This is a genomic window from Blastopirellula sediminis (genome assembly GCF_020966755.1).
In the GTDB taxonomy this organism is placed as follows: domain Bacteria; phylum Planctomycetota; class Planctomycetia; order Pirellulales; family Pirellulaceae; genus Blastopirellula; species Blastopirellula sediminis.
Window position 1 is genome coordinate 1 of record NZ_JAJKFT010000004.1, and the last position, 922,746, is coordinate 922,746.

A 922,746-nucleotide genomic window follows, 5' to 3' on the forward strand; every position below is an offset into this window, starting at 1 on the left:
GAGCAATCGCTTAACTAGACGTCTACCATGGGACAGTCTCACTCAGCTCAGCTTGGTCACAACCATATTTATACGAAACCTCACGTCAGCTAACGCTGGCGTGAGGTTTTTTTATGCGCGCTGCGACGCTGGCGACGAATGTCGAAATTCAACGCGCTGCATATCCTGGCAGTTCAACAGTTGGAGGAAGCAGATCGCGTTTCGCGGCTTCTTTCTTTGCTTCACTCAGCAGCGCAACGGCCACGTTCCATGCGTTGTTTGATGCGTTGGTAGGGTGTTTTTCTCTTCGAGTGAAAGAAACGCCCATTTTATGCAAAGAGAAAAATCTTGTAATATCCAAAAAAGTGCGATTTAATCGAGTCCGCTATTCACATTCTCTTTTCTAGCGGGGTCGAGTCATGTCGCGCTCTCATCTTTCGCGACGAGCCTTCACGCTCGTCGAATTGCTCGTCGTCATCGCAATCATCGGGGTCTTGATCGCACTATTGCTCCCCGCAGTGCAGCAGGCCCGCGAAGCCGCGCGACGGATGTCGTGCACGAACAACCTGAAACAGCTCGGGTTGGCGTTTCACAACTACCATGACACGTTCCAAGTCTTTCCGATGGCCACCAACTGCAATATCAATGGAGCGGACCCTGGCTACTCGGGCAATCGTCGCGTTTCCTGGTTCCATCTGATTCTGCCCTTCGTCGAACAAGGCAATTTGTACGACCAATATAAGCCGCGGATCGAAAACAACGAGTTCCCCGGCGGTTGGCCGACGAACCTGCGGAACGTGGTGATCGACGGTTTCGTCTGCCCTTCAGAGCCGCTCAAAGAAAAAGTTGAGCAACAAGGCTTCCACGGTAGCTACCTGGTCTGCAACGGAAATAGCCACACCGGCAGCGGAGCCGGCATAACCAACGGGATGTTTTATCCGCGCAGCAAAACCGATTTTGCGGCAGTTACCGATGGCACGTCAAACACAGCGATGATCGGCGAGATCCGCTTGCAGCAAGATTCGATCGGCGCGTCTGGCGCCGGCAATGTCGTTTGCGGTGGTACGCACGATTTACGCGGACGCTACCACAATCCGTATCACGGCAACGTAGTGTTCACGACGATGCGGGCTCCCAACACGCCGGTTGGCGATCGGTTGCAGTATTGCAACGGAACGGAAAAGGTTCCTTGCCGCGAGTGCACAAGCTCGAACATGGAAACGCACGCTCGCAGCTATCATCCGGGAGGCGCTCACGTGGCGCTGGCGGACGGCTCGGTTCGCTTCATTCCAGAAACGGTCAATCAAACGGTGTTCCAGGGGATGGGGACGCGCAACGGAGGGGAAGTCTTCGAGCTTCCGTAGTCCGAGATCCAAGCTTGGATCAAATCGATTCCTGCGACTTGTTTGCGCAGGCCGCTTCCCAATCTGAATGGTTCGTAAAAGTAGATGTTCAATGCGTATGAAGCTATTGGTCTTGGGGATCGTCGCGCTCGTCCCGATGCTCCAAGGGTGTTCGGGCTCAACCAAGAATACCTATCCCGTGACCGGCACGGTTACTTACAAGGGAGAGCCGATCGAGCAGGGGACGATTGTGTTTGACTCGGTCGATGGCGCCACCATGGCCGCGATGGGGGAAATCGTCAACGGCCAAATCAAAGCCGAGGCTCCCCCAGGCGACAAGATCCTGCGCATCAGCGCCGTCCGCACCAAGAGCGAGAAAGATCAGTACGGCGAACAGATCACCGAGTCGTACATTCCCGCGAAGTACAACGGCGATTCGACGATCAAAAAGACCGTTTCGGCCGATGGCGAAAACGTGTTCGATATCACCTTGGAGTGAACCGCTCACCGCCCAGTTCGACTTTGAATAGGTCCATAAGCAGGGCTTTGTCCCCTGCTTATGAGGCGGACGCGTCTTGGAAAACAGGCCTTCGCGTTAACTTTCTGCGAAACTTCCCGTGGGCTAGAATTGCTTCGCGGCGGAATTGCTATCCTGGCAGTTGGATTAGCCGCTACTGACTCGCAGGAGAGACTTGATGCGACGACGCAATTTTCTTCAACTGGCCAGCGCCGCCCTTAGTGGATGCGTGTTGCCGAGCTTCGCCCGAGCCGATCAAACCGCCAAGCCGTTTCGTTTCGCCCATTTGACCGACATCCATGTTCAGCCCGAACTCTCGGCTGCGGATGGTTTCCGCAAATGCCTGGCGGCGGTCAACGCGCTCGACGTGAAACCGGAAGTGATTGTCACCGGCGGCGACATGGTGATGGACGTCTTCGCTCATAACCGCAATCGGGCCGATAAGCTCTTTGCGCTCTACAGCGACGTCAGCAAAGGGGAGACCGACATTCCGTTCTACCCGTGCATCGGCAATCACGACGTCTTCGGTTGGTCGCACCGCCAGGACGTGAAGCCGGAAGACGCCGCGTTCGGGAAAGGGCTGGTTTGCGAAAAGCTCAGCCTCGAAAAGACCTACTACGCCTTCGATCAAGGAGGATGGCGGTTCTATATCCTCGACGATATTCAGATGGCGCCGGACAATCGGTACCAGGCCTATATCGACGAAGAGCAACTCGACTGGCTCACCAAAGATCTGGAAGCGAAGCCGGCCGAAACGCCGGCGCTGGTCGTCTCCCACATTCCGATTTACACCGTGACCACTTTCGACAAAGGTCGCGAGGATGACCTGGCGTATCGCGTTGGCTATAGCGCGATGTGCCGCGACGCGCCGAAACTGGGGGCGCTGTTCGGCAAACACAATGTGAAGCTGGCCCTTTCGGGACATCATCACCAGCTCGAACGAATCGAATACAACGGCGTCACCTACATCTGCGGCGGCGCGGTCTGCGGCAGTTGGTGGCGTGGACCATATCGCGGCATGCAGGAAGGTTTCGGCCTGGTCGACTTGAACCCGGACGGCACGTTCGCGTACAAGTACGTCGATTACGGTTGGAATGCAGTGACGTAGTCGCACATTCGCCCAACCATGAAACGAGAAAAACCCGGTTCGTCGTGAGAACGAACCGGGTTTCTTTTTTGGCCCAGGCGGAGACTCTTTGACGGGGGCCATTGGCCCGAGCCGCCTTCAGTAGATCGAATTGGATAACTGCGATCAAGCGGCGCTCGTGAGGCTTGGCGTCGCGTGATAGCGCCGGACTGCAAAGTAGCCGGCGATCAGGAAAGCGACCAGCACGACCAACTGTGCGACCACTTCCGTTTGTGCGATTGCATGCAGCGCCGGGATCTTTTGATACGACTGCACGACCAACACCAGGAAGTTCAGGTAAAAAGCGACGAGCGACGACAAGACGTAAGCGACTCGCCAACCCCCTTGGGCATGTTCGCGATACCTGGCATACGCCGCCAACGCAAACAGTCCCAGCGAAATCAGGCCGATGATCACCCCTGGGGTGAGGTGAAGGTTGGGAAAGCCGAATCCGGTCAGGCTGGTCAACACCGTTGAGGCGAAAAAGGTCGCGGTCCATGCCGGTTGCGGGCGGGAAGTAATCAGGGCATAGGCGAACCCGAATCCGGAAACGATTCCAACCAGGCTGATGGCGACGTGGATCAAAGTGTAGGCGGCTAGAGCGGACATGGCGAACTCGGGTTCGTGTAAATAGTTTATGTGTCTACTACGTGGATGCTGGCCAAGCGGCGAGGTTACGGCGTGCCGCCGCGTGCGGGAAAAAGAGAGTCGCCGAGACAAGAAAAGAAAAAATCCCACTGCCCGCGTTACCGCGAAACAATGGGATTTCTTGAGGTGGGCTAGACTGGATTCGAACCAGCACGTCCTTTACGGACACTAGGCCCTCAACCTAGCGCGTCTGCCAATTCCGCCACTAGCCCGGCTTTGGCCTTACTGTCGCCGTAAGCGACCGTAATGGAACACATTAGTCTAGGAAAACCGCGGTTGCGGTCAAGCGGGGGCAAATTACCGATCTGGACGGCGTTTGACCACGAAAATCGTCCGGTCGCAAGCGGTAGGACGGTCGAGCTTGGCGAGAAGTTCACGCCCGGCCGTCAGAATTCGATCGGCCGGAAGTTCCAGGTGCTCCCGTAGTCGCTCGGCAAATTGGGCGATTCCTTCCGGACCTGCTTCATCGAACAGGTATTCCCGCACGCCGGACGACATCATTGTGATCGCCGAACCGGGCTTCAGGAGGCGTTCGACATACCGCGGATCGACGTCGGTGCGGGCTCCGAGCAGGAACGACATTTCCCACAATTCTTCCCAACCGTCAGGCGTAATCAGCAGGCCGCACGTTTCGCCGGAGTTGGCGATCTCGATCAAACCGGTGTCGGGATGGATCACGCCGTACGAGAGCGAAGCGAAACGATCTCCGGCCGAGGTCGACCAGAAGGTGTGATTCACCCGATTGACCAAGGTCCGCGCGTCGGCGGCATAGCGGCTGTGCGCCTTAACGGCGGTCGCCAATTGCCCGGCCATCATCGCCGCTTCCAACTGGCGTCCATCGACGTCGCCAACCGTGATCGCCAAGGCGCCGTCGTCGAGCATCGACCAGTCATGGAAGTCGCCGCCGGCTTGTTCGGCTTGTTCGGTCCAACCAGCCAGGTCCCAACCTTCGAGCAGCGGTTTGATGTGCGGAAGTTGGTGATCTTGTTGAGCGGCGACCGCATGCAGTTGTTGCGTCAGCTGACGCGACTCGGTCTTGTCTTGCAGGACGACGTCCAGTTCCAGTTCCGACGCGATTCGCCCAGCGATGATCTCCAGCGTTTGCGTTTCGGCTTCCGAGAAGTCCCGGTATTCTTCGGAGAAAACCCAGAGGGTGCCGATCGGGTTCGACGCGGTCGAAATCGGTATGCAGCAGGCCGAGGGGAAGTTTTCGGGGCAGCGCCAATGCGGCAACAGAGCGGTATCTTCCAGCACGACGGCGCTGCCGGAGAGTGCTTCGAGGTCGGCAACTGCTGCGGCCAGCGGTCGGGCCGGTTCCAGGAAGCGATCAGGCGGAAGGTTGAGAGCGGCGCGAAGTTTCAACTGGCTGGTCGAATCGTCGAGCATGTAGATCGCGGCGGCCGACGCATGGACGTTTTCGATCGCGCCGCGAAGGATGGCCTGGAGCTTCGTGGCGATGTGGTTCTTCGATTCGACGACCGAAACCGGAATATTGGTCGCGAGCTCCGCTTCACGACGCTCGAGCGCCGATTGCAGTCGCTTCACCTCCGACATCATCTCGGCCAAGGCGCCGGCAAGTTTCGCGACTTCGCGGGGAGGAGCGAAGTCGGGGTCATTCAGCACCGGCTTCACCAGCAGTCGCCCGGTCGATTTGCCGTCCATGTCGACGACGGCGTATCCCTTTCCGGCGGCGCCTTCTTGGAATTCCAGTTGACAGCCGAAAGCTTCGACCAATGCTTCACTAGCGGAAGCGAGTCCTGGAAAGTGAGGCTTGTCGGCGACCGGTTGCGCCGAATCGTGTCGGTGAATACGAAGGTAGCTGGGAAAGGGCCGAGCCATAGTTGCGCGCCAATTCTGTCTGCATATGTCCTTTTCCGCCGCATCCGTGGCGATCTAAATTCGAGGCGCTGATCCATAGCGCCCGCCAACCTACGTCGACTTCCTTCGTCGAACAGTTAGGGAATCGGCGTCACAGCTAGCACGCATTAGCTGCTTTTCCTAATTTCACATGCGCCGCGGAAGATCGTACCCATTAGGCGGACTTTTCTGAGGAAGAACCGGAGGAATCGTTATCGCCTGCATCCCGTTTTGACCAAACGTGTCCCAAACCTGGTGGACAAAAAGACAGTTCCAAGTTCATCAGGCGGCTAATGAGGGCACAAGACATGAAATGGCACTACACCAACGGGCGGCGCATCGACGCGATTCTGAGTAGCGGGATTTTGAAACCAAGTTCGGACGGCTCTGGGCGAATTCGTCCAGCCGTTTGGTTTTCAACCAACCAGTCGTGGGAAGAGACGGCCAATCGCGCGGTGCGGCATATCAACGGTTCGTATCTCCGGTGCGATCGCGAGCAAACCGATCTCTACTGCGACGGATTGTTCCGTTTGGAAATTGACGCGGATCAACCGCTTCTGACTTGGCGCGAACTTGCCGCGATGTGCGGGATGCGGCCAGGAGACATGCTGAAGATCGAAGCGCTCGCGCGGCGGCTTGGCAGCGATCCGCAGCAGTGGTGTGCGTCGCTGCGTGCGATCGGCCGCAACGAGTGGAACGCGATTGAACGCTGGAACGGCTTCACGTGGGAATCGGTCGAAGCGTACGCGTTGACTTCTTCGTTCGCGACCCGATTGGCGGGTTAGGCGTTTTCTTTGATTGCCGTGATGATGTCGAGAATCGCCTCTTTGCCGTCGGCGAAGAACATCAAGGTGTTGTCGGCGGCGAACAGCGGATTCGGAATGCCTGCGAAACCGGGGCTGAGACTCCGTTTAATCACGATCACGGTCCGCGCCTTGTCGACGTTGATAATCGGCATGCCGGCGATCGGACTGTTGGGATCGGTGTTGGCGACCGGATTGACCACGTCATTGGCGCCGAGCACGATCGCGACGTCGACCTGGCCCATCGTCGGATTGATGTCATCCATCTCGCGCAGCTTTTCGTAGGGGATGTCCGCTTCGGCCAGCAGGACGTTCATGTGCCCCGGCATGCGACCGGCGACCGGGTGAATCGCATATTCGACGTTGATTCCTCGGTCTTCGAGGACTGTCGCCATGTCGCGAACGGCATGTTGGGCCTGGGCGACCGCCAGGCCATATCCCGGAACGACGACGACGCGCTGCGCTGCGTCGAGAATCATCGCTATGTCGTCGGCCGAAGTCGAGCGGACGTTGGCGTAGACTTCATCCGCCGCAGGGCCGGACGCCGCCGCGGCCGATTGCAAGCCGCCGAAGACGACGTTCGTCAGCGAGCGGTTCATCGCTTTACACATGATCTGCGTCAGGATGATGCCGGAGGCGCCGACCAGCGAACCGGAGATAATCAGCACGTTGTTGTCGATCACAAATCCGGTTGCCGCCGCCGCGAGTCCCGAATAAGAGTTGAGCAGCGCGATCACCACCGGCATGTCGGCGCCGCCGATCGGCACAACGAGCGTAAAGCCCAGGATCGACGCGATGATCACGATCAAGATGTACGGCAAGACGCTCCAGTTGGATCCCGCCATGAAGATGGTCAGCAGCAGCAAGATCATCACCATGACGCCGTTCACGACCGCGCCCGAGGGGATGTTGATCGGCTTTTTGAACATCTTCAGTTCTTGCAGCTTGCCATAGGCGACCAGCGAACCCCAGAACGTGACCGCGCCGATCAAGCCGGAAAGAGCTGCGGCCAGCATCACGTCCGGGGCTGTCGAGGTATCAGGTTTGAGCAATTCAGCCCCGGCGACAAAAACGGTCGCCGCGCCGCCGAAGCCGTTGAACAACGCAACCAACTGCGGCATCTCGGTCATCTGCACCTTGACGGCCAATACCACGCCGATGATGCCGCCGATCACCAGGCCGGCAATCACATACGTGCCGACCATGCCGATCGCGGTGAGCGTCAGCACCACCGCCAAGAGCATTGCGCCGGCGCTGATCAGGTTCCCCTTTACCGCGGTGCGCGGATGGGACATGTATTTCAGGCCGAAGATGAATAGGATCGCCGAAACGACATAGGCCAGATTGATTAAGGCGTCTCTCACAAGTTGTCCCTTCGTGGAAGCCGAGTCGCGTTATCGTTTCGGTTTGAACATTTCCAACATGCGGTGCGTCACCAGGTAGCCGCCAACCACGTTGATCGTCGCCAGGATGACGGCGACCAGGCCGATGATTGCGGCCAGTGGTGCGTTGTCGGCGCTGGCTGCGATCAGCGCGCCGACGATCGAAATTCCGCTGATCGCGTTGGAGCCCGACATCAGCGGCGTGTGCAGCGTCGGCGGAACCTTCGTGATCAACTCGAAGCCGATAAAGATCGCCAGGATGAAAATCGTGAGACTCGCGGCCAATGCGTCGTACCGCGTGTACGTCTTCGTCAGCGGCTGCGGCTCGCCATCGACCGGCGATGGAGTCGTTTCAGTTTCGGGCTCCTCTGGCGTCGCTTCAGCGGCCTTGGGCGTTTCCTCTGCCGGTGGCTTTTCCGCAGCCGGTTCTTTCTCCGCAGGTTCCGCGGCGGCCGGCTTTTCTTCGGCTTTGGGGGCTTCGCTCTCTTGGCCGATCGCCAGAGACCCGTTGCCCAAGATCAGCAGCATTAGTAACAGCCATCTCATGATGCGTTTCCTTCGGCAGGCGGCGTTGGCTCATCTTCCAGCGGGATTTTGTCATTGGGCTCCGGCGGAACGATCGGCGGCATTCCCAGCATCTCGCGAATTCGATTGCTGACCACGTCGCCACCGCGAGCGACCAGCGTGCCGGCGACGATCTCATCTTTTTCCGGATCGATCGTCAGTTCCTTCTCTCCCTTTTTGACCAGGTTGAGGAGGAACTTGGTGATGTTGCCGGAGAACATCTGGCTCGCGTGTTGCGGGACTTCGGCGGGCAGATTGGTCGGGCCGAGGATCAGTACGCCGTTGTGATCCACTCGCACGTCCGCTTCGCTTGGTTCGACGTTGCCGCCTCGTTCGGCGGCGAGATCGACCACGATCGAACCGGGACGCATGCCATTCACGGCGGCCGTGTTGACGAGCAGCGGCGACTTCTTGCCGGGGATCGCGGCGGTCGTGATGACGACGTCGCATTCGCGAACCGTATTGGCCATGAATTCGCGTTGTTTCTTGTAGAACTCTTCGCCCAGGTCTTTGGCATAGCCCCCTTTGTCTTGAGCGCCGCCCGACTCGAGTTGAAAGTCGACCGCTTTCGCGCCGAGGCTTTCGATCTGTTCTTGGGCTTCTTTCCGTACGTCGTAACCGAGGACGACGGCCCCCAGTCGCTTGGCCGTGGCGATTGCTTGCAAGCCAGCAACGCCGGCGCCGATCACGAAGACTTTGGCGGGAGAAAGGGTCCCGGCCGCGGTCATCATCAGGGGGAAGATCTTGTGGAGCTCGGTCGCCGCGATCAAAACGGCGCGGTAACCGGTAATGGTCGCTTGGGAGGAGAGGATATCCATGCTCTGAGCCCGCGTGATCCGGGGGATCAACTCCAGGGCGAACTGGGTCGCTCCTTTGGCAGCCATTTCCTGGATGGCGGCGGGATTGCCGAGCGGATCGCAGCCGCCGATGAGGATCTGGCCCGGTTTGACCAGGTCGAGGTCGACTCTCCCCGCTACTGGGTTGGATCCAAGCGAGCGGACTTGGAGGACGACGTCGGCCTGGGCAAAGGCGTCAGCCCGAGATGGGACGATTTTGGCGCCGGCAGCCTCATAATCGGCGTCTGGGAAGCCCGCAGCAACGCCGGCGCCGGTCTCGACGACGATTTCAGCGTCGATTTTGCGCAACGGGACAAGGGACGCGGGGATCAGGGCGACACGCTTCTCGCCCGGAAAATTTTCGCGAACGACGGCAATAATCATGATGTTTCCCTAGGTCGTGGGGCGCGGCGCCTGGGGATTCTGGAAGCGGCGAGCTGCAAATGCCGCGCGGCACAACTTCAATGGTGGAAAATTCTTACACACGGAGGGGCGTCTGTGAACCCTTTTTTCTGGATCTCGGCGGCATCCAGTGCGGGTTTTCTCCCTTTCTTTAAATCAGTCCCCGCGGCACTTGCGGACTCGGCGGTAGGCCGGTAACATACGTGTTTCCCCTGACCAAGCTGGGGCCAGATAGGGCGTTTGAAAGCGGCATTTCCCTTTCAAAGCGGCTGCTGGGGAGAAATCCAAGTTCCGGGACAATTTCTGCGATCCGGATTGGACGATTGAGTCAGGATAAACTCGAGCCAAGAGAAGTCTGAGAGCCAGGATACTATGTCGACTACAACTTTCGTGGCGAAGCCCGGTCAAATCGAACAGCAATGGTGGCTGGTCGACGCGGAAGATCAGATCGTCGGTCGCTTGGCGAGCGATTTGGCCATGATTTTGATGGGGAAACATCGCCCCACCTATACTCCCCATGTCGACACTGGCGATTTTGTCGTCGTCGTGAACGCCGAAAAGGTGAAGTTCACCGGCAGCAAGTGGGACAAGAAAGAATACAACTGGTACACCGGTTACCCCGGACTGCGGGTCGAAACGGCCGGCAAGCGTCTGGAACGTCATCCGGAGTGGATCCTGCGTGACGCGGTCCGTCGGATGCTGCCGAAGAACAAGCTGGCGGTCAAAATGCTCGACAAGCTGAAGATCTTCGTCGGTCCGGAGCACACCCATCAGGCTCAGCAGCCGCAGCCGCTGACCGGTCTGGGTCAAGTCAAACAAAAGAAGCGCAAGTAAGCGATAACGAAATACAGCGAGTCTAAGGGAATACGAGACTAAGGTAACACAATGTCGACCGACGAAACGAATGTCGAAACCCCCGCCGCCGAAGCTCCCGTTGAAGCCGCTCCGGCTCCGGTGAAGAAGGCGAAATCGTCTGACGGCGTCATCTTGGGCACCGGCCGCCGCAAGACGAGCGTCGCTCGCGTCCGCATCAAGAGCGGCAGCGGCAAGATCAGCATCAATGGCCGCTCGCTGGAAGACTTCTTCCCGAACATCCAAGACCAGGCCGCCTTCATGGGCCCGCTGGTTGATACCGGCTATGCCGAAAAGCTCGACGTCCGCGTTCTGGTCAACGGCGGCGGCACCTCGGGCCAAGCTGGCGCTTGCCGCATGGGTCTCGGTCGTGCTCTGGCCGCGCTGGACGATGCCGCCTTCCCGGCGCTGCGTGAAAACGGTCACCTGACCCGCGACTCCCGCATGAAGGAACGCAAGAAGTACGGTCTGCGTGGCGCCCGCCGCGGAACGCAGTTCTCGAAGCGTTAATCGCTCGTACTGTCAGCAAGAATCAGAAAAAGCTCGTTCCGCTTGGGACGAGCTTTTTTCGTGCGCTTGATCGGATGCTGGTTAGCCGCGATAGCTGTCGCTATCGCGGCCGACAAGGTCGGCAGAAAGCATCGATCCGCGGCTGGCTGAAAATCGGCGGACAGCTTACCGAAACGGACCGCATGGAGCCCCGGTTCGGCTCGCCGTGGATTGACGCGTCCTGCGGCTGCGCCGCCCAGAAAGCGGAGCTATCTGGGCTAACCACGTTCGCTCTACGCCAAGATCGAAGCGATCGGCTTTCCGTCGCTGATCGCCATTGGGCGGCCGATCGGCGTGTCGTACATGTGGTGGAAGTTGATCCCCAGCGACTGGTAGATCGTCGCGTGGATGTCGGCGATACCGACGGCGTCGGTAAGATCGGCGGTCACTTTTTCACCCTCGGGATCGGTCTCGCCTAGCAATGCGCCGCCACGAATTCCGCCGCCGGCCAAAGCGACGCTAAAGCCATGCGGCCAATGATCCCGTCCGGCGGCCGGATTGATCTTAGGCGTGCGGCCAAATTCGCCTCCGCACAGGACGACCGTACTCTTCAACAGGTCGCGTTCTTCCAGCAGGCGAATCAAGGCCGAGAAAGCCGGGTCCAATTCGGCGATTCGATTGCTTTGCAACTGGTGGTTATTCGCATGGGTATCCCAGCCGCCTAGGGTGACTTCAACGCAGCGGACGCCGGTTTCGATTAACTGGACGGCGCACAAGCAACCTCTGCCGAACGGCGTATCGCCGAAGTCATCGCGCAACGACTGCGATGCGTCTTCGATGTTGAACGCTTTGATCTGCTCCGAGTCCATCATCGTGATCGCTTTGTCGATCGTCGCCAGGTGGAGCGTCCGGTTCTTCTCCAGGTCGGAGCGGCGATTGCGGGTAAAGGTCCGCTCGAGAATATCGAGGTCCTTGCGTCGTTGGGCGAAACGTTCGTCCCCGACGCGTCGCGGCAGGTCAGGGAGATCGCCAAGCGGATCGTACGTTTTGAACGCGTCGTATTTGTTCCCCAGAAATCCGCCGTGCCCAGGCCATTGATTGGGGAAGATCGAAACGTGACGCGGGATTTCAACTCCCGCGCTCGATAGCTCATGGCACATCACCGCGCCGATCGACGGATGGATGAGCGTCGGGTCGGGACGATAGCCGGTCTTCATGTTGTAGGTGGCCCGCTCGTGATCCCCTTCTTTGCTGGTGACGCCGCGAAGGAGTGCGACGCGGTTCATGATCTCGGCGGTGCTCGGCATCAGGTCGGAGATTTCAACGCCGGAGGAGGAGGTCGAGATCCGTTTCGTGTCGCCGCCGATCATCGTGCCAGGATGAGGATCAAACGTTTCCAGCTGGCTTGGACCTCCTTGCATCCACAGGACGATCACCGACTTGGCCGGGGCGCCGCTTTTATCCGCTTCGGCCGCCGCGGCAAGCTGCGCTGCCAACGGAGTTAGCCAAGGCAATCCGCCGGCCGCTTTGAGCAGGGTGCGCCGCGAAAAGTGATCAGCTCCGCCGCAACCGGCGTGGTGGCTATGTTTCGTTGGCATCGAAAAACCTCGACCCTTAGTGATTCCAGGCGAATTCGGACGAGTTGAGCAGCGCCCAAATCAAATCTTCGACATGCTGACGGCGACCAAGCGACGGGTCTTCCAGGCGAGCGACGAAATAGTCCGACTCTTCCTGGCTGGGACGGCGCGTCAGCACGGTCAAATAGGCGATCTCCACGCGTGTCGGATCGTTCGGCGAAAGCTGCGAAATGTGCGTCGCCGCGTTGCGGACGATATTGTTCTCGGTTCGTTCCTTGACCAGCTTGCCGTTCATCATCAGCAGCCGCTGCGGAATGGTTCCCCCTTGTTCGGCGAACTCATCTTCGCCGGCGTCGCCGTATCGCCTTAAAAAATCGTTGTGTTCGCCGAAGTTGACCAACTGCGTCAGGATGTGGCTTTCGGCGTCGAGCGTCTTCAGGGCCGCCGCTTGTTGGATCGCGCCGATGATTTGTTCGGGACGCAACCGCGTGACCGGATAAGCGGCCCAGGCGTCTTCATGCTCGGCGGTGATCTCGAAGTCGGCTTGGCTATCGCGCTGGAACGCCTCGGTTGCGACGATCACGCGGATCAGTCGCTGCAGGTCGAACCCATGAGCGATAAAGTCGTCAGCCAGCGGTTCGAGTCCCGGCGGATACTCGCCCGTTTCAAACGAGCCTTCCAGCGGAATGCTGTCGACCGGCGTAACAAGCGGTTTGCCGGTGGTGATCGCCCACATCCGATTGACGATCGCGCGGGCGAAGGGGCGGTTCTCGGGATGGGTCACCCAATTGGCGAGGCGTTCTCGCTCGGTCGCCGCGTCCTTCAGCAGATGTTGATTGAAGGGGACCTGCGATGGAACGGTCGTCGTCTCTTCCGAGTAGAGATACTGATATTCGTAGGTTGCTTTCCCATTGTCGCGGATGCCGACGAAGGAGTTTTCGGCCTCACGGAAGAACGACGCCAACTCGTGGAAGTCCTGCTGCTTCAGGTCTCCCCCCAGGTTGTCGTTGTGGCACTGCACGCAGTCGATGCGAGTCGCCAGAAAGGCCCGCGTTACCCGACCGGCCAGTTTGACCGGATCGGGACGCTTGGTTCCATCCTGATCAATGGTGGCCGTGACGAAGTTGACCGCCGGGGTATCGGTCCAGAGACCGTTCTCGGCGATCAGCTCGCGGGTCAACTGATCGTAGGGGCGATTCTCCATTAACTGATCGCTGAGCCAGGTCAGAAACCGGCGACCGCGATAGATGAGAAACGGACCGTTCTCGACGCCAACGTAAGCGCGACGGAGTCGCTCGGCGACAAAATCGCCATATCGTCGATCGGCGAACGTCTTGGAAAGCCACCACGAGAGCCGTTCCTCTTCGGGGCGAGCTTCAAAGACGCGAATCTCTTCCAGCGACGGAACCGTTCCGGTCAGGCCAAGCGAAATCCGGCGAATCAGGGCCAAATCGTCGGCGGCCGGAGCCGGCTCAAGTCCCGCTTCGGTCCAGGTTTCGTGGAATTGTTCGTCGACTCGGACGGCGACGGCCTGGATCTCATTTCGCTCAACTGGGCCGAGCGAATGAGCGATCTCCGCGACCTGGGGGGGGCGCTGTGGTACGACGAGTCCGCCGATCACGGCCGAGACTGCGACGCAGCAGATGGCGATAAAGAGCAGATTTCGTAGCCAAATCACGATTCAAGTTCCTCCCACAATTCCGTTGTACTAATTACCTCCGTTGGTAGAAAATGGTTTCGCAGAAGAAATATGACTTGGCGCGAAAACCGCAGCCGCATTCGCTGGGTATATCCAAAGCCGGGACGCGCGAGTCCCACGGGCCTCCTTTTCCCCAACTTTTCACCTCCAGTAGCTCATGGCGACGATATCCGAGCCGATCGAAGCGGTCGGTCACGACGATGATCTGGTAGCGAGCCTGCCGGCGGTCGCCGAAAAAGCGATGGCTGCGGCGCCGCCGATTCGTGGTTGGATCCGCTTTTGCTTCGATGGGGTTTGCAGCGGCGTCGAGTGGGTTTTCGGCCTGGTTTCGATGATCGTCCTGCTGGCGATCCTGGCGACCATTCCGATCGCCAACATGCTGAGCCTTGGCTATTTGCTGGAAGTAAGTGGGCGAATTGCGCGGACCGGCAAGTTCACCGAAGGATTTATCGGGATTCGCAAAGCGGCCCGGATTGGTTCGATCGCACTGGGAACTTGGCTGCTGTTCTGGCCGCTGCGCTTCTTGGCCGACCTGCGGGACAGCGCCAACTTGATCGAACCAGGGGGGCTCGTTCCCCAGCGGATGACGATGGTTCTGATCGCGCTATCGCTGGCGGTCAGCTTCCATATTGCATGGGCCTGGTTCCGCGGCGGGAAGTTTCGTCACTTTCTTTGGCCGGCGCCGATAAAGCTTTGGCGACGCGTGCGAGCTGGGGGAATGTTTGCAGAAGCGCGCGACAATTGTCTGGAATTTCTCGGTTCGCTGCGACTTGGTTACTACTTTTCGCTCGGCGTGCGTGGGTTTCTAACGACGCTGGTATGGTTGATCTTGCCGGTTGGCTGGATGATCGCCGCACGTGGGATTCAGAATCCGCCGGTTGCGTTTTTGGTCAGCTTGCCAGGGATGTTGGCCTTTTGCTTCGTGCTGCTTTACTTGCCGTTCATGCAGGCCCACTTCGCCGCCGAGAATCGTTGGCGGGCGATGTTCGAGTGGCGCGAGGTCCGTAAGCAGTTCAAGAATGCTCCGCTCGCCTTCTGGTCGGCGCTGTTGATCACGCTCCTTTTCGCACTCCCCCTTTATCTGCTGAAGATCGAATTGATCGACCGGGAAATCGCCTGGCTGCCGAGTTTGTTCTTTGTGGCGCTGATGTTGCCGGCGCGACTGCTAAGTGGATGGGCGCTCGGAAGAGCGCGACGCCGGGGAACGCCGCGTAACTTTTTCTTTCGCTGGATCGCCCGGTTGGGTGAGGTTCCGGTGGTGGTGATCTACGTTTTCTTCATGTATTTGGCGCTCTACGTCTCGTGGAGCGGCGCCTACAGCTTGCTGGAACAACATGCGTTTCTGGTTCCGGCTCCATTCGTCGGCGGCTAGCAGGGGGCGAAATCGCCCCCCTTTTGCTCGACGGCGGCGGTCGCTGCTACCCCAATTCGCCTGGGGGAGTTACGATGAAACCTGACGCTTGCTCTTGTCGTTCGTTTCGTCCCCGGGACCGGTTATGCCGCGACGCAATCTTACGATCATCTTCGTTGCCGCGTTTCTGTCGCTGATATGTTACGGCGCCGCGAGTCGCAATCGCTTCATGCGGTTGTTCGGCGAGTCGCTCGACATCATCTCGTACGAATACGTGCGCCCGATCGACGATGAGACGTTGTTCAACTCGGCGATGAACGGCATGACGATGGAGTTGGATCAAAACTCCACCTACATTCCGCCGGTCGAATTCACCGACTTCCGCGAAGAGCTGGATCAGGAGTTCGGCGGCATCGGCATTCACGTCATGTTTGACGAGAAGAAGAACCAGATGATGGTCGTGACGCCGGTCAGCGGCACTCCAGCCTATCAGGCAGGCGTGCAAGCGGGAGACGTCATCCTGGCGATCGACGGTCAGAAGGTGGAAGATTTTGGTTTTGAAAAATCGGTGCAGCGGCTTCGCGGCGTCATCGGAACCAAAGTCACGCTGCAAGTGCTGCATATTGGTCAGACCAAGCCGGTCGATATCGTCGTCGAACGAGCCCAGATTCAAGTCGCGTCGGTGCTCGGCGATACGCACGACGGCGAGGGGAACTGGAACTTCTTTCTCGAAGAAGATCCGCGGATCGGCTATATCCGGATTGAATCGTTCGGCGACCTGACCGCCGATGAGTTTCAAATCGCGTGGGAAAGCATTGACGGCAAGGTTGACGGTTTGATCGTCGACTTGCGGAACAATGCGGGCGGCTATCTGACCGCGGCCGAAGAAATCTGCGACATGTTTTTGGACGCAGGAGTGATCGTCTCGACACGCGGACGAAATGGTCGCATCGAAGAGGTTTCGGAAGCTTCGCCGGCCGGCACGATTATTCCGAAGGATTTGCCGGTAGCGGTCCTCGTGAATCAGTACAGCGCCAGCGCCAGCGAAATCGTCGCCGCTTGTTTGCAGGACCATGATCGTGCGGTGATCATCGGGCAACGTTCCTACGGTAAAGGGACGGTGCAAAGCATCTTTCCGCTCGATCGTCAGCAACGGGCGCTGAAGATCACCACCGCCACCTATTGGCGTCCCAGCGAGCAAAACATTCATCGCTTCCCCGACTACGGCGATGACGATCCTTGGGGCGTTTCGCCGAACGAAGGTTTCGCCATACCGCTCACGGACGATGAATTGAAGAACATGCTCCGCTCACGCAGTTTCCGCGACGTCGATCGTTCTAATATCGCCGATCAAGCGGCGATTGACGCACGGGAAAAATCGGACGAAGAAATCGAACTGGAGGGTTTCGTCGATCCGCAATTGCAGAAGGCGGTCGAGTACATCCAATCGCGGCTGAAAGACTCGGTCGCCGCTCGCTAAATGACGTTCTTACAACGCCGCCGTCGTCGCATCGCGCATAGAGAGTAAACCTTCGCAGCGATTTACAAACGCGTTTGTAAATTCTCTCAACGACCTGACCGCCGGCGCACATCGCGCCGGTTGCGTTCGCTTTTCCGTACGACTTGCTTCACCCGAGAGAATTCGGCTCTTTTTGCGAGTCTCGGCGATTTTTATTCAAGTCGCTGAAAACGGCGCCGCGGTTGCTATGTAGGGACGGACCGAAAGCACAATGACGGCCTTCTTGCGGAGCCCCCTATGGTAATGAATATCGATGCATGGGACGTAGCCGGAAACGGGATGACCTCGCCGCGTCGCGCGTTCGCAACCTCGAACTACGTCGTCTATCTGCTGAAGACGTTGCATCAGATCGAACGATGCGGCGAGCTGGTGGCGGAAGAAGCGGACGAAGCCGATCTGCCGCTGGAGACGACCGCGCCGAACTTCAATCCGCCGGTGCGATTCGATCGCTGGATGATCGATCCGAAAGGGGACGAAGACGTCTAAACGTTTTCGTCAGGCGAACTAGGCCATCGCCAGCGTGCCGATCACGCGAAGCTTGTTCTCGATCTGCTCGCTGGTGAACGGCTTGGTCACATACGACTCGCAGCCGAGCATAAAGGCTTGCACGCAGCTGCGAGTATCGCGCGAAGAGGTGATCATCACCACCTTCGTGCCGTCACTGCCGGCCAGGCCCATCTCGTCTTCCGCCGAGCGAAGCGCACGCAGCAAATCTTTGCCGCCGCAGCCCGGCATGATCAGGTCGACGAACGCGACGTCGTAACGGCGATGTTCGTCATCGGCGCCCAAAATCATCTTCAAGCCGGTATCGGCGTCCGCCGCTTCGTCGCACTCGCCGAACGGCGACAGCATATCGGACAGCATTGCCCGCGTCATGCGATCGTCATCGATCACCAGAAAACGCATCGGGCGAGCAGGGTAAGATTCGCGGCTGTCGTGTTGAGAAGGCGTCATGAGAGCTGTTCCTGTAAGATCGCGCAGTGTGTTCGGCCAAAAAATGTCGCGGGCGTCTATACGTGGCGACGGGGCGATACGCTTACGATCGTTCGAAACATGAAAACTCTCGTCTGTCCCAGAGCGAATCGGAGAACTGCCAGGGTAGCGGCAGATACCCAAAACATAGGATGAGAATTCATTAGGAGGCTGAATTTTCGTCCCGTGCTAGTAGATTGCGCAGGTGGATCTCTACCGATTCCGCCAGTTTTTCCGGGTTGTACCCTCCTTCCAGGAGAGAAACCAATTTGCCGTCAGAATAGGCGTCCGCTGCGCCCAGCACGATCTGGGACAATTCCTCGTAATCTTCCGATTCAAGGCCGAGATTGCCGACCGGATCAGCGGCGTGTGCGTCAAAGCCGGCGCTCAGAATGATCAGTTGCGGCTTCACCTTCGCGGTGAATTCTTCCATCGCTTGGGCGAATTTGGTGATGAAGTCGCGCCGCGAGATCCCAAATTTCAGCGGCAAATTGCGGGTATAGCCGAGCCCCGCGCTTTGGCCGATTTCCATCGAATCGCCGGTGCCGGGATAAAACGGATAGCGATGGGCCGAGAAAAATCCGACTCGTTCACTCTCCCAAAAGGCGTCCTGCGTCCCATTTCCATGGTGGACGTCCCAGTCGACGATCAGCACGCGATCGAGATCGAGCTTCGTCAGGGCGTACTGTGCGGCGATCGCGGCGTTGTTGAACAGGCAAAACCCCATCGGCATGGTCGGCGTCGCATGATGTCCCGGCGGCCGGACCAGACAGAGGGCGTTTTGGGCCTCGCCCGCCAAAACGCGACGAGTTGCGTCGATCGCGGCGCCGACCGCTCGAGTCGCAACATGGTACGAGTCATGGGATACGGCGGTGTCGACCTCAATGCGGCCCCCTCCTTTTAGGGAGAACCCTTCGACCGATGTCCGCATCGCGGCGGTGTGAACCAGTTGAATATCGGCCGAAGTCGCATGCCCCCAGTCGGGACGCTGGCACCGCTCGATTAGGCCCGCTTGCTCCAGCTGGGCGGTTACGGCGACAAGTCGCTGGGCCGATTCGGGGTGATGTCCGGTGTCATGCTCGAGGAACTCGTGATCACTGTAGAGTAGGGTCATGCGAATCGTAGGGGGTGAGCAAACATCGTACCGCTTGCATTTAAATTGACAGCCTCCCCATTCCGCAAGTAGTCTGAAGAGAAGCCGAACGCAATGCCGTACTAACCTACGGCGTGTAAATCGGTTAGGTTAAACCTATTCTGGCAAACCTCCTCGTCTCACTTTTCTGGCGCCTCACCGCCGTTTTCGGATCAGGGTGGAAATCATGAAATTGCACGGATTGGCTATCGCCTTTGCGTTCTCTCTTGTCGTCTGTGGAAACGCTTGGGCACAGCAATACAAAGTAATCCCCATGAACGCGCCGGAATTGAATCCGGACGATACCAAAATGCGGGCAGGGGTGACTGCCGCCAAGTTAGAGGTCCAGGAATACACGCGTCGCAAGCCGCTGGATGACGCCGGCAAGCAACTGCTGACTCGCTTCTTCATGGGAGCGTACTTCCCTAGCTGGACCGCTCCTGCCAGTTGGGCGCACGTCGACGTGAAGCGTCACGACTTCATGCGTAACTTCAACGGCTCGCTCGACGTCCAGGCGACGACCAAGAAAGAGCTGAGTCGGCTGACGCTGCAAGCGATGTCTGAAATGATCAAACCCGACTACCATCCGGTCGTGCGTTACAACGCGATGCTGCTGATCGGCGATTTGAACGCCCAGGAATACGACCTGCGGACCAACGCGCCGGTTTGCCCGTATCATGCGTCTCTCGACGTCATGCTGAAAGTCTTGGAAGACCCGAATGCGGACGACGTGGTGAAGGTCGGCGCGATGTTGGGCGTGCTGCGACATGCTCGCTTCGCTCAAAGCTTACCGAAACCGTCCGGCGAAGCGGTGACCATCGCCGATATCGAAAGGATGACCAAAGCCGCGGCCCAAGTCATCACGAGCGACGTGGCCGAAGGACGTTCCGCTGACGCTCATCAATGGACGCAGCGTCGCGCGATGGACTTGGTTCGCACGCTCTCGCCTGGATATCAGCAGATGTTCAAGTCAGGCGGCAATCAGAACGCCAGCGGCGAGATTCGCAAGTCGCTGGAAGAGGTCGCAAAATCGCTCGGCAAGATGATTGAGAATGAAAACGCCGATAAGTCGCTGCGAGTCGATGCGGCGCTGACGCTGGCCGCAATGCCGAGCGACGACGCGGTGAAGAAGAGCTTTGATCCAAACGTGCAAGTCGGTCTCGTCGCCAAGCTCGCTTCCAAGTCGGTGGACGACGACATCACCTGGTTCACTGAAAAGCTGAAAGAAATGAAAATGGGCGGCCCCGGAGGACCCGGCGGCATGGGCGGCCCCGGCGGATACGGGATGGAAGGCTACTCGGCCATGCCGGCGATGGAATATGGCGGCGGCAGCGGCTACGGCGACGAAGCGATGATGGGCCCTGACGGCAAGCCGATGAAGCCGAAGAAAAAGGAATTCGTCAACACGAACCCGCCGCTGCACAGCTTGCAGCTGACGTTCCGTCGTCGCGTTAAAGCGGACGTCGACTCGCTCAAAGTCAGTCTGGTCGGCAACGACGCGAAAGCGGATGACATCCGTAATTTGAGCAGCGGTCTGATCCGCTTTGTTCCGTCGGCCGAAGAGCAAGCGGCGATTATCGATCTGGCGAAGGCGATGGACGAACTGATCGTCGCCGCCGACACCGACACGACCGCCTCGACGACTCCGATGAACAGCCCGATGGGTTTCCAGACGTCGACCGCGCCGATGGATCCCTTCCTGCCTTACGAAGATCTGGCGAAAGCCGTGAAAGATAAGCAGGCGAAGGTGGAACGTTTGGCCAACAAGCTGGCCGCAGGCGCCGGCGTCGTTGAGGATGCTGCTGGTGAAGCGGTCGTCCCGAGCGCCGACATGCCGTTTGGCGCCGTTCCGGGAATGGCGCCGGCTGGGGCTGCTCCTGCGGCCGCTCCGAAAGGCCCTGTCGCTCCCGCTGGCGGCAAACCGGCCGCTCCGATGACTCCGACTGCCGATATGCCGTTCGGCCCGGTCCCTGGGGCCGCTCCGGCTGCCGGCCGAGCCACGCCGATGCCGATGGGACCAATGCCGTAAACGGCGATTGCTCTTGTCTGCTGGCCCATAGATAGCTATCAACAGCCGCCGTGGTTTCTTCCTGCGAGCGGCTGTTTTTATGCTAGCACTGCGCACATTGGCGATTCTATTGTTGGTCGTATTATCGACGACCGGCTGTTTCGCGCTGCGCCCTCGTCTCGAACTGCCTCCCTCCGCGTCGCCCGAAGATGATTTCGACGCACTCTTGGAGACTTCGAAAGAGTCGTCGCAGGAGCCGAGCGAAGCGGAAACGCCGCCGCGGACCGAGATCTCGCGCAAGTTGGAAATTGCCAACGCCGAACGCAGGCTAACCTCCACGATTCAATTGCCATCGAAGTCGGGGCTTCGCGGTAAGGAGGTCGAAACCGACGGCTGGCGAATTACCGCCGCCGATCGCCGCTTCTTGACTTCGTATTTCCGACAGCCGCATTGGCGACATCGCGAATTGGATTCGGTCCTGCAGGACAAGCAACGGGACGAGATTCTTTCCGCCGCCGCCGAAGCGGAGAATCCTCAGGTTCTAGCGACCGCCGCGATCGGTCAAACGCGACGCGGTCAGGTGAATGCGACCGCGTTGATCGACGCCATCGAAAACCGCGATCTACCGACATCGACCCGCTGCGCCGCCCTGGAAGCGCTGGCGCTGGCCGGCGAACAAGTTGCGATCGACCAATTGTACGAATCGCGTGACGAATGGATGGCGCCTCGAGAAACCAAGGCCGCCGAGGTGCTCAGCGCCGAGAAGCTAGAGGCGGAGCTCATGTACGCTTTAGCGATACGTGAGCACGTACGAAGCGACGAGCGGGTGCTCGAGGCGCTCGCATCCAACTACGACGACGTTCGCGCCGCGGCACTCGACGCGATGTATCTCGATTGGAACGGGCAAACGCCGAAAGAGGCGCAGCTGCTCCTCGAAGATCGGGCCGAGATGGTCTCCGCCGCCGCGCGGCGAACGGCAGCCCCGCTGGGAGATCTGCAGCGGGCAATCGGCTCGCCATCGATGAGCATTCGTCGCGACGCCGTCTGCGGAATGGCTCGCTGCAAAGATCAGGCGGCGGCCGACGTGCTGGCCGCGATCGATGAGAACTCTGCGATCGTCTGCGTCCTCGCGGCGATCGACGTTTGGGTGATCCGCGGCGAATTCGACCGCATCGCTGATTTCGCCTCCTCAACCGAACATCGCATCCGCTGCGCCGTCGCCGAACAATTGGCGATCGATCGCGAGCTGCGGATGCAAGCCGTCGCCCCCAAGCTGCTTGGCGATTCCAGCACGCTCGTACGCGACCTGACGCTCGATTCGCTCGAACATTGGCCCAAGCGCTCGGCGACCGAGACGATGCTCACGGCCCTTCGAACGATCGAGTCTCCTTATTCCGGCAAAGTGATCGCCCAGCGGCTCGCCATGCGACTCGGCGAGCCGAAACCGGCGGCGGACGAAACGGTCGAACAGTCGCTCCAACGCCTGGAGAACGCTTGGCGCAGCGAGTTCGGCTCGCTCGGCGGAGAAGGGGAGTCCCCTGTGAAAAAGGGGATCTCACGCGAAGCGGCCCTGCAGACGATGCAATTAGTGCAGCAATACGAACAAGCGACGTCAGACGCCGAGGCGAATGAAATTCGCCGGCAACTGATGACTCGTCGCGAACTGATACTAGATACGCTCGATCAACTTGCCCCGGAACTGAGAGAGGTTCCGCTGCCGCGGTTGCAGGCGAACGTCTTGCCGGAAATCGACGCCGACTTCGCCCACTGGAAACAAACCTTGGAGAAGGACGAGGCGTTGCGGCTTTCGGCGCTCCGTGCTCTGGAAGAAGCGAGTCGCAAGCACCAGCTGAATCAGTATTTGCTGGAGCAAATTTCGTTGTCGTGTCGGCTCGACGCTCCGGAAGAAGAGATGCACGCGATCCTGGAGATTGTGAAGCTGGATCGTCGCCCGGCGGCCGCTCGCATCGTTGGGTTGGCGCTGCATCATCGAGCGGCGACGGTCCGCCGGTTGTCGATCGCGTGGTGCGAGCGGTTCACGAACCAAGATTACGGCGGCATTCTGTCGACAATGGTAACCGACAAAGATCGGGGCGTGCGTCTGGCGGCGGCGGTGACGCTCCGGCATTATCCTGGCTCAACGACCGAAACGGTCTTATTGCAGACGCTTGCCGATGATGACGCCGAACTGGCGGTCGCGGCGGCCGGTTCGCTCGCCTATCTGCATGTGCAAGAAGGCGTCGACGCGCTGAATCGCTTCTCGCGCGATCGAGTCGAACGAACGCGCCGGTTGGCGGTGGAAGCGATGGGAACGAGCGGTGAACAGTTGCTGATCCCCACGCTGATCCGGACGCTCGGCGATTCCAAAAGCGTACAGCACGCGGCGCTGATCGCGCTGCCGAAAGTCGTCGGCGAAGATGTCGCCGCGCGAGAGAAAGGATTCCGCGACGCCAACTCGCAAGTCGCCGCCTGGCAAACGTGGTACGCGGGACAAGTCGGTACGCCCGAGTAGCGCCCGCGAAACGGTGCCACCTAATTCTTTAGTAGCCCGAAGCGCAAGCGAGGGAAATGCGTGCGGACTCTTCTGAGAAGTGTCGATTTACGATATCGACCAAACACTAGCCCGAGGCGCGAGCCGAGGGAATGTGCGCGGACAATGAAGATGCTCCGCGCATGGTGCTAGATGGGACGTATGTCTCTGCTTTGCGACCGCTTTTCCCTCGCTTGCGCTTCGGGCTACCATTGGCGGCGCTTACTCGGCCGAAACGGCCGCAGCGGTTTCTTTCTGCGGCGCGGCGATCAGCAAGCAGCCGAGAGCGTACGCTCCGAAGATCGCCCCGTTGAAGACAAGGTCGCCGGTCAGCGTGTAGCGGAAGAACGGCAATGCGGCGGCGTAGCATTCGCCCAGCCCAACCAAGGTCGCTTCGTACATCGGCAGCCCCAATCCAGTCGCGGAGGCGGCCCAGACGGCGAAGTTGCTGATCAGGAAGAAGAGGACCGAGCCGACGACCGAAGCGCCGCCGAGCATCACGCCTCTCGTCAGTTTGGCGAGCCAGCTCCCCGACTTCGGCTGGAAGCGGCGAACGGCGATTCCCAAAAAGACCGGCAGCGACAACGCGGCGTATACGGTCAGCATCACCGGCCAAGCGTAACCGCCGATCACCAAATCGCTGAGCGTGGTGATCCAGATCGGCACCATCAAGGCCCAACGGACGCTCGAAAGCTTGTACCCAGCGAACATGGCGAGTGCAGCGGTCGGAGCGACGTTCGGGTAGCTGTAGAGCATCCAGCGGAGTGCGACTCCAAGGGAGACCAGCAGCAGAACCAGCAACAATCGTTCAACGGTTTCTTTTTTCATCGTTTGCTCGCATCGACACATGGGTGAAGCTCCCATCTTACACGTTTATTCGTATCGCTGAAAACGCCACAAGATCACGTCGCCGGGAGCGACTTCGACCAGTTCGCAGCTCCGCGTCGCCAACTTGTCGTTGACGCGGAAAATCCAGTTTCGCCCGTTTCCCTCGTTTTTGACGTCGTCAATCGCGAAAACGAACCGCGTGGCGCCTGATCCGCGGCTTTGCAGGGCAAATCCGTGCGGATGCTCGCTGGCCGCCGCGGTGGCGGAGAAAACGTTGGCCTCCTCCTTCCAGGGAATCTGCGTGAAGTGCTTTTCGCTTCCATCGCCGAAATCGACGACCACTTTGACCGTTTTTTCAGGTTCTGCGGAGTAACCGGTCCCCGCGAGCGCGGCGAGAGCCAGGACGAGACCAAAAAACAGAGGGCGCGAAGTCATGCAGCAAAATCCTTCCAATAGGCTAGGCGATGGGCCGGCCATTATTTTAGTCGCCGGAGCGATTGCTCGCGAGACAGTTGGGGCCAGTACACGGCTTGCCTGAAACGCTATAATTCCTTCGATGAATTTACCTTACGTCGCTGCAGATTGTCGGCGGCGATTTGGATTACTCGCGCAGAAGGACGCCGCTCGATGTTACCGACCGCGACGATTGAGCTCTCGTTTCCCCAGGCCGGTATCGCCCTGCTGACCTTTAACGACCCCTCCAAGGGCGCCAACATCCTGAGCCGCTCGGTGATGGACGAGTTGGCCAAGCATCTCGACGAGATCGACGGCTGCGACGACATCTACGGCCTGGTGATCGCTTCGGGCAAGCCCGGGATCTTTATCGCCGGCGCCGACATTCGCGAGTTCGTCGCGTCAGTTGGCGCCTCCAAAGAAGAAATCGCCGCGATGAGTCAGCGCGGGCAGCAACTGTTCGCCCGACTGTCGAGCGGCCGCTACATGAGCGTCGCCGCGATTGACGGCGTCTGCGTCGGCGGCGGCGCCGAACTGGCGGTCTGGTGCGATCGTCGCATTCTCTCGACCGGACCGAAAACGGAACTCGGTTTCCCCGAAGTCAAACTCGGCATCTTCCCCGGTTGGGGTGGAACGGTTCGACTGCCGCGAATTGTCGGTCTTAGTAATGCCGTCGAAATGATCACCGGCGGCGAATCGGTCACGGCCGCGGCCGCTGCAAAGATGGGCCTGGCCGACGATGTGACCTCGCCTGACGATCTGGTCGCCGCCGCGATCCGGATGATCGAACAAGAAAAAGAAGCGCGGTCATTCCTGCAAGATCGCGAGAAGCGTAGCAGCGCCATTTCGCTGAGCGAGACCGAGTTCGGCTTCCTCGGCGCGACTGCTTCGGCCTATATCCAAGGTCAGACCAAGGGACAGTATCCGGCGCCGCTCGCCGCTTTGGAGACATTGCTTGGCGGCGCGATGATGGATGCGGCGTCGGCGCTCGAGATGGAAGCGCAGGGACTCGCCGGACTGTTCGGCACGCCGGTCAACGCGGCGCTGATGAACGTCTTCTTCCTGACCGATCGGAACAAGAAGGATGTCGGGGTCGAAAACTCCGATGTTGAAAAGACGAAGATTGATTCGGTAAGCGTCATCGGCGCTGGGATCATGGGCGCCGGGATCGCTGCGGCCAATATTCGCCGCGGCGTCTACACCACGATGGCCGACGCTAATGCCGAAGCGCTTCGCCGCGGAGTCGCCGGCGTCCTCGACGAAGCGTCGTATGATCGGGAAGCGGGCAAGAAGACGGTCGCCAAGGCGATCGAAGGCGCCGCACTTCTCAACGGTTCGAGCAGCGACGCCGAGATTACCTCGGCCAACCTGGTGATCGAAGCGATCGTCGAAAACATGGAAGTCAAACGCAAGATCTACGCTCGGCTTGAGCCGCTGATGGCGGACGATGCGATCCTTGCGTCGAACACGTCGACCCTGCCGATCACGCAGTTGGCGGCCAATCTGGCTAAGCCGGAACGATTCGTTGGGATTCACTTCTTCAATCCGGTTCGCAAGATGAAACTGGTCGAAGTGATCCGCGGCGAAAAGACGAGCGACGCCACCGTCGCTTCGGCCGTCGCCTACGCCAAGCGGCTCGGCAAGTTCCCAATCGTGGTGAACGACGGGCCCGGCTTTTTGGTCAATCGCTTGCTCTTCCCCTACATGAACGAATCGCTCGCGCTGCTCCAGGAAGGGGTTTCGATGGAGCGGATCGACAAATGCTCGAAGAAGTTCGGCATGCCGATCGGTCCGATCGCCCTATACGACATGGTCGGCATCGACACTGCCTTCTACGCCGGACGGACGATGTACGACGCGTTTCCAGATCGGACGCTCGCTTCGCCGATTTTGCCGGCGCTCGTGAAAGCGGGCCGCTTAGGGAATAAGTCAGGACGCGGCTTCTACAACTACGAGAATCGCAAAGGGAAAGCGGAGCCTGATCCGACGGCGGCGAAGTACATCGATCCTTATATTCGTGGAACTCCTCGTGACGAAACCGACGCGCAGCTGACCGATCGTTTGTTCCTGCCGATGCTGTTGGAAGCGACCCGGGCGATGGAAGCGAAGATCGTCCGCGACGTTCGCGACATCGATCTCGGTTTGATTTTCGGCTTAGGTTTCCCGCCGTTCAAAGGGGGCCTGATGTTCTGGGCCGATACGGTCGGCGCGGCGAAGTTGGTCGAACGACTCAAGCCGTGGGAAGATTTCGGCGTTCGCTACAAGCCGACTGATTTGTTGTTGGAGATGGCCAAGAGCGGCAAGAAGTTTTACGACCTGTAAACACGACCGATTTCCGTCGACCAAGGCGGTAACCATAGAAAAGGAAGACGGCGATGACGCAAGCCGTAGTGATTGATGGAGTTCGCACGGCGATCGGCCGCGCGCATCCCGAAAAGGGTGTTTATCGCGACGTTCGCAGCGACGACCTGGCGGTCGCCTGCGTTGAGGCGCTGTTGAAACGAACCGGCGTTTCGCCGCAGGAAATCGAAGACGTCATCTTCGGCTGCACGCAGCAGACGCTCGAACAAGGTTTGAACGTCGGTCGCTTGATTGGGCTGATGGGCGGAGTCGCTCACACCGCCGGCGGCGCCACGATGAATCGCCTTTGCGGCAGTAGTCTGCAGGCTCTCAATCAAGCCGCTCACAGCATCACGGCCGGCGCCGAAGACGTTCACATCGTCGGCGGGCTCGAGCACATGCAGCACATTCCGATGGATCATGGTCTCGACCTGAACCCAAAGCTGTTTCAGCAAACCTCCAAGGCGGCGCTGATGATGGGGATCACGGCCGAGTTCCTGGCGCAGACGCAGGAAATCTCGCGTCGCGATCAAGACGAGTTCGCGCTGGCCAGCCATCAGAAGGCGACCGCTGCGTTCGCCGCTGGCGAATTCGAGAAAGAAATCGTCCCGGTCTATGGTCGCAATGAAGAAGGTCAGCGGACGCTGATCACGATGGATCAGTGCGTTCGGACCGACGCGAGCATTGAGGCTCTCTCGATGCTGCAGCCCGCTTTCATGCCGGGCGCCGGAACGGTGACTGCCGGTAATAGCTCGCCGCTGAATGACGGCGCGTCGGCGCTGCTGATGATGTCGGAAGGGAAAGCGAAAGAGCTGGGCCTGAAGCCGCTCGTTCGCGTTGTGTCGACTGCCGTCGCCGGCGTCGATCCGAGCGTGATGGGAACCGGTCCGATTCCGGCGACCAAGAAAGCGCTAAAGCGAGCCGGGCTGAAACTGGAAGATATCGACCTGATCGAACTAAACGAGGCGTTCGCCGCCCAGTCTCTTTCCTGCATCCGCGGGCTGAAGCTCGACGTCAGCAAGGTGAACGTTCGCGGCGGTGCGATCGCGATTGGACACCCGCTCGGCTGTAGCGGGGCTCGCATCGCGACGACGCTGATTCACGCGATGGTCGATCGGAAGGTGAAGTACGGCCTGGCGACGATGTGCATTGGGGCCGGGCAAGGGATCGCAACCATCTTTGAGCGAGTCGACTAACGATGTCGGCCCCGATCCATGGCGACTCGATCTTCGAACTGTTCGTTCGCCGCGCGATGATCAGCGGTGAAACGCCGGCGCTTTGGACGTTCGAGCAGGGAGAGTTTCGAAGTTGCACGTGGGACGATCTTGCCGCCGACGTCGCTGCCGTCGCCGCTAGTTTTCGGCGGCTCGGAGTCTCGCCCGGCGATCGCGTCGCGGTCGAATTGCCGAACTGCCATGAATGGATCATCGCCGATCTGGCGATCGCGGCGGTCGGCGCGGTGAGCGTACCGCTGCATGTCAGCTACAGGACGGAAGAACGGCTCCGCCTGCTGGAACACTGCGGCGCCAAGTATTCGCTTCGCTCGTTCGGCGAAGATTGGGAAGAGTCGGGGAGCACGACCGAAGACGTCAGCCTGGTTGATCTCGTCGACCAGACCGAACTGGAATCATGGGATTTTCTCACGGTCGACGCCGCGCCGCTCACCGAGTTTTCGCTGCCAAGGCCCGATGACCTGGCCACGATCGTCTACACCAGCGGGACGACCGGGCATCCCAAGGGAGTCATGCTCTCGCACGGCAATCTGGCGTTCGATGCGCTGGCGCTGGTCGAAGCGTTTGACGATTCGTCGGAAGATCGCCGGCTCACGTTCTTGCCGTTTAGCCATTTGTACGCTCGGACGTGCGATCTTTACACCTGGATCATCCTCGGCAACGAACTGGTCTTGGCGCGTTCGCGCGAGACGATCCTGGACGATTGCAAGTTGATGCGGCCGACGCTGATTAACGGCGTTCCCTACTTCTATCAAAAGGTGGCCGACGCGGTTCGCGCCCAAGGGAAGATCGAAGAGCCGGGGACGCTGCAAAAGATGCTCGGCGGCCGAATCAAAATGTTCGCCAGCGGCGGCGCGGCGCTGGCCGACTATGCCGCCGATATCTTCGCCAAGCAAGATTCGCCGATCCGCAACGGCTATGGGTTGTCGGAATCGGCGCCGGTCATCACCGCTTCTTCTCGCAAGATCTATCGCCCTCGCAGCGTCGGCCGAGCGCTCCCAGGCGTCGAAGTCCGTATCGCCGATGACGGCGAAGTGTTGACCCGCGGGCCGCACGTCATGCAAGGCTATTATCACGACGAAGCGGCGACCGCGGCGGTGATCGACGAGCAAGGTTGGCTCCAAACCGGCGACCTGGGACATTTGGACGAAGACAACTTTTTGTTCATCACCGGGCGAAAGAAGGAACTGATCGTCACCGCGACCGGCAAGAAGGTGGCGCCGGCTCAGATTGAATCGGTCCTCGCCTCCGATCCGCTGATCGCTCAGGCGATAGTGATCGGCGAAGGACGCAACTTTTTGACGGCGCTGATTGTGCCTGAACCAGACGTGCTGCGAGAATTCATCCGCCTTGAGCGACTATGGGTTTTCTCCAAGCGGGGCGCCTTGCGGCATCGGAAGGTGCTGGCGACCTATCGCGAGCGGATCGATCGTCTGCTGGCCGACCATCCAAAGCATGAGCAGATCGCCCGCTTTACGCTGATGGGACGCGGTTTTACGCCCGACTCCGGCGAGATGACTCCCAAATTGTCGCTGCGGCGCGACCTGATCCAGCGGAACTGTGCGGCCGAAATCGAGGCGATGTATCGATAGGGCGCGAAACAGTGTCGCAACGAATAGGAGATTCCTGTCGTTTGTAACCCTTTAAAGGGTAGGGGTTTATGCGGCAAATGCCCCCGTCGCAGGCCCCGCTTGCCGTCTTTTGCGCGGTAAAATGGAGTACACCCCTGGAAGGAGATCCCCGATGTCGACCCAATTGCCTGAAGGTTCTCAGACCGAGACCGCCCCGGAAGAATCGTTCGCTGAAACTGCCCTCAAACTCGGCGGCAAGAGTGCGGAAGAAGCCCGTCGTACCGGCGCCATCGACAGCGCCGACGATCAGGTCGAAAAGCTGTTTCAGCCGCAGTATCAAACCGTCAACAGCCCGGCGCACCGCGTGGTGTGGGATCGCGGCTTCGATATCAATCTCTTTCTGCCGAAGCAGGAAGAAACGCCGGCCGAACTGCGCAAGGTGATGGACGACTCGATCGCCGTCGTCAACAAGTTCAAGGCCGAGAAAAAGCTGCACAACGAAGAAGGGAAGATCACCCGCGAAGTGATGGACGCTTTGGGGGAAGTCGGCTACTGGGGCCTGCTGGTCGACAAGAAATATGGCGGCAGCGGCGCGCCGTTTCGGAGCTTCGCCCCGTTTCTAACGCGGATGGCGATGGCCGATCCGACGATCGCCGGGCTCGCTTCGGTCCATGGTTGCATTGGCGCCGTCGATCCGGTCGGGACGTTCGGTGACGAAGAGCAAAAGCAACGCTGGCTGCCAAAATTGGCCAGCGGGGAAAGGCTATCGGCCTTCGCGCTAACCGAGCCGTGCGCTGGATCGGATTTGACGGCGCTCCGTACCACGGCGGTGCTCGACGGCGACTCATATGTGGTGAACGGCGAAAAGCTGTTCATCACCAACGTGACGCCGGGCAGGACGATCGGTCTGGTCTGTCTGATCGACGACAAGCCGGCAGTGTTGGTGGTCGACTTGCCCGACGCCGAGAACGACAACTTCCAGCTGCGCAAATACGGCCTCTGGGCGCTGAAGCATACCTACAACCGCGGGATCATCTTCAAAGATTTCCGCGTGCCGAAAGAAAACCTGCTCGAGCCGATCAAAGGGAACGGTCTGACGATCGCCTATCATGGTTTGAATCTGGGCCGTATTTCACTCTGTGCGAATGCCGCCGGGACGATGCGGCTGATGATGGCCAGCATGATTCCGTGGGCCAAGTTCCGCGAAACGTACGGCGAACCGATCGCCAAACGCGAACTGGTGCAGCGGCGGATTGGCCGGATGGCCGGTTTGATCGTCGCCGCCGACGCGCTGGTCGCGTGGTGCTCGACCTTGATCGACTCCGGCTATCGCGGCGAAATGGAATGCATTATCGCCAAGATCTTCGGCAGCGAAGCGCAGAAGGAAGCGGCGATCGAGCTGTTCATGAAGACGCACGGCGGTCGCTCGTTCCTGCATGGGCACATGTTTGGCGATAACGTCCACGAGTATCTCGCTCCCTGCATTTACGAAGGGGAAGGGGAGATGCTGGGAATGGCGTTCTTCAAGTCGCTGGTCAAACAGCACGGCACCACCTACTTTGAAGCGGTCGGTCGGGCTTTGGCCAAAGCAGGCATCAAGAAGCCGAATCCGCTCAATCCGGCTCACGCGTGGGCGCTCAAAGGGGCGATCGCGCCGTACGCCGGGTGGCTGATGAAGGAGTACTGCACGCCGAAACCACGGCCGCATTTCCCCGAAATGCCGAGCGAACTGAAGGCTCACGCCCAGTTCGCCGCCGAAAAGCTGCAATCGCTTCCGCTGACAATCTCCGGCGTGATGCGCAAACACCAGCTGAAGTTGGCCGATCGCCAATGCCGGATGTCTCTCCTCTCGGGCCAGGTGCAAAAATTGATTACCATACTTTGCACCAGTCTGTACGCGTCGCAGCAAGAGAACGAATTGGTCCGCGAAGCGGCCGATGTGATCTGCCGCGATTTGACGAACGAAGTGCTGAGCAAACCGGTCAGCGATCGTCATTTCCGCCGCGTGACGCAACTGGGGGCGACGATCGCCGAACAGGGCTTCCCCGGAGTCGAAGGGGCGCCGGACGAAATCTTGATGAAGTACGAGAAATAGCGAGTAGCGAGGAAATCAGCCGGTGAGAAACTTTGGCGTAATCTTGCCGGCGGCTGGTCGCAGCACGCGGTTCGGCGATCCGCGGCAGAAGAAAGTCTACGCTCCCCTCGCCGGCAAAGCGGTTTGGCTGCATAGCGCCGAGCGCTTCGCCGCTCGCGACGACGTTGATCAGGTGATTGTCGTCATCTCGCCCGAAGATGAAGAGTCGTTCCGCGCCGACTACGCTGCCGAGATCGATCGGCTCCACTTGTCGATCGCGCTGGGAGGGGCCGAACGCAGCGATTCGATATCCAACGCAATCGCGCTGCTCGACGAAGATATCGAAATGGTCGCGGTCCACGACGCCGCTCGCCCCTGTATCAGCGACAAGCTGATCGACGACGTTTTCGCCGCCGCGATCGAACATGGCGCCGCGATGCTGGCCACGCCGGTAGCGGGAACGTTGAAACGGGTCTTCGACGATCGAACGATCCAGGAGACGGTCTCCCGAACCGGAATCTGGGAAGCGCAAACGCCGCAGGTATTTCGCCGCGACTGGTTCGCCGAAGCGTACGAAACTCGTACCGCCGATGCAGTGACCGACGACGCCCAATTGCTCGAACGAATGGGAAGAAGCGTGCTGGTCGTTCCGGGATCGCAGCTCAATCGGAAGATCACCACGCAGGAAGACCTGCTGATCGCCGCGGCGACGCTGGCGATGATCTAACGATTTTGGGCACAAATTAGGGTGGCACTGCTGGCTTGTCCAGCAGTGGGCGATAGGTACCCAGTTCACACTGCTGGACAAGCCAGCAGTGCCACCCCGTGATCTGAAATCCGACCTGCGTTCGGCTCGCCTTTTCGGATGGCCGCCGCGAACCTAAAATGGCCCCTTGGCTCTTCACTCTTTTGGGCCGCTCGCGACGACTACCTTGCCGAAAGCTGACGATGAACGACATTTTCGCCGACCTGAAGTGGCGTGGACTGATTTTTCAAACCACTGCCGACGATCATCTCCCCAAGTGGTTGAACGAGAAGCCGCGAACCGTTTACGCCGGTTTTGATCCGACCGCCGAAAGCCTGCACGTCGGCAGCTTGTTGCCGCTGATGCTCCTCCGCCGCTTTCAAAAGGCGGGGCATCGCCCCATTGCGTTGGTGGGGGGAGCGACCGGGATGATCGGCGATCCGAGCGGCAAAAGCGCCGAGCGAAACTTGCTGACGGCTGAGCAACTCGAGAAGAACGTCGCCGGCATCAAGGCGCAGGTCGCCAAGCTGGTCGACTTCGACGACTCGCCGGCCGGCGCAAAGCTCGTCAACAACTTCGATTGGATGAACAACTTCACCTACCTCGAATTCTTGCGCGACGTCGGCAAGCATTTTCCGGTCAACGTGATGATGGCGAAGGATTCGGTCCGCAGCCGTCTGGAGCGGGAAGACGCCGGGATCAGCTACACCGAATTCAGCTACATGCTCCTCCAGGCATACGACTTCGTGCACCTGAATCAGAAGTTCGATTGCGAACTGCAAATTGGCGGCAGCGATCAGTGGGGGAACATCACGGCTGGTACCGAATTGGGACGTCGGATGGCTCAGAAGCAGTTGTACGGCATGACCTGTCCGCTGCTCACCAAATCGGATGGAACCAAGATGGGAAAAACCGAGTCAGGCGCCATTTGGCTGTCGGCCGATCGGACCAGCCCCTACGCGTTTTTCCAATACTGGTTCAACGTCGCCGACAATGACGTCAGCAAGTGTCTCCGCTTTTTGACCGAACTGGAGCACGAAGAGATCGAGGCGCTCGACAAGTCGCGTGAGGAAGAGCCGCATCAGCGGGCCAGCCAGAAGCGTCTGGCCGAGCATCTGACGCAGTTGATCCATGGCGACGAAGGATTGGCGACCGCCCAGCGAGCGACCGACATTTTTTTCGGCGGGACGATCGAAGCGATGAATGACGCCCAGTTGGGCCAGATCTTCGCCGACGTGCCGAGCAGCGAATTGCCGCGTGAACGGCTCTCAGGCGACGGACTGGGCGTTCTGGACGCGTTTGTCGAAGCTGGCTTGGCCAAGAGCAAAGGGGAAGCCCGACGTGCCGTCACCCAGGGGGGCGCCTACGTCAATAACATTCGCGCAGAAAGCGTTGATCAGTCCCTCACCGAAAAAGACCTGGCGAGCGAGACAGTGATCGTGCTGCGGAGCGGCAAAAAGAACTACGCGCTTCTGCGGTTTAACGGCTAAACGGGCCACTGAGGCTGGTGCCATGCTCTTGCCGCGTCTTCGCGGGATGAGCATGTCTTCAGTGCGTGTTGCCGGGGGCAAAGACATGCTTACCCGGCTATCGCCGTGAAAGCATGGCACCAGCAACATCTAGGGCGGGCGCCGACATCGCTAGCGGTCGGCAGGTTTCAATTGACCTGTTTTGACGACGCCCGTACCATTCGGAGGCCTTCTCCAATTGGGGCAATCGATTGATGCTAGGTGTCTGTTGAGTATGAAATTGTCGTGGAAGATTGCGGCCGCCGCTTTCCTAACGCTTTTGCTTGCGCTGGGCGGGGTCGGCGTCTATCTTTATCAGGCCGCGCAATATGTGCCGGAGTTCTATACGCAGGCGCTCGAGATCGAACCGGCGCAGGCGAAAGAGACCGGCGAGATTCTCGAAGAGCAGGTCTTCGCATTCACCAACGAAGTCCGCAAGCCGTCGCGGTGGCAGCTGCGTTTGACGAACGATCAGATCAACGGTTGGCTCGCGTCCGACCTGGAAGAAAAGTTCCCGAAGCTGTTGCCAGAGGGAATGCACGATCCGCGGATTGCGATCGAAGAGCGTCAGGTAAAGCTGGGCTGTCGATTTGAAGGGCAGCAGTTCCACTCGGTCTTGTCGCTCGAAGTCGACGCTTACTTGGTCGAAGACGAAGAGAACGTCGTCGCGATTCAGATTCACAACGTCTCGGCCGGTTCGTTGCCGTTTCCGCTCGGTAGTCTGCTGAATGAGATTTCCCGCCGCGCGGAAGAGGCGAAGATCCCGCTGCGTTGGCAACAGGTCGATGGCGATCCGGTCGCCTTGGTGACGGTGCCGAGCGAAGGGGACGAGATCGACGGGACGATTCGGATCGATACGCTCGAACTTCGCAAGGGTGAGATCCTACTCGCCGGCGAAACGACGAAAACGCCGGAAGTGGAAAGCGGTCCCAGCGAACCGGTCGCGCCGGAAGCGACGACCGATCAAGAGATCAAAACGGCCAGCCGCCCGATGAGCACGCTGCCGTAAAGCTGAACGATGAGCGTTTCGGCGTCGTCGCGGACCAACTCGTACTCACCGCGGTCGATCCGCGTTACCGAGCCCCGGTTCCCGGAGACTTCTCCTTCGTAGTCGAGATACGTCAGGCGATGGGGAAAGATCGCTTCCCCACGAACCGGCTGCAGCATGTCGGGCTTCTCAAGCAATCGCCACGTGCGCAGCGCGTCCCCCTCTTCCAACATCAGGTCATAGTGACTGACATCGTCATGATCGGCAGGGAATTGGTGGTAGAGAAGAACGAAGCGTTTCATGCCCGCATTCTAACAAAGTAGGGTCCGCTATGCGGACCAAGAATCGCCAGCGGAGCGACCAGTATTAGCCCGAGGCGCGAGCCGAGGGAAAGCGGTCGGAACAAGGAGAAATACGGAAAACCTAGTTCGCGGCCAGACGCGATTCGCGTCGTTGTTAAAGCCGCCAACTCCATTCCCTCGGCTCGCGCCTCGGGTTAGTATTGCGGTGCGAGAACGGCTCCCCGTCTACTGCGGGTAAGCGTTAGTCGTTTCTTGGGATGTGGCCAATTGACTGGAGCGTGCACTGGTCGCTTCGATGACGATCGTCTGCGGCCCGGCGGCGGTCGCTACGGCTTGGACTTCGTACTCCAGCGTCTCTCCCCCTCGCACAAAATTGATCGCCGGGAAGATAACGCTGCCGTCTTGGCCCGGGCGAGGCATGCCGATGTTGCCAGTCCCGCGGGGGCGGATGCTTTGGAATTTCAGGCTCGGCGAAAAGCGGAGCGTCAGTTGCAAGTTGCTGTCGTCGGTCGACGATTCGTTCTTCACTGACATCACATAAGTGATCGCTTCGCCGACTCGGACGTCGCCTTGGAGCGAAGCGATTCGCGCGGTCAGCCGACCCGGCTGAGCCATCGGCGTATTATTGCCGGCGCCGTTCGGATTGACGGCCGGCGGTTGTTCCACCGGCGTATTGCGCGGCGGGGTGATTTGGACGCAGGCTTGTTTGGTTTGCGGTTGCATATCGGTGGTGCTGACGGTAACGCGAGCACACGCGGCGCCGGCTAGTTCGGTCGCTTTGCACAAGACGCGAAGCTCGGCGCTGGCGCCCGGCGCGATCCCGTCGTTGTATTGCCATTTGACGGTCCGCTCTTGGCTGCTGTCGCCGTACTGGGTCGCCGACACGCCTTCAAAGTTGGCGTCATAGTTGATGACGATCTGCACCGCTCGCAGGGGAACGCTGCTGATGTTCTGCAACTGCATCAGGAAGAGGACTTCGTCTCCCTGGGCCATCGTTTGGAGTTGCTGTCCCGAGGAATTCGGGCTGGTCGCGACGAACGACAAGTTGTAGTTCGGTTGTGCGGCCGGCGGAATGACGTCGACGCACGCTTCTCGCAACACCGGAGCTTCGCCGTCGGCGGTGACCGTGACGCGATGACACTGGCGACCATTGGCGAGGGCGTTGAAGGTGAGCGTTTCGTTGATCGTCTGGCCGGGGCCGAGCGAAATCGGATCGGTCGCGATCATATTGCCGGCGCCGCTGATATGTTGCAGCCCGGCCGAAAACTCGTCTCGCAGGACCAAGTTCGTGAGCGGAGAGGTTCCGTTGTTGCGAATCGTGATGATCGTGTCGAACTCGGCGCCGTTGGTGATCTGCTGCGGACCGTTGACCTGGACCGAGATGTTGTTCGATGCGACCTGCGTGTTGGCGCAGCTGCGGTGCCGGAGTTCTCCGTCGCCGGAGACCGAGAGGCAAAGCTGGTGGTTGCCGGCGCCGCGGACCGCACAGACCATTTGAATGCGTCGATAGCCGCGAGCTTCGATCGTACCCAGGCTCCATTCTACGTCATTGCCACGCTGCGTCGCCGGAATGCTGCTCTGGGCGTATTCCATTCCGCCGGGAAGCGGGATGAAGGCGACGACGTTCGTGGCCGGGACATCCCCTTGGTTGGAGATGATCAGATCATACGTGGCGGTCGAATCGATCTCGGCGATGGCCGGACCGGCGATTTCAGCCGTAAGTTGAGCGGCGCTCCACGTGACCGTCGCGTCTTGCGTGGCCAGCGTCAAGCGTTCGGTGGTGCCGTAGTTGGCGTTGTCGGGACGAATCACCGAGATACGAACGCGAGCGACGCCCGGCTGATCACGAGTCGCAGGGACGATCTCGGCGGTGGCGCGGCCGGCCGAATCGGTCGTCACTTCGACGGCGGGCGCCGTCGACATCGCGCCGTTGACCATAAAGCCGGCTGCAGCGCCGTCGATGATTTCGTATTTCACGATCCACGAATGGAGCGGCGATTGCGTCGTTTGCGTGGTGACGACCGTCGTCAGGAAGGCGCGTTCGCCGGCTCGCTGGAAGGCGGACGCGGGAATCTGCCACTGCGCGTCGATCCATTCGACCGTCGCGGTGCGCTGACGAGCGGGCCAGTTTTCTAATTTATCGGCTAACGCGGTAACGCGGCTGGTGCCGGGGGAAGAAGAGCTGACGCTGATCCAGTTTTGTCCGCGCAAGACGCGAACGTCGTCGCCGGGGATTTCTGTTCCGCGATCGATCGTCTTGTCGCATAGTTGCGTGCGGCCGATCGCGTAGGTTGGGCTGACGATTCCTTGCTCGCCGCCAAGGGAAATGAATCGCGTGGTCGTGTCACGGCCGCCGACTTCGGAAAAGTGGCCGACGCTGTCTTGCGAGAGCATCCATTTGATCGGACGGCCCCCTTCATGCAGACAGCACTCTTCGCCATTCAGACCGGCGACCAGCACCACTTCGGTGCCAACCGGCGCGACGACGCGCGACGGCGACAAGCTGAGCGACTTCTCCGGTTCGACGACCCCTTTGGGCGGCTTGGGAAGCGGCGTGCTGACGGCGACTCCCGATCCCGTGCAAGGACCAGGCGTCGGCGGAACGGCGTAGGCGGGCTTCGGCATGCAATCCGAAGGGGTGGAGAGCGTCGTCGACTGACTGCAATCGAAGACGCGACGGCCGGTCGGATCGATGGCCGGAACGCGGATCGACGAGCAACCGCTTCCCAGCAGGGAAACCAGCAGGCCGATCGCGATCAATCGCTTCGAGTTGTCAGGGTGAAACGAACGCATGCTTTTACTCGGTTTGGGCTGACTTAGCCGCCGAATCGGATTGCCGCCGCGCACAGAAAGAATGCGGGCTAGGCAAACCTAGCATGCGAAAATGACACATGCGGCGTTTTTTCAACGCCGCATGTGGTAAAAAAACAACGTTCTAGCGCCGGCTGTAGCGGATGTGCCGGCGATAGGGGCTTCTCGCCTGACTAGCGGTTCTTGGCGAAGATCCCGGTGGCGTACCAGATGCCGTTATTACCGCGCTTCATGTCATAACCGTAGTAGGTGTTGTCGGCGCTGACGGCGGACCAGTGACCTGACGAATGACGCCAGCTACGGACGCATTCAATCGCCGCATCTTCCAGATTCTGGCCAGGCCAGCTTTCGGCGCAAACTTCGGTCGGCAACATGTGTCCCGGAAGTTGGCCGGCAATTTGGTGAAAGCGGGAATCCCACGAGTGATGTCCCTGCAACTGCATCCGAGCCTGCAAACGACTGTGCTGGAAGGTCGCCGCCGCTAGCACGCGACGGAAGACGCCGTTGGTGCTGCGGGGAGCTTCGGGATGCATACGAACGGCGTAGATCAACGTCCGTTGGGTGAGCGTCCCGCGAGGAAGGCCCAGGATGGTCTGCATCTGCTGAGCGTTGCGAATGCGGTTGTCGCGGAAGGGAAACTGGCTAACGACATAGCCGTAATGTTCATCACTGGAGTCGACATAGTCGACGATTGCGACGCCAGACTTTCCATACATGTGTTGGAAGGCGCCGTGCGATAGCAACTTGGCCTTTTCGTCTTCGTTGCCGACGGTCGCATTAACCGGCAACTCGGCGAGGATATAATTGTCAAGAAGTTGGGCGACTTTGGGGTCAGCCATGACTCGCTGGAATTCCTCATGCTTCTTTTCATCTTCCGCGCGGAAGTAAATCAGCAGCATTCGGTTTTCATTGATCGCGGTACGGACGGCGGTGGAATAGTCGTCGTACCAATAAGGCGAGTCCGCGTATGCGGATTGCGTGAGGGAGATCGCAAGCAGCGTGACGATGGCCAGGAGAGTTCGCTTCAGCATCTACTTTGCCCTGGGGGTGATTTGTAACAGCATGTGCAGAATAGAACGATTCTGCCGAATTCATGAGCTACGTAAGGGGTTCAGAATAGCGCGTGCCGATTATGCCAGTCAATCGGGTAACGAGGCCGCCGTGCCGTAGAACAGGGCATCCACACACAACAGGAAGAAAAGTAAGCGTACGTGTATTCCGAAGAATAGGATAAATGGGAATTGTGTGCGGTTCAATGCATAACGATTGGGAAAACCTAGTGGCTTTCCCAGCCTATTCGTGATATCAAGTCAAGGACCTTTGCAGCGATCTGCACCCCCTCTCGTTTGCTCTTGAAGGACGATTCATGTTTGTCAGCACGGTGGCTAAATATTCAAGTCGGGTAGTAGCTCTTCTGGCGATAGCGCTCGGCATCTTTGCCGCAGACAATGCATTGGGGGAGGATACGAGCCCGCAGCAAGTTTTCGCTGCGCATCAAGCGCTGAACCAATGGTTGGGAAGCGGCAAGAAACGGGAAGGCTGGCGCCATTATCTCGAGAGCGACAAGCTCGATACCCAGATCCAATTGGGGAAATTTGCGTCACCAGCCACTCTGAAGGAAATTCTGGCGAAATATGAGGGGGATGCGCAAGGTCTAGATTTGCCGCAATTTGTTCTAGTTCGAACGAAATTGGCAAAATGGATTCAAGAATTTCCGGCGAAGGAAGCTTCCATCGCGGACGAAATAGGGGGCGCACAAGGGGAATTCAAGCCTGTTACTGTTGAGCAAGCCGCCAAGGCGAAGCAGCAATTGGAACAAGCGATGAGCGTGCTGGAGAAGTTCATTCATCACTCCGGCAAAGCGACTGAAGAGGGTTGGAAGTCGTTTCTGCGTTGGGACGAACTGACCGAGCAGTTGGCGGCGGAGACGCCGGATCTTGCGACGCTTGAACGTTGCTATCTCCGTTTTAACTCGGGCGCGAAAGGAATGGAGTACCCGAGATTCTCCGCCGTTCGCAAGGCGCTGCGTCAGTACATCGACTTGCAGTTCTTTGCCACGACTCCGCAATTCAAAGAAATGTACGAGATGCAGCTTGGTCTGCTCTCGGAGAACTTGAAGAAGTATCAGGCCGATCCAAATCCGGACGACGCGGCGGCGATTGGCGCTCAATTGGGGTGGCTAGCGCAAGGTGGGCAAATTCCGGAACTGGTCGCTGACGCTCGCAAGTCGCTCAACCATCCGAACCTGTTTCTTTCCGCTTCCGAGCGATTCGTCGGCTACGGCATTCATCGCAAAGTCGATGATGTCGCGCCGGTTCGGGACAACATTTTGGGAACGTCGATCCACGGTACGGGACGCACCGTTGGCGAATTGAAGGTTGATCTCGTTCCGAACCTGATGGCGGCTCAATTGCAGTTGGTGTTGGACGCCGTCACGAGCACCAACAACGTTGGCTATAACGGACCGGTCACCGTCCATTCCAGCGGCGTCACTTCGGTCCATGGCACCAAAACTCTGCTCGTTGATCCGGAAGGAGTTCGCGGCTTGCCGGCGACCGCCGTTTGCGACACCGACACCACCTTTAACTCGATTAATGCGAGTTCCGCGATTGCGCGCAGGATCGGGACCAGCAAAGCGTACGAACAGAAGTCGCAGGCCGAAGCGATTGGTTCGCGACATGCCGAGCAGCGGGTCGCTCGCCGACTCGACGAACAGACGGTCGATTTCCTGAAAGACGCCAACACCCGTCTAAAGAAGGAAGTTCGCCAGCCGCTCGACAGCCGAGGCGAATTCCCCGAGTTCTTCAACATCTCGTCGACCTCCGACGAGTTGAACGTCATCATGCTGAAGGCGAATCGCTTCCAGCTAGCGGCGCCTGACGCTCCGCCCACTCCGGCGCCGCAAGCGGCCGATGTGGCGGTTCAAATGCACGAATCGATGCCGACCAACATGGCCGAAGTGCTGGTGGGCGGGATGAAACTGACCGATGTGAAGATGGTCGACATCCTCAAAGAGCGGGGAACGGAGATTCCGGAGGAACTGCAGATTACCCCAGATAAGGATCCCTGGTCGATCACGTTCGACTACCATCGCCCGGTCGAAGTCCGCTTCAGCAAAGACCGCGTCGAGATCACAATTCGCGGCCGCCAATTCACTCGTGGCGACACCGAATTCAACGATACGGTGAAGATCAGTGCGGTCTACACCGTCGAGCGTGGAGAAAAAGGCGCCAAACTGACCCGCGACGGCGACGTAAATGTCGAATTTATCGGGAAAGAAAAGCAGGGGATTCGGGTCATCACCTTCAAGACCTTCCTTCATAAGAAGTTCACCGCCCTCTTCGAGCCCGAAGTCGTCGGCGAAGGGCTGAAACTGAAGGGACGCTGGGAAGGCGCCGGACCGCTACAAATGGAAGATTTGGTGGTCGATGAAGGCTGGGCGACGATTGGTTGGGTCATGCCGCCCGAGAAAACCGCCAAGAAGGATCTCGCTAGCAGCGCGAAATCGCTAAAATAGAGATCGTGTTCCACGTCACGCGGCTTCTGTTTTCATAGAGCAGGCACATGCAGCGCTGGGTAGAGATTGAGTTTGATTGTTTGCCGCTTCGGTCGATCGGCCGCCTCGACGTTCCGATGGATGCGTCGCCGAAGTACCAGAAGCACTGCATGAATCTGAAGAATGCGCTGGAGAAGCATGGAACGCTCAATACGTTCTATCTCTACAACGCAAAGTGCGTCTTCCACCTCCTCAATCATGATTCGGACGGGATGCTCGAATTCGAGTTTGAGGGGACGGTGATGACCAACGCCGACGATACGAAGGCGGTTCGAGCCGATCTGAACGTTTCCCTCTCGCGAGAGACTTGCTCGTGGCTCTCCGAACCGATCGTCGAATGGTTCGCTTCGACCGTTTCCCGCAGCGTGCTAGCGGAATTTGATCGCTACATCGCAGCCGGCGATCTCTCGGCGACGGAAAAACGCATCCAAAAAATCCAGGCCGAAAGCGACGAAGCAGGCGGTTTTGTCGGGATGTATCTCTAAATCTCCGCCTCGCTAGCCATGCTGGGCTAGCGGACGCGTGGAAAACTTTGACGATTTTAGGGATTCGCCAAAGTTTGCGGGTTAGGCGGGCCGATAACTCTACCAAGCTGGATTACGGCCGCTCCGCACCAAGTGCGGGCGATCGGTCCCGGGGGGGAATCCGGTGCATTCGTTGGCGCGAAATCCGCATGGAATTTGCGCTCAACCAACGTACTGATTACCTTCCCGAGCCGAAAAAAACGCCCAGCGTTCCAGTACGGCTCAATCAGGAAACGGAATTCCATGAGCCGGCACACCGCGAAGTTTTGGGCGATCATTTTGATCGGCGCTTCGGCCCTGACGGGTTGTCATCCGACGCAGCCTTTCTACTTCACGGAGAGAAACGATCTCTCCACCTACCTCGATAAGGCGACCGATATCGAATATCCGGACGTCTGCGAGCCAAGTCTGGCCGAGGTGGAGAACGCCGCCGAGCCGTTCACTCTGTCTGATCCGTTCTCGCTGGAGAGCAATCAGATTTGGGAACTCTCGCTCGAGGAAGCAGTCCAGATCACGCTGAAAAACAGCAAGGTTCTGCGCACCGCCGGCGGTAACGCGGTCTTCCGGGTCATCCCGGGCACCACGCTCACCAGCCAGGCGGTTCCGACCAGCATGATCACTCGCAACGACGCGATGCCGACGATCTACGATCCGTCGATCGTCGAGTCGGATCCGACCCTGGGTGTGGAAGGCGCCCTGTCGGAATTCGACGCGCAGTTGAACATGACGGCCAACTACCAAAACAACGATCGCCCGCAAAACTACTCGGCCAACACCCTCTTCCCGTCGGTCTTCCAACAGAACCTGGGAACGAGTGCGATCGAGTTGACGAAGAAGTCCGCGACCGGCACCACGTTCTTCCTGCGTAACAACTACACGTACGAATGGAACAATCGTAGCCCGATCACTCGTCCGTTGCCGAGCGACTGGCAAACCAACATCGAACTCGAAGCTCGTCATCCCTTGCTTCGCGGTTCGGGCGTGCAGGTCAACCGCGTCAACGTGATGTTGGCTCGCGTTCGAGAAGACGTCAGCCTGGCCGACTTCGAGACCAACGTTCGCAACCTGGTCAGCGACGTCGAAGAATCGTACTGGCAGCTCTACTTCTCATACCACAACCTGGAAGCCGCCAAGACCGGCCGCGACAGCGCCTTGGTCACCTGGCGTCGCATCTTCACCCTGATGCAAAAGGGCGCCGAAGGGGGCGAGGCTGAAAAAGAAGCTCAAGCTCGCCAACAGTACTACGAATTCCGCGCTCGCACCCAAGCCGCTCTTCGCGACTTGTACAAAGCCGAAAACCAACTTCGCTACTTCATGGGGATCGCCGCCAACGACGGTCGCCTGATTCGTCCGTCGTCGGAACCGAGCGACGCCTGGGTGAAGTTCGACTGGTTCCAGATTCACGAAGAAGCGATCGCCCTGTCGGCCGAACTTCGCCGTCAACGCTGGCGCCTGAAGCAGCGTGAGATCGAAATGATCGCCGCTCGCAACCAACTGCTGCCGCAACTCGACGTGGTCGGTCTGTACCGGTTCCTCGGTGTGGGCGATAAGCTGATCTCCGGCAACAGCAACACTCCGGACTTCCCGGCCGTCGGCTCGACCGCGTGGTCGGAACTGACCGGGGGCAACTACCAGGAATGGACCGTGGGCGCCCAATACAGCATGCCGATCGGTTTCCGTCAGGAATTGGCCGGGGTTCGCAACGCTCAGCTCCGCATCGCTCGCGAAAAGGCGGTCTTGGAAGACATGGAACTGGAAGTGTCGCACTTGCTGACCGACGCGGTTCGCGACCTCGACTCGAACTACAACCTGGTTCAGTCGAACCTGAACCGCCTGATCGCCGCCGACAAAGAAGTCGACTCGGTGCAAGCCGCCTACGACGCCGGTACGGTCACCTTGGACCTGTTGCTCGAAGCTCAGCGTCGTCGTAGCGAAGCTCAGATCGCCTACTTCCAGTCGCTGGTCGAATACAACATCGCCATCAAAGACGTGGAGCTCCGCAAGGGTACGCTGCTCGAATACAACGGCATCTTCCTGGCGGAAGGCCCGTGGCCGGACAAGGCTTACTTCGACGCCAAGGGACATGCTCGCCGTCGTGCCGCCAGCCATTACATGAACTACGGCTACACTCGCCCGGCCGTCATCAGCCGCGGTCCGGTGCCGGAAGGCATGCACGGCGAAGAAGGGGTTCACTGGGAAGAAGCTCCGCTGCCGAACCAGCCCTACTTTGAAGAAGTGCCGACTCCGGCCGCCCAGCCGACCCCGGCTATCGGCCCGCTCGACACGCAAGCGATGGCTCCGGCCGCCAAGCGGCAGCAAGTCGCCAGCGAAGGCGCCACGCTGCGTCCGATCGGCGTAAAGCAGATGCAAAGCGGCACGCAGGTCGCCCGCGTCTCGCACCAGGCTCCGGCCGCCAAGACTCCGGTCGCCGCGGTGAAACCGGTCGCCAACAATTCGCAAGCGAAGCTCGATTTTAATAAACTAGGACTGTCGGAAACGATGAAGGACATGAACGTTCGATCGACGCCGACCGCCACAAAAACGACTTCGACCGCCAATCATGAATCTGTCACGAATTCAACGTCTGCTGCAACTTCTGGGACTGCTGCAAAGTGGACGGCCACAAAACGTTGATTCGTTAGCGGTCGAGTGCGGCGTGAGCCGCCGGACGATCTTTCGAGATTTGGATACGTTGCGAGGGGCTAGTGTGCCCCTCGCTTTCGATTCTGAGACGCAGCGGTATCACATTCCTGATACCTACTTTCTGAGCCCGACCAACTTGAACGCCGAAGAGGCGCTCTCGGTGATGGTCCTCTGCAGCGAACTGGGTGACGGCGGAGGATTGCCGTACTACTCCAACGCCCGCAAAGCGGCGACCAAGCTGGAGAACAGTTTGCCCGATCGCTTGAAGTCCCGACTGCGGCGTGTCTCCGGAGCCGTCGAGATCAAGCTGAATCATTCGCCTCAGCCGGAAGAGGCCGAAGAGGTCTATCAGCAGCTGGTCGATGCGGTCGGCCATCGCCGCTCGGTTCGGATTCGCTACAAGAGCCTGTTCGACGACGGAGAGGAGATCGGCACGAAGCTTTCCCCTTACAAACTTCTCTTCAGTCGCCACAGCTGGTACGTGATTGGACGATCGTCGCTCCATCGTTCGACGCGAACCTTCAAGGTGGGACGGATTCAGTCGCTCGAGTCGCTCGAAGACGAATTCAAAATCCCGACCGGCTTTCGCGTCGAGCGTTATCTACGCAGCGCCTGGCACATGATTCCGGAAGAAGGCCCCGACCAGGAAGTGGTGGTTCGCTTCCACAAATTGGTGGCCTCCAATGTGGCGGAAGTGCAGTGGCACAAGACGCAGCAAGTCACATGGAACGACGACGGATCGATCGATTTTCGCGTCACCGTCTCTGGCCTGCGCGAAATGTCATGGTGGATTCTCGGCTACGGAGAACAAGCCACCGTCCTTTCGCCTCCCGAGATGCAGCAGATCGTCGTCGGGCACGCGCGGGCGATCATTGATAAGTACCCAACTAACAGTCAAGCGTAGCCGAATAGGCCTGGTGCCATGCTCTTGCCACGTCTTCGTGGGATGAGCATGTCTTCAATGCGGTGTAACAGGGCAAAGACATCCTCTTCCGTCGAAGACGCCGTACGAGCATGGTGCCTGTCGGAGCCGCACTTTGCGAAAGACACGCGGCCTGACGCCGACTATGCATTTCCCCCATTGGAGCGTAAAATGGGCCGGTTTTCTGTCGCGCCTGTGAGCCTGCTATGTTTTTCGTATTCGACGGATTGGATGGAGTCGGCAAGTCGACGCAGCAAACGCTGCTGACCGCTTGGCTGGAGATGCAAGGAGCCCGCGTCGTCTCGTGTCGCGACCCTGGCGCCACGCCGCTGGGCGAACGTTTGCGTTCGATCTTGCTCGACAAAAGCGATCTGGAAATCTCTCCGGTCAGCGAAATGCTCCTTTACATGACGGCCCGCTCGCAACTGGTCGCCGAAACGATTCGTCCCGCGATCGAGTCTGGCGCTGCGGTCGTCTGCGATCGTTACCTGATCGCCAATATCGCCTACCAAGGCTACGGCGCCGGCGTCGATATCGAGTCGATCCGCCAGGTCGGCAAGGTGGCGACTGACGGCGTGATGCCTGACGCGACCTTCCTGCTCGACATGCCGACCAAGTTCGCGCTGGGGCGATTGCATCGGACGCTTGATCGGGTCGAGAGCCGCGGTGAGGAATACTTCGATCGCGTTCGGCAAGGCTTTCTGACCGAAGCGAAGAAGTTTGACAACGTGCATGTGATCGACGCGAGTCGCTCGGTTGAGCAGATCCAGTCCGACATTCGCAGCATTGCGCTGGCGGTAATGGAGAAGCAAGCGTAACGATGAGTTGGGACGAGATCCAAGGGCACGACGCGATCCTGGCGAACTTTCGTAAAGCGGTCGCTCGCGAGCGGCTCGCCAGTACGTTCCTCTTCGTCGGACCGCCGGCGATCGGCAAACGGAAGTTCGCGCTGAAGCTGGCCGAAGCCCTCCTTTGCGAAAAGTCCAAGTCGACCGACTTGAATCCGTGCGGCAAGTGCGAAAGCTGCGTGCAGGTCCGCGCTCATTCTCATCCTGACTTGATCCTGGTCGAGCGGCCCGCTAACCGAACGCGTATCCCGGTCGAACTGCTGATCGGCGAAGGGCAGAACCGGATGCGGGAAGGGTTGTGCCATGACATTACGCTCCGTCCTTATCGCGGCGGTCGCAAAGTGGCGATCATCGACGACGCCGACTATCTGAACGTCGAAGGCGCCAACTGTCTGCTGAAGACGCTCGAAGAGCCGCCGCCCAGGTCGGTGATGATTCTCCTCTCGACCAGTTTGCAGCGTCAGTTGCCGACGATTCGTTCCCGCTCGCAGATCATTCGTTTCTCGCCGCTGCCGAACGACGTCATTGCGTCGCTGCTCGTCGAGCAGGGCGTGGTCGCCGATCTGGAGGAAGCTCGCGTCCTGGCCGAACTGGGACATGGAAGTCTAGAGCGAGCGATGCAAGTCGCCGATCCTGAACTACGTGAGTTTCGCGCCGCTCTGTTGCCGCGACTTGCGGTCCCTGATTTTCCGAGCGTCGCCCTGGCGAAGGAAACTGCCGATTTCGTTGACCGGGCCGGCAAAGAGGCGCCGCCGCGCCGAGCCCGCTTGATCCTGGTCATGCAGTTCGCCGCCGAGTTCTACGAGCAACTGATGCGTGCCCTTTGCGGGCGACCAGTCTCGGGGGACGATCTCCTGTTAAAGCAAGTCGAGCGCGCCGCGGGGCGGTTTACCGCCGGACCTGACGCAGCCGGGGCCTGCTTGGCCCGCTGCATTGAAGCGGAGCAGGAAGTCGAAATGAACGCCAATCTGGCGACGTTGGTCGACGCCTGGCTCGACGACCTCTCGTCAGCGGGGCGATTAGGTTATGTGCCGCTGGCCCAGTAAGCTATAGTGGAGCTAGTCGCGACAATCGCGAACGCTTCACGCCTTGCTCTCCCCCCGCCTGCCATGTTGTCGCTACGTATTGCCGTTGTTCTCGGTATCGCCACGATTGCGAATCTCGCCGTCGCCGCCGACTGGTTTGTCGCTCCGGATGGAGACGACGCCCAATCCGGCAAGATCGACGCTCCGCTCGCCACGGTGACGAAGGGGCAAGAGTTGGCCTCTCCTGGCGATACGGTCTACATTCGGGGTGGCCTCTACAACGACTTCGCCGAACTGCCGCGCGTCGGGTGGTACAACGTCGCGATTCATTTGAAGAAAAGTGACGTCAGCTACGTCGCTTACCCCGGAGAGACGCCGGTCTTTGACTTCTCCAAGGCGCCGACCAATCGTCGCGTGACCGGGTTTTTGATCTCCGGTACGAACGTTACGATGCGCGGCATTCACGTCACCGGCACGCCGGTTGGCGAACAAAAGCAATCGGAGTGTTTCCGCATCGCCGGATCCCGGGCAGTCGGGCATTTCTATGATTGCGTTGCCCGTGGCAATGCGGCGATCGGGTTCTATTGGACCAGCGGTTCGCGCGGCTCCGCGACGCGCTGCGACGCTTACGACAACATCAGCCGCAATCCAAAATCGATCGGCAATATTGACGGCTTTGGCGCTCATGCCGAAGGAGTCGAGTTCCGCTACTGTCGCGCTTGGAATAACAGCGACGATGGTTTCGACGCGATCAGTTCCCCCGGCGCCAATCTGTTTGACCACTGCTGGGCCTTCAATCATCGCGCCGGGGGCGACAGCAACGGATTTAAAATTGGCGGCTTCGGGGCAGATCCAAAAACGAAACTGCCGGTACCGCTGCCGGTTCACGAAGTTCGCTTTTGCATCGCCGCGTTCAACGGCGCGAAAGGGTTCTACGCCAATCACCATCCCGGCCAGGCGGCCGTCTGGACGCGTAACTCGGCCTACGGCAACGGCGGCGGAAACTTCAACATGCTCGAACGTCGCCCCGACATGAGCGAAGACATCCCCGGCGACAAGGAAGTGTTGCACGGTAACCTGGCGTTTCGCGGTCCGAGCACCAAAGCGGACGCGACTCCGGCGGAAAACGCGACCGACAACTCCTGGACGCGCCCTGGCGTGACCGTCGATGCGAAGGACTTCGTCAGCGTCGACTGGAAAGAACTGATGCGCCCCCGCACGCCGGAAGGTGACTTGCCGCATATCGACTTTCTGCGTTTGAAGGCCGATAGCGATTTGCAAGGCTTGGGGGCGGTGGAGTAAATCCTTTCTAAGTGGGAACCATGGCCAGCGATTTGGCCAATTTGGTTACTTCTTGAGCAAGATCGATAGACTCAAAGATTCCTTGTTCGTTCTGAAGGCCGGTGCCGCCTTTCGACGCTCCAACGATCTGTCCCGCCATGGAGCCGATTGTGTCGGTATCGCCTCCCGACGCGCAAATGGCGCCCATCATTGCGGTGATCATAAAGGGATTTTGAATTGCGTGAGCGAGCGCTACGGGGACGGAATCGGCGACGTACCCGGATGAGCCGAATCTCTTGAAAGCGTCGAAAGGTTTCAGTCGCTCAACGTGGATCTGTTTCAACCGATCGCGCGTGACGGAGTCGGGTAGCAGTTCGACTACACGCGGCAACAGCTCCTGTTTGAGCGAGATTCCCTCCGCCGCTAAGCGAATCGACGCCAGCATTGCGAGCGCCCCGCAGTACGCTTCCTCATTACGATGCGTGATTCGGCAAACATCATGGAGCGTCCGCCGATCGGCGTCGCTGGTCGGATCCAGAAAGAACGCCAGCGGTGCGATTCGCATCGCGGCTCCATTGCCGGCAGAGCGTTCCCCCGATGCTCCGACCAAAGCCCAATGACCGCCGGCAGCCAGCTCCGTCAGCGCTTTCAGCGTGCTGGAACCGATGCCGGTGATTCGTCTCGCTTGAAACCACGCGACGAATCTCTCCGCAATCGTATCGGGATCGACTCGGCCTGCTTGGACGATCGCTTCGCAGGTCGCCAGCGTCAGTTGGGTATCGTCCGTAACGCATAGATCAAGTTCCCACATTGGCTTGGGGGACTCGTTGGGATCGGTTCCGGAGACCGGCGCCGATCCTTCGTAATGTGCGCCAATCGCATCTCCAATCGCCCCGCCCATCAGGCAGCCCAAGATTCGATCCGCACGCGTTTTCATGTCCATGATCGAATCTCTGGGGGGCGTTGGTTTACGGCGCCGGATGCAACCCAGGCAGCTCCGGTGGGCGAACTCTTAGCTTCGCTTCTTCCAGCGTCGACAAAAACGCAGCCAGGTCGGCCAGGTCTTGGCGGTTCAAGCCGAGCGGCTTCAGCAGCGGCGACTTGGTGGGGAAGAGCTCGTCTTCGAGTTGCTCTTCCTTCCGCTTGATCGTCGGCATGCCGGCATTATACATGTTTAGCACGCCGGGAAGCTCGAATAGTCCGTTGTGCATCAGCGGCGTGGTGGCCGTCACGTCGCGTAGGGTCGGCGTCTTGAACTTGCCGACGTCGGCCGTTTCGCCGGTCGTCGCGTAGCGCCCCAGGTCCTGATACTTGCGGCCGTAGTAGCTGAGCCCTACTTCGTGGAATTTGCCATCGCTGAACATCGGGCCGTTGTGGCAGTTCATGCAGCGAGCGTCGCGGCGGAAGAGATCCATCCCCCGAATCGCCGAGTCGGACATCATGTCCGACTTCCCTTGCAGGAACGCATCGAACCGAGTCCGACCGTGAATGATCGTTCGCTCAAAACAGGCGATCGCCTGGGCGACACGCTCCAGCGTGATCTGTTCATCGCCAAACGCTTCGCACATCAGTTCGCGATAGGCGGCGTGAGCCGAGACCGTTTCGACGACATGTTCGGCCGACGCGTGCATCTCGTCGGGGTTCAAGAAGACGGCGATCGCCTGATCGGCGAGCGTTTCGGCTCGGCCGTCCCAGAAGAACGTCTCCTGAAACGCAACGTAGCGAATCGACGGAGCGTTGCGTCCCAGCAGTTTCCGCGAATGCCCAAAACTGGTCGTGCGACCATCTCCCCACGCGAGATCCGGATCATGACACGAAGCGCAAGCGATCTGCCCGCTCCCGGAAAGTCGCGGATCAAAGAAGAGGGCTTTGCCGAGCTGTTCCTTCGCGTCGTTGTGCGGATTCTCCGCAGGATGCGTTACCTCCGGAAGCAGCCCGATCTCGCGCCATTCGACGCCGGCGTCGACGGTCGGAGCCGGCCATGTGTCGGGCGATTGCGAGTAAACCTCGCGGAGTTTCTCGGCCAACTCGGCAAGTTCCGCCGCTGATTTTTCCGGGCGAGGGGGAAGTCGCGTCGATGCGACCGATGGAGCGACCGACTTTAATCGCGATTGGAGTCGTTCAACGACTGCCGCCATTTCGCTCTCGGCCAGTTGCGTCCGTTCGTCGGCTGCCGCGATGTGAGCGGCTGCATGTTTGGAGAGGGAGCGAATGCCGAACGGCGCTTGTCCGCCCCCATTGGTTAGGCGATGGCATAGTGCACACTGCGCCGCGTAGGTCGCATGTTTCAAGCTGCCATACTCGACGAACAGCGCCTGCGCCGTATCGGGGACGAAGCGAAAGGGATGTTCCGGATCGAGAATCGACCCAGCGCGCGTGCGGCGAAAGATCCAGTGGCTGGAGCCGTCGCGGCTGCTGCTTGCGTCGAGCGCGTTTTGATCGGTCGACGGATTCGACATTCGAATGCGGATGTCGTCGATCACCGGCGTTGCGATGGGGCGTAGTTGGTCATCGACCACAACTAGCGTTTGGACCAGGGCGGTTTGAATCGTGCCCGGCGGGTTCGGCGAAACGTCGTCGCCTGCTTGGATCGCAGCGAGCAAGTCTTTCGTTTCGTTGCGGCCGCCGAAATTGTAGTAAACATGCGAGGCGTGCAGCGTCCGTTCGGCCTGAAAGAGTGCGGAACTCTTTCGACCGATTTCCAGCCAGGGGGAACTATCCGTCGCCGCGGAAGGATCGAAGTCGTCTGGCAGGAAGGGCTTCGATGTCGCAATCGGCGCCGAGTTTTCAAATTGCGACTGCAGCTGTGCGAAGCCGCTTGGCAACTGCTCGATTTCGTCTCGCCCAAGGGCGAGCGAACGAATGGCGCTGGCCATCGCCGTCAGCAGTTGCAGATCATCAGAGTTCGCTTTTTCCAGCTGCCACCAGACGCTCATCACATCCCACTGCACTAGCAACTGCTGAAGCGGACTCGCGATCAACTCCTCTCGTCGTTCTGGCGATGAAAGTTCGGCGAGCAGTTTTACTAGTTCAGCGCGCTCTTCCGTAGAAAACTGACGCACCGGGCTGACCCGAACGTCGCCGCCGAAATATTTCAGGTCGGCGTCGGTCCCGGCTCGTTTGCCGAAGTACCACTTTCCTTGATATAACTCCTGCGGCGTGACGCCGGCCGATTGCATCTCGCCCGGAAGTTGCGTCTGAACTTCTTCCGGCACGAGTTGGTCGACGAAGAGTAAATGATGCAAGCGGTTTAGCGAATGATTGACATCCGCGTGATATACCGCTTGCGATTGTTCGGACGCAGGCAAGCCTTCCAGCGAATGCCCGACGGGATAAAACGCTGCGGCGGGCTGCTGCGCCATCGCGTATTGCGCTGGCACGAACGCGCTGACGAAAAAAATCGCCATCGCCCCACGCAGCAATTTGCTCCAGGATGCGTCCCCTGCGGCCATTAGTATTCTCCAACCACTTCTTCGCCGGCGACCGTCAGCAGCGAGCAGATCACGTCCGCACTGGCGGTTTCGCCAATAAAACGAGCAGATCCATCGACCAACGCGACGTTGGCGCCGCCGGGATGAAATGCGTAGATGCTGTAGTAGTTCGAGCCGTTAATCATTTGCGGACCGGGATAGGACCAGCGGCTATCCTCATCCGCGATCGAACTGTCGTAAGCATAGCCGCGGACGGCGAACAGATTACCTTCCGCCCAACTGCAGACGGAGACGTAATTGCTCGAAGCGCTGGTCAGTTCGCCCGAACCGTCGACCATCTTGCGGCCTTGCCATTTTTGCGGACGAGCGGCCGCTTCGACGAAGCCGATCGAGTTTGAAGTTCCGTCAGTAATGTCGCGAATGCGGCGTCCCTTTTGTCCCGGTTTCACGCTGCCGTTAAACAGTCCTTCAATCGTTCCCGGTTTCGGATAGCTGACGTAGCCAGGGCTGTTCCACTGACTGCTAGCCGGCCCCGAAGAGCCTGCATAGTCCGTACCGATCGAGCCCCAGGTTTCGGGACTGGAAGAGGTAGCCGTTTTGAACTTCGGGTGCGGAATCGGGCTGCCTGGCGTGCTAGGGCAAAGCATAAAGGGGACCGGATATTGCACCGCGTCACGATTCTTGACGTCTTTGAAACTCACCGTGTAGTCGTAGATGTCGGCCAGGGGATTCTGCTCCATATACGGGAGAATCTGGGCGCACCAATAGTGTGCGGCGCCGTTCCCTGAGACGCTTGTTGGGAAGCAGTCATACGCCGCGTGGAAATTCTGCATTCCGAGGCCTACTTGCTTCAAGTTGTTGATGCACTGCATGCGGCGTGCAGCTTCACGAGCTTGCTGCACCGCGGGAAGGAGCAAGCCAATCAACACGCCGATGATGGCGATCACAACAAGCAGTTCGACCAGCGTAAAACCAACGCGACGACTCATGACGAAACTCTCTCTTTCGGCGGGGGGATTCTGGCGTGCTGGCGGCGGCTTGCGGAGGTTACTGAGACTCTGTCTCATGAATGTTAGGTTTGTAGCCTAAGTAAACTTCCTCCCTAATTCAATCCCCACGATGCTTGCCAGAGCGAGAGAAACTGGTGGGGGAATTGCGCAAATGCCGCTGATAGAAGAGTTTCCGCCTGTCGAGCGCTATTCGCCTTGCAGGGTCAGCACTAAACGGCGACTTCCGCCGCGATCCCGATGCTCGCAGAGATAGATCCCCTGCCAGGTTCCGAGCGCCAATCGTCCGCCGCTGACCGGGATCGAGACGCTGCTGCCGAGCATCGCCGCTTTGATATGGGCCGGCATGTCATCCGGGCCTTCCGTCGTGTGGACGTACGGAAAGCTTTCCGGGGCGATCTTCGAGAAGGCCATTTCCAGGTCGACCCGGACGTCGGGATCGGCGTTTTCGTTCACCGTCAGCGACGCCGAGGTGTGCTGGATGAAGACATGGAGCAGTCCGACCTGAAGCGAGGCCATTTGCGGAAGCGCATCGACGACGTGACGCGTGATGAGATGAAAGCCGCGCGGCATCGCCGGCAATGTTATCGTCCGCTGAGTCCAGGCCATGAATCAGAGGTCCTTTTTGGTAGTTTTTGCTAGCTTTTGGGCGCGGCAGTACGATCCGCAAGCTTTGCCAGTATTGCTGGAGCAGGAGATTTTGCGTAGGCGAAAATCTCCCAGTAGGTAAGTAATAATTCCATAAAGAAGGCGTGAAGGGGAGGTCAGTGGGCCTCCTTGACACAAGGGGGAGCTAGCACCAGTGCGGTTCTGCGCATGAAACCGAAGTGTTTGAAAAGTCAAAACTTAGATGCGAAACTGCGGGTACCCGAGCCTTCCATAAATTCTATTGACACTGCCCCGGGTGCGTAAATAATGTAACGCTCCTTCGAGGCGTCCCAGGGGCGCCAATCGCCGACTCACGGAAGTGCAATGGCGACGAAGTGGTACGCCGTTCATGTGAGAAGGCGTATTTTCTGCGGAATCGCTCGACCGGAATGGAGCGGACGCCGCATTTTGCCGAGTTAGTGATAGGTTGCGTTCGCGGTACGCGCGAATGCCGCTCGTCTCCAGATGTGAGGGAGGCGAGGCCCCATGTCGTTTGGAGGAAGAGTTAGTTCGATGCAGAAAATTCGTAACGTTTTCGATGCGATTCTGAAGTATGGCCACGACGAAGATTTCGTCCCGGACGCTTCGGAAGAATTCTCGGCGACCAGCGCCCCGGCCGGATCTCCTGAAAAGATCGAAATCCTGCGCCGTCGCGTTGAGCTTGGCCTGCCGCTGTGGCACCAAGACGATCGCTGTGACTACTCCGGTTTGACCGGAGCGATTCGCCCCCGCGAGTAAGCGGACGGAGCGAACAACTTGTAACGTAGGGGCGCCATGAAAAGTCGGCGCCCTTTCTTTTTGCGCTCCGCGTTCTGGGAAATCGCGGAGCGGGCCTGTCGTAGATCGACGAGTCTCGAGGACCCGTCGATCGTCTGACCCGATTACCGGCCGTCAGCCTTCTTACTAGGCGGCCGGAGCGATCGATTCCGATTCCTGCTCATGCAGCTCAAGCTCGTCGCGAAGCACCAGCACATTCGGTGGAGCTTCAATCCCGAGGCGGACCTTGTCGCCCGCCACTTTCACCACGGTGATAACGATTGAGTCGCCGAGTTTCAGCCGTTCGCCTTCCTTGCGCGAAAGTACCAACATTATCGAGAGCCTTCTTAGGTGTCAGGTGGATATGTGATCAAATGTATAGTTTGAGAATTTTCGGCCCAATGTCAAGCAATTCCGTCTGCGTTGACTTTGTGCCCTGTTTCTTAAGCAGCATTTTGCAGCGCGGGCGCCGCCGTCAGGTGCGTTCTGAGGAATCGCTCGCCGCTCGCTCCATAGAACAAGATCGAGTTGGTTTCGGTTTCCCAGATGGCCGTGCATTTGACGCTACGCGGTCCATGCAAGCAGAAGTAAATTCCGCAAGGATCGCCGGAGCGGACAAGCACGCGTTCGGTCATAGGGAAGACGCCGGGTTCGAGATGTTCCTGTTGGCAAAGCATTTCATAAACGTACTGACGGAGATGTTCCAAACGCGTAAAACACGGGAACGAATTACTCATGTGGTATATCAACTCCTAGCGAGGTCATCGCCTGCTTGGATGCGCAGAAGGCAATGACTGGGATGTTTGGGAGGCTTGGTCGTACAGGTAACTATCGGCAGACTGGGCTGTGAAGTTTTACGAGGAAGACTCGGTAGTTTGGATGTTTTTTGATGTTCTTCAGCGCAAGCCAAAGCTCTACGAGATTTCTCTCGTAGAGCTTGAAGAACGGCTAAAGATTGTCGCGGCAGAGGCTACTTTTTCGTCGCTTGATAGGCCTCAAAAGCGCCAGCAACGTCAGCATCCTTCTCGTCACCGGCGTGTAGTAGGACGCGATAGGAGAACTTGATCGACTCGCCCGGCGAGAGGGTGTAGGAGCCGTCTAGTGACTTGTCCCCTTTGAAGTCATGCAGGCCGAATGGGTTGGCGGCGAACAATCCATAGGTGCGAACGTGCCAATAGGTCGGAGCACGGAAGCTGCTCGGATGTTCGAGAATCGCAACGCCCCCTTTCTTGTCGCCAACCGGGCCGTGATAGTCGACCCAAGGGGCCGGCTTGCCCCACGCTTTGACGTCTTTGTCTCCGTGGCTGTTGACGATCTCGCCCCCCTTCTTCGCTTCGACTTTCATCGTGCCGGCGACGCGAATCCCGAACGAGCCTTCTTTGGTATCGCCAAACTTGACAGGAGCGTCTGTCGCCGTCAGCGTGACGTCGAGATCGATATAGCGAGCGTCGCCGAGAACGCCGAACTTGTAGGTCCGCTCGTCCTTCAAGATCTTCTTGCCGTTGTGGTCGACCCAATCGCAGTCGGCGACGATCACACCTTCCTGACCGCTGGCGAGCTTCTTGAACGCCGTATGTTCCTGCGTTCCGAGCTTGTCGCCGGTTTCGGCCCAGAAGTCGGTATCGTTCACCTCGCCATGAGTGAACCAGAACGAGCGATGGTGGATATGGTCGTTCTTTTCGTCGGGGCCCGCTTCCGTCATCGGATAGTTGCGGGTCATTTGCATATCGGCCGGGCCGATAATGGGGTAAAGAATCGGCTTGGCGCCCGATTTTTTCAGATAGCGGGTGAAAAGTTCGCCGTCGATCAAGACGTCGGCGCCATCGGCCGTTTCCTTGACGGTGACTTCGGCGGAAAGCGCGGAAGCGGCGCAGAGCGGTGCGGCCAGCAACGCTAGCGCAGCGAGAAAACGATTCATGGCGGGCAATTCCTAGTGAGGCGGGATAGCGACAGACTGTCGTCTATCCTAATCGCTAGAAACTGGCCGTGCTACTTTGCCTGCCCTTGAATCCAGTCGGTCAGCGTCACTTTCTCGAACTGGGCCTGCTGATCCCGCAGATGCTGCACCGTGACCAGGTCGGTTTGGTTCAGAGTCCAGCGATAGACGTGCTGGCTGCGGACCGTGTTATTGGCGGCTGGATTGGCGTCCCGAATGACGCGACGAATCTCGACCGGCAGGACGTTATTCTGGCTGAAATAGCCGTTCACTTCTTTTCGAGCCTGAGCCGGCAGTCCGGCCGAATAAGCGAAGTTGATATCGGCCGACCAGTCGCAGAAGCGAGCGTAATCCTGCACGATTCGCTTGTCGGTGATCGGCTGCGTCGTCAGATCGTAGGTGAGTGGGTTTCCGCCGAAGACGACGCGATTGTTTTGCGGCTCGTTTTGGACCTGAAACTGCGGCTTGTTGCAGAAGGTCAGCAGCGGCTTTTTCAAATCGAGATGCGTCCGCATGTAGGTCGACGTTTCGATGATTTCACGAATGTCGAGCGATAGCTGACGTTTGCGTTGCGGATCGAGGAGCGTCACGCGGTTCGCATCAAAGTCGATGATCATCGCCTGCCCCACTTGGCCGAGGGAATAATCGTAGACGACGTTCTCTTTGAAGATGGTCTGCGTCGTCATGAACGGTTGCATATCGTTGTCGACGAAGATCGTATTGGTGACCTGAAAATCGGCGGCCAGTACCGAGCCGGTCGACAGGATGCAAACGACGATCGCAAGCCAATTACGCAACATTTTCTCTTCCTCGGTTAGCGAAACCTTGGGGGCGACGGGAAAAATCGTCGCGGAGAGTACCGAATAGCCCGCCAGCGCGTCCACCCCGATTCCAGAGCCGACTGGTTCGCCGTGATAGCTCCGCTATCGGGGCTAACCAGTGGTGATCGATTGGCGACTTAGACGATCGGCTGCAGCGATCGGCGTCGGTAAACGTTTGCCGACCATGAAGTGAGAGACCAGCGCTTCAGCCTGGTCGCAGCTGACCAGACCGCCGGGTGAGACGAAGATCGGGCGTTTCGTTTTTCGCGTCGGCAGAATCGCCGCCCCCAACTTCGTAGGGCCAGCTTTCTCTTCAACGTGCAAATCGCAAAAGCGATCGGCCGAGAGATCGCTCGCCAAATAGGAACCGCAGAGGTGCTTTTTGGTGACGCCAATTGTCGGCAGTCCCGTCAAAGCCGAAAGCATGCTGGCGATGCCGCTGCGGCGCGGATGAAGGATGCCGCTGCCGTCGATCATCAACAAGTCGGCGATTCGACTAGCTTGCATCGCGGTAGCCAGCACCGACAAATGAAGCGGCAACTCGCGGTACGAAAGATAAGACGTAATATAAGGAAAGAGTACTGGCTGTCTCGTGATATGCGACCAAACCATTTCGCGCGTCGCGTAGTCGAATAAGACGTAGGCGACGACGCCATCATCGCCGTCATAAGAAACGTCGAGTCCAGCTACCAGTGCGGGCCCTCGCTTCATCTCGCTCAAGCGATTCCGCTCCGCCAGTTCTTGCTGCCACTTGCGCAGGTCGGCTAACGGAGCAGTTCCCGCAAACTCGCAAAACTCATATTCGGCCAGGTTCACCTTGCCGTCGACCACGACGACCCCTTCCGATTCCAGCAACCTTTGTTTGTCGGTCGGGTCGCCGGTGTGGAAAAGGCCCAGTTCGCCGCCGGCGCGGACCACGCGATGGGCCGCTGGCTGCTGGGCTGCCGGCCCGTGCAGCAGTTGCTCCCCAATCCAGCGGCTCGCCAAGCGATCTCCCAGCGAAGCGGCGATTTGCCCGTAAGTCGCTACTTTTCCGACCGGGATTTGGGCAATTCGGTCGCGCAAATTACTATTCATATCTGGTAACCGCGCCCGGAACTGCGACTCTAGTTGCGAAAAGTCAGGCACGGCTTGTTCCAGATCGGTGGATTTCGATAATCAGTTCAGAGACTTCACTACATGTATTGCCAGCAAAGCCAGGAGAATTCGGCGTGTCGCAACTAAAGCGAATCCTCGTTACCGGAGGCGCCGGGTTTCTCGGTTCGCACCTCTGTGAGCGACTTGTCGAAGCGGGGCATGACGTCATTTGTCTCGATAACTTCTTCACCAGTCAAAAGGCGAACATTGAACGCCTGCTCGATTATCACAACTTCGAATTCATCCGGCACGATATCACGATGCCGATCTGGTTGGAAGTTGATGAGATTTACAATCTCGCTTGTCCCGCCGCGCCGGGACACTACCAATACAACCCGATCAAGACGACGAAGACTTCCGTGATGGGAGCGATCAACGTCTTGGGGATGGCCAAGCGTTGTCGCGCTCGCATTCTGCAAGCGTCGACCAGCGAAGTCTACGGCGATCCCGAAATTCATCCGCAGACCGAAGCGTATCGCGGCAACGTCAATCCAATCGGACCGCGGGCCTGTTACGACGAAGGAAAACGCGTCGCTGAAACGCTCTTCATGGATTATCACCGCTCGAACCGGGTCGAGATCAAGATCGTGCGGATCTTTAATACGTATGGTCCGCGGATGCATCCGTACGACGGCCGCGTCGTCTCAAACTTCATCCGCCAGGCGATCAACAACGAATCGATCACGCTCTACGGCGACGGCAGCCAGACCCGTTCGTTCTGCTATCGCGACGACCTGGTCGAAGCGATGATTCGCATGATGAATAGCGACGCCGGCTTCATTGGCCCGGTGAACATTGGCAATCCGCACGAGTTCACGATTCGCCAGTTGGCGGAGTTGGTCGTGAAGCACACCGGCGCAACGTCAAAATTCATCCATAAGCCGCTGCCGGAAGACGACCCGTTACAACGTCAGCCTGACATTCGCCTGGCGAAAGAGAAGTTGGGCTGGGAACCGAAGATTCAACTCGAAGAGGGGCTGAAAGCGACGATCGATTGGTTCCGCAACATTAATATGTCGCACTATCGTCCGCCGACCCCAAACCACGACTAATCGGAGAGAGGAGTCTCGGCCGGTTCCGGATTGCGAAGCCGCGCGAAAAGGAAGTATAGTCCGACGCCGACCGCGGCTCCCAGGCAATCGGTCATCCAGTCCAGTCCGTCGCAGGTTCGCCCCGGCACGAACGATTGAGTCACTTCATCAAGCAAACCATAGGCGGCGAGGACCGGCCAGACGAACAACGGGCCAATTTTGCTGAACCGACCGGCGATCACCGACAGGATCAAACCAAGCACGACGAACATCGAAAAGTGAATCGCTTTGTCCCAGTTTTCCCAGCCCCGTAAGAGGGTTGGAAAACGTTCGCCGGGCCAGTGGGTTGCGACGAACGCAGAGAGCCAGAGCGCTCCGGCCAGGATATACCAACGGGCGGCGACAAGGCGATTCATGCAGATGACAAGTTAAAAGTGAAGAAATACGACTCGACTGGGCCGATGCGAGGATCGCTCGCCCGCAAGTCCCTATTGTAATACATACGCAAGGAGCAATTGGAGCCGTGGCGATTCTAATCACCGGCGGGGCCGGATTTATCGGCAGTCACTTGATCGAGCGTCTGCTCGCCCGATCGAGCGACGATCTGATCAGCATCGACAATTTCAACGACTACTATGATCCGGCCCTGAAGCGAGCGAACGCCGCCCGGTTCGATAATGAGCCCCGCGTGACGCAAATCGAAACCGATTTTTGCGATCCCGGCGCCATGGAGAACCTGTTCACCACGCACCGGATCGATTCAGTCGTCCATCTCGGCGCGTACGCCGGCGTGCGGGTCAGCGTCGCTGAGCCCCACATTTACCAGCATACGAATGTCGGCGGGACGCTCAACTTGCTCGAGACGGTCCGTCGCCACCCGGTGAAGCGGTTCCTGCTCGCCTCCTCTTCGACCGTTTATGGCCGCGGCGCGGCGATTCCGTTTCATGAAGATTCGCACCACGGAGTTCCGGCTAGTCCTTATGGGGCTACCAAGCGTGCGGCCGAATTGTTGGGGCTCTGCTACGCCGAACTGCATGGGACGCCGGTCGTATGCTTGCGTCCGTTCAGCGTCTACGGTCCGCGGCTGCGGCCTGACTTGGCCCTGACGATCTTCGCCAAAGCGATCCATACCGGCGCGACGATTCCGCTGTTTGGCGACGGGACGATCCGCCGCGACTTTACCCACGTCAGCGATATCTGCGACGGGTTGATCTCGGCATTGACGGCCGAGAATGTGGTTGGCGAGACGATCAATTTGGGGCATAGCGATCCGATCGAAATGCGGGGGCTGATCGCCTTGTTGGAATCGGCGTTCGGTAAAAAGGCGAACATCCAGAAGCTTCCCGAGCGGCCGGAAGATCTGCCGGTGACGTTCGCCAATTTGGACAAAGCGCATCACCTGCTGAACTACCACCCGCAAGTGCCGATCGAAGCCGGGATTCGCGAGTACGTCGAGTGGTTCCAATCGTGGTACGGCTAGAATTTGGCTTTCGCTGCGCCGCCGGTTATCCTGATATCGATTTCCTACCTTTCCGCATTCTCACCGGAGGCGTCCTGATGTCGGTTCGCGCTCAATCCTTATTCGCTTGCGCTTTGCTCGTTCTACTCTCCGTCGGCGCTATGGCGCATGCGGAAGAGCAACCGTGGCGTTCGCTGTTTGACGGCAAGAACCTGGGAGACTGGAAGCCGGTCAACTTTGGCGGGGAAGGGGAGGTCACCGTCGAGGATGGCGCGATCATCATGGCGCAGGGAGTCAGTCTGACCGGCGTTACCTATCAAAAGAAGCCGCCGAAGACAAACTACGAAATCCGCTTCGAGGCGAAACGCCTGGAAGGAATCGACTTTTTCGCCGGACTTACCTTTCCGGTCGGCGATTCGTTTTGCAGCTGGATTAACGCCGGCTGGGGCGGCGCGGTCGTTGGGCTGTCGAGCATCGACGGCAATGACGCATCGCAGAACGAAACGACCAAGTACATCGGGTTCGACGACAACCGTTGGTATCGCTTTCGCCTGAAGGTGACGCCGGAGAAGATCCAAGCCTGGATCGACGACAAACTGACGATCGATCAGAACATCAAGGATCGCAAAATCACGACCCGCAATGAAGTGACCGATTCGCAGCCGCTCGGTTTCTCGGCCTGGCAAACGACCGCGGCGCTGCGGAAGATCGAGATTCGCGAACTGCCGAAGAAAGCGGACTAGTTCTTGTAGTCCGATTCGTTCAGGATGTAGGTCAGCGGGCCAGATCCGCCGGCGCGAACTTTCGTCGCATCCGTGACGAGCAACTGAGCGTAAACCAAGTAGCTGATCTTTTCCGAGAGTCTAAAAGCGGAGCCGTCTCCCATCGCAGCGATGACGATGCTGGGATGTTCTGAAGAAGGTCGAGGCGCCGAACCGCGAGCAAGATCGTACTTATCGCCGTTGATCGACATCCAAGTGGCCGATGGGGGATTCACGACGGTCGCTCCGCTGGTGAACCATGACATCACGACTCCACTTTTTAGCCCGTAGGTCGCTGGAGGAGCTGGAGGAGGTGTACCAACGACTTGGAGCGTTGGCGCGAGTACATACCAATCGGATGCCTGCAGGTTCTCTGAAAGCAACAGCGTATTGCTGAGCCCATCCTTAATGGATGCGTCCGTGATTTTCGGCTTCGGCGTACTGGGCGCCAGACTGCCGCGATATGCGAAGATGCCGTTTTCCGATCCTTCCATGGTATAGACGCCGGTCGAAGCGAGGATGCCCTGACTCGCCCTGCCGCCGTTTGCGCAGTACGAATTGAATGCACCGAGCCAGTCTTCGCGATTGCTGGGGCAAATCAACAGGTTAATCCGAGGAGTCAAGGTGCTGGGGGGCGGTGTGACAGTACCGGTGTAGGAACTCCAGTTTTCGGAAAGTGCGGTTTGTTCGACATACGGAAAGATCGCTTGAATCCAGGTCTGGTCATTCGCCACATTCATTGGCTCGACATAACCCGGAAAGTGCTTTTTGTTGATCGTGAATTGCGTCACGCCCAGCGCTAATTGCTTTTGATTATTAAGACAAGTCGTTTGTCGCGCGGTTTCGCGCGCATAGTTTACCGCGGGCAACAGCAAGCCTGCCAAGATGCCGATGATGGCGATAACGACCAATAATTCCACGAGGGTGAAACCGCGACGAGCCAGAGACATTCGCTTCGCTCCGTGATAAGCGCGAAAAGCCAGCATGAGGAAAAGGGAGAAGGGAAGCTAGCGCAGGAAAAGCCTTGCCAGAACTTCATTTTGTCAAAACCGTGCGCCTAAGTCCAGACATTGGATCGCGTTAGCGGGAATTCCGGCCCCCTGAACCCCAGATGGTAAGGGAAATTCTCCACAGAATGCTGACATATCCTCCGCAGGCTTCAAAATGGGAAGAATTCGAGTAACCCGCAGGATAGGAAAAAGCCGATGACTCATGCGTCAATCTACGTTTTCCGCATAAGCCTGGGAAACGAGCAAGGACGCACGTTTCGCCGGATTTCAGGGAAGCGGAGTGAAAAGCTCCCGCCGCCCCGCGACTGTAACGAGGACGAACGCCCCGAAAAACCACTGACCTTAACGGTCCGTTAGGGTTGGGAAGGAGGGCCAGTAGAACGAATCGGAGCCAGGATATCTGGTCCGGCGAAGTCACTATTCGAATCAAGTTTTTCCTCGAGGGAAGGGAAACGATGCGATTTCGCTGGACTTCGGCATGCGCAGTAGCCGCATGTCTCTCGTGGTTACCAACCACGCTCCCGGCTCAAATGCCGGAACCTGAATCTCCCCTGGCCGAGACCGAGATCGCGCCGCTCGACAATTCGGAGCAAGAGATGACCTTGCCCGAAGTCGAAGTGGTCGGACGGCTCGACTCCTTTCCCGCCAATCCGTTACCGGATGACGCCGCGATCACGCCGACTGGAACGACGGTCGCCGTCGGCAAGACCGGCAGTAGCGTGACGGTCATCACCGCTGAAGAAATTCAGCGAACCCAACAAACGACCGTCGCCGAGGTGTTGCGGCAAGTGGAAGGGCTCAACGTGGTCCGAACCGGCGGACCGGGCGGCGTCACCTCGGTCTTCATCCGCGGCGCCAACTCGCAGCATACCAAGGTGATTCTCGACGGCATTCCGATCAACGATCCGAGCAATGCCGGACGCAGCTTCGACTTCTCGACCTTGTCGACGCAAAACATCGAACGGATCGAAGTGTTACGCGGCCCGCAAAGCTTGCTCTACGGTTCCGACGCGATCGGCGGCGTGATCAACATCGTCACCAAACGCGGCGAAGGCCCGACTACCGTTACCGCCTTGGTGGAAGGAGGAAGCTTCAACTCTTCCAACACCAGCGTTACGGCGAGCGGCGGTAACGATCGCTTTTATCACTCGACCAGCATCGGCTATCAAGGGACCGATGGCTGTAGCGCGGCCCAGTTCGCCAATGGCAATCCGGAACGAGACGGCTATTACAACGGCACCATCTCGGGGAGGTACGGCTGGACTCCGTCGGAACTGCTCAACGTCGACTATGTCTTTCGTTACGCGGACGTCCATGCGGCGGTCGACGATCAGCCGTTCGGCGCGCTGCCGGTCGACAACTTGATTCGTTCGAACCTGAGTGACGTCTTCTACGAGAAGATCCAGCTCCAGTCGTTTCAGCTCGACGGCATGATCGAACACCGCGTTGCGCTCGATCACACCGACTACAAACGAGTGGACACCGATCCTGGCTTCTTTGACCCGCAGTACAACGGTCGGACTCGGCAATTTGAATACCAGCTGAACATGCTGCTGCTGGAAGACAATATCTTCTCCGTTGGCGTCAATCATCTGAATGAAGAGGCGTCAAACACGTCGACGCCGCGGGTCAGCCAGTATTTGTCGGGCGTCTATCTGCAAGACCAGTATCAACTTGGCGATCGTTTCTATGGCACCGCCGGCGTTCGCTGGGACGATCATAGCGTTGCGGGAACGGCCCAGACCTATCGTTTCACCGGTTTGATCGACGTGTGGGAAATGGGGGCGGAGATTCACGGCAGTATCGGTACCGGTTTCCGGGCGCCGTCGCTTGCCGAAAACCTTTTTCCGTTTGGCAATCCGAATCTGCGACCTGAACGTAGCCAAGGCTGGGATGCTGGCGTCACCAAGTACGTCTTCGATCGTCGTGGCTCGGTTGACGTGACCTACTATCGCAACGACTTTGAAGACTTGATCGCGTTCGACTTCGCAACATTCTCGCTCGAGAACATCGGCCGAGCTCGTTCGAGCGGAGTCGAAGTGGTTGGCGTTTGGGGTTGGGACGAGCGGACGGACCTCCGCGCGACCTACACGCTGACCGACACGTACGACTATGACAACGATCGCCCGCTGCAGCGACGCCCACGCAACAAGGCGACGCTGGGAATCGAACGTCAAGTCGCCTGCGATGCGACGGTCAATCTCTACTTGTTGTACGTCGACAACCGGTTTGATACGACCGGACCGCTGCCGTCGTACATCACCGTGAACGTCAGCGGAACGTACGACCTGGCGCAGGACGTCACCTTGGTCGGCCGCATCGACAACTTGTTCGACAAGGACTACGAAGAAGTCCCCGGCTTCGGGACCTTAGGGATCGGCGCCTACACGGGGCTACGTGTGGTTTACTAATCGATAAGGGACGCAGGCCCGCAGTAACTATCTGCGGGCCTGTTTTCTTTCGTAGCCCGAAGCGCAAGCGAGGGAAATGCGGTCGCAAAGTAAATGACGAATGTCGAAGCTCGAATGACGAACTCTCTTTCCTTCGACATTCTGGTTTCGACATTCGTCTTTTAGCCCAACGCATTTCCCTCGCTTGCGCTTCGGGCTACTAATGAAGCTTTACTTCTTCCCTTCGGCTCGTCGAGCCCGGAAGAACTCGGTCAGCACCGCTCCGCATTGTGGCGCAAGAATGCCGGGGATCACTTCGCAGCGGTGATTCAGCCGTGAGTCGTTCAGAAGGCTGTAGAGCGACGTGACGGCGCCGGCTTTCGGATCGACCGCGCCGAAGACGACCGTCGGGATACGCGCTTGCAGGATGGCGCCGGCGCACATCGGGCAAGGCTCAAGCGTCACATACAACGTGCACTCTTCCAGCCGCCAGTTTTGCAGCGATTCGGCTGCTTGCGTGATTGCGATCATCTCCGCGTGCGCGGTGGGATCATGCAACGTTTCGCGCTGATTGTAGGCGGCGGCGATGACTCGATTGTCATGGACGATAATGGCGCCGACAGGCACTTCTTTTTCGCGCGCCGCCTGCTCGGCCAGTTCGAGCGCCTGATGCATGAAGATCTGGTGGAACGAGGGGAACTCGAACGGACGTGGTTCGACGGTATCAATCATGCGATCAGGCAACTTTTAAAAACAAAAAAAGCGTCCTCTCGTGAGAAGAGGACGCTGCAATTGTACTGAAAAACCATGGTCCCGAGATAACGGGGAACGGTTACAGACTCAATTCCGTACCCTTGATCGGCCAGATCTGCCACGGCGGATTCGGAGCGGCGCCGGACATGTTGGGGGTTTCGTTCGCTTTGGCGCCGTTTGACGACATGAGTCGACCGAGCACCGTACCGTCGACGTTCTCATCCAGGAACTTTACCGAGCCATCGACAAAGCAGACGTTGACGCCGCCAAAGTGATTGCTGGACGGAAGCGAATTGGTTGCCGAAGGGACTGCGCCAGACGCCAACGTGCTATTGACCGGAATCATGCCAGCGTCACAGTTCGTGCTATTCCAGAGAATCGCCGCTTCAAAGTCGCTGGGAATTTGAACGGAGTTGACGAAATTCCATTTGATCGGCAAGCTCGTCTGGACTCGTTCAGCGACCAGGATCGTGTTCGAGGCGCCATCTTTCATCCGATCGAGCAGCGCCGTCATATTGCCGGAGCTAATCGCGTTGTCGCTCCATGCGCCATTCGCTTCGATTTCGACGCTCGTGGTCGTGGTGAATCCATACTGATTATGAATCCCGCCGTTCACGAAATAGCTAAGCGGGTTCGAGGTAGCCCCCACAACGTCGACGGGGTCGCTCGGGCAGACCAAGAATTCGAGAACTTGTCCATCAAGAATGGCGATCGCGGATCCTGCAGTGGCGGTGCGATACTGCTCGCTATACAAGTCTGACAAGTCGTTACGCCCAAATTCCGACAGCAGCGGAACGGGCCAGTTGACGATGGGGGTCGTCCCATAGACATGTGCTCCGGCAACCGGCACAAACGCCATCGCCGGCGGCATCTTTTGTTTCGCCGATTGAAAGCTCGCCACGGCCAAACCGTGCTGCTTCATGTTGTTCTTGCAAGAGGCGTTGCGTGCCGCTTCACGAGCGATGGAGACCGCTGGAAGCAACAACCCCGCCAAAATGCCAATGATCGTGATTACGACCAGCAACTCAACGAGCGTAAAACCGCGACGAAGCGGAGAAGACATGACATATCCTCTGCGTGGAGAGATTTTTTGAGGAGCAACGCGAAAAGCTTAGCCGCTCTTACTATCGCAAAAATATCTGCAGATGTCGAGGCTTTGGTTGCCCCCGCGTGGAGATTTCATGAATCCCTAAGTGCAAACGCAACCTATGTTTGCGTAGCTCACGCCGGAGCTGGGCCCGCTTCGCCGACCTCGGCGACACCTCCACCTGTGGGGGTGTCATGCCGCAAGCGACGTAAAGTTAGCAAGGATAATCGTTATGACGGTAGCAATTGGAACCGAAAACGTCTGGCTTCGCCTCTTAAAGGCATGGCCGGAAAAGATGCCGCAACAAGGGATAGTCGTCACCGAATTGAACGAACAGATTCCCTTTACCGGTTTTATCTTTGATGACGAGATCATGATTTTGCAGCGGCCGACGCCCGATGCGATGGGGGGGCGCCAAGTGATCGTTCCGTTCCAGTCGATCTCGTACGTCAAGATTACGGCGGTTGTGCCTCCCAAACTGTTCAACGACTTTGGCTTTACCGGCGCTCTTCCCAAGGTCTAACGACTCATGCGGCGAATTTACCTCGACCACAACACGACCACCCCGCTCGCTCCCAGCGTCCAAGAGGCGATGCTCCCGTTCCTCGCGGAGTTTTACGCCACTCCGGACTACGATTATCCGCCGTCGCGGATCGTCGAAGAGACGCTGGAAGATGCCCGCGGTCAGGTCGCCAAGCTGATCGGGGCGACCAACGAAGAGATCGTTTTCACCGCTTCCGGAACCGAAAGCATTAACTTGGCGATCCAGGGGACCTTCTTTCGCAATCCGGCTGACATCGGCGGACACCTGATCGTCTCGGCGCTCGATCATCCGGCCGTGACCGAGTCGGCTCGCTTTTTAAAGCAGCTCGGCGTCGACCTGACTTACGTCCGTTGCGACAAAAATGGAGTCGTCGATCCCGAAGAGGTCGAAGCGGCGATTGGCCCGCAAACGCGCCTCGTCTGCGTGACGCTGGCCAATCACGAAATCGGCGTCATTCAGCCGCTCCGGCAAATCGCCGACGTCTGTCGCAATCACGGCGTGCTGCTGCATGCCGACGCGGTGCAGGCCTGCGGTAAGATTCGGGTGCAAGTGCAGGAACTCGGCGTCGATCTGCTCAGCCTGTCGGCGCATAAGTTCTACGGTCCCAAAGGCGCAGCCGCCCTCTACATTCGCAACGGTACTCCGCTCGCTCCGCTGATTTACGGCGAAGGACAAGAGCGAGGACTCCGCAGCGGTCACGAAAATGTGGCGGCTTGGATCGGCATGGGCGCCGCTGCCGAACTGGTGCGCCGCTGTTTGGACGAGTCGGCCGAGGCGCAGGCTCGCCTGCGCGACATGCTGCATGATCGATTGGCTGCAGGAATCCCAGATCGTTTGGGTGTTCCCGGCGCCAAGGCGGAACGTCTGCCGAATACCCTCTCGGTGCAGTTTCCCGGCGTGAACGGCGCGCGACTACTGCGTCAGTCCGATTCAATCTGCGCCTATACGGCGTCGTCGATGCACACCGGACAAGCCGGCAACTCGCCCACTCTATCGGCTCTCAACATGGGAGATGACGCCGCGGCCGGAACGATCCGCTTTAGCGTTGGCTGGTACACGTCGGAAGAAGAAATCGAACAAGCGGCCGACATTCTCGTTTCGGCCTGGTCGAGTTTGGTCCACTAAGAAGAATTCGTACGCCACGAGTTACCTCATTCGTAGCCCGAAGTGCATGCGAGGGAAAGCGTTCGGCAGTTCCGAACGCCGTCGCTCCTAAATTCACACTCTGGTCCGAATTCGCCGGTTCTCGACGCCGCCAACTCCTCTCCCTTGGCTTGCGCCTCGGCCTAATATGTTCCAGCTTCGACACGGGGGGCGATTGACCGGCCCTTGACCACTTCCCAGAATCGAGTGTTTGAATTCCGCGGCGATTGATACGAAAGCAAGCGATGCAGCGACAAACGACCGGCGTTCCAGGACTGGATGAACTATTAGGCGGCGGCCTGGTGCCGGGGACGTTGACGGTGATCGTCGGCGCAACCGGGATCGGCAAGACGCAGTTTGGCGTTCACTTCGCCCATGCCGGCGTCCAGCAGGAAGGGCGGAGCGGCGTCTTCTTCGACATGAGTTCTCGCGGCGATTCGCAAAACCATGCGGCCTACGCACAGCGAATGGTCGACTGGAAGCTGACCCGCTGCGATTCGCAGGTGAAGCCGAACCTGGACGACTTCTTCGCCGATGATGCGGAGTACGGCAACTTCCTGCATGTCTTCGACTACGTCGGCAAGCGAGTGACCAAGCGCGATCTCGATTGGGACGCTTGGCACGAATGGCAAGGCGAGCTGAACGAGAAGCTGGCGACGACGATCGGCTTTTTGTACGGCAATCTCTGTCGCGGATCGCGGCGGATCGTCATCGACGGGATCGAACCGGTCGACACGCCGAGCGAATCGATCCAGTTCAATCTATTTGAATACGTCTATCACCAGATTGTTCGGAAAGACCCGATGTGGGTCGCACGCGATCTGTTCCGGCAGAAATTCCGCGAGCATTCCGCCGAAGCGGAGCGTCACAAGTACGATCCGGCCGAAGTCGGTTGCGTGCTGCTGCAAACATCGAAAGAGGCGATGCTCGACGATCTGATCTCGCGTCCGCTCGACGAGGGAGACATCCTCTCCGGCGCAAATACGATCATCTACCTTGGCAAGTTTATGGACGGTCGTAAGCTACGCCGCGCGATGTACGTCCCCAAACACCGAGGAAGCGCCGTCACCGACGAGATTGTCCCGTACACGATTGACGACGCTGGTTTGCACTTCGAGGGTTAGTATTTGACCTGGGTGGCACTGCTGGCTTGTCCAGCAGTGGAAACCTCGTGCTCGCTTCACACTGCTGGACAAGCCAGCAGTGCCACCCGGGGTTAAGAGCATGCGCCAAGTGATCGTTAGCCGCCAATCGTGCTCGCGCGATACTTCGCTTCTTCCGCCTTTTGGATGTACGACATATCGCGGGTACCCTCGAAGGCCCGTTGATACGTCACCGAGAGAGCGGTGAAGTTAAAGGGATCGGTCGGCTCAAGTTCGCAGACCTTTTCGGCATGTTCGACCGCCGAAGCGTGGCGACCGAGCTTTTGATAGACGACCGACAGCGCCATGTGCGACAAAACGTGCGTCGGATCGACGGCGACCGCTTCTTCGTATTTGGCGGCGGCTTCGTCCAACTTTCCGGCGTCTTTGAGGGCTTCGGCGGCTAGATAGAGTTCTTTGGCAGTCGACATAGGGACGCTTTGGGCTGGGGTTGGATTCGGCGAATGGGTCAAACTACCCAGATTATACGTGAAAATGGGGGAATTCCCAGGCGTGCAACTCGCCAGCTGCTTCGGTAAATTGGCGTTTCGCAACCGAAAATCTTCCCAGGGACGACGAAGCGACCAATGAGCGAGTACTACATCAAGATCGGTGGGGAGCAGCGCGGCCCGTTTTCCCGTTTCCAGCTGGAGTCGCAGCCGCTGTCGGAGTCGACGCCGGTTCGCCAGGAAGGGACCGACCAGTGGCGGCGAGCCGGCGAGTTTCCAGAGCTGATGAGCCTTTTCCGCGGCTCCGGGGACGACCAGTATGGAAACTTTCGGGACGTGGTTACGGAGCCTTCTCCCTACGCGTCGCCGCAGGTCGAAGTCCATCAGCCGAGCGGCAGCACATTGCCGAAGGTCCTGGGAATGGTCTCGTGCGGTCTGGGGATACTGTCGTGGCTGTTGATGATCGGTTTCTTCGGCTTCGTCATTTACATGGCGATCAAAGAAGAGCAGGGGGGCGGTGAACCGCCGGAAGCGGTGATGGTGACGATTGGGCTTAGCTTCTGTTTGAACTTTGTGTTGATGCTAGCTGGCGGATTGGTCGGAATTATCGGCGTCGTTGTGCCGGGCTTGGGCAAAGGTTGGGCGATTGCAGGGCTGATTTTGAACGCGCTTCCCTTCCTGCTGTTGTTTGGATTAATTCTGATCGGAGCGGGGGTTGGTTAAGGTTTTGCTATTCACGTAGGCACGCCTTTCGAGGTAAAACCGAAGAGATTTCGCGGCTTAGGACGTTTTGACCGATACAACCGTCGTCATTGCGTCGATATACCGGGGAAGTGAATAGAGTTGGCTCTCGATTAGCAAGGATTCGCTAGCAAGAGCCGCCGCAGGGCAATACAACTTCCATCAGCAAAAGGATTTGCTGTGACAGAGATCCACCCGACCGCGCTAGTGTCGCCCCAGGCTCGTCTGGGCGCCGACGTTCAAATCGGACCGTTTTGCGTTATCGAAGCTGGGGTGGAAATCGGAGATCGCTGTCGTCTGGAGTCCTTTGTTACGGTCAAAACGGGCTCAAAGATCGGCTGCGACAACAAAATTTGTGATCATGCCGTAATCGGCGGCGGAGCGCAGCACATTCGGGCCCCCGAACACTCTGGCACGCTAGTCGTTGGCGATCGCAACCAGATTCGCGAATTCGTCACGATTCACCGCGCTCTGCATGCTGGCGAACAAACGATCGTCGGCAACGACTGCTTGCTGATGGTTCAGGCCCACATCGGCCATGACAGCATCATCGGCAGCAACGTCATCATCACGAACAACGCACTGGTCGCCGGACACGTGATCATCGAAGATCGCGCTTACATCTCCGGCGCCGTGGCGATTCATCAGTTCTGCCGCGTCGGCCGCAATGCGATGGTCGGCGGTCAGGCGCACGTCGTGCAAGACGTCCCGCCGTACGTGACGGTCGACGGTTGCTCGAGCCTGGTCGTTGGTTTGAACCTGGTCGGCTTGAAGCGGAACAACTTCGATTCGGAAACGATTCGCAACCTGAAGAAGGCGTATCGCATTCTTTATCGCTCGAACCTGACCAACGGCGAAGCGCTGGAAAAGATTCGGATGGAATTCTCCGGTACCCCGGCCGAACACTTCCACACCTTCCTGTCGCCGAGCAAGCGTGGCTTCATCCAAGCCCGCAGCCGCGGCCGTCAACGCCCGCTGCACGAAGAACCGGTCAAACTGCGAGTTCTGCCGGGCGAACCGAGCGAAAACGTCCGCCAAGCGGGCTAACCAGCGAACGAGCGACCAAGATCCAAAACAAGACAGCGCCGGCCATCGTGCCGGCGTTTTTTTATGCCCGCAAGAAATGGAAAGAGGCCGCAAGCAAAACTTGCGGCCTCTTTCGTATGTCAAATCAAATCGGCTGGTAGCCGATTCGACTTACTTCTTCTTTTTCTTCGAGCCGTTGCGGATGGCGGCTTGAGCGGCAGCCAGGCGAGCGATCGGCACGCGGAACGGCGAGCAGCTGACGTAGTCGAGACCAACGCGATGGCAGAAGTCGATCGACGCCGGATCGCCGCCATGTTCGCCGCAGATGCCGACCTTCAGCTTGCTGCGAGTCGAGCGACCTTTGTTGACGCCCATTTCGACCAGTTGACCGACGCCTGAGGTGTCGAGCGACTGGAACGGGTCGATCGGCAACAGTTCCTTGCTCAGGTAATCGGGCAGGAAGGTATTGATGTCGTCGCGGCTGAAGCCGAACGTCATCTGCGTCAGGTCGTTGGTGCCGAAGCTGAAGAACTCGGCGTGTTCGGCGACTTCGTTGGCGGTCAACGCAGCACGCGGAATTTCGATCATCGTACCGATTAGGATCGGCAGTTCGCCGCTGAACTTGGCTTCGGTCTTGACCTTTTCGATCGTTTCTTCGGCCTTTTCACGCAGCAGCTTCAATTCGGCGGCGGTACCGACCAGCGGGATCATGATTTCCGCTTGGGCGTCAACGCGCTTCTTCTTGCATTCGATCGCCGCTTCGACGATGGCGGTCACCTGCATCTCGAGGATTTCGGGATAGGTGACGCTCAAACGGCAACCACGGTGACCGAGCATCGGGTTCGATTCGTGCAGCTGAGCGACGCGTGAACGGACCTTGTCGGCCGAGACGCCAATTTCCTTGGCGATGTCGGCTTGGGCCTTGCTGTCGTGCGGCAGGAACTCGTGCAACGGTGGATCGAGCAGACGGACGGTAACCGGCAGACCCTTCATCGCGGTGAAGATGCCGACGAAGTCCTTGCGTTGGAACGGCAGCAGCTTGGCGAGCGCCTTGCGACGGGTCGCTTCGTCTTCGGCGAGAATCATCTCACGCATGATGCCGATACGTTCGTCTTCAAAGAACATGTGCTCGGTGCGGCAGAGGCCGATCCCTTCGGCGCCGAAGTCGCGGGCACGTTGCGAGTCGGCCGGGGTGTCGGCGTTGGTGCGAATGCCGAGGGTGCGGTATTCGTCCGCCCACTTCATGACTTTCGCGAAGTCGCCCGACAGTTTCGGTTCGGTGGTGGCGACCGAGCCGAGCATCACTTCGCCGGTCGAACCGTCGAGCGAGAGGATGTCTTTGGCGCCGTAGGTCTTGCCGCCGACTTTGATCTTCTTCGCCTTGGCGTCGATTTCGATTTCGCCGGCGCCAGCGACGCAGCAACGACCCCAACCGCGAGCGACGACCGCCGCGTGGCTGGTCATACCGCCGGTGCTGGTCAGAATGCCCGCGGCGCTGTGCATGCCGTCGATGTCTTCCGGGCTCGTTTCTTTACGAACCAGGAGGACCTTTTCGCCGGCCTGGGTACGCAGTACCGCTTCTTCGGCGGTGAAGGCCAGGGCGCCGACCGCGGCGCCGGGCGAAGCGGGCAAACCGCGAGTCAGGACGGTGGCCGACGATTTGGCCGCAGCGTCGAAGCTCGGCAGTAGCAGCTGCGTCAGGTCGTTCGCCGGGATGCGCGACAGGGCGGTTTGTTCGTCGATCAGGCCTTCTTTGACCATATCGCAGGCGATCTTCACCGCAGCGGCGCCGGTACGCTTACCGTTACGCGTTTGCAGCATGAACAGGTCGCCCTTTTCGATCGTGAACTCGATGTCCTGGACGTCTTTGTAGTGCGTTTCGAGCGTGTCTTTAATCTCGAGCAGTTGCTTGTAGACCGCACGATTCCATTTCGACATCTCGGCGACCGGCTGCGGAGTGCGGATACCGGCGACGACGTCTTCGCCCTGAGCGTTGATCAGGAACTCGCCGTAGAACTTGTTTTCGCCGTTCGACGGGTTACGCGTGAACGCAACGCCGGTGCCGGAGTCATCGCCCATGTTGCCGTAGACCATCGACTGGACGTTGACGGCGGTGCCGAGCAGACCGCGGATGTTTTCCACTTCGCGATAACGGACGGCGCGGAAGGTGTTCCAGCTCTTGAAGACCGCTTCGATCGACAGTTCGAGCTGCTTCAGCGGATCTTGCGGGAAGTCTTCGCCGGTCGCCTTCTTGTAGACCGCTTTGTAAGCTTCGCAAAGTTCGATCATGCCCGGACCCGGCACGTCGGTGTCTTGCGCTGCGCCGTATTTCAGTTTGATGGCGGTAAACGCTTCTTCGAAGTCATGGTGGTCCATGCCCATTACGACGTCGCCGAACATGTTGATCAGGCGGCGATAGGCGTCGTAAGCGAAACGTTCGTTGTTCGTGGCGTTCGCCAGGCCGACGACCGAGGTGTCGGTCAGACCGAGGTTGAGAATCGTGTTCATCATGCCCGGCATCGAGACGGCGGCGCCGGAGCGAACCGAAACGAGCAGCGGGTTTTTGTCGTCGCCGAACTTCTTTTTCAGTTCTTTTTCGAGAATGGCGATGTTCTTCGTGACTTCTTCCAGCAACGTCTTAGGAAGCTTTTTGCCTCCCTTGTAGTACATGTCGCAGACTTCGGTCGTGATGGTGAACCCGGGCGGAACCGGCAAGCCGATGTTGGTCATGTCGGCCAGGTTCAAGCCCTTACCGCCGAGAATCGCTTTGGTCACCCCTTTGCCTTCGGTCTTCGTTTTGCCGAAGTAGTAGACCATCTTCGCGCTTTTGGCAGCCGCCTTCTTTTTCGCCATCTTTTCAAACCTTCTGTACGTTGAGGTGCACGATGCGTGTGTTGGGGAACTTCCGTTTCGTATGGTCTCGAACCATGGCGGCGCCCTGATTACGGGCGCTTTCTCCTACCACAGATCGGTATCTGCAAGCCAGACAAAGCCAGCAATGTAATGGAGGCTTCTTTTGAGCGTCAAGTACACAAGAGTTGCGCAGACGCTGGTTTTTGGCCGAAAACGCCGCGATTTTTACTTCGCGGCGATCTCGTCGACGCCCATGAAGGGACGCAGCGCGGCCGGAATCTCGATCGATCCGTCGGCCTGCTGGTAGTTCTCGAGAACCGCGATAATCCCGCGGCTGATGGCGATCGCCGTGCCGTTCAGGGTGTGGGCGAAGTGCGTTCCCTTCTCCCCTTTGGTTTTGTAGCGAATGTTCAGGCGGCGAGCCTGGTAGTCGGTGCAGTTCGAGGTGCTGGTCACTTCGCCCCATTCGCCCGCTTCGCCGCGGCCCGGCATCCAGGCTTCCAGGTCAAATTTGCGATAGGCCGGTCCCCCCAAATCGCCGGTCGCCGTGTCGACGACGCGGTAGGGGATCCCAAGTCCATCGAAGATCTGGCATTCCAGGTCGCAGAACTTGTCGAGGGTGGCGTCGCTCTGATCGGGGAGGGTGAATGCGAACATCTCGACCTTGGTGAATTGGTGCACCCGGTAGAGACCGCGCGAGGCGCGGCCGGCCGAACCGGCTTCGGTTCGATAGCAGTGGCTGACGCCGCAGTAGAGTTTCGGCAGGTCTTCCGCTTCCAACACCTTGCCGGCGTTCATCCCGCCCAGGGTGATTTCGGCGGTCGCGACCAGGTTGAGATCGCTGTTTTCGACGCTGTAGATTTGCGTTTCCGGACCACGAGGAATGAAGCCGACCCCGTGCAGAATCTCGGTTCGCGCCAAGTCGGGCGTAATCGTCGGCGTGAAGCCTTCTTTGATCAAGATGTCGAGAACGTAACGCTGCAGCGCCAGTTCGAGCAGCACCGCTTCGTTCTTCAGGAAGTAGAAGCCAGCGCCGGCGACTTGGGCGCCCGATTCGAAGTCGATCAGATCAAGCTTCTCCGCCAACTCGACGTGATCGAGCACTTTGAAGTCGAACTTCCGCGGCTCGGTCTTGCCGCGACGAAGCTCGAGATTCGCCTGATCGTCGGCGCCGATCGGAGCGGCGGGGTGGGTTAGATTCGGAATCAAGCGGAGCAGGTCGATGATCTCAGCGTCCAGTCGATCGACCTCCTTCTGTGCGGCGTCCTTCTCTTCCCGCAGCTTGCGTCCTTCCTCGATAATTTTCGGACGCTCTTCCGCCGAAGCCTTGCCGATCAGCTTGCTGGTCTCGTTGGCGCGACGGTTGAAGTCTTCCGTCTCTTGCTGCTTTTGACGGCGCTCTTTTTCGAGCGCAGCCACTTTGGCGACGTCGGCGTTGACGCCGCGCTTTTGGCAGTTGTCTTGGACGAGTTCAACGTTGTCGAGTACGAACTTACGATCGAGCATGATAGACGGACTGGGGAAAATTAGGCTTGGTTCGGGGTAATTTTGCTAAGCGTTTGCCAGAGCGCGGCGCTCGCTTTGATGCCGCGATGAAAATCGGCCAAACAGAATTTTTCGTTGGGGCTGTGCGTGTTGTCGTCGTTCAGGCCCCAGCCGAGCAGCAGGACGTCGACGCCAAGTTGTTCGACGAAGTTAGTCACGATCGGAATCGAGCCCCCTTCGCGAATGAAGACCGGCGGACGGCCGAAGCCCTTTTCGATCGCCGATGCGGCGGCCGACATGTAGGGACTGTCGAGCGGCACGACGAAGCCGGGAGCGCCATGGAAGTCGATCAACTCCATCTTGATCCCCGGCGGAATGAGCGCTTCGAGATGCTTTTTCAGCGACTCCGAAAGTTGCTTCGGATCTTGGTGCGGGACCAAACGAAAGCTGAACTTGGCCGACGCTTTGGCCGGGAGAACGGTCTTGGCGCCTTCGCCCTGATAGCCGGAGGTGATGCCGTTGATGTCGAAGGTCGGACGAGTCCAGCGACGTTCGAGAGTCGAATAGCCGGACTCGCCGGTCAATCCGGTGACGCCGATTGAACGCATGAAGTCGGCGTCGCTGAAATCGAGCGACGCGAACTGATCTCGTTCTTCGTCGGTCAGCGGGTCGACGTCGTCATAGAAGCCGGGGACTTGAACGCGTCCCTTGTCGTCGATCAGCGACGACAGCATCTTGGCGAGCGTGTTGGCCGGATTGGTGACCGCGCCCCCAAAGGTTCCGCTATGCAGATCCTGCTTCGGGCCGGTCAGCTTCAGTTCGTAGTAGGCGATCCCTTTCAGACCATAGGTGATTGCCGGCTGGCCGGGACCAAACTGGCTGGTATCGCTGATGACGACGACGTCGCATTCAAGCATCTCGTCATGTTCTTTGATGAAGGGAACGAGGTGCTCGCTGCCGATTTCTTCTTCTCCTTCGATCAGGAACTTCACCTGAATCGGGAGCTTGCCGACCGACTTCATCCAGGCTTCGACGCTTTTGACGTGCGTCAGCATCTGCCCCTTGTCGTCGGTCGCGCCGCGGGCGTAGATGTTGCCGTCGCGGATGGTCGGCTCAAACGGCGGGCTCTTCCATTCGTCGAGCGGTTCCGGCGGCTGCACGTCGTAGTGTCCATAGACCAGCGCGATCGGCGCGCCGGGAACAGCCGGGCTTTCGGCGTAAACGATCGGGTGTCCGGCCGTTTCGTAGATTTTCGTTTGAAAGCCGAGATCGCCAAATTGTCGATGCAACCAAGCGGCCGCTTCGCGGACATCCTCTTTGTAGCGGCTGTCGGTGCTGACGCTCGGGATCTTCAACAGGTCGCAAAGATCGGCTTCGAACTTGGAGCGATTTTCGCTCAGAAACGTCTGTAGTTCAGACATGAATGCTCAGAATCAAATGTGAGAGGCGCGGACTGGGAATTGACCGCAAAAATACTTTCCGCAAGAGACAGCGGTACAATATAATGGCAGGCCGCAGCTTCGAGTATGCCACTCCCAACAGCGGGAAACTGTTGGAGGCATGACGGTTACGCGAATTCGCCTTTACCTTTGGATAGACAGTATGGGGAATAACGAGTCATCGGTCGCTGAGCCTTGGGAAGCGACTACGGTAAAAACAAAACCGAAAAACGACCCGAAACGGAAAAAGCAGCCGCGTTATAACGTCATTTTGTGGAATGATGACGACCATACCTACGACTACGTCATCCTGATGATGCGCGACTTGTTCGGCTTGACGATCGAGGCCGGTTTCAAGATTGCGGAAACCGTCGACAAGACCGGTCGGGCGATTTGCCTGACGACAACCCGTGAGCATGCCGAGCTAAAGCGAGACCAGATCCACGCTTACGGCCGCGACGCGCTGATGGCCCGGTCCAAAGGATCGATGTCGGCGACGATTGAACCGGTCGAATAGCCGCAAATTTCCCTGTTTAACATTTTGATCTACCTTGAACCGATCCACGCCCGCCGCCGGATCGGTTATTTTGTTGGCGATGATGACCGAAAAAGCACTGAAAACCGTCACCCTGGGCTGCAAAGTCAATCAATACGAGACCGAGCTGGTTCGCGAAGGTTTGGTAACCGCAGGATATCGTGACGCCGCCGAAGGAGAATCGGCCGATCTTTGCGTCGTGAATACTTGTACGGTGACCAACGAAGGGGACTCCAAGAGTCGTCAGGTAATTCGCCGTTTGGCCCGCGATAATCCCGATGCGCGGATTGTGGTGATGGGCTGTTACGCGACCCGGGCGCCGGAAGAATTGGCGGCGCTTCCCAACGTGGTCGAAGTGGTCGAGAACAAGCGGGAGATTCCCGATCTGCTGGGACGCTTCGGGGTGATCGACGTCCCGAGCGGCTTGTCGACCTTTGGCGATCGCCATCGCGCTTACGTGAAGGTGCAGGACGGTTGTCTCCTGCGCTGCACCTTCTGCATCATTCCGACGGTGCGACCCGAAATGTATAGTCGCCCGGCCGAGGACATCGTGGCCGAAGTGGCGCGTCTGGCTGACAACGGCTTTCGTGAGATCGTGCTAACCGGAATTCATCTCGGTCACTTTGGGGTCGACCTGAACAAAGGGAAGCCGAAGTCGGAGTGGATGCGACTGGCGCACCTGGTGCGAGATCTGGCGAAACTGGACGGCGATTTCCGAGTCCGGATGAGCAGTATCGAAGCGACCGAAGTGACCCGCGAGTTGATCGACGTGATGGGGGAATTCCCCAATCGGGTCTGTCCTCATTTGCATATCTCGATGCAGAGCGGATCGGACGCCGTCTTGCGGCGGATGCGTCGTCGCTGGGGGGCTCAGCGTTTTGTCGATCGCTGCAAATTGCTGCAGGCTAGTCTTGATCAGCCCGCTATTTCAACCGATATCATCGTCGGCTTCCCCGGCGAAACCGAAGCGGAGTTCGAAGAGACCTGCGCCGTTTCGCGCGAAGTCGGCTTCTCGAAGATCCACATCTTCCCGTTCAGCCCGCGGAAAGGAACGCCGGCGGCGGAGATGCCCGATCACATTCCCGGCGACGTGAAAGCGGATCGTCGCCGTCGTCTGGCGGACGTCGAAACGGAAGCGCGCGAAATCTATTTCCGCTCGCTGGTCGGCAAGCGGCTCGCCGTCTTGGGAGAAGCGGCCGAAACCGACGCAAGCGGCCAAGCGATCGTGCGGGGAACCGCGTGTCGTTACGCTCCAGTATCTTTCTCGGCCAGCGCGGACGCCGTCGGCAAATTGACGCAGGTCACGGTCGAGCAGGCCGAATCGGAGTTGCTGCTCGGCGTTCAGGCCTGATTTCGCAGTCGCAGGAGATCAATAGAACGGTTGTAACGAAGGCGCAAACCTTATGACCGTTCAATTTGTTCCGCCGCTGCGATTTCTGCCCCACAGGTCATCGTCTACCGATGAAAGAGGAGAGACGCAGATTTCTCCCGAGGGGCAGTACGTAGCGAGATTCCCGTGGCGACAGCGACGATAAAAGAATCCGGCATCTTGCTGGAAGCCGGCACCAATGAAGCGGAAATCCTGGTTTTTCAGGTCGGCGAACAATACTTTGGCGTTAACGTCGCCAAGGTGAAGGAAGTGCTGGAAATCGGCGAAGTGACCGCCGTTCCGCATGGTCACCCGGCGATTGAAGGGCTGGCGCAGATTCGCAACGAGGTCGTGACCTTGGTGAATCTGGCCCAGTATCTGTACGGGGATGAAGTCTTCCCGCAAACGAACGGCGGCAAAGACTATCTGCTGCTGCTCGAGTTTAATTCGCAGCAACTTGCATTTCGCGTGCAGCGAATCCAGCGGATCTATCGCGTTAGCTGGACCGCGACCCGGCCGCTTCCCGAAGCGCCCGGAATGACCGCGCCGGTGACGAGCGTGATTCTGCTCGACGGTCGTTTGATTCAGATTCTCGATTTCGAAACGATCGGCAATCGAATCGGTCAGATCGACCAGGCTTCGTCGGTACAGGATCATCATGTCGAACGGATCGAGGCCGCTGATTGCCCGATCGTCTTCGCGGAAGACTCGCGAATGATTTCGGAAATGATCCAGGACTCGTTGCACGCGGCCGGTTTTTCCAACGTCCGCGGATTTACCGATGGCGAAGACGCGCTCCGCTACTTGCAGATGTTGGCGGCGGAGCACGACGCATCGACGATTCGCTCGGCCGTCAGCGTGGTGGTGACCGACGTCGAAATGCCGCGGATGGACGGTTTCAGCCTGGCGAAGCGGATCCGCAGTAACGAGCGACTCGCCCAGTTGCCGATCGTCATCTTCTCGTCGCTCGTCTCACGCGACAACGAAAAGAAGGGACGACAAGTGGGCGTCAGCTGCCAGGTCGCCAAACCTCGCTACGAAGAGCTGGTCCTGCGAATCCGCGAAGCGGCGGGGATTCTCTAAGAAGTCCGTCCGTTTGGCGCCATGCTCTTGCGGCGTCTTCGACGGATGAGCATGTCTTCAATGCGTATTGTCCGGGACGAAGACATGCTCTTCTCACGAAGGCGCGATAAGAGCATGGCGCCGGCAACGCCTTGCTAGCAGCCTCTGATTTTCTCCCCAGTTTTCCCCTCAAGATTCGCCTTGCTTTTGCCGGGGGGCTTTTGCTACTGTTCGCCCCGGTCGCGCGGCCTTGTTCGGTCGCGGCAATCTCTACGTCCATGCGAGTTAGAGAGCAAGGATGCGAAATCTACAAATCACTTTGGCGGCGATTCTTGGTACGGCGATCAGCGCAGCAGCGCTGGCGGCGCCTCCGTGGGCTCGTTTGATTCCGTTCAAGAACGTCGAAGCGGACGTCAATCAAGACTACAAGCTGTCTGACGCCAACGGGCCGTGGATGATCATGGCGACCTCGTTCAGCGGACCTGGCGCCGCTCAAGACGCGCACAACCTGGTGTTGGAACTCCGCAAGGAATACAACATGGAAGCGTACGTCTACGAACAGGCGTACGACTTCACTCAGAAGGTGGACGGACTGGGCTACAACCAGTACGGCGAGCGCAAAAAGATGCGATACGCCGACGAAGGAAAGTACACCAGCATCGCGGTGTTGGTCGGCAATTTTGAATCGGTTGACGACGGCGCTCTCGAAAAAACTCTCGAGAAGTTGAAGGACGCACAGCCGAAATGCTTGTCGGGCGACCAGTCGCAAACGTCGCAACATGATGCGATCAAATACCTGCGTCGCAAGATTCAGGAAGCGGTCACCGACAAAGAGAAAAAAGAAAAGGGCCCGATGGGGCACGCCTTCGTTTCGCGTAACCCGCTGCTGCCGGACGAATACTTCCAGCAAAAGGGAATTGAGCCGCTCGTCTTGAAGATGAACGAAGGGGTTGCGAACAGCCTGCTCGACTGTGAAGGAAAGTATAGCGTTCGCGTGGCGACCTTCGCCGGCGCTACCGAAGTCGACGCCAAGAAGATCGCCGAGATCGAAAGCAAGAACATCGTCAGCGGCAGCCGTTTGGCCGTCGCCGCCGAGAAAGCGGAACGCCTGACCGCCAAGTTGCGAAAGCAAGGAGTTCCCGCTTACGTCTTCCATGATCGCTCGGAAAGCATTGTGACGGTTGGCTCGTTCAGCTCGGTCGGCGCTGAACGTGCCGACGGCAAGATGGAGATCGATCCGCAGATTAACCGGATCATCAACGACTTCCGCGCTACGCCAGTCGCAGGCACTGCGAACTTCACCCCGAAGACGATCGACGGCGTGCCGTTTGACGTCCAGCCGGTGCCGGTTACCGTCCCGAAGAAGAGCGTCGGCGGCGACTACGCCAAATGGAACTTCCTGAAGTAACGCTGGCGTCAACGTTTCCAGAAGAGATCGCAAAGGCTTCTCATCTTCCCGGATGAGAAGCCTTTTTCTTTTCCCCATGTCCCCTGCTTGGTCGCGACGGTTGGGCTGTTACATTGGCTGGGACGCGTGGGACTTAATTGACGAGGAAGCGATGGCGAAAAAGCGACTGTTGGTGCTCGGAACGCATAACAAAAAGAAGGGCGCCGAAATGGCGGCGCTGCTCGAGCCTCTCGGGATCGAACTGCAGACTTTGGCGCAGACGCCTGGCGCAATCGAGGTGGAAGAAGACGCCGATTCGTTCGCCGGCAACGCCGAGAAGAAAGCGGTCGAGCAGGCGAAGCATCTCGGCGTGTGGGTCTTGGCGGAAGACAGCGGATTGTGCGTCGACGCCCTGGCCGGCGAGCCGGGGATTTACTCGGCCCGCTTCTCAGGGCCGGGAGCGACCGACGAGTCGAATAATCAGTTGCTGCTGGAAAAGCTGGCCGGAGTTACCGACGCACGGCGGACGGCGCACTACGTTTGTACTATGCGGCTGGCGGCGCCCAGCGGCGAAATCATGGCAGCGAGCGAAGGGATCTGCCGCGGCAGGATTGTGCACGAAGAGCGAGGGAGCGGCGGGTTCGGCTACGATCCACTCTTCGAGCTGATCGAATATCGCCGGACGTTCGGCGAGATGGGCGGAGCGGTCAAATCGGTGCTGAGTCACCGAGCGAGAGCTTCCCGCAGATTGATACCGCAGCTGCTTCAGCTGGTGATATCTGGGAAGTGGGCGAATTAGTCGCTAGCAAAAAAAATGAGCGAGCCGTTGGATAAAGGCAGCCCGCTCTTTATGAAATGTAGACCGTTAGATGACCTCCGTAAGTTAGCAAAGCAGTTATAATCTTTGCAAGAGCATTTGGGTAATTTTGGACGAATTTCTTGCCGGAGCGCGAAACGTGACGATGCGAAGATTCATTCCAGCTTTTCTGGCTGTTTGCGTAGCGGTCTCGATTCCGGCGATCGCTTTGTCCGAAACGACCGACGAGTGGGTCGATCAGAACTTGCCGGGGCTGCTGGAAATTTACAAAGATCTCCATGCGCACCCGGAGGTTTCGTACGAAGAAGCGGTCACCTCGAAAAAGCTGGCCGACATTCTGCGTGACGCCGGTTATGAAGTGACCACCGACGTTGGGGGACATGGCGTCGTCGCCGTTTTGAAGAACGGCGAAGGTCCGACGTTGATGCTTCGCTGCGATATGGACGGTCTACCAGTGACCGAACAAACGGAGCTGGTTTATGCGTCTCAGGAAAAAATCACGACCAGCGACGGCGTGACGACCGGCGTGATGCATGCCTGCGGTCACGACGTCCACATGACCAACTTGATCGGCGTCGCCCGATTTTTGGCGTCGCATCGCGACCGGTGGCAAGGAACGCTGGTCCTGATTTGCCAACCAGCCGAAGAACGCGGCGGCGGCGCGAAAGCGATGTTGGAAGCGGGGCTGCTGGAGCGTTTTCCGAAACCGGATTATGCCCTGGCGCTGCACGTCGCCGCGACGCTGCCGGCCGGGACGATCGGTTATCGTGCCGGGTATGCGATGGCGAACGTCGACAGCGTCGACATTACGATCCATGGCCGCGGCGGACATGGCGCCTATCCGCACGCGACGATCGACCCGATCGTCCAAGCCTCGGAATTGGTGATGTCGCTGCAAACGATCGTCAGCCGTGAAGTCAAACCGATTGATCCGGCGGTGATCACGGTCGGTTCGATGCACGGGGGCGCCAAGCACAACGTGATTAGCGATCGCTGCGACTTGCAGCTGACGGTTCGCAGTTATGGCGACAAAGTTCGCGCCCAACTCAAAGAAGCAATTACCCGCCGAGCTAACGCGATTGCTGAAGCTTACAACGCTCCCGAGCCGACAATTGTTTACTCCGAAGGAACGCCGAGCCTCTTTAACGATCATGAATTGGCGAAAGAGATGGTCGGCGTCTTTCGCGCAACGTTGGGAGACGAAAATGTCTCCCCCAGCGAACCGTCGATGGGAGGAGAAGACTTTGGACGCTATGGTTTGGCGGGCGTCCCGATCCTGATGTTTCAGCTTGGTTCCGTCGAGCAGAAGCGGTTGGACCGTTTCGCGGAATTGGGACAAGATCCCCCGTCGCTGCACTCGCCGTTTTATTACCCTGACATTGAACCGACTTTGCGTACAGGATTGCGTGCGATGATTGCCGGTTCGCTCGACTTGCTTCAGGCGCCCCCTGCCGAAGAACAACGCAACTAGCATGCAGAAATTGCGGACAGGGCTGATAATCGTCGGCTATTTCTTGATAGTCGTGGCGGTGATCGGCGCGATGAGTTCGGCGAGAAGCTGGGCGTTAGCGGAATTGGATACGGCGGACAGTCGAGAGCAATGGAGCGACTTTCGACATCGCGTCCAAACCCAGATGGAAGAGGGGGGAGCACCGGTGGCCCGCAGCGTTCCCAAAAGCGCCGAACCACCCACTTTTGTGCTGCTTCGAGATCATTTTTACGTGCTCCTGGCCTTTGTTTTGCTGATAAGCACTTTGCTTTACTGGGTATCGGCATGGATGTTTTCGGGCGCCCTGCGAACCTCGGCGCCGTATGGCGACTCTCGGTCGTAGGAATCTGCTGCCCGCTGTCCCCGGAGTTGAACTAGAATACTGGCATGAGTCCCTCCAGTCGGCAAAACGAAACGCGTCAACCAGAGCTGCTGGTGCGGCATTGGCCGCTCGTGCAGTCTCCTTGGGAAACCGGCGGGATGGCGATCGCCTTCGCGGCGGTGGGGCTGATTGCGCACTACGCGTCAGCCAGTTGGTCGCTCGGTTTGTTGTGCGTGGTTCTCTTGCTGCTCACGTCGTGGCGGATGTGGTTGCCGGCGACCTTTGAGATCGGCCCTCGCGGCATCGTGCAGAAGAACCTGTGGGGACAGCGCCGCATTCAGTGGCGCAGCGTCGAAAGTTGGCAGCAACAGCGCAAAGGAGTGCTGGTCTATTTGCTGGCCGACGCTTCGGCCGCAGCCGAGTTGAGCAACATCTATATCTCGGGCCCGGGGCAAGTCGATGAGATCTGCGAGATCATCGACTTCTATTTGCAGATTCGCCGCTCGGGCGGCGGCTCGTCGATCTTGCGACACGACGACAGCGCCGATTCGATCGGAACGCCTCCCGTCTCGGCGTCCCGTTAAAGCGAACTCGTATCGACTTTAAAGCAGGAAGCCTTGTGCGCGCTTCCTTCCAACTGGGGCGGCTTGCTGCGGCAGATCACTTCGTCGACGATCGGGCAGCGATCGGCGAACGGGCAGCCAGGATAGGCTTTGTCGGGCGAAGGAACTTCTCCCTGCAAGACGACTCGCTGGCGCGTTCGTTCCAGCGCCGGATCGGGAACCGGAATCGCCGACAAGAGCGCCTTCGTATAGGGATGCTGCGGCGATTCGTAAAGCTCTTCGGCCGGCGCCATCTCGACGATCCGTCCCAAGTACATCACGCCGACGCGCGTCGAGATATGACGCACGACGGAAAGATCGTGTGCGATGAACAAGTACGAAAGCCCCAGCTTTTGCTGCAAGTCCATCAGCAGGTTCACGACTTGCGCTTGAATCGAGACGTCGAGGGCCGAGACCGGTTCGTCGCACAAGATCACGCGGGGGCGAACGGCCAAAGCGCGAGCGATGCCGATACGTTGCCGCTGACCGCCGGAGAACTCATGCGGATAGCGATTGATGTAGCGGGGGTTGAGCCCGACCAGTTCCATCAGCCGCATCACTTCCAGCTTGCGATCGACGCCGCTGGCCAGGTTATAGATTTTGATCGGTTCGCCGATGATCGAACCGACCGTCATCCGCGGGTTGAGCGACGCAAACGGGTCCTGGAAGATCATCTGCACGTCGCGGCGATAAGGACGCATCGCGGCGCCGGTCAGCCCGTCGACGCGACGGCCGTTGATGTAGACTTCGCCGGCGGTCGGCGGAGTCAGATTCAAGATCGCCTTGGCCGTGGTCGATTTACCGCAGCCCGATTCGCCGACCAGGCCGAGCGTTTCCCCTTCCCCCAGCGTAAAGCTGATGCCATCGACGGCGCGGACGAAACCGGATTCGCCGGTGAACCAACCGCCGCGGCGAAAGGGAAAGTGGACCTTCATGTCGCGCACTTCCAGCAGCGGCGGTTTCGCCGAGACTGCGAGCAGCGGTTCTTCTGTCAATTCCAACGTCACGATTGGTCCTCGCTAATCTGCGACGCTGCGTCGTGTCGCGGCGCTTCATCAATATTGACCAGGCAAGCGTAGCCGCCGCCGGATGGGGAGTCGAACAGCGGCGGATCGACTTCGCTGCAGTTGGCGATGCTGAAGGGGCAACGCGGGCGGAACGAACATCCGCCGGGGAGCTTGGAAAGATCGGGCGGTTGACCCGGAATCGGGCGCAACTCGGCTTCCAGTTGATCGACGCGCGGCGCCGATTCGAGCAAACCAAGCGTATAGGGATGCCGCGGATTCTGGAACAGTTCGTCGACGGTCGCCTTTTCGACGACGCGACCAGCGTACATCACTTGCACGCGATGCGCAATGTTGGCGATCACGCCCAGATCGTGCGTGATCATCAGGATCGCGGTTCCCTCTTGCTCCTGCAGCTCTTTCATCAGTTCCAGAATCTGGGCCTGAATCGTTACGTCGAGAGCCGTCGTCGGCTCGTCGGCGATCAGGATGTCCGGCTTGCACGACAAGGCCATCGCGATCATCACGCGTTGACGCATCCCGCCGGAGAACTGATGCGGATACTCGAAGACTCGCTTACTTGCTGACGGAATGCCGACTTTCTCCAGCATTTCGATCGCGTGCTTGGTCGCCTCTTTGGCCGAAAGCCCCAGGTGGCGGCGCGTTACTTCGGTCAGCTGATCTTCGACCGTCAAAAACGGGTTGAGGGCGGTCATCGGATCTTGAAAGATCATCGCGATCCGGTTTCCGCGGATGTTGGATAATTCCTTCGACGACATCTTCAGCAGATCTTTGCCGCGATAGATCGCGCGTCCGGAAACGATCTTGCCCGGGGGCTGCGGAATGAGTCCCATCAGCGCCAGCGAGGTGACCGACTTGCCGGAGCCTGATTCGCCGACCACGCCAAGCGTTTCGCCGGCGCGCAGTTGCCAGTCGACGCCGCGCACGGCGGTGACCAAGCCGTCGTCGGTATGAAACTCAACGCGGAGGTCTTCGACGCGAAGGAGCGGATCTTGCGTATTGCTTGTGGACGCCATGCCGGTTCCTTAGCGATTCTTCATGCGGGGATCGAGCGCGTCGCGAAGACCGTCCCCCAGAAAGTTGAGCGAGTACAACGTCGAGGCCAGGGCGATCGCCGGGAAGACGATCAGCCACCAGTAAATCCGAATCGGCGTGATCACCTTCAAGCCTTCGTTGGCGAGCAGTCCCCACGAGACGTTCGGCTCTTCGACGCCAATCCCGAGAAAGGAGAGGAACGCTTCGAAGAGCATGACCGACGGAATCGTCAGCGTCAGGTACACGATCACGACGCCCAGCACGTTGGGAACGAGGTGAACGAAGACGATACGACTGGGGCTGGCGCCGATTGTGCGAGCGGCGTCGACAAATTGTTCGTGCTTCAGGCTGATTACCTGGCCGCGGACGACGCGGGCCATCGTCAGCCAGTAAATGGCGCCGATCAAAAAGTAGAACGCGACGATACGATTAATGCCATATGATTCCAGGTTCGCTTTGATCGACGGTTCGCTGATCACCATCACCACGAAGATCACGATGAAAATGAACGGGATCGAGTAGAGAATGTCGACCACCCGCATCATCGCGTCGTCGACATGCCCGCCGACATAACCGCTGATGGCGCCATAGCTGACGCCGATGATCAAGGAGACGAAGGTCGCCACCACGCCGACGATCAGCGAAACGCGAGCGCCCCAAAACAAGCGAGACAACATGTCGCGGCCAAGATGGTCCGAGCCGCAGAAACTGGGAATCGCCCAGTCGCCGAACATCTTTAAGCGGGTGCGGATCAAGGCTTCGTCGAACGCGCTCGGGTCGTTCCAAAGCGTCTTAATCGCGGCGTCGAGTTCCTCTCCGCTCAATTCGGCCAGGCCAAGTTGAACCGGTTCGCTGTTGGGCGCCGCAAACGACCGATCGCGTAGATGCTGTTCGACCGGCGATTGCAGAGGAAAGATCGGAGTCAGCACCGCCGACAGGCTAAGCAGGACCAGAAAGACGAGCGCGCCCATCGCCACCCAGTTGCGACGCAAGCGACGCCACGCGTCTTGCCAAAGCGAAACGCCTTGAATCGCGCTGGCGTCACGCAGCATGTCGCGGTAACGGTCGAGCGGCGGTAGTGCGTCTTCGAAGTTGCGGTTTTGCGAGTTCAAGGGGAAGAGCCGATAACGGAGGAATGCTATTTCAGTTTGATCCGCGGATCGAGCAGTTGGTACGAGACGTCGACCAGCGTATTCATGACCAGCACCAGCGCCGTCGAAACCATGACGATCCCGAGCGAAGTGGTGTAGTCGCGCTGGGTAACCGCTTCAATGAAGTGCGTTCCCAGCCCCGGCAGGAAGAAGATTCGTTCGATCACCAGCGAGCCGGTCAAAATCCCAGCGACCGCAGGACCCAAGTACGAAACGACCGGCAGCAAGGCGCCGCGAACCGCATGTTTCAGGACCACCGTGCTCGGCATCAGCCCTTTGGCGTAAGCGGTCCGAATGTAGTCCTGACCAAGCACGTCGAGCATGCCGGTACGCGTCAGGCGAGAAATGTAAGCCGCGAAGGGCGCCGCCAGGCAAATGGAGGGAAGGACCATGTCGATCGGTTTCCCCCAGCCGGCGGCCGGGAACCATTTCAACTGGAAGACGAAAACCATAATCGCGAGTCCCGCGAGCACAAAATTGGGGACTGCGATCCCGATCGTCGCCATCGAGCGGAAGAAAACGTCGAGCAGCGAGTTGCGCCACAACGCCGAGATAATCCCGGCCGAAAGACCGACGATCAGCGCCATCGACATCGCCAAGACGCCCAGCGTTGCGCTAATCGGGAAACCTTCCGAGATGATCTCGCTCACTTCGTAGTCGTTCAGCACCTGGCTCGAGAGGAAGTCTCCTTGGCAGGCGTTACTGAGGTAATACCAGTACTGCACCGGCCAGGGATCGTTCAAGTGAAAGCGATCCTTCCGCATCTTTTCGATTTCAGGCGGATAGGCGCGTTCGCCAGACATCGGCCCGCCGGGGACGGACAACATCAAGAAGAAGCTGAGCGTGTAGACGAGCCAGAGCGTGATGACGATCCAGATGGCTCGACGAATCAGAAAACGAATCAACGGAGACCCTCCGCCTCGAAAATGCGAGCTTTTTCCGCTTCGTCGATTTCCAGGATATGCAAGGGATGTAAATCCTGAATGTTGGGATAAAAATTCTTGACGTATGGGCGAACGATATTCAGCGAAACGTAATAGTAGATCGGCAAGATCGGCATTTCATCCATCAGGATTTGCTCGGCCTTGCTCAGCATCTCTAGACGTTTGACCGGATCGGCTTCGGCCTGGGCGTCGCGGATGAGTTGATCATACTCGGCGTTGCTCCAGCCTGTCTGGTTGTTTTCGCCCCCGGTGACGAACATATCGAGAAAAGTGTTCGGATCGGGGTAATCGGCGATCCAACCGGCCCGCGCGATGTCGTATTCGAGGTTACGAGAAGAAGCCAGAAAAACGGACCATTCCAGGTTGCGCAGTTCGACGTCAATCTGCAGGTTCTTCTTCAACTGTTGCTGCACGACCGACGCGATGTCTTTGTGCCCTTCGTGGGTGTTGTAAAGGATCTGAACCTTGGGCAAACCTTTGCCGCCGGGATAGCCGGCTTCGGCGAGTAAACGGCGGGCTTCTTCCGGGTCGTACTCGCCGGTATGTCCGCCGCCGTAACCAGCCAGGCCAGGCGGAACGTAACTGGTCGCCGGGATCTGCCCGGCCTTGGTGACGTAGTCGACGATCTCCTGTTTGTTGATCGCCAGGTTCAACGCGCGGCGAACCTTCGGATTATCGAGCCCCGGCCGCGTCGTATTGATCCGGTAGAAGTACGTGGTCAGCATCGGCGCGATCCGCATGTCGGACTGCGAACCTTCCGGCTTTTCCGCGTCACGCTTCAGTAGCGACGGCAGAGCAGGGGTCGGAACCGTGATCCCCCAGTCGATCTGCCCATTCATATACATATTGAGGACCGTCGTGTCGGACTGCACCGCTAATACGTCGATGATGTTCAGCTTGACGTTCTCGGCGTCCCAATACTTCGGGTTTTTTCGCAAGCGGATCCGGTCACGAATGCGGCGGAACTCAAGCGTGAAGGCCCCATTGGAAACGATGTTTTCCGGCTTGGTCCACTCGGGATAGCCGTAGGTCTCGATGCAGGTCCGATTGACCGGGTGCATCGGATAGAAAGCGACCAGGTCAAGGAAATAAGGAGTCGGGTTGGTCAGCGTCACTACCAGCGTGTGATCATCGGGCGCCTTGATGCCGACTTCGTCAAAGTGAATGGTCAAGAAGTTGACCGGCTGAACCTTCGGATCGTCTTTGAGAATCTGGTTGCGAATCGCGTCAGACTCAGAAAGCTTCACGAACTTTTTGATTTCGCCTGGCGCGTCCCAGGCGATCTTGCCATCCTTGGTCGGCTTCACTTCGACTTCAAAGATCTTGCCTTCGTCACCGGCGACGGCGGTTACCTTCTTCAGAATGCCGGACAGGATCGTTCCGCGCGGAAAATGCTGTTCCGAGTTGCCATCGGTTGCCGGAAACATCTTGGGACCGGCACGATCGGGCAGTTCAATCTCGACCCGGTCGCCAACTTCGACCTTTGAGAGAGAATACTTCTCCGCATTTTTGACATACCACAATTGGTAGGCGTATTCGGACGGCAACTGGGGGTGCAAGAAGCGTTGCCATGAGAAGACCCAGTCGTGGGCGGTAACTGGCTCACCATTGGACCAGACGGAGTCCTCCCGAATGTGGAAGGTATAGGTAAGTTTGTCTTCGGATAATTCGTAAGAAGTCGCCTGGCCGGGGGCGGCGACCAAGACGGTCGGATCTTCTTCGCTGGGGAGTCGCTGATAGAGCCCCTCAAAGAGCGCTTCGATCACACGCCCTTCCGGGGCGCCGGTCACCATTTTCGGGTCGACCGACTTCACTTCGGTCCCATTGGCGAACGTAAAATCAGCCGGCGGGAGGTCGCTGAACTGGAAAACGGTAGCCAGCGCGATAGCGGAGAGGCCTAGTAGGAAGAGGGGAAGAAGGTACCGCAGGGGGAATTTCATGATTTTAGGCAAACATTGAATATTGCGGATACGACGACCTAATGTCTGAATGTAGGCGGGCGGGGCGGGGAACTCAACCTGTTTTCCCCATGATGGTTAGGTAGATTGTCCCTTTTCGCTGTTGTGGCAGCGATTTCTCCACAAGAGATTTTTTACCTACGGCTTCCCGTGTCAATTCGACAGCTCGGCTATTCCGTTTTCACATGAACATTTCTAGAATGCCAGACGTACTCACATCAATTCGGGCGCAAGGCATCGTTGGTTTTCTAGCCAGGAAAACCGTTTTTTTGCTTGCTTGTCGAAGCGAAGGATATCGCAACGACGAGATGGGACAGCTTTTGCGGATTTTGTTTTAGTCGAGCCGCAGGAGTACTGATACGCAAGCGCGCTTCGTTGGAACCTTGTTGCGCCGCGCGAATGGGTCGCGACTTCTCATTCGCTCATACCGGCGTCGCATCTGCCGCGTTTTGCTTACGCATCCTGTTGCTCGACGCTCACGGTCTACGACCTCCGTATCTCCGTGCGCGGTAGATGTATTACACAAGGAACTCAGCACATGTCGCTAGCGCAAGACTACGCGTTCAGCTCGCTTTCTGACCGCCCCGCCGCTCCTCGAACCTTTCAGCCGAGCGAAAACGGAAGCGTTTCGGCCGAAACTTCGACTCCTGCGGCGACGGCTACTGTTGGCCCCAATCCGTTAAATGACGGAACGGCCAAAGATCTCGTCCAGCTCTTCAAGCTGTTGGCCGACGAAACTCGGCTCCGTATTCTCTGCTTCCTGCTGCAAGAGAAAGAATTGAACGTTCGCACCCTGTGCGAATTGCTTGGCCAAAGCCAACCGGCCGTCAGTCACCACTTGGCGCTGATGCGCGTCGCGGGACTGGTCGATTCGCGTCGCGACGGCAAGCACAACTTCTACCGAATCCTGCCGGATCGCGTCGGCGAGCTGTTGGAATTGTTGTTCCAGCACATGCCGGGGGTCGACAATAGCGAACTGCGCGTGCAAGAACACTGCGTACGCTATTTCACCGTTTCGCAGTAACGCGGCCGTAGAAATGAAGCCAAAGTCGGAGAGGCTGGCCGCGAGCGATCAAGGTTTGTTCGCGGCCAGCAACTCAACGACGAGGCCTTCAACGTCAGCGTAGGTAAACGCTTCCTCTTCGGAGGCGACGCCCGAGTTGTCGAATCGCTTGGCGAGCGTTCCGTCTTGTGCGTAGACGTAAACCGCTGGCGGCGATCCCAGCTTCAATTTCTTGAGCATCGTATCGGCGTCGTCTCCCGCCAGCACGTTGTCGAACGTTGCGCCGAACTTGTCTAAGAACTTCTTGACGTGCGGGATGTATTCCTCGGCCGGCTTTTTCGGCAGACCGATGTAATCCAAGCTGACGCTGATGCAGACGACGCCCCGGTCGGCGTATTGCCGGTCGAGATCGACTAGCCCCGGAAACTCTTTCACGCAGGGCGGACAATCGGTCGCCCAGTAGTCGACCACCACCACTTTACCCCGTTGGCTTTCGACCAGCATTCGGATTCCTTCGTAGTCGAGCACGCGGACGGTCACTTCTTTCGGCGGAGCCGCCGGCGCGACCGTCGCCGGTTCGCTTGTCGAGGCCGACGAGTCTGAGCCGCTTGGCTTAGCGCAGCCGAGCAGGAGCAGAGAGGGGAGAACGACCGCCAGCAGGTTTCGCAGTAGAGGTTTCACAGGGCGCCCTTCGCTATCTTTTCGGGATGGGTAGGTGACACTAGCATAAGGAATTCCCGATTATCGCCCAACAGACCCGGTGCAAATGTCTGATTTTGAACATCTCCGCCATAAACCTCCCTCGGCCCTGGATGAGCCGCGGCAGCTGATCGTCGCCTGCTGCCAACTGCGGAGTAACGTCAATCTGTCGCGCATCGTCCGAACCGCCTCTTGCTGCGCCGTTTCCCGCGTGATCGTGACCGGGAATATGAAAATCGACCCGAAAATTGCCCGGGATGGCGCTGAAAAGCTGCCGATTTCTCGGCATCGCTCGTTGCCGCCGGTATTGCGCGATCTGAAGGCCGAAGGGTATCGCCTGGTCGGGCTGGAGCAAACGACTAACTCGCAAGACATTCACCACTTCTCATTCGTCCGCAAGACGGTGCTGGTGATCGGCAACGAACGGCAAGGAACGCCGGACGACGTTTTGCGACTGCTCGACGACGTGGTCGAGATCCCGGTCTACGGGATGCCTTACAGCTACAACGTGGCGACCGCCACTTCGATGGCGCTGTATGAGTTTTGCCGACAGTTTCCGAACGGCTAGGCTTGCTGCATTACCTTCGCCGCTTCCTGGCAAAGCTCTTCGGTCCGATCGATGGTCGGGCTTTCCGCGATGATGCGAACGATCGGTTCGGTGTTGCTGCCGCGGATCAAAAGCCACGCGTCATGCCAAGCGAAACGCAAGCCGTCGAGTCGGCTTGATTCGGCGTCCGTAAAGTGAGCGACCAACTTGTCGAGCGATACGGCAAGTTGCTCACGATCGAGCGGCATCGTCGTCTTCAAGATTTCAAACCGCGGGATCGAGTCGGTCAGCGTCGCGACCGTTTTGCCCGATGCGGCCATTGAATCGAGGATCAGCGCCATGCCGACGAAGCTGTCGCGGATATAGCCGACGCGGGGATCAATCGGGCCGCCGTTTCCTTCGCCCCCGAAAACCGCCTGCTTGGCGATCATCATGTCGGTGACGTTCGCTTCACCAACTGCCGAACGATAGATTGGGGCGCCATGCTTTTTGGCGATCGCCTCGTTCATCAAACTGGTGGCGCAGTTGATTACCACCGGGCCTTGGCGACTCGCCAAAACATGGTTCAAACAAAGGGCGACCGTATACTCTTCGCCGATGTAGCGCCCGGCCGAGTCGATGATCGCCAAGCGGTCGGCGTCAGGGTCTTGGCAAAAGCCGATATCGGCGCCTGACTCGACGATCTTGGCGCAAACGCCTTGCAGGTTGGTTTCGGTCGGCTCCGGCGTATGGAGGAAATTGCCGCTCGCTTTGTCCCCCAGGATCTCAAAATCGCAGCCGAGCGCTTCTAGTAGTTTTCGCCCCAGCAAGCTGCCGGCGCCTTCGTTGGAATCGAGCAGAACGCGGAACTTCCGCTTTTGAATGCGGGCGACGTCGACGATCGCCAGGACGCTTTCCAGATGTTTGGAAAGCGTATCTTCGCAAAGGGTCGACGAGCCGAGCGAATCGTGCGGCGCCCAGTTCGGCTCGCCAGTGCGATAGGCGTTCAGCACCAGTTCTCCCCGGGCGGCCGGAATGACGCGACCGTCGGGGCCCATCAGCTTGATGCCGTTGTACTGGGGTGGGTTGTGACTGGCCGAGATTTGGACGGCGCCGCCGCAGCCATATTGTCGGGTTAGTACGCCAACTGTCGGAGTGGCGGCGATATCGGCTTGAATGACGTCGCGGCCGCAGAAGGCGAGGGTCCCGGCGATCAGTTCTGCCAATGGTTTGCCGCTGGGACGACCGTCGCGTGCGATCAGGATCGGGCCCGGCGCCGCTTCTCCCGCAAAAGCGGCGACGTACTTGACGGCGATCTCCGGCGTCAGCGACTCGCCGACGACTCCCCGCAAGCCAGAAACGCTGATGATCGGGTCCTTCACGGCTTCTTCCTTCTGATTTGGTGCGATCGCAAAATCGGCGGCACTCCGTAACCGTTCAATTTCCCAGCAGAAGCGCAGCGAAGTCAAGAGCGGACCGCCGATGCCCGATTGAAGCGACTTCCCTTTCCCCCGTAAAATCGGGGTCGAAAATTACTGCCGTACTGCTGAAGGAGCACTGATGTCGAGCGAAGTCGATTCGTTGTTGAGCCAAATCCAAGGGGCGGTCGCCGCCGAAAAAGTTACCGCCAGCGCCGCGGAAAACATCAAAATCTGGCTCACCCAATCCCGGTACGCGACGTACGCTTCGCAAGTCGCCGAGCTTATCAAGAAAGAGGAATGGCAAGCCCTCGACGATGCGTTCTGGACCGTCATTCCGTTCGGTACCGGCGGTCGCCGCGGTCGGATGTATCCGATCGGATCGAATGCGATTAACGAACGAACCATCGGCGAAAGTGCTCAAGGTCTCGCTTCGTACGTGAAGGAAACGGTCGAAGGTCCGTTGTCGTGCGGGATCGCCTACGACACGCGGCATCGTTCCCGCGAGTTCGCCGAGCTGTGTGCCCGGATCATGGTCGCCAATGGGATCAAGGTTTACTTCCTGGACGACTATCGCAGCACGCCGGAACTGTCGTTCCTGGTCCGCTACAAGAAGTGCAGCTGCGGCATCATGGTGACGGCGAGTCACAACCCGCCGAGCGACAATGCGGTGAAGGTTTACTGGTCGACCGGCGGCCAGGTTCTGCCGCCGCATGACAAAGCGATCATCGACCGCGTGATGAACGTCGAAGAACTGCCGCTGGAGGTCAACTTTGACGACGCGGTCGCCAGCGGAAACGTCGAAATCTGCACCGCCGAAGTCGACGCCGCGTTTATCGAAAACGTGAAAGGGCAGCGCTTCGCTGGGCCGCGCGATTTGAAGCTGATCTACTCGCCGCTGCATGGGGTCGGCGCTTCGGCGGTGATTCCGGCGCTGAAGGCGGACGGCTTTACCGACGTCGAAATCTACGGTCCGCACGCCGAACCGAACGGCGATTTTCCGAACGTACCGGGACATGTCTCGAATCCCGAGAACCCGCAAGTCTTTGACGCGATTATCGAACGCGCAAAAGAGGCCGGCGCCGAGTTCGTTCTGGCGACCGACCCGGACTGCGATCGGGTCGGCTGCGCCGCTCCGGTGACGTCCGATCTGCAAGGTGAATGGCGGACCTTCAACGGCAATCAGATCGGCGCCCTGCTGTGCGATTATGTTCTTAGCAAGAAAAAGGCTGGGGGCGGAGTTGCGGCCGACAACTACGTGATCAAAACGTTGGTCACCACCGAGATGGTTCGCCGCATCGCCGATAGCTACGGCGTGAAGACCTATGGCAATTTGCAGGTTGGCTTCAAGTACATCGGCGGCACCATGGACGAAGTCGGCCCTGACAACTTCCTGTTTGGCTGCGAAGAGTCGCACGGCTATTTGGTCGGGCAGTACGCTCGCGACAAAGACGCCGCGGTGGCTTCGATGCTGCTGTGCGAACTGGCGGCCGACTGCAAAGCGAATGGGCAAACGCTGCACGAAAAGATGGAGTCGCTTTGGTGGCAACATGGCTACCATGCCGAGCACCTGCTGAACCAGAAGATGGAAGGTTCGGAAGGGATGGCCAACATGAAAAAGTTGATGGCCAAGTTCCGCGAACAGCCGCCGAATTCGCTGGGGGGACTCAAGTTGCTCCGCGTCCGCGACTACAAGAACGACGTTATCGTCTCGGCTGCCGGAGAAAAATCGCCGCTGAACGGACCTCCCGGAGACATGGTGATTCTTGACCTGGAAGAGGGGAATTACGTCGCGGTTCGCCCGTCAGGGACCGAGCCGAAGGTGAAGTTCTACATGTTCACCTACGTCGAGCCGGAACAACTGTCGCTGCTCGAGATGGCGATGTCGGCGATGGAAGAGCGAATTGCCGCCTTTGAAAGAGAGCTGAAAGCGTTCACCGCCGCGATCTAAGCGAAAACCGGCCCTGCCCGAATTTTGCCGACGCTCTACAATGAGGGAGAACTTTTTCTCCCTCATTTTTTGCGCGCATGTCCGACTCCGCCGAAACTCCGCCCCCCGCCGAAAACCGCTCTACTGAGGGGAAGCCGCAAGAGCATGTCCCCTTCACACTGGCGGCCGATAAGGTGCGCAAGTTTCCGACCACCCCAGGCGTCTACCTGATGAAGGACGCCCAAGGACGTGTGATCTACGTCGGCAAAGCGAAGAACCTCCGAAGCCGGGCCAGCAGCTATTTCAACGCCGAAGCGGCGGTCGATATTCGGACCGGCTATTGGGTCGGAGAGATCGCCGATGCTGACTACGTCGAAACCGACAGCGAAGTCGACGCACTCTTGATGGAATCGCGGCTGATCAAAGACATCCAGCCGAAGTTCAACAAAGATCTCAAAGACGACAAGTCGTTCCCTTACCTGATGATCACGCAGCGGGAAGACTTTCCCCGCGTCGAGTTCACCCGCGAGCCGCAAGAGAAGAACGCCAAGCTTTACGGACCTTTTGCGAGCGCCGGGGCATTGCGCGGCGCGATTCAAGTGCTGCAGCGGATCTTCAAGTTTCGGACCTGTAGTCTCGATATCGACGAAAACGACGAACGGTGGCGCTGGTTCCGTCCTTGCCTGCTCGCGAGCATCAATCAATGCACCGCTCCCTGCAATCTACGGATCACCAAAGAAGAATATCGCAAAGACATCCGCCGCTTGCAGATGTTTTTGGAAGGGAGTCGCGATCGACTGCTGAAGCAACTGCGGGAAGAGATGCTCGAAGCGTCGAAGGCTTTGCAGTTTGAAAAAGCGGCGAAGCTACGGGACGAGATCGATATGCTCGAGCGACTCGATGAGCGGGGGGAACTCGAGACGCATGCTCAGCCCGAAGTCTTTTACATCGATCCAAAAAAAGGATTGGCCGGGCTGCGGAAAGTGTTGCAACTCTCGAGCACGCCGCGGTCGATCGAAGGGGTCGACATCGCCCACCTGCAAGGAGGCGAGACGGTCGCGAGCCTGGTTCAATTCCTCGACGGATTGCCGTTCAAGCCGGGCTATCGCCGCTACAAGATCAAGGGGGTCAAAGGGGTCGACGACTTTCGCAGCATCCACGAAGTCGTCGCGCGGCGATTCAAAAAGCTGCATGCCGAAGGGGAAGTCTTTCCCGACATTCTGCTGATCGACGGCGGCAAGGGGCAGTTGAACGCCGCACTCGCCGCGTTTCGCGATTTGCAAATTGAACCGCCGACGTTGATTTCGCTCGCCAAGAAGGAAGAAGAAATCTTCCGCCCCGGCGAGTCGGAACCATTGCGACTGAGCCGCCACGCCTATGCGCTGCGGCTGTTGCAATACGTGCGCGATGAGGCCCACCGCTTCGCGCAGCACTACCACCACATTCTGCGCAGCAAGAGTACGTTTGGCGAATGACCGGGCCCGGCTCGTCCGTTAGTGGACGTGCCCGTGGTCGATTTCTTCCGGGGTCGCTTCGCGGACGTCGCGGACGACGACATCAAAGTGCAGCGTCATTCCGGCCAGGGGATGATTGCGGTCGACGATGGCGACGCCGTCGCCAACTTGGGTTACGACCGCGGCGAACTCTCCATCTTCTTCCGTTTCGAGGACCAGCTCCATGCCGACTTGGACTTGGCTCGGATCTTCGAAAGCGGTGAGTTCGATCTCCATGACGTCGTCTTCGTCATACTCGCCATAGCCTTGGTCCGGCGAAACGACAATCTGGAAGATGTCTCCCGTCTTCTTGCCTTCCAGCGCAGACTCCATGCCGGGGATCAGGGCGCCGATCCCGTGGAGGTAGACAAGCGGATCGCCTCCGCTAGAGGTGTCGATCAATTCGCCGTCGTCGTCCTTCAGGGTGTAGTCGATGGTGACGACCGAGTTTTTTCCAATATTCATCATGCAGCCCTAGTAAAGAAAGATTGCCTGTAGTCTAAGTTCCCCGGGCCCTTCTAGCTAGTTGCAAATGCGAGGGAACGCCTAATTGCCGTTTTTCCGCCAGATTCGTGATTTAGCGGTTGTTCAGGCTGTTCCTGGGGACTTGCGAAAAGATTGCGGAAACGCAAGCACTTCTCTTTTCCGTTTGCGGCGACGGAATCGATAACAAAAGGGCGGGGAGCACGGAAAGAGCACGCAATTACGCCACGGAGGAAATCTATGTCAACTCGTTCGAAATATCACGATTCCAACGATCTTTACGCTTCTAGCGACGAACGATCAGGATTCGTTACCTTCGCCCTGGTCTTGCTCGGCATCGCAGCCGGCGCCGCGGGCGGGATGTTCTTCGCTCAGCGAGACTTTCATCGCGAGCTCGCTTCGCTGAAGTCGGAACTTGCCGAGTCGCGTCACGACATTCAAGTCTTGACCGGATATGCGGACGACGCCGCGAAGACCAATTCTTTGCTGGGACAGTTGCGCCGTCAGCGCACGTCGCTGGCTGAAAACCAACTGCTGGCCGGCGAACTGGAACATACGCTCGCTAAGGTCGAAGCGGCCGCTTCGCGAATCGACGACGCCAACGCGGTGTTGGCTCGCATGGAAGAGCTGCAACAGCAGATCGTGAATCAACAATGCCTGGCCAGCGAACTGGCGGCCGCCCTCGATCAGCAGAAGATGGTTCAGTACCAGCTGATTGACCTGGCGTCGGCCCACGATTCGGCCAAGCGTTCGCTCGACGCCCTCGCCCACAACCAGGCGAAGATGCAGCACATCGCCGGATCGCTCGAAGAAAACGAGCTGACGGTCGATCGGGTCGCCAGCGTTCTGGATAAGCAGTTGCAACTAAGCGACGACATCGCTTCGGCCCAATCGGCCCTCGATCTGGCGGCGGAAGTCGCGGCCGATTCGGCCGAACTGCACGGCGTGCTGGCCGACAATCGTCGCAACTCGGAACAGGCTTTGTCTTCGCTCGACGAGATGGTCTGGATTTGCGAGTACCTGAACGCTCAATCGCCGCGACTGGCGATTACCCAAGCGAATTTGCGTCAGATTGACGAGATTCAGAAGGAAGCGGCGACGCTGAGCGATTCGATCGGCGGCCTGGTGGAAAACGTCGAAACGATTCGCGGTCTGAATCGCTCGCTCTCTTCGATCGTGACGACGACCGTCGGCATGCGAAGCGGCCTGGCCGAAATTATGTTGCTCGAACCGGCCGTCCGTCAGTTGGTTACCAACCATCGGGAACTGGAGCAACTGGTGAATCAGACGCAGCAACTTGATGTGCAGACGCGGGCCAAACAGCTGATCGCCGAGTACGAGGAGGTAAAGGAACCGGTGTACGTCAGCCAGAAACCGTAGTAGGGCAAGATCCGTGGTGGTGCGAGAGGGCGCCGTCGGCGTAACGCCCCGTGGCAACGACTCGTTTCTTTCTCCTCTCTTCTCCGTGGCAGCCATGGGAGAGGGAACGAGCAAAGCGGAGCGTCGGCGGCAGGGATCAGCGAGGCAAGGTCGCTGATCCCCGAGGCGAAAACGAATCCCGTCCTAGATCAGGATATCGCGGACGGGATGATGTTCTTCGACCCCGGTCAGTCGCATATCAAGACCTTGGAATTGAACCGACAACTTGCGGTGATCAATTCCCAGGCAATGCAGAATCGTCGCATTCAAATCATGAATGTGAACCGGGTTCTGCGTGATGTTGTAGCAGAACTCGTCGGTCTCGCCGTAAACGAGGCCCGGCTTGATTCCGCCGCCGGCCATCCAAATGCTAAAACAGCGTGGATGATGGTCACGGCCGTAATTCTCCTTCGACAGACCCCCTTGGCTGTAGACGGTGCGACCAAATTCGCCGCCCCAAACGACCAGGGTATCGTCGAGCAGACCGCGTTGTTTCAGATCTTGGATCAGCGCCCAAGCAGGTTGGTCAATGTCGTGACATTGCTTCGGCAAGTCGCCGGCGATGTTGCCATGTTGGTCCCAGCCGCGATGGAAGATTTGCACGAAACGAACGTCCCGTTCGATCATGCGTCGCGCCATCAAACAGCTGGAAGCGAACGTTCCCGGCGTACTCGCATCGGGGCCGTACATGTCGAGCACTTGCTGCGTTTCGCCGCTTAGGTCGGTCAGTTCCGGCACCGACGACTGCATGCGGAACGCCATTTCGTATTGAGCGATCCGCGATTGCGTTTCGGGGTCGCCGATTTCGGCAAGCGCTTGTTGGTTCATCCGCCCGAGCGAATCGAGCATCTTGCGACGAATGTCGCCGCTCACGCCGTCGGGATTCGACAGGAAGAGAATCGGGTCTCCCTGGCTGCGTAGCGCTACGCCTTGGTATTTGCTCGGCAAGAATCCGGAACCCCACAAGCGATTGTAAAGCGCCTGGGCGTCGCGACGTCCGCTCCAACTCGGCGTCATCACGACGAACGACGGCAGGTCTTTGTTTTCGGAACCCAATCCGTAGCTCAGCCACGAGCCAAGGCTGGGACGTCCCGGCAACTGATTGCCGGTGCAGATGTAGGTGATCGCTGGATCGTGGTTGATCGCTTCGGTATGCAGCGAACGAAGGATCGCGATGTCATCCGCCATTTTCGCCGTGTGCGGCAGCAGTTCGCTGATCCAGGCGCCCGACTGGCCATGCTGGGTGAATTTGAACTTCGACGGTGCGATCGGAAACCGTTTCTGTCCCGAGGTCATCGTCGTCAAACGTTGTCCTTGGCGAATCGATTCCGGCAGGTCTTTGTCGTACCAGTCGGCCATCGTCGGCTTGTAGTCAAGCGTATCCATCTGGCTCGGCGCGCCGGCCATGAACAGATAGATCGCCCGCTTCGCCTTCGGAGCGAAATGGGGAACCGAAGCGAGTCCGCCCGAAGTCGACAGCGGAGCGGCGGCTGCGCGTTCGGGCAGCAGCGAGCTCAAAGCGGCGGTTCCCAGACCTAGACCGCCGAGCTTGAAGAAATGGCGGCGCGAAAGGGCCAATCCGTATTCTTGGCGAGGATCCATGATTCGACGTTCCTTGGAAACGGGCTGAAGGTCGTTCAGCGGCCGATAGCTAGTTCTTGGTAATGACTTCGTCCAGGTTCAACACCAGGTTGGCCGCCAGCGTCCAGGCGGCGGCGTCGCTCAGGTCGACGCTTTCGTCCCGCTTGGTTTCGCCGACGGATACCAGCGATTCGGCCGCTTTCGGATCAGCGGCGAAATGTTCGCGAGCGGCAGTCGCCAACTGGGCGACTTCCGCGATTTCTTGTTCGGTCGGCGTGCGGCTCAGGCAGAGATGCAACATCCAGCTGGCCCGCGACTGCGGCGTCTCGCCTCCTTCTTTGATCGCGCGGGCGCCAAGCGCTCGAGCCGCTTCGACAAACTGCGGATCGTTCATCAACATCAGGGCCTGGAGCGGCGTGTTGGTTCGTTCGCGGCGAACGGTGCACGATTCGCGCGACGGCGCGTCGAGCGTGCTCATTTCGGGCGGCGGCGACGTACGTTTGACGAAGGTGTAAAGCGTGCGGCGATGGACCTTTTCGGGCCCTTCGTCCGCTTTGAACTTCGCCGTGTTGCTGCTGCTGTAGCCGACCGCTTCCCACAAACCGGCCGGTTGCGGCGGCTTGACGCTCGGACCGCCGATTTCGTCGACGATCAGCCCACTGACGGTCAGCGCCTGGTCGCGGATCATCTCGGCGTCGAGACGATAGCGCGGACCACGCGAGAGAAGTCGGTTCGCGGGATCTTGCGCCAGTTTCTCCGGCGAAATCTTCGACGACTGTCGGTAGGTCGACGACATCACGAAGCGTTTCATCATCTTCTTCACGTCCCAGCCATCTTCGATGAACTGCGACGAGAGCCAATCGAGCAGTTGCGGGTGGCTCGGCGGTTCTCCCTGCAGACCGAAGTCTTCCGAGGTCTTCACCAAACCGGTTCCAAAGACTTGCTGCCAAAACCGATTGACGGTGACGCGAGCGGTCAGCGGATGCGACGGATCGACCAGCCATTGGGCCAGGCCAAGTCGATTGACCGGCGCCCCTTCTTTCATCGGAGGCAACATCGCCGGCGTCGCCCGCGGAACGACTTCGCCCAGTTGGTCATACTCGCCCCGTTCCTGGATATGCGACGGGACCGGCTCATTCTTTTCTTTGGAGACGAGCGTGGTCGGCGAGGCGTTGGTGATGTCGCCGATCGACTTTTCGTTGCCGGAGATCTTCTGATGAAGCGGGGCGAACTGCTCCCGCGAATCGACGTAGGCGTATTCCAGGAAATAGTTCTTCAGCTGCGTTTGTTCCGCTTCGCTTCGCTTCTCGGCTTCCTTCTTCGCGATGGCGACGATTTCTTTTGGTTCGGTCGGCTTCTTGGCCGCCGCCAGTTCGGTCGTCCATTCCGCCAGCGAGCGATACGCGCGGCCGCGACCTTCGCGGGTCAGGACGCCTGCTTTGTCCCAATAGACGGTGCCGCCCAATTGGGTAAAGGCCCAACCGTTGATCTTTTCGCCCGGCTTGAGATTGACGACGCTGACCGGAATTTCGAGCCGGACCCATTCGCCCAGCGGCGGAAGCTCTCCCTGGTGGACGCGAGATCCGTTGCCGTTTGAGCCGTAGGGAATTACGTTCTCACCCCAATAGCCGCGATGCTCCCAGCTGCCGTTGTTGAACTGCATCATGATCTCTTTCGGCGGATCGGCCGGATCGAGATAAACGTAGGCGAACAGCACGTCCCCTTCGTAAACGTCCAGCGGCTTCTCGGCGCCGGTGAAGAAGTGTTGATCGAGCTCCTTGCTGGTGCGCTTATGGGCTCGTTTGCCGGAGAAGACCGGTTCGGGCGCTTCGATCCATTGCCAGGGATAGCTGTTCGACTGCAACTTGGCGCCGGCCGGAGTATCGTCGTCGATCCAAACCAGTTCAGTCGGCAGATCTTCTTCCACGGACGCCGCTTCCGGCTCCTGGTATTGAATCGCAGCCAGCTGCTCGGTGATGGAGGTCTTGGCCTGCTGGATCTCTTGCTGCAGTGCAGCGATCCGGCCTTGATCTTCGGCCGAAACCATCCGAATGGTCGGCGCGTGATCTTTGACGTTGCCGTCCATCGGGTTGTAGTCGAAGCTGTTGAAGAAGGCGTACATCGAGTAGAAGTCGTTCATCGTCAGCGGATCGTACTTGTGATCGTGACAACGGGTGCACTCGAAGGTCAGCCCCATGAAGACCGTGCCGGTGGTGGTGACGCGGTCAATCACGTTGCGGGTTTCGACTTCTTCTTTGATCGAACCCCCTTCGTTGGTCGTCACATGGCAGCGATTAAAACCGCTGGCGATCTTCTGTTCTTCCGTCGGGTTTTCGAGCAAGTCGCCGGCCAGTTGTTCGACGGTGAATTGATCGAACGGTTGGTTGTTGTTGAACGAGCCAATCACCCAGTCGCGATAGAGCCACATCTCGCGATAGTTGTCGAGATGCAGACCATGCGTATCGCCGAACCGCGCGGCGTCCAACCAGAAGCGGGCCATGTGTTCGCCGTAGTGAGGCGAAGCGAGAAGACGATCGACCACCTTCTCGTAGGCGTCGGGAGACTCATCCTTCACAAAGGCTTCGACTTCGGCCACGGTCGGCGGCAAGCCGGTCAAGTCAAACGTCACACGACGAATCAAACGTTCTTTGGTGGCGCTGTCCGACGGCGACATCCCCATCTTTTCGAGCCGCGCGAGGACGAACTGGTCGATTGGATTCGCCGCCCAGTCGGCTTTCTTCGTTGACGGCGGTTCTGGTTTGGTCAGCGGCTCGAACGACCAATGCTTTTCAAACTTCGCTCCGGCCGCGACCCACTTGCGGATCTTTTCGATCTCTTCCGGCTTCAGCGTTTTGTTCGAGTCGGCCGGCGGCATCACCAGGTCGGGATCGGTGCTCGTGATTCGCGCGATGATTTCGCTGGCGGACAAGTCGCCGGGGACGATCGGATGGGCGCCGGAGTCCGCTTCGCCGAGGGCGCTCGACTCAAGATCGAGTCGGAAGCCGCCGGCGCGATGTTCCTGATCGGGACCATGGCACGAGTAGCAGTTGTTGGAAAGGAGTGGGCTGATATCCGCTCCGTAAGAGATCTCCTCCTCGGCGACGGCGGAACCGGTCCAGCTGAATGCAGCCAGCACGCCAAGAACCATCCATGAGCAGGGAGAGCAAGCCGAGGGAAATCTCATGCCGACACCTGATAGGCGAGAGGTAGGAAAATCGAGAAGCGGCGAGTAGGAGAACTCGCCCCGATTTAGGCGGGAAAGTGTAAGTCCCTATTCTATCAAACGACGATCCAAACTTCGAATCATTTGATTGCGGCGTTTTCCCTTCTGTTGCCGGAAAAGGGAAGCCAGGGGGGGCTAAAGAAGATTCGTATGAAAACTAAAAATTGCTGTAACGTAAAGACTTACGGAGCCTGTACGTTTCCTTCCGCTGGGGCGACTTTCACATCGCAGGACCCCAGAGCACAAACGTCGGCGCCTTCGACGAACAGCCGAACATGGCATTCGCCCGAGCAGTGAGCCGGCAGCGGAATAGTCGTCTCGAATGGACCGGCCGGCAGATCGAGCTCGACGCTTTCCCAGCAGCGATCGTTCGCCTGACGATAGACGTTGGGAAATTCGGGAAGGCTCGCTTCGTAATCAGTGCGAGTTTCCGGCTTGAAGGTGAGTAGATCGCGACGGCAAACCACTTCCAAGCGTCCCTTGCCGGCGACCGGAGAGATGCCGCTGACGACGAGAGATTCGCCGGCGCGGGCTTCGGTCGCCGAAGCGACTTGGGCCGACTCCGCCCGCGGAAGTCGCAGCAGCGGATCGCCGATCAGGTTGAAGAGCTGCACATGCTCGCGTCGCTCATCTTTAAGCAGCTCCGGCTTGGGGCTGACCAGGCGAGCGAGCGAATCGAGCAACTTGCGATTGCCTCCTTTGCTGGACGCTTCGACCATGTCCCGTTTGGCGTACAGGATCAACTCGCCGAGCGTCTCGCGATTGTTCTGGAAATACTCTTCGAGCATCTCGGAGCCCATCACCGACATCGCGTACGGCATCGTGACGCGCGAACCAGCATAGACTGCAACCGGCCCTCCTTCACGACGCAACATTTCTTCGGCCAGACAATCATTCGGCTCGTCAAACGCACCGGTGTAGCAGGCCAGGAAGATGGCGATCGGCGAACCATTTTTACATTGCAACCGGCCGACGTCGCTCGCCTGGAAGATCGGATAGTAGCGCTGTTTCGGAACGCTGATGTAGTCGAGATAGCGGCGCTGTCCATGACCGATGTAGATCCAGAAGAGGCAACCGTCGTTCAGTTGGTTGACCGTCTCGTCTTGGAACTCACGCGGATCGGGGCAGTAGGGGCTATGCCAACTGGCGTAGGCGACTTTGGTTTCAAAGGACGAAGGGACCTCGTCGGTCAGAAACTTCTTCGTGATCGATTCCATGAGCGTATCGGCCAAGATGCCAAAGCCGCCGACTCCAGCGACCACGTTCAATTGCCGCCGCCAGGCGCCGGGCGAGACGTCTTGTTCGTAGGCCAGGATCTTGGCGACGACCGTTTCCAACTGCTCCGGCGTCCGAACCGACAACCGCCCAACGGCGACGTCCGGGATCAAGTCGTCATCGATGTCAGCGTAGTAGTTGTCGGTGACGAGGGTCGGTTCAGAACCGAAGTGAACGTTGACGACGGCGTCCATCAGGTGCGTCGGCACGCCGGGCGATTCCGGCGTCGGCTGTTCGCCAGGGACGTCCCCAACCAGAACAACCCAGCGGAGGGCGCCGGTCTTTGCCGTTTCGCGAATTGCGGCGCGGATCCGCTCTTTCGATTCGGTTTCGGTGATCAGCCCGATCTGGCGGCCTTGGGCCGAGCGATAGTCGAGCCAGGGGCGGAGCGCCGGAACGAACGACTCGGGACAGACGACCAGCGTGTCGGTCGGCAGCTGCGGAGTGGCGCCCAACGTCAAGGTAGCCAGCAGAGCGGCGATCGCGGCGTGCATAGGAATTCCGGACGCGTTCGGTGGAAAAAGCAGGTGTGGATAGGGCCGCCTGGAAAGAGGATCTGCCGGGCGACCGGGGCGAGGAAGTGTACTCGCCGGGGCTCGCCAAGGGCAAGACGCATCTTTCCCCCCAACTTAGACGATTGTTACCGCCATAACGATCTTACCAGCGGAAATATCGGTAAGTTTCGCCCCGGAACGGGTTCCCGCGGCGGATCGCTTGCCGCCGAACCTGGGGACGGTATATTGAGTCTTGCTTGAGGAAAACGTGCGGGAGTAGCTCAGTGGTAGAGCGCTAGCTTCCCAAGCTGGATGTCGCGGGTTCGAGCCCCGTCTCCCGCTCTCGCGAAAAGCCGGTTGGTCTTTCCACCAGGGAAGACCGAGCCGGCTTTTTGCGTTTCTTGTCGCCGATTGGTCTCCGGCGCCGACTGCTAGCAAATGCTGTCGCTGATGTCAGTTGCATTGATTGCGCTACTGCTGTCGAAAAATTGCTTGCACGTCTCCTGCAATGTCGATGGCATAATCCGTAGGCTACTGGCGGAATGGATTCGCCTTCGCCATACGACTGCCCCAATTGCCATGGACGAGGCCGATTATGCTTAGGAAAGTACGGATACTTTCGTTTCTGTTCGCGTTAGGCGTATCCCTTCTGGTTCGCACCGCTGCGGCTCAAGAGTATTTCGCTCATTCCTCGCCGGTTGACGGGGCGCTCGCGTCGTTTGACATGCCGATCGCCGGCGTTCCGCCGATGGCGTCAGCGGACGAAGGAGGTTGGAAATTTTCCGGTGATCTCCTGATCGTTCGACCGACCACCGGCGATACCTACTTCGTGATTGATTCTCCGCTAGGTGCGACTCAGCCCATTGGTTCGCGAATCAACAACGACCCCTTGTTTAACACGGCGTTTCGAGTTGGCGCCGCCTATGAGTTCGCAAACTCGCCGGCCCAGTTTCAAGTGACATGGACGCGTCTTGATACGGATAACTCCAAGTTAGTCACCGGGACCGACCTTTGGGCGACAGCCGGTAGTTCGGACATTGCCGGGGCTTTTCAAACCTATAACGGAACCGCTGCCGCCGATCTGGCGATCAAGCACAATCGGGTCGATACGATGTTTACCGCGCCGCTCTGCATTCCTTGCATCGACCTGGCGTTGCAATTTGGCTTTGAATACGCCGACGTTCGAGTCCAGGAAGGCTATTTCTACGAAAACAGCGTTAGCACCGCGACCGGCTCGGTTCTCTTCGATTCGACGGCGAAGGGGATTGGTCCCGAGTTTGGTTTTATCGTCGGCTACGATTTGCTGAGCGGCTGTAATGGCGACGGGCGGTTGTCGTTCACGATGAATTCAACTGCCAGCTTATTGCTCGCTTCTGCAAAAACTTCAAGTCTGCAAACCGTGAACAATGCTGTCATGGTCAACGTGTTCGACGATACGACTTCGCGAATCATTCCCGCGCTTCACATCGGCGTTGGACTCAACTACGACAAAGTCCTTTGCGGACGCGCCGTACGGTTCTCACTGGGATACGAGTTCAATAACTACTTTGACGCCATCGGCCGATCGGAATACCCCGACGACGTCGCCGACGGGTTTACGCTGGCTTCTTATCGAGATTTTGGTCTGCAAGGACTTTACTTTTCGAGCGTCGTCAAGTTTTAGATTGACTCGCTACGCGTGATCCGACGGCGCTTGAATGATTTGCCCGTACCGGTGCAGCGTGCGGGTGATCGATTGTTCTCGCAGCCAAAAGCGGAGTTCGACGTAGCCGTTGGCGGTGAGGGGCGCATCGATCCAGTTGAGGCCTGCCTGGTGAGCGGCGGCGAGGACCGCATCGTTCACGTCGCCAATCGTCCGGAGGAATTCAAAGCGACTTCCCACGCTCGACAGTCGGGCGATGAAATCAGCGTCCGGCTCCTTGGTCGCGACGCTGATTTCCAGCGGCGTGCCGGTAATCTGGGCGGCGAGCTTCGCTCGTGCGATCGTCGACGGATCGTCGCTTGGCAACCGCAGTAAAACTCCACGCGCCGGGCGATAGCGGAAGATGTTGCTTTCGCCGGTCAGGTGGGACGGATCATGCTCTTGCGAGAAGTATTCGTTCCAAGCCAAGCGGTAGTTCTGCTCCACTTTGGCTTGCGGAACGTCCACCGAAGCGTCGGACCAGCGGGCGAAGAGCGAAACGTAGTTTGGACCGCCTGCCTTGGAGCCCGGGCCAATCGACGACTTCTTCCAGCCGCCGAACGGTTGTCGCTGCACGATCGCCCCGGTGGTCGGACGATTGATGTACAGATTGCCGGCTTGAACCGAATCGCGCCAGCGGACTTGTTCGCTTTCGTCGAGCGTATGAATCCCGGCGGTCAAACCGTAGTCGACGTCGTTCTGCCACGCGATCGCTTGCTCGAGGTTTTCGGCTCGCATCAGTCCCAGGACTGGGCCAAAGCACTCGGTCTTGTGGAACCACGAGCCTGGCTTCACGCCAAGTCGAATCCCCGGCGACCAAAGGCAAGGATCTTCGGCCGAAACCTTCGGCTTCAGCAGCCAGCTTTCTCCTGCGTCGAGCTGCGTCAGGGCACGCATCAGCGAGGATTCCGGTTCGCGGATCACCGGCGTAACGACGCTGGTGCGATCGGTCGCGGGACCAACCATCAGCGAGGCGGCGGTGTCGTGCAGCTGTCGCTGGAAGATCGGATCGTCATAGACTTCCGCTTCGATGATCGCCAGACTCGCGGCGCTGCACTTTTGCCCAGCATGCCCAAAGGCGGAGCGAACCAGATCTTTGACCGCCAGTTCGCGATCGGCCTGGGCGGTAATCACCAGGGCGTTCTTGCCGCTTGTCTCGGCGAAGAGATGCAGCGAAGGGCGCCACGACTGAAACATTCGGGCGGTTTGATAGGCGCCGGTTAGCACGACTGCATTGACGCGCGGATCGGTGATCAGACGCTTTCCCGTTTCGCCATCGGCACACGGATAGAACTGCAGCACGTCGCGTGGGACGCCAGCATCCCAGAGCTGCTGCACCAACAGCCAGGCGATATCGGTCGACTCGGGCGCCGGCTTCAGTAAGACCGCATTGCCCGCCATCAGCGCGGCCAAAACGCCGCCGCATGGAATTGCGTACGGGAAGTTCCACGGCGGCGTGATTACCACGACGCCGAGCGGCTTACCGACGACCTCGGGATAGTGCGGATAATGTTCGGCGTAGTAACGGGCGAAGTCGATCGCTTCCGAAACTTCGGCATCCGCTTCGGCGATCGCCTTCTTGCACGTTCGCTGCATTTCGGCGATCGATTCAAACCGCCGCTGCTGCATCACCTGACCGGCATGATGCAGGATTTCGGCTCGCTGCAGGACCGATTCAGCCGACCAACGTTCGGCGGCGGCGACGGCGCAGTCGAGTGCGGCGTCGAGATCTGCCGCTGGCGGCGGCAGCGCCGGAGTCCAATTGGCGATCGCTTCGTCCAATTGCTCGCGCGTCTGGTATTGCGTCCAGTCGCTGTCGGGCTGGTTCATGAAGTGGGCGGCGCGATTCGGATCGACGCACGGCAGTTGGCGACGCGACAGAGACGCGACGTCGCGGCGATGTTCCCACCCTTCGCGGAAACGCCGCTCTTGCTCATGCCAGGCGTCGGAGTCGGGAGTCAGGCCGAACAAATCATGCAGGAAGTTTTGCGGCGACGTGTTTTCGTCTAACCGGCGAACGAGATAGGCCATCGCACTTTGGAAGTCTTTCGCTTGCACCGCCGGCGCGTAAAGCAGCAGCCCGCCTGCCTGCTCCTTCACGACGCGCGCCTGATGGTTCGCCATTCCTTCCAGCATTTCGATTTCAACCGAGTCGCTCGTGCCGAATTCTTCTCGTAGCGTGAGGGCCAATGCGACGTCGAACAAATTGTGCGACGCCACGCCGACGCGCAGCACGGCTGCATGCTCCGGCTGCACGCAGAACTCCATCATCCGGCGATAGTTGGCGTCGGTTTCCGCTTTGGTGCGATAAGGCGCCGAGTGCCACCCGTGCAGTTCCGCTTCGACATCTTCCATCGCCATGTTGGCGCCTTTGACCAGGCGCACTTTCACCTTGGCCCCGCCGGTAGCCGCTCGCTCTTTGGCCCACGCGGCAAGTTCCTGCAGCGCGTTCCAGGAGTCGGGAATGTAGGCCTGGAGGACGATCCCAGCCGAATAGTGCAGGAACTCTGGCTCCGACAGTACTTGTTGAAACGCTTCGAGCGTCAGCCGCAGGTCTCGATACTCTTCCATATCGAGATTGACGAACTTTCCTTCCGGCATTGCGGCGCGATAAATGATTCGGAGGCGATCCTTTATTGCCGTAAGCGTTTGGTCGTACGCTGTCAGGTTAATTTGACTGAAAACGGCGGAGATTTTTACCGACAGGTAGTTTACCTCCGGCTGCTTCAGATAGTCGAGCGCGACCCGCAAACGGTTCTGGGCTTCTTCTTCGCCGAGAACCGCTTCTCCCAAGTGATTGAGATTAATCGAGAAACCTTGGGAGATTCGCTGGCGCACATGCTTGCGCAGTTCGTCCATTTCGCCGTTCAAAATCACGTTGGCCGAATCGGCTCGCATGCGAGCGGCGATCAGCGGCATCACGATCTGCGGAGCGACGATACTCGCGGCGCTGGCGATCCGAAGCAGCAGCCGATCGGTCCACGAGAAATATTGCGGCAACCCGAAGTCGCGCAAGAGGCCGCGCCAGCGACGCGCTTGTACCGCAGGCTTCGCGCTGCGAAACGTTTCGTCGACCATCGCCATCGTAAACGCCTTGCCGGCGGCGTCATTCATCATGCGTGCGAGCTGTTCGCTCTGCTTTTTCTCGTTCGCACGAATGTTTTGATTCGCCGCGACGAGGAGACGTTTCGCCAAGTCGACGGTGCGATTTGCGATTGTCGTATCGAACATCTCGTAGCTCGGAGATGACTCGGCCGGGGGGCCTTTGTGAAATTGCTCAACAATCATGGCGAAAATGTCATCACAGCGAGAGGGCGTTCTGTTAAAAGCTGGTTTTTTACAATTCTAGGGCTCTTTGCGAGAACTGTCTTGCGATTACAATTTGTTGCTGTGCAGAAAAACTACAAATGCGGTTCGGCGGAAAACCGCGATTTCGTAAAGGGAATTCGCTTTGAATCGGGCAACTACGACAACGTCGCGGGCCGAAATTTTTGCGGAAGCGCCTGGTCTCGAGACGATGGAAACTTTGTTTCGCTCTTTGCCAAACGTCTTGTTTTGCATCAAAGATCGCGACCGTCGTTACGTCGCCGCGAATGACGCCTTGGTCAACGCGACGCTTAAAAAGACGGTTAGCGAAGTGCTGAACCGCCGCGCGATTGAAGTCTTTCCAGAGATGTTGGCCGCCGGTTACGAACAGCAAGACGACGAAGTCTTTGATCGCGGCGTCAACATCGAAGATCGTCTCGAGATGATCACCCGCGCCGACTGCGACGTCGGTTGGTTCGTGTCGCACAAGGCGCCGATTCGTTCGCGCTCGGGCGAAGTGATCGCGCTGGCGAGCATCTCCCGCGACCTGGAAATTCGGGCCGACGAAGGGCAAGAGCTAGGCGCCGTGAAGGAAGCGCTCGATACGCTTCATCGCGACTACAGCAAGCCGCTGCGGATCGGCGATCTGGCCGAGAAGACCAGCATGTCGGCGAGTCAGTTCGAACGTCGCATCAGCAAGATCACCGGGCTCTCGCCGCGGCAGTTGCTGACGAAGTTGCGAATCGACGCCGCCGCCAAGAAGCTCCGCGAAACCGATCTTTCGGTCGGGCAGATCGCGATTGATACCGGCTTCTACGATCAAGCGGCTCTGACCCGCAAGTTCCGCGAAGTGACCGGGCTGACGCCGGCTCGTTATCGTCAGGCGACCAGCTCGCTATAAGCAGGCGGGCGGTTTGCCGGTGTCGAGAAAACTGCGGAGCCACGCTTCGTACGGCGCTGGATCGAGTCCCTGACTCGCAATCCAAGCGTCGTCGTAGTAGGTCGTCAGATAGCGTTCTCCGCCGTCGCAGATCAGCGTGACGACGCTCCCCGTCTCTCCCTGCTCAATCATCTGGGCCACAATCTGCATCGTGGCCCAGAAGTTGGTGCCAGTCGAGCCGCCGCATTTGCGATCGAGCAGACATTCCAGCAAGCGAATCGCGGCCAGCGATGCGGCGTCGTCGACTTTGATCATCCGGTCGACGACCGTCGGCAAAAACGAAGCTTCGACGCGCGGGCGACCAATCCCTTCGATGCGGGAAGGGCCGCACGACGTTACGTTACGATCCCCGGTTTGATAATAGTCGTAGTAGACCGAGTTCTCCGGATCGGCGACGCAAAGCTGCGTCGACAGTTTCTGGTAGCGAATGTACCGCCCGATCGTCGCCGACGTACCGCCGGTTCCGGCCGAGACGACGACCCACTTCGGCACTGGATCGGCTTCGAGCGCCATCTGGCGAAACATCGATTCGGCGATGTTGTTGTTCGCGCGCCAGTCGGTCGCCCGTTCGGCGAACGTGAACTGATCCATGTAGTGCCCTTTGAGCTCTTTGGCGATTCGCTCCGCATGGGAGTAGATATCGCCGCCGTCAACCAAATGGCAGGTCCCGCCGAGGAACTCGATCTTTTTGACCTTCTCGCGCGACGTGTTGGCCGGAATGACCGTATGGAACGGGAGGTCGAGCAGTTGAGCGAAATAGGCTTCGCTGATCGCGGTGCTGCCGGACGAGGCTTCGACGATCGGCGTCCCTTCGCGAATCCAGCCGTTGCAGATCCCGTAGAGGAAGAGCGAACGAGCGAGCCGATGCTTCAAACTGCCGGAAGGATGAATCGACTCATCTTTCAAGTAGATCGAAATGTTCGGCAACTGAAGGCACGGAACCTGGATCAGATGGGTATCGGCGGAGCGGTTGAAATCGCGCTCGATCGCAGAGATCGCACGGTTTACCCAGGCGCTGGTCATCGGCTAATCGCTTGTTGTCGAATTGGGTTGGCGGAGCGAAATCAAGGACATTCCGACTCGCAGTCTAGTTCGCCTGCCGCCGCTTGCGATAGTCGATTTCCCGCCAATTGCTCGATTACTTTGTTCGGAAAAACGCCAAAATTGCCGACAGCCAGGGGCAGAAGTCAGGAGAACAGCTGGAACTCGCCGGTCGGCTCGAAGGCGTTCGGAAAGTGTTCGATCGTCGGTTGCGTCGCAGTTGCGGGCCAGGTGATCGCAACGACGTCGAAGCGAGCTTTGCACTCCAGCAGGTTGTGCCGGCGGAGATAGCTGAGCGCCAAACGAGTCAGCTTCGCTTGCTTGACGGCGTCGACCGCATCGCTGGGATGGGCGGTGTCGCTGGAAGTGCGGGTCTTCACTTCGACAAAGACGACGGTCCGGCCGTCGACCGCCACGATGTCGATCTCACCCAGCTTGGAGCGATCGCTGCGAGCGATGATCACGTAGCCGAGCTTGCGCAGAAACCGAGCGGCGGCCGCTTCTCCTCGAAGGCCAAGCGACTGCGGCTTGCGCCATGGGGCGATCCAGCGAAAGAGCATGAGACGACTCGCACCGAGACCAGAGGGACGAAGGGGGCGTTCTGATTGTAGCGCGGCGGCGAAGAGAAATCACGCAAAAAGAGGGGCGGCAAACGGCGCATGCAAAAACCGCTCGGCCCATCATCAGGACCGAGCGGCTTGGAATCAAATCGCTGGAGAGTACCGCGTTTAGACGCGACGTTCGGTCAGGCGGGTCGCCTTACCGACGCGATCACGCAGGTAGTACAGCTTCGCACGGCGAACGACCGACTTGCGGGTCGAGACGACCTTGTCGACCTTCGGGCTGTGGATCGGGAATTTCTTTTCGACACCCTCGCCGCCGACGATGCGACGGACGGTGAACATCTCACGGGTGCCGCTGCCGCTACGGGCGATGACGGTGCCGGTGTAGACCTGGATACGTTCTTTGTTCCCTTCGAGAATCTTGGTGTGGACGTCGACGGTGTCCCCAATCTCGAACTGGTCGATGTCCGCCTTCTTGTAGGCCGATTCGACCTTGTTCATCAAATCTTGGCTCATGATAACTTTCCTTTCCAGCGATTATTCGTCTTCAGTCTCGGCTTGGCGATCGAGTAAATCGGCTCGCCGCCGTTTTGTTCGTTCAATGCTCTGTTGTTTTCGCCAGGCGGCGATCTGGGCGTGGTCGCCGCTTAGCAGGACGTCTGGCGCCGCAAGTCCGCGATAGACGCGAGGTCGCGTGTATTGCGGAAACTCCAACAGCCGATTGCCCGAGCTAAAACTATCGTCGACGCTGCTCGTCTCGTCTCCCAGCACGCCTGGGATGAGCCGGATCACGGCGTCGATGATCGCCATCGCCGCGACTTCGCCCCCGTTGAGGACATAGTCGCCGATCGAAACCTCCTCGGGATGGAGGAGGTCGCTGACGCGTTGGTCAAACCCTTCGTAGCGACCGCACAAAAGCAGCAGTCGCTTCTCCTGGCTCAACTCTTCCACCAGTCGCTGATCGAGCCGTCTCCCTTGCGGGGTCAGCATGATCAAGCGACCAGGCTGGTTTCCTTCTTGCTGAACCGCTTCGACGCACTCGACGACCGGTTCCGCGCGAATCACCATTCCTGCGCCGCCGCCGAAAGGGCGGTCATCGACGCGATTGTGCTTATCGTTAGCCCATTTCCGCATGTCATGCGGATGGACCTCGACCAGGTTTCCTTCGATCGCCTTCGCCAGAAGGCTCTGCCCCAGGTAGCTGGAGAAGATCTCAGGAAACAAAGTCAGTACGTCGAAACGCATGGCGAATTACTCGCCGCCTTCTTCCTTGGCCGGTTCTTCGGCAGGAGTTTCAGCGACTTCGCCTTCGGCCGGAGCTTCTTCCGCAGCCGGAGCTTCGGGAGCCTTTTCGGCGATCTCGACCTTCGGCGGCACGAACTTGGTCGTGGCCTGCAGCTTGGCGAGAGCGGCGTTTTGGGCGTCGAGGTGCGTACCGCCGGTGCCGTACTTCTTGATCAAAGTAGCGACTTTCGGCGAAGCCTGGGCGCCAACGCCCAGCCAATAGTCGACGCGTTCGCGCTTCAATACGACGCGAGCGTCGGTTTCCGAAACGAACGGGTCATAGGTGCCTAGATACTCGATCGCCTTGCCATCACGCGGCGAACGGGCATCCATGGCGCAGATCCGGTAAAACGGGCGGTGGGTTCGACCCATCCGCTTCATGCGAATTCGTACTGCCACGAACGATTACTCCTGTGCAATTGCGAATTGATTCAACTGTGTATCGAAAATGACTTCTAGCGTTTTTTACGTTTGCGGAGCGCCTTGTCACGCACCTTTTTCTGGGCGGCGCGCTCTTTTGTACTGAGGCGTTTGCCGGTGCCGACCTTGTTCTTCTTCATCTTGCCCGTCGGATCCATCAGGTCGCCCCGCTGCATCTTGCTGATCAGCTCCGACGGCGACGCTCCCTTCATCACCGAAGACATCGCATCAAACTGCTTCAGCAGGTTGCTGACGTCTTGCGGCGACTTTCCGCAGCCGGTCGCGATCCGTTGCCGGCGCTGCGGCGTGATCAGCTTCGGGTTGCGACGTTCTTGGGGAGTCATCGAGTCGATGATCCCACGAAGACCGCGCATCTCTTTTTCGTGATCGGAGTTCTTCAGCATGTTGGCCATGTCGCCAAAGCCCGGCATCAAGCCGAGCATCTTGGTCATCAGGCCGGGCCGCATGATTTGTTCGAGTTGGCGTTTGAAGTCGTCGAGCGTGAAATTGCCCGCTTCGAGCGCCTTCTGGGCCTTCATCGCCTCGTCTTGGTCGAACTCGCGCTGAGCCATTTCGACCATCGAGAGGACGTCCCCCATGCCGAGGATGCGCCCCGCCATGCGATCGGCGTAGAACGGCTCGAGGCCGTCCATGTGTTCGCTGACGCCGATGAATTTGATCGGTACGCCGGTGACGTGCTTGACCGACAAGAGGGCGCCGCCGCGAGCGTCGCCGTCCAGCTTGGTCATGATCACGCCGTCCAGCTCCAAAGCGTCGTTAAACGCCTTCGCGCTGTTGACCGCGTCTTGACCGGTCATGCCGTCGACGACCAGGAAGCACTGATCCGGACCGATCTTGCGATCGATCGTCTTCAGCTGCTCCATCAACTCTTCGTCGATCGCCAAACGGCCGGCGGTGTCGAGAATCACCACGCTGACGCCATTTTCGCGGGCATATTTCACCGCGTTCTGGCAGACCGCAATCGGGTCGGTGGCGCCTTCTTCGCTGTAAACCTTGGCGCCGACGCTGTCGCCGACCACGTGCAATTGCTGCACGGCGGCGGGACGCTGCAAGTCGGCCGCGACCAGCAGGGCTTTTTTCCCTTCGGCGCCGATCAAGCGGGCCAGCTTACCGCAGGTGGTCGTTTTCCCGGCGCCCTGCAAGCCGCACATCATCAGGACGGTGACGTCCTTGTCGAGTCGCAGCGAGGGATCGACCGGGCCCAGCAACGCGATCAACTGCTCGTGGACGACGCCGACCAGCTGCTGATCCGGATTGAGCGATTTAAGAACCTTTTGTCCCAGCGCTTCTTCCGAAACGCGCGCCATGAAGTCTTGGACTACCGGGTAGGCGACGTCCGCTTCGATCAGCGCCTCTTCGACCATCTTCAGGCCGTCGCGCATATTCGCTTCGGACAGCTTTCCCTTGCCGCGCAGCGTTTTCAGCGCGGATCGGAGATTGTCTTGCAGGGAAGCGAACATGGAGGAACCGGTACGGACAAATAGGGAATCGTCCTCCGCCCAGCATGCAGGGGCGGATTGAGACGAAACGCGTATCTTAGCAAAGCTTTGCCCGGTTTGTAAATTGGTCGCCCCCATGAATTTGGGCGCACCTGTGGCGCAAAAGAAAAGCCGCCGAGCGGGAGGCTTCGGCGGCTTTGAATATTAGCTAACTCATTATGCGAAAGCGGGTTACAGGCCCACTTCGGGCTGCGTGGTGAGCGTAACGCCTGACTCGCCCCCCGATGCGACCACTTCCAGGGGAACGGTCCAGCGGACTTCCGCGGTCTTGCAGAGCCCGTCGACCCCGTCCTCACAGAAGTAGTAGCGGAGCGAAAGTTTCACGGTCGACTTCCCTTCGCCGGCGACCGGAACGGAGATCGTAAACTGCGACTTCGGCTCTGGCAGGGTCATCAATTCGACCTCGGCGGCGATTTGGGCCGGCCCAGACGATTTCCCTTCCAGGTAATAGCTAGTCGGCGCCAGCGTATTGATCTTCCAGCCAACCGGTAGCTGAATGTCAACGTTCAGCTTCACTTGGCCGTCAGTCGCGGTCACCTTGGCCGGATCGAGCATCACTTCCACGGCGGAAGAGAAATTCGGGGCCTGTTTCACTTTCGGCGGCGACGGCGGGGTCAGCCCTTCGATCGTCAGCGTTTTGACCTGGTTGGTTTTCAGGTCGATCGTCCGGATCAGGTGGTTGTTGGTGTCGGCCACGTACAGCTTGCCCTTGGCGTAGCTGAGCCCGGCCGGTTCGTCAAAGGTGGGGGCGTTGTCGTCGGCCCCATGTTCGCCGGTTCCGGCAACAGTCTTCACGTCGCCGGTTTTGGCGTCGGCGACCCGGATTTTGCTGTTGTAGGTGTCGGCGATGTAGATCTGCCCATCGACGTAACAAACGCCGAGTGCGTGTTGCAGGCGAGCTTCGGTCGCCGAGCCATCCTTGTCGCCGAAGTCGAACAGTCGGCCCGAAGCCAAATGGGCCGAACCAGTCACGGTCCGAACTTTTTCTTTGGGATCGAATGGAACGGCGCGGATCGAGCTTCCTTCGCTGTCCGCGACGTAGAGCCAGGTCCCGTCGGACGTCAGGCCCGAAGGCTGCGCGAACGACGAATAACCTTGTTCATACGGGACCGGCGGCAACAGCGGGCCGTCGACAATGTCTTCCCGGCCGTTACCGGCATACGGTCCGATTTCCGAACCGTCGAGCTTCATCTTCCAGATCTGATGCGGACCAGCCATCGCGATGTAGAGGTCATCCCCCTTTACCCACAAAGCCCAGGGGCTGTTCAGCGCCGTTTCGAGCGGCTTGCCGACGTAACGATCGGGAACTTGCGAGCGGAGCATGCCTGTTTCCGGCATGCCGGGCCAGGCGCTACGGCCTTGTTCGCCCTTGCCGGCGATGGTCTTCACCGTTTTCGCCTTCAGGTCGACTTGGCGGAGCATGTGGTTTTCGGTGTCGGCGACGTAAAGGGCGTCGCCATCGAGCGCCATCCCTTGCAGGTGATGGAAGCTGGCGTTGGCATAGTCGCCGTCGGATGTGCCGATGGCGCCGTTGCCGATCGTCTCGATCAGCTTGCCGTCGAGATCGGCGACGACGATCCGGTTGTGATTGCTATCGGCGATGAACAGCCGGTTCGACTTTTCGTCGGCAAGCACTTTACCGGGAAAGCGAAGCGGAGTCGGGTCTTGGCTATAGGCGAGCAACTCGAAACGAATCGGCGTCCGATCGAGCGTCTTCTGTTGTTCGTAATAAGGAATCGCACGATTCAACACGGCGGCGATCTCTTTCGCTTCAAACTCGCCGCTGCGACCGAAGACGACGTTTCCTTCCGGATCGATCAGGTACATCGTCGGCCAGCTGCGGACGAAGAACGAATTCCAGATCCGATGTTGGTTGTCGTTGACGACCGGGTGTTCGATTTCGTAGCGAAGGATCGCCTCCGCGATATTCTTGGCGTCCCCTTCATTTTCAAACTTCGCCGAATGAACGCCGATCACCACCAGTTCGTTGGGGAACTCGTGCTCCAGCTTTTTCAGTTCTGGCAGAATATGAATGCAGTTAATGCAGCAATAGGTCCAGAAGTCGAGCAGCACGAACTTTCCGCGCAAGTCGCGTAATCGGACCGGGCCTGAAGTATTCATCCACTCCATGTCGGTGGGGAATTCAGGCGACGGAATACGGCGGGGGAATGGTTCAGGAATTTTATTGTCCTCCTCACCTTCTGCTGGTTTCGCCGGATCGGCTGGTTCGGCATCGGTTTGCTCGGCCGCTTTGCGTCCTTCTTCGGCGGCGGCGACGACAGCTGGTCGGCTTGGTCCGCATCCAAAGGTAGAAAGGAGCAAAACGAGCATCAAACAGATGCTCAGACTTCGATTCGTTTGCATCATGCACCTCGAATTCGTGGCGAAGGGGGGGATTAAATCGGTGGGAATGCTAGTGGAGCTATTTTTCATCTTAGCGAATTGCTGGCGCCGACCTAGAGAAAATCGGGAAGATGGTACGGTCATGGTAAGTATTGCGGTTCATTTGATGTGGTGAATTGCGGTACAAATACCGGAATCGCGCATCGAACCCGATTTCGGTGGAAATTTGTAACGGTTCTACCGATTATTCCCCTGTGGTGTCGGATGTTTTACGCCGGCGCCCCGTTATGTTCCAATAGAACGGGTCGATTCGCCGGATACTCCCCCCTGTTTCGAGCGGGAAGAGTCGGCCTCCCGCCTCGGAAATTTGCTAAGGAGCAAAGCTCGTGTCTCGATCAGCATTTCTGTCGTTGGCATTTTGTTTGATGCTCGCTAGCGTCGCTTCGGCGCAGGATTGGGCCCGGAAAATGTTCAACGTCACGTCGCATGATTTTGGTACCGTGGCTCGCGGCGCCGATGCGATTTACGAGTTTGATCTGCAAAACATCTACGAAGAAGACGTTCACGTCGCCTCCGTTCGCTCCAGCTGTGGATGCACCTCGCCCTCGATTAAGGGGGGCGAACTGAAGACGTGGGAAAAGGGCGCCATCGTCTGCAAGTTCAATACGGATAGCTTTCTCGGCGAAAAGAGCGCCACCGTCACGGTGACGATCGACAAGCCTTACTACGCTGAAGTTCAATTGAACGTCCGCGGTCACATTCGTGGCGACGTCGTCTTCCAGCCAGGCGCCGTGAAACTCGGTTCGGTCGATCAGGGCGAACCCGCTTCGGCCAAAGTGAACGTCGCTTACGCCGGCGGCAGCAACTGGCAGATCATGGACATTCGCAGCGACAACCCCTACCTGGCTGTCGAAATGTCGGACCCGATACGTGGCTCTGGTCGTATCTCGTATGACCTGACCGTCAAGCTGAAAGACGACGCTCCGGTCGGCTATATCCAAGATCACCTGACCTTGGTCACCAGCGACTCGCGCAACCCGAACATCACCCTGCCGGTCGAAGGCAAGGTTGCTCCGGCCGTTACGGTCAGCCCCGCCGCTTTGGCCTTGGGCGAACTGGCGCCGGGCGAATCGATCGAAAAGAAGCTGATCGTGCGTGCCAAGAAGCCGTTTAAGATCACCTCGATCAAATGTGACGACCAGTCGTTCCAATTCGCCGAACCGTCGGACGAATCGAAGTTGCTGCACTTCGTTCCGGTCACCTTCACCGCTGGCGGCAAGTCGGGCGCCCAGACGCAGAAGATCGTGATCGAAACCGACATCGCCGGCGGCGCCTCGGGCGAAACGATCGCCACCGTGAACGTCAAAACCGATACGGTCAGCGACGAAGCGGCGGTTACGCTGAACGAGTAAGCCGTTCCAACAAAGTGAAATTCCAAAAGACGCTCTGCCTGGCAGGGCGTCTTTTTTTGCGCGCTGATCAGATCGGGAGCCGAGTAACGTCTGGGTAGTCGTCCCGCTGACGGAAGTACGATTCGATCTTCCCCATGATCGCGAGGACCTGATCTTCGCGCCAAGGGCGTCCGGCGACTTGCAGCCCGACCGGCATGCCTGCGCTCGCCAGTTCTACTTGTTGCGCGCTGCGCTCGACCGGGTCAGAAAGAACGGTTCGATCCGAGAGTTCATCTTCGCCAACACGCGAACAGGCGACCGTTCCGCACGGAACTCCGAGCAGATTGAAGAGGAGCGAGTAGCTAGCCGACGGGATCAATTCAACCGCCATGCCATGCAGAAACGCCGGCAAAGCGTGCGGCGGCGTGATCACCGCATCGATCCGCTCGTCGTCCCATGTGTGTTGCACCTCATCGACGAAGTCGATCGCGCCGGCCGTCGCTTGCCAAAGCGATGTCGCCGAGCGTGGCCCTGCGGCAACAAACAGATCGGCCAACTTCCGTTCGCCTCGCATCCGGAGCAGCGCCGCCATCAGCGGGCGAATCCAGCGTGGCGTTTGCGCCAGTCGAACTATGCGAGCGACCTCGGCGTCTTTCTTGCTGCCGGTAAGCAGATTGCGGAAGTCGGCGCCTCCGTCAGCGCTGATTATGGCGAAGTAGTGCTGCAGCGCCTTGGAGATGTTCGGCGGGCGAAGCTCAATCAATTGGGCGCCGGACTCCTTCAACGCCGCGATCGATTCACGCACGACGCGGCGAATCGCCGGCGCCGCTTGGAAGTAGCCGTCATATTCCCAGTAGCCGATCCTCAGTTGCGACAAGTCGACGTCGCGGCTGGGCGTCATCGGAATGGGGCCGACGTCGCCATGTCGCCAGCCATGTTCGGCCGACGCGAGAACGCGGAGCGCAAGCTCCAGGTCTTCGACGTGACTGGCCAAAGGACCGGTTTGGTATTCGAGCCCCTGCATGCCGCGCAAGTTGTCGAACGCGCCGGTGCGGGCCAAGCGGCGATTGGTTGGTTTGATGCCGTGGACGCCGCAGAAGTGGGCCGGCAATCGAATGCTGCCGCCGAGATCGCTTCCCAGACCGAGCGGCGATGCGCCCGCTGCGATGATCGCCGCTTCGCCGCCGCTCGAACCGCCGACGCCGTGCTCAAGATTCCACGGGTTGTTCGTCCTTCCGTAGACCGGGTTGTCGGTCTCGTGCAGGATCATTAACTGCGGGACGTTGGTGACGCCGAGCGGTATCGCGCCGGCGGCTCGCATTCGCTGAACGTGCGGGCCATCCTGCGGAGAGAGCGTAAGTTGATTCGTCAGGCCGATCGTCGCCGGCGCTCCTTGCACGTAGAAGCATTCCTTGACGGTAAACGGCGCGCCATGCAGCAGACCTGGTTCGCTGGGCCGGCCGGCGGCGTCGTACGCTTGCGCAGTTTCTCGCGCCGCATCCAGAAGCGGATAGACGAGCGCGTTGATCTGCGGATTAACCGCTTCGATCCGCGCGGCGTATTGGTCGATCACTTCCGTGACGGAGAACTCGCCAGCCGCGACGCCGGCGACGATTTGGGCGGCGCTCAGGCGGCAAAGGGGCGGAGTTTTTCGAGGAGCGTCCATATCGCAGCGGTTCTGGGGGCAACGCGGTCGGGCCAGTCGGTTTGTTGTATGATAAACGATGTCCTCCCTCCGCGCGCACGCCCATGGTCCTCCGTTCGCTTAGCTTGATCTTGCTTCTCCTCGCGCCCCTTGGTCGCGCGACGGCGGATGATTTCATTTCAGAGGTGCCGCTGGGGCTCGATTGGGTCCGTGTGCCGGACGGAAACCCGCAGACGGCGGCCAAAGTAGCGCTCGGTCGCCGGTTGTTTTTCGATCCGCAACTATCGCGCGACAAGTCGATCAGCTGCGCGTCGTGTCATGACCCGGAGCAAGGTTGGTCACTCTCGACGCCGGTCGCCAAAGGAGTTGATGGTCGCACCGGTGAGCGGAATCCGCTGTCGATTATCAACACGGGTCTGCAGCACTCGCTCTTTTGGGACGGACGAGCGAAAACGCTGGAAGAGCAAGCGCTAGAGCCGATTCAAAACCGCGTGGAGATGGACATGGATCTGCGCGAGCTGGAGAAGCGACTCGCGGCCGATCCGGCGTACGTCGTGCAGTTTCAGGAATCGTTTGCCGGAGATGTAACCGCCGAACGCGTCACCCAGGCGATCGCCGCGTTCGAGCGGACATTGCTGGCGGCCGAAACGCCCTACGACCTGTTTCGCAATGGGCGGGCGACTGCAATGGACGACCAAATGTCCCGCGGATCGGGCGTCTTTTTCTCGCGGGCCAATTGCGGCGACTGCCATATCGCAAAAGTGCTTACCGATCATCAATTCCACGACACAGGGATTGGGGCGTCCCCCCAAAAGATCCGTACTCCAATGCTGCGCGACTTGGAGCGAACAGCCCCGTATATGCACGATGGAAGTTTGACGACCCTAAGGGATGTCGTCGATTATTACGATCGCGGCGGAAATCGACGCGACGGACTCGATGTGCGGATGCGACCGCTCGGGCTCAGCAAATCCGAGAAAGAGGATCTCCTCTATTTCCTGGAGGCGGGACTTCGCAGTCGTAACTATCCAGGCAGGGAAACGGACGCGGGTATGGCGTCGGCGACAAACTCCCCGTAAAACGGGAAATTGTTGCTCGTGCGTGAAGCTTTGGCGGAATCTGGGTAATTTAGCCGGAAACGTTTTCCGCCCCCTGCGAATGTTCGCTACAATACCGAGCGGAAATTGGACGTAAATCATTGCTAGTATTGGGTCTCCGCCTGAGCGGAGCGTCGTCATGCAGCCAGACGACATGGCCGTATCAGACTTTACCGCCAATCAGTCGGTAGTGGTCTATCCAACCTACGGTTACCCGTCTGCCGACGGCAGACGCTGGGTCGTGGAAGTTCATGGCTGCGTCTTTGAGAAGGTGCCGGACAACCTTCCTCGCTGGATTATGCTGCGACTGTTGGCGCGTCTGATGGATGCGACTCCGGAAGACCTGCAGACTGAGATCTTCCAGCAGCGAATCCTGGGATTCACCGTCTATAAGCACCGTGGCAAGCAGATCGTCGTCGAGATCGGCAATCGTCGCTATCGCCTGACCGAGCGATCGGCCAAGAACGGGCAGTTCCGCGGTCGCGTGGAGTTGGACCGGGACGAGGTCGAGCCGTTTATCGAATCGGGGCCGGCCGGCGTCTTTCTGCCGTTTCGCGTCGTCCTCGACTCAGACGATTCGCGGTCGTTCGTCTCGCGGATTCAACTGCTCGAGCACGCGGGGATGTCGATCATTTCCGACATCGACGACACGGTAAAGCACACCGACGTCGCAACGCGTAAGTCGATGCTGGCGAACACGTTTTTGCGTGAATTCAGCACCGTGCCGGGCATTACGGACCTGTTCAAAACCTGGGAAGAGCAGGGCGCCGCGTTTCATTACGTGACCTCCTCGCCGTGGCAGCTATTTTTGCCGCTGTCCGAGTTGTTCCTCTCGGAAGGTTTGCCGGGCGGGACCTTCCATATGAAGTCGATCCGTTTTCGCGATCCGAGCGTTTTGCGGCTATTTATTGCCCGTCGGTGGGGGAAGCGGAAGGCGATCAAGCACATTTTGCAGACCTTTCCCTGTCGCAAGTTTGTGCTCGTCGGCGATTCCGGAGAAAAAGATCCAGAAACTTACGGCGTGATTGCCCGCAAATTTCCCCAGCAGGTCGATCGGATCTATATCCGCGATTTGAGCGGGAAAAACTCGCATCCGGCCCGCTATGCCCGGGCGTTTCACGGGTTGCCGGAGCAGCTATGGCAGGTCTTCCGCGAACCGAGCGAGATCGGCGATCGGGCCCTATCGGCTCCCGACTTTCCGCAGATATCCAGCCGGTTTGCGTGAAGTCAACAAAAAGGGGATCGGGCCTCTTGCCAGGTCGAAGTCTTTGTGGCACGATATGCGGTTTATCTGTGGGCCCGCCGTCAGGCCAGGAGAACTTCGAGTTCCCGCCCACTGCGAAACGAATTTACATTTCGATCGCCTTGTGCGGTCGCCGTCGAACCGAAATCAGGAGTAGTTGATGGGCCACTATACCGGTCCTAAGGCCAGGATTAACCGTCGCTTGGGCGGCGTGATCTACGAGAACCGTGGCGCGATCAAGGGTTACGATCGTCGTGCGACTCCGCCTGGCATGCACAACCGTCCTCGACGCCCGTCCAACTACGGCGCCGCGTTGATGGAAAAGCAAAAGATCAAGCATTATTACGGCTTGGGCGAACGCCAGCTGCGTCGTTACTTCGAAACCGCGAAGCACATGAAGGGGAACACCGGCGAACAGCTGTTGATCCTGTGCGAACGCCGTCTCGATAACGTCGTCCGTCGCGCCGGCCTGGCTTTGACCCGTCCGCAAGCTCGCCAGGGGATCGTTCACGGTCACTTCCTGGTCAACGGCGCCAAGGTCGACAAGCCGTCGTACCAACTGCGTCCGGGCGACGTGGTCAGCGTCCGCAATCGCGAGAAGCTGCAGATCCTGTATCGCAGCATTCTGGGCGAAAACGGCAGCCAGATCGCCGCGTTCGTTTCCCAAGATCAGGAAACGTTGTCGGCGACCTTTGACTCGATTCCGACGGCTGAAGACGTCAGCTTGCCGGTAGACGTCAACATCGTGGTCGAATTTATGTCGCGCTAACCCCGACGACTCGTTCGCCAAGCAATTACGAATTTCCAAGGGATTTTTAGGTGTGACCCACATCGAAGAATCCCTTTTTTTATGTCCCAGCCATCGAACTTTCGCTTCGATCGTTAGACAAGCGCTGAAAGAAACGACATGAGCCACACGCAGCTTGCTGTTTTGGGAGGTGGTCCTGGTGGATACGCCGCCGCCTTTCTCGCCGCCGACCACGGTATGGAAGTCACCTTGATCGAGCAGGAGCCGCGTCTCGGCGGTACCTGTTTGTTGCGAGGTTGTATTCCGTCGAAGGCTTTGCTTCACGTCGCCAAAGTCATTGACGAAACGTACGAACTGCACGACGACTGGGGCGTGTCGTTCGGCGCTCCGCAGATCGATCTCGACAAACTGCGTGCCCGCAAAGACAAGGTCATCGAAACCATGTCGGCCGGGCTGAAGCAGCTGGCCAAACGCCGCAACGTCACCGTGATTCAGGCTCGCGGCAAGTTTCTCGACAGCAACACCTTGGAATTGACCGGCGATAGCCCGACGATTCCGGAAGGGGGCAAGCTGACCTTCGACAAATGCGTGATCGCGACCGGTTCGGTCGCTGCGGTTCCGCCGGCCTTCCAGGTCGACTCGGATCGCGTCATGGATTCCACGGGCGCTCTGCAGTTGCAGGAAGTGCCGGAAACGATGCTGGTCATCGGCGGCGGTTACATCGGTCTCGAAATGGGGAGCGTTTACGCTAACCTCGGCACGCAGGTCAGCGTCGTCGAATTGACCGACGGTCTGCTCCCGGGCGCCGATCGCAACCTGGTGAAGCCGCTGCAGAAGCGGATTGAAACCTTGTTTGAAGGGCGTCTGCACCTCAACACGAAGGTCGGCTCGATCGGCATTCGCGGCGAAAAGGTCGAAGTCGCGTTTGAAGGTCCCGGCAAGTTCGGCACCGAAAAGTACGATCGCGTCCTGGTCTCGATCGGTCGCTGGCCGAACACCAAGGACATCGGTCTGGAAAACACCAAGGTCGTCGTCGACAAGCGCGGCTTTATCGCCGTCAACGGTCAGCTGCAAACCGACGATCCGAAGTTGCTCGCGATCGGCGACGTGACCGGCAACCCGATGCTCGCTCACAAAGCGACGCACGAAGGCCGCACCGCGATCGAAGCGCTGCTCGGTCATCCGGTTGAATTCAAGCCGGCCGCGATCCCGGCGGTGATCTTCACCGACCCGGAAATCGCCTGGGCTGGTCTGATGGAAGAAGAAGCGAAGGCGGCCGGTCGCGAAGTCGAAGTCGTGATGTACCCGTGGGCCGCCAGCGGTCGCGCCCAGTCGCTGGGTCGCTCGGACGGCATGACCAAATGGATCGTCGACCCGACCACCAAGGTGGTTCTGGGCTGCGGCATCGTTGGTCCCGGCGCCGGCGAACTGATCGGCGAAGCGGTCCTGGCGATCGAGATGCGGGCCGAAGTGGGCGACATCGCCGCTTCGATCCACCCCCACCCGACGCTGAGCGAAACCGTCATGAATGCGGCCGAAGTCTTCTTTGGAACGGCGACCGAGATTTACAAGCCGAAACGCTAGGCGACGTAAGTCTTTACGGCGTATGGAATTGCAAAGGGCTCCCGATTTCGGCGTGGAGCCCTTTTCTAACGCGGCGTTCTGACGGAGAATACCGGAACGTACGATTGTGTGAATTGTGCCGCAACATCGGGTGGGGCGAAGTCTGCCTCCCTAGCGTCCAAAGTGAACAGCGGCCTATACTTACAAACTCATTCAGGGTTGGACATTTACGGATGTTCGCCCCGAATCTGACTGCTGGATCGGATTTACCGCCTTCTGAAAAGGAGTGGGCGGTCGTGGCGTCCCAAATTGGCGCCTCCGCAGTTTCCAAATAGCAAGCGAGGAAATATTGATGGCAGAAGCCAAGTTGATGCCCGCCGAGGAAAACATTTTGCGTCAAAATCCGGCGGCTCACTCGCAAGATACCGACCCGAGCGAAACCAAAGAATGGATCGACTCGCTGGATTACATCATTGAGAGCAAAGGGGGCGATCGGGTTCGCTACCTGCTTTCAGCTCTTGAAAACCGTGCTCACGCTCGCGGCGTCGATCTGCCGTTTGCCGCGAACACCCCGTACATCAACTCGATTCACGTCAGCCAGCAGCCGGTTTATCCGGGCAACCGCGAATTTGAACGCCGCATCAAGAGCGTCATTCGTTGGAACGCCATGGCGATGGTGACCCGAGCGAACCGCGACTTTAGCGGTTTGGGCGGTCACATCTCGAGCTACGCTTCGGCCGCGACGCTGTACGAAGTCGCCTTTAACCACTTCTTTCGCGGTCGTCACGGCGGTTACGAAGGGGATCAGGTTTACTTCCAAGGTCACGCTTCGCCGGGCATTTACGCTCGCGCCTTCGTCGAAGGTCGCTTGACCGAAAAGAACCTGGAGAACTTCCGCCGCGAACTGCAGGACGTGCAAGGTCTTTCGTCCTATCCGCACCCGTGGCTGATGCCGGACTTCTGGGAATTCCCGACTGTTTCGATGGGCTTGGGACCGATCTGCTCGATCTACCAGGCGCGCTTCAATCGCTACATGCAAGATCGCGGCATCAAGAAGACCGACGGCACGCGCGTCTGGGCCTTCTTGGGCGACGGCGAATGCGACGAGCCCGAAACGTTGGGCGCGATCAGCCTGGCGGCTCGCGAAGGTTTGAACAACCTGACCTGGACCATCAACTGCAACCTGCAGCGTTTGGACGGTCCGGTTCGCGGTAACGGCAAGATCATCCAGGAACTGGAAGCGGTCTTCCGTGGCGCCGGCTGGAACGTGATCAAAGTGATCTGGGGTAGCGACTGGGATCCGTTGCTCGAAGCCGATCAATCGGGCCTCTTGGTCAAGCGGATGGAAGAAGTGGTCGACGGCCAGTACCAGAAGTACGTCGTCATGCCGGGCTCGTACATCCGCGAGCACTTCTTCGGCAAGTATCCGGAACTGCTCGAACTGGTGAAGTCGTACTCGGACGAACGTCTCGAGAAGATGCTCCGCGGCGGTCACGATCCGGCGAAGGTTTACGCCGCCTACAAGGCTGCCGTCGAGTGCACCAACAAGCCGACCGTCATCCTCGCCAAAACGGTGAAGGGTTACGGCCTGGGCGAAGCGGGCGAAGGCCGCAACGTCACGCACAACCAGAAGAAGCTGAACGAGAAAGAACTGGCCGACTTCCGCAACCGCTTCAGCATTCCGATCTCGGACGAAGAAGTGGTGAAAGCGCCGTTCTATCGTCCGCCGGAAGGCAGCGCCGAGATGAAATACCTGGTCAAGCGTCGCGAGGCGCTGGGCGGGTTCATGCCGACGCGTCCGACCGACAGCCCGAAAATGGACGTTCCGGCTCTGGCCGACTACCAAGAGTTCCTGGGCGATAGCGGCGGCAAAGAACTGTCGACCACGATGGGCTTCGTCCGTTTGCTCAGCAAGCTGGTCAAAGACAAGAGCATCGGTAAGAACATCGTGCCGATCGTTCCGGACGAATCGCGTACCTTCGGTATGGAAGGTATGTTCCGCCAGATCGGCATTTACGCTCACGGCGGCCAGCTGTACGAACCGGTCGACTCCGATCAGTTGATGTACTACAAGGAAGCCAAAGACGGTCAGATCCTGGAAGAAGGGATCACCGAAGCGGGCTCGATGTCGTCGTTCATTGCGGCGGGCAACGCCTACTGCCAGCACGGCATTAACATGGTGCCGTTCTTCATCTACTACTCGATGTTCGGCTTCCAGCGCGTCGGCGACTTGGTTTGGGCCGCTGCGGATACCCGCGCCAAGGGCTTCCTGATCGGCGGTACCGCGGGGCGCACCACGCTGAACGGCGAAGGTTTGCAGCACCAGGACGGCCATAGCCACCTGAACGCGATCGCCTTCCCGACCGTCCGTTCGTACGATCCGGCCTTCGCCTACGAAACGACCGTGATCATCTTCGACGGTATGAAGAAGATGTACGTCGACGGCGAAACCGCGATGTACTACATCACCGTCGGTAACGAAAACTACGCGATGCCGGCGATGCCCGAAGGCGCCGAAGAAGGGATCGTTCGCGGGATCTACAAGTACAACTCGCTCGACGCCGCCAAAGGCAAGAATCGCGTGCAGCTGTTCGGCAGCGGTCCGATTCTGCGTTGCGTCCTCGAAGCGCAGCAGATCCTGGCCGACAAGTACCAGGTCTCCAGCGACGTGTGGAGCGTCACCAGCTACACCGAGTTGCGTCGCGACGCTCACGCGTGCCAACGCTGGAACATGTTCCACCCGACCGAAGAGCCGCGCAAGTCGTACCTCGAACAAGTGATGGAAGGGGTCGAAGGACCGTTCATCGCTTCGAGCGACAACGTCCGCGCGTTGCCGGAACAGATTCGCGATTATCTGCCGGGCAATTTGTTGGCCCTCGGTACCGACGGCATGGGACGCAGCGAAACTCGCGAAGCGCTTCGCCGTCACTTCGAGATCGACGCGGCTTCGGTCGTGATCGCCACCTTGTATCAATTGTTCCGCGAAGGGAAGCTCGACGCCAAAAAGGTCGCCAAGGCGATTAAGGACCTCGACTACAACCCGGAAAAGGTCGATCCCTACTTCGCGTAGGCGGCTTTTCGCGAACTCTCCCTAACATCGATATCGACTCCGCCGGAGCAACATCATGGCGACAGAAGTTAAATTGCCCGAACTGGGCGATGGCATTGAATCAGGCGACATTCTCTCGGTCTACGTCTCGGTTGGAGACGTCGTCACGAAGAATCAAAATATTCTCGAACTCGAAACCGACAAAGCGACCGTCGAAATCCCGACCACCGTCGCCGGCAAAGTGACCAAGGTTCATATCGCCGCCGGCGATAGCGTGCCGATCGGCGGAACGTTGATCTCGGTCGAAGCGGCCGAAGGCGCCGCCGCCGAAGCCAAGCCGGCTCCGGCCGCGCCGAAGACGGAAGCCCCCAAGGCCGAACCGAAAAAGGAAGAGCCTGCTCCGAAAGCGGAAGCTCCGAAGCCCGAGCCGCCGAAACCGGCGCCGACTCCCGCTCCGGCCGCTCCGAAACCGGTCACTCCGGCTCCGCAGCCGGTCGTCGCTTACGAAGCGCCGGTCGCCGTCGCGACTTCGACCGAAGGTTTGATCTACGCCGAAGAAGATGACGTTCCGGCCGGTCCGGCGATTCGTCGCTTCGCTCGCGAAGTTGGCGTCGATCTCCGCTCCGTGCAGGGGACCGGCGAGAATGGTCGCGTCACCCGTGACGATGTGTTGGCCACCGTTCGCAAACTGAGCAAAGCCGGCGGCAAAGCGGCCGCCACGGCGACTGCCGCCGCTCCGGCCAAGGCCGAAAAGCCGATCGCTCCGCCGTCGGTTGTTCCGCCGGGCGAACAAGGCCAAGACAATTACGGCTCGGTCCGCATCGAAAAGATGGCGAAGATCCGCAAGACGATCGCCGCCCAGATGAGCCTGTCGTGGACCACCGCACCGCGCGTCACCAACTTTGACGACGCCGACGTCACCGCGCTCGAAGCGCTCCGTCAGCAAAGCAAAGACGATTACGCCGAAGCGGGCGTCAAGCTGACCTCGATGGCGTTCCTGGTCAAAGCGGTCGCCTTGGCGCTGCGAAACAATCCGGCGCTGAACGCCGTGATCGACATGGAAAACGCCCAGGTCATCTACAAGGAATACGTCAACGTCGGCATCGCCGTCGACTCGGAACGTGGCCTTGTCGTGCCGAACATCCGCAGCGCCGATCGCCTGCCGATTCCGGAAATCGCTCGCGAAGTCCAGAAGCTGGCCAACGACGTCCGCACCGGTTCGTTCTCGATGGACCAGATCCGCGGCGGAACCTTCACCATCAGCAACCTGGGCGCGATCGGCGGGACCTACTCGACCCCGATCATCAACGTCCCGGAAGTGGCGATCCTGCTGGTCGGCCGCAGCCGCAAGCTGCCGGTCGTCGTCAATGACCAGATCGTTCCCCGCATGATGATGCCGCTGAGCCTGTCGTACGACCACCGCCTGGTCGACGGCGCCACGGCCGCTCGCTTCCTGAACGAGATCAAAACCTATCTCGAAGCTCCGAGCCGATTGCTGTTGGCTCCGTAAGCTTTGAATGACGCTAAGAAAAAAGCTCGCCATAATTGGTGAGCTTTTTTTGTGCGCATCGATTCGGTTGGTTCAACGCAATGGGATTCGCAACCAATCGCATCGTATTTGCAAAGATTGCGCTATTCCGGCGTCGTCTCCAATTCATCAATCCCGAAGACCCCATTTCCGGTCGCGGTCTCAATTTCACGACGCGTGCGCGGCTTTTCCAGGTCGAGCCAGTTCGGTATCGGATAGCGGACGACCAGGTCGAGCAGATCTTCGGCCATCAGCGTCTCGATGAGTTGGTCCTTTAACCATTCCCCGTCCTCGATTCTTTGCGTGATTGAGTCTCCTCCGTTGTCTGTGCCGTCGACGTAGCGGCTGTAGAGCAAAAAGCCGGGATCACGCCGCTCATAGATCAGTCGCTCGGTCGGTAGATACAGGTCGATCGTCAAATCGAGATCGAGCAGTTCGGCTAATCGATCGAGCGATTTGGGATATTCGTCGTTCGTCGCTCGATATTGCTGTAGCGCCGTCGTAACTTGCAGCAAACGGAGCTCTTGACGGCAGCGGTTCCAATTTCGTTTTTGATCGATCCATTCGCTCGCCCAGTGGGCGTAGGTCATATCGGCGATGAAGACGCCGCGAACCGATTGATTGAGCGTCGCCGAGAACGCGGCGTAGTTGCCGTCCCAAGAGCGAAAGCGTTCCTCCGCATCCGCTTGCCAGAGACGGGCCGCAATGTCGAACTGCGGAATGTCGTCGATGGTCAGGACGCCATGAAGTTTGTCGTAAACCTGGTTGATTCTCTGGAGCGTCGTATTCTTGTTGTACGGTAGGTGTAGTAAATAGCGCCTTCGCTCGGGGGTGAATTGTTCGGCGTATGCGACCGTCACTTCATCGTGATAGGCGGCGCCTTCGAGCGCCGCCAGGCGCGAAAAACTTTCGGCCACGTCAGCGCAATTGGGCAGGGGAGGGAGGTCGCGCAGAAAGGCGGAGATCTCGTCGAGCAGCTCGCGGTCGCAGACGCCGCTCGACAACAGCCGATGAGTACGGTCCGCCACGACCGGCTCCAGTGCACAGCCGATCGCGATCTGAAGTTGCGATGGGGGCGTAGGGTAGGTGCGGCAGATTCGCCAGCATGTTTTCAAATCCCGCCAGGCCGCCGCCGCGTCCCCTTCGCCGATGTGCATATTCGCTCTGATGCACAAACCGCAAATCGCCAGTCGAACGTTGGGGGGCTCTTCGACGCCGCATTCCTGCAATTGCGAATCGTCAAGCGACGGCCAATACGACGCGTGGCAATTCTCCAGGTCGAATAGCCGGTCAAGGTGTACTCGCTGGTCGTCGACCCATTGGGCCACTGGAGGAATCTGCTCGCGACGCCAGGGATTTTGGTCCAGGTCGTAGACGTAGTTTCGGGGATCGAAGTCGTAATCGCCCCCTTGGCTGAGATCGATCTGCCACTTTTCGGATGCCCAGGCGGTGATCAATTGCAAGTAGTGATCGGAGGAGTCAAGTTCCACAATGCCCGGAGAGAGCTCTTCTTCGATTCCAAGTTGTTCGCGCAGCTGATGCTGTTGATCGACCGTCAATTCGCCAGGCCACGTGGCGATCACGATCGGTACGGCGGCGTTGTTCCGCCGGGTGATTTCCTCTTTCCGCTGCCGCTCGATATGCGTGACATAGTCGACCTGGCCGTCGTCGGTCAGCGGAGCGACCAGAAACGTCGTCTTCGGCGAAATCGCCAACTTCCTCGGCGGACCCCAAATCGACCACGCGATCATGCCCAAGAACAACAGCAGGCTGCCGCCGATGACCGCCAGGTAGGTCTTCGCTTTTCGAGTCATAAAACTGCCGCTGGTTGGAACTGCCTTGCGAATATATTCGAGCAGAATCTACGGATCTTGCCAGGAATTGCTGATAGGACCGATCTGGTATCGATGGTTCCTGGGTAACAGTCGTCGCCACACGCGGTTCGGGAATTCGCGTTCTGCGCCATGACTTTCGCTCCGTGATAAGAATGCATTGTTTTAGCTAGATGTTGCGTCGTATTTGCAGCTAATGCCAGCGGAGTATTAATTCCTCTAGGACAGGTTCGTCGAAATCGCGCATGATGGTCGGCTGGTTCCCGTTTAGGAAATAGAGTCCGAATAAGTGGGAGGTTTTGACGTGACGGCGAACACCTTATCGATAACAACTCTCCAGCTACTGAAATTTGCGACGATCTTCCTCGTGCTGTTCGCTTTCAGCCGCGACGCGATGGCTGGATACGAAGAGGAAATGGTGAAAATCCGCGAAGGTCGAATGGCGAACGAAGATGTTATCGTCGCTGCCGATGCATTGGACTCGGCATTGAAAGCGACGCTATCGCTGATTCCTAACGACATGAAATCGCACCTGTTGGAAGCGACTGCCAAACGATTAGAGTCCGTGCGACAGGAAGCGTCGCGGGCCCAGACGCCTGAATTTGGCGCCGCTTCTACGGCGTTGAATATGATCGAACTCGCGTTGTCGATCCACGACCTGCCGAATCGGGACTACGAAAAAACGGTCGCACTTCGCGCCAAGGCGGCGCAGCATTTTGGAAGCATTTTGGCGGAATATCAGACCGAGGCGGCAAAACATAATTTGGACGAGACTCAGCAATGGTTTGTAAAAACGCGATTCCCTCATCTCATTGACGAAGCTCAGCACAACCCATTGGGATTAGGAACCTGTTACGGCATTCTGTTGACGGAGACTGAAACTAGCGAGCTAAAGCGACTGTTGACGGCGACGCTTACGCCGGTCGAACACAAAAACATGTTCCAGCTTGGAGGAGACATGAATAAGAACGGATTCTTTCTTCAGGGTGACGCGTTTAACAAAGTTTGGTTTCATATCATTCACTGCGAGCAATCCCGATTGATGGCCAAGACGCGAACGGTGTTGCCGTCAGATCAGCTCGGAAGACTGTATCAAATCTTCAACGACAAGAAAAACGCAGCCGAGGAAGCGGAGTCAGCTGCTCGCAGGAAGCAATTCCTTGAACAAGTGGAGCGAGAGACGCCAGAAAGCGACCCAGTCGAGAGGAAGCGGCAGACGCAACTCAAAGAGCGACAACGGTAGTCTTTTAGTCTGGAGAGTATTTCCAACCCTTCGTGAATTGGGAATATATTCGGCGGAGTCTCGCTGAGATTGAATGCCTGATTCGTGAAATCGTATCTGTTGGCTAAACTTTTGGAGGACAAGTCCCGCGAAATAGCGCATGCTATTCGTTATTCGCATTGCTCGCTTCGTCTTATCAGAAAGAAACAAGGTTCCGGCCTCGTGAAACCCTGCACTCTAAATTGCCGACGACTTCTGGCGTTTGCCGTTTCCTGCTTCGTCATCACGAATAGCGCACTGGCGAGCTATGAGGAGGAGTTGACCAAAATTCGCCAGGGGCGGGACAGTACCGAAGACGTGATGATGGCGGCCGACGTGCTGGAGTACGAAATCCAGGAAACGTTTTCGCAGATCGACAACGATATCGCGGTCAAAGTAGACGGAGCGATATCGCAGAGACTGGCCACCATGCAGGTCGAATTCGCTCAGGCGCGCACTTCCAACTATCGTTCTACCTACACCGCGCTGCGGTTGGTGGAGTTGGCGACCACGATTCGCGCATTGCCCGACAAGCCGTATGAAGAAACGGCGGAACTTCGCGCCAAAGCGGCGGAGAATTACGGGAAAATTCTGGCAGACTTTGAAGCGGAGGTGACGAAGCGAACGTTGAGCAAACGGTCGGAAGCGTATGTGAAAATCCAGATTCCTCGCCTCCTGCAAGAAGCTCGCGATAACCCGCTGGCGTCAGGCTACGGCATCCTGCTGACCGATGCCGAAACCGCCGAGTTGAATCGTTTGTTGCACGCGATCTTGCCGCTGGCCGAAGCGGGATCGGACTCCTCGCCTGACTTTTCGCAAGCTGACATGACGAAGCGACAAATGGAAGACTTTCGCAAGTTGGCCGACGCGTATCACAAAGTGTGGCGCCATATCATCAAATGCGAGCAAGACCGTCGCAACGCCAAACCGCCCCGCGATTTGCCCCCTTCTTTGTTGTCGAAGACGCATCGCATCTTGAGCGAAAAGACGCAGCAAGCGATCAAGGTGGAGTCGGCGGCCCGGATGGAGCATTACCGCCAGGAAGCGGAGCGGATGAAGCGCGAAAACAATCCTGCCGAGATCGAGCGGCGGCGGAAAGAATTAGAGAAACAGCGACAGTAGTCGAGATAAACGAACCAGGGACGGGAACCGCTGTGATTGCGATCGCCGTCCCTGGAGTATTCCGAGAACTTTGGCTCAATGGATCGCAGCGCTGTGCGCCGCGACGTTCTGCTCTACATCGGATCCGAAGCCGAGAAGATCTGCATGTAGCCCCAGTCGGTATCCGATTGCGCGTGGACTTCGACGTTCTTGTAGAAGTGACGCAGGTAGTTGAGCAAACCGGGGCCGTTCCAGAGGTGGCCGTTCGTTTTGCTGTCGCCGTAGTTGTCGTCTTGGTGGTGGATTTCGCCGGTGATCATTTGAATCTTGTGATAGTCGGTTTCGTCCAGACTGAACAAGATTTTGAACTCCGAACCTTCGCAGTCGATTTTGAAGACGTCGACCTGATCGAGCGGCCCGAAAATCTCTTTGGCGGCCAACGTCGGGATGCCGTTTTCGCAGGCCTGGCTCGTCGTCGCTTTGTCGGCGATGCAGATTCCGCCGGTGTTGGTACGGTGCTCTTTGGAAGCATGCACGTCGATGTTGTCGAAGTTGTTCTTCGGAATGACCTGATCGCTCCGATCGGCGACGGCGTAGTTGTACGCTTGGACCTGATTCTGCACGTTATTGAGCAGCAGGTTCGATTGAATCATCCGCAGGTTTTCCGGCATGTACTCGTAAACCTGAATGTTCGCTTGCGGCAAGAGCGTGGCCGCGATCACGCTGAAGCCGCCGATGTGGCCGCCGATATCGACGATCGTCGACGGACGACCCGCGAGCTTCTTGCTGATTTCTTCCAAGCGGTATTCGCGGAAGATCCCTTGGTAGATCCCTTCGTCGATCGTGCCGTAGCGGAAGACGCCGCTGACCGGCTTGCCGCAATAGCGGAAGTCCTTGACGTAGTACTTGCTCGACGTCGTTCCTCGCTTTGTCGAGTGGGAATCGTCGGTGCGGAAACCATGGTACAACTTGCCTAGCGCTTTGATCACGACGAAACTCCCCAGCCTGATTCGATGCGTTGCCCGGGACGTCCAAATCTTGTCCCGGAATCGGGGGGGATCATACCGCGGATTTTGATTTCGAGGCTAGAGCAACTGAGGCGATATTTCGCGGCGGCGCTCAGCGATCCGCTAGCATTTGGCTACGGTTTTTCCCGTTGAATCGCCTAGTTCGTTAGCGTCAGCGGCCAGACAAAGGGAATCAGCACCAGGGCCGTCGTCGCGACGATCAGTGCGAGCGGAACGCCGGCCACCAGGTAGTCGCGCGGCTTGTAACCGCCGGGGCCCATGACCATCAAGTTGGTCTGATAACCGATCGGCGTCAGGAACGAGAGGGACGCCGCCAAGGCGATCGCCATGATAAAGGGACGCGGATTCAAATCCCCTTCCATCGCGACCGCAATCGCAATCGGCAGCAGCAGTGCGGCGACCGCGGCGTTGGTGATCATCTCGGTAAAGACCATCGCCAGCAAATAGATCACGATCAGCAGCAGATAAGGACGTGGCCCGACCAGATTGACGAGCGACTCCGCGATCATGCCGGCGGCGCCGCTTTGCCACAGCGCACTCCCTAGCCCCAGCGCGGCGGCGATCGTGACGACTACCTGGAGATCAACGGCGGCTCGCGCGTCGGAAGATTTGACGCATTGCGTCAGCACCATCAGCGCGGCGATCGACAGCGCGGCGATCGCCGGATCTCCCAGGCCTCCGCCCCCAAAGAGCGAAGCCAGCGTCATCCAAAGGATCAGCACGCTCATCAGACTGGCCGCCAGCAAGGCTCGATCGTGACGACGCGGTTCGGCGCCTTCGACGCTGCTGACCAGGTAGAAGTCGCGGCTATTGCGCTGCTGGGCGATAAAGTCGCCGCGCGTTTGCAATAGCAGCGTATCGCCCGGCTCCAGTTCGATGTTGCCGATCTTGTTGGTCAGTCGCATGCCGTTGCGATGGACCGCGATCACCGCCGCGTTATAGAGAGCGCGAAAGTTCGCTTTGCGGACGGTGCTGCCGATCAGCGGCGACGTGCGCGACAAAACCACTTCGGTCAGGTGCCGCTGTTGCCGCGAGCTGGGATGGAATTCATACGTTTGATCGGCCGCGGGAACGAGCCCCGGAATCTTCTCCAAGTCGACGATTGTCGACACGACGCCGGTGAAGACCAGACGATCGCCGGCACGGATTTGATCTCCCGGCGCAACCGGCGTGATGATGTCGCCGTGGCGATCGATTTCGATCAGATAGAGCCCGTGCAAGTTACGCAGGCCCGCCTCTTCAACCGTTTTGCTCACCAGGCGACATTCGGGCAGCACTTGCATCTCGACCAGGTATTCACGGCGTTGATCTCCCAGCTGCTCGATTAAGTCAGGCGAACCTGGCAGCAATTTCTGCCCGAGCAGGATCAAGAAGAGCGATCCGGCGATTGCGCACGGCAGCCCGACCATGCCGATCTCGAAGAAGCCCATCGGCGCGACTTTCGGCAGCGCCGTTTGGCGTTTGGCGATGGCGGTCGCATCGGGCGACGCCGCTTCCTCTAGTTGTGCCACTTCGGCCTGCATCGCGGTGTGGCTCAAGCGAAGTTGATCGTTAACGACCAGCGTGGTGCTGGTGCCGATCAACGTGCAGACGCCGCCCAGGATCGTCAGGTAACTAAGGGGGAGCAGCAACTTCGACGGAGAGAGGTTTCGCTGACGGCACCAATCGATCAGTACCGGCATCATCATCGCGACCAGCGCGGTGTTGAGGATGAACGCACTGCTGGCGACGATCGGCCCGGCGATGCGGCGAAGCGCCGATTGCTCGGTCTTCACATCTCCCAGTAGCATGTTGCCGACCCAGTCGAGGACGCCGGTGCTGCGCAGACCGGCCGCTACAACTAACAGGGCGCTGATCGCCAAGACCGCGCGGCTGGCGAAGCCGGCGATTGCCGCGGCTGGGGCCAGGACCCCAGTCAGAACCAAAAAGACGAGCGCCAACAGAAACAGCAGGTCGATTGGGATTCGTCGCGTGACTTGCAGGGTGACGAACACGCCGATGGTCGTCGCGATCGCAAGCCAAGGGTGCAAAAATTCGGGAATCATTCAATCGTTGTTGGCGACAGGGCAGGCAAACAGCGCGGCAGTAGAGATTCTGAGGTTTCTGCGGCCGCTTGGGAATGCGGTACCTGCCGCCAGTCGGTAAGGGATCGGGAAACGAACCATTGTAAACGGCAAATCGGGCAACCTCGCCTTCATATCTCGCATAATCTGCATCTCTACTAGTCTTCCTGGTTTGCCTGACGTGTCGCGTCGTATTTGACCGATACGAACATGTGTCACGCCGAGTACGGGCGACCGCGAGTGGAGATTCGCGTCCCCCTCTCAAACTCAATCAACTACTGCCCCCGCTGGAGACAACGGATGTCGTTCTTGGGCCTACGCTCGCTTTGCGTCCTGCTGGTTTGCATTCCTACCCTGTGTTTTGCAGACAATTTGCCAGGATCGTGCGTTCTCGCCGCTTATTCGGCCGATCAGGCCCATTTCGCCGACTTCCGCGATCCTCTGGCGAAGTTTGCTGAGACCGATTGGGTTCAGGCCGCAATTCGCGACTGCGTCGAGCCGAATCGGACGAAGCCGGCCGACGGGAGCCAGTTTGCGATCAACGTGGCGAAGGACCATGCCGGGGCCGGACAGCTGGAAGAGGCAACGTTTGAGCTGGAACTCGCCTGGCAAAAGGTGAGCCGGCTGTTCTGGAATAGCCCGGAAAATCCAGAAGGCTTTCAGGTCGCCCAGTTCGACATCTGGATGAAGGGACTGACGAACCGGGCGCTGGCCGGGTGGTTGCCGTCGTCGGGTTCTGCATTGGAACCTGTTACAGATAAAGAACTTGCGGAAATTGAGCAGTTCATTCTCGACGAGGATTACGCTTCGGCCGTCGCCGCTCGCCCCGTGATTGCCACCGCGGCCCAGGACGATTGCCCGCCAATGCCGCCGACGGTCGAGCGGGTCGTGATCAGCACAGAAACCATTGCGCCAGAAGTGGTTGAGGAGATCGCGACGTTGCTGGAAGACGAAGAGGCTCCGCTAACCGACGAGGAAATCGCCTACCTCCACAGCGGGCCATCGGACTTTGTCATCTCGCTCGATCCTTACGGATACTCGGAATACAATGATTATCTGAAGGAGAAGCGTGCCGAATCCCCTAAGGCGGAGCAGGGGGCCGCTTGGTCCGCCGTGCTCGCCACGCAGATTGTCGCTCTGACCCGTTCGTCGAATGACGGAATTCGCTGGATCGGCTCCTTCGACCTGTCGCAGCCGATTCGTGCCGCCCGCCAGATCCATCAAGAGCGTGAGATCCGCGGCTATCGGACGGCCGAGCGGCAGCTGCTGGAACGTTGGGACGCCGTGATCGACGGCTTTCAGGTACTTCGCTAGTAGGGTGTGTGGGCAGGTGATCGCTGGCAATCTGAGGATCGGGGTAAGGGTATTCCGATTCTCCGGAAATGTTAATCCAGCTAAACTTGCGACAATCGGTAGATTTTTGTAGCGTCTATTTCAGGCGGGAAATAGAATACTAGTTCAGTTGCGGACTGCAATTCTGCGCCTTCTGTGAGCCGCATCTGCTACAACAGTGGGAATTCACTGGAACAGGGAATCCCCTCCTCGACACATCCTTTCGACGGTTTTGGAGTCTGAATATGCCCAAAGGTGAGCGCATGGCACGATGCGTCCTCGCATCGCTGGCAATCTTGTTGGGTTCAAGCGTTGCGGCGTCGGCAATGGCCGAAGAAGCGAAGCTTGCCACCTACGAAGCGACGGGCGGACAAACCTACTTCGCGATGAGCATTTCTCCTGGAGAGCTCAAAACAGTCCCGGGTGAAGTGGTCGTCATCGTCGATACTTCGGCGAGCCAGACCGGCATCTACCGCGAAGACTCGCTCAAGACCTTGAAGGCGCTGCTAGCCTCCCTCTCGCCGAACACGCGCGTGAAGGTGATGGCCGGCGACCTGCACGCCGTGGCGATGAACGACGGTTTCGTCGCTCCGACCGGCGCCGCAGCCGACGCCGCCGTGGCGAAGTTGGCGAGCCGCGCTCCGCTCGGTTCGACCGACCTGCCGACGATGCTGACCGAAGCCGCCTCGCAGTTCAAAGGTGGACTCGATACTCCCCGCTCGATCGTCTACCTCGGCGACGGCGCCAGCCGCGCTCGCATGTTGGAAGACGCTGAGCTGAAGAAACTGGTCGGCACGCTGACCAAGGCCCGCACCGCGGTCAACGCGTTTGCGATCGGTCCGGAACGTGACATTCAGCTGCTCGCCGTCCTGGCGAATCAGACCGGCGGCGACGTGATCGTCGACAGCAACGAAGCGGCTTCGGCCGACATTGGCGCCACGATCGCTTCGGCTGCCGAAACGCCGGTGATTTGGCCGAGCGACGTTCAGTTCTCGCAAAACGTCTCGGCCGTCTATCCGAAACAAACTCCGCCGCTGCGTGGCGATCGCGACACGATCGTCGTCGGCGAATTGGCCGAAGCGGGCGACGTGACCGTGAAGTTCACCGGCATGTCGGACGGCAAAACGGTTCAGCTGAACTTCGCCGCCAAGCCGGAAGCGTCGGACGATCAGGCTTACCTGCCCGAATTGATCCAGTTGGCCCAAAAAGATGGCGGCATGAGCATGCCGACCGTCGGTTCGGTTGGTCTGCGTGAAACGGCTCGCGTCTTGTTGGCTTCGGCCGACACTTTCTCGCAAATGAGCGGACAAGCGCTCGCCACCGGCGACGCTCAGGGCGCCCAGCGTTTGGCTGACGCCGCGCTGAAACGCGACCCGAACAACCCGCAAGCCGCGCTGGTCAAAAAGGCCGCCGTCTCGCAGATTGGCGACGACGACTCGCTGCGAATGGTGAACGCCCAGTCGCAACCGGGCGCCGAACTAAGCGCCGATGAAGGCAACTTCCTGAACGAAGTGCAGCGGCAGCAGATCCGTCAGGCCGAAGTGATCAAGATTGAAGTCGAAAACGCGCTGGCCAACGCCCGCGAACAGATGGGCGTGCAGCCCGAGATGGTGAAGGACTCGCTGAAGCTGTTGTTGGAGAGCGTCGATCGCGCTCCGGAACTGCAAGCCGACGTCCGCCGCAACCTGCGTAACCGCATCGTCAGCGCCATCCAAATGGCCGATCGCCGTGCGGTCCAGGTCGAAGCCGATCGTCTGGAACGAGACGAAAACGCCGCGATCGCCGCCGAGCGGATTCGCATCACGGAAACGTTGCTTCGCGATGAAGAACGGGTCCGCAGCATCATGGAAATGTTCAATGCTTTGATGGACGAAAACAAGTACGTCGAAGCGGAAGAAGCGGCCTTTGCGGCTCGTGCGATCGATCCGCGGAACCTGGCTACCCATGCCGCGGTTTACAACGCCGAGTTGGTGGGCAACTTCTACAACATCGAACGAATTCGCGAACTCCGTTACAAGGGCGTGATCGATACGCTCTGGTTGGTGGAAGAATCGCACGTTCCGTTCCCGGATGAACCGCCGATCGTTTACCCCGATCGCGAATTCTGGGAAGACATCACGCGCCGTCGCAAGAAGTACTCTTCGGTCGACTTGGCGACGACCGGCGAAGCCGAAAAGAAGATCTTCGAACAGCTCAACGAGCCGACCAAGATCGCCTTTATCGACACGCCGCTGGTCGAAGTGGTCGAATACCTGAAGACCCTGCACGGTATCGAAATCCAGCTGAACAACCGCGCTCTGGAAGACGTTGGTCTTTCCCCGGACGTGCCGGTTACGCGTAACCTCGAAGGCATCAGCCTCCGCTCGGCTCTTCGCTTGCTCTTGAAAGAACTCGAACTGACCTACGTCGTCGCGAACGAAGTGTTGGAAATCACCACTCCGGAAGACGCCGAATCGGAACTGGTCACCAAGGTGTACCCGGTCGCCGACTTGGTCATGCCGATTCCTTCTGGCGGCGGCGGCTTTGGCTCCGGCATCGGCGGCGGTCAGAGCGGCGCCTTCGGCGGCGGCATCAATGGCGGCGGCGGCGGCTTCGGCGGCGGCGGCGGCGGCTTCGGTAACCAAGGTGGCGGCGGCGGCGGTTTCTTCGCGGTCGACGACGAGAAGTCGGTCCTGAAATTGGGCCCGACCGTCGAAGAAGAAGCGAAGCCCGCGGTCCAGCAGGCCGCTGAACCGGCGGTCGCTCCGGAAGCGAAGCCGGAACTGAAGCTCGAAGTTCGCGAAGGCGAAACTCGCGCGGAAGCTTTCGATCGCTTGCTCCAGTCGGGCGCCGACATTCCGGCGGCCGAAGTTCGCAGCGAAATCCGTCGCATGATGAACGCGAAGCAATACGATCAAGTGACCGCGTTGATCCAGTCTTTCCTGCGTCATGGCCAACCTCAGCCGTGGATGTACGAAGCGCTTGGAATGGCGATGCAGCTGAACCACGCTCCGAAAGAAGAGATCGAACGAAGCCTGATGTCGGCGATCGACTTCACCTCGGGACCCGAACACATGCTCTACGTCGCGATCTATATGACTCGCGTCGGGTTGGATGAACGAGCCCTGAAGCTGTTCCAGGAAGTCGCCAAGATCGAGCCGCTCCGTCCCGAGCCGTATGCTCTCGGTTTGGCGGCCGCCAAGCGTCTGGATGATTTCGATGGGATTCGTTGGGCCTGCGTCGGAGCGCTGAAGCAAGCCTGGCCGACTGAGAGCGTGAAGATCAAGACCGAAGCGTTCCTCTCGGCCAAAGCGGCTCTGGGACGTTTGCAGCAAGAAGGCCGTATCGACGAAGCGAAAGAGTTCAGCCGTCAGCTGAACGAAGCGCTGATTCGCGACTGCATCGTCAACGTTACCTGGACCGGCGACGCCGATCTCGACATCGCGGTCGAAGAGCCGACCGGCGCCGTCTGCTCGCTTCGCAATCCTCGCACGGTTGGCGGCGGCGTTCTGCTGGGCGATACCGCTTCGTCTCTGAATCAACAGGATGACAAAGGCTTCTCCGAAACCTACGTCTGCCCGGTTGGTTTCCCCGGCGAATACAAGCTGCTCATTCGTCGCATTTGGGGCGAAGTGACCGCTGGCAAGGTGACCGTCGACGTTTACACTTCGTACGGCGCCAAGCAGCAGAAGCACATTCGCGAGCAGATTCCGCTCGGCGAATCGCCGGCGCTTGTTAACTTCACGCTGAAAGATGGGCGTCGTACTGACAGCCTGGAAGAAAACCAGGTTCAGGTCGCCGCCAAGGCGCATGCTGAAATGGGCCGCGCCGTGTTGGCTCAGGCGTTGGATTCCTACTCCGATTCCTATAGCAGCGAAGCGTATCAGACCTCACGTCAGGAAATGGCCGACAATCGCCCGTTCATTCGCAATCGCAGCAGCGTCGGTTTCCGCCCGGAAATCACCGTGTTGCCCGAAGGCGTTCAGTTCACGGCGTTCGCGGTCATCTCGGCCGATCGTCGCTACGTCCGCTTCACCGGTTTCCCGAGCTTTACGCAAATCGGTAACGTCACGACGTTCAATATCGGTTCGGGCGCCTTCAATACGATTGAAACGGACGGTACTGCTACCGGTAACTAATGCCGGTCAGACGTCGTTAGACATTTTCCCGAATCAAGCCGGGAGCTGCGTCGAGAGCAAGATCGTCGTAGCTTCCGGCTTTTATTCTTTCCCAAGCGATCGCCCCCATCACCGCATTGTCGGTGCATAACGAGAACGGGGCGATGATCAGTTCGATCTGATTGCGGTCGGCCATTTCTTCCAACGCGGTGCGCAGCTTGCGATTCGCCGCGACGCCGCCGCCGACGCACAAGCGACCTCGCCCCGACTTCTTGAGCGCCAACTCCGACTTTCCGACCAGGCAATCGACGACCGCCTGCTCAAAGCTGGCGGCGATGTCGGCGCGACGTTGGTCCGAAATCTCGACCGCGGAAAAATCAGGACGGCCCGGTCCGGCGATCTCGTAACGCACCGCCGTCTTCAATCCGCTAAAGCTGAAGTCGAGTCGGCTGTGGTCTTGCAGGAACGGTCGCGGAAAGGGGATCGCGTGCGGATCGCCATCCGCGGCGCAGCGCGAGATCGAGGGACCGCCAGGATAGGGTAGGCCGAGCATCGACGCGACTTTGTCGAACGCTTCGCCAGCCGCGTCGTCGATGGTTCCTCCCAACGGGACGAACTCCGACGGGCCAAGGCAATCGTACAGACTGGAATGCCCGCCGCTGACGATCAAACCGACGCACGGAAAGATATCGCGGCCAGCGGCCAGGCGACACGCATAGATATGACCATGCAAATGATTGACGCCAACCAGCGGCACGCCCAGCGACCAGGCGAGCGTCTTGGCGACCGAAACCCCAACCAGCAACGATCCTGCCAGGCCCGGGGTATGGGCGACGGCGATGGCGTCGATGTCGGCGAGCGTCAGATTCGCTTTGGCGAGCGTTTCGTCGATCACCGGCATGATCCGCTCTAGATGCGCCCGGGCGGCGATTTCCGGTACGACCCCGTTGAATCGCTCGTGCAGCTTCTCTTGCGACGCGACGACGCTCGCCAGCGGCTCTAGGTTTTCGTTAATGATGGCGGCGGCAGTTTCGTCGCAGGTCGACTCAATCGTCAGCAGATTCATAGGGGCGGATGTAGGGGGCGGCGTAATTAAGGTTGGGCAGGCTCAGCGATTTTCGACTCGATATATTCGAGTCCTTTGGCAAGCACCGGATCAACTTCGCTCAGCGGCGGTTCCGGGGCCGGCGGATGGGGTATCAGCGTCGCCATATCGCGAAGCCGTCGATACTGTTGAAAGGTGGTCAGCTGCTTGGGAGTCATTTTAACTTCCATGTCCGGCGATGGAGAGACGCCCCACTCGTCCGAATCTTTGGCGTCCGGCAGGCGATGGATGTTTTTGCCGCTGGGGCGATGGTAACTGGCGGTCGTCAGCTTCATCGCGCTTTTCCCTTCCTCCAGATTGATAATATTCTGGACGCTTCCCTTGCCCCAGCTGCGCTGCCCGATGACCACCGCTCGGTCATGATCCTGCAGGCAAGCCGAAACGATCTCGCTGGCGCTGGCGCTAAAATGATCGATCAAAACAGCGACCGGGACGTCAATCAGGGTCGTATCGGGGACGGCGCTCCACTCCCGCTTCGGGGTGTTTCGCCCTTCCACGCTGACGATCTTGCCGTCGCTGATAAAACGATCGGAGATCTCAATCGCGGCACTCAGCAGACCCCCTGGATTGGATCGCAGATCGAGGACCAGCCCCCGGATTCCGTCCGCTTTCAGCTTTTCCAGAACGGCGGCGAATTCCTCGGCCGTATTGCGGCTAAAGATGGTGATCCGCACGTAGGCGATCTTCTGGTCGTGATCGTAGATGTAATCCCAGTCGTTATTTTCCAGCCGCTGGTCGCCCAGGACGGTTTGCAGTTGGATCATCTCTCGCTCAAGCTCAAGCGTCTCGGTCTTGAACTCGGCCGGATGATAGATCACCAGCGAAACGGTCTCGCCTGGCTCTCCCTTCAGGTGTTCGATCGCCGCGTCCAGGTTCATCCCTTTGGTGCTTTGGCCATTGATCTCCAGGATTCGATCGCCGGCGCCAATTCCAGCGTCGTACGCCGGTCCGCCGACCAAGGGGCTGGAGATGATCAGTTGCCCGTCACGAGCGTCGATCTGAATGCCGATGCCGCCGAACTGCTGATCGATGTTGGTGCGAAAGCGAGCTAGTTCTTCCTGGGGGATATAGGTCGAGTGAGGATCGAGTTCGGTAATCACCCCGCGAATCGCCGCTTCGATCAACTTCCGCCGATCGAGCTTTTCGACGTAGTTCCGATCGACCTGATCCAGGGCGTCGGCAAACATCTGAATCAGCTCGACGTAGTCGTCGTCAATCTCGGCATACGGACTAGGCGTCTCGGCGGTCGTTTCGCCGGGCGTCGCATCAGCCGCGCGGGCCAACGAGGGGAACGAGAACGGGCCGGCACAAGCGATCAGCGCAAGGAGCGCTAAGTTAGAAGGAAGTTTCCACATAGGCGTGACTGCTCGCGGGGCATGCGTTTCCGGGAACTAGAGACCGCAACAGAGGTTGCGACCTTCTCAAGTATAGGGAACGATTGCAGTTACGGCAATTCGCGAGGGAATTGATGTGGGAGACGGGGCTACTGGCCGTCGAGAGAAGATCCGCCGCTCGGCAGCGTCGCGACGGGACATTCGGTTTAAGGCGGAAGCTACGCGGCGCGGCGTTCGACGCTGGGGGCGACGCCGCAGAACATGGTTACCGCCTGTTTGAAACGCTTCGTCATCGATTGGCGTTCCCAGAGGTGGATAACCGGTTGCCCCATCGCCGCTTCTTCCAAGGTCCACTGCGTATAGGCCAGGTCGAACAGCCATTGCGTCCGATCAGGTTTGATCGGCGATTCAATGCGATGCAAATCTTTGTTGAGGATCGGGTAGCCCATCGCTCCTTCGTCGCACACGAAGGCAGGAACGCCGGCTAGCGTCGCTTCGACTCCAGCGTTCGAGCTGAAAGTGACGACGGCCCAAGCGTTTTCCATGTCTTCCAACAGGCTGTCCGCCTTGGAGTAAACGACGTCAATTCCCGGACCTTGCATTTCGATCGCATCTTTGGCGAGCGGGTGAGGGCGGAAAATGATCTTGCGCGACGTTAGCTGACGCAGCGTGCGAGCCGTTTCCTGGCACCATTCGACGTGGTCGACATGTTGGACCGAAGCGTCCCAAGGCACCTGACCGCACAGAACGATATGCTCGCCGGTCTTGCGCCACGGATCGACGGGGACGTTGAGCTGCATCCAGCGATCGGATGAGCTGAAGCGGTTGAAATACCTTGCGCGCCCGTTGAGACCTCCCCAGCCCATCATGAAATAACGATCACGATGGATGAAGCCGCGTTCAATGACGAGGTGGCTCTTTCTCCGTTGTTCGCGACTAAGGTGCGCAACGGCGCGAGCATGCTCTTCGGCGATGTCCCCAACCATGCGACCGCGGGGCGTGCTCCGTTTGTTGATGCCAAACGTGACGGCGACGTCGCAAGGCCGATATCCCTTTTCCAGAGGATACAAGTTGAAAGGGATGTCGCGTCGATGCAGACCTTCAGCGAACGCGAACATCGCATCGATGTGCATGTTCGGCTCTTTAGGTACGAATAATCCAAAAGTCTGCATTTCGTCACGCTCCGATTTCGCTATCCGGTTAGCGATATTCGCTTAGGCGGCTGACCGCTGGCAGATCGCAATGATGAACTTCCCGTTGGTGCCTGCTTGAACTTCAGGCTTAGCGCCACTTCGCTGGCATTGCCAGCTCTCGACATGCAAGCGATGCTTGCCGAGGGCGTCGCTCAATTCAGCTGGGCGGAAATGGCGGAAGTGAAACGGATTAACCGGCTCTTGTAAGTGTGGCCTTACTTCCTCATTCGGCGTAGAGATTATTAGAAATTCACTCCACTCCGAAAACTTTTTGATCGCGGCGTCATAAAATTCGACATGCTCAATGAACTCGAAGCAAACGACCGCATCGACGCGGCGATCAGGTTCAAACGAGAGCAAATCGGTGTTGTGAAATTCGATGTTTGGACGTTGCCAATGCTTTTGATATAGATCATGAGCTTCGTCACTAATCTCAATCGAAATCACCTTGTCGACGGCTTGCGATAGCATCCAAGAGCCGTATCCGACTCCGCATCCGGCGTCGATAACCGTTCCTGTCTTACCGCGACGCTTTAATTCAGCGATCGCCAGTTCATATCGCAGGCGATGGTCTTCTCGCACTTCTTCGATCGTCGTCGCCATTTGACGCTCGGACATGATGATATTCCTGTTCTAGGTGACAAAGCCTGCTGTTCCTTCCGCTGTGCGATTTCGTCGCACTATTTGCAATAGGAATCGTCAGGCGTCTCTTGCCTGTTTGGGGGGCGTCAAGCGAGGCTACGATAGCCGAATTCAGCGGTGGCTGTCGATATCAAACGCTCGTCGCACAATTTGCTTCAATCTGGAATTTCGCGTACGGTTTCAATTCTGCGTTGGGCTTAGTTGCTGGTCTGACGGAGGTAAAACTCTCGGCTGAATCAAGCGGCCGTCGCCGTACGTCGCCCGGCGGTCGTCGTATCTTGCTGGACGGCTCGCGGTTTGCGAGCCATGGCGATCAGATGGCAGTCGTCGCTAGCATTAGGATGAATCTTGCGGCGCGCGATTTGTTTGTCCGTAAACCGGTCGAACGAGATTTCAATCTCGTCAAACCCGGCCTGGGTCAAAAAGAATCGCATCGAATCGGCGGTGAATCCCGACTTGTGAACATCCCAATAGCTTTGGTTGTATTCCGGCGTCGTCGGATCGCATTCCCGCTGCCAACCAAAGAGGCCGGCGAAACCCCAACAAGCGTCGGAGTAGCGATCTTCAAACGCTTCCGCCGTCCAAGTCGCTCTTTGCCATTGGGCGATCGCAAAAGCGAGGTTGGGGACTTCGATACGAACCTGGCCCCCTTCGGCCAGCGCTTTATGCCAGTCTTGTAACGTCACCTTCAGTTCGGCCAGCGTCAGATGCTCGAGCGTATGGCGACTGTAGATCTCTCCCAGGCCGGTGCAAAACTGAGACACTTCCCAGGCTTTGCAAGCCAGATGGACGTGCGGCAAGGGACGGATGTCGCTGCCGAAATATCCTTCTTGTTTATCCTCACCGCAACCGACGTAAAGCTTCGCCCCTTGCGGAATCGGCGCTCGCAGTTTCGATCGATATCGCTTCGTCAGTTCGTATCCAAATGCGGACGCTACGTTGCGTAGTACAAATTCGATCATGCGGCGAATTCCTTGCTAACTTTCGATCTATGGGACGATTCAATCGGGCAATCGCCGCTACGCTGGTGCACGCCGTTATGCGGCGCGGAACAGTTGTTCGTAATTTCGGGTATACGCGTCCCAGCTATACTGGATCACGCTCTGGCGGACGTCCGTCTGTAATCGCTTCGCTTCTCGGATCAAGTCGACGACGATCGCTGGATCCTGATCCTCGGCCGGAAACAGGAATCCGTTCTCGCCATGTCGAATGACGTCGGGGGCGAATCCTGTATCGCTCGCCACCGGTACGACGTTGCTCATCATCGATTCCAACAACGGGATTGGACCCCCTTCCAGTTGCGAAGCCGAGACGAAGACGTCGAGTTCGTTGTAAAACTTCGGGTACTGCGAATATTTCGTTTCGCGATATTCCAGGTTGCCGAGTCCGAACAACTCGCCGAAGCGAGGATACTCGCGCCAGTTCCGTCCCATCAGAACGAACTCCTGGTCGGGCATCATGCGGATGATTTCCAGAATGCGGTCCGGGTTTTTTCGTTCGTAATAGGCGGTGCAGAATCCGATTCTGCCTCCGCCTCGCTGGTGCGGCTGAAAGAACTGCAGGTCGGCCGCGCCGACGATCGTCGACACGCGCTCTTGCTCAACGCCCAGTTCGATCAGGTACTGTCTCCATTTCGAACACATCGTGACGACGCGAGCCGTATTCAACGCGTCGATCGTCTCTTGTCCGCCGAGTCCCGGCTCTTTCGGATGGGTAAACCAGACGATGCAGTTCTTCTCGGCGAGCCAGGGATTGAGGCTGAGCGCCGACTTGTAGAAGTGGTAGTGGCAGAAGAAGTAGGCGCTGGCGAGCGGCAATCCTTTGTAGTCGTCGCAAAAGACGTACGGCGATACCATGCGCTGTGCGACTTCGCGGCATGCCGCTTCCAGGATCCAGCCCTTGCTCTTTTCCGGAATAAAAAAGCAGACGCGGCCATTGGCCTTCGAAATCAGCGATTGCAGCCAATGCGCCCTGGCGTACTCGCGACGAATTTTGGCAATCCAATTCATGGGTTGTTTGAGTTCTTAGCGCCGTCGGACTACGCTTATGCCGCCAGTTTTTTGGTAACGGCTGGCTTTGTTTTTCGGATGGTATCAACGATTCTTTGCAGGTCCCGTTCGTGCACTTGCCGAAGCGGGGCCCACAGCGGGACGAATTCGCGCGCCACGAGCTCTTCGCCAAATCCAAGCAGGCAACGTTGCCCGTACAGGAATTCGAGCGAGATGCAAGCGCTGCTGACTGCCGCGATGTGCGTTTCGCGGCGCGAACCGGCGAGGTACCGCACGTACAGCGATTCGAACGGCAGATAGAACGTCCAGGGATCGCTCAGGCAAATCGTCCGTTCATATTCGGACGCCGCTCGCTGCTGGATGCGTTCGATCTTCTCATACGAATCGCGAGGATGCGGTTTGATGATCAGCGTGGCGCCTTTCCCTTGCGGCAGTCGCTTGAGCATCTCCAGATAGCCGTCGACTTCTCCCTCGAGGCTCATCCGGCCCGTCTCGGAAAAGTTGGACGTTAGCAGGACTGCGTTAACGCCATCCTGTTCCGCCAATTGGCACAATTCCGCGTGGGCGAGCGGGGCTCGCGCGGGAAGATGAGCGGCGAACTTGTCGAACAATTCAACGAATAGCGCCGAATTGAGCGTGGTGACTCGCGACAACTTCTGATCAAACAGGTTTTTCAAAAGCAGGCAGTATTCGTCCGGAGCCGGCGGCTCTTCCGATGGCGGAACCGGTCGCCCCAGCAACTGCTTCCCTTTGTTCTTCAACAGCCCCAGGATCCGCTTGCCATACTTCCGAATTCGCCATTTGGCGTAGTCGCGCGGATGGTAGTAGGTGTTGGAGAAATTCAGCGAGATCCCGTCGCCGTAGCAGATTTGATGAGCTTCCGTCAGCAACCGGCGGAGGGTCGTCGGCAAGTACTTTTCGATGAGCCCGCAGTAGAGCTCATCGCACGTATGAACGCCCAGCGAATCGGCCAAGACCTGTCTGGGCTGGGTGCCGGGCGTCCGCAGTTCCTTTTGCAGTCGCTTAATCGTCGGCAACTGCACGTACTGAATCGACTCCCACGTTTCGACCTCTTCGGCCAATTGGCGAATGGAGTCGGCGAACTCTTCCCCTTGGCCTTCCGGAGCGGCGAGGTCATGGATCAGAAGATGATTCTTGTAGTTTCGATTCGTCTTGGAACGACCGCTCGATGTCCACATGGCGGCGATGGCCGACGCCAATTGGATCGCGCCCGTGCAAACGACGACGCGCGACAGTTCGTCTTTCGTTTGACTTGCGGTGTGCAAAACGTCATCCCCCAATAGTTTGGCGTTACCGCCGTCGTTGGCTTAGGCGGCTTTCTTTTCGCCGCGCCACAGCTTTTTGATGTTGCGTTCCAGACGCTTCAGGAAGTTCTTCTTCTTCGGCGCTCCGTGCATCGGGATGATTTGTCCATTGGCGACCGGATTCAGGATGTCCTGTCGGCAATAAGCGCGGGTCAGCGTCTTCTTCAGATCCCATTGCTCAATCAGGCCGGACTGGCGAGCTTCGTTGAAGTACTGGAACCAGAGATCGCCGTGCGGGTGACCGGGGAATTTCCACGGTTGGGTGCCCAGGTTGGTGTAGTGAATGAGCTTCGTCTTCTCATCGCAGTGATCGAAGACGTTCCAGTTGTTATCGTAAGCGCCCAGGTTATAGGGGTGCTTAGCGAGAAACGCCGGCTTCATCTGGTGGAATTCGGTGTTCGTGTAGGCGCCGGCGTCCATGTCGCGGAAGATCTGCTCCATGTCGAAGCGGCACTTCGAGCAATCGAACAAGATCTGGCTCATTCCCCAGCAGCTTTCCCCTTGGTAGGCTTCCGCCTTGGCCAGCATGTCGTGACCGTTCATCGGTTGGTCGAAGAACTCGGCGATATCGGTGAGGCAAATCATGTCCGAATCGAGGAAGATCGCGCGACCTTCGTAGTTGCAGATTTCCGGAATCAGGAACCGGTAGTTGCTGAACTCGGTAATGTTGCGGTACTTGATCCAGAGGGGCAACGTCGACAGGACCGGCTCTTCGTCGTTGTGTTCGATCGAGTTGTGCGTACCGTTGAACACGTAGATGTCGAGTTCGCGGGAGCAGTGCTTACGCAACGAGTGAATCAGCGTCTTGCGCTCCAGGCAGCTCGCTTCGCCGGAACCGATGAAAACGCGGACAGGGGGGAGATTGGTCATGACGATTTCCTCTTTCACCAAACGGTTAGGGAGACGATATTTCAGCGGACGAGGGGCCGAATTAGGCGGCCTTCTTTCTCAGTCCGATCTTGTACAGGAAACTTTTGAACTTGTTCTTCATGGGCTTCGTGGCGGGGGTCGGATAAACCATCGCCGGGTTCAGTCGCCAATCGCTGCGCCACTTGTAAGACTTGGCCTCGACCGAGCGGAACTTGGCCAGCACCTGCGGATTGGAGAGCACATCGAAAGGATCGACGACATTTTCAAACAGGGGAAAGTTCCGCCGAATCGCTTCACGCCAGCCGGGGTGAATTTTCGATCCGTCGTTCACATGGGCGAAAGCGCAGCCCCACTGATCGCACTGCAAACCGTTCTTTTCAGCGACAGCGGCGTGATAGTCCGCGACCAGCGCGTCGAGCGCCGGAAACGCATCGCCAGGAAAACGATTTTGGCAACGGGAGAATTCGTCCGGTTTGCTGGGACTAAAATTGCTGAAATGGAACAGCACGATCGGGTTTCCGCCGATCGTCGGTTTGCCGCTCGCATCGGTCGAGAACTCGTACTGATGCAACGTCCAGTGTCCCGTGTTGTAGCCCGGGTTTCGCAGCGCCTTGACGTTCTCGAATAGCCCCGGAACCAGGCTCAGCCATTTCTGGTCGCAGTCGTTCGAAGCGGCCAGATCTTTGTGCCCGTGCGTCTTCATCCGATCGCTCCACCAGGCGACGAATCGTTTGGCGGTCGCGTCGTTGCGCACGGCGACAAATCCGCCGTTGAAGGTCCCGGCCGCCAGAAACAGGTTTTCGCCTGGCGACTTTCCATCTTCGGGAAAGGGGCTCAACAGATGGGGCGTGAGTAAGATCGAACTCTCAGCAAGGCTGGCGAATACCTCCTCCAAGCGATCGTAGATCCGCATGTCGGAATCGAGGTAGATGATTTCGTCATACCCCTTTTCCAATACATAGTTCATCGCGTACGGCTTGAGCGCGCACGATAGCTCGAAGGGAGTGTATTGAAAGGAGAACCGCTTCCAGTCGGGAATCTCCAGCTCATCCGCGTAAAACAGTTCGACGTCTTGCGTGACGCTCGTAATGTTGACCGGCGCGCGATCGGCCAGGCAAATGAGAACGTCCAGGTCGTCATGATGACGCTTGGCGGAATCAGCCAGCGCAAGCGCGAAATGAAGGTAATTTCGGGTAACGACCGTGACTATCGCTTTGCGATTCATGCTGAGCTTCTCTTGGGCTGGGGAATTTCGTCGCGCTGCGAACTACGCGGCCGCTGATTGAGCCGCGCTGGCCAGCTTCGGCAGGTAAACGGCGAAACGCGTCCCAGCGACTTGCCGGCACCCGCCTCGTTCTTCCCAGAATTCATTAACAGTTTGGGTAACGCCGACGCATTCCTTGGCGGCGGGTTCCCAGGTGTAGTCATGCCAGAGCAGCGCGCCGCTCGGCTTGGCGAACGTCACCGCAGTTTGCGTATCGCGTTTGCAGAACTCGTAGGTATGATCGGCGTCGACGAAAACCAGGTCGGCCGCTGCTAGCAGGTCGTGATCGCTAAACTCAACGCTGTTGGCGAAACGTTGTTCGATTTGTCGCTCGTAACGCGTTCCCTGGAACAAGCAGCCGACGTCAAAGTTCGAGAGGCCGACCCCTTGTCCGTGAACATGCGTGCCGCGCACGTTCGGATCGAGATCGATCGTCACGATACGACCATCCTCCGGCATGTTCGCCGCCATGGTGAGCGTAGAGCCTCCCATGAACGTGCCGAACTCGACGATCAGCCGCGGCTGCAGCATTTTGATCAAGGCGCCCAGGGTCAGCAATTCATGCTCGGGCATCGCCCACTTATGCGAGCGAATCAAACGGGGAAGCATCACGACTTCCGCTTGATCGGCGCCGGGGAAGAGCTCGGAGAGGGAAGCTTCGGGGACGATAAAGGGGACATGATCCGGAACATTCCGGTTGCCCGCTGCGGTCGGCCTTACGGTGGTCGCAGCCTTCGGCGCTTCCACTGGTTTCGGCGAGGCTTTCGACAGCCGTTTCGCAATGGATCGCTGAAGTCGTCCCGCAAATCGCTTAAGTCCCACAGATTGCCCTCCTGGCATCTTGGTTGAATTTCCTTCCTTGGCGGCAAATCAGCGGGCAGTTTAGACCAATGATTCGGCGCATCACAAGAGCAGTTTCACTGCCTGTCGCTAATGCGCAAAGGCTTGAAAAGCCATTTTTTACCCTGTTTTTTGGGTCGAATGACTTCCCTGGTCGACGCTCGATCCATCGTGCGGCAAACCGTTGAAGCGCCTTCTGCGCAAGCCTGGTTACGCGATTACGCCGCTTGGCGATCTTGCACCACTTCTTCGCGATACAGTTCGTAGTAGGTCTGGCTCCGTTTGAGCAGTTCCTCGTGCGAGCCGATCGCTTCGACTTGCCCGGCGTTCATCACGATGATCCGATCAGCTAACTCCAACGCCGCCGGGCGATGCGTAATCAAAATCGCCGTGCTATCACCGACGCAGCGTTCAAACGCGGCGTGAATCTGGCGTTCGCTCTCCAGGTCGATTTGGCTGGTAGCTTCGTCGAAGATGAAGATGTCCGGATTTTTGAGGAGGGCCCGAGCGATCGCGATCCGCTGGCGCTGGCCGCCAGAGAGGGAGGAGCCAAGTTCGCCGCAGTTCGATTTGTAGCCATGCGACGTATGGGTGTGAACGAATGTGTCGACTTCCGCCAGCTTTCCGGCGGCGGCGACTTCTTCATCGGTGGCGCTCAGTCGGCCATACCGGATGTTCTCTTGAATCGAGTCGTTAAAGAGCACCGTGTTCTGGTTGACGAGCCCAATTCGGCTCCGCAGATCTTTCTGCGTCGCATCGCGAATGTCGATGCCGCCGATCGTAACGGCGCCTTCGTCGGGATCGTAAAACCGCAGCATCAGATTGATCAGCGTGCTCTTGCCGCAACCGTTCGGGCCGACGATTGCGACCTTTTCGCCCCGGCGAATCGTCAGGTTCATGTCGTTCAAGACCGAGACGTTTTGGTTGTAGCGGAACGAAACGTCTTTGAAGCAAATGTCGCCATCTTGCAGGGGAACCGGGTTTTCGGGGTCTTTGATCGCTGGTTCCGCGGCCAGGACCGAAAAGACCCGTTCCGCGCCGGCGGTGCCGGCCTGAATCGAACCGAATACGTCCCCAAGTTTACGAATCGGGTCGGCGGCTGCGATCAGGGCGGCGTAAAAGGTCATGATTCCGCCAAAGTCCATCGCTTTGTCGGCCAGTTTAATGCCGAAAATGTGGGTCGCCTGGTTCAAGACCAGGTAACCGCCGGCGACCAGCGACAAGCAGACCATGCCGATGCCGAGCAATTCGTTGTTCGAGCGAATCAGCGATCCATAGATCTCCAATTTCATCTGCTGACGGAAGACCGCTTCGGTCTTCTCAAAGAACCGTTTGTTTTCAAGTTCTTCGTTGCCGAACGCTTTGACGACCTGGAACCCGTTGTTGATTTGCAGGAAGAAGCCGATTACGCGCCCGTTCGCTTCCATCACGCGGACGCTGGTCCGTTTGATCGATTTGGCGAGCGTCATCAGCAAATAGGCGGCCAGCGGGCAGACCAGCAGCGACAGCAGCAGCAATCGCCAGTTGATGTAGGCGGCCAGCGCGATGCACGCAATCATCTTGGCCGGCTCACGCAGCGACTTGCCGAGCAGAATCGAAATCGCGTTGCCGATGGCGTTGATGTCGCCGCCGACGCGCGTCGCCGAGTCGCCGGTGTCGTCGCGTCGCGACTTGCCGAGCTGCAAATCAAGCATCTTGGCGAAGAATTGACGCTGCAGCGATCTTGAGGTGCGGAATGCAGCGCGGGCCATCAGGATGGTGCTGATCGCCAGGAAGAAGCATTTCAGCGCCGTGCCGATCAGCAAAAAGGCGACGATCCCCAGCAACGTGTTGAACGGGCTCGTCGGAGCGTACTTTTCGATCCAAGGACGCGTCTTCTCGACGCTTTTTAGCCGATTTCGCCACCCCTCGACCGCTTGTTCTTGGGAATAGATCTCTCCGCTGGAAGCGTTTTCCGCCTTCATCGCGGCGATTTTCGCTTCTCCTTCACGAATTCCGGTCTCGCACGCTTCCGTTTCTCGGGCGATCCATTGGTGCAGGTTATCCCCTTTGAAGATCACTTCCGCAAAGGGATAAACCGCTCCGACGTTCGCGCCCCACAAGACGCCGACCATCAGCGAGCTGAGGACGGAGATGATGATAGACCACTTAAAGTCGCGCCAGGCTAGCCAAATTGCTTTGTTTAAGTATCGCATTGTCGAGTTCGGATTCCGTTCGCGAAGTTGCCGAGAGCGCGATCGATCTGCGGCGTAGCTTGCAAGAGAGTAGATCTGCGTTGTGGGTTAAACAATATCAGAACATCGCGTTATCTAACTGGCATTTTCATGTTCCGTGGCGTTGCTGGTACTGGTCAAAGTAGTTCGGTCGACGTCGCGCAGGCGAGCGTTACGCGGCTTGCGAGCGAACGTTCGCCTGGTCGCTCAGCTTCGTGGCGATCGATTCGCACTCGCGCACGATGTTCTCGAACGTCAGCGACCAGGGGTGATTCACGGGAGGCGCCTGAATCGGCGTTCTCCAGCCTTGCTCACGTTCAAATTGGCCGATCAGCTGAACGAGCTCGGCCGGATCGTGCGGCGAAAAGTAGCTGCAATGGGGGCCGCCGACTTCCTGGTGGATCGCCAAATCGCTGGCGAAAACGTGCAGTCCGTGGTGAAGCGCCTCAGCGATCGGCAGGCCAAATCCCTCGGCCAGCGAGGGGAAGATAAACGCCTTGCTCTTCTGGTAGATGTAAGCGAGTTCGGCGTCGCCGATATCGGTCAGCAGCATCAAGCGTTTGCCATATTGCGGATGCGTCTTGATCCGCTCCAGCAGATCATTGCATTTCCAGCCGATGCGACCGACCAGCGCCACGGAGGCTTCGCTACCTTGCTCCCACATTTTGTCGAAGGCGTCGAGCAGCAGCTTGTGATTCTTCCGAATCTCGATTGTGGAGACCATTAAATAGGGAGCGGCGTCTTCATCGACGAAGAGGTCGCGAATCCGCGGAGCGATTTGATCCTCGGCGACCTCCGCGTGCGATTCGATATCGCATCCCAAGCGAACCGGACGAACTTGCCAATCGGCCAGCGGGGCTTGTTCTTGCTGGACGAAATTCCAGAGGTCGTCTCGCGTCGTTTGCGAATTCCCCAGAACGAAGTCGACCGCATGGAGCGCCTTTTGGATCCACCGCTGAAAGGAGGGAGCGAATCTGTCGTGGCAAAGTTCCGGATGATAGACCGGGATCAGGTCCTGGATCATCGTGCCGACGATCGCCCCATTTTGCTGCGCTGCGGCCAAGGCGTCGTACATTGGAATGTCCCACCACGCGTCGGGAAGGAGTAGAACGTCTCCGGAGCCCGGATTGGCCGGCTGCGGCGGGCCGGAACGACGCGCGAAAAAACGCTCGATAGCGCGGGCGATCGTGCGAGGATAGAGGAGCTTGCGCGCTCGGACCAGCGCTTGCTCAATTCCGACGCTGCTCTGGGGGAGAATACGGCGAACGATTTCTTTTCGCCAGCGGAGCGTATCGGGGTGCGTTTTGCGGAATCCTCGCTCGATGCACGCGTCGTCAACCAGGACGAACTGTCCGTCTTCAAACAGTACCGGCACGCACTCCAGCGCGTGCGTCTCGGAATAGGCGAGCGCGTGCTTGGCGATGTTGCGGACGACGCGTTGGATTCCATGATTCACATCACCCTTCGCGGTATGGGTGACGTCAATCAGCAGTCTTTGGATTGGAGAGCTCATCACGGGTTTTCCAATGAGTCGTATTTTCCGACGTTCATGCCCGGAGGCCGCCGCTTGCAGAAGTTGGGGCATAATAACAGTGCGATAATCAGCATGAAATGCCAATTGGCCAGCGTCAGCGATTAGAAAGGCTGCGCAAAAGCGGTTTGGCCGCATTCGGAACGTTGCCGCAAATCGATGCGCAAAACCGGAGATCGGGGTCGGCTGCAAATCCCTTTGTATGCTCGATTTCGTGCAACCTTTTGGCATTGGCGAGGTAGAGACAATTGGCTATTCTTCCGGTCCTCAAGGATCGACCCGGGGGGGAACCCCTGGATTTTCAAGGACGAAATGAGAGATTCGATGCCGAGAACCGCACTTATCACCGGGATTACCGGACAGGATGGATCCTATCTGGCCGAATTCCTGCTCGAAAAAGGTTACGAAGTTCACGGTTGTTTCCGCCGTGCTAGCACCAACTCCTTCGAGCGAATCGAACATCTTCTTGATCGCATCTCCGTACACCCCGCGGATTTGCTTGATCAGTCTTCCTTACAAAGCCTCGTCCGTGACGTCGCGCCGCAAGAGGTTTATAACCTTGCCGCGCAAAGCTTCGTCGGCAGCAGCTGGGGACAGCCGATCCTGACCGGCGATGTGACCGGACTTGGCGTTACTCGCATCTTGGAAGCGATTCGTACGGTCGACAAGTCGATTCGCTTTTACCAGGCCAGCAGCAGCGAAATGTTCGGGCTGGTGCACGAAACGCCGCAGCGCGAATCGACGCCGCTGCATCCCCGCAGCCCTTATGGGGTCGCCAAGGTCTACGGACATTACATGACCGCCAACTACCGGGAAAGCTACGACATGTACGCTTGCTCCGGCATCCTGTTCAATCACGAATCGCCCCGTCGCGGGCTCGAATTCGTGACCCGCAAGATCACCGACGGCGTCGCCAAAATCAAATTGGGCCTGGCCAAGGAACTGCGTCTGGGCAATCTCGACGCGAAACGTGACTGGGGCTTCGCCGGCGACTACGTCGAAGCGATGTGGCTGATGCTGCAGCAGGAAGCTCCGGTCGACTACGTCGTCGGCACCGGCGAGACGCACTCGGTTCGTGAGTTCGTCGAGATCGCCTTTGGTCGCGTCGGCCTGAACTGGGAAAACTACGTCGTCATCGATCCGAAATTCTACCGTCCCGCCGAAGTCGATCTGTTGCTGGCCGATCCGGTCCGCGCCAAGACTGAACTCGGTTGGGAGCCGAAGGTTTCGTTCCAGAAGCTGACCGAAATGATGGTCGATCACGATCTGGAACGGATCTCGCGCCAGGTTGGGCGATCGCTCGGCGTCGTTCGCCAATCCGCTTAGCCTGCCAGTGCGGTTTGCCTTGGAAAATCTCGTCTCGCAGGGCTCGTCGCGACTGCGAGACGCAATGATCGACCACTAACGCCAGTTCGCAGTAGCTTCATGTTGCAAGTCGTTCTCGATCTCGAAAAACTGCGTCAGCCGTATTGCGGCTTGGGGCAGTTTGCGCAGTATCTGGGGGACGCACTAATCGCCGAGTTGAAGCTGCGCGGGATCGAGCCGATTATTCTCGCTCGCAAGGCGCAACTCGACAGCTTCCCTGGCGAGCGGACGCTCGAAGCGAATCTGTGGCGCAAAGAGTTTTTGCAACGTCCTTCGCGGTTCTTTTACGCAGGGACGTTTGAAGAGAATCTGATCTGGCATGCGACGCATCAGCAAACGCGATTCTTGCCGCGACACCCGCGAACGCCGGTGCTGCTGACCGTTCATGACTTGAACTTCCTCCGCGAAAAGGCGTCGTCCAAGATCGCCCGCGAGCGTCGTCGGCATCAGTTGATCGTCGATCGCGCGACCGAGATCGTGGCGATTTCCAAGTTCGTCGCCCAGGAAGTTCGCGAAGAGCTGAACGTCGGCGACAAGCCGGTACATGTGATCTACAACGGCGTGGCACGGAAGGTGACGGAACCGGTGCGTCCTGCGTTTATCCAGGATGATCGCCCGTTTCTGTTTTCGATTGGCCTGGTGCAGCGGAAGAAGAACTTCCACGTGTTGGTCGATCTGATCGAACGAGCGAGCGAATATCGGATGATACTGGCCGGCATCAAGACCGACGCCTACGCCGGCGAAATCGAAGCGCAGGTTCGCGCAAAGGGCCTCAGCGATCGCTTTCTGCTTCCTGGCCCGGTCAGCGATGGAGAGCGGGAGTGGCTCTACCAAAACTGCTCCGCGTTTCTGTTTCCGTCCATTACGGAAGGATTCGGACTACCGCCGATCGAAGCGATGCTCGGCGGTAAGCCGACGTTTCTCTCACGTCGCACAAGCCTGCCGGAAATCGGCGGTCAGTTGGCGTTCTACTGGGATGCGTTTGACGGCGACCATCTCTATCAGCGCTTCGCTGACGGAATGCGCCGCTTTTCTCAAGATCCGCTCTATGGAGAACGGCTCAAAGCGCACGCCGGTCAATTCTGTTGGCGCACTGCGGCGCGACAGTACGTGGATCTCTACGAAGCGATCGGCGGCGTCGAGCGACCGCGCGTTTCTTCGGCGGCCTGACGAACAAGTTGCTAACGAATTGTTAGGCGAAGCGACGTGCAAATATCGTCGTATCTGACAGAAAAAACTTGCAGGTCTGAGTTGTTGGTTTTATAGTAGCAAGTGTTCAAGAAACGGTTCCCGCTAACTGAAATTTGAACCTCTGGGGCAGGGCGTCACGAAAGTGAAATTTGTCACGATAGTGATTCCAGGGGTGGGCCAGACATCGCAATTATCTGTTGCGTGATCGCACGGTTCGACTTCAAAAGTCGGTTTAGCTAGCGGGAACTTTTTCTTTGCGCTTTGCCGTTTTCTCGCACGGCCAGGGTGTTTCTCTTAATCGACGTCAACTTGACGCGATTGCGCAGCCGATACTGATAATATCGGGGGGGCTCGATTCAAATTCCATGGAAGCACGATGAATCCATTGGTTGTTGCGCCGCTAGCAATCGGAGCGGCCGGTATCGCCGCCCATACCGCCTCGAAAATCTCTGGCGCCAGCTTTGGGCAACTCCTCTCGCTCGGAGAAAAACCGGTCGCGCCAGCGGCGCAGACCGAAGCCGACGAAAACCAATCGACGTCCGCACTTGATTCTCTCTTCGCGTCGTCCGGCCAATTGAGCGGCGATTCCGTCGAGGAACTCTCGTCGGCGACTGACAAGCTTGTGCAAGAGATCGAAGCGGCGATTCGCCAATTGCTCAACGACGAGGGAATCAATCCCAGCTCGGAGTTCCAGCTGACGATCAATGATCGCGGCGAAATCGAAGTCGATGGCGCAGGAACCGCCGACGATGCGCTCGCCAAGCTGATTAACGGCGACGCGTCGCTCGCTAACAAGATTCGTCAGGCCGCCGCCAATCGGAGCCTGTTGGAAACGGCCGCTGAGCATCAAGACTTCTCCGCCGCCGCGGGGCAAGAATCGCAGACTTCGATCGACGCCTACCAGGCCCTGTTCGGAGAGAAGAAGGACGGTCGCCCGCAGTTCACCTTCCGTACTGACGAAGGCCTATCGCTCGACCTGGCCTAACGCGAGTTGCTCGACCAAGCGTTCTACCGCTTGTTCGGCCGTCCGAATGCAAAGGGGGACGCCAACCCCATGGTAGGCGTTGCCGACCAGCGCCAAGCCGGCATGCTTCGCGGTCAGTTGTTCGATCCGCTCGACCAGTTCGAGATGACCGACATGGTACTGCGGCATTTGCGCCGACCAGCGACGGACCGCGAACAATTGCGGCTCGCCGGAGAGACCGATCAGGTCGGCAAGCTCTTCGGTCACGATTTTCCGCAACTCTTCTTCCGGCAACTCGTTCATTTCCGGATGACATGCGCCCCCAACGAACGTCCGAATCAGCACCGAGTCGTCCGGCGCTCTCCCCGGAAACTTGTAGCTCGCGAAGCTGGTCGCCAAGATCCGGCGGTTCTCCACCTCCGGCACGACAAAGCCGAACCCGGCGATTGGACGAGCGATTTGCTCCTTCCGAACGCCCAGCAGCACAATCGCACATCCGGCGTATTGGATCTTCGCCACCTCGCTGGCCAGCGGCGCGTCGAAAGATTGCATAATTTGCGACGCCGCCGGAGCAGGGGCGGCGACCACAACGCCGTCAAACGTCTCGGCGCCATGATCGGTCGTCACGATCCAAGGACCATCTTCCTGGCGATCGATAGAACGTACCGGCGCGTTCAAGCGAATCGATTCGCTCGGGAGGCGCGCCGTAATCGCATCAACGACCGCCGACATCCCGCCTCGCGGAGCGACGAACATCGAGTACCGCGCTCCACCGTCCGATTTCCCTTCGCTGGCGATCCGCTTGCGCATGCCGCGGATCAGTCCGCCATGTTTCCGCTCCATCTCGACGAACTGCTTCATCGTGGCGGCGACGCTCAGCTTTTTCGGATCGGCCGTATAGATGCCGCCGATTAGCGGTTGCACCAGTCGATCGTACGCTTCGCTTCCCAGGCGTCGCACGACGAAATCGTGCAGACATTCATCGCTCGTTTCCTTTCGTGACGGCACGAAGTATTCCCACGCGAGTCGCAGTTTCCCTCCCCATGACAGAATTGGCGACCGCAAGATCGGCCACGCCTTGCCCGGCGCCATCAGCAAGAACCCTTCCGGCACTTCGATCAGCTTGCCGCGGCAGACGACGTACGCCTTGCGCAGCGCGTCATTGGTCTGCAGCAGGTCTCCTTCGATCCCCAAGCGGCGGCAGAGATCGAGTCCCCACGGCACGTTGGTGATGAAATTGTCGGCGCTCTGTTCGACCAGGTAATCCCCTTGCTGCTGCGTCTCGAGCACCCCACCTAAGCGCTCGCCGGCTTCGTACAGAACGATCTCGGTCTTCGGGGCCAGTTCTTGCAGGCGAAAGGCCGCCGCCAATCCGCTGATCCCGCCGCCGATGACGGCAATTCGTGAAGGTTTGGCTGCGGCGGCGTCCAAGGGGAGATCTCCAGGCGGGTTACGTAATCTTTTAGTGTAACAGATCAGGAAAAGGACGCCCCGTAGGGTGAAAAGAACCGGGAAAAACGACCAATTGGTTGCGTCCCTCTCCCTAGATAGTTAGGTTGCAAGGTACTCCTCCAGCGGATACTTCACTCCACCCTCAGCAGCGGGCCTGTTGCCAGGATTGCGCACCTCACCGCGGCTGACTTTCTGAGGTCTCCTCATGTTTCGGCTCTACGTTGGCATGCTGTCGGCGATGGTGTGCTTCTTCGCAATGTCGCCGCAGATCTACGCTCAATTTGGGGGCGGATCTGGCGAGCGATTGGGCGACGGCGGAGGTTTTGGCGGGGGCTACGACCTCTATAACCGGCAGCCCACGCCGCAAGTCCCGTCGGTTCAGTTGACGGCCGACTACGTCAATCAGCCGCTGCCGAGGCTTGACCAGCGCCGCGCAATGGAGACGAAACTGCAACAACGGGTCAACTGTCAGTTCACCGACATGCCGCTTAACGTTGTGATCGAGCGGCTAAACGCCCAAGCAGGCGTCTCGCTCTACCTGAACAATCGCGCGCTCGAAGATGTGGGGCTATCGCCCGACGTTCCGGTGACGTTCAACCTCCGGCAGATCCGTCTACGTACGGCGCTGCAGCTAATGCTGCGAGAACTCGATCTGACCTACTTGCTCGACAACGAGCGGATCGAGATCACGACGCCGGAGGATGCCGAGGACGAATTGCGAACCCTTTACTATCCGTGCGATGATCTCATGACGAAGTACGAAGAACATGGCTTCGATTTCGATTCGGTCATCCAGCTCATCACCACCACCGTCGAACCGGAAAGCTGGGAAGAGCTCGGCGGGCCAGGTTCGATTCAGCCGCTCAACGGCGGCGTCGTCGTGGCGCAGACCGATGAGATCCACTACCGGATCGCACGCTTGTTTGGCGCGCTGCGTCGCGCCAAGGCCCTCTCCAACGACGACTACGATCCGACGGCGATCGAAATGGGAAGTCAGCGGTTTCACCGCCAGCAGATCGAAGGGAAGCTCTCGATCGTCATGCCGGATCTGGTCGTGAAGGATATGCCGCTGGAAAGATTCGCCCACATCGTGACGCACCGAACCGGCGTGCAGATTTATTTCAACGTTCGGGCGCTGGAGGACGTCGGACTCTCGACCGATGTTCCGGTGACCGGATCCTGGAACAACACGACGGTCCTGTCCGCCTTGAAGGATATCTACTCGCAGTTGGAATTGACCGGCGTCTATTGCGACGACCTCTTGGAAATCACGACCCCGGAAGACGCCGAGAGCGAACTGAAGCGACGGGTCTACCCAGTGCGCGATTTCTTCGCCGCCGAAAACTGGGTTCCCGGCGGCGATCCCTTTGACTCGTCGGTGACGGGGAGACGCAAAGCGCAGCGACACTACGTCGCCGACTATGATTCATTGATCGGGATCATCACAACCACCATCGATCCCGACGCCTGGGAAGAGCTGGGGGGACCGTGCGCCGTTCAACCTTACGCCGATTCTGACGCGCTCGTCATTAGCGCCACCGACGAGATTCATGGCAAAGTGGATCAACTGTTTCGTGAAATCCGCGCCGGCAGAGTCTCGCCAATTCCCGAGCCGGAAGAGGACGTGCCGCAAGGAGCGGCTGCGCTTCCCACCAGCGACGAGATCGTCGATCGGACGCATCGCGTCGAAGGCGAATTCGATCTGCGCCGACTGACCGAAATCTCCCAAGAACTGCAGCGTGCGATCGCCCCCGGCACGTGGGATGGACAAAAGAAATACATCGTGACGCTCGGAACCAATCAGTTGGTTGTGCGGCACAACGCGCAGGTCCAACGCGATATCCGGATCGAACTCCGCCGCATCGCCCTGCGAAATCGGCCCGCCAGTCCGATCCAAGCGAATCAGTATGGCGCCGATCCTTTCGCGCCCCGCACGATGCCGGGCGGAGGAGAAGGAGGCTTCTTTCAACCAAACGACAACAACCGTGATCCCTTCGGAGGCGACGGCGGCGATCCGTTTGGCGGCAGCTCAAACGATCCGTTCGGCGCCAGTAATCCATTCGGCGGAGGCGACTCGGATCCCTTCGGCTCCTCGTAACTAGCGGTCTGTCAGCTCTCTCCTCTTCGGAATGGTGATTTATGTCTCGACTTCTGCTTCTGCTGACGTTGGCCGCCAGCATGCTGGGCTGCCAACCCGCCCATGCCGAAAAGCCGCCGGTCACGCTTGCCGAAAACTATCTGCAATCCAGCGACCAAACGGCGGAGCAAGACGCAAAAGTCCGTCAGCAACTTGCCGCCGCAGCGCGGATCGACGTCGTCGATACGCCGCTGAAGGATGTCGCACAGCTCTTGAGCAAGACGTACGGCGTCGATATTCAATTGTACCATCGCTCGCTCGAAGACGTCGGCCTCAGCCCCGACGTTCCGATCACGCTCTCCATGGAAAAGGTTTCGCTTCGCAGCATCTTGCGGCAGATGCTGCGCGAACTGGAGCTCACCTACGTCGTCGAGGCTGGACGGCTCCTCATTCTGACCCCGGAGGCGGCCGAGGCGAATTTAACGGCAGTCTACTATCCCTGTCCCGAGCTGATCTATTACGACGGGCCAGAATACAACAGCGAAGTCCAGCCTGACTATGACAGCCTGATCAACGTGATCACTTCGACCATCGAGCCTGAGGCTTGGACCGAGGTCGGAGGTCCGGCGCCGGTCTATCCGCTCGAAAATGGTCTCGTCCTGGAACAAATGGAAGAAGTTCACGCGAAAATCGCCGCTCTGTTGGACGCCCTGCGAACCGCCAAGTCGCTTCCCAACGCAGGCTATGATCCGACGCCGATCAACGTATCGCCCGACGGCGACGAACGCTTGCCGGAGCTGCGCGCGTCGCTCGACAAACGCGGGACACGCTCGTTTCAAGATGTCCCGCTCGTCGAATTCGCCGCCTACTTGCACCAGCTCACCGGTTCGTCCGTGCTGATAAATCGTCGCAGCCTCGAAGATGTAGGCGTGTCGCCCGACTTGCCGATCACCTGCGATCTCGGCGACGCGTCAGCTCGCGACCTGCTGCAGTATCTCACGCGAGAATACGAGCTGACCTACGTCCTGGAGAACGAGTCGATCGTCATCACGACGCCGGAAGACGCGGAGAGCGCACTACTGGTGAAAGTCTACCCGGTCCGCGATCTGGTCGCCAAACGCGAGAAGAAACCGGCCCGGCAACGGTGGCCCTACTTCGGCAACAATCTCGTCGAAGGCTACAGCTTCGAATGGAAAGAGCCTGACTACGACTCGCTGATCACGGCGATCAGCGCCGGCGTCGATCCAGATAGTTGGGAGAACATTGGCGGCCCGGCGTCGATCATGCAACTCGAAAACGCGGACGCCCTCGTGATCTCGCAAACGGTGCAAACGCACGAAAAGGTAGCTCAGCTCCTGCAAAACGTGCGTCGCAATCGGAAACCCCGTCCCGCTTCAACGCCGGAAGCGGAAGCGAAGCTCAACGAACCGGTCCTCCTCCGCTATCCCATTCCGCTAGAAGATCCGAGCGAATTTGAGATCAACGCGGTGGCCGAACTCCTCCGCAGCGAAGTTTCTCCCGCCAGCTGGAACGATCCCGACTACTTCCTCAAGACGGTCGGAAAGAAGGATCTGTTCATCAAACAGACGCCGGAGATGCACGCCAAAATCCGCGAGTGGCTGAATCAAATCTACCCGAAATCTGGCTACGCCAATCCGTCTCAACAGACGCCAGGTACGGTCGGCGGATTTGGCGGCGGCTTTGGAGGAGGGGGCATGGGAGGAGGCGGAGGCTTCGAAGGTGCAGGGGGCGGCTTTGGCGGAGGCGGCTTCGGCGGCGGCGGAGGAGGATTCTTCCAGGTGGACGACGCCGCGAGCAAGAAAGCGGAATAGAAACCTCGTTTATCGAGAACATTCTGATTCACCGCGCAGCTAGGTTGAGTCTCTGGTTGCGAGTAGTTCAGACTTTCGCCTTCTTGCGTTTTCCAGCGCCAAGAGTGAGACTGGGCTTTTTCGCAGAGACTCTCCCCGCGGCGGCTGCAGCGTAAAGTTGGAATCGTGAAGATCGGATCTACAGAAATCGTCGATACCTTCGCCGAAGCGTTCGGCATGCGGTATTGCCGCGTGATCGTGACGGCGCATGATCCGCATTGGCTCGAAGCGGCGACCCGCGAGTTGTGCGGTTACGGCAGCTCGGTGATCGCCTGCGATGCGGAGGTCGGCGTCGAACGTTGGCTTGGCCCGGCCGAATCCCCCGATGGTCGCGCCGGAGCGGTCGTGATGGCGTTCGGCTTTTCGACCGACGCCTTGGGCAAAGCGATCGCCAACCGGATCGGCCAATGCGTGATGACCTGCGCGTCGACCGCCGTTTTTGATGGAATGCCGGAGGCGGAGGAAAAAGTTCCGCTCGGCAAGCAGCTCCGCTTCTTTGGAGACGGCTTTCAGAAAAGCAAAGTAATCGCCGGCCGTCGCTATTGGCGAATTCCGGTGATGGATGGCGAGTTCCTCTGCGAAGAGTCGCTCGGCGTCGCCAAAGGAGTCGCCGGCGGCAACATCTTGATCCAAGGCGCCGACCAGGCGAAGACGCTTGACGCCGCCCGCCGCGGAGTCGCAGCGATCGACCAAGTCGCGGGCGCAATCACCCCATTCCCCGGCGGCGTCGCGCGCAGCGGCAGCAAAGTCGGCTCGCGCTACAAAGGGCTCCGCGCGTCGACGTCCGATCCCTACTGCCCAACGCTCCGCAGCCGCACCGAGTCGAAGGTGGTCGAAGGGGCCAACTGCGTGCTCGAGATCGTGATCGACGGCGCGAGCGAAGCGGCGGTCGCTGCCGCGATGCAAGCGTCAATGCATGCGGCCGCCGGCGAAGGGATCTTGGCGATCTCGGCCGGCAACTACGGCGGCAAACTCGGCAAGTTCCATTTTCATTTGCACGAGCTTTTGGCGTAGGTCAGGCCCCGCAAAACACTAGCCCGCAGCGCAAGCAAGGGAATGCGGTCGCAAGCAAAAATGGCGTGCAGAAGCTTCAGTAGGACACGGTAAAACCTCTCACTAACCCGAGGCGCAAGCCGAGGGAAAGCGGCCTCCACTCCAGGATCCGACAAGCATGTTAAAAAACTGGCTGGGGTGCGGTTGCATTGCCGTTTCAATCTTGTTTTTCTTGCTCATCGGCGCGCTATGGGTTCTCTTCTCGCCTGGCATCCGCGTGACCGTGCAAAACGTCGGCACAACGCCGATGCAGGATGTCGTCTTGCACGTCACCGGCAATGATTACCCGCTCGGCGATCTTCCCCCCGGCGCAACCGCGCGGGCGAGAGTGAATTCTACGGGAGAGTCGGGCTTAGAAATCGAGTACGTCGACCCCAACGGCGACCTACAGCGATTGAACGCCGGCGGCTACTTTGAGCCCGGCTACCGCGGAACTATCCGCGTCAAAATCGAGGACGGAGTGATCGTCGAAAACCTGAAAAACTTGTAGCCAAACCCAAAACTAGCCCGCAGCGCAAGCAAGGGAATGCGACTGCAAGTTAATGACGAAACCTCTTTTATTCGTCATTTGCCCCACGCATTCCCTTGCTTGCGCTGCGGGCTAGTATCGGCGTTTCCTTGTCTCATCTTTGTCTATTGACAAAGCGCACGGATTTCGGGTCGACTACCCCGTGGGCAGGAAGGAATCTCTCGTCGCCGCTGCGACGCGCCTCGCTCGATTACGAGCCAGTGGTCGGCATCGTCGGCCTGTTTGTCGAATCGCGTAAAACTCGTGACCAACGTCGCGTTTGCGCTCCCGCTGCGCGCAAACCCCGGACTGCGAAAAAGGGGTCAGGTCTCTTTTTCGCCGCAATGTCTAACAATCGAAAAAACGTAACCGCGAAAAAGAGACCTGACCCCTTTTTCACCCCAGCGCCCCTTCTCAAACGGAAAGAACCAACCGATGAAACCACGCTCCGCCGAAAAACTCGAAGCGGCCTGGTTGGCCTGCATCTTGTCGCAACCCGAATTGCTGGACGACTACGAACTGCCGCCGGGCGCTTTTCAACTTCCGTGGCATGAGGACCTCTATTCGACGCTTTGCACCGCCCGGATGCGTCGCTACGACGAAGCGGAAATCGTCTGGCGATTGACGAGCGCCGGCTATGACGAGCGAGAAGCGACGCAGCTGCTCCGCAAGATCTGGCGCAGCGAGCGCGACCTGAGTTCGCTTCCTCGTTATACGGCGGAGTTGGGGAAGCGGGCGGCGCAGCAGGCCGCGGCGCTTCTCTCGCTGCGCCGCCACAACGAAATCGTCGCGTTGAACGTTTCGCCGCCGCCGTTTGAAACGCAAAGTTTTTCCCAGCTCCTCCAGTCGGCCGAAGCGACCGAGTGGTTGTTGCCGGGACTCTTGGCTCGCAACTCTCCAGGCGTCATTCTCGGTCCTGGCAAAACCTTGAAGACGTCGTTGGCCGTTGATTTGTGCGGGGCGCTAGCGAGCGGGGGCAAGTTTCTCGGCCAGTACGAGGCGACTCGGCCTTATCGCGTTGGTTTTGTGAGCGGCGACGATCGACAGGTATTGCTTGATCTTGCACGGCGGTGGAGCGACGCGTCAAAGCCCGACCGCAAGCGGCTCGACGACAACTGGATTTGTTCTCTCTCGCTCGCCGATCTCGCCAGAGACGAAAACCTTCATGAACTGCAAAAGTGGATCTGGAAGAATCAGCTGGAGGTGGTGTTGCTCGATCCGCAAGAGTTGCTTCCGCTGATGAGCAAGCGGAAACAGGCCGAACTCTTGCGCACGATCACACGGCTCTGCTTGGAATGCGGCGCGACGCCGCTCGTCTGTTGTCAGACCCGCAAATCGCTTCCGCTACGCGCGATGCAATACGCTGACTTGCAAGCGTCCGGCTGTGAGGCGTTCGCGCGGCAATGGCTGCTGGTGAACCGTCGCCAGGCCTATCAACCGGGCAGCGGCGCGCACCAACTCTGGCTCACCTTCGGGGGCGACGCCGGGCACGAAGGAGTCGTCGGCGTCGATATCGCAGAAGGGAATCTGCAAGATCCCGGCGGCAAACGCTGGGAAGTCAACCTCCGCGCACCTGAAGCGATCGAGCAAGAGAGTGCGCAGCGGACGCACGAAGAAACGGAAGAACGCCGCAGCGACACAATCCGCAAGGCAATCGGTCAACTACCGGAGTCGCACGCCAGCAAATCGCAAATCCGCACCCAAGCCGGGATGAACGGACCACGCTTTACCGCGACCTGGAATCGGATGATCGCCGCCGGCGAAATCGAACCGGTGCCTGACAGCGCCGCCAAACATCAAAGCGCTGTCCCGAGGTTCCAATTGACCAGGGCGCCACAAGAAAAAAACGAACCTGATCCGGTCCCAAAAAATACTAGCCCGAGGCGCGAGCCGAGGGAATGCGTTGGCGAATGTCTAATGACCAATGACTAATGTCTAAGGCCAAGAGGCAGAGTGAAAAAAGAAGCGGGTCCGGTCCTAATTCGTCGCTCACGAACTCTTATCTGCGCCAATCTGCGAACATCTGCGGTTTACAAAAGCACCGCCGGAGTTGATGGAACCGCAGATTTGCGCAGATGGTTTTCAACGATCAAGTCGCACCCCAGAAAATGACGAGTGCGGGTCCGGTCCTAAAAAAACTAGCCCGAGGCGCAAGCCGAGGGAATGCCGTTGCAAATGTCTAAGGACCAATGACGAATGTCTAGAGGCGGTACCGCCTTTCTGATTCGTCATTCGCGATTCGACCTTCGTCATCCGCTTGCAGGCGCATTTCCCTCGCTTGCGCTTCGGGCTACGATTGGGCCGCGCTTACGCTTCGACTTCGAAGATCGCTTCGACTTCGACAATGATGTCGCCGGGGAGGCTGCTGACGCCGATGGCGCTGCGGGCGGCGACGCCGTTGTCCGGTCCGAAGACTTCGGCCATTAGGTCGCTGAAGCCGTTGATCACGGCCGGCTGGGCGGTGAAGTCGTCGACGGCGTTGACCATGCCGAGGGTTTTGACCAAGCGTTTGATTTTGTCGAGGCTGCCGAAGTGGGCCTTCAGCGTCGCGAGCATCGCCAGACCGGTCTGACGCGCGGCGTCGTAGCCCGCTTGTTGATCGACGGTCCGGCCGACTTTACCGGCCAACAGCGATCCGTCCGATTTCAGGGGACCGTGACCCGAGACGTAGGCCAAGCCGTTGTGGACAAGGACCGGCTTGTAAACGCCCATCGCCTTCGGGGCAGGGGGGAGTTCCAACTTCAATTCGGTGATTTTGGCTTCAGCGCTCATCGTCTTGGTCTCTTACGCAGGATCGAAAATGGTTCGAAAGTCAGCCGGGAGTATAACAGCGCCAGCGACTGGCAGAAACGGGCCGCAGCCCGGCGTTTGCCGAAGCTGGGCGGCTGTTTGCGCACGGCCCCGTGTGAGCGAAAACTGCGGTAGTTTTCGAGGCAAAATCGAACGCGCGTGATGCGGCGAATCTTCACCTTGCTCGCTGCGCAGGCTAGAATGCGACCTTCTCACAGTTCGAGATCTCGACGCTTGACGACTTCGTTTCCATTCAAAGAGGGCCCGTGATGCCAGCGATGTTCAGCCTCTCGGTGATGATGTTTCTCCAGTTCTTTATCTGGGGGGCGTGGTACGTCACCGTCGGTAACTATATGTACTCACGGGGGATGTTTGACGAAGTCTCGTGGGCTTACACCGTCGGCCCGATCGCCGCGATCATTTCTCCCTTCTTCTTGGGGTTCGTCGCCGACCGCTACTTTGCCACCGAAAAGGTGCTCGGCACGCTCCATCTGCTGGGCGCAGTCGCGATGTTCGCCGCGCCATTTGCAGCCGGCGTCAGCCCGACGCTGTTCATCATCGTGCTGCTGCTGCACATGCTTTGCTACATGCCGACGCTCGGTCTGACCAACACGCTGGCGTTTCATAACATTACGAACCAGGAAGTGCAGTTCCCGATTATTCGCGTCTTCGGGACGATCGGCTGGATCGCGGCGAACATCGTCGTCAGCAAGATCTTTCAGGCCGACACCTCGGAACTGCAGTTTTACGTGACCGGCGGCGCCGCCGTGGCGCTCGGCTTTTTCAGTTTCATGCTCCCCCACACGCCGCCGCCGTCAGCCGGCAAGGCGGTCACCTTCCGCGAGATTATGGGGGTCGACGCTTTGGCGCTGATGAAGGAACGTTCGTTTGCCGTCTTTATCGTCAGCTCGTTTTTGATCTGCATTCCGCTGGCCGCTTACTACGCCTACGCTCCGGTCTTCGTCGGCAAGGTTGGGTTCACCAGCCCGGGCGCTTGGATGTCGATCGGCCAGGTTTCGGAAATCGTCTTCATGCTGCTGATTCCCGTCTTCTTCGCCTTCTTAGGGGTGAAGTGGATGTTGTTCGTCGGGATGTTCGCGTGGGTGCTGCGATACGGGTTGTTCGCGGCCGCCGCCGACAGCAACATGTGGCTGTTGGTTTTGGCCGGCATTGTGCTGCACGGCATCTGCTACGACTTCTTCTTCGTGACCGGGTTCATCTATACGGATAAGAAGTGTTCTAAGGAATTGCGCGGTCAGGCCCAGGGCTTCCTCGTCTTTGTGACGCAAGGTTTGGGGCTGGGGATCGGCGCCAAGCTGGTCGGCATGCTGGTGAAGATGAACACGCCGGCCGAAGCGCTGGCGATGCAGGACCAAGCGCAGGCCTTGACGAAAGAAGCGTACGGAATGACCGATTTGGCTGCCGCCGCGGAATTGCAGGCGAAAGCGGGAGAATTGGCCGGTCAAGCGGTGCAGATGATGAACTGGCAGATGATTTGGCTGATTCCGTGCATCTTCGCCGGAGTGGTGATGATCCTGTTCGGCTTGTTGTTCTACGACAAGGCGGCCGACCAAGGGACGATGGAAGCCGAAGATGAGGCTCCGGCGCCGGCGGCGCATTAAATAGAGTATCCGTAGCCGGCGGAAAGCGACTTTCTGCGTGCTGCGGCGACGAAAAACGAGACTTAAAAAAAGAGGTTCGTTCGTAGGGCGAGCCTCTTTTTTTGCACCTATTGGGAAGTTCTCCAGCGGGCTTTTTCGCGGTTTTCCTCGAGAAAACAGGGGAAAAACAGGCTCGCCGAAAAAGTTGGCGGATTTTATCCAGATTTTCTAAAGCGACAGATTTGACTCACTACGGATCCGACCTAGGTTTCAGGTGAACAAGGGAGTAGCTGACAAGCGAAACCTTGCTCGGCGACAGAAAGTCGCCGTCATTTCCCGTCTTCTCCGGAATTCTCCGAGCAATCGTAAAACTCGTTATTTCGGTGCAGACGGGCAATGGCCTGCTGCCAGACGTCCTCGAAAAGGCAAACCGATCGTGAGGTCGGGACGCAAAGCCAAGGGCCACGCAAGTGGTTGCCAGGCTGCCGAAGGGTGCGCTCGCGAATGTTCGCAGCGTATATGAACCTCGGAGGCGAGTGTGAGGGACATGGCGAAATTCGTCGTAGGTTGATTTTCAGTTGCAATTTGCAGGCCGACGTCGGAGACAACGTCAGCGGCTGAGAATCAAAATCGCATCCTTGTTAAATGCCGCTTTAGGCAATTTGGAGAGACTCATGAACGTTCTCGCTCAAAAGATTCAGAATTTCCTGGTATCGGAAGATGGCCCGACCGCGGTTGAGTACGCCGTGATGCTGGCCCTCATCGTCATCGTATGCTTGACGGCCATTCAGGCCATCGGTACGCAGGCGAACGCCACGTTTACCAAAATTGGTAACGACATGTCGGCCGCGAACGCGACCGGCGGCGCCACCCCGTAACCGGGAAGACGTCCAGCAGGGCGTGCGAGTTTAAGTCGCACGCCCTTCGCGTTTATTTGAAAAGCCCCTTTGACGTCTTCGCTGGTTGACGCCAAAGCGGGCTTTTTTTTTCGCCGCACTTAGCCGCGGCGAAGGGGAAGGCAGTGACGCGGCAGCTCGTCTCGCCGGCGTCGTGAAAAGTACCAGAAAACTTCGGCAGCGTCCGTCGTCACGTGCGGCGCATGCTACGTTTTCTGATCAATCCGCGCCTGATGCGCGGAGGTCCACGATTTATGCAATGTCCGAGGATCGTACTCGGCGGGGAGCACTCAGGAGATAAACATGGAATACGTAAACGACATGGGCGCCGCGATCACGGAGCATTGGCCGGTGTGGGTAGTGACCATCACGTTGATCGTGGCGGCGGTGATTGACGGCTTTCAGCTGAAGGTCCCGAACTGGATCACGTTCCCGTTCATTATCGCCGGCTGGATCTACAGCGTCACCGCTTTCGGCTGGGAAGGTCTCGGCTGGAGCATGCTCGGCACGATCGTCGGTTTGGCTCTGCTGTTGCCGGCTTACGCCATCGGCGGCATGGGCGCTGGCGACGTCAAGTTGCTAGCAGGGGTCGGCGCCTGGATGTACGGCACCCACACCTTCTACGCTTTCTGCATTTCGGCTGTCGTCGGCGCGGTGCTGGCGATCTGCATGGTCTTGTTCCGCGGCGCTTGGCAAAAGCACTCGAACCAGGCCTGGATGATTTTGAACGAAATCCTGACGATTCGTGATCCGAATCAGCTTTCGGCGATCGCCGCTGAACGGAAGCCGACCATGATGTTGCTTCCCTACGGCATCCCGATCGCGATCGGCTCGATCGCTTACTTCATTTGGATGGGAATGCTGGTATGACCCCCACAAGAACCGTCTCCGCGGAAGCCGAGGTAAATGGCGAAACCTGGACGCAGTGTGAAACTGGGTCGACTTTGACGACGCATAAGTTCAGGTTACATCGACCTTGCCGATTGTACCGATCATATCGAACGGGAGCGGCTGTCGTCGAATTTGCCATCGTGGCTCCGCTCTTCTTCCTGCTGGTATTCGGCATGATCGAATACGGTCGGATGGTGATGGTTCAGCAAGTGATTACGAACGCGTCACGCGAAGGAGCTCGCCGAGCGGTTCTGGATGGCGCGACCACCACTGAAGTGGTCGCCGCCGTCGAAGAATTTCTCAATCAAGCTTCGGTCAGCGGACCGAACTTGGAGATCCGCGTGTCGCCCGATCCCCCCAGTAGCGCCGAAAACGGCGACCCTGTGGGCGTGACGGTTATCGTTCCGTTTAGCGACGTCAGTTGGATCCCTTCCCCGATGTATCTCGGGGGAACGACGTTGGAAGCGAAGACGGTAATGCGTCGCGAAGGAATCAAATAAACGAATCTAGTTGGCGCCACGTGCGCCAGTGGAATCGACTGAATCGGTTGTAGTGGTGCGTTGGCGTGGGTTGGCTTCGCATCGAAAGTACGCCGATGAAGGAATTAACTTTTATGCGCTATGGCCAGGCGCGCATTGCTAGCTCGTTTACGACGGCACGGAGGCTAGCAAACTAAGGAAACATTCATGCGTCCCAAATCGTTAATTCTGATCGTATTCGCTCTGGGCTGCGGGCTGGTAGCCTCGATCGGCATCAGTCAAGTGCTGGAAAGCAAGAACCAGCAAGCTGCCGTTCCCCAGATGGAGATGGAAAACATCTTCGTCGCGATCGAAGACATTGACATCAACGAACCACTTACCCCCGAACTGATCAAACTGGAACCGTGGCCGAAGGACAAAGTGCCGGAAGGTGCGGTCACCAATTTGGAAGAGCTGGAAAACCGTCGCCCCCGCGTTCGTCTGTACGCTGGCGAGCCGATCCTGGAACGCAAGCTGTTTGGATCGAACGAGGACAAAGGCGCCTCGAAGATGATCCCCGCCGGATTCCGCGTTCACTCGGTTCGCGTGACGGCCGAAAGCTCCGCTTCCGGTTTGATTTTGCCGGGGGACCGCGTCGACGTGCTGGTCTACCTGCGTAGCTCGGGCGCGATCAACAAGACGCTGACTCGCACCATTTTGAAGAACGTCCGCGTCTTCGCGGTGAACGAACAAACGCATCGCGAAACCGACTCGGAAGGGAACTCGATCAACGCCAAGACGGTTTCGCTGCTGGTGAAGCCGAGCCAGGTCGAAATCCTGATGCTCGCGAGCCAACTCGGACAACTGAGCTTGTCGCTGCGTCCGCCGAATGAAGACGGCGTCGAAGAAGAAGACGAAACGGATGACGCCACGGTCGAAGAGCTGTTGGGCGTCGACGAAGATGCGGATCCGAAGAAAAAACGAAAACCTGTCGCTGCGGCGAAGGACGACTCGGGCGGATTCCTGGGCTTCCTGCAGAACTACGGCGGCAGCACGCCGATCGCTCAACCGACCGAAGCTGGTCCTCAATGGACGATGGACCTGCTCGATCCGAATGGCGTTCGTCGATTTGAGTTTGGCGAAGAAGGAATGCTCCCGATGGAAGTCGCTCCTGGCGCTTCAAACGCTCCGGCAGCGGCTCCGGTTTCGCTCCCAATGCAAGGATTGGGAAACGCGCCCATGCCGTTTGGGCCGGGCCTCGCTCCGAATGGAGCAGGCTCGCCGATGGGGCATGGATCAAAGAATGAACCGCAGGGAAGCGGCGATTCAAAATCGGATGACGCATCGCAGGACGATGCGGCTCCCCTGGGCCTAGATGACTAATTAAGAAGAAAACGGAATTCGATTCGGGCAGGTGAGTTCATGGATTGAACTCACGCCCAATACGCAAGGATGTTCACGGATGATGACTTTTCGCCGCCCTATGGGTTTCTTGTATCGCTACGCAGTCGCGTGTTTGCTGACCGCAATCGCGACTGCAGCCGCAAACGCCCAAGATCAGGGCGCCGTACCGAACGTCAACTTTTCAGTTGACGCTCCCAATCAACGCCTGGAGATGATGGTCAACTCCAGTCGCATCTTCACGCTTGACGCCAAGATTCCCAAGGCGCAGGTCAATAACCCTGACTTGCTCCGGTTGACTCCGCTTTCGCCGAACAAGATTCAGGTTTCGGCGCTCAAGCCGGGCGTGACCCAGGTCAACCTGTGGAATGAAAACGGCTCGATCCATACGATCGACGTGATCGTCATTGGGGACGGTCGCGAACTGCAAATGTTGCTCGAAACCGAATTCCCCAATTCTTCGATCAAAGTTCGTCCGCTGGCGAGCAGCGTCGTTCTTTCCGGCTACGTCGATCGCCCTGAAGCGGTCAGCCGGATCGTCGCGATGGCCGAAGACTACTATCCGAAAGTTATCAACAACATCAGCGTCGGCGGCGTTCAGCAGGTCATGCTGAAGGTTAAGGTATACGAAGTTTCTCGTACCAAACTGCGAACGCTGGGGATCGACTGGGCTTCGATCGGTAGCGAATACTTCGTCAGCTCGACGGCCGCCGGCATCCTTGGTCCGGCCGGCGTGCTCACCTCCGGAGCCCGCGACGGTCTCACGGCGACCGCCCAGACCGTCCAGTTCGGCGTGCTCGGATCGAGCTCGCAGTTCTACGGCTTTATCGAAGCTTTGCGTCAAAACAACGTCGCCAAGTTGACGTCGGAACCGACTTTGACCACGGTCAGCGGTCGTCCGGCCAGCTTCCTGGCTGGCGGTCAGGTGCCGATCCAGGTCGCGTCGGGTCTTGGTACCACGTCGATTCAGTTCAAAGATTTCGGCACCCGCGTCGATTTCGTGCCGATCGTCTTGGGCAACGGCAATCTGAAACTGGAAGTTCGCCCGGAAGTGAGCGAAGTTGACGCCAGCTTGGCGGTCAACGGAACTCCCGGTTTCCGCACTCGCCGTGCGGATACGGCGGTCGAAATGAAGGCGGGTCAGTCGATGGCGCTGGCCGGTTTGATCCAGGAAAAGATCGAAACCGAAAGCCGCGGCCTACCTTACCTGGCCGACATGCCTTGGGTGGGCGCTGCGTTCCGCCGCAATATCGATCGTCGCAACGAAGTGGAACTGCTGATTATCGTGACGCCGGAACTGGTTGGCGCCTTGAATCCGGAAGAAGTTCCTTGCGAATATCCGGGATCGAACACCGGCATCGTCAACGACTGCGAATTGTACGGTCGCGGTTATGTCGAAGTTCCGGCTTGCCCGCCCGGCGGAGCCTGCATCGACGGCGGAATGCAGGGCATGCCCGGCATGATCGGCCCGTATGATGGCGAAAACATCGCTCCTGGTCCTCCGGTGATCGAAATGTCGGAACCGGTAACGCCGGGACAAGCGATCCAATCGCCGGTACCGGCCCAGCAGCCGATGACGCTCGCTCCGGCCCAGCCCACGATGGTGGAAACGTCAAATCCGCTTCAGCCCGCTTTGTCGGAACCGACGCTGATTGGTCCGGTTGGCTACGACGCTTTGAGATTTTAAAAGCGTCGCGTCAACTGCGCACTACACTTTCTTAACTTGCACCTTGGCTAAGTCCGTTCGCAAAAGCGCCTTGGCGACGCATTAAGAAGAAAAGCGGCTATGAACAACGTACTACGAGTCGCGTTGGTTGATCCAACCGACTCGACTCGAGAAAAGCTGAAGTCGACCCTGCTCGGCATGGAAGTGATTTGGCTCGAAGCCGAATGCTCTCGGTACGAGTTCTTCGCCGACGTTGTCGGGCAAACCAATCCTGACATCGGTATCGTCTCGTTAGACGCCAACCCCGAAAAGGCGTTGGCGTTGATTGAAGATCTGCACGACAGTAATCCTGAGTGCAGCATCCTGGTCGTGAGCGCCTCGACCGACGGCAACTTGATTTTGCGCGCGATGCGTTCGGGCGCCAAAGAGTTTTTGACCCACCCGGTGGTGCTCGAAGACTTGATGGCCGCGCTCGAGCGAATCAGCAATCAAAAGTTCGGCAAAGGGGAATCCCGCACACGCGGTTGCCGCGTGATTACGGTCGGCGGCGCCACCGGCGGCGTGGGCGCTACCAGCCTGGCGGTCAATCTCGGCTGCATCCTGGCGGCGAACGAAAAGAACAACGTCGTCCTGATCGACCTCGATCTGGCGCTGGGGGATGCGGACGTGTTTCTCGACACGATTCCGGATTACACGCTGGTCGACGTCGCCCAAAACATTCAACGTCTCGACTTCAACCTGCTGAAGCGATCGCTGACCAAGCACTCGTCGGGGCTGTATCTGCTGCCGCGGCCGGTCCAGTTGCACGACGACTCGCTCATCAGCCCGAGCGACTTTTCACGCGTGATCGGTTTGTTGAAGGCGACCTTTACGCATCTGATCATCGATCTGTCGAAGGGCTTCCGCCCGCTCGACTTCGTTGCGATGCGCGAAGCGCATGACAACCTAATGGTGATCCAGCTCGATCTTCCCTGCTTGCGGAACGTCGTGCGGCTGATGATGTCGTTCGCGGAAACCGACGGCCTGAAGGAAAAGACCCGCATCGTGGTGAACCGCGTCGGTCTCGACTCGGGCCAAATCAGCCTGAAAAAGGCGCAGGAAACGATCGGCAGCGAAATCTACTGGCAGATACCGAATGACTATCGCGTGATGGTCGAAGTTCGCAACAACGGCGTGCCGTTGATTGAGCAAGCGCCCCGAGCCGGCATTACGCAGGCGATTTCCAGCCTGGCCGACGCACTATCGGGCGAAAGCAAGAAGACGGCGACCGGCGGCGGCAAAGCCGGGATCAGCCGCTGGTTCGGTTTCCTGGGCGGCGGCAAACAGGGCGAGCCGCAACCGTCTCTGGAAGGGGACGAAGAAACCGCCACGAAGTAGGCGGTTCGCCGCTTTCTATCAATACTCGCCCCGCCGTTCTCTCACGGCGCGGGCTGCGGTTGCGGCAAAATCGCTACGACCCGATCGGCACGCGAGGTCGCCGAAATTCTTCCGACATTGTCAATCGTATGACGTATGTTTTCCACGAGGTCCAGTGGCCGTCGCCCCTGACGGTATGCGCTCGATTTCCAGAACATTCGCATAGAGCGTCGCATGAAGCCGACGCGGAGAAAAGACATGTCCGTACGATCATTGAACTCCGATTCGAAAAACGGGGACGCCAAGCAGGCTGAATTCGAGAACCTGAAGCGTCGCATTCACGGCAAACTCGTAGATAAGCTCGACCTTTCCAAGGTAGGCGAACTGGAAGGCGAAGTGCTTCGCCGCGAAATCCGTCTCGTCGTCGAGCATCTCTGCGATACGGAAGAAACTCTGCTCAATCGCAACGAACGCGAACGTCTGATTGAAGAAGTTCTCGACGAAACGTTCGGTCTTGGCCCGCTCGAGTTGCTGCTCAAAGATCACGCGATCAGCGATATTTTGATCAACGGCCCCAAGCAGATCTATTGCGAAAAAGGGGGACGTCTTGAGAAGAGCCCGGTCACCTTCCGCGACAACAACCACTTGCTGCAAATCATCGACCGCATCGTTTCTCGCGTCGGTCGACGCGTTGACGAAACCTGCCCGATGGTCGACGCTCGTTTGCCGGACGGCTCTCGTTTCAATGCGATCATTCCTCCGCTGGCTCTCGACGGCGCCGCAGTGTCGATTCGCCGCTTCGGCTCGAATCCGCTGAAGCTGGAAGACCTGCTCAACTACAAAGCGTTCACGCCGGAAATGGTGATGCTGCTCGAAGGGGCGATCAAGGCTCGCTTGAACATCATCATCGCCGGCGGTACCGGTTCCGGTAAAACGACGCTGCTGAACACGCTGTCGAGCTTCATTTCGTCGGCCGAACGTATCGTGACGATCGAAGACGCGGCGGAACTTCAACTGCAGCAGGATCACGTGGTGCGGTTGGAAACGCGACCGTCGAACGTCGAAGGGAAGGGCGCCGTGACGGCGACCGACCTGGTTCGCAACGCCCTGCGTATGCGTCCTGAACGTATCATCATCGGCGAATGCCGCGGCGGCGAAACGCTCGACATGCTGCAGGCCATGAACACCGGCCACGAAGGTTCGATGACCACGATTCACGCCAATACGCCGCGCGACGCGATCGCGCGTGTTGAGACGCTGATTTCGATGGCCGGCTTCGAATTGCCGATCAAAGCGATGCGTCAACAGATCGCCAGCGCGGTCGACCTGATCATTCAGGCCAACCGTTTGCAAGGCGGTCCGCGTCGCGTTACGCATATCACCGAGGTGATCGGCATGGAGCAGGACACCGTCGTGATGCAAGACGTTTACCGATACAACAAAACCGGCATCGATGAGACAGGGCGAGCTCGAGGCCAGTTTGAAGCGACCGGCGTCCGACCGAACTTCATGGCGCGACTTGAAGCGGCAGGCGTTCGGCTTCCGGCCAGCGCGTTTCGACAGCGCGTGATGTTGGTCGACTAACCCTAGTTCCAGGAAGGCGCCAAACGAGGTAAGCCCCCATGATGTCAATTTTGATTCCCATCATTGTATTTTTAGGCATCGCCGCATTGGTAGGCGGCGTAGCGCTTAGCTTCCGGGGCGCCGGAAGCGAAGAGGCGGAAATGCGTCTCGACGCGCTGACCGGATCGGGTCAGCCCCGCGGCAAAGATGCCGAACAGGGCGCCGGATTGCTCTCCGGTTTTCAGGATGAAGGAAACGCCCTGGAAGCCTACATTCTGCAGTATTTCAATCTGCGGTTGTTTTTGGATCAGGCCGACATGTCGATGTCGGTCGCCAATCTGGTGATGATGTGCGGCGGTCTGGCCGCGGCGGGCGGCATCCTGCCGATCTTGCTGCGAGCCCCGTTCTGGGTCGCGCCGATCTCGGCCGCGGTGGTCGCCGGCATTCCGTTTCTGTACGTCCATTTCAAACGGAAGTCGCGTCTGAATAAGTTCGGCAAGCAGTTGCCGGACGCGTTGGAACTGATCTCCCGGGCCCTTCGGGCCGGCCATAGCTTGGGCGCCGGGTTCCGCCTGGTGAGCGAAGAAATGGATGAGCCGATCGGTCGCGAGTTCCAGAAAGTGTTCGAGGCTCAGAACCTCGGCGTTTCGTTGGAAGATGCGATCACCGACATGACCGAACGCGTTCCGAACTTGGACCTGAAGTTCTTCGGCACCGCCGTCATTTTGCAGCGTCAAACGGGCGGCGACTTGGCGGAAATCTTGGATAAGATCGGCCGCCTGGTTCGTCAGCGTCTGGAACTGTTCGGCACGATCCAAGCCCTCACCGGCGAAGGTCGTATCTCCGGCATCGTGCTGCTTGGTCTGCCGCCGGCGCTCTTCGTCGCGCTGTGGCGACTCAATCCCGGCTACGTCATGACGCTGTTCACCGATCCGCTTGGCAACAAAATGTTGGCCGGGGCGGTCGTGATGCAGCTGATCGGGGCGTACGTCATTCAGAAAATCATCGATATCAAGGTGTAGGCGAACCATGGAAACCTTATTCAGCTGGACCTTCCTGGTACCGCTCGCCGTATTCGGTCTGTTTGCCGCGGGCGTATGGTGGCTTGTCGATGCGATGTCTCCCGCGGGCACCCGTGCGGAAGATCGCTTGGACGACTTCAAAGATCCGATCGGCAAGAAGAATCGTGAAGATCGCGCCGGAAACGCCGTTTCCAGAGTGCTGGAAAAGGCGACGCCTGTGTTGTCTGCTCCGCTGCAGCCGAAGAACGCCAAAGACGCCAACGCGCTGAAAGAAGCGCTGACGCACGCCGGATTCCGCAGCGAATCGGCGCCGCAAGTTTTCCTCGGGTTGAAGTTCGCCTGCTTGATGCTCGGCCTGATCGCCGGCGGCGGGTTGGTCCTCTTCCTGGGCAATTACAACCAAAGCGATCTGTTCAAAGGAGTCGCGATCGCCGGCGTTTCGTTCTACATTCCGTCGGTCGGTTTGTGGTACCTCGGTAAGAAACGAAAAGAGCAGATCTTCCGCGGTTTGCCTGACGCGCTCGACTTGATGGTCGTCTGCGTCGAAGCGGGCCTCGGTCTCGATCAAGCGATGCGTCGCGTTTCGGAAGAAATGAAAAAGACCTATCGGGTCATCGCCGAAGAGTTCGGCTTGTGCAACTTCCAATTGCAAGTCGGTCGCGCTCGCACCGACGTGTTGCACGAACTGGGCAATCGAACCGGCGTCGACGACCTCCGTTCGCTCGCGGCGATTTTGATTCAGGCCGACAAGTTCGGTTCGAGCATCGCCCAGGCGCTCCGCGTGCAGAGCGATGCGATGCGTACGCGTCGTCGACAGATTGCGGAAGAGAAAGCGGCGAAGACCGCGGTGAAGATGATTTTCCCGCTCGTCTTCTTCATCTTCCCCGGCATTTTCGTGGTGCTGGTCGGACCAGCGGCGATTACCGTTATCCGCGAGATGTTGCCGATGATGGCCGCGAACAGCTAACAGCCTGTCAATCGGCACAACCGTTACAGCTTGACCTGGAAAGCCTGGTCTCCATCGCGAGACCAGGCTTTTTTCGTCTCCGCCGGGGGGAGGAATGTCAATCTGTACCGGCGTGACGATAGCAATTGGCTGCGCTTGTCGCGGCCAGCCGATAAGCCCTAATAGCACCGGGCCACGGGCACATCGCGCCTGCGCGAGAAGACATAACGAGCTAGTTGGACTAGCCCCATCTCAGGAGATTGACGGATGAATCGAGGTCATGGAATCGCGCTTGCCATTGCAGCCGCCTTCGCTATGGCTGGCTCGTGCGACGCCGGTTGGCACGAATTCTGGGAACGCGCGCATCTCGATTACGCGCGCAACAAGTGTTGGCCAGAACCGTTCCTCACTTATGATCGCATGTCGGTCCGCAATTACTACGCCTCGATGACCGCCAACGGCATTCGGTTGCAGAACACGCTGGGCGACCATCACTTCGACTCCGAAACGAACCAGATCACCCGTGGCGGCGAAATGAAGATTCGCCAGATCCTGGAAGGTTTGCCGGATCGCCGGGCCGTCTTCGTCCGTCGCGGTCTGACCCCGGAAGTGACCCAGATCCGCATGGCGTCGGTTCACGACGCGATGATTCGCATGCTTGGCCCGAACGTTCATCCGGAAATCTACGAGACCGGATCGGAAGCGTATGGACGTCCGGCCGACTTCATCGACGACATTTATCGGGCCGAACGTAGCTCGATTCCGGCTCCTCGACTTCCGGACGCGCCGTCGTCAGGCAACTAGTTGGTTCTCTCGAAGCGGTAGCGGCGCCGGCAGGGGGCGCCGCTTCTGGGGGAAATACTGGCCAGATTACGACTTGGTTGTCGCCCAGCACCATTTTGGATGCAGAGCGACAGCGACTTTCGTCGAAAAGAAAACGGGCAAGTTATTCCGATTATGAGTGCGACTGTCATGCTAGCAGTCGCCAACGCGTTCGCACGGAGGTGTCGCGTGGCCCTGAACAAGATTATTTTTCAATCCTATCCGCTACGTGCAGGCGTCGCGTCGCTTGCGCTAGCCGGCGCGATGTGGACTGCGCCGCTCCGCGCTGAAGAGGCCAGCGGTGGATTGCTGGACAAGCTCCCCTCGTTTAACGTGCGCCAAGTGCAGTTCACGGGCGACAGCGACGAGAATCAGACGCTCGACGAATACATCCGCGAGTCGGAAGAGCGGAGCAAAAAGAAATCGGGTAACGGTTTCACTGCAACGCTGAAGAGCGCCGGCAAGAGCATCCAAGATGCGTTCACGATCAAGTCGTCCAACGTCCCGGCCGACGATCCGCTGAGCTTGTCGAATACGCCGGACCATCTGGACGTCAACATCTATCTGAGCACCGGTCGGATCCTCGAACAGCAAGGAAAGTTCGAAGAAGCCGGCAAACAGTATATGACGGCGCTCGATCAGTATCCGGACAACCTGTTCGCGCTGCTCAGCTACGCCCGGTTGATGGACCGTCAAGGGAAGTCGACCGCCGCGCTGGAATTCTATCAGAAAGCGGCGACCGCTCATCCCGAGAGCGCGATCGCGATGAACGACCTGGGGCTCTGCTACCTGAAGCTAAAGCGTTTTGACGACGCGATGGCGTCGATCTTTAAGGCGACGACCATCGAGCCGGAAAACAAACGCTATCGCAACAATATGGCCAGTGCGCTGGTTGACGCCAATCGCCTGGAAGAAGCGTTCTCGCAGCTCGAGTACGCTCACGGCGCCGCGACGGCCCATTACAACCTGGGCTATCTGCTTTACAAGAAAGGGGACGCCAATTTGGCTCGCCTTCACTTGAACTTGGCGCTGGAGAAGGATCCCGAATTGCACGCGGCTCGCCAGTTGCTGATGATCGTCGATCGCAGCCAACCGGAAGTCGCTTATCGCCCTGGCTACGGTCAGCAGCCGAATCTGCGTCGCCTGCCGGCGGCGCCGAATCCGCCGCAACTGAACTTCAATCAGGGAGCGGTCGGCAACATGCAGATGCAGCCGCCGATTCGTCGCTAATCGGATTGGATCCAGGGTAAAACAAAACGACGCCGACCGCTTGGTCGGCGTCGTTCGTTTCTTGTCGAGGAAGCTCGGCTGATTTACGCCTTCAGCGCTTCGCGAGCCGCGGCGATCGTCGCGTCGATGTCGGCGTCGGTGTGCGTCACCGAAATGAAGAGGGCTTCAAACTGGCTGCAGGGGAAGTAGACCCCACGGTCGATCAAGCCCCAGAAAAAGTCGGCGTACCGCTTGGTATCGCTCTTGGCGGCGGTATCCCAATCGACGATCGGACCTTCGCCAAAGAAGAGGGTCGCCATGCTGCCGACACGCGCGACCGAATGAGCGACGCCGGCATCGGAGGCCGCTTTGGCCAGCCCGGTCATCAGTCGCTCGCCCAACTTCTCAAGCTGCGGATAGGGGTTCGTCTCTTTGAGGATCGACAGCGTCGCGATTCCCGCCGCGGTCGCCAGCGGATTGCCGCTCAGCGTTCCGGCTTGGAATACCTTCCCGGCCGGCAGAACGTTATTCATGATGTCGGCCCGCCCGCCGTACGCTGCGATCGGCAAACCGCCGCCGACGATCTTCCCCATCGTCGTCAGGTCAGGCGTCACGCCGAACAGTTCCTGCGCCCCGCCGAGCGCCACTCGGAAGCCGGTCATCACTTCGTCCATCAGCATCACGGCGCCATACTTGGTGCAGAGCTCGCGAATCGCTCCCAAAAACTCCGGCGTCGGAATCACCGTTCCCATGTTGCCGACGATCGGTTCGAAGATCACGCATGCCAGTTCGTCGCCATACTTCTCGAACGTGCTGGTCAGCGCTTCGACGCTGTTGTACGGCAACACGATCGTATCGGCAGTGGTGCCCGGAGTAACGCCTGGCGAGTTAGGAACGCCCAAAGTCGCCGCGGCGCTTCCCGCGGCGACCAGCAGGCTATCGACATGGCCATGATAGTTGCCGGCAAACTTGATGATCTTGTTTCGTCCGGTATACCCGCGGGCGACGCGGATGGCGCTCATCGTCGCTTCGGTGCCGCTATTCACCAGGCGAACCTTTTCGACCGACGGCACGATGTCGATGATCAGCTCGGCGAGTTGATTCTCCCGTTCGGTCGGAGCGCCAAAACTGGTTCCTTGATCGACCGCGGCGTGAATAGCAGCGCGAACCTTTTCGTTGCCGTGCCCCAGGATCATCGGGCCCCATGAGCCGATGTAGTCGATGTAGCGGTTCCCATCGACGTCAAACAGGTAGGCGCCTTCGCCCCGTTCGAAGACCAGCGGTTCGCCGCCAACTCCGCCAAACGCTCGGGCCGGGCTGTTCACGCCGCCGGGCATCAGTTCTAAAGCGCGCTGGAAAATCTCGTGACTGCGGGAGCGTGACATGCGAGGGGTCTTCTTTGAGGGGCCTGTTCGGGTGGCGAAACACTTCTTAGTTTTATAGTCAAAACCACTGATTTCGCTACCGCCTCCCCCAATTCTCGCAGCATGCACGGCATTCTCAATATCTACAAACCGCCGCAATGGACCTCGCGCGATGTGGTGAACCGGGTCAACCGGTTCGTCCGACCAGCCAAAGTGGGGCATGCCGGGACGCTCGACCCGTTGGCGACCGGGGTCCTAATCTGCTGCGTCGGCAGCGGGACGCGGTTGATCGAAAACGTGCAAAACATGCCGAAGCGGTACCTTGGCCAGTTTGAACTCGGGAAGACGAGCGATACGGAGGACCTGGAAGGAACGATTACTGAACTTGCGGACGCTCCCATCGTCACCGCCGACCAACTTGCCGCCGTCTTGCCGGAGTTCGTTGGCCAGATCCAACAACGCCCTTCTTCCTTCTCGGCCCTGAAGATCGACGGCAAGCGAGCCTACGATTTGGCTCGTCAAGGAGAAGCGGTCGAGCTGGCGCCGCGCGAAGTCTCGATCTATGAGATCACCTTGCGCGGGTTCGAGTATCCGCTGTTTGAGATTGACGTCCTCTGCGGCGGCGGAACCTACATGCGTGCGCTCGGCCGCGACATCGGCGAGCGACTCGACAGCGGCGCAGTGATGACTGGGCTAACGCGGACGGCGATCGGCGAGTTTCGCCTGGAAGATGCGTTGCCGGTAGAGCAATTGAGCGCCGAAACAGTCGCCGCCAACCTCGCTCCTCTGGCGACCGCCGTCGCGGGAATGCCGCAGATCACGCTCACGCCGGAAGAACTGAACGAGATGCGTTTCGCTCGCGGCATTCGCCCTGAGATGGAATCGGCCGAAGTGGAAGTCGCCGCGCTCGACGAAGCGGGACGCCTGGTCGCGATTTTGACGAAACGAACCGACGGCAGTTGGAAGCCGGCCAAGAACTTCGTCCACACGCTTGAGTAATGGGTGACACTGCTGGCTTGTCCAGCAGTGTGCAGCCTCAAAGTCGCTAGATATCCATCTGTCGATTCGTTTTGAGGGGCAATCTTTTCAGAATTCGTTCCATAACGCCACACTGCTGGACAAGCCAGCAGTGCCACCCCTTCGAGTCGCATTTCCACTCTTGCCGACTGTGCCGGTCGTGCCGCGGGCTCCGATTCTTTTCACCAGCGAAACGGCGCCGCGCGGCGATCTGTCGCTGATTTCGTCTCGCTAGCAATGCCGAAGTAGAGAGAGACGGACCAACAGGATTTGTCGGGCAAGGATTCGCCCTGCGACTTCGCGACATGCGCGGCATGTCGTTTGCCATAAAGGAGTGGCGCCCGCCATGTTCGAAAATCGCAGCCTTCATCGCGACCTAATCGCAATCGGTTTGGCGGCGGCGGTCTTATTTCTCATACTCTCGCTCGTCAGCTACGACGCAGCGGATCCGATCCCTGCGCCGATTTTTCCGATCAGCGAAGTTTATCAGCCTGACGTGGTGGTCTACCCGCCTACGCAGCGCGCCCACAACATCTGCGGCGGCATGGGCGCCTTGGCGGCCGATTTGCTCTTTTCGCGACTCGGCGGACTGGGAGCCTTTTATCTGGTCATTTCGCTGGCCGCACTCGACTTCATTTTGCTGAAGCGGATGGAAGTCTCGGCGCCGGCGATTCGCATGTTCGGCTGGCTCGCCTCGCTGACCGGTTTGACCGCGCTGGCGGCGATGTATGCGCCCGCCATGGGGAACGGTCCCTTGGCCGGTTCCGGCGGCGCCCTCGGCATGTTGGCATCGACGCTGCTGCATCAGCACTTTGCGGCGGTCGGCGGAACGCTGCTCGCCCTGACCGTCACGGCGGTCGGACTCTTCCTTTGCACCGACTATGAGATTCTCCGCATTGCGATGATCGTCGGCGTCAAGGGAATCGAGACGGCGGTTCTCGGCAAACAAATGGTCGCCAAGCGAATTGGTAAGAAGGGGGTCGCGGAAGATGCCGAAGCTGCGGACGAGGAAGCCGAAACGACTGACCTGGAAGATGTCGAAGAAGAAATCGCCGAAGGGATGACCATTCGCATCGGTGGTCGCCAGGTAGAAGTCGCCGAAGACGAAGAGGAAGTCGAGTACGAGGAAGAGGAAGCCGAAGGGGAAGAGTGGGAAGAAGAAGAGGAGGTCGCCGCCGAAGAGGAAGAAGGCGAGTGGGAAGAGGAAATCGAAGAAGAGGAAGCGGCGGAAGACGAAGCGATCCCGGTCAAAACGCTCGCCGATAAGGCGGCGGAGAAGGCCGAGGATCCGCTCGCGGTCAAGAACCGCAATTCGAAAAAGAAGGCGAAGGAAGACGATCGCGCCGCGGTAATCAAAGAACTGAACGCCGCCGCCGACGACGAGCCGAAGCACGAGCATTACGAACTGCCGCCGATCGACCTGCTCATCGAGAACGAAGAGTTCTCGTACGAGGCGCAAGAGAAAGAAGTCCGTCAAAAGGCGAAGGTCCTCGAAAAGACGTTCGCCAACTTCGGCTTCAACGTCAAGGTGGTCGAAATCGAGACCGGTCCGGTCATCGCCCAGTACGAAGTCGAACTCGAAGCCGGTCTCCGACTTTCGAAGATCACCGGCCTGGCCGACGACCTGGCGATTGCGCTCCGCGTGCCGAGCGTCCGCATCGTTGCGCCGATCCCCGGCAAGAACACCGTCGGGATCGAAGTGCCGAACGAAGAGCGGCAGATGGTCCGCCTGCGCGAAGTGATGGAAGAAGGACTCGGCCGTTCGGGCAAGATGAAGATTCCGATCTTCCTCGGCAAGGACGTCTCTGGCAATCCGCTGGTCGTCGACCTGGCGTCGATGCCTCACTTGTTGATCGCCGGTCGTACAGGTACCGGTAAGTCGGTCTGTTTGAACGCGCTGATCACTTCGATTTTGATGACCCGTCGTCCCGACGAAGTCCGCATGCTGATGATCGACCCGAAGATGGTCGAATTGAGCTGCTACAAGACGCTGCCGCACCTGATGCACCCGGTGGTTACCGACATGAAGAAGGCGGAAGCGATCTTGGCCTGGGCGGTCGAGAAGATGGAAGAGCGGTATCAACTGCTCGCCAAGGTTGGCGTCCGTCACTTGAGCGTCTTCAACCAGCTGAGCGCCGAAGAGATCTACGAACGTCTGGAAGTGGGAGACGAAGAAGATCGCAAATCGGTTCCGACGCACTTGCCCTACATCGTGATCGTCGCCGACGAAATGGCGGACCTCATGATGACCGCCGGGAAGGAAGTCGAACAGCACATCATTCGTCTCGCTCAGAAGAGCCGAGCGGTCGGGATCCACCTGATCCTTGCGACGCAAAAGCCGACGGTCGACGTCATCACCGGTTTGATCAAGTCGAACTTGCCGGCTCGCTTGGCGTTCCAGGTGGCCAGCCGTACGGACAGCCGCGTTGTGCTCGACGAAATGGGCGCCGACAAGCTGCTCGGCAACGGCGACATGCTCTTCCTCTGGCCAGGGACCAGCTCGCTGATGCGTGGTCAGGGTACCTACCTCTCGGACGAAGAGATCAACAGCGTCGTCGATTTCGTCAGCACCGGCGAACAGGACTTCGTCAAAGAACTGGTCCAGCTGCGCGTCGAAGATGGCGCCGTCGCCGATCCCAGCAAGATGAAGAAGCGGGACGAAATGTACGAGCAGGCGGTCGACGTGATCGTCGCCGAGCAGCGCGGCAGCGTTTCTTTGCTGCAGCGGGCGCTTGGCGTCGGTTATGGTCGTGGCGCACGCTTGATCGACTTCATGGCGGAAGATGGAATCGTTGGTCCGTACAACGGTTCTCAGGCCCGCGAGGTATTGATCAGCGTCGCCGAATGGGAGCAAATGAAGGCCGGGGACGGCGTCGGCAAGATTGAAATGGAAGAAGAGCCGGAGATCAACGAAGCTCCGCCTAAGAAGAAAGAAGAGCCGAAAGCGAAACGCTCGAACAAAGTCGTCCCGGTTCCTGCGATGGAAGAAGAGGAGGAGGAAGAGGAATACGACGAAGAAGAAGAGGAAGTGTTCGAAGAGGAAGAGGAGTACGAAGAAGTCGAAGAGTACGACGAAGACGACTCCGAGTATGAAGAAGAGGAAGCGGAAGGGGACGAAGAAGAGTACGAGTACGAAGAGGAAGAATACGAGGAAGAGGAGTACGAGGAGGAAGACGAAGAGGAAGAAGAGGACGAGGACGAAGGAGATCGCCAGAAGACGGCGTAATTCGGGCGGCGATCCCCGGTTTTCCCCGTAGAACTGGCAAAATGGGAAGTTTTTGCCAGATCGTCGATCGCAGCCGCCGCCGGGTCGATCTAAAGGGAATGTGGATCAGACCGCGAACCGCCCAGCTGGTGGGGGCGTCTGGTTGACATAGAATAATGGTAATTTTAGACTTACGTCTTCCACGCACACTTGTGTGAGACAGCCGTCCGCCTCAGTAGGGTGCAGATAAAATGCCCAACACGCTGATCAACGTAGGCTCGCAGATTGGACCGATTACGATCGTACGGATCGTAGTACCGGGCCGTTGTGGGCTTGGCTAGAGGAAACGGCAAATCACCGAAATCCAACAGCCCTGAAGCCCGTTGCGGCCTCAGGGCTTTTTTTATTTTCGTCGCTAACCGCGGCAACCCAAACGGCACGCCCCGCCAGTAGGGACTTTCTTCATGAGAAAAATCGAGATCTACGACACGACGCTTCGTGACGGCGCCCAAGGAGAAGGCGTAAGCTTTTCTTTGCAGGACAAGCTGTCGATTACCGAGCGTCTGGATGAGATCGGCGTCGATTTCGTGGAGGGAGGCTATCCCCTGTCGAATGAAAAAGACGCCGAGTACTTCAAGCGGGTCCAAGAGCTCGACCTGAAACATACGAAGGTCTGCGCCTTCGGCATGACCCGCCGTAAGGGAATGGCCGCCGCTGACGATCCCGGCATGCAAGCGCTGGTCGATTCGGGCGCGCCGGTCGTCACCATCGTCGGTAAGACGCATGACTTTCATGTGACCGACGTCCTCCGCGTGACGCTGGAAGAAAACCTGGCGATGATCGCCGACTCGATCAGCTACATCGTCAGCCAAGGGCGCGAAGTCATTTACGACGCCGAGCACTTCTTCGACGGCTGGAAAGCGAACCCGGAATACGCGGCCGAAACGATTCGGACCGCCGCCAAAGCGGGCGCACGCTTGGTGGTGATGTGCGATACCAACGGCGGCAGCCTGCCGGAAGAAATCGCCGACTACGCCAAGAAGGCGATCGAAGCGCTGGCCGAATTCAACGTGCCGGTCGGCATCCATACGCATAACGATGGCGATCTAGCGGTCGCCAACAGTCTGGCCGCAGTCGACGCCGGCGCTGTCCAGGTGCAAGGAACGATCAACGGCTTCGGCGAACGTTGCGGCAACGCCGACCTGATCTCGGTGATCGCAAACCTTGGCTTGAAAAAGAAAGGTTACGACGTCATCGGGGGCGCGGGCTTCGATCATTTGACCGAACTTTCGCGTTACGTCTACGACACCGCCAACGTCAATCGTCGCAACAACCAACCGTTCGTCGGGCAAAGCGCCTTCGCTCACAAAGGGGGAATGCACGTCCACGCGATCAACCGGGCCGCGTCGAGCTACGAACATATCGACCCGCAAACGGTCGGCAACGAACGTCGCGTCTTGGTGAGCGAATTGTCGGGTCGCTCGAACATCGTCGCCCTGACGACCAAGCACAACCTGCAAGACGATCGCGTCTTGATGGATAAGATCCTGGCCGAGGTCGTCAGCAAGGAAAACCAAGGTTACCAGTACGAAGCGGCCGAAGCGTCGTTCGACTTGCTGGTCAAACGGGTCGCCGGCGTCTTTCGGCCCCACTTCGAGATTTTGAAGTACCACGTCGAAGTCGAAGACCTGGTCGAACACAAAGTGGTCGACCTGGTGACCGAAGCGACGGTGAAAGTTTCGGTCGACGGCGAAGTACGCTACGAAGTCGGCGAAGGAGACGGTCCGGTGCAGGCGCTCGACGTGGCGCTCCGCAAGGCGCTGAACGGCTGCTTCCCGACGCTCGAAACGATGCACCTGGTCGACTACAAGGTACGCGTCGTCAATCAAGAGGCGGGGACCGCCGCCAGAATCCGCGTGATGATCGAAAGCGCGGACGAAGATGACGTCTGGGGAACCATCGGCGTCAGTGAGAATATCATCCAGGCCAGCTGGAACGCGCTGGTCGATTCCATCGAATACAAACTTCACAAAGATGAGCAACGGGGCAAGTCGCCGGCGCGGGCCAGCGCTGAATCGACGGCGAAGTAACTCTCGCCTGCCCCTGATGCAAACAACGCTGTAGACCAAAGAAAGTGGAAGCTGTGACTTTCAATCCGAAAGATCTCCCGAATCGATTTGATTTCGTGGCCGCCCAGCAGCGCATCTACCCGATGTGGGAAGAGCGGGGCTACTTCCACGCCGAGCCGAATCCGAACAAAGATCCCTACACGATCGTGATTCCGCCGCCGAACGTGACCGGCGCTCTGCACCTGGGACACGCCCTCAACAACACGCTGCAAGACGTGCTGATCCGCTACAAGCGGATGAAAGGGTTTGAAGCCCTCTGGATCCCCGGTACCGATCACGCGGGCATCGCGACGCAAGCGGTGGTGGAACGTCGCATTCTGGAAGAAGAAGGCCTATCGCGCCACGACCTGGGCCGCGAGAAGATGGTCGAGCGGATCTGGAAGTGGAAAGATCAGTACGAAGCTCGCATTCTCGGCCAGCTGAAGCGGATGGGTAGCAGTTGCGATTGGGAGCGGACGCGGTTCACGCTCGACCCGGTCTGCGCTCGCGCCGTGCGGAGCACCTTCTACGATCTGTTCGCGAAGAACCTGATCTACAAAGGGAAGCGTCTGGTCAACTGGGACACGTTCCTGCAAACCGCTGTGAGCGACGATGAAGTGTTCCACGAAACGACCCAAGGGCACTTCTGGCACTTCAGCTATCCGGTGATCGACCCGCAACCAGGCGAACCGCCAGTGGTGACGATCGCGACGACCCGGCCCGAGACGATGCTCGGCGATACGGCGGTGGCGGTCCACCCCGATCCAGAGCAGGCGCTCAACGACTTGGAAGCGGAGCTGAAAGAAAAGCTGAAGACGGCGCCGGGAAAAGAGAAGCCGGAGATTCAGGCGGAACTCGACCGCATCGCCGAACGCCGCAAGACGATGCTGCCGCAGCTGATCATCTTGCGCGACATGGCGCTGGCCGGCCGCAAGCTGATGCTACCGCTGATCGAACGCGAAATTCCGCTGATCGCCGACCAGTGGGCGAAGCCGGAGCTTGGGTCCGGCTGCGTGAAGATCACGCCGGCGCATGATCCGAACGACTATGAAGTCGGCATTCGGAACGAGCTGCCGATGATCAACATCCTGAACCCGGACGGCACGCTCAACGAGAACGCCGCTCAGTACAAAGGGCTGAAGATCTACGACGCCCGCGAAAAAGTGGTGGCCGATCTCGACGCCATCGGTTTGCTCGACAAGGTGGAAGATCGCGAGATCGACCTGGCGCACTCCGACCGGAGCAAGACGCCGATCGAGCCGTACCTGGCCGACCAGTGGTTCATCCGCATGGACGAACTGGCGCAAAGCGCGATGGACGCGGTGACCGATGGTCGCGTGAAGATCTTCCCGACCCGTTACGCCAAGGGCTACGTCGATTGGCTCAGCGAAAAGCGCGATTGGCCGGTTAGCCGTCAGCTCTGGTGGGGACATCAGATTCCGATCTGGTCGCAAACTTGCCAGTTGAAAGAAGATCACGACGAGCTGATCGCGAAGCTCGACGCCGATCCCGATATCAAAGCGGAACGCGCCGCCTATCAGGTGGAACGAGATCCCGAACGTCAGGCCGCCGAAAAGACCGGCACCATCCAAGGCGCCGCGCGGGTGGGGATGCCCTACTCGATGATCCACGTCTGCATCAACGAAGATGACGACGCCCTGGCCACGAAGTACGAAAAGCTCGGCTTCGTGCGGGAAAATGACGTGCTCGATACCTGGTTCAGCTCGGCGCTCTGGCCCCACTCGACCTTGGGTTGGCCCGAGAAGACGCCGGAGCTGGAGTACTTCTATCCGACCAGCACGCTGATCACCAGCCGCGACATCATCACGTTGTGGGTGGCCCGCATGGTGCTGGCCGGCCTGAACAACATGGGCGAGATTCCGTTCCGCGAAGTCTTCATTCACCCGACCATTCTGGATGGCCTGGGAGAACGAATGTCGAAGTCGAAGGGGAACGGGGTCGATCCGTTGGATGTGATCGAGAAGTTCGGCGCCGACTCGCTTCGCTTTGGTTTGGCCTATCTGACCACCGAAACGCAAGACGTGCGGATGCCGGTGCAGTTCGAGTGCCCCCACTGCGGCGCGCTAATCGATCAGACGAAGAAGAACCGGATCCAGCCGAAGATCGAATGCAAGAAGTGCTCGAAGGAATTCTCGACGCAGTGGGCGTTTAGCGACGCCGACCTGGCGCTGCCGCGCGGCGCTGTGGTGAGCGAACGCTTCGAGATTGGGCGTAACTTCTGCAACAAGCTGTGGAACGCCGCTCGGTTCACGATGATCAACCTGGAAGGGTTCGAACCGGCCCCGATCGACGACGCCGATTTGCTGCTCGAAGATCGTTGGATTCTCAGTCGGTTGGCTTCGGCCGAAGCGGAAATGACTCGCTGCCTGGAATCGTATCGCTACGCCGATGCGGCCCGTGCGCTGTACGACTTCGCGTGGGACAACTTCTGCAGCTTCTATCTCGAAATGACGAAGGAACGATTCACCGATCCGGCGCAGCGTCCGCTGGCTCAACGCGTGATCATCTTCGTGCTCGATTCGCTATTGCGAATGCTCCATCCGCTGGTGCCGTTCATCACGGAAGAAATTTGGCAGTCGCTCGGCAAGCTCGCGCCGAAACGCGGTTTCGCCGAAGTGACCGAAGCGACCGAGAGCATCATGATCGCCGAGTGGCCGCCGATTGATCCGGCCTGGCAAGACGAAAAGATCGAAGCGCAGTTCGCCAAGTTCCAAGAAACGCTGGCCAGTCTGCGCGAAATCCGCAGCCGCCAGAACATTGCGCCGCGCGAGATGATCGAGTTCACGATTCGCTGCGACGCCAAGACGGTCGAACTGCTCGAGTCGATGGAAGCTTACTTCGGTTCGATGGCCAACGCGAAGAGCGTCGGTTGGGGCGCCGAAGTGACGATTCCGGAAACCAACGCTCGCATCGACTTGCCGGGGATGGAAGTCTATGTCGACCTGAAGGACTTCATCGACGTCGGCGCCGAAATCGAACGAAACGAAAAGCAGCGCGAGCGTTTGCTGGGGATGATCACCGGCAAAGAGAAGAAGCTTTCGAACGCCAGTTTCGTCGAACGCGCACCGGCCGACGTGGTCGCCAAAGAACGGGAAAGCTTGGAAAACGCCCAGCGCGAGCTGGAAACGGTCGAAGCCGCCCTGGCGAAACTGCTGAAAAAGTAAGGGAAAGCGGCGGGCCGCATAGGGCGAAATCGCCTTGCTCTGGTCGCCGCAATCCTCCGCCGTCTATAATGGAGACGCGTCCCCAGGCCCGTCTCCTCGCCTCACGATCATCGGTTTACCATCTATGCCGGTCCAAATGGAACTCTCGCGGATCATCATCAGCGAGATTAACGATCAGCAGGTCATCTACCTCAAGGAAGTCGATGGCGATCGCCAGTTTCCGATCATGATCGGCATCTTTGAGGCGACCAGCATTCATCGTCGCGTTAAAGACTTCGCTTCGCCTCGCCCGCTGACGCATGACCTGATCTGCAACATCATCGAGCAGATGGGGGGCGTACTCGATAGCGTCGTCATTTGCGATTTGAATCAAGGGACCTACTTCGCCAACCTCCGCATCAAACGGGATGGAGAGTTGATCGAAATTGACGCTCGTCCTTCCGACGCGATCGCCATTGCGGTTACCAATCAGCCGAATCTGCCGATCTACGTCGAAGAGCACGTCCTGGACGAATCGGCGAACTAAGCCCGCCGCCGCTTTGCGAAACCAACCTTCGCCCGATTTTGAAGTTTGCCGGTTGGGTTGTTTCGCGCGGCCAGGGGACTACGATGACGGTTGATACCTGTTCCCCGTCACTGGAGTTCCCCCATGCCGCGACTTCTCCTTTCGCTGCTGTTGGCAGCCGCTTTCGCACTTCCCGCCTATGCCGGTCATCGTCTCGTCACGCAAGGCGCCGGCAAACTGGCGATCGTCGACGCCGACGGCAAGGTTGAGTGGGAGATGCCGTTTGGCGACATCCATGACATTCACGTCACCGCCGACGGACACATCTACGCCCAGCAAGGGATGAAGAAGATCGTCGAGATCGACCCGGCCCAAAAGAAGATCGTCTGGTCGTACGACTGTGCGAACGAAAACGGCAACGCCGGCAAGCCGATCGAAGTTCACGCCTTTCAACCGCTGGCCGATGGCAAGATGATGATCGCCGAATCAGGTATCGGTCGCATTATCGAAATCGACCGCGACGGCAAACTGCTGAAGGAAGTGAAGCTGGTCGTCGACAATCCGCACCCGCATCGCGACACGCGGCTGGTTCGCAAGCTGGAAAACGGCAACTACCTCGTCTGTCACGAAGGGGACGGCAAGGTCCGCGAATATGACGGCGAGACCGGCGACATCGTCTGGGAATACAACGTGCCGCTGTTCGACAAGAAGCCGGCCGGCGGTCATGGTCCGGAAGCGTGGGGCAATCAATGCTTCGCCGCAGTTCGTCTGAAGAACGGCAACACGTTGATCTCGACCGGCAACGGGCACGGCGTGATCGAAGTCGATCATGATCAAAAAGTCGTCTGGCGATTGGAGCAGAACGAACTGCCGGGGATCACGTTCGCTTGGGTGACGACGCTGGAAGTGCTCCCCAACGGCAACTATGTCATCGGCAATTGCCACGCTGGCCCGGGACAACCGTTGCTGGTTGAGATCGAACCGAAGGCGAAGAAAGTCGTCTGGACCTTCGATCAATATGATCGCTTCGGCAACTCGGTACCGAACTCGCAACTGCTCGACGTCGAAGGAGAAGTGATTCGCTAACCCGGCCGCGGTTGCGAAAATCGAAATTCAGCTTTTTAGCAAAAATATGACTACGCATTAGTTGCCACCTTTTTGCGGCGACTGATGCGTAGTTTTTTTGTTGCGTGAAACCCCTCCCTATTGCGGGCGAATTCGCCTATGGAGCGATTGGGCGCTTGTCTACAATTGACCCAACCTTTTCGCACGACCCGAAATCCAAGGGGATTTTGGACCTCTCTCGTGCAGCAATCGCCCTCGCTCTCTTGTTTCTTTCATTCATATCTGGGGAAGCGCTATGCAACATACGGTATCGAAGCGAAAACGTTCCGGCTTCACGCTGGTTGAACTCTTGGTTGTGATCGCCATCATCGGCGTGTTGATCGCTCTGCTTTTGCCGGCAGTTCAACAGGCGCGCGAAGCGGCTCGTCGGATGCAATGCACGAACAACCTGAAGCAGCACGGCCTCGGGCTGCACAATTTCCACGATACGTACGGCCGCTTTCCTCCAGGCAGCGCCAATGACCTCGCGCCGTTCGGCAAAGCGACCGCCACCAACTGGGGCGTTTCGTGGATGGGTTACCTGATGCCGTTCCTCGAACTCGGGAACGCCTTCGATCAAGCGCAGCTGACCTCGGGCAACAGCTACAACTCGACCGCGATTCTCAATGCGCTCGGCAACGGGGCAGGGGACACGCCGATATTTGACGCCTACGTTTGTCCGTCGTCGCCGATGGATCACGTCGCTGCGTTCACGCCGAAGGCGATGATTTCGGACTACGTCGGCATCTCGGGTACGATTAACGGCTTTGGCGGAACGGTCGCGGCTAATAACGTCGAACAGTTCTATTCCTCTTCCTACTTTGGCGCAGCGACGATCAACGGCGTGCTGCACATGAACTCGCAGACCAAGTTCGCCGACGTCACCGACGGCACGAGCAACACGATGGTGGTGAGCGAAGTGAGCGACTGGATCTACAAGGACGCCGGCACTCCATTCGACTTCCGTCCGAGCGGTCGCCATGGCTTCTTCATGGGGTCGAAAGGAACCGACGCTCGTCCGATCGTGACGCTAGGAACCGGCGGTCGTGCGTTCAGCCTGACCTCGATTCGCTACAAGATTAACCCGGGCAAGTCGCAGTTCTTTTCGGGTACGGCCGCCTCCGGCGTCTTTATCGAAAGCGGCTATACCAGCGGCGGCGCCAATACTCCGCTCGCTTCGGCTCATCCCGGCGGCGTGCAGGCGACGTTGTGCGACGGTTCGGTTCGCTTCATTGCGGAAACGATCGATAACACGACGCTCGCCAACCTGGCGATCCGCCATGACGGCTACGTGTTGGGCGAGTTCTAATCGCGAACCTCACGTAACGCCTTGGTAATTCCGCCTACAGCAGACTCGCATACGGATAACAATAGACATGCTTGTAAAGATTCATCCCTGGTCGCTGGCGATCGCGCCGGCGCTCTTGGTTTTGACGCTCGGATGCGGCGCAGCGCAGGACGATCGCTTCGCCCCACGGTTTGAAATCTCTGGATCGGTCACCTTGCAAGGGAAGCCGCTAGAGTCGGGCGACATTCAGTTCACTTCGCCAGCGGACGTTTCGGAAGGCTCAGAAGCGTTCGGCGTGATCGAAAACGGTAAGTATTCGACGCAAGTTACCGCCGGCAAGAAGCAGGTGATCATTCGCTCGCCGAAGGCGGCCGGCAAACCGGATGAAACCGGATTTCAGCCGGTCGTCGATCGCGTACCGGCGAAATACAACGACGCGTCGACGCTGGAAGTCGAAATCACGGCCGATGCGGAGTCGGTTGATTTCGATCTGAAGAAGTAACGCCTCGCGGCGCTATTCAAGAGACGAAAAAGGGAAGCGAAATTGCTCGCTTCCCTTTTTTGTTCCCAAAACGACGAGCTTGACCTAGTCGAGCAGCACGTCGGCGAAGGCTTTGTTCAAAGCGGTCAGGCCGGCTTTTCCTTGTTTGCCTTCGACGATCACGTTGACCATCACTTCCGACGTGTTGATCAACTCGACATTGATCCCAGCGTCGCTCAAGGCGCGGAACATGCGAATGCCGACGCCGGTATGGCTGCGAAGACCGATGCCGGAGACCGACAGTTTCGCGGCGTCCGCCTTGCACAAGATTTCTTCGGCGCCCAACTGTTCGCCAATCTTCTTGGCGACCAACAGCGCGTTCTCGCTGTCTTCTTTCGGAACCGTCAAGCTCAGGTTCGCCGCATCGCCGCGTCCGACGTTCTGGACAATCATGTCGACCAGAATTCCTTTCGCCGCAATCGCTTCAAAGACCTGGGCCGCGATACCGGGGCGATCAGGAATGCGACGCAGCGCGATGACCGACTGCGAATCGTCGAGCACGATGCTGTCGATCGTCAGGTCTTCCATCGTGCGAAGTCGCGCGACCACTTCGGCGGCGTCATGAGCGCGTGCCCGCGAAACGGCCGCGACCGACTCCGGAGCGTCGTCCGGTTTGACGTCGAGCAGGAAGCCGGAGTGAACCGCGGCCAAGGCTCGCTGGGCGTCGGCTCGCGAAACCAGCACCGAGATCTTGATCTCGCTGGTGGTGATCATCTGGATGTTGATCCCAGCGTCGGCCAGGACGCGGAACATCTTGTCGGCGACGCCCGATTGCTCGGCCATGCCGAGACCAACGACCGAGATCTTCGAGACGTTTTCGTCGTGGGCGACGTTTTCGTACTGCAAAATGTCGGCGGCGCTGCGGACCGCTTCGAGCGTTTGTTCCAGTTCATCGCGCGGCACGGTGAACGAAATGTTCGCACGGCCGTCGGCGCCGATGTTCTGCACGATCATGTCGACTGAGATCGCCTTCGACGCGATGCTATGGAACAGTTCGTGCGAGATCCCCGGGACGTCCGGCACTCCTTCGATTGTGACGCGGGCTTCGTTCTTGGTCATCGCGGCGCCGCCGACCGGGCGAGTTTTCGACTCGGGCTGATCGACGATCATCGTGCCGGTGATGTCGGTAAAGCTGCTGCGAACGTGAATCGGCACGCCGAACTTCTTGGCGAACTCGATCGAGCGACTGTGCATGACGCCGGCGCCAAGGCTGGCGAGCTCCAGCATTTCGTCGTAGCTGATTTGCAGCACGCGACGCGCTTCGGCCAGCAGACGCGGGTCGGTCGTGTAAACGCCGTCGACGTCGGTGTAAATCTCGCAGGCGTCGGCGTCGAGCACCGCAGCGAGCGCAACGGCCGTGGTATCGCTACCGCCGCGGCCGAGCGTCGTAATGTTCATGTTCTCGTCGATCCCCTGGAAGCCGGCGGCGATGACGATGTTGCCGGCGTCGAGCAGCTGTTTGACTCGCTCGGTTTCGATCGAGATGATGCGGGCCTTGGTGTGCGTGCTGTCGGTCTTGATGCCGATCTGCGCACCGGTTAGGCTGACCGCTTTGGCGCCCAGCGAGTGGATCGCCATCGCCATCAGCGCGACGCTGACCTGCTCGCCGGTCGAGAGGAGCATGTCCATCTCGCGGGCCGGCGGACGATCATTGATCTGCTTCGCCAGGTCGACCAGGACGTCGGTATTCTTGCCCATCGCGCTGACCACCATCACGACCTGGTGGCCTTCTTTTTGAGCGCGGATCGCCTTGCGAGCGGCGGCGACGATTTTCTCGCAATCAGCGACGCTGGTGCCGCCGAACTTTTGAACGATCAAAGACATGTTGGTTTTCGGCCTTTTGGCAAGTGCTGCAGGTGGGGGAGCAGGGGAGACGCGTTTAGCCGTCGAGGAAATGACGCATCATGCGCCAGCCATCGTCAAACGATAGCGCGGATTGTCCGGCGTTTTCCTCGTCGTACGTCTTGTATTCGTCCGCGGCGACGCCGGTACCGCAAATCGCCAGCGGCACAAAGCCGTGGCTGTGGGTCTTGGTTCGGACCGGCGTCGGATGATCCGGGGTGACCAGAATGCGATAGTCGCCTTGCTTCTTCAACGCTTCGTGAAGCGGGCCGACAATGTGCTTGTCGATTTCTTCGAGCGCTTTGATCTTGGCGTCGGCGCGTCCTTCGTGCGACGCTTCATCGGGAGCTTCGACATGGACGCAAATGATGTCGGTCGTCGGCAACGCGTCGATCGCGTACTTCCCTTTGGCGGCGTAATCAGTGTCGATGTAGCCGGTCGCGCCGGGAACTTCGATCCGGTCCCAACCAACGAGCGCGGCCAAACCACGCAGCAGGTCGACCGCAGTGATCATCTTGCCGCTACGGCCGTAGACTTCTTGGAATGACTTCAGCGCCGGACGCTTGCCGATTCCCCACAGCCAGACGTTGGTCGCCGGAAGCTTCCCTTCGGCGATTCGCTTTTTGTTGACCGGGTGATCGGCGAAGATCTCGACGCTGCGGCTCATCAGTTCGGCCAGCAGATCGCTGCCTGGACCGCGCGGGTAATCGTCGGCGACCGACTTGTCGGTCAGGTCGTGCGGCGGCGTGGTGCGCGTGTCTTGCGAGAAGGGCGCCGGCGACTTTTCGCCGCGATAGAGAAGCAGGTTGCGATAGCTGACGCCGGGGATGAATTCGAGCAGTTCGCTGCCGAGTTCCTCTTGCGCCGCTTTCAGCAGTTCGGCTGCTTCTTCGCTGGAGATATGTCCGGCGGTGAAGCTCTTCATCGTCTGGTCTTGCACGCAGACCAGGTTGCAGCGAATCGCCCAGTCTTCTGGCGCCAGGACGATCCCTTGCGCGGCCGCTTCCAGCGGAGCGCGGCCGGTGAAGTATTCGTTCGGGTTGTAGCCGAGCAAGCTGAGGTTCGCCACGTCGCTACCGGCCGGCAAATGGTCCGGCACGTTGTTCGCGCGGCCGACGGTACCAGCCGCGACGATGGCGTCCATGTTGGGCGTGTTGGCGGCCGCCAGCGGCGTTTTGCCGCCGAGCGACTCTTGAGGTTCGTCTGCGCAACCGTCCGGAATGATGATGGCGTATTTCATCGCTATCTCGCTTTAGTCTTGAACGCGAAGTTTGCGGTTGCCGGCTCGCACGCTATCGAGCCGAACGATTTCTGTGAGCGCGGCGTCTGCGTCGCCGTCGGTCGCTGTGTGGGTCATGATGATGAGCGAGACGACGGCGTTTTCCCCCTCTTCGTCCGGCTCGTGCTGAATGACCGACGCGATCGAAATGTTGTGCGTTCCCAGGATCGCCGCGATCTCGGCCAATACGCCGGGGCGATCGTCGACCAGGAAGCGGAAGTAGTAGCGGCCGACAATTTCCGTCGCCGGGCAGATCGCCACGTCAGGATTGTGGCTGGTGAACAGCTTCAGCGTGCGGAAGGTGAGCGCGGTGCGTCCGACGGCGGTGTCGATCAGGTCGGCGACGACCGACGAAGCGGTTGGCTTTTGCCCGGCGCCCAAGCCGTGATAGAACAACTCGCCTACCTGATCGCCGGTGACGCTGATCGCGTTGTACGCGCCACGGACTTCGGCCAGCGGGCGACCGATCTTCACCAGCGTCGGCGAGACGTGCAGTTCCAGCCCGGTCTCGGTCATGCGAGCGACCGCCAACAGTTTGACGCGATAACCAAGTTCCTTGGCGAACTTCAGGTCGATCGGATCGAGCGAATCAATGCCGACGCGAGGAATCTTCTTCCAGTCGATCGCGGCGCCAAAGGCGATGTGGGCGAGGATCGCCAGCTTTTGGGCGGCGTCCGAACCGTCGACGTCCATCGTCGGATCGGCTTCGGCGTAGCCGCGGGCTTGGGCTTCGCGGACGGCGTCGTTGTAGTCGTGGCCGTCTTCCTCCATCTTCGAGACGATGAAGTTGCTGGTGCCGTTCAGAATGCCGACCAGCGACGTTACTTGATTTGCGGTCAGGCACTGCGTCAGGTTCGTAATGATCGGAATCCCGCCGGCGACTGCGGCGTCGAACGCGATCGAGCGTCCCAGTTCATGGGCGCGGCTGAACAGCTCGGGACCATGTTCGGCGATCAGCGCCTTGTTGGCGGTGACGATGTCTTTGCCCGCTTCCAGCAGACGGAGCATCGTGGTCCGGGCTTGATCAATGCCCCCCATCAACTGCGCGACGACTTTGATCTCCGGATCATTGACGATGTCGTTCAGGTCGTCCGTCAGGACACCTTCCGGCAGCTGGCAATCGCGCTGCCGTTTGAGATCGCGGACGACCGCTTTTTGCAGCCAGAGCGTCGCACCTGCATTTTTTGCGGTGCGATCGCCGTGGTCGAGTAGAATGCGCGCTACGCCGGCGCCTACGGTGCCGACGCCGACGATGGCGACCTTCGTTTTTGGCATGGCGAAACGCTCTACTCCCCAAGCTGACTAAGATATCGAAGCGAATCGTTCATCGTAGATGGCCGCGGCGGCCGTCGTCAACCGGGCTAAAGTTGTTATAGGGTAAAGGTTTCGGGGGCTTTACGACCTGATTTAGGACGAGGTATGACGCAGCTTGATAATCCCCCTTACTATGCGGTTATCTTTACCAGTCAGCGGACGAACAACGATCGACAGGGTTACCTGGCCGCGGCCGAGCGCATGGAGGACCTGGCTCGCGAGCAGGCCGGCTTTTTGGGGATCGAATCGGTCCGGGACGTCGACGGATTCGGTATCACCGTTTCTTATTGGACCGATCTGGCCGCGATCGACGCCTGGAAGAACCAGGTCGATCATCTTGGGGTCCAACGACTAGGGCGAAAGGAGTGGTACGAAAGCTACCCGCTGCAAATCGCGCGGGTAGAGCGTGCTGTTGAGTTTCCGCCAAGCCGTTAAGATAGAGCCTTTGACCCTTCTCGTTTTTTGTCTGCAAAGGACGCCATGGAATCTGCGCCGCTCGAATTCTTTAAGCGTTTGCTCGATACTCCCAGTCCCTCTGGTTATGAAAAACCGGTCCAGGATCTGGTTCGCTCCTATCTGAAGCCGATCGCCGACTCGGTCGAGACCGACCTCCACGGAAACGTGATCGGCGCCAAGAATACGTCGGCCCCCCTGCGGGTGATGTATGCCGGGCACTGCGATCAGATCGGGATGCTCGTCTCGCAGATCGATGAGCTCGGTTTTATCTACGCCCAGACGATCGGCGGTTGGGATCCACAGCAGTTGATCGGTCAGCGGATGGTAATCTGGACGTCGACCGGTCCGGTTCCGGCGGTGATCGCCCGCAAGCCGATTCACTTGCTGACCGACGAAGAACGAAAGACGGTCGTCCAGACGAAAGACCTCTGGCTCGACATTGGCGCCAAAGATCAGGCCGAAGCGAAAGAGTTGGTCCGGATTGGCGATCCGGTGACGTTGAAGCTTGGCTTTGAAGAAATGCGAAACGGCCTGGCCAACGCACCGAAGATGGACAACACGACCGGTCTCTGGGTCGTGCTCGAAGCCCTCCGTCGCGCCGGCAAGCTGAACTGCGCCCTCTACAGCGTTTCGACCGTCCAGGAAGAAATCGGTCTCCGCGGCGCCAAGACGAGCGCTCACGGCATCAACCCGCAAGTTGGCATCGGCGTCGACGTGTTCCATGCGACCGACTGCCCGACGATCGACAAACGCCAACTGGGGGAAATCACCCTCGGCAAAGGCCCGGTGATCTTCCGCGGTCCGAACATGAACCCGAAGGTGGTCGACCTGCTGGTCGAAGCGGCCGAGTCGTACAAGATTCCGTATCAACTGGCGGCGCTCGGCAAACCGGCTTCCAACGATTCCAACGCGCTGCAAATGTCGCAAGCGGGCGTTGCGGCCGGCTGCGTTTCGATTCCGAATCGCTACATGCACAGCGCGGTGGAAGTGATCTCGCTGGAAGATCTCGACAACGCCGCGACGCTGCTGGCTCGCTTCGCCGAGATGATCGACGCCGACCACGACTTCCGTCCGTAGTCAACGGCACCCGAAAGATCGCAAGAAACAGAGCAGGGCGTCCCAAACGGGACGCCCTCTCTGTTTACGCAAACCGCATCGAACCGGCGTTATTCGCCGTCTCGAATCAGGTCGAAGTATTGCTGGGCGTTCTTCTCGTGATCGCGTGATAGTCGTTTTTCGACGATCGCGTCGGCGTCGTCGGACGAGCCGGCCGACATCGCTTCTTTGATTTCGATCAACGTTTTGCCGGCCATGTTCTTGCCGTCGATATAGTCGACGATCACCCCTTTCCCCTTCTTGGGATCGGCGCGAACTTGCGAGTCATAGAAGCCGGTGTCGGTTTCTTCTTCCGGACGATCGCCGCGGCCTTGGCCTTCGCCCATGCCGTTGCCGGGCTTCTGGCCTTGGCCCATGCCCATCTGGCCCATTTGACCCATGCCGTCCATCCCTTCGCCACCTTGGCAGGCTTTGCACATCGACTCTTTGGCGGCCATCATCTGGTCCATCGCTTCGTCCATCATCTCGAGCTGGTCCATCTGACCTTGCAGATCTTCCAACTGTTGCTGCATCTGGCTTAGCTGCTGCTGCGCTTCCTGCATGTTGCCGGCCTGCATTTGTTCGGCCGCTTCGCCCAATTGCTGGGCCATCTGGTTCATGCGTTGCGTCTGTTCGCTCTGCATTTCCATTTGGTCGAGCTGCTTTTGCAGCTTGTTGGCCGCTTCTTGATCGCCGGCCGCCTTGGCCTGTTCGATCTGCTTCTTCAGATCTTCTTTCGCTTGCGCTTCAGCCTCGGCCATCTGCTTCATCTTGTCGGCCATTTCCTGCAGCTGCTGACCGAGCTGTTGCTGCTCTTCTTTCGAGAGCTCGCCGTTGGCCATCTTCTGCTGCAGCTTCTTCATCTCTTCGATCGCCTTTTTCAGGTCGCCATCTTTAAGGGCGTCGGCGATCTTGTCGGCCGGACCTTTCGAGAGATTCTTCAGCGCTTCAAGTTTGTCTTTCAGCGCCTCGGACATGCCGAGCTCTTTGACTTTATCTTTGAGCGCCTGGGCCAGGTCGTTCAGCTCGAGCAAGGTCTTCTTCTGATCGCCATCTTTCTTCTTGGCGATCTTTTCGGTCCCTTCTTCCAGCTTCTTGAACAGCTCCGACGCTTCGGTCAGTCCTTTTTCTTCCGCTTCTTTACGGCGTTCTTCCAACTTCTTTTTCAGCTCTTCAGTCGTCGTTTTGACGATCTTCTTTTCCTGATCGATGTTGCTGGCGATCGCCTGACCGGCAGTTGGATCAGGCTGCGCGTCAGGGACGAAGATCGCGACCATAAACGCGACCGCCGCCACCAGAACCGGCAGCAGACCTTTCCACGAAGTGTGGATCGGGAACTTTTCGCGAACGTCGATTCGTTCGACTCGGCGGACGGCGTCCGAGAGGAGCGCCTGGCCAAACTCCGAATCCAATTCTTCCTGGTCGAGCGAGAGCGAGCTGGAAACTCGTTCCCGCAGGCCATAACGGAGGTCAATTTCGATCGCCGCTTCCAGCGAGTTGCGACGGACGACGTAGGTCCAGATCATCGCGCTCAGCAGCCCAACGACCGCGGCGCCGGCGAGCCAACTCCACTTCCAGACTTCTCCGTCGACGCCGATCGGCCAGATCTTCGGCACGGCCAGCGCGATCGCCGCCGCGAGATAGGCGAACAACAACGACCAGACGAGCCGCTCCAGAAATTGCTGGGCGTTCAGTCGCCAACGTGCGGCGCCAACTTGCTGATGCAACTTGTCCATCGTTCTGACCTTTACGGGAGAAACGGAAGAAAAGGGGCGTTTCTTGGTAATTCGTGCGAAAAAGCCCCATCTAAGAAGTGTACCGAAATTCCCCCCGATTTATCCACACAAATGGGGAAAAATCGTTGCGGAGCCGCGCCGGTCGCAGTTCTTAGCTTGGGTAGTTTCCAGCTGTAAGTTAGACTCCCCAGCAGAGAGGTTTGTTTCCTCCAAATTCAGAAGTGATCCGGGAATGTTAGCTACCGACAAAAAAGCGGAACGCCCGCTGGCCAGCCCCAGCGAAGCCCCGGATCGCGACGTCTTGATCTACGACGGACATTGCCGCTTTTGCACCCGCAGCGTTCGCTGGATCGACTTTTTGGGGGGAAAGGGACGACTTTCCTACCTTTCGCTGCATGATCCGGCCGTTTCGCAGTATGCCGCCGATCTGACGCATGACCAGCTGATGGAAGAAATGCTGGTCGTCGAGCCCAACGGAACGCGTCACGCCGGGGCGGCCGCATTTCGGTACCTGACCCGCAAGCTGCCACCCTTATGGATCTTGGCGCCGCTCCTGCATATTCCCTACAGTCTGCCTATCTGGGCCTTCTTCTACCGGCAATTTGCACGAATTCGGTACAGATTTGGGCGGAATCAATGCGACGGGGACTCCTGCAAGATACATTTCGACTAGATCACCGAAGTTGCCAGCACCGATCTAATCCGAATAACTGATCGTTTCGATCCAAGGACGGGGCAGTCAAGGAGCCGACTCAATGTTCGATTTTCGCTCGCGCGATCATGACGATCTGCCGGTGCGTGCTCATCGCATGGGAACTGAACTGGCCCTGGTCGAAAACCATGGCGCCTGGCAGATGACCATTCAGCGCCGGCTTTCTGGAACCACCGTCCGTCGCCATGTGTACAGCGTACAGCTGGTAGGTCACGAATCGTGCCTCCGCGAGTTCATGACCGGCTTCACGTCGCTCAACAGCGCCCGCAATGCGGCCCTCGAAAAGATCGACAAGCTCGAAGACAAGTACTACAAGACGACGTCGATCGAAGACGATTTCACGCCGCTGCCGGACATGCTCGATTCGCTCAAGAAGCAGAAGCAGATCAAGAAGGTCGCCGGCATGAAGCAGCGCCTGAGCGACGCCAAACGCCGGAAAGCGCTGGAAGACGGCAGCAATAAAGACGAGTAATTTGTCGTTTTTCTCGGATTGTTTATTTTCGCCGGACTTGGCGCGAATTTTCGAGACTTTCGCTGGTCCTCCTGTTCAACGCCCCCCTTCTTCCGTCAGATTGGTACGCAATGCGCCGATTCCTTTTTTCGGGGAAGCGGACGCGTACAATTACCAGCGGAAGCGAGTCGGGCGATTATGATCAGCGTCTTCGAGCTATTCACGATTGGAATTGGACCCTCGAGTTCTCACTCGGTCGGGCCGATGCGGGCCGCGCATCGCTTTCTGGCCGATCTCGCCGCCGCCGGCCAAATGGAAAAAGTGGCCCGCGTTCAGGCCGAACTGTACGGCTCGCTGGCTTTGACCGGCATCGGGCACGGTACCGACAAAGCGGTCCTGGTCGGACTGGAAGGGGAAACCCCCGAAGCGGTCGACCCCGAGTCGATCGTCCCGACCGCCGAGCGGATCGAATCAACCAGCAAACTGAACCTGGCTGGCCAACGCGAGATCCCGTTCGACTGCGAAACTGACCTACTGTTCCATCGCCGTAAATCGCTGCCGGCCCATCCCAACGGGCTGAAATTCACCGCGTATGACGCCGCCGGCGCCATCCTGCAGGAGACCGCCTATTACTCGATCGGCGGCGGTTTCGTCGTTTCGGAAGAAGAGCTGGCGAAAGGCCCGCAGCCCGACGCGGTGAAGTTCCCCTACCCATTTGAAAAGGCGGCCGATCTCCTCCGCATCTCGCAAGAAACCGGTCTGCCGTTCAGCGGCATCATGCTGGAGAACGAAAAGTCGCTTCGGAGCGAAGCGGAAGTTCGCGAGGGGCTAAAGAAGATCTGGGAAGCGATGCAGGCCTGCGTCGAGAAAGGCCTGTCGACCGACGGCGTCCTTCCCGGCGGATTGAAAATCAAACGCCGCGCCCACGCGATCACCAAGGAGCTGATGAAGCGCTACGGCGGCGCGAACGATCCGCTGTCGGTCCTCGACTGGGTCAACGCCTTCGCGATGGCGGTCAACGAAGAGAACGCGGCCGGCGGCCGAGTCGTCACCGCGCCGACCAATGGCGCGGCCGGCATTATCCCGGCGGTGCTTCACTACTATGCCCGCTTTTGCCCGCAGGCCAATGAAGACGGCATCATCCGCTTCCTGCTGACCGCCGGCGCGATCGCGGTTCTTTACAAGAAGAACGCGTCGATCTCCGGCGCCGAAGTTGGATGCCAGGGAGAAGTCGGCGTCGCCTGTTCGATGGCGGCCGCCGCGCTGACCGAAGTGTTGGGCGGAACGCCGCAGCAGGTCGAACAAGCGGCTGAAATCGGGATGGAGCACAATCTCGGTCTGACCTGCGATCCGATCGGCGGCCTGGTGCAAGCTCCCTGCATCGAACGGAACGCGATGGGCGCCACCAAAGCGATCAACGCGTCGCGACTTGCACTGCGCGGCGACGGCACGCATCACGTGTCGCTCGACCGCGTCATCAACGTCATGCGCCGCACCGGCGCCGACATGTCGAAGAAGTACAAAGAAACGTCCCGCGGCGGTTTGGCGGTCAACTGGACCGAGTGCTAGGCGCGATCCACTGGCGCCATGCTTTCACGGCGTCTTCGCCGGGTAAGCATGTCTTTAATGCGTAAAATCAGGACGAAGACATGCTCATTCCGCGAAGACGCGGCAAGAGTGCATGGCGCCAGGCGCTACTCACTAGCGATTTCTAAGAGCCGGCGTCGGCAAAAGGCGGATCGTTCCTGGTCGCCGAATTTCTCAAACAGCCCGACCAGCCGTGCAATGCAGCAGGTGCAGTCGACCGAATAGAGCTCTTTGGTCGTCGCGTCGGCGATCGCCAGGTACGCTTTCTCCCATTCTTCCAAGATGCAGTAGAGGGTCGCCAGCGAAATTCGATAGCGAAAGATACGCGGCGCCAGGTCGATCAAGCGTTCGACCAGCGGGATCGACTTTTCCGCAGGTTCCCCGGCTCGCGTCATGTAGAAGACGACGCCGTACAGGGCGGAATGACTCTCCGGATTTCGGCGAACGGCCGTTTCGCAGACTCGCTTCGCCAGCTCAAACTCTTGCAAACGGCCAAGTCCTTCGGCCAGCGACGAGAGGAGGGACGTCGGAAAGTCGTAACGCTCGGCCAATGCGTAATAGATCTCACGCGCTTCTTCGATGTCGCCCGACTCGCAATAGCATTCGGCGATCGCCAGCTGCGCCGCCATCGAAAGAGGCTGCAGCTTTTGGGCTTCGAGCAGAGGTCTTAGCGCCAAGTGGTGTTCTCCCTGCATTTGCAGGATCACCCCTTTCAACTCGAGCGCATCGGCGGCGACGTCTCCGTCGGCGAGCGCCGCTTCGACATGACGAAGCGCCTCGGGCAACAGACCCCGGCTGTAGCACGCCACGGCGCGTTGTAAGCGATCTTGCATCTCAGAAATCCCTCCAAGCGATTCAGTTGGCAAGCGCGAAGGGGCGTGCGACTTAGTCGTCGCCATCCTCTTCGTCGCTCGGTCGGTACGACGAAACCGTCTCGTATTCGATCTGCGCCAAGCGGGCATGACACGCTTCGGCTCGCTCCTCTTCGCCGCAAGCCGCCAACAGCAGTCGTAACCGTTGCAGCGAAGCGACGCAGTCGAGCGACTCGACCTCGATGACTCGCAACCGGCGAACGGCGTCCAGACGCCGCCCCGCTTCGACCAACCGCTTGATCACCGCGATCTTGTAGTGGAGATTCTTCGGCTGCAGACGTTCGGCCTGCAGCAACATCGGGAGCGCCGCTTGGGGACCAAGTCCCGATCGTTCCAGGCCGTCGGCGACCAACATCAGCAGCCGATGGTTTTCCCGAAAACGGCGGAGCGTCAAAAGTCCAAGCTCCACTCCTTCTCCAATCGCGTCGACCCGCAGTAAGCCGCGCACCGTATCGACCGCATCCGCCTCATCGAGATTCTCGATCGTCGCCAGATGCCGGTAGATGCAGGCCGCCAGATCCGGACGCTGCGTGCGGAGGTAACATTCGGCCAGACGGCACTGAGCCGCCGCCGAGAGAGGAAGGAGAATCGCGGCGATTTCGAGCGCTGCGGCGGCCGCCGACAAGTCGCCCAGGTCGAAATGAATCTGCCCGGCTAACTCCCAGCAGCGACCATCGGCATCCCACTGGTCCCGAATTCGGCCAAGCACATGCAGTGCCTGACCGCTTCGTCCCTGGCGAAACCGATCCGCAGCAAGCGCGTAATAATCGACCATTCTCTCCCTTTCGTGCCGAAGCCAGCGGTCGCAACGACCGGTCGGTAACCAACCGGCGTCCGCGTCGAGCCAACCAAGTTCGCCGCAATCGGCGAATCGGACGGTCCTTCCAGCAGGGCTGGCTCTCAGTCGTAAAAACCGAGCAGGCTGGCAGCTGAAATGATAGTGAGTCTCAATAGCGACAATGGTAGCAGGGGTCTTTTGTCGCGTCAACAGATTTACCAGCGGATTTATGGTTCGACGTATCTTCTCAGTACGTCAGTGCTTGAATCGATCTCGACGGAATCGAGGAGGGCTAGGGCCTCAATCCGTTAGTTCTTCTGTGGCGGGTTGTAGGGGCGAGAGAGCAATCCAGGAGCGGATTCGGAATGGGGATCGGAAGTTTCTTTTCCCTCCGATGGGCCGTCGATTGGCGGTTCAATCGGCTCGATTTCGCCGACGCAATTGTCTGCTAGAGAGAACTCATAAAATGGAATGCCGCGTTTCAAGCCTGCAGCGGCAACATCAAGGTTCTGGCGAAAGCCGGCTCAAGTTACGTCAAAAAGGACGACGGACCTACGTTTGCTACTCCACTACGGCTGGATGATCTCGAATACTGAAACAACTGCACGTTCCCTGCCCGGCGACGACGACGAAAACGAGTGAACCATGACCACTGAAGATTTCCAAATCCGGCAACTCGCCGACGAACTCCAGCCGCCCGAGTCCGGCAAGCAGAGCATCGTGCTCGCCGACGATGCCATTACAAAAGTTGTATTGTTCGCCTTCGCCGCTGGTGACGGACTCGCTGAACACGTTGCTCCACTGCCAGCGATTATCCAGATCATCAAGGGTGAAGCTTCACTGACGGTCAACGAGGAGACCGTGGTAGGCAAGTCGGGCACATGGATTCAGATGGCTGCCAAAACGCCGCACAGCGTCAAAGCCCAAACGCCTGTGGTGATGTCGCTGACGTTGATGAAGAAGTAGCGATGCCGACAAATCAAACATCAACCCCAGATCAATCGCCACAAGGAATCAACCGCCGGCAACTGATTCTGCGACTAGCCTGCCTGCCTGTATTCTTCGCCCTGTTCATGTTTCTTCCCGCAGGAACATGGACGTGGCCGAAAGGCTGGCTGTTCATCCTCGTTCTATTGGGCATCATTTTGGTGGGGTCGCTGATTCTTCAGCGTGTGAATCCCGAAGTCATCGTTGCCAGAAGACGCATCCACAAAGGAACAAAACCTTGGGACAAGATTCTGCTCTGGCTTTACGTTACGACGACCTTGGCTGCCGTACCCGTTGCGGCTTTGGATGAGAGCCGGTACCACTGGTTCCCGGTTCCTTGGTGGGTTTGCGGCATCGGCTACGCTGTGCTGCTTGCGGGGTGTGGAATCGTCACTTGGGCCGAGGGAGTGAACAAGTTCTTTGAAATCACCGTGCGGATTCAGACAGACCGCGGGCATACGGTGATCGACAAAGGCCCCTATGCCATCATTCGTCATCCCGGCTATGTCGGGGCGATTTTCACTGCAATTGGCGTGGCACTATCGTTAGGGTCTTTGTGGGCTTTGATTCCTGCGGGTGTTGCCTCAATCGTGTTGATCGTACGGACCGAGTGGGAGGACCAAACTTTGCAGGATGAATTGACCGGGTACAAAGAATACGCTCAGAGAGTCCGGTACAAGCAGATTCCGGGCGTCTGGTAACGAGAAAGAACGCACGACGAGACAATAGGGTGTTCATCGCCACGAGTCGCTTCTCGTGGCAGCACGATGTCGACCTCTTCTGAGCGGCAGATTCTCCAGAAGTGTGCCGCCGAGACGATTCGCTAAATTGCGTCTTCAGATTCGAGTTGTGGAGTCAGCACCAGTAACGTCGAATCCTTGAAATCCTCTGTTTGAACTGCACGCTTGATGACGTAAACCAGTGGTTAGAAATAAGAAAGCCCTTCGGCCTGTTGGCCAAAGGGCTTGTCTTGAAAGATAGTCGAGGTGGCAGGATTTGAACGTTTTCAGAACCGCGTCTCTACGCGAAGTGCTGCACCGCGTTCTGGAAGATCTTCAAACCGTCCTCACTTCCCCCGCGTCGCTTAGGGTAACGTCATGCAATCAACGGCCGGGTCCGATTTGAGCGATTCTCTCCCAATCCATTCGTGTTGGATGCCTCGCATTAACAGCGCCGAATCAAGCTCGATCGATCCCATTGGAAAGAGGTTTTGATCCTCAAAATAGCTCGATTCGACCCGCTCGATTTTCAGTGGTTGGACTTCCCAATTGAAGGATCGAAGTTCCAGTCCGTCGTACTCGTTGGTTTGGGCCGCATCCGAGTAACCAACACAGCCGGATTCAAAAAAGTCCGACGCCTCCTGTAGCGAAGAAAATATGGAGTTGGTCGGCAACTCCGCGGCAATCGAAGCTTGGACCGCGACGTGCGTTTTTTGATCGTCGCTGTCGAGATCAAGACGGTAGCGTTCTTCCTGCTCGTCAACTCGGAACCGTGCGTGATGATGAACGCCAGGAAACAGTCTGCCTCCCGCGAAAGCGTTTAGCCGAGACGAGGTGTCTCGTCGCGGAATGTAGACCCCTTGGTGCGTTTGCCCGTTTTGATCCCATTCGACCGCAAATCGATGGGCGGCATTTTCGGAAGAGATGCCCAGAAAGCCGGGCAATGGTCGCGGCACAATGTTCTTCAGGCGAATCAGACAAATCCCGGCCATGCCGAAGCCGTGGACCAGCTTCGGTCGAAACGGGGACGGAAGGAGCTTGGCGAGCGTGTCGGGATCGACGCGATAATTGACCAAGATTCGACGGTCGATCGTGCCGGTGATGGTTGGAATTCGCATAGTTCGTGCTCCCCTGAAGTAGATAACCGCAAACTTCGCCCCGGCGGTAACAGGTGGGAGCGAGAAGTTTCTGATGAACCACCAGATTCAACCGGACGGTTCGTTTTTGTTGATTCGAGAGTCGATCGATAAAACAGGATGTCACCCAAACGAGAACCTGCTAGGCTCATGAGAATTGCCCAATTCTGAACGTGTCAAAACCAAATCGAGTAGTCGTCGCGAATGATCTTGCAGACGGAACGCCTGGTTCTCAGGGGGTGGAATGACGCCGACCTGGCGCACTTCGCGGAACTCAATGCCGATCCCCTGGTCATGGAATTCTTCCCGGCGCTGTTAAGCAGGGTCGAAAGTGACGCGATGGCCATGCGAATGCAGAGGCACCTAGATCAGTACGGCTGGGGGCTGTGGGCCGTCGAGGTGCGCGAAACAGGTTTATTCGCGGGATTCATTGGACTAGCAGAGCCGAAGTTCCAAGCCGACTTCACTCCCTGCGTTGAAATTGGTTGGCGTCTGGGAACGCCATTCTGGCGAAAAGGGTATGCGACAGAAGGGGCGGCGGCCGTCCTCGCGTTTGGTTTCGGCGAACTCGGACTTGGCGAAATCGTCTCGTTCACGACCGAGTCCAATTGGCGTTCTCGTCGCGTCATGGAACGAATCGGCATGACCCGCGATCCGACTGGCGACTTTGATCATCCGAGTTTGCCGGGTGAGTCACATCTCCGCCGCCATGTCCTTTATCGCAAGGCTGCGAACCGCATCTAGAAGCCAATGCGATGCGGCGGCAAGATTTGCACGTTCGCGCAGAACCGATCGCCTCTACGCGAAGTACTGCACCGCGTTCTGGAAGATCTTCAAACCATCTCCCACTTCCCCCGCTTCGCCGCGCGTCCAGCGCGGGTGATGCGTCGGATCGAGGTGACGTTCGGGATGCGGCATCAGGCCGAAGACGCGGCCGGTTGCGTCGCAGGCTCCGGCGACTCCCAGTTGGGCGCCGTTCGGGCAATCGGGGAAGGCCGCTTCTCCGCCGGCGGCGTTGGTGTAGCGGAGAGCCAGTTGCCCGGCCGTTTCGAGCGACTTCAGCATCGCGGCGTCGCGAGCGGCAAAGCGTCCTTCGGCATGCGCGACCGGTAGGTACATCTTTTCAATGTCTTTGAGGAAGACGCACTTGTCGCCGAAGGTCTTCAGGTGAACCCAGCGATCGACGAACCGCTGCGACTCGTTCCAGGCCAAGGTCGCCGGCGGGTGGCCGTCGTCGGAGTCAGGAAGCAGGATCCCGGACTTCAGCAAGATCTGGAAGCCGTTGCAGATCCCCAGGACCAGCTTGCCGGCGTCGATGAACTCACGCAGCACGTCATCCAGGTGATGACGAATCTGGCTACCGACGATGCGGCCGGCGGCGATATCGTCGCCGTAGCTGAATCCGCCGGGCAGGCAGAGAATCTGAAAGCCTTCGGCCAGGCTCGGCTGATCGAGCAAGCGGTTCAGGTGAACGCGCTCGGCCTGGCCGCCGGCAAGCTGAAACGCAAACGCCGTTTCGCGATCGCAATTGGTGCCGGGGGCTCGCAGGATCAAGGCCTTGGGAGTCGCCATCGTCGGTTACTTTTTCTTGAAAGGTGCTGCAAACGGGAATTGAGATAATCGGGTCGTCTACCAATCGAGCGGCGACAACCAGGCTTGCTTCAGCTGGTCGAGCTTCGCCGCAACGAGCGTCGTCTTGTCGTGCGAGATCGTGACCGTCGGTTCGGCGACGACCGTACCGATTGCGGCGTGCGGAACGCCGGCCATGAGCGACTGGAACTGCTTTTCGTGATCAGCCGGGACTTCGACCAGGAAGCGGGTGTTCGATTCGCTGAAGAGCAAGCTGACCGCGTGCTTGGCCGCTTCGTCATGCGGCATCGCGTCGAGCGAGACTTCGGCGCCCAGACCGCCGGCGAACGCCATTTCGGCGAGCGCGACCGCCAAGCCCCCTTCCGACAGGTCGTGACACGCACGAACCAGGCCGCCGTGAATCGCCTTGTGGAGCGAATTGAAGGTCGCTTTGGCGACGGCCGGGTTGACCTTTGGCGCGGCGCCATCTTTCTGATCGTGGATCAGGGCCCAGTGCGAACCGCCCAACTCGTTGAAGGTCTTGCCGACCACGTACAGCTTGCTGCCGGCTTGCTTCAGGTCCATCGTCACGCAGCGGCGGACGTCGTCGACCTGGCCCAGGGCGCTGATCAGCAGCGACGGCGGAATCGAGATCGTCTGCTTTTCGCCATCTTCGTTGAAGTAGCTGAACTCGTTGTTCAAGCTGTCTTTGCCGGAGATGAACGGCGTGCCGAGCGCGATCGCCATGTCGTAGCACGCAATCGCCGAACGGACGAGCGAGCCGAGCGTTTCGGGACGATCGGTATAGCCCCAGCAGAAGTTGTCGAGGATCGCGATTTGCGACGGGTCGGCGCCGACGGCGACGCAGTTGCGCAATGCTTCGTCGATGGCGCTGGTCGCCATGTCGTAGGTGTCGAAGTCGCCGTAGCGCGGGTTCATGCCGCACGAGACGACCACGCCGCGATGCGAAGTCAGAACCGGGCGAACGACCGAAGCGTCGCCGGGACCATCGTTCAGCACGCCGACCAGCGGTTTGATGGCGCTGCCCCCCTGAACTTCGTGATCGTACTGGCGGATGATCCAGTGCTTGCTCGCTACGTTGAGCGAGCCGAGGATTTGCTTTAGATCGGCGGCGAAATCGCAGCTCTTCGCGGCCGGCAGCTTCAGTTCTTTGACCGGCAGCGGCTTGTAGGTCGCTTCGCGGACGACCGGCGGACGCCCGTCGTGCAGGAACTTCATGTCGAGGTCGCCGACCTGCTCGTTGTAGTAGAACAACTTCAGGCGTCCGGTCGGAACGTAGCGGCCGATGATGGTCGCTTCGACCCCTTCGCTGCTGCACAGCTCTTCCAGCTCGTCCCACTTGTTGTCCGGAACGGCCAGGATCATTCGTTCCTGCGCTTCGCTGATCCAGATTTCGGTGTAGGAGAGACCGTCGTATTTCAGTGGAGCCCGATCGAGCCAGACGTCGGCGCCGATCTTTTCCCCCATTTCGCCGACCGCACTGGAGAACCCACCGGCGCCGCAGTCGGTCACCGCATTAAAGAGCCCGCGATCGCGAGCTTCGAGCAGGACGTCGAGCACCATCTTCTCGGTGATCGCGTTGCCGATCTGCACGGCGCCGCCGGAGAGCGATTCGCTCTCGCTGGTCAGTTCGGCCGAGCTGAACGTCGCGCCATGGATGCCGTCGCGACCGGTCCGTCCGCCGAGGGCGACGATCAAGTCGTTCGGCTTCGGTTCTTTGAACGAGTATTGCTGCGGGATCAGGCCGACGTTGCCGCAGTAAACGAGCGGGTTACCAAGGTAACGCTCGTCGAAGTAGACGGCGCCGTTGACGGTCGGAATCCCCATCCGGTTGCCGTAGTCGCGGACGCCGCTGACGACGCCGTTCATCACGCGGCGCGGATGCAGTACGCCCGGCGGCAGCGTTTCGGGATCGACATCCGGCGGAGCGAAGCAGAAGACGTCGGTGTTGCAGATCGGCTTGGCGCCCATGCCGGTCCCCATCGGATCGCGGACGACGCCGCCGATGCCGGTGTTGGCGCCGCCGTAAGGTTCCAGCGCCGACGGGTGGTTGTGGGTCTCGACCTTGAAGACGACATTGTGCTCTTCGTCAAAGCGGACGATGCCGGCGTTGTCTTGGAACACGCTGACGCACCAGTCCTTATCGCCCAGCGATTTGCGGATTTCCTGGGTCGCGGCGAAGATCGTCTCCTTCAACATGTTGTTGAAGCGGCGTTCTCCCTTTTCGTCTTTGTAGGCGATGCGGCCGGCCAAGGTCTTGTGGCTGCAGTGTTCGCTCCAGGTCTGGGCGACCGATTCCAATTCGATGTCGGTCGGGTCGCGGCCCAATTCGACGAAGTACTTCTGGATCGTCTGCATTTCGACCAGCGTCAGATAGAGCTGGCCATCTTTGCTCAGCTTCGCCAGCCCGGCGTCGTCGAGCTTGCGAATCGGCGTCGTCTTCAGGGCGAACTCGTACGGCTTGCCGAACGAAAGCTGCTCGAACGGAATCGGCCCGATGATGACTTGTTCGATCGCGTCGTTGGCCAGCAGCTTGCCGCACAGCTTTTCGAATTGGGCTTTCGGCAGCGCCGGCAGCCAATATTTGCGGAACGTGCGAACCGCCGCGGCCGATTGGCCGAAGTCGGCGATCGCCGTCATCGTGCTTTGGGCGACCGGGTCCATCACGCCGGGCTTCGGCAAGACGTAGACCAATTGCGACAATTCCGCTTTCGGCGACTTCGACAGCGAGTCGGCGCCGGCTTCGTCGATCTTCGCCGTTTCGACCACCGTGTCGCACAGCAGTTGATCGGAGAGGAGCTCGACGTACTCGCGATTGAAGTCGGCCTGAATCAGAAACCCGCGCGCGGCGGCGACGTGCAGATCGGACGCCAGGCCCAGATCGGCCGCAGCGGCGATCAGCGAATCAGCGGCAGCGTCGCGCTCGGCAGCGGACGGATAGATGTCAATTTCCCACAGCGTCACGGCGATTTTTTCCGTCGTTTAGGAGTTTTTCGAGCTTAGCGTCATTCTCGGTTTCGAGAGCTTCACGCAAAGCCGCCAGCACTTTCTCAAACTTGTCCAGCGCCTTCAAGACGTGGCCTCGATTCGAGGTAAATATCTGTCGCCACAACGCAGCGTCGCCGCCGGCGATCCGCGTCGTGTCGTACCAGCCGGTTGCGGTCAGGGGCAACCACTTCTCGGGGGTCGTCGCGGCGATCGCCGCTGCGGCCCAGTGAGGCAGATGGCTGGTGAAGGCCAACGCCTCGTCATGTTCTTTCGGTTTCATCAAGACGACCGTCGCGCCGAGGGACGTCCATAAATCTTCGACCGCTGCCGCGGCTTCTTGATCGGTCTTGGCCGTTGGCGTCAGCACCACCGTCCGTCCGACATACAGGCAGGCGTCGGCATGTTTGGGGCCAGCTTTCGCGCCGCCGGCCAAGGGATGACCGCCTACGAACCGGGCGTTCTGCAAACCTTTGCTCAGCGCCGCGGCGATTTCCCCTTTGGTGCTGCCGGCGTCGGTCACGATGGTCCCCGGCTGGCAGTGGCGATCAACTTCCTGCACCAAGTGGACGATCTTGTCGACCGGAGCGCAGACCACCACCAGTTCGGCCTCTTTGACCCCTTCGGCGATGTCGGTCGCCGCGATGTCGATCGCGCCGACCTTCAGCGCGTCCGCCAAACTTTCTTTATTCCGTCCGACCCCGACAATCGTTTTCGCCAAGCCGCGGGCTCGCATCGCCAGGCCGATCGAACCGCCGATCAGGCCGACTCCTACGATCGTGGCTTGGTTCCATTGGGGCATGGGGGCAACGGGGGTGTTAGTCGTAATTGGCTGAATCTGGGAATCGGTTAGTTTAACAAAATCCGGGGACTTGGGCGGAGGGGCCAGGCGCTCCCTTTCATGATTTCCCCAGGTATCTTGGGAGGGTACTCTTCCGACTCCCTTAGATCGCGAGATGGCATGTTTTTTTCCCCACGCATCGGACTCAACCCCCTTGTCCAGCTTTGCCAACGCGTGGGAACGCAATTGGAAGCCGGTGTGGATGACCGCACCATCTGGCGGCGCGAAGTCGATCGGGCCCGGGGACCGCATCGGCGCGTCATGGAGGAGATCAACGATGGGATTCAGCAGGGAGCGACCCTGGGGGACGCGCTGAAGCGAACCGGCGACTACTTTCCCCACGTTTTTCGGGAAATGGTCCGCTTGGGGGACGAAACTGGACATCTCGATCGGATTCTGCGGGAACTCTCGGACCGGTACGAACATCGGCTCCAACTCCGCCGCGCGTTTCTGGCCGGGATCGCCTGGCCGATGATTCAGTTCATCTTTGCGGTCCTCTTCATCGGCTTCGTGATCGGCCTGATGGGTTTCCTGGGCGATTTGACCGGCAAGCCGATCGACATCCTGGGGCTTGGGCTGGTCGGAACCAAGGGGGTAATCCTTTACTTTGCGGGAGTCGGCGGCCTGCTCTTCTGCGCATGGCTGGTCTGGATGTTCTACAGCCGCGGACAACTCGATTTCCTGCCGATCGGACGAATCGTGATGAGCATCCCCGTCGTCGGCAGCCCGCTGAAGACGATCGCCCTGTCGCAAATGGCCTGGACGCTCGCGCTGACGACCGGCGGCGGTCTCGATGCACGGCGTGCGGTCCGGCTCGGGCTCGAGTCGACCAATAGCGACTACTACACGCACTACATCGAACAAGTCGATAAAGAAATCTTGGCTGGCGAAGATATCGGCGGCGCGCTCCGCCATACCGGCGTCTTTCCAGAAGAATTTCTCGACGCCATCTATACCGGCGAGATCACCGGCAAGCTTTCCGAAATGATGGAAAAGCTTTCCGCCGACTACCAGGCCCGCGCCAAAGCGGCCCTTAACACCTTGGCGATCCTCGCCGGCTTCCTGGTCTGGATGATGGTAGCGGGGCTGATCATCGCACTGATCTTCCGCATCTTCTTCACCGCCTACTTGGGCCCGATGAACGAAGCGCTGGAAGGACTGAAGTAGGAACGTCTTTAAAAAAACGGTAGGCAGGAAAATGTCCCTGCCTACCGCACTTCAACTACGCATATTTGCCGAGCTTCAAACCGGCCGTTGCGCCCCACTCGCGCAGCACGGCCCGTTCCGCGTCGGTCGCCAGGCGATTCCATTTGCCGCGGGCCTGCACGATGGTGCGCGTCGCGACGTCGACTTCCAACGTCAACGCTTTCTCGTGCAAGCCGCTCGACTCGACTTCCATCCGCCAAATCGAGCGCTCTCCCCGCGAGCAGGTCCAAGCGTACGTGGCGACGCAGTGATGCATCTTGCGACCCTCGGCGACCAGTTCTTTCGCCGAACAGATCTCGCGGATCGACCAGAGTTGCTCAGTCCCGCTCTTCGACATCTTGAGAACGTCAAACGGCGGATAGCCGCTTGGCTTCCAACTGGGGACGTCGAACGCCGAATTGCATTCGAGTCGCACATGCCAGCGATTCACTTCCCGCAACAGCGACTTCGGCGACCGCCCTTTCATCGTGAAGTTCGGCTGCCGCGCAGGGCCGGCTTCGTTCCGATCGCCGTCCAGGTAGTAATACGCGACCTGAAACCGTTGGAAATGGATGTAGTCGATGATCGGACCGACTTGCGTCAGGTCGTTCAGCGGATTGCGAATCAACCACTGAATCACCGTCGTCCAAAACTGGTCATGCGCGAACGTCCCGGTGAGCCGCGTTCTCAGGATCGCTTTGGCCAAGCGGGCGTTTCCACCCAGTCCCAGAACTTGTCCCCAGCGAATCGCCTCGTTGACCGAAGCGTCGTCCGGGGCGGTCAAAAAGTAATGCGCCATCCTTTTGGTGAAAGGAATCGGCGCATCGCACTGGCGGAAGTTCTCGCCAGCGCCGACCCGTACGTACCAGCGCCGTTGGCGGGCCGCTTCCGTACCATGACCGGCGAACCAGACCCGATGGAAGAACGCCGGCATGTCGCCGTAGCGCACCAGCAAGTGATGCAGCAGCGAAAGGAATTGCTTCCGCCCGCTCCGTGATGTCGGCGCCCAGTCATCCAGCGGACGAACCCATTGGTCTGAGAAGGTTGCCAGCAGCGGCAGCGCTTCGAGCGCCGAGTTGCCATCGATCCGTCCATCGTCCTGATAGAACGGGGCGCCATCCAAAAAGCTGGCCCGTTGTCGTAGCAAATGCTTCAGCAACTCGGCCAACGGCTCCTGCTTGCAGCGCGTTTGTCGGACCGATTCGGCGAAACGTTGTTGGGCCGGATCCGAGACTTGGCGGGCGTCGATTTCGCCGCGAGCGATCGCCAGCAAGCGTTCGGCCTGACGACGCGCGTCCCGCTTCTTACAGAGAAGTCGGCGGTGAGCCCGCATGCGATCGGCATGCGCCCCCTCCAGATGACGTTGATGCTCGGTTTTGCGGAGCTTGTCCGAAAAGCCGTTGTCCGCGCACCAGGCGCGATATTGCTCGACCGTATCCAGGCCCAGCCGCGTCAGGTGATCGCGAAAGTAGCGATCGTTATCAATCGATTGTTTCCGTTTTTGTTTGTTCGCCATGATGGATCACTCGTGCGCATGGGATCTCTGCAGTTTCGCTGGGACACGGATAAGAGTTCGGAGCTACCGGAAATCAGGGTCACGTCGGCTCGCTTTCGGAAAGAGTCCAAGAATGTGGAACTAGGGAGACACATGCTAAAGGGGGTGGTTCGCGCCTTCGCCGCAAACGATCTCAGGCGAACAGGCAATCGTGCGGAAGTAGTGGTCGCCGATGCGGCGAACGGCTCGAAAAGAAGGTGTTGCTCTGGTAATTCGCGCGGCGGAAAACTACCTTAGAACTTGCATCGAGCGACAGCGAATAACTCATTCCCCTTTGAACTCACCTTGAGAAGGGCTCATGCAGCTTACCCGCCTTTTGCCTGCCGCGATTCTTTTCCTCGCCGTTTTCTTTCTCGCCCCGCTCACGCAACTGACCGCGGCCGAGATCGATTTCAATCGCGACATCCGACCTTTGTTTGCGTCGAAGTGCTTCGCCTGCCATGGGCCGGACGAATCGCACCGCGAAGCCGATTTGCGCCTGGACGAAAGAGAAGCGGCGGTCGAATATGGCGCCATCGTCCCTGGCGAGCCGGGCGATAGTCTGCTGCTCGAGCGGATCATGTCGGAAGATCACGATCTGCAGATGCCTCCCCCGCACACCGGCGACACGCTGACCGCGGCGCAAAAGAAGCTATTCGAAGAGTGGATCAAAGCGGGCGCAAAGTACGACAAGCACTGGGCGTTCGTCCGACCAGAGAAAGCGGCGCTGCCGGAAGTCTCCGATGCGACTTGGACGCACGGGCCGATCGACCAGTTCATCCTCGCCCGCTTGGATCAAGAAGGACTAAAGCCCTCGGCGGAAGCGGACCGCTATGCGTTGATTCGGCGGGCCAGTCTTGATCTGACCGGTTTGCCGCCGACGCGCGAAGAAACGGAAGCGTTCGTCAACGATCCCGATCCCAACGCCTACGAGAAGCTGGTCGACCGGCTCCTCGCTTCCCCTCGCTATGGCGAACGCTGGGCCCGCGATTGGTTGGACCTGGTTCGCTACTCCGATACCAACGGCTACGAAAAAGACCGGGAGCGATCGATCTGGCCCTATCGCGACTGGGTCATCCGCGCGATCAACGACGACATGCCGTTCGATCAATTCACGATTGAGCAACTCGCCGGCGATATGCTTCCCCACGCGACCGAGAGCCAACGGGTCGCGACCGGACTACATCGCAATACGATGCTCAACGAAGAAGGGGGGATCGATCCGCTCGAGTTCCGCTTCTACGCGATGGTCGACCGCGCGGCGACGACCGGCACGATCTGGCTCGGCATGACGGTCGGCTGCGCTCAATGTCACACCCACAAGTATGACCCGATCACGCATACCGACTTCTACTCGTTCCTGGCGCTGCTCAACAACGCCGATGAACCTGACCTGCTGCTGAAGACGCCGGCCCTGAACAAGGAGCGGGAGAAGTTGCTCTCCCAGATCGAGCAGGCCGAGTCGCAGCTTCCCAGCCAGTTTCCGCCGGAAGAAGGCGAAGGAGATGTCGAACAGCGTCGAGCAGCTAACTTCCACAAGCAAAAGGAAGCCTGGCTCACCCAGTCGCAAGCCGACGCGGTCGATTGGCGAACGCTGCCAGCGACTAACTTGCAAAGCAATCTGCCGAAGCTCGAAACGCTCGCCGATGGCGCGATCTTCGCCTCCGGAGATTTCACCAAGCGTGACGTCTATACGCTGACCTACACGATCGACGAGTCGCAACTGCCGCTGACGGCGCTTCGGCTCGAGGTCTTGCCCGACGAACGACTACCGGCCGGCGGTCCTGGTCGCTGTTACTACGAAGGACGCAAAGGGGACTTCTTTTTGAGCGAACTCTCGGCGAAATTCGCCGATCAGCCGCTCAAACTGGCCGACGCGTCGCACAGCTACGGTAAGAACGGTTTGGGAAGCGGCAGCGCCGATGCGGCGAATGTGTTGGACGAAAACGGTTCGACGGGGTGGTCGACCGCCGATCGCGAAGGAGAAGCCAATCAACTGGTCGTCAACTTGCCCGAGCCGATTGAAGTCGCCGGCGAACTGACGCTGGAGCTGTTGTTCGAGCGGCACTATACCGCCAGCTTGGGCAAGTTCCGGATCTCGGCGGCGTCGACTCCCAACAAAGCGGCCGCCAAGCAGATGCCGGCCGAAATCGAAACGCTCCTTGCTCGCAAGTCGGACGAACTGACCGCAGAAGAAGCGAAGCAAGTGGAACGCTACTACTGGTCGGTCGCTCCGGAACTGGCCGAGGCTCGCAAGCCGATCGACGAATTGCGGAAGCGGCTCCCGAAGTTTTCCTCTTCGATGGTGATGCTCGAGCGTCCGGCCGACAATCCGCGGGAAACGTTCCGCCATCATCGGGGCGAGTATCTGAGCCCCAAGGAAAAGATGACGCCGCGGATTCCGGAGTTTCTGGGGAAAGACTCGGAAAACGCCCCGGCCGATCGGTTGGAACTAGCCAAGTGGCTGGTCAGTAAAGAAAATCCGCTCGCCGCCCGAGTCGCCGCCAATCGCGCGTGGCAAGCGCTCTTTGGTCGCGGCCTGGTCGAAACAAGCGGCGACTTCGGCACGCAATCCGATCCGCCGAGTCATCCGGAACTGCTCGACTATCTCGCTTGCTCGCTGATGGAAAACGGTTGGTCGATTAAAAAGCTCCATCGCGAAATCGTCCTCAGCAGCACCTATCGCCAAGACTCGCAGGTGACCGAGAAAGGGAAAGAAGTCGATCCGCAAAATCGCCTCTTGGCGCGCGGACCGCGGTTTCGCATGGAGGCCGAAATGGTTCGTGACGCAATGTTGCGAGCCAGCGGCAAGCTCTCGGACAAGATGTACGGCCACGGCGTCTTTCCGCCGCAACCGGCCAGCGTGACGGCCCTGGCGTACGGCGGTTTCGCCTGGAATGCGTCGCAGGGAGAAGATCGCTATCGCCGCTCGATCTACACCTTCAGCAAACGAACTTCGCCGTTCGCCGCCTACGCCGCGTTTGACGCTCCCAGCGGCGAAGAATGCACCGCGAAGCGAGATCGGAGCAACACGCCGCTGCAAGCGCTAACGCTGCTCAATGACGCAATGTTCATCGAACTCGCTCAAGCGATGGCGAAGGAAGCGAAGCAAGGGGCTGAGTCGGAGCAAGCGATCGCCGAGAATCTGTTCGAGCGGCTCATGACCCGTCCCCCGACGGCCGCCGAACTGAAAGCGATTTTGCAGTATCGCACGGCACAGCTCGAGCGACTCCAAAATGGTCAGCTCAGCGCGGCGACGATTGGGGGCGATCCTTCCGCTTCGCCGGAAGATGCGGCTTGGGTGATGGTCGCCCGCTCGCTGATGAATCTGGACGAAGCGATTACCAAGTATTGAGCAGGGATCGACGTTTCATGAATTGGCTCCACGAACAAACGCGACGGCATTTCTTCCGCAACTGCGGCGTCGGTCTCGGCAAGATCGCGCTCGCATCGCTGTTGGCCGAGTCGAGCCTCGGCGTCAGCGCCGCCGATACGGTCAGTCCCTTCGCACCGAAGCCGACCCATTTTCCGGCCAAAGCGAAGCGGGTGATCTACCTGTTCATGGCCGGGGCGCCGAGCCAGCTCGACATGTTCGACTACAAGCCGAAGCTGGCCGAAATGGAAGGAAAGCCGATTCCGCCGTCGGTGATCGCCGGGCAGCGGTATGCGTTCATTCAGCCCGATGCGGCGGTCTTAGGCCCACAGTTCAAGTTCGCCAAACATGGCGAGTGCGGCGCCGAGATTTCCGACACGCTCCCCCACTTAGCCAAAGTGGTCGACGACATCGCGATCGTCCGCTCGGCCACGACCGACCATTTCAATCACGCTCCGGCGCAGCTCTTCTGCAACACCGGCAACGGCGTTCCGGGACGACCGAGCATGGGCGCCTGGCTCAGCTATGGAATCGGGAGCGAAGCGAATGATCTGCCGTCGTTCGTCGTCCTGAAAAGCGGCGGCAATCTTAGCGGCGGCGCCGCGATGTGGAACGCCGGCTTTCTACCGTCGGTCCATCAAGGGGTTCCGTTCCGCGGGGAAGGGGACCCGATTCTGCATGTCTCCAATCCGCCCGGCTACGACAATCAGGCGCAGCGCGATTCGCTTGACCTGATTCGTGATTTGAATCGGCAGCAGTTGGACCAGATTGGCGATCCCGAGATCCGCACGCGGATGGAAGCGTACGAAATGGCGTATCGGATGCAGTCCCGCGCGCCGGAGCTGATGGACTTTTCGCAGGAAACGAAAGAGACGCTCGACCTGTACGGCGCTGATCCGAACGATACCAAGAAGTCGTTCGCCAACAATTGTCTGTTGGCACGCCGTCTGGTTCAGCGAGGCGTCCGCTTCGTGCAGATCTATCAAGCCGAATGGGATCACCACAGCGACGTCAAAGGGGGCGTCCGCGGGCAGTGCTTGAAGACCGACCAGGCCTGCGCCGCGTTGATTCAAGACCTGAAACGGAGCGGGATGCTGGAAGATACGCTGGTAATCTGGGGTGGCGAATTCGGCCGGACCCCGATGGTCGAATCAAGCGCCGCCCTCGGCCGCAGCCAAGGCCGCGACCATCACCCGCAGGCCTTCACCATGTGGATGGCCGGCGGCGGGATCAAGCCGGGGATCAGCTACGGTCAGACAGATGAACTTGGTTTCAACGTCGTCGAAAACAAAGTCCACGTCCACGACATCCAGGCGACCATCCTGCACTGCCTGGGGATCGACCACACCAAACTCACCTTCCGCCACCGCGGTTTGAATTTCAAACTGACCGGCGTCGAAGAGCATCATCCGGTGATGGATCTGTTGAGCTAGGGCATCGCTCCCGCCGGCCAAAGTTTGTCCATTGACAAAGCGCACGGAGTCATGGTCGATTGCGCGATGGCGGAGCGTCGGCCAGGGACGCTTCTTGGCGAGTCGACCTTGCTGTTCGACCGAACGCTCTTTGAAAATCGAAACGGCGATCCGCCCTACGCGCGTCTGGTCCAGTCCACTCCCCATAAAAAATGTGCGCCGTGCGGTCCACATGATAGGTGGACTGGGGGAGATGCGTCGCAGGCCGATGGGCGAAACGGCCGATTTAGCGTCGCCTGACCGCGCCGAAAAAAATGCACAGCGGTCCAGTCCACTGCCGACGCAAAAAAAAAATGGGGGGTGCGGTCCATAGTATTGACGTTGATTGATGGGTTGGCGGCGCATGGGACGAAAGTCTCTGTCGCTGTGCGTATTGCGGAAGTAAATCGCAGTGGTCCAGTCCAGTTTGGCAATTCCGACCGAATGGCGCGGCATCGTATCGCAGCGCGACCCGCCCGGTCTTTGACAGACGGGACGGGCCACCCTGGTTGAGAAAAAATGGAGAGGTCCGGTCAGTCGTTTACCACGACAACTGCAATTTCGCCTGATTGGCCCAGTGGCGAAGGATGCGAAGTTCGTCGGAGGTCGCTTCGCGATTGAATTTGCCGCTATAGTCGCAAATCCTTCGCTGGTAGGGACGGACTTCGATCGTCAGCATACGAGTTTTATCTTGGGAAGTTTCCCGCTGGAGCGACCAGATGGACGACTCCCCTTGTTGGCAGAGATCGGCGTAGGTTGCGACGCAATGGTTCATCGCGGCGCCTTCCTGAACAAGCGCTTTGCTACTGAGCAGTTCGTGAATCGTCCAGGCCGTAATTTCTCCGTTCCGACTTTCCTCGAGCAACTCCATGCCGGCGATGCCGCAGGGCGGCCATTCGAGTGTACCGAAGAGAAACGTCTCGTGCACATTGCTGTGCCAGCGTTTTACTTGTCGCAGCAGCGTCTGGGGCGTCCGTCCCCGCATGGTGAAGTTCGGCTCACGGGCGGCAATCGCTTCCTGCCGTTCGTCGCCGGTCATGGCGAAACGAGGAACGAAGCGTTGGAACTGGATGTAATCGATGATCGAGCTGACCTGGCCGCGATCGATTTCCCGATATCGAATCAGCCACTGCAGGACGATATTCCAGAACTTGTGGTGCCGGAAGTCGACCGTCAGGCGGCTGTTCATGACGGCGTGGGCCAGTTTGTCGTCTCCCCCCATCCCTTTCACTTCTCCCCAACGCAGCGCTTGCTCGATCGACGGGTTTTGCGGGGCCGCGAGAAAGTGGTGGGCCATCTTCTTGGTATAGGGAAACGGCATGAGTTCGCAACTGGCCAGGTTCAAACCGGCCGCCGCGTGCAAATAAATCGGACGGAACAATTCGGCGCGATCCGCGAAACCGCCGAACCAAACCTTATCGAGGAACGCCGGTAACTTTCCATAGCGGACGAACAAGTGCTGCATCAATGACTTGAACTGTCGACGCGGGCTATGGCTGGTCGGCTCCCACGACTCGACAGGGCGAATCCAACGATGACGATAAGCGACGATCAGCGGCAACGCTTCGAGCGCCGAGTTGCCTGCTCGCTGGCCATATTGCGGATAGTAAGGGCTGCCGTCGAGGAACCGAACTTTGCGTCGCAGCAAGTAAGAGATCAGCGACCTCAGCACGCGGAAGTTGCTCTCCGACGAGGCGTCATCTCGGTACGCCTGGCGAGAAGCGTGATAGAAAGCGCTTAGCGCGGGGCGGCAGTAGTAGTTCAAAGCGTCGCTGCGACAGATTTCGAGAAGCGGACGATCGCCGCGGCGTGATTCGCGGCGTTTCGCGAACATCACATCGATGGCGAACTTCTTGCGGAAATGCCGTCGTTCGCGAAGACGCAATTTCCGAGACTTGCCGATTCTTCGCGTGAAGCCGTTTTCGGCACACCAGCGGCGATACTCTTTGAGCGAACCGAGCTGGAGTATCCGGAGATGGATTCTCAGGTTCGGATCGGATTGCAGAATCTCTTCGTCAGTTTGTTTAGTAGCCATGTCAAATCAAGTGGGCGCATAGGATCTCTATAGTGAGAAAACGACGGCAATAGACAGGCGCTGTTCGGCTTTGGTTTCATGGGTAAAAACTCCAACAAGAAATGGGGTCGTGGAGAAGGAGACACGCGCGTAAAGATGCGGTTCGCGCACGTTGACGACAGAGAGCGTCAACTAAAGAAGCTTGGGATCTTGGTCGCCGCTAAGAATGCGAACGATTTCCACGTCGGAAGTGCGATACCGAAAGAAGATCACGAATCGACCAAACGCAGTTGCCCGGATACCGGTCCCGAGTTCCTCACGCGCATCTCCGACATCCGGCTGCGTTGCGATGAATCGGCATTTGTCGCGGATTTTGACCTACCAACGTCGCGCGGCGTTCGGCTTGTCGCGAGCGATATGAGAGGCGATGTTCGTGAGATCCGCTTTCGCTTCGGCCGAATATCGCAATCGACTCATGGGCAGTCCGCGTTAGGAACGCTCTGATTCGATTTTAGAAATCGCAGCTTTTACTTCCGCGAAAACTTCGTCCTCGTCAAAAGCTTCGCCGGCGTCGAGTTGTCGAGCCCCTTTGGCGATTTCCTGGCGTAGCGATTCCTGAGTTTGCAGCAAGCGGATTCCTGCGGCGACCGCTTCTTCAGCTGAGGAGAACCGCCCCTGTTTCACAAGCGATTGGATGAAATCGTCGAATTCGGTGGGAAGTGACAAGTTCATGCGAGTTCTTTGTGGAACGCCAGCGTAAGAGGCAATAAGAATATCAAAACGGATCGTCCACTACGAACAACGCTAGTATACGCTCCCTAATCCGATTGGGACAAATCGATTCCCATTACCAAGTTCGCAGAGCGGACCCTACGACCTACAAGCTCACATAGACGACCACCGCCGTCAGGATGCTGATGACGATGCCGTAAAAGGCTTCCTGTTCAAATTCGGCGCCAAGTTCCGGATTGTAGGAGGAGATCATCGACCAGCAGAGGATCACCCCCATCGGCAATGCGAAGATGGGGTGCGTATTGACGGCGACGGCGAAACAAATCGAAACGCCGCAGACCAGTACGAACAGCGTTTTGAGGCCGAAGATCATCCGTGTGCGTTACAGCTCCGGAATTGGATCGTCCTTGTGAATGACTTCCCCTTCCCAGATCGGGATGTTGTCATCGTAGGTCAAAATGCGATGGGCGCTGCCAGGCGCCGCGTGGACGTCGACTTTCGGCAGCCACGACGCAAGTTCCTTTTTGACCTCGGCTAGCTCCGGTTTGTCGGCGAGGTTGTTGATTTCCTGCGGGTCGGACTGCATGTCGTACAGCTCTTCCGAACCGTCGGCGTAGTGAATGTAACGCCATTTTTCGGTACGGATGCCGTGGTTGCCTTGGTTGTGCGTCGTGATCGCCGGACGTTCGCGCTCGGCTTTCGCATCTTGCAGTTGCGGCGTTAGCGAGAGTCCTTCCAGATCGCCCTTGGCCGGCAGGCCGCACAAGTCGATGAGCGTCGGATAGATGTCGAGCAGTTCGACCGGCTGCGTGCATTTCCCTTGGATCGCCACGCCGGGGCCGGCGAAGATCAGCGGGACGCGAGTCGAACGATCCCAAAGCGTGTTCTTGCCGGTGATTCCTTTTTCGCCCAAGTGCCAACCATGGTCGGACCAGAGAACGACGACGGTGTTGTCGGCGTAGCCGTTCGCTTCGAGCGCCTTCATGACGCGACCAACTTGATCGTCGACGAAGCTAGTGCAGGCCAAGTACGAGCGGACCAGATTGCGCCACTCGCCCGACTCGACCAGGAACTTTTGACGCGGTTCAGGGAGCTTCCAGTGCAGATACCACGAGAAGCGGGGCGTATCGTCTCGATCCTCTTGCATGAACGGCGGGAGTTGGACTTCGTCTTCCGGATAAAGATCAAACCACTTCTGCGTCGCATAGCAAGGAACATGCGGCAGGAAGAAACCGACCGACAGGAAGAAGGGCTCTTTCGGTTTGTTGTCGAGCGTTTCGACCGCCCAGCTGGCGACGTGGTAATCTCCCTTATCTTCGTCGCGATGTGGGAAGGTCCCCCAGTCGACCAGCGGATGAGGCGCTGGCGTTTGCACCAGTTTTTCTTTCGGCTTGGCGCCGACGGCCGATGCCGGACCAAGATGATCGAACTCGTCATCCTTTTTCGGATGACGGCCGTAGTTGCCGTGAAAGATCTTGCCGGTCGAGTAAGAGGTGTAGCCGTTCTTTCGCAGGTACTGCGGCAGCGTGACCAGATCGCTCAGGCTGTCGACGTCGCGGAACCAAGGAGCCAGACCATGAATACCGGTCGTGCTGGGACGAAGTCCCGTCAACAAACTGGTGCGGGACGAATTGCAAAGGGGCGCCTGACAGTGGGCGTTCAAGAAGACGGTGCCGCGGGCGGCGAGCGCGTCGATGTAAGGAGTCTTCGCTTGAGGATGTCCGCCGAGACAGCCGATCCAATCGTTTTGATCATCGATGGCGATGAACAGGATGTTGGGCTTTTCGGCAAGCGCGAGCGACGTGAAAAACGGGAGTGCGAGGAGCGCACAGAAGGCAAGACGAATCATGGGGCGATCTCGGGGCGGGAGATGGTGACAGGAGTCGACGCCCCGATTCTAGTTGATCCCGCCGTGAGATTCACCCTTTCGGCCGACGAATCGCTTATTCGGCCGGCGGATTCTCTTCGTTCCCTTGTTGCCGAGCGGCCAGGATCGCGTTGATCAGCGCGTCCGGAGCCGGTGGGGGAGGGTTCATCTTGTTGCAGCAAGCCGCTTTGCCCAGGATCAACGTTTCGCGGTAGTTGTCGAGGTAATGCTTGCAGCAAGGGCAATGCTCGAGGTGCGTTTCCATCACCTCTTGCTGGTTGGTGGGAAGCGCTTGGTCGAGAAAATCAGCGAGGTACTCGTAGATTTCTTTGCAGGATAGTTTGGCGTGGTTCATGTTCATGCACCTTGCATATGAGGATCTAGCAAGGATTTGAGCGCTTGGCGTGCCCGATGAAGTCGCGTTTTTACAGCGCCGGGCGACAGTTCCAAAACTTCCGCCGTTTCTTCGGTGCTCATCTGTTCGATGTCGCGGAGGAGCAAAACGGTTCGGTAGGATTCTGGCAATTCGGAAATCTTCGTCCGGACAAGTTCGCGAATCTCGCGGTCGTTAACGGCGGTATCAATGGTAACGGCCCAAGCCGGTTCATGACCGTCGCGATGACCGTTACTCACAAATTGCGGCAACAAATCATCAATCGGCTTCTCCGGCTTCCGGCGACGCGTCCGCAGCTTCATCAGCGACGCGTTGACCACAATCCGGTGGAGCCAGGTCGAAAGTTGCGAGTTTCCCTCGAACCGTTCAATGGACCGAAATGCTGACAGGAACGCATCTTGCAACGCATCCTGGGCATCTTGCTCCTGGGTCAGAAAACGACGGGCTACGGCGAGCATTCGCCCGCTGTAGTCTCGCACCAAACGCTCGAAAGCGGCCGGATCGCCCGACTGTAACCCCTGCACCAATTCGGCTTCGGTTACGAAGGGATCGGCGAGTGGACGTTGAAAACTTTCCATGTTTGGCAGAATAACAGATCGAGAAACGGCCGTCTATTCGGACAAGTAAGGTAGGATTTTCCTAGCAAGGCTTGAATCGGCGCGGGGCCAAGCGCACGATCAGATAGTCGGGCGGTAGATAATGCATCAAAGGGTATTGAGATGTCGAAGCTGACCGGATGGTTACTCCTAACCTTGGCGGTAATTCTGCCGCAAGCGTCCCAGGCCGCTCCGCTGAGCGTCGCCTTTGGCGAAGTGGACATTACCCCTGAGGTCAAAGCGGGCAAGCCGGTCTTCCTGGCCGGCTACGGCTATAACCGTCGCGCCACTGGCGTCCATGATCCGATCATGGCCCGAGCCGTGCTGCTCGACGACGGTCAGCAGCGAATCGCGATCGTCGGCGTCGACCTGATCGGGCTCGCCTTTCCTGACGTCGAGCGAATTCGCGAAAAGCTTCCCAACGTCGATTACACGCTCGTCGCCAGCAGCCACAGTCATGAAGGCCCCGACGTGATTGGGATCTGGGGACCGAATCCTTTTACGCGCGGCGTCAATGACGACTACGTCACGATGGTCGTCGACAAGGTGAGCGAGATGGTGGCGTCGCTCGAAAAAGAGTTGAAGCCGGCCACCATTAAGTTTGGAACGGCCGAGGATGCGAAGCTGCTCCGCGATAGTCGCTTGCCCGTCGTTTACGATCCGACGCTGCGTGCGCTGCGATTCCAATCGCCCGATTCCGGCGTCGATCTCGGAATGCTGGTGCAGTGGAACTGCCATCCCGAAGCGATGGGCCCCAAGAACACGCTGCTGACCGGCGACTTTCCGGCGACGACCGTTGCGGAACTGCAAAAGAAGTATCACTGCCCCATCGTCTATATATCCGGCGCGGTTGGCGGACTGTTGGCTCCGCCGCGCGGACTGTTTCATGACGCGCAGGGAAATGAACTGAAAGAAGGGGATTTCGCCTACTGCGAAGCGTACGGACGAGCCGTCGCCCAGCTTGCCGAATCGGCGATTGACGCGGCGACGCCGCTCACCGCGACGCCGTTTCGGGTGGTCGCCAAGCCGGTGCTGATTCCGGTCGAAAACCCCCTTTATCGCTTGGCTCGCAAGGTGGGGATCGTGAAGCGACCCGTCTTTCAGCTGACGGACGATTTTGAAACGTTCGGACGCCAGGCGACCGAAGAGTTTCGACCCGAAGATGCCGGCGTCAAATCGGAAGTCGCCGTCGTGGCGCTAGGCGAATTGCGAATCGCCTGCATCCCGGGCGAGATTTACCCTGAGCTTGTTTACGGCGATTTCCAAATCCCGGCCGATCCGAACGCCGACTTCTCGGAGTCGCCGCGCGAGCCAAGTGCGGCGGCGCTGTTGGCCGACAAAAAGTGGATGTTGTTCGGCTTGGCGAATGACGAAGTGGGGTACATCATCCCGAAAAGCCAATGGGACTCGAAGGCCCCCTACGCTTACGATCGCGAAGATCGCCAATATGGCGAAATTAATAGTTGCGGGCCGGAAGTCGCTCCGATCGTGATGGAAGCGCTGCGACGCCGGGTTGTGGAAATGGATGGGGCAGGGAAGGAGTAACTACGCCTTCTCTTCCAATTTTTCCTCGGCCGCACTTTTGCGGTAGTACTGCGGGGCCAGTTTCCAGTGGTCGCCGCGAGCTCCGGCTTGATAGTCGGCCCAGGCTAACTGTCCGACGGTTGCCGCCATCGGTCGCCAGCAAGTTTCGGGCAGGATTTCGACGCCGGTCGGGATCTCCCCCTGCAGCTTGGAGAGGGCGGTTCCGCTGACGCAATCGCCGGGAGATAGCGCCGCGAGCCAGGCGTCGATCTCGACGATCTCCGTCGTACTGGCGACGACCCAATCGGCGGCGTCACGCTGGTATTTCGCTGTGAATAGTTCCTGCCGCTGAGCGTCGATGATGGTCAGAACCGTATCGACTTCGGCCGGAGACTGGGCGGCGATCACGCGCAAAGTATCAATCCCCAGGACTTCCGCCTTGGCGACGTAGGCGAGCGCTTTGGCGGTCGCAACGCCGATCCGTAAGCCCGTAAAGGATCCGGGGCCATGCGAAACGGCGATCAACTCGATCTCGGTCGGTTTCCAGCCAACTTCACGAAAGGTTTCGTCCAGAGCCGGTGTGATCGCGGCGGCGGTGCGGAGCGACGGGTCGAGTTCTACCTGTCGCAACAGTTGATCCCCCTCCAGCAAGGCAAAGGAAGATTGGCGAAGCGAGGTCTCAAGTGCCAGCAGCTTCATGGCGATGTATGATTTCCGGGCGTGCGAATCTGGACGACGACAAGGGCGTGGTTCATGCTTGACCTAGGTCTTTATCCTACCTAAACTTCGGGGCTAGGTCTGCAATCGCGACGCCTAATAGGCTACCATTGATGCATCGCTCCGGTAGGGGAGCCCCGGCCGAAAGCAGTTCCGAAATACCCTCCCTAGGCAAACGAAAGGTAGTCAGGCTTGAAACGAGCGCTGATTAGCGACATTCATGGCAATCTAGAAGCGCTGACCGCGGTTCTGGATGACATTCGACAGCAGGGTATCACCGAGATCTACTGCCTGGGGGATGTTATCGGATATGGACCGAATCCGGTCGAGTGCCTGGACCTGATCCGTCGCAAATGCACGATGTGCCTTCTGGGCAATCACGATCAAGCGGCCCTGTTTGATCCGGACGGTTTCAACCCGGTCGCGTTTCGCGCGATCTTGTGGACCCGCGATCAGATCGACAATTCGACCGGCGGCCCCAACCTGGTGAACGAACGCTGGGACTTTCTGGGGGAACTTCCCCGCACGCACGTGGAGCCGAGTCGGCTGTTCGTGCATGGCTCGCCGCGCGACCCAACAAACGAATACGTCTTTCCGGAAGATGTCTACAATCAACGGAAGATGGAAAACCTGTTCGATCGGCTCGACCAGTTCTGCTTCCAGGGACACACCCACATCCCGGGGATCTTCACGCCGAGCCTCGAGTTCTTCGGACCGGACGAATGCGACAACGTTTATCGTCTCGGTGACGAGAAGGCGATGTTCAACGTCGGCAGCGTCGGCCAGCCGCGTGACGGAGACCCGCGTTCGTGCTACGTGATCCTGACGGAAGAGTCGGTGATGTACCGTCGCGTCGAATACGATTTCAACGTCACCGCCAAGAAGATCTACGAAATTCCGGACCTCGACAACATGTTGGGAGACCGGTTGAAGGAAGGCAGATAGGATTCTGCCTCGCAATACGCCGCTAGCCTGATGAGACGACTTCGATGAAACGCGCGATCGTCAGCGACATCCACGGAAATCTCGAAGCGCTGACGGCAGTGATGACCGATATCGCCTCGATCGGAGTCACCCAGATTTACTGTCTGGGGGACATCATCGGCTACGGTCCGAATCCGCGCGAATGCGTCGACGCCGCGCGGCGGTTCGATTTCTGCATTCTCGGCAACCACGATCAGGCCGCCTTGTTTGATCCGGAAGGCTTCAGCCAGGGCGCCGAGCGGGCGATCTTCTGGACCCGCGAGCAACTGGAAACCGGCGGCGATACCGATCCGGAAGTCGCCAAACGGTGGAAATTTTTGTGCGAATTGCCGCGAACTCGGATCGAGGGGGACTGGATGTACGTACACGGTTCAGCCCGCAACCCGCTGAACGAGTACGTTTTTCCCGAGGACGTCTACAACAGCCGCAAGCTGGAGCGGATTTTCTCGATCATTCCGAAGTATTGCCTCCAGGGGCATACCCATGTTCCCGGCGTTTTTGCCGATGATTTCACCTTCGTCGCTTCGGCCGATCTCGAAAATAGTCGCTATCGGCTGGGGCAGCGGAAATTGATGGTGAATGTGGGAAGCGTAGGGCAGCCGCGAGACGGCGATCCGCGCAGCAGTTACGTGGTGCTTCACGACGACGAAGTCGAATTTCGCCGCGTTCCGTACGATTTTCACGTGACGGCCGCCAAGATTCGGGGAATCGATAGTCTCGACAACACTCAGGCCGACCGCCTTTCGGACGGGCGTTAAATCCGCGATAATCGGCCTATTCTCGCTAGCAGCGGCTTCGCTCTTCTTTCAGCGCGAAATAAGGCGAAATAGACGTATCGGATTGTTTCTCGATTTGCGCGGCGTGGTTGCAAGATTCTCCCATGCCATGAGAATACATCCAAATAGGCTTTGATCACGCGCCTCCGCTATGGGGTCGCATTGTTTCTTTCGTCCAGCAGGGTTTGTAGTTGTGGAACGTCGCGTAATCGCGTTTTGTCTTATCGCTGCCGCGATGTTCATGACGATGAACTTGCTCAGTCGCAACAAGAATGCCGACGAGCAGAAACCGGACGCCGAGGTCGCTCAGAACGACGACCAGCCGAAAGGCGCAGACGCCGACAGCAAAAAGGCGGAGATCAAACCGGCGGAAGACGAAGCCGAAAAGGTCGAAGAAAAGCAGCAGCCGCGCAAGTTCGTGACCCTCGGATCGGTCGACTCGGACGTAGCCGACATGCTGGTGACGTTCGACTCTCGCGGCGGCGCCGTGTCGCGAATCGAATTGCCGGCCGACCGATTCCACAGTCTCGAAGATCGCCGGCTCGGCGGTTATTTCGGTTGGCTGATGCCGTTTGACGCAGCCGCGGGTTGCGAAATCCGGATTGTTGGCCCGGGAACTCCGGCCGCGATCGCGACTCCCAAAGAAGCCTCCTCCGGAGTTGGTCTCCAGGTGGGGGACATTATCAAGAACCTCGCCGGCTTCGAGGTGGTTGACGTCGAATCTTATGTCGACGCTTTGAAGCAAACCAAAGCCGGCGACGAGATCGAAGTCGTCGTGGAGCGCAAAGGCGCCGACGCCGTTTCGCTTCTCACCTACACGGCCAAGCTGACCGATACGCCGCTCGAAGTGATCAAGCCGGAAGTGTCGGACGTGGTCGACAAGGTGACTGGACTGTCCAGAACGGTCGAACATCCTTCCGCCTATCTGACGTCGTTGGCCCGCATCAACGGCTCGGTGATTCCAGTCGAAGGGAAGATGGTCGCCGACATGCCGCTGGTCGAAAAGAACTGGCGCCTGGTCGAAAACGAAGATCCGACGATCGTTCAGTTTGAAACGCTGGTCACGCCGGAAGATCTGCCGCAAGGAGTTCGTTTCGCTCGTTTGCGTCTGGTTAAAACGTATCAGCTGCCGACGCGACCGGTCGAAGGGGTCGCCGATCCAAACTACAAACCTTATGGCTTGAAGTACACGCTGCAAGTCTTCAACGACGGCGAAGAAGCGGTCGACGCCGCGTTCCGCCAGTTCGGAGCGACTGGCCTGCCGACCGAAGGTTGGTGGTATAGCAACAAGATCTCGCGCGGTTGGGGTGGCGCCGGTCTTCGCGACGTCGTCTGGGAAGACTCCCGCGGCGACTACGAAATGTTCACCGTCGCCAATATCGTCGCCAAATATGAAGACCTGGAGAGCGACCGCCAGGTGTCGATGTTCAAGGTCGACGAGCAAGTGAAGGCGAAGTTCGCCGGCGTCGACGCCGTTTACTTCGCTTCGGCGATGGTTTTCGACAATCCGGAAAAAGATCCGACCCTTTCGCGTGGCGCTGCGTTTGTCGCCGCCGCCGTCAGCGACGTGATGAAGCAGAAGACCGACTGCACCTATCGCCTGGATGGTTCGCCGACGACGATTCAGCCCGGCGACAAGCCGTTTGAAATGTCGTGCACGATCTTCTCCGGTCCGAAGAAGAGCGAGCTGTTGGCGCTTTATGGTCTGGAAAACCTGGAGTACTTCGGCTGGTTCCATTACGTGTCGACCGCGCTGCTCGGCGTGCTCCACTTCATGCACGATTACCTCTACATCCCGTATGGTCTGGGGATCATCTTCCTGACGCTGATGGTTCGCTCGGCTCTCTTCCCACTGAGCCGGAAGCAGGCCCGCAACATGCTGATCCAACAGCAGCTTGCGCCGGAGATGAAGAAGATCAGCGAGAGGTACAAGGATGACCCGATCAAGCAGCGCCAGGCGCAGCAAGAGTTGTTCACCAAGTACAACTTCAACCCGCTCGGCGGCTGCGGCGTCATGTTCCTGCAGTTGCCGATCTTCCTGGGGCTCTATCGAGCCTTGGCGGTCGACATTCAGCTCCGTCAGGCTCCGTTTATTCCAGGCATTCAATGGTGCTCGAACCTGGCCGCGCCGGATCAATTCTGGTACTGGGTCGGCGTGCTTCCTGACTTTATGACGAGCATTCCGTCGACCAGCTTCCCGACCAGTTTCTTGTTCCTCGGACCCTACTTGAATCTGTTGCCGCTGGTAACGATCGCGTTGTTCCTGGTGCAGCAGAAGATGTTCATGCCGCCGCCGACCGATGAGCAGCAGAAGATGCAGCAGCAGATGATGACCTACATGATGGTCTTCATCGGCTTCATGTTCTTCCGCGTCCCGTCCGGTTTGTGCATCTACTTCATCACGCAAAGCGTCTGGGGGATTGTCGAGCGGAAGTTGATTCCGAAGCCGCAGTTGCCCGATCTTTCGGACACGATTGAATCGACCGCGACGCCGAAGAAACCGAAGAAGCGTCCGCCGGGCAAGAAGTAGTTTCAAACGATAGCGACGGACCAAGCATGTCGGCCGCACTGGAAGACACCATCGTGGCGATCGGCAGCGGCGCAAGCGGAGCGCTGCGAGGCGTAGTGCGCATCAGCGGCGTCGGCGCCTATGACTGCGTGAAGTCCTGGATCGAACTTTGCGACCCGCCCGAATCCTTCGGGCGAACGTCGGCGATGGCGACCGCAACGGCTCGCATCGCCGATCGTCAGCTGGCGTGCGATCTCTACTATTGGCCGAACGAGCGGAGTTATACGCGGCAACCGTCGATTGAAATCCATACGATCGGCTCGCGTCCGCTGCTGGAAGAGATGGTCGCCGCCGCTTGTCGCCATGGGGCGCGGATGGCCGAGCCCGGGGAATTCACGCTCCGCGCGTTTCTCGCTGGGCGACTGGATTTGACCCAGGCTGAAGCGGTCCTCGGTGTGATCGACGCCGAAGGGGACGCCCGATTGAAGCAGTCGCTTGCGCAACTTGCCGGCGGACTTTCTTCCCCGTTGGCGGACGCGCGTACCAAGTTGCTCGAACTTCTCGCTCACTTGGAAGCTGGACTCGACTTTGTCGAAGAGGACATTGAGTTCATCACTTCCGACGAACTGTGCGCTCAACTGGAAGAAGCCCGCGGATCCGTTGATCATGCCCTCACGCAATTGATTGGCCGCGACGCCGGAGACGAAATGATCAAGGTCGTCTTCTGCGGCGCTCCAAACGTCGGCAAGAGCAGTCTTTTCAACGCGATTGTCGGCGAAGAGGCGGCGATCGTCGCCGATTTGGCCGGGACGACGCGCGATACGTTGGTCCGTGCGATCGTGATCGGCGGCGAACAAGTGGCGCTGATTGATACGGCAGGGCAGGAAGAAGCGGCGGCGGGTCCGCTGCAATCGGCTCAGCGACTGGGAGGCCAGCAGGTGGAGCGGGCCGACTTGCGGGTGATCTGCTGGGATGCCGGACGAGAAGCGACCGAAGCGGAGCGGAAGCTATGGGACGCGGCGCCGGAAGAACGCCGGTTGTTGGTCTTCACCAAGTGCGACCTGGCGGCACCGACCATCTCCGCCGCCGTGGCGACCAGTTCTACGACGGGGGAGGGAATCGCGGAGCTCCGCAAGGCGATCGCCGAGAAGCTGGCTCAGATGCCGGCGACCGAAGATGCGACGGCGGCTCGCTGTCGAGCGAGTCTCCAACAGGCGGCAGAGTCGCTATCGGCGGCGCTAACCGCAGCGGAGAACGGTTTAGGGGAAGAATTGGTCGCCGTCGAGATTCGGATGGCGCTGGCGGAACTGGGACGCGTCGTCGGAGCGATCGCAACCGATGACATTCTGGACGTCATCTTCAGCCGCTTCTGTATTGGCAAATAAAACGCCATTTTGAGATTCTTTGCCCCCTCCAGGGGCCCCTGGGTGGGTCTGCACAAATCTGCCTATTCTTGACAATTAGTTGAGGAATTTTGCCGGTTTCGCGGCTCGGTTGAATTGCGAAATTTGCGGCAAGCCGGTATCGTAGACCAATACGGTGGTAAATTGTGCGCACCAACGGGGCCTCTGATGAAGGCATTTCCGTCAAAGTACAAACCACCCGCCCTCTCAAAAAGCCACATCGATCTCGCAATATTAGCGCGACCTACCTCGTCGTTTGTGGTTGATGTTGACCACCGGTTTAGGAGCTTTCCTCTATGACAATGAATAACAACCGTCGTAATTTTTTGAAGATTTCGGCGGCTGCTGGCGTCGGTTACTGGGCGTCGAACATGCAAGCGGCGGAATCGAAGTCGCCGAACGAACAAATCAATTTCGCTTGCATCGGCGTGCAGGGTAAAGGTTCGAGCGATTCTCGTGACGCCAGCCGTTCGGGCAATATCGTCGCGATCTGCGATATCGACGACAACAACCTCGACAAAGCCGCGAAGGAATTCGAGGGCGCGAAGAAGTACAACGACTTCCGCAAGATGCTCGATGAAATGGACAAAGAGATCGACGCTGTGACGGTCAGCACGCCGGACCATTGCCACGCCGTCGTCTCGGCCGACGCGATGAAGCGCGGTAAGCACTGCTTCACGCAGAAGCCGCTGACCCACAGCATCTGGGAAGCTCGTCGCTTGGGCGAAATCGCCAAAGAAAACAAAGTGGTTACCCAGATGGGCAACCAGGGTACCTCGCACGCTGGTCTACGTCGCGCCGCCGAAGTGATTCAGTCGGGCGCCATCGGTACCGTCGCTGAAGTTCACGTCTGGACGAATCGTCCGATCTGGCCGCAAGGTCAAGGTTACGACGAAGCCGAAGCGGCTCCGAAGACCGTCCACTGGGACAACTTCATCGGTCCGGCCAAGATGATCGACTACCGCCCGAACATTCATCCCTTCAAGTGGCGCGGTTACTGGGAATTCGGCACCGGCGCCCTCGGCGACATGGCCTGTCATACGGTCAACATGCCGTACATGGCGCTGAAGCTGCGTGACCCGGTCTCGGTCGAAGCGGTCACCTCGGGCCACAACGGCATCACCTATCCGAAATGGTCGACCATCACCTTCGACTTCCCGGAACTGAACGGTCGCCCGGCCTTGAAGCTGTACTGGTATGACGGCGGTAAGATGCCTGACAACGCGCTGCTGGACGGCGTGCCGCGCAACGGCGAAGGCAAAGTGGCCGACAGCGGCTGCTTGCTGGTCGGCGACAAGGGGCGTCTCTACTCGTCGAGCGACTACGGCGCCAGCTTCCAGCTGTTGCCGGAAGAAGCCTACAAGAATTACGAAGGACCGGCCGAAACGATTCCGCGTTCGCCGGGTCACTTCAAAGAATTCGCCGACGCCATCAAGGGCGGTCCGGAACCGATGTCGAACTTCCCCAACTACGCTGGCCCGTTGTCCGAGACGATCCTGCTCGGCAACCTGTCGGTTTGGGCGGGCAAGAAGATCGAATGGGACGCCCAGAACATGGTCGCCAAGAATGCTCCGGAAGTCGCCGAGATCATTCGTCCGACCTATCGCGAAGGTTACACGCTGTAAGGCGTTACTTCGCCAATCTGGCCCCATGGCCAAATCTGGTAAATTCAGGGGGAGAGTCGCTTTGGGCGACTCTCCTCTTTTTTTATGCGCCGGTGGACGAGAACTGACGGATTGTTTGCATATTCTTCAGGTTTTGCGATAACATGGAACGAGTCGTCCTCACCTCGCACCTTCCTCCTGCCAGCGGCCAACGTCATGCCATCCGGCCAGTCGACATCTTATCTGCCTGACGCCGCGACCTTGCCGTTCGATTTGCGGGCCGCGATGGGGCAGAACGTGTGCGACGCTCGGCACGACGTCGTCGCCGCCGATGACGACGCCCTCTTGATCGAAGCGATCAAAGGCCAAGATCGCGAAGCGTTTGCGGCGTTCGTTTCGCGGCAGCAAGGTTTCGTATTTGGCTATCTCCGTTCGCGGATGTTGGAGCCGTCCGACGCCGAGGATTTGTGCCAGGAGGTCTTTCTCCGCTGCTTCGTCGGCAAGGTTCGCTTTCCGGAAAACGTGCCGGTACGTCCCTGGCTGTTGGGCGTCGCACGCAATGTCTTGCGCGAACACGTTCGCAAAGTGAATCGTCGCAAAGAAGTCGCGTGGACCGAGCTCTGTTTGGAAATCGACGCGCTCGCTGAGAACAACCATGACGACTATTCCGCCGTGCAAGGCTTCTTGAAGCAATGCTTGGATTCGCTGGGTAAGAGCGCTCGCGACGCGCTCGACATGCACTACTACGCCCAGATGAAGATGTCGTCGATCGGCGCCAAGCTGCGTCGCAGCGAAGGCGCCGTGAAGCTGCTCGTCTTTCGCGCTCGCCAGGCGCTGAAAAACTGCATCACGCGAAAGATCCACGCCAGCGCCGATGACTAATGAAGAACTAATCGAGCTCGTTCAGTCCCATACTCCCGCTGAACTGAAGCTTGAAGAGATTGAATTGCTGCGCCAGCGGATCGCGGAATCGGCCGAGTTGCGCCGCGTGCTGATCGATCAGCTGCAGATGGAGCACTATCTCAACGATGCGCTGGGGCGGATCGGATTCTCGGCCGAATCGTTGCTCGACAAGTTCGATCGCGACCAACGTCGCCGCCGCACCGTTCGCGCGATTGGCGGTTTGCTTGCCCTGATCGTCTTCGCTTCCGCCGCAGGTACGATCTATTACCTGCAGCCCAAGAAAGAAGTTGCGGAAGCGACGATTGATCCTGATCCGAGCAACCTAAGCGAAAAGATTTCCGCGGAACAAACCGCGTCGCCGACGCGGTCTGGGGAAGTTCCGGAGCAAAACGGGACAAGCGCTGATCCCACAATGCCGTCCAATCGCGGCAATGAAGAGCAGGGGGGCGAAGCCGACCAGCCCGCCAAGCAGGGACCGTGGGACACTTCTCTCGCGCGTCCGCCGGTTCGTTTCGCCGACGCATGGTTCCATGACTTTGATCCCGCCCGCGAAGCGCCGACGCAGGATTCGCTTAGCCAATGGTTCACTCCTCTGCAAAAGCAGGGAGGTCGCTTCGAGACCCAAAAGCATCACAACACCGTCCGCACCGGGATGTTCGGCTCGTTTCGCCTGAACGCACCTTGGCCGCGGGACGCTGCGCTGCGGCTCTCGGTCTGGGACGCCGAGCAATACGCGATCCACTTTCTGAACGGCGACGAAGGGATTTCGATCGTTCGTCACAATCGTGATTACGATCCGTGGAACGCCTACGCCGTCTCGCGCAAATCGGGCGAAGAAGAGATCCAGCGTCATTCGATCATCGCCAGCGACGGCTTCGCCGATCGCCGCTCTGATTTGTTTGAAGCGCCGATCACGTGGTACTACTACGACGAAACGCAGCACGAGATGGTGCTGCTTCGCGGCGAAATCGAAATGTTGCGCGCTCCTCTCGCCAACCCGCCCACCGAAGTCGTCTTCGAAGGGAAGGCCTGGCTCCGCGGGCTCGATTTCCAACGTCTCAGCGAACTCCCTCCTTCGAGCCGACTGGAACTGCCGATCGTCGCCGAACTTGATCGTCCTGCAGACTTGCCATGGACGGAACGTTTGCCGATGGAAGGTGGGGTAACGTTCAACAAACTGGACGACGGCGCGGTTGAGTTAGTCGGGGTTAAGGGAGACGGTTTGGTTACGACGCCAATCCCTGGCGAAGGAATTCGCGTCGTCGACATGCTGCTTGATGAGTTTGAAGTTGGCGGTTCGGTCCTGCTCGCCTTTCTCGCCAATCCTGGTGAAGAGACTCCTCGCTACGATCCCGGCGTCGCGATTCCGTTTGGTCGTAACAATGTGACGAAGCAGGTCTTCCCCTTCTTTTCGTGGTGGGGAGATGACGGTCGTCAAGATAATCGTCGTCCGCAGGAACTGCCGACCACCGACATCGTCGCGCCAATCTGGATTCGGATCTTGGCCTGCGACGGTCAAGCTCGTTTTTGGACCAGCGCTGACGGTCGCAATTGGGCGCTCTATCCGTCCGGCGTCGGCGGCATCAATCGACCGCAGACTGAGTTCGGCATCTCGATCAAATCCGGCGGAGGTCAGCCGCGGAAGATTCGTTTGCGGAAGGTGGTCGTTCGCCACGTCGACCTGTTGCCGGACGTCGTCTCCGCCGAAAGACTGGCCGCCACGCCGACCGAGGTAAAACATTCGATCGATTGGATCACGAAGACGATTGCCGCTCGCCCGAGCGACGTGCCGCTGGAACAATGGATGGCCGCCGCCGCGGAAAAGTCGATCAACGCCGGGTCGGACAATCCGAACGTCTTGAGGCAGTTAGTCCCCTTGCTCAACGATCCGGCGTCGCTTGAAACGACGCTCGACCGCCTGCGCAAATTCGCCTACATCACGAAGAGTTGGCCGCCGGGGCAGAACGAAAGGGAATGGTTCGATTTCTATCGCGACTTCGCGGCCGATTTGATCGGACGCGAGTATGCCGACGGCCGCGAGTTTGACGTCGATGACATGCGCCGCACGATGTTATCGCTGCCGATCGACATGCGAGATCGCGTCAACCTGGTGGATGAAGGGGCGATTCGTGATGCGATGCTGCAGAAGCTCGCCGAGCGAGACTGGAACGGGGCGATCGACCTTTGCTTGCGGCAACGTAACTATTCCGGCCGCGACGAATATCGGATGCGCCGCGACTTCCAACTTCCGATGTGGGTTTATAACGCCGCAATTCGTGAGGCGAACGCTCGCGTTGAAGGCGAATGGCCGTCGATCGACGCACGGTATCGCTCTCCGCTGTTGGAAGAGTTGAGCAAAGACGCCTACAACGTTAGCGCCGATCTTTCTGCGGCGATCGACAGCAACGCGATGGCCGACGCTTGTCGCATTATTAACAGCGTGAATCTGCATGGCGCGAACGGCTTGGCGCCTGATCGCGAAGACCCCGATCTCTACTTCTCCCTTCCCGCCGCGATCACGATGGCGATGCGGCGAAATCCGCAACTGCGGGAAGAGATGAATCGCAACTTCTCGGAAGTCGCGCGGCTGCGAGCCAGTTCGGAGATTCACTCCGGAGACGTCGAAGCGGTCGAACTGGTCACCTTGCAGTTCTTCGGCACGCAGGCCGCGTCCGAGGCCCACTTGTGGCTCGGCGATCAGGCGCTCGCTGTTGGGCAAGTCGCCCGTGCGATCGCCCATTACCGTCAGGCCGGCGGAGAACAATCGACGATTGACGAGCAGATGCTCAACGCTCGTTTAGCGCTGGCGGCGGCGATGATCGGCGCTCCGGAAAGCGCCGAGCTTTCCACCTCCGTCGCGATCGGCGGAGAGTCCCTTTCTCCCGATGCGATCAAGCAGTTCGGCGAGCAGCGGCGTTCGATCGGTTCCGACAACTGGAGCGCAGCGCGTCAGATGTCGATCGATTCGTCCCAGCTCGACTTCCCCCCGACCAATCCCAAAGTTGGCGACGCCGTTCGCCTGCAACTCGATTTCGGCGAAGGGGCGAACGACCGGGACAACCTCTATGCGTCGAAGGATGTCGATTGGACCGCCGAAACGTTGGCGGCGACGATGGCCGACGATCGCATTTATCTGAACAATCGCTTTCAACTGTTGGAGCTGAAGCCGGACTCGGGCGAAATCGCCTGGAAGACCGCGCGTATCGACAGCCATCGCGCTCGCGCTCATGACAAGTGGCCGCTGACGCCGATGCGGCCGGTCGTTGTCGGCGATCGCATTTTCGTCCGCTTGCTCCACTCCAATCGCCCCGAGCTCTATTGCTTCAATCGGGCCGACGGAAAGAAGATTTGGCGTGCCGAGAGCGAACTGCCGGTCCTTTCCGATCCGCTTTGGATTCAGGGAGAGCTGTTCGCCATCGTCGGTGAGGAAGACTCGCAAAACCTGTGGCAGATTCAACTGGCCCGCATCGATGCAGAAACAGGGGAAACGCTTAGCAAGCATTCGCTGGTTCGGCTGCGACAATCGTGGGGCGAGCGGCGACTTTGTGCGGCGTCGGTCGCCGGCGACCTGATTGTGGTCGACTTGGGAGGCGCCGTGCTGGCTTGCGATTTGTCCGGCGGCGTCCGCTGGGTTCGCAAGCAGACGTCGACGCCGACTTCCGCCGACAGCGATCTGGTCCGGCAGCAAGAGATGGCGCCGATCGTTGTCGACAATCGGGTGATCGTTCGCCAGGTTGGCGCACTTTCAATCGATTGCATCGACATTGCGACCGGTCGGCTCCTCTGGTCTCACTTCGCGCCCAATATGGAGCGGAGCGTTGGACTGGCCGACGGTAAGTTTGTTTATTTGAATCGCGGCGAAGCGGTCGCGCTCCATGCCGAGGATGGCGAAGTCGCTTGGAAGCACGACGACGATTGGCAAGTCTATTCCGCCGCGATCGCCGGTTCGTATCTGATCGAAGTCGCCGGCGGCGGTCGCCGTCTTGGCAACGATCGGGAAATCACTCCCTGGATTCGTTGGCTGTCGCTTGAGACTGGGCGGCCGATAGCCGGCGTACCGCTTGCCAAGCTGACTGACAAAGATCCACAGCTCGGCAAGCTGCTGATTCACCCGCAGGGAACTTACGTCAGTCATCGCAAAGAGGCGCGCGATCTGGATCTCCGTCTGCATCGTCTGGAAGCGGCCAGCGATCCGTTGAAGCTGGGAGACTATCAGCCGGTCGCTGGCGCCAAACCGATCTTCCCGACGTTCGCCGCCGCTTGGGGCGGCAGCTTTCCTGGCTGGCGTTTCGCTACAGCGGAAACGACGAGTGGGCAGTTGATCATCGAACAGGATGGCAAACCCGAGTTTGAACTCAATCTCCATCCGACGAATGAAACGACGCTGATCCATCCGGCCGAAGCAGGCAAGCAGGTCACGCTGGCGGTCGACCGCCGTGGCGCCAGAGGGGCGATTCGCGCACAGGTCCGTTGCGGAGACCAAATGCTGCTGGAAGGCCCCATGACCGACGAGGGGGATCAGGCCAAATTCTCGGTCAACTTGCCCCCCAATCATCAGGCCGGCGACCTGGTCGAAATCTCGCTGACCGGGGGCGGCAAGATCTTGGTGAGGAATTTAACGATTCAGTAGGTCGAGCCGCCGATTTTGGGGGAAACGGCCGGGATGTTTGAAATTCTGCGTAACGATCCCAGGACCTCCTTACATACGATGGAAAGAGGCACTTTTCCTGGATAGTTGGACCTGTCGTGCGATCCTATTCCTTTTCACCCAAAGTTTTCGCCTGCTGGCTGCTGGTCGCGATCAGCCTGGCAAGCGTTCCCCATGCCGCTTTTGCGCAGGGGGAATGGGAAATGACGCCTGAGAGCGAAGCCGCTCTGGCTCGCGGTCTCGATTGGTTGGCCAAGAATCAGGGCCCCAAAGGAAACTGGGAATCGGACGACCTCGGTTTGGTCGCCATGGGAACGTTGGCGTTTCTGGCCGACGGTCATGCTCCAGGACGAGGGAAGTACGGCCGGACTGTTGAACGAGCGGTCGATTATCTGCTAACGAACGCGAAGCCGTCGGGACTGCTCAACGTCGCCGATGCGCAGCGTGATATGTACAACCATGGGCTGGCGACTTTCGTCCTCGGGCAGGCTCATGGAATGACCGGCGATCCGCGAATTAATTCGGCGCTCGACCGGTCTTTGAAACTCATTGCCAACACGCAATGCGAAGATGGCGGTTGGGATTATCGTGCGCGGCGACAAGAGCATGGCCACGATCTCAGCCTGGCCGTCATGCAGGCCAAGGCGCTGCGGAGCGCCGTCGATAGCGGACTGGAAGTTCCGCCGGAAGTGATTCAGATGGCGATCGCTAGCGTGCGTGATCACTACGAACCGGAAGGGATTTCCCGCAACGCCCCCGAAACCGAACAGATGAAGCGGGCCGGTCAATTCACCTATTCGCGTAACGGCGGCAAGTCGTCGACCGCGATGGCGGCCGCCGGGGTAGTTTGCTTGCAGGAATTTGGTCAGTACGACGACTGGCGCATCCGCAAGAACATGGACATCATCAACGTCCAGATCGAACAGCTCAAAGGAAAGGAAGAACGTCACAACGGCAAACTGCCGTTTGACGCCTACACCTTATATTACGTCGGACAAGCGTTGTATCAGGTTGGCGGAGACGACTGGAAAAAGTCGTATCCGATTTTGCGAGATCAGGTCGTCGCGAGTCAGATTATTCGACCTGATAATCCTCGCGAGCACGGCAAGTGGAACGCCGGCGCTCACTTGGGCGGCATGCCCAGCGAACTGTACGGCACCGCGGTCGGTTGCTTCATTCTGGCGATGCCCAATCGCTACCTGCCGATTCTGCAGGAAGGCCGCATCGAAGGATTGTCGCAGCAGTTTAATTCCAACTAGCGCTACTCGAATCTACGCTCCTACCAGGCAGACGGATGAACTTTCTCCCCTCACTCACGGCTAGCGGTTTCGCCATTGCGGGACTGTTGTGCGCAGCGGGGCCGATCATCATTCACTTGATGAATCGCCGCCGTTATCGCACCGTGCACTGGGGCGCCATGGACTTCCTGCAGCAAGCGATGAAGCGGAATCGCCGCATCCTGCAGCTCCGCGACATCTTGCTGATGATCTTGCGGACTGCGGCGGTGCTGCTGTTCGGTTTGGCGCTGGCGCGTCCTTTCCTGTCGGTCGGAGCGAGCGACTTTGACGCTTCTCAACCGCTGCTCGCGGTTTTGGCGATCGACAACAGCATGAGCATGGGAGTCGAATCGCTCGACGGAACCTTGCTCGACGAAGCGAAACGTCAGGCGATCGACTTTCTCGATCAACTTCCTCCCGGCAGTCGCATCAACGTGATCGCCGCTTGCGGTTCGACTCGCTCGACGGCGGTCGATCCTTACCGAACCCGCGAGGACGCCGCCGCCGCGATCGCCGCCATCGATCCGACCGACCGCGAGGCCGACTTGATCGCCGTCGGCAACCAAATCGCCGTCGCCGCCGCTCACACGCCGACTCTCTCGCCGCGCGCGATCTTCTTTACCGATCAACAAGCGAGCGCTTGGGACGACCTGCGCTCGGCCGCTCAGTGGGAACAGTTCCCGCCGCTCCAAGTGGTCGAAATCGGCGCCGACGATTCGACCAACACTTCGATCTCCGGCTTTGAACTGCAAGACGCGCTGGCCGATATCGATACGCCCTCGACGTTCGTCGTCCGCGTCTCCCATACCGGCGAAAACTCGCGTGACGACGTGCCAGTCGTCTTCAGCGTGAACGGCGAAGAAGTCGATTCGCAGATGATCTCGCTCCCGCCGAACAGCGAACGGGAGTTGACCTTTGAGTATCTCTTCGACGGCATGGCGATCGAGCCTGGCAAAGCGACCACGGTCGCGGTCGAAGTTTCGCTGCCCCCCGATCGCCTCCCGGCCGACGACTCGCGCACGATCGTCGCGTCGGTCGTCGCCGCGCTGCCGGTCGTCTTTCTTGATTCGATGGCCGAAGCGGACGAAGATCCTCGCCGCAATCGTTATGGCGAAACCTGGGCGCTCCGCCGCTTGCTGGCGCCGGTCACCAGTCGCCGCGAAGAGCAGCGCCAATTGATTCAGGTTCGTCATCGCCGCTTGGAAGATCTTGACGCTCCCAGCTTGCGGGCGTTGCTTGAAGACGCGCGTCTGGCGGTGGTTGGCGGAATCGCGGAGCCGCCGGAGTTTGCGGTCGACGTTTTGAACGAATTCGTCAGCCAAGGTGGACAACTCGTCATTTCGGCCGGCGGCGAATTTGATCCGGCTCGCTGGACGCAGGTCGCTTGGCGCGATGGCGCCGGAATCTTGCCCGCGCCGCTGGAACCGATTCCCAATGGCGTCTCGCTTGACGCTAACGTTGACCGACTCGAGCCGTTCCGTCTGTCGTATGACAGCATGCGAGACAACGCTTACTTCCAGTTGTCGGGACTCTCCGATTCGCAACTATTGGATCTCTACGCCGAGCCTCTCTTCTTCAAGTCGATCGTTCCTCGCATTGACGAGACGACGGTCGCGGCGGTTCAGAAGGCGACAAAGGCTGAGGCGAACAAACAAGTTGACGAAGAGGACATGACCTCGGACCGTTGGTTGCTGTGGCGCAATGACGTTACAAAAACGACTGCCGTTTCCGAAACGGCCGAGAAAGAAGCAGCCGATTCGAAAGAAGGGGAATCGGCCGAGCCGAAAGAGACGCCGTTTGATCGACGCTTGTTGCCCCGCATCCTCGCTCGGTTTGATAACGATCAGCCGTTCCTGGTGGAACGACAAATGGGCGACGGCAAGGTTTTGCTCGTTTCGACCGGTATCGATAACCTCTGGAACACCTTGCCGCGTACGAACGCCGTGCTGATCTTCGACCGCTTGTTGCGAGGGATGCTCGAAACGACGTTGCCGCAGCGCAACTTCCCGACCCTCACGCAGGTTTCGCTCCCGCTCGAGTCGGCGTCGACCACGACGATGGTTCAGTTGGCCCGTCCCGGCGTCGACGGGGCCGAAGAACTGCCGATCGGCTTTCTTGATGATCAAACCCGCGGCGTGACCGTGCCGCAATTGCTCCGCGGCGGAAAGTACGAGTTGACCGTCAGCGAACGTCAACTGAGCAGCGATCCGACCCTGTCGCCGGAACCGCCGCAAACGATGATCTTGGCGGTGCAGCCGCAAGCGGCCGAATCGCAGATCGAACGACTCACGCATGAAGACTTCGAGTCCCGCGGGCTCAGCGAAAAGATCAAATGGCTCTCTCCGGGCGAAGTGATTAGCCTGGCCGGGGCTCAGATACGTGGACAAGACTGGTGGAAGTACCTGATCGGGCTGGCGCTCGCTTGTCTGCTGATTGAAATGCTGTTGATTGCTCGGCCGAATTGGGTCGATCGACTCTTCTCCCGCTCGGAGTCGACCGGCGCCACCCCTTTGAACGAGGAGGCTCGTTCGTAAATGACCGAAACGCTCGGCTGGCTTCTGAACATTCGCAACGCGTCGTCGATCGATCGCGTGCATCTTTCTCTGGCGGCGCCGTGGGCAAGCGGCAACGCCTTTTGGGTCATCCTGGGATGTGCTGCGGCGCTGTGCGCTTCGCTCTGGTTCTATGCGAAGTTCCATCCGCGGCTCAGCGGCTGGGCGCGATACGCGCTCGGGGCGACGCGCGGATTGCTGCTCGCGCTGCTGATCTTCACCTTGGCTGACCCGATCCTGCAAGTCACGGCGACCAATGATCCGGAGCCTGTCGTTTACGCCGTATTCGACGGAACCGAGAGCATGACGATCGCCGATGACTTGCCCGTGGAAACGCGCGAGGCATTGGCTGCCGTTGTTGGACTACAGACGCAAGGGAGTTCAGCAGCGCTGGGGACCGCTGGGTCTGCAGCCGCCTCGCGCGCCCAATGGTTGCAGGCTTACCTGCAAAATCCGAACGGCAACCTGCTGACCCGCCTGGCCGAAGAGCGGGGAGTGCAAGTCGAGCCGTTCATCTTCGACGGACAAAACACCAGCCGCCTCCGTCGTCTACTGAATGATGAAGAGAACGCCGAGAAGAGCGAACTCTCGGACGCCGCGGCGCAGCTGACGACCGAAGGACGCGTTACGGCGCTCGGCGATATGCTGCACGACTTGTCGACGCAACATCGGACGAGCCGCCTGGCGAGCGTCCTCCTCTTCAGCGACTTCGCCCAAAATGCTGGGGCTCCGCCGCTCAACGCCGCTCGTAGCGGATTGAGCCCGGTTGAGCGAGTCGGCGCTCCGATCTACACAATTGGCCTCGGCGTGCAATCGGCGGTCGACATCGCCGTCGACGTCCAGCCTCCACCGAAGATGAAGAAGGCGGAACGTGCGACGATCGCCGTTCGGGTGAATCAATCGGGCCTGACCGGAGAAACGGTCGATGTGAACGTCTACGCCGAGCCGCTGGAAGGGGATTCGCTGACCGGCATGTCGCGGATCCCGGTCGGCACGACGACGTTGACGCTTGATTCGAGCGTAATGTACGTCGACATGCCCTTCACGCCGGAACAAGCAGGCCGCTTCGCGTTCATCGCCGAAGTCGAACCGCAGATCGGCGAAGCGACGCTGGAGAACAACACCTCGGTTCGCGCAGTGAACATTATCGACGACTACTTGCGGCTGATGTTCGTCGAAAACGAACCGACCTGGGAATGGCGGTTCGTCAAAGAAGTGTTCCATCGCGATCGCCTGGTTGGGATGCGAGGCTTCCGCACGTTCCTCCGTTCGGCCGACCCGAAGGTCCGTCAGAACAACGAACTCTTCCTGCCGACATTGACGCCGCAGCGAAGCGAGTTTTTCGCCAACGACGTGATCTTCCTCGGCGACATGCCGGGGAACGCGCTCAGCGATCGCTTCTGCGAAATGACGAAAGAATTTGTCGGGCAGTTTGGCGGCGGTTTGGTGGTGATCGCCGGGCCGCGGTTTGGGCCTTCGCAGCTTAACGGCACTCCGCTGGCCGACATGTTGCCGGTGAAGGTCGACGGGTCGATGGCGATTCGCGACGACAAAGAATTTGAACTGCGACTGACGCCGCTTGGTCAGCAAACCGATTTCATGCAGTTGGGCGAAACGACCGACAGTCGCGAAAACGCCGCCGCTTGGAAGTCGCTCGGCAAGCTCCCTTGGTACCAGCCGGTGCAAGGGGTTCACTCGCAAGCAACCGTGCTGGCCGAACATCCATTCGACCTTTGTGCGGACGGCAAAACGCCGCAGCCGCTGATCGCAATTCGTCGCTACGGCGCCGGCGAAGTGGTTTACGTCAGCTTCAACGAACTATGGCGTCTCCGCCGCATGCACGGCGAAAAGTACTACCGCCAGTTCTGGTCGCAGTTGATCAATCGCCTCGGCTTGAGCCATGCTCTGGGCGCCCAAAAACGGTTTGTGGTTCGGGCCGAACGAGACCAGTATCTGGTCGACGAAAAGGCGCTGATCTCGGTCGAAGCGTACGACGAAAACTTCGAGCCGCTGTCGGCCGCCACCTTGCCCGGCGGCGCGCTGCAAGGAGAAATCGAAACGCCTGACGATGTAGGGCGTCCCTCGCCGCCGCGGGAGATTTCGATCCCCGAACTGCGGACCGGCCGCTTCGAAATTCGCGTGCCGATCAGTCGACAAGGGCAGTACGTGGTTCGGGTCAAAGACCCGGTGACCGATAAGGTGAGCGAAGTTCGCTTCCAGGCGACCGGCGCTTCGGCCGAACTACGCAGTGCGGTCCGCAACGTCAGCCTGCAAAACGAAATCGCCCAGCAGTCAGGCGGCCTGCCGGTCGAGCTGGAAGATGTCGAATCGCTGCTCGATAAGATCCAATTGAAAGACGTTCGCGAGGAAGTGACCCGCAACGAACCGTTGTGGGGAACGCCAATCTGGTTCGTTTTAGTCGTCGGCTTGATGCTGGGCGAATGGTACTCGCGGAAGAGGGCGAACCTGGCATGACCCGCAGCAAACTAAACCAACTTCGCTGGCAACTGCAGAAGTTGCGACAAGCCCGTCGCAGCGTTCGCTTAGGAAGTGCGCTCGCGGTGATCGTCGGCAGCTTGCTGCTGGCGCTGCTCCTCGTCTTCGGACTCGACGTCGCACTCGAAATGAACGTCGCTCAGCGAGTGATCATTCTGGTGATTGCTACGGCGACGCTAATCTGGGCCTGGCGAAAATTCGCCGCCCCGTGGCTGGGAACCAGCGAAACGACGCTCGACATGGCGATGCTGGTCGAACGACGACATGGAATCGAAAGCGATCTGGTCGGCGCGCTCCAATTTGAATCGCCCGAAGCGACGAAGTGGGGGTCGGCGGAACTCGAATCGGCGGTGATCGATTACGTCGCCGAACTGGGCGGCGACATCGACGTGTTCGACGGATTCGACAGCAGCCCGCTCCGTCGCCGGATGACCTGGGCGGCGGTCATTCTGGTGTTCGCCATCGGAACGGCGGCGCTCGCCCCGCGTCATGTTTGGACGTTCATGCAGCGTCTGGCCCTGAGCGACATCCACTATCCGACCAAGACGACGATCGAGTCGATTCGCATCGGCGGCGTCGACGTTGATCCGACGCAAGCCGCCAAAACGGTGGTGAAGATCGGCTATGGTCAGCCGTTCGACGTGCAAGTGCTCGCCTCTGGGGTGTTGCCGGCCAGCGGGCAGTTTTCTCTCACCGGTAAGAGCGGCGCGACGCAGGTCGATTTGCTGCCGCCGAAGGAAGAGATCGAAGGAGCGAATTTCGTCGCCCAGTTACCCCGATTGATGGAGCCGGCCGTTTATCAGATTTCGCTCGGCGATAGCTGGACCGATCCTGCCCAAATCGAAGTGCTGCCGCTGCCGACGATGGAGACCGAGATGTCGGTCACGCCGCCCGAATACGCCATCGGCTTGGAGAGCGGCGAATCGGCTCGTGGTCTACAGCGGGCCGTTCTGGAAGGAAGTCGCGTCGATCTGCAGATCATCAGCAGCAAGCCGCTGGCGACCTCGCTGTTGCACCTGACCGTCGGTGAAGAAGAAAGCACGATCGAAATGGTCGCCTCCGACGACAAGAAGCTGACCTGGAACCTGCCGCCAAGCGAAACGCCGTTCACCAGCGTCGCCGCTCCGGTTCGATTCGAGTTGGAAATGAAGGACGAAGATGGACTCGCGCCGCAGTTCATTCCCAAAGGTTATCTCCGACTGAAAAACGATCGAGCGCCGCAAATCGCCGCCAGCGCGATTCACCGCGTCGTCCTGCCGACCGCCAAGCCGGTGATCGCGTTCCGCGTGAGCGACGACTACGGGGTAGCGTCGATCAAACTGCAATTGAAAGTCGAGCGGGGAGAGGATGAGTTCGCGGTGAAGACTTACGAACTGCTCGATAACCCGCTGAAAGCGAGCCAACTTCCCTTCTCCAGTGAATACTCGCTTCCCCTTTCGGAGTTGAAGCTCGAAAAGGGAGATAGTTTGAGCGTCACGCTGGAAGCCCGCGATTGGCGCGGCCGGGGCGAAGGGGTGGTCGCTATCAGCGAACCGCTGGTCTTGGAAGTGTCGGACGAAAGCGGCGTGCTGGCCGCAATCTCGGAAGCGGACCAACGCTCCGAAGAGCAACTCACCGAAATCATCAAACGTCAACTCGGGATTGGAGAGGCGCGATGAGTCGATACGTACTATCTGCTTTGGTGATGACGATCGGTCTGTCCTTAGTTGGCACGACCGCCGCCCAGGAATTGAACGCGACCAACTTGCGTCGCCGCGAAATCGCCCAAGAGCGTGCCCAAGCGATGGCTCGCGACCTGGTGACCAGCATTCTCGACATTCAACTGCGGCAGTTTGAAGAAAACGGCCTGGCGGCGATGCCGGTCTACGTCGAAATCAAAACGATGCGCGACAACGTCGACGGACTGGTCGGTTCCGAAATGCAGGCCGTCGTCGAACTGCTCGTCCAAGCGCAAGAGGGAGACCAAGCTTCCCGCCTGAAACACTTTAATGAGGCCCGCGATCAAATCCGCGAAGTGGTCCTCGCCCTGATGGCCGAACGGCAGCGGCTTTATCGCCGTCTTCAGATCGCCAAGTTGGCGGCCCAGGTTCGTGAGTTGATTGTGATCGAAGAACGGACCCGCGATCGCACGGTTGGCCTGCTTGATCAACCGGTCCAGCAGCGCGAATCGGTTGCGTTGACCGTTATTCAAGACCAACGCGACGTCGCCGGGCTCTTCGTTCAATTGGTGCATGACCTGAGCGAAGTGACCGAGTGGGGCGGTAAGGTTGGCGCCGGCGCCGCCGACGGCATCCGTATTCTGAAAGCGGCGCAAACCGGCGTCCATCTTGATCAAGCCGATCAAAACCTCGCCACCGGTCAGTACACCGAAGCAGGCCAAGAGCAAGCCGAGGTGATCAAAGGGCTGAAGCGACTGCTCGAAAAACTGGAGGAAACCCGCGGCCTGATCAGCAGCGACCGCGACGCCGCCCGCAAGCTGATTGAAGAGATCACCAAGAAGCAGGAAGAACTGCGCGAGACGACCAAAGAGACTGACCTGTCGCAGCTGACTCCAGACGCGTTGACCGAGAAGCAGGAAGAGATCCGCAACGAACTCGGCAAGCTCGCCCAACAGCTGGAAGACTTCGAGCCGCTCCAGCCCCTGCTCGAACAAAGCAAAGCGGCAGCCCATGACGCGGTGGCGGAGCTCTTTGAAGGGGATCAGGCCGAAGCCCTCGCCGATCAAAGCGAAGTGCTGGGCGCGTTGGCCGAGTTGGCTCATCAACTTGACTCCGCCGCTCCGAAAGATGACGCCGAGAAGAGCGCCGACGAGTTGGCTGAAGACGTCAAGAAGCTGGAAGAGCTGCAAAACAAACTGGCCGAAACCGCCAAGGATCAAGCCGCCGCTGCGGAGACCGCGATTAAAGATCCGGCCGCCGCGCAGCAGGAAGAAGCGAGCGTCGCCGAAGAACTGGCTCACCTGGCGGATGAAGCCTCGCCGGCGCCGGTCGAGTCGCGACTGCTCGACGCCCAGGAAGCGGCGGCTGAAGCGGCCGAGGCGCTCAAAACTGCCCAAGAGCAGAACGCTTCCCCGGAAGCGATGCAGTCGGCCCAAGAGGCGATGGAGCAGGCGACCGAAGCGATCGAGAAAGCCCAAGCTGAAACCGCCGCGCAGTTGGCCGACCTGAAACGTAAACAGTTGGCGGTTGAAGTGGGGGAACTGGCCCGGGCCGCCGAAGCGCTGGAACGTGCCGCCGCCGCCGAACGCGACATCGCCGCGGATGCGATGGAAGCGGCCGCGATGCCGGCCGAAGAAGCGAAGGAAGCCGCCGCGGATCTTGCCGAAACGCAGCAGCAGGTCGACAAGGTCGCCAAGGACGTCGCCGCGGGGCTCGAGAACACCGCGCCGCAAGTCGCCGAGATGCTGAAGAATTCGGAACCGCAGATCGCCGAAGCGGCGAAAGATCTCGCCTCTGCCGCGCAGCAGCAAAACGCCGAAAGCGCGGCGAAAGACTTGAACGAAGCGGCCGAAGGCGCCAAGTCAGCGAGCGAATCGCTCAAGCAAGCCGCCGCTCAGCTCCGCAAAGAAGCTGGTCAGGCCGCTCAAGAGTTGGCCGAAATGACCGGTCAACAGCTGGCGCAAACCTCCGCGGCCAAAGAAGCGGTCAAGCAATCGCTCGATAACGCTCCTTCTGGCGACAACCTGGAGCAACTGCAAGCGGCTCAGGAAAAGATTGCGGAAGCTCAGATGGAGCAAATGAAAGCGGAAGGGAAAACGGCCGCGGCGGAAGCGCAGCAGTTGGCTCAGGAGATCGGCAAAATCGCCGAGATGCAACAACAAGCCAACGCCGCCGCCGCCGAACTGAACCAAGGGAAAGCGAACTCGCCGGTCGACGCCGCTGCTAAACAGCAGCAAGTTTCCGACCAGGCCGAAATGCTCGCCCAGGAAGCGGACGGCGGAATCGCCGAAGCGCTGCAAAACGCCGAGAAAGCGGCCGCCACCGCCGCCAAAGAAACGTTGAGCGGCGACCCCAACAAAGCGGCTGCGGCTCGTGAAGAAGCTGCCGCGCAGTTGGCTTCAGCCCAGCGAAAAGCGGAACAAATGGCGGCCGAAAAGGGGAACGAGCCGGCCGGTCAGCCCGACGCCGCCGCGCAAGCGAAAGCGGCCGAGTTGGCTGCCGAAGCGGCGCAGATGGCCGCCGACGCCGCGCCGGAAGCCTCCGCCGCCGCGCAGCATGCCGCCGACGCGGCCGAAGCCGCCGCCGAGAACCTTGCGTCTGGTGAAGCGGATGGCGCCGCCCAGAATCAGGCCGAAGCGGACAAGTCGCTCGGCGACGCCGCCCAGAAGCTCGCTAGCGCCATCGATCAGGCGGCGCAGCAAATGGCGCAGGAGCTGGGCAAGCAAGCGCCGCAGCTTGATCAGCTGGCGCAAGACGCTGGGATGGTCGATCCGAACGCCGCCTCGGCGCTTCGGCAAGCCGAACAAGCGAGCCAACAAGGCGCCGAGATGAACAGCCCGCAGGCCGACGGTTCGCCGGCGACGCCCGCGCCAGGCGAAATGCAACAAGCGGCCGAGAGCGCCCAGCGGAGCTTGCAACAAGCGGCCGCCGCCCTCACGGCTCGAGAACAACAACTCGCTCGCGATAAGTCGATCGCCGAGGCGCTCGCCGCTTTGGCCGAACAACAGCAAGCGGCTCGCGACGCGATCGATAGTTCCGCGCAAGCCCTCGCCGACAACATGCCGAGTCCGCCGATGGGGGACGCGGCTGAGGGACAAGCCCAACCGCCGATTTCGCCCGAAGCGGCCGCGGCGGCTCAGCAACTCGCGAACGCTTCGCGTCAATTCGCCGAAGCGCAGACCGCCACCGGACAAGGCGCCCAGCAGATCTCCGGCCAGCAGGAAGTCGCCAACATGCCGCTTCGCGAAGGTTTAGAAGCGGCGTCGCAACTTCCGCTGCCCGAACAGTCGCTCGCTCCGGCGCCGCCGGCCAGCGATTTGGCGATGGGAGAGTCTGGCGGCGAAATGAACTCGTCGAGCCAAACCCCCGGCGGAGAAGGCAACCAACCTTCCTCCAACAACCAACAGCTTGGCCAACCGGCGCAAGGACAAGGTCCGGAGCAGCAGATGGCCGACGCTTCAGCGTCGCAATCGATGCCCGGCATGGGACAAGACTTGGGGCAAACGAGCAACGAACTTGGCACCGGCCTGGTTCCGAACTCGCCGCAAGCGACCGCCGACGCGATCGCCGGGGGCGAAGCGGTGCAGCAGGCGCTTGCCGCAATGCCGGCTCCGCCGCAAGAGGGCGCCATGCCAGGACAAACGGCTGGCGCTCCGAAGCCGGGCGTTGGCGATGGCCCGACCGCTCAGGCGCCTTCGCCGTCGGCAGCCAATGCTCCCACGCCGGGCCAGAAGCCGCAGCCTGGCGCCACTTCCAGCGTCGCCGCCGCCGGCGGAACGTCGCAAGGAGGAGAGCAAACGCAAAACCAGGATGGCGCCGAAATGCCGCTCTCCCTTTCCCCTGAACCGGAAGGGGGCGAGTCGCAGGCCAGCTTGGCCGACGGCGACAGCGACGCGAAGGCGCGTCGATTTGACAACGAGCCTTGGTTCGCCAAGTTGCCGCCGGGATTGCAGAAAGCGATTCAAGCCGGCGCTCGCCGCGAACCGCCGCGAGGATATGAACAGCGACTCCGTCGTTACTTTGAAAACGTCGACTAACCGGCGCGAGCCCAACAACACAAAACCAACGGCGATTTACCGCCAGATATTTTGAGGAGCTTTCGATGAGCAGCGAACCGATTTCGCAGGATGACGTCGCAGCCGTGCAGCGGTGCGAACAGGCGTATGGACGCATTCGTGACGAACTGGCCAAAGTGATCGTCGGGCAAAACGACGTGGTCGAACAAGTCCTCGTGGCGATGTTCGCACGGGGCCACGCGCTGCTCGAAGGCGTGCCGGGCCTCGCGAAAACGCTGCTCATCAGCTCGCTTTCGGACGCGCTGCATCTCACCTTCAAACGGATTCAGTTCACGCCCGACTTGATGCCGAGCGACGTGACTGGGACGGAAGTCATTCAGGAAGATCCGGAAACGCGTCAGCGAGCCTATCGCTTTTTGCCGGGGCCTCTGTTCGCCAACCTTTTGCTGGCGGACGAAATCAACCGTACGCCGCCGAAGACGCAAGCGGCCATGCTCGAAGCGATGCAGGAACGTCAGGTGAGCGCCGGCGGTTCGATCCATCGCTTGCCTGACCCGTTCTTCGTGTTGGCGACGCAAAACCCGTTGGAACAGGAAGGTACCTACCCGCTTCCCGAAGCGCAGCTCGACCGCTTCCTGTTGCACATCAAGGTCGACTACCCGAGCGGCGCCGAAGAATGGGACATCGCGCGTCGCGTGACGACCAACCAGATGGGAAAAATTGAAGCCTGCGTTACCGGCGACGAGATCAAAGCGTTCCAAGACCTGGTTCGCCGCGTGCCGGTCAGCGATCAGGTGCTCGGTTACGCGTGGGCTTTGATTCGTGCGACCCGTCCGGGACAGCCCGAGGCGCCTGACTTCGTGAACAAGTGGGCCGCGTGGGGAGCTGGCCCGCGTGGTCTGCTGACGCTGGTGACCTGCGCCAAAGCCCGGGCGATTCTGTACGGTCGGTATCACGCGAGCGTCGCCGACGTGCAAGCGGTCGCCAAACCGGCGCTGCGGCATCGTATCGCCGGCAACTACGCCGCCCAGGCGAACAACTTGTCGAGCGAAGACTTGATCGGCATGTTGCTCGAAGCGATTCCGGCCGACAAGAAGTACGAACGTCCCGCCGCGTAGTTTTTTGGCGAAAGTGCAGCGATGTCCAGCTCCGTTTTAGCTCGTTATCTCGATCCCGAAGTCCTCAGCCGCGTCGCCGGTCGTGGTATCGAACCGCGCGGCCTGGTGATGGGGAACCTCGCCGGCGCGCACCGTTCGCCGGCTTCCGGGTTCGCGGTCGAGTTCGCGGGACATCGCGAGTACGTTCCCGGCGACGATCCGAAGCATATCGACTGGCGCGTCTACTTCACGCGCGACAAGTACTTCATCAAACAGTACGAGATGGAGACGAACTTCACGTGCCATCTGCTGCTCGATATCAGTTCGTCGATGCGCTACGGGGAAGGAGACGAGCAAAAGCTGCTTTACGCGTCGCGGATGGCGACCGTCTTGGGGCATAGCATCGTGCGGCAGAGCGACAAGGTTTCCCTGGCGACGTTCGATACGCACATTCGTGGGCACATTCGCCCCAGCAACTCGATGCATCAGGTGGTCAAGATGACGCAGCACCTGGACGAAGTCGAAGCGATCGAAAAGACGAACCTCGCCCAGTGTCTCAGCGAACTGGCCGAGCGGATGCAGCGGCGTGAGATCGTGATGATCTTCAGCGACTTCTTCGGCGAGCTTGAATCGTTAGAAGCCGCGATCCAGCGGCTGCGGTTCAGCAAGCATGAAGTGGTGCTGTTCCAGGTGATGCACCATGACGAACTTTACTTCGACATGGACGGTATGATCCGGTTCGTCGGCCTGGAAGCGGCCGAGCAATTCCTCGCTCAGCCGGAAGATCTGCGGGCCGCCTATCTGGAAGCGGTCGGCGCCTTCAACAAGCAGTTGGAAGAGATCTCGCTCCGCAACGGTTGCGACCATGTCCTGGTCGATACCCGCGAAGATATGGCCAGCATGTTCGCCGACTATCTCAATAAGCGAATGCGCATGCCGCGACGGTAGTCGCTCTTCGTGGCCCGAAGCGCAAGCGGAGGGAATTGCGGCCGGAGTCGCCAAACTGTCTTCCGTCCGTGCGATGATTCCATTCGCATGGCTCGAACGTGGTAGGACGTTTTCCCGGCGGCCCGCGTCCTTTTTTGCGTCTACCTCGGCGGCTCTCCGCGAAATTGGAACTTCTCCGCCGCCAAACCGTGATTTTCGGCACGACCTGCCTTGCTGGTTTGGTCTAAGATTACGGGACGTCGCCTCGGTTGGGCGGCGGAAGCTTCGCTTGGAATGTCGCAGTCGAAACGGGGAATTCTCGATATGATGATGCGAGTAGCGGCCGGCGCCGCAGCAACTTGGATGATTTTGACGTTAGCTCCTTTCTGCGTTTTTGCGGATGGGACCGCAGAGAATAAGAAAGCGGAAAGCGTGAGCAGCGAAACCGATCCGTACGTCTGGTTGGAAGATGTCGAAGGAGAAAAGGCGCTCGACTGGGTGCGTGCTCGCAACGAGGTTTCGCAGGCGAAACTCGAAAGCGATCCCGACTTCGCCAAGCTCCGCGACGATCTGCTGGCGATCTTCGACTCGAACGACCGGATTCCGTTCGTCCGCAAGCGTGGCGAATACTACTACAACTTCTGGCGCGACGAAAAGAACGAGCGGGGCGTTTGGCGACGGACGACCCTCGACGAATACAAGAAGGCCGAGCCGAAGTGGGAAGTGATCATCGATCTTGACGAGCTGGCCAAGGCCGAAAACGAAAACTGGGTCTGGAGCGGCGCCCAGATGCTCCGGCCCGACTACAACCGCGCCTTGATCAGTATGTCGCGCGGCGGGGCCGACGCCGACGTCACCCGCGAGTTTGACATGACGACCCGCAAGTTCGTCGAAGACGGTTTCAATCGTCCCGAAGCCAAAGGGGGAATGAGCTGGATCGATATCGATCACGTCTTTATCTCCACCGACTTCGGTCCCGGTTCGATGACCAAGTCGGGCTATCCGCGGATCGCGAAGCTTTGGACCCGCGGCGAAAAGCTGGAAGATGCGAAGGTCGTTTACGAAGGGGAAATGACTGACATGTCGATTAGCGCCACGCATGACGAAACGCCTGGCTTTGAGCGGAACTTCGTCCGTCGCGCGATCGCTTTCTACAACAACGAGATCTACCTGCTGAAGGAGGACGGCTCGCTAGCGCAAATCGAAGCGCCGAATTCGGCCGGCAAGGGAGTTCATTGCCAGTACCTGACGCTCGAACTGCGTGACGCTTGGACCGTCGGCGAGAAGACCTACAAGGCGGGTTCGCTGCTGGTGACCAACTTTGACGACTTCATGGCGGGGAAACGGGACTTTACCTTGCTGTTCGAGCCAAACGAGCGAAACGCTTTAGCCGGCTATAGCTTCACTAAGGATTACCTGCTGCTAAATGTGCTCGAAGACGTCGCCAGCAAGTTGTTTGTGATGAAAGAAGAAGCGGACGGCGCCTGGTCGAAGACGCCGCTGGTCGGCGCTCCGACGCTCGGAACGGTCAGCGTTTCGCCGGTCGATCCGGACGAGTCGAACGACTACTTCATGACGTCGACCGACTACCTGACGCCGACGACCCTGCTGATGGGCGAGGTCGGCAAAGAGCCGGAAGAGCTGAAGGCGATGCCGGAGTTCTTCGACGCGACCGGCCTGACGGTGGCGCAGCACTTCGCCACGAGCAAAGATGGAACGAAGGTTCCCTACTTCATGCTCTATCGCAAAGACATGAAGTTCGACGGCAGCAACCCGACGCTACTGTACGGTTACGGCGGTTTTGAAATCTCATTGCAGCCGGGCTATCGGGCGACGGTCGGTCGCGCCTGGTCGACGCAAGGGGGCGTTTACGTCGTCGCCAACATTCGCGGCGGCGGCGAATATGGTCCTCGCTGGCATCAAGCGGCGCTGAAGCAGAACCGCTTGAAGGCGTACGAAGATTTCGCGGCAGTCGCCGAAGATCTGTTCGATCGCAAGGTGACGTCGCGTGAGCATCTGGGGATCCAAGGGGGATCGAACGGCGGTCTGCTGGTCGGCAATATGGTTACCTTGTACCCCGATCTGTTCAAAGCGGCCGTCTGCCAGGTGCCGCTGCTCGATATGAAGCGGTACAGCCACTTGTTGGCCGGCGCCTCGTGGATGGCCGAATACGGCAATCCTGACGTCCCGGAAGAATGGGAGTTCATCCGGACCTACTCGCCGTATCACAACGTGAAGGAAGAGGTCGACTATCCGACCGTTCTCTTCACCACGTCGACCCGCGACGATCGCGTTCATCCGGGGCATGCCCGCAAGATGTTCGCCAAGATGGAAGGGTGGGGGAAAGACGTTCTTTACTACGAGAACATCGAAGGTGGTCACGGCGGCGCCGCGAACAATCGCCAGTCGGCCTTCATGACCGCCATGGCGTTCACCTTCCTTAAACAGCAACTCTTCGCACCGGCGAAAGAGTAACGACTGCCTGGAATAAAACAACGCGTGGTAACGCACGTGGATTGCGTTACCACGCGTTTTTAATGCGCAAGTTCTGGTGCAACCAGGAGCGTCAGAACTTACGCAGTTTGCTTTTCTAAGAGGGCCGCTTCTTGCCGGGCCCGTCGTGCGGCGATGATCCGCCGGGCGATTTCATCGGCGATGACGCCGATCAGGATCACGCCGCCGACCACCGCGAATTCGAGTTCCTGAATCGACCACATTTCAATCGAGTTCTGCAGCACGCGCAGAATCGCCGTGCCGATCACGACGCCGATGATCGAGCCTTCGCCCCCCCGCAAACTGCAACCGCCCAGGACCGCCGCGGCGATCGCGTAGAGTTCGTAGAAGTTGCCGAAGGTGCTCGGCATCACGCTACCGATGTCGATCGAAAACAGAACGCCGGCGACCCCTGCCAGGCAGGTGCAGATCATGTAGCTGATGATGACCATCGTGTCGGTGCGAACGCCGCTATAGCGCGCCGCTTGTTCGTTCTTGCCGAGCGCCTTCAGATGGCGGCCGAAGACGGTCCAGTTGAGCAGGATCGCGGCGACGACGGCGATCACCGCCAAGTAGATGATCGGCGGATGGAGCGGCACCCAGTCGTACCAATCGAGGCCGATACGCTCGCCGGCGTCATTCAGGGCGAAGTGCCCCGGTTGATCGCCGCGGCTGGGGATCCACTTGTGGAAGCTCCAGTAACCTTCGTTGATCCACGGCAGGAAAGGTACAGGGACGCTTCCCCATTCGTAGTTGATCAAGTAGCCGAGTTTCGAGAAGCCGCCGACCGAACTTCCCCCGGCGGTAGCGCGCGCTAGGCCGCGCAAGATCAACAGACCGCAGAGCGTTACAACGAATGGTTGCAGTTTCAGCTTGGTAATTAACAGACCATAGACAAGACCAAGCAGCGTCGACATCGCAATCACCAGGCAGATCGCGGCTGCCGGCGGTAAGTTGTACTGCGCCATCGTAACGCCGAATAAACAACCGACCAGCGCCAGCATCGAACCGATCGAAAGGTCGATGCCGCCGGTGATGATGACGAAGGCGACGCCGATTCCCATCACGCCGTAGAGCGACGTCCAGCGGATGATGTTGGCGAGATTGCCGGGCTCCACAAATCGCGGGCGAAAGACCGCCGTCACGACGCAGATCACGATCAGCAAAATCAGCATTCCCCAACTCTTATTCATTCGGCAGCCCTTTGCGTCGCCTGATGTTGCTCTAAGTTGTCGCTGCGGTTGTTGCGCCGGTCGCCAGACGCATGATCGCTTCTTCGCTCAGCTGATCGCGGCGAAGTTCGCCGGCGATTCGCCCCTCGTGCATGACCAGCATGCGGTCTGACATGCCGATCACTTCTTCCATTTCGCTGGAAGCGAACAAGATCGCGACTCCCTGGTGCGCGAGCTGTTCCATCATCTCATAGATCTCGTGCTTGGCGCCGATGTCGATGCCGCGGGTCGGCTCGTCGAGGAGCAGCACCTTCGGCCCAATCGCCAGCCACTTGGCGATCACCGCCTTTTGCTGATTGCCGCCGGAGAGGAACTGGATAATCTGTCCTGGGCCCGGCGTTTTGATCCGGAGCTTTTGGATCATCTCGTCGGCGGTCGTCTTTTCCCAGCGCGTCGGTAGCATCCCGGCGGTGGAGGCCCGCATCAGCCCCGGCAGCGTGATGTTCTCGCCAACGGTCATCTCGATCACCAGCCCGTCCTGCTTGCGATCTTCCGGCACGAGGAAGAGCCCGGCCGCAATCGCATCGCGGGGGCTTTGCAGACGAACCGCCTGGCCGGCGACTTCGACGGAACCGCCCAGTGTGCGGCGTACGCCGAACAACGTTTCGAGCAATTCCGTCCGTCCGGCGCCGACAAGTCCCGCCAGACCGACGATCTCTCCCGCCTTTAGTTGCAGATCGATCGGATAGGCGCCGTTGCCGCGAACGCGAACTCCGCGAGCCGAAAGGACGACCTCGCCCGCTTCATGCGGCGAATGGGGGAAGAACTGATCGAGATCGCGGCCCACCATCAAGCGGACCATCTGTTCGTGCGTGATCTGGTCTTTTTCAAGTTCGCCGGAGTTGCAGCCGTCACGCAACGCGACGACTCGATCGGCGACATGGTGGATCTCGCTCAGGCGGTGCGAGATGTACACGACGCTGACGCCGCGGTCTCGCAAGGTGCGAATCACCCGGAACAGGTTCTCCACTTCTCCGGTCGAAAGGCTGGAGGTCGGCTCGTCCATGATCAGCACTTGCGCGTCGGAGGCGAGCGCTTTGGCGATTTCGACCAACTGCCGATGCCCGATCGAAAGAGAAGCGAGCGACGCGGTCGGCGGAATATCGAGTCCGACTTGCCGCAGCACTTCGCTGGCGCGACGTTCCATTTCGCGGCGTCGCAAAAAGCCAAAGGTCCTGGGCTCTTTGCCGAGGAAGATGTTCGCCGCGACGTCCAGGTTGTCGCACAGATTCAGCTCTTGGTGAATCAGCGCGATGCCGAACTTCTCGGCGTCGCGGACATTTCGAATCTCGACCGGGCGGCCGTCGAGCTTGATTTCTCCCTCGTCGGGCGTTTGAATCCCGGCAAGGATCTTCATCAGCGTGCTTTTGCCTGCGCCGTTCTCGCCGATCACTGCGACCGACTGGCCGGCGGCGATCGAGAGGCTGACCCCTTTTAGCGCTTTGACGCCGGGGAAGCGTTTCGAGACGTTACAGACTTCGAGCAGCGGCACGCGGGCCCCTTTCGCAGAAGGTGCATGAGTTCGGCGGCGGTCGCTACTCGGACTTTGATTCGGCCGCTTCGGCGGCGGCGTCGCCTCCGATGGCGTACTCAGGCGGAATCGGCCTGTCGAGCAACTCGTCGATCACGCCGGAGCTGCGCTCTTGGGCGTTCAGCTGTTCGAGCTTGCCGACGAAGATCGCCACTTCGCCCCCATCCGGAATCGCTTCCTTCACCAGCTTGCCGACGGCGCGACCGGCCAGGTAGTTGCCGGTGCCGATGTAGAACAAGCGGTTCGTTTCCGGCGCGTCGCTGTCGTGGCAGATCACCTTCATCTTCTCGCAGGCACGGTTGATCAGCGTCTGCTGGTTCTCTTTGTCGATCGGCGAAAGAGCCAGGCCTTGGCAATCGTCGTTCAGCTTCCGCTCGATGAAACGCTTCTGTTCTTCCGCGCTGGCGGTCGGCGGGTGATAGACGTCGCACGACGCATTGAAGATCGGCTCGGCACAGCGAACCCCTTGTTCGGCAAGGTCCCAGAAGGGATCGACCGTGTTGGTCAAAAAGGCCAAGCTGACCGGTTCTTTGGTGTCGTAGTCGTCTCGTTCCAGCTTCGGCGCGGGAGCTTTGCCGGCCATCATCTGTTCGATGTCGGCCTTGAACTGCGCGGCGTTATCGGGGCGGATGACGCGGTGCGGGATGTAGATGATTTTGCTTTCGGGGACGTCGACCTCTTCGCCGCGAACGAGGGCCGAGAGGTACTCGACCGACTTGAAGCCGAACAAGAACGGCTGCTGCACGACGGTGCCGAAGATCTTCCCTTCCTCAATCCCTTTCAGCGTCTCGATGTCTTCGTCGAAGCCGACGATCTTGATGTCGTCGAGCTTTCCGGCATTTTCTACGGCCCGCAAAATGGTGGGGGGATTGTAGGCGTAGAGGCCGACCATGCAGTTCAGATTCGGGTATTTCGAGATCGCGGCCTCGGCGTTTTGCTTCGCCCGGTCATGATTCCCGCTGTCCGAGCGGAGGGCGACGACCGTGTATTTGCCGTGGGTAACGGGGAAATCGTACTTGGCGGTTCCTCCTCCTCCGGATGTGCCTGAGGGGTTCGACTCAGAGCTACAGCCGATCGCAGCCGAGGCGGCGACGGCGCACGCCTTCAGAAAGAGACGACGTTTCATGGGTGCTGGCCTAAAGCAGAGGAGGGGGTGGTAGAAGAGGAATACAAAAGTAAACAAGTCGCTATTTTAAAGTGACATCGCTGCAGAGGCAACTGACGCACAGCAAAGCGAAAGATAACGCTCCGAAATGCCCCGTTACGACCGCCCGATTCGGTTTCGCGCATAAAAAACGCACGCCCAGAAGGACGCGCGTCAGAATTTCGCAATTCCGCAGCGAACCCGCAGGCCCGCTGGGAAGTCGAAACAAATAACTTAGTTGCTGGTGTTAGCCGGCGGAGGAGTCGTCGGGGGTTCCGACGGAGCACAACCGACAAACGGAGCGGCCAAAGAGGCCAACACCACAGCAACCATCAACGTCTTCATGATTTTCATCTGCGTAACCCTTCTTCAAATTGAGACGTTTCCACGTAACCGCCAGTCTACTGAAAGGCTTTCCGGTACTCAACTACGCGTTTTTTTCCCCTAGCAGGGTTTAAAAATTTTAGAGCGGTAAAATCGGCGCCATCGGGCTAATAAGATTCGCTGACGCTCCATCGTGCTGTTCGGCCGCCGTGGCCGACTATTAAACTAAGGTCGTTTCCTTCTTCCCCCTTCGCAGAAGCTCATGCAGCCGACTCTCGTTCAACGTAATCTTCGCACCCCCGCGCGCCTGTCGGTCGTGGGAGATTGGCGCATCGGCAATCTGGTGGCGAGAGGCTCCTTCTGCGACGTTTCTCGCGCTCAGCCGGTTGGCGGAAAAGGTATCGCGTGGGACTACGCGATTAAAACGTTACGATCCGAATATGCGTCCGATCCGTTAGCGCTCGAAATGTTGCGCCGCGAGGTTCGCGTCTCGCAGCAGGTCGCCTCGCCGCGGTTGGCCACCGTGTTGGCCCACGGTCTCGACGGCAGCGAAGAGGCCTACGTCGTCTTTCCCTACCTGACCGGGGTGACCCTCAATCAGCTCGTTCCGCGTCGCGGACCGCTCGCCGCTCGGATCTGGATTATTCGCCAAGTGGCCGAAGGACTGTCAGCGCTGCATGCCGCCGGTTGGCGTCATGGCGATGTGAAGCCCGAAAACGTCATGATCGACGCCACCGGCCGGGTGACCCTGATTGATCTCGGCTTCGCCACCCAGATTGGGATCGACGAAGTCGACGCCGCCCAATACCAGAAGGGTACGCCGCGCTACATGGCGCCGGAACTCTTCACGTCGACCTTGGCCGCCTCCGACGCCAGCGACATCTACAGTCTCGGCGTGTTGGCCTTTGAACTGCTCAGCGGGCATCGATTGTTCGATACCCAAGACCTGGCGAAAATCGTCGCCGCTCATCGGGCGCAGTCGCCTCCCCCGCTTCGCCGATTTCTGCCGCATGCTCCCGCGGCGCTCTCGACTTTGGTCGCTCGCATGTTGGCGAAAGATCCTCTTCGCCGTCCAGAAACGATTGATGACGTCGCCGAACAACTCCGCGCTTTGGAGTTCGAGACGATCGGTAACGTCGGTTAACGCTCTCTACTTCGTCTCGACGCTCGTCTTCTCATGGCGGCTCAGCACCACCACGCGGCTCGCGGTCAAATGAGGCCGCGTGAATTCTTCCGTCGTTGCGACCTGGCCATACAGACCAACCTTTTGCTTCAAGTAACGTCGCAGGTTCACGCCTGGAGAAGGTGTGACGAACTGCAGCACGTTGCCGTCTTCGTCGGTCAGCGCGAACGGCGGCGTGTAGCGCGCCGAGTTCCGCGACGACGTCGCTCGTTTGATCACCGGCATCAGCCAACCTTCGCCGTCATACCGAGCGTCATCGTTTCCGACAAAGACGCCGGTGCCGATGTCGCTCGGTTTCACTTCGGCGTCGCTCGCCATGTCGGCCGAAGCGACCGTGGCCGCCGGCTTGTCGGTCGGAATGGTCGTCGCGATCCGCGACGCTTCCCGCTTGCGGGCCTGAAGCTGCGAGAACTCTTCGATCTTCTCGACCATCACCAGCGCCTCGCCTCGTTCCAGCGGCGTTGCGCCAGTGTAACGAAGCTGCTGGGCGGCCGCTTTGAGCGAATTGAAATCCCACTGGTCGATCGGCTGGGAGACCGTTTTGGTCAGCTCCGCTTCGAGCCATTGCATCGACGCATGAAAGTCGCCGCCAAAGTTCGGCATCGTCGCCGGAGCGGCGACCGTCATCGAACCGGGGATCATCGCCACGGCGCTCGCTTTGGCGTGATTCAGCGGACCCGGAGGCAAACTCGCGGTGACCGGGATCTGGGCCGATTGCTGCGCTACCGGAGTGACCGGGACGGTGCTGTTGCGGACCGGTTCCGGCTCTGGATCGTCCAGCGACCAGGGGGAATCGCCGGAACGTTTGTTCCAGCCGCCGGCCGACAGATTCATTTTCGCCTCCGGCGTCGTGCTGCTGGTCGATGCGGTCTCAGGCATTTCCGACAACAGCTTGGCGGTATCGGCTTTGATCCAGCGAAACTCGCCGGCCGGAGGGGCGATCTTAGTCCACTTTTCAACCTGGCCGGTCTCGGCGTTCAGCGATTGACCGCTCCCCAGCTTCTGAACCACTTCTCCTCGCATCAGGCGGACATGAGCCGCGTCGCGGCGTTCGTCCAAGCGGCTGCCGATAAAGCAGGGCGCCTGATCGCGGGACGCTTCCAGCAGATTCGGTTTGTCGGTTTCGATGAGCGCGTCGGCCAACACCCAGCTGAAGCTGCCGTGCGGGGGGCGAATCGCGAGCCAGCCATTTTCGACTTCGTCGTAAATCTCGATCTCGGCGCCTTCCTCCAGGAAGTCGCAGACGTAGTAGTCTTCGCCGGGGCCGCTGTAAATGTCCGAGACGTTGGTGACGATCACCGCGCGCTGCGGCTTCTGAGCGGCGGCCGGCGAAACCATCGCCAGCAGCAGCGCAAACAGAGAGACGGACGCCAGACGTGTCAGCGTAACGCGATCGAGTTGTCGTTTCATCGAACCGGCCCAACTAGCGCAGTTTCCCCCCTGCGTAGATGCACTCTGGGGAATACCTGATTCGCCGCAGCGATTCAAGAGCGATAGACCAGGGTTGCTAGCGGGGTGATGCATCGGGAGAGCCCCCCATGGTCAAAACGCCTCTACCAACCGACGTCGCCGGACAATGACGAATGTCGAATTCCGAATGACGAAATTGGGACCGGACCGCCAACGATTTTTTCTTGTTCAATAACGGGCGCTCCCGACGAAGTCCATTCGGACCCATCAACGCCGGTCGATAGTATGGACCGCTCGGCTTCATTTTTTTCACGCGACGGTGAACTGAATCAGACCGCCACGATTCCTTCGCGCCCAAACCGACAGTGGACTGGACTGCAACATTTTTTTCTTGGACGCATTGCGGTCCGAGCGCCAATTCTTCGCCGCTCCGTCAGCGCGCAGCGGTAGCGCAATTCGCGAGACGCTTCTCACGCGAAACTCCGATCCAGCGGACTGATTTCGGGGCGCGCGATACCACCAGATACGGCCAAAGACGACCGTCGCGCACCAACGGGAATCGACCACGAATCCGTGCGCTTTGTCAACAGACAAAGTTAGGCGACCGCGCGCCTCAGGCGACGCTCGTAGTCGCCCAACTACTTCCCTTCGACGAGCGTTCGCGCCATGGTGATCGCCGTTTCGTGCCCAGCGGGGTCCGATTGCAGATTACAGAGGACGATCAGGGTGACGCCGGTCTTGGGGTCGTGCCCCATGAACGATTGGTAGCCAGGGAGCGAACCGTCGTGGCCGAGCATCGGCCCGAGCTTGGCGATCCCGAGACCGTAGGAAGGACCTTGCGGGTTGTCGGGCTGGGCAGGTCGAAAGCTCTCCATTTGCGTTTTGTGCATTTCCGGAGAGAGCAGCTTGCCGCCGACCAGCGCTTCGACGTAGGTCGCCAGGTCTTTGGCGGTCGAGATTCCGGCGCCGGCCGCCCAGCCCCACGACGGATTGTCGTTGGTGTGGTCGCTTGGCAGAAGCTTGCCGGCGAGCGCCTCTTTTTGCTGATCTTCCGGCAAGACGGGGTTTTCGTTCGTGCCAAACAAATAGCCGTGGGAAAACGGCGGCGGCAGTTGGTTGTCGCTCAGGGCCGGTAGCGAGGTTCGGGTCAACTTGAGCGGGGCGAAGATCCGCTCCTGAAACGCTTTTTCGAGCGGCATGCCGGTCAATTTCTCAGCGATCACGCCCAGCATCACCGTATTGGTATTCGAATAGTCGTAGGCCGTTCCAGGCTTGAAGAGCGGCTTCTGCTCGATGCCGATTTGAATCAGCTCTTGCGGGGCGAAGACGCGCTGCGGCTGCTGATCCATCGTCTGATTGAAGGACTTCAGTTCGCTGTAAGTCGGAATGCCGCTCCGCATCGAGAGGAGATCGGCGATCGTGATCTCATCTCCTTGCGGGACGTCTTGGAAGAACTTCGAAACCTTGTCGTCGAGTTTGAGCTTCCCTTCCTGCACCAATTGCAAGATCACGACGCCGGTCATGGTCTTGGTATTGGAACCAATCCGAAACGCCATGTCGGTTTGCATCGGCGCCTTCGTTTTCAGATCAGCGACGCCAAACGCCTTGAGCCACTCCTGATCCCCTTTGCGGATCAGCACGACGACGCCGGGGATGGCCTTCTCTTGCATCATCCCCTCGACCGTCGCCGTCAATTTCGCTTCATCGACCGGCCACTGGCCAAAGACGCTGGTGCAGGTCGCACAGAAAAGCGGCATGGCGATCACGAGCGAGAGCGTGCGCGAAAGAAGCATGAGTCGTTTCCCTGGGACGTGGGGCAGGCAGTTTGTTTCGATACCTAACTATACGTTACGAAGCCCTAATCGACCTGGTCAGTTTGTAGGGAATCCTCAGGATCTTCGGAAAGCGAAAGTCGATTCCGATTCGTTCCCCGCAAGTCGACGTTTCGCTGCGCCGACTATTCCGCCGCCAGGTGATTGGGCAAGTTCCAAAGATGGACGGTCCCGGTTCCGTTGGCCGTTACCAGACTGCCGTCCGGCAAGAACGCGATCGATTCGATGCGACTCACATCGTCATCGAGAACCAGCAGCGGTCGCCCGGAAGGAATCTCCCAGATCCACACCTCTCCCGACCACGTCGTCGCCGCCAACCGCTTGCCATCGGGTGAGAACTCCATGTCGGCCGAAAGGTAGGCGGCCCCATACATCGGCGGCCCGACTTGTTTTTTCTCCTTCAGATCCCAGAGGAGAATGGTCCCTTGCGATAGGACCGCCAAGAGGGAACCATCCGGCGTCGTCGCCACGCCGCCAATGGTCGACGGTCGCCGCATCTCTTCCGAAAAGAGATCGCTGCGTGGGGTGAGCTGTTCATTGTCAAAGGACCAGGCGCTCGGAAGTTTGAAAGTCTCGTCGCGCGACTGCGTAAGTGCGACTCCAAAAATCAAGTTGCCAGGCGTCACCGCAATCGGGTGCTGTTGCGCGTCATAGGCGGTTACCGAAGCGATCTGCTTTCCGGTCGCCGCGTGAAAGGCGTTCAGATCAAATCCGAGTGCGAACAGCACGTCTCCTTCCGAGTTGTAGGACAATCCGACGGTGCGGCCGCCTCCTCCCCATTTGTCCAACTGGCCGGTCGAAAGGTGAAACTGATAAACGCCGCCATCGCCGATCGCCAAGCGCTCTCCCTCGGGGGAAAAGGCGAGCGAGTAGACGAATGAGGAGGTGGGGATCTCGGTGAGTTGTTCGCCGGTTATTCGATCCCAGATGCGAACCGTCTGATCGTCTCCCCCAGCGGCGATGAGATTTCCAGCGGGAGAAGCGGCCACCGCATGCAGCATGCTGCGTGGGCCGGTCAAGGGAATCGGCGCGCCTTTCCGTTCGATGTCGAAAACGTTGATGCGGCTGAGATGGGACATCGTCGCCAAGTACTGCCCGTTCGGCGAACAGGTGATGACGCGCGGCATTTCGCTGATGGGAGCTCGATCTGGGCGCTCATATTCGGCCTTTAGGATTGGCTGAAAGGACTTCAGCCTTGCAGCCGAGGCGGACAGGATCGCATATTGATCGGTCGCCAGGACAAGCAAGTCGTCAGGATTGGCGGCGCCGATATCGACGTGCGGCGCCAAATCGCCCCAGGTCAAAGAGGTCATTTCCGCGACCTTCACGTCCCCAACGCGACGCACGAAATCTGTTTTCAAATTCCAGATGTAGACGTAGGTCCCCTGCACTCCGAAGATCAGGTAGCGGTCGTCAGGAGTAAAGAGCGACCACGAAATGTAGACTTTCCGACCAGCTTGCGGATAGGCCCGGCCTTGTTGCGACAAGCGGAGCGGGCTCGTCGACTCCATGGCAAAGAGACAATTGCCGGTGAAGAGAAAGCGACCATCGGGGGAAACGGATAGCCCGCGTCCTCCGTCTCGTAGACGCATCAGCTCACACGACGTTGAGAGGTCCCAGAACTTCGTCTCCCTGAGGGTTGCGGAGACGACGATGTTGGAATTGGGGATCGTGGCGAGTTCCAGAACTTCATCGGAGTGGGCGGCGATGACGTTTTGAATTTCTCCGCTTTGGGCGTCGAAAATGCGAATGGCCCCAAAACGGTCGCCGGCGATGATTTGTCGACTGTCATTGGAATAGGTGAGCGCTTCTCCCCCCAGCGTGACGCGAAAAGCAGCGCTGCCGAGTTGGGAGTCCGGCTTGCGAATACGTCGCGGGACCTGGACTGGCGTTGGTTGCAATGGATTGGGGTCTCGCTGCAAGAGATCCACATACGGCCTTTTCCACCATCGGGCATGCTCGATGGCCGTTTTGCCATCGATTTCTTGAAGAGGATCGGCGCCATAACGCAACAGTAGCCGGATCGCTTCGGGAGAGTCTCGCCGGATCGCCGTCAGCAAGGGAGTGTAGCCGTGAACATCGGCGCCATTGGGGTCGGCGCCGGCGCGGAGCAGAATCTCCAGGTTCCTTTCGTCGGAATGGCTGATGGCGTAGAGGAGAATTGGGGCCCCCTCGGGACTTTGCGCGTTGGGATCGGCGCCATTGGCCAGGAGCGTTCCGCAGTTCCCTGCGTGCCAGAGCGCCGCACGCAACGCTTCGTAGCCTGGCTTTTTCCAAAGTAGCAGCGGCTCGCCTCCTTGCGGCTCGGGATCGATCTGTGCGGAGAGATCGATTTCGCTCAACTGGATCGGCGCGATAATCGGATCGCCGCCCAGCGCCGGGGTAATCAAGCCGACAAGCCAGAAGAAGGCGAAGAGCGTTCGGAACAGTCGCTTCCTGACAGGCATGGGCGGGCCTGGGCTTTCGATCCAGTTTGGTTGATAGAAGAGTCTATCAACCAAGACGAACGCAAGTCGCCAAACGTTTTGGGGAACTCGAAGTATTCCGGGAAGAATTTCAGGACGAGAGAGAACGTGTGGAATAGAGGTGATCGGGAGAATTGCGGCCGCATTTCCCTCGCTTGCGCTGCGGGCTACTAAGGAGCGACCGATTCCTACCGTGTTTCTTACCGTGAACTATCCGTGGCTTCCGTGTTCTATTCCTTCTTGGCCGGTTTGTCATGCTCGGCGTGGTCGTCGAGGATGTTGGTGATGCCTTTTCCTTCGACGCCGGCGTAGAAGACGAGGATCTCGGCATCGACTTTGCCGTCGTTTTGGCCCCAGTGCGGTTTGTTGACCAGTTCGATCAGCGAGTCTCCGGCCTTCAGCGTGAGGGACTTGCCCTCTTCCTTGTGAACGACCAGTTCGCCTCGCAGCAGCACGCCGGCGTTGATGACGCCGTGCGTATGGAGCGGCGTCTTCTCGCCGGCCGGGATGATGATCCGCAGAATCGTGATCTCCGGCTGACCGGACGGATAGGCCGGCAGCGGCTCGCCATCCCAAGACTTGGTGCTCTTGGCCACCACGGTGACCTTCAGCACGCCATCTTCATGAGCCCACGCGACGCCGAGCCCAACGACTACGACGAGGCCGAGAGAGAACAAGACGGTTTTCGTGAAACGATTCATGGGAAACCTTTCGCGGGCCGATCCGGCAGCGCAGGAGTTTCGAGGAAGGAAAAACGCCGCATAAGTCTACGCCAAGGAGTAGGACGCGTACGTGAAGTTATGGCGGGAAATGGGAAAAGTTGCAACTTGTTGGGGCGAATGAACTTTTCGCTTTTGGCGGTTGTCTTGGCTTCCAGGAGCAATATCTTTGTTCAGGCCGCGAAAGGAGAGATGTTGGGTTGCGCTTCGCTGCACCCAACCTACAGGGCTTTTCCCTTTCCACGTTTCCCTGTGTGACGCAACGAGCTACGATCAGAGCGGTACAGCTTTTCAAAGCGGTCGATTGAGGACAGAAAACAGATGCCGATCCAGATTCAATGCACTTCGGTCGTCATTCGGAATGACGCGCTTGATCGCGTTTTGGAGGATGGCGCCGCCGGGTTTGCGGCGATCGCGCCGAATGCGATGAGCTATGCCGATGAGCTGCTCTCGCAGTCGAGCTTTATGGCGCCGGTCGATGCGGAGGAGTTCGCCAAGCTGCTTGAACTGCATGGCTTGGAACGGAGCGGCGAGTCGCCTGACTTTGTGATCGTGCAGACTCGCAACCGGTCGGTGGAGCCGGCCTGCGATTGGTTGGTCTTGTTCGAGTATGAGGGGCGGCTGATCGCGACGTTAAAAGGTTCTGATTCCTGTACCGTGATTGCACCGGCCGACGATACGCCTGATTCGATTCAACACTACAGCGACGAAGAGATGGCGGAAAAGTTTGAGTTTGTCGAGCGCAAGGATGGGATCGATACCTACCGGGAAAAAGCGACCGGCAAGCTCGTCTACCAATCGCGGCGGACCGAGACGCCGGACGAAATCTTCGCCAAGGCGTTTGATACCGTTTGGCGGCTGCGGCGCGAGCCAGGGGTTCCCGCGAAGACTGACGAAGAGGCGTTGTTGATTCAGGAGGCGATCGACGCGTTGCAACCGCTGGCGGCGAAGTTTCCGGAGGCGGCGAACGTTGCGCTGGCGCTGGGGATGGGGATGGCCTGGTTCGCGATCGGCAAAGAGGAAAAGGGGCAGCGACAACTGGTCCGCGCCGTCGAGTTGGAACCGGAAAACACGATTTTTTACAAAGAGCTAGGCGCCATTTGTCTGGCGATCAACGATTTGCCGGTCGCGCTCGATGCGGCGATGAAAGCGGTCATGGTCCAACCGGATGACGCGGAGTTGCTCGGCAACCTGGCGGTGATTCAACTGCTGAGCGGAGCGACTGCCGAAGCGCAGGTCACGATCGAGCATGCGATGCGTCTCGACCCCGAGGATCAGGTGAATCGGAACGTGCAGGGAATCATCGCCGACGTTGCGAGCGGCAAGCGAAAACGGCCTGGATCGTTGGTTGAAATGATGAAGCCGGCAGAGTAGGCGCGAAGCGTTTGGCGATTGGGATTACTTGCGAACGCATTCCCTTGCTTGCGCTGCGGGCTAGTGTTGTGGATCTAGAGTTGGCTCAGCAGCGACGTTCTTTCGCTCTTCGCTTCGAAGGCGTGCAGGCCATATTTCTCGGCCAGCGCTTTGTAGAACTGGATGCCGCGGACGCTGTTTCCTTTGGCGTCGAGTCTAGGCGAAAAGGTGCCGATGCCGACTTCGCCGGGGACGACCGAGACGATGCCGCCGCCGACGCCGCTTTTGGCGGGGATGCCGACGCGGAAAGCCCATTCGCCGGCGTAGTCGTACATGCCGCAAGTATGCATCACGGCGAGGACGTCTTTGACGTATTCGGCCGAGATCGCCCTTTCGCCCGTGACCGGATTGACGCCGCCGTTGGCGAGCGTGGCGCCCATCATCGCCAGGTCATGGCTGGTGACCAGGATGCTGCACTGCTGGAAGTAGAGATCAAGCGTGTCATCCAGCTGTTCGCTGATCATGCCGAAGTTGAGCATCAAGTTGGCGATCGCGCGGTTGCGATGGCCGGTTTTCTTTTCGCTGTGATAGACGGTGTTGTCGACGTAGACCTGGCGGCCGCAGTAGGTGCTGAACATCTTCAGCATCCGTGCGACGCGCTCCGGGAAGTCTTTGCCGTGAATCAAGTCGGCGGCGGCGATCGCGCCGGCGTTGATCATCGGATTAAAAGGGCGATTGGTCGCTTCGTCGAGGGTGATCGAGTTGAACGCTTCGCCGATCGGCTGGACGCCGATCTTGGAGAGGACGTGATCGCGGCCGTGGTCTTCGATCGCCATGCCGAACATGAACGCTTTGGAGACCGATTGGATGGTGAACTGCTGATTGCTGTCGCCGACGTCGACCGCTTGCCCGTCGATCGAGACGAGCGAAATGCCGAACCAGTCAGGATTCGCTTTGGCGAGTTCCGGAATGTAGCTGGCGACCGTGCCGTCGTGGTTGTCCTTGAACTCGGCGTGCAATTGTTTCAGCATGTCGCGAAGCGGCGAAGCGGCCGACTTCATCTTCTTCAGCAGTGCGTCGAGGTGATCGTTCATGACGGAGATCCGGCGGCGGTTATTGGATCAAAGCGTTGGCGACGTTTTGCAGTTCGATGGTAAAAGGGTGATCCGGATAGCGATTGGAAAAGATTCCGCTGCTCGCCAGATGGACGATTTCGTAATTCATCGGCAACATCGCGGCGACGTCGGCGTCGTACGCTTGCTCCACCTTTTGGCGAAGGAGTTCGCGATCCATCCCCGGCGGAATCTTGTTGATGACCAGCAGGATTTCGGCGACGTCCAAACGTCTGGCGAGTTCCAGCGTGACGGCGGTCCCTTGGAAGTCTTGACTATCGGGACGCATCACCAGCACCAGCTTGTTGGAGACGACGATCGAGAGAAGCGTTTCTTCGTTGACGCCGGGGTGAGTGTCGATCAGGAGGAAGTCGAGGTTCAACTCGCGGATCAGGCGTTTGAACCCGTCGTTGAGCATGCCGACGTCGTAACCTTCTTTCAAGATGCGGCCGATCTCGCCGGAGTCGATGCTGGCCGGAACCAGAAAGAGCCGCGGGCGTTCATCCTTTTCGCCGACCGAGCCGATCACGCTGGTCGTCATGTCGTAGGCGGCTTTCTCGATCTCGCACTTTCCCCAGAGGTAATCGTTGATCGAGTGGGTGATCTGTTTTTCGTCTAAGCGAAACAGGACGTGGACCCCGGGGGATTGAATGTCGGTATCGACGACGGCCACGCGATAACCACGGCGAGCGATGGTCACGGCGAGATTGGCGGTCGTGTTCGACTTGCCGGTTCCACCACGAAAGGAATGAATCGAAACGATTTGGGCCAAGGGGCGCACTCCGAAGCAAGACGTCGATCAGGGTTGTCGGTCGGTTTGCGGGAACGTGCGTCGCTGCGTCGCTTTATTGGTTTTCGCGAAGCCGCTTCGCTTGTTCCTGCAGTTGTTGGAACGCCTCCCCTTCGACGATTTGCTGAATCTCTTCCGATTTCTTCCGCTCGTCGATCACCAGAAAATCAAACGCACTCGGGTCGATGTTATCGATCGTCGCCGAGTAGGTCTTCGCCGCGCTCTTCGCCGAAAAGCGAAGGGTTGGACCGCTGCCGCCAAGTTGGAATCGCGCTTGTTCGTCCAAGACTTCGGAGACGATCAACTTGCCGCCGAGACGCGTGCCGTTGCGGCCGAGCGAATGGAGCGTCCATTGGCCATCTTCGAGCGTCAGTTTGGCGTGCAGCCGCGAGACTTGAGGATCGGCCAGATGGATATCGTTGTCGTCGCTTCGTCCGATCGTAATCTCAGCGCAGTCGTGGAAAGTCCACGTTTGCAACGGGGTACCTTGCGACGAGTCAAGCAACTCTAGCGTGACGGTGGGGTTTTCTGGGTTTCCTGCGGACATGTCAATTCGCCTGGAGAGGTTGCTTGAGGTTGATAGCAGTTTCTGTGCCGAGGCGTTAAGAAACGACTAGTTTGCGGCAACGCTCGCATTTTTAGGGTTTAACGGCAAAACTTGAAATAACACATCTGGAGGGCTGCAAACTTCGTGGGCCGCTGCTGCCTAAAGAAAAAACAATTGCCCCAAATTTTATCGGGGGGCATGATCGCGACAGGAGTGTGGTAAGAATGCTCTGGCGGAGGTTAGAATCAGAAGTTCCCCCAGCTTGCTCCCCCCTTTTTTGCATATCGAGAGACTCTCATGCCTCGACTGAATTTGGTCCTCGCGGCGCTGCTCGCCGCGGTCTGTTTCGCCTCCGCCGCCGTCGCCCAGGAGAAGCGGCCCAACGTCTTGTTTATCGCGGTCGACGACCTGCGGACCGAGCTCGGTTGCTACGGAGACGACTGGATCCATAGCCCGAACATTGATCGTCTCGCCGCCTCGGGAACCGTCTTTACGCGGGCCTATTGCCAACAAGCGGTTTGCTCGCCGTCGCGGACCAGTTTGATGACCGGGCTTCGTCCTGATTCGACGCGTGTCTACGACCTGGTGACTCACTTCCGCAAGAACATCCCTGACGTGGTGACCTTGGGTCAGCACTTCAAGCAGAACGGTTACTACAGCGTCAGCATGGGGAAGATCTATCACGGCGGCTATGATGACCTGCCGACTTGGAGCGAACCGGCCCGCAAACCGAAAGGAGGCAACGGTTATGTGTTGCCAGAAAACAAAGTGCTGCTCAACGAGAAGCGGGTCGCCGCCAAAGCCAAGGGGCTGAAGGGAACCGCGCTGAGCCGCGCTGTTCGCGGTCCAGCGACCGAAATGGCGGACGTGCCAGACAACGCTTATACCGATGGCGCGATCGCCGAACTGGCGGTGAAGTCGCTCCGCGAGTTGAGCAAGCGAGACGAACCGTTCTTTTTGGCCGTCGGCTTTGTGAAGCCGCACCTGCCGTTCAACGCGCCGAAGAAGTACTGGGACATGTACGATCCGGCGAAGATCGAACTGGCCGCCAATCCGTTTCCGCCGAAGAACGTGACGCCGTACTCGCTGACGACTTGGGGCGAAATGCGCGTCTACGAGGGGATCCCGAAGAAGGGAGATCTGACTGAGGACCAGGCCCGCCAGCTGAAGCATGGCTACTATGCCAGCGTCAGCTTTACGGACGCGAACGTCGGCAAGTTGCTGGATGAACTCGACAAGCTGAAGCTGACCGACGACACGATCGTCGTGCTGTGGGGAGACCATGGCTGGAAGCTGGGAGAGCACAACTGCTGGTGCAAACATACGAACTTTGAAAACGACGCCAACGCGCCGCTGATCATTCGCGCTCCCGGCCAAAAGTCCCCCGGCGCCAAGAGCGAAGCGCTGGTGGAGTTCGTCGACATCTACCCGACGCTCTGCGAACTGGCCGATCTTTCGCTGCCGGAACGCTTGGAAGGAACGAGCGCCGCGCCGCTGCTCGATACTCCCGACGCCAAGTGGAAGAGCGCAGCGTTCAGCCAATACCCGCGCGGCAACATCATGGGCTACACGATGAAGACCGACCAATATCGCTTCACCGCGTGGAAGAACAAAAAGACCGGCGAAGTGGTCGCGACCGAGTTGTACGATCACCAGGTCGACCCGGCCGAAAACGAAAACGTCGCCGGCGAAGCGGAGAACGCCCAACTGGTGGCGAAGCTGCAAGAGCGATTGGACGCAGGATGGAAAGATGCGAAGCCGAAGTAGGACTTCGATGAGAATCGCCGCCTATACAATGGCTGGCGTGTTCTTGTTAACCGCCATCGCCATTGTCGCGGCGATGGCGGTTGGCTTCTCCAACGGATTGATCCAACTCGACGGAGGCGAGATGACCTTCGCTTGGCAAGGGAGCGGCGACGTCGCCCCCTTGGGAGGCGATCCGATCCTTCACCAGTCCTACTTCTATATCACGACCTCCGTTTACGCCGTCGCCGTCATCGGGATTCTGCCGCTAGTGCTGCTGGGGATACTCACTGCGGTTCTATTCGGCCGAAGTTCGTCCAAGGATTCGAGTTAGCGTAATGCGTTTCATCGTCACAATTGCAGCGTTTTGTCTGGTGATCGCTGGCGCTGCCGTTGGCGTAAGCTGGGCGTTGGATTACTACGGCGCGCAACTTCAGTTCGGTTGGACTTACGCTGCCGTCGCTTGGCCGGTTCCCCCAGCTGCCCCGGGAATGCCATGGTCCACACACGCGTACCTGATTCCGTACTACTACGTCGCCGCCGCGCTATTTATTCCGTTCGTACTGCTAATTGTCGTCGCCGCGATGATCCCTGGGAGAAAGACTTCCCACGCGGAACCCAGGTAAACCGCTAAGCTGCCAAACGTTGTTGCGCCGGCGGCAATCCCATCTCGCACTGCACATCAGCGAAGAGCTGCGCAAGCGCACTGGTGCTCTTTCCCCAATCGAACATCTGCCCGGGAATGATCGTCTCGGCGCCGACCAACGTTCCCTGTACCAAGCGGACGATCGAGATCTTCAGTTGCCCCTTCATCGCCCAGATCGAAGAAGGAAACTCGGCGGTGATGACGCAGCCGCCTTCTCCTTGCTGCACGCTTTCGATCGGTTGGCCATGCTTGGCCAGGCTGCAAACGACGCGGGCAATCGTGCGGCCGATCGGCGCGGCGATTTCTTCGGCTCGTTCTTTGCCGGTTTTCATCCCCAGCTTGGCGTACATCGGCTGCGCGATCTCGGCCAGCGCGCTGTAAGAAACCGGCGAGTCGACCACTTTCTCGCAGATCGACAGAAACGTTTCGGCCGACATCCCTTTCACGGCGCTCTTCGCGTGAAGATCAATCGCCGCGCGAACGTCGGCGACATGGATGATCGCTTCGTAGCGGACGTCGTTTTCCCAATCGTCGGTCTGCGGAAAGGGCGCCGAGAGTGGATGCCCGCAGTTAGAACAGAATTTGCCTTGGGCCTTCGCCCCGCACTCGCAGCAGAACATCCTTGTTCTCCGTGCTAGCAGAATGAGAAAAACGGTTCGCCATTTATTGATTCCATCGGCAAAAGCGCGGAGTCCGAAAAAGGGGTCTGGTCTTTTTTTCGCGAGAAGACTTTTCCATCGGTGATAGCTTTCCAGCGAAAAAGAGACCTGACCCCTTTTTCCGCTAGACGGGTGGTCCGCTTCTGCTATCGTCGGGGGGGGGGCAGAGCCAAACGCATCTGTCCCGCCGGCGAAGTCTTCCACGTGCTGAATCGCGCGGTCGGCAGAATGCCGCTCTTTGAAAGACCAAGCGACTACGATGCGTTTGTCAGCGTTATAAGCGATACCTGGCGGATCGTTCCTCTCCCAATCTTCGCCATGACGCTCATGCCCAATCATTGGCATTTCGTCGTTCGACCTGAAGACGATACGCAGGTACAAGAGTTCTTTCGACGACTCACCGTCACGCATACCATGCGCTGGCACGCTCATCACGAAACGAGCGGTACCGGTCATCTCTACCAGGGGCGATTCAAGTCGTTCCCTGTTGCGACTGACGAATACTTCCTGTCGGTGATTCGCTACGTGGAGCGGAATGCACTACGTGCATGTCTTGTCAGCTCAGCGGTGAATTGGCGATGGAGTTCGGCTTGGTATCGGCAACAACCGACTGCGGATCGCCCAGTGTGGCTTTGTGATCCGATCGAACCGCAGCTCCCTTGTGATTTGCAAGATTGGCTTGATGCTCCGCAGAGTGAAGCCGAAGCGGCGAGCATCGGCGAGTGCATTCGCAAAGGTTCGCCGTTTGGAAGTGAGTCTTGGGTTTCGGAGTGTGCCGTTCGGCTTGGGCTGGTGACGACGATGCGTCGTCGTGGGCGGCCTCGGAACTCTGATTGATTCTTGCCGTGAAAAAGAAAAAGGGGTCAGGTCTCTTTTTCGTGATCTGCCCCTTTTTGCGTGGCAAAGAGTTGTGGACGAAAAAGAGACCAGACCCCTTTTTCTTAGACAACATTTCCATCAGTCGACTCGCCAATGCTCTTTTTGAAATCGTTCTGGCGGCAGAGCGCTTGGTAGGAGCGGCGATTCGCCGCTCAACAGATCGAGCAGCATTTGCGTGATGCACGTTTGCGGTAGCGTGTACGTTTCGATACCGGGAAAGGACCAGAAAAAGAGTCCCCAGTCGTTCGGCTCGCCTGTGGTGATCCAGCAGAGAATGTCTCCGTTGTCGGTCGCTCCAATGGGAAGCAGGCCTCCGCTTTCCGGATACTGCGGAAACGGAACGCATTCGCGTCCTCCTGCAACCGCATCCATCTCTTCGAATCTCGAAAGCAGCATCGCCAGATAAGATGGCGCCTCTTCCACTCCTGGAGCATCGACTCCAGCGAAGTAGAACGGCGTATGAAACCAGAGGCAGCCGCAGAAAGTTGCGACTCCGTACGTCTCGGTCAGCGATTTGAAGTCCTCCGGGAGTTCGCTCCCGATTTCACTGGTTACTAAGTCCCAATCGCCCCAATTGCAGCAGGGCGTTTCCGGAGGGGGTAACAGCGAAGTCAGCAATTTCACGTTCGGATGCATCGCGGCTCTCCGATTCCGAAGATGCGTGAAAAAGAAAAAGGGGCAGGGTCACTGTTTCGTGACCTGCCCCTTTAGTGTGGCTGATTTTGATTGGCGAAAAAGAGACCAGGCCTCTTTTTCTTGGTCAGTCCCTTAGAACTGATGTCCCTTTTGTGGACCATTTTGCGTCAGCGTCAGGATCTCTGGACCTTCTTCGGTCATCAGGATCGTGTGCTCGAACTGGGCGCTCAGTTTGTTGTCCTTTGTCCGAACGGTCCAGCCGTCGCGGCGGTCGAGGACCGTTTCGTGCGTGCCGAGGTTGATCATCGGCTCGATCGTGAAGCAGACCCCGGCCGGCAAAAAGACCGACTGCGTGGCGCGGGTCGGGACGTGCGGAATCGACGGTTCCTGATGGAAGCGACGTCCCAGCGCGTGGCCGACATATTCTTCGACGACGCCGTAGCCATGCTTTTTCGCTTCGGCAATCACCGCGCGGCCGATCGTCGCGACGCTGCAATCGGGCGAAATCGCCGAGATCGCGGCATGCATCGCGTCGAAGGCGCACTGCGTGACGGCGCGAGCTTCGTCCGAGACGTCGCCAATCAGGAAGGTCTCGGACTGATCGCCGTGCCAGCCGTCGACGATGCTGGTGACGTCCACATTGACGATATCTCCGTCCTTGAGGACGTAACTTCCGGGGATACCGTGACAGATAACTTCGTTGACGCTGGTGCACGAGCTTTTGGGAAATCCGTGGTAACCCAAGCAAGCGGGGACGTGTCCATGATCCAGCGTGTATTCGTGAATCAGCCGGTCGAGTTCTCCGGTCGTGATCCCGGCTTTGACGTAAGGACGGATGAAATCCATCAGTTGGGCGTTGAATTTGCCCGCAATACGCATTGCGTCGCGATCGGTGTCTACCAGCCTTAAGTTCCTGCGACCATCGAGCATGAAGGAAAACCTTCCGAATTTGCGGTTAGATAAGCGTTCGACACGTCCAAAGAGGCCCAGCAGCGCGACGTGCGAATATATGAAGAAGTTTAACAACACCCCGGCTCTCGTCATACGCATCGATCAACAATTCTTAAGGTAAAAACCGGGATCGGCGAGATGTTTTCGTCCTTTTTTCGGGACCTAGCGGTTGTAAGGGTTCGCCTCCGTCGATTGCGATAAATCGGGCAAAGAATTAGAATCACGGCTTTCTTGGGGGATAGCGAAAGCCGAACAAAGATAACGGCTTACGTACAAACCAGGCTCTCCCCGCTTACCAAAAACCACAATAGACAGATGCCGCGCTACAATCCCGCCGAAATCGAACCGAAATGGCAGCAATTCTGGGAACAAAACCGCACCTTTGCGACGCCGGAAATGCCTCAGGGCGAAAAGTTGTACGTGCTGGACATGTTTCCCTATCCCAGCGGCGAAGGCCTGCACGTCGGTCACCCGGAAGGATATACCGCAACTGACATCGTCTGCCGCTTCTCGCGCATGCAGGGGAAATGCGTGCTCCACCCCATGGGGTTCGACTCGTTCGGTTTGCCGGCCGAAGAGCATGCCATCAAGACGGGGACCCCCCCGCGAGTGCAGACCGAGAAAAACATCGCCAACTTCACCCGGCAGCTGAAGATGCTCGGTTTCAGCTACGACTGGGACCGCCAGATCGCGACGACCGACGTCGAGTACTTCCGTTGGACGCAGTGGATCTTCTTGCAGGTTTACGATACCTGGTACGACCGCGAACAGCAGAAAGGGCGCCCGATCGCCGAGTTGCCGATTCCGGCCGAAGTCGCCGCTGAAGGCGCCGATGCGGTTCGCCAATACCAAGACGAACATCGTCTGGCCTATTTGAACGAAGCGCCGGTGAACTGGTGTCCCAATTTGGGAACGGTGCTGGCCAACGAAGAAGTGATCGACGGCAAGAGCGAACGTGGCGGTCACCCGGTGCAGCGGATTCCGCTGAAGCAATGGATGATGCGGATCACCGACTACGCCGACCGGTTGGAAAAAGACCTGGACGGCTTGGATTGGTCGGACGGCATCAAGGCGCGCCAGCGCAACTGGATCGGCCGCAGCACCGGCGCCGAAGTTGACTTCTACATTGGCGCCGCCGACAAGCTGAGCGCCTGGAAGAAGACGCGGGCTGAAAGCGGCTTCCCGCGCAAGCCGGGCGATGACGTCTTGCGGGTTTACACGACGCGTCCCGACACGCTGTTCGGCGCGACTTACATGGTGATCGCTCCGGAACATCCGCTGGTCGAAACTCTCACGACCAAAGAACAAGCGGCCGCCGTCAAAGCTTACTGCGACAAAGCGGCCAGCAAGAGCGATCTGGAACGGACTGAACTGGCGAAGGAAAAGACCGGCGTCTTCAGCGGTTCGTATGCGATCAATCCGGTCAACGACGAACAGACGCCGATCTGGATCGCCGACTATGTTTTGATCAGCTACGGCACCGGCGCCATCATGGCGGTTCCGGCGCATGACGATCGCGACTTTGAATTCGCCAAGACGTTCGACATTCCGGTGATCGCCGTCGTCGACCCCGGCGACTCAAGCGAAGTTGATCGCGCCGAAGTTTTGGCCGGCGCCGTTTGCTCTACCATCGACGGCGTCGCGATTAACTCCGGCAAGTACGACGGCACGCCGACTGCGGAGTTCAAGTCGAAGATCGCCGCCGATCTGACCGCCGCCGGACTCGGGAAAACCGCGGTTAACTACAAACTGCGCGACTGGCTCTTCAGCCGTCAGCGTTTCTGGGGAGAACCGTTCCCGATTCTGAAAGAGCTGGACGCCAGCGGCGAACCGAACGGCAAGATCCTGCCGGTCCCGGTCGATCAGTTGCCGGTCAACTTGCCGGAACTGGAAGACTTCAAACCGATCGGTCGCCCGGAACCGCCGCTCGAAAAGGCGCCTGCCGATTGGTTGTATCCCGTCATCGACGGCGTGAAGTACAAGCGGGAAACGAACACGATGCCGCAATGGGCCGGTTCGTGCTGGTATTACCTGCGCTTCATCGATCCGAAGAACGACACCGCGCTGATCGATCGCGAAAAAGAAAAAGCGTGGATGCCGGTCGACTTGTACATCGGCGGCGCCGAGCACGCGGTGTTGCACTTGTTGTACGCGCGGTTCTGGCACAAGGTGCTGTACGATCGCGGCGTAGTGACGACGGCCGAACCGTTCCAGAAGTTGGTCAACCAGGGGATGATCCTGGGCGAGTTGGAATACACCGGCTTTCAAACGGCGGAAGGTCGTTGGGTCTCGCACAACAAGACGAAGACCAACGTCGAAGGAGAACGGGTCGACGCCAAGACCGGCGAGGCAGTCACCGCGGTGAAGCTCAGCGCCGACGATGTCGAGAAGCAGGGAGACTCGTTCGTGCTGAAGACGGACGCCAACGTGAAGATCGACGCCCGCGCGATGAAGATGTCGAAGAGCCGCGGCAACGTGGTGAACCCGGATGTTGTGGTGAAGGACTTCGGCGCCGACAGTCTGCGATTGTACGAGATGTTCATGGGCCCGCTCGAAGCGACCAAGCCATGGAGCATGGCCGGCGTGAGCGGCGTGCGCAACTTCCTGGATCGCGTCTGGCGATTGATCGTCGACGACTACGCCGAAGAGACGGCGCTGCTCGATGCGGTCCAAGACGTCGAGCCGACGGCCGAACAAAACAAGATGGTTCACCGTACGATCGAAGCGGTGACGCGCGACTTGTCGAAGTTGGAATTCAACACGCCGATCGCGCGGATGATGGAATTCACCAACTTCTTCACCAAAGAAGAGGTTCGGCCGAAGTCGGCGATGAAATCGTTGGTATTGATGCTTTCGGCCTACGCTCCGCACATTGCGGAAGAGCTGTGGGCCGTTTTGGGCGAGACCGAGTCGCTGGCCTACCATCCTTGGCCGAAATTTGACGAAAAGTTCACCAAGGATGACGAAATTGAAATTCCGGTCCAGATTCTGGGCAAAGTTCGGAGCAAAATTGTCGTCGCGGCCGATATTTCTCAGGCCGATTTGGAAAAAGCGGCGCTCGCGGACGAACGAATCCAAGAGCTGATTGAGGGAAAACAGGTCGTAAAAGCGATCGTGGTCCCTGGCCGCATGGTCAATTTTGTCGTCAAATAAACGTACAGGCTTGCCGCACTCGGCATCCTGCCCCCCCGCTCACTTTTCTTTCATTGACAATCAGGACGAACGATGACGCACTCATGGCACGACGTCAGCCCGGGCCACCGTATGCCGCTCGAATTTTGCGCGGTGATTGAAATTCCGACCGGCTGCAGCCTCAAGTACGAACTCGACAAGCCGACCGGGCTGCTGCGAATGGATCGCATCCTTTACTCGGCGGTGCACTACCCGGCCAATTACGGGTTCATTCCGCAAACGCTGGCCGAAGACGACGACCCGCTGGACGTGCTGGTTCTTTGCCAAGAGCCAGTTTATCCGTTGTGTTTGATCGAAGCTCGCGTCGTCGGGCTGATGACGATGGTCGACAGCGGCAAGCTGGACCATAAGATCATCGCCGTCGCGGTGAACGATCCCGAATATTCGTCATATCGGGAAGCGGTCGACCTGCCGAGCCATCGCCGCAACATGCTCCGTCGCTTCTTCCAGGACTACAAGCAGCTGGAAGGGAAGACGGTCGAAGTGGACGAAATGCAACCGGCCGAAGAGGCGATCCCGGTGATCGAGCAGGCCCTGCAGCGGTATAGCGAGCAGCGCCGCCGCGGCTTTTATCAAAAAGCTCCGGTCTAACTGGGCGGAGAACGCTAGAACTTCATCCGTCTCCGCTCTGACGACGCTTGCCAGAGCGGCGGCGGGACGGTTATGCTAAATGATAAAAGTCCCGCCCCCTGATCATCTTCTTTGAGGAATTTCGGTCGACATTATGCGCAATGTTATCTCTTTGGTGTTGGGCGGTGGTCGCGGCACGCGTCTTTATCCTTTGACGAAGTACCGCTCGAAACCGGCGGTTCCGTTGGCCGGTAAATATCGCCTGATCGACATTCCCCTCTCCAACTGCATCAACAGCGACCTGAATCGCATTTACGTGCTGACGCAGTTTCTGTCGGTCAGCTTGCACCGCCACATTCGTCAGACCTACCGCTTCGACAACTTCCGCGGCGGTTTCGTCGAACTGTTGGCCGCTCAGCAAACCGGCAACGAGTCGACCGACTGGTACCAAGGGACCGCTGACGCCGTGCGCAAGAACCTGAAGTACATCCAGCAGTACGGCACCGACTATGTGTTGATCCTGGCCGGCGATCAGCTCTACCGGATGGACTATCGCAAGATGCTCGACACGCACATCAAGAGCGGCGCCGACGTCACCATCGCCGGGATCCCGGTCACGCGCGACGACGCCAAGTCGCTGGGCATCATGCGTCTGGACGAAACGGGCCGCGTCGTCGGCTTCGTCGAAAAGCCGCAAACCGACGAAGACCTGAATCTGGTCACCATGGATCCGGCCAAGCTGGAAGCGCTCGGCGTGAAGAGCCAAGGGCGCGACTGTCTGGCGAGCATGGGCATTTACCTGTTCAACCGCGATACGCTGGTCGACGTGCTGGAAAAGACCGACTACGAAGATTTCGGTCGCGAAATCTTCCCGGCCGCGATTCGTTCGCGTCACGTCCAACTGCACGCCTTCGACGATTACTGGGAAGACATCGGTACGATTCGCGCGTTCTACGAAGCGAACTTGTCGCTGGCGAGCCCGAACCCGCCGTTCAGCTTCTCGGACGAAGATGAACCGATCTACTCGCGTGCTCGTTTCCTGCCGCCGACCTTGATGTCGGAAGTGACGGTCAAGACGAGCCAGATCGCCGACGGTTGCCGCATCGGCGCCGGCTGCGTGATCGACAACAGCGTCGTCGGCCTCCGCAGCCTGATCGGCGAAAACGTGACGATCAAAGACTCGGTCCTGATGGGCGCCGACTACTACGAAACCGAGAACGAACTGGCCGACCACCGCAGCTGCAAGCGGGCTCCGCTCGGCATCGGCAGCGGCTCGGTGATCCAAGGCGCGATCATCGACAAGAACTGCAACATCGGCAAGAACGTCCGCATCGTCAACGATCTGGGCATCGAAGACAAAGAATACGAAGTCGGCGTGACGGTCGTCGAAGGGATCCCGTGCGTCGAAAAAGGGGCGCATATCCCGGATGGTTGGAAGCTGACGTAAGACGGCTTTTGCCTTCAAATTCAATTCTGAGAAAACGCCCTCCAAACTTGGAGGGCGTTTTTTTTGTTCTTGGAATTCTTTTGACTATGTGGGTTAACACGTTAGTCTGCTCAACAATAGACTCGGAGCAGGTATTGGCTAAGTAACGATCTCAATTGCAACGGAGGCGTCGAGGGTGGCGCGACCAATAAAAGTTCCTGAGCTGGTTGCTCGAGAAGTAGGCGACGTCATGATTGTTGAAAAGACGAGCGAAAGAAAAAATGGGAGGTATCTGTACCTTTGCAAATGCGTCTATTGCGAAAGGGAATTCAAAGCCGTGCCAAAGGAGGTGCGAGCTGACCGGTGGATTTGCGGATGTATGCGTGGTCGTCGCACAGCTAGAATCCACCATGTGGGGAATGCTTTAGACTCGACTGAGTTATACTATCTGGCCGGTTTTTTTGACGGTGAAGGTTACATCGGAATTCAGAAGGTGTCCCGAAGTGATCGTGCTAACCGAGTGAGTTATCAGGCTCGTGCAATTATCGGACATACGAGCGTAGAATTACTAAATAAGCTACGCGAAATGACCGGACTTGGAAAAATCTTTTTTCACGGTCCTGAAACTGACCGCCGAAAAGAGAGTCACCAACTCAGCTGGACGCCCAACGATCTAAGAGCATTGTTGCCTCAGTTGCTGCCCTGTCTCTATTTGAAACGGCAACAAGCGGAATTGGTATCGAAGTATTTGTCCTTCGCGGGTCAAGTCAATCATAAAGATGCTGTCGCTGTAGCTGAATACAACGCAAAGTGCGAGGAGATCTACGATCAAGTCAGTATCCTGAACCGCCGAGGGGAAAGCAAGGAGCCAGCAATTGCCCATTTTCCGGTGGTTCCGCTTGAGGAAAAGAAATGGCTAGCCTATCTAGCTGGCCTGATCGATGGCGAGGGGACGCTTACTATTCGAAAAAGTCATCGTGCTCATAGGCAAGGACGAGTAACGTATAATGCTATGGCCACAATTCCGAGCACGAATTATTCGTTGTTGAATCGGATTATGGGTTGGACCGGAGGTGTGATTCGCGAGAAATTGAAGCGAAGTGACAATCACAAGCAATGCTTTGAACTTCACTTAGGTCCAACCGAACTGCGTCAGATTCTGCCTGGCTTGAAGCCATTGCTTTTGTTGAAGCAATCACAGGCGAAACTGCTTATGGAACACTTGGAAGTCGCAGGTCATTTTAATCGGAAGGATCCGAATGCCGTTGCAGACTATATGAGTGGTCGGGAAGAAGTCTATCAACAGCTTAAGAAACTCAATAAGCGTGGCACATAGTTTTTTGAGCGGGCGACGCTTGCCCACCCGTCGCGATTTCGCTTCACGGCAATTAGCGGTGAGGAATTGAGAGTTGTCCAAAATCCGTTGCCAATACTGCCACGAGTACATCGATTCGTCCGACTACCCAGCGCATGAGGACGAACACCTTAAACTTCGCTCCGATGGTCAGCAGAACGAGTACGTCACGCTGCCTCCCGAAGAACGCGTCGAAGGAGATCTGGAAGGCGTGCCGACCGTTTATCTGCACACCAAGTGCGGCCATGCGACCGGGATGCCGGATGAGATTACGCGGAGCTATTTGAAGAACCCCTATCTCTATCTTGCCGATGCGACGTTTTGTACTGGTTGCGGCAAGCATGTTCCGCTTCGCGAATGCGTCTGGACCGAGACCGGCGAAGATTTGCAGTCGCACATTGACCGGCTGCGGGCGGAGAAGCCAGAGCTCCGCCCGGGGATATTTATGCGAATGCTTGTCGCGGTGGTGAAGATGTTTCAGTAGCGCTGGCTACTCTTTCTCTTCGGCCTTGGGCGCCGCGGTCAGTTTCGCCTGGATCGTTTCTTCGGGGATATCGGCGATCACGCGGATGCCGACCGCGAGCCAAGGGTTGCTGGCTCGTCGCTCGAAACGCGAAGCCGAGCGGCAGCCGCTGTTGTTGGCCCAGTCGTTGGAGAAGCGATAGCCGCCGAAGCACGATCCGCCGCGGATGATTTGCTTTTCGCCGCCGACGACTCCCAGCGGATCAACCGTGTCTGCGTCGCGATAGTTGTAGAACGCGTCCTGGCACCATTCAAAGACGTTGCCATGCATGTCGCACAGCCCGAACGGATTGGGGAGCCGGTCGCCGATGTCTTGAGGCCAAGAGACGTTAACGACGGCATGATCTGCAAGCGAAGCTTCATCGTTGCCGGTCGACCAGTAGGTGGTCGTTCCGGCGCGGGCGGCGTATTCCCACTGCGCTTCGGTTGGAATCGAATAGGTCCAACCGGGCTCGATTTGCGACAGCCACTCGCAGCACTTGTTGGCGTCGTTCCAGGTGACGTTGACGACGGGCGATTGCGATCCCTGCGGGTACTTGCCGGCTTGTCGCCAGTTCTTGGTCGGGTCTAATTGCGGCACGCCGGGCGTCGGGAGCCAGGCGCCTTTGCCGTTCGCTTCCGGCTCGGTCTGGTAGTCGGTCTCGGTGACGAAGACGCGAAACTGCTCGGTCCTCATTTCGTTCTTGCTCATGTAAAACGGGCGAGTGATTTTCACGGTTCGCTGAGGTCCTTCCAGGCTGATCCAGGCCAGGTCATGTCTGCGGAGACCATCTTTGACCGCTTTGTCGCGCAGCTGGGCGATTTCCTCTTCGGTGGAGCCCATCAGGTATTCGCCGGGGGGAATCAGGATCATGGTCATAGAGACGTCGAGCCCCCGTTTGTCGCGACCGAGCATGATTTGCTTTTCGACCGGCAAGCCGAGGTAATTGGCCCAGGCTTGTTGGTACTTATGGGCTTGGTCGCTGTCGAATGGAGGGATGGCCATTGCGGGAGCGTCAGCAGGCCACTCGATCGATTGGGGACGAGGAGCCGGCATGACGGTGGTCTCCACCACTTTCTTGGCCGGTTCCTCGGTCGAAGGTTGTTGGGGAAGTTCGGCGGCGGACTTTACTGTGGCGACTTTGACTTCGTCGGCCAGAGCTTCTTCGTCGGCGGTGAAGAGGTGAGTGATGTTGGTGACGCCGGAGAACTCGGCGACGCCAAGGAAAATCAAGGCAATCACGATGAGGGCCGCGACTTTGGCGAGCGGTTGACGCCAGACAGGTTGCGGCCGGCGACGCGGCTCTGTTGGGGCAGGCTGTCCAGTGGTTTGTGAGCCGCCGTTGATTGGGAACGCAACGGTCGGTGTGCGGCCGGCTTCAAGATCGGCCAGGCATTTCTCCAGCACTCCGCTGACCTCTTTCGCCGATTCGAAGCGGTCTTCGGGCAGCTTGGCGTGGAGGTGATCGATCAACGCACACATCCATTGCGGAACTTCCGGCAGGATCTCCTGGATCGGCCGCGGCGTGTCTTCGACGACGCGTTTGAGGACCGCGACGGTCGAAGGGGCGCGAAACGGAGGTCGGCCGCTCAGCATCTGATAGAGGACGCTGCCGAAGCTGAAGAGGTCGGCCCGTTGGTCCAGTTTTTTGCCGAGCGCTTGTTCGGGCGCCATGTACATCGGCGTGCCGGCGATGACGCCGCTTTGCGTCATGCTGGCGTCGTCCGCCGTGCGGGCCAGACCGAAGTCGGTGATCTTGACCCGATCGTCGATCCCATGTTCCAGCAAGATATTGCCGGGCTTGATGTCGCGATGAATGAGTCCTTGCTCGTGTGCGGCGGCGAGACCGTCGGCGATTTGCTTGCCCAGTTTCAGCACATGCGGCAGATCGAGCGGCCCTTGCGAGTCAAGTTGTTGCTGGAGCGTCTTGCCGGGGATGTATTCCATGACGAGGTATGGAATCGGCTCGTCTTCGACCGCGTAGATGGCGACGACGTTTTCGTGGCGAACGGCGGCCGAAGTGCGGGCCTCCCGCAGGAATCGCTTGCGAGCGGGGGAAGTCGCGGCCATTTGCGGAGCGAGCACCTTGATCGCGACGACCCGCTGCAGCTTTTCATCGAAAGCGCGGAGTACGGTACCAAACGCGCCGCGGCCAATCACTTCCAGGATCTCGTAATGCCCCAAACGTCCTAGCGATTCAGGATTGTCAGAAGGGAGGAGGTAGCTGAGATCGGTCGGCTGCGAAGATTTGTGCTGCACGTGTTGTTGTCCTTGGAGACTGGCGTCATCGTCGCAGGTCGACCCTTCGTCGGGGAGAATCGTGGCGTCAATGTCGGCGTCGCTGATCGCACGAACCGCCGCTTCCAGCGGGGGATGCTCCAGGAAACTGCCGGCAATCTCAGCATGTCGCAACAAGCTTTCGACGCCGACGCGTAGCTCGTGATCGTCGCCGCAGGCTTCGTCCAGGAAGCGGGCACGCTCTTCCGGCGATTGGATGGCGATCGCTTGTGCGAATAGGGATTCTTCGTTCATGGCTGGTACTCGATGACAAGTGGCGAAGTCGTATCACAGGGCAATGCGATCTTCGGCGGGAAAACCCCTCACGGGATTTCCAACTTTTTTCCAAATTGTTTCAGCCCGAGGAGTCTGCGGGGCTAACCGAGTTCGCGGAGCAGCCAGACGCGGGCGAAAGTCCAGTCCCGCTCTGCAGTTGCCAGAGAGATTCCCAGGGTATCGGCCGCCTCCTGTACGGTGAGGCCGGCAAAGTAACGAAGTTTGACGAGGGACGCTTTTCGCTCATCCGTTTGCTCGAGCCGCGTCAGCGCTTCATCGAGCGCCAGCACGTCGATTTCTCGATCGTTGGAGGTGAGGTCCGGATCGAGATCGACCCGCTGCACCTCTCCACCGTGACGGATTCGCTTTTTACGACGAGCCGATTCGACCAGGATGCGGCGCATCGCTTCGGCGGCGGCGGCGAAGAAATGGCCGCGCGAATCCCACTTGGGCGCCTTTTCGACATCGACCAGCCGAATGTAGGCGTCATGCACGAGCGCCGTCGCTTGCAGCGTGTGGCAATTGTTCTCGTGCGAAAGCTTGGCGGCGGCGAGCTTGCGGAGCTCTTCGTAGACCAGCGGCAGCAATTGATCTGCAGCCGATTGGTCTCCGTGCTCAATCTGGAAGAGAATCTGCGTGACGTCGTTCATATCGGACCAGCATACGAGCGAGTGCGGTCCGATGCCATAAGGAAAGAGCGGAGATTGCGATCGTGAGCTAGCTCTTTCTTTCAGCACGAAAAACAAGAGCTGTGCGGTGGCAGTTTTAGTTCGCTTCTTCGCCGAGATACTTGCCGTAGTAATAACGGAACTGATGGTAACTGAGACCAAGTTGCCGTGCGGCGGCGGCCTGGTTGTTACGCGATTGGGCCAGCGCGTCTTCCAGCATCATGCGGCCGAAGTTGTCTAGGCGATCTTTGAAGCTGCCGCCGGGAACTTCGATCTGCGTGTTGGCGAGCATGCCGATGTCGTCGGGCGTGATCTCGTCGGTGGTGTCGCGATAGGCGGCTCGTTCGATGATGTTCTTCAGTTCGCGGACGTTGCCCGGGAATTGGTAACGCCGCAAGACGTCGATCGCCGAGCGGGAGAGACGCTTGCCGGCGAAGAGGGGGATTTCTCGAGCAAACTGGTCGAGGAAGTGCTGTGCGAGGACTTCGATATCTCCTTCGCGACCTCGCAGCGGCGGGACTTCGATGACTTCAAAGGCCAAGCGATCGTAGAGGTCGCTGAGGAATTCTCCTTCCTGGATTCGCTTCCGCAGATCGACGTTGGTCGCCGCGATGATCCGCGCTGACGTGATCAGTTCTTTCTGGCCGCCGACGCGATTGTAGGTGCCGTATTCGACGACGCGGAGAATCTTTCGCTGAAACGGAAGCGACATGTGGCCGATCTCGTCGAGGACGAGCGTGCCGCCATGCGCCAGTCCGAACTTGCCGTCGCGCGTTTGATCGGCGCCGGTAAACGCGCCGCGCTCGTGACCGAACAGTTCGCTTTCGAGCAACTCCGTCGAGAACGCCGCGCAGTTGACGGTAACGATCGGCCGCAGATGATCTCCTTGGGCGAAGTGTATCGCGCGGGCGATCACCTCTTTGCCGGTTCCTCGTTCACCGACGATCAGCACCGGACGAGGAACGCGGGCGACCATCTGCACGCGCTCGACGATCGCTTGGATTTGCGGCGACTGGCCGATGATCTGGCAGCGAAATTGGAGGTCCTTTTGGAGCTCGGTATTCTGGGCGTCTAGGGTGCGGGCTTCGCGCAGCACTTCAAGCAAGTAGCCCATCTTGCCCAACAACGTCGCCACGCGGGCGGTCAGCTGTGGGCCGCGCACCAAAAAGTCGTTGGCGCCCATGCCGATTGCGGAGGCGGCCGTTTCGACGCTTCCTTGATCGGCGGCGATCACGATGAGCGCGGTTGTCGATAACTCGCGCATCGCGCCAACCAGGCCGACGCTCGCGCGGCGTCCATGAATCACAAAGAGGCTATCGTCCGCTTTGCTGCGAAGTTCGCCGAGCAAATCGTCGTCGTCCCGCACAATCTGGACTTTGCTACCGGGCGCCGCATCGCAAAACGACGAGCGCAGGTCCTCCAGTGGGTCGTGAGCGGGGGCCAGGATGGTGATTTTTGCGATCTGCATGACTCTGATCGTACCGGCCGATGTGAGACTTTTCACTACATCTAGTGAAAAGTCTCAGGTTTGAATGGGAGGATGTTTGTCGTATCTCCTTATTAGGTAGTGGGTTGTGAAATTTCACTAAATTCGGCATGGTCTGTGCAAATGAGAGGGGGAACGTCACTCCCTACCCTTTGGAGATTGTCAATGAACAAGGAATTGAGCGGGAATCAGATGATTCTGCGACGTGCACTCATCGTGGCGGGGATCGCCGGGTGCGCCGTCGCGGCCGACACGATGGTCGAGAATTTCGTCTGGCCTGCCGTCGCCGGTCCGCTGGCGATTCACCAGTTCGATTCGCCCGGTTGGTCGCAGACGTTGCAGACGGCGACCGCCCTGCATGCGATCTTTCCGGTCGCGCTGGGGAGCATGGTTTTGTGCGCCGCCGTAGTGTTGATCGGCCCGCTGTTTGTGAGCGGTCGCTGCGAAGAGTGCGGCGCGAAGCGCAAGATGTCGTCTGCGTCGAAGCGGGGCTTGTTGGCCTTTGCGGCCACGGCGCTGCTCGTGGCGACGTCGACCGGTTGCCGTCCGTTTGACGCGCCGGAGTTTGCGGAGATCGATACTTCGGAGACGGGCTTCTTGATTCCGCTGGAAGGGGCGACCGACGAGCAAGTCACTTTCGAGTCGGAGTCGTACTTGGACCAGCGGAAGGTCGCGACGAAACGCGTGCAGGTTCCTCACCGTTGGGTGCAGACCGGTCGCATGTACTTCACCGGCGATTGGATGGATACGGTCCGTTTGATCAAGGTTGATCGTTCGCCGGTCACGCGTGAGTGGACGGCCGACTCCGCGAGCGGCACCAGGAACGCGAACGAAGCGATCTGGATCGAAAGCAAAGATTCGGTCGGCTTCTCGGTCGGGTTTAACTGCACCGCGTTTATCGAAGAGGAGGATACCGCCCGGTTCCTGTACATGTACCGCAGCCGTTCGCTGGCCGACATGATGGACTCGGAAGTGCGCGCTCGCATTCAAGCGGTCGCGGCGGAAACGGCGGCGCGGTACGACCTGGACGAACTACGTTCGCGCAAACAGGAGATGGTCGACGACGTCCGAACCGACGTGATTAAGTTCTTCAAGGAACGCGGGATTACCGTCACCACGATCGGCATGTTCGGCGGCTTCACCTATCAGAATCCGAAGATTCAGGAAGCGATCGACGAAACGTTCGTCGCGCAGCAAAAGAAGGTGGTCAACATGGCGCTGTTCGACGCGCAGCAGAAGGAGAACGAACGGATCGAACTCGCGGCCGAAGGTCAAGCGAACACGGCGCGAACCGTGGCGCAAGGGGAAGCGGACGCGATTCGCGAATTGGCCGAAGCGACCCGCGAGGCTCAGTCGGATCCGTTGTTCGTGCAACTCAAGCAGTTGGAAGTGGAGAAGGAGAGAATCGAAAAGTGGAACGGAGAGTATCCGACCTACTTGTTGCAAATGGGCGCCGGCGGCGAATCCCCCAACATGATGTTGGAACTGCCGGCTCAAAGCTCCAGCGTCGCGACGCGAAGCAACTAGACGTCTGACATGATCATCACCCAGCGGCCCGCACAACGATTGTGCGGGCCGCATCTGTTGAAGTGGGGGGGGCGATTCCCTGCGTTGGTGGCGCCTGACGACGCAAAGTTGAGCTGTCGTGCGAAAATGGCGACTCTCAAGATACCTAGGGGAGCGATCGGAGTCGCTTTCGCAAAATCGCCGCCGGTCGAGTAAACTGGGGCGAAAGACGCGGTACTCTCCAACCCCCAAACGCTATCGTCATGAAAACCATCCTCTCGTTGATGGTCGTCTGTCTTGTGGCGCAGACGTCGATCGCGCAAACGTTAGTCGTCGCTTACGTGCCGAATTGGATCGATTTGAAATCGTTCTCGCGCGAGATCGATTACGATCGGTTGACGCATATCAATATCGCATTCGAGAATCCGACGAGCCCGACCGGCGAGATGTCATATCGCCGTGACAATGATCTGTTGGTTGCGGCGGCGCATCAGCGGGGAGTGAAGGTCTTGGTTTCGATCGGCGGAGGCGCCGCTTCCGGGAACGAACCGCTGAAGGCTCGTTACTTCGAGTTGCTCGCGGATGAGAAACGAGCCGAGTTCTGCCAACGGTTGGCCGACTATGTGGATGAACATCACCTGGACGGCATCGACGTCGATCTGGAAGGGCCGGCGATCAATGAAGACTATGGCAAGTTCATTACGGAACTTGCGGCGCAGCTGAAGCCGCGCGGTAAGTTTCTGACCGCTGCACTCTCGCAAGGATACGGCGGCGCGAGCGTACCGGACGAATGTTGGCGCAACTTTGATTTCATCAACGTGATGGCGTACGACTATACCGGTCCGTGGGCGCCGGACTCGCCGGGACAACATTCGTCGCTGGTCCACGCCAAGCGACAGATCGAATACTGGCGGACGAAACGGAACGTGCCGGCCGAAAAGCTGGTCCTCGGCGTTCCTTTTTATGGACGCGGGTTTGGCAAGGATTTCAGTCACACGGCTGAAACTTACGAACGAATCGTCGCCAAGCATCCTGGCGCCGAGAAGAAGGACGAAGTGGGCGAAACGATCTGGTACAACGGCATTCCGACGATTCAGAAGAAGACGCAGTACGTGCTGGACGAAGAGCTGCGCGGCGTGATGATCTGGTCGCTCAACAACGACGCCAAAGGAGAGAAGTCGCTGCTCAAAGCGATCGACGATACGATCCAGGCCGATCGTAGTTAGCGTGAGAACGCGTCGTCGGCGAGCGGCTGAAATTGTTCGCCGTCAAAGAAGGTCGCCAGCGGCGCATCATCGGCGATCGTCAGCTGTTTCAAGTCGAAGCGAACTTGCGGCGCGTAGGGAGCTTGTTTGCCGCCGATCACGGCGATCGCAGCGCCATTGTCTCCAGGAGCAATCTGCGAGTCGCTGATTCGCATGTTGGCGGTGAAGGGGAGATCGGGCCGAGCTTGGAAGTGATGCCATAGCATACCGCCGACGGTGGTCAGTCCTGATCCTTGCAAATGAAAGCGGAGCGGGGAGGCTGCTGCCTTGGTGCGGATGAGCCCGCCGACTCCTTCGTACCGGCAATCGGCAAGCTGCAGGGCCGCGTCTCCCGACGCTGAGACGTCGACGCCGATCAGCAAGTCGGTGAAGCGGCAGTTGGCAAGGTTCGCTTCCGGCAACGCCCGGAGCCCGGCGGAAGTTCGGGACGTCGGCCGCCACTCGACGGCGATCGACTCGGCTGCGGACGCTTGGGAGGCTCGGAAGGTGCAATCGCGGAGCGTGATGTTGGCGGCGGCGACTTCGAGCAGCACAAATCTGCCGGTGGACGAAGTGGCGACAAAGTCGATTCGCTCCAGCGTCAGCTTTTCGGCGGAAAGGCGAAGCGGCTCGGCGCCAATTTCGATTGTTGTGCGTGCCCCATCGGGCGCGGCGATGGTCGACTCGGCTGCGATCTGTTGGGGGAATTCGGCGGCGGTCAGCTTCGCCGGGAGTTCGATCCGCCGCGAAGTCGCTGTCGGAACTTCGATCGACGCCAAGTGGATGTCGCTCGGTTGTCGTTCGCTGACCTGCGGTGTGAGCGGCTTGGCGGCGAGCGGCGTCAGGGGCGCGGGGGAGTCTAACGAAGCAGGCGCATTCGAAGCGTCGCTGGGCCAGAAGTACCCGCAGCCAACGAGCAGCGCAGCGGCGGCCGATGCGGCGAGCACGTTCCGTTTGCGGCGCTGAGCCGCTTCCTGGCGACGATGAACGTGCAGGTTCGGCAGTACCAGCGGCGGATCGACCAGGTAGTTACGCAACTGCCGCGCATCCGATTCGCTTGCGGGACCCAGGAGGGCGAACCAATCGGCCAGGCGCGTTTCTGGTTTGGCTTGCCGCGCGTGAAGTTCGCGCAAGAGCGGATCGTCGGTGAGCGAGTCGAACGGGACTCGCGGCGGCGCCCCATGAGGAATTCCGCAGAGGAGTTGCCGCATCAGTTGCGAAAGCCGCTGGAGGTCGGTTGTCTTGCGCAGTGGGTTGGCCGAGGGCCAACGAAGTCCGGGAAACGGGGCGCTGGCGACCCCGTCGGCGCTCAGGAAGATCGTCTCGGGAGCGACGCGACCATGCGTGCGGCCGGCCGTTTCGAGCGAAAGGAGTTGATGGACGATTTGGCGGAGCAGGGGGATCACCGCGCTCGACGGCATCCGACCATAGCGAGTCAGCAATTCGGCGAGCGTTTTTCCGGAAGGAAGAATCGCAGCGACCCAGTGACGGTTTCCAACCTGGCCCGAGTCGACGATGCGGCCCCGATAGCCGGCCAGCGGCGTAACGATCCGATCCTGTAGCGGCTGATCGCAAACAGCCAGCAGATAGCCTGGCTGGCCTTCGCTGCTCGCTTCGTACCAGGTAACGCCGTCAACCGAAATTCTCTTGCGGAAAATCAGGTATTGTCCGCAGGTCAGTTCCGCTTCGCGCCCGGCGTAGAAGAATTCGGATTGCGTCGGCGTGATCAGCCCCAGTTGCTGGAGGGCGTCGATCCAGACGATGTCCATTTCGCGCAGGGCGGCTGGAGTTTCGTGGAGGAACTCTTCGGCCGCGTTGAGCGCAATCGGTTCGATCCAGCCGCAAGCGGCCAGCCGCTGAGAGATTCGGGCGGGGATCGATTTAGCCATGAAACGATGGAAATTAAGTGTAGGGGGTTAGCCCTGATAGCTCTTGCTATCAGGGCGGCGCAGCCGCAGGAAGCATCGAGTCACGGTCGAAAGTAAAGAGGCGGATTGCGATCTCAAACGGTGGAATGTCCGCCGCTCGGCTGCTGGCCACGGATCGATGCTTCCTGCCGACTTTGTCGGCCCTGATAGCAGAGCTATCAGGGCTAACCGACATCTATACGGAACTTTGCGCAGCTAGTTGCTATCACAATCCGGTTTTTGGGGCAATCGAGAACTGCCCTTAGAATTGCAGACGTGGGTTGCGGTAGAGCAACTCCAGGATCTGCTCCGGCCCCCGAAGTTCTTCGGCCGGGCGTTCGTGATGCCAATCGTGATGGGTCGGCATCCAGCAGTCGTGATACGGCCAGGGATCGAACGGATCGTAGCCGAGTTCGTCGGCCAGCTTGGTCGAATCCATGGTGACGTCGCCGGCTCGCGGCGGCATGGGGCCTGCTTCGAGCCGCATGCACCCCATCAAGTTTTTGGGGTTATAGTCGCCGACGCGATTGATGATCTGAGCGATCTGATACAGGCTGAGACGCCGCGGTCCGCCGGCGTGGAAGATGCCGGACGTGGTTCGACCGAGCATGTCGTCGATGACGCGATTCAAGCAGTCGGTGTAGGTGGGGGTGCGAATCTCGTCGTAGTAGAGGGTCGCCGGCTTGTCTTTCATAAACCGCGACTGAATCCAGTCGATCGCGCCGGCATGGCCGTTGAAGCTGATCCCCATCGGTAGCGAGATGCGCAAGATCGCCGTTTCGGGACGCTCTAGCTGAATCAGATTCTCCGCGGCGGCCATCGTCTTGCCGTAGATCGTGACCGGATCGGTCGGCTCATGTTCAAAGTAGCCGCCGCCGTCCTTGTCGGAGTAGACCAGATCGATCGAAAGCTGCACCAGGCGCGTGTCGCTTCCTTCCAGCACATGCAGCAGATTGCGGACGCTCTCGAAATTGATCCGCCAGGCCATCGACGGATCCATCTCGCACGACTTCAGGGCGCAACTGCCGCCGCAGTTCAGGACCGCTTTAAACTGGTACTGGTCGAAGAGTCGCTTCAGTCCATCGACGTCTTCCACATCGCAGGCGACGATGTTCTCGCCCAGCATGCGCCAGTTGTTGACCTGGCGGACTCCGACGACTTGGCCTGGATACTTAGCAGTGAAGTAGGGAAGAGCATTGTAGCCGGGAACCCCTGCGACGCCGGTGATCAGCAGCGGCAGGGGAGTCTCTCGGCGCATCGCGTCGGCAGACAAATTTCTTACTTGTTCTAAATGCGTGTTATGAATCATTACCAGCGAGGTTCCGCTCCCAGCAATCTTCGCAGGAGCCCGATCTGTCCGGCGTGCAGCATTTCGTGCTGAGCGCTCCAGAGCAGACTATCGAGTTTCGTGTTGAATAGGGGATGAGGCTCTTCTGGAGGCTCTGACAAGCGGGAAAGCGGAAATCGGGGCAGCTCTTCCATTACCCGACGATGAACATGGTGATAAACCGACAGGATGTCGTCCGGACAAGGGTAAACCTCCGGCTGAGGAACAGGGGTAGATCCCTTGCCGAAGATTCGAATGAAATCGGAGGAAATTAGCTTTTCATCCTCCTCTTCCGGCCCGCGCAACCGGACTAAGACCAGACGATATTGCGCCATCGCAATATGTCCGACCTGCCAGGCGATGTGCGAGACTCCTTCGTCGGTCATCCGGTACCAATCGGCGTGATCGATCGACTCGATCAGGCTGGCGCTATACCGGCGAACGGTCTGGATCTGATGAAGGGCAACTTCCAGCGAATTCATCTCGCGTCTCCCAGCCGAAGCATTCTAGACACAAATTTTTGGCCTACCGCCCTTGGATTTGGTTCCATTCGGGGAAATTCGGGCATCCGTAGCCCGGAATCTTGGAAATACCCCCTCGTGACTGGACTATTTGCAGCCAGTGGACTAATTGGCCGGCCCACGTGAGGGTGAAATCGATTGTAGCGTAGATTCCTGCACGATTGAGGGAGGCCTTGCCCGGCATTTTGACCAGCGCCAAGAAGTCGAAAATGGCGGATTCTACTTATTTGGCTAGGAATTAGGAATCAAAAATTGCCGCAACGACCGGAACGACCTATGTTTCACGAGGAAAATTCCTCTCGCGTATGGGAATTACTCCGTAAGTACAGTCCGAGTAACGGGTTTGACTATGTCCACCCTGCCAGGCGCTCCTGCCCTGCCGACGAAAACGCTAGAACGACACGCCAATCTGCATCGCCTCGAGTTGGTCAACCGAGAGCTGCAAAACTGGTTTGGCGTCGACTTTACGTATTGGGATGGCGAAACCGGGGAGATGATGCGCGCCGCTGAAATGCAGCCCCCCGGCGACGAGAACTATCTCTCGCCGATCATCCGTACGGTCGCCGCCAAGAAGAAGCCGGAGATCGTCGCGGAACAAGCAGGCGCGTGCATTTTGGCGATGCCGCTGGCGATGGACAGCGGAACGGTGGTCGCGACCAGCCCGTTTGTCACCGGCGATTCGTACGACTGCTTTGACGATGTAGAGGGTCTGGCCCGAATTCTGGGGACGACCGCCGAACGCGCCGCACACTGGGGAAGAGAACAAAACCGCTGGACGACGCAGAGCCTGGAGCGAATGGCCCGCTTGCAGTTGTCCAAGTTGAGCGTTGATGACGAAGCGCGTCGCTTGTCGAATGAGATCGACAAGATTTCGGACAGCTTGTCGTCGACTTACGAAGAAATCAGTCTGCTCTACGGCCTGACGCAAAACTTGCGGATCTCCAGCAGCGACGAACAACTGGGCGATCTGGCGCTGAACTGGTTGCTCGAAGTTTTGCCGTGCGAAGGTCTGGCGATTCAATTTTTGCCGACCCGCGGCGAAAACGTCTCGACCAAAGGCCGAACCGAAACGAAGACGCTGAGCGTCGGCATTTGCCCGCTCGAAGCGGAACAACTTTCTCGCCTGGTCTCGCATTTGAACCTGGGTGAAAAAGGGGCGCCGTTTGTGGCGAACCAGCGGATCACGGCTCGCGAAGAATGGCCGTTCCCGAAAGTTCGCCAGTTGATCGTCGTGCCGCTGGCCGAAGGAGATAACATCTTCGGCTGGATCATGGCTTTCAACCACTGCGAAAACAAAGGCTTCGGCACTGTTGAAGCGAGCCTCTTGAGCAGCGTGGGCGCGATCCTCGGAATCCATAGCGGAAATATCGAGCTCTATCGACAACAGTCCGAGTTCGTCACCAGCGTCGTGCAGGCGCTCACCTCGGCGATCGACGCGAAAGATCCTTACACTTGCGGTCACAGCGATCGCGTCGCCCGGTTGTCGGTCTGCCTGGCTCGCCAGATGGGCCAAGACACCGACTCGCTCAACCTGCTTTACATGGCGGGGTTGTTGCACGACGTCGGCAAGATCGGCATCGACGACAGCGTCCTGCGTAAGCCGGGACGTCTTACCGATGCGGAATATGAGCACATTAAGCTTCACCCCGAGTTGGGCTACAACATCCTCAAGGGTTTGAAGCAGATCGAAAAAGTGCTGCCGGTCGTGCTGCACCATCACGAACAATGGGACGGCAAAGGTTACCCGCACCGACTGAAGGGAACCGACACGCCGCTTTTGGCCCGCATTACGGCGGTCGCCGACGCCTACGACGCGATGTCGAGCGATCGTCCCTACCGTAAGGGGATGCCGGAAGAAAAAGTGGACGCGATCTTCCGCGAAGGCGCAGGTCAGCAATGGGATCCAGCGGTGATCAACGCCTTTTTCGCCGCTCGTGACGAACTTCGCGATATCCTGAGCGAAGAGCGTGCCGAGATTCGCTTCGATGTGCGGGACTGGTTGAAGTAAACCCGTTCGATTGGTGAGCCGGAACCTCTATAATTAGGGTATGGCTCAAAGCGAAGAAGACCGCGAAGATCTGATGCAAGAGGCGACCGCCCTGGTCCGCCGCGGGGAGTACGCTGCGCCGCAAGAGGTCGAAGTGGTGACGATCGGCTATCGTCAAAACGGCGCTCTCAGCATCTTCTTTGGCCAAGATCCGGTCTATCAGTTCAATGACGCCGGCCAATTCCGTCGAGGCTATATCGACGGCGAACTCTTTAAGGCGGACGGCGGCCGTTTGGTCTGCATGCGACGCCAACGGGACGGCAAGAAGACGACGCTCGTCTCCACCTCGCTCAGCGACGTCGATCAGGCTGAAGTGATCGTCAAAATGGAATGGCGACTCAACGAGCTGGCCGAGTCGATCGAAGAGCAAGAGACGACCTGCAATGAGGTGATCCCAGACGACGCCAATGTCGCCGGCGAGTTCCTTGAATGGTGGCGACAGAAGCAAATGAATATCGACATCGCTCCGGCGCCGAACGTCGTCGCGCCGAAGGCGTAAACGAATCGCTAAGCGGAGTAGGGGAGAGCGACGACGTCGACCGGGCCGCTTGACGTCTCCAGCGTTTCGCCCGGCTTGTCGAATCCACGGCGAACCATCGCCAGCCCGATCCAGCGGTCGAGCGCCGGCGAGTAGGCGGTCGACGTCACCGTCAGCACTGGTTTGCCGTCGATTTCATAAACGGCGTCCGCATCGGGCTGCGACGGGAACTGCACGCCTAGCAGTCGACGATTCACGTGGCCCAGCGCATCGATACGAGCGATCGTTTCCTGGCCTAAATAGCACCCTTTGGTGAAGCTGATCGCCGACGCGTCGCGAGCCGCCTCTTGGCAAAGGTTGTCGACCGTCAGATCTCGACCGTAGTAGGGAAAGCCGGCTTCGATCCGCAGCGCGTCTAGCGCTGCGTCGGTGACGGCGGTGCGCTCGATCGCGTCGAACTTTTCTTTCAGCGGCGAGTCGCTCAAAAAGATGACGCTCCACGCGGGCTCGGCGACAAAGTTCGTGCGGTAGACGAGCATGTCGTCTTGCGCGACGAATTGCAGGTTTCCCTGCGGCGGCGTGATCGAGAGGTTCTCGGCGAGCCAGCTTTCGGCCTGCTGACCGATCACTAGCAGTTCGCTGGTCGCGTCGGTCCGATCGACAAGCTCGACGTCTTCGATGACCGCGTATTTTTGAAAGTGGGGCAGCAGCGTTTCCGCTTGGCCAGGAACTCCCGACAACAAGATCGAATCGCCAATCGGCAGCGCGAAAAAGTGCCCGAGGATTTTTCCCTGCAGCGTCGGGACGAAGATTTCGCAACCTTGCTGCGGCGGCAGCTTCTTGATGTCGTTGGTCGACAGGTTGTGCAAAAATTTTACCCGATCGGCGCCGGTCAATTGCAGCCGAGTGCGGTCGGAGAGATCGAAGCACAACAGGTCGCAGCGAGATTCGGTCGAACTCATAACGCGTACTGATCCCAATCAATATCGCTGGAGATTTCTTCTCCTTCGACCGCGACTTCGGCGAGTTGCCCGTGCGCGATGAAGGTGCACGACTCATAATATTCGCACACCTTGCGAGCTTCTTCCAGATTGGCGACCGGCGACATGTTCAATTCGTCAACAATTCCCTCGGGCAAATTGCTAATCAAATACACCTTATTTCTGTCGAGGGTGGTCGCCAGTTGCAGTGCTGCGGCGGCGTCGGCAGTTCGTTCGCGACGAATGCGACGACGTTGTTCATCAAGGTCGTCATGCTCGGCCAGTTGCATCATGGTCGGCGAAGGAAACGTCGTCAGTTCGCTACAGACCAGAATCGCGCCGTTGTCATCGGCTGCATTCGATGCGACCGCGAGCGAACGGGCGAAGTTCGCCCACGTTTGTTGCTCTTGTCCGCCGCTGATTGCGACGATCGTCAGGGCTGCACGCTTGGCCGGTTGATAGCGCCATGTCTTGGCGAGCTCGTCTTGGATTTGCGCCGAAATCAGATCGATCGCGCCGGCGCGAATTGCGCTGATGCTTTCCGGCCCATTCGCTTCGACCACGATCCCAAACAGCACGCCGAGCAGATGCCCCGCTTCGGTCGCTTCGCCGGCGCGACGTTTGCGTAGCACCGGTTGTTCGACGAACGTGGGAGCCGACAGACGCTGCATCGTTTCGCGATCGGTGAAGGTCGGAAAGACCGCTTCGTACGGACCGAAGTAGTCGAGTGAAGAATCAAGCCGCGCCAATCCGACCGGAATTACCATGTCGGCGTCGCTCAAGATCCGGTTGACCATGATCGGGCGGTTTTCTTTGGACGCGCCGATGAACGCGAGCTTGTTGCGATCATCGGGATCATGTCGCTCGAGCGTGACGTCGGTGCGCTCACCGATCATCGCGGTGACGGCGGCTTGCAGATGATCGGCCGCGTCATGCGGCAATACGATCGCCGTGCGGCGATCCGCCATCTCCGCACGAGCGGTTACGTCGAGGATGGCCGCGATGATATCCGCGACGTTGGGAATATGACGTCCGATCGCGAATGCGATCAGGTCGCCTGGGACCGTAGCTTCGGCAAGACCGGGAAACTGCGGGGGATTGGTGAGCGCCGTTTCGACTTCGCTCCGCACCGAAGAAAGGGTCGGTCCGGCCCCATCACAAATGGCGACGATCTTCTCGTCTTTCAGCTGGAGCTCGAATTTTTGGCTTTCGCCGAACGACAATGAGATTTGCATGGGCATCTGCGGAGGTTGGAACAGCGAGTCGATCCCTGCAATCTTAGAAGGGATTGTCGCTGGGGGTCAACGAGTCGAGGTTTACGCCGAGACGCGAAATCGATGATAATAGGCCCTTTCAGCGAGAGTCTTCGTTTGTCGGAAGGGAAGTCGTCATGCGAGTTTGGATCGTTCTGTTGGCCTTGGGGGCCCTCCTGACGATTGGGTGCGAAAAATCGAGCAATACGGCTGAAAATTCGGCTGCCAGCGCCCCTGGCGCCGCGGCGGAAAAGGATGCTCCGCCCGCCAAGTCGCCGCTGGAACTCCTCCAGGGTATGGCCGCCGCCTACGCCCAGGCCGACAGCTACTTCGATCGCGGTACGCTTCGGCTGAGTCGTACGCTGGCCGGAGAGACGACCTTCGACGACGTTCCCTTCTCAGTCAAATTGAAGCGGCCGAACCAGTTGCGGGTCGACGCCTATCAAGTGACGATCGCCTGCGACGGCAAGCGGCTGATCGCGAAGATCTTTGACGAAGCGACGGAAGAAATGGATCACCAGGCGCTCGTCCGTCCCGCGCCGGAGCAGATCACCGCCGAAGTCCTCTATCTCGATCCGCAGCAGAGCGATCCGATCTTGTCGGAAATTTTGCTCGGCGGAATCGTCGGACTGCCGCCGACGCTGGAGATGTTGCTCGCGAAAGAAATGCCCGACTTCTCGGAACAAGCGGACAGCTACGTGTTGGGGCTCGACGACGAGATCAATGGTCGTCGTTGTCATCGCTTGATTTGTCAGACGCCGAATGGTCCCCTCACGATGTATGTCGATGCGGAGAACTTCCTGCTGCGACGGATCGAGTATCCGCAGGAACCGATGCTCTCAGCGCTGAAGGAAAGTGATCCGAACGCGAAGATCTCGCTGGTCGCCGACTTTGCCGACGCGTCGATCAACGACCCGATTCACGAAAACGAATTCCTATACAACATTCGCGGCGGCGACAAACAGGTCGCCTACTTCGTCCGTCCTTCGCAAGCGACGGCGAGCCAGCTGTTGGGAGAAACGCCGGAAGCGTTTACGCTCGAAAAACTTTCCGGCGACAAAATCGCGTCGTCCGAATTGTTGGCGACGCCGACCATCTTGGCCTGGATCAACGATCATCCGTCGAGTCGCTTGATGACCGACCAATTGACCCGCTTCGCCGCCGATCCGTCGACCGGCGTCAGCGTGAAACTGGTTTCGGTCGACCCGCGGGAAACGTCCGGCGAGCAAGTGCAGCAGCGTCTCGAACAATGGGGCGCCAACTTCCCGATCTATCGCGATTCGGAAGCGGTCGGTCAAAAGCAGTTCCGGGTCCCGGGCGCACCGACCGTGGTGATGCTCGACGGCAAAGGACGCGTGCAGTTTTACGAAGCAGGCGCTTCTCCCGACCTGGCGGAGCGGATGTGGGACATCTCGAAGCGTCTGTCGGGCGGAGAAAACGTCGCCGAGACGATGCTGGCCGCCATGAGAGCCGAACAAAAGCTGTATCAAGCGGCGCTGACCGCGTCGATGGCCGGAAAGAATCCGTATCGCGACTTGCCGCTGCCGGAAGTCGCCGTCGCCGCGGCTCGCGAACTCGAACGTTTTACTTCCGAGACCGTCTGGTCGACCAGTGACGTCGAAAACCCTGGCGCGGTCGCCGTCTTGCGAGGGGACGAAGGAGAACGGATCTTTGTGCTCGACGGCGGCAAAGCGATCTGCGAGCTGGACGTCGACGGCAAGCTCGTCTCGCGGCATGTCCTGAATCTGGGAGAAGACGTTGTCGTGAGTCGCCTGCGTGTGGCGTCCAGCGACAAGGGATTGCGCATCGCGCTGTTTCAACCCGATGGTCAACGACTTTGGCTATTGGATGAGAAGCTGGAGCCGCTGTTTCGCTATCCGTCAAGCGACGCCGTTCATTCCGGCATCGCCGATGCGCAGTTGCTCAGCGGCTTCGATCAGACGACGCTGGTTGTCGCCTTCCAGGGAGAGATCGGCGCTCATGGCATCGACGAAAGCGGCAAGCGCTTCTGGAGCTTCCGCGAGATGTTGCAGCTGCGCGACTTGGCGCCGGTAGGGAGCGGCGAAATCGCCGTAATGGACGCTTCCAACAAGGCGCTGGTGATCGATCGCCAAGGGAAAGTGCGACGCGAGATCGGACTGCCGCAACGTTCGCTACTGTCGCTCGCCTACGATCCGGTCTCGAGCGAACTGTTGGCTTTGGCGCTGGCCGAGATCGAAATGCTGGAGTTTGACGCGCTGGCGAAAGATGGCGCCCAGGTCTGGAGCTATCCGTTGCCGGCCGCCGAGTTGCCGAAGGTCTCTCCGCTGATGATGGCGATCTCGATCGGTGCAGAGCGGGGCTGGTGCGGTCTTGGCCCGGATGGAACGCTGCACCTGATGCAGGCCAATGGCGCGGCGACCGATCGGATGGCTTTTGGAGAAATGCCAGCCGGCCTGGCGAGCGTCGGCAGCGGTAATCTAATTACGACGCTACCGGGACGTGTGGTGCGGTTACGTTTCTCGCCGGCCAAATAGCCGACGTGAGAAGTGCGCGACAGTTACTGCGGCGCGCCGCTGCGAATGCGGCGGCAGACGCCGGCCAGTTCGCGAAACGAATTAATCATCTCTTCTTCGCTCGCGTCATGGCGGCAGTCATGCTCGAGCTGGGCGGCATACGGAGTGATCTGTCCAAATCCGTAGCTGCCAGCGGCGCCCTTCAGCTGGTGGGCGATGCGGCCAAGCCCCTCCCAATCGCTACGATCGACGCAACCGAGCATCGATTCGATGCGGTCGGGCATTTCGTCGACGAACATTTCGACGATTTCGGCCAAATCGGGATCATTCCCCAAATCGGAATAGAGGGGCTCGGAGAGTGATTGAATCGGCATGATGCGCTCCTGGACTCTTTACGCTAGGCGGCAACGTCTCTGGGTGTTGCGAAAAGGTAGGTCGCAATTCTGCGCGAATGCGGCAGGAAGCGGAGAAGCGGGGGAAGTCACGGGAAGCCGAGGGTGATAAGGGGCGCCGATGAGGGGTTCCGGGAGGAATAACCGTGACGTCCGGTACGTCCGGACCGGGAAACGCTTTCGGAGTAGGAAATTAGTTACGGCTAGTTAATCTAGGAGCCTTGGGATGACGATAGCGTGTGATAGCGTTCGTCATCAGACGAGTAGGTAATCTATGCAAGTCGGCGAATCTCGTAGTTTGTATGCTATTGAGACGCTGGCGCCGCAAGAGCCGTTTTAAGTTTTATTGTCGAGACATTTGGAGTTCTCACAGATGAAGAGCCGTCTTGTTCTCCCGGCGTTTTTGGTTGTTGCTTCGATCTTTGCTGTCGTTGCTGCCAACGCCGAAGCTGGCCTGTTTGGCCACCACGGTTGCGGATGCGAGCCGACCTGCTGCGCGCCGGAACCGACCTGTTGTGCCCCGGAACCGAGCTGCTGCGATCCTTGTGGTTCGTGCTGCCGTCCCGGTCTGTTCGCTCGCCTGAAGGCGAAACTGGCTTGCTGCTGCAAGTCGAGCTGCTGCGAATCGAGCTGCTGCGAACCCACCTGCTGCGCTCCGGAACCGACCTGCTGTGCCCCGGAACCGACCTGCTGCGCTCCCGAACCGAGCTGCTGCGCTCCGGAACCGTCGTGCTGCGAACCGTGCTGCAAGAAGCCTTGCTTCCTGAAGCGCTTGTTCCACAAGTGCTGCGCCCCGAGCTGCTGCGAACCGACCTGCTGCGCTCCGGAACCGACCTGCTGCGGCTAATTGCCATCCAGCAGACCCGTCCGTTAAAACGAAAGAACCGCTTGCCCTTTGGTAAGCGGTTCTTTATTTCTTGACCCCGAATTCTGGCGGATTGATTGACGCGACTGCCAAACGATCGACAATGAAGAGACGTCGCATTCCTCCCCCGCTCGGCTGGGATGCGCACGAACCCCACTTTTCCGGTTCCCTTCCTCTTCTTTTCGTTCGCTTTGGACTGAGAGAGAAACGCCATGTCGCGGCTTGTTCGCCTGGTCTCTTTGGCCGTATTACTGACCCTGCTGGTTTGCGTTTCGGGCGCTCGCGCCGCAGGTCCTGATCCGGCGATGGCCGATTTTGACGCCCTTTTGGCGGCCGGCGAGTTTCCCCCGGCGATCGAACTCGCCAAGCAAGCGAAGACTGCCGAGCAGCAAGATCAGATGTTCGCCCGCTTGGCTCGCGCTCAAGCGGCCGGGGGCGCCAAGCAAGCGGCGCTCTCCAGCGCCCGCTCGATCTCCAGCGATCAATACCGGACCGAGACCCTGATCGGATTGGAAAAGCCGTTGACCACGCGTCCCGGCGCCATGGGGGGCGGCGTCGAACCTGACTTTGATCAACTGATCGATCTGATCACCACGACCATTCAGCCGGAATCTTGGGAGGAGCTCGGCGGACCAGGCGCGATCGCGCCGTTTGAGAGCGGCGTGTACGTCGACTCGAAGGGAACGCTGCAGCGAGCCCAGTTGCAGGATCGCTCGGGCCGATTGGAGATGTTGCGAACGTCGACCTCCAGCGATTCTGGAAATCGCCGCGTCTCGGTCAGCTCGCCGCTGCGGAAGGTGTCGCTCAATCGCTTGGAACGGGAAGTCCATTTGCGAATGGCCGCCGGCGAACCGCTCGACGACGAGATGATTCGTCTCGCGGGGATCTACAAGGTGAAATACGTCATGGTCTACCCGGCGACCGGTGACGTGGTGATCGCCGGTCCGGCCGGCGGTTGGACCCCCAACGCCGAAGGTCGCATCGTCAACGTCGAGACGCAGCGTCCCACGCTACGATTGGACGACCTGGTGGTGGTGATGCGCAACGCCGAGCGGGAAAAAGGACGCTACGGCTGCTCGATCACTCCCTATCAAGAACGACTCGCCGCGACGCAAGACTTTTTGAAGAAGTCCGGCGAAAAGAGCCTGAGCCCGCGGCAACGCGACAAATGGCTCGACGACTTGCGTCAAACTCTCGGCAAACAAGAGATCGAAGTCTACGGCGTCGATCCCGATACGCACGTCGCGCGGATCCTGGTCGAAGCCGACTATCACATGAAGCGGATCGGTATGGGATTGGAAGACGGGACGCTCGGTGTGCCGAGCTACCTGTCGTCGATCAAGGTCGAACCGGGCCAAGCGCCGCCGCCGATGGACGTCCTCCGCTGGTGGTTCGCGCTGAACTATTCGGCGATCGCCACGACCGACGCTCGCGACATCTTCGAACTTCGCGGCCCCGGCGTCCAGGTTCTGAGCGAGAACGAACTGCTGAAAAATGACGGCGAGCGGGTTCACACCGGCAAAAGCACCGAGCTGAACGAAGCGTTCGCCCACAACTTCACCAAGCATTACGAAGAGCTGGCGAAGAAGTACCCGGTCTATGCCGAACTGCAAAACGTCTTCGACCTGACGCTGGTAGCCGCGGTGATCGAAAAAGAAAACCTGGCCGCTCGCGGCGATTGGGGACAAACCTACTTTGGCGCCGAAGGGCGTTATCGGCCCGAACGCTTGCTGGTCGCCAAAGAAGTCGAAACGATCATGAACCACCGCGTGATCGACAACAAGCATATCATCGCCGGCGTCAGCGGCGGCGTCCGCGTCGACGCGTCGGAGATGATGAAAGACGAGAACTTTAAGCAGGACGAATACGGCCTGCTCGACGCCGATCTGAAGGGAAGCGTCACGCCGAAGAACTTGGCGCCGGCGGGTTGGTGGTGGGATTAATTCACTACCTCAATACCGATCTCGACCTCTGCTCTGCGGTCGATCTAACGGAACTGACGGCCGCGTTTGAGTCTGGCGGCGTCAGCCCGCTGCATGTGACGTTAGGAGTGGACGGACAATGGTATTCGACCCTGGAAACGGATCATCAATACCACGAGCCGGAAGGGAATATCGCCCACATGGTCTCGGTGATCGAACAGCTCGCTGAGCCGCATTTGTCGGTTTGGAGGTCATGCACGCTCCGCGAGTTCAACATCGGCTATGACTGCGGGCTAGAGCCGTGGGCGTTCAATCAGGGACTTTCTCACGAATTGCTGGCGCGAATCGCCGCGGTTGGAGCTTCGTTGCGAGTGACGCTTTATCCCTATCGTGCAGAGGTCGAGGGCTAGCGTCGCCAATCGACGCTGCACTATGGCGAGTGATCGAAGATTCGCCGCACGACATGTCCTTTCCAGAGCTGATTCCAAAGCCCCAAATAGACGCTCATGAGTTACGACCTAGCAGTCTTCGACGCCGACATCGCACCGAAAACTCGTACTGAGTTCATGGAATGGTACCGTCAGCAGACGGCTTGGGACGAATCGCACGGCTACAACAATCCGGAGATTCCCTCGCCGAGATTGCGATCTTGGTTCCAAGAGATGATCAAAGACTTTCCGCCACTGAACGGGCCTTTGGCAAGTGATGATTGCGATGATCCTCGGGTAACCGATTATTCGCTGGGAAGATCAATAATCTACGGAGCATTCGCCTGGTCCCAAGCCGATGTCGCTTTTCAGGTGACGCATCAGCTCGCCTTCAAGTACCGGATTGGATTCTTTGAGGTCAGTGCAAATCCAGGCGGAATCTGGACTCCAACCTCCGACGGCAAGTACGTGTCGATGTCGTGAGTCCAATCTCATGCGACGAACGATCGCGTTAGTCGTTCAATCCCTTCCCGGCCAAGATCTGCGGCGTGCATTTCTCGATCCGCGACTCGCGCGTCTTCGCCTGCTTTGCGCCGGCGAAGTGAAGCAAGTAGGCCCGTTGTCTTCCCGGCGTAAGCGACGCAAACGCCTTCTTCAGCTTGGCGTTCTTCTTCAGTGCTGACTGAAACTCTGCCGGCATCTCGAATTCAGCGGTCTCTTTGAAATCGACCTTCAGACCCGCTTTTTCGACTTCGATCGCTGCGCGGACGAACGCTTTGATCGTCGATTTGAGTGGGGCGATTTCTTTGGCGCTGGTGAAACGCATTTGCCGCGCCGATTGGGTGTTCTTGGTTTGCTGAATCAGGACCTGTTTGGGATCTTTCAGCAGGGCGCCTTTGAAGAAGAGGATCGCGCAGTACTCTTTGAATTCGTGCAGCAGGACGATGTTGCGATCGTCCTGCGTGTAGCAGGGGCAGCCCCATTTCATCGTCTCGGTCAGTTTGCAGCCGAGGATGATCGCGCGCAGTTCTTCCAGCTCGGCGCGCCATTGCGTCGATTTGCGATAATAGCCGTCGACTTTGGGGTTGGGTTCGCTCATTACAGGGCCTGTTCGATTTACCAAAAAGAGTCGTCTTCGCGAGCGCTGACCGTTGCGACGCAGTGCTGGGCCATCCGGCGAATCAGATCTTCCGGCACTTCCTCTTCGTAGGGAACTTGCAGGTAATTCTTGGTGGTGCGGTACTTCTTCAGCTCTTTGCGAAAATGCTCAAGCGTCGCGGCGGTTGGCGCGAAAGTGCAGTGCGATTTGAAGGCGGCGAAGGCGAACAGAAACCGCGGCTCGACGAAGAAAGGCGTGTTCCACTTGATCGCCTCTTCGGCGTCCGGGGCGACGCTTTTGAGGATTGCGTAGATCTGCTTTAAATGCGGCTGTCCTACATCAGGCGCCGCACGGATATACTCAGCGATCGTGGTTGGTTTCTTGCCCTTCATGCGTGATTACGCCGACTACGTCTTCCGCAGCTTCACCGCAGTCCCATAAGCCAACACTTCGGTTGACCCTTGCATGAATTCGGTCGCGTCGTAACGCATGCCGATCACCGCATCGGCCCCGGCCTGGTTGGCATGTTGCAGCATCAGCTGAAACGCGTGCCCGCGGGCTTCTTCGCAGACGGCGACATATTCCGGAATATTCCCGCCGCCAATCGAACGCAACCCGCCAATCAGCCCGCGACCGATCCCGGTCGACCGGACGACGATGCCGCGGACGATTCCCAGGTACTCAGAGATTTCATGGCCGGCGACTTCGTTGCCTGTGGTGACGATCATCGGTGGGCTTCCTGTTGGGGCGAAAGAAACGTGAGACGTTTTCAAGGAATTCGGTCAGAAGCAACCAGCCTATTTCATTTCGCCCGCGTCGGGAACAAACTTCTCCGCAATATTGCCACAGAACCGTAGTTCAAACGTATTCCGCCGCGATCCTTCCATCGCAAACAGCACGCCGATCTCCGGATGCTTTTCGCAATACTCGGCCGTGCGATCAGGCCCCATTACAAAGCAGGCAGTCGACAGGGCGTCGGACATCGTTGCGGTTGGCGCGACGATTGTCGTTGACAAGACGCCTTCGGCGGGCCGGCCGGTGCGCGGATCGAGCACGTGCCCATAGCGACGACCACCTTCGACGAACGTTTGATGGGCGGCGCCGGAGGTTCCGAGCGCTTCGTCATTCAGCACCACTTCGCCGATCCGCTTGCCTGGCAAGTAGGGATGGGGAACGCCGATCCGCCAGCCGACGGCGCCATCGCCGCGCAGACGCGATCCGCGGGCCAAGACGCTGCTCGTTCCGCCGTGGAAAAGAAAGTTGGTAATTCCTTTGTCGATCAAAAAGTCGGCGACCCGATCGAGCGCGTAGCCTTTGCCGATCCCGCCGAGATTGATTTCCATCTCCGGCTTCTCGAAGAAGACCGAATGATCGTCAGCGTTGAGGGTCAGGTATTGGCTGCCGACTTTCGCGAGCGCCTCGGCAAGTTCTTCTTCGCTCGGGACGCGTCCTTTGCGCTGGTAGAAGCCCCAGATCTTGGCGAGCGGTCCGGCGGTGACGTCGAAGGCGCCGTCGGTCTCGGCGTAGATTTCTTTGGCTTGCAGCAGCAGATGGAAGAAGCCCTCTTCGATTGCGATCGGCGCGTAGTCGGCGGCGGCGTTCAGCTTGGTCGCTTCGCTGTCGGTGCGATAGATCGAGAGCTGCTGTTCGTACTCGTCGATCATGTCGAGCCCGGCGACCGCCCCTTCGGCGGCGAGCCGATGTTGCCCCGCGTTCAGGAAGATCGCGAAGGTGCAGGCCATCGCCTCGCGGCTCACTTCGATCAGGTAGCTCGACTGCGGCTCTTCCGGTTCGCTCGCAGTCGGCACAGCCGCGGTTGGGCCATCCGCCGATTCCGGTTTCGCTCCTTCGTCCGCGGGGCGAGCTGCCGGTTTTAGCGATGAAGGGGGAGGAAGGGGCTGCGCCGTAATGTCATGCAGCGCGTCGACGGCCGATTTTCCCCGTAAAAAGTCGCGTCGGTTCGATTTACGAGCACTCATCTGGGCCGTTTTAGGTTCGATTGCTTGCCGAAAACTGTTTCGTCGTCGATACTTCGATTATAGCGCTCCTCGCAGGCGACGTATGCCTGCCCCCCAGCGAAAAGGATTCTTCTCGTCATGCGAACTTCCCGTTTCCTCGCTTTAACGCTTACGATCGCCGCCATCGCCACGGCCAGCGCCCAGCAGCCGGAGCGACGAGCGAAGTTGCCGGACAACTACGACAGCACCGGCGCGTCGTTCGTCTTTTCGCGGGATGTGTTCGGCGAATTGCTCAGCGGACCGCGCCCGGCGTCCCTCAGCCAGAAAGCGACGGCTCCGGCCATGGTCGCCAGCGGTGGAGGTGGAATGTCAGGCGGCGGTGGTATGTCGGCGGCTCCGGCCGGCGGCGCGTCGACCGGGGGAAGCGGCGATTGGAGCTTTATCACGGCGGAAGTGATTCAGGATGAAGTGAAAGCGCTGAACCTGGAACTGGCGCCGATCGCGATGAACATCCGCGAATTCAAAGGGGGCGGTTACGCCGTTTGCCGGCGCAACTTTACCGAACTCGCGATGCTGTTTGAGATCATCAACAAGAAGTCGGAAGACGTCCGCTGGAAAGAATCGTCGCTCGCGGCTCGCGACGCTTTCTGGAAAACGGCCGACGTTTGCAAGGTCGGGACCGATCAGTCGTTCGCTTCGGTCAAAGACCGGGCGCTGATCCTGGACGACATGGTTCGCGGCAGTACTCCCAAATTCAATGAAGACGGCAATCCCGATGCGACCTGGGAAACGATCGCCGATCGTCCGCCGCTGATGCAGCGGCTCGAAGCTGGCTTTGATAAGAAGCTGAAGCAGTGGGTCGCCAGCGAAGCGGAGTTCCGCAGCAACAAAGCGGAGATCCTGCACGAAGCCCAAATCATCGCCGCCATCGGCAAATCGATGAAGCAGGAGGGATTCGACTATGCGGACGACGACGACTACGTCGGTTTCTGCGATCAGATGCACAACGCCGCGCTTGACATCATCAAAGCGGCCGAAAGCGGCGATGCGAACCTGGCTCGCGAAGCCGGCGGACGGCTCAACGCCTCTTGTTCCGATTGCCACGGCAACTATCGCTAGTTGTTCGCCGGTTTTCCCAAGCGGGGAAGCTGGATGATCTCGTCCTCTCCCCCGCCATCGACCGCCGCAACGACGACCCGCGTCGGTTCGATCCGAATCTGATACGGCGCGCCGGTCAACACGTTGATCGGCGGCGCCGGCACAGGTTCTTCTCCTAACGCTAGCCCAAGCGCCAAGTTCCACGCGGTCGATAGAGCCTGATCACGCGCTGCGATCCGCTGCTGCTTGTCGACGTCGACCAACAACCAGCGAGCGGCGACAGTTGGATAGTCGTTCGTTCCTTCGAGCGCCGCCAACTGCGAGTGAAGTTGCGACAGCAACTCCGCACGTTGGTAGAAGGGGAGACGGCAGCCTTCGATGAGTGCCCGCATCTGTTTGAGGTAGACCACTTCGTCGCTATTCAAATTACGTGCGACGGCGCGGGTGAGCGCTTCGAGTTCGTTCTCCGCCTTCAATTGCTGGTATTCGTCGCGAGGGACAGTTGAGAGGAATTGCCCGTCGCGAATCAGTTCGTATTGATGCAGCCCGCAGGCACGGTCGGCGATCCACGCATCGGCGTCATTGGGCCACGCGGCGACATGGCTGGCGAGCGTCTTCGCGATGGTTGAAAGTTCGTCGCGGGTCACATTGGGCTGCTGAGCCAAGGCGGCGATCGCCGGAAAGGCCTCGGCGCGAAGTTCGGCCGCGGTTCGGCGTGCGTACACAAGATTGACCTGGCCCAAACGCGACGCCAACTCCAGGGCGAAGGCGATATGAATGGATGCGGCGTCCAGGTCTTGATCGGCCAGAGCGACGGCGGCCGAGAGAATCTCGAGCCTGGCGGCGGCTCGGGTGCATTCGACGAAGTGGACGTCGGCCATATAGCCTTCGGTCGGCTGCCAGAAGTATTTCCATTGTGGCATTTGCAGCGCGGCCCGTCCGCGGTCAACCTTCTCGCGATGGCGGACGACATAGGCGTGGATTTTTTCGAGCGTCAGCGGCGCGAACTGAAATTCTTTGTTCGGCAGCCAGGCGTTGGTGCTGTCGATGATCTGATCAGCGAGCGGGCCGGGATAGATCTTCATCAGCGCCGCGACGCCGTTGTTGGGCGGATCTTGATCGGCGGCGAGTTCTTCTTCCAGTCCGAGCGGAGACTTCCCTTCGTCGACGATCGGGCTGACCAACTGCGACAGCTCTGGATGATTCACTTGCCGGGTCAGCGTCAGCCGTCCGTAGTCAGACGGCTTGTTCGGATCGTGCACGATCTTGCGTTCGCCGCAGCCGATCACCAGCAATGCGGCGAAGCCGAAAAGCACGAGTTGCAAGTTGCGGACGAACATCGATCAGTAGCGCGCCAACCGTGGATGAGGCGAACGAGGGGGGACTGATCGCAGATCGTAGCAAAAGGGGCTTATAAAAGCTCGACCAATTCGGCGAGGCCCGCTTCGGCCAGTTCGGGGCCGGTGACGAACTTGCCGGGATGAGTCCAGCGGTTAATCAGCTTTTCGTCGACGCCAAACAACTGTGCTAGCAGTACGTCCATTTCTTCGTGCAGGAACTTGTAGTGGCGGACCCATTCGCGGGCTTCGGCCAGCGGGATGTTCTCTTCGCTTTGCCACTTCATGGGGTGGAACAGCAGGACGCTCCACCGGGTGACGAAGCGGCGACGGCAAGCGGCGAAGGGCCAGATCGCGGCGGAGGAACATTCGCCGATGACGATCCCGGTCGCATCGAGCCGCCGCAGTTTGATCAGTGAAACAAGGGCCGACGCAGCGTAGGAGCTCCCCCCGGGCGAATCAAAATAGAGGGTGCATTCTCCACCTTCCGGCACGGCGAGGAGCTTCTCGTACAGGTCGACCATGTCCTCGCCCAGCTCGCCGGAGATCGCGATTTCGTACTTTTCGGGCTCTTGGTCGTCGTCTTCGTGGTCGTTCACGCGGCGTTCTCGCTAGAAAGTGGGAAAAACGGAGAGTTCAGGCGAAAATCTCCGTGGCAACTCGGCGGCAGATCGCTTTCGCCCGGGAAATCGGCTCCGGGGGAGGCGAATCGCCCATCTGGCATTGTATGATAAAGAGACGTCTCGTCGCGGACGCGATGAGGATGAGACCAGCCGAAAATTTCCTTCCCCCTGACCCTACGAGAGGTATTCCGTGCGACGCAATCAAATTCTGGCCGCTGTGGCCGCCGCACTTTTCCTGGGAACCATGTCGTTTGCCGCCGAACCGACCAAGCTCGAACTGTCGGATGGCAAAATGTCGCTGGTCGCGCCGGAAAGCTGGAAAAAGGTAGAGCCGAAGGTGCGGATTATTGACTATGAATTCTCGGCGCCGGCCGCCGAAGAAGGGGGCGAAGCGGGTCGCATCACGATCATGGGAGCGGGCGGCAGCATTGAAGCGAACGTTGATCGCTGGGTCGGACAATTCGCCGGCGCCGTCAAACAGCCGATGAAAGAAGAGAAAATCGCGGGTCAGACGGTTTATATCGTCGACATCTCGGGCGACTTCCGCGATCAACGCGGGCCGTTCGCCCAAGCCGAGATCAAGAAGGACTACCGCATGTTGGGGGCGATTATCAAGAGCGAGAAAGCCGGCCAATATTTCATTAAGTTTACCGGCCCCAAGGCGACGGTCGAACACAATGAAAAGGCGTTTAAATCGATGGTTGATAGCCTCGAAGTGAAGTAACGCGGCGTCAATTACGCAACGAGAAACAAGCGGGCGAGAAATCGCCCGCTTTTTTATTGCGCCGTAGATGAATGCGTTTTCACCTCGCGATTATCCGCGGCCCTCCTTTTGCTTAGCCGAGAGCTATATTAGCTTGGTCAATTCTAGCGGACCGGGCAGATTGTAAGCACTTTGACGACGGTAGCGATCGTAACGGCAGTTTCGATCGTCCGAAAATCGGTGAGGCGAATCGATGAAGGTTGAACAGTTTCTCGAGCACCACGGCATCCACGCGAATCCGTTTGCGGTCGAAGACGCGCAAACCGACACGGTGTTCAAGACCGGCTGCATCGACAGCACCTATCACCCGGCCTGGCAAAAGGTGTACGGCGATCCCCGCGATCCTTCGACGTCGATCGTCTTCGGCGAAAAGGGCGCTGGCAAAACGGCGATGCGTCTGCAGATCGTCGAGCATGTCGCCAAACATAATGAAGACCATGCCGACCAACGCATCTATATCATCGAATACGATGACTTTAATCCCTACCTCGATCGTTTCCGCGATCGAATGTTCGGCCGCAATCGCTATCCCGAAAAAGCGCTGAAGCAGTGGAAACTGTGGGATCACATGGACTCGATCCTGTCGATCGGCGTGACGCAGCTGATTGATCAGATGCTGCAAACTCGCAATGCGAAGCCGTCGGCCTGCAAGATTGAGCCGGGGGACGCGAGCAAACTCGATCGCGGTCAGGCCCGTGATCTGCTGCTGTTGGCCGCTTGTTACGATCAATCGACCGCCGAAACGTTCAAAGAACGTTGGTCGCATCTCCGCAGCAAGTTGCGGTTCTGGAATCCGCGAGCCTGGTGGCAATTTGGGGTAGGCGCCGCCGTTTCCGTGGCGACGATCGCCCTGCTGATCGCGATGCTTTCGCGCGGCAGCGAAGCTTCGCAGCCCCCCTGGTGGTTATACCTGGTGATGCTGGTTGCCGGCTGGGCCCCGTGGCTTTGGAAAGCGTTTCGCTCGACCTGGAAGGGTTGGGGGATCGTGAAGCATGTCCGGACCGGCAATCGCGAGACTTTCTCGCTCAGCCGGCTGCTGATGAACTTCACCCTGCCCGAACTGTCGTCTCAGCCGCTGCCGACTCACGACCGGACCGACGACCGGTATGAGATGCTCGACAAGTTCTTTGGGGTCCTCCGTTCCCTGGGCTGCACCGGGATTGTGGTGATCGTTGACCGGGTCGACGAGCCGCATCTGATCAACGGTTCGCCGGAACTGATGCGTCTGCTTCTCTGGCCGATGCTGGATAACAAGTTCCTGAAACAGCCGGGGATCGGCTTTAAGTTGCTGCTGCCGATCGAGTTAACGCAATTCGTCGATCGGGAGACGAAGGAGTTCTACCAGCGAGCCCGGCTCGACAAGCAGAACATGATCCCGTCGCTGCAGTGGTCGAGCGAAGCTCTGCAGGACGTGGCGAACGCTCGTCTGGCGGCCGTGGCCGACAAAAACCCGGCTCCGACCCTGCGGGATTTGATCGACTCGTCGGTTTCGGACCAGCGGCTGCTCGAGGCGCTCCGCTCTTTGCGGGTGCCGCGGCACTTGTTCAAGTTCCTGTACCGGCTGATGGTCGCCCATGCGAACGCCTACACCGATCAGGCGCCGCAATGGCAAGTCTCTAGCCATACGTTCGATTCGACGCTAGCAGTCTATCAACGCGAGCAAGACGCGTTCGATCGCGGTCTGGGCGCGGGCTAAGTCGCCGCTTGTCGATCGCATGGCGGCGATTGACATTGACTCGATTCGGCAGCTTTGCAAGATTTGCGCCTGCGAAGCGCAGCTTCGTCCGGCGATGCGCGTTTTCCAAGGAAGGAAAGAATCATGCTCTATCAACGTTGCGCCCTACTGCTGTCGGCAGCCATGCTGCTGGTCGGCTGCAATAACCAAAACAACCCTTCAGTGTCGGAAAATACCGGGGAAAACGTCGAAGTCGCCCCCGTTCAAGATCCGCTGGCGATCGCCTCGATCGATCCGAAAACGGCGGTCGAATCGTTTCTCGCGGCGCTTCGCGACGGCGACAAAGAACTGACTTCCAAGTTGCTGACGCAGAAGGCGCGTCAGGAAACTCGCAAACACAACTTGGCGATTGATCCGGTTGGCGCTTCCGGCGCAAAGTTTGAAGTGGGCGAGACGATCTACATCACTTCCGAGAAGCGAGGCGCTCACGTCGAAAGCCATTGGTTTGACGTCGACCCGCAAGGGAAAGCGGTTTCCTACGATATTGTCTGGATCATGCGTCGTGAAACTGGCGGATGGCGCGTCGCCGGCATGGCGACCGAACTGTTCGCTGGCGAACCGCCGCTGGTGTTGCCGTTTGAGAATCCGGCCGAGATGTTTGAGGCCCAGAAACTGGCGGAACGAGAAATTCTTCGCCGAGGGGGGACCGGTTCCTCCGAAGTAATGCCGGCAAGTCACACCGCCAGACCCGGAGAAGGCTCCGGAAGTCAGTACTTTCAGCGATAGCAATTTCGGGGGGGTGAGGCGAGAATTCGCCGCGCCAATCGGGAATTTACGGTGCTAGCAGACACAAGCCCTCGACTTCGAGGGCTTTTTTCGTGCGCCGATAACGGTCAAAACGGATGTAACCTGCAAATCTTCATGATCTTACGTGGGTGACTTAATTTTACTAAATTCCGGTTTGGCTGGTTGACTTCGCTTTTGGAGTTGATAATTTAACGGCCTATGCTGCGTAGTGCATGCGACCTGCGTATTCGGCAAACTTTATCACAGGATGTTCGCTGAATAAGCAGTCGGTAGAGCTGGGGTCGATTACCCATGTCCTCGCAGAGGACGCGACCTACGGCTCTTGCGTTGTGGCGTGAAGGTTCCCCCCTTACGCTTCAAGTACTGTAGAGTTTCTTGGAGGATTCTGACATGAATCGCATTTTTGGACTTGGCATCGCGATTTTCTTCGCGATCGTCGGAATTTCCTTGGTCGGTGGAGAGCGTGAGGCGACCGCCGCCCTGGGTTGCAATGGTTGCAGCGAAGCTCCGGCTTGCTGTGGCGTCAAAGATTGCTGTGGTCTGTTCGGCCTGAAGTGCCGTCCGAAGTGCCACTGCGGTGGCCTGTTCTCGCACCACAAAAAGTGCTGCGGTCTGTTCGGCCTGAAGTGCAAGTGCAGCTGCTCGGCTCCGAGCTGCTGTGAACCGGAACCGACCTGCTGCGAACCGGAACCGACCTGCTGCGCCCCGGAACCGAGCTGCGCCGCTCCGGAAGCTGCTCCGGCTGAAGCCAGCCCGAGCGACGAAGCTCCGGCCCCGCCGGCCGAAGCCAGCATCCGCATGCCGGTTCGCGTCCATACCGTCAGCTTCCGCCGCTAGTCGACGGAGGGGAATGCACACGGCGGTCGCCCTGTGACGGCCGCCCGCATGACCTGACGATGGGTACAAAGATCGGGCTTCCAACTTGGAAGCCCGATTTTTTTATGCGCTTACCCAATTTAACGCGTGCTAGCTTTGATTAGACTAGAAGTCGCTACATTTTCGCGTGCCTTCCTAGATTGTCTAATATGTCCGCACCCCAACAGACGACCGCCGATCCACAACCGCTTTCGAGCAATGTGCGATCGATTCTTTCGCTGGCGTTGATTCCCTACCTTTTTGGACTTTGGGTCCTCCTGAGCTGCCCGCTCGGAAATGAGTACATGTCGGGGCTGCACAAGCGGCTGGGCGGTCTCTATCAGGCGACGATGGGGGAAACGCTTGGCATCAGCGTGACGGGGTCCCCTTACTTCGTTCATAGCGGCGAGCCGTTTAGCGAAGACCATCTGCTGGAACTGGAACTGACCGAAGGCCCCGGCGCCGGCGAAACGATCGTTTTCAACAACGCGTTCGTCCATGGCTCGCAAGCGCAGCAGCGCGTTGGCACTCTAGCCACCTTCATGGCGGTGCAGGCCAGCATCGGCGAAGACGGCATTCCAGCTCAGTTCGCCAAGTCGCTTTCCGCTCACGCGTTTCATGACAGCGGCGCGAAGCGCGGCGTCTTTCGTCTCCGTCGCCACTTGTTCCAGCCGATGGACCTGGGCGTTGGCGCGGCGACCGATCCGAACGCTCCGAGCTATTTTGAAAAGGTGTATGAAGCCGACGTCTGGTTGGATCGAGACGGACAAGTGCAAGTGTTGAAACGGGATTCGATCGAGCACGTCGCGCCTGCTGTGGAGAGCCAAAAGTGATCGCCGCTATTCAAGAATATTTCGCCGACCTGGCTCGCTGCACGACCGCAGCGTGGACCTACTTTTGGTTTCGCGCGTCGGACGCCAAGACCCTCAGCATCCTCCGCATCGCTTTGGCGTGCGTCGCGCTGTTGTACATTCTCGGCTACACGAGCGACCTGACCTTCTGGTTCGCCGCCGACGGCGTGATGCCGGTCGCGCGCGTTTATGAAATCACCGGGATTACCGATCCCGAGTACGGCGCCGCCTACTGGTCGCTGCTTTACTACTTCCAGGATCCGACCGATTTGTGGATCCTGCACGCGGTTACCATCGTCACGCTGCTGGCGCTGGCCGCGGGCTTCTTTTCGCGCGTCACCGCGGTCATGGCGTTTGTGTTGGTGTTGTCGTACGCCCAACGTTCGCCGATTGTGCTGAGCGGGCTGATCGAACCGCTCCTTTGCCCGCTGATGCTCTATCTGTGCTTGGGACCGTGCGGAGCCCATTATTCGATTGACGCGATTTGGCGTCGTCGCGCCGGCAAACCGGCGATCGGCAAGACGTACGCCGCGAACATTGCGACCCGCCTGACGCAGGTTCATCTGTCGATGTTCTTCGTGATGATGGCGCTCAGCAAACTGGGTGCGAGCTACGTCTGGTGGAACGGCGCCGCGATGTGGAACGTGTTGGCCCGGCCTGAATCGCCGCTGGTCGACTTCAAGTTCCTGCGCAGCAGCCCTCTTTTGGTCTACGCGTGGACGCACGCGATGGTGCTGTTCGAGCTGGCCTATCCGGTGGCGATCTGGGTTCGTCCGTTGCGTCCGCTGATGATCGCAGTTTCCATCCCGATTTGGATCCTGTACGCTTTAGCAAGCGGCAATTGGTTGTTCGCTCTGTTGATGCTGGTGATGAACCTGGCGTTTTTCACTCCGCTCGAGGTGAAGCCGAAATCGGAAGTCGTGGAAACCAACGGCAAAGCCGAAGCCGCCGCCGATCGCATTCCCGCCCACGTCTAACGTTCGCTAGACGTCCAGCTCACATCCAACAGGTAGGAGACCTCCCTGTGCACGAGACCACGCTCAATCGTCGTCAATGGATTGCGGCTTCCGGCGCTTTGGCCGCCGCCGCTTGGAGCGCCCCGAAATTGGCCATGGCCGCCGAGCCGATCGCCAATCGGACTTCGCCCCATTTCAAGCTCAGCCTGGCCGCCTACAGCTATCGCAAGCTGTTGCAAGGGAATAAGCCGGAACTGACGCTGGCCGACTTCATCAACGATTGCGCGAAGATGCAGCTCGACGGAACCGAGCTCACCTCGTACTACTTCCCGCCGAACGTGACGACCGAGCAACTGCTGGCGCTTAAGCATCAAGCGTTCCTCCTCGGGCTCAGCGTCAGCGGCACCGCGGTCGGTAACGACTTTGGTCATCCTGCCGGCGAAGAACGGGAGAAGCAGATCGCCGGCGTCAAAACCTGGATCGACAACGCCGCGGTGCTCACCGCGCCGGTGATTCGCATTTTCGCCGGTCACGACAAAAAGGGAGTCGCCGCCGACGAGTCGCATCGCCTGATGGTCGAAGGGATGCAGGAAGTTTGCGACTACGCCGGTACGAAGGGAGTTTTCCTCGCGCTCGAAAATCACGGTGGGCCGACGTCGACCGCCGAAGGTTTGCTGAAGTTGGTCAAAGACGTCGATAGCCCCTGGTTCGGCGTCAATCTTGATACCGGTAACTTCCACAGCGACGACATCTACGGCGAACTGGCGCAAGTCGCTCCGTACGCGCTGAACGTGCAGGTGAAAGTGGTCGTCTCGGGGCCTGACAAGAAAAAGGTTCCGACCGACTTCGCTCGCATCGCGAAGATCTTGCGCGACGCGAACTATCGCGGCTTCGTCGTGCTGGAGTACGAAGAAGAGGCCGATCCGCGGGAAGAGTGCCCGAAGTATATTGAGACGCTTCGCGAAGCGCTTGCGTAAGAAGTTGTAGGGCAGGCCGTGACTGCCGCTCTTCTTGCGGGCGTTCGCATTTCGGCAGGCACGGCCTGCCCTACGTTGTTAGCGGCCGAGCATCTTCTGCATCTCGGCCCAGCTACGCGTGTTCGCGACGTCGGCTTTGGTCAGTCCGCCGCGTCGCGCTTGGAGAATGCCGTACCGCGCCTGCAACAAACCTTCGGTCCGGTGGGCGTCGGTGTTGATCACGATCGGAATGCCGCGCTGTTTGGCGGCGGCGCAGTAGACGTCGTTCAGGTCGAGACGTTTCGGCGCCGCGTTCAGCTCGAGGAATTTCTTATTGGCGATCGCCGCCTGAAAGACTTCTTCCAGATCGACTTCGTACGGCGGGCGATTGTTAATCAAGCGTCCGGTCGGATGGGCGATCATGCAGACGTACCGGTTTTCTAACGCGCCGATGATTCGATCGGTGATCTGCCGCTTCGGTTGGTTCTGGCCATAGTGAACGCTACCGATGACCCAGTCGGCTTGGGCCAGCACTTCGTCCGGCAGATCCATTCCGCCCTGTTCGAGGATGTCGCACTCGATTCCCTTGAGGACCAGGAAGTCGTCATCGATCGTCTTGCGAAACTCATCGATCATCTTCCATTGCTCGAGGAGCCGCTCACTGTCGAGACCGTTCGCCATCGACACACGCTGCGAGTGGTCGGTGATCGCGATGTATTTCAGCCCTTTGGCCCGCGCCGCGGCGACCATCTCTTCCAACGAGTTGGCGCCGTCGCTCGCATGGGTGTGCATGTGCAGGTCTCCCTGCAAGTCGCTTTCGACGATCAGCTCCGGAAGTTTACCTGACTCGGCCCAGCGAAACTCTTCCCGGTCTTCCCGCATCTCGGGCGGAAACCAAGGAAGATCGAGCGCTGCGTAGACGTCCGCTTCTTCGGCGCCGACGACGTACGTTTCGTCTCCGTTTTCTTCGACCCGGAAGACGCCCCACTCATTCACCTTCAGCCCTTTTTGCTTCGCGATGCTGCGAACGCGGACGTTGTGCTCCTTGGAGCCGGTGAAGTACTGCAGGGCGGCGCCGAACGACTCGGCCGGAACGACGCGCAGATCGACTTGCAGACCAGTCTCCAACCGAACTGACATCTTCGTATCGCCGCGAGCGATCGTCTCTTCGACCAGCGGAAACTCGGCGAAACGGTCCATCACCTCTTGGGAATCGGTCGAGACGCTTAAGAGGTCAATGTCGCCGATCGTCTCTTTGCCGCGACGATAACTGCCGGCCGGTTCGATCCGTTCGATGCTTTTGCAGGTCTTGAGATGCGCGAGAAGATCTTGCACCACCAGGTCCGCTTTCGACCAGTAGGTTCGCTCATCGGCTGCGGCGGCGATCTTGATCCCTTTCAAGATCGTCTCTTCGGTCTTGGCGCCGAAACCTTTCAGCTCTTTCACCCGATGCTCGACGCAGGCCTGCTTGAGTTGATCGAGATCATTGATCCCGAGCTCTTTGTGGAGCACCGCCGCTTTCTTCGGGCCGAGTCCCGGGATGCGCAAGATCGCCAGCACCGTCGCGGGGATTTTTTTGAGAATGTCTTCCAACGCCGGCAGGTGGCCGGTGTTGACCATCACGACGATCTTCTTCGCCAAGTCGTCGCCGATTCCATCGAGCTCAGTCAGATCGCGTCCCTGATCGACCATCGTCGACAGCGGATCTCCCAAGTCGTGAATCGTGCGGGCCGCGTTGCGATAAGCGCGGACGCGGAAGGAGTTCGCTCCGTCGAATTCCAAAAGGTCGGCGAGCGTTTCAAAGCGGTTGGCGATTTGTTCGTTGGTCATTCTCTCGGTTCCTGCGCGCAAGCGGCGATTCTGGGTCAGCCTAGCGGACGCGGCGGGAGATGATCAACACCCCGGAAAGAAATGACGAAGGACGAATTCGAAATAGAAAACGGGGCGGACAAGCGTCGCGCCCCGTTGGGGGAGTTTTACGTTGTTCGCAAAAACTAGCGGCCGATTTGATGCCAGCTGCTTTTCTTCGCCGGGATCGAAACGGTCGGCGTTTCGTAGCTCACTTCACGAGCGACCGGCTTGGCGACTTCGTCCCACGCGATCGGCACGATCTTGGCCGTCGGGATCAGGGCCGATTTGTCGTTCGGGTTGAGCAGAGCCGGAGCCTGTTCGTACGAATCGGTGCGAGTCGGGAAGTAGTCCGGATCCGGAATCGGCTTGATCAGCGGATTGAGTTGCGGACGAGCGAGCGTCGTCGGCGGCGTTTGATTGGCCGGGGCCGACGAAGGAGCGTACGGCGTGAAGGCCGAACCAAGCGACTGCGGAGCAGTCGGTGTGGTCGTACCCGGCGTCACGCTCGGGCTCAAACGCATCATCGAGCTCGAATCAGTCGACGGCGTCGTCGCCGAGGGGGAAGTCGCCGGCGAAGGTTGCGGCGACGGCTTGATGATCGTGGCGCCAGGAGTCGGGCTGAGGACCGAGTTTCCTTCCGGAGCGACTCGCAGCGCGTTCTGGCTATCGTAGTTCGGCTGCGTCATCGTGCCGGGGCTGAGCGACGGCGGTTGATCGGCCGGCGAGCCACCCTGATACGGAGCGCTTTGCCCTTGGTACGGGGCGACTTCATATTGCGTGCTCGGCATCGGCTGCGACATTCCTTGCGGATAGGCGCCCGGCGGATTGACCATCGAGCTGACGCCGCCACCTTGAGCCGGAACCCATTGACCTTGGGTGCTGGGCATCGACTGAATCGGAGCGGAGAACTGCGCCGGAGCGCCGCCGCAGCTGTTGCACGAACCGACGACCGCCGGAGGAGCAGCTTGCATCGCCGGGGCCGCTTGCATGTAGCCGACGGTCGCACAGCTGTTGACTTGCGTCTGGACGTTTTGGATCACCGGCTTGTAGGTGGTGAATGGAACGCGTTCCGTCTCCCAGCGATAGGTCGTGCAACCGTTATAAGCCAGGGTCGGCACGTTGCTGCCAGGCAAGTAGACGGTGGTCGGCTGATAGACGGTGACCGGGACCGGCTTGTAGGTGGTCGTATATTGCGTTTCCGGAATGTAGCGGACCGACGTCTGATTTTGGAAAACCGGCGCGCAGGTCATCGGCGCCGGAGGTTGAACGTAGTTCACCTGGTACGGCTGCGGCGTGGGGCACGCGGCCGGCGCATAGTTGGTCGTGACGACCGGTTGCGCCGGTGCTTGATTGCCATGCAGCCAATCGGTGAGCCAGCAGCCCGCATGGGCGGCGTCGCCGATCGACATCAGCAAAATCAGGGCCAGGATAGGGGTTCGCGACATCAGAATGCCTTTTCTTTCGCACACTATTTTTTGTCGCAGATCCGTCGCGTTTGCTTGGGGCAGGTCCATGCCGCCATGGATCGCCCAAAAAACGATCCTAGGAAAGGTAGATCAGAAACATAAGCCAGAACAGGAATTGCAGCCCGAATTCCCCAGAAAATCGCCTCTTTCAGGGCGGTGGCGCCGTACAGAAAACGGGCGCCGCTTGGCGAGTTTTCGCCACGTGCGGAAACTTTAGCGGTTGTGAAAAATCAGCGGAGACTTTTTGCGTCGTCGTCCCCGCTTGAGCGCAATTCTCGTCGCGACTCGTACAAGTGATACAACTGGAATAACGTCTCCCGCAGGTCGGCGCCATGTTGTCGACAAGTCGCGCGGGCATCCTCCGCGGTGACCAGCAGCTCGACGTCACGCTGTAACATCTCGGTAAGCTGGATCGCCATCTCTTCCGAAGGCTCCGTCTGGAAGACGATCGGCAACCCGATCTCGGTATGCGTCGTCACCAGTAGTCGAGAGCCTGCAAAAGCGCATCGCGCCAAGAACCACCGTCGCTTTAGCCAACTGAGTTGTTCAAACCCGTCCACTACCAAGATTTCGTCTTTACCGGGCAGTCGGATCGTGCCGGTTGATTGGCCGTCGCTATGGAGGGTGACGCGCTGTTCGGTTAGGCCGTGATCACGCCAGAGGGGAGAGAGGGTGTCGAGCAGCGTCGACTTGCCTGATCCATGGGGACCGAGAATTGCGCCGCGCCAATTGGCGTGGCGGAGTCGCTCGATGATCTGCTCGGCCGATTGATCTTTTGAGAATTGAAAGGGGATCGCTCCCGGACGAACCTGTCGACTGGCGAAAGGGTTCGTGCTAACCACGCGACGCTCCCGATCCGTTTTCGGCTGGCATGTCGGAGTTGCGGCCGCCGGAAGGAGTCAGTTCAAACTCCAGCTCTTCGACCAGGTCCCGTCCCTTACCGACAAAGACGCGGACTCGCACGACCCAGTGGATTTTGACGATCTTGCCGTTATACGACAGAGGACTCCGGGGCAGCCGCGTTTTTAACGATTGCAGTCGCGTCAGATCGCCGTCGGCGTCTTCGCCGGGAAGGAGCCGGACGAATTCGTGCGCCGACATATCTTCTTCGCCGGTCCCTTCGGTATGCCAGAGGACCGACGCTTCGATCGCCGTGATGTTGGCGGCCGGGAGATTGCTGATTTCAAACCGCGCAACGAGCTCATCGTCGGCCGCGTATTGTCGCGACGGCCGATCTAGCGAGATCGAGATGTGCGGTTCGTCAGTCATGTTTCTTATTGGACCGGCGGATAAACGACGATCGGAAAACTCCGCAGTTGTCGACCGGCGCCTTTGGCGTCGAGATCGACCAGCAGCTTCCAGTGGACCGCGTTGTGACTCGATTTGAACGAGTGCATTGCGGAGAGCGGAATCTGAAAGTGGAGCATTTCTTCAAACGGGGCGCCAGGACGAATCACCAGCCCGCGGAAGTTCGCCACTTCGGCGTCATAGACCTTTGCCGTTTCGGTGCGGACGTCAGTGCCATGCAGGAAGGTCGCTTCTTCTTCGCAGACCAGCGTGACCCGCATCTTTTTGACGTGCATCCGCCCCGCTTGCGAGAGGTGAAGATTGTAATCGCGCCCTGGCAGCAGGGGGTGATTGGAGATTTCGATATAGGTCGGACCGACGCGGGTATGCAGCGCGATCTGACGCAGGAAGTGATAAATCGACCAAACGCCGACCGCGATTGCTCCGATGGTCAGCAAGATGAGGAGCCAATTGAATTCGCGGCGTTCCAAATCGGCGAGCACGCCGAGCGCGAAGACCGCCGTCATGCCGCTCCAGATCAAGCTGAACAGCAGCGTCGCAAACAACCACCAGGCAGGCGAAACTTCGATCGGCAGCCGATAGGCCAAGCGAACGCCGGGGCTGTTGGTCAGATTGTCGGCGCTCGGAATGTTGGGATAGGCGGACGGGGGCAACAGGTCGCCGATCAGTTCGATCTTCTGCGCACTTTTGGCAAGGGCCGATCGTCGTTCGGCCGAAGCGCCGAAGAGGAGCAGCGTGTAGAACATACCGATTGCCCCAATCGCCGCAAACGAGGCGAAGACGAGCAGGATGCTCCAAAGGGCGAAGTTGGTTGAACGTCGCAGAATGACGGTCGACGGATCGTACGACGCGTACCAGCAAGGATATTCCCAACCGGGGCGGAAGCCGTCGACGATTTGTTCGGCCGCTTCTCGGTCAGAGTACCAGGTCGGATTGCGGCGATAGGTCCAGCCGTAGTAGTCCTCGGTCTTGGTGTGGACATGAACCAGGATCCGGGGCTGATAGCGGACGGCGCCGCCGTCGAGCTGTTTCTCGCCGAGGGCGGTCTCCATCACGACGCATTTACCGGCCGTGTAGGTCGCTTCCGGAAACAGATAGGTTGCGACGACCGATTCGAACGCAATCGACGCCACCACTGCGACCAGGCCGATTGACCCGAGAAACAGTAGCGAAGCGAAAAACATCGCCTCACCCACGCTTCCGAGTAATGGAGAGCCTGTGCGACGTTTTCCTCGTTTTTTCTCCCACAGTCGGGGCCAGCGGGCCATGCGCGAGTCGATCCTCGAAGATTAGCAGCAAGTTGAATGCTGGGTGGAGTCGTTCCGGTACGCTAAAATATAGTCCGACTGACCCCTTCGCCACAGGACGCCGCGCTGATGATCTGGCTACGAAACGCGCTATTTTTCCTTACGATCCCCCTAATCGCCGCCGTCAGTCGTGCTGACGAGTGGCCGCAGATCTTGGGTCCGACCCGAAATGGCGTCGCCGCCGGCGAGAAACTGGCTGACAAATGGCCGGAAGAAGGTCCGCCGCTCGCCTGGAAAAAGTCGGTCGGCGCCGGATATGCCGGCCCGGTGATCGCCCAAGGCCAAGTGATTCTGTTCCATCGGATCGGCAATCTGGAAGTGGTCGAATCGCTCGATCTGCAAACCGGCGAAAAAAATTGGAGCACCAGTTTCGACGCGACCTATCAAGGCTCGATCGTGCGTGACAATGGTCCGCGCTGCACGCCGCTGGTGGCAGGGGATGCGATTATTTTGCTCGGCGCCGCGGGAAACTTGTACTGCGTTGATTTCGCTACCGGAAAACGACGCTGGGATGTCGATCTGGTCGAGAAGTATGGCGCCCAGGATGGTTATTTCGGGTTTGGCAGTACTCCGATCGCGATCGACGGCAATGTGCTGGTGAATGTCGGTGGCCGCGGCGATGCGGGGATTGTCGCCTTCGATCGACAGACGGGGAAAGAGAAATGGAAAGCGACCAACTTCGCCGCGAGTTACGCCGCTCCGTCGTCGGTCACGATCGGCGCGAAGACTTGGGCGATCTTCGTGACGCGGCTCGACGCTTGTCTGATCGATCCTGAAACGGGACGAATCGGCTTTCAGTTTCCCTTCGGCATGCGGGGGCCAACCGTCAATGGCGCGACTTCGATCGTGTGGGGCGATCACTTGTTTGTGACCTCCAGTTACGGCGTTGGGGCAAAGCTGGTCAAGTTTACCGATCACGACTCGAAGGTTTTGTGGGCGAACGACAATTCGATGTCGAGCCAATACAACACGCCGATTTATCTGAATGGCGCGCTGTATGGAATCAATGGGCGCGAAGATGTCGGCACGGCGTCGCTCACATGCATCGATGCGATGACTGGAAAAGTTCACTGGACGCGCGAAGGATTTGGAACGGCCCACCTGATTCTGGCGGACGACAAATTGATCGCCATCGCGAACAACGGCGCCGTCTATTTACTGAAGCCAGATCCGAAGCAGTATCAACAACTGTCCGGCTTCCAAGGATTCAGCGACGTGCCGCGCGCGGTTCCGGCGCTCGCCGACGGCTTGTTGGTTGCACGGGACACGTCCGATTCAGGACGCGGGCAATTGAAGTGCTTTCGCGTCGGCAAGAAATAAAAGGGCCCGCAGTCGAGAACGGTCGACCGCGGGCAATGTACGCTTCCCTGAATGGAATGATCGCTCCTCGCGCGGGCAAGTCGTTAGACTGCCATCGGCTGACGGGCTTTGCGGTAAAAACCGATGCTTTCCAGCGATGCGTAGACTTCTTCCAGCGTCTTCTCACCGAAGTTCGAGATGCTGAGGAGGTCTGCACGCGTGCAGTTGAGGAGGTCTCGAACGGTGAAAATGCCACGTTCTTCGAGACAATTCGTCGTGCGAACCGTGAGGCCGATTTCCGCGGTGCTCATTTCGAGCTTGGACATCAAGCTTTCTGATTCTTGAGCAGCAGCATTCAGAGGAATTCGCGTCATGGGTTCCCTCCCAGGCAATAGAGTGGAGAATGGTTGCGGTTCTTCCCTGGAACCGCCAATCGGGGCATTCGTTGGGGGCGACTGCGGCGCCACGTCCTTCGAACTTGAGTTAATATACTCGGCGCGCCCGTTTTGCACAGGACTTTACAAAATATTTAACGGAACAACATTCGTAGTGCTAGCACTTGTTGGCTATCTCGCTCCTCCTTTCAGCATGTAACGGATGACAGCAGACCCTCATCAATCGCTTACCGATCCGCAGCGCGAAGCGGTGCTGCATGTCGAAGGACCGCTGCTTGTTTTGGCAGGTCCCGGCAGCGGTAAGACACGAGTAATTACGCATCGAATCGCACATTTGTTGTCCGAAGGAGTGCGCGCTTCGCAGATCGCTGCGCTCACCTTTACCAACAAGGCGGCGGACGAAATGCGGACTCGCTTGGACCGTCTAGCGCCCGGTGAACATGTCTGGATCGGGACCTTCCACCGATTTTGTGCGCGCCTCTTGCGGCAATACGCCGAATACCGCGGACTGCAGCCGAACTACACGATCTACGACGCGAGCGACTCTTTATCGCTTTTGAAGCGAACGATTCGCGAGACCGATGTTCAGCTGACGCATGCCACTCCCGAGCAGGTCGCATCCGCCATTAGCTGGGCCAAGAATCATTTGATCACGGCCGATCGCTACACCGGCGGCGTTAATGCGACCGGTTCGATCGTCGAACGGGTCTATCCCAAGTACCAGGCCGCGCTGCAACAAGCGAACGCCGTCGATTTCGACGATTTGTTGATGCACGTCACGCTGCTGCTGAAAGAGAACGAAGAGCTGCGGGCCACGCTCGACGATCGGTTCCGCTATATCCTGGTCGACGAGTATCAAGACACCAACTTGCCGCAGTACGCGATCGTTCGTGCGCTATCGATCAATCATCCCAATCTGGGCGTCACTGGCGATCCCGACCAATCGATTTACGGGTGGCGCGGCGCCAACCTGAAGAATATCTTGGAGTTCGAAAGCGACTTCCCCGATGTGAAAGTGGTGCGGCTCGAACAGAACTATCGCAGCACGCCGAACATCCTTGCGGTCGCCGACGCGCTGATCGCGAACAACAAGCAGCGGAAGAAGAAGTCGCTCTTTACCGATAACCCGGCCGGCAAGCCGGTCCGCTTGATCCAGTACTCGACTCATAAGGAAGAAGCGCAAGCGATCGCCGCGCGGATCGCCGCCAACGTCGCCCAGGGCAAACGACGTCCCCGCGACTACGCCATCTTCTATCGGATCAACGCCCTGTCGCGCACGTTTGAAGATGCGCTGCGACAACAGGGGGTGCCGTACAAGATTGTGAGCGGAGTCGAGTTCTATCACCGGAAAGAAATCAAGGACCTGCTCGCTTACGCGCTGCTAATGAACAACCCCCGCGACGACGTGGCGTTTGAACGGATCGTCAACGTCCCACGTCGCGCGATCGGCAAGGCGACGCTGCTGAAGCTGCGCGTCCATGCGGCGATGGAAGGGCTGTCGATGCTCGAAGCGGCGCGAGAGGCCGGCATGGTCGAAGGAATCGCCAGCCGAGGCGCCGTCGCGCTGGCGAAGTTCGTCGCACTGTTCGATCGACTTTCGACCAAGATCAACGATCCAGTCGAAGAGATCTTGGGCTTCATCCTTTCTGAAACCGACTTCAAGAAGCAGTACGAAGATTCGGACAACGTCGAAGATCAGAGCCGCTTGGAGAATATCGAAGAACTTCTCTCGTCGGCCCGCGAGTACGACGCCGAACATCCGCATGACGGGACGCTCGAGCACTACCTGGAAGAAAAGACGTTGGTCAACGAGACCGACGACTTTGACGCCGAGCTTGATCGCGTCACGCTGATGACGTTGCACGCGGCGAAAGGGCTGGAGTTTCCGGTCGTCCATATCGTCGCCATCGAACAAGGACTGCTGCCGCACGAACGCTCGCGCGAGAATCCGGAGCAGCTGGAAGAAGAGCGGCGGCTGTTGTTTGTGGGGATCACCCGGGCGGAGGAAGAGCTCGATATCAGCCTGGCCCGGTATCGCGACTTCCGCGGGAAACGGAACCTGACGATCCCGAGCCCGTTTTTGATGGAATTGCCGCGGGAAGAGATGGAGGTAACGGAAGAACAAACCGCCTTTGCCCCCGATTATTCGTACGAAGAGAGCTATTTTCCCGAATTTCCCATATCGGGTGAAAGGCCACTCGATCTGCCAAGACCTGTGCCGCCGCTCGGGATTACAAATATACGCACGGCCGCTGATCTGTTGGGAGATCGGGGCGACGACGCGAAACCGCGGGTCGAACCGAACGCCTTCGTACAGGGAATGGTCGTCACCCACGACGAGTACGGACTTGGCAAGATCATCGCTCTAAGCGGCGAAGGATCGAAACGGACTGCAACGGTTCGGTTTGCCAGTGGAGCAGGGGAGAAGAAGTTCCGGCTCGCCTACAGTCCGCTCCGACCCGCCAATACCAACCGGCCGTAATCGGGCCGCGTAGTCACCAAGAGAAGCTCGTGAAATACGAAAAGATCGCCCAGCTGAAATCGGTAGAACAATTCCGCGAACGTTTGGAGACGCTCGGAATCTCGCTGCCGTGCGACGATGAGATTTTGACGGCCGAAGCGGGATCTCCGCTCGCCGAACCGCTCGCCTGGGGATCGCTGACGGCCGGCAATCGCTGGACGATTCATCCGATGGAAGGTTGGGACGCCAATCATGATGGATCGCCTACCGAGCTGACGATTCGCCGTTGGCACAACTTTGGGCTCTCTGGCGCGAAGATGATCTGGGGTGGCGAAGCGGCGGCGGTGCAACCGGACGGTCGCGCCAATCCGCGGCAGACGATGGCGATCGACAGTAACCTCGACGGCCTTGCGCAGCTTCGCGGCGCCGCGCTCATGGCGCATCAAGAGGCGTTCGGAAAAGTCGACGATCTGATCATTGGATTGCAGCTGACGCACTCCGGACGTTTTTGTCGTCCGCTGCCGGATCAAAAACTCCGTCCGCGAATCGCCTACCATCATCCGCTGCTCGACGCCAAGTTTCAGATCAATCCGAGCGACGACTCGGTCGTCTGGACTGACGAAGAGATCGAAGGCTTGATCGACAGCTATGTCAACGCGGCGCGACTGGCGCGCGAAGTCGGCTACCAGTTTGTCGACGTGAAAGCGTGTCACGGCTACTTGTTACACGAGTTCCTGGGGGCTCGCTTGCGTGAAGGAAAGTTCGGCGGCGACTTCGAGGGACGGACGCGGTTGCTGAAGACGGTCATTCAGCGGATCAAGACCGAGCTGCCAGGAATCGAAGTTGGCGTTCGTTTGAGTGCGTTCGACTTCGTTCCGTATCAGCAAGGGGATGCGGTCGGCGAGCCGATGGACTTCTCCGGCTGTTTGCCTTACCAGTGCGGCTTTGGCTCTAGTCCCGATAATCCGCTCGAGATTGATCTGACCGAACCGGTTCGTTTGATTCGCGAGCTGGGAGAAATGGGGGTCATCGGCGTCAACATCAGCTGCGGCAGCCCTTATTACAACCCGCATATTCAGCGGCCGGCGATCTTTCCGCCGAGCGACGGTTATCAGCCGCCGGAAGATCCGCTGATCGGCGTCGCCCGGATGATCGACGTCGCGCGGAAGTGCAAAGCGGCGGCGCCGAACGTCACGATGGTGGCGACCGGCTTCACCTATCTGCAAGACTATCTGCCGCATGTCGCCCAAGCGGTGGTCCGCGAAGGTTGGATCGACAGCGTCGGTCTGGGCCGCATGGTTCTTTCATGCCCGGAACTGCCGGCCGCGACGTTACTGCACGGCGAAATGCAGCGTAAGAAAGTTTGTCGCACCTTCAGCGACTGCACCACCGCGCCGCGCAACGGCATGGTCTCAGGCTGTTATCCGCTCGATCCGTTCTACAAAGATCGAGATGAAGCGAAGAAGATGCGCGACATCAAGAAGGCGCAAGTGCCGACCGGCGCCTAGCGATTCGCCCAAACGTGCGGCCGACTACTCGTCGGCCTTTTTCGTTTCTTGCCAGTCGCGGAGCTCGAAGCAGGCCATCTCTTCGCCGTTTCGCAGGAAGAGCTTGCCGTCGGCGACGACCGGATGATTCCAGGTCTTGTTGGCGAAGACGCGGAACTTGGTAATCTCTTCGTGTCCTTCCGGAGTCGCTTGGACCAGGGCGAGTTCGCCATCTTCGCTGACGACGATCAAGACTTTGGCGTCTTCGACCAGTAACGTCTGGCCGTGACCATAGCGGCCTCCCTTCCAGATGCGATCGCCGGTGGCGACGTCGATGCAGGTGAAGATCCGATCGTCAAAGCCGTAGAAGTGGCCGTCGAGCTGCACGAAGTCGTTGAAGTAGGGCTTCAGGTTGCGGGAGGTCCATTCTTCGGTCGCTGACCAAGCTTCGGCGGCATGCTTGATGTCGAGCTTCCGCGTTCCCATGCCGAGTCCCGTGCCGACATAAACCGAATCGGCGACGATTTGCGGCTGAACCACGCGATTACCGGGCTCGATGTCCCACTCGTTTTCCCAGAGGATTTTTCCGTCGGCCGGCGCGATTCCTTGCACGCCCCAGTCGGAGATCATGATCACCTGATCGACCCCACCTAACTTCGCCAGGTGGGGCGAGCAATAGCTATGCTTTCCTTTTCCTGCGGTCCATTTCAAATCGCCGGTCTCCGCGTCGTACGCGACGACCGATTTGTCGGCCTTGGATTGATCGCCGGCGAATGCGATTACGAGGTTGCCGACGACCAACGGCGAGCCGGAGAAGCCCCATTCCGGCGTTTTCGCGTTGAGATCCTCGACCAAATCGCGTTGCCATACTTCGGCGCCGTCGGCGGCGTTGATGCAGGAGACGTAGCCCGAGCCTCCTTGCGTGAAGAGTTTGCCATTGTGAAAGGTGGGGGTGGCTCGCGGACCAGGTCCCGCCAGCGGTTCCTCGAAACGCGTTTCGATGGCGTATTGCCAGACCGGCTCGCCGGTTGATGCGTCGTAGCAGGTGACCAGTTCTTCTTCGCCACGTTGTTCTTGAGTGACGATCTGTTGGCCGATCACGCAAAACGACGACCAGCCGGGACCGACGCTGCGGCGCCAAAGTTCCTTCGGCGGTTCTTTGTCCCAATCGGTGGCGAAGGTGACGCCGCGCACGACGCCATCACGCTGCGGACCACGGAAGCCAGGCCAGAACGAAGTTGCGGCGGTGAGCGACTCGGCGTCGGGCGCCGCCTGCGTTTGCGAAGTTTCTTTCTGGTTGGCCAGCAGCGTCTCCTCGGTTGTAGGGCTCCAGCGCGGTGCAAAGTCGGCGGTAATCGTGCCGCGAACCCCTTCCATGCGGAGACAAAGCACGAGCACGGTCGTCGTCACCATCACGGCGACGAGCGCCGCCCGCTGGACCGACCAACCAAGCGGGATCGCCAACAGGGCGACTGCTCCGCAGGCGACAACCGTCCAGGGAAAGATCACCACGCCCAGGACCATCGCGTTCATTGACGAGTGAGAAAGGAAGATCGCCGTCAGGATCAGCGCCGTCACCAAGGCGATCGCGCCCAGGCGTTCCTTCCAGGGGATCTGCGAGAATGCGACCAACCACAGCCCGGTTAGCCCCATTCCGATGAGCGCACCCCACATCAGCGACATAAAATGGAACAAGGTGCTGGGAGCGATTTGGCCTGGAATCGTGATAGCCGCCAACAGCAGCGCGGCAATGACGATCAGCGGCCAGATTCTCGGCTGGGGGACCGTCGCCGCCGGAGGAGTGGACGGATCCTGGTTTTCAGGTCGATTTGTCGAGATATCGCTCATTTTGACGCTCCTGATATCGCCGCGTTGGGTTGAATTCGCTATCGATAGGTTTGCGAAACGCAGCTAAGCGGAAATTTATAGACCGGTACACAATTTGTCAATCAAGCGGCTGTCAAGATTTCGAGAAGCGATTTGAATTCAGAAGAAGTAGCGGAAAAAATCGGGCGATTTGGGAAGGCGTTTTCCCAGTGGCTGGAAGTTGAAATGGCCGCCGCCGGAACGACGGCGTCGCGGGCTCGACTCCTTTACGCCCTGAAATGCGGCGGCACCAGCAAGATGAGCGATCTGAGCAATCGGCTGCAGGTCACGCCCCGCAATATCACCAAGCTGGTTGACGCACTGGAAAGCGAAGGGCTGGTCGAGCGCAATCCGCATCCCGAGGACCGCCGCGCTACGCTGATTTCGCTGACCGATCGCGGCATGCTGACGGTCAAAGAAACGATTCTGAAGAACGACGTGGTGTTGCAATTGTTTGAAGAATTGCCGGACGCCGATCGGGTCGAACTGGGGCGAATTCTTGAGCAACTATTGGGCGGACTGTCGCGACGCGGGTTCTCGGCGTAGGCGTCGCATGGTTCGTCTGGCGCGATAATTCTTTCGCACTCACAATACTACCTTCCCATTAATATGGCATTAATGGGGGCATGTGCGCGTTTGCGCGGTATTTCTCGCCAAAGGTTGACACGAACTCTTTCGTGCACGAAAGTAATGCAAGCCCTACTACGATGTATCTGGAAGCTTGCATGGGAGTTCATGACCCATTGGAAGAGCAGATCGCGTTCGCTTTACGGCGGATTATGCGGTCGATTGATCTCGAGTCGCGACAGCTGTTGCACGAGATCGGGCTCACCTTCCCGCAACTCGCCGCGCTTCAGGCGATTGGCCGCTTACAGCCGACCACGGTCGGTAAGGTCGCTAGTTCCATTCATCTTGGTCACGCCACGCTGACCGGCATTCTGGACCGCTTGGAAAAGCGCGGTCTGGTGGTTCGCGAACGTAGCGAAAATGACCGTCGCCACATTAGCGTTCGTCTGACCGAGTCGGGTCAGACATTGCTCGATAAGGCGCCTCCACTGTTGCATCGTCCGTTTCAGCGCCAACTCGATCGGTTGGAAGTTTGGGAGCGGATGCAGGTCGCCGCGACGCTGGAACGCGTCGCCTCGATGATGGAGAACTCGGGCGGCTGGTCGGCCAATGTGGTTGATCCGCAATCAGTCGACGGGGCGGTCGACGACAGATACGCAAGCGAAATCGACTCGGCACGCCGCTTGCAAAGTAAAGACGGACTTCGTCCAGGGAGGCGATCCGATCCTTGACCAACCCAACGAAATTCGAGCGTTCGACTATTTCCAAAATCGTCGAACGCCAGACAGACAGAGGGAGGTAGTTGATGTATATCCAGCTCATTAGTCTTCATGGGCTCATTCGCGGCGCGAACGTCGAAATGGGACGCGACGCCGATACCGGGGGCCAAGTGAGATACGTGCTGGAATTGGCTCGTAACCTGGCTGCAATGCCTGGAATTGAAGGAGTCGACCTGTTCACTCGCCGCATCAAAGACAAGCGAGTCTCGACTGACTACTCAGAGCCGATTGAAGAGTTGGGCCCGAATTGTCGCCTGGTTCGCTTGCCTTGCGGGCCTAGCCGCTATCTTCGCAAAGAGCGACTCTGGCCCTACGTCGACGAGTTCGTCGACGCGATGATCACCTTCACGCGTCGCGAAGGAAAAACGCCGACGCTCGTGCATGGCCATTACGCCGATGCAGGATACGTCGCGAAGGAAGTCGCTTCGGTCTTTGACGTGCCGTTTGTCTTCACCGGCCACTCGCTGGGCAAGCCGAAGCTCGAATATCTGATGTCGGAAGGATGGACCCGCGACGACGCCGACAAAGAGTTGGCGATGGAACATCGGATGCAGGTCGAGCAGGATTGTCTTTCGGTCGCCGACTTGGTAATCACCAGCACGCGGCATGAGCGGGATCAGCAATACGCCGAGTACTTCAAAGAGGACGATCTGAACTTCAAGGTGATTCCTCCGGGAACCGACCTCGAACGGTTCTTTCCGTATTACGACTACGAGCTGAACAGCAACAACATTGACGAGCAGTTCAAGCAGGCCCGCATGCGAATGCGGCGCGAACTGAATCGTTTTCACTTCGCTTCCGACCGGCCGATGATCTTGGCCCTTTGTCGCCCGGACCGCCGTAAGAATATCAACGCGCTGATTCGCGCTTACGGCGAAAGCAAAGAGCTGCAAGCGATCGCCAACCTGGCGGTTTTCGCCGGGATTCGTGAAGACATCGAATCGATGCCGGAGAACGAGCAAAAAGTTCTGACCGACATGCTGATGGCGATGGATCGCTACGACTTGTACGGCAAGATGGCGATTCCGAAGAACCATAGCTCGGAATTCGACGTGCCGGAACTTTACCGCCTGGCGGCGTCAGGACGGGGCATCTTCGTCAACAGCGCGTTCATCGAACTGTTCGGGTTGACCTCGATCGAGTCGTCTGCGACCGGCTTGCCGTTCGTGGCGACGAAGGAAGGGGGACCGCAGGACATCGCCGAAAATTGTAAGAGCGGCTTCGCCGTCGACGTGACCGACTCGAAGGGGCTGACCGACGCGATGCTGACGCTGCTGACCGATCACGAAAAGTGGGACGAGTTCTCCGCCAACGGCGTGAACCTGGTGCGGAAGCTTTACTCGTGGGAAACGCACTGTCAGCACTACGTCGAAGCGATTCAAGAAATCATCTCTGCGCCATCGCGCACTCCTTCGGCAGTCGGCAAACCGGCGGTCGGACCGCGGATGGTTAACGTCGAGCGGATGTTGATCACCGACATCGACAATACGCTCCTCGGTGACGATCAGGCGCTGGCTCAACTGAAGCAAGTCCTCAAAGACAATCGCTCGCGAATCGGCTTTGGCGTCGCGTCGGGACGTGCCTTGGAGTTGATTGACGACGTGCTGGAGAAGCACGGCATCAAAGATATCGACGTGATCATCAGCTCGGTCGGCGCCGAGATCTACTACGGTCCGGATCGGGTGCCGGTGAAGGGATGGGGAGCGCATCTTCGCTCGCGGTGGAAGCCGGAACGGGTTCATGCGGCGCTTGACGGGTTGCCCTTTTTGCATCTCCAGCCGGAGTCGCATACCCAGCGCGAGTTCAAAATCAGCTACTCGCTCGACGATTCCTTGCCGCCGAAAGAGGCGTTGCCGCTGATTCGGGACGCGTTGTCTCGCACTGGGGTCGCCCATTCGTTGATCTTCTCGCACGGTCGTTACCTCGACATCCTGCCGCATCGCGCGTCGAAGGGAAAAGCGATTCGCTATCTCTCTTCGAAGTGGAACATTCCCCTCACCAACATCGCCACTGCCGGCGATTCGGGGAACGACATGGACATGTTGACCGGCGAGACGGCCGGCATCGTGGTCGGCAATTACGATCCGGAGCTGGAGAAGCTGCGTGAGAGTAAGTCGTCGCGGGTCTACTTCGCGCAGGCCCATTGCGCTGGGGGAATCCTGGAAGGACTGGCCCACTACGGTTTCATTGGATCGCCGACAGCTCACTTGCGGGCGGTTGGCGCGTAGCGAGCCGTCCGAGGCTTATAGTTCCGGCAACTCGAAATCAACCTGATCCAGCGACGAGAAGAGATCGTCCGCTTCGGCGGAGTAGGTCTCTTCGGCCAGGGTCAGGTCCTGAGCGAATTGATCTCCCCACGCGTCCATCGCCTCGACGATCGTCGGCATTGATAGCGTCTCGCGTCGCGCCAATTGCGTTGCGGCCATATCGGCCAGCTTGTCGCTCTTCTGCGAGATTGCGCCGCCGAGCGTTCGCGGAGCGGTCGGCGAGTGGCTCGCGATGCGAGATTCGGCCAACGCGTCAATCTCCCCGCCGAAACGAAACGCGACCTCCGCCGCGATCGCGGCGACTTGGGCCTGAATCGACGTTGCGGAGACTTGGGGAGTGACGTTGCTGACGTCGATCGACGTGGTAACGGAATTGCTTTGCAGCGATTGGGCCGTGGAGGAAACGAGTTCCACGATCGACGCGGAGCTGTTGATCGCGCGCGTCGGCGCTGAAATGCGGAACGACTCCGATACGGTGCTTTTGCCGTTGGTCGCGGCGACCGTGATGATGACGTCGCCGGTGAAATCGGCCGGACGATCGACGATCAGTTGACCATTTTCGACGCGAGCCGTGACGCCGGAGCTCGATTCGACGGCGTTAACCAGTTTGCTCGGATCGTTATAGAAGGCGATGTCGAGGGTCGCGACTCTTTCGCTGGCGTTGAAGTTCCCCTTCCACTTGAAAACGACCGCGTGGTCACCTTCCTTGGTGATGTAGTACCACTGGTAGTTGGCGTCGCGGAGGAACTTTTCCTGATGTCCGTAGGCGTTGTAGCCGTAGTTGGTGCGAGTCAGGAACGGATCGCTGACGAAGTTCGCCTGCTTGTCGAGCGCGTAGGCGCTGGCGTCGCCGACGGCGGTAGCGGCGACCGAGAAGGTCGCCGACGTGTCGCCGGAGAGGTATTCACGCAGGTCGAGCACGTAGCGGGTTTCGCCGCTGGGGAATTGATCGTTGGAAATCGGCGCCAGTTGGAGCGTCTGCGATTCAAATACGACGTCGATCGAACGAATTTCGGTTCCCTTCGAGCCGATGGCCGTGACCGTCAATGAAACGCGACCGGAGAAGCCGTCGCGCGGCATCATGAGCAGCATGCCGGTTTCTGGATCGATCGAAACGTCGACGTCGGCTTGCGGCGTGCTATCGACAACTTGATAGAAGAGACGCGGGTCGTTGTAGTAGGACAGGTCGAGCGTCGCGACGACCGTGCTGCGAACGAAGCTCCCCTTCCAGGCATGCAGCAGCGCGTTTTGTCCGTCGCTGGTGACGAAGTACCATTGGCCATCCGCCGTCTTCAGGTATTTTTCTCCCTGACGCTGAGCGTTGTAGGCGAAGTTGCTCGACTCGAGCCAGTCGTCCTTGATGATCCCATAGTCGTTTTCACCGCTCGTAGCAGTGCTGGCGGTCGTTACCTCGAAACGAGTCGCCCCTTGGGCAAAGTCGTAATGCGACAAGTCGATTTCGAGCGACTCGCCCGCTTTGCCGTTGAACTCTGCCGGAAGCGGATCGAGCACGATCGGGGCCGTGACGTCGATCGAAAAGGACTGCGTCGCGGTCGATGCGCCGTCGGAGACCGAAACGGTAACCTGCACATTCCCGATGGCGGCGCCGGTTGCGTCAAAGCGGAGAACGCCGTCGACGACCTGGACGCTGACCAGGTTTCCGTCTGCGTCAATCGCGGTGACGATATAGGTGAGTGCATCTCCATCGCTGTTCGCGACCGAAAGAGGAATTTCGAGCGATTCGTCTTGTTGCAGCGTCTGATCGTCGATCGGGCCCAGCTCGACCGCGTCGTTGGTCACCGTCACGACGAAGTCTTCCCAGACTGTTTCTCCTCCGCGCGTCGCACTGACGCGAACCGTAAACTCTCCGGTGAAGCCTGCGGGAGGGGTGATCGTCAGGCGATCGGTTTCGGCGTTCCAGGTCGCTTCGGCCGGTACGTCGCCCAGGACTTCTGCGGTAACCGTGGCGCCGGGACTGGTCGCGACGTCCACGTCGACCGTTTCTTGCGAATGGTGAATCGTTACGTCGTCGAGCGGGTCGATCGCCAGCGGCGAAGTGACCGAGAAGTGCAGACTGAATAGGTTGAGCGTACCAACGTCGGAGGCGAACGAGTCGCTCACCCGCAGCGTCCAGGTACCCTCAGTCGACATTCCTTCAAGTAGGGACAGATTACCCGTTGGACGGAAACGCCCGGTGAAGGGGGCCTTGCCGCTGCCGATCAACGTGGCGGCATCGTCGTCGAGGATCGTTCCTTTGAAACCATCTCCCGAGCCGCCGACCGCCGAGAAGAGGGTGATCTGCGTTCCGTTCGGCGCGATCAGCACCACGGTCAGGTCGGAGTCCCATGTGTGGTCGATGTCGAGCCAGATGTCGGCGTCGGCGATTTGAAGGTTGTCCGAAATCGTCAGCGGAATGTCGATCGAACCGTAGGTCGGCAACTTGATCGGCCCGGTCGTTTCGTAGGTCGCAACGTCCGACAGGTCGATTGTGAATTGTCCCGAGATTCCCGTGCCGCCGTTTCCATAAGGATCGGTGACGGCGCCGTCGGCCAACTGATACGAAACGTTCCCATTGTCGTACGGCAGTTGCAGCCAGAACCGAGCGGTGTGATCGTCGATCAGTTCGACTTTCGTGACCGATCCGCTCGAGAGTTGCAGGTCGGCCGTCGACAGGGACGAAGGATCAATCGCTTCGCTGAAGGTGAGTTGCAGGTATTTGGGAATGTCGGAGAGCGTCGCGCCGTCGGTGATGTTGGTATCGGTTACGGTCAGCGGCGCCGCATCGTAGAAGAACTCGCGTACGAACGTCGACAGGGACAAGCCGTCTCCATTGCGCTCGACCGAGCCGGCCAGCAGTTCCATCCGCTGGGCGCCTTGCGTGGTGATCGGCGACTGCGAAAAGTGGAACGTGACCGTATTGCCGTCAACGATCGTCAGGCTATCGGCGGCCTGGCCGTTGACCAAAAAGTCGCTCGCTGCGACGGTCGACGGATCAAAGGCGCTGCTGAAGTCGATCGTGAAGTCGGTAATCGGAGAATCAATCGACTCTCCGTCGTCGATCGACGCGTCGGAGACGCTGAAGTTCAGTTGCTGAAGCGTGCCGAGTGCGTTGAGTCGTCCGCCGGTTGAAACTTTCCCCTGCAAGCTGGCGACGTCGTCGGCTCCGCCCAGAATCGCCGCTTTGATCTGATCCATCGTCGCCGAGGGATTGACCGAGTAAGCGAGCGCGATCACGCCGGAGACGTGTGGCGCCGCCATGCTGGTGCCGCTGAGCGAAAGGTAACGTCCGCGAGTAATCGTACTGACGATCCCGACGCCAGGCGCCGCAATGTCGACGCTATTCGCCCCGTAATTGCTGAAGCTTGCGAGTTGATCATTGGCGTCGGTCGCCGCGACCGAGATCACGTTGTCGAGCCCGTAGTTGGCCGGGTACTGCGGGGTGACGTCGTTGTTCGTCCCGTTATTGCCGGCGGCCGCAACGAACAAGATGTTCTCGTCGCCGCTCGCTTTGATCGCGTTGTAAAGCGCCGAGCTATACTCGCCCCCGCCCCAACTGTTGTTGGTCGCGACGACGTTTACGCCGTACAGCTTTTTCATCATGGTGGCGTAGTTCAAGGCGCGGACGGCGTCGGCGGTGCTGCCGGAGCCGGATGCGCTGAGGAACTTGAGCGCCATGATCGACGCGGACGAAGCGACGCCGATCACCCCTCGCCCGTTGTCGCCTTCGGCGGCAATAGTGCCGGCGACATGCGTTCCGTGCATGTTGTCGTCCATCGGATCGCCATCGTTGTTCAAAAAGTCATAGCCGTAGACGTCGTCGACGAAACCGTTGCCGTCATTGTCGATTCCGTCCCCGGCGATTTCACCGGGGTTGACCCACATGTTGTTGATCAAGTCTGGGTGCGTATAGTCGACGCCGGTATCGATCACGGCGATGACGACGTTCGGATTGCCGGTCGTAATCTCCCACGCTTCCGGCGCATCGATGTCGGCGTCGACCGTGCCGCCGGTTTGGCCTTGATTGTCGAGACCCCACAGGGAGTCCGCCTCGGTATCGCTGGTCGCCAGGTGAGCAGGCAGGAGAGCGTTCGGCTCGAAAGTTTCGACAATCGACTGACCCGCAAGCCAGTCGGTCACTGCACTGATTTCCGCGTCGAACGTGCGAATCAATAATTGTCCGCTCAGTCCGAGCCCGCCGATGATTTCAAATTGGAGCGATGAACCGTCGAGCAGCGACGCCACATCGGCGAGCGACGAGATCGAAACGGCGAGCGACGCATCGAGCTGAATGATCCATTCGTCGTTGTAGACGTCGAGGGTTGTGTTCTCCCAAACGACCTGCGACGTCGACTCGGCGAAGGTCGCGTTGCCGGCGTCGATTTGCGAGTGGGCGGACGTAGAGAGTTGCTCGAACCAGATTGGTGAGAGGAAGTTCGCCGTGTCGCTCGCGAACATTTCGCGCACTTCCAGACGCTCAATCTGACCGTAGGTCGGAGCAAGGGAAATGTTCTTTTTAGGAAGGGGCTGAATCTTCGTCAGCGCGTATCGTCGAAAGATGGACATGCGAGTTGGCGGCGGGATGGAAACGCGGGAGGTTGGGGGAGGAAACGCCCCAAAAGGGCGCAGCCGCGTATCGTCTGGCGAAAATGTCGGCCGCGAAAAGATAGGTCGACCGTCGCGATTGGGCGAAAGGGAATTGAATTCCGCGGCTACTTCGAGGCCGATTGTGCCGCTTGTAGCGATCGAAGCGATGTCGCGCTTTCGTTTCGCAAGCTTCTGCTATTAATGGTCCTGCGTTGGCGCCGTGAGAAACGCATCGATCTCGGCGTCAAAGCGAGACGACCACTTGTGCCCAAGTCCAGGATCTTCGAGCAACGTGGCCGTGCAACCTGCTGCACGGTACTGAGATGCGTCTTGGCGAACCGCATCAATAACCAGATCGCTTGTGCCAACGACGAGCAGGATCGGCGTCATCCGGCCGATGACAAGTTCTTGCGGTTTTGCGCCCGAGTGGGCGACGACGAGATCAATGTCGGATCGCGCTTGCGCCGCCAACTGGGCGAAGGTACCGCCGTTCGACATCCCGACCAGAGCGACGCGATCGGTTTTGAGCTGATTTTTCAACCGGTCAAGCAGACGGTCGATTAGCGGAAGATCGCGATTCTCTCGAAAATCCTCGGGCTTCGCTTTGTGGATATCCCACATTCCCATCCGGGTTTCTGGGTAAACGACATACGCTTTGCCGGCCGCGGCCAAGCGATCGAGTTGCGAATAGGCGGCCATCGATTCCGGCGTGTCGCCGATTCCGTGAAAGACGAGAATGAGCGGCAGCGGGGTGCTGGGAACCGTCTCTGGTACTGCCAATCGATAGCGACGCGTCTCACCTCCCGCGTCGATAGTCTCAAAGGTTACCTGGGCAGAGGGGGATTTCCACCAGAAGGTGAAAACAAGCCCAGCAACGAGCGCTACAACGGCGGCGACAACCAAGGCCAGGCGGAACCGGGGATGAGAGGAAAGCATGTCGATCATTCGATCCCAAAAACGGATTTTTCGCCACATGTTTGGCAAATCGCATCACAAACTGAAAATGCGTCTCATTTGCCTTGTTGAATGGGGAGGACTGCGTGGAAATGATTGACTTTGAGGGATACGGCAAGTAGTATCGCCAACATAGATCTACGCGCGGCGGCCGACGGAGTGGCTGAATTTCTGCTCGCCTTTGAGAATCACTCCATGTTGGAAGAAACGTCGGTATCGAGCCCGTCTCGGAAGAGTGCGAAAAGTGACGTCACTCGCATTCCTCACATCGAACCTCTGTTTGAAGACGTCACCTTCGTCTCGGAATATAGTCGGCTGACCAAACGTTACGCAGGCGCCGACTACGAACCCATTTTGAAGTTTGCGCTGGCCGAGCTAAAGCAGGTCGAACAGCCACGTGTTTTGGAACTGGGACCGGGGCCCGGTTGGATCGGCATCTCGCTGGCGAAGCGTCGCCAAGACATTCGCGTGACCGGGGTCGACATCTCGAGCACCTACGTCGATATCGCCAATCAGAATGCGGCCCAGGAAGGGGTCGACGACCGCGTCGACTTCCGCAAGGGAGACGCATGTCGATTGGACGACTTCGCCGATGGTACGCTTGACGCGGTGATCTCGAATCAAAGCTTCCACTACTGGGAGCCGCCGGGAGACGTGTTGCGAGAAGTTGCTCGCGTGCTGAAGCCGAACGGCATTTTCTGCATCGGCGACGATCGCCGCGACTTGACCTTCATGGCCAGCGTCGTCGTGCTGCTGACGAAGTGGTTTCTGACCGCCAGCGTCCGCGAGAGCTGGATGCGTTCGCTGCAGGGAAGCTTCACCGCTGCCGAAGTGAAAGAAATTATCGAGCAATCGGAATTGAACGGGCACGCAAAAATCAAACTGTATCCCCGCATGTTCTTCGTGCAGGGACGTTTGACCAAGTAATGGTCCACTGTATACAAGAAAGCCTCGCCGGTCGGTGAGGCTTTTTTCATGCGCCTACGCGATCAAGTCTTGCAGCACGCGGCCATGCACGTCGGTTAGGCGACGATCAATGCCGTCATTGCGCACCGTCAGCTTACGATGGTCGATTCCCAAGAGGTGCAAAATCGTCGCGTGCACGTCGTAGACCTGCGTCGGATTGTCGCGATCGAGCGGTTTGTATCCCCACTCGTCGGACGGACCGTAGCTGACGCCTCCTTGGATGCCGCCGCCGCAGAGCCAGTTGGTGAAGACGTACGGATTGTGGTCGCGTCCTTTGCTCCCCTGCGTACTGGGCATGCGACCGAACTCGGTCGTCCAGAGGATGATTGTGTCTTCAAGTAGTCCACGTTGCTTCAAGTCTTGAATCAGCGCCGCCGTGCCGACCGCCATTCCGCGGGCCAGCGGACCATGATCGCGCTGAATATCTTCATGGCTATCCCAATTGCGGCGGGGGAAGCCGTTGTCGTTGCCCGACCAGATCTGCACGAAGCGAACGCCCCGCTCGAGCAACCGTCGCGCGACCAAGCACTTGCGGCCGAAGTATTCCGCTTCTTCCGCCGGGTTGATTTCGGCAGGATACTCGGCCCCGGCGCGGTCGAGCCCGTACATCTTCAAGATGTGATCCGGTTCTCCCGAGATGTCGAGCGCCGCCGGAGCGCTGCTCTGCATCTTAGCCGCCAGTTCGTACGAGCGAATTCGGGCTTCTAAGCGAGAGTCGCCGCTCCGCTCGGCAAGATGCTGCTGGTTCAGCTTCGCAAGCAGTTTCAGTCCTGCCGCGTCGCCGGCGCTGGTCACATAGTCGGCGTGGGCGTGCAGGTCTTCGATCGGGTTGTCGCGCTGCGGAAAAATCGCCGTTCCTTGCGAACTGGCCGGTAAAAATGCGGAGCCCCAGTTCTTCGGACCGTTGCTGGCGAAGCCACGATGATCGGGCAGCACGACGAAGGTCGGCAGATTGTCGTTGATTGAACCGAGCCCGTAGCTGATCCAAGCGCCCATGCCGGGGAAACCGGGACGATCAAATCCGGTCGATTGCAGATAAGTCGCCTGCGAGTGAACGCCGGTCTTGCCGACCATGTTGTGAATGAACGCTATGTCGTCGACGCACGCACCGAGCGGAGCGACCACTTCGCTGATCTGCTTGCCCGACTGACCGTAGGGGGCGAACTTGAAGGGGGACTTCATCCAGGGGCCAAGTCCGTTTTGAAACGCTTCGACATGTTCGCCGAAGTCGGACTTCTCGCCATGATGCTTGTCGAGCATCGGCTTGTGATCCCACAGATCGACATGACTCGCGGCGCCGGCCATGAAAAGCTGCACGACGCGTTTGGCCCGCGGCGGATGATGCAGCACCGAAACGGCGCCCGGCGTTTGGGCCTGCGATTCTTCCTGCAGCATCATCGCCAGCGCGAGACTGCCGAGACCGGCCGATCCTTGGGCGAGAAAGTTTCTGCGACTGAGCATGGGGCGTTTCCGGTTAATCGACAAAGACGAATTCACTGAGGTTGAACAGCAAGCGGCACAGATTGACCAACTGGTGCTGCTCGGCGTAGGCGACCAGTTCCGCACGCTGGGCGTCGGTCGGCTTTTGACCGGTCGTCAACAGGACCGCACGATCGACCTGCTCGGGAAGAGTCGGATATTCTTGCTGCAACCCGTCGGCGAACTTCTCGGCCATCAGCAGATTGAACGGATTGTTAAGTAGCGATAAGGCTTGAAGCGAGGTGAGCGTTTCATTGCGTCGCGGCGTGCTCTGCGAAGAGTCGGCGCAATCGAGCGTGGTCATCCAGGGATCGGGCTGCGAGCGGACGATAAAGCGATAGATGCTGCGACGATGCGAGGCCGGATCCGAGGGATCGAACTTGTGATACTCGTAGTGGGGCGAGTGCTCGGTCTTCTCCAGGGCGAACAAGTAAAAGCCGGGGCCGCCCATCTTGGTGTTGAGGGCGCCGCTGACCGCCAGGATCGAGTCCCGTATTTCCTCCGCTTCCAAACGGCGCCGATTCATTCGCCAGAGATATTGATTTCCCGCATCGATTTCAGCTTGCTCCTCATCATGGGCGGAGGACTGGCGATAGACGTTGCTGGTCACGATCATCCGATGCAGCTTCTTCAGCGATTGGCCATCATCCCGAAACTCGCAGGCGAGCCAATCGAGCAGCTCTGGATGCGTCGGCTTTGCCCCCATCCGGCCAAAATCGTTCGGCGTAGCGACGATTCCATCACCAAAGTGATACTGCCAGATCCGGTTGACGATCGATCGCCAAACGAGCGGATGATCCTTGTCGGTCAACCAACGCGCCACGGCGGCGCGACGTTCTCCTTCCGGCATGTCGGCGGAGAATCGCCAGTTGGAATCGGAAGCGAGGGGCAAGACGCCGGGGGGTAATTCTTCTCGCGGGTTTTGAACGTCTCCTCGATGCAAGAGACGAATCGTCCGGGGCGCGCCTCCGGTCGCTTTGAAGTTCCCCTGCGTCGGGAATTCGGTCGCGGCGGCGTAAACCATCCGGCTTTTGGGAAGTTCCGTGATCTTTCGCTCGATGGAAGCGAGCGACGTTTGCAGTTGAGCCAGCTGTTGCTCGCGCTCTGGCGAAACGAGACGCTTACGTTCGGCAGTCAGTTCGGCGACCTTTGCCCCGCGGTCGGGATTCGGATCGCGGGCCCATTTTCCGTCGGTCAAATTGGTGCGGGCCCAGCGGATGGGCGCTTCGATCGAATCGAGCGAAGTGACCTTGGCGCCGAGAGCGACATTTTCGCCCGCTGCGTTGATCGCTTCGACCTCGGACAGGGCGAGAATGTAGTCGTCTTTCCGCTCCGTTAATTGGGTAGCGGTGACGCGGACAAAGCGGATTGGCTCGGCGGCGCCATCGATCATCAATGGCGTCAAACCTGGATTCGGAAAATCCTCTTTGGTGTGATCGGCGACCGTCACCCACTCTCCCGCCGCTAGGGCGACCTGAACTTGAAAGCGAACCGGAAACCCAAACCCGGCGCCGATGCCGCCGAACTCGTCATGGCAGGGATGAATCGCGAGTTGGGCGATCTTGGCCGGCTGACCAAGATCAACTTCCACCCACTTCTCCGTCGTCGGGCTGGCGACGATCGCGCTGTGATAGCCGAACTCCGGCGTTTTCTCGACCGCGGCCTGCGACTTCAGTTGGGCGAGCGACTTCTCAATTTCCTCGAGTCGTGGTCCGCCGTCTTGTTTGATTTGCTGATCGAGCTTTGCGAGGTCCGACTTGAGTTGCGATTTCTGCTTTTCAAGTTCTCGCTGTTGCTGCAACACCTCGGGAACTTGATCGTAGGGACGTTCGGCTCGATCGATCGCGGCGAAGGCGGCTTGGAGACCGTAGTAGTTTTCCTGTGTGATCGGATCGAACTTGTGGTTGTGACAGCGAGCGCACTGGACCGTCACGCTGCAAAAACTATTGATCACGTTGGAGACGACATCGTCGCGATCGAGATTGCGCGCCACTTTCCCGTCGATCTTCGATTCCGGCACTTCGACATGGCCGATGAAATCCCACGGCCCGGCCGCAAGGAAACCAAGTCCCAGCACTCCGTCCGGCTCGCCTGGGAAAAGAACGTCGCCGGCGATTTGCTCTTGCACGAAGCGGCCATACGGTTTGTCTTCGTTCAGCGAGCGAATGACGTAGTCGCGATAGGGCCACGCGTTGGGGCGAAGCTTGTCTTTGTCGTAACCGCATGTGTCGGCGTACTTGGCGACGTCGAGCCAATGCCGGGCCCATCGTTCGCCGTAATGATCGGACGCTAACAAGCGGTCGACCAGCTTCTCGTAGGCCTGCGGATCGTTGTCTTGCTCAAACGCGGCGATTTCTTCTGGCGTGGGAGGAAGTCCGATTAGGTCGTAGGTGACGCGGCGAATCAGCGTCCGGCGATCGGCCGCGGGCGAAGCATGTAGCCCGCGGTCTTTCCAGGTCTGCAGAATGAAGTGATCAATCGGCGTTCGTGCCCAGCCATCGTCCGCTTCAGGAACCGATGGGCGAACCAGCGGTTGGTACGACCACCAGGTGAAGTCAGCGACGGCCGGTTCTTTCAAAACGAATTCTTCCGGCCATTTCGCGCCGTTATCGATCCACTTGCGGATCACTGCCAACTCGGCCGCCGAGAGGGGATCCGCGTCCTTCGGCATTTCGGCGGTCCCATTGGTGGGCGTGATCAGCTCGACCAGATGGCTCGCCGCTGCGTCCCCTGGTTCGATGTAGCCGTCAGCCAAGGCCGCACTGGCCGATTGCAGGGAAAAATCCCCCTTCGGTTCGGCGCCGCTGTGACAGCTGAGGCACTTCTTTTGCAGAATTGGCGCAACTTCGTCCTGGAAAAAATCGGCGCCCGTTGCGGTACCAAAACCCAGAAAAAGGAGGAGACCCGCAAGGAGCGTGTTTCTGGCGATCCATTTCGGCGTGACGAGCTTCATGGCGGGGATTTCCGGGCAAATCAGGCGGGAGAGGAGGGGGCTTTCTAAGAATTGACCCGATCAGCGGCGAATTGGTACCGAAAAATCGACGCGGGAAGGATTTTCTCGGTACTAAATTGTCGGCGGTAGCGCCATTTTCTAATAGCCACCCGGCGGCTTGCAGTCGTGGCTCCCGCTTGCCAGTTAAAATAGTGAGCGTCACGAACGACGAAGTCCACCTTTTGGCCGGAAATGAACGGCACGCCGTGCACGAAGAGCAGCCCCCACCGACAAGCGACTACGAAGATTTTCTTCGGCTGTTCACGCGAGATCAGCTTCGCGTGTTGGCCTATATCCGCGCGCTAGTGCATGACCATGCGGTGGCGAGCGATGTGTTTCAGGAAACGAGTCTCGAACTGTGGCGGAGCTTTGCGACCTTTCGCCGCGACGAAGAGTTCGCTCCCTGGGCGCTCGGCATCGCACGTCACCAGGTGCTGAAGTATTGGCGAACGCGGGATCGCGATCGGCATGTCTTCAGCGAGACGCTGTTGGCTGAACTTTCGACCGCCGCGATCGACATGGCGCGTGAATTGGAGCCGCGGCAGGAGGCGCTGGACGAATGCGTCGGCTTGCTCAGCGATCGCCAACGCGAGTTAATTCGCTTGTTCTATGGTGAGAACCAGTCGGCCGCCGCGATTGCGGAAGGTTGGAACCGCTCAGTCCATGCCGTTTACAAGTCGTTGAAGGTCATGCGCCGCGCACTGCTGGAGTGCGTCGAGTCGAAGCTCGGAAACGATACGGCGTAATGCCGACCATTGCAGAGAGAACCATCGTGACAAGCTACGAACAAATCCTGGAACTGGCCGATCGGCAATTCGACGGCTCGGCGACGCCAGACGAAATTGCGCAGCTCGAGACGTTGCTCGCCGATGACGCTGGCGCGCAGAAGGCGTATCTCCGTTACGCGCTGATGAATGGCCAATTGCCGCTCTCGCCGCCGGCGCTGGGGAAACCAACAATCGCGCCGACCGAACCAGTCGCCGCGCCGCCGAAAGTCGCTGTACCGAGCCGCCATCGACAGCGATGGTACGTCGGCGTTTGGATGTCGGTCGCAGCTTCGCTATTGATCGCCATCACGATTGGGATCGCGCAGTATGCCGCCAACGAGGAAACGCCTGACGAACTTGCACAATCCAGCTACGACAATCGCCAGCCGCCGCTTGGGATGGTCGGCAAGTTAGGCGCCGACGAACTTGGCCCGATGACGTTGTCGGTCGAGCAAGGGGAAACGGAGTTCGCTTCCAATGGGGGCGCGAATGTGCGGGTCACGGGGCCTGGTATGCTCGGGGTCAATTCGCCCCAAGGGGGCGTTCTCTACAACGGCGCCGTCCATGCGAAACCGGAGAGCCCGGAGTCGCGGTTCTCGGTTACCGCGGCGAATCTGCGCGTCGTTGATTCCGGTACCGAATACCAGGTCGCGATGCTTGATGATCGGCATGTTCGCGTCGAAGTGCTAAACGGCCAGGTCGACGTACAGTCGCGAATTCGGCTACCGCTTTACTATTGGCACTTTGACGATCCGGCCGAAGCGGCCCATTCGGCCGTGGCGGCGATCGCGACGCCCATGACGCTTGGCGAAAAGACGAAGCGCGTGGCCGGCATCATCGGCAGCGGCGCCGTTCGTTTCGACAACACGCCCGCCTCGTTCGTGCAGATCGATGAGGGAACCGGCGGCGAAGTCGGTGAGGGGGGAATGGCTTGCAGCAGCGGCATCACGCTCGAAGCGATGTTCGTTTCCAACTGGTCCGGCAAGCCGTTCGACTACGACGAAATCTTCCGCAAGGAAGATGGCGTCTACCGGATCTTGCTTTCGTTTCAAAATGACGGCGACGTCGGCGATTACGATCAGCCGGAAGTGACGCCGGGGCCTTGTCTCTCGTTTGGTCTGCACATTGAAAAGCAGGGATATAGCGAACTCGATATGCCGCTCGACGGCCGCGATGGTCGACCGACCGTTGCGGAACTGACCGATGGACGTCCGCATCATGTGGTGGCGACCTATGACAGCTTCAGCGGACGCAAGTCGATTTACATCGACGGCGAACTACGCTTCGAACATCAGTTTCCGGTCGGCGGTTTGATCCTATGCGGCGGCCAGGCTCCGGCCGTGATCGGCAATATGTGGCGGATGCAGGAACCGTTTGCTGGCGTGATCGACGAAGTGGCGCTCTATGACTTTCCGCTGACTGCGGACGAGATTAGCGCTCACTATGTAAACGCGTCGATCGGCAAACGTTACTTCGGCGAAGAATCAGGCCCCTTGGCTGCCGGGCGCTGGCGCTCAGTGACGCTGGTGACCGCGGGAATGCCTCGCATCTTCGATAAACAGACGGGCGAGCCGGTTGACGTTCTGATTCCGTAGGAGCATCAACCTTTGACGCGATAGCCGATCGACGTCAACGTTTGTCGCACCCGAGCGGCGTGATCCCCTTGGATCTCGAGCAGATCTTCTTTCGGCTTCACCGTGCCGCCGCTGCCGCAGTCGGCCTGTAGTCGCTTGAGCAGTGCCGGAAGATCGTTCGCGACGTCGGTAAGACCGGTAATGACGGTCGCTTTGCGGCCTCCCTTGCGCTTTTCGATCCGAATAACCGCTGTTTGCTGTTCCGCGGGGAGCCGGGCCGCTTCTCGCGCCTCACGCGCTGCTTCTTCCTGACGACGCGCTTCTCTGGCCGCTTTTTCGGCCGGCGTACAGGTGCACTCCGACTCTAGCTGACCGCAGTCGTCGCACTTTGGCGGAATATCAAACGGGGTTCCAGCAAACAGACGCATAGCAATCGACCACAGCCAAGGAAAGTCATCAGAAGAATGACTTTTATTGTAACAAATTCCCGCCAGTTGACCGCACACTAGCCCGCAGCGCAAGCGAGGGAATGCGTTCGGAAATATCTAATGACTAAGAACTAATGACTAAAGCCGAGAAGCAACTTTTCTCCATTAGACGTTAGGCCTTAGTCGTTTCCTTGCGGCCGCAATCCCTCGCTTGCGCTGCGGGCTAGTGTTGGCGTTGTGAGTTCGGCTACTTGTCTTGCGTCATCTCGAGATACGCCTTGGCATACCGCTTGCCTAGTTCGCGGTACGAGGCGGCGTCGAAGTGGACGTTGTCGCCTTTGTGATTCAGGCCGTCCGACGAGACGAACGCGGCGTTGTCGTGGGTTTCGGCGTAGTGACGCTGGGCGTTATCGACGGCATGCGTGTTTTCGTTCCAGGGGCGGGCTTCAAACTGACCAAGCTGGCCGATGATGAACGGGACGTCCGGGGCGTTCAGTTCCTTCCGCAGTCGAGCGACCAATTCGGTGAGGTTCTTTTCGTAGACTTTTGACCGAGTCGGATTGGCGTCTCCTTCTCCTTGATGCCACAGGATGCCGCAGAGGGTTCCTGACTCCAGCGCCTTTTTCGCACGGGGGAGCATGTCGTCGTACGGGTGCGTTTTGGTCGGCGGATCGTAGGCGCCGGGAACCCAATGTTCGATCGGAGTTCCGCCGACGGCGCACGGAATCAAACCGATCGTCACATCAGGATTCGCTTTGGCGATCTCCAAGCCGAAGGTGCGTCCCAAGCCGACGCCGACGATGCCTGGCTTGTCAAAGTGAAGTGGATCGACGGCCGGAGCCCATTGGCCGCCTTTGTTGAGGGTCAGGACGCGCGGGTTGACTTCCTTGTCTTGCGCTTCGACCTTGCCCCGTCCCGCCATGTTCGATTGGCCGACCAGCAGAAAGAGCTGGAATTTTTCCTTCGGCGGCAGCTTCACCAAATTAGGTTCGGCGGCGAAGGACATCAGCGAAACGAAAGGAAGCAGAACCAGCGACAGCAGTGCGGATCGAAGCGACATGGCGTGCGGCATTCCTGAAGAGAGGAGACTGGTAGCGGGTGGCGGAATTTTGAGGGAGCAAGGGTTGCAGCGCTCTATTGTACCTGCGGCTGGGGAGAGATTCATCACCGCGATTGACGATTCGATCTTGAAGCGGACACGAAAAAGGGACCGCACTTTGGTAAGCGCGGTCCCAATAGGTTTACGGCGTAGCATTTGACGGCACAATTGTCGTGCCGGCAATCTACTACTTCGTCAGGTAATCGATCAGGAACTCGGTCGAGCTCTTGTACTTCGGATCTTTGACGCCCGGGTGAACCAGAACGACTTCGACGCCGGTCTCTTCCAGCTTTTCCGCCAGCTTCACGCCCATGACGGCAGAGTGAGTCGGATCTTTCGGCGAGGAGCCGACGACCGGAACTTCGCCGCCGTAGAATAGACCGATCGCGGGATCGTCTTTGGTGACGTGGGCCATCGGCGAATATTCGTTGATCAGCGGCAACAGCGCTTCGCGATCAGAAAGGACCGCGTCCAGGTTCGGCAGACCGAAGGCGTGGGCGCCATACTTGTAGTTCGGCATCCACTCACGCAGCGGCTTCGGATCGAGCGTCACCTGAGCGCCATTGACGGCGGCGCAGTAAAGACGGGTCGACTCACGCGCGATCGGATCGTCGCTCTTTGGGTCGGCCATGTCGTCATGGAACGCGAGCCACAGCGAACTGCAAGCGCCAGCCGATCCGCCGGTCGCGCCGATCTTTTCCTTATCGAGATTCCACTCGGCCGCCTTCGAGCGAACGAACTGCAGCGCACGAGCGGCGTCGCTCAGCGGCGCTTTGACCGGGGGCTTCACTCCTTCTTCGACCGCTTGTTTAACGTAGCGATAGTTGATCGCGACGACCGAAATCCCTTTGTCATTGAAGGCCTTGGGATTGGTCTTCTTGTCTCCCCCTTGCCAGCCGCCGCCATGGATGTAGAAGACGACCGGAGTCGGCTTGTCCGATTTGGCGGGGTAGAAGTCGAGCACTTGCCGCGGATGATCGCCGTACGGCAAATCATGCAATTCCTTCAGCTCTTTGGCGAACAGCGGTTGAGCCAGCAGGAGGAGGGAAAGGGTAACCAGAATACGTTTCACGAGATGGGCTCCTAGGGTGGGAATACGAGGAAGGTCGGGTCTTATTTTGCCGTAAAGAGCAGCGCAATTCCAGTAGAAAATCAGCGTCTACGGCTCTTCGGCGCCGAGCATCTCGTCCAGTTGCCAGACCAGCAGTTTTTCATCGGCCGCGGCGAGCCAATAAGCGTCGGAAGCGAAGGAGACCCCATTAAATAAGGCGTTTTTCGGCCCCGTTAACTTTTCGATCAACTTTCCCTCCTCGACGTTGAATACCATCACGACGTTGTCATTGCCTGTCGTCGCGAGATACTGATCGTCGCAAGAGAACGTTCCGCCATGGACGGCGATCCGGTTCGCGTTTCGCTTCCAAACGTTCTTCCAGGTATGGGTATCCCAGAGGGCAATTTCTCCGTTCCGTTTTTTTCCCTCTCCGCCGGTCGCCAGGTACTGACCGTCGGAAGAAAAGGCGAGGATGCAGCAGTTATCGTCATGAGCTCGAAATCGTGTCAGGCACTTGCCGCTGGTCGCCTGCAAGACGCTGACGCGTCCCTCATGCGCCGTTGCGGCGGCAATTGTTTTTCCCGCGGGTGAGAAGAGTGCGCTGCCAAACTCCGCCCCTTTGGTGGAAGGAAACAAATTCGATTTGCCGGTCGCGAGGTCGACAACGTACGTACAGTCGTCCCATGAACAGACAAGCAGTTTCTTTCCATCGGGAGAGAGAGAGACGTCCCAGATGTAATAGTTTGAGACGGCTGGAATCGAAGTGACGCGCGTCAAGTCGGAGAGATCACGAACGGCGATCGAATCCGGTTTCATCCCGGCGGTAATCAGCCGCTTTCCATCGGGATGAAAGCAGACCTGCGTCGCAGTGCTGTCTTCCACCAGTTGGCAGTCAATCAACTCGCCGCTAGTCGCATCCCACAGGGCGATGTTGTATTTGCGGGGCGATTCGCCGCCGGCGGCCGCCAGGTAACGTCCGCAAGGAGAGAAGGCGACCGCTTGTTGTACCGGTTGACGATTGCCTTGCCAGATTGTCGGTTTGACCGAAGATTTTGTTTTGGCCATGGGGCGATGGCTCGCTGAAGAGAGAAGTGGAAGAGTCGAGGAGGCTGCAACGCAATCGTAACGACTTCCTCGCCGCATCGCCAATTCCAATTGCGAAACGAACAGGCAGTGACTTGCCGTTTCTCTCAGGCCTACTGCTCGGCGTTGGGATCGGAAGTTGCGGCGGGAAGCGAAATGCGAAAGGTACATCCCGATTCCGGCGAACTTTCCGCGGTGATCGTTCCCCCGTGCGACTCGACGATTGTGCGGCAAATGCTCAGGCCAAGTCCGACGCTTCCTGCTTGTCGCGAACGAGGTTGGTCAACCCGATAGAAACGGTCAAAAATGTGCGGCAGGTCTTCGGCTGCGATCCCGGGGCCATTGTCGGCGACCGACAGCTCGACGCGATCTCCTGCTGCGGCGAGCGTGATTGTCGCCGCGGTTTGCGGCGGGCAGTGAACGGTCAGGTTCGTCAGAAGGTTGGTAATTACCTGACTCAAACGATTGCGATCGCCGATTACCAGCGCCGCGGCAAGATTCGTCTCGATGTGGGTCTGCTGGGCGTCGAGCAGCGGTTGGGTCTGGGCCAGGCATTCTTCGACGAGCGGCTTCAGATCGAACGGTTCCTGATTTCCGGCGCCAGCAGCTTCATCGGCGCGAGCCAAAGCCAGCATCGATTCGACCAGCTGACGCATTTGCTGGGTCGCGTGCTGGCACGTTTCCAGCGCTTCGCGATATTCCTCTGGCGAGCGCTGCTTGGCGAGCGCCAGTTGCTGATGCATCTGCATCACGGCGAGCGGCGTCCGTAATTCGTGCGACGCATCGGCGGTGAATTGCTTTTGCCGCTGGAACGCCGCTTCCAGTCGGGCGAACGTGTCGTTCAAGATGTTCGCCAAGTCGGCCAGCTCCATGTCCATCCGCTCGGTTTCGATCCGATCGGCCAGATTGCGTTCCGAGATATCGGCCGCGACGCGACGGATTTCGAGCAAGGGCCGAATGCTATAGGCCGAAACGATCCATCCGCCGACCAGACCAATCGCGAACACGAGCGTGCCGGTCCCGCAGATCAGGAAGAGGACGTTGCGAATGTCACGGACGTCGGGACCGATATAGCGTCCCACCAATACGGTCGAATCTTCGGGGCCAGCGGCGTACGCTTCGCGAAAGAGTCCCCGGTCGCGATAGGTGATGCGTTTGGCGAGCGCTCTCGCATCGATCACTGGAGGATTGAGTTCGCCGATATCTTCGCTGGTCGAAAGGGTCGCAAGTTGACCGCCGGAACGCCAGATTGCGAAGTAGGGCGCCTCAAAGGGGTGAGCGATCCGCCGCGGAGCGAAAGTGGAAGGAACGCGGAGGTCGGCGTTTAGTTTTTCAATGGCTTGAAGAAGTTCAGGAGTGGATGCTGCGCTGGTCGGGCCGCCATGGAGAAAGGCGTCGAGCGTTTGCGAATTGGCGGCTCGCAACTGCCCGGTCAGCACTTCGACGGCGCTGGAGAGTTCGTTGTCAATCTCGTGAAAGCGGTTGGTTCGATGGAGGATATAGAGGACCGATCCGAAGGCGATAATCACCGTCGCGAGCACCGCGGCGTACCAAATCTGGATCCGCCACCGCAGCGATCGAACGCGAAAAAGGCTGGCGCCGCCGGCGCTGTTCGTTTCAGTGGGCCGCTGCGACATCGACGATGTATCCTTGTCCGCGGCGCGTCGTGATGAAGTCGCTCCCTAGTTTCGCACGCAGTCGCGAAATGTAGACGTCGACCAGGTTCGAAAGGGAATCATGATTCTCGTCGAACAGATGCTCGTAGATCATGGTGCGCGAGACGAGGGCGCCTTGGTTGCGGAGCAGCAATTCGACCAGGCGATACTCGCGTGCCGACAGCGTGACGAGCTCGCCCTGAAACGTGACCGTTTGCGCCGCGGTGTCGACGGCGACGTCGCCAGCGGTGAGGACGGAACTGGCCTGACCGGAGCTGCGGCGAATGATGGCCCGCAGTCGGGCGAACAGCTCTTCCAGCTCGAACGGCTTCACCAGGTAGTCGTCGGCGCCTTCATCGAGTCCTTGAATGCGATCCTGCAGTGCGTCTCGCGCCGTTAAAAGTAGGACCGGCGTTTTCTTCGCGGTACGAAGTTGACGCAATAGATCGAACCCGCTCATTCCCGGCAGCATGACGTCGAGAACGATCGCGTCGTAGTCGTACGAACGCGCCTTGAAGAGACCGTCGTCGCCGTCGGAGGTTATGTCGACGGCGTAATTCTCTTCGCGCAGCGCTTGGGAGAGGCCGCGGAGCAAGTCGGGATCGTCTTCGACAATCAGCACTCTCAAGGAATTATCCGCCGGGCCTGTATTACGAAGAGCGTCCGTTCGACCAGTCGAACGGACGCGGGAATTTCTCTCGAAGGTTCAATTCTACTTGACCAGCGTCAGCGACGTTACCTGGCCGTTGGTACGAAGATCTTTGCCGAATTCAATCTCGGCTTTGACCTCCACGTCAGGATAGCCGGCGATGACGACTTTCGGCGGCGACGAGTACCCGGCGCCGGGGTTGTCGATCTTAAGGCCGGTGACCATCCCATTTTCGATGATCGCCGTCGCTTTGGCCGGGGTATGCGTCCAGAGTTCCCCATTCTGCGGGCGATAGCGATAGTAGTTCGAGACTTCATCAAGCCGATCGTTGGTGACGCCATGCGGGCCGAGGGCGTTCATCAGCACTTCTTTGTTGCGTCGCGCTTCCTCGCCGGTTGGACCGCGACCGCGAGCGGGGCGGACGCCGCTGAACGCATCGCGGAAGACGTCCGAGGTGACGCCGAGACCGGCGGCGACCAGGACGACCGGACGACCGCCGTCGCGCGGATCAGTTTCGTACCCTTGCTGAAAGACGACCGTTCCCGGCGCGAGTTTAGAGAGATCGACCGTCGGCTCTTCACGGCGGGGAGGACGACGATCGTCGCCGGGCCGCGGCGGACGACCATTCGGATCACGTTCATCACCAGGACGCGGCGGGCGGCCATTGGGATCGCGATCATCGCCAGGACGAGGAGGGCGGCGTCCTTCATCTCTCATCTGCGGATCTCCTTTGCCGGGACAATTTTGCCCGGGAGGGCCATCGCCGTTTTCGGGACCTCTCGGTGGCGGCGCCAAGGCGTAGGCCGCGGCCGCAGCGGACAAGACGGCGAAAACTATCAGGTATTTCATCGTGACGTTCCTCTCTGTTGGGGCGAGTGTCGCGAACCGCTGTCGCGATACGTCGAATTATCCAAACCCAACCTGAACAGAACGTGAATCGGCGAAAAAAAGTCGACGCCGCCGCAAAAGTCGAAATGAGAAAGAAACTTACGGCGTTTCGACCACCTTGCCGTTGAGCTTATTGGTCCCCTCATATTTGACGTCGGCGCCCAGGGTATTCAGGTTCACATTCTCGATAACGCAGTCCTTCAGCAGCAGCGTGCCGCCGTTGACGCGGGCATGACCCTTTTCCTCTTTCTTGTCGGTCGTGATCGATACTCGCTCCAAAACGAGATCAAACGTTGCCTGCTTTTCGCGCGGGCCCCCGTTCAATGCGGCAGCTGACGTCATGTTCACGATCTGACAATCGATCAGACGGTGCACCTTACCGACCAGCAAGACGTCGACGTTGACGTTGCCGTAGAACTGGCAGTTGCGATAGACCGTTTCGGTAGAGTTCACGTCGGCGATTCCATTTTCATTTCCATAGAACTTGCCGCCGTTAATCTCGCACTCAGCCGACTCATGCGCTGAGAACCCTTCGTCGAAGCAGTCGTAGCCGTTGATATTCTCAAACTTCAATTCGCGGCAATCGCCATGCACGTTGAAGCCGTCGTTCAAAAAGTTACGGGTGTTCAAATTGCGGATAACAAGCCGCTTGCATGGTCCGCCGGTGGCGATGCCGTTGACCCGCGTTGACCACTGGAGGTTCTTGGTGGAGCCGCAGACGTAGAGCCACCCTTGTTTGTCGTCGATGTTCTCAAAGCAGAACTCGCCCGGCTTCAGTGCCGACGGTGGTGGAAAGTCGGGGGAGCCAGCACTCTGCGTGCGCCCCATCCGCTGCATCACGCCGTCGATGATCAGCAAATGGCGATCGAGCGGCGTCCGCTTCATCTGACGTCGATAAAGATTGGCGCCGACTTTCTCCCAACCATCTTCCGGCAGAGGATCAGCGCCATCGAGCGTCACGCCGTTCCCTTCAATCGTGATCGCACTCCGATTGCCGAACGTGCCGGCCTGGCGATAAACGGCGCCCTGCGGATGAAGCTGAATCACATCTCCTTCCTTCGCCGAGCTAATCCCTTTCTGCAAAGTCTTCAGCGGCTTCTCGACCGTGCCAGGGTTCGAGTCGCTGCCGGTCTCGGCGTTAACATGCAACTCAGCGGCGAGCAGCGAGCTGGCGATCAGACAGAGTCCAAGGGCGAGCGTATAGGTCTTCAGCGCGTTGTTCATGCGGCGGCAATTGGCAGGAAGGAATGAGACGGGTATGGGGAGAGCGGCCATCTAGATCATACTTTGCGTTTTCGCCGAAATCCATGTGGATTGGTCACTTGGGAAGGGAGGCCAGGTGTCCGCGGCAAGCCATGTTCACGCTTCCCTCTTGCCTTGGCGCCTAAGATAGAGGGGAAGCAATTTGAAAGGGACGCGCTATGAAAAAAGTTGGCGACACGATTCGATTTCTCTCGGGCTCCGATCGGGGCGATCAGGCTCCTGCTCCGCGACGGGCCAATCCGGCCGACGCGGAAGTTCTGGACGCCTATTCTCAGGCGGTGATCAACGTGGTGGAGAGCGTTTCGCCGGCGGTCGTCAGCGTTTCCGGAGAGCGGGGCGGGGCTGGTTCTGGATTCCTGATTACGCCGGACGGTTATGCGATTACCAACAGTCACGTCGTCGGCGGACGGGAGCGGCTGTATGCGGAAACCAATGACGGCGATCGAGTCGACGCGAAGGTGATTGGCGACGATCCTTCGACCGACGTCGCGCTGTTGCGTCTGGCTTCGAGCGATTTGCCCTATGCCGAATTGGGAGATTCTGGCGCGACTCGCGTTGGTCAACTGGTGATCGCGATGGGAAGTCCGCTCGGCTTGCACTCGACCGTCTCGACCGGCGTGATCAGCGCCGTCGGCCGTACGCTGCGCGGACAGGATGGGCATCTGATCGAGAACATCGTTCAGCACACCGCCCCAATCAATCCGGGCAACAGCGGCGGACCGTTGGTCGATTCGCGGGGACGCGTGGTCGGCGTCAACACCGCAATCATCGCCATGGCGCAAGGTTTGGGCTTCGCCGTTCCAAGCGATACCGCGCAGTGGGTCGTTTCCGAGATCCTGGCGCATGGTCGCGTCCGCCGCCGGCAACTGGGAGTCACCGCCGCCGCCCAGCAACTGAGTCGCGCCGCAGTTCGGCAATTCGATCTCCTTTCAGAACATGTGGTCGAGGTTGTCGAAGTCGCCCCTGGCAGCGCCGCGCAGAAGAGCGGCATTCGATCTGGCGACGTGATCGTCGCGATCAACGACCGCATTACGGCGAGCGTCGATGACATCCATCGTCTACTTTCAGTCATGCCGCATGATACGCCGATTACGCTATCGGTGGTTCGCGGGAATCGGAAGCTGGACTTGGCGATTGCGTGGGGGAATTAGGGGTCGTAGGGGAAAGACGTGACAACGCTTCCGCCGCCGGCGAGAATTCGGCTTGCCTGCCCCTCGATTTAGGCGTTTCGGCTCTTTGCCGATGGGAAATGGCAGTCAACGGCTCATCGGGAACGTCAATCCACAAGGAATCCCTTCATGCATCGTCGAATTCTCGTTTTGATTGTCGCCGTCGTCCTTATGCATAGCTCAACGCAGGCGTTCGGCCAGGAGGCGAATGTCGAATTGCTCAAGCAGCGTGTTGAGTATCTGGAACTGAAGCTGCAACTCGCCGAACAGGAAGCTGAACGCCTGGCGAAAGAGTGTGAAGAGCTGCGAAAAGAGAATGCGAAGCTGAAGGGGGAAACCACCGACGGTACCGTCGATGAAAACGACCCGTTTAAGAGCGGGGTCGTCTGGGTAGGCGAGGGCCGAGGTAGCGACGAAGCTCCATTTCGCTGGGCCCTTTCCGTATCGGATCGTAAAGGGGGCGCCTTCGAAGGAGCGATCGCGATCATAACCAAGGAAGGTAAAAAGATCGAGCTTCCTGTTGCGGGAAAGGCCCCCACTCGCGGAAATGGGGTGGTCGAATTTGAATCGGCGCTTGTCGGCCGCGCGAAGATGTTTATGCGCGGCACGCTAAGGAATGGAGCGATTGCGTTGGCGTTTTCCGGCACTACCCCGCTCGGCAGAAAAGTTTTCGGCTCTGCGACGCTGGCGCCGAAGAACTAAGGTCGCCCGTAAGGTCCAAGAGAAAACGCCCGCGAGTCGCATTGCGCAACTCGCGGGCGTTCGGTTTTTACGCTAGGCGGTTACCTTCGTAACGACGCCGGAACCGACCGTCTTGCCACCTTCACGGATCGCGAAACGGTCGCCGAGGTTAACGGCGATCGGATGCAGCAGATCGACCTGCAGCTGTACGCCTTCGCCAGGCATCGCCATCGTCATATCGCCGACGACATGCGTCTTGCCGGTGACGTTGGCCGTGCGGAAGAAGAATTGCGGCGTATAGCCGTCGAAGAAGGGCGTATGACGTCCCCCTTCGCTCTTCGTAAGCACGTAGACCTCGGCCTCGAACTGACGCCGGAGCGTCACCGAGCCGCGAGCGGCGATAATCTGCCCTTTGTGCACGTCGTCGTACCGCGTCTTGCGAAGCAGACAACCGACGTTGTCGCCGGCCTGACCCGACTCGAGAACTTCGGCGAACGACTCGACCTGGGTAACGATGTCGCTGACGGTCTGATCGCGGAGACCGACGATCTCGATCGCATCGCCGGAGCGAACGGTCCCTTGCTCGATTTTTCCGGTCACGACGGTGCCGCGACCAGCAATCGAGAAGACGTTCTCAATCGGCATCAGGAATGGTTTGTCGATCTCGCGGACCGGATCAGGAATCGACGTATCGAGCGCGTGGAGCAACTCGTTGATGCACCGACTTGCCTCCGGATCGGCCGGAGCGTCATGCGCGAGCTTCGCCGAGCCGCGGATCACCGGGATCTCGCCGCCGGGGAAGCCGTACTGCGTCAGCAAGTCGCGCACTTCGAGTTCGACGAGCGTCAACAGTTCGGCGTCTTCGACCAGGTCGCACTTATTCATGAAGACGACCAAGTGCGGAACGCCGATCTGCCGCGCCAACAGCAAGTGCTCGCGCGTCTGCGACATCGGACCGTCGACCGCCGAGACCAACAACACCGCGCCGTCCATTTGGGCCGCGCCGGTGATCATGTTCTTGATGTAGTCGACGTGGCCGGGACAGTCGATGTGGGCGTAGACGCGACTTTCGGTTTCGTACTTTACGTGCGAAGCGAGAATCGTGACCGTCTTTCCCTTGTCGCGGACGATGCCGCCACGGGCGATCTCCTGATACGACTTCACCTTGGCCAGGCTCTTCGCCGCTTGGACGCGCAGCAGCGCCGCGGTCAAGGTCGTCTTGCCGTGGTCAATGTGACCAATGGTTCCAACGTTAACGTTACGTTTGGTTGCCATAGCTCAAAACCTCCTATGGTTAGGAACGACATGTCCGCTGACCAACTACGAAGGTGAGCAGCCTGCGCAGTCTTTTTGTGCCCGTGCATCGCCAGAGCAGCCGACATGGAAAACAAAGATCGAACGTATTCACAAAAAAAGCCCGCCGAGTCGGAGAAACCAGGCGGGCTTGGGAGTCATGCGTGTTGTTGCAACGACATACCGTCACCGCCTCATCCGTCGTCGGATGACTGCTGGGAGTCTGACTGGTTGTCGTACAGCGAATTCATGGGATTTTTCCTTCTGACGGAGAAGGACACCGAACGACCAGCAAGGTTCGCGGCTTTGGACGGAGAAGATATGGGAAGAACGGGAGCCGAAATCGAGTAACTACTTGGCTGTCTTCAGGAAGAAGCGAATCCGGTAGGTCGCGGGCTTCCCTTGGGGAGTTCGCAGCGTGACCATCGTCAGATTGGGAACCGGGTAGCGAATGTCGACTTCCCCTTCTTGCAGATCCTTTCCTTCGGCGCCGGCGGCCCAGTCGCGCGCCACTTCGCAGTCCCATTCTCCATCTTTGAGTTCGATAGAGAGAATATTGGGGGCCAAACTAGAATTCTCCGCCATGGCGTAATGCCACATTTTTCCATTGACGCGGATGAAGGGCCCCCATAAGGAAAAGTTGCCTGGGGGAGTATGTTGTCCCGAGGCGTAGGCCAGCGCGAATCCGGTGAAATAGTGGTCGTCTTGCTCCGTCTTCCTTCCAAAGCGACCAATGTTGAACGTGACCTGTCCTTGCAGTGGAATCTGTATATGAAAGTTGTCGACTGGTCCGTTTTCGCTGATGACGGGACGATCGCCGGGAGAATTCTTAAATGGGGGACGCTGGGTGAAGACGAACGGCATGGCGACTTCCCGGACGATCTGGTCCCCAATCTTCGCGCGGATTACGCAATCGATGGCGCCCTTTCGGGGATCATCGACATGGACCGTCGAAGAATCCCAGGTCGCTGCAGGAAGGAGTTCTTCTCCCCGGTGCAGGTCTTTCACGGAGACCTTGACGCCTCGTCCGCTGCGCAGCTCGAGACTCGCTTCGTCATTAGGAATGCGGACGAGTCGAGCGACGTCTGACAACCGAGTTCCCGTCGCCCCATGAATCACACGGTCATCGATTTTCAGCAGTTCCTTTTCGGTCGGCTTTGTAAAGGAATGCCCGCGACGCAATAGCAAGGGAAGATCCTTGCGCGGGTCTGGCGTCAGGTGAACGACAACTTCGTCCTTGTCTGCGGGCAATGAAGTTTGCGTGGTGCGCCATGTCTCGCCATCGGCGCTTACGGCGACTTCAATGGTATCAGGACGAACGGCGCCAAAGTCGGTTATGACGCGAACCTGAAAATCCATCGCTTGATTGCGATCTTCCCACTTACTCACATCGTTTGCGGCGCTTAGGCCGGGTTGCTTCAGGAACTCGCGCAGCCGCTGGTAGCTGATCGCAAAACTTGTCCCTACCGCAGGAAACGCCATCTTCCTGGCGACCACTCCCAGGACGCGACCTTCCGCATCGACAAGTGGGCCGCCCGAGTTGCCAGGGTTGACCCCTGCGTTGAACTTGATGTCGGTGTAGTTCCCGTTTTCGTCTTGCGGCAGGGAAGTGATCTGGCCTGGATCGCGCGTGATTGATGGGTTCTTCCCCTCGGGAAGCGTCCCGAAGGGAAAACCGAAGGCGAGGACTTCATCTCCCAGTTCAAGCTTTTCATTTTCGGCGAGAATATCGAGCGTCGGCCAGTCGTTTCGACCGTCGACTTTCAACAAGGCGAGGTCCCACTCGAGATTGGTGCTAAGCAGCTTCGCTTTGACTTCTTGCTGTTTGTCCCCTTGTCCGGAGTTGATGACCAGCGTCGTCTCGCTGAGTAACTCGAGTTGCAGCAAAACGTGACAGTTGGTGACGAAGAGGCCGTCGGCGCGAATGCAAAACGCGGTCCCTTCGCCAAGCTCCGTCTGTTTGACGAACGCCGTCGCCGCCGCTGCTTGCTGATTGACGTTCTGGGCACGAGCGAAGCCGCAGCAACTTAACAAAAGTGCGATGGCGATGACTTGAGGCGTTTGGCGTGCGATGCGTTCCAGCTTCATTTCGTACTCCGGGCCGGTCAATCGACAAGCTTCGTAAGATCGACGACCAACAAGATCTCGCGCGTCAGGCGTGCGCCTTCCGCGGAAGGATAAATGCGTCGATGAACAAGTATTTCCGACCTATTGGGATGAACGCGAAACGTAGAGCCCTCGATGAAGAAGCCGCGATTTGCGCTGGGATTCAACATGATAACTCGGTCTGGCTGTGCATATCCTACAATGGTCCAAACGCCATCGGCGGTCCCGCCAAGCTGCGTGATATCGTCCTGACGCAGCTCCATCGCCAGAGTTTGTCGCGAATCAGGCGCAGTTTCCGCTGGCGAACTAATCGGCGTCGAAACGAATCGACGGCCGTTCGCCATCAAAATGTTCGAGCCATCTTTCCGCCAGGCGAGCACATCAACTGCCTCTTTGTAAATTGCGATCTGACGAAGCGGCTCGCTTAACGCCTCCTTGGCCTGGGAAACCTCTTTCTTCTGGTTCAGGTCAAACAGCGTTACGGTTGGGCTCGTACCGCTACGCCAGTCGACGAACGACGGCGTCGCGATCGCCATCAGGTCAAGGCTTGGATGCAGCGCCCACCGATTGGGGCTGCGGGGAGAACCCGATCGCGTCCACACAGATTGCCAATCGACGGTGGAGTAGATTGTTGGACCGAACGCGAGCCACTTTCCATTTCCAGAATAGGCGAGACTCTCTTGCGGTCCGCGAAAGTTGAATTCGAGCGTTTTCACCGGTTTGTCGGACTCGGGTGCGTAGATCTCAGCGATTGAGAACTCTTCCCAACCGCGCATGCCTCGTTGAAAACTTCGATCGCTATCGGTCTTACGAGTCTCAAACCGCGTCACGGCGATGTGCCCGTCTGGCGATACCGCAAGTCGATTTATCTCGGTCGAAAACTTGAGAAGCGTCTCGGGCTCCGTTTGCGGCGCTTTCCAGCAAAGTATTTGAACGCGACCATCATTAAAGCGGGGGTCAAATTGGCTCGACACGACTGCAATGGCGAGAATCGAGTCGCCGCCGGGGCCGTAGGCGAAGTCGTCCAGGCGTTTAAGGTTCGTTTCTCCCCAAATCGTGATGGCCGAATCGGGCGCCTTGGTACGTTTCGGCCCCGTGGACGCCTTGGGAAGTTCTCTCGAGAGGCCATCGGTCAGATTCTGCGAAAAGATCGGTTGGGTTCCGAGTTGCAGAAATACGCCGATGCCTACGAGGATTCGCACTAGCGTCATTCGCCAAGATGGATTCATGCGTTTCTCCACCGTTTCGCGGCGTTAGAAGCCGGCAGGAGTCAAGCGTCGGCGAGTTCATAAACCAAATCGCGCGAGCCATCCGCGGATTCGTAGGAAGAGGAGATGAAAAGGGATGCGTCGAACGCTGCGTTGAATTAAGTCTAGTTCCAAAAAGTGGGCGAATGCAACACGATCTTCGTTTTGGATTGGCGGCGGCTAATCGGATAGACGCGGTGTAGAAGTTGAACTCTGGACGTACATTTCTAGTGAGGGATCTTGGCGCCCGTCCGTGGCTGAAAGTTCGTTCGCTACGTTTCGTTCCGTCACAGTGTTGGTGGAAATTTGACACCATCGGAGAGGGGGGCTATCATTCGGGCCGACAATGTAGGGGAAGATTTGCGATGCGTTCTCTGCGAGATTTTTAGGAGACGCGACGTTCTTCCATGATTCCCTCGCTCGCGACTGTTCGACACCACGCGTTGAATTGGGGGCCCGTCTTTCCGACGGCGAAAGAAATTGTCCGCTCTGAATTATTTGCGCCTACGATCTCTGATTGCGATCCTAGCGGCCATGAGTCTGGTCAGCGGCTGTCGACCGACGAACGAATACCACGAGCCTCCTCCGCCGGATGTGACGGTTGCAAAACCGCTAGTTAGAGAAGTAACGGTTTATCTGGAAGAGACCGGAACGACCGAAGCGGTCGAGCGCGTCGAGGTGCATGCTCGCGTTAGCGGGTTTCTCCAAGAGATCTTGTTTCAGCCGAATGACGATGTGACGCAAGGGGACGTTCTCTTTAAGATCGAGCCGGAAGAATTCCTGGCGAAGCGTGATCTGGCCAAGGCCGAAGTTCGCCTGGCGGAAGTCGCCAAGGCGAAAGCGGAAAACGATCTGGCGCGTCAAAAGGAAGTCTTTGAAAAAGGCGCCGTTTCCGAAATGACGATGGTCCGTTTGCAGGCCGAAGTCGACGGCTCGGCCGCCCAGATTGACGCCGCCAATGCGCGACTCAGTCAGGCCCAACTCGACGTGGACTATACCGAAGTCCAATCGCCGATCACGGGGCGGATCGGAAAATCGCTTGTGAAAATGGGGAACCTGGTTTCGTCCCAACCTTCGACCCATTTGGCGACGATCGTTTCCAATGACGCCGTCTATGCGAATTTCACGATTAGCGAGCAGTCCTATCTCAGCTTTGTCGACGCTTACGATCCGCAGGAAAAGAATGGACGCGACGTCCCTCTCTATCTGGCCCGCGCTTCCGACGAAGGATTTCCGTATCAAGGGACTTTGAACTTCACCGACCTGACGGTAGAGCAGGGGACCGGAACTTTTGCAATTCGGGGCCTATTCCCGAATAGCGACGGCCGACTGACGCCTGGGTTGTTCGTGCGGATTCGATTTCCTGTTGATCGGCAGAAGGATGCGCTACTGATTCCCGATCGGGCGACCGCCGTCGACCAGGCGGGAAGCTACGTCTTGGTTGTGAACTCGGAAAATATGGTAGAGCGCCGGGATGTCGTCGTGGGGGCGAAATTCGGTCCGATGGTTGTGATCTCCGCAGCGCCCAATGCGGAGGAGCCGATTACAGCGGAGGATCGCATCGTTGTGGATGGCGTGCAACGTAGTCGCCCTGGGGCGGTGGTCAATCCAGTAGGGACCGAGCTGACCGTGGATGAGTCGTTGCTGAATCCTGAAAAGGGGACCGCCGAGAAACCTGCTGCGGACGAAGTTGAGAAAACGGAAAACTCCCAGTAGCTATCCTTACCGATAGGCGCAACTTATGTCACGCTTTTTTATCTATCGGCCTATCTTCGCTACGGTCATTTCGATTGTCATCATGCTCGCGGGCGCGATCGCGCAGTCGAGTCTGCCGATCGCGAAGTTTCCGCAGATCACGCCTCCGACGGTGCAAGTGACGGCAAACTTCCCAGGCGCCAATCCGGGCGTCGTATCGGAGACGGTCGCCGCGCCGATAGAACAGGAGGTGAACGGCGTCGAAAACATGATCTACATGTCTTCGACCTGCACCGACAACGGGGCTTACACGTTGAACGTGACGTTCGAGACCGGCACCGACATGGATATGGCGACCGTTCTGGTGCAGAACCGCGTGTCGATCGCTCAGCCGCGGTTGCCGGAAGAGGTGCGCCGTCAGGGGATCACGACGAAAAAGCAATCGACGCAGATCGTGCAGTTCATTACCCTCACGTCGTCCGATTCGCGGCATGACAGTCTGTTTTTAAGCAACTACGCCACGATCAATCTGCGCGATCAACTGGGGCGCGTGGAAGGGGTCGGCTCACTCTCGATTTTTGGCGCCGACGATTACAGCATGCGAATCTGGCTGGCGCCGGAGAAGCTGAAAGCGCGGAATCTGACCCCGCAAGACGTGATCGCGGCGGTCCAGGAGCAGAACGTTCAGGTCGCCGCCGGTCGAGTCGGCGAACCGCCAACGTCGGACGACACCGCGTTTCAGTTCGTCGTCAATACGAAGGGACGTCTATCCGAACCGGAAGAGTTTGAGGAATTGATCCTCAAGACGACGGCGGATGGGGCGCTAACGCGTCTCCGTGATGTGGCGACGGTGGAACTGGGCGCTCGAACTTACAACTACACCGCGTCTACCAATGGCCAGCCATGTGCGGCAATCGCGATCTATCAGTTACCGACTGCGAATGCGCTCGATCTGGCGAGTTCGATCCGCCGCGAGATGGAGCGGATGAGCAAGCGGTTTCCGGAAGGGGTCAGCTATCAGATTCCCTTCGATACGACCCGATTCGTCGAGGCCTCGATCGCCGAAGTCTATTCGACCCTATTCGTCGCCGTTGCGCTTGTCGTGTTGGTGATCTTCATTTTCCTGCAGGATTGGCGAGCGACGATCGTCCCTTCGGCGGCGATTCCCGTCGCTTTGATCGGAACGTTCGCCGTGATGGCGGGCTTGGGATTTTCGATCAACATGCTGACGCTCTTTGGAATCGTCTTGGCGATCGGGATCGTGGTCGACGATGCGATCGTCGTCGTCGAGAACGCCTATCGCCATTTGGACGCTGGTTTGGGACCGAAAGAAGCGGCGGTAAAAGCAATGGAGGAAATTACCGGCCCGGTAATCGCCACCACGCTCGTCTTGCTTGCCGTGTTTGTGCCGACGGCGTTCATGGGGGGAATCGTCGGTCGCTTGTATCAGCAGTTTTCGCTCACGATTTCGGCCGCTGTGATAATCAGCACCATCAACGCGCTGACGCTCAGTCCTGCGCTGTGCGGGATCTTTCTTCGTCCAGCGCGAGAGTCATTTGAGAGCAACTCGTTTTTGCCAGCCGGGTTTGTCGGCGTCTTGGTTGGTGGGACCGTCTGGTGGCTCACCCACGCGGCCTTGGGATGGCAGGCGGCTGCGGGACTCGCAGTTGTCGGCGTCGCTGTCGGTTGGCTCCTCTCGCCGCTCGTCAATCGGCTGCTGAAGATCTTCTTTGTGGGATTCAATCGCGCCTTCGATGTATCGACCAGCGGATATTCGGCCGCCGTCAAATTTGGCGTCCACAACATCGTGTTATCGATGGCCATCTTCACGTGTCTGCTGGTCGTAACGGCATGGGGCTTTCGGCAGGTTCCGACCGGGTTTTTACCGACCGAGGACCAAGGGTATGCGTTCGCCAATATCCAACTGCCGGACGCCGCCTCGTTGGGACGGACTCATCACGTGATGGCGAAGGTCGACGAGATATTGAAGCGGACCGACGGCGTTTCGGACTGGGTTTCGATCAGCGGCTATTCGATCTTGAGTGGAACGGTCGGATCGAACAATGGCTTTGTCGCGATCGTGTTCGAGCCTTGGGAAGAACGGACGAGCAGCGAACTGAGCCAAGACGAGATCATGGGACGCATCCGGGCGGACCTGCGGAAGATTCAGGATGCGGAATGTATCGCGTTTGTTCCTCCTCCGATTGATGGACTGGGAAATGCCAGCGGCTTTCAGATGCAGCTTCAAGATGTCGGCGGGATTGGGCTCTTGAACATGCAGTCGCTGGTCGAGGAAGTTGTCGTGGACGGCAACGCCCAATCAGGTCTGACCGGGATGAACTCGACGTTCCGCGCTTCCGTTCCGCAGGTCTACGCCGAAATCGATCGAACGAAAGCCAAGAAGCTAGGGGTTTCGCTCGGATCGCTATTCGGAACCTTGCAGGCCTACATGGGATCGGCCTATATCAACGACTTCAACCGCTTTGGGCGAACGTGGCAAGTCCGGGCTCAAGCCGAGCCGAGCGCACGCGTACTTCCCGAAGATCTGCTGCGCGTCGACGTACGCAACGCCGACGGAGAAATGGTCCCGGCCGGGACGTTGATGGAGATCTCGACGATCGTCGGTCCTCAGGTGATTCAACGTTATAACTTGTACCCGAGCGCCCAGATCAATGGGACGCCTGCCCCGGGGTTCAGTTCCGGGGAAGCGATGGAACTGCTGGAACAAATGGCGGCGGAGAAGTTCCCACCATCCGTCACCTTTGAATGGACCGGAATGTCGTATCAGGAGAAGTTGCTGAGCGAGGCCGATTCGCCGTTGCAATCGCCGGCCTTCATTCTGGTTCTTTCCATCGTTTTGGTGTTTCTCGTGTTGGCCGCCCAGTATGAAAGTTGGACCAGTCCAATGGCGGTGATCGCCGTCGTGCCGCTGGCGGCGCTAGGCGTGGTGATTCTGCTCGTGCTGAGAAACGCCGACATCAACATCTACACGCAAATCGGGTTGGTGTTGCTCGTCGCTTTGGCAAGTAAGAACGCGATCCTGATCGTCGAATTCGCCGCCGAACAGCGGCGCGATGGGCTCTCGATTCAGGAAGCCGCTTCCAAAGCGGCCTCGCTCCGCTTTCGCGCGATTTTGATGACCGCGTTTTCCTCGGTCCTTGGATTCCTGCCGCTGCTAATCGCTCAAGGAGCCGGTGCGGCAAGCCGGCAAGCGGTTGGAAACGCCGTCGTCGGCGGCATGATCGCCGCGACGATCTTCGCGCTCCTATTCGTGCCGTCGTTCTTCGTGGTGTTTCGCTCGCTTGGGGAACTCGGCCAAAAAGAACCGCCACCGTCGTCGGAGTGAGAATTCGATATCGCACTTTCCGGCCGTCGGATCAGCCGGAGCGTCATGCACGTTTCGCGGCGCCGGCGATTTTACTGGCACAGTTCGAGAATGCGTTTCGCGTTGTGGAATAGCCGCTTCAGGACGTTAATCAGATCGGTTTGGATTCGAAACGGCTGGATCGCCTCTTCCCCTCCTTCGACCAACTGGAGAGCGAGTTTTTCGGTCGCCTCTTCCGCTAGCTGATCGACTAACGCTTGGCGGCTCTCAATCTCGATCGGAACTTTCTGGTCGTCTGGCCGAATTGCTTGCACGGCGGCTTGCATCGACTCCAGGACGATTTTTTCCAGCGGCTCTTGGACCACGGCTGGGGGGAGGCTCACCTTTCGTTTGATTCGCCGTTTTCCTTGGGTCACCAGGTTGGTTTCGATCAGGTCGCCGCTATTCTCGAGATAATTTGCGACCAGGATCAGCGTCTGGATTTGACTCGCATGATCGGGCGTCAGTTCCGCTCGTTGTATCTGCCGCAGATAATCCAGAATCGCTACGTGCAGGATGTCGACGTCATCGTCGAGATGCTTCAGTGCACGTAAGTCCCCCTTGTCGCCATATAAGACGGCGGTCGGCGCCGATTGCAACATTTCGACGATCAGCTCTCCCATATGCGTCAGTTCCAGACGAACTCGATCCAAAGCCAAGGCGGGGGTCTGCAGAAACTCGGGGTCGAGGTACATCGGTTCGATTCGCTTGACTTCCTCGATCGGCGGCTCTGGCACAATTCGAGTGGCCAGCTTCGCGATGGGGCCTGTAAACCAGATCAAAATCAGCGTATTAGCGACATTGAACAGAGTATTGGCGTTGGCGATCTGACGCGGCGTTTCGGCTGCCAGCCGCTGCGTTCCTTCCAGGTTCGGGAACTCGGGAGAGATCCATCGAGACATCTCCGCGAGGTAGCCGATCAGGAAGACCCAAAGCAACGCTCCAAGGACGTTGAACATGACGTGGACGACCGCCGCGCGGCGGGCGTCGACCGGTTTACCAATCGACGACAGGATGGCAGTAACGCAGGTGCCGATATTTGCGCCAATCGCCAGGGCGATTCCCGCGTCCAGCGACAAGACTCCCTGCGACGCCAGCATGATGACGATGCCGGTGGCGGCGGATGAACTTTGAATCACAGCCGTAAACGCGGCGCCGAGCAAGATGGCGAGCGCCGGATTGTCCATGCGCCCCATCAAGTCGATAAAGGGCTCGAACGAGCGAAGTGGATAGGTGGCCGAGCTCATTTGATCCATGCCGAGAAAGAGCATGCCGAGCCCGAGCAGCATCGCTCCATAATTGCGCAGTACGGCGCTGCGGGAAAACGACCAACTGCCAAATCCGACCGCGACCATCAGCCACGCGTACTTGGTGACCTGGAAGGCGATGATCTGCGCGGTGACGGTCGTGCCGATGTTGGAGCCCATGATCACGCCGATCGACTGCTGCAGCGTCATGAGTCCGGCGCTAACGAAGCCTACGACCAGGACTGTCGTCACCGAGGAGGACTGAATCACCGCGGTCACTGCGGCTCCAGTAAAGACGGCGGTAAATCGATTCGTCGTGAGCCGGCCGAGCAAGACTTTAAGACCGTCGCCTGCGACAGCTTTCAAGCCATCGGACATTTGGTGCATGCCATAGAGAAACAGCGCCAGCCCGCCTAGCAAGCCGATGCTGATCTCCAATGCGTTGATTGTCGTTGCCGCGAATAGCATTTCCTGCCGCCGACCGGTCCGCCAAAACTAATTCCCGCGTCCATCGTAACCAGGAATTGTTTTCCCGATAGGCGGGATTCAGATGGCGGCGGCAATTTATTGCAGCAAATTGGGCCACGTGCCGGCGTCCGCGTAGACAGGGTCTTCAATCGCAGCGCGTCGCCTGCCATGCTCGCACGGCGATTGGCTCGGCGCACAGAAGATGCGGCTCGCCGGTCAATTCGAGCCCCAGCGGAACGCACATCGTGTTCTCGCGTACGGTCCAAGTTGCGTGGGATAGGGACCAGGGATCGTGGTCGATCTCGCCGCGATAGACGCGGCCTTTGCGATCCGAGCAGTAAAGACAGTAGCGGGCCGTCAGCCAATGTTCCAGCGTCCCGGGCTCGGAATGAAACGGTTCGCTCGTCGCTTGATAGCTCGCGTCGAACAAGGCGGGCGGTTCTCCTCGGTGCGTCCGCTGGCTGCGGTAGTCGATCTGTTGCGAGTCGTCCTGGACCATCGACATCCTGGCGTCCATGTACGGAAGATGAAACGTCGCCCTGGCGGCACGGACCGCCAAGCGACTGGCGGCGTCGAGCGAGAAAAACCAAACGCCTGGCTTGTCGTCGCGCGTCACGTAGGTGCGGACGTTCAGTTCCAGAAAGCGGCTCAGTCTGGGGACGCCAGGAAAGCAGCGAGGCGCGACGTCGGACATCAAAAACGGGACGACGCCGATCCATGCTTGGCCATCCCTCGTATCGAGCTCAAGTCCAACTGGCAATAGAGACGCCAGGGCGTTGGGGTCGACCGGCCAATGGGCAAACAGCAACTCTGACCAGGTCATCCGCATGATCCAGGGACGCGAAGGCAAATCCCAAGTCCGATCGGTACGCCCCGTCATTTCAGATTCTCGATGTTGGCTTTTGGTGACCTTTGCCGATTCCACTATGGTAACCGCAAGACCCCTTCACCGATCAACAGCGGTTTTCATCCGCTGGGCCGCCGCAATCGTTACGCGACGATCTCCTTAATGACGTTGCCATAGACGTCGGTCAGCCGGAAATCGCGGCCCGCATAGCGATAGGTCAGTTTCTCGTGATCGAGTCCCATCAAGTGCAGGATCGTGGCGTGCCAGTCGTGGATATGGCATTTGTCTTCGACCGCTTCGTAGCCGTATTCGTCAGTGGCGCCATAGCTGAAACCCCCTTTGACGCCGCCGCCGGCCATCCAGGTCGTATACCCTTTGTTGTTGTGGTCGCGACCGTCGGAGCCTTGCGCCGCCGGAGTCCGGCCAAATTCGCCCCCCCAAATGACAAGCGTGTCGTCGAGCAGGTTTCGCTGTTTCAGGTCAGCCAGTAGCCCAGCGATCGGCTGATCGCAAGCGACGGCCCGCGCCTTGTGATCTTCGGTCAGATTGCGATGCTGGTCCCAACCTCCATGGGTAACTTCGATGAAGCGAACGCCTGCTTCCGCAAATCTTCGCGCGAGGAGACATTGCTTGCCGAAGGCGTCGGTCGGTCCGCCGTCGGCGCCGTACATCGCCAGCGTCGCCTTCGACTCGTCCGAAAGGTCCATCACCTTCGGCATCGTGTCTTGCATGCGGAACGCCAACTCATACGACTCGATCATCCCTTCCACCGCGGGCTGATACTGTTCGCGCTCGAGCTTCTCGCGATTGAGAAACTGGATTAGATCGAGCTGCTTCCGTTGTTGGCGGCTGGAAAGCCGTCCGTTTTTAATGTCGTCGACGCTCTCTTGGTTCGACGCAGGCATGAACTGTCCGACTCCGCCGCCGCGACCGACCTTGGTCCCACCGTAAACGGCCGGCAAGAAGGCGCTTCCCATGTTTTGGGCGGCGCCGGCGGGTGCGCTCAGCGAAACGAAGCCGGGAAGGCTGCTGTTCTCGGTGCCGAGCCCATAGAGCGTCCAGGCGCCAAGCGACGGGCGAATGAACTGCACGGTGCCAGTATGCATTTGCGTCATGGCGCCGGGGTGAAGCGGCTGATCGCAGTGCATCGAGCGAATCAGCGTCATTTCGTCGGCATGTTCCGCCACCTTGGGAAACAGATCGGAAATCCAAAGCCCGCTGTCGCCCCGCTGGCGAAATTCCCAGGGAGATTTCATCAGCGAACCGCCGTAGCGTCCCCGTCGGCCGTGATCTTTCGCAAGCTGCGGCTTGTAGTCGAAGGAGTCGACATGCGAAGGTCCGCCGCTCATGCAGAGGAAAATGACCCGTTTCGCGCTGGCAGGAAAATGTGCGGCCTTGGGCGCCAGCGGATTATCCGGTTTCGCGTTCGCCGCTTCTTGTGCACGGGCTCGCTCGGATTGAGCCAATCCTGCGAAAGCCAGGTAACCGAAACCGGCCGAGCAGCATTTCAAGAGTTGACGTCGATTGAGCATCGCGGAGCCTCGCGTAGGAATAGATAGAGGGACTAGTCGATCAGGCGAAACTCGGCTGACGCCAGCAGAGCCTGACAAAAGGCGGCCATGGCCAACGGACTGCCGGGCGTACGGCTACGCTGCGAAGCGCTGGTCTCGTTGAACTGGCGGAGGAAATTGGAACTGGCGGTTCGCTCGTCTACGGTTGGCGAACGGCCGTAGCAAAGCTGAAACGCAAGATCGATTTGATCGCCGAGAGAATTATGTTCCTTGGTAACTCGTCCCGCGAGCGCGTCGGCTTGTTTCAGCACGAACGGGTTATTCATCATGTAGAGCGCTTGGTTCGGCGTGTTCGACGACTCGCGAACGCCGGTGATCGAGTTGGGATCGGCGAAGTCAAATGCCTCCAGGCTGCGGGGGAGTTCGTCCCGCACGATTGGCAAATAGACGCTACGGAACTTCGCGTCCTCCATGTCGAGCTGATGCGTCACGCTGCGCATGGCGTTGGCGAAGGCGTTTGGTTGATTGGGACGCGGCATGAACGGGGTGCGGAATCGTCCACCGAAACCCCCTTGGTTCATTCCGAAGCCGCCGCCTTGGCCGCGCTGGGCGTTCATGGCCGATTGGAACATCGCGCGAATGTCTTCGGGCGATCCTCCCAATGTTCCGCCGCGAACTCGGGTATAGCCAGCATCGTATACCGGACCGGCGTGCGGTCGTTCTTCGTCGAGGCTGCCGCTGATCGCCAGCATCGCGTCGCGAAGCGATTCGGCGTCCAATCTTCTTGGGTTGGCCCGCCAGAGGAGCCGATTGCTTGGATCGATTTCGTGTGCACTGGGGGAGAACGCGGAACTGATGCGATAGACGCGAGAAGTGGCGATCTCCTTTACCAGCGTTTTCACCGACCAGTTCGACTTGACGAACTCTAGCGCCAGATGATCGAGCAACTCGGGATGCGTCGGACTTTCGCCGGTCACACCGAAGTTCTCTGGCGAGCGAACAATTCCGTAGCCGAGGAGGTTCTGCCAAATCCGATTCACCATCACGCGCGAGGTCAATGGGTTGTCAGCGCTGCCGACCCACTCGGCGAACTCGCGGCGTCCGCTGCTTTCGCTGGGAATTGCAAAGCTCTCGGTGGCAAACACCTGCGGCAGACCGCGCGGGACGACGGCGCCACGCTGATCGATTTCTCCGCGGATCAGGACCGGGAGATCTCGTGCCCGTCGTTCTTCTTTGACTCCCATGCAAAAGCTGATCGGAATGCCGTTTTCGTCGACGCTTCCCAATTTGGCGGAGAGTTCCGCCAAACGGTTGGAGGTCCGAATGAGCCGCATTAGCACGTTTGCCTGGTTGTCGCCCGATCGCATATCGCGTCGTACTTCGGCGGCTTCCTCACGCAACTCCTTCATCTCGTCCTTCATCTTCTCCATCTGCACGGACGTGTATTTCGGCTTCGCGTCGTTCGGATCGTCGACCGGCAGCGGAATTAAGCTGCTGGTTCGTTGGACCTGAACTTGCCGGTAAGGCCCGTAGTCGGAGGGAGGTGCGCCGAAGAAGGTCGTCAGGTTGTTGAACATGCCGGCCAGGGCGTAGTAGTCAGCCTGGCGAAATGCGTCGAACTTGTGGTCGTGGCAACGAGCGCAGGAAACGGAAGAGCCAAGGAAGACCCGCGTCGTCGCGTCGATTTGCTCGTCCACCAGATCGGCTTGAAATTGGATGCGATTCCGCTCGTTGACGTTTTTCGGGCCAATCGCCAGAAACGTGGTCGCGACGATATTCTCCGCCGATTCTTCATCTGACTTCGCCGGAAGCAAGTCGCCTGCGAGCTGCTCGACGGCGAACTCATTGAACGGCTTGTCGGAGTTGAACGCGTCGATGACATAGTCGCGATATCGCCAGGCGTGCGGGTAGGTCATGTTCACTTCGCGACCGGTCGATTCGGCGTACCGGACGACGTCGAGCCAATGCCGACCCCAACGCTCGCCAAACTGCGGCATCTCGAGCAATCGATCGACGACTTGCTCAACCGCATCGGACGGATTCTTTTTCCAGACGTTCTCGAAATCTTGAATCTCCTCCGGCGTCGGCGGAATCCCGATCAGATCAAAGTAGAGTCTGCGCAAAACCTTTTGGGGTTCGGCGTCGGCGGCCGGCGGCAGTTCGTTGCCTTCGAGCTGCGCCAGGATGAACCGGTCGATGTCGGTAATGGCCCAGTTGGAATCTTGCGTCTGGGGAACCTCCGGCTGACGCAGCGGTTGATACGCCCAGAATTGTTCGCGGGCCTGGGCGATATCTTCGGCGGTGACGCTCGGCTGGATCTGTTCGACCTGACGTTCGCGGGGATCAGGGGCGCCCATTTCAATCCAAGCGCGAATGTCGGCGATCACTTCCGGCGCCAGCTTGCGATTCGGCGGCATCCGGAAGTCTTCGTGATTGACCGCGTTGTAGAGGAGGCTCTGTTCCAGGTCTCCAGGGACGACTGCTGGTCCGTTGTCGCCGCCGATGTGGGTCAGCTCGCGGGTATCGAGTCGCAAGCCGCCGCGGATGTTGCCCGCCTTTTCGCTGTGACAGCAGTAGCATTCTTTGACCAGCACGGGACGGATTTTCGCTTCGAAGAAGGTCAGCTGTTCCGCGGAGTATTCGCTCGCCGCGTCTTCGGCAAACGCGACGGGCGCGATCAGGAAGAGCAGGAGCCCGCCGCTGAGGAGGCTGAACAGCGATCGCGAATGTTCGTGAGTCAGGGGCATATGATCCAGACGTCTCATCTTTTCTCACTCCAAGGCAGCGGACCAGGCAATCGCGTTATTGATTACTTACCCGCAGCCAGGCGAATATGACGAAGTTTTTTTGAACAGACGAAAAAAGGGGCGTTTTACGGATCGCTGGGGTACGTTCCCTGCGTCAGCGATGCGTCGACAATGACCCGGATCTGATCGATGAGCGGTCCCCAAACGGAGACGTCGAGTCGGACGGTTCGCCGATCTTCGCTCAGGACGATCCCGTCTCCGAACGGCGATCCGTTAAGTTCCAAACCTCTTTTAAATTGCGGCACGCGTCCGCCTCGTAAAGAGAAAACACCGTCGGTAGCGCGAAGTTCTTCTTCGCGAACAATCAGGCCCAAAATCGGCTTGGTGAACGTGATGCTTCCTTGGATCCGCTTGTCCGATTCGGGGGCGGCAGCGTCTTCCTGGTCTTCGGGATTGAACTGCAGGATAAAGCTGCGGACGCGAGTTCCCGCTGGGATTTCGCCGCCGGTAAGTTGCAGTTCACGCCGATATCTCCCCGGGGCGTCGATATTGACGGAGCAGGGATGTTCCAACACGACCGGATAGCCTTCCGGAAAAACGAAGATGTTGGCGTCGCTTTCAATCCAATCAAGTCGCCGCGGCCAAGGCGGAGCGAACCGAAACGCGCCGGTCGACCTGACAATCCCGGATGCGGCCGGCCATAGTTTCTCGAAACGCTTGGGACTAAACGCAACTTTGCTGACTGCCCCCTGTGAGTTCAGCTCCAGCGATTCCCCTTCGACGAGCCGCCGCTTTTCGTCGCTTTTCCCAATCACTTCGACCTCGCCGTCAAACACGGTGACGATCGACGAGCCATCCTCATTCAGGGCGACGCCAAACGCGGTTCCCAGGTCAATGATTTCCGATTGCGGCGTTGTGACGACAAACCCTTCGGCCCCATCGGGAACTGTTGCGGTCAATAAGCCGGACAACAGATGGGTGCGTTCAACCGTTTCGATTTGGTACTGAGCCGGCCCCTCGAGCGTCACTTCCACGCCGCTATCGAATTCCAAGTGCAAAACGCCTTCCAACAGGTGAAGCTGATCGGCCGCCAGGCGATCGCCAGCGTGCAGCTCTTGTCCTGTCGCGGTACGAACATTCTCGACCAGCGTGATGGTGACGAACGAGTCGTCGACTTCCTCGACCTGGGGAGCGACGTCGTTGGACGCCTGGTGGGAATCGCCATACCAGTAAGGAATGCTCGCGATCAGCAACAAGCACGCAGCAAGCGCCAGGCAGATCGCGATAATTCTTGCGGGGCGTACAGGCTTTCTCGAGACCGGCGTCTCTAGATCCTCGGCGGAGAACTGTTGCAGCTTGATTTCCGCTTCGAGACGTTCGTCGAGATAAACGGTCTCGGCGAAGCGTCTGGCGTTCGCCGGATCGGCGTTGATCCACGTTTCGAGTTCGGCGAGCTGCTCCGGCGTGAGAGTCTCGTCGAGGTAACCATGCAGAAGGAAGTCGATGTGGGAACTCATCCGCTCGCTCCCTCCGCGGCCGCTTTCGCTTCGACGCAGTCGCGCAGTTGTTCTCGGATTCGCTGCAGCGCTTTGGCGACAGTGTTCGCCGTCATCTTCACTTTTTCGGCGATCGCGGCCGGCTTCAAATCCTGTTCGTAACGCAAGTCGCACAGCGTGCGGGCTCGACCTTGCAGCTGGGCGATGCACTCTGGCAGGAAGTCGAGCTTGGCGGCCGGAGTCTCGGATAGAAACGTTGCCTGAAGATTGGCGATCGTCTCTTCGCTGAAAACTAACCGGTCCCGTTTGCGACGTCGCAAGTAGAGACCGATCTGATTTCGCGCGACGCCGATCGCCCAGGCTTTGAACGGTTTGCTCGGCTCATAGGTTTCGAACGACTTCAAGACCGCCAGGGCGGTCTCTTGCATAACATCGTCCCGGTCGGCGCGGTCACGCACGACCGAAGCGACAAACGCCGCGACTATCGGTTGAGCCGACGTCCAAAGCCGAGTTGCGTGTAAGGTCGAATCGTCCAAATCCCCTCTCCGAAAGTGCCGCTAAAGGTAACTTATCCGCCGCCCGACGTTCGTGACGCAGAATCTTGGAAAATCGCGAGGATCGGTTCGGCTAGTTCGCAGTCGGAGTCGCTCGGTGTCGACGTAACCTGCTTGTAGATAGCGGTTTACAAGGTAGCTGGCGGACCTGTCATTCCAGTCCTGGAATTAATCGCCGCTTCCAACATTACCTTCGCCGGGTTGCCAGACCATTGCGCGGGTGAGTTTGCACCTGAGGCGACACCTGACCTGCTTCGTTCCTGCCGGTGGCATGGCTTTTGCAATTCACCGTGATCCGTGCCCGATTGGGCTTCACACCGTTCGGCTTGTTGGGATTGTCGCAAGAGCTGCGAGGTCAATTATGAATCTGTTGACCGCACTGGGCGCCGCGTTGCTATTGGGGGGACTCACCTTTTCGCTCGCCAGCGTGTTGGTGATCGCGGGGCGCTTTCTGGCTGTCGACGAAGATCCGCGGATCGGAATGGTCGACAAGATGCTTCCCCAGGCCAATTGCGGCGCTTGCGGGGTCCCTGGCTGTTCCGCTTTTGCGTCGGCGGTTGTCGCGGGAACTTTGCCGCCGGGGAAGTGCACGGTCAGCTCACCGGAAGAACTTGCCAGACTAGCTGCGTTTTTGGGTGTCGAAATTGGCGCTGAAGAACGACTGGTTGCGCGGATCGCTTGCGCGGGCGGCGTGAACGTCGCCAAGTGGAGTACCGAATACGCAGGGACCAAGTCTTGCGCCGCAGCGACGCTGGTCGGCGGCGGGGGGAAGGCCTGTTTGTACGGTTGCTTGGGGCTCGCTGACTGCGCCGTCGCTTGCGATTTTGACGCGATCGTCATGAACGAGCATAACCTGCCGGTGGTGCTGGAAGACCGCTGCACGGCGTGCGGCGATTGCGTCGCCGCCTGTCCAAAAGGGCTCTTTACGCTGCAACCAATCAGCCACCGATTGTTTGTCGCATGTGCGTCATTGGACAACGGCCGTGGCGTCCTCGACAACTGCAACGTCGGCTGCACCGGCTGTACGAAGTGTGCGAAGGATTCGGACGGGCATATCGAAATGCAGGGACATCTGCCGGTCATCCTGGGACCGGAAGGGGGACGGATGAAGTCCCCGATCGACGGCTGTCCGACCGGAGCCATCGTTTGGCTCGATCCAGAGCTTGGTCCGCAAATTGGCGAAACGGCGCTAAAGAAGAAGCGCCGCAGCGAAATGAAGGAGGAAGTCTCGTGAGTCAATTATCGTGGCCAATTTCAACCTTCTTTCGCGGCGCCGAACTTGAAGAGACCGGCCATGGGTTTGTCGAATCGCTGGTCGCGTGGGCCAAGTCTTCTCTTGGGGGCAAAGGTTTTGCGCATGGGATCCACCCGCCGGAGAACAAAGACGACACGCGCGATTTGGCGATCGAGCCGTTTCCGCTGCCAGAGTTGCTGACGATTCCGCTAGCGCAACATATCGGCAAACCATCGAAGCCGGTGGTCGGCAAAGGGGACAAAGTTACGCGCGGACAATTGATCGCTGAGCCCGACGGCTTCATGTCGGTCGCCATCCATGCTCCGGTCAGCGGCGTGATTCGAAAAATCGCCCCCGCGCCAAACATCAAAGGAAAGATGGAGCCTGCCTTCTTCCTGCAGCCCGATGAAGATGCGTCGCAAGAGATGCCGGCCCAGGAAAGATTCGACTACCAGACCGCTACGCCCGCGGAGATCATCGCCGCGATTCAGCAGGCCGGCATCGTCGGACTTGGTGGGGCGGCGTTTCCAACCCATGCGAAGATCAAGGTTCCCGAAGGGAAGTCGGCCGATACGCTGCTGATCAACGGCGCCGAGTGCGAGCCCTATTTGACGACCGATCACCGTGTCATGTTGGAGCATGCGGACGACGTGATGACCGGGATCGAGTATCTGTTGAAAGCGTGCGGCGCCAAGCAGGCGATCATCGCCGTAGAGGCGAACAAGGAGGACGCGGCGGAAACGCTGCGTGCCGCGATTCGGCCGGGACGACCGGTCACCGTCGAGGTGTTGCCGGTCAAGTATCCGCAGGGCGCCGAAAAGATGCTCGCCAAATCGGTGCTGGGACGTGAGGTTCCTGCCGGCGGTTTGCCAATCGATGTCGGTATCGTTTGCGTGAATGTCGGCACGACGGCGAACGTCGGTCGCTTGCTTCCCCATCGCCTCGGGCTTTACGAACGGGTCGTCACGGTCGGCGGACCCGGCGTGAAACGAAAGGGAAACTTCCGCATTGCGATCGGAACTACGCTGCGATTCATCCTCGAAACGGTCGGAACCGAGGAGGACATTTCGACGGTCGTCATGGGGGGACCGATGATGGGGAACGCGGCGTCGAGTTTGGACATTCCGATCACCAAAGGTTCGACCGGGGTGATCGCCATGACGCAGCAGCAGACCGGCGTGATGATCGATCGCAAGGAGTATCCCTGCATCACGTGCGGCGCCTGCGTTGACGCCTGTCCGATGTTCCTTAACCCATCGCAACTCGGGTTGCTCTCGAAGAACGGCCGCTTCGACACGATGGCGAGCGACTATCACTTGATGGCCTGTTTCGAGTGCGGCTGCTGCTCGTACGTCTGCCCCTCCAAGATTCCGTTGGTGGAACGATTCCGCGTCGCCAAAGCGGCGATTCGTAGTGGTGGAGGAAAGCGATGAAACTGCTCGAAAGGCCGCTGACGATTCGGATGTCGCCGCATATCGGTGCGGTCGCCAGCGTCGATGCGATTATGTTCAACGTCGTGCTGGCGCTGACGCCGGTGGTTGGATACGCGATTTATCTGTTCGGAATCGCGGCCATCCTGGTCATTGCGACGGCGACCTTCTCATGCGTGCTAAGCGAACATCTGCTCTGCAAAGCCAGCGGCAAAGCGACGACGATTGGGGATGGATCGGCCGTGATTACGGGGCTACTGTTCGGGCTGACTCTGCCGCCAAGCTTACCCTTGTGGATGGCGGCGGTCGGCGGCGTCATCTGTATCGCCATCGGGAAGTATATCTTTGGCGGTTTGGGCTTCAATCCGTTCAATCCGGCGCTTGTCGGTCGTGCGATCATGCAGGCCACCTTTCCCGCGCCGATGACGACCTTCTTCCCCCTCTCCGAAGATCGCTTTCATTCGATTCCTACGTCCACCTTCGCCTTCCCGTTTACGAAGCCGCTCTATGACGGCTTGTCGGGAGCGACGCCGCTGGCGGATTGGAAGTTCAACCAGACGTCGACCGCCGCTTCCGGACTACTGTGGGGAAATGTGCCTGGTTCGACGGGGGAGACATGCGCCGTTTTGATTATTCTCGGCGGGGCCTATCTGGTCGCGCGTGGGATGATGAGTTGGCGAATCCCAGTGTCGATCTTTGCGTCGGTCGCGGTTTTCTCAGGCGTTTTGCACCTGATCGACCCAGACCGGTTTGCCGGCCCGCTCTTCATGCTGCTGTCGGGCGGCCTCGTCCTTGGCGCGGTCTTCATGGCGACCGATATGGTTTCGGCGCCGATCACGCCTCGCGCTCGGATCGCCTTCGGCATTTTGATTGGCGTCCTGACGGTGACGATTCGCGTCTGGGGAGGCGCATCGGAAGGAGTGATGTACGCGATTCTAATTGGCAATGCGCTGAGCCCTCATCTGGACGGTTGGTTGCAGCCGAGGTTGTTTGGCCGCGTGCGGGAGTCGTCGACATGAGTCAGGTAGAAACGAGCCATGCAGAGAAGGTCGAAGCGGTCATCGCGGTGGAGCACGTCTCCCCAGCGGAGGAGTCGTCCGCCTCTTCGATTCTGCGCATTTACGGAGTTGTGTTGGCCGTCGGTCTAATTTGCGGATTGTTGATCGTCTCGGTGTTCGAGATTACCAAACCGATCATCGCACGCAACCGCATCAAGCTCCGCGAGTCGGCGATTCTCAACGTGATCGACGGCGCCACGGCCAGCGTCGGCTACGCCTATGACGAATCGGCGAAAAGCTTTCGGCCGGTCGAAGAAGGGGCTGACCTGTTCGCCGGTTTTGACGACGCCGGCAAGCTTGTCGGCATCGCCGTCGAGACTTCCGCAATGGGCTACCAGGATAACATTCGCATCTTGTACGGCTACGATCCCGCGACGGAAACGATCGTCGGCATGAAGGTGCTGGAGTCGCGCGAAACGCCGGGGCTGGGGGATCGGATCGAAAAGGATCCCAACTTCATCGCCAACTTCCAATCGCTTGACGTGGCGGTCGGCGGCGACGGGCTGGCGCATCCGCTCGAGTTCGTCAAAGCAGGCGGTAAAACGCAAGACTGGCAGATCGACGGCATTACGGGCGCAACGATCTCGTCTCGAGCGACCGCCACAATGCTGCGAGAGAGTACCAACGTTTGGATGCCGAGAATTCAGGCTTGCAAGTCGCAGTTTCGCCAAGAGGAGCCCTAGGTTATGTCCGCCGGAACGATGAATGACTTTACCGATGGCGTTTTCAAACGGAATCCGGTGTTCGTACAAGTGCTGGGAATGTGTCCGGTGTTGGCGGTAACCAACACGGCGATTAACTCGTTGGCGATGGGACTCGCAACCGCCGGCGTGTTGCTGGCGTCAAGCGCCGTCGTCTCGTTGATCCGCCGCATCGTGCCGAGTGAGGTGCGGATCGTCACCTTTATTTTGATCATCGCGACCTTTGTGACGATGGTCGACTACCTGATTCAAGCGATCAGTCTGGAACTGCACCGCACGCTGGGCGCGTTTATCGCGCTGATCGTGGTGAACTGTCTGATCCTGGGGCGGGCCGAAGCGTTTGCGTCGAAACACCCGGTGCAAAGGTCGATTCTCGACGCGGCCGGGATGGGGGTCGGATTCACCGTCGGGCTCCTCTGCCTGGGAAGCGTCCGCGAGATCCTTGGCGCCGGAACGTGGTTCGGCATTCCGCTGCTTGGCCAGTCGTTCGAGACCTGGACGATAATGATGTTGCCGCCGGGGGGCTTTTTTACGCTCGCCGGCTGGCTGCTGTTGTTCCAATTCCTGAAGCAAAGAAAAGCCGCAAGCCGTGAGGCGACCGCATGAACGACGAATCACTCCCGACCATCTTCATCAACGCCTGCTTGGTGAACAACTTCGTGTTGGCGTACTTCCTGGGGATCTGCCCCTTTCTGGGCGTTTCCGGAAAACGAGACACCGCGGTCCGCATGGGAGCGGCGGTGACGTTCGTGATGCTGGTCGCTTCGATGGCGGCCTATGGGATCCACGCACTGCTGACGTGGGCAAACGCCCCTTATCTGGAATTGATCGCGTTCATCGCGGTGATCGCATCGACGGTGCAACTGGTCGAGATGTTCATCAAGAAGGTGAGCCGTCCGTTATTCGAGGCGCTCGGGATTTTCCTGCCGCTGATTACAACCAACTGCGCGATCCTGGCGGTGGCCCTGTTTCAAACCAACAAGGGATACGGCTTCTTGCAGGCCTTGGTCTTCGCTCTTGGCGCCGGATTAGGCTTTACGCTGGCGCTCTTCTTGATCTCAGGGCTCCGCGAGAAGCTGGAATTGGCTGACACGCCGGAGATGGTTCGCGGGACGGTGGTGGCGCTCGTATTGGCCGGAATCCTTTCCGTTTGTTTCATGGGCTTTGCCGGACTGTTCACCTGACATGATCGAAACGCTCTTGAAGGCCGTCAGCGGCATTTCCATCGCGATCGTCGGCTTGCTGGTCGTGCAAACGCTGCTGGCCAGAACGAATCGGACTCCGGCGGGCGAAGATCCGCTGGAAGGAAGGCTTGGCTGCGGCGACTGCGGCTGCGGTTCGGCGTGCAAGAAGCGGAATTGATGCAGCCCCAATCGTCTGCCGCGAGACGAACGCCCGTTGAATGACTAAAATTTGCGGATCTTGGCGAGCGCCTTTTCCAGAATCGAAACGTCGTCGGGCGCCTTGCCTCGATCGAGTGCGCCCAACCAACGATCAAACGCCTTGTCGACGACTGCGACCCCTTCTTCCGTCAAATCGGATTCCCAGATCTCGAACGACTCGTCCGGCGTTTGCCCCTTCTTGAGCAGCTTCCGAGCGGTCAGGCCGTTGTCTTGCAGGAAGTTGACGAACGCAACAAACCAGCGTTCCGTCTCCATTCGCCCTTGGGGACTCGGATCTGCCAGCAGAAACGTTTTGATGTTGGTGACCGGTTCGTCATTGGAGCGATCTATCACGCTGGGCTCTCCTCGGGGCTGGAGCGACCGTCGTTGTACTCGTTACCTCTTCTGGAAAATCTCCGGGCTCGGCCAACGGTCATCTTGGTTCCGCACGCATTCTTCCATCGGCGGTTTGACATTCGGCCAGTTTTGCGGGCGGATGCGAGCGACGCGGCCTGGGCGGAAGCCTTCCAGGATCAGCGGAACTTCAAACTGGATTTGAATCCCACTGCTACCGAGCGGCGGGTTCTCTTCGATCTTTTCGACCGCGACAATCTTGCCGTCCATGCCGTCGTGGTCCTGCCACCAGGTTCGCAAAGTGTTTTCGGCGGCGGCCATCTTGGCGCTGATGCCCGGTTTGAAGTCGGCGTACAGAGACTCGTCCATACCGCCGAACAAGGTCGCGGTGACCGTCGCGTGGCCGAATTTGCCGTAGTTGATCGTTTCGACGCGAGCCGGCATCCAGCGGGTGTGAATGTGATGGATATGGACGCCCCTTTGGCGTTCGGTCGCGACTTTCATCGCGGCCTCGTCGAGCCAAATATCGGCGACGTGAAACTGTTGATAGAGATAGCGGGGGTGCCATCCCAGAGCGAGTTGAACGGCCTGACCGTCCAGTTGCTTGGAACCATTGGTCGGCCAGGTTCCATCGGCGACCAGGTCATTGAGTCCCAGCAACTCTCTCCCGCGCCAGATTCGGGTCGAACTGTCGATGGTGAACTTGTGCTCGCCGCCGAGTCCGTCCCCTCCCTCCGGTCTTTCCAGACTAGCGACCAATTCTCCTTCGCCGCCACGAAAGTTCACTTCCTTCAGCTTCCAGGCTTTTCCTTCTCGCAGGCAAAGACTGGGCCCGTCTTCCAGCAGGATCGCGTGGTTTTCGCGCGGCGCGGTGACGTTGTTCCCGTTTGCGTTCGGCACGGCCGAAGTCTTGGGATCGGGCGGCAAATAAAAACGCCCGTACAAAACGGTACCAATCGGAATATCTCGCAAGTCAGCCGGAGCGCCGCGATAGAAGATCTCGCCGTAGGGGAGCATCGCGAAGTGGTGAAGCTGCCCTTCATGGTAATGGCCGTCGACATGCAGACGAAGGCTGCCGCGGCGGTTGATATGATCGACGAAAACGAGCTCGCCGCGGTAGGCTTTCGCCTCTTCCAGCGGCGGGAACTGATTGTCTGGCGAAGGGCGAAATGGCTCTTCCCCGCGCAGCGTACTGACGCTTAGCAAAGTGCACACCGCCAGCACAAGCTTCGTCAGAGCGTTACGTTCGATCAGTCGTCTCATGCCAGATCCAGTTCGCTATTGCTATCGCCGAATTTTTCGGATTCCACGCCCATCTTCTGCGCCATCGTCAGCAGTAGATTGCTCATGTGGGCGTTCACGTTCACCGGACGGCTGCAGAGATGATAGTGCTTGCCCGGCTCGTTGAGCTGGTAGCCGTCAAAGTGACCTTGGTTAAGGTCAATATGCTTTCCATGTTTCAGGCCGCAGCCGGTTCCGCCGGCCAAGACAAGGGGCAAGTTGGCGTTGCCGTGTCCGTGCCCGTACGCCATGCCGCTGCCGAAGAGAGACATCGTCGTTTCGAGGAGCGGGCGACCGTTCAGGTCAGGAGTCTCGGCCAAACGAGTCAGGAAATAGCTGAACTGTTCGACGCTAAACCGATCGCTTTGCGTCAGCTTCTCCATGTGATTGGGATCGCCGTTGTGATGGCTCAGTTCGTGGCGTGATTGGGAGATCCCGAGTTCCGGAATCGGCAGCCCTTGTCCTTCGATCCCGCTGCTGAAGGTAATCACGCGAGTCGCGTCGGTCTGGAACGCCAGCACAATCAAGTCGTAGATCGTGCGGAAGTAATCGCCGGCTTGCGTTTGCGGCACTTCGCGATCGGTGCGACGACGATCTTGTTCCAGGATCTCCGGACGGGGAACGTCAAGCCAGGCGTCTGCCCGGATGGCGCGAACTTCGGTCTCGCGAACGGCGGTCAAATACTGGGCCATCCGTCCTTTGTCTTCGTCCCCCATCTTCCGCTCCAGCGAGCGAACTTCTTCCAAATTCGCGTCGAGGACGCTCTTCTTGCGACGCAACGTGCGACGCTGAGCGGCGGTGCCGTTCTTCGGCTCTTCAAAGAGGTAAGCGAAGATCTCGCTGCAACGGCTCATCCCCGGCAGACGAATGCCGTCCGCCGTCCAGGCCAGCGATTCTCCCTTGTTGGCGATCTCTAGCGAATGGAACCGCGTGAACGGTGAGGTCACTTCGGCCATCTTCTGGTCGACGGAGATCGTATTGCGATCGGTCGGACCCAGTTGACCGCCGGTGAGCCAGATCTTCTGGCAATTGTGGTGATGCCCGAGACCGCCGGGATGATGCATGCCGCTGATCGGGGTGATGACGCTGCGATGTTTTTCGAGCGGCGAAAGGGACTTCGACAGGACGTAGTTCTCGCCGGGCGTCGTGATCTGATAGTCGAGCGTGTTGACGCCGTTCGGGATATAGACGAAGGCGCTACGGCGCGGCGACTCCATCTCGGCGCCCATCGCCGGACGCATGCAGTTCAAGAGCGGGAGCGCAATGAAGCTGCCAAGTCCACGCAGGACATGGCGACGATCGATCTGCCAGGAAGGTGTCATATTCTTGCTCTTAAAGGTTGTCCGTAATTTGCTTGAATCAGCCTACCCGAGTCTTATCTCTTCTTCATCAATCCCGACAAGGCGACGGCGCGCACAATGTCTCGCAACTGATAGTTCTTCGCTTTCGCCTCGCTGACGATCGCTTGAACGTCTTCTTGATCATCTACCGTCAGCACGCGACGCAATCCGTACGAGCAAAGGTGCTCGACAATCGCCGTCAAAAACTGATCGCGGTCATCGAGCAGCAGTTGCTTGAACTCGTCCGCGTTGGCGAAAGCGCGACCGTCCGGCATTTTGCCGCTCGGATCGACCAGCGGGTCGGCGCCGGTTCCTTTCTCGACTCGTTCGTGCGTGCGCCACTGACCGATCGCGTCGAACTGGTCGAACGCCAAGCCGAGCGGATCGATATTGCGATGGCACGCCGCGCAGCTCGCGTTGTGCGTGTGGGCTTCAATCTTTTGGCGGATCGTCGCCTTGGGACTGTCTGGCGGATTCGGTTCGATCGGATCGACATTCGCCGGCGGAGAAGGGGGAGTCTTGCCGAAGATCGCTTCGCTGACCCAAACGCCGCGATGCACAGGGCGTTGCCGCGTACCGTCCGAAGTCAGGCCAAGAATCGCGCCCATCGTCAACAGACCGCCGCGATGGTCATCAGGCTGCAACGCCACCTTCTGCACTCCGGACTTCTTCGGCATCGGGAGCCCGTAGAATTCGCAGAGGCGGGGATTGGCCATCGTCCAGTCGGACTTAATGAATGCGTCGATCGACAGGTTATTCTGAAAGACTTCGCGGAAGTATTGGACCACTTCTTCCCGCATGCTCGCTTCGAGCCAGACGTCGTATTCGGGAAACAAATTGCCGTCCGGCGGAAACATCCCCAGCCGATGCAACTGCAGCCATTGCCGGGGGAAGTCGTCGACGAACCGATCGGTCTTCGGGTCGGCCAGCATCCGATCAACCTGCTCGGCCAGAGCCTCGCCGTTCAGTTTTCCTTCCCGAGCCGCGTCAAACAGCTGCGGATCGGGCATCGAGCTCCAGAGGAAATACGATAGCCGGGACGCAAGTTCCCAGTCATTTAGTTTCGGGCGAGGTTGCGCGTCCCCTTCGACCAGATAGGTGAAGTTGCGGCTGTTCAGCACGCCGAGCAGAGCGAGTTGGTAAGCGGTAGTCGGAGTTTCGCCGGCCGCAAGTTCGGACTCATACGCTTGCAAGTAAGGGCGCAGTTCCTCGTTCGTTACCGGTCGCCGCCAGGCTCGCTCGGCGAAGCGATGAAGATGACTCATCACGACGTCCGGCGTCGCCTCTTCCGGCGGATAGACGTCGCTGCGGGTCGCTCGTTCGGCGTCGCTCTCAATCGGGCCTTCCCATTCAATCCAATCGAGCAGCACGAAGGAGAAAATTCCGTTCCCCTCTTCGTCGAAGAGTTTGGGGCCGGTCGGATTGAGCAGCTTGGTTTCGCTGGTATGGGTGAAGATGTAGTCTTGCCCACCAAGAATGTTGCGATGATGGGCGCCTTTATCGCGATTGATGATGTCGGTGACGACGACGTTGAATTCGAGACTGGTCGGCATTTCGAGAAAGACCTCGAACTCGATAATCTCCGGCTCGTCTTCAGGCGCCAGAATATCAAGCTCGATCAGACCTTCGTTCGTCCCTTCGCCAGTGCTCTTGCCGATTCGCAAGTGGGGCGTTTGACCGCCTGGAGGACGAACGCCGCTGATCTGCATGCGGACGCGATAGAGCCCGCTTGTCTCAGAACCGTTGCCGAACCAATGGGGGCGGAGCGCCTGCAGTTCGCGGCCGGGAAAGATCAGGGCACGCAGCGGACGCTTGATTCCAAAGCGATCGAGGAACGCTTGCTGTCGCTCGCCGCCGTTGTAACGCAACTCCGCCGCCGTCTTGTGAACCTTCTTCGTCTCGACCCCCTTTTCCGGAAAGGCGCGGCTTAAAACGATTTCGGAAGCGCGGTAGTAACGCTCGACGTGCGAAGGCGCCAGCGAAAGCTGCGAGCCGATTCGTTCAAAGCCATGCCACAGGGGATCAGCGTTCAACTCGCCTGGCTGGGTCGGATCGTAACGGACTCCCAGCAGATCGTAAACCGTGTTCTGGTACTCGCGTCGGCTAAGCCGGTAATGGGCGACCGGAGGTCGCGCCGCCATGCGGGCGGCTCGTCCGGCTTTGATCCGTGCGTCGATCTGCGAAACGACCGCGGCGATTTCGTCTTCGGTCGGTTGAGGTTCGTCTTCCGGCGGCATCTCTCCCGAATTGATCCGTTCGACGATTTCCCCCCAGAGGTGCGAGTCGGCGCCTGACTTGAAGTCGCGCGACAGTTGATCTATCCGCAAATCCCGCTCTACCAATTCCGGACCATGGCACCGGTTGCAATGCGTTTCGAGAAACCCTTCGAAAGGCTCTGCGGCGGACGCGATCGCCGAGCCAGTGAAGCATGCCAGCGCTAGGAACAGGAAACGCATGAGGGATGGCCTGGTTCGAGGAAGGATCAAGGCTTGGGGGGCGATAGGCAGGAGGCGAAAGCGATTGTGCGCGTTCTGCGAGCATGGGCATGATCGAGGGGGCTGGATCACACCAACATCCATACGTTTTCGCATCAGCCATTCTACTTCAATTCGTAGTCGATGGCATAGAACAAAGCGGGGGGCATCATCGTTGAAGCCAGGGACCATCACGATCCCGGATTCTCCCTCCTAAGCGAGCGATATTTACCGTTTACGGGATCTATCAATGGTTAAATGCCGATACTGTTCGCAACACTTCACTAGCAAAGTGTCTTCGTGCCGTCCCTTAGGAGACTCTGCATCGACGAATGCGTTTGAGAGTCGCTTCGATTGCTAGCCAATCGCGAGTCGTACCTGCTGCTGCGAAACCGAGAACGTCGCGATGTCGCCGCTGTTGAATTCGATGAAGTCGTCCTCGACGCCGTCCGAGAAGATCACTCCTTGGGTTGGCATCTGCGAACCGATCACCAGTTCGTCCTCGTCATTGAGAATTCCGATCACGTTTTCCGCGCTGGAATGACGGCTGACGAACGGTTCGCGGACCGCCCACATCAGCTTGCGTTCATCGCGGGCGAGCGTCAGTTTTTGGACATCGCCGCCGCTCACAAATCGACTGACCCCGGCCGCCATGTTGAAGACCGACGACATCCAGCCGGTCGCTCCGGCGCCGGTCGAAATAAGCACGCCGCTGGACGATTGGGCTTCGCGATTGCCGTTCACATCGAGCGTGTACCGCGCCGAAGCGTGCGAACGGCAGCCGACGAAAAAGTCGTTGAAGGCCAGCATTCGCTGCCCGGTGATGGTATTCACTTCGGCGAGTGTGATCTTCTGGTAGCGGGCTCGCTGATTCAGGACGCGCTGCACCGCCGCTCGCGCTTCGCGAACTTGAAACGGCAGGAGCAAACCATCGTAGCGGGCCGGATCGGGATTCACCCCAATCACCGGCAAGTCGCCCACATACTTGGCCGCGTTGGCCACCAGCCCATCCTGTCCGATCACAACCACCGCCAGGCAGCGGCCGAAGTCAAAGTTCGCCAGAAAGCCGCGGTCGACTTCCCGCACCGGAATCCCGAGATCAAGTTCGCGGAATAACTGCTTAAGCGATTGGTTGTACTGCGTGTCTTCCTGCTCGTACGCTTCACGGTCGGTCAGCGCGACGGCGGATTCAGCAAATGCGTCAATGTCCTGGTCGCTGACGGCCAGCCCCCGTTTCGCCCGGACCTTTCGGCGGCGTTCCACTTCGTGACCGACGGCGGCGCCGAGCAGAAAGTCGGCCTGGTTCGACGTTCCCCACCGCTGCTTGAGTCCTTCCAAGCGAGTATCGCGCGTGACGACGGCGATCATGTTGGAAATCATGCCCATGAGTTGGCTCCTTTCACGCGACTAGCGTTTGCGGCGTTTCCCTTCGCCAGACGAATCTTGTCCGTCCAGCAGCGTCGACAACAAGTCAGGCGAGATGTTCAAGTTGCCGATGTTTTCGGCGTTGTCGGCCAGGTCGCGGAACGCCATCGCGATCAACTGATTGGCGTCCAATCCGCCGGGGGCGGCCGCCAACAGCGTTCGCCAATCGATGTCCTTCAGCGGTTCGAGCATCGCCTTCAAAGCGTCGGCCTTCGCCTCCGATTCTTTCCGTTCGTTCTCGATCTTGCGGTCGACCAGCGTCGCACGTTCCTGTTCGATCGCGATATCGGCCTTCAGTTTCGTTTCGCGAACCTGACGCTGTTTTTGCTGGACGGCGATCTCGGTGTTCAGTTCGTTCTCTTTGATCTGACGTTCGAGTTCGACCGCCGTATTACGACGAGCGTAGATCGCTTCGTCCGCTTCCAACAGCAGCTTTTCGCGAGCTTCGGCCTGGAGCGCTTTCGCCATCTCCGGCGTCGCTTTGATCGACAAGACCGAAAGGTTCATTACCTCCACGCCGAGCAGCGCCACGGCGGGCGAAGCGGACAGTTGGGCGAAGACCTGGGCGACGAGTTCGTCGCTGCTGGTCAGCAACTCGCGTAGCGACTTCTTCAGCGTGAAGGCCCGGGCCAACGTCTGCGTGGTGTGAATCAAGCGGTCATTGAGTTTCGTCGGGTCGTCCGATCGGTACCGTCCCCAAGCGTCGACGCTGAAATCCAACAGCGTCGCGAGCTTGCCGGGGTTGGTCACGCGGAACGTCAGCTCTCCTTGAATCGTGGCGTCTTGAAAGTCGGCCGTCACTTCGTTGAAGACGAACGGCACGTCGGTACTGGCCAGCGGAAGTTGAACGAGCGTCGACGTGGGAGCGAAATAGAAGAAGGATAGACCGGCGCCTTCGCAGACGACTTTGCCCCTGCGGAACAACATGACATGCGTCGAAGGGGGCGCCTTCACATAGCTGATCCCGAACATTGCTGAAGTCCTTCAAAGATGAGGTTTCACCGCTCGAATTGAACTGTTGTTACACTAAGTGTATGTTTTACACTTTCTCGGGTCAACAATTTTGTTTTCACGATTTCAATATCTGTGAATTCCCTGATTTGGCCCCAAAATAAGCGCCAAGATCTCCCGAAGAAGGACGCGCCTCTGGTGAGAGATGTTCAGGGAGAATCAGCTGCGACTTGCGGCGCCGCTCGGGTTATCTGGCGCCAGCAATTCCTGCGGCTTCACCCAGCGCCGCTCGCGCCAGGATGTCATCCCGGCCTGAGCCAACGCGACGCCGTCGGCGCCGGAGCGGATTGACCAGGGAAAGTCCCCTTCGCCGGCTACGTGCTTCAGGAAGAGTTCCCACTCGGTTTTGAATGCGTTCTCCTCGTGCGTTGCGCTGGGCAACTTGCGCCACCCTTCGTAGAAGTTGATCGGCTGGGGTATGTCCGGATTCCAAACCGGCTGCGGGGTCGAGCCAAGGCTTTGCACCCAGCAGTCGCGCAGGCCTGCGACGGCTGATCCGTGCGTGCCGTCGATTTGAATCGTCAGCAGATCGTCGCGGCGGACGCGCGTAGACCAGGAGCAGTTGAATTGGCAAATGACGCCGCTCGCCATTTCAAAGATCGCATAGGCGGCGTCGTCCGCCGTGCAGGCGTACGCGTCGCCTTGTTCATCGATCCGCTCCGGTATATCGATCGCCGCGTGAGCGAGGACTGACTCGATCGGGCCAAGCAAGTCGTTGAGCACGTATTGCCAGTGGCAGAACATGTCGATGATGATCCCGCCGCCGTCTTCGGCCCGATAGTTCCAGCTCGGACGCTGGGCAGGGCGATCGCCATCGTGACCCGAAAAGACCCAGTAGCCAAACTCGCCGCGGACGCTCAGGATCTTGCCGAAGAAGCCTTCGTCGCGCAGCGTCCGCAAGTGGCGAATGCCAGGGAGCCACAGCTTGTCCTGCACCACGCCATTCTTGACGCCGGCCTGCTCGCAGCAATCGGCGAGCTCGAGCGCATCGGCCATTTCAATCGCAATCGGCTTTTCGCAGTAGACCGCCTTCCCCTGCTCCACCGCTTGGCGAATAACGCTGGGGCGATGGGGAGTAACGCCGGCGTCGAACACGATATCGACGCGGCTATCAGCGATCACCGCGTCTAAGTCGGTAGTGAACTCCACCGCGCGGCCGATCTCGCGCACGGCGACTTCCTCCGCCAAGTGTCGCAGCTTCGACTCCTCGCGGGCGACCAAGATCGGTTCGACTTGCAGCATGTCGCCGCTGGCGAGCCGGACGCCACCTTGTTTCATGATGGCCAGAATCGAACGCATAAAATGTTGATTCGTTCCCATCCGGCCGGTGACGCCATGCAGGGCGACGGTCAACTTCTTATCCATCTTGTTCCTCGCGACCAATCGCCGGCATGCTGCGGGATGCGAAAAGTGTGCTATCGAGTCAACGCTTCTAACCGCAGCAGAATGTCATGCAGGATTGGTTCGTCCGAATCAGGTCGCTGCGGGCTGTTCGGATGCGTGAGCGAAGACTTGATCCAGCCTCGATCATACAGGAACTGCGCCGCGCTATGCTTGTAGGCCGGGACCGGATTTCGAAACGCGAAGAAGCCGAGATACTGCAGCAAATCGTTCAGCTCATAAAAGCGAGGATCGCCGCTCTCCCAATAGGCGTCTCGTTTGGCGAATTCTTCCGGAGCGAAGGTGCTCAGTCCCAGCAGGTAGTCGCTGCCGTACATCACCATGTCGATCGCCAGGTCGTTCCCGGTGAAAACGCGAAAGTCCGGTCGCAGCTTGTTACGCAGCGAAAGTCGCTGCCATTCCAGTTCGCGGCTGAGAGACGAATGTTTCGCTCCGCTGCACTGTTGGATTCCCATCAGCTCGGCGTACAGTTCCAACGAATAGATTTTGCCGAACGGAGCGAACATCGTTCCCAGCTCAAAGCCGATGAACTCGCCGGCACACTCGCCCAGTTGGCGATAGGCGTCGGCAATCGCGGCGTCGCTTTGGCCGGTCAAGCCATACGACTGAAAGATCACCGGCGTCCCGGTATATTCGGTGATCAAGTCGATCTGCTGGCGATAGGCGTCCAGGTTAAAAGCGTCGCCCGGCGTGTCGCCGACAAAGGCGCCGGCCACAAACTGGCGGTCCCCGATCAACTCGCGCGTCAGCTTCAGCGCCTGACGCCGGATCGTATCGTCGATCAAGTTGCCGTAGCCGGTATCCATGTTCACGGCCGGGGCCAGTCCGGCCGCGTCGGTTCGCTGCACATGGGCCGCAAAGCCGTCCCAGTCAATCGCGCCATCGGCCGCGAAGGGGAGCAAAATCGCCGACATCCCGGTGATTTTGCGCCGCGGTTGAAAAAGCTCCGCCAATGTATCGGCCGTCATCGTTTCTTTCTGAATCACCGCTGCAACGAACCTCAAACAGTTGAATTGTCCAACTCCCAATCCGCCACTTGCCAATCGGGCGGATCCTGCGAAAACAAGACGCGAGCTCGCGGAGTTGTTCCTGGTTGTACTCGAAATCAGGGGCCATTGCCTTGCAGATTGGGCGAATTCTCGGATGGCAAATCGGGCGTCCTGGGCCAGAATCTTGCACTTAGCGCGTTTTCGCCAGCGAGAAACGCATCTCGAGCAAAAGCGGACCGGACCGCTGTCCGATTTTTTTTCGCGTCGACCTGGACCAACGTGATTCGTTTGCGCTCAAACGGACAGTGGACTCCAGCGCTACATTTTTTTTGAGGCGCCGATCTACGCAACGCCCGGCGCCCGGCGCCATGCTCTTATCGCGTCTTCGCGAGAAGAGCATGTCTTCCAAACAGTGGGCTGGACTCGCCCCCATTTTTTTGAGCCCCAAAAGGCCTCGCTCATCCCAAAGCGGCAGAACAAATCAATCGCCTCCGATGTCGACTGGACCGCCGTCCCCATTTTTTTGCGCCACGCGCTCGTTCCGGGTGGCCCGTCCAGTCTCTCCAAAGACTGGGCGGGTCGCGTAGCGACAAGATGCCGCGCCATCCGGCCGGATCCCTTGGGCACACTCGCCCAGCAAACTGGACTGGACCGCGCGCTCTCCTTTTTTTTCGTGCGGAGTGGACTGGACCGCTGACGCATTTTTTTCGCGAACCTACTCTCCCGTCCAATAGCTCCCATTTGCTCTCACGCATTCTCCCCAGGCCGCCTATCATGTGGACCGCAGCACGCGATTTTTTTCGCCACACAGTGGACTGGACCGCAACCAAATTTTTTTAGGCGGTCCCCACCGAAACCTCGCACCAAAAGATCGCAGCCGCGACCGCCAGCGCGAATCGCCCCAGCCCAAAAAACGGCCGGCAATTCGCACTTCCAAAATCAGGACGCACGACTTTAAATCACCCCGCAATCGATCACGAATCCGTGCGCTTTGTCAAGAGACAACGTTGGGCGATCCGGTAGGCTGGATCGAGACCCAGCAGAACCGGAGACGGGACAGAGTTTTCAGACGCGTTAGAAACGAGTTCGACGATTAGCGGCAAGACGCTTGTCATCCGCAATTTGCGCAAGCTGGGACTCGACCATGCCTGCGAGACAACGTTGGCGTCGGCCGGGCTCCGTCTGGGCCATCGATCACGGCGAGCCGCCCCAGCCGATCGATGGTCACTTCCGCCAGATCCTGGCCGTTCGTGATCTGGCAAGCGGCATGCAACTGGCCTGGACGCCGGTGGCGGAAGCCACCGCGGCCGAGGCGGTCCCGGTGCTCCAGGCTCTGACGCTTGAGTATGGCGCCCCGCTAGCGCTCAAGAGCGATAACGGCTCGGCCTTCAAGAGCGGCGACTTCGGCGCCTGGCTGTCGGAGCACCTGGTGGTACCGCTTCTCTCACCGGTTCGTATGCCACGTTACAACGGGGCGTGCGAGGCGGGAATCGGGGCGGCGAAACGCCGCACCGAATACCTGGCCGCCCGCCAGGGACGTTACCTTGACTGGACGACCAACGATCTTCATGCGGCCCAGCGTTGGGCAAATGAAGAAAGCTACCCCGGCGGCTTCGCCGCCGGAACGCCTGCCAGCCGCTTCGCGGCTCGCGTTCCCATCGACGACATCGAACGTGACACGTTCCGCGCCGCCGTACTACAATACGAACGTGAACGAAACCAGGAAGCGTCCACCCGAGGCGATGCACTGACCGACATGTTACTAGCGATTCATCACCGTCGAGCCGTCCGCCATGTTCTTGTCGAACACGGCTATCTCGACATCACACGGAGGTCCGTTCCTCAACCACTTCCTGCGAAAAAATGCGCAAAGATTAAGTGAGGGGCACACCAGACTCAGCAAAGGAGCGAACAATGCTCCACGCTATTCAGACGGGAAAGATTCAAGCAGGTGAAGCTGGTCTGCGTGGCCTGCGACGAAAATTGCAGAGATTGCTCGGCATGGATGTGGATCTTTCCGTTATCAGGCGTGGCGGCCCGTTCGATCAGCCGCCAACTATTCCTGTACCATAAGCATCGCAATCACTTGGAAACTCAAATGAACCTCTTTTGCAAAATCTTTGTTGACATCGATATCTCAAAGGAAGAGCTTGTGCAGAGGATTGCGGACTGCACAAGTGGAAAGAACGAGCGATGGTCAGTGCGAACGAATTGGGGCGAGATTGATGTCGTGAACAATGAAGACTTTGACGAAACTCGGAGGTTACAGGCCCCCGATGGCTTTCTATTCTATCGGTTCTATTTGGAAATGGAGCCGGAAGAATACGTGCCGGAAGAAACGTACATCAAGTCTGTCGGCACGTTGCTAGGCGATCTGTGGGAGTGGAATGTCAAGGCCATAGCAGCATGCGATTTTGAGAAGAGCTTGCCGATGAAGGGGGGATATAGCTCGCCGAAGAGTTGTTGACGTCGTCGAAAGTCAACAACGTCCTGTCATTGGCGAAAATGGATACGAAAGACTGCAAGCGTACCTCACAGGCTTCGTGCGGACCGAAAACGACCAAGAGTTTCAAGCGGTCGGGGAGCGATACAAAGAAGATCTGTGGTACGAACTCACCTACAGCCGGAACAATCTCAATTACCAAGGAGGTTTCGCTGAGGGCTTCTTCATTGACGGCGCCTGGGGGAATGTGACCGGACTCATTGAATTAGGGAAGATGGCGTATACGGCGAATCAGTGGTTCGCCCATCAAGTCGGAAATCTGTTCCTCGTCGGCAGGGTGGCGCTGTTAGCCGATCTCTTCCTTCGGGTGCCACTGTCGTCTGCGACAGTGCTCTTCAACCAGTTCGCGCGATGGGGTCGGCATCGTAAAACGTTCAGGCAATTACTATCAAGCCATTCTTTTGACTTCCGTTCCACAATGCAATGCTGTGCTGATTTGAAGCTCTACCGGTAGGCAAAAGAGACTGTCGCAGACGACAATAGCGCCCAAGAAAGACGATAAAGCAGTGCCACCAGGACGCCCAAGCAACTCAATTCGCCGCAAATGCCTCGCCGTTGGCGAGGATGAATTGATAGAGAAGGATTCTAAGACGATCAAAGTCGAGTCGCTTGGCCAGGGCGGAAAGCGACTTGCCAAACGCTTTGAGTTCGGCCCCGCGCATTTCCTTTAGACCCGCTCTGGGATTCTCGCCAAGTTCGTCGAGAAGCCAGGTCAACGCGTTGACATGCGGCGTGGCCTTGAGCGTTCCCAACGACTTGAGCGTGTACCGAAAACGCTTCTCCGACGTTTTTCGCGCGAAGGCCAGCAGCCCGTCTTCCGGTTCCTCGACCTCGTCGATGTACTTCGACGCGAAAGCGACAACTTTGACGGGACTGGAAAGCGACTTTAGCGAGGTTGAATTGACGGCCTCGACGGAAGCCCGGATCGGGTCGTGCGGCCAACGCAATTTGACTCGTCCGAGCAATCCCAGTCGTTTCACGTCAGGATCGCTATGCCGACTTGCTGTTGCGAGTATGGGTTCAAAGGGGGCGTTTTGTTTCCGCATCGCCAGCCGAACCACCCAAGTGAGAATCAAGTGGGAACGCCGGTCATTGCCTGGGCGATCGCGATCGACTCGTTCAAAAATGGTCAGCAGGGAATCGGCCGACACATCGGAATCCAATTCGCAAGCGGTACGAAGAATCGCCGCTAACGCCGGATTCTCTGGGTTGAGCATTTCTGCCGATACCAGCTCCGTTTTCGCCCGTTCCGGATCTAGAGAAGCGACAAGTGAGGGAACGTCTGGGAGAAATTCACTCGGCCAGGTGCAAAGCCGGAGCAAGAGGCTGAATACTGCGTTACGCGACGAGCCCTGGAGTCTGTGTTGTGCGATCGCGCTGCGCAGACCTTGCAGCGTGGCTGAGATCAGCGCGTCGTCGCGCGACTCCATGGCCGTCCTCAGAATTGCGGCAACGTCTTCTTGCCGGTTTTCGGACTGATATTCGGCAATCACGGCTCGGAATCTGGCGGATCGGCGCTGGAGTAGCTGCGGAGCGTCGTCTTGCAATATATGCGGGTGATGGCGAATGATAGCGCGGGCCAACGCTTCGTTCGCGGCGATTGCGTACTTGGACGCCTCGTCAGCATGGTCGCCGCCGCCATCCGCGAGAACCAGCGGCACTTGTTCCATGTATTCGGGTTGCGCGTAATCCAAAGTGCGATACGCATCCCAGGCAATTTTCTCGTCGTCAAGCCGACGAAACATGACGACAAGCTCTTTCAACACTCTGCCCTTGCTTAGGTCCTGAATCTCATTCCATTTTCTATCTGCTGGATGCGATTGTCGATCTCGCGAAATTTGTTCCTTTGGATTTGCTGGGAGACCCAAAACACGGCAGATAAGATCACGATACAGAAAACCACGATGCCGGCAATTGCGCCAATTGTTCGAATGCCATTCATTTGGGTAAATGCCCTGACTGTGGGGAAAGAAAATGAACGGGAGGGACACTTCGTGGCTAGTTCTTCCCGATCGTGGTTACGGCGACGAAACCGCCCGCTTGCTTAGATTCTAAGCCGCAATCGATAGGTCTCACAGTTTGCGTAATGAGCGATTCGACCCGTTGCAAATGGTCGCTTTGGAGCATCATCTCACGCTCGTCACGCCGGGAAATTTACGAGAAATCCGCTTGACGCGTGGAGTGTGTAGTATATAGTACACACATGAGCAGTTTTGGCGACCATTTACGAAAACTTCGAGAGCAGCGGCGTGCCGACGACGCTAGTTTCTCGGTGCGTCAACTTGCCGTTCGGGTCGGCGTTGAGCCGTCGTATCTCAGCAAGGTGGAGCGCGGGCAACAGCCTCCTCCTTCCGAGAAAACGATTCTGGCGATCGCGGCTGAGTTGGGGGAAGACCCGGACGTGTTGCTGGCGTTGGCAGGCAAGGTTTCGGGCGATTTGCAGGAGGTCATTCTCCGTCGCCCGCAGCTATTCGCCGAGTTGATCCGTCAGCTCAAAGACATGCCGGATCATGCGGTGTTGCGGATCGTACGTGAGGTTCGCGACGGGGAATGGTAACTGCGACCGACTGAACTTATCTGTTTCATTAGGGGGAATCGAATCATGATTGAACTCAAGTCCGACCAACTCGTTTTTACGTTTCCCGAAGTTCATCCGCAGGCGAAACTGAGCATCAGTTTTCAACGGACGCTGCGCATTCCTGATGACGACAACACTTACCCGTTGCCGCCGGGGTTGGGCGAATTCCCGCTGCGGCATGTTGATGACTTCGCGGAATCGGTTTCCGCTCAATGGCTGAAGCGGGGGGGCGTCATGCTGCCGATGTATCAGTCCGAAGCGATGTGGTTGAACTTTGATTCTGAGTTTGTCGATGGGCATGACGCAGCGTACCCATTTGCCATAAAGATCGCCGCGGGGAAGCAGTGCGCCGTCTCGGGACAGGCCTGGCAAAATGGGCTGCGCCGCGAGTCGCAAGACTACCTGGTTGTTCCGGAACAGCCTTGGTTGGATGGTTTTGTCGTCGAAAAGGGGTTGATCCGTCAGTTCGTCGCGATGCCGCTGGGAAGCGGCTATTCGGCCGAAGAGCAGATCACCGGCAACGCCGAATATGGCGGTTTGCAGATCGCCGTCTGCCCGATGAAACGTGACGTATTTGAAAGACGTTTTCCCAAACGTCGAGAGGTGGGACGATCTCGTTCGATAATCATGTCGGAACTCCATTGTAAGGTGGCGCCAGACATGGGCTTAGCGCCAGGGGGCATGATGCGACAAGAGGTTTACGATGACCCGTACGACTTCACCGACTGGCAAACCGCCGTCAGCAGCCGTTGTTTCGTCCACCTCTGCAACTCGATGGTGTGGCAATCGATCACGAACTCGCCGCCGCCGCATCCGGCGCCGACCGCGAAGAGTTACAGCCAAGCGGGGCTTCCCTGGTTCGAGTATTACGATGACTCCAAGAGCGCTCTGAATGGCTCCGGGGTTCTCGCTCAACTCCAGAGCATCGCACAGAAGAGTGCGGCGAAAGGAGAGGTTGTGCTGCCCGAAAATGCCACGGCGACGCCTGAAAAGATCGTCGAGTATCGCACAGGACTCCGCCAAGGGCAGGTGCGCGAAGGGAATTTTTAGACGTTCGGTGAAGCGGCGGTATCCTGGTGGATGCCGCCGTTTCGCTTTCTTGTTAGCCTGACTTGGTGACGGAAGCATCCAAGCTCCGACTGCGGCGAACGGGATTGTCGAATCATGCAGACGCCGATCGTATTTATCCATGGAACCAACGCCGGGCCGTGGACCATGGCGAACTTCGCCCACTTTTTTGCCGGGCAAGGGTACGAATGTCACTCACCCGCCTATCGCTACCATGATCCATCGCCGGCGCCGCAAGATGCGGCGCTGCTGCGGGGATTGAGCATCGCCGACTACGTGGAAGATATTGCGGCGTATGTGGAAAAGCTCGCCGCCCGGCCGATCTTGATCGGACATTCGCTCGGCGGAGTCATCGCCCAGAAACTTGCGATGCGCGATTTGGCGAGCGCGATCATATTGCTCAACGGCAGCGTTAACTGGGGAATCTTGCCGACGACCGATCACGAACGGGAGTTGGCCAAGATGTTCATGGCCGCCGGCCCGTTTTGGGAAGAGACGCTCCTTCCCGACTTTGAAACGATGCAGCGCTTTGGGCTGAACAAACTTGCTGAAGAAGAGCAGCGGCGGGTATTCCAGCAATTAGGGCCTGAGTCGGGTCAGGTCCTGTTCGAACTCTTCTTCTGGATGTTCGATCAGAACGAGACGACCAAGATCGACTATGACTCCGTCATGTGTCCGATCTTGATGGTGTCGGGTACGGACGATCTCGCCATCCCTCCGTCGACCGCGCGACAGATTGCCGCACGCCACGGCGAGCGAGTCACGTTTCACGAGGCGCCGGGCTTCGGCCACTATCTGACGATTGAACCGAACTGGAGGGAGATCGCAGAACTTTGCGCGGCGTTGATCGAGAGTTCGGTTTGACCTATCGCTCGCGTTTCTACGCGGCGGAGCGGCGATGTCCGGCAGTAGGATCTTGCTAACGCGTTCCACTTGGTTTTCTCCAGAGAAGGCCAGTTTTCGATGCGACAAGACCTCCTTCAGTAGCGATAATCGACGGTTCCGCCGTCGTACGTTTTCCTCGGACGAAAGAGCCCTTCGATGCGAAGCACGGTTTTACAGACGCTTGGCGCCATCTCGGCAATCCTGTTGCTCGCAGTAACGGCGACCGCCGAAGACTGGCCGCATTGGCGGGGGCCGAATCGTGATGACGTCACCAGCGATCGGTCTGGCTGGTCGTCCGATGGCTGGATCAAGTCTCCGCCGGCATGGACGAAGAACGTTGATGAGGGCTCCAGTTCGCCGATCGTCGTGGGTGATCGGCTGTTTGCGATCGGGTGGAAGGCGAACAAGGATCACGTCGTCTGCCTACAGGCGTCAACCGGCAAAGAGATCTGGTCGGTCTCTTACAATTGCCCGCGATACGGTCGCCAGGCGACCGGCGATCAGGGACTCTACGGCGGGCCAACTTCGACCCCGGAGTATGATCCGGCGACCGGCTACCTTTACACGCTCAGTTGCGACGGCGATCTGAACTGTTGGGACGCAGGGGAAAAAGGAAGACAGGTTTGGAGCTTGAACCTGTACGACATCTACAAAGTTGAGCAGCGTCCGCGAATTGGACGTTCTGGTCGCCGCGACTATGGCTATACCACGGCGCCTTTGGTGCACGGCGATTGGTTGATTGTCGAAATCGGCGCGCAGGCCGGCACGCTCGCGGCGTTTGATAAACGGACCGGAAAGCAGATTTGGCTTTCCGAAGCGAAAGGTTTCGCCGGCCATGCAGGCGGTTTGGCGCCGATCGAGGTCGAAGGAGTTCCCAGCGTCGCCGCGTTCACCTTTCAGGGGCTGCTCGTCACGCGACTCGATCCTGGTCACGCGGGAGAGACGGTCGCCGAGTACGAGTGGATGACCAGTTTCGCCAACAGCATCGCCACGCCGGCGGTCTTCGACAACTACATCTTGATCACTTCCGAATACAACCGCAACGCGATTTGTAAGCTGGAAATCCGCCTCACTGGCGCCAAGAAAATCTGGGAACAGCCGCTGGCGTCGAAGATCTGCAGCCCGATCGTTCACGCAGGACACGTCTATTGGTGTTGGCAGCGGCTCTACTGTCTCGACTTCGAAACGGGAGTGAAAGTGTGGGAAGGGGGGGACTTCGGCGATGCTGGCTCGTGCATCTTAACGGGAGACGACCGCTTGATCTTGTGGGGCGGCCGCGGAACTTTGGCCCTGACGGAAACTGCCCAAAGGTCGCCGGGCAGTTTCCGCGAACTGGCGAAGGTTGAAAACGTTTTCTCGGAGGACGTCTGGCCGCACGTCGTGTTGGCCAACGGCCAAATCTTCTGCAAAGGGAAGAGCGGCGACCTGAAGTGCTTCCGCGTTCCTTAGCGGGTCAAACCAATCGCGAGCATCCCGCCGGCGAGACTGAGGTCTTCGGTATCTCCGTCGCCGATCGTGCCGCCGCTCCAGTACTGGCCTTCAAAGGCGCCGCGAAAGTACCACTCGCCGCCCCAGCGGCCAGGGCGCGTGAACTGGGCGCCGAGTTGCAGTTCGCTGATGGTGAACGTCATGTCTTCCACCACAAAGCCATTGTCGAGTCCGTTGGCCGCGTATTGGAATGAGCTGCGCGCGGTGGCGAAGATGGCGAAGTGTTCGGTGAGGGGTCTGGTCAATTGCACTCCCAAGACCGGTCCCCAGCTATCTTCCATCGTTTCGAAGTCGCCGAAGCTGAATTCTTGGTAGTCGGCGTATCGCAAGCCGCCGCTGATCAAACCTTGCCAATGTCCCAGCTCAAACTTGTCGTTGATTTCAAAGTCGACGACGGTGAGCTGAATGTCGCTGGTATCGAAAAAGTTGGCATTCGGATTCGACGCGTCGTAGTCGAACCAGCGGACGTTGAAGCCAAGTCCCTTTTCGCCCGTATAGCCGAGCGAGATCCGGGGCGCCGCGTGATAGTCAAAACCAGGCGCTTCCCCTTCCGATTGGAAGGGTTTAAGGAGGAGCAGTTCGGCGGCGAAGGTTACGCCGGGGCAAGTGCTGCACGGGTAACAGGGAGAAGAGCAACAAGCTCCCTGCTGAATGTCGGACGCGAGCAAGCGTTCATGCTCGGCCAAGCGAGCGTAGAGATCGTCCAATTCCGCGCGCGTGACGAACGTCGCCTCTTCCGCATTTGCATCGCGGAATCCAAATCCAACGCAGAGTAAAAACGCGATGCCAAGAATCGTGGGGCGCATCGGTATGGGGCTCCGAAGTCTTGCCTGAGACAGGGGGAAGCGTAACGACGTACGCATTACTTCGGTTAACCGCCGATAGCAACGAAAGCGCAACCTGTGAGGAAAAAGCCAACGGTAGAGCTAGCCGCAGCAGAATCGATTCCACCGACAAGGTTTACCGCGGGGCGGCTTCCTCATGGAGGACGCAGAAGCGCAATTTCATAGAGAATTGCTTCTTGTGCCCCCCCTATGCCTACGGTTTTTCACATGGTTTGTTGGAAACTTTCTGGATTTCGTCCTTCTTTACACTTGCACGTATACATGAGTTAGGTCATAACCATTAAACAATATTAACCCTTCTGTGGGTTCGTATTTATGGCGGTGAGTTTTCCTTTGGTGGTCTTTGTTCTCTGCTCGCCATTCCTTTTCTAACTCACTTGTCATTGCTATTTTGCCCCGATGCCTCTTTTCTAGGGAATCCCGTACATGCATAAGTCTCTTGCAAAGCGTTTTGGGCGACGGAAAGCCTTTACGCTGGTCGAACTGCTCGTGGTCATCGCAATTATCGGCGTTTTGATCGCTCTTTTGCTGCCGGCGGTTCAACAAGCGCGGGAAGCTGCCCGCCGTATGCAATGCTCGAACAATTTGAAGCAACTGGGGCTCTCGCTGCACAATCACCACGACACGTACCGGTACATGCCGGTGCTGCGAAACATTGGCGGCGGAAATCATGACCGTCGCAGCGGTTTCATCTCCCTGCTTCCGTTCCTGGAACAGAACAACACCTACGAACTGATCCAGAACGACCTGGGAACGGCGCCTTGGAGCAGCACGACCTATTGGCAGCAATTTAACTTTGATGGTTTTCAGTGTCCGACATCGCCGCCGCCGGCCACTTATAACGGCGGCCAAACGTGCCGACGGAATTACCACATGTGCTTGGGTGATCGCCTCCGCGATCGGGACGGCCAAATGGAGAGTACGCGTGGGATGTTCCAAAAAGGGAGCGGCGCCACCAACGTGGCCCCCAAGAACAAGATGACCTTCGCCGCCGTTACCGACGGCCTCTCGAACACGATGGCTTTTTCCGAGCGGATTTCAATGTTCGCGAGCGCTCGCGCTGATCAAGGCGCCTTCGCCCAGATCGCGCTGACTTCTACTAGTTCGCCTTCGGATTGTACTGCCGCTCTAACGATGACTTGGATGGGGCAAATCGAAGACTCGCGCTGGAACGACGGACGGTCGCCGTATTCGGGTTTCTTCGCCGCAGCTCCCCCGAACAGCGTCAGCTGCACCGGTGACGGCAACAGTGGAAACATCCATGATGGAAGTTATGCGCTGCCGGGCGCAAGCAGCCTGCACCCGGGCGGCGTTTTGGCGAGCCTAGGAGATGGTTCGGTTCGATTTGTCGCCGAGACCATCGATTCCGGCAACCAGGGAGCGAGCTTCAATTTCACCAGCGGAGCTTCTCCGTATGGCGTTTGGGGAGCCTTGGGAAGTCGCAATGGCGGCGAAGCGATTAGCGAATAACGCGCCTGGCGTCGAGTCATCATGCGAACGTCCGACCCCATCGGGTCGGACGTTTTTTCGTTCCACGATTTAACCAACGAAGGTAAGCGGTATGAGCAAGAGTCTTCAGTTGATCAACGCGGCGGCGGTTTGTCTGTTTATGATCGGATGTGGCGCCGGCAATCAGAATCCGCCTACAACTCCGGTAACCGGCAAGGTGACCTATAAAGGTGCGGCCGTGGAGGGAGCTGCGGTCAAGTTTCTTCCCAGCAACTCAGAAGCCAAAATTGCGAACGCCACCTCCGGCGCAGACGGTACGTACGCCATCTCGACTTTCGAGCCCGGCGACGGCGCCATGGCAGGCAAATACAAGATCACCGTGCGAAAGCTCGTTAGCGTTCAGCAGGGAGTTCAACAAGACGGCGAGCACGCCGGCGAGCCAGATTATGTGAATAAGGACATGTTGCCGAAAAAATACATGTCCGTTGACGATACGCCGCTGGAGTTTGAAGTAAACGCCGGTGGCGACAACGCTTTCGATATCGAATTAAAGGACTAATGGCATATCGTTGAAAACGGTCGGGGTGCGCTGTCATCTGCGACAGCGATCTTCCGCCCGATCATCACGAAGTTGCGTAGGCTGGGTCGAGACCCAGCCTTTTTTGTTGGCGACGTCGTAATTGCAGGGGCTCGACCCAGTCTGACTTTCGAGGCTCTGCGGGTAGAATCCTCTACGCAATGATTTTTCGCTAGCGACTTAGTGCTTCGGGAAGCGTTGCGGTGGCCACTATTTTTGACGGTCGCGGAATCTGGATCTGGTCGACTCGCATGAAAGTCGCGCGCACAGAGACGTCTATCTTCTCGTGTTGCGTAGCCCAGTAAGAACAATGGGTTCCAGTGTCGTTTGTGACTTTGCTTTGCCTGAATTTCTCTCCCCTGGGAGTTTACCGCCATATAAAATTCCAGATTGAGATCTTTCTTGACCTCAACCCGTCCCCGACTGCGACTGGCGTGCAGATATGGACTTATGAAGACTTCGCCTCCCAACGACCCGGAAGTAAATGCATGGCTCGCTCTGGCGGCGCAGGGAGACCAGCAGATTCTGGGAAAGTTGTTGGAGCAAGACCGGGAACGACTTCGGCGCATGGTGACGCTGCGGCTTGTCGATCGGCGAACTGGAGCGGAACTAGCCCAACTTCGACTTGGTGAAAACGAAAGACTATATCCCCGCCGCTTTAGCCCTGACGGTTCGTCGTTGTACGTATGGGGGCAGCAAACGAACCTGCTCTACGTTTGGGATCTGCGCTTGTTGCGAGAGCGATTAGAGGAGTGCGGCTTGGATTGGGATTTGCCTCCTTACCCGCCGCCTCAAGTTCACGAAACCGGTATGCGGAAGGTGGTTTTTGATCTTGGGCCTGGTAGATGAGTAAGTGGTTGTAAAGCGAGAGCGTCACACGCGACGGTCAATCGAGTAACAAAGCGTTCAATTCAAGGAGATGAAAATGTTCGTTTGCCGTTTTGGAGTCCGCGACGTAGTCCGTTTGTCCGTACTTGTTGCGACCGGCATGCTGAGCGTGCTCGCTTGCGATTCCTTCGTGAAAGCGCAAGGTCAGGCGGACGCCGCGTTACTCAGCAAACTGCGGGAGACGCAGGATGGGTGGAGGCGATCCCTCGAAGAAAACAGGAGGCTAAAGCAGATCGCCGGTTTCGACGAATCGACGCCGCTCACGGAGATCGAAGCGGAACGGAAGCGACTGGTAACGCGGTTCGCAGACCCGCAGGGTGTGCCGGAGGATCAAGTAAACCTTCGTATGCTCCTCGGGTTTGTCGCGGCCAAGGCCGAAGACCTCTCCAAGCGAAACGCAGCTATGCAGGCCGATGCGGAACAATCGGTCGCCCTGTCGAAAGCCTCCGCAGAGCGACGGAGCCAAATGGCGGCGGCGACCGGAGCGAAAGAAGAAAAGTTGCGCAATGATATCGCCGCGCTCAATCAGAAATACGCGGAGGATCGGACCGAATGGAACAAGCGGGCCGAGTCATTGGCCCAGAAGCTTGCCGAGACGCAGCGACAATATGCCGATCTCGCGGAAAAGCACGCCAAAGAGATCGCGGCGCTCCAAGCCGCCTTACAGCGTTCGGCCGAAGCGAAGGGAGGCGCCTTGAACGGGCCAGTTAAAAGGACTCTCCCCATTCGCAAATGGACCGACATGACCGGCCAATTTTCAGTCCAGGCGGAGATCGTCGGAGTGGAAAACAACGTCGTCACCTTGCAGCGAACCGACGGCAAAAGAATCCAGATTCCGATCGCCAACCTAAGTGCTGCGGATCGAGAATACATTTCTTCATTGAAAGAGCTTCCAGGCGCCGCAATTCAAAGTTCGAAAGAATAGACCGCAGGAAAGTTGTACAGTTCCTCGTTCCGAAATGACCAGGCCTTCGAATTTCCCTGAGATGAAACCTTGGGCCTAAGCGCTTTGTGCGTAGGCAACGGCAGATTGGCGCTGTCGCACCATTCTTTTCTCCGGCGCCACTGACTGAAGGCCGGTGCGCCCAGAGGTTATACTGATCGACGGCGCTCTCCGCGCCCACCGAAATCAACGGAGCGGGAACGACTGATCGTATCGGCTGGTTTGACCGCGAGGTTAATAGACTTGCCGCGTCCGCACTTGGACCTGGAATCTTAGCGTTCCTTGCGTGAGCGACTTACCCACATGAAGCAGAAAGCGTTTTCGGAGGCAGTCGACTTGATGGCGGACTCGGCAGGACTGCGCCGGGTTCCTAGTCGTATTCGGACAGGCAAAAACTGGGTCGGAATCTGTTCCGGCATCTGCGTCATCATGAATCTTGACGCTGTTCGCTTGCAGATTGATCTCTCCTCGCCCAGCCAGTCGGATGCGGCATTAGAAGATTCAACGGATGAAACCGACGACGGCGGGAGTGAGAGCAATTCCGAGCCTGATCAGGCGTTTTTCCGGCGAGCCGCTTCCCGCGGAATTCCAGAAGACTGGTTTGTGCAATACGACGATGACGAGAACTGGGGATTCCAGTTGGTGATCGACAACAAGCGACAGCGAGAACTCGAACCAGGCGCGCTCGACGGCCTGCTCGAAGTAATCGCATCGGATCTGCACGATCTTGGCGCCGAAGCGCAACAGCCTTGTTGCAACTGCCAGCGAGAGGCGACGACGCTCGGGTACTTTGAAAGCCTGACGGCGGGACAATCTTACGCGACCTACTGCACCGATTGCTGGGAACGGCTCCACCACGACTCCAAGGGGGCGATACAGGTCAACGCGCCTCAATCGCTTCGACAAGGGTGGGCCGCTCTGATGATTTCGTCCATTCTCTTTGCGGTCGTCTGGGGAGTCGCACAGCATCCGGCCTGGGGCTTGCCGTTCCCATTTCTCTTTATGGGATGCGTTGGCGCCGGCGTTGCAATCGCGGTTCTCACGGCTTACTTCGCCCAGGGCTCTAGTCTCGGTCTCCGGTTTGGCGTTGCGCTCTGCGTATTCCTTGCAACATTGGCCGGGAACATTGTCGGGATCAAGTTCCTGCTGGGGCCTGCAGTGAGTTGGGTGATGCTGGTTCCCGTTTATTTTCAGCAGTACTTTCCGGCGCACGTCGGCCAAGAGGTCTTGTTCCTTTCTTGCGGAGTGGTGGGCGTGCTAATCGGCTTTCTGATCCTACGAGAAATGGAGCGTTTGCGAGTCCGTTAGAAGCCGGCTAAGTTGTTCCGATACCTGCCGCCTTACGGGCTCTCAACTCGGATCACCACGCGTTGGTAACGCGTAAGCGGTGGCGATCCGGCGTCGGTCGCTTCGCAGATCATGTGGATCTCTTCTCCCGGTTGCGCATCGTGCGGGATCGTGATCTTCGTTCGAGAAGAACTCGACTCGTCCAATTGCTTGCCCGGATAAGTTCCGGCCTCGACGTAATTCCACCAACGGAAGCTTAGCGCATCTCCGTCAGGATCGATGGTCGATGTCGCGTCGAGCGTTACTTCTTGGCCGGGAGAAGCCTTCAAAGCGAGCGGCGTATCCAACAGCTGGACGACCGGAGGATGATTGGCCGCAGCGTAGTCTTTTACGCACCAATCTGCACGGGCGGCGAAATCATTTTGCACCGGCGCCAACCATCGCCAGATCGGCTTGAAGTACTGGGTGCGCATCTGTTGTTCTGGCAGGTCGGCGACATTTTCCAACTTCTTCGACCAGCTGTTGCCAAAATGCCAACGCCCCTCGGGATGCTTCCAGTCATCGGCCGGAGGCGGATCCATCCAGACGTTGTTCCGTACTCGGACATGTCTTCCTCCCCAACCGCCCCAGTCCGGCGAATCGACGCTACGCAGGCCGTTCGGAATCGCGTGCAAGAAGGCAGGCGTATCCCCTTCCGCTTGAAAAGCTCCCTCCTTGGCCTCGTAGGCGGCGCATAACGGTCCATGATCGTTCAGAATATGCTGCCCCATCCACTCCGCTTCGAAGTATCGCTTGGTCTCTTCGGGGAGCACCTTCGGCCAGATGTAGGCCATGCAATCAAACTGATCCGAAATGATCGTCGGTATCTCGAACTGCTCCCAGTTCGGACGAATGTAGCTCTGATAGGTTTCATCCTGTTCCCAGATCAGGAACAGACGCAGCTTCCCTGCAACCTCTTTCATGCGTGACGGATGCTCTTCTTGGATGATCCGCAGCGCCCGAGCGATTGTGTTGCATCCTCCCCAGGCCTGAATCCAAATGGGGCGAGGATCACTGTCGTCCAACAGAATGTTGGCGATGAACTCCGCCCCTTCGGTACGAATCTCATCCTCACCAATCGCGCTGATGTTGCCGACCTTCCAGCGACTCTTCAGATACTCAGGCGACGGATAGTTGGGATCGTGCAACAACAGGTTGTCGTACACTTGGGCGTAAAGGTCGATGTACTCGTCGACCCACGCAACCGGATGGAACGCGTTCCAACCTTCTCCCCCTTCCCAATGAAACTGGGAACTGCTGTTAACGATCGCCTCGACCTCAAACTCATTGCAGGTCAGCAGGAAGCGAACCATCGAGCAGCGATCATCCGCCTCGCCATCGGTGGTGACGATCACCCGCGGCCTGTCGACGATGGGAGACGACAAGTCTTTCGTAGCGGCCGCGTGAGTTTCCGACGCGTCGTCGTCTACAATCGGCGGGTCAGGGGATTCCCTCTGGCAAGCGAGCGATAAGAGGACGACCGATGCAAGGGCCAGATGGATGACGTGAAGAGAGCGGGGCATAGGATCGGCTTCAGACGAGGCGACATGGAAACCGCGTTGAACGAAAAGTCATGTTGCCAATCATTTTACCGACCGAATCCGTTAACCGGCAAATGCAACGCAACTCGGGTGATCCAACCGCCTACTGATGCAGATCCCGCAGCGCCGGTTCCAGCGTCGGAAACTGAAACTCAAACCCCGCTTCCGCCAGGCGCTTCGATACGACGTAACGACCGTAGAGGGCCAGTTCCGGATCGGTGCGAAATACGAGTGGGGCTCCGATACGAACCATCCACTCGAAGGCCGGCAAGCCAATTGGCATCCGAACCACCTGGCGAAGCGTCCGCATGAAGTCGACTTGCGACACGGGATTCGGCGCCGAGGCGATGTAGACGCCTGACATCGAGTCGTCGGTGATCGCTTGGGAGAACAATTTGTTGAAGTCGGCTTCGTGCATCCAGGACATCCCCTGCGTCCCTTTGCCGACTCGACCACCTAACCCAATTCTGGCAAGCAGGCGAAGCGTCGCTAATGCGCCGCCGCCAGCGCCGCGATCTCGCCCGATCACAAAACTGGTCCGCATGATCACGCCGCGCTGTTGCGGCAGCTTGCTTTCGGCAAACGCAGCTTCCCAGGCATGGCCAATGGTGGGCGCGAAACCGATCCCCGTGGCCGAGTCTTCGGTGCAGATGGCCGCCGGAGGATCGCCGTAAATATGGGCGGTGCTCATTTGCACCCAAACCGGCGGCGGGCTGCCGACGGTTCGCATCGCGGCGCCAAGGGCCCGCGTCGATTCTACCCGCGACCTTAAGATCTCATCCTGATGGTCGGGCGTCTTGATGCAGTTCACCGTCCGGCCCGCCAGGTTAACGACGGCGTCGGCTCCGTCGAGCGTGCTGACCCATTCCCCTGGCGTTCGCCCATCCCAGAAAAGATGCGTCCAGCGGCCGTCCGCCTGCGGCCGAGACCGCGAAAGAATGACGACCTCTCCGCCGGCCCTCGACAAATGTTCCGCCAGAGACAAACCGAGAAACCCGCTGCCGCCGGCGATTACGATTCGTTTGCCCGAGAGATTGGTCATCACACCGTTTTCCGGAAATTCCAACAGGCCAAAGCTGCTGGAATGATAACCGCAAATGATGCTCGAAGTTCACTGCAAACGAGCGACGACGTCTGGAGTAACGACGAGCCTAGTCGTCGTCATCATCGTCGTCGTCGTCCTCCACTTCCGCAAAGACGAACGCCGATCGCACCGGGGCCGGCATCGGAGAGTTGGCGCCGCGGACGCTGCGCCAGACGATCTCTCCAAACAACAGGTCGTCGGCTGCATCTTCGGAACTGAGGTCCAACTGCTCTGACAGCTTTGCCCCCCAGGCATACTTGTCGTTCTTGGCGTTCACGTCGACCTGGGCCGGAATCGCCGCGTAGGGAGTTAGATCGGGATCGGCCAGGAAAGAAGCGTGCATCGGCGTGGCGGCGGCGTCGAACTGCGTCATTGGCGGCATGCCGAGAATGAGTTCCATCGTCCGCAACATACTGGAGGTGGAATAGAGCGTGGAGTCCAAGCCCCGCTTTTGCGTATACGGACTGATCGCCAGCGCGACGGTGCGGTGAGCGTCGACATGATCGCTCCCATTCTGCGCATCGTCCTGAACGACGAAGATGGCGGTCTGGGGCCAGGCCTTGCTATGGGAAATGGCGTCGACGACCCTTCCTAGCGCAGCGTCATTGTCCGCCACCATGGCCGTCGGCGTCGGCTTTCCAATCCGCGTTCCGTAGGTATGGTCGTTGGGCAATCTCAAGATGATGAACGAAGGAAGGTTATCTTCCTCGATGAACTGATTCCAGCGGCGGATGAATTGATCGGCCCGCTTCGCGTCGGGGTAGTCGAGGTCGTACGACCGAAACTGCGGGTCGAAGTGGCCTTGGAGGGCTGCTATTTTGGTCGTCGCGGGGGCGTTCGGAGTTTTCCCATTGTCGACGAACTCGCCAAAGCTGAAATAGGAAACGCCTGCTTCCTTGCATTGGTCCCAGATGTAGCCGCTCGACGGTTCGGAGATCTTAAGCTTACCTTCGGAAGGATACGTCAGCTTCCCGCGGCCGCCGCGATAGGAAAGGGGCCAGGTCTTTTCGACGAAGTCGGTCGCGTAGGCGGCCATGCTCCATTCGTGTCCATCCGCGCTGACCTCGCTTTCGACATAGAAGTTGTCGAGCAGCACAAACTGCTTGGCCAATGCGTGATGATTGGGAGTGACCTGTTCCGGGAAGATGCACAAAGTCGGATCGCCGTTCCCCAGTTGAATGTCGCCGAACAGCTGATCGTATGTGCGGTTCTCTTTGATAATGTAGACGCAATGCTTGATCGGACTCGGCTGTCCCACTTCGCGTGGAACTGGATTTCGCTCGTCCACGGCGGCGATGTTGGGGGATTGATCCGCCTTCAAGGGGCTGCAGCGAAACGCCGTCTTGGTCATCTGGCTCATTTCCGCCGGCGAAGGAGACGCGATCAGGCTCAGCGTCCCTTTGAAAAGTCCGGCGATATACTCCCGCACGGTGGCGTCAGCGTTGAGATTGGGATTCGGGCCGTTGCGGTTGGCCCGTGAGGTGAGCCCCTTGCCATTGGTCACCAGGATTTTTTCTCCCTGGGCGTCAAATCGAACGCATGTGGGATACCAGCCGACCGGGATGAAACCGAGCGATTTCGTCTGACCTGGTTTCTTGATATCGAAGACGGCGATATTGTTGTTGTCGGCATTGGCCGCCAGCAGAACTCCTTCGTCCGGCGACACGCAAATGCTGGCCGGCGTACTGCCGTTGGCCGCTTGCGGAAAGAGGGACGTGCGAATGATTTCCTTCTGCCCGCGCGTTTCGGTATCGACCAGGACGACGCTGTTGTCGTTCGAGCAGGAAGCGAACAGCCACTTGCCTCCCCGCAGCAATTCCATTTCGGTGGGATGGCTGAGAACTTCGATTTCGGCCGTCTTGGTCATCGACTTCAAGTCGATCACGGCGACTTTGCTTTTGCCCCAGAGGCTGACGTAAGCGATTTCGCGCGGCGAATCGAGACAGATGCCGTACGGAAACGAATCGTCGTCGAAGGTGACTTCGCCAACCTGCTCTCCGGAATTGACGTCCAGCTTGCGAAGCTTGTCTCCCAGCAGTCCGCAGGCATAAATGTGCTGGTTGTGGAGAGTGATCCCCGAAACGACGAACACGTCCTTGGGATCGGCGACCTGAATCTTCTTCACCGGTCCCAAGGTTCCCTGATCAAAGGGAAACGCATAGATGCACTCGTCTTCGCCGCCGCTCACATAGACTTGCTTGCCGTCGGCGGAAAACGCCAGGCCATAGAATGACTGACGAACGCTCGCCGTCGTCACGATCTTGCCGTCGGCCAGCGAAACGATGCGGACTTCATGCTCGCCATACCCGTTATGCAGCACGGCGGCGTATTTCCCATCGGGGCTCAACTCGACCCGCACCGGAAAGTCTCCCATCGCAACTTGCTTGCCCGCCGGGGAAAGGGACCAGCCGTTGGGAAGCAAAACTTCCTTGTCGCTTTTCTGTCCAGGAAATCGCGGGGCATCCCCGTTCCTCGTCGCAGGAGCGTCCGCAGGCTGCGCGAACAAAACAGCAGGCCCAACGAGCAGACCGACGAACAGGAGCAGAGCAAGGAGGGACTTCATAAGACAACTTGGTGGGAAAGGAGACGGGGCAAAACAGGACGAGCCAGGCGTGCAGGAATCATTATTAGAATCCCAGGCTCACGTAAGATCAAAACCGGAACCGCGGGACGTTGGAATCACCCGTCTGGCTTGGAATCCAAGAAAACGACGACGAATTCGCAGGAAGACCTACCTTCACCACGTAAAACGCAAAGACCAGGCAACCCAACTTATTGATTCACAAAGAGTTGCGTGCGTAGAGTGAATAGGGCTGCGCCTAATGTGAATTTTCTGAACGGTGACTAGCGGAGATCCTGTTTGGCAGTATGTCTTGAAAGGGATTTCCTGTGGTAGAACCTTCAAGTCCATAAAGTCACCAGGCTGAAATCCACTTGCGGGCGGTTCGTCGTAAACACTTGACGGGTTCCACTCATGACCGTAGCGTAAGCGACCTTAGGCCGAGCGATAGTCCGGCACTAGTGGATTTCTGTCGATAGACAAGTTCTCTCTGAGTCATGAATCGCGACAACCCCTCGATGCGCCGACAACTTCAACTGGAACGACTCCCTGACGCGATTGCGGAATGCGAACGCTTGCTGCGTACAGGCTACACGCAGTCTGGGAATTGGACGCTGGCTCAAATCTGCCGCCACCTCCGTTTGACCATCGAGAGCAATATGAAGGGTTACCCGGTATGGATGACGACGCTTGGCTATCCGCTCCGGCCGATCTTGCGCCATTTCATGTTGCCCAGGCTGCTGACCGGAAACTCGCCCAGCGGCATCCGAACGGCCGGGATGTTCGTGCCGCCTGACGACCTGGACGACGCCGTTGAGTTAGAACGCCTGAAAGAGTGCGTGACGCGATTCGTCGAATCAACGCTTCCGCTGCATGCCCATCCCGGATTTGGCAACATGACGCACGAAGAGTTCAACCGTTTTCACGCCGCCCACGCTGCGCATCATTTGAGTTTTTTACATCCGCAAACCGCGGACGCAGGATGACAATGAGAGGCGCCGGATTGCCTCCTCCCGGAAGGGAACGCTCTTCGTAAACGTTCTATGTTTTTCGGGAAGAGTGAGCTGAAACGGTGGCGCGTGCAGCCGCATTCGGTCAAACGGTTCGAGCTTCAATTCGCCTTGTCAACAGGATCCACCCGCGAGGTTTGTCCTGCCGCAATCATTGCCACGTAAGACCGTGGCAATGGCGCCCGTGCCCACTCTCCTCGGCCTTGAAACATGTTGTCGGACGAGCATATTGCCAAGATGCTGCAGTGGACGCGGCCGCGAGTCCCGTCACACAAGAGTCGCAATCTCGAATACTGCCAACGAGTGCATGATCAGTTCAACTGCACTCCGAATTTCAAATGCCCCATTCTCTCCTGCACGATCAATCAAAAGACGGGCTGGCTATCCACCAACACGAAGCAGTTCACGGGCTTCCGCCTGTCCTGCGGCCGGACGGCCATACTCACTGGCTGTGACGCGAGCCAGCGCGCTGACATGCTGCCAGCGATAGGCGGGGCGAGTTGATTGAAAGTCGTCACGCACGGTCTGGAAGTACTTCTCAGCGTGCAATGCACCGTCCTCGCTGACGGCATACTTAAGCAGGGTAAGGAAGATCCGATCCGCAGGCAGATTCAACTCACCGTAACGGTGCGCAATCGCCGTGGCATGCGCTTGTTGATTGAAACGAATTGCTTCATCCAGCTGATTAAGCAGGTCGTCAGCCCCCTGAGCCGTGATTTCGCCCAGATGTCGCTCTGTAGGCAACGAGTCATCTAGTAGATTGGGCGATGCATCGCGGTCGCGTGCGACTTGCCAAGCGCCGATGATCAGGCAGGACAATGCCGCCGAGTCCGTAGTTGCTGTGGCCAGATTGCGCCAAGCATTCGCTGCATCGCTCGCATGCACGCCCACAGAATCACCGTGAACACAACCTGCTGGTTTCCCAGGCGACTCCCACTGTGGCTGGCGCCCCCCATCCAACAACACGAGCCGACTGGCTGCCAGCGACAGGGCTTCACCGATGGTAGTTGGTGCAAAGCCATCCGCCAACATTTCGGCAGCGGCGCGTGCGGCGTCGGATGGAGTCGCCTCGGCAAAAACCCGACTGAGTCGATGTACGTCTTCGTCTGCTGCCTTGCGTCTACCTGCGGAAAGCCCCTGCAGTTTGTATTCATCGAATAGTCTGCCCAGCATCGCAGCATGTTCACTCCAGTCGTCCCTGCGGTACTTCTCGGATTGAAGGCAGTATCGCAGGGATTGTCGCAGCAGTGTCAGTGCATGCTCGGTTCCAACAATCTCCTGCATGTCCCATGCGCGATAAGGCAGGACAGTGCGGTGGACTTCGGGAGAATCATGCACCAGCGGGATGAGTGCATTGAGCGCTTTGACACGGTCAACGTTTACCAGTTGCGCCAGCAGTTGCTCCGACGTATCTACTTGCCGATCTCTCACGGCGTGATGCAATTCAGCAGCGTCTACGTCACCCACCTCGGTCGGATTCATTGTGATTTGATGCAGCACCTCCGAGGCACGACCGCCGAATTCCTGAATTCGATCCGTATTGCGGTACAACACCTTCATGACCGGCAGAGCAGCCTCCGGGCCCTTCAACAGACCTGACATTTTCAGCGCGGGTGCCAGCGCCATGAACGTGTGAAAGCCAATGTAGTCTTCGCCACCGAACGTACGAGCATTTGCTAGTGCGGCAGCACCGGTCAGTGTCTGGAGTGACACTCCGCTATTCAGTTTCACCACCAATGAGCGTTGTAGTCGATCAACACCGGTTTCCTGAAGTTCTCGAACCAGTGGTTCCAGGTCTCCGAACGTCAGTTCGCCATCAAGCTCATTTGCAAAAGCACGAGGGATCAGCGCCATATCGAAGGCGGCCCCTCCCAGCGTCGCTAACAGCGTTCCGCTTCCCACGCAACGTAGAAACCCACGACGCGATGAATAATGTCGACGCATGGCTACTTCTCCTTGCAGATGTCGCAGAAAACGCAGTTCTGGGATTCACTGAATCCAAATGCACGATGGATCGCATGACACACTACCGTGACATCGGAAGTCCATTGTGTGCGAATGGATCTGACGAACACCAACTCGCAAAAAGGGCATTCCCGTAGATTGTAACGGCAGGGTGGCACTGTTTAAAAGCTTTTTCCTTCGGGCGCCACTGTCGTCTGCGACAGTGTCTTCTGTTGGGCGATCATATTGGATCAGCCATATCTTCGAATGCGACAATTCTTTTGACTTCCTGCAGTTCATGCAATACCTTGCCAGGCATGAACGGCGAAGCGTCGCACCGTAAGCGAATATAGCATTGTCACGTTCCTGGGCATTTCCATGAACTGACGTTTTCCTGTTGCCGTCGGAGGCGTACAAACGCCGCATGCCGAATGAAGAGGCTGTCTTAGGCGACATCGCCACTCTCCCGTTCTGCGTAGATCGGCGTCATCTGCGGTTTTTCCACATGCCAAGAGTTGTGGGAACCGCAGATGAAGGAGATGAGAGCAGATGGCTTAGGGAATCGGTGAGCTGGGGAAGGTCAAGCGTGCAACTCGCGCACGTTCGAAGTCGCGGCGATGGCCCCCAAATCGCTTGTCTCGCAGTGGGCAAGCGGTTAGTTGGTCGTTCGATCGAACAGAACGACATGTTTATCTGGCGCCAGAGCGCTGGCGTAGAATTCAAAATCGACGTGTTGCTGCAGGAAGGGCGTAGCCCCGCACCCAGGGACCAGGCATTCCAGCTTTCTCTGTTTGGGACACTTGCCGAACTTACAAATACGCCCCAGATATCGATCGGTTTCCGGCTCAAGCAGGAACATTTCGACCTCATGAGGAGCGACGCCGAGACTTTGTTCGTCGTGCAGTGAATTCAGCGCCTTCGCTTTCGCCCGCTGTAATTCATGGAGGCGAGAGAGATCTCGAATCCAGACCGCGAGGTCGACGTCTTTGCATTCGTGGTAAACCTCAATCTTGGCGCGTCGAAAGGCGGTGAAGCGAGGAATCTCCTTCCACAGCGGAACGGCGACCGACCCGAACAGCGCGACTTTCTCAACTTCCGGAAATGGCTGCAGCGATCGGGCGACCCACTCGGCCGCGATGCGGAACTTTTGTTGACGCTGCAACAAATAGTCGTTTTGCGATTCGATTTCGGCTTTGGTCGGCATAAGCGGCAGGCGGTTAACAGCGAAGGGGGAAAGGGGCCCAGAGTTAGCCTACCGAAACCGCGAGACGCCGTCAGCGCATAAAAAAAGCCTGGCGAAATGGCCAGGCTTTTGGAGGCTCCCGGAAGGGAACGCTCTTCGTAAACGTTCTATGTTTCTGGGCAGAGTGAGCTTAGAGTCTGCGGTTCAAAATTGCCTTCGATCACGCAGGACGACCGTCAATTTTCCCTGTTCATGGGACTCGCCGGCGACCTGTTCTCTGGCCGCAATCATTGCCACGTAAGACCGTGCAATGGTGCCCGTGCCCAGTAGACCAACGTCCTGCAAGCGATCCGCCAACTCAAAGTCGGCGCCCGCCCCGACCCGAATGAACCACGAGAACTCAAACGGCGGGCGAAGGGATATAAGCTAATGCAAACGCCTCTAAATCGTTACGCGACAGCGGCTTAAAGTTAAGATCGTGCCATTCGTGCCTGTGCCCCTTTTCTTCCCTTTACTTTTTGCACAGGACGGTTCGCCACGGTGGGGCGTTTTCTCGTTTGGGGCGTGGTTAGGCCAACTCGGGAAGCATTCGCAACACGGGCCAACGTCGCGGTTTCCCAAAAACCTGCTCAATTCGCTGAACTGACGCTTGCTGTTTCCACAGTTCCATGGCTCATGTGTCCTATACGAAACCGAACGCCGCTCAACCACGGAGACCGAACGATGACCGCCAACGCCCTCGAAAGCAAGCTTCGCGACGCCTTGCGTAAGCTGGACCCGCACCAAGCCCAGGAAATCCGCGAAGCCTACTACAAGTCGGTCGAAGGCCTTCAATCGCTGGCGGAAACGCTCGAGTACGCTGATATCGAACTGGGCGAGACCAACGAACATATTCTTATCGACGAGCACTTGGTTGCCTGCGAAGCGATCGAGGCGATGAACAAGAGCTTGCTGGGGAAGATTTTGTAACACGCTCATCGCATCGCCTCCTCGCGAGCCTTCATCGGAATTGGCGAGTCACCGGTTCTTTCCAAGATCGCTTGTTTGCCCGTGAACCTCTGGAATCGGTCGACGATAATGTCACAATACAGCGTGTCAAGTTCCATCAAGTAGGCGTTGCGTCCGGTCTGCTCGGCGCCAATCAAGGTCGAGCCGCTCCCACCGAATAGATCCAGGACGTTCTCACCTGCGACGGTGGAGTACTGCAGCGCACGAACCGCAAGTTCTGCAGGCTTGGCCGTTAGATGTTCCATCTGCTGGGGCGGAATCTTTTTCACGTGCCACAGGTCGGGGATATTTTTCGGTCCGTAAAAGCGATGGGCCGCACCTTCACGCCAACCGTAGAAGCACCACTCATGCGCACCCATGAAGTCTTTCCGAGTGAGAACAGGGTGCTGTTTATCCCAGATAATCGACTGGCTGAAATAGAGTCCGTGCTTTTTCAAAACAGGCGGGTAGTTCGCACAATTCGCATATCCGCCCCAGAGATAGAAGGCTCGTCCGGGAGTGAGAACGCGGGCCATATTTCCAAACCACGCGTCGAGCAAGCGATCGAACTCCTCCTCCGAAACGAAGTCATTCTCCAGCGGGCGATCCTTCGCCCGCAACTTCTTCGGCGTTCCATCCGGCTTGCGTCTGCTCGGGTCGGTGAAGCTGCTATTACCGGCCGCGATGGCGTTCTTCGATCTCGGTTCAACCTTCACGTTATAGGGAGGATCGCTGTTCACGCAATGAATGGCAGCGCCGTTTAGGAGCCGATCAACATCTTCCGGTTTCGAGCTATCTCCACAGAGCAATCGATGTTCGCCTAAGATCCATAAGTCGCCAGGTTGGGAGACGGCCTGATCCGGTTGCTCGGGGATTTCATCGGGATCGGTAAGGCCTTCTTTGCCGTCGGGGTGGAGCATCTTCGCCAGTTCGTCTGCACTGAAGCCGAGCAGCCCAAGGTCATAGCCGAGCGATTGTAAATCCGCCAATTCCAAGGGAAGTAGATTCTCGTCCCATTCCGCAAGAGTCGCCGTCTGGTTATCAGCGATACGGTAGGCTTTGATCTGCTCCGGCGTCATATCTGTGGCTACATGGATGGGAACCAACTCGAAGCCCAGTTTCTGGGCCGCTTTGAGGCGGGTGTGACCGACAATGATCACGCCCTGATCATCCACGACGATCGGCTGTCGAAACCCAAACTCCTGAAGACTTCGGGCTACCGCTTCGACCGCGCCATCATTGACGCGGGGATTGCCGGGATACGGCGTAACGTCAGAAATCTTCCACTGTTCGATCTTCATGAGACGGAGCTCACCTATGCACAAATGATTCGTGCTGGTAGCTCCGAGATGCGGAGTGCGGCTCGTTGCGAGCGGCGGGCAAGAGAACCAGAGACCTCCTGCCACTGAAGATGTCTTCATTCTAACCGAAAATGCTATCGAGTCACTATTGGAAACGTGTCCGATTCGTTAGAAGCTGCTGAAAATTTTGCTGTCGATGGCGCCGAGATTGCGATGCGTGCCCGGCGTCCTTTTCTACCAACGAGTCGCACGATGATGCGCACGCCATTTACCTCTACCATTTGAGAATCACCTTGGGCGTACCAGTCAATCGATTGGGCGACTGGCGTTTGGGAATCCGTTCGTTTCATAAGTTACTCCTTGTCCTGATTGATCAACATTCGACGAAGTACACACGTTGCCAGGGCATGCCCTGATGGGCTGTGTAGTTTCCTTCAGTGACCTTGGCGCTACAGGTTGCCCTCGCTCGTTCGCAAGTTGACGATTCGTTGAACGCACGTGCCCGCCAGCAGGAGCAGTAGGAAGATGACGATGGCGTCGAGGGGACCGACCATGCTGTCGACGGTCATCACGAACCGAATGATTTCGTTGTTCCAATTGCACATCGTCTCGTTCTCCCTTGCTGAAAGCGATTGAAGCTAGATCCAACTGCCGAACCTCTGCCGAACGTTGTGCCGAACCTTGTTGCTCGCATACGTCGTTTCCAGTTCTGGACTTACGTCAAATGCCGAACCTGCCGAACCTTATTCCGGACCCAGTCTTCATCCGTGCGCGTGCATGCGCGCGCCCGTACGTGCTGCGTTGCTTTTAAGGTTCGGCAGGTTCGGCAGACTGTTTGTATCTCGATACTATCCTTGAACTTAAGGGTGCCGAACCTTGGGCATTTCAAGGTTCGGCAGAGGTTCGGCAAAGGCCTATAGGTTCGGCACTTTTTCGGTGAGACCAACTCGATAGACGTTTCCTTTGCGATCCTGCGACCGAATGAATGTCGCTGTGCGACCGTCATTCAGATCGAATATCTCCGCAACAAACCGACCGGCGAGCGAACCAAGCTTGGTGGCCTTCGAGCGAATGGAGCCGTCGCCCAATTCTTCCTGGAGAACTCCCTGCCTGTCGCAGTGCTCCACCAGTTCCTTTGGCGTCCAGATTCCTTGCGGATGATCGGCTAGGGACGCCACCAAGTCACCAAACTCGCGACGCGTGTCATCCAACTGCGTCGCCGCCTCCTCGCTGTTAGCCAAGAAGTCTGGTTCACCACAGACATCGAGGATGCCACCAACGATGTCACCCCAGCCGCGTTTGTTGAATCGTGAGTGAGTTGTTACTCGCGGCATGCCCGACGCCTTCCAGCGTTCGACCATGCCGATAAGTTCGCCGAGAATTTCCAGGCGATGTTCCTGGGCGTAACCTTCCGGGTCAGCGATAGAGAATGTGCGTCGTTCCGGGTTGCCTTCGTGAAAGAGATTGACGACCACGCTCCGGGTCACCAAGTCGCGACTCACATCAGGCGAGTTGGCCGTCAAGCAGAAGATGTGCGAGTTCTCGGCGCGGATCGACTCCGAGCTACCCAGCAGGCGATAGGATAGAATCGGGTCCGTGATCGAACGTTCCAGGCAAGCCGACTCGATGCGCGGATTACGGCCTTTGCCTTTGGCATTGTCAATGATGATTGTGTTGTTCCCACGCCGTACGATCGCTCCCAGCCGCTTCTCGAACTCTTCGTCGTTGGGGTTGTAGCTGGCGGTCTCCACCGTCATACCATCACGCAGGATGGAGATTATCTGCCCCAGGACCGTTTTGCCGAGCCCGGGTTGATTGCCGTTAAACAGGACCGCCGGTTTGGAACCAATGAAGTGCGGTATCAAGAGCGCCGTCAGGAGCATCCCGATGAAGTTGGTTCGGTCCCCAGGCGTCTTGAAGCAGAAGTCGCTTAATAATGCATCGAGCTGATTCGTTCCGGCTCGTCGTTCGACCAGCGGACCTGCGTAGTAGATTTTCGAGTGCGGATCGTATCCGGGCGCCACCAGCCGCCAATCCTGCGAATAGACTGGGTTGCGGGTGAACAACTCGATCGCTTGCAGGCGTGCTCGCTCTCCCGGATGGTTGAGCCAGGTGTTGCCGTAATTGGATGGAAGCGGCTTGTATTGAAATCGACTCCCTTCGACAAAACCGAACTCGACGTAGTAATTGAGAAGTCCCGCCAATTCTGCAGAAGAAAGAACTGGCGTGATGACATCATCCCGCATGTTCACCAATTGCTCGGCGCGGCTAAAGCAACCACCGAACTTGAGCAGTGTATTGGTAATCTGATGCATCGTGTCGCCGACTGGGTTTTTCGACGGATCGATGCTGATAACACGCCTTTTTTTGACGCCTGGGGAATCAACCGAATGATCGCCAACGTCGGGAGGTTCGTCCGCGGCAGCGAAATTCGTAGGGTTGGAGCGTTCCTCTAGAGATGAACGCCGTTGCCGGAGTGAACCACGATAGACGGTTCGGGCAGCTTCGACGCATTCAATCGTTCGCGCACCTCGGAGACAGTGACGTGATCAATGTCACACCACAGTGTACGAATGGTCCGGATCTGCCAAGCGAGATCGAACTGTCCCTCGGCGCCGAACCGCGGGCAAGTCCCGAAGAAAAGATTTAGTCTTTGGTTGCGCCCCGCTCACGGCAAGTGACCTGATCTGCCCAAAGTTGATCCGTTGCATCTCTCGGATGAGTTGTCGTCGCCCAAAAGATAGTGACGCACTGGAGAATGCCATAACCCTTTCCTTCCTTTGGAGATAGGATCCTATGGCGCAGGGCGAATGGCTCTAGTAAGCCAAAAGAAAAACGCCGGGTGCACCTTCAAAGCTGAAGGGGGCGACATCCGACGTAGCAGAGGCTACATTCCGTGTAGCCTCTGAATTTTTTAGAAATTTTTACTCGTTGACGACAGCGCTAAGCTCCCAGGAAATTCCGTCTAGAGGTTGGTACTTGGGGTGGTTCCCGAAGGTGGTGTATTTTGTCAGGTGCTCCGCAAGAGAACTGTCAGCATGCTTGATTTGATTATCGATGACACGCTTTACCGCGCTGCGAAAACTGTCGCGAATGTTCTTTTGTTTGTCGCCACTTTGTTTGAGTCGTCCGCCAATGCCTACCGAAGTATGTATGGTTGATAGGAAAGCTTGTATTTCAACTTGTAGCTCACGAACCAGCACCTCGTTGTTGTCAGCTCGAGCGCGATCGATCTCACCTAATAGTCGCTCTGCTTCGTCGCGATATTGATCAATTGCTTGCTTGTCCGAGATGGCGCCCAACGTATCAAGAAGTGGATTGTGTTTTGACGTAAGTCCATCTTCGATGGCAGTTCTTGCGACGATTAGATAGTTGCAGTATTCCGCAGCTGATCCGCACACAATTTCAACAGCACTTATTGCTTCACCAGGCCTTGAAAGCAACTGGTGAATATAACCAACCCCCTTGTGCCCAAGGACAATAAACTCCTTTCCTCCCTGAAATCGCACTTGCCATGCCTCGCCTTTCCGCCTGAACACGTTTTCCGGTAGATCTTCTTTTCCAAGCTTCGCGGAAACGGTGCAGGGCAGGCGAGATTCGTACACAATCCGAAGCATCGAATCTGGTGGTAAACTACGTTGACGAATGGCCCTCCCATGCTCAGCGAGCATTTTGTCAATTACGCGATTCACCTCCCCTGAATGTTTTTTATACATGTCGAAGCATCTCGGTAATCGCGCTCCAACGCTTTCATCTAGGTAAGGCAGTGCTCTAGCCACTTCCGGGAACTTCTTCAGGAATTGCAGCGGACCATCGATTAGGTCCACCTGATTGGCGCGCTCAAGATAGTTGGCGAACAACGTTTTGTCTTCGTTAATATGTTCGCTCTTGGAGCGACTTTCGGTGAAGATATCCATTCGGTATTGTTCGAGCGGATCATGGTTTTCCAGTCCGGCGGCAAGGATTGCAAATCGTCGATCAATGCATTGTGAGCAATAGCCGCAATGCGAATGTTGATTTGAGATCTCCCATGTGTGAGTGCAACTAATTGAATCCGCGATGAGATCGGCACACTCCGCCCTGGAGATCAGTTTTGCTATCTCACCTTTCGTGTTCCAATGAAAGGGATTATCGACACAAAACGGCTTACCGCTGACGAGAGTCAGTAATGACTGAAATCCGTGGATTACACGTGGATGGGTCGTCCTTGTCGCATTGCCGCCGACGACATGGGCGCAAATCGGCAAATTCAAACTGATAACGCCATTCTCGTAGAACCGAACATGAGATAACCCCAGCATCTCCGCGATGGTTGCCCCCAAAGTCACGAAGAGAAACGAGCGACTTCTTTGAGTGTATTCACGATTCATCGATTTCTTCTTGTTCACCGTGACACGAACGTGGCTCGGTAGATTATTCGTTGCCTTGGTGTTGAGTAATCGTCGCAGTTTCTCGTAGCGGATGTCGAGCTTTTGCGTCGCGCGATGATTTACAAGTAAGACTGGATTCTTCTGATTCACTACTTCTTCAACGGCGCCTCCTACAGAATCCACGCCCCCAGAAAACATGACTACCCGCTCCGGTAAATTCCGACGAACTTCGTCATCGGTGAAGTTTAAGAAAGTCTGAAATGAAGACTGGTGTTTAATTTCCGAGAAGATAAAGTCGTAATGATCATCGGACAGGAACGAGAGCGTCTCACAAAGAACCTTCTGGGTTTCTGCTGATCGCCAAAATTCGAGGTCGCGTACTGAAATGAAAAAATGAAACCGTCGACGCCAGAAGCTGCCAAACGACTCGACGTCTCTGGCGCCGCGTGGGTTAGTTTGATCGGCTGCAAAAACATACGTAGCGATGTCGAGTAAATCCCGAAATCGAGCCGGTACCTCCTTGTACAGCCGCTTCTGAATTTCATCGATTCGCAGATTGAGCTTGCAATCATCGTCGGAGCCATAGATATGAAGACGAGTCGTGTTAGATTCGCATTCGGTCGAGAGTTGCGGCAATGAATCGCCACATATGATGTAGCGATCAATGTCCATTGGCATTTGCTCCAACCCGTAACTCGTCATTGATTTTCTTCAAAGCCCAAGAGGCAAACCCCTGAACCGAATCCCGTGAGATTGCTCCATGTTCTTGGTAGACGTGTAGTGAAAACCACTCGCCCGAGTACTGCTCGACAATCTTCGACGCTTCCCGACAATGCGTTTCTAAGGCGTTGTCGAACTCAGCCATTTGGTTCATGGTTGCAAAGCGTTGCCCATCGCCGAGATGTGTAGCCAATGTACGACTTAGAAAGTAGTTCATGCTCTCACACGTGAGGCGGGAGTAGAATTCACGAGAGAGATGAGCAAATTCTTTCTCTTTAGAAAAGTCGGACAACGCCGCCTTTATGTCGTCCGCTCGCGTGTCAAACAGCGATTGCTGCTGAAGTTTAGGCTCCATCCGAGTAACCACTGCGTCACAGAGGGCACGTTGCGCCAAATCGCCTAAATCCGATCGTGTAATTTCCTGATACGTGGCGTTGTCGAGCGCTTCGCTAAGTCCAACGACAACCTCGGTGATAGAACTGTTTTCAGGAATATTTACGCCGTGTTCGCGCAAATATCCGACCGGATCGGATGACCTGCCAGCTAAACCAAGTTGAGTTAGCAGCCATACTGCGTGATTGTAGCCGCAATCATCTTGAACGAACGAGAAGGATTTCTCAGCTGCCCTAATTGTGGCTTCGGCGACTTGAGCAGTATCCGCGCCTGCGGCGATCAGTTGTACAACGTCACGCCATGCTCTTGTTCGCGGAAGAGCGCCAAGTCGCGTATGTCCCATGTCTAGCTTTGCTTCTCATGTAGAACGAAACGGTCCTCTGTGGGCGTGCTCGTCTCGGTATAAATCTGCAGTTGGGATGTGTGTGCTCGTGTGGTTCAAAGGATCGCATCGTTTTTTATCGCCATGGGAATCGCGATAGTCAAACATTACTCTGAAAAAACTTCCTGACGTGGTTCACTTGTCAGTTCTTTCCACATTCGCCGTTGCTTTCGCCAGTCGGGCGTCAGAGCAATGGGTTGGAGTTGACGAAGGTGCAGTGGGTCGCGCCCGCGATCGGTGTCGGGAAAGAACAGAATGGCTTCCTGGATATCGGGGGCCAGCATCCGCAGGTTCATGATTTGCGTGATGCGGGCACGAGTGACGTGCCCGAGTCGGGCGAGTTCCGCGTAGTCGGTCGCATCGCCAGCCTGGATCAATTCGTCGAAGCGGATCGCCAGCGCCATCAGTCGTGCGACGCGTGGCACACGGCCGCTCGATTCTAGCGTTGGCGTTGGGCCATCTCCTTTATGGACGTTCTTGCGACCTCCGCGGCCGACTCGCTGAAAATGGATCTGCGACACAATCGTAATGGACTGGTTCATGCAGCGCTCTCCGTTTTAGGGCCGGCGATTTTATCGGCCAAAGTCTTGATTCCACTGGGGTGAAACGTGATCGACAACTTCCCCGAAGATCCGTCATAGTCGACCCGCTCAACAATTAGTTGAACTAAGCGAGTCTGTTCTCGCGGTGTGAGCGAATCCCAAACCGGATCGAAAAGGGCCATCGCGTTGATGATCTCGGGCTGGTCAACGATCTCGCGGCCAAGCGTGATGAGCTGTGCGCGAATTTCGGCTTCCCGTTTTTCTGCACCGCGAATCCGATCCTGCAAGTCGGCAAGCCGATCGGTGGCGGGCGTGTTCTCTTCACCCGGAGCAATTTGTCCTACCACTTTACGAATCTCTCCGTTCCATCGCATCAACTCGCGATCTAGTCCTTTTAGTTCAGTCTCGAGGGTGGCGACTCGTGATTGCCCTTGTCTTTGCGCCTGGGTGATCGTTTCGTGAAGGAGCGTAGAATCGCGACCGATGCACTTGATCTGCCCGACTACGAAACGCTCGATCTCGCCTGCGGGAATTGACTTGGAAGGACAAGAGTGCCAACCGCGTTTCTGGGCCGAGGTGCAAACGTAGTAGCGATAGCGCTTTGTCACGTTCTTCGTTGAGTGGGACGGGGACATGGCGCAACCGCAGGGTACGCAGTGGAGAATGCCTTTGAGCAACGCCCCGAATTTGTTCCGCACGGCGGCCCCGCCAGTGCGACCATTGCGAGCCAGGAGGGACTGCACCCGCTGCCACATTTCGTTCTCGATGATGGCGACATGCTCGCCTTCATGGACCTCTTCCTTGTATTTGATTTTGCCGGCGTAGGTGACGTTGGTGAGCAGCTTGTGCAAGCTGGTCTTGGTAAAGGTCTTGCCGCCGCGCTCGTGCCCCTTGCGAGTCGTCCATCGTTTATTAAGCCATCCTCGCTTATCAATCTCCTGAACCGTGGCGATAAGTGATTGATGCTCGAGATAGAGTTCAAATATCGTCTTTACGCGAGCGGCTTCGTCTTCGTTGGCAATCTGTTTCGAGCCACGCGGGTCTACGTCATAGCCAAGCACCGGCATGCCGCCCGACCACTTTCCCCGACGACGGGCCGCGGCGATTTTGTCCCGGGTTCGTTCGGAGATGATCTCACGCTCGAACTGGGCGAAGGACAAGAGCACGTTGAGCATCAACCTTCCCATCGATGTGGAAGTATTGATCAGCTGCGTGACGCTAACGAACGAAATCTGATGCCTATCAAACGTCTCGACCATTTTGGCGAAGTCGAGCAGTGACCTACTGAGGCGATCGACCTTGTAGACGACAATGCAGTCAACCTTGCCTGCCTCCACGTCGGCCAGTAGGCGTTTTAGTGCCGGCCGTTCCATATTGCCACCGGAGAACCCGCCGTCGTCGTACCGGTCGGGCAGGCATTCCCAGCCTTCGTTGGCTTGGGATTTGATGTAGTTCTCTCCCGACTCGCGTTGGGCATCGAGCGAGTTGAACTCCTGCTCCAGCCCCTCTTCGGTCGATTTGCGGGTGTAGATGGCACAGCGGATGGCGGGGGCGGTTGCGGACTTTCGATTTCGGTTGGTCATTGGGTCTGCTCCTTTCCAAGGCGGAAGAAGTGGTACCCGTTGCAGTGCTGGCCCGTAATCGCCTTGGCGACCGCGCTGAGCGACTTGTAGACCTCGCCCTCGAACTCGAATCCCTGCGGGAGCACTTTCACTTGGAGCGTTTGTCCCTTGTACTCGCGGTTGATGATGGTGCCAGGTGGCGGCAAGCGATCGTCACTTTTGGTCACCAACGCCGCGGACCTCGTGCGTGAGGCGGGCGCTGGCTTCGCCGGTTTGGCTTTGGGAGGCGATAGTCGCACGTCGGCATCGTTGGCCAACTCGGCGGCGCGGTGGCGTGCGCGTTCCGACAGGTCGCCTTCCTCCAGCGATTGCAGCCGCCACGCGATCCGCTTGATGAGCCACGGCTTGTTGCCGGCCTTTGTTTCTTCGCCAAACACCTCGGCGTAGCGCCCTCGCAATTCGCGGACGTTCATCCGCTGCAGCGAAGCGACCTCTTTTCCGACGTTCAGATTCATGCGTCTCTCCTTTTCTCGGGGTCTTGGAAACCGTTAACCGTTGTGGACAGTGAGCACGGTTTCGTCCGAAACCTCAAGGCATGAAGAGACCGATTTCGCCAGGTTTTCAAGGGCGGAAGGTTCGGGGGCGTCGTCGGTCCATGCCGCCCGGGCGTGGAGTCGGAGAACGCCATCCGCTAGAATTTGAGCGATGGCAGTGCGACGCTCGTCAGGCGCCATGGAACAAGAATCAGCGAATGGTAGCATGGGTAATCTCCAAATGGAGTTGCCCACAACGACCTTCGCTTGGCGACTGACGCGGTGTCTGGCAGTAACAGAATGGTTAACAGCTTCTATCTGTTAACCTACCCTCTTGGTGCAACAATTGACGGAAAAGTGAAAAATAGAACGGCGACGCAATGATTCCAGTCGAGTTGATACCACATGACCACTCGGATCGCCTGAACCAGGTGGTGGATCAGGCGTGGCACATATTTCAATCGCATTTCATCTACAAGCGGCATCCGATACTCAAGGAGGCGCCGTTCCAGCATCATTTCGCGAACATTCTCTCCGCGTTAGGCTCACTATATTGCGTGGAACGAAGCGACATTTTCTTTGTTGACCTCGAGACGCGGTGCGAAGGCGTCAAAGGCAAATCAAAGTACGTCGATATTACTTGTTCTTTTCCGAATGCAAACGTCTCCTGCGCGATCGAATTGAAATTCAAAACCGCGCAACAAGGCGCACAAGACCATGGGCGGATTGACGCTTACGTGGATATCGAAGCGGTCGAGTTAGTCTGCGATTCGCAGTTCACACTTGGGCGCTTCTTCATGATCACCGACAGCTCGGTGTACGTGAATCCGTCCCAAAGAGGCGTCGGTACGGTGTTTTGCATGCACGACGGATTTCAGGTGACGCCAGGGCAGGAAATTGCGTGCCCCCAGAGCAAAGGCCGAGAAACGGTCGTGGTCCAATTGAAGAACGCACACGTGTTCGAGTGGCAGCAGCACGGTGGCTGGTACTTTCTTGAGATTTGTGTTGGCGATTGAATCGAGTTTCAAGTCATGACGCTAATCCTTGGTCGGATATCGCAGGATCGCATAGAACTCGGGGCAGACGGGCTCAGTACCAGTTCGGGATTGAGGGGCCAGCCTGGTCGGACAACATTGCAGAAGCTCTTTCCAATGGAAAGCCACCCCATCGCTGTTGCGCAAGTCGGTGCCAACTCGGTAAAACGTAATGGTCGAGATTCAAGTCTCTCGTGCCTTCTGCGTGAGGCGCTACGACTGATCGAAACCGAAAACTCTGGGATGGCTGTCGAGCACGTAGCATCAGCGTTGGCTGGTCGCTTGTGGAGCACCTGTGAATCTGGGGATTTCAACCTATGGGTGCTGGGGTTCGAACAAGCAAGCGGCAGTGCGCGAATATTCCGTGTTGGAATTTGCAAGTCAGCTGCCGCACATGGGCCGCTCGTTGAATCATCCGACGAAAAGGCCATCGCTGACGGTTCAGGAAAGGCATTCGTCAACTCGATATGCGGCGACCTCTATGCCGCATTCGAAACTGCGCTTAAGAGCCAGCAGGCTGCTGACGAGTTCACGTTTGGCGGACATTGGCATTCGCTAGCGATTCAAGGGCCACGGTCGCCAGCGTGGACACGTCGACCACGAACTGGGACGCTCGGCATTCAGGAATTGCTTGAACAACGCGACTTAAGCTGCGTCAGTCTATCTGCGGCCTCTCCTCAAGAGGATATCCGAGCACAGATGAAGCAGATGAAGAATGCTCTTTCCCAAAGAGCACAAACGGAAGGCGGTAAACGGCCGCGCACGATTGGTGGTTGTATGGAACACTGGGAGCGAAGCCGGCCCGAAAAGAATCCGCCCAACTGGAACAGAGTGTTTCGGCTCGTCGCGATAGGGGACGAGGCCAACATTGCTGACGCTGACGATGTTTCTGACGATGACGCAGTGCTCTACGCTACTCACGTTCAAGAGTTGACGGCATCGCTTCCCTCCCCGCTCTGACATTGGCAATCGGGCACTCAGATGGTGTCAGGAGGCAGCGTCGGCAATAATTCCTGTGCTCTATCAAGAAGCGGGTTGCAGCGAGAGATGACGTCCGAAAGACTCTCGCTTGTTAGCCGGTTAACGGCGAGCAAACCCACAGTCGTCAGCATGAACCATATGGAGTCCGCTAGAGCAAGCTTGGCGAGGTACAGGTCGGGATCACAGGGCAGTTGGAGCAGGGTCTGAAATCGGGGGTTATTATGTTTGAATCCGCAAAGGAATCGATACTTCTGATACTCCTCCTCAGTGCGATCCGCATTCCAACCGCGCTTGCTGCCTGAAGTTTCGACCACCTTCTTCACCGAATCCATGGAGCGATGAAGATCGGTCCAATTCAGGAATTCTTCGGCTTTGGCATCGTCGTTACTTACGTAGGTGAGGAAGTGCGACTGCTCAAAGAGATTTGCGGCACCGCTTACGGATTGAAATCCGTGTCCGTTGCACGCGAGAAGTTCAACTGCACGCAGTTCCTCGCCAAGACGGCGCAGCAGCAGCCTTTCAATGTTAAGCGATGTGCTCGGCGTCGCCTTAACAATCTCGGGATGCTGTGCGATGTCAGCAACTAACTGGTGGGTGTCAGCGATCACATCGAGCAGTGGCGACAATTCGTCGAGGTTTTGCGAACGCCATTGCGCCTCGACTGGTTCCCAATAATTTGACATGCGACGTGCCTCCGGTTGATTTCGATCATTATGCGCTGCAAAGAGGGGTCCGAAAGGGACCGGCCTGTTAACTTTTCGGGGTCTGTTAATCAGAGACTCAGAGAGTTTGGGCGAGAGATTTCGGGGTGCGGAAGGAACCTTGAAGGTCCCTTTCGGACCCCGGAAGTTCTCTCTCGAACCAGAGAGCGCGACGCCGCTGGCGGGATCGTCGCAAATCCTTGCCAGAACTGGCCAAGAACGCGAAACGCCCGGCAGCCGATCTCTCGACGCCGGGCGTTAACTGGTCGGTGGTTTCTTTCCGCTGAAAAGAAACGAGCTCCCCCGGTAGGACTCGAACCTACGACATAGCGGTTAACAGCCGCTCGCTCTACCAACTGAGCTACAGGGGATCAGTGAAAAGGTATAATTTAGCTTCGCCGGATTGAAACGCAACACCCCATCGCCGCAACTTCGGGCCCGGTCAGCGACTTTTTCGCGCGGTATTTTCCGCAGGACCGGAAGTTCTTCCAAATTTAGCTAGCGGGGCCGAGGCCGACTTCGCTGGTCGCGGCGAAATCTCGCAGGCGAATTCGGAGGTAGGGATGGAGTGCGATCGGCAGGCGGAACAGGTCGTCTGCTGCTGGAAGACTGACAGGTGGCAGTTCACGCGGTGACGCGTTGCAGCGTCACTGGGTGCGGACTTTTTCCATGAAGACGGAGTTGCCGCGGTCGTTGTACTGCACGACAGTCATGTAGGCGTTGATCAGCATCACTCCACGCCCCGATTCGTTCTCCAAGTTTTCCTCCTCGGTCGGATCGGGGACGTCCATTGGATTGAAACCGGGACCTTCGTCGGTTACTCGAAGAGACACACGATCGACTCCGACGTTCATTTCAATCTGAACGTTTTTTTCTGGGTTGTAAGCGTTGCCATGCTTAATCGCATTGACGATCGCTTCTTCCGCAGCCAAATGGATGCCGAACACGTCGGACATGCCCCAAGCGTGCTCTTCCAGTTTCGAAAGGAGCTGCTTGACGAGGCGTTGACCTTCGTGCGTGTCGCTCGGAATCGTTTCCGAACAAGTCCAAAGCCAGTTGTTGTTTGCTCCCATGGTTTCTTGGGGGTTGCGGGAGTAACGGGAGTGCGACCCGATAGGAGTCGCGGGATGAGCCGCTGAGGAATGAAGAAAAGATATTAGGGCGCCGGCCGGCGGAAAATACGAGGCGAGCGTTAGTCGTTACGATTTGAACGCGGCCAAAGCGTCAGGAACGTCGTCACGGATGTCGAACAACTTGTTCAGCTTGGTGATCGCGAAAACTTCCATGATCTCAGGACGAATATTGCTCATGCGGAGCTTGCCGCTGTGAGCTTTGACCTGCTTTTCCAGATTGATGAGCTTGCCAAGCGCGGAACTCGACAGGAACTCAACGTGCGAAAAGTTGAGCAGGATGTTCTTTTTCTGTTCTTGTTCGACCAGCGCAGTAAATTCCTGGCCGATCTCTTGGATTTGGGAATCGTCTAGAATCTTGCGATCATTGAACTGAACGACAGTCACTCCGCTGACTTCGGAAATCCCAAGACGCCGATTATCGGCCATGCATCCACCTCGCTGGCAATGAGCGTGTAGCCGTCGCGTTGCCCAAAAGCGATCCGGCTATTTGACGTAACCCGTTATTTCAAATGATATTCGTGCAAACGGTGCTGTCAACGCCTCCAAATGCTAGCAAGGGGCATCTTCTCGCAGAATTGATCCGCCTTGGGTTCCGATTTTACTGACGGCGACCTTTGAGCGTGACGTGCTCGATCAGCAAGTAGTTGGAACCGCGATACTCGGTCACCACCCCCGAGACGGTCCAGGTGATTTTGCTGGCCGATTGTTCCATTGATTGGGCGACCCGCTCCATCGCCAGGTTCTCCAAGACATGGAAATCCTGCGTTCCGTCGTCGCTGACGAAGTTCATCCGGTCCCCCACCCAGTCGAATTGGCCGACGCTGTCGGTAATTCGCGTCCCTTCGCGGACCCGGTTGCGACGACGTTTTTCGTCGGCCTGGGCGCTGGCGCGGTCGGTCACCACATCGATCTCGGGGGCCGAAATCGGGGGTGGCGACCCATTCTGCTGTTGGGCTTGGGCAATGAACGGGAGAGCCGCGAGGGCCAAGATGGCGAAGACGCCAAGGGTTCGTAACATCGGAGTGACCAAGGGTAGGGATTCGCTCGAACTACTGCTACGTAGCAATTTTAGGACACGCTTTGGGGCGCGCTCGGGTTGCGTTTTGGCGACAAGGTTGCGATTTCGCAACGCTGATTTTTGTTCGCAACGAATCGAAAAGATGTGTAAGGTAATGGAGTGTAACGATTTAGGGGCGGTGGCGCTGCGGCAGGAAGCGATTTGGCGCCGAGGTTGCATTTTGGCACGGAAGACCGTTTATTCGCCAGAATTCGCCGAGCTGCACCATGTTTCTTCGACTTGCCGCACTGCTGATCCTCGGAAACCTTATCGGCTCTCCGCTTCTCGCCGCTGAAGTTTCCGTCACGCTTGAAAGCGGACGAACCGTGGCTGGGGCGGTTTCGGTGAAAACCGACGACGCGCAGCTCTGGATCAACTCGGGGAGCGGCGGGATCAAAGTGGTTCGCCCGATCGACTGGGATCGGATCGTGTCGGCCACGGTCGACGGCGAAGCGATTTCGGTCGACCAGTTGCGGCAGCAGCAGTTCGCTCTCGAGGAGCCGGAAATCCGCATAAAGAGCGAGATCATTGCTCGTCCCGTGCAACAGGCCAGCTACGAGGAAGAGACCTACGTGCCGCGACTGGCTTCGCTGCAGGTCTACGCAACGCTCGAAAACTGGGACTACGACATCATCGCCGACGGGCTGCGATTGACGATCGACGCCCGGGATCAATACGGGCGAACCTTCGACTTGCAGGGGCAATACGACGCCGAGCTCTACGCCTTCAAGCGATATGACTTTTACACCGTTCCTTCGCAGCGAGGCGTCGTTTCGACCCGGATCGGTCGCTGGGGAGGAACGATCGATTCGCAGGCCGGGGCCAATCCGATTCGCCTGACGTATCAGGGGCAAAACCCGGAATTAGACGACTCTTTCGCGCCCGAAGGGCTGTTGAAAGTTCGCATCGTCGTGCCGGGGCAGGGAGTCTTCGAACGTAAAGTCGATTGGGTTCGGATTCGGACCTGGTCACCCTATCGCGATTACTCGCAACTGAACCAGTCGCCCAATCTTCCCTATCACCGCCGCTAGGTTTAGCCGGGCTTCTGCATCGCCAGGCTATGCAGGATCAGCACGCCGCCGACCGAGATGAGCGCCCAGCCGAGCCATTCGGGCGGATTGATCGTCCGCTTGGTCGTGGAGGCTTGCGATTCGGCGGCCGGAACGAACGCGGGGGGGATGTCTCCCGATGCGGCTTGTTGTTGCACCATTCGCTTGGCGATGAACGAGCTCGCTTCTTCGGTCAGGGTCACCGAATCGATGATGCGAAATTGGATCCCGAGCGCAAGCACGATCAGGCCGATCATGAAGTATTGGTTGCGATTCAGTTCCATTGGGGTGGCTCTCAGTCGTCGGGCACGTGAGCAGATGTATCTTTAAGTATCGAGCTAGCTGGCGCTGGATTTCAGCTGTTCCGCCTGGGGCGCGGTTGTGGCGCGAGTATCGATCGCAGGCATATTTCGGGCGAAACGGGCCCCAGAGCGGGGCGAGAGGAGGCAATTTGGCTTAATTTGGCGCCCTTTTGCCTGGTTAGGATGCAAATCTCGCGTGAACGATAGAAGCGAGGTTCTCCGCTACCCACACTAGGTGGATTAGCTCGAATCGGCTACCTTACCGGATTAAATCGCGGTACCAATCTGAAGCTATCCTCCATGAATTCTTACGCCGAGTCCTTGATTCAAGCTGAAGCGGAGAGCGACGCCAAACGCGACGATCTCTGGTCGACCAGCTTTCTTGGATTGGTCGTGACGCAGATGTTGGGCGCGGTCAACGACAACATCTTTCGTTGGTTCGTGATCGGCATCGGCAAAGAGCAAGCCGCACAGAACACCGCTTCGGTGCTGATGGCGGGGACCGCCTGTTTCGTGCTGCCCTATATCTTGTTCGCCGCGCATGCCGGTTACCTGGCCGATCGCTACAGCAAGCGAACGGTGATCGTGTGGTGCAAATGGGCCGAAGTGGCGATCATGTCGCTCGGCATCTTGTTCGTCCTCACCGACAGTTTTTGGTGGTTGTTGGTGACGGTCTTCCTGATGGGCGCCCAAAGCGCGCTTTACGGCCCGGCGAAACTGGGCGCCATTCCCGAAATGTTGAAGATGAAGCACATCTCTTCGGCGAACGGGATTCTCGGTCTGGGAACGGTTGTCGCCGTCGCGGTTGGAACTTTCCTCGGGAACTCGCTGAGCGATTGGACCGATCAAGGCACGACCAACATTGGACTAGCGGCGGCGATCTTGATTGGAACGGCGCTGGTCGGCGTTGGGGCGAGCTTGCTGATTCAGCCGCTGCCGGTCGCCAACGCCAACTTGTCGTTCCCGTGGAGTCCGATCGAAGCGGTCAAAGAAACGATCCACAACCTCCGCGTGCTGGGAGAAGATCGCGCCATCTTGCGAGTCGCGCTGGGAACGGCGTTCTTCTGGTCGTTGGCAAGTCTCGCGCAGTTAAATATTGACCAATTCGCCGCCGACGGCGGAACGACGACGCAGCAGCAAGTTGGGCCGCTCTTAATCGCGCTGGTCGCCGGTACGGCGGTCGGTTGCGTGTTGGCCGGATATTGGTCGCAAGGGCACGTGGAACTCGGCCTCTTGCCGCTGGGCGCCGCAGGGATGGCGCTCAGTTCGTTGTCGCTGTCGTTCGTCCATGGCGCGATCGTCAATCCGGACGAGACGTTGAACGCCGCTTATGGCATCACGTGCGCTCTACTATTCTCGCTCGGCGTCTTCGCCGGTCTGTTCGAAGTTCCGCTGGCGGCGTTCATGCAGCACCGGAGCGACCCACGGCACCGCGGCGTCATTTTGGCGGCAAGCAACTTTTTGACGTTTAGCGGATGCATGCTGGTCGCTATTCTTTTCATGGGGATGCGTTGGCAGATCTGGGAAGGTTCGGTCAACAACATCTCCGCCGCCCAGTACGAGGGAAGCCCCGAGTTTGAGGCTCGTCTGGCCCACGCGCTGGCGGTGCAAAAGAAGGAGTGGCGCGAAGGGGATCGCTCGGAAATCACGCAGGAGCAGATTAACCAGATCGCCGAGAGCGAAGACGAACGCCGTAAGGCGACCGCCGAGTTGCTTTGGGTCGAACTTTCGCAAAGATTCAAACTGGGAGATTCGGTTGACCGGAGCGACGTGCTCGACCGTTTTCCCGAAGATAAGCAGTTAGCGGCGGCCGTGTTTCAACAAGCGTCAGGCTTGCCGCTCTTTTCGTCTCGTTTCATTTTCCTGTTCTGCGGAATCGCGACCGTGCCGGTGCTGTGGTACATCCTGCGACTGATCCCGCAGCCGGCGATTCGTTTTCTCGTCTGGCTCGCCAGCGAAACGTGCTACCGGATCCGCGTTTACGGCCGCGAGAATCTGCCGGTCAACGGCGGGGCGCTGCTCGTCTCGAACCATGTCACGTGGCTCGACGGCATCTTGTTGTTGTTGACCAGCAGCCGTCCGGTCCGGATATTCGTCTGGGCGGGGAACTTCCAGAGCAAGTGGTTCCGCGAGTTCGCCGAATGGCATGGCGCGATCATGATCGACAACGGCCCGAAGGGAATCTTGAAGGCGCTCCGCATCGGCAAAGCGGCGATCAAGAACGGCGAATTGGTCTGCATCTTCGCCGAAGGGGGCATCACCCGCAGCGGTCAGGTGCAAGGCTTCAAACGAGGCCTGATGAAACTGGTTGAAGGGACCGACGCCCCGGTGGTGCCGGTTTACCTCGACGAGTTGTGGGGCAGCATCTTCAGCTTCTCCGGCGGCAAGTTCTTCTGGAAGTATCCGCAAGGTTGGCGGACTCCGATTTCGATTCATTTCGGCAAACCGATCGAGGCGCCATACGACGTGTTTAAGATTCGCCAAGCGGTGCAGCGACTAGGTTCCCATGCTTTCGCGGTGCGACATGATCGCGTCGAACCGCCGGTGCAGGGGTTCGTCAAGTCGTGCAAGAAGCGACTCTTTGTGCGGAAGGTCGCCGACTCGACCGGCGTCGATCTGACCGGCGGCAAGCTGCTGGCCGGCACGATGATCATGCGCCGGCTTCTCAACCGTCATGTGCTGGCCAGCCGAGAAGAAGAGCCGATGGTCGGCGTCTTGTTGCCGCCGACCGGCGCCGGGGTGATTGTAAACGCGGCGCTGGCGCTTGATCGCCGCACGACGGTCAATTTGAACTACACGGTCGGCAACGACGTCCTCAACTCCTGCATTCGCCAGGCTGGCGTCAAGCATGTGCTGACCAGCCGGAAGTTCATGGAGAAGTTCGACTACAAGCTCGACGCCGAAGTCGTGCTGCTCGAAGATTTGAAGACGAAGCCGACGACGATGGACAAAGTCGCGTGCGGCGCCGCGGCGTTCCTGACGCCGAGCCGAATCTTGAGCTGGCAGTTTGGTCTCGACAAGATCGAGCCGGAAGACCTGGTCACGGTCATCTTCACCTCGGGTTCGACCGGCGAACCGAAGGGGGTGATGCTGACCCAGGCGAACATCGCGTCGAACGTCCAGGCGGTCGACCAGATGGGGCACTTGCAGCACACGGACGTGATGGTCGGCATCCTGCCGTTTTTCCATTCGTTCGGCTATACGCTGACGATGTGGCCGGTCTTGGCGCTTGATATCGCCGGCGCATTCCACTTCAGTCCGCTCGAACCGAAGCAGATTGGCCAGCTGACGAAGAAGTTCGCCGGCACGCTGATGTTCTCGACGCCGACCTTCCTGCGCGGCTTCCTCCGCCGTGTTGAACCCGATCAGTTCAAAACGCTAGAAGTGGTGATCGCCGGCGCCGAGAAGTTGCCGGCTGATCTCTGCGACGAATTCGAGCAGCGGTTTGGCGTTCGCCCGGTTGAAGGTTATGGCGCCACCGAATGTTCGCCGCTCGTCTCGGTCAATATTCCGCCGAGCCGTTCGTTCGACAACTTCCAGCCGGACCGGAAGGAAGGGACGGTCGGACGTCCGATTCCGAACGTCTCGGCACGGATTATCGATCTCGATAGCCACGAAGAGCTCGACGTCGATCAACAAGGGATGCTGCAGATCCTGGGGCCGAACGTGATGCTCGGCTATCTCCACTTGCCGGAGAAAACGGCCGACGTCATTCATGAAGGCTGGTACACGACCGGCGACATGGCGGTGATCGACGAAGATGGTTTCATTCGCATCACGGGGCGGATCAGCCGATTCTCGAAGATCGCCGGCGAGATGGTGCCGCACATCCAGATCGAAGACGCGCTTGTCTCGACGCTAGGGCCGACCGAAGACGAACGGCCGCGGATCGTCGTTTCGGCCGCGCCTTGTCCCAAAAAGGGAGAGCGGCTGATCGTACTGCATACCGAGATCGACAAGACGCCGGAGCAACTGCGCGAAGCGCTGGTCGAACGTGGATTGCCCAACATCTTTATTCCGGCCCAAGACGCCTTTTACCAGGTGCCGGAACTGCCGGTCTTGGGAAGTGGGAAATTAGACCTGCAAGCGATTAAGCAAATGGCGCTGGCACAAGCCGCCGCTCATGCCGAGCGTTAATCGCTAGCGACGCAGGTCGGCCGTCCGTTTACGCGGGAAGGGCCCCGCGATTTCGACCGGAACGATCACCACCTCTTCCGGCTCCTCGGCCGAAAGGGGGCGAATGCCTTCGTTTCGTTGGGCGACGAAGGGGCGCGGCGAATCCTCATCCGTTGCGACGGAGGTCGTATCCATTTCGACTGCCTGGGCGCCAACTTTTTGCTGGGCAGCCTGACTTCGCTGGTAGACGCGGTGAGTCGCCTGGACGAATTGATCTCGCAGCGCGGGATCGATTTGCGTCAGCTTCTGCGACAAGTTCTGCATCCCGGTAAAGTTCTCTTCCGAGCTCTTCGAGATCTTGCCGAGAAACGCAGTCGTCTCGGCGAAGTTCGCGTCGGCCGTTTTGCCGATCAGCGGATGAAGCGTGCGGGCCAGCAGATCGGCGCCTTTGTGCTCAAATTTGACGAAGACGTCGAGTTGGTTCGAGACGAACGTCTTGTTCATGTCGGCCGGAGCGTAGCCAGTTTTCAGGACCAGCACGCACTTCGCATCAACTTTGCCGGGCGCCAGCGGACCTTCGTAGTAGCCGTTGGCGATCAGGATGTGCGTGTCGCGGTTGCCGTAAACCAGTTCCACATCGCTAACCGTACCGGCGCCATCTTTGGCGTGGAACGAGAACTGACCGGTTCGCTCAATCGCCACGTTGGTGATCCCCATCAAACGCCAGATGTTGACGATGATCTCGGGATAACGAACCAACAGCAAATAGAGATCGGGATCGCAATCGATCACTTGGACCGGCAAGCGGCGGAAGATGCTGGGGCTGGTGACTACATAGCGAATGTCGTCGCCGGCTTGCATCGTCAGCTTGTCGAACGGGATTTCGCGAATCGCAGCGTCTCGATCGCCTCGGTTGAAGGCGACCGTTTCGTTCGGATAGCCGGTAATTTCTTGCGCCGCCGCGACATGGGCGCAGCTGATCAATACGGCAATCGCCGCAAACCAACGTCCTGCACGTACATATCTTTGGTTCGCGATGCAAATGGCATCTCGGACTCTGCGCGTCATACGTCCCCCGGAAGCAGGTCGACCTCGCCGACTGGTAATCTGTTTCGATCCTGATGGTAATTCGGCTTAGGGAGGGGGGATTCCTCAGTCAAACTCGCCGCGTGCGCCGAATCCCTATGAATGCTAGCGGCGCCAGCGCCGAATCGCCCTTGTCGCTGGCGGCGTCGGCGATATCATCTCGACTCGCATGCGCCACTTTCGGGCCCAGATATGTACCAGCTCTTATTCAGCCCACGAGGCCTCGCCTCACTATTGATCGTCGCGATCGCAATCGTCGGCGCTGCGCCCTATATCTGCGCTTCGTATCTCCAGTCCTATGCCGACGCTCAGCTTGCGCAAGCGCCGGACGATGATATTGAGTTCTATTTGCGCCGGCAGCTTGAGATTTCCAGCCATCCGGAAGAGGATTTGATCGATGCGCTTAGTAGCGAGCGGGCGCCGCTGGCGCTGGCCGCGACGAACGTATTGAAACAAAAGCGGGGACGGTGGCGAGATCAAGCGGCGATTCGCTATCGCGACGAAGCGATCGAAATCGCCGTGCAGTTGTCCGCTCGCTGGGAACAGCTATCGCCGACCGCTCGTCAGGCTGCAGTCCATTTGGCCGAAGATGTCGCAACTTGGAATCTCGGACTCGAACCGGAGGAGTCGCGGCAGTTCAACGAAGCGATCGATCAGATCCTGCGGCGGTCGGCCGCGGCAAGTCCCGCCGATGATTCGCGACCGCTACTTTCTGCGCTGACGATGTTGCCCCCGCCGCAGCAGAGCGCTCGCCCTCACGAATATGAGACGCCTGAACAGATCGCCGCGGCGCCAGGAGGCTATTTATCGGTCGTTCCAGAGCATCCTGACGCGAAAGTCGCTCGCCAATTGCATGCCCCCAGCGGATTCCCTTCGGCCGCGGCGCTCACCAGCAAGCCGATTGATCCGCAGGGAAACAATCGCGAGCCGTTCGGCTCGACGGGAAGTATGGGGATCGCTCCAGGCGTTTTGCCAGAGTCGGCGCGTCCTAGTTTTCCGACCGATTTGACGAAACTGGCAGATGTCGACGTCATGCATTGGCTGCATGACTCGCGACCAGAAGTGATCGAGCTCGCCGAAAAGGAATTGCTCCGTCGACGGTTTCAGCCGTTTGAACTCGATATGGCCCGCAAGCTGACGAGTCCCAGCGTACAGGATCGACTTCGGCTGGCGAAAGAATTGTCGATCGAGACCGATTTCGACCGGAAGATGTGGCTGGTCGAACTAGCGCATGACGTCGACGCCGACGTACGGATCGTCGCTCAAAAACAGCTCATGCAATTGCGCATCACGGATCGCGGCGCCCCTGCTGAAACGCCGCGATAAACGTTCGTTCGATATCAAGAAGCGGACGCGCGTCGAGATTAGGTTAGCTTGACCAGCTTCTCGAGCGCTTCTTTCGCGCGGGCGACGCCGCCGATTTGTTCGACGAATTCCTTGGTCTTCATCAGGTCGTCGATGGTCAACGCGCCGGTCTTGGTTGCGCCGCTCTTCCGTTTATCCATCGAGAGGATGGTGCTGACGTACTGCGGGGTGACGCCGGGGAGTTGCTTTTTGAGCGCTTCGGAAATTGCGGAAGGTCCGGCCGAAGGATTCTCGGCTTTATATTTACGAATGGCATTCGCTTTGTTGCCTTTGGCGGCGGCGGCTTTTTTCGCCATGACGAAGGAGGCTCCGAGTTGATGTGCGAGTATCGAAGGAGAAGATAAGTCTGCCAGTCGTCAAACCGAGAGGTGACCTAAGTTAGGTCTAACTGACTCATACGTATCGTTCTAACACAACATATTATGTAGTATGTGCAAGCAGCTATCTACCGCCCCTCGGTAGATACTGGCGACCCCTCAGATAGCTGTACGCCAAGTGGAGTGTACCAATCAATTCAAAAGATGTGCTTTTGACGATAGGTGTCGCCGGCGCTCGAGTGGACTTACCCCCTCTGTCGGCGCAAGAAAAAAGGCTGGCGAGCGGTCGCCAGCCGTAGCGTAGTGGGGATGACAGGAATCGAACCTGCACTCCGTGAGGAACTAGAACCTAAATCTAGCGCGTCTGCCAATTTCGCCACATCCCCATACTCTGATGTCAGCGTTTCCCTTCAGGGAAGCTTTGAATTCTAGCATTCTCGCGACTGCGCACAACTCCGCCCTGGCGTTCAGCTCCCCTATGTTCCAAGGGAGATAAAGTCGACAATAGTCGATTCGGAACCGGCGCTACGGCGTACGTTTGCAGAATAGGCGTTAGGAAAATAGCATGAGTTTGCGCGCAAAAAGTAACATCGACGCTGTCGTATTTGACATGGATGGCCTGATGTTTAACACCGAACTCTTATACCCCCAGGTATCCTACGAATTGCTAAGACGGCGCGGGCACAAACTGGAGCCGGAACTCACCAATGCGATGATGGGACGCCCCAGTCGGGACGCGTTTCGCATCATGATTGAGTGGCACCAGCTCGAAGATACGCCCGACAATCTGGCGGAAGAATCGGATCAGATCTTCGTCAAGATTCTGGACGAACATCTCGCGCCGATGCCGGGGCTGATGGCGCTGCTCGGCGCTTTGGAACAGGCCGCCGTTCCCAAGGGAGTCGCCACGAGTTCAGGACGTCCGATGGCGGAGAAGATCTTGGGGACGTTCGACATTCTCCCCCGACTCAAATTCCTGCTCTGCGGAACGGACGTCGAGAACGGCAAGCCGAATCCCGAGATCTATCTGCTAGCAGCCGAGAAGATGGGAGTCGCGCCAGATCGCATGCTCGTGCTTGAGGATAGTCATACCGGCAGTCGCGCGGCGATCGCCGCCGGCGCGTTTGTAGTCGCTACGCCGGGAGATCATAGCCGCCATCATGATTTCTCCGGGACGCGGTTCGTCGCCGACACGCTGGCTGATCCGCGGATCTATGAAGCTCTAGGAATGCCACGTGCTATCTAGCCGTTCTGTTTCTCTTGACCCATTTTTCCTGGGGGTGCTACATTAGTCGCACGGATGACGGTCTCAAATAATCTTGCCGGCAAAAACTTCCAAGGACGCCGAAATGCTGAAAAACCTCGCCATTCTTCAGATTGATACCGTCAACCAAGAGGGCGCTTCAGCACGAAGTCGAATAGTGCCGTCTCGCTTGGCGCAGCGGATGATCGGCGGCAAGCCGTTGATCGAATGGCTGATTCGGCGTTTGGGAGAAGCGCACGTTGACGGCGTGATGGTGGTTTTGCCGGAGGACGCCGATACCAATGCGTTGCTACCGCTGATTCCGAGCGATACGCCGGTTCATATCAGCCGCAAACAAGATTCGCTCGGTCGATTGGCCGATGCGATTCGCGAATATCAGCCGCGCGGAGTCGTTCGCATCCCGGTCGAAAACCCGTTTGTCGATCCGGCTCTGATCGATCGCCTGCTCACGAACGCCGCGATGTTTGAGAAATGCGACTATGTCGCCTATCGCTGCGAAAACGGCAGCGCCGCCGCCGCCTCGCCAGTTGGTCTGTTCGCCGAATGGTATCGCGCCAAAGCGATCCTGAAGGCGGATGAAATTGTCGAAGACGCCTCAGAGCGAGAAAACGTCAGCGCGGCGATTGCGGCCCAACCTGACTGGTTCCCGCAGCACTTGTTGCCGGTTCCGAGCCAACTGGAAGGCGCTGACGTTCGCTTGTCGGTGATCGACGAAGAAGACTGGGAAAACGCCCTGGTGATCGTCGATGCGATGCGTTGTCACGATCTGGCTTGGCAAGATGTCGTGCGATTCATTCGCGAAACGCCTCATCTGCGGCAGCGGATGGAGACGATGAATCAAGTTGGCTAAGCGTTCGCGGACGCCGCTGCGTGGTCCCGTGAAATAGCTGGATAAGTTTCGCCAGGCTCGGGTAAGGCCGGCGACTTTGTCAAAACGGAGCGAATGGAGTCGCTCGCGATGGAAGACGGAGAAGGGTACGCCGACGAGTGGATCGTCTCAGCCGGCGCCGGGCTAGCAAGCCGTTTAACGATCGTCGTTGACCCGAAAAACTCGCTGTTTGACGCCACCGTCGGACAGCGATGGCTTTTTCAATTGATCGGCGCTCAGCGTGAAGAGGCCGATTTCGCCGCCTTCTTTGCGCAGTGGTCGTCCGACTATGCGCCTGCCATCTGGCGCGGCGAGCGTCCTTATTGGGACGCGATGAAAGAGTATCTGTGCGGCAAAGGTCTCTCCGGCGGGCACGTCGACGAACTTTGGCGGGCCGCTTCGCGCAAATTCCCCGAGTTGGAATTCGGCGGGAAGACTTCCCCCGAAATCTTGCAGATCCTCGACAAAGTTCGGGAGTACGGCGTGCAGCTCATTGCGCTGTGGGAGACGACGCAAGCGGTCGATTCCCGACTGCGGGAACAGGCCTGGGTAAAAACATTCGACCAGGTCATGGCGACGCATGAGTTGGGCTGCGACGCCGGCGATATCGCGGCGTATCAGCGACTGCGTGGGCAGATCGGCGATTCGGTTTGCGTGATGCATAGCGCCGACGCACGCTGTATCACCGCCGCTGCAAAGGCAGGTTGGCTGACGCTAGCAATCGGCCGCAATGTTCCCGCTGCGGCGTCGGTCTCGCTGATGACCTGGGCCGATCTGATCTCGTGGGCGGCGCTGCGAGGCAATTGTCAGGCCGCGTAGTAGCATCGCTGTCGTCGAATATTCCGGAAAATCGGTACAACCGGAATAAGTTCTCTAATTTCCACAATCGGAAACTGCCGATCGTGTTGGTACGGGCGCATAGCAATGCGCTCCTTCGCCAGTTTCGATTCGTGGAAGTAACGCAATGAAAAAATTGCTCGCTATCCTGTTGGCCGCGACTACTATCAGCGCCGGACTTGGGTGCACGATGTGCGCTCATCCCAACGACTATTGCTACGCTGTCTACGACGAAGCCCACGCGTATGGTCATCGAGCCGGCTCGGCTTTTAGCCCGGTCTCGTATAGCAGCGGCGAAACGACCGAGTCGGTGCTGGAAACGGTCGATACCGACGCCGTTTATGATGAAGAATACTACGAAGTGGGAAGTTAGCTTCCTTAATATGCCTGTGTGGCATTTTATTCTTCCCAAGCCGGGGCGCATGCGTTAGTCTCGTAGGTTCGCAGCCGTCGCAATTCTTTGCGCGCGGTGGTCACCTCTTGATTCACGCCCCAATTAGTCAGTCCCCGCTTGAGTACCACCCTCCCCGAAACCTCTTCCCAGCTGGAAGAGGATCTGCTTCGTATTGAAACGCCCCCAGAAACTCTCGGCGCCACTTTGCGCCGGATTGGGCCGGGTTTGATCGTCGCTGGCTCGATTGTTGGATCGGGCGAACTGATCGCGACCACCAAAGCAGGCGCGGAAGCCGGCTTCTGGCTGCTCTGGCTGATCATGATCGGCTGCGTGATCAAGGTCTTTGTGCAAGTCGAGTTCGGCCGCTACACGATCTACAGCGGCAAAACGGCGTTGTACGGCATGAATGAAGTTCCCGGCCCGGCGATCTCGTATCGGCTGGTGACGCCGGCGCGGGTCAACTGGTTGATGATCTATTGGTTCATCATGACCGCCGCCAGCATCGCCCAGTTGGGCGGCATCGTCGGCGGCGTCGGCCAAGCGCTGCAGATGGGGCTGCCGCTCACCGAAAAAGGACGTTACTACAACGAGTTCGGCGATTTGCAGACCCGGATTCGGGTGACCGAAACGTTGATCGGCCGCGCCGCGGAGCGAAGCGATGCGGAAGAAGAAGCCGCTCAAAAAGCGACGCTGGCGAAACTGGAAGGCGAACTTGATGAGCAGGGGGCTCGCTATTTGGCGCTGCGACTCGCGATCCAAGAGGAGAGCAGGACGTTGGCCGCGCTCGATCCGGCCAGCGCTGAAGCGGAGAATCTGCAAGCCGAATTGAAGGCGCAGAAAGACGAGCGGAAAGCGATTCAGAATAACATCGAACCGATCGATGATGAGATCTGGGCGGCAGTCTTGGGGATTGGGACCGCCATTCTCTTGCTGGTCGGACGCTATCGTTTCATCGAATCGATTTCGACCGCGCTGGTTGCGTCATTCACGTTGGTCACCGTCGGCAATCTGCTCGCGCTGCAGCTCAATCCTGACTGGGCGGTGACGCCGCAGGAGTTTTTGCGGGGGCTCAGCTTCCGCTTTACGCCGGAGTCGGAAGCGATCGGCGTTTCGCCGCTGATGACGGCGCTGGCGACCTTCGGCATTATCGGGGTCGGCGCTACGGAGCTGATCGCCTATCCCTATTGGTGTCTGGAAAAAGGTTACGCCCGCTTTACCGGTCCACGCGACGATTCGCCCGAGTGGGGCGAGCGCGCCGCAGGCTGGATGCGGGTGATGCGCTGCGACGCGTGGTGTTCGATGATCGTCTACACCTTTGCGACGCTCGCCTTCTACCTGCTGGGAGCGGCGATTCTGGGGCGGATTCACTTGATTCCGGAAAGCTCCGAAATGATCCGTTCGCTCAGCGTGATGTATGAGCCGGTCTTCGGCGCGTACGCGCCGCCGATCTTCCTGTTCGGCGCGTTCGCGGTCCTCTACTCCACGTTCTTTGTGGCGAACGCATGTCACGCGCGGGTGAACGCCGACGGCTTACAGATCTTCGGCATGCTGGGACAAGGAGACGCGACCTATCGCGCCGGCGTGAAGTTTTTGTGCGGCTTCTTTCCGCTGATCTGCATTGTGATTTACATCGTTTATCCCCATCCGACCTTTCTGGTAATTTTCAGCGGGATGATGCAGGCGATCATGTTGCCGATGCTCTCGGCGGCTGCGTTGTACTTCCGCTATTACCACTGCGACAAGCGAATCGCTCCCGGCATCGCGTGGGACATCTGCTTGTGGCTGTCAGCGATCGGAATGTTGATCGCCGGCGGCTATCTGGCCTATGCGAAGACGCCGGAGCTGGTCAGCAACATCGTCAATCTGTGGAATTAGGCCGGCTTCCCCCGGACAACCGCTACAACCGGACATTCGCGAGAATCCCCCCAGCGCCGCACCGGATGGATTCTATATTTTGGTGGACGATTGTTTTCTCCCCCGGAATGCTCGCGATGGACAGCCCCACCAGTTCGCCCTCGGCTGACAACTTTCACAGCGTTTACGTCGACGCAGTACCGCCGACGTTGCCTGCGCAGAAGGCGGAAGTTGGTCTGAAGAAAGTGCTCCATCTGATCAATGGCGAGCACTACTCCGGCGCCGAGCGCGTGCAAGATTTACTGGGGCTTCGTTTGCCGGAATTCGGCTACCACGCCGACTTCGCCTGCGTCAAACCGGGGAAGTTCGCCACGTCGCGACGTGCGACGGAGTGTCAGGTTTTTGAATTGGCGATGCGACATCGCTTTGATCTATGGCGATCGCGCGACGTCGTGGGGCTTGTTCAAGAACATGGTTATCAAATCATTCACGCGCACACGCCCCGGACCGCCCTGTTGGCAATGTTGGCGGCACGTTCGTGCGACGCGCAGTTCGTCTATCATGTTCACAGTCCGACTTCGCGCGATTCGACCCGCCGTCTGACCAACTGGATGAATCAGCAAGTCGAATCTTGGGCGATGTTCCAAGCGGCTCGCCTGATCACTGTTTCCAACAGCCTGAGTCGTCACCTCGCGCAGCTTCATGTTCCAATGACGAAAGTCCGCGTCGTCCATAATGGCGTTCCGTCGCTATCTGACGTTCCACAGCGCGATGCGCCTAACGGATCGTGGACGATTGGCTGCGTCGCGCTCTTCCGGCCTCGGAAGGGAATTGAGGTCTTGCTGCACGCTCTCGCCAATTTGCGTGGGCAAGGTCACGACGTTCGTTTGCGAGCGGTCGGGCCATTCGAGACGCCTGAGTACCAGCGCGAAATCGAAACGCTGGTCGCCAAATTGAATTTGCAGCACGCGATCGACTGGGTTGGTTTCACCCAGGATGTGAATCGCGAATTGTTTCAGATGGATCTGTTCGTCCTCCCCAGCCTGTTTGGGGAAGGGCTGCCGATGGTGGTGCTGGAAGCGATGGCGGCCGGCGTGCCGGTGATCGCATCAGACGTCGAAGGCGCCTGTGAGGCGATTCAGCCAGGATTCGATGGTTTGTTGGCGATTCCGGCCGATGTCGACGACCTGACGATGAAGATTTCGTCGGTCGTTTCGGGAGAAGTTGATTGGCTATCGCTCCGTCAGACGGCTCTTCTGCGACAGCGCGAATCTTTCTCGGACCGGAGCATGGCGGGTGGAACCGCCGCCGTTTACGACGAACTGCTCGGCTAGACTCCCGTTTTTCTCGCAATTTGCTCGCTGCGCGTGACCAAACGTGTCACGCGCCATTCGTACGCTCGACCTTTGGGAAAAGCTCCTGCGGCTTTTCCCTGCCGCCTTCGGCGGGTATCTTGAGCTTTTCCAGAGCAAAGGCGAGCCATGTCAGGACGACCAAACGACTTAGCGCGATTTTTTCTCGGCTGGGATCGCCCTGCGCTCCTAGCGGCTGCTGATCATCTGGCCGGTCTGGCTCGCCGCGACGGACCGCTGCTCGATCTGAGCCAGTATGCCCTGATTCTTCCCGGCGCCCAGGCGGGACGTCGTCTCCGCGATCTACTAATCGAGCGGGCCGAAAGCGAAGGCGCCTCGCTGGTTCCCCCCATGCTTTGTGGGGTGGGGCAAACGCCAGAGCTGCTCTACGAACAAAAACGCCCTTTCGCCAGTCAGCTGACCCAGCAATTGGCTTGGGCCGAAACGCTCCGTCTCTGCAAGCCACAGCAGCTCAAGCACCTAATTCCGTTTCCGCCGTCGTCTGACGATCTGTCGCAGTGGCGCGAATATGGCGAAATCATTCGCAAAACGCACCGTGAGTTGGCGAGCGAAAAGCTCGACTTTGCCGCCGTCGCCAAGCGGGCGATCGAAATGCCCGAGTTCGCCGAAGTCGATCGCTGGACGACGCTCGCTCACCTGCAGCAAGATTACTTGGCGCGACTCGATCGGGTGGGCGTCTGGGATAAAGAGACGGCCCGCTTGTTCGCGTTGCAGTACGACGAGTGCCGCTGCGAGCGGAAGATCGTCCTCATCGGCACGGTCGACTTGAACCAAACGTTGCGGTCGATGCTCGATCAGGCGGCGTCGCATGGCGCCGAGGTCTCCGCCTTGATCGCCGCTCCGCCCGAACTGGCCGATTCGTTTGACGCCCATGGCTGTTTGAAGCCGGATGCATGGTCCGATCGCCGCCCGGCGGTTGATTCGAGCCGCGTTTACCTGGTTGAAGGTCCGGCCGATCAGTCTGAGCAAGCGGTCGCGTGCCTGGCGAACTACGCCGGACGTTACGCTCCGGAAGAAGTGGTGATCGGCGTGCCGGACGAGGCGCTGGTGCCGGAACTGAAACAACGGTTGGCGGAACATCAGCTCGACAGCCGCTTCGGCCCTGGCTCGCCGGTCGTCGAAACGTTGCCGTGCCGATTGCTCCGTACCTTCTCGGAATATATGCGACGTCGCAGTTTCGCCGCATTGGCCGAAGCGCTTCGTCATCCCGACGTCTGGCGCATGATCGAGTCGGAACGCGATCCGCTCGAAACGCTCGATCTCTTCTTCGGCGAGCATCTCCGTGATGCACTCGACGCGACCGAACTCGAAGGGGAAACGATCGCCGACCTGATGGCGCAGATGGATCGGCTCGCGATGCCGCTTTCGCAGCCGGTCTGTCCCTTGGTGCAGTGGCGGCAGCCGATCAGCGAACTGTTGCAGTCGATCTACGGCGATCGCGAACTGACGCCGGGGAGCGTCGACTATCGCTCGATCTATCTGCCGATTGAGGCGATCCAGAACGCCATGGCGACTTGGGAAGAGATCCCAGACACGCTCCAGCCGCTGATGTCGGCGAGCGAAGCGATCGACATTCTGTTGCGACCGTTACGGTCGGAGCTGATCCCCGAAGAACCGCGCGACGGCGTGATCGAACTGCTTGGTTGGCTCGAACTTCCGCTACAAGACGCGCCGGCCCTGATTCTGACCAGCTTCAACGACGGTCTCACTCCCAGCTCGGCGAACGCCGACCTGTTTTTGCCGAACTCGCTGCGAGAGCGACTTGGGATCGAAGACAACGCGCGACGCTTGGCTCGTGACGCTTACGCCTTTGAACTGCTGCTCAACAGTCGACAAGATCTTGATGTGATCGTCGCCAAGCGAACGTCGGCGGGAGATCCGCTCGCGCCGAGTCGCCTGCTCTTCGGCTGCGATGACAAAACGCTACCGGCGGCGGTCGAACGAATGTTCGGCGATCCAGAGCCGATCGAGAACACGGCGGTTCAATTCCAAGAGGGCGAAACCGAACTCTTCCGCCAGGCGATCGAGATCCCGCTGCCAGAGCCGGGCCCCTATCAGGTCGACAAGATTACGGCGAGCGACATTCGCCGCTACCTGTTTTGTCCCTATCGCTATTACCTGGAAAAGATCCTGCGGTTGCATTCGTATTCCGACAGCGCTCGTGAGCTCGACGCCGCCCAGTTCGGTAACTTGGCGCATGACTCGCTCGAAAAGTTCGGTCGGAGCGAAATTCGCAACTCGGTCGACGAGAAAGCAATTCGCGATTATCTCGAGCAGGCGCTCAGCGAGATCGTGAAAGAAAAGTTTGGCGCCCGCGTCTTGCCGGCCGTTCGCATTCAGGTTGAGCAACTACGGCTTCGACTGCAATGGTTCGCCGGCGCACAAGCGCGTCGCGCGGAAGAAGGTTGGAAGATCTACCGGACCGAAACCAACAACGATGATCATCAACCGATCCTGATGGTCGATGACGTGCCGGTTCGGCTGAGAGGGCGCATCGACCGGATCGACCATCATCCTGACACGAACCGCTGGGCGGTTATCGACTACAAAACGGCCGACACCGCGAAAAAGCCGGAGGCGGATCACCACAAAGGGAAGTTCGAAGAGCGGGAGTGGTTCAACGTGCAGTTGCCCTTCTATCGCTTGATTGCCCGCGAACTGGGGATCGGCCAGCATGTCGAAGTCGGCTACTTCACGCTGCCGGCCAAACGCGAAGATACCCGCTATCGCCCCGCGGCGTGGGAAGACGCCGATTTTGATCAAGCGGAAGGGGTGATCGCGGAAGTGGTCCGCCGGATTCGTCGCGGCGAGTTCTGGCCTCCCGCCGACGTCGGACAAAACAGCGACGACTACTCGCGGATCTGTCAGGACGGCGTACTCGGACGTTGGGTTCTGGCGTCCGAAGCGGAGGAGGTCGCCCCATGAGAACGTTCCAGCATCGTCTAATCCGCGCGTCGGCCGGTTCCGGCAAAACGTTCCAGCTTTCCAATCGCTTCCTCGGCGTATTAGCGGCGGGGGACGCGCCGGCTGAAATCTTGGCGACGACCTTTACCCGTAAAGCGGCCGGCGAAATCCTCGACCGGATCATGATCCGTCTGGCCGAAGCGGCGCGTGATCCGAAAAAGCTGGCCGAGCTGAACAGTTTCATCGAAGCGGCGCCGGTTACCCAAGAGGCGTGCGTCGCGACGCTCCGCGATTTGACGCGGCAGTTGCATCGCCTGCGCGTGCAGACGCTCGACAGCTTTTTCATTCAGGTCGCGCAGTGCTTCAGCTTCGAGATGGGCTTTCCGCCGGGGTGGTCGATCGCCGACGAAGTCGATGACTCGGAACTGCGCGTCAACGCGATCGAAGAGCTGCTCCGCGAACATGAAGCGAAGCTGGTGCTGGAAATCGTCCACCTGATGAGCAAGGGAGAGACGACCCGTGGCGTCAGCCAATTGATGTTGGACGCGGCGAGCCAATTGTACGGGCTGTTCCAGGAAACGCCGGGGGACGTCTGGACGGCGCTGAAGACCCTGAAGCCGCCGAAACAGGAAGAAATCGACGCAGCCAGAAAGTTGCTGCTGGAAGCGCCGCTCGACAAGCGGATGACGAAGGCTCGCACGGAAGACTTGGCCCGCTTCGCCGAAGGAGACTTCGGCGGGTTCCTTGAAAAGGGGCTCGCGAAGAAGGTCATTGAAGACGACCTGACGTTCTACCGCGCGGAGATTCCGGCCGATGTCGCTCGCGCGTATCAAACGTTGATCGACGCCGCCGCGTGCGAACCGTACAACCTGTTGGTTCGGCAAACCGAAGGCGCCTTTCAACTGCTCGAGCGATTCGACGCAATCTATCGCCGCTTGAAGTTCCAGTCGCAAGCCTATCGTTTTGACGACGTGACTCGGTTCCTGTCGCGACAAGCCAACGCCGACACGCCGACTCGCGTCGCCTATCGTCTCGACGGCCATATCAACCATCTGCTGCTCGACGAGTTCCAAGATACTTCGCCGGCCCAGTGGAGCGTCTTGCGTCCGGTCGCACGCCGCGTCAAAGCGCAGCCGAACGGCAGCTTCTTCTGCGTCGGCGACGTGAAGCAGGCGATCTACGGTTGGCGCGGCGGCGTGGCCGAGATCTTTGAAGAGGTCGTCTCCGAACTGGGAGAACTGGACGAAGCGGAATTACAGGTCAGCTTCCGCTCTTCGCCGGTGGTGATCGACTTCGTCAATCTGGTTGCTCGCAATCTCCATCGGCACCCGGGGCTCGATCGCTACGAAGATGGGGTCAAGCGTTGGCAGACCCTCTTCGCCGATCATTCGACCGCCAAGACCAACTTGCCCGGCTACGTGAGCGTCGAAACGGCGCCGTACGACGAAGATGGCGATCCAAGCGATGAGGCGCTCTTCGTCGCGGCGGCCGAGCGAGTTTGCCGCAGCTTGGAGAATTCGCCGGGGAGCGAGGTGGGCGTGCTCGTTCGGACCAACTCCGCCGTGCGGAAGATGATCTTCGAGCTGCGTCAACGTGGCGTGACGGCGAGCGAAGAAGGGGGCGGTACGCTGACCGACTCGGCGTCAGTGCAGTTGATGATGTCCCTCTTGCAGTGGATCGATCATCCGGCCGACACGGTCGCTCGGTTCCATGTGCAGAACAGCCCGATCGCCGAGACGATCGGTTTGACGCCGCAGATGGGAACGCACCGAGCGTCCGAACTGGCGCAGACGCTGCGGGGCGAATTGTTGACCGCCGGCTACGGCGCTACGCTCCGCCGCTGGTCGCGGGTGCTGGTTGAAATCGGCAACTCGCGCGAACGACGGCGGATTGAACAGTTGATCCGGCTCGCGCATGGCTATCAAGGGAAGTCGACGCTCCGAACCAGCGACTTCATCGAGTTCGTCGAAACGCAGCGGGTCGCCGATCCGCAAGCTTCGGCGGTTCGCGTGATGACGATCCATCAAGCGAAGGGCTTGCAGTTTGACGTCGTGGTGCTGCTCGACTTGGATCACAATTTTCCCGGTCATCCGCCAGGGTTTGTGATTGAACGCTCGGCTCCGCTGGCGCCGGTGACTGGCATCGTCCGCTACGCGAACAAGGATGTGCAAAAGATATTGCCGCCGCGACTGCAGCGGATGTTTTCGAGCGCCAGTACGCAACAAGCGGTCGAAGAACTGTGCGTGCTGTATGTCGCCATTACCCGCGCCGTCCATGCGATGCATATCGTGATCAAGCCGCCGTCCGCTCGCGAAAAGAACACGCCCCGGACGATGGCCGGGCTAGTGACCGAGGCGCTGGAGGTCAATCGCCAACCGCAAGGGAACGAAGTGGTCTACGAGATGGGAGACCGCGAGTGGTACGCCCATCTGTCTCCGGCCGACGCTCCGCAGTCGCATCGCACGCCAGCGATCGCGCGACGTTTGCCAATCGCCATGGCGCCGGCCAAACGACAGCGCGGCGAGGCGCTCTCGCCATCGAAGCTGGAAGGGGGACCGCGACTGAAGGTCGCCAATCTGCTCGAGACGACCGATTCGACCGGGCGACTGGTCGGTTCGGTAACGCATGCCTGGCTCGAGCGAATCGAGTGGTTAGATGATTTCGAGCTGGACGAAGAACGCTTCCGCGCGGTTGCGCGGGCGATTGTCGGGGACGCCTTGAACATCGACCACCTCCTGTCGCGGTTCCGCAAGATCATCGTGCAGCCGAACTTGCAGCAGTTGCTCGGCCAAGCGACGACGCCGCGACCGAAGGGAGTGAGTGTGACGGCGACCGCCGAAGTCCGTCAGGAGCAAACCTTCGCGATTGCGGTCGAGGGTGGCATTCAGAATGGCTCGATCGATCGACTGGTGTTGTGGAAAGAGGGAGACAAGGTGGTAGCTGCCGACGTGATCGACTTCAAGACCGATCGCCTGGCGGCGGAAGAGACCGACGCGCTCACGCAGCGCGTTGCGTTCTATCGTCCACAGGTGAACGCTTACCGTCGCGCGGTGCAGCAGATGTGGAAACTGCCGGAGAAGTCGGTGTCGGGGCATCTTTACTTCGCCTCACTGGATGCTGTTGTGGAGGTGAAATCATGAGCTTTCGTTTCATTCATGCCGCGGATTTGCACATCGATAGCCCGCTGCAAGGGCTCGGACGAATCGATCCGGCGATGATGCAGCGCGTGCAGTTGGCGACGCGGACGGCGTTTGAAAACGTCGTCGATCTGGCGATCAAAGAAGAAGCGGCGTTCGTCTTGATCGCCGGCGACTTGTTCGACGGGCAGTGGCAAGACATGCGAACCGGGCAATGGACGATCGCCCAATTTCGCCGTCTGGAAACGCAAGGGATTCGCGTTTTCTACATTCGCGGGAACCACGACGCCGAGAGCAAGCTGCAAAAATCGATCCGCTGGCCAGACAACGTCAGCGAACTGTCGGCGAAGAAGGCGGAAACGATTAAGCTCGATGATATCCAGGCGGCGATCCATGGCCGCGGATTTGCACGGCCGGACGTGCTCGAAGATCTGGCCGCCGGATATCCCGCCGCACTGCCGGGCTATTTCAACGTCGGCATGCTCCATACCAGCTTACAAGGTTACGACGAACACGATCCGTACGCGCCGACGACGATCGACACGCTGCGCGGCAAAGGGTACGACTATTGGGCGCTGGGGCATATTCATCTGCGGGAAGAGGCGCCTCTCTGCGAACATCCGTACGTCGCGTATAGCGGCAATACCCAGGGGCGCCATATTCGCGAACAAGGCGCCAAGGGTTGCCTGGTCGCTTCGGTCAGCGATGGGCACTTGGAAGAGGTTCGTTTTGAACCGACCGATGTGCTCCGCTGGAACGAAGTCGAAATTGCGGTGCCTGCGACGGCTGATGCGCAGCAGCTCGACGAACAAATTCGAGACGCTTTATCAGCGGCCCATGAGGCGAACGATGGTCGGTTCACCGTCGCGCGGGTTCGATTGACCGGCAGTTGCCAATTGCATGGGGAACTGAATGATCCGCTGAAGCAAGGGAGCTGGATCGGCCGCGTTCGGGACGCAGCGGCGGCGATCAGCGACGACTTGTGCATTGAAAAGGTGAAGATCCGTACCCGGGCCGAACGGGCTCCTCTGTCACGTGGCGAAGCCGATCTGCTGGGCGAATTGGCGCGCGAAGTGGAGCAGTTGCGGCAAGATCCGGAGGCCCTGGCCGCAATGTCGCCGGAGCTGAAATCGTTGTTTGAAAAGCTGGGCGCCGCCCAAGCCGATCTGAGCGACCAGCGGGAAACGAGCGAGCGGTTGGAAGAGTGGCTCGCTGCCGCCGAGCAAATTGTGTTGACCGGATTGGAGGGCGCCGCGTGAAGATTCAAGCGATTCAATCCGAGAACTTCGGGGTCTTCGCAGATCGCCGCTTCGACTTCGGCGACCGGTTGCAGATCATCTACGGCCCTAACGAAGCGGGCAAGTCGACGCTGCTGCAGCTGATCCGCGAAGCGATCTTCGGTTTTAAGGTTCGCAATCCGTACGCCTTCGGCGACAGCGGCAAGATGGCGGTCGAAGTTGGCGCCTCGCTGGCCGATGATCGCGAGTTGCAATTCCGCCGCACCAAGTCGACCAAGTCGGCGCTGACTGGGCAATTCGTCGGTAGCGATGAGACGTTCGACGAAGCGACCTGGATTAACCTGCTGGGCGGAATGGAGCAATCGGCGTATGAGCAACTGTTCGGCTTTTCGCTGACTGAACTCGCTTCCGGCGAGGCTGGGCTGAAAGCGGCGAGCTTGGACGAGGCGCTGTATGGGGGAAGTCTTGGCGGGCTTGGTCAGCTGCAAACGCTCAAAAAGACGCTGGAGACGGAAGGGAACGCCCTGTTCCTGCCCTCCGGACGCAAGCCGCGGATTAACGAACTGCTGGGGCAGATCAAAGACGCGCGGCAGCGACTGCGGAACGCGCCGCTGCGGCCTGCTCAATATGACGAGAAGCTGCGGGAGATTGATCAGCTGGTCGAGAAGCGGGATCAGCTTTACCAACAGCATGAAGAAGCGTTCCGACGGCAACGGCATTTGGATCGGATCGAAAAGGCGTATCCGGTCTGGCGGGAGATTCTGGTTCTGAACGAACAGATCGCGTCCCTCTCTGGCGAGAAGCAACCGCCGCGCGAAGCGATCGAAAAGTTTGGGGAACAGCGAACGCGGCTGCAATCGCTCGAGGAAGAGCTGTCGCGGTATCGGTCGCAGCTGGAGCTGCTCGCGAAAGAACAAGCCGAAAGCGCCGCCGCGATCAGCGAAGATTTGCTCCGCCAGGAAGATACGATTCATCGCCTGGTGCAGACGGTCGGCGAGATTCGGAGCTTCCGCAATCACATTCCGCTTCGTCAACAAGAGCAAATGGCCGCGCTGGCCGACGCTGATCGAGCGATGCGTGAACTGCACCCGGAGTGGAGCGTCGCCACGTTGTCGCAGTTCGCCCTGTCGCATCCGCAGCGGAAAGAGGTGGAGCAAGCGGCTGCGACCGAAAGCGATTTGCGTAGCCAACTGAAAGTGAAGGAAGACGACCTTCAACGTTTGCAGCAGAAATGCGAACGAGCGGAAGAGCGTCTGGCCGAACTTCCGGCCGTCAGCGAGATCGACTTCGCGCCGCTGCTGCGCGAATCGACCGCTTGGAATCGTCGGGCCGAACGAGAAGGCGATCTCCGCCGCGATTTGCAACAACTGACGCAGTCGGCCAAGCCGCTCAAGAGTAGCGCCGCGGCGCTTGCTGATTACGAGAAGGTCTCGGTCACGCAGTTGCCAAGCGATGGCGAGATCGAACGCTTTGGCGACGCATTGCAGCAAGGGGAGCGGAAGCGTCAGGAAGCGGCTGACCGATTGGCGAGCGAAGAAGAGACGCTGGCCGAACGTCAGGCCGAGATTGAGTTGCTCGATCAACGTCATGCCCTGGTCCCGCGTGAACAACTGCAGCAAGCTCGCCAGGAGCGAGACGCCGCGTGGAACGAACTTCGAAATTCCCTTGGCTCGGTAGCGCCGGACGCCGAGAAGATTGCCGAATTCGAACAGCTGCTGAAGAAGCCGGATGAATTAGCCGATCGCCGCCAAGAGCAAGCGGAGCTGCTCGCACGGCGCGACAAGCTGACGGATGATCTCGATCTGACGTTGCGGCGAATGGAACGTTGCCGAGAGGCGGCGCAAGCGGCGGAGACGCAGCTAGAATCGCTTCGCAAAGAGTGGTTGGCGTTGTGGAGCCCGCTGCAGGTCGTCCCTCTTTCGCCTAAAGAAATGCTCACGTGGTGCGACAAGTTCCGCCGGTGGCGCGAAGTGCAAGACCGTATCGCCGATGTCGAAACGTCCTTGGCCGAAATGTCGGTGGCGAATCAGGTATTTTTGCAGCAGCTTGGCGAAGCGCTGCCGGAAGCCAAAGACTTAAACGACATCGCCGCCGCAGTCGATAACTTGCAAAAAGCTGCCGCCGGAGCCGCGAAACTGCGTGACGAACATGCCCAGGCCGCGGCCGAAGCGAAGAAGCTGGCGGCGGATCGAGACGCGGCGATCGACTTGACGCAGCAGCTGAAGCAGCGCCAGCTCGCCGCGATGGAGACGATCCGCACGCTGCTCGCCGCTGCGCCCGATCTCGGTTCGTCCGATGCGCAGATCATTATCGACTTGCTCTCGCGGATCGACGCCGTTCGCGGCATGCGAGATTCGGCGGCGAGCTTGCAGACCCGCGTCTCCGACATGCAGCAAGGGATCGCCGCGTTTGAGCAGGAAGTGGCCACGTGTTGGACTGCCGCTGGGTTTCCGGCCAGCGATCTTTCTGCCGAAAGCCAGGCGATTGAACTCGATCGACGCCTTAAAGACGTCGTCGCCGCCAGCCACCAGAAGGCGAATGCGGAGAAGCAGCTTTCGCGGCTCCAGCAGCAGATTGCCGAGTGCGAAGCGCAGCAAGGAACGATCCAGACGCAACTGGCCGCATGGCGCGAAGCGTCTGGCGTCGCCGATGACGCTGGGCTTGAAGAAGCGACGCATAAGGCTCGCGAGCTGGCCGACCTCGAAACCGAGCGACGGACGCTGCAGGCGCAGCTGACTGGCATTCGCCAATCGGAAGACGCTGCTGCGTTTGAAGCGGCGTTGGCCGCCGCCGATCTCGACCAGGTGCAACTCGCTCTCCAAGAGAGCGAAGCGGAGGCGGTGAGCCTGCAGAAGCAACTGGACGAAGTGAAGGAGTCGCTCGGCCGCACGCGGCAGCAGCAAGAGTCGCTGGAAGGCTCCGACAAGTCGATCGCGATCGCGTCGGAACTGGAGAGCCTGAAGGGGGAACTGCAGGAGAAGGTCGACCAATACGCGCCGCTGGTGTTGGCCCGAGCGATGATCGATCGCGCCGTCGCCAAGCATCGGGCGAAGACCCAGGGAGACATGTTGGAAGCGGTCGGGCGGATTTTCCGCGAAATGACCGCCGGGCAATACCTGGGGATCGAACGGCAACTCGACGAAAACGGCACATTGATCGTCATTCCCCGCGAAGGGAAACCGAAGACGGCCGAAGAGCTGAGCACCGGTACGCGGGAACAGTTGTATCTCTCCATTCGTCTCGCCTATATCGAAAGCTACGCGACCAGTAGCGAGCCGTTGCCGGTGGTGATGGATGATATCCTGGTGAACTTTGATGACGAGCGGCAGCGTCGCACCTTGGCGGTGCTGAGCGACTTTGATCCGCGGGTGCAGATTCTATTTTTGACCTGTCATCAGACGGTGGTCGAAAAGGCACATGGCATCTCCGCTTCGATTCCTGTTCTGTCGCTCAATGACATGCCGATCGAAACGTCTTCGCCGGCGCCGAAGTCTCGCAAACGTTCCAAATCGCAAACCCCCACGCTGTTTAACTGATGGCTAACGAAATCGCGGCGATGTTCGCTTACGGCACGCTTAAGCGGGGCGAAGAGCGGGAAAAGTTCTGGCCAGCTCGACCATTGACCGTGGTGACCGCGTTTACCCAAGGGCGGCTCTACGAACTCGGCGAATTCCCTGGCCTGATCCGCGGTGAGGACCGGATTCAGGGGGAACTCTGGATCTTCAAGCATCGCGACATCGTGCGCGTGATCGAAGCGCTGGATGTGGTTGAAGACTATCCGCGGCTCTATCTGCGGGAAGAGTTCGCGTGCGAGACGTTTGATGGACAGCCGATCTCGGCGACGGCGTACGTTTACGCCCAGCCAGCGAAGCTGACCGACGCGATGCGGATCCTGCCGAACGAGCAGGGCGTCGTTAACTGGAAGCCTCAGTCACGGCTGTAGATCTGGGCGAGTCGTTTGACCCGCTCGGCGACCGCTTTGCGACACGAGGCCGGCGATAACACCTCCGCTTCGGGGCCAAGGGCCAAAACGCGCGGAATGATTTCCAGGTCGTTGGCCGCTTTGACCGTCAGGATCACGCTGCCGTCCTCTTGCGGTTCGATCTTCTGTTCCGGGTGCCAAGGATCTTCTCGCACCCAGGCCGCCGCGAAACTGCTGATCCGAATCTTGAAGTTCTGCGGCTTCTCCGACGCGAAGATGCCGATCGATTGGGCCAGGTGCTGTTCGAGATCAAAGTCCTTCGGCGGTTTGAAGTAATCGTCGAGCGCTTCGGCCTTCTTGAAGCGGTCGAGCTTCCAGTGCCGCACGCGGGTCTCGGGATCTTCCACTTCGCGAGCTGCGGCGACGATGTAGATGCTCGATTGATAGAGGACTACGCCGTACGGTTCGATCTCGCGTTGTTTGGGCGTCGGTTGGCCGAGCGTTTGATAGGAGATCTGCACCACGCGATGTTGCTGAATCGCGCGGTTGATCGTCTTCAGAACCCCTTCCTGATCTTTGTACGACTTCGGCGTGATGCCGCTGACGTGCAGCACTTGGCGATACTTGTGATAGTGATCCCAGATCGAGCCTGGGAGCTCTTCCTGGATCTTGTTCCAGAACGATTCGATGCCGATCCAGAACGGCGTGCCGGCCAAGGGCAACATCAGATCGCGGCCGAGCGACAGGGCGATCAGCTCCGTCGCCGACGCATTGATCTTGTGCATGCCGCGGGCGCCCGATCCCATTTTCCAGACGCGACCGCGGGGCGATTCGTGACTGTCGACGTCGACGCCTGCCGCTTGCAGCGCTTCCAGATCGCGCCGCACCGTCCGCACGTGTAGCGACGTCAGGCCCAACTGCGTGACCAGATCGTCCCGAATTTCTTCGAGCAGGTACCCGTACCGCGAAGGTTCGAGGATCTGCAAGATTTTGTGCTGTCGAATCAGCTGTTCGTTGCGTGCCACCGGATCAGGTTCTTCCGTGAACGAATGGGGAGAATCGCACCACGCGCCAGCAGCGAACAGCGCCGCTGGACTGGCAGTGTAACCCGACGCCGCCCCGCTCGGCAACGGTCGCGCGGCTAATTGAGCGCGGCGCTCGCTCCGGACAGCAGCAAATCAGCGAATTCGGTCGAATCGGTCGCCGTTCCCTCCATGTCGTATTCGTCGGAAATGAGCGTGCCGATAAAGGCTTGCAGGCTCCGATTGGCGTCGGCGTCGGCATGATGGGTCGCTACTTCGCTGGCGAAATTGACCAGGTCGTAAATCCGACAGCGGGCCGGCAAAATACGTTGCCGCTTTTCGGAGAGTGCGTCGAGATTCGCCATGCCGTACAGCTCGTGCAGCCGCCCCGTCATTTTGTGGAAGTCGGGCATCACCGTGTCGATCGAGATCGATTTCCCACGCTCGAACTTGCACAGAATCTTGTAAAGGGAGTTGCACTCGTGCAGCGACGCCCACGACGTCTGGGCGCTTTCAAATCGCTGCCGCAGCGCGGCGTAACCTTCGCCGTTGTCGTAGCTGTCTAGGGCGCGGCTGATGCAGTGGCCGATGTCCTTGCCGAGGCTGACGTCGCTGCGAAAGGCGCGGCTGTAGCCGATCGCCCCGTTGGAGCAAACCATGCGCAGGAACGAAAGAAAGATCCGAGGCTGGCTGAAGCCGTCGATCGGCGTTTCCATCACAAAGCGATGTTTGAAATGATCGCCGCCGATCTGGAACGTGCAGTCGCCGCTGCGCGGGCGATGCGTGCTGGTGATGATCCCGTCGGCGTAGTTGACGTCGGATCCGTCGTAACGCTCGACCAGGTCAGTCACCTCTTCGTGGGTAATCACGGGACGCTTTGGATTGCTGATTGAGAGCAATCGCGATTTCCCTTGCGGCGAACGTTCGACGCAGTAGCGAACCGTGTCGCTTGGCGTACAAGCCGCGATCCGCTGGAAGACTTCGCCATGGTCGAAGTAACGGAAGACGCTTTCGGAAAAACCGAACCGTTGGAACATCGAACGCCAGAAGCGGGGCGTCGGCGTCAGCTTTTCGCCGTGCAAATCGACCGACTTCACATCGACCTTGCCGCTGCGCGTATCGCGCTCGGCGGTGACTTGAAAATCTTTGATCCGAGCCTGTCCGTATTCGAAGTTCCATTTCATCGCGTCGTCTCCCGTGCATGGGTTGAAGGAATGAATGTCGTTCTCATTGTTGGCATGCTCTTGCGACGTCTTCATCGGATGAGCATGACTTTGAGTTTTTGAAAGGCGTTGAAGACATGCTCTTCTCGCGAAGACGCGGCAAGAGCATGGCGCCAGGCCTTGCGGCGTTGTTAAAACCGTTCTTGAACCTGCTGCCAAAACGGCTTTGACGTTCGGGCGGCGGCGACGATTTTCGGCAGCTTCACTTCGGCGCCGGCGATCAGTTGTCGCGTCCGATTGCTGATCTTGCTGATTTCGCGGTTCATTTTCAGGCTGCGCCACGCTTCGCCGTTCCAGACGTATTGCTCGGCCGCCGAGGCCGTTTTCAAAATCGGATGCGGCGTGTTGCGGCACTGCACGACTTGCTTGAAGGGATGGGCCGCATGTTTGCGGAAGACGCGGCCGCACATTTGAATTGTGCAGGCGCGGCTCGAAGGGCGACAAAAGACCGTTTGCAGGTCGGGGCAATCGAATCCTTCGGTCAGGATCGACATATTGATCAGCACCTGGGTGCGGCCGGCGATAAAGTCGGCCAGTTGGCGTTCGCGATCGCTGGTCGCCGTCACCACTTCGCTGCGAATGCCGTAACCGGCCAAGGCGACCTGGGCGGCGTCGCATTGTTGGCGACGATGGAAGAACATGATCGACTTGCCCCAATGCTTCGGGCTGCGAGCGTAATGCTCGGCGACCGCTTCCGGCGTATATTCCGGAATGGTGAAGTGATGGAAGCGGCTCAGGTAGTCGTCTTGAATCAGCTGATGAATTCCGGCGTCTTTGATCACCGTGTCGAAGCAAAGCTTCACGCGGTCGCTGCGAAACGGCGTCGCCGTCAGTCCGAGGATGTATTGCGGGCGAACCGAGCAGTGGAGATTCGCCATGCTGCTGGCGGCGTCATGCTGGGCTTCGTCGACGATCAGCATGTCGACTTTCGGCGGATTCTTGTCGAACATCGAAATCAGCTCGAGCTTCACGTCGAAGCCGCGACGCAGGTTTTCTTCCTGCGCCTGTTGCAGCAGATTGCGACGCATCGCGACCCAGCCGACGCTCAGCCCGTAATGCTTTTGCATCCACTGGGCGATTCCCAGTCCCATCACCGTCTTGCCGCTGCCGGTCGGGCTTTCGATCAGCACCGAAGCCGCCGAAGCGGAGAGTTCGGAGAAGGGATCGGCTCGATGCTGTTCAAACGCCGATATCGCTTTCGAGGCGATCCGCAGTTGATAGGGACGCGGATCGACCAAGGCGCCCTCGAACAGATCGTCCAGACAGTTCTCCTCAAACGGCGCCGCCGGCAGCGAAAGAACGTCGTCATACAGCGGAGCAGGGGAGAGGAGAGCTTCGTGCTGAATCATGGGAAATTTCCTTTTCGCCGAGGGGCTTGGGTTTCACTTCTTGCGGTCGCCTCGTTGCGACAGGAGAGATCTTCGCCCAGGGCTGTGACACGATTGGTCCCACCTCGGAAAAATTTTTTTGAGGAGCCAATCTTCACCAGCCCGCAGCGTCAGCAAGGGAATGCGGCCGCAGGAAAAATGGGACCGGACCCCCTTCATTTTTTTTCAATTCACGTAACGTTGACTCGCCGCATGCTTGGGGCGACGAGGTAAGTCCAAACCGCTTCCCGATTTGCGATCCAAGGGTATCGGGCGGGACCACTCCCGAAACGGCGGACCGAAAAGTAGGACCGGACCGCGGTCCCTTTTTTGGGGCTGTCCGCCTGATGCGATGGTAAGTTGGGCGCTTTTGAGAGCAGGCCAGTGGAGTGGACCGGGCCGCGATTTTTTTTCCCTACGTTCACCGGCGCCGCCGACAGCCCGGCTCCAACTCAAGGTAGATCGCGTCTTGGAGGAACGCGGCGATCTAGCAAGTGGATAGGGAAATCGACCACGAATCTGTGCGCTTTGTCAATCGACAACGTTGCGTGGAGAGAGGGCGAGAAACGACGCCTCGCGGTGATGAGGTTGGTTGCGTCCCAAGGGGGCAACCGCATTCCCTTGCTTGCGCTGCGGGCTAGTATTGCATTTGATTCGCATGAAAAAAGGCCGCCGCGAAATCGTTCGCGGCGGCCTTATTGATTTTGGCGTTAGAGCTTCGCCGACTTACGCGTCGGCTTCTTTGCTGGCTGCGCCGTTCGACTTGGCCAGGCTTTCCGGGCCGTCGTCGACGTAGCGGATCAGCGCTTCGGGGAGCTCGACGCCGCCGATGTCTTTGAGGACCTGCATCATCGGAGGCAAGGTCTTCGACATGCCGGAGAGCCAATCGGCGGTGCTGCTGCGGCCATCCTTGCCATTGCCGCCACCTTCCCAGACGACCACCTTGTCGAACTTGATGTTCGAGATCGCCTTGGCGGACGATTCGGCCAGGTTGTCGAGGTGTTCGAGCAGGAGCATCTGGAACGCTTCCTTCGAGCTGCCGCACGCTTCGACGATCTGCTTGAGACCTTCACCCTTCTTGGCCAGCTTTTCGTATTCACCGCGAGCTTCCGCTTCCAACTTGGCGTAGATCGCATCGGCGTCGGCCTGGGCCAGGATGCGACGCTTGGCCGCTTCGGCCGCCGCGTCGACTTCCATCTTCGCCTTTTCGGCCTTGGCCGGAGCTTCGAGCAACGCACGCTTTTCGGCTTCCACACGTTCCGCTTCGGCGAGCGCGGCCTTGGCCATCGCGCGGTTTTGGGCTTCGAGAACCGCCGCTTCCGCTTCTTTCTTGCGGGTTTCGCCGACCTGGTACGCTTCGGCTCGCTTCACCGCGAGGGCCGCTTGCGACGCGGCGATCTTGGCGTTCGAGAGGTTTTCCCCTTCGATCGCAGTCGCGTCGGCTTCGGCGATCCGAACGCGCTTTTCCCGCTCGGCGTCTTTCACCCGCGCTTCCCGTTCGTATTCGGCGGTGCGTTCGCCGATCGTTTGTTCTTTCTGCATTTCCGCGACGCGAATCGCCTGATCGCGTTCCGCTTCGCGGGTACCGATGATCTGTTCCTTCTGGGCGAGGGCAACCGAGATCAACTTCGCCTTGTCGGCTTCGGCGACGCGGATTTCGCCCATCTTCAAGTTTTCGGCGACGTCGCCGCGGGCATTTTGAATCGCGAGCGAGGCGGCCTTCTGACCGATCGCGTCGATGTAGCCTGACTCGTCGGTGATGTCGGTAATGTTGACGTTGATCAGGATCAAACCGATCTTGTTCAGTTCCGGTTCAAGCGACGATTGAATGTGTTCGAGCAGCTTGTCGCGGTCGCGGTTAATTTCTTCAATCTGCATCGACGCGATCACCTGGCGGAGCTGGCCGAAGATCAATTCTTCGGCTTGCTTGCGAATTTCGCCGACGGTCAAGCCGAGCAGACGAACCGCGGCGTTGTCCATAACGCCTGGCGAAGTGCCGATGGCGACGGTGAAGCAGCTCGGCACGTTGACGCGGATGTTTTCCGACGACAAGGCGCCGCGGAGCGGAATGTCGATCTGGATCGGTTCCAAGCTGAGATAGGCGTAGTCCTGAATCAGCGGAACGACGAGCGAAGCGCCGCCGTGAATCGTTTTCGCGGCGGTTCCTTTGCCAGTGCGACCGTAGATGACCAACACGCGGTTCGACGGACAGCGTTTGTACTGCTTCGCGATGAAAATCATCATCGAGAAGAGGAACATGACGAAGATGCCGACGCCGACGAGCGTCCAGAACATCGTCGAACTGGGGAACTGGCCTAATACCAGCGGAATGTGAGTTAGCATGACGGTCGATCCAATCTGATGGGTGTGAACTTCGTGCCTTAGTAGATGTACGTTGTGCTAAGCGGCGCGCAATCCGATCCCCACGGAAATCGTTCGCGCCAAAGGGCCGTCTGAGCCGATTGTTCCAGCTGCGCCGCCTATGCCGACAAGCGGGCTACTTCCAGGGTCGAGTCGTCGATGACGCGGACCACCCGAACCGAGGTTCCGGTCGCCAGCTTTTCCGTTTCGGAAGTCATCGCCGCGTATTCGACGATCTGGTTATTCAGTTGCATCTGGATCTTGCCTTGGCCCCCGTTTTCTCCGGGGATCGGCACATAGACCTTGGCGGCCTGACCGACGGCGTCGCTGATTTTGGTCGTGCCGTCGACGCCCAACTTGTAGATGAACAACATCAGCCAATGGACGACATACATCGCCGCGATTCCAAAAACAATTGCGACGACCAGCGAAGCGGCGTCGCCGATGTTGGCCGACTCGGCAGCGAGTCCGGCGATGCCGAAGAAGGCGATCGCGGCGACGATCGTCTTGAACGAGAGGACGCCGAAAAGCCAGGTCGAGTGATGTGCCGTCGCGGAGAAGTCGGTGTCATCCGGCAGGTCGAGATCGTCAGGAATGTCCCCTTCCAATTCGAGCGCTTCGCCGCCGATTCCAATCAGCGTTAGCAGGAACTGAATGACGAAAATCGAACCGCCCAAGACGGCGCAAATCAAAAACATGGTGCTCATTTTCCGCCCCTTTCATGAGGAACGAATCTGGTGATGCTTGATAGTCACCTGATATTCGTTTTGGCGGGCCGAATATTGCGGCAATTCCTGTCCGCGGCAGACCCCCCGTATCTTGGGTTTCTCGCCAGCGGTTGTCAAACCAAACGAGCGGGAAATGCCGAATATTCGGGAGATACCGGGACCGTAGAGGGGGAGCCTAAGCCGTTAAAGGTTAGCCCCGAAAGGTTCCCTTTCGGGCGAGTCTACTGGGCGCCATGGCCACGGCTTTGCGTGGCCATGGCGCCCGCGAGATCAGTTGGAACTATTCCGCGTTCGGCGGGGACTGGTCCGAATCGGAGCGACCGAAGCAAAAGCGACTCGCGGCGATAATCATGTTGACGAGGAACATGAAGAAGTCGAAGACGAGCTCAAACAGGCGTTCGACTTGTTCGATCAGAAATTCGTAGCGCATCGCGGACTCGTCGCGTTAGGCCGGGGGATCGTCCCCGGATCGATTCCGCCGCAAGTTGTCGGCGATTTCGGCGGCCCCTTCGACGGTGGATGAAATCCCGTCAGGGACATCGATGTTCGGCAGTTCGGGAAGGAGGTTGGCGGCGAGTTCGAAGATCGCGCCAAGTACCAGAAATACGCCGCGAATCATCAGGCCAAAGAACTGGATCACCAGTTCGGCAAGTTCGAGCATAAACGTCTCCGCATCGGGTGGCGAAACGGGGTTCGCCGAGAGATTCGTCGCCGGGAGCGGAAGATTGGAGGTTGGCGAGATTTTTTTTCCAAGCGTCTGGTCAGGCGCCCAGTTCGTCTTCGGACGGCGGCGGAAAGGAAGGGCCGCGGGGGAAGTCGACGTCCGGCGAATCTTTTTCGATGGCGACGTCGTTGGATGCCGGCTTGGAGCGTGAGAAACTAATCGACAATATGAGATTAAATAGTAATTCGAAGATAGCTCCAACAATTATCGCGACCAATTGGACGAACGCTACGAAAAGTCCAATTACAGGTTCGATGAGCGCTTCGATCATCGTGCGATCTCCACCTCGCCTTGGAAAGTACTCGCCGAGAGGTTCGTCGCAGGGAGTCCAGTATTGGCCCCCCGCGACGTTTTTCTCTCTAAGTTACTTGCAAAGCGTCTTCGCGACTTCGACCAGAGTACGAACGCCGAAGCCGGAGGCTCCGCCGTCCATCCACGGCTTCGCTTTTTCGAGGAAGGCGGGGCCGGCGATGTCGATGTGGGTCCAGGGAGTTCCTTCGACGAACTCTTCCAGGAACTTCGCCGCGGTGATCGCGCCACCCCAGCGACCTTCGCCGACGTTCTTGATGTCGGCGACCTGGCTTTTGATCTGCTCGCCAAATTCCGAGAACATCGGCAGCGGCCACATCGGTTCTCCCATCCGCTTTGAGCACTCGAAGATCATGTCTTGCATCGGCTCGTCGTTGGTCATCAGGCCGGCGACATCGAGTCCGAGCGCCACGACGCAAGCGCCGGTCAAGGTCGCCAGGTCGATGATGCGGGTCGGCTTTTCTTCGAGCGCGACGTTCAGCACGTCGGCCAAGACCAAACGCCCTTCGGCGTCGGTGTTCAGCACTTCGATCGTCTTGCCGCTACGGGCGGTCAGCACGTCGCCGAGCTTGTAGCTATCGCCGGAGACCATGTTCTCGACCAGGCCGACCAGGGCGACGACGTTCAGCGGAAGCTGCAGCGCGGCGATCGCTTTGATCGCGCCGAGCACGGTCGCGGCGCCGGCCATATCGCACTTCATCGTCTTCATGCCGTCGCTCGGTTTCAGCGAGAGACCGCCGGAGTCGAAGGTGACCCCTTTGCCGACCAGCGCCAGCGGCGATTCGCCCAGCTTGCCGCCGCTGTAGCGAATGATCACCAGGCGAGGATCACGCGTCGAAGCTTGCGAGACGGCGAGCAACGACCCGCAGCGTTCGTCTTCCAGCTTCTTCTTGTCCCAGACTTCGATCGACAAGTTGTAGTCTTCGGCGACGACCGACGCTTCTTCGGCGAAGGTGGCCGGATAGATGTCGGCGGCGGGACGATTGACCAGGTTGCGAGTCAGATTGATCGCGTTGCCGTAAGCGGCGCCTTTTTCGATCGTCGCTTCATCGACGCCGTACCAGAAGATTTCTTCCGGCGTGGTGAGCGCTTTTTCTTTGCGGTAGAGATCTTGTCCCTGGACGCCGACGCAGAGCCCGGCGATCGCTTGTTCGGAAAGCTCTTTCGGCCAGAAGTCGTCGAGGAAGAAGCCGACCTTCTTCCGCTTCTTGCTGGCGACCAACCTGGCGGCGGTGGCGGCGGCGCCGTAGACCGTTTCGGCGCAGAGATCGGCTTTGGCGCCGAGACCGACGACGACCACTTCGATGGTCGGCACGCCGGCCGGGGCCAGGATGCGGGTCGTCTCGTACTTCTTTCCGGTGATTTCGCCGGCGGTTTTCAAACGCTCAATCGCGCCGCTGATCGCCGGGTCAAGCTGTTCGGCGGTCGGCGACAGTCCGTCGGAATAGGCGCCGACGATGATGGCGTCTCCGTCGAAGTCCTTGACCGATTGTTTCGTAGATTGAATCTTCATGTCGGCGTCTTTCTGAGCGTGAAAACAGAGCGGGAACCGAATTTCCTCCGCTCAGTTTAATGCGCTGCGTTGGCTCTTTACAGGAGCCCCCGGCTGTTAAGGCTGCGAATACGGGGTACGATTTTGGTCGGTTGTCGCTAGCGGCGCAATTCCGGTCGAATTGGTAATAGTTTCGCAGCCTGTTTTCGGCCGATAGCTGAAAATCTCCCTTTCCTCCTTTTTTTGCTCCTTCGCCAACATGGGTTATCGAAATCTCCGGCAATGCGTCGAGGACCTGCGCAAGCATGGTCGCTTGATCCAGATCGACGACTGCATCGACGCACGCTTGGAAGCGGCCGAGATCCAGCGACGCGTGTACGCCAGCGGGGGACCGGCCGTTTATTTCGCCAACGTCAAGGATTGCCGGTTTCCGATGGTTTCGAACCTGTTCGGCTCGCTCGACCAGGCGCGGTTCCTCTTTCGCGATACGATCGACCAGGTCAAACGGCTGATCGAGCTGAAGATCGATCCCAACGAACTCTGGAAGCGGCCGCTGCGGTACGCGGGGGCGCCGTTCTGGGCGATGAAGATGTTGCCGGCCAAGCGGCGCGGCGGCCCGGTCCTGAAGAACCAGACGAAGATCACCGACTTGCCGCAGCTCGTCTCGTGGCCGGACGACGGCGGCGCCTATGTGACGCTGCCGCAGGTTTATACCGAGGATGTCCGTCACCCGGGGGCGATGAAGTCGAACCTCGGTATGTATCGGGTGCAGCTGACCGGCAACGACTACGTGCCGAACGAAGAGATTGGTCTGCACTATCAAATCCATCGCGGCATCGGCGTGCATCATGCGGCCGCGCTGGAGGCGGGCAAGCCATTTCACGCGAATATCTTTGTTGGCGGTACGCCTGCGATGTCGCTGTCGGCGGTGATGCCGCTGCCGGAAGGTTTGAGCGAATTGCAGTTTGCCGGCGCATTGGCGGGACATCGGATTCCGCTCGCCTATGGCGCGACGGCGCTCCCCCTCTATGCGGAAGCGGACTTCTGCATCGCCGGGACGATTGAGCGGCAAACGAAGCCGGAAGGTCCGTTCGGCGATCACTTGGGCTATTACAGTCTGACGCATCCCTTCCCGGTGCTGAAGGTCGAGAAGGTGTTTCATCGCGATGATGCGATCTGGCCCTTCACCGTGGTCGGGCGACCTCCGCAGGAAGACACGACGTTCGGCGCGCTGATCCATGAAATTACCGGTCCGATCATCCCGACGGTGTTGCCCGGCGTGAAAGCGGTTCATGCGGTCGACGCGGCCGGCGTGCATCCGTTGATGCTCGCGATCGGCAGCGAACGCTATGTGCCGTACGACGAACGAACGCGTCCGAAGGAATTGCTGACGCAGGCCAATGCGATTCTTGGACAAGGGCAGATGTCGCTGGCGAAGTACCTGATGATCATCGCCGGCGAAGATGACCCGAGCCTGGAGATTCATGACATCGATCGGTACTTCATGCACTTGCTGGCCCGGATCGATTGGCGGCGCGATCTTCATTTCCAGACCGAAACGACGATCGACACGCTCGACTACAGCAGCGGACAATTCAATCATGGCTCGAAGCTGGTGATGGCGGCGGTTGGCAAACCGATTCGCGAACTACCGACTGAACTGCCGGCGAATCTATCGCTGCCAGACGGTTTCCATACGCCGCAGGTCGCGCTGCCGGGCGCAATGGTGGTGCAAGGGCCGAAGTATAGTGACGCGAACGAGATGGAACGCTTCTGCGCGGCGTTTGACGCGGCGGCGCCGATCAACCGGTTCCCGCTGATCGTGATCGCCGACGATAGCCCGTTTGCGGCGGCGTCGCTGAATAACTTTGCCTGGATGTTGTTCACGCGGAGCAATCCGGCGGCCGACGTGCATGGGATCGAGTCGTTCACCCACGAGAAGCATTGGGGATGTCGCGGTTCGCTGGTGATCGACGCTCGATTGAAGCCGTGGAACGCGCCGCCGCTGATTGAGGATCCGGCGGTGACCGCGAAGGTCGACGCCTTAGCGGCGCGTGGCGGAGCGATTGCGAAATACCTGTAGCGACGATGGTTTCTGCGTCAAATTGTCGCATTGCGACATTTCGACTCATCGGCCAAACTAGGGGCTACGTTGCTGCCAGCTCGCTCGAATTTTGGACCGCCTGATGTTGCTACTAGCGGACAGCGCGAATCTTCTGCCGGCGCGCCTGCAAATGGCCTTTACGCTCGGCTTTCATATTATTTTCGCCTGCATCGGGATGGGGTTGCCGATCCTGATCGTCTTGGCGGAATGGCTCTCGCTGAAGAAGCAGGACCCGGTCTGGCGGACGATCGCCCAGCGGTGGAGCAAAGGGTTCGCGGTGCTCTTCGCCGTCGGCGCGGTATCAGGAACGGTGTTGTCGTTTGAGTTGGGGCTGCTCTGGCCCGAGTTCATGGGAACGTACGGCCCGGTCGTCGGTCTGCCGTTCACGATGGAAGGATTCGCCTTCTTTACCGAAGGGATCTTCGTCGGCATTTACTTGTACGGCTGGAATCGACTCTCGCCGTTTCATCACTGGCTTTGCGGAATTCCGATCGCGATCGCTGGAACGACGTCGGCCTGGTTTGTCGTGACGACCAACTCATTCATGAATTGCCCGCAAGGGTTTGAGCTCGACGCTGACGGCAAGCTACTGAACGTGCAGCCGTGGACGGCGATGCTCAACCCGGCGACTGGCGCGCAGACGACGCATATGATCGTCGCGGCCTACATGGTGACCGGTTTCCTGGTGGCGGCGTTCTATGCGTGGGAGATCTTACGCGGGCGGAACACCATCTATCAGCGACGGGCGCTCACCCTCGGCATTTTGATGGGAGGGATCTTTGCAATCGTGCAGGGACCGGTCGGTCACTGGGCCGGACATGCGGTCGCCGTCACCCAGCCGATCAAACTGGCGGCGATGGAAGGGCAGTGGGAAACCGAAACCTACGCGCCGCTCCGGATCGGCGGACTGCCCGATCCAGAAACGAAAACGACTCCGTACTCGATCGAGATTCCGGCAATGCTCAGCGTCTTGGCGTACGAAGATCCGGCCGCCGAAGTGAAAGGGCTCAACGCGTTTCCGGAGGATCTCCATCCGCCAGTCGTGATCGTGCACATCGCGTTTCAGATCATGGTTGGGATCGGCACGCTGCTGATCTTGGTGGGACTCTGGTCAGGCTATCTGCTGAAGTGGGGAAAGTCGGATTGGGGTTCGCGGCGGTTGTGGCTGTGGACTTTGTTCCTAAGCGGGCCGGCGACGGTGCTCGCCATGGAAGCTGGCTGGACGGTGACCGAAGTGGGACGTCAGCCGTGGATCGTACATGGCTTTTTGCGCACGGCTGATGCGGTCACCAAGGCGCCTGGCGTCTGGACGATCTTTTGCGTGACGATGTTGATTTACCTGGTGCTCTCGACCGGTTGCATCCTGGTGCTGCGAATCTTGGCGAAACGTCCCTTGCCGGAGTTTACCGATGTCGCCTGAGCTAATTGTCGGAATTGTATTGGGAGCGGCGACGACGCTCTACTTGTTGTTGGGTGGAGCGGACTTCGGCGCCGGCATCTGGGAAATCAACACCGGGTTTCAGTCGGACGAGCGCGAGCGGAATCTCCTCTACCACGCGATCGGTCCGGTCTGGGAAGCGAATCACATCTGGTTGATCTTCGTGCTGGTCGTCTTGTTCGCGGCGTTTCCGTTGGCGTTTCAGGCGCTCTGCTCGGCGTTCATCATTCCGGCGTTTTTGGTTCTCGCGGGGATTGTCTTTCGTGGGGCTGGGTATGTATTCCGCGCTTATTCCATTGACTCCGGATCGCATCAACGGGTTTGGCGAATGTTGTTCGCCGCGGCGTCGGCGGCGGCGCCATTCTTTTTGGGAGCGATTGCCGGGACGCTCGCATCGGGGCAATCGAAGATCAACGCAGAAGGAGTTTATGAAGGAAACTTCTTGACCGACTGGATCACGCCGATGGGACTGTACACCGCGTTCTTTACGGTCGGGCTTTGTTCTTATCTGGCGGCGGTTTTCCTGGCGCGCGAAGCGGATCAAGAAGGGGAAGTCGAGTTGACGCTCGTTTGGCGTCAGCGCTCGTTGGCGACTGGAATTTGGATGGGCGTACTTGCGGCGGTCGGGCTAGTGTTCGTAGCGCTCGAAACGCCGGAACTGGCGCGGGGGTTCGCAACGCGGGCCTGGCCGCTGGTGGCGCTGTCGGCGATCTGCGGCACGGGTTCGCTGTTGTTTCTGTTTCTCAAGAAGTACACGCCGGCGGCTGCCTGTACGATGTTGGCGGCCGGCAACATCATCTGGGGCTGGGGAATCGCCCAGTATCCGGTGATTGTTCCCCCCTATCTGACGCTCGCCGAATCAAAATCGCCAGACTCGGTTTTGTGGGCGATGATCGGCGCCGTCGGGGTCGGCGCGTTGATTTTGGGGCCAAGTCTCGCGCTCCTCTTCTATCTGTTCAAGCTGAAGCCGACCGGCGGCGCCGAGTATTGATGCGGCTGGTCCCGCGCTGCGGGACGCTCTACAATTGGGCCACCTCTGTACCGCATCATGACCCGCGCGAAGGATCGAAGCGAACCGTATGGCGAGAATTACTTTTTACGGCGCTGCCGGAACGGTAACCGGCTCAAAATATCTTGTCGAAGCGGGCCAGGCGAAAGTCCTGGTCGACTGCGGCTTGTTTCAAGGGCTTAAAGAGCTCCGTCTCCTCAACTGGAAGAAGCTGCCGTTCGAGGCCAACTCGGTCGACGCAGTCGTCCTGACGCATGCTCATATTGACCATACCGGGTTTCTGCCGCGATTCGTTCGAGACGGCTTTCGGCACAAGATCGTTTGCACGCCGGCGACCAAAGAACTGACCAAGCTGCTGCTGCTCGACTCGGCGAAGAACCAAAAGCGGGACGCCGACTACCTCAATCGCAAGCATCTGTCGAAGCACTCGCCGGCGTTACCGCTGTACGACGCGCAAGACGCGCGGCGAGCGCTCAAGCGTTTGAAGTCGGTCCCACGCGGCGAGTGGTACGAACTGGCGGATCCGATCTGGATCCGCTTTCATGACGCGGGGCACTTGCTCGGCTCGAACATGATCGAGATGGAAATCCGCGATCGCGATCCGGCGCTGCGGATTTTGTTCTCCGGCGACGTCGGACGTTACGACGCTCCCCTTTATTTCGATCCGTCCCCGCCGACTCCCTGCGACTATCTGATCTGCGAAAGCACCTACGGCGACCGCGATCACCCGGACGAGGACGTGATGGACATTCTCGCCGATCGGGTCAACAAGGCGTACCAGCGCGGCGGCGTGATGCTGTTCGCGGCGTTCGCCGTCGGCCGTAGTCAGCAGCTGATTTACTTGCTGCAACTGCTGATGCATGACGGCCGCATTCCGAAGATTCCGATCTATCTCGACAGTCCGATGGCGGTCGACGCGACCAAGATTTTCCGCACTTTTTCGCAAGACCACGATCTGAGCGAAGGTCAGCTCGCGCCGCCGAATAGCGTGCTCGACGGTCCGAGCGTCGAATTGGTCCGCGATCACAATCGATCGAAGCAACTCAACAACGTCAAAGGTCCCGCGGTGATCATTTCGTCTTCCGGCATGATGACCGGCGGGCGCATTTTGTTCCACTTGAAGCGGCGGCTGCCTGATCCGAAGAACACGATCCTACTTGGCGGCTTCATGGCTGCCGGCACCCGCGGTCGCGATTTGCAGGAAGGACGCCCCTTCATTCGGATTCACGGCCAGGACGTCCCGGTTCGGGCGGCGATCGATAGCGTTTCGGGACTGAGCGGTCACGCGGGGCGAAGCGAACTATTGCGTTGGCTGAAGGATCTGCCGAAGCCGAAAAAGGTCTTCATCACGCATGGCGAGCCCGATAGCGCCGCATCGTTCGCCAAGGCGCTGGAGGAACAATACCATTTTGATACGGTCATCCCGCAATTGGGCGACTCGTTTGAGTTAGGAGAGTAGCGACGTGGAAGGAATGGGGATTCACGACAATTTGGCGATGATTTTGAAGTCGCCGACCTACAAGATGGCGGAGCTCGATACCGACTTCTTGCAGCGCGACGAAATGCGAGCCGTCCGGTTGCAACTTGAGTATCTAAAGCCGGAACTGGCGTTTCGACGGTTGAACATTCGTTCGACGGTGATCGTTTTCGGCGGAACGCAAATTGTCGAAACGCACGTTGCGGAAGAGCGTTTAGAGCAAGCGAAGAAGATGCTTGCGGCGTCGCCGACCGATCCGAAACGCATGCGTGACCTCGCCCGCGCCGAGCGGATCCTCGCGAAGTCGCACTATTACGAAGAAGCGCGGCAGTTCGCTCACATCTGCTCTACCAATTGTCACATTGACGGCGAGTGCGAATACGTCGTCGTGACCGGCGGCGGCCCCGGCGTGATGGAAGCGGCCAATCGCGGTTCGTACGAAGCGGAAGCGCCGACCGTCGGGCTCAACATCACGCTCCCCGAAGAACAGCATCCCAATCCGTACATTACGCCGGACCTTTGTTTCCTGTTCCACTACTTCGCCATGCGTAAGATGCACTTCTTGGTGCGGGCCAAGGCGCTGGTCGTCTTTCCGGGCGGGTTCGGCACGCTCGACGAATTGTTTGACGCCCTCACGCTCCGGCAGACCGGGTGCATGCAGGAGATTCCGATCATCCTGTATGGAACGGAATACTGGAAGAACGTCGTCGATTTCCAGTTTCTCGCCGACGAAGGAGTGATTCGGGACGAGCATCTCGACCTGATCAGCTTCGCCGATTCTCCGTCGCAAGCGTGGGACATCATCGCGGAGTTTCACCGCCATCCCGAAAAGGGAGCGAAGCGGTAATGCCGTCGACGCAAGAAAAACTGCTCGACCTGTTCGGCAATCCCGCGCCGGTTGCGGTGGTGACCGGCAGCGGCGCTGATCGGGTTGGCAAGACGGTCGCCCTCTACCTGGCCGAGCATGGCTACCGCATCGCGCTGCATGCCAACGGCTCGATCGACGAAGCGGAAGCGACGGCGGCCAATTTGTGCGACCAGGGGATTGAAGCGAAGGCGTTCGCCGCCGACCTGGCCGAGGAAGCGGAGATTCAGACGCTGTTCGACAGCATCCATTTCTACTTTGGGCGAATCGACGTCCTGGTCAACACGGCGGCGATCTGGGAGTCAAAGCGGTTCGACAAAGTGACCGCCGCCGATCTCCGCCGGCAATTTGACGTGAACGCGGCGGGGACGTTTTTCTGCTGTCAGGCGGCCGGCCGCCGGATGATCGATCAGCCGAAAGGGGGCGCAATCGTGAACATCGGCGATTGGTCGATCGCACGGCCTTACCCAGACTACGCGGCCTATTTCGTCTCGAAGGGAACGTTGCCGACGATGACCCGCAGCCTGGCAGTCGAGCTGGGAACGCGAAATCCCGGCGTGCGCGTCAACGCAATCTTGCCCGGTCAGGTGATGCAGCCGGAGGAAGCGACCAGCGAGAAAATCGGCCGTGACGTCGAGCGGACGCTGGTTAAGCGCAAAGGGGACCCGGCGTATTTAGCGCATGCGGTGCTGTTTTTGATCGAAAACCCGTTCGTCACCGGAGTTTGCCTGCCCGTGGACGGGGGACGCTCGATCTTCGCGAGCGGCGATTTTAGTGCTAGCGGTTAGCCATTTCACCGCGAAATAGGGGTGAATTCGGCGAAAATCGGCGCTGCTTTCATGACGCCATTCTCATAGAATTCCGCACGATTAGTTTGCAAAGGTACGACCCGACGGTCGCACTCACCCAACGGATGCGGATACGACTCCCGCCGCGACTAAATTAAGGCATGTTCGATGCGAAAGCTTCATTTCCTTCCTTGGCTTCCCACCTTGGCCATTAGCGGCGCCGCTTGCGCCGTTTTGAGTTTCACCGGTTGCGGCGGCGGCGGAGACGCGCCGGCCGCGAGCGTGCCGGCCCCCGCTTCGACCACCACCGCGGATCAAGGCGCCGCGCCGGCTGCGGTTAGCCCGGCGCAAGTTTCCGCTCCGGCGACCGGCAATCCGGCCGCGACCGGAAATCCGAACGCCGGCGGAACGAATCAATTGGCGATGAAGCAGCCCGATGGGACCGCCGCTCCGCAGATGCCGGCGCCGATTTCGGCGGCCGAACTCGACGCTCAGGTCGACATCAACAAGGTGCCGCAGAACGATCCGGTCGAACTGCTGCGATACATGAAAGCGGTTGGCGAAACGAACTTCCCGAACACCGCTTCGCAGAAAGACCTGCACGAGTTCGCCAACAAGGTTTACACGAACATCATGGAAGCGGCCGATCGTTTGTTGGCTCTTCCGGGCGCTACCTCGGAACAACGCCGCGACGCGCTGCAGTTCAAGTTCCACGCTTACGAAGTGTTGGCGTCGATCAATCCGATGCAAGCCGAGCAGCTGATCGCCGATCGAACCGCGCTGGCCCAAAAGCTGACGCAAGATCCTGATCGGGCGATTCGCACCTTCGGCATGCTGTACATGTTTGAATACATGCTGCAGGATTTCGCTTCCGGCAAGCAAGAACTGGGAACGATGGTCAAAGAAGACGCCTTGGCGATCATCGGCGACCCGGGCGCTTCGACGCAGCACTTGGAAGTGGCGATGAACGCCGCCAACGTTTTTGGCCAGATGGGGCACTCTGACGTGGCGGTTGAGATCCTGACGACCGCTCGCCAGACGTTCGCCAAGAGCCAAAATAAGGAACTGGCCGACGCTTCGGTCGGTTTGGACGACCACATCCTGCAATGGAAGATTTTCGGCGCGATGATGGACGCCGCCAACGGCGACGAAGTCCGCGGCCAGGAGATGTTGCAGCTGATTCAGCAACTGGTCGATTCGTTCGGCAAAGAGTCGCTCGAGCCGGTCTCGACGATCCAAGCGATCGAACAAAAGATGGAGGAGTTCAACCGCATGGCGCTCGCCAAGTCGGTCAACGATCTGCTGCTGAAGAACTATAGCGACCATCCGAACGAGCAGGTCGCCGCTGCGATTCGCGAAAGCGCGCAGAGCGCCAACAAGCGTCTGGCCCTGATCGGCAGTCCGCTGCCGCTGGTCGGTTCGAATCTGGACGGCACGCCGTTCAACTGGGCCGACTATCGCGGTCGTTACGTGCTGGTCGACTTCTGGGCGACCTGGTGCGGGCCGTGCCTGGCGGAGATTCCGAACATTCAGGAAAACTTTGTGAAGTATCGCGAAAAGGGATTTGAAGTGGTCGGCGTCAACCTGGACGAAGATCCGAAGTCGCTCGAAGCGTTCTTCACCAAGCGTCAGCTTCCCTGGACCACCGTGATCAGCAACGATCCGAACGCGACCGGGTTTAACAACGTGAACGCGGTCCACTGCGGCGTCGACGGGATCCCGTTCCTGGTCCTGGTCGATCCGGAAGGGAAGGTTGTCGAGATCAACCCGCGCGGCGAACGCCTGGGAGAAGTGCTCGATAGCATCTTCTCGCAGCAAGCTCCGGCCGGAGCCGGCGCAGCCGCCGCCAATGCGAACGCCAACGGCGGCGCCATGCCGCTGCGTTAAACGCGAAAAAATCGAACTGCCGTACGGAAAAACGGAGCCTTTGCGGCTCCGTTTTTCTTTTTTCGAACAGGGCGGTCCCAATCGCGTAGAATAAGAAGATAAGGACAGCGGATGGATTTCGACGCGTGCCGGATTAATTCACGTAACTGGGGAGCGGATCATGAAGACCTTTTCACTACTAGCCTCTCTGTTGTTTGCGACGTTGATTGTCGGAGCGTTGTCGGCCGAAGAGTTGAAGGTTGGCGCCATGGCCCCCAACTTTGAAGTCGAAACGGTCAACGAGGGAATGATCAAGCTCGGGGACTTCCGCGGTAAGAAGTTGGTGCTGGCGTTCAACCGAGCCCATTGGTGCCCCGCTTGTATGAAGCAGATCAAGGACATCCAGGACAACTACGCCAAAATCAAAGAAGCTGGCGCCGAAGTGCTGGTGATCTTCCGCGAAGAGGAAGATGGCGAAAGTGGGTTGGAGCAAGTCAGGAAGATCACCGGCGCCGAGTTTCCGCTCGGGTTGGATCTAACCGCCGTGCAAACTCGCGAGTACAGTCAGGATGGCTACTCGACCTATGTCATCGACGCCAAAGGATCGATTAGCCAGGTCCTGACCGGAACCGATCCTGAACGCCCGCTGGCGGGCAAAATTTTGTCGGCGCTGAAGTAGGCGGCAATTCGTTGTAGAGTGGGTGGAGCAAACGCGGAGAAGCTTGTTTTCGTGAAAGACGTCGTTCGCTTGCGTAACCCACCTTGCGCTTGCAAACGCATTGTCGCCTTGCGTTTCGCTGCAGCCCACCCACGGCCGTCGGTTAGTTCGCAGCGCCGTTCGGCTCGACGCCCGGCGGCGGAAACCACTGCACGACCGGCGGCGTGCTGCTTTCATAGTTCTTGATTGACATCGTCGGTTTGACGTAGTGCTCTGGTCGCCGACTTCCCTGGACTCGGAAGTTATCCCCTTTTTGCAAAATGGGACGGGTCTCCGGCGACTCCCCAATCGGGAATTGGTTGGTCATTTCGGCGATGACCCAGCGGGGATCGCCGACGGCAGGCTTTAGATAGACCTCGGGATAGCAATGTCCCGGCACCCAGACGGTACGAGCCGGAATCTTGGCGGCTCGGCTGAGGGCGACGAACAGGGCGGTCATCTCTTCACAGTCCCCGCGACCTTCTTCGAGCGCCGCGACAGCGCCCTTGAGCGGGCCGTTCTCGTACTGGACGTTCTGGTGAATGTAGTCGTAGAAGGCGGAGAGCTTGTCCCAGTCGTTTCCGCCGGGCGGCGTTAGCTCGGCGGCTAGCTTGGTAATCTTCGAGTGGTTGCTCTCGATCGCCGGACCGGGGCTGAGGTAAACCCGCATGTTGCGATCGAGATCACGGAGCGGCGGCGCGGTCATCTTCTCGGGCTCCGACGGCTTGGTGACGCCGCGGCGAGCGACTTCGTAGACCAGGATCGCCTCGGCGTCTTCATGCGGCGAGAGGGCGCGGATCAAGACCGAGGCCTGCTTCGTCTCGCCGAGCATATCGAACGTGATGTCCGACTCTTTGACGTTGACCAGGCGTTTCTCGACCAGCCGGACCGTCTGCTCCGGCCAGTCAGTCGGAACAGGGAAGGTGGCGACGATTCCTTGGGCGAGCCCGGCGACGTCAAGCTTGAAACCGACTTCGATCTTTTGCAGCGTGACGTCGTCGCCGGTCAGCATCTTTCGCTCGCCCGCCTTCTCGAATTGCGCAGCAGCGGTCGCCGTCAGGGCAATCCAGGCAATCAGTCCTAGCGCAAGCGTACGCATTCCTCTTAGCTCCCCGGCTCTTCGCGAATGAACGTCACTTGAGGCTTGCCGCCGTTGGGGCTCTTCTTACCGGTCAGGTACTCGGCGACGAAGCGAACGGGATCGGTTTTTTCGGGAACGCGGAAGCTATCTCCCTTTTGCAGGATCGGACGCGGGTCAGGCATGTAGCCGAACGCACGCGGTCCCGTGACTTGCGCCGGATACCAGTGGCCTTCTTCGTTGGCGTCTTCCAAGTAGAACTCGGCGTAGCTGCTTCCCGGCACCCAGACGGTGCGAGCCGGAATGTCTGACGCACGGCAGAGGGCGATGAACAAGCCGGTCAGATCTTCAAAGTCGCCGCTTCCTTTGCGGAGCGCGGTGACGGCGGTCGTCGACTTCTGACTTTCGTACGAGATGTTGTCGCGCACCCAGTCGTAGAGAGCCTCGACCTTCTGCCAATCGCCGTCGACGCCGTCGAGGATCTCGCGGGCCTTCTTGCGAACGGAGCTATGACGCGATTCGATGCTGGGGCTGGAGCCGAGGTAGCGGCGGATGTCGCTCGGCGGACGCTTCGGGATTTTCACGCCGGTCAGATCTTCCGGCGGCTTGGCCGAACGGGTTTCGACTTCGAGCGTGATCACGGCGCGAGCCGTTTGGCCGCGACGCAGCGACGGCACGCTGACCATCAGCTGTTTGACGGAGTTCTCGAGCATCCGATAGCCGATGCGCGATTCGTTCGAGACGTCTTCTTCCATCAGGCGAACGGTCTGTTCGGGCCAGTCGGCCGGAACGGGAATCGTGCCATAGAGTCCAACGCAATCGCCCCCGACCGCTTCAATCTCGATCCCTACGCGATATTTGCTAGTTCGAGCGTCGCCGAGAATCGGAGCGTTTTTTGATTCCGAAGGTTGGACCGCTTCGAATTGAGCCAGCAATTGCGAACTGCATAGCAGCAACAGGGCGACGACGGCGAAGGGGGTGAGTTGTCGCACCAGTACACCTCTTGGGGTAAGAAAAACGGAACGGGGACGCGCGCACGATCAGACAGGCGGGGACTATTTAATTGTAATTCAGAGAATCTGGAGGCCCAAAAAAGGCCTGTTGTCGGGCTTTGTTTCCGCCAAAACGTAGCGCGCTAATAGCGATCGTGCAGAATGCGCGGTAGAAACGGCCCAAGAGGACCAGATGCGCAGAAGTATGGACGCTTCGAAATGAAAAGCGCCTCCGCGACGCATATATAGCGCATCGCGAAGGCGAAGTTGAACGGGGAGGCTTGGTAGGGGCGTGTCGATCGCTCAGCAGCCTGTTGATTTTTCAACAGGAAGTTAGCGAGGCGACGGCAGGATTTGCGTGGTCGGTCCGGACGGCTGCACCAATACGGCGTCATCGTACGAAGGGTACGACGAAATCGAGGGGCCGGAGAATTCGGCGCCACCGCAGCAGGCCGGTTCGGACTGACGCCAACCCATACCGCTGCGACAGCCAACAACCGCCACTACCAGCATCGCACTGGCAAGCAACAGCATGGAACGTTTCATTGCAGAAGTCCTCCGCAAATGGAATGTTGGCGAGTCGGGAAAAACTGATTCGAAACTGTGGGTACGCAACACTACATCAGGAACCATGATGTGCAAACGCAACACGAGAAAAATTCGCAACATTCAAGTTGCGACTTTACGACAAGCCGCTTGCTAGCCGACAAAGGGACCTTAGTCGGATTAGTTTCACAGCCATGCAACGAATGTTGGACCGCGATGCCCCCCTTACGATCCTTCCAACCGCGCTTACCGTTACGATCGATTCTTTGCCTCGTGATCTTGGCGATGTGCGCGTATGCGCTGCCGGCGAAGGCCGATTATCGCGATAGCGCTGGCGGCTATTGTTGTCCGAACTATCACGAAGCGATTCGCCCCGGCGATGAGATCTACCTGGTCTCGACTCGCTGCTTGCCCGGCGGTTGCGGTTATCAGTTGCCGGTCGAACAGATGTCGGTGATGCGCTATGACGGCGAAGCGGGTTGGCTGCAGTCTTCGATCGAAGAAGCGACCGCCGACGCGCCGGTCGATTGCACGTCGATCTTCGTTCATGGCAACTGGATGGATAGCGGTTGGGCCAAACGTCGCGGTTGGGCGATGTATCACGAACTGACCCGCGACTGGACGCCGGATCGTCATATTCGTTACATCATCTGGTCGTGGCCGACGCAGCGCAACGGAAAGGCGCTCGCCAGCATTCGCGTCAACAATGCGCGAGCCGACGCCGAGGCGTACTATCTTGGGTGGTTCCTGTCGCAAATGCCGGCCGGCGAAAAGGTGAGCCTGTCTGCGTTCAGTCTGGGGGCGAGCGTCATCGCAGGGGCGATGCAATTGCAGGCCGGCGGCATGGTCGCTGGTCGGACGCTCGATGAACTGTCGACCGGCTCCTATCGGCTCGTCTTCTTTGCGGCCGCGACGTCGAGCGGCGCGTTTTCTCCCTATTGCCGTAATGGAGATGGACTGGCCCGCGTCGAACGCTTCGTCAACTACTTCAACTGCGCCGACCCGGCGCTCAAGCGATTTTGGATGCTGGAAGGGAAAGGGGTCAAAGCGATGGGCTACGTCGGCGCCGGGGGGCTCTCCAGCGACGGCCGGGCCAAGACGACGCAGTACAACGTCTCTGGGATGATGGGGCGTGAACATGACTGGAACACGTACGGCTGCAACCGCTGCATCATGACGACGTCGCGGGAGACGCTGCGATATGACGATTCGCCGGTCGCGGCCCAAGTTGAAGCGGTGAAGACCGAAGCGGCGGAAGAGAACGCGGCGGAAGAGCAAGCGGCCGAGAGCCAGGTCGAAGGGAAAGAAGCGTCGAAACCGGAAGTCGAGCCGGCCAAGGAAGAGGAAGCGGTCGACGTGTAGATAGCTGGCGCCATGCTCATCCGGTGAAGACGCGATAAGAGCATGGCGCCCTTAACTAACTAGCGCGCAGCAAAACGCCGTGCTGCGAGTTTTCCAGCACGGCGCCAGTTGTTCGATTTTGAGCGTGGGCTATTAGAAGCCTTCGCCGTGCAGTTCGGCTTGTTCGGCCAGCGTCTTTTGCATCTGGTCCGATTCGCGCTGCAGGATGAATTCCGGGCCCTTCGGATAGTACTGGACGTCGTCCGTCATGTAGTACGGGCTCGGGAGGGTTTGACCGCCGATGTCGATCTGGCAGCCGGTAGCCGCAGCGGCCATGACCGTCATTCCGCCAACCAAGGCGAACTTCATCCAGGCTTGTCGTTTGACCATTGTAGGAATACTCCGCTGGTATTGCGGTCCGTTGGAACGGGACTGTCGTGGTCCCGGTAGTGAATCTGGCTAATGGGAGTTTCCGAGCTGCTTCTCGGTAAAATCGCCACTATCCGTATCGTCCGAACTGGATGGGATACTTAAACCGATTAACCCGAAAAACCGGTCCATTTTCCCAGCTGTCTGGTTGGTGCGACCTAGATTTGAAGTCCGTCCGGCCTCAATTGCCGCATTTTTGTGAGGTGGGGATAGGTAATTGTTTATAATAAAACCACTTGCGCACTCCTCCCCAATCTGCTAGCTACCGGAATCCTCTTCATGACATCACGGCCCGCAACCGGTTGGCTGATAGCCTTCGTCTTGTTTCTTGCTGTCATGACGCCTGCTAGCGCGCTCTATGCGCAGCGTGGTCAGGACGCGACGAAACCGAACAACGCGTTCTATCTCGGTTTCGGTCCGCTCTACGCGGGCGAGTACTCCGAAGCGCTCAACGTCTTTGACAACGTTTCGTCGAGCGCTCTCGTCTCCGCGAACGGTCGCTGGGTCGATTCGATCTGCTACGCGACGATGAAAGGGGAGTGCTATTACCATATGGGCGCCAATGCGAAGGCGCTAGAACAATACAACGCAGCCGTCCTGCTCTACATCCAACACTCCGACTGGTTGATGCGGATCAGCACGGACACCGTGGTGGCGATCGGCCCGGTCACGACTGATCCCCGTACGTCGATCACGTGGGGCCCTTCCGCTCGTACGACTGCAATTGGCAAGTTTCCTGATACGATGCTTTCGCTGCAGGGGAACAGCAACGCCGAGAACCAGGCGGTCCTCAACAAGGGCGGAACTTTCATGTCGCAGCAATACCATCCGGTGCGTGTGGGAGAAATCGCACGCTGTCTGGCGCTCGCGATCAGTCGCCGTCGCCAACTGCTCGGTCCGCTCGGCGAAAGCGATCCGATCAACAAAAACTTGATCTCGGCGCTAAGTCGTCGCTCGGCGCCGCCGAATCACTGGCTCGGCGTCTGGGTCGAATTGCAATTGGGACTCGCCTACGCGACCGCCGGCAAGTTGCAGGAAGCGATCCCGGCGATTCAGCGCAATCTGACGATCGGTGGACAATACGACCATCCGCTGACGGCGATCGGTTTGATGACGCTAGGACGCTTGGCGCTGGAGCAGAAAAACCTGGAAGCGGCCGAAACCTATTTCGCCGAAGCGACCTTCCCAGCGATCGCATTCGGCCAGTATGACGTGGCCGCCGAAGCGTTCGCCGAACTTGGCAGCGTGCAGATGGTCAGTAAGCCGAATCTCGTTTCCAAGCAATTGGCGACGGCCGCCGCCTGGCGTAACTTCGGCAAGTACAACGTCCTGAAAGCGTCGGTGATGATCGCGCTGGCCGAGCATTACTCGTGCGCCGGCGATCCAGTCAAAGCCGGCGCCGCGCTCAACGAAGCGCGACGTTCGATGACGCGAAACGACATGAGCACCAGCCGGATCGGTGCTCGATACGCTTATCAACTCGCGCTGATGGAGTATCAGCGGGGGAACATGATCGCCGGCAGCGCCGCGCTGAACGATGCGGTCAAGATCCAACGCGTCGCTTCTCCCCGGATCTTCCAAACGATCCTGACCAACGAGTGGTTCGCCGCCGGCGTGTTGACCGAACGGGGCGCCCAACTGTTGTACGACAATCTGCTCCGCGAGCCGACCGACTCCGATTGGGCGACCGATCCGCTCGATACGATTACCTATCAGCTGACTCCCAATAGCATCGCGCTGGAACGTTGGTTCTATTCGGCGCTCGAACGGAAACAGCCGGAACTGGCGCTGGAGATCGCCGACCGGATTCGCCGGATTCGCTACTTCGCGACGTTGCCTCTCGGCGGCCGCGAGATGGCGCTGCGCTGGATTCTCGATTCGCCCGAAACTAGTTTGACGACCGACGCCCGCTTGCAGCGTCAGGATTTGCTCACGAAGTATCCGGTCCTCAAGACGGCGCTCGACAAAGCGGATGAAATCCGTGGACAGTTAAAAGAGTTGCCGGCGCAAGCGATCGAGAAAGAACAATTCATCGAGCAGGAAAAGCTGGTCCAGCAATTGGCGGAAACGGTCGCTGTGATGGAGACCAAATTGGGAGAAGTGGCGCTCCGTCGCGATCGAAGCACATTCCTCTTTCCGCCGTTGAGGACGACCAAAGAGCTGCGTGAAAAGATGCCCGAGAAGCAGGTGGTTCTCGCCTTCTTTAATTCGACCGGAGGCGTCTTCGCGTTTCTGTTTACGAAAGAAGATTACGTCTATTGGAAGGTCGAGAATCCGAATGCGCTGAAGAAAGAGGTCGTCGAACTGTTTCGTTCGATGGGGCTGTTGAAAAAAGATGGGCCGATTGACGTCGAGACGCTGAAAGACGAAGCGTGGAAAGCGAACTCGGCCAAGTTGCTGACCACTCTGATGCCGACCTTGAAGCCGACCTTTTTCGACAACTATGACGAGCTGGTCGTCGTGCCGGATGGCCCGATCTGGTACGTGCCGTTCGAGATGCTCCAGATGGACGACGGGGCAGGGGGATCGGTCTCGCTGACCGACAAGATCCGGATTCGGTACGCACCGTTGGCTTCTCTTTCGGTTCCTGAAATCGACAAACGCCGTCGACCGCTGTTGTCGGCGATCGTGTCGGGACGACTTTACGTGCGAGACGACGCCGAAGCGACCGACCATTACTACAAGCAACTGGAACCCGCCTTCGCGGCGTCGGCGCGATTGGATAAGAAGACGCCGGGACCGACCAGCTTGCTCGGCAAGACTTGGGACAACCTGGTCGTGATGGACGACATGGAAGATATCGAGTATCTGCCGTACGGCTGGTCTTTGGCGCAGATCGACAAAGGGAAGCCGGGGAGCGATCTCGGCAGTTGGTTCCCCTTGCCGCTAGAGACCCCGCAAGCGATTTATCTCCCCGGGTTTCATACCGCCGCGGAAGAAAGTCTGAAGCGGGGCGGCAACGGCGACGAAATCTTCGCCGCCGTCATGGGAACCTTTTCGGGCGGAACGCAGACGTTGGCCCTCAGTCGGTGGCATAGCGGCGGCGACGCTGCGATTCGCATGACGGCCGGGATTGGCGCTCGCATCGATCAGATGCCTGCCAGCCAAGCCTGGCAGGAGGCGATCGCCGAAGTGCGGAATTCGCCGCTTGACGCCGCTCACGAACCGCGAGTCCGCGTGTTGGGCGAGCTGAAGGCGCCCGAGAAAGCAGACCATCCGTTCTTCTGGGCCGACATGATGTTGATCGATACCGGTATTGTGCCGGTCGAAGAAGATTCGCCGTAGGCGGACTCGACTATTCGAGCGATTCCGGCGTTGGGTTGCGGCGGAACTTCAGCCAGCGATGCAAACGGAGCGCCTGGGCTCGCAACATCCATTGCGAGTGATGGCAGATGCGGTAGCTCATCGCCAGGCTCGTACGCCAGCCCGCTTTCGTTTCAAGATGGTTCGGGCCGAGGTCTAGTCGGCGCTCGCCGAGCGAGATGCTGTCCATCAGCCCGTGAGCGTATTGCAGCGTTCCCAGACCAAGATTCTGCAGGTCCGGGTCATGCCCGACTCGCATCGCTTGGATTTCGCCTTGATGGTGGTACTTGTAGCCGAAGGCGATCATGCGTCCGTCCTGCTTCAAGTAGCCGATATCGAGCATTCCGAGCCGGGTCGCCGCTTCGTGGGAATCGTGGAAGAAGTCGCGGACCGATGCATGCGACAGCGTGGTGCCGGTTTCGGAAGATCCTTGCCAACTGCGGGCGGCGAGCTGCATGCAGTCTTCCAACAGAGACCAGCTTTCCTCCATCGAGCCGTTAGGAGAGGCTTCCGGGCGAAATCGATGGAAGGTAATCCCCGAAGTTTCGCCGCGACGGATCAATCGTCGTACGTTTTGACGAAATTTTGATTTGCGTGACTCGAGGTAGTCTTCCCAGGAGTTGGGGAGATCGACCATGGAAATCTCTTTCCACGGGGTGACCAGAGTCGACATTCCGGCCAGGCGAAACGCATTCTCGGTCCGCCCCCGATCGACGGCGTCCATTTCGACCCAGCGGAGATCGAGCAAATCCCAGTCCCGCCGGGTCTGAGCGATGTAGCGGAGGCCAAGAGCCAGCGTCGCGGCGCCGTCGGCGCCAATCGGTCCGTAGAACGAACCCCAGTCGGCCAGCGGATAGGTCAGGACTCGGAAACTTCCGAGCCGGGTTTGTTCGCGGCGAACGACCAGCGGCAGAATTCCAATTGGCTCGCCGCCGGCATGAACGATCAGAACGCGCAGTCTTTGGTCGGCCCCGAAATTCTTCCAATAGGCGCAGAGCCACTGGAGCGTTTGAAAGAACGTCGCCCGCGGCATCCGAGCAAATAGCGTCTTCCACACCGCCGCATAGGCGACGAGGTCGCTGATCTCGCTTATTTCGACCACTTCGGTCATGGAATCGCCATTGGATAGGGGCGCATTGATACCGGCGAGGATGATTCGCAAATCCCGGACCGGCGGCGGTCAGGTACCCCGGCCGCATGCCTAAAACATGCCTTGTAGTACGGGATTACGTCGAATTTGCGCGGCACAAATGATCAGATTTCGTGTTGTAAAAGGGAAACAACGATCGGTTATCCGTTGCAGCGATTCAGCGCGCAAGAATTGACCTCAACCGACCACGATCGGTTACGATGCGAACAGGGCGGTGAATCGAAAGTGTCGAATTGAGGAATTTGACGGGTAAGGTCGAATAGTCCCCCCGTCTAGCAGGTGAAGCGGTAAGCCGCGTCACCCTATGGTTTTACCGCAGCCGGATCGTTGCGCATGAAACAAAACTGGATATAATGTGGATCAAGACTGCGGTCGTACCCCCCAACTTGATTTGCATTGACGATCACAACGGCCCGAGAAGGAGCCCTGAATGCCGGCGGAGTTAACGAGTCTCGTCGCGGAACTGGAAACAAGCATCTCTCGCGTTGTCTTAGGCAAGTCAGAAGTTGTTCGTAAGTGTCTGATTACGCTGCTCGCGGGCGAACATCTGTTGCTGGAAGACGTTCCCGGCGTCGGTAAGACTTTGGTTGGGAAAGCGTTAGCTCGCAGTTTGGATGGTGAATTCTGCCGTTTGCAGTTCACCCCCGACCTATTGCCCAGCGATATCGTCGGCTCGAACGTTTTCAACAACAAAACGCACGAGTTCGTTTTCCATCGCGGGCCGATCTTCGCGAACATCGTGATCGCCGACGAAATCAATCGCACCTCCCCGCGTACGCAAAGTGCGCTGCTGGAAGCGATGAGCGATAACCAGGTCTCGGTCGACGGGGTGACGCATGATCTGCCGACGCCGTTCATGGTGATCGCGACGCAGAACCCGTTCGAGTTCGAGGGGACCTACCCGCTGCCGGAAAGCCAACTCGATCGCTTTCTGATGCGGATCTCGATGGGTTATCCGGATCGCGCCGCGGAGCGTCAGATTCTGGAAACGCATCGTCGCGGCGAGCCGGTCGCCGAACTGACGCCGGTGCTCCACTGCGAACAGATCAAGCAGCTGCAAGACGCCGTTCGCGAAATCGACATGAACGACTCGGTTCATGAGTACCTGCTCGACATCGTTGAAGCGACTCGCGACACCGACGACCTGCAAGTTGGCGCCAGCACGCGTGCGGCGATCAGCTTGTATCGCGCGGCGCAAAGCCTGGCGATGATTGAAGGACGCGATTTCGTCGTTCCGGACGACGTCAAGCATTTGGCCGTTTCGGTCTTGGCGCATCGCGTCATTCCGAAGGGTTATCTCCACGCGGGGCAACGCGAAGCGGTAGAGACGATCGTGAGTCGAATCGTGGACGAAGTCGCCGTGCCGACCTAAGTAGGCGATCCGTTCGACCATCCCTATTCCAGGCGTTGAAGGAGGTTCGGATGTCGTTCTGGAGCAGACAGGGCTCCATGATTACTCGCGAAGGGACTTACTATCTCCTCGTGATGACGTTCATCGTGATCGGCGCCATGATTCGCAACTTCCAGTTGCTGATGGTTCTGGCCTGCATGATGGTCGGCCCTTTGCTTTACAACTGGCGCGTCGTGCAGGGATCGCTACGCCGGCTAAAATTCACCCGCAAGCTCTCCCATTCGGTCTGTGCCGGCGATCCGCTGTTGATCGAACTGCGCGTCGAGAATTCGGGACGCGGTTCGGTTTATGCAATCGTCGCGAGCGACGTCATCGAAGCGGTCGACGGCCCGAATGTCGGCGAGACGTGCGACGTCGAAGTCTTTTTCGCACGCGTCCGGAGCGGAGCGCCGGAGACATCGACCTACAGGGCCCGCGTCCAGCATCGTGGGCGATATCGGCTTGGCCCGCTCGAAGCGTCGACCGCATTTCCGCTTGGTCTAATCCGCAATACGTTGAAGCTGGGCGAAACCGACGACTTGATCGTCTACCCGCGAATTGGGCGTTTGACCCCGGTCTGGAAGCGGCTGATTCAAGACGATCGTTCTGGCTACGCCGCGAGTCGCCGCACGCACGGCATGCATGAAGGAGACTTCTACGGCCTGCGCGAATGGCGAACCGGGGATCCGAAGCAATGGATCCACTGGCGCACGACCGCCAAACGGAACCAATTGGTTGTGCGGCAATTTGAAAAACAGAGCGAGCAGGACGTAACGATCATCGTCGACGCTTGGGTTTCGCCGCAGCCGACTCCGCAGGAAGTTGCGAGCGTCGAGCGAATCGTCAGCATGGCCGCTTCGGTCGTCGCTGATCTTTCGGCCGTTGGCGGTTGTCAGATGTATCTCGCGTGCGCTGGCGCCAAGATGAAAAACCTCCACGGGTCGGTCTCCCAGGCGTTCGTCCACGAGGCGATGACCATGTTGGCCGAAGTGACGCCAGCCCCGCACAAGTCGATCGACAAATGTCTGTTGAACGCACTGCGGGTGGGGCGAACCGGCAAGGTGGTTATTCTCAGCTCGCGAAAGTTGGAGCTCTCGGATACCAACACGTTTCAGCAGGTCTGGAACGATCACAAGCTGCGATCGGAAATTGGACGAGTGATCTGCCTGTCCGACGCACGGGGCGAACTGGAGAACCTGTTTTTCGACGGCGCCCAGATTAACTCCGGAAAGGAGTCGTCATGAAGGTCGAACGTCTGCTGCAAATCAGCGTCGCTGTTTTGGCGGCGCTCGGAGCGATGTTGCTCGGCGGGGGAGAAACCGACGACGCCGCGCTGCCGATCGCCGCGGTGGCGGCTGCATTCATTTCGGTTTACGTCACCGACATTCAGCGCTGGTTCAGTTTGAATCGGAACCTGGCCAACATCGCGGCTTTGTTGGCGGTCGCGTTTTCGATCTCCGACTTCTGGCCCGGCAACAGCACCGAAAAGCTGCAGGCGATCGCTAAACTGCTGATCTATCTGCAGATCGTCCTCTTATTCCAGCGGAAGTCGACACGCGTTTATTGGCATCTCTGCGTATTGAGTTTATTGCAGGTGGTGGTCGCCGCTGCGCTTAATTTGAACGTGTCGTTCGGCTTTATGCTGGTCGCCTACATGTTCGCCGCACTGACGACGCTCAGCTTGTTCTTCATTTACCGGGAAACGGTTCGCGTCGATCCGGTATTGAAAGCGGAACATGACGCGATCGACAATCGCCCCGTCTTCGCTCTATTTGGGGGACGGGATGAGCTTATCGACGTCAGCGCCGCCAACACCGAAGCGGTGGTGCTCGAATCGCGACTTCCCAAGAATCTGGCGACCGTCTTTTCCAGCTGGCAGATGTTCGTCCAGGTCTGCAAGCTCGGCTTCGTCACGCTGATTGCGACGGTCGTCGTCTTTTACGCGTTTCCGCGACCTCATCGTGATCAGTGGGGCGGTGGACTCGCCGGCGGTCTGCGTGAGACCGGCTTTAAGGATCAGATTTCGTTCGATCGCATGGGACGGATCATGCAGAGCGACGAAATGGTGATGCGAGTCGGGTTCCGCAGTCCGGTGACCGACATGCCGAAAGAGTCGTCGCTGGAGCCGTACTTCCGCGGCACCGTCCTCAACCGTTACCAGATTCAGACCTCGAGCTGGATCACGACTTATTCGCCTGATGACGAAGGCGCCACCGAATTGCCGACTCCGCCGCCGGGCGTCGAAATGGTTCGGCAACGCGTCGTTTTGAACCCGCGTACTCGGCTGGTGCAGACGGCGCATGGGCATCTCCTCTTTAGCGTTTATCCAGCGTATCGCGATCGTTTGACTTCGCCCGAGATCATCGACGACCGATTGGCCGGGTTTTTGTCGTACGCGACGCCCGACGCACTTGGGGCGAAGCCGTCGCAGTACAACGTGTTGATCCCTTGGCGACCTGCCGAGTTGGAAAACCGACTGCTGGCGGTGGAAAGTCGCGGCAAGGACAAGGATAATCTCGACTGGCGCACGGTCGACTATCTCTCGTCGCTCAAGAAGGTCGAAGTTTTCGCGTTTGGGCAGCTGCAGCAAACGACTCGGGAAGCGATCGCCGATTCCAAGATCGATCCGAACAACGACTTCGAGGTCGCCCAGACGCTCGAACGCTTCTTCACCGACGACGGCGGCTTTAACTACACGCTTGAAATCGATCCCCGCGTCCGTGATCCAAATCTCGATCCGCTGGAGGACTTCGTGGTCAACCATCGCTCGGGGCACTGCGAATACTTCGCCGGCGCGATGGCGCTGATGCTGCGATATCAGCAGATCCCGTCGCGAATCGTCGTCGGCTACAAAGGGGGCGAATACAATTCGGTCGGCGGCTACTACGCCGTGAAGCAGATGCACGCTCACGCTTGGGTGGAAGCGTACATCAAGCATGAAGATCTCCCCGAAGCGGTACGCGACAGCTACCCGACCGGCGCCTGGCTGCGGCTAGATCCGACTCCCAGCGGCGAAACGCAAGCGGTCTACGAAGAAAAAGAAGGGTTCCTGAGCAAGACGCTCGATTGGTTCGACTATCTCGAACTGATGTGGCGCGATTACGTGGTCGAGATGAACTCGGAGCGTCAGGAGAACGCGATCTACAAGCCGTTTACCGATCGCATCTGGCGACCGCTCGGTGGTTGGTTCAACTACGAAGAATGGCGGCAGTGGGTGAAAGACCATGCTGCCAGCATCGGCATCGACATCGAAGGGGAGTGGTTCAGCTGGTACATGAGCCTGCTGACGATCTTCTGTACGATCGCCGGGTTTGCGATTTATCAGGGAGGTCGCTGGCTCTTCCGCCGCTATGGCTTGCCGCTTTGGCGCTGGGTTCGCCGCCAGCTTCACTTCAACCGCCACGGCGTCACGTTCTACTTGCAGCTCGAACGTCGACTCGCGAAATGCGGGATGCGACGCAATCCCGGGCAAACGCCGTACGAGTTCGTCGATTCGCTCCGCGAACGTCTGACGCCGGTGGCGATGGATGCGATCGCGCCGATCGTCGAGGCGTACTACCGCGTCCGCTTTGGCGGCGTGGTCCTCAGTGAGGATGCGCTGGCCGGCATCGACGAACGGATGCTGATCCTGCAGGGAGAACTCGATCAGCTCAATCGAGCCCCGCGGTTCTAAGAGGTTCCGCCACTTGGTTAGCCCAGATAGCTGCTGCTATCTGGGCGGCGCAGCCGCTGGAAGCATTGGCCAGCGGCGTGCAGCGCGAAAGAAGTTGGCGACTTCAAACGATTGCCATCCTCCGCTTGGATACAGAACGCGGACAGATGCTTCCTGCCGACTTCGTCGGCCCAGATAGCGAGAGCTATCCGGGCGAACCATCTCGTTTACACGTTAAACAGGAAGTGGCAAACGTCGCCGTCCTGCATGACGTAAGCTTTCCCTTCGACGCGCAGTTTGCCGGCGTCGCGGATCGCTTTTTCTGAGTGGTATTGTTCCAGGTCGGCGACCGAGTAGGTCTCGCAGCGAATGAAGCCGCGTTCGAAGTCGGAGTGGATCACGCCGGCCGCTTGCGGGGCGGTGGCGCCGATCGGAATCGTCCAAGCTCGAACTTCCTTCTCGCCGGCGGTGAAGTAGCTTTGCAGGCCGAGTAACTTATACGCCGCCCGAGCGAACGTGTGGAGCGCCGGTTCGGTCAGGCCGACGCTTTCCAGCATCTCCTGGCGATCGGCCGGATCGAGCTCGATCAACTCCGCTTCCAGACGCGCACAAACCGGGACGACTTCGCCCCCTTCTTCCGCCGCGCGGGCTTTCACCTTGGCGACCAGGTCCCCTTCGCCGGAGAGGTTGTCTTCGTCGACGTTGGCCAGGTACAGGACCTTCTTGGCGGTGATCAGGCCCAGCCCTCGAATCCGCTTGGCGACTTCCGGGTCAGTGATCGACATCGAACGGACCGGTTTGCCTTCCGAGAGGACTTCGTAGCACTGGGCGAGCAGCTCAAGCCGAGCCTTCGCTTCTTTGTCGCCGGAGCGAGCCGACTTGGCGGCGCGATCTTTGGCCGATTCGACCGTTTGCAGGTCGGCCAGCATCAGCTCGGTGTCGATCGTTTCGATGTCGCGAATCGGGTCGACCGAGCCTTCGACGTGGATGACGTCGTTGTCGGCGAAGCAACGGACGACATGAACGATCGCGTCGACTTCACGGATGTGCGAGAGGAATTTGTTCCCCAACCCTTCCCCTTCGGAAGCCCCCCGGACGATGCCGGCGATATCGACCAACTGCAGCACAGCCGGGATCACCTTCTGCGTCTTGATGTACTGCTGGATCGTCTCCAAACGGGGATCCGGGACCGGGACGATCCCGACGTTGGGCTCGATCGTGCAGAACGGGTAGTTCTCGCTGGCGATGCCTGCGGCGGTCAAGGCGTTGAACAGCGTCGATTTGCCGACGTTGGGTAGACCGACGATTCCAGCTTCCATAGCTAACTGACTTCTTTATTGGGGATCGAGATATTAGCGCCAAGCGGTTGATTTTACCCGAAAACGCCCCACCGGTAAGCGGTGCTGCCGGCTCGACGTTCGCGGCTTTCCGGAAACGAAAAAAGCGTCGATCGGGCGGATCGACGCTTTTTGTGGGTGGATCGTGGGTCGCTTCGCGGCGGGCGAAGCGGTTTTCGACTAGTACGAGTCGCGCCCCAGGTTGCGGGGGTTCCGCGACGGAACGCTGCTGCGAGTGGTCGTCGTCGAAGTCGGGTAGCTGCTCGACTGATAGGTCGGCTGCGAGAAGGTCCGGGTTGAGCGAGTCGTCGGCTGCGAGTAAACTCGCTGGCCGCTTCCTTGGCTCGTCATCATGGTCGGCGAGTCTTCATAAATGATCTCCCCTTCCTGCGGACCGGCGTAGGTCGGGACCCCTTCGGTGACGACGCCGCCGTGAGCGTGACCGCAACCGCAATCAGCGCCGCAGTCGCCGCCGCAAGCCGGACCGCAGCTGCAGCTCGGACCGCCGCAGGCTCCGCATTCGCAGCAACGATTGCCGAAACGAACGCCGAGCAAGCCCGGATGGCAGATCTTGGACGGATTCGGACCGATGTAGTTGCCGTGGCAATCGCACGGATCGCACTTCGGCGGATCGCTCCACCATTCGCCCCAGTAAACTTCGTCGCCGCAGCCAGCGCCGCAGGTCGCCTTCTTGTGGATGTAGCTCAGGATCACCTTCGGCGGAATGATCGGCAGGCAGAGCTTGAACGGCGAGCAGTGGCCGTGACCGCAGGTCGGTCCACATGACGGTCCGCAAGTGTCGCATGGAGCCGGACCATAGTGCTGAGCGGCGCCGATTTGAGTCGAACCAAGGACGATCGCCATGGTGATGACGGCGATGATTGCTGAAAGTCGCATCGGCGAAATTCCTCTTTGCTGACGGCGGGGGAATGGGCATGCGAGCCCACGGCGTAATGTCCGTTACCCCTCTGTATCGGCGTTACGCTTCCGCTAATCGAGAAAATCCGCATAACCGGCAAAGTTTTCCACTTCGCCGGGCTAGCACCGCGACGCGACGTTCGCAGCCAAGAAAAAATAAAGGCCGTCGTGTGGGGCAGGAACACGACGGCCCTAAAGAAAGGGCGAACCCTCTCCTTTGTGGTGAATTGATAAGGGCAGTTATCGGCTTTCATTCGGTTGCGGTTCATCGCATTTTGCGATTTCTTCCCCCCCGCTATCACGCGAAAACGGCCAGCGCCGATTCTTCCACATATCCCGGATTTTCGTCATCGCCGACCAATCGGCCGTCTCCCCACCCAAGATCTCCGCTAGCGTTTCCTCTTGGCCGCGATAGCCCGGCGGGAAACGCAAAATGACCTGCGATCCGCTCTCGGTCTTCTGCGCCGCCACCGACGCGAGCGTTCCTTTCGCGATCTGCAAGTTGCTCAGGTCGACCAGCGTATCGACCCGCGGCCCGATCAAAAACCGGCGATAGCGGAAGTGCCAACCATTCTCTTTTTTCACGAGCTTACCGAGCGTGAACCACGGCGTGCTCGGCAAGCTGATCACGGTGAACGCCGTCAGCGTCGTCATGTCCGACGTCAGCGGATAACTGCGCCACGCGACCAAGTCCCACATGATCCGTGCGCTCAGCTTCAGCGCTTGCAGCGAGCGGTTCATCGTCAAAGCCGACATGATCAAGATCGGCAACGCGAACATCAGTCCCAGCGCCGGATGAATCCAGCAGAGGACGTACATCGTCACCACGACGCCGATCCGCAGAAAACGCAGCGCCGTGTCGACCAGCGGAAACGGCGAGAGCAGGATGATCACTTCGACCAGATTGCCGAAGATCCAGATTGACGCGTAGAAGCTCAACATCACCACCATCGTCGCGTAGGTCAGCACCTTTTCGGCCAGCGACGGATCGCTTCCCAGGTCCGCCCCCAACAAATAGATGATCAGGCGAAAACCGAACAGGAACCCGACGAAGTTGAAGATCGCCCCCAGGATGTTGAGCGGCGTTTTCAGGTAACTCGCAAAGGTCAGAATCGTGTCTTTGAAGACGACGATCAGACTGCAGATCCCGGTGATGATCCAAAACCAAGGCTGATAAAAGAAGAACAGCTCGCCCCTTTGGTCGGCGTCGGTCATGAAGTAAACGACCGGCCCGGTCACTGACAACACCATCAGCGGCGAGAGCCCGGTCGCTGTCACGCCGACCACGTTTTCCATCCCGCTGGTGATCAGCCCCGATCGGCGGCGTCCGAAGTAATGGGACAAGACATGGCCCGGCGAGGCGTAAATCTCGTCATGCTGGGGCTCGATTTCCCCGTGCTGCGCCACTGGTGCGACGTCCTGCTCTCCCGGCTCGACCGCCCAGGAAAGGGACGGGGTGGCCGTCAGAAGCAGCAGCGTTACTAAGATCGTCTTCATAGATTCGTAAGCTAACGAAGGAAATGAAACGCCCAATTCACCAGCTATTCGTCGACAGTTGGCAAATCTCCGAGTTTGACCCTGTTAATTACCCCGCCCGCCCAGTTATACTATTTGTCCTGCCAAATCGGATGTTGCCAGTTAGTACGATTTTATACCCTCCCGCCTTATGACGCCTCCCTTGCCGATCCGCCGGCTGCAGCACATCGCTGTTTCGGCCGTCGATCCGATCCAGAGCCGCGATTTTTATCGCGACGTACTCGGGTTTCGTGAAGTCGAACGCCCTCCGTTCAATTTCCGCGGCGCCTGGTTGTGCGCCTATGGAATTCAGATCCACGTGATCGACCGGGCCGCGCCGCGCGATCAAGAGATCGGCGCCATCGATACCCGCGCCAGTCACCTGGCGTTTGAGGTCGAGGATCCGTCAGTCATCGTCGAGATCTTGGAAGGTCATGGGATACCGTACTTACAACGCGTAAACGCCGGCGGCATTCACCAAACGTTTTTTCATGATCCGGACGGCAATCCGATTGAGGTCGCCGTTTACCCTGCCGATCCTCCGTTCCTCCCCTAGCCAAATTTTCCCCACCTGGAGACTTAGTCATGAACGCAAACCGCATCGTCCTGCCGCTCGTCGTCGCTCTTTCCGTAGTGACGGTCGCCGATCTGGAAGCGGGCATCTTTGGTCGCCGCCGCGAACGAATCAAAGCCGAAGTCGCTTCGCAGCTGCGCTACGAAATGCAGGGGGAGATCGAACAAAAGGTGGCCGCCGCCAAAGCGGAAACTGCCGCTCAGCTCTCGGCCGAAACGACCGAGCAGATCCAAACCGAAGCGACCGCGCTGAAAGCGGAAGTCAGCGCCGCCCTCGCCGACATGCGTGAGTCGGCCAAGGCGATGCTCGCCGCCGAAGCGGATAAGCTGAAACAGGAAACCGCCGCTGAACTCGCCAAGCTGCGTGCTGACGCCGAAGCGAAACTGACCGCCGAATCGGACAAGCTGAAGAAGCAGGTCGAAACCGCCGTCGCCGGAATCAAGCAAGACGCAACGACCCAAATCGCCGCCGCGACCCAAGACCTGTCGACCCAGGTCAAAACCGAAACGGCCAAAGTCGCCTCGCAAGTCGAAGCGTCGCTGATGCCGAAACTGGAAGCCTCGCTCACCAGCGCGATCGCCCAGCACATGCCGAAAGCCCCGGCCGACGACAAGCAGGAAGAAAAGCAAGAAACGCCTGCCGTGCTGGCGACGGAAACCAACGTCAAAGAAGAGGCGCCGGCCGAAAACAAATAGCGTTCTCGCCGTCCAACTCAAAACCTCTCCCAGCCGCCGAGCGCACCCGCCTCGGCGGTTTTTTTATGTCCTCACCATTCGAATCCTTTCATTAGTAGCCCGAAGCGCAAGCGAGGGAAATGCGGCCAAGAAGCAAAGCGGAAAGCCGACAGCGGCCAAAACCAAAAACACTAGCCCGCAGCGCAAGCAAGGGAATGCGTCCGCAAGCCAATGACGAACGTCGAAGCCCGAATGACGAAAATGGAACCGGACCGCCAACACATTTTTTTTCGCGCAGACTGGACTGGACCGCACGCAATTTTTTTTCAGCCCCAAAGAGGCGTAACAAATCAATCGCCTCCGATCTCGACTGGACCGCAACGCCCATTTTTTTTCCGCGTCGACCTCGATCCACACAATTCCTTCACGCCCAAACGGACAGTGGACTGGACCGCCGCGCGATTTTTTTTTCGATCCGGACTGGACTGGACTGGACCGCTGTCGATTTTTTTTTGCGTCGCCCTGTATCCACAAGATTCATTAGCGCCGAAACGAACAGTGGACTGGACCGCAACATTTTTTTCGCCCGCTGGATCCAACTCCCCGTCTCAACCAACAGCGCGCACCGAAAGCGCAAACGCCCCGCTCCCGCAGCGCGCAAAATAGCTCGCAAGTCAGCTCAACAGCCAACCAGCACGCAGCCAGGCCAAGCAAACCCGCCGCGGTAACACCTCTTCCCAAGCCGAGGCGAAAAGAAAAACCGACGCCCCAGCGGTGATCAAGCGCTAGAGGTCATTTCCACCAGATTTTCCCAGAAGTCGAGCAATTTGGCAAACAGTTTTAAGAAGAGAGCAGGCTGAGGTGATCATGGCGCCCTGGTCGGTTTGCTTGCGGGCACATTCCCTCGGCTTGCGCCTCGGGTTAGTGTGGGGAGAGGCGTGCGCTCGTCATTCGAGTTGGCGTAGCGCATCGCTGTCTTGGCCGGATCGTCAGGCCAAGGCCTGACCTACAACGTCTTCAAGTTTATGAACGGAAGTTTCCATGTCAGAGGAGATCCCTGGTTCGACGGACGGTATCGACGAACGTGAGCTCTTCCTTATCGGGAATCAAGGATACTCCAACATCCGGACCGCGAAGCTGGAGATTACCCCAGATGACGTGAAGATCACGCCGGCCAAAACTGCGTGGGGATGTCTCGTTTCGTTCAACCTGCTTTGTTTGTTGGTTTGGTTCGGCTTTTTTTATCCTGTCTACCTCTACGCGGAGGAGGATCGTCGCGTCTTTGGACTTTTCGCCGTGACGTTGACGATGCTGGCTACCGCCGCCGGCGTGACGGCGCTGACGCTGTGGCAGTTTTGGAGAGAACAAGCGAGAGGGGATTGGCTGATCATCGATCGCTGGAACGGCGTCGTCTCTCTTCCCCGGCAGGGGATCACCGTGCCGATCGAAGCAGTCGATCACCTGCAAGCGATTACCGGCACTCGCTATCAAGAGAGCGGCTGGTCAGAGAGCGAGCACAAGTCCGAACTGAATATTGTGATTCGCGCAGGGGGCGAGCTACGTCGCTTTAACCTGATCACCTATCTGGGCGATAGCGAATTCGAAGCGATGGCGAAGTCGATCGCGACGCTTGAGTTGTTGCCGGTCAAACGGGTCAAATCGATCTGGGAACCCAAGCAGATTTTTGAGACCTGGCTGACGCCTCAGCAAGGATTCAAGTCGCAGGTCAAGCGTTGGCCTGACGTAAAGCGTTGACAAGCAAGGCGACGTCAGGCCAAGTCCTGACCTACGGTTCGGCGGAGGTGGCTGAAAAAATTTTTGCCCACTTGGATGGCGTTTTTCGCGGATAATAATAGCCCGCAACTCTATCGTCATGCGGGAGTTCGCTTCTGTCGCTGATCGTCTTGGAGCTGGTGAGATGTCCAAAACGCTGGATGGGGTTTCGAAGAATCGGGGCCCATGGTGGCATCGATTTGCGATTCGCTTTTGCACGTTCCTGCTATTTCTGCTGATCTATTGGACGCTCGGCTTTCTGACCGACGACATCTGGCAGATTCAGGGAACGCCTCGAGAAGTGGTCGAACGCCAGTATATAGGCGAGTCGCTCCGGGAAAAGCAATCGTCGCTGCAGCGCGAGCTGACCGAGCTTGACCAGCAAAACGCCGATACGCAAAGTCGCGCCTCTCAAGTGGAGCGTTCGGCTCAAACGGCGCAGGTCACCTGGACGCAGCTGCAAAAGTTCCGCGAACAGGCGGTCGACAAGGGAAGGGAACTGTCGGAGGAAGAGCAGACAGCGCTCGAAGATTCGCAGCGGCTGTTCCTCCGCTCGCAGAACGCTTCGTTGGAACTGCAAGCGAAGCTGACCGAAAACGCGCAGCAGCGGATTCGCCTGCAAGGGGAAGTCCGGGCGGTGAAAGAGGAGATTCAGACGAAACAAACGGCGGCGAATCAGGAGTGGACTCGCCTCTACCGACGCCATCAGTTCTGGCTGGCGTTGGGGCAAATTGGCTTGCTCATTCCGTTGATGCTGCTGGCCGGCTGGGCGCTGATGAAGGGGCGGGGCAAAACGTGGGCGCCGTTCGCCCAGGCCTTTGGAGCGGCGGTGCTGCTGAAGGCGCTCGTCACGCTGCACAGTTACTTTCCGGTCGACCTGTTGATTTATCCGCTGGTCGGAACCGGGCTGGTAATCGTCGCGACGGTCTTGTGGTATCTGATTCGGAGTTTGGCGAAGCCGCAAATCAACTGGCTGCTCAAGCAATACCAGGAACGATACCAGGCGTTCCTCTGCCCCGTCTGCGAATACCCAATCCGCCGCGGCCCGATGCGATTTCTGTTCTGGAACCGTAAAAGCATCGCGCGACTCGCCGTATCGGCGAGCGAAACGGAAGCGTCGAACGAGCCGTACACCTGCCCCTGCTGTGCGACGAAGGTGTTTGAAGAGTGCCCGAAGTGCCACGCCACGCGGCATTCGCTGTTGCCGGCGTGCGAGTCTTGCGGGGATGTGCGGGAGTTGGAGGTGGAGGAGAAGTAGCGCTGGAAAAAAATCGTTGCCGACTAACCCATGTATCGCCCAAGAAAGTGAATGGACTGCGTCCAGTTGTCCTGAATTGCGAACAGGAAGGGACGATCGGCGCGAAACTCGACCGGGACTTGTTTTTCATACGCCGCTCCGCCAATGTGCATCACCGCAGTCGCGGCCGCCGCTTCTGTTCCTTCTTCATCGACTTTGATAAAAGCCTGGTGAAGGACGTCGGAAATCAATAGCCCTTCGGGATCGTCCGACATCCGCGAGAAGTCCGCATCCAGGGTAAACGCCTTCTTGACCCCAAGTCGCTGGAGGGTTGCTCCGAGCGACAGACTTGAATCGATCTGAAAACGGGGCAAGAAGACGTCTACTTCTCGATGCCGAAGTTGCGGCAGACTCTTTGCTCCTTCCAAGGCGAGCTGTCGTACGATTGAGATGACGTCGTATTGCGGTCGCGGCAGAAAGATCAGCATCGAGATATCGCCCCACTCGTTCGATACCTTCTCTCCGTGGTTCATCCGCTCGATCGTCTCTCGACTGTAACGCTGGTAGGGGAGGTTTAAGAGTTGCAGCGATTCGTTTTCTCCATAGGAGAAAGAGCGGCTCTTCCGCATCATCGGAACGCGGATCGCTCTCTCTGGCGAAGCGAAGAAATCTTCTTCGCTGGTTGCGGCGGCCGAGAATGGATATTCCCAGGCCCCCAGAAAATAGATCGCGTTGGTCAGGACCAGCCGCGACATCGGGTTCAGGGTCTGCGGCGGGATGAGTTCGGGGATGCAATCCGCCGTTTGCGCCGCCACCCAAGCGTTGATCTGCTGGCGAGCCGCTTCGGGATCTTGCTGAAAATCAACCTCGCCAAGTTCGGCCCCAAAAGACTCACGCGTGGTACGCAGAAATTCGGGCAGAAAGTGATACGACTGCTGTCCCCAGATTCGATTGGCCGAGCGAAACTCGACTCCTCCAGGACGCGCATTCGCCGCGAGATCGACGAACGCCGTCTGAACTCGCTCGTCGGAAAACGGAAAGCCGAGCGAGTTGGTCAATTCCGACAAGGTTTCTGCGGCGGCGCCTGACATCGTCATGGCAATCGCTGTTGCGATTCCGCTTGGGGAAAGCAGCAAGTTGTCGCAACTCGCCTGGCCGATCTGATCGAACAGCCGAAACCCAAATTGGTTGACGCTTTTGGCGAGACGAATTTGATCGCCGGGATCTTTCCAGGGAGTCTCGGGCTTCATGCGGCGGTTTCGCTTCCTTGACTGATCGCTTGCGTTTCGAGCTTCAAAGGAAAGGCGCCAGGCCAAGGCCTGATCTACCGAATCGACTCTTCCGGCAGTCCCGATTGAATCCCTTCGTCGAGCGGCATTTGATCCGGATTGCCGTTGCCGTGCACCGCGATCAGGCGGTCGAGTTCGGCTCGCAGTTGTTTGACCGTGTCGGCGTAGGCGGGATCGTTGATCAGGTTGTGATCTTCCGCCGGATCGGCTTTCAGGTCGTACAGTTCGGCCATATGTTTGTCAGGCGAGCCGTCGCCGTGCGGGTAGCGGATGTACTTGTACTGGTCGGTTCGCAGTGCCCGGACGTTGGGAGTGTAGGGGAACTGCTTTTCGTAGTTGTATTCGTAGTAGAAGCTGTCGCGCCAGCCGGAGTCGTCTCCTTGGGCGAGCTTCTTCCAGCTTTTGCCGTGAATGTTCTCCAGCGGTTTGGCGCCGCAGACGTCGAGGATCGACGGAGCGAAGTCGATGGTGGCCGAGATGTTTTCGATCACCCGCGGTTTGTCGGTCGGCGTCAGGCCGGGGTAGCGAACGACCAGCGGAATGCGGATCGACGGTTCGTGGCCGGTTCGTTTGTCGACCATGCCATGCTCTCCTTCGAGCAGACCGTTGTCCGACGTGAAGACGATCAGCGTGTTGTCGAGCTGGCCGGTCTTTTCGAGGTAGTCGTACAAGCGACCGACGCTATCGTCGACCGAGAGAATCGTTCCCCAGTAGGCGCGAACCATCCGGGCGAAGTCGGCGACCGCTTCCGGGCTGTCGTCGGGGAACTTCTTCCGCCAATCGAACAGCGGACCGTAGATGCCGTGCCAGGTATTGAGCCGCTTCTTGAACCAGGCCGGTTTATCTTCGAGATGGAACGCGGTTTCCGGATACTTCACGTCGACCTGGTCGAACGTATGTTCGTACTTCTTCTCCGGCAAGTAAAAGCTGTGGGGCGCCTTGTGCCCGACCATCAGCAGCCACGGTTTGTCGCCGTCACGTTTGCTGAGCCAATCTTCAGCCATGTCGGTGACGACGGTCGTGTAATAACCGTCGACCACTTTGCGACCCTGGCCGTTGAAGTTGAACTCGGTGTCGAAGTACTTCCCTTGTCCCTTGTGGGTGACGAAGTAGTCGAAGCCGGGACGAGGTTCGTCGTTCTCTTCCCCCATGTGCCACTTGCCGATGTAGGCGGTTTCGTAACCGGCGTCATGCAGACGCATCGGGAAGCTGACGAAGTTGGAGGGGTAATCGGTAAAGTTGTTGACCACGCCGTGAGCATGCGCGTAGAGACCGCTGAGGATCGACGCGCGACTCGGCGAGCAGAGCGAAGTGGTGCAGAAGTGATTCTTGAAAAGGAGCCCTTCGCTGGCAAGACGATCGACATGCGGCGTCTTCAGGTGGGGATGTCCCATGCAGCTGAGCGCGTCGTAACGCTGATCATCGGTCAGGATGAAGAGGACGTTCGGGCGTTTCGGCTCTTCGGCATGCAGTTGCACGGCGACCCAAAGCTGAGCGACCAGCGCCGCGCAAGCGGCGAAGGCGAACGCCAGTCGGCGGCGATTGTTGGTGGTCGAAGGGGCAGGGAATCGATGCATGAGGTTTCCTCTGTCTTCAGGCGGGGGCATGCTGCGCTTGATCGGAAAAGTAGCGCCGCGAGTTTTTCGGGGCGAATCTTGCGCATAAAAAAACCAAGGGAACACGGTTGGGGGAGCCGTATGACTACGCCTTGGCGGACAGGGACCGAAAGCGAGTCCCTGTAGGTAGTGTCATCTCTTCCGTGCGCTGCGTCAATTCCTAGCCAGATTTCCGGACGAAAATGGGGGAATTGAGCGGAGGAGGCCTGCGAGAATCGCGGCTATTCTCCCTTCGCCTTCTTGATCAGAAACGCCGTCATCGATCCATACGGATCTTTGCCGGCCGTAACGCCGGGCGCCGTCACGATGCACTCGAGCTCTTGCTTGTCCATCGCTTCTTTCAGCTTCAAGCCAAGCAACACATGATGCACCCAGACGTTTTGCGGCGTGTCGACCGTGACCGGCACGTTTCCTTGCGAGTAGGTCATATAGACGCTCGCCTTGTCGTCGTTTGACAAGTGCGTAATCGGCGACGCATCTTTCATCAGCTTGCGGACCGCGTCGGTTTCGACTTCCGCTTCGTTCTTCAGGCCGTAGAACTGCGGTAGCGCGTCATGCGCGACGAGATCAGGAACGCCAAACCACTCGCGATAGGTGAAAAGGTCGTAGGTCGATTGTCCCCCCATCGTTCCGGCGGCCAAGATGCGGGTCGACTCACGAGCAATCGGATCTTCGCTCTTGGGGTCGGCCAGGTCGTCATGAAACGCGAGCCAGAGACTGATCCCGGCGCCGGCCGAACCGCCAAAGCAGACGATGCGCTGCGGATCGATGTTCCATTCTTTCGCGCGGTGGCGAATCGTTTGCAGCGCTCGCGCCGCGTCGTGCATCATGATCGGATAGGGGCCTGCGTCGGACAACCGATAGTTGAGCGACGCAAAGGCGACTCCCTGATTCAGGTAGACTTTCGCCGCGTCAGGATTCATGCCGGACTTGTCGCCGCCGCGAAAACCGCCGCCATGGATGAAGATGACCAGCGGCGTCGGCTCTTTCGCGTCCGGGACAGTCCAGAGATCGAAACGTTGCTTGGCATGTTCGCCGTATGCGACGTCGGCATGCGTCGGCGGAACTTTGGCTCGCGTGGTCTGCGACATGGCGCGACGCTTGTCGCGATAGGTCCGCGCCTCGTCGAGCGTCAAAACGCCATCTTTGTTCGCATCGGCATCGGGGAAGCGTTTGAGAAGTTCTGCGAGTCGAGCGTCGACGTCCTGACGCTCTTGGGCGTCATCTTGGGCAAACGCAAGCGAACTGGTCGCCAGACAAGTCAGACACAACACCAAGGTTCGTAGCATCTTCATCGAGGGTCTCAAGTGCGCCGGGGGAAGGAAGCCAAAGTCCAAAAAACGCCGCAGACTTATCATTTCGCCGTTGGTTCCATTGTCGTCGCCTCGGCTCGCGTTACAACTCCGTCCCTATTTTTGTCGAACGTTTGCAAGAGACGCACCCCTCGCGGATTGTCCGCTTCCTGGCTGTCGACCTTTCCGTCTTGATTGACGTCGAGTCGGGCGAAGACCCGCGCAATCCGGTCGCTGTCGGGCGCCGTCGGTCGGTTGGGGCGACTGCCGGAAGAACGAGGGGCGGGGACGCTGGTCGTCTCTTTAACTGGCGTCTGGAAATGCTTCGCGATGAAAGCAACCGCCTTGCCGGCCGCTTCGTCCGTTTCCGGAATCGCCGGGCTCCCAAAGTAGAAGCCGTGCGGTCCGTTCTTCGGCAGGAAGGTTTCGACCTCCTTCTCCGCTTGCTTGAGCACCTTCACGTAGGCTTCAATCACCGAAGGGGGTGAGCTCCAGTCGTTTTGTCCACTCACCAGAAGTAGCGGACAACGGATCTTGTCCGCTTCCGAGAAGATGGTGGGACCCGGCGTGGGATTGCCGCGAGCGAGCACTCGCTCCAGCGCCGGGCTCAGTTTATAGCCGGTCGCTTTCGCCTTGGCGACTTCCTCCAGATTGATCGCCGGCGGAGCGCAGGCGATCGCACAGGTCAGGTCATAGCGAGCAGCGATGCGAATCGTATTGTGAGCCCCATGGCTGCCGCCGATCATCGCGACGCGCGTTTTGTCGATGAACGGGAGCTTCTTGATCGTTTCGAGCGCAAGCCCGGCATCTTCCCATTCAATCGGAGCGAATTCAGCGCGAGGACGGAAGTCGATCGAATAGATGGCCCAGCCTTGCGCCAGGAAGTTAGCGGTCGGCGCTCCCCGCATTCGTCCGAGCGAGTGCGTTCCTTTTTCAGACTGTCCGCCGCCGTGAATCATCACGACGACCGGAAACGGGCCGTCGCCGGGCGGCTTTCTTAGGTAGGCGGCGATCGGTTCTCCGCCGACGCCGTGGTATTGCGTCGCCATGCCGAGCGATCCATCCGAGAGCGTCTCCCAGTTGTCGTTCTGAGCGACCTTGTTTTCTGATCGCTGTTCTTCGGCGAATGCGAGGCAATTAGGAAACGTGACGACCGCCAAGACGATCAGGCTGGAAAGATGAGCGGCGGAGTAACTGGAACGCGAAAGCATAAGGTCATTCCCCCTGATGTTGTTTTAGTTGCGGACTTCAATCATGCGGCGCATCGACTCGCCGACCATTTCGACAAAGCGGCGCAGCGGCGGCTCGATTTCGCCGAACGCTTGGGCGCGAGCGACGCGCATCATCACGCCGTGGCATTGAATCGCCAGCAGCAGCGGATCCTCTTCACGCACGAGCCCCATTCGTTGCCCCCGCTCGATCACGCGCTGCATGGCGCTCGTGGCGGTCGGAAACTTGCTAGAGAGCTGCACGTGGACGCGGTCACCTAACTGCAGCGCCACGAAGTAGAGATCCCAGTCGTCGTCAAACAGGCCGAACGAGAGTTCGACGATCTGCTGAAGCTGCGCGAACGGGTCGCCGTCCGCTTCGGCGATTTCGGCGGCGGCACGTCCCAGCGGTTCGACCGCTCGCAGGATGAGCGTCTCGATCAGTTCGTCTTTGCTGGGGAAGTGGTAGTGAAGCGTCCCGTTGGAGACCCCGGCCCCTTGGGCGATTTGCCGGAGGTTGGTTTCGGCGATTCCATGCTTGGCGCACAGGCTGGCGGCGGCGCGCAAGATAGAGTCTTTGCGATCGGTAGGCGCAATGTTTTTGTTCACAAGTCTCAGCCAATTAGGCAGTTAAGGTTTTCTGTCGGGCGCACGCCCGAATACGCCTGAGAGTGTAAACGCCGGTCAGCCGCAAGAGTGTTGGAGAAAAGAGAATTTTTTAGAGGTAGCCGCTATGCCAGGCGCAGATCGGGGCGCCGGAGATCGCAACGGCGCCGCCGTTCACAGCTCAACCGACGGTCGCTCATCCAAAAAATAAGAACGATTCGAGCGGACCAACCAGCAATTCGAGGTTCGCTTTGAGAGCCTGGAGCCCGGTGCTGTTCAGGAGATAGTTTTCAAACGCGAAGCAATCGGGCGGGGTCGAATAGGTCCAAACGCAGAAGCCGACGCGGTATTTTCGAAATTGCATCCCGCCATCGTCGTCGGTTTCAAACTCCAGTTCCCCTTGGCCGATTTCGACCGACAAGCGATTGAGGATCACGTCGCCGTGCACTTCCGACGGAATCTCGGTCCGCTGGATTTCTTGCAATTGCTCGCCGAAGGCCGACGAATCTTCGTCGAGCACCAGCGTCGAATTGGGCAACAACAGCGGCGGCAGGCAATGCGGCGTTACCAGCAGATTTCGAACTTCGACGTCGACGCCGGGGCGATCGTCATGCGGATCAAAGGGGCGACGGAAAACCCACGTGATCGACTTCATGCCGAGCACTTCAGGCAGTTCCGCTGCGATGTAGCCAAGGTCGATCCCCTTCGCATCGCCGATGAGCCAGTAGGTGGTAGTAATCGACATGAAATCTATCCGTCGTTTCGCACGAGGCTTCCTCTTCGCGCTAAGACGCCATTGTGAAATAGATTAGAAGTCAGGATTCAGGCGCCCTCGCGATTGGGGGCGGCGAAAAGTGTAGCTGGTCACTATACTATTGCTGTTCCCTGTTTGCGAGGCATTCGCCGTGGCGGCGCCCTAATTATTTGTCGGCCGGGAAGATTGCGGAAAACGTCAGCAGGCTCGCGTCGCCGATGTCGCCGGGCGCAGCAGCAATCGAAAAGCGTTGCCGCCAGCTGGCGAGAATACCGCTGCGCACGCGTGGTGAAGAATCTAGGCCGTTGCGACGAGTCGGAAGAGACGAACTTCGTCATCAGCGTTGAAAAGACGGTCTACTCGGTTACTTAGTGCAAGAAAAACGGCGGCGGCCAGCCGTAGTGCATCGCGGAGAAGATTTTCTGCGAGACACTCAGTCGGCCGCGACTAGCGTTTCTTCGCCGGCTTTTTCCGTTCAAAGTTGAACTCGCCACCGTTGGGGGAGGCTTCGATTTCGCTCGGTTCGATTTCCATGCCGATGAACTTGCTCGGTGCGGCTTGCGCGGCGTCGAAGGTATCAGCCTGAAGGGGCGCACTGTTGTTGGAGGTGATTTTCGCGATTTAGCAGGCAGTCAGCTTTCGCTGGTTTGCGTTGGACGTACGAGCTACGACTCGCGGGGGAATTCCCATCCTTCGCGTTGACTGGTGGTGAGCAGCGCATTGGCTTCCGGTGAGTCGTCGAACTGCTTTGCCGCCTCGTTCCAGGTGACGTTGCCGTTCAAACGAACGGCGACGTTTCCAAGCAGGCATAGCGACGTGAGTTTTGCCCCGTAAGAGAAAGGGCACGTGGTTGTTCCGCCGCTGCGAATCGCGGCGAGCCACTCTTGGTGATGATTGTTGGGGTCTTCCATCGCCAGCGGCGAAAGTTGGAAGCCGTCGGTCGCAGTTCCCGGCACGATCTGGGGCATGCCGCCAAACTTGCCGGCGTAGACCTTCGCCTGCTCGGCGATGATCAGGATGCCGTCGTCAGGAACGTGTGCGACGCCGACCACTTCGGCGGATGGTTTTTGTCCGCCGTCGTACCAGGTGATTGGAATCGGCGCGGCGTCTTCGCAAGCGACCAGGTACTTCACCACGCTCCAGCTGGGAGGCGATTCGCTGGAACCGTCCCCCGAAGTTTCGACCGAGATTGCCGTCGGCGCGGTCAGGGGCAAGCCGCTGACGATTGGATCGAGCAAATGACAGCCGTTGTCTCCCAGCGCGCCGCTGCCGAAATCCCAGTGCCCGCGCCACTGCATCGGATGATAGCCGGGCGCATACGGTCGCATCGGCGATCCGCTGATCCAAAGATCCCAGTCAAGCCACTCCGGTATTGGAAATTCGCCGGTCGGACGAGAAACGCCCTGGGGCCAGAAGGGCGCCGTCGACCAGACGTGGATTGCGGCGATCTTACCGAGTTCGCCGGACTGCAAGATTTGTCGCAACCGGCGATAGCCTCGTTTGGCGTGATGCTGAACGCCGAACTGCGTGACGACTTGCGACTTGGCCGCGGCGGCGGCCATCGTTTGGCAATCGGCGTAATTGTTGGAGAGAGGCTTCTCGCAGTAGACGTGCAGGCCATGCTCGATCGCCAACAGACTGGCGAGGGCGTGCGTATGGTCGGGCGAACTGATCACCACGCCGTCGAGCTCGGCCGTAGCGAACATCTCGCGAAAGTCGCGGTAGTTGGCGGCGTTTGGAAAGCGGGATTTCGCCTCAGTAAGGTAGCGATCGTCGACGTCGCAGAGAGCGGCAACTTCTTCCCCTTGGCACAGGATCAGGTTGCTGAAGCCTTGATTACCGACCCCGATAAAGCCGAGCCGGAGCCGCTCGCTGGGCGATTTGGCCGAGATTGGCTGCGGCGCAGAGCCGGCGAAAAGGGCGGCGGAGCTTCCTAAAAGGAGCGTTCGACGGGAAATACGGTCGCTCACCGGGCGTTCCCCCTCTTGTCGCCAACTCCCTTAGGGCCGAATCTAATAGATTGGTTTCGCTCGCTTACACGAAGAGAATCGCTTTGAACGAAGTTCCCCCGCCGGCCCCGAAATTCGCCACGCTCCAGGAAGCGCTGACCGCGCATGGAGCGCCGCTCGACGAAGCGATCGCCGCTGAGCTCGATAGGTACGTGCAGGTGGTGTGGGAAATGAATCAAAGTTTGAATCTCACGCGTCATACCGACTACGACCGCTTCGTCGCGCGGGATGTGCTCGATAGTCTCGCTTTGGCGGGACAGCTGAAGCCGGGGGATGAGATCCTCGATCTCGGATCCGGCGGCGGCGTCCCCGGCGTCATCATCGCCATTCTACGCCCTGACGTTCAGGTTTCTTTGTGCGATTCGGTGACGAAAAAGGCGAAAGCGCTGGAAGAGATCGTCAGTCGTTTGGGACTTCCGGTCCCGGTCTACCATGCTCGAGCCGAGGATTTGCTCGAAGATTTCCGCTACAACGCGATCGTTTGTCGCGCCGTCGCCCCCCTGAAGAAGTTGCTGACATGGCTCGCCCCCCATTGGGCCTCTTTTGATCAGCTGCTGGCCATCAAGGGGGGGAAATGGGTCGAAGAACGGAACGAAGCCCGGCATTTCGGGCTGTTGAACAATCTTCAGCTCCGGAAAGAGGTCGAATACGAGACCCCAGGGAACGATCATCCGAGCGTGGTTTTGAAGATTTGGCCGGCTGGACGGAAAGAACCGTAAATTTCGGTCCATCTTCGACTTACCAATCGGTTGACGCGACTACTGTTTCCGAAGCATGATACATGATGAGGGAACTCGTCCTCGGGGATAATGCGCGCGACGTCCAAAGCTATTCTGACGTCGCTCCATTCCTTATATTCTGACTTTTCGTCAAAAACTGCGCTCGCAGCGACTTATCGCGTTCGGGAGGATTGCGCCTTGGCTGGAACACTCGGAGACTTCGCGGAAAATCTGATTCGACGTGGAATCGTCGGCCCCGATCAGCTGGCCGAAGCGGAGCAACTGGCGGACAAGAAAAAGATGCAGGTCCATGACGCGCTGGTCGCGCTCGGTTATGCGAGCGGCAGCGACGTGATGAAGGCGCTCGCCCAGGAGCACGGCCTCGAATACATCGACCTCGACTCGGTCCTGATCAACCCGTCGGCGGTCGAACTGGTTCCCGAATCGGTCGCCCGCGAAAACGTCATCATGCCGATGTCGGAAGAGGACGGGGCCCTGCGGGTGATCGTCAGCAACCCGTTCGACCTGGAGGCGTTCGATAAGCTCCGGTTTATCTTGAACCGCAAGGTCGAGATTGCCCTCGCCCCCCGCGAAAACATCCTGGAATCGATCAACCGCTATTACGGCCAGCAGGAAGGCGAATCGGCGGATACGATGCTCCAGGAATTCACCGATACGGCGATCGACTTTACCGACACGATGCAGGAGGACACCCAGACCTATTCCGAGGTCTCGGCGGTCGACGACAACTCGGCCCCGGTGGTCCGCCTGGTCCAGCTGATGATTAACGAGGCGGTCCAGCTGCGCGCCTCCGACATTCACGTCGAACCGTTTGAGGACCGGGTCCGGATTCGTTACCGGATCGACGGCGTGCTCGTCGAGCGGGATAGCCCCCCCCGGCGTATGTTGGGCGCGCTTATTTCGCGTATTAAGATTCTCGCCGGGATCGACATCGCCGAACGCCGCCGTTGTCAGGACGGTCGTATCAAGGCGGACGTTGGTACCAAAGAGATCGACCTTCGTGTCAATGTGATACCAACCAATCATGGTCAATCGATCGTGATGCGTATTCTGGATAAGGATAGTATTAAAGTGGGGATTCGGCAGCTTGGTCTGTCGGAAGCCTCCTTCCAGAAGTTCCAGAGTCTCATCAAACGGCCGAACGGCATCATTCTGGTTACCGGACCGACCGGTTCCGGAAAGACGACCACGCTCTACGCCGCGCTCAACGAATTGAACCGCCCTGACTGCAAGATCATCACGGCCGAGGATCCGGTCGAGTACTACTTGCCGGGGATCAATCAGACGCAGGTCCGCCACGACATCGGGCTCGACTTCGCCCGGATCATTCGCGCGATGTTGCGTCAGGCGCCGAATATCATCCTGGTGGGTGAAATGCGCGATCGTGAGACGGCTTCGATGGGAATTCAAGCATCTTTAACTGGACACTTGGTTTTCAGTACTCTACACACGAACGATGCGCCCGGTTCTATTACACGTCTGGTCGACATGGGGGTTCCCCCCTATCTCGTCGCGAGTACAATTATTGGGGTGCTTGCACAGCGTTTGGTGCGGATTATCTGCGACAAATGCAAGACGCCGTTTACCCCCAGCGACGCGGTTTTGGAGCAAGCCGGCATCTCTGCCGAGCAGGCTGCAACGGCCACGTTCATGAAGGGACGCGGCTGCGGCAACTGCCAGCGGAGCGGATATAAGGGACGTCGCGGTATCTTTGAATTGATGCCGATGTCCGCGAAAATCCGGGAGCTAGCGTTCGAGGGAGCGTCGACTCAAGAGATTCGGCGAGCCGCCGTTGGGCTGGGGATGGCGACGTTGTATGACGACGGCATCGTCAAAGCCATGAAGGGGCTCACCACCCTTGAGGAGGTGTTCCGCGTCGCTAAGCAAGTCGAGAAATAAACTCGGCGTATCCTACTCAGTTGTCGCAGCGGGTGTAGATTACGCCTGCGGGCAGGGTCGGACCGTTTTTGCGAAATGCGCCACAATTCTGGCCATTTCCTTGAGTTGGCTGGCCGCGACGTAAAAATGACAACGATCCGCCAGCTTTCCTATCCCTTTTCCATATACCTCATCCACGGAACAGAACGGATCGCACGACGACATATCCCTCTCCGAGGCGACGCCTCTGGTAGATGGCCCCGAATAGATGGTACGTCGAACGTGATTCATTCCTAAAACCAATACAGAACAGTGACCGGCGCGTCTTCCAAGGCGGAACTCTCGTTCGGCGCTCGCTGTCGTTTTGGCGTCCCTTTCGTCACTGGAAGTGATGCGTTTTCTTGTTGAACGCGTAAAAGGATTCGTATGGCAACGGTTCTGATCGACAAGCTGCTCCAAGCCGCCGTGAAGCAAGGCGCGAGCGATATTCATATAACCGTCGGACAGCCGCCGGTGTTTCGCTTGCATGGCCGGATGCGACAGCTCGATACGAAATCGCTCACTCCGGAAGACACCGTTTCGCTGATGAAGAGCATCTCGCCGGAACGCTGCCAGCGGGAGTTGCAGGAATCGGGAAGCGCGGACTTTGGTTTCGCGTTCAGCGACCTGGCCCGTTTCCGCGTGTCGGTCTTCCGTCAGCGCGGCAACATCTCGATGGTGTTGCGTCAGATTCCGAACTCGATGTTGACGCCGGAGCAGCTCGGCTTGCCGGACAAGGTGATCGAGCTTTGCAAGCGTCCGCGCGGTCTCTTCCTGGTGACGGGGCCGACCGGTTCCGGTAAGAGTACGACGCTCGCCAGCGTGATCAACAACATCAACGAGACGGTCGACCATCACATCATCACGATCGAAGACCCGATCGAATTTTATCACTACCACAAGAAGTCGACGGTCAATCAGCGTGAAGTGGGCGTGGACGTCCCCTCCTTCGCCGAAGCGATTCGTCGTGCGTTGCGTCAGGACCCGGACGTGATCCTCGTCGGCGAAATGCGCGACTTGGAAACGATTGAAGCGGCCATCACCGCGGCGGAAACGGGGCACGTGGTGTTCGGCACGCTCCATACCAACAGCGCCGCCGGTACGATCAACCGTATTATCGACGTGTTCCCGACCAACCAGCAGGACCAGATTCGCACGCAGCTGGGCGAAGGTTTGATCGGCGTGTTGTCGCAGACCCTTTGCCCCCGGATCGGCGGCGGTCGTTGTGCGGCTTACGAACTGCTCAACTGCACCTCCGGCATCAAGAACCTGATCCGCGAAAACAAAGTGTTCCGTATTCCGTCGATGATTCAGACCGGCGCCAAGCACGGCATGATCCTGATGGACGACTCCCTCTACAACTTGTGGAAAGCGGAGAAGGTGTCGCAGGAAGAAGCGCTGGGCAAAGCGCACGATCCGACGTCGCTGGCCAAGCGCATCGCCGACGCCCGACGCGGACTTGATTACGAAGAGCCGGCCGAATCGTCGGCTCACTAAATGCACAAGTGAAAAGCAGCCAAGACTTACTTCCCTCATCAAGACGTAGCTAAACAGCAGTAGCAGCAAGGACTTATCTATGGCGATTCGACGCCTGGGACAGATTCTGGTCGACTTAGGGTTCATCAGCGATGAACAGCTGGTGCTGCTGCTGGAAGAGCAGGAGCAACAAGCCGAGCATCAGCCGATCGGCAAAATCGCCGAAGACATGAACCTGATCACCGATGATCAGCTAGTTCAAGCGCTGGCCGAACAGCTCGGCATGCAGGTCATCAGTCTCGACGACGTGTCGATCCCTGGCGACCTGTTGGCTCGCGTCACCGAGCCGATGGCGCAGCTCTACAAGGTGATCCCGGTCGCGTTCGACGAAGACATGAACGAACTGACGGTCGCGACATGCGAACCGCAGAACTTGTCGACGCAGGACGAATTGCGGCAGTTCCTCGGCTATTCGATTCGGATCGTCGTCGCCACCGAACGCGATATCCAGAAGACGCTCGACCGCTATTACTCGCAAGACACCGAAAGCTTCGAGAGCCTGGTTCACGATCTCGAGGCGGACGCCAGTCTGGCGAAAGCGGCCCAGGCCCTGATGGGGGACGGCCCGATCGATATTACGGACGCCGAAGCGCTGGCCGACAGCGCCCCGGTCCGCAAGCTGCTGAACATGGTTCTGCTGATGGCGATCAAGGACCATGCGAGCGACATTCACTTTGAGCCGTTTGAAGAGGAATTCCGCATTCGCGTCAAAGCGGACGGCGTCCTCTTTGAAATGGTTCCGCCGCCGCGCCACTTGGCGTTTGCGATTACGACCCGCATCAAGGTGATGGCGGACCTCGACATCGCCGAACGCCGGATGCCGCAAGACGGCCGTATCGAATTAACCGTCGGCGGTCACCCGGTCGACCTTCGCGTTTCGGTGCTGCCGACGATGTTCGGCGAAAGCGTCGTTATGCGACTGTTGGATCGCAGCGTCGTGTCGCTCGACCTTGATAAGGTCGGCATGCATCCGGTGACGCTCAAAGAGTTCCGCAAGGTGATGGAACGCCCCAACGGCATCGTGCTGGTGACCGGTCCGACCGGCTCCGGCAAGACGACCACGTTGTATTCCGCCCTCAGCGAAATGAACGAGGTCTCCGACAAGATCATCACCACCGAAGAGCCGGTCGAATACGACATTGACGGCATCGTGCAGATCCCGATCGACGCCGACATCGGCAATACCTTCGCCAACTGCCTCCGCGCGATTTTGCGTCAAGATCCCGACACGATCCTGGTCGGCGAGATCCGCGATCGCGAGACCGCCGAAATCGCGATTCAAGCGTCGCTGACCGGGCACATGGTGTTCAGTACGCTCCACACCAACGACGCTCCTTCGACCGTGACTCGTTTGAAGGACATGGGAATCCCGACCTTTATGATCACGGCGACGGTCGAAGCGATTTTGGCGCAGCGTCTGGTGCGCCGAATCTGCAGCCAGTGCCGTGAAGAGACGACTCCCAGCAAAGACATGCTGTACGAACTGCAGATGAAGCCCGAAGAGTTGGCGGGCCGCAAGTTCTACAAAGGGGTCGGCTGCGAAAACTGCAACAACACCGGCTACAAGGGTCGTATCGGCCTTTACGAACTGCTCCTGATGAACGACGACATTCGCGACATGATCATGCGGAATGCGTCGACCGATGAAATCCGCGACGTCGCTCGCGGCTTTGGAATGACGACGCTTCGCGACGCCGGTATGAACCTGGCGTACGACGGTTTGACGACGATCGAAGAGGTCGTGCGCGAAACGGTGCTCGAAGCGTAGTTGTGAAAAACGTCTTGTGCTCGCCGCGAACTGCCGCCAGCACAGGAAAAATTAAGAAACAAACACGTTGAATTCATAAGAACTGAGCGACAGGGCGAAATAATCGCCCAGCTCCCAATTCCCTTCGAAAAGCGCGACCAGCCGCGCCGCTCGACAAACCAGGCTGCACGCGGGAAAAGATCATGCCTACCTATCAATTCGAAGCGATGGACACCGAGGGTCAGGAGATCCGCGATGTGATTGATGCGCCGACCGAAGATGAAGCGGTGGCCACTATACGCCAGATGGGCTACTTCATCACCCGCATTTCTGAAAAGAAACAGCGGGCGGCGAGCGACGCGAAGAAACGGAAGCAGCAAGGTCGCACCTTTGCGATCGGCGGCGTCAGCAGTCGGCAACTGACCACCTTCACGCGTCAGTTGGCGATTCTGCAAAACGCCGGTCTGCCGATTCTCCGCAGCTTGAAGATTCTCGAGAAACAGTCGAAGCCGGGACGTCTCAAGAACTCGCTGATGGACGTCTGCGAAGACATTGAGTCGGGCGCCGGGCTCTCGGAAGCGATGGCCAAGTGCCCGAAGTGCTTCACCCGCTTGTACGTCAACATGATCAAAGCCGGCGAGGCGGGCGGCGCCTTGGAAGTGATTCTGCTCCGCTTGGCCGACTTCATGGAACGTGACGAAGACCTGAAACGCAAGGTCAAAGGCGCCATGATTTACCCCGCGGTGGTTATCACCGTGGCGGTCGGTATTTTGACCTTCATCATGATCAAGATCGTGCCGGTGTTTAAGCAGATCTTCGACGACTTCGAATTGGATCTGCCGCCGCCGACGCAGCTGCTGATCACCATGTCGACGGCGATCGTTAACTACTGGTACGTGATCCCGCTCATCCCGATGGCGATCGTGCTGTTTATCAAACTGCTACGAAAGTTCAAACATGGCCGAATGGGCTGGGACTTGTTCTTCTTGAACATTCCGATCGCCGGCCGTTTGCAAGAGAAGAACATCCTGGCGCGTACCACTCGTACCCTGGGAACGTTGATCGCTTCCGGCGTGCCGATCCTCGAATGCTTGAACATCGCCCGCGATACGTCGGGGCACGCGATGTTTGAGAAGATGTATCACAACGTCGCCGAGTCGATTAAAGAAGGGGAATCGATCTTCAAGCCGATGGAAGAAAACGCGCGAGCGCCGTTCCATCCGGTCGCCCTCTTCCTGTGGATGCTCTTCCCGGCCCTGCCGGCGTTCGGCCTGATGGTCGTGCCGGGGGATGTGTCGCAGTACGCTCCGCAGGCGATCGCCGTTTGTGCGGTCTGCGGCGCCCTGTGGTACTTCATGCGAATGAAACGCCGCGTCATCGAATTGTTCGTGACGAACATGATCGACGTGGGTGAAGAAACGGGCGAACTCGACACGATGTTGTTCAAGGTCGCCGATACCTACGACGAAGACGTGAAAGTGATGACCGAGTCGCTGACCAAGCTGTTGGAGCCGATCTTGATCGTGTTCCTCGGGGTGTCAGTCGGCTTCATCGTCGTCTCGCTCTTCTTGCCGCTGGTTAGCTTGATTCAAAACCTGTCGTAACCCTTGTCATCGCGGGGAGAGGACGCTCGCCAGCCGTCCTCTCTCTGGCGCCAAATCCAACTCCGTCATCCCCTTAGGAACGAACCGCGGCATCGACGCCGACGCGTTTACCAGGAAAGGTTCGCCATGAATACTCGGGCATTTGCAAAACCACGCGGGTTCACGCTCGTCGAACTGTTGGTCGTCATCACGATCATCGGCATCCTGGCCGGGTTGGCGCTGGTGGCGATTCCGGGCGCTGTCTCGCGGGTGAAGGAAGGTGGGATCACCGCCGAAATCGCGCAGATGGATTCTGCGCTCAAGTTGTTTAAGAACGACTATGGGGCATTCCCGCCGGACGGGAATGCGCCGTTTCTTCAGGCCAAGGGCACTACTCGCCCTCCTGAGTTCAATTCGTTTCTAAACCGACTCTTTCCGCGGCGAAATCGCGCCGGCGACCTTCCTCTGACACAGAAGCAAGTACAGAACATGTTGGACGCTGGAATGATTAATCCAGATGTTGTGGATGCGACGAATTCGTCGACTTACCCGGTACTAGACAACCTAGGTTCGACCGAAGCGTTTGTGCTGTTCCTGATGGGTATGAGCAGCGACGCAGAGTATCCATTGACCGGCGGTGGCGATCGTAAGCGATACTTCGAATTCGCACGGGAACGGTTAGTCGACGCAGAAGGCGATGGATGGTACTCCTATTTGCCCGCGAGTAGCGACGCCCCATACGTCTACTTTTGCGCTTCGCGTTACGGCGCTATTGACGCAGTCGGCAATCCGGCGGCAGACGCTTTTGCTCGATCTGCTGGGACCGGAAGCGGTACAGGTGAAGCACGTCCTTATGTTGAATTGGTAGGAAGTGGTTCAACCGGCAGAATTCAGTTCGTTAATAAAGATTCATTTCAATTAATTTGTGCGGGAATTGACGGGAATTACGGCACTTTTACGTCGACTCCTGGAACAGCGACAGCAATGGCTACTACGACGAAGCTTTATCCTTCAGGATTGGGGATGTCGTCCGGTACGCATGCTGGATCGATCGAGCCCTACACGACTGAAGATCGCGACAACATCACCAACTTCGCTCAGGGGCCGCTGCGTAACAAGGAGCCGGAATAATGTTGCGTAACGACGCGCGAAACGACCGCCGCCGGCGGACCGCCGTTCGACGCGGGTTTACGCTGGTCGAAATGTTGGTGGTGGTGACGATCCTCGGCCTGCTGTCGGGCATGGTCCTGGTCGCCCTGGCCGGCGCCGCTGAATCGGCCCGCGAAGCGCGGACGCGCACGCAGATCGCGAAGCTCAACGAGTTCATCATGAACAAGTATGAGAGTTTTCGGACGCGGCGCACGCCGCAGCCATCGACGAGTTCGGCGTTCGATCTCGGTAGATTTGACAAGAATGGCGATCTTAAGTTCTCGGCGAGGGAAATTCAGGGAGCGCGCGTCGACAATATCCGGGGCCTGATGGTTCAGGAACTCCCAGATCGCAAGACCGATTTACAAACGCCATACGCGCCCGGGGGCGCATTCACCGCGACTTATGCGCGACATCAAAGGGCAGTGATGGCGTTTCGTAATGCGAGCGACTGGCCGACCGCCTATGCGGGATGGTCGGAGGAAAATCAGCAATCGGAGTGTCTCTACCTGATCTTGGCGTCGATCACGGACGGGGAAACAAACGCAACTGAGTTCTTGCACGACAGCGAGATCGGCGACACCGATGACGACGGCGTTCCTGAAGTGCTGGATGGTTGGGGAAACCCGATCGCGTTTTTGCGATGGCCGCAAGGGTATATCGGCTTTGAAAGCTCGCTGCAAGATATTCGGACTTTCGACTCGTTTGATCCTTTGCGAACTCGGACCCAGACGGTGCAGATCGGCACAAGCTATCGGCCGCAATATCACCCGCTTGATCCAAATACCTCAGCGCCAACGACTTTCCTGAATTTCAATTTGACTCCCTTGATCGTCTCCGCCGGCAAAGACGGGATCTTTGACATAATGGGGGACGATTCGGCGACGAGCGGTGGGTTTGATACGGCGCATGGAATTACCGGCAACGGCGGAACGGGGCCTGTTCGATATATGCCCTATCCGATTCCGATGATTCCGCCTCCGATCAATCCCTATTCGCCGACCGTTCGTGATGACCTTCAATTTACTGGCGCCAATGGCGCGGTTGGCGTTGGCGCCGTGCGTGACGTCAACGGCGACGGCTACGACAATTCGATCGACAACATCAGTAGTCACTACCTGGTTGTCGGAGGTAACGCCCCATGATTGGTCTGAAGTTTACAGCAGCCCCGAATCGTCGCGGCGTTACGCTGGTCGAATTGCTGGTGGTCGTCACGCTGTTGTCGATCTTGCTCGGCATTGCGGCGACGGCCGCTCGGACCGGTACGCGTGGGAAGAAACAGCGCGAAGCGGCCCGGCAGGTGAACGCCTTCCTGGCCGGCGCTCGGACGCGCGCGGTCGAACTGGGCCGTTCGGTCGGCGTAGAGATCGTCAACAATCGCCCCAACGAACCGCAGGCCGGCATTACGCTGTTCATGGTCGAGACCCCGCCTGCTTATGCGGGTGACACGACCTCCGCCGTGTGCGAGATGACCGAAAAGCCTTCCGCGGCGCTCGGGGGACGTACCGCCACGTTACGCTTCAACATTTCGACGACCTCTCTCTTGTATGACGATAACTTCCTGAAGGTGAACGACGTCGTTTTTCTCGGTTACAGCAAACAGCCCTATCGCGTCGCTCAGGTCAATCCACTCGATAACATGTCCACCCCTGTGACGCGGTCGGTGGTCATCGCTTGGAATGTCGATCAGCCCGCGCCCCTTTCCTGGATCGGCGCGTCCGGCGTGTTTATGGCGCCATATCCAACATCGACGTTCAGAATCTACCGTCAGCCGCAGCGGAACAACGTTTCGCCGCTGCAAATGCCGACCGGTTCGTGCATTGACCTCTTGTTCTCGGGACTGGGAACGACCGGACAAGAGTTGCGATCGTACGACGACACCAACTCGGCGGTTCCGGACGAGTCGTACCCCAAGATCATGTTTAGCCCCAACGGTACCGTCGACGCCTTTTACGTTCAGCCGAAGGGGACCGCGGCGACAACTTCGATTGCCACCGCCTCCGGACTCCCGACGGGAAATATCAATTTGCTGATCGGTCGCTATGAAAAGGTGATCGCGGTTCGCGAGGCTGGCTTTAATGGCGTTTCCATCGCATCGGCAGGGAACGCTGCGACTGGACCGATCTACGCCATTTTCAATTCGCCCTCGAGCAACGAAACGAATATCGCCGATCCCGAGGCGTTTTGGGTTTCGATCAACCGCCTGACCGGGCATATCGTCACGTCGAACAACGCCATGGTCAATGATCCGGCGAGCTCTCCTTCGGACGACGCTTTGTTGGCCGCGGCGCGGCGCTTCGCCAAGCAGGCTCAGAGCATCTCGGGTCGATAACCGAACACCAACTTAGCGTAACGCAATGATGAATACGAAGCAGCCAACTCGAACTCGTCCGCACGGCATCACGCTGGTCGAAGTGTTGATGTCGACGATGGTCGTGATGCTCGGGATTCTCGGTTTGATCTCGCTGATCCCGCTGGGAAGCCATTTGGCCGAACGCGGGACCCGGAGCGATCGGATCGCGAGCGTCGGTCGGCGTGTTTACCGCGATGTGATCATCCGCCGCGTCTTGAATCCTGCGGTGTGGCTTGATCCTCCCATTATTTCGGTTGATCCCATGACGAACGCCGTGTACGGCGGCCAGCAAAGTTTCCTGGGGACGAACCGGACGCTGCCGGTACGGCAAGCCTATCTGATCGATCCGATGATGTACGACTTCAGCAGCCTCGAATTCAATGCGTCGTTTCCGGCGTTTAACGATCCGCGGAGAAATTTTCCGCTGACTCCGCTCGTCTATCCCTCCCCCGAGGATCCGCAATTTCCCCTTATTCAGATGCGTCGTCTCTCCCTGGGGGCGGCGACTACGAACTTTCCCATGATGAACAGTCGCGCCGAATTGGCGTTCGTCTCCGACGACGACTATGGCGTCGGCAATTCGGGCGGGTACGTTCGTCCCAAGGAACGAGATAATCCGCTGGTACAACAGTTCTTCCAGCGAGAAATCGACGGCGTTCCCGATCTGACGGCGGCCGACAACGTCCGTCGCCAAACGTTGGGGACCTATAGCTGGGCGATCATGTTGGTGCCGGAACTGTATGCCACGGATTTGTCGTATCCGATTATGGCCCCGGATATGTTCCCGCCGATCAGCTCCGGCGGTTTAGCGAACGCTTACATTAAAATCCCTTCCACCGACATTTACACGATGTCGACGATCATTTTTCAGAATCGTGCCGGCGATATTCCGACGGCGGAAGACTACCCGACGGCGACCGTGACTCCGTCTTATGCTGGCGATCCGACTCGATACCGTAACAACGAACGGGTCTTCTATGTGGTCCCGGGCAGCTTTATCAGTGGTGGAGCGACGACCGGAGAGATCCAATTGGCGACGGTTCCAGGCGATGCTGCAACCGCGACCGACGCGGACGTACGTCTCGATCTGAAAGTCGGCGAGTGGATTTGCCTGGCCAAACGGGTGGAAGCGCTTGACGCCTCCAATAATCCAGTGGCATACGTTGGCGACGTTTTCAAATGGTATCGCATCGTGGCTCGTGACGATGCGATCGATAGCCTTAGCGGTGGACAATATGGGCGGCGTTTTTCGATCGATGGGCCGGATTGGAACTCTGATCCAGCGCAAACTCCAACGCAGGCGATTTACATGCAAGATGTCGTCGGCGTTTACGAACGAAAAGTTCGCCTAGAGACGGGCACATTTTAGCAGCCGTATTTTTGTCGAACTCCTTTTCCTCAGAACTACTCAAACCAGCAAATCGAGCGGCCCGGTCGGGGCGGCTTGACCAAAATAACGTCGACGCTTTGCGGGGGCTGGCGTCGCGATTGCGAAAGCAAAGGTATTACCCATGAATCGGAAGCGGACGCCCCGTCGCGGGGCTATCTTGCTCGTCGTCCTCAGCGTCCTGGTGCTGTTCGCCCTGGTCGGAATTACGTTCGTCGTAACGGCGGGCCAGTTCTACCGGGCCGCCGCCGCCGGACGTAACAATCCTGTGAACATCGACGAGCCGACGACCGATGCGGACTCGTTGATAATGGACGTCTTGCGCGGGCCCAAGCTGGGAACCTCAAGTGCGTTGCTCGGCCCCGACCTGTTGCGCGATTTGTATGGCCGCGAATCGCGGCGCGGAACGATTTCGACGGTTCGCAGCGCAACGTTTCCTTCCGCCAATCCCGACGTTACGGAAGACATGGTCTTCATGCTCGTCACGCCGAAGACCGGCACTAGCTTTGTGCCGATCGAAAACTATTACGACGGGTGCGTGATGACGTTTCTGGACGGCGATGCGAAAGACTGCAGCGTGCGGATCTTGAAATACGACATGACCGACATCAATAACGACGGCGTCTACGATTGGTTTGGGTTTTACGTCGAGGCTCCGACTTACAAAGCGCGGGTTAACGCGCCTCAAAATGACGTCCTGATACCGGCGGCCAACGACACGGTGCTGATCAACGGTCGACCGTTCAGCGGGACTGGTTTCGGTTACAGCGATATCAGTCGGTCGTATCGCAACGGCGCTTCGCTCCGGTTGATGGACAGCATTGGCGACATCACGACGGCGGCCGGGCCGGCGATGCAGTTGCCGGTCGCGCTGATGCCGAACTTCTCCGCATACGCCGCGGACGGCGTGGTGACGGATCCGTTCGTTGCGCTTGCTCCCCCTCAAAATCAACGGTTTGTCGACCACGGCGGCGCCGACGAACCGTGGGACGCGCCCGACTACCAGAACATGGCGCTCTCTTATTACTTCAACAATGGGGTTCCAGACCCATTGAACGGCTCGAACGACGTTTTGCCGTCGTATCATCGTCCCGACTTGATCGCCTATTGGTACAAGCGATTGTCGAAAGAATGGTCGGACACGACGAACAACGACGGCTTCGCCGATCTAACCGCCGTTCAGCGGGCAGAAATGTGGTTGCATCCCTACGGCGCCGACAATATTCGCAATAACTCGGACGATGTCGGGGTCGTCGATTTCAACACATTTCCCTTGGCCCATCGCGACGCTCTGGTTGAACTGAAACGCCGGATCATTTTGCGTCCGCTCGTCGAAGACAACCCGAACTTCAACGGCAGCAATCCTGGCTACAATCACACGCGATTTTCGGACATTGCCGCTCTTAGCGCCGGTCTGCAGTGGGACGTCGATAATGACAGAGACGGCATTCCAGACAGCATTTGGATTGATCCCGGTTTTCCGATTGCGACCGACAAAGATGGACGTCGCTATAAGAAGCTGGCGGCGATTCTGGTGCAGGATCAGGATGGTCGTTTGAATCTGAATGCGGCTGGTTTTTACACGCAGTTTCAAACGCTTGATCCAGCCAATTATGTCTATACGCTCATCCCGACGGACGGTACCGGCACTTCGGTCATCAACGCGCCGCTTTACTCGGCGAACGCTTCGAATGACATGAAGCGGCTGTTGGGCGTTGGATACGGTCCGGCCGATCTCGACTTGCGGCGTTTGTTCAACCCGCCGGCGCCGGCGACGCCAATCCCCTCCGGTCCTGAAGAGCTCTACAACATTCTGGCGAGTCGCTACGGACGTGATAACAATCCGAAGTCGGTATTGCCGGGCAAAGATGGAACCCGCGATTACAGCAACGAACGTTTGGAACTTTATACCGAGATCGGTTTGCCGCTGGCGTGGGGCACGAGCGGAATCGGCGAAGCGTATGGTTCGTATCCGCTGATCGCGGACGGGGGGATGAGCTACCTGGACTATACGGGACGTTTGCGCATCGTCTCGAGTCCGATTTCCTATGCTGGGGTGACGATTACGAACTCGGTGGATGATCCTTACGAATTGAACCTGGTTCATCCGCAAGGGACTGACGCGCCGTTTTCGGCATCCGACCTGGAAGCTCTGCTCCGCCGGAACGACTACGACGGCAACTATCTGTCGTCTCGGTTGCAGTTTGAAGCTCCGGTCGTGTTGGCCAACGCTGGTCGTCGCGCCGCGTTGACGACGCATAGCTTTAGTATGAAGACCCTCCCCGCGCCGCCGATTCCGCTCGATTTGCGTCCGGCGTTTACCCCGGACGCATCGGTCACGATACGGCCGCAAATTGCCGGGGACCAAATTAACGGCGGCCGAGCGCAAGCTAATTCCGGGACCTGGTCCGGTTCGACGCCGACGATTTACGAATTGGCGTGCGAACGAGCTCGCCGCGCGCTGCATGACGACGAGCGCGATGCGGGCGGCGGCGTCGTGACCCCGTACATGGTCGACATCGTCGTCGCTTCGACGTTGCCGTTTGAAGTGATTAAAGGCAGTCCAATGGACTTGAATCGCTTGTTCCGCAGCCCGGTCAATGGCGTCGATGAAGATACCGACGGTGCGACGGACGAATACAACGAGCAAATCAACTTGCCCAATCTCGGGAACTACAACCCTCGGTATGTGAACGACTATGGCAACGACCGCTACGAAAGCTCGATAGCGTCGGCCGGAGACTATCGCAATCGAGCGCTCCGAGCGTCCAGCGCCGATCAACGGTTTGTGCCGACGTTCCCCAAGCAACTTTACGCGCGGCATCTGTTCTGCCTGGCGTTGTTGTTGCATGACGCAGGGTACGAGTTGCCGCTGTTGGAGTCGGCGGAGAACGCGGGCTTTACTGCGGAGCAACGACGTGAGCTGACCGTTCGTCGGTTGGCGCAATGGGCGATCAACGTCGTCGACTTCCGGGACAATGACGCGATCATGACGCCGTTTGAGTATGACGCCAATCCGTTTGACGGCTGGGGGGTCGACGGCGACTTGATTTCGGACGAATCGCAGGCGCCTTACAACCTTGAGGATCGCCGCATCGTGTGGGGCGCTGAGCAGCCCGACGTGTTGATTACGGAAACCCTCAATACGCATGATCGCCGCGTCAAAGATACGGACTTCGACGACAGCGCCAATGCGATGAACATGAAGAAATTGGGAAGCGGCGATCTGTCGATGGATCAGTATCGCATTCCCCAAGGTTCGACCTTCATCGAGTTGTACATGGCTCGAAATCTGCCCTATAGCAGCTCGGTCGGCAACGCCACGAAGCTGCCGGCGGAACTTTACAACCTTTCGACCGGCAGGCTGCAACTTGGGAAGCTCGCCCCGAACGGCGCTCCGGTTTGGCGCATGGTGGTGACCAAGAACCAGTCCGCCGCCGGCGACAAGCTGTTGGGACAAATCAAGGACGCCAATGATCGCGTCAATACGATCATGTTTCAGCCGAACGAGGCTCCGCTCAGCGGCACGGTCGCCGACCCCGCGAAGTTTAACGTTTTGAATGGGACGGGCGCTTCCGATCCGCTGTTGGAGATTGATCGCGTCTTCTGGTTTACCAGCGCCACTCTTCCCGGCTCCTTGTCCTATCTCAACGACGTCTCGTTTAAGTATCGCGACCCTGGCACGCTGGAAGTGGCGCCCAATCGCTTCTTTGTGGCTGGTCCGCGTCCGGTTACCTACTTTGGATCCGCGCCAGACGCGGCGTCAACGTATGTTGCGGACATCAACACGGTCGGTGGTCATTATCTTCAGCTAGGGCCGGTCTCTTGGACGAATCCCGCCCTCGCCAATCCCGCGTCGAACGTTGGGTATACGACGGCGATCCCTGGGGACGCCTATCCCGCTTCGACGGCGATCCAAGGAGTGAACTACGGCATCTTCACGGCGCCCGTGCCGACAGGTTGGGCGACGCCGACGCCGACGGTGGACCCGGATGAACTGACGGCGCCTGCCTCGGGCGCGGACGTCGGGATGAATATTTCCGAGCCGTTGCCGGCTGGCGGAAGTTACTACAAGGAGCCGATTGATCCCCAAGGGGAAGTTTTGCGACTTGGTCATTATTCGGAAGCGAATCCGATTGACGATACCAATATGCCCGCGACGCAAATTCCGGACGATCCTTTCGACAGCAAGACGGGCGCTCCGCTGAAGGACGCCGGAGCGCTGGCGACCGGCACGTACAAGGATTTCAAGGGCTTGCTGTTGCAACGTCTGGCTGATCCGACGCGCGAGTATGATCCGGCCTACAACCCGTATATCACCGTCGACTGGGCGTCGCTCGATCTGCAAGTCTTCAATGGCGAAGATCACAATGGAGCGCACTCGGCGAATCCTGATCCGGAAGACGGCAACGGGGACAACGGCAATGCGATCCAATTCGGTTCGCTACAGCGCGGCGTCCGCAACACGGACCCAATCACCGGACGTCCGGACGGCAACGTCCTGGGTTGGGTGGCGAGCGCCGGCAATCTCGTCGACCGAGCCAATCGCACGATCTCGCAGACTTCGACGGAAGGGTACGTCTCTGGAACGACCCCAACGCCGCGCGACGCTTTGTTTACTGTCGGCGGGCAGCAAGAGCACTTTGCTCGGGCGCTGAAGCACTCGATCGGCTATGTGAACAAGAGCTTGGGAATTCCGCTTCCCGGCGGAAATAATCAGGCGGCCGAATACGTCGGTTCGCCGGTGAACGGCGTCGGTCCCGTTGATCCGATTCCATACGCCTTCCTGCACTGGCCGGACAGTCCATTCGTGTCGGCGCACGATTTGATGTTGGTTCCGACGTCGGCGCCCCAACGGCTGACGCTGGAGTATTCGTTATTTAACGCGAACACGAACATTGATCAGTATGGGGGAGCCGATCCCGCGGATGATGTTGAACAGGCCAAGGACTACCTTGGTCGGTTTGGCGGTTTGTTCAACTTCTTCGACTCGCGGTACTCATACGACATCGGCTCCGGTTCGACAGGCGGCCAATATCAGCGTCGCTCTCACATGAATCGATTGTTCGATTACGTGAATGTGCCGTCCCGATTCGTCGGTACGGAGAGGTACTACAACGCCGCCGACTATACCGGTAGCACGCTGACGGACAACATGACCAGCGTCAACGATTCTCGCGACGGCTTCCGGTTCCCCTTCAACAAGCGAAGCGAGTATCGCGATCCGGGAAAAGTGAACCTGAACACGATGGCGAGCGGCTACGTCTTTAACGCGATTTTTGATCCGAACTATTTCCAAGACGCGAATGTCGGCTTCCCAGACTGGACGGCGTTCCAGCAGAGTCGTGCGGGTAGCGACGGTTCGGATCGGTTCAACTCGTCGGCGCGCGATTTCCCGTCGTGGTTCGCCAATCCGTTCCGATCGGCGGGCGCAAGCGATATGATGCCGCCGATCGAACCGCTGAATGCGACGCCGACCTACAACAACGCGTTGCGAGTTTCCGAAGTTGATGCGACGGTTTTGCGATCGAAGAAGCTGCTCGTCGATTCGGCGGGTACGACTCACACGATCGGAACGAATACCGGCGATCAGCCGTTGTTTGGTTTTACGACGCCGAATCCGGCATCCGCCGCGGCCGGTTCGCTCAGCACGCGATATAACGACGCCACGATCAGCCCCGCGAATCGCTACCAGGGGATTCGCCGGTTGGATAACCTCACCACCAACCAGTCCAACGTTTACGCCGTCTGGATCACCCTCGGGTACTTCGAGGTTGAACCGACGCCGATCAGCCCGGTTCATCCCGATGGATGGCGGCTGGGTCAGGAACTGGGGAGCGATATCGGTGAGGTCGAGCGGCATCGGTCCTTCTACTTGATTGATCGTTCGATTCCGGTCGGCTACGAGCCGGGTGAAGATCACAACGTGGAGGACGCGATTTTGCTGAAGCGTCGGATCGACTAAGTCGCTGACCAGGAAACTTATTTGCGTGCTAATCAACTGCCGTCCCGTTTGGGGCGGCAGTTTTTTTGTAGCCAGAAGTTGAAATCGCCCGAAGGAGGATATGCCGGCATTGCGCAGCTTGCGTGGATTGCCTCGCCGAAGCCCTTACACATTAGCGACTTTCGACATCTCTGGGATAAATAGCTAAAATTGCTCGTAAGTTTCTAGAGAATAATGACTTAAGCGACATTTGGTTAAGGTGGAAGGACCGATTGTGAGGAGGGTTGTTGTGAATTTTTTGCACTTTAAATCAAAGGCGGTGTTTCCACCGTTGATTTCAATGGCGGAGTAATGCACATTATGTATGTGAGCCTTGTGTCTAGTTGGGGTTATTGCTCACTTACGGCGAATTGATTGTTCGCCTTCAATCAGCAGGAGCTTGTCGATGAAATTCTCCTTTCGTCTCGCGGAACTTCTGAATCACTCACCCGACCCGAAAAAGCGGCCGGGGACGATCAAGGCGATTTGCGACTACACGGGACTCGATCGTCATCAAGTCTCGTCGCTGTTGAAGAACGAAGCGAAGTACATTCCGCTGACAGCGCTGTCGCAGTTGTGCGACTTTTTGATCAAACACGGATATGCCGACGCCGGCCAATTGCCAGGCTCCCTGTTCTCGGTCGAACCGGAGAACTTCTGGGAACTGCTAGCTCGCCGCCGCCGCATCGAAATGTGCTTGGGCGTTCGTGCGGACGAGAACTGGCCCGAAGGCGCCTGGGTGGTCGCGTCCGATACGATCCTGCAAGGGGAACTGCTGACCGGCATTTCGACCCTGGGTGGGACCGCGAAGTACCAGCGCAATCACCAGACGATGCCGGAACCGGTAATGCTGAACGAAATGGGCGAGCAGATTTTCGACGCTCCCATTCCGCAGCCGGAAGACTTGTTCCAAACGCTCGTCTGGGCGCCGGGACAGGCCGACAACGAAGAAGTCCATTCTCGGGCCAACGAAGTCTATCAAAACTTCCACGCCGCCCAGGGAGACAAAGCGCTGATCTGCCTCGGCAGTATCCGCAGCAACCCGGTCGTCGAAATCTCGATGGCCAGCATCTTCAACTGCGAACCGTACATCAGCCAGGACGAGGTCGAAAAGCCGAGCGATCGCGCCGTGCCGATCTACCTGCGTCATCGCGAAAAGAACGTCGAACATCCGGAATCGTGCAGCGGCGGCAAGCGGCTGTCGAAGACCGAAACGCCGGAGACTCCGGGCTTCTACTACGAGACGGCTGACGGCTCGTGGAAGTGCGCCAAATGGGATGAAACGACCTGGGAGCCGGCTTACGTTCTGTACGCCTATCACGAATCGCAAGGTCGACTCGAAATGTCGCTCGGCGGTTACTCGGGCCGCGGCACGCGATTGCTCGCCAAGACGCTGTCGAGCCGTCCCGAAGAACTGTGGCCCCCGGTTTACACCACCGGCGGCGTGCAGATCGGCGCCTACATCGTTCAGTACGAACTGAAGAAGCAAAAGAAGAACCGCAGCGTCCTGACCGCCGATTACTCGGCGACCACCAAAGTGATTCCCATCGATCCCGAAGTGATCCATCGCCGAATTCACGGCTAACAGCCGCTGCTGCCAAATCGAAAAGCTGAACGGATCGCCGCTGCAAACGGCGATCCGTTTTTTCGTTAACCGTCGATTTCGCGAATCACCAGGTTGCGAATCACCAGGTTGCGAATCTCGGTCATGTCCTCGATGGCGAAGCGAATTCCTTCGCGGCCCAGCCCGCTGTTTTTCACGCCGCCGTACGGCATGTGATCGACGCGCCACGAAGGAACGTCGCCGATAATTACGCCGCCGACTTCCATCTCATCCCAGGCCGTCAAAATCTTGTAGACGTCGCGGGTAAAGATGCCGACTTGCAGGCCATACTGCGTGTCGTTGGCCATTTCAATCGCTTGGTTGAAGTTGTCGAACGGTGCGAGAATCGCGACCGGTCCGAAGACTTCGTCGCACGAAAGAGGCAAATTGGTCGGGACGTTTTCCAGCAGCGCCGCTTCGACCATCGCGCCGTTGCGCTCGCCGCCGATTAGCAACTTGGCGCCGGCTTTCACCGCGTCGGCGATCCAGGTCTCTACCCGCTCCGCTTCTCCTTCCGTGATCATCGGGCCGATGAACGTATCCTTCGCCTTCGGATCGCCTGACTTCAGCTTGGCGGTCGCCGCGATCAGACGCGCCTTCAAATCTTCGTAGTTGTCGCGATGGGCGAAGATGCGTTGGACGCTGATGCAGCTTTGTCCTGACTGGTAAAAGGCGCCGATGATGATTCGCGCGACGGCGTCATCCAAGTTGGCGTCAGCGTCAACAATACAAGCTGCATTGCCGCCGAGTTCCAGCACTACCTTCTTGGCGCCGGCCCGCGACTTCAATTTCCAGCCAACTTCCGGCGAGCCAGTGAAGCTGAGTAGTTTGAGCCGTGGATCGGTCGTAAAGAGATCGGCTCCGTCACGGCGACAGGGAAGGATCGAGAAGGCGCCTTCCGGCATCCCGGTTTCGGCCAGGACCTCGCCGATGATCAGCGCTCCGATCGGCGTCAGGCTTGCAGGCTTCAGCACAAACGGGCATCCGGCGGCGATGGCAGGCGCGATCTTGTGAGCCGTCAGGTTGAGCGGAAAATTGAACGGCGAGATGAACGAACAGGCGCCGATCGGCACGCGGCGCCACATGCCGCGATAGTTGGCCGCGCGAGCCGAAATGTCGAGCGGCATGATTTCGCCGGTGATTCGAATCGACTCTTCCGCGGCGATTCGAAACGTATCGATCAGTCGCGTCACCTCCCCTTGGCTATCGCGAATCGGTTTGCCAGCTTCGACGCAGAGCGTCTCGGCCAACTCTTCCTGTCGCTGCTCAAATTGCTTGACGCAGTACTGCAAGATTTCTTGTCGCTCGTACGCTTTCAGCTTAGCCATCGGACGCGTCGCTTTGGCCGCGGCGTCGATTGCCTGACTGATCAATTCAGGCGAAGCGAGCGGAACCCGCGCCGCGACTTCGCCTGAATATTTGTCACAAACTTCCAGGTCGAGATTCGGCTCGAGCGGGCGGCTGGCGAAAAGCAGCGGATAGGTCTGACGCATCCGATCGTCCTACGCAAAATTGATAAGAAAATTCTAGGCGCACGCGCTCAAAATATAGCGAAAAGAAGCGATTTTGAGAACCTTCAGGGGAATCCAGGGAACTTACCTCTGGAGGGAGGGCGTCTCGGCGTACTAAACTATTAGAGTGCCGTGGATGCGAACTCCGGGGCGATTCGACTTTTCTTCATCCGGACGACGATTCCTGCATGGTGAGCGCCATCGATCCGATCGATTCGCGATTGAAGATCGTGACTCCAGAGAACATCGCCTTCTACTACCAGGCGGCAGGTCCTTTTCGCCGGCTCACTGCTTTTTTGATCGATATTGCGATCCGCGTCTCCATTTACGGAACGATCATGACGATCGTCGTTTGCAGCGGCGTGCTCGATTCGTTTGGACCGATGGCCGAGTTGGGGAACGCGATCGCGTTTCTCTCCTATTTTGTGCTCGATTGGTTCTATGGAGCGCTCTTCGAGACCTACTGGAACGGGCAGACGCCTGGGAAGCGGGCGTTGTCGATTCGCGCCGTGACGGTCGATGGAGAGCCGATCAACGCCCTGCAAGCGTTCGGCCGCAATCTGTTTCGCTACGCCGACATGATGCCGCTGGCGCCGTTGCCGTTTGAGTGGTTGCGGGAGGGAGTCAATTTCGCCGGACCGATTCTGCCGACCTTCCTGATCGGGCTGATCGTGCCGGCGTTCAACAAGCGTTTTCAGCGTCTAGGCGATCTCCTGGTGGCGACGATGGTCGTGATCGAAGATCGCAGCTGGCTCATGAAGATCGCCAAGATCGAAGATGATCGCGCACGTCAGCTGGCCGACTACATTCCGGCCAACTTTGTCGCTCGGCCTAGTCTGTGCAAAGCGGTTGCAACCTACGTAGAACGTCGGCGGTTTTTTACGACGGCACGTCGTCGCGAAATCGCGCGTCACCTGGCCGAGCCGATGCTGCGGCAATTCAACTTGCCGGCCGACACGAGCTACGATTTGATGTTGTGCGCGTTGTACTACCGCACGTTCCTGTCAGACCGATCGGCCGACGGAACTGCGAGCCAGTCGTCGGTTTACGCCGGAGGTCCTCCGGGAAGCAGTCCGACGAGCCTCCCGTCCTCAGTCGAATCATTGATGATCAACCGATAGTAGAGTCCCCCGCGTGAAGGTCGCAGAACTCATCGAAAAGCGTCGCCGCAATTGGCAAGAGCTGGAAGCTCTGTGCACGTCGATGGAAATGCGCCGCAAGAAAAAGATGGGGGCTCGCGCGGTCTCGCGATTCGCTTCGCTCTACCGGGCAGCCTGCGCCGACTTGGCGCTGGCCGACTCGTATCAACTGCCGCCGAACATCGTTGAGTATCTGCATCAGCTGGTGGGGCGCGCCCATAACCAACTCTACCGCAGCCGTTCGATCGACTGGACCGGCTTGGTCTACAATCTGTTCGTTTCGACGCCACGGCATATTTTTGCAGATCGCTGCGTGCAGCTCTGCTTCTTCCTCTTTTTCGGCTTCTTCATTCTCTCGTGGGTGCTCGCCGCCAATCCGTATCTTTATCCCGGCTTCGCCGATGAAGTCGTGGGACGCGATAGTTTGGATATGATGGTCGAGATGCATCGCGACTCGGTCGGCCATAGCGGCGTTTCGCCATCCGGCGCCACCTCGTACGTGCAGCACAACACGTCGATCGGTTTGCAATGTTTCGCCTTGGGGATCACCGTGATCGGCGGCATCGGCACGTTGATGTTCAATGCGACCTATCTGGGAACCGTATTCGGTCACATGTCGAGCCCGACCGTTCCCGACGCCGTCCGCGACAACTTTTTTGAGTTCGTGTTGGCGCATGGCCCGTTTGAATTGACGGCGATCGTGTTGGCGGCTGGCGCTGGATTGCGATTAGGTATGGCGCTGATCTCGCCGCGGCACTGGAAGAGTGAACTGGAGCCAGGGGAAGATCCGCAGCCGGACGAAGATATTTTCTCAAAGACCCGTTTGCTGGCGTTCGATCGGATCGATTCGCTGAAGATCGCCTCTTGGCGCAGCTTGCCGATCATGGGGGCTTCGGCGACTTTGTTTTGCCTGGCTGCGATGATTGAAGCTTGGATCTCGCCGTCGGCGTTGCCGGTCGAAGTGAAGATCACCGTGATGATTTTTTGCAGTTTCCTGCTGATGATTTACTTCATCGTGCTAGGATTTCCGCGAGGAGGGGAGAGTGCAACTCGATAAAACCCAAATCGCGATTCGCGAGCGAGGCTTGCTCGAACTGTTCGACCTGTCGCTGCTGGTGATCAAGCGGTACGTCTGGCGGATCGTCGTGACCACGGCGGTCCTCGCAGTTCCGTTCAGCTTGGTCAATACGGCGATCCTGTGGAACTTGCGTCCCGATCTGCCGACCGAGGTGACTACGGCGCAGTACGGACTGCTGATGGTCATTTTGATTTTTCTGGAAGCTCCGCTCGCCACGTCGTTGGTGACGCTGATGTTGGGGGACGTCATGTTTCATGACGAGCCTGACTGGCGGCGAATGATGTCGGCGCCGTTTTCGCTGATCCCGCGGATGTTCTGGCTGGTCGCCGTTTTGCGGGGCGTCGTGCCCGGGATGGGACTGGTCTTCCTCTGCACGCTGGAAAACGCCGAAGCGTGGGGTTTTTTCCTCTTCCTGCTGGTCGCCTACGCGACGATCCTGCGCGGAGTTCGCCCCTTCGTAGGTGAGATCATCCTGCTCGAACGGAATCCGTTTTACGCTCAAGACGCCAATACAATGACGGTCGGTCGCCGCAGCGCCGCTTTGCACAATCCGAACTTTGGCGACATGGTCATCCGCGCGATGGCTTCGACCTTCGCGATTCCGTTGGCATGCGCCGTCTGCATTAACGTCTGGGCGCTCCGCGGCTACTTGTTCGGCCAATGGGGTTGGGACTCGGTGATGCTCGACATTTTGTTGCCGGCGTCCCTCTGGCTGGTCGCCGCCTTCATGACCGTAGCCCGGTTCCTTAGCTATCTCGATCTCCGGATTCGCCGCGAAGGTTGGGAAGTGGAACTGGTGGTTCGTGCCGAAGCGAATCGCTGGAAAGGAGCGCCTGCATGAGCGCGCTCCGAACCTGCCGAAACGTCGCGCCGATCCTTTTGCTCTTTTCGCTGGTCGCCGTTGCCGGCGCACAAGAGTGGTGGGAAAACGAACGAGCCAAAGGGCACGTCGAAGAGCCTGTGGCGACGACCAAAGAAGAGCTTTCGCAGTTGCCATCGGCCGCGTGGTACGACGCCGAAAAAGATGGCTTGGCCCGCGTCGAGGTGACTCCTCCTCCGACCAACGACTATCGTCCCTCTCCGCCGACCCCTCCGTCGCCGACGAAACGCTGGAGCTGGTGGCCCGATTTTTCGTGGATGAGCGCCCTGTTTGACGGCGGGCTCTGGTCGCTGGCGTCGATTATGTTGTACACGCTGGTGCTGGTCATCTTGGGTGTGATCGCCTATTTGATCTACCGCTACTTTGAGAACGAAGATCCTCTCTCCACCGGATCGAACGATCGCAAGCGGCCGGAAGAGTTCGACACAACGACGCAAGTCGATCGGCTCGAGAGCCTGCCGTTCCAGGTAAAGCGCCCTGACTCAGACTTGTTGGCCGAAGCGCGACGCTGCTACGACAATGGCGATTTCAACGAGGCGATCGTCTACTTGTTCAGCTACGAGCTGGTCGAGCTCGACAAGCGGCAGTTTATTCGCCTGGCGAAGGGAAAGACCAACGGGCAGTACCTGCGAGAAGTTCGCAAGAACCACGCGCTCGAGGATATCCTGGAGGTGACGATGCGTGCGTTCGAGGACGTCTTCTTCGGACAGCGAACGCTCTCCCGCGCTGGATTCGAACGTTGCTGGACGCAATTGGAGCCGTTTCGCCAACAACTAAGCGGAGTGGTGCGATGAATTCGAACTTGATTCGCTTCGTCCTGTCGCTGGCCGTTGCGCTGGCTTGCGTCGTCGCCGGCTGTTCTTCGAAGGAAGTGAAGGTCCCCGCGCAGTATGGCGCTCGCAACGGCTATCAAAAGACGTCGAGCGTAAACGGTACGCATGTCTTGGGCGAGCTGTTTCGTCACGCCGGTTATTCGGTCCGCACCGCCGAACGACTCTCTCCCCGCATTGAGGAGAGCGACGTGATCGTTTGGGCGCCTGATTCTTTCTCGCCCCCGTCCCCCGATGTGCGCAAGTACTTGGAAGAATGGCTCGAAACGCAGCCGGGACGGACGCTCATCTACATTGACCGCGACTTCGACGCGTCGATTGAATATTGGAACGCGATGCTGGAGCAGGCGACTCCGGAGCAACTGTTAACGGCGCAGCGCGAAAAAGGAATCGCCCAGCACAACTTCGATCAGATTTCGGCCGGCGCCGCCAATAAGTTCGACTGCGCTTGGTACTCGGTCGAGCGGAACTTGCCGACGCGGCGGCCGAAGCGACTGACCGGACGTTGGACGCAAGGAGTCGACGCCGCGCAGACCGATATCGTGTTGCGATCGCGAATTGCGCTGTCGGAAGAGTGGGAGAAAGAGGACGATTTCGGCCTGGCCGAGAAGCTTCCGAACAGCGAGGTCGTGTTGTCGACGCTAGACGGCAAAGATCCGATCGTTTTGCTTTATACGGACGACTATGACTTTGGCACGCAACTGATCGTCGTCAACGGCGGCTCCTTCCTGCTGAATCAACCGCTGGTGAATCATGAGCATCGCAAGCTGGCCGCCAGTTTGATAGAAGAATGCGGCTACGGAGAGACCGTGACGTTTCTCGAATCGGGAGACGGCGGCGTCGAGATTATCACCGCCAACGAAGTTTCGGCAGGCCGGTCTGGCTGGGAATGGTTGACCGTCTGGCCGATCAGCCCGTTGGGACTGCATATCGCATTGCTGCTGATCGTCTTCTGTTTTGCCGCGTTTCCGATCTTCGGTCGGCCGAAGCGATTGCCGGAAGTGCGATCTTCCGATTTTCAAAAACATATCGGCGCTTTGGGCGAATTGCTGGAAGCGACCGACGACTACGACTACGCCCAGTTACGCGTTCGCCAATACCAACAGATCGCCCGCGGCGATACCGTCTATCGACGCGTTGGTCGCGCCCGCGTGAAACCTTAGCCCTGGCCATTTGTCCCCACCTGGGAGTCTGATTCGCAACGATGAGTTCGCCATCTTCCGATACGATCGAGTTCGCTTGTTCCGCCTGTAATAAGTCGCTGCGCGTCCCTAGTTCGGCAGCCGGTAAAAAGGCGAAGTGCCCGGATTGCGGTTCGGTACAAGTGATTCCTGACAGTTCGGCCGCCAAATACGCCGCCGCCGAAGAGAAGTTTTCGATGCCGACCGGTTCGGTCAATACGCCGCCGCCGGCGAGGTCTGAGAAGCCTTCCGGTCCGGCATTGTCTCCGACGCAGGTCGGCGCGTTTCGCTCGACGATTGAAGGGCATCACGCCGAGGAAGGGAGCGATACCCGCACGCGGCAGCTGTTCAAGAAGATCACCCGCGAGGTCAGCAAGATCTACGTCGGCCAGGACGAACTGGTCCTGGGGACGTTGACGGCGCTCTTCTCCAGCGGTCACGTCTTGATCGAAAGTGCGCCGGGGCTCGGCAAGACGCTCTTCGTCCGGACGCTGGGACGCGTGCTCGGCTGTCAATTCGGCCGCGTGCAGTTCACGGCTGACTTGATGCCATCGGACATCACCGGCGCGCCGATCTTCGACATGAAGACGAACGAGTTTCGCTTTCGCCCCGGGCCGATCTTTACGCAGTTATTGCTTGCGGACGAAATCAACCGCTCGCCGGCCAAGACGCACGCGGCGCTGTTGGAAATCATGCAGGAGTTTCGCGTGACGGTCGACGGCACCAGCCACAAGATCGAGCGGCCGTTCCTAGTGCTGGCGACGCAAAACCCGATCGAGTCGGAAGGTACCTACAATCTGCCGGAAGCGCAGCTCGACCGTTTCATGTTCAAGCTGCGGCTCAATTATCCCGCGATTGACGAGGAGGCCGAAATCCTGCGGATGCATAGCCGCCAGGAAGATATCAACCGTCGGCTGGAAGAAGAGTTGGCAGTGGTGACGTCGCCGGAGGAAATTCTGGAAATCACTCAGCTCAACAGCGACGTAATCGTCGACGACAAGCTGATCGACTACATCAACAAGATCGTCCGCCTGACCCGCGAATGGCCGCAGTTTCACATGGGGGCATCGCCGCGTGCGGGCATCACGCTGATGCAAGGGGCGCGGACCTTGGCGGCCTTCAGTGGCCGCAACTACGCAGTGCCGGACGACGTGGTGCAGATCGCGATTCCGACCTTGCGCCATCGCGTCATTCTGTCGGCCGAAGCGGAAGTGGAAGGACATGACGTCGACGACCTGCTGACCGAACTGATTCGGACCGTGGAGGTTCCGCGGCTGTGAACTTGATCGTCCAGTTCCTCGAGTCGACGCTGAAGACGTCGCCGGCGACGCCGATCATGATGTTCGTCATCTTCGCGGCGCCGCTGTTGTTCTACGCACGCTTCTGGCGGATCTATCCGACTCGCTTGATGGCGTTGTTGTTCGCTGCGCCGCTGTTGGCGTCCGTCGGCGTCTTGTTTAGCCCGTTTGTGCTGCTGGTCGCCTTGGCGCTCGACGGTTTGATCATTCTGGTCGGTTGGCTCGATCTGGTGACGTTGCCGCAGCGGAAACATTTGTCGGCCGAACGGGAGACGCTACGAATCGCGTCGCTGCAAAAGAAGCATCGCGTCTCCCTCTTGATCGAAAACAGGAGTCCTTTTCGGCTGTCGCTCGCGGTTCGGGACGACGTGCCGCAGGAGTTCACTGCGCTGCCGGAAGAGTTTCAAATGGAACTCGATCCGCATAGTCGCGCTACGGTCCACTACGAGTTTGAACCAAGCTCTCGCGGCGCCTTTACGCTCGAGTACGTCTATATCCAGGTCACCAGCTTTTTCCGCTTGTGGCGGAAGTACGTTCGCGTCCCGGTCGAGACGGAGATCAAAGTCTATCCCGACATGAAGCAGTTGTCGGAATACGCGATTCTGGCTCGCACGAACCGCTTGAGCCTGATGGGAGTTCGGCGCACGCGAAAGGTCGGGCAAGACCACGACTTTGAACGTCTCCGCGACTACACGCCCGACGATAACTACAAACATATCGACTGGCGCACGACGGCGCGCCGCCGCAAGCTGACCGTGCGGGAGTTTCAAAGCAGCCAATCGCAGCGGATCATCTTTTTGATCGACTGCGGCCGCATGATGACCAACGAAGCGGATGGGATCAGTCTGCTCGATCACTCGCTCAACGCGATGTTGATGATGAGCTACGTGGCGCTGCGGCAAGGAGACTCGGTTGGCGCGATCTGCTTCTCGAACGAAGTGCTGTCGTACGTTCCGCCGCGAAGCGGAGCGAACCAGATGAACCATCTGCTGCATGCGTCGTACGATCGCTTTCCGCAACTGGTCGAATCGCGTTACGACTCGGCGTTCATGTATCTGCGAACGCATTGTCAGAAACGATCGCTGGTGGTGATGATCTCCAACGTGATCGACGAAGTGAACGCCCATCAGATCGAGCAATATCTCGGCACGATCGTCGGGCGTCATTTGCCGCTAGGAATTTTGCTCCGCGATCATCGTTTGTTCGATGCCGCGGACAGCGAGAAGCTCTACGGCCGCAACCTGTTTGAAGCGGCGGCTGCTGCCGAGATTCTTACTTGGCGTCACCAGGTGCTGACCGATCTGGCCCATCGCGGCGTGATGGCGATGGACGTCTTTCCGGAAGATCTGACCGCAAACCTGGTCAATCAGTATCTCGAGATCAAAGCTCGCCACCTACTTTGATTCGGTGACGGCGGTTTGCTCTTTCCGCCAATTGTCGAGCTTCTCCTGCGCGTGCGGAATGATGCGACACGCGTTCTCGTAGTAGACCTTTTTCAGCACGTCGTCGGGCAAGCCGATGCCGTAAATCCGCCAAAAGCCTTGCGGCGGAAACGGCTTTTCGGAATAGGGAAAGTACTCGTCGTACGTTTCCAGGAATCGCCAGTAGTAGGTCAGACGGAGTTCGGGCCAAGGGCCGTCGGTGCCGAACAGGATTCGATCGGAGTACTTTAGGAAGAAGGCGCGCGACGTGTAAGGCTGACGCCCCAGTTCGCTGATGCGGGACGCCGGTTCGATCACCAGGTTCGGATAGGCGTCAAGCCACTTTGCGACGGTCGCCAGATCTTCCGAGTTGTTGGCGAAGTGGGCGCCGATGAAGGTGGTGTTAGGATGCCGCGCGATCACGCGATTGCGAGCTTCCAAGAGCGCTTCGCGCGTCGGAAACTTATCGGTCGGAAAGTGCCAATCGGGATGGCGGTGGAGTTCTTCCCAACGTTCGTTCGTTTCGTCAATCGGATCGAAGAAGGCGGCCGGATCGGCGGTGTGAATGATCACCGGCAGACCAAGTTCGCCGCATGCCTTCCAGATCGGATCCCAGCGGGGATCATCGATCTTCAGCAAAGAGCCGTCGGCGTCTTTGTAGCCGAGACCGAATTGCTTGAAGAGCTTTAGGCCGCTCGCCCCTTTCTTTTTCGCATCGGCCAGAGCGAGAGCCATCCGGCGACCAAAGTCGGGGCGCTGACAATCCCACGTCTCGGGCTTGTCTGGATCGCCGTCCCCTTGCCAATCGATGTTGGCGTAGATCAGGAAGCGGTTGGGGTATTTCGTCCAAAGGAATTTGGAATGCTCGTCGAATTCGTCTCCTAAGCGTCCGTCCAAGCTGACGCAGATCGCGATCTGCTGCTTGTCCATCACTGCGACGAAATCGTCCAGTTGCTCCGGCGAACTGCGAAGTCGATAGCGAAAGTGGGTATGGGCGTCGATCACGGGGAACTTCGCCTGTTCGAGCTTCGTTTCGGCGACTTTCAACTTCGGCTGCGGAAAGAACTGATCGAGCGCCAAGTTGCGTCCGTCCCGGCCGTCAAACGCGGCAGGTTCAATTCCAGAGTCTTGCGCGAATGCGAAAGCAGGTAGAAGAAGCGGCAAGAGAAGGGCGTAGCGGGTGACGGGCATGTCGTCCTTTCGCGGGATTCGTCGATCGGAGGGGCGTTTTCGGTTCGATGCTTGTTAGTCTGACCGGGTTACGCCCTTTGCAAAAGGCGCTGGCGGCGAAGTTTTTACGAAGAAGGCAAATTGTCCGACGAGTTGACGTGCCCCTAGGGGGCGAGGGAAACTAGAAGGAGTCACCAGCTTGTCTCCGGAGCGTTTATGTTCAAGATTCATTCCGCGAAACCGGAAGATGCGGCCGAGATCGCAGCGCTGATTCACTCCTCCACCAATTCCTGGTATCTGTCGCATGGCCGCGACAAGATCTTTCTCTGTCCGCCGGAGGATTGCGGGCTCTTCCCGGAAGTGTACGAAGACCTCGATCCTGGTTGCTGCCTGATCGCGCAAAGCGAAGCGAACGGGAAAATCATCGGATCATGTTTCTATCATCCCCGGAAGACGCATATCTCGCTGGGAATCATGAATGCGTCGAGCGAGTTCTCCGGCGCCGGAATCGCCAGCTCGCTATTGGACGATATTATCGGCATCGCCGACGATCGCGAACTGCCGCTGCGGCTGGTTTCGAGCGCGATGAATCTCGACTCGTTCTCGCTCTATAGTCGACGGTTCTTTCATCCGTATGCGGTCTACCAGGATATGTACTTCCGCGTTCCGTCAGGGGGCGGCCTGCATTTGATGGACCTGCCGGTGGAGCGAGTTCGGCCAGCGACGATGGATGACGTTGCGGCGATTGATCGATTGGAACTGGAGATCTGGCAGACGTCGCGCGAAGGGGATTGGCGGTACATGATCGAGAACGAGCGAGGCTATTGGCATTGCTCGGTCATCGAACGCAACGGCGAGATCACCGGCGCGATGGCTTCAATCGGGCATCCGGCCAGCAATATGATCGGCCCCGGCGTCGGCACGAGCTCGATCGAGATCGCCGCGCTGATCGTCGCCGAACTGAATCAATATCCGGGGAAGATGCCGGTGGCGCTGATCCCGAGCGACAATCCGAAGCTGGTCGCCATCATGTACGCGCTGGGAGGACGCAACTGCGAGTTGCATCTCGCCCAGGCGTATGATCGACCGCCGGTGATCGAAGGGATCGTGATGCCGACATTTATGCCGGAGACTTGCTAAGCGGCTTTACTTCTCGAAGCAGTAGAGGTCTTTCGTCGTGCGGAGATAGAGCGAATCTCCCGCGACGGCCGGCGATGCCTGAAAGCCGTCGGGAAGCGAACTCTCCGCGACCAGCTCAAACTTGTCGCTCGCCTTGAAGACGGTGATCTTCCCCCCTTCGTCGAAGCAGTAGAGGTTGCCGCCGGCCGCCAACAGCGAAGCGCGGTAGTTGCCGCCGATCCGTTCCTGCCAGATCTTTTCGCCGGTTTTGGCGTCGACGCAAGTCGCGATCCCCTTGTCTTCGATCATGTACATCCGGTCTCCCAAGATGACCTGCGAAGGACGATAGGGGGCGCCTTTCGACAAACCCCAAGCGATGGCGCTATCGGGAACTTGCCCGCGAGCCGACGGATCCATGGCGAACAACTTGCGATCGCCGTCGCCGCCGGTGATGTAGACCAGACCGTGTTTGTACAGCGGACGGGGAGCGGCGTTCATGCCGCCATGTTTGACGCGCCAGAGTTCGTCGCCGGTCGCCGGATCGTAGCAGACCGTGTCGGATGCGCTGGGCATCACCAACTGGCGTTGCCCGTCATGTTCAAACAGGGCGGCGGTGCTGTAGGCCTTCTTGCGGTCGCCGTTGTCGGTGCCGTAGTCGATATTGCGATCGCGTTTCCAAACGGTCTTGCCGGTCTCTTTGTCGAGGGCCACGGCGTACTGATAGTCGTAGCCGTCATAGGCGACGTAGAGGTTTTTGTCGTCGAGGATCGGCGAAGAGCCGGGGCCGCGCCAATGATCGCAGGGAAGGTCGCGTCGCTCCCAGATCGTCGCGCCGGTCTCGCTGTCGAGACAGGCGGTCCCGAGGCTGCCGAAGTGAACGTAGATGCGACCTTCCTCGATCGCCGGCGTGCACGAGGCGTAGCTGTTCGAGACTTCTTTCTCTTGCGGATCCTTGGTCGTAAAGACGACCCGGTCGATCAGGATTTCGCCGGTATGACGATTGAGGGCCAACACCGATTGTTTCGTGCCATCTTCGGTCGAAGTGGTGACCCAGACGCGGTCTCCCCAGACGACCGGCGAGGACCAGCCGCGATCGTGGATTGCGGTTTTCCACTTCAGTACTTTGGGGTCGCTAAAATCGACGGGAAGATTGTCGCTGTCGGCGACGCCGTCTCCGTTGGGACCTCGGAATTCCGGCCAATTGTCCGCTGCTTTTGCGGCGGAAAAGAGGAGGAAAACCAAAAGAAGGGAGAGCAGGCGGGACATAAATCGACTCCGTCGAGTGTGGATTAAGGGGGGAAGATCCATTATGCGTCTCCAGAAGCCTGGGTCAACGAATTTCGCCCAGCTCTCGCGGCCTACGAAAAACGGATGTTTCAAATTAGAATGGGCAAACAACTATTGTCCTAAGGAATTTATTGCCAATGGTCTTCGACGCTCTGATTTTCGACCTGGACGGAACCCTCGCGGATACGATGCCGGCGCACTATGTCGCCTGGCGTGCGACGATGGAAAAGTATGGCATTTCGTTCGATGAAGACCGTTTTTACGCTCTCGGGGGGCGTCCGAGCGATAAAATTGTCGAATTGCTCTCCGAAGAGCAGGGGATCGCACTCGACCCCCACACGGTCGCGATCGAGAAAGAAGAAGCGTTCCTGTTAGAAATCGGCAACGTCGCTCCAATCGAAGCGACGGTCGAACTGGTTTACGAATATCGGGGTCGCATTCCGATGGCGGTCGCCACCGGCGCGATGCGATATGTGGCCGATCTGATTTTGGGACATATCGGGCTCTCGAATCACTTTGACGTCTGCGTCACTTCGGAAGACACCACGCGGCACAAGCCGCATCCAGACGTCTTCCTGGAAGCGGCGAAGCGACTGGGAGTCGAACCGGAACATTGCCGCGTCTACGAAGACGCAGACCTGGGCGTCGAGGCGGCCCGTCGCGCTGGAATGGAAGTGGTCGACGTCCGCAACTTCTTCACTCCGCGGCGAATTACCGTTTGATGAGGTCACTGGTGGCGGCAATCTACGAACATGAGATCTCGGTCGCGGCGGCCGACATCGACATGCAGGGGCACGTGAATAACCTGGTCTACCTGCGGTGGATGCAGGACGCCGCGGTCGCCCATTCGGTAGCCGAAAACTGGGGGAAGCGGCGGTACGAAGAGCTCGGCTGCGGTTGGGTGGTGCGCGCCCATTCGATTGAATATTTCTCGCCGGCCTTTGAAGGGGAAGAGCTGGTCGTGAAGACCTGGCTCTCCGAGTATTTCACCGCTTCGGTTTTGCGCCAGTACGAAATCTGCCGCGTCAGCGACGGCCGGATGTTGGCGAAAGCGGAGACGAAGTGGGTGCTGATCGATATGGCCAAACGGACCCCGCGGCGGATTCCGGACGAGATTCTAAGCGCCTTCCAGCTGTTACCACGGGACGAAGCGTCGGTATAAGCGGCATGAACCGGACAAAAATCTCCCCTCCAGCGGGGAGAAGCCGACTTCTGAATGGCTCCCGCTGCGCCGCTCGCCTATACTTATAAGCGATCCTTTTGCCTTGCGCCGGCGTTTAATTTAGTGACGCACGCTCTGGTTGTACGTCCTAGACTGAACCGGTACTTCCGTCCCCCTCTCGGCAAAATCACCGAAGTGAAGCTGATCCGCCGCTGCAGCGCCGCTCTATTATTGGCCGCGACTAGTCTCGCGACGCCGGCGGTAGCGGATGTCTTCGTCCTCAATTCGGGCGGCCGAATTGAAGGAGAATTGCTGAGCCCAGCGGCTGAGACTCCGCAAGAATTGCACGTTCGGACGTCGAGCGGCGACATGGTCTTGCCGGCCGACCTTGTGGCGGAAGTGATCGAGAAATCGCCTCAGCTGCGGAACTACGAAGCGATCTTGCCGCAGATGCCTCCGGACGTCGAAGGGAATTGGAAGATGGCGCAGTGGTGCGCTACCAACCAATTGCCGGAACAGCGCGAACGTCACCTACAGAACATCCTGGCGATCGATCCGAACCATGAGCAGGCGCGACACGCGCTGGGCTACATCAACCGCCGCGGCGAGTGGATCATCACCGACCAGTGGTTCAAAGACCAAGGAATGATTCGCCACGAGCGAAAGTGGATGTATCCGCAAGACGTGGCGATGGCCGAGCGAGCGCAAAAGTATGACGACGCCACGAAGGAGTGGCGCGTGAAGTTGCGACAGTACCTGTTGCAGATGCGCCGCGGCGGCGACAAGGCCGCGAAGGTGCAGGCCGAGATCGCTGCGATCCAAGATCCGCTGGCGACCCAACCGCTGATCGAACTCTTGCAGGACGATAAGTATGTGGGAATGCGGGAGACGTTGATCGACGCGCTTGGCAACCTGGTCAACGGACCGTCGACGCTCGCACTGACCAAGGTGGCGCTGGAAGATCCCAACGCTTCGATCCGCGATCGAGCGACCATTGTGCTGGAAAAGCGTCCCAACGATTTGGCGGTCGCGCAGCTGATGTCGCTGTTACACAGCAAAGACAACACGGTCGTCAATCGCGCCGCATCGGTGTTGGCTCGTCTGAAACATCCCGCCGCGATCGATTCGCTGATTGACACCCTGGTGACGTCGCACCAGTTCAAGGTGACGCAAGGATCATCCAATCCGGGCGAAACCTCCGCTTCGTTCGGCAGCGGCAGCAGCGGCGGGTTCTCATTCGGTTCCTCTCCGCCGAAGATCATCACGCAAGAGATGCGAAACGAAGCGGTGCTGCGGGCGCTGATGGAAACGCTGCAAGCGGCGGAACTGAACGCGAACTTCGGTTATGACGAAGCGCAGTGGAAACATTGGAACGCCAATCGTCAGGCGCCGCCGACGGTGGATCTTCGCCGCGACGGCTAGGCGATTGTTGTCGCCATCTCTACTAGCCCGCAGCGCAAGCAAGGGAATGCGGTATGAAATGTCTAATGACTAATACCTAATGCTGAGAAGCAACTTCTCTTCTTCGTTAGACATTAGTCATTGCTCGCGAACGCATTCCCTTGCTTGCGCTGCGGGCTAGTGAAGATGCTGCACGCTACCGAATCAGGTTCAGCAAGATCGGCATCTTCTTCAGCGTGGTGATGATTTCGTCTTCATGCACCTTGTCGTCCCGGTTCCCGTCGATCAAGTCAAAGTAGCGCTGACCTTTCTCGGGGACTTCGGTTCGCAGGATGACGCCGTCGCTGTCGGCGTCGTAGCGCTCCATTAGACGCTTGGCCGCCGCCAGGGCTTTGTCGGCCGGCTCTTCCGCTTCCTTTTCGCCGGGGACGTAGGGGAGGGCGACGTCGAAGTAGCCGATCATCATTTCTTCCCACGTTTGATCTCCCCATTTCACGACTTGGGTTGGATCAGGATTGGCGTTGTTCCATTTCGAGTTGTCGAAATGGGCCTGGCAGTGAATGACGCTGCCGTTGTCAAGCGGCAACGGATCTTTCAGGCGATAGGCGGTTTGCCAGTTGAAATCGTAGGCGGGAATGTCGAGCAGAATGTCGTTCTTCTCCGCTCCCTTCAGCTCATACCGGAACGACTTGCCGCGGAGATGCATGTGGGGCATCATCGCCAGCAGATAGGCGCCTTCGGTCGAGAGTCGCTGAGAATCGGCGTCGACCGCGTAGTTGCCGTCGCCAGCCGGAATTCGGAACGAGCGATTCACGGCGCTCGTCGTTTTAACTTCGTACTTGATCTCTTTCGGATCGGCGAAGACGAGACCGAGTTCGCTTTGATCCAATTGATCGCTGCCGATCGGCGTGTAGTGGACTTGGAAGACGAGACGCGATCCGGCCGGAACTCGCTTCGCCATTCCTTCCGGGAACGGTTCGGCCCGCATGCCGGGAACGTAGCCGACCAGGAAGCCGCGGGCTCCGCCGTCACGCAGATTCTTTTCGCCGGGGGCGACCGCGAAGGCGAGAATGTGATGGACGACCATCCGATTGCCCGGACGAATTTCGGCCGCTTGCAGCCACTTGTCCTCGGTGAAGCCGGGATCGTGAATGAAGTATTGGTACTTCACTTCGCCGGTAGCGGGAACCTTGAACGGCTGGTTGGTGATTTGGATGACTTGGTCAGGCTCAACCGGCAACGTCCAACCGGCGGTGGAATACTCGGCCGGCTTCGGAGCTTGAGACTTGTCTCCTTCCGGAGCGCCGGCGGCGACCCACTTCAGCAGCAGCTCTTTTTCTTCCGTCGGCATCGGACGAGCATTCTTGAAGACGCCATGTTCTGGGGCGGCATGCCAGGGAGGCATTCGTTTCTCTTCAACCACTTCGGCGATCATCTCTGCCCAGCCGGCGACTTCGTCATAGTCGGTTAAAGCGAACGGGGCGATTTCCCCTTCGCGGTGACATTCGACGCACCGCTTTTGCAGGATTCGCGCAACCTGGTTGTGGTAGGTGACCTCGCTGTCGTCTTTCGGTTGACGAACGCGCCCGATATGGCAACCGATCGCTTCGGTCGCGGGAACGGCGACTTGCTTGCCGGCCAACAGGGCTTCGATCGCATCGCGCAGTTCATGCTCGTCGGCCCGATCGCGGACGACGCCGATTTGGTATTGGTCGTCGATGCGTCCCCGATAGCAGATCTTGAGATCGGCGTTCAGGACGACCACTTCCGGGGTTCGTTCCGCTCCGGCGGCATCCGCCAGGCGATTGCCGACGTCTTTGAGCAGCGGGAAGGAGATTTCGTGCTTGCGAGCGTAGGCGGCGATCTCGGTCACCGCGTCGTGCTGGTTCGACATCACGCCGACAATCGCGACTTTCTTCGGGGCGAATTCATCCGCCAGTTCCTGCAGACGACCCCCGTAAAGCTTGGCGAGCGGGCACTCGGTTCCCAGGAACGCCAGGACGACCACCTTCTGATCGGCGAAGTCGGCCAAATTGTAGTCTTTCCCCCGGAAATCCTTCAGCTGGATATCGGGGACGACGGCGCCAATTGGCGTTATGTGAGCGACCGAATCGCGGGCTAGAAGCGGACCGGCCAAGGTTGAGGCCAGCACTACGACCGAGAGGAGCGAAACGCGGTTCATCGATTCGAGCCCGAGACGAGAAGGGGAATGGATGTACAGTAAGGCAGCGAAAGATTCTTCGCTCGTCGTACATTAAAACCCTGCTTCGGGTCAATCGGTTTCGCCGGGGGGAGAAGTTTCTTTCCCCCGGCCAGAGGTGATCCTAGAGAGCCGTAACGTCGTTGTAGGAGATGCTAATCCCGTTGAACGGGACGACGCCGTAAATGCCGCGGGTGAAGACGAGCTCGATAAACTCATCCGCCCACAGGATCGGCTGTTTGGGAACTACAACGATGTCCGAGTCGCGGAGCCAAAGTTCGTCCGACGGAATCGGGCGTTTGCCGTATAAGGCGCCTTGGATATCAACTTTGGTGGCGACCAGACGCCAATCTTCGGCACGACGGAAAATCACCACTTCCCGCAGATTACCGCCGACGTTCCAACCGCCGGCCAGGGCGATTGACTGCATTACCGTGGTGGGGCCGACCAACTCGAAGCGTCCTGGGGTGCGGACTTCGCCGAGCACATAGAGGTAGCGAGGCGCCCGTTCGGTCAGAATCGGCGTGACGCCGATCCCGTCGACCACTTGGGCGTAGCGTTCGTCGACTTCCCGTTTCAGTTCGTCCAGCGTCAGCCCTTGGGCGGGAACTGATTCGATCGCCGGCAGTTGAATCGTCCCTTCCGGGGTGACGCGAACTTGTTGGGACTGACCGCCGCGACCGGCTCGGCTGTCGACGGTAGCTCGCAAGTCTTCCAGCTTGGTATTCACTTGCAGCGGCGTGACGGTGATCGCCGGAACTTTGTAGTACCGCTTGTATTCTTTGTCGAGCAGATCGGTCAATTCGGTAACGGTCTTCCGAGCGGCGTGGACCTGGCCGAGGAGCAGCACGGTGATCGAACCGTCCGGCTGAATGACCAGATCGCGGTTCAAGTTGGGGTCGGTGAGCGACTCCAGTCGAACTTCGTCGCCGACGTTCAAGCGATAAGGAGTCGTCATCTCGTTGCGGGTCAAGCGATAGACGAATTCAAGCTGGTCGTCGACGCGGATGCGATATTCGGGCACGTGCTGCAAACGAGCGGGACCAACGTATTCCCCTTGGGCGAAAATCTGCCAAGGAATCGGACGACGCGCGTTCCAGTGCAACTCGCCGTTGCAGGTCGGATCGGCCGAATCGACGCCGACCATCACCGGGCTCGTGACCATTTCGGCCGGAGAAGGGCAGGGGACGCATGGCGCGGGACCGGCGCACAACATCACGTGCGACGGTTCGGCGGGCGTCTCGAACGCGACCGGCGAGGCCTGCGGAACTTCGGCGGTCGCAACAGCGGCGGTCGTTTTCGCGGCAGGAGCGGATTCGTCGGTAGCGGGGGTCAGCGCCAGACCGAGCCCGCCGGTAGCGAGCAGCAAGCCGGCGACGGCGACAAGCGAGCGGCTAGCTCGGAGCGAGTGTTGCACGAAAATGCGGTTCATCATCTTGCGACTCAACGTTGCTGATAAGTTTGCGGTTGACGGCTGACGTCGGGACGTTGCGGACCGAGCATCGTCTCATCACGTCGCTGCTGGTTAGCGAACGCTTCGGGAGAAACCCAGCGGACGAAATTCCCTTTCGGCGCGACGCCCCCTTGGGCGGCGGCGTACTTCGCTTCCTCACGAGCGAGGTTCGCCATCTCTTGTTCGCCGAGCAGTTCGTGGACCTTCGCCAGGTTGTTCCAAGTATCGGCCAGCGAGTGGGCGCGGAGACCTTTGACGAAGACCGCCTTGGCGTCGTTCAGCTGACCGTAGCGAGCCAAGAATACGCCTAGCTCATTGGCGGCCAGGATGTTTTGCGGATCGGCCAGGAAGGCCGATTGGTGCAGCGCGATCGAACGAGGACCGATGAGCGCCTTGTCGCCGCCGCTGCCTGACTTCAGGTATGGCTGCAATTTGGCCAAGCCATATAACGCGGCCGACGCTTCCGGCACTCCGCCGCACGCCGTCGCCAGGCGATCTTGAGCATGCGAGAAGTATTGTTGAGCGGCGACCAGCGGCGTCAGCTGCGAAGCGTCGACGTTCTTCAAGATCGGCGTACGATGCGACTGAATCAAACGCTCCAGGTTGACGTTCGCTTCCAGCCGCGACCCTTCCGGCACAAAGTCGCTCGCTTCTTCGAGCGCGAGCAAACCTTCAGCGAGCGCTTCGCTGTACTCGTGCGTCTGGCGTTCGGTATCCAGCGTTTGCGTCAGCAGGCGGAGGGCCTGGATCAACTCGGCGCGAGCCGAGAAGAACGCTCCCCGCTGCGCCAGCGAAAAGCTGTGCTCAATCAGCGACTGGGCGCGACCCCGGACGGCGGTCATCGCATGCAGGTCAAGCCGCTTGTCGGTCGGGCTTTGCGGCGGCGCGTTGAACGCTTGCGGAGGAATCGTGAGCGGCGCCAACTGGGCCGGCGGTCCTTGAACCAGCGGCGCGGCCACCGCGGCCGGCGGAAGTTGTCGGACCGGTTGCGGCGCTGGCTCGGCTTCGATACGCGGCATGAAGGCGGGGGGCTGGGCCGACAGTTCCGGGGCCGGCGGCATTGCCGGCAGCGAACGCATCTCGTGACGATGTTCCGGCTCGTTCGGCGTTCCCGGCTCAAGCGGGAAGAGTTCCATTTGGTCGAGCGAGTATTCCGGCGTCTGCGGAGCGGGAATCGCCTCAGGGGTCGGTTCCGGTTTGGCGATCGGCGCGGCCGGGGGCAACGGACTGTTGCTCCAACGCGAGCCTTCCAGCTTCGACGGTCCCATATTTGGCGTGGCGGCGCTCGGGGCCGAGATCTGCGGGCCTTCCAGCGAGAACGAGGCGTCCGGCTCATCCAGTCGGGGCGCCGGCACCGCAACCGGCGCTTCGGATTGCGGTTGCGCTTCGATCAGCGGCATATACCGCGGCGCTTCGGGAGTGGGTGCGGGAGCCGCCGGTTCGGGGGAAGCTTCCGGGAGCGGCGGCAGACCGATCACCGACGAAGCGAACGGCGTCGGTAACTTCGATTGGAGGAAGGGATTTTCGATCGTTTGTTCCGTATCGCCTTCGGTGATCTCCAGCGCTACGGGGCGAACGTCAGCCGGCAAATGAAATCGGCCGGGCGCTTTAATCGAGTTCGCCTGCGAAATGCGAGCGGACGGAGAGGTCGGCGCATCAGAACAGCCAGTCAGCGCCGCGAGCGTCGCGGCGGCTAGCGCCGTCGGCCCCATCCAAATTGGGTGTTTGCGATCCATCGTGATTCCGTTTGAGGAATGCCGGTGTCGCGTCGTACTCCGCCGACGCATTGTCCCTGCGGTCGTATGGATCGTCTCGTTTTGGGACGTGCATTCACTGAAACCGGCTGGATCGGAACGTCCGGATCGGCCGCCGCTTGCACAGGCCGAATACTCGTTACAACGCGTTCGCGGCCTCCGATGTTGAAGTCGCGTCAGCCAAATTTCCGGGCGAGTTCGCCCCTTCGGCGCGACCGCTACAAGCGGATGTGCGATACTGCTATTGTGCGCAAAAGACCTTGCCTTCCCCCCAAGCGTTGAAGGGGATTTATCTGACACGGGCTATAAAAACTAAAGTCAGACGCGGTTGGGCAGTACCGTGAAAGACGAATCAGCGAAATTGTGGGCGGAATAGATACCTATCGCGGGAAAGCTAGAAGTGGATATGACAAAGCTGCCGATTCGGACGATGGTAGTTGATGACGATCACTTGATGCGTTGTCTGCTGGCCGATCTGCTCGTAAGTGCGGGATTTGAGGTACGTACCGCCGAAAGCTGCAAACAAGCGCTAACGCTGTTTGATGAGTTCACGCCGGATCTGATCGTATGCGACTGGGAATTGCCCGATGCGGCTGGAATCGAACTAGTTCGTCATATTCGTTACGTCCAGAAAGATCGGAACCCGTTCATCTTGATGCTAACGGGCCATGACAGCAGCGTCGCTCAGGAGCAAGCGCTTGGCGCAGGGGCGAACGACTATCTTACGAAGCCGATCAAAAAAGAAGAGTTGCTGGCCCGCGCGGGGAAAGCGCCCTGCGTCCAATACTTAGCGCAGCAACTGCAGATTCTCGACCAGCAGGGGCATCTCACCGTGTCGCTCGGTTACTATTCGCTCTACGCGAGCTGAAACGAGTAACGCCACTCGATCGTCTTGGGAAACGGCATCTGATCGACCGCTGCGTTGATCTCAAAACCAGCGTCGCCAGCTGGGAATTCTGGCGCTGGATAGTGATCAAACACGAACTCGCGGACGAGCATCGTCTTATCGCCGGCGGTCCAACTCCACGTGTAGGGATCGACCGATTTCGGCGAGACCCCTTCCCCCAGCAGACTCGCGTAACGGCTGCTGATTTGCGCCGGATGCATCTTCAAGCGGCACGCGACGTGAAACTCGACGCGCCGCTCTGCGGCGAACGTTTCGACCGTCACTGACCAGTGACTTTTGCCCGCTTGTCCAACGCCCAGAGCGACGGCGCCGTTTTCGCGTTCTTCAATGCTCAATTGCTGAATCGGCGGACTGTCTGGCCATTCTTCTTCGTCGTCCCCTTCGAGCGAGACCATGCACGGGACGATTTCATCGCCGGAAACGATCGAGACGACGTGCCCGAACCGATCGCCGCGGCGCGGAAAGCTGACGAAGAGCCCGCGGCCGTCGGCGTCGATCGCGTCGACGAATTGAATGTCGCTGTCGCTGGACATAATCGAACTTAGTTCCCTTCTTTCTCACCCTGCCCGACGCGCCATCGCAGGAAGGCGTCGAGAAAGCCTTGAATGTCTCCATCCATCACGGCATGGAAGCTGCCGACATAATGGCCAGTTCGCGCGTCTTTCACGCGTTGGTCCGGATGGAGGAAGTAGTTGCGAATCTGCGAGCCGAAGCCGACCTTCGCCTGCGTTTTGTAACGGGCCGCATCTTCCGCTTCCCGCTTTTCTTCTTCAAGTCGCGCTAAACGCGAACGAAGCAACTTCCAGGCCTGCGCCCGGTTCTTATGCTGACTCCGTTCGTTCTGGCATTGCACGACGACTCCGGTCGGCATGTGGGTCAAGCGAATGGCGCTGTCAGTCTTGTTGACGTGTTGCCCGCCGGCGCCGCTGGCGCGGAAGGTGTCGACGCGGACGTCTTCCTCGTCGATCTCCACTTCTTCGCTGTCCGGAATTTCAGGCGAAACGTCGACGGCGGCGAAGCTGGTCTGGCGTTTTCCTTCCGAGTTGAACGGGCTGATCCGCACCAGGCGGTGCATCCCGGTTTCTCCCTTGAGGTAGCCGTAAGCCATGCTGCCGCGAACGGCGAAGGTGGCGCTGTTGATCCCCGCTTCTTCGTTGTCGGAGCGGTCGATCAACTCGACGGTGTAGTCGTTTTGCGCAGCCCAGTGCGAATACATTCGGAGGAGCATTTCGGCCCAGTCGTTCGCGTCGGTCCCGCCGTCGCGAGCGTGGATCGAAACGAGAGCGCCGCAGTTGTCATGCGGGCCATTGAGCAGCGCCTTCAGCTCGAGCTGATCGAGTTCGTGCTCGAGTCGCGCGACTTCCGCTTTCGCTTCGGCGGCGAACGAGTCGTCTTCTTCCGCCATCTCGAGCATCGCGTCGAGATCGCCGACGGCGCTGACGCATTCGTCGAGCGGTTCCAGGATCGACTTCAGCGACTTAAGCTGACCGACGACGGTCTGCGCCTTTTCTTGATTGTCCCAAAAGCCAGGGGCGGCCATCTTTTCTTCGGCCGCTACTAGCTCCGCTTTCTTAGCGGCGTAGTCAAAGACTGTCCTGAAGTTGCGTCAAACGCTGACGTATCGTTTCGGCACGGTCGATCGTATCGCGGTCCATCGTTTCAGTTCGCCCTAAGGGACAACAGCGGGATTTAACAAGCACCGCATTGTACCCGGCGATCGGGAAGAGGACGAGGACCGTTTTCCCGGCGGAATCAGGCCGCAGGAACGTCGCGAACCGCAAACTTGGCCGCCTGACCGCGGATATCGAGCCCGACCGAATCGCTCCAGGCGGTGATCAGATGCTCGAAAACAGGGCCTGGAACGCCGCCGCCGACCGGCCTACCGTTCCAGCGATGACACGGAAGAACGCAAGGAGAAGTGCTGGTCAGCAGGATCTCGTCCGCCTTGGCGACGTCGTCCGGGGTCATCAGACGATGGCTGAACGGAATCCCTTGGCTCTTCGCGAGTTCTTCCAGGGCGGCGATGCTGATTCCGGGAAGGACCAATTCGCGCGGCGGCGCGACCAGGCCCTCGCCGGCAAAATAGACGACCATGTTAGCGGTGGTCGCTTCCATGACGTACCCGTCCATGTCGAGCAGGACGGCGCGGGCTTTCGGCTCGATCTTGCGAGCTTCCAGATCGGCCAGGTAATAGTGAACGCGCGAGCGGACTTTTAGTTGCCGTGGCCAGCACTCGACTGGCGTTTGCCGCGTCGCCGGCACGACGAGCGCTTGCCCCGAAACGAACTTGCCGGCGAAAGTTCCAAACGCAATCGGTCGCGTATGAATGCAGACCATCGGCTGTTGGCCTGGATGTTCCATATTGCCGGGCGTGATGAACATCCCGACTCCCAGGTCATCGCCAGGCGTCAGCAGCGGATGATTGTGGGCGATGATCTCTTGTACCGCTTGCGAGAGATCGGCGTCGGAGAAAGGGATCTCCAGTCCGACAATCGTCAGGCTATCGCGCAGCCGCGCCAAATGCTGTTCGAGGCGAAAGACTTTGCCGCCGAAGGTGCGCAGTTGCTCGACGACCGTCGTCCCCATGACGAAGCCGATGTCGTCGATTGGAACGGTAAGCTCTGACTGGGGGATCCAGCGGCCGGTATGAAATGCGATGGGGCTGGTCATGCCAAATTCTGGGGTTGCGGACTCATGATCTCTACCGCAACTCTAACGATTCCACCAGAAAAGTGGAGTGCCCGTCAGGCAAGATTTTCATCGCACGTAGCCTGACGATAGAACCAGCTACGTCTGCGACGCATGTGGAGGCTGGGACCAAGCCCAGCCTTCCAGCGGCGAAAGCGTTACCAGCCGCCGCCGACAACCTTCCAGGCGACCGCCATCATCATGCCGGCCATCGCCAGCAAGAAGGCCCATTTCACCGCTTCCCGCGTTCGTTGAATTCGCGTTCTGGCATACATGGCTCTGGCTCCCAAATCGAAGACTCGTTGAGACCCCCTCTACAGTTAAGTATAGGAAATCGTAGGCGGTTTGGGAGAGGAAATTCGGCCGTAAATTGCTGGTGGGAAAATCGGCATAACCAGCAAAAACTCGGGGTGAAATCGACGCTTACGGAAGCGAGTTCGCCTCCGCCGCGACGATTGGGGGAGGAGAAATGCTACGTTTGTAAGTAGGCTTTTCACGCGGCAATTCTCGTCGACCCAGGGGACGACCAATGTGGATCTTCGATACCATCTCGACCTGCACCTCGTCCTATTATCGGACGGGCGACTACGGCAGTATTGAAGTGAACACGACCTACGTGCCGCAGCGCAACATCGCCGTCGTCATGTTCAAGTCGATCGTTTCCCTGGCGATGTTGGGGGGCGTCGGCTATTGGATGTTCACCTGGCGGATCTTGCCGCAAGATATCCCTTCCAAGCTGGCGATCATCGTCGGGGTCGAACTGATGTATGTGGCGCTCGCTTTCTTCATCGTTCCTCGCCCCAACTACGACAACATGGGTTACCTCGGCGGATGGATCAACAATCCGTGGAAGTACTCGGACGACTACAATCGCGGCCTCCGAGACTGGAACGTCATTCTGGGGCCAGGACGCTTTATCAGCACGACGCTGCTCGACTGCGCGGCGATGCTCGGCTGGATGACGGCGGATCCGACCGAAGAGGAACGCTTCGCGAAAGAGATGGGAATGGATCTGACCGAAGATTTTCCGGCCACCAGTCTGAGCAGTGCGACGCGGATTGATCTCGATCTGATGGCGCAAGAACCGCCGGCCGCGTCGATGACGAAATGCAAAGTGAATCGCGGCGACTTTGATTAGGCGACCGCGACAATAGTAGCCCGAAGCGCAAGCGAGGGAAATGCGGTCGGGAACAATGTCTAAGGCCTATTGCCTAATGAAAGAGGAAGTCCGCCGAGTACGTATTTGTTGTCGCTGGTTCCTTAATAGACATTAGTGATTTCTTTGCGACCGCATTTCCCTCGCTTGCGCTTCGGGCTACTAAAGAACAGAAAAAACGCCGGCTTTGCGGCCGGCGTTTTCGTCTTTCAAACTTGTCGCGCTAGGAAGCGATTAGTACTCGTCGGTCGCGCCGGTTGCGGCGGTTCCTAGTCCGGACGAACCGGAATAGACTTGGCGAACCTTGCGTTCCACGACTTCCTGCTTCAGCTTGTCGATCGCTTCGGCGACTTTCATCGATCCCAGATCGCCGTCGATACGATCGCGCACGGCGACCGATTCGGTCTCCATTTCGCGTCCGCCGATGATGAACATGTAGGGGATCAAGCCGAGTTGCGCGTCGCGGATCTTGGCGCCAATCTTTTCCGGGCGATAGTCGCCGGTGACGCGGAAGCCGGCCTGTTTCAGTTCGGCTTCGACCTTGCGAGCGTACTCTTCAAACTTCTGGCTGACGACCAGCACGCGGATTTGTTCCGGAGCGAGCCAGAGCGGGAAGGCGCCGGCGAAGTGCTCGATCAACACGCCCATGAACCGTTCGAGCGAGCCGAACGGAGCGCGGTGAATCATCACCGGGCGATGCGGCTGGTTGTCGGCGCCGATGTACTCGAGCGCAAAGCGTTCGGTGCTCGGCAGGTTGTAGTCGAGCTGCACGGTACCAAGCTGCCATTCGCGGCCGAGACAGTCGTTGACGACGAAGTCCGCCTTCGGACCGTAGAAGGCCGCTTCGCCCGCTTCGGCGACGGCGTCGATTCCCATGTTCTTGCAAACCGAGACGAGCGATTGCTCAGCCCGATCCCAGACTTTGGAATCGCCGACGTACTTGCCGCTGTCGGGATCACGGAAACCGAGACGGACGCGGTAGTCGGTCAGGCCGAGACTGTTCAGCACGTACTGAGTCATCTCAATGCACTTGCGGAATTCTTCTTCGACCTGCTCTTCCATGCAGAAGATGTGGGCGTCGTCCTGGCAGAAGCCGCGGACGCGGGTCATGCCGTTCAGTTCGCCCGATTGCTCGTAGCGATAGACGGTGCCGAATTCCGACAAGCGAATCGGCAGCTCGCGATAACTGCGGGGCCGATTCTTGTAGATCATGATGTGATGCGGGCAGTTCATCGGCTTCAGCAGATACTCTTCATCATCAGAGAGATGAATCGGCGGGAACTGGCTATCCTTGTAGTAAGGATAGTGCCCCGAGGTCTTGTAGAGGTCGACCTTGCCGATGTTGGGAGTGAAGACCGATTCGTATTCGTGCTTCTTCAGCTGTTCCGAAACGAAGTCGGTCAGCTGCTGACGAATAATGGCGCCTTTCGGCAGCCACAGGATCAAACCCTGACCGACCATCGGATTGATCGAGAAGAGCTCGAGCTGTTTGCCCAGCACGCGATGATCACGGCGTTTCGCTTCTTCCAACTTCTCCAGGTGAGCCGCGAGGTCTTCCTTGTTGAAGAAGGCGGTCGCATAGACGCGCTGGAGCTGCTTGTTATCGGAACTTCCCTTCCAATAGGCGCCGGCGACCGACAAGAGCTTGAAGGCGCCGATCGACTTCGGATTGGGAACGTGCGGGCCGCGACAAAGGTCAATGAATTCGCCCTGACGGTAGAACGACAAGGTATCGTGCTCGGCCAGGCCGGTTTCGATATGCTCGATCTTGTACTTCTGATCGATATCCTTGACGACGGCGAGCGCCCCTTCGCGCGACTCTTCGATCCGCTCGAACGGCTCGTTCTCTTTGATGATCTTTTTCATCTCGGCTTCGATCGCCGGGAAATCTTCGGCGGTCAGCTTGTGCTCGAGATCAAAGTCGTAGTAGAAGCCCCCCTCGATGGTCGGGCCGAAGGCGAGCTGGACGCCGTCAAACAGACGCATGATGGCGCGGGCCATGATGTGAGCGCAACTATGCCGCATCACGCCCAGCGCTTCTTCATTCTTGTTGGTGAGCAGCCGCAGATTGACCGAGCCTTCGGTCGGCAGCTTGGTATCGAAACCGACGGTTTGCCCGTCGACTTGGGCCGCCAGAGTGGCCTTCGCAAGGCCTGCGCCGATATCGGCGGCGACGTCCATTGGGGTGACTTCGATGTCGTAAGTTTTTACGTTGCCGTCAGGGAGATGAACCTCGAGCATGGACCTGTCATTCTTGAATAACGCGCGTCAGGCGTCGTCGGCCGGCGTCGAAACAAAGGACGTCTGAAAGCCGATGGCGCCGCAGTGCAGCAGTATAGAGATCTGAGGCGACCCCTCCTAGAGCGAGTAGATCGCGCAAGCCCCTAGAAGCGACCGTTTTACGCCGCTAGCAGGTGAAGAAATTCCGCCGCAATTCGAGGGACCCGGCGTTAGAGGCCGGGGTTCGCGGCATAAGGACGGCGGCCGGTCGAATCTTCAATTCGGGGCAACATTTTCATCAAGCGTTCATGATCCGACAAAATCGCTTGATTTGCGGCCGGGTTGGGCGCCTCTTTTTGGCAACGCGCCGACTCTTCAAGCGTGGTCGCAATCTTGTACATCGTTGGGAACCCACACCCGCCGCTGGAGCCACGGAGACGATGCGCCAACAATTCGACCTTTTCCCAATCGGCGTCTTCGGCAGCCGCCAAGATGTCGGCCAGCGTCTCAGGCAGTCCATGGACGAAGAGATCAACCACCGGAGCGAGCATCTCGAGATCTGGGAGAACTTCGCTCGCCAGCGGAGAATCATTTTCCGTCGTCGCTTGATCGTTCTCCTTGGTGGCGGTCGAAGGGGAGGCGGCGTTCGAAGGCTCGATCGACGCTTCGCACGGATTCAAGTTGCGATGGATTGTCGCAAGCAATTGTTCCAACTCCACCGGTTTGCTGATGTAGTCGCTGCACCCGGCCGCCAGGCAATCTTGGCGATCGGACGCCATCGCGTGGGCGGTCATGGCGATGATCGGAACATCGCAACCGGTCGCACGGAGACGTTCGCTTGCCGCGTAACCGTCGAGCACCGGCATTTGCATGTCCATCAAGATCAAATCGAACAGTTGCGGATCGAAGGTTTCCAGCGCCAGCTGACCGTTCTCGACGAACGTCAGCTTGAAGTCGAACGGCTTCAGCATCTTTTCGACCAGCAAGCGGTTGACCGGTCCGTCTTCGGCCACCAGAACCCGCACGTCGCGGAAAGTCTCCGGCGAGTAAGACGAATCGGCGCTGCCGGCGTCGTTGCGAAACCGATCTCGTGCGGAGACCAGATCTTCGGTCGGCGCAGGGGCGGCGATATTCACGGCGAACGTCGTACCGACGCCGACCTGGCTTTGCACCGCGACGTCCCCTCCCAACAGTCGGGCGATTCGCCGGCAAATCGCCAGGCCGAGACCGGTTCCGCCGAAGCGGCGCGTGGTGGTGGTGTCGGCCTGGGTGAACGGGTCGAAAATGACGTCGAGTTTATCCTCCGGAATCCCGATACCCGTGTCGCTGATCTCGAATTTCAGCTCCTGACGCTTGGAGTTCCAACTAGCCTTAATCGACACGCGACCGAATTCGGTGAACTTGATCGCGTTGCCAATCAGGTTCGTCAGCAGTTGCCGCAGGCGAACCGAGTCGGTGACGATCTGATCCGGCACGTCGGTGCGCCAGGCATGTTCCAGCTGCAGACCTTTTTCGTCCGCTTTGACCTTCAAGATCGACACGACTTCGGCGACCACGCTGCGCGGATCGCACGGCAGCGATTCGGTCTCGAGTTTGCCGGCTTCGATCTTCGAAAGATCGAGCAGATCGTTGATCACGTCCAACAAGCTGCGGCCGCTGGTGCGGATGATGTTCAGGTATTCGTCTCGTTTCACAGGATCTTTCGCCGCTCCGCGGATGAGCAAATCGGTAAAGCCAAGCAAGCCGTTGAGCGGGGTCCGAATCTCATGACTCATGTTCGCCAGAAATTCGCTTTTCGCCGCACTGGCGGCTTCGGCGGCGTCTTTGGCGCTGCGAAGATCTTCTTCGTACCGCTTCCGTTCGGTCACGTTGGTTTGCGTGGCGATAAACTGCGTCAGTTGCTGCTGTTCGTCAAATACTGGCTCAATTTCGAGCGCAATCCAGTACTTCTCACCCGATTTCGAATAGTTGACGATCTCGACGCTCACGCTCTCCTGCGCACGTAGTTTCTCGCCGACCAGCGCAATCATTTGCGGATCGGTTTCGGGGCCTTGGAGAATGGCGCCGGGCTTTCGGCCGACTACATCCGCCAACGTGTGCCCGGTCAATTGGGTAAACGCGTCGTTGACCCATTCGATTCGACCGAAGGGGTCAGCGATGATGACCGACTGCCGGGCCTTGGCGGCGACGAGCGAGAGCTTAGAAATCTCGCGATGCGATTTCTCGAGCGCCTCGCGGGCTCGACGTTCTTCGCGAATGTCCTCAATCACGCAAATAAAGTATTCCTCGTCACGCACGACCGAGATGGTCAGGCGAACCCAGATCGGCTCGCCATGTCGGCCGACGTACCGTTTTTCGAAGCACGTCTCTTCAAAGTCGCCCTTGAGGAAGCCTTGCAGTTTCGCGTCGTCCAGATCCTTGTCGTCAGGATGAGAGACGTCGGCGAAAGTCATCCGCTGCAATTCCTGCTCGGTGTAGTCGAGCATGTCGCAGATGCGTTTGTTGGCTCGCAACCAATAGCCGTCAAAGCCGATGTGCGAGACGCCGACCGCCGCGTATTCAAACGTCGCGCGGAAGCGAGCTTCGTTATGTTCGGCGAACCGTTTGGCGATCGCTAAACGCTCCATCGCTAGTTCCGTCTCGGTCGTTTGAACGGCGAGCGCACGAACTTCGGCCAGCCCCTGACGAATGGTGATAATGAGGAAGAGGTCTTCAAACAACACCCAGCCGCTATGTTCGAGCCAACGCCAGGGACCGGCGGTAGCGATGCCGAAGATGCTCTCCGGCCAGAAGAGTCCTCGTATTAGGTGGTCCAGCGCCACGATCAAGGTCGCGGGAATCAAGATGCGAATGTCGCGATAGGCGGCGAGAAACGCAAGCGAACCGAAAACGTAAAAGTGAGTTTCGATTCGGCCGCCGGTTAAATGAATCAGGATCGACACGAAGAACATTTGGCTGCACGCGACGACCATCCGCGTGCTGAATTTGCCAGGTCGATAAATCGCCAAAGCGCAGGGGAAAAGGCAGCATACGCCGCCACCCAGGATCGCCAACCAGACGTGCGGATGAATGTAGCTCGACTGTCCTGCCCACGCAGTTGGAGAAATGAAGATCGTCGCCAGGATCCCGCAGATCCATTGAAACGGCATCAAGACGGCGAACAGGCGATCGGTATTGCGATGATTCGTCGACGTCAGCACTTCGAAGCGACGCCGCACCGCCGCTTCAAACGCCGATGCGTTTACCGAGTTGCGAAGTTCTGCGGTAGACATCCTGGCCCCTATCGTGGCGACATGTGTAGTACGGAGGAAGAAACGGAATTGCCAGACCCTTCGATTGGGCAAGTTTCATCAGGCAGGCAAAGGCGGCAGCCGAAAACCGGAAGCGTCGCGGCCTCTTCAGGCTCCGCGTGATTTCCGGCCAAAGCTTCGGTCAGCGAGACGCGACCCAAGTTGATTCCTTCGTGACCTCGCGACTGGGTAACGCCTCCGGAGTAAAGCAAGTCGCCGGACGGCGCGAACGCCATCACGTGTCCGCTGGAAGCGGCGCCGAACTTCTGCGACTCGCGTCCGCCGACGTCGAACAGGACGCTCGCGCCGGGGAGGCTTTCGCTTTGAGCGATCGTTTTGGTATCCGTCCACTTGGCGTCGTATTGCTCCGGCACGGTCGCGATCACCAGCACGCTGGGGCGAAGCTCGGCCGGCGTCGCCGCAATCGCTTGTTCCAATTCAGTGAGCGAGGCGACGGAACAGGGGCACCGAGGGTGCAAGAATAGCAGGACCGTGGGGCGGTCAGGGGCCAAAGTGAGGTCGGCCTCCTGCGGCCAGGCGTCGATCGGCCGATGCTCGGCGTCGATCTGAAACGAATAGGCGGTCATGCTCCACCAGACCATGCAGATCGCAACGGCCCAGCCAAGGACAAACGTGGATACTGGCCATTTCCAACGTGGCGAATTGGATTTCACGCTCATCGCAAATCATCTCGCAGTAATTCGGCGATCCACAATACTTCCGGCATCGCTTCGTCGAAGGCGTCGACCATATCGGGATCGAAATGTTTCCCCCGCTGCTCACGAATCATCTCGAAGCACTTCAGCGGGGGAATCGGCTCTTTGTAGGGGCGTTTGCTCGTCAACGCATCGAAGACGTCGGCGACGGCGACGACGCGCGCTTCGACCGGGATGTCGGTACCGGCCAGGCCATGCGGATAGCCGGCGCCGTCCCACCGTTCGTGATGGCTCATCGCAATCCGCGAAGCGACGCGGAGCAGATCGGCGTTGGCCTGACCGGTCGTTCCGGTCGTGAGATCCGCAATCACGAAGCCCCACTTCTTTTCGGGTTCGACGATCGACTGGCCCCATTCTGTGTGACGCTGCATCAGGTCTCGTTCGTCTTGCGTCAGGCTTCCCGGCTTGTGCAGAATCGAGTCAGGAACCGCCACCTTGCCGATGTCATGCAATGGCGCCGCGGTCTGAATGATGCGAACGAGTTCCGCCGGCAGTCCGGCGTTGCGTGCGATCAAGCCGGCGTAACGCGCCACGCGCAGGTTATGGTTGCCGGTCAGCTCGTCGCGAAACTCCGCCGCCCGCGCGAGACAGGCGATGATCAACCCTTGCGTCCGTTCCAACTCTTGCGTCCGCTGTTGGACGAGAAGTTCCAGGTGTTGGTTTTGATCGCGGAGCCAGCCTTTGAAATGTTCGGCGCTGAGGACGTTGCGGATACGGGGAATCAGTTCTTCGGCCAGGATCGGCTTTTGCAGAAAATCGGCGGCGCCCAGTTCCAACGCTTCGCGGCGATGGCAAACGTCGGACGAAGCGGTCAGCAAAATCACCGGCGCGAGGAGTTGGTTGTGCGACGAAGCTAGTTGTTTCAAGAAGCCCAAGCCGTCCAAGTGGGGCATCATGAGATCAAGCAGGATGAGATCCGGCGGATCTTTGCGCACTACTTCTAGCGCCAGTCGCGGGTCGGAATAAAACTCGAGCCGCTCGAATCCTTCGTTGCGCAGATAGGCCTCGGCGAGCGCAAGGTTAATCGGCTCGTCATCAATGGCGATGATTCGTTTCTGTCGCAACTCGCGGTCGCTGAACTGCAGATTGCTCGGCACGCTTTGGGATTCCGGCGCTTCCCCTTGTCGTTGCATCGACGGAGGCAAGCCTACCGAAGCGTTCTCAAGTCCAGATAGTATCGATTCCATATTCCAATCAACTTGATCGAGAGTCGAAAACGCGTCTCGCATGGGCGCACGCTCCTCAAGGGAGACCGGCACGATTTGCCAGTTTGGCGCATTTCTATCCTGTCGAAGCGTAGCTCACCCCTTACGAGAGGCCGTTATCCAGAGAGTAGGACGTAAGTTAGGTGACGCTTCCTGTCCCGCGGACAAGCGCACGGGGGATGTGGAAACGCGAAACCGCTTGATGCGGTCGTAGCGAGTATTCCGGCGAGAGCGGGGGGGAGGGGACAAGAAAAAACGCGGCCGTCGCAGGTAGGCTACGACGGCCGCGCGTTTAGATAAGTTGTCTCTAGGTGTGCGGTGGGGGAAGGGAAGGAGTCGCGAAGAGCCGTTGAATCGAGTGGGTTAACCCCTGGGATGTTCTCCGCTTGGCGGCAGCGTCAGAACGAGTGGAGTTGGCATGTGCTAAGTGCAAGCATCGCGCCGAAATGGCCGCGCGCGACGAAAAGCCCATTTCGAGTTGGATAAGTACAAATTGACCCATTCTGGGCCCGTTTCGGGAGGCGACTTGCCTATTCGTCAGGCAGGGCGCGTTGGCTTTGCGCGCGGCGTCGCTAGTCAAGCGAGAGAAGCGATAATTCTCGGCTTCTTTGTCTCTCCTCCGGATGGGAGCCGCATGGCGCCCGCGCATAAAAAAACGCCGCCCAATTGGACGGCGTTTTCAAGTTGGCAATTTCGGCTACTTCCGCTTTTTCTCATCGACCAGGTCGAAGTCAAACCGGTTTGCGCCGGGCTGAACTTGCGCGGTCAGCGTCGTTTCGGCGTGATACTTCTTCGGAAGGAACTCGCGAATGAATTTCGTTTCGCCAGTGTTCTGATCCTCGATCATGTTTTCGGTCGTGATCGCCACGCTGTTGGCGCCGACCAGCGCGCCCCAGGGCTCGCCCATGAAATACAAGGTGTATTCCCCATCGGCGTCCGTCGCGCCGTAGGAGGGACGTCCGACTTCCGGCTGAAAGCGAACTTTGGCGTTCTGTAGCGGTTTCCCGTTCAGCGTCACTTTGCCTTGCACCTCGCCGAAGTCAAGATCAGGCTTGTTGCTATAGCAACCGACGACTGCGACGATGGCCAGCAAGGCCGCATATCTAATCGCCATCAGACCATTCTCCTTGATGAACGTTTCGTGGTTCGGTTCGGTGTGACGATTAGTACTGGCCCAGAACGGCGCCATCGTGGCGATTCGACAAATTGCGGTAGGTCGTCATGTCGATCGTCTGGCTGAGGAAATGAACGCTGCCGTCGACGAAGGCGAACTGCGCTCCGCCGGGATGATTGCTGCGGAACCAGTGCTGGTACTGCCAGTCGGTGATGCCGGCGATATACGGTTCATTCATCGGGAAACCGGTGCAACCGGCGATTTCGAGCGAGCCGCGATAGCCGCTGTCATCTTCTTCGCCGTGCGTGGTCCCGGCCCATTGCGTGCTGTTTTCCTGGGTTGTGCGCGGCATGCTCTGGGTTCGTTCGCCCACGGCCATCGTGTTCGAAGTTCCGTCGACGACGTCGCGGAAGAGGAAGCCCTTTACACGGTCCGAGAAAATGCCGGAAGCGCTGGCCGTGGGGCCTTGGTCGTAGTAGTAGACGCGGGGGCCGTGGCCGTTGACGCCGGGATAGCTCGAACGACCAAGGCGAACGCCGGCGACTGAACGGGCGGTGACGTCCGCCGAGGCAGTATCCGAAGGACAGAGAAAGGCCGGCAAAGCGCGACCTAGCACGGCGGCGCCAGCGGTGGTTTGAGCCGACTGCGTCAGCGACAATTTGCCAACTTGCAGCGTGTCATGTTCGTTACCGAGTTCGAGCATCGGGAGCAGCAACGCGCTCCAAGCCCAAGCCGGATTGACGTCGTTGGGCGAGTCGCCCGATTTGACGATCATCGGCGGCAACGAACCGAACGTGTCGTGATAGTTGTGAAGTCCGAGCCCGATCTGTTTCAGATTGTTCGAGCACGACATGCGGCGAGCCGCTTCGCGGGCTTGTTGCACCGCCGGAAGCAACAGGGCGATCAACACCCCGATGATGGCGATCACCACCAACAGCTCCACCAGCGTAAACGCCGTTCTGCGAGAAACGTTCGTCATCGCGAAAACCTTTGCAAAGTAGAAAACGAAAGAGAATGAAAGATTACTGAATAATAGCAATGCGCGTGCCTTCTTGTGCCTGCGGTATGTTGCGCATTGAAGGCGGTTTTGTGCGCCGCAAATCCCTTTGCGGCAATTTGTTGTGCAAGTCGAAGTTCGCTTGCCGCTTCATTAAGCAAGTAACCATTCTGAAGCCGAATGGTTTCCGCTGCTTTTGAGGGTATTGAGTAAGAAACCGTGAGGCATCGCGGCGGATCGATCGCCCAGCATTTTGGGGACGCGCATGAAAAAGTCGTCACCCGAAGTGGGGGACGACTTGAGCGTGTCGGCGGAAATGCGAGTCGACGAGCTTACGACTTCGTCTTGAGCGAAAAGTCTTGTTGGTTAAGGTTGGAGTCGACCTTCAACTGCAGCGTCGATTTTGTGTTGTAACGCGCTGGGATCGATTCGACGAAGGTCGTTGAGTCTCCCTCGATATTCGTCTTTCCGCCGGGGAGCGGAACTTCTTTGCGAGCCGAGATCTCAACCGACTTGTCGCCGGGGAGCGTCTCTAGTTCGTAGACGCCGTTAACGATTTGCGCTTCGGCGCTGCCGACTTGGCGTGAGGGATCACGCAGCAAGATCGAGCCGGAGGAAATCGGTTGGCCGTCCAGGGTAACGTTCCCCTTTACCGTATAAGTAGCAGGTCCGCCGTCGCCGCACCCGAGGAAGAAGGGGAGCGTCAACAGAACCATGGTCAGCGAAATTCGTAACATGAACGCTTGTTGTCCTTTGATGAACGTTGGATTCCTGTTCGGAAACGTGAATGGAGTCGCTTGGCCTGCGACTAGAATTCGCCCAAGACTTCGCCGCCGGCGCGCGTGCTCAACGATTGCCAGGTGGTCAGGTTGATGGTGTCGGCGATGAAACGGGTCGAACCGTCGCCCAGGCCAACCATTACGCCGCCGGGATGATAGCTGCGAGAGAAGTTTTGCAGTTCGTCCGAAGTGCCGGTCGCCGTGCACGGCGCCTTCTTGAAGGTCGTCGTTTTGCACGAATAGTTGCGGTCAGCGACCGTCGTGTTCGGAGATTCGAGCGTCGTAAAGCCGTAAGCGCCCCAAGCGCCGCCCCCCCAGTAGCCGCCGCTTTCGCCCCATGCGCCGCTGCCGGGACGTTTGATCGTCTCGCCGTACATCAACGTGTTCGACGTTCCGTCGACGATGTCGCGGAATGAAGAAGCGGAGTTGCGATAGAAGAGACCATTCAGCTTGTTGGAGCGATGCATCAGCGCGTTGCCGGTGCAGACGACGTAGTTTCCTTGGAAACCGGTTCCCGAGTTGCCGCCGGTGGCCGTGGCGTTCGCTTCGGACGGGCAGAGCATTTCGTCAATCACAACGCCCTGAATCGTGGCCGGGACGTGCATGATGTACGGCTGCGTATCGGCCTTCAGCAAGTCGGCCAGGTTGTTTTGTTCAATGAACGGCAGGATCGACTGCATCCAGCAAATTCGGCGATGAACGCCCATGTCGACGTCGTCGCCGATGTAGCCGAACGGAAACGAACCATGCGTATCATGGTAGTTGTGCATCGCCAGGCCGAGCTGCTTCACGTTGTTCGAGCATGACATGCGGCGAGCCGCTTCCCGCGCTTGTTGCACAGCCGGCAAAAGCAAGGCGATCAACACGCCGATGATCGCGATAACCACCAAAAGCTCGACCAGCGTGAACGCTTGTCGGCGAATCGAAAGATTCATCAAGAGAGACTCCAGCACCAAAAAAAGAGGAATGAGGAAACCAATTTCGTTTGGTACCTAGTCGCAATCGATGTGCCGGAAGAAGGCGCCCACTTCGTTGCATTGGACGGACCCGAGTGCGCACCATTCCCCGCCAGTCGCGGTACGTTTTGCAACACTAGTGAGAATTGTTGCTGATCTTCTAGGCACGTTGCCGTTGGTGCTAGCGCAAGAAAAAAAGGGCCGCACTTGCATGCGGCCCTTCTTCGTATCGTTACCGGCGGCGACGCTGGTCGCGTCGCCGTGGCGATTAATACATATCGTGATCGCCGCCGTGTCCGCCCTTGGCGTCCTTCTTCGGCTTTTCGGCGATCAGCGCGTCGCTGGTCAGCAGCAAGGTCGCGACGCTGGCCGAGTTGGCCAGGGCGGTCTTGGTGACGCGAGCCGGGTCGATAACGCCGGCCTTGACCAGGTCTTCGTAGGTGTCGGTCAACGCGTTGTAACCGAAGTTGCCTTTCCCTTCGAGAACCTTTTCGCAGACGATGCTGCCGTCTTTACCGGCGTTGTTCGAGATCGTCGTGATCGGAGCGCGGCAAGCGCGGATCACGATGTTGTAGCCGATCTCTTCGTCGTGGGTCAGGTCCTTGGCTTTCACTTCCGAGGAAGCGCGAAGCAGGGCGACGCCGCCGCCCGGCAAGATCCCTTCGGCCGCCGCAGCGCGAGTCGCGTGCAGGGCGTCTTCGACGCGAGCCTTCTTTTCCTTCATTTCGCTTTCGGTCGCGGCGCCAACGTTAACCTTGGCGACGCCGCCGGCCAGCTTGGCCAGACGTTCTTCCAGCTTTTCCTTGTCGTAGTCGCTGGTCGACTTTTCGATTTCGCGACGGATCTGCGTGATGCGATCCTTGATGTTCTGCGTCGAACCGGCGCCTTCGATGATCGTCGTGTTGTCTTTGTCGACGATGACCTTCTTGGCGCGACCCAGTTCGGCCAGGCCCAAGCTTTCCAGCTTAATGCCGAGGCTTTCGAAGATCGCGGTGCCGCCGGTCAGGATGGCGATATCTTCCATCATCGCCTTGCGACGATCGCCGTAGCCCGGCGCCTTGACGGCACAGCACTTGAAGGTGCCGCGGATGCGGTTGATGACCAGGGTCGCCAACGCTTCGCCTTCGATGTCTTCGGCGATGATCAACAGCGGCTTGCTCTGCTGCACGACCGCTTCCAACACCGGAACCAGGTCCTTGATGTTGGTGATCTTCTTTTCGAAGACCAGGACGTAGCAGTCGTCGAGCACGCACTGCATCGTGGTGGTGTCGCTGACGAAGTACGGCGACAGGTAACCGCGATCGAACTGCATACCTTCGACCCATTCGACTTCGGTCGCCAGGCTCTTGCCTTCGTCGACGGTGATGACGCCGTCCTTGCCGACCTTTTCCATCGCGTCGGCCAACAGTTGACCGATTTCACGATCGTTGTTGGCGGCGATGCAGCCGACGTTGGCCATTTCTTCTTTCTTCTTGATCGGAATCGACATGCCGTTCAGCTTGGCGGTGATGTCGGCGACCGCCTTTTCGATCCCGGCCTTCATGTGAATCGGGTTGACGCCCGAGACGACCGCACGCAGACCTTCGTTGAAGATCGCTTCGGCCATCAGCGTGGCGGTGGTGGTGCCGTCGCCGGCGACGTCGCTGGTCTTGCTGGCGACTTCGCGAACCATCTGGGCGCCCATGTTTTCATAGACGTCTTCCAGATCGATTTCTTTGGCGACGGTGACGCCGTCCTTGGTGACGGTCGGGCTGCCGAAGCTCTTCTGCAGAATGACGTTGCGGCCCTTCGGACCCAAGGTCGTCTTTACCGCTTTGGCCAGTTTCGAGACGCCGCGGCGAATCGCTTCGCGGGCTTCCTGGTCAAACGCAATCATTTTCGCCATGGAAAGTTAACTCCTGTGAGGATTTGCTTGTTCGGTTGAGGTTCCGGATGCGGAACTTAGTCCAGCAGGACGGCTTGGATGTCGTCTTCGCGGATCAGAATGACTTCTTCGTCGCCGATCTTGAAGGTGTCGCTGCCGGCGTAGCGGCTGAACACGACGCGATCGCCTTCAACGACTTGCAGCGGAGCGCGAGTGCCGTCATCCAGCAAACGACCATTGCCGACGCTGACGACGATGCCGCGCGAAGGCTTGTCTTGGGCGGCGCCCGGCAGAACGATGCCGCCGGCAGTCATTTCTTCGCTTTCGTCACGCTTAACGACAACTCGGTCGCCAAGGGGCTGCAAACGGGGCTTGGAAGCAGTTTTCTTTTTGGTCGCGGTCGCCATTCGTCGATTTCCTCCGAGAATGATCCTGGTTTGAGGAACATGGGGATATGAGGATGCCGGGCCCCTAGGGGCGCACCGGCTGCCAATCTTGCGGAAATTCAAGATAAAGCCCCATAAGAGCAAGCCGTGTGCCAACAAACTGTCTCGCGTCGTAAGTCGTTGATTAGCAAGCGACTACGAAACTGGCCACTTGGGCGAGGCCCCGATTCGGCCCGCCATCTGCCAAACTGACAGAGGTGGGTGAATGACGAATGCCGAAGCTCGAATGACGAAACTCGGATCCCAAAATCAGCACCGGACCCCGCCGCATTTTTTTTCAACTAGGGTGGCCCGTCCAGTCTCGCAAAGACTGGGCGGGTCGCGCAGCGACAAGATGCCGCGCCATCGGCGCGGCCAACCCATTCATCGCCACCAATGAGTGGACTGGACTCCACGCGAAATTTTTTGCGACATCTTACCTATCCGACCCTAGTGGCAATTTAGGTGGTCTGCGAGTCCGATTTCCTCTCCCAACAGGACTGGACCGCAGCGCGAATTTTTTTCGGGTCGACGGTGGACTGGACTCCGCACAACTTTTTTTGTGTGGATCATCGGACCGGACCGCATCTACCTTCTCAATCGGCCGAGCTTGCTGCCAATTCCTTCGCGCCCAAAACAACAGTGGACTGGACCGCACACTTTTTTCTGCCCGTCCCCATTTTTCGGCTGCCCAAGAAACAGGGGACGCGCGCCGCACATTTGCATCCTCCCGTCAACGGCCGTCGACGGTCGCACGCAATCGTAGGCGTCAGCGCCAATCGGTTTCCGTCGATCGCGACTGGCTCAAGCCTGCACGTAACGTGCAGGCGAACTTGTCAAGCAAAGTCGACGGCGTCAAAACGGGGAGAACGCCACCTAGGTCCTCCCAGACCTGCCGTTTCCCCAGCAGAATCAAGACGCGACTCCCGCGCCTCGGCATCGAGAGAACGGAGAGCCGTTCCCGTTTCACAGCGGCGCTTGCACGCCTGAACATATTTATACTACAAATCGGACCCGCGAGGCAAGAGAGAAATCCGGGTTGGTGCGTCCCGTCTGCCAAAGACTGGGGGGGCGCTTCAGCGACAAGATGCCGCGCCATCCGCTCGGCCAAACCATCTATCGCTGCCAGTGAGCGGACTGGACCGCCGCGTATTTGTTTCGTGATCAGGCCATTCAAAGCAGCTTGGCAGTCGGGGCAAGCTCGCCCACAACCGCCAGCGAACCGAAGCGTTCGCGTCCCGCACTCGATCAGAAATCGGTGCGCTTTGTTAAGCGACAAAGTCGCGCTACGTCCAGACGGACCCTACTTTGGCTGTTTGTCCGAGGGAGCTTCTACGAAAGGTTTCTTGTTTCGATACAACTCGAGACGTTGCTCCAGTTCCTGGCGTGCATCCTTGTCTTCGACAAGTTGGATCGCTTGTTCTTGGCGCTCGATCGCTTGGGGAAAGTTGCCGGCGGCAGCGTAGGCGGCGGCCAGCGTGTCGATCGAAAATCCATTTTTCCAATCGCTGGATTGGCAGTCGAGCGTAGCGACTTCAATCGCGCGTTTGGGGTTGCGGGTTTTCTTGACCGGGCAAGTCGCCAGCAGCCAGGCAAGGTTGTTTTTCGCGTCTGGATAAGCGGGATCGAGGGCGATCGTCTGTTCGTAATCCGCGACGGCGAGGTCATATCTTCCCGCGATTTCGCAAGCGTAGCCGCGATTGTAGTAGAAATACGCGAGGAGCGGATCATTGGGATCGCCGGTCGCTTTGGTCGCGATGTCGATCGCGGTCGCGTAGTCCTTTAGCGCTGCGTCGATGTCGCCAAGGATCGAGTAACAGTTTCCCCGATTTCCGTAAATCGCTGGATTGTTGGAAGTCTTGGCAGCTTCCGTATAGAGCTCAATCGCTTTTTCAAATTCGCCATTGCTGTAGGCGGTCTCCGCCGCGCGATGTGCGTCCGGCGGTCCGCAACCGACAATGGCGGCTACTAACAAGGAAAGGAGCGACAGGTTTCTTGCAGAAAGTGTCATTGGGGTTCCTGAGCCAAAACAGGAGACAATGTTCGAGAATAACTGGGCTCAGTAAAAAAGCAATTTGCGCGATGGAAGTTGTTCCAGCAAAGGCTTGACCTGCATTGGCTTGTCAGATCGAGCGGCTAGCGGCTCCGGCGCACTGGGGCGTTAGACGCTTCGAGAAATCTCGGCCTGACCGTCGGAGATCGACTTGCTGATTAGCGCCGCCAAATCCGATTCCAGGAATTCCGCCGGCATTAGCGACGTCTCGTTAAAGGATTCCCAATGCGAGGGCTTGCCGGTCCAGAATCGTTCGGCTTTGACGCTCACAGCAATTGACAGTTGGTTCGCTGGATCCGCGGGTTCGACTACGGAGATGGTAGCGGTGACCTTCTGCTGTTCCCCGGTCACGGTTCGTTTCGTGGCGAAAGAATAGCGAATGCTCCGCAGCGGATCGTAGTGCGGCTGACGGTTGGAAAAATCTGTGACGGTAATTCCTAACGTCTCCAGTTGCTGCTGGATCGCATTTACCGCGGCGTCGAATTCACGGCAAATCAAATCGAATGAAGCGGGATGGGGCATCGCGTAGTTCGCCGGATCTTTGTTGACGGGTTGCCGTCAAGTCTAGTGCCAGTCGTGACCGCACCACAAGCATTGTTTCGCAACAGGCGTACGTACAAGTCGATGACATTCCGAGCAGCGGTTTTCGAAGATGTCTCCGCGTCGGATTTCCAATACGCGATTCAACGCATTTGCAATTCTTTCCGTGTGAGGCGTCCGAAACGCGGCTAGAACGTCCGCGTCGTCGACTTGGCCGTCCCGTTCTTCAAGAAATTCGTGAAGCATGAGGATTTTGTAGTTTTTGGCATCGCTCAGAATCGGCACGACGTATTCAGTCAAACGCCGTTCCAGCGGAGTCATCCGGTGTCGGAAGTGCTGCGAGACGTAGGCTCGTAACGCAAGGTCGTCATCATAGGTATCGGCGGTCATGGCAACGCCGCAGAATGATATCGGGTGATGCGACATGATGTGTGGCGTAGAAAAGGGGACGGAGCAAGAACAGGTTGATGGGCTTTTCGCCGCAAGTGCACGTACGTGGTGCGTCTCGACGCACCTTGCCTTGGCTAAGTCGGAGTATAGCGGCGGCTATCGCAATGTTGCCTCTAAATTGCGTTTGTCCGCCGCAATTCTCGCCACAGAAGTGAGAGGAACGGCGCCATGCCGACCGTCGTTTATTTGATTTGACGACTTCCCATTAGCACGGCATATTTTCTCCAAACAAATCTTCGCTGGAGCAATAGGATGAACGGTCGGTGGACGCGGCGCGAGTGGTTGGCGGTGGCTGGGGCTTTGGCTTATTCTCCCACCCTCTTTGCCGACAAGCCGGCCAATGCGGATCTGACGCAACTGCTGCAAACCGAATTCAAAAAGCATGGTCTGGCGGCGCTGCTGTGCGGCGTGTGGCGCGGCGAAGAGAACGTGTTGTCGCTCGCGCTCGGCGACACGATGACCGGCGTTCCGGCGACCACCGCGATGCACTTTCGGACCGGCGGCGTGACGCTCAGCAGTGTCTCTTACCTGTTACTGCAACTGGTCGACCAGGGAGTGCTGAAGCTGGACGACCCGATCGGGAAGTGGCTTCCCGATTTGCAGAAGTCGAACGAAGTGACTCTGCGGATGTTGGCCAACTGCACGGCCGGCTACTACGACTACGTCCTGTCGGACAAGTTCGAGAAGGATTGCCTCGATAATCCGTTCCGCCAATGGACGCCGCAAGAGTTGATCGCGATCAGCATGGCCGAGCCGATGCTCTACCAGCCGAACAAGGGTTGGAACTACTCGCACACCAACTTCGTGATCTTGGGCGAAGCGATCCAGAAGGCGACTGGCAAGCCGCTCGGCGAGTTGCTTGACAAGAACTTGATCAAGCCGCTCGGCCTAAAGGGAACGAAATACATTACGACGCCCGAGATCCCGTCGCCGGTGTTGCACGCGTTTACGGCCGAACGCGGGATCTACGAAGACGCGACCTTCTGGAATCCTTCCTGGACTTCGCACTCGGGACAAATGATCTCGACCCTCGGCGACTTGGGAACGTTGGCCAATGCGATCGGAACCGGCAAGCTACTCTCGAAAGAGGGACGCAAAGAACTGACCGCGCCGACCGCCGTCGGACTGGGGATGAACACGGAGAATCTCTACTACGGGCTCGGGATCGTCTGTGCGAACGGCTGGCTGTTTCAAAACCCGAAGTTCAACGGCTATAACCTGGCGTTCGGCTATTTGCCGGAGCAGAAGCTGTCGGTCGTCATCTCGTCGATCATGGGACCGAAGTGCGCTCCCGACACCGCCTATGCGACGGCGGTCTTCAAAGAAGTTGTCAAGACGCTGGCGCCGAATCACTTGTTGCCGGACGTGTTGAAATAATCCGGCAACCGATCAGGTTAACGTCCCGATCGGAAGAAGTCGGCCTTCGACCCGTCCCATCCACATTTTGCGCAGGTACGGGGCGTGAACTCATGTTCGCAGTTCGCGTAGCCGTACAAGTGATGTGCGCATTCAGGGCACAGGGCTTCCATGCGGGAAGCGGGTGGGAAAAAGAGCGATTTACACTCGTCGCATGTAATTGCGGCGGGCTCGAGATACTGCCCGACCTTTGACTGCGGCGATTCCGAGACGCCATGGAACGGAATGGACGCATCGGCCGTTCGCTGTGATTCTTGAATTTGAATCGCCCCGTCAAACTCGCCGGGAACGCGTAACGTCAGCACGTCTCCTTTCGTAACGGCAAGTGGCGCTAGTGGGATCAGGCTTCCAAACCACAAGGGCGCTTTATCTGGTTGTATCTTTGACCTCGCGCGAAATCGGAGGTCGACCGCGATTGCTTCGATGCAAACGTCGCCTCTCGCATCAAGCAATGTGCAGTTTGGGTATAGCATCGAAATCTTCGTCGTCTTGGTAGTGTGCTTGTGGACGCACCCTAACTTACATTGGCGTTCGCGCGGTTCCGTTGACAGTGACGTTTTTTTCGGCGTCGATGACAACCTGGTCGCCGACTCTCAAAACGCCGAAGTCTTGATCATTAAGGAGGAAGCGGACCGTCGACGCGTCGACGCTGTCGAGTTGGATCGTAACGTCGTCTCCGAGCGAAAAACGCTTGCGCGCCGTTGAATTTTCGGTATTGATGAGGTCCGCGTCGATTTCACCCTCGGCGCTTGCGCCGCTTGAGTTCGCCTGGACGTGGAAATCAATGCCGAAAGCTTGGGCGGTACCGACCCCTTCCTGATTCGCGACGAAGTCACCGGTGGTTGGAGGGATCGGGGGCGGGGAGCTTCCGCCGCAACCAACGAGTGCAAGCGTCAGGACCGGGAGGAGGTTTTGCATAATGGCGCCTTAGATTTGTCGGAGAAGATGTCGATTCGACGGCGCGTCAAACTCCGCCGATGTTATTGGGGCGACGGAGTCCGACGCGTGCCAATATAACTTCTGAGCTTTGGCCGGCGCCATTCAGTTTTCGAGTCTTGGTAGGGGAGTCTGGAGGCGCCAGTAACCAGCCCGAGGGTGATGCGTTCTTTTTGCGTGGCTACGCAATCGGAGTTGATCGTGCGCCGCAAACGCATTTCACGACGCTCACCCTAATTGGCGGTCGCGCCAAGATCGAAAACTATTTCTTTTCGCATCTTTTGCGAGTCAAAAATCACTTGTCGTGGGGATTGCCGATCGGCATTTGCACTTTCTTCTGTCATCAGCGGCGCAAAACTGTGGCAAGCAACTTGGCGTCGTAGAGAATTGTTTCAGCGCTAAGACAAATTATCCGCCGTCTATGTCCCTATTTTTCAAAGGTTTGGCGAGATAGCGCGCGCGTCGGTCACTTCGGACGGCATAGCAATTGCGTTAGTGAAGGCACATAACCTCTGGCGGTTTCCCGCCGTTATCCTTCCTGATTCTTCTCCTACAGAAGTGACCTACCTATGTCTCGCAGTAGCCAGTCCCGACGTGGTTTCACGTTGGTTGAATTGTTGGTGGTGATCGCCATCATTGGCGTTTTGATCGCATTGTTGCTGCCGGCTGTGCAGCAAGCCCGCGAAGCGGCTCGACGGATGCAGTGCAGCAACAACTTGAAGCAGCAAGGCCTCGCGCTGCACAACTACCACGACGTCTTTCAAAGCTTTCCGCCTGGGTACGTCACTCCGAATCGGATCAGCTGGCAGGCGATGATTTTGCCGCAGTTGGAGCAAACGGGGCTTAACGATCAACTGGCTGCGGCCGGCGCTTTCACGGCGGACAGCGCCGACTCGGCGAAACCGGTTTGGCACAACAACCCGGCGATCGTCTCGGCAGGAGCGACGCCGCTGGCGCAAACCGTAATCCAAGCCTACATCTGCCCCTCCGATCCTTCGGACGAACTGAATACGAAATTGCGATCGGACGACTCGACCAATCCGGGGCAGTATGCGAAGTCGAACTACGTCGGAACGTATACCGCCGCGTTCTACAACAGCGCCGGGACCAAGACGGAAGATCGCAACGCGATGTTCTACGCCAACTCGAAGCGGAATTTCCGCGACATGATTGACGGCACCAGCAATACGCTGGTCGTCGCCGAACGGGGGACCGTTTCCAACTATGTCGGCTCGCTATGGATTGGCTGGCACGATCTTGAGCCGGGCCGAACGACTGGGGATCGTTGGTTCATGGGACATGTCCGGATCAACCGCTTGAGCAATGACACGCAATATCCGATCAATGGCACCATTGGTCACGCCGCGAGCAGTTCGCATCCGGGCGGCGCTCAGTTCTTATTCGGCGACGGGGCGGTTCACTTCATCGGCGAGACTGTCGATGTGCGGACCTATTCGGCCCTGGGGACGATCAACGGCGGCGAAGTGATCGGCGAGTACTAGTCGCCGCCGCGTCTCACGTTGATCTGGAACGAATTCATTCTCTTTTTCGAGGAGCGTCTCGCATGGTGCGCGGACTGTGGGGAGTCGTGTTGTTGTCGGTTTCGTTGATCGCCTTGTCTGGTTGTGGACAAGGCGGGCCGGCGCTGGGACAAGTTACCGGAACGATCACTCAAGATGGGCGACCGCTTCCTGACGCGTTCGTCAGTTTCTATCCGGCGGCAGGCGGTCGATCGTCGCATGGCATGACCGATCAAAGCGGCAAGTATCTGCTCCGCTTCACCGGGATGAAAGATGGCGCGCTCGTTGGAGCGCATACGGTCAAAATCGAAACGGGCGTTCAGCTCTCGGAAAGCGAAACAGGCCCGAAGCCGAAAAAGGTTCCGCAACTGCCGGCTCGTTATAACGCCGAGAGCGAATTAACCGCCGAAGTGGAACGCGGAAACAATACGTTCGACTTCGACGTGCAGGCGAAGTAGGCCATCGGGCAGGCGCGGCCTGCCTTATGTTAGTTCTTCGCCGGCGTTCCGTTCTTGTTGAGTAAGGGCGGCGTCTTACCGGAGACGGGCTTCGTCTCCGCTGGTTTCAGGTGGTCGGTTTCGACGGCCGTTTTGTGCCAGAGCTGCGAAAGTTCCTGGACTACTTTCGGATGTTCTGCGGCGACGTTGTGGAGTTCGGTTCCATCCTTTTCGATGTCGTACAGTTCCCACTGCGATGCGCGGTGGGTGACCAGCTTCCATTTCCCTTGGCGGATCGCGCGGTTGGTGGCGAAGTGGAAGTAGAGGAAGTCGTGCGGCTCGCGGGTCTTTCCCTGGAGGATGGGGAGGAGCGATTTGCCTTGCAGCGGTTCTAGCTTGCGCTCTGGCCACGCGGCGGGATACTCGGTTTGGCCGACGTCGACGCAGGTCGCCATGAAGTCGATCAGGTGAGCCGTTTGGTCGGTGATTGCGCCGGGCTTCGTTTTCAAACCGGCAGGCCAATGAACGATCAGAGGCGACGAGATTCCCCCTTCATGTTGATTCTGCTTGTGCAAACGAAACGGCGTGTTGCCGACATGCGACCAGCCGGTGTCGTAGCACCAGTAGGATCGCGAATCCCACGGCTCGAATTCTTTTCCCTTGGTCCGATCAAACGGACAGGCGCCGTTGTCCGAACAGATCAAGATTAGCGTGTTGTCGAAGACTTCTTTCTGTTTAAGGAACTGGACGAGCTGGCCGGTCGTTTGATCGACGCGGTCGACCATTGCGGCGAAGGCGGCCATGCGCCGGCGTTCCCAGTCGCGATCTTGTGCGGAGAGTTCATCCCACGCCGGGACATGTTCGGGACGGGGCGAAAGAGCCCACTCTTTCGGAATGAGCCCCATTTCGATTTGCCGCTGGTATCGGGCGGCACGCAGTTTGTCCCAACCTTCGCGATAGCGATCTTCGTATTTGCGGAAGTCTTCTTCGCGGGCTTGCAGCGGATAGTGGGGAGCGTTGTGGGCGATGTACAGGAAGAACGGCTTGTCAGGATCTTCGCTGAGCGACTCGCTAAGAAACTTTTCCGCCCACGCGAGGTTCGCATCGGTGGTGTAGAAGTCTTCGTCAAAGTCGTCCCACTTCTCGCCGTTCAAGCGAAACGTGTTGTCGCCGACAAAGTAGTTGGTCGCGCCGGAGAGGTGCCCGAAGTATTTTTGAAAGCCGCGGTCGGTCGGCTCTGCGTGTAGATGCCACTTGCCGACCATCGCGGTGTTGTAGCCCGCTTTACCGAGGACTTCGGCGATCGTCACGCCGCGCGAGAGCGACTCGGCGCCGGCTTGATCGCAGTAGAGCCCGGTCAGAAGCGATACCCGCGACGAATGGCACTTGGCCGTATTGTAGAAGTTGCGGAATCGCAAGCCGCCGTCGGCCAGGGCGTCGATGTTCGGCGTCTCGATCTCGCTGCCGTAGCAACCGAAGTCGGAAAAGCCGAGATCGTCGACCATCATGATGATGACGTTCGGGCGATCCGCGGCAACCGCCGGCGAGGCTGCGAGCAGCGATAGCGCGCAGCAGGAGAGGGCGAAGATCAGAAAGGAAGCGGGGCGACGAGCGGCTGGGGCGTACATGGCAAGCTGCAATGCGGGGGGACATGGGGTTTCGGTCTTAGTATAGACGGAAACCCGACCCGAATTGCAGCGAAACTTTGGCCGCCCTGGCTAGGGCTTTTCGACACGGTCCTTCATTCGCTTCCTTACGGAAGCCGCCGCGTTACGAAGTCAGCGCGAAATCAAAGGTGTTGTCGCCCGGCTGGACTTCCGCTTCGAGTTCGCTCTTGATGTTGTACCGAACCGGGATTTTCGGTTTCCCCGATTTGAACGGCCGCTGGGCCTGGGCGCTGTCTGCGTCCAATTGAGCCTCGGCGGGGGCGTCATCCTCTTCGCTCGGTGCGATTTCAACGCGATTGTGGCCGACCTTGGTTCCACGGGTATTGCGAATGTAGGTCAGCTCGTACTTCCCTTCGGCATCGGTGCGGCCTCGGGCCGGACGTCCGCTATCAGGTTGAAAGACGACGACAATGCCGCTGAGCGGCTTCCCGTCAAACGTGATGGTTCCGCTTACCTGACCCAGGTCAGGCTGATCACTCGCGCCACCACAGCCTGACAGACTCAGTAGCATCACCGACAAGGCCGCGGCCAGGCGACCAGCTTGTTTTGACTTCACTGTATGACTCGTTATGGGGCCTAAAGGATGTTCAAATTTCAATGGAGAGCCGCGCTCCATGATCGGCAGCGCGGCTGGTTTGCGATTCGTTCTGCAGATTAGAACTGGCCGAGGACTTCGCCCTCTGCGCGGGTGCTGAGCCCCTGGTAGGTCGCCATGTCCATGTTTTCCGACAGGAAGCGGACGCTGCCGTCTCCCAAGCAGAAATTGGCGCCGCCGGTGTGCCAACTGCCGGCCGCTTCTTCGGCGCCGCCGTTGATCGGGTCGTTCCCTTCCGCGGCGATCAAGTACTCCGTCATCTCCGTAGGCGGATTGGAGTCGGCGCCGCCGGCGAAGATGGCGTGCCGGTCGCAGCCGGAGCTATAGTGGCCGATCGTTTCGCCGCCGGTGTCGACCACCTCGCTGACGAAGATCGTGTTGGAAAGGCCGTCACGCACATCGGCGAATCGAGTCTTGCTGTCGACGTAGAAAATCCCGTTGCCATTCATGCAGCCCCAGGCTTCCGACCGCATCTGGGCGAGAGTCGAAACGCCGGTGCAAACGCAGTCGTCGTTACCGTTGCCGATCCGGGTGCCCATGTTGCCGTTGTAGTTGGACGGTTGCTCCTTATCCCCATATTTCTGAGGGCCGGGGCTGACGAATTCCTGCGACGGGCACCAGAAGACGTTCACGACGCTCGTCTGAACGACCAACGGCTTCCCGGAAGATGTGCCGCCCGATTCGTTGCCCCAACCGTCCGAGCCTTGGATGGCGTCGAACATCGCACTTTGTTCCAGGAACGACAGGATGTTCGAGTGCCACGTCCAGCCGTGTCCGTAGTATCTGTCGCCAGCGGCGTTCACAATCCCTTGATTACCGGAGGAGAGGCTCTGGTAGGTGTCGTGGTAGTTGTGCAGGGCCAGTCCGATCTGCTTCAGGTTATTCGTGCAATGCATTCTGCGGGCCGCTTCGCGAGCTTGCTGAACGGCGGGCAGGAGCAGCGCGATGAGGACGCCGATGATTGCGATGACCACGAGCAACTCCACCAAGGTGAAGCCACGGCGGCGAGTTTCCAAACGTGAGAAACTACCAAAGCTCATTTAGGTAACTCTTTAGAAATGGGTAAAGAAGTTTGTGTGAATCGCGGCAGCCAATTACTGCTCGCGACTGCCCGAAGGCTGAATTCGAGCAAGTAGAATTGAGCAGGGCGAAAGCTAACAATCGTTGTTAGTGCAATCTCGGGGGAATTCATCGAAACCTAATAAAGCGCGGTGCTCATGTGGTTCATGTGGGGGTTTAACCGGGAGGGAAGCGGAGAGTCGTTTGCGCTAAAGAGAGAAATTAACACGGTCTTTACGTTGCCCGGATGACTGCCCGAGCAGGGGCGTTTGCACCCGGAAATTAGGGGTGAAACGGGCTGGCGCGGTGATGTATTTGCGCGGCTTGTCGACTGACGAGGAACATTCCCTCCAGCGCGATGCCAACGTTCTCTTAGAAGGTTTTTTTTCGTGTAAAACGAATCGATCTACCGCGGACAGGCGTCTTTATGATGAGGGTGTGATTCCCCGTTTTTGGCGTCCCGTTTCCCGTCGCGAGAACTCGTCATGCGAAAACTTATTCTGCCGATCGTGCTCCTCTGTTGCGTGGGAGCGGTGACCATTGCAGTCGCCAAGAATGACAAGAAGGAAAAGGCCCGTCCGCAAGGGACGTTTGAAGTGGAGATGGTCTCCCTGGGCAACGGCCGCTGGGTGGCGATTCGCTACAACCAGGTGACCGGCGAAGCGGTCGAAATGCAGGAAGGCGCCTGGGTGAAGATTGAGCCTTCACGCGATCTGGAAGACCGGACCGGCGCCTACCGCGTCAAGCTGATGCAGACGCAACCCGGGCGTTATGCGGCGATCCTGTTTGACGAGGACGATGGTCAGTCGTGGCATCTGAACCAGGGGCGTTGGCTGCCGATCGCCGGTTCCTAACGAACGTAGGGCAGGCCGTGCCTGCCGAAATGCGAACGGTTGAACCTCGGCAGGCACGGCCTGCCCTACGATGAGGACGCCGCTTCCAGAAACAAAAGAGGACCGCCGTAACTGGCGGTCCTCTTCTTTTGGTTCTAGCTGGTTGCGGCTGACGTTCCGCTTATTGGGGAAGCGCGGGGGCTCCTCCGGGCATCAGGAACGAGGCGATGATGTTGATCACGACCATCGCGGTCCAGATTCCCATAATCTGCCGGGCGCCAAGTTTGTCCGCTTTCACCCAGCCCATGATAAAGGCAATCAAAAAGCCCAGAAGTGCGCAAGGGATAGTCGCCAGGCAAACGATCGCCAGCGTCGCTTCGTCGTTTTGAAACATCTTGATGATGATCATGATGAAGCAGCCTAGTTGAATAATCCCGCAAACGCCTAGCGCGAACAACAAAATCATTGCGAACATTTTGGTCCCCCCAAAGCAAATGTTGTAAACCCCTGTTACTGTCGCTCAATATATCGGGGGGAGATTCGACCGCCTAGCGAAAAATGAACGATTGCCCGGCAAAATGCAGGTTGGGAGGCCTAGTTGGACGCTGGCTGAGGATCTGGAGAAACGGGGATTAGTTTACGGTTTTTTCCCATACGCTTCGGCCGGATCGACCAGGCGGTCGCCGACGATCTTCGTCTCTTCCGGCGTGATCTGGCGGAAGAAGCAAGTCCGGTAGCCTTCGTGGCACGCGGCGCCTTCCTGGCGAACTTTCAACAGGACGCAATCGGCGTCGCAGTCGACAAAGATGCTGACGACCGTCTGCACGTGCCCGCTTTCTTCTCCTTTCCGCCACAGTTTGCCGCGGCTGCGGCTGAAGTAGACGGCGCGGCCGGTGGCGAGCGTTTCGGCGAACGCCTCTGGATTCATCCAGGCCATCATCAGCACCTCGCCGTTGTCGGCGTCTTGGGCGATCGCAGGGACCAGACCGCCGGCCTTGGCGAAGTCAGGTTCTCGGGGGAGTGAAATGGGCATGGCGCCACAGCTCTTGGAAAGGTGGTAGGGACTTGTTCAGTTTGCGGGGGGAGTGCGGGGTTGGTCAAGTCGGTCTGGGACCGTAGGTGGGTGTTGGCGCCATGCTCTTGCGGCGACTTCGCCGGATGAGCATGTCTTCAATGCTTTTTGCCTGGGCGAAGACATGCTCTTCTCGCGAAGACGCGATAAGAGCATGGCGCCAGATGCACCCCGCTCGTGATTTCCCCTTTGCAACTGTCACAACCCGACTTTGCGGCACGAACGCACTAAGCACACTCGTGGCGGGGAGATTGAAAAAGGCCAGCGCTTCCGCCGATCTTTCCCAATGTGGGTGCTATCACGCCGATTTGGCCTGAAAGTGCGCCTATAGGCGGACCAATCCCGGAATTGCGGTCGCCCCGTGCCGACTCGAGTGAAAAGAGGTGAGACGTTGGACAAGTCGCTGAGCCTAATCATGCCGGTTCACAACGCGCAGCAGTGGCTGGCGCGCGACGTCGAACGTCTGCTCGACGTGTTGCCGGAATTGACCGATCAGTTTGAGTTGGTGATCATCGACGACGGTTCGACCGACCATACCGAAGAAGCCGCCAGAGAGCTCTGCGATCGCTACCCGCAGGTCAAATTGCACCGCCACGCGCGCTGCCGCGGGATCGCGTCGGCCGTCGATACCGGCAGCCAACACGCCGAAGGGGACGTGGTGCTGATTCATGACGCCCGCCGGCCGGTCAACGAAGCCGACCTGGTGGGGATGTGGCAAATGCACCAAGAGAATGCGGCCCGTCCGGCCGTTGCGCAAGCGCCGTCGGTCCCCAATAACCCGGGACTGGGGCTTGATCAGAGCCTGCTGGAACGGCTGATGCAGTGGGGTTCGGATGTGAAAAAGGAACGTCCGGCGCACTCGCCCGATCTGCTGCCGCGGCCGAATTTCCTGCGGAAGATCGGCAATTTCGCACTAGGCGAATAATTTCAACAAAAAAAGTAACAGCAGGATCGCCAGCGCTAGATGTCAACTTGTGGCATCAATTTGAAAATAGCTGATTAATATTTCTTGAAATGGATAGCGAACTCCGTTAGAATCCAAAGTCGCCAATGAGGACTTCCAGGTCCATTCTTCCTAAAAGAGGCACTTTCGGATTTATTTCGTGCCTGGAGGGTATCTCAAGGCGTCCCATCACTTTCTGGGGTCGTACAGGGTTTTCAGAGAACCTTGCTCATCAAAAGCGGCCGCAGAAAAAACTAGACGTCGGATACGCAATCAAGTCGGCTCAGGACAGTTGGCTTGCGTAGCGGCGGGTTAGCGGAACAGAGTTCGATTTCCTTATCTCGTAGGCAATTCTTCCCAACCCGACTCGTTCGGAACGGCTTTGCTGCGCGGTTGGAAACTTGCATCTTTGCCTTCGCTCCCAATTCGGCGTCACCGGAACATAGGGAGGACAGATTATGGCAACGGTTCCTTTCGAACTGACTCGCGGTTCGTTGGCCTTTGTATCTCCGCGCATTCGGACGCAGCCTTCGAGGCCGCTGCATCGAATTCGAGAGGTACGTAAAGAACAAGGCGTATCGCTCCGCACGGCAGCTCGGCGACTGGGCATCACCTCGTCGCAAGTTCGTGATGAAGAAGAAGAGACGTCCGATTTGCTCCTGAGCCAACTTTATCGTTGGAGTCAGGCATTGGATGTCCCCGTGCAAGATTTGTTGGAAGAGCCGGAGTGCGATCTATCCGCTCCGATTCGCGAACGGGCTCAATTGGTTCGCGTGATGAAGACCGCCAAGGCGATCCTCGAACGGGCCAAAGAGCCGAGCATTCGCATCATGGCCGAAACCCTCATCAATCAGCTGAACGACATTATGCCGGAGCTGAACGAGGTGAACGCCTGGAATAACGTCGGCCAGCGCCGCTCGCTGGACGATCTCGGGCGCACCGCCCAACGCAGCTTCTCGGATGATTCAATCCTGCGGGCGATGCGCGACTAACAGGAAAAGTCAACGTTTGCGCGGCATCGTCGCCTGGCCGACTGCCGCGCTAAGAGGAAATCGGCGGAGAAAGCTGCCGACGAAGAAGTGCCCGACGTATTTGCCGTCGGCGCCCATTTCCAATCGATGAAAGACGTGCGGCGACAAACTGCCGTCGTCTCGCCGGATCCAATACCATTGGCCCGAAACGAACCCGAGCTTCTCGGCGAGCTTTCGCTCGTCGGCGGAGATCGGGTTTTCTTCGTTTCTGCGGGGCATTGTTGGAGCGACTTAAGGCATTTGCTAATGGGTGGCACTGCTGGCTTGTCCAGCAGTGTGAACCCTGTACTCGCTTCGCACTGCTGGACAAGCCAGCAGTGCCACCCAAGCGTCTCTTATTCTTTGCGTAGTGTTCTTAGCGCCCGGTGGACAATTCTCGCCGTTTGCGGCGTTTTTGACTCGCTTTGCCAGCGGTCGCATGTCTTGATCACCCAGTCGGGCTGCGACTTGCTGGCGTCATTCAGCCAGTTGGCGACCGAATCTTGCACGTACTTCGTCTCGTCGCTATTGCACGCGTCGAGTAGTTCGATCATCGGCGTCGGGTCTTCTTTCAGCCGCTTGAGATGGGCGCACCACACGCCGCAAGGTCGGGTCACTTCGATCGCAAAGCGACGGACATAGGCGTGCTTGTCGTTGGCCCACGGCTGAAGACGATGGACTTCGTCAATGAGCGCGTCGGGCGCCGGGCTGCGAACCGCCATCCAGGCGATCTCGCGCACGCCGGCGTTCGAGTCGATCGCGAATTTGCGGACCCGTTTCAGCCGCTGCACAAAGGTGAACTTCGGATTGGCGGCGTCGGCAAAGGCGCCCCAGATCCGCACCACGTCGCTCGCGTGCGCCGCCATTTTGTCGTAGACCACGTCCGCTTCTTTGCCGCCGCCGAGCGCCGCATGAAACGCGGCGCCGATCCCGGTGCAGCGCTGCATGATGCCGGCTTCGTTTAATTCGCGAGCCGCTTTTAATAGCGACTTTTGCGCGGCAGCGTCGGTCACGCCGATTTCGGGCAAGATCGCTTTGAGGAGCTTGGCCTGGTCGATGATCAGCCATTCGACCAGGTTACGCGACTCAATCTGGCCGGCGTTCATCGCTTTCAGAACGTCGGCCGGAACTTCGCTCCGGCGGCGGGCCGGCTTGCGGGCGTTCAGCTCTGCGATCGTGCGCGGCACGGCGGATCGCCTTACTCAGGGCTAACGGTCGAGTCGAAGACGCGAACCTTCGCCCAACCTTCTTTGTTGTTGGCGATGAACTCGAGGTGCCGCTCGGCGGTCTGGTAGGCGTTCTGCGCTTCGAGCGAATCGAAGATGACGTGCAGCGCGACGTCGAAATCGCGGTCATTGACCGGGCGATCGAGTTCCGGGGTGAGCAGACCGGCCGAGTAATAGAGGCAGCCGGGATGTCCCGACAGATATTTATTGCACTCGGCGACCAGCTTTTCTTTCGCTTCGACCGACTGGTCTTTCAAAGTGAAGAAAACGTTGTGGGCGATGTGCTTACGCTGGGACATGGGGACTCTCTTCTCGGATCAAACGGTCGTCAGGAAAAACGTACTCTAACGGGACTTGGCCCAGTCGGCAATCGGCGGCTATTGGTAGCCGTGGCTGCGATAGAAGGCGACGGCGGGCCCCCAGGTCAAGAGAGTTTCGGCCGAAAGCTGCCGAACGCCGTGATCCCAGGCAGATTGTTCCAGCGTCGTTAGAAGTGCTGTGGCAACTTGCTTTCGTCGAGCGTTTGGGGCGACCATCAGCCAATGAATGCGACCGATGTCGCGAGCAATTTCGAGCGTCACAACGCCATTTGGCTGTTGCGATGTGAGGTCGATGCTCCACCACATCCGCTGCGGCGAGAACCAGGAGCGAGTCGTCAATTCGCGTTCAAAGCGCGAAACGCTCCAGCGGTCACGACGGGCGAGAAAGATCTCGCCGTGCAGGCAAATCCAGTCGTCTGCGGAGGGTTGCTCGGCGAAGGTGACGATTGTCGTCACGGCGTTCGCTGCCGCGGCCGGGCGCTCTATCAGCTGTTTACGGAGAATCAACGGTAGAGGCATCGCAAGGCCGGCGGTGCAGGGGGGCGAACTGGGTGAGCTCCATCATAAAAGCTGCCATGGTCGGATCGTGGCGGCTGTACCAAAGATTTGCCCTCGTCCAATGACAGAATCCCGCCAAGCCGATTTGGCCGTTTTTGGCCATTCTGGCGATTCTAGCGGTCATTTCGGCGTTATTCTTTGACTGAAGTCCCTAGATTAAAACGCGTAAGTGTTGCTAGCATCTGCGGTTGCGCCAATATGAGCGTTCTGTGAACGCAAATTTTCCGAGTTTGAAAGAATTCTTGCAGGGGCTGATTGTTTTTCGTCAAATAGGGATGCATAATCTAGGTCGAGTAAAGAAAGACGATAAACTGCTAACCTTCAGGAACTCCAGATATGCAAGCGGACGTGCGGAGAGCACGACTGTTAGAGCTGGTGCGGTCGCGAGGATTCGCCTCGCTGCCGGATCTGGCCAGCGAGCTGGAAGTTTCGGAATCGACGGTTCGCCGTGACCTAGATTCTTTAGAGGACCTCGGTTCGGCCAAACGGACGCATGGCGGCGTCTTTTACACCGGACCGGCCCCCAATCTCCCGCACTTCGAGCTGCGACAGGAAATGCAGTGGGAGAAGAAACGGCAAATCGCTCGAGCGGCGAGCGCGCTGATCGAAGATGGAGACACGGTGCTCTTGGATGGCGGAAGCACGACCTACGAGCTGGCTCAGCTGTTGGTCGGACGGACGCTGCAAGTGGTCACCAACTCGCTGCCGGTCGCGAACCTGTTTATGGCCAGCAGCACGACCGATTTGATTTTCGTCGGCGGTTACGTTCACAACCGAACGGGAGTTTCGGTTGGTCCCTACGCCACGGAGATGATCGCGAAATTAAACGCTCGGCGAGCGGTCCTCAGTACGGCCGGCATCACCGAGCAAGGACTGTACAACAGCAACTTGTTGTTGGTCGAAACCGAACAAGCGATGGTCCGCGCCGCCGGCGAAGTGATCATCGTCGCCGATAGTACGAAATTCGGGCGACAGAGCCTGGCTCACCAATGTCCGCTCGATGAGATCGACCGCCTGGTGGTCGACGACCAGATTACGCCTGAGTGGCTGGAAGTTTTGCAGAACGCGGGGATCGACACGATCATCGCCGACAGCACGACGCCGCCAGACGCCGTACGCTAAACCCTCCGCATGCCTGTCGATTAAGAACGCCCCCCAATGACGCAAGCTCCGACTCTCGATCGCTCGACGATCGAACGAATCGTTCGCCAGATTGTCGCCGGCAACTCGGCTCCGGCCGCCGCTGCAGCTCCGGCTGCCGGCGCGGCGCCCAAGCTGGTCGTCAGCATCTCGGCGCGTCACGTTCACCTGACCGACGCCGACGTCGAAACTCTGTTTGGTCCGGGTCACACGCTGACCCCGATGAAGGACCTCTATCAAGACGGCTTTTACGCCGCCGAAGAGACGGTGATGGTGGTTGGTCCGCGTCGCCGCATGCTGGAAAAGGTTCGCATCCTGGGACCGACTCGCGACTACAGCCAAGTCGAGCTCGCGTTCACCGACGCGATCTCGCTGGGGATCGACGCGCCGGTTCGCGCCAGCGGCAAGATCGCCGGCACGCCGGGCTGCGTGCTGGTTGGTCCACGCGGCGTGGTCGACCTGCGAGAAGGGGTGATTCGCGCCGAACGCCATGTCCACATGAACAACACCGACGCGAAGTTCTACGGAGTCGCCAACGGCGATCGGGTGAACTTGCGAATCGTCTCGGGGGGCTGCACGACGACGTTTGAGGATCTGCTCGTGCGAGCCGACGACGTCAGCAAGCTGGAAGTTCACCTCGATACGGATGAGGGGAACGCGTGCAATCTGGATGCGGCGACCGAAATCAAGCTGGTCAAGCAAGAGCCGTGCGGCTGCAAAACGCACTAAGGCTCGCTTGCGTCCGGCGACGCGAATCGAACACGTCCGCGCCGGCCCTTTGAGACTGCACCATGACGAGGTTGGTCGGTCGCGGACGCTTTACTTTGAGATCAAGTTGAATGTGACGCCGCCAAGCGAATGCGGACGCGGCAATTTTGAAATTTCGTTTCCTGTTTTTTGTATCGGGAGAGACACCCCATGGCGAAGGCAATGGAAGCGTTGGGCATGATCGAAACGAAGGGTTTTATCACCCTCGTTGAGGCGACCGACGCGATGATGAAAGCTGCGAACGTGAAGTTCGTCGGCTGGGACAAAATTGGCAGCGGTTTGGTTTCGGTCTTCGTGACGGGCGACGTCGCCGCCGTCAAAGCCGCCACCGACGCTGGCGTTGCGGCCGCTGGTCGCGTTGGCGAAGTGGTCGCCGTTCAAGTGATTCCGCGTCCGCACGACGACCTGACGGTCGTGTTGCCCCCTTCGGTCAACTACGGCGGCGGTTCGGCTGGCTAGTCTCTCCCCCTACAACGAACATTCCCAACAGGAATTGAAAACGATGCAAACTGCAATTGGCATGATTGAAACCAAGGGATTGGTCGGTCTGGTCGAAGCGACCGACGCGATGGCGAAGGCCGCCAACGTCAAGATCTCGAAGCGCGTCAACATCGGCGGCGCCTACATCACGGCTGTCGTCACCGGCGACGTCGGTAGCGTTCGCGCTGCGGTCGAAGCGGGCGCCGCTGCGGCTCAGCAAGTTGGCGGCCTGGTCGGCAGCCACGTGATTCCGCGTCCGGCTGACGGTTTGGTGGACGCCTACTTCAGCTAGTAGCGAGAAGTTCGACATTCGTTTGTTTCCCCGGTACGCACAGGAAGGAGCCTCTACGCCATGAAGGTTTTGGTAGCCAATCTCGGTTCGACCAGCTTCAAGTACCGCCTATACGACATGGAGAGCGAGACGCAGTTGGCCCGCGGCGGCATTGACCGCATCGGCGGCAGCGAAAGCTCGTGCTCGGTCGAGATCGGCGACTGGAAGGAAAATCGAACCGCGCATGTTCCGGATCACGCCGTTGCAGTGCAGCAATGCCTGTCGCAGCTGACCGACCCGGAGCATGGTTGTCTGAAATCGGCGGACGAAGTCGCTGCGATTGGATTCAAGGCGGTCCACGGCGGACGCGTGTCGGGCGTGCAGCGAGTCACGCCGGACGTGCTGGATGCGATGGCGGAAATGAGCCCCGTCGCGCCGGCCCACAATCCTCCTTACATCAACGCGATGCGTTTGTTGGGAGAGAAGCTTCCCGAGATTCCGTTGGTAGCGGCATTTGAAACCGGCTTTCATCAGACCATTCCGAATCGGCTTCGTTACTATGCGATTCCGAAAGGTTGGTCGGACGAATACCAGATCAAACGCTGGGGTTTTCATGGAGCGAGCCACCGATACATCGGCGTTCGCTCGGCCGAGCTATTGGGACGCGACGACCTCCGCGTGATCTCATGCCATCTCGGCGGCAGCAGCAGCTTGTGCGCGATCCGCAACAAGCGAAGCGCCGCGACGACGATGGGAATGAGCCCGCAAACGGGGCTGCCGCAAAACAATCGGGTCGGCGACTTTGACGCCTACTTCTTACCGATGCTGATGGAGAAGACCGGCAAGTCGCTGGAAGAACTGCTCGCTTATCTCGGCAGCCAGGGCGGCTTGCTGGGAATCAGCGGCGGGATCAGCGGCGACATGCGCGATTTGGAAGAAGCGGCCGCCGGCGGCAACGCCGACGCGCAGCTGGCCATCGACGTTTACATCAGCGAAATCCGCCGCTACCTGGGCGGAATGCTGATCGAACTCGGCGGCGTCGACGCGATCGTCTTCACCGGTGGAATCGGGGAGAACGGCAAGCAAGTGCGAGCCGACGTTTGTGCGAACTTGAGCGAACTTGGAATTGAACTGGACGCGGCGAAAAACGACGCGGCCAAAGGCGAGTCGGCCATTCACGCCGACGGCGGCAAAACGCAGATCTGGGTCATCCCGACCAACGAAGAGTTGATCGTGGCCCGGCAAACCAAGCAACTGTTGGAGAGCTGATCGATGTTCATCGCGAAAGTGACCGGCTCGGTCATCGCCACGCAAAAAGTGGACTCGATGGTCGGCAATAAGTTGCTGGTCGTCGAGCCGTACCGCTTGGAACCGAAAGATCGCAAGACGCTGGTCACGACCGGACGTACGTTCATTGCGGTCGATATGCTCGGTTCAGGCGTTGGCGACTTCGTGTTGATCACCCAGGGCTCCAGCGCTCGTTTGACGCCGGAGACCAAGAGCTTGCCGATTGATTGCGTGGTGGTCGGAATCGTCGACCAGGCTCACATCGATCAAGCTTGCGTCTATTCGCGAGAAGACGCCCCGGCGGAAGAGCAGCCGCCGGTGGAAGTAAAGCCTCCGGTTGAAGCGAAGAAGGCGAAGCCGAAGGCGGCGCCCAAACCGAAGCCGGAACCGGAAGCGGAACCGACTCCGGAAGGCGAACCCGAAACGGACGCCGACGCGACCGAATAGTTTCCCCCAAACAGCGACACCCCGCGCGGCTTGACCGCGCACCACGATAACGAAAGTTTTCGCCATGCAAATCGACGAATCCTTGATCCGAAGCGTCGTCGCTCAGGTGCTGGCCGAAGTTGGTTCGGCGCCTGCGGCCACAAGCGGTTTCACTGGTCGCCGCGGCATTTTTGAATGTGCCCACGAAGCGGTCAGCGCCGCTCGCGAAGCGTTCGAGCGACTTTCCGAGCGAACCGTCGCCGATCGCAAGCAGGTCATCGACATCATCCGCAAGATTGCGATGGACCAAAAGGTCGAGCTCGGCACGATGGAGATGAACGAAACGCAGATCGGTCGCTTGGCGCACAAGATCGAGAAGCTCGAAACGTTGGGCAAAATGACCCCCGGCGTCGAGTTCCTCGAAAGCAAGGTCTACAGCGGCGACCATGGTCTGGCCGTGATCGAACACGCTCCGTTCGGCGTCATCGGCTGCATCACTCCGGTCACCCACTCGCTGCCGACCATCACCGGTAACGCGATCAACATGATCGCCGGCGGCAACACGCTGGTCGTCAATCCGCATCCGAGCGGTAAGCGGGTCGCGGTCGAAGGGGTGCGTCGCTACAACGAAGCGATCTTCCGCGCCCTGGGAATCGACAACCTGATCTGCGTGATCGCCGAACCGACGCTGGAAACGGCCGATGTGATCTTCCATCACCGCGACGTGGCGATGATCTGCGTCACCGGCGGTCCGGCCGTCGCCAAAGCGGCCCTCAACTCGGGCAAACGCGCCGTCGTCGCCGGGCCGGGAAATCCGCCGGTTGTGGTCGACGAAACGGCCGACTTGGATCGTGCGGCTCGCTGCATCATTCAAGGCGCCTCGTACGACAACAACTTGCTCTGCATCGCCGAGAAGGAAGTCTTTGTCGTCAACTCGGTCTTCGACGACCTGATGAAGGCGATGGAACGAGCCGGCGCCGTCCGTTTGAACTCGAACGAAATTGATCGCCTGACCAAGGTGGCGATTTCGGAAGTCGAGATGAACGGCAAGAAGAAGATGGTCGCCCACAAGGACTTCATCGGCAAAGACGCCGCCGTGTTGGCCAAGGCCGCCGGCAAGAGCATCAACCCGAACGTCGAATTGATCTTCGGCGAAACCGACGAGCACAACCCGTTCGTTCCGGTCGAACAGATGATGCCGTTCGTCCCGTTCGTTCGCTGCCACGATGTGGAAGAAGCGATCGATAAGGCGAAATACTATGAACACGGCTTCCGTCACACGGCGATCATTCACTCGAACAACGTCCGCAACATGACTCGCATGGGTCGTGCGATGGATACGACGCTGTTCGTCAAGAACGGCCCCTGCATGGCGTCGCTTGGCTTGGGAGGCGAGGGTTACATCTCGTTCTCGATCGCCACGCCGACCGGCGAAGGGGTGACGACGCCGCTCACGTTTACGCGTGAACGCCGTTGCTCGCTGATTGACGACTTGTGCATCCTCGGTCACCCGGGCAAGAGATAAGCGATGAATCTGGCGAAGGTAGTCGGTACGGCGACCAGCACGGTCAAGCATCCGTCGATGCAGGGCTGGAAGCTGCTTGTCGTGCAGCCGCAACTGATCGACGGCGGGCCTGATGGGCATCCGCTGTTGGCGGTCGATGCGGTCGGCGCCGGGCCAGGCGAAACGGTCATGATCACCAGCGACGGCCAGGCGACCCGCGAACTGTTGGGTTTTCCGAAGACGCCGGTTCGCTGGACCGTGATCGGGATCGCAGACGAATAAACGAGACGCTTCGAGACGGTCATGCAACTGAGCCCGGAACAAATCGATCGCATTGTGCGGCTGGTAGTCCAGCAGGTACGTGCGCTGGAGAAGAGTTCCGCGGCGACGACGGTGCAACTGGCTCCGAGCGTCGAAATTTCGACCGACGGCAGCGAAGTGGCGCTGGCCGACCGGATCGTGACGATCGAGACGCTGGAAGGAAAGATCGGCGGCGCCAAGTCGCTGGTCGTTTCTCCGCAAGCGATCGTGACTCCGGCGGCTCGCGACGCCCTACGTGATCGCGGCGTGAAACTGCTTCGCGACAGCGAAGCGGCGAAGCGAGCGAAGAAGCCGGTCGAAGTGCTGGCCTTTAACGCCAACGGCGTCACGTCGTGGCGCGAACGAGGACCAGTCGGCGTCTTTATCGATTTGACGTCGACGGTCAAGCAAGCGGCCTTGGCCGCGAAACAAGACAAGATTGTGATTCTGCTGACCGAGTCGCCGGAGGCGGCTTGCTGTGCGGCGAATCGCGATGCGGAAATTCGGGCGGCGTCGGTCGATTCGATCGACGCGCTCAATCGCGTCCTGCCGCAAACGGCGGCCAACGTGATTGCGGTCGATCCGGGCAAAATTGCTCGCGAGAAAATCGCCGAATTTATCGAAACGATTCACTTGCATCAGACGGTCGCCGCACCGGCGGCCCTGACGCAAAAGTAACCGCTTGGGATTTGTGACTCATGCGTATCGCAGAAATCGTCGGCAAGGTGACGCTCGGCAGAGTTCACCCCACGTTGCAGGGCGCCCAGCTCAAACTGGCCGTCCCTTTGACGCTGGAGCATTTGCGCGGCGAGAAAGATCCGCTCGATGATGAGTTCCTGGTGGTTTACGACCCTTTTTCGACGGGCGTCGGCGAGCAGATCGCGCTCAGCGAAGGGGGCGAAGCGGCCCAGCCGTTTTATCCCGAACTGAAGCCGGTCGACGCGTACAACGCGGCGATCCTCGATTCCGTCCACTTACGTGACCAATAACGGACTAGTCGCCCCGCAATCGACTAGCGACCCTGTCTCCTAACCAAGCGAGCAGACAAGCGATGACCAACGTTCACCGTATCAAGCAAGACATTTGTGAAATCGGCCGCCGAATCTACAACAAGGGATTCGCCGCCGCGAACGACGGTAACATTACCGTCCGCATCAGCGAGAACGAAATCCTCTGCACGCCGACGATGCAGTCGAAAGGCTTCCTGAAGCCGGAAGACATCGCCACGATCGACATGACCGGCAAGCAGATCGCCGGCAGCAAGCCGCGTTCGAGCGAAGCGTTGCTGCACTTGGAAATCTACCAGCGTCGCGCCGACGTGAAGAGCGTCGTCCACTGCCACCCGCCGCACGCGACCGCCTTCGCGATGGCTCGCGAACCGATTCCGCAATGCGTGCTGCCGGAAGTCGAAGTCTTCCTGGGCGACGTGCCGATCACCAAGTACGAAACCCCCGGCGGCAAGGCCTTCGCCGAAACGATTCTGCCGTTCGTCGACAAGACCAACATCATGCTCTTGGCGAACCACGGTACGGTCAGCTACGGCGAAACGGTCGAACGCGCCTACTGGTGGACCGAAATTCTGGACGCCTACTGCCGCATGCTGATCCTGGCGAAGCAGCTGGGCCGCATCGAATACTTCACCGAAGAAAAAGAACGCGAACTGCTCGACCTGAAGCAACGTTGGGGCTGGAGCGATCCGCGTAACACCGAAGAGTACAAGGACTGCGACATCTGCGCGAACGACATCTTCCGCGACAGCTGGAAAGATTCGCTCGTCCAGCGGAAAGCGTTCCCCGCTCCGCCGGCGATGGGCCCGAAGGCGCAAGCCGCCGCTCCGGTCCTGGGCAACGATCAGGAAGCCCTGATCCAGGCGATCACCACCCGCGTGATGGCCGAACTGGCGAAGCGTTCGTAGTCGAAAGAGTCGAAGTGCCGCCCCACACTATCCCGCAGCGCAAGCAAGGGAATGTGCCTGGCCACTTCAACAGGTGAGGCGCCGCGACATGCCGGCGCTTCAGGCTACGAAGAACCAAAGACGCAGAACACACCCTGACTGGTTGAGAGAGACATGAAAGTTAGCATCATCGGCGGCGGCGGTTTGGTTGGCTCGTGTGCGGCGTTCGCGCTGCAGTGCGGCGGCATCGCTCGCGAAATCGCGCTACTCGACCTGAACGCCGATCTGGCTGGCGGTCACGCCTTGGATCTGTTGCATGGCGCCCCGAGCGTTGCCGATCAGATCATCACCTCCGGCAGCTACGAACATATTCCGGATAGCGACGTGATCTGCATCACGGCGGGTCTTCGTCGCAAGCCGGACGAAAGCCGCTTGGACCTGATCAATCGCAACGTCGACCTCTTCCTGTCGATTCTGGATAGCGTCAAAAGCGCCGGCGTGAAAAAGGACGCGATCTGCTTCGTCGTCTCGAACCCGGTCGACATTCTGACCTACCTGGCCGCGCAGCGATTGAACCTGCCGTCGAGCCAGGTGATCGGTCTTGGTACGCAGCTCGACACGATCCGCTTCCGCAGCTTGATCTCGCAAGAGATGAAGCTGGCCCCGACCCAGGTCAAAGCCCTCATCCTGGGCGAACATGGCGACAGTATGTTGCCGGTCTGGTCGTACGCGACGGTCAACGGCTTGCCGCTTGAGAAGTTCCCCGGCTGGAACCCGAACAAAGCGAACGAACTGTTTGAACGGACCCGCGGCAGCGGCGCCGAAGTGATCAAGAAGAAAGGTGGCGCCGGGTTCGCCGTCGGCATCGCCATCCGCGACGTGATCGAAACGATCGCGCTCGACAAGAACCAGGTCATGCCGGTCTCAAGCGTGCAGAACGGCTGCTACGGCATCCGCAACGTCGCCCTCAGCGTGCCGACCGTCGTTGGTCGCAAGGGGGTTGTCGGAACGTACGAACTCGACCTCTGGCCGAAAGAAATGCAACAACTGCGTCACAGCGGAAACGTGCTGCGTCAGACGCTGGAAACCGTGCTGAAGCGAGTCGGCGGGAAGTAGTTTGAGGTCGTTTTTGGGGTGCCACTGCTGGCTTGCCCAGCAGTGTTGATTCTCAACGTGACTCGATAAAATGCGCCTTTAACTTGCGACGGGGGAAAGGATTTCCGACCTCTTCGCGAATCCTGTAGGAACACTGCTGGACAAGCCAGCAGTGCCACCCGGTGCTGGTTTAGAACTGGTTCGCGTCTTGTTTCCGCGCCGCGGCATCGGCGGTGCGAGCGCTGCGGGCCCCTTCGGGGCTGGTGTCGATGCGGATGGTGCGCGACTCGCCAGGCAAGCTCATCGTGGCGTTGGCCTGTTCGATCGAAGCGAGCAGTTGCTGCGGTTCAAGCGATGCAGCGTCGATTGATCGCCAGACGTTCAGAATCTCAATCGCTTCGTTCTGCATACCCAAGGCAAGCAACGTCACGCTCAACCAGCGCAGGCAAAGCGCTTCGCGGCATCCGTTGCGGAAGGCGGTTTCGAGGTAAGGCCGAGCCGCGACCCAGTTCTTTTGAGCGGCGGCCGTCGCGCCGCGAACGGCGCTTCGATAGGCTTCGCGATTCGGGAAGCTCTCCGGCAGCAGTTGCACGTGCTCCATCGCTTCGGTGCGACGAGCGTACTTCACATGCATGTCGATGATCTGGCGGCGGAGGCGGATCGAAAGCGGATGTTCGGCGAGCGCCTCGTTCAAAATCTTTTCCGCTTCTTCCGGCTGTCCGGCAAGTTGCGTCGCCAAGGCGAAGCAGGAGACGGCGATTTGATCGATGTCTTCGATGTGCCAGGTCTCGGGATTGATCTGGCCATATTTGTAGGCGGTTTCAAACGAGCGAATCGCCAGTTCGAGATGCCCCTGCGATTGCAGATAGCCCCCCATCGCGCACAACAGTTGGGCGTCGAGCGGATAGTATTCGAGCGCGGCCAGGCAGGTTTGAATTTGCTTATCGAGCCCGTCTTCTTGTTCGTCGTAGGCGGTCAGCACGCCGTAATACGCTTCGAGCGATTCGGTCGAATTCGGTTCGGCCAGTTGGCCCGCTTGTTGGTAGAAGGTGAGCGCGTTCTGGTGATCGCCCAGAGCTTGCATCGCTTCGGCCATGCAGATCAACAGGCGAGCGCTCGGTCCAACTTCGTGGATTTCGAGGTTAACCAGTTGCACGTCGCGGACCGCCTTGCGGCTCTTCCGCTGCGGATCATGTTCCAGATGGCTGCGGCGAATCGGAAAGGGGAGGGCGTCGAGCTGCATTTCGCACTCGGCGAGGGAAAGGATCGGCGTTTCGCGAACGCGTCCTTCAAAGCGAATCTGTCCGTTGTTCGGGAAGAGGCGAATCTTGCCGATCTGTTCCGAGCCGATGCCGCCGGCCGTTTGCGGAACCTTGACGATCATAACGTACGCCATGGCGGCGTCGGCGCCTTCGTTGACGAAAGCGCGAAGCTCTTGGGCGTCAATCGCGTCGAGCGTTTCGCCGGCGTCGAGCCAGAGGACCCAGTCGCCGGTCACTTGCGACAAGGCGAAGTTACGGGCCTCGCTAAAGCTGTCTTGCCACGGATGCGAAATCGCCGTGACGCCGCGGGCTTGGGCCAAGGCGAGCGTATTGTCTTGCGAGCCGGTATCGACCACGACGATCTGATCGGCGATCTGTTGGATGGAGTCGAGCGTCGCGGCGAGGGCCTCTGCTGCGTCGCGCACAATCATGGCGACAGACAGTTTTCGCGGATTGGCTTCCATACTCATCGTGCGATCCATCCTTCTGGGAGCAAACGTCGTAGCTGGCGCCGTGCGTCAGAAAAAAACGGACGGCTGAGCGGAGAGTGTAACGCTATCCCCCAATTGAAGACAGGGCGATTTCGCCGCGATCGCAGCAGTGCTAGCAGGGTGCTCGCAACACTAACCCGAGGCGCAAGCCGAGGGAATGCGGCCGGAGTTCATCGGACGCGAACGGCTTCGATTCGAGCCGCAAATCTACGAACGACGCTTCGCGCAATTCCCGACGCTTTCCCTCGGCTTGCGCCTCGGGTTAGTGTTGGAATTGTTCACCATTGACGCTGGTCCGCGGAGCGGACACTACGTCGAGTAGTCGGCGTTGAACTTCACGTAGTCGACCGTCAGATCGCTCGCCCAGACGCGGGCCTTGGCGTCCCCTTCGAAGAGGGTGAGCTGGACGTGAGTCTCAAAGCTTCCTTTGATCGACCCGGAGACGGTCTTCGCGTCGAACGTGACCGGCGTTCCTTCCTGGTAGAGGAGGATGTCGTTCAGACGCAGCTCCAGCTTCAGCGGATTAAACGGAACGCCGGCGTAGCCGACCGCCGAGACGATACGTCCCCAGTTCGGATCGCCGCCGGTGATCGCCGTTTTGACTAGCGGGCTATCGGCCACTTCGATCGCGATCTTCTTGGCGTCTTCGCGCGTCGCACAACCTTCGACGTCGATCTTGATCAAGTGCGTGGCGCCTTCGCCGTCGGCCGGGATCAGCTTGGCCATCTCCTCGCAAGCTTCTTTCATCACCGCTTGCAGTTGATCGACCTGCGAATCGGTGAGCGGGGCGCCTCCTTCGGCGCCGCTGGCCAACAGGAGCAGCGTATCGTTGGTGCTCATGTGACCATCGACCCGAATGCAATTGAAAGTTTCGTCGGCGACCTGGCCCAGGACCGATTGCGCCTGTTCGGCGGTCAGCGGCGCGTCGGTCAGAACGATGCTGAGCATCGTCGCCATGTTTGGCGCGATCATCCCGGCGCCTTTGCACATGCCGGCGATCTGGAACGTGCGGCCGTCGATCGTCGCAGTTCGGGAAGCGAGCTTCTTGCCGTTGTCGGTGGTCAAAATGCCGCGAGCGGCGGCGATGAACGCGGGCGCTTCGGTTCCGGTCTGACTCGCGGCGGCGGCAATGCCGCTGCGGATCTTCTCCATCGGCAATTGCACGCCGATGATGCCGGTCGACATCACGAGGACGTCGTCAGCCGCAGCGCCAATGTGCTCGGCGACGATCGCAGCCATCTCGGCGCAGTTCTTTTCGCCTTGCTCGCCGGTGCACGCGTTGGCGTTGCCGGAGTTGGTAATGACGGCGCGGATTTTATTGGAGGGAGTTCGGCTTCGATCCCAGCGGACCGGCGCGGCGAAGACCTTGTTGGTGGTGTAGACGCCTGCCGCGGTCGCCGGCGCGTCGCAGACGATCAAGGAGATGTCTTCCTTGTTCGGATTTCGTTTCAGACCGCAATGGACCCCGGCGAAGCGAAATCCAGCGGGAATTTTGATCTGTTGAGTTGATTCGTCCATCTTGCCGTCGCTTATCTGAATTTGATTGGTTAGCTGTGGAAACGCCGACAACGGCCGTTAGTCGACCAGGGCGGTCGTCTCCGCCAGGTCGTACATCAAATTGAAGTTTTGTACCGCGGCGCCGGAGGCGCCTTTGATCAGGTTGTCGATCACCGCGATCACGATGATCCGATCGTTCACCACGCGGGCGGTTAAATGGCAATAGTTGGTGCCGCTCACGCTCTTGGTCGCCGGCATTCCGTCGATCACCTGGACGAACGGTTCGTCGGCGTAAAACTCACGCAACGCGGCGATCGCTTCGGCGGTCGTCACCGGACCGGTCGGCTTCGCGTAGCAGGTGCTGAGAATGCCGCGATCCATCGGAACCAGGTGAGGCGTGAAGATCACGCTGCACTTCTGCCCTGAGGCTTGCTGCAGGTTTTGTTCGATCTCCGGCATGTGGCGATGCGTGCCGACGCCGTAGGCCGAGAAGCTTTCGTTCACTTCGCAGTAAAGCGTTCCCAGCTTCGGCGTACGTCCGGCGCCGCTGACGCCGCTCTTCGAGTCGACCAGGATGTCGGTCGGCTGGATCATGCCGTTCTTCAGCAGCGGCGCAAGGGCCAACGTGGCCGAAGTCGGGTAGCAGCCGGGATTGGCGATCAGTTCGGCGCCGCGGATCGTGTCGCGGAACAGTTCCGGCAAGCCGTAAACCGAATTGGGCAAGCGGGCCGGATCGGGATGCTTTTCGCCGTACCATTTTTCATAAACGGCGACGTCGCGCAGCCGATAGTCGGCGCTGAGGTCGACCACCTTCAGGCCGCGCTCCAGCAATCCGGGAACCACCGCGGCCGAAGCGGCGTGCGGCAAGCAGCCGAAAATGCAGTCGCACCGTTCGGCCAGTTCGTCGAGCGAGAGGTTTTCCAAATGGAGGTCGAGCCGCCCGGTCAGTTGCGGGTGAACCGACGAAACATGGGGGCGATCGTCTTGGCGCGTGGTGAGTGCGGTAATCTTCGCGCCGTTATGACGGAGCAAGATCCGCGCAAGTTCGAATGCCGTGTATCCAGTGGCGCCAAGAATGCCAACGCGAATGGTCATGTTTCGAGCTTTCTCAAATTCCTCAAAGGGGACGGCCAAACGCCGCGATTATCCCCAAGTTCGCTTCAGTATAGAACTTCGCGGCTTTTCAGACACGGGGAGTCCCCCAAGGTTCAGGCACGCTTTTCCGCTAGTCCTGGCCAGACTGGAGGGCCTGCACAAAGTTCATCAAGATGTGGTAGGTCGCTCCCCATAACAGGCTGCCGCCGATCTCCAATGCGGGGCCTGCCAACTGTAAGCCGCGGCGGTTTACCTGGATTGTCGAGCGAATCTGCTCGTTCCAAAGGTCGGCGATCGGCAGAAAGATCAACTCGGCCACTTCGCGGTCACAGGGTGACCACGCAGTGATCTCGGGGCCGACCGAAACGAAGCAGCGAACCCAGAAATTGCTCACATAGATGTAAACCGGGGAAAGTTCGCCGGCGATCTGCTGCGGGGCGATCGCCACGCCGGTTTCTTCTTCAAATTCTCGCCGCGCAGCGTCGGCGGCGGTCTCTTGCGGTTCGATCATCCCGCCGGGGAGCGCGATCTGCCCGGAATGAACGTCGCCGACGTCGGCCCGGCGGACCAGGGGAAACGACCAGACGCCCTCGTGCGGAAACATATGGATGAGAACCGAGGCAAGTCGCGCGTCATGCCGCGGCGGCCCATTGTGGCGTGCGTAGACCAATTGCGGCGAATAGGGGCCGCTAATCGGCGTAGTGGGAAGCTGGGCGCCAAGTTGGGCGCAGATCTGGCTCGTCCACTCGGCGCTGGGAGCGTTATTGGACGCGAAAGATTTCATAGGGAGAGTCGGAGTTTTCGTCGACCGGATAAACTCGCGGAAAATCCCAGCCGGCAAAGTCGGGTCGCGAATGGGTGTCTACTACAACGTAGCCGAAATGGTAGTCGCGACTCAACAGCCGAATTTGATTGCTGGTGAGACGCTCGTAGCGCATCGTCCGCCAGCGGCGTTCTTTCCAGCCGAGCAAACTAAGCGCTTCCTGCGGAACGTCTTTATGCGTCACCACTTCGCTGCGCTGCGCGTCCCACTTGAACGAGCCTTGATTCAGCGGCGTCAGGAAGGTCGCGTCGGCGGGCGTGTTCTCGCGGATCCAACGGCACATTGCGAGCCACTCGGTATAGTCCGAGACCGACGCCATGTCGTCGGCCGGCGGAATCGGCGAAGCGAGTCGCGCTTGAATCCGAATGCCGAGGGCGATCGTCGTCGCGAGCAGCACGATCGCGATGGACGCGCGGCGAACGAGCGAGCGGCGTTCTTCTTCCGCCACGACAAACAGTCGCAGTCCGACGCTTAGAGCAAGTCCGAGCGGCACGGCGACGTCGCTCAGCCGGAACCAGTAGAAGCGGAGCAGCTTGGCCGCAAGGTCGAAGTTGCTGAGCCAATAGCAAAAGACTTGATCGATCGCCACGCCGCAGCCGGCGATCACCAGGCTGCCGATTGCAAAGGCGTTGACCAACTTCATGCGTGGATCGCGCCGCGTCGACCAGGCGAAGATCGCCCAGCCGGCCGTCACCGTCGCGAAGCAGAACTGCCGGAGCGGATCCATTCGGTGGACCACCAAGTGATGCGGCAAGCGATAGAAGACGTAGAGCTGATGCGCTTCGCTCTGCATGTCGGGCGGTACGCCTGCGGTGAGCAGCAAGGCCGGGACGAGTCCAAGGAGCGAAATCAATCCGCCCCCCATCAAACCGGTCAGCATCGAAAAGAAGGAGGTCGACTTACGGCCGACCAGCAGCCAGGCGATTCCCAATGCGACGACTGACCAGCCGCCGACGAGAATATGAAACGCACTGGCGATGCCGAGCGAAACCCACGCCGGGTTCCAGCGGTTTTGCAGCGCCAGTCCCAGCGCGAGCAGTACGAAGGGATAGGCGAACGTTTTTCCTTCGACGCCGCCGACCGCCCATTCGCCGGCCAAGTGGCCGTAGTGAACCGTCGCCAGCCAGATCACCGCCGTTGCGACGCTACACCAATGACGCGGAATCAGCAGGAAGCTGAGATACCGCCACGCCGCGGCCAAAGCGAGCCACGAGATCAACCGGCCGATCCACGCGACGACCGGCAGCGGCAGGAACAGCGTCAGCCAGCCGAGCGTCCAATAGAAGGTGTAATGGGCGCCCGGCGCCGAGAGGAAGAAGTCGTTGGGGAGCCACTGGGGATTCCAGTAGTGCTTCGCTTTGCACAGGTAGTGCGGCTCGTTGACTTCGGGGCCGAGGGTCGCAACGTAAAGGGCGAAGATCAGCGTGATCGCCAGCGTTTCCAACAGAAACCAACGCCAATCGCCGATTGCCGACGAAGCGGGAGGAGTTTCGGCTGGAGTCGCCTGGTTCATGGTGGGGCCAAGTGCGGCGGAACTGCGGAAACGCGGTTGGATACGAACCGTTATCGGTTCGGCTCGCGGCGCGTCTCAAGCTGGAAAAGCAGGGGAGGGGATAGGGTCTCAGGCTAATTGCCCGTTCGGAGCGTCGCAAACCGCAACATCGCCCGAATAGCGTTTTCCTTGCCACGAGTCGCGACGTTCCAGTTCGTCGGCGATCGCCTTCAGGGCGGACGGCTTGTCCAGGCACCAGGCGGGACCGACGAAGTAGTCAGGCGGAGCGTCGCCGATCGTTCGTTCGACCAGCATGTGCGGCGGCAGCAGTTCGAGGAAGTCGACCAACGTACTGGCGTACTCGTCTAGTTCCATCAAGCGAACTTCGCCGGCGGCGACCTGATCGGCGAGCGGCGTCTTTTTGACGCAGTAGAGGTTGTGAATCTTGACCGACTGGATCGGCGAATCGGCGATCACGCGAGCGGTCGCCATCATGTCTTCGTGCGACTCGCCGGGGAGACCGAGCATGACGTGCGCGCAGATCTCGAAGCCGAGCCCCTGACTGCGCTCGATGGCGTCGTAATAGGCGTCGACGTGATGCCCGCGGTTCATCCAGTCGAGCGAGCGATTGTGAATCGTTTGCAGGCCGTACTCGACCGACAGATAGGTCCGCTCGGCCATCTCGGCCAGTAAGTCCATCACCGGCGGCGGAACGCAGTCAGGACGCGTCCCGATCGCCATGCCGACTACTTTGTCGTGCGAGACCGCTTGCTCGTAGAGAGGACGTAAGCGTTCGACCGGAGCGTAGGTGTTGGTCGCCGGTTGGAAGTAGGCGATGAACCGCTCGACCTTGTAGCGCATCTTCAGGCGGCGGATGCCGTCATCGATCTGATCGGTAATCTTGCGGATCGGAACGCGGCGGCTCGGGCTGAAGCTACGATTGTCACAGAAGGTGCAACCTCCTTTGGCGACCGTACCGTCCACATTAGGGCAAGTAAATTTTGCGTCGACGCTGACTTTTTGGATTCGTTGCCCAAACTTCTTGCGTAGAAAGAAGTTATACGAATGGTAACGATGCCCGGCGAGACGCCAGTCAGGTACATTGGGGGGTAGAGTGTCGACCAACGGATTGTTGACTGCAAATGTTAAGTTGTTAGAGTGATCCGTAAGGCCAATGATCATCTCATCTTAAATGATTTTCGTCGTGGGCCAAGGGACGGAAAATAGAAGAGGCATCATCTATGTTCGGAGAGCTCATTCCTGTGGGCGGGGGGGATCCCATTCCCCTGTTGAAGAAGAGTCTGTTGGTTGGACGTCGAGAGACGTGCGACATCGTGTTGCGGTTCGCCAACGTTTCCTCGAATCATTGCCAGTTGTATGTCAACAAAGGGTATTGGTTCGTAATTGACCAAAACAGTCGCAACGGCACGAAGGTGAATAACCAGCGCGTCCAGACCGGCGAAAAGCGAATCGATCCCGGCGACAAGATTGCGATCGCCAAGCACGTTTACGAGCTGAAGTACGATCCATCCGAGTTGGGCGCCGTTGGACCGCCGCCGGCAGAAGAGAATGTGATGGAAGACATCCTCAGCAAATCGCTGCTGGAACGAGCCGGCATCAACAGCAGCAATCGCCGCTTCGGCAGCGAGTAGTCGGCGAACTTCGCAAAGCGAAAAAACATAAAAAAAGCCCCGCAACCTGCGGGGCTTTTTCTTTGTTCGGGCCGAAGGATCCGCGGCCAAGGACGTGGACTTAGTCCTCGTCCTCTTCTTCGCCTTCCTCTTTTTCACTCTCTTCCTCTTCTTTTTCTTCGTCGTCGTCATCGAAGAAGTCGGCATCGGAGTCCGAGTCGTCGTCGTCAATCAAGAGGTCGTCGTCGAAGCCGTCTCCCAGTTCTTCCTGGTCTTCGAATTCCTCAAAGTCTTCGTCGAAATCGTCGTCGAAGTCGTCGTCGTCAAACGTGTCGTAGTCATCCACGTCTCCGTCGTCCGACAGGTCGGCGATGATTTCAGGGAGCGCTTCGTGCATGGGATCGGCTTCCAATGGGGAAGCGACGGGGAAAACGAGCGACATGGAGAAAACCTACCAGGATTTCGCAGAGGGTTAAAACCGGCCTACGCGACTCAAAGGGACGATTTTGCACGGACTTACGCCAAACCGTCAACAGGAGTGAGCCCCAGGAAGCCCGCATTTTTTTCACGAATATTTTCCCCAGGCTCGAACCTTGGGGCTGCCATGGGGTATCTATAGTGTATAGGATACACTAACAAAGACGCTGGAGGCGAAACCATGTTGCCTACTGTATATCGCGGGTCGCTCGCACTTTTAACCGACCTTTATCAGCTGACGATGGCCTACGGCTATTGGAAACGGCAGCGTGCCGACCGCCTGGCGACGTTCCATCTCTACTTCCGCAAACTGCCGTTTCAGGGGGGGTATGCGGTCGCGGCCGGTTTGGAACTGGCGATCGACTATCTCCGCCAATTTCGGTTTGACGACGAAGATTTGGGCTATTTGGCGACCCTTCGCGGCAACGACGATCGGCCGCTGTTTGAAGAAGGGTTCTTCGATTACCTCGCCGAGCTTCGCTTTACCGGCGATCTGGAGGCGATCGCCGAAGGGACCGTCGTCTTTCCGAACGAACCGCTGGTTCGCGTGACGGCGCCGCTGTTGGTCGCCCAGTTGCTCGAAACTCCGCTCCTCAACCTGATCAACTTCTCGACCTTGATCGCGACGAAGTCGGCTCGCATCTGTCAGGCCGCCGAAGGGGAATCGGTCCTCGAGTTTGGTCTTCGCCGAGCCCAGGGAATCGACGGCGGTTTGACCGGCGCCAGAGCTGCGTTCATCGGCGGCGCCGCCGCGACGTCGAACGTGCTGGCCGGGAAGATCCTGGGGATTCCGGTTCGCGGGACGCACGCACATAGCTGGGTGATGGCTTACGGCGACGAGCGGGAAGCGTTCGCCGACTACGCCGCCGCGATGCCGAACAACTGCGTCTTCCTGGTCGACACCTACGACACGCTCGAAGGGGTTCGCCACGCGATCGAAGCGGGGGAAGAGCTGCGGCGTCGCGGACACAAGATGGTCGGCATCCGACTCGACTCGGGAGACCTGGCCTACTTGAGCATCGAAGCGCGTCGCCTGCTCGACGAAGCAGGCTTCCCCGAAGCGGCGATCGTCGGCAGCAGCGACTTGGACGAGTATTTGATTCAAAGCTTAAAGCAGCAAGGCGCCAAGATTTCGGTCTGGGGCGTGGGGACGCGACTCGCGACCGCCTACGACCAGCCGGCATTAGGAGGCGTTTACAAATTGTCTGCGATTCAAAACGAACGAGGTGAGTGGGAACATCGCATCAAGCTCTCGGAACAGCGGATCAAAACGACGATCCCGGGACGTTTGCAAGTGCGACGCTACTCGCATGATGGACGCGTCGCCGGTGACCTGATGTTCGACGAACTGTTGGGAGAACCGGACGGTAAGGCGATCGTCGATCCGGCCGATCCGCTGCGTCGCAAGAAGCTGTCGGCCAACTGGGAATGCGAAACGTTGCTGACTCCTGTTTTTCGTCAGGGAGAAGTGGTGTATCAGAATCCGACCCTCCTGGAGATGCAGGCCAGAACGAAAGCGGAGCTGGCCCGGTTTCATCCGAGCGTGCGGCGACTATTGAATCCGCACGGTTATCCAGTCGGGATCGATCAAAAACTGTTCAAAGAACGGGAACGGATGATCCACGAAGCGAGTGCGTTGGACGAGGAGGAATAAGCGATGGCGTTCGTTTACGAATATGCTCGACCTTCGGTGACCGTCGACTGCGTGATTTTCGGGCTGGATGACGACGGCTTGAAGATCTTGCTGATTCAGCGGGACGCCGAGCCGTTTGAAGGGGGTTGGGCGTTACCTGGCGGGTTCGTCGAAATGGGAGAATCGCTCGATCAAGCGGCGATGCGTGAGCTGCAGGAAGAGACCGGCGTTCACGAAGTGTTCCTCGAGCAGCTCTACACGTTTGGCGAAGTGAATCGCGATCCGCGAACCCGCGTGATCACGGTCGCCTACTACGCCCTGGTCAACTTGAAAGATCACAAAGTCGAAGCGGCGACCGACGCCCGAGCGGCGGCCTGGTTTGAACTGGACGACCTGCCGACGCTGGCGTTTGATCACGACAAGATCTTGCAGATGGCGCAGGAGCGGCTGCAAGGAAAGGTCCGTTACCAGCCGATCGGCTTCGAGCTGTTGCCGGAGAAGTTTTCGCTGCGGCAGTTGCAACGGATGTACGAAATCGTGCTGGGGCGTTCGCTCGACAAGCGAAACTTTCGCAAGAAGGCGCTCAGTCTCGGCGTGCTGGAAGATTTGAACGAAGTGGAGCGGGACGTTTCGCATCGAGCGGCGCGGCTGTATCGCTTCGATCGCGAAAAGTATCAACAACTGGTCAAAGACGGATTCAACTTTGAACTGTGACGAGGAGGCGAAGATGCGGGCCTTACTGCTGGTTGACGTGCAAAACGACTTTCTGCCTGGCGGAAGTTTGGCGGTCGCCGATGGGGATCAAATTGTGCCGGTGATCAATGAGGTCATGGGAAAGTTTGACCTGGTCGTCGCCACCAAGGATTGGCACCCAGCCGAGCATGAAAGTTTCGCCAGTCAGCATGAGGACCACGAGATCGGCCACGAGATCGATCTGCACGGCCTGCCGCAGATCTTGTGGCCGGATCATTGCGTGCAGCAGTCGGAAGGAAGCGAGTTTCCGCCAGAGTTGGACGCGGCGACGATCGATCACGTCATCTACAAGGGAGACAATCCGCAGGTCGACAGCTATAGCGGCTTTTTTGATAACGATCGTCGGCACGACACCGGACTGAACGCTTGGCTGCAGGGGAAGAAGGTGACCGACGTCTATATCGCCGGACTTGCGACGGACTACTGCGTGAAATCGACGGCGCTCGATGCGATTGCTCTCGGCTATCGGGTGTACCTGATCGCTGACGCGTGTCGCGGCGTCGATTTACAACCAGGGGATGTGACCGCCGCCATCGAGCAGATGGAAGCGAGCGGCGTCGTCCTGGTAAATAGCAAAGAGATTGAATAATGGATTGAAAAGAATATGGATGAAAAACAGCTCAAATCAACGAGCAAATTTCTAAGTTTGGTTTTGCGGCATCAGCCCGATAAGATTGGAGTCGAACTCGACGAGCAAGGTTGGATCGACGTCGACACGCTTCTCGCTGCGATGAATCGAAGCGGGAAGAAATTGACCGTCGAACAACTGCGCGAAGTGGTGACCAAGAACGACAAGCAGCGTTTCAAGTTCTCCGACGACCAGCGACGCATTCGTGCGAATCAGGGGCACTCGGTCGAGGTCGAACTCGGCTATGAACCGGCCGAGCCGCCGGAGTTTCTGTTGCATGGGACGCCGGCAGGATCGGTCGCGATCATTTTGGAGACGGGACTCAAGAAGATGGCTCGCCATCATGTTCACCTGCACCATGATCGTGAGACCGCCAGCGCAGTCGGACAGCGGCGAGGGAAGCCGGTGCTATTGCAAGTCGCATCAGGGCGGATGCATGGTGATGGTTATTTGTTCTACGTGACGCCGAATCAAGTTTGGCTGACCGATGAGGTTCCGCCGGCGTATATCCACGTTTTGCAGTGAGGTCCAATGAACCAGCCAGGCAAAGTCGTCGCGGTCTGCGTTTCCGCTTCCGGCGGCATTCCGCGCTATGCGGTCGATGCGATCGAGTTGACGCCGCAAGGAGTGGTCGGCGACAAGCATCGGTTTGTCGAGCATGAGACGAACGAGCGGGCGGTGAGCCTGTTCGACGCCGAGTTCTACGAGCGACTCTTGATTGACGGCGTCGCGCCGCCGCCGGGAAGCGTGGGAGAAAACGTCACCGTCAGCGGGCTTGGTCTGAGCGAACTCAGCGAAGGAGCGGAGGTCGCGCTCGGCGCGGCGATCGTTCGTTTGACGCGGCGCTGGGCCCCCTGTCATGCGCAGCATCCGGAGACCGGCCAGACGCGGCCGAACGACGAAAAGTTGGCCGGTTGGTTTGCGATGGTGCTGGAGGCGGGCCGGATTGCGCCGGAAGACGCCGCGACGCTCCGCTGATTTTTTTCTGGCATTTGCGGGTACCAACCGGCGCTTTCTCGCCAGCGAGCAAGTACAATTGCCGATTGTCTTGCGGCTGGGATTGGTCGCCGGGCAAAGCGGAGAAGCGTTCGTATTATCCCCGAAAATACGACACCTTTCGCCGTGAGAGGAGTTGGTTCTTTGAGCGATGACGCTATCGAAGCTGTCTCGTCGTGGAGTTGCGATGGCGTCCGTTTGGGATCGCCAACGACCATCGCAGCACGCCGCAGTGGCGCCGCGAAATAAATGTCAAATTATTTGACTTTCACGAGGACAGGTTTCTTATGGTTCGATTGTCGTCACTTCTCTGCGCGGGCGCTTGTTTGGTCGCGCTTCCTCTCTCTGCAGCTCAAGCGGCGGATCACTTTCTGACGGTCGGCGGGGGCCCGGCGGCGAAGAGCAGTCAGATCTCGCTCGAAAACAACGTTCTCTATTTTCAGCGGACGTTGGCTAAGCTGGGACTCGACAAGCAAGAGCATCTGATTCTGTTTGACGACGGCGACAATCCGCAGCCTGATCTGCAGTACGAAGATGTCGAACGGGGCTCGGAAGAGCTGCGCACGCTGCTCGCCGAAATCATCGGTCCGAGCAACGGCATCCGCTTCAGCTATCGCAACTACGAAATCCCCGGCGTCAGCGGCGCGGCCGAACCGGAAGTGATCGAGAAGACGCTGAAAGATCTCTCGGAGCGGTTGAAGGGAGACGATCGATTGGTCTTCTACTTCACCGGACATGGCGGCAAGTCGAAGCCGGAAAGTGCACGCGGCTCCGAGAAGAAGGAATCGGAAAAGAAAGACGAAGAGAAGAAAGAGGGAGAAGAGAAAAAGGAAGAGCCGAAGAAGCGGGAAAAGCCGCTGGTCAACAACCTGACCCATCTTTGGAATTCCAACGAGATGACGGTGACCGAGTGGACCGAAAAGCTGGACCAGTTGCCGACCGAGACGCCGGTAGTTGCGGTGATGGTTCAGTGCTATAGCGGCGGCTTCGGCAACCTGATCTTCAAGGGGGGCGATCCTGAAAACGGCGTAGCCGAACATCTGCGGTGCGGATTCTTTTCGACGGTCCCGGACCGGACCGCCGCCGGATGTACCCCGAACGTTCAAGAAGCCGAGTACCGCGAATACTCTTCCTATTTCTGGGAAGCGCTGACCGGCCAGACGCGTACCGGGCAATCGGTCGACAAGCCGGACTACGACGGCGACGGACAGTGCACGCTCCTCGAAGCGCATGCCTACACCGTGCTCACCTCCAATACGATCGACATTCCGACCCGGACTTCGGACGCCTTGCTGCGTCACTATTCGGCCACCAGCGGCAAGGATGGTCTGCTGAACATCCACTCGCCGATCGCGGCGCTGTTGGCCTCCGCTTCCGCCTGCGAACGGGAAGTGATCGAAGGGCTGAGCGGACGGTTTGAACTGACCGGCGCCGACCGCGGTAAGGACGCCGAAGAAGCGATCAAACGGCAGCAGGAAGAAAAGAAGAAGCTGGAAGGCGACCTGCGCGAGAAGCGGCAAGAGCAGGGGAAGGCGAAGATCGAAATCGCCAAATCGCTCCAGCTGCGCTGGCCGTCGCTCGGCAGCCCGTGGCATCCGGAAGCGGGGCGCCTGATCACGGAAGAAGCGGAGACCGTGAAGCAGGCGATTCTCGAACATGAGAAGTACGCCAAGCTGAAGGAACTGGATACCGCCTGCGAAGAGCTGCAGGAGAAGATCGAAGAGCACGATCTTAATGTCGTGAAACTGGAACGGCTGAAGTATTGGCTCGAGACGCGCGCCTTGGCGGTCAACCTGCCGGTGATGGCCGACGAGAAGGTGCAGAAAGATTATGACCGACTGCTGAAGCTGGAATCGCAACAGTTGGTCAACACGCCTCCGGCGGTTGCAGGGAAGACGTAGCGAAATGGGTGGCACTGCTGGCTTGTCCAGCAGTGTGCAGCGCGTACCGGGGTCCCACTGCTGGACAAGCCAGCAGCGCCACCCAACTTGAACAATTCGAAAAAAGAACAGCCGTCAGAGCGACTCTGACGGCTGTTCGCGTTTAACCTGGTTCAGCGAAGCGTCTAAGCGCCCAGTTCGGTATCCCAGTACGCTTCGCTGATGAATTTCGCCCACGATTCGATTCGTACTCGGCGAGCCGCGTAGACCGGCGACCAGCGAGGACGAACGGGAATCGAGTGAAGCGGCATCTTCGCTTGATCGGGCGTACGGTTCGCCTTCGAATGGTTGCATTCGACGCAAGCCAGTACGCAGTTCTCCCAGCTCGACTCGCCCCCTTGGGCGCGAGGCAGAACGTGGTCGATCGTCAAGCTTTCGCTTCCCGGACGCGCGCCGCAGTATTGGCACGTGTAGTTGTCGCGCTTGAAAACGTTACGACGGCTGAACGTCACCGTGTTGCGCGGGACGCGGTCGTAGTTCATCAGCGTGACCACTTCCGGTACGCGGATCTTGAGCCGCTGCGACGAGATGAAGGGTTCGTCCTTGTTCGGAACAAGTTGCGACCAATCTTCCCAGTCGTACAATTGATAGCTGAGCGGATCGACGATCCTCGCCGTGCCGCTGAACACCTTGGTCAACGAGCGGGCCACCGAAGCGACGCCGACAGGCTGCCAGTTTCGATTTAGTACGAGCGTTGGGCGCTCGAGAATTGCCGACATCCATCTCTCCCTGAGGTTATTGTCGATGACGACTGATCGGGTTCGAACCGATTTCTAACCGTTGGAACGGACGCTCTGCCTAGTTGAGCTACAGTCGTTTAGGCTCGATCAAAGGAACTTTAGTAGGGCTGGATTCCGACCCCAGTTGGGGTGAGGAGGGGAGCGAAGTCAGGCCCCTAGCATAACACATCTGCGATTTTGACAGCAACGTTTCATTGCCGAACCTTTCGGCGTGAAGTTTGATCGGTTGCTGCCGGTTGACCGAAACGGTGTGAAGAGTTGAGGTAGCCGATCGGTTTGGGAGCGTCAAAACGCTCGTTTTTCCCAGCTTTTTCGCACTTCGTCTTCGTTTCGGCGTCTGGCTCCAACCAAACTTTCGCGCCCGCCGAGGCTGGCTTGAAGTTTTGGTGAATCCCCATCAAGGGATCGTCGAAATCGCGCTGACACTATTCGGAGGGATCTCTTCGGCAGGGGGTTCGCGCAGCGGAAGAGAAGGCCGCAATCAAAAACGGCCCGGTTGAGTCTTTGCGTTTTAGAGATGTCAGGTGCGTGCTTTTGTATTCTTCGCGGGTTAGACTGCCGCTTGAACCCCCTTCTGGCTGCTTCTTCCCAAATTGTCGCCTTTCCGCGAGTCGCCCCATGCTCGTCTCCTTTCGTCTTGGCCTCCTGCTTTTGCTGCTGGCCGCCGGATCGCTCCCAGCGCTAGAAGTCCGTTTTGACCGTTATCGAGCCGACTCCGGCGTGGAGATCACGCGGGCTGCGGACCAACTGTTCGTGAAGTGGCCGATTAGCGACCAGGAGACCGGCGTGGTCCAATTGAGCCTGGCCGAAAACACGCCGCTGTTCGAAGTTCTGGCGATCCAAAGCGAAGCAGGCGAAAAGCGAATCGCCGAAAAACTCCGCCCAAAGTATTGGCTGACCGTCGGCAGCCGCAATCTGGAGCCGCAAGGCTGGAACGCGTTTTTCGACAATCCCCCGCGCCGATCGCACGAGACGTTCCCCTGGAAGCTGACGCCGACTGACGTAGAAGTCTCTAGCGCAGGACGGAGCAGCTCGATCTATCTCGACGGCGCGGCCGCGGGGCCATTTTCCGGCGGTCTGCTCCTCACCTTTTATCCCGGCTGCCGGTTGATTCAGACGACTGCGGTGATGCGCACCGAGCAGGATGCGGTGGCATTTTTGTATGACGCCGGAGTGGTCAGCGATCAGCCGGACGCCTGGCGGCGTTTCGCCTGGATCGATTCGCACGATCGGCTGCAAGCGGTCGCGGCCAAATCGAAGGACGAAGCGGAAGCGGTCGACGCTCGCTATCGTGCGATTGCGGGGGAGACCGAAGGGGGCTCGCTGGTCGTCTTTCCACCGCCGCATCAGTTTCTCTACCCGCTCGACTTCGCCGACAACTTCAAGTTCGTCTGGCGAGGAACCGGCTGGCGGAAAGGGGAGGGAACCGGCCTCGGCGTTCGGCAACCGCCGGAAGGGGACGGGCGGTTCGTGCCGTGGGTGAACGCGCCGCCGAATACCGACCAGCGGCTCAGCTTCTTCATCGCTCTGAGCGGCGGCACAACCGACGACGCACTCGACGAAACGAAACGCTTCACGCATGGCGATCGGTTCAAAAAGCTGGAAGGATATCGCACCTTCACCAGTCATTACCACATTGAGCATACGCTCGACTACCTCCGCAAGCAGCGCGAACAGCAGACGACTGGGATCCCGGCAGGATTGGAATCGCCGCCATTTGTGAAAGCGTTCCAGGATCGGGGAATCGAAATGGTCCACCTGGCCGAGTTTCACGTGCATCATTCGCCGGACTTTATCGAGCAGCGTTTGACGCAGCTTGCGCTGCTGCATGAAGAGTGCCGGCGGCTTTCGAGCGACGACTTTCTGTTGATCCCCGGCGAAGAGCCGAACGTGCAACTCGGCGGGCATTGGATCAGCATGTTTCCGCGGCCGGTTTATTGGCTGCTGCACCCGCCGCAGGACGCGCCTTTTGAAACCAAAGTGGATGGGCTCGGCACGGTCTACGCGATTCACAGTCCGGAGGATGTGCTCCGGCTGATGGAGAAGGAAGAGGGGCTGATGTGGACGGCGCACGCGCGGACGAAGTCGTCGTTCGGCTATCCTGATCGTTACCGCGACGCTCCCTTTTACAAGTCGGATCGCTTCCTCGGCGCCGCGTGGAAAGCGATGCCGGCCGACTATTCGCGCTCGCGACTCGGCGTGCGGATTCTCGACCTGGAAGACGACATGGCGAACTGGGGCCAGAAGAAATATATCTTGGGCGAAGTCGACATCTTCCGCGTGATGCCCAATTACGAACTGTACGGGCACATGAACGTCAACTATCTGCGACTGGGCGAAGTCCCCAAGTTTGACGAAGGCTGGAAGCCGGTCGTCGACGCCTTGCACAGCGGCGCCTTCTTCGTCTCCACCGGCGAAGTCCTGTTGCCGAGCTTTACCGTCGGCGGAAAACGAAGCGGCGAAATCTTGCCGGCCGCCGACGCCAAACAGGCGAACGTGAAGCTTCAACTGGAATGGACCTTCCCGCCGAACTACGCCGAAGTGATCTGGGGAGACGGCAAGCAAGTCTATCGCCACCGTATCGACCTGCGGCAGGAAGAAGCGTTCGGAGCGAAAGAAGTCACGGCGAAACTGGATCTCTCCGTCGCGAAGTGGGTTCGACTGGAAGCGTGGGATGTCGCCGCGAACGGGGCGTTCACGCAGCCGGTTTGGATTGAGTAAGCTCAACGTTCTCCTGAGCGGCAATCATCGCCGCCGAGATTAGATTGATCAACGTTGCTAACCACATTCGGCGTTGGACCATTCCGAAGAATAGACGCAGTGGCGCCCGGCAAGAATCTTAGAGATAGAAAAGCATGGCAAAGTATCTGATTTCCTTCCCGAGTAGCGCCATGAATGTGCCCGCTGGTGAGTTGGAAGCGGTAGGGGAAGACGCTCGTGCCGTGATCCGCGAGGCGAAAGAAGCTGGCGTCTACGTTTTCGGCGGCGGGATTGACGAATCGGCGCCGCCGGTGCTCGTTGCGGCCGATGGCTCTGTCGCCGAGGGAGGCTACCCGTGGGCGCCTCCGCTGAATGGTGGATTCACGGTACTGGAGCTGCCTTCACGTGAGGAGGCGATCGCATGGGCCGCACGTATCGCGAAAGCGTGTCGCTGCGATCAGGAGCTGCGGGTGTTTGGGTTTGATCCGGAGTCGTGAGGCGGGAGCGTTGCTGCACATTTTGGCCAGCGTATTGACGCCACTCTTCTGTTATTCGTAGAGGATGAACGTGGAATCTGATAGTGACGATCTTGTGCCTGTCTTTATGCCTGCGTTGGTCGTGTTGCTTGTCCATGCCGAAGACAAGAAAGGAACGCCTCTCACGAAGGAGGAGGTAAACGCGATTCGCGACAAGGGCGCCTGTATTATGATGGATGCGGCTCGGGCTCGAAAAATGGATGATAGTCGCGGATACCGCGACATTGATCCGAAAAACTGCTGGCACGATTGGCAAATGGCTCGCCGCGAGATGGGTCGGGAACCGGAGATTGATCCAGGCCCACGTTTCAACCACGTTCGATCAAGCGATCCGGCTTACCAACAAACGATTGCGGACGCACATCAGTTCCTCTCGCGATTTCGCGACATGCTCCCTGCCGACGGCACGCCGCGGCCAGATGCACTCGTAAAGACTCGGATTGCCGATGGAGACAACGTCGCATTCATGTGGCTCAGCAACGCCGCGCTCGACGGCGATACCTTCACTGCCGAACTATTCGAAGTTCCCGATTCTCTTCCGAACTATCGCGTTGGCGACCGTCTAACAGTGACCCTCAAAGAGTTGATGGACTGGATGGTCAACGAGAACGGTCGTCTCACCGGCGGTTTCTCGTTGCGATACAGTCGCGATCGCATGACAGAGGACGAAAAACAGGACTTTGATCAGCACATCGGCGTAACGGAATACTTATAACCGCGCAATTCTGCTCGACGCCCGGCTTTCAAAACTGTTGACATGCGAATCCAGGACGCAACAAAAAATCGCGGCCGAGAGCAATCTCTCGGCCGCGATGCGAATTTCATAGGGTAGCGTGAAGCCATTGGTTCACGCTGCTCATTTGGATCAAGCGATCTCGACCTACTCCTGATCAATAATCGAAATCTTCATCTCATCCGAGTTCCCAACCAGTTCCGGGGCGTACATCGCTTGGGCGATGGCCGGCAGGGCGCTGAACTTGCCGGGGATTTCGGCCCGCAGCTTGTAGGTCAGGCTATGCTTGCCGCGGGGGAGTTGGCGGACGAAGAAGGTGACGGCGGGGTGGCACTGCTTACCGGTCTTTTCTTCGGGTGCCACTGTCGTCAGCGACAGTGCTCTTTGCATTTCCGCCGCGTTGCGAGGAATGCATGGTCAGGGCGTCAAAAAATCGCGGCCGAGAGCAATCTCTCGGCCGCGATGCGAAGTTCATAGGGTAGCGTGAAGCCATTGGTTCACGCTGCTTATTTGGATCAAGCGATCTCGACCTACTCCTGATCAATAATCGAAATCTTCATCTCATCCGAGTTCCCAACCAGTTCCGGGGCGTACATCGCTTGGGCGATGGCCGGCAGGGCGCTGAACTTGCCGGGGATTTCGGCCCGCAGCTTGTAGGTCAGGCTATGCTTGCCGCGGGGGAGTTGGCGGACGAAGAAGGTGACGCGATCGTCGCGCAGTTCTTTGTAGGCGCCGAGGCTGTTGCCGTCGTAGCCGCTGCGGAGATCGACCGCTTCGAAGCCGGCCGCTTTCTGGTCCTCGAACATGACGTACTCGTAGTCGTTCTTCGACTCCAGCACGAGTTCGATTTCGACCAGGTCGCCGCTGACCAGTTGGGCGCCAACTTCCAGCGGTTCGCGACGGTACTTCTCGACCCGTTGGTTGACCGCCTGACCGCGATCGCCGGCGACTTTGATTTCTTTCTCTTCCGGCACAAGCTTGTAGAAGCGTCGTTCGACCTTCACTTCGAGCCCTGCCTTGGTGATGAAATCTTCCAGCGTGAAGTTGGTCAGGTAGGCGTTGAAGTAAACGGCGCCTTCCCCTTGGCGACGGATCTCGATCTTGTGATCGCCGCCGGTGACGTTCTTGCCGATCAGTTCAAACGTGTTGTCGACCGTGAACAAGTTCTCCTTGGTGAACTCGGTCGCTCCCTTCTTTTCGCCGTCGATCCAAATCTCGACCGTCATGTCGGGCTTCATTTCGCCGGTCGCACGCAAGTAGTCGGACATCGCCTCGATGCAGAGGCTGGTGTCGCGCGTCGACGCCCAGTAGGTCGCATGCTTCCGGTTGTTCAGCAGGTACTTCACCAATCGCGGCGACGTCTTGCTCTGCGGATCAACCTTCGTCAGCAACTTCAGGTAGTAGGCGTTCGCTTCGATCGGATCGCCGTACCAGTTCCACCAGTAGTTGTCTTCCGGCATCTTCAGGTAGGCGGTTTCGTTTTCCAGATCGGTGACCAGGTACTGCTCGATGTTGCGCTGCAGCATCGCCAGCTTGTCGGCGTCCTGCATCTTGTGCAGGCCGAGGGCGTACATCGCCTTGGCGTAGACCGACAAGTGGGTTCGATCGCGATAGAGGAAATCACGCATCGCGCGGTTTTCTCGACCGGCGTCGACCAGGATCATGTAAACGAACGCGTCGACGTTATCGGCGGTCGTTTTCCACGGATGTTTCTGGCCGTCGGCGTTTTGCAGCTTCTGCACTTCGGCCGCCTGGTAGGACGAGAGCCAATCCAAGCCGCCGTTGATCACGCCGGGAACGATCGCGACGTCGTTTTCTTGCGCGACTTGCAGCCCGTGCACGACCACGGCGGTGGTGTGAGCGTAGCTTCGTTCGTAGTAGCCGGAGAACCAACCCCAGCCGCCGTCGGCGTTTTGCATGTCGGTCAGACGTTGCACGCCGTCGGCAACCATCTTGCGGACGGTCTCGATTTCAAAGACCGGGTTCCGCTCGAAGCGTTTCCACTGCTTGGCTCGCTCGGCCGGATCACCAAGTTCTTGGGCGTTCAGGTTGTTTCGCTTCTCCTGAATCGCTTTCAGATCGAGTTGCATGTCGAGCAGCACTTTCTGCGTGATCACGGTCGGCAGGAAGCGGTTGAGCGTTTGCTCGGTGCAGCCGTACGGATAGTCGACCATGTAGGGCAACGCGTCGACCATCGCGCCGGCCAAGGTCGGCGTGTAGCGGACGACCAGGCGGCTGTCGTCGATGCGACGCTGCTGCGGCACGGTGACCGTCAGCGAAGCGGTATCGACTTCCGGCTGAACGGTGCCGGCCCACGATTCGGTCTTCAGCAGGCCGTGGACCTTGACCGGGAAGCTCATCTCCATGGCGTCCGACTCTTCGTCGGTGAGCGCCTTCATCCGAATGACGGCGGTTCCTTCCGAGAGTACTTTCACGCGCCAATCGACTCGCAGTTCGCCGCCGGCTTCGATCTTGACCGCCTGTTCGGACGGATCGAGATGTTCGAGCAAGCCGCCGGGCGTTTCGAGCGAAACCTGAACCGCTTTCGCCGTCTTCAGGTAGTTATGGACGTTCGCCGAGAGGACGACTTCGTCGGTCTGGACGAAGAAGCGGGGAGCCTGGAGGCGGATCAGCAGGTTCTTGGTGGTAATGACTTCCGCTTCGCCGGAACCGACGCGCGTGCCGTCTCCCATCGCCCAGGTTTTGACCTTCCAGGTGGTCAAGTTCTCCGGCATCTTCAGCGAGACTTCGGCTTCCCCTTGCTTGTTGGTCGTCAATGCGCCAACCCAGAGGGCGGTATCAGCGAAGTTGGTGCGGACGGTCGGCTCGACGGTCTGCGCCGCTTGCTGTTGGGCTTCGCCGCCGCCAGGCGCCGCCGCCGCGAAACCGGAAACTGCGTCCATCGCCATCGTGGCCGACTCCGATTTCGCCATCGCGCCGCGTGCCATCATCATGCCAGGGGCGGCGGACATGGGGGCAGCCATCCCTTCCATCATCGCGTTTTGCGCCACGCCGCCACGATCGGACATCTCTTTCTCTTTGGCCAGTTCGTCGGCGACTCCTTGGCCGAAGACTCCCAGGAAGCTCATTCCCGGCTTGCCAGGCGGATTGAGGTTGTACGACGCCTTCGAGAGGCTGTCTCCTGTCGAGGGATGGTGATGGCGACGCCATTTCCAGAAGAACTCGCGAATATCGCCGACGTTCGATCCGCCGGAGATGTACTCAACCGCTTTGTCGTAGATCGAGACCACAGTCGAACCGAAGAAAGGCTCGCCGGTCGCGTCGGTCAGTTTGATTTTGACCGTCGCTTCTTCGCCCGGCTTGTACTCCTTCGAGGAAGGATCGACCGCGACGTTGATGATCCGCTTTTCAGGCGGAACGACGATTTCCTTCGTTTCTTGATAGACGGCGCCGTCATAGACGGTGACCGCTTCGACAAAGAAGTTGGGCATGTCCTTCTTCACGACGGCGACGTCGACCACGGTGCTCTTGCCGGCCAGTTCCAGACGTTGCGGCGGCAGGTAGACGCCGTTGGTCGGTCGGAGGAAGAGAAGAACGGTCGTGCCGGGACGATCGGTGTTGATCTGCAGCTTGACGGTATCGCCTGGGGCGTATTCCTTCTTGTCAGGAATCAACTCGAGGTGATTGAAGCGATAGTCCGACCCGGTGAACCCTGCGCCGATGATCGTGAAGATGAAGGCGCCTTCGATCTCGTGACCTTTGGAGTCGGTCACTTTCGCCGACAAGCGATATTGCCCCGCGGCGGTCGCTTCCATTTGCAAATGGGTGAGACCTTCCGGACCAACCTCCTGCTTCCAGGTTTGAACTTTGGTCTCGACCGGTTGGCGATCTTTGTCGTAAGTGATCTTGTAGAGGACCAGTTCGGCGGGACCAGAGACCGGTTTGCCGTCGAGCGTTTGGGCCTTGATGTTGGCTTGGATCGTATCGCCGACTTGATAGTAGCCGCGATCGAGCCAGGTGAAGACCTTGAACGGCTCGCGAGCGACCAGCACGTCGCCGCTGCCGACGATCGTGCGACGCGATTCATCGCGAACTTCGGCGGTGATCGAGTACTTGTGGTCCTTATCGGCGTGAATCGCTTTGGCGAGTTCGGTATCGATCTCGACTTTCACGGTACCGTCGGCGCCGATTTCGACTTCCTGTTCCGAGACCAATTCCGGCGGATTCTGCGGGAACGGGAACCAGAACGGATAGGGACGCGTGCAACCGACCCAGCTGCGATAGCCGGGATACCAGTTGTAGTCGTAAGCGAACCACCAATACCCTTTGCCGTAGAACCAATCCCACGGCGCGATCGGATACCAATCTTGGCGATAGTCCGAACGCATGATCTTGTACTTCACGGTGGCGTTGGTGACCGGAGCGCCGAAGAAGTACTTGGCGGTGATCGTCGCTTCGATCTTTTCGCCCAGCATGACCGGTTCGGTCGGGGCGTCGACTTTCACTTCGTATTCCGGCTTCTTGTACTCTTCGACCCGGAACGAGCCGCCGCCGTGATCGGTGTAGATCGAGTAAGAGCCGAGCTTGGCGTCGGCCGGAATCGGCCACTCGCCGACCATGCCGCCGAACTCGTCGGTCGTCAGATGCTTTTCGTAGACCTTTTCCCCTTGCGGATCGTTGATCTGGACGCGGAACTGACGATTGGCGAACGGATTGGGCCCTTCTTTGTCGTACTGCGCGTGGCCGATCCAGAACTTGAAGTTGGCGGTCTGGTCGGGGCGATAGACAGGGCGATCGGTGATCAGGAACGCTTTGGTCTCGTTGTACTCGGGGTCATGGCGTTGGCCGAACCAGATTCCGTCAAAGCCCATGTAGGCGAGACCATGTCCCTGCGGCCGGGCCATGATGATCCACTGCATCCGATCGTCGATCTTCGACTTGTCGATTTTGATCTGGCCGTCAGCGTCGGTCTTCTCGGCGAAGTTCTTGGTAGTCACCTTGAACTTGTTGGTGCCGCGGATGTTGTCTTGGCGGAAGCCGAAGAACTCGACGTTGACGCCGGACAGCGCTTTGCCGGTAACGGCGTCGGCGACGTAGTAAAGCTTCGCCTGATCGAGCTGCTTCGAGACGATGGCCGAGTCGGCGATCCAGACGACGATGTCGACTTCGTTCCCCCCTTCCATCTTCGCTTTGACCAGGTATGCGCCGGCGTTTTGCAGCGGCGCGGCGATCGTCACTCGTTTGTCGAAGTGGTTTTCCCGCGGCGCGAGATCGACGCTCCACTGAGCGACCGGTTTGCCGACGTACTTGCCTCCACCTTGATGGATGATGCGCGAGCCGAGGTCCTGGATGTTGACCTGTTGGTAGTCGACGCGATCAGGGTTCGACTTCAGGTAGTTCTTGACGTCGGTTAATAACTTTTCAACGTCAATCGGCGAAGCGGTCAGGCTCACCTTCTTGCCGTTGCGGAAGAGGTACTGCAACTGAGCCCCTTGTCCGGCGGCGGCGATTTCGCCTCCTTGGAACTGTCCCCAATTGCCGACGATCTGGTTCAAACGATCCTTGCGGAAGTTGTTGGCGCCGGGGCCGAACTTGGCGATCGCATCGCGCCACAGCTGCGCAGCGCGGGGATATTGGCGGCGGTTTTCAAAAATGCCGGCCAACTGCATGTAGGTCGACTCGACGTAGCCGTCGTTCTTCAGCTCCAAGATCTGCTTGTAGAGCGCAATGTGATTGAACTCGTCGGGAATCTCGAAACGTCGGACGCCGTTGGCCAGGCGAGCGATCGTTTCGTTTTCTTTCAGCGTGTGGAGCGCGTAGGTGCCGGTTTCGGGTTTGTCGTCTTGTTGACCGCCGCGGGGAAAGAAGCCGAACTGCTGCATCGTCTGCACGCCGAACTGCTGCATCGCGAAGTCGGCCCGTTGACGCAGCGCGGCGCCTTTCATGGCGGGCTGATTCTCGACCATCATCGCCAACGCCCAGCGCCAGCGCTCGCCATCGTTCGCCGCTTCCTTCCACGACTTCGGTTCGCTGTAGTAGATCGGCTTGCCGTTTTCGTCGACCGGAGCGCCTTGGGTCGAACCGCCGTGGCCGTAGCCTTCTTCGTAGTCGGGAAGCTTATCGGTTTCAGTTAGATATTGCAGACGCCAAGCCTGGCCATATCCGCGTCCGTTGAGGACGAACTGAGCGAGCTCTTGGTAGAAGCTGGCGACGGCGCCTTTTTGATTCTCCTTGGCGACCAGCGGCAACGCTTGTTCGTACAACTGCATCGCGCGGACGCGATCGCGTTCGACGCTGTTGGTCCATTGGCCCCGATTGCGGCGGCCGCCACGGACAAACTTGTTGTCGATCATCTGGCCGTAATGCTGGATGCCTTGATACTGCGAAGCGACGCCAGCCAAGACTTGCCACTTTTCCGGATGGGCGGCGACCACTTCTTCGAGAAAATCGGCCTGCTCATCGACGCGGGCCAATTGCTGCAGCGAGCTAATCATTTGGTAGAGATGCGATCGAATCTCGTTCGCATCGGTATCGGCCTTCAAGAACAGGGGCCGACCTTGCTCGTAGGCCTCTTTGTAGTTCCCGTCCCGATAGAGCTTGTCGAGCTGTGCGAAGTCGATCGGTTGATTCTGCACGACCAGGGATCCTAATTGTCCGGCCAACAGCGCGCCTAAAACTCCGATGACGGCCAGAATCATTCCAAATTCGACAAAGCGAAACCTTACGGCAAATCTCTTGTTCATATTCCTAACCTAATGCCTAATCACTTGCGGCTATGCCCGGTTGCTCCGCATCCTGTCAATCAACAACCATGACGCCGCAGGGGCCCAAATAGTTTTCTGGAAACTTTGGAAGCGAATTTGCGGCTTCGTCAGGGAGGGGGAAAACGATAAAGTAGATTATGGCAGTTTTATAGAAAAAATTGTGCGAAACCAACGAAGATACTTTGGTGAAAAAGAAATAGTCGTCTTGTCGCTTCTTTGCGGTTTTGCGAGGAAATGACGACGCCAACTATGATAAAGTTTCAATTATCGGACCACCCCAGAGGACTGGGGCCCGGTTGTTAGAAAACCAAACACGCTGCATCGTCGTCTAACGGAGAAGAGGCACTCCCCGTCGTGACGCCGACTCGCTGATAATATCCCGCCCCTGTATAGATGATTTGCCGTCATGACCGATCCGAACAACCCGTATTTCCGCTGGCTGGGACTTTCCGTTTACGGACGTCCCGATTACTACGCGCTACTCGGTTTGCGGACTTTCGAGACTGATCCGCAGACGATCGCCGCCTACGGCGAGCAGACGTTTCTGCGCGTGCAGACGCAACACGGGGGCGCTGAAGAAGCGTCTCGCCAACAGATCCTGCAAGAAATCAGCGCCGCTCGCGCCTGTTTGCAGAATCCTGCGCTCAAAGCGGTTTATGACCAACAACTGCAGCAGTATTACGCCCAATACGGCGGAGCCCAGTATGCCGCTCCCCAATATGGCGGAAATCCTGGCTATCCGGCTGCTCCGCAAGGAAACCCGATGGCGCCTGCGGGAAATTACCCAGGTCCCCAGGGAGGCGGATATGGAGCTGGTCCGGCGATGCCGACTCCGCCGGCTCCGGAGCCGAGCGCCGCGGAACCTCCGGTCCAAGTGGGCGGTGGAAGCGCATCCGCCGCCAAGCGGGCCAAATCGCGAGCCAAAGGTGGTTCTCGACTCTTCTGGGCTTCGGCGTTGTCGGTGTTGGCCTTGGGAGGCGCAGCAGCCGGCGGATACGTCTACTGGCAATCGATCCAACCCGAGGAAGAAGTCGCCGAAGCGGAACCGGAGCTTCCGACGCCAACGACCGAAGAGCTGGACGAGACCGATGAGTCGGATGGGAAGAAAAAGAAAGACCGGAAATATCTCTCCGGCAAACGCCCGACCGCGGAAGAGTTGGCTGGTTCGATTCCCAGCTTGGGAGATCCGAACGAGCGGATGAACGAAATGGGAGAGATGCCGAAGCCGCAACCTCCCGCTAAACCGCAACCGACCGCCGCCGAGAAAACGCAACTTGAAGGGGCGATTCAAACCGCATGGCAACATCTAGCGGCCGGCGACTTCTCCGCCGCCCAAACGACGCTGGCCGGCGTTTCGTCCCTCAACAAGACCGATGACGGCGAAGCCGAGTTCAAGCGTATCGACCAACTCGCCAAGAACCTGGTCGCCTTCCATAGCGCCGTCGACGCGTCGCTGGCCAAGTTGCAAGGAGGCGAGCAGTTGCAAGTTGGTACGACCGAATTCTCGGTCGTCTCCAAGACCCCGTCCCACTTGGTGCTCCGCGTTGCCGGACAATCGAAGTCGTATGAACTGGCCACTTTGCCGGAAGGGCTCCGCCGAGCGCTAGCGCTCTACAGCCTGCCTGGCGACGAGGCGCAGAAGAAGTTGGTGGAAGGTTCGTTCCTGCTCTTCTCCAGCATCGCCGATCCGAATCATGCGATGGACGTCTGGAAAGAAGCGGCCTCACAAGGCGCCGACATTTCGAGCTACGTCGCGCTAGTGGACGAGAAGAAGCGTTACGCTCCGGCGCCGCGCACGATGCCTCCGACCGTCGCAATGGTCGAAGAGCCGGCGACGACTCCGACGATGACGACACCAACCGCCATGACGCCGGAACCGATGACGCCGGCGACAACGCCTCCTGCGATGGCGCCGGTCGTCGGCGACGACAAAGCGAACGCGGTCAAGCTGGGGCAGATGTTGACTGCCGCCAAGCAAGCGCTCGTCGAACGTCGTCCACAAGACGCGCAGCGGATCCTGACCGATGCGGCGCCGTTGGCGACGCTGCCGGAACATCAGGAGAAAACGGCGCGCTTGCAGAAGTTGGCTGACAACATCCAGCAGTTCTGGACCGCCGTCAGCGAGGAAATCGCTGGGCTAACCGCCGACACCGACATCACCGTCGGTTCCACCGTCGCGCGAGTTGTCGAAAACCGAGCCGACTATCTTGTCCTGCGTCTGAATGGCGAGAACAAACGGTACACCCTGAGCGACATGCCGGCCGGTCTGGCGATGCATTTCGCCACGGAACATATGACCGCCGACGAAGGGGAAGCGAAGACGATTCGTGGTTCGTTCCTGTTCGTTTCTCCCGATGGCGGGGCCGATCGGGCCGACGCGATGTGGACCGAAGCGAAACTGGCCGGCGCCGACCTGGGAGACCTTCCCCAGATCATCAGCGACAACTATGACCTAGCCGACGACCTGTTGGTGCAAGTCCCGGTTCCGGCCGACGACACGCTGATGGAAGCGACTACCACATTCCAAGGGAAGTGGGCCGCGTCGTTCTCTAGCGCGAAACGTGCAAGCGATCACATCCTGCTGGCGAAGAAGTTGCTGGACGAAGGGAAGTCGATCGAAGGGGATCCTGAATTGCAGTTCGTCACGTTCCGCTACGCCTTGGCCGAAGCCGCCAAAGGGGGTGAATTGCCTTTGTGCAACGAGATCGTCATTGCCTGGGCGAAGCGGTTTACGATCGATCCGCTGGAGTGGGATCTGAAGTCGTTCCAGCTAGCAGCTGCTAGTGAAAGCTCGCAGCAGCAAGAGCGCGTCGCGCAATATGCGCTGACGCTAGCACCTCGCTTGGCGAAGGCGGGACGTCATGACGAAGCGGTTGCCGTCGCCAAGACGGCGGAAACTGCGGCAAAAAAGGCTCGCAACAAGGAATTGATCGACCAGATCGAGCAATTGCAGAGCTCTTTGTAGACCGCTCCAGATGATCGCGATTGTGCAGCCTTGGCCGCCTGATCCGATTAGTCGAATCGAATGCACTGCATGCGTCGCAAGACGCCCCTCTATTCGGGAGAATTCGGAGCGGGAATCCGCCGAAATATCCTTATGAACGTGTGCGCTCTTAGGATTGGGGGCGCCGCTTCATGGATGGTACTTCAAGGGACGGATTCTCGAGATGTTGCAACGGGTTGCACAAAGCCGCCGCGTTTTCGCGTTGGTCACGGCGTTGATTGGAGCGCTAGCCGTGCTATCGCTGATCGTTCCGGATCAGCCGGAAGCGGTCGCGGTGCCGCATACGATAACGCCGGGAAACTATCCGTATGATCCCGATTGGCCCGACGTTTATCTGATTCTGCAGAACAAATGCGCCGCGTGCCATCGTCCGAACTCGGACCGGATTGATCTCTCCAGCTACGCGGCGATGATCGACGCCGAAAAGTTCTCACACAAGCTGATCGTCCCCGGCAAACCGAAAGAATCGTTGCTGTGGGAATACGTCACTTGGAACGTTCACCAACATCCCGATTCGCTCTCGCCCCGCAAGCCGGAAATGCCTCCGGAGAAATCGGAATGGCTGACGGCGGGTCAACTCGAAACGATCAATCGTTGGATTACGAACGGCGCACTCGAATTCACGCTGCCGGTTCACTGCAAGCCGCCGGTCACCGAGATGGACTTCCCCAGCGCTCAGCAGTGCAAGGAATGCCATCCAAAGCAGTACGACGAATGGTCGCGTTCGATGCATGCCTATGGCCAACAGAGCCCGATCTTTGAGGCCTTCACGCTCACCCTGTTGGAACGAACCGGCGGAACGATCGGCACCTTCTGCACACGTTGCCATACGCCGATTGGCATCGCGCTGGGGGAAACGGGGAGCACGCGCAACGTACACCGTTCGCGGCTTTCGCTCGAAGGGGTGACCTGCGTTACTTGCCATCGCCGCAACACGGTTCACTACAAATCTTCCGGCCGCGTGCCGGTAACCCCAGGCGGGCTGCTCGAGACCTGCATGTTCGGTCCGTTTGACGATTCGCCGACCGGTCCCGCGACCGGTACGCACCCGTCGGCCGCTTTTCCGTACATGAAGTCGTCGCAGTTCTGCGGCGAGTGCCATGACGTTACCAGCGCAGACGGCGTTCGCTTGGAGGAGGCGTTCAGCGAATGGCAGAACAGCCCGGCCGCCAAGATGGGACAGACTTGCCAGTCATGTCACATGGGACCAGTTCAAGGAAAATCAATCGCCGACTGCAATCGCCCGCTCGGCTACGCCGCGGTGGTTCCAGGAAGCAAGCAAGACAAATTGCCGCTGCGTCACCTGACCGACCATACGTTCGCCGGACCTGACTACTCGCTGCTGCCGGACACCGAGTTTCCGGAGAAGCTCGACTGGATGTACGAGACCGACTATCGCGACTGGGATAACCTGACGCGGTATCAAAAGGAAACGTTGACCGCGCTGCGCAAGAAGAACCGTCGCTCACTGGAGATCGCCGACGCCAAACGGTATGAAGTGCTCAAGAACGCGGCGGTGATCCATGTCGACTCGCCGCCGATGGCGAAAGCCGGGCACAAAACCGCGGTCCGGGTCGACGTCGAGAGCATCATGGCCGGCCACAGTCTGCCGACCGGCTTTACGGCCGAACGCCAGGTCTGGGTTGCGATCACAGTCCGCGATCAACAGGGCCGCGTCGTCTTCGCTTCAGGCGACTTGGACAACAACGCCGACCTGCGCGACGATCATAGCTTCCAGGTCCTTTCCGGCGAAATCCCCTACGACCGCGACCTGCTCAACTTCCAGAATAAGTTTGTGGCGTTGTCGAACAAAGGAACCGACCGCACGGTGGTCTTGTCGGTCAATCGCAATATCCTGCCGATCAACGTCCTGCGTCCCAACAACAGCCTCTCGGCTTCGTTTGGTCGTCCCGGTACGTTCCGCATCGCGAAGGGGAGCTTGCCGCCGCTGTCGACGCGCGGCCAAACCTACAAGTTCGTCCCTGAATGCCCCGGCGTCTACACCGTCGACGTTCGTTTGAATTTCCGTCACCTTCCTCCCACGCTTTTGGATCACATCGGCACGCCGCACTTGAAGCACTTGCTTGAGATCGTCGTGATCGATTCGTGGAATGGCGTGATCGAGGTGACTCCGTGAGCAACCGCGTGATTCGTACATGGTTAGCCGCCGCGCTCGCCGCTGCCGGAATGTCGCAGCTAGCTTGCGAGGCCGTTGCGCAAATGCCGGGGCCGCTGCCGAACTGGGCCGTCAAGGCGGCGACGCCGATCAATCCGGTGCGTGGGCGCGAACTGATCGAACTCAATCCGTCGCGCCAGACGCAGCACTTTGAATTCGACGCAGAGATTGGATCGGGGCTCGCCAACGGGCCAATTCAACTGCTTCCGCCGACGAACCAGGAGACTCCGGCTGCCGATCAGGATCGAACCAACGTCGCATTCATGGTTCCCAGTCGCAAGCAGGCGACTGAGCGACTGCTGCCGCCCACGGATGAGTATTTCACGACGATTCAGCCGTTGCCCGAATCGATCGAAACGCCGGCTCCGATTGATGATCCCGACCTGCCGCCGCTCGAAGAAGAGCTTTGGAATCACGGCGGATCGTACCTGTATTGTCCCGAAGGGGATCGCCTGGGCTGGCCGACCGAAGAGGATCACGACCATTATGAGCTGCTGCGATTGCCGGAGAACTTCGTCGCGCCGCTGCCGCTAACCTATTTCGCTCAGTTCCTGGGGAACGATCCGATCAAGGTCTGGGACCTGACCTGGTTCCGCGGCTACAACAACTGGGAGCCGCGGTTCGTCGGTTACGGCAGTTACGAACTGATCGGCCTGGCTTACAAACAAGGAACGACGCGACAAGATGCGATCGGGCATCAACTGATCGCCGATTTCGATTTGCAACTGACGGGGACCGAGCGGTTTCATCTTCAGTTCCGTCCGATCGGCAAGGGGAACACCGGCGGTTCGTACTATCAATTCAATGATCCTGCGGGCTACGTCGACAACTCGACCGGCGAGCCGACTCGCTATTGGTTTGAAGGGGAGTTGGCCAGCATCTTTGGCGGCTACTTCAGTCCGTTTGCGGTGCGCGACATCTTTGTGACGGCGGGGCGTTTTCCATTCGCGCTGCAGAATGGGTTGTTGATGAACGACGAAATGCTGGGCGTCGTCGTTAACAAGAACACGATCTACGTCGGCAACATCAGCAACATCAACGTCCAGGGAATCTACGCGGCGACCGATGTCCGTAACACCGCGGATCCTGACTCCGGTTTGTTCGGCGTTAACGTTACTGCCGACTATGATCGTGAGTTGCATGAGTTCAGCGCCTTGGCGCTCAACACGCCAGACGCGCCTGGCCGCAATCAACAATTCGTAGCCTACAGCCGGACGAAGTTTTACGGCCCGGTCACGCTGACCGGCCGGGCGATGTTCAAGTTCGGGGACGAAGCGGGGATCGGCGAAGGGCAGTTGTTCGTGTTGGAGAGCAACCTGACGCGTTATTTTGAACATGAGTTCCTCGGCATCGACCACTGCGTCTATTACTGCAATGCGTTCTATGCTCGCGACGGATGGAACCCGGCCGGTAGCGGCAACTACAACCGGTTGCGCACCGCGTTTGAAGTCGATCCGCTGGTGCAGATCGCTTCGGGACGTACGGTCGGCCCGAATAGCGGCGTCGCGCTCGGCGTGCAGTACTTCCGTCATCATGAAGACGAATCGATCATTCCCGAAATCGCCTTCGAGGCGCCGACCGGCGATCCGGTCTGGGGTTTTGGTCTCCGATATTTGCGCAAGACGAGCCAACGGACCTATTTCGAGGCGCTTGGCGTAATCAACTTCTCGGAGACTGAGATTTATCGCCGCGACGGCATTTCGATCTCAGAAACCATTCTGTTCTAGTCGCGAACCGAGGGGGAACGGGGCGTAGTCCCCCCCAGTCGAACTCAGCGATTTGAGCTAAAATGGGGCGAAAATCCCCTTACGCTTTCTTTGAGAATTGACCGTGACCAGTCGAATTGAGATTACCCCCGCGCCGCCGATTCTGGGATCGATCCTTCCCCCCGGATCGAAGAGTCTGACGAATCGGGCGCTGGTGATCGCAGCCCTTGCCGAGGGGACCTCGGTTTTGACCGGCGCCTTGGAGAGCGAAGACACGCATGTGATGATCGAGAGCCTTTGCCGGCTCGGGATCGACGTCCAACATGATCCCCACGCCAAGGTGATTCGGGTCACGGGATGCGGCGGCGCGATTCCGGTGAGCGAAGCCGATCTGTTCGTCGCCAACAGCGGAACGACGATTCGGTTTCTGACGGCGATGGTCGCGACCGGCGACGGCAAGTATCGACTCGACGGCATTCCGCGGATGCGCGAACGCCCGATCAAGGACTTGCTTGATACGCTCGGCGAGCTCGGCGTCACTTGCATTAGCGAAACCGGCAACGGTTGTCCGCCGGTGGTGGTCGAGACGAGCGGCCTGGTTGGGGGCGTCGCCAAGATCGCCGGAGACATCAGCAGCCAATACCTGAGCGGCTTGATGATGGCGGCGCCTTACGCGAAGAACGGCGTGACGTTGGAAGTGGTGGGGGAATTGGTCTCGAAGCCGTACGTCCACATGACCGCCGCCGTGATGAGCGACTTTGGCGTGACGGTCGACGCCGGCGATTTGACGAAGCTGGTCATTCCGCCAGGCAAGTACGTCGGACGACGCTACGCGATCGAGCCCGACGCATCGGCCGCAAGTTACTTTTGGGGAGCGGCCGCGATCACCGGCGGCAGCGTTACGGTCGAAGGGCTCTCGCGCGATGCGCTCCAGGGAGACGTCGCTTTCTGCGAATGTCTCGAGCAGATGGGCTGCCAGGTCGAATATGGGACCGACTCGATCAAGGTGGTCGGCAGCCGGATGCACGGCATCTGCGTCGACATGAATGCGATCAGCGACACGGTGCAAACGCTCGCCGCCGTCGCCCTTTTTGCAGATGGGCCGACGACCGTGACCGGCGTCGCCCACAATCGCCACAAGGAAACCGATCGGATCGGCGACCTTGCTCATGAGCTGCGAAAGCTGGGCGCCATCGTCGAAGAGTTGGAAGATGGCCTGACGATCATCCCCGGCAAGCTGCAAGGCGCCGAGATCGAAACGTACAACGATCACCGGATGGCGATGAGCCTGGCTTTGGTCGGGCTGCGTCAACCGGGAGTCGTTATCATGAATCCCGGCTGCACCAACAAGACGTACCCGCATTACTTTGCGGACCTGGCGCGGCTGGCCGGCGTCAACTTCCAGTAACGCCGCGCCCGGTTTCTTCAGAAGAGCCGCCCTATTGGGGCAGCGGTTCGAGCGTCACTCGCAGCGGGAGGGCGCCCTGGCTCTTCATCTGCGGATCGGCGCCGCACGAGCGGATCTGGTCCGCCTTCAGTTCGGCGACTTCGAGGGCGCCGCTCCAGATGGGGCCGCGGCCTTGATTGTGAACATTGATCGTTAGCTGGATGCACTTTTCCAGCTCATAGCCGAAGATCTTGCGGAGCGTCTCGATGACGAAGTCAAACGTGTTGATGTCGTCGTTATGCAAGATCACGGCGTACGGCGGCTGACGCTTCGTCTGGTCGCGCGTGTCGGTCTTGGTGTCGGATTGCGTCGCGGGGGCGTCTACCACCGCCGAATCTTGTTTCGCCATGTTTTCGTTTCTCCCACCCTGGGGGACAAAAGTCGATCCCTTTTGGTTATCGCGGGGGAAACCGGTTTGTCAATTTTTTTCTCGCCCGGCGGCCTACAGGAAATCGCGCCGCAGCGGACCGACTTGTCCGCCGCTGGCGCGAGTATTTCCCGAAAGGTGCGAGCCCGTCAGATCTTCCCCGATCAAAACTCGGTTGGCGTCCGTGCCAATAAATCGCCGCCCGTGGCGTACTCGAGCGATCGGTGCGGAAGGAGCTGATTTGGGTTAGTCGTTCGGAATCATCGAATCGTCGACGACCTGAAGCAACTTGGAGATGCAGAGCTTGTTCATGCTGGTGCGACGCGTGTGGGCTTCGACGCGGAGCGACTCGTGCAGGCTCTTCGGCAGGCGAACGGTGATCACGCGGGTCGGCTCTTTCGATTCGGCCTGCGGGCTGGTCCGTTCACGCAGCTTGGCGATCATCAACTGGATCTCGCCGTACTCTTCGCATTTCTCAAAGTCGGTCAGTTGTTCCGGCACGTTGAACAAGCGACGGACGACCCCTTCGACGCCGAGGATCTCGCGGAAGAAGGTGACCCAGTCCGGCGATTGACGGAACAGGTCGCGAGCGACTCGCAGGGCTTCCTGCTTCTTTTCGGCGACCGGAGCTTGCGGAGCCATCGTGGCGACCGAGGTGGTCGGGCCGGCGGTGGTCGGCGTGGTCGGGCCTTGCGACAGCGGCGAGGTCGGCATCGGGGCCGGCTGGCTCAGTCGCTGCGGGGCCGCGGCGTACGGGTTGTTCTGGGCATAACCGGTTTGCGGCTGGCTCGTGTTGGCGAACGTGCTGCCGTGCTGGTGGAAATCGGGCATTTCGGGCTCCTTCCTTTCGATTGGAAATTGGCGTTCAGTCCTTCACCGTGAACGCGACGGTAAAGGGTATCCCAGAATCCTTGCCATCGAGTCAAGAGCAGCATCGAAATGATTGCAATGCAAGCACTTACAGCTGACAGCAGTGCATGCATCTTTTGGCGGCAGTCGCGCCACTTTTTTGGGCACGAGGTGAGTTGCACAAGTTTTAGGCAGCTTCGGTTTTCACATCGTGGAGAGTGTCCGCCTCCAAACCGCCAATTTTGTCGAAAATAGTTCAAAAAGTTTCCCGAATGGCCGTTTTGCGCACGAAAAAGCCCGGCCAGGTTCAAACCGGGCCGGGCGTGTGCCATGTCTTCTGAGCATGGCGGATTTCTGGCGTCGCTTGAGCCATGCGTTTCAGTTATGGCTCAACGCGTGGCGCTTGCTAGCAGGTTTCGGCTTAGCCGAGCTTCTCGGCGCAACGTTCCAGAAGCTTGCGGGTCGCGACGATCCCTTCGACTTCCGGTAGCTTGCTACCTTCGTATTCAACGCCGACATAGCCATGATAGCCATGCTTCTTGACGACGATTTCCATCATCTTGAAGTAGTCGGTGCGGGTTTCGTTCCCGTCCGCGTCGAAGTCGTGGCTCTTGGCGCTGACCGCCTTGGCGAACGGCATCGTTTCGTCGACCCCTTTGTAGCGGTCATAGTCATGGAAGTTGCCGAAGTCGGGCAGGGTGCCGCAGTTCGGCAGGTCGACCGTCTTCATCACGCCGGCGAGCCATTCGCCGTTCGACGACAGACCGCCATGGTTTTCGACGATCACGTTGATGTCGTACGGCTTGGCGAATTCGCTCAGGCGGCGGAGACCGTCGGCGGCCAGCTTCTGGCCTTCTTCGTACTTGGCGTCGGTCTGGGCGTTGACGCGAATCGAGTGGCAGCCGAGGAACTTGGCCGCTTCGACCCACTTGTAGTGGTTTTCGACCGCTTGGGTTCGTTTGGCGTCGTCGCTGGCGCCGAGCGGGCCTTCGCCGTCAATCATGATCAGCAGGCGTTTCACGCCCAGATCGTCGCTGCGGGTGATCATTTCGCCCAGGTACTTTTCGTCCTTGGCTTTGTTGGCGAAGAATTGGTTGACGTATTCGATCGCTTCGATGCCGCACTCTTCTTTGGCGACTTTGGCGAAGTCGAGGTTATCGAGTTTGTTGCCCTTCAGCGCTTTGTGGAGCGACCATTGGGCGAGCGAGATTTTGAAAGGAGCTTTGGCGTCGTCGGCAAATAGCGACGCGGTCGGCAGAGCGAAGGCGCCAGCGGCGGCGGCCGACAGTTTCAGAAACGAGCGGCGATCAAAATGGGTCATGCGTGAGGAGTCCTCTGATGGAGTGCGTTACTATCGTGGGGTTTTCACGGGATTCGTGACGTAACTCAAATATATCCCGGGAAAATACGGCACACAACGAACGCACGCCCGCGAAGGCTATTTCTCCGCGGCATTATCGGCACGACCCGACTCCGATCGCCTTGCAAGGGCGGCGAGCTCCGCCTTCGCCCCCTATTTGGCTGCTGGCGACGCTGGCGCGCTGCCGCTCGACTCGCGTGCGCCCGCCTCTTCTAGGATCTTCACCGTGCTGGTCTTTCCCGCCATCTTGGCGAACATGATCGCCGTCTGCTGCGTGGGGCTGGTCGAGTTGACGTTCGCTCCGGCGCTGATCAACGCCTTGAGCGTCTCGTCATGTCCTTTGAACGCAGCGCCGGAGACCGCGGTCAGTCCGGCGCGGTTTTGTGCGTCCAAGTCGACCCCGTCCGTCTTTAACAGTTCGGCGACCACATCACCGCTGTCGCGGTAGGCGGCGACGATCAGCAGCGTATCGCCGCGCGGGCTCCGGACGTTGGGGGAATGGCCGTCGGTCAGAAACTGCCGCACCTTGGCGGCGTCATCGTCGCGCACCGCCTGAAATATCTCATCGATCAGTTGGGCCGACGCTTCCTTGTCGAGGGGCACGCCGGCCGAACTGACGAGCGGGGGAGATTCGACTGGGGGCGTCATCGCAAACAGGCCAGCCATTCCGACGATGGCGAGCAGCGCGGCGCAAATCGCAAACTGGGCGGCGAAGCGAAGGAACATCAGCATGTCGGGCGACTCCAGTAGGGGGCTGCTGGCGAGGAGGAGAAATAGGGGCGCTTCGTCCGGTCAGACGACGCGGACGAAGCGCCTTTCCCACCCTATTCTCTTGCGGCGAGACGCCGCCGTCCTCACTGCTAATCATTTTCGCCCTAAATGCATCATGCTTCCAATGCATTATCGCGATATATACAATGCGTATCGGTTATTGATTCTCCTGGGGAGGCGGCGATGGAAATCAGTCAGTTGCGTTACTTCTTGAAAGTAGCCGAGTGGAAGAACTTCACCCGGGCGGCGGAAGATTTGCTCGTGTCGCAGCCGGCGCTCAGCCGTTCGATCGGCAAGTTGGAAGAAGAGTTGGGCCAGCCGGTTTTTGAGCGTCAGACCCGATCGGTCGTTCTGACCGAAGCGGGACGGCTGCTTCAATCACGCGCCGAACAGATCCTCTCGCTGATCGAAGATACGAAGTCCGAAATCACCGACGACGGTCGGACCGGGCGCATTCGAGTCGGCGCCATCCCGACGATCGCTCCTTACTTCCTGCCGGGGCTGCTGCAGTCGTTCGCCGAGTCTTCTCCCGAAGCGACCCTAACCGTCCAGGAAGAAGTTACCGAAAAATTGCTGCAAAGACTCGGCCAGGGAGAGATCGACGTGGCGCTGTTGGCGCTGCCGGTTTCGATGCAACATATCGAGGTCGAAAGCCTGTTTGACGAAGAGCTGTTTCTGGCGATGCCGGCCGGGCATCCACTGACGAGCAAGAAACGGATCACGATCGCCGACGTTCGTCCTTATCCCTTTATCTTGCTGGACGAGGCGCACTGCTTATCGGACAACATCGTTTCGTTCTGCCGGCAGAAGTCGTTCCACCCCGTTTCGATCGAGAAAACCAGCCAATTGGCGACCGTGCAGGAACTGGTCGCGCTGGGGCATGGGGTTTCGATGGTTCCGGAGATGGCCCGCCGTCTGGATCATGACCCGCGGAGGACTTATAGTTCGCTCAGTTCCCCGAAGCCGGTCCGGACGATTGCGATGGCCTGGAATCCCTACCGGTTTCAAAGTCGCTTGGTAGAACGGTTTAAGGCGGTAACCCGAAAATTTCGTTCCGCCGAAGCGGCGTGAACCTAATTCGGGGGGCGAGCGTCTCACCTGTTCCGCCGCGCAAGACTATTGGAGGTTTCGCGCGTCGGGCTAAGATAATGACAGAAGCGATTCTTTCACCCAACCATAGGTAAATACGAGGCCGCGTGACTCAACGAGAACGGAAACAAAGCGTTGCCGAAGAAAAATCGGTATTGGTCAAAGTCATCCTGCCAGAAACGGTTGTGAGCGACGATCCTCTCGACGAACTGGAAGGGTTGGCCACTACGGCCGGCACCGAAGTCGTCGGGAGAATGACGCAGCGGCGCGACAAGCCGGAGACGGCGAGCTATCTCGGTTCGGGGAAAGTCGAAGAGTTGAAGTTGTGCGCCGAAGCTTCTGGCGCCGACGTGATCATCTTCGACAACGAACTCTCTCCCGCTCAGACCCGCAACCTGGAACAGGGGACCGGTCTGAAGGTGATCGATCGGACGGAGTTGATCCTCGACATCTTTGCGACGCATGCGCGCACCTACGAATCGCGTCTCGCCGTCGAACTGGCGCAGTTGGAGTATTCGCTGCCGCGACTTAAGCGGATGTGGAGCCACTTGGACCGCATCAAGATGGGCGTCGGTATGCGTGGTCCGGGCGAAAAGCAATTGGAAGTCGACCGTCGCTTGGTGGAGAAGCGGATCAAAGATCTCAAAGACGACCTGGCGAAAGTTCAAGGTCGCCGCGAACGAGAAGTTGCATCGCGTCGCGACGTGATCACGATTTCGATCGTCGGCTATACGAACGCCGGCAAGAGCACGCTGATGAACTTTCTGACCGACGCGCAGGTGTTGGCCGAGGACAAGCTGTTCGCAACGCTCGATACCCGCACGCGTCGTTGGTATCTCCCGCACTGGGGACCGGTGCTGCTAAGCGATACGGTCGGTTTCATCCGCGATTTGCCTCACCGTTTGATCGCCAGCTTTAAGGCGACGCTTGAAGAAGCGCGTCAGGCCGACGCGCTGCTGCATGTCGCTGACGCGAGCAGTTCCGACGTTGAGAACCAGATTCGGGCGGTCTATGAAGTGTTGGCCGAAATCGGCATCGAAGAAAAGGATATGCTTCTCGTGCTGAACAAGATCGACGCGGTTGAAGATCGTCGTCGACTCGACATGCTGCTGGAGCGTCATCCCGACGCGCTGCTGATCAGTGCGAAGACCGGCGAAGGTCGCGAGAAATTCGCGCTCGCCGTCAGCGACGCGCTCAGCCGGAGCTTCCGTGACGTCGACGTCGAGACCAACATCGACAACGGCAAGTTGATGGCCTATCTGGCCGCGCATGGCGAAGTCATCTCGAAGACTTACAGCGAGACGCGCGTCCGGATTCATTGCCGCTTGCCGGCCCACTTCCTGGGACGGATCGATGACGCGGACACGGTGATTACGGATCATGTCCCGACCGCAACGGCGGTTGGCGAAGATTCGATCGAAGAAGTCGCCTGACGATGGGGCGTCGGCAGTTACGCGACCTGCGTGCCATCGTTACCGGCGCTTCGAGCGGAATCGGGCGAGAGCTGACGCTGCAACTAATCGCCGCCGGCGCCAAAGTAGTGGCGACCGCGCGGCGAGAAGATCGCTTGCAAGCGTTGGCCAGTGAAGCCGCCGCGCCCGATCGATTGGTCGTCGTTCCCGGCGACGTTTGCGATTCGCAGCTCCGCACGCAACTGGTGCAGACCGCGTGCGAACGCTTTGGCGGACTCGATTTGCTGATCAACAACGCTGGCATCGGGGCGCTTGGTCCGTTTGCCGATGGATCGTCCGAGCGACTCCGCACAGTCATGGAAGTCAATTTCTTTGCGCCGGTCGAACTGATTCGCGAGGCGATTCCGGCGCTGCGTCAGGGGAGAACGCCGGCCATCTGCAACGTTTCTTCGATCCTCGCCCATCGAGCTGTGCCCGCCAAAAGCGAGTACTGCGCCAGCAAGTTTGCGATCCACGGGTTCAGCGACGCCCTGCGGGCAGAACTCGCTAGCGAAGGTATCGACATGATCCTGGTCAGTCCCAGTACGACGGAAAGTGAGTTTTCGTCCGCCGTGATCGAAAAGTCGGGGCGTCAGCCGGCGAAAGGGAAGGGGGCGATGACCTCTGCTGCGGTAGCCAGAGCTGCGATTAAGGCGGTTCAATCCGGCAAGCATGAGGTGATTCTCAGCCTCGGCGGTAAGGGCTTGGTCTGGCTCGATCGATTAGCGCCGACCTTGTCGGATTGGCTGGTCGCCCGCTTCGGATTCGACCGCTGACCACTGGCGTCAGGAAAAAAGTCTTGGCGTAATGATTTCCAATTGAGCCGAGATCGTTTATCATTGCGGTAGTGCTTTCGCACTTATTCCTACCTTACGCGCAATCTTTTTACCCGCCTAAACGGAGCGCCACATGACTTTGAAGTCTCGTCGTCAATTCTTGGAACAATCGATGTTCGCAACGGCTGCCGCTGTTGCGGCCAATGCCGCTGCTCCGCTGATGGCGGAAGAAACGAAACAGAGCAGCAGCCCGAACGAAAAACTGCGCGTCTGCACGGTCGGCGTGAATGGCCGTGGTATGTCGCACGTCGGCGGTATGCTGAATCGTAAAGACACCGAATACGTCTACATCTGCGATTGCGATACCGACGTGGCGGAACGTCGCGCTCAGCAAGTCGCCGACAAGCAAGGCAAAAAGCCGAAGATCGCGACCGACATTCGTAAGGTGTTGGAAGACGACAGCGTCGACATCATCACGATCGCCACGCCGAATCACTGGCACGCTCTGGCCGCGATTTGGGCGCTGCAAGCCGGCAAAGACGTCTACGTCGAAAAACCGGTCAGCCACAATGTGAGCGAAGGTCGCCGCATCGTTGAAGCGGCCGCCAAGTACAACAAGATCTGCCAGGCCGGTACGCAAAGCCGCTCGAACCCGGGCATGATCGACGTGATCGATTTCGTGAAGAACGGCGGCATCGGTAAGATCAACGTCGCTCGCGGTCTCTGCTACAAGCCGCGTCCTTCGATCGGTCCGGTCGGCGATTACCCGGTTCCGGCGTCGGTCGACTACGATCTCTGGGCGGGTCCGGCTCCGATGGGTCCGGTGACTCGCAAGAAGTTCCACTACGATTGGCACTGGCAATGGCCGTACGGTAACGGCGACCTTGGCAACCAAGGCATCCACCAGATGGACATCGCACGTTGGGGGCTTGGCGTCGACGAACTGAGCTCGCAGGTGATCAGCTACGGCGGTCGCTACGGCTACGAAGACGCCGGCACCACGCCGAACACGCAAGTGATCATTCACAACTACGGCGACGCGTCGCTGGTGTTTGAAGTTCGCGGTCTGGTTTACGACAAGTCGTTGCCGGCCAGCAGCAAGAACTACAAGGGTTCGGCGATCGGCGTCATCTTCGAAGGTTCGGACGGCTACGTCGTGATTCCGTCGTACAACGGCGGCGTCGCTTTCGACAAAGATGGCAACAAGATCAAGGAATTCAGCGGCGGCGGCGACCAGCACCACTATGACAACTTCATCAGTGCGGTTCGCTCGCGCAACGCCGATAGCCTGAACGGCCACATCGTCGAAGGTCACCTCTCCAGCGCCTTGTGCCACACCGGCAACATTTCGTACCTGTTGGGCGAATCCGTTTCGGCCGGCGAATGCCTGGAACGTCTGGAAGCGATCGAAACGACCGAAAACGTCAAAGCGACGCTCGATCGTTTCACCGAGCACCTGAAGGACAACAAGGTCGACTTGGTGAAAGACAAGGTCAAAATTGGCCCGAACCTGAAGATGGACGGCAAGGCCGAAACCTTTACCGGCAACGAAGCGGCCAACAACCTGTTGACCCGCGAATATCGCAAGCCGTACGAAGTTCCGGCCGAAGGGAAGGTCTAAGACCCTCTCCTGCTGCAGATTCGTTACAACCGAAAACGCCGGCGCTCGCTCGCCGGCGTTTTTGTTTTTTCCGTCCGGCAAAGCGACGGAATACTTCAAAAGTTCTTACTCAATTCATCCAGCGTTCGAATTCGGGACGTAATTTATAGAGAAAAGAGAAAAACCCCTTATGCAAATTGGATCAGGAAGTCTTCCAATGAACGCTCTGATGACGGATTTAGAAATTACCGCCGGCGAAGATCGCCGCGCCTCTTCCGACGCCATTCTTACGACGGCCGTCCGGCAAATGCTGGATGCGAGCGGTCGGACGGAACTGTCGCGTCTGTACTGCGCCGCTTGTGACGGCGAAGTGGTCCTCTGCGGCACGGTCCCGACCGACTCGCTGAAACTGACCGCCGTGCAATTGGTCTCGCGCCTGGCGACGGTTCGCCGCGTTTCGGACTACATCGAAGTCGCTCACTCCTGCTAGTCGAGCGACTCTTCGCCGCTGGCGATGGTTAGCCGCATTCCCTTGCTTGCGCTGCGGGCTAGTGTGGAGGCGTCTGACGTGATCCGGCGTCGGTTCGCTATAATGGCCGGATGAACGAATCCGTCTCGCCCGGTATCGATATTCTGTACCAGCAGGGCCCCTGTTTCTGCGTCGCCAAGCCGGCTGGGCTTTTGACCCAAGCGCCCCCGCACATCGATAGTCTTGAGTCGCGGATCAAAGCGTTCATCAAGCGGCGGGAAGAGAAAACGGGGAACGTCTATCTGGGCGTCCCCCATCGATTGGATCGTCCTGTCTCCGGCGTGTTGGCGTTTGCGCGGCATGTGCGTGCGGCGCGGCGGATCTCGCAGCAGTTTGAAACCCGCCTGGTGCGGAAGGTCTATTGGGCGATGGTCGCCGGGCAGCCGGAAGCGGACCGCGGCGTCTGGGAAGATCCGATCCGCAAGATTCCGGACGTCGCAAAAGGAGAGATCACCGCGGAGTCCGATCCCGACGCACGTTGGGCGCGACTTACGTACGAAGTGCTGCAGCGGACAGAGCAGGGCGCCTGGCTTCAGATCGAGCTCGACACCGGCCGCTACCATCAGATCCGCGTGCAGTGCGCCGCGCACGGCTATCCGATTCTGGGAGACGAACTCTACGGCAGCACGATCGGGTTCGGTCCGCAACGAGTCGACGAGCGCGATCGACACATCGCGCTGCATGCACGTTACCTGCGCTTCAAGCATCCGATGGTTGATGAGATTGTCGCGGTGACGGCGCCGCTCCCCGAAACTTGGAGTGAGATCGCCGGTTGGCGAGCCGATTGGGAATCGCAGCACGTGATTGAGGATCCGACGTCATGAGCCGAGCGACTTGCTGTTATCAGGCGAAGTGGCTGATCCCGGTCGATCAGCCGCCGATCGAGAATGGTTTGCTCAGCGTCGCCGATGGACGCATCGTCGCTGTCGGCGAGAATCTTTCTGGCGCCGCGCCGATTGATTTGGGAGACGTCGCATTAGCGCCAGGTCTCGTCAACGCGCATACGCATCTCGAGTTTAGCGACATCGACGCTCCGCTTGGCGAAGCGGGGATGGAGTTTCCGCTTTGGATTCAGCAAGTGGTTGGTCGACGTCGCGCGGCCGGCGAACTTTTGGAAACGCAAAAAGCGGCGGCAATTTCGGCCGGCATTCGTGAGTCGCAAGAGCAGGGGATCGCCGCGCTCGGAGAGATCACGACGATGCCCTATTCGCTGGAGATGTATGCCGAAGAGCCCGGCGTCGTTTCGCTGCTCGAATTGATCGGCCTATCGCCGGAGCGAGGAGCCGAGTTGCTCGAAGCGGCGAAGTCGCATTTACAACAGGGTAAGTCGCGTGGGATGGCAGTTGGGCTGAGCCCGCATGCCCCCTATTCGGTTCACCGCGACGTCGTCGCCGTGGCGGCGCGAATGTCGGCCGATACGAAAACGCCGTTGGCGATGCACCTGGCGGAATCACGCGACGAGTTGCAACTGCTCGACTCGCAGAGCGGGCTCTTTCGCGAGATGCTGGAGAAGTTCGGCGTTTGGCGGGATGACGCCTTTTCGCCGCGGAAGCGTCCTGTCGACTATCTCCGGATGCTGGCGGTCGCCCATCACGCGCTGCTCATTCATGGCAACTACTTTGACGACGCGGAGATCAACTTCGTGGCGGCTCGCCCGGCGAAGATGACGGTCGTCTATTGCCCGCGGACGCACGCCTATTTCGATCATCCGAAACATCCGCTGGCCGAACTCCTTCGCCGGGGAGCGTCACTAGCGATCGGAACCGATTCGCGGGCGTCGAATCCCGACCTGGCGCTATGGCGCGACGTACAACTTGCCGCGAAGTCGTTTCCCGAGATTTCGCCGGAAGCCTGGTTGTCGATGGTTACCGAGTCGCCGGCCAAGGCGCTCGGGATTGAAACGGCCTTTGGCGCGTTGGCCGTGGGGAGAGGGGCGAAGCTGATCGCTTTTCCGCTGGCGACGGAAGTGAATTCCGCACAGCTGTTTGAAGCGATTCTCGAAGTTGAGCCGCAACCGGTCTGCGTTAGCTGACGCAGACCTTGCCGGTTCCGTCGACCACTTCGCCGATATCGAACGTCTCGAAGCCGCAGTCGGCGACCATGCTCTTTACGCTGTTGGCGTAGTACGAGCTGACGATCAGCGTCAGGCCGATCCCCATGTTAAAGACGCGGGCCATTTCGGCGTCTTCGACTTCACCCAACTTTTGCAGCCAGGGGAAGACGGCCGGGCGGGGCCAAGACTTGCCGTCGATTTTGACGTCGACGTTCTTGGGCAGGATCCGTTCGATGTTCTCGGCCAGACCGCCGCCGGTGATATGCGCGATGCCGTGGACGACGTTTTTCACCTTGTAGTGGTTCAACACTTTGCGAACCGGGGCGACGTAGATCTTGGTCGGTCGGAGGAGCGCTTCGCCGACCGTTTCGCCCAACTCTTCCACATGTTGATCGACCGACAACTTGGCGAGGTCGAACACGATCTTGCGAACCAGGCTGAAGCCGTTGGAGTGGACGCCGCTCGACGCGATGCCGATCACTTTGTCGCCGGCGGCAATGTGCGAACCGTCAATCAGGTGGGCCCGCTCGGCGACGCCGACGCAGAACCCGGCCATGTCGTAATCCCCGACCTGGTAAATGTCGGGCATGATGGCGGTTTCGCCGCCGACCAAGGCGCAGTCCCCCTGCAGGCAGCCGTCGGTGATTCCCTCGACCAAGTCTTCCAGCAGATCGGGATCGTCCTTCCCCATCGCGATATAGTCGAGAAAGAAGAGGGGTTCGGCGCCGCAGCAGATGGCGTCGTTAACGCACATCGCGACCAGGTCGACGCCGACCGTCTTATGAATCCCAGTTTTTTCCGCAATTTTCAGCTTTGTGCCGACCCCGTCCGTGCAGGAAATAAGGACAGGATTCTCGTACTTGCGGGCGAATAAAGAATTATCAAAGTCGAGCTTAAAAAGCCCCGCAAAACCGCCGTCGAGCTTCATTACTCGCGGGCTGTGGGTGCGGTGAATGAGACGCGGAAGTCGCGACATCGACTCGGCATAGATATCCAGATCGACGCCGGCGTCCTTGTAAGTTGCTTTAGCCATTGACTTTATTCGTGCAAGCTGCTGAAGAAAGAGGCTATTTTCCCGCTGCCGGTGCAGATTGTCAACGAGCCGACGAGGGAACGGTGGAACGCGGTTTCCCCCTGAAATTTCACTTAATTCCCACGAAATACGCCTTCCGGCCGCAGTGATTATTCCAGATGGCCCAATCGTTGCTATGATCCGTGTGGAAGGGATCGCACGGTATTTGCGAAATGTTGACCCACCACGAGGCATCATCGCTGGTCGTAGTCGGCAAGGTTTTCGCAGCACATCGCCGTTAACCCTAAGCTATTGTTTCGCCAGATGATGCAACAAGCGACTAGATTCAAAAAAACAAGATAGCGAGGGGTGAATTCAACGACACGGTCTGAAGTCGGGTGTTAGCTTTAAATCGCTGATGCGAGGAAGCCCGTCTGACGAAGGAGCAATGTCGTCACCTATGCTTATGGTTTATCCCCACCCGGAGTTGCAGTTTACTCACATCCTCCCGTACGGCGCTGTGCTGCACGAGCGAGGCGTTCAATTCGTCGTGTTCAGTCGCCATGCGACTGCAATGCGGCTGTTGCTGTACAAATCGGTAGAAGATACGGAACCGACTGAAATCATCGATTTCGATCGTGATACCGATCGCTGGGGCGATATCTGGAGCATTTTCGTCCCTGGCGTTTCGGCCGGACAACTGTATCACTTCCAGGCCGAAGGTCCCTACGATCCGAGCCGCGGTTTGCTGTTTGACGGCCGCGCTCGTTTGATCGATCCGTACGCCAAAGCGCTAGCCGGCACGTTCCAGGCCGCGTATGACGGAATCGTCCGTCCGCCGAAGTGCGTGGTGGTCGACGACCAGTTTAACTGGGAAGGAGATCGCCACCTCCGCCGCGACTTGTCGGAATCAATCATCTACGAGATGCACGTCAAAGGGTTCACCGGAAGCGAAACTTCCGGCGTGAAGAACCCCGGCACCTACGCCGGCGTGGTCGAGAAGATTCCGTATTTGAAATCGCTCGGCGTGACGGCGGTCGAACTGATGCCGGTCCATGAGTTTCCGATCATGGACATGATGACCGGCGAAAAGCCGAGCCGCACCAACTACTGGGGCTACGACACGATGGCGTTCTTTGCGCCGCATCGTGGTTACGCCGCCAGTAAAGAGCCAGGCGGTCAGGTTCGCGAATTCAAAGAGATGGTGAAGGCGCTGCACCAGGCCGGGATCGAAGTGATCCTGGACGTCGTCTTCAACCATACCTGCGAAGGAAACGAGATGGGCCCGATCTTGAGCTTCAAGGGGCTCGAGAACCCGGTCTATTACATGCTGGCCAACGGCGGCAGCCACTACAAGAACTACTCTGGTTGCGGTAACACCGTCAACGGGAACCATCCGATCGTCCGCGAGATGATCTTCCATAGTCTGCGACATTGGGTGCACAACTACCATGTCGACGGCTTCCGGTTCGATCTCGCGTCGATTCTTAGCCGCGATCGTAACGGTAATCTTGTGCCGAACCCGCCGCTGGTCGAAGCGATTGCCGAAGACCCGCTGTTGGCCGACACCAAGATCATCGCCGAAGCGTGGGACGCCGCTGGCGCCTACCAGGTCGGTTCGTTCGCCAACTTGCGTTGGGCTGAATGGAACGGTCGTTATCGCGACGACATCCGTTCGTACTGGCGCGGCGACCCGGGCAAGCTGGGCGCGCTGGCGACTCGTTTGGCCGGATCGAGCGATCTGTACCAACCGGGCGGACGTCAGCCGTACCACAGCATTAACTTCATCACGTCGCACGACGGCTTTCCGATGAACGACCTGGTGTCGTACAACGAAAAGCACAACGACGCGAACGGCGAACACAACCGAGACGGCGACAACCACAACATCAGCTACAACTATGGCGTGGAAGGCCCGACTCGTCGTCGCAGCATCGAGAAAACGCGTCAGCGCCAGATCAAGAACATGATGACCACGCTGCTCCTCTCGCAGGGCGTGCCGATGGTTTTGATGGGGGACGAGTGTCGTCGTACGCAGGGGGGGAACAACAACGCCTACTGCCAAGACAACGAAATCTCGTACATGAACTGGAAGCTGGTCGAGAAGAACGCCGACATGCGGCGGTTCGTCAAAGCCTTGATCGCGTTCCGTCGCGATCAGCCGACGGTCCGTCAAAAGCACTTCCTCAGCGGCAAGGGAACCGGTCGACGCGGCTTGTACGACGTCAACTGGTACAGCGCTCTGGGAACGGCGGTCAACTGGGACGCGGCTGAAGGAACGCTGATTTGCGTTCTGGCGGCCCCGGACCAGCACAATGATCCGCATGGGGTTGGCCGCGACGTGCTGTTGGTGATGAACGCCACCGCATCGCCGGCGCAGTTTATTCTGCCGCCGGTCGCCAAAGCGACCAGCTGGCGGATGTTCGTCGACACCGCCGCCGAACCTCCGGCCGACGTTTATCCCGATTTGAACGGGCCCCGTCCGCCGGCTTCCGGTAAGTTCATCATGCCGGAACGTTCGATGCGAGTTTACGTCGCCGCACGTTAAAACCGATATCTTCGGAATGATCGACATTCGATAGCCCGCGCCGCAAGGTGCGGGCTATTCTTTTGGAGACTGCCCCTGATCGTGGGGCTATCCCTCCACCATTGCCCCCGACATTCCCGTGGTACGCTGGAAAATCGTCTTCGCTTGCCAGGCGCTTTTCATCGCCCTTTATGTGATGATCGCGCCGATGGTCATGTACGCCATCGGACCCGATGGCGCAGCTTACGTTCAGCAAGCCGACTTCTTCGCACACGGCGATTTTTGGCAAGCGGCTTCCGGCTATTGGAGCCCACTTTTGCCAGCGCTCTCGGCGCCGATGATCTCACTGGGACTTGATCCGGTCGTTGCCTTTCGCATCGCCCAAGGAATTTTCGGCGTCGGCTACGTCGCCGCCGCGATCTGGGGCACGACGAAGATCTTCTCGATCGAAGCTCGCGGTCAGTGGATCATCGGACTCATTACATCGATTACCGCCGCCGTCTGGAGCGGCGCACTGACGACGCCCGACGTGGCGCTCGCCTGTTTTCTGCTCCTCTACTTCCCGTTCTCCGCTTCCGACAAGCTGCTAACCGATTGGCGTCATGCCGCGCTGGCTGGCGTGCTCGGGGCGATCGCGTTTTTGGCGAAGGCTTACGCGTTTCCCTTCTTCCTGGCCCACTTCACGTTTTGCGTCGCCGTTCGCTGGCTCGCGGATCGGCACGAAACCGCTTTTTGGCGGGCCTGCGCTAGTTGGGGTTTGGGGATCGCTGCGTTCGCGATCGTTTGCGGTCCGTGGATCGGCGCTTTGTCGACTAAGTACGGACGCTTCACCTTCTCGAACTCCGGCGCCTTTAACCACTATCAGGTCGGCATCCAGGACTTCGACTGGAAGGTCGTCTGGAAACTGCAGATGGCGGACGACGGTCGCTACAACATTTGGGAAACGCCGGAGCGGCTCGACTTTACCGATTGGTCCCCCATCGAGTCGAAAGAAAACTTCCTGCGTCAGGCTCAGCATATCCGCGAGAACGGTAAGAAGATTCTCGGCGGCTTCTGGACATTCGACCCGATTGGGTTGTTTCCGGCGATGATCGTGATCGCTGGCTTCACCGTTTGCGTCTTTGGCGACAAACGAGCGAAGTTCGGCGCCGTCTGGATGATCCTGACCTGCGGCATTTACGCCGGCGGCTTTTTGCCGGTGGCGTTTGAACCCCGTTATATGGCGCCGGTGCTGTTGCCGCTCTGCGTCGCCCAGCTATGGTCTTTCATTGAGTGGCTAATGACGGTCGAAGTGGAGCGGCCTTCGCTCAGTTGGACGCGCCGCTGGGCGCCGATTGCGCTCGCCGCTTACCTGGTGGTCGGCTGTTGCGCGCGACCTGGGTTCTTCTTCCTGCGAGACGCGTTTAACGAACGTGGTTCCGGCCGCGTGATTCGCCATTACGCCAATTTGCTGGCCGACAAGCAGTTCTCCGGCCCGGTTGCGCTGATTGGCGATCGTTGGCAGGATGCGCTGCTGATTTCGTATTACTCGCGAGTTCCGTTTCTCGGGAAGTCGTACGCCGCCGATTGGAACGAAGCGGAACAGGAATTCGACGCGTTCGGCGTGCAGACGCTGATCGTCGATTCGCGCGATCCGCTTTCCAAAGAAATCACCAGCCGCGGCGACTGGGAATTAATCGCCGAGTCGCCGGTACTGGATTACGAATTGCGAACCTATCGCAAGGTCGAGAAGAAGGCGCCGGAAGTGACGGCTACTTCTTCAGTTCGTCCTGACGCAGGATCTTAATCGCGAGCTCTTCAAGCTGCTTGCGATCGACTTCGCCAGGAGCGTCGGTCATCAGGTCGGCCGCACGTTGCGTCTTCGGGAACGCGATGCAGTCGCGGATGTTGTCGAGTCCGCCGAACAGCATCACCCAACGGTCGATCCCCAGCGCGATGCCGCCGTGCGGCGGAGCGCCAAACTGCAGCGCGTCGAGCAGGAAGCCGAAGCGTTCTTTCGCATCTTCTTCCGACATGCCAAGCAGACCGAAGACTTTCTGCTGGATGGCGTTGTCGTGGATACGAATCGTACCGCCGCCAGCTTCGCTACCGTTGATCACCAGGTCGTAGGCGACCGCACGGCACTTGCCCGGATCGCTTTCGAGGAACTGGAGGTCCTGCGGACGAGGAGCGGTAAACGGATGGTGCATCGCGACCCAGCGATCTTCCTCTTCGTCGTGCTCGAACATCGGGAACTCGACGATCCACGAGAAGTGCATCGTTTTCGGATCGTACAGCTTCAGCTCGGCGCCGAGACGCTTGCGGAGCGCGTAGAGCGCCTTGCAAGTGACGCTGAACTTGTCGGCGACGATCAGGATCATGTCTCCCGGTTCGGCGTCGAAGCGTTCTTTGAACTTGGCCAGCATCTCTTCGCTGAAGTTCTTGGCGATCGGCGAGTTGAGTTTGCCATCCGCTTCGCACTTGAACCAGGCGAGCCCCTTGGCGCCAAAGTCGTTCGAGACGAATTCGGTCAACTCGTCGATCAGACGGCGCGAGTATTTGTCGGCGGCGCCCTTGGCGTTGATGCCGCGAACGCGATTGCCTGCTTCAGCGACCGCCTTGAAGACGCGGAAGTCGCACTCGCCGGCCAGGTCGGTGGCGTCGATCAATTCCATGCCGAAACGAAGGTCCGGCGCGTCATGGCCGTAACGCTCCATCGCTTCGTCAAAGGTCATCTGCGGCAGCGGCAGCTGAACGTCGATTCCCTTCAGCTCTTTGGCCGACTTTTGGACCAGGCCGTCGATGATGCCGATCACGTCGTCCTTTTCGACGAACGCCATTTCGACGTCGAGCTGGGTGAATTCCGGCTGACGGTCGGCGCGAAGGTCTTCGTCGCGGAAGCAGCGGGCGACCTGCACGTAGCGATCATAGCCCGCCATCATCAGGATCTGCTTGTAGAGCTGAGGCGACTGCGGCAACGCGTAGAAGTGGCCGTGGTGAACGCGGCTAGGAACCAGATAGTCGCGAGCCCCTTCCGGCGTGCTGCGGCCGAGGATCGGGGTCTCGACGTCGATGAATTGGTGTTCTTCAAAATAGTCGCGCATCATTTTGATGATGCGGCTGCGGAGCAACAGCGTTTCCTGCATCACCGGACGACGCAGATCGAGATAGCGGTGCTTCAGACGGAGGTCTTCCCCCGGCAGGTCTTGTTGCGTCGGCAGGAACGGCGGGTTCTTGCACTTGTTCAAGACTACCAGCTCAACGCAGCGAAGTTCGATCTCGCCGGTGATCAGCTTCGGGTTGACCGTCCCTTCAGGGCGAGCGTGGATCGTGCCGCGAACTTTGATCACGTCTTCGCAGCGGAGCCCACGCGAAGCTTCCTGAACGGCGGCGCCGCTTTCGGGGCTGAAGACGACTTGCGTTTTGCCATAGCGGTCGCGCAGGTCGATGAAGAGACCGCCGCCGTGGTCGCGATAGCTGTCGACCCAGCCGCACAAAGTAACTTCAAGGCCGATCTGAGCGGAACGTAGCTCGCCGCAAGTATGCGTTCGTAACACAGGAGGTTCCCGAATATGGGCTGCCGGTGGGGGTGAAATCACGTATTCTAGACGCACAGGGCCAATGCGCAAAGGTTCCCCTGGCGGATCCAATCCCCCACGAGCGGCCGATCCAACGTTAATTTTCGCGGAAACGGCGGTTTGTGCGATTTGGGCGGATTCCGCGCGTCGCCTTCTCAGCCGGCCGAAAACGGGGTATACCCAGCGAATGACCGATATTTTGCACATCCCCGAAGTCGCCGGCCTGAACGTCAAACGCCAGGTCGTTCGTATTCCCCCCGAGATGGACGTCCCGCTATCGCCGCGGGTTCGGCAATTAATCGACTCGCCGGAGTTCCGTCGTTTACAGCAAATCAGCCAGTTGGGCCTGGTTTCGCTCGTTTACCCGGCGGCCAACCATACCCGGTTTGAACATTCGCTAGGGGTCTACCGGACCGCGCTCCTCTATCTGCAGCAGTTGGCTCATGACGAGCGATTCGCCGAGATCATCACTCCGGCCGACGCCGAACTGCTGATCGTCGCCGCTTTGCTGCACGACCTGGGGCATTGGCCCTTTTGCCATCCGATCGAAGACCTGCGTCTGGCCAACGTTCCACAGCACGAGATGTTCGCCAACAGCTTTTTGCTGGAAGGGGAAATCGCCGACTGCCTGCGCGACGACTGGAAAATCAATCCTCGAGACGTCGTCGCCCTGCTTTCGGAAAAGCCCCGTAACAAAAAAGTACAGGTGTTGCAAAGCATCCTCTCGGGGCCGATTGACGTCGACAAGATGGATTACCTCCGTCGCGACAGTCTGCATGCCGGCGTGCCGTACGGGATGAACTTTGACGAACAGCGTCTGGTCGGCAGCCTTTGTCTGAACCAGGCGGGTACGGGGCTGGCGCTAACCAACAAAGGAAAGACCGCCGCCGAGATGATGGTCTTCGCGCGGTACGTCATGTTCAGCGAAGTCTACTGGCATCACGCGGTTCGTTCAGCGACGGCGATGTTCCTGCGGGCGTTCTACATGCTGCATGATCAACTCGACTTGGATTCCCTCTTCCGCCAGGTCGAGCAGCCGATGATCGCGTCGATGCGAGCGGCCGCCGGCAATGGTCCGGCGCGGGATCTGTTGTTCGGGTTGTTCGGTCCGGTCCGTCGCGTTTACAAGCGACTGCTGGAATACAGCTTCGTCGAGAGCCCGGAGTTCTATGACTTGATAGCGCGTCGTCCTTACGCGTGGCTCGAACGTTTGTCGGCGGAATTGGCGAATCGACTGAGCACCACGATGACCCGCCGCATCGCACCGCATGAGATCTTGATCGACGCGCCGCCGATCAAGTTGGAAGTGCAGTTCAACATCGAGATCTACACTCCCAAGATCGATCAATATCGGATGCTGGGGCAGGTCTCGCCGATGGTCGAAACGTTGGCGAAACGGCAGTTTGACGACTACGTGAAAAAGGTCCGCGTCTTTGCGCACCCGGCGATCATCGACGATCTAAGGAAGATCGAGAATCTGGAAGAGCTGCTGGCCGACGCGATCGAAGCGATCGACTAGCGCAATAATAGCCCGCAGCGCAAGCAAGGGAATGTGCTTGGTAATTGCGAATAGAGTCGATCTGCTATTCGCGGCCGAAACCAGATTGGGAGTCTTCGCGCGCTGCCGTCCTCTTTCCCTTGCTTGCGCTGCGGGCTAGTGAAGAGCGAGACGCTTACGCTTGTTCTTTCATCGACGCCGAATCTTTGGACGTAGCGCGGGTGGCGGCGGTTTCGGACGGTTGGCGGGTGAGCGCCTGTTGTAGGCGTTCTTCTTCCGAGAGAGCCGCCGGGAGGGTCGCGAAGTAGTAGATCAGAACGACGAACGTCAGTGCCGCGAGGCCGACGACGTAAGGTTGGTAGAGAAACGGTTGCTGAGCGGCGACCAGCGGATCGATCTCGGCTTCCGGCGACGTCGGCAGGAACAAGTAGGCGAGCCAGCTTGACGCGGGGACTCCTTCGCCGCGCCATGCCATCATGCCAATCGCCAAGCTATTGTGCGTGACGTGGTAGGCCATACACGCGAACAGACTGCGCGATTGAACGGCGAGGAAGCCGATCAAAATGCCGACGACCGTCGCGGTGAACGTTTGGGCCAAAATGCCGTGCGTGATGCCGAAGAAGATCGCGGTGATGACGATCGCTCCCCATTTGTGCCCCATGTGCCGCAGCCCTGACAGGATGAAGCCGCGGAACGCGAATTCTTCACAGACTGCCGGTAACGCCGCCATCAGCAGCAGAACGACGAAGAAGGGTAAACCCTCGAACGCCGGCTTCAGCAATTCGGCAAGGTGCTGCGTCGTCTCAGCGTCGACCGGAAACTGCCGGCTCGCAAACGCGCCAAGCATGATTGAAAAGGGATGGACGGCGAAGGCCAGCAATACGGCGGCCGGAATCGTCAATGCGTAAGGAAGCTTTAACAGGAACGTCTCTCGCCAGTCGCGGGCCAACAGCGCGGCCAGCGCCGCCACAGGGAGGACGATCGTGATCAACTGGAGCGCCACGATGTAAATGACGAAGCCGGTCCCGGTGGTCGGAGTCGTGAAGTAGGGACTCGCAAAATAACGAGCCATCAGAATCAGAAGTCCGGCCATTACCGCAGTTCCGGCGCGTGGGGTCGCGTTCCGATCGCGATAGAGATGGATCAGCCAGAGCTTCAGATCGAAGCGTTCGTTCTCGCTGAAGAGAACCGACTCGTTGTTGAATTGATCGATCGCCCAGCGAACCGACAGCCAGATGCACGCAGCGGTGACCAGGATCACGCCGGGAGCGTAAATCAGCGCGTCGTGGTAGTTCCCTTCCATCAGCGTCTTCATCAGCAGCAAGACGCCGGTCACTGGAATCAGGCTGTTGGCGAAGCTGATTTCGACCGAAGGAAGAATCGGCAGAATCACCAGCGGCAAGTTGACCATCAAGAGCGGGAGCAGATAGTACTGACCTTCTTTGCTGCTGCGAGCCAGCGCCGCGACCGCCAACGCAAGTGCGCTGAAGAGAGCCGCCATCGGAATAAGCGCGAGCAACAACCAGCCGACCGACCAAACCGGCGGCGGACCGAAGTTGAGTCTTCCGGCAGCGCCTGCCGCGGCGAGTTGTCCCATCACCAGCGTCGCGGTCATACCCATACTCGCAAGATTGAGTAGGGACGTTGCGATGCTGAAGGTCATGATCGCCAGCAGTTTGCCGCCGACGATCTCGGACCGCAGAGCAGGGCTGGAGAGGAGCGTTTCGAGCGTGCCACGTTCTTTTTCGCCGGCGCACAGGTCGATCGCCGGATAAAACGCGCCGGTTAGCGCCCAGACCACGACGATGAACGGGAAGATCTTCGACCAGAGGAACGAGCGGCGTTCCGGCTCATCCGACAGATCGACTTCGTCGACGGTAAACGGGTTGGTCGCTTCAGGCGGGACGTCGTGGGCCGCCAGGTTTTTTTCGATGACCTTATCGCGCCATCGCATCAGGATCGTCCAGAAGCGATCACGGGCGACCAGCGACTTTTCGCGGGCCGAGTTGACGAAGATCTGCGGCTGCGGAAACTCGGCCGCCGCTTCTTCGGTCGACGACGACTGCTCGCTTTTCACGTGATCCTGGAACTGCTTGACCCGCTCGGCGAATCCATGCGGAAAGTAAACGAGCGCGTCGAACTGACCATCCTCGATCGCGTCTTGGGCGGTTTGCCGAACTACTTCCGGATCGATGGTCGCTTCGAGAACCTCAATCTCGAACATCTCCGGCGACCAGTCTTTCTGCATCAAGTCGGCCGCGAAGTTTTGGCCGTCCAATAGCGGGGGCGACTCGGGAAGTTCCGCAGCGCCGACGATTTGCAGACGCGCCGGGTTCTGCTGGCGGAACTGCATCACCTGCATCACCAGCAAACCCATCAGCGGATAGAGCAGGACCGGCAGGATGACGATCGAGAAGAGGGTGCGGCGATCGCGCATTTGATCGCGCAGCTCGCGAAACAGAATCAGTTTGACGTTGGACCAACTCATGCGTTTTAGCTCTGCTCAGCCCCCGCATGATCAGCCATGTCTTCCGGCTCGCCGATGAGGTGGAAGAAGATTTCTTCCAGGTCAGGCTGCGAGTAGCGATCTCGCAGTTCGGCTTGCGTTCCTTCCGCCAGGATTTTTCCCTTGTACATGATCGCGACCTGGTCGCATAGCTTTTCGACTTCGCGCATGATGTGCGACGAAAAGATGATGCATTTCCCTTGCTCGCGAAGCTCGGCGATGATTTGCAACAGAGCGCGGCCGACGAAGACGTCGAGACCAAGCGTCGGTTCGTCGAATACCAGTACCGGCGGATCGTGTACGATCGCGCGGGCGATCGACACTTTTTGCTTCATGCCGGTCGACATCTTCGAGCCGAGGACGTCGCGCATCTCGTTCATCCGCAGCCGCGAAAAGATCGTCTGCATTCGATCCTGCAGCAAGTCTTCTTCCAGGCCGTACAAACGGCCGAAGTATTCGACCGTTTCCCACGCGGTCATCCGCTCGTAAACGGCGGTGTTGGTCGAGACGAAGCCGATTTGACGGCGGACCATCGCCGGTTCGGTGACGACGTCGTAGCCGTTGACCTGAACCGATCCGCTGGTGGGACGCAGGACGGTGCTGAGGATGCGGAGGACCGTCGTTTTGCCGGCGCCGTTGGGGCCGAGAAGCCCGTAGATCTGGCCGGGCATTGCGAACAAGCTAACGCGATCGACCGCCACAAATTTGCCGCGGCGGAGATCGTCGTAGGCTTTGACAAGTTCGCGAACGTGAATCATTTACGACCAGACGAAAGGGGAGCGTCTGCGGCTTGCCGGATGGGCGAACCTGGGATCGGCGTTATCCCTCATTGTGCAGTTAATTCTAAATGATGCGAGGGCCCGAACGGGCCCTCCAGACGCCATGGGACGAAGAGAGTTCGGCTTTGCCCGCGGTCGTTTCGGTCGTGCGGGTTGGCGCGATTAAGCCGAATTAATCGTTGTCGAATTTCAGGTCGTTCTCAGTCAGGATACGGAAGTTTTTCCTGGACAACGTCTCCATCGCCATTTCAATGTTGTCGGTCATCAGCGCCACAGCCGGACGATCGTTCGGCGTGTTGAGCAGCGGATAGGCCTGGACGATGTTCACTTCCGCTTGCAAGAGCGCCGTGCAAACTTGCAGCAGCGGCTGCGGACCGCTCGGCAATTCGAGACCAATCAGATCGCTTTCGATCAAAGCGAGCCCGGCCCGTTCGAGAATCTCGCGCCCTTGTTCCGGATCGCTGAGCAGGAAGCGGACGAACGCACACTCGGTCGAGTCGTTGATCGACAGGGCGACGATGCGGACGTTCGAGCCTTCGAATCGACGCACGATTTCGAGGAGCTGCCCAACGCGGTTTTCGAGAAACACGGTGAACTGCCGCAAAGAGGGGTAGTCTCGCCCGCGCATGGTTAAATAATCAGTACCAGATTCGCCGCCAGAGCTCATGGACATCCTTTCGTCAGCAGAATCGCCCCTGCGATCGCAGCGGCGGGTGACGCCTTTCGATTTACCTAACTATAGAATACGCTTGACCTTCGGTCAACTTAAAGATAGCCCGACGGAGTGGTCGTGATCACCAAGTACGAAATGCACATTCGAGTCCGGTACCAGGAAACGGACGCCCAAGCGCGTGTTCATCACGCGAACTATATCACGTATTTCGAGGTCGTTCGGACCGAAATGCTGCGAGAGGCTGGCTTTAGCTACCGCGAGATGGAAGAGTCGGGGCTCTTTCTGGTGGTCGCCGAAGCGGAATGCAAATACCGGGCTCCGGCCGTTTTCGACGACTTGCTCTGCGTTTCGGTCGAGACGGTCCGCGCCAAAGGTGTCCGGATCGAGAACCGCTACGAAGTCCGGCGGGACGGCGAGGTGATCGCGACCGGGCGGACGCTACTGGCGTGCGTCGATCGGAATGGGAAGCCGAAACCGATTCCGAAGCGACTTTGCTTGCCGGAGTAATGTCTTACTTCATCAACCGGGTTTGAATCGCCTGCATGATGCCGGCGGCGACTTCTTCTTTGGGGCCGGAGAGGAGAGCGACTGACGTGCCGGCGCGGTCGAGGATTTCGACCTGGTTCTCGGCGGCGTTCATCGCTTCGGGGCCGTTGAGCACGATCAAGTCGCAGTTTTTCTTTTCGAGCTTCACCAGCGCGCGGAAGCGAGCGTCTTCCGTTTCGAGCGCGAAGCCGACGACCCATTGCTGCGGCTTCTTCTTGGCGCCAATCGTCGCGACCACGTCGGGCGTTTCGATCAAGTGCAGCGTGATCGGTTGGCCGGTCTTGGCGATCTTGTGCCCTTCGACTCGTTCGGGGCGATAGTCGCACGGCGCGGCGACGCCGATCAAGCCGTCGCAACTGGGAAACTCTAGTTCGCACGCGGCGAGCATCTCTTCGGTGGTGATGACCGGGATGACGCGCGCTTCGATTGGATAGTCGACCTGAACCGGACCGGAGATGATCGTCACGTCATGACCAGCGGCGATCGCGGCGGCGGCGAGCGATGCGCCCATGCGACCGCTGGAGCCGTTCGTCATGTAGCGAACCGGATCGATGTATTGTCGCGTCGGACCAGAGGTGATCAGAATGTGGGCCACGTTCGCCCCGCTTTAGGAAAGAGTCGCCAGGCGAGCTTGAATCGCGGCGAGGATTTCATCCGGCTCCGACATCCGTCCGGCGCCTTGATCGCGACAGCTGAGCCAGCCCGAACCAGGGCCGACCATTTCGACGCCATCTTCAATCAGCTGCGCCACGTTGCGCTGCACCGATGGCTTAGCCCACATCTCGCGATTCATGGCCGGCGCCATCAGCACCGGACCAGTAAAGGCGAGATAGATCGTGCTGAGCAGATCGTCCGCAGCGCCTTGGGCGGTCTTGGCCAGAAAGTCGGCCGAAGCGGGCGCGATGCAGAGGAGATCGACCGACTTGGCGATTTCGATATGAGGGCCGAGCGGATAGTGCGGATCAAACGCATCGAGAGCCGGCGGTTTGCCGGTCAGCGCGGCGAAAGTCGCCGCGCCGATGAACTTGGTCGCCGCGGAAGTCAAAACGGTCGTTACCTCAACATCCGACTGCACGAGCCGGCTGACCAGCATCGCCGTCTTGTAAGCGGCGACGCCTCCGGTAACTCCGATCGCTACGCGGCGTTTGATCATAGATCGCCGCCGAAGTCGTCGAAGAATTGACCGCCGTCACCTTCGCCGGTGATGCGGACTTCGTTCGACATGTCGAGATGGATCTTGTCCTGCTTGATCTCTTCGAGCACGATTTCCATCTTGTTCTCGCTGGCGATGTTGACCAGCGGGCGGCTGCCGGCGTTCAGCGCGACCAGTCGCTTTTGGATCAGGGTCGAAAGCTTAAAGCGACCGCCGACCTTGTTGATGATGTATTCTTCTTTCAGTTCTTCCATCATAGCGCATCGTCTCCCGAATCGTTTTGAATCACGTCGGCTAGTCGCTGAACGGTTTCGTTCACAGCGCCAGCGTCGTTGACAATCTGATATTTGTATTTGTTCATCGCGGCCATCTCGCGTTTGGCGGTGGCCAACCGGCGTTGAATCGTCTCTTCCGACTCGGTCTTGCGACCGCGGAGTCGGCGTTCCAACTCTTCCTCGGTGCCAGGGCTGAGGAAGATCGTCACGGCAGACGGATACTGCTTGACGATTTCCATCGCGCCATCGACGTCGATTTCGAGCAACACCGAAATCCCATCGGCCAGTCGTCGTTCGACTTCGCTGCGGAGCGTGCCGTACCAGTAACCGTTGCCGAACACTTCAAACGTCTCGAGGAACTCTCCGGCCGCTTTGCGCCGCAGGAATTCTTCGGTCGTCAGGAAGTGGTAGTCCTTGCCGTCGACTTCGCCGGCCCGCGGAGGGCGGGTCGTCGCCGACACGCTCAACTCGAGTCGCGGCTCGGCCACGCCGAGCAGCTTCCGCACGACGGTCGTCTTTCCAGACCCCGACGGGCCGGAAAGGATCACCAGTTTGCCGGTTCGAGAGGAAGCCATATCGCGCCGTCGCGGTAAGGTCAGGTTAGCCGTAGCGGAACTCATTCGACGTTTTGTATCTGCTCGCGAATCCGTTCGATGCAAGTTTTCATTTCCACGACGCGGCGAGCGATTTCCGAATCGTTCGCTTTCGAGCCGATCGTGTTGGTCTCACGAAACATCTCTTGCGTCAGGAACTCGAGCTTGCGTCCTGCCGAATCTTCGTTTTCCATGATCGAAGCGTACTGATCGAGGTGGCTCTTCAGCCGGACGATCTCTTCCGAGATGTCAGTCCGATCGGCGAAAACGCCCACTTCGCGAATGACGGAGGCCGGATCGGTCGTCACGTCAAACTCTTCCAGCAGCTTGTTGAGTCGTTCGGTAATGCGGCTGCGATAGTTTTCAACTACCTGCGGCGCCAATTGCTCGACTTCGGCCAACTGCGAGGCGATCTCCTGGCAGTTGCTCGACAAGTCGGCGGCCATCGCCTTCCCTTCTTCGCGACGCATCTGCGTGAAGCGAGTCAGGGCTTCGTTCAGCACTTTCTCTAGCAGCGGCCAATCGGCGTCGACGTCGATCGCTTCGGAGTTCTTTTCTTCGATCACCCCGGGCAATTGCAGCAGGCTGTCCCAGTGGGGCGTCTCAGCGATGCCAAGATCCGAGCTAACGGTCCGCAGCTGTTGCAAGTAGCTTTTCAGCACCGCCGAGTTCAAACGAAAGTCGTCGCCGCTCGCTTCGCGATGGACCCGATAGTTGACGTTGATCGTGCCACGCTTGGCGTGATTTCGGACCAGGGCTTCGATTTGCGGCTCGAAGCAAGCGTAACCCTCGGCGCCCCGGATGTTCAGCTTGAAGTAACGGTTGTTTACCGCGCGGACTTCCACGGTCACTGCCAAGCCGTTGAGCTGGGCATGCGATTCGCCAAAGCCTGTCATACTAAGCAGCACGGGCGGGACGCTTTCAAAGCGGGTCGGCGAGGACCGTCGGCCAATGCACGACGGTCGTAAAAATGGAGAGCCAGCTTACTCGGCCGGCTTTTCTTCCGACTTCGGAGCTTCGGCGGCCGGAACTTCAGCAGCAGGGGCATCCGTTTTCGGAGCTTCCACAGCCGGAGTTTCCGCCTTCGGCGCGTCGGTAGCCGGTTGATCCAGGGCCTTCATTTCGTCCGCGTTTTCAACTTCGGCCGCGCCTGGGTTGAAGCGTCCGGCGGGCGTCTCCGCTTTCTCGCCTTCGGCATCCGGCGTGGCGCCAAGCGTGCCGGTAATCGGCGCCGCGCCACCCTTTTGCAGCTTCGAGTCGCCGGAGGTTTGCAGCGTCGCCAACGCTACGCTGCAGAGCAGGATCCAGATCAACGTCACGATCGAGGTGACCTTGGTGAAGGTGTCGCCTGCCTTGGCGCCAAACGCGCTGGTGCCGCCGGCTCCGCCCAAGGCGCCGGTCAGACCGCCGCCACGACCACGCTGAACCAGAATCAGCAGGATCAGGAAGAGCGAGAGAGCACTCAGCACAAATCCGAATAAGTATTGCATCGATCGATCCGTGAGTAGTTGCAGGTTTCGGGCGTAGGCTTGCGTTACTTGGCGCCCGCGATGATTCCTAGGAAGCTGTCGGCCTTCATCGACGCGCCGCCGACGAGGGCGCCGTCAATGTTCGGCTGCGACAATAGTTCAGACGCGTTGTCCGGTTTGACGCTGCCGCCATATTGGATGCGGACTTTGTCGGCGACGGCCGAATTGTATCGGGCGGCGATGACCTTGCGAAGATCGGCGTGAACCGCTTCGGCTTGCTCCGGCGTCGCGACTTTGCCGGTGCCGATCGCCCAAACCGGCTCGTAGGCCAGCACGACGGTTTCCATCTGCTCGGCCGAGACGCCGGCGAGCGAACCGTAAAACTGTTCGGCGACGACGTCGGCCGTTTTGTTCGATTCTCGTTCTTCCAGCAGTTCGCCGACGCAGACGATCGGGATCAGGCCGCCATTGAGGGCCGCGTGAACCTTCTTGTTAATCAGCGAGCTGCTTTCGCCGAAGATGTGGCGGCGTTCGCTGTGTCCCAGGATCACGTACTGGCAACCGACGTCTTTCAGCATTGCGGCCGAAACTTCGCCGGTGAATGCACCGGAGGCTTCAAAGTAGATGTTTTGTCCGCCGACGCCGATCGGGCTGTCGCCGGCCGCCGTGACGATCGCGTCGAGGTAGATCGACGGCGGGCAAACCGCCACTTCTACCGAGCAATCAGCCGGAAGACCAGCGGCGATCCCTTGAACCAGGGCGATCCCTTCGGCCCGGGTGGAGTTCATTTTCCAGTTACCGGCGATAAAAGGTCGTCTCACGGGAGCAGTCCTCTGGATGGCTGGGAACAACGAGTGATATCGAATGAATGACAGCAAGCCGCCAAGAACGAATCGATCAATATAGCACGACTCCAGACCCGCCGTCGAGAGGAGGAATTTCGCCCCTTTCTCCCTTTTTCCCGCGAAAAGCGAGCTTGAAGACTAGTTCTGCAGGGTGGTGAGTATTGCAGGCGTGGTTCGTTTGGGGGCCTAATAGCATCTGCTGACTTGATTTGACCGCAAGGTTTTCCCAGTCGTTTCAATCTTTGAAAGTGCAGGCTATGGTCGCGACTCAATTGCGTCGTCAGTTTCAGAAGTTCGGGCATTGGATTCTTCTTGGCGTCTCCGTCGTGATGCTGGCGGTCGTCTTGGCCGGACCGAGCGCCACCAACACCGACGTCGCCTGGCATGGGCGACGTGTCTATCGCGCCTACTACGCTCCGGTTGTTCCTGTCGTTCCGGTTGTGCCGGTATATCGGCCTGTGATACGTCGGGCCTACTACGCTCCCGTCGTTCCGATCGCGCCAGTCGCTCCTGTTTACTATGGAGCCCCGTACGGTGGCGCCGTTGTTTCGCCTTATGCCGAAGTTTACTGGTAATCCGCGCCGAAGCTTATTAGGTAAAGCGTCGCTTGGCGTGATCGCTTAAGGATTGCCGTTTCGGTTACCCTCGCCACTGGGCGAGGGTGTTGCGATGGCGGTCGCTACGCAGCCAAGTTGAAATTTGCCAGCGAGAGAGTCTGCGCGGAGAGGCGTCGCTTGCGACGTCAGCGTCTGGCAATAGCTAGTCCCGATCGCTTGGAGGCGATCGGGAACGCATCTCCACTTGAAACTAACGGAGTAGTGAAATGAAAGCGGCTCAGTCTCGCCCGCACGTCCAAACCTGGGGACGCCGATTCTGTCTGTTTGCGGCGACGGTTGCGCTGACCTTCGCTTTTGCGGCGCCTGGTTTTATTGGTTCCGATTCGGCAACTGCATCCCCGGCGGAAGAAGTTGCGTGGAACGGCGAAGGGATTTACGGCCCAATCTATCGTGGTCCGATCTTCGCCCGGGTGAAGTATGGCTATAACCGCGGCTACGGCCCGATCTATGGTCCGTACTGGCAGCACCATCCCGAACGCAATGCGATTGTGAATCCGAATCCCAACTTCTACTGGTAATCGCCGCGCTTCGGCGAGGTTGGAATCTGAAACGACGCTCCGCTGCCGTCATGGCGGAGTGTCTACGGCGAACAAAAGAAATTGATCGACTCTGGCGATATTTTTCACCGCAGGAAACGAGGCGAAAGCCTGGTTTGCTCGGAGAAATCGATCGCATCTGGATCAGCATTCGGCGGCTCTAGGCATATCCTTTGCAATAGAAGGATGTCATGAATCGCTAAACGCTACATCTAGATAAGGAGTAGGGATCATGAGCGTTCCTCAAATTTGTAATCGCTTTCTCGCGATCACTCGTTGGCTTGTAGTTGGCGTTGCGACGGTCGGATTGGCCATCGCGTTTGCAGCGCCCAGTTTTAGCAGTACCGAATCGACGATCACGCCGCATTCCGCTAAGACGCAAGAGGTTCAAGACGTCGCGTGGCGTGGACGCGTCTACCGACGCGCGTACTATGGCGGCCCGGTCTACCGACCTTATTACGGCGCCTATTACGGACCCCAACCGTATTATCGCAGTTACTACGGGCCTGGCCCGTACTACCGCGGATACTATGGCGGTGGAGCGGTGGTGACGCCGTGGGCCAGAGTTTATTGGTAAGCGTCGTATCGCCGATGGCGATGAGCGCTAGACTTTCAAGGTGAACGTCCAGCGATCGGGAAGTCCCCACGCATCAATGGCAAAGCGGGGAGCAAGACGCGATCTTGTTCCCCTTTTTTTGAAGCTTTCTTTGTCGCGTTCCCGACGCTGTGCCCGCTTCCTTAAGGAAACGAAATCTTGACCGTCGTGGCGAAACGGCTACGCACGGCGACTAGTCGGTCGGCGTCATCTTCCGGAACGAACCAAGCACCTCGAAGCGGATCGTCTTTTTTTCCAGAGCGGCGATCGCGCGGCGGATTTTCATCTCGCTTTCGTGCCCTTCCATTTCGACGAAGAAGAGATACTCCTGATCGCCGCCGGAGACTGGAAACGATTCGATCCAGGTCAGGTTCAACCGATTCCGTTTGAAGATGTTCATCGCGTCGGCCAGGGCGCCTGGCTTATGTTCGGTCTGGAACATCATCGCCGTTTTGTCGTCGCCGGTCTTTTTGCCAGATTCGTTGCCAATCACTGCGAACCGAGTGACGTTTCGCGGATTGTCTTCGATGTTCTCGGCGGCGAAGTTGAGCCCATAGTTCACCCCAGCGGCGCGGCTGGCGATTGCGGCGACGCCTTCCTGCTGCGACGCCAACTGTGCGGCTGCGGCGGTGCTGGTGATTTCACAGACGCGAGCCTGCGGCAGATGCTTCGCGAGCCAGTTCCGGCACTGCGAAATCGCTTGCGGTTTGCTGTAGACTTCGCGGATCGCCGAGCGTTCGCACTTCGCCAACAGGCAGTGATGAATCCGGAGTTGGACTTCGCCGCAAATCTTCAGCGGCTGACGCGCGAACATGTCGAGCGTGTCGGTCACGCGGCCGTCGCTCGAGTTCTCGACCGGGACCAGCCCGAACTGGCACGTCCCGCGGCTCACTTCTTCAAAGACGGCGGCGATCGTCGCGACCGGGACCAACTCGGCGCTTTGGCCGAACCGCTCGATCGCGGCCTGATGGCTGTAACTGTACTCAGGGCCGAGGAAGGCGACTTTCAGACGAGCGGCCACGGTCCGGCAGCCGCTGAAGATCTCGCGGAAGATGGTCCGCAGTTCTTCCGGGGGCAGGGCGCCGCGGCTCTTTTCGGCCAGGGCTTCGATTCGCTGGTCGTCGTCGACCAGACCGTCGACGGTGTTCCCTTCGGCGTCGAGCTGGGTGGCGGCCTTGATCAGATCGGCCCGCTGCTGCAGAAGAATCGCTAATTCTTTATCGATCTGGTCGACGTCCCGTTTCAGGGAAGTCGGTGTGGGGCGCTTCACGCTCTTCTTTTTCGACATTTCATCCGTTCTCCGCCGGGGCCGATTCGCCCAAACCGGCGATCGTCAAACGAGTTCGCATCTATCGTAATCGACGACTGAAAATCGCGAACCCCCATCTGCCGCGCTCGAGAAATCCGCTGCCATATTGGCATCAGCCCGTAAAATCGGAATGGCAGTCAACGAGGTAAGTGATTGATTTGTTGGGACTTATGTTCGCGGCATGTGAATTTTTTCTCATTGGCATGTCGGTTGCTTTACTAAATGTCCGTCCACAAACGAGACGCAAACCGAGGGCGACCTCGAATCATAAGAGGAGGAATGAACATCATGGCACAAGGCGAAACGATCATCGGAATCGACCTGGGGACGACCAACTCGGTTGTCGCCATCATGGAAGGTTCTGAGGTCAAAGTTATTCCGAATGCGGAAGGCAACCGATTGACGTCCAGCGTCGTGGCCTTCACCGATAAGGGCGATGTCCTGGTCGGCGAACCGGCCCGTCGTCAGGCGGTCACCAATCCCAAGAAGACGATCTACTCGATCAAGCGCTTCATGGGTCGTCGACACAACGAAGTCGACGCCGAAGAAAAGATGATTCCTTACCAGGTCGTCGGTGGGGCCGATGAGTACGTCAAAGTCAAAATTGGCGACTCGGAATATACCCCGCAGGAGATCTCGGCGAAGGTTCTGCAAAAGCTGAAAGCGGCGGCGGAGTCCTACTTGGGCCACAAGGTCAACAAGGCGGTCATCACCGTTCCGGCTTACTTTAATGACGCCCAACGTCAAGCGACCAAAGACGCCGGTCAGATCGCCGGTCTGGAAGTCGCTCGTATCATCAACGAACCGACCGCGGCCGCATTGGCCTATGGTCTGGGGAAGAAGAAAGCGGAAAAGATCGCGGTCTTCGACCTTGGCGGCGGTACGTTCGACATTTCGATCCTCGAAGTTTCGCCTCCGGAAGGGGACGAAGAAGGGGAACGGACCGTCTTTGAAGTAATCAGCACCAATGGCGATACGCACTTGGGGGGCGACGACTTCGACGAAGAACTGATCCACTACGTAGCGGATGAGTTCAAGAAGGAGCACGGCGTCGACCTGCGTAACGACACGATGGCGCTGCAGCGTTTGCAGGAAGCTTGCGAAAAGGCGAAGAAAGAGCTCAGCTCGCAATCGCAGACCGACATCAATCTGCCGTTCATCACGGCTGATGCGTCCGGTCCGAAGCACTTGCAGATGTCGATCAGCCGCTCGAAGTTTGAAGAGCTGACCGACAACCTGATTCAGCGCTGCCGCGTGCCGGTCGAAAAGGCCTTGGCCGATGCGAACCTGAAGCCGGGCGAAATCGACGAAGTCGTTTTGGTTGGCGGTTCGACCCGCATCCCCAAAGTGCAGGAAATGGTCAAAAAGATTTTTGGCAAAGAACCGCACAAAGGGGTGAACCCGGACGAAGTGGTCGCCGCTGGCGCCGCGATTCAGGGGAGCGTGCTGTCGGGCGACCGTAAGGACGTGCTGCTGCTTGACGTGACTCCGCTTTCGCTCGGCATCGAGACGCTCAACGGCGTCTTCACCAAGCTGGTCGAACGGAACACGACGATTCCGACCGAAAAGAAGCAAACCTTCTCGACGGCGGAAGACAACCAGTCGGCCGTGACGATTCGCGTGTTCCAAGGGGAACGTCCGATGGCGGAAGACAACCGCTTGCTCGGTCAGTTCAACCTGGACGGCATTCCGCCGGCTCCGCGCGGCATGCCCCAGATCGAAGTGAAGTTCGACCTGGACCAGAACGGCATCTTGAACGTGTCGGCGCGTGACATCGGCACGGGCAAAGAGCAACACGTCAAGATCGAGCAGTCGTCCGGCTTGTCGGAAGCTGAGATTCAACGGATGCAGAAAGACGCCGAAGAGCACGCCGCCGAAGATAAGCGGAAGCGTGAACTGGCCGACCTCCGCAACCAGGCCGAATCGATGTGCTTCCAATTGGAAAAGCTGATCAAAGAAAACGGCGAGAAGCTTTCCGACAGCGACAAGCAGCCGCTGGAAAAATCGATCGAGAAGACTCGCGAAGCCGCCAAGGGAGAAGACGTCGACGCCATCAAGTCGGCGATCAGCGAACTGGAAGCCGCTTCGCACGCGGTCAGCAAAGCGTTGTACGAAACCACGGGCGCAGCTGGTGCAGCAGGAGCGGAAGCTCCGGGCGCCGAAGCGTCTGCTGCGGCAGGCGACGACGATGCGATCGACGCTGAGTTTGAAGTGAAGAAAGACTAATTGCTGTGCAGGTGATAACGCTGGGGACGAGCGATCGTCCCCAGCGCCGCTTGCCGGCAAACGGCCGGCTTCACGTCTTTCTCGACGCCGGCGCGACGCCCGCTCTGCGAATTTTTTGGCGGACTCTTTTTCGCGGCGATTTTTAGCCGCGACTGACGTATAAAAATAACTGCGCTCCCCGTACGCGCAGATTTCATAAGGAGGCGAGAACCATGGCGATACGATTCGACAAATTCACGCTGAAAGCTCAAGAGGCGGTGCAAAATGCGCAGTCCATTTGCATGGACGCCGGCAATCCGCAGCTGACTCCGCTCCATCTGCTTGCGGCGCTGATGCGCGAAGCGGAAGGCGTGGTGAAACCTCTGTTCGACAAGATCGGCGCCAACCGGAGCCAGATCACCGATCTGGTCACTTCGGAACTGGGACGCTTGCCGAAAATGTCAGGCGTCGCCGGTCAGCCGGGGCTTTCTCCCGAACTCGATCAAGTGCTCGGGGCTGCGCAGCGCGAAGCGGACGTGATGAAGGACGACTTCGTCTCGACCGAGCATTTGATTTTGGCGCTGACCCGCGTAAAGAGCGCCGCGCAAGAAATCTTGAAGCTTAGCGCTGTCACCGACAAAGAGGTGCTCGCGGCGCTTCAATCGGTCCGCGGCAGTTCCCGCGTCACCGACCAAAACCCGGAAGCGACTTTCCAGGCCTTGGAAAAGTACGGCATCGACCTGGTCGAAAAAGCCAATCAAGGGAAGCTAGATCCCGTGATCGGTCGCGATCAGGAAATCCGCCGCACCATTCAAGTGCTTTCGCGCCGAACCAAGAACAACCCGGTGCTGATCGGCGAGCCGGGCGTTGGCAAGACGGCGATCGCCGAAGGGCTGGCGCTGCGCATCGTGCAGGGGGACGTTCCGCAAAGTTTGAAGAACAAGCGGATCATCGCCCTCGACATGGGCGCCTTGGTCGCCGGCGCCAAGTACCGCGGCGAATTTGAAGAGCGACTGAAGGCGGTCCTGAAGGAAGTGCAGGATTCGGACGGGCACGTTGTGCTCTTCATCGATGAGTTGCATACCGTGGTTGGAGCAGGCAAAGCGGAAGGGGGCGCCGATGCGGCGAACCTGCTGAAGCCGGCGCTGGCTCGCGGTCAACTCCGCTGCATTGGCGCGACGACGCTCGACGAGTACCGACAGTACATCGAGAAGGATGCGGCGCTGGAACGCCGTTTCCAACCGGTATACGTCAACGAGCCTTCGGTCGAAGATACGATCGCGATCCTACGCGGCTTGAAGCCGCGCTACGAAGCGCATCACGGCATCAAGATCAAGGACTCGGCGCTCGTCGCCGCCGCGAAACTTTCCGATCGCTACATCACCGATCGATTCCTGCCTGACAAGGCGATCGACTTGGTTGATGAGGCTTCGAGCCGTTTGGCGATCGAATTGGAAAGCGTGCCGGCCGAGATCGACGTCGTGCAGCGTCAACTGACGCAATTGGAACTGGCCGATCGGCAATTGGCGGAAGAGACCGAGGAATCGGCCGTCGAACGTCGCGCTGAAATTCAGACCGAGATGAACGACCTGCGTCGTCAGCTCGCTTCGCTTCGCGAGCAGTGGGAAGCGGAGAAGCTGGGGATGGGGGACGTCTCCAAGGTTCGCCAAGAGCTTGCGCAAGTCGATCTGCAGTTCTCGCAACTGCACGCTTCGATTCAAGAGAAGCAGGCCAGCGGCGCTCCTGTTTCGGAAAGCGACTATCAGCAACTATTCGAACTGCAGAAGAAACGCGACTCGCTAACTTCGCGCATCGATGCGGAGGTCGATAATTCCGAACCAGCCAAAGGAGAAAAGAAGTCGGAGCGTCGTTTGCTTCGCGAGCAGGTTACCGAAGAGGAAATCGCCGAAGTGGTCAGCCAATGGACCGGGATTCCGGTCACCCGGATGATCGAGTCGGAACGCGCCAAGTTGCTGGTGCTGGAGGAACGGCTCCATCAACGAGTCGTCGGCCAGGACGAAGCGGTCGAAGCGGTCGCCAACGCGGTTCGTCGCAGCCGCAGCGGACTGCAAGCGACCAATCGCCCGATCGGTTCGTTTATCTTCCTGGGCCCAACCGGCGTCGGGAAGACCGAGCTTTGCAAGGCGTTGGCGGAAGTGTTGTTCGACGACGAGCATGCCATGGTTCGCATCGACATGAGCGAGTACATGGAGCGACACGCGGTGAGTCGTTTGATCGGCGCTCCTCCGGGATACGTCGGTTACGAAGAAGGAGGAAAGCTGACCGAAGCGGTTCGCCGACGTCCTTACAGCGTGATTTTGCTCGACGAGATCGAGAAGGCGCATCGCGACGTCTTCAACATCTTGCTGCAAGTGTTGGATGATGGCCGCCTGACCGATAACCACGGTCACACGGTCGACTTCACCAATACGATCGTCGTGATGACCAGCAACATCGGCAGCCAGGCGATCCAGCAGATCTCGGCCGAAGGTGGTTCCGATGACGAAATCCGCGAAGCGGCTCAGGCCAGTTTGCGGACTCACTTCCTGCCGGAGTTTTTGAACCGCGTCGACGAGACGATCGTGTTCAAGCCACTCTCGCAGGTCCAACTGCGGCACATCGTCGATCTGCAGGTTGGCTTCCTGGCGAAGCAGTTGCAGGAGAACGGCATCGAACTCGCCATCACGACCGAGGCGAAAGATGCGTTGGCTGCGGAAGGATACGATCCGACCTTTGGCGCTCGACCGCTGAAACGCGTGATTCAAAACCAATTGCAGAACGCGTTGGCGACGGAGATTTTGCGTGGGGACATTCAGGAAGGGGATGGCGTGCAAATCGACTTTGTCGAAGGCGCCTTCCAGTTTCGCCGGTTCGAACCGGATGCGACCCCTGCGTAAAAGGAGGCGAAGCGGAAACGAAAAAAGCCTTGGCGATTTCGCCAAGGCTTTTTTTATGTGCGTGAGGTAGCGGTCGGCGAATTAACCGAGCAGCTTCCATTCGGCGATCAGCATTTCAGCCGACGGAGTCATCTTGCGCAGCTTGTCAGCGATGTGGGCCTTCATGTCGGCCGACGGATTCTTGGCCAGAATCGCCTTGAACTTGGTGTACGCTTTGCGGCGATGACGGCGACGTTTCAGCTCTTTCCCACGTTCGCTAATGATCGGCACGTGACTCTCCTAGTACTCTGTATATTGTGGTAGTTGCGTTCGTAGTAAACGACTCAAGATACCGATTGGCCCGGTTTCCGTCAATGACCGAATCGCCGCCGGAAGCGAACCGCAAGGCCGAAATTGGGTCCTACCAGAGCGGCCCCACTAAGACGCGGCCGCCCGCTGTAACTTATTACGAGCCGCAGGGTTGCGTTGACAACCCGCCGCCCCGTCGATAAATTAAAACCCTTCCCAGCGGCCCACAGCGGCCGCAAGTACCTAACTGGAGGCGAGCCGAATGGTTAGGGAGCGGTCTTGAAAACCGTCGCGGGAAACCGTTGGGGGTTCGAATCCCTCCGCCTCCGCTTTGATTTTTATAGAGCTCGCAAATGCTTCTGAAAGTGGCGTTTGCGAGCTTTCTTTGTTTGATCGGGTTTCTCTCGACCGTTAGGTCAGGAACCGCTCGATCGGGCCCTTTTGGTTGATGGTCTTTAGGCCGACGTCGAGGGCGCCGAAGTGGTCGATTGGGTTGCCGTAGGCGTTGAGTAGGGTTGTGTACCAGTTGCCCAAGGTCTTGTGGCCTGCTTGTCCGTAGCTGGGTAGTCGGATGTAGCGGCGGCCGAGATCGAGCGGGCAATTGTCGCCGGCGAGGACGACGAACGGGAATTCGGTCCCATGCGAGTGATGGGTTTCGCCTGAGTCGGGGAAGTAGAAGATCATCGTGTTATCGAACATCGTACCGCCGGCTTCGGGGACGCTTTTCAGACGCGCGACGATTCGCTCGACGAGCGTCATGTGATGATGGCGGCAGCGGTCTCGGATTTCTTCCGCTGCGAGTCCGCCGATCGTTTTTCCATGACCGACGTCGTGCATGTTCACCTTTTCCCCTTCGATGCCGGGGATGCCGGTGTAGTGGTGACCCAACTCGTCGACGGTGAATGCGACGACGTTGGTGAGCCCGGAGATAAGCGCGCCAAGCAACACTTCGGTATGCCCAACCTGACGATCGAACGTGTTGACTTCGGGATCGAGATACTTCGGATCGAGCTCCGGAACATGTTGACGAATGACGTCGGCCATGGCGTCGATCTTGGAGTTCCGCGTGCGAATCATTTCGATCGAATCGGAGTAACTGGTGAGCTTCGACTTTTCACCGCCGACCAGTCCGCGGGCCGCGGCCGTTTCGTTCTCGGCGACAAACTCGAGCAGCATCCGGTCAAGTTGGTATTCGGCCTGGGCCGCTTTGCTTTCGGCGACTGTTTTGAAGAGTTCGGTCAGCGCAACGCGCGGCGATCCGTAGGCATAGTTCGGCTGTTGCGGGCCGCGGGCCGAGAAGCCTTGGGCGATGCCGTCGAGCGAACCGCGCGCGTTGCCGCCATCGAGCGGAAAGCAGGCGAGCTCGATATGCTCGACCGGTGAAGGAAAGAGACGAGCCAACTCAAAGTCGACGGTCGCCCATTTGATCGAGGAGATCCGTTCGTTCGCTTTGTAAACACCCAAAGAAGAGCACCACGAATGATGCCCGGTGGTGCACATCTTGCCGGAGAGCCCCTGCAGAATCGTCAGGTTGTCGACATGGTCGGCAAGCGGGCTCATCCACTGCGGAAGATCGTGACCGTCGAGGTCGACCTCATAGGCTTCTTTGCGATTCTCTTGCGCCATCCGCTTTTCGTCGAAGGAAGGTGGAACCATGACCTTCGGAAACAAGCCGTTGCCACGATGCAGGAAGATAAATCGCATCGGCGGCTTGCCTGGGGCGGCCAACAGGCGGTCGGGGCGAGAAAACGCCATGGCCCCAGCGCCAAGCAGGCTGGCATGCAGAAAATTGCGTCGCGAGATCATTAAGTTGGCTCCAGGCTATTTTTGGCGGGCGAACTTTCGTGTTCGCCGCGAGTGGATTCTTTGTTACTGCGGTTTGCGATACATGAACGAATCGGAAGTGAGCAACGAGACGATGACGGCCTGAAAACTGCCGTCGCTTTCGACGTACGCGCGATCGGCGTCGCGCAGCGTTTCCGCGTCGGACGGCATTTCGTTGCGTCCCAGGTAAAAGCGAAATGCATGGCGAATGATCGACTGACGGACGCGGTCGGAACGAACCAGGCGATCGATCAGGTCGAAGGTATCGTCGACCTGACCGTCGAGGCGGGGATCGGCGCCGACAAGTTCCCCGGTGGTGACGACCGGGACAGTTTCAAATTCATCGAAGGTCGACTTGCCGTTTCCTTTTTTGAGTTGGTGCTCAGGGTATTCCAGCGGTTCCTGTGAGCGGAAGCGGCCGAAGTCGTCGAAGGCTTCGAAGGCGTAGCCAAGCGGGTTCATCTGCTGGTGACACTTCCAGCATTCGTTCTTCTCGGTTACCAGTTCAACACGCTGGCGGAACGACTTGTGCGGATCTTCAGGGACTTGGGCGTCGACCGTGATTGGCACATCGGGAACGCGGCCTGCTAGCAGCTTTTCGCGGACCCAGCGACCACGGCGGACCGGGTCGGTATGGAAGTTGGAGGAGTGTGCGATCAGCCAGGCGGGATGGGTGAGGATGCCTAGACGGTTCTCGATCTTGAACGGCTGCTGCGTCGGGTAATCCCAATACTCGGCTTCGTCGGAATTCTTGCGATACTCGGTCGACTTCCAACTTCCATAGCGATCGACGGGCGGTGTGGGGAGCAAGTTGTAGAGCGGCGCGTGGTGCAAGTAATAGCCGTGCGCCCAAGGAGGCGTGGTGTACGGAGTTTTGCCTTGGCCGAACGACTCTTCGAAGTAGTGCATGTAGTTGAGAAATTCGCCGGGCCGGGATGCGTCGACAAGGCGGAGCGATTTGCGACTCTTGATGAATTCCAGATTCGCTTCCAGGACGGCCGTTGGGTTCTCTTTCCAGTCGGCGTCTTTCAGCGTTTCATAGACGCTGCGCCATTCTTCGATGATTTGTTGGCCGGCTTTGTTGTCTTTGTCGTGATAGACGAAAAACTCGTCGAACGTCAGCAGACGCTCGAAGACTTGCTGATCGTTTTCGACATGCACCGTTATGACGCGGTCGGCTTCCAGGACCAAGCGACCGGGCGTTCCTTGAGTGCCCCGTTCGGGATTCATGTATTTGCCAAGGCTGCGACTGCTATCCTTGAATACCTTCAAGGCGCCTGGGTAGCCTAAGAAGTCACGAAAAAAACGAACGGTGCGCGGATGGGGCGTTTCGTTCGACCGGTAGTGCTTGCCGTTGAGCGTCGGATCGATCTGGCCGCTATAGTAGTTTTGGTCGTTTAGCAATCGCTCGACTTCGCGGCGGTAATCCTCACGCGTGTTGAGTCGGCCTTCTTCGGCGGCGCGAAGCAATTGAGGATCGGGGCCGCGATCGCCAAGTGCGTAGGAAATCGCATAGCTCGCTTCGCGGGGGGAGAGTTTTTGGCGGCCAAACTGATCGGGCTCGCCGGCGCCAAACTCGAGTCGGTAGAGGAATTCCGACTCCAATAGGACTGCGACCAGCATCTGCTGTAGGCCCAGCGTGTTGCCACTGACCTGGATCGCGTTACGCGTCAAATCGAGATAGGCCGCCGTTTCGCTTTCGTCCGCAGGTCTTCGCAGCACGCGGTCGAATTGCGTTTGAATCGCTGCGGCGATTTCTTCGTCGGAGGGAAACCCCTTTTTGAGGATGATGGTCTCCAACGCCACCGGCGTCTCACGCGGCGCCCAGCGATCTTTCGCGTTGGGATATTCGTTGGGGCCGATTTCCTGCGTTTTGACGCGAGCGGCGCGAATCTGCTTGGCGGCGATCCATTTTGCGTTGTCCATCATCACCGACAAATGGCCGCTGTTGAGCGACTCGTTATCGAAGTAGCGAACGCCTGAGCGTTCGGGAAGCAGAAATGGATTGGTAACGCCGTAAAACGTGTTTCCCCGCTTGGAATAGGAGTCGCGTTCTTGCCCGGTTAGCCCGAAGACGTCGATTACGCGCTCATGAAAAATCTGCGGGCTCACCAGCCAACGTCGTGCGGGCGTGTAGGCTTTCTCTGTAATGGGCGCCGAGAAGAGGAGGTCATGATCGACCAGATTGCCGTTGCCGGGGTAGCGTATCTTGTCGTCCAGTTTCGACGCATCGCGACTTTTCAGCTCGGCGCGAATCCAGCGGCGGAGGTGGTTCAGCTCTTCGTTTTCCGGGCCAGCGGGCTGATCAGGGGGCATCAGGCCAAAGAAGAGTTGATCTTGAGCTCGATTGAGCAGATCCAATTGAGCGTCGAGACTCAATTGGTCGAGCCCGTCGAAGCGTACGTCTCCCTCTTGCGCATCGGCGCCATGGCAATCGCCGCAGTGAGCAGTGAGTGCGTCACGAACCTCGGGCGGCAATTGAATCGCGGTGGGCTGCGACTCCACGGCCAAAGCGGCGGAGCAGGGGATCGCCAGCACAAAGGCCAGGTGCAGGTAAAGCTTCATCGATCGCAACGTTCTTCTTTGGGCGTGACGCTGAGCGGGATAAAAAGCAGAACAGGGGGCTGTTGGGACTGCTTGGGCAAGAGCGGATCTTCGTCCGTCTAGTTTGGAGGGATATCGCCGGCGTAGACGATGTCGTAGTTGAAGACGAGTCCGCTTTCGGTGACTTCTAAATTGAAGTCAGGATTCGCCTCCGCTTGGAGGTTGAACTGTTTCGGTAAATAGTTGCGGGGAGAGTCGCCGCGATAAATCGACAACTCGACGACGCAGGGGCCGAGCGCGACGCCTGATTGCGTCGAAACGAATCGGGCGCGGTATCTTCCGCTGGAGTCGGTTTGAGCGACGGAGGGACGAATCATCGCTCGAGGGACAAAGTTGAGCGAGACCCCTTCGATCGGCTCGCCGTTGAGGGTGATTATTCCTTCCACTTCGCCGGTCGGGATGTCCGTGCCACGTTGGCATCCCGCGAAAACGCATAGCAGAAGGGGAACGCAAATCGACGTTGCCGAGAAGACTTTTGGAACCATTGGATTACTCGCGCGAATGAAATGGATGTCGAAGACGAATAACGCGGAGGTGCAATGAATGGGGTGTTGAACTAGCTTTCAGGGCATTGAACGTGGTTTGATCGTTCGGTTTAGTATTCGCCAACCGGGACGCCGTCACGTCGGTCGCCTAGTCGTTGGTAGGTGCCTAGGTTGCTGCTATTGGTGCTGAAACTTATCGTTTCCGAGATGAAATGAACCGACCCGTCGATGAATGCGAACTGTCCTCCGCCGGGATGGAAACTGCTGAAGGAGAAGCGTTCGGTGTTGGGGTTGCTCAACCCGGGATTCAGCGGGAACGCTACCGTGCTGGTGACGCAGGACGGAGGGATGGTATTGCCAGGGGATTTCGGCACGCCTAGCCAACTCGGCGTATCTTTGTCGCTTTGGGGAATCCCTTTCTCGCCGACCATGAAGGTGTTGCTGGTGCCGTCGACGATATCTCGAAACTTAAAGCTCTTGTTGTAAACGAAGATGCCGCCGCCATCGGCGCTGCCGGTGTTGGAGTTGCGGCCGTTGCAGCCGACGTAGGTCGCGCGAGCGACTCCTTCATCGCGACGGTAGCGGTTGCTGTACGTCGTACCGTTCCCATCGGTGAATGAACCGTCGCTGAATGACGTGAACAACTCATTGGCCGAACTCGGGCAGTTCCAGACTTCCAGAAAGCTACTCGTCGCGTATACGAAGCCTTGATACTGAGTCGGATAGCCGGAAACCGGAGTTGATCCGGGAAGGTCGCCGAGGGCGTTCAAGATTTCATACAGCTTCACTTTGCTGGCGCCGAGCGCGTCGTACTCGTTGTTCAACTCCATGAAAGGAAACAAGTCGACGTTCCACGCGAACTCAGGATTGCCGGCATCCGAAACGACGGAATCGGGAAAGCCGGTTGGGAAACTCCCATAGGTGTCATGGTGGTTGTGCGCGGCAATCGCAATCTGCTTCAGATTGTTGGTGCACGACATCCGTCGCGCCGCTTCGCGCGCTTGTTGGACGGCAGGTAAAAGCAAGGCAATTAAGACGCCGATGATGGCAATTACGACAAGTAGTTCAACTAATGTGAACCCGCGAGACCGACATTTCATGAAAATCTCCACAGACCAAAAGGCCCCAAAAAAGAAGAATGGTATGAAACGACTTGTTAGGAATCCGCCTGGCGCTCCGTGCCCCTTCCGTCAGAAAAATTGATTGCAATGCAGGGATGACAGCCGTATTGTAAATTTGCAGAAGCACGATTTCGGGAAAATCAGTATCGTTTTTAGGAAAGCCGGATGGGCAAGCGATCGAAACGAATTGCTTTAATGCTTGACCTGAACTGGCCCTACAAGCGACATGCGAGCGTCTATGCCGGCACCCAGAAATACGTCGAAGAGCAGGGGTGGGAGTCAGTCATCGACGAATATGTGTACGATTCGATCTCTTCGGCTCGGAATAAGGGAGAGGTTCCCTACGATGGCATCATCGCCAGAGCGTCGAAGCTACTTGCCGAACGGACCCGTAACTTGGAACTACCGGTCGTTAACGTCTGGTCGAGTTCCCCTGTTCGCGACTTACTACCTAGCGTATTTCCGGACTATGAAGCGTCCGGTCACATGCGGGCCGAACATCTATTGTCACGCGGCCTGCGAAAGTTCGCTTGCTTGGGATGTCGAACCGACTCGTCCGACGTCTTCGAGATCGCCGCGTTTCAAAATGCGGTTCAAGAGTACGGTTACGCGTGTCAAACGGCCTGGATTCCACTTGCGTTTTCCCAGACGCTAAAGAAGTGGAAAGACTCGGCGGAGACGATCGACGCTTGGATGCAGCGGTGGAGTTCACCCATTGGCGTCTTTGTCGGCGGCGATCAACTGGGCCGCATGGTCGTCCAAAAATGTCGTGAACGAGGTTTGCGAGTTCCTGAAGACGTGGCGATTATCGCAGGACGCAATGAAGAAGTGCTCTGCGAACGGCCTAGCCCGTCCATCACGAGCGTCGAAATGGGATTTGAGCGGGTCGGTTACGAAGCGGCGCGACTGTTGGGGCATTTGATGGACGGGGGCGAACCGCCTCGCAGGCCCTTATTGCTTCAGCCAGAGGGACTCGTCGTCCGCGAGTCGACCGATTTTTTCGCCGTCCAAGACGAGTTAGTCGCCGCAGCCCTGGAGTTTATCGCCAAGAACAGTCACAGCCGGATTGGTCAGGATGACGTCGCACGTGCGCTCGCCGTCGAAACGCGAACCTTGCAAAACCGGTTTCGCAAGGTCTTGGGACAGCCGATCGCCGCGACTGTTCGCAAGGTCCGACTGGAGCGAGCGAAACGAGAACTGGCGCAAACGGACCGCTCGCTGAAGAACATTGCTCGCGATGTTGGCTTCGGTTCGCCGATGCGAATGTACGAGCTGTTCAAGCGAGAGTTAGGCGTCACGCCGATCGAGTTTCGGCGGCAACGGAGAATCTGAGCTGATTTCATATGCTTAGAAAATCGGAATGAAGTTGACTTTTCCAGATATCGAGGATGAGGCCAGTACACGATTCGTCACAGGCATAATGGCGAAATCATTGTCGCACAAGAGGTTGCGTAAGCGGGAGAAAACCGATATCTCTGTCTCCAATTTGTGGCGAAAAGAGTTGGCGAATATTAGGGCTTGGTTTAATGGTATGAGTCCTGTAGACGATTCTTAAAACTAGTTTCTCAGACTGCCCAATTCGGGGTAATATTAGTCCCGTCACGGCGAGTGGCACCTGATTCAAAAGAGGACTTAAGGATTACCGCGGACGCCGCCACTAGTTCTGATTTGTAGTGTTCGCAAGACCAGGGTTACCTCCCAATGAGTGAGTCGTTGACGATGTCCGGAAATGCTACAGAATCCGAAATTGCTGCTTTGGACGCCAGGGTGGGTGACCTTTCAAGGAGACTGCATGCCGTCAATGAGGCGATTTACTCCGCAAACTCGAAAAGAGGGGTCAGGTGGTGTATCGTCTCATACTACTCGGTCGCGCTATTTGCAAACGGCTTGGTCGACAGGTTGGTGTTTTGGCGAAGTGGCGTGCTGTTAATGGTGTCAATTTGTGTTGGCGCATTGGGGTTTATCGCTGCTGACATAATTACGTCGCACCGTACATTCAGCATCGTCTCGGGCATTGCATGCACAGTGTTTGGGTTGCTTGCCGGGTACTTTCTGTTGTTCTGCGTAAACATGCAAGAAGCTAGACGCAGGCATGAAGATTTGTCCCTCGAATTCCAACGTCTCAACGATCAGATAAAGACGCTACGAAATGAAAGCAAAGACCTTACTTCGGAGATGATGCAGGTGCAAGCTCACCGCCAATTACTAGTTGAGCACCTTGAAGATCAGCGGAAACTGCGCTCGATGGAATATCGACGGAACCAACTTTTTCAGCGCAATTGGCGAGCAATGCGAAGCGTCGAATTTGAAGAGTATCTCGAAGAAGTCCTTCAACTGCTTGGCTATACGATCGAGACAACTGCAATAACTGGTGACCAGGGCGTGGACCTTATCGCGGTCAAGCAGGGAATCAGAATCGCTATTCAGGTCAAGGGATATTTGAACAGCGTTTCGAACTCTGCTATCCAAGAAGCTTTTGCTGGTATGGCCCACTACAAATGTGATTGTTGCGCCGCGATCACCAACAGTCGATTTACAAATGGGGCTATCCAGCTTGCGCAAAGCACTGGTTGCATTCTTGTTCACGAAGATAACTTTCGCGATTTTGTAATGGGACAGCTGGACCTCGTGCAAATGGCCAGAGGAAGATACGGTAAGTAAATAGACGCCGCTTCTAATCGCGGGATTAACGCAAAATGCGAAAACCATAGTTGCAGGTTAGAGAGGCGTTTAGTTGGTCTAGAGAGTGTTAGCGACCTGCTAAGCGTCGCGAAGGCGCCATGCCTCGTCTACGACTTACTGCTCATTGGAAGAACAGTTCAGTCGTAGTTGATCGGTTTCTTTTGGTGCCGGGTTGCGACTACGGGGTATTGGCGGGCTGGGTACGAGTTCGATAGAGGAACGCGTCTGACGTCAGCAGCGAAGTCAGCAGCGCATTCATGCTCCCGTCATTCTCTTTGTAAGCCCGATGGGCTTCTTGCAAGACCGGGGCGTCGTTTAGCGTTTCGTTGCGACCCATCCAGAAGCGGAAGGCATGGCGGACGAAGACTTGTTCGACTCGTTCGCTTTCGGCCAGTTTCTCGATTAAGTCAATCGCGTTGTCGACTTTGCCGTCGAGATTCGGATCGCCGGAGTCGATGATTACGCCGCTGGCGTCGACCGGCTGGTTGAGTTCCGTCGTGCGGTGGAGGCCGGCGTGGTTGAACATCTCGAACGGCAAGCCGAGCGGATCCATCTTGCGGTGACAGGTCCAGCAGTAGGTTTCTTGGGTCACCCGCATCCGATCACGGAGCGTATGGTCCGGTTCGTCGGGGAGCATCGCGTCGACGGTGATCGGCACGTCGGGAATGCCGCCGCCGAGAAGGCGTTCGCGAATCCAGCGCCCGCGGCGGATGGCGTGATTGTCCATCGCGTCGGAGTGGGAAACGAGCCAGCTGGGATGGGTCAGAATACCGAGACGTTCTCCTTCGGGCGCGGTGGCGAGGATGCGTTCCGGCTGCATCGATCCGGATCCGAAACTTCGTCGGCTGACACGAGCGAAAATCTGGGGCCCGGAAAGTTCGGCGTAGTCGACTTTGTGATTGACGTTGTTCTTCTTCTTGAAGTCGGCCGGTTTGCCGCCAGGGTGCTCCTGAAGCCAGGCTTCGAGCGCCTCTTTCTCTTTCTTGAGCGATGCGGCGATCTCTTGCTGTGACCGTTTGGTGCCGAAGTAGAGTCTGTCTCCTTTGGTGGCGACAACTTTGTCGGTCGTCAGGAGACGCTTCAGCACGTCCTTGTCTTCCTGCAGTATCAACTCGACCAGACGATCGGTGCTGGCCGTCGCGTCAAACATGGCGCTGTAGTGGGCGTTGCCGGATCCGGCGCCACTATCGGCCAGTGCTTTGGTGTCTTTGCAGATGTAGCCGCCCTGGTCGTAGTCGAAATAGTCACGGAAGAACTGCAGTACGCGCGGCTTACGAATGCTGTCGTCCGCCAATATCCGCTCGACTTCCCGCTTCACATCGTCTTGGGTGCGCATGCGCCCTGCGAGGATCGCGGTGCGGAGTTGTTCGTCCGGCTTGATGTAACAAAGGGCATGGTTAACGGCGAGGCCAAGTTCCCAATCTTGCAGCATCACGCGACCGTATTGGTCGGGCTGGCCATATTCGACCAGTTCTGGACGGAAAAGAGCGTCACGATCAAGGAAGATCGACGACAATCCCAGGACGGCGCCGTCTTCTTTGCCAAGCTTGTCGATCGACTGTTGTGCTATCGACAGGTACGCTTCCGACTCTTGCTTGCTGGGAGGACGGAAGGTTACCGCTTCAAACAAATAGTCGACGGCGGCCCTCAGACGCTGCTCGTCCACTTCCTCCGCTTCGAGCAGATCTTTGACCGGCGTCAGCGGACGAACGACCTTTGTGCTGTAGACGAGCGAAGTGGGGAGGCCGCGAATGTCTCCATCCCATTTGGCGACGACCGATTGCGTATCGTCACTGATCTGATAGGGCTCGGCGATGCTGAGTGGGCCGTAAGCCATATAGCGAAGGATGTCGTCCGCCATGCCGAGGACCTGCGTCGCTTCGGCGCTGTTGACGGTGTAGAAGTCGGGGTAGTTCTCCAGGCCGTGAGCGCGGGCCGAAGAGAGAACGGCCGGGACGCTTTTCACCGCGGTCGCATAGGCGACGGTTCCCCCTTGCCACTTGGTGATCCGATCAACGCCGAAGTAGAGCTTCAGTTCGCCGCCATGGTTGGTCGGAACGGCGTCGCCGTGGGTGCGCAGACCCGGCTTGCGCGGATCGTAGGTCGGTTCGGTATTGATCAGTTCGTTGAGCCGCGTGATATGTTCCTGCGGCGTGACGCGCCAGATGCGAGCCGGCGAAGAAGTGGGGCGAAGCTGAATTCCTTCCGGGAGCGGACCGAAGAGGAGGTTGTGATCGACGAAGTTTCCTTTGTTCGGATCGAGCTGGGCTTGAAAGCCCCCTTTGTCTTTGAGGACGTCGGTCAGCTGGTCGACGATCCAGTCGGCGAACTGGAGCCGCTCGATCACTTCCGGCTGCTCCTCTTCCTTGGGAGGCATTTCCTGCAAAGCGACCTGCGCCCAAACGCGGGTCCAGATGTCGGCGTTCACTTCGTCGACCGGACCGAGACCTTCCAGCGTCAGGTCCCCTTCCGGGAGCGTTTCGCCGTGACAGTCGACGCAGTGCCGCGTGAGAAACGGCTCGACGAAGCCGCGAAAGTCTTTCTCGACTTTCTGGCCGGGGACGTAGGTCTCGCCGGCGGCGGCCGAAGTGAGACAGCACCCCAGGAGGACCGCCAAGGCGTATCCAACCTTGCTCATGCCAGCACTTCCTTCAGCGGACCGTTGGTCGAATCGAATTTCTGGGCGAGCTTCTCGCTCATGTTGTAGCGATCGCAGTTAACCCCGGCGGCGTTCATGATCGCCGTGTAAAGAGAGTTGATCGGACGCGTCCCGTCGAGTTGCGTGAAGCGGCCGGTCTTGAACGCGCCGTCGAAGTTGCCGAGCAGCATCACGGGCCAGTTGGCGCCGCTGGTGTGCTGACTGTCGGCGTTGTTGCTGGTGTAGACGATCAACGTGTGATCCATCATCGTGCCGCTTCCTTCCGGAATGCTTTCGAGCGATTCGATGATCTTCACGAGCATACGGCAGTTGTACTGACGGATCTTAACCCAGATCGGATTGTTGGGCTGATCCATGTGCCCCAGGTTATGACCCTGTTGATCGATCCCCAGTCCCTTCCAGGCGCCAAAGATTTCGCCGCGACCGGAACCGATCGTCAGCGTGTTGGTGATGCCGGAGGTCAGGGCCGAAATGCCAAGGTCGAGCAGCGCGTCATGCCAGTCGGTTTCGAACTCGGGCTTGGTATATCGCTCGTCTACGGCCGGGGCGAACTTGCGCAGATGATCCGAAACGGTGTCGAGCCGCTCACGCAGGCCGTTAATGTCTTTGAAGCCGTCGACGTACTGGCGATAGCGCTGCTGGTCGGCGACCGGAAGCGACTCGCCTTTGGCGGCGGCTAGTTTTTCGATCTGGTCGAAGGCGTTCGAGCGGGCCTCGTGCTGACGGCGGATATCGCCGGTCGAGATGCCGCCGTAGAGCATCTGGTAGAGCTGATTCGGATTCGAGTACATAAAGACCGGCTGACCGGCGCCGCTGGCCGAGAGGGTCGCGAGAGTCGGCTTGGCCGTCATGTTCTCCATCGAGTCCATGCCGATGCAAAGATGCGGCAACAGCGTTTGCGGCAGGACCTTGCTCAATTCGTAGTCGATCGTCGCGGCGCTGGGAGGAACGCCATCGCCGCCACGATAACCGCCGAGCGCGCCGAAGAAGGCGCTATGGGAGGGGCTGGTATGTTTGCCATGCAGACCGTTGATGATATGCAGGCGTTCTTTGTACGGTTCGAGTGGGCTGATCGGATCGGGGAGTTTCACGCCGGCCAGGGAGCCGCTGTTTTTCATCCCTTGGGGGACGCAGGTTGCCGGATCGAAGCCTTGATTCTGCAGGAAGAAGATGACGCGTTTCGGCTGCGACGTTTGGCCGCTGGAGGCGAAGAGACGCTCGGCTGACAGGGGAAGGCCCAAAGCGGCCCCGGCTCCTGTCGCCACGGCTTGCAGCATTCTTCTACGGTCCAGCATGTTCGCTCCTTCTACGAAGTGAAGTGACGGTCGTCTTCGGTCGGCGCAGGGAAAGTCTTGCGGAGGGAAAACCAGCGATTCTCTGTCCCCTTGGGGTTAGGGGGAGATCACCGGCAAAGATACGGCAAATCGGGAGTGTTTCGGGCAGGGGGGCGACTTTTGAGTATATCGATCCCACGACGGGGAGACTACAGAATTCGGCCGAAAGCGCAACGGAAGATCGATGCAATTGCCATGCGGAATCAGCACAAGCACATTTTTTGCAACGTCGTGAGAGATCGCCATACTCTAGCGGGGGCGACGGTGAGGCTCGGACCAAGAAAGCAAAAAGCCGGCTGGCGATCAGTCGCCAGCCGGCTTTATTTCGGTTTTGCCGTGTGGGATTAGAAGACGAACAGTTCGTCCAGCTCGTCCTCTTCCTCGGTGAACAGGGCGTCCACCGTTTCAAAGTTTTCGCTGTCGCCGGTTAGCGAGTCGAGCAGCTGCTCGTCGACCAGTTCCCCGTCCAGCGACTGCTGGGCGACCACTTCCGCGTCGACCGCCTGGTAGGTAGTCGACTCGACCGACATGGTCGTCGTCGAGGTAACGTCGCTCGGGATCCAGAAGACCGGGGCGGCCGAGACCGATTCCCCTTCGATCGCGACGCCGCCGCTGATCATCGACTCCGAATCGTCGCTGGCAACCGGCGAAACGACCTCGAAGTACGAGGTGCTCGCGGCCGGCGCCGGAGCGGTCGACTCCGCCACTTCTTCCGCTTCCAGCGTGAAGCTGGACGTCGAAGGCGCCGAGGTACCGATCTTCTTGATGATCTGCGTCAGGTCGAGCAGGCTGACGACGCCGTCATGGTCGAAGTCAAAAGCCCACGCGACGTCCGACGGCAGGTTGAACAAGTTGCCGATCTGGCGAATGACCAGCGCCAAGTCGAGCAACGTGACGGCGCCGTCATGATCCAAGTCGGCCGCTTCTTCCCAGGACGAGCCATGCGACGGAGTCGGCAAGTTGATCTCGGGGAACTCGATTACCGGCGTCGGGTTTTGCGGCGGCGCGTCGGCGACCGGCGGATCGAAGTTGCCGACGATCGGCAGGCCGTTGTTGTTGCCGAACATCGCGTATTGATCCGGACCGAACGGATCGGTCAGGAACTTCGCCACGTTCCGGCCCAGCGGATCTTCCGAAGGCGGAATCATGCGATCCGGGTTTTCCCAGATCGGGCGAGCGACGCCGTTTTCGTCGCTGTCCGAAATCAACAGGAACCATTCCGCCTGACTGCTCGACGAGTTCTGTTGATCGGGGACAAACAGGCCGAGGTCTTCGACCCCGTCCGAGTTGAAGTCGGCCGAGACCGGACGTTCACGCACCCCTTCGAATCCGAACCAGAAGGTTTGGTCCGCCTTGCCGTCCCAGCCGTTTTCAACGCCGCCGGTCAGATCCAGGAAGAACTTGTCGTCTCGCCAGACGCCGAGATCGTCAAAGCCGTCGCCGTCCCAATCGCCGACGATCGGCTTGCCGACCAATTGCGTGTAGATCGGCGTATCGATCTGGTTGTCGTGGTTGGTGTCGATCCAGAAGGTGCCGGTTTCGCCGACGTAGACGCCGACTTCGTCACCGTTGTCGGCGTTGCCGTCAAAGTTGCCCGCGACCGGTAGGCCGTTGACCTGAATGTTCTGGATGACCGTCGCGTCAGGTGCTCCGTCGTTGTCAAAGTCGAACTGGAAGCGGAACTTGCCGTTCACCTTGCCGTAGACCGCCAGGCGATCGAAGCCGTCGGCGACGCTGCCGGCGCTGGGCGTGAACTGCCCGGCGAAGACGTCGTCGGTGCTGAAGCCGATCGCGAAGGTGAGGTCTTCGTTGGTGTCGTCCGAGTTCTCGGTGTCGACCATGAAGTTGCCGTTGATGTCGATCAGCGTCGTGCCGTAGCTGGTGACGCCGATTTCGGGATGGCTGTCGATCGTGAAGCGAGCCAGGAACGATCCGCCGGCGACGCCGTTGCCGGTGGCGAACGACGGATCATCTTGCGGTTCGGCCGCGTTGCTCTCGCCGTCCAGCATGTTGCCGGCCGGATCGGTGAGCGAATCGGCGATCTTCAGCGTGTAGCGATCGTCCGGCAAGGCTTCGAAGAATTCGAGCGTTACCGTCGAACGGGCTACCGAACCGGCAGTCGTGTCGTGCGTGATCGTGATCGACTTGATCGGGATCAAGCCGTTCGCGTCGCCGATCAGCTGGAACGTGCCGGCCTGCAGCGCGGTCGCATCGGAGATCGCCGGATAGAGGAAGCCGAAGTCGTCGACCGACGTGGGAGCGACGACGCTGGTGTTGAGCAGCGCGTTGGTGGTCTCATAAACGGCGGCGTCCGGATCAATGATCTGGAGTTCGGCCAAGTCCGAAGTCCCGACGCCGATCGCGTAAATGTTCTTCGCCACGGCGGCCAAATCGGCGGCTGCCGCGGTGTGGGCGCCCGGCGTACCGGAGAAGCCGTCAGCGAAGAAGAGGACGGTCGAGTTGGCGAATCCGGAGTTCTCCAGAATCGTCGTCGCGGCTTGCAGACCGGCGGTGTAGTTGGCCGAACCGCCGGCGTTAATCGACTCGAGGGCGTTGATCAGGTCGAGCTTGCCGTCGTTGTTGTTGTCGGCGGCGGCCGTGGTGAACTTCGAGCCGATGCTCAAGTCGAGCGAGACCGCGGTTCCGCTGACCATCACCACCAACGAGACTTTGGCGACGTCGCCCAGTCCCGCGTCGATCAGCTGCTGATTCGCCTTGATGATCGCGGCGATCTCGGCGTCGAGCTTGGTGTTGTAGATGCCGTCGCCGTTGAGGTCGCCAACCTGCGTGCCGGCAATCGCGCCCAGCGTGCTGGCCGAAGCGTCAATCACAAAGGTGACGTCAGGCGAGTTGCCAGTGGCGAACAGCTGGACGCCGGGGCGAATCGGGAGATCGCTGAAGTCGATGTCCAGACTGGTGATCGGCGGAGTCGGACCGTCGACCGAAGGCTTCGGTGCGAACAGGTCGTAGTCGGGCGAGCCGGTCACGCTGACGTTGTCGATCGTCGGACCTTGCGTGTCGACCATCATTTCGAGCGTCGTGACGATCGAGATGTTGCCGGCCAGGTCTTCCGAAGTGACCACGATCTGACGGATGCCGTCGAACGCGAAGTAGTTCGGGTTGTTCAGATCGTACTTGCCGGTCAGGCTCCAGAAGCCGACTTCCGGGTTGCCGTCGTTACCATCGAGCGGCGAAGCGGCGGTTAGACCTTGATAGACGTAATTGCCATTGAGGAAGGCGATCACATCGGCGGCCGACATGCCGTTCAGCACGGAAAGGGCGGCGCCATCCAGCGGCGTGTCGGTGGCGTACAAGCGGATCACCGAGTTCGACTCAGCGTCGCCGACAAAGCCGGTATTCGAGTCGCTGGTGATGTTGTCGGCCAACGTGTTCGGATCGCCGGTCACGCCGGTGTCGGTCGTGCTCGGATCGATTTCGAGCGTCGGAGCGTCCGGCGACACGGTATCAATCACCACGTCCAACAGGTAGTCGGTGCTGATGTTACCGGCACGGTCCTCAACTTCCAGTTTGAAGTCATGGTAGCCGTCGGCCAGCATGTCCATCGTGCGGCTGAGGTACTCCAGGTCGGTGAAGCCGTCGAGCAGCGGATCCATCGAGGTGAACTCGGCGGCCGAATCGTAGATCAACGTTTCGGAACCATTCTCCGCTCGCAAGTAAATGCGGAACTTGTAGTTCTCGCTGAACAGATGGAGCGGTTGGTTCGGATCAGTCGTCGTTATGTTGAAGGTCAACGTGTTGTCCATCGTCACGTTGTCTTCGTCATTGCGACCGGTGTCGCTTTCGGCGGCCAGATCCAAGTAGGGAGTGTTCGGCACGTAGGTGTCGACTTCCAACTTCGAGTCGGCCAGTTGCGGCATGCTGCGGTTGCCGGCCAGATCTTCGTAGACGGTCGAGATCACATAGACGCCGTCTTCCAGGGCGGTCGACTTGATCGTCCAGGTGCCGTCGGCATTGACGATCGTTTGACCGACCAACTCGGTATCGGCGTAGAGGAAGACTTTCGAGTTGACTTCGCCGGTTCCGCTGAAGCTCGGCGTGTCGATGTTGGTCACCCAGTCGTTGTCGAGCATGCCGCTGTCGCTCGACGCAAGCAAATCAGGCGCATCCCCGGTCGGAGCGACGGTGTCGACCGTCACGCCCAGCAGGAAGTCGGTGCTGATGTTGCCGGCACGATCTTCCACTTCCAACTTGAAGTTGTAGCGACCGTCGGCCAAAGCGCCGGTCTCGCGGGTCAGGAAGTTCAGGTCAATCATGCCGTCAGCGACGTTGGCGGCCGGAATGGCGCCGTCGGTCGACGAATCGTACAGCAGGAACTCGGCGCCACCTTCCGGACGTGCGTAAATCCGGTACTGGAAGTTGGTTGTGAAGATGTGCGACGCCGAGTTGGGATCGGTCGTCGTCATCGTAAACGTCAACGTGTTGTCGTTGGTGACGTTGTCGTCGTTGACCTGGCCCGAATCGCTCGCCGTGATCAAGTCGAGATAAGGCGTGTTGGGCGCCAGAGTGTCGATTTCGATCTGCAGGCCGGGCGAAGGAGCGCTGCGGTTGCCGGCCAGATCTTCGTAGGCGGCGCGAATGCTGTAGACGCCATCCGCTAGCGGAGAGACCTGGACCGACCAGTTCCCTTGCGAGTCGACCGTCCCTTGGCCGATCGGGTTAGTGTTGTTGTTGGCGAAGAGGAAGACCTTCGTATTCGGCTCGCCGGTTCCCTTGAAGATCGGCTGCGAAATGTTGGTCACTTCGTCGTCGGCAAGCTTGCCGCTGTCGCTGGTGGTCACCAGGGTCGGCATCGAGCCGCCAGGGGTAACCGCGTCGACAGTCAGGCGAACCGAAGTCGCCAGGTTGGCGTTCCCCTGGGTGATCGGCGTCTGGCCGTCGAAGACGACGGTGCGGGCCGAGAACAGGTAGTTGCCGTCGGCTAGCGAGTCGCCGTAGACGGTTGGATCGTAAACGAAGACGGTCGCCTGATCGGCCGGACCGACCGGATTGGCGAAGCGACGGATGGCGACGCCGGTCGTGAGGTTGGTGATCGTGACCTGCACGGCGTAACCGTCGGTCATCCCCAACACCGCTTCGGCGGCGGTCAAGATACGCAGTTCGCCATTGGCCGGTTCCGAGATGTCGTTGCCGTTCTCATCGACGAACTGCAGCAGGTCGTCTTGAACGTAGATCAGCGGAGTCGGGCTGTTGGTGACGTTATCCAGCGACGACGTGCCGGTATCGGACAACGGCGAAATCAGAATGCCGTGCGGCGCCGGAGCCTCGAAGTTCTCAACTTCCAGCGAATATTGGTTGACGTCGTCCGTAGTTCCCTTCACGCGGATGAAGTACTTCTGCTGACTGACGACCGGAATGATCAGCTGCTCGTTATCGTCGTTGGTGTTGACCGACGCGATGAGATCACCTGACTGATCGAAGACGTCGAGTTGCAGATCCCCTTGCGGAACGTTGGTGAAGAGGGCGTTGATGTAGAGCTTACCGGTAAAGTGAGCGGTGTACCGGAAGAAATCGACGTCGCTATCATCGTGGATCGACAAATTATTGATGATCACCGACTCGGGCGAACCGAGGATCGTCGCCTGAGCGATCGAGTCATTCGTTTCCAGGGCATCCGGGACGATGATCGTTTCGATGCTAACGTAGTTGATCGCCGCGTGGCTGCTGGAGGTCACTGAGCCGTTCGGAGTCGAACCGACGACCGGATTGACGACGCCATCCAGGTAAAGAGCCAGCACGTCGCCCGGCGGAACGTCCGGATCGCCAAAGATTGGGGCGCCGCCGTCGATATTGATGACGGTCGTCAGGTGAGGCGCGATCGTGAAGCGATCGAGTCCCTCGAACGTATTGACGAACATCTGGGCGACGTCGGTGAACTGGACGATATCTTGATAGGCGCCACCGCGATTGTGCTGGAAGTTGCCGGCGCCGCCGATCGACGGCGAATTGATGTCGACAACGTCAGCTTCGCCGGTCGTGGTGTTGTAGGTGAACGAGCCGACCATCATCAGCTGGCTGTTCTGGGCGTTGCCTTGATATTCGACGTCGGTCATCACGACGCTCGGCGTCGTGTTGATGACGAAGCCAGCCTCGCCGTTGTTGTTCAGGATCAGGTCTTCGAGCAGAAGCGATCCGGCGGTGGGGACGAAGACGCCGTTGCCGACGGTCGACTGGATCTGCATGTTTTGTAGAATGACGTCGCCGGCGGTGTCGATGAAGAAGCCGTGGGTAACGGTTTCGGTCACCATGACGTCGGACGGGTTCATCCCCTCGCCATGAATGGTCATGCCGCGGAGAACGATGGCGCCGGCGTCGTACGAGCCTTCACGGACGAGAACGTCGCCGTCGGTATCGACGTCGTCGACCCCTTCCTGGATCGTCGCGAAGGCGTTGATCTCGAAGAAGAAGCCGGGCAGGACTTCCTGGCCGGGGAGAACGCCCATCGCCCAGTCGTCGTCAACATAAACGGTCGGCGTCACGTCGGCGTCGCGGATCAGGACGACGTCATTGCCGTCGCCCCCATCGTAGAACAGTTTGTAATTCTCGCCGTCGATCGTAATCACGTCGCCGTTCACGAGGCCGGCGAACGTGCCGATCACGGCGTCCATCCCGTCGTTGTCGATCAGGACCAGTTGGTGACCGAGCATCGAGGTCGAAGGGGGCGGCAGGTCGACGATATCAAGCGTGGCGCCTCCCAGGTCGACCGTTCCGGTAACGACATACTGATCGTAATCGGTCCCGGCGACGTTGACGTCGTTGACTTCGACCGTCAACTTCGATCCGGCCGTCAGCGTCAGATCGGTCGAGTAAATCGTGCCGGGGCTGAAGCCAGCGTTGATGTTGGCGTCCGTGACGCTCGCCTTCAGTTCGCCGTCGAGCGTGAACTCGCCGCCGACAGTGACCGGCTTGTTGACGTCCAGGTTTTCGACGTACGTTCCGTAGAGGTCGAGGAAGTAGAGAGTCGAACCGTCCGTCGCGGCGTTTACGGCGCCTTGCAGCGTGCCGTCGTTTTGCTCCAGCGTGCGAACGACCAATCTGTCCTGGCTCGGCGTCATGCCGGGGATGAATTCGAAGTAGGCCTTCGGCGTCGTCATGCCGTCGACCAATGTGTTATCGTCGATGAAGTCGAAGAGCGTGTCGGGCGCGATCGAGAGCTGACCGGTCGACGTGTTGAGCAGCGAGACGATATTGGTGAAATCGCCTTGTAGCGCGGTGTCGAACGTGTTGCCGGTGATGACGGCGTTCTTGCCGCGAGCTTGCAGCGTCGAAGCGGTGCCGGTCGTCGTTCCCTTGAATTCGTTGCCGGTAATCGTCGCGCCGTCCGAGTCGATCGTCACCAGCGATGCGCCGACTTCCATCATCATCGCGTCGACGCCGCCGCTTACGCCTTCAATCGTATTGTTGGTGAAGGTGATGTTGGCGGTCATGCCGGTGTTGTCGTTGGTGCTGCCGCCGTTGATATAGACCAGACCACGGGGAACGTTGTTGGTGCTGAACTGCGGGCCGCCCATCGGAGGAACGACGAACGTGGTTCCGCCGATGATGTTGTCGTTGATCGTCAGGTTGGTGACCATCTGGTTGTATTCGGTCAAGATCGCCGAATCGCCGTTGGCCAGAATGCGGTTTCCTTCGATCGTCGTTCCATCGTTGTTGTTGTCGATGTAGATCGCGGCGTTTTCGATGGCCGGATTGCCGTTGTCGATGCCGATGATCGTGAAGCCCTTACCGCTTTCGCCGAGCTGCACGTTGTCGGAAGTGATCAGCACCGTCGCCAAGGCGCCGACGCCGGAGATCCCTTCGATCGTCGTGTTGTCGCGGTCGGCCGACGAGATGAGGGTCAGCTCTTTGTTGAGGGTCACGTTCTCGACGTACGTGCCGGCGTTGACCGTCACGGTTCCGCCGACGGTGACGTCATTCACGCCTTCCTGGATGGTGGAGAACGCATTGACCAGGTAGAAGAAGCCAGGCGAGACTTCGGTGTTGGCCGCCATGCCGGCGAAGTCGTCGTCGACCAGCACGTCCATCGACGCGAGCGTATCGCGGACCAGCGTCACGTCGTTGCCGTCGCCGCCGTTGTAGAAGATGCGGTAGTCTTCGCTGTTGAGCGAGACCACGGCGCCGTTGGCCAGACCGGCGAACGTGCCGGTCACCGCATCAACGCCGTCGTTGTCGATGATGGTGATCTCATCGAAGAGGGAGAGCCCCGCGGCGGTACCGGTCAGGGAGAAGGTGGCGCCTCCCAGATCGACCGTGCCAGTTACCTGATATTGATCGTAGTCGACGCCGGCCGTGCCGAGGGCGTTGAATTCGACGGCGAGCGTCGTAGCTGTCGTCAAAGACAAGTCGCCCGACGCAATGATGCCGGGGCTGAAGCCGGCCGAGATCACGGCGCCGCTGGCGCTAGCGGTCAGCGTGCCGGTTAGGTTGAATTCGCCAGCCACGGTTACCGCTTTGTTGATATCGACGGCGGCGTCGGTGTAGTTGCCGATGAAGTAGAGAACGTCACCCGGCGAAGCGTTATCGATCGCTTGTTGCATCGAGTTCACGCCGATCGAGCCGTTCACGAAGTAGGCGTTATCGCCGAAGTTATTGTTGTTGAAGATGTCTTCAAAGGTGTCCGGATCGGTCGACAACGCGCTGCCGTTCCACAGGAACAACGCGTTAGTCGTCGGCGTTTGATTCGTCAGATCGAACGTGTTGTTTTCGATTTGGGTCGAAACGCCGCGGGCTCGCAAACTGCTGCCGTACCGCGTGGTCGTGCCGGCGAAGGTATTTCCGGTGATTTCGGCGTAGTCCGAGTCGATCGTGACCAGGGTGTTCCCCTGTTCCTGCATCATCGCGTTCAGACCGCCGGCAGTACCGGTAATCTGGTTGTTGGTGAAGATGATGTCGGAGGTGTTGCCGCCGCCGGAGCCGCCGCCGATGACGACCAACTGGCGCGGGACGTTCGCTTCGGTGAACTGCGTGCTGAAGCCAAGCCCGGCCGGATTCGGACCGACGAACGTCTGACCCGAGAAGATATTGCCGTCGATCGTAAAGAAGTCGATCGTGGCGCCGTATTCGGTGATCAGGCCGCTGTCGCCGCGAGCGACGATGTCGTTATTCAGGATCTTCGCGCCGGAGTGCGAGCCCTGGAAGTAGATCGCCGCCTTCTCGAGGCCGGGAGTTCCATCCAGACCCAAAACGGTGAAGCCGTCGATCGTGACGTCGGTCGTGTTATTCTTGACGAAAATGGCGCCCAGTTCGGTTCCGGCATTGTTGCCGTCGATCGTGGTGAAGTCGCGACCATTGGCCGACTGCAGCGTCAGGTTCTTACTGATCGTGACGTTGCCCATGTAGGAGCCGTCATTGACCGTGACAGTTCCGCCGACGTTGACGTCAGCGACGCCGGCTTGGATGGTCGAGAACGCATTGATCAGGTAGAAGAAGCCAGGGCTGACTTCCGCACCGGAAGCCGTGCCGGCGAAATCGTCGTCAACCAACACGGACGCCGACGAGAGCGTATCACGAACCAGGACGACGTCGTTGCCGTCGCCGCCGTCGTAGAAGATGCGGTAGTCGTCGCCGTTGAGCATAACGGTGGCGCCATTGGCCAGACCGGCGAACGTGCCGGTTACCGCATCGGTATCGTCGTTGTCGATGATCGTGATTTTGTCGCCGAGCGTCAAACCGGTTGCGGCGCCGGTCAACGACAAGGTCGCTCCGCCGAGACTGACCGTGCCGACGACCTGGTACTGGTCGAAATCGGCGCCGGGCGTGCCGATGTTGTTGAATTCAACCGCCAGCGTCGAACCAGCAATCAACGACAGATCGCCGGAGGCAATAATGCCGGGGCTGAAACCTGCCGAGAGAATTGCACCGCTGTCGGTAACGCTGAGCGTGCCGTTAAGTTTGAAATCGCCGCCGAGGGTAATCGCCTTGTCGACGACGACGTTCTCAGTGAAGTCGCCGCTGAAGAGGAGGACGTCGCCCGCGGTCGCGGCGTCGATCCGCCCCTGAATAGAATCAATCGGATAGACCGTGTTGCCGATCGCGAAGACCGGATCGGAGAAAGTGTTATTGTTGACGACATCGCCGAGCGTATCGGGATCGGTCGAGAGGCCGCCCGAACCCTGGACGAACAATGCATTGGTGGTCGCTGACTGGTTCGTCAGATCGAACACGTTGTTTTCGATCTTGGTATCTTCGCCCCGTGCGCGCAAACTGCTGCCGTAGCGCGTGGTCGTGCCGGCGAAGGTGTTGTCGCTGATCGTCACTCCCTTGGCGTCGATCGTGACCAGGGTGTTCCCCTGTTCCTGCATCATGTCGTTCAGACCGCCGGCGGTTCCGGTGATCTGATTGTTGGTGAAGGTGATGTTGGAGGTGTTTCCACCGCCGGTACCGCCACCCATCGCGACCAGCTGTCGCGGAACGTTCGGCGTGGTGAACTGCGAACCGAATCCGCTTCCTCCGGCGGTGAGCCCGGTGAAGGTCTGCCCCGAGAAGATGTTGCCGTCGATCAGGAAGTTGTCGATCGTCGCCCCATATTCGGTCAGCAGGGCGCTGTCGCCGCGCGCGACGAGTTCGTTGTTGAGGATTTTCGCGCCGGAATGCGAGCCTTGGAAATAGACCGCCGACTTTTCCAGCCCCGGAGTTCCGTCAAGGCCGAGGATCGTGAAGCCTTCGATCGTCACGGCGGTCGTGTTGTTGGTGACGAAGACGGCGCCAAGTTCCGTGCCGGCGTTATTGCCGTCGATCGTGGTGGCGCTACGACCATTGACGGATTGCAGCGTCAGATTTTTGTTGATCGTGACGTTCTCGTTGTAGGTCCCGTCGCCGACGGTAACCGTACCGCTCGGATCGACGGCGTTGACCCCAGCTTGGATCGTGGCGAACGCGTCGACGCCGATTTCGGTGGCGGGGCCCATCGGTCCGTCAGGATCGACGCCGGCCATCAATCCGACCCAACTCGCATCGACGTAAACGTCGGCCGCCAACAGTTGGCGCGCTTCCAAGAATTCCGCTTGCTGCGTTTGTCGCTGACGATTTTTACGCAGTTGATTTTTCGAGAGAGCCTTGCGTCGCTTGCCGCGCTGGAATGAGAAACTCATTTCGTTCGATCGCCTCAGCTGGAGAGAAACTGGCCATAACGTCCCCCTGGGGAGGTGCTGCATCACTTTTCCGGACGATCGGTCCGGATGTAAGGATGGTAGCGATTGGGGTGTTTAGGGGGATTTTCAGAGCTGATAGTAACCGAATGTTTAGCGCATTCAAGTCGATTCCTGAGCCGCCAAATAATTAGGCGCATGAAAAAAACGGAACCTTCTCTTAAAAGAAGGTTCCGTTGAGTAATTTGTCGTTATTTTGCGCTTAGTGGTCGTTATTACCACACATACTCGATTTTGGCGGTCAAGCCGTCGAAAGTCATCCCGTTATTTAGACCAACAAAATTTGAGTTTTGCACTCCTTGGATCCACGCATCGGTGCTCACCGTGTTGAACCACGACTGGACGACGTAACCCGCCGTTAGTCGGAGATGATTGTTGTAACCTTGCCACCCGAAGCCGAGTTCGAGATCGAGGACCGGCACGATGCGACCGGCTTTCCAGTCGGTTTGGATTTCGAGCGGGTCGGTCGAGTCGAATTGGGTGTAGTCGCCGCGGAATTCGCCGGCCAAAAATGCCGCGTTTCCTTTGCTATAGATGAGCCACCCGCTGCAAGGAGCGTAACGCTCGGCGTCAAAGCCGAAGGTGAAACCGACGCCGTCAAAATCGAGTTCGGACTGGACGGTCGTCGTCCCGTTTACCGAAATCTCCGACTGAAACTGTTGTTGGATGCGACCATAGCGAACGCCGGCGAGCCAGTTGACCGACGCCGTTTCGGTAGCGCCCCAGATGCGGCGGTAGGTGATGTCGACCTGGTCGAAGCTGACGTCGAGCGACGCGTTGGCTTCCAAGCCGGTTGATCCGGCCGCGACGGAACCGGGATGAATGACCAGCGACGCGATCGACAGGGGAGCGTCGGTCGCCAGCGTGTCGGTGGTGTTGCTGCAGAAACCAGTGTACGAAACGCCAAGACTGGAGCGGCAATCCCACGCCGACCAGAAGCCGACCCGGAGACCGCTGCTGTAATCAGGATCGGCCACGGCGGTACGACCGAACGGCGTCGCTCCGTCCCGAATCTGAGCGTAGGCGACGTCCGCGTCGCGGGCACGCAGATAGAGGAATTCGCCGTAGCCGCCGGTGCGATGGGCCCAGCGTTGATCGCAGCAGCAAGTGTCGAAGCCGCAGGGACTGCAGCGTTGGCAATCGCAAGTGGCGGCCAGCTGCGATTCAAAGGAAACCGGTGTAACCGACGTGACCGCGTTTCCGGGCGAGTAGACGGCTGGAGCGGCTTCCGGCCATTGCAATTGGTCTACCGATTGCGGAACGGGAGGCGTCTGATTGCCGCCGTTCGGCTTGGCGAAGAAGCCAATGCCGTGCGCAGAAGAAACGGGAGCATCTTGAGCAAACGCCGGCGTCGCCAGCAACGCAGCCATTAAAACGAAAACGCTTCTCCGCATCACGCCTACCTTTGCCTAGGAGCAAAACCGTTTACCGGCAAATTGTTATTCCCAAGAGGAGATCGGAATTTGACGATTGGAAGGTCAGTCAATTCGATTCAATCGACAAGAACATTGCCGCCGGAATAACCGGATCGGGAGGACTTTGCGGATTACGGCAAGATTGCCATGTAGACGTAGCTAGCGGCGACTGCAGAACCGTCGCGACGCTGATAGCGTGGGCGCAAAAAAAGGCGCCAGGATTTCGTCTGGCGCCTGTGGGATTATCGCGTTGTTTGTCGGAACGGAATCGCCGCTTGATGAGCGGATTGCGCTATTGGCGCTCCGGCCAGAGGGTCTCTTCCTGGGGAATCGTGACCATCGGCCAACTCATCGGAAACAGGCGGACGATGCGACCCGGGCGGAAGCCTTCCAGTAATAGTTGCGGCTGGAAGCTGACTTGCATTCCGCTGCTGCCGGGGACACGATCGACGTCCTTAACGGAGACAATCGGGCCTGACTTGCGATCGTTGACTTGGTCATAACTTTGTAGGGTAGGTTCCGCGACGACGCCTTGAACCGAACCAGGGACTTTGAATTCTTCCAAAAGGTGGGGATCAACGCCGTCGAACAGAGTGACGGTTACGATCCGGTTCTGGTTGTCGACTTCGTCGATCCAGCCGGGAACGCCGCGATACTGGATATGCAAGCGGTGCTGTTCAAACTGCCGCTGACGCGCAACTTCACGGCTTTCTTCGTCGAGCCAGAGATCGGTGCAGCGGCCGATGCCGTAGAGCGTCGCCCAGGTAAGGTTGTAGAGGATCTGCTGACCCGGTTTGACGTCCTCAAGGGTGGCGAATTGTTTGCCCAGAAAAACGCGCGTCGCTGGAGTGACGTCGAGCTCAAACGTCTCTTTGTCCGCTTCGCCCGACTTGGTATCGACGCCGCGCAAGAGGAGCTTCTTCTTTTCAAGATCGATCGACTCTACGTTGAAGAGCCGCTTTTGCTCGTCATAGTAGCTGAAGTCGTCCATCAGGCGAATCGCCTTGTTGAAGGGGGACTCGATGCTCTCGCGATTGAAGTAGAACTTCGTCGCTTCCTCGTCTTTCCCCTTGGCGTAGTACCAGCCATGCAGATGGGTTCCGATCGGAATGTCGCGCAGCGCCGCGAGGGCGCCGTGATACTTGATCGAACCATACGGCAGCATGCGAAACGCGATCGGCACATCCCAGTGGTGACGACGCTGTTTGTCGGTACGCGAGACCCGAAGTTCGCCGGTGCGATGGACGTGGTCCATCTCGATCAACTCGCCGGCGAAATAGTGGGCCGAGTCCGCTGGCGGAAACTTGCCTGGCTCGATCTGAAACCAGGGCAACTTTTCGTCGTCGTTCTTATCGGTTCGATACGCCGCTTCTTCCGCCGCGACGGGGTGAGCGAAGTAGAGACCGGGAAGTAGAAACGCCAGCAGGAGTAAATATCGCACGCGACTTATCCCATGATTTCCGAAATGACGCCGTTGCTGTCGGCGAAGGAATCGACCGGAATGTCCATCTTTTGCATCATCGTCAGCAACAAGTTGCTGAGATGGGCGTCGCTGTCGACTGGACGAGAGCAGACGCCGTAGTGCCCGCGGGCGTCGGCCAGATTGTACTGACCAAGCTTCGGCAAGTTGTAGTCGACGTGCTGGCCATGCTTCAGGCCGAGACCTGATCCGCCGGCCAAGACCATCGGCAAATTCGCGTTGCCGTGGCTGTGCCCATACGCCATACCGCTGCCAAACAAGACCATGGTCCGGTCGAGCAACGTTTCGTTCTCTTCCTGATACGACTTCAGTTGGCCGATGAAGTAAGAGAGTTGCTTCGCGAGGAAGGCGTCGGTTTCGGTCAGACGACGCAATTGTTCCGGGTCGCCGTTGTGATGCGACAGTTCGTGACGCGTTTGCGCGACGCCGATTTCCGGAATCGCCAGACCGTTGCTTTCGCTGCCGCTCATGCAAGTGATGACGCGGGTCATGTCGGTCCGGATCGCCAACACCATCAGATCGTAAATGGTGCGATAGAGATCGCCGGCGTCGGTCTGCGGAATGTCCCGCGCGAGCTTTTGTTTCGTTTCGGCTGCGATCGACGGCTTCGGAATGTCGAGCCATTCGTAGGAGCGGCGCGTTCGCTTTTCGACGTCGCGGACCGCGTTCAGGTATTCGTCCAGTTTGTTACGGTCCTCCGTGCCGATCTGTTTACGGAAGCGATCGGCGTCTTCCAACAGCGTATCGAGCACGCTGCCGCGACGGCTTAGGTTCCGTTTGGCCGCATCAGCGCCGCCGGGCTCGACGCCGAACAAGCGATCGAAGATCACCTTCGGACGCCGTTCGGCCGGGAGCGGAATACCATCGCGCGACCAGGCGAGCGTGCCGCCGGTGATCGCGACTTCAAGCGACGAGAATCGTGTATGAGGCGAAGTTACTTCGGCCATCATCTGGTCGGCCGATACGCTGTTGCGGAACGCGCCCCCTTCTTGGCTGATCTTGGCGCCGGTCAGCCAGATCTTATCGCACTCGTGCGCCTGGCCGATGCCGTTGGGATGGTGGAGTCCGCTGATCGGCGTGATCTCTTGACGGTGCTCTTCCAGCGATTTGAGCGGTCCGCTCAGTTCGTAGTCGGTCCCGGCCTTTTCAATCTGCCACGTGAGCGTGTTCACACCGTTCGGGATGTAAATGAAGACCGACCGTTTCGGCTTGGCGAGCGCCGGTTCGTCTTTGACGTTTTCGGCCGCGACCATCTTGCCGGGATCCATGCAGTTCATCAGCGGCAACGCCAACGTTGCGCCGATCCCGCGCAGAACGTGACGTCGGTTGATTCTCCACCGATTGAAATTGAAGTGGCTCATGGTTCACCGTTTCTGAAATAGGTCGGAAAGTACCAGCGCTTCCACCAGATCACGCACGCGGTAATCGGCATCCTTGCTGCGAGTTGCGATCGCTTCTAAATCGGCCCGATCGTCGACCGTCATGGTTCGACGCAAGGCGTAGGTCGCCAGCTTGTTGACGACGGTCCGATTGAACGGATCCATGTCGGCCAGCAGCAACTGTTTGAATTCATGCGGCGTCGAGAACGCGCGGCCGTCCGGCAACGTCCCGCTCGCGTCGACCGGAGGATTGGCGCCGGTTCCTTGCGCGACGACTTCCTCTTCGCGCCAACGGCCGATCGCATCGAAGTTGTCGAAGGCCAGGCCGAGCGGGTCAATCTTACGATGGCATGCTGCGCAGTTCGGGTCATGCTTGTGCGCTTCGAGCTTCATCCGAATCGTCGCCTTCGGCGAATCGACCGGATTCGGTTCAATCGGATTGACGTTCGCCGGGGGCGGAGGAGGCGATTTGCCGAAGACCGACTGCAACACCCAGACGCCGCGATGGACCGGGCGATGACGCGTTCCGTCGGAGGTGAGCGACAACACCGCCGCTTGCGTCAGTAGGCCGCCTCGTTGATCTTCCGGCGGCAGCGAAACTCGTTGGTATTCGTCCGCTTCGATTCCTTCTATTCCGTAATGCATCGCCAGACGCGGATTGACCATCGTCCAGTCGGAATCGATGAACTCATGGAGCGTCAGGTTCTTGTCGAGCACTTCCTGGAAGAACGCGTACGTTTCTCCTTCCATGCTTCGTTCAAGATGCGGATCGTAGTCGGGGTAAAGTTCTTTGTTCGGCGGGAACATTCCGAGCTTGTGCAGTTGCAACCATTGCCGCGGGAAGTCGTGACTGAACTTCTCGGCTCGCTCGTCGGCGATCATCCGCTCGAACTGTTGTTTCAGAACGTCCGGTTCGCGCAGCTTCCCTTCGCGAGCCAACGCAAAGAGTTCGTCGTCCGGCATCGTGCTCCAGAGCAAGTAGGAGAGCCGCGACGCGATTTCATAGTCGTTCAATTGGGCCTGCGGTTTATCGAGATTCCCTTCGACGACGAACAGGAAGTTCTTCGAGCAAAGGATCGCCAGCATCCCGGTCTTCATCGCCTGGCGCAAATCTGCGCCTGCCGCGATTTCGCTTTCGACGATCTGGTAGTAGCGTTCGACTTCGGCCGTTTCGGCAGGTCGGCGGAACGCCGCTTCGCAGAGTCGTGCGACGCAGGCCTTCGCTTGTTCCATGTTTCCGTCTTCGTCCGGCATAAAGCGAGCCCGTTTGGCGACGAGCGCGTCCGGCTCCAGCGGTCCTTCCCACTCGATCCAGTCGATGATCAGGAAGGGATAGAGGGGCAAGCCTTCTTCATCAGTCAGCTTGATCTGCCACGGAATGCGGCCATCCTGCAAACTGAAGAAGGGGCGAGAGCCGCTACGTCCCGATCGCGGCAAGTTCGACGGGCCAGGGACGTCGTTGGTCACCTTGAACGTATGCCCGCCGGCCGGCAAATCGGCCAGAAACTCGACGACGACCGGCTGCTCTTCCGGCGCCAGAATATCTTGCTCAAACAACAAGCGATCAATCTTGTCGGCGTAGAAGGTCAAGTGCGGGGCGCGACCACCTTTCGGCTTCATTCCGCTGACCTGAATGCGGACTTTGAACAAGCCGCCGTTCTTCAGCATGTCTCCCTCGGGACCAGGACGTCCCCCTTGGATCTCGTGACCGGGCCACATATCGACGCGAACCTTGTCGACGAGCCCGCTCGCCTCGAGTTCTTTGACGACTTCGCCGCTTGGTCCGCCGCGAAGCTTGAGCGCATTTTTGCGAACGACCTGCGTTTGAACCGGTCGCGTCGGATACGCTTCCTCTAAGATTCGCTCGGCGGCGCTATAATACTTTTCAATATGAGATGCGGAGAGGGAAAGGACCGAACCGATTCGCTCGAAGCCGTGCCACTCCGGCTCTTCGTTGAGTCCGCTGGGATCGGAAACGCCGAACTGCACGCCAAACAAATCGTCAACCGTATTGGCGTACTCGTCGCGCGTCAGACGGTGGAACGAAACCGGTTGTTTCTGGGCGAGGCGAGCGGTGCGACCTTCTTCGATGCGGGTTGCCAACCACTCGACGATTTCGGCGTTCTGCTGGGCGGTCGGCAGTTCCGGTTCATCCTCCGGAGGCATCTCGCCGTTGTTGATTTTTTCGATGACTTCCAGCCAACGATTCACCGAAGGCCCATCGCCGACATCTTTGGAAAGCGTATCGACGCGGAAGTCTCCTTCCTGCAATTCGGCGCCGTGACAGCGGACGCAGTTTTTGATCAGGTACGGCTCAATCGCTTCCCCGAAAGGAGCGTGATTGGGCGATTCCGCATACGTGAACTGGGCGTTCGCGCACCCCCAGAGTATCAGCGCAAAGACGAACTGCTGAGTCAGTCGCGGCATGAGATTTTGTGGGATAAATTGGCGGGAGAAAAACGGGGGCGAGAAGGTTGGTTATAGTCCGTTTGAAGGAGCCGAGTCAAGGATTTTATGTAATCCGAACTCTTGCGAAGGAGTTTCGATTTGTTAATGGGAAGATAGGCTCCTTATAGTTTGTGTGCTATATTGTTATGGGGTGAGGGCATCAGGCGGAGATTGGTCATGGACCCAGCTATCGCGTGGATCGACTCGCAGCAAACGGCGATGGAGCGGCTGCTCATCGACTGGGCGTCGATTAACACCGGCACGTTCCATCTAGCCGGAGTGCAGCGCCTTGTTGACGAAGTTGCCGGTCAGTTTGAACCGATCGCGGAAAGTATTCTGCGGCTGCCGCTGGCCAGTCATCACGAAACCAATGCCCGCGGCGAAGCGATCGAAATGCCGCTGGGAGACGCGCTGGTGATCACGCGTCGCAGCGACGCTCCGCTGCAAGCGGTATTGGCGATCCATCTTGATACGGTCTATCCGGTCGATTCGCCGTTTCAGGCGGTTATTTGTTCGGATGAGCGAATCGAGGGCCCCGGCGTCGCCGACGCCAAAGGAGGTTTGGTCGTACTTCTCTACGCACTGCTGGCCTTCGAACACTACGTCGCAGCGACCGGCGATCAGCGACTCGGTTGGCGCGTGATTTTGAACAGTGACGAAGAGATAGGCTCTCCTTGCTCGGCCGACGTTTTCGCCAAGTATGCGGTTGGCGCTGACTTTGGCCTGGTCTACGAGCCGAGCTTGCCCAGCGGCAATCTGGTTGGCGAGCGGGGAGGCTCCGGCAATTTCGCGATCGTCGCGCGGGGAAAATCGGCACATGCGGGGCGTGAGTTCGCCGCGGGACGTAACGCCGTGATCGCCGCTGCGGAGGTCGCCCGCGAGTTGCATTCACTCAACGGACGCTGGCCCGGCGTTACGATCAACGTCGCGCGGATCGATGGCGGTTCACCTTACAACGTGGTCCCGGACGTGGCGATCGTCCGTTTCAACGTCCGTTACCCGAAGCCAGAATTGGAAGCGGAAATCTCCACAGCGATCGATCAGATTGTCGCTGGCGCTGCGGAAGGAATCACATTGACGCGGGAAGGAAGATTCTCGGCGCCGCCGAAGCTGTTTGACCCGCAATACCAGACGTTGTTGCGACAAGTCCGCGACTGTGGATTGCATCTAGGGCTCGACCTGGCGTGGGAGCGATCTGGCGGGGTCTGCGACGGCAATCGTTTGGCGGCGCTCGGCGTGCCGAACGTCGACACGCTTGGCGTTCGGGGCGGCAATATCCACTCGACTGAGGAGTTCATGTGGCGCGCCAGTCTGGCCGAGCGCGCCAAACTTTCGGCCAGTTTCCTAATTACCAAGAGTCTTGCCGGGAAATAGGCGAACTTCCCGCGATAACATTTCCACCTCTTTTCGGAGCAATACGTATAATTAATTGATAGTCAGCGTATAGGAGTCGATGGAATGGACGAGCCGAAGTTGACCGCGGATTTGTTGAAAGCGGACTGGAGAGTCGTGAAAGCGAAACGACTCCTCCGCGAGGCGCTCGCCGAACATTCCGAGAACCTGACGCGTCGCGATCCATCGCCAGAGCTAGAAGCGGACTATGCGGCGGCGCTGGAGCAGTTCGCCCAGTTGCGTGGCAATCCTCTCTACTTTCCCTTTCTCGGCAGCGGAGTCGGCCGCGGCAGTTTGGTCGAACTAGCCGACGGCAGCGTCAAGTACGACATGATCTCCGGGATCGGCGTCCATGTTTGCGGGCATAGCATGCCGGAACTGGTTGACGTGCTTACCGACGCGGTGATTGCAGATACCGTGATGCAGGGGAACTTGCAGCAGAATCGCGAGTCGCTGGAAGTGAGCGAGCGACTTGTCGCACTGGCCCGGCAGCAAGGCGCCCCGCTCGATCACTGTTTTCTAACTTCTAGCGGCGCGATGGCGAATGAGAACGCGCTGAAGATCTTGTTTCAGTATCGCCCGGGTTCGCACCGGATTTTGGCGTTCGATAACGCGTTCGCCGGACGTTCGCTCGTCTTGTCGCAAATTACCGATCGCCCGCAATATCGAGCCGGGCTGCCGGCCACCATCCCGGTCGACTTCGTGCCGTTCTTTGATCCCGATCACGCCGAAGTAAGCCAGCACGACGCGGTCGCGGCGCTCCACATGTATCTGTCGCGTTATCCCGGCGCCCATTGCGGTTTCATGATGGAACTCGTGCAAGGGGAAGGAGGCTACCGAACGGCGCCTCATTCGTTCTTCGCGGCGCTGTGCCAAGAGCTGCGTCAGGCTGGCGTCCCGATTTACTTTGACGAGATCCAGACCTTCGGCCGCACCCTGGCGCCGTTCGCCTATCAGATGCTTGAGCTGGATCAATATGCCGACATCGTCACGGTTGGCAAAATGACCCAGGTCTGCGCGACGTTGTTTGGCAATGCGATGAATCCGAAGCCGGGTCTGTTGAGTCAAACTTTTACCGCGTCGACGACGGCGCTGATCGCGGCGAAGTTCATTTTGCACAAGCTGGAACATGGCGGCTTCTACGGGCCCGATGGCCGCAACGCCCAGATTCACCGCCGGTTCTGTATCCGATTCGAAAAGCTCCATCGACAACATCCCGAACTGATTCGCGGCCCTTGGGGCGTCGGTGGGATGGTTGCATTTACGGCGCTCGACGGTTCGCCTACCGTCTCGAAACGGGTGTTGACCGAACTCTTCTCGGCCGGCGTGATCGCGTTCGCCGCCGGATCGGATCCGACTCGCATTCGATTTCTGCCGTCTCTGTTGGCGGTGACCGACGATGAGATCGATTCGGTTTGCGATATCCTGGAGCAAACCCTCCTCCGTCTTCACGAGGAATAAGGTGGGAGCCCTGTATGAGCGAAGTTCCGCTGCTTGTGGTGCGTCCGGTACGGATCGAAGATCTGGGGCAACTTAACGCGTTGGCTCATTTGACGGCGACCGGACTGACGACGCTGCCTCGCGATGAGTCGCTGATGGAAAAACGCGTAAAGCAAGCGGTGCGGACCTTCTCGCAAATGGAGGACGACTCGGCCCAGCACGAGCTGTTTCTCTTCGTGATGGAAGAGAAGCCGAGCGGGCAGATCGTCGGCACCTGCGGTATCGTACCGAAGGTAGGAGGTTTCAAGCCGTTCTACGCCTATCGATTGGGGACGGACGTTCACGAGTCGGAAACGCTGAAATTACGCTACGAACACAAGGTTCTACATCTGCTCCGCGAGCATGATGGACCGACCGAGATCGGCAGCCTGTTCTTGCGGAGCGAATATCGCGGGGGTGGAACGGGACGCGTGTTGTCCCTTTGCCGCTTTCTCTTCATGGCGAATCATCCCTCCTTGTTTGAGTCGGAAGTCATTGCCGAATTGCGAGGAGTGATCGACGACGACGGCGTCAGTCCGTTTTGGGAGGCGCTGGGGCATCACTTCTTTGGAATCGATTTTCCTAACGCCGACATGCTAAGCCTTTACAACAAAGAGTTCATCGAAAAGCTGATGCCGCGGCACCCGATTTACGTCACGCTCCTTCCCAAAGAGGCGCAAGCGTCGATCGGCGAAGTCCACCGACTGACGGCGCCGGCACGACGACTGTTGGAAGGAGAAGGTTTGCGGTGGTACGACTTGGTCGATATCTTTGAAGCGGGGCCGATCTTGCAGTGCAAGCGGGAGGAGATCCGCGCGGTCCGGGAAAGTCGCGTTGACGTGATCGCCGCGATCGATGATCACCCCGACGGGATGGGACCGTATCGCAAATGCATCGCGACGACGGTTGGCAAGTCGTTTCTTGCCGCCGGCGGTTTGCTTTACCTGCGTGAAGACGGCTTGGTGCTGGAGAAGTCGCTGGCCGCGGCGCTCGAAGTGCAGCCAGGCGAATCGGTCCGATACGTCGATCTGCGAGCGGAGGCGTAACTATGTTATTCATCGATGGCAAATGGAGACTCGGAGAGGGAGAGCCGTTCACGTCGACCAATCCGGCGAACGACCAAACGGTCTGGCGCGGCGCCGCAGCGAGTGCGGCGGATGTCGGCGAAGCGTTTGCCGCCGCCAAGAGTGCGCTCTCCGCGTGGAGCGTGAAGTCGGTCGAAGAACGCTCTCATGTGCTACGTGCCTTTGCCGAGGTTGTCCGGCTCAAACGCGACGAGTTGGCGGCGGCGATCTCCGCCGAAGTTGGCAAGCCGCGGTGGGACGCTGCGTCGGAAGTCGACGCGACGATCGGCAAGATCGACGTGACGATCGACGCCCATTTGCGTCGTCGCGCCGTCGAGACGATTGACTTGAAGGGACGCTTAGGGCGAACTTGGTATCGCCCTCTCGGCGTGGTCGCCGTTTACGGCCCTTTCAATTTTCCGGCGCATATCGCCAACGGTCAGATCGTGCCAGCGCTGTTGGCCGGCAACAGCGTTCTATTCAAGCCGAGCGAATTGACGCCGCACGTCGCGGAGTTGATGACGAAGTATTGGGGAGACGCCGGTTTGCCCCCGGGCGTTTTGAATCTGTTGCAAGGCGCGGCGCCGACTGGACGCTTAATCGCGGAACACCCTGACCTACGCGGACTCTTCTTCACCGGCAGTTTGCCGACTGGATTGAAACTGCGCGAGACGCTGGTTCATCGCCCCGAAGTTTTGCTGGCGCTGGAACTTGGGGGCAACAATCCGCTGGTGGTGATGGAACCCGATCAGAGCCTTGCGTCGCTCGATCAAGTTATTCAATCGGCGTTCATCACCTCGGGACAGCGGTGCACCTGCGTGCGGCGACTGATCCTGGTTGGAGAATGCGAACGTTTTCTCGCAGCGCTGCGTGAACAGACGGCGCAGATCGTCGTCAATTCGGCCGATGCGAATCCGGAGCCGTTCATGGGGCCGCTGATTCACGCGGCGGCGGTCAATCGGATCTTGTCGGAACAGCGGCGACTTGTCGAAGGGGGAGCCGTCGCCGTGCTGCCGAGCAAACGCTTGGCCGAAGGAGCCGCGTTTCTCTCGCCAGGGCTGATTGATGTGACGTCGTGCAAATCGCGCTCGGACGAGGAGATGTTCGGTCCACTGTTGCAAGTAATCCGCGTTGACGATTTTGACGCGGCGATTGCCGAAGCGAACGATACTCGGTTTGGGCTCGTCGCCGGATTGCTGGGCGGGGATCGCGAAGACTTTGAACGGTTCCGGCGGGAAGTGTCGGCCGGGTTGGTCAACTGGAACGTACCCACCACCGGTGCCAGCGGGCGACTTCCGTTTGGCGGGATTGGTTGGAGCGGCAACTATCGCCCGGCCGGTTATTTCGCGACAGATTTTTGCAGCGTTCCCGTTGCGGGACTCGCCCCGTCTGACGATCTGCCGAGGAGCGACGCGTGACGGTCGCCGGGGAAGTCAACTTCGACGGTCTCCTGGGGCCGACGCATCACTTTGGCGGGCTCTCGGCTGGCAACATCGCTTCCCTTTCGCACCGCCATCAAACTTCGTCCCCGCGTCGTGCGGCGCTCGAAGGATTGGAGAAGATGCGGCGCGTGGCTGAACTGGGAGTCACGCAAGCGATCTTTCCGCCCCAGCGTCGTCCTCATTGGGAGGTCTTGCGTGAACAAGGATTCTCGGGCGACCGCCGCGCATTGATCGAAGCCGTGGCGGAGCAGCGCCCAGAATTATTGAGCGTTGCTTACAGTGCATCGGCGATGTGGGCCGCCAACGCGGCGACCGTTTCGCCCAGCGCGGATACGGCCGACGGACGAGTCCACCTGACGCCGGCCAATTTGCGCACGATGCCGCATCGGCGGATCGAAGCGGCGCAGACGACCCAGTTGTTGCGTGAGATCTTCGCCGACGAGCGACTTTTTGTCGTGCATGATCCGTTGCCTGACCAGGCGAAATTCAGCGACGAAGGAGCCGCGAATCATACGCGACTCTGCAACAGTCACTCGCAGCAGGGAGTCGAATTTTTCGTCTATGGTCGCGGCGGCGAAACGGAGGAATCGGACGGACGTTTCCCTGCCCGCCAGACGCGGATGGCTGCGGAATGGATCACCCAGCAGCATCAACTTTGGCCCGAGCGGACCGTGCTGGCTCAGCAAAGTCGCAGGGCGATCGACGCCGGCGTCTTTCACAACGACGTGATCGCCGTTGGGAACGAGTCAGTTCACCTGGTGCACGAATATGCGTTCGCAGATCAAATCGTCACGCTGAAGGAGTTGGAGCAAAAGTTCGACGGCGAGCTGACGACGCTGGTCATTTCCGATCAAGAGTTGCCGCTTGAGGAAGCGGTTCGCACTTATTTTTTCAACAGCCAACTCCTGACGATACCGGACGGGACGATGACGCTCGTTTGCCCGGCCGAGTGCGAACGCTCCGACGCAGCGCGGAAAGTGATTGACCGTCTGCTACGGGACGCGAATCCGATTCAGCGGTGCGAGTTTGTCGATGTGCGCGAAAGCATGCACAACGGCGGCGGGCCAGCTTGTTTGCGACTGCGGGTGGTGCTGACGCCGGAAGAGTTGGCGGCGATTCCCCCGGTGATTCTCTGGACGCCGGAGTTGCATGAGCGGCTCCGCAACTGGATCGAGAGTTACTATCGGGACGAACTCTCCATCGCCGATCTGGCGGATCCAATCCTGGCGGACGAAGCGGAGCGGGCGCTCGACGAACTGGGGCGCCTGCTCGGGAACGAACGGCTGGTCGCTTAGCTGCGGCTGTCGGTGCTCTGAAAAATCTTGTCGGCGCTCTTGGCGACGAAGCCGGAGAAGAGCTCGCCGTTTGGCAGCGGGTAACGACGCGCGAATTCAAAGTAGCAACCGGGGACCGCATGAACGCCGTCGGTGAACTCGACATTGACCGTGGACGCCAGGGTCGACGATTGTTCGAGGAAGACTTCCGGCGAACCTTTGACGGCGCCCCCTTCGGCGTTCAGCTCAAAGCCTTTTTCCACCAGCAGCGAATTCAACTCTTGGAGCGACGCGACTGACTTTAACGCGTTGACGAAGACGGTGAAGTGATTCGCGCAAAAGCCGTGAGCGGCCATCCAAGCGGCGTACTCGCTGACGTCGCGGAGCAGCTTCCAATCTTCGTACGACGAACGCCAAGGTCGAGCGGCGATGCAGAGAGGATGATCGTCGTTGATCGCGTGGGTATCAACTTGATCGATCAGCCGCTCTACCGTTTTTCGCACCGGGGCGTCGAACTTCTCCAAAAGCAGCTCGCTGATAAAGATCTTCGGCATCTCCGGATCGGGATGCTCAAAGTGCTGCGCATAGAGCTTCTTCTCTTCGAATTGGTATTCGTCCCCGACGACGTATCCGCCGGCCACGAACGGCTTGGCGAGAACCGAGACGCCGATTCGCGGATCGTTGAACGTGCGAAACGCGATATGGTCGTTTTGCAGGCGATCGCCGCGCTCGGCGAGCAGATCGACGATCTGCCCCGCTTGCGGATTCATGTCGCGAAACTTTAACCACAGAATATCGATCAGTTCGAGGACGGGAATCGACATGCGAATTCTCCGCGGTTCCAGGGTGGGACGTGTAAGGACGTGCTGATCCCAAATTGTACGGCGCAGATGGCGCCGCGGCGAATTGCTAGCGCGCAATTAACCTTTGCGGTAGTCGGCTGGGGTGACGCCGGTATGTTCGCGAAAGGCGCGAATGAAGCCGCTGGTGCTGTCAAAACCGCTCCGGATGGCGACATCGACGATGCTAAGCGGAGTCGACGTAAGCAAATGCTGGGCATGACGCATGCGGGACAGCCGGATCTCGTGGGCGATCGAATGGCCGATCGCGTTCTTGAACCGCTTTTCAAGCGTTTTGCGACCGAGCTGCAAATGGTCAACCACGTCAGTCACCGTGATCGGCCGATGACAGCGATCACGTATGAATTCGATCGCCGCAACGACGTCGGCGTCTTCCAGGGCGAGAAACTGCGACGAGCGGCGGACGATTAGCTGTCCCGGCGGGACGAGAATTGGTCCCGCCGGCAGCTCGGCGCCTTCGATCAACTGATCGACCAGCTGAGCGGCGAGATAGCCGATCCGCTCCGAGTTCTGAGCGACGCTCGAAAGTTGCGGCGTCGTCGTTTCGCAGATCAAACGGTAATCGTTGACCCCGATCACCGAAACGCTATGCGGTACCGAACGGCCGATCGCCTTACAGGCTTCGACAATCTCGTGGGCGAACTCATCATGGCACGATCCGACGCCACAAGGTTCCGGCAACTGTTCGATCGCGTGTTGCAGCGCTCCTTGGTGAACCTGGCGGTTGATGGTTTCGAGCGACGTCTCCGACTCGAAAGCGATATCGATCGATGCGGCGTCGAAACCGCTTTCCGCCAATCGCTGGCGAAAGCCTTCTTGCCGCATTCGATTGTGATGCCAAGCGAAATGCCCGACGAAGGCGAAGTTACGGAGGCCGAGAGTTAGCAAATGCTCGGCCAGTCGCCGCCCGAGTTCGAAGTTGTCGGAATGGACGACCGGAACGCCGGCTTCCGGCTCGGCATGGAGCGTGAGATTTACGAACGGCATTCCTAGGCTCTTCAGGAAGTCGATTCGCCCCTGACTTTCGGCGTAGGCGATGATCCCTTCGGCGGCGACTTTATCGAGCAGCTCGATCGGAACGTACGGAATTGCGGCCCGCTTAGTAATCTGAATGCGCCCCGTTTCGGCCGCATATTGCATGACGCCCCGGATCATCCGCACTTGATTGTCGGAACTCGGCACGACGGCGAGCGTAATCTTGTGCGGCATACCGGTGAGCGGAACGATTTTGGAAAACTGCCGCCGATCGCGCCACGGAGGTTCATCCCGCGAAGCGTCGTCATGCAGGCCAGAGTTGGCGCGCCAATCCACGAGAGGTGTTGACCTTGTCAAGTTAAGGGACATCGGCTCAGCTGGCAAGTCGCTTACGTGGCGACTTGCCCTAGCGCGGCCTGACGATCGGCGGCCGAGGCGCCTCTGTCGAGCAGTTTCCAGCAGATCAGCTGCATGCGGGGAAGGTGGAAGGGACCTTTCCAAAGATTGCCTTTGAGCGGAGTGCTGATTCGCCCATCGCGATGAAGGTAGCCGTACCACTCCCCATGTTCCGGATCGGGGAAGTGGCGGTACGCCCAGTCATGAATCTGCTGGTGCATCGCGGCGTACTTCTCGTCGCCGGTCAATTGGTACGCCATCAGGGTGGCGATGATCGTTTCGTTTTGCGGCCACCAGAACTTCATGTCGTGCCAGTATTCCTGCACTGGCAAACCATAGAGATCGACGAAGTAGAGGAGCCCGCCGTACTCTTCGTCCCACCCCCGTTTCCACATCCAATCGAGGATCCGGCAGCCGAGCTGCACCAGCGACGCGTCCCCCCGGTATTCTCCTTCCTGCATCACAAACCAGGCCGCTTCGATCGCATGTCCTGGATTGAGCGTTCGTCCATCGAAGTGATTGAGGACCTCCCCCTCCAGGCCAACGGTCTCCATCACGCACTCCAGCTTTTCCTTGACGTGATAGGTGCGGATGGCGTCGATGCTGCGGTCGATCCACTCGTTCGCCTCTTCCAGGCCGATCGACTCGCGCAGCTCTTGCGCCGTGTTGATCGTGATCATCGGGAAGCCGATCCCGCGCGTCGGGCGGACGTCGGTGAATTTGGGGGTCACTCCTTGCGGATTCAGATTGTGCTGGATGAAGCGATGAAAGAGTGCGCGGGCCTTGGTTGCGTATTCGTCGCTGCCGGTCGCCTTGGCGTACTGGGCGAAGGCGATCGCCGCGAACGATTCGCTGAAGGCGTAGCGGCGTTTGCGGATCGGGGCGCCTTCGCGCGTGACGTGAAACCACATGCGACCGTCGGCGGAATCAAAGCAGTGTCGCTCGATAAACTGAATGGTTTGCTCCGCTTGCTGGAGCCATTCCTCGCGTCGCTCGACCTGGTTGTACAGCTTTCCCATGAGCCAGGCGAAACGCCCCTGTTGCCAGACTCCCTTGTCGGTGTCGAGAAGCGAACCGTCTCGATTGACCGCGGTCATGATCCCGCCGTACTGCCGGTCGACGGCATGCCGCAGCCAATACGGGACGACATTTTGCAGCAATCCGTCTCGATAAAGTGAGAGCAATTCCGAGCGACGCGCATCATTCATAAGCGGGCGATTCCGGGACCGGCGGACCATCGTCATAGATCGTCAGGCCGGCGAGATTCTTACTGGTTTGAGGAACGAGCGAACTGGCGAAGTAGCCAACGACAAAGCAAACGGTAATGCCGATGGCGGTGAAGAGATACCCGCTGACGCTGGAGTATCGCCACAAGGCGAACATTACCGCAGCGCCAACCAACGCGCCGATCATGGCGCCTGCTTCGTTGGCGCGGCGCGTCAATGCTCCCAACAGGAACAAGCCGCCGAGCACGCCCATGAAAAGGCCGATCACTTGGATGAACGCGTCGAACAGGGAGCGAATCGATGGGTCAGCAAAGACCAGCCCCAGCGCCGTTCCCACGATGCCGATCAACAACGTGCAAATCCGCGCGGCGTTCAGATAGCCATGTTCGGTGCGGCAAGCGTTTAGCGGTTTTAAAAAGTCAGTGACGATCGTCGTGGCGGTCGAGTTCATGCTGGTCGAAACGGTTGACTGCGCCGCGGCGAAGATGCCGGCTACGATCAAGCCGGCGAGTCCAGCCGGAATCTCGCGAGCAATAAACAGCGGAAAGATCTGATCAGTGGTGATCGTCGGGTCGAGCTTCTCAGGATGGCTTTGGTAGAACGCATGGAGCGCGGTCCCGATGCCGAAGAAGAGGAGCGTCGCGGGAACCGAGAGGACGGCGTTGGTCCAAATCGACCGTGCGGCGAGCGTCTGCGTTGGCGTCGTCATGTAACGCTGCACCACCGCCTGATCGGCGGTGTAGGAGGAAATGTTTTGGGCGATCGCGCCGACTACGACGACCCAGAGTGCGGTTTGCGTGGCAGTGGCGTCCCAGTGAAGGTGCGCCAGATTAAACTTACTTTCCGCGGTAGCGACCGAAAGAAACCCGTTCATGCCGCCGTCGACGCCGGAGATCAACAAGCTGATCGCCAGGATCGCTCCGCCGAGCAGCACGAAGGTTTGAATCGTGTCGGTCCAAATGACCGCTTCGATCCCGCCCATCGTGCAGTAGAGAATGCTAAGTACCCCCATCAGCAGTACCGACTGCATCGGCGTCAGCGGCGTAGCGATCGCCAAGGCCAAGCCGGTCAACGACATCACTACCCCCATCCGAAACGTATGGAACAGCGCGAAGCTGGCGCTGGCGAACATTCGCACGGAGGAGCCAAACCGCTTTTCCAGGTATTCGTACGCACTGGTCGCGTCGATGCGGCGAAAGAAGGGGAGGGCGCCGTAGACCGCCAGAATTGCGACCAGCGGAATCGTGAAATTGCCGATGGCAAACGCCCAGTCTTGCGCGTACGCCTTCGAGGGAATGCCGGTGAAGGTCAACGAACTGAGCATCGTGGCGAAGATGCTGCACCCGGCCGCCCACCACGGAATCCGCATCCCACCGCGGAAGAAGTCGTCAGTGTTCTTGTTGAGCCGCGCGAAATAAACGCCGACGCCGACCATCGCCGCCAGGTAGGCGAAGAGGACGAAGTAATTGAGCATGCCGAAGCTTTTGGCTGACGGAATCGACGTGATTCGCCAGACGTGCGGCGAACGAACCCGCGGCCGAACTTCGCCGCTCGGCACGATGATCGCGTCTCCCCAACGAACGGCGGTTGTCGTGACAAGGTTCTCCGGCGTGCTGCCGGCCGAAGACCAGGTATCGGTGATCGTGTGATAACAGAGGGCCTCGCGAGGAAAACCCGGATGCTCGTCTTTCAACACGTCCGACTTGTCGAAGTTGCTTTCGTCCGCGCCCCCCACGACCAGGATATGACTTTGCCCGCTGCCGACCGCTTCCCCTGCCATGATGACGCGGGGAGCGTCGGCACGCTGTTTCCATTCGCCGGCGATCGGTTCGAACCGCCAAACGTCGCGCAGAAATTGCGTCTTTCCTTCTTCCTGACGTCGTCCGCCGATCACGTACAAGCAGTTGCGGAACCCATCATGCTGCGCCGCAACCAAAGCGAACGCACGCGTCGGTCCAGGAAGCGCCGGAAGCGAACGCCAGGCGTCCGCTTCGCCCGACTGCAACTTCGCTAGGTCGATCGCCCAGAGTTTGTTTGTGGCGCTGTCGAGTCCTAGCCCTTCCTGGCCGCAGGCGACGTAAACCGTCTTGTCGATCAGCGCGGCCTGAACGTAAGAGCAGGGGACCGGCAGCGGTGCGCAAGAAGTGGTTGTAATCTTTTCGCCGTCCCAGCCTAGTAAGAAGGTATCGCTATACGTCCGCTGCGCGTCATTGCCGCCGATGCACAGCACGCCGTCAGGCGTCGAAACGCTGGCGCCGTAAGCGATCGGCCGCGGCAGTTTTCCCCCGTCGCGCCAGACGTACTCTCCCTCTTGCTGAGTCAGCACATGAATTTGATCGACCCACTGCTTGTCGTTTTCCCACACTGGCCGGGGAAAGTTCGCGCCGCCGGCGACGATCAACGCGTTGTTGCTAACGCCGGCGAAGGGACCAGCGACGCCCAGTTCGTTCGGCAGCGGCGGCAGTTCGTTCCACTCTAGCCAGTTTCTATCTTCCGCCATGCAGGGAGAGAGCAACGCGAAGAGCAGGAGGACGGCAAGCGACAATCGGCGCGAATTCAAATTCGGGGCAAGCAAGTTCGGCACGCTAGGTTGACTCCGGTGGGGTCGCGCCCAGATCAGGCGTTGGCCTGAAGGGGCAAGCGACTATCGAGTGACGAACCCCTCGAAAAAGCCGACCTGACAGAGCAATTCACGCAGGCGAATCTTTTCGTCCGGCGTGAGTGCGCGTTGCGGTAGGCGACAGTCGCCGAAGTCATAGCCGAGCATTCCCAGAATCGCTTTCATCGCCGAATGGAACGGGAAGGTTCCGATGGCGTTGATCATTTCGATCGCTTGATTCTGCAAAGCGCGGGCTTCGTTCCAGTCGCCCGCCTCAAATGCTGCGATGATCTGGTGGTAGAGAGGGGCGGCGATATTATACGTGCTGCCGATTGCGCCCGTCGACCCAGAAGCGAGCGCGCCGAGCAACATCTCGTCGCAGCCCCAAACGACGTCAAATCGCTCGTTTTGCAGCTTCAAGCATTGTTGGAATTCATGCAGTTTGGTGTCGGTATATTTCAGTCCGACCAGATTTGGAATCTGCTGGCCGCCCAGTTGCATGAACTGCGCGATGTCGATCGACGAGCCGGTCAGGACCGGAATGTGATAGTAGTAGAAGGGGAGATTCGGCGCTCCGCCGGCGATTTCCCGCATGCAGTCGACCAACAGTTGGGCCGATTGGACCTTGAAGTAGGAGGGGCACGTGGCCGAAACCGCATCGGCGCCAATCGCCTGCGCGTGGGCGGCCAATTGTTTCGCTTCCACGACGCTGTTGTGCCCGACCTGGATAATCACCGGCAAACGACCATCGGCCGCTTGCACATAGCTTTCGGCAACCAGCCGACGTTCTGCGCTGGTGAGCGACATCCCTTCGCCGGTGCTGCCGCAGACGTAAAGTCCGCTGACGCCGGCGGCAATCAAGTGCTCCACCATCTGCGGCGTTTGCTCTAAGCGAAGCTGGCCGACTGCGTCAAAAGGGGTATAGGTCGCGGCGATCAGGCCGGTCAATCGTTTGGCGTTCAAAGTGGGGTGCTCCTGAGGCGGCGTCTATATTCTGCGGCTGACTAACGGGGCGGAAGTTGGAGATAGTTTTGATATTCCCATGACTCGCCGACGGCGTATTTGCCGTTCTTGCGCTTCTGGACGACCCTGTCATGTTCTTCCGCGAGACGCTTTAGCGCAGCAGGGGAAAGAAGTGGATCGTCATGTTGCAGGCGGAACGTCTGCAATTGGGCCAGCAACTTTTGCCGAACCGGTTCATACTTCGGATCGTTGGCTAAGTTCGTGAATTCCCAAGGATCGGCTTTAAGGTCATACAATTCGACCTCCGGCGGCGAGCGCCACGTTTCGTAGGCCTGACGAACAGGCGGTTCGGCAGCAGCGATCTCCGCTTCGGTTGTTCCGTAGACGAAGAAACTGTTGGCGTGATTCGCATACGCATCAGCGACAGGATTCGTCCGGTCGGGCGTCAAATTCAAAATCAACTTGAACTGCCGATCGCGAAGCGTCCGCTGCGGAAAGAAACTGTCGGCGCTATAGGCGGTTCGTTCCGCGAACAAGAAGTCGCGCCACGCAATATTCTCATTGCGGGCCAATGGAAGCAACGATTTCCCCGGAAGAGTTTCGCTCGGCGGCAATCCAGCGGCGTCCAAAATGGTTGGGAGAATGTCGACGGTCGAAATCAATTCGTCTCGCACTACTCCAGACGGTAAATGCCCGGGCCATTGGACGATCAGCGGAATTCGGAGTCCTCCCTCGTAGCAGGTCGCTTTGCCACGCGAAAACTGAGCGCCATGATCGCCGAAATAGATGATCATTGTATCTTCGGCCTTGCTCGACTTGTTGAGTTCGTCCAGCAACATGCCGATTCCAGCGTCAAGACGCATGATGCAGTTGTAGTAGTTGGCGACTCCCTCGCGGATACGAGTATTGTCGACGCCGATAAAGGGAAGCGTTTTCACGTCGTCGGCGCTAAGCGGTTGCTTTGGCAAGCCGTACTGCTGTCGCAAAAGGGGGAAATGAGCGTCGGGAAAGTTGACTGTCAGAAAGAAGGGCTGATCCGAGTCGTTGATGAACTTCGCCGCCGCCTCGACATACTGGGCGACAGGGCGATCGCCAAAGCCGTTGCCGGTGATAGCCTTGTAATCGAAGGGGAACGCCGACTCTGGATTGACGTGTAATTTGCCGATGATGCCAGTACGATAGCCATTCTGGCGTAGCACGCTGGGGATATTGTCCCACGCTCGAAACATTGCGTAGCGGTGCGTCGCCAGACCGATCTGGCCATTCTGAAAGGGAAATAGCCCGGTCAAGTAGCTCGCTCGAGACGAAGAGCAAATAGGGTGGGTCACATAGGCGTTCTCGAACCGGCATCCGCGTGCAGCCAATCGATTAAGATTCGGCGTTTGCGCGTATGGATCGCCATAGCAACCAAGTTCCTGGCCGTTGTCCTCCGAGATGATTACCAAAATGTTCGGCCGCTTCTTTGCGGTGGTGCGCTCGTTGATTGTCGCTGCTGTGGTGAAGGGAGATGCCGGCAATCCAGCGCCATTGAAAAAGTTAACGCTTGGCTGCGGAAACGGCGACCAGGCGTAGCGCGCCATCTGCGGCGCCGGAACTTCTGGGCTGGTTAGAATGACCGATGCACCGATGATTTTCGCAATGGCGGAGTGGAAATTGCCGTCAGCGCCGGCGAGCTCAAAATGTCGTAGCGGCTTCCCGTCGCTCGACACCAGGCCGCTGTTGACGTGGTCGAACGTGAGGCGGAATTGATTCCCTTTCGCCTCGCAGTTGCAAAAGAGGGGACCGCAGTCGTCGGCCGCTTGCGGCTGTTGATAGACGTTCGCCAGCGCCCAATAGGCGAGCCGATCGCCAACGACCTGTTTGGCGTGCGGATGGACGTTGGTGCGTTCGCCGGTATCGATGGTGATCGCCATCCCGACGTTCTCCAGTTGATCGAGCATTCGCCGCTGACCATCACGAAACGCCGGCCACTCGGGACGCTCGATCGCAGGTAGTTGCACTTGCAGAAATGGAAGGTCGGCTCGCCCCCATTGCTTGCGCCAATCGGCGATCATCGCTGGCAACAGCGTATTGTGCTGCACGACGCGCTCCGCCGTTTCGGCGTTCGATTCTCCCTGGTACCAGAGGACGCCCCGAATGGCCAGAGGAATGACCGGCGCGACCGCGGCATCCCAAAGGAACCCGGGCTTGAACGGATGGTTGGGACCAAGATCGTCGCTGGGAACTTGTGCGCCGGCTTGAATGTTAGGAAGTAGATTCTCGACGCCGCGCATCTTACAGAAGTCGCCGAGGAGCGGATTGCGCAGCCAGTCTCCGGCGACCAGTCCTTGCAGCTCGGGCGTCGATTCCAGCAACTCGCGACGCATCCAGGCTTCGGTCGGCGAGCCTCCTTGGCCAACGTTGATCAGACCAATTGGCACGTTGAGCGTTTCCTCGAGCTTCCGGCCAAAGTACCAGCCGACGGCCGAAAACTCAGAAGCTGACTCAGGGGACGCCGTCTCCCACTGTCCGACGCAATAGTTTTCAGGCAGAAGGTGCGAGAGATGTTCGGCGTTGTTGACTCGTGGAACGCCGGGGGCGCCTCCTTGCAGATTGAGCAACCGAATCAAGGGACGGTTGGCGGCGGCGATTTCTTCCGCGCCATGGTTAGTTGAACGGAGCGGCCAGGCCATGTTCGACTGACCGGCACAATACCAAACTTCGCCGATCAGAATGTCGCTAATGGTCACGCGCGAGCCTTCGCTCTCGACTTCCAGTTCAACCGGCGTACGGCTCGCTTCGCGAACAGGAAAGGTAACCTGCCAACGTCCTGTTCGACTGGCGACTGTCGATTGACGCTCGTCGCCCAGACGGACGTCAACGCTTGCTCCGACCGGAGCCGTTCCCCAGATCGGCAGCGGAAGATCGGCTTGCAGCACCATGTGATCGCCGAAAACTTGCGGCAGCGACAGTCCGACCGGTTTTTTGGCCGTTGGTTTCGGCTGTTCAGCGCCGATCACGTCGACCAGCGGGACTCGCTGGAATTGAAGATGCGATCCGCTTCCTTCGTAAATGATGCCGATCGTTTCGGAATCGATCATCGTCATACAGCTGTAACCGGCGCCGCTTCCTTCGTCCAGCAACAGTCGATTCTCTTGCGGCCAACTCTTGCCGCCGTCGGGCGAACCCTTGATCATGATCCGCTGGCGGCCGCTTAGGCTGTCGGGGTTCGAGAAGAGGAGCCAGCCGGGCTGTTCGTGGACCAGTTCACGATTGACGTTGATCAGGCTCGCCATGCAGGCCGTCGGTTCGATTAGCGAACGACGGGAAGTGGGGTGCTCCTTCCACGTCTTGCCCATGTCGGTCGTCGTCATCACGACGCGGGTCGACTCTCGGTTGTAGCGGCAGTTGAGCATCAGTACGCCCGGCTCGACTTCGACGACCTGCGCTTCGGTCGTGTCGTCAAAAGCGCCGGCGCCTGCGTGCCACGTTTTGCCATGATCCTTGGAGTAGATGATCGTTGAGTGAGGGAGTCGCTGCTGCTCTGGCGGATCTTGATACTGCGCGGCGAAGACGAGCGTGCCGTCCTGCATCGCGATCCCCTTGCCGGGACCTTGCAGTAAGAGAGACCATTCAGGGCGTTTAACCTGTGCGGTGATGTTGATTGGCGCGGACCAGGTGCGTCCATCGTCGCTTGAGCGGACGAGCATCAACTGGCCCGTTTCTTCCGGCGAAAGCCCTTGGCCGGAGCGATGCCAAGCGCGATCCCCGTGACTCCACAGGGCGGCGACCCAGATGTCGCCGGTCGCTGGATCGACCAGCACCGCCGGATCGCCGACGCCGTCATAGCGCCACTTTGGATCGCTCCCCATATCGAAGATGATCTGCATCGGTTCCCAGGTGCGCCCGCCATCGGTGCTGCGCGACATGCCGACGTCGATGTCGCCGGGTAGATCCCCCCCGGACCGATGACGAACGTCGTAGACGGCGATCAGCGTCCCTTGCTTCGAGGTCGCGAGACCTGGAATGCGACAAGTGTGAACCCCGTCGTCCCCTCCTTTACGCAGTGCGTAGCCGATTCGCTGGGCTCGTGGCGTCGCCACCGCTTCGATTGCGTACGACTTACCGGCGATCTTCGCCGAGCTCGCCTGAACGTCGATCGTCTTCGCGGAGTCGGCGGTTTCTTTTAGCTCGATCGAAACGAAGAAATGATTGGGGCCGGGCGAAAGTTCGTAATCCCCGTCGAACTGCAATTGAGACGACAACTTCGACACGCTGCCGAAAGACTGCAATTCTTTCGAATCGAGTCGGAGGCTTCTCCAATTGGGAGCGTCAAGGTTTCCCGTGGCGAAGAGGTCGAGCCTGGCGATCTGGTCGAGCGGCAGGGAGCCGGCAAGCTTCAGATCAAGTTGAGACAAGCGGAGCGGCTGAAGGCTTCCCTCGACCGTTACGCAAATGTCGAGCACCGGATTCAGCTGGCTGTTGACCAGTACCGGCACGACCGGTTGTCTGGCGGTGACCGAGACGATGCGCTGCGGCGTCGCAATTTCGACCGACAAGTCGTCGATCATCACGCCGCTCTCGTCCGGCGTCGTGCTAGTGAAGCGGATTTTCTGCGGAAGTCCGTTCGGAAGCGGCAGCGATAGTCGATTCTGGAACGAGCCGATCTTGGCGGTTCCGCGGTCGTGATAGAGCGTCGTCCACTTCTGCCCGTCGCTCGCTTCTACGAGAAAATCAAACGGTGCTCGCTGCGTCCAACGTTCGAACCAGAATTCCAGCCGATCAACCTTGGCGCTCGTCTTCGGCGGCGTCCAGGTGACGCTCCGTTTCTCGCCACCCAGCAGACGCAAGCTTTGCTTGCCGCTGCGGTGGTGCGCGGTATGAACGACGGCCTGATTCGGCTCGGCAGTCCAATTGCCCGACGTGTCGTCGGTAGAGCGAAGTTCGCCGGCAGCGAACTCTTCAAAGCCGGTTGCGATGCGACTTGGTGCGACTGGCTCTGCGACGGCGAGATTTCCCCACGCAATCGCAGACCAGGCGATGCAGAACGCTAATGGTGAACGGCGAATAAACATGGCGGATTTCACAGGTTCGTACTTCGTGCAAGTCGTGCAGGCAGTTTAGTGGCGTTTGGTGGAGAGGGCGAACTCAAACTGGTTTTTATCTTGGCTGACGATCGCGGAAAGTTCCGAGCGAATGTTGTAGCGGCTGGGAATCAGGATCCCGGCTACTGAACTGCCGGGCTCGCTGGCGGTCGGCGTGGCGCCCGGATCGGCGTCGGTCGCTTCTCCTTCCCAGGTTACTTTGACGGTATGTTTGCCGGGAACCGCCCCTTTAATTTGCGTCAAATATTCGAGATAGAACTCGCCTGACTCGTTGGTCATACCGACCGAACGGCGGCCAAATTCCGGCTCAAACACGACCCGCAGTCCCGGGACTTGTTTACCGTCGACCGTGATCTTGCCGGTCACGTTGACCAGGTCAGGGAGATCGCTCCGGCTGGAACCGCATCCTGCGGCGCTTGCGAGCGCTAGGATGGCCAGCCACTTCCAAGGTTTCTGGAACATCGACGTCCTTTGCAAAGTAAGTAGGGTTGGCTCGGCTGACGACCACTTCGCGGCGGTCGTCAGCGGTTCGTGAACTTCGGAGGCGATTAGTATTCGCCGATCACTTCTCCGTCATTGCGCTGACCGAGTCGCAAGTAGGTGGTGGTGTCGATCGTTTCGGGGACGAAGCGGACCGAACCGTCGCCGAGGGTGAACTGGGCGCCGCCGGCGTGACGACTGGTGAAGACCCGTTCGCGCTGCCAGGTGCTGGAGCCCCCGTTTTCGTTGATCGGAAAATCAACGACGCCGACGATGCCGAAGACGCTCGCCACCGAGCAAGCCATGCACTTGTCGAGTCGCGTACCGACCCAGACGCCTTGCTGCTTGATCACCTTCTGGCTTTTTTCTCCCACCATCAAGGTGTTGCTCAGGCCGTCGGTGATTTCGGCGAAGCGAACGCTGCGCGGGCCCAAGATTCCTTCTGGACGATAGGTGCCGTTTACCGCGTCGGTGCGGCCATACAGCGGATTGGACGAAGCTGCCGCGGTTGGCGAATAGCTGGTTCCGGCCGCTGCCGTATCAAAGCGTCCGAGTACGCCGCTGTAGTTTGACGCGCCCGATACAAAACTGCCGCTGGTGACCAGTTTGGCGGGGTTGTCAGAGGGGCAGATGTAGGCCTCCAGGTAAGTCCCGGTCAGATTGACGTCGGCCGAGCCGAGCGACGACGTGTTGGGATTCAACTGATCATGCAGCGTGGTTTGTTCGATGAAGGGGAGGATGAGCGTTCCCCAGCCCCACGAAGCTTTGCCGAGCGTGCTCGCGGCGCGTCCTTCTTGGAAGTAGATCCAGCCAGGGGGAAGCTTCTGGAACGTGTCGTGATAGTTGTGCATGCCCAGTCCAATCTGTTTCAGATTGTTGCTGCACTGCATGCGACGTGCGGCTTCGCGGGCTTGTTGAACTGCCGGAAGCAACAGCGCGATGAGAACGCCGATGATCGCGATGACCACCAACAGCTCAACGAGCGTAAATCCTTTGCTTTTCATGCGACTGACTCGTATTAAAGAAAGATAAATGAAAATGCGATTGCGAGGGCATGGATGGGGCGAATCTTGGGAACAGTATTAATTCGACAATTCGATATCAAAGTGGTTTTCGGCGCCGGTCACTTCCAGCTCGATCACCTTCGGGTTGCGTGCGCAAGAGGGCAATTTGCGGGATGACGGAGAAGGGCGCCGTACGGCGTATTCCGGATTCGACTCTTCGATCAGCGGAACGGAGTCGAGCTCCTGGCCGTCGAACATTACCGTAACGCGGTGCGAACCGAGCACGGCGCCGTCGTGCGTTTGATAGGTGGTCAGCTCGAAGCTGCCATCGGGGCCGAGCTTCGAGGTCGCCGGCTTGCCGACCAGCGTCGAACCGCTCTTCGCAACCGGCGTGAACAGGATCGTGGCGTTGGTAATCGGTTGCGTTTGGCAGGTGACCCGTCCGGTGACGTGCCCAAGCGGAAAGTCCTCCGAGCCGCAGCCGCTCGCCAGCAGTAAACAGCCGAGGAGCAATACGGAGCCGCCCTTGCGTTTCAGCGCGGAAGCGATCATTAGAATTCTCCCACCGGGTTGCGATCGTCGATGCGGGCGAGATTCGGGAGCAACGTGGTCTGGTCGAGGTTTTCGCTCAAAAAGCGAGCCGAACCGTCGAACAGAACAAACTGCACGCCGCCAGGATGTTGACTGGCGTAAACCATCGGAGCGAAGGCGAGATCGAGTCCGGCCGCTTGCGGATCGCCATTCAGGCCATGGCTCGAATGAAGTGCGCCGAGGCACGATCCAACCGAGTCGGTATTCTGTCCCGACGTTCCCATCCGATCGGTCCGGTTAGCGGCAGCCCAGACGGCGCCTCCCAGGATGTTCTTGGTGCGGGGATGAGCGAGCGTCTTTTCGCCGACCATCAACGTATTGCTGGTTCCGTCATGAACGTCGGCCAACGTCTTGAAGCTGTTGCGGAAGAAGGCGCCGCCGCGGTCGAGCGTCGTCGTGTTGGTGTAGGCGTAACCGGCGACGGCCGCGTAGTTGGAAGTGGCCAGCTTTTCGCCGCTGAAGAGATAGTGCGAGTTGAGCGTTTCGTCGACCGAGCTGGGGCAACGATAGGCGGTTAACGGTTGTTGCAGCAGCGCCAAGTTGGAGGTAAGCGCCTGGCTGACCGTTTGCGGGCCCGGCGAAAGTTGATCGTGGAGCGCTCGTTGTTCTACGAAGGGAAGGATGAGAACGGACCAACTCCAGCCGTAGCCGTCGACTCCGCCGCTGTCGTTGGCGACGTCGATATAGCCCGACGGTAATACGCGGTGGGTGTCGTGATAGTTGTGGATCGCCAGGCCGACTTGCTTCAGGTTGTTGATGCATTGCATCCGGCGGGCCGATTCGCGGGCTTGTTGCACCGCCGGCAATAGGAGGGCGATCAGAACCCCGATGATCGCGATCACGACCAGGAGTTCCACAAGGGTAAAGGCTCGTCGCCGAGTCATGGACAATTCCTTAGAAGAGGATCGAAGGATGGAGTGATGACTTCAAATTACCACCACCGTTTCGGCCATGAGTCCGAAAAATGGTATTGCGATGTGCGCAAATGGACATGCGGCGTAGGGGAAGAAGGTCGCCGGCAATTGGCAAAAGAAGGCCGATTGCTAGAGGTTAGACTGCATCGACGGGCGGCAGATGGCCGTAAGATAAGCACGCCGAGCGAATCGAACGCCGGTTCGCCGGACAAACGTGGGGATGCGTTCGGCCAAAATGACGAGTGTCGAAAGAGGCACCACCCTCGGTCGTCATCGGATTACAAACGCCAAACGCATTCCCCCGCTTGCGCGGCGAGCCTATTCGTAGAGCAAATAGGGAGTGCGGCGTCGGGCGAATTCGTCGAGCGAGGAGGAGTACGACTGCATGATCACCTCCGGCGAATCCCCGTTTTCGATCTGCTTCAGAACGCCTGCGTTGCCAAGCAGCGTGGGAAGTTTTTTGGACTCCCAAGTTTCGGGATAGGTCTTATGCAGCGCCGCCGCAAGCGCCCAGGCGAGATGGACCGGACGGAATTTCTCCCAGTCGGTGATCACAAAGTTGACGCCGCCGCATATCTCCCCTTCGTACTTGCTGCTGGTCGGCTGGAATTCGATTGGAACGATTCGCACGCCAGGCGGGTTGTACGCTTCGATTTCGGCGGCCAATTCCGGACCTTTGATCCATGGAGCGCCGATCAGTTCAAACGGCGTATCGGTTCCACGACCGACCGAAATGTTGGTCGTCTCCAACAGCCCGACGCCGGGATAGAGGAGCGCCTCGGTCAGCGAACGCATGTTGGGCGAAGTATTCCGCCAAGGCAGCCCGGTGTCGAACAGTAGCGCATCGCGGCGCCAGTTTTCCAATTTGATAACGGTCAGATCGGTTCCAAACTTGCGTTCCGCGTTGAGCATCTGCGCCATTTCGCCGATCGTCAGCCCGTGACGAACTGGAATCTGGTGGAAAGCGACGAACGAGTGCTTTTCTTCGTCGAGCAGCGGGCCTTCCATCAGCACGCCGCCGATCGGATTGGGACGATCAAGAACAACGAACGAGATCTTGTTCTCCGCCGCCGCTTCCATCGCCAGGCCCATCGTCGAGATGTAGGTGTAAAACCGGCAACCGACGTCCTGAATGTCAAAGACGAGCGTATCGACTCCTTTCAGCATCTCCGGCGTCGGCTTCCGCGTCTTGCCATACAAGCTTTTCACCGCCACTCCCGTGGCCGGATCGACGGTGTCGCCGATTTCCGATTGATCGAGAGCGCCGTGGAAGCCATGTTCGGGACTGAAGATCGCAACAAGTTCGACGTTCGGCGCTTTCGCCAACAACTCCACGATCGAATCGCCCGACTTGGTGCGGCTCGTGTGATTGGCGATCACGCCGACCTTACGTCCTTTCAGCGCCGCAAAGTTGCTGTCGGCCAGCACGTCGATGCCGAGCTTGGTCGGCGGGGCAGGGGATGGCGCCGACGGCGTCAAGCAAGCGGCGCTGGCGATCGTACCGATCTTCCCCGCCAAGTCATTGACCGAGCCTTTGCCGTCCGGATGAACGCGATTCGAGAGGAACAGCACGACCAGATCCAAGCCTGGATCGATCCAGAGAGCGGTACCAGTAAAGCCGCCATGTCCATAGGCGGCCGGGGTCATCAGGTCGCCGCGATTGCGCGAGTACGCGCTCTTCTTGTCCCAACCCAGGCCACGAATGTTGCCGACGGCGTCATACGGGCTGGTCATCAGCGCGATGGTTTGCGGCTGCAGTAGCGCCTTCTCGCCGCCGAAGCGCGAGTCAAGCATTGCCTGAGCGTAGATCGCCACGTCGTCCGCAGTGCTGAACAAGCCGGCGTGACCGGCGACTCCTCCCATCGCGCGAGCGCGCGGATCATGCACCGATCCCTTCAGCCACTTGCCGTCGACTTCTTCGGTGGTAGCGGCGTTCTCGCACAGTTGCGGCGCGGGGTTGTAACCGCTCTGCTTCATGCCGAGCGGCTCAAAGATGTTTTTCTGAGCGTATTCGTCCAGCGTCTGGCCGCTCACGCGAGCGACGATCTCGCCGAGCAAGATAAAACCAACGTCGGAATAACGAAACTTGTCTCCCGGAGGCGACAGCAACTTCAATTCGCAGATCCGCTTGTAAGCGTCGGGCCAACCGTTGTCGTAGTCGCTCAGCGCATTGTCAGGCGTAAGGCCGCTGACATGGATCATCAACTGTTCGACGGTGATGTCTTCTTTGCCGTGGTCACGGAACTCGGGGAGATAGGTCGACACTTTCTCCCACAATCGGACGTCGCCCCGTTCGACCAGCTGCATGATGCTGGTCGCGGTGACGATCGGCTTGGTGATCGAGGCCATGTCGAAGAGCGTGTCGGTCGTCATCGCTTCGGTCGTCGGTTGAACGCGGCGATTGCCGAACGACTCTTTAAAGACGATCTTCCCGTGGCGAGCGACCAGAACGACGCAGCCCGGCATCTTCTTCTCTTCCAGTGCAATCTGCACCTGACGTTCGATGTCGGCGCCAAAGTCGGCCCGCATGCCGACTTCACTCGGCGTAGCGTGCGGCAACTGTGCCTGTGCAGCACAGGGAATCGCCAACAGAATCGCGGTCCAGATCAACGAGCGGTGAATCATGAATGTTCCTCGGCGGGAGTTCCCTGCGGCACGGCCGCTTCGCTGGGGAGAAGTTTGGATAGGAGGGTCGCGACGCAAAACGTGCTGCTCGCGGCGAGCGGTGCGTACCAATAGCCGCTGACGCTGGTCGAGTATTTGATGGTAATGATCACCACGGCGCCGCAGATAAGCGCGGCGTTCGCCTGCCAACTCGGAATGCGACCGACGACGATGGCGACGAAGAAGAGCCCCAGCAGCAGCCCCGCCGAAAAACCGGCGATCGCCAGCGCTTGATCGACGACCGAGCTACCGAAGGCGAACGAATAAGCGCCGATCGCCACGGCGGCCTGCAACATGGTGAACAGCAAGGTAAAACTGCGACCCAAGAGAAGACGCCGGACATCGGGCAGGTGACGCCAAGCGTCTCCTCCCAGGTCATCAAGAAGCGAACTGGCGGACGAATTGACCGAACTCGATAGGGTCGACATTGCCGCGGCGAAAACCGCCGCCAGGATGACTCCGCGTACGCCGATCGGCAAATCGTCGACGATAAAACGAGCGAACGCCTGATCTCCGGCAAGTTCCAATTTGCTGGGATCAAACTGTGTAAAGTAGCAAGCGAGTCCCACGCCGATCGCCAGGAACAGGGCGAACTGCAAAAAGACGATTGGCCCGCTCCAGAACAGAGCCCAACCGGCGGCCCGTTGATTCTTCGCACACAAGTAACGCTGCACGATCAGCTGATCGGCGCCATGGGTCGCCAGGCTTAGGACGCCGCCGCCAAAGATCCCCGCCCAGAGCGTTAGGTGGCCATCGCTCGGCAGGAATTGAAAGTCGAACATGTGTAGCCGGCCGGTCTCCGAGGCGAATTGCCAATACTGCCCAAAGCCGCCGGGAAGTCGGGCCCAAATCAGGCCGATCACGATCAGCGCGCCGGTCATATAGACCGCGAATTGCAGACAGTCGTTCCAGATCACCGAGCGAACGCCGCCGCAGAGCGCGTACACTGCGGTCGCGACCGCCAAGATCAACACGCTCACTTCAAACGGAATGTCGACGACCTGTTGCAGGGCGAGTGCGGTAAGAAAGAGCCGTAGCCCGTCTCCGAGCGTCCGCGCTCCGAGAAAGAAGATCGACGCCAACTTGCGGGTAGAAACGCCAAAGTTGCGCTGCAAAACGGCATAAGCCGTTGAGTTCTCATGACGAAAGTAAAGGGGCAAGAGAAACGTCAACACCGCGATTCGGCCAATGATGTAGCCGATGGCGAGTTGGAGAAATGAAAAGTTTCCGCCCGAGACGAACGCTTTGCCGGGCACGCTTAAAAACGTGACGGTGCTCGTTTCGGTCGCGACGATCGAGAGGAGGAGCGCCCACGAGGGCAAATCGCGGGAACCGAGAAAAAACTCGGTCGTCGAACTTTGACCCCGTCCGAGCCAAACGCCAAACAACGTCGTCGCGACGATGTAGCATCCGATGATGCTGATATCGACAGGAGAAATCGCTAGTGATGCGATGAAGATCATGGAAGCCGTGACGATAGACGCAAGCTTCGATCGCGGACTGCGATGGAAACAGCTTGCGAGGTCAAAAGTTACGAACGCGCAAGTGGGCGCAGATGGGCCCGCTTTTCCTCCAGTTTAGTCTATCTGGAGATAGCCGAATCGCTAGACGCAAAAGCGCAATTATTGCTGCGCTTTGCGCAATGAATCTTCATTTTGCGTCGGGGGTGGTTAAACTTTGAAGTGTTGAAAGTTCCCCCGCTTCGGTTGAAAACGCAAACTCGCATGCTAAAGCATCTCACCACGGAAGCTATTAATCCGGCTTCGGAGTCGCTTGATGATTTCACGACATATGAAATCGTGCAGGTCATCAACAGTCAGGACGCCGGCGTCGCCGAGGCGGTAGGAAAACAAGCCAAACCGATTGCCGAAGCGATTGACGTGATTGCCGATCGTTTGGCGAAGTCGGGACGCTTGATTTATTTCGGCGCTGGCACTTCCGGCCGCTTGGGCGTGCTCGACGCTTCCGAATGTCCGCCGACATTCAACTCCGATCCGAAGCAAGTCGTCGGCTTGATCGCCGGCGGCCCGATCGCGCTGACGACCTCGGTCGAAGGCGCCGAAGATCATCCCGAACTCGCCGTGCAGGATTTGCAAAGCATTAATCTCTCGGCGAAGGATGTCGTCGTCGGCATCGCCACCAGCGGAAGAACGCCGTACGTAGTCGGGGGACTAGACTACGCACAGCAAATTGGGGCGTTTGCGATCGGGCTGGCTTGCAACGACAATAATGAACTGGCGTCGCGCTGCAACGTAGCGATCACGCCGGTGGTGGGACCGGAAATCTTGAGCGGGTCGACGCGGATGAAAGCGGGGACTGCGACCAAGATGGTCTTGAATATGCTCAGCACCGGCGCCATGATTCGGCTAGGGAAAACGTTCGGCAATTTGATGGTCGATTTGCGTGCGACCAACACCAAGTTGAACGCTCGCGCCATTCGGATCGTGGAAGCGGCGACCGATTTGGGAGACGCCGAAGCGGACGAACTGCTCAAAAGCTGCGGGGGCGAAGTGAAGACCGCGATCCTGGTCTACCATTCCGGCAAAAAGCCGGAAGAAGCCCGCAAGCTGCTGAAGGACGCCGACGGACATTTGAAACAAGCGCTACGCACCGCAGGCGGGGAGGCCTCGCCTGATTAAGGCGAAGTCCCAATGAGCGAAAGCGAATCAGCGGCAGGCCAACGCGACCTCTTTCTCGGCGTCGATGGGGGTGGGACGAAGACTTCTTGCTATGTCGGCGCCGCTGGACCGAGCGGGCAGATCCATATTCTTGGCCGGGGCGCTTCCACCGGCAGTAATCCAAGAACTGCCGGAATCGATAACGCTGTCGCCGCAATTCTGGAAAGCGTCCAGCGGGCCAAAGAGGATGCGGGGTTTGCTGATTCCCCGTGTCAGCGCGGATTGTTTGCGATCGCCGGAACGCTCGATCTCACGTTTCGCCGCGAACTTGCCGCTCGGTTGGCGGCGGCCCAGATTGCGAATCGCTGCGACGTGGTGCCGGATCTCGTGCCGCTGTTGGGATCGGAGACGGGAAGCACGATTGCGATTGGGATCATCGCCGGAACCGGTTCGGTCGGTATTGGCCGCGACGCCGCTGGGCAGATCGCCATCCTTGGCGGATGGGGACCGTTGCTTGGAGATGAAGGGAGCGGCTTTGAGATCGGCAAACATGCCTTGCGAAACGCGGCAGGATCGCTCGAACTGGGCGCCGGGATCGATTCGCTGACCGAAATTGTTTGCGATCAACTTCGGGTGCAGACCGCCGAAGAGATTCGCGCGCTGTTGGCCGCAAATGCCGATCAGCGCGGACTCATCGCGAGCCTGGCGAAGTGCGTCATCGAAGCGGCTGCCAGCGGAGAGCCGGTCGCTGGAATGATCGTCGATCAGGCGATCGATTCTCTAGCGACGCTTGTCGAAAACCTCCGCCAACGCGTGCAGTCGTATGACGCAAAGCTTGATGAATCGCCGCTCCCGCTCACTCTTTCCGGCAGCCTCTTTCAGTCGTCAATCTACTTCCGCGAGAAGTTTGAACGGCGGCTCTGCGATTGGGGAATCGTGGTCGCAATTCGGATTCTGGAAGATCCGACGTTCGCTTGTTTAGAACTTGCGGCACGCGGGGAGTTTACCGGCGAATTGCGGTTTCTGCGCTAACCAAGACGCGGCCGTTAGTGCAATGGAGTGATGCTGCCGCCGGTGGTTGGTTCGCTACAGCCGGTCGTTTCGGGAATCGTCAGCGGCAAGCCCAACTGGTGGCGAACGGCGAGCCAAGCGAAGCATTCCGCTTCCAGCGTATCAGGCGACAATCCTCGCTCGCTGATCGAGCGGACCTCTTTGAAGCGATCGGTCAGCATCTTCATGATGACCGGGTGATGGACGCCGCCGCCGGTCACCCACAGGACGGCCGGCTCTTTCGCCATGCGAGCCACGGCGCCGGAGATCGCCTGAACGGTTACGGCGCACAACGTCGCCGCGCCATCCTCGACGCTCAGCCCCGAGACGTCGACATGGTCAAAGTCAAAACGGTCGGCCGACTTCGGCAGCGGTTTGCGGAAGAAGTCGACGGAGAGCGCTTCGCGAACGATGCTATCGTGAACTTTTCCTTTCAGCGCCAATCGGCCGTCGACGTCATGACTGAGATCGGCCATCTCCTGGACCCACTCGTCGAGCAAACCGCAGCCGGGGCCGGAATCGCCGGCGATGATTTCGCCGTTGGTGCCGAGCCAAGTAACGTTCGCGACGCCGCCAAGATTTAGGACGACGACCGGTTCGTTTTCGTTGGCGAATAGCGCTCGGTGGAAAAGAGAAACGAGGGGCGCTCCTTGGCCGCCGCGAGCCATGTCATGGCGGCGAAAGTCGGAAACGACCTGGATGCCGGTTTGCTCGGCCAAGAGCCAAGGGTTGCCGAGCTGCATCGTCAGCCCTTCGCCGGGGATGTGGCGAACGGTGTGGCCATGAAAGCCGATCACCTTGGCCTCTTTGGCGGTTTCCCCTAATTGCGCGATCAGCGCTTTGACTGCTTTGACGTGATGGATCGTCAGCTCGCGTTCGACCCGCAGCAATTCGTCCAGGCGGACGTTGTGCTGCGAAGCTTCCAGAACGCGGGAGCGAAGCTGTTCGCTGTAGGGGAGGGTCAATCCGCCCAGAAAATCGATATCACTGTCGCCATCGGTACTGACCAGCGCCGCGTCGACCCCATCGGCCGAGGTGCCGCTCATCAAGCCAATCGCAAAATGTCGTTTTTTCGTTGCCACGACGGTCGACGCCTTCCTGCCGGTCAATCGAACACTTCAGCAATAATCCTAGTAGATAAAGAACCGCGAATCCCGTCGCTCTTTGCAGAAAGACGATTTTGCGCTTAACTTGCCGTCTTGCCGAAGTATGTGATATAGAGAGAATTCTAGATCGCGTTTGCGCATCCGCCAAGCAGGCGTGGCGGAGATTCGCGCGTTACCGGTAGCTCGACTTGTCTCGTCCTTCACACCCATTGGAACGTCGTTTTGATGGAATCTGATTCGCAACGACGCGGCGAAAAACTGCAGATCCGGCAGGTAGCCGTCCTGGTCGAGACCGAGACGAGTTGGGGACGTCGCGTCATTCGCGGGATCGCCAGCTACGCCGATAAGCATACGCTTTGGCATTTGCTCATCGATCCCCGCGACCATGAACAGCGCTCGTCGCTTCCCGACGGTTGGAAAGGGCATGGGATCATTGCCCGCATTTCGACGCGACTGCAGGCCGACCAGATCGTCGAAAAAAAATTGCCGGCGGTGAACGTCGACGACGTCTACGGCGACCTTCCCCGCGTTGGCCGCGTGATAACGAACGAGGCGGCGCGAGCGGAGCTGGCGATCGAACATTTGCTGGCCCGCGGCTTTTCCAATTTCGCCTTTTTCGCGCCCCCCAGTCAGCGCTACTCGAATCGCCGCTGGGAAGAATTTGAAAATGCGGTGACGCAGCGCGGTTTCGAGTGCCAGACCTATCGTCCCGGCTATCGCGCCGGACGCAAAATCAAATGGAGCGAGCAGCAGCGGCGCGTCAATCGTTGGCTGACGTCGTTGCCGCGGCCGATCGCCGTATTGGCGGTCGACGCCTACCACGCGCGCCAGTTGGCCGAGGTCTGCCACTTTTCGTCAATTCGCGTGCCGGACGAAATTGCAATTTTGGCCGGGGACTCGGACGAACTGCTTTGCGAAGTTTCGACGCCCCCTCTTTCTTCCATTTCGCTGGCGTGCGAGCGGATCGGCTACGAAGCGGCCGCGATGATTCACCGGATGATGGAAGGGCAACCGCCGTCGACCACGCCGATGACAATCGCGCCGCATGGCGTCGTCAGCCGACAGTCGACCGACGTGTTGGCGATCGACGACCCGATGATCGTCCGCGCGTTGCGGTTCATCCAAAAGCATACGCAGCGCGGCATCAGCGTCGCCGACGTGCTGCGCGAGGTGCCGATCTCGCGACGCAGTTTAGAAATGCAGTTCCGCTCGTACTTGGGACGCTCCCCAGCGGAAGAAATCCGCCGCGTCCAACTGGAACGAGGTCGGGAACTGCTCGGCAATCGCGAAATGTCGATCACCGAAGTCGCGATGGCGTGCGGCTTTTCCAACGCGACCCGCTTTGGGATCGCGTTTCGGAAAAGCTTTGGAACGACGCCGCGGAACTTTCGTAAGCGGTTGTTGGCCGACTAAATGTTCCAAGCGAGCTACGCCCAACACTAGCCCGCAGCGCAAGCGAGGGAATGCGACCGCAAGCTCCAGTCGGAGTACGAAGTGCGTTGAGAAGTTGCAATCACGGAAGTTGGCGAAATCGATTCGGCTGGCCGACCACATTCCCTCGCTTGCGCTTCGGGCTAGTGTTGTGTTGAGTCGACGTTTAGCAATCTCTACTTCGCCGCCGCCGGTTCCTTCTGCAGCGACTTCGCGGTCTCTTCCACCTTTCGCATCACCCGCAGTAAATTCCCGCCCATGATCGCTTCGATCTGCTCCGGCGTGTAGCCGCGATCGAGCAAGCCTTGCGTGATGTAGGGATAGCGGCTGACGTCTTCCAGTCCTTTCGGCAGCAGCGTGACGCCGTCGTAGTCGGAACCGATTCCAACGTGCCGCCAACCGGCGACTTTGGCGATGTGATCAATATGGTCGAGCAGGTCATGGATGTCGCCCGGCTCGAGCGGGTGCTGGGCTTTCCAGCGTTGCAACAGAATCGCCGCTTCGTCTTTGCCATGCTTTTCGGTCAGCTCTTTTTCGACCACCTTCGTCTCTTCGTAGGTCGCGACCGCTTTCGGCACGATGAAGGCCGAAAAGAAGTTGACCATCACGACGCCGTCGTTTTCGGCGACGCGCTTCAGAACGTCGTCCGGAACGTTACGCGGAGAGTCGGCTATCGTTTTGGCTGACGAGTGAGAGAACATTACCGGCGCCTTGCTGACGTCGAGCGCCGCGTGCGCTGTCGCCGGCGAGACGTGCGACAGGTCAACCATCATCCCCAGGCGGTTCATCGTTTCGACGACATGGACGCCGAACGGGCTGAGCCCGCCGCTGATCTTCTCGCCGGTGCAGGAATCGGCCCAGCTGAGACTCGCACTGTGGGTCAGCGTCATGTAACGTGCGCCGAGCCCGTACAAGCGTTCGAGGTTGCCGATCGAATCTTCGATGCAGTGTCCCCCTTCCATGCCGATCAGCGACGCGATCTTGCCTTGCTTCGAGATCCGCTCGATGTCATCGACCGTCAGGGCCAACTCCATGACCTCGGGATATTGTTTGATCATCGCTTTAACCAGTTCGATCTGTTCCAGCGTCGAGAGGAGCGCCGTGCCATCGTAACCGGTTTGCACCGGAACCCAGACCGACCAGAACTGGGCGCCGACGCCCCCTTCGCGAAGCCGGGGAATGTCGGTTTGCAGTTTGGGCTGCGGTTGGCTGATGTCGAGCTTGCTGAAATCGCTGGAACCCTTGGTCCGAATCTCCCACGGCAGATCGTTGTGCCCGTCGATCATGAGCAGCGACTCGTGCAGATTCTTCGCTTCGTCGGTCAGAACGATTTCGCCGCGCGACTTGGGAGGAGTCGGCTGAATCTTCGAATCTTCGGCCATGATCGGAGCGGCGGCCAACGTTACGATTGCGGCGGCCAGCCATTGAATTCGGTCGTAGTGCATGCTCGATTTCGCTTCCGTGAAGAATGTGACGGCGATTAGCCGCCGATTGCCTTCGATTTTTGGGCGGACTGGTCCGCGAGTTGTTTCCAGATCCAGCGGTAGAGATTCCGCGTGTCGGCGTAGCGGGCCTCGGTCGAACTCGACCCGAGCACCACCATCAACAGTTGCTTCCCGTCGCGCTCACAGCAAGAGACCAAGCAGGCCCCGGCCGGACCAGTGGTGCCGGTCTTCACGCCGAAGTATCCCTGCTGATCGAGGAGTTGATTCGTATTCCGCCAGAGGACGTTCCGCTCGTAGCCTGACTTCGACTGAACCGTGGTCGCACGCTGCGGCGTGGCGACGATTTCACGAAAACGTTCTGACTGCATCGCAGCCCGGGCGAGCTTCGCCATATCGGCTGCGGTGGTGACGTGACCTTCGGCGGTCAGTCCGTGCGGATTGGCGTAACCAGTTTTCGTCATGCCAAGCGACTTCGCTTTCTCGTTCATCGCAGCGACGAAACCGTCGTGCCCTTTTTTCTCCGGATCGGGAGAAAGGCGATCGCCGAAGTGCTCCGCGAAGGCGACTGACGCGTCATTGCCCGACGGCAGCATCAGGCCGTACAGCAGTTCGCTGACCGAAACTTGTTCGCCTGCCTTCAGCCCGGACGTCGACCCAGGCGTTTTGTCGGCTCGCTCGCTGAAGGTGACGATTTCGTCGAGCACTTCCGGCGACTTTTCGGCCAATTGCAGAACGAGATGGGCCGTCATGATCTTCGTGACGCTGGCCGGATCACGAACGGTCTCCGCATTTTCGCCGCCGAGTGCGACGCCGCTGTCGAAATCAACGACGGTCCAGGCCTTGGCGGTGACGAAGGGAATACCTTCGAGCGAATCAGCCGGCGTTTTTTCGGTGACGGCGCTGTTGATCGTCGCGACATCGGCGACCGCTTCGTCTTCGGTCACCAGTGGACCGAGCGCCTTCCAGACGCTCTTGTCGACGATCCCGTTGGCCGTGAGTCCCTTCGCGGTTTGAAAGCGAAGAAGGGCCGATTCAGTGTTCGGTCCAAAGTCGCCGTCGACTTGCAACTGCGGCGAAGGTTCCATCCGCGCGTTGAGGGTTCGCTGCAGCGATTCGACCAGGTCTCCTTCGGCGCCAAGCGCCAACGTGTTGGTGGTTGGCGAAGGTGGGGCGATCGTGCCGTCGGCGAAGTAGTGATAAGCGACTTGGCCGATTTCGGCGGCGAGCAGTTCCGCCTCGTTCTTGTCGCCGAAGCTATGGTCCTCGTTCTTTTGCGTCAGGACGCTGAAGAGGAGGACTCCTTCGGGAAGCGGAATGATGCCGGCGTCGGTTCGGACGTCGCTCACTCCGCCGGTCTTGTGGGCAGGTTTAATGCCGGGAGGGAGATAGCGGGTCACCTTCGACTTGTCGTCGCCGAAGGCGAGATGGGCGACGATTTCCTTGGAAGTCGCGTCGTCAATGAATTTCCCGGCATGCAGCATTTCGAGCATGTGAACCATGTCGCGACACGAGGTGACGCCGAGACCGTACTTTTGACTGCTCGCCAAGTCGATCGACGTATCGCGGCGGTAGACCTTCGAGTTGAGCTGCGTGCTGGGGCAGGCGAGCTCTTTCATCAACTCACGCGTCGCCGGTAGTCCGACCTGATCGATCACCAGGTTGGTCGCCGTGTTGTCAGAGTAGGTGATCATCAGGTGGGCGGCGTCATGGACTGACAGTTTCAGGCCAGGTGAAAAGTGCCCGGTCAGGATGCCGGATCCGGGGACCTGGTCTTCCTTTTTCATTTCGACCAGCGTGTCGAGCGAAACCTGTTTCTCGTCAACCGCTTTGTAGAGCGCCATCAGCAGCGGCAGCTTGATCAGGCTGGCGGTCGCTTGCGGGCGATCGGCCTCGTAAGCGAACGTGGCGCCGCTTGGCAGGTGTTTCAGCAAGACTGCCGCTTCCCCCCGATGCCGTTTGATCGCCGGCAGCAGCGTTTCGGCCAGTTCCTTTTCGACTTGCTTGGGGTCCTCCGGCGGCTTGGCCCTTAGCGGAGACGTGACGGCGAAGGTCAGCAGCAGGAACAAACAGGCGGGAGTGCGAAGCTGCGGCGTCATGCAATTCGCCCTGATCGGAAGTTGGCGGAAAAAAGAGGAAGGACTAGCTTCGATGGTAGGCTGGCGGTGGGCGAACCCCAAGTGAAGGATGCGCAATAAAATATCCCAATTGCGCAAGACGCGGTTTTTGCCGAGTAGAAAAAAAGATCCGGCGACTTCCGAGGAAATCGCCGGACCCTGCGTTGTGGATCAGCCGTAGCGGAAGGTTACTTCGTCGTGCTGTCGGAACTTGGTTCCGGCAAGCGAACCATCAGCCAGGTTTCGGTCCGGTCTTGGCCGTAGTGAACCAGCGCCGTCGCTTCATCCTGGGTCAGGTTGTAGATCGCCGTCTCCATGACGACTTCCGGATTTTTGTCGTCAGCAAACTTCCATGCGGCCCGCTGCGTATCTTTTTCGACCATTCCTTGCAGCGGACGGCCAGAGTCGGTCGCGTCGTTGTAAAACGTGCCGGCGATGATGCCATCTTTGCTGACCGCCAGTTGGATCAACATACCGGTGTCGGTCGCATTCTGTTCGGCGATCGCGAAGACGCCCAGCGGCATCCATTCGATCTTTTCCGGATCGGCGTCTTGCGGGACGCTCGCGGCGATCGTCTCGGCCTGTTGATAGTACTGCTCGGTAGTAACGGTTTGCTGGTCGTTGATGTAAACGTAGTTGTCGCGATAAACGACGTTCGAGCCGTAGTCATAGACGACCGGCTGCGCCCAGTTCCAAGCGAACCAGGTGCCGAACGACGCCCAAGCGGCGGTTCGCCAGCACCAGTTGCCGGGGTAACGATTCCAACCGGCTTGCCAGCGCCAAGCCGGATTGTTGTGGAAGTAGGGATTACCCCACCAGTCGTGGCCGAACGGACGATCGCCGATGTGGCGATTGTCGAAGTTCGCCCAGTTATTGCGGATCGAATTGATGTTGTTCTGGCGGTTGCCAATGTTGACGTTGTTGCCGCCGCCGATGTTGATGTTCGTCCGGTCGCCGCCTCCAATGTTGACGCGATCTCCGCCGATATTCGTTCGATCGCCGCCGCCGATGTTCACGCGGTCGCCTATGTTCGTCTTATCGCCGATGTTGGGGCGATTGGCAAAGTCTGGTCGATTGCCTGATCCGGGGCGATTGCCGGAGCCGGTCCCCGGCAAGTCGAGGAAGTTCTTCAAGTCGTCGCCTGAGGGGCGATTCGACAGATTCGGACGGTTCAACAGATCAGGGCGATTGCCGCTGCCGGCGCCGGGGCGATTTAAGTCCGGCCGATTGGAAAAGTCAGGCTTGTTGAAACTGGGGCTATCGCCGCTGCCGCCGGGGCGATTCGCGAGGTCAGGCCGCGAGATGTTCGGCGTATTTCCGCCGGTGCTGGGACGGTTGATGTTCGGCCGATTCGAGAGATCGGGCCTCGAAATGTTCGGCGTGTTGCCGCCGGTCGAAGGTCGATTGACGCTCGGACGATTCGCCAGGTCCGGTTTCGAGACGTTCGGGCGCGAGACGCTGGGGGTGGAAGCGGTCGGACGCGAAACGTTCGGGCGACTGGTCGATGCGGTCGGACGAGAAATGTTCGGTTTCGACGCAGTCGGGCGACTCATCGAAGGAGTGCGCGACGCGGCGCTGGGACGGGAGACTCCGCCTCCTCCGCCGCTTGGACGCGAGATGCCGCCGCCTCCTCCACCTCCGGGGCGACCGCCACCTCCGCCCCCGCCGGCGCGACCGCCGCGGGCCCACGCGTCCGTTACCGAAAGGGATGCCGCCAAGACGATGGCGACGCCGATTGCATATTTCAAAGACATGGGGAAAGTTCCTGTTGGATGTATGAATGAAACTGCGCGACGGAGACTTCCTGCTACAGGATTACTCAACGACGCGGGTGACGGTAACCGGTTCAATACTGGGCATCAGTTCGCCATCGACCTGGCGACCAATTGACTCGAACCGCATCGTGTTCTCGTCGATCTTTTCGTAAATGTTGGTCGCCGTGCCGCGGCGTCCGTCGGACAGAACGTTGATCGTTTGCACCGTCCAACGATCTCCCTGGTTGGTCCAGCGACCGGCTCCGAAACCGCCGTCCGAATCAAACAGCCACGAGCGAATCGTCTGTGCATACGGATCCCAGCCGATGATCTGCGTCCCTTCAAACTCGACGACGCCTTCAATCGTGACTTTGAACGACGTGGTGATGAAGTTGCGATTCTTCGTCCACTGGGTCGTCGACTCGATCGACGAATTCTCGTCGGCGTCGACCCACTGACCGACCATCCATTCCAACTCTTTCAGTTGATCGTAGTGGGTTGGAGCGAGCTCTTCCGGCTCTTGTTCGGCGATGCTGTCGATCTTCCACCCTTCCGACGTTTTGACGTGGATCGCGGCGTAGGTCGTGTCGGTCGGTTCGCCGCCGGGAACGATCACGCGAGCGATACCCACTTCGTTGGCGACGCTCGGTGAAACGAGACTGACCGCCGTTTCCAGCAGTTCGATCTTCGCCTCTTTGTTTTCGCTGAAGTAGGCGGCGAAGCTGTCGGTCAGCGCTTTGCGACCTTTGAGCGTTTCGCCGGACGGCGTGGTGAAGACCCCCTCCGGCGTCCAGTGCGAAGCGAGCGTGGCGGCGTCCCCTTTATTGAACGCAATCACGTACGACTCGATCGCGGCCAGGATGGCCGTCTCGTCTTCGCTGACAGGCGCCTTTTCTGCAACTTCCGCGCTGGCGGCGTCGGCTGGCTTGTCGGGTTTGGCCGCTTCGGTCGCCGGCTTCGCGGTCGGCGCCGCATCTTGGGCGTATACGGGAGTGGAAAGAAGAAGCAGCGCAAGCAGAATTCGTGCGGATCGGGTCATGTACGCACCTCCATTCCAATTCGTTATGTAAAGAAGAGTTGGGGGAAATCGTCGTGGTACGCGAGTTGCCCCATTGAAGCGACTAATTTGGTCGTTCTCCCAAAAGGAGATTTACCGCTGGCCTACTGTAAGAATACCGGATTCAAAAGCGCAAAGAGAGGAAATACTGCCCGAACTTGGCAAAGATTTAATACGGTCGATGTGATGCAAGAAAACTACTATCAGGTTGACGCAAATTAACATTTTGTGATGGTTCTGCGTCGACGAAGACGTGGCAACGGCGCCCAGCCCTCTTTCGACCGCAAGAAACGGAAAAAGACCGCCCAACAAAGGTTGTCGAGCGGTCTTTTCGCCTCTTATCTGTTCCGCCGCTTGTTGCGGTTATTTGGGCAATCCTGGGCCGATTGTGTCGGTGAAATCATTGGGACGCACTTTGGTATCGGGAACTTCCAGCAGCGTCGCGATCGCCGTCGTTAAGACTTGTTCGACCTCGGGCGAAACGTTGGTTGCCCGTTCGCTCGTTTCGTAGCCCCCTTGCCAGTAGGCGACGCGGGTACCGATGTAGAACGGACCATAATCGCCATAGGCGGCCATAAGTACGTTTTTATCCGGCCGCATATGCTGAGCGGCCAACTGGTATTCGACAAACAGCTCGCCGGGCAAAAACAAGACCCGCGTATCGCCCAGGCTCAAGCAGCCGATGTTGATTTTCTCGCCTGCTTTCAGGCTGTTATAGAACGAGAGCTTGTCGGCCGCATGCACACGCAGCGCCTGCGGCGTCGCATCGCTGGCGACTTCCTTCGCGAGCGCTTCGCCATCCAAATGCGGAGCGGCCGGAAGCTGCACGCCGACGCTCTTCCAAGCGACGTCGGCCGCGGTGATCGGCGTCTTCTCTTGCGATTCCCAGGCGCGATTCATGGCGTTGGCGACTTTGTCGGCCAAGACCTGACGGTTTTCATGCGAGCCGTCGTTGTACTTGCCGGCGCCGACGTTGCCGCCTGCTCCGTTGAAGTGGAGATGGAAGATCCCGGTTTCCTTTTGGCGCATGTCGCGGGCCATTCCGGGGAAGTCGGGATTGGCGCCGCCGGTTCGATAGAAGCTTTGCGGATGGGTGGCGTAGGCGGTGATCACGGCGACCGGCTTATCGCCGTTATAGAACGTGACCAGACGCAACATTGGATCGATCACGCCGACCGGCAGATCGCGGATCTTTGGATCTTTACAAGCGGTGTAGCGAGTGATCGCGACTTTCCCTTCGGCGTCGAGCATGCGGCGATTCGACGCCACTTCCTTCACCTCGGCCGAGCCGATCGCGATGCTGGTGATCGGCGTCGTCGATTCGAGCGACTTGCCGGCAGCGACGGCTGCCCGGTCGATCACGTCATGCAGGAACTCGACGTCGTAGTGCAATTTCTCAGCGTTGTACTTCGCCAAGATCGCGGCGGAACCAAGATCGCAGCGCGGCGCGTCATGCTGATGCAGGGTATGGACCGCGACCCGATCGATGGTCGTGCCGGTCGCATCGGCCAGCTTCTGGCGAAACAAGCGATTCGAATCATTGCCGATCCCAATCCAGTCGACCGCACAAAGAACAATTGGCTTGTCGGCGCCCAATAGCACCGCTCCGCGACAACTAAGCGGCCAGGTCACCTCCTTCGTCGGATCATAAGCGAGCGGCGAACCGACCGCCGGAGAAGCGTCGACAGCGAACGTCGTCAACCGGAACTCACCGGCCAAGGCAGGCGATACGATCAGGCAACCGACGACAAGGAGCGACAACAGACGCAGCGGCGACTTCATTGCAGTTCTCCAGGCAGGAAATGGAGCGGGGAAGGGATGTGACGATGTCTCGTGATATCTGAATCCCCTTTGTTATCCAGGATTGCCGCGGCGATTGCAACTTAAATCTTCCGTTCAGCGACCGCCTGGCGAAGTTTGTTGCACGCCTAAATGGTCGAGATTCTGGTGGATGCCCCCTCAAAATGTGGGTGCCTGGTTGCCCGCGGCGCTGCGGGCTACTATTCGGGGCGTTTGCCGATTAGCAGCGCCATTTCGCGCCACTTCCAGTAGCAGTCGACTTCCTCGTAGCCGATTTCCCGGAGCCACTGCAATTGCGTTGGGATGTCGAGCAGTTGGTTGGAAGGATCGTCTTCTGCGAGCGGGATGTCGAGTTCGCTTAAGAATTTTTCGTGCATCGCGCTGCTAGGAGAGGCGACATGCTCCAAGTTGCAGAAGACGCCGCCGGGGCGGAGTTGGGCGAACGCTTCGTGATAGATCGCTCGCTTTCGGACATCGCTACAGTGATGAATCGCAAAGCTGGAGACGATCGCGTCGAAGGGGCCGAGCTCGGGAAGGGAAGCGTCGAGACTGCGCTCGATCAATTCGACTCGCTTGTCGGCGCTGAATCGCTCGCGGGCCTGATCGAGCATCGTCGCGGAGAAGTCGAGCCCAATGCCGGTCGCTTCCGGATAACGTTCCAATACCAAGCCGAGCAAGTGCCCGGCGCCGCAGCCCAGATCCAAGACGCGACGCGTGTCGCTCGGCAACTCGGCCAGCAGCGTCTCGTCCCCCATTTGCCGCTGCGTCTGACGTTTGGCTCGCCGCAAATAGGCGAGCGAATGCTCCGGTTTGATCCACTCATTGGGCATGTTTGCAAGCGACTCCCGACTGGTTGGGGTGATTGAGCGTTACAGCCGCAAAGAGGCGCGAAGGGAGAGAAAGGTTCGCGAAGTCGGGTGAACGTCACACTAGCCCGCAGCGCAAGCGAGGGAATGCGGTCGCCAGTGAATGACTAATGCCTAAGGCCTAATGTCTAATGAAGAACGAAACGCGAATGACTAGTGCTCCATGATTAGTCATTGATCCCTACACATTCCCTCGCTCGCGCTGCGGGCTAGTGTTGGACGCTTTACGCGAGCTGTAGCAACTGCTGATCGCGGAGGCGGTTCGCTTCGATCGCTTTCACTTCTTGCTCGACTGGGATCAATTCGTAATGGACGTTTCGTTGACGCGGCGTGAAGCCGAGTTCGCTGATCGAGTTGCGGATTTGATCGAGGGTCAGGTAGTGGACGGTGCCGGCTTCGGCGACGACGTTTTCCTCGATCATCAAACTTCCCATGTCGTTGGCGCCGTACAGCAGCGCCAGCTGACCCATCTTCAAGCCTTGGGTGACCCAGCTCGATTGGATGTTGGCGAAGTTGTCGAGATAGAGCCGCGAGACCGCTTGCGTCTTGAGATACTCAAACGAACCAGAAGGTGCGATATGCGCCATCTCGGTATGATCGGGTTGGAAGGTCCAGCAGATGTACGCGGTGAAGCCGCCGGTGTCGTCTTGCAGCTGGCGGAGACGTTCGAGATGTTCGATCCGCTCTGCCAGCGTTTCGACATGGCCGAACATCATGGTGGCCGAACTGCGGCCTCCCAACTCGTGCCAAACACGCATCACTTCGAGCCAATCGTCGGTCATCACTTTGCCGCGGGTGATTTCGCTGCGGACCCGATCGACCAGGATCTCGGCGCCGCCGCCGGGCAAGCTGCCGAGCCCCGCTTCTTTGAGACGCGAGAGGACTTCGCGGAGCGGAAGCTTGTTCACCTTGGTGAAGTGATAGATCTCGGGCGGGCTGAACGCGTGAAGGTTGACGCTCGGGAAGCGACGCTTCAAGTCGGAGAGCATCTCTTCGTACCACTCGAGCTTGAACTGCGGGTGAAGTCCCCCTTGCAGCAAGATCTGCTCGCCGCCGAGTTCGATCGTCTCTTGAACCTTGGCGATCAGTTGCTCTTGCGAGAGGACGTAACCTTCGTCGCTTTTCGGTCCGCGATAGAACGCGCAGAAATCGCAGACCGCCGTGCAAACGTTGGTGTAGTTGACGTTGCGATCGATGTTGTAGGTGCGGTAGTTCTCGGGATGCAAACGGCGCGTCACGGCGTCCGCGGCTCGCCCTAAAGCGACCAGGTCGTGCGACTGTAGCAACTGCAAACCTTCGGCCGGGGTCAAACGTTCACCGGCGACCGCTTTCTCAAGTAGCTTCGCAATCATGACGCGTCCATCGATCGTTCGGCGGCGCCAGCCCTCGCTGCACCGCGTGTCTGTGAAATAGGGCCAAACCGCTTTCTTCGTCCGGCCCCAGGTTAAAGTGTAAGTTGTCTCGCAGGTATGTTAAGCACTGCTCAGTCGTCAGGCGATGCCGAGGAGCTTCGGCGGCGGCGATTTCCTCGAGCTGCGCAAGACCGGCATCCCGAGCGGCCGACAACGCGGCGGCGATCTGCGGCGTATCGAAACCGGGGCGAGCGACCCAAGCGGCGAAGACAAACGGCTTGCCTGACCACTCTCGCCAAACCTGGCCGAGATCCCAGATCTCGACAAACTCGCCGCTCGGTGCGTGGATCGCCCGATCGCCGATGATCAGCACCGCGTCAGCGTCGACCGAATCGAAGCGGGAGTCAATCGGCAGCGGAACGGTCTGCGGCATCAGGCCGAAACGTTCGGAAAGGAGGATTTTTGAGAGGGCGGCGCTGGTCCGCGACCCTTCGTCCAAGGCCAACGTCCGCACTTCGGCGGGAGGTTTGCGGAAGAAGAGCTTGACGCTCCAGACCGGACCGCGGCAAGCGATGCACGCGTCGGAGACGATCGAATAGCTCGGATCCTGGAAAAACTCGACCGACGGGATCAGGGCGACGTCGAGGTCGCCGGCCGCCAATTGGTCGGCCAGACGGCTCGGCAGATCAAAGACGAGCTCGATATCGCTGTTGGCGGCGGCCAGTCCGTAGACCAGCGGCTTGGTATTCAAGTACGAGACCGCGCCGACGCGGATTGTCGAATCTGAGTGCATCTTCCCGCTTGTGCCTGTCCGTTTGGTCGCGTCGCACATGTCCTGCCAGCGGTCGCATTCTACCGCGGCCGGCGATCTTCGCCCAGGAGTATACTGCAGCGCAAGGTACAACCTGTTAAGGGGTTAACCGCACAAGTCGCCGCCGATTAACGGCCGTTAGCTGGTCAAATCGCTCGGAAGCTCTTTGATTCCGGTGAGGACGATCCGGCAGACGTACTGCCACGGGATCAGATTGACGGCATATTCGCCCGATTTGGGACTGCGGGCGAAAAAGCCGAATTCGGCGGTCGAGCGGGAGGGGGAGAAATATTCAGGAACGAAGATTTCCCCTTCCGGTAGGTGAATTTCGACCGTCGCGCCTGGCCGGCGGAGGCTCCAAAGCCGCAGGAACTCCTGGAAAAGCCGACTGTGCCCGTTCAGGACGACGCTGGGGGACGATCCTCGTGAAGCGCCGGGCCCCAGCACATTCGAGGCGCCGGCTTCGTCCCGGATCCCAACTTCGGTAGGGGAGGACTCAAAAATGCTGCTTTGGCTGGGGCCGATCAGCTTGTTGGTCGAAGAGGGGACGTCGATCGAAGAATCGAGCCGCGACGCATCGCCGCCGGCGTTGGCTTCGTCGCCATCGACCACCGGAACCCGGAATTTCACGTTACAATGAGGGCACTGGCCCGCTTGTCCCTGAAGCTTCCGCGGAGCGTGGAGCTTGTGTCCGTTCGGACAGAGAAAGACCAGATCTTTTTCTTTGGACGTCGACACGAAGACCTCATCGCAAACAATGGCGGCAGCGCATCCTTATCCGCTCCAGGCCGCATATTCTAGTTTAGTAGCAAGCGTGTGTAACGCAAATTTATGAAGAAGCGCCACGACTTTATCTTGTCTTCGTTTTTCTAGTTAGGCTGCATAATTGTTTGCCGCCCCAATGCTTGACGGGCCGGCGAAGAGCGCCAAACTAGACGCAGCGAATTCTCTGCTTATCTCGACCGGAATATCCTCCCTCATGAACAAAATACGCGTTACTTGTCCCCATTGCTTCAAACGGTACGAAGTTAGCGAGAAATTCGCCGGCAAAGAGGGCCCCTGTCCGAACTGCAAAAAGACGATTCGCGTCCCGGCGCTCAACGAACAGGTCGTCATTCATGAGAAGGAATCGTTCGGCGGCGTGAAGGATACCGCCGGTCGACTTGTCTTTGAGCCGATCAAGCGGGAAGACGCCAAGTTCTCGCCAGCCGTGTTGGCGATCGTGCTGGTCTCGGCCATCGTCATCTTGGCGCTGGCGTTTTTTGTAATTCGCCCGATGGAGGCCGATTCCAAGACGCCGATCCTGGTGATCGGTTCGCTGGCCTTGGCCTTCCCAATCGTCTATGGCGCCTATTGGTTCACGCGCAATGACGAACTGGAACCGTTCCAGGGGACCGACCTTTGGATTCGCGTCGCGCTTTGCTCGGTCGCGTTCGCCGTCTTGTGGGGACTCTACGCGTTTGTCATTCCGTACATCGGCATCAACGAAGATGAGTTTCCCTATCTGCTGCTCTGGGTCTCGATCTGCATCGCGGCTGGCGCGGGTGCGGCGATGGGATGCTTCGAGGTCGACTTCATCGTCGGCTTTATGATCTACGCGTCTTATCTAATCGTTACGGTTGTGCTGCGACTAGCGATGAATCTCTCGGCCCATTGTCCGAAGTGGTGGGAACCTTAAAGAAGACGGCTCCTTCGAGTTCAAGAAGCAAAAAAAGGCTGGATGCATTTGCAGGTATGCATCCAGCCTCACACGGCTACCCGATGGGGCGACTTATCAGGCAGCCGGCTGTGCGGTGTCGAGCACAACGATGCGATTACGCACTCGCTGCACTCCAGGAACATGTTGCGCTACGGCGTGCGCCGCTTGACGCAAGTAGAGCGAATTGGTCGAACCGCGTAGCGTTATCTCATCGCTGGCCGAAGCCTCGCAGGTGATCTTGCTCAGGTCGGGATATCCCAGCATCTCTAACGCATGTCGTACTCGCTTCGCCAGATCCAAGCAGCGATCCGCAGCCGACAGCAGGGGCATTGCAGGCATCACAATCTCCAGAACCAAACGACCAGGGGGAACGGCGAGTCCATCAGCCGCGATTGCGCGGCTGCGTCAGTTGGCTCGGTAACGGGGTGGGGCGATCCGAGGCTGACCGAAGAGAATGAACTTTCAATTCTTCACCTTCGATAGAACCAGATAGCAGTTGCTGTGCCACATTCCGACTATCTGTTCGGCAAAATCAGAAATCGACGTTTGCCTCGAAGAAACGACGAACTTCGCATGCGCAATTCCCTTCGGATCAAGCGACGAAAATGCGTTTAGGCCGCTTGGCTTTGAGCGCCTGCCCGCCAGCGCGAACGCGCGACAACCAGGCGATTGAACGTTTTACGATCGTGAACTGCTATTTGTTGTTTGGCGTTGGCTTCTCTTCGAAGTAGGACTGGAACTTCTCGTCAATCTGCTTTCCGAGCGCTTCCGCAGCGCTTTCAAACGGATGGTAGACCGTCTGTTGGAAATGGGCGATTTCCCGCTCGACCAGATTGACCGCGCGATTCGCTTGATAGGCGGTCCACATGACCCCTGCCATGCTAATTAACGACAAGGAGACGCTTCCGATCATGCACCATTTGATGATTTCGACTGATTGAACCACTTGTCGCTGTTCTCGTCGTCGTCGCGACGCTTTGCGTCTGCGGCGCAGTTCGCTCTCTCTGGCGTCTGCCGCCGCTTGTTGTCGTTCGACGACCTGCTCGACGATCGATTCAATATCGATCTTGTCTGTCGCAGTGGAGCTGCTCATGGCGGAAGGAGTCGCAAGATCCATGCCGTTTGATCAATTCTTCTCGGAAATTTCCTGACAGCGCAAGCAAAAGGCCGCCAGCATCGCGGCGGCCTTCATGCAGTTATTTGCTGCGGTTTCGACTAGCTCTTCGGACCTGCTTTCAGGACCGCTTCGCTCACGCCGCCGGCATACTTCTTGAAGTTGTCGGTAAACAGGGTGGCTAGTTTCTTGGCCGCCTCCGCATAGGCTTCCGGGTTGGGCCAGCTGGTTTTCGGGACCAACAATTCGCTCGGAACGCCAGGGACGTCGGTGATCATCTCCAGGCCGAAGAAAGGATCGGTCTCGGTCTTGCTGTCGCTGAGCGTACCCGCATGGATCGCGTCAATGATCGCCCGCGTGTAGCTGAGCTTAAAGCGAGATCCGACGCCATAGCCGCCGCCGGCCCAGCCGGTGTTAACCAGCCAGACTTTTGCGTTGTGCTTCGCCATCTTTTCGGCGAGCAGTTCCGCGTATTTGCCGGGATGCCAGACCAGGAACGGACCGCCGAAGCAAGGGCTGAAGGTCGCCTGCGGTTCGGTGATGCCCATTTCGGTTCCGGCGACTTTGGCGGTGTAGCCGCTGATGAAGTGATACATCGCTTGTTCCGGCGTCAAACGACTGACCGGAGGCAGCACGCCGAACGCATCGCACGTCAAAAAGATAACGTCGCCAGGATGGCCAGCGATGCAGGGGATCTTCGCGTTGCGAATGAACTCGATCGGATAGGCGCCGCGGGTGTTTTGCGTGATGCTGGTGTTGCTGAAGTCGACATGGTGATCGTCTTCGTCGTAGACCACGTTTTCGAGCACCGCGCCGAAGCGGAGGGCCTGGAAGATTTCGGGCTCCGAATCAGGCGCCAGGTCGATCGCTTTGGCGTAGCAGCCCCCTTCGATGTTGAAGATGCCGTCGTCCGACCAGCAGTGTTCGTCGTCGCCAATCAGCAGGCGTTTCGGATCGGCCGAGAGGGTCGTTTTGCCGGTACCGGAGAGCCCAAACATCACCGAGCTATGTCCCGAGTGCGGGTCGGTGGTCGCCGAGCAGTGCATCGACAACACGCCCAACTTCGGCATGTAGTAGTTCATCATGGTGAAGACGCCTTTTTTCATTTCACCGGCGTATTCGGTTCCCAGGATGACCATTTCCCGCTTTTCGAGGCTGACGTCGACGCTCGTCTTCGAGGTCATGCCCGGCGTGTGTTGATTGGCCGGAAATTGCCCGGCGTTGTAGATCACCACTTCCGGATCGCCAAATTCGGCCAACTCTTCCGGCGTCGGCCGGATCAGCATGGTGTGCATGAAGAGGGCATGATAAGGGCGCGAACAAATGACGCGCACTTTTAGCCGATACTTCGGATCCCAACCGGCGAACGCATCGATGACGTAAAGCGCCTTTCGGGTGTTGAGATAGTCCTTGGCCCGCTCGAGATTGATTTCGTAGGTCGCTTCGTCGATCTGGATGTTAATCGAACCCCACCAGACCTGTTCGGCCGATTCGTCGGCTCGGACGATTCGCTTGTCTTTGGGGGAACGCCCGGTCTTGGCGCCCGAATAGGCGATTAGCGCCCCAGAATCGGCGATCGCCGCCTTTTCGTCGTTGCGAATCGCTTCTTCATAAAGCCGCGAAGGGGCTAGATTGCGGCGTACATCCGCGACACTGATGCCATAGGGGGTAAGATCCACGGTCCCCATCGTCCTGCCTCCTGAATCGAAAGTCATTCCGCCCATGTTGCAACTCCGATTCTAGCATTTCTACCGCGAATGAAGGGAGAGGAGTGACGCAGGCAAGGGGCGGGGAACTGGGCAATTGCAAAAAATGTGGTCTGTTTTGCAAAAAAAAGAGCCGGCCCGAGGGCCAGCTCTCTTCGATTGTCGAATTGTCGTGTTGGACTAGATGATCTCGCGAATCGGGTCGACATGTTCGACGCCGACCAGCTTCTGATCCAAGCCGCTATAGAAGTAGCTGAGGTGATTGGGGTCGAGACCCAATTGGTGCAGCACCGTAGCGTGCATATCTTTCACCTTCAGCGGGCGTTCGACCGCTTCGGCGCCCAGTTCGTCGGTGGCGCCGACCGAACGTCCACCCTTGATTCCACCGCCGGCCATCCACATGGTGAAGCCATACGAGTTGTGATCGCGGCCGGTCCCTTCGGCGTACTCCGCCGTCGGCTGACGTCCGAACTCACCACCCCAGATCACCAGCGTTTCGTCCAACAGGCCGTTGCGCTTCAGGTCTTTCAACAGGCCGGCGATCGGCTTGTCGGTGCGACCTGCGTGATAGTTGTGGTTCTTTTCCAGGTCGCCGTGGGCGTCCCAGTTGTTGTCGTTGTGGTGGCCGCCTGAGTAAAGCTGGACGAAGCGAACGCCCCGTTGAACCAGACGACGCGCCATCAAGCAGCGACGGCCGAATTCTTCGGTCTGCGGATTGTCCATGCCGTACAGTTTCAGGGTGTCTTCGGTCTCATCGGCGAAGTCGACCGCTTCCGGCGCCGATTCTTGCATCTTGTAGGCAAGCTCATAGCTGGCGATGCGAGCCGCCAGGTCCGAGTTGTCGATACGAGACGCCAGGTGACGATCGTTCGAGTCCTTCAGCGTGTCGAGGATGTCGCGCTGCATGTCGCGGGTAATCCCTTGCGGCGGCTTCAGGTCGATGATTGGCGCTCCCTTCGAACGGAAGATCGAACCTTGGTAGGTCGCCGGCATGAAGCCGCTCGACCAGTTCTTGGCGCCGCTGATCGGACCGCCGGTCGGATCGAGCATAACGACGTGACCCGGCAGATTTTCATTGACGCTTCCCAAGCCGTAGTTGACCCACGAGCCCATGCAGGGGAAGCCGCTCAGAATGCGACCGGAGTTCATGTTCAGCATCGCCGAACCATGAATCGGCGACTCGGCGGTCATCGACTTCAAAAAGGCGATGTCGTCAACGCAGGTCGCCAGGTTCGGAAACAGTTCCGAGACCCATTGGCCTGATTCGCCGTACTGCTTGAAGTTCCACTTCGGACCGACAACGCGCCCCTCGTTCTTTTCGCCGCCGCGGCCTTTGGTTTTTACCGGCACGGTCTTGCCGTCGAGCGGATAGAGTTTCGGCTTGTAGTCGAACGTGTCGATGTGGCTCGGCCCGCCGTACATGAAGAGGAAGATGACGCTCTTCGCTTTGGCCGGGAAGTGAGGCTGCTTGGCCGCCAGCGGATTCTTGAACGTACTTTCGCCTTCGGAACCGAGCGCCTGACTGGTCAGGAAGCCGTCCCCCGCGAGCATCGCGGTGAGCGCGAGCCCGGTGAACTTGCCCCCCGCTTCCCAAAGGAATTCGCGACGGGTTCGTCCGCAAAAATCGCCGTGGTGTGAATGATTGGCCATCGTATTTCTCTCCCTTCCTGCGATTGACTACGCGGTCGAAGTGACCGCCGACGATCGCAGTTTGGCTAGTCGATAAAAATGAATTCGTTCAAGTTCAGCACCATCAAGCAGTAGAGATCGAGGGCACGATCATCGCTCAATGAGTGCTTTGCTTTCAGTTTGGCGATCAGCTGTTCGCCGGCTTGGATGTCGGCTTCGGTCGCCGCACGTCCCAGCCCTTTTTCGATTGACAAGACGATTTGCTGTCGCAGATCGCCAGGGGCTTCCTTCCGGAGCGAATCGCCAAATTCCTTGGCTTGTTCGTTCAGGAAGTCGCCGTTGAGCATCCCGAGCGCTTGCGCCGGTTGCGTGGTTGCAAAACGTTCCGGGCAAAGAGCGTCGGTTTCTGGGAAGTCGTAGTTCGCGAGCATCGGCGGAATCAGCGAGCGTTTGACGAAGATGTAAATCGCGCGGCGATTGCGTTCGTCTTCCGACGAGTCATGCCAACCGGCGCCCGGCTGCGACTGCCCCGCTTTCACTTCGTCCGAAACCTTCGGGTAGTAGCTGGGGCCGAACATCTTGTCGTTGAAGGTGCCGTTGGCGACCAGCAGCGAATCGTAGATTTCTTCGGCCGACAGACGACGCATGTCATGACGCCACAGCAGATTGTTCGCGGGGTCTTTCGCCAGGCCTTCCGGGGAACCGGCCGACGACATCTGATAGGTGTTGGACATCATGATCAGCTTGTGGATCTGCTTCATGCTCCAGCCGTTGTTGGCGAATTCCAACGCGAGCCAGTCGAGCAGCTTCGGATGGGTTGGTTGATCGCCGAGCTGGCCGAAGTTGTCGGTCGAGCGGACGATGCCGCGGCCGAAGTGATGCTGCCACAAGCGATTGACCATCACCCGCGACGTCAGCATGTTGTCTTTCGACGCGATCCAATTGGCCAGCGCCAAGCGACGACCCGAGGTTTGACCATTTGCCGGCGGAACAATCTTCGGCTCCGGCGATTCAAAGATCTCCGGGAAGCCAGGCGCCACTTCGTCGCCGGGGACGTGCGGATTGCCACGCATCATCACGGTCGTCGACGGCGGCGGATTGAGCGCCTTGTTGATCGCCATCGCGAACTGACGCGGCGGCAGCTTTTCCTGCCGCTGACGAGCCGCTTGCAGCTCTTTACGCAGCTCTTCGTACTGCTTGCTTTGATCGGGAAGGATCTCGGCGATCTTCTTTTCGATCTCGCGACGCTTCTTCGGATTGCGGGCCTCTTTGCGTTCCCCTTCCGGAAGCTGATCGACCACCTGGCGATAGATGTCGTCCATTTGGCCTTGCAGTTCGCCAATTTTGCGTTCGGCTTCTTCGTGCTGTTTGCGAACGTCGTCCGAGGTGATTTCGCGACGGCTGTTCGAGATGTCCCCTCGGCGACCGTACGGCGCGACGTCGCGCATCAGCGCGAGCATCTTGTAGTAGTCGGTCTGCGGGATCGGGTCGATCTTGTGATCGTGGCAACGCGAGCAATTGATCGTCAGACCAAGCATCGCTTTACCGGTGGTGTTCAGCAAATCGTCATAGTGATCGTACTCGTGCTGCAGCGGATCGGCCGGTTCGTCGTCCCAGACTCCGAGACGGTAATAACCGGTGGCGATGATCGATTCCGGGGTCGCATTCGCCAGTTCGTCCCCGGCCAACTGTTCGATCAAAAACTGATCGTACGGTTTGTCTTCGTTGAGCGAGCGAATAACGTAGTCGCGATATTTCCAAGCGTCGGGCTTGTCGCCGTCACGTTCAAAGCTGTTGGTTTCGGCGAAGCGAACCAGGTCAAGCCAGTGACGGCCCCAACGTTCGCCATACTGCGGCATCGCCAGCAAACGATCGACCAACTTTTCGTAGGCGTCCGGCGACTCGTCCGCAACGAACGCTTCGATTTCGGCATAGGTCGGCGGCAAGCCGATCAGGTCGTAGTAAGCGCGGCGAATCAACGTGCGGCGATCGGCGCGGCCGTTCGGCTCGAGGCCGTTTTTTTCGAGACGCTTCAGGACAAAGTTGTCGATCGGATTGGCGACCAAGTCGGCGTGCTCCACTTCCGGCGGAGTTTGCACTTCCGGCTTTTCGAACGCCCAATGCTTTTTCCAATTGGCGCCTTCGCCGATCCATTGACGGATCAGGGCGACTTCTTCCGCTTTCAGCGGTTTGCCTTCCGGCGGCATACGTTCCGAATCATCGGTCGCGATGATGCGGCGCAACAGCTCGCTTTCGTCCGGCTTGCCCGGAATGATCGCGGCCATGCCGGAGTCGGCTTCGGCCATCGCCCCTTCGCGCGTGTCGAGCTGCAGACCCGACTCTCCTTCGCCGGGACCGTGGCACGAGTAACAGCGTTTCGCTAGCAGCGGCTGAATGTCGCGAGCGTAATCAACTTCGTCTTGACCATAGCTGGTTGCGCTCATCGCAAGCAGACAAAACAGCGGGACGAGTTTGGGGATGAAACGACTCAATTGCTTGCTCCAGGAACGTCGGACGGGACGCGTAGGCGGCAGGATGTCAGGTCTGGCAGGAAACGAAATCATCAGAAAAGGGAAAAGGACGATCTCGTCATGGTCTCATTCTTCATCTTTGGGCGGTTCGATTCAATGAGTTTTCGAAACCCGGAATTGAGAAGTTTTGCAGGGAACGACTGCTGGGGGGCGTTGAAAAGGCAAAAAAACGGCAAAATCGACCCCAAAAAAGGGTTCACTAGCTCGATATTGCATTGCGTACGTCCGCCAACGTCGTTCATAATTGGCAGATTGGGATTCTCGCCACTGCTGACTCTTGAGAATTGTTACGCTCCATGCAACGTCGCCGCGTGATGCTGATTGTCGAAACGTCGCTGGTTTACGGACGCGAGGTTTTACGGGGAATTAATCGATACGTCGTGGCGAATGAGCCTTGGTCGATCTACGTCGACTTGCGTGAGTTGGTCGTAAGACCCCCCGCGTGGCTGGAAAAGTGGGAAGGAGACGGCATTATCACCCGGTCGACCACCCCGAGTCTGGCTGAGAAACTTCGCGCATTGAAGATTCCGACCGTCGACCTGACCGACATTTACGGGAATCAGGGATTGCCGCAGATTGGCACCAACCACGAAGCGGTCGGCAAAATGGGCGCACAGCACCTTCTAGAGAGGGGTTTTCGCCACTTCGCCTTTTGCGGGTTCACGGGACACAACTGGTCGACACGTCGCCAGGAAGGTTTCAAAGCGGTGGTGACCAAGGCTGGTTTCGACTTCCACCAGTACCATTCTCCCTGGGATACGACGACCGCGCTGACCTGGGATGAACAGCAAAGCCAGATCGTCCGTTGGCTGGAATCGCTGCCGCGGCCGATCGGGATCATGGCCTGTAACGACATGCGTGGTCAGCACGTGCTGGACGCATGTCGCCGCATCAGCGTCGCCGTGCCGGAAGAAATCGCCGTGATCGGCGTCGACAACGACGAACTGGTCTGCGACCTGTGCGATCCGCCGCTGTCGAGCATCATGCCGAACCCGCAGCGGATCGGTTACGAAGCGGCGGCGATGCTCGACGCGCTGATGCGCGGCGAAGAGCCGAAGCAGATGAGCAAGCTGATCGAACCGATCGGCGTCGTTACCCGGCAGTCGACCGACGTGCTGGCGATTGACGATCCGCTGGTCGCCTCGGCGGTCAAATACATTCGCCAGCATGCGTGCGACGGCATTTCGGTCGAAGACGTTTTGAAGCAGGTCCCCGTCTCGCGTAGCATTCTGGAACGCCGTTTCCGCAAATACATCGGCCGCTCGCCGCAGTCCGAAATTCGCGCCGTGCAACTGAAGCGGGTCCGCCAGCTCCTCCGCGAAACCGACTTGCCGCTGGAACGAATCGCCACCCTCGCCGGTTACGACCATCCGGAATACATGAGCGTCGTCTTCAAACGAGAACTGGGCCAAACGCCGGGTCAGTACCGAACCCAAAACGTCAAAGGCGCCTCGCGCCGGTTCCGGTAGTCATCTCAACACTAGCCCGCAGCGCAAGCGAGGGAATGTGCTTGCAAGTTGATGACAAATCTCGAAGCTCGAATGACGAACTAGCTTTTTCTTCGTTGTTCCGGTTTCGACATTCGTCAAACTGCCTAACGCATTCCCTTGCTTGCGCTGCGGGCTAGTATTCTTGGCTAGTGTTCGCGCGATTCGCCATTCGCTACTCTTTCTAGTGTGCCTGAACCTGGAAGGAGCATTCTCATGACGAGCCGACCGCTGCGGATCACGATCTGGAACGAATATGCCCATGAGCGGGAAAACCCGGTCGTCGGCAAGATCTATCCTGAGGGGATTCATAACGCGATCGCCGCTTTTCTTCGTGAGAAACTGGGCGGCGAAGCCGAAGTAGGAACGGCGACGCTAGATGAGCCGGAACATGGGCTCACGGTCGAAAAGCTGGCCGCCACCGATGTGCTCTACTGGTGGGGACATGCGAAGCATCTCGACGTGCAGGACGAGATCGTCGATCGAGTGCAGCAGCGCGTGCTTGAAGGAATGGGGCTGGTCGTGCTCCACTCCGGTCATGACTCGAAGATCTTCAAGCGAATGCTCGGCACTCGTTGTTCGCTCCGCTGGCGCGAAGCCGGCGAACGAGAACGACTTTGGATCACCGCCCCGGGGCATCCGATCGCCAGCGGACTAACCGGCGAATACTTTGAATTGCCGCACGCCGAGATGTATGGCGAGTACTTTGATATCCCGCAGCCGGATGACGTGATCTTTATCAGCTGGTTCGAAGGGGGCGAGGTCTTCCGCAGCGGCTGCACCTTTACCCGCGGCGCCGGGAAGATCTTCTATTTTCGGCCCGGGCATGAGACTTATCCGATCTACTACGACGCCAACATTCAGCAGGTGCTGACCAACGCGGCGCTCTGGGCCCGGCCGAGCGGGACGACGTATCTAGGAACGTGTCGTAATCCTACGGAGTCGCTGAGCCCGATTGAACGTCGCGAGTAGGGCGGTTACAACGTCCGTTCGTCGAAATCGTGGATTGGAAGGAAACAGTATGAGCGGCGATCTGTTCTTCGGAGTGATGGAGCGACTAACCCCGCAGCTTCGTGCTGGTGATCCCAGCGGGTGTGAAGTGGGGGCGATCGAGGCGCTGCTGGCCCTCCCGGCAACGCCGTTTCACATCGCGGCAGATTTGAACATAAGCAATGATCCTGCCGAAGTCGCTGCCCATTTTGATCGTTTCTATCGGTTGGAATCGCTCCGGTTAGACATCGGTGCGGTCTATACGGAGATGAATGGATTCGATATCAATCCTGACCGTTGGTATTGCGACGTGTTTGCCTACATTTCGGATGGCGGAATCGAGGATTGGGACTGGCTTAGTAATTGGCAATCGGAATACTTCTACGACTGTACGATCACTGGGCTAGAACCATTGCAGAATGTTTACGCTAGCAAGGCGTTCCGCGATCCGGCGAACAACGACGCAAGCTATCTTTCGAGCATCGTGGTCGTCACCAAGTTCCAGCGTTTCATGCAACGATGTGCGGCGGAGATGGTCGATTTGCGAGTGCCCCTTTACATAACAGCGCATGACTTCGACTATATTGCTCGCATCGTTCCCGCAGGTAAATGATCTGGCGATTTTACGGGCGTTTGGCATGCCTAGTCGCAATAGCGTCTAGCGAACCGCGACTTTTCGACCGTCGATCGTAATACGGCCTTCGGCGAACAATTGCAGCACGTGCGGGTAGAGTTCGCATTCCGCCTCGAAGACACGCGCGGCGAGGGCCGCGGCGTCGTCATCGGGTAAGACCGGAACCGATTGTTGGGCGACGACCGGACCGTTGTCGTAATGATTGTCGACCAAGTGAATTGTGCAGCCGCTTAGTTTGACGCCGTAGTCAATCGCCGCCTGGTGAACGCGGGCGCCATAAAAACCTTCGCCGCAAAAGGCCGGGATCAGCGACGGGTGAATGTTGATCACGCGATTGTCAAAGTCGGCCGGAATCAGCACATGCTTCAGGAAACCGCCCATCACGACCAGGTCGACGCCGGCGGCGCGGCAGGCGCCGAAGACGGCTTCGCTGAACGACTCGGTCGACTCGTACGACTTCCAATCGGCGATCGAGACGGGAATGTCGCCGTCGGTCGCGTACTGAAGGCCCTTCGCTTTCGGCGTGCTGGAGACGACGAGCGCGACCTTGATCCAGAGATGTTCGGCGGCGATCTTCTCGAGCAAGTTGCGCAGCGTCGTGCCGCCGCCTGAGATCAGAACGGCGACACGCAGCGGGTTATCGGCACAGTGGCTCATGCGTTACGCTTTCTTGACGTACAGCTTGGCGGCGAAGTCGCCAATTTCGCACTCGATCGGATCAACGCCGGCCAGAGCTTTCGATTGCAGGCTGTTGCCGAGCGTTTCGCCGGTGATGTAGTCGCCGTTTTCGGTCAGCGCTTCGTTTAGCTCGGCCGCATCGGTTACGACGCCGATCTCGATCCGATCGGTGTAGGCCAAGTCCATTTCCTTGCGCTGGTCTTGGATCAAGCGAACCAAATCCTTGCAATAACCTTCGCGAAGCAACTCCGGCGTGAGCTCTTTGTTGAGGACCACCACGCACATCTTCCCTTGGGCGGCGGCCCAACCGGCCTTCGCTTGCAAGCGAACCTGGATATCTTCGCCGTCGAGTTCGATCGACTCGCCGCCGACTTCCAGCGTGATCTTTCCGCTGCTATCGAGCTGCGACAGCAAGTCGCCCCCGTCCGCTTTGCCGAGCGCCGCTTTGACTTGCGGCAGTAGCTTGCCGATCTTTGGGCCAAGCCGCTTGAAGTTCGGCTGCACCTGGTAGTCGATGTACTCTTTCCCTTCCTGCGTGAACCGTACCTCTTTGACGTTCAGTTCTTCGCAGATCAAGCCGCCGTGCGACTCGAGCCACTGCTGATGCGTCGCGTCGGCCAGCACCACTTCGACCAACGACAGCGGCTGACGAACCTTCAGCTTCTCGTCCATGCGGGCCTTGCGGCCAAGCGACGAGATTTCGCGGATCATGTTCATGCGAGTCGACAGTTGCTTGTCGATCGCCGTCTGGTCGGCCGACGGGAAATCGCACAGGTGGACGCTTTCCAAAGCGCGCTTGCCGAAGACCCCGGCCAAACTGCGCCACAGCCCTTCCGCCAAAAATGGCGTGAACGGGGCGATCAGCTTGCAGGTGGTGATCAAACATTCGTACAGCGTCCAGTAAGCGTCGAGCTTCTCCGGCGAGTCCTTGTCTCCGCTCCAGAAGCGATCGCGGCTGCGGCGAACGTACCAGTTGCTCAGTGCGTCGACAAAATCGATCAGCGCTCCGCAGGCCGCGTAGTTGTCGTACGCGTCCATCCGGTCGGTAACCGTAGCGATCGTCTTGTTTAATTCGCTCAGCACCCAACGATCGAGCTCGCTTCGCTCGGCGTACGCGCGATATCCTTTCGCGCCGGCCATGTCGGTCGGGGATAGTTGTCCCGCTTCGCCGGCGATCGCCTGTTCCGGTTCAAATCCGTCGATGTTGGCGTAGATCGTGAAGAAGCTGTAGACGTTCCACAGCCGCAGCAGAAACTCTGGAATACTGTCCTTGATTGACTGCTCGTTGTAACGGATCGACGTCCAAGGCGGTTGATTGGCGAATAGGTACCAGCGAAGGGCGTCGGCGCCGTACTTGTCGAAGATCTCGTTCGGCTCGCGATAGTTCTTCTTGCTCTTCGACATCTTCTTGCCGTCTTCGCCCAGCATCAGCCCCAGCACGATGCAGTTCTTAAACGGGTGAGGATAGTCGTGTTTGACGGTTTTGCCGTCGCCCCCTTCGCCGAACAGCAGCGTGCTGATCGCCGTTTGGCTGTAGAACCAACCGCGCGTCTGGTCGATCGCTTCGCTGATGAAGTCGGCCGGGAACTGCTCTTCGAAACGATCGGCGTTTTGGTACGGATAGCCCCACTGCGCGAACGGCATCGCGCCGGAGTCGAACCAGCAGTCGATCACTTCGGTGACGCGGCGCATCGTGGCGCCCTTGGCGAACGGCGAATCGTAGGTGATTTCGTCGATGTACGGCTTGTGGATCTTCAGATCGTCGACCAGATCGGGATTCGCCTGTTTGGCCGCTTCCCAAACGTCAAAGCCGGCGGCGCCGGGCTTCGCTTCCAATTCGGCGTAGCTGCCGATCGCTTCCATCTGGCCCGTCTCGTCGCAAACCCAGATCGGCAGCGGCGTTCCCCAATAGCGTTCGCGCGACAGCGCCCAGTCGACGTTCGACTCGAGGAAGTTGCCGAACCGCCCGTCGCGGATATGTTCCGGCATCCAGTTGATTTGCTTGTTGTTCGCCAGCATTTCGTCTTTGAACTGCGTGGTGCGAACGAACCAGCTCTTCCGCGGATACTGGATCAACGGATCTTCGTCGGCCCGCCAGCAGAACGGGTAGCTGTGCAGGTACTGATCGAGCAGGAAGAGGAGCCCGCGATTCTTGAGTTCGTGAGCGATGTCCTTGTCGGCCTCTTTAACCCAACGCCCTTTGTAGTCGGGCGCTTCGTCGGTGAACTTGCCGTCGGGACCGACGGCGCAGATCAACTCTGGACCTTCGCTTGGCGCGAAGCGTTCCTGCTCGGCTTTTAGCACGTCGTAGTCGACTTCACCGAAGGCGGGCGCTTGATGGACGACGCCGGTACCGCTATCGGTCGTGACGAAGTCGGCGGCGACGACGCGCCAGGCGACGTGCTGCTTCGTCTTGCCGTTGGCCAACGTCCCCTGGGCGTCTCCCAGCGTCTTGTAGTAGTAGTCGAACGGCGGCAGATAACGCTTGCCGAGCAGTTCGGCGCCTTGGAAAGTGGCGACCGTCTTCCAGTTCTTTTTGGTCTTGGTCGCCAGCGGTTCGATGAGCGCGGTCGCCAGGATCAGACGCTCGCCGGAATCTTCATCTTCGACGGTCGAGTATTCGAGCTCTGGGTGAACGGCGGCGAACTGGTTGCTCGGCAACGTCCAAGGAGTCGTCGTCCAGACCAACAGCGCCGTCTTCGGATCTTCGACCAGTGGAAAGCGGACGTAGACGCTGGGATCGGCGACGTCTTTGTAACCTTCCCCCACTTCGCCGCTCGAGAGCGCCGTACCACCCTGCGCCCACCACCAAACGATCTTGTGTCCTTGATACAGCAGGCCGCGATCGTAGAAGTTCTTGAGCGCCCACCAGACGCTTTCGACATAGCTCTGGTGATAGGTGACGTACGCTTCGTCCAGCTTGATCCAGAAGCCGAGACGTTCGGTCAGACGTTCCCATTCTTTCATATAGCGCCAGACGCTGGCCTGGCACTTGTGGATGAACGGCTCAACGCCGAAGTTTTCGATTTCTTCCTTCGAGTGGATCCCCATCTCTTTGCAGACTTCGACTTCGACCGGCAAGCCGTGGGTGTCCCAACCGGCTTTCCGTTCGCAGTAATAGCCCCGCATGGTGCGGTAACGGGGAAAGACGTCTTTGATCGCGCGCGTCAGACAGTGGCCGGGATGCGGCATGCCGTTGGCGGTCGGAGGGCCTTCGTAGAAGACGAATTTGGGCCCTTCGCGGCGAGCTTCGAGCGATTTTTCGTAAATCTTGTGCGACTTCCAGAAATCCAGAACTTCGGCTTCCAGTTGAGGGAACTGCACGTTTTGTTGGTTTTCAGGAAACATGTCGCGGTATTCGGTTTAAAGTCAAGCGATCGAACGACTTGGGAGCGGGCCTCCCAAGCAAACAGGCGATTTTCTCCTAGACGGGCCAAAAATGGAATGCCCCCGCCGGAAACGAGTTCCGCCGGGGGCATTAGAGGGCTTCGTCAGAATTGCGGTTCGCGCGGCTTTGCGGACTATTCGGCCGCCAGATCGACGCAAACAAGCTCTTTGTCATTACGGAGATAGGCCGATTTGTTGGCGTAAGCCGGATGGGCCCAGACCACAGCGCGGCCGAACGCTTCGTTGGTCGGCTCCAGAATGTGGGCGCGGTTGATTTCCGTATACGCTTCCGGCGTGAGGTCGGCGAAGATCAGATCGCCGGTTTCGCTCGCCAAGATGTAGCGGTTGCCGGTTTCGCCCAGCTTCACCAGGAAGGCGGTCGCATGCTTCGGGCGACGCTCGGGCGAGGTCGGCTTCTGCGTTTCCCACAGTCGCTTGCCATCTTCGACCTTGGCCGCCATCAACTGGCCGCTGATGCCGTCGACGCCGTAAATCGTCTTGCCGTCGACAATCGGCGGAGCGTTGGCCGTGGCGATCGAAGTCTTACCAGTCCCACGCCACAGAACTTCGGCGCCGGGCTCTTCGGTCAGTTTTAACAGGACGCTGGTATCCGAGTACCCGCCGGCGAAGAGGAGATTCCCTTCCTGGCGCGGCGGCGAAATCGACATCGCATACGACGGTTCGAGCGGAACCGACCAGTAAACTTCGCCGGTCGCCGGGTTCAGACTGTTCAGCGAGAGGGGATGCCAGATCAGCAGCTGTTTCTTGCCGGCGAATTCGATCATCGTTGGCGGGCAATAACCTTGGGACGGCGCCGAGAGTGCTCGCCACAGTTCCTTGCCGCTGTTCTTATCGAAGGCGACCGCGATCGAACCTTCGCCGCCGACGATGCAATACAACGTATCGCCGTCGACCAGCGGAGCGGCCGAATAGCCCCAGAACGGAGCGTCGCATTTGAACTCTTTACGCAGCTCTTTTTTCCAGACGACTTCGCCGTTGACCGCGTTGAAGCAGATCAGGTCTCCTTCGGCGCCCAGGGTATAGACTTTGTCGCCGTCGACGGTTGGAGTTGCCCGCGGTCCGGCGCCGTAGCTGATGCTGTAGTTGCGCGGATACTCGTACTTCCAGATTTCTTTACCGGTCGCGACGTCAAAGCAAAGGACCCGCTCGGTACCGGTCAGAACGTCCGGTCCCCCGGGATTGTTGGTGATGTCGCCGGTTTTCTTCAGATAGTCGGTCAGGAAGACGCGCCCATCGGCCACGGCCGGACCAGAGTATCCATAGCTAACCGGAACGCGCCATTTGATCTTGGCGCCACTTTCTGGGAACTGACCAGCGACGCCGCTCTCGCGCCAGATGCTGTCTCGCTCGGGGCCAAGCCATTGGGGCCAATCAGCAGCCGATATGGGGGCGACGGCAAACGCCAACAGCAACAATGAAGCGGAGCGAATCATAGGAAGGTTCCTGATTCTTAAGGGAAATGCGGGGGGAGACGGCAGCGCACATTGTCGTTGGATGTCGCGGTTAGCCAAGACGTCACAGCAAACTTTGCCAAGGTTGCCGATAATTGAGACCTGTTGCGCGGTTTTGTCTGGCGTATTTTGTTTTTCCTCTATTCGCGTTTGCTGGTACGCTCGTTGCGAATGCGGGCATTTCGCCGTAAAATGGGCCGTTTGGCCTCGCTTCGTTCCCGCTTACTTCCGTAAAGAGGATGCCCGCCTAATGCGATTCTTGCCCGCCTGGCTCGCCGTTGCTTTGTTGGTTTTTACGACTGGTTGTCCGCCGAAGTCGACTCCCGATACTGCGGAGGTTCCCACCAAAGTCGAGCCTGAGAAGAAGGTTGAACCGGATGACGCGGAAGCGGTGGCCGCGTTGGAAGCCTTGGGGGGACGTTTGACGAAGGACGATCGGGGCGTCGTTACCGTCGTCGATATGTCGGCTTTGTCGTTCAACGACGAACAACTTGCTCCTTTGGGCAAATTGAAGAACGTCAAAATCTTGAAGCTCTACGGCGCCGACGTCCATGACGCGACGATCGACAACGTGGTGCAGATGAAGGATCTCCGCGACTTCAGCGCCGCGAATACGGTTCTCACCGACGCCGCCGTCGAAAAGCTGGTGACCTTGCCGGAGCTGTCCGTGCTGCAACTGCGTCGCACTAACATCACCAACAAGTCGCTCGAATCGATGTTGGCGCTGCCGAAGCTGCGCTATCTCGATCTCCGCTACGACGCGGTCAACGACGAAGGGATGCCGACCGTCGCGAAGATGAAAAATCTGGAAGTCTTGCGTTTGGAGGGCGCCCGCATCAGCGACGTCGGTCTGAAAGAACTGGCCGGCCTGAGCAAGATGAAGTTCCTCAATTTGCGGGGCACCGACATTACCGACGCTGGGTTCGAAGCGATTTCGCACATGACGAATCTGGAAACGCTCGAAACCAACGGCACTGCGATGACCGATGAAGGCGCCAAGTATCTCGCGCCGCTGACCAAGCTGAAGAAGCTGGAACTTTATCGCGCTCTGCTGACCGACGAAGGCTTGGCGAACCTGAAGGGGATGCCGGACCTGGAGCACCTGATGTTGCGGGAAACGGCGATCGAAGGTCCGGGGATCGAAAGCTTGACCGGCCTAACGAAGCTGAAGTCGCTCGACCTGAGCGAAACGTCGTTCCGCGACGAAGGAATGGTCCATATCGCCAAGATGCCGGCGCTCGAATCGCTGAACCTGTGGTTCACCCGCGTGACCGCCGACGGTTTAGCTCACATCAAAGATATGAAGACCTTGAAGAAGCTGAACCTGGACGATCAAGGCTTGGGTGACGACGCGATGGCCCATTTGGCCGGACTGGAAAACCTGGAAGAGCTGTCGATCAACAGCAACGACCAGATCACCAACGAATCGGTCCAGTACCTGAAGAACCTGAAGCACTTGAAGAAGCTGTCGATCGCCTTCACGCAGATCGATTACCAAGGCGTCAAGGAACTGAAGGACGCGATTCCGGGTCTGGAAGTGAAAGAAGGTTAAACGACGGAGTCGTTCGCCATCAAGAAATCAAAAAGAGCGAGCGTTCCTTGCGGGACGCTCGCTCTTTTTTCGTAGGTTGCGACAAACGTCGCGGGGTTAAATGCGGGACATGCCGGCCGGAAAAGGGGAGGGGACGGTGTTCAAGAATCGTCCGCCATTGTCATACCACCCTTGTTTCGTATAGCGGCACCAGGTGAGGTCCATCAGGAAGCTGGCGATGTAACCTCCCGGAGTTTCGATCGTCACGATCACGCGACGATGCGGAATCGGTTGCTGATGATAGAAGTCCATGCCGCGTTCGGTCAGCGTTTTTCCGACGACGACGACCGTCTGTTCGACCAGCGGTTCTCCCGCCTTGTTTACCGGCGTGAGGTAGAGCAGGTGCGGAAAGGGATAGCGTTGATCGCGACGCCGATCAGCGTACGCCAACCGCGCCCCTTTGCCGGCCGCGCCAATAATGGAACGGACCTGCACGCGCACTTCAAGCTCGTGCTCGCTCAGGTTGACCCGGAGCGGCGTCGATGCGAAGTCGCCGATAGAAAAGTCGGAAGTCGATAGCTCCATAGTTGCGTAAGCTTTCCACGATTACTGCGAACCGCGACGCATCCTGCCCAAGGTTGATGCGACGCGACTCTCAATAGGGTCAATATTGGCAAATCGTTAACGCGTTGAATTCACGGATGGATTACAAGCGTGCGCATTGGCAGTCGGTATTGGCGGAAAGATAGGTGACGAAGCGTCGAGAGTAGCGAGACGAGCGACGTGCGATCCCCGTTACGGAGACGACGCCGGGTATTTTGAAGACGCAAGTTCGCAGCCAGGTGGCCTATGATCAAACTTGGCTTGCGCCTACAGATCAATGTGTAGGTCGTAATCCGCCGGTAAGCAAATAATAGATGCCGATATTTTTACGTAGCGGCTGGCGATCGCAACAATCGTTGTAACCGGACCGACGATCGCCAATCGTCTTGGAACTCGACTTCGGCGCGAGCCAGCACTTGTTCCGCTTCGGTCGATTGGCCGGCTTCGACCAGCGACTTGAGCCAGGCTTCGTAAACTTCAAAGCGAAGTTGTAGCTGGTACTGCGGGTCGTCGAGCACCGCCGCTTGCAGCGCCCCCAGGTATTCCCCTTCGGCCAGATTCGCGCGGACCTTCAAGATCCGGATATGGCGCCGGTTGGCCAATAGCGGTCCGTAGCCGGGAGCGACCTCGGCCACTTCTTGCAGCAGGCGTTCGGCTTGTTCAAACTTCGCTTGCTGGGCGAGTTCGACCGCCCAGTTGTTCTTGGCGGCCAGCAAGTTTTGCTCGGCGGCGGCGTCGCATGGATCCAAGGCAAGCGTCTGGTCGAGCAGTTCAATCGCCGGGGCGAACTGCCGTTGCTCCAAGTGATCGACGGCGCGGTTGTAGTAGAGCTTGGCGACCAGCGCTTTCCGCGACAGCGGAGCGGCGGCCGATCCCGCTTCGACGCCGGGAGCGCCGAGCCGCATTTCTTCGGACAATTCGAACCATTGGGGGCAAGTCGACTCGACGTCGAGCCGCTTTTCTCCGGCGACGCGGCACCAGACGTGTCCTTCAATTTGCAGCGGCACGACCGGCAGAGCGAATGAATCGGCGAGCGCCACGTATAGGATCGTACCGCTGACGCAGTTGTAATCGCCGCCGCTCAACACGCCGGAGATCGCGGAGGCTTTGGCGTCAAATCGCCCGGTCAGAATCTCGCGATGCATCGCATGAAAGAGCCAGACGGCGCGATCTGCGAGCGGCATCTCGGTCCAATCGTGCGGGCGCTGGTTGGCGATCTGCTCACGCAATTCCAGGAAGCGATCAAGCGTCTCGCCCGGAATGTTCGACTCGGTTTGCGCTTCCGCTTGGGCGGAAGCTGCGATTAATGCGCGGCCCATATCAAGCGACGCCGGTACGTTGGTCGTCGCAGCGCTGGCGATCGAACAACAAGCGGCAAGCAGCAGGAGGGAGAGTGCGCGCATCGCAAGGCCATAGCGGGAGGGAGGGAAGCGTCCGTCCTCAACTATGCGATGCAAAAACGCCACGCGTCGCCGCCGACGTTCTCTTTTTGCAACGTTTGCGTCAACGTAACCGTTGCGATCGGCGCAACTGACGCAATCCGAGTCACGCGGCAGCTACGGCAGGGTATGACCCATCTTGTCGCGCTTCGTTGCGAGGTACTTCTCGTTGAACTCGTTGACCGGAGATGCCATCGGAACCTGGTCGACCACTTCCAGGTCGAACCCGCCGTAGATGAACGCATCGGTCTTTTTCGGATTGTTAGTCAACAGCCGAATTTGACGGAGGCCGATGTCTTTCAAGATTTGAATGCCGATGCCGTAGTCGCGCATATCGGCTTTGAAACCGAGGGCGTGATTCGCTTCGACGGTGTCGAGGCCATGATCCTGCAGGCCGTAAGCCCGGATCTTTTGCGTCAAGCCGATGCCGCGCCCTTCCTGCGGAAGATAAACCAGAACGCCATGTCCTTCTTCGCTGATTCGCTGAAGGGCCATTTGCAATTGATCGCCGCAGTCGCAACGCAGCGAACTGATCAAGTCGCCGGTGAAGCAGCTGGAGTGGAGTCGAACCAGCGGCGGTTTCTCTTGCTTGTCAGGCTCGCCGAAGATCAGCGCGACCGGCTCTTGCGATTCGTAAGCGACCGAGTAAACGATGATGCGGAACTGACCATACTTGGTCGGCAGATCCGCTTCGGCCGCTCGCGAGACCAGTTTCTCGTTCACGCGGCGATGGGCGATCAGCTGTTCGATCGAGATGATTTCGAGGTTGAACTTTTCGGCCAGTTCGATCAGCTGATCGCGATTTGCCCGATCCCCCGCTTCATCCAGGATCTCGCACAAGACGCCGGCCGGGCGAAGTCCCGCCATGCGAGCCAGGTCGACCGAGGCTTCGGTATGACCGGCGCGTCGCAGGACGCCCCCTTCTTTGGCCAGCAGCGGATAGACGTGACCCGGGCGAACGAAATCGTCGACGGTCGTGTGGGGATCGGCCAGCGCCAGGATCGTGTCGGCACGTTCCTTGGCGGTGATCCCGGTCTTGCTGGTGTGGTGATCGACCGGGGTGATGAACGACGTCTGCAGCGGCGCGTTGTTGTTTTCGACGATCGGGTGGAGGTCCAAGCGTTCGCAAACGTCAGGCAGGATCGGGGCGCAAAGCATCCCGCGACCATGGGTGATCATGAAATTGACCGACTCCGGCGTGATTTTCTCGGCCGCAGCGACAAAATCCCCCTCGTTTTCGCGGTCTTCCGCATCCACGACGATGACAATTTCGCCACGACTTATCGCGTCGACGGCCGCTTGAACCGATGAAAAACGATGGGTCACGTTGTTTACCTGAACGTTGAGATCGTCAAAAGAGTCTAAGGCCGCCGATAGGGTTTCGCATCGAAATATGCGATGCCGGCGACGGAAAACCGTTACGTCGTCGCTTGCCTGCGGTTAATAATGACGACAGGCGAACTTCATCCTGTGCATTATAGGCGAATCGCTCGAACTGGGAGTCGCTCCGTATGAACCGATGGCAGATAGCGGCGTTTTTGACGCTGGCATCTCTATTTTTCGGCAAATTCGTCCAGGCTCAGCCTCTGGTTAAGGTCATCACCGACGTCGTTTACGCTTCCCCTGGGGGGGATGACCTGAAGGTCGACCTCTATTTGCCGGAAGGAGAAGGTCCGTTTCCAGGCGTTTTAATGGTCCACGGGGGCGCTTGGCTTGGAGGCGATCGGAGCCGGATGGCGGTCCATGCGCTGCAATTGGCCCGAAACGGCTATGTCGTCGCTTCCATTGGCTACCGGCTGGCCCCGGTTCACAAGTTCCCTGCCCAACTGGATGACTGCCGGACGGCGCTCGATTGGTTGCGCCAGCATGCCGTCGAATATCACATCGACCCCAATCGGATTGCTGGCTATGGATTCTCGGCCGGCGCCCACTTGGTTTGTCTGACGGCGATGACAACCAGCGATCCGGCCGAAGGCCTCTGCGCGGTTGTCGCCGGAGGAACTCCGTGCGACCTGACGCTTGAGCCGGCCACCAGTATCCGACTCGCTTATTTCCTGGGAGGAAGCCGCGCCGAAAAGCCGGAAGTCTATCGCCAGGCGTCGCCGGCCAAGTTCGTCTCTGACAAGGCGCCGCCGATGTTCTTCTTTCATGGAACCGCCGATGACCTGGTTCCGCTAGCGGCAGTCAAAGCGATGTGCGCCGATCTGGACCAAGCCGGCTGCCGAACGCAGATTTGTGAAATTGATAACGCCGGGCATATTGGCTCGTTCATTAGTCCACAAGCACGGCAAGAGGCGGTAAAATTTCTGGATGAAGTGCTGCAGGCGCCTGCGGCGGCTAGCCAGTAACGCCTTTGTGCGACCGGTCGATCTATGACGCAAACTCCGCTACTCCCGAGCGAAGAGTACATCGAACAAGCGTTTTTCTTTCATTCGATGCGGGAGAAGATCGAGGACAACGCGCCGTTGCAAGACATCCTGCAGTCGGTGCGAGAAGAGATTCTGGCGACGACTAAGTTGCCGATGGCGATCGATTTTCTGTTGGCCGAGTTGCGTCATTTGGGGCTGTTTCACTCGGCGATGCAGCGGCTTTCGCACTATTTCACCCCGTTCCAGACGTTCCTGATCGCGGCGGCGGAAGATGATCGGGGGCGGTTCGACTTTCGCGTCGCGCTGGAAATCTTGAAGCTCGAAGCGGAGTTTCGCGCCTCCGAATCGACAACCGCGGCCGCGATGTTCGTCTACCAGTTCGAGGTTCTCTGTCGGCACCGACTGAAGTACGACGGCGGGCTCGAGGCGATGGCCGGGGACCCGATGTATGACGAAAACTGGCGTCATTTTCTGCAAACGCTCCGGCGGCGGATCGGGATGATCGACCTGGCCGACCTGATTTACGTCCGGAGCGAATATTACGTCGAGCAGCAATCACGGCGGCGGAACGCCACGCTGCCGGAGGAGCCGCCGATCTTTGGGACCCGCGAGGGACGCATCGCGCTAGCAAACCGCAATAAGGAGCCCTTATTGCTTTTCTCAGCTTTACAGCGGCAGCTCAAATACCCGTCTGTACCTAAACCCAAAAAGCATGTAGAAGCGGACGATCTGGTGCACAACTTGTCGCAGCGGATGAACGCAGTCGAACTTCGTCTGAAACTGATGGAAGAAGACCAGAAAGGCGGCTTTGATCTTTCGAAGTTTTATTCCCATCCAGACGACAAAGACCGACCACATGGCCATAGACTGGCAGATTAATTTCTGTTAATCCTAGGTTAGCTGGGCCGATTTTGCGTTTAAGCGAATGTTCCGGTCTTGGTAGACTAGAACGCGAAGGGACCGCGACGCCCCGTTAGGACGTCGCAGTCGAGGACATTTCTTTGCAGCTCGTTACGAAAGCAAGGGAATGCGGTCGACTCCTTCCAACCTAACGGAACCCGCCGAACGCATTCCGCTCGCTAGCGTTTTGGGCTCGAAGACTAGCGAATCAGGCTCGAAAAAGAGGTGCAGTTAATCTCTTGGACGACTCCCGGTTCGGATCGTTTGGAGGTCGCACCGCGACCTAATGACGATCACGACATGCCAATCGTCTAATTTGGCAGGGGCGGAATACAATGACCGAGTTTCAGCTACATCTGACGACCGAGCCGGTGACGCGTTTGCATCCCGACGCTCCTCTCAAAGTCGATGAATCCGAAACGGTCGCCTCCGTTATGCGACAAATGCGCGATCATAAGGTCGGCGCGGTGTTGGTCACCAGTGCGAATCGAATGACCGGCATTTTCACTGAACGAGACGCGCTGCATTTGATGGCACAACAGCTAGAACTGAACGAACCGATCTCACGGAGGATGAAACGGAGCGTCGTGTTGGCGCGGCGTGACGACAACGTCGCGACGGCCATCAAAAAAATGGCGGCCGGCGGGCACCGAAGATTGCCTCTGGTCGACGCCAATGGCAACGCCGTGGGCGTCATTACCGCAGCCGGCGTGCTGCACTTTCTGGCCGAACACTTCCCCGAGGCGATATATAACTTGCCTCCCACGCAGCGAAGTTCGGCTGAGCGCGAAGGAGCATAACGGCTAGAAATCGTGATCTCCGAGGTAGCGCTATCTCATCTAGCTTGGGTTTCGCACTTTTGCTTCCGGCGGTGCGGAACGGAATAATTTCGTGAAGAGGATAACTAATTAGTTAAGCGGCAAGGCGAATCATGTCCACCGAATTTGAGAGTGAAACGGAACAGTCCAAAACAGTTCTGCAGATTGAAGAAGCGACCGTCCGCTTTTGCGGCGACTCTGGCGACGGTATGCAGCTCGCCGGAACGCAGCTGACCAATACGTCGGCCTTGGCAGGCAACGACATCGCCACCTTTCCCGACTTTCCTGCGGAAATTCGCGCTCCACGCGGAACCCTGGCCGGCGTCTCCGGCTTCCAGGTCCATTTCGCGTCGACCGACATTTACACGCCGGGCGAATCGGTTGACGCCATGGTCGCGATGAATCCGGCTGCGCTAAAGACGAACGTCGCCGACCTGAAGCCGGGCGGCGTGCTGATCGTCAACTCAGACGCCTTCGACAAGAAGTCGCTCGAGCAAGCCGGCTACGCGACGAACCCGCTCGAAGACGAATCGCTCGAAGGGTTTCAGTTGTTCCAAGTGGCGATGACCGACCTGACTCGTCGCGCCGTCGATGGTCTCGATCTCAGTCAGAAAGAAGCCGATCGCTGCCGCAACTTCTTTGCCATGGGGCTGGCCTTCTGGATGTACGGGCGATCGCTCGATCCGACGCTGCGTTTTATCGAGTCGAAGTTCAAAAAGCTGCCGGCCATCGCCGAAGCGAACCGTCGCGCATTGACCGCCGGTCGTAATTACGGCGAAACGACCGACGCGTTCGTCAGCTCGTATCGGGTCGAAAAAGCGAAGTTGCCTGCCGGCAAGTATCGCAATATGACCGGTAACCAGGCGCTTGCTTGGGGCTTGATGACGGCTGCCAAGCTAAGCCAAAAGGACTTGTTCCTCGGCTCGTATCCGATCACGCCTGCCAGCGACATTCTGCACGAGCTGAGCCGCTACAAGAATTTCGGCGTCCGCACGTTCCAAGCGGAAGACGAAATCGCGGCGGTCTGCTCGGCGATTGGCGCCGCTTATTCCGGCCACATGGCGCTGACCACTTCCAGCGGTCCAGGCATCGCGCTCAAAGGAGAAGCGATGGGTCTGGCCGTAATGTTGGAGTTGCCGCTGCTGATCGTCGACGTGCAGCGCGGCGGTCCGAGCACCGGTCTGCCGACCAAGACGGAGCAAGCCGACTTGTTGCAAGTGATGTTCGGTCGCAACGGCGAATGCCCGATGCCGGTCATCGCCGCTCGCAGCCCGGCCGATTGCTTCGATGTCGGGATTGAAGCGTGGCGCATTGCGGCCCGCTTTATGACGCCGGTCATGATCTTGAGCGATGGCTACCTGGCGAACGGCTCCGAGCCGTGGCGGATCGTCAACTTCAAAGAGCTGGAACCGATTCCGATCAAGCATCCGGAAGGTCCGGTCGACGGCAAACCGTTCCTGGCGTACGAACGGGACGAACTGCTCGCTCGCCCGTGGGCGATTCCGGGTACTCCGGGGCTGATGCATCGCGTCGGCGGTCTGGAAAAGGCGGATGGTACCGGCAACGTCAGCTACGATCCGAAGAACCATCAGCACATGATCAACACCCGCGCTCAGAAGGTGAAGAATGTCGCCAAGGTGATCGGCGATCAGGAAGTGATGGGCGAAGCGTCCGGCGACTTGCTGGTCCTCAGCTGGGGCGGTCCGTATGGATCGTGCCGCACCGCCGTGGCGAAATTGCAATCGCAAGGACACAAGGTGAGCCACGCCCATCTGCGTTGGTTGAATCCGTTCCCGGCGAACCTGGGCGAAATCCTCCGCAACTTTAAGAAGGTGCTCATCCCCGAATTGAACATGGGGCAGTTGTCGATGCTCATTCGCAATGAGTTCATGATCGACACCGTCTCCTTGAACAAGGTCCAGGGGAAGCCGTTCCATGTGACCGAGATCATCGAGAAGGCGAAAACGCTGCTGCCGTAAGCCGAGCCGTTTTCGCAGGATTTGCACCTACAACGAACCGAACAACAGAGATTTCCAGAAGGATTTAAATCATGGCTTCCGTCGAATTACCCGTCCTCAAACCTGGCGACTACGGCAGCGATCAGGACGTGCGCTGGTGCCCAGGGTGCGGCGACTATTCGATTCTTGCGCAGATGAAGAAAGTGATGGCGACCTTGGGGTGGCCGCGCGAGAAGACGGTCTTCGTTTCCGGCATCGGTTGCAGTAGCCGCTTTCCGTACTACATGAACACGTACGGCATGCATAGCATCCACGGCCGCGCTCCGGCGTTTGCGACCGGCATTAAGAGCTGCCGCCCGGATTTGAACGTCTTTGTGATCACCGGCGACGGCGACGCGCTCAGCATCGGCGGTAATCACTTCATGCACGTCGTGCGACGTAACGTCAACTTGAACATTATCTTGTTCAACAATCGGATTTATGGCCTTACCAAGGGGCAATATTCGCCGACCTCGGAATTGGGCAAAGTCACCAAGAGCACGCCGATGGGCGCGATCGACAACCCAATGAACCCGCTTTCGCTGGCTATTGGCTGCGAAGCGACCTTTGTCGCTCGTTCGATTGACGTCCATATCAAGCATTTGGCCGACACTTTGAAGCGGGCCGCGGAACATCCGGGCGTCTCGTTTGTTGAGGTTTATCAGAACTGCAACGTGTTTAACGACGGCGCCTACAAGTACGCGACCGACAAGGCGTTAAAGGCCGATAACATTATCGAAATTGAACATGGAAAGCCGCTCATCTTCGGCCAAAATAGAGAAAAGGGGATTCGCCTGAACGGCATGCAGCCGGAAGTGGTCGAACTTGGCAAAGGGATCACCGAAGACGATCTGCTGTTCCATGACGAAACGTCGCCTCAGCCGACCCTCGCCTACTTGCTGAGTCGGATGCGATATCCTGAGTTCCCCGAACCGATCGGCGTACTGCGCTGCGTCGACGCTCCTCGCTATGACGACCTGCTGAATGAGCAAGTCGCGCAAGCTCGAGCGGAAAAAGGGGAAGGGGATCTCGATAAGTTGTTCAACTCTGGAGACACCTGGACGGTGGAGTAACTATGTATTGTCAGGCCTGCGGCGCCGAGAACTTTGACGGCGCCGACCAGTGCGAAGCGTGCGGACAGCCGCTCGCACTGGAGCCCGCGTCAAAGAGCAGCGTTGAAGAGCAGCTTCGTCGCGATACGATCGCGAAGCTGCCGATGAAGACGCCGCTGACGTCCTCTCCGGACGCGCCGCTGGGGGACGTACTAACCGTCTTGTCGACCAATGCGATCGGCGCGGTGGTCATCACGGATGACCACCATCGCCCGATCGGCATTTTCAGCGAACGAGATGCGTTGATCCGCGTCGGTCCCGACTATCGCGACCACCTGAATACGCCGATCTCGAACTTCATGACGACCGATCCGCAGACGATCGACCAGAGCACGCCGATCACGTTCGCGGTTCACCAAATGGACGTCGGCCATTATCGACATCTGCCGGTGATCGACGAAGATGGTCGCGTGACGGCGGTGATTTCGATTCGCGATCTGCTACGCTATCTGACCGAGAAAATCGCGGCGGCCGAAGTGGCTGATTAAGCCGCTGCGATAATTTGTCGCCCCGCGCGGACGCCTCTTTTTGCTCGATTTGCGCCGCGCGAGCGTTTCTAACGGACGCCTACCGAAATGCGTCGCTTCTGTGACGCTACTGCCAAGCTCTTTCCAGGGATATCTCCTTGCTCTTTCCTGCCGGTGCTCCCGCTTACCGCTTGTTGGACCATTCGTTTGGACAGCAATAGGAGCGATAACGGGGACTGCGTTAATGGAGAATCTAGCAATCCTTGTCGCTCCGCATTCCCCTTCTTCACGGAGCAGGCATATCAGAATATCGCCGGCCAATTCGTTCCGAGTTGGAGTCGCAGTTGCGACATCCGCTTTCAAGCTTTTCCTTAGGTTATCCAACATCCCTACGGCGTTAACGCTTGCAATTTGAGTCGGGGATAGGACATTCCGGGAGTCGCCGTGGTGGAATCCACCATGGCTTGAATAGAAAAAGCTCCGATGAAGCGATCGTCGTTTTTGTAGGAGAATATGGGGAAATCGGTGTCGTACGGAATAAAAAGAAATGTGCAGAGGGCGCCCGTATGCTTTTGTTTCACGAAATGAACCACCATCTTTTAGCCACTTTGCGAATGCTTCTGGTGGGAAGTAGAAGGCAACGGCAGCTGCGCACGCCGCTGGAGCGTGCCGATCCTGTCGACGTGAAATTTGGGATAAGGACGTTGGCCCAAGCTTACGTTCTGGATCTGGAAAAGATGAAGACCTGGACGGCGCCGAAGACGGAGAGGCTCAATAAGTAGATGCATAACGGAGATAGTCCCTTTATCTCCCAATTCTCAAACTTCTAGACGATTGGAGGACGAAGATGAACCGCACAGCTTGCAGATTAGTCGCAGTATTGATTGGGCTCGTCGTCGCCAACGTTTCATTCACCGCACCGGCCCAGGCCCCCACAGCGACAGAGGGGCAAACAGACGCAAGGGCGCCGGTCTTTTCCTATGACAACGCTGCGTTGCCTAACGCGAAGCCATGGACGGCGAAGAAGTTCAAGAACAGTCCTCGCAACTTTCAGTTTGTAATCATTGGGGACCGGACTGGGGGAGCTAACGTCGAAGGCACTTTCAAGCTCGCCATTGATCAAATCAACTTGCTGCAACCGGAGTTCGTCATCAACGTTGGTGATGTGATCGAGGGATACAGCGACGAAAAGAAGGAACTGCACGCCGAATGGGACGAGGTCGACACGATGCTCAATACGCTGGAGATGCCGTTCTTCCGTACTCCCGGCAACCACGATATCGCGAACAAAACGGCTCAAGAGGTCTGGCGCGAACGGCATGGCGCCACATACTACCACTTCGTTTATAAGAACGTGCTGTTCATGGTTCTCGATAGCGAAGATGGCTCCCGTCCTTCACCGCCGCCTGAGATGAAGGAGAAGATCGCACTCTACAACCGGCTGCAAACCGAGAATCCGGCCAAAGCGAAGGAGATGCTGGCCGAGTTTATGTCCGACGAAGCGGTTGTCGCCGCGCTCGGCAAACCAGTCGAGTTTCCCGAGAACCAAATGGCTTGGATCAAGAAGACGCTCGCGGAACATACCAATGGGCGTTGGACGTTTCTATTTCTGCACGAGCCCGCCTGGGAAAACCCCTCGGAAAGTTTTCAGGCGATTGAAGAGTTGCTGAAAGGCCGGGATCATACGTTCTTCGCCGGCCATCTGCACTATTACGACTATGACAACATCGACGGCTACGAGCATATCACCATGGGACCTTCTGGGGCCTCCTTTCATCACGAAGGCCCTGGAAATGTGGATCACATTATGTGGGTCACGATGACCGACGATGGCCCACAGATGGGAAACATCGCTCTGAAGGGGCTGTTCGATCGCAAGGGCCTCGATCCCGAAATGTTCGGCGCCTACGACCGCAAGGGCGCAGAGTCTTCGGGAAAAAAGGAAGACAAGAAGCCGAAGGAATCACAACCGAAATAGTTGTGCGTATGAATAATCTGACGAAATGAAAACAGGCCACTTTTGGGCCGTGCGAGTTCATTAACTTGCGCACATTCACGTGCGGGGCGCCCAATACGGATGAGATCTGGTTGCCCATAAACCGAATTGACGAGGACCTGAGCCGTAATCTGCGAATCTACGTCCCGGACGAGGAGAATACGAGAACGCTTAGCGTGCGTTCTCCAGCGTTTGCTCTAAATCGGTCTTTAGCGATCGCATGTAGGTCCGCCACTGGGCGTCGAGAGCCTGTTTGTCGCGGCCGAAGACCTTGTCGAAGACCTTCTGCAGTTCTTGCGGCGAGGTATGCGTCGCTTCGGGAAGTGCCGAGAGTTCGCGATAGTACGCGACCAGTTTGTCGAAGTGCTTTTCCATCAGGAAGTGAGTGAACGCCCAAGACTGCCCGTAGGCGTGCAGCGTGGTAAAGTTGTTCGCCGAGCGAGTGAAGATCTGATCGCTGGCGATGAAGTCGATGTTCGAGACGCTTCGCAGCGGCGCTAGTTCTCGATACCAGCCTAGGCGTTCCGAGTTCACAGCGCCAATTCCGCTCCACGCCGCTTGCTTGGGCGATTCAAAATAGGTCGCCAAACCTTCCGCGGCCCATGTCGGAACAGGGCGATTGGAGGGCATCAAACCGGTGTTGCCGGCCAGTTGATGCGTCGCTTCATGGCTGACCACTTCGATGTCGAGGTTTTCCCGCTTCACGTCGATCAGCAAGTTCAACGTATCGGCGAAGCGGATCACATCGGCCATGCCGCTGATCTTGCGACGGACGATCTCGTCCCGTTCGCTTTGAATCTTTTTGCTGATGAGGTTGAGCGCCTCGAACGACTCGTCGGTTCCTTGATCGTAGAAGACCGCGATGTTGTCGATCCGATGGTAGAACCCGGCCGCGGAAGCCAGGTCGGGACCAAGGAGCGTCACGAACTGCAAGTACTCGCGGTGTTCTGCGAAGAGCACCACCATCAGCAACTTGTCCGGCACCTGCAGTTCAACCCCTTCCAGGCAGAACTTCATCAGGAAACTTTCGTAGACCGTTTCCAGCAGATCAAGCCGTTCCTCCGCCCGGGTCTTGTCGGTCCGGGCGTTCTTTTTGCTGGAGGTATCGTGCAGCAGAAGGAAGTGCTTGCTCCGGACGAACTTCATGTCGTCGCGGTTCTTGGTGAAGTCGCGCATGATCTTTTCTTGCGCCGGGTCGACCGCCACCGGTCGGTCGATCGCCTGCTTCATGGCGACCAGTCGCTTCACGCGATCGTCGCTGGGATTGATTTCCCAAGCCGCTTTGCAGGCGTCATAGAAGATGTTCAATTTGCCGATCTTCAAGGCGTAGCGGGCCGCATCCAGACAGCCCTCCAAGTCGCCGGCCGCTTTGGCCGAACTCAGCTTGTTGACCGCTTGCGACTGAACGGAAGGAACCTTGTAGATCTTTACGTCGGCGGCGTTCATGTAGAGATTGCCGAACGTCGGATGCCGGAACGTCACGTTTGCGCCGGGATTGACCGTCGCTTTCCCCTGAAGAATGAAGACCAGCTTCGTGCCAGGGACGTTATAGAGAACGAGGTCGGCAAAGGTTTGCGATAGGCAAGCCAGCCCCAGGAGCAGTCCCAGAAGACTTCGAGCAATCATGGCATTCTGTCTGATAAGAGAAGAAGTACGACGGGGGGGCGTAAGGCTCACCCGGATTATCACCGGTATCGTGGGTGAGGGCAAAATACTTCTTGGGAATTTGCCCGAATCGGGGTCAGAGATGCCGCTATAACCTGCGCGAACGCTAGGAGCCGCGATGCGTTGACAAGCAAAATGCCGGGAATTTCGCGAGGAATGCCATCTTCGAGCCTGTCGCAGATGCGATAGGCGAGCGTGCAGTCCAGTTTTCCTACCTATGCCGGCTATGCCGCTTTGCTAGCGGAAGAGCATGCTCTGGCCAATTTCTTTCCGATAAACCGGAAGAGGAAACCGGATTTTCTTTCTGGCGGTCGGATTGAAGGAATAGAAGCCATGTGGCGGTCATTTTTCTTGGCGGTTGGTATCACGCTGATCATCATCGGCTGCGAATGCCTGATTGTGGATACCGCCAGCATGATCGGAGAAGGAGGCCCGCGTAGCGTCACTCCACCCTCTTGGGCGCCGTGGAGCATGATGTCGACGGGGGCGGTGATTATCATCTACTCCTTTACGATTCCGAAGCGGATGAACGCGTAGTCGTTCCCTTTGCTGCTGCGGTTTGGGCAAGAAGGGTCAGGCCTCTTTTTCCGTGAGAAAAGGAGACCTGACCCTTTTTTCGTTTCTGGATCGTGCCGCTGCCAAATTGGCACAAATGGGGTTTGGCCGAGGTCGAGGGGGATATCGTTCGACAAGGCATTGTTTCTAACTGTCTGCTAATTCGCTACTTAGGCGAGTCCTCGACACTTTGGCACAGCGGTTGCTTCTATAGGGGCGTCGCTTCTGTCGGTCTGCCATTCTTGACGTTGGCAGGCTCCGCGGAGCGTCCACAACAAGACAATTCATCCCCATCCGCTGATCGGTAACTGCGGCAACTCGGCCCAGGCGACAGCGAGAGTCGTTGATTCCACAAGAGGAGGATTCCAAACGTGGCGAAACAGATGGTTTTTGGCGACGATGCCCGCCAGCCGCTCCTAGACGGCGTTACGAAGCTGGCTCGCGCCGTGAAAAGCACGCTTGGACCGCGCGGTCGCAATGCGGTTTTGGACAAAGGTTGGGGTTCGCCGAAGGTAACCAAGGACGGCGTGACCGTCGCTGAGGATATCGATCTGGATGATCCCTACGAAAACCTCGCCTGCCAACTGGTCAAAGAAGCGGCCAGCAAGACGAACGACGTCGCTGGCGACGGCACCACCACCGCCACCGTCCTGGCCGAAGCGATCTATCGCGAAGGTCTGAAGATGCTGGCCGCTGGCGCCGATGCGATGGCCCTGTCGCGCGGCATCGCCAAGGCGGTTGACGCCGTCAGCGAAGCGGTCCAGAAGATGGCCGTCAAAATCAATGAAAAGAGCAAGAAAGAGATCGAACAGGTCGCCACGATCGCTGGCAACAACGACCCGTCGATCGGCAAGGTCTTGGCCGAAGCCTTCTTGAAGGTCGGTAAAGACGGCGTCATCACCGTCGAAGAAGGTCGCGGCAGCGAAACGACCGTCGAAGTGGTCGAAGGGATGCAGTTCGATCGCGGTTATCTCTCGCCCCACTTCGTCACCGACGAAGACGCTCAGACCGTCGAACTGGACGACGCTTACGTCCTGGTCTTTGAAGAGAAGATCTCGTCGGCCAAGAAGCTGGTTCCGATTCTGGAAGCGGTCAGCAAGGCCAACAAGCCGCTGCTGATCATCGCTGAAGATATCGAAGGGGAAGCTCTGGCGACCTTGGTCGTCAACAAACTCCGCGGCATCTTGAGCGTCTGCGCCGTCAAGGCTCCGGGCTACGGCGATCGTCGCAAGGCGATGCTGGGCGACATCGCGGTTCTCACCGCCGCCACCCCGGTCTTCAAGGACCTGGGCATCGACCTGGAAAGCGTCAAGCTGTCGGATCTCGGTCGCACCAAGAAGGTCAAGATCTCGTCGGGCAACACCGTCTTCGTCGGCGGCGCCGGCAAGAAGGCCGACATCGAAGGCCGCGTTGATCAGATCCGTCGCGAAATCGAAGCGACCGATAGCGAATACGATCGCGAAAAGTTGCAAGAACGTCTGGCTAAGCTGGCCGGCGGCGTCGCCCAGATCAACTGCGGCGCGATCACCGAAACCGAAATGAAGGAACGCAAGGACCTGTTGGAAGACGCCAAGAGCGCTACGCAGGCCGCGTTGCAAGAAGGTATCGTTCCGGGCGGCGGCGTCGCGTTGCTGCGTGCCGAAAAGGCCCTGAAGAAGTTGGACCTGGAAGGGGACGCCAAGCTGGGCGCTGACATCATCGCCAAAGTGTTGGAATACCCGCTCCGCACGATCGCCGAAAACGCCGGCGTCGAAGGTTCGGTCGTCGTCAACCGCGTTCGTCAACAGAAGAAGACGACCGAAGGTTACAACGCCGACAGTGGAGCCTACGAAGACCTGGTCGACGCTGGGGTTATCGACCCGGCGAAAGTGGTTCGCACCGCGCTGTTCAACGCCGCGAGCGTTGCGTCGCTACTGTTGACCACCGATTCGTTGATCACCGAGATTCCGTCGGCTGAAGAAGCGGGCGGCGACCATGATCATCACGATCATGGCGGCATGGGTGGTATGGGCGGCATGGGAATGCCGGGCATGATGTAAGCCGACCGCTTAGGCAATCAGATAACCTCTCCAACACATTCAAAAACAATACAGACGAAGGATAGACGCATATGGCCAAGAAACTGAAGATTCGCACGTTGGATGACCGCGTCGTCGTGCAACCGCTGGACGCCGAAGAAACGACCGCTGGCGGCATCGTGCTGCCCGGTTCGGCTCAGGAAAAGCCGCAACGCGGCACCGTGTTGGCGGTTGGTCCGGGCAAGTTGCTCGATAGCGGCGCCCGCGCCGAACTGTCGGTCACGGTCGGCGACGAAGTGATCTACGGCAAGTACGGCGGCAGCGACATCGAAATTGACGGTGAGGAATACAAGATCCTCCGCGAGAGCGAAATCCTCGCGAAGGTCGTCAACGACTAGTCGCTTGCCTGTAGTGCAGTCATTCCGAATCATTCCATATAAGGACATTCAAGCGTGGCGAAACAACTGCTTTTCGACGATCATGCCCGCAGCAAAATGCTCAAGGGGATCGACAAGCTGGCCGACGCCGTCGCGGTGACGATGGGGCCGACCGGTCGTAACGTCATCATCAACAAGTCGTTCGGCGGTCCGACCGTAACGAAGGACGGCGTGACCGTCTCGAAAGAAATCGAACTCGAAGATCGCTTCGAGAACATGGGCGCCAAGCTGGTGAACGAAGTCGCCAGCAAGACGTCGGACGTCGCCGGCGACGGCACGACCACGGCGACCGTCCTGGCTCGCGCGATTTTCAAAGAAGGTATCCGCAACATCGTCGCCGGCAGCAACCCGGCCGCGATCCGTCGCGGTATCGAAAAGGCCGTTGCGGCCGCTGAAGAACAACTGCTGGCCACCGCCAAGCCGGTTAAGGGTAAAGAAGAAGTCGCGCACGTCGGCGCCATCAGCGCCAACAATGATCGTGCGATCGGCAACCTACTGGCCGAAGCGCTGTACCGCGTCGGTAAAGACGGCGTCATCACCGTCGAAGAAGGCAAGACCCGCGAAACGACCGTCGACTATGTCGAAGGTATGCAGTTCGACAAGGGTTACGTCTCGCCGTACTTCATCTCGAATCCGGCTGAAATGGATTGCGAGTTGGAAAACGCGTTGATCCTCCTCTTCGAGAAGAAGATCAGCAGCATCCGCGATCTGGTGCCGATCCTGGAACAGGTCAGCGGAACCGGCAAGCCGTTGTTGATCGTCGCTGAAGACGTTGACGGCGAAGCGCTCACCGCGCTGGTCGTCAACAAACTGCGCGGCGTGTTGAACGTCTGTGCCGTCAAGGCGCCGGGCTTCGGCGATCGTCGCAAGGCGATGCTGGCCGACATGGCGATCCTGACCGGCGCCACCGTCATCAGCGAAGACCTGGGCATCTCGCTCGACAAGGTCCAGCTGGGTCAGCTTGGTAAAGCCAAGCGGATCACGGTCACCAAGGACAACACCACGATCGTCCAGGGCGGCGGCGACAAGTCGGCGCTGGAGCAACGCATCGGTCAGCTGAAGAAGCAGATCGAAGAGACCGAAAGCGAATACGACAAAGAAAAGTACCAGGAACGCCTGGCGAAGTTGGCCGGTGGGGTCGCCGTGATTGCGGTTGGCGCCGAGACCGAAGCCGAAATGAAGCAGACCAAGGCTCGCGTCGAAGACGCGCTGCATGCGACTCGTGCGGCGCTCGAAGAAGGAATTCTTCCGGGCGGCGGCGTGGCTCTGGTTCGCTGCAAAGAAGCGGTCGAAAAGGCTCGCTCGTCGGCCAAGGGTGACGAAAAGATCGGGGTGAACATCATCCTGAACGTCCTCTCGGCTCCGATGAAGCAGATCGCCGACAACGCCGGCATCGACGGTGCGGTCGTGGTTGACGAAGTTCTGCAGAAGAGCGCCAACATGGGCTACGACGCGAACAGCGGCCAGTACTGCGACATGCTGAAGGCGGGCATCATTGACCCGGCCAAGGTGGTTCGCACCGCTTTGTCGAACGCCGCTAGCATCGCTGGTCTGTTGCTGACCACCGAAGCGATGGTGACCAACTTCGATAAGGAAGATAAGAATACCCGCGTCGAAGGCGTCATTCGCTAACCTCGACGTCGGATCTTCCCGATGGAAAGTGGAAGCGGACCGTAAGCGTCCGCTCCCTTGTTGAAAACCAGCAGTGGGCTGCTTTCCAAGGCGAGAGCAGCCCATTTTGTTGAACACGCTACGGACTGAGGACATGGCCGTACAAGCCGACTATTACGAAGTTCTCGGCGTCGCGCGAACGGCGAGCGGAGACGAAATCGCCAAGGCTTATCGCAAGCTGGCGATCAAATACCATCCCGACAGCAATCCCGACGACGAAAACGCCATGCTGAAGTTCAAGCAGGCGGCCGAAGCGTACGAGGTGCTGAGCGACTCGGACAAGCGGACCCGCTACGACCAATACGGTCACGCCGGGGTCAGCGGGCAACATCGCCAATACTCGGACGCGGAAGACATCTTCGAAGCGTTCGGCGACATCTTCGGCGGCGGGATCTTCGGCGACCTATTTGGCGGCCGAGGACGTTCGCGCGGCGGACGTCGCGTCACCAAGGGCGCGGATATCAAAGTTCAAGTCACGCTCGACTTGGAAGAAGCGGCCCGCGGCGTGGAAAAGACGGTCTCGTTCGACCGCCGCGAAACTTGCGATACCTGCAAGGGAAGCGGAGCGGCGGCCGGTTCGCAGCCGGAACGTTGCACGCGATGCGGCGGTCATGGCCAGGTCGTGCAGCAAGCCGGCATCCTCCGCGTGCAGACGACGTGCCCGTCCTGCAACGGCGCCGGAGTGAAGATCACCGACCCTTGCCGCAGCTGCCGTGGCCAAGGTTATCAAAACCGTCGCGTTGAGCTGGACGTCAATATCCCGGCCGGCGTCGACGATCAGATGCGGGTTCGCCTGAGCGGAGAAGGGCAGCCGAGTCCCAACGGCGGTCCTCCCGGCGATTGCTACTGCTTCATCTCGCTCCGGCGACACAAGATCTTCGAGCGGGATGGCGAGCATCTGATTTTGAAGATGCCGATCACTTATACCCAAGCGGCGCTTGGCGCCGAGATCGAAGTTCCCACGCTGATTGATGGAGCCCACACGCTGACGGTTCCGAAAGGAACGCAGTCAGGCGAGGTCTTCAAGGTTCGCGGTCAGGGAATGCCTGATCCGCACGGACGCGGCAAAGGGGACCTGTACGTGCAAACGTACATTGAAGTGCCGAAGAAACTGGAACCGCGCCAGGAAGAACTGTTGCGCGAACTGGCCGAACTCGAACACACGAACGTCAGCCCCCATCGGAAGTCGTTCCTGGAATCGATTCGTGATTACTTGTTCTCCTCCGGCGACGAAGATGGCGCCGTGAAGGAAAAATAGACGAAGGATCCGATACCGTGTCGAATGAAAATCCCTCTCCGGAAGAACAGCCGCTAGATATCTCGAGCGAAGCGAATTCGGATAACGTCAGCGCCGTCGATGAAGCGCTGGCCGAGGACTCGCTCGATGGCGAAGCGAATAGGCTGCGTGAAGATTTGGCCGGCGCCGAACGCCGCATCCTGCTGGCTCAGGCCGACATGGAGAATCTCCGCAAGCGAATGCGCCGCGAAATGGAAGAGACGATCAAGTATGCCGACGTACCGCTGATCGCCGATCTGCTTCCGGTCATCGACAACCTGAATCGCGCCCTTGATTCGGCTGGCCAGTCGCAGGAAGCGGCCGGCATCGTCACCGGCGTAAAGATGGTCGCCCAAAGCATGCTCGAAGTGCTGGCCAAGCGCGGCTGCAAGCCGATCGATGCGCTCGGCCAAGCGTTTGATCCCAATCTGCACGACGCCATTTTGCAGCAGCCGAGCAGCGAAGTGCCGGCCGGTCATGTCTTGATGGTCACCCAAAGCGGTTACCAACTGCACGACCGCGTGATTCGCCCCGCACAAGTGATTGTCTCCACCGGCAGCCCCGCAGCGGCTGAAGGGGAGAATTCCTAATTCTAACTCATGGGGAAACCAATTTCGGTTTCCAGGTGCTAAGATGCCGACCTACGAATACGAATGCGACGCTTGCCAACATCAGTTTGAGGAATTCCAAAATCTCAGCGATGACGCGCTCACGAAGTGCCCGAAGTGCAAAAAGAAGAAGCTCCGCCGGCTGTTCAGCACCGGTGGCGGTCTGATCTTCAAGGGCTCCGGTTTCTACATCACTGATTACCGCAGCGACTCGTACAAGAAGGGCGCCAGCGGCGACTCAAGCGGCAGCTCGGCCTCTTCGTCGTCGAGCGAATCGAAGAGTTCAAGCAAGAGCGAGTCGAAACCGAAGAGCTCCAAAAAATCGAGCGACTAGTCGTTCGGCCAGTGCAGAAACGCTTTGAGGCCGTCGCCGCATTTGTGGGCGACGGCTTTTTCTTTTGTTACGCCGCCTCTTCGCTCGCCAGTTCCATGGTCGGCGTTTCGGGCGCCTCTTCATGCTTCGGCAACGTGGTCGCGGCGATCACGATCGCCGAAAAGCTGCAAACGGCCATCACTATCGACATCGATAGCGGCGTTCCATCGGAAAATGCGGCCGTCACACCGCTGGCGATGGCCCCAGCGGCGAAACGCATCGCTCCCATCAGCGCCGCCGCGGTCCCAGAAATGTGACCGAACGAATCGAGCGCCATCATGCTGGTCAGCGGCATGATCACCCCATTGGCCGCCACGATCGTGAACAACAGCACAGCGACCGGCACGAGGGAGGTTTGTCCGGTGAGCGAGAGGATGGTCAGTAAGAGGCCGGCAACCAGATCGATCAACAGCATCGTCCACAGCAAGCGATGCGGGTTGAAGCGACGAATCAAGTCTGGCGCAAACTTGGCGGCGATCATCAGGCCAAACGCATTCAGACCAAACGCCATGCTGTATTGCAGCGGACTGAGGCCGAGGGTCGTCATGTAGACCGAGGAGGAGGCTGACAAGTAAGCGAACATTCCTCCTTGAACGGCGCTGGAGGCCAACACCAACGGCAGGAACTGGCGACTGCGGAGCAGCGTCCCGTAATGAACGAGACCGTCCGAGAGCTTTCCGCTGCGGCGCAACTCAGGATTATGCGTTTCCGGAAGTTTCCACGCGGTCAGGCCGATCAGGGCCCCGCCAAACAAACCGAGCAGGCAGAAAATGATCCGCCACGAGCTGAAATTCACCACCATGCTTCCCAGCATCGGGGCGATGATCGGCGCGACGCTGACCAGCATGACCGTCAGCGACATTAACCGCGCTGCGGCCAGGCCGGTATAAAGATCACGCGTCACGGCGAACGCCATGACCATCCCGATCGAGCCGCCAAGCCCTTGAAAAAAGCGGAACGTATTGAGGGTCGCCGCGTCGCTCGCCGCAGCGCAACCGAAGGCGGACAAGACGAATAAGCTAAGGCCGCCGAATATCAATGGCTTCCGGCCGTACTTGTCGGAGAGGGGACCGCACAGCAGTTGACCGAACATCAAGCCGGCAAAGAACGTCGTCAGGCTGAATTGGATTGCCCCTGCATCGACCGAAAACTCAGCCGCCATCTGGGGAAACCCTGGCATATACATGTCGATCGCCAACGGGCCGATCGCGCACAGGCCGCCCAAAATCACCGCCAGCATCAGGGGCGCACGTTGTTGATCGACTTCGCTTCGCATTTCGTTCTTTGTCATCAAGTGTCTGGTTTGCCGAGATCGTCTGGGCTTAGACGAATTCGATCGAGCGGCGGCTGAAGAGGTTGTATTCGAACTCCTCGAGCACAAACTTCGGCTTCGCATCTTTGACGCTGGCGACGCCGGCGGTGACCAGCAGCGGCAGGAAGTGATCAGGCGTCGGATGGTTCCGCCGGACTTCCGGTCCCTTGACGGCGTAGTCGATCAGTTCGTCATAGTTCTTTGCGGCAATGGCCGCCGCCGCCCAAGCGTCGAAGTCGCCGGCCCAGGTAGGAGTTTCGCGGGGGCGTCCGTTGCGGAGTTCGAGCATCGGGTGGGTGATATTTCCGCTGCCGACGATCAGGATTCCTTCGTCCCGCAGCGGAGCCAACGCTCGGCCGAACTCGAATAGCCCGCGCGCTCCCTCGGCGCTGGGCATCGAGATTTGCAGCACCGGGATGTCGGCTTGGGGATAGAGGTGCACCAGCGGCGTCCAGGCGCCATGGTCCAGACCACGCTCGGAACGGGCGACCGACGAACGAGGAAGGAGCGATTCGATGCGCGTCGCCAAGTCCTTGGCGCCAGGGGCGTCGTAACGAACTTCATACAGCGGGCGAGGAAAACCCCCAAAGTCGTAAACCAGTTCGCGCGGGTTGGTGGAGCTCAGCATCACCGGCCGCGTCTTTTCCCAGTGGGCGGAGACGACGAGAATCGCCTTTGGCGCCGGCAGCGCTTTGCCCCAGCGGACGAACGGAGCCCCACGAACCGGATCGATCGCCAGCTCCGGCGAGCCATGAGCGATGAAGATTGCCGGCATCCGCGTTTCCGGAGAAACAGGTTCCGCTAACGCCTCGGTCGCGCGAATTCCTTCCATCGTCAGGGCAGTTCCTCCGGCGAGTAGACCGGCGTTAAATGTGCGGCGATCCAGGTGTCCCAACTGGGGTGCAGGCATGCGACTCGTCTCCTTCGATGTCGGCAATTCGGATCTATACCGAAACGGTCCGGCGACAGCGGGCACATTCGGCTTCTCAGGCTGAAATTTGCATCACGAGAAAATTGTTGTCATGTAAACTATCGGCAATTTTCCCGATTCATGCAAGTGTGGATGCCCGCAGCTTTGCCGATTGCCTGTTGGGCTCGCCCGAAAGGGCTCTTCACCAGTAGGTGGGGAAGGGGAGTGAGCGAGCAAATGGAGAGGGAGAAGGCGGACCGCTAGCGCCGCGATGGGAACAGTGAAATTGCGGCGCCAATTCGCCACTGCAGGAATTGGATCGATGGCCAATGTAGGTCAGCGCGAGAAGAGAAATGTCGAGCGTCAGTCCACGTCTGTTGCCAGCGGCGTTTGCCCCTACGCCGCCTGACGGTTTCCCGCTAAAATAGAAAACATGAAATGCCCAACTTGCGAAAAAGAGTTCAAAGAACCAACCAAGTCGATGCCGTTCTGCAGCGAACGTTGTCGCCAGATCGATCTCGGCGCGTGGCTCGGCGAGTCGTATTCGATGCCGGTCGATATTGAGAAACGAATCGGCCAGCTCGCGGGAGAAATTCCGGAAGACGAGGCTGAGTGACGTTTTACGCTCGGCGCGTCGGTTCTATAATGCCCCCACGCTCGGTTGCACCCCCGACGCGTGAGGAGATCTCGAATGACTGAAGACCGTGACGTGCTCCGTGCTATTTCCTGGCGCGACGTCTTTCCCTGGGTACTGATTTTCCGCACCTTTGGCATTTCGTTCCAACTGCGCATCCTGTTGCTGGCGATCGCCGGAGTAATCCTGGTCGACCTCGGCTGGTGGGGAGCGAGCCAAGTTTTTCTCTCGCCGGAAGAACGTCCGCGCAGCAATGTGATTCATCCTCCGATTGTCGCGAGCCGCTCCGTCGAAAAAGCGGCGGAGGGAAGCCTTGGCACGATCCTGATGCTGGCTGATCCAATCCAGGAAGTTTGGGTGCACGCGACGCGCCCCTATCGCACCTTTTTCTCGGTTCACAATTCGGTTCGGACGACGGCCTACCGGGCGTTTTGCGCGCTCTGGGCGACGGCGGTCTGGTCGATTTTCGGCGGAGCGATCTGCCGTATTGCGGCATTAGCGTTAACTCGCGACGAACGGTGTGGACTGAAAGCGGCGCTCAAGTTCGGGCTCTCCCGATTCTTGTCGTTCTTCACGGCGCCTCTGTTCCCGATGCTGGGCGTGCTGGCGTTTGCGATCCCTTCGATGTTGCTCGGGCTGCTTGCCTATTTCGGCGAAGCCGGACTGTTGATCTCGGGCGTTCTTTACTTCATCGCCGCGATCTTCGGCGTCATGACCGCCGCCCTGTTGATTCCGCTTCTATTCGGCTGGCCGTTGATGTGGGGAGCGATTTCGACCGAAGCTTCCGACGCGTTTGACGCGCTGAGTCGTTCGTACGCCTACGTGACGCAACGCCCGTTGAACTTCGCTTTCTATTCGGCCATTTCGCTTGCCGTGGGAGCTCTTGGGTTGTTCGTCGCATCGGTCGTGGTGATCGTCTCACTCGGCATGACCGACTGGGCGTTCGCCATCGGCGCTGGGGAAGAACGCCTCGCCGAAATTCAGGTCGCCGTCGAAGATTCGCCAATCTTCCGCTACAGTTCGCCCGGCGTCGGCATCCCGGTCTCTGGGCCGGAGCTAACGCAAGGCGCCAAGATCATTCACTTCTGGCGCGGACTGGTCGTACGTATCATCGACGGCTACGTCTACGGCTTCTTCTTCATCTCGGCGACGGCTGTCTATCTGCTGTTGCGATATGACGTCGATCAAGCGGAGCTCGATGAAGTGACCCTGGAAGACGAAGTCCGCTTCCCGCCGCCATCCTTCGGATCGGAGGAAGGGGAGAAATCGGAAGAGCCGGGGAATATCGAAACGACTCCGCCGCCGCCGAGAGACTAAAAGAAAAGCGGAAAGCGGAGAAGATGACGAATCTCTCCGCTTCCTTCCCTACTCGCCGAAGACGACGTTCATTCCGCTGTGGACTTGGCCGTTGCTCATCGTGCGGAAGCCGGCCGATTTGGCGTCGGCGAGACGATCGGTCTGAACGTGCGGGCCATAGGCGATCAGATCAAGCTCCGGCTTTTTCGCCAGGAGTGCGGCGGCCAGATCGGCCAACGGTTCGCTGGTTGAACCGAGGTCAACCACAACGCGATGCGTATCGTCATCGACCGCATCGGCGCACTGCTGCGGCGAACCGACCAGTTGCAAGGTGACGCCGCCCATCCGAGCCGCATGTTGCGCTTTGCTGGGGAAGAGCAGGTCTCGCGTAAAATAGACGATCTTCATGGTTCGTTAGACCGCCGCTGGTCCGCGGGCGACCCCTCCGATTTGAATGGTTTGTTCGACCGGCAGGACGAAGATTTTTCCGTCGCCGATGCATCCCTCTTGCCCTGTCCGGGCGACGTTTTCGATCGTCGTGAGAGCTCGCTCCAGGAAGTCGTCATTGACGACCAGTTCGATGGAAACTTTGCGGAGGAGGTTCGTTTGGTACTCGACGCCGCGAAAAGTGGCCGAGTGACCGCGCTGCCGCCCATATCCTTCGGCGTCAGTGACGGTGAATCGTTCCACCGCAATCTCCTTCAACGCGTCACGCAACGACTCGAGTTTGTTGGGCTGAATTACCGCGATGATCATCTTCATCGAATTCTCTCCTGCGCAGCCGAAGGTGGCGTGATCCTCTAGTGGTTTAGGATAGCGGATCGCCGCGAGGGAAGCGATGGGCGGAAGGGGGAATCGCGTCCGACACTAGCCCGCAGCGCAAGCGAGGGAATGCGGTCGGCTTCTGAGGAAACGCATGGAAATGGCTTTGGGTTGCCGGCATTAACGCTTTCCCTAGACTTGCAGCCGCATTCCCTCGCTTGCGCTGCGGGCTAGTGTGGCGCCTATGCGCACAAAAAAAGCCCTCTCCCGGTTGGGAGAGGGCTTCAGCGTTTCAAGCTTTCCGCCGCGCCTTACGGGCTGGCGAAGATCAGTTGCGAGTCGAGCACCTTGTCGATGCGAGCCTTGGTTTCGACCAGGTGAGCCTGCGAGTAAGGATCGAGTTTCACCTTCTTCTTCAAGGTGGCGTCGATCTTCTTCGACAGGTCGGTCAGCTGAGCGTAGGCGATCGTCTGGCAATCGTCCGGAGCGTAGGTGTCGCCCAGGGCGATGTTCGACAAGCGGCGGAGGTAGTTCCGCTGCAAACCGCGACGGAGGCTGCTGATCGCCGGATCGCTGTTGGTAAACTCGGCGTCACCCTTCTTGATGCCGTCCAATTCGCTGTAAACGACTTTGGTCAGACGATCGATCAACTCGGCGGTGGTCATCGCTTCTTCGTCTTCGCCGACCTTCAGTTCCGAATCGTGCATTCGGGTCAGGGTGCCGGACGAGAGGAGCTGCGACAAGACGCGATCCTGCCACATTTCGATGTAGCTGTGGATCGGGAAGTCAGGACGCGTGCTCGGCGACGATCCCCAGTGATCCCAGTGGGACGGAGCCAACTGGTTGTAGATCGACGGATCAACTTCGTACGGCTTGTCGCTGAAGACTTGCTCTTCGAGCAGTTTGAGCGCGGCTCGTTGCTGTTCGACGTCGACCCCCTTCATCGGAGGCTGAGCGTCTTTGTCTCCCTTGTGGCTACGGCTGATATGGATACCGCCGACGTAACGGGAAACGAAGAACATCGCCTGGCCGTGCGTGCTGAGGAGGACATTGAACGCGCGACGCGCCTTCGAGTAGTCGTCCCCTTCTTTCACGACGCGATTGACCAGGTCGTCCATCGCTTCGTGCACGACTTTGGCCTGACGTTCGGCGAACTTCACCGCGTCGTCGCCGAAGTCGAACCGGTTCGAATCCGGATCGGGGGCGCTGCTGGTGGTGTCTTCGTCGGTCGCGAAGGTCAGACCCGCTTCGCCGCTACGCGACGCCAGCTTGTCGAGTTCCTTCTTTTCGCCTTCGGTGCCGCCCGAGTACGGGGTGTAGCCGTACTGGATGGCCCAGATGTCGTACGGGCCGAGCGTCTGCGGGAAGTAATCCCCTTGCTGCTCACCCTTCGGCGAGATATTGGCGGGAACGTAGTCCATCACGCTCGACACCATGCCGTCGGCTGTGATCTTCGTATCGTTCATTTCTTCCAGCGTGCGGAACTTGCTCGCCTTGAAGTTGTGACGCAGACCGAGCGTGTGCCCGACTTCGTGCATCGTCACTTCCTTCAAGCCTTGCATGAACAGCTTTTCACGAACCGCTTCCCGATCTTCCACGGCGGCGGCGCCTTCGGCGGCGATCAGGTTGGCGAACGCCATCTGGCTGGTCATGCCGCGGCCAAGCATACAGGCCGAGTGCGGCATCCGCGAGCCGGTGGTGTTGCCGGTCAGCTTGTCGATTTCGGCCTGACGTTCCGGCCAACCGCCGGTCAGAGCGGCGATCCCTTGCGGGTTGATGTCTTCAAACGTTTGTTGCCACGAGTTGAGGAACGAAGCGTCGAAGATGATGTCGGCGTCCAGGATTTGCCCGTTGTACGGGTTGGTGCGCGACGGACCCATCGCGAAGCCGGCGTCCGAGGTGATCCAGCGGAACGTGTTGTAGTTCACGTCTTCCGGATCCCACGTGTCGTCGTCTTCCTGTTGGCGAACGCGAACCGCGTCGATGTAGCCGGCTTTCTCGAACGCTTTGTTCCATTCGAGGATGCCGTCGCGGATCGGCTTGCGGTACTTGTAAGGAACGGTGTTTTCCAGGTGGAACAGGATCGGCTCAGCCGGTTCCGACATCTTTTCGCCCGGTTCCGCTTTCTTCAGGTCCCAGCGATTGATGTAGCGAACGAACTGATCGTCTTTCGACTGCGAGAAGTTCTTTACGACCGTCAGGAAGTAACCGACGCGGTCATCAGCCAAGCGGGGCTGATAGCCGGTCGACGGAATCTTGCTGATCGAGTAGTGAATGTCGATCGAAACGCCGCGGCTGTCCGGAACGGTGTCCAGATTCATGCGGCCGCTGGTCGAGTAGGTTGCGGCGACTTCCAGTTCGATGTTCTTGCTGAAACCTTTGACTTCGCTGAAGACCGACTTGCTCGGCGAGAAGGAGGAGCCCGGCAACGCGTCCGAGATCATCGGCAGGTCGCTCATGAAGACCGGGGTGACTTCGATCAGGTCGCCGCCGTTGGGCCCTTTCTTGTCGGCCGGCAGGCTGAACAAGACGCTGTCGCTATAAGCATGCTGCACCGCTTTCGCTTCCGGCTTGCTGCTGTCAGCCTTGAAGCGGACGTTCTTGCGAATGATGTGGACGTTGTCGTCGATCTTGCGGAACTTCCAGACCCAGTCGTCGCCGAAGCCCCAGCTGAATCCGCCGTAGATCGGGTATTGGCCGATACCGCGGCTGATCGAGATCAGCACGATATACTCGCCGCTATAGTGCTGCGGCGAAAGTTCCAGAAACAGGCGATTCCCCTTGTGGTACATGGGGATCAGGCCGTCGACCTTTTTGAAGTCCTTCAGAATGCGGGCATGTTCGGGCATGCTTTCCGAGCTTCCACCACCGCCGCCGCCATCGGAAGAACCGCCGGTGGTCGCCATGACTTTGTCGGCGTTGTCGTTCGCTTTCGCGGTTTCGGCAGGCGCTTCTTTCGTCGTTTCCGCATCATCAGCGAACGCCGACGGCGGGCAAATAACGGACGTCAGCCCAGCGGCAACCAAGACCGCCAGAGTGGACCGCAACAGGGTCGACAGTTTCATTATCAGTTTCTCTTAATGCGGGGGAGCTAGTGTTTTGGGGGCAGACGAAGCGACTGGAGGTAAAGCGAGGAGGCGTGTCCGCCGCATGAGGGTAAGGGTCCTAAAATATACCCCATTTTCTCACATGGGCAGTTTTGGGAAAAGTTTTCCGGCGATCTCGTGACAAAATTTGTGCATAATTCCGCGCAGGGGAATTAGATCACCTAGAGGAATTTTTTCGTTAGCGCCATGTTTGGCAAGCCTGATCAACAGCAGAATGTTGCAAATACCGACCTCGATCTTGCGGCGAAAATGTCGCTTTCGCGGTTTTCCGAAATCGGAAGTCGGCCTTTGCAGATTACGCCGCTCGGATCGGCCGGCGGGTTAAGCGGCGGCGCGATTTGGCGCGTCGAGACCGATGGCCAAAGGTATGCGCTGCGGCTCTGGCCCAGCGAGACGACCGCGTCCCGCTTGAGCTTCGTCCACTCGCTACAACGTCAGTGGCGCGAGGCGAATCTAAAGTTCATTCCCTATCTATTTGCGACAAAGGAGGGGGGATCGTTCACGGATAACTCATTCGGCTACTGGGAATTAGCCGAGTGGATGCCTGGTAGTTCCTTAGATCCAAGTTCAATTTCGCCCCCGCAATTGGATGGTGTAGCGGCTGCGCTGGCCGCGATTCATCACGCAGCAGCCCGACCTGACGCTTCATCCGAGCCGTCTCCAGGGCTCCGCCAACGACTCTCGATGCTCGAGCGATGGCAGACGACCGATTTAGCGCAAGTCCAAGACGAAATCGAGCGATTGAATTGGCCTGACTTCGCGGCGAGGGGGAGCGCGACGTTGCAGATGTTTCCCTATCTTGCTCCCACGATCCGCGACGAACTTCGTTCCATGCTGCAGACTCCGTTACCGCTGCATGCTTGTCTACGTGATATTCATAGAGATCATATTTTTCTGACAGGCGCTTTGGTGACCGGCGTGATCGATTTTGGCGCTGTTCGGATGGAGTCATGCGCCGGCGATTTGGCGCGTCTTTGCGGCTCTTTGTTTGAGGATGACCGCAATCGCTGGGATGATTTTCTGACGCGATATGAGCGTCATCGGCCCCTTTCCGCCGCCGAACGCCGGGCCATCTTCGTGTTCGATCGCTCGTCGGTGCTGCTAACTGGGTTGCAGTGGATCGAGTGGATTGCCGTCGAAAGGCGGAATTTCCCGCAACCCGAAGCGGTTCTGGGCCGTTTAGATATCTCTTTACGCCGCTTGCAGTTTCTATTGAAATAGGGGGGAGCATAACAGCCGCTAGCGTCGTAAGTGTCGTTTGTCTCACTGACTCGCGGTGGCTCAAATGAAACGATAAACGGTAGAATGAAGGCGATCGCACTTCGCTAGTGCGACCGATCCCGCCTGCTGCCGACATTTCACGCTGAATCCTGCATACCCTTTCACTCACTTCGAGTTTCACGATCGCATGACTTCGAAGCTTGTATCGCGACTGTCGAGTATCGTCACGCTGTTGCTGTGGACGGCCCTCGTTTCGCTCCCTCTTAACTCCAGCGTTCATGCGCAAGGCTTTGATCCGTTCGCCGGACTGGAAGGTCTCGACAACGGTTTCGCCAGCAATGATCCGAACCTGAAGGTGACCGGCAAGTTCGTCGTCGATCCGGCCAAGCATTTCGGTCTGATCGAAGTGACCGCCGCCGTCGACGATGGTTGGTACCTCTACTCGATCACGCAAAAGCCGGGCGGTCCGTTGCCGTCGAAGCTGACGCTCACGCCGAATGAGGCGGTCCTGACGATCGGCAAGTTCGCCACCGATCAAAAGCCGAAGATCGTGCCGCCGGACGACATTATGCCGGTGCCGCAAGAGAAGCATTATCACTCGGTCACCTGGAAGGCGCCGTTCGCGTACGCCGACGGGGTTGATCCGCAGTCGCTCGTTCTCGACCTGCAATACTCGGGACAGACTTGCTCCGATTCGGGTACGTGCGTTCCGCAACGTGCAAAACTGACGGCGGCCTACGCCGGCGAAGCGGCGATTGACGTGCCGGCCGATTTCGGCAAAGGGGCGACTCCGGCTCCAGCGCCGACGACCACGATGGCGGCCTACAAGATCACCGGCAAGGTCGGCGACTACGAAACGCCGGGTGGGCATTCGATCATCTCTGGTTTCATTTCGCCGACGACCGTCCAGCCTGGCGACACCGTTCGCGTGACGCTGATCGTGAACGTCACCGACGACTATCACGTCTACGCGTACGACACCGAAGATCCGCTGATCTACAAGCCGACGATCATGGGGCTCGGCAAAGAGACCCCGTGGAAGATGACCGCGCCGACGACCGAGAACCCGGTCGTCGTCAAAGAGCTGATCCCCGGCGAAGCTCCGCTGAAGTATCACGTTGGCAACACGACCTGGACGTTCGACGTTCTCGTTCCGAAAGACGCGCCCCCCGGCGACTATCCAATCGTCGGCTACATCGGCTATCAAACCTGCACCGAAGCGACCTGCGATCGTCCGCACGGCGTGAAGTTCGAGGCGCTCGCGAAAGTCGGCGCTGCGACCGACGCCGGCAAGACGCCGTTGGCGTTTAGCGAAGCGCCTTACAACGCCGCGGCGGAAGCTGCCGCCGGCGGTGAGATCGTTTCGGTCGTGTCGTCGCCGCAAGCGCCCACCCGCGAAGGCGCCGTTGGCGGTTCTGGACGATGGCAAGTCGTGAACTCCGAAAAGATCACCAGCATCTACATGGCGATGTTTTTGGCCCTCGTCGGCGGCGGGCTGCTGAACTTCATGCCGTGCGTGCTGCCGGTCGTCGGGCTGAAGATCATGGCCTTTGCTCACCAAGGGGGCGAACATCGGGCTCGCGTCCTTGGCTTGAACGTCGTCTATACGCTTGGCTTGCTCTCGGTCTTCTGGGCTTTGGCCATGTTGGCGATCGGGGCGCATGTCCTTGGTCAATCGGCTGGCGGAGACGCGACGGCGCAAGGTTGGGGATCGCAATTCGGTAATCCTTGGTTCTCGATTCCGCTGCTGAGCCTGGTCTTTGTGATGGCGCTCAGCTTTCTGGGCGTTTGGGAATTGCAGATTCCTGGTTTCGTCGGCGGCTCGACCGCGGGCGAGTTGACCTCGCGCGAAGGGTACAGCGGCGCCTTCTTCAAAGGGATCTTCACCACGCTCTTGGCGACTCCTTGTAGCGGACCATTCCTGGGGCCAGTGTTTGGTTTCACCTTGGCGAGTGAGCCGTACGTCACCTTCCTGGTGTTTACCTGCATCGGGCTTGGTATGGCTTCCCCTTATTTGGTCATCGCCGCTTTCCCGTCGATGATTCGCTTCCTGCCGAAGCCAGGCGCCTGGATGGAAACGTTCAAGAACCTGATGGGCTTCGTGCTGTTGGGAACGGTCGTCTACATGTTGACCATCGTCGAAAAGGACCTGATGTTGCCGACCTTGGCGCTACTCGTCTTTTTAGGCGTCGGTTGTTGGCTGCTGGGACTGACTCCGCCGGGCTCGGAATTCGGCACGTCGATGAAGTACTGGGGAGCTGCACTCGCGATCGCGGTGTTCGGCGCTTACGGTTCGTTCTATCTGCTGGTGAAGGGAGAAACGAAGATCGCCTGGCAGTACGTCGCCGAGTCGGAGTTCGCCACGATCGAAGACGATCTGTTGTCGCTGCAAAAGTCGGGTCAGACGGTGATGGTCGACTTCACCGCCACGTGGTGCCCGAACTGCAAGTACAACTTCGCGTCGGCGATCGATACGCAGGAAGTCGCTGCGGTCGTCTCGCAGAACAACATCGTGCCGAAGATCATTGACTACACGAACGAAGATCCGCCGCTCAAGGCGCTCTTGAACGGATTGGGTTACAACTCGATTCCGATGTTCGCCGTCTTTCCGGCCAATCGTCCCGGCGAAGTCTATGTGCTGAGCGACGTGATCACCAAGCAGGACGTGATCAACGTCCTGAACGACGCCGGGCCGTCGAGCGCCTCGGCTGCGGTCACCGGAAATACGACGACGGCGAAAACCGCGATGGTGGCTCACTAGCCGCCCAAACGTTGATTAGATTCCAAAAAGCGAGTCGCCTTCAGAGCGGCTCGCTTCTTTTATGCGCTTTGTTTACAAGCGGCAGTTGGCGATCTGCGTTTCCAGAATCGCCGACGCGCCGATCACTTCCAACCGTTCCATCGCCGGAATCACTTCCTTGCGGCGAACCATCACCCGGACGGCGCACCAATCGGGATCTTCCAGGGCGTTGACCGTCGGCGAGTTGAAGCCCGGCGTAATCGCTTCCGCTTCGGCCAACTTCACGCGGGGGATGTTGTATTCGAGCAGCGAGTAGCTCCGCGCGATCACGACCCCTTCCAACCGGCGGACGACCCGATTGGCCATCTCTTCGTGACGTGGGTTGTGGTTCTGAATCAGGATCGTTTCGTAGCGGCCGATCTCGTCCAAGATTCGCAAGCGGTTGGCGGCCAGCGTGCTGCCGGTCTCGACCAGGTCGACGATCGCGTCGGCGACGCCGAGCGAGATCATCACTTCGACGCTGCCTGACAACGTCACCATATGAGCCTTCGCCCCATGTTCGGCCAGGTACTTCTCGGTAACGTGCGGAAAGCTGGTCGCGATCCGAGCGCCATCCAGGTCGGCGGCGGCGTGAATTCCGCTATCTTCCGGCACGCAAACGGCCAGGCGGCAATTGCCGACGCCCAGCGCCAAGCGTTCGACGACGTCGACTCCGGCTTCGGCGACCAGGTCGCTGCCGGTGATTCCCATGTCGATCGCCCCTTCGGCGCAGAGCACCGGGATGTCGTCGGTCCGCAGGAAAGTGACTTCGACCGGAGCGTCTTTGACCAGGGCGAACAAGCTGCGATCCTGGCGACGGAAGCTGAGCCCGGCGTCTTTCAAAAGGTCAGTGGCCAGTTCAGCCAGACGTCCTTTGCTGGGGACGCCGATGCGGAGGTTTTCCATGGGACGAATCAATCAATGGTGGCGGTCAGCCGCGGTTAGTTATCAGTCTTGCGCGACGCTTTTTCGTCGATGCCCGAGACGCCGAATCGTCGGGCCAATTCTTGCTCGACTTCGGCGAGCGTAATCTCTTTGTGGCACAACAGGACGAAGAGGTGATAAATCAAATCGCCTGCTTCGTAGATCAAGTGAGCTTTCCCTTCATCCCCAGGTTCGCCGGCCGCTTCGACCGTCTCGGCCGCTTCTTCCATGATTTTGCCGCCGATTTTTTCGACTCCGCCGGTAAACAGCTTGGTCGTATACGATTTTTCGGGCGGATTGGCCTTACGGTCCTCGATCACCGCCATCAATTGAGCGAGAATGTGGGATTCGTTGGGCGCCACGGCGACTTCACTACTAGGGAGGGGAACGGGTCGGCAAAGGACCTATTCTAGCTCGGAAGGGCCCTTTGCGAAATTGCCGCCGCCGCCGCGCTACCCGCGAACCGCCGAATCTTCTTGAAATTTACGCTGTTACCCCCGCTGATGAACGCTTCCGAAGAGGTCGATTTTCTCGATTGTTGGTTTCTGACCGGTCCTACGGCCGGCGGAAAATCGGCGATCGGCCTGCAATTGGCCCGGCAAATCGACGCCGAAATCCTCTCCCTCGACTCGATGGCCCTCTTTCGCGGCATGGATATCGGGACCGCCAAACCGAGCCCCGCCGAACAGGCCCAGGTACCCCATCACCTGATCGACGTCCTCGATCCGACCGAAGACTCGAGCGTCGCTAACTACCTGGAACTGGCCGCCGCCGCCGTCCGCGACATCCGCGGCCGCGGCAAGCAGGCCCTCTTCGTCGGCGGCACGCCTCTTTATTTAAAGGGGCTCCTCCGCGGGCTCACTTCCGGTCCGGCTCCGGATCCGGAGTTCCGCCGGATGGTCGAAGAGGAAGTCGCCGCCGTTGGCGCCGAAGCGCTCCATCGCCGTCTCAAGCAAGTCGATCCGCTCTCCGCCGCGCGGATCAATCCGAATGACGTCCGCCGGATGATCCGGGCGCTCGAAGTCTACAAGTCGACCGGTCAGCCGATCAGTCATTTGCAAAACGACTTTGACGAAGGTCGCGACGCCGATGACTGCCGCGTCTTCGCCCTCGACTGGCCGCGGGCCGAACTGCATGACCGGATCAACCGCCGCGTCGATCAAATGTTCGCCGCCGGACTGGTCGCCGAAGTCGAAAAATTGATGCACTGGGGCGCTCCACTCAGCGACACCGCCCTTCAGGCAGTCGGCTATCGCGAAGTGATCGATCACCTCGAAGGCAAATGCTCGCTCGCCGCAGCGACCGAAAAGGTGAAGACTCGCACGCGCCAATTCGCCAAACGCCAATGCACGTGGTTCCGCAGTCTGAGCGAATGCCGCATTGTGCCTCTGACCGGCGAACTGGACGTTCATCAAATTGCCAACGAAATCGCCAACGCCGGAACGGCGTAAATGACGAATGTCGAAGGAGCGGATGACGAAATCGTGGACTGGACCGCTCACCGATTTTTTTCTCTCCGGGTGGCCCGACCAGTCTTCTGAGACTGGTTGGGTCGCGTAGCGACAAGATGCAGCGCCATCCGGATCGCCACGCATCAACCAAGTTCAATGCTATGGACCGCTGACGCCTCTTTTTTTGCATCGCGAATCGGCCGACAGAAGCGTCGCCATTCATTCGCGCCCGCACCAACAGTGGACTCGACCACAACTTTTTTTTGATTCGACTTCCCCAGTCGCCCCGAACGGCAATTTGGGTAAGTCGTAGTCCCGTTCGAACCGCCGGACTGGACCGCTGACGCGTTTTTATTCTGGTGGAATCGGACTGGACCGCCGAAATTCATTTGTATCCGAACCAGCAGTGGACTGGACTGAAACGTTTTTTCTTGGGGCCTGCGCCAAACGAGCTCCTCGCGATTCATTCGCGCCCGTACCAACAGTGGACTGGACCGCGCATTTTTTTTCCGGGTAGGGTGCGTCTGGACGCACCGAGAACCTGCGCCGCATCGCTGGTTTCGCTCCTCGCGTGGCAACGCAACTCTGCGCGGTGCAATTGCGTTACCACGCGACGCTGGTTCAACGTCATTCGGCACTTCCTGGTGCGTCCAGACGCACCCTACGACGGACCACCCTGCACTCGACCACGATTGCGTGCGCTTTGTCAATAGACAAAGATGGCCTCGAATGGGCGTCCTCGAATGAGCAACGACGCGTCGCCGATTTGAACCTGTTTGCGACGATGAAGTAGCCAGAGCCGAGCCAGAAGTATGGGAAATGCGAAGATCGATCTGGAGCAAGTAAGGGGGCGCTATGGCCAGTGGCTGGAAAGCGTCGACCGTTCCTTCAACCGTCATCGGGCCAGCTTCGTAAACGCGATGGATTGGATCGAGCCGGAGTCGGTTGTAAACGCTGACAACATGCTGAAATCGTGGAGCCGCCCGGCCGCCAGTCGTCCAAGTGCGTACCGATATTTAATTGAGCTCTCGAAAGCGGGCGTACTCTTGAAGCGGTCAGACGACGGAGCGTTGGAATACGCTGTGAAAGAGGACTTCTTTGGCGAGACCGACAGTTCTGGCGCGTAGGTCTGGCCTTGGCCTGACGTGCCGCTGTTGATGGAGTTCAGGTCTTGAATTGGGGGGACGTCGTTTCAATACGACTCTAGCCGCCGTAAACTTCAGGTTCGAATTGGATCTCCGCTCCATCGTCCCAGATGGTCTTAAACGGAGCGAGACGCAGTTTTTGTCGAAGAATCCCTGATAGGAATTCGCAGAAACCGATTGCAAAATCCTGGTAGCCCCCGGGCTCAAATTGCCAAATCACAACAATCGTCCACTCGCTCGGATCGCCTTTCGTCTTCCACGCGAAGTACATGTCATCTCGATGGCCGAATGGCAGTAACCCTTCCGGTTCAGGAAAGAGTCCAAAGGGCATGTTTACGTTTCCAGTCGCTCGCCGATATTGATTTTGGCGATCCGTGAATTTTCTGACGAAGTCGATGAACGTTGATCGGCCTGGGCTGTAGATCTCGAAGTCGTATGTTTCATCGATGACAATTGTTCCGGAGCCAAATACTCGAGCGTACGCTAGGAAATCTGAAGGCAGTTCAACTCCCAATTCCAACTGAGTTGCCTTCATTGCGTTCTCATCAACATCAATCGGAAACTCTGGGATGGGTATGATCGTCAATACTTCGTCAAGCATATGTTGTTTCATTCGAGTACCTAAAGCACTACGGCTTCGTGTGGGAGATTCGCATCGCGAGCGACTTGGCTAGTTCGGCAATTCCTTTCTGGTGCGATTCCTCACCAGCCAGATTACGAATCTCGCCCGGATCGTTTTGGTGGTCGTAGAGTTCCACCGCTTCCACTTCGCCGCTCTCAAAATCTCGCCATTCGGTGTAGCGATACTGGTCGGTGCGGATCGAATAGCCCATCACCTTCGGTTTCCCTTGGTAATAGGCTGGCCGCGGGTGTTGCGTCAGGGCCGATTGGCGGATGGCGGCGCTCGGATCTTGCAGGATTGGGCGGAGGCTTTGGCCGTCGAGTTTATCGACCGGAGGAAGACCGGCCAGATCGACGAGCGTCGGGTAGAGATCGACCAGCTCGACCAGCGACGTGGTTCTTTGTTGGGGGGACTTGCTGCGCGGGTCGGCGATCAGCAGGGGGACATGCGCGTCGAGGTCAAAGTTGGTCGTCTTGCACCAGAGGTGATGTTCGCCGAGCTGAAAACCATGATCGGACCAGAGGACGACGATCGTGTTGTCGGCGAGGCCGGCCGCTTCCAGCGCGTCGAGCACTTTGCCGATCTGGGCGTCGACGAAGCTGATGGCGGCGTAATAGCCGTGGTGCAGTCGCAGATTCGCGTCGGCCGGAATTTCTCCCTGCTTCGGAAGGTCGGTGTAGCCGCGTAATTCGCGATTGTCATGCCGGGCGATCTCGGGGGCGTCGCCGATTGGTTGCGGTGGGAGATGCGACGCGATCACTTCGGGATCGTACTGGTCCCAATACTTTTTGGGCGCGTTGAAAGGGAGATGCGGTTTCCAGAAGCCGACCGCCAGAAAAAACGGTTGCTGCAAATCAGCTTGCCGCTTCAGTTCTTTGACCGCTTCGGCGGCGATCCGCCCGTCGAGATAGGCCTCGTCCGGCACATCGACCCGTTGAAACGAAGGGCCTTTGGGAACCTTGTGGAGTTCAAACGGTTTGCCTGCGACATACCAGTCTTGCGAATGGGCGCCGATGTCGTACATCGACGGCGTTAACCACGACTGCGGATCGTTATCGATCTTCTGCCGGTAGTTGTGATAGATCTTGCCGATGTCGCGGGTGAAATAACCTTGCCGCTTGAAATGCTCCGGCAGCGTGACAAGATTCGGTTCGATCTCGCGAAAGTGCGTCGGCAAATCCCACACGCCTAGCGAATCAGGATAACGCCCCGTCATGATCGACGTGCGCGAAGGATTGCAGAGGGCCTGTTGGCAGTAGGCCCGCTCGAAGAGCATGCTTCGACTGGCGAGTCGATCGATGTTCGGCGTCTGCACGACCGGATCGCCGTAGCAGCCAAGCTGCACGCGGAAGTCGTCAACGGCGATGAAGAGGACGTTGGGGCGTTTGGCCGAGGAATCGGGGATAGCCTGGACTTCGCTGCGCGACACGTCGGCAAGAGTTTTCCGCCACGCGATGATCGAGCGCTGGAGATTCTTTTGCTTGTCGCCGGGGACGCCGTAGCATTGCAGCGAGACGGGACCGTCGAAGCGCAGGTTCTTCAACTTCAGGAAGAGACGCTTTTGGGGGAAGTCGCCTTGGTCGAGCGGCTGGATCAGTTCGTGCCAATTTGTGCCGTCGCGCTTGGCGCCGGCGGTGCTGACGGCGAAGAGATGCGGAGCGGCTTGATGGAGGACGTTCGCCAGGTCTTTCGGATCTTCGTTCTTCAGAAAATGGCAGAGATTGAACATCACGCCGAGGTTCGGGTGGTTTACCTCCTTAATCAGATCGAGCGCCTGCGGAATCGTGGCGATATCGTTGCCATGATGCGGATAAAGGGCGACGCGGATGTTGAGCTTGCTCGCCATCTCGGCCGTTGCCCGCACGGCGGCGATCGACTCCGGCGTCAACTTGCGGACGGTCAATTCAATCAGCGCCCCGCGATCGGCAAGCGGCCGAACCGCCTCGGCGGCAATCGGGCCGTTGTCGACATTCAGATAGACGCTCAGAACCTTGAGCCCCACTTTGTCATAAACGGCGATCTGCTCGGCCAGCTTTTCGCCGGTGGCCGAAACCTGGCTGACGCCGTCATAGCCGAGGCGCTTTAACGTCTCCGGCTCGTTCTCAAATCCGAGACCGTTCTCGAAGGCGTAGAACTTGGGGTGAAACGGCGCGGGCTCTGCGGCTTGGGCGATGGCGGCCGTGAGAAGTAAGAGAACGAGGGAAGTGGCGATTCGTAACATTTTGATCGGTCGGCTGCGGGGAGGAGCGGCGGTGGGGTTGTTACCCAGCAGTATAAACGGTGGCGCTGTGGGTGTCGTCCGTTTCTTCAGCCCTTACGGGGCGGCGCTAATGCAGCCCTAGGTTTCATCTCGCGCGGCTCGATAGATCCCACACGCGACGTAGCTGCCAGCGACGGCAATCAGCAGAGGCAGGAACAAATGGCCGATCGTGTAGAACGCTTCTCGTGGGTAAGGAGGTGCGATCGATTGGCCTCCTCCATAGACGATGTCGAGTTTGCCGAACGGATCGCCGATGTGGATTTGTCGAGACGGGAGAGGGGGCGGTTGAAAGATCGCGTCGTAGGAGGCTTGCAGCAAAGGTTCGGGGAAAAACGGGAGTGAGTTTTCTCCGCGAAAGCTGGCCAGCGCGCCATAGCTGCACGCGACATACAGAGCGAAGATGGCGAAGTAAGTCGCCGCCGCGACGCGCGCTGCGCCCTGAGCGGCAATTGCGATGACTATCGAGGCGCATAGCAGGAGGAAGCAAATTACCTGACATGTAAAGGCGACTGCGGGGGTGGGATGCGTCAGGCAGAAAACGAACAAGGCGACGACGGCGACAACCGCCAGGAATTGTTGGATGGTCAAGCGAAAGGGGGAACGCATGGCGGTGGACTTCCAAGCGGTGGATTTTTTCGCGGGTCTTGCCGTCCCTTAATTCTCGCTTGCCTGAAACAGCTTCGGCAACAGCTCGATGAGGTAATCGCGTTGATTTTGCCAGTAGTTTACTTTGTCAGAGCGATAAACTTCGACTGGAAAGTTGTTCTGCGTGAGTAGCAGGCCAAGTTGATCGACGTTGGCCGATTCTTTGAAGCCTTGGCGATATCCGAACCAGAAGAGTCGGATTTCATTTTTCCAATCGGCGTCAGCAAGTTGGCGCTGGTGGTGCTTTTCCCAGGTCTCGACCTCGTCTTGATCCTCGCTGAAGAAGGGAAAGTACGGGGCGGCGGCGTTGAGATTGGCGACATAGGCGAACTTTCCCTGTTCTTGGAAGGCGAGATCGAGGATCGAGCTCCCCAATAGCGCGCGATGTTCGCCGCCGGGGAGGAGTCGGTAGTTCTTTTCGACGTATTCGCGAAGTTCGTTGCGAAAGAGGTTGTTGTAGGCAAAGCGAGCGTCCGGATTGCTGCAAATCGCGACGACCATCGGCTGCGCTTTGCCCTCCGCAATCAGATTGTCCAGGATCAGGTTGACTCGACTGAGTTCGCCCCACGCCTCGCTCGAGTAGGAGCGATCTCCGCAGAAGATGTAGAGAAGGGGGTATGACTTGTCGTTCTTTTCGTAGCCCGGCGGCGTGTAGACGTGGAACTGGACGAACGCTCGCTGATAGGGACTGTAGTAATTGATGCCGGCGACGACCCCGTGCGCCACGTCGCGCATGTCCATCGGCGTCTTTTCCGGAAAGCGAAACTTCCGCCACTCGCCAGGACGATCGGAAGTGAAACGATAGCGATAGGTTCCTGGCGGGACAGGGCCAATGATCGTCATGAATCGATGGTGTTCGTACTCGATCATCTTCTCGCCGAGATTCTCTTGGCTATCCGGAAAGAGATCGGGGCTGACAAGACCGACAACCGGATCGCGAGCCGAGAAAGTCATGAAGGTGACGTAACGTTCGCCATGTTCGTCAGGCTCTCCAAAAACGGGAGGCTGAGGTTGAGGGGCTCCGCCGCCGAATTGAGCGAATGCGCGGTTCTCGACGACATGGACGAAGACTAGCGCTAGTAGCAGCAAAACGAGTCGGTTCATCGATCTGCTCTCTGGATAGGCGAATCGCGAAGGAGGGACTCGCTTGATGGTACCTAAGTGCGCACAAAAAAGCCCGCGTTTCGTGAGGGAAACGCGGGCTTGCGATCGCTTTTTCGTTGGCAGGCGTGGCCTGCCCTACGATTTCGTTACGTCTTATCGGCTGCGGCGGCGGGAGCTTCCGGGGCCGGGTCGAGCAGACGTTTTAGTTCGCTGGTCAGTTTGTCGCCGCGGGCGTTCAGGTTAATGACGTTCCCCTCCTGATCGACCAGGATCGCTTGCGGAATTCCGTCGATGCCGAGGTAGGTGACCAGCGGATGGTTCCAGCCGCGCTCCGATTCTTCGACCGGCAGCATCGTCTTCCAGGGAAGTTTCATTTCGGCGATGTAGCTTTCGGCGTTTTCTTTCGAATCGTCGAGCGAGATGCCGAGAACTTCAAAGCCTTGGCCCTTGTACTTCTCGTACATTTCGAGGACGTGCGGCATTTCGGCGCGGCACGGTCCGCACCAGGTGGCGAAGAAGTCGACCAGGACGACCTTGCCGCGGTAGGCGGACCAGTCAAGTTCCGAGCCGTCGAGCATCGTGCCGCTCAGTTCGAGCGGCTTGCCGATGATGGTCGAACGACGATGGAGCCCTTCCACCTTTTTCAGGGCCGACTGAATCGCGGGATTATCGGAGTCGGCGTTCAGCTCGATCGCGTTGGCGAGCATCTCGACCCCTTCCGGGCGATTCACGCCGATGAAGTAAGGAGCGATGATCTTCGCGGCGATCAGGCCGGGGACGCCTGGCTTGTCCATGGCGATCTTCTTTTGGGCGTCGGCGAGCATCTGGTCGACGTCAAGCTCTTTGCCGGTCATGCGGCCGCGGATGTGACCGTCGAGCAATTGGTAGATGGAGATTTGCACGACGTCAGAAATTTCGCTGGCGAGACCTTCGTCGATCGCGGCGTCGAAGGCGGCTTTGTCTTCGTCGGATCCGGTCGCGCCGGAGATGGCGCCGAGCGAGACGATCTTAAAGGTGTTGGCCTTGGCGAGCGTCGTTCCGGTGGCGTTGAGGTCGATGATCCGTTGGCAGGTGACGGTCATCTCGCCCATTAGCGTAACGAAGCCGGCTTTGCGCTCTTCGGCCGTCCCTTTCAGGCCGCCCAGCTCGCGACGAAGCGTATCAATGTGGGCCGATAGCGCGGCGACGTCGTCGGAGGTCGCCGGATCAAAATCAACGACCGCTTCCGCTTCGACGGCGGCAGGCGCCGCATCGGCGGCAAACGCGGCTGGCGACAGAATGCAGACAGGCGTCGCAATCGCAGCGACGGCCAACAGAGAAGCACGCAGATTGTGCGTCAAAAGAGACATGGAAACCTCATTTACCAGAGAGATACGAAACGAAGCGGGGCATGCATGAGGAGGCGCCGCGAACGTTGCGTTTAACGATTATTCGTGCGCCAAGTGAAAACGCCATCTTAGCAATGCGGTTGTCGTTTCACGGGGTGATTCGCTGCCAAAGGGCTCAGAATTCGGCAATTTCTGCGCTACTTTTGAGCGTTAATTTTGCAACAGGGGCGCAAGGCAGAAGAACGCAAGAAACAGAAAAACGGTTTATATCAGGGCGATCGGCGACGGCATGCGGAAGAAAAGGGGTTGGGGCTCCTTTTCGCGAGAACGCCGTGCGGCCTCTTGCGAGTCGAGCGGCGAAAAAGAGACTGGTCCCTGTTCTTCGGTCCAAGCACAAAAAAAGACGCCGCGAAGGGCGTCTTCTTTGTTTGAGCGTGTTTCGCTTGCGGCTTAGTTGGCCGCTTTCAGTTCGCGGAAGCCGGCCAGGATGTCGCGGTACTTGGTGCGGAAGTCGATGACCATCCAGCCCATGTAGAAGTTGAAGCCGAGCGACAGGAAGGCGATGGTCACCATCATCAACCAGGGGCGACTTTCGGTGGCGATCACCTTTGCCTTTTCATCTTCCAATTCACGCGTCGTGCGATCGCTCGGCGAAGGCGCCGGAGTTTGCGGCGCCGGGGCCGGAGTCTGAGCGGCCGGCTGCTGGGCCGGAGGAGTCAGGGCCGGCGTGCCGAAACCAGGCAGCGCCGCGAGGTAGGGATTGTACTGCGCCGGGTAGCCCATGTTCGGCAGGTAAGGATTGGCCAGCGGCGGCTGATAGGCGTTTACGTAGTTCGGCTGACCGTACGGAACTTGCGGCTGCATCGGGTAAGGTTGCTGCTGCTGATAGTTCTGGTTCGGCTGCTGATAATTGTTGTTATTGGGCTGTTGTTGGTTGTTGGGCTGCTGCTGATTGTTCGAAGGAGGAACATAGCTGCCGCTGTTGTTTTGCGTGTTGTTGTTTTGGCTCGGGGGAGTGCTGTTGATCGGCGTCAGTCCACCGGTGTTGTTGTTATACGAGCCAGTGTTGTTCGTCGTGCCGCTGCCGAGGTTCGACGAGTAGCTGTTGCTGCCGCTGTTGTAGGTTGTTCCACTGCTCGGCGTGGCGTACGCGTCGCCATAGCGACCGTAGTTGTTGTCGCTGGCGCTGCTGGTATTGCCGCCCAGCGGAACGGTCGTGTTGTTCAGGTTGCTGAGCGGAGGCGAAGTGTAGTTCGGATACTCGGTGCTCGGATTGCTGGTCGCGGTACCCGAGTAGCTGGTCCCGGGATAGGTCGACGACGAAGCGGTGTTCGGAGTCGTCGCGGTCGGGTTGAAACGGCTGGTCGGCGTCGACGATCCAACCGGCGTGGTGGTGCTGCCGCCGGGGATCGAGAAGTTGCTTGTCGAACCGCTGAGCGACGGATTGGCGTCGGCCGCATTGGCGGTGCGAGTCGTCGGGTTCAGCGGAGTGCCGCCGCTGGAATAGGTCGAGCCGCCGGGAGTCAAGGCATTCGAATAGCGAGGAGTCGGAACGTCGGCGGCGAGCGCGTTCAGCGGAGGAGTCGCCGAGGAGACGGTGCTGCGAGTATCGGGCGCCGGGTTCAGCTGGAGCGCTTCCGCTTCGACCTTGCGCATGGTGGCGGTGTTTTCCGCTTCGACCGGCGCTTCGTAGGTCGCTTTGGCGACTTCCGGCAATTCGCGCGGAAGTTCGTCTTCGCCCAGCTGTACGCGGAAGCAACGAATCACGCCGCCGTGCACATCAGGCGGAACGATGCTGTCGATCGGCGTGCCGTCGCGCAGCATCTTCTTCAGCACTTCCGGCTCAATTTGAATGATGTATTGCACGCTCTGCGGATCATCCTGAGCGGGCTGCCAGCCGGTGTCGACTCCAACGGCGGCGGTTGCAAGTAATAGAGCGGCGGCGTACACGTTTCCATCTCCTCGTACGGCACTGGCGTAAAATTGCCGGCATCATCGTAACTAGAATGCCGGAAACAGGAAAGCGACATTTGACAGCAATCCCTGGCCGTTAAGAGGATTTCCTCAAGTTTGTCTCGCTCGAGGATTCCGCTTCGGCCATTTTTACGAGCTCTCCTCGCAACATGTTCAATAATACTTGCATAAAAGCGACCAACATCGGCCCGACTAAAATCCCGATCGGACCGAGTGCTGAGACGCCGCCAAGCACCGATAGCAGCGCCAGCAGCGGGTGAAGTTTCGATTGGCCGTGCAAAACGAACGGCTTGATGATGTTGTCGACGAGCGAAATGACCGCAACCCCGTAGATTGCCAATCCTACGCCAGCCGCAATCTTTTCCTCCGCCACGATCAACCAGATGCTGACCGGCACCCAGACCGACGCGGCGCCCAAAAAGGGGACCATCGCCAGCGTCATGGTGAGGAACATCAGCAGGAAGACCGACTCGAGCCCGCAGAACCAGAAGCCGATGCCGGCCAAAATTCCTTGCGCCAGCGCTGATAGCAAGGTCGCCAGCACGACGGCCCGACTGACAGTGCTGAATTCTTCGATCAGTTGCCGTTCGTATTCATCCTCGAGTGGAGAAAGTCGCATCGCCGCGCTGATCAGCGCCGGGCCGTCATAGAAGAAGTAGTACAAGCTGAGGATCAAAATGCCGAGCCCCAGCACCAGGCTGCCGAGAAACTTCGCCCCGGCGCCGGTGACCGGCAAGACGTACGTTTCCAGGCGATCGATCGCAACGGCCTGCAAACGTGACGCTTCGCTATCGCCTGGATTTGCGTAGAGCCGCAAGGTCGCCATCGGCTGACCGCCGAGATAGGCGACCATTTGGCGCCGCAGCGACGATCGGACATCTTCCATTCGGGAAGAGAAGATCAAGTCGCCGGGGGTGAGTTGCTCTTTCTGGACGGCGTCGACGATTTCTCCCAGCTGAGCGTTGGCGATATCAATTCCTTCCAGCATCCCGCGCCACCGCTGGATCACATCACCGCTCAGCGTCGGGAAGGTCATGGCGCCGGACACGACCGCGGCGACGGGCTCGATGTTTCCGGCTCGGGCGTCAGCGATCAGTTGATCCCGGTTTTCGAGGTCCGATCCACGGTTGAATTCGATCTCTTGGACCGTCGCTTCCCCCAGATCCTCGCGATATTTGTCGAGATCGGTCCGCAATTGTGTGATCAATGCGGTCGCGGCATCCGCCGATCGTCCGGTTGGGGGCGTTTCGATCAGGTTGTCCAGTTCTTCAACGATCTGGTGGTAGAGGGGAGGGTTGGGGATCGTCAGTCCCATTCGGTTGCGGAGCCGATCGAGCCGGACTTCCACCTTCGGCTGGTCGTCGCTCCGGACCAAGTCGATCGTTTCCTTAATCGCCATCGAGAAGATGCCAATCAACGGGACGAGCACGATCAGCAAGATGGCCAGGGTCGTCGCGCCGGCCGCCAGGGCGTTGCGTCCTTTCAGTTTTTCCAGCATCCAGTCATGGACCGGGCGGAAGATCACCACCAGGATGGCGGCCAGGAACATTGGCACCAGGAAGATTGACATTACCTGGTAGGTGAAAAAGGCGGCGATGCCGACGATGGCCAGAAGCGCCCAGAAGGAGAACATTTTCGGCGAAGTCATACGAGGCGATTCCATCGTTTAGAATGGCAAATGGGGAAAATCGCGAGTGCGAGGCACATTTTATCAGACCGAAATTCGCTTGCCCGCAGCTGCGCTTGTGGCAAAAACCGTTTCCGCACAGAATAAACCCCCGATTGTTACCTAGAAATTACCTGAGTCGAGTTTGCCGGTGCCTGAACCGTCCCCGAAAAGATCCTGGAAAAGCTGGCTGACGCTGGCGGCGAAGATCGTCATCTTTATCGTGGTGGTCGTAGGGGTCTGGTACAACATCTCCAAGGCGGTGCAGGATATGCGCACCCATGGCGATTCGGTCGGCCCGATTCAGTGGGGCTGGCTCGTCGCCGCCGGCGCGATCTACACATTAGCTTCGCTGCCGATGGCCTCTTATTGGTATTTCGTGCTCCTCGCGCTGGGGCAAAAGCCGAGCTACGGCAAAGCGGTGCGAGCCTTCTTTATTGGCCATCTCGGCAAGTACGTCCCCGGCAAAGCGATGGTGGTCGTGCTGCGAACGAGCCTGGTGCAGGGCGAGCATGTTGAGAAAACGGTCGCCGTCGTCGCCGTATTTATTGAAACGCTGACGATGATCGCCGTCGGCGCCGCTTACTCGGGCGTGATCCTGGCCGTTTTGTTTCGCGAGCAGTTGATTCTGTTGGCGATCGCCGCGGCGTTGGGAATTTGCGCGTTCGTGCCGACGTTGCCGTCGATCTTTCGCAAGGTGGTGACCGTCTTGCGGGTCACGCGACTCAATCCGCGGCTCGAAGATCATATGCAAGGCTTGAACTATCGCTTGATGGGAATTGGGTGGTTCGCCTACTTCATCGCTTGGAGCCTGATGGGACTTAGCTATTTGGCGGCGATGCAAGCGATCCCAGGGGCGGACGCGGCGATGACAAACCCGTGGGCAGCGCTGCCGCTGCTGATCTCGGCCGTCGCTCTTGCGATGATCGCAGGCTTCGTCTCGCTGTTGCCGGGCGGCTTTGGAATTCGTGAACTGATCCTGATGCAACTGACCGCGCCGGTCTTCGGTCGCCCGGTTGCCGTTGTGGGGGCGGTCTTGCTGCGCGTTTCCTGGATGGTGGCGGAAATCGTATTCTCAATTATTCTATATGTCTTGCCTTTCGCCTTTTCGCGACGCAAAGCGGCTGACGCCGCGGTCGACGAATCGGTTCCCACCCCGCCTATCGCTCGCTAGCGCGACGTCTGGCTGATCGAGAAGAAACGAGAGAATCCTTGCGTCTTTCCGCCGTCATTCCCGTTTACAACGAAGAGGACAGTCTTCGTCAGTTGCATCGCGAAATCACCGAAGTCGCCGCTGCGAACGGTTATCAGATGGAGATCATCTTCGTCGATGACGGTTCGAAGGATGGATCATGGGCGGTCGAGCGGGAATTGGCGGAGAGCGATCCGCATGTGAAAGCGATCCGTTTTCGCCGCAACTTTGGGAAAGCGGCGGCGCTGGACGCCGGCTTTCGGGCCGCTCGCGGCGACCTGGTTCTGACGCTCGACGCCGACTTGCAAGACGATCCGCAAGAGATCCCGCGCTTTCTGGAACAAGTCGCCAATGGGTTCGACGTCGTCAGCGGTTACAAGCAAGTCCGGCACGATCCTTGGCACAAGGTATTGCCGTCGCGGATCTTCAACTGGATGGTCAGCACGCTGACCGGCGTCCGACTGCACGATCACAACTGCGGCTTCAAATGTTATCGCCGCGAGATCTTTGACGAAGTTCGCTTGTACGGCGAACTCCATCGCTTCGTGCCGGTGTTGGCGGCCGCGCGCGGTTGGAAGGTGGGCGAGATCGTCGTCAATCATCGGGCGCGACAGTTCGGCCAATCGAAGTACGGCTTCTTCCGGATCTTCAAAGGGTTTCTCGACCTGCTGACGGTCAAGTTCATCACCGGCTTTGGACAGCGCCCGCAACACTTGCTCGGCGGGATCGGGCTCGCCTTTTTCGCCTTTGGCGGCTTGGGCATGGTGTTCCTCGCGCTTTGGTGGTGCTTGTCCCGAATTCCCGGTTTGGGACTCAACCCGATTCATATTCATGAAACGGCGATGATCTTCTACGTGATCACGTCGCTGCTGCTGGGAACGCAGTTTCTGATGGTCGGTCTGCTGGCCGAACTGATCACGGCGCAGAACTCTCGCGGCCAGGCGCCTTATTCGATCTCCGAAACGGCCGGCTATACCAAACTTCCTGAAACTAACTCTGATTCGACCGTATGACCGACGCGAACCGACAGTTGCGCCTGGCGATTTACGTTTTGCTGATCGCCGTGAGCGTCGGCACGATCATCGGCCGTATCGGCCAGATGTCGGCCAATCATGGCAAGCATCCCTTCATGAGCGCCAATGATCGAAGTCGCTGGGCGACGATTCGTTCGCTGGTCGATTACGGCACGTTCGCAATTGACGACGTGATCGCCGATCGCCGTTGGGATTCGATCGACAAGGTTTATCACGAAGGCGCCGACGGCAAGCGACATTACTATTCGAGCAAGCCGCCGCTGATGGCGGTGATGTTGGCCGGCGAATATTGGGTCATCAAGCACGGGCTGGGGTTGTCGCTGGGGAGTTATCCCTTCTACGTCGGCCGCATCATGCTGGTGATTACGAACGTCGGCCTGTTGCTGGTGATGTTCGCGTCACTCGTCTCGATGGTCGAACGTTACGGCAAAAGCGACTGGGGACGGATCTTTATCATCACGTCGGCCGCATTTGGAACCTTTCTGACGACGTTTGCGATCACGCTCAACAATCACTTGGTCTCCGCTGCTGCGACGATGGTGGCGATCGATTTTGGTCTGCGAATCTGGATCGACGGACGGCGCGAGAGTTGGCTCTTTTTCGGCGCCGGTTTGGCCTCCGCATTTGCAGCTGCGAATGACTTGCCGGCGCTGTCGCTGTTGGGGCTGCTTGGACTTGCGTTGTTGCTCAAGGCGCCAATGAAGACGCTTGTGTTCGGAGTGCCGGGGGCGTTGATCGTCGCCGCCGCTTCGTTTGGGACGACCTATTGGGCGCACGGAAGTTGGAAGCCGCCGTATGCACATCGAAGCGATGGCCCGGCGATCGCCCAGTTGGATGCGAACGTCGCCGGCGAAGCTGCGAGCGAGTTGAATGAGGCCAAGGTCCCCGCCGTCGTTCGCGAAACGTTCGCCGCGCAAGGAATCAATCTCTCGGAAACGCCGGAACTGCAAGTCCGCGAAGCGGGAGATCGTTGGGTGCTGGACGACGCAATTGTCGATCGCCGCTGGGCGCTGCAAAAAGTAGGCGACGTGATCGAGATCCGCACCTGGGATAGTTGGTACGACTACGCCGATACCTATTGGCGTGACGGCGTGAAGAAGGGGGTCGATCTCGGCGAACCGTCGCGTCTTGTCTATGCGTTTAACATGTTGGTCGGAAACTATGGCGTTTTTTCGCTGACGCCGATCTGGATCTTGGCGGTGGTCGGCGGCGTGATGCTGCTGCGCAGCGACGATCGCCAGTGGCGCGACGTGACGATCATGATCGGGACGCTGACGATTGTATGCGTCTTGTTTTATATCTTTCGCCCGCTCAAAGATCGCAACTATGGCGGCGTCTGCTCCGGCTTTCGCTGGCTCTTTTGGCTGATCCCGCTTTGGCTGGTGATGTTGCGGCCGGCCGCTGATTGGTGTGCCGAGCGACGTTGGGCCCGCTGGCTAGCGGCGCTCCTACTGTTGATTTCGGCCGTATCGGCCGCCTATCCGGCGCTCAATCCGTGGGTTCATCCCTGGATTTATCGCTATCAGGAATATCTCGGCTGGATTTGATCGGTCAATTGTTTCGCATCCAAACGGTTTGGCTTCGCGAAAAAGCGAGCTTGCGTCAAATAGCAAAAACTCCAAAGATAGACGCCAGCAACGTTTGCCAGCATTCCCGCGCGCATGGAGGCGTTTTAGAAATGCGTTCGTATCCGAGCTTCATCCTGTCGATTCTCTCCCTCTCTTGCTTGTTCGCCATCGGATGCGGCGGCGAAACGAGTCCGCCTGCGGCTTCGATCGAAGCTGGCGGATCTTCCAGCGGCGGCAGTGGAGAATCGCTGAGCGGCTCGCCGGTCTCGGTCGAATCGGGCGGGATGGCCGACACGTATCAGCCGCAAGAGCGCGAAAGCCATCCGGAAGTGGTTCTGACGACCAACTACGGAGCGATTCGCATTCGTTTGAACGCTGAAAAGGCGCCAGCGACCGTCGACAACTTTCTGAACAACTACGTCGAGTCGGGGCAGTATGACGGTTCGATCTTCCATTACGTCGCCCCGGGCTCGATGATCCTGGGAGGCGCTTTTACGGCCGACCTGCAAGCGAATCCGACGCGCAGCGAAATCCAAAGCGAAGCGGCGAACGGCCTGAAGAACGTTCGCGGGACGATCGCGATGACCCGCGACCCGGAATACATTCACAGCGCGACCAATCAGTTCTTCATCAATCTGGCCGACAATCCGAATCTGGATCATGTCGAAGAGGATGAAAAGAAGTACGGCTATTGCGTCTTTGGTGAAGTGGTCGAAGGAATGGACGTGGTCGACAAGATCGCCGCCGCTCCGGTGAAAGACGTCGAAGGCTTTCCGAGCCTGCCGGTCGAGTCGGTTGTGATTCAGTCGGCCAAACGCGTTCGCTAGAAAACGCGATTTCTGTAAGCCGACGGCTGGTCGGCTTAGTTGACGGCGAAGTATTCTTGCCTGAGCGAATCGACCAATTGCTGAAGCGTGTAGACGCGGCCGGTCGGTTCGTCGAGGCGAAGTTGCTTGATCGCGTCAACGACGTCCAGTTCCGAGAGAATGTCGCTCTCCGCGCAAAGCGTTTCTGGATCTTCTAAGATCGCTGTGTAGAAGTCTTCGCGTTGGACCAGCTCCAACAACAAAATACGGCCGATCGGCGAATAAGAGAGTCGCTCCATGCGGTTGTAAACTCGCTCCGGCGAAGCGATGCGACTGGCGAGCTGTACCGGAGGACGACGGACGTAGACCAGGTTCACGATGAACTGGTTATCGGCCAGGCTATGACGCGGAATGCGTCGCCAGGGAAACGTCCACCAGCCAAGTTGCCGTAGCTGCGGCAGGAATTCGCGTACTTCGCTTTCTACCAGCAGCTGGTCTTCGTTGAAGCCGCGGATCGAGAGGAAGTGGCGCCGAGCTACTTGTTCCACCTGATCAAACGAGGGCTTCTCGCGAATCGCCAGGTTCTGCGCATCGGCATCGGCAAGCGCCGAGAAAAGCGCTATCGCGCATCCGAATTGTAGAAGGTGGCGACGGAACATTTTGCGGCAGATATCTGTAAGAGCATCGTAGAAGGAAACCCGATGCTCGGCCCTTTCTCTTTCCAAACTTTAGCTTGCAAATGGAAAATAGGGGGGAGTCGCAAAGTCTGATTTCTCCATTAGTTATCGCACTCTTCCGTCCTTACAGACGCTAGAACCGGTGCAATGCGTCTAACCCACAAGTTTGGATCTTCTTCATTAGTGCGCTTTTTGCTCCCTCTCTTCCATTGTGAAAGGAAATTAATTTCGCTTTGTTAATTTGGGTTGTTGAATAGTAGAACAGACTTTTCTACAATCGCAGGCAATCGTCAGTGGGCGAGATTGTTCTGCGGCAGTAGGAGACTCCGTGATGTCGATCGTTACCTACTTTATTCAGCAGTGCCCGACCTGCGGTCGGCGGCTGCAGGTGCGGATAAACGACCTTGGTCGTAACGTCTCTTGCCAACACTGTCACGCCGAGTTCACGGCCAGTGACCCAAGCATGTCCTCCTCGCAGCCGATCTCCGCGCTGGATTCCGTAGAAATGGCCCTTCGCAAAGCCGAGGCCTTTCTCTCCGCCCGGACGCATCACGCGACCATGTAGGGGTCACCGACTCATACGCGTGAGAGAAACCGCCGCGGCGCTTTCTCTCGGCCATCTTCGCTATCATTTGATCGCCAGCTTCAAACGCCCGCTTACCACGCGGGCGTTGCTCATTTCTTGGCTATCTGGCCGCTGGCATATCGATCCAGAAAGCCTCGTAAATCGCTACGGATTGCTTGTGTGCGGCAATGGCGCAGCCCAGAATTAGAAAAACTTGCTCGTGCCCCCACCGGAGTTTGTTGAATGAACAGAATCTTGCTGCTGTTGGTTGTCATTGGTATCTGGTTTCCTTCTGCTGACGTTTCTGCCAAAGAGCCCGACGTCGCAGCCGCGAAGGCCGCACTCCGTAAAGCTTGCGAGTTCTTTTTTGAAGAGGTCGGCGTCGGCGGCGGTTTCGTTTGGCAATACAGCGGCGACTTGGCGCTGAGCGAAGGAGAAGCGAAGACCGCCGGCACGACGACCATTTGGGTGCAGCCGCCGGGGACGCCGACGATCGGCGAAGCGTTTCTCGACGCCTACGCGGCGACCGGCGACAAGTTCTATCTCGACGCCGCCAACAAAGCGGGGCAGATTCTCGCGACCGGTCAGATGCGAACTGGCGGCTGGTATTACTCGATCGAAACGAATCCGGAGAAGCAAGGGGCGTTCGCCTATCGCCATATCAAGCCGGCGAAGAAGCAACTGACGCGAACGACCGTCGACGACAACACGACGCAAGGTGCGCTCCACTTCTTGATTCGTTTGGACGAAGCGAACAAGCAGAACCTGCCGGCGATTCACAACGCGGCGACGTTCGGGCTCGATGCGTTGATCGCGGCGCAGCGCCCCAACGGCGGTTGGCCTCAAAACTGGACCGAATACCCGACGCCGGTCTCGAAGGAAACCTTTCCGGTCATCAAAGCGAGCTATCCGAACGAATGGTCGCGCAAATGGCTGAACGATTGGACCGGCAAGTATTTTTTGAACGACGACGTCACCGCCGACTTGATCGACTTGTTCCTGTTGGCTCACACGGTCTACGGCGACAAGAAGTATCTCGCCGCGGCGGAGAAGGGGGGCGACTTCCTGATCATGGCCCAAATGCCTGATCCGCAGCCGGCCTGGGCGCAGCAATACAACGAGCACATGCAGCCGGTCTGGGATCGCAAGTTTGAACCGCCGGCGATCAGCGGCGGCGAATCGCAGCAAGTGATTACGACGCTGATGCAGCTTTACCGCGAAACGGGGGAAGAGAAGTACCTGGAGCCGATTCCAGCGGCGCTCGCTTATCTGAAGAAATCGCAATCGCCCGACGGAAAATTGGCCAGGTTTTACGAATTGAAAACAAATCGTCCGCTCTACTTCACGAAAGACTATCAGTTGACCTACGACGCCGGCGACGTGCCGACGCACTACAGTTTCACGATTGAGTCGAAGCTCGACTCGCTGTCGAAGGAATACGAGCGATATAGCACGAAGACGCTCGACCAGCTAAAAGCGGGCGAAGCGAAAAAACAGGCCAGCTATTCCGAAGCGGAAGTCGCCGCGGCGATTGCCAGCATGGATGATCGGGGCGCGTGGGTCGAAAAAGGTACGACGAAAAACTTTCCCAAAATCAAAAACGCCTCGGGCGTAATTCGAAGTCAAACGTTCGCCGACAACGTACGTCAGCTGTCGAACTACATCGCAGCCCAGGCCAAGGAGTGACCGTGATGAGCGAGACGCGTCAAAACATGCTGGTTGGTTTGATGCTGTTGTTGGTCGTGGGAGCGGCCATTTTCGGCTATCAAGTTTTAGGCAAGTTGGAACGCGTCGTCGGCGCCGCCGAGCGGACTGAAGCGAAGCTCGATCGAATCATCGAAGCGACCGCTCCGCTCGGCAAAGCGGCTGTCGAAAAGGGAACTCTCGTCCTGGAAAACATCGACGAGAAAGATATGGCCAACTCGGCGAGCGTCGGCATCAAGGAAATCGGCGACGCCGCCAAAAAGAAGTTGACCGAGATCATTCAGAAAGTCGACGCCGATAACGACGGCGTCGGCGTGAAGATCGAAGTTAAAGACAAATAAAAAACGCCGCGAAAGTAAAACTATAAGCCGGGTTTTGTAACCGCGCTTGTGACGCGGCCGATAGCCATTCCTCTACGACGGCGATTGCTCGACGTCTCTAGCAGCATACCCGGCAGTGATAACGGTTCGGACGAAACCGCGAATCGGCGCGACTTGCGCCGCTCCGATTCTCCTGCCTGTTTGCCTTGCTCCGGGCGGGGTTTACCTAGCCAGACGAGTCGCCTCGCCCGCTGGTGCGCTCTTACCGCACCGTTTCACCCTTACCAGCCCCTGACGGGACTTCGGCGGTTTGCTTTCTGTTGCACTTTCCCTAGCCTCACGACCGGTCGGCGTTACCGACCGCCCTGTCCTCCGGAGCCCGGACTTTCCTCTCGTCGTCGCTACCCGCGGGTTTGAGCGACGACCAGCGACTATCCGTTCTACTTTCGCGGCATCTTGTATTGTATCGTTCCCTACCGTTCAGGTTCGGGCCAAAACGCCAGAGTGGGGCGAATCTGGCCGAAAATGGTCGACTTGCCCTGTCTGGTTCGATTAAAATCAGACCCGCCCCATCTCATTTCCTTCCGTGCCCCCATTTGCGATCTGGAAAACTTGCTCATGAAATCGCTTTTGTTCCTGTCCGCCGCCTTGGCGACCTTCGCTTTCGCCTCCCTCGCCCATGCGGAAGAGACGCCTGTGTACGAACTTCGGATTTATACGACCAACGAAGGTAAGTTGGACGACCTGAACGCCCGCTTTCGCGATCACACCGTGAAGCTGTTCGAGAAGCACGGCATGAAGAACATGGGCTACTGGACGCCGACCGATCCGGCCCTCAAAGACAACACCCTGATCTACATCCTGCAGCACAAGAGCCGCGACGCCGCCAAAAAGAGCTGGGCCGCCTTCAGCGCCGATCCCGATTGGCAAAAGGCGAAGGCCGCTTCGGAAGAAAACGGCAAGATCGTCTCGAAGGCCGAATCGGTCTACATGAACGAAACCGACTTCTCGCCGCATGACCTGGAAAACGGCTCGAACACCCGGTTGTTCGAACTGCGGAAGTACACCTGCGCCGAAGGACGCCTGCCGAACTTGCATCAGCGTTTTCGGGATGGCGAACTCGACCTGTTCACCAAGGCCGGCATGCAGCACATCTTCTACTTTGAACCGACCGACACACCGGGGCTGTTGATCTACGTCGTCGCTCACAAGGATGACGCCGACGCCAAAAAGTCGTGGGCTTCGTTCCGCGGCGATCCGGAATGGATCAAGATGCGCGACGCTTCGGAAGCAGACGGCCCGATCGTCACCAAGGTCGAAAGCACCATGATGGTTCCCACGGACTATTCCGCTTTGAAGTAAGCGGCCCGGTCCTGACGACGTCATTTGGAGTTCGGTCGCGCGGCGAACCGCGCCGCGCGATCGAGCCTCCTGTTTCTAGCAGGCCTCCCCTTGATGATTCAGTTTCGCTGCAACGGTTGTCAGTCGGCGTTTAACGTCTCGGCTGACAAGCAGGGAAAAAAGGCGAAGTGCCCCAAGTGCGGCGAGATCACGCAGATCCCGCCGGCTGACGCCTCTGTTTCGGCGACCGCCTCTTCGGCCGCCCCCAATGTCGTTGCGCCAATCGTGATGCCGGCTGGCCCTGGCGCTCTCAATCGCAATGCCGATTCGCTTGGCCTGGCGGCCGCCGCTGCAACCGCCGAAAAACCAGTGCCGGAAGCCCCGCCGAAGCGAAAGCGGAACGACCAGGAGCGTCGCGACGAGGTGATGGGAGCGTTCAAAGGCGAATTTGAACGCCCCGAAGTCAAACCGACGTATGTCGCCAGTGCGGCGATCGTCTCGGTCGTGATGGTCGCGCTGCCGATGGTTTATCTCGCGATCATTGGAACGCTCGCCTGCGGAGTTGGTCTCTATGTGGGCCTTTCCGCAATCGCGTGGTACGAGAGCGCCGACTCATGGAATCATCCCAATCACGACTACTTCGTCACGATTGTTCGAGGCATCCTCTTCGTGATACCGCCGGTGATCGTCTGCACGGCGATCTTTTTTCTGATCAAACCGTTGTTCGCTCGCCCCGCTTATATCCATCGGACTCGTTCGCTGACCGAGAAGAGCGATCCGCTGCTGTTTGAGTTCGTTTATAAGATCTGCGAGTTGGTCGGCGCTCCCTATCCAACCCGGATTGACGTCGACGATCAAATGAACGCGTCGGCCCGCTTTCGCAGCGGCCTCTGGAGCGTCATCCGCGGGAATGACCTGGTCCTGACGATCGGCGTTCCATTAGCGGCCGGGCTCACGACGCGGCAATTCGCCGGCGTATTGGCCCACGAGTTTGGCCACTTCAGCCAAGGCGCCGGGATGCGGCTGACCTATATCGTGCGCTCGATCAGTCATTGGTTCGCGCGGGTCTCGTACGAGCGCGACGAATACGACGCCTGGCTGTGGCATATTGCCCGCACCAGCGATTTTCGGATCGGGATCCTCGTGTTCTTGTTTATGTTTTTCATCTGGATCGTGCGGACGATCCTGTGGATCTTGATGCACGTCGGGAACGTCGCCTCCAGCTTCTTGCTGCGGCAAATGGAATACGACGCCGACCAGTACGAGATTCGCCTGGCCGGCAGCGCGGCGTTCCAGCAAACCTCGCATCGCATGCGAATGGTCAACGCCGCCTATGGGCTGACGGTCGACTTGCTCTCGGCCGTCTTTCAGCAAGGCGCCATGGTCGACGACATCACCGCCTTTTTGAAGGTGCAGTTGCAACATATGCCGGAGGAGGTGAAGCAGGAGGTTCGCACCTCGATGGAGAAAGAGCGGACCGGCTTTTTCGACACCCATCCGTGCGATCGCGATCGCATCGCCGCCGCCATCGAAGCCAGGGCGCCCGGCGTCTTTCATTATGAGGGGCTCGCCGTCAATCTCTTCGACGACTTTGAACAGCTCTCGAAAAACGTCACGTGGGACCGCTACTGCCAACTGACCGGCAATCGCGTCCCGCCGGAGAGTCTGATCCCGTATCGCCAACTGATCGAACAGTACAAGCTCGACATCTTCGGCAAACACGCCAAAGAGAACATGTCGAAGGACGAACTGATTGCCATGCAGCGCGAGCTAGGCCACCCCGTAAAAATCCCGTTCGACGACTAAATCAATCCCCTTGGTGCCATGCTCTTGCGGCGTCTTCGCCGGATGAGCATGTCTTCGAAGCGTCGATTCGGCCAACCAATTTCCCCCAAAAAACACCCCAGCGCTTGCATCTACCGCCGCCATTCCCCAGAATGGTTGCGTTCCCGCCCGATCGGCGGGTGTCGTTTGAGGGCGGTCGCGCGATGCTCGCAAAACTTCGGACCTTTTCGCTGCTGGGGATCGACGCTGTTCCGGTCGACATCGAAGTCGACATTTCCCCCACGTCGATGCCCAAGACCGTGATGGTCGGGCTCCCCGAGGCGGCCGTTCGCGAGTCGATCCACCGCATCGAACGAGCGATCGTCAACTCCGGCTACGTGCGTCCGCAGGATCGCGTGGTGGTGAACATGGCCCCGGCCGACCTGCCGAAGAACGCCGCGTCGTTTGACTTGCCGACCTCGCTCGGCATCTTGGCGGCGAGCGGGCAGATTCGCTCCGAGCGTTTCGCCGACTACGCCGTGGTGGGCGAGCTCGCTCTCGACGGATCGATGCGGCCAATCAAAGGGGCTCTCTCCCATGCGATGCAAGCTGCCGCGATGGGCTTGAAGGGGATCGTGCTGCCGGCCGAGAACGGGGCCGAAGCGGCGGTCGTCGAAGAGATCGAAGCGATCCCGGTCCGCTCGCTGACCGAAGCGGTCGGCTTTCTCTCCGGCGCAATCGACATCGAGCCGGTGCCGCCGCGGATCGAAGAATACTTCCGCCAGTATAGCAGCTACGAAGTCGACTTCGCCGACGTCCGCGGCCAGGAAATGGCGAAGCGAGCGCTGGTGATCGCCGCCGCTGCCGCCCATAACCTGCTGATGGTTGGCCCGCCTGGTTCCGGCAAGACGATGCTCGCGAAACGCGTTCCGTCGATCTTGCCTGATCTGACTCCCAGCGAATCGGTCGAAACGACCCGCATCTACAGCGTCACCGGGCGACTACCGACCAATCAACCGCTGCTGACGCAGCGTCCCTTCCGTTCGCCGCATCACACGATCAGCGAAGCCGGTTTAGTCGGCGGCGGCAATCCACCATCGCCGGGCGAGATTTCCCACTCACACAACGGAGTTCTTTTCTTAGATGAGCTCCCTGAGTTCCAGCGCCGCACTCTCGAAGTGATGCGGCAGCCGCTGGAAGATGGCAATGTGACGATCGCCCGAGCAACGCGCAGCACCACCTTCCCGGCCGACTTCATGCTGGTCGCCGCGATGAATCCTTGCCCGTGCGGCTATCGCAACGATCCCCGCCGCGATTGCCACTGCAACGTCCCGCAAGTGGAAAGGTACATTGGAAAGATCTCAGGTCCGCTGCTCGATCGCATCGACATCCAAATCGAAGTCCCCGCCGTCCCGTTCGCCGAACTCTCGGCGAAAACGCCCGGCATCTCAAGCGAAGAAATGCGGGCTCAGGTCATGGAAGCGAGAAAAATCCAAGCCCGCCGCTTCATCGGCAGCAAGACCCGCTACAACGGTCAGATGTCATCGCGCGAAATCCGCAAGTTCTGCCATCTGACCGAGGCGAGCGTCGCGCTACTCAAACAAAGCGTCCACAGCCTTGGACTTTCCGCGCGTGCTCACGACAAAGTCTTGCGAACTGCCCGGACGATCGCCGATCTGGATGGGGCGACGAATATTGATATTCCGCATATTAGCGAAGCGATCAACTATCGGATGTTGGATCGGGGAGTTGGGTAAAACACTAGCCCGCTGCGCAAGCGAGGGAATGCGGCTGGCAACCATGAAAGGTGACGACCGAGCGACATAGCTTCCCTTAAACTGTGAGTGAGTTTCAAGAGAAGACACTGGCTAAGCCCAGTGGCACCCGGCGGAATGGTTAACGATTTGATGACACTATTAAGATGAGAGGAAAAAATATGAGAATCGGTCCAGTCGGAATCACAAAAGGAGAACTGAGAGCCGAACCGAATGGTTCTGGATTCAACGTTTGGGTCGGTGGCACAAGTCGCACGGACATCACAAAAGAGGAAGCCATCAAGTTTTTTGAAAGCAATACCACTCCAAAACAGCAGGGTGACAAAAACGCCGTCGTTGGATGGCTAGAGATGCAGAAATAAACCCGACTGAGAAGAGATTGGAATGCCCTCGTAGTGAAGTGAGTAGGGCCTAACTCGGAGATCTCCTCGTGAACGAGAAAAACATTGAAAGAGGAAGAGCGACGATCGAGATGACCAAGGAGGAGCTGACGTTAGTCAACAACGCGTTGAATGAATTTTTGAACAACATCGGCGACGTGGAGTTCACAACTCGAATTGCTGCCGACGCCGCTGAAATCAAAACGCTCCTCGACGACGTCAACCGCGTGCTTAACAACCATTTACTTAACCAAGAACGCCTTCCATGACTAGGAAGACACAATATTAGAAAATTGTAGCCAGTTTACGCTATGGTCTATTTCGCACCCTTGCAGCGGCTCGGAGCCTTGGCAGAGTTGTGTACCAGCCAGAGGGCCAACAGCCCCGTAGAACGGCGGCAAACGCCCAGGCAAACGGCTCCTGGTAGGTATACCGACAGCGGGATTACAGAGGGCTAGGGCTGTACACACGAAAAGCGACCAACTCCCAACGCCTGACCTCCTTTTTGGGATTTGGGACCCCGGAGTGGTAGGACGGAATGATGAGAATTCGAATATCTGCATGGCGACGGTTGCGACGAGGCGATGCGAGCCACTATTTTTCCCGTGACAACATCAAGCCCGGTGATCTCGTGGTGCTCGCATGTCGAGTGCCTGGATGGGAACAGAACCGCACAAGGAAACTTCGACGCCAGGCGCCCAACTCAAGAAGCTTGTACGAGATCGGGGGGGAAGATCATCACTGCCTTTCTGCATGTCGGATCTAGTTGGGATCCATCTTGGATTGGGCAGGTTACGAATCCCGCATCATAACATTAGAGGGCAAACAGAACGAAATCGCAGAAGTTCTACGGAAGGCCGAAGCCGAACTTGCCGACGCCGAACAGGATGCTTGCTCGGTGCGCAACTGGACCCGCAATCTCAAAGACCTGGTCGAAACGATAGGTAGTCGAGACGAAACCGAGTTGCGACTACGCCTGCGAATGCATCTCAAAGAGTTGATTACAGAGATAGAAGTATTCGCTCAGGGCTGTCAAACCGCGAGCGACCCTGAGGCCGACCGCGAAATTGCAAAGCTGGTGCGTGTCAACGGAAGGCTCAAGTATGTCCCAGCACCGATGCCCACGGAGAATGATGTTTATCAAGCAGTGGAGGGACAGGTCATGGAGCACGATCCCGACTTGTGGCGGGACAGGATGTTCCGCGACCTCATCAAACACATTGTCCAACTTCGCTTGACCAAGAAGGGGCGGTTCTTGCGTGTCCACTTTACCACACGAGCCGTGGTCGATCTCGTGCCAGAAGGCCGTCTGGCGTCTGGTATGGTGATGGTTGCTGATTCCAGACGCCGTGTTGGGTGGAGGTTTGTGCGACCGAAAGTTGATAGACTGTGGCGAGACTTCAAAACAGCGAGCAACAGCCATCATGTGAGGAACAAATTAGATGTCAACGGGCGAAACTCCTTGGGCGACGGGCCCAGCTGAGATATTACAGCATGGGTACGACCTGCTTGGGCAACCTGACTCAGATACGAATCGTCGACTGGCAATGATCATTATTGACAATGCAGTTGAGCAAATGTGTAAGACGTATCTCTCTTTGCCTTCCCGCATTACGGGCCTAGGAATCACTCGGCGTCAGGTCAATGAGGCGTTTGAGACATTTCCAGCACTACTTGATGCCATGGAAACACATGCCTCTGATAAGCTAAACGGTATCGATTTAGGAATCGTCGATTACTACCACCGGCTCAGAAACGAACTATACCATCAAGGCTTCGGCCTAACTATCGAGAGAAACAAGGTTGAAACATACTCGGACGTTGCTCGGGTACTCTTCCGAAATCTGTTCGATTACGACGTTGTTGGGACGACCACGAGCACTACCACCACTCCGCCTCCTGACGGGTCGGATCAGTTTCTCGCATTGGTCGAGAAGACAAACAGAATTGGGCAACTCGCAGAAGAGATACTCGAATCCACAGGAACTATCGATTCTGACGCTCGACGAATGTTTCCGCTTTCCACTCTGCTCAGTATGCTTAGGGGCAGCGGAGCAGTGACTGAACAACAAACTATTCGATTGAATGAACTACGCCAGCTAAGGAATGTGGTAGTCCACGGGCAAATACCTGCAACGGCGATTACGCAGGAAGCCCTAGACGAACTCGACACGCTCATTGGACATCTTGAACGCGAGTTAGACCGTGACGGGTAAACTGGCTACAACATACTGATGATGGTGGGCCGCCGGGCGCCACTGTCGTCTGCGACAGTGCTTTTCCATGGAACCCTAATACGCAGCCGGTTCGATCGATCCGTCCTCATTGGGAACGAAAGCGGAGATGATCGTGTCGCAATCGCTTTCCCACCAGGACGGTAATAGGCCTGCGATGACGGGCTTTCCGAAATAACCGGGATCTCGCAGCGCCTCTTCAAGTTCTACGTGCGTATCGCCGTTCGTGTCAGGAAGCCAGGACGCTGTGCCGTACTGAACAGGCGTCTGGCCAACGACAACCCACTCCGTTCCGTCGGGGATCTGCTCAATCGCCTGCGAAATGAATACGTCGTCGACCACGCCGCGCAGCGGCAGGTGAAATCCCCGGAGAATGACTACCGAAGTGGCTGGGCGTAAATCCCGGAGTCTATCCGTAAAACTCGTCGGCGTCGTGAAATGCTCATACGACGTGGCGCCGCCTTGATTGGGGTAACGCACAACGATAAAAACTTCGCCATCGGCGTCGATCCAGCGCGCAACGGTCGTGAGGAATGTCGCGTCCGTTGTTGGAACCAGGTCCATCGTTATCAAAGTCTCGTTCAAATTGCCGCCGAGGCGGCGTCGATGAGGAAGTCGCCGTGTTCTTTAATCTGGATGCGACGCACGGCGACGGCGGAGTCCTTTTGCTGTTAAGTATTGCATGGGCGAAGCGTAGGCAAAAGAATTGAGGAAGATCTTTGATCGGCCGCAGGGAAACGGAGGCCCTGCCGATCGAGTTCCGTCGCCAACGAAGCCATTCCCATGACCCGCTCCACCATCCTCTTATTCGACGCCATCATCAGCCTGGCGTTGGGCGTGTTTTTGGCGGCGTTTCCTCGCGCTTTGGTCGAGTTGCTGGGCCTGCCGGCTACGGAGACGGTGTTCTATCCGAGTCTGCTCGGGGGCGTGGTGATCGGAATTGCGATCGCCCTGTTTTACGAGTGGAAACTGGCGGCGAGCGGACGGTCAGGGGCTGGGTTGGGGGTGCGTGGCGCGATGGCGATTGATCTTTCGGCCGCGGCGTTTCTGGCTGGCTGGTTGATCTGCGGCGATTTGGAGTTGCCGATGCGGGGAGTGGTGATCTTGTGGGGGATCGTTGGTCTGCTGATCCTGGTGAGCGTACTGGGATTCTTGGCGGAGCAAAATCTGCCTCGAGAATAGAAGGCGCCTTTCGGCTCGCGTTACCTCTTCGATATTTGGATTGCGACATGTCAACGTCACGAAAGAACAAGCTGACCTGCGAAGAAACCGGCTCTTACCTGAGTCTTTCTGCGAAGCCAAATCCAGACAAGCTGCATATTGTTTTTTCCCCGAGTCTCGGCTCTTTGCTGTCCTATGCAACGAAGGAAAAAGGGGCGCCCCTTACCAAGGGCGAAGTTGAACGCATTCTCGCGAAGGCGCCTGCGATTGCCGTAACGAAGACGCAAGCGATCGCGTTACGGAACGATCGTGGTTACGAAGACATTGATCCGAAGCGGGCCTACGAATGCTGGATCGAGGCGCAGGAAGAGGAAAACGACGATTGATAAACTTAGGTAGCGAACTGGCGAACTTGATTTTTTTCCGCCGGTTTCTGGTCTTCGCTTGCCGCGCACCATGAACCTCGTCTTAACGGCAGTGTCCTTTTCCGCATGGATACCAACCTACTCACAAAAAAGTTCGCCAAGCTTGGCGCTCGGGCGAAGATTCGTCCGCCGGTCAATCGTCGTACGGGACAGATCTCTCGTCCGCTCGTGATTGACATCGGGCACGATCGCCTGGGTGAGTTCTTCGATATTCAGGCGAATAGCGACGCCGATGTCGAAGTGCTCGGCGTTCAACCGAAGGACCGGCACTTGCTGCTGATGGTCCGGCAAACGGCAGACCGTGCTGGCTTGCCGGATATCAAGGACAAGTTTCTGTGCGGTCATGATGAGCGGCACTGGTTTGTCGCCGGCGTGCCGGAGGCGGCTCCGGTCAGCAGCGTGGTGACCGCCAAAGAAGCGCTGAAGCCCGATCTGGTCCGCGATCTGGAAAGCGGAAAAAAGGGAAAGCGAAAGAACCGCAACCGCCGCAAGACGGAGACGTTCATTCGCCAAGGAGAATGGTTCTTCATTCCGACGCCAGGCGGCGTCGACGACGAGCAACTGGTTCGAAAAAATGAACCGTTGCGGCGTGGTCGAGGGAAGCCGCATCTGTGCGAGTTTCTGATTCGCGCCGGCGGAACCACCGTCTACGTTTGCGGCCAGCATCCCAATGGGTTGACCGAAGCCGAACGTCAAACGCTGCTGAAGCGGAACCCGGCCGCCGACAAGTGGAACTGGCGCGTGATGCAGCGGGATCCGACCGTCTTCGTACGGGGGCGCGTCTCGCATGCCGACCATGCGACGATCCATCTCGACGGATGGCACCGAGTCGCGATGAACACCGAGAACCGCTCGCGGGCGATGGCGTCGGTGGCGTTTCTGGACTGATCGCCTCAGAGAATTCAAAAAGAAAACCGGCGGAGCGAATGGCCCCGCCGGTTTTTTTGCGATTACACAGCCGCCAAGACGCTGCCGTGGATCAGATTGTCGGACAGGGTCAGGGCCGAGCCTTGATCTTCTTCGAATTCGGCCCGGTATTCTTCTCCTTCGCCGACGGTCGCGCCTTTTTCCCAGGCGGCAGTCGCGGCTTTCTGGTAAAGGCGGTCGACGTCGTCGATCGTCGCTTCCCCTTTCGCCGCTTTGCCGGCCGAGGCGGCGATCGCGTCCATCGTGAAGCCGGTCAAAAGGCGGTTCCAGACTTCCTGGCAAGTCGACGGTTTGTCGAACAGGTCGACGGCGACCACTTGCTGGCCGATGGCGACGGCCAGGCCGGTGGCGCCTTCGACATATTTGATTTTGGCCTGGTACTCGGCGCGGCGCTCTTCGTTCGCTTCAAACGCGGCGGACATGGCGCCGGACGGGGAGGAGGTGCCGTGTTCGAAGTGCATGCCGTCGACCTGACTCCAGACTTCGCCCTGGTCAGAACGATGACCGCGCTGCTTCTTCACCGACTCCGAGACTGACTTCTTCAGCGCGTAGCGGACCTTGCACGGAGCGTGCGAGCCGCTGCTGCCGAAGTGACGCGAGTGATAACGCCAACGTCCTTGCTCGACGCAGGAGACCGGGATCTTCACTTTGGAATGCGCGGCGACCAGGATCGACGTGTTCAAGATCCGGTTCTGCTTGGCGCCGATCAGTTCTTCGCCTTCCAGGAAGAGAACCCGCTGATCGCTTTGGTTGTCGACCAGCAGTTCAGGGACGGAGCCTGACTCGCTCACTTCTTCGACCACGACCGATTCATCGGCGAGGGCTCGACTCGACAAGATGTAATCGACGCCGACATTCTCCTTGGTAAACAGAGGGAAGACCGCGAGGGCCTCGTGACGGAGAGGCTCGCCAATTCGAATTTCAGGGATTGCTAGGGGCACGATTGACCTCCATGGAAAAAAGAAGAGAGAGTCCAGAAAGACACGCAGCGGCGCGAAGAGGTTCGTCGCTGGAATGGGGCGAGCGCGACGAACGAGGCCTGTAGATTGCCCAGCGATTTCGCGGCTAGGGCTGGCGTTTGGGGATATTACTTGTCGCTGCTCTCGACGGAGGGCGAGCCTTCTGGTTCCGGTGTGGAGTCCGTTTGGGGAGCGTTCGGCGGATCGAAGGTGCGAACGATGCGAAAGCCGACGAAATAGGTGCGATAAGTGGGCGTTGACTGAGGCCAACGGGAAGCGGATCGACAGACGATCGGATCGCTGCCGAAATTTCCGCCGCGAAAAACAGGTTCTTTTCCTTCGCACCATTCGTGTGCGTTCCCGTGCATATCGAATAGTCCGAAGTTATTAGGCTGCTTGGAACCAACGGGCGAGCTCGCCTTTCCCCAAGCGAAGAAATCATTCAGCCGGCGTACATCCATGTTGTATCGCGTCGTAGTGCCTGATCGGCAGGCAAACTCCCACTCGGCCTCGGTTGGCAAGCGATAGGTCACCCCTTCTTTATCGCTAAGCCATCGGCAGAAGGCGACCGCGTCATTCTTGGAGACGTTGAAGACTGGATGTTCCTCTAACTGTTGCGTCTCCAATCCGAGGTTGTTGTTCCAGAGAAACTCCGGCGATCTCACCGGTTTGCCTTCAATCAAGCCCCAGCCGCCAAAGCCATCTGTTTCGGCGTCGGTTTGATAGCCGGTCGCTGCGACAAACTTGCGAAAATCGCCTCGGCGGACTTCGTGAATGCCGACGGCAATCGGCGCTGGTAAGACTTGCTTCTGCTGGGGCGTTTCGGAGCGAATCATGTCGCGGAACATCTCCGGCAGTTCGGCCCCTTCCACCAATAACTGCGCCACTTCTACCTCGCTGCTCCCCATCAAAAACTCGCCGGGAGGAATCACGCGGAACTTCATGCCGATCGAGTTCTCCATTTCGACCGGAACTCCGAGTCGTTTGGCCCAGGCCGCTTGTTGCTGCTCGGCCTCTTGGGCGGTGAACGGAACGACGAGGGGCGCCGCTTCGACTGGGGGCTGATTGCCGAAAGTGGGATTCGAATTGGGAATTTGTGCTGCGACGGGACTCGTTGGTTGGAGCACGTTGACAGTGCAGTCCGGAAGCGCCTGCTTGAGGTTTGCTAAACCTTCCGCAGAGTAAGAATTGTCTCTCCAGAAAATGGTGATCCGCTTTAACTGTTGAAGGCGGCTGATCTGCCGTAAATGTTCGTCGGTCAATTGATAGACAAACAGTTCTCGGAGGGGCGTGATGGTTTTCAACAGGTCGACGGCCTCAGGGGTGAACATTGGCCCCGAGAGACTGAGTTCGTGAAGTCGGGGCAGGTCTTCGAGTGCGGCCAGTCCTGTGGAAGTGACTTGGGTGTCGCTAAGGCCCACCGATTCGAGGTTCGTAAGACTGGAGATAAGAGAGAAACCTTTGTCCGTAATTGCCGTGTGCGAAAGGTAGAGGATTCTCAATGTGGTGAGCTTGCTGATGATTTGCATGCCGTTGTCGGTCGTCGGGCAACTTCCCAAATCGAGAAAGACGAGCGAACGTAACTCCTCAAGGCGGCGTAAATCTTCGTCGGCGACCGGCTTCGATCGGGCGAAGACGCCACGTACGAGAAAGTCACCGTCAGGAAGGTCTTTCGCCGTTTTTGTGGTGCTGTTCGTCGCATCGAAATGCGTTACGTAAGGAGCACGCAGGACGCTTTGCGATTCGGTTGTTGCGTTCTGCTGCGGCGGAGACTCAAGCAAGACCCAGCCGCCAAGTTTCGTCGTCCACTCAGCGACTTTTCGCTCCGCTGCAAACTGATCCGGGCTATTGCTGCTGGTGTGCGTAGCAGGGGACGTCGGTTCTAGTCGTACTTTGATTGACTGCTCGTTTCCTGTCGCGAATGAGAATTCTTTGGTGAAGGTCTGGAAACCAGCGAGCTTCACCGTGAGGTCATGGCGATTCTCATCGGGAGTGATCTCGATCCGTGGATGCTCTTGGCCGGTCGTGATCGTGATCTTCTTCTCGCCGTCAACCAACACTTCGGCTCCGGCAATTTCGGGCTGATTGATTTCCAGAACGACGGTTCCGGCGGGCGTCTGCAATTGGAGGAGAAAGCCGGCCAGTAACGCGACGCCTCCCAGCAATCCGGCGGCGATCCAGGACCAACGTTGGGCTGTCGATCTGCCGGGACGAGCGGCGACGCTCGAGGTTTTCGCCTCATCTCCGCTCGGCAAGGTTTCTAACGCTGCGATGACATCGGTCATGCTCTGGAATCGATCTTCCGGTCGCTTGGCGACCATTTTTTGGAAGACCGCATCAAGCTCGGCAGGAACGTCTTGCCGTTGGTCGCACAACGAAGGAATCGCTCCGTCCCGGTGGGCCATGAGCGTCTTCATCATCGTGTCTTGGCGATAGATCACGCGGCCGGTAAGCAAAAAGTAGAGGGTGCAGCCGAGCGAGTAGATGTCGCTGCGAGCGTCCGCTGCGCGGGTATCGAACGCTTGCTCTGGGGCGAGATAGGCGATGGTACCCATTACCATCCCCGTCTGCGTCAATTCTATCGACTCGCTTTTTTCCTGTTCGGAATCTCCTCTCTCGATCCGGGCCAAGCCCATGTCGAGAATTTTGACTTTTCCCTTGTTGGTGAGGAGTAAGTTGGCCGGCTTGATGTCTCGATGGATGATCCCGAGTTGATGCGCATGGGCAAGGCCGCGGGCGGCTTGGATGATGCAGTCGACCGCTTGCGCGATTGGCAACGGTCCCTGCTGGCGAACAATTTTGGAGAGATCGTTGGCGTTGACCAGCGACATGACCAGGAAGTGATAACCCTTGTCTTCGTCGGCGTCAAACGCGGCGACGATGTTGGGATGGTCCAACTTCGCGGCGGTTTTCACTTCGCGATGGAAACGCCGAACCTTGTCCTCGGAGTTCACCGCTTCCTTGGGCAAAATCTTGAGAGCGACCAGTCGATCCATCTCCTGATGCAGCGCTTTGTAGACGACGCCCATGCCGCCGGCCCCAAGTTCGTCCAACAGGATGTACCGATCGAGCACCAAGGGGAATTCTCCCCCTTCGAGCAAGACCTTCGCCTGAAAGTGGGTAAGCTGTTTCTCTTCGACAAGCTGCTGGGCGAAGGATCGAGCGTCGGCAGCGGAACTGCGAGCCCGCAGGTCGTGGACTTGCGGGGCGTTGATCAGCCCCGAATCGACAACGCGTTGGTAGAAAGCGTCAAGGCTCAGTTCGGACTGGGGAAGGGAAGACGTCTCGGCAGGCGGCGAAAAACTGCCGATCACGGTCTCTTGCAGATTGCCATCGTCAGAGTCGTCGTAGGCGGCTAGACGGTTGGTCAACTTGAAGTCGTGGATCAGCTGCGACAATTCGGGAACAAGCTCGGGATGCTCCGGGCAAAGCTCTTCGGCCGACAACTCGTCTCCTTGCTGACGCCGCAAGTTCCAATGCGCGAGTAGCTCTTGCAGTTGCTCTTGCTTGTCCATGCTGACTCACTTACTCGGCGATCTCAAGCGATGCGTCGCTGCTGTTGGCCAGCGAAGTTGAAGATTCTCGCGGCAGGGGGACGGACGAAGTCGCTTGCGCGGAGGTTTTTGCCTTGCCGGGCTGATTTTTCGTCATTGCGGGTAACATGAATCTTTTTGACTGCGAGGTGACGATGCAATACCTTGCCGGAAAAGATTGGCAAAATCGTCCCGTAGCGGTTGCTGGTGGAGGTTGTTGGCTTCGTTTTGGGAAGAATTTTCCGCATGCAACGCCCCAGGATGGCGCTGTTATGCGAATATGGGAAAAGGAAGGTCGGCGTTATGACTGAGTTGGCGCAAGCGATGTATGACGGGGCGATCGCCGCGTTTCGAACGCACAAGGGATTGGCCGACAAGGCGATCGTTCAGCTGGCGGACGAACAGCTGCGGGTGGCGCTGAGCCCGGACGTCAACAGCATCGCGCAGATCATGAAGCATGTTGCCGGCAACTTGCGTTCGCGGTGGACTGATTTTCTGACGACCGATGGGGAAAAGCCGTGGCGCAATCGTGACGAAGAATTCGTCGATACGCTCGCGACGCGCGAAGCGTTGATCGCCGAATGGGAATCGGGTTGGGAGCGGCTGTTTGAAACGCTGACGGCGCTGACGCCGGAAGATGCGGGGAAGATGGTGACGATCCGCGGCGAGTCAATCAGCGTCCCTGCGGCGATTGATCGCTCGCTGGCTCATTGCGGCTACCATGTCGGGCAAATTGTGCTGATCGCCCGGGTGTTGGCGGGAGACGATTGGTCGACGATCACCATCGAACGAGGCGGTTCGGAAGCGTATAACAAGCGGGTCTGGGGGAAGGGGCATTAGTGAGCGTTGCGACAACGAATTGGATTCGTTGGTGACGTTTCTATGGGAGCTGTTGTTTGTTAAATCGATTGTGCGATCTGTTCATCGTCTTGATCATCGCGTCCGTTTCGTACGTCTTTCTGGTAGGCGCGTTGGAAGCGAAGACTTCGATCGATATCTCTGTCTTCTATCACATGTTGATCCCGATCGTCGCGTTCATCGTGGCGGCGATTTGCCATGCGCTCTGCGACAGCGTTTTACGTACGCGGCGCCAGACTCGGACGCAGTGCACGATTTGCAAGAAGACGTTCGAGGCGAAAAATGAGAGTTTGCAGGGGGGGCAGGCGATTTGCCCTGGATGCGCCAAGCGTATCGCGGGAGGAAGCGGCGACGGCAAGATGCTTCTGCTTCTCTTTTGGGAATTCGTGCCGGTCTGGCTTCTTACGCTGGTCATGATCTGGTCAGCGGGAGCAGTGCTGTTTTGCTTCCCGGAGGTTCGGCTTCCCGAAAAGGAGCTGACGAAGATCGAGGGAACCTGTCAGAGTAAAAGCATCGAGAAGTCGATGATCAAGATCGAGTGTCGGATCGGGGAGTCGATCCGGAAGCTTTCGGTCAGCACCGACATGCGGCGTCGGCTGGAGTCACTCGAAGTTGGCGATCGGTTCTACGCGATTGTTACGAGCAAAGGGGAGATTCGCGAACTTGGCGAAGAGGGGCGTCCCCTCTTCCAAGAGGAGCATCTTACGGCCGCCATGCGGAATACCGAACTGGCGATCTCCGCCATCTTTCTGTTGATCGGCGTTGGGCTGGTCTATTGGTTGTATCGAAAGATGGGAAGTGCGCTGAACGCGATAGAGAAGGAGCGGAAACGTCTGTCCCTGACGGCAACGTGAATCAGACGAGAAGCGAACGTCAACTCGCGACCGGTTTCAGCACGCGAGGGGGGGCGGAGGCGAAAGTTGGAAACTTTTTCGGGACGTCATTCGTCGTTACCGTAGAAGTGCCTCTTGGCGTCCGTTTGTTGATTCTGGAGTTCTGGTTTCCATGTCTGTTTTTCGTTTGCTTGTCGCAATCTGCCTGACGGCGGTTTTGTCCGTTTCTCTTTTTGCCGCCGAGGAAGCGGGGGACGCTTGGTCGGGCAAGCTTCAGGATGCGGCGCTGCGTGAGCTCGCGCCGAAGGCGGGGTTCATCGCTGATGCGGAGACATGGAAGATGTTGTGGACCGCGTGGCGACCGGACGAAGAGTTGCCGGCGGTTGATTTCGCGAAAGAGTTGGTCATGGTCGGTACTGTGCCGGGGCCGAATCTGGTGATCATGCGTCCGGTCGTGGAAGAGGGGAACGTGAAGTTCGTCGTCGGCGGGACCAAGATCGGCGGACCAGGCTTCGGCTACAAGCTGGTCAAAATCGCCCGCGAAGGAATCGAGACGGTCAACGGCAAACCGATCGCCGCGAAAGGGGTTCAGGGGAAGCTCGTCATTCCGAAGACGGTCGGCTCGTTCGCGGGACATACGCTCGAGATCAAGCTGTTTGAGTTCGATCCGTTTCTGGCGGATGTGTCGGCCAAGCTGGTCGATCAGTTCGATGCGAAGGAGTTCGGGCACACCGCAGGGGAAACGACCGAGCTTGAGTTCACGGTTGGCGGCAAGCTCGAGCCGCGCCAGGACCGGAGCTATTACATCACGGTCTTCGTTCTGAAGGATGGCCAGCGAACGCACATGGGCGAACTGGATGGAAAACCGGGTTTGTGCAAGGTGCTGACCGAGGGAAATCCTTCGGAAGTGAAGATGATCGTGCGGGCGGTTCGCTAGGCCTGGCGATCGCGGCAGGGTACCGGAGTGGGGAATCATCACGCGATAGTCGATCGCGTGATTTTTCGTAGTAGAATGGAAGTTCGCAGAATTCCTGTTCGCTGCCTCCTTCCGCCCCATCCCTCCCCGCAAAGGCCGATCATGAAATATCGACTCCCCCTCGCCGCCTTCTTGTCGCTCATATTTTTGGCTGCGTGCATCGCCGCTGAGCCGAACCAAAAGGAATCGCCTGCCGATAAGTTGGCGGGCAAGCGGGTCGTGTTTCTCGGCGACAGCATCACCCAGGCCGGCAAGTACATCACGTTTGTCGACTTCTATTTGGAGAAGCTGTATCCGGATCACGATTTTGATATCTACGGTCTGGGCCTGGCGAGCGAAACGCTCTCGGGGTTGAGCGAAGAAGGGCATGCCGGCGGGAAGTTTCCGCGGCCTTGTTTGTTTGAACGGTTGGGGCGACTGCTAGAGCGAGCGAAGCCGGACGTGGTGTTCGCTTGCTACGGCATCAACGACGGGATTTACAAGCCGCTCGATGAAGAACGCTTCGCCGCGTTCCAGCAGGGAGTGAAGAAATTGATCGCCGACTGTCAGGCGGCCGGCGTTGAGCAGATTTATTTGGTGACGCCTCCGATCTATGACGCAACGCCAATGCCAGGCGAGTTCAACTACGACTCGGTGATGACGAAGTACGCCGAATGGGAAATGAGCTTGAAGGAGCCGGGCGTGACGGTGATCGACCTGCACACGGCGATGCGGAAGGCTCGCGACGCGCAGGAAGAAGTCTTCTCGAAGGACAAAGTCCATCCCGGCGAAGCGGGGCACCTGTTGATGGGGAAAACGATTTTGGCCGGACTCGGTGTGAACGTGCCGGAAGAGCCGCTCGCCAAGGTTCAGGCGGATCCGCTCTTGAAGCCGGTCGATATGCTCCGCCAATATCGCTCGGCAAGCTGGATGAAGCATATCGGCTATACCCGCGAAAAGACGGTAGCCCCGGAACCGCTGGGAGATGCGGAGCAAAAGGAGGAGATGATGCAGGCGGAGATCGACCGGATCCGGCAGGAAGACTAGGGGAAAGGGGCGTCGCTAGCAGCGCCGAAAACTGGGAACTTTCGTCGTGACAGACGAGGCGCAAAGAGGTAGCATCCGAGCGCCTCACGGTATTTCCTGAACCCCTTGGAGCGAGCAAGGATGCTGGCCAAGAAGAACCTTTCGCTGCTGTTGCCGGGCGCCGTCTGTCTGGCGATGTGGGGCGGCATGACCTACGCCGACATCGACGGCCGGACGCAGTTTCTGGTGCTCGGCCCAGTCGCGCTCGTCGCACTGGCCTATCATCAGACGCAGCTCAAGCCGTTGCCGGAGCAGATGCCGCGGCTCGCGTGGTTCCCAAAGTATCGCTGCCGCTGCCAACTGGCCGAATCGATTCGCAATTCGGCCGATCCGCTGCGCGAGATCGCGCTCCGCTTCGAATCGCTCGGCTTTGAATGCGATCGCCAGACGCCGCTGGCGCTTCACTTCACTCGTGGACACGCTCGAGGCGATTTTGACGTTCGCCTGGCCAAATTGAACGTGGCGGTAACGATGCCGGCCGCGGGGGAAGTGGAATTGTCGGTCAAAGCGGAATGGCTTGTTCTGTTTGATACCGGCGACCTCTGGCGACAAACCGACGAATTGAAACGGGCGCTGGAGCTGGAGAGCCCTCAGCGCGAGCATCTTGCTGCGGCCGCATAAGGCGTAGGGGAGAGTGCCGCGGCAAAACCATTGGCGGTCGGCGTTTCGGTCTCTTATATTGTCAGCTTCTCGTGAATGACGCTGGCAGCTCTTTCAATGGCGTGATGAGACAAACGCAATGAACTTCCAAGATCGAGCCATCGACTATGTTCTTTCGCAGAACAAGACTCTGTTTGAGTTGGAAGGGAAGATTGCCTGCAAGTCGGGATTTGACGGCGTGTCGGATGAAAGACAGGAATACTTGTTCCTGCGATGGACATGAAACGATTCGTCGCCAGTTTGGCTCTGCCGCTCGTCGGCGCTGGTCTTGTCACGGCAGGCTTTCTCTACGGCCTGGAGTTCGCCAACATCCCTTACCAAGATCCAACGCCAGAGTTGCAGGCGAACTGGGAGTATCACCATTCGATTGCGGCAACCACCATGAAGATTGGCGGCGGAATCTTTTTGCTGGGATCGCTTGGCAGTAGTTGTCTATTGATGTGGGTATGGCTGAGTCAGACCAGCGCGATCGGGGCGGAGGACTAGGATGGAGCCGACATCTGCGGCGCCTGAGTCGACGCCTGAGAAGCCGGAAGCCCGGCCGCCGCTTCCACGGAACGTCAAGCTGCTCGGCGCTGCAAGTCTGTTGAACGACATTGCGAGCGAGATGATATATCCGCTGATGCCGCAGTTTCTGCTGACGGTGCTCGGCGGGAATCGGTTTTATCTGGGGATCATCGAGGGGCTGGCCGAATCGGTCTCGAGCCTATTGAAGTTGTGGTCGGGCGCGTTTTCAGATCGCGTTGGCCAGCGGAAGGGGCTGGTCGTCTTTGGCTATACGTTGGCGGCCCTTGCGAGGCCCTTGATCGGCGTTGCGACGGCGCCGTGGCATATGCTCGCCGCGCGAATGGCCGATCGAGTGGGGAAGGGGGTGAGAACTTCGCCTCGTGATGCGCTGATCGCCGACTCGACGCCGGCTGGAATGCGGGGAAGGGCCTTTGGCTTTCACCGCGCAATGGATCATCTGGGAGCGGCGATCGGTCCTGTCCTGGCGACTCTCTTTTTGCTGGCTTGGCCGGGAGAGTTGCGATTGCTGTTTCTGTTGACGGTGATCCCCGGGCTGCTGGTGGTGCTGCTGTTGACGTTGGGATTGCGGGAAGAGTTGGCCGAGCCGGCGGAGAAGCAGGAAGAAGCGGAGGCGCCGCAGCCGTTCGATCGCAACTTCAAGCTCTACATGTTTTCGCTGATCGTCTTTACGCTTGGCAACTCGAGCGATGCGTTTCTGCTCGTGCGGGCCGGCGAATTAGGCGTGCCGACGGCGATGTTGCCGATGCTCTGGTGCGCGTTCCACTTTGTGAAAAGCGGCGGGAATCTGTTGGTTGGCCGCGCGGTCGATAAGATTGGCGCCAAGCCGCTGATTCTGGCCGGCTGGATGTTGTACGCGGCGATCTATCTGGCGTTCGCCGCAGTCGTCTCGGCCTGGCAAGTGACGCTTGTCTTTTTGGCGTACGGATTCTTCTACGCGCTGACCGAACCGGCCGAGAAAACGCTTGTTACGTCGCTGGTAGGCGAGCAGAGAAAAGGGCTCGCCTTCGGCTGGTTCAATTTCGCGATCGGCATTTCGACATTGCCGTCGAGTCTGATCTTCGGCTGGCTCTATCAGCAGTATGGAAGTTTCGTCGCGTTTGGCTGGGGAGCGGCGCTGGCGGGCTTGGCTGCGATCTTGCTGCTGGGAGTGTCGGCGCCGAACGCTGCGGCAGGGGATAAGGGAGAGGCCGATACCGCGTTCAAGTAAGGAGCGTTTGCCATGAACGAAAACGAAGTCGAATATGACTACGACAGCTATGTCGAAATATGGCGGACGATCATGACGAACGTCTTGCAGTGGAATGATTGGCAGCAGGAACTATGGCTCCAACGGACCGGATATCCGTTGTTGTCGACCAAGGGCTTCTGTTTTCATGAGGAGCCGTGGTACTGGCTGCACTCGGAGATTGCAGCCGAGTTTTACGAGAGCTCGAGTTGGAGCGTAGACCTCTTGCGAGGTATTGAAGGAAAACTGTGTCGGATTTTGGGCGAAGTATTTCAGCACAACGCCGTCGATCTGGAGAAGCGAGAGTCGCCGCAGTTTTGGGAAGAAGTCCGAGCACGCTGTCGAGAAGCGTGCCGCGTTGACAACGCGTAGGCTGGGTTTTGCCCAGCCTACGACGAATCTGGCGGACTAGTTCCCCGACATATGCTTCGCGATGTAGGCCGATTCCCCCATCCGCTCGATCAGATCGAGTTGCAGCTCGAGCCAGGCCATGTGACCTTCTTCGTCGAGCACGATGCTCTCGAACAAGGTGCGCGTGCCGATGTCGGAGTCTTGCGACGCTTGTTGCGAAGCGGCGGTGTAGAACTGGATCGCTTCTCTTTCGTCTTCCAGGTCGGAGGTGAAGAGCTCGGCGAGGGTATTAGCGCGGATCGGAGCTTTATCGAGGGTGAGCGCCGGGTCTCCTTTGAGGAACAAGATCCGTTCCAGGTACTTTTCAGAGTGCCCCAGCTCTTCCTGCATTTCTTCTCGCATCTTGGCGGCGAGCAGATCGAGCCCCCAATCGTCGAGGACCGCCGCATGCAGTTGGTACTGATGGCAGGCGGTCAGTTCCATCGAGAGCGCTTTCTGCAGATTCTTGATCGAGTTCGCTTGAGGCATCGCGTCGGTTCCTTCGATTGTGGGATTCTTCAGTCGTTGGGAGCGCTCGCTCGATCACGCCAGGCTTACGCTCTCCCTTTCAGCATGCCGTGCCAATATAACGCAGGCAGGCCATACTTTTTAAGGAGGAGCATGCTAAATCGTTCCTGCGCTTGATTGAACGGGAAGGTCTCTTCCGGCTCGCCGTCGTAATTGAACTCGGCCAGCACCAAACTGTCGTAGCCGGTGACGACCGGGCACGACGTATAGCCGTCGTAAATCGCGGTCAGCGGCTGATGTCGCATTTCCGACAAAAGGTTCTCGACCAACACCGGGGCCTGTTTGCGAATCGCGGCGCCGGTTTTGGAAGTCGGCAGGCTCGCTGCGTCGCCGAGCGCAAAAACATTGGAAAACCGGACATGCTGCAGCGTGTACTGATCGACGTCGACCCAGCCGGCTTCGCTGGCCAGTTCGCTGTTGGCGACAAAGTCAGGGGCGCCCATCGGCGGCGTGACATGGATCATGTCGTAATGGAGGACTACTTCTTCTTCCGTATCGGTCCGGCGATAGATCGCTTCTTTCGAGTCAGAGCGAATTTCGACCAGATCATGACGAAGTCGCGTTTCGACTCCTTTTCGCGCCACTGTCTTTTCGAGAACTTCCCGATATTTATCGACGGCGAAGAGCCGAGGCCCGGCCGCTGTGAAAATCACGTTAATCTTGTCGCGAACGCCGCTACGGCGGAAGTAATCTTCGGCCAGATAGCAAATCTTCTGCGGGGCGCCGCCGCATTTCACGGCGCCAGCTGGTTGGGTGAAGATCGCGGTTCCTTCTTTCAGCTCGCGAATGAACTTCCAAGTGCTGCCGACGGTGTTGATCGAGTAGTTGCTGCAAACGCCGTTCTTGCCGACCGCTTCCCGCAGCCCTTTGATCTTGTCCCAGTTCAGCTGAATGCCGGGGGCAACGATCAGATAGTCATACGCAACTTCGACCCCTTCGCGCGTCGTCAGGCTGTTTTGATGGGGATTGAACGCAACGACCGCGTCGCGGATCCACTCAACCCCGTACGGGATAACGTCCGCTTCGTTCTTGCCGGACTGCTCTGGCGTAAACATTCCACCGCCGACCAACGTCCAGAGCGGTTGGTAGTAGTGCTTCTCCGACGGTTCGATGATCGCGATGTCGAGCGTGGGATCGGCGTTTCGCAATCGCGCGGCGGTCGAAATGCCTGCCGTTCCTCCGCCGACGATGACGATTTGGTGGTGGCTCATAATATCGACTCCTACGATTGCGATTGTTGGGATACGGGGCTATTGGGATGTTTCGCTTCGAGCATGCCGCCGAAGCATTTGCTGAACTGCACGGCGAATGCGAGGGCACGCTGCGTGTTTGGATCGCGGGCCGCTTTCAGCATGCCGAACAAACCGATACGGGGCGGAACCGGATGTTCGCAGCTGCCTTGACGGCAACTCGACAAGGCGCTACCGGCCAGGCTGACCGTTTCGACCGACGCCTCGCTAAGGACGTCCGATTGCAGCAGATAGCCAAGCCGATCAAGCTCTTCCTTCCGGATCTTGCCGCCGAGATAGAGGGCGGCGTAGAGACCGTTCTTGAGGCTTTGCTCCAGCTCGATTCCTTCGTTCTTTAGATTGGCCGCCCATTCGTCAAACGTGTCGATCGCGATGGCGACCAGGTTGGGCAACTCTTCGGCGGCGCCGGCCGCTTGTTGCAGCTTCGGCAGATGGTCGACCAGAGAGCTGAGGGCCTGCATGTTCTGCGGCTCGGTCAACTTTTTAACCAGCTTCAGAATATCGGTCGCACGCTGCTCCAGGTCGATGCCTTGATCGGCCGCCTGACGAGCCAGGCTGTCGAACAGGTCGACGGCGATCGCCACCAGATTGGGAAGCTCGCGAGCCGCTTGCAGCAGCTTGTCGAGCTCTTCCGCGTGATCGAGCAGGCGGTGGAGCATCTCCTGCGTCTGCGGTTCGTTCAGGCGCTGGGTAATCGACATCGAACGCTCACTGACTTGGACGTCGCTCATCGCGATCCTCGCTTCTGCATTGGGCGGATGGCGGCCGGAGTCGCCAATCGGTGCGTCACTGTTACTTCTTTATATCGGAAGATCGCGACATGTCAATTCTTTGGGCGGGGGAGCAGTTTGGCGAAACGGCGAAATGCCAGGAAATAGGCCGTAAACGACCAGTTTCGTCGTGCAGTTTTTTCGACAATTGCATGGACTTTTTGGCGGTAGGTGAGGGATTTGGGGGGCGGCGTCCGCTTCTATTTTTAGAAACGGGAAATCTAGTAGAAGTGGAGGGTGCTTTGCTATCATTAAGGGATCACAAGCGTCACAAGGCGTTCTGTCGCAAAGGCATGTATGACTTCGCAGGCAAACACCACCCAACTTCAAGCGCTCATCGACCTGGCGTCGCAGGGAAACAAAGAGGCGTATGGGGAGCTGATCGGTCAAGCGTCGACGCGTCTGCTTCACCTGACGCGCAAAATGCTGCGGGGTTTCCCTCAACTGCAACGTTGGGAGGGAACCGATGACGTCTTTCAAACCGCGGCAATGCGACTATACCGTTCTCTCTCGGACGTTCAGCCTGCGTCGGTTCGCGAGTTTCTGGGCCTGGCGACGCTACAAATACGCCGTACCCTTATTGATCTTGCCCGGCACCACTGTGGTCCCGGACGTCACGGCGACAAGCATCACAGCGATGGAGACGGCGGAGCGCTGCAGCAAGCGGCGTCGAGCCCTGATTCGCTTGACGACTGGCTGCGACTTCACCAGGCCGTGGAGCAGTTGCCCGCGGACGAACGCGAAGCGTTTCAACTGGTCTGGTACGCCGGGATGCCTCAGCAGGAAATCGCCCAGTTGCTGGACATTTCCGTTTCTACGGTGCAGCGACGCTGGTATCGCGCACAAAGCGCCTTGGGCGCCATTCTGCGAGCCGATTCGTAGTCTTTTCAGGGGCAAGGGTATGCACGAAGAAGAGAGGCTCGACGATCTGCTTGTGCAGTGGGGCGAAGCGAGTCAGCGAGGAGAGCGGTTGTCGGCCGAGCAACTGTGCGCCGATTGCCCGGAGCTTATCCCGGCCTTAAGTGAGCGGATCAAGAGCGTCGAACTCGTTCAGCAGTTTATCCAATTGGATGAAGAGGCGTTTGGCGACTTCTTGCAGTTGCCCGATTTCGACGCGATCCAGATCGGCGCCGAAGAGACGCGACTGCTGGAATCAAAGGTCCCCTTAGAGCAATTCCGGCAGCGACTGTCCGATTCGGAGTTGCTGGACGCCGCCAAAGTAGAAGAGCTGCGTATCGCCTTTCCCGCCGACGATTCGCTCTCCTTCGCAAAACAGCTGGTTGCGGCGAGACGCCTGACGCCGTTTCAGGCGGTCGTCTTGTTGGAAGGGAGAGAATTGCCGCTGGTGTTGGATCGATACGTACTGCTGGATGAAATCGGCGCCGGCGGGATGGGCGCCGTCTACAAAGCGCTGCATCAGCAGATGGATCGCGTGGTGGCGCTAAAAATTTTGCCGAAGTCGGCCGTCGACTCGGCCGAAAAGGCGAAGCGTTTTCAGCGAGAAGTGATCGCGGCGGCCAAACTGGAGCATCCCAATATCGTGACCGCGTTCGACGCGCGCGAAGAGAAGGGAATCCATTTTTTGGTGATGTCGCTGGTCGACGGCCAAGATCTGGCCAAGCTCATTCGTATGACGGGGCCCCTCTCGGCCGCCAGGGCGGTCGACTATATCGCACAAGCAGCTCGCGGATTAGAGCACGCCCACGAGCTCGGCGTCGTTCATCGCGATATCAAGCCGGCCAACTTGCTGCTCGACTCCAAGGGGACGGTCAAGATTCTCGACATGGGGTTGGCCCGAATTGAGAATGCCGAGACCGTTGGGGCTCAGGCTGCTGCGCACGATTTGACGCAGGCCGGCATGGTGATGGGAACAGCCGCTTATCTGGCGCCCGAGCAAGCGGTCGATACCCGCGACGCCGACGCTCGCAGCGACATCTACTCGCTTGGCTGCACTCTCTATTTCCTGCTTCATGGGCGTCCCTTGTTCACGGAAGAGACGATCATGAAGACGCTCCTTGCGCACCGAGAACGGGAGATTCCCTCGATCGCTAGCGACCGCATTCCGGTCGAGCTAGATCAGGTCTTTCGCCGCATGGTCGCCAAACGGCCGGAGGATCGGTATCAGAGCATCGCGGAACTGCTCGACGCGCTACAGCAACTGAAGCTGGAAGAGGAGCACTTTGAAGCCGCTCCCCTCGGCGACTCGACCAGCAAAGCGTTCGAGGAGACTGCGACGCTGATCGACACCAGCCGGCAAGCGGTCGTCGTGCCGACGGCGGCTGCGTCGCCGCCGCGACGTTGGATCTGGGGGATCGCCGCCGTTTGCCTGCTCGCGCTGGCGGGCTTTGGCGGCTTGTGGGCCGCCGGCGTATTCTTGCGCGTCGAAACTCCGGCGGGCGTAATCGTATTGGAAATCGACCAGCCGGAACTTGCCGGCGCGGAAGTGACGGTCGATGGCCAGAAGAAGATCACGATCAGGACTGGATCAACTCAAGAGTCGATCGAATTGACGGCCGACGAAGAGTCGCACCTGCTCAAGGTGAGTAAGGGTGGGTTTGAAACGTTTACCAAGCAGTTTCGCGTTTCGGCGGGGAAGTTAAACGCGATCACGGTTCATTTGGAGCCATTGAAGCAGGAGATGACCGAAGAGTCGCCGGCAGCGAATCCTGCGTCGATCGCCGCCGACCAGACGGACGGGCAGCGTCGCGCGGCCGAGATGGTAGTCCGGCGCGGAGGAACGGTCGAAGTGACGAAGTGGGATGGATTCGGTTCCGTCTCGAAGGCCGAAGACATGCCGAAGGGGCGTTTCGCCATCCAGACGGTGCTGCTGATCGACAACCAGCAAGTAACCGACGACGATCTGGCGGCCCTTTCCGATTGTATGACCTTATCGCTCGTTCATCTTCATAACGCATCGCAGATTTCCGACAAGGGAATTGCCATATTCGCGGACAAGACGCTCGGCGATCTCTGGCTAAACGGAACGCGCGTTACCGACGCCGGGATACGTCTCCTCCCGACGGAAGGAAGTCCTGAGAATCTGCACCTTGAATACACGGCGGTTGGGGACGGCGCTTGCGATCATCTGGCGAAAATGTCTAATTTGCATTACCTTGGGACGCAAAACTCCAGTATCACCGATGTGGGACTAGCGGCGCTAGCTGCTTCGCAGTCGCTACGAATCTTGTCATTGGGTGGCGGTCTTGAAATTACCGAGGCTGGCTTGCGAGAATTGGCGGTGGCGCCACGCCTTGGCGCTTTGGATCTCTCCCGTACATCGCTGGATGACGCGGCGATTTCCTCGCTCGCAGAGCTGAAGAATCTTTATTTGCTCAATCTGCACGGAACGAACATCACGTCGACGGGGGCGTTGGAACTGCAAAAACGGTTGCCGAATTGCGCGATCTTGCATCCCGACGTGCCGACGCGCGAAGCGGAAAAGCTGGCAGCGCTCTGGGCGGTGGGGCATGGTGGTAGAGTCGCTACGCATAAATCCGGCATAACCTACTCGGCGGAAAACCCTGGTTCGATCCCTGACCGCGCTGTCGCCATTCAAGGAATTGTCTTTAGAGATGGCGGCGAACCTGGATTTGCCGACGGACTGGCGAACCTGGCCGGAATCTGTGCGGCCGAGTACTTGCATTTCAACCGCTGGCAAAATGCCGATGCAGGACTTGCGAATTTTGCTCCGCCGGTCAGTTTGCTGGAGGTCAAGGTTGCCGATTCGGATGTGACCGCGGCCGGGGTTAGTCGTCTTGAGGGACTCAAGCATTTGAGAATTCTGGAACTGAAGCAGTGCTTTAAGCTTGATGACGAGGCGATGAACGTCGTTCCGAAACTGCCTGCGCTGAGGAGCCTGATTCTCGACGATGCGAAGATTAGCGACTCTGCACTGGCGGCAATCGGCGAGTCGCAAAAGTTGGCCCATCTCTCATTGGCGCGCTGCCCCAAGATTTCCGACGAAGGGATCGCTGATCTGATCAAGCTGGATCGGCTCGCCTATCTAGATCTAGATCTTACTTCTCTGACTGATGTGGCGATTCCGCATTTGAGCCAGCTGCGGTCGTTGGAGATTCTCGAAATCCAGGGAACGAAGATCACTGCCGAAGGCGCCGCTCGATTGCAGGAGGCGCTGCCCAACTGCGTCGTGTTTCACGAATCGCTGAAGGATGTGCCGTGGAAGGGAAAGGCGGTTGCGCCGGCCGCGATCGAATAACGCTCTGGCGATGTGACATCTCGCGGCAGATTGGGCGATCCGAGAATCGCCGTGATTACGGATGCCTCTCCCGTGTCTCTGCGTTCGAGAGCAACTTCTGGTAACGCGGCGGCTGGTCGAGTATACATGACCATGGCGCTCATGCCCCTGCTGGCAAGGCAAAATCGTCGCTCGCTGGCACGGTTCTTCCGTTGGCCAAACGGACGATTCGAAAAACATCTTGGATTTACACCTCATGGATGCGCGTGAATCGATTCAGCAAATCTCAGCCGCTTTGAATCAGGCGGTTATCGGTCAGGCCGAAGTGGTCGAGCGGCTGTTGATCGCGTTGGTCGCGAACGGCCATGTCTTGATGGAAGGTTTGCCGGGGACCGCCAAGACCCGCTCGATCAAGACTCTTTCGCACTTAGTCGACAGCAAATTCAGCCGTGTGCAGTTTACGCCGGACTTGTTGCCGTCAGACGTGACCGGCGCCCAGATCTATCGAGAGCAAAGCGGCTCGTTCGAGTTTCAGCCGGGGCCGATCTTCGGCAATTTGGTGCTGGCGGACGAAATCAATCGTGCTCCGGCCAAGGTGCAAGCGGCGCTGCTGGAAGCGATGGAAGAACGCCAAGTGACGGTCGCGGCCGAGACGCACAAGTTGCCGGACTTGTTTCTGGTGATGGCGACGCAAAACCCAATCGAACAGGAAGGGACCTATCCGCTGCCAGAAGCGCAGATGGATCGCTTCTTGCTCTATGTGCGGGTTGACTATCCAGCCGGCGACAACGAGCTTTCGATCCTGCGGCTGGTCCGCGGCGAGAAAGCGGGAACCGCCAGCGCCGAAACTCCCAAGCTGTCTCAGGAGGTCATCTTCGCCGCTCGCCGAGAAGTGAATCAAGTGCAAGTCGCTGAGCCGGCCGAGCGTTATATCGTCGACCTGGTCCTGGGGACGCGCAATCCGCAGAATTACGACGGCGATCTGCCGAAGTGGATTCGGATTGGGGCAAGTCCCCGCGGAACGATCGCGCTCGATGCGGCGGCGCGGGCTCATGCCTGGTTGCATGGTCAAACGTTCGTCTCGCCTGACAACATTCGGGCAGTGGCGCCGGCTTGCCTGGCACATCGCGTCCATCTGACGTACGAAGCGGAAGCGGCCGGCATCACGCGAACGGACGTGATTGAGACATTGCTGAAAACGGTCGTTCCGGCGTAGGGGATTCCTCATGGGCGCACGGATTGAAGTCACGTTTGACGAGCTTTGGATGCTGAAGGCGCAGGCCCGCGGCTTCTCGCTGCAAGCGCGTCAGCCGATCTCGTCGCTGTTGGCCGGCCGGCATGCGTCACGGTTGCGGGGAAGGGGACTCGCGTTCGAAGAACTGCGGCAGTATCGCGAAGGGGACGACGTCCGGACGATCGACTGGAAAGCGACCGCGCGGCTCCGTAGTCCGCAGGTCCGCGTCTATTCCGAAGAGCGGGAACGCCCAGTGTTGTTCGTCGTCGATCAGCGGGCGCCGATGTTCTTCGGCAGTCGCAGCAAGATGAAATCGGTCGCGGCGGCCGAGGTGATGGCGCTCGGCGCCTGGCGAACGCTTGAATCGGGGGATCGCGTCGGCGGCATCGTCTTCAACGAGGCGGAAGCGGTCGAAGTTCGGCCCCATCGAAGTCGGACGCGTCTGCTGCAACTGTTTCATGAAACGATCCGCATGAACCGCCAGCTGACCGAACGTGAACCGGTTAGCGGCGACGTCGACTTGAATGCGGCGCTGCGGCAGGCGCTCAACGTCGCGCATCATAGTCACCTGGTGGTGGTGATCAGCGATCTGGATGGCGCCAATGAAGAGACCGAAAAGTTGGCGACTCAGTTGGTGGCGCACAACGACGTATTGATCGTCGCGGTTTACGATCCGCTTGGCGCCGTCTTGAGCGGCTCGCCGGGGATGATGGCAAGCGATCGGGGGCAGGTTTGGGAGATCCCAGCGGGCAAGCAGTTTTCGGAACGCTTTCAGAAAGCGTTTCAGGAGCGACTCGATCAGTGGACGACGCTCTTCCACAATCTGCGCGTGCCGGTGTTGCCGATCTCAACCGCCTATCCGGTCGATGAGCAAATTCGGAGCATCTTGGGAGATCGGCCGACCGCCTCATGAACGATGACCCGACCAGTCTTGATCAGCTGCACGAAATCGTGCTGCCGCCGCCAGTGCCGTGGTTTCCGTTGGCGCCGGGCTGGTATGTGTTGTTTGCGCTGCTTCTGGCGTTGGTCGTGTGGGGCGTCTGCGCCGCATGGAAGTCTTGGCGAGCGAACGCCTATCGCCGAGCGGCGCTGGAGCAGTTGAAAGGTTGTCAAACGATTACGGCGATTTCTGAGACGCTCCGTCGCACTGCGCTCGCGATTGCGCCCCGTGCGACCATCGCGCCGCTGGTTGGCGAAGCGTGGGCCGATTGGCTAGCGAGTCGCGCTGATTGTGCGATGCCGCCGGAGGTGCGGCGGCAATTGTTGGCAGGGGGATATGCCCCGGCGGAGCAAGCGGTCGATCTTGGCCCGCTCAAATCGTACGCCGCAGCGTGGATCACCTCGCATAGTCCTCTTCCGAAGCAGCAGGGGTAGGTCGATGTTTACCTTTTTGTATCCCTGGCTTTTTCTACTGCTGCCGGCGCCATGGCTGGTTCGCTGGCTCGTACCGCCGCGACGATCGGCGCCGAGCGCCGTTCGCGTTCCCTTTGGCGAGCGGCTGTCGGCGATCTTGGGGGCGGGAGGAGCAGCGGTCGAATCAGGCGCCATCTCCGGTTTCCGCATCGTCCCGATCTTGGTCTGGTTGATCGTCGTGTCGGCGCTGGCCCGTCCACAATGGATTGAACCGCCGGTCGTGAAGGAAATCCCGACGCGTGATCTGCTGCTACTGGTCGATCTTTCCGGCTCGATGGACGAGCATGACTTTGAGAATGCGGAAGGAAAAAAGGTTGATCGATTGACGGCGGTGAAGGAAGTGCTGGACGACTTTTTGAAACGCCGCAAGGGAGACCGCGTCGGGCTGGTCGTCTTTGGGGACGCGGCCTATTTGCAGGCGCCTTTTTCGACTGACCTTTCGCTATCGGAGCGTCTGCTGAACGAATGTCAGGTCGGCATGGCTGGTCCGCGGACGGCGCTGGGGGATGCGATTGGACTTGGCGTCAATCTGTTTGAATCAAGCAAGGCGCCGGCCAAGACGATCATTGCGCTGACCGATGGGAACGATACCAAGAGCGCCGTTCCGCCGGTCGAAGCGGCCCGCGTTGCGGCGCAGCGCGACATCAAGATCTACACCGTCGCGATCGGCGACCCGACGACTGCCGGCGAAGATAAACTGGATGAGCAAGCGTTAAAAGACGTCGCCCAGGCGACCGGCGGTTCCTATTACTTCGCCGCCGATCGTAATTCGTTGGCCGGAATTTACGATCAGCTCGACAAGATCGAATCGCACAAAGTCTCGACGGTGAGTCATCGACCGCGGCATGACCTGTTTCCGTGGTTCGTGGGAGCGGCGCTGGCGATTTCGATGCTCGAAAAACTTTGGGTCAGTTTGCGCGGCGCCGGTGGCGCTGCGCCGCCAACCTCCAGCGCCAAGGTGCACGTCAATCCGCGGAATGGCAAGTTGGAGGTGGTCTCATGATCGACGCTCTATCCAACTTCCATTTCCTGCGCCCCTATTGGCTGTTGCTGATTCCAGCGGCGATTGGCTTGTGGCTATTTTGGCGAGCACGTAGCGAATCGCTACGCGGCTGGCGAGCGCAGATCGATCCGGAGTTACTTGCGGCTCTTTCGCACGGGGGCCGAAGGTCAGGCGTCACCAATTCGTGCTTGCTCTTGGCCGGGTGGATCATCGCCGCGTTGGCGATCTCCGGGCCAACCTGGAAGATGAAGCCAAGCCCGTTCGCTCAGGATGCGCCGCCGCTGGTGATTTTGCTGAAAGCGGACAAGAGCATGACGCCGGCCGATCAACAGACGAGCCCGCTTGATCGCGCGAAGCTGAAGATCGCCGATCTGGCCGAAGCGCGAAAAGGTCAACCGCTAGGGCTGGTCGCCTATGCCGGCTCAGCGCATTTGGTGCTTCCGCCGACGCAAGATACGACCGTCGTCGCGCAGATGGCGGCCGAGATCAGTCCCGAGATCATGCCGGTCCCCGGCGATCGGCTCGATCTGGCGATTGAGGTCGCGCAGCGAGCGCTGCCGGAAGGGACCGACGCCGCGGAGTTTTTGGTCGTCGCCAATTCGGTGACGGAAGATCGAGAGACGCTGGAAGCGGCCGCGAAGAAAATGAGCCATGCGAAGGTGATGTTCCTGGCGATCGGCGAGCCTGACGCCGATGGTTTCGCCTCCATCGAAACGGCGGCGCGGGCTTTGAATGCGTCGGTGCAGCCTTTGACGGTCGACGGCCAGGATATCGAGCGAATTGTGCGGAGCGCCGACGCGGTCTCGCTCGCCTCGGTAACCGGCGAAGATCGACAGTGGGTTGAGTCGGGCTACTGGTTGATTCCGGCACTAGCGATTTTGGTCGCCGCTTCGTTCCGTCGCGAGTCGCCGAAGGTGGAAGGAGATGCCGCATGAGAACGACGCTTCTACTTCTCGCGATCAGTTGGACCAGTTGGTGGTACACCCCGGATCAATTGGGACAGCACTACTTTCAGGCCGGCCAGTACGAGCAAGCGGCCAAGACGTTTGAAGATCCGATGTGGCAGGGAACGGCCTGGTATCGGGCGGGCGAATTTGAAAAAGCGGCCCAGGCCTTTTCGCGTCGTTCGACCGACGTTGCGAAGTTCAACGCCGGCGACGCGTGGCTGATGCGCGGCAAGTACGATCTGGCGATTGCCTGCTATGAAGAAGCGCTCCGCAAGCGTCCCGGTTGGAAAGAGGCGGAAGAAAACCTTGCCCTGGCCAAGGCTCGCGCAGAGAAAGTGAAACAGGAAGGGGGCGACCTCGGCGATCAGGAAGAAGGCGCCGACGAAATCGTCTTCGATAAGAAGGAGTCAGGCGGGCAGGATACCGAGGTCGAAAGCGACAAGGCGACCTCCGATAAAGCGGTGCAAGCGATCTGGCTCCGTCAGGTGCAAACGAAGCCGGCCGATTTTATGAAGGCGAAGTTCTCGTACCAGGCCGCCCAGGAGGAGTCGCCATGAACGTCGTGCGAATCGCGGCCTTGCTGCTGATATGCGTTAGTCCACTAGCGCTATTGGCCGATGACGTGCCCGCGATCACATCGCGGTTTGCGACTGAGAAGCCGTGGGTAGGACAGCGGATCGGCTATTACGTGGAAGTGCGGGCCAAGGGGTCGTTCAGCGGCGCGACCAGCTTTTCGCTGCCGGAGGTTCCGCAAACGGTCATCGTGAAGATGGGGAGCCCGACTGTTTCGTCCGAGCAAAAAGGGGAGGATACCTGGTTCGTTCAGATTCATGAGTTCGCCGTCTTCACGCAAGCGGCCGGCGAGCTGACGATTCCAAGTTATTCGGTCCGCTACGGGCATCACGACGGATTCACCGGACCGGTTCATGACGAAAGCGGGGAAGTGCCGGCGGCGAGCGTTGATGTCGAGTCGCCGCCGGGACGCGAACCGGCGCAGTTTCTGATCACGACCGACAAGCTGATGGTGAAAGAGACTTGGGAGCCGGCGCCCGGCAAGGTGAAGCAGGGAGATATCGTCTCGCGGAAAATCATGCAGTCAGCCACGGAGATGACCGGCATGGCGCTCGCGCCTCCGTCGCTCGCTGCGCCCGATGGAGTGCATGTTTATCCGGGACAACCCGACGTGGCTGACAAAACCGACCGAGGCGAGTTGTCCGGCGAGCGGACCGACGTGATCAAGTATCGCTTCGATCAGCCGGGGGTGATGACCATTCCTGCGGCAACCTACGTCTGGTGGAATCCAAAAGAGAAGAAGTTCGGACGGCAAGAGTTGCCGGCGGTCACGTTTGACGTCGAAGCGTCGCCGCAACTGGCGGAGGTTACGGGGAATTCAACTTCTCGTCGCGTGTGGCTTTATCCGCTTTTGATTGCGATTGCCGTTGCGGCAGTCGCTGTTTGGCGGCGTGAGCAGCTAGTGAGATGGTTTCAGCGCAAGTGGAAGCGTTGGCATCCACCGGACCGCGTTGCGGCGAAACGATTGTGTGCGGCCTGTCGCGGGAATGATTCGCACGCGGCTGAAGCGGCATGGTCGGCGTGGTTAAACACGCAGCCTGACGGTTGGAAGCCGGGGGATGAATTGCAGCGAGCAGTGCAGGGGCTGCATCAATGTCGCTATGCCGAGCCAGCGGCTTCCGACTGGAAAGGAAGTGAGTTATTGACGGCGTTTCAGGCCGAGAGGCGCGCTCAGAAGCGGGACGCAGTGGGGGCGGCGTCGCCGCTGCCGACGCTCAATCCGGGACGATAGTCGCTTTCGCCGCACAATTGATTTGCGATTGGGCTCCTGCGACAATTGCGTTATTCCCCTGCCAAACCCCTCTTCCAAGAAGGCGCACCCCATGACGATCTCACGACGCCAATTCTGCGCGGCGTTGGCCGCTGCCGGCATTTCCGCAACGGCTCTTTCGGCGGCTGAAGAAAAGCGAGAAGCGCTGCGCGTGATCGCCTACAACGTTTACGTCTGCAAAGGTTGGCCGGACGATCGTCCGTTGGCGAAAACGGCCTCCAAGAGTGGGCAGATGACGCGGCGAACGGCGATGGAATTGGCCCTCTACGAGCCGGATGTGATCAACTTCTCGGAGTCGCCCAGCGAAGAGATGGCGAAGGAAATTGCCGGCTATTTGGGAATGAACCACGTCCGCTTCCCCAGCGGCGGCAACTGGCCGGGGACGCTGCTTAGTCGTTACGAAATTGTCGACGCCGTGAACTGTCCCCTTGGCTATCCGCGGCCGAAGGAACTGTTCACGCGGCATTGGGGGAAAGGAACGATCAAGCTTCCCAGCGGCGATTTGATCGTCCATTCGGCCCACTTGATGCCAGGGCCCGATCCGGCCGTTCGCCTGAAAGAAGTGAAGGCGATGCTCACGTCGATGAAAGAGGATCTCGACGCTGGCCGCTCGATGCTGCTGATCGGCGACTTGAATCATGGTCCCGACTGCGAAGAGTACAAAATGTGGATCGACGCGGGCTGGGTCGACACCTTCGCCAAAGTGGGCGAAGGAGACGGTCTGACGATCAAGGCCGACACGCCGCAGTATCGGATCGACTTCGTGATGGCGACGGGACCGATCGCCAAGACGATCACCGAGTCGCGACCGCTGTTTGAAGGGGCGTTTCGCGTGAATACGGCTGACTCCAATTCTTTCGCCCTCAGCGATCATTTGCCGCAGTTGGCGACCTTCGGCGAAATGAAATAAGGGTGGCGCATAAAAAAACGCCCGTCATGCGCGGCGGGCGTTGGTCTCTTGGCGCAGACAAGCTGATCGAAATCAGGCGCCGAGGAGGGAAAGCGGTCGTTATCTCTTTTTCAGCTCGAAGGTAAAGTCGTTCGGCCCATCTTTGGCGACGTCGACTTCGATTCCCTTGGAGCCTTGGCGGTATTTCTTGGGAATGAGATCCGGATGTTGGTCCGCATCTTTCAACTCGAACAAGACGTGGTGTTTGCCAGGAATCGCGCCCGGGTAGGCAGGCGGATAGTAGGCGACGAACTTCCCTTCGTCGTCAGTGATGCCGCGCGATTCGATCGCGCCTCCTTCCGGCATGAACATCACCTCGACTTGCTTTACCGGTTTGCCGTCCAAGGTGACGACGCCGGTCACTTCGGCCAGTTCGACGCCGGCGCGATTGCCCGACGAACAGCCTCCGCCGACGGCGATCGCCAGCAGGGCGAAGATCGCCAGACGCTGCAGTGGGAATGATTTCTTGTGCATTAGTATTCTCCCAGGACCTCACCGTCCGCGATGCGACACAGATTTTGCAGCGTCGTCAGGTTCGCCGTTTCGCTCAGGTAGTGAACCGAGCCGTCAGCGAACAGCGAGTTGGCGCCGCCGGGATGGTTGCTGCCGACATACCAGGCGTAAGGCTTCGTATAGGTTGGGGGCGAATAAGGCTTGTTGATCCGGTTGGCCATATTCAGCCAGAAGGTGTGCGTGTAAGCGCCCCAAAATGGTCCGTACGAGGTGGAGGTCTTCTCCATCCGCGATTCCGCCATCAAGATCGTGTTGCTGGTTCCGTCGATGATGTCGCGGAACTTGGCGGCGCCGTTCACGCCAAACGCCGGGCGGATGTTCGCCGTGTTGCCGGCCGAACCCCAGTAGAGCCCCGAGGTGTAGTCGGACCATTGGGAAGTGACTAGGCCATAGCTCGTGCGGTAATAGTCTTTGTTGTAGTACTCATTAGCGCTGGCGGCGACGCCGGGAACGTCGAACGGATCCGAAGGACAAGCGAAGACGTCAAGTCGCGTGTTTTGCAGGACCGCCATGTTCGAGGCGGCGTCCGTTGCGGAGGGAGCGGTCACTTGCGCCGGGTCGGCGGCCAGCCCGACCGGATAGCGAAAGTCAATCTTGTCGGCAATGTTCCCTTGCTCCAGAAAGGGAAGGATCAGCAAGTGAGCGGTGACGTTGCGAACGTTCGCTCCGACCGAAGCCGGCATGTCGGCCGATGCACTGCAAGACTTGCAGCCAGGATTGATCGTGCCGGAGGGCAAGACCAGGAAGGTGTCGTGATAGTTGTGCATCGCCAGCCCGATTTGCTTCAGGTTGTTGGTGCACTGCATCCGACGAGCCGCTTCGCGCGCCTGTTGCACGGCCGGCAGCAATAGAGCGATCAACACGCCGATGATGGCGATCACCACCAGCAGTTCGACCAACGTAAACGCCGATCGTTTTCCAACGAAGTAAGTCATTATTTCTAGCCCTAATTAAGTGAATGAAATAAATAAGGATCGCGCTCGACCGGGGAGGTCCAGCGCGATCAAAATTCGGGCGTGGAGATAGAAGAGCGTGTACGACAGGTCCGATTTGCATATCGCATGCCAATTGAGCGGGATTTTGTACCAATGGGGAGCAAGTGCTAGGAATTGCTGGGTTTACGATATCGCGTGACATCATGGACTGCATTTGTGACGCTATAGCGGTAGTGTGGACTGCCGCTTTCTTGGGAAGCGACTGTCGCAACTTTCAGCAGCAGGGCGCCGCACCAGACGCAAGTGTGCCGTTTTTATGCATATATTTCACGAGAAATCATCGTGGTCATGGCGGCGGCGTCCGTTAGAATGGCCTCGCTACATCGCTTCGTTCTTTCCCAGGCGAAACCATGAAATCGATCCTCCCTTTCCCCACCGTTCGCATCAGCGTCGCTTTCGGCGCAGTCGCACTTTTTCTTAGCGTCGGCGTTGCGGCCGAGACGGGAGCCGAACTGCCGGTGCGGCGCCTTCCTCGTGAGAATCAGTTGGCGTATTACGATTCGGACGGCGACGTGAAGATCGCGAAGTCGGCGGGTGAGCTGCAGCGACGAAAAGAAGAGACGTTGAAAGACTTCACGTCCCTCATCGGCAAACTGCCGGGGGCGGAAAAGCGTTGTCCGCTCGACATCGAGATCGACGAAGAAGTCGATATGGGAAGTTACGTTCGCCGGTTGATCTCGTATCAGTCAGAGCCCGGGGGCCGCGTCCCGGCCTATCTATTGATTCCGAAAGAAGCGCTGAAGTCGTCGCCTGACAAAAAGTTCCCGGCCGTTCTGGCGCTCCATCCGACCAATCAGCGAGGTCCGATGGAAATGGTCGGTCTGGGCGAGAGTCGCGAGCGGATGTACGCCAAAGAGTTGGCTGAACGCGGATATGTAGTGATCGCGCCGCATTATCCGCTGCTGGGGCAATTTCAGCCAGACTTGAAGCAGCTTGGCTGGGAGAGCGGGACGATGAAAGCGATTTGGGATAACAGCCGTTGCCTTGATCTGCTCGATTCGCTTCCCTACGTGCAACATGGCAAGTATGCGGCGATCGGGCATTCGCTCGGCGGGCACAACAGCGTCTTCATCGCGACGTTCGATCCGCGGATCAAAGCGGTCGTCAGCTGTTGTGGGCTCGATTCGTTCCTCGATTACTATAGCGGCGATCCCAAGAATTGGGTGCATGGACGGGGCTGGTGCCAAGATCGCTACATGCCGAAACTGGCGGGCTACCAGGGTCGTCTAGAAGAGCTCCCGGTCGACTTTTATGAGCTAGTCGCTGGACTGGCTCCCCGCCCGACGATGATCATCGCGCCGCTGGGGGATAGCAACTTTAAAGCGGACAGCGTCGACCGAATCGCAGCGGCGGCTCGGCCGGTTTTCCAACTTTTTGGCGCGGAAGAAAACCTGAAGGTGATTCATCCCGATACGGAGCATACGTTTCCGATGGAAACGCATGAGCCGGCATATCGGTTCATCGATCGAGCGATCAATCCGCAACACTAGCCCGCAGCGCAAGCGAGGGAATGCGCTTGCAAGTCAATGATGAAGTACGAATGGCGAGTACTCCGACAATAGACATTCGTCATTAGGCCTTAGACATTTTATCCGACCACATTCCCTCGCTTGCGCTGCGGGCTAGTGTTAGAACTTACGGCTTCAAGCCGGCAGGCACGCCGTTCGGGTATTCTTCTTTGATCACCTGCTTGATGTAGATGACGCGGTTGGCTGGCTTCGGGTGCGTGCTAAGGAATTCCGGCGGGCCTTCGCCGCCGGCTCGTTCCAGCACTTCCATGACGCCGATCATTGCGTTCGGATCGTAGCCGGCCATCCCCATTAGACGAACGCCCCATTGATCCGATTCGAGTTCGTCTTCGCGGCCATACTTCATGTTGACGAACTGCCCGACCAGTTGCGCCATGCGGGCGCTGTTGGCGTCTCCGCCGGCGACCCCTGCGGCGCCAACCAAGCCCTGCGTCAGATTCTGTTTGGCCATTTGCTGCGCGCCGTGACGAGAAAGGACGTGTCCCATCTCATGGCCGAGGACCCCGGCAAGCTGCCCTTCGGTTTCCAGATCACGGAAGAGAGCCGCTGTGACAAAGACCTGACCGCCGGGAAGGGCGAACGCGTTAACCGTTTTGGGATCGGCGAGGAGATGAAACTCGAACGGAAATGGATTTTCGCGCCCTTGCTGAGCGAGGTCTCGATTGAGGGCTTGCAGCAGTTGGCCGCCGATCTGATCGACCAGCGCCTGGGCGTTGCGGTCGGGAAGTTCGCCGCCATGCTGGGCGATCATCTCCGGCGCCGCTTGCAAACCGAGCGCGATCTCCTGGTCGGTCGTCATCGCGACGCGCTGCGCTTCGCCGGTGACCGGGTTTTTGTCGGTCGACATGTAGTACGAGGCGATCGCAAAGAAGGCGATGATTGCGGCGATTACCAGACGCGTCTTCCAGGAACCGCTGCTTCTCATAGGGCTCATGGCCAAGATCCTAATTCGGGAGAGGAGAAGCCGGCGTTTCGTCTGCGGATCGCAGTACCAGCTCATGAATCAATTTTAGCTTTTCCATTACCGACTGCGAAACCACAAAAGGGTAACTGTCGGCTTGGCCAAGGCACCGGTTGGCGCAGTTCAGCATGTGGGCGAGCGATAACCAGTCGTTGATCATTTCGTCCATCGAAATCTCGCCCGCCGAACCGGGAGAAAAAACGATTCGGGTTCGCTCCGCACGGTTTTCAAGACGCGGAACGGTGATCTGGCTCGACGAGGCCATTTCGAGGGCGTCGACCATGTGCAGGTAATGCGCCCAGGTCTCAGCCCAATCTTCCCAGGGATGGCTCGAGGCGTAGGCTGAGACGTAATATTGCTGCCAATCTGCCGGCGGTCCGCTGGAATAATGGTTTTGGAGAGCAACGCCGTAGTCGGCCGTTTCGTCACCAAAAAGCTGGCGGAATTCGTGAAGATTCAGCGTGTCGCGGACCAGTAGATCCCAGTAATAATGTCCCACCTCGTGCCGAAAGTGCCCCAGCAGCGTCCGGTAAGGTTCGCCCATCGCAACGCGACGTTGTTCTCGTTCGGCGTCATCCGCTTCAGCGATGTTCAGGGTGATTAGGCCATCGGCATGGCCGGTCAAAACCTTCTTGTTGGTTTGAGGATCGTCGGCCAGAAAGTGGAACGAGAGCCCGGTCTGCGGATCAAACGACTTCGACGTGGTCGGCAGTCCCAAGGACATCAGCGTGTAGAGGAGTCGCCGTTTGGCGGTTTCCAGCTTGCTCCAGTGGGCCAGGTTCGCCGCGTCAGTCAGATCGGGGATCATTTCCGTAAACTGACACGCCGGGCAAAGCGTTTGGTCGCTCTCGGCCGGAACGAGCCAATTGCAGACATTGTGTTGCAGGTCGTTCTCGCAGCGACGGTATCGCTCGCTACAGGACGATTCGACGGAGCGCCACAGGTTTGGCCCTTCGTCGACCGGGATGATGGTCGTCATTGTCAGCGCGCCGGGATCGAAGGCGAGCTGCTGTTGGCAGTTCAAGCAAGTGTTGTTCTCGAAATAGACGAGCTCGCCGCAGTCGTCGCATTGAAATAGTCGCATGGCGATTGGTCTCACGCGGGAATTGTTTGTATCAAGCCGAAAGCCGGGAAAAACGGCGCAAGTCTAAAATGCATTTCCGGCGCCAAAACGGCAGAGGCTTGGTTTGTCGGAAGCCGCGCTAGAATTGTCGGAAACGCCTGAGAATCGACTGGCAGCGAGCGGACCGAATTGGTCGTTTTGCAATCGGCGAAGAATTTATTTGGGGACCGCGGAGGGGGTGGGTAAACTCAAGCCGAGATACTGCTGAATTGCAATTTTGATTCTTGTCTATCGCGAGGCCTGCACGCATGTCATCGACTGAAAACCCCTTTCTCTCTCCCTCCACGGAAGCCGCCGTTTTAGTGGAGCCTGTTCGAGAAGTCGTCGGTGCGCCACAAGGGCGACGCCTGGCGAACCTGATCGTCGACATCATTTGCATCAACGTTATCGTTCAGATCTGCGCCTTTATCCTGGGGATCTGCGTCGGCATCTACGCGGTTGTGTCGCAGAACGAAAAGATCCTGGAGATTTTCGATTCGCCGCTGATGTTCTTCTTCGGGCTCTTCATCAACTTCTCGTATTACTTCCTGATGGAAGGGTTGTTCGGGCGGACGCTGGGCAAGCTGGCCTCTGGCACCAAAGTGGTGAACGAACAGGGCTTTCCGCCGTCGTGGGGACAGGTTTTGGGGCGCACGGCATGTCGCTTCATCCCGTTCGAGCCGTTTTCGTTCTTTGGCGACGCGCCTCCCCGCGGATGGCACGACAAAATTCCGAAGACCTACGTCGTGATGGCGAAGTCGTAATTCCGGTAAGACGACGTCGTCGAGAAGCTTGATCGGCGATTGATCCGAGTTGCGAACTTATTTTGCGCAAACCGCCCATCCCTCCTGTTTGTTGGCCGGGTGGGTATTTTTTTGCCGTGATGTCGGTTGGCGGGGGATGAATCTTTGGCCAAAAGAATCCGGATAGGCGGAATTTTCAAATTCCGCTAAACTGCCCGAATAGGTAGGCGCCAGCACCTGTTTGCTGTCGGCCATATCGACTGAAATCCGCGCAGGGAGGCGCAGTAATATGACTCCAGGAGCGTCGTTCCGCTTTCTTCAATCGGGCGACTTCCATCTCGATCAGCCGCTCGGAGGGTTACCCTCTGTGCCGGATCACTTGCGCACCATCTTCTGTGAAGCGCCCCGGCGTGCTGCGCAGCAAGTGATCGAAACGGCCATGCTGCACGAAGTCGACTTCCTCGTGTTGACCGGCGACTTGCTCGATCCGCGCCTTTCGAGCCCGCGTACGATCGGCTGCTTGTTGGAATTATTCGAGCAACTCGATACGGCCGGCGTCCAAGTCTACTGGGCTGGCGGCGACGCCGATCCTCCTTCGCGCTGGCCTTCGTCGGTCGCGCTTCCCGGCAACGTCCATGTCTTCCGACCCGGTCTGCCGCAAACCGTCCATTTTGAACATGACGGCGAAGCGATCGCCGCGATCATCGGCCAGGCGAACTCCGGCGGCGAGATTCGCGTCGGCGATTTCCGCCCCGCCGCTTCGGGTTTGTTTACCGTCGCCGTCGCCTATGGCGAAGTCGAAGAAGGGGCGATTACCCGTCACGATATTCCTTACTGGGCTCTCGGCGGCGAAGAGATGCGGAAGAAGCATCGCACCGCGCCGAAGTACGCGATGCATGCGGGCTCGCCGCAAGGTCGTCGTCCGATCCATGTCGGTCAGCGCAGCTGCACCGTCGTCGAAGTCAACGAAGCAGGCGACATCTCAACTGATTCGATCGCAACCGACGTCGTCCGCTGGCAGAGCGAATTGGTCGAAATTGCCAATTGCGAGACGCCGGACGAACTTGAAAAAGTGCTGAAGAACCGGATGCGAACGCTCGTCTCCGGCAAAGGACGCCGACAGTTGCTGGTCGACTGGCGCGTCGTCATCGAAGGGAACGCCTCGAAGAAGCTGCTGGCCGAATCGATGTGGCAGCACATGATCGATGTGCTGAACAAGGAATTTGGTCAGGAAGAGGGTGGCGCTTGGACCTACGAACTGAAGGTCGAATCGGCGTCCGTGATTCCCGAATCGTGGTACCAGGAACAAACCATCTGCGGCGACTTTTTGCGACTGACGCGCGAATTGCTCGCGGACCCCGACATCCCCATTGAGTTGACCGAGTTATTAGGCGAAGACCGTCGCGGCACGCAGTTGGCCGAGGCGGTGCAGATTGAAACCAGGGAAGTGCGTCGCAAAGCGTTGCATGAAGCACGTCGCATGGGCGTTCAATCCCTGCGGATCGACGACTAGGAGCCGCCACCGTGCAACTAAATCAAGTCAATATCGATGGTTTCGGCGTCTGGCGCGGGCTACGTATCGAAGAGCTCTCGCCGACCGTGACCGTGTTCTTTGGGCACAACGAAGCCGGGAAGAGTACGCTCCTCAACTTCATGCGGACGATGCTTTACGGCATCGATCTGTCGGAAGAGCGTCGCTATTTGCCGCCGGTCAACGGTGGTCAGCCGGGCGGTTCGCTCAACATTCGCGGCACCCTCGGCCGTTTTCAGGTCGTACGACTGTGGGACGAACGGACGTTTGAAGAAAACGCGTGGATCGTGGCGCCGGACGGTTCGCGTCAAAGCAGGACTCAACTCGAAGCGCTCCTCGAAGGGGTCGATCGCTACACCTACAACAACATCTTCGCCGTCGGTCTGCGCGAAATTCAGCTGCTCGCGACGCTTGACGACAGCCACGCCGCTCAGAAGATCTACGAACTGACGAGCGGTTTGGATCGCATTTCTTTGGCGGAAGTGGTTCGCCGGCTTGAGATCTCGCGCGAAGCGCTCATCTCGCACAACGGCGCCGACTGCATCGTCGATCAGCTGCTCGATCAGCATCACTCGCTGAAGAAAGAAGTCGAAGAGCTGCGCGTGCAGACGCAGCAGTGGGGTCAGGTTCTGCAGCAACAGCGCAGCGCCGCCGTTCAGATCGAACAACTGCAACACAAGTCGGCCGCGATCACCGAGCGGGCCGAGTTTATTGAGCTGGCGGAAGACTTGCGCGGCGAGATCGAACGTCGCGAAACGCTCTCGACCAAGATCGACGACGCCGGCGAGATTCCGGACGTCGCCGAAGAGACTCTCAATCACCTGACGCAATTGCGCGAACGGGTTTCGCGCCGCAAAGGTCGCTGCACCGAGTTGCGTTCGCAATACAAAGCGCTCTTTACTGAGCATGAGTCGATTCCGCTCAACCGCGAACTGTCGCGACATGCGGCCCGCGTCGACGCCCTCGGCGAACAACGCCACTGGATCGTCGCGATTCGCAAGCAGATCTCGGGCGTCCAGGACGAAATCGACGACGTCAAACGAGAGATCGAAGCGGCCTGGGACAACACCGGCGTAACGCTCGGCCAAGGTCGTCGTCCCGATCTGACTCCCAAGCAGCTGAAGTCGCTCAAAACGCCGATGCAGACGCTGGAGCAGGAGGTCGTCCGCTTTGAAGAGGCGAAGCGAACCGCTTCGTCGCATGAGGACGAACTCGAATCGACCAAATCGGAAGTCGAAAAGTCGCTGGCCAACGTCGGCGAAGAGGACCTGAGCGTCGCAATCGACAGAGCGGGCGAACTGGTCAATCTCCTTCGCCGCCGCATCCAGGTCGAAGAAAAGATCGACAAGCTGGAGTTTCAGCGTCGCGAAGCCGAAATCGAATCGGCTGACTTGCTCGAAAATCAGATCTTGCCGCGACCGCTGCTCGCCCTGTTGGGGCTGACTTTCTCGGCCGGCGTCACGATGGTGCTGCTCTATATCTTCGGCTCAGTGATCGTGGTGCCCGATGTTCACGAGGCCGTTCCACTGTTCGGTCTCGTTTTCATGGTCGGCGTCGTCTTCACCAAGGTGACGATGGAGCGGACGGTCAAGCAGAACCTGGACGGCGTCAAGCGTCAGTTCGAGCTGGTCAACGTGCAGCTGCATAAGGCTCGCGAAGAACGGGACGAGTTCGATCACGTGCTGCCGAAAGGTGGCGGCCCGCTGGTCGCCCGTTTGCAATCGGCGGAAGATCACCTGGCTCAGCTGGAAAGTTTGATTCCGCTCGGCAATCGCGCCGGCGAAGCGAAACAGAAGAGCGACTACGCTTCCAAGACGATCCAAGACGCTGAACACGCGGTCAACAACGCTCGTCGTCGTTGGCGCGACGCGCTGCGGGCGCTCGACCTGCCCGATGACCTGCAGCCGGATCGGATCAAGGTGTTGGCTCGCATCCTGGGTCATATCCATGAAAAGCGGAAGCAACTGAAGGCGCTGCAGGATCAAGAGACGCAACGCACCGAAGAGCTGCAAGCGGTCGAAACCCGCATCGGGCAGTTGGCCAACGAACTGGGCCTGAAGAACACGAAGGATGGCCTGGAGCAGCTCGATCGCCTGAAGGCGGAACTCGATCGGCAGCAGAGCCAATCGGAGCTGCGAGTCGATCTCCGCGGTCGCGCCGCCAAGATCAAGGACGAGTTCAAGAAGACCGCCGGCGAAATGCGGAAAGCGGCCAAGCAGCGTCAAGAGATCCTGGACGAAACAGGGGTCGAAGACGAAGACGGCTACCGCAAGCTGCTCGACAAGGCGAACAAGATCAACGGCCTGTTGCTCGATCTGGAAGAAGTCGAAGCGGAGATCGTCGCCAAGTTGGGTGACGTCGAGCTGGAGACGGTCGAAGAATTCCTGGGCGAAGTTTCGGCCGCGGAAGCTCAGAAAGAGCTGACCGAGTTGATGCAGGAGCACGATCAGGCTCAGCGGAGCTTGAAGGAAGGCTTCGAACGTCGCGGCGAACTGAAGGCGCAGCTCGAAGCGCTCGAAGAAAACGATCGGCTGGCTTCGGCGCAGCTCGAACTGAACGAAGTCGCTACGCAGATCGAACAAGCGGTCGAACGTTGGCAGGCCCTCGCGGTCACCGCCAACATCCTCGATCAGATTCGCCGCATCTACGAAACGCAGCGTCAGCCCGAAACGTTGAAGATGGCGTCGATCTTCATGGACAAGTTGTCGCTCGGCAAGTACGTCCGCATCTGGACGCCGCTCAGCGAAAACACCCTGTACGTCGAAGACGCCAAGGGACGCTCGAAGTCGCTCGAACATCTGAGCGAAGGTACCCGCGAGCAGGTCTTCCTCAGCGTTCGCTTGGCGCTGGTTCGCACCTTCGCTCGCCAAGGTCGCGTCTTGCCGGTGATCCTGGACGACGTGATGGTCAACTTCGACTCGAAGCGTTGCAAAGCGACCGCTGAAGTGTTGCTCGGCTTCGCCAACGAAGGACATCAGACCCTCGTCTTCACCTGCCATGAACACATCATGGAAATCTTCCAGAACCTGGGCGCCGACGTTCGCGTCTTGCCGCAGGTGACCGGCGTTTGCCGCCCCGAACCGGCTCGCTTGCCGGCCCCGGTCGTCGAAGAAGTGGTGGAAGAGGTTGTTGAGCCGGAACCGGAACCGGTGGTCGAAGAGCCGATCATCACGCCGCCGCCGTTCCGCGTCGAACTGCCGATCGTGCCGTACCTGGAACTCCATTCGCTGAAGATCGACATCAAGCCGAAGGCGAAGAAGGAAGAAGACCTGTCGCTCGCCGATGCCGCGCCGGTCAATCAGCCCGAATCGCAGCCGATTCATCTGATCGACGCCGAGTACTACTTGGAACGGAGCGAACACGAAGAACCGGAACCGGTCTTCGAGCTGACTCCGGACGAATACGGCCTGAAGGAAGCCGCCGACGTCGACATGGTGAGCATCGCCCTGGACGACCTGCTCGACGAAGAGCCGGCCGTGCAGAACATCGAAATCCCGCTGCCGATCGTCGCCGTGCCGGAACTGGTTGACCTGGTCGTCGAAGTGAAGGCCAAGCCCCAGCCGCAGCCGGCTCCCGAACCAGAGCCAGAACCGACCCCTGAACCGCAGCCGCGACGGATCCCGTCCGAAAACCAATTCGGTTGGGACTCGCCGAAGATCTGGTGGGAAGGGCACCCGGACCTGGATCCAGCGTTGATTCGCAAGCGTCGCCAAGAAGGCGCCGCGTAACGCGAAAAGAGTAAATACGACAAAGAGACGCCGAACCTCGGCGTCTTTTTTGTTTCGATGGGATCAAAATAAAGCCGTCGTGGGCAACCTTTTTCACGATGGCGGCAGGAGGGTATAGCGATCGATGGCGCAGATTCGGACGCAGTCGGCAGTGGAGATCGAGTACGACACGTTTGGTTCCCAAGAGGATCCGGCGTTGCTCTTGATCATGGGATTTGGCGCCCAGATGATCGGTTGGTCCGCCCCTTTTTGCCAACGCCTGGCCGATGCAGGACGGTTTGTCATCCGGTTCGACAATCGGGACTGCGGCCTCTCCTCGAAGATGCATGGCCAGCAAGTCGATCTGAATCAAGTCATCGCCAAGCTAACGGCGGGCGATCTCGCGGCTGCGCGGGAGCTCGCGCCTTATTCCATTGAAGACATGGCTGGCGACGCGATCGGCTTGCTCGACGGACTTGAGCTTCATCAGGCCCATATCGTCGGTTCATCGATGGGTGGAGTGATCGCTCAAATTATGGCGATCGAACATCCCGAGCGCGTGTTGACGCTTACCTCGATGATGTCGACCACCGGCGAACCAGATGTCGGCCAATCCTCTCCCGAAGCGATGCGTGCCCTCTTTACTCCCTCGCCGAGCGATCGAGAAGGCTTCATCCAAGCGTCTATCAAGTCGGCTGTGTGGAGGTCGAAAAAGTATTACGATCCCGACGAAGTGAGGAAAAACGCGGCGGCAAGTTACGACCGCTCGTACTATCCCGAGGGCGCCGCTCGCCAAATCGCCGCGCTGATCACCAACGGCTCACGCGCCGCTCGATTGAAGACGATGCTCGCTCCGACTCTCGTGATTCACGGATTGGAAGACACGCTGATCGCCCCGAGCGGAGGAGAGCGGACGGCTGAACTCGCTCCGAACGCTCGTTTGCTGTTGTTGGAAGACATGGGCCACGATCGGCCGGAGCCCCTCTGGCCGCAGATCTGCGGTGCGATCATCGAGCATACGGCGAGCGAAACTGACTAGCGCTGGCGCCATGCTCGTATCGCGTCTTCGCGAGAAGAGCATGTCTTCAAAGCGTCGGCAGATTCAAAAGGCATGCTCATCCGGCGAAGACGCCGCAAGAGCATGGCACCCAAGAGTTGCTGCTTTAACCCCGCTTCGCGGCGCCTTTCGGACGATCGCGCGGCGACTTTGCCATCCGTGCCGATTTGGCGGCGTTGTCGGCCTGGCCGGTGATCTCGTAGAGGAATCGGCTGGTGTCGGTCGGCCGGGCTTTCCCCCAACGCTTGCGCGACGTGGCGAGGGAGAAGGTCAAGCGATCCTGGGCTCGCGTGATGCCGACATAGCAGAGCCGCCGTTCTTCTTCGACCGCGGCGCCCTCTTCCTTCACGCTCCGTGCGTGCGGCAGAATGCCTTCTTCCATGCCGACCATGTAAACGTTCGGGAACTCCAGCCCCTTGGCGGCATGCAGCGTCATCAGCACGACGCCGTTTTTGGCCAGCTGCTTTTCCTTCTCGTTGTCGAAGTCGCCGCCGGAGAGGGCGGAGTCGTCGAGGAAGCCGCCAAGCGTCGGCTTTTTGCGGCTTGATTCAAAGGCGCTGACGGCGTTGACCACCTGTTCGATCGCCATCTCGCGCGACTCGCGATCTTTCGGATCAGGATAGAGCCGCTCCAGTTCCTTCTGATAAGCGATGTCGCCGATCAGGGAACGGACGACGTGCGACATCGGCTCGGTTTCAAACCGCTTTTGATAGCGGCGAATCAGCGAGGCGAAGTCGATCACCGCGTTGGCGCCGCTTTCGGAGATCCCCCGGATCGAACGGACCGACGGGAAGGCTTCCCAGAGCGGTTTCCCTTCGTTGACCGCGTACTCCATCAGCTGTTTGACCGTTTGCTGGCCAATGCCGCGGGGCGGAGTGTTCAAGATTCGGAGGAGCGCAACCTCGTCGATCGGCGAATGAATCACCTTCAAATACGAGATCAAGTCGCGGACTTCTTTGCGGTCGAAGAACGACATGCCGCCGATCAAGATGTACGGGATCTTCATGCTACGGAGCTGCTGTTCAAACGCACGCGGCTGCTCGTTGGTGCGGAACAGGATCGCGAAGTCGCGCGGTTCAAACTCCGGCTGCGTCAGCTTGCGGGCGATGTCTTTGACGACTTCTTCCGCCTCTTTTTCTTCGTCTTTGAACTGCCAGATCTGGGGGCGATCGCCGCCGAAGCGTGCCGCTTCAAGATCTTTGTCGTACCGCGTCGAGTTGAACTGAATCAGGCGATTCGCCAACTCCAGGATCGCGGCGGTACAGCGATAGTTGTCTTTCAGGTAGATCACCTTCGCTTCGGGCCAATCGCGCTGGAAGCGAAGAATGTGCTGCACTTCGGCGCCGCGCCAGGAGTAAATCGATTGATCGTCGTCGCCGACCACGCATAAGTTGCGGTGCGCTTCGGCCAAACCGCGGACGATCCGGTACTGGCTGCCGTTCGTGTCCTGGTATTCGTCGATCATCAAGTGATCGAACTTCGACGCTTCCTCTTCGCGGATGTCGTCATGATTGGTGAACAGCTCTTCGGTCAGCAGCAGCAGGTCGTCGAAGTCGACCGCGCCGCAGGTCTTCAGCGTGTTCTGATAGCGCCGATAGGCCATCGCCGAGAGATGCTCTTTGTCGGTCTGAGCGTGACCGACCGCTTCCGGCGGACGAATGCCGGCCGTTTTCCAGCGGCTGATGTTGTTCAGCGCATCGCCGGGGCGGAGCGATTCGTTGGGGACGCGGATTTCGCGCAATGCGGCCCGTATGACCGATTCCTGATCGCCGCGATCGTAAATCGCAAACTTCAGCGGATAGCCCAAGCGATTAATGTTGCGGCGAAGAACCTGCACGCAGTGGGAGTGGAACGTCGAAACGACCGGCTGTTCGGACGTTTTGTTCCCCAGGATCCCGAGGGCGCGTTCGCGCATTTCGGCCGCCGCCTTGTTGGTGAAGGTCACCGCCAGGATGCGACTGGGCCGAACCCCATGGCGAATGAGGTTGGCGATCCGAAACGTGACGACGCGGGTCTTTCCGGAACCGGCGCCCGCCAACACCAACATCGGGCCAGAAAGGGTATCGACTGCGTCTTGTTGGGCCGGATTCAGTCCGCTCACGGAGTCCGTACTTCCTTGCACCGAGAGAGCCAAAGAAACATTGCAATCGCCGCCGCGCGATTTGGATCGATCGTAATTCGGGACTGGGCGGTCTTGCAACCGGGCGGAGAAAAGTTGCGTATAGCCGATTATTTTCCACTCTTTCGGAGTCGGCAACGCCAGCGTGAGAAAAGATGCCGCAAACGTACGGGAGCGTCCTCTTCCTCTCGAATACGACGTTTTCGCCCTGGTTTGAATCGCGACGACTGCGTCGTGTGTAAAAGCAGGAAGACTGCGAGTTTCAGGTGAAAGGGTTAGAGGGTGTCGCCAGCGTCACTCGGTCTTGACGCCCCTTGCGCAGCGCTTCTATATTCACGGTTTGGACTCTAAATCTATGCGTCGGTTACTGTTAAGTAGCCTTCCGCAAACAAATACCTTCTACCCCCTCTTACGCCAGTCATGAAAAGCGAACGCCGCCACGAACTGCAGAAAAACGACCTGGAGCAAGCTCTCGAAAAGGGGATGGAGCAGATGGGTCCCCAGGCCAAGATCGTCGCGGGGGTGATCATTGCGATCGTCGTCGCCACGATTACGGTTACCTGGTTGCAGTACCAGAACAAAGTCGCTCGAGCTAGCGGTTGGGGCGAACTGTTCACCGCGTCGGCGCTGATGGGTCAGCAAGACGCCAAGATGACTCCGGCATTGGAAGCGGTCAGCAGCGCCTATCAAGGTCGTCCGTCGGGCGCTTGGGCCGAGCTGTTCCTCGGTTACGATTTGTATCGCCAAGGTTTGGAAAAGTACTTCTCGCAGCCGGACGACGCGAAGCTCGATCTCGAACGTTCGATCAAAGCGTTCGACAACGCTCAGAAAGCGGCGGACGTACCGGAACTGAAGCAACGCGCCATGTGGGGCATCGGTCAGTCGAGCGAAGTGCTGGCGACCAAAGAAAGCATCCAAACGGCGATCACGACCTACGAAAAGCTGTCGACGCAATTCCCGGAATCGCCGTTCGGCAAATGGGCCGGCGAACGTTTGACGCTACTGAAGAGCAAAGACACCGAAGAGTTCTACACTTGGTATCACGATCAGGATTTCGCTCCGAAGGCTTCGCCGACCAGCGGCATCCTGAATCAAGATCTGCCGAGCGATCCGAACCTCACCTTGCCGTCGCGAGACGCGCTGACCCGTCCTGGCGATGGCGCCGGCATGCTGAACACGCCGATTAACCTGATGCCGGACAACGCGGGATTGCCGCAGCCGGGCGAAGGGGATCTGATGCCGAAGCCGGAATCGCCGGCCGCTGAAACCCCGGCCGATTCGGCGGCGCCGTCCGCTCCTCCGACCGCGGAAGAAAAGTCGGCGGAGGCGAAGCCTGCCGAAGAAAAGCCGGCCGCGGAAGCGCCGAAGTCGGAAGCGGCCGCCGAAACTCCGGCCCCGGCGGAAGAAAAGCCGGCGACCGAAGAAAAGCCGGCCGCCGAGTAATCGCAGAGCCGAATGCCCGATTCTGATTCACCGCTGCACGAGATCGTCATCACCGCTGAACAAGCGGGAGGGCGCGTCGACCATTATCTGGCGTCGCAGTTCGAAGGCGCCGGCGTTAGCCGCGGACAAATCCGCAAGGCGATGGACGCCGGTCGCGTGACGATCGACGGAATCGCCTGCAAGCCGGCTCACAAGTTGAGCGTCGGCGAGCGTCTGGTCTATCCGACGATCGAACCTCGGAGCGACGAGCAGGTTGGCAGCAAGGTCGCTCTCGACATTCTTTTTCAGGATGACCGAATCGCGGTCATCAACAAGCCCGCCGGTATGATCACCCATCCGGCGAAAGGGCAGTGGAAGGGAACGCTGACCGAAGCGCTGCGGGGAAACTTCGCGCAGCTCAGTTCTTCCGGCGGTCCGACGCGGCCCGGCATCGTCCATCGTCTCGACCGTGATACGAGCGGCGTGATTTTGATCGCCAAAGATGACGAGGCGCACGAGTTCCTGAAAAAGCAGTTCCAGGATCGTTCGACCGAGAAAGAATACTTTGCCATCGTGATCGGCGTTCCGGACCGCGACCGGGACATGATCAACGAACCGATCGGTCCTCATCCCAGGATCCGCGAGCGCATGGCGATTCGCCGCGGCGACGACGAGGGAAAAGAAGCGCAGACCTTCTACGAAGTGCTCGAACGCTACAACGGCTTCGCCGCCATCAAGGCGCTGCCGAAAACAGGCCGCACGCATCAAATCCGCGTTCACCTGGCTCATGCCGGACACGCCGTCCTATGCGATCCGCTTTACGGCGGCCGCCGCGTGTTGACGCTGGGAGAGCTGAAGCACAACGACGACCCGACGGTGCTACTGGGACGCACGGCGCTGCATGCACGCCGGTTGGCGATCGCGCATCCGGATGACGGCCAAGTCCGCGAGTTCATCGCGCCATTGCCGCAGGATATTCTGCAGACGCAGGCGAAGTTGCAAGAGCTTCGGCCGGCTCGCTAAGACTGAGCGATCCGAATAAAACGGGTGCCACGGCTCTGTGAGCCGTGTCTTCTAAGGCGATTCCCGAAGAGCACGGCTCACAGAGCCGTGGCACCCCGATTCCTGCTTACGCCAAAGACGCAATCTCCCCGCTGGCGACCATCTTCTCGAACAACTCCATCTCCACCTGGCTGCCGACCACCATCGGGGTGCGTTGGTGGATGCTGGTTGGTTGCATGTCGAGCAGACGGTTTGCGCCGTCCGACGCTTTGCCGCCTGCTTGTTCGCAGAGGAACGCGATGGGGAACGCTTCGTAGAGGACGCGGAGTTTGCCTTCTGGATTGTCCGACGTCGGCGGGTAGAGGAAGATCCCCCCCTTCAAAATCGTCCGGTGGAAGTCGGAGACCATCGAGCCGATATATCGCGAGCTGTAGGGATGTCCCAACTGGCCGTCGCGGAGCATCTGCAAGTAATCGGAATAGCCCGGCGGGAACGACGGCGCGTACGCTTCGTTGACCGAATAATACTTTCCCTGCTTCGGCATCTTGATGTTCGGATGGCTTAAAACGAAGGCGCCAATCGACGGATCAAGCGTGAAGCCGTGGGCGCCGAGACCGACGCTGTAGACCAGCATCGTCGAAGATCCATAGACGACGTAGCCCGCCGCGACTTGCTTCGTACCGGGCTGCAGCAGCCATTTTTCGGGCTCGTCGCAACTGGCGCCTTCCGGACGACGCATGATCGAGAAGGTGGTGCCGACGCTGACGTTGACGTCGATGTTCGAAGACCCGTCGAGGGGATCGAACACCACCGCGTACTTGGCGTCGTCGGTGGCATGGCCGACGATTTTCGGATGCTCATTTTCTTCCGAGGCGAGCACCCCGACGCTGGCGCGCGTGCTGAGACAGTGGAGCAGCACTTCATTCGCGTAAACGTCGAGCTTCTGCTGCACTTCTCCTTGGACGTTGACGTCGCCGGCGGCGCCAACGATGTCGGTTAGACCGGCCGAACGGACCTTGGCGCCAATCATCTTGGTCGCCAGCGTGATGGCCGAAAGGAGCCAGGAGAATTCGCCGGAGGCGTGAGGGAAACGACGTTGCTCTTGAAGGATGTGCTGCTGCACCGTTGTGATCATCGAACTTCCTTGAACATGCGCGAGTGCCCAATTTTTGGGCGAAAATGAGCCAATTTGGCTTATTTCAACATAACGCAATCAGGATGCCAAACCTAGCTTTGTGGCGGAAAACTTCACGTTTTGCTTGGCGTCAGGGAAGAGAATGGAACACGGAGGACACGGCAGGAGACACGGACAAGCACGGTAAGAGATGAGCTTGGGGGAACGCAATGAAACGTCGAGTGCCAAAAACGACAACTACAATTTGCGATAGAGCAACGACTATACGTCGAGCTCCTTCCTTACCGTGTTCGTCCGTGATTTATTCGTGGCCTCCGCGTTCTATTTCTTCTCTCATTCCGTCGGGTTGGCGCTATCCGTCGCAAGGCGAGTCCGGCGTCGGCAGCATTAGTTGATAGAAGCCGGCGTCGAGCCAGCGGCCGAATTTGAAGCCTGCTTCGCGCATGACGCCGCTGAGGACGAAGCCATGTTTCTGATGCAGCGCGACGCTGGCCAGGTTCGCTTGATCGATTACGCCGATCAGCGAGTGGAGATCTCGGGCAATCGCCTGGGCGATGATTTCCTGTAGCAGGATTCCTCCCAGTCCGCGGCCGCGAAAGTTCTTGGCGATGTAGATCGAATGCTCGGCGGTGTACTTGTAGCCGGGCTGCGGACGAAACGGCCCCATCGTCGTGAAGCCCATCAGCGTCCCATCCTCCTCTTCGGCGCCGATCACCGGCCATGCGCCGGCCGCTTTCGTGGCGAACCACGTTTCGATCGTCTCGGTGGAACGAGGGACATACTCGTACAGCGCCGAGGAATGGGCGATCTCATGATTGAAGATCGCCTGAATCGCGGCGCCATGTTTCTCGAAAGAGCAGGGGACGAGTCGCATACGGAGCGATGCCTACTAACCTTTCCGCTGCGGCGGAGCCGGCTTGGTCAGATCGAAGTGATTCGGCACTTCCAGGCCCGCCGCCCAGTAGATGCTGTTGAGCAGGAGGCGCTGAAACGACTTGTTCTGGAAATCCTCTTTGTGGCCGAGCGACGTATAGAACGACCAGCCGCTATCCGCGCGGCGGAAGGTCCACGCGACCGGCTCGGCCGGCTTTCCTTCGACCGTTCCGGTCAGCAGCATCGTCGTACCGGCCGCCAGCGGCGCGGTTTGATAGAGAGAACCAACTTGCGGGAACGGCTCGCGCGAAACGCCGCGCAAGATCGGATGCTTGGCGTTGGCTTCCACCGTTTCGATCATCGACTTCATGCCGTTGGGGTAATGGTTGGTGTAGTTGCCTCCCCAAACTTCGGCGTCGAACTCTTCCCACGTCTCGGTCCCTTCCGGCGGCTCTTTGCCGCGCAGACCAAACGCGTGGCTCGCCGTCCGAATGCCGACCATCGGCTTGCCGGCGGCGACATACTTGCGGAGCGCTTCCAATTGTTCCGGCGGAAGTGCGCGACGACGGACGCTGATCAGCAGCACGTCGGCGGTGGCGAGCGCCTTTTCAAGTCCCGGGATGCTGTTGCGATCGGTCTCGCTTCCGTAGACGTAGGAGACGCGGAAGTCGCGTCCCAGAAAGTCGCCGCCAAACTGCGGCAAGGTTTGCGCCGTTTCGTATTCGTCTTCGGCCATTACCATGACGACGTGCGGACGCTTGTCGTCCGCGAAGGCGAATTCTTCGCCGCCGACAATCTGATCGCTGGTGACCGTCGGGCAGACGAACTTCTCGATGTGAGAGACGATCAGGTCGGTGCCGGTGAAGTGATTGACGAAGGGCCACGCGCCGGGGTTGTACATCGTGTCGGTCAAGTCGCGCATCAAGACGACGTTCTTGCCGTTCCTCGACAACTGACGCAGGCCAAACGGACGACCGAGGACGCACATGTTGGTGTGGACGCCGGTGAGGATGACGTTGTCGATATTCTTCTGGGCGAGGATGCTCCAGACTTCGTCCCCTTTGTCGCTGATGTAATCACGCTCGGGATCGATCGTCAGCATATCGGTCTGCTTCGACCAGGGAATCTTGGAGTTGAGCCCTTGCGCCGTTAGTTCAGCCGCCCAGGCGGCATGCTGTTTCGGATCGTCGTCGCTGCCGCCGTCCGATTGATCGACCGGGTAAATTCCGTCTTCTTCGGAGGGGATCTGATAACACCAGGTGTTGATGTCAGTCGGAATGTCGGCCGCTTTCGGCGTTTGTTCAGCCCGTTTGCGGGATGGGTGGTCAGCGTACTTTTCCATACAACCGCTGGGCGCGTGGATGATGATCACCCCTGCGTCCCGCGCCTGCTTCAGCACGGCGTTTAGCCGCGGAGCGAACTGCTGCTCACGCAGCACCGCGTTGCGGCAGTGGTGCAGATCCCACATGTCGCAGACGATGATCGCCGTCTTTTCCGGCTTCCAAGCTTCGTCCCGCGTCAGCTGATGAAAGTGTCCGCTATCGGGCGCCGTTTCCTGTTGAAAACGGAGTTTCATCTGCAGGTCGCCGGCCGCCAGCGGAGCGATCAACAGCGCCAGCGCACAGAACGAACCGAGCAAGCGTCGGATTGGCAAGATCATTCGTGATATCCAATGAGGGAGAGGGATTGGCGGGACGAGTTTTAATGTAGCCGAAGAAGGGCTGGAGGGGAAATTTTTCGTGGAAGCGGCGGCTGAAGTCGATGCCGCGGTTGATGGCCAGATTCTCTCGACTTGCGCCCCAGGACTAATTGGGAGCGTCGAAATCACTCGGCTGCCTGCCTGCAACGAAGTGCTCGCAGACGATCAGGCGAATCGGCGACCCATCCGCCGCATCCCGAAGCAGTTGCTTCACCTTGTCGGCCGGAAGTCCTCCCAAGCCCGCTCCAATCAGCGGCAGGGCTATTCTCGTTGAGCCCAACTCTTCTGCGGCGATCAGCAAGTTTTCAACGGCGGCTTGGACCGCGGCCAGGGTCGCTTTCGTACGCCAAGTGCGTTGCGTTCCTAGTTGTAGATGACTCGCGGCGACGCGGGATCTTTCCAAGGAAAGACGTCTCCCAAGCCGAACGTTTCGTCCTGACAGCGTTTTTTGTAGATCGCGTACATCGCGGGCCAGCGTCGTTTGAACTCGACGGCGATTCCCTTCCCCATGGCGCCGGCGCAGTTGCAGCCATGGGACAATGCGACATCGGTTGGCGTTTCGAAGATATCTCCCGAGCAAAAGATCACCGACATGATCGACTACTCCGGAAACATAAACTTCATCATGTCGGTCGTGCCGATCGCTCGCGTGGTGTGGAAGAGTTCGCCGCATTGGAAGCCGGCGAGCGAGCCGATGTGATACGACGCGCCTCGAACGCGATCGAAGACGTAGTCTTTTTCCGGCGGGAACTGCGTCTCGTAGCAGCGGACGCTGCGGATCTTCGTTTCGAGCGTGTCGCTGATGTCGACGACGAACGAGCCGGGCGCTTCGGGGTGTTCCATCGGCTCAAAGACGAGCCGAAAGTACAAGTGCTTGCTGATCGTATGGACCGGCAAGCCGTCGAAGTATTCGTCCCACTTGGTCAGACGGGAATAAAAAATCGCCGCGTCGGTGATCAGCATCGCTTGCCAATGGTCCGGCGAAGCGAGCGGCGTCTTGCCGCCAAAGCCGATTACCAGCTTGGGGCGATACTTGCGAAACTCTTTCGCCAGCGCGACCCGCGATTCAAAGTTGTCGAAGAGCCGGCGATTCGGCAGGTCGAGCGTCACGCGGGTATGAACGCCGAGCGTCTCCGCCGCCGCTTTCGCTTCGGCTATGCGCACTTCCGGGCCCGGCGAACGAGGCGTCGGTTCGCCGTCGGTCAGGTCAATGATCCCGACCTTGTACCCTTGGTGGGATAACTTCGCGAGAGTTCCGCCGCAGGCGATTTCGACGTCGTCCGGGTGAGCGCCGACGGCGATCACGTCCAATTGGGGATAGTCGTCTAATTTGCTCACGCGGCTGCGGCTCCCGGCTTTCAATCTGGTGGCGCGAAGGTCAGTCGAATCGCTGTTACGACTTGACCGGTTTGACGGCGGTGATCAGGAAGGTCGGATTGAGCGACTCAAAACGATGCCGTTCCAGTTGGTAGGTGCTGTGGGCGATGTTGATCATCGTCGCCCGAGCTTCGCCCGCCAAACGCTGCAGCAGGTCGTGAACTTCGTGCAGGTTTTCGATACTGCCGATGTTGATCACGATGCGACCGCCCGGTTTCAGACGAGCGAAGGCCGCTTCGGCGATGCCGTGCACCTGGCGACCGGCGCCGCCGATGAAGACGCTGTCCGGATCGGGCAGATCTTCCCACGCTTCGGGCGCTTTCCCCAAAATCGGCGTCAGGTTGGTCACGCCAAACGACTCGGCGTTGATCTTGATCACGCCGTGGTCTTCCGGATCCATTTCGATCGCGTAGACGGCGCCTTCCGCGGCGATCATCGCCGCTTCGATCGAAACCGAACCGCTACCGGCGCCAACGTCCCAAACGATGCTGTTCGGGCCGAGGTCCATTTGCGAGAGGGCGATCGAGCGGGTTTCGGCCGAAGTGAGCAGACCGCGCTTCGGCTTCGATTGCAGGAAGACTTCGTCCGGGTTGCCGAACAGACGCTTGCCGACCAGCGCGATCGGTCGATCGGGAACGCCTGGCTTGCGAACGAGGATCATGACGTTGAGGGGACCGAATTGTTGTTCGGCGATTTCGGCCAGTTCTCCCTGCGTAACGCGCTCGTTCGGCGAGCCAAGGTGCTCGCAGACGTAGGCGGAGAAATAGTCGAGCTTCTGGGCGAGCAGCGCCTTGGCGATCACCGCCGGCGTCAGTTCGTCGGTGGTGAACAGGCCAACCTTTTCGGCCAACCGGGCGTTTTGCACGACGCGTTCCAGCGACTGCGTCGCCAGGTTGGCGAGATAGGCTTCGTCCCAGCTTTCTTTCACGCGGGCGAAGGCCAACTGCATGCTGCTGACGTGCGGCAGCACTTCAAAGCGATCTTTGCCGATCACATCGCACAGGTAACGCGCGACGCCGTAGAAGAGAGGATCGCCGCTGGTCAAAATGACGATCTGCTTGCCGGTGGCCGCTTTGACTCGTTCGACGAGCGCGTTCAAGTCGGCGCCGACCGGAAGCTTTTCGGCTTTGACCGAGTCGACGTAGGCCAGCACCTGAGGGCTGCCGATGATCAGGTCGGCCGCGCCGATGCGCTGCGTCGCCTGAGCGGTGAGTCCGTCAAAACCATCGTCGCCGATGCCGATAATCTGAATCTTGGCCGCTGAATTCACGCCGCCCTCGCGTCGATTGTGGTTGCTGGAGAATCCACCTATTTTAAGAGATCCGGTCGGTTCCGGAAAGCTGGCGCAGCGGATTGATCGGGGGATCGTTTGGCGTTAGAACGTGGGTTTTGCGGATTTTTTCTCCTTACCGCTGAGCCCGCCCCGCATGCCCACCGTCGCCGTCACGCTGCCCCATTTCCAGGTGACTTCCTGGCCTTACTACGACGTTTTGACCAACGCCGGCTTTCAGGTCGACTTTCCCGACTTGTCCCGTTCGATCTGGGACAATGATCGACTGGTGGAGGTGCTGGCCAACGCCGACGCGGTGATTTGCGGAACCGAGCCTTACACGCCGAGCGTATTGAACCGGATCAAAGCGCGGGTTCTATCACGAACCGGGGTTGGTTATGACTCGGTCGACGTGCCGGCCGCGACCGAGCGGAACATCGCCGTTTGTCGTACTCCCGGCGCCGTCCATGAATCGGTCGTCGAGCATGCGATCGGGATGATCTTCGCCATGTATCGCGACGTAGTGAAGCGGAACGAAATGGTCCGGTCCGGAAAGTGGGAGCGAAAGTTCGGCCCACGGATCACCGGCAAGACGCTGGGGATCATCGGTTACGGCGTCATCGGCAAAGAGATCGCGGCGAAGGCGCAGCTGCTGGGGATGACGGCCATCGCTTACGATCCCTTTGCGGCAAGCGGCGGACCGGCTGGAGTCGAACTTGTTCCACTCGAAGAGATCTGGCGCCGCAGCGATGTGGTGAGTCTGCATGCTCCTTGCACGCCGGAGACGGCGCAGATCATCAACGCCGATTCGTTGGCGAAGATGAAAGATGACGCGCTGTTGATCAACACGGCCCGCGGCGGTTTGATCAACGAAGCCGATCTCGCATCGGCGATGAAGGCAGGTAAGTTGCGGGGCGCCGCACTGGACGTCTTGGAACAAGAGCCGGCCGGCCAAGATCACCCCCTCTTTGAAGTCGAAAACATCTACTTCTCTCCGCATATGGGCGGACTCGACGAAGAGTCGATGCTCGCCATGTCGAACATGGCCGCACAAAACATCATCGACTTGCACGCAGGCCGCTGGCCGGCGGAGTGCATCGTCAACGGCAATGACTTGAATGGTTGGAAGTGGTAGCCGGCTTGGGCGACCAGAGACCATTCGTCCGTTCGCACGCTTTCCGGCTCCGGTCATGGCGGAGATTGCGCTCCGCCGTATTCCGCGCAGATCTGCCTGGAAGTGGGGCGGTTTTCCTGGGGGTCGTCACGTTTTTTTGGGAAAAAGGTCAAATCCCCGATAGCAGGGGAATAAATGCCTAATCCCTTTCCTTCGATATTGTCGAAAGATTCTTCCGTACCGGATTAATCGGTACAGCATGAATTAACGGCGTTATCGCACCATTCCCCCACGCACTTGCGATGACTGACTTGGTTTTTCGACAGCCTGCCAGAGGGGGAATTGCTAGGCCATGACTCGCATTAATACGAACGTAAGTTCGCTTGTCGCACAGAAGAACTTGGGTCGCTCCAACGCCGACCTCAACGTCACTCTTACCCGTCTGAGCACCGGTCTCCGCATCAACAGCGGTAAAGACGATCCGGCCGGTTTGATCGCCAGCGAATCGCTCCGTAGCGATATCACCAGCGTGGAGAAAGCGATCACCAACAGCGAGCGGGCGAACCAGCTGATCGCAACGGCCGATAGCGCTCTCGGGCAGGTGAGCTCGCTGCTCAACGACATTCGCGGCCTGATCTCGGAAGCGGCCAATACCGGCGCTCTCAGCGATGATCAGATCGCGGCGAACCAATTGCAGATCGACTCGTCGCTGGAAGCGATCGACCGGATCGCGCAGGTCACTTCGTTCCAAGGGAAACGCCTCTTGGACGGTAACCTCGACTTCATCACGCAGAACGTGAACAGTTCGGGCATCGAAGGGCTCCGCATCGATCAAGCGAACTTCGGAACATTGAGTGAGATCGGCGTCTCGGTCAATGTCGTCAAACAAGCGACTCGCGCAACCCTCAACTATGGCTTCGGCGCGGTAGCCGACGACCTGGTCTTGGAAATTGGCGGCGCCAACGGCACCGAAGCGTTCAACTTCGCCAAAGGTTCGACGATTGAAGAAATCGCGTCCGCGGTGAACCTGGTCTCGGACGCCACCGGCGTCGAAGCGGTCGTCCAATCCGCCGCCACGAAGGGGACGCTGACCGTCAGCAGCTTTGGCGCCAACAACGACATCACGTTGACCGCGAATGAAGCCGGCTTTGATGCAGGCGACGTTCGCATCAAATACGCCACGGGGACGACCACCACGACTTCGGCGACCTATACCGCTCCGAGCGGCGACGACCCGGCGAAGTTGGAAGTGACCCTTGGCGTTTCCGCCTACGTTGCAGCCTCCGTCACGGTCGACACCGCGGGCAACGACAACGCGTTCTCGATCACCGCAAATCAGCTAGGCGCCGACGTCAACGGCGTTCAGGTTATTTTGGATAACACCGGCGCCAAAGGCGCCGAAACGGTCGATTACGACGCCGACGCCGGCACGCTGACGATCCACAAGGCGGCCACTTCGACCGGCGCGGAAATTGTCGCCGCCATCAATAACGCCGCCATCAACACCCAGGTCGCTTCGCTGTTCACGGCCGCATTGGTGGAACAGTCTGGACCTGGCGCCGGCGCCGGCCCTGTGGCCGCCACGGGCGCCGCGGGAACCTTCGCGGGCGGTGTGGACGGAGGCGACATCATCGCCACCGCGAACGACGTCATCGCTGCGATCAATGCCGCTACCGGCAACGACAAAGTGACCGCTTCGATCGCCGCCGACAACGACGGCTATAGCACGGTCACGGAGTTCTCGAACTACGCTTACAACGGCGTCGCCGAAGAGAACAACTATTTGCAGTTCCTGGCGCCCGATGACGCTCCGAATATCCGCTTCGTTTCCAGCGCCGGCAGTTCGCTTGGTATCGACACCGGTACCGATCCGCGCGTCGAAGGTCGGTCGCAAGCGACGATTCAGAACGATGACGCCAACGGCACCTTCACGATCCTGGCGACGCAGAAGGGAACCGAGTACGACGGTTACTCGATCAGCTTCGTGGATGACGCCAATCTAACGGGCGGCGGCGACGAATTCGTCGTGCTCGACAAAGAAAACAAGACGATCGTCATTCATGCCGTCGATGGCGTTTCGACTGCGCAGAACGTCGTTGATGCGGTCAACAACGACAACTACGTCAGCGACTATTTTGAAGCCGACAACTTTGGCTCCAGCGACGGTTCGGACGTGTTGGACTATTCCGAACTGACGATTCCTGCCGAGACGACCGGCGGTCTGGTCAGCAAAGGGACGTTGATCATCAACCTGGAAACGGACGAAGACGGCAATATCAAGACGACCGCCAACGACTTGATCGCCTTCTTTGACGATCCCAGCCTGTTTATCGAGGACGCCGGCGCTGCGGCCTCGGCGCTTTCGTACCTGCAGGCTCGCGGCATCAGCGTGACCAATGTCGGCGGCAGCGACGGCAGCGGCGTGCTGGCTCCCACCGAAACGGATATCTCATTCGCGACCAGCGGCGCCGATTTGGAAGACGCACAGGCTGCCGGCACTACCTTTGCCGTTAACGGCGCAACCGCTCAGTTGAGCTTTACGGCGGTCAACTCCGGCGCTGAGTTTGACGGCGTCAAAGTTCAATTCGTCAACGACGCGACGGTTACTGGCGGCGTTGACGAGCGTGGAGAATATGACGCCGCGTCAAAGACGCTTACCTTCTACATCGATGCTGGGGCCACCACGGCGGACGATATCAAAGCGGCGCTCGACGGCGATGCGGACCTGAGCCTGCTGTTTAGCGTCGTTTCCGGCGGTACTGGGCTGATCACTTCCGACGATTCCGCGACGCTGACCGGAGGCGTGATCGACAACGGTTCGGTCGACGGCGCGGCGCTGCTCGACAACTCGGACGAGCAGGACCTGGGGCTGACGTTCCGCGCTACGAAGTTTGGTTCGGATTCATTCGTCAGCGTGAAGGCCCTGAGCGGCGTCGTTAGTCTGACCGACCAGAATGGAACGACTGGGGTCGATCGTGCGACTGGCACCGACGTGGACGTCCGCATCAACGGCATTCAAGCGATCGGCGACGGCTTGAAAGCCTCGATCAATACCTCGGCGCTCGACCTCAGTTTTTCGGTCGATGAGAACGTGGAAGATGGCGATACGTTCGACTTCCAGATTGTCGGCGGCGGCGCCTTGTTCCAACTGGGGCCGGACGTCGTCAGCAACCAGCAGGCTCGCCTTGGCATTCAAAGCGTCAGCACCGCCACCTTGGGCGGCGTCAGCGGCCGCTTGTTCGAGCTTCGCTCGGGCGGTAACAAGAGCCTGACTGCCGACGTCGGCGGCGCGGCGAAGGTGGTCGACGAAGTGATCAATGTTGTGACGTCGCTTCGCGGTCGATTGGGCGCCTTCCAGAAGACGACCCTCGACTCGAACATCTACTCGCTCAACGATACGCTGGCCAATCTGACCGAAGCGGAAAGCTCGATCCGCGACGCCGACTTCGCCGTCGAATCGGCCAGACTGACGCGAGCCCAGATTCTGGTCCAGTCGGGCACCTCGGTGTTGGGTATCGCCAACCAGAATCCGCAAAACGTCCTCAGCCTGCTGCAGCAATAGTTTGCAGCTTCGTAGTCGATGACAAAACGAAAAAAGCCGCGACATTGCGTCGCGGCTTTTTTTTGATTCGGATTGTCGCCAGACGACTACGCCTGGAACGAGCTGCCGCAACCGCAGGTCTTCACAGCGTTCGGGTTGTTGAACGTGAAGCCGTGGCGATCCAGACCCTTGTAGAAGTCGACCGTGGTGCCGTCCAAATAGAGGAGGCTCTTCTTGTCGACGACGACCGGCAGGCCGTGGAATTCGTACTTGCTGTCTTTTTCTTCGTCGAAATCTTGCGACAGCGTGATGCTATACGAAAACCCGCTGCAACCGCCGCCGGTGATGCCCAAGCGCAGCATGGTATCCGGGTCATGCTTGCCATCGGTGATGATACGACGAACTTCTTCTGCCGCAGTTTCGGTAACTACAACTGCCATCGCTATTTCGCTCCTCAAACTGTTTTGGGGAAAAGACTTTTCACATATTGTGATGTCTAAATTATACGAACCAGGGTCAAAAGGAAAGTCCGGCGACCGGCTTTCCCGCTACCCAAGGCTCGTTTTACGGCAAATCAGGTCGGTTTTACCAGCTTCCGCAGCCGGCTGACCGCCGCCGCGACGTGCGTCACGGCAAATTCAATATGCTCCGCGGTAGTGAATCGGCCAAGTCCAAATCGGAGGCTGCTCCGGGTGGCATCCTCGGACAGACCGATCGCCTGTAGCACATGGCTTGGTTCCGGATTGGCCGAAGTACAGGCGCTGCCCGAAGATACGGCGATCTCGCGGACGTTCATCATCAGCGCCTCGCCGTCGACGCCGGCGAAAGAAACGTTCAAATTGCCGGCAAGTCGCAGCTGCGGCGTGCACTCGGGCCCGTTCAGCGTCACCCCGTCGATCGCCGACTGGAGCCCCGCGAGCAACTGATCGCGCAGCTGCGCCTGACGCGGCATTTCGGTCGCCATCTCGTCGAGACAGAGCCGCAGCGCCGCCGCCAGGCCGATGATGCCGGGGACATTTAGGGTTCCGCTGCGGACCCCTTTTTCCTGCCCGCCCCCGTCGATTTGCGGTTCGAGCCGAATCCGCTTACCACGCTTGCGAACGTAGAGGGCGCCGCATCCTTTGGGGCCGTAGATCTTGTGCGCGGTAAAGCTCGCCAGGTCGACTCCCAGAGCATGAAAATCGAGCGGCGTTTTGCCGACCGCCTGCGTCGCGTCGCAATGAAACGGTACGCCGCGCTCCTGACAGATCCGGCCGATCTCGGCGATCGGATGGAGGACGCCGATCTCGTTGTTCGCCGCCATGATGCTGACCAGCGCGGTGTCGTCACGCAGCGCGTCGGCGACTTGCTGTGGATCGATCTGCCCGGCGTTGGCGGCGCCTTGTTGCTGCGGCGAAAGGAGCGTCACTTCAAAGCCGCTCCGGCCAAGTTTGGCGAGCGGATCGAGGACCGCCTTGTGTTCGGTGGTGACGCTGATCACATGATCGCCGCGACGACGACGCTGCCCGAGGATGCCGCGGATCGCCAGGTTGTTGCTCTCGGTCGCGCCGCTGGTGAAGACGATTTCGCTGGCTTCGGCGCCAAGTCCGGCTGCAATCGACTCGCGAGCTTTCTCGACCGCTTCGCGAGCCGCTTCGCCGAACAGATGCCCAACGCTTCCCGGGTTGCCGTACTCTTCCAGAAAGTAGGGGGTCATCGCCGCCAAGACGCGCTCGTCGACGCGCGTCGTGGCGTGGTTATCGAGATAGATCGGTCGAGCGGTCAAAGGATGATTCGCACAGGAAGCGGAAAGGGATCCGCTCTATGCTAACCGTAGAGCGCCTGGAGGCAAATGCTCGACCAGGTTTCGCAGCGATCGAGCTCTTCGAGCAGTTGGGAGACCGGCACGAAGCCTGCTTCGATGATTTCGCTTTCCCGCGGGCGAACCGCCGGCTGAGCGACGCGGCAACGATGGACCACGCCCAGATGGACCTGGCCGACCGGGTTTTGGTCGTCGTTGATCAGGCCGACGCAGTCGATTTCGTATTCGCAGTCGATTTCGACTTCTTCATCCAGCTCACGGCGCATCCCTTCTTCGTACGGATTGCCCGAGAGATGCTCGGCGGCGTCTTCGCTGGAGATATGACCGCCGACTCCGACGCTCCGCTTGCTGTGCAGACGACTTTCCCCTTGTCCTTTGCCGCGGACGTATTGGAAAACCCAAGCTTCGCCATCGGCGTCGACGTACTCAAAAATGACGTACGGGATCAGCTGCTTGAAGCTGGGATCCTCCTCCATCTCAGGACGAGGGCGGAAGCTGATCAGCTCGGGCTGGAGCAGATGTTCCAGGTACCGCGGGGCGTCCGGAGAGAAGCCCTGAAAATAGCCCAAATTACGGAATTCAGCGGTCGGGACGACCAGAATATGTTCGACCTGGGCGATGCTCATGGCGACTCCTTTCGTTTCTCGCGGACACGGGCTCTGACTGCTAGCAGATTGTACGGCTTTTCGGCCGCCGCTTCGACTGGGGACCTACAGGATCAGCATCGCGTCGCCGTAGCTGTAAAAACGGTACTCTTCGCGGATCGCTTCGGCGTAGGCTTCGCGAATCAGCTCATCCCCCCCGAACGTCCGCACCAGAACCAGCAGCGTCGATTTGGGGAGGTGGAAGTTGGTCAAAAGTGCGTCGACCGCGTGGAACTCAAACGGCGGGCGGATGAACAGATCGGTCTGACCGCGCCACGGTTGCAGTTCGCCTGAGCGAGCCGCCGTTTCCAGCACGCGGGCGACCGTGGTGCCAACCGCAACAGCGCGTCCGCCGGCTTCCTTCGTTTCCAGAATGCGCTCGACCGCCGATTCGCGGATTTCGCCCCATTCCTTGTGCATCACGTGTTCTTCGAGCTGGTCGACCGAGACCGGGCGGAACGTCCCGATGCCGACGTGCAGCGTCACGTAGTCGATCATGCGATCGCCGGCGGTCAGCTTTTTCATCAACTCGGTCGTGAAGTGAAGACCGGCGGTCGGCGCGGCGACGGCGCCCGGCTGTTCGGCGAAGACGGTCTGATACCGCTTCCAGTCCTCCGGCATCATTTCCCCTTCGCGAATGTAGTGGGGAAGGGGAACGCGGCCGACGCGATCGAGGATTTCCAGCGTCGATTCGCTCGACTCTGGTTCAACCGCCCACATCCCCGCGCCAAGACTGGCGATCAGGCGGAGCGAGATATCTTCCTTCGTTTCGCGATCTTCGAGCGTTACCAATTCGCCGGGGGCGATTTTGCCGCGGGTTTTGGCGAGAACCAGCCAGTGACCGTTGACGTCTGATTCGAGATAGAGTCCTTGCCAACGTCCGCCGGTCAGCGCGCGGCGACCAACCAGGCGAGCCGGGACGACTTTGGTGTTGTTGAGGACGAGATGATCGGACGGAAGTAAAATTTCGGGAAGATCGCGAATATGGCGATGCTCAAGCTGTCCGGACTTGCGATCTACCACCAAAAGGCGGGCGTCCGCTCTTTTTTCGAGCGGCTCTTGCGCAATCAACTCTTTCGGTAGTTTATAGTCGTATTGTTCGATGCTGGTCATAAGGCGGGGGGCTTTAAGGGCGTGGGCGTCGAAAGGTTAGCATGCGACGCATTTTTGTAATATAGATGGCAATCGCTCTTTTTTTCTACCCGAGGCCGCCAGAAGAGTGACCGTGACGCCTGCAAAATCTTCACCCCACGCATCAACGCGGATCCGCGTAGCGCTGGTAATCACCGAATTGGAAGTCGGCGGGGCCGAGCGATGCCTGGCCAATTTGGCGACGCGGCTAGATCGGACTCGGTTCGACGTGGCGGTGATTTCGCTGGCCTCGCGACCGGCGCCGGGACGGGACGTCCTGGTTCGACAGTTGGAAGAGGAGGGGATCGGCGTCACCTTTTTAAACTGCGACTCGAAGTGGCGATTGCCGATTGCCGTTCGCCGATTGTCTCGCCTGCTCAGCGCCGCGAGTCCTCACGTCGTCCATAGTTTTTTGTTTCATGCCAACGTTGCGTCCAGTATGGCGATGGGGCGACGACGGAAGAGTAAACTGATTCACGGATTGCGGGTTGCCGAACAAGGCTCATGGCGGCGATGGCTGCAAAGTCACTATGCGAAAAAAGCGGATCTGACGCTGGTCGTCAGTCGCAAGCTGAAGCAGTTCGCACGCGACGTGTTGCAGGTCCGATCGCTCGTCACTCCCAACGGAATCGACCTGGTCGAGTTCGACGAGCAGACGACCCAAGACATCGGCATGAAACAAGTCGACGGACGAAAACGAATGATCGCCGTCGGTCGATTGGATCCGCAAAAGGGGTTCGACTGGCTGCTCGACACGCTCCGCGATTTTCTCTTGGGAAGCGACGATTGGGAGCTGCAAATTGTCGGCGCCGGACCGCAAGAGAATGCGCTGAAGGACCAAGCGAGGAAGCTGCATCTGATCGATCGCGTGCAGTTTTTGGGGCGTCGCGCGGACGTGCCGCAGCTGCTATCGGACGCTGATCTTTTCCTGCTCTCGTCGCGCTGGGAGGGAATGCCCAACGCGCTGATCGAAGCGATGGCGGCTCGCTTGCCGGTCGTCGCAACCGATGTGGAAGGAGTCGCTCAGCTGCTGGGACCGCTGCACGCGGCGCAGCTATCGCCGGCCGGAGACGCGGAAGAGTTCGTCAATCGCGTCAGCGTGCTAGCAGCGGACGCCACTTTGCGCGTCGAGTTGGGTGAAGCGAATCGTGCACGGGTCGAGTCGCATTTTACGCTCGACAAGATGGTGAAGCGGCATGCGAAAGTCTATCGCTGCGCAGCGCGATCGCTTGATAGCGTGCTAGCGTCGCCGCCTGAAAACCGCTGAAAAATTCTCCAAGAAATCTTTTCCGACGTAGCGCGTAGCGGCGTCATTCTTTAGGCGTGCTAGCGATAAATGCTAGCGGCCATGCTTGGCGAAAACGAAGGTTGACCCGTTCGTAACGATTCTTACCTTTAGGCAAATCGTCATTGAACGATCTCGATTACGACGTCCGTCCGTTCGTCATGTTGGGGGGAAGGAATCTCCCGGTGCGGCGAACTGTGGGCGAAGCGGCAAGTGCAGCGGCCGACTTCGCCAACCTCGCCGATGCCGGGCGCATGGATGCGCCTGCGGCGAGGTTTTTTCTTTTCGAAGCGACGTCCCATTTCCAGGGTAGGCTGGGTCAAGACCCAGCACAAAGGATCTGGAATCCAAGGCGAACGACGATATTCGTTGTGGGTTGGGAAGTGATTCTTTCGTGCGGGCGAAACTCTTGCCGCCGACTTAAATTTGCTGGGTCGCGACCCAGCCTACGCCTGCTAACCACTGTTCACCAGACGGCGATCAGGTAAGCTGGAAGGACGAAATTCTCCCTGTTTTTCCGCACTTTTTCGCACTTGGCACATGACTTCGACCGTTCACGTTTCCGTCCTCCCGCAAGAGGTGATCGAATATCTCGATCCGCAACCGGGGCAGATCTTTGCTGACGGAACGCTAGGTGGCGGCGGGCATACGCGGCAACTGGCCGAACGCGTTGGGGACACCGGTTTGGTGATTGCCTGCGATCGCGACCTGGCGGCCATTGAGAGAGCCGAGCAGTCGCTGCGCGGCCTGCCGATCAAAGTGACGCAGCGCAACTTCAGCGAGCTTCCTAGCGTCCTTAAAGAGCTCGAGATCGACCAGATCGACGGGCTGCTGTTGGACCTCGGACTTTCGAGCGATCAGTTGGCCGATCGTAATCGCGGTTTCAGCTTCGACTCCGATGGCCCGCTCGATTTGCGGTTTGACGACACGGAGGGAGATACCGCCGCTGACCTGGTGAATCTGTTGTCGGAGAAGGACCTGGCCGACGTCATTTATCAGAACGGCGAAGAGCGATTGAGCCGCCGGATCGCCAAGAAGATCTGTCTGCGGCGGAAGGAAAAGCCGTTTCTGCTAGCAAACGATTTGGCCGAGTTGTGTGCTAGCTGCTATCCGGCTCGTGGGGCGAAAGAACGGATCCATCCGGCGACGCGCACGTTTCAAGCGCTGCGCATTGCCGTGAACCGAGAGCTCAGTTCGCTTGAAAGCATTCTGAAGACGGCGCCCGATTTCGTCCGCGTAGGCGGCAAAATCGCCATCATCAGCTTCCACTCCCTGGAAGATCGGCGAGTAAAAGAAGCGTTTCGCGAAGATCCACGCCTCGAACCGGTGACCAAGAAGCCGATAATCCCTAGTGAGGAGGAGATTTTACGGAACCCTCGCAGTCGCAGCGCCAAGTTGAGAGTGGCGCGGCGTACGTAGGCATGCGGGGAATTGGGCTTGAGTCAAACCTCGACTCCAGCTAGCGTCGACTGCCGACCGAAGAAGGAGGCGGTCGCAAGGAGTGAATATCGTGCGCAGGGAAGCTCGAATTGGATTTGCGATCGTCGGCTGTCTGGCCGCGATCCTCATGTACGCTGCCGTCAAGCGTATGTGGCTTCTTGCGCAGGTCGCCCGCGACGACTCGCCGGCGCCAACCATTCCTGTCGCTTCCATCTCCGCCAAGAGCGCCCTAGAGCCGGTCATTACTCTCCCCGAACAGCCGACCTCGACCGCCGTCTATCAAGAGCCAAGCGTCGCAGACGCCGACCCCAATAAATCAGCCGTTCCATTCCCGTCGCGGTTCGCCATTCCGATGAACGGAAACGAAGAGGCGGAACAAGTCGCCGCGGCTGCCACGGAACATCCGCCAGCGGACGAACTACCAAAGTCGCCGGTCGCCGTCGATACGACGCCGATCGAAGCCGCTCCTCCGCTCGGACGATTCTCGAGTCGCTTCTCCGCTGCACCTGTAGCGGAGCCTGCATTGCCTGCTCCGGCGCAAGAAACGGAGACGCCGCAGCCAGAAGCGATGGCGTCGCTCGCCGCCGATTCGGTCGCCGCGATCAAGTCTCGCTTCTCGACCACTCCCGCGCCGGCGCCGAAAGCTACAGAAGAGAAATCGAACGCCAACAACCCGATGCCGATCATGTCGAGCGCCGGATCGCTCTTGGGTTCGCTCGCGTCGCGACTGGCCAGCAACATGACGTCGTCGCAGTCGGCGGAGCCGGAAACGACGGAATCGCTCGCGCCGACCGTTACGTTGCCGTCGCAGCCAACGGCCGCGCCGCAGCCGACCGCCGTCGCCGAAGCGCCGCAGCCAGAAACAGGCTCGCAGGCTTCGCTCCGCATCGTCGGCGAAAAGCCGAGCGAGCCGCAGCCGGAAACGCCGCCGGAAGCGAAGCTGATCAAGCCGGCGCCGATCGTCGAAGCGCAGCCGCTTCCTTCACGCCCGGTCGTCACCGCTGCGCCGCGCGACATGCCGACGACGACTCGGCCAACCTGGCAGGCCGGCGAAACGAAGATCGAACCAGTCGCCACCCCGGTCGCGACGACGCCGCAGCCGCAACCGCGACTGAATCGCGCGTTCGCATCGACCGCCGCGTCCGCGTCGATTCCGACAACGAACTACGTGCCGGCGCAAAACGCCAGCTCGACGAAGGTGGTCACGACCGACGACGCGATGCCGCACCGCTTGCCGCCGACGATCGAAGTTTCGAGCGACACTGACAAAGGCGTTACCAAAGAAGCTGACCCGGCATGGGTTCAGCAGATGATCCAAAGCGGCAGTTTTATTCCTGGCCAGCGATTCGTCCCGACGCAGACGCCGCAGCCGCTGCCGATCGGTCAGCAATCGGCGCAGCCACTCGCCAATCCTGCCCAGCCGCCGGCCACCGCGATTACGCCGACGCAAACGCAACCGACGACCTACGTCGTCCAGCCAGGGGACGACTTGGCGACGATCGCTCGTCGCACCTTAGGCGACGCCGCACGCTGGGGCGAACTGTTTCGCTTGAACCGCAATGTGATCGGCGATTATCCCGATCAGATGAAGCCGGGGATGACGTTGCGGTTGCCGCAGTAACGCTGCGTCGTCGATCTATTACAACCGATCGAGCAGATCGATCGAGTTCCATTCCTCCTCCGTTAACCATCGTTGGTCGTAGGCAATCCTCGTAGTCGCCCCTTCGGAGTCGAGAATGTAGATGTGCGAGCCCTTTTTGCGTTGGTAGTAATTCAGAAGCTCCGACCCTCGTAGGACGATCGCTTTGGCCTTTCCTGGGATGACGATTGGCTTGGTAACCGCCTGCCCTAGCTGAATCTCGCCTTGGGGAAATTGGACGTTCAAACCCGGTACGCTCTCTCCATCTCGCCAATCGTCCTCGACTGCCGCGGCGGCGTCGATGAAGCAACAGAGTCGGGCATGCGAAGTGAACTTGAAGCACTCGCTACGCCAATTCTCGTTGTAGCGGAGGGCGATTCGGTAGTCGTCCAGATCAAAGTCATCGCGATAGAAGAAGAGGTGGAGGCCGTTCGTCTCTTCCGTGACGCGCGTGCCATCGTCGCGGCGGATTTCGCGAATCTCTTTGGCGTTGTATCGCCGGACGTCGTCATAGACCTTTCGCAGGTTCGCCAGAAACTGCTTGTCGGCGATTTCGACGGTCGCTTTCTCGTAACCGGCGTAGCCGCAGAACGCCATCTCAAAGGTATCGCGAAGGGAATAGTCCCAGACGTACGGCGGCTGTCGTTTCTCCAGTGAGTCGAGCAACTCTTCGGTCACCGTCACATGAAAGAAGGCGTCGCCGGGCATGAAGTAGTTGTTGCTGGCGCGGCTGTAACTGGCGGCGAATAGCAGCAGAGCAAGAGGTGTGAGAAGTTGCAGGATACGCATGTTGGGGCTCCCGGAGATGAGCATTGAGTGCCAGGAGTATCGTACTACGCGGCGGGAAGAGCCGCCATGAATTGGCGCAAAGCGGCCCAGTTATGTGGCGCGCACGAAAAAGGGGATCTCATCAGAGATCCCCTTTTCGATGTTCGATCTACAACCGCTTCGACTAGAACGCGTAGTTCGGGTTCTTCGTGTCGAAGTCGGTGTCGGTGAAGCCGTTGTTCAGCTTCAGGTTGCTGTAGGTGTATTCTTCAAACAGCATCGGCTGATCGCCGGCCTTTTTGGGCCAATCCCAAGCGGCGTAGCGAATCGGCAGTTGCAGTTCGTCGTCGATAAAGATGTGGGCTTTGTGGAAGCGGAAGTTCGATCGCGGGGTCGGGTGGATCACTTCGATCGCGGTGCAGACCCGATCGTTGATCTTGGCGCCCTGGTAGAACTTCACTTCGCATTCGCCGTAACGCATGTCTTCTTCGGCCACTTCGATCAAGCGGACGATCAGGTTGCGGATGCCGATCTCGGTGATCGGATAGCGGTTGTTCCGCATCGCGAGCATGCCGTTCGGATCGAGCGGAACCGTGACCAACTTCAAGAGGTTGCCCCCTTCGTGCGCGATCAGGTTGCCGTTGTTGTGACCTTTGACGTAGACCACTTCACGGCCCTTGATGTTGGCCGGTGCGACGAATCGCATGTAAACGCTGAACGGCGTGACGACGGAGCCATTGCCGTCGACCTGTTCGTTGCGGATCTTGGTGTACATGTACTCGGGATCGAGCACTTTGCCGCTGATCTGTTCGCGCTTGACCAGCGTGCATTCGTAGTCGCGGACCGATTGATCGATCCGGTCGAGGGCTCGCTTGGCCAATTCGACCGCCGGGGTCAGCGGATGCTGGGCGGCGACCTGTTGAGTCGCGTTGGGGTTGTTGGAAACGCGGTAAACCGGTTCCTTCATGTTGCTGCGGCCTTCTTCGCCACGAAGCAAAGAGGCGGCGCCCAGCGTCAGCGCCGGGGCGGCCAACAGTAGTCGGCGTCGCGATAGAGTAGGCTCGGCCATCTTCATTCTCCCTGATATTCTTGCGTCACGCGGCTTCCATGCGTCGCGTTGGGACTCGTGTACGTTTGATTCGTAACGACCGGGGCGTCGGTTCGCCGGGACCAGCCGAAATTTCGTCGGCTTTTCGGTCTTATCGCCCTACCGCAGCGGAAAAATTACAATAACTGCGCGGACCGGCAAGGATTGCCTAAACCCACGTTTAACCGATCCAGTCGCTAGAGTCTACCGAAACCATCCAAAATTGTGGAGAGAGAAACTCGGTGTTAGAAATCGACGCTGTCATCAGTATGCCCTTTGACGAGAACACTTACATCGTCCGCAACGAGGGCGCAAGCGACTGTCTGGTGGTCGATCCAGGCTTGGAGCCGGGCAAGATTCTCGACTTTTTGAAGCAGCATCAGCTGACGCCGGTCGCGATTCTGAATACGCACGGCCACAGCGATCACATCGGCGGAAATGCCGCTCTCAAAAGGACTTACCCCGACGCGCCCCTGATTATTGGCCGCGGCGACGCCGAAAAACTGACCGATCCGCAGAAGAATCTCTCGGCCGCGTTCGGCGTGGCGCTGATCAGCCCCCCGGCCGATCAGCTGGTCGACGAAGGGGACGTCCTTGACCTGGCCGGGATCAAGCTGGAAGTTCGCGAAGCTCCTGGCCACTCCGTTGGACACGTCGTATTCATCATCCATGATGCGAAAGCGATTTTAGGGGGGGACGTCCTTTTTGCCGGCAGCATCGGGCGAACCGACTTCTTCGACGGCGACTTCGGCGCCCTCCGTGATGCGATCCACGACAAACTATTTACCTTGCCGGGGGATTTCGTCGTCTATCCCGGACATGGGCCGGAAACGACCATCGCCGAAGAAATCGCCGAGAACCCGTTTGTCGGCAAGCCGGCGGGGTATCGAGGTTAATACCGAATGGTTAGCCCAGATAGCTCTCGCTATCTGGGCCGACATCGTCGGCAGGAAGCATTAGTCCGAGCCGAACCAAGCATCGGCACTTCCCACGTCATTTGAAATGGAAGCTGCAGGTCTCGTTTTCGACCGCTGTCTGATGCTTCCTGCGGCTACGCCGCCCAGATAGCCAGAGCTATCTGGGCTAACCGCTAGTTACACGGTTATTCGAGTTGCGTGGGGCGATCCAGTATCGGCGGCGGCGTCGCCACGGCGACGTGCGCGGGGAAGTAGAGCGTAAAGCGGCTGCCGGCTCCGGGTTGGCTTTCGACGACGATGTCCCCGCCATGTTCGCGGAGGATCTTTTGGCTGACCGGCAGGCCAAGCCCCGTTCCGCGGTTTCCCTTGGACGACTCGAACGCGGTGAAGATCGCTTCCATCTTCTCCGGAGGAATGCCGCAGCCGTTGTCGACGACATCGATATTCAGCCGCTGCGCCTGTTCGTCGAGCGAGACCGAAACGTCGACCTTGGCGCCATCGACCGATTGCGTCGCATCGATCGCGTTGGAGACGACGTTCAGTACGGCGCGGTGAAGCCCCTCGACGTCGAACATCAGCTGAATGTCTTGAGGAAGGGGCGAATAGTGGAGCTCGACGCCGAATTCGGCCGCGCGGGCCTGCATCAGTTCGACGACGTCCCCCACGGTATCGTTGATGTTGGCGGCCGAGAGATCCGGCTCACGCTCTTTGCTGTAAGAGAGCATGTCCATCACCAGGGTCGAGATCCGCTCCTGGTTTCGCTCGACGATTCCCCAACCTTTTTCGATCAAGCCGACGTCGGCGCCTTTGATCCCTTCTTCGACCAGGTAGCTGCCGCCCCGGATCCCTTGCAGGATGTTCTTCACATGGTGCGAAATCGCGGCGACCGCCTGACCGACGGCGGCGAGTCGCTCGGACTGAACGACCGCGGAGTAGTAATTGGTGTCTTCGACGGCGAGGGCCGCCTGATGGGCGACCGCGACCATCAGCTTCAGGTGATCGTCATTGAAACGTCGCTTTTTCTGCATCGCGACGTCGCCAGGCGCCGTGAACGTATCGAGGTAAATCGCGCCGACGATGCCGTAGCGTCCCTGCATTGGGACGCAAATCGCCTCGCGAACTCCCTGCGTGATGATGCTGCCGGCCGGGTCCCAGCGGTCATCGTCGCTGGCGTTGGTCGTCAGCACCCCTTCGCGCTTTTCGAGGACGAAGTCGAGGATCGTCCGGCTGATCACGATCGCCTCGTCGGCGCCTTTGCGGCCAGGGCGGAAGCGGCGGGCTTTCGGCGTGAAGTGCAGCGATTCTTCGTCGAGCAGCATCACGCAGCCACGGTCGGCGTCGATCCAGTCGAAGACCAACCCCATGATGTAGTCGAGCAGTTGATCGATATCGAGCGTGCGGCTGACGGCGAGGGCCGTGTGATACATCAACTGGAGGTTGGCTCGTGCGGCGTTGAACCACTCTCCGGTCGCTCCTCCGGCGCTGGGAAGCATAAAAATCTGGCTTCCCTCGCTGTGATGGACGGTCCGAATGATCCGCGAGCCGTCGCTGACCATATCTTGCCGAACCAGCGGGTCGCGCTGCGCCTCACGAACTTCGCTCGCGGTCTCGGCATGGGTGAAGATCATCAACGTCCGTCCGAGTTGGACCCGATCGCCGCTGGTCAGATAACTGCGGGTGATCATTTCGTTGTTGATGTAGCAGCCGTTTGAGCTTTCGAGGTCGACCAGTTCGTACCGCGGGCCATCCATACGAATTTCCGCATGACGCCGCGAAATCTCGGTATCATGCAGTTGGATCGTATTGGTCCGGTCACGACCGATCGTGACGACCGCGTCGTTCAGCTCGAAACGTCTTCCTTGATCGTTGCCCTGAATGACGAATAGGGACGGCACGTTTTGCTCCCATGCTGGCGAATCGAAGAAGGCTTCATTTTATCGGTTAAGCGAGGGGGGGAGCAATGATGCTTGACGAGCGATGGTTGACCGGCGGTCCCTACTGGAGAAGAATCGGTTCTATTGCCAAATACTCCCCCACCTCCCTCCGCTAACTCTCGGATAGCGCTAAACATGCGAATCAAAAATACGCTGCTGGCCGCGTTGGTCGCTTGCCCGGTCTTGGTTTCCCCTCTGATGGCGGAGAACGAGGCGGCCATCAAAGCTGCCGAGTCGCGGATTCGGGATCACGTCGGCTTTTTGGCCTCCGACGAGCTGGAAGGGCGGGGCGTTGGCACCACCGGGCTGAATAAAGCGTCGCAATTCATGGCCGGTCAGCTGACGGCTCTTGGGCTCGACATGACCGCCGTCGGCGGCAAGCCGTTCCAAACGTTTGAGGTCGTTACCGAAGCGAAGCTTGGCCCCGACGACAAGAACACGCTGAAACTGGTTGGCCCCGAAGCGAAAGAAGCGGCGCCGCTGGAGCTGGGAAAGCAGTTTAATCCGCTCGCCGCCGGCGGGAGCGGCAAGTTTGATCTCCCGATCGTCTTCGTCGGCTACGGCATCACCGCGCCTGACTTGATGTATGACGACTACGCCGACATCGACGTTAAGGGAAAAGCGGTTCTGATGTTGCGAAAAGAGCCGCAAGGAGATCCCCACAATCCCCATAGCCCGTTCGGCGGTCCTCATCCGTCGCGGCATGCGACCTTCAGCCGCAAGATCTCGAACGCCTATCAACAAGGCGCCGCCGCTGTGATCATGGTCAATAATCTCGACGAGATCGAAACTCGCGTCGAAGATCAGCAAAACGTCTGGAACACCGCGGTCGCCGATATGGCCAAAGTGCAGGCCGAATATGACGCGCTCGCCGACGATGCGCCGGAAGAGAAAAAGATCGAACTGCGCGACAAGCTGACCGACCTGGCGAAAACGATCTCCGAAAGCGGCGCCAAGCTGAAAGAAGGAACCGACGAGGTTCTGCCGTTCATGGGCGCCGGCAGCGACGAGAGTCACCCGAACTTGCCGGTTTACTTCGCGCTGCGAAGTGCGATCGATCCGGTGGTGAAGAAGGCCCTCAACAATTCGCTGGCCGACTTGGAAGCGAAAATCAACGAAGCGAAAAAGCCGCACAGCGCCGTGCTGGCCGACTGGAAGGCGGTGGGCGAGACCGACGTCATTCGTGAAAAAGCGGAGATCAGCAACGTCATCGGCGTTCTGCATGGCGAAGGTCCGCTGGCGGACGAGATCATCCTGATCGGCGCTCACTACGATCACATCGGATACGGCGGCGAAGGCAGCCTGGCGCCTTGGACGCATGAGATTCATAACGGCGCCGACGACAACGCATCGGGCGCCGTCGCTCTGTTGGAAACGGCTCGCAAGATCGTCGGCCGCGACGGGAAGCCGAAGCGGACGATCGTCTTTATTGGGTTCACCGGCGAAGAACGCGGTCTCCTCGGCAGCGCCTATTATGTGAAGCATCCGGTGTTTGATCTCGAAAAGACGGTCGCGATGCTCAACATGGATATGGTTGGGCGTTTGACCGACGACAAGCTGATCATCAGCGGCAGCGGCACGGCGAAAGAGTTTGAGTCGCTCATCGATAAGCTGAACGAAGAGTACAAGTTCGCCGTCACCAAAGATCCCGGCGGTTTCGGTCCCAGCGATCACGCTTCGTTCTATGCGAAGGAGATCCCGGTGATGCACTTCTTTACTGGTACGCATGACGACTATCACCGCCCCAGCGACGACGTCGAGAAGCTTGATATCGCCGGCATTCGTCGCATCGCCAGCATGCTGGCGGACGCTGCGATAGCGGTGGATGCAATGCCGGCGCCGCCGGAATACGTCGCGATCGCGCCGGAATCGACCGAACGACGCACCGGATCGCGTCCTTACTTTGGCAGCATTCCCGACTTTAGCGTGGTTGGCCAAGGTTATGCGCTCCAAGGCGTTTCGCCGGACAGTCCCGCCGCAAAAGCGGGCATGAAAGCGGGCGATATCATCGTCAAACTAGGGGATAACAAGATCGCAGGTCTCGAAGACTTCGACGGCGCTCTGCGCGGCTACAAAGCAGGCGACAAAGCGAAGGTGACGATTATGCGGTCTGGAATGGAAATTACGCTTACGGTAACCTTAGCTGCGCCCCGATAAGTACTAGGTGACGGCCAAAATTTATTCTCGATTGGGGTGAACCAAATCGAGGAGGTTGTCGTACCGGTTCGGGTCTTTCCGCGGTATTACGGAAGTGCGGAATATTGGACTTTACCCGTTTGCAGTTTCCAGGCAGAATGCCGCTCGTTTGACAGCATCCGCATACGTCGAGCTGCCCGTAAAGCCGACGATTTACGGCGACATTCGCCCGCGGGGTCAGGACGACCAATTCAAACACAGCAAGGAGTGCTGAAAGTGAAGCGACTGTTTTCTTTGACCGCGATTTTGGTTTCCGCGATTTTCGTTAACTTTCTCGCGGAAGCGGCGAACGCCCAACAGGGCACCAATGTCGCCGTCATCGACATCCCCATGGTCTTCAAGGGGCATGCCCTCTTCAAGCGACAGATGGAAGACTTCAAGGTCGAAGTCGAAGCTGCTGAAAAGTCGATCGGCGCCGAACGCGACCGCATCACCAAGCTGATCCAGGAACTGAGCCAGCAGTACAAGCCGGGCTCGCCCGACTACAAAGTCAAAGAAGAGGAAATCGCTCGTCAGCAGTCGGAACTGCAAGTGAAAATGACGTTGCAGAAGAAGGACTTCATGGAAAAGGAAGCCCGCATCTACTTCAACGTTTATGACCAGGTCAAACGGACCGTCGCCTCGTTCGCCGAACGTAACAACATCGCGCTGGTCTTGCGTTACAACAGCACCGAAATCGAAGCTGACAACCGTCAGTCGGTTCTCGAAGGAATCAATCGCCCGGTTATCTATCAAAACCGGATCGACATCACCCAGGACGTCCTGTCGATGTTGAACGCCGGCGTTCCGCCGCAAACCCAAACGGCTCGCCCGCAAAGCGGCCTGATTCCTCGCTAGTCATCTCTCGCTTGACGTAACCCGCGGCGGAGGCTTGTTACGCCTTCCGCCGCTCGGTTCTCGCAGCACACCTATTTGCGCAATCCAGCATCCATGAAGAAACAGCTGCTGCGTTACGACGGCGAATATCGTTATCAACGAACCCTCGCCTCGTCGGCCTCCGTCGAAGGTATCGGTTACTGGTCGGGCAAGTCGAATCGCGTTGAGTTTCGACCCGCTCCGATCGACTCCGGCGTCACCTTCATCCGTGAGGATCTTCCGAACAAACCCCGCGTTGCGGCCCTGGTCGGCAACCGGATCGAAGTGCCGCGTCGCACCAATCTGACGGTCGGCGGCGTTACGGTCGAAATGGTCGAACATGTTTTGGCCGCTCTCTCCGGCATGCAAGTCGATAACTGCGAAGTTGCGGTTACCGCTCCGGAAATGCCCGGTCTCGACGGTTCTTCCGCCGCCTATGTCGAAGCGATTCGCTCGGCCGGCGTCGTTCAGCAAGACGCCACGCGTCGTTTGCTGGTTATCTCCGACGTCGTTCGCGTCGGTGATGACGAAGCGTGGGTCGAAGCTCGCCCGAATCACAAATTGCAGCTCGATTTCAAATATCGACTCGACTACGGCTTCAACAGCCCGATCGGTCGCGAAACGATGACCGGCTCGCTGACGCCGAAGTTTTTTGAAAAAGAACTCGCGCCGGCTCGCACGTTTATCCTTGAGAGCGAAGCGAATTGGCTCCGTTCGCAAGGACTTTGCCAGCAAGTCGGTTTTCAGGATCTGATCGTCTTTGGCGACGAAGGTCCAATCGAAAACGAACTTCGCTTTGAAGACGAATGCGTCCGTCACAAGACGCTCGATCTGATCGGCGACTTCGCCCTGGCCGGCTGCGATATCGCCGGTTCAATCATCGCCTACCGCAGCGGTCATCGCTTGAACGCCGAATTGGTCAAGCAACTGCTGCTCGAAAACGAAGTGCAGCTGAGCCTCCGCCGCTCAGCCTAAGTTATTTACTACCGCTAGAAGCGCCGCAGCAATGACGCGGCGGCGTGACACGAGGCTGGGAAAGGATTCCACCATGGCTTCACGTCGTCTCGCCGTCATCGGCGCTGGTCACCTCGGTAAAATTCATGCTCGCCTGGCCAAGCAAACGGCCGGGCTCGAGCTGGTCGCGATCGTCGATCCGATCGCCGCCGCCCGCGAAGCGGCCGCCGCCGAAAATGGCGTTCCGGCTTACGCTTCGCATCGCGAAATCTCCGGCGAATTTGACGCCGCGATCATCGCCACGCCGACGCAGTATCACTTTGGCGTCGCCGCCGAACTGCTTGCCGACGGCGTCGACCTGTTGGTCGAAAAACCGATCACCCTCTCGATTACTGACGCCGATCAACTGTTGGCTCTCGCCAAAGTGCATGGTCGCGTCCTGCAAGTCGGACACGTCGAACGGTTCAACCCGGCCTTCGTCGCCGCCGCTGAGTTGATCGATCGTCCCCGCTATATCGAAGCGGCTCGCACCAGCGGTTATTCGTTCCGCTCGGTCGACATCGGCGTGACGCTCGACCTGATGATTCACGATATCGACCTCGTCTTGTCGCTGGTCGGCAGTAGCGTCGTCAATGTCGATGCGATTGGCGCTTCGGTCTTTGGTCCGCACGAAGATATGGTCCAGGCCCGGCTGACGTTTGAAAACGGCTGCGTCGCCAACCTGACCGCCTCGCGCAGCAGCTTTCAGCCGCGCCGCGAAATGAAGGTCTTCCATGCCGGCGGCTTCGTCCAGATCGACATGGGAAGCCGCAAGTTGCAGTCGATCCAGCCTGATCCGCGCCTCGCGGCCGGCGAACTTGACGTCCATACGCTTCCGCAAGCCGAAAAAGACCACATCCGTCAGCATCTGTTCGAGTCGCTGTTGCCGCTCGAAGAAGTCGAACTGCCGCCGACCAACGCGATCGCCGACGAACAAGCCGACTTTGTCCGCGCCATCGAAACCGGCAGCAAACCACGCGTCGACGGCTTTGCCGGCCGTGACGCGGTGATCGTCGCCGAAATGGTCGCCAAATGCGTCGAGCGCCACGTCTGGCACGAAGCCGGCCGCAGCCTCCGCGGCCCCCACTTCACCGCGATGCCGCAACTGGCCCCGCAAACCCGCGAAGCCGCGTAGGGAAAAAGCGGAGAGTTGAGAGCGATAGGGACGAGCTGGCGCCATGCTCTTGCGGCGTCTTCGCCGGATGAGCATGTCTTCGCTCTGCCAAATAGCACCATCAAACACTAACCCGAGGCGCAAGCCGAGGGAATATGCGCGCAAGCAGACGTTTGGGCCCGCTGTCTCTCAGCCACAAACCGGTCTCCAAAAAATGGGACCGGACCGCAGCCCATTTTTTTTCAAACCGGGTGGCCCGTCCAGCAAACGTAGGGCAGGCCATGCCTGCCGTCGCTTGGCGCCGAATCACCTCGGTAGGCACGGCCTGCCCTACGACTGGGCTGGACCGCTCGTGCGATTTTTTTTGCGGCCCATCTGCAATCGTAGAGCCACAGTCGCCGCAGCTTGCCAGGTCTGCGCATCATGTGGACCGCGTCGCGCATTTTTTTTAAATGGACCGGTCGCAAACTCCAACGATGACCACGATCGTCCCGTTGGTTGCACCGCATCTTCGCTAGTTCGCCTATCATGTGGACCGCTGCGGCCATTTTTTTCATCCCGAGTGGACTGGACTGCGCGCAATTTTTTTTGAACGACCATCCACCGAATCGATCCGTCCCATTCATATCAAGCGAAGCCGATGAGTGGACTGGACCGCGATGAGTTTTTTTCGCCAGGCGAAGCCTCCGCCGCTCGACCGCCAGAGGGGACAAGCTCGCTTCGGCCTGCCTAATTTCCAAAGAGCGGCACCGGCAAACCAATTCCGCCCCATCGCCGCCAGCCAGATCGCCGGCGAAAACTACCTGCCGGCACCCCGAAATCGACCACGAATGCGTGCGCTTTGTCAATGGACAATGTTGTTAGGAGGACATGGAGCCGACGGCCGACCAGGTCGACCTGGATGAATCGCTAATTCAAAATGGAGGATTGGCGTTTGCAAGCCTACAAAGTTTATGATTGGATAGTTGCCCCGATGAGAATTCCGAAGGAGTTGGTCGAACTCGTCAGCAACGCGCAGATAAACGAGGTCTTCCCGTCCAGTTTGAATTTGAAGACAAAGCGTTCATTGTCGATGTCACGCTCTTTCTCGATCTCAATGACCCAGCGAATTTCGACCATGAAAACAACCGAAGTCGCGTTGCGAGAAACGGGGATGGTTTCTTTCTGTTTGTCGACCTTAAGGATGAAAAGCTAGGAATCCTGCAAGAAGAATTCGGCGACGTCGACTTCCCAAGCGTAACCTTGTTTGACCTCCTCAAGGCACGCTGGACGCCAATTTAGAAATGGCGTTGGCGGCGCTGAATAGCACGGCTGGAAATCGCAGTAGATTTAAGGCGTTTCCCATAGCTTTTCACCATCAAGCGACCCACAAGATCATGCTTCGCACTTTAGTAATCGCGTTTCTACTCTTCATCACCGGATGTGCGAACGAAGAGCCGGAGATTGAGATTCGAACACCACGAGGGGAACCGTTTGAGATGCCCATCGATGAAGCCGGCAGTAGCGCCCCGATCCGGATCAACGTCATGATCCCGCAGCCGCTACAGCCGTTGGAGCGTGGCGAACGTTTTGAGCTGCCGTTGTGCGATCTCTTTGATGAGACGGACGGGGGCGATGTTGTCGGCGGGGGGACGATGCTCGAGCAGGGAAAAATCACTTCCGCGAATATCGAAATCGAAATCAACGACGAGTCGCTGCTGCCGAAGGTGATCGAGACTCTGCGGGCCGGAAAGGCGCCGGACGATACGGAGATCTCGATCGGGGAACCAATCAATCAGACGAAGTTGTTGCGCGATTTTTGATGAATCCGCTGGTGAAATCATGGCTATGGCGGCCGCGTTCCGTTTTCTCGCGAGAGGCTATCGGATGGTGAATGTCGGGCGAATTGCTTACGTGTCGATGTTTCTCTTACTTGTTTCGCTGGGAAAGGGATGCGCGTGTTCCCTCGATCGGTCCGCCAACACAAAGCTTGTCGGGAACACGCTTGTCGTTTCTGCGGAAGGACGGGATTACACGTTTCCCAAATACATCGACTTCGACGGTCAGCAGTGGACGAGAAGCGATTGGCGTGAATCGCGTCATTTTGAGGGGGGCGTATGCGTTTACTTGGGGCAAGACGCCAATCAAAGGCTTACGTACCACCAAGATTCGCAATTGAAGGTGGGGTGGTCGCTGCAAATCGAAAGGCGAACTCGGCCTGGCGAGCCTTTTGTGCCGAAGGGGAAGAAGCGGCTGTTCGATAGCGAGAGCGAATGTATGTTTGATATGACTGTTGGAGAGAGCGGTTTTTTTGATGGCGCCGCTCGAAATTATTATTCCAATGGCGTCGTCAAGCTCGATTGTATCTACGCGCCGGCGGCTGAATTGCAGGGGCCGGCGACAGGCTACTATCCCACGGGCTCGGTTTGGTGGACCGGAGAGTTTCAACGCGATCGATTTGACTATGAGAACGCAAAGTTCTACGACGAAAGCGGGGGCGAGATTAAAGGCTTAAGTCTGGAGGAAAAAGAGAAACTCAAGCGGTCATGGAGCGATACGACGAGTAGTAGCTGGAAAGACTGTCGGCCGCAGTAGGACTGGGCGCCACATCGCCCGAGTCCCTCGTTCCACTTTCTTGCTGTGATCTCCGTCCGTTTTTGCCACCGCTTCTCTTTGTCATTTCTAGCGAGCGCATTTCCCTCGCTTGCGCTTCGGGCTACTATTGGACGCGCCCGCAAAGGAGCTCCCGTTCTCCTTGCCTACTTCGACTTCAGCTCAAACGAGAACTCGTTGTCTCCGCTTGGCGTGACGTCGGCCTTCAAATCCGATTTGCTGTTGTACTTGGCGGGGATGTACATTTCGCCGATTGGTTCCGGCGTGCCGTTCGAGTTGTCGAACTTGCCGGGGATTAGTCGCGACGCGGTCACTTCGACTTTGGCCGCTCCTTCTTCGGCGTCCACTTTGTATTTGCCGTTGATGATGTCGCCGGCGAAGGCCTTGCCGCCTCCTTCGAGTTGACGGAGCAAGATTCTTCCCGTTTCGACGGGCTGGCCGTCAAACGTGACGCTGCCGGTCACGGCGTAAGTCTTCGGGCCGCTGGAGCCGCCGCCGCAGCCAATGGTTCCAATCAGGAGGCCGCACAGCAGGAATAGGGAAAGTCGCATCGGGTTATCCCAAGAGTTTGGAAGGGTAGAAAAGGAATTGCTGCTCATCAAAGGCCGGGCGTCTGGGGACGCGCGGCCTGTAGGCCGATAGATTTTGCTTACGCGACGACGAGCGGTTTAGAACTCGCCGATGACCTGACCGTCGTTACGAATGCCCAGCCGCAGCCAGGTTTGCCGATCGATCGTGTCGGGGAAGAAGCGAACCGAACCGTCGGTGAGGCAACCGTTCACGCCGCCGGGATGGTAGCTGCGAGCGTAGTTCCAACGTCCGGCCAGGCCGCCGGAGTTGCCGTTTTCGCAGGGAGCCATATTGGGCGCACCCGGAGTCGAGGTCGCTTTGCAGCTGTAGTTGCGATCGGCGACGCTGGTGTTGGGAGTTTCGCCGACCGAGAAGCCGAACGAGCCATGCGGCGCTCCGCCCCAATATCCGCCTGAGTTGCCCCAAGCCCCGGTGCCGTTCGCACGGACGATTCCTTCGGCGGCGAGCAGCGTGTTGGTCGATCCGTCGGTGCAATCGCGGAAGGTGGTGTGCGATTCGCGGAAGAGCATGCCGCCGGGGTTGGACCCGGTAATGTCGCCGGCCGTCACGTTGATCGTCGAGGGAGAAGTGCTGCTGAAAGACCAGGTGCCTGGTCCTGCCGAGACGACATAGTTCCCTTGAAACGCGGTGGTGCCGCCGTTGGCCCCTTTGCCGGGAGAGTTGGGATCGGAAGGGCAAGTGAGCGAAAAGATCGACGTGGTCGAGATCACGTTGTTGATCTGATGAACGTATTCGGTAGTGTCCGCTTCGTACTGATCCGACAGCCCCTTTTGTTCGAGGAACGGCAGGATGCGCTGGTACCAGCAATCGCGACGATGCGTGTTGCCCGAGACTTCGGTCTGGTGCCCGTACGGGAACAAGCGGAAGGTGCTTTCATAGTTGTGCATCGCCAACCCAAGCTGCTTGAGATGGTTGGTGCATTGCATCCGGCGAGCGGCCTCGCGGGCTTGCTGAACGGCAGGCAGCAGAAGCGCGATGAGCACTCCAATGATGGCGATAACGACTAACAGCTCGACGAGCGTAAAGGCTCGTTGCGCACGAATCGGTCGAAGCATGATTAGACCTTTGTCAGAAATGTGAGAAAGAAAAGATGAATCACGTTTACTGAAGGCTTCCCCAGAAGGGGGGAAAAGGCTCTAGGATGTCACGAGAGATCAAGCAGGTTTTGTGCCATATTTTGAAATTTTGTTTAGGCGGCGAAGTCGTCCATGCGGGAAGAGAGAGCAGTTCGCTGAAAACGGCGTTAATCGCAGCGGTTCTGCGAATTTGATTTCGGCTGCGAAAAGTTTTTGGTTGATGTCCGAAAGGCGTATGTGAATGCTGCGCGACTCAGCATGCTCGCCAAAAGTTGCGGCGATGCACGATTCCAGCTCGTTCTTTTGGGTGGAGATAAGTTGCCGAGCGATAGCTCGGATCTCGATGACGAAAGTATCAAGGCGCGAATTGAGAAGTACTCACCAAGATAGAGCAGTCTTCGCGCAAACGCTTCTCGCTTATTGCTGTCTTCTTCTCATTCTGTGATTCCGAGAAATTTTTTCTGACGTGAAGCGAACGTGCTCGCGTCGCACACGATCGGCGCCACTAATCATCGTAGCGCAGGTTTTGGTTACTTGTTGCACGCGCGTCGGCGTCGCATGCCGCGGGCGGCCATCACGCGCAGGTCCCGGGCGGAGTTGCAATAATACGACAGGTCGCCTCTCATGCGGCTACGCGAAGGAGACGACATTCGCGTGGAGTCGCTCACCGACAAGCAGCGGAGTTGCGACGCGCTGGTTCAGCCAGATGGAGCCGTGACGCTGATTTTGCTCGGTCGGGTCTAAGCGGCGGGGCTGACGCTGCCGGAGCTGCCGAGCAACGTGGAGAAGGCGTATCGGGCCTGCTATCGCGTCCCGGCGATAACGATCTGTGCGACGAAGCTGGCCGACAGGTAAGCCGATACTAGCCCGAGGCGCGAGCCGAGGGAAGGCGGTCAGCACTAGCAATGAAGACGCTAGTCCTTTGCATCCCGAAACAACCGTCCGACTCTTGCGCGACAGTTCCATGCACAGTCGCTCGGCTCGCGCCTCGGGGGAGTGGTGGATCATGAAAAAAGGACGCTGCGACTGCAGCGTCCTTTTTGAGTTTACGTTTCGCGGGTTCGGCTTACGCCAGGTCGCGATCTTCAAACAGGATCAGCGCCAGGAACATCGCCATCAAGCTGTAGAGGATGGCGAACAGGGCCGAGAGGCCGATGTACTCCATTGGGACTTCACGGCCTGCGGAGATGGCGCCGTAGATTTCAAAGTTTTCTAGCACCGGCAAGATGGTCGCGAGTAAGCCGGCGACGAACTTCACCGGTTCAAACCCTTGTGCCGAGACCTGCATGATGGCCGGCGTGAGGTGACCCATCGCGTAGACGCCGAAGGTGATCAGGAAGTTGGCGATCATCGGCAAGCGAGTCGAGATCGCGACGCTGACCGACGCGAGGACGACCGTTTCGAGGAAGACGAGGACGACGCCGGGGACGACGTCAACCGTTTCTTCGTGCAGCAGCTGCCAGCTGATCCCCTTTTCGCCGAAACGTTCGTACTCGAAGGTGGCGCCTTCGCGGGAGTCGAACATCGGCTTGCTGGCCACGGCCGGCAAGAAGAAGAGGGTGATCATCACGAACAGGACCGCGACGACGCCGACGATCCCGAGGAACTTCCCAATAATGAACTGGCGACGGCTGACCGGCTTCGAGAGCAAGGTCAACGCGGTCTTCCCTTCAATTTCATCCGAGATCGACGTGCTGGAGGCCCAGATCGCCACGACCATCCCCAGGATCAACATCACCTGCAGGCCGGTGTGCTTGAGCACCTTGATGTCTTCGCCGAAGGTCTGATAGGGCAAGTAAATCGCCACGACCATGAACAAGCAGCCGATCACGGCGCAGAGCATGAAGAGCAACTGCGAGATTTCGGAAGTGGCCGTCGCTTCGGAAATCGCGGCGGTCTTCGGGAAGAACATCGAGTAAGCGAAGTAGATGAAGTAGAGCGAAGCGACGATCAGCGCGGTCTGGAAAATCGAAACCGCTTCGACATGCTCCGGTTCGATCGTGACCGTCATGATCGCTTCGATCGGCTGGTCGGTATCGTTGCGAGCGTAGAACTCAACCATCTGTCCCGGCGGCAGCTTGCGGGAGAGGAACGCCTTGTCGCCGCGCGACCATTGCCAGGCCGAGCCTTCGCGAATCGTGTAGGCCGCGACGTCTTCCGGTTCGCCGACGATGCGCGCGACCAGGTCAAAACGTTCGGTCGAGCTGATTTCGAGCTTCGACAGTTCGTCGGAGTCGACCGTGATGTTGAGCGGAACAGCCGGCACGGTGCCGTCGTCGTTCAGCTTGGTCAGGGCGGGAACTTCAATTTTGTGTTCGGTGGAGCCGGCGTACGGGAGTCGCCGCAGCGAGTTGAGAATCGACATCGGCTCTTGCACGGCGAAGGTTCCCAAAATGCCGATGGCCGCCCAGATGAGCATCACCATCGTGATCGGGAAGAGAATCGAGCCGCGGAGCGCTTCGGTGCAGCGATCGGCGTACTTCGGTGCGATCGCCTTCAAAATCGACCAGGCGACGAAGACGACCAGGCCGCCCAAGATGACGCCGATCCCAAAAAGCCAAAGCGAGGTAACCCAGTGGCCGAAGTTCTTCGACGACATGTGGAAAAATGCGAGAAGTGGCGTCATAACGCGTCGTATCGTCCTGAGCTTGAGAGAAGATAACGGGGGATGAGAAGCGATTCAGTCTCGGGATTTATTCTCGGATGTCGAATGAGGCGAACTCGCCGGTGGCTTCGCTCGTCTCGATCGTTCGTTCAGCGATAAAGTCTTCCATCTGGTCGGAGATGTGATACGCCAACTGGCGGCACGTCTCCGGATCCCCTTCGACCAGCAAACGGACCGAGCCGTCCGGGCGATTCTCGACGAATCCGACGACGGGATAGCGGCGGGCGATATTTAACGCCGTCGCGCGAAAACCGACTCCCTGTACGCGACCCACGAAAATCGTCTCGTGTCGCACCCAGTTGCCATTCATTTCGCAGCACTCGTGCCAGCTTGAAGCGTGGAAAGCCTCAATATAATTGCGACGCGTCTGGATTGCTAGTAGCCGAACCAAGCCGGAAGTTGTTGTCATCAAACGGGTTGTGCGGATTTTAGTGAAATTCTCTTCACAATTGCCCGTTCACCGGGGGGGCAAACTGCAATTGACGCGCAGGGGGCAGGTCGATAGCCTCCGACCCCCATGAAACGCATACTCTTCATCTTGTTGTTGTCGGTGGCCTTCACTTCCCCCGCTGTTAGCCAGGAGGGGTGGATCGGACCGACGCGCGGCGTCTTATTGCTGCAAAACGGCAATACGATTTCGGGCGCGATTACGGTTTCCGGCGACTCGTATGTCGTTGCGATCAACGAGGATGCGGTGATTCGCGTCCCTACCAAGTCGGTGCAGCATCGCTGCTCCTCCTTGGCCGAGGCGCACCGGTACCGCTGCGGACAAGTATCGTTGGATACGATCGCCGGGCGGCTAGAGATCGCGCAGTGGTGCATTCGGGCCGAACTTTTTTCGGAAGCGGACGAACACTTGCAGTGGGTCGAGCGATCGGAGCCTGATAATCAGCTCGCGCAACTGTCGCGGCGGCGACTCGATTCGTTGACCAAACGCCCCGAAATCGCGATGGCTTCGGCGGTGGAAACGGTTCCGGCCGAGAACCTGCCGGACGTGATTAGCGACAAGCAGCTCGAAGATTTCGCCAAGCAGTTTCACCCGCAAGCGGCGGGGCAATTCGCGACGATCGTGCAGCCGGTTTTGCTGAACGCCTGCTCGGCGTCGGCGTGCCATGGTCCGGCGTCGCCCTCCGATTACAAGCTGATCCAAAGCGGCGGCCAGGGGGTGATGCCCCGCCGTTTAACGCTCCGCAACATGATGGCGACCTACGAAGTCGCCCAGGTCAAGAACGGCTCGATCCCCCTGCTGGAAGTCCTGTACGACACCCACGGCGGCCGGATCAATACGAAGACGAACGCGTGGCCCCGTCAGTTGGCCGCGCTGCGAGCTTGGGCCCAGTCGGTTCAGCCGCGCGGCAACATGCGTCCGCTGCAGAACGACTTCAAGCAGGTCGGCTATCAAGACGTGCTGACGCCAATTCCTTCGGCGGCCCCGCCGCAGAATACGCTGCCGGTTCCGATGCAGCTTCCGGTTCGTTTGCAGCAGGCCCCCGCTCAGACTCCGGTCGCGGCGCCGGCGCAATCCGCTCCGCAATCTAGCGGAGGATATCAACCGCGGGATCCGTTCGATCCAGAGGTCTTCAACCGTCGGCAAGCGGGACAAATGGGTCGCTAAATCCAGCGATCGTGAACTTCGCCAATTTCCAGGCGGTCAGAAACTCGTGGTTGCTCGGCAACAGGTCGGCATGCGCGTGCAGCTGGGTCGGATGCAGCCAAAAAAATTCGGCCACTTCCTCTTCGTTGATTTGGAGCTGAGCGTCAGCGGCAATGTCGGCGGACCACCAGGCGACTTCGGTTCCCCAAGATGTCTGGCTGTGCCAGATTTTTTGCTGCGGGAAACACATGACTCCCATTTCTTCGGCAATCTCGCGGACGACGGCGTCATGTTCGGTCTCGTCGGGGAGAATGCCGCCGCCGGGAAAGCATAGTTTGCCGGGCGCAGCCACTTTCTGAGAGCGGCGAATCACCAGAAGTCGCTGCTGGCGAACGATCACGGCGACAGCCGCTTTGCGGCGAACAGGCGTAGTTTGCGGATTATATGGCGGCGAACTCATGTTGTTCATAGTCTTGGGGGTGGGCAACATGATATGCAAAAGGTAAGAATACTGATGGTTTTGCGGCAATTCGCGCCGTATCCTGCACGTCAGTCCTACCGCGTTTCATTACATTCCTTGGTCCCCGTAAGGGAAAACGGATGGCGGAACAGCCAAACGATCCAAATCAAGAGAACCCGAAGAACGAGCCCTCGCAAGGAGGATTCCGCCCTCAGTTCAGCATCTTTGTCGTGATGTTGGTCCTGGCGGTGCTGGTCGTCATGCTTTTGGCGTCCCCCGGCGGCTCGAATCGCGGGCTGATTTCCTATTCGCAATTCGAGGAGCAAGTCAAAGATCATAACGTGAAAGACGTTTTGATCGACGAGGCGCAAATCACCGGCGAATTTGTGAAGACCGTGCATGCCCGTGAACAACAGGCTAACGGCAAGTGGATCGAGAAGAAAGATAAAGAAGGAAACCCGATCGAGCTTCCGTCGAAGTTTCGGGTCAATATCCGCGCCGGCGACGCCGTCGTCGACAACACGGCCAAGTTGTTAACCGACAACAGCATTGAGTTCGCCTACAAAGAGCAGAACCACAGCATGGTCATCCTCGGGGTGATCTTTGCGCTGTTGCCGCTGGTGGTGCTGCTGTTAATTTGGAACAGCTTCCGTCGCAGCCGTGATCAGATCATGGGGGGCGGTTTCCTCTCGGGTTTCAGCAAGAGCCCGGCCAAGAAGTACGAAGCGAATCGCCGCGCCGTCACGTTTAACGACGTCGCCGGACTGGAAGGGGTCAAAAGCGATCTGCAAGAGATCGTCGACTTCTTGCGCAAGCCCGAAAAGTTCCAGCGTCTCGGCGGCCAGGTGCCGAAAGGGGTGCTGCTGGTCGGTCCTCCCGGTACCGGCAAGACATTGCTCGCCCGCGCAATCGCCGGCGAAGCAGGCGTGCCGTTCTATTCGGTGAGCGGCTCTGAATTCATCCAGATGTTCGTCGGCGTCGGCGCCAGCCGCGTTCGCGATTTGTTCAAGACCGCCAAAGACAATTCGCCGTCGATCGTCTTCATTGACGAAATCGACGCCGTCGGTCGTCAGCGCGGCGCCGGTCTCGGCGGCGGACATGACGAACGGGAACAAACCCTCAACCAGATCCTGAGCGAGATGGACGGCTTCTCGCAAGGCGAGACGGTGATCGTGATCGCCGCGACCAACCGTCCTGACGTGCTCGATCCGGCCCTCTTGCGTCCGGGCCGTTTCGATCGTCACATCACGGTCGATCGTCCGAGCCTCAAAGGTCGCTTGGAGATCTTCAAGGTCCACGTCCGCAACGTTCCGCTGGCCGATGACGTTTCGATGGAACGTTTGGCGGCAGGCTCCGTTGGTTTGACCGGCGCTGACATTCGCAATCTGATTAACGAAGCGGCCCTCTGGGCGACCCGTCAAGACAAGACGGAAGTCCACATGACCGACTTTGAATACGCCCGCGACAAAATCTTGATGGGGGCTCGCCGTGAAGAGGCGCTGGTCGCTCGCGAGAAAGAAAAGACCGCCTATCACGAAGCGGGACATGCGCTGCTCGCGTGGCTGCTCCCCGGCGTCGATCGTTTGCACAAGGTGACGGTGATTCCGCGCGGCCGGGCTCTCGGCGTGACGCAGACGTTGCCCGAAGAAGAGCGAATGAATGTCAGCGAAAGCGAACTGCGCGATAAGCTCGCATTTATTCTGGGTGGCCGCGCCGCCGAGAAGATCGCCTACGAAGAACTGAGCGCCGGCGCCGAGAACGACCTGGAACGGGCGACCAAAATGGTCCGCCGCATGGTGACCCAGTGGGGCATGAGCGAACGGATCGGTCCGGTTAGCTACAAGATGTCGGGCGAAGATCCGTTCCTGGGACGCGAAATGCATGAGTCGCGTCAGTTCAGCGAACATACGATGCAAGTGATCGACGAAGAAATCGCCCGCATCCTGCACGACGCCGCGCAACGCGCCTATGACATCTTGCACAAGAACAGGGACAAGCTCGAAGCCTTGACCAAAGAACTGTGCGAGAAGGAAGAGTTGTCGGACGTCGAGATCACCGAGCTGATCGGCCCGTCGGTCCATGCGTTGCGCAAAAAGGATCAGGACGGAATTCCACTCGAATCGAGCAACGGCATGCCCGGCGTCGAAGCGCCGCCGCGCGCCCAAGCCGAAGCCGAAGAGGCGTAATCGCAGGTTCTTATGGCGAAGCGCGGCTCCAAAAAGTTTCGCACTGAATTTCGTAAGAATCGATCGACGCGCGTCCGCGACTCCGACCTGACGCGCCAGTTCGCCAAAGACGAACTGAACCATGACAAGCTCGCCTCGGCCGAGCGTTTGTCGGGTAAGGGAGATCTGACGCGTAAGCGGACGATTCATGGCGCGACCGAAGGAGACGACGGCGAGCTGCAAATCGACTTCGACCCGGCCGAATGTCTGCAAGGGCGCGTGTTGCGCGTTCGCGGTCTGAATAGCGAAGTCGAAGTCGAAAGCGGTCAGATCTATCAGTGCGCCACGCGGCGACTGTTAAAAACCCTCTCGACCGATCAGCGGCATGTGGTCGCCGCAGGGGATCGCGTCTGGATTCGTCCGGCCGACAATCACGAAGGGATTATCGAAAGCATCGAGGCCCGTTACGGCATTCTCTGTCGCGCGAGTAAGGGGCGACAACATGTGATCGTCGCCAACGTCGATCAACTGCTGATCGTCGCCAGCGCCGCCGAGCCTTACCTGAAGCCGAACCTGATCGACCGCTATCTGATCACCGCCGAGAAGGCCGGGATCACTCCGATTATCTGCATCAATAAAGTCGACCTGATTGAGCCGGCCGACCTGCAGCCGCTGGTCGGCGTGTACGGTCAGATGGGATACCAGGTGATCTTGCTCTCGGCGACTCAGGGAATCGGCGTCGAGCGACTGCGGGCCGTGGTGCGCAACCGGGCGAGCGTCCTCTCGGGACAAAGTGGCGTCGGCAAGTCGACGATTTTGAACGCCATCGAGCCGGGGCTGAACTTGCGGGTTGGTCACGTCAGCGAAACGACTGACAAAGGGCGGCATACGACGACGACGGCCAGCCTTGTTCCGTTGGCGGCCGGGGGCCATGTGGTCGACACTCCGGGGATTCGCCAGTTCCAGCTTTGGGACGTGATTCCGGAGGAGGTCGCCGGTTTTTTCCGCGACGTGCGTCCCTTTATTACGGGTTGTCGCTTCCCCGATTGCTCGCATACGCACGAAGAGGGGTGCGGCGTCAAAGGGGCCGTTGCGGACGGTTTTCTCGACGTTCGCCGGTACGAAAGCTATTGCCAGATCCACGCCGGCGACCTGGTTTAACGCGTCTTGGGCGATCAGCGGCCGAATGAGCGGCATGATCCGCGCAATTGGCATCGTCGTTTTTTGGGCGCAAGGTTTTTTCGTAAGTCATTAGTAGACGAGACATTCGGTTGACGATTAGGGCCGTCTGTCTAGAATCAGCTAAGGATGCATGTCGCTTCAGTCTCGTCGTGTGCGGCATGATTTCGCTTTTCCTGAATAACAGCCTCACTTATCTCGAGGTAAGTAGCGGTCGTGGACTCCAAGTCGTCCGACGCCAATCTGTCGCAAGACCTGACTTCATCGAGCACGCCTGTGCCGAGCGAGATGAAGCCGTCGACTGCGCGCGAAATGCCGTCGACCACGGCGCCTGAGATGTTGATGATGACGGAGGAGCAAGCGACCGTCATCTCGGCCCGCGATCGCGCCGAGCGAAACGGCGGTTCGACGATTCGCCCGATCAACAGCGCCTGGCTCCGCAACGATCTGGTCGGCCAGACGCTGGGGCACTTCGAGCTGCGCGAGTTTATCGGCGCCGGCGGCATGGGCGCCGTCTTCCGCGGTTTCGATACGCTGCTGGGACGCGAAGTCGCAATCAAGGTGCTCTCACGCGAGAACAACGGCAGCGAAGAGACGGTTCGCCGTTTCCGTAACGAAGCCCAAAGCGCCGCGCGTCTCGATCACCCGAATATTGCCCGGGTCTATTTCGTCGGTACCGACAACGATTGGAACTACATCGTTTTCGAGTACATCGAAGGGCACAACATCCGCGATCTGGTCGATCGGGATGGACCGCTGCCGGTCGAACAGGCGCTTGATTACGCCTTGCAAATCGCCGAGGCGCTGCATCACGCATCGCAGCGTGACATCGTTCATCGCGACATCAAGCCGTCGAACATCCTGATCAATTCCGCTGGCACGGCGAAGCTGGTCGACATGGGGCTCGCCCGGTTGCACCAGGTCGACGATGAAGATGGCGACTTGACCGCCAGCGGCGTAACGCTCGGCACGTTCGACTACATCTCGCCGGAACAGGCCCGCGATCCCCGCCTGGCGGACGTTCGTAGCGACCTTTATTCACTCGGCTGTACCCTCTATTACATGTTGACCGGTCGTCCGCCGTTTCCGGAAGGGACGGTGCTGCAAAAGCTGCTCAGCCATAGCAGCGATGAGCCGCTCGATCCGCGCGAACTGCGCGACGACTTGCCCGACGAAATCATGGTGCTGCTGGGCGGACTGACGGCGAAGAATCCGCAAGATCGCTATCAGACTCCGGCCGAGTTCATCGCCGAGATGCTTCTCTTCTGCGAAGACTTGGGGATGCGTCTGCAGCATGGGGGCGGAATGACGATCGCTGCGGACGTCCAGCCGCCGACCATCGTCGAGCGTCATTTCCCCTGGGTGGCGCCGATTCTGGCTTTCGTCGCGATATTTTTTGTGATGGACGCCGTCTGGTCGGCTCGCAGCAGCAACAACCTGTTGCCGCCGCTCAGCTTTCAGGATCAAAGCGGATACCGAACGGCCTCCAGTCCGAACGGCGCCGCGGCGGTCGCTCCGCTTCGTAACGATCGCGAGATTGCGGCGATTCCGGATCGTCCCGATCCGATGAGTCCCTCGCCAAGTCCGATGACGTCGCCGCCGCCCAGCGAAGCCAATCCGCTGGAGGATCCGCTCTCGCCGTTGCCGATGATCATGCCGCCGGCCGCGGTTGATATGCCGAACGTGAAGGTGGTCAGCGTCGCCAGCGCGGCGCAGATTTACGACGCGGTCACCAAGGCGAAGCTCGACCCGCGGATCGATACGATCGAGTTGCGGTTTAACGGCCCGGTCAAAATCGACTCGCCGCTCCTCTTGGAAGGGGACGCCGAGACCGAAAAGATCACAATGCGAGCCGCGATCGGCTTTGCGCCGGAACTGACCCTCTCGATCCATGCGATGTCGATGTATCGCAACATGATTCGAGTCGGTCGCGTGCAGGCGTTGTTCGAGGGGCTGGCCTTCCGTTTGGAGACGACCGACGCATCGGTCGATCCGGGCTGCTTGTTCTTGCTTGAAACCGGCGGCTCGATCAAAACCACTCGCTGCACATTTACCGTCGCGGCCCCGGCCAACATGGCGGTGCTGCCGGCCGTCTTCCGACGTCCGTTGGCGATCGCGATGACTCCGGCGACCAGCACCGAGGTGATGATGTACCGCCCCCCGTCGATCACCCTGGTCGATACGACGATCCGCGGGGAGACGGATGTCGTCCATATCGATCAGGCGTCGCAGTTGAAATTCGATTGGCAGAACGGTTTGCTGGCGATCTCCGGCGTGCTGCTCGACTCCCAGGGTTCGACCAAGGCGTCGACCGACTTGATCGACGTCCGTTTGAATCGGGTGACCGCCGCCGCGGCGAAGGGGCTGTTCCGGCTGGAAAGTTCGACCGAGTTTCCGGAGCAGCGCGACGTGGAAGCGACTCTGACCGACTGCATCGTCCGCTGGTCGCCGAGCGAAGCGATGGTGCTGCAATACGATCGAGCCCCGAGTGCGAAGCTGACCGACCTGAATTCGGTCCGCTTCAAAGGGGACAACAACTTCTACGATTTGACGAGCAGCCTTCGCCAGATCTTCTGGGAAAAGAAGACCCGTTTGGAGATCGAGGCGCTGAACGCCGAGAAGTGGGGCGCCGCGGTCGAAGGGGACAAGTTCGCCAAGCGGGATCCGATCACGTGGGCGAAGTCGCTGGAGAGTTTGCCCCCCTATTCGCAGCGTCTGCTGAGCGACTATCGTCTGGATGCGGAAGCGGAAGGGAATTACGCTTACGACAAAAAGGTCGGCGGCGAAATCGCCGGCGCCGACTTTGCGAAACTGCCGAAATTTCCTGCTGACGCGGCGGCGGCAAGTAGCGCCGGAACTTCTACCAGCGAACTCCCGTAATTCTCCTCGGCGCGGGGTGTGACCGCGGCGCAAATCGCGCTAGAATACGTTCCCCAGCCCCGAACGCAGTTAATCGAAAGAACGTATGCGCTCGCTTCTTCTTTGTTTGATTCTGTCGACGCTCGTTGGATGCGGCGGACCGGCCGCTCCGAGCAACATCTTGATCTATGGCCGTGGCGACGACGCTGATCGTTTGGACCCGATCCAGACCGATATCGGCGAGTCGGTCAAAGTGATGTGCAACCTGTACGACACGCTGGTGACGTACGATGATGAGACGCTTGATATCGTCCCGAGCCTGGCCGAGTCGTGGACGACTAGCGACGACGGGCTCGAGTGGACGTTTCACCTGCGCGATGGGGTGACGTTTCATGACGGGACTCCGTTTGACGCCGACGCCGTCGTCTTTTCGCTGGAGCGATTGACCAAGCCGGACCATCCGTTCGTCTTTGATCCGGTGATCCCGTACGCTCAGAGCTTTGAAGCGATCGAGTCGGTCACGGCGGTTGATCCGCGCACGGTCAAGATTCGCCTAAAGCGTCCCACCGCCCCCTTTTTGACGACGATGGCGATGTTCCCGGCCAGCATCGTCAGTCCGACGGCGGTCAAAAAATACGAGGCCGATTTCTGGAAGCATCCGGTCGGGACCGGTCCGTTCAAGTTCGACTCGTGGAACGTCAATCAGCAGTTGACCCTGCTGTCGTTTGACGACCATTGGCGCGGGCGGCCGGAGATCGACGGCGTCATCTTTTTGCCGGTCGGCGAAAGTGCGGTGCGGGTCAAACAACTGCTCCGCGGCGAAATCGACATCGCCGACAACTTGCCCCCGGCCGAGATCGATGCGCTCGCCACGAACCCGGACGTCGTCGTGCAGGAAAAGGAAGGGATGAACACCGCCTACCTGACGATGAACAACGACAAGGCGCCGCTCGATGACTTGCGAATTCGGGAGGCGATCTGGTACGCGATCGATCGCGATCAGCTGATCAAGTCGGCCTACGCCGGGCACGCGGCCAAAGCGGTGACGCTGGTCCCGCCATCGCTGTGGGGAAGCCATGCCGACCTGGCCGATCGGAAGTACGATCCCGAAAAAGCGAAGCAGCTGCTGGCCGAAGCGGCGGCCGACGGCGTGAAGATGCCGATCAAGTTGCAACTGTTTGTGATGACCGACCCGCGTCCTTACATGCAGCAGCCGCGACAGACGGCGATCTTTATCAAGGACGCGCTCGCCAAGGTCGGCATCGAGACCGAAATCGTCACCAACGAGAACTCGCAGCATTTCCGTCGCATGACCCGCGGCGAGCATCAGTTGGGATTGGCCGGCTGGACCGCCGACATGCCGGATCCCGACAACTTTCTCTACACGCTGCTCGATCCCGACAACATCAACGACGTCGGCGGCAACAACATGAGTCGTTACCGCAGCCAGAAGGTGCATGACCTGCTGGCCCAAGCGAAGACCGAGATGGACCAGGAGAAACGGATCGAGCTGTATCGTCAGGCGCAGGAGCAAATCTTCGCCGACGTGCCGCTGTTGCCGCTCGTTCATACCTCGGTGCGCAGCGTGCAGGGAAAAGCGGTCTCCGGCTTTCTGCTCCATCCTTCGTCGCTGACTCGTTTGCGACTAACGAAGTTGAACCGCTAGACGAAGGTCCGCTGCCGCTGTGGGAAGATTCCTCTTCGTTCGAATCATGCAATCGCTCGCGACCGTGATGGTCGCGGTGGTGCTGATCTTTATTTCGATCCGGCTGTTGCCCGGCAATCCGGCGCTGGCCCGCTTTGGTCAACACGCGGTGCCGGAGCGGGTGACCGACGCGATGGCGGGTCAAGGTTGGGATCGTCCGATCTTGGTGCAGCTGATGGATCTGCCCGGCGAACTGCTACGCGGCGATCTGGGCGTCTCGTTCTTTCACGGCGATTCGGTCGCCGAGCGGCTGATGGAAACGATTCCGGCGACGCTGGAACTTTCCTTGGCGGCGATCGTGGTGGCGATTCCGCTTGGCATTTTCGCGGGGGTCGCCTCGGCGCTGTGGCGCGGCGGTTGGCCTGACTATGTGGCGATGACGCTGGCGCTGGTCGGGGTGAGCGTGCCGGTCTTCTTTTTGGGGATCTGTCTGATGACGATCTTCACCCACATGCCGACCAGCGGGCGAGTCGCGCCGACGATGATCTCGCAATTTCGGACTGACTTCTTCTTGTTTGAGGCGATCTTCACCGGACGGTTTGCGCTGGCGATGGATGCGCTGCGGCATCTGCTCTTGCCGGCGACGGCGCTGGCGACGATTCCGGCGGCGGTCATTTCTCGCATCACGCGGAGCAGCATGCTGGAGGTCCTTTCCTCCGACTATTTGCGGACGGCGAAAGCAAAAGGGGCGAGTCTGTGGCGGATCGTCTGGCGACATGCGCTGCCGAACGCTTCGGTACCAATTGTGAACATCGCCGGCTTTCAGGTCGGGATGTTGCTCTCCGGCGCCGTGCTGACCGAAACGGTTTTCAACTGGCCGGGCCTGGGACGGTACCTGGTGACCGCGGTGCGCGAGCAAGACTATGCGGTGGTGCAGGGGGGAGCGCTGGTGATCGCGGTGATGTTTGTGACCGCCAACTTACTGCTCGACCTGACGTATCTCTGGCTTGATCCGCGCATTCGGACGGAGGCGTAGCCGATGGATCGATCCTGGAAACGTTTTCTCTCGAATCGCGGCGCAATCCTGGGCGGCGTCGTGGTCGCGATCGTCTGTCTGGTCGCCCTCTCCGCCAATCTGATCGCTCCCTATCCGATCGACGAGCGAAGCGAAAAGTTGGCGGCGCCCAGCGCCGCGCATTGGCTCGGAACCGACACGAACGAGAAAGATGTGCTGACCTGGGTGATCTATGGATCGCGGCTGTCGCTGACGGCCGGCGGGTTGTCGATCGTGCTGGCGATTTTGCTTGGCGTTCCGCTGGGCGCCGCCGCTGGATATTTTCCAGGCGTCGTCGATCAAGTGATTATGCGGTCGATCGACGTCGTGCTGGCCTTTCCGGCAATTCTGATTGCGCTGCTAGTGATGGCGGCGCTGGCGCCAGGTTGGCCGGCGGTGATTATCGCTGTGGGTCTGATCAACATTCCGATCTTCGCGCGGCAGATTCGCGCCACGACCCTCACGTTGCGTTCGCACGAGTATGTGACTGCCGCCGTCGCCGCCGGGGCGACAACGCGTCATATCTTCTTCTGGTCGCTTCTGCCGGGTCTGGTTGGCCCGCTGGTGGTCTTGGCGACGCTGGGGCTAGGAAGCGCCATCCTGGAAGTGGCGGGGCTGTCGTTCCTGGGGATCAGCGGCGATCCGACGATTCCGGAATGGGGGGGAATGCTGGCGGAAGCGAAGAACGACCTCTCGACCAGCATCTGGCCGGCGATCGCCCCGGGAATGGCGATTTCGGTCACCATTCTGGGTTTCAATCTGCTGGGAGACGGACTCCGGGACGCCCTGGATCCCCGCTTAGACCACGGGAAATGAACTTCTGGTGAAAAAAAAGCCCACTAGTGGTTTTTCGGGGTAAACTAGGGCGTAGAAGTTGGGGAAAACAGCCAAGAGAGTAGCTTGACACGGAAATTCCGGCCAGTTTGAATAGAATGGCAACGGCATTTCCACACGCGCCCTCCCTGCCCAAATCCCACCCTAACACCGACCGTTTGCCGTACAACCTGGAGCTGCTAGGCAGGTCTCGCGTAAACCCCTTGGAGGATAAGGATGAAGAAAGTTCTGTTCTGTCTGATTTTGGGCGCAATCGCCGTGGTCTCGACTGCTGATCAGGCCTACGCGATCAAGCCGTTTATGGACGTCTTCGTTGTGAAGTACAACGTCAAAGAGCCGTCGACTGACGCCGACAAAGCCCTGGCCGCTGCGGTTGCCGAAGTGAAGTGCAACCTGTGCCACGAAGGCAAGTCGAAGAAAGATCGCAACGCTTACGGCGTCGCCATGGACAAGCTGGTCGACAAGAAAGAAATCACCGAACTGCTGAAGGCCGACAAAGACAAGGGCGAAAAGACGATCGAAGAAGTCTTCGTGAAGCTGGAAGCCGAAAAGTCGCCGTCGGGCGAAACCTACGGCGAACTGCTGAAGGCTGGCAAGCTGCCGGTTTCGGCCGAGTAAGCTCGCTCACTCCCCGAGCGAATTTCAGCTGCAGACGATCAGAACTCAGCGTGTAAAACAAAAAGACCGTGGCCAACGCCACGGTCTTTTTTCATGCGCTGGTTGCTCGCGACTACTTCGTCAGCGCGACGGCGATGTCGACCTTCGCGGTGAACGACTCGCCGGGCTGCAGCACGCGCAGCCCGGCGTCGATTCCTTTCGCCGTAACCTGAAACGCGTCGGGAATTAGCGTGTACGGCTCGATGCAAAACGCTTCGCGATGGGCCGGGTTGTAGAGGACGACGCCGATGAACTCGTCGGAGAAGGTCTGCGTGATCTTCACGCCACTCTCTGGATCTTCGATCGAGGTCAAACACTTGCCGCCGGTCCAATCCAAATCGCCGAACGCGTTGTCGAACGACGTGGCCGCGAAGGGAGCGTCGAGCGGCTCTGCCGGAGTCTTCTCGCCGGTCGCCATCTTGTCGGCGAATTCCCATTGGCTGTGGTAAGGGACTTGGATGTGGCACGCGTCGGCGGAACTGCCGCCCAGCGGTACGCGGAAGTAGGGATGCGTACCGAGCCCGCACGGAAGCGAAGCGTCGCCGCAATTGGTCGCCTCAAAAACGGCGGAGAGGGTCGTGCCGGTCAAGGAGTAGGTGACTTTGATCCGAAAGTCGGAGGGCCACATCTCCAGGATACTCGCGTCGTCGATCGACGCGGTGAACTCGGCGGTGACGCTGTTTTCGCTTTGAGCGACCGTTCGCCAGGGGCGCGTGTGGACGAAGCCATGAATCGCGTTGCCGGCACGATCGCTTTCGGGGACGTGGTACTCTTTTCCTTCCCAACCGAGCAGGCCCCCTTTGAGCCGCCCTGGAAATGGGAAGAGGACCGGAATGCCGCTACTAGAGGCTCGCAATTTGCCCGACTCGAATCCTGCTTCGGCCCAGAGAATCTCAAGCGACTGCTCGCCGCTGGGGACCGTAAAGGAAAAGCAGTTGCAGCCGTAGCCGACGGCGATCTTTGCGGAAGCGCCGGACTCGGCGTCGCGAATGGCGGCGATTTCAATCGACATGATTTTTCTCTCTAACGGTGCGGCGTCGAAATAGGCGGGGCGCTTCTCTGCTTTAGAGGGTAAAGGACTGCCGGCGCATTACAAGCGGCTGACCAGCATCGCCGCCGTCATCAGCACGATTACGCCGAAAACGGTCGCGAGCGCCTGATTGACCTGCCGCGCGGTCCGCTGAAAAAAAGTGGTGATCGCCAAGACGTGCATCAGCCAGAAGGCGGAAATGAGGGCCACGGCGAAGAGCGTCGTCGCGATCATGTCGCTCCCCATCAGGTTGCGCAGTTCGACGATCGGCAGCGAGAGGGTAAACGCGGCGCCGATCGGAACCTGCGCGAGGGTCGCGATCAGCGCGGCCATCGCGCCGCGCGAGACGACCAGTTCCGCTTCCGCCTCTTCTAGTTGCTGCAGCGCCAGCCGTGCCGTCATCAAGCCGGTTACGGCGATCGACGCTAAGAGAAAGTGGACGCTGAGCCAGATCACA

The 922,746-nt window shown here is 58.8% G+C and carries 728 protein-coding genes, 6 tRNA genes, 1 other RNA gene and 2 riboswitches (1 of these 737 only partly in view); of the genes, 381 read left to right on the forward strand and 354 right to left on the reverse strand.

The genetic code is table 11. The annotated features are described in order from the left end of the window. The first annotated feature begins 398 nt into the window (after positions 1 to 398). From LOC68_RS03800 to LOC68_RS03810, 3 genes are all read left to right on the forward strand, one after another. Complete coding sequence (locus LOC68_RS03800; protein ID WP_230215945.1) at positions 399 to 1,343, forward strand: DUF1559 domain-containing protein; 945 nt, start codon at positions 399 to 401, stop codon at positions 1,341 to 1,343. A gap of 91 nt (positions 1,344 to 1,434) precedes the next feature. Beyond that, a complete protein-coding gene (locus LOC68_RS03805) occupies positions 1,435 to 1,821 on the forward strand; it encodes a hypothetical protein (RefSeq protein WP_230215947.1) in 387 nt (128 codons plus the stop codon). A gap of 196 nt (positions 1,822 to 2,017) precedes the next feature. After that, positions 2,018 to 2,947, forward strand: a complete 930-nt coding sequence (locus LOC68_RS03810; RefSeq protein ID WP_230215949.1) for a metallophosphoesterase family protein — start codon at positions 2,018 to 2,020, stop codon at positions 2,945 to 2,947. A 144-nt stretch (positions 2,948 to 3,091) separates the two neighbouring features. Here the strand turns inward: LOC68_RS03810 and LOC68_RS03815 are convergent, their stop codons facing one another. The 3 genes from LOC68_RS03815 to LOC68_RS03825 form a co-directional block, all read right to left on the reverse strand. Continuing rightward, positions 3,092 to 3,574, reverse strand: a complete 483-nt coding sequence (locus LOC68_RS03815; protein WP_230215951.1) for a hypothetical protein — start codon at positions 3,572 to 3,574, stop codon at positions 3,092 to 3,094. Positions 3,575 to 3,740: 166 nt separating this feature from the next. Beyond that, a tRNA-Leu gene (locus LOC68_RS03820) sits at positions 3,741 to 3,825 on the reverse strand. A gap of 85 nt (positions 3,826 to 3,910) precedes the next feature. After that, complete coding sequence (locus tag LOC68_RS03825; protein WP_230215953.1) at positions 3,911 to 5,452, reverse strand: PP2C family protein-serine/threonine phosphatase; 1,542 nt, start codon at positions 5,450 to 5,452, stop codon at positions 3,911 to 3,913. 326 nt (positions 5,453 to 5,778) lie between these two features. On the opposite strand from LOC68_RS03825, the gene LOC68_RS03830 reads away from it, so the two are divergent. Further along, the gene (locus LOC68_RS03830; protein ID WP_230215955.1) at positions 5,779 to 6,255 is read left to right on the forward strand and encodes a hypothetical protein; all 477 of its coding nucleotides are present in this window, start codon (positions 5,779 to 5,781) and stop codon (positions 6,253 to 6,255) included. Here the strand turns inward: LOC68_RS03830 and LOC68_RS03835 are convergent. From LOC68_RS03835 to LOC68_RS03845, 3 genes are read right to left on the reverse strand one after another with little or no spacing between them, the layout of a single operon-like run. Beyond that, entirely contained in the window at positions 6,252 to 7,637 is a 1,386-nt protein-coding gene (locus tag LOC68_RS03835; protein ID WP_230215957.1) for an NAD(P)(+) transhydrogenase (Re/Si-specific) subunit beta, read from the reverse strand. The genes LOC68_RS03830 and LOC68_RS03835 overlap by 4 nt on opposite strands. 30 nt (positions 7,638 to 7,667) lie before the next feature. Then, the gene (locus tag LOC68_RS28830; protein ID WP_230215959.1) at positions 7,668 to 8,201 is read right to left on the reverse strand and encodes an NAD(P) transhydrogenase subunit alpha; all 534 of its coding nucleotides are present in this window, start codon (positions 8,199 to 8,201) and stop codon (positions 7,668 to 7,670) included. Continuing rightward, positions 8,198 to 9,439 carry an NAD(P) transhydrogenase subunit alpha gene (locus LOC68_RS03845; protein ID WP_230215961.1) on the reverse strand — a complete coding sequence of 414 codons (1,242 nt, stop codon included), beginning with the start codon at positions 9,437 to 9,439 and terminating at the stop codon, positions 8,198 to 8,200. Before LOC68_RS03845 ends, LOC68_RS28830 begins: the two co-directional genes overlap by 4 nt. A 390-nt stretch (positions 9,440 to 9,829) precedes the next feature. Here LOC68_RS03845 and rplM point away from each other — a divergent pair, with 390 nt between their 5' ends. Together rplM and rpsI are read left to right on the forward strand one after the other, a co-directional pair. After that, positions 9,830 to 10,291: a 50S ribosomal protein L13 gene (gene rplM / locus LOC68_RS03850; RefSeq protein WP_230215963.1), complete on the forward strand. Its 462-nt coding sequence runs from the start codon at positions 9,830 to 9,832 to the stop codon at positions 10,289 to 10,291. A 51-nt stretch (positions 10,292 to 10,342) separates the two neighbouring features. After that, complete coding sequence (gene rpsI, locus LOC68_RS03855) at positions 10,343 to 10,819, forward strand: 30S ribosomal protein S9 (protein WP_230215965.1); 477 nt, start codon at positions 10,343 to 10,345, stop codon at positions 10,817 to 10,819. A 272-nt stretch (positions 10,820 to 11,091) separates the two neighbouring features. On the opposite strand, the gene LOC68_RS03860 is transcribed toward rpsI, so the two are convergent. After that, on the reverse strand, positions 11,092 to 12,396 hold the full coding sequence (locus LOC68_RS03860; protein ID WP_230215967.1) for a DUF1501 domain-containing protein: 1,305 nt from the start codon (positions 12,394 to 12,396) through the stop codon (positions 11,092 to 11,094). A 16-nt stretch (positions 12,397 to 12,412) separates the two neighbouring features. Continuing rightward, a complete protein-coding gene (locus tag LOC68_RS03865) occupies positions 12,413 to 14,053 on the reverse strand; it encodes a DUF1549 domain-containing protein (protein ID WP_230215968.1) in 1,641 nt (546 codons plus the stop codon). 178 nt (positions 14,054 to 14,231) lie between these two features. Between LOC68_RS03865 and LOC68_RS03870 the strand changes: the two genes are divergently transcribed. The 3 genes from LOC68_RS03870 to LOC68_RS03880 all read left to right on the forward strand — a co-directional run bounded on the left by LOC68_RS03870 (position 14,232) and on the right by LOC68_RS03880 (position 17,430). After that, positions 14,232 to 15,446, forward strand: coding sequence for a DUF4013 domain-containing protein (locus LOC68_RS03870; RefSeq protein WP_230215970.1), 1,215 nt, complete (start codon positions 14,232 to 14,234; stop codon positions 15,444 to 15,446). Positions 15,447 to 15,570: 124 nt separating this feature from the next. Continuing rightward, positions 15,571 to 16,905 (forward strand): S41 family peptidase, encoded by a 1,335-nt coding sequence (locus tag LOC68_RS03875; protein WP_230215971.1) that lies wholly within the window; start codon positions 15,571 to 15,573, stop codon positions 16,903 to 16,905. Between the two features lie 282 nt (positions 16,906 to 17,187). Continuing rightward, a complete protein-coding gene (locus tag LOC68_RS03880) occupies positions 17,188 to 17,430 on the forward strand; it encodes a hypothetical protein (RefSeq protein WP_230215973.1) in 243 nt (80 codons plus the stop codon). 18 nt (positions 17,431 to 17,448) lie between these two features. Here the strand turns inward: LOC68_RS03880 and LOC68_RS03885 are convergent, their stop codons facing one another. Further along, positions 17,449 to 17,898, reverse strand: coding sequence for a response regulator (locus LOC68_RS03885; protein ID WP_230215974.1), 450 nt, complete (start codon positions 17,896 to 17,898; stop codon positions 17,449 to 17,451). A 181-nt stretch (positions 17,899 to 18,079) separates the two neighbouring features. Then, a complete protein-coding gene (locus LOC68_RS03890; protein ID WP_230215976.1) occupies positions 18,080 to 19,030 on the reverse strand; it encodes a histone deacetylase family protein in 951 nt (316 codons plus the stop codon). A 292-nt stretch (positions 19,031 to 19,322) separates the two neighbouring features. Here LOC68_RS03890 and LOC68_RS03895 point away from each other — a divergent pair, with 292 nt between their 5' ends. Continuing rightward, positions 19,323 to 21,077, forward strand: coding sequence for a hypothetical protein (locus LOC68_RS03895; RefSeq protein WP_230215978.1), 1,755 nt, complete (start codon positions 19,323 to 19,325; stop codon positions 21,075 to 21,077). A 79-nt stretch (positions 21,078 to 21,156) separates the two neighbouring features. Beyond that, positions 21,157 to 23,568 (forward strand): HEAT repeat domain-containing protein, encoded by a 2,412-nt coding sequence (locus tag LOC68_RS03900; RefSeq protein ID WP_230215981.1) that lies wholly within the window; start codon positions 21,157 to 21,159, stop codon positions 23,566 to 23,568. A gap of 240 nt (positions 23,569 to 23,808) precedes the next feature. On the opposite strand, the gene LOC68_RS03905 is transcribed toward LOC68_RS03900, so the two are convergent. Beyond that, the gene (locus LOC68_RS03905) at positions 23,809 to 24,414 is read right to left on the reverse strand and encodes a DUF6580 family putative transport protein (protein WP_230215983.1); all 606 of its coding nucleotides are present in this window, start codon (positions 24,412 to 24,414) and stop codon (positions 23,809 to 23,811) included. Positions 24,415 to 24,459: 45 nt separating this feature from the next. Further along, positions 24,460 to 24,849, reverse strand: a complete 390-nt coding sequence (locus tag LOC68_RS03910; protein ID WP_230215984.1) for a DUF4430 domain-containing protein — start codon at positions 24,847 to 24,849, stop codon at positions 24,460 to 24,462. A gap of 192 nt (positions 24,850 to 25,041) precedes the next feature. On the opposite strand from LOC68_RS03910, the gene LOC68_RS03915 reads away from it, so the two are divergent. The 7 genes from LOC68_RS03915 (at position 25,042) to LOC68_RS03945 (ending at position 35,346) form a co-directional block, all read left to right on the forward strand. Beyond that, the gene (locus LOC68_RS03915; protein ID WP_230215986.1) at positions 25,042 to 27,189 is read left to right on the forward strand and encodes a 3-hydroxyacyl-CoA dehydrogenase NAD-binding domain-containing protein; all 2,148 of its coding nucleotides are present in this window, start codon (positions 25,042 to 25,044) and stop codon (positions 27,187 to 27,189) included. A 53-nt stretch (positions 27,190 to 27,242) separates the two neighbouring features. After that, positions 27,243 to 28,403, forward strand: coding sequence for an acetyl-CoA C-acyltransferase FadA (gene fadA / locus LOC68_RS03920; RefSeq protein WP_230215988.1), 1,161 nt, complete (start codon positions 27,243 to 27,245; stop codon positions 28,401 to 28,403). Between the two features lie 2 nt (positions 28,404 to 28,405). Next, positions 28,406 to 30,031, forward strand: a complete 1,626-nt coding sequence (locus LOC68_RS03925) for an AMP-dependent synthetase/ligase (protein ID WP_230215990.1) — start codon at positions 28,406 to 28,408, stop codon at positions 30,029 to 30,031. Between the two features lie 151 nt (positions 30,032 to 30,182). Beyond that, entirely contained in the window at positions 30,183 to 32,105 is a 1,923-nt protein-coding gene (locus tag LOC68_RS03930; protein ID WP_230215992.1) for an acyl-CoA dehydrogenase family protein, read from the forward strand. Positions 32,106 to 32,127: 22 nt separating this feature from the next. Beyond that, positions 32,128 to 32,811 (forward strand): 2-C-methyl-D-erythritol 4-phosphate cytidylyltransferase, encoded by a 684-nt coding sequence (ispD, locus tag LOC68_RS03935; protein WP_230215994.1) that lies wholly within the window; start codon positions 32,128 to 32,130, stop codon positions 32,809 to 32,811. A gap of 221 nt (positions 32,812 to 33,032) precedes the next feature. Continuing rightward, positions 33,033 to 34,319 (forward strand): tyrosine--tRNA ligase, encoded by a 1,287-nt coding sequence (gene tyrS, locus LOC68_RS03940; protein ID WP_230215996.1) that lies wholly within the window; start codon positions 33,033 to 33,035, stop codon positions 34,317 to 34,319. 253 nt (positions 34,320 to 34,572) lie between these two features. Continuing rightward, the gene (locus LOC68_RS03945; protein WP_230215998.1) at positions 34,573 to 35,346 is read left to right on the forward strand and encodes a hypothetical protein; all 774 of its coding nucleotides are present in this window, start codon (positions 34,573 to 34,575) and stop codon (positions 35,344 to 35,346) included. On the opposite strand, the gene LOC68_RS03950 is transcribed toward LOC68_RS03945, so the two are convergent. From LOC68_RS03950 to LOC68_RS03960, 3 genes are all read right to left on the reverse strand, one after another. Next, positions 35,301 to 35,627, reverse strand: coding sequence for a DNA polymerase ligase N-terminal domain-containing protein (locus LOC68_RS03950; RefSeq protein WP_230216000.1), 327 nt, complete (start codon positions 35,625 to 35,627; stop codon positions 35,301 to 35,303). The genes LOC68_RS03945 and LOC68_RS03950 overlap by 46 nt on opposite strands. 225 nt (positions 35,628 to 35,852) lie before the next feature. Next, the gene (locus LOC68_RS03955) at positions 35,853 to 38,420 is read right to left on the reverse strand and encodes a hypothetical protein (RefSeq protein ID WP_230216002.1); all 2,568 of its coding nucleotides are present in this window, start codon (positions 38,418 to 38,420) and stop codon (positions 35,853 to 35,855) included. A gap of 191 nt (positions 38,421 to 38,611) precedes the next feature. After that, complete coding sequence (locus LOC68_RS03960; RefSeq protein ID WP_230216004.1) at positions 38,612 to 39,469, reverse strand: thioredoxin family protein; 858 nt, start codon at positions 39,467 to 39,469, stop codon at positions 38,612 to 38,614. Between the two features lie 659 nt (positions 39,470 to 40,128). Here LOC68_RS03960 and LOC68_RS03965 point away from each other — a divergent pair. From LOC68_RS03965 to LOC68_RS03995, 7 genes are all read left to right on the forward strand, one after another. Continuing rightward, a complete protein-coding gene (locus tag LOC68_RS03965; RefSeq protein WP_230216006.1) occupies positions 40,129 to 41,955 on the forward strand; it encodes a hypothetical protein in 1,827 nt (608 codons plus the stop codon). A gap of 47 nt (positions 41,956 to 42,002) precedes the next feature. After that, complete coding sequence (locus LOC68_RS03970; protein ID WP_230216008.1) at positions 42,003 to 42,479, forward strand: hypothetical protein; 477 nt, start codon at positions 42,003 to 42,005, stop codon at positions 42,477 to 42,479. Between the two features lie 282 nt (positions 42,480 to 42,761). Then, positions 42,762 to 45,152, forward strand: a complete 2,391-nt coding sequence (locus LOC68_RS03975; protein WP_230216010.1) for a TolC family protein — start codon at positions 42,762 to 42,764, stop codon at positions 45,150 to 45,152. Continuing rightward, positions 45,079 to 46,065: a helix-turn-helix transcriptional regulator gene (locus LOC68_RS03980; RefSeq protein ID WP_230216012.1), complete on the forward strand. Its 987-nt coding sequence runs from the start codon at positions 45,079 to 45,081 to the stop codon at positions 46,063 to 46,065. Before LOC68_RS03975 ends, LOC68_RS03980 begins: the two co-directional genes overlap by 74 nt. A gap of 224 nt (positions 46,066 to 46,289) precedes the next feature. After that, a complete protein-coding gene (tmk, locus tag LOC68_RS03985) occupies positions 46,290 to 46,901 on the forward strand; it encodes a dTMP kinase (RefSeq protein ID WP_230216014.1) in 612 nt (203 codons plus the stop codon). Between the two features lie 2 nt (positions 46,902 to 46,903). After that, positions 46,904 to 47,977: a DNA polymerase III subunit gene (locus tag LOC68_RS03990; RefSeq protein WP_230216016.1), complete on the forward strand. Its 1,074-nt coding sequence runs from the start codon at positions 46,904 to 46,906 to the stop codon at positions 47,975 to 47,977. Between the two features lie 63 nt (positions 47,978 to 48,040). Next, positions 48,041 to 49,258: a DUF4990 domain-containing protein gene (locus LOC68_RS03995; RefSeq protein WP_230216018.1), complete on the forward strand. Its 1,218-nt coding sequence runs from the start codon at positions 48,041 to 48,043 to the stop codon at positions 49,256 to 49,258. 7 nt (positions 49,259 to 49,265) lie between these two features. Here LOC68_RS03995 and LOC68_RS04000 read toward each other — a convergent pair whose 3' ends face one another. The 4 genes from LOC68_RS04000 to LOC68_RS04015 form a co-directional block, all read right to left on the reverse strand. Then, positions 49,266 to 50,180 carry an ADP-ribosylglycohydrolase family protein gene (locus tag LOC68_RS04000; RefSeq protein ID WP_230216020.1) on the reverse strand — a complete coding sequence of 305 codons (915 nt, stop codon included), beginning with the start codon at positions 50,178 to 50,180 and terminating at the stop codon, positions 49,266 to 49,268. 25 nt (positions 50,181 to 50,205) lie between these two features. After that, on the reverse strand, positions 50,206 to 52,689 hold the full coding sequence (locus tag LOC68_RS04005; protein WP_230216022.1) for a cytochrome-c peroxidase: 2,484 nt from the start codon (positions 52,687 to 52,689) through the stop codon (positions 50,206 to 50,208). Next, positions 52,689 to 53,657: a DUF1559 domain-containing protein gene (locus LOC68_RS04010; RefSeq protein ID WP_230216024.1), complete on the reverse strand. Its 969-nt coding sequence runs from the start codon at positions 53,655 to 53,657 to the stop codon at positions 52,689 to 52,691. Before LOC68_RS04010 ends, LOC68_RS04005 begins: the two co-directional genes overlap by 1 nt. Before the next feature lie 207 nt (positions 53,658 to 53,864). After that, positions 53,865 to 54,284, reverse strand: coding sequence for a secondary thiamine-phosphate synthase enzyme YjbQ (locus LOC68_RS04015; RefSeq protein ID WP_230216026.1), 420 nt, complete (start codon positions 54,282 to 54,284; stop codon positions 53,865 to 53,867). A 552-nt stretch (positions 54,285 to 54,836) separates the two neighbouring features. On the opposite strand from LOC68_RS04015, the gene LOC68_RS04020 reads away from it, so the two are divergent. Next, positions 54,837 to 55,061: a hypothetical protein gene (locus tag LOC68_RS04020; protein ID WP_230216028.1), complete on the forward strand. Its 225-nt coding sequence runs from the start codon at positions 54,837 to 54,839 to the stop codon at positions 55,059 to 55,061. 165 nt (positions 55,062 to 55,226) lie between these two features. On the opposite strand, the gene LOC68_RS04025 is transcribed toward LOC68_RS04020, so the two are convergent. The 5 genes from LOC68_RS04025 to LOC68_RS04045 form a co-directional block, all read right to left on the reverse strand. After that, positions 55,227 to 55,412 carry a carbon storage regulator gene (locus LOC68_RS04025; protein ID WP_230216030.1) on the reverse strand — a complete coding sequence of 62 codons (186 nt, stop codon included), beginning with the start codon at positions 55,410 to 55,412 and terminating at the stop codon, positions 55,227 to 55,229. A gap of 110 nt (positions 55,413 to 55,522) precedes the next feature. Further along, positions 55,523 to 55,816 carry a hypothetical protein gene (locus LOC68_RS04030; protein ID WP_230216032.1) on the reverse strand — a complete coding sequence of 98 codons (294 nt, stop codon included), beginning with the start codon at positions 55,814 to 55,816 and terminating at the stop codon, positions 55,523 to 55,525. A 233-nt stretch (positions 55,817 to 56,049) separates the two neighbouring features. Continuing rightward, the gene (locus LOC68_RS04035) at positions 56,050 to 56,997 is read right to left on the reverse strand and encodes a DUF6807 domain-containing protein (protein ID WP_230216034.1); all 948 of its coding nucleotides are present in this window, start codon (positions 56,995 to 56,997) and stop codon (positions 56,050 to 56,052) included. Between the two features lie 71 nt (positions 56,998 to 57,068). Continuing rightward, positions 57,069 to 57,815, reverse strand: a complete 747-nt coding sequence (locus LOC68_RS04040) for a hypothetical protein (protein WP_230216035.1) — start codon at positions 57,813 to 57,815, stop codon at positions 57,069 to 57,071. 132 nt (positions 57,816 to 57,947) lie between these two features. Next, positions 57,948 to 58,901, reverse strand: coding sequence for an endonuclease V (locus LOC68_RS04045; RefSeq protein WP_230216037.1), 954 nt, complete (start codon positions 58,899 to 58,901; stop codon positions 57,948 to 57,950). A 146-nt stretch (positions 58,902 to 59,047) separates the two neighbouring features. On the opposite strand from LOC68_RS04045, the gene LOC68_RS04050 reads away from it, so the two are divergent. Then, entirely contained in the window at positions 59,048 to 60,025 is a 978-nt protein-coding gene (locus tag LOC68_RS04050) for a UDP-glucuronic acid decarboxylase family protein (RefSeq protein ID WP_230216039.1), read from the forward strand. Here LOC68_RS04050 and LOC68_RS04055 read toward each other — a convergent pair. Then, entirely contained in the window at positions 60,022 to 60,420 is a 399-nt protein-coding gene (locus LOC68_RS04055; protein WP_230216041.1) for a VanZ family protein, read from the reverse strand. The two genes, LOC68_RS04050 and LOC68_RS04055, sit on opposite strands and share 4 nt — an antisense overlap. Positions 60,421 to 60,527: 107 nt before the next feature. Between LOC68_RS04055 and LOC68_RS04060 the strand changes: the two genes are divergently transcribed. Further along, positions 60,528 to 61,484 (forward strand): NAD-dependent epimerase/dehydratase family protein, encoded by a 957-nt coding sequence (locus LOC68_RS04060; RefSeq protein WP_230216043.1) that lies wholly within the window; start codon positions 60,528 to 60,530, stop codon positions 61,482 to 61,484. Positions 61,485 to 61,561: 77 nt separating this feature from the next. Continuing rightward, positions 61,562 to 62,206 carry a 3-keto-disaccharide hydrolase gene (locus LOC68_RS04065; RefSeq protein ID WP_230216045.1) on the forward strand — a complete coding sequence of 215 codons (645 nt, stop codon included), beginning with the start codon at positions 61,562 to 61,564 and terminating at the stop codon, positions 62,204 to 62,206. On the opposite strand, the gene LOC68_RS04070 is transcribed toward LOC68_RS04065, so the two are convergent. After that, a complete protein-coding gene (locus LOC68_RS04070) occupies positions 62,203 to 63,174 on the reverse strand; it encodes a DUF1559 family PulG-like putative transporter (RefSeq protein ID WP_255671145.1) in 972 nt (323 codons plus the stop codon). The genes LOC68_RS04065 and LOC68_RS04070 overlap by 4 nt on opposite strands. 306 nt (positions 63,175 to 63,480) lie before the next feature. After that, a riboswitch (cobalamin riboswitch) is annotated at positions 63,481 to 63,656 on the forward strand. Positions 63,657 to 63,764: 108 nt separating this feature from the next. Here LOC68_RS04070 and LOC68_RS04080 point away from each other — a divergent pair. Then, a complete protein-coding gene (locus tag LOC68_RS04080; RefSeq protein ID WP_230216046.1) occupies positions 63,765 to 65,645 on the forward strand; it encodes a TonB-dependent receptor plug domain-containing protein in 1,881 nt (626 codons plus the stop codon). A gap of 210 nt (positions 65,646 to 65,855) precedes the next feature. Here LOC68_RS04080 and tadA read toward each other — a convergent pair whose 3' ends face one another. Together tadA and LOC68_RS04090 are read right to left on the reverse strand one after the other, a co-directional pair. Beyond that, complete coding sequence (tadA, locus tag LOC68_RS04085; protein WP_230216048.1) at positions 65,856 to 66,356, reverse strand: tRNA adenosine(34) deaminase TadA; 501 nt, start codon at positions 66,354 to 66,356, stop codon at positions 65,856 to 65,858. Between the two features lie 100 nt (positions 66,357 to 66,456). Next, on the reverse strand, positions 66,457 to 67,440 hold the full coding sequence (locus LOC68_RS04090; protein WP_315858845.1) for a DUF1559 family PulG-like putative transporter: 984 nt from the start codon (positions 67,438 to 67,440) through the stop codon (positions 66,457 to 66,459). A gap of 256 nt (positions 67,441 to 67,696) precedes the next feature. Here LOC68_RS04090 and LOC68_RS04100 point away from each other — a divergent pair, with 256 nt between their 5' ends. The 3 genes from LOC68_RS04100 to LOC68_RS04110 all read left to right on the forward strand — a co-directional run bounded on the left by LOC68_RS04100 (position 67,697) and on the right by LOC68_RS04110 (position 70,275). Then, on the forward strand, positions 67,697 to 67,987 hold the full coding sequence (locus tag LOC68_RS04100; RefSeq protein WP_230216050.1) for a hypothetical protein: 291 nt from the start codon (positions 67,697 to 67,699) through the stop codon (positions 67,985 to 67,987). A gap of 6 nt (positions 67,988 to 67,993) precedes the next feature. Then, positions 67,994 to 69,133 (forward strand): cysteine desulfurase family protein, encoded by a 1,140-nt coding sequence (locus tag LOC68_RS04105; RefSeq protein ID WP_230216052.1) that lies wholly within the window; start codon positions 67,994 to 67,996, stop codon positions 69,131 to 69,133. A gap of 263 nt (positions 69,134 to 69,396) precedes the next feature. After that, the gene (locus LOC68_RS04110; protein WP_230216054.1) at positions 69,397 to 70,275 is read left to right on the forward strand and encodes an RAD55 family ATPase; all 879 of its coding nucleotides are present in this window, start codon (positions 69,397 to 69,399) and stop codon (positions 70,273 to 70,275) included. A 116-nt stretch (positions 70,276 to 70,391) separates the two neighbouring features. Here LOC68_RS04110 and LOC68_RS04115 read toward each other — a convergent pair whose 3' ends face one another. Continuing rightward, positions 70,392 to 70,724, reverse strand: coding sequence for a tetratricopeptide repeat protein (locus tag LOC68_RS04115; RefSeq protein ID WP_230216056.1), 333 nt, complete (start codon positions 70,722 to 70,724; stop codon positions 70,392 to 70,394). Between the two features lie 156 nt (positions 70,725 to 70,880). On the opposite strand from LOC68_RS04115, the gene LOC68_RS04120 reads away from it, so the two are divergent. Both LOC68_RS04120 and lpxA read left to right on the forward strand, forming a co-directional pair. Further along, on the forward strand, positions 70,881 to 71,465 hold the full coding sequence (locus LOC68_RS04120; protein WP_230216058.1) for a DUF4339 domain-containing protein: 585 nt from the start codon (positions 70,881 to 70,883) through the stop codon (positions 71,463 to 71,465). 198 nt (positions 71,466 to 71,663) lie between these two features. Further along, entirely contained in the window at positions 71,664 to 72,530 is an 867-nt protein-coding gene (lpxA, locus tag LOC68_RS04125) for an acyl-ACP--UDP-N-acetylglucosamine O-acyltransferase (RefSeq protein ID WP_230216060.1), read from the forward strand. Between the two features lie 150 nt (positions 72,531 to 72,680). Here lpxA and ppdK read toward each other — a convergent pair whose 3' ends face one another. From ppdK to LOC68_RS04140, 3 genes are all read right to left on the reverse strand, one after another. Then, on the reverse strand, positions 72,681 to 75,362 hold the full coding sequence (gene ppdK / locus LOC68_RS04130; protein WP_230216062.1) for a pyruvate, phosphate dikinase: 2,682 nt from the start codon (positions 75,360 to 75,362) through the stop codon (positions 72,681 to 72,683). A gap of 225 nt (positions 75,363 to 75,587) precedes the next feature. Continuing rightward, entirely contained in the window at positions 75,588 to 76,868 is a 1,281-nt protein-coding gene (serS, locus tag LOC68_RS04135) for a serine--tRNA ligase (protein WP_230216064.1), read from the reverse strand. Between the two features lie 20 nt (positions 76,869 to 76,888). Then, on the reverse strand, positions 76,889 to 78,268 hold the full coding sequence (locus LOC68_RS04140) for a dipeptidase (RefSeq protein WP_230216066.1): 1,380 nt from the start codon (positions 78,266 to 78,268) through the stop codon (positions 76,889 to 76,891). A gap of 181 nt (positions 78,269 to 78,449) precedes the next feature. On the opposite strand from LOC68_RS04140, the gene LOC68_RS04145 reads away from it, so the two are divergent. The 8 genes from LOC68_RS04145 to LOC68_RS04180 all read left to right on the forward strand — a co-directional run bounded on the left by LOC68_RS04145 (position 78,450) and on the right by LOC68_RS04180 (position 85,851). Next, positions 78,450 to 78,803, forward strand: a complete 354-nt coding sequence (locus LOC68_RS04145) for an ATP-dependent Clp protease adaptor ClpS (protein ID WP_230216068.1) — start codon at positions 78,450 to 78,452, stop codon at positions 78,801 to 78,803. Positions 78,804 to 78,837: 34 nt separating this feature from the next. Next, complete coding sequence (gene mtaB, locus LOC68_RS04150; RefSeq protein ID WP_230216070.1) at positions 78,838 to 80,172, forward strand: tRNA (N(6)-L-threonylcarbamoyladenosine(37)-C(2))-methylthiotransferase MtaB; 1,335 nt, start codon at positions 78,838 to 78,840, stop codon at positions 80,170 to 80,172. A 165-nt stretch (positions 80,173 to 80,337) separates the two neighbouring features. Further along, positions 80,338 to 81,273 carry a chemotaxis protein gene (locus LOC68_RS04155; protein WP_230216072.1) on the forward strand — a complete coding sequence of 312 codons (936 nt, stop codon included), beginning with the start codon at positions 80,338 to 80,340 and terminating at the stop codon, positions 81,271 to 81,273. Between the two features lie 277 nt (positions 81,274 to 81,550). After that, entirely contained in the window at positions 81,551 to 82,660 is a 1,110-nt protein-coding gene (locus LOC68_RS04160) for a hypothetical protein (protein ID WP_230216074.1), read from the forward strand. Between the two features lie 151 nt (positions 82,661 to 82,811). Next, positions 82,812 to 83,438: an RdgB/HAM1 family non-canonical purine NTP pyrophosphatase gene (gene rdgB / locus LOC68_RS04165; protein WP_230216076.1), complete on the forward strand. Its 627-nt coding sequence runs from the start codon at positions 82,812 to 82,814 to the stop codon at positions 83,436 to 83,438. A 163-nt stretch (positions 83,439 to 83,601) separates the two neighbouring features. Further along, entirely contained in the window at positions 83,602 to 84,927 is a 1,326-nt protein-coding gene (locus LOC68_RS04170; protein WP_230218449.1) for a M20 metallopeptidase family protein, read from the forward strand. 1 nt (position 84,928) lies between these two features. Then, a complete protein-coding gene (locus tag LOC68_RS04175) occupies positions 84,929 to 85,288 on the forward strand; it encodes a hypothetical protein (RefSeq protein WP_230216078.1) in 360 nt (119 codons plus the stop codon). Between the two features lie 44 nt (positions 85,289 to 85,332). Continuing rightward, positions 85,333 to 85,851 carry a hypothetical protein gene (locus LOC68_RS04180; RefSeq protein ID WP_230216080.1) on the forward strand — a complete coding sequence of 173 codons (519 nt, stop codon included), beginning with the start codon at positions 85,333 to 85,335 and terminating at the stop codon, positions 85,849 to 85,851. Here LOC68_RS04180 and LOC68_RS04185 read toward each other — a convergent pair. From LOC68_RS04185 to LOC68_RS04205, 5 genes are all read right to left on the reverse strand, one after another. Next, positions 85,848 to 86,804 carry an ABC transporter ATP-binding protein gene (locus LOC68_RS04185; protein WP_230218450.1) on the reverse strand — a complete coding sequence of 319 codons (957 nt, stop codon included), beginning with the start codon at positions 86,802 to 86,804 and terminating at the stop codon, positions 85,848 to 85,850. The genes LOC68_RS04180 and LOC68_RS04185 overlap by 4 nt on opposite strands. A 68-nt stretch (positions 86,805 to 86,872) precedes the next feature. After that, a complete protein-coding gene (locus LOC68_RS04190; RefSeq protein ID WP_230216082.1) occupies positions 86,873 to 87,910 on the reverse strand; it encodes an ABC transporter ATP-binding protein in 1,038 nt (345 codons plus the stop codon). A gap of 9 nt (positions 87,911 to 87,919) precedes the next feature. After that, complete coding sequence (locus LOC68_RS04195; RefSeq protein WP_315858850.1) at positions 87,920 to 88,981, reverse strand: ABC transporter permease; 1,062 nt, start codon at positions 88,979 to 88,981, stop codon at positions 87,920 to 87,922. Positions 88,982 to 89,067: 86 nt separating this feature from the next. Next, the gene (locus LOC68_RS04200) at positions 89,068 to 89,985 is read right to left on the reverse strand and encodes an ABC transporter permease (RefSeq protein ID WP_230216086.1); all 918 of its coding nucleotides are present in this window, start codon (positions 89,983 to 89,985) and stop codon (positions 89,068 to 89,070) included. Beyond that, positions 89,982 to 91,964, reverse strand: coding sequence for a peptide ABC transporter substrate-binding protein (locus LOC68_RS04205; protein WP_230216088.1), 1,983 nt, complete (start codon positions 91,962 to 91,964; stop codon positions 89,982 to 89,984). Before LOC68_RS04205 ends, LOC68_RS04200 begins: the two co-directional genes overlap by 4 nt. Positions 91,965 to 92,520: 556 nt before the next feature. Between LOC68_RS04205 and LOC68_RS04210 the strand changes: the two genes are divergently transcribed. Then, positions 92,521 to 93,006: an ArsR/SmtB family transcription factor gene (locus LOC68_RS04210; protein ID WP_230216090.1), complete on the forward strand. Its 486-nt coding sequence runs from the start codon at positions 92,521 to 92,523 to the stop codon at positions 93,004 to 93,006. A gap of 48 nt (positions 93,007 to 93,054) precedes the next feature. On the opposite strand, the gene LOC68_RS04215 is transcribed toward LOC68_RS04210, so the two are convergent. Continuing rightward, positions 93,055 to 93,666 carry a TlpA disulfide reductase family protein gene (locus LOC68_RS04215; protein WP_230216092.1) on the reverse strand — a complete coding sequence of 204 codons (612 nt, stop codon included), beginning with the start codon at positions 93,664 to 93,666 and terminating at the stop codon, positions 93,055 to 93,057. Between the two features lie 85 nt (positions 93,667 to 93,751). Between LOC68_RS04215 and LOC68_RS04220 the strand changes: the two genes are divergently transcribed. Next, positions 93,752 to 94,252, forward strand: a complete 501-nt coding sequence (locus LOC68_RS04220; RefSeq protein WP_230216094.1) for a TrmH family RNA methyltransferase — start codon at positions 93,752 to 93,754, stop codon at positions 94,250 to 94,252. Here the strand turns inward: LOC68_RS04220 and glmM are convergent. Continuing rightward, a complete protein-coding gene (glmM, locus tag LOC68_RS04225) occupies positions 94,249 to 95,592 on the reverse strand; it encodes a phosphoglucosamine mutase (RefSeq protein WP_230216096.1) in 1,344 nt (447 codons plus the stop codon). The two genes, LOC68_RS04220 and glmM, sit on opposite strands and share 4 nt — an antisense overlap. Positions 95,593 to 95,770: 178 nt before the next feature. Here glmM and LOC68_RS04230 point away from each other — a divergent pair, with 178 nt between their 5' ends. Both LOC68_RS04230 and LOC68_RS04235 read left to right on the forward strand, forming a co-directional pair. Beyond that, positions 95,771 to 97,579 carry a phospho-sugar mutase gene (locus tag LOC68_RS04230; RefSeq protein ID WP_230216098.1) on the forward strand — a complete coding sequence of 603 codons (1,809 nt, stop codon included), beginning with the start codon at positions 95,771 to 95,773 and terminating at the stop codon, positions 97,577 to 97,579. A 209-nt stretch (positions 97,580 to 97,788) separates the two neighbouring features. Beyond that, positions 97,789 to 99,033 (forward strand): excinuclease ABC subunit UvrC, encoded by a 1,245-nt coding sequence (locus LOC68_RS04235; RefSeq protein WP_390623358.1) that lies wholly within the window; start codon positions 97,789 to 97,791, stop codon positions 99,031 to 99,033. Between the two features lie 18 nt (positions 99,034 to 99,051). On the opposite strand, the gene LOC68_RS04240 is transcribed toward LOC68_RS04235, so the two are convergent. Further along, entirely contained in the window at positions 99,052 to 99,516 is a 465-nt protein-coding gene (locus LOC68_RS04240) for an FKBP-type peptidyl-prolyl cis-trans isomerase (protein ID WP_230216102.1), read from the reverse strand. A 258-nt stretch (positions 99,517 to 99,774) separates the two neighbouring features. On the opposite strand from LOC68_RS04240, the gene LOC68_RS04245 reads away from it, so the two are divergent. Next, positions 99,775 to 100,914, forward strand: a complete 1,140-nt coding sequence (locus LOC68_RS04245; RefSeq protein WP_230216104.1) for a hypothetical protein — start codon at positions 99,775 to 99,777, stop codon at positions 100,912 to 100,914. Between the two features lie 183 nt (positions 100,915 to 101,097). Here the strand turns inward: LOC68_RS04245 and LOC68_RS04250 are convergent, their stop codons facing one another. From LOC68_RS04250 to LOC68_RS04260, 3 genes are all read right to left on the reverse strand, one after another. Further along, positions 101,098 to 102,555 (reverse strand): DUF1501 domain-containing protein, encoded by a 1,458-nt coding sequence (locus LOC68_RS04250; RefSeq protein ID WP_230216106.1) that lies wholly within the window; start codon positions 102,553 to 102,555, stop codon positions 101,098 to 101,100. 49 nt (positions 102,556 to 102,604) lie between these two features. Beyond that, positions 102,605 to 105,670: a PSD1 and planctomycete cytochrome C domain-containing protein gene (locus LOC68_RS04255; RefSeq protein ID WP_230216108.1), complete on the reverse strand. Its 3,066-nt coding sequence runs from the start codon at positions 105,668 to 105,670 to the stop codon at positions 102,605 to 102,607. Positions 105,671 to 105,939: 269 nt separating this feature from the next. Further along, entirely contained in the window at positions 105,940 to 107,526 is a 1,587-nt protein-coding gene (locus tag LOC68_RS04260; protein ID WP_230216110.1) for a C25 family cysteine peptidase, read from the reverse strand. Positions 107,527 to 107,796: 270 nt separating this feature from the next. Here LOC68_RS04260 and LOC68_RS04265 point away from each other — a divergent pair. Both LOC68_RS04265 and LOC68_RS04270 read left to right on the forward strand, forming a co-directional pair. Continuing rightward, positions 107,797 to 107,868, forward strand: a tRNA-Gly gene (locus LOC68_RS04265). A 253-nt stretch (positions 107,869 to 108,121) separates the two neighbouring features. Next, positions 108,122 to 109,189 (forward strand): Lpg1974 family pore-forming outer membrane protein, encoded by a 1,068-nt coding sequence (locus LOC68_RS04270; protein WP_230216111.1) that lies wholly within the window; start codon positions 108,122 to 108,124, stop codon positions 109,187 to 109,189. Positions 109,190 to 109,198: 9 nt separating this feature from the next. Here LOC68_RS04270 and LOC68_RS04275 read toward each other — a convergent pair whose 3' ends face one another. Beyond that, positions 109,199 to 112,438: a bifunctional proline dehydrogenase/L-glutamate gamma-semialdehyde dehydrogenase gene (locus LOC68_RS04275; protein ID WP_230216113.1), complete on the reverse strand. Its 3,240-nt coding sequence runs from the start codon at positions 112,436 to 112,438 to the stop codon at positions 109,199 to 109,201. A gap of 286 nt (positions 112,439 to 112,724) precedes the next feature. Here LOC68_RS04275 and LOC68_RS04280 point away from each other — a divergent pair, with 286 nt between their 5' ends. Then, positions 112,725 to 113,414, forward strand: a complete 690-nt coding sequence (locus LOC68_RS04280) for an AraC family transcriptional regulator (RefSeq protein WP_230216114.1) — start codon at positions 112,725 to 112,727, stop codon at positions 113,412 to 113,414. Here LOC68_RS04280 and LOC68_RS04285 read toward each other — a convergent pair. From LOC68_RS04285 to LOC68_RS04315, 7 genes are all read right to left on the reverse strand, one after another. Continuing rightward, positions 113,409 to 114,476 (reverse strand): PLP-dependent cysteine synthase family protein, encoded by a 1,068-nt coding sequence (locus LOC68_RS04285; RefSeq protein ID WP_230216116.1) that lies wholly within the window; start codon positions 114,474 to 114,476, stop codon positions 113,409 to 113,411. The two genes, LOC68_RS04280 and LOC68_RS04285, sit on opposite strands and share 6 nt — an antisense overlap. A 164-nt stretch (positions 114,477 to 114,640) precedes the next feature. Then, the gene (locus LOC68_RS04290) at positions 114,641 to 115,054 is read right to left on the reverse strand and encodes a YraN family protein (RefSeq protein WP_230216118.1); all 414 of its coding nucleotides are present in this window, start codon (positions 115,052 to 115,054) and stop codon (positions 114,641 to 114,643) included. 168 nt (positions 115,055 to 115,222) lie between these two features. After that, positions 115,223 to 115,573 (reverse strand): 50S ribosomal protein L19, encoded by a 351-nt coding sequence (rplS, locus tag LOC68_RS04295; RefSeq protein WP_230216120.1) that lies wholly within the window; start codon positions 115,571 to 115,573, stop codon positions 115,223 to 115,225. A 21-nt stretch (positions 115,574 to 115,594) separates the two neighbouring features. Then, on the reverse strand, positions 115,595 to 116,302 hold the full coding sequence (gene trmD, locus LOC68_RS04300) for a tRNA (guanosine(37)-N1)-methyltransferase TrmD (RefSeq protein WP_230216122.1): 708 nt from the start codon (positions 116,300 to 116,302) through the stop codon (positions 115,595 to 115,597). Positions 116,303 to 116,308: 6 nt separating this feature from the next. Then, on the reverse strand, positions 116,309 to 116,740 hold the full coding sequence (gene rpsP / locus LOC68_RS04305; RefSeq protein ID WP_230216124.1) for a 30S ribosomal protein S16: 432 nt from the start codon (positions 116,738 to 116,740) through the stop codon (positions 116,309 to 116,311). 56 nt (positions 116,741 to 116,796) lie between these two features. Beyond that, positions 116,797 to 118,242, reverse strand: a complete 1,446-nt coding sequence (gene ffh / locus LOC68_RS04310; protein WP_230216126.1) for a signal recognition particle protein — start codon at positions 118,240 to 118,242, stop codon at positions 116,797 to 116,799. A 210-nt stretch (positions 118,243 to 118,452) separates the two neighbouring features. Next, positions 118,453 to 120,648, reverse strand: coding sequence for a thioredoxin-like domain-containing protein (locus LOC68_RS04315; RefSeq protein WP_230216128.1), 2,196 nt, complete (start codon positions 120,646 to 120,648; stop codon positions 118,453 to 118,455). Between the two features lie 362 nt (positions 120,649 to 121,010). Between LOC68_RS04315 and LOC68_RS04320 the strand changes: the two genes are divergently transcribed. Then, positions 121,011 to 122,036 carry a DUF1573 domain-containing protein gene (locus LOC68_RS04320; RefSeq protein ID WP_230216130.1) on the forward strand — a complete coding sequence of 342 codons (1,026 nt, stop codon included), beginning with the start codon at positions 121,011 to 121,013 and terminating at the stop codon, positions 122,034 to 122,036. A 67-nt stretch (positions 122,037 to 122,103) separates the two neighbouring features. Here the strand turns inward: LOC68_RS04320 and LOC68_RS04325 are convergent, their stop codons facing one another. Continuing rightward, positions 122,104 to 123,681: an amidase gene (locus LOC68_RS04325; protein ID WP_230216132.1), complete on the reverse strand. Its 1,578-nt coding sequence runs from the start codon at positions 123,679 to 123,681 to the stop codon at positions 122,104 to 122,106. Positions 123,682 to 123,764: 83 nt separating this feature from the next. Between LOC68_RS04325 and LOC68_RS04330 the strand changes: the two genes are divergently transcribed. From LOC68_RS04330 to LOC68_RS04355, 6 genes are all read left to right on the forward strand, one after another. Continuing rightward, positions 123,765 to 124,739, forward strand: a complete 975-nt coding sequence (locus tag LOC68_RS04330; protein ID WP_230216134.1) for a cytochrome-c peroxidase — start codon at positions 123,765 to 123,767, stop codon at positions 124,737 to 124,739. 157 nt (positions 124,740 to 124,896) lie between these two features. Then, positions 124,897 to 125,982 carry a phosphatidate phosphatase App1 family protein gene (locus tag LOC68_RS04335; protein ID WP_230216135.1) on the forward strand — a complete coding sequence of 362 codons (1,086 nt, stop codon included), beginning with the start codon at positions 124,897 to 124,899 and terminating at the stop codon, positions 125,980 to 125,982. A gap of 178 nt (positions 125,983 to 126,160) precedes the next feature. Next, the gene (rpsD, locus tag LOC68_RS04340; RefSeq protein ID WP_230216137.1) at positions 126,161 to 126,769 is read left to right on the forward strand and encodes a 30S ribosomal protein S4; all 609 of its coding nucleotides are present in this window, start codon (positions 126,161 to 126,163) and stop codon (positions 126,767 to 126,769) included. A gap of 138 nt (positions 126,770 to 126,907) precedes the next feature. Further along, positions 126,908 to 128,332, forward strand: a complete 1,425-nt coding sequence (lpdA, locus tag LOC68_RS04345) for a dihydrolipoyl dehydrogenase (protein ID WP_230216139.1) — start codon at positions 126,908 to 126,910, stop codon at positions 128,330 to 128,332. A gap of 331 nt (positions 128,333 to 128,663) precedes the next feature. Then, positions 128,664 to 131,381 (forward strand): pyruvate dehydrogenase (acetyl-transferring), homodimeric type, encoded by a 2,718-nt coding sequence (aceE, locus tag LOC68_RS04350; RefSeq protein ID WP_390623344.1) that lies wholly within the window; start codon positions 128,664 to 128,666, stop codon positions 131,379 to 131,381. Positions 131,382 to 131,436: 55 nt separating this feature from the next. After that, positions 131,437 to 132,870: a dihydrolipoamide acetyltransferase family protein gene (locus LOC68_RS04355; protein WP_230216141.1), complete on the forward strand. Its 1,434-nt coding sequence runs from the start codon at positions 131,437 to 131,439 to the stop codon at positions 132,868 to 132,870. Between the two features lie 122 nt (positions 132,871 to 132,992). Here the strand turns inward: LOC68_RS04355 and LOC68_RS04360 are convergent, their stop codons facing one another. Beyond that, complete coding sequence (locus LOC68_RS04360) at positions 132,993 to 134,702, reverse strand: hypothetical protein (RefSeq protein ID WP_230216143.1); 1,710 nt, start codon at positions 134,700 to 134,702, stop codon at positions 132,993 to 132,995. A gap of 322 nt (positions 134,703 to 135,024) precedes the next feature. On the opposite strand from LOC68_RS04360, the gene LOC68_RS04365 reads away from it, so the two are divergent. Next, positions 135,025 to 135,963: a hypothetical protein gene (locus tag LOC68_RS04365; RefSeq protein WP_230216145.1), complete on the forward strand. Its 939-nt coding sequence runs from the start codon at positions 135,025 to 135,027 to the stop codon at positions 135,961 to 135,963. A 297-nt stretch (positions 135,964 to 136,260) separates the two neighbouring features. Then, positions 136,261 to 137,103 (forward strand): hypothetical protein, encoded by an 843-nt coding sequence (locus LOC68_RS04370; protein WP_230216147.1) that lies wholly within the window; start codon positions 136,261 to 136,263, stop codon positions 137,101 to 137,103. A 113-nt stretch (positions 137,104 to 137,216) separates the two neighbouring features. Here the strand turns inward: LOC68_RS04370 and LOC68_RS04375 are convergent, their stop codons facing one another. Further along, positions 137,217 to 138,071 (reverse strand): FkbM family methyltransferase, encoded by an 855-nt coding sequence (locus LOC68_RS04375; RefSeq protein ID WP_230216149.1) that lies wholly within the window; start codon positions 138,069 to 138,071, stop codon positions 137,217 to 137,219. A gap of 176 nt (positions 138,072 to 138,247) precedes the next feature. After that, positions 138,248 to 140,155 (reverse strand): SLC13 family permease, encoded by a 1,908-nt coding sequence (locus tag LOC68_RS04380; protein ID WP_230216151.1) that lies wholly within the window; start codon positions 140,153 to 140,155, stop codon positions 138,248 to 138,250. A 318-nt stretch (positions 140,156 to 140,473) separates the two neighbouring features. Here LOC68_RS04380 and LOC68_RS04385 point away from each other — a divergent pair, with 318 nt between their 5' ends. Beyond that, entirely contained in the window at positions 140,474 to 141,487 is a 1,014-nt protein-coding gene (locus tag LOC68_RS04385) for a hypothetical protein (RefSeq protein WP_230216153.1), read from the forward strand. Between the two features lie 281 nt (positions 141,488 to 141,768). Next, entirely contained in the window at positions 141,769 to 145,623 is a 3,855-nt protein-coding gene (locus tag LOC68_RS04390) for a hypothetical protein (RefSeq protein ID WP_230216155.1), read from the forward strand. A 16-nt stretch (positions 145,624 to 145,639) separates the two neighbouring features. Here the strand turns inward: LOC68_RS04390 and tsaD are convergent, their stop codons facing one another. The 12 genes from tsaD to LOC68_RS04450 form a co-directional block, all read right to left on the reverse strand. Next, positions 145,640 to 146,668, reverse strand: a complete 1,029-nt coding sequence (gene tsaD, locus LOC68_RS04395) for a tRNA (adenosine(37)-N6)-threonylcarbamoyltransferase complex transferase subunit TsaD (RefSeq protein WP_230216157.1) — start codon at positions 146,666 to 146,668, stop codon at positions 145,640 to 145,642. A gap of 26 nt (positions 146,669 to 146,694) precedes the next feature. Next, a complete protein-coding gene (locus LOC68_RS04400; protein WP_230216159.1) occupies positions 146,695 to 148,062 on the reverse strand; it encodes a S41 family peptidase in 1,368 nt (455 codons plus the stop codon). A gap of 197 nt (positions 148,063 to 148,259) precedes the next feature. Continuing rightward, entirely contained in the window at positions 148,260 to 149,174 is a 915-nt protein-coding gene (locus tag LOC68_RS04405) for a hypothetical protein (protein ID WP_230216161.1), read from the reverse strand. 81 nt (positions 149,175 to 149,255) lie between these two features. After that, on the reverse strand, positions 149,256 to 149,852 hold the full coding sequence (locus LOC68_RS04410) for a class I SAM-dependent methyltransferase (RefSeq protein WP_230216163.1): 597 nt from the start codon (positions 149,850 to 149,852) through the stop codon (positions 149,256 to 149,258). A gap of 260 nt (positions 149,853 to 150,112) precedes the next feature. Next, positions 150,113 to 150,838: a class I SAM-dependent methyltransferase gene (locus LOC68_RS04415; protein WP_230216165.1), complete on the reverse strand. Its 726-nt coding sequence runs from the start codon at positions 150,836 to 150,838 to the stop codon at positions 150,113 to 150,115. 75 nt (positions 150,839 to 150,913) lie between these two features. Further along, positions 150,914 to 151,885 (reverse strand): glycosyltransferase family 4 protein, encoded by a 972-nt coding sequence (locus tag LOC68_RS04420; protein WP_230216167.1) that lies wholly within the window; start codon positions 151,883 to 151,885, stop codon positions 150,914 to 150,916. Positions 151,886 to 151,920: 35 nt separating this feature from the next. Continuing rightward, complete coding sequence (locus LOC68_RS04425; RefSeq protein ID WP_230216169.1) at positions 151,921 to 153,171, reverse strand: alpha-2,8-polysialyltransferase family protein; 1,251 nt, start codon at positions 153,169 to 153,171, stop codon at positions 151,921 to 151,923. A 42-nt stretch (positions 153,172 to 153,213) separates the two neighbouring features. Beyond that, on the reverse strand, positions 153,214 to 154,080 hold the full coding sequence (locus LOC68_RS04430; RefSeq protein WP_230216171.1) for a hypothetical protein: 867 nt from the start codon (positions 154,078 to 154,080) through the stop codon (positions 153,214 to 153,216). Between the two features lie 61 nt (positions 154,081 to 154,141). Further along, entirely contained in the window at positions 154,142 to 155,305 is a 1,164-nt protein-coding gene (locus tag LOC68_RS04435) for a putative nucleotide-diphospho-sugar transferase (protein WP_230216173.1), read from the reverse strand. Between the two features lie 42 nt (positions 155,306 to 155,347). After that, on the reverse strand, positions 155,348 to 156,166 hold the full coding sequence (locus LOC68_RS04440; protein ID WP_230216174.1) for an O-methyltransferase: 819 nt from the start codon (positions 156,164 to 156,166) through the stop codon (positions 155,348 to 155,350). Positions 156,167 to 156,402: 236 nt separating this feature from the next. Further along, positions 156,403 to 158,379, reverse strand: coding sequence for an ABC transporter ATP-binding protein (locus LOC68_RS04445; protein ID WP_230216176.1), 1,977 nt, complete (start codon positions 158,377 to 158,379; stop codon positions 156,403 to 156,405). 190 nt (positions 158,380 to 158,569) lie between these two features. Continuing rightward, complete coding sequence (locus tag LOC68_RS04450; protein ID WP_230216179.1) at positions 158,570 to 159,910, reverse strand: glycosyltransferase family 4 protein; 1,341 nt, start codon at positions 159,908 to 159,910, stop codon at positions 158,570 to 158,572. Positions 159,911 to 160,252: 342 nt separating this feature from the next. Here LOC68_RS04450 and gmd point away from each other — a divergent pair, with 342 nt between their 5' ends. From gmd to LOC68_RS04465, 3 genes are all read left to right on the forward strand, one after another. Continuing rightward, positions 160,253 to 161,254 carry a GDP-mannose 4,6-dehydratase gene (gmd, locus tag LOC68_RS04455; RefSeq protein ID WP_230216181.1) on the forward strand — a complete coding sequence of 334 codons (1,002 nt, stop codon included), beginning with the start codon at positions 160,253 to 160,255 and terminating at the stop codon, positions 161,252 to 161,254. Between the two features lie 99 nt (positions 161,255 to 161,353). After that, complete coding sequence (locus LOC68_RS04460) at positions 161,354 to 162,463, forward strand: glycosyltransferase family 4 protein (protein WP_230216183.1); 1,110 nt, start codon at positions 161,354 to 161,356, stop codon at positions 162,461 to 162,463. Between the two features lie 397 nt (positions 162,464 to 162,860). Continuing rightward, the gene (locus LOC68_RS04465) at positions 162,861 to 163,469 is read left to right on the forward strand and encodes a hypothetical protein (RefSeq protein WP_230216185.1); all 609 of its coding nucleotides are present in this window, start codon (positions 162,861 to 162,863) and stop codon (positions 163,467 to 163,469) included. Here the strand turns inward: LOC68_RS04465 and hemG are convergent. Next, complete coding sequence (hemG, locus tag LOC68_RS04470) at positions 163,449 to 164,879, reverse strand: protoporphyrinogen oxidase (protein ID WP_230216187.1); 1,431 nt, start codon at positions 164,877 to 164,879, stop codon at positions 163,449 to 163,451. The genes LOC68_RS04465 and hemG overlap by 21 nt on opposite strands. Before the next feature lie 226 nt (positions 164,880 to 165,105). On the opposite strand from hemG, the gene LOC68_RS04475 reads away from it, so the two are divergent. From LOC68_RS04475 to LOC68_RS04495, 5 genes are all read left to right on the forward strand, one after another. Continuing rightward, entirely contained in the window at positions 165,106 to 166,998 is a 1,893-nt protein-coding gene (locus tag LOC68_RS04475) for a hypothetical protein (RefSeq protein ID WP_230216189.1), read from the forward strand. A gap of 41 nt (positions 166,999 to 167,039) precedes the next feature. Further along, a complete protein-coding gene (locus LOC68_RS04480) occupies positions 167,040 to 168,809 on the forward strand; it encodes a DUF4974 domain-containing protein (RefSeq protein ID WP_230216191.1) in 1,770 nt (589 codons plus the stop codon). A gap of 165 nt (positions 168,810 to 168,974) precedes the next feature. Beyond that, positions 168,975 to 169,862, forward strand: a complete 888-nt coding sequence (fhcD, locus tag LOC68_RS04485; RefSeq protein ID WP_230216193.1) for a formylmethanofuran--tetrahydromethanopterin N-formyltransferase — start codon at positions 168,975 to 168,977, stop codon at positions 169,860 to 169,862. Between the two features lie 157 nt (positions 169,863 to 170,019). Beyond that, positions 170,020 to 170,391 carry a hypothetical protein gene (locus LOC68_RS04490; protein ID WP_230216195.1) on the forward strand — a complete coding sequence of 124 codons (372 nt, stop codon included), beginning with the start codon at positions 170,020 to 170,022 and terminating at the stop codon, positions 170,389 to 170,391. Between the two features lie 453 nt (positions 170,392 to 170,844). Continuing rightward, positions 170,845 to 172,341, forward strand: coding sequence for an AAA family ATPase (locus LOC68_RS04495; protein ID WP_230216197.1), 1,497 nt, complete (start codon positions 170,845 to 170,847; stop codon positions 172,339 to 172,341). 375 nt (positions 172,342 to 172,716) lie between these two features. Here the strand turns inward: LOC68_RS04495 and LOC68_RS04500 are convergent, their stop codons facing one another. Beyond that, the gene (locus LOC68_RS04500) at positions 172,717 to 173,181 is read right to left on the reverse strand and encodes a RidA family protein (RefSeq protein WP_230216199.1); all 465 of its coding nucleotides are present in this window, start codon (positions 173,179 to 173,181) and stop codon (positions 172,717 to 172,719) included. Between the two features lie 287 nt (positions 173,182 to 173,468). Between LOC68_RS04500 and LOC68_RS04505 the strand changes: the two genes are divergently transcribed. From LOC68_RS04505 to LOC68_RS04560, 12 genes are all read left to right on the forward strand, one after another. After that, positions 173,469 to 174,821 (forward strand): MFS transporter, encoded by a 1,353-nt coding sequence (locus LOC68_RS04505; RefSeq protein WP_230216201.1) that lies wholly within the window; start codon positions 173,469 to 173,471, stop codon positions 174,819 to 174,821. A gap of 393 nt (positions 174,822 to 175,214) precedes the next feature. Then, positions 175,215 to 175,290: riboswitch (cyclic di-GMP riboswitch) on the forward strand. 184 nt (positions 175,291 to 175,474) lie between these two features. Further along, positions 175,475 to 175,678, forward strand: a complete 204-nt coding sequence (locus LOC68_RS04510; RefSeq protein WP_230216203.1) for a Flp family type IVb pilin — start codon at positions 175,475 to 175,477, stop codon at positions 175,676 to 175,678. 321 nt (positions 175,679 to 175,999) lie between these two features. After that, positions 176,000 to 176,566, forward strand: a complete 567-nt coding sequence (locus tag LOC68_RS04515; protein ID WP_230216205.1) for an A24 family peptidase — start codon at positions 176,000 to 176,002, stop codon at positions 176,564 to 176,566. 113 nt (positions 176,567 to 176,679) lie between these two features. After that, complete coding sequence (locus LOC68_RS04520; protein ID WP_255671138.1) at positions 176,680 to 177,087, forward strand: TadE/TadG family type IV pilus assembly protein; 408 nt, start codon at positions 176,680 to 176,682, stop codon at positions 177,085 to 177,087. Positions 177,088 to 177,273: 186 nt separating this feature from the next. Next, complete coding sequence (gene cpaB, locus LOC68_RS04525) at positions 177,274 to 178,428, forward strand: Flp pilus assembly protein CpaB (RefSeq protein ID WP_230216209.1); 1,155 nt, start codon at positions 177,274 to 177,276, stop codon at positions 178,426 to 178,428. Positions 178,429 to 178,507: 79 nt separating this feature from the next. Further along, positions 178,508 to 180,133: a type II and III secretion system protein family protein gene (locus tag LOC68_RS04530; RefSeq protein WP_230216211.1), complete on the forward strand. Its 1,626-nt coding sequence runs from the start codon at positions 178,508 to 178,510 to the stop codon at positions 180,131 to 180,133. A 99-nt stretch (positions 180,134 to 180,232) separates the two neighbouring features. Then, positions 180,233 to 181,489, forward strand: a complete 1,257-nt coding sequence (locus LOC68_RS04535) for a nucleotide-binding protein (RefSeq protein ID WP_230216213.1) — start codon at positions 180,233 to 180,235, stop codon at positions 181,487 to 181,489. Between the two features lie 237 nt (positions 181,490 to 181,726). Beyond that, positions 181,727 to 183,052, forward strand: a complete 1,326-nt coding sequence (locus LOC68_RS04540) for a CpaF family protein (RefSeq protein WP_230216215.1) — start codon at positions 181,727 to 181,729, stop codon at positions 183,050 to 183,052. 38 nt (positions 183,053 to 183,090) lie between these two features. Then, positions 183,091 to 184,053 carry a type II secretion system F family protein gene (locus LOC68_RS04545; protein ID WP_230216217.1) on the forward strand — a complete coding sequence of 321 codons (963 nt, stop codon included), beginning with the start codon at positions 183,091 to 183,093 and terminating at the stop codon, positions 184,051 to 184,053. A 7-nt stretch (positions 184,054 to 184,060) separates the two neighbouring features. Next, positions 184,061 to 185,020 (forward strand): type II secretion system F family protein, encoded by a 960-nt coding sequence (locus LOC68_RS04550; RefSeq protein ID WP_230216218.1) that lies wholly within the window; start codon positions 184,061 to 184,063, stop codon positions 185,018 to 185,020. 246 nt (positions 185,021 to 185,266) lie between these two features. Then, positions 185,267 to 185,803 carry a hypothetical protein gene (locus tag LOC68_RS04555; protein ID WP_230216220.1) on the forward strand — a complete coding sequence of 179 codons (537 nt, stop codon included), beginning with the start codon at positions 185,267 to 185,269 and terminating at the stop codon, positions 185,801 to 185,803. 207 nt (positions 185,804 to 186,010) lie between these two features. Beyond that, complete coding sequence (locus LOC68_RS04560; RefSeq protein ID WP_230216222.1) at positions 186,011 to 187,051, forward strand: tetratricopeptide repeat protein; 1,041 nt, start codon at positions 186,011 to 186,013, stop codon at positions 187,049 to 187,051. An 83-nt stretch (positions 187,052 to 187,134) separates the two neighbouring features. On the opposite strand, the gene hemL is transcribed toward LOC68_RS04560, so the two are convergent. Beyond that, the gene (gene hemL, locus LOC68_RS04565; protein WP_230216224.1) at positions 187,135 to 188,415 is read right to left on the reverse strand and encodes a glutamate-1-semialdehyde 2,1-aminomutase; all 1,281 of its coding nucleotides are present in this window, start codon (positions 188,413 to 188,415) and stop codon (positions 187,135 to 187,137) included. Between the two features lie 102 nt (positions 188,416 to 188,517). Between hemL and truB the strand changes: the two genes are divergently transcribed. The 8 genes from truB to LOC68_RS04605 all read left to right on the forward strand — a co-directional run bounded on the left by truB (position 188,518) and on the right by LOC68_RS04605 (position 201,308). Further along, positions 188,518 to 189,393, forward strand: coding sequence for a tRNA pseudouridine(55) synthase TruB (gene truB, locus LOC68_RS04570; protein WP_230216226.1), 876 nt, complete (start codon positions 188,518 to 188,520; stop codon positions 189,391 to 189,393). A 364-nt stretch (positions 189,394 to 189,757) separates the two neighbouring features. Continuing rightward, on the forward strand, positions 189,758 to 192,637 hold the full coding sequence (locus LOC68_RS04575; protein WP_230216228.1) for a DNA translocase FtsK: 2,880 nt from the start codon (positions 189,758 to 189,760) through the stop codon (positions 192,635 to 192,637). 443 nt (positions 192,638 to 193,080) lie between these two features. Next, a complete protein-coding gene (gene cimA / locus LOC68_RS04580) occupies positions 193,081 to 194,706 on the forward strand; it encodes a citramalate synthase (RefSeq protein ID WP_230216230.1) in 1,626 nt (541 codons plus the stop codon). A gap of 122 nt (positions 194,707 to 194,828) precedes the next feature. Then, complete coding sequence (locus LOC68_RS04585) at positions 194,829 to 197,909, forward strand: valine--tRNA ligase (RefSeq protein ID WP_230218453.1); 3,081 nt, start codon at positions 194,829 to 194,831, stop codon at positions 197,907 to 197,909. A 124-nt stretch (positions 197,910 to 198,033) separates the two neighbouring features. Further along, positions 198,034 to 198,435, forward strand: coding sequence for a bifunctional nuclease family protein (locus tag LOC68_RS04590; RefSeq protein ID WP_230216232.1), 402 nt, complete (start codon positions 198,034 to 198,036; stop codon positions 198,433 to 198,435). Between the two features lie 123 nt (positions 198,436 to 198,558). Continuing rightward, positions 198,559 to 199,500, forward strand: a complete 942-nt coding sequence (locus LOC68_RS04595) for an outer membrane protein assembly factor BamB family protein (RefSeq protein ID WP_230216234.1) — start codon at positions 198,559 to 198,561, stop codon at positions 199,498 to 199,500. A gap of 274 nt (positions 199,501 to 199,774) precedes the next feature. After that, on the forward strand, positions 199,775 to 200,827 hold the full coding sequence (locus tag LOC68_RS04600) for a DUF1559 domain-containing protein (protein ID WP_230216236.1): 1,053 nt from the start codon (positions 199,775 to 199,777) through the stop codon (positions 200,825 to 200,827). A gap of 67 nt (positions 200,828 to 200,894) precedes the next feature. After that, a complete protein-coding gene (locus tag LOC68_RS04605; protein WP_230216238.1) occupies positions 200,895 to 201,308 on the forward strand; it encodes a hypothetical protein in 414 nt (137 codons plus the stop codon). An 84-nt stretch (positions 201,309 to 201,392) separates the two neighbouring features. Here LOC68_RS04605 and LOC68_RS04610 read toward each other — a convergent pair whose 3' ends face one another. The 3 genes from LOC68_RS04610 to LOC68_RS04620 are packed head-to-tail and all read right to left on the reverse strand — an operon-like array spanning position 201,393 to position 205,743. Next, positions 201,393 to 203,171: an aspartate kinase gene (locus tag LOC68_RS04610; RefSeq protein ID WP_230216239.1), complete on the reverse strand. Its 1,779-nt coding sequence runs from the start codon at positions 203,169 to 203,171 to the stop codon at positions 201,393 to 201,395. A gap of 55 nt (positions 203,172 to 203,226) precedes the next feature. Further along, entirely contained in the window at positions 203,227 to 204,429 is a 1,203-nt protein-coding gene (locus LOC68_RS04615; protein WP_230216241.1) for a cofactor-independent phosphoglycerate mutase, read from the reverse strand. 12 nt (positions 204,430 to 204,441) lie between these two features. After that, positions 204,442 to 205,743, reverse strand: coding sequence for a homoserine dehydrogenase (locus LOC68_RS04620; RefSeq protein ID WP_230216243.1), 1,302 nt, complete (start codon positions 205,741 to 205,743; stop codon positions 204,442 to 204,444). A gap of 144 nt (positions 205,744 to 205,887) precedes the next feature. Between LOC68_RS04620 and LOC68_RS04625 the strand changes: the two genes are divergently transcribed. Further along, positions 205,888 to 206,217, forward strand: coding sequence for an antibiotic biosynthesis monooxygenase family protein (locus tag LOC68_RS04625; protein ID WP_230216245.1), 330 nt, complete (start codon positions 205,888 to 205,890; stop codon positions 206,215 to 206,217). Between the two features lie 45 nt (positions 206,218 to 206,262). Beyond that, entirely contained in the window at positions 206,263 to 207,315 is a 1,053-nt protein-coding gene (locus tag LOC68_RS04630) for a M42 family metallopeptidase (protein ID WP_230216247.1), read from the forward strand. A gap of 89 nt (positions 207,316 to 207,404) precedes the next feature. Here LOC68_RS04630 and LOC68_RS04635 read toward each other — a convergent pair whose 3' ends face one another. After that, on the reverse strand, positions 207,405 to 209,069 hold the full coding sequence (locus tag LOC68_RS04635) for a hypothetical protein (RefSeq protein WP_230216249.1): 1,665 nt from the start codon (positions 209,067 to 209,069) through the stop codon (positions 207,405 to 207,407). 232 nt (positions 209,070 to 209,301) lie between these two features. Here LOC68_RS04635 and LOC68_RS04640 point away from each other — a divergent pair, with 232 nt between their 5' ends. The 3 genes from LOC68_RS04640 (at position 209,302) to LOC68_RS04650 (ending at position 211,801) form a co-directional block, all read left to right on the forward strand. Next, positions 209,302 to 209,742 carry a thiol-disulfide oxidoreductase DCC family protein gene (locus LOC68_RS04640; protein ID WP_230216251.1) on the forward strand — a complete coding sequence of 147 codons (441 nt, stop codon included), beginning with the start codon at positions 209,302 to 209,304 and terminating at the stop codon, positions 209,740 to 209,742. Between the two features lie 82 nt (positions 209,743 to 209,824). Continuing rightward, positions 209,825 to 210,253 (forward strand): hypothetical protein, encoded by a 429-nt coding sequence (locus LOC68_RS04645; RefSeq protein WP_230216253.1) that lies wholly within the window; start codon positions 209,825 to 209,827, stop codon positions 210,251 to 210,253. A 177-nt stretch (positions 210,254 to 210,430) separates the two neighbouring features. After that, complete coding sequence (locus tag LOC68_RS04650; protein ID WP_230216255.1) at positions 210,431 to 211,801, forward strand: L-serine ammonia-lyase; 1,371 nt, start codon at positions 210,431 to 210,433, stop codon at positions 211,799 to 211,801. A 125-nt stretch (positions 211,802 to 211,926) separates the two neighbouring features. Here the strand turns inward: LOC68_RS04650 and LOC68_RS04655 are convergent, their stop codons facing one another. Next, a complete protein-coding gene (locus LOC68_RS04655; protein ID WP_230216256.1) occupies positions 211,927 to 212,652 on the reverse strand; it encodes a tetratricopeptide repeat protein in 726 nt (241 codons plus the stop codon). 52 nt (positions 212,653 to 212,704) lie between these two features. Then, complete coding sequence (locus LOC68_RS04660; protein ID WP_230216257.1) at positions 212,705 to 213,466, reverse strand: tetratricopeptide repeat protein; 762 nt, start codon at positions 213,464 to 213,466, stop codon at positions 212,705 to 212,707. Positions 213,467 to 214,114: 648 nt separating this feature from the next. Here LOC68_RS04660 and LOC68_RS04665 point away from each other — a divergent pair. Then, complete coding sequence (locus LOC68_RS04665) at positions 214,115 to 214,435, forward strand: cupin domain-containing protein (protein ID WP_230216259.1); 321 nt, start codon at positions 214,115 to 214,117, stop codon at positions 214,433 to 214,435. Between the two features lie 2 nt (positions 214,436 to 214,437). Continuing rightward, on the forward strand, positions 214,438 to 215,157 hold the full coding sequence (locus LOC68_RS04670; protein ID WP_230216261.1) for a methyltransferase family protein: 720 nt from the start codon (positions 214,438 to 214,440) through the stop codon (positions 215,155 to 215,157). 383 nt (positions 215,158 to 215,540) lie between these two features. Here the strand turns inward: LOC68_RS04670 and LOC68_RS04675 are convergent, their stop codons facing one another. After that, complete coding sequence (locus tag LOC68_RS04675; RefSeq protein ID WP_230216263.1) at positions 215,541 to 216,293, reverse strand: DUF2071 domain-containing protein; 753 nt, start codon at positions 216,291 to 216,293, stop codon at positions 215,541 to 215,543. A gap of 222 nt (positions 216,294 to 216,515) precedes the next feature. Here LOC68_RS04675 and LOC68_RS04680 point away from each other — a divergent pair, with 222 nt between their 5' ends. Further along, positions 216,516 to 217,055 carry a GNAT family N-acetyltransferase gene (locus tag LOC68_RS04680; protein WP_230216264.1) on the forward strand — a complete coding sequence of 180 codons (540 nt, stop codon included), beginning with the start codon at positions 216,516 to 216,518 and terminating at the stop codon, positions 217,053 to 217,055. 54 nt (positions 217,056 to 217,109) lie between these two features. Here the strand turns inward: LOC68_RS04680 and purQ are convergent, their stop codons facing one another. The 3 genes from purQ to LOC68_RS04695 are packed head-to-tail and all read right to left on the reverse strand — an operon-like array spanning position 217,110 to position 221,688. Then, a complete protein-coding gene (gene purQ, locus LOC68_RS04685) occupies positions 217,110 to 217,883 on the reverse strand; it encodes a phosphoribosylformylglycinamidine synthase I (RefSeq protein ID WP_230216266.1) in 774 nt (257 codons plus the stop codon). A gap of 57 nt (positions 217,884 to 217,940) precedes the next feature. Further along, positions 217,941 to 220,865 carry a phosphoribosylformylglycinamidine synthase subunit PurL gene (gene purL, locus LOC68_RS04690; protein WP_230216268.1) on the reverse strand — a complete coding sequence of 975 codons (2,925 nt, stop codon included), beginning with the start codon at positions 220,863 to 220,865 and terminating at the stop codon, positions 217,941 to 217,943. Continuing rightward, positions 220,846 to 221,688 carry a prephenate dehydrogenase gene (locus tag LOC68_RS04695; RefSeq protein ID WP_230216270.1) on the reverse strand — a complete coding sequence of 281 codons (843 nt, stop codon included), beginning with the start codon at positions 221,686 to 221,688 and terminating at the stop codon, positions 220,846 to 220,848. The genes purL and LOC68_RS04695 overlap by 20 nt, the downstream gene beginning before the upstream one ends. A gap of 159 nt (positions 221,689 to 221,847) precedes the next feature. Here LOC68_RS04695 and LOC68_RS04700 point away from each other — a divergent pair, with 159 nt between their 5' ends. Then, positions 221,848 to 222,894, forward strand: a complete 1,047-nt coding sequence (locus LOC68_RS04700) for a type II secretion system F family protein (protein ID WP_255671134.1) — start codon at positions 221,848 to 221,850, stop codon at positions 222,892 to 222,894. 55 nt (positions 222,895 to 222,949) lie between these two features. Here the strand turns inward: LOC68_RS04700 and LOC68_RS04705 are convergent, their stop codons facing one another. Continuing rightward, positions 222,950 to 224,428: a PcfJ domain-containing protein gene (locus LOC68_RS04705; RefSeq protein WP_230216273.1), complete on the reverse strand. Its 1,479-nt coding sequence runs from the start codon at positions 224,426 to 224,428 to the stop codon at positions 222,950 to 222,952. Positions 224,429 to 224,765: 337 nt separating this feature from the next. Between LOC68_RS04705 and LOC68_RS04710 the strand changes: the two genes are divergently transcribed. Both LOC68_RS04710 and LOC68_RS04715 read left to right on the forward strand, forming a co-directional pair. Beyond that, positions 224,766 to 227,801 carry a PSD1 and planctomycete cytochrome C domain-containing protein gene (locus LOC68_RS04710; RefSeq protein WP_230216275.1) on the forward strand — a complete coding sequence of 1,012 codons (3,036 nt, stop codon included), beginning with the start codon at positions 224,766 to 224,768 and terminating at the stop codon, positions 227,799 to 227,801. A 17-nt stretch (positions 227,802 to 227,818) separates the two neighbouring features. Further along, positions 227,819 to 229,252, forward strand: coding sequence for a DUF1501 domain-containing protein (locus LOC68_RS04715; protein ID WP_230216277.1), 1,434 nt, complete (start codon positions 227,819 to 227,821; stop codon positions 229,250 to 229,252). Positions 229,253 to 229,811: 559 nt separating this feature from the next. On the opposite strand, the gene LOC68_RS04720 is transcribed toward LOC68_RS04715, so the two are convergent. The 7 genes from LOC68_RS04720 to LOC68_RS04750 form a co-directional block, all read right to left on the reverse strand. After that, entirely contained in the window at positions 229,812 to 231,305 is a 1,494-nt protein-coding gene (locus LOC68_RS04720) for a PcfJ domain-containing protein (RefSeq protein WP_230216279.1), read from the reverse strand. Between the two features lie 171 nt (positions 231,306 to 231,476). Then, entirely contained in the window at positions 231,477 to 231,656 is a 180-nt protein-coding gene (locus LOC68_RS04725) for a type II toxin-antitoxin system RelE/ParE family toxin (protein WP_315858846.1), read from the reverse strand. A 117-nt stretch (positions 231,657 to 231,773) separates the two neighbouring features. Then, complete coding sequence (locus tag LOC68_RS04730) at positions 231,774 to 232,016, reverse strand: type II toxin-antitoxin system ParD family antitoxin (RefSeq protein WP_230216281.1); 243 nt, start codon at positions 232,014 to 232,016, stop codon at positions 231,774 to 231,776. Between the two features lie 145 nt (positions 232,017 to 232,161). Next, positions 232,162 to 232,389 carry a hypothetical protein gene (locus LOC68_RS04735; protein ID WP_230216283.1) on the reverse strand — a complete coding sequence of 76 codons (228 nt, stop codon included), beginning with the start codon at positions 232,387 to 232,389 and terminating at the stop codon, positions 232,162 to 232,164. A 9-nt stretch (positions 232,390 to 232,398) separates the two neighbouring features. After that, positions 232,399 to 233,865 carry a sulfatase gene (locus LOC68_RS04740; protein WP_230216285.1) on the reverse strand — a complete coding sequence of 489 codons (1,467 nt, stop codon included), beginning with the start codon at positions 233,863 to 233,865 and terminating at the stop codon, positions 232,399 to 232,401. A gap of 94 nt (positions 233,866 to 233,959) precedes the next feature. Beyond that, complete coding sequence (locus LOC68_RS04745; protein WP_230216287.1) at positions 233,960 to 234,238, reverse strand: anti-sigma factor family protein; 279 nt, start codon at positions 234,236 to 234,238, stop codon at positions 233,960 to 233,962. Positions 234,239 to 234,240: 2 nt separating this feature from the next. Then, a complete protein-coding gene (locus tag LOC68_RS04750) occupies positions 234,241 to 234,855 on the reverse strand; it encodes a sigma-70 family RNA polymerase sigma factor (RefSeq protein ID WP_230216288.1) in 615 nt (204 codons plus the stop codon). Positions 234,856 to 234,996: 141 nt separating this feature from the next. Between LOC68_RS04750 and LOC68_RS04755 the strand changes: the two genes are divergently transcribed. Beyond that, the gene (locus tag LOC68_RS04755; protein ID WP_230216290.1) at positions 234,997 to 236,418 is read left to right on the forward strand and encodes a hypothetical protein; all 1,422 of its coding nucleotides are present in this window, start codon (positions 234,997 to 234,999) and stop codon (positions 236,416 to 236,418) included. Here LOC68_RS04755 and tsaB read toward each other — a convergent pair whose 3' ends face one another. Continuing rightward, positions 236,419 to 237,096: a tRNA (adenosine(37)-N6)-threonylcarbamoyltransferase complex dimerization subunit type 1 TsaB gene (gene tsaB / locus LOC68_RS04760; RefSeq protein ID WP_230216292.1), complete on the reverse strand. Its 678-nt coding sequence runs from the start codon at positions 237,094 to 237,096 to the stop codon at positions 236,419 to 236,421. Positions 237,097 to 237,306: 210 nt separating this feature from the next. Between tsaB and LOC68_RS04765 the strand changes: the two genes are divergently transcribed. The 15 genes from LOC68_RS04765 (at position 237,307) to LOC68_RS04835 (ending at position 266,439) form a co-directional block, all read left to right on the forward strand. Further along, positions 237,307 to 238,059, forward strand: a complete 753-nt coding sequence (locus LOC68_RS04765; protein WP_230216294.1) for a metallophosphoesterase family protein — start codon at positions 237,307 to 237,309, stop codon at positions 238,057 to 238,059. A gap of 44 nt (positions 238,060 to 238,103) precedes the next feature. Further along, the gene (locus LOC68_RS04770) at positions 238,104 to 238,856 is read left to right on the forward strand and encodes a metallophosphoesterase family protein (protein ID WP_230216296.1); all 753 of its coding nucleotides are present in this window, start codon (positions 238,104 to 238,106) and stop codon (positions 238,854 to 238,856) included. A 211-nt stretch (positions 238,857 to 239,067) separates the two neighbouring features. Continuing rightward, the gene (locus tag LOC68_RS28475; protein ID WP_230216298.1) at positions 239,068 to 241,404 is read left to right on the forward strand and encodes a YidC/Oxa1 family insertase periplasmic-domain containing protein; all 2,337 of its coding nucleotides are present in this window, start codon (positions 239,068 to 239,070) and stop codon (positions 241,402 to 241,404) included. A gap of 26 nt (positions 241,405 to 241,430) precedes the next feature. Beyond that, the gene (locus LOC68_RS04780) at positions 241,431 to 242,768 is read left to right on the forward strand and encodes a tRNA modification GTPase (protein ID WP_230216300.1); all 1,338 of its coding nucleotides are present in this window, start codon (positions 241,431 to 241,433) and stop codon (positions 242,766 to 242,768) included. A 314-nt stretch (positions 242,769 to 243,082) separates the two neighbouring features. Then, positions 243,083 to 244,411, forward strand: coding sequence for a Gfo/Idh/MocA family protein (locus LOC68_RS04785; RefSeq protein WP_230216302.1), 1,329 nt, complete (start codon positions 243,083 to 243,085; stop codon positions 244,409 to 244,411). Between the two features lie 195 nt (positions 244,412 to 244,606). Continuing rightward, the gene (locus LOC68_RS04790) at positions 244,607 to 245,272 is read left to right on the forward strand and encodes an RNA polymerase sigma factor (RefSeq protein WP_230216304.1); all 666 of its coding nucleotides are present in this window, start codon (positions 244,607 to 244,609) and stop codon (positions 245,270 to 245,272) included. Further along, positions 245,265 to 249,923, forward strand: a complete 4,659-nt coding sequence (locus LOC68_RS04795) for a PQQ-binding-like beta-propeller repeat protein (RefSeq protein WP_230216306.1) — start codon at positions 245,265 to 245,267, stop codon at positions 249,921 to 249,923. Before LOC68_RS04790 ends, LOC68_RS04795 begins: the two co-directional genes overlap by 8 nt. A gap of 221 nt (positions 249,924 to 250,144) precedes the next feature. Further along, positions 250,145 to 251,200, forward strand: a complete 1,056-nt coding sequence (locus LOC68_RS04800; RefSeq protein ID WP_230216308.1) for a squalene--hopene cyclase — start codon at positions 250,145 to 250,147, stop codon at positions 251,198 to 251,200. A 35-nt stretch (positions 251,201 to 251,235) separates the two neighbouring features. Beyond that, positions 251,236 to 253,752: a BatA domain-containing protein gene (locus LOC68_RS04805; RefSeq protein WP_230216310.1), complete on the forward strand. Its 2,517-nt coding sequence runs from the start codon at positions 251,236 to 251,238 to the stop codon at positions 253,750 to 253,752. Further along, complete coding sequence (locus tag LOC68_RS04810; protein WP_230216312.1) at positions 253,753 to 256,245, forward strand: hypothetical protein; 2,493 nt, start codon at positions 253,753 to 253,755, stop codon at positions 256,243 to 256,245. After that, positions 256,242 to 257,924 carry a hypothetical protein gene (locus LOC68_RS04815; protein WP_230216314.1) on the forward strand — a complete coding sequence of 561 codons (1,683 nt, stop codon included), beginning with the start codon at positions 256,242 to 256,244 and terminating at the stop codon, positions 257,922 to 257,924. The genes LOC68_RS04810 and LOC68_RS04815 overlap by 4 nt, the downstream gene beginning before the upstream one ends. After that, the gene (locus LOC68_RS04820) at positions 257,921 to 261,961 is read left to right on the forward strand and encodes a hypothetical protein (RefSeq protein WP_230216316.1); all 4,041 of its coding nucleotides are present in this window, start codon (positions 257,921 to 257,923) and stop codon (positions 261,959 to 261,961) included. The genes LOC68_RS04815 and LOC68_RS04820 overlap by 4 nt, the downstream gene beginning before the upstream one ends. Before the next feature lie 65 nt (positions 261,962 to 262,026). Next, positions 262,027 to 263,058 (forward strand): AAA family ATPase, encoded by a 1,032-nt coding sequence (locus LOC68_RS04825; RefSeq protein WP_230216318.1) that lies wholly within the window; start codon positions 262,027 to 262,029, stop codon positions 263,056 to 263,058. A 21-nt stretch (positions 263,059 to 263,079) separates the two neighbouring features. Then, the gene (locus tag LOC68_RS04830) at positions 263,080 to 263,985 is read left to right on the forward strand and encodes a DUF58 domain-containing protein (protein WP_230216319.1); all 906 of its coding nucleotides are present in this window, start codon (positions 263,080 to 263,082) and stop codon (positions 263,983 to 263,985) included. A 303-nt stretch (positions 263,986 to 264,288) separates the two neighbouring features. After that, positions 264,289 to 266,439 carry a prolyl oligopeptidase family serine peptidase gene (locus tag LOC68_RS04835; protein WP_230216321.1) on the forward strand — a complete coding sequence of 717 codons (2,151 nt, stop codon included), beginning with the start codon at positions 264,289 to 264,291 and terminating at the stop codon, positions 266,437 to 266,439. A 98-nt stretch (positions 266,440 to 266,537) separates the two neighbouring features. Here LOC68_RS04835 and LOC68_RS04840 read toward each other — a convergent pair whose 3' ends face one another. From LOC68_RS04840 to LOC68_RS04850, 3 genes are read right to left on the reverse strand one after another with little or no spacing between them, the layout of a single operon-like run. Further along, positions 266,538 to 267,632, reverse strand: coding sequence for an ABC transporter permease (locus LOC68_RS04840; RefSeq protein ID WP_230216323.1), 1,095 nt, complete (start codon positions 267,630 to 267,632; stop codon positions 266,538 to 266,540). Positions 267,633 to 267,681: 49 nt separating this feature from the next. Next, positions 267,682 to 269,181 carry a sugar ABC transporter ATP-binding protein gene (locus tag LOC68_RS04845; protein ID WP_230216325.1) on the reverse strand — a complete coding sequence of 500 codons (1,500 nt, stop codon included), beginning with the start codon at positions 269,179 to 269,181 and terminating at the stop codon, positions 267,682 to 267,684. Positions 269,182 to 269,224: 43 nt separating this feature from the next. Beyond that, positions 269,225 to 270,346 (reverse strand): substrate-binding domain-containing protein, encoded by a 1,122-nt coding sequence (locus tag LOC68_RS04850; RefSeq protein WP_230216327.1) that lies wholly within the window; start codon positions 270,344 to 270,346, stop codon positions 269,225 to 269,227. Positions 270,347 to 270,950: 604 nt separating this feature from the next. Here LOC68_RS04850 and LOC68_RS04855 point away from each other — a divergent pair. After that, on the forward strand, positions 270,951 to 271,832 hold the full coding sequence (locus LOC68_RS04855) for a serine/threonine-protein kinase (protein WP_230216329.1): 882 nt from the start codon (positions 270,951 to 270,953) through the stop codon (positions 271,830 to 271,832). A 6-nt stretch (positions 271,833 to 271,838) separates the two neighbouring features. Here LOC68_RS04855 and LOC68_RS04860 read toward each other — a convergent pair whose 3' ends face one another. The 4 genes from LOC68_RS04860 to LOC68_RS04875 form a co-directional block, all read right to left on the reverse strand. Continuing rightward, positions 271,839 to 273,281: an SH3 domain-containing protein gene (locus LOC68_RS04860; protein ID WP_230216331.1), complete on the reverse strand. Its 1,443-nt coding sequence runs from the start codon at positions 273,279 to 273,281 to the stop codon at positions 271,839 to 271,841. A 638-nt stretch (positions 273,282 to 273,919) separates the two neighbouring features. Continuing rightward, positions 273,920 to 275,074 (reverse strand): serine hydrolase domain-containing protein, encoded by a 1,155-nt coding sequence (locus tag LOC68_RS04865; protein WP_230216333.1) that lies wholly within the window; start codon positions 275,072 to 275,074, stop codon positions 273,920 to 273,922. Between the two features lie 164 nt (positions 275,075 to 275,238). Next, the gene (locus tag LOC68_RS04870; protein WP_230216335.1) at positions 275,239 to 277,560 is read right to left on the reverse strand and encodes a WD40 repeat domain-containing protein; all 2,322 of its coding nucleotides are present in this window, start codon (positions 277,558 to 277,560) and stop codon (positions 275,239 to 275,241) included. Positions 277,561 to 277,808: 248 nt separating this feature from the next. After that, positions 277,809 to 278,279, reverse strand: coding sequence for a cupin domain-containing protein (locus LOC68_RS04875; protein ID WP_230216337.1), 471 nt, complete (start codon positions 278,277 to 278,279; stop codon positions 277,809 to 277,811). A 339-nt stretch (positions 278,280 to 278,618) separates the two neighbouring features. On the opposite strand from LOC68_RS04875, the gene LOC68_RS04880 reads away from it, so the two are divergent. After that, positions 278,619 to 279,671, forward strand: coding sequence for a hypothetical protein (locus tag LOC68_RS04880; RefSeq protein WP_230216339.1), 1,053 nt, complete (start codon positions 278,619 to 278,621; stop codon positions 279,669 to 279,671). Between the two features lie 74 nt (positions 279,672 to 279,745). On the opposite strand, the gene glsA is transcribed toward LOC68_RS04880, so the two are convergent. From glsA to LOC68_RS04895, 3 genes are all read right to left on the reverse strand, one after another. Further along, a complete protein-coding gene (gene glsA / locus LOC68_RS04885) occupies positions 279,746 to 280,744 on the reverse strand; it encodes a glutaminase A (RefSeq protein WP_230216341.1) in 999 nt (332 codons plus the stop codon). A 19-nt stretch (positions 280,745 to 280,763) separates the two neighbouring features. Continuing rightward, positions 280,764 to 281,534: a MinD/ParA family ATP-binding protein gene (locus LOC68_RS04890; RefSeq protein WP_230216343.1), complete on the reverse strand. Its 771-nt coding sequence runs from the start codon at positions 281,532 to 281,534 to the stop codon at positions 280,764 to 280,766. A 73-nt stretch (positions 281,535 to 281,607) separates the two neighbouring features. Next, positions 281,608 to 282,099, reverse strand: coding sequence for an FHA domain-containing protein (locus LOC68_RS04895; protein WP_230216345.1), 492 nt, complete (start codon positions 282,097 to 282,099; stop codon positions 281,608 to 281,610). Positions 282,100 to 282,396: 297 nt separating this feature from the next. Between LOC68_RS04895 and LOC68_RS04900 the strand changes: the two genes are divergently transcribed. Further along, complete coding sequence (locus LOC68_RS04900) at positions 282,397 to 283,866, forward strand: sulfatase (RefSeq protein ID WP_230216346.1); 1,470 nt, start codon at positions 282,397 to 282,399, stop codon at positions 283,864 to 283,866. A 7-nt stretch (positions 283,867 to 283,873) separates the two neighbouring features. Continuing rightward, the gene (locus tag LOC68_RS04905) at positions 283,874 to 284,176 is read left to right on the forward strand and encodes a hypothetical protein (RefSeq protein ID WP_230216347.1); all 303 of its coding nucleotides are present in this window, start codon (positions 283,874 to 283,876) and stop codon (positions 284,174 to 284,176) included. Between the two features lie 296 nt (positions 284,177 to 284,472). On the opposite strand, the gene LOC68_RS04910 is transcribed toward LOC68_RS04905, so the two are convergent. Then, positions 284,473 to 285,108 (reverse strand): hypothetical protein, encoded by a 636-nt coding sequence (locus LOC68_RS04910; RefSeq protein ID WP_230216348.1) that lies wholly within the window; start codon positions 285,106 to 285,108, stop codon positions 284,473 to 284,475. A 243-nt stretch (positions 285,109 to 285,351) separates the two neighbouring features. On the opposite strand from LOC68_RS04910, the gene LOC68_RS04915 reads away from it, so the two are divergent. Further along, the gene (locus LOC68_RS04915; protein ID WP_230216349.1) at positions 285,352 to 285,984 is read left to right on the forward strand and encodes a transposase; all 633 of its coding nucleotides are present in this window, start codon (positions 285,352 to 285,354) and stop codon (positions 285,982 to 285,984) included. A 120-nt stretch (positions 285,985 to 286,104) separates the two neighbouring features. Here the strand turns inward: LOC68_RS04915 and LOC68_RS04920 are convergent, their stop codons facing one another. Then, complete coding sequence (locus LOC68_RS04920; RefSeq protein ID WP_230216350.1) at positions 286,105 to 286,662, reverse strand: SMI1/KNR4 family protein; 558 nt, start codon at positions 286,660 to 286,662, stop codon at positions 286,105 to 286,107. 132 nt (positions 286,663 to 286,794) lie between these two features. Then, positions 286,795 to 287,592, reverse strand: a complete 798-nt coding sequence (map, locus tag LOC68_RS04925; RefSeq protein WP_230216352.1) for a type I methionyl aminopeptidase — start codon at positions 287,590 to 287,592, stop codon at positions 286,795 to 286,797. A gap of 336 nt (positions 287,593 to 287,928) precedes the next feature. Here map and leuS point away from each other — a divergent pair, with 336 nt between their 5' ends. The 5 genes from leuS to LOC68_RS04950 all read left to right on the forward strand — a co-directional run bounded on the left by leuS (position 287,929) and on the right by LOC68_RS04950 (position 294,639). Beyond that, the gene (gene leuS, locus LOC68_RS04930; RefSeq protein ID WP_230216354.1) at positions 287,929 to 290,766 is read left to right on the forward strand and encodes a leucine--tRNA ligase; all 2,838 of its coding nucleotides are present in this window, start codon (positions 287,929 to 287,931) and stop codon (positions 290,764 to 290,766) included. A gap of 72 nt (positions 290,767 to 290,838) precedes the next feature. Next, positions 290,839 to 291,396, forward strand: a complete 558-nt coding sequence (locus tag LOC68_RS04935; RefSeq protein ID WP_230216356.1) for an inorganic diphosphatase — start codon at positions 290,839 to 290,841, stop codon at positions 291,394 to 291,396. A gap of 133 nt (positions 291,397 to 291,529) precedes the next feature. Continuing rightward, on the forward strand, positions 291,530 to 292,822 hold the full coding sequence (locus tag LOC68_RS04940) for a glucose-1-phosphate adenylyltransferase (RefSeq protein WP_230216358.1): 1,293 nt from the start codon (positions 291,530 to 291,532) through the stop codon (positions 292,820 to 292,822). A gap of 175 nt (positions 292,823 to 292,997) precedes the next feature. After that, entirely contained in the window at positions 292,998 to 294,137 is a 1,140-nt protein-coding gene (locus LOC68_RS04945; RefSeq protein WP_230216360.1) for an LAGLIDADG family homing endonuclease, read from the forward strand. A gap of 73 nt (positions 294,138 to 294,210) precedes the next feature. Further along, positions 294,211 to 294,639: a hypothetical protein gene (locus LOC68_RS04950; protein WP_230216362.1), complete on the forward strand. Its 429-nt coding sequence runs from the start codon at positions 294,211 to 294,213 to the stop codon at positions 294,637 to 294,639. A gap of 6 nt (positions 294,640 to 294,645) precedes the next feature. On the opposite strand, the gene LOC68_RS04955 is transcribed toward LOC68_RS04950, so the two are convergent. The 3 genes from LOC68_RS04955 to LOC68_RS04965 form a co-directional block, all read right to left on the reverse strand. Beyond that, on the reverse strand, positions 294,646 to 297,189 hold the full coding sequence (locus tag LOC68_RS04955; RefSeq protein WP_230216364.1) for a bifunctional serine/threonine-protein kinase/formylglycine-generating enzyme family protein: 2,544 nt from the start codon (positions 297,187 to 297,189) through the stop codon (positions 294,646 to 294,648). A gap of 122 nt (positions 297,190 to 297,311) precedes the next feature. Further along, a complete protein-coding gene (locus tag LOC68_RS04960; RefSeq protein WP_230216366.1) occupies positions 297,312 to 297,860 on the reverse strand; it encodes a sigma-70 family RNA polymerase sigma factor in 549 nt (182 codons plus the stop codon). A 115-nt stretch (positions 297,861 to 297,975) separates the two neighbouring features. Beyond that, positions 297,976 to 299,346, reverse strand: coding sequence for a sigma-54-dependent transcriptional regulator (locus LOC68_RS04965; protein WP_230216368.1), 1,371 nt, complete (start codon positions 299,344 to 299,346; stop codon positions 297,976 to 297,978). Positions 299,347 to 299,529: 183 nt separating this feature from the next. Between LOC68_RS04965 and LOC68_RS04970 the strand changes: the two genes are divergently transcribed. After that, positions 299,530 to 300,891, forward strand: a complete 1,362-nt coding sequence (locus tag LOC68_RS04970) for an SPFH domain-containing protein (protein ID WP_230216370.1) — start codon at positions 299,530 to 299,532, stop codon at positions 300,889 to 300,891. 242 nt (positions 300,892 to 301,133) lie between these two features. Further along, on the forward strand, positions 301,134 to 302,096 hold the full coding sequence (locus LOC68_RS04975) for a glycosyl hydrolase family 18 protein (protein ID WP_230216372.1): 963 nt from the start codon (positions 301,134 to 301,136) through the stop codon (positions 302,094 to 302,096). On the opposite strand, the gene LOC68_RS04980 is transcribed toward LOC68_RS04975, so the two are convergent. The 3 genes from LOC68_RS04980 to LOC68_RS04990 all read right to left on the reverse strand — a co-directional run bounded on the left by LOC68_RS04980 (position 302,093) and on the right by LOC68_RS04990 (position 305,830). Further along, on the reverse strand, positions 302,093 to 304,003 hold the full coding sequence (locus tag LOC68_RS04980) for a hypothetical protein (protein ID WP_230216374.1): 1,911 nt from the start codon (positions 304,001 to 304,003) through the stop codon (positions 302,093 to 302,095). The genes LOC68_RS04975 and LOC68_RS04980 overlap by 4 nt on opposite strands. Positions 304,004 to 304,283: 280 nt before the next feature. Then, the gene (locus LOC68_RS04985; protein WP_230216375.1) at positions 304,284 to 305,294 is read right to left on the reverse strand and encodes an SDR family oxidoreductase; all 1,011 of its coding nucleotides are present in this window, start codon (positions 305,292 to 305,294) and stop codon (positions 304,284 to 304,286) included. A gap of 35 nt (positions 305,295 to 305,329) precedes the next feature. Continuing rightward, complete coding sequence (locus LOC68_RS04990; protein WP_230216377.1) at positions 305,330 to 305,830, reverse strand: DinB family protein; 501 nt, start codon at positions 305,828 to 305,830, stop codon at positions 305,330 to 305,332. A 388-nt stretch (positions 305,831 to 306,218) separates the two neighbouring features. On the opposite strand from LOC68_RS04990, the gene LOC68_RS04995 reads away from it, so the two are divergent. Next, positions 306,219 to 307,877 carry an HD-GYP domain-containing protein gene (locus tag LOC68_RS04995; RefSeq protein WP_230218456.1) on the forward strand — a complete coding sequence of 553 codons (1,659 nt, stop codon included), beginning with the start codon at positions 306,219 to 306,221 and terminating at the stop codon, positions 307,875 to 307,877. 40 nt (positions 307,878 to 307,917) lie between these two features. Then, on the forward strand, positions 307,918 to 308,415 hold the full coding sequence (locus LOC68_RS05000) for a hypothetical protein (RefSeq protein WP_230216379.1): 498 nt from the start codon (positions 307,918 to 307,920) through the stop codon (positions 308,413 to 308,415). Positions 308,416 to 308,423: 8 nt separating this feature from the next. Here the strand turns inward: LOC68_RS05000 and ygfZ are convergent, their stop codons facing one another. Continuing rightward, entirely contained in the window at positions 308,424 to 309,356 is a 933-nt protein-coding gene (ygfZ, locus tag LOC68_RS05005; RefSeq protein ID WP_230216381.1) for a CAF17-like 4Fe-4S cluster assembly/insertion protein YgfZ, read from the reverse strand. After that, positions 309,353 to 310,609 (reverse strand): lactate racemase domain-containing protein, encoded by a 1,257-nt coding sequence (locus LOC68_RS05010; protein ID WP_230216383.1) that lies wholly within the window; start codon positions 310,607 to 310,609, stop codon positions 309,353 to 309,355. Before LOC68_RS05010 ends, ygfZ begins: the two co-directional genes overlap by 4 nt. A 155-nt stretch (positions 310,610 to 310,764) precedes the next feature. Between LOC68_RS05010 and LOC68_RS05015 the strand changes: the two genes are divergently transcribed. Next, positions 310,765 to 313,143: a peroxiredoxin family protein gene (locus LOC68_RS05015; protein ID WP_230216385.1), complete on the forward strand. Its 2,379-nt coding sequence runs from the start codon at positions 310,765 to 310,767 to the stop codon at positions 313,141 to 313,143. Positions 313,144 to 313,166: 23 nt separating this feature from the next. Here the strand turns inward: LOC68_RS05015 and LOC68_RS05020 are convergent, their stop codons facing one another. Further along, the gene (locus LOC68_RS05020) at positions 313,167 to 313,496 is read right to left on the reverse strand and encodes an Hpt domain-containing protein (RefSeq protein WP_230216387.1); all 330 of its coding nucleotides are present in this window, start codon (positions 313,494 to 313,496) and stop codon (positions 313,167 to 313,169) included. A gap of 495 nt (positions 313,497 to 313,991) precedes the next feature. Between LOC68_RS05020 and LOC68_RS05025 the strand changes: the two genes are divergently transcribed. From LOC68_RS05025 to LOC68_RS05040, 4 genes are all read left to right on the forward strand, one after another. Next, positions 313,992 to 314,435 carry a hypothetical protein gene (locus LOC68_RS05025; protein WP_230216389.1) on the forward strand — a complete coding sequence of 148 codons (444 nt, stop codon included), beginning with the start codon at positions 313,992 to 313,994 and terminating at the stop codon, positions 314,433 to 314,435. A gap of 156 nt (positions 314,436 to 314,591) precedes the next feature. Beyond that, a complete protein-coding gene (locus tag LOC68_RS05030) occupies positions 314,592 to 316,322 on the forward strand; it encodes a DUF1598 domain-containing protein (RefSeq protein WP_230216391.1) in 1,731 nt (576 codons plus the stop codon). Further along, entirely contained in the window at positions 316,313 to 316,711 is a 399-nt protein-coding gene (locus tag LOC68_RS05035; RefSeq protein WP_230216393.1) for a hypothetical protein, read from the forward strand. Before LOC68_RS05030 ends, LOC68_RS05035 begins: the two co-directional genes overlap by 10 nt. Before the next feature lie 96 nt (positions 316,712 to 316,807). After that, positions 316,808 to 317,212 (forward strand): hypothetical protein, encoded by a 405-nt coding sequence (locus LOC68_RS05040; RefSeq protein WP_230216395.1) that lies wholly within the window; start codon positions 316,808 to 316,810, stop codon positions 317,210 to 317,212. A gap of 28 nt (positions 317,213 to 317,240) precedes the next feature. Here the strand turns inward: LOC68_RS05040 and LOC68_RS05045 are convergent, their stop codons facing one another. From LOC68_RS05045 to LOC68_RS05060, 4 genes are all read right to left on the reverse strand, one after another. After that, a complete protein-coding gene (locus tag LOC68_RS05045; RefSeq protein WP_230216397.1) occupies positions 317,241 to 317,828 on the reverse strand; it encodes a YdeI/OmpD-associated family protein in 588 nt (195 codons plus the stop codon). 17 nt (positions 317,829 to 317,845) lie between these two features. Next, complete coding sequence (locus LOC68_RS05050) at positions 317,846 to 318,220, reverse strand: iron chaperone (RefSeq protein WP_230216399.1); 375 nt, start codon at positions 318,218 to 318,220, stop codon at positions 317,846 to 317,848. Positions 318,221 to 318,235: 15 nt separating this feature from the next. Further along, positions 318,236 to 318,556: a YbjQ family protein gene (locus LOC68_RS05055; RefSeq protein WP_230216401.1), complete on the reverse strand. Its 321-nt coding sequence runs from the start codon at positions 318,554 to 318,556 to the stop codon at positions 318,236 to 318,238. 69 nt (positions 318,557 to 318,625) lie between these two features. Beyond that, positions 318,626 to 319,807 (reverse strand): FAD:protein FMN transferase, encoded by a 1,182-nt coding sequence (locus LOC68_RS05060; protein ID WP_230216403.1) that lies wholly within the window; start codon positions 319,805 to 319,807, stop codon positions 318,626 to 318,628. A gap of 117 nt (positions 319,808 to 319,924) precedes the next feature. Here LOC68_RS05060 and LOC68_RS05065 point away from each other — a divergent pair, with 117 nt between their 5' ends. Continuing rightward, positions 319,925 to 320,905 carry a cytochrome c gene (locus LOC68_RS05065; protein WP_230216405.1) on the forward strand — a complete coding sequence of 327 codons (981 nt, stop codon included), beginning with the start codon at positions 319,925 to 319,927 and terminating at the stop codon, positions 320,903 to 320,905. Here LOC68_RS05065 and LOC68_RS05070 read toward each other — a convergent pair. After that, positions 320,902 to 322,224 (reverse strand): hypothetical protein, encoded by a 1,323-nt coding sequence (locus tag LOC68_RS05070; protein ID WP_230216407.1) that lies wholly within the window; start codon positions 322,222 to 322,224, stop codon positions 320,902 to 320,904. The genes LOC68_RS05065 and LOC68_RS05070 overlap by 4 nt on opposite strands. A gap of 71 nt (positions 322,225 to 322,295) precedes the next feature. After that, positions 322,296 to 322,820, reverse strand: coding sequence for an ATP-dependent Clp protease proteolytic subunit (locus LOC68_RS05075; RefSeq protein WP_230216409.1), 525 nt, complete (start codon positions 322,818 to 322,820; stop codon positions 322,296 to 322,298). A gap of 214 nt (positions 322,821 to 323,034) precedes the next feature. Here LOC68_RS05075 and LOC68_RS05080 point away from each other — a divergent pair, with 214 nt between their 5' ends. The 7 genes from LOC68_RS05080 (at position 323,035) to LOC68_RS05110 (ending at position 329,728) form a co-directional block, all read left to right on the forward strand. After that, positions 323,035 to 323,568 carry a hypothetical protein gene (locus tag LOC68_RS05080; RefSeq protein ID WP_230216411.1) on the forward strand — a complete coding sequence of 178 codons (534 nt, stop codon included), beginning with the start codon at positions 323,035 to 323,037 and terminating at the stop codon, positions 323,566 to 323,568. A 232-nt stretch (positions 323,569 to 323,800) separates the two neighbouring features. Next, the gene (locus LOC68_RS05085; protein WP_230216413.1) at positions 323,801 to 325,303 is read left to right on the forward strand and encodes a hypothetical protein; all 1,503 of its coding nucleotides are present in this window, start codon (positions 323,801 to 323,803) and stop codon (positions 325,301 to 325,303) included. A gap of 123 nt (positions 325,304 to 325,426) precedes the next feature. Beyond that, positions 325,427 to 326,068 carry a hypothetical protein gene (locus LOC68_RS05090; protein WP_230216414.1) on the forward strand — a complete coding sequence of 214 codons (642 nt, stop codon included), beginning with the start codon at positions 325,427 to 325,429 and terminating at the stop codon, positions 326,066 to 326,068. Between the two features lie 411 nt (positions 326,069 to 326,479). Further along, the gene (locus tag LOC68_RS05095; RefSeq protein ID WP_230216416.1) at positions 326,480 to 326,926 is read left to right on the forward strand and encodes a hypothetical protein; all 447 of its coding nucleotides are present in this window, start codon (positions 326,480 to 326,482) and stop codon (positions 326,924 to 326,926) included. Between the two features lie 188 nt (positions 326,927 to 327,114). Beyond that, positions 327,115 to 327,777 carry a hypothetical protein gene (locus LOC68_RS05100; protein ID WP_230216418.1) on the forward strand — a complete coding sequence of 221 codons (663 nt, stop codon included), beginning with the start codon at positions 327,115 to 327,117 and terminating at the stop codon, positions 327,775 to 327,777. Continuing rightward, positions 327,774 to 328,772 (forward strand): hypothetical protein, encoded by a 999-nt coding sequence (locus LOC68_RS05105; protein ID WP_230216420.1) that lies wholly within the window; start codon positions 327,774 to 327,776, stop codon positions 328,770 to 328,772. The genes LOC68_RS05100 and LOC68_RS05105 overlap by 4 nt, the downstream gene beginning before the upstream one ends. 47 nt (positions 328,773 to 328,819) lie before the next feature. Next, positions 328,820 to 329,728 (forward strand): sugar phosphate isomerase/epimerase family protein, encoded by a 909-nt coding sequence (locus LOC68_RS05110; RefSeq protein ID WP_230216422.1) that lies wholly within the window; start codon positions 328,820 to 328,822, stop codon positions 329,726 to 329,728. A 78-nt stretch (positions 329,729 to 329,806) separates the two neighbouring features. Here the strand turns inward: LOC68_RS05110 and polX are convergent, their stop codons facing one another. From polX to LOC68_RS05135, 5 genes are all read right to left on the reverse strand, one after another. After that, on the reverse strand, positions 329,807 to 331,537 hold the full coding sequence (polX, locus tag LOC68_RS05115) for a DNA polymerase/3'-5' exonuclease PolX (protein WP_230216424.1): 1,731 nt from the start codon (positions 331,535 to 331,537) through the stop codon (positions 329,807 to 329,809). A gap of 164 nt (positions 331,538 to 331,701) precedes the next feature. Beyond that, positions 331,702 to 333,003 carry a hypothetical protein gene (locus LOC68_RS05120; RefSeq protein ID WP_230216426.1) on the reverse strand — a complete coding sequence of 434 codons (1,302 nt, stop codon included), beginning with the start codon at positions 333,001 to 333,003 and terminating at the stop codon, positions 331,702 to 331,704. Between the two features lie 251 nt (positions 333,004 to 333,254). Next, the gene (locus LOC68_RS05125) at positions 333,255 to 333,866 is read right to left on the reverse strand and encodes a hypothetical protein (RefSeq protein ID WP_230216428.1); all 612 of its coding nucleotides are present in this window, start codon (positions 333,864 to 333,866) and stop codon (positions 333,255 to 333,257) included. Beyond that, positions 333,859 to 334,293 (reverse strand): hypothetical protein, encoded by a 435-nt coding sequence (locus LOC68_RS05130; RefSeq protein WP_230216430.1) that lies wholly within the window; start codon positions 334,291 to 334,293, stop codon positions 333,859 to 333,861. Before LOC68_RS05130 ends, LOC68_RS05125 begins: the two co-directional genes overlap by 8 nt. Before the next feature lie 5 nt (positions 334,294 to 334,298). Continuing rightward, the gene (locus LOC68_RS05135) at positions 334,299 to 335,600 is read right to left on the reverse strand and encodes a hypothetical protein (RefSeq protein ID WP_230216432.1); all 1,302 of its coding nucleotides are present in this window, start codon (positions 335,598 to 335,600) and stop codon (positions 334,299 to 334,301) included. Positions 335,601 to 335,708: 108 nt separating this feature from the next. Here LOC68_RS05135 and LOC68_RS05140 point away from each other — a divergent pair, with 108 nt between their 5' ends. Beyond that, complete coding sequence (locus tag LOC68_RS05140) at positions 335,709 to 336,959, forward strand: outer membrane protein assembly factor BamB family protein (RefSeq protein WP_230216434.1); 1,251 nt, start codon at positions 335,709 to 335,711, stop codon at positions 336,957 to 336,959. Positions 336,960 to 337,042: 83 nt separating this feature from the next. Here LOC68_RS05140 and LOC68_RS05145 read toward each other — a convergent pair whose 3' ends face one another. Continuing rightward, positions 337,043 to 337,312: a DNA-directed RNA polymerase subunit alpha C-terminal domain-containing protein gene (locus LOC68_RS05145; RefSeq protein ID WP_255671127.1), complete on the reverse strand. Its 270-nt coding sequence runs from the start codon at positions 337,310 to 337,312 to the stop codon at positions 337,043 to 337,045. 223 nt (positions 337,313 to 337,535) lie between these two features. On the opposite strand from LOC68_RS05145, the gene LOC68_RS05150 reads away from it, so the two are divergent. Together LOC68_RS05150 and LOC68_RS05155 are read left to right on the forward strand one after the other, a co-directional pair. Then, the gene (locus tag LOC68_RS05150; protein ID WP_230216438.1) at positions 337,536 to 339,815 is read left to right on the forward strand and encodes an ATP-dependent helicase; all 2,280 of its coding nucleotides are present in this window, start codon (positions 337,536 to 337,538) and stop codon (positions 339,813 to 339,815) included. A gap of 29 nt (positions 339,816 to 339,844) precedes the next feature. After that, positions 339,845 to 341,302, forward strand: coding sequence for an oxidoreductase (locus tag LOC68_RS05155; RefSeq protein ID WP_230216440.1), 1,458 nt, complete (start codon positions 339,845 to 339,847; stop codon positions 341,300 to 341,302). A gap of 24 nt (positions 341,303 to 341,326) precedes the next feature. On the opposite strand, the gene LOC68_RS05160 is transcribed toward LOC68_RS05155, so the two are convergent. Then, a complete protein-coding gene (locus LOC68_RS05160; protein ID WP_230216442.1) occupies positions 341,327 to 343,129 on the reverse strand; it encodes an outer membrane protein assembly factor BamB family protein in 1,803 nt (600 codons plus the stop codon). 132 nt (positions 343,130 to 343,261) lie between these two features. On the opposite strand from LOC68_RS05160, the gene LOC68_RS05165 reads away from it, so the two are divergent. The 3 genes from LOC68_RS05165 to LOC68_RS05175 all read left to right on the forward strand — a co-directional run bounded on the left by LOC68_RS05165 (position 343,262) and on the right by LOC68_RS05175 (position 346,721). Beyond that, positions 343,262 to 343,693 (forward strand): MarR family winged helix-turn-helix transcriptional regulator, encoded by a 432-nt coding sequence (locus LOC68_RS05165; protein WP_230216444.1) that lies wholly within the window; start codon positions 343,262 to 343,264, stop codon positions 343,691 to 343,693. Between the two features lie 179 nt (positions 343,694 to 343,872). Further along, a complete protein-coding gene (locus LOC68_RS05170; RefSeq protein ID WP_230216446.1) occupies positions 343,873 to 344,445 on the forward strand; it encodes a MarR family winged helix-turn-helix transcriptional regulator in 573 nt (190 codons plus the stop codon). Positions 344,446 to 344,519: 74 nt separating this feature from the next. Then, the gene (locus LOC68_RS05175) at positions 344,520 to 346,721 is read left to right on the forward strand and encodes an HAD-IIB family hydrolase (RefSeq protein WP_230216448.1); all 2,202 of its coding nucleotides are present in this window, start codon (positions 344,520 to 344,522) and stop codon (positions 346,719 to 346,721) included. A gap of 15 nt (positions 346,722 to 346,736) precedes the next feature. Here LOC68_RS05175 and LOC68_RS05180 read toward each other — a convergent pair whose 3' ends face one another. Together LOC68_RS05180 and LOC68_RS05185 are read right to left on the reverse strand one after the other, a co-directional pair. Beyond that, positions 346,737 to 351,323, reverse strand: coding sequence for a S8 family serine peptidase (locus LOC68_RS05180; RefSeq protein ID WP_230216450.1), 4,587 nt, complete (start codon positions 351,321 to 351,323; stop codon positions 346,737 to 346,739). A gap of 219 nt (positions 351,324 to 351,542) precedes the next feature. Further along, positions 351,543 to 352,280, reverse strand: a complete 738-nt coding sequence (locus LOC68_RS05185; protein ID WP_230216452.1) for an alpha/beta hydrolase family esterase — start codon at positions 352,278 to 352,280, stop codon at positions 351,543 to 351,545. 177 nt (positions 352,281 to 352,457) lie between these two features. Between LOC68_RS05185 and LOC68_RS05190 the strand changes: the two genes are divergently transcribed. Then, complete coding sequence (locus LOC68_RS05190; protein WP_230216454.1) at positions 352,458 to 353,225, forward strand: class I SAM-dependent methyltransferase; 768 nt, start codon at positions 352,458 to 352,460, stop codon at positions 353,223 to 353,225. 54 nt (positions 353,226 to 353,279) lie between these two features. On the opposite strand, the gene LOC68_RS05195 is transcribed toward LOC68_RS05190, so the two are convergent. Both LOC68_RS05195 and LOC68_RS05200 read right to left on the reverse strand, forming a co-directional pair. Then, complete coding sequence (locus tag LOC68_RS05195; protein ID WP_230216456.1) at positions 353,280 to 354,725, reverse strand: DUF1501 domain-containing protein; 1,446 nt, start codon at positions 354,723 to 354,725, stop codon at positions 353,280 to 353,282. A 13-nt stretch (positions 354,726 to 354,738) separates the two neighbouring features. Then, positions 354,739 to 357,696, reverse strand: coding sequence for a PSD1 and planctomycete cytochrome C domain-containing protein (locus LOC68_RS05200; RefSeq protein ID WP_230216458.1), 2,958 nt, complete (start codon positions 357,694 to 357,696; stop codon positions 354,739 to 354,741). Between the two features lie 191 nt (positions 357,697 to 357,887). Here LOC68_RS05200 and LOC68_RS05205 point away from each other — a divergent pair, with 191 nt between their 5' ends. After that, entirely contained in the window at positions 357,888 to 358,481 is a 594-nt protein-coding gene (locus LOC68_RS05205) for a sigma-70 family RNA polymerase sigma factor (RefSeq protein ID WP_230216460.1), read from the forward strand. Positions 358,482 to 358,507: 26 nt separating this feature from the next. After that, a complete protein-coding gene (locus LOC68_RS28480; protein ID WP_230216462.1) occupies positions 358,508 to 360,097 on the forward strand; it encodes a LamG-like jellyroll fold domain-containing protein in 1,590 nt (529 codons plus the stop codon). Between the two features lie 5 nt (positions 360,098 to 360,102). On the opposite strand, the gene LOC68_RS05215 is transcribed toward LOC68_RS28480, so the two are convergent. From LOC68_RS05215 to LOC68_RS05250, 8 genes are all read right to left on the reverse strand, one after another. Further along, positions 360,103 to 360,504 carry a translation initiation factor gene (locus LOC68_RS05215; RefSeq protein WP_230216464.1) on the reverse strand — a complete coding sequence of 134 codons (402 nt, stop codon included), beginning with the start codon at positions 360,502 to 360,504 and terminating at the stop codon, positions 360,103 to 360,105. Between the two features lie 247 nt (positions 360,505 to 360,751). Then, a complete protein-coding gene (locus LOC68_RS05220; RefSeq protein ID WP_230216466.1) occupies positions 360,752 to 361,564 on the reverse strand; it encodes a sialate O-acetylesterase in 813 nt (270 codons plus the stop codon). Positions 361,565 to 361,790: 226 nt separating this feature from the next. After that, positions 361,791 to 362,675: an alpha/beta hydrolase gene (locus LOC68_RS05225; protein ID WP_230216468.1), complete on the reverse strand. Its 885-nt coding sequence runs from the start codon at positions 362,673 to 362,675 to the stop codon at positions 361,791 to 361,793. Positions 362,676 to 362,762: 87 nt separating this feature from the next. Next, the gene (locus LOC68_RS05230; protein ID WP_230216470.1) at positions 362,763 to 363,719 is read right to left on the reverse strand and encodes a WD40 repeat domain-containing protein; all 957 of its coding nucleotides are present in this window, start codon (positions 363,717 to 363,719) and stop codon (positions 362,763 to 362,765) included. A 131-nt stretch (positions 363,720 to 363,850) separates the two neighbouring features. Further along, positions 363,851 to 365,374: a sensor histidine kinase gene (locus LOC68_RS05235; RefSeq protein ID WP_230216472.1), complete on the reverse strand. Its 1,524-nt coding sequence runs from the start codon at positions 365,372 to 365,374 to the stop codon at positions 363,851 to 363,853. Beyond that, entirely contained in the window at positions 365,355 to 366,014 is a 660-nt protein-coding gene (locus LOC68_RS05240; protein WP_230218457.1) for a response regulator transcription factor, read from the reverse strand. Before LOC68_RS05240 ends, LOC68_RS05235 begins: the two co-directional genes overlap by 20 nt. A gap of 90 nt (positions 366,015 to 366,104) precedes the next feature. Beyond that, complete coding sequence (locus LOC68_RS05245) at positions 366,105 to 366,890, reverse strand: hypothetical protein (RefSeq protein ID WP_230216474.1); 786 nt, start codon at positions 366,888 to 366,890, stop codon at positions 366,105 to 366,107. A 138-nt stretch (positions 366,891 to 367,028) separates the two neighbouring features. Continuing rightward, entirely contained in the window at positions 367,029 to 368,153 is a 1,125-nt protein-coding gene (locus LOC68_RS05250) for a hypothetical protein (RefSeq protein WP_230216476.1), read from the reverse strand. Positions 368,154 to 368,350: 197 nt separating this feature from the next. Here LOC68_RS05250 and LOC68_RS05255 point away from each other — a divergent pair, with 197 nt between their 5' ends. Together LOC68_RS05255 and LOC68_RS05260 are read left to right on the forward strand one after the other, a co-directional pair. Then, positions 368,351 to 369,343 carry a S1C family serine protease gene (locus LOC68_RS05255; protein WP_230216478.1) on the forward strand — a complete coding sequence of 331 codons (993 nt, stop codon included), beginning with the start codon at positions 368,351 to 368,353 and terminating at the stop codon, positions 369,341 to 369,343. 147 nt (positions 369,344 to 369,490) lie between these two features. Next, positions 369,491 to 370,063, forward strand: a complete 573-nt coding sequence (locus LOC68_RS05260) for a hypothetical protein (RefSeq protein ID WP_230216480.1) — start codon at positions 369,491 to 369,493, stop codon at positions 370,061 to 370,063. 72 nt (positions 370,064 to 370,135) lie between these two features. On the opposite strand, the gene tuf is transcribed toward LOC68_RS05260, so the two are convergent. From tuf to LOC68_RS05275, 3 genes are all read right to left on the reverse strand, one after another. Then, complete coding sequence (gene tuf / locus LOC68_RS05265) at positions 370,136 to 371,317, reverse strand: elongation factor Tu (protein ID WP_230216482.1); 1,182 nt, start codon at positions 371,315 to 371,317, stop codon at positions 370,136 to 370,138. 369 nt (positions 371,318 to 371,686) lie between these two features. Beyond that, positions 371,687 to 373,423, reverse strand: a complete 1,737-nt coding sequence (locus tag LOC68_RS05270) for a S1C family serine protease (protein WP_230216484.1) — start codon at positions 373,421 to 373,423, stop codon at positions 371,687 to 371,689. A gap of 17 nt (positions 373,424 to 373,440) precedes the next feature. After that, positions 373,441 to 374,643 (reverse strand): hypothetical protein, encoded by a 1,203-nt coding sequence (locus tag LOC68_RS05275; protein WP_230216486.1) that lies wholly within the window; start codon positions 374,641 to 374,643, stop codon positions 373,441 to 373,443. 579 nt (positions 374,644 to 375,222) lie between these two features. Here LOC68_RS05275 and LOC68_RS05280 point away from each other — a divergent pair. Together LOC68_RS05280 and LOC68_RS05285 are read left to right on the forward strand one after the other, a co-directional pair. Continuing rightward, on the forward strand, positions 375,223 to 376,404 hold the full coding sequence (locus LOC68_RS05280; protein WP_230216488.1) for an efflux RND transporter periplasmic adaptor subunit: 1,182 nt from the start codon (positions 375,223 to 375,225) through the stop codon (positions 376,402 to 376,404). Between the two features lie 25 nt (positions 376,405 to 376,429). Further along, complete coding sequence (locus tag LOC68_RS05285; protein WP_230216490.1) at positions 376,430 to 379,729, forward strand: efflux RND transporter permease subunit; 3,300 nt, start codon at positions 376,430 to 376,432, stop codon at positions 379,727 to 379,729. A 71-nt stretch (positions 379,730 to 379,800) separates the two neighbouring features. Here LOC68_RS05285 and LOC68_RS05290 read toward each other — a convergent pair whose 3' ends face one another. The 6 genes from LOC68_RS05290 to LOC68_RS05315 form a co-directional block, all read right to left on the reverse strand. After that, positions 379,801 to 381,462 (reverse strand): Na/Pi cotransporter family protein, encoded by a 1,662-nt coding sequence (locus LOC68_RS05290; RefSeq protein WP_230216492.1) that lies wholly within the window; start codon positions 381,460 to 381,462, stop codon positions 379,801 to 379,803. Positions 381,463 to 381,607: 145 nt separating this feature from the next. Continuing rightward, positions 381,608 to 382,342: a YqjF family protein gene (locus LOC68_RS05295; protein WP_230216494.1), complete on the reverse strand. Its 735-nt coding sequence runs from the start codon at positions 382,340 to 382,342 to the stop codon at positions 381,608 to 381,610. Positions 382,343 to 382,452: 110 nt separating this feature from the next. Next, a complete protein-coding gene (locus LOC68_RS05300; protein WP_230216496.1) occupies positions 382,453 to 383,841 on the reverse strand; it encodes a DUF1501 domain-containing protein in 1,389 nt (462 codons plus the stop codon). A gap of 32 nt (positions 383,842 to 383,873) precedes the next feature. After that, positions 383,874 to 386,585, reverse strand: coding sequence for a PSD1 and planctomycete cytochrome C domain-containing protein (locus LOC68_RS05305; RefSeq protein WP_230216498.1), 2,712 nt, complete (start codon positions 386,583 to 386,585; stop codon positions 383,874 to 383,876). 107 nt (positions 386,586 to 386,692) lie between these two features. Continuing rightward, the gene (locus LOC68_RS05310; RefSeq protein WP_230216500.1) at positions 386,693 to 388,084 is read right to left on the reverse strand and encodes a FecR domain-containing protein; all 1,392 of its coding nucleotides are present in this window, start codon (positions 388,082 to 388,084) and stop codon (positions 386,693 to 386,695) included. Further along, a complete protein-coding gene (locus tag LOC68_RS05315) occupies positions 388,081 to 388,599 on the reverse strand; it encodes a sigma-70 family RNA polymerase sigma factor (RefSeq protein ID WP_230216502.1) in 519 nt (172 codons plus the stop codon). Before LOC68_RS05315 ends, LOC68_RS05310 begins: the two co-directional genes overlap by 4 nt. A gap of 379 nt (positions 388,600 to 388,978) precedes the next feature. On the opposite strand from LOC68_RS05315, the gene LOC68_RS05320 reads away from it, so the two are divergent. The 7 genes from LOC68_RS05320 to LOC68_RS05350 are packed head-to-tail and all read left to right on the forward strand — an operon-like array spanning position 388,979 to position 394,402. Then, complete coding sequence (locus tag LOC68_RS05320) at positions 388,979 to 389,851, forward strand: (Fe-S)-binding protein (protein ID WP_230216504.1); 873 nt, start codon at positions 388,979 to 388,981, stop codon at positions 389,849 to 389,851. Further along, positions 389,848 to 391,284 carry an electron transport complex subunit RsxC gene (gene rsxC / locus LOC68_RS05325; RefSeq protein ID WP_230216506.1) on the forward strand — a complete coding sequence of 479 codons (1,437 nt, stop codon included), beginning with the start codon at positions 389,848 to 389,850 and terminating at the stop codon, positions 391,282 to 391,284. The genes LOC68_RS05320 and rsxC overlap by 4 nt, the downstream gene beginning before the upstream one ends. Beyond that, on the forward strand, positions 391,281 to 392,300 hold the full coding sequence (locus LOC68_RS05330; protein WP_230216508.1) for an RnfABCDGE type electron transport complex subunit D: 1,020 nt from the start codon (positions 391,281 to 391,283) through the stop codon (positions 392,298 to 392,300). Before rsxC ends, LOC68_RS05330 begins: the two co-directional genes overlap by 4 nt. Further along, complete coding sequence (locus tag LOC68_RS05335) at positions 392,297 to 393,022, forward strand: FMN-binding protein (RefSeq protein ID WP_230216510.1); 726 nt, start codon at positions 392,297 to 392,299, stop codon at positions 393,020 to 393,022. Before LOC68_RS05330 ends, LOC68_RS05335 begins: the two co-directional genes overlap by 4 nt. A gap of 3 nt (positions 393,023 to 393,025) precedes the next feature. Then, on the forward strand, positions 393,026 to 393,646 hold the full coding sequence (gene rsxE, locus LOC68_RS05340; protein WP_230216512.1) for an electron transport complex subunit RsxE: 621 nt from the start codon (positions 393,026 to 393,028) through the stop codon (positions 393,644 to 393,646). Next, on the forward strand, positions 393,643 to 394,224 hold the full coding sequence (locus LOC68_RS05345) for an electron transport complex protein RnfA (protein ID WP_230216514.1): 582 nt from the start codon (positions 393,643 to 393,645) through the stop codon (positions 394,222 to 394,224). Before rsxE ends, LOC68_RS05345 begins: the two co-directional genes overlap by 4 nt. A 1-nt stretch (position 394,225) precedes the next feature. Beyond that, on the forward strand, positions 394,226 to 394,402 hold the full coding sequence (locus tag LOC68_RS05350; protein ID WP_230216516.1) for a hypothetical protein: 177 nt from the start codon (positions 394,226 to 394,228) through the stop codon (positions 394,400 to 394,402). A gap of 44 nt (positions 394,403 to 394,446) precedes the next feature. Here LOC68_RS05350 and LOC68_RS05355 read toward each other — a convergent pair whose 3' ends face one another. The 8 genes from LOC68_RS05355 to LOC68_RS05390 all read right to left on the reverse strand — a co-directional run bounded on the left by LOC68_RS05355 (position 394,447) and on the right by LOC68_RS05390 (position 404,676). Further along, entirely contained in the window at positions 394,447 to 394,776 is a 330-nt protein-coding gene (locus LOC68_RS05355) for a hypothetical protein (protein ID WP_230216518.1), read from the reverse strand. A gap of 42 nt (positions 394,777 to 394,818) precedes the next feature. Next, positions 394,819 to 396,039 carry a hypothetical protein gene (locus tag LOC68_RS05360; protein WP_230216520.1) on the reverse strand — a complete coding sequence of 407 codons (1,221 nt, stop codon included), beginning with the start codon at positions 396,037 to 396,039 and terminating at the stop codon, positions 394,819 to 394,821. Continuing rightward, positions 396,036 to 397,379 (reverse strand): DUF1552 domain-containing protein, encoded by a 1,344-nt coding sequence (locus tag LOC68_RS05365; protein WP_230216522.1) that lies wholly within the window; start codon positions 397,377 to 397,379, stop codon positions 396,036 to 396,038. The genes LOC68_RS05360 and LOC68_RS05365 overlap by 4 nt, the downstream gene beginning before the upstream one ends. Before the next feature lie 53 nt (positions 397,380 to 397,432). After that, a complete protein-coding gene (locus LOC68_RS05370) occupies positions 397,433 to 400,063 on the reverse strand; it encodes a DUF1592 domain-containing protein (RefSeq protein ID WP_315858996.1) in 2,631 nt (876 codons plus the stop codon). Between the two features lie 165 nt (positions 400,064 to 400,228). Next, positions 400,229 to 401,257, reverse strand: coding sequence for a hypothetical protein (locus tag LOC68_RS05375; RefSeq protein WP_230216526.1), 1,029 nt, complete (start codon positions 401,255 to 401,257; stop codon positions 400,229 to 400,231). 21 nt (positions 401,258 to 401,278) lie between these two features. Beyond that, complete coding sequence (locus LOC68_RS05380; protein ID WP_230216528.1) at positions 401,279 to 402,268, reverse strand: SPFH domain-containing protein; 990 nt, start codon at positions 402,266 to 402,268, stop codon at positions 401,279 to 401,281. Positions 402,269 to 402,466: 198 nt separating this feature from the next. After that, positions 402,467 to 403,672 (reverse strand): Gfo/Idh/MocA family protein, encoded by a 1,206-nt coding sequence (locus LOC68_RS05385; RefSeq protein ID WP_230216530.1) that lies wholly within the window; start codon positions 403,670 to 403,672, stop codon positions 402,467 to 402,469. 50 nt (positions 403,673 to 403,722) lie between these two features. Then, positions 403,723 to 404,676, reverse strand: a complete 954-nt coding sequence (locus tag LOC68_RS05390) for a dihydrodipicolinate synthase family protein (RefSeq protein WP_230216532.1) — start codon at positions 404,674 to 404,676, stop codon at positions 403,723 to 403,725. Between the two features lie 1,165 nt (positions 404,677 to 405,841). Here LOC68_RS05390 and LOC68_RS05395 point away from each other — a divergent pair. The 3 genes from LOC68_RS05395 to LOC68_RS05405 all read left to right on the forward strand — a co-directional run bounded on the left by LOC68_RS05395 (position 405,842) and on the right by LOC68_RS05405 (position 407,654). Next, positions 405,842 to 406,579, forward strand: a complete 738-nt coding sequence (locus LOC68_RS05395) for an integrase catalytic domain-containing protein (protein WP_230216534.1) — start codon at positions 405,842 to 405,844, stop codon at positions 406,577 to 406,579. Positions 406,580 to 406,648: 69 nt separating this feature from the next. Continuing rightward, a complete protein-coding gene (locus LOC68_RS05400) occupies positions 406,649 to 407,164 on the forward strand; it encodes a hypothetical protein (RefSeq protein ID WP_230216536.1) in 516 nt (171 codons plus the stop codon). A gap of 76 nt (positions 407,165 to 407,240) precedes the next feature. Beyond that, positions 407,241 to 407,654 (forward strand): hypothetical protein, encoded by a 414-nt coding sequence (locus LOC68_RS05405; RefSeq protein WP_230216538.1) that lies wholly within the window; start codon positions 407,241 to 407,243, stop codon positions 407,652 to 407,654. A 76-nt stretch (positions 407,655 to 407,730) separates the two neighbouring features. Here the strand turns inward: LOC68_RS05405 and LOC68_RS05410 are convergent, their stop codons facing one another. Next, positions 407,731 to 408,945, reverse strand: a complete 1,215-nt coding sequence (locus LOC68_RS05410) for a hypothetical protein (RefSeq protein WP_230216540.1) — start codon at positions 408,943 to 408,945, stop codon at positions 407,731 to 407,733. Between the two features lie 458 nt (positions 408,946 to 409,403). Here LOC68_RS05410 and LOC68_RS05415 point away from each other — a divergent pair, with 458 nt between their 5' ends. From LOC68_RS05415 to LOC68_RS05430, 4 genes are all read left to right on the forward strand, one after another. After that, a complete protein-coding gene (locus LOC68_RS05415; RefSeq protein WP_230216542.1) occupies positions 409,404 to 409,757 on the forward strand; it encodes a helix-turn-helix domain-containing protein in 354 nt (117 codons plus the stop codon). Positions 409,758 to 409,802: 45 nt separating this feature from the next. Continuing rightward, the gene (locus tag LOC68_RS05420; protein ID WP_230216544.1) at positions 409,803 to 410,828 is read left to right on the forward strand and encodes a hypothetical protein; all 1,026 of its coding nucleotides are present in this window, start codon (positions 409,803 to 409,805) and stop codon (positions 410,826 to 410,828) included. Between the two features lie 114 nt (positions 410,829 to 410,942). Beyond that, positions 410,943 to 411,710, forward strand: coding sequence for an alpha/beta hydrolase (locus LOC68_RS05425; RefSeq protein ID WP_230216546.1), 768 nt, complete (start codon positions 410,943 to 410,945; stop codon positions 411,708 to 411,710). Between the two features lie 177 nt (positions 411,711 to 411,887). Continuing rightward, positions 411,888 to 413,180 (forward strand): outer membrane protein assembly factor BamB family protein, encoded by a 1,293-nt coding sequence (locus tag LOC68_RS05430; RefSeq protein ID WP_230216548.1) that lies wholly within the window; start codon positions 411,888 to 411,890, stop codon positions 413,178 to 413,180. Here LOC68_RS05430 and LOC68_RS05435 read toward each other — a convergent pair. Then, positions 413,177 to 414,025 carry a hypothetical protein gene (locus LOC68_RS05435; RefSeq protein ID WP_230216550.1) on the reverse strand — a complete coding sequence of 283 codons (849 nt, stop codon included), beginning with the start codon at positions 414,023 to 414,025 and terminating at the stop codon, positions 413,177 to 413,179. The two genes, LOC68_RS05430 and LOC68_RS05435, sit on opposite strands and share 4 nt — an antisense overlap. A gap of 465 nt (positions 414,026 to 414,490) precedes the next feature. Between LOC68_RS05435 and LOC68_RS05440 the strand changes: the two genes are divergently transcribed. From LOC68_RS05440 to LOC68_RS05455, 4 genes are all read left to right on the forward strand, one after another. Further along, a complete protein-coding gene (locus LOC68_RS05440) occupies positions 414,491 to 415,534 on the forward strand; it encodes a DUF1559 domain-containing protein (protein WP_230216552.1) in 1,044 nt (347 codons plus the stop codon). Between the two features lie 109 nt (positions 415,535 to 415,643). Continuing rightward, positions 415,644 to 416,072, forward strand: a complete 429-nt coding sequence (locus tag LOC68_RS05445) for a carboxypeptidase-like regulatory domain-containing protein (RefSeq protein ID WP_230216554.1) — start codon at positions 415,644 to 415,646, stop codon at positions 416,070 to 416,072. Between the two features lie 943 nt (positions 416,073 to 417,015). Further along, entirely contained in the window at positions 417,016 to 417,903 is an 888-nt protein-coding gene (locus tag LOC68_RS05450; RefSeq protein ID WP_230216556.1) for an SHD1 domain-containing protein, read from the forward strand. A gap of 447 nt (positions 417,904 to 418,350) precedes the next feature. Beyond that, the gene (locus tag LOC68_RS05455) at positions 418,351 to 419,229 is read left to right on the forward strand and encodes a hypothetical protein (protein ID WP_230216558.1); all 879 of its coding nucleotides are present in this window, start codon (positions 418,351 to 418,353) and stop codon (positions 419,227 to 419,229) included. Between the two features lie 32 nt (positions 419,230 to 419,261). Here the strand turns inward: LOC68_RS05455 and LOC68_RS05460 are convergent, their stop codons facing one another. The 3 genes from LOC68_RS05460 to LOC68_RS05470 form a co-directional block, all read right to left on the reverse strand. Beyond that, positions 419,262 to 420,770, reverse strand: coding sequence for a nucleoside hydrolase-like domain-containing protein (locus tag LOC68_RS05460; RefSeq protein ID WP_230216560.1), 1,509 nt, complete (start codon positions 420,768 to 420,770; stop codon positions 419,262 to 419,264). 121 nt (positions 420,771 to 420,891) lie between these two features. Further along, positions 420,892 to 421,830 (reverse strand): TIGR01777 family oxidoreductase, encoded by a 939-nt coding sequence (locus tag LOC68_RS05465; protein ID WP_230216561.1) that lies wholly within the window; start codon positions 421,828 to 421,830, stop codon positions 420,892 to 420,894. 109 nt (positions 421,831 to 421,939) lie between these two features. Then, the gene (locus LOC68_RS05470) at positions 421,940 to 424,435 is read right to left on the reverse strand and encodes an alkaline phosphatase family protein (RefSeq protein WP_230216563.1); all 2,496 of its coding nucleotides are present in this window, start codon (positions 424,433 to 424,435) and stop codon (positions 421,940 to 421,942) included. Positions 424,436 to 424,950: 515 nt separating this feature from the next. Here LOC68_RS05470 and LOC68_RS05475 point away from each other — a divergent pair. After that, the gene (locus tag LOC68_RS05475) at positions 424,951 to 425,418 is read left to right on the forward strand and encodes a DUF1569 domain-containing protein (protein WP_230216565.1); all 468 of its coding nucleotides are present in this window, start codon (positions 424,951 to 424,953) and stop codon (positions 425,416 to 425,418) included. Positions 425,419 to 425,823: 405 nt separating this feature from the next. On the opposite strand, the gene LOC68_RS05480 is transcribed toward LOC68_RS05475, so the two are convergent. Then, entirely contained in the window at positions 425,824 to 427,386 is a 1,563-nt protein-coding gene (locus LOC68_RS05480; RefSeq protein ID WP_230216567.1) for a hypothetical protein, read from the reverse strand. Between the two features lie 655 nt (positions 427,387 to 428,041). After that, positions 428,042 to 428,590, reverse strand: coding sequence for a hypothetical protein (locus LOC68_RS05485; RefSeq protein WP_230216569.1), 549 nt, complete (start codon positions 428,588 to 428,590; stop codon positions 428,042 to 428,044). 702 nt (positions 428,591 to 429,292) lie between these two features. Between LOC68_RS05485 and LOC68_RS05490 the strand changes: the two genes are divergently transcribed. After that, positions 429,293 to 429,538: a hypothetical protein gene (locus LOC68_RS05490; RefSeq protein WP_230216570.1), complete on the forward strand. Its 246-nt coding sequence runs from the start codon at positions 429,293 to 429,295 to the stop codon at positions 429,536 to 429,538. Positions 429,539 to 429,543: 5 nt separating this feature from the next. On the opposite strand, the gene LOC68_RS05495 is transcribed toward LOC68_RS05490, so the two are convergent. The 8 genes from LOC68_RS05495 to LOC68_RS05530 form a co-directional block, all read right to left on the reverse strand. Further along, on the reverse strand, positions 429,544 to 430,857 hold the full coding sequence (locus tag LOC68_RS05495; RefSeq protein ID WP_230216572.1) for a DNA modification methylase: 1,314 nt from the start codon (positions 430,855 to 430,857) through the stop codon (positions 429,544 to 429,546). A gap of 449 nt (positions 430,858 to 431,306) precedes the next feature. Further along, the gene (locus LOC68_RS05500) at positions 431,307 to 431,462 is read right to left on the reverse strand and encodes a hypothetical protein (protein WP_230216574.1); all 156 of its coding nucleotides are present in this window, start codon (positions 431,460 to 431,462) and stop codon (positions 431,307 to 431,309) included. A gap of 309 nt (positions 431,463 to 431,771) precedes the next feature. Beyond that, positions 431,772 to 433,172 (reverse strand): hypothetical protein, encoded by a 1,401-nt coding sequence (locus tag LOC68_RS05505; protein ID WP_230216576.1) that lies wholly within the window; start codon positions 433,170 to 433,172, stop codon positions 431,772 to 431,774. A 609-nt stretch (positions 433,173 to 433,781) separates the two neighbouring features. Next, positions 433,782 to 435,899 carry a 7-cyano-7-deazaguanine synthase gene (locus LOC68_RS05510; protein ID WP_230216578.1) on the reverse strand — a complete coding sequence of 706 codons (2,118 nt, stop codon included), beginning with the start codon at positions 435,897 to 435,899 and terminating at the stop codon, positions 433,782 to 433,784. Next, positions 435,889 to 436,683: a hypothetical protein gene (locus LOC68_RS05515; RefSeq protein WP_230216580.1), complete on the reverse strand. Its 795-nt coding sequence runs from the start codon at positions 436,681 to 436,683 to the stop codon at positions 435,889 to 435,891. Before LOC68_RS05515 ends, LOC68_RS05510 begins: the two co-directional genes overlap by 11 nt. A 146-nt stretch (positions 436,684 to 436,829) precedes the next feature. Further along, positions 436,830 to 437,126, reverse strand: coding sequence for a hypothetical protein (locus LOC68_RS05520; protein ID WP_230216582.1), 297 nt, complete (start codon positions 437,124 to 437,126; stop codon positions 436,830 to 436,832). A gap of 134 nt (positions 437,127 to 437,260) precedes the next feature. After that, a complete protein-coding gene (locus tag LOC68_RS05525; protein ID WP_230216584.1) occupies positions 437,261 to 438,847 on the reverse strand; it encodes a recombinase family protein in 1,587 nt (528 codons plus the stop codon). After that, the gene (locus tag LOC68_RS05530; protein ID WP_230216586.1) at positions 438,844 to 439,341 is read right to left on the reverse strand and encodes a DUF2924 domain-containing protein; all 498 of its coding nucleotides are present in this window, start codon (positions 439,339 to 439,341) and stop codon (positions 438,844 to 438,846) included. Before LOC68_RS05530 ends, LOC68_RS05525 begins: the two co-directional genes overlap by 4 nt. Before the next feature lie 398 nt (positions 439,342 to 439,739). On the opposite strand from LOC68_RS05530, the gene LOC68_RS05535 reads away from it, so the two are divergent. Further along, positions 439,740 to 440,375 (forward strand): hypothetical protein, encoded by a 636-nt coding sequence (locus LOC68_RS05535; RefSeq protein ID WP_230216588.1) that lies wholly within the window; start codon positions 439,740 to 439,742, stop codon positions 440,373 to 440,375. 135 nt (positions 440,376 to 440,510) lie between these two features. Further along, the gene (locus LOC68_RS05540) at positions 440,511 to 441,353 is read left to right on the forward strand and encodes a hypothetical protein (RefSeq protein WP_230216589.1); all 843 of its coding nucleotides are present in this window, start codon (positions 440,511 to 440,513) and stop codon (positions 441,351 to 441,353) included. 17 nt (positions 441,354 to 441,370) lie between these two features. Here the strand turns inward: LOC68_RS05540 and LOC68_RS05545 are convergent, their stop codons facing one another. The 5 genes from LOC68_RS05545 to LOC68_RS05565 all read right to left on the reverse strand — a co-directional run bounded on the left by LOC68_RS05545 (position 441,371) and on the right by LOC68_RS05565 (position 444,226). Further along, positions 441,371 to 442,057 carry a hypothetical protein gene (locus LOC68_RS05545; protein WP_230216591.1) on the reverse strand — a complete coding sequence of 229 codons (687 nt, stop codon included), beginning with the start codon at positions 442,055 to 442,057 and terminating at the stop codon, positions 441,371 to 441,373. A 316-nt stretch (positions 442,058 to 442,373) separates the two neighbouring features. Next, positions 442,374 to 442,446 (reverse strand) — tRNA-Asn (locus tag LOC68_RS05550). Positions 442,447 to 442,722: 276 nt separating this feature from the next. Further along, a complete protein-coding gene (locus LOC68_RS05555) occupies positions 442,723 to 443,148 on the reverse strand; it encodes an ATP-binding protein (RefSeq protein ID WP_230216593.1) in 426 nt (141 codons plus the stop codon). Positions 443,149 to 443,274: 126 nt separating this feature from the next. Next, entirely contained in the window at positions 443,275 to 443,634 is a 360-nt protein-coding gene (locus LOC68_RS05560) for an STAS domain-containing protein (RefSeq protein ID WP_230216595.1), read from the reverse strand. 172 nt (positions 443,635 to 443,806) lie between these two features. Beyond that, a complete protein-coding gene (locus LOC68_RS05565; RefSeq protein ID WP_230216597.1) occupies positions 443,807 to 444,226 on the reverse strand; it encodes a hypothetical protein in 420 nt (139 codons plus the stop codon). A gap of 266 nt (positions 444,227 to 444,492) precedes the next feature. Between LOC68_RS05565 and LOC68_RS05570 the strand changes: the two genes are divergently transcribed. Continuing rightward, positions 444,493 to 445,296, forward strand: a complete 804-nt coding sequence (locus LOC68_RS05570) for a hypothetical protein (RefSeq protein ID WP_230216599.1) — start codon at positions 444,493 to 444,495, stop codon at positions 445,294 to 445,296. A gap of 2 nt (positions 445,297 to 445,298) precedes the next feature. Here the strand turns inward: LOC68_RS05570 and LOC68_RS05575 are convergent, their stop codons facing one another. Then, the gene (locus tag LOC68_RS05575; protein ID WP_230216601.1) at positions 445,299 to 445,598 is read right to left on the reverse strand and encodes a hypothetical protein; all 300 of its coding nucleotides are present in this window, start codon (positions 445,596 to 445,598) and stop codon (positions 445,299 to 445,301) included. Between the two features lie 318 nt (positions 445,599 to 445,916). Between LOC68_RS05575 and LOC68_RS05580 the strand changes: the two genes are divergently transcribed. Further along, positions 445,917 to 449,753, forward strand: a complete 3,837-nt coding sequence (locus tag LOC68_RS05580; RefSeq protein ID WP_230216603.1) for an MFS transporter — start codon at positions 445,917 to 445,919, stop codon at positions 449,751 to 449,753. Positions 449,754 to 449,756: 3 nt separating this feature from the next. Here LOC68_RS05580 and LOC68_RS05585 read toward each other — a convergent pair whose 3' ends face one another. Continuing rightward, a complete protein-coding gene (locus tag LOC68_RS05585; protein ID WP_230216605.1) occupies positions 449,757 to 450,716 on the reverse strand; it encodes a hypothetical protein in 960 nt (319 codons plus the stop codon). A gap of 294 nt (positions 450,717 to 451,010) precedes the next feature. Here LOC68_RS05585 and LOC68_RS05590 point away from each other — a divergent pair, with 294 nt between their 5' ends. After that, positions 451,011 to 452,144, forward strand: a complete 1,134-nt coding sequence (locus tag LOC68_RS05590) for a hypothetical protein (RefSeq protein WP_230216606.1) — start codon at positions 451,011 to 451,013, stop codon at positions 452,142 to 452,144. A gap of 38 nt (positions 452,145 to 452,182) precedes the next feature. Here the strand turns inward: LOC68_RS05590 and LOC68_RS05595 are convergent, their stop codons facing one another. Together LOC68_RS05595 and LOC68_RS05600 are read right to left on the reverse strand one after the other, a co-directional pair. Beyond that, entirely contained in the window at positions 452,183 to 452,479 is a 297-nt protein-coding gene (locus LOC68_RS05595) for a hypothetical protein (RefSeq protein ID WP_230216608.1), read from the reverse strand. A 325-nt stretch (positions 452,480 to 452,804) separates the two neighbouring features. Next, positions 452,805 to 452,886: transfer RNA gene (locus tag LOC68_RS05600), tRNA-Leu, on the reverse strand. 179 nt (positions 452,887 to 453,065) lie between these two features. On the opposite strand from LOC68_RS05600, the gene LOC68_RS05605 reads away from it, so the two are divergent. The 11 genes from LOC68_RS05605 to LOC68_RS05655 all read left to right on the forward strand — a co-directional run bounded on the left by LOC68_RS05605 (position 453,066) and on the right by LOC68_RS05655 (position 470,312). Beyond that, on the forward strand, positions 453,066 to 453,746 hold the full coding sequence (locus LOC68_RS05605; RefSeq protein ID WP_230216610.1) for an HAD family hydrolase: 681 nt from the start codon (positions 453,066 to 453,068) through the stop codon (positions 453,744 to 453,746). A gap of 175 nt (positions 453,747 to 453,921) precedes the next feature. Next, the gene (locus tag LOC68_RS05610) at positions 453,922 to 454,614 is read left to right on the forward strand and encodes an NTP transferase domain-containing protein (protein WP_230216612.1); all 693 of its coding nucleotides are present in this window, start codon (positions 453,922 to 453,924) and stop codon (positions 454,612 to 454,614) included. Positions 454,615 to 454,707: 93 nt separating this feature from the next. Continuing rightward, positions 454,708 to 455,451 carry a hypothetical protein gene (locus LOC68_RS05615; RefSeq protein ID WP_230216613.1) on the forward strand — a complete coding sequence of 248 codons (744 nt, stop codon included), beginning with the start codon at positions 454,708 to 454,710 and terminating at the stop codon, positions 455,449 to 455,451. Between the two features lie 145 nt (positions 455,452 to 455,596). Beyond that, the gene (locus tag LOC68_RS05620; RefSeq protein WP_230216615.1) at positions 455,597 to 455,842 is read left to right on the forward strand and encodes a hypothetical protein; all 246 of its coding nucleotides are present in this window, start codon (positions 455,597 to 455,599) and stop codon (positions 455,840 to 455,842) included. 138 nt (positions 455,843 to 455,980) lie between these two features. Continuing rightward, positions 455,981 to 457,738 carry an Nramp family divalent metal transporter gene (locus LOC68_RS05625; protein WP_230216617.1) on the forward strand — a complete coding sequence of 586 codons (1,758 nt, stop codon included), beginning with the start codon at positions 455,981 to 455,983 and terminating at the stop codon, positions 457,736 to 457,738. Between the two features lie 116 nt (positions 457,739 to 457,854). Further along, a complete protein-coding gene (locus LOC68_RS05630; protein WP_230216619.1) occupies positions 457,855 to 459,051 on the forward strand; it encodes a glycosyltransferase in 1,197 nt (398 codons plus the stop codon). Between the two features lie 147 nt (positions 459,052 to 459,198). Then, positions 459,199 to 462,015, forward strand: a complete 2,817-nt coding sequence (locus tag LOC68_RS05635) for a PD-(D/E)XK nuclease family protein (RefSeq protein WP_230216621.1) — start codon at positions 459,199 to 459,201, stop codon at positions 462,013 to 462,015. Then, positions 462,012 to 465,134, forward strand: a complete 3,123-nt coding sequence (locus LOC68_RS05640; protein ID WP_230216623.1) for a UvrD-helicase domain-containing protein — start codon at positions 462,012 to 462,014, stop codon at positions 465,132 to 465,134. Before LOC68_RS05635 ends, LOC68_RS05640 begins: the two co-directional genes overlap by 4 nt. Further along, positions 465,131 to 466,390: a metallophosphoesterase family protein gene (locus LOC68_RS05645; RefSeq protein ID WP_230216625.1), complete on the forward strand. Its 1,260-nt coding sequence runs from the start codon at positions 465,131 to 465,133 to the stop codon at positions 466,388 to 466,390. Before LOC68_RS05640 ends, LOC68_RS05645 begins: the two co-directional genes overlap by 4 nt. Beyond that, on the forward strand, positions 466,387 to 469,905 hold the full coding sequence (locus LOC68_RS05650; RefSeq protein WP_230216627.1) for an AAA family ATPase: 3,519 nt from the start codon (positions 466,387 to 466,389) through the stop codon (positions 469,903 to 469,905). Before LOC68_RS05645 ends, LOC68_RS05650 begins: the two co-directional genes overlap by 4 nt. After that, on the forward strand, positions 469,905 to 470,312 hold the full coding sequence (locus tag LOC68_RS05655) for a gamma-glutamylcyclotransferase family protein (RefSeq protein ID WP_230216629.1): 408 nt from the start codon (positions 469,905 to 469,907) through the stop codon (positions 470,310 to 470,312). Before LOC68_RS05650 ends, LOC68_RS05655 begins: the two co-directional genes overlap by 1 nt. On the opposite strand, the gene LOC68_RS05660 is transcribed toward LOC68_RS05655, so the two are convergent. The 8 genes from LOC68_RS05660 to LOC68_RS05695 form a co-directional block, all read right to left on the reverse strand. Next, complete coding sequence (locus LOC68_RS05660; RefSeq protein WP_230216631.1) at positions 470,297 to 471,316, reverse strand: helix-turn-helix transcriptional regulator; 1,020 nt, start codon at positions 471,314 to 471,316, stop codon at positions 470,297 to 470,299. The two genes, LOC68_RS05655 and LOC68_RS05660, sit on opposite strands and share 16 nt — an antisense overlap. 116 nt (positions 471,317 to 471,432) lie before the next feature. Continuing rightward, positions 471,433 to 472,497 (reverse strand): DUF932 domain-containing protein, encoded by a 1,065-nt coding sequence (locus tag LOC68_RS05665; RefSeq protein WP_230216633.1) that lies wholly within the window; start codon positions 472,495 to 472,497, stop codon positions 471,433 to 471,435. 170 nt (positions 472,498 to 472,667) lie between these two features. Further along, a complete protein-coding gene (locus LOC68_RS05670; RefSeq protein ID WP_230216635.1) occupies positions 472,668 to 473,885 on the reverse strand; it encodes a DEAD/DEAH box helicase in 1,218 nt (405 codons plus the stop codon). A gap of 744 nt (positions 473,886 to 474,629) precedes the next feature. After that, positions 474,630 to 476,246, reverse strand: coding sequence for a flotillin family protein (locus LOC68_RS05675; RefSeq protein ID WP_230216637.1), 1,617 nt, complete (start codon positions 476,244 to 476,246; stop codon positions 474,630 to 474,632). Positions 476,247 to 476,383: 137 nt separating this feature from the next. After that, positions 476,384 to 476,971, reverse strand: coding sequence for a hypothetical protein (locus LOC68_RS05680; RefSeq protein ID WP_230216638.1), 588 nt, complete (start codon positions 476,969 to 476,971; stop codon positions 476,384 to 476,386). Positions 476,972 to 477,272: 301 nt separating this feature from the next. Beyond that, on the reverse strand, positions 477,273 to 477,422 hold the full coding sequence (locus LOC68_RS05685) for a hypothetical protein (RefSeq protein ID WP_230216640.1): 150 nt from the start codon (positions 477,420 to 477,422) through the stop codon (positions 477,273 to 477,275). Between the two features lie 15 nt (positions 477,423 to 477,437). Next, positions 477,438 to 477,653: a hypothetical protein gene (locus tag LOC68_RS05690; RefSeq protein WP_230216642.1), complete on the reverse strand. Its 216-nt coding sequence runs from the start codon at positions 477,651 to 477,653 to the stop codon at positions 477,438 to 477,440. A gap of 427 nt (positions 477,654 to 478,080) precedes the next feature. Beyond that, on the reverse strand, positions 478,081 to 479,538 hold the full coding sequence (locus LOC68_RS05695) for a leucyl aminopeptidase (protein ID WP_230216644.1): 1,458 nt from the start codon (positions 479,536 to 479,538) through the stop codon (positions 478,081 to 478,083). A 238-nt stretch (positions 479,539 to 479,776) separates the two neighbouring features. On the opposite strand from LOC68_RS05695, the gene LOC68_RS05700 reads away from it, so the two are divergent. From LOC68_RS05700 to LOC68_RS05735, 8 genes are all read left to right on the forward strand, one after another. Continuing rightward, positions 479,777 to 481,600, forward strand: coding sequence for a UbiD family decarboxylase (locus tag LOC68_RS05700; protein WP_230216646.1), 1,824 nt, complete (start codon positions 479,777 to 479,779; stop codon positions 481,598 to 481,600). Positions 481,601 to 481,703: 103 nt separating this feature from the next. Then, positions 481,704 to 483,041, forward strand: a complete 1,338-nt coding sequence (locus tag LOC68_RS05705; RefSeq protein ID WP_230216648.1) for a cytochrome ubiquinol oxidase subunit I — start codon at positions 481,704 to 481,706, stop codon at positions 483,039 to 483,041. Continuing rightward, positions 483,031 to 484,050, forward strand: coding sequence for a cytochrome d ubiquinol oxidase subunit II (locus tag LOC68_RS05710; RefSeq protein ID WP_230216650.1), 1,020 nt, complete (start codon positions 483,031 to 483,033; stop codon positions 484,048 to 484,050). Before LOC68_RS05705 ends, LOC68_RS05710 begins: the two co-directional genes overlap by 11 nt. 88 nt (positions 484,051 to 484,138) lie before the next feature. Continuing rightward, the gene (locus tag LOC68_RS05715; RefSeq protein WP_230216652.1) at positions 484,139 to 485,527 is read left to right on the forward strand and encodes an MBL fold metallo-hydrolase RNA specificity domain-containing protein; all 1,389 of its coding nucleotides are present in this window, start codon (positions 484,139 to 484,141) and stop codon (positions 485,525 to 485,527) included. A 13-nt stretch (positions 485,528 to 485,540) separates the two neighbouring features. Continuing rightward, positions 485,541 to 486,392, forward strand: coding sequence for an LOG family protein (locus tag LOC68_RS05720; protein ID WP_230218458.1), 852 nt, complete (start codon positions 485,541 to 485,543; stop codon positions 486,390 to 486,392). Beyond that, the gene (locus LOC68_RS05725) at positions 486,392 to 487,198 is read left to right on the forward strand and encodes an SDR family NAD(P)-dependent oxidoreductase (RefSeq protein ID WP_230216654.1); all 807 of its coding nucleotides are present in this window, start codon (positions 486,392 to 486,394) and stop codon (positions 487,196 to 487,198) included. Before LOC68_RS05720 ends, LOC68_RS05725 begins: the two co-directional genes overlap by 1 nt. Before the next feature lie 168 nt (positions 487,199 to 487,366). Continuing rightward, positions 487,367 to 489,085 carry a TlpA family protein disulfide reductase gene (locus LOC68_RS05730; protein WP_230216656.1) on the forward strand — a complete coding sequence of 573 codons (1,719 nt, stop codon included), beginning with the start codon at positions 487,367 to 487,369 and terminating at the stop codon, positions 489,083 to 489,085. A gap of 160 nt (positions 489,086 to 489,245) precedes the next feature. Continuing rightward, entirely contained in the window at positions 489,246 to 489,743 is a 498-nt protein-coding gene (locus LOC68_RS05735; protein ID WP_230216658.1) for a peroxiredoxin family protein, read from the forward strand. A 142-nt stretch (positions 489,744 to 489,885) separates the two neighbouring features. On the opposite strand, the gene LOC68_RS05740 is transcribed toward LOC68_RS05735, so the two are convergent. The 3 genes from LOC68_RS05740 to LOC68_RS05750 form a co-directional block, all read right to left on the reverse strand. After that, positions 489,886 to 490,860, reverse strand: a complete 975-nt coding sequence (locus tag LOC68_RS05740) for a transglutaminase-like domain-containing protein (RefSeq protein WP_230216660.1) — start codon at positions 490,858 to 490,860, stop codon at positions 489,886 to 489,888. A gap of 5 nt (positions 490,861 to 490,865) precedes the next feature. Further along, positions 490,866 to 491,831: a transglutaminase-like domain-containing protein gene (locus LOC68_RS05745; RefSeq protein WP_230216662.1), complete on the reverse strand. Its 966-nt coding sequence runs from the start codon at positions 491,829 to 491,831 to the stop codon at positions 490,866 to 490,868. A 333-nt stretch (positions 491,832 to 492,164) separates the two neighbouring features. Next, on the reverse strand, positions 492,165 to 492,377 hold the full coding sequence (locus LOC68_RS05750) for a hypothetical protein (RefSeq protein WP_230216664.1): 213 nt from the start codon (positions 492,375 to 492,377) through the stop codon (positions 492,165 to 492,167). A gap of 285 nt (positions 492,378 to 492,662) precedes the next feature. Here LOC68_RS05750 and LOC68_RS05755 point away from each other — a divergent pair, with 285 nt between their 5' ends. Further along, positions 492,663 to 493,739, forward strand: coding sequence for a hypothetical protein (locus LOC68_RS05755; RefSeq protein WP_230216666.1), 1,077 nt, complete (start codon positions 492,663 to 492,665; stop codon positions 493,737 to 493,739). Positions 493,740 to 493,871: 132 nt separating this feature from the next. On the opposite strand, the gene LOC68_RS05760 is transcribed toward LOC68_RS05755, so the two are convergent. Beyond that, positions 493,872 to 494,108 carry a hypothetical protein gene (locus tag LOC68_RS05760; protein ID WP_230216668.1) on the reverse strand — a complete coding sequence of 79 codons (237 nt, stop codon included), beginning with the start codon at positions 494,106 to 494,108 and terminating at the stop codon, positions 493,872 to 493,874. A 318-nt stretch (positions 494,109 to 494,426) separates the two neighbouring features. On the opposite strand from LOC68_RS05760, the gene LOC68_RS05765 reads away from it, so the two are divergent. After that, positions 494,427 to 497,432: a tetratricopeptide repeat protein gene (locus LOC68_RS05765; protein ID WP_230216670.1), complete on the forward strand. Its 3,006-nt coding sequence runs from the start codon at positions 494,427 to 494,429 to the stop codon at positions 497,430 to 497,432. A gap of 10 nt (positions 497,433 to 497,442) precedes the next feature. On the opposite strand, the gene LOC68_RS05770 is transcribed toward LOC68_RS05765, so the two are convergent. Continuing rightward, complete coding sequence (locus tag LOC68_RS05770) at positions 497,443 to 498,561, reverse strand: GNAT family N-acetyltransferase (RefSeq protein WP_230216672.1); 1,119 nt, start codon at positions 498,559 to 498,561, stop codon at positions 497,443 to 497,445. A gap of 469 nt (positions 498,562 to 499,030) precedes the next feature. On the opposite strand from LOC68_RS05770, the gene LOC68_RS05775 reads away from it, so the two are divergent. The 3 genes from LOC68_RS05775 (at position 499,031) to LOC68_RS05785 (ending at position 503,663) form a co-directional block, all read left to right on the forward strand. Beyond that, positions 499,031 to 499,972 carry an AAA family ATPase gene (locus LOC68_RS05775; RefSeq protein WP_230216674.1) on the forward strand — a complete coding sequence of 314 codons (942 nt, stop codon included), beginning with the start codon at positions 499,031 to 499,033 and terminating at the stop codon, positions 499,970 to 499,972. Between the two features lie 77 nt (positions 499,973 to 500,049). Further along, positions 500,050 to 501,234 carry a DUF58 domain-containing protein gene (locus tag LOC68_RS05780; RefSeq protein ID WP_230216676.1) on the forward strand — a complete coding sequence of 395 codons (1,185 nt, stop codon included), beginning with the start codon at positions 500,050 to 500,052 and terminating at the stop codon, positions 501,232 to 501,234. Beyond that, on the forward strand, positions 501,231 to 503,663 hold the full coding sequence (locus LOC68_RS05785; RefSeq protein WP_230216678.1) for a transglutaminase TgpA family protein: 2,433 nt from the start codon (positions 501,231 to 501,233) through the stop codon (positions 503,661 to 503,663). The genes LOC68_RS05780 and LOC68_RS05785 overlap by 4 nt, the downstream gene beginning before the upstream one ends. 206 nt (positions 503,664 to 503,869) lie before the next feature. Here the strand turns inward: LOC68_RS05785 and ychF are convergent, their stop codons facing one another. The 3 genes from ychF to LOC68_RS05800 all read right to left on the reverse strand — a co-directional run bounded on the left by ychF (position 503,870) and on the right by LOC68_RS05800 (position 507,394). Next, a complete protein-coding gene (ychF, locus tag LOC68_RS05790) occupies positions 503,870 to 504,961 on the reverse strand; it encodes a redox-regulated ATPase YchF (RefSeq protein ID WP_230216680.1) in 1,092 nt (363 codons plus the stop codon). Positions 504,962 to 505,159: 198 nt separating this feature from the next. Then, on the reverse strand, positions 505,160 to 505,876 hold the full coding sequence (locus LOC68_RS05795; protein WP_230216681.1) for a hypothetical protein: 717 nt from the start codon (positions 505,874 to 505,876) through the stop codon (positions 505,160 to 505,162). Between the two features lie 261 nt (positions 505,877 to 506,137). Further along, on the reverse strand, positions 506,138 to 507,394 hold the full coding sequence (locus LOC68_RS05800; protein WP_230216683.1) for a hypothetical protein: 1,257 nt from the start codon (positions 507,392 to 507,394) through the stop codon (positions 506,138 to 506,140). Between the two features lie 169 nt (positions 507,395 to 507,563). On the opposite strand from LOC68_RS05800, the gene LOC68_RS05805 reads away from it, so the two are divergent. The 4 genes from LOC68_RS05805 (at position 507,564) to LOC68_RS05820 (ending at position 511,691) form a co-directional block, all read left to right on the forward strand. Continuing rightward, positions 507,564 to 507,968 carry a VOC family protein gene (locus LOC68_RS05805; protein WP_230216685.1) on the forward strand — a complete coding sequence of 135 codons (405 nt, stop codon included), beginning with the start codon at positions 507,564 to 507,566 and terminating at the stop codon, positions 507,966 to 507,968. 29 nt (positions 507,969 to 507,997) lie between these two features. Beyond that, entirely contained in the window at positions 507,998 to 508,681 is a 684-nt protein-coding gene (locus LOC68_RS05810) for a hypothetical protein (RefSeq protein ID WP_230216687.1), read from the forward strand. 1,020 nt (positions 508,682 to 509,701) lie between these two features. After that, complete coding sequence (locus LOC68_RS05815; RefSeq protein WP_230216688.1) at positions 509,702 to 510,415, forward strand: hypothetical protein; 714 nt, start codon at positions 509,702 to 509,704, stop codon at positions 510,413 to 510,415. 163 nt (positions 510,416 to 510,578) lie between these two features. After that, complete coding sequence (locus LOC68_RS05820) at positions 510,579 to 511,691, forward strand: hypothetical protein (protein ID WP_230216690.1); 1,113 nt, start codon at positions 510,579 to 510,581, stop codon at positions 511,689 to 511,691. Between the two features lie 23 nt (positions 511,692 to 511,714). Here LOC68_RS05820 and LOC68_RS05825 read toward each other — a convergent pair whose 3' ends face one another. The 7 genes from LOC68_RS05825 to LOC68_RS28485 form a co-directional block, all read right to left on the reverse strand. Then, a complete protein-coding gene (locus LOC68_RS05825; RefSeq protein WP_230216692.1) occupies positions 511,715 to 512,920 on the reverse strand; it encodes a serpin family protein in 1,206 nt (401 codons plus the stop codon). Between the two features lie 74 nt (positions 512,921 to 512,994). Beyond that, on the reverse strand, positions 512,995 to 514,536 hold the full coding sequence (locus tag LOC68_RS05830; RefSeq protein WP_230216694.1) for a sulfatase family protein: 1,542 nt from the start codon (positions 514,534 to 514,536) through the stop codon (positions 512,995 to 512,997). A 260-nt stretch (positions 514,537 to 514,796) separates the two neighbouring features. Further along, positions 514,797 to 515,870: an alpha/beta hydrolase gene (locus LOC68_RS05835; protein ID WP_230216696.1), complete on the reverse strand. Its 1,074-nt coding sequence runs from the start codon at positions 515,868 to 515,870 to the stop codon at positions 514,797 to 514,799. 59 nt (positions 515,871 to 515,929) lie between these two features. Continuing rightward, a complete protein-coding gene (locus LOC68_RS05840; RefSeq protein WP_230216698.1) occupies positions 515,930 to 517,078 on the reverse strand; it encodes an alpha/beta hydrolase in 1,149 nt (382 codons plus the stop codon). 24 nt (positions 517,079 to 517,102) lie between these two features. Beyond that, on the reverse strand, positions 517,103 to 517,684 hold the full coding sequence (locus tag LOC68_RS05845; RefSeq protein WP_230216700.1) for a TetR/AcrR family transcriptional regulator: 582 nt from the start codon (positions 517,682 to 517,684) through the stop codon (positions 517,103 to 517,105). Between the two features lie 193 nt (positions 517,685 to 517,877). Beyond that, on the reverse strand, positions 517,878 to 518,426 hold the full coding sequence (locus LOC68_RS05850) for a hypothetical protein (protein WP_230216702.1): 549 nt from the start codon (positions 518,424 to 518,426) through the stop codon (positions 517,878 to 517,880). A 674-nt stretch (positions 518,427 to 519,100) separates the two neighbouring features. After that, positions 519,101 to 520,405 (reverse strand): Gfo/Idh/MocA family protein, encoded by a 1,305-nt coding sequence (locus LOC68_RS28485; protein WP_230216704.1) that lies wholly within the window; start codon positions 520,403 to 520,405, stop codon positions 519,101 to 519,103. A gap of 83 nt (positions 520,406 to 520,488) precedes the next feature. On the opposite strand from LOC68_RS28485, the gene rsmG reads away from it, so the two are divergent. The 11 genes from rsmG to LOC68_RS05910 all read left to right on the forward strand — a co-directional run bounded on the left by rsmG (position 520,489) and on the right by LOC68_RS05910 (position 540,424). After that, a complete protein-coding gene (rsmG, locus tag LOC68_RS05860; protein ID WP_230216706.1) occupies positions 520,489 to 521,163 on the forward strand; it encodes a 16S rRNA (guanine(527)-N(7))-methyltransferase RsmG in 675 nt (224 codons plus the stop codon). A gap of 198 nt (positions 521,164 to 521,361) precedes the next feature. Further along, positions 521,362 to 523,083 carry a GspE/PulE family protein gene (locus LOC68_RS05865; protein ID WP_230216708.1) on the forward strand — a complete coding sequence of 574 codons (1,722 nt, stop codon included), beginning with the start codon at positions 521,362 to 521,364 and terminating at the stop codon, positions 523,081 to 523,083. Positions 523,084 to 523,488: 405 nt separating this feature from the next. Beyond that, complete coding sequence (locus LOC68_RS05870) at positions 523,489 to 524,598, forward strand: type IV pilus twitching motility protein PilT (RefSeq protein WP_230216710.1); 1,110 nt, start codon at positions 523,489 to 523,491, stop codon at positions 524,596 to 524,598. Positions 524,599 to 524,677: 79 nt separating this feature from the next. Beyond that, positions 524,678 to 526,405 carry a GspE/PulE family protein gene (locus LOC68_RS05875; protein ID WP_230216712.1) on the forward strand — a complete coding sequence of 576 codons (1,728 nt, stop codon included), beginning with the start codon at positions 524,678 to 524,680 and terminating at the stop codon, positions 526,403 to 526,405. A 182-nt stretch (positions 526,406 to 526,587) separates the two neighbouring features. Next, positions 526,588 to 527,988 (forward strand): type II secretion system F family protein, encoded by a 1,401-nt coding sequence (locus LOC68_RS05880; protein ID WP_230216714.1) that lies wholly within the window; start codon positions 526,588 to 526,590, stop codon positions 527,986 to 527,988. A gap of 126 nt (positions 527,989 to 528,114) precedes the next feature. Beyond that, positions 528,115 to 529,098 carry a type II secretion system protein gene (locus LOC68_RS05885; RefSeq protein ID WP_230216716.1) on the forward strand — a complete coding sequence of 328 codons (984 nt, stop codon included), beginning with the start codon at positions 528,115 to 528,117 and terminating at the stop codon, positions 529,096 to 529,098. Beyond that, on the forward strand, positions 529,098 to 530,261 hold the full coding sequence (locus tag LOC68_RS05890; protein WP_230216718.1) for a type II secretion system protein: 1,164 nt from the start codon (positions 529,098 to 529,100) through the stop codon (positions 530,259 to 530,261). Before LOC68_RS05885 ends, LOC68_RS05890 begins: the two co-directional genes overlap by 1 nt. Then, on the forward strand, positions 530,258 to 531,448 hold the full coding sequence (locus LOC68_RS05895) for a prepilin-type N-terminal cleavage/methylation domain-containing protein (protein ID WP_230216720.1): 1,191 nt from the start codon (positions 530,258 to 530,260) through the stop codon (positions 531,446 to 531,448). Before LOC68_RS05890 ends, LOC68_RS05895 begins: the two co-directional genes overlap by 4 nt. Positions 531,449 to 531,473: 25 nt before the next feature. Next, a complete protein-coding gene (locus LOC68_RS05900) occupies positions 531,474 to 532,838 on the forward strand; it encodes a type IV pilus modification PilV family protein (RefSeq protein ID WP_230216722.1) in 1,365 nt (454 codons plus the stop codon). A gap of 142 nt (positions 532,839 to 532,980) precedes the next feature. Next, positions 532,981 to 538,821 (forward strand): hypothetical protein, encoded by a 5,841-nt coding sequence (locus tag LOC68_RS05905; protein WP_230216724.1) that lies wholly within the window; start codon positions 532,981 to 532,983, stop codon positions 538,819 to 538,821. A gap of 424 nt (positions 538,822 to 539,245) precedes the next feature. Then, complete coding sequence (locus LOC68_RS05910) at positions 539,246 to 540,424, forward strand: helix-turn-helix domain-containing protein (RefSeq protein WP_230216726.1); 1,179 nt, start codon at positions 539,246 to 539,248, stop codon at positions 540,422 to 540,424. A gap of 65 nt (positions 540,425 to 540,489) precedes the next feature. Here LOC68_RS05910 and LOC68_RS05915 read toward each other — a convergent pair whose 3' ends face one another. Then, positions 540,490 to 541,935, reverse strand: coding sequence for an aldehyde dehydrogenase family protein (locus LOC68_RS05915; RefSeq protein WP_230216728.1), 1,446 nt, complete (start codon positions 541,933 to 541,935; stop codon positions 540,490 to 540,492). Between the two features lie 206 nt (positions 541,936 to 542,141). On the opposite strand from LOC68_RS05915, the gene LOC68_RS05920 reads away from it, so the two are divergent. The 7 genes from LOC68_RS05920 to LOC68_RS05950 are packed head-to-tail and all read left to right on the forward strand — an operon-like array spanning position 542,142 to position 549,762. Beyond that, positions 542,142 to 543,074, forward strand: a complete 933-nt coding sequence (locus LOC68_RS05920; RefSeq protein WP_230216731.1) for an RDD family protein — start codon at positions 542,142 to 542,144, stop codon at positions 543,072 to 543,074. Between the two features lie 13 nt (positions 543,075 to 543,087). Further along, the gene (locus LOC68_RS05925; RefSeq protein ID WP_230216733.1) at positions 543,088 to 544,149 is read left to right on the forward strand and encodes a stage II sporulation protein M; all 1,062 of its coding nucleotides are present in this window, start codon (positions 543,088 to 543,090) and stop codon (positions 544,147 to 544,149) included. Next, positions 544,136 to 545,011 carry a hypothetical protein gene (locus LOC68_RS05930; protein WP_230216735.1) on the forward strand — a complete coding sequence of 292 codons (876 nt, stop codon included), beginning with the start codon at positions 544,136 to 544,138 and terminating at the stop codon, positions 545,009 to 545,011. The genes LOC68_RS05925 and LOC68_RS05930 overlap by 14 nt, the downstream gene beginning before the upstream one ends. Then, on the forward strand, positions 545,008 to 545,844 hold the full coding sequence (locus tag LOC68_RS05935; RefSeq protein WP_230216737.1) for a DUF4129 domain-containing protein: 837 nt from the start codon (positions 545,008 to 545,010) through the stop codon (positions 545,842 to 545,844). Before LOC68_RS05930 ends, LOC68_RS05935 begins: the two co-directional genes overlap by 4 nt. Further along, a complete protein-coding gene (locus LOC68_RS05940; protein WP_230216739.1) occupies positions 545,841 to 547,043 on the forward strand; it encodes a DUF4350 domain-containing protein in 1,203 nt (400 codons plus the stop codon). Before LOC68_RS05935 ends, LOC68_RS05940 begins: the two co-directional genes overlap by 4 nt. Before the next feature lie 41 nt (positions 547,044 to 547,084). Further along, entirely contained in the window at positions 547,085 to 548,341 is a 1,257-nt protein-coding gene (locus LOC68_RS05945) for an AAA family ATPase (protein WP_230216741.1), read from the forward strand. A gap of 56 nt (positions 548,342 to 548,397) precedes the next feature. Beyond that, entirely contained in the window at positions 548,398 to 549,762 is a 1,365-nt protein-coding gene (locus LOC68_RS05950; RefSeq protein WP_255671234.1) for a DUF58 domain-containing protein, read from the forward strand. Here LOC68_RS05950 and LOC68_RS05955 read toward each other — a convergent pair. Further along, complete coding sequence (locus tag LOC68_RS05955) at positions 549,754 to 550,971, reverse strand: amidohydrolase family protein (RefSeq protein WP_230216745.1); 1,218 nt, start codon at positions 550,969 to 550,971, stop codon at positions 549,754 to 549,756. The genes LOC68_RS05950 and LOC68_RS05955 overlap by 9 nt on opposite strands. Positions 550,972 to 551,166: 195 nt before the next feature. Between LOC68_RS05955 and LOC68_RS05960 the strand changes: the two genes are divergently transcribed. Then, positions 551,167 to 552,090 (forward strand): GNAT family N-acetyltransferase, encoded by a 924-nt coding sequence (locus tag LOC68_RS05960; RefSeq protein ID WP_230216747.1) that lies wholly within the window; start codon positions 551,167 to 551,169, stop codon positions 552,088 to 552,090. A 6-nt stretch (positions 552,091 to 552,096) separates the two neighbouring features. Here the strand turns inward: LOC68_RS05960 and LOC68_RS05965 are convergent, their stop codons facing one another. Beyond that, the gene (locus LOC68_RS05965; RefSeq protein WP_230216749.1) at positions 552,097 to 553,335 is read right to left on the reverse strand and encodes an outer membrane protein assembly factor BamB family protein; all 1,239 of its coding nucleotides are present in this window, start codon (positions 553,333 to 553,335) and stop codon (positions 552,097 to 552,099) included. A gap of 158 nt (positions 553,336 to 553,493) precedes the next feature. On the opposite strand from LOC68_RS05965, the gene LOC68_RS05970 reads away from it, so the two are divergent. The 3 genes from LOC68_RS05970 (at position 553,494) to LOC68_RS05980 (ending at position 555,940) form a co-directional block, all read left to right on the forward strand. Continuing rightward, positions 553,494 to 554,078 carry an HAD family hydrolase gene (locus LOC68_RS05970; RefSeq protein WP_230216751.1) on the forward strand — a complete coding sequence of 195 codons (585 nt, stop codon included), beginning with the start codon at positions 553,494 to 553,496 and terminating at the stop codon, positions 554,076 to 554,078. An 11-nt stretch (positions 554,079 to 554,089) separates the two neighbouring features. After that, complete coding sequence (locus tag LOC68_RS05975; RefSeq protein WP_230216753.1) at positions 554,090 to 554,518, forward strand: acyl-CoA thioesterase; 429 nt, start codon at positions 554,090 to 554,092, stop codon at positions 554,516 to 554,518. A 123-nt stretch (positions 554,519 to 554,641) separates the two neighbouring features. Beyond that, positions 554,642 to 555,940: a HEAT repeat domain-containing protein gene (locus LOC68_RS05980; RefSeq protein ID WP_230216755.1), complete on the forward strand. Its 1,299-nt coding sequence runs from the start codon at positions 554,642 to 554,644 to the stop codon at positions 555,938 to 555,940. Positions 555,941 to 556,115: 175 nt separating this feature from the next. On the opposite strand, the gene LOC68_RS05985 is transcribed toward LOC68_RS05980, so the two are convergent. From LOC68_RS05985 to LOC68_RS05995, 3 genes are all read right to left on the reverse strand, one after another. Further along, complete coding sequence (locus LOC68_RS05985; RefSeq protein ID WP_230216757.1) at positions 556,116 to 558,101, reverse strand: redoxin domain-containing protein; 1,986 nt, start codon at positions 558,099 to 558,101, stop codon at positions 556,116 to 556,118. Between the two features lie 142 nt (positions 558,102 to 558,243). Next, positions 558,244 to 559,554 carry a polysaccharide biosynthesis/export family protein gene (locus LOC68_RS05990; RefSeq protein ID WP_230216759.1) on the reverse strand — a complete coding sequence of 437 codons (1,311 nt, stop codon included), beginning with the start codon at positions 559,552 to 559,554 and terminating at the stop codon, positions 558,244 to 558,246. 8 nt (positions 559,555 to 559,562) lie between these two features. Then, the gene (locus tag LOC68_RS05995; RefSeq protein ID WP_230216761.1) at positions 559,563 to 561,308 is read right to left on the reverse strand and encodes a tetratricopeptide repeat protein; all 1,746 of its coding nucleotides are present in this window, start codon (positions 561,306 to 561,308) and stop codon (positions 559,563 to 559,565) included. 424 nt (positions 561,309 to 561,732) lie between these two features. On the opposite strand from LOC68_RS05995, the gene LOC68_RS06000 reads away from it, so the two are divergent. Beyond that, entirely contained in the window at positions 561,733 to 562,194 is a 462-nt protein-coding gene (locus LOC68_RS06000; RefSeq protein ID WP_230216763.1) for a response regulator, read from the forward strand. Here LOC68_RS06000 and LOC68_RS06005 read toward each other — a convergent pair. The 3 genes from LOC68_RS06005 to LOC68_RS06015 form a co-directional block, all read right to left on the reverse strand. Continuing rightward, positions 562,182 to 562,766, reverse strand: a complete 585-nt coding sequence (locus LOC68_RS06005) for a hypothetical protein (RefSeq protein ID WP_230216765.1) — start codon at positions 562,764 to 562,766, stop codon at positions 562,182 to 562,184. The two genes, LOC68_RS06000 and LOC68_RS06005, sit on opposite strands and share 13 nt — an antisense overlap. Positions 562,767 to 562,774: 8 nt before the next feature. Then, positions 562,775 to 563,888, reverse strand: a protein-coding gene (prfB, locus tag LOC68_RS06010; protein ID WP_390623351.1) for a peptide chain release factor 2 whose coding sequence is annotated in 2 segments (ribosomal slippage) — positions 562,775 to 563,818 and positions 563,820 to 563,888 — 1,113 coding nt in all. Because the reading frame shifts where the segments join, the coding sequence is not laid out codon by codon here. A 97-nt stretch (positions 563,889 to 563,985) separates the two neighbouring features. After that, entirely contained in the window at positions 563,986 to 564,903 is a 918-nt protein-coding gene (locus tag LOC68_RS06015; RefSeq protein WP_230216767.1) for an aminotransferase class IV, read from the reverse strand. A 547-nt stretch (positions 564,904 to 565,450) separates the two neighbouring features. Between LOC68_RS06015 and LOC68_RS06020 the strand changes: the two genes are divergently transcribed. After that, complete coding sequence (locus LOC68_RS06020) at positions 565,451 to 566,059, forward strand: hypothetical protein (RefSeq protein ID WP_230216769.1); 609 nt, start codon at positions 565,451 to 565,453, stop codon at positions 566,057 to 566,059. 252 nt (positions 566,060 to 566,311) lie between these two features. On the opposite strand, the gene thrS is transcribed toward LOC68_RS06020, so the two are convergent. From thrS to LOC68_RS06080, 12 genes are all read right to left on the reverse strand, one after another. After that, positions 566,312 to 568,318 (reverse strand): threonine--tRNA ligase, encoded by a 2,007-nt coding sequence (thrS, locus tag LOC68_RS06025; RefSeq protein ID WP_230216771.1) that lies wholly within the window; start codon positions 568,316 to 568,318, stop codon positions 566,312 to 566,314. Between the two features lie 209 nt (positions 568,319 to 568,527). Then, positions 568,528 to 571,569 carry a PAS domain S-box protein gene (locus tag LOC68_RS06030; protein ID WP_230216773.1) on the reverse strand — a complete coding sequence of 1,014 codons (3,042 nt, stop codon included), beginning with the start codon at positions 571,567 to 571,569 and terminating at the stop codon, positions 568,528 to 568,530. Between the two features lie 8 nt (positions 571,570 to 571,577). Then, entirely contained in the window at positions 571,578 to 572,267 is a 690-nt protein-coding gene (locus LOC68_RS06035; RefSeq protein WP_230216775.1) for a hypothetical protein, read from the reverse strand. Further along, positions 572,264 to 573,532 (reverse strand): HD-GYP domain-containing protein, encoded by a 1,269-nt coding sequence (locus LOC68_RS06040; protein WP_230216777.1) that lies wholly within the window; start codon positions 573,530 to 573,532, stop codon positions 572,264 to 572,266. Before LOC68_RS06040 ends, LOC68_RS06035 begins: the two co-directional genes overlap by 4 nt. Positions 573,533 to 574,205: 673 nt before the next feature. After that, on the reverse strand, positions 574,206 to 574,622 hold the full coding sequence (locus LOC68_RS06045) for a carboxypeptidase-like regulatory domain-containing protein (protein WP_230216779.1): 417 nt from the start codon (positions 574,620 to 574,622) through the stop codon (positions 574,206 to 574,208). 49 nt (positions 574,623 to 574,671) lie between these two features. Continuing rightward, complete coding sequence (locus LOC68_RS06050) at positions 574,672 to 575,601, reverse strand: DUF1559 domain-containing protein (protein ID WP_230216781.1); 930 nt, start codon at positions 575,599 to 575,601, stop codon at positions 574,672 to 574,674. A 350-nt stretch (positions 575,602 to 575,951) separates the two neighbouring features. Beyond that, positions 575,952 to 576,356: a hypothetical protein gene (locus LOC68_RS06055; RefSeq protein ID WP_230216783.1), complete on the reverse strand. Its 405-nt coding sequence runs from the start codon at positions 576,354 to 576,356 to the stop codon at positions 575,952 to 575,954. A gap of 71 nt (positions 576,357 to 576,427) precedes the next feature. Continuing rightward, on the reverse strand, positions 576,428 to 577,333 hold the full coding sequence (locus LOC68_RS06060; RefSeq protein ID WP_230216785.1) for a DUF1559 domain-containing protein: 906 nt from the start codon (positions 577,331 to 577,333) through the stop codon (positions 576,428 to 576,430). A 289-nt stretch (positions 577,334 to 577,622) separates the two neighbouring features. Beyond that, positions 577,623 to 579,239, reverse strand: a complete 1,617-nt coding sequence (groL, locus tag LOC68_RS06065; RefSeq protein WP_230216787.1) for a chaperonin GroEL — start codon at positions 579,237 to 579,239, stop codon at positions 577,623 to 577,625. Positions 579,240 to 579,295: 56 nt separating this feature from the next. Continuing rightward, the gene (locus tag LOC68_RS06070) at positions 579,296 to 579,625 is read right to left on the reverse strand and encodes a co-chaperone GroES (RefSeq protein WP_230216789.1); all 330 of its coding nucleotides are present in this window, start codon (positions 579,623 to 579,625) and stop codon (positions 579,296 to 579,298) included. A gap of 1,321 nt (positions 579,626 to 580,946) precedes the next feature. Then, complete coding sequence (locus LOC68_RS06075; protein ID WP_230216791.1) at positions 580,947 to 581,654, reverse strand: tetratricopeptide repeat protein; 708 nt, start codon at positions 581,652 to 581,654, stop codon at positions 580,947 to 580,949. 150 nt (positions 581,655 to 581,804) lie between these two features. Continuing rightward, positions 581,805 to 582,218 (reverse strand): hypothetical protein, encoded by a 414-nt coding sequence (locus tag LOC68_RS06080; protein WP_230216793.1) that lies wholly within the window; start codon positions 582,216 to 582,218, stop codon positions 581,805 to 581,807. A 720-nt stretch (positions 582,219 to 582,938) separates the two neighbouring features. Between LOC68_RS06080 and LOC68_RS06085 the strand changes: the two genes are divergently transcribed. After that, positions 582,939 to 584,063, forward strand: coding sequence for a serine hydrolase domain-containing protein (locus LOC68_RS06085; protein WP_230216795.1), 1,125 nt, complete (start codon positions 582,939 to 582,941; stop codon positions 584,061 to 584,063). 558 nt (positions 584,064 to 584,621) lie between these two features. Here LOC68_RS06085 and LOC68_RS06090 read toward each other — a convergent pair. Further along, a complete protein-coding gene (locus LOC68_RS06090) occupies positions 584,622 to 585,020 on the reverse strand; it encodes a hypothetical protein (RefSeq protein ID WP_230216797.1) in 399 nt (132 codons plus the stop codon). A 587-nt stretch (positions 585,021 to 585,607) separates the two neighbouring features. On the opposite strand from LOC68_RS06090, the gene LOC68_RS06095 reads away from it, so the two are divergent. Together LOC68_RS06095 and LOC68_RS06100 are read left to right on the forward strand one after the other, a co-directional pair. After that, positions 585,608 to 586,540 (forward strand): DUF1559 domain-containing protein, encoded by a 933-nt coding sequence (locus tag LOC68_RS06095; RefSeq protein WP_230216799.1) that lies wholly within the window; start codon positions 585,608 to 585,610, stop codon positions 586,538 to 586,540. Positions 586,541 to 586,602: 62 nt separating this feature from the next. Then, positions 586,603 to 587,016 carry a carboxypeptidase regulatory-like domain-containing protein gene (locus tag LOC68_RS06100; RefSeq protein WP_230216801.1) on the forward strand — a complete coding sequence of 138 codons (414 nt, stop codon included), beginning with the start codon at positions 586,603 to 586,605 and terminating at the stop codon, positions 587,014 to 587,016. A 29-nt stretch (positions 587,017 to 587,045) separates the two neighbouring features. On the opposite strand, the gene LOC68_RS06105 is transcribed toward LOC68_RS06100, so the two are convergent. The 3 genes from LOC68_RS06105 to LOC68_RS06115 form a co-directional block, all read right to left on the reverse strand. Continuing rightward, complete coding sequence (locus LOC68_RS06105) at positions 587,046 to 588,623, reverse strand: arylsulfatase (protein WP_230216803.1); 1,578 nt, start codon at positions 588,621 to 588,623, stop codon at positions 587,046 to 587,048. 142 nt (positions 588,624 to 588,765) lie between these two features. Continuing rightward, positions 588,766 to 589,218: an Ig-like domain-containing protein gene (locus tag LOC68_RS06110; protein ID WP_230216805.1), complete on the reverse strand. Its 453-nt coding sequence runs from the start codon at positions 589,216 to 589,218 to the stop codon at positions 588,766 to 588,768. Between the two features lie 98 nt (positions 589,219 to 589,316). After that, a complete protein-coding gene (locus LOC68_RS06115; RefSeq protein WP_230216807.1) occupies positions 589,317 to 590,297 on the reverse strand; it encodes a DUF1559 domain-containing protein in 981 nt (326 codons plus the stop codon). A 504-nt stretch (positions 590,298 to 590,801) separates the two neighbouring features. Here LOC68_RS06115 and LOC68_RS06120 point away from each other — a divergent pair. Beyond that, positions 590,802 to 591,170, forward strand: a complete 369-nt coding sequence (locus LOC68_RS06120) for a hypothetical protein (protein ID WP_230216808.1) — start codon at positions 590,802 to 590,804, stop codon at positions 591,168 to 591,170. 160 nt (positions 591,171 to 591,330) lie between these two features. Here LOC68_RS06120 and LOC68_RS06125 read toward each other — a convergent pair whose 3' ends face one another. Both LOC68_RS06125 and hisI read right to left on the reverse strand, forming a co-directional pair. Beyond that, complete coding sequence (locus LOC68_RS06125) at positions 591,331 to 591,624, reverse strand: hypothetical protein (RefSeq protein WP_230216810.1); 294 nt, start codon at positions 591,622 to 591,624, stop codon at positions 591,331 to 591,333. 162 nt (positions 591,625 to 591,786) lie between these two features. After that, on the reverse strand, positions 591,787 to 592,182 hold the full coding sequence (hisI, locus tag LOC68_RS06130) for a phosphoribosyl-AMP cyclohydrolase (RefSeq protein ID WP_230216812.1): 396 nt from the start codon (positions 592,180 to 592,182) through the stop codon (positions 591,787 to 591,789). A 430-nt stretch (positions 592,183 to 592,612) separates the two neighbouring features. Here hisI and LOC68_RS06135 point away from each other — a divergent pair, with 430 nt between their 5' ends. Next, complete coding sequence (locus LOC68_RS06135) at positions 592,613 to 593,146, forward strand: glycosyltransferase family 2 protein (protein ID WP_230216813.1); 534 nt, start codon at positions 592,613 to 592,615, stop codon at positions 593,144 to 593,146. 476 nt (positions 593,147 to 593,622) lie between these two features. Beyond that, entirely contained in the window at positions 593,623 to 594,156 is a 534-nt protein-coding gene (locus LOC68_RS06140; RefSeq protein ID WP_230216815.1) for a helix-turn-helix domain-containing protein, read from the forward strand. A 9-nt stretch (positions 594,157 to 594,165) separates the two neighbouring features. Here LOC68_RS06140 and LOC68_RS06145 read toward each other — a convergent pair whose 3' ends face one another. From LOC68_RS06145 to LOC68_RS06160, 4 genes are all read right to left on the reverse strand, one after another. Then, entirely contained in the window at positions 594,166 to 594,414 is a 249-nt protein-coding gene (locus tag LOC68_RS06145; RefSeq protein WP_230216817.1) for a hypothetical protein, read from the reverse strand. A gap of 116 nt (positions 594,415 to 594,530) precedes the next feature. Next, complete coding sequence (locus LOC68_RS28490) at positions 594,531 to 595,361, reverse strand: DNA alkylation repair protein (RefSeq protein ID WP_230216819.1); 831 nt, start codon at positions 595,359 to 595,361, stop codon at positions 594,531 to 594,533. Positions 595,362 to 595,372: 11 nt separating this feature from the next. Then, positions 595,373 to 595,699 (reverse strand): Dabb family protein, encoded by a 327-nt coding sequence (locus LOC68_RS06155; protein ID WP_230216821.1) that lies wholly within the window; start codon positions 595,697 to 595,699, stop codon positions 595,373 to 595,375. Positions 595,700 to 595,777: 78 nt separating this feature from the next. Beyond that, positions 595,778 to 596,176 carry a GNAT family N-acetyltransferase gene (locus LOC68_RS06160; RefSeq protein ID WP_230216823.1) on the reverse strand — a complete coding sequence of 133 codons (399 nt, stop codon included), beginning with the start codon at positions 596,174 to 596,176 and terminating at the stop codon, positions 595,778 to 595,780. Between the two features lie 438 nt (positions 596,177 to 596,614). Between LOC68_RS06160 and LOC68_RS06165 the strand changes: the two genes are divergently transcribed. The 12 genes from LOC68_RS06165 (at position 596,615) to LOC68_RS06220 (ending at position 605,464) form a co-directional block, all read left to right on the forward strand. Beyond that, positions 596,615 to 597,400, forward strand: coding sequence for a DeoR/GlpR family DNA-binding transcription regulator (locus tag LOC68_RS06165; RefSeq protein ID WP_230216825.1), 786 nt, complete (start codon positions 596,615 to 596,617; stop codon positions 597,398 to 597,400). Positions 597,401 to 597,436: 36 nt separating this feature from the next. Then, positions 597,437 to 598,147, forward strand: coding sequence for a phosphate propanoyltransferase (pduL, locus tag LOC68_RS06170; protein WP_230216827.1), 711 nt, complete (start codon positions 597,437 to 597,439; stop codon positions 598,145 to 598,147). 189 nt (positions 598,148 to 598,336) lie between these two features. Beyond that, positions 598,337 to 598,645 carry a BMC domain-containing protein gene (locus tag LOC68_RS06175; RefSeq protein WP_315858839.1) on the forward strand — a complete coding sequence of 103 codons (309 nt, stop codon included), beginning with the start codon at positions 598,337 to 598,339 and terminating at the stop codon, positions 598,643 to 598,645. Positions 598,646 to 598,688: 43 nt separating this feature from the next. Continuing rightward, entirely contained in the window at positions 598,689 to 598,958 is a 270-nt protein-coding gene (locus LOC68_RS06180) for a BMC domain-containing protein (protein ID WP_230216829.1), read from the forward strand. 60 nt (positions 598,959 to 599,018) lie between these two features. Continuing rightward, the gene (locus tag LOC68_RS06185) at positions 599,019 to 600,206 is read left to right on the forward strand and encodes an acetate/propionate family kinase (RefSeq protein ID WP_230216831.1); all 1,188 of its coding nucleotides are present in this window, start codon (positions 599,019 to 599,021) and stop codon (positions 600,204 to 600,206) included. Positions 600,207 to 600,209: 3 nt separating this feature from the next. Further along, positions 600,210 to 600,671 carry a EutN/CcmL family microcompartment protein gene (locus LOC68_RS06190; RefSeq protein WP_230216832.1) on the forward strand — a complete coding sequence of 154 codons (462 nt, stop codon included), beginning with the start codon at positions 600,210 to 600,212 and terminating at the stop codon, positions 600,669 to 600,671. A gap of 64 nt (positions 600,672 to 600,735) precedes the next feature. Further along, positions 600,736 to 602,175: an aldehyde dehydrogenase family protein gene (locus LOC68_RS06195; protein WP_230216834.1), complete on the forward strand. Its 1,440-nt coding sequence runs from the start codon at positions 600,736 to 600,738 to the stop codon at positions 602,173 to 602,175. 3 nt (positions 602,176 to 602,178) lie between these two features. After that, on the forward strand, positions 602,179 to 602,436 hold the full coding sequence (locus LOC68_RS06200; RefSeq protein WP_230216836.1) for a EutN/CcmL family microcompartment protein: 258 nt from the start codon (positions 602,179 to 602,181) through the stop codon (positions 602,434 to 602,436). Between the two features lie 21 nt (positions 602,437 to 602,457). Continuing rightward, complete coding sequence (locus LOC68_RS06205) at positions 602,458 to 603,132, forward strand: hypothetical protein (protein WP_230216838.1); 675 nt, start codon at positions 602,458 to 602,460, stop codon at positions 603,130 to 603,132. Between the two features lie 20 nt (positions 603,133 to 603,152). Further along, entirely contained in the window at positions 603,153 to 603,443 is a 291-nt protein-coding gene (locus LOC68_RS06210) for a EutN/CcmL family microcompartment protein (RefSeq protein ID WP_230216840.1), read from the forward strand. 62 nt (positions 603,444 to 603,505) lie between these two features. After that, positions 603,506 to 604,369, forward strand: a complete 864-nt coding sequence (locus LOC68_RS06215) for a class II aldolase/adducin family protein (RefSeq protein ID WP_230216842.1) — start codon at positions 603,506 to 603,508, stop codon at positions 604,367 to 604,369. A gap of 153 nt (positions 604,370 to 604,522) precedes the next feature. Beyond that, positions 604,523 to 605,464, forward strand: a complete 942-nt coding sequence (locus LOC68_RS06220) for a lactate/malate dehydrogenase family protein (RefSeq protein ID WP_230216844.1) — start codon at positions 604,523 to 604,525, stop codon at positions 605,462 to 605,464. Between the two features lie 169 nt (positions 605,465 to 605,633). Here LOC68_RS06220 and LOC68_RS06225 read toward each other — a convergent pair whose 3' ends face one another. From LOC68_RS06225 to LOC68_RS06250, 6 genes are all read right to left on the reverse strand, one after another. Further along, positions 605,634 to 607,175: a tetratricopeptide repeat-containing glycosyltransferase family 2 protein gene (locus LOC68_RS06225; protein ID WP_230216846.1), complete on the reverse strand. Its 1,542-nt coding sequence runs from the start codon at positions 607,173 to 607,175 to the stop codon at positions 605,634 to 605,636. 330 nt (positions 607,176 to 607,505) lie between these two features. Beyond that, the gene (gene argJ / locus LOC68_RS06230; protein WP_230216848.1) at positions 607,506 to 608,714 is read right to left on the reverse strand and encodes a bifunctional glutamate N-acetyltransferase/amino-acid acetyltransferase ArgJ; all 1,209 of its coding nucleotides are present in this window, start codon (positions 608,712 to 608,714) and stop codon (positions 607,506 to 607,508) included. A 57-nt stretch (positions 608,715 to 608,771) separates the two neighbouring features. After that, positions 608,772 to 609,788, reverse strand: coding sequence for an N-acetyl-gamma-glutamyl-phosphate reductase (gene argC / locus LOC68_RS06235; protein WP_230216850.1), 1,017 nt, complete (start codon positions 609,786 to 609,788; stop codon positions 608,772 to 608,774). A 130-nt stretch (positions 609,789 to 609,918) separates the two neighbouring features. Beyond that, positions 609,919 to 610,572, reverse strand: coding sequence for an NUDIX hydrolase (locus LOC68_RS06240; RefSeq protein WP_230216852.1), 654 nt, complete (start codon positions 610,570 to 610,572; stop codon positions 609,919 to 609,921). Beyond that, positions 610,550 to 612,124 carry a DUF6798 domain-containing protein gene (locus tag LOC68_RS06245; RefSeq protein WP_230216854.1) on the reverse strand — a complete coding sequence of 525 codons (1,575 nt, stop codon included), beginning with the start codon at positions 612,122 to 612,124 and terminating at the stop codon, positions 610,550 to 610,552. The genes LOC68_RS06240 and LOC68_RS06245 overlap by 23 nt, the downstream gene beginning before the upstream one ends. Before the next feature lie 108 nt (positions 612,125 to 612,232). Further along, positions 612,233 to 613,285, reverse strand: a complete 1,053-nt coding sequence (locus LOC68_RS06250) for a TIGR01212 family radical SAM protein (RefSeq protein WP_230216856.1) — start codon at positions 613,283 to 613,285, stop codon at positions 612,233 to 612,235. 59 nt (positions 613,286 to 613,344) lie between these two features. Between LOC68_RS06250 and LOC68_RS06255 the strand changes: the two genes are divergently transcribed. Further along, a complete protein-coding gene (locus tag LOC68_RS06255; RefSeq protein ID WP_230216857.1) occupies positions 613,345 to 613,755 on the forward strand; it encodes an FHA domain-containing protein in 411 nt (136 codons plus the stop codon). Between the two features lie 100 nt (positions 613,756 to 613,855). Here LOC68_RS06255 and LOC68_RS06260 read toward each other — a convergent pair whose 3' ends face one another. Then, positions 613,856 to 614,131 (reverse strand): hypothetical protein, encoded by a 276-nt coding sequence (locus tag LOC68_RS06260; protein WP_230216859.1) that lies wholly within the window; start codon positions 614,129 to 614,131, stop codon positions 613,856 to 613,858. Between the two features lie 261 nt (positions 614,132 to 614,392). Between LOC68_RS06260 and LOC68_RS06265 the strand changes: the two genes are divergently transcribed. The 6 genes from LOC68_RS06265 to LOC68_RS06290 all read left to right on the forward strand — a co-directional run bounded on the left by LOC68_RS06265 (position 614,393) and on the right by LOC68_RS06290 (position 620,122). After that, positions 614,393 to 615,865, forward strand: coding sequence for a nicotinate phosphoribosyltransferase (locus LOC68_RS06265; RefSeq protein ID WP_230216861.1), 1,473 nt, complete (start codon positions 614,393 to 614,395; stop codon positions 615,863 to 615,865). A 3-nt stretch (positions 615,866 to 615,868) separates the two neighbouring features. After that, complete coding sequence (locus LOC68_RS06270) at positions 615,869 to 616,558, forward strand: NUDIX hydrolase (RefSeq protein ID WP_230216863.1); 690 nt, start codon at positions 615,869 to 615,871, stop codon at positions 616,556 to 616,558. Positions 616,559 to 616,571: 13 nt separating this feature from the next. After that, positions 616,572 to 617,186 carry a bifunctional nicotinamidase/pyrazinamidase gene (gene pncA, locus LOC68_RS06275; RefSeq protein ID WP_230216865.1) on the forward strand — a complete coding sequence of 205 codons (615 nt, stop codon included), beginning with the start codon at positions 616,572 to 616,574 and terminating at the stop codon, positions 617,184 to 617,186. Positions 617,187 to 617,201: 15 nt separating this feature from the next. Then, positions 617,202 to 617,750, forward strand: coding sequence for an RNA 2'-phosphotransferase (locus LOC68_RS06280; RefSeq protein ID WP_230216867.1), 549 nt, complete (start codon positions 617,202 to 617,204; stop codon positions 617,748 to 617,750). Positions 617,751 to 617,756: 6 nt separating this feature from the next. Beyond that, positions 617,757 to 618,203: an MOSC domain-containing protein gene (locus LOC68_RS06285; RefSeq protein WP_230216869.1), complete on the forward strand. Its 447-nt coding sequence runs from the start codon at positions 617,757 to 617,759 to the stop codon at positions 618,201 to 618,203. A 305-nt stretch (positions 618,204 to 618,508) separates the two neighbouring features. Then, a complete protein-coding gene (locus LOC68_RS06290) occupies positions 618,509 to 620,122 on the forward strand; it encodes a hypothetical protein (RefSeq protein WP_230216871.1) in 1,614 nt (537 codons plus the stop codon). Positions 620,123 to 620,286: 164 nt separating this feature from the next. On the opposite strand, the gene LOC68_RS06295 is transcribed toward LOC68_RS06290, so the two are convergent. Together LOC68_RS06295 and LOC68_RS06300 are read right to left on the reverse strand one after the other, a co-directional pair. Next, complete coding sequence (locus LOC68_RS06295) at positions 620,287 to 620,880, reverse strand: HNH endonuclease (protein ID WP_230216873.1); 594 nt, start codon at positions 620,878 to 620,880, stop codon at positions 620,287 to 620,289. Between the two features lie 27 nt (positions 620,881 to 620,907). Further along, positions 620,908 to 620,978: transfer RNA gene (locus tag LOC68_RS06300), tRNA-OTHER, on the reverse strand. Positions 620,979 to 621,519: 541 nt separating this feature from the next. Between LOC68_RS06300 and LOC68_RS06305 the strand changes: the two genes are divergently transcribed. From LOC68_RS06305 to LOC68_RS06315, 3 genes are all read left to right on the forward strand, one after another. Beyond that, positions 621,520 to 623,622 (forward strand): hypothetical protein, encoded by a 2,103-nt coding sequence (locus LOC68_RS06305; RefSeq protein ID WP_230216875.1) that lies wholly within the window; start codon positions 621,520 to 621,522, stop codon positions 623,620 to 623,622. Positions 623,623 to 623,792: 170 nt separating this feature from the next. Further along, the gene (locus LOC68_RS06310) at positions 623,793 to 624,098 is read left to right on the forward strand and encodes a YciI family protein (protein ID WP_230216877.1); all 306 of its coding nucleotides are present in this window, start codon (positions 623,793 to 623,795) and stop codon (positions 624,096 to 624,098) included. 70 nt (positions 624,099 to 624,168) lie between these two features. Beyond that, a complete protein-coding gene (locus LOC68_RS06315; RefSeq protein WP_230216879.1) occupies positions 624,169 to 624,852 on the forward strand; it encodes a DUF2314 domain-containing protein in 684 nt (227 codons plus the stop codon). A 165-nt stretch (positions 624,853 to 625,017) separates the two neighbouring features. Here the strand turns inward: LOC68_RS06315 and LOC68_RS06320 are convergent, their stop codons facing one another. Then, positions 625,018 to 625,233, reverse strand: a complete 216-nt coding sequence (locus LOC68_RS06320) for an alpha-2-macroglobulin family protein (protein ID WP_230216881.1) — start codon at positions 625,231 to 625,233, stop codon at positions 625,018 to 625,020. A 167-nt stretch (positions 625,234 to 625,400) separates the two neighbouring features. Next, positions 625,401 to 631,529, reverse strand: a complete 6,129-nt coding sequence (locus LOC68_RS06325) for an alpha-2-macroglobulin family protein (RefSeq protein WP_230216883.1) — start codon at positions 631,527 to 631,529, stop codon at positions 625,401 to 625,403. A gap of 472 nt (positions 631,530 to 632,001) precedes the next feature. Here LOC68_RS06325 and LOC68_RS06330 point away from each other — a divergent pair, with 472 nt between their 5' ends. The 4 genes from LOC68_RS06330 to aroA all read left to right on the forward strand — a co-directional run bounded on the left by LOC68_RS06330 (position 632,002) and on the right by aroA (position 639,889). Next, the gene (locus LOC68_RS06330; protein WP_230216885.1) at positions 632,002 to 634,560 is read left to right on the forward strand and encodes a hypothetical protein; all 2,559 of its coding nucleotides are present in this window, start codon (positions 632,002 to 632,004) and stop codon (positions 634,558 to 634,560) included. A 202-nt stretch (positions 634,561 to 634,762) separates the two neighbouring features. After that, entirely contained in the window at positions 634,763 to 636,736 is a 1,974-nt protein-coding gene (locus LOC68_RS06335; RefSeq protein ID WP_230216887.1) for a multiheme c-type cytochrome, read from the forward strand. Between the two features lie 8 nt (positions 636,737 to 636,744). Further along, positions 636,745 to 638,502, forward strand: a complete 1,758-nt coding sequence (locus tag LOC68_RS06340) for a hypothetical protein (protein ID WP_230216889.1) — start codon at positions 636,745 to 636,747, stop codon at positions 638,500 to 638,502. 103 nt (positions 638,503 to 638,605) lie between these two features. Next, the gene (aroA, locus tag LOC68_RS06345) at positions 638,606 to 639,889 is read left to right on the forward strand and encodes a 3-phosphoshikimate 1-carboxyvinyltransferase (protein ID WP_230216891.1); all 1,284 of its coding nucleotides are present in this window, start codon (positions 638,606 to 638,608) and stop codon (positions 639,887 to 639,889) included. A gap of 31 nt (positions 639,890 to 639,920) precedes the next feature. Here the strand turns inward: aroA and LOC68_RS06350 are convergent, their stop codons facing one another. The 4 genes from LOC68_RS06350 to LOC68_RS06365 all read right to left on the reverse strand — a co-directional run bounded on the left by LOC68_RS06350 (position 639,921) and on the right by LOC68_RS06365 (position 643,236). After that, positions 639,921 to 640,277 (reverse strand): ATP-dependent Clp protease adaptor ClpS, encoded by a 357-nt coding sequence (locus LOC68_RS06350; RefSeq protein WP_230216893.1) that lies wholly within the window; start codon positions 640,275 to 640,277, stop codon positions 639,921 to 639,923. Positions 640,278 to 640,541: 264 nt separating this feature from the next. Beyond that, positions 640,542 to 641,126 carry a hypothetical protein gene (locus tag LOC68_RS06355; protein WP_230216894.1) on the reverse strand — a complete coding sequence of 195 codons (585 nt, stop codon included), beginning with the start codon at positions 641,124 to 641,126 and terminating at the stop codon, positions 640,542 to 640,544. Positions 641,127 to 641,565: 439 nt separating this feature from the next. Further along, positions 641,566 to 642,465: a sugar phosphate isomerase/epimerase family protein gene (locus LOC68_RS06360; protein WP_230216896.1), complete on the reverse strand. Its 900-nt coding sequence runs from the start codon at positions 642,463 to 642,465 to the stop codon at positions 641,566 to 641,568. Positions 642,466 to 642,657: 192 nt separating this feature from the next. Beyond that, the gene (locus tag LOC68_RS06365; RefSeq protein ID WP_230216898.1) at positions 642,658 to 643,236 is read right to left on the reverse strand and encodes an ankyrin repeat domain-containing protein; all 579 of its coding nucleotides are present in this window, start codon (positions 643,234 to 643,236) and stop codon (positions 642,658 to 642,660) included. 222 nt (positions 643,237 to 643,458) lie between these two features. On the opposite strand from LOC68_RS06365, the gene LOC68_RS06370 reads away from it, so the two are divergent. The 7 genes from LOC68_RS06370 (at position 643,459) to LOC68_RS06400 (ending at position 650,752) form a co-directional block, all read left to right on the forward strand. After that, positions 643,459 to 644,346, forward strand: coding sequence for a LysR family transcriptional regulator (locus LOC68_RS06370; RefSeq protein ID WP_230216900.1), 888 nt, complete (start codon positions 643,459 to 643,461; stop codon positions 644,344 to 644,346). Between the two features lie 125 nt (positions 644,347 to 644,471). Then, complete coding sequence (gene hflX, locus LOC68_RS06375; protein WP_230216902.1) at positions 644,472 to 645,797, forward strand: GTPase HflX; 1,326 nt, start codon at positions 644,472 to 644,474, stop codon at positions 645,795 to 645,797. A gap of 2 nt (positions 645,798 to 645,799) precedes the next feature. Beyond that, positions 645,800 to 646,591 carry an SDR family NAD(P)-dependent oxidoreductase gene (locus LOC68_RS06380; protein WP_230216904.1) on the forward strand — a complete coding sequence of 264 codons (792 nt, stop codon included), beginning with the start codon at positions 645,800 to 645,802 and terminating at the stop codon, positions 646,589 to 646,591. A 133-nt stretch (positions 646,592 to 646,724) separates the two neighbouring features. Continuing rightward, positions 646,725 to 648,212, forward strand: coding sequence for a Gfo/Idh/MocA family protein (locus tag LOC68_RS06385; protein ID WP_230216906.1), 1,488 nt, complete (start codon positions 646,725 to 646,727; stop codon positions 648,210 to 648,212). A 208-nt stretch (positions 648,213 to 648,420) separates the two neighbouring features. Beyond that, positions 648,421 to 648,681 (forward strand): BON domain-containing protein, encoded by a 261-nt coding sequence (locus LOC68_RS06390; RefSeq protein WP_230216908.1) that lies wholly within the window; start codon positions 648,421 to 648,423, stop codon positions 648,679 to 648,681. A 110-nt stretch (positions 648,682 to 648,791) separates the two neighbouring features. Continuing rightward, positions 648,792 to 649,544: an RluA family pseudouridine synthase gene (locus LOC68_RS06395; RefSeq protein WP_230216910.1), complete on the forward strand. Its 753-nt coding sequence runs from the start codon at positions 648,792 to 648,794 to the stop codon at positions 649,542 to 649,544. Continuing rightward, a complete protein-coding gene (locus LOC68_RS06400; protein WP_230216912.1) occupies positions 649,541 to 650,752 on the forward strand; it encodes an amidohydrolase family protein in 1,212 nt (403 codons plus the stop codon). Before LOC68_RS06395 ends, LOC68_RS06400 begins: the two co-directional genes overlap by 4 nt. Here LOC68_RS06400 and purM read toward each other — a convergent pair. After that, positions 650,745 to 651,806 carry a phosphoribosylformylglycinamidine cyclo-ligase gene (gene purM / locus LOC68_RS06405; RefSeq protein WP_230216914.1) on the reverse strand — a complete coding sequence of 354 codons (1,062 nt, stop codon included), beginning with the start codon at positions 651,804 to 651,806 and terminating at the stop codon, positions 650,745 to 650,747. The two genes, LOC68_RS06400 and purM, sit on opposite strands and share 8 nt — an antisense overlap. 439 nt (positions 651,807 to 652,245) lie before the next feature. Between purM and glgX the strand changes: the two genes are divergently transcribed. Both glgX and LOC68_RS06415 read left to right on the forward strand, forming a co-directional pair. Next, entirely contained in the window at positions 652,246 to 654,333 is a 2,088-nt protein-coding gene (glgX, locus tag LOC68_RS06410) for a glycogen debranching protein GlgX (RefSeq protein WP_230218460.1), read from the forward strand. Between the two features lie 118 nt (positions 654,334 to 654,451). Further along, positions 654,452 to 656,098: an ArnT family glycosyltransferase gene (locus LOC68_RS06415; protein ID WP_230216916.1), complete on the forward strand. Its 1,647-nt coding sequence runs from the start codon at positions 654,452 to 654,454 to the stop codon at positions 656,096 to 656,098. Here the strand turns inward: LOC68_RS06415 and aspS are convergent. Beyond that, on the reverse strand, positions 656,064 to 657,848 hold the full coding sequence (aspS, locus tag LOC68_RS06420; protein WP_230216918.1) for an aspartate--tRNA ligase: 1,785 nt from the start codon (positions 657,846 to 657,848) through the stop codon (positions 656,064 to 656,066). The two genes, LOC68_RS06415 and aspS, sit on opposite strands and share 35 nt — an antisense overlap. A 208-nt stretch (positions 657,849 to 658,056) precedes the next feature. On the opposite strand from aspS, the gene LOC68_RS06425 reads away from it, so the two are divergent. Beyond that, complete coding sequence (locus tag LOC68_RS06425; protein WP_230216920.1) at positions 658,057 to 659,388, forward strand: HD domain-containing protein; 1,332 nt, start codon at positions 658,057 to 658,059, stop codon at positions 659,386 to 659,388. A gap of 154 nt (positions 659,389 to 659,542) precedes the next feature. Here the strand turns inward: LOC68_RS06425 and LOC68_RS06430 are convergent, their stop codons facing one another. From LOC68_RS06430 to LOC68_RS06440, 3 genes are all read right to left on the reverse strand, one after another. After that, positions 659,543 to 661,855, reverse strand: coding sequence for an ABC transporter permease subunit/CPBP intramembrane protease (locus tag LOC68_RS06430; RefSeq protein ID WP_230216922.1), 2,313 nt, complete (start codon positions 661,853 to 661,855; stop codon positions 659,543 to 659,545). Between the two features lie 5 nt (positions 661,856 to 661,860). Further along, the gene (locus LOC68_RS06435; RefSeq protein WP_230216924.1) at positions 661,861 to 662,631 is read right to left on the reverse strand and encodes an ATP-binding cassette domain-containing protein; all 771 of its coding nucleotides are present in this window, start codon (positions 662,629 to 662,631) and stop codon (positions 661,861 to 661,863) included. A 193-nt stretch (positions 662,632 to 662,824) separates the two neighbouring features. Then, complete coding sequence (locus LOC68_RS06440; RefSeq protein ID WP_315858838.1) at positions 662,825 to 663,319, reverse strand: acetolactate synthase; 495 nt, start codon at positions 663,317 to 663,319, stop codon at positions 662,825 to 662,827. 123 nt (positions 663,320 to 663,442) lie between these two features. Here LOC68_RS06440 and LOC68_RS06445 point away from each other — a divergent pair, with 123 nt between their 5' ends. Then, a complete protein-coding gene (locus tag LOC68_RS06445) occupies positions 663,443 to 663,832 on the forward strand; it encodes an acyl-CoA thioesterase (RefSeq protein ID WP_230216928.1) in 390 nt (129 codons plus the stop codon). 4 nt (positions 663,833 to 663,836) lie between these two features. Here LOC68_RS06445 and LOC68_RS06450 read toward each other — a convergent pair whose 3' ends face one another. From LOC68_RS06450 to tpiA, 7 genes are all read right to left on the reverse strand, one after another. Further along, entirely contained in the window at positions 663,837 to 664,466 is a 630-nt protein-coding gene (locus LOC68_RS06450) for a phosphopantothenoylcysteine decarboxylase domain-containing protein (protein WP_230216930.1), read from the reverse strand. 12 nt (positions 664,467 to 664,478) lie between these two features. After that, positions 664,479 to 665,024 (reverse strand): flavoprotein, encoded by a 546-nt coding sequence (locus LOC68_RS06455; protein ID WP_230216932.1) that lies wholly within the window; start codon positions 665,022 to 665,024, stop codon positions 664,479 to 664,481. Beyond that, positions 665,021 to 665,281: a DNA-directed RNA polymerase subunit omega gene (locus tag LOC68_RS06460; protein WP_230216935.1), complete on the reverse strand. Its 261-nt coding sequence runs from the start codon at positions 665,279 to 665,281 to the stop codon at positions 665,021 to 665,023. The genes LOC68_RS06455 and LOC68_RS06460 overlap by 4 nt, the downstream gene beginning before the upstream one ends. Next, positions 665,278 to 665,874, reverse strand: coding sequence for a guanylate kinase (gene gmk / locus LOC68_RS06465; RefSeq protein ID WP_230216937.1), 597 nt, complete (start codon positions 665,872 to 665,874; stop codon positions 665,278 to 665,280). The genes LOC68_RS06460 and gmk overlap by 4 nt, the downstream gene beginning before the upstream one ends. A 41-nt stretch (positions 665,875 to 665,915) precedes the next feature. Continuing rightward, complete coding sequence (locus LOC68_RS06470) at positions 665,916 to 666,800, reverse strand: YicC/YloC family endoribonuclease (RefSeq protein ID WP_230216939.1); 885 nt, start codon at positions 666,798 to 666,800, stop codon at positions 665,916 to 665,918. A gap of 75 nt (positions 666,801 to 666,875) precedes the next feature. Further along, positions 666,876 to 667,382 carry a preprotein translocase subunit SecG gene (gene secG / locus LOC68_RS06475; RefSeq protein WP_230216941.1) on the reverse strand — a complete coding sequence of 169 codons (507 nt, stop codon included), beginning with the start codon at positions 667,380 to 667,382 and terminating at the stop codon, positions 666,876 to 666,878. 44 nt (positions 667,383 to 667,426) lie between these two features. After that, positions 667,427 to 668,182, reverse strand: a complete 756-nt coding sequence (gene tpiA, locus LOC68_RS06480; RefSeq protein ID WP_230216943.1) for a triose-phosphate isomerase — start codon at positions 668,180 to 668,182, stop codon at positions 667,427 to 667,429. A gap of 281 nt (positions 668,183 to 668,463) precedes the next feature. On the opposite strand from tpiA, the gene LOC68_RS06485 reads away from it, so the two are divergent. The 3 genes from LOC68_RS06485 to LOC68_RS06495 all read left to right on the forward strand — a co-directional run bounded on the left by LOC68_RS06485 (position 668,464) and on the right by LOC68_RS06495 (position 669,936). Then, positions 668,464 to 668,781 carry a hypothetical protein gene (locus LOC68_RS06485; RefSeq protein WP_230216945.1) on the forward strand — a complete coding sequence of 106 codons (318 nt, stop codon included), beginning with the start codon at positions 668,464 to 668,466 and terminating at the stop codon, positions 668,779 to 668,781. Positions 668,782 to 669,029: 248 nt separating this feature from the next. After that, positions 669,030 to 669,341, forward strand: coding sequence for a hypothetical protein (locus tag LOC68_RS06490; protein WP_230216947.1), 312 nt, complete (start codon positions 669,030 to 669,032; stop codon positions 669,339 to 669,341). A 250-nt stretch (positions 669,342 to 669,591) separates the two neighbouring features. Then, the gene (locus LOC68_RS06495) at positions 669,592 to 669,936 is read left to right on the forward strand and encodes a hypothetical protein (RefSeq protein WP_230216949.1); all 345 of its coding nucleotides are present in this window, start codon (positions 669,592 to 669,594) and stop codon (positions 669,934 to 669,936) included. Between the two features lie 211 nt (positions 669,937 to 670,147). On the opposite strand, the gene pheA is transcribed toward LOC68_RS06495, so the two are convergent. Beyond that, on the reverse strand, positions 670,148 to 671,242 hold the full coding sequence (pheA, locus tag LOC68_RS06500; RefSeq protein ID WP_230216951.1) for a prephenate dehydratase: 1,095 nt from the start codon (positions 671,240 to 671,242) through the stop codon (positions 670,148 to 670,150). Positions 671,243 to 671,551: 309 nt separating this feature from the next. Here pheA and dnaK point away from each other — a divergent pair, with 309 nt between their 5' ends. Both dnaK and clpB read left to right on the forward strand, forming a co-directional pair. Beyond that, a complete protein-coding gene (dnaK, locus tag LOC68_RS06505; protein WP_230218461.1) occupies positions 671,552 to 673,489 on the forward strand; it encodes a molecular chaperone DnaK in 1,938 nt (645 codons plus the stop codon). Between the two features lie 212 nt (positions 673,490 to 673,701). Beyond that, positions 673,702 to 676,365, forward strand: a complete 2,664-nt coding sequence (gene clpB, locus LOC68_RS06510) for an ATP-dependent chaperone ClpB (protein ID WP_230216953.1) — start codon at positions 673,702 to 673,704, stop codon at positions 676,363 to 676,365. An 81-nt stretch (positions 676,366 to 676,446) separates the two neighbouring features. On the opposite strand, the gene LOC68_RS06515 is transcribed toward clpB, so the two are convergent. Then, the gene (locus LOC68_RS06515) at positions 676,447 to 676,635 is read right to left on the reverse strand and encodes a DUF6800 family protein (protein WP_230216955.1); all 189 of its coding nucleotides are present in this window, start codon (positions 676,633 to 676,635) and stop codon (positions 676,447 to 676,449) included. A gap of 267 nt (positions 676,636 to 676,902) precedes the next feature. Between LOC68_RS06515 and LOC68_RS06520 the strand changes: the two genes are divergently transcribed. Next, positions 676,903 to 676,982 (forward strand) — tRNA-Ser (locus LOC68_RS06520). An 82-nt stretch (positions 676,983 to 677,064) separates the two neighbouring features. On the opposite strand, the gene LOC68_RS06525 is transcribed toward LOC68_RS06520, so the two are convergent. From LOC68_RS06525 to LOC68_RS06540, 4 genes are all read right to left on the reverse strand, one after another. Next, complete coding sequence (locus tag LOC68_RS06525) at positions 677,065 to 678,459, reverse strand: DUF1552 domain-containing protein (RefSeq protein ID WP_230216957.1); 1,395 nt, start codon at positions 678,457 to 678,459, stop codon at positions 677,065 to 677,067. A gap of 63 nt (positions 678,460 to 678,522) precedes the next feature. Continuing rightward, positions 678,523 to 681,042, reverse strand: a complete 2,520-nt coding sequence (locus LOC68_RS06530; RefSeq protein ID WP_230216959.1) for a DUF1588 domain-containing protein — start codon at positions 681,040 to 681,042, stop codon at positions 678,523 to 678,525. A 98-nt stretch (positions 681,043 to 681,140) separates the two neighbouring features. Continuing rightward, positions 681,141 to 681,467 carry an Ig-like domain-containing protein gene (locus tag LOC68_RS06535; protein WP_230216961.1) on the reverse strand — a complete coding sequence of 109 codons (327 nt, stop codon included), beginning with the start codon at positions 681,465 to 681,467 and terminating at the stop codon, positions 681,141 to 681,143. A 209-nt stretch (positions 681,468 to 681,676) separates the two neighbouring features. Further along, positions 681,677 to 682,666: a DUF1559 domain-containing protein gene (locus tag LOC68_RS06540; RefSeq protein WP_255671112.1), complete on the reverse strand. Its 990-nt coding sequence runs from the start codon at positions 682,664 to 682,666 to the stop codon at positions 681,677 to 681,679. Between the two features lie 216 nt (positions 682,667 to 682,882). Here LOC68_RS06540 and LOC68_RS06545 point away from each other — a divergent pair, with 216 nt between their 5' ends. Beyond that, entirely contained in the window at positions 682,883 to 684,019 is a 1,137-nt protein-coding gene (locus LOC68_RS06545; RefSeq protein ID WP_230216965.1) for a substrate-binding domain-containing protein, read from the forward strand. Between the two features lie 387 nt (positions 684,020 to 684,406). Further along, the gene (locus LOC68_RS06550; protein ID WP_230216967.1) at positions 684,407 to 685,348 is read left to right on the forward strand and encodes a restriction endonuclease; all 942 of its coding nucleotides are present in this window, start codon (positions 684,407 to 684,409) and stop codon (positions 685,346 to 685,348) included. Positions 685,349 to 685,547: 199 nt separating this feature from the next. On the opposite strand, the gene LOC68_RS06555 is transcribed toward LOC68_RS06550, so the two are convergent. The 7 genes from LOC68_RS06555 to LOC68_RS06585 all read right to left on the reverse strand — a co-directional run bounded on the left by LOC68_RS06555 (position 685,548) and on the right by LOC68_RS06585 (position 707,228). Beyond that, entirely contained in the window at positions 685,548 to 688,007 is a 2,460-nt protein-coding gene (locus tag LOC68_RS06555) for a DUF1588 domain-containing protein (RefSeq protein WP_230216969.1), read from the reverse strand. Further along, positions 688,004 to 689,323, reverse strand: a complete 1,320-nt coding sequence (locus LOC68_RS06560) for a DUF1552 domain-containing protein (protein ID WP_230216971.1) — start codon at positions 689,321 to 689,323, stop codon at positions 688,004 to 688,006. The genes LOC68_RS06555 and LOC68_RS06560 overlap by 4 nt, the downstream gene beginning before the upstream one ends. 383 nt (positions 689,324 to 689,706) lie before the next feature. After that, on the reverse strand, positions 689,707 to 700,470 hold the full coding sequence (locus LOC68_RS06565) for an Ig-like domain-containing protein (RefSeq protein WP_230216973.1): 10,764 nt from the start codon (positions 700,468 to 700,470) through the stop codon (positions 689,707 to 689,709). A 272-nt stretch (positions 700,471 to 700,742) separates the two neighbouring features. After that, a complete protein-coding gene (locus tag LOC68_RS06570) occupies positions 700,743 to 701,897 on the reverse strand; it encodes an Lpg1974 family pore-forming outer membrane protein (protein ID WP_230216975.1) in 1,155 nt (384 codons plus the stop codon). Positions 701,898 to 702,234: 337 nt separating this feature from the next. Beyond that, entirely contained in the window at positions 702,235 to 703,383 is a 1,149-nt protein-coding gene (locus LOC68_RS06575) for a hypothetical protein (protein ID WP_230216977.1), read from the reverse strand. 5 nt (positions 703,384 to 703,388) lie between these two features. Next, positions 703,389 to 704,783 (reverse strand): DUF1552 domain-containing protein, encoded by a 1,395-nt coding sequence (locus LOC68_RS06580; RefSeq protein ID WP_230216979.1) that lies wholly within the window; start codon positions 704,781 to 704,783, stop codon positions 703,389 to 703,391. Between the two features lie 3 nt (positions 704,784 to 704,786). Next, positions 704,787 to 707,228 (reverse strand): DUF1592 domain-containing protein, encoded by a 2,442-nt coding sequence (locus LOC68_RS06585; RefSeq protein WP_230216981.1) that lies wholly within the window; start codon positions 707,226 to 707,228, stop codon positions 704,787 to 704,789. Positions 707,229 to 707,426: 198 nt separating this feature from the next. On the opposite strand from LOC68_RS06585, the gene LOC68_RS06590 reads away from it, so the two are divergent. The 5 genes from LOC68_RS06590 (at position 707,427) to astB (ending at position 713,921) form a co-directional block, all read left to right on the forward strand. Further along, positions 707,427 to 708,623 (forward strand): hydrolase, encoded by a 1,197-nt coding sequence (locus tag LOC68_RS06590; protein ID WP_230216983.1) that lies wholly within the window; start codon positions 707,427 to 707,429, stop codon positions 708,621 to 708,623. An 84-nt stretch (positions 708,624 to 708,707) separates the two neighbouring features. Beyond that, entirely contained in the window at positions 708,708 to 710,102 is a 1,395-nt protein-coding gene (locus tag LOC68_RS06595; RefSeq protein ID WP_230216985.1) for an aminotransferase class III-fold pyridoxal phosphate-dependent enzyme, read from the forward strand. 14 nt (positions 710,103 to 710,116) lie between these two features. After that, complete coding sequence (locus LOC68_RS06600) at positions 710,117 to 711,166, forward strand: arginine N-succinyltransferase (RefSeq protein WP_230216987.1); 1,050 nt, start codon at positions 710,117 to 710,119, stop codon at positions 711,164 to 711,166. Positions 711,167 to 711,168: 2 nt separating this feature from the next. Then, a complete protein-coding gene (locus LOC68_RS06605) occupies positions 711,169 to 712,602 on the forward strand; it encodes a succinylglutamate-semialdehyde dehydrogenase (protein ID WP_230216989.1) in 1,434 nt (477 codons plus the stop codon). Further along, the gene (astB, locus tag LOC68_RS06610; RefSeq protein WP_230216991.1) at positions 712,599 to 713,921 is read left to right on the forward strand and encodes an N-succinylarginine dihydrolase; all 1,323 of its coding nucleotides are present in this window, start codon (positions 712,599 to 712,601) and stop codon (positions 713,919 to 713,921) included. Before LOC68_RS06605 ends, astB begins: the two co-directional genes overlap by 4 nt. Here astB and LOC68_RS06615 read toward each other — a convergent pair. The 12 genes from LOC68_RS06615 to LOC68_RS06670 all read right to left on the reverse strand — a co-directional run bounded on the left by LOC68_RS06615 (position 713,918) and on the right by LOC68_RS06670 (position 733,119). After that, complete coding sequence (locus tag LOC68_RS06615) at positions 713,918 to 714,724, reverse strand: DUF1338 domain-containing protein (protein WP_230216993.1); 807 nt, start codon at positions 714,722 to 714,724, stop codon at positions 713,918 to 713,920. The genes astB and LOC68_RS06615 overlap by 4 nt on opposite strands. Before the next feature lie 96 nt (positions 714,725 to 714,820). Beyond that, positions 714,821 to 716,071, reverse strand: coding sequence for a substrate-binding domain-containing protein (locus LOC68_RS06620; RefSeq protein WP_230216995.1), 1,251 nt, complete (start codon positions 716,069 to 716,071; stop codon positions 714,821 to 714,823). 53 nt (positions 716,072 to 716,124) lie between these two features. Further along, a complete protein-coding gene (locus LOC68_RS06625) occupies positions 716,125 to 717,339 on the reverse strand; it encodes an AGE family epimerase/isomerase (protein ID WP_230216997.1) in 1,215 nt (404 codons plus the stop codon). Then, positions 717,332 to 719,977, reverse strand: coding sequence for a sodium:solute symporter family transporter (locus LOC68_RS06630; protein ID WP_390623360.1), 2,646 nt, complete (start codon positions 719,975 to 719,977; stop codon positions 717,332 to 717,334). The genes LOC68_RS06625 and LOC68_RS06630 overlap by 8 nt, the downstream gene beginning before the upstream one ends. A 24-nt stretch (positions 719,978 to 720,001) precedes the next feature. Beyond that, entirely contained in the window at positions 720,002 to 720,919 is a 918-nt protein-coding gene (locus LOC68_RS06635; RefSeq protein WP_230216999.1) for a dihydrodipicolinate synthase family protein, read from the reverse strand. Positions 720,920 to 720,960: 41 nt separating this feature from the next. Then, positions 720,961 to 725,973 carry a sulfatase-like hydrolase/transferase gene (locus tag LOC68_RS06640; protein ID WP_230217001.1) on the reverse strand — a complete coding sequence of 1,671 codons (5,013 nt, stop codon included), beginning with the start codon at positions 725,971 to 725,973 and terminating at the stop codon, positions 720,961 to 720,963. A gap of 45 nt (positions 725,974 to 726,018) precedes the next feature. Continuing rightward, the gene (locus LOC68_RS06645) at positions 726,019 to 726,465 is read right to left on the reverse strand and encodes a carboxypeptidase-like regulatory domain-containing protein (RefSeq protein WP_230217002.1); all 447 of its coding nucleotides are present in this window, start codon (positions 726,463 to 726,465) and stop codon (positions 726,019 to 726,021) included. An 86-nt stretch (positions 726,466 to 726,551) separates the two neighbouring features. Further along, complete coding sequence (locus tag LOC68_RS06650) at positions 726,552 to 727,487, reverse strand: DUF1559 domain-containing protein (RefSeq protein ID WP_230217003.1); 936 nt, start codon at positions 727,485 to 727,487, stop codon at positions 726,552 to 726,554. Between the two features lie 78 nt (positions 727,488 to 727,565). Further along, complete coding sequence (locus LOC68_RS06655; RefSeq protein ID WP_230217004.1) at positions 727,566 to 728,039, reverse strand: hypothetical protein; 474 nt, start codon at positions 728,037 to 728,039, stop codon at positions 727,566 to 727,568. Beyond that, the gene (locus LOC68_RS06660; RefSeq protein WP_230217005.1) at positions 728,039 to 728,962 is read right to left on the reverse strand and encodes a DUF1559 domain-containing protein; all 924 of its coding nucleotides are present in this window, start codon (positions 728,960 to 728,962) and stop codon (positions 728,039 to 728,041) included. The genes LOC68_RS06655 and LOC68_RS06660 overlap by 1 nt, the downstream gene beginning before the upstream one ends. 348 nt (positions 728,963 to 729,310) lie before the next feature. Then, positions 729,311 to 731,617 (reverse strand): exo-beta-N-acetylmuramidase NamZ domain-containing protein, encoded by a 2,307-nt coding sequence (locus tag LOC68_RS06665; protein WP_230217006.1) that lies wholly within the window; start codon positions 731,615 to 731,617, stop codon positions 729,311 to 729,313. Next, on the reverse strand, positions 731,614 to 733,119 hold the full coding sequence (locus tag LOC68_RS06670; RefSeq protein ID WP_230217007.1) for a sodium:solute symporter family transporter: 1,506 nt from the start codon (positions 733,117 to 733,119) through the stop codon (positions 731,614 to 731,616). The genes LOC68_RS06665 and LOC68_RS06670 overlap by 4 nt, the downstream gene beginning before the upstream one ends. Before the next feature lie 261 nt (positions 733,120 to 733,380). Here LOC68_RS06670 and murQ point away from each other — a divergent pair, with 261 nt between their 5' ends. Further along, a complete protein-coding gene (gene murQ, locus LOC68_RS06675; RefSeq protein ID WP_230217008.1) occupies positions 733,381 to 734,295 on the forward strand; it encodes an N-acetylmuramic acid 6-phosphate etherase in 915 nt (304 codons plus the stop codon). A 12-nt stretch (positions 734,296 to 734,307) separates the two neighbouring features. Next, a complete protein-coding gene (locus LOC68_RS06680; RefSeq protein WP_230217009.1) occupies positions 734,308 to 735,306 on the forward strand; it encodes an N-acetylglucosamine kinase in 999 nt (332 codons plus the stop codon). A 14-nt stretch (positions 735,307 to 735,320) separates the two neighbouring features. On the opposite strand, the gene LOC68_RS06685 is transcribed toward LOC68_RS06680, so the two are convergent. After that, positions 735,321 to 736,406, reverse strand: coding sequence for an anhydro-N-acetylmuramic acid kinase (locus tag LOC68_RS06685; RefSeq protein ID WP_230217010.1), 1,086 nt, complete (start codon positions 736,404 to 736,406; stop codon positions 735,321 to 735,323). 249 nt (positions 736,407 to 736,655) lie between these two features. Between LOC68_RS06685 and LOC68_RS06690 the strand changes: the two genes are divergently transcribed. After that, entirely contained in the window at positions 736,656 to 737,843 is a 1,188-nt protein-coding gene (locus LOC68_RS06690) for an AraC family transcriptional regulator (RefSeq protein WP_230217011.1), read from the forward strand. Between the two features lie 194 nt (positions 737,844 to 738,037). Here the strand turns inward: LOC68_RS06690 and LOC68_RS06695 are convergent, their stop codons facing one another. The 9 genes from LOC68_RS06695 to LOC68_RS06735 all read right to left on the reverse strand — a co-directional run bounded on the left by LOC68_RS06695 (position 738,038) and on the right by LOC68_RS06735 (position 749,798). Further along, positions 738,038 to 739,306: a dipeptidase gene (locus LOC68_RS06695; protein WP_230217012.1), complete on the reverse strand. Its 1,269-nt coding sequence runs from the start codon at positions 739,304 to 739,306 to the stop codon at positions 738,038 to 738,040. A gap of 35 nt (positions 739,307 to 739,341) precedes the next feature. Next, on the reverse strand, positions 739,342 to 741,402 hold the full coding sequence (locus tag LOC68_RS06700; RefSeq protein WP_230217013.1) for a serine hydrolase: 2,061 nt from the start codon (positions 741,400 to 741,402) through the stop codon (positions 739,342 to 739,344). A gap of 206 nt (positions 741,403 to 741,608) precedes the next feature. Further along, on the reverse strand, positions 741,609 to 743,174 hold the full coding sequence (locus tag LOC68_RS06705) for a hypothetical protein (RefSeq protein WP_230217014.1): 1,566 nt from the start codon (positions 743,172 to 743,174) through the stop codon (positions 741,609 to 741,611). A gap of 61 nt (positions 743,175 to 743,235) precedes the next feature. Next, a complete protein-coding gene (locus LOC68_RS06710; protein WP_230217015.1) occupies positions 743,236 to 744,213 on the reverse strand; it encodes a YybH family protein in 978 nt (325 codons plus the stop codon). A gap of 381 nt (positions 744,214 to 744,594) precedes the next feature. Further along, positions 744,595 to 746,013, reverse strand: coding sequence for a hypothetical protein (locus LOC68_RS06715; protein WP_230217016.1), 1,419 nt, complete (start codon positions 746,011 to 746,013; stop codon positions 744,595 to 744,597). Between the two features lie 218 nt (positions 746,014 to 746,231). Next, positions 746,232 to 746,861, reverse strand: coding sequence for a class I SAM-dependent methyltransferase (locus LOC68_RS06720; RefSeq protein ID WP_230217017.1), 630 nt, complete (start codon positions 746,859 to 746,861; stop codon positions 746,232 to 746,234). A 260-nt stretch (positions 746,862 to 747,121) separates the two neighbouring features. Then, positions 747,122 to 748,249, reverse strand: a complete 1,128-nt coding sequence (mqnC, locus tag LOC68_RS06725) for a cyclic dehypoxanthinyl futalosine synthase (RefSeq protein ID WP_230217019.1) — start codon at positions 748,247 to 748,249, stop codon at positions 747,122 to 747,124. Next, positions 748,230 to 749,042, reverse strand: coding sequence for a menaquinone biosynthetic enzyme MqnA/MqnD family protein (locus tag LOC68_RS06730; RefSeq protein WP_230217021.1), 813 nt, complete (start codon positions 749,040 to 749,042; stop codon positions 748,230 to 748,232). The genes mqnC and LOC68_RS06730 overlap by 20 nt, the downstream gene beginning before the upstream one ends. 156 nt (positions 749,043 to 749,198) lie before the next feature. After that, positions 749,199 to 749,798 carry a hypothetical protein gene (locus LOC68_RS06735; RefSeq protein WP_230217023.1) on the reverse strand — a complete coding sequence of 200 codons (600 nt, stop codon included), beginning with the start codon at positions 749,796 to 749,798 and terminating at the stop codon, positions 749,199 to 749,201. Positions 749,799 to 750,039: 241 nt separating this feature from the next. Here LOC68_RS06735 and LOC68_RS06740 point away from each other — a divergent pair, with 241 nt between their 5' ends. Next, on the forward strand, positions 750,040 to 750,738 hold the full coding sequence (locus tag LOC68_RS06740; protein WP_230217025.1) for a zinc-ribbon domain-containing protein: 699 nt from the start codon (positions 750,040 to 750,042) through the stop codon (positions 750,736 to 750,738). Positions 750,739 to 750,834: 96 nt separating this feature from the next. Here LOC68_RS06740 and LOC68_RS06745 read toward each other — a convergent pair whose 3' ends face one another. The 5 genes from LOC68_RS06745 to LOC68_RS06765 all read right to left on the reverse strand — a co-directional run bounded on the left by LOC68_RS06745 (position 750,835) and on the right by LOC68_RS06765 (position 757,700). Next, a complete protein-coding gene (locus LOC68_RS06745; RefSeq protein ID WP_230217026.1) occupies positions 750,835 to 751,098 on the reverse strand; it encodes a BON domain-containing protein in 264 nt (87 codons plus the stop codon). Positions 751,099 to 751,453: 355 nt separating this feature from the next. After that, positions 751,454 to 751,852 carry a hypothetical protein gene (locus LOC68_RS06750; RefSeq protein ID WP_230217028.1) on the reverse strand — a complete coding sequence of 133 codons (399 nt, stop codon included), beginning with the start codon at positions 751,850 to 751,852 and terminating at the stop codon, positions 751,454 to 751,456. A gap of 122 nt (positions 751,853 to 751,974) precedes the next feature. Beyond that, positions 751,975 to 753,561, reverse strand: coding sequence for a phosphoenolpyruvate carboxykinase (ATP) (gene pckA / locus LOC68_RS06755; protein ID WP_230217030.1), 1,587 nt, complete (start codon positions 753,559 to 753,561; stop codon positions 751,975 to 751,977). A gap of 198 nt (positions 753,562 to 753,759) precedes the next feature. Then, a complete protein-coding gene (locus LOC68_RS06760) occupies positions 753,760 to 755,229 on the reverse strand; it encodes a DUF1501 domain-containing protein (protein ID WP_230217032.1) in 1,470 nt (489 codons plus the stop codon). Positions 755,230 to 755,294: 65 nt separating this feature from the next. Beyond that, positions 755,295 to 757,700, reverse strand: coding sequence for a PSD1 and planctomycete cytochrome C domain-containing protein (locus tag LOC68_RS06765; RefSeq protein WP_230217034.1), 2,406 nt, complete (start codon positions 757,698 to 757,700; stop codon positions 755,295 to 755,297). 335 nt (positions 757,701 to 758,035) lie between these two features. On the opposite strand from LOC68_RS06765, the gene LOC68_RS06770 reads away from it, so the two are divergent. The 3 genes from LOC68_RS06770 (at position 758,036) to LOC68_RS06780 (ending at position 760,829) form a co-directional block, all read left to right on the forward strand. Then, a complete protein-coding gene (locus tag LOC68_RS06770; RefSeq protein ID WP_230217036.1) occupies positions 758,036 to 759,208 on the forward strand; it encodes a XylR family transcriptional regulator in 1,173 nt (390 codons plus the stop codon). 234 nt (positions 759,209 to 759,442) lie between these two features. Next, on the forward strand, positions 759,443 to 760,198 hold the full coding sequence (locus tag LOC68_RS06775) for a ThuA domain-containing protein (protein ID WP_230217038.1): 756 nt from the start codon (positions 759,443 to 759,445) through the stop codon (positions 760,196 to 760,198). Between the two features lie 49 nt (positions 760,199 to 760,247). After that, the gene (locus LOC68_RS06780) at positions 760,248 to 760,829 is read left to right on the forward strand and encodes a hypothetical protein (RefSeq protein WP_230217040.1); all 582 of its coding nucleotides are present in this window, start codon (positions 760,248 to 760,250) and stop codon (positions 760,827 to 760,829) included. 45 nt (positions 760,830 to 760,874) lie between these two features. On the opposite strand, the gene purN is transcribed toward LOC68_RS06780, so the two are convergent. The 3 genes from purN to LOC68_RS06795 form a co-directional block, all read right to left on the reverse strand. Beyond that, positions 760,875 to 761,507: a phosphoribosylglycinamide formyltransferase gene (purN, locus tag LOC68_RS06785; protein WP_230217042.1), complete on the reverse strand. Its 633-nt coding sequence runs from the start codon at positions 761,505 to 761,507 to the stop codon at positions 760,875 to 760,877. 3 nt (positions 761,508 to 761,510) lie between these two features. Beyond that, on the reverse strand, positions 761,511 to 764,876 hold the full coding sequence (ileS, locus tag LOC68_RS06790; RefSeq protein ID WP_230217043.1) for an isoleucine--tRNA ligase: 3,366 nt from the start codon (positions 764,874 to 764,876) through the stop codon (positions 761,511 to 761,513). Positions 764,877 to 765,049: 173 nt separating this feature from the next. Further along, positions 765,050 to 766,369 carry a PQQ-binding-like beta-propeller repeat protein gene (locus LOC68_RS06795; RefSeq protein WP_230217045.1) on the reverse strand — a complete coding sequence of 440 codons (1,320 nt, stop codon included), beginning with the start codon at positions 766,367 to 766,369 and terminating at the stop codon, positions 765,050 to 765,052. A 268-nt stretch (positions 766,370 to 766,637) separates the two neighbouring features. On the opposite strand from LOC68_RS06795, the gene LOC68_RS06800 reads away from it, so the two are divergent. Continuing rightward, positions 766,638 to 767,939 carry a leucine-rich repeat domain-containing protein gene (locus tag LOC68_RS06800; protein WP_230217047.1) on the forward strand — a complete coding sequence of 434 codons (1,302 nt, stop codon included), beginning with the start codon at positions 766,638 to 766,640 and terminating at the stop codon, positions 767,937 to 767,939. A 96-nt stretch (positions 767,940 to 768,035) separates the two neighbouring features. Here the strand turns inward: LOC68_RS06800 and LOC68_RS06805 are convergent, their stop codons facing one another. The 3 genes from LOC68_RS06805 to ribA all read right to left on the reverse strand — a co-directional run bounded on the left by LOC68_RS06805 (position 768,036) and on the right by ribA (position 771,286). After that, positions 768,036 to 768,503, reverse strand: coding sequence for a hypothetical protein (locus LOC68_RS06805; RefSeq protein ID WP_230217049.1), 468 nt, complete (start codon positions 768,501 to 768,503; stop codon positions 768,036 to 768,038). Between the two features lie 344 nt (positions 768,504 to 768,847). After that, positions 768,848 to 769,924, reverse strand: a complete 1,077-nt coding sequence (locus LOC68_RS06810; protein WP_230217051.1) for a hypothetical protein — start codon at positions 769,922 to 769,924, stop codon at positions 768,848 to 768,850. 153 nt (positions 769,925 to 770,077) lie between these two features. Then, a complete protein-coding gene (ribA, locus tag LOC68_RS06815; protein ID WP_230217053.1) occupies positions 770,078 to 771,286 on the reverse strand; it encodes a GTP cyclohydrolase II in 1,209 nt (402 codons plus the stop codon). Between the two features lie 185 nt (positions 771,287 to 771,471). Between ribA and LOC68_RS06820 the strand changes: the two genes are divergently transcribed. From LOC68_RS06820 to LOC68_RS06855, 8 genes are all read left to right on the forward strand, one after another. Then, positions 771,472 to 772,308 carry an alpha/beta hydrolase gene (locus LOC68_RS06820; RefSeq protein WP_230217055.1) on the forward strand — a complete coding sequence of 279 codons (837 nt, stop codon included), beginning with the start codon at positions 771,472 to 771,474 and terminating at the stop codon, positions 772,306 to 772,308. 24 nt (positions 772,309 to 772,332) lie between these two features. Further along, on the forward strand, positions 772,333 to 773,208 hold the full coding sequence (locus tag LOC68_RS06825) for a hypothetical protein (protein ID WP_230217057.1): 876 nt from the start codon (positions 772,333 to 772,335) through the stop codon (positions 773,206 to 773,208). Between the two features lie 356 nt (positions 773,209 to 773,564). Continuing rightward, positions 773,565 to 774,029 (forward strand): CBS domain-containing protein, encoded by a 465-nt coding sequence (locus tag LOC68_RS06830; protein ID WP_230217059.1) that lies wholly within the window; start codon positions 773,565 to 773,567, stop codon positions 774,027 to 774,029. A 131-nt stretch (positions 774,030 to 774,160) separates the two neighbouring features. Then, the gene (locus LOC68_RS06835; protein WP_255671111.1) at positions 774,161 to 776,026 is read left to right on the forward strand and encodes a 2-oxoacid:acceptor oxidoreductase subunit alpha; all 1,866 of its coding nucleotides are present in this window, start codon (positions 774,161 to 774,163) and stop codon (positions 776,024 to 776,026) included. A 71-nt stretch (positions 776,027 to 776,097) separates the two neighbouring features. After that, entirely contained in the window at positions 776,098 to 777,117 is a 1,020-nt protein-coding gene (locus LOC68_RS06840) for a 2-oxoacid:ferredoxin oxidoreductase subunit beta (protein WP_230217061.1), read from the forward strand. 2 nt (positions 777,118 to 777,119) lie between these two features. Beyond that, positions 777,120 to 777,644 carry a CBS domain-containing protein gene (locus LOC68_RS06845; RefSeq protein WP_230217062.1) on the forward strand — a complete coding sequence of 175 codons (525 nt, stop codon included), beginning with the start codon at positions 777,120 to 777,122 and terminating at the stop codon, positions 777,642 to 777,644. 443 nt (positions 777,645 to 778,087) lie between these two features. Continuing rightward, positions 778,088 to 778,405 carry a hypothetical protein gene (locus LOC68_RS06850; RefSeq protein ID WP_230217064.1) on the forward strand — a complete coding sequence of 106 codons (318 nt, stop codon included), beginning with the start codon at positions 778,088 to 778,090 and terminating at the stop codon, positions 778,403 to 778,405. Positions 778,406 to 778,470: 65 nt separating this feature from the next. Continuing rightward, entirely contained in the window at positions 778,471 to 779,601 is a 1,131-nt protein-coding gene (locus LOC68_RS06855; protein WP_230217066.1) for a metallophosphoesterase family protein, read from the forward strand. A gap of 189 nt (positions 779,602 to 779,790) precedes the next feature. Here the strand turns inward: LOC68_RS06855 and LOC68_RS06860 are convergent, their stop codons facing one another. Next, on the reverse strand, positions 779,791 to 781,245 hold the full coding sequence (locus LOC68_RS06860; RefSeq protein WP_230217068.1) for a DUF1570 domain-containing protein: 1,455 nt from the start codon (positions 781,243 to 781,245) through the stop codon (positions 779,791 to 779,793). A 372-nt stretch (positions 781,246 to 781,617) separates the two neighbouring features. On the opposite strand from LOC68_RS06860, the gene LOC68_RS06865 reads away from it, so the two are divergent. From LOC68_RS06865 to LOC68_RS06895, 7 genes are all read left to right on the forward strand, one after another. Next, positions 781,618 to 781,821, forward strand: coding sequence for a hypothetical protein (locus tag LOC68_RS06865; RefSeq protein WP_230217070.1), 204 nt, complete (start codon positions 781,618 to 781,620; stop codon positions 781,819 to 781,821). 389 nt (positions 781,822 to 782,210) lie between these two features. Further along, entirely contained in the window at positions 782,211 to 783,878 is a 1,668-nt protein-coding gene (groL, locus tag LOC68_RS06870; RefSeq protein WP_230217071.1) for a chaperonin GroEL, read from the forward strand. A 71-nt stretch (positions 783,879 to 783,949) separates the two neighbouring features. Further along, entirely contained in the window at positions 783,950 to 784,255 is a 306-nt protein-coding gene (locus tag LOC68_RS06875; RefSeq protein ID WP_230217073.1) for a co-chaperone GroES, read from the forward strand. Positions 784,256 to 784,309: 54 nt separating this feature from the next. Then, positions 784,310 to 785,926, forward strand: coding sequence for a chaperonin GroEL (groL, locus tag LOC68_RS06880; RefSeq protein ID WP_230217075.1), 1,617 nt, complete (start codon positions 784,310 to 784,312; stop codon positions 785,924 to 785,926). Positions 785,927 to 786,059: 133 nt separating this feature from the next. Then, positions 786,060 to 787,223 carry a molecular chaperone DnaJ gene (gene dnaJ / locus LOC68_RS06885; RefSeq protein ID WP_230217077.1) on the forward strand — a complete coding sequence of 388 codons (1,164 nt, stop codon included), beginning with the start codon at positions 786,060 to 786,062 and terminating at the stop codon, positions 787,221 to 787,223. Positions 787,224 to 787,240: 17 nt separating this feature from the next. After that, on the forward strand, positions 787,241 to 787,831 hold the full coding sequence (gene grpE / locus LOC68_RS06890) for a nucleotide exchange factor GrpE (RefSeq protein ID WP_230217079.1): 591 nt from the start codon (positions 787,241 to 787,243) through the stop codon (positions 787,829 to 787,831). Positions 787,832 to 787,874: 43 nt separating this feature from the next. After that, the gene (locus LOC68_RS06895) at positions 787,875 to 788,183 is read left to right on the forward strand and encodes an FmdB family zinc ribbon protein (RefSeq protein ID WP_230217081.1); all 309 of its coding nucleotides are present in this window, start codon (positions 787,875 to 787,877) and stop codon (positions 788,181 to 788,183) included. 67 nt (positions 788,184 to 788,250) lie between these two features. Here LOC68_RS06895 and LOC68_RS06900 read toward each other — a convergent pair whose 3' ends face one another. After that, on the reverse strand, positions 788,251 to 789,513 hold the full coding sequence (locus LOC68_RS06900; protein WP_230217083.1) for a multidrug effflux MFS transporter: 1,263 nt from the start codon (positions 789,511 to 789,513) through the stop codon (positions 788,251 to 788,253). A gap of 31 nt (positions 789,514 to 789,544) precedes the next feature. Then, positions 789,545 to 790,444, reverse strand: coding sequence for a DODA-type extradiol aromatic ring-opening family dioxygenase (locus LOC68_RS06905; protein ID WP_230217085.1), 900 nt, complete (start codon positions 790,442 to 790,444; stop codon positions 789,545 to 789,547). A 433-nt stretch (positions 790,445 to 790,877) separates the two neighbouring features. Between LOC68_RS06905 and yacG the strand changes: the two genes are divergently transcribed. Together yacG and LOC68_RS06915 are read left to right on the forward strand one after the other, a co-directional pair. Then, complete coding sequence (gene yacG, locus LOC68_RS06910; protein ID WP_230217098.1) at positions 790,878 to 791,060, forward strand: DNA gyrase inhibitor YacG; 183 nt, start codon at positions 790,878 to 790,880, stop codon at positions 791,058 to 791,060. A 75-nt stretch (positions 791,061 to 791,135) separates the two neighbouring features. Continuing rightward, positions 791,136 to 792,395, forward strand: coding sequence for a hypothetical protein (locus LOC68_RS06915; protein ID WP_230217100.1), 1,260 nt, complete (start codon positions 791,136 to 791,138; stop codon positions 792,393 to 792,395). 48 nt (positions 792,396 to 792,443) lie between these two features. Here the strand turns inward: LOC68_RS06915 and LOC68_RS06920 are convergent, their stop codons facing one another. The 3 genes from LOC68_RS06920 to LOC68_RS06930 form a co-directional block, all read right to left on the reverse strand. Next, positions 792,444 to 792,782 carry a hypothetical protein gene (locus LOC68_RS06920; protein ID WP_230217102.1) on the reverse strand — a complete coding sequence of 113 codons (339 nt, stop codon included), beginning with the start codon at positions 792,780 to 792,782 and terminating at the stop codon, positions 792,444 to 792,446. Positions 792,783 to 792,788: 6 nt separating this feature from the next. Continuing rightward, positions 792,789 to 793,136, reverse strand: coding sequence for a P-II family nitrogen regulator (locus LOC68_RS06925; protein ID WP_230217104.1), 348 nt, complete (start codon positions 793,134 to 793,136; stop codon positions 792,789 to 792,791). Positions 793,137 to 793,447: 311 nt separating this feature from the next. After that, a complete protein-coding gene (locus tag LOC68_RS06930) occupies positions 793,448 to 796,201 on the reverse strand; it encodes a zinc-dependent metalloprotease (protein WP_230217106.1) in 2,754 nt (917 codons plus the stop codon). A 291-nt stretch (positions 796,202 to 796,492) separates the two neighbouring features. Between LOC68_RS06930 and LOC68_RS06935 the strand changes: the two genes are divergently transcribed. Further along, a complete protein-coding gene (locus LOC68_RS06935) occupies positions 796,493 to 797,464 on the forward strand; it encodes a phosphotransferase enzyme family protein (RefSeq protein WP_230218466.1) in 972 nt (323 codons plus the stop codon). Between the two features lie 187 nt (positions 797,465 to 797,651). Further along, on the forward strand, positions 797,652 to 800,225 hold the full coding sequence (locus LOC68_RS06940) for a cytochrome c biogenesis protein CcdA (protein WP_230217108.1): 2,574 nt from the start codon (positions 797,652 to 797,654) through the stop codon (positions 800,223 to 800,225). A 72-nt stretch (positions 800,226 to 800,297) separates the two neighbouring features. Here LOC68_RS06940 and hisG read toward each other — a convergent pair whose 3' ends face one another. Next, positions 800,298 to 801,149 (reverse strand): ATP phosphoribosyltransferase, encoded by an 852-nt coding sequence (gene hisG / locus LOC68_RS06945; RefSeq protein ID WP_230217110.1) that lies wholly within the window; start codon positions 801,147 to 801,149, stop codon positions 800,298 to 800,300. Positions 801,150 to 801,184: 35 nt separating this feature from the next. Continuing rightward, positions 801,185 to 801,529 (reverse strand): phosphoribosyl-ATP diphosphatase, encoded by a 345-nt coding sequence (locus LOC68_RS06950; protein WP_315858835.1) that lies wholly within the window; start codon positions 801,527 to 801,529, stop codon positions 801,185 to 801,187. Positions 801,530 to 801,643: 114 nt separating this feature from the next. On the opposite strand from LOC68_RS06950, the gene miaA reads away from it, so the two are divergent. Beyond that, a complete protein-coding gene (gene miaA / locus LOC68_RS06955) occupies positions 801,644 to 802,618 on the forward strand; it encodes a tRNA (adenosine(37)-N6)-dimethylallyltransferase MiaA (protein WP_230217112.1) in 975 nt (324 codons plus the stop codon). Between the two features lie 812 nt (positions 802,619 to 803,430). Further along, positions 803,431 to 803,745 (forward strand): hypothetical protein, encoded by a 315-nt coding sequence (locus LOC68_RS06960; protein WP_230217114.1) that lies wholly within the window; start codon positions 803,431 to 803,433, stop codon positions 803,743 to 803,745. A 76-nt stretch (positions 803,746 to 803,821) separates the two neighbouring features. On the opposite strand, the gene LOC68_RS06965 is transcribed toward LOC68_RS06960, so the two are convergent. The 7 genes from LOC68_RS06965 to LOC68_RS06995 form a co-directional block, all read right to left on the reverse strand. Then, positions 803,822 to 804,364, reverse strand: coding sequence for an SMI1/KNR4 family protein (locus LOC68_RS06965; RefSeq protein WP_230217116.1), 543 nt, complete (start codon positions 804,362 to 804,364; stop codon positions 803,822 to 803,824). A gap of 28 nt (positions 804,365 to 804,392) precedes the next feature. Further along, positions 804,393 to 806,606 carry a sulfatase-like hydrolase/transferase gene (locus tag LOC68_RS06970; RefSeq protein ID WP_230217118.1) on the reverse strand — a complete coding sequence of 738 codons (2,214 nt, stop codon included), beginning with the start codon at positions 806,604 to 806,606 and terminating at the stop codon, positions 804,393 to 804,395. Positions 806,607 to 806,723: 117 nt separating this feature from the next. Continuing rightward, the gene (locus LOC68_RS06975) at positions 806,724 to 807,251 is read right to left on the reverse strand and encodes a hypothetical protein (protein ID WP_230217120.1); all 528 of its coding nucleotides are present in this window, start codon (positions 807,249 to 807,251) and stop codon (positions 806,724 to 806,726) included. A gap of 48 nt (positions 807,252 to 807,299) precedes the next feature. Beyond that, positions 807,300 to 808,394: an alpha/beta hydrolase gene (locus tag LOC68_RS06980; RefSeq protein ID WP_230217122.1), complete on the reverse strand. Its 1,095-nt coding sequence runs from the start codon at positions 808,392 to 808,394 to the stop codon at positions 807,300 to 807,302. 146 nt (positions 808,395 to 808,540) lie between these two features. Further along, positions 808,541 to 809,743: a TlpA family protein disulfide reductase gene (locus LOC68_RS06985; protein WP_230217124.1), complete on the reverse strand. Its 1,203-nt coding sequence runs from the start codon at positions 809,741 to 809,743 to the stop codon at positions 808,541 to 808,543. A 429-nt stretch (positions 809,744 to 810,172) separates the two neighbouring features. Next, complete coding sequence (locus LOC68_RS06990; RefSeq protein WP_230217126.1) at positions 810,173 to 811,672, reverse strand: hypothetical protein; 1,500 nt, start codon at positions 811,670 to 811,672, stop codon at positions 810,173 to 810,175. Positions 811,673 to 811,772: 100 nt separating this feature from the next. Continuing rightward, positions 811,773 to 813,344: an AI-2E family transporter gene (locus tag LOC68_RS06995; RefSeq protein ID WP_230217128.1), complete on the reverse strand. Its 1,572-nt coding sequence runs from the start codon at positions 813,342 to 813,344 to the stop codon at positions 811,773 to 811,775. A gap of 169 nt (positions 813,345 to 813,513) precedes the next feature. On the opposite strand from LOC68_RS06995, the gene LOC68_RS07000 reads away from it, so the two are divergent. From LOC68_RS07000 to LOC68_RS07015, 4 genes are all read left to right on the forward strand, one after another. Further along, positions 813,514 to 814,536 carry a lysylphosphatidylglycerol synthase transmembrane domain-containing protein gene (locus LOC68_RS07000; protein ID WP_230217130.1) on the forward strand — a complete coding sequence of 341 codons (1,023 nt, stop codon included), beginning with the start codon at positions 813,514 to 813,516 and terminating at the stop codon, positions 814,534 to 814,536. A 38-nt stretch (positions 814,537 to 814,574) separates the two neighbouring features. After that, the gene (locus LOC68_RS07005) at positions 814,575 to 815,567 is read left to right on the forward strand and encodes a glycosyltransferase family 2 protein (protein WP_230217132.1); all 993 of its coding nucleotides are present in this window, start codon (positions 814,575 to 814,577) and stop codon (positions 815,565 to 815,567) included. Further along, positions 815,564 to 817,135: a hypothetical protein gene (locus LOC68_RS07010; RefSeq protein ID WP_230217134.1), complete on the forward strand. Its 1,572-nt coding sequence runs from the start codon at positions 815,564 to 815,566 to the stop codon at positions 817,133 to 817,135. The genes LOC68_RS07005 and LOC68_RS07010 overlap by 4 nt, the downstream gene beginning before the upstream one ends. A 131-nt stretch (positions 817,136 to 817,266) precedes the next feature. Continuing rightward, entirely contained in the window at positions 817,267 to 817,983 is a 717-nt protein-coding gene (locus LOC68_RS07015; RefSeq protein ID WP_230217136.1) for a peptidylprolyl isomerase, read from the forward strand. A 35-nt stretch (positions 817,984 to 818,018) separates the two neighbouring features. Here the strand turns inward: LOC68_RS07015 and LOC68_RS07020 are convergent, their stop codons facing one another. Then, positions 818,019 to 818,621, reverse strand: coding sequence for a hypothetical protein (locus tag LOC68_RS07020; RefSeq protein ID WP_230217138.1), 603 nt, complete (start codon positions 818,619 to 818,621; stop codon positions 818,019 to 818,021). 349 nt (positions 818,622 to 818,970) lie between these two features. On the opposite strand from LOC68_RS07020, the gene LOC68_RS07025 reads away from it, so the two are divergent. The 3 genes from LOC68_RS07025 to LOC68_RS07035 all read left to right on the forward strand — a co-directional run bounded on the left by LOC68_RS07025 (position 818,971) and on the right by LOC68_RS07035 (position 821,249). Then, positions 818,971 to 819,204: a response regulator gene (locus tag LOC68_RS07025; RefSeq protein WP_230217140.1), complete on the forward strand. Its 234-nt coding sequence runs from the start codon at positions 818,971 to 818,973 to the stop codon at positions 819,202 to 819,204. Between the two features lie 243 nt (positions 819,205 to 819,447). Next, a complete protein-coding gene (locus LOC68_RS07030; protein WP_230217142.1) occupies positions 819,448 to 820,890 on the forward strand; it encodes a pectate lyase in 1,443 nt (480 codons plus the stop codon). Positions 820,891 to 820,895: 5 nt separating this feature from the next. Beyond that, positions 820,896 to 821,249: a hypothetical protein gene (locus tag LOC68_RS07035; RefSeq protein WP_230217144.1), complete on the forward strand. Its 354-nt coding sequence runs from the start codon at positions 820,896 to 820,898 to the stop codon at positions 821,247 to 821,249. A gap of 7 nt (positions 821,250 to 821,256) precedes the next feature. Here LOC68_RS07035 and rnpB read toward each other — a convergent pair. Further along, an RNA gene (rnpB, locus tag LOC68_RS07040) (RNase P RNA component class A) lies at positions 821,257 to 821,675 on the reverse strand. A gap of 171 nt (positions 821,676 to 821,846) precedes the next feature. Here rnpB and LOC68_RS07045 point away from each other — a divergent pair. The 6 genes from LOC68_RS07045 (at position 821,847) to LOC68_RS07070 (ending at position 828,704) form a co-directional block, all read left to right on the forward strand. Further along, complete coding sequence (locus LOC68_RS07045; RefSeq protein ID WP_230217146.1) at positions 821,847 to 822,590, forward strand: NIPSNAP family protein; 744 nt, start codon at positions 821,847 to 821,849, stop codon at positions 822,588 to 822,590. 93 nt (positions 822,591 to 822,683) lie between these two features. Next, a complete protein-coding gene (locus tag LOC68_RS07050; protein WP_230217148.1) occupies positions 822,684 to 824,375 on the forward strand; it encodes a M48 family metalloprotease in 1,692 nt (563 codons plus the stop codon). Between the two features lie 182 nt (positions 824,376 to 824,557). Next, a complete protein-coding gene (locus LOC68_RS07055; protein WP_230217150.1) occupies positions 824,558 to 826,090 on the forward strand; it encodes a YifB family Mg chelatase-like AAA ATPase in 1,533 nt (510 codons plus the stop codon). Between the two features lie 448 nt (positions 826,091 to 826,538). After that, complete coding sequence (locus LOC68_RS07060; protein ID WP_230217152.1) at positions 826,539 to 826,757, forward strand: hypothetical protein; 219 nt, start codon at positions 826,539 to 826,541, stop codon at positions 826,755 to 826,757. A gap of 509 nt (positions 826,758 to 827,266) precedes the next feature. Beyond that, positions 827,267 to 827,971, forward strand: coding sequence for a hypothetical protein (locus LOC68_RS07065; protein WP_230217154.1), 705 nt, complete (start codon positions 827,267 to 827,269; stop codon positions 827,969 to 827,971). A 64-nt stretch (positions 827,972 to 828,035) separates the two neighbouring features. Continuing rightward, positions 828,036 to 828,704 (forward strand): hypothetical protein, encoded by a 669-nt coding sequence (locus tag LOC68_RS07070; RefSeq protein WP_230217156.1) that lies wholly within the window; start codon positions 828,036 to 828,038, stop codon positions 828,702 to 828,704. 75 nt (positions 828,705 to 828,779) lie between these two features. Here the strand turns inward: LOC68_RS07070 and LOC68_RS07075 are convergent, their stop codons facing one another. Continuing rightward, a complete protein-coding gene (locus LOC68_RS07075; RefSeq protein WP_230217158.1) occupies positions 828,780 to 829,286 on the reverse strand; it encodes a hypothetical protein in 507 nt (168 codons plus the stop codon). 219 nt (positions 829,287 to 829,505) lie between these two features. On the opposite strand from LOC68_RS07075, the gene LOC68_RS07080 reads away from it, so the two are divergent. From LOC68_RS07080 to LOC68_RS07090, 3 genes are all read left to right on the forward strand, one after another. After that, entirely contained in the window at positions 829,506 to 829,904 is a 399-nt protein-coding gene (locus LOC68_RS07080; protein WP_230217160.1) for a hypothetical protein, read from the forward strand. A gap of 47 nt (positions 829,905 to 829,951) precedes the next feature. Continuing rightward, complete coding sequence (locus tag LOC68_RS07085) at positions 829,952 to 830,269, forward strand: hypothetical protein (RefSeq protein WP_230217162.1); 318 nt, start codon at positions 829,952 to 829,954, stop codon at positions 830,267 to 830,269. Positions 830,270 to 830,374: 105 nt separating this feature from the next. Beyond that, complete coding sequence (locus LOC68_RS07090; RefSeq protein ID WP_230217164.1) at positions 830,375 to 831,196, forward strand: hypothetical protein; 822 nt, start codon at positions 830,375 to 830,377, stop codon at positions 831,194 to 831,196. 62 nt (positions 831,197 to 831,258) lie between these two features. Here LOC68_RS07090 and LOC68_RS07095 read toward each other — a convergent pair whose 3' ends face one another. Then, a complete protein-coding gene (locus LOC68_RS07095) occupies positions 831,259 to 832,176 on the reverse strand; it encodes an ARPP-1 family domain-containing protein (protein ID WP_230217166.1) in 918 nt (305 codons plus the stop codon). A 146-nt stretch (positions 832,177 to 832,322) separates the two neighbouring features. Continuing rightward, positions 832,323 to 835,709: a bifunctional serine/threonine-protein kinase/formylglycine-generating enzyme family protein gene (locus LOC68_RS07100; RefSeq protein WP_230217168.1), complete on the reverse strand. Its 3,387-nt coding sequence runs from the start codon at positions 835,707 to 835,709 to the stop codon at positions 832,323 to 832,325. A 321-nt stretch (positions 835,710 to 836,030) separates the two neighbouring features. Here LOC68_RS07100 and LOC68_RS07105 point away from each other — a divergent pair, with 321 nt between their 5' ends. The 8 genes from LOC68_RS07105 to LOC68_RS07140 all read left to right on the forward strand — a co-directional run bounded on the left by LOC68_RS07105 (position 836,031) and on the right by LOC68_RS07140 (position 842,244). Further along, the gene (locus LOC68_RS07105; protein WP_230217170.1) at positions 836,031 to 836,567 is read left to right on the forward strand and encodes a DUF1572 family protein; all 537 of its coding nucleotides are present in this window, start codon (positions 836,031 to 836,033) and stop codon (positions 836,565 to 836,567) included. Positions 836,568 to 836,623: 56 nt separating this feature from the next. Further along, positions 836,624 to 837,439 (forward strand): hypothetical protein, encoded by an 816-nt coding sequence (locus LOC68_RS07110; RefSeq protein ID WP_230217171.1) that lies wholly within the window; start codon positions 836,624 to 836,626, stop codon positions 837,437 to 837,439. 151 nt (positions 837,440 to 837,590) lie between these two features. Continuing rightward, positions 837,591 to 838,355 (forward strand): hypothetical protein, encoded by a 765-nt coding sequence (locus tag LOC68_RS07115; protein ID WP_230217173.1) that lies wholly within the window; start codon positions 837,591 to 837,593, stop codon positions 838,353 to 838,355. Between the two features lie 141 nt (positions 838,356 to 838,496). Further along, the gene (locus LOC68_RS07120; protein WP_230217175.1) at positions 838,497 to 839,420 is read left to right on the forward strand and encodes an SGNH/GDSL hydrolase family protein; all 924 of its coding nucleotides are present in this window, start codon (positions 838,497 to 838,499) and stop codon (positions 839,418 to 839,420) included. A gap of 120 nt (positions 839,421 to 839,540) precedes the next feature. Continuing rightward, complete coding sequence (locus LOC68_RS07125; protein WP_230217177.1) at positions 839,541 to 840,080, forward strand: hypothetical protein; 540 nt, start codon at positions 839,541 to 839,543, stop codon at positions 840,078 to 840,080. Between the two features lie 258 nt (positions 840,081 to 840,338). Further along, complete coding sequence (locus tag LOC68_RS07130) at positions 840,339 to 840,605, forward strand: hypothetical protein (RefSeq protein ID WP_230217179.1); 267 nt, start codon at positions 840,339 to 840,341, stop codon at positions 840,603 to 840,605. Between the two features lies 1 nt (position 840,606). Then, positions 840,607 to 841,854 carry an MFS transporter gene (locus LOC68_RS07135; RefSeq protein WP_230217181.1) on the forward strand — a complete coding sequence of 416 codons (1,248 nt, stop codon included), beginning with the start codon at positions 840,607 to 840,609 and terminating at the stop codon, positions 841,852 to 841,854. A 12-nt stretch (positions 841,855 to 841,866) separates the two neighbouring features. Then, complete coding sequence (locus tag LOC68_RS07140) at positions 841,867 to 842,244, forward strand: hypothetical protein (RefSeq protein ID WP_230217183.1); 378 nt, start codon at positions 841,867 to 841,869, stop codon at positions 842,242 to 842,244. Between the two features lie 36 nt (positions 842,245 to 842,280). On the opposite strand, the gene LOC68_RS07145 is transcribed toward LOC68_RS07140, so the two are convergent. The 3 genes from LOC68_RS07145 to LOC68_RS07155 all read right to left on the reverse strand — a co-directional run bounded on the left by LOC68_RS07145 (position 842,281) and on the right by LOC68_RS07155 (position 844,771). Further along, a complete protein-coding gene (locus tag LOC68_RS07145; protein ID WP_230217185.1) occupies positions 842,281 to 842,751 on the reverse strand; it encodes a bacterioferritin in 471 nt (156 codons plus the stop codon). 65 nt (positions 842,752 to 842,816) lie between these two features. After that, a complete protein-coding gene (locus LOC68_RS07150; RefSeq protein WP_230217188.1) occupies positions 842,817 to 844,001 on the reverse strand; it encodes an NAD(P)/FAD-dependent oxidoreductase in 1,185 nt (394 codons plus the stop codon). Positions 844,002 to 844,012: 11 nt separating this feature from the next. Then, positions 844,013 to 844,771, reverse strand: coding sequence for a DUF1641 domain-containing protein (locus tag LOC68_RS07155; RefSeq protein WP_230217190.1), 759 nt, complete (start codon positions 844,769 to 844,771; stop codon positions 844,013 to 844,015). A 336-nt stretch (positions 844,772 to 845,107) separates the two neighbouring features. On the opposite strand from LOC68_RS07155, the gene LOC68_RS07160 reads away from it, so the two are divergent. The 10 genes from LOC68_RS07160 to LOC68_RS07205 all read left to right on the forward strand — a co-directional run bounded on the left by LOC68_RS07160 (position 845,108) and on the right by LOC68_RS07205 (position 856,355). Continuing rightward, the gene (locus LOC68_RS07160; protein WP_230217191.1) at positions 845,108 to 845,692 is read left to right on the forward strand and encodes an RNA polymerase sigma factor; all 585 of its coding nucleotides are present in this window, start codon (positions 845,108 to 845,110) and stop codon (positions 845,690 to 845,692) included. Between the two features lie 19 nt (positions 845,693 to 845,711). Then, positions 845,712 to 849,026: a protein kinase domain-containing protein gene (locus tag LOC68_RS07165; RefSeq protein ID WP_230217193.1), complete on the forward strand. Its 3,315-nt coding sequence runs from the start codon at positions 845,712 to 845,714 to the stop codon at positions 849,024 to 849,026. A 235-nt stretch (positions 849,027 to 849,261) separates the two neighbouring features. Then, positions 849,262 to 850,221 carry an AAA family ATPase gene (locus LOC68_RS07170; protein ID WP_230217195.1) on the forward strand — a complete coding sequence of 320 codons (960 nt, stop codon included), beginning with the start codon at positions 849,262 to 849,264 and terminating at the stop codon, positions 850,219 to 850,221. Between the two features lie 10 nt (positions 850,222 to 850,231). Then, on the forward strand, positions 850,232 to 851,152 hold the full coding sequence (locus LOC68_RS07175; protein WP_230217196.1) for a DUF58 domain-containing protein: 921 nt from the start codon (positions 850,232 to 850,234) through the stop codon (positions 851,150 to 851,152). Next, the gene (locus tag LOC68_RS07180; protein ID WP_230217198.1) at positions 851,149 to 851,613 is read left to right on the forward strand and encodes a DUF4381 domain-containing protein; all 465 of its coding nucleotides are present in this window, start codon (positions 851,149 to 851,151) and stop codon (positions 851,611 to 851,613) included. Before LOC68_RS07175 ends, LOC68_RS07180 begins: the two co-directional genes overlap by 4 nt. A 4-nt stretch (positions 851,614 to 851,617) precedes the next feature. After that, positions 851,618 to 852,655, forward strand: a complete 1,038-nt coding sequence (locus tag LOC68_RS07185; protein ID WP_230217200.1) for a VWA domain-containing protein — start codon at positions 851,618 to 851,620, stop codon at positions 852,653 to 852,655. Further along, a complete protein-coding gene (locus tag LOC68_RS07190) occupies positions 852,652 to 853,590 on the forward strand; it encodes a VWA domain-containing protein (protein ID WP_230217202.1) in 939 nt (312 codons plus the stop codon). Before LOC68_RS07185 ends, LOC68_RS07190 begins: the two co-directional genes overlap by 4 nt. Then, positions 853,587 to 854,159 (forward strand): tetratricopeptide repeat protein, encoded by a 573-nt coding sequence (locus LOC68_RS07195; protein ID WP_230217204.1) that lies wholly within the window; start codon positions 853,587 to 853,589, stop codon positions 854,157 to 854,159. Before LOC68_RS07190 ends, LOC68_RS07195 begins: the two co-directional genes overlap by 4 nt. Continuing rightward, the gene (locus tag LOC68_RS07200) at positions 854,156 to 855,406 is read left to right on the forward strand and encodes a BatD family protein (protein WP_230217206.1); all 1,251 of its coding nucleotides are present in this window, start codon (positions 854,156 to 854,158) and stop codon (positions 855,404 to 855,406) included. Before LOC68_RS07195 ends, LOC68_RS07200 begins: the two co-directional genes overlap by 4 nt. Before the next feature lie 91 nt (positions 855,407 to 855,497). Further along, on the forward strand, positions 855,498 to 856,355 hold the full coding sequence (locus tag LOC68_RS07205; protein ID WP_230217208.1) for an endonuclease/exonuclease/phosphatase family protein: 858 nt from the start codon (positions 855,498 to 855,500) through the stop codon (positions 856,353 to 856,355). Between the two features lie 99 nt (positions 856,356 to 856,454). Here LOC68_RS07205 and LOC68_RS07210 read toward each other — a convergent pair whose 3' ends face one another. Next, a complete protein-coding gene (locus tag LOC68_RS07210; RefSeq protein WP_230217210.1) occupies positions 856,455 to 856,868 on the reverse strand; it encodes a hypothetical protein in 414 nt (137 codons plus the stop codon). Continuing rightward, complete coding sequence (locus tag LOC68_RS07215) at positions 856,868 to 857,842, reverse strand: DUF1559 domain-containing protein (RefSeq protein ID WP_230217212.1); 975 nt, start codon at positions 857,840 to 857,842, stop codon at positions 856,868 to 856,870. Before LOC68_RS07215 ends, LOC68_RS07210 begins: the two co-directional genes overlap by 1 nt. A gap of 410 nt (positions 857,843 to 858,252) precedes the next feature. Here LOC68_RS07215 and LOC68_RS07220 point away from each other — a divergent pair, with 410 nt between their 5' ends. Then, complete coding sequence (locus LOC68_RS07220; RefSeq protein WP_230217214.1) at positions 858,253 to 859,392, forward strand: alpha/beta hydrolase family protein; 1,140 nt, start codon at positions 858,253 to 858,255, stop codon at positions 859,390 to 859,392. 145 nt (positions 859,393 to 859,537) lie between these two features. Here LOC68_RS07220 and LOC68_RS07225 read toward each other — a convergent pair whose 3' ends face one another. Both LOC68_RS07225 and LOC68_RS07230 read right to left on the reverse strand, forming a co-directional pair. Then, the gene (locus LOC68_RS07225) at positions 859,538 to 860,365 is read right to left on the reverse strand and encodes a M48 family metalloprotease (protein WP_230217216.1); all 828 of its coding nucleotides are present in this window, start codon (positions 860,363 to 860,365) and stop codon (positions 859,538 to 859,540) included. 10 nt (positions 860,366 to 860,375) lie between these two features. After that, a complete protein-coding gene (locus tag LOC68_RS07230) occupies positions 860,376 to 861,476 on the reverse strand; it encodes a zinc-binding metallopeptidase family protein (protein ID WP_230217218.1) in 1,101 nt (366 codons plus the stop codon). Positions 861,477 to 861,763: 287 nt separating this feature from the next. On the opposite strand from LOC68_RS07230, the gene LOC68_RS07235 reads away from it, so the two are divergent. Next, a complete protein-coding gene (locus tag LOC68_RS07235) occupies positions 861,764 to 862,258 on the forward strand; it encodes an RDD family protein (protein ID WP_230217220.1) in 495 nt (164 codons plus the stop codon). A 57-nt stretch (positions 862,259 to 862,315) separates the two neighbouring features. Here the strand turns inward: LOC68_RS07235 and LOC68_RS07240 are convergent, their stop codons facing one another. Further along, complete coding sequence (locus tag LOC68_RS07240; RefSeq protein WP_230217222.1) at positions 862,316 to 862,492, reverse strand: hypothetical protein; 177 nt, start codon at positions 862,490 to 862,492, stop codon at positions 862,316 to 862,318. A gap of 34 nt (positions 862,493 to 862,526) precedes the next feature. On the opposite strand from LOC68_RS07240, the gene LOC68_RS07245 reads away from it, so the two are divergent. From LOC68_RS07245 to LOC68_RS07255, 3 genes are all read left to right on the forward strand, one after another. Then, positions 862,527 to 863,750, forward strand: coding sequence for a metallophosphoesterase family protein (locus LOC68_RS07245; protein WP_230217224.1), 1,224 nt, complete (start codon positions 862,527 to 862,529; stop codon positions 863,748 to 863,750). A gap of 11 nt (positions 863,751 to 863,761) precedes the next feature. Beyond that, entirely contained in the window at positions 863,762 to 867,496 is a 3,735-nt protein-coding gene (locus tag LOC68_RS07250) for an AAA family ATPase (protein ID WP_230217226.1), read from the forward strand. 124 nt (positions 867,497 to 867,620) lie between these two features. After that, positions 867,621 to 868,514, forward strand: coding sequence for an alpha/beta fold hydrolase (locus LOC68_RS07255; RefSeq protein ID WP_230217228.1), 894 nt, complete (start codon positions 867,621 to 867,623; stop codon positions 868,512 to 868,514). Between the two features lie 124 nt (positions 868,515 to 868,638). On the opposite strand, the gene LOC68_RS07260 is transcribed toward LOC68_RS07255, so the two are convergent. After that, on the reverse strand, positions 868,639 to 870,633 hold the full coding sequence (locus LOC68_RS07260) for an ATP-dependent helicase (protein WP_230217230.1): 1,995 nt from the start codon (positions 870,631 to 870,633) through the stop codon (positions 868,639 to 868,641). A gap of 438 nt (positions 870,634 to 871,071) precedes the next feature. Here LOC68_RS07260 and LOC68_RS07265 point away from each other — a divergent pair, with 438 nt between their 5' ends. Beyond that, a complete protein-coding gene (locus LOC68_RS07265) occupies positions 871,072 to 872,094 on the forward strand; it encodes a tetratricopeptide repeat protein (RefSeq protein WP_230217232.1) in 1,023 nt (340 codons plus the stop codon). Positions 872,095 to 872,106: 12 nt separating this feature from the next. Further along, the gene (locus LOC68_RS07270) at positions 872,107 to 873,096 is read left to right on the forward strand and encodes an RluA family pseudouridine synthase (protein ID WP_230217234.1); all 990 of its coding nucleotides are present in this window, start codon (positions 872,107 to 872,109) and stop codon (positions 873,094 to 873,096) included. A 106-nt stretch (positions 873,097 to 873,202) separates the two neighbouring features. Here the strand turns inward: LOC68_RS07270 and fbp are convergent, their stop codons facing one another. The 7 genes from fbp to cbiE all read right to left on the reverse strand — a co-directional run bounded on the left by fbp (position 873,203) and on the right by cbiE (position 879,429). Further along, positions 873,203 to 874,210, reverse strand: coding sequence for a class 1 fructose-bisphosphatase (gene fbp / locus LOC68_RS07275; RefSeq protein WP_230217236.1), 1,008 nt, complete (start codon positions 874,208 to 874,210; stop codon positions 873,203 to 873,205). A 352-nt stretch (positions 874,211 to 874,562) separates the two neighbouring features. Then, complete coding sequence (locus LOC68_RS07280) at positions 874,563 to 875,084, reverse strand: GNAT family N-acetyltransferase (protein ID WP_230217238.1); 522 nt, start codon at positions 875,082 to 875,084, stop codon at positions 874,563 to 874,565. 15 nt (positions 875,085 to 875,099) lie between these two features. Further along, positions 875,100 to 876,743: an isochorismatase family protein gene (locus LOC68_RS07285; RefSeq protein ID WP_230217240.1), complete on the reverse strand. Its 1,644-nt coding sequence runs from the start codon at positions 876,741 to 876,743 to the stop codon at positions 875,100 to 875,102. A gap of 145 nt (positions 876,744 to 876,888) precedes the next feature. Next, positions 876,889 to 877,185, reverse strand: coding sequence for a macro domain-containing protein (locus tag LOC68_RS07290; RefSeq protein ID WP_255671109.1), 297 nt, complete (start codon positions 877,183 to 877,185; stop codon positions 876,889 to 876,891). Further along, on the reverse strand, positions 877,146 to 877,376 hold the full coding sequence (locus tag LOC68_RS28175; RefSeq protein WP_255671108.1) for a macro domain-containing protein: 231 nt from the start codon (positions 877,374 to 877,376) through the stop codon (positions 877,146 to 877,148). Before LOC68_RS28175 ends, LOC68_RS07290 begins: the two co-directional genes overlap by 40 nt. A gap of 6 nt (positions 877,377 to 877,382) precedes the next feature. Next, positions 877,383 to 878,120 carry a PIG-L family deacetylase gene (locus LOC68_RS07295; protein ID WP_230217242.1) on the reverse strand — a complete coding sequence of 246 codons (738 nt, stop codon included), beginning with the start codon at positions 878,118 to 878,120 and terminating at the stop codon, positions 877,383 to 877,385. Positions 878,121 to 878,175: 55 nt separating this feature from the next. Next, positions 878,176 to 879,429 carry a precorrin-6y C5,15-methyltransferase (decarboxylating) subunit CbiE gene (gene cbiE, locus LOC68_RS28495; RefSeq protein ID WP_230217244.1) on the reverse strand — a complete coding sequence of 418 codons (1,254 nt, stop codon included), beginning with the start codon at positions 879,427 to 879,429 and terminating at the stop codon, positions 878,176 to 878,178. A gap of 157 nt (positions 879,430 to 879,586) precedes the next feature. On the opposite strand from cbiE, the gene LOC68_RS07305 reads away from it, so the two are divergent. Both LOC68_RS07305 and LOC68_RS07310 read left to right on the forward strand, forming a co-directional pair. After that, a complete protein-coding gene (locus LOC68_RS07305; protein WP_230217246.1) occupies positions 879,587 to 880,564 on the forward strand; it encodes a phosphoglycerate dehydrogenase in 978 nt (325 codons plus the stop codon). A gap of 331 nt (positions 880,565 to 880,895) precedes the next feature. After that, entirely contained in the window at positions 880,896 to 884,105 is a 3,210-nt protein-coding gene (locus LOC68_RS07310; protein ID WP_230217248.1) for a flagellin, read from the forward strand. An 86-nt stretch (positions 884,106 to 884,191) separates the two neighbouring features. Here LOC68_RS07310 and LOC68_RS07315 read toward each other — a convergent pair whose 3' ends face one another. The 4 genes from LOC68_RS07315 to queA form a co-directional block, all read right to left on the reverse strand. After that, positions 884,192 to 884,524, reverse strand: coding sequence for a HesB/IscA family protein (locus LOC68_RS07315; protein ID WP_230217250.1), 333 nt, complete (start codon positions 884,522 to 884,524; stop codon positions 884,192 to 884,194). 134 nt (positions 884,525 to 884,658) lie between these two features. Beyond that, on the reverse strand, positions 884,659 to 885,849 hold the full coding sequence (locus tag LOC68_RS07320) for a cysteine desulfurase family protein (protein ID WP_230217252.1): 1,191 nt from the start codon (positions 885,847 to 885,849) through the stop codon (positions 884,659 to 884,661). Between the two features lie 41 nt (positions 885,850 to 885,890). Next, positions 885,891 to 886,511 carry an NUDIX domain-containing protein gene (locus LOC68_RS07325; protein ID WP_230217254.1) on the reverse strand — a complete coding sequence of 207 codons (621 nt, stop codon included), beginning with the start codon at positions 886,509 to 886,511 and terminating at the stop codon, positions 885,891 to 885,893. A gap of 84 nt (positions 886,512 to 886,595) precedes the next feature. After that, on the reverse strand, positions 886,596 to 887,642 hold the full coding sequence (gene queA / locus LOC68_RS07330) for a tRNA preQ1(34) S-adenosylmethionine ribosyltransferase-isomerase QueA (protein ID WP_230217256.1): 1,047 nt from the start codon (positions 887,640 to 887,642) through the stop codon (positions 886,596 to 886,598). A gap of 112 nt (positions 887,643 to 887,754) precedes the next feature. Here queA and LOC68_RS07335 point away from each other — a divergent pair, with 112 nt between their 5' ends. From LOC68_RS07335 to LOC68_RS28500, 3 genes are all read left to right on the forward strand, one after another. Then, entirely contained in the window at positions 887,755 to 888,927 is a 1,173-nt protein-coding gene (locus LOC68_RS07335) for a glycosyltransferase (RefSeq protein ID WP_230217258.1), read from the forward strand. Positions 888,928 to 889,485: 558 nt separating this feature from the next. After that, the gene (gene rsmH, locus LOC68_RS07340; protein WP_230217261.1) at positions 889,486 to 890,364 is read left to right on the forward strand and encodes a 16S rRNA (cytosine(1402)-N(4))-methyltransferase RsmH; all 879 of its coding nucleotides are present in this window, start codon (positions 889,486 to 889,488) and stop codon (positions 890,362 to 890,364) included. A 91-nt stretch (positions 890,365 to 890,455) separates the two neighbouring features. Continuing rightward, positions 890,456 to 892,006, forward strand: coding sequence for a LysM peptidoglycan-binding domain-containing protein (locus LOC68_RS28500; RefSeq protein WP_230217263.1), 1,551 nt, complete (start codon positions 890,456 to 890,458; stop codon positions 892,004 to 892,006). A gap of 18 nt (positions 892,007 to 892,024) precedes the next feature. Here the strand turns inward: LOC68_RS28500 and LOC68_RS07350 are convergent, their stop codons facing one another. Both LOC68_RS07350 and LOC68_RS07355 read right to left on the reverse strand, forming a co-directional pair. Beyond that, on the reverse strand, positions 892,025 to 892,813 hold the full coding sequence (locus LOC68_RS07350; protein WP_230217265.1) for a hypothetical protein: 789 nt from the start codon (positions 892,811 to 892,813) through the stop codon (positions 892,025 to 892,027). Positions 892,814 to 892,976: 163 nt separating this feature from the next. Next, positions 892,977 to 893,861 (reverse strand): DUF1571 domain-containing protein, encoded by an 885-nt coding sequence (locus tag LOC68_RS07355; protein WP_230217267.1) that lies wholly within the window; start codon positions 893,859 to 893,861, stop codon positions 892,977 to 892,979. Positions 893,862 to 894,121: 260 nt separating this feature from the next. Here LOC68_RS07355 and LOC68_RS07360 point away from each other — a divergent pair, with 260 nt between their 5' ends. Next, positions 894,122 to 894,775 carry an MBL fold metallo-hydrolase gene (locus tag LOC68_RS07360; protein WP_230217269.1) on the forward strand — a complete coding sequence of 218 codons (654 nt, stop codon included), beginning with the start codon at positions 894,122 to 894,124 and terminating at the stop codon, positions 894,773 to 894,775. Positions 894,776 to 894,981: 206 nt separating this feature from the next. Here the strand turns inward: LOC68_RS07360 and LOC68_RS07365 are convergent, their stop codons facing one another. Next, complete coding sequence (locus LOC68_RS07365) at positions 894,982 to 896,691, reverse strand: ATP-binding protein (protein ID WP_230217271.1); 1,710 nt, start codon at positions 896,689 to 896,691, stop codon at positions 894,982 to 894,984. Positions 896,692 to 896,865: 174 nt separating this feature from the next. Here LOC68_RS07365 and LOC68_RS07370 point away from each other — a divergent pair, with 174 nt between their 5' ends. From LOC68_RS07370 to LOC68_RS07400, 7 genes are all read left to right on the forward strand, one after another. Continuing rightward, complete coding sequence (locus tag LOC68_RS07370; RefSeq protein WP_230217272.1) at positions 896,866 to 898,887, forward strand: M20/M25/M40 family metallo-hydrolase; 2,022 nt, start codon at positions 896,866 to 896,868, stop codon at positions 898,885 to 898,887. A 255-nt stretch (positions 898,888 to 899,142) separates the two neighbouring features. After that, positions 899,143 to 899,763, forward strand: a complete 621-nt coding sequence (locus tag LOC68_RS07375; RefSeq protein WP_230217274.1) for an OmpH family outer membrane protein — start codon at positions 899,143 to 899,145, stop codon at positions 899,761 to 899,763. Positions 899,764 to 899,856: 93 nt separating this feature from the next. Then, positions 899,857 to 900,756, forward strand: a complete 900-nt coding sequence (gene lpxC, locus LOC68_RS07380) for a UDP-3-O-acyl-N-acetylglucosamine deacetylase (protein ID WP_230217276.1) — start codon at positions 899,857 to 899,859, stop codon at positions 900,754 to 900,756. A gap of 73 nt (positions 900,757 to 900,829) precedes the next feature. Next, positions 900,830 to 901,909, forward strand: coding sequence for a Gfo/Idh/MocA family oxidoreductase (locus LOC68_RS07385; protein ID WP_230217279.1), 1,080 nt, complete (start codon positions 900,830 to 900,832; stop codon positions 901,907 to 901,909). 936 nt (positions 901,910 to 902,845) lie between these two features. Continuing rightward, on the forward strand, positions 902,846 to 903,169 hold the full coding sequence (locus tag LOC68_RS07390) for a hypothetical protein (RefSeq protein ID WP_230217281.1): 324 nt from the start codon (positions 902,846 to 902,848) through the stop codon (positions 903,167 to 903,169). 197 nt (positions 903,170 to 903,366) lie between these two features. After that, positions 903,367 to 903,690 (forward strand): hypothetical protein, encoded by a 324-nt coding sequence (locus tag LOC68_RS07395; protein WP_230217283.1) that lies wholly within the window; start codon positions 903,367 to 903,369, stop codon positions 903,688 to 903,690. A 25-nt stretch (positions 903,691 to 903,715) separates the two neighbouring features. Then, on the forward strand, positions 903,716 to 904,462 hold the full coding sequence (locus LOC68_RS07400) for a hypothetical protein (RefSeq protein ID WP_230217284.1): 747 nt from the start codon (positions 903,716 to 903,718) through the stop codon (positions 904,460 to 904,462). A gap of 164 nt (positions 904,463 to 904,626) precedes the next feature. Here the strand turns inward: LOC68_RS07400 and LOC68_RS07405 are convergent, their stop codons facing one another. The 4 genes from LOC68_RS07405 to LOC68_RS07420 form a co-directional block, all read right to left on the reverse strand. Continuing rightward, positions 904,627 to 905,031: a hypothetical protein gene (locus LOC68_RS07405; RefSeq protein WP_230217286.1), complete on the reverse strand. Its 405-nt coding sequence runs from the start codon at positions 905,029 to 905,031 to the stop codon at positions 904,627 to 904,629. A 117-nt stretch (positions 905,032 to 905,148) separates the two neighbouring features. Continuing rightward, entirely contained in the window at positions 905,149 to 906,126 is a 978-nt protein-coding gene (locus tag LOC68_RS07410; protein ID WP_230217288.1) for a DUF1559 family PulG-like putative transporter, read from the reverse strand. Between the two features lie 1,087 nt (positions 906,127 to 907,213). Then, on the reverse strand, positions 907,214 to 908,773 hold the full coding sequence (locus LOC68_RS07415; RefSeq protein WP_230217290.1) for an ABC transporter permease: 1,560 nt from the start codon (positions 908,771 to 908,773) through the stop codon (positions 907,214 to 907,216). Between the two features lie 67 nt (positions 908,774 to 908,840). Next, the gene (locus tag LOC68_RS07420) at positions 908,841 to 909,122 is read right to left on the reverse strand and encodes an acylphosphatase (RefSeq protein ID WP_230217292.1); all 282 of its coding nucleotides are present in this window, start codon (positions 909,120 to 909,122) and stop codon (positions 908,841 to 908,843) included. Positions 909,123 to 909,329: 207 nt separating this feature from the next. Here LOC68_RS07420 and LOC68_RS07425 point away from each other — a divergent pair, with 207 nt between their 5' ends. Beyond that, on the forward strand, positions 909,330 to 910,427 hold the full coding sequence (locus LOC68_RS07425) for a hypothetical protein (protein WP_230217294.1): 1,098 nt from the start codon (positions 909,330 to 909,332) through the stop codon (positions 910,425 to 910,427). Here LOC68_RS07425 and LOC68_RS07430 read toward each other — a convergent pair. Next, positions 910,393 to 910,866: an NUDIX hydrolase gene (locus LOC68_RS07430; RefSeq protein WP_230217296.1), complete on the reverse strand. Its 474-nt coding sequence runs from the start codon at positions 910,864 to 910,866 to the stop codon at positions 910,393 to 910,395. The genes LOC68_RS07425 and LOC68_RS07430 overlap by 35 nt on opposite strands. A 140-nt stretch (positions 910,867 to 911,006) precedes the next feature. Between LOC68_RS07430 and ftsH the strand changes: the two genes are divergently transcribed. The 7 genes from ftsH to LOC68_RS07465 all read left to right on the forward strand — a co-directional run bounded on the left by ftsH (position 911,007) and on the right by LOC68_RS07465 (position 921,220). Beyond that, a complete protein-coding gene (gene ftsH / locus LOC68_RS07435; RefSeq protein ID WP_390623352.1) occupies positions 911,007 to 913,052 on the forward strand; it encodes an ATP-dependent zinc metalloprotease FtsH in 2,046 nt (681 codons plus the stop codon). A gap of 12 nt (positions 913,053 to 913,064) precedes the next feature. Further along, entirely contained in the window at positions 913,065 to 914,192 is a 1,128-nt protein-coding gene (gene rsgA / locus LOC68_RS07440) for a ribosome small subunit-dependent GTPase A (protein WP_230217298.1), read from the forward strand. Between the two features lie 234 nt (positions 914,193 to 914,426). Beyond that, entirely contained in the window at positions 914,427 to 917,090 is a 2,664-nt protein-coding gene (locus tag LOC68_RS07445; RefSeq protein ID WP_230217300.1) for a serine/threonine-protein kinase, read from the forward strand. Positions 917,091 to 917,175: 85 nt separating this feature from the next. Further along, the gene (locus LOC68_RS07450; protein ID WP_230217302.1) at positions 917,176 to 918,735 is read left to right on the forward strand and encodes an ABC transporter substrate-binding protein; all 1,560 of its coding nucleotides are present in this window, start codon (positions 917,176 to 917,178) and stop codon (positions 918,733 to 918,735) included. Between the two features lie 19 nt (positions 918,736 to 918,754). Further along, on the forward strand, positions 918,755 to 919,750 hold the full coding sequence (locus LOC68_RS07455; protein ID WP_315858834.1) for an ABC transporter permease: 996 nt from the start codon (positions 918,755 to 918,757) through the stop codon (positions 919,748 to 919,750). 3 nt (positions 919,751 to 919,753) lie between these two features. Next, positions 919,754 to 920,584, forward strand: coding sequence for an ABC transporter permease (locus LOC68_RS07460; RefSeq protein ID WP_230217306.1), 831 nt, complete (start codon positions 919,754 to 919,756; stop codon positions 920,582 to 920,584). 234 nt (positions 920,585 to 920,818) lie between these two features. Next, positions 920,819 to 921,220 carry a hypothetical protein gene (locus LOC68_RS07465; RefSeq protein ID WP_230217308.1) on the forward strand — a complete coding sequence of 134 codons (402 nt, stop codon included), beginning with the start codon at positions 920,819 to 920,821 and terminating at the stop codon, positions 921,218 to 921,220. Positions 921,221 to 921,332: 112 nt separating this feature from the next. Here the strand turns inward: LOC68_RS07465 and LOC68_RS07470 are convergent, their stop codons facing one another. Both LOC68_RS07470 and LOC68_RS07475 read right to left on the reverse strand, forming a co-directional pair. Beyond that, a complete protein-coding gene (locus LOC68_RS07470) occupies positions 921,333 to 922,271 on the reverse strand; it encodes an aldose 1-epimerase (RefSeq protein ID WP_230217310.1) in 939 nt (312 codons plus the stop codon). A gap of 78 nt (positions 922,272 to 922,349) precedes the next feature. After that, on the reverse strand, positions 922,350 to 922,746 hold the 3' end of the coding sequence (locus tag LOC68_RS07475) for a hypothetical protein (protein WP_230217312.1). Its footprint extends 497 nt past the window's final position; 397 of the gene's 894 nt are visible here — the last part of the coding sequence; its start codon lies off the right edge, out of view; its stop codon occupies positions 922,350 to 922,352.

Coding starts and splice junctions, on each gene's coding strand:
- LOC68_RS03800 (WP_230215945.1), top strand. CDS start 399: ATGTCGCGCTCTCATCTTTCGCGACGAGCCTTCACGCTCGTCGAATTG.
- LOC68_RS03805 (WP_230215947.1), top strand. CDS start 1,435: ATGCGTATGAAGCTATTGGTCTTGGGGATCGTCGCGCTCGTCCCGATG.
- LOC68_RS03810 (WP_230215949.1), top strand. CDS start 2,018: ATGCGACGACGCAATTTTCTTCAACTGGCCAGCGCCGCCCTTAGTGGA.
- LOC68_RS03815 (WP_230215951.1), bottom strand. CDS start 3,574: ATGTCCGCTCTAGCCGCCTACACTTTGATCCACGTCGCCATCAGCCTG.
- LOC68_RS03825 (WP_230215953.1), bottom strand. CDS start 5,452: ATGGCTCGGCCCTTTCCCAGCTACCTTCGTATTCACCGACACGATTCG.
- LOC68_RS03830 (WP_230215955.1), top strand. CDS start 5,779: ATGAAATGGCACTACACCAACGGGCGGCGCATCGACGCGATTCTGAGT.
- LOC68_RS28830 (WP_230215959.1), bottom strand. CDS start 8,201: ATGAGATGGCTGTTACTAATGCTGCTGATCTTGGGCAACGGGTCTCTG.
- LOC68_RS03845 (WP_230215961.1), bottom strand. CDS start 9,439: ATGATTATTGCCGTCGTTCGCGAAAATTTTCCGGGCGAGAAGCGTGTC.
- rplM (WP_230215963.1), top strand. CDS start 9,830: ATGTCGACTACAACTTTCGTGGCGAAGCCCGGTCAAATCGAACAGCAA.
- rpsI (WP_230215965.1), top strand. CDS start 10,343: ATGTCGACCGACGAAACGAATGTCGAAACCCCCGCCGCCGAAGCTCCC.
- LOC68_RS03860 (WP_230215967.1), bottom strand. CDS start 12,396: ATGCCAACGAAACATAGCCACCACGCCGGTTGCGGCGGAGCTGATCAC.
- LOC68_RS03870 (WP_230215970.1), top strand. CDS start 14,232: ATGGCGACGATATCCGAGCCGATCGAAGCGGTCGGTCACGACGATGAT.
- LOC68_RS03875 (WP_230215971.1), top strand. CDS start 15,571: ATGCCGCGACGCAATCTTACGATCATCTTCGTTGCCGCGTTTCTGTCG.
- LOC68_RS03880 (WP_230215973.1), top strand. CDS start 17,188: ATGAATATCGATGCATGGGACGTAGCCGGAAACGGGATGACCTCGCCG.
- LOC68_RS03885 (WP_230215974.1), bottom strand. CDS start 17,898: ATGACGCCTTCTCAACACGACAGCCGCGAATCTTACCCTGCTCGCCCG.
- LOC68_RS03890 (WP_230215976.1), bottom strand. CDS start 19,030: ATGACCCTACTCTACAGTGATCACGAGTTCCTCGAGCATGACACCGGA.
- LOC68_RS03895 (WP_230215978.1), top strand. CDS start 19,323: ATGAACGCGCCGGAATTGAATCCGGACGATACCAAAATGCGGGCAGGG.
- LOC68_RS03900 (WP_230215981.1), top strand. CDS start 21,157: ATGCTAGCACTGCGCACATTGGCGATTCTATTGTTGGTCGTATTATCG.
- LOC68_RS03905 (WP_230215983.1), bottom strand. CDS start 24,414: ATGAAAAAAGAAACCGTTGAACGATTGTTGCTGGTTCTGCTGCTGGTC.
- LOC68_RS03910 (WP_230215984.1), bottom strand. CDS start 24,849: ATGACTTCGCGCCCTCTGTTTTTTGGTCTCGTCCTGGCTCTCGCCGCG.
- LOC68_RS03915 (WP_230215986.1), top strand. CDS start 25,042: ATGTTACCGACCGCGACGATTGAGCTCTCGTTTCCCCAGGCCGGTATC.
- fadA (WP_230215988.1), top strand. CDS start 27,243: ATGACGCAAGCCGTAGTGATTGATGGAGTTCGCACGGCGATCGGCCGC.
- LOC68_RS03925 (WP_230215990.1), top strand. CDS start 28,406: ATGTCGGCCCCGATCCATGGCGACTCGATCTTCGAACTGTTCGTTCGC.
- LOC68_RS03930 (WP_230215992.1), top strand. CDS start 30,183: ATGTCGACCCAATTGCCTGAAGGTTCTCAGACCGAGACCGCCCCGGAA.
- tyrS (WP_230215996.1), top strand. CDS start 33,033: ATGAACGACATTTTCGCCGACCTGAAGTGGCGTGGACTGATTTTTCAA.
- LOC68_RS03945 (WP_230215998.1), top strand. CDS start 34,573: ATGAAATTGTCGTGGAAGATTGCGGCCGCCGCTTTCCTAACGCTTTTG.
- LOC68_RS03950 (WP_230216000.1), bottom strand. CDS start 35,627: ATGAAACGCTTCGTTCTTCTCTACCACCAATTCCCTGCCGATCATGAC.
- LOC68_RS03955 (WP_230216002.1), bottom strand. CDS start 38,420: ATGCGTTCGTTTCACCCTGACAACTCGAAGCGATTGATCGCGATCGGC.
- LOC68_RS03960 (WP_230216004.1), bottom strand. CDS start 39,469: ATGCTGAAGCGAACTCTCCTGGCCATCGTCACGCTGCTTGCGATCTCC.
- LOC68_RS03970 (WP_230216008.1), top strand. CDS start 42,003: ATGCAGCGCTGGGTAGAGATTGAGTTTGATTGTTTGCCGCTTCGGTCG.
- LOC68_RS03975 (WP_230216010.1), top strand. CDS start 42,762: ATGAGCCGGCACACCGCGAAGTTTTGGGCGATCATTTTGATCGGCGCT.
- LOC68_RS03980 (WP_230216012.1), top strand. CDS start 45,079: ATGAATCTGTCACGAATTCAACGTCTGCTGCAACTTCTGGGACTGCTG.
- tmk (WP_230216014.1), top strand. CDS start 46,290: ATGTTTTTCGTATTCGACGGATTGGATGGAGTCGGCAAGTCGACGCAG.
- LOC68_RS03990 (WP_230216016.1), top strand. CDS start 46,904: ATGAGTTGGGACGAGATCCAAGGGCACGACGCGATCCTGGCGAACTTT.
- LOC68_RS03995 (WP_230216018.1), top strand. CDS start 48,041: ATGTTGTCGCTACGTATTGCCGTTGTTCTCGGTATCGCCACGATTGCG.
- LOC68_RS04000 (WP_230216020.1), bottom strand. CDS start 50,180: ATGGACATGAAAACGCGTGCGGATCGAATCTTGGGCTGCCTGATGGGC.
- LOC68_RS04005 (WP_230216022.1), bottom strand. CDS start 52,689: ATGGCCGCAGGGGACGCATCCTGGAGCAAATTGCTGCGTGGGGCGATG.
- LOC68_RS04010 (WP_230216024.1), bottom strand. CDS start 53,657: ATGAGTCGTCGCGTTGGTTTTACGCTGGTCGAACTGCTTGTTGTGATC.
- LOC68_RS04015 (WP_230216026.1), bottom strand. CDS start 54,284: ATGGCCTGGACTCAGCGGACGATAACATTGCCGGCGATGCCGCGCGGC.
- LOC68_RS04020 (WP_230216028.1), top strand. CDS start 54,837: ATGCAGAAAATTCGTAACGTTTTCGATGCGATTCTGAAGTATGGCCAC.
- LOC68_RS04025 (WP_230216030.1), bottom strand. CDS start 55,412: ATGTTGGTACTTTCGCGCAAGGAAGGCGAACGGCTGAAACTCGGCGAC.
- LOC68_RS04030 (WP_230216032.1), bottom strand. CDS start 55,816: ATGAGTAATTCGTTCCCGTGTTTTACGCGTTTGGAACATCTCCGTCAG.
- LOC68_RS04035 (WP_230216034.1), bottom strand. CDS start 56,997: ATGAATCGTTTTCTCGCTGCGCTAGCGTTGCTGGCCGCACCGCTCTGC.
- LOC68_RS04040 (WP_230216035.1), bottom strand. CDS start 57,815: ATGTTGCGTAATTGGCTTGCGATCGTCGTTTGCATCCTGTCGACCGGC.
- LOC68_RS04055 (WP_230216041.1), bottom strand. CDS start 60,420: ATGAATCGCCTTGTCGCCGCCCGTTGGTATATCCTGGCCGGAGCGCTC.
- LOC68_RS04065 (WP_230216045.1), top strand. CDS start 61,562: ATGTCGGTTCGCGCTCAATCCTTATTCGCTTGCGCTTTGCTCGTTCTA.
- LOC68_RS04070 (WP_255671145.1), bottom strand. CDS start 63,174: ATGTCTCTGGCTCGTCGCGGTTTCACCCTCGTGGAATTATTGGTCGTT.
- LOC68_RS04080 (WP_230216046.1), top strand. CDS start 63,765: ATGCCGGAACCTGAATCTCCCCTGGCCGAGACCGAGATCGCGCCGCTC.
- tadA (WP_230216048.1), bottom strand. CDS start 66,356: ATGATTGATACCGTCGAACCACGTCCGTTCGAGTTCCCCTCGTTCCAC.
- LOC68_RS04090 (WP_315858845.1), bottom strand. CDS start 67,440: ATGTCTTCTCCGCTTCGTCGCGGTTTTACGCTCGTTGAGTTGCTGGTC.
- LOC68_RS04100 (WP_230216050.1), top strand. CDS start 67,697: ATGACGGTAGCAATTGGAACCGAAAACGTCTGGCTTCGCCTCTTAAAG.
- LOC68_RS04105 (WP_230216052.1), top strand. CDS start 67,994: ATGCGGCGAATTTACCTCGACCACAACACGACCACCCCGCTCGCTCCC.
- LOC68_RS04110 (WP_230216054.1), top strand. CDS start 69,397: ATGCAGCGACAAACGACCGGCGTTCCAGGACTGGATGAACTATTAGGC.
- LOC68_RS04115 (WP_230216056.1), bottom strand. CDS start 70,724: ATGTCGACTGCCAAAGAACTCTATCTAGCCGCCGAAGCCCTCAAAGAC.
- LOC68_RS04120 (WP_230216058.1), top strand. CDS start 70,881: ATGAGCGAGTACTACATCAAGATCGGTGGGGAGCAGCGCGGCCCGTTT.
- ppdK (WP_230216062.1), bottom strand. CDS start 75,362: ATGGCGAAAAAGAAGGCGGCTGCCAAAAGCGCGAAGATGGTCTACTAC.
- serS (WP_230216064.1), bottom strand. CDS start 76,868: ATGCTCGATCGTAAGTTCGTACTCGACAACGTTGAACTCGTCCAAGAC.
- LOC68_RS04140 (WP_230216066.1), bottom strand. CDS start 78,268: ATGTCTGAACTACAGACGTTTCTGAGCGAAAATCGCTCCAAGTTCGAA.
- LOC68_RS04145 (WP_230216068.1), top strand. CDS start 78,450: ATGGGGAATAACGAGTCATCGGTCGCTGAGCCTTGGGAAGCGACTACG.
- LOC68_RS04160 (WP_230216074.1), top strand. CDS start 81,551: ATGCGAAATCTACAAATCACTTTGGCGGCGATTCTTGGTACGGCGATC.
- rdgB (WP_230216076.1), top strand. CDS start 82,812: ATGGCGAAAAAGCGACTGTTGGTGCTCGGAACGCATAACAAAAAGAAG.
- LOC68_RS04170 (WP_230218449.1), top strand. CDS start 83,602: ATGCGAAGATTCATTCCAGCTTTTCTGGCTGTTTGCGTAGCGGTCTCG.
- LOC68_RS04175 (WP_230216078.1), top strand. CDS start 84,929: ATGCAGAAATTGCGGACAGGGCTGATAATCGTCGGCTATTTCTTGATA.
- LOC68_RS04180 (WP_230216080.1), top strand. CDS start 85,333: ATGAGTCCCTCCAGTCGGCAAAACGAAACGCGTCAACCAGAGCTGCTG.
- LOC68_RS04185 (WP_230218450.1), bottom strand. CDS start 86,804: ATGAAGGTCCACTTTCCCTTTCGCCGCGGCGGTTGGTTCACCGGCGAA.
- LOC68_RS04190 (WP_230216082.1), bottom strand. CDS start 87,910: ATGGCGTCCACAAGCAATACGCAAGATCCGCTCCTTCGCGTCGAAGAC.
- LOC68_RS04195 (WP_315858850.1), bottom strand. CDS start 88,981: ATGCTGCGTGACGCCAGCGCGATTCAAGGCGTTTCGCTTTGGCAAGAC.
- LOC68_RS04205 (WP_230216088.1), bottom strand. CDS start 91,964: ATGAAATTCCCCCTGCGGTACCTTCTTCCCCTCTTCCTACTAGGCCTC.
- LOC68_RS04210 (WP_230216090.1), top strand. CDS start 92,521: ATGTCGCTAGCGCAAGACTACGCGTTCAGCTCGCTTTCTGACCGCCCC.
- LOC68_RS04220 (WP_230216094.1), top strand. CDS start 93,752: ATGTCTGATTTTGAACATCTCCGCCATAAACCTCCCTCGGCCCTGGAT.
- LOC68_RS04230 (WP_230216098.1), top strand. CDS start 95,771: ATGTCGAGCGAAGTCGATTCGTTGTTGAGCCAAATCCAAGGGGCGGTC.
- LOC68_RS04235 (WP_390623358.1), top strand. CDS start 97,789: ATGAAGGACGCCCAAGGACGTGTGATCTACGTCGGCAAAGCGAAGAAC.
- LOC68_RS04240 (WP_230216102.1), bottom strand. CDS start 99,516: ATGAATATTGGAAAAAACTCGGTCGTCACCATCGACTACACCCTGAAG.
- LOC68_RS04245 (WP_230216104.1), top strand. CDS start 99,775: ATGTCAACTCGTTCGAAATATCACGATTCCAACGATCTTTACGCTTCT.
- LOC68_RS04250 (WP_230216106.1), bottom strand. CDS start 102,555: ATGGATCCTCGCCAAGAATACGGATTGGCCCTTTCGCGCCGCCATTTC.
- LOC68_RS04260 (WP_230216110.1), bottom strand. CDS start 107,526: ATGCACGCCGCGATCGCCGCTCTGCTGGCTACCTTGACGTTGGGCGCC.
- LOC68_RS04270 (WP_230216111.1), top strand. CDS start 108,122: ATGCTTAGGAAAGTACGGATACTTTCGTTTCTGTTCGCGTTAGGCGTA.
- LOC68_RS04275 (WP_230216113.1), bottom strand. CDS start 112,438: ATGTTCGATACGACAATCGCAAATCGCACCGTCGACTTGGCGAAACGT.
- LOC68_RS04280 (WP_230216114.1), top strand. CDS start 112,725: ATGGAAACTTTGTTTCGCTCTTTGCCAAACGTCTTGTTTTGCATCAAA.
- LOC68_RS04285 (WP_230216116.1), bottom strand. CDS start 114,476: ATGACCAGCGCCTGGGTAAACCGTGCGATCTCTGCGATCGAGCGCGAT.
- LOC68_RS04290 (WP_230216118.1), bottom strand. CDS start 115,054: ATGCTCTTTCGCTGGATCGCCCCATGGCGCAAGCCGCAGTCGCTTGGC.
- rplS (WP_230216120.1), bottom strand. CDS start 115,573: ATGAGCCAAGATTTGATGAACAAGGTCGAATCGGCCTACAAGAAGGCG.
- trmD (WP_230216122.1), bottom strand. CDS start 116,302: ATGCGTTTCGACGTACTGACTTTGTTTCCTGAGATCTTCTCCAGCTAC.
- ffh (WP_230216126.1), bottom strand. CDS start 118,242: ATGTTCGCTTCCCTGCAAGACAATCTCCGATCCGCGCTGAAAACGCTG.
- LOC68_RS04315 (WP_230216128.1), bottom strand. CDS start 120,648: ATGATGCAAACGAATCGAAGTCTGAGCATCTGTTTGATGCTCGTTTTG.
- LOC68_RS04325 (WP_230216132.1), bottom strand. CDS start 123,681: ATGGACGCTCCTCGAAAAACTCCGCCCCTTTGCCGCCTGAGCGCCGCC.
- LOC68_RS04330 (WP_230216134.1), top strand. CDS start 123,765: ATGGTCCTCCGTTCGCTTAGCTTGATCTTGCTTCTCCTCGCGCCCCTT.
- LOC68_RS04335 (WP_230216135.1), top strand. CDS start 124,897: ATGCAGCCAGACGACATGGCCGTATCAGACTTTACCGCCAATCAGTCG.
- rpsD (WP_230216137.1), top strand. CDS start 126,161: ATGGGCCACTATACCGGTCCTAAGGCCAGGATTAACCGTCGCTTGGGC.
- lpdA (WP_230216139.1), top strand. CDS start 126,908: ATGAGCCACACGCAGCTTGCTGTTTTGGGAGGTGGTCCTGGTGGATAC.
- aceE (WP_390623344.1), top strand. CDS start 128,664: ATGGCAGAAGCCAAGTTGATGCCCGCCGAGGAAAACATTTTGCGTCAA.
- LOC68_RS04355 (WP_230216141.1), top strand. CDS start 131,437: ATGGCGACAGAAGTTAAATTGCCCGAACTGGGCGATGGCATTGAATCA.
- LOC68_RS04360 (WP_230216143.1), bottom strand. CDS start 134,702: ATGACTCGAAAAGCGAAGACCTACCTGGCGGTCATCGGCGGCAGCCTG.
- LOC68_RS04380 (WP_230216151.1), bottom strand. CDS start 140,155: ATGATTCCCGAATTTTTGCACCCTTGGCTTGCGATCGCGACGACCATC.
- LOC68_RS04385 (WP_230216153.1), top strand. CDS start 140,474: ATGTCGTTCTTGGGCCTACGCTCGCTTTGCGTCCTGCTGGTTTGCATT.
- LOC68_RS04390 (WP_230216155.1), top strand. CDS start 141,769: ATGGCACGATGCGTCCTCGCATCGCTGGCAATCTTGTTGGGTTCAAGC.
- tsaD (WP_230216157.1), bottom strand. CDS start 146,668: ATGAATCTGCTGACGATTGAGTCGACCTGCGACGAAACTGCCGCCGCC.
- LOC68_RS04400 (WP_230216159.1), bottom strand. CDS start 148,062: ATGTGGAAACTTCCTTCTAACTTAGCGCTCCTTGCGCTGATCGCTTGT.
- LOC68_RS04405 (WP_230216161.1), bottom strand. CDS start 149,174: ATGCACATCGATGCGATGTTCGCGTTCGCTGAAGGTCTGCATCGACGC.
- LOC68_RS04410 (WP_230216163.1), bottom strand. CDS start 149,852: ATGTCCGAGCGTCAAATGGCGACGACGATCGAAGAAGTGCGAGAAGAC.
- LOC68_RS04415 (WP_230216165.1), bottom strand. CDS start 150,838: ATGATCGAATTTGTACTACGCAACGTAGCGTCCGCATTTGGATACGAA.
- LOC68_RS04420 (WP_230216167.1), bottom strand. CDS start 151,885: ATGAATTGGATTGCCAAAATTCGTCGCGAGTACGCCAGGGCGCATTGG.
- LOC68_RS04430 (WP_230216171.1), bottom strand. CDS start 154,080: ATGACCAATCTCCCCCCTGTCCGCGTTTTCATCGGTTCCGGCGAAGCG.
- LOC68_RS04435 (WP_230216173.1), bottom strand. CDS start 155,305: ATGAATCGCAAAGCGATAGTCACGGTCGTTACCCGAAATTACCTTCAT.
- LOC68_RS04445 (WP_230216176.1), bottom strand. CDS start 158,379: ATGCGATACTTAAACAAAGCAATTTGGCTAGCCTGGCGCGACTTTAAG.
- LOC68_RS04450 (WP_230216179.1), bottom strand. CDS start 159,910: ATGAGCTCTCCAATCCAAAGACTGCTGATTGACGTCACCCATACCGCG.
- gmd (WP_230216181.1), top strand. CDS start 160,253: ATGCCGAGAACCGCACTTATCACCGGGATTACCGGACAGGATGGATCC.
- LOC68_RS04460 (WP_230216183.1), top strand. CDS start 161,354: ATGTTGCAAGTCGTTCTCGATCTCGAAAAACTGCGTCAGCCGTATTGC.
- LOC68_RS04465 (WP_230216185.1), top strand. CDS start 162,861: ATGAATCCATTGGTTGTTGCGCCGCTAGCAATCGGAGCGGCCGGTATC.
- LOC68_RS04475 (WP_230216189.1), top strand. CDS start 165,106: ATGTTTCGGCTCTACGTTGGCATGCTGTCGGCGATGGTGTGCTTCTTC.
- LOC68_RS04480 (WP_230216191.1), top strand. CDS start 167,040: ATGTCTCGACTTCTGCTTCTGCTGACGTTGGCCGCCAGCATGCTGGGC.
- LOC68_RS04490 (WP_230216195.1), top strand. CDS start 170,020: ATGTTAAAAAACTGGCTGGGGTGCGGTTGCATTGCCGTTTCAATCTTG.
- LOC68_RS04495 (WP_230216197.1), top strand. CDS start 170,845: ATGAAACCACGCTCCGCCGAAAAACTCGAAGCGGCCTGGTTGGCCTGC.
- LOC68_RS04500 (WP_230216199.1), bottom strand. CDS start 173,181: ATGAGCGCTGAAGCCAAAATCACCGAATTGAAGTTGGAACTCCCCCCT.
- LOC68_RS04505 (WP_230216201.1), top strand. CDS start 173,469: ATGCCAGCGATGTTCAGCCTCTCGGTGATGATGTTTCTCCAGTTCTTT.
- LOC68_RS04510 (WP_230216203.1), top strand. CDS start 175,475: ATGAACGTTCTCGCTCAAAAGATTCAGAATTTCCTGGTATCGGAAGAT.
- LOC68_RS04515 (WP_230216205.1), top strand. CDS start 176,000: ATGGAATACGTAAACGACATGGGCGCCGCGATCACGGAGCATTGGCCG.
- cpaB (WP_230216209.1), top strand. CDS start 177,274: ATGCGTCCCAAATCGTTAATTCTGATCGTATTCGCTCTGGGCTGCGGG.
- LOC68_RS04530 (WP_230216211.1), top strand. CDS start 178,508: ATGATGACTTTTCGCCGCCCTATGGGTTTCTTGTATCGCTACGCAGTC.
- LOC68_RS04535 (WP_230216213.1), top strand. CDS start 180,233: ATGAACAACGTACTACGAGTCGCGTTGGTTGATCCAACCGACTCGACT.
- LOC68_RS04540 (WP_230216215.1), top strand. CDS start 181,727: ATGTCCGTACGATCATTGAACTCCGATTCGAAAAACGGGGACGCCAAG.
- LOC68_RS04545 (WP_230216217.1), top strand. CDS start 183,091: ATGATGTCAATTTTGATTCCCATCATTGTATTTTTAGGCATCGCCGCA.
- LOC68_RS04550 (WP_230216218.1), top strand. CDS start 184,061: ATGGAAACCTTATTCAGCTGGACCTTCCTGGTACCGCTCGCCGTATTC.
- LOC68_RS04555 (WP_230216220.1), top strand. CDS start 185,267: ATGAATCGAGGTCATGGAATCGCGCTTGCCATTGCAGCCGCCTTCGCT.
- hemL (WP_230216224.1), bottom strand. CDS start 188,415: ATGTCACGCTCCCGCAGTCACGAGATTTTCCAGCGCGCTTTAGAACTG.
- truB (WP_230216226.1), top strand. CDS start 188,518: ATGCACGGCATTCTCAATATCTACAAACCGCCGCAATGGACCTCGCGC.
- LOC68_RS04575 (WP_230216228.1), top strand. CDS start 189,758: ATGTTCGAAAATCGCAGCCTTCATCGCGACCTAATCGCAATCGGTTTG.
- cimA (WP_230216230.1), top strand. CDS start 193,081: ATGAGAAAAATCGAGATCTACGACACGACGCTTCGTGACGGCGCCCAA.
- LOC68_RS04585 (WP_230218453.1), top strand. CDS start 194,829: ATGTGGGAAGAGCGGGGCTACTTCCACGCCGAGCCGAATCCGAACAAA.
- LOC68_RS04590 (WP_230216232.1), top strand. CDS start 198,034: ATGCCGGTCCAAATGGAACTCTCGCGGATCATCATCAGCGAGATTAAC.
- LOC68_RS04595 (WP_230216234.1), top strand. CDS start 198,559: ATGCCGCGACTTCTCCTTTCGCTGCTGTTGGCAGCCGCTTTCGCACTT.
- LOC68_RS04600 (WP_230216236.1), top strand. CDS start 199,775: ATGCAACATACGGTATCGAAGCGAAAACGTTCCGGCTTCACGCTGGTT.
- LOC68_RS04605 (WP_230216238.1), top strand. CDS start 200,895: ATGCTTGTAAAGATTCATCCCTGGTCGCTGGCGATCGCGCCGGCGCTC.
- LOC68_RS04610 (WP_230216239.1), bottom strand. CDS start 203,171: ATGTCTTTGATCGTTCAAAAGTTCGGCGGCACCAGCGTCGCTGATTGC.
- LOC68_RS04615 (WP_230216241.1), bottom strand. CDS start 204,429: ATGAAATACGCCATCATCATTCCGGACGGTTGCGCAGACGAACCTCAA.
- LOC68_RS04620 (WP_230216243.1), bottom strand. CDS start 205,743: ATGCCAAAAACGAAGGTCGCCATCGTCGGCGTCGGCACCGTAGGCGCC.
- LOC68_RS04625 (WP_230216245.1), top strand. CDS start 205,888: ATGACGCAGCTTGATAATCCCCCTTACTATGCGGTTATCTTTACCAGT.
- LOC68_RS04630 (WP_230216247.1), top strand. CDS start 206,263: ATGGAATCTGCGCCGCTCGAATTCTTTAAGCGTTTGCTCGATACTCCC.
- LOC68_RS04635 (WP_230216249.1), bottom strand. CDS start 209,069: ATGGACAAGTTGCATCAGCAAGTTGGCGCCGCACGTTGGCGACTGAAC.
- LOC68_RS04640 (WP_230216251.1), top strand. CDS start 209,302: ATGTTAGCTACCGACAAAAAAGCGGAACGCCCGCTGGCCAGCCCCAGC.
- LOC68_RS04645 (WP_230216253.1), top strand. CDS start 209,825: ATGTTCGATTTTCGCTCGCGCGATCATGACGATCTGCCGGTGCGTGCT.
- LOC68_RS04650 (WP_230216255.1), top strand. CDS start 210,431: ATGATCAGCGTCTTCGAGCTATTCACGATTGGAATTGGACCCTCGAGT.
- LOC68_RS04655 (WP_230216256.1), bottom strand. CDS start 212,652: ATGCAAGATCGCTTACAACGCGCCGTGGCGTGCTACAGCCGGGGTCTG.
- LOC68_RS04660 (WP_230216257.1), bottom strand. CDS start 213,466: ATGGTCGATTATTACGCGCTTGCTGCGGATCGGTTTCGCCAGGGACGA.
- LOC68_RS04665 (WP_230216259.1), top strand. CDS start 214,115: ATGACCACTGAAGATTTCCAAATCCGGCAACTCGCCGACGAACTCCAG.
- LOC68_RS04670 (WP_230216261.1), top strand. CDS start 214,438: ATGCCGACAAATCAAACATCAACCCCAGATCAATCGCCACAAGGAATC.
- LOC68_RS04675 (WP_230216263.1), bottom strand. CDS start 216,293: ATGCGAATTCCAACCATCACCGGCACGATCGACCGTCGAATCTTGGTC.
- LOC68_RS04680 (WP_230216264.1), top strand. CDS start 216,516: ATGATCTTGCAGACGGAACGCCTGGTTCTCAGGGGGTGGAATGACGCC.
- purQ (WP_230216266.1), bottom strand. CDS start 217,883: ATGGCGACTCCCAAGGCCTTGATCCTGCGAGCCCCCGGCACCAATTGC.
- LOC68_RS04695 (WP_230216270.1), bottom strand. CDS start 221,688: ATGCCCCAATGGAACCAAGCCACGATCGTAGGAGTCGGCCTGATCGGC.
- LOC68_RS04700 (WP_255671134.1), top strand. CDS start 221,848: ATGTTTTTTTCCCCACGCATCGGACTCAACCCCCTTGTCCAGCTTTGC.
- LOC68_RS04705 (WP_230216273.1), bottom strand. CDS start 224,428: ATGGCGAACAAACAAAAACGGAAACAATCGATTGATAACGATCGCTAC.
- LOC68_RS04710 (WP_230216275.1), top strand. CDS start 224,766: ATGCAGCTTACCCGCCTTTTGCCTGCCGCGATTCTTTTCCTCGCCGTT.
- LOC68_RS04715 (WP_230216277.1), top strand. CDS start 227,819: ATGAATTGGCTCCACGAACAAACGCGACGGCATTTCTTCCGCAACTGC.
- LOC68_RS04720 (WP_230216279.1), bottom strand. CDS start 231,305: ATGGCTACTAAACAAACTGACGAAGAGATTCTGCAATCCGATCCGAAC.
- LOC68_RS04730 (WP_230216281.1), bottom strand. CDS start 232,016: ATGAACTTGTCACTTCCCACCGAATTCGACGATTTCATCCAATCGCTT.
- LOC68_RS04735 (WP_230216283.1), bottom strand. CDS start 232,389: ATGATCTTCGGCCTCAAAACGCTGTTCGTACTGGTCTGCGGCGTTTCG.
- LOC68_RS04740 (WP_230216285.1), bottom strand. CDS start 233,865: ATGATTCGTCTTGCCTTCTGTGCGCTCCTCGCACTCCCGTTTTTCACG.
- LOC68_RS04745 (WP_230216287.1), bottom strand. CDS start 234,238: ATGAACCACGCCAAACTATCCTGCAAAGAAATCTACGAGTACCTCGCT.
- LOC68_RS04750 (WP_230216288.1), bottom strand. CDS start 234,855: ATGGAAAGTTTTCAACGTCCACTCGCCGATCCCTTCGTAACCGAAGCC.
- LOC68_RS04755 (WP_230216290.1), top strand. CDS start 234,997: ATGTCGAAGCTGACCGGATGGTTACTCCTAACCTTGGCGGTAATTCTG.
- tsaB (WP_230216292.1), bottom strand. CDS start 237,096: ATGAAGCTGCTGGCACTTGAGACCTCGCTTCGCCAATCTTCCTTTGCC.
- LOC68_RS04770 (WP_230216296.1), top strand. CDS start 238,104: ATGAAACGCGCGATCGTCAGCGACATCCACGGAAATCTCGAAGCGCTG.
- LOC68_RS04780 (WP_230216300.1), top strand. CDS start 241,431: ATGTCGGCCGCACTGGAAGACACCATCGTGGCGATCGGCAGCGGCGCA.
- LOC68_RS04785 (WP_230216302.1), top strand. CDS start 243,083: ATGACAATGAATAACAACCGTCGTAATTTTTTGAAGATTTCGGCGGCT.
- LOC68_RS04790 (WP_230216304.1), top strand. CDS start 244,607: ATGCCATCCGGCCAGTCGACATCTTATCTGCCTGACGCCGCGACCTTG.
- LOC68_RS04795 (WP_230216306.1), top strand. CDS start 245,265: ATGACTAATGAAGAACTAATCGAGCTCGTTCAGTCCCATACTCCCGCT.
- LOC68_RS04800 (WP_230216308.1), top strand. CDS start 250,145: ATGACGCCTGAGAGCGAAGCCGCTCTGGCTCGCGGTCTCGATTGGTTG.
- LOC68_RS04805 (WP_230216310.1), top strand. CDS start 251,236: ATGAACTTTCTCCCCTCACTCACGGCTAGCGGTTTCGCCATTGCGGGA.
- LOC68_RS04810 (WP_230216312.1), top strand. CDS start 253,753: ATGACCGAAACGCTCGGCTGGCTTCTGAACATTCGCAACGCGTCGTCG.
- LOC68_RS04815 (WP_230216314.1), top strand. CDS start 256,242: ATGACCCGCAGCAAACTAAACCAACTTCGCTGGCAACTGCAGAAGTTG.
- LOC68_RS04820 (WP_230216316.1), top strand. CDS start 257,921: ATGAGTCGATACGTACTATCTGCTTTGGTGATGACGATCGGTCTGTCC.
- LOC68_RS04825 (WP_230216318.1), top strand. CDS start 262,027: ATGAGCAGCGAACCGATTTCGCAGGATGACGTCGCAGCCGTGCAGCGG.
- LOC68_RS04830 (WP_230216319.1), top strand. CDS start 263,080: ATGTCCAGCTCCGTTTTAGCTCGTTATCTCGATCCCGAAGTCCTCAGC.
- LOC68_RS04835 (WP_230216321.1), top strand. CDS start 264,289: ATGATGATGCGAGTAGCGGCCGGCGCCGCAGCAACTTGGATGATTTTG.
- LOC68_RS04840 (WP_230216323.1), bottom strand. CDS start 267,632: ATGCTGATTTTGCTGATCGTGATCTGCGTCGTGACGGCGGTCTTTCGC.
- LOC68_RS04850 (WP_230216327.1), bottom strand. CDS start 270,346: ATGAAACGTCGTCTCTTTCTGAAGGCGTGCGCCGTCGCCGCCTCGGCT.
- LOC68_RS04855 (WP_230216329.1), top strand. CDS start 270,951: ATGCAGCCGACTCTCGTTCAACGTAATCTTCGCACCCCCGCGCGCCTG.
- LOC68_RS04860 (WP_230216331.1), bottom strand. CDS start 273,281: ATGAAACGACAACTCGATCGCGTTACGCTGACACGTCTGGCGTCCGTC.
- LOC68_RS04865 (WP_230216333.1), bottom strand. CDS start 275,074: ATGCTTCTTTCGCGCACGCTCTCGCTCGTGATCGCCATGCCGCTTTTC.
- LOC68_RS04870 (WP_230216335.1), bottom strand. CDS start 277,560: ATGCCTGTCAGGAAGCGACTGTTCCGAACGCTCTTCGCCTTCTTCTGG.
- LOC68_RS04875 (WP_230216337.1), bottom strand. CDS start 278,279: ATGAATCGTTTCACGAAAACCGTCTTGTTCTCTCTCGGCCTCGTCGTA.
- LOC68_RS04880 (WP_230216339.1), top strand. CDS start 278,619: ATGCCGATCCAGATTCAATGCACTTCGGTCGTCATTCGGAATGACGCG.
- glsA (WP_230216341.1), bottom strand. CDS start 280,744: ATGAACGATCACCTCGACGCACTGCTGAAGAAGATGAAGTCGGCCGCT.
- LOC68_RS04895 (WP_230216345.1), bottom strand. CDS start 282,099: ATGTCCGCAGGAAACCCAGAAAACCCCACCGTCACGCTAGAGTTGCTT.
- LOC68_RS04900 (WP_230216346.1), top strand. CDS start 282,397: ATGCCTCGACTGAATTTGGTCCTCGCGGCGCTGCTCGCCGCGGTCTGT.
- LOC68_RS04905 (WP_230216347.1), top strand. CDS start 283,874: ATGAGAATCGCCGCCTATACAATGGCTGGCGTGTTCTTGTTAACCGCC.
- LOC68_RS04910 (WP_230216348.1), bottom strand. CDS start 285,108: ATGTTCTGCTGCGAGTGCGGGGCGAAGGCCCAAGGCAAATTCTGTTCT.
- LOC68_RS04920 (WP_230216350.1), bottom strand. CDS start 286,662: ATGCATCCGAACGTGAAATTGCTGACTTCGCTGTTACCCCCTCCGGAA.
- map (WP_230216352.1), bottom strand. CDS start 287,592: ATGCTCGATGGTCGCAGGAACTTAAGGCTGGTAGACACCGATCGCGAC.
- leuS (WP_230216354.1), top strand. CDS start 287,929: ATGCCGCGCTACAATCCCGCCGAAATCGAACCGAAATGGCAGCAATTC.
- LOC68_RS04935 (WP_230216356.1), top strand. CDS start 290,839: ATGACGCACTCATGGCACGACGTCAGCCCGGGCCACCGTATGCCGCTC.
- LOC68_RS04940 (WP_230216358.1), top strand. CDS start 291,530: ATGCGCAATGTTATCTCTTTGGTGTTGGGCGGTGGTCGCGGCACGCGT.
- LOC68_RS04955 (WP_230216364.1), bottom strand. CDS start 297,189: ATGAACGAAGAATCCCTATTCGCACAAGCGATCGCCATCCAATCGCCG.
- LOC68_RS04960 (WP_230216366.1), bottom strand. CDS start 297,860: ATGAACGACGTCACGCAGATTCTCTTCCAGATTGAGCACGGAGACCAA.
- LOC68_RS04965 (WP_230216368.1), bottom strand. CDS start 299,346: ATGCAGATCGCAAAAATCACCATCCTGGCCCCCGCTCACGACCCACTG.
- LOC68_RS04970 (WP_230216370.1), top strand. CDS start 299,530: ATGAACAAGGAATTGAGCGGGAATCAGATGATTCTGCGACGTGCACTC.
- LOC68_RS04975 (WP_230216372.1), top strand. CDS start 301,134: ATGAAAACCATCCTCTCGTTGATGGTCGTCTGTCTTGTGGCGCAGACG.
- LOC68_RS04980 (WP_230216374.1), bottom strand. CDS start 304,003: ATGGCTAAATCGATCCCCGCCCGAATCTCTCAGCGGCTGGCCGCTTGC.
- LOC68_RS04990 (WP_230216377.1), bottom strand. CDS start 305,830: ATGAATTCGCTGGAAGTTGCCCTTCATCAGATCCAGACCGTTCGCCGG.
- LOC68_RS04995 (WP_230218456.1), top strand. CDS start 306,219: ATGTCCACCCTGCCAGGCGCTCCTGCCCTGCCGACGAAAACGCTAGAA.
- LOC68_RS05000 (WP_230216379.1), top strand. CDS start 307,918: ATGGCTCAAAGCGAAGAAGACCGCGAAGATCTGATGCAAGAGGCGACC.
- ygfZ (WP_230216381.1), bottom strand. CDS start 309,356: ATGAGTTCGACCGAATCTCGCTGCGACCTGTTGTGCTTCGATCTCTCC.
- LOC68_RS05010 (WP_230216383.1), bottom strand. CDS start 310,609: ATGCAAATCTCATTGTCGTTCGGCGAAAGCCAAAAATTCGAGCTCCAG.
- LOC68_RS05015 (WP_230216385.1), top strand. CDS start 310,765: ATGCGAGTTTGGATCGTTCTGTTGGCCTTGGGGGCCCTCCTGACGATT.
- LOC68_RS05020 (WP_230216387.1), bottom strand. CDS start 313,496: ATGCCGATTCAATCACTCTCCGAGCCCCTCTATTCCGATTTGGGGAAT.
- LOC68_RS05025 (WP_230216389.1), top strand. CDS start 313,992: ATGCGAGCCGACCTGCTGCGCGCCGGAACCGACCTGTTGTGCCCCGGA.
- LOC68_RS05030 (WP_230216391.1), top strand. CDS start 314,592: ATGTCGCGGCTTGTTCGCCTGGTCTCTTTGGCCGTATTACTGACCCTG.
- LOC68_RS05040 (WP_230216395.1), top strand. CDS start 316,808: ATGAGTTACGACCTAGCAGTCTTCGACGCCGACATCGCACCGAAAACT.
- LOC68_RS05045 (WP_230216397.1), bottom strand. CDS start 317,828: ATGAGCGAACCCAACCCCAAAGTCGACGGCTATTATCGCAAATCGACG.
- LOC68_RS05050 (WP_230216399.1), bottom strand. CDS start 318,220: ATGAAGGGCAAGAAACCAACCACGATCGCTGAGTATATCCGTGCGGCG.
- LOC68_RS05055 (WP_230216401.1), bottom strand. CDS start 318,556: ATGATCGTCACCACAGGCAACGAAGTCGCCGGCCATGAAATCTCTGAG.
- LOC68_RS05060 (WP_230216403.1), bottom strand. CDS start 319,807: ATGAGTGCTCGTAAATCGAACCGACGCGACTTTTTACGGGGAAAATCG.
- LOC68_RS05065 (WP_230216405.1), top strand. CDS start 319,925: ATGCGAACTTCCCGTTTCCTCGCTTTAACGCTTACGATCGCCGCCATC.
- LOC68_RS05070 (WP_230216407.1), bottom strand. CDS start 322,224: ATGTTCGTCCGCAACTTGCAACTCGTGCTTTTCGGCTTCGCCGCATTG.
- LOC68_RS05085 (WP_230216413.1), top strand. CDS start 323,801: ATGAAGGTTGAACAGTTTCTCGAGCACCACGGCATCCACGCGAATCCG.
- LOC68_RS05090 (WP_230216414.1), top strand. CDS start 325,427: ATGCTCTATCAACGTTGCGCCCTACTGCTGTCGGCAGCCATGCTGCTG.
- LOC68_RS05095 (WP_230216416.1), top strand. CDS start 326,480: ATGAATCGCATTTTTGGACTTGGCATCGCGATTTTCTTCGCGATCGTC.
- LOC68_RS05100 (WP_230216418.1), top strand. CDS start 327,115: ATGTCCGCACCCCAACAGACGACCGCCGATCCACAACCGCTTTCGAGC.
- polX (WP_230216424.1), bottom strand. CDS start 331,537: ATGACCAACGAACAAATCGCCAACCGCTTTGAAACGCTCGCCGACCTT.
- LOC68_RS05120 (WP_230216426.1), bottom strand. CDS start 333,003: ATGTCGCGAACCCCTATCCTGGCCCTGATTTTGCTGATGTCGATCGGC.
- LOC68_RS05130 (WP_230216430.1), bottom strand. CDS start 334,293: ATGACTGACGAACCGCACATCTCGATCTCGCTAGATCGGCCGTCGCGA.
- LOC68_RS05135 (WP_230216432.1), bottom strand. CDS start 335,600: ATGGCCCGCTGGCCCCGACTGTGGGAGAAAAAACGAGGAAAACGTCGC.
- LOC68_RS05140 (WP_230216434.1), top strand. CDS start 335,709: ATGATCTGGCTACGAAACGCGCTATTTTTCCTTACGATCCCCCTAATC.
- LOC68_RS05145 (WP_255671127.1), bottom strand. CDS start 337,312: ATGACGCGAATTCCTCTGAATGCTGCTGCTCAAGAATCAGAAAGCTTG.
- LOC68_RS05150 (WP_230216438.1), top strand. CDS start 337,536: ATGACAGCAGACCCTCATCAATCGCTTACCGATCCGCAGCGCGAAGCG.
- LOC68_RS05160 (WP_230216442.1), bottom strand. CDS start 343,129: ATGAGCGATATCTCGACAAATCGACCTGAAAACCAGGATCCGTCCACT.
- LOC68_RS05170 (WP_230216446.1), top strand. CDS start 343,873: ATGGGAGTTCATGACCCATTGGAAGAGCAGATCGCGTTCGCTTTACGG.
- LOC68_RS05175 (WP_230216448.1), top strand. CDS start 344,520: ATGTATATCCAGCTCATTAGTCTTCATGGGCTCATTCGCGGCGCGAAC.
- LOC68_RS05180 (WP_230216450.1), bottom strand. CDS start 351,323: ATGTCCATCTTTCGACGATACGCGCTGACGAAGATTCAGCCCCTTCCT.
- LOC68_RS05185 (WP_230216452.1), bottom strand. CDS start 352,280: ATGCTTTCCTCTCATCCCCGGTTCCGCCTGGCCTTGGTTGTCGCCGCC.
- LOC68_RS05195 (WP_230216456.1), bottom strand. CDS start 354,725: ATGCTCAGTCGCAGAAACTTTCTCGCCCAAGGATCGGCCGGTCTCGGC.
- LOC68_RS05200 (WP_230216458.1), bottom strand. CDS start 357,696: ATGAAGCTCGTCACGCCGAAATGGATCGCCAGAAACACGCTCCTTGCG.
- LOC68_RS05215 (WP_230216464.1), bottom strand. CDS start 360,504: ATGCGTCTGTTTGCTGGAACCCCGTTTGATATTCCGCCAAAGTGCGAC.
- LOC68_RS05220 (WP_230216466.1), bottom strand. CDS start 361,564: ATGTCGCTTCGATCCGCACTGCTGTCGCTGGTTCTGCTTCCTTTCGTT.
- LOC68_RS05230 (WP_230216470.1), bottom strand. CDS start 363,719: ATGGCCAAAACAAAATCTTCGGTCAAACCGACAATCTGGCAAGGCAAT.
- LOC68_RS05235 (WP_230216472.1), bottom strand. CDS start 365,374: ATGTCGCAGCGGCCCACTGAAACGAACAGCGCCGGCGGCGCCAGCCTT.
- LOC68_RS05245 (WP_230216474.1), bottom strand. CDS start 366,890: ATGAAATACCTGATAGTTTTCGCCGTCTTGTCCGCTGCGGCCGCGGCC.
- LOC68_RS05250 (WP_230216476.1), bottom strand. CDS start 368,153: ATGAACAACGCGCTGAAGACCTATACGCTCGCCCTTGGACTCTGTCTG.
- LOC68_RS05255 (WP_230216478.1), top strand. CDS start 368,351: ATGAAAAAAGTTGGCGACACGATTCGATTTCTCTCGGGCTCCGATCGG.
- LOC68_RS05260 (WP_230216480.1), top strand. CDS start 369,491: ATGCATCGTCGAATTCTCGTTTTGATTGTCGCCGTCGTCCTTATGCAT.
- tuf (WP_230216482.1), bottom strand. CDS start 371,317: ATGGCAACCAAACGTAACGTTAACGTTGGAACCATTGGTCACATTGAC.
- LOC68_RS05270 (WP_230216484.1), bottom strand. CDS start 373,423: ATGAAGCTGGAACGCATCGCACGCCAAACGCCTCAAGTCATCGCCATC.
- LOC68_RS05280 (WP_230216488.1), top strand. CDS start 375,223: ATGAGTCTGGTCAGCGGCTGTCGACCGACGAACGAATACCACGAGCCT.
- LOC68_RS05285 (WP_230216490.1), top strand. CDS start 376,430: ATGTCACGCTTTTTTATCTATCGGCCTATCTTCGCTACGGTCATTTCG.
- LOC68_RS05290 (WP_230216492.1), bottom strand. CDS start 381,462: ATGCTATTCGCGGCAACGACAATCAACGCATTGGAGATCAGCATCGGC.
- LOC68_RS05295 (WP_230216494.1), bottom strand. CDS start 382,342: ATGACGGGGCGTACCGATCGGACTTGGGATTTGCCTTCGCGTCCCTGG.
- LOC68_RS05300 (WP_230216496.1), bottom strand. CDS start 383,841: ATGCTCAATCGACGTCAACTCTTGAAATGCTGCTCGGCCGGTTTCGGT.
- LOC68_RS05305 (WP_230216498.1), bottom strand. CDS start 386,585: ATGAGACGTCTGGATCATATGCCCCTGACTCACGAACATTCGCGATCG.
- LOC68_RS05310 (WP_230216500.1), bottom strand. CDS start 388,084: ATGAGTTCCCACATCGACTTCCTTCTGCATGGTTACCTCGACGAGACT.
- LOC68_RS05320 (WP_230216504.1), top strand. CDS start 388,979: ATGAATCTGTTGACCGCACTGGGCGCCGCGTTGCTATTGGGGGGACTC.
- LOC68_RS05330 (WP_230216508.1), top strand. CDS start 391,281: ATGAAACTGCTCGAAAGGCCGCTGACGATTCGGATGTCGCCGCATATC.
- LOC68_RS05335 (WP_230216510.1), top strand. CDS start 392,297: ATGAGTCAGGTAGAAACGAGCCATGCAGAGAAGGTCGAAGCGGTCATC.
- rsxE (WP_230216512.1), top strand. CDS start 393,026: ATGTCCGCCGGAACGATGAATGACTTTACCGATGGCGTTTTCAAACGG.
- LOC68_RS05345 (WP_230216514.1), top strand. CDS start 393,643: ATGAACGACGAATCACTCCCGACCATCTTCATCAACGCCTGCTTGGTG.
- LOC68_RS05350 (WP_230216516.1), top strand. CDS start 394,226: ATGATCGAAACGCTCTTGAAGGCCGTCAGCGGCATTTCCATCGCGATC.
- LOC68_RS05360 (WP_230216520.1), bottom strand. CDS start 396,039: ATGAGACGACTGATCGAACGTAACGCTCTGACGAAGCTTGTGCTGGCG.
- LOC68_RS05365 (WP_230216522.1), bottom strand. CDS start 397,379: ATGACACCTTCCTGGCAGATCGATCGTCGCCATGTCCTGCGTGGACTT.
- LOC68_RS05370 (WP_315858996.1), bottom strand. CDS start 400,063: ATGGTCCCTGGCTTCAACGATGATGCCCCCCGCTTTGTTCTATGCCAT.
- LOC68_RS05375 (WP_230216526.1), bottom strand. CDS start 401,257: ATGGGCATGATTTCCAACATGATCGCCGTCGTCACGCGCGATACTCGC.
- LOC68_RS05380 (WP_230216528.1), bottom strand. CDS start 402,268: ATGTTCGGGATCAGCTATGTGAAGGCGCCCCCTTCGACGCATGTCATG.
- LOC68_RS05385 (WP_230216530.1), bottom strand. CDS start 403,672: ATGGATAAGAAGTTGACCGTCGCCCTGCATGGCGTCACCGGCCGGATG.
- LOC68_RS05390 (WP_230216532.1), bottom strand. CDS start 404,676: ATGACGGCCGATACATTGGCGGAGCTTTTTCAACCGCGGCGCAAAATC.
- LOC68_RS05395 (WP_230216534.1), top strand. CDS start 405,842: ATGCCTGCGAGACAACGTTGGCGTCGGCCGGGCTCCGTCTGGGCCATC.
- LOC68_RS05410 (WP_230216540.1), bottom strand. CDS start 408,945: ATGTTTCGTCGGCTTGACGACGAGAAAATTGCCTGGGATGCGTATCGC.
- LOC68_RS05415 (WP_230216542.1), top strand. CDS start 409,404: ATGAGCAGTTTTGGCGACCATTTACGAAAACTTCGAGAGCAGCGGCGT.
- LOC68_RS05420 (WP_230216544.1), top strand. CDS start 409,803: ATGATTGAACTCAAGTCCGACCAACTCGTTTTTACGTTTCCCGAAGTT.
- LOC68_RS05425 (WP_230216546.1), top strand. CDS start 410,943: ATGCAGACGCCGATCGTATTTATCCATGGAACCAACGCCGGGCCGTGG.
- LOC68_RS05430 (WP_230216548.1), top strand. CDS start 411,888: ATGCGAAGCACGGTTTTACAGACGCTTGGCGCCATCTCGGCAATCCTG.
- LOC68_RS05435 (WP_230216550.1), bottom strand. CDS start 414,025: ATGCGCCCCACGATTCTTGGCATCGCGTTTTTACTCTGCGTTGGATTT.
- LOC68_RS05440 (WP_230216552.1), top strand. CDS start 414,491: ATGCATAAGTCTCTTGCAAAGCGTTTTGGGCGACGGAAAGCCTTTACG.
- LOC68_RS05450 (WP_230216556.1), top strand. CDS start 417,016: ATGTTCGTTTGCCGTTTTGGAGTCCGCGACGTAGTCCGTTTGTCCGTA.
- LOC68_RS05455 (WP_230216558.1), top strand. CDS start 418,351: ATGAATCTTGACGCTGTTCGCTTGCAGATTGATCTCTCCTCGCCCAGC.
- LOC68_RS05460 (WP_230216560.1), bottom strand. CDS start 420,770: ATGCCCCGCTCTCTTCACGTCATCCATCTGGCCCTTGCATCGGTCGTC.
- LOC68_RS05465 (WP_230216561.1), bottom strand. CDS start 421,830: ATGACCAATCTCTCGGGCAAACGAATCGTAATCGCCGGCGGCAGCGGG.
- LOC68_RS05470 (WP_230216563.1), bottom strand. CDS start 424,435: ATGAAGTCCCTCCTTGCTCTGCTCCTGTTCGTCGGTCTGCTCGTTGGG.
- LOC68_RS05475 (WP_230216565.1), top strand. CDS start 424,951: ATGCGCCGACAACTTCAACTGGAACGACTCCCTGACGCGATTGCGGAA.
- LOC68_RS05480 (WP_230216567.1), bottom strand. CDS start 427,386: ATGCGTCGACATTATTCATCGCGTCGTGGGTTTCTACGTTGCGTGGGA.
- LOC68_RS05485 (WP_230216569.1), bottom strand. CDS start 428,590: ATGCCGACCAAAGCCGAAATCGAATCGCAAAACGACTATTTGTTGCAG.
- LOC68_RS05490 (WP_230216570.1), top strand. CDS start 429,293: ATGACCGCCAACGCCCTCGAAAGCAAGCTTCGCGACGCCTTGCGTAAG.
- LOC68_RS05495 (WP_230216572.1), bottom strand. CDS start 430,857: ATGAAGATCGAACAGTGGAAGATTTCTGACGTTACGCCGTATCCCGGC.
- LOC68_RS05500 (WP_230216574.1), bottom strand. CDS start 431,462: ATGTGCAATTGGAACAACGAAATCATTCGGTTCGTGATGACCGTCGAC.
- LOC68_RS05505 (WP_230216576.1), bottom strand. CDS start 433,172: ATGCATCAGATTACCAATACACTGCTCAAGTTCGGTGGTTGCTTTAGC.
- LOC68_RS05510 (WP_230216578.1), bottom strand. CDS start 435,899: ATGGACATTGATCGCTACATCATATGTGGCGATTCATTGCCGCAACTC.
- LOC68_RS05515 (WP_230216580.1), bottom strand. CDS start 436,683: ATGGGACATACGCGACTTGGCGCTCTTCCGCGAACAAGAGCATGGCGT.
- LOC68_RS05520 (WP_230216582.1), bottom strand. CDS start 437,126: ATGGCGCTGGCGATCCGCTTCGACGAATTGATCCAGGCTGGCGATGCG.
- LOC68_RS05525 (WP_230216584.1), bottom strand. CDS start 438,847: ATGACCAACCGAAATCGAAAGTCCGCAACCGCCCCCGCCATCCGCTGT.
- LOC68_RS05530 (WP_230216586.1), bottom strand. CDS start 439,341: ATGAATCTGAACGTCGGAAAAGAGGTCGCTTCGCTGCAGCGGATGAAC.
- LOC68_RS05535 (WP_230216588.1), top strand. CDS start 439,740: ATGATTCCAGTCGAGTTGATACCACATGACCACTCGGATCGCCTGAAC.
- LOC68_RS05540 (WP_230216589.1), top strand. CDS start 440,511: ATGGAAAGCCACCCCATCGCTGTTGCGCAAGTCGGTGCCAACTCGGTA.
- LOC68_RS05545 (WP_230216591.1), bottom strand. CDS start 442,057: ATGTCAAATTATTGGGAACCAGTCGAGGCGCAATGGCGTTCGCAAAAC.
- LOC68_RS05555 (WP_230216593.1), bottom strand. CDS start 443,148: ATGGGAGCAAACAACAACTGGCTTTGGACTTGTTCGGAAACGATTCCG.
- LOC68_RS05560 (WP_230216595.1), bottom strand. CDS start 443,634: ATGGCCGATAATCGGCGTCTTGGGATTTCCGAAGTCAGCGGAGTGACT.
- LOC68_RS05565 (WP_230216597.1), bottom strand. CDS start 444,226: ATGTTACGAACCCTTGGCGTCTTCGCCATCTTGGCCCTCGCGGCTCTC.
- LOC68_RS05570 (WP_230216599.1), top strand. CDS start 444,493: ATGTTTCTTCGACTTGCCGCACTGCTGATCCTCGGAAACCTTATCGGC.
- LOC68_RS05575 (WP_230216601.1), bottom strand. CDS start 445,598: ATGGAACTGAATCGCAACCAATACTTCATGATCGGCCTGATCGTGCTT.
- LOC68_RS05580 (WP_230216603.1), top strand. CDS start 445,917: ATGAATTCTTACGCCGAGTCCTTGATTCAAGCTGAAGCGGAGAGCGAC.
- LOC68_RS05590 (WP_230216606.1), top strand. CDS start 451,011: ATGTACCAGCTCTTATTCAGCCCACGAGGCCTCGCCTCACTATTGATC.
- LOC68_RS05595 (WP_230216608.1), bottom strand. CDS start 452,479: ATGGCGAAAAAAGCCGCCGCCGCCAAAGGCAACAAAGCGAATGCCATT.
- LOC68_RS05605 (WP_230216610.1), top strand. CDS start 453,066: ATGAGTTTGCGCGCAAAAAGTAACATCGACGCTGTCGTATTTGACATG.
- LOC68_RS05615 (WP_230216613.1), top strand. CDS start 454,708: ATGGAGTCGCTCGCGATGGAAGACGGAGAAGGGTACGCCGACGAGTGG.
- LOC68_RS05620 (WP_230216615.1), top strand. CDS start 455,597: ATGAAAAAATTGCTCGCTATCCTGTTGGCCGCGACTACTATCAGCGCC.
- LOC68_RS05630 (WP_230216619.1), top strand. CDS start 457,855: ATGGACAGCCCCACCAGTTCGCCCTCGGCTGACAACTTTCACAGCGTT.
- LOC68_RS05635 (WP_230216621.1), top strand. CDS start 459,199: ATGTCAGGACGACCAAACGACTTAGCGCGATTTTTTCTCGGCTGGGAT.
- LOC68_RS05640 (WP_230216623.1), top strand. CDS start 462,012: ATGAGAACGTTCCAGCATCGTCTAATCCGCGCGTCGGCCGGTTCCGGC.
- LOC68_RS05645 (WP_230216625.1), top strand. CDS start 465,131: ATGAGCTTTCGTTTCATTCATGCCGCGGATTTGCACATCGATAGCCCG.
- LOC68_RS05655 (WP_230216629.1), top strand. CDS start 469,905: ATGGCTAACGAAATCGCGGCGATGTTCGCTTACGGCACGCTTAAGCGG.
- LOC68_RS05665 (WP_230216633.1), bottom strand. CDS start 472,497: ATGAAATGGAACTTCGAATACGGACAGGCTCGGATCAAAGATTTTCAA.
- LOC68_RS05670 (WP_230216635.1), bottom strand. CDS start 473,885: ATGATTCAGCACGAAGCTCTCCTCTCCCCTGCTCCGCTGTATGACGAC.
- LOC68_RS05675 (WP_230216637.1), bottom strand. CDS start 476,246: ATGCTAACTCACATTCCGCTGGTATTAGGCCAGTTCCCCAGTTCGACG.
- LOC68_RS05680 (WP_230216638.1), bottom strand. CDS start 476,971: ATGAGCACCATGTTTTTGATTTGCGCCGTCTTGGGCGGTTCGATTTTC.
- LOC68_RS05685 (WP_230216640.1), bottom strand. CDS start 477,422: ATGCGCTACGAATTTCTGATCGAACAAGTCGAACGCCTGTTTGAGCTC.
- LOC68_RS05690 (WP_230216642.1), bottom strand. CDS start 477,653: ATGCTCGAACTTGCCGAACTGGTGATCCAGTTCTTTGGCCTGATGATT.
- LOC68_RS05695 (WP_230216644.1), bottom strand. CDS start 479,538: ATGAAGATTCAATCTACGAAACAATCGGTCAAGGACTTCGACGGAGAC.
- LOC68_RS05700 (WP_230216646.1), top strand. CDS start 479,777: ATGGGTTATCGAAATCTCCGGCAATGCGTCGAGGACCTGCGCAAGCAT.
- LOC68_RS05705 (WP_230216648.1), top strand. CDS start 481,704: ATGTTGCTACTAGCGGACAGCGCGAATCTTCTGCCGGCGCGCCTGCAA.
- LOC68_RS05710 (WP_230216650.1), top strand. CDS start 483,031: ATGTCGCCTGAGCTAATTGTCGGAATTGTATTGGGAGCGGCGACGACG.
- LOC68_RS05715 (WP_230216652.1), top strand. CDS start 484,139: ATGGCGAGAATTACTTTTTACGGCGCTGCCGGAACGGTAACCGGCTCA.
- LOC68_RS05720 (WP_230218458.1), top strand. CDS start 485,541: ATGGGGATTCACGACAATTTGGCGATGATTTTGAAGTCGCCGACCTAC.
- LOC68_RS05725 (WP_230216654.1), top strand. CDS start 486,392: ATGCCGTCGACGCAAGAAAAACTGCTCGACCTGTTCGGCAATCCCGCG.
- LOC68_RS05730 (WP_230216656.1), top strand. CDS start 487,367: ATGCGAAAGCTTCATTTCCTTCCTTGGCTTCCCACCTTGGCCATTAGC.
- LOC68_RS05735 (WP_230216658.1), top strand. CDS start 489,246: ATGAAGACCTTTTCACTACTAGCCTCTCTGTTGTTTGCGACGTTGATT.
- LOC68_RS05740 (WP_230216660.1), bottom strand. CDS start 490,860: ATGCGTACGCTTGCGCTAGGACTGATTGCCTGGATTGCCCTGACGGCG.
- LOC68_RS05750 (WP_230216664.1), bottom strand. CDS start 492,377: ATGAAACGTTCCATGCTGTTGCTTGCCAGTGCGATGCTGGTAGTGGCG.
- LOC68_RS05755 (WP_230216666.1), top strand. CDS start 492,663: ATGTGCGCGTATGCGCTGCCGGCGAAGGCCGATTATCGCGATAGCGCT.
- LOC68_RS05760 (WP_230216668.1), bottom strand. CDS start 494,108: ATGGTCAAACGACAAGCCTGGATGAAGTTCGCCTTGGTTGGCGGAATG.
- LOC68_RS05765 (WP_230216670.1), top strand. CDS start 494,427: ATGACATCACGGCCCGCAACCGGTTGGCTGATAGCCTTCGTCTTGTTT.
- LOC68_RS05770 (WP_230216672.1), bottom strand. CDS start 498,561: ATGACCGAAGTGGTCGAAATAAGCGAGATCAGCGACCTCGTCGCCTAT.
- LOC68_RS05775 (WP_230216674.1), top strand. CDS start 499,031: ATGCCGGCGGAGTTAACGAGTCTCGTCGCGGAACTGGAAACAAGCATC.
- LOC68_RS05780 (WP_230216676.1), top strand. CDS start 500,050: ATGATTACTCGCGAAGGGACTTACTATCTCCTCGTGATGACGTTCATC.
- LOC68_RS05785 (WP_230216678.1), top strand. CDS start 501,231: ATGAAGGTCGAACGTCTGCTGCAAATCAGCGTCGCTGTTTTGGCGGCG.
- ychF (WP_230216680.1), bottom strand. CDS start 504,961: ATGGAAGCTGGAATCGTCGGTCTACCCAACGTCGGCAAATCGACGCTG.
- LOC68_RS05795 (WP_230216681.1), bottom strand. CDS start 505,876: ATGCGACTTTCAGCAATCATCGCCGTCATCACCATGGCGATCGTCCTT.
- LOC68_RS05800 (WP_230216683.1), bottom strand. CDS start 507,394: ATGAAGACGATCTTAGTAACGCTGCTGCTTCTGACGGCCACCCCGTCC.
- LOC68_RS05805 (WP_230216685.1), top strand. CDS start 507,564: ATGACGCCTCCCTTGCCGATCCGCCGGCTGCAGCACATCGCTGTTTCG.
- LOC68_RS05810 (WP_230216687.1), top strand. CDS start 507,998: ATGAACGCAAACCGCATCGTCCTGCCGCTCGTCGTCGCTCTTTCCGTA.
- LOC68_RS05815 (WP_230216688.1), top strand. CDS start 509,702: ATGTCAGAGGAGATCCCTGGTTCGACGGACGGTATCGACGAACGTGAG.
- LOC68_RS05820 (WP_230216690.1), top strand. CDS start 510,579: ATGTCCAAAACGCTGGATGGGGTTTCGAAGAATCGGGGCCCATGGTGG.
- LOC68_RS05825 (WP_230216692.1), bottom strand. CDS start 512,920: ATGAAGCCCGAGACTCCCTGGAAAGATCCCGGCGATCAAATTCGTCTC.
- LOC68_RS05830 (WP_230216694.1), bottom strand. CDS start 514,536: ATGCATCGATTCCCTGCCCCTTCGACCACCAACAATCGCCGCCGACTG.
- LOC68_RS05835 (WP_230216696.1), bottom strand. CDS start 515,870: ATGAAGATGCTACGAACCTTGGTGTTGTGTCTGACTTGTCTGGCGACC.
- LOC68_RS05840 (WP_230216698.1), bottom strand. CDS start 517,078: ATGCTTTCGCGTTCCAGTTACTCCGCCGCTCATCTTTCCAGCCTGATC.
- LOC68_RS05850 (WP_230216702.1), bottom strand. CDS start 518,426: ATGTCGATTACTACCACCTACTGGCTCATCGGCGATGCGAAGGGGATC.
- LOC68_RS05870 (WP_230216710.1), top strand. CDS start 523,489: ATGGCAACGGTTCTGATCGACAAGCTGCTCCAAGCCGCCGTGAAGCAA.
- LOC68_RS05875 (WP_230216712.1), top strand. CDS start 524,678: ATGGCGATTCGACGCCTGGGACAGATTCTGGTCGACTTAGGGTTCATC.
- LOC68_RS05880 (WP_230216714.1), top strand. CDS start 526,588: ATGCCTACCTATCAATTCGAAGCGATGGACACCGAGGGTCAGGAGATC.
- LOC68_RS05885 (WP_230216716.1), top strand. CDS start 528,115: ATGAATACTCGGGCATTTGCAAAACCACGCGGGTTCACGCTCGTCGAA.
- LOC68_RS05890 (WP_230216718.1), top strand. CDS start 529,098: ATGTTGCGTAACGACGCGCGAAACGACCGCCGCCGGCGGACCGCCGTT.
- LOC68_RS05895 (WP_230216720.1), top strand. CDS start 530,258: ATGATTGGTCTGAAGTTTACAGCAGCCCCGAATCGTCGCGGCGTTACG.
- LOC68_RS05900 (WP_230216722.1), top strand. CDS start 531,474: ATGATGAATACGAAGCAGCCAACTCGAACTCGTCCGCACGGCATCACG.
- LOC68_RS05905 (WP_230216724.1), top strand. CDS start 532,981: ATGAATCGGAAGCGGACGCCCCGTCGCGGGGCTATCTTGCTCGTCGTC.
- LOC68_RS05910 (WP_230216726.1), top strand. CDS start 539,246: ATGAAATTCTCCTTTCGTCTCGCGGAACTTCTGAATCACTCACCCGAC.
- LOC68_RS05915 (WP_230216728.1), bottom strand. CDS start 541,935: ATGCGTCAGACCTATCCGCTGCTTTTCGCCAGCCGCCCGCTCGAGCCG.
- LOC68_RS05920 (WP_230216731.1), top strand. CDS start 542,142: ATGGTGAGCGCCATCGATCCGATCGATTCGCGATTGAAGATCGTGACT.
- LOC68_RS05935 (WP_230216737.1), top strand. CDS start 545,008: ATGAGCGCGCTCCGAACCTGCCGAAACGTCGCGCCGATCCTTTTGCTC.
- LOC68_RS05940 (WP_230216739.1), top strand. CDS start 545,841: ATGAATTCGAACTTGATTCGCTTCGTCCTGTCGCTGGCCGTTGCGCTG.
- LOC68_RS05945 (WP_230216741.1), top strand. CDS start 547,085: ATGAGTTCGCCATCTTCCGATACGATCGAGTTCGCTTGTTCCGCCTGT.
- LOC68_RS05950 (WP_255671234.1), top strand. CDS start 548,398: ATGATGTTCGTCATCTTCGCGGCGCCGCTGTTGTTCTACGCACGCTTC.
- LOC68_RS05955 (WP_230216745.1), bottom strand. CDS start 550,971: ATGCCCGTCACCCGCTACGCCCTTCTCTTGCCGCTTCTTCTACCTGCT.
- LOC68_RS05960 (WP_230216747.1), top strand. CDS start 551,167: ATGTTCAAGATTCATTCCGCGAAACCGGAAGATGCGGCCGAGATCGCA.
- LOC68_RS05965 (WP_230216749.1), bottom strand. CDS start 553,335: ATGTCCCGCCTGCTCTCCCTTCTTTTGGTTTTCCTCCTCTTTTCCGCC.
- LOC68_RS05970 (WP_230216751.1), top strand. CDS start 553,494: ATGGTCTTCGACGCTCTGATTTTCGACCTGGACGGAACCCTCGCGGAT.
- LOC68_RS05985 (WP_230216757.1), bottom strand. CDS start 558,101: ATGAACCGCGTTTCGCTCCTCTCGGTCGTAGTGCTGGCCTCAACCTTG.
- LOC68_RS05990 (WP_230216759.1), bottom strand. CDS start 559,554: ATGATGAACCGCATTTTCGTGCAACACTCGCTCCGAGCTAGCCGCTCG.
- LOC68_RS05995 (WP_230216761.1), bottom strand. CDS start 561,308: ATGGATCGCAAACACCCAATTTGGATGGGGCCGACGGCGCTAGCCGCC.
- LOC68_RS06000 (WP_230216763.1), top strand. CDS start 561,733: ATGACAAAGCTGCCGATTCGGACGATGGTAGTTGATGACGATCACTTG.
- LOC68_RS06005 (WP_230216765.1), bottom strand. CDS start 562,766: ATGTCCAGCGACAGCGACATTCAATTCGTCGACGCGATCGACGCCGAC.
- LOC68_RS06015 (WP_230216767.1), bottom strand. CDS start 564,903: ATGACCAGCCCCATCGCATTTCATACCGGCCGCTGGATCCCCCAGTCA.
- LOC68_RS06020 (WP_230216769.1), top strand. CDS start 565,451: ATGTGGATCTTCGATACCATCTCGACCTGCACCTCGTCCTATTATCGG.
- thrS (WP_230216771.1), bottom strand. CDS start 568,318: ATGCTCGAGGTTCATCTCCCTGACGGCAACGTAAAAACTTACGACATC.
- LOC68_RS06030 (WP_230216773.1), bottom strand. CDS start 571,569: ATGTCTACCGCAGAACTTCGCAACTCGGTAAACGCATCGGCGTTTGAA.
- LOC68_RS06035 (WP_230216775.1), bottom strand. CDS start 572,267: ATGAGCGTGAAATCCAATTCGCCACGTTGGAAATGGCCAGTATCCACG.
- LOC68_RS06040 (WP_230216777.1), bottom strand. CDS start 573,532: ATGCGAGACGCGTTTTCGACTCTCGATCAAGTTGATTGGAATATGGAA.
- LOC68_RS06045 (WP_230216779.1), bottom strand. CDS start 574,622: ATGGCGATTAGATATGCGGCCTTGCTGGCCATCGTCGCAGTCGTCGGT.
- LOC68_RS06050 (WP_230216781.1), bottom strand. CDS start 575,601: ATGACGAACGTTTCTCGCAGAACGGCGTTTACGCTGGTGGAGCTGTTG.
- LOC68_RS06055 (WP_230216783.1), bottom strand. CDS start 576,356: ATGTTACGAATTTCGCTGACCATGGTTCTGTTGACGCTCCCCTTCTTC.
- LOC68_RS06060 (WP_230216785.1), bottom strand. CDS start 577,333: ATGAATCTTTCGATTCGCCGACAAGCGTTCACGCTGGTCGAGCTTTTG.
- groL (WP_230216787.1), bottom strand. CDS start 579,239: ATGGCGAAAATGATTGCGTTTGACCAGGAAGCCCGCGAAGCGATTCGC.
- LOC68_RS06070 (WP_230216789.1), bottom strand. CDS start 579,625: ATGGCGACCGCGACCAAAAAGAAAACTGCTTCCAAGCCCCGTTTGCAG.
- LOC68_RS06075 (WP_230216791.1), bottom strand. CDS start 581,654: ATGACACTTTCTGCAAGAAACCTGTCGCTCCTTTCCTTGTTAGTAGCC.
- LOC68_RS06080 (WP_230216793.1), bottom strand. CDS start 582,218: ATGCCCCATCCCGCTTCATTCGATTTGATTTGCCGTGAATTCGACGCC.
- LOC68_RS06085 (WP_230216795.1), top strand. CDS start 582,939: ATGAACGGTCGGTGGACGCGGCGCGAGTGGTTGGCGGTGGCTGGGGCT.
- LOC68_RS06090 (WP_230216797.1), bottom strand. CDS start 585,020: ATGCAAAACCTCCTCCCGGTCCTGACGCTTGCACTCGTTGGTTGCGGC.
- LOC68_RS06095 (WP_230216799.1), top strand. CDS start 585,608: ATGTCTCGCAGTAGCCAGTCCCGACGTGGTTTCACGTTGGTTGAATTG.
- LOC68_RS06100 (WP_230216801.1), top strand. CDS start 586,603: ATGGTGCGCGGACTGTGGGGAGTCGTGTTGTTGTCGGTTTCGTTGATC.
- LOC68_RS06105 (WP_230216803.1), bottom strand. CDS start 588,623: ATGTACGCCCCAGCCGCTCGTCGCCCCGCTTCCTTTCTGATCTTCGCC.
- LOC68_RS06115 (WP_230216807.1), bottom strand. CDS start 590,297: ATGAGCTTTGGTAGTTTCTCACGTTTGGAAACTCGCCGCCGTGGCTTC.
- LOC68_RS06120 (WP_230216808.1), top strand. CDS start 590,802: ATGCGAAAACTTATTCTGCCGATCGTGCTCCTCTGTTGCGTGGGAGCG.
- LOC68_RS06125 (WP_230216810.1), bottom strand. CDS start 591,624: ATGTTCGCAATGATTTTGTTGTTCGCGCTAGGCGTTTGCGGGATTATT.
- hisI (WP_230216812.1), bottom strand. CDS start 592,182: ATGCCCATTTCACTCCCCCGAGAACCTGACTTCGCCAAGGCCGGCGGT.
- LOC68_RS06140 (WP_230216815.1), top strand. CDS start 593,623: ATGGCAACGGTTCCTTTCGAACTGACTCGCGGTTCGTTGGCCTTTGTA.
- LOC68_RS06145 (WP_230216817.1), bottom strand. CDS start 594,414: ATGCCCCGCAGAAACGAAGAAAACCCGATCTCCGCCGACGAGCGAAAG.
- LOC68_RS06155 (WP_230216821.1), bottom strand. CDS start 595,699: ATGTCCCAGCGTAAGCACATCGCCCACAACGTTTTCTTCACTTTGAAA.
- LOC68_RS06165 (WP_230216825.1), top strand. CDS start 596,615: ATGCAAGCGGACGTGCGGAGAGCACGACTGTTAGAGCTGGTGCGGTCG.
- pduL (WP_230216827.1), top strand. CDS start 597,437: ATGACGCAAGCTCCGACTCTCGATCGCTCGACGATCGAACGAATCGTT.
- LOC68_RS06175 (WP_315858839.1), top strand. CDS start 598,337: ATGGCGAAGGCAATGGAAGCGTTGGGCATGATCGAAACGAAGGGTTTT.
- LOC68_RS06180 (WP_230216829.1), top strand. CDS start 598,689: ATGCAAACTGCAATTGGCATGATTGAAACCAAGGGATTGGTCGGTCTG.
- LOC68_RS06185 (WP_230216831.1), top strand. CDS start 599,019: ATGAAGGTTTTGGTAGCCAATCTCGGTTCGACCAGCTTCAAGTACCGC.
- LOC68_RS06190 (WP_230216832.1), top strand. CDS start 600,210: ATGTTCATCGCGAAAGTGACCGGCTCGGTCATCGCCACGCAAAAAGTG.
- LOC68_RS06195 (WP_230216834.1), top strand. CDS start 600,736: ATGCAAATCGACGAATCCTTGATCCGAAGCGTCGTCGCTCAGGTGCTG.
- LOC68_RS06200 (WP_230216836.1), top strand. CDS start 602,179: ATGAATCTGGCGAAGGTAGTCGGTACGGCGACCAGCACGGTCAAGCAT.
- LOC68_RS06205 (WP_230216838.1), top strand. CDS start 602,458: ATGCAACTGAGCCCGGAACAAATCGATCGCATTGTGCGGCTGGTAGTC.
- LOC68_RS06210 (WP_230216840.1), top strand. CDS start 603,153: ATGCGTATCGCAGAAATCGTCGGCAAGGTGACGCTCGGCAGAGTTCAC.
- LOC68_RS06215 (WP_230216842.1), top strand. CDS start 603,506: ATGACCAACGTTCACCGTATCAAGCAAGACATTTGTGAAATCGGCCGC.
- LOC68_RS06220 (WP_230216844.1), top strand. CDS start 604,523: ATGAAAGTTAGCATCATCGGCGGCGGCGGTTTGGTTGGCTCGTGTGCG.
- LOC68_RS06225 (WP_230216846.1), bottom strand. CDS start 607,175: ATGAGTATGGAAGCCAATCCGCGAAAACTGTCTGTCGCCATGATTGTG.
- argJ (WP_230216848.1), bottom strand. CDS start 608,714: ATGGACGAATCAACTCAACAGATCAAAATTCCCGCTGGATTTCGCTTC.
- argC (WP_230216850.1), bottom strand. CDS start 609,788: ATGACCATTCGCGTTGGCATTCTTGGCGCCACTGGATACACGGCATTC.
- LOC68_RS06240 (WP_230216852.1), bottom strand. CDS start 610,572: ATGAAATCTTTCGCGTCCAATAACGCTCCCAGCGCCGAGTGGACGAGC.
- LOC68_RS06245 (WP_230216854.1), bottom strand. CDS start 612,124: ATGAACCAGGCGACTCCAGCCGAAACTCCTCCCGCTTCGTCGGCAATC.
- LOC68_RS06250 (WP_230216856.1), bottom strand. CDS start 613,285: ATGATCATTGGCCTTACGGATCACTCTAACAACTTAACATTTGCAGTC.
- LOC68_RS06255 (WP_230216857.1), top strand. CDS start 613,345: ATGTTCGGAGAGCTCATTCCTGTGGGCGGGGGGGATCCCATTCCCCTG.
- LOC68_RS06260 (WP_230216859.1), bottom strand. CDS start 614,131: ATGCACGAAGCGCTCCCTGAAATCATCGCCGACCTGTCGGACGACGGA.
- LOC68_RS06265 (WP_230216861.1), top strand. CDS start 614,393: ATGTTGCCTACTGTATATCGCGGGTCGCTCGCACTTTTAACCGACCTT.
- LOC68_RS06270 (WP_230216863.1), top strand. CDS start 615,869: ATGGCGTTCGTTTACGAATATGCTCGACCTTCGGTGACCGTCGACTGC.
- pncA (WP_230216865.1), top strand. CDS start 616,572: ATGCGGGCCTTACTGCTGGTTGACGTGCAAAACGACTTTCTGCCTGGC.
- LOC68_RS06280 (WP_230216867.1), top strand. CDS start 617,202: ATGGATGAAAAACAGCTCAAATCAACGAGCAAATTTCTAAGTTTGGTT.
- LOC68_RS06285 (WP_230216869.1), top strand. CDS start 617,757: ATGAACCAGCCAGGCAAAGTCGTCGCGGTCTGCGTTTCCGCTTCCGGC.
- LOC68_RS06290 (WP_230216871.1), top strand. CDS start 618,509: ATGGTTCGATTGTCGTCACTTCTCTGCGCGGGCGCTTGTTTGGTCGCG.
- LOC68_RS06295 (WP_230216873.1), bottom strand. CDS start 620,880: ATGTCGGCAATTCTCGAGCGCCCAACGCTCGTACTAAATCGAAACTGG.
- LOC68_RS06305 (WP_230216875.1), top strand. CDS start 621,520: ATGCTCGTCTCCTTTCGTCTTGGCCTCCTGCTTTTGCTGCTGGCCGCC.
- LOC68_RS06310 (WP_230216877.1), top strand. CDS start 623,793: ATGAATGTGCCCGCTGGTGAGTTGGAAGCGGTAGGGGAAGACGCTCGT.
- LOC68_RS06325 (WP_230216883.1), bottom strand. CDS start 631,529: ATGATTCTGGCCGTCATCGGAGTTTTAGGCGCGCTGTTGGCCGGACAA.
- LOC68_RS06330 (WP_230216885.1), top strand. CDS start 632,002: ATGACCGATCCGAACAACCCGTATTTCCGCTGGCTGGGACTTTCCGTT.
- LOC68_RS06335 (WP_230216887.1), top strand. CDS start 634,763: ATGTTGCAACGGGTTGCACAAAGCCGCCGCGTTTTCGCGTTGGTCACG.
- LOC68_RS06350 (WP_230216893.1), bottom strand. CDS start 640,277: ATGGCGAAACAAGATTCGGCGGTGGTAGACGCCCCCGCGACGCAATCC.
- LOC68_RS06355 (WP_230216894.1), bottom strand. CDS start 641,126: ATGCCCGATTTCCACCAGCACGGCAGCACGTTCGCCAACACGAGCCAG.
- LOC68_RS06360 (WP_230216896.1), bottom strand. CDS start 642,465: ATGACCCATTTTGATCGCCGCTCGTTTCTGAAACTGTCGGCCGCCGCC.
- LOC68_RS06365 (WP_230216898.1), bottom strand. CDS start 643,236: ATGCTGATGTTCCTTCGCTTCGCCGCCCAGTTTGCGATTTGCGCCGCG.
- LOC68_RS06370 (WP_230216900.1), top strand. CDS start 643,459: ATGGAAATCAGTCAGTTGCGTTACTTCTTGAAAGTAGCCGAGTGGAAG.
- LOC68_RS06380 (WP_230216904.1), top strand. CDS start 645,800: ATGGGGCGTCGGCAGTTACGCGACCTGCGTGCCATCGTTACCGGCGCT.
- LOC68_RS06385 (WP_230216906.1), top strand. CDS start 646,725: ATGACTTTGAAGTCTCGTCGTCAATTCTTGGAACAATCGATGTTCGCA.
- LOC68_RS06390 (WP_230216908.1), top strand. CDS start 648,421: ATGACGGATTTAGAAATTACCGCCGGCGAAGATCGCCGCGCCTCTTCC.
- LOC68_RS06395 (WP_230216910.1), top strand. CDS start 648,792: ATGAACGAATCCGTCTCGCCCGGTATCGATATTCTGTACCAGCAGGGC.
- LOC68_RS06400 (WP_230216912.1), top strand. CDS start 649,541: ATGAGCCGAGCGACTTGCTGTTATCAGGCGAAGTGGCTGATCCCGGTC.
- purM (WP_230216914.1), bottom strand. CDS start 651,806: ATGGCTAAAGCAACTTACAAGGACGCCGGCGTCGATCTGGATATCTAT.
- glgX (WP_230218460.1), top strand. CDS start 652,246: ATGCTTATGGTTTATCCCCACCCGGAGTTGCAGTTTACTCACATCCTC.
- LOC68_RS06425 (WP_230216920.1), top strand. CDS start 658,057: ATGACCGATATTTTGCACATCCCCGAAGTCGCCGGCCTGAACGTCAAA.
- LOC68_RS06430 (WP_230216922.1), bottom strand. CDS start 661,855: ATGAGTTGGTCCAACGTCAAACTGATTCTGTTTCGCGAGCTGCGCGAT.
- LOC68_RS06435 (WP_230216924.1), bottom strand. CDS start 662,631: ATGATTCACGTTCGCGAACTTGTCAAAGCCTACGACGATCTCCGCCGC.
- LOC68_RS06440 (WP_315858838.1), bottom strand. CDS start 663,319: ATGAGCTCTGGCGGCGAATCTGGTACTGATTATTTAACCATGCGCGGG.
- LOC68_RS06455 (WP_230216932.1), bottom strand. CDS start 665,024: ATGATCAAACGCCGCGTAGCGATCGGAGTTACCGGAGGCGTCGCCGCT.
- LOC68_RS06460 (WP_230216935.1), bottom strand. CDS start 665,281: ATGATGGAAGAACTGAAAGAAGAATACATCATCAACAAGGTCGGCGGT.
- gmk (WP_230216937.1), bottom strand. CDS start 665,874: ATGGCTTCCTCTCGAACCGGCAAACTGGTGATCCTTTCCGGCCCGTCG.
- secG (WP_230216941.1), bottom strand. CDS start 667,382: ATGCAATACTTATTCGGATTTGTGCTGAGTGCTCTCTCGCTCTTCCTG.
- LOC68_RS06485 (WP_230216945.1), top strand. CDS start 668,464: ATGGTCGCGACTCAATTGCGTCGTCAGTTTCAGAAGTTCGGGCATTGG.
- LOC68_RS06490 (WP_230216947.1), top strand. CDS start 669,030: ATGAAAGCGGCTCAGTCTCGCCCGCACGTCCAAACCTGGGGACGCCGA.
- LOC68_RS06495 (WP_230216949.1), top strand. CDS start 669,592: ATGAGCGTTCCTCAAATTTGTAATCGCTTTCTCGCGATCACTCGTTGG.
- pheA (WP_230216951.1), bottom strand. CDS start 671,242: ATGTCGAAAAAGAAGAGCGTGAAGCGCCCCACACCGACTTCCCTGAAA.
- dnaK (WP_230218461.1), top strand. CDS start 671,552: ATGGCACAAGGCGAAACGATCATCGGAATCGACCTGGGGACGACCAAC.
- clpB (WP_230216953.1), top strand. CDS start 673,702: ATGGCGATACGATTCGACAAATTCACGCTGAAAGCTCAAGAGGCGGTG.
- LOC68_RS06525 (WP_230216957.1), bottom strand. CDS start 678,459: ATGATCTCGCGACGCAATTTTCTGCATGCCAGCCTGCTTGGCGCTGGG.
- LOC68_RS06530 (WP_230216959.1), bottom strand. CDS start 681,042: ATGAAGCTTTACCTGCACCTGGCCTTTGTGCTGGCGATCCCCTGCTCC.
- LOC68_RS06540 (WP_255671112.1), bottom strand. CDS start 682,666: ATGAAATGTCGGTCTCGCGGGTTCACATTAGTTGAACTACTTGTCGTA.
- LOC68_RS06545 (WP_230216965.1), top strand. CDS start 682,883: ATGCTTGACCTGAACTGGCCCTACAAGCGACATGCGAGCGTCTATGCC.
- LOC68_RS06550 (WP_230216967.1), top strand. CDS start 684,407: ATGTCCGGAAATGCTACAGAATCCGAAATTGCTGCTTTGGACGCCAGG.
- LOC68_RS06555 (WP_230216969.1), bottom strand. CDS start 688,007: ATGAGCAAGGTTGGATACGCCTTGGCGGTCCTCCTGGGGTGCTGTCTC.
- LOC68_RS06560 (WP_230216971.1), bottom strand. CDS start 689,323: ATGCTGGACCGTAGAAGAATGCTGCAAGCCGTGGCGACAGGAGCCGGG.
- LOC68_RS06565 (WP_230216973.1), bottom strand. CDS start 700,470: ATGAGTTTCTCATTCCAGCGCGGCAAGCGACGCAAGGCTCTCTCGAAA.
- LOC68_RS06570 (WP_230216975.1), bottom strand. CDS start 701,897: ATGGCTGCGTTGCTGGCGACGCCGGCGTTTGCTCAAGATGCTCCCGTT.
- LOC68_RS06580 (WP_230216979.1), bottom strand. CDS start 704,783: ATGAGCCACTTCAATTTCAATCGGTGGAGAATCAACCGACGTCACGTT.
- LOC68_RS06585 (WP_230216981.1), bottom strand. CDS start 707,228: ATGCCGCGACTGACTCAGCAGTTCGTCTTTGCGCTGATACTCTGGGGG.
- LOC68_RS06590 (WP_230216983.1), top strand. CDS start 707,427: ATGGACCCAGCTATCGCGTGGATCGACTCGCAGCAAACGGCGATGGAG.
- LOC68_RS06595 (WP_230216985.1), top strand. CDS start 708,708: ATGGACGAGCCGAAGTTGACCGCGGATTTGTTGAAAGCGGACTGGAGA.
- LOC68_RS06600 (WP_230216987.1), top strand. CDS start 710,117: ATGAGCGAAGTTCCGCTGCTTGTGGTGCGTCCGGTACGGATCGAAGAT.
- LOC68_RS06605 (WP_230216989.1), top strand. CDS start 711,169: ATGTTATTCATCGATGGCAAATGGAGACTCGGAGAGGGAGAGCCGTTC.
- LOC68_RS06615 (WP_230216993.1), bottom strand. CDS start 714,724: ATGTCGATTCCCGTCCTCGAACTGATCGATATTCTGTGGTTAAAGTTT.
- LOC68_RS06625 (WP_230216997.1), bottom strand. CDS start 717,339: ATGAATGATGCGCGTCGCTCGGAATTGCTCTCACTTTATCGAGACGGA.
- LOC68_RS06640 (WP_230217001.1), bottom strand. CDS start 725,973: ATGTTTATTCGCCGTTCACCATTAGCGTTCTGCATCGCCTGGTCTGCG.
- LOC68_RS06645 (WP_230217002.1), bottom strand. CDS start 726,465: ATGTTCCAGAAACCTTGGAAGTGGCTGGCCATCCTAGCGCTCGCAAGC.
- LOC68_RS06650 (WP_230217003.1), bottom strand. CDS start 727,487: ATGAAAAGCAAAGGATTTACGCTCGTTGAGCTGTTGGTGGTCATCGCG.
- LOC68_RS06655 (WP_230217004.1), bottom strand. CDS start 728,039: ATGATCGCTTCCGCGCTGAAACGCAAGGGCGGCTCCGTATTGCTCCTC.
- LOC68_RS06660 (WP_230217005.1), bottom strand. CDS start 728,962: ATGACTCGGCGACGAGCCTTTACCCTTGTGGAACTCCTGGTCGTGATC.
- LOC68_RS06665 (WP_230217006.1), bottom strand. CDS start 731,617: ATGATTCACCGCTCGTTGATCTGGACCGCGATTCTGTTGGCGATTCCC.
- LOC68_RS06670 (WP_230217007.1), bottom strand. CDS start 733,119: ATGATCTTCATCGCATCACTAGCGATTTCTCCTGTCGATATCAGCATC.
- murQ (WP_230217008.1), top strand. CDS start 733,381: ATGCTAAAGCATCTCACCACGGAAGCTATTAATCCGGCTTCGGAGTCG.
- LOC68_RS06680 (WP_230217009.1), top strand. CDS start 734,308: ATGAGCGAAAGCGAATCAGCGGCAGGCCAACGCGACCTCTTTCTCGGC.
- LOC68_RS06690 (WP_230217011.1), top strand. CDS start 736,656: ATGGAATCTGATTCGCAACGACGCGGCGAAAAACTGCAGATCCGGCAG.
- LOC68_RS06695 (WP_230217012.1), bottom strand. CDS start 739,306: ATGCACTACGACCGAATTCAATGGCTGGCCGCCGCAATCGTAACGTTG.
- LOC68_RS06700 (WP_230217013.1), bottom strand. CDS start 741,402: ATGACGCCGCAGCTTCGCACTCCCGCCTGTTTGTTCCTGCTGCTGACC.
- LOC68_RS06705 (WP_230217014.1), bottom strand. CDS start 743,174: ATGTCTTTGAAATATGCAATCGGCGTCGCCATCGTCTTGGCGGCATCC.
- LOC68_RS06710 (WP_230217015.1), bottom strand. CDS start 744,213: ATGACCCGATCCGCACGAATTCTGCTTGCGCTGCTTCTTCTTTCCACT.
- LOC68_RS06715 (WP_230217016.1), bottom strand. CDS start 746,013: ATGAAGTCGCCGCTGCGTCTGTTGTCGCTCCTTGTCGTCGGTTGCCTG.
- LOC68_RS06720 (WP_230217017.1), bottom strand. CDS start 746,861: ATGCCCAATGAGTGGATCAAACCGGAGCATTCGCTCGCCTATTTGCGG.
- mqnC (WP_230217019.1), bottom strand. CDS start 748,249: ATGATTGCGAAGCTACTTGAGAAAGCGGTCGCCGGTGAACGTTTGACC.
- LOC68_RS06730 (WP_230217021.1), bottom strand. CDS start 749,042: ATGCACTCAGATTCGACAATCCGCGTCGGCGCGGTCTCGTACTTGAAT.
- LOC68_RS06740 (WP_230217025.1), top strand. CDS start 750,040: ATGAACAAAATACGCGTTACTTGTCCCCATTGCTTCAAACGGTACGAA.
- LOC68_RS06745 (WP_230217026.1), bottom strand. CDS start 751,098: ATGCCTGCAATGCCCCTGCTGTCGGCTGCGGATCGCTGCTTGGATCTG.
- LOC68_RS06750 (WP_230217028.1), bottom strand. CDS start 751,852: ATGAGCAGCTCCACTGCGACAGACAAGATCGATATTGAATCGATCGTC.
- pckA (WP_230217030.1), bottom strand. CDS start 753,561: ATGGGGACCGTGGATCTTACCCCCTATGGCATCAGTGTCGCGGATGTA.
- LOC68_RS06760 (WP_230217032.1), bottom strand. CDS start 755,229: ATGGCCAATCATTCACACCACGGCGATTTTTGCGGACGAACCCGTCGC.
- LOC68_RS06770 (WP_230217036.1), top strand. CDS start 758,036: ATGCAACGTCGCCGCGTGATGCTGATTGTCGAAACGTCGCTGGTTTAC.
- LOC68_RS06775 (WP_230217038.1), top strand. CDS start 759,443: ATGACGAGCCGACCGCTGCGGATCACGATCTGGAACGAATATGCCCAT.
- LOC68_RS06780 (WP_230217040.1), top strand. CDS start 760,248: ATGAGCGGCGATCTGTTCTTCGGAGTGATGGAGCGACTAACCCCGCAG.
- purN (WP_230217042.1), bottom strand. CDS start 761,507: ATGAGCCACTGTGCCGATAACCCGCTGCGTGTCGCCGTTCTGATCTCA.
- ileS (WP_230217043.1), bottom strand. CDS start 764,876: ATGTTTCCTGAAAACCAACAAAACGTGCAGTTCCCTCAACTGGAAGCC.
- LOC68_RS06795 (WP_230217045.1), bottom strand. CDS start 766,369: ATGATTCGCTCCGCTTCATTGTTGCTGTTGGCGTTTGCCGTCGCCCCC.
- LOC68_RS06800 (WP_230217047.1), top strand. CDS start 766,638: ATGCGATTCTTGCCCGCCTGGCTCGCCGTTGCTTTGTTGGTTTTTACG.
- LOC68_RS06805 (WP_230217049.1), bottom strand. CDS start 768,503: ATGGAGCTATCGACTTCCGACTTTTCTATCGGCGACTTCGCATCGACG.
- LOC68_RS06810 (WP_230217051.1), bottom strand. CDS start 769,924: ATGCGCGCACTCTCCCTCCTGCTGCTTGCCGCTTGTTGTTCGATCGCC.
- LOC68_RS06820 (WP_230217055.1), top strand. CDS start 771,472: ATGAACCGATGGCAGATAGCGGCGTTTTTGACGCTGGCATCTCTATTT.
- LOC68_RS06825 (WP_230217057.1), top strand. CDS start 772,333: ATGACGCAAACTCCGCTACTCCCGAGCGAAGAGTACATCGAACAAGCG.
- LOC68_RS06830 (WP_230217059.1), top strand. CDS start 773,565: ATGACCGAGTTTCAGCTACATCTGACGACCGAGCCGGTGACGCGTTTG.
- LOC68_RS06835 (WP_255671111.1), top strand. CDS start 774,161: ATGTCCACCGAATTTGAGAGTGAAACGGAACAGTCCAAAACAGTTCTG.
- LOC68_RS06840 (WP_230217061.1), top strand. CDS start 776,098: ATGGCTTCCGTCGAATTACCCGTCCTCAAACCTGGCGACTACGGCAGC.
- LOC68_RS06845 (WP_230217062.1), top strand. CDS start 777,120: ATGTATTGTCAGGCCTGCGGCGCCGAGAACTTTGACGGCGCCGACCAG.
- LOC68_RS06855 (WP_230217066.1), top strand. CDS start 778,471: ATGAACCGCACAGCTTGCAGATTAGTCGCAGTATTGATTGGGCTCGTC.
- LOC68_RS06860 (WP_230217068.1), bottom strand. CDS start 781,245: ATGATTGCTCGAAGTCTTCTGGGACTGCTCCTGGGGCTGGCTTGCCTA.
- LOC68_RS06865 (WP_230217070.1), top strand. CDS start 781,618: ATGTGGCGGTCATTTTTCTTGGCGGTTGGTATCACGCTGATCATCATC.
- LOC68_RS06875 (WP_230217073.1), top strand. CDS start 783,950: ATGGCCAAGAAACTGAAGATTCGCACGTTGGATGACCGCGTCGTCGTG.
- dnaJ (WP_230217077.1), top strand. CDS start 786,060: ATGGCCGTACAAGCCGACTATTACGAAGTTCTCGGCGTCGCGCGAACG.
- LOC68_RS06895 (WP_230217081.1), top strand. CDS start 787,875: ATGCCGACCTACGAATACGAATGCGACGCTTGCCAACATCAGTTTGAG.
- LOC68_RS06900 (WP_230217083.1), bottom strand. CDS start 789,513: ATGACAAAGAACGAAATGCGAAGCGAAGTCGATCAACAACGTGCGCCC.
- LOC68_RS06905 (WP_230217085.1), bottom strand. CDS start 790,444: ATGCCTGCACCCCAGTTGGGACACCTGGATCGCCGCACATTTAACGCC.
- yacG (WP_230217098.1), top strand. CDS start 790,878: ATGAAATGCCCAACTTGCGAAAAAGAGTTCAAAGAACCAACCAAGTCG.
- LOC68_RS06915 (WP_230217100.1), top strand. CDS start 791,136: ATGACTGAAGACCGTGACGTGCTCCGTGCTATTTCCTGGCGCGACGTC.
- LOC68_RS06920 (WP_230217102.1), bottom strand. CDS start 792,782: ATGAAGATCGTCTATTTTACGCGAGACCTGCTCTTCCCCAGCAAAGCG.
- LOC68_RS06925 (WP_230217104.1), bottom strand. CDS start 793,136: ATGAAGATGATCATCGCGGTAATTCAGCCCAACAAACTCGAGTCGTTG.
- LOC68_RS06930 (WP_230217106.1), bottom strand. CDS start 796,201: ATGAAACTGTCGACCCTGTTGCGGTCCACTCTGGCGGTCTTGGTTGCC.
- LOC68_RS06935 (WP_230218466.1), top strand. CDS start 796,493: ATGTCGCTTTCGCGGTTTTCCGAAATCGGAAGTCGGCCTTTGCAGATT.
- LOC68_RS06940 (WP_230217108.1), top strand. CDS start 797,652: ATGACTTCGAAGCTTGTATCGCGACTGTCGAGTATCGTCACGCTGTTG.
- hisG (WP_230217110.1), bottom strand. CDS start 801,149: ATGGAAAACCTCCGCATCGGCGTCCCCAGCAAAGGACGTCTGGCTGAA.
- LOC68_RS06960 (WP_230217114.1), top strand. CDS start 803,431: ATGGGAAATGCGAAGATCGATCTGGAGCAAGTAAGGGGGCGCTATGGC.
- LOC68_RS06965 (WP_230217116.1), bottom strand. CDS start 804,364: ATGCTTGACGAAGTATTGACGATCATACCCATCCCAGAGTTTCCGATT.
- LOC68_RS06970 (WP_230217118.1), bottom strand. CDS start 806,606: ATGTTACGAATCGCCACTTCCCTCGTTCTCTTACTTCTCACGGCCGCC.
- LOC68_RS06975 (WP_230217120.1), bottom strand. CDS start 807,251: ATGCGTTCCCCCTTTCGCTTGACCATCCAACAATTCCTGGCGGTTGTC.
- LOC68_RS06980 (WP_230217122.1), bottom strand. CDS start 808,394: ATGAACCGACTCGTTTTGCTGCTACTAGCGCTAGTCTTCGTCCATGTC.
- LOC68_RS06985 (WP_230217124.1), bottom strand. CDS start 809,743: ATGTCTCTTTTGACGCACAATCTGCGTGCTTCTCTGTTGGCCGTCGCT.
- LOC68_RS06995 (WP_230217128.1), bottom strand. CDS start 813,344: ATGACTTCGCCGAAAATGTTCTCCTTCTGGGCGCTTCTGGCCATCGTC.
- LOC68_RS07010 (WP_230217134.1), top strand. CDS start 815,564: ATGACCGACGCGAACCGACAGTTGCGCCTGGCGATTTACGTTTTGCTG.
- LOC68_RS07015 (WP_230217136.1), top strand. CDS start 817,267: ATGCGTTCGTATCCGAGCTTCATCCTGTCGATTCTCTCCCTCTCTTGC.
- LOC68_RS07020 (WP_230217138.1), bottom strand. CDS start 818,621: ATGTTCCGTCGCCACCTTCTACAATTCGGATGCGCGATAGCGCTTTTC.
- LOC68_RS07025 (WP_230217140.1), top strand. CDS start 818,971: ATGTCGATCGTTACCTACTTTATTCAGCAGTGCCCGACCTGCGGTCGG.
- LOC68_RS07030 (WP_230217142.1), top strand. CDS start 819,448: ATGAACAGAATCTTGCTGCTGTTGGTTGTCATTGGTATCTGGTTTCCT.
- LOC68_RS07035 (WP_230217144.1), top strand. CDS start 820,896: ATGAGCGAGACGCGTCAAAACATGCTGGTTGGTTTGATGCTGTTGTTG.
- LOC68_RS07045 (WP_230217146.1), top strand. CDS start 821,847: ATGAAATCGCTTTTGTTCCTGTCCGCCGCCTTGGCGACCTTCGCTTTC.
- LOC68_RS07050 (WP_230217148.1), top strand. CDS start 822,684: ATGATTCAGTTTCGCTGCAACGGTTGTCAGTCGGCGTTTAACGTCTCG.
- LOC68_RS07055 (WP_230217150.1), top strand. CDS start 824,558: ATGCTCGCAAAACTTCGGACCTTTTCGCTGCTGGGGATCGACGCTGTT.
- LOC68_RS07070 (WP_230217156.1), top strand. CDS start 828,036: ATGATCATTATTGACAATGCAGTTGAGCAAATGTGTAAGACGTATCTC.
- LOC68_RS07075 (WP_230217158.1), bottom strand. CDS start 829,286: ATGGACCTGGTTCCAACAACGGACGCGACATTCCTCACGACCGTTGCG.
- LOC68_RS07080 (WP_230217160.1), top strand. CDS start 829,506: ATGACCCGCTCCACCATCCTCTTATTCGACGCCATCATCAGCCTGGCG.
- LOC68_RS07085 (WP_230217162.1), top strand. CDS start 829,952: ATGTCAACGTCACGAAAGAACAAGCTGACCTGCGAAGAAACCGGCTCT.
- LOC68_RS07090 (WP_230217164.1), top strand. CDS start 830,375: ATGGATACCAACCTACTCACAAAAAAGTTCGCCAAGCTTGGCGCTCGG.
- LOC68_RS07100 (WP_230217168.1), bottom strand. CDS start 835,709: ATGGACAAGCAAGAGCAACTGCAAGAGCTACTCGCGCATTGGAACTTG.
- LOC68_RS07105 (WP_230217170.1), top strand. CDS start 836,031: ATGACTGAGTTGGCGCAAGCGATGTATGACGGGGCGATCGCCGCGTTT.
- LOC68_RS07115 (WP_230217173.1), top strand. CDS start 837,591: ATGTCTGTTTTTCGTTTGCTTGTCGCAATCTGCCTGACGGCGGTTTTG.
- LOC68_RS07120 (WP_230217175.1), top strand. CDS start 838,497: ATGAAATATCGACTCCCCCTCGCCGCCTTCTTGTCGCTCATATTTTTG.
- LOC68_RS07125 (WP_230217177.1), top strand. CDS start 839,541: ATGCTGGCCAAGAAGAACCTTTCGCTGCTGTTGCCGGGCGCCGTCTGT.
- LOC68_RS07130 (WP_230217179.1), top strand. CDS start 840,339: ATGAAACGATTCGTCGCCAGTTTGGCTCTGCCGCTCGTCGGCGCTGGT.
- LOC68_RS07135 (WP_230217181.1), top strand. CDS start 840,607: ATGGAGCCGACATCTGCGGCGCCTGAGTCGACGCCTGAGAAGCCGGAA.
- LOC68_RS07140 (WP_230217183.1), top strand. CDS start 841,867: ATGAACGAAAACGAAGTCGAATATGACTACGACAGCTATGTCGAAATA.
- LOC68_RS07145 (WP_230217185.1), bottom strand. CDS start 842,751: ATGCCTCAAGCGAACTCGATCAAGAATCTGCAGAAAGCGCTCTCGATG.
- LOC68_RS07150 (WP_230217188.1), bottom strand. CDS start 844,001: ATGAGCCACCACCAAATCGTCATCGTCGGCGGAGGAACGGCAGGCATT.
- LOC68_RS07155 (WP_230217190.1), bottom strand. CDS start 844,771: ATGAGCGACGTCCAAGTCAGTGAGCGTTCGATGTCGATTACCCAGCGC.
- LOC68_RS07160 (WP_230217191.1), top strand. CDS start 845,108: ATGACTTCGCAGGCAAACACCACCCAACTTCAAGCGCTCATCGACCTG.
- LOC68_RS07165 (WP_230217193.1), top strand. CDS start 845,712: ATGCACGAAGAAGAGAGGCTCGACGATCTGCTTGTGCAGTGGGGCGAA.
- LOC68_RS07170 (WP_230217195.1), top strand. CDS start 849,262: ATGGATGCGCGTGAATCGATTCAGCAAATCTCAGCCGCTTTGAATCAG.
- LOC68_RS07175 (WP_230217196.1), top strand. CDS start 850,232: ATGGGCGCACGGATTGAAGTCACGTTTGACGAGCTTTGGATGCTGAAG.
- LOC68_RS07180 (WP_230217198.1), top strand. CDS start 851,149: ATGAACGATGACCCGACCAGTCTTGATCAGCTGCACGAAATCGTGCTG.
- LOC68_RS07185 (WP_230217200.1), top strand. CDS start 851,618: ATGTTTACCTTTTTGTATCCCTGGCTTTTTCTACTGCTGCCGGCGCCA.
- LOC68_RS07190 (WP_230217202.1), top strand. CDS start 852,652: ATGATCGACGCTCTATCCAACTTCCATTTCCTGCGCCCCTATTGGCTG.
- LOC68_RS07195 (WP_230217204.1), top strand. CDS start 853,587: ATGAGAACGACGCTTCTACTTCTCGCGATCAGTTGGACCAGTTGGTGG.
- LOC68_RS07200 (WP_230217206.1), top strand. CDS start 854,156: ATGAACGTCGTGCGAATCGCGGCCTTGCTGCTGATATGCGTTAGTCCA.
- LOC68_RS07205 (WP_230217208.1), top strand. CDS start 855,498: ATGACGATCTCACGACGCCAATTCTGCGCGGCGTTGGCCGCTGCCGGC.
- LOC68_RS07210 (WP_230217210.1), bottom strand. CDS start 856,868: ATGCACAAGAAATCATTCCCACTGCAGCGTCTGGCGATCTTCGCCCTG.
- LOC68_RS07215 (WP_230217212.1), bottom strand. CDS start 857,842: ATGACTTACTTCGTTGGAAAACGATCGGCGTTTACGTTGGTCGAACTG.
- LOC68_RS07220 (WP_230217214.1), top strand. CDS start 858,253: ATGAAATCGATCCTCCCTTTCCCCACCGTTCGCATCAGCGTCGCTTTC.
- LOC68_RS07225 (WP_230217216.1), bottom strand. CDS start 860,365: ATGAGCCCTATGAGAAGCAGCGGTTCCTGGAAGACGCGTCTGGTAATC.
- LOC68_RS07230 (WP_230217218.1), bottom strand. CDS start 861,476: ATGCGACTATTTCAATGCGACGACTGCGGCGAGCTCGTCTATTTCGAG.
- LOC68_RS07235 (WP_230217220.1), top strand. CDS start 861,764: ATGTCATCGACTGAAAACCCCTTTCTCTCTCCCTCCACGGAAGCCGCC.
- LOC68_RS07240 (WP_230217222.1), bottom strand. CDS start 862,492: ATGGCCGACAGCAAACAGGTGCTGGCGCCTACCTATTCGGGCAGTTTA.
- LOC68_RS07245 (WP_230217224.1), top strand. CDS start 862,527: ATGACTCCAGGAGCGTCGTTCCGCTTTCTTCAATCGGGCGACTTCCAT.
- LOC68_RS07255 (WP_230217228.1), top strand. CDS start 867,621: ATGGCGCAGATTCGGACGCAGTCGGCAGTGGAGATCGAGTACGACACG.
- LOC68_RS07265 (WP_230217232.1), top strand. CDS start 871,072: ATGAAAAGCGAACGCCGCCACGAACTGCAGAAAAACGACCTGGAGCAA.
- LOC68_RS07270 (WP_230217234.1), top strand. CDS start 872,107: ATGCCCGATTCTGATTCACCGCTGCACGAGATCGTCATCACCGCTGAA.
- fbp (WP_230217236.1), bottom strand. CDS start 874,210: ATGATCACAACGGTGCAGCAGCACATCCTTCAAGAGCAACGTCGTTTC.
- LOC68_RS07280 (WP_230217238.1), bottom strand. CDS start 875,084: ATGCGACTCGTCCCCTGCTCTTTCGAGAAACATGGCGCCGCGATTCAG.
- LOC68_RS07285 (WP_230217240.1), bottom strand. CDS start 876,743: ATGATCTTGCCAATCCGACGCTTGCTCGGTTCGTTCTGTGCGCTGGCG.
- LOC68_RS28175 (WP_255671108.1), bottom strand. CDS start 877,376: ATGTCGGTGATCTTTTGCTCGGGAGATATCTTCGAAACGCCAACCGAT.
- LOC68_RS07305 (WP_230217246.1), top strand. CDS start 879,587: ATGCCCACCGTCGCCGTCACGCTGCCCCATTTCCAGGTGACTTCCTGG.
- LOC68_RS07310 (WP_230217248.1), top strand. CDS start 880,896: ATGACTCGCATTAATACGAACGTAAGTTCGCTTGTCGCACAGAAGAAC.
- LOC68_RS07315 (WP_230217250.1), bottom strand. CDS start 884,524: ATGGCAGTTGTAGTTACCGAAACTGCGGCAGAAGAAGTTCGTCGTATC.
- LOC68_RS07325 (WP_230217254.1), bottom strand. CDS start 886,511: ATGAGCATCGCCCAGGTCGAACATATTCTGGTCGTCCCGACCGCTGAA.
- queA (WP_230217256.1), bottom strand. CDS start 887,642: ATGACCAGCATCGAACAATACGACTATAAACTACCGAAAGAGTTGATT.
- rsmH (WP_230217261.1), top strand. CDS start 889,486: ATGACTTCGACCGTTCACGTTTCCGTCCTCCCGCAAGAGGTGATCGAA.
- LOC68_RS07350 (WP_230217265.1), bottom strand. CDS start 892,813: ATGCGTATCCTGCAACTTCTCACACCTCTTGCTCTGCTGCTATTCGCC.
- LOC68_RS07355 (WP_230217267.1), bottom strand. CDS start 893,861: ATGGCCGAGCCTACTCTATCGCGACGCCGACTACTGTTGGCCGCCCCG.
- LOC68_RS07370 (WP_230217272.1), top strand. CDS start 896,866: ATGCGAATCAAAAATACGCTGCTGGCCGCGTTGGTCGCTTGCCCGGTC.
- lpxC (WP_230217276.1), top strand. CDS start 899,857: ATGAAGAAACAGCTGCTGCGTTACGACGGCGAATATCGTTATCAACGA.
- LOC68_RS07385 (WP_230217279.1), top strand. CDS start 900,830: ATGGCTTCACGTCGTCTCGCCGTCATCGGCGCTGGTCACCTCGGTAAA.
- LOC68_RS07395 (WP_230217283.1), top strand. CDS start 903,367: ATGCCCATCGATGAAGCCGGCAGTAGCGCCCCGATCCGGATCAACGTC.
- LOC68_RS07400 (WP_230217284.1), top strand. CDS start 903,716: ATGGCGGCCGCGTTCCGTTTTCTCGCGAGAGGCTATCGGATGGTGAAT.
- LOC68_RS07405 (WP_230217286.1), bottom strand. CDS start 905,031: ATGCGACTTTCCCTATTCCTGCTGTGCGGCCTCCTGATTGGAACCATT.
- LOC68_RS07410 (WP_230217288.1), bottom strand. CDS start 906,126: ATGCTTCGACCGATTCGTGCGCAACGAGCCTTTACGCTCGTCGAGCTG.
- LOC68_RS07415 (WP_230217290.1), bottom strand. CDS start 908,773: ATGACGCCACTTCTCGCATTTTTCCACATGTCGTCGAAGAACTTCGGC.
- LOC68_RS07420 (WP_230217292.1), bottom strand. CDS start 909,122: ATGAATGGCAACTGGGTGCGACACGAGACGATTTTCGTGGGTCGCGTA.
- LOC68_RS07425 (WP_230217294.1), top strand. CDS start 909,330: ATGAAACGCATACTCTTCATCTTGTTGTTGTCGGTGGCCTTCACTTCC.
- LOC68_RS07430 (WP_230217296.1), bottom strand. CDS start 910,866: ATGAGTTCGCCGCCATATAATCCGCAAACTACGCCTGTTCGCCGCAAA.
- ftsH (WP_390623352.1), top strand. CDS start 911,007: ATGGCGGAACAGCCAAACGATCCAAATCAAGAGAACCCGAAGAACGAG.
- rsgA (WP_230217298.1), top strand. CDS start 913,065: ATGGCGAAGCGCGGCTCCAAAAAGTTTCGCACTGAATTTCGTAAGAAT.
- LOC68_RS07450 (WP_230217302.1), top strand. CDS start 917,176: ATGCGCTCGCTTCTTCTTTGTTTGATTCTGTCGACGCTCGTTGGATGC.
- LOC68_RS07460 (WP_230217306.1), top strand. CDS start 919,754: ATGGATCGATCCTGGAAACGTTTTCTCTCGAATCGCGGCGCAATCCTG.
- LOC68_RS07465 (WP_230217308.1), top strand. CDS start 920,819: ATGAAGAAAGTTCTGTTCTGTCTGATTTTGGGCGCAATCGCCGTGGTC.
- LOC68_RS07470 (WP_230217310.1), bottom strand. CDS start 922,271: ATGTCGATTGAAATCGCCGCCATTCGCGACGCCGAGTCCGGCGCTTCC.